The organism is Campylobacter sp. CCUG 57310 (genome assembly GCF_013201975.1).
Classification (GTDB): domain Bacteria; phylum Campylobacterota; class Campylobacteria; order Campylobacterales; family Campylobacteraceae; genus Campylobacter_A; species Campylobacter_A canis.
In genome coordinates, this window is record NZ_CP053845.1 from 227,186 (window position 1) to 1,149,931 (window position 922,746).

Consider the following 922,746-nt stretch of genomic DNA (forward strand, 5'->3'; position numbering starts at 1 on the left):
TTAAATTTACAAGAAAAACATCAAGAACAATTTAAGATGTGTATAAGAATCATTAAAATAATTTTTATATTAAATTTGCACTAAATTATTTTTTAGTATAATAAACAAATTTAACTAAATGGATAAAGAGTGTAATGCAAAAAACAAATTTCAACCGTTTTAGAGCATATTTAAGATATAAATTTAAGGGTCAGAAAAAATCTTCAAATTATAAACAATATCTTTATATATTTATATACATTCTTATCTCACTTACCGTATTTTTAATCCCTAATGATATTTTAGACAGATACTCTTTAGCTAAACATTTTACAAATTTTATGGAATTTATCCCCGCTATAGAACAGATAGAACATAGAAGTGCCATACCTCAGATAGCTAAATTTTATACAGCTTACATGTTTATAGTAGGGATAGTATTTGCTATGTTTTTTATGTATAACTTTTTTGTTTATTCTATACATCATAATGCTTTATTTGATGTGTATATAGCAAAAAATCATATCTCTAAAAAGAGACCAAAAATTTGGCTATTTTCATCATTCATTCTAATTGCTAGTTTTTTTTGGTTTTTTTATATGTTTATACAAGGAAATTTGATTGGAGCAAGCTTCAGGCATCAGTCTATAAAAATTGCTACTATAGATGACATTTATGGACTTTTGTTTTATGTTGACATTTATGCAATGATAAGTTTTTCTAGTTTGGCTGCCGCAATAATTTTTGCTTTTGATATGCTTTCTAATGGAATATCAAAAAATGAGTAACGACAATAACAAAACAAAAAACAATACTATAGTAACAAGTACCATAAGCAATGTAGGTGCAGGAACCGACGCAGCTTGGAGTAAATTTATAAGCGATCAAAGCGATGATATGGGTAAAATTTCTAAAGGCGTCTTAAGTAAAGCATTTAAGCCAGTAGGAGCCATGACCGATATAAATAGCTACACAATAGCAAATACTGAAAAAGAGAAATTTAAATCGGTATATAGCAGTATTTTTGGCAACGGGTTATCTTTCTTGGGGGCAGTAGCAGGTGGTTTTAGAGGGCCATATATTGCTGCAGGTGGTGCAGTCGTAGGTAATCAAGTTGGGAATTACATCGCTGAAGCTACTCAAGATGTAGCATATGATACTTATGAGACTATAAAACCAAGACCGGTAACACCTTTAACTTCACAAGAAAGAATGGGGCTTGCAAATCAGATTAGAAGCGGAGATATATCAAGCCTTTTATACGGAACTAAACAAAACACAACAAACAAAAAGGAAACAAATCACGTGCAATCAATCAAATCTACTTCATATATAAATTTAAACATAAGCGGTTCAGACTTTACGATAACTAAAGCTGTGGTAAAAGAAAATTTAGAGGAAATTTTTATAGCGGAATGCGAAGGGTATTGTGAAAGCTTCGAAAACCCACTTTTGCATAGCTTGAATAATTTTAGCAATAAAAATTCTGCTTCCGGCTATAATTTTTTAGATCAATTTGCAACCTTAACTCTTAAAAAAATTACTTTCCAAAGTGATAATTCTCGTTCAAGTTCCGTAAATTTTCAAGAGAATAATAATTCTAATGAAAGCATATACAAAGGAATAATATCTCAAGTAAATTTCATAGGAACATCAAATTCTAATTTTAAAGAAGAGAGTTCAAAGTTAAGTAATAGCATTAAACTGGATAAAAATTCTATAAAACAAAAGTATTTTTTTAAATTTGTTTTATCTTCTCCTTTGGTGAGACTTTCTATAAATAGTGCAAATAGGATCTTTACCGATAAGAACGTAGTAGAGGTTGTAAAAGAAATTTTCAAATTTTATCAATCCTCTTTGATGAAAGAGATAGATTTTTCTAATATAAAAAATTTATATGAAACCAAAGAATATATTGCACAATACAATGAAAGCGATCTTGAATTTTTGAAGAGAATTTGTTTTAACAATGGTATATATTTTTATGAAGACGAAAGCAAAATATACTTTTATGATGTTCCCCATTCTTTGGATGATGAAAGATATGATATCACAACAAATGATTCCGGCAATAGCGGAAAAAATATCATTTTCAATCCTAATGTAAATAACATATTAAGCCAAGAATGCATAAATTCGGTAAATAAAACAGAGATTCTCAACTCAAATAGCTTTTCGTACTCTTTGCAAAGTTCGACATATCCCGTGTCTTTAAATTTATTAAATTCTCAATCTATCTTTGATGAGGCTAGATCATATAATACGCATGCTCATTTAAGCCAATACTCTTTTACTCAGCATGAATCTTTGCATATACCTACAGGATTAAAAAAGATTAGATCCATACTTGATCTTAATAGATATGAGGCAAATTCAAATGTTTTTGGTTTAAAATTAAATGAAAATATATCTTTAAATGTAGATGAGTCCGATTTAAAAAACGATAATTCAAATTTTAATTTTAAAATAATATCTCTGACTCAAATTTTTGTAGATGAGACAAATTTAGAAAATAGGCTTGACTCAAACGATATAACTCCGATTAAAGGCAAAACATTTTCAACAACTTATAGTAATCAAATAGTGATGCTGCCTAAAAATATAGTTTTTGCTCCGTCTTTTAAGTCAAAGCCTCGTGCGCCTGAGGCTACGTTTGGAGTTGTTATAGGAAGTAGCGATATAGATGATGAAAAAAATACTATCCACACCGATCAATTCGGTCGTGTTAAAGTAAGAATAAATGCATTTTCCACTCAAGAAAGTATTGATAATATAGAGTTTATAAACGGCAAAGCAACCGGTAATTTAAAAAATACAAACGATTATTCTAGAAGTGCGTATTTGAGGGTTATAACTCCTATAGCTAGCAATAATTCAGGCTTTTTTGCTATACCTAGGATAGGAGACGAGGTTGTGGTATCGTTTTTAGAAAATGATATAGATAAGCCTATCGTAAGCGGAAGCTTATATAACTCATACAACCCGCCGCTTCCAAGCTTGCCTACCAACTATCATCAAACTACCATTAGTTCAAAAACTATAGGAGTGAATGAGGGCGGTAGAAATGAAATAACGCTTTCAAATATAAAAGATAAAGAGCAAATTTACCTAAAAGCCGAAAAAGACTATGATGAACTTGTTCAGCATAACTTTACTCAAACTATCGAAAACAATAAAAGCTCTAAAGTTATAGGGACATATACCGAAAGAATAAAGCAAGCCCATATCCAGACTATAGATTTAGCTAAAAATGTTAATGTAGGAGCAGAGTATTTAACTACGGTAGGTCTTTCAAGAGATACTCTCGTAGGTCTTTCCAATACTTTAAATGTAGGTGTTGATAATAAAATAAGGGTAGGCAAAGATAGTTCCGAAGATGTGGGCAATAATAAAACTATAGAGATAAGAGGAAATTTAGATAGGATAATTCATCAAGATGAAACAAATATCGTAAAGCAAGCTAAAAGAGATATTATAGAGGGAAGTTATGAATTTAATGCTTCTCAAGGAATTAATTATTATACAAAAGAGCATATGGTATTTCAGGCCGATAATTATACTGAAATAAAGTCAAACGGAAATTTGACTATAGACACCGATTCTCAGCATACGGAAGTGGCAGAGTCCAAATTTTCGGAGATAAAGACAAACTATGAGATGGACGCAGGAAATAAAATAATACATAAAGTAGGCAGTTCTGAAATTTATATTAATGGTAGTAGCGTGATAATAAAAGCAGGCGGAGTCGATGTTGTGATAGATTCAAGCGGACTAACCGTAATGGGAGGCCATATAAAGGCTGAATGATTGAGAGTTTATTGTAAATTTGTATGTTATATAAATTTATGTAGCCACAGTAAAATAACAAAATTCATTGTTGTTTGTTGAATTTTAATTATTGCTTGTTGAGGAATAAAATGCATAAGATAGTTTTATTATTAGTTTCGTTTTTAAATATTTTAAGCGCAGAATTTGGTAGTCCCGGCTTTGATTGCGGTAAGGCAAAGACAAAAGTAGAAAAGACAATATGTGGCAATCAAGAACTTATAAAATTAGACAATGATATGAATATCGCCTTTAGTATATTGATGGGTAAATATGATTTGGCGTATATGAATGAAAATTCTAGAGAAAAAATTAAGCCTTTTTTGAAGATTATAAAAAAAGATCAGATTAATTGGCTAAAAAATAGAGATAAATGCGAAAAAGCTAAAGATATAGTATTTTGTGTAAAAAATAAATATGAATATAGAATAAAGAATTTTTTTGCAGGATACGATCCAAAAGAAGGAATTATAATAAATCATAAAAATAGACTTAATGATCTATGTCTTAATTATTTAACTCAAAAGCTTTGGATGGATTCTCCTGCGCCCGTCAATAAAGACAATCATTCTTTTGATAAGAATGAAAAATTTTATAACAGCATATTTGCAGATTTTAAAAATCCGTTCCTTAAAGCTAGGTTATCAGGCGGTAACAAAGCAAAAGAAGAATCTTATAAAAAAGATAAGATAAAAAATAATTTCATTTATACAAATTTAGAATACACTTCTTTCAATAGAGCTGTTATGTGTATAAATGTAGAGGGCAAAAATGAAGATATTTACAATCTATATAGCGGAACTTTTAGACCTTATTGCGTGTCTTATATGAATAAATTTATTGATTTATACCAATCCGAACCTGACAAACTTTATCCTGTAGAATACGAAGAAACACTAAAAGAATTTGGACAAAAAGGGAAAGAGGTCGATACTGATTACAAAGAATTTGATGCAGCGTTGATTAAAAAGATTATAAAAAATCACGGAAATTTTGCAAATGGAGTGTATCAGAAATTGCCGGAAGAAAATTTTCCTGTAGATCTTGAAATACTCTCTTTACGAGATAGTATAGTAACTCTTTATGCTAGCTATCAGGAGGAAGATAGGTATAAATTTGGTGTATATGATCAAGACAATAATAAAAAAGAAGAATATTTGCCGGGGCTTATAGTATCTGATCCTTTTTTCTTTAGAGTTTATGGTTTTAAGTATTCTTATAGTGATCCTAAGCTTTTATGTAGATTGCCGATACAAAGCAGGTTTATTGATATAAATGATACTCAAATTATAAAGTCATATTTTAATCAATTTAAAGGACTTTAATGCCACTCAATGAAAGAAACGCCAAAAATTTTTTTAACGATTTAAGAAATTCCATAAAGGATTCAGAAGGTGATGAAGATAATCCATATTATGATACCGTAGGTAAAGCTACTATAGGATATGGGTTTAATATAGAAATTTTTAAAAATTTAAAAATAGTCTGTAGCGCGATATATAATGATCCGTATATGTCGGATTTAGAAACAAGAGGTCTTTTAAGCGTAATTAATAAGACATCTCCTAAAACCAATGAAGTCTTAAATAGCAACATAGAAGATTATCTAGAAAAAATCAAAAATCCTCAAAGCGCTAGAAAATTTAATAAGTTTAATTTTTCAAGCATAGAGCAAAAAGATGAAGCTTTTATAGAATTTTTAGAAGTCTTTAGAGGCACGCTTAATAAAAATCTGGAAAATTCTTCTATTAGTATTCAAAAATCAAAAATCAAGCAAGATTCTGTTGGCAGCAAAGAGTATATTGTATTAATGAGCTTAACGTACAATAACTCCTCTCTTATAGGAGCAGGGCTTAAAAGCGCACTTAAAGATAAGAGTCGTTTTAGGTCCTGGTATGAAATAAGATATAACAGCAATGCGGGAATTAGTAAGTCAATAGGTATAGCCAAACGCAGATTTAAAGAGTCAAACGAATTTGGATTGTTTGAAGATGATGAGTCCAATATAAAACTAATAAACAATCAATTAAGTCAAATTAATGTTAAGAATATATCCTTTGAAGAGTGTATAGATGTATTTACATATCTAAATATAGCAAAAAGTCCTCGGACGAAAGATAAGACTTATCTAGAAGATATAAAGCAATATGAAACCGAGGATAAATTTGGCAATAAAACCATATCCGGATATATGAAAACCAAGCAAACTTTAAATAGTGTATATAAAAATAGAGAGTATGATAAACTCTTTAAAATTTTTGCAGGCAAGATAAATGATATGCTTAAAGGCCACACTTCAAAAACTTTTGATTTTAAAAATATATATTGTGTAAATTCTATTAGTGACGGTACTTATAATACTTCACGGATAAATAAAGCCTTAGCTAAAAGAGAGGAAAATAAAGAATTTAAGCCTGATACTAAAACTGATATACTTATCATATATCCTTTTGCAACCGCGGTACCCGTAAAGCTTGAACAGCCTAAAAATACTCATTTTACTATACTTTTAGCTCAAAATGCAAAGCTTGATTGTTCGGACTTTAATCCTGACGGCAAAGAAAATAGTTGCGAGCTAATATTAACTGATTATAAGAAACAAAAAAGCACCGATAAAAATAATACTTCTAGCGATAATGAGATTGTAAATTTTATAAATCCTAAAACGAATTCTGTTCTTGATATGTATATGGATGAAAAAGATCAATACAATACGCTAGATAATAAATATAGCTTTGATAAAGATAATGCGGTGGTTCTCAATTTCTTTAAAAATCGTAAATTTAATCTTTTAAATTTTGCTAGAGAAAATAGCTACAGCCTACTTTCTGACACACCTTCAACCATGTTTGATATCAAGCTAAAGCTGTTTGATAAAAATATAAGTAGCTTAAGCACTAACCCGCAATCAAATTTCAACCTAACTTTATCAAACCTAATAATAACCGATGAAGAAGGTAAAGAGTGTGATATAGATAAGGTATATCTTCATAGTACCGAAGAAAAAAGAGTATATGAGTCATACTCTTTAGTAAAAAACAACATTCAAGACAACAATAAAGATCAAGAAGCTATAAAAAATTCATATACTGCCAAATTTAATATAAATTTAAATTTAGATAAAAATTCAAATACCTTCAAAAAGACCGTCAAACTAATAATATACTCAGATAACCTAACTAAAGAATTTACAACCAAAGAAATCCATAAAATGCAATCAACTGCTATAGTGTCTATAAATCTTTCTAACAAAGAAGAAAAGAGCTATGAATTTAAAAATAAAGTAACTTTAATTAATGTAGTAGGTAATATTACAAACATAATCTCTAGCTTAGACTACCATGCGAAAGTAGACTCTGATATAAAGTTAAAAGCAAAATATAAAAAAGAAAAAGACGAAGAGGGATATAAAGAAGTAAACTGGTCTTATAAAGTTATAAAATCAGATAAGTATAATACTGCATTAAAAGCCAAGGATACAAAAGGAGCTATACGGATAGACGATAAGAAAGGTAAAGAGATAGTCTTTAATCCCGCTAAAGATATAAAAGAAAAAGCTATCTTGGATAAACTAAAAGAAAAAGGACATAGTATAATCTTTTTTGCTTATTTGAAATCTCCTAGTTATGATACAAAATATGGAAAAACTCATATTAGGGTGGATTTTAAAATTCCTTTATATCTTAAATATGAAAACAATAAGCTAATGATATACGAATTTGAACACACTGATGAAAATAATACTGTTCACGCATCTTTGCAGGACAAAAGAGACTTTAGTCTTATACCTTCTTTTATAAATACTACTATACCTACAGGAACATATTATATGAACTCAAATTTAAATGCTAATGACGCTATAGATATATATAAAGATAAAGAGTTAAAAGAAAATTTACATGTAAGAGATACCAAAAACAAACAAAGCTTACAAAATAAATATCAAATTTATGTAGATAATGCAAATAATCAAACAACACCTTTATCTTCAACATCAAACATAACCGCATATTATGGAATAAACTTAATAGATACTCTTAGCAAATCCAAATTCATAAAAGCATTTAACGAAGCTAAGGCAAGAGTAGGTTTAAAGGATGAGGAAGGGGTAATGTTGGTAGTAAATTCTAGCAAAGACTATCCTTTTACTCTAGATATGCTAAAAGCCGTATTTAACAATGCATCTAAAGACAAAGAAAACTTGCTTAAACAGATGGTGGAAGAGTTAAATAGAGTTGAAGGCGATATGCAGATGTATAAGAAATATAAACTTGATACTAGAAATAGGATAGAGCATTTTTTTGCTCAATGTGTAGGAGAAGCGGGAAGCGGACTAAACAGTCTTTCCGAAAGTCTTAACTATGATGCGGAGAGATTGAAAACAGGAAATCCTTTTTTATATTTTTCTAGTCATCATGATGAAGCCGATCTTTACGGAAGAGGCGGCAAGGATAATACAAGAAAGGATAAAACTGCAGATCAAGAGATGATAGCCAATCTTGTCTATGCAGACGAGAATAGAATTAAAAAACGCAGATTAGGCAACACTGAAGAGGGAGACGGGTGGAAATTTAGAGGCAGAGGTATTAAACAATTAACGGGAAGAGGCAACTATAAAGACTTTGATGACTATGCTCACGAGCAAAGTTGGATAGATGAAGATACCAGCTTTTTAGAAACCCCCGATCTTATAGCCCAAGACGGAAGATATGCCTTACTTTCTGGTTTATGGTTCTGGTATAAAAATAAAGGCTATGATATAGCGGATAAAAGTAAAAAAGATAGCGATAACGAGGATATAGTAAAAGAGGTAACATATATGGTTAATGGCGCTTATACGGGACTAGATAATAGAAAATCAGCCTATAAAAGAATAAAAGAGGCTAATATATTTGAAATGTTTAAATAAAGGATAAAAGATGAGATTTGTTAAGTTAGTTGTATTGATTTTATTAAGTTTAAATTTATACGGTGAGGAAATTTTAAGTCCTAGATCTGCAACTAAAAAAGCTTATGAAGATTTCGGGCAACTTGATTGGTATACCGATGGAACCTTTGATTACGGTAGAAATGGTGCTCCTATCCCCCCTAGCTTTAACTGCTTTAACGATAAAGGCAAATACAAATTCAAACAATACTCTTTAGAAGATTTTATATGCAAATCAAACTTTATAGCCTTTAGAGACAATTATTTTTCAAGTCTTTATAAACTAATCATTAAAGAAAATCCTAATTTAAAAGATAAAGCCTTAAAGATAGCAAGACAAAGAATTAAAGAGAGTAAAAAGGGATGTTTGATATATAGTAAAAAAGAATACGACGATAGTTATGAATTTAAGGACGTATTTAATATATATGATAGCGTTCAGTGTATAAAATCATATTACAGAGATTACACCGCCAAACTAGCCTTAATGGTTTATAATAACGATAAAGAGCTATTTAAAAGAATTTATACCAAAGATTATGAGAAATTTAAAGAAGCATTCGAGGATTTTTTAAATTCGGTATATCCGGGAATGTATGATGAAGAAAAAGAAAATAAATATAAAGATAGATATGAGGAATTTTTAAATAAGTATAAGGATTATAGATACGGAAGAAACACATCTAAAGCTATTGACCTCATCTACATAATACTGGTTCAATATGACCTCATAGACGAAAAAGGCAATATCAAATTTGAATATAATATGCAAAGTGGTAGCGATAAATAACTCAAATTTATACATATAGAACAATTCATTCTGACGGCAATAATAGAGGAATGTTAGGTTGTATAAGTATTACGAGAAGCCAAGATGAACTTTTGCAATTTGAAGAAGTTGTGAGAGATATATTAAAATCACAAAAAAATATCCCTACGTTTATTGATATAAAAGATAATCCAAATAATTCTAAGCCCCCTAAAAAGATTACCGTAAAGGAATAAGCTATGAAATATATTTATATGATGCTATTTGCAATTATTTTAAATTCTTCAGAAGCGCAAAGTAGGCCTTATACTTTTGCCATAATTGATAATAATGTTAAATTTGAGATAGGCTATTCAATTAGTGATAGCTATAAGGATATTAAGTATTTTTCAGATGGCGAAAAAGCCAATTTTATGAATAAGAGTAAAAATGAGGTTGTAACTCTTGATTTTTGTTGTGGAGGAAATGGCGAAATTCAAAAAATACTATTAGCAAATGCTAATAGTATAAGCAAAGAGAGCCTAATAAATAATACAAATATTAAAAATTTTAATCTTAATAGTGGCATAAAACTTGGGGCTAAAAAGAATGAGATTTTAAATAAATTTGGTAATCCTGATGAAATTAAGACAAACAACAATGAGACTATATTTTTGTATATTACCGATAAGAATAATAGTTTTTTAAAAAAATATAATATGCCGTTTTATTATGAGAAATATGTATTTAAAAACGATATATTGATAATTTGTGAGTTTGGATTTGATTATCCTTGAAAATTATTTTGTTAATGATTATACTTTACTATCTTAACAAAATTCATTGTTTTGATTTTTAGAAACTCTCGGCATGATAAGAAAGGCTATGATATAGCGGATAAAAGTAAAAAAGATAGCGATAACGAGGATATAGTAAAAGAGGTAACATATATGGTTAATGGCGCTTATACGGGACTAGATAATAGAAAATCAGCCTATAAAAGAATAAAAGAGGCTAATATATTTGAAATGTTTAAATAAAGGATAAAAGATGAGATTTGTTAAGTTAGTTGTATTGATTTTATTAAGTTTAAATTTGTATGGTAGAGAAATTTTAAATCCTAGTAGAGCAGTTAGTAAATTTATAGAAGACTATTTGCAATATGATGACTATGTGATGTCTCAATCGGCTGATTACGGAACAAATTATGAAGGACAAGATACTGTTCCCCCTAGCTTTAACTGCTTTAACGATAAAGGCAAATACAAATTCAAACAATACTCTTTAGAAGACTTTGTATGTAAATCAAGATGGAATTCTTTTAGAGACAATTACTTTTCAAGTCTTTATAAACTAATCATTAAAGAAAATCCTAATTTAAAAGATAAAGCCTTAAAGATAGCGAGACAAAGAATTAAAGAGAGTAAAAAGGGATGTTTGATATATAGTAAAAAAGAATACGACAATTCATTGGTCAGTATGGATAAATTTGATAACGAAGTAGCTCAAGTGATAGATTGCATAAGTTCTTTTTATTTAGAATATATTTGCAAACTAGCCTTAATGGTTTATAATAACGATAAAGAGCTATTTAAAAGAATTTATACCAAAGACTATGAGAAATTTAAAGAAGCATTCGAGGATACTATAAAAACTGCAAATTTGCAATATGAAGGAGTAAGCCAAACCCAAAAAGAAGAAAATATTAGGCGTTCAAAAGAATTTGAGCAAAAATATAGCCAGTATGAATATTTAGATACTATATTTCCATATTATTATTTTGACCTCATCTACATAATACTGGTTCAATATGACCTCATAGACGAAAAAGGCAATATCAAATTTGAATATAATATGCAAAGTGGTAGCGATAAATAACCCGCAATCAAATTTCAACCTAACTTTATCAAACCTAATAATAACCGATGAAGAAGGTAAAGAGTGTGATATAGATAAGGTATATCTTCATAGTACCGAAGAAAAAAGAGTATATGAGTCATACTCTTTAGTAAAAAACAACATTCAAGACAACAATAAAGATCAAGAAGCTATAAAAAATTCATATACTGCCAAATTTAATATAAATTTAAATTTAGATAAAAATTCAAATACCTTCAAAAAGACCGTCAAACTAATAATATACTCAGATAACCTAACTAAAGAATTTACAACTGTTAATTATGAATACTGGAAGGAGTGGATAGAAGATATGGGATACACAAGAGAAGATGTTAGAAGCAATGCCAGTATAAATGTAAGAATTGGATATGAGTTGGTCAAAGGAATTATTGATAGACTACAATAGCCTACCGTTGAAAAAATAGGAAGCATATATAATGTTTTAGGAAAAGAAAAAGTGTCAAAGTATGGAATGCAATTAAAAAATATTATGAAGAAGCATATTGAAAGTATTTATGATGAAACAATTGAAGATATAAATGACTTTATTGACAATAATATTCCATCTACAAAGAAATTTTAATGAAAATAATTATTTTAGAAATTATAGTTTTATGCTTATATTTTTATCTCGTATATTTTTTAAAAAATAAAATAAATCTGATCAATTTTATATTTATTGCTATATTTTTATTTTTAACACTTCATTTTTGGATTATTTTTGGGTACTTTATGTCGATTTCTCAAAATCCAGATTGGTTAAATCAAGACAGTGGTGAAATTGTTGTTTTGGAGCTTATGAGATTTATGTGGGCTATTTACTTATTTTGTATTTTATTGCCAATTATAATTACATATTTAATTTACTATTTTATTAAGCTTTTTAAAAACTATAAATAATATACTTATATTAGCCATAAAACCGCAGATCAGGAGATGATAGCCAATCTTGTTTATGCAGATGAGAATAGAAATGAAAAATCTAAACTAGTCAATACAGGTGGTATTATGGAATATATAAAAGAAAATATACCCTCAACGAAAGATTTTAATGGATTACTTAAATGCTATGAGTGAGATTTTAATTTATATTGTGCCTATAATTATATATGGATTTTTTGTATATTTAATATATCTGACTTTTAAATTTAAAGGCAAAACAAGAATGAAAGTATTTTTATGTTTGTTTTGTTATATTTTCTTATTTTGGCTTTTTACAATATATTCCTCATCAAATATTAATTATATTAATATCGAAGATGGGAATTTTGATTGGATAAAAAGTATAGTCACATCATTATTTTTTACATTTTTATGCTGGATTGCATATATAGTTATATACACATTATTAAAACTGTTGTATCGTGTTGGAGATAAATTATTAAGTAGTTATGATTTGCTTAAATATGGAAAAACTCATATTAGGGTGGATTTTTTAAAAGAAGAGGAAGAAGAACTTCCTTCTAACGTTATACGTATAGAGACTATGGATGGTAGTGATGATTATATACAGATAGAATTCCCTAAAGACTATTTTATAAACAATATAGAAGATAAGGATAAACCCTTAGTCGATGCTAGCGCAATGTTTATGCCCGCAATAAGAGGTATTAAGAAAGTATTTGATAATGTAAGGGGCATAAAATCAAATAGGAGTTTAAGTAGGGAAGAGGTGGCTGAGATACTAAATGGGCTAAGGAAGGGAGACAAGTGGAATATAAGATTAGTCAATAATAAAGAAGAGCTGATTGAACTTTGGAATAAAATTACGCAAAGAAGTAGAAAAATGGATACTGTATTAGACTCTAAAGGCAATCCTATAGAAATTTGTGTTCTTAATGATAAAACAAGAATTTTGTATAGAAAATATTCTAGTGCCAAAAGCAACAATTTGCCTACTATAGAAATACATGGAGTGGATAAAATGTATAATAGAAAAATACATATAGATATTAAAAAATAATTCGAGAGTAAAAATGAAAAAAGTAAAAATAATATATGAGCTAGGTAAACAAGCTTTTGCTAAGCCAATGCAGGATTATGGTTATGAATATTATGTAAATGAATATATATTGGATTGGTTTTTAAAATTATCTCCCGCAGTAAGCAAGATTAATATTTTAGAATTTTTCGAATATGTAATTTTTGCTTGTATTCCTGATAATAAATTTTATGAATCAGATGATATATTTTGGTTTCCTTTTAGCGAAAATCATAATTATGACAATTTTAATGAAGCAAAGCCTAGTTTTGAAAGTGATTACATAAGTATAATAGGAGAGCTATTTTTATCTGAGTATGTTGATTTTTATAATGAAGATAGCGGCTATTTGTCCGAGTATAAAAATTCTAGATATGAAGCATGGAAATATTTTAGAGATAATTTTATATATAAATATAGTTTTGAAAACTATTCAAACGAGTTGTATGAAAATAATAAAGATGGCTACTCGAGCCTTTTAAGCTCAACCTCTTGGGATAAACCTCAGGATTGGAGTCAATATAATATATTAGTAGCTAGAACTCCTAAAGGAGAAAAATACTTTAACGAAGTATTGGCTCCTAAATTTTATGAAAAATATAAAGACATAGAAATAACGCTTGATGATGAAGGTAATATCATATAAATTGAGTAACTTACATGTAAGAGACACTAAAAATAAACAAAGCTTACAAAATAAATATCAAATTTATTTAGATAATGCAAATAATCAAACAACACCTTTATCTTCAACATCAAACATAACTGCATATTATGGAATAAACTTAATAGATACTCTTAACAAATCCAAATTCATAAAAGCATTTAACGAAGCTAAGGCAAGAGTAGGTTTAAAGGATGAGGAAGGGGTGATGTTGGTAGTAGAGAGTGAGAGTATTTTGTTTATGAGCGAACAGGGTAGAAATTTTTTAAAAGACATAGAAATTTGTAAGCTTGACCCGTATGATGACCAGACAGGTAAGGTTATTAAAGAATGGAATATTCATGCTACTATTGGTTACGGACACTTGATTTCAGAAAAAGAATGGAGTCAATATGAAAAAGGTATAACCAGAGAACAAGCCGGTGAACTTTTTGATAATGATTTGTTAAAGTATGAAGATGCAGTAGTAGTTTCAATAAAAAAATATGTGACCCAAAATCAATTTGATGCTCTTGTTATTTTTTGTTATAACATAGGTGTTAATGGATTTAAAAATTCGTCAGTTGTTAAAATCATAAATGGACAAAAAAGTAATTATAGTTCTTTGGAAGATGCATGGAAGGCTTGGGGTAAATCAAACGGAAAACAAAATAAAGGATTGGAAAATCGTAGAAATGCTGAATATAAAATTTATTCGGAAGGGAAGTATGAGAGATGGTAGTTTTTAAATATTTTATCTATATTATTTTTATCGCAACAAGTTTAGTGGCGGCAGAAGCGCAATATTATTACTATGATAATGAAAAATTTTTGATTGCCATCCCAATGTTTAATTGTGAAGGAGATGTTATATGTAAAAATACGGGATATTTTGGGCTTGCCAAAAATAATCACAAGTTTTTAAGTATCCTAATGAAGCCTGAGATTATTATAAATACTGTTAACGGACATTTGCGTGGCTATAAGTTTAAAAATGGAAATTTCTCATATACAATTTATGGTGATATACAATCTGATTCGAACATAAAGCTTATTGTAGAAAAAAACAAGAATAAAATTTTAATTTCTGATGAATTAAAAAGTATAACAAAATCAGAATTTATGGAAAAGTTAAGAAATATGGATTTAAAATTATTGAGAGAATTTAATAAATTTTATGAATTCTTACAACATAAATATGATAACTGATGAATTTTATAAAGAATAAAAGAGGCTAATATATTTGAAATGTTTAAATAAAGGATAAAAGATGAGATTTGTTAAGTTAGTTGTATTGATTTTATTAAGTTTAAATTTATATGGTGAGGAAATTTTAGATCCCGATGAAGCAGCAGATAAGATGTATGAAGATTTTAGGCAATTAAGTTGGTATGTTGATAGAACCAATGATTACGGCTATGGAGAGATAGCGGAACTTCCCCCTAGCTTTAACTGCTTTAACGATAAAGGCAAATACAAATTCAAACAATACTCTTTGGAAGATTTTATATGCAACTCAAAATCCATAGCCTTTAGAGACAATTATTTTTCAAGTCTTTATAAACTAATCATTAAAGAAAATCCTAATTTAAAAGATAAAGCTTTAAAGATAGCAAGACAAAGAATTAAAGAGAGTAAAAAGGGATGTTTGATATATAGTAAAAAAGAATACGACGACAGTTATGAATTTAAGGACGTATTTAATATATACTCTAGCGTTCAGTGTATAAAATCATATTACAGAGATTACACCGCCAAACTAGCCTTAATGGTTTATAATAACGATAAAGAGCTATTTAAAAGAATTTATACCAAAGATTATGAGAAATTTAAAGAAGCATTCGAGGATTTTTTAAATTCGGTATATCCGGGAATCTATGCAGATAAAGAAGAAGAATATAAAGATAACTATGAGAAGTTTTTAGATAAATATGGATATTATGCTTATGCCAATATCACATCTACTTTAGATGACCTCATCTACATAATACTGGTTCAATATGACCTCATAGACGAAAAAGGCAATATCAAATTTGAATATAATATGCAAAGTGGTAGCGATAGTAAATGATATATCATAAGATCAAAAGAGAGAATTTCGCAGAATTTATGTATTTTTATGTGATATGGGACAAACTATGATTTGCCTATAGTGTCCGACTCAGAGTTTTCTAGCGAAGAAAGTACTAGATGAAAAACTTTTATAAATTTGGCTTTTGTATTTTTTATTGCTATTTTTTGTGATGGCAAAGAGCTCGCAGTAATCAATGACATAGATGAAGTAATTTTAAATTTTAAAAACATTTCTGGTAACAAAATTGAATTTAAAATAATATATGAAAATTGCTACATTGGCATCAGAATTGATGATGAACAGGGCGGGACTGCTGTTTTTTGAAGATTGCTCTAAACTAGATAAATTTAAATGGATTAATGATAAGGCTTTCAGGGATTAAAAAAGAGAAAAAGATATGGCGATAAACGGTAAAAATGAATAGAGAAAATATATGAAAAAAGTTCTATTTTTGGTTACAAGTATATTTGCTTTTAGCTTTAGTAGTGAAATAAATGTTGTTTACAAAGATAACTATCAAGAATCAATATGCGGAGATGATTATAGCTGTGAAGCATTAAAATGTTCATACAAAGATATAAATATTTTAAATGCTTGCAAGCATTACTTAAAGACTATTTTTGTTAACTTACAAGACGATAAAAATCGTTATAACATTTATGAAAAAGCAATAGGCGAAATTAAATTGCCTAGTGTAGGTGAAGTTATAAATTTAACTTATAGCTATAAACCTGAAAATTTTAAAAATGAAACAATATGTTATTTTAAATTAAATAGATTAAGTGAAAATATGCTAGAGCTTCATTATAACGATTGTTCTAATGAAGCTAGTTTTATTGTGACATTTGAACAAGCCGAATATGATGTAGAAGTTGTCTTAAAAGGCGATAACGGAAGTTGATTTTATTTTTGGATAAGAGCAAATTAATAATCGAGGAAGATTATGAAGAGTACAAATAAAGTAATTTTGCTATTTATATTTTTGTGTATTTGCTTATACGGTAGAGAAATTGTCAGTGTTCCAAAATGGATCAATGACTTTATAATAGATATGCAGCTAGAGCATTCAACTTCTGTAAAGACAGATAATGACTACTCTGATATTTTGCTATTTAAGAATGAATTTATAGGTTATATAGGCAATGATTATCAGAAATTAGATGTTGTTTTCGGTGACGCAAAGCAAATATCTAGTAAAAAATATAAAATTAAAGGCTATACTTTTACTAAAAACAATAAGTGCGATTTTGAAGGGGTACTGGAAATATTGGATGAGAGAATAATTAAAGAGCAAAAATTTGGTGTAGATGACTATATGAAAGACAAAATAAAAGAGCAAGGTTATAGTATTGCAAAATATGAATTTATAGAAAATACAAAACAAAGTGCAAGCGGAATATTTAAAGGATATGCGATATTTCGTTGGTATATAGATAAAAACGGCGATTTAAAATATGACAATATAGAAGAAGATGCGGATAGTTACTCTAATAACCAATTTAGCGGCGTTTGGATAAGCAACAAAACAAGTATAGAGAAAAAGTGTGCATGGGGGCATTATCGTATTCCAAATTCTAAAGATTTGGATATAGGTGCGGGTGAATTTTCAGTAAATCCGAAGTATAAAAATAATGGCTGGAATTAGATATAAAACAATATAAAACCGGCTAGACGAATAATACTTTTAAAGTTAAACTAATAACATACTCGAATAACCTAACTAAAGAAATTTATAATCAAAGAAACGCAGTTGTTTTACAAGTTAGCAAAATCTTTGTGTTGCTTCAAGCAAAATATCATCTAAAATTTCTTTTAACGCTCCTTAGTACAAATTTAATTAACTCAAGCCCTTTTGATCGGTGAGAAATTTTAAGCTTTATCTCATCATCAAGCTCGCCAAGAGTTTTATCAAAGTCGTTTGGTATAAATAGCGCATCATAGCCAAAGCCGTTTTCGCCCCTTTCTTCGGTAAGTGCAGTTCCGTGCATAAATCCATGCGTGCTAAATTCTCCAAATTTACTAGCTATCGCGATACAAGCCGTGTAGTAAGCACGCGAGCTAGGTAAATTTAGCGCTTTTAGTTCGGATATCAGTTTGGCTCTGTTTGCCTCGTCCGTTGCAAGCTCGCTAAATCTGGCAGAGTAAATTCCCGGCTTGCCGCCGAGCGCATCTACGCTAATGCCGCTATCATCGCTTAGAGCTATAAATTCATCCTGCAAATTTAGCTCGCAAAGTTTATTATAAACGGCTCTTGCCTTAATAAGCGCATTTTCTTTAAAGCTCGTTCCGTCTTCAGCTATATCGAAAGGCTCGCAAATCTCGTTAAGCGAGTAAATTTCATACTCTTTTAAGAAATCTTTTATCTCTTTAACCTTGCCTTTGTTGGACGTGGCTAGAACTATTTTCACTTTTTTATCCTTTTGCGACTTATCTTTTGGCGTATTATAAATTTAGCCTTTTATTGGCCGTTCGAGTGCGGTCAATCGCTCAAATTTATACGAAATTTCAAGGCTTAATTTAAATTTTGCCATCCTGCAAGTAGGCTATAGCAATCGGCAAAATTTTTCATATTTTAGCTAATTTTGATAAAAAATTTAAGCCTATCTAGGGTAAAATCACTCTTTTATATCAAGGAAATTTTATGTTAAAAAGCGTTTTGCCTCTGTCTTTTATCATCGGAAGCAGATTTTTTGGGATATTTATCATACTGCCTGTTATCAGCGTTTATGCTTTGGAGCTTGAGCACTCAAGCGAATTTTTTGTAGGAGTTTTAATAGGCGTTTATGCGCTAACTCAGGTGATTTTTCAGATACCTTTTGGCTATTTTTCGGACAAATTCGGGCGCAAGATCACTCTTTGTCTGGGGCTTGTGATCTTTATTATCGGAGCCTTGATCTGCGCGCAGGCAACCGATATCTACACGATGATTTTGGGGCGTTTTATACAGGGTGTGGGCGCTATCGGGGGCGTTGCTACTGCGATGATAAGCGATAATACAAAAGAAGAAGTTAGAGGCAAGGCGATGGCGATAATGGGCGTATTTATCGGCGTAAGTTTCGCTCTTTCGATGCTTATCGCACCAAGCATGAGTGCGAAATTCGGACTTTCAAGCCTCTTTTATCTAAGTGCGGCGCTTACTGCGTTTTGTATAGTGCTTTTATATACTGCTGTGCCAAAAGACCCTAAAATTCAGCATTATGAAGATAAAACGCCATTTTTTAAGCTCATATCAAATAGAAATTTATTTTTAATGAATCTAACAAATTTCATGCAAAAAATGCTTATGTCTGTGGCTTTTTTCATTATTCCGGTCGTCTTGGTTCATGATTTTGGAGGTTCTAAAGATGAGCTTTGGAAAATTTATGCAGTTTCTACCGTGTTTGGCTTCATCGCGATGGGGCTTGGCGGAGCAATAGGCGAAAAAAGAGGTCTTGGCAAGCATCTTTTGGTAGTAGGAGTTGTATTTTTCATAGCCTCCTATCTCTTTTTTGCATTGGCAAAGAGCGAGCTTGTGTTTTGTATCGGCGTTGTGCTGTTTTTCGTAGGGTTTAACCTTCACGAGCCTATCATGCAGTCAATCGCTTCAAAATTTGCCAAAGTCAGTGAAAAGGGAGCCGCTCTTGGCGTGTTTAACTCTTCCGGGTTTATGGGAACTTTCATAGGCGGCATAGGGGCGGGAGCTTTGCTGAAATATTATGATTTAAATGTGCTTTGCATCGTTTTTATCGTTCTTTGCGTGATCTGGCTTGTGCTTTTAAGATGGCTTGATAATCCCGTTATTTTTAAAAATATCTATTTTGGGCTTGAGGATAACGTAAATTTAGAGGCTGTTTCAAATCTCGACGAGGTTGTTGAATGCTACAAAACCGCAAACAACTACGTTATCAAATATAACTCTAAAATGATAGATGAAGCCGCTTTATTTGATAGGATTAAAAACTAAATTTTGGTTTTAATTTGAGTAAAATTTACGATGTTTTAATTATCGGAGCAGGCGCTAGCGGACTGTTTTTGGCCTCAAATTTGCATGGACTAGAGGTTGCGATCTTAGAAAAAAACTCCTGCGCAGGCAAAAAAATTCTAGCAAGCGGTGGCGGCAAATGCAACATCACAAACCGCTACATAAGCTCACAAAACTATCTTGGCGATGAAGAATTTATCGCTAAAGCGCTTTTAAATTTAAGTTTTTGCGATGTGCTTGAATTCTTCGCAGAGCTTAAATTTAAAGAGATAAGGCAAAATCAATTTTTTTGCGCAAGCTCCGCCAGAGACGTTTTGGGAGTGCTTTTAAGATTGTGTGAGCAAAACAAAGCGAAGATATTTTATAACTGCGACGTAAAGAGTGCTAGTAAAATTTCAAATTCTAAAAATTGTGAAATTGGCGTTTGTGGCGATTTGTCAAAATCCCAAAATGAAATTTTTGAAATTTTAACCCACAACGGGCAGAAATTTAGAGCCAAAAGTCTTGTGGTAGCAAGCGGCGGACTTAGTTATAAAGCTCTTGGCGCAAGCGATATAGGCTATCTTGTCGCTCAAAATTTCGGCTTGCAAGTAACCAAAACCGCTCCGGCTTTAGTTGGCTTTACGGTTCAAAAGGATGAATTTTGGTTTAAAAATTTAAGCGGTGTTAGCCTAAATGCCGAAATTTCTTTAAATACAAAAAATATATTAGGTTTAAAATTTAAAGACCAAGATAAGTCAAATTCAGATAAAAAAACGGCTTTAAGCGGGCGAAAATTTAGCGCAGATGTTTTATTTACTCATAAAGGCATTAGCGGACCTGCCGTATTAAGCGCATCTTTGTTTTGGAGCAAAGGCGCTGTTAGGATAAATTTTTTACCGAATTTTGATACGAGATGTTTAATCCGTACAAAAAAGCAACTTTCTACGATTTTGCCGCTTCCAAAGCGATTTACGCTTGAATTTTTAAAGGCAAACGAGCTAGAGGATAGGGCTTTTGGCGAATATAACGAAGAACAAAAGGCTAAAATTTTAAAGTTGTTTGATTATCCGTTTGCGCCTGCGGGAACCTTTGGATTTGAACGCGCAGAAGTTACTAAAGGCGGCGTTAGCACAGATGAAATAGATGAAAATTTTGAGTGTAAAAGTGTTAAAAACCTATACTTCATCGGCGAGGTTTTAGACGTTACGGGCATGCTTGGCGGATATAATTTGCATTTTGCTTTTACAAGCGCGAAAATTTTAGCCAATTATTTAAATTTAAGACTTCCATAAAGTCTTTTGGAATCTTTTAAAATCCAAAACTTAATTTCAAGCAAATTTTGCGCAAGAGCCAAATTTAACCTCGCGCAAAATTTCGTTAAACCATCTTTAGAACTTCGACCACTTCGCCACGAGCGATAAATTCGGTCTCTTTTGGGATGATTAAAAGTGCGGCGTCATTTAGCAGGTTATTTACGATCGCGGAGCTTCCAAGCTTCTTGCCCTCTAAATTCAGGTAAATTTTGCCGTCGCGATTTACTAAATTTGCAGCCGTAAATTCCAAAAACGGAGAGCGTTTTTTATAATCTTCATCCATTATCGCAGTTATTTTTGGCTCGGGCAGATTAAACCACGAATTTATCAAAACTCGCACGTAAAGCACGCACATAACCATCGCCGAATACGGAAATCCGGGAAGCGCAAATATGTATTTATCTTCGCTTTTTGCTACTTTTATATGTCTGCCCGGTTTAATCGCCGCTCCGTCTATTATTAGTTTAAAATTTTCATTCAGCGCGCCTTTTACGAAGTCGTAATCCCCCATGCTGACTCCGCCTGTGGTTACAAGTACGTCCGCACTTTTTAAGGCGTTGATGATGGCTGTTTTTACGGTGTTTGCATTATCTTTTGCAATTTCGCAGATGATAGGCTCGGCTCCCATTTTGCGAACCATTTGGGCGATTGCGATATGGTTTGAGCTGTGAATTTGAGCAGGGTTTAAAAGCGGCTCGCCAAGATCTCTTATCTCGCTTCCGGTAGCTAGTATCGCAACTCTAGGACGCACAAATACGCTTATGTGAAACATCCCAAGTTCGGCCATTAATGCAATTTCTGCGTAGCCGATTTTGGTGCCTTTTTTGATTAAAATTTCGCCTTTTTTATAGCTTTCGCCCACTTCTCGCACGGCAAAGCCTTTGTTTACGGGCTTTTTTATAATTATTTTAGAGCCTGCTACTTCGACGTTTTCAACGGGTATAAGAGTATCGGTTCCTTCGCTCATAAGCGAGCCCGTGAAGGTTTTTACGCATTTTGCGCCGCTTACGTTTATGCCCTTATCGGTTCCTGCCGGAAGGTCAGTGATAAGCTCAAGTTCATTTAAATTTTCACTCCATGCAAACGCATATCCGTCCATAGCCGAAGTCGGTTTTGGCGGGTAGTTATCGGCTGCAACTACATCTGTGGCGATATGGCGATCAAGCACTTCGGTAATGGCTACCTTTTGAATCTTATCCCAAGGCGTGATCGTAGAGCGCAGTATGTCCAAGCTTGCTTCATAGCTCATAAATTCTTTCATTTTTTTCCTTCCGGCGGTTGCATTAATGATCTTAAAACCTCGTTTTTGTCTTAAATAACGAGTTGATTTACGCAAAGCGCAAATTTTGCATATTTTATCATCTTAGCCTTAAATGGCTATGGAATTTATCACCTTTTTATTTTTCACAAGCTAAAATAAAGTTTAAGAAATCAGGCTGATTTTACCTATCCTCAAGGAAATTTCATGAACACTTTAAAATGGCAAATCGTAGCCGGCGGAGCGCTTGGCGTGGTGGCAGCTCTTCTTGTATTTTTTGGCAATCCGGGCAACATGGGTGTATGTGCAGCTTGCTTCTTGCGAGATATAACGGGCTCGCTTGGGTTTCACAGAGCAAGTGTCGTGCAGTATATGCGTCCCGAGATCATGGGGCTTGTCATAGGCGGGTTTATAGCAAGCGTGCTTTGGACGAAAGAATTTGCTCCAACTACGGGATCCTCGCCGTTTTTGCGCTTTTTCTTGGGCGTTTTTGCGATGATCGGATGTCTTGTATTTCTTGGTTGCCCATGGAGGGCGTTTTTGCGTCTTGGCGGAGGCGATTTAAGCGCACTGGCAGGCCTTGGCGGACTTATAGCAGGAGTTAGCTTTGGAGTGATGTTTAAGAAATTGGGCTACAAGCTTGACGGCGGAGCAGTTACTAGCAAGGCGTTTGGAATTTTGCCTGTAGTAATTGCCGCGGCTTTATTTGCTGCGTTGATATTTGGCTTTAAAGCGGGCGAAAACGGTGCGCTTTTTGCCTCTGTAAAGGGTCCTGGCTCAATGCACGCAGCCGTTTGGATATCGCTTGGCGCGGGAGTTTTGATAGGAATTTTGATGCATAAGAGCAAATTTTGCAGCGTAGGAGCGATAGGACACATCTATAAGGGCGATTTTTCTATGTTTGCGGGGCTGCTTAGTATTATATTTTTTGCAAGCGTTGCAAATTTAGCCCTTGAGCAGTATAAATTCGGCTTTGAAGATCAGCCTATCGCGCATAATGACTACATATGGAATTTTTTAGGAATGGCACTTGCCGGGCTTTGCTTTAGCCTTAGCGAAGGGTGTCCGGGCAAGCATTTAGTGCAGATGGGAACGGGAAATTTAAACTCGGTTATATTTGTTATCGGGATGATGACCGGGGCGGCTTTTGCTCATAACTTTATGCTTGCAAGCTCTCCAAGCGGAATAACCGCAAATGCGCCTTATGCCGTGATAGCGGGGTTTGTTTTTGCCGTTTATGTCGGGCTTTTTAAAAGGTAAATTTAAATTTTTGCATCAAATGTATTTTATATCCTTTTTAGGTTACTTTGTGTAATATTGAGTTAGTTTGATAAAGGATAAAGCAAGAAAGGAATTAAAATGGTAGCCGATTATACTAGAGCTATAGAACAAGCAAAAATGCTACTAAATAGTAGCAAAACAAATCTTTCTTACCCAATAAATTTAGCTACCATTTTAAATGAACTAAATCTAAAAGCGGAATATAGTGATAAGATAACAGATGAAGCGTTATTAGATCCAAACCAAAAAACTATTTTTATTCGTAGAGATGATCTACCTATGACTAGAAAATTATTTTCAATAGCTCACGAGATAGGACATTGGATGTTGCATTCTCGTGATAAGAGTAGGCCTCGAATAAATTTTTCAAACAAACTTATATGCGATGAAATATCCAAAGTAGAAGAGCAGGAAGCTAATGCATTTGCTGCAGAACTGCTTATGCCGTATGATGAGGTAAGAAAATTAATAATGATAGGTTATAGTGTTGAAAATTTAATGACATACTTTAATGTATCTTATGAATTTGCTTATTATAGGTATATGTCGGTTTCAGGAATGATATACTAAAATGTCAAATAGTGCATTAGATGACATAGAACAAACAGCAAACCAGCCTAAAGCAAAATCTCCTTTTTGGGATATTATACTTAATTTTTTAGCCAAAGCTCTATTTTCATATTTGCCTTTAAGTGTATATTGTATAGTAAATATTCCTTATTTTAAAGACATCGGACAAAGTGAACAGACATTTTTACAAGGAATGTTTTTAGCTCTTAGCTATGTATTTATTTCCCAGGTAAATAGTCTTAGTTTTAAGCAAGACGCGTTAGGCAATTTTTTATATAGTGTAAAAATCTTTTCAGGTATTTGCTGTATAGTATTATTTGCTACGGATAAATTTAATTTAAATCTTTGTATCTTTTTCGCCTTTTTTGCAGTGTCTTTAACTACTTTATTTTTTAGCAGCAGAATAACTTCTGTGGATATGAAAAAAATAAGCGATGAGCGCTCAATATAACGACTAATTTTAGAGTCTTTTGCATATTTTTATTATTGATAAAATTATAAGCTCGGAGTTACTTTTTAAAGATTTACTTAACTGCGCCATATTCCTTGTGTATTGTGAATGCATGTCAGTATAATACTTTGCAAAGAGACTTTTTATAAGTTGATATCATGTGTTCAAGCTTGCTTTATATCAGAGAAATAATGCAATGCAAACATATTGACAGGCATATAGTTCAATAATTAAAGATTTTTAGCAAGAGGAAAAATATTTAATAACCTCAAATATGGTAAAGTTAGCTAAAGAATACTATTTGGAATATTTAAAAGAATATTTGTATACCATAAGAAGCGATTATAGTGTTTAGTATTAAACACTAAATTGTTATATTCAAGAGACTAACTAGAGCAACTTGGGTTCATGAGCTTTATGACTTTATCAATTAAATTTGGTTAAATTGAAGGCTTGTTTTTAATAAGTATATTAATAAGCACGTATTTTATTTTGATGCATTTAGGTTAACTATAAAAAATCTTTTACTTTTATCATCAGCTATATTATTTTGATCAAAATAATATAGCTGATTTAAGATTGTAGTATTTTAAGCTAAAAGCCCTGCGCCTTTTATCGCTTGGCTTCGCTCTTTAGCGTAAATTCTCTCGCCGTTTATCACGTCGTATTTCCAGATAGGAGCGTTTGCTTTAAAGTCCTCGACAAATTCGTTGATTAGCCTTAGCGCTACTTTTCTTTGAGGGCTTATGACTCCTGCTACATACGAGCTTGTATGTACCGCTACATCGCCCTTTGAGTGCGCAAAGAGGACATAAGCGTTTTCTTTTGCGGCTTTTTCTTTCCAGTTTTTTAGCCATTTAGCTAAAATCGGCTCATATATATCAAAGCTAAGCGCGCTTATACCGCCTTCTTCACGCACGATACCTACAAAAGTTATCAAAGCTCCGCAGTTTTTATCCTTAAACTCATCGTACCAAGAATTTGTGATTTGATTTACGTCTAAACTTCCTTCATAAATTTGCATATCAGCCTCCGCAAACAGGTGGTAAGATAGAAATTCTATCTCCGTCTTTAAGAGGGGTGTTAAGCTCACTAATTATCTCGTCATTTACGGCTACTGCGCAAATTTTAAGCCACTCGCTAAGCTCAAGCTCATGATAGCCTTTTAAAGCGTCCTTTAGCTCGCCCAAATTTGAGGCTTCAAGCTTTATGTTTTCAAATTTTATAGGTCCTAAGAATTCAACCTCTACCATAAATATCCTTTTTAAAATTTTCGCCATTTTACTTAAAATTATTAAATTTGGATATACTTATAATCAAAAATTTATAAAACCAGAGATAAAAATGAATGAAATTTTAAATACCGTAAAAACTCCGGCTTATGTTTGCGAAGAGGCTTTGTTGCGTAAAAATTTAGAGCTTTTAAAGCGTGTTAAAGATGAAAGCGGAGCTAAAATTTTAGTAGCTCTTAAAGGCTTTGCATTAAGCGGCGTGATGGATATCGTAAGCGAGTATCTTGACGGAGCCACTTGCAGCGGCTTGCATGAGGCGAAATTTGCAAATGATTTTGTAAAAGGCGAAATTCACACATACAGCCCGGCCTTTAAAGATGAGGAATTTGATGAAATTTTGGCTATCTCAAAGCATGTGGTTTTCAATAGCTTTAATCAGTGGCAAAAATTTAAAGATAAAGCCTTAAAAAGCGGAGTTGAATGCGGACTTAGAGTAAATCCTGAAAGTTCGGTTGCGCCTACCGATATGTATAATCCATGCGGTAGATTTAGCCGTTTAGGCATAACGGCTAAGAATTTTAGAGCGGATCTGCTTGATGGTATCACGGGACTTCATTTTCACGCTCTTTGTGAGGAGAGTGCCGAGAGTTTAGAGACTGTGCTTATGGCGTTTGAGGAGAAATTCGGCGAGTTTATACCTAAGATGAAATGGATAAATTTCGGCGGCGGGCATCACATAACCAGAAAAGATTACAATGCCCGACTTCTTATAAATTTGATTAAAAATTTCCGTGCAAAATACGGAGTTGAGGTCTATCTTGAGCCCGGAGAAGCGGTCGGCTGGCAGACGGGATTTTTGATCTCAAGCGTGCTTGATATCGTAGAAAACGAAAAGAATATCGCTATTTTAGATACTTCCACAGAAGCGCATATGCCAGATACTATACTAATGCCTTATCGACCCGCCGTTAGAAACGAGAGTAAAAACGGTAAATTTAGCTATCGTTTTGGCGGCAATACCTGTCTTGCAGGCGATATCGTCGGAATTGATGCCGGCAATGCCGAATATAAATTTGATGAAGAGCTTAAGATCGGCGATAGAGTGATATTTGAAGATCAAATTCACTACACTATCGTAAAAAATACGACTTTTAACGGCATTAAGCTGCCCGATTTGCTCCTTTTGACAAAAGAGGGCGAGATAAAAACGCTTAGAGAATTTGGTTACGAAGAGTATAAAAGACGAAATTAGTCCTTAAATTTTTTCAAATTCAACATTTTTTGATAACTGCCAAAGTTTAAATTTTGCTTTGGTTGTTATCAAAATATACTATATCCTATCTCCTTAAATTTTTATAAAGATTACCCAAAATTCGCAATTTAAACATTATGCTGTTAAGGCATATTTAAGACAACTTTAATTTTTATAATTTATATTTTTTTAAGTATATTAGCTAAGCTTTTTGGTAGTATAGTTTCATTGTCAAAAAGCGCGAGAGCTCGATGACTAGATGATTTAAAAGGATTTTTTGTGGCGAACGCTTCTGATATAGCTGCTGCTAGAGCGCTTTACTATTCGCTGTTTTCAAGGCTTTTTGCATTTAGCTTTAAAGAGGATAGATTTGACGGCGTAAGCAAGATGCTTGGGCTTATTAGCGCGGCTAGTTTGGACGAGGAGTCAAATGCCGCAGCTATGAGGCTTAGCTTAAATTTTAGTGAGCCTAATCCGCAAAACGTAGTGCAGGAGTATGATGATATATTTCACTCTCCGCCAAGACCGCTTAGAAATACATTTTCGTATTATGATGAGGGCTATGAGGTCGGAAACGCCTGTGTTGAGATCAAAAAACTGCTTCTAAAAACGGATATTAGAAGAGATGAGAAGAAATTTAAAGAAAACGAAGATAGCGTAGGGTTTGTATTTACGCTTATGAGTGAATTTATACAAAGAGTGATAGATGGAAAAAGCGAGTATGAAGAGATTTCGGCTGAGCTTTTTAAGGATATTATAAACCCTTGCATAGATGAATTTTGCGATAAGCTATTTATGCATGATGCTTCTGAAATCTATAAAGACGTTGCGATTTTGCTTAGAAATTTCATAGAGTTTGAAAGAATCTACTATGATGTGCCAAGACCTATCAACGATAGCGAACTTAGTAAAAAAAGCTCAGGGCTTGCACGCTCTGAGATGATTAGACGAGAGAAAAATAGAGTTAGAAAACTAAAATCACAAGGAGAGATTTGATGGAGAAAAACAGACGAGAGTTTTTAAAAAAGCTCGGCGTTGCAGGTAGCGTTGCCGTAGCTTCCGCAGGGGCGGCATATGCAGCCGGCTCAAATTTAAAAAGCGGAAAGAGTAAGAAAAACGAGGTGCTTTATACAAGAAGCAAAACTTGGGAATTTTATTATAAACAAGCAAACTAATAAAATCTAAGAAATTTTAAAAAAGGAAAATATATGTCGCAAGCTAATACACCTAGCACACTTGCGCCAAACAGAATCGGTCGCAGATCGTTTCTCAAGATGGCGTCGCTTGCTACGGCTATCGGCTCTGTTAGCGGACTTGCCGCGAGCGGAGTAACTAGAGAGGCAAGCAGCGAGGAGATGAAAAATCCATTTTCTAATTCTCGCATTGTAAAAAGCGTCTGTACGGCGTGTTCTGTAGGATGCGGAGTTATAGCAGAGGTTGAAAACGGCGTTTGGGTTCGTCAAGAAGTAGCTCAAGACCACCCTGTAAGTGCAGGCGGACACTGCTGTAAGGGCAGCGATATGATCGATATGGTTCGCTCTCATTGTCGCGTTAAATACCCTATGGTTAAAGAAAACGGAAAGTGGAAAAGAATAAGCTACGAAGAAGCGCTTGACAGAATAGGTGCTCAACTTAAAAAATATAGAGAGGAAAATCCGGAGCAAGTGATGTTTCTGGGTTCTGCCAAAGTTAGCAACGAACAAAGCTACTATATAAGCAAATTCGCTGCTATGTTTGGAACGAACAACCTGGATCATCAAGCTAGAATTTGACATAGTGCAACAGTCGCCGGTGTGGCGAATACTTGGGGTTACGGCGCTATGACAAACCACCTTGGAGATATCCAAAACGCGAAATCTATATTTATAATAGGCTCAAATCCGGCAGTTAATCACCCTGTGGGATTTAGACACTTTTTAAAAGCTAAGGAAAACAACGGAGCTAAGCTAATAGTTGTAGATCCTAGATATACAAGAACTGCGGCAAAAGCCGATTATTTCGCTCAAATTCGTCCAGGAACGGACATACCGTTTATGTATGGGATGATGAATTTAATCTTTGAAAACGGCTGGGAAGATAAGAAATTCATAGAAGATAGAACTTACGGTATAGATCTTATCCGTGAAGAGGCTAAAAAATGGACTCCTGAAGTTGTTGAAGATGTAACGGGAGTAAAGGCTAGCATTCTTAAAGAGATAACGGAAGTTTTTGCTAAAAATAAACCCGGCTCGGTTGTGTGGGCTATGGGTTTAACTCAGCACACTATAGGAAGCTCAAACACTCGTATAGCTCCTATACTTCAGCTAATACTTGGCAATATGGGCGTAAGCGGCGGCGGATGCAACATCCTTCGCGGACACGATAACGTTCAAGGCGCAAGTGATATGGCAAACGCTCCTGACAGCTTGCCTGGGTATTATTCTAAGAATGAAGGCTCTTGGAAATACTTTGCTAAGATGTGGAAAGTTGATTACGAGTGGTTGCAAGGAAATTTCGTAAAACCTGAGTGGATGTTTAAACCGGGCTTTACCCTTGCTCGCTGGTGGGCGGGACCGCTTGACGGAAAGAACGGAAACGATCCGATAGATAATGCAGGAACCAGCTTAAAAGCGCTGTTTGTAATAGGAAACGGTATCACATCTACCGCTCAGCAAGTCAAGGTTCAAGAAGGACTTGATAATCTTGAGCTTTTAATACTAGCCGATCCTTTCGTAAATGAAGCTGGTATCATAACAAACAAAAAAGATAATATATTCTTACTTCCTTCTGCAACTCAGTTTGAGTCAAGCGGTTCGGTTGTAGCTACCAATAGAAGCGGTCAATGGAGATCTCAAGCGGTTGAGCCTTTGTTTGAGAGTAAGCAGGATCAGGAAATTTTATTTGAGCTTGCTAAGCGCATAGGATTTTATGATGAGCTAACCAGAACTATCCGTGATGAAAACGGTAATATCGAGTGGCCTGAAGCTGCTACTAGAGAAATTGCAAGCATAGTAAAAAGTATCGGACTTACCGGCTGGACTCCTGAGAGACTGAAAAAACATCAAGAAAACTGGGATAAATTTGATGAAAAAACTCTTATGGGCAAAAAGGGCACACCTGTAGAGGGCGAATATTACGGGTTGCCGTGGCCTTGCTGGACTACAAGCCACTGCGGAAGTCCAAATTTGTACGATATAAATAGGTCTGTAGCCGAAGGCGGTATGGGTTTTAGAAATCGCTTCGGTTTAGAGCATAACGGCGTCAATCAACTTGCAGCCGACGGCTCTGCGCCTGTGGATTCGGCAGTAAAAGGCGGATATCCTCAGATTACCAAAGAGAATATAGAGTCTGTTTTGGGTATTACTTTAACAGAAGAAGAAAAAGCCAAGATGGGAGCTACTTGGGCAACTGACGATAGCAATATAATAGCCGAAAAGTGTGTGCAAAAAGGCATCGCTCCTTACGGAAACGCAAGAGCAAGAGCTGTCGTGTGGACATTTGCGGATCAAATTCCTATGCACAGAGAGCCGATTCACTCTCCAAGAACGGATCTTGCTAAGAAGTACCCAAGCTTTAAAGATAAGCCAAACCACTACCGCGTATTTACAAAATACGAGAGTTTGCAACAAAGCAAGGATTTTGCTAAAGAATTCCCGATAAATTTGATCACCGCAAGGCTTGTAAACCTAAACGGTGCGGGAATGGAAAATAGAGCCAGTATGTATTTGGCACGTTTAACCCCTGAGATGTTTTGTGATATACACCCTGATCTTGCGGCAAAATATCAGCTTAAAAACGGTGATATGATGTGGATACACTCTCCTGAAGGAACTAAGATCAAGGTTAAGGCTAGACTTGTACATTCGGTTCTTCCTGATATGATATTCTTGCCGTTTCACTTTACGGGCGTTATGCAAGGTGTGGATATGACGGGAAATTTCCCTGAGGGAACCAAACCATACGCTTGGGGCGAAAGCGCAAATACGATAACAAACTATGGTTATGACATAGTTACTCAAATTCCAGAGACAAAAGGCGGTCTATGCCGCATAGAAAAGGCGTAAGATGAGTGCGATAACAAGACTTAAATTTTATTGCGATGATGATAGATGTATCGATTGTAACGGTTGTTCGGTAGCGTGCGACGAAGCGCATGAGCTTCCTATGGGAGTTCGCCGCCGCCGTGTTATAACCTTAAACGAGGGCGTAGTGGGCAAAGAAGTTTCGACTTCTATTGCTTGTATGCACTGCGAAGACGCTCCGTGCTCTTTGGTTTGCCCTGTTGATTGTTTTTATATAAGAAACGACGGAATCGTTCTTCATGATAAAGAAATTTGCATAGGCTGCGGATACTGCTTGTATGCTTGTCCTTTCGGTGCTCCTCAGTTTCCAAAAACCGGCGTATTTGGCGTTAAGGGCTCTATGGATAAGTGTACGATGTGTGCAGGAGGTCCTGAGCCTACAAATAGCGAACATGAGCGCGAAGAGTATGGACAAAACAGAATTTCTGAGGGTAAAGTTCCCGTTTGTGCGGCTATGTGTTCTACTAAAGCTTTGCTTGTGGGAGAATCTGATATAATTGAGCAAATTTATCAAGATAGAGTAAGCGCAAGAGGATACGGCGTGAAAAATATCAAAGAATCACCTTCTTGGAAGATCGCTTACTACACAAAGGATAGAGTATGACAAGAATTTTTGTTTTTCTTTCTATGGCTTTTGGAGCTTTGATGGCTAGTTCTGCAACCAGCACCAATCAATATGATAGCAACATATGGGCTGCCGGCAGAGTAGAAAACATCAAGCCTTACGAAGATGGATTTGGTCCGCTTTTTACTTTTATCCAAGGAAATGACTACTTCGCGTTTGGCGTTGTTGCTATACTTGCTGCCGTTGTGTTTGCCTTTGTTCTTCACTTTTTGATCATAGGTCCAAAGCATTTTAGCCATGACGGAAAGAAAATTTACGCTTTTGGAGTGATTGAGCGCGTATCTCACGCTCTTGCGGCGGTATCTTGGATAGTGCTTGTCCCAACGGGCATAATCATGATGTGGGGCGATCTATTTGGTGGCGGAACTTTTGTTAGAGTCTGTAAGAATTTGCACGGTATAGCGACTATTATCTTTGCGGTTTCCGTGCCTCCGATGATGATTTACTGGACAAAAAGAATGCTTCCTGTGATCTATGACATCAAATGGATGATGATAGTGGGTGGCTATCTTTCAAAGGTTAAGCGACCTGTGCCTGCGGGTAAATTTAACGCCGGTCAAAAGGCGTGGTATTGGATAGCGATTCCCGGCGGTCTTGTTATGATAGCAACGGGAGCAGCGATGTATTTCCTAGACTTCTCAACTCCAAACGTTGCAGGCTGGCTTGGAATGAGTCAGATAGAGGTTCTTAGACTTTCAGCTATCATCCACAACATACTTGGTATAGTTTGCGCTACTTTCTTCTTTGTGCATATCTATATGGCTGCAATCGCTATTCACGGAGCGATTTGGTCTATGGTTACGGGCTATAAAGAGGAAGAAGAGGTGGCTATACTTCATAGCTATTGGTATAAAGAGCTTCAAAGTAAAGGTCAAATTTAAATTTATAAATAGGGGAATTTGGATACAAATTCCCTTTAAATTTAAAATTTAAGAAATGTGCTAAAAAATCATATACAAATAGCTTCAAGATACCCAATATTACGATATAAAATAAGTTTAAGTTTTATGCTTTATTTAAGTGAAAATCTAATACAATTCAAATGTAAATTTTAATAGAATAACTATGTTTTATTAAAATTTAAAGGAAGTCGATGCAACCGATTTATACTACGCAAATCACCAAATTTAAAGGTGATGAGCAAATTTTAAAAGATGATATTTTGGTTCGTGAGATCAAGCTTGAAATTCAGATCAACGACAAACGCTTCGGTGCTATGATGGCGACACCTGTGGATCAAGAAGCACTTGCCGTAGGTTATCTTATAAGCGAGAATATAATAGCTAGTCCAAAAGATATAAGCGAAGTTAGGCTTGAGGATGACGGACTTATGGTCAAAATAGCCGCAAAGGTAAATGAAAAGAGTATGGAGCGCTTTGATGAAGAGGCTATCATCATAAGCGGATGCGGTAGAGGACAAACTGCCAACATCGATCCGGAGGCAATGGCGGCAAGAGTCGTAAAAGCCTATGTCAAATTTAAAAAAGATGAAATTTTAAAGCAGATGGGACAGTTTTACACGCAGTGCGAGCTTTATGAGATGACTGGTTGCGTGCATACGGCAAAGCTTTATGTGGATGAAAATACTTTCTTTATCGGAGAGGATATCGCTCAGCACAACACTATTGATAAAGCCGTAGGCAAGGCCTGTTTAGCAGGAGTTGATCTTGGCAAGACGTTTTTGATGGTTAGCGGAAGATTAAGCTCTGAAATGGTGGCAAAAGCCGTTATGCACGGAGTACCGGCACTTATTTCACGAACGGCTCCGACTAGCCTTGGAGTGCTGATAGCGCGTAAATTTAACCTTACTCTTTGCGGATTTGCAAGGGGTGAAAATATGAACGTTTATAGCGGTCTTGAGAGGATTATAGGATGAATAAAGAGGTCGAAAATTTGATAAATGATCTGCTGAATTCAAACGGCAGACTTGATTGCGGTTCGGCTTTTAAAATTTCAGCCAAGACAAACACACCCATAGAAGAAGTTGGCAAAATAGCTACTGATATCGGCGTTAAGATCGATAACTGCGAGCTTGGACAGTTTGGAAAGCTTGATTGTGATAGTGGAAGCGTAGAGGTTTTGTCCAAGCTTGAGCCGTTTTTAGATGATAAAAGAAGAATATTTTGCGCCGATGGAAGAAATGCGGCGCAAGGGGTCGGCTTAAAGAAAATTCGCTCAACTTTAAAAGATTATAAAATAGATGTCAAGTACTGCAAGCTAGGCTGTTTTAAAGAAAAAAAAGGCAAGAAAATGGTAGTAAAAACTAAAACATGGATAGAAAACGCAGAGGGCGAATTAATCTTTGGCAAAGGTAAAACCGAAGTTCTTGAAGTAATAGCTCAAGTTGGCTCGATCTCAAAAGCGGCTGAAATTTTAGGAATGAATTATAAAAAATGCTGGAATCACTTGCAAATTTTACAAAAAAATATGAAAGAAGATCTTGTAAACACAAAGCAAGGTGGCGGGGATAACGCGGGAACTACGCTAAATGAAAGAGCTTATGAACTTATTAACGCTTATAAGCAGCTTCAAGCCGATATCGAAGAGTATGCAAACAAGCGTTTTAAAGAGCTGTTTATAAAAAAAGAAGAGAAATAACAACCAAATTTATACAAGGGAGAAAATATGTATATCAAACTAAACGACAGAGTCTATCTTAACAAAGATAAGATCACCAGAGTAAAAGTTGATAGCGTTCAAGACGGTATCAGAATTCGCTTCTATGAGGGTCAAAATCAAGTTGCAAAGAGCGGAAAATTCGAAAGCGAAGCAAAAGCTATAGAGTGGCTTGAGAAAAACTTTATCAACAAATAACAACCACAAAAGGCGCTCAATAAACCCGGGCGCCGTCACTTCTAAAATCATTTCTAATAAAATTCACAAATCTCTTTTAACTATTTAAAATTTAAAATGTTATAATCACTTCTAAGCTTCAAGGTTTATCGGCTAGAGCCCGGTTTGAAGAGACAATAAAAAGGAAAAATATGCAAATAGATTGTAGAAATTTAGAGTGTCCGCAGCCTGTTATAAACACGAAAAACGCCTTAAATGAGCTAAAAAACGGCGAAATTTTAGAAATTTTAGTAAATGCCGTAGCTCCAAAAGAAAATATCAGTCGCTTTTTAACTTCTCAAAATATCAAATTTACTATGACCGAAGATAATGATGAAGTGATAATTAGAGCCGTTAAAAGCGGGGCTGAGATAAAGAGTGAAAATTTTGATGAATTTCTTTGCAAAACTCCTAGCAAGGTCGGTAAAGTTGTGTATATAAACGAAGAGCACGCAGGAAGCGGAGCCGTGGGCGTAGGGCTTATGAGTAAATTTATAGGCGCTCTTCTTCAGCTTGAAACCAAGCCTTATGCCGTGATTTGCGTAAATAATGCGGTTAAAATGACAACCGATCGAGGACACGTCAGCTTTGCGCCACTAAAAGAGCTTGAAAGGGCAGGTGTAAAAATTCTAAGTTGCGGAAGCTGTTTGGAGGCTTATAAACTAGTTGATAAATTAAGTATCGGCGAGATGACAAACGCGTATGAAGTCGTGAGTCTGCTTGATAAATACGATGTGATAAAGCTATGATGTATAACGATAAAAGACTTACTAAATTCGTATCCGCTGCGGGTTGAGCTGCCAAACTGGACCCGTCGGGTCTAAACAAAAGTGTCGGCAAGCTTGATCTGGCCCATCCGAATTTGCTTACTCACACAGATACCAACGAGGATGCAAGCGTATTTAAGATAAACGACGAGCTTGCGCTTGTGCAGACACTTGACTTTATAACTCCTGTTGTCGATGATCCGTATCTTTATGGGCAGATTGCCGCGGCAAATTCGCTAAGCGATATATTTGCAATGGGCGCAAAAGTAATAAACGCACTAAATATCGTCGGTTTTGATAGTTGCAACCTTGAGCCTGAAATTTTAAGCGAAATTTTGCAAGGCGGGTTAAGTAAAGTGCGTGAATGCGGCGGCGCTCTTGTGGGCGGGCATACGATAGAGACTAAAGAGATGTATTACGGACTTAGCGTAACAGGAAGCGTTAGACCGAATAAATTTTGGGCGAATAATACAGCTTGCGAGGGTGATGTGTTGATCCTTACAAAGCCGCTTGGGATGGGGGCTTTAAGCACGGCTATAAAAGCTGATATGCTAAATTTAGACCAAATCAAAGAGGCTGTTAGCTATATGACTCAGCTAAATTTTTATGCGGTAGAGGCGATGAGCGAAATTTGCGTTAATGCGGCGACTGATGTAACGGGATTTGGATTTTTAGGGCATTTGAGCGAGATGCTAAGAGCTGATATAAATTTTCAAATTTTTGCTGATAAAGTCCCGATTTTATCCAGCGCCAAAGAAGTTGCAGCGATGGGACTATTGCCTGCAGGAAGTTATAAAAATCGCGAATTTGCTAGTAAATTTGTAAGCGGCAAGGAGGCTGATATGCTACTTTACGATGCTCAAACTTCAGGCGGACTTTTGCTTGCGGTTGATGAAAAACATGCAAATTTAGCTCTTAAGCGACTAAAAGAAGCAGGATATGAGATGAGCCAAGCAGTTGGCGTAGTAAAAAGCGGCAGTTGCGGTATCAGATTGGTTTAGTGCCACTTTAGACTTTGTATATATCTTTATCGCTTTTGGTATCCTGAAATAAATTTATCCTCTGTCGGTCTTGTGTCAAATTTAACTCGGATAAGTAGTAACTAATACATAATACTTTAAGTTTAATATGAAATATAATATAAAATTTATGAAATAAATATAATAATTTAAAATATATATATCATACCCTACTATTATTTAAAAGCTATTGATATTTATAATCAAAATATAAACTTTAAAACCGTTAATGCTTATAAATTCTCTCTTGATATCTGAAATTTATATTATAAAATACTCTTTTTAGTGCATATTTTATTATAAAATGACACAAGATTATGATATTAAAATATCAAATTAAAGTATATCTTTTACAAAAGAAGCTCTTTAAGAAAGATATAAATAAATTTAAAATAAAATCAGCAAGTTAATTTTAAAAATATTAAGAAAGGAGACAATAAATATGGAATTGTTGGGATTTTTATTCTTTGCTCTTTCTATTTTTATTGCTTGGAAGAAGCCTGAAAAAGAGGGGCTTGCGTTTGGTGCGTTCGTGCTTGGCACGGCGGTTTGCTTTATTATGTTTTTTATCGCCAGTTGGCCGTCGTTACTACCTTATGCGGCTTATTAGGAGGTGAAAAGTGGGATTTTTTAACGAAAAGAATTTTGACTTTTTTATGGCGACGGCAGTACTTTTAGTGCTTGCTATACCTGTTGGAATCGCAAATTTTTATCTTGGATATGTGATCGGCGAAGGTCCGTGCACGCTTTGCTGGTGGGAGAGAATGGGTATGGTAGTAGTAGGAGGAGCCGGAATTCTTATCCTTAGATATGGGCTTAGAGCAAGATATATCGCGGCTATTTTATTTGCGGCGGCTTACGGTATATTTATGACGCTTCGTCACGCAAGCTTTAGCGTGTATAGAGACGTTGGTATGGGCTTTGGTGGAGATATTTTCGGCGCTCACACTTATACTTGGGGAATTTTAGTATATTGGGTTGTGGTTGTCGTAATGGGAATTTTCATGCTATTTGCAAAAGATAAAGTAGTGGCCGAAGATATATCAAGAGAGCATACTCGTATAAAACCGCTTTCTAAATACTCAAGCTTCGTTATTGCGCTTAGCCTTATCGTAGTGCTTTCAAACGCGGTTCAAGCGCTTATTTCGGCAGGATACCCTCCATATAGCGGTAAGGGAAGCCCTGAGAGAATAAGTCTAAATAATACTTGGACTGCAGGCGTTTGGAAGAGATTTGAAAAGCCGTTTTCATTTACAGGCTCAAACGTAGTTGAGGATCCGTTTATAGCCGGCGAACCAAAAGAAAAGAGCATTAAATTTAGCGCAAACGCTAAAGACGGTGCTTTTGTAGATATAAAACCTGCCATAGCTGTTAAAAATAGCTTCCCGCTTCCGTTTACTACAAAAGGAATTTTCGGCAAGGGCGTTACATCAGGACTTGCTTATAACGCTAAAGACGATGTATTCGGTATCTCAAATACTGAAGGAAGTGTTTATTTTGCCGATGCGAATTTCAAAGAGATAGCTCATGCCATCATAGATAAGCCAAACGGCAGAAATATCAAAAAATCAGTCGCTTCAACTTTCGTAGGCGATATGTTGGTAACTTCAGGGTTTAATAAGACGATTTTTGCAGTAAAACAAGTATCAAAAGACAAGATTGATCCTTATAAAGAGTGGGTAACGTTCCGCGAGACTACCGGAGGACTTGAGATGCCTTGGCATACAGATCGTCCTGCACTTCTTACTATAAGAGCCAAAAAACAATACATCCTGACGTTAAGCAAGGATCAAAACAGCAATTTTATGTATATGATATCCGTGCCAAATGATCGTGTTAAAGGCATGATACTTATAAAAGTTGATACTAAAGATAGATTGCTAAGCGGCGAAACCATCATCACTTCATCGCTTGCTCTTAAAGAAAAGCGTGATATTAAGGATTATTATGTAACAGCAGGCGATATAACTGACGGTAAATTCTTAGCATACTCTAAAAACTACAACACCTTGCTTGTGATAGATCTTGCAAGTGCAAAGGTTATTGACGCTTATGAGATGCCTCAGATCGGTGATATATCAGGACTTGCCATAAAAGGCGATAGCTTATTTACTCTAGCTCATAAAGACGGTAAAGTAGAAGTTGTCGAGCTTGACAATCCTTTAATGTAAGTAAAATTTAAATTTGAGCGGCGAATTTTGACCGCTCAAATTTCTCTTTTAAAATCCTAAATTTTCAATTTGTTTCTTTTTGTTAAATTGCGGTTAGAATATGTTCAAATTTTGTTTTGATTTAATAAGTGTTATCAAAGCTATTGTAAAGTGAAACTTAAGGATTTGTTGTTTTGCATGCACGGCAAGTCTGAAAGATTTCAAATAAAAGGATGTAAAATGGCTGCACAAGACTTAAATTTAGAGAGTTTAAAAAAAGATATCGATTCGCTAAAAACGGATCTAAAAGATATAGTTAAGTCTATAAAAGATATCGGAGCCAAGCAGATTGAAGCCGGCAAAGATAAAATTTTAGATCACTTGGATACCGAAGAGATCAAAAAATACATCGACGATCTTAAGGCAAAAGGCAAAGACGGCATAGAAACCGTAAATGATACGATCAAAGAAGATCCGATTAAAAGCGTTGCGATAGCGGCAGGTGTTGGGTTTTTAATAGGTTGGATACTTAAAAAATAATGGCAAATATATCTGAATTCCTAGTCTCTGTCGTAGAGCTAGTAGAAGCCCAAGCAGATGATATCAGGCACTCTTTTTTTAAGAGTGCCGATAGCTTTTTGATACTTGTGGTGGCGCATATTTTGGCGATAATAGGATTTGTGTTTTTCCTCATAGGGCTAAACATACTCTTAGTTTCGATGTTTAACGAAGTTGCGGCATATTTAACTACCGCTTGTATAGCTTTTATTTCGGCATTTATTTTTTATAGGGTTGCGCTGTGGAAAACAAAATGACAAAAGAAAAGTTAAGCGTAGTAGTATCTATGCTTGAAGGAAGAGATAACAATAAAAAACGATTAAGGCTTGAAGAGGCTAAATTAAGACTGCTTTTAAACGATCCCGGATTTGATGTCTCAAACGAGCTTAAATTTATAAACCAAGGCAGAATTGCTGATGCATTGATAAGCTTCATAGATAGAAATTTAATCATGCCTGCCTTGGTTAAACTTTTTAAAAGATAATCAACTCATCGCGTAAATTTATCTACGATAAGGAGACTACATGGACGCTTTGGATAATAAGGACTATTTGGAAATCATAAATTTTCGCCACGCTTGCAAAATTTTTGATGAAAATAAAAAGATCAGAAAAGCTGATTTTGAGTTCATCCTTGAGGCGGGCAGACTTAGTCCAAGCTCGCTCGGACTTGAGCAGTGGGACTTTCTCGTTGTGCAAAACAAAGCTTTGCGTGAAAAGATAAAAGAAAAATCATGGGGTCAGCCTCAGATAACTACTTGCTCTCATCTTGTTGTCGTGCTTGCTAAGATTGCCGAATTAAAAAGCGGAAGCGAGTATATCGATAAGATGATTGATCGTCTTGCTTTTAGTTCCGAGCAAGATCGTATGGCTAAAGAGGAATTTTACAAGACAAGACTTCATCAAAAGCTTCAAAACAACGACGAGATAATTTTTCAGTGGTCTCATGAGCAGTGCTTGTTCGCTGCGCTAAATATGATGAATGCCGCTGCAAGTATCGGCATAGACAGTTGTCCGATGGAGGGCTTTGAGCGTGATGAGGTGGGTAAAATTTTAGGAATTGATCCACTTAAACATCGCGTTGCTATCATTGTGCCATTTGGATATCGTCTAAACCCTCAACCGCCAAAATATCGCCGTGAAATGAGCGATGTAGTCAAATGGATAGATTAAATTTATATTATTAACTTAAATTTTCATCTATTTAGCTTTTTAGCATTAAGCTAGAAATCAATACCTTTTTTATATGATTTTGTAAATTTTATAAAGGAGTTTGTATGGATTTTTTAGAAGCTATGAATTTTCGCCACGCTTGCAAAATTTTTGATGAAAATAAAAAAATAAGCGATGATGAATTTGGTCTTATCTTGGAAGCAGGAAGGCTTAGCCCAAGCTCGACAGGGCTTGAGCAGTGGGACTTTCTTGTCGTGCAAAACGCGGATTTAAGGCAAAAGATACGTGAAGTATCTTGGAATCAGGTTCAGATGACCTCTTGCTCGCACCTTCTTGTGATACTGGCAAAGATATCTGAAGTAAAACCGGGAAACGAATACATAAAAAAGATCATCGCAAGACGAGTTGATAAGGAACCTGAGCTAATCGCTCAAAGAGAGAAATTTTATCAAGATTTTCTAACCGCAAATTTCAAAAATGACGACGAACTTACATATCACTGGTCAAGCAAGCAGTGCTATATCGCCGCTGCAAATATGATGACCGCAGCCGCGACTCTTGGTATAGACAGTTGCCCTATAGAAGGATTTGACGCGGACGCTTTAAATAAAGTATTAAATCTTGATACGACCAAACAGCGTGTCGCCGTGATGATACCGTTTGGATATCGTCTAAACCCTCAACCGCCAAAATATCGCCGTGAAATGAGCGATGTGGTTACTTGGATAAAATAGCTTGATAAACAAAGAGGCGATTTGTATGTTCGCCTCTTAAATTTTAGCTAGAGTTTTTAGAGTATTTAGCGCGTCTTCTTCAGGGTTTTCTACAAGATCAAATCGCTTTAAAATTTCGCCTTTTTTTATGATTAGAGTTTGACGGTGATAAAATTTCTTTCCGTTATCCGTGCTAAAGGTTTTTAAATTTAATTTATCCGCAAGCTTGAAATTTTCATCGCTGAAAAAGCTGAAATTCACGCCTAAAGCCTCTTTAAATTCTTTCGTTTTTGCTACGTTTAAAGCCCCGAGCGCGATAACTTCAAATCCAAATTTTTCAATCTCTTTTAAATTAGCTTCATAAGCTTTGCATTGATTTGTGCAACCAGTTAAGCCTTTTGTCTGCTTTAGTTCATCAGGCAGGAATTTGCCGCTCTCGCCCATTTTGGGATAGACGATTAAAACACAGTTTTTATCTTTAATCAGTTCTAAAAAATCAATTTCGTTTCCGTTTATATCTTTTACGCTCATGCTTTATCCTTGTTAAATTTGATTTTATGATAGCATAAATTTGCGCTAAAGCTGCGCGGGTAAAGCTGCAATTAGTAAAATTTGAGCTTAAAATTTAGGCTTTTTTCTGTTTAGCGTTAAAGAAATAAACCAAAAACAGCACGGCAAAGCTGATTATGAGCATGAGCGCGGAGTAAACATGCGCTTTTTGATAATCCATCAGCTCGACCGCTTCGTAAATGGCTATGCTTGCGACCTTTGTCTTGTCACCGACACTTCCTCCTATCATCAGCACCACGCCAAATTCACCCAAAGTATGGGCAAAGCTAACGATAAGCGCAGTTAAAAGCGAAGGCTTGATATTTGGCAATGCAACCATAAAAAGCGTAGTCCATTTGCCTTTACCCAGTGAATAACTCGCCTCAAAAAGGCTCTTTGGCAGGCTTGAAAACCCGGCTTGCAACGGCTGAAACATAAACGGAAGCGAGTAGATACAGCTTGCTATGACAAGCCCTGAGAAATTAAAAACCAAGCGTATATCGAAATTTTCTTCCATAAATTTGCCAAAGAAATTGTATGGCGAAAGAAATACAAGCATGTAAAATCCAAGCACCGATGGGGGTAAAACAAGCGGAAGAGCCACTATGGACTCGATTATCGGTTTGGCTTTGAAATTTGATCTGCTTAGCCAGTAGGCAAGCGGCAGCGTGGCAAAAAACAATATAATCGTCGTGACAAAAGCAAGTTTTAACGATAGATAAAACGGTGTAAAATCAATACTTGATATATCAAACATCGCTTTTGCTTTTTCTAAGAGTTGCCGCAAATGCTTTTGCGCTAAGCGTAGCCTCGTCGCCAGCTTTTAGATTGGCCGCTTCTTGATGGCTTAAGACTACTTCGCAAAGCTGCTGTCCGACAAGAGTGATCGCTACATAGATACAGTCGCGCTTTTGAATTTCTAAAATTTTGGCATGAAAGCTAAGCTTTTGGGAATTTGAGTGCTTTAAAAATATCTCACCGGCGCTTCCGCAGCGCTCTATCACACCTTCGCTCAGGACAAATACCTTTGAAGTAAGTTTATAAATTTCAGCTATATCGTGACTTACCAAGATGGTCGTCATATCAAATTCGCGGTGGATTTTAAGCAGATAGTCTTGCAGCTTCTCGCGCATAGATATATCAAGCGCGGAAAGCGGCTCGTCAAGCAGCATGATTTCAGGCTTTCGCATAAGCGCCCTTGCAAGCGCCACACGCTGCTTTTGACCGCCTGAGAGCTTTGAAATTTGAGCGTTTTTAAGCGATGTTAGCTCAACTAGATCAAGCAAGTGGTTTGCGAGCTTTAAATCATTGTTTGCAAAAAGCAAATTTTTAAGCACGTTCATATTTTCAAACAGAGCGTAATCTTGAAATAAAAATCCTATATTTCTCTTTTGAGGCGGCAATGATTTGCCCGCATTGAAAAAGAATTTGTCCTTAACTTTTATCACTCCGCTATCAGGGGTTTCAAAGCCTGCAAGCAAGCGTAAAAGTGTAGTTTTGCCGCTTCCGCTTTTGCCGTAAAGTGCTACGAATTCGCCTTTTTTGATATCTAGATCAACGTCAAGGCAAAACTGTCCGCTAGAGCCGTTTAAGGTCTTTTTGCATCTAAATTCAATCACGGTTTTTATCGCTGATATAAAGTGAAGTGGCTTTTACGTAAGCGTAAATTTCGTCATTTTGTTTAAGATTTAACCTCTCGCAAGATTTTGTCGTTATTATGCTTTCAAATTCGAAATTTAAAGACTTTAAATGCAAAACGCTTGTGATATTGCCTTTGGTTAAATTTGAGATTGTCGCTTTTATCTCGTTTGTAAGCGAGCAGTTTTTCAAAGGAGTCGTTGCGATGATGACATCTGAGCTTTTAAAGGCGAGTTTTACGCTGTCGCCTATTTTAAACTCATCTAAATTTTCAAGCCCAAGCATATAAAATTTCATCTCGCCTGAAGTAAATTCAAAGAGATTTACGTCCTGGCTGCCGGTTATATTTGAAACTTGGGCCTTTATCATTATATGTTATATCCGAATTTTCTAAAGATCTCTTTTGCTTTTTCGCTTAGGATAAAATCATAAAACGCCTTGGCTTCAGGGTTGTTTTCGCCGCGTTTTAGAAGGATTACACCTTGATCGATCGGAGTGTAAAGGGCAGGATTAACTAGGATGAAATTTTTACCCTCTTTATACTTAGACATTTTTGGATCATACATCGCGCTAGCTGCGATAAATCCGGCGTCTGCTGCGCTAAGAGCCGAACTTAGAGCCTCTGAAATCGATTTTGTGTAGATGATATTTTTTTCAACTTTATCAAAAATTCCATCTTTTTTAAGCGCTTCAATACTTGCCTTGCCGTAAGGAGCTGATTCAGGAAGTGCGATAGCAACGGCTTTTAATCCCTCAACAGCTTTGATGCCTTTTGTAAAATCTATGTCGCGGATACTAAATAGTGCAAGCGCACCCTGGGCATAAACTATCGGACGAGTCGCAGAAAAGCCAGCTTCATCGAGATTTTCAACAAATTTCATATTTGCCGCCATAAACACATCAGCAGGCGCGCCGTTTTTTATCTGAGTGGTTAAAGCGCCACTTCCACCAAGCGTTACGGTTACTTTTGTGTCCGGATTTGTCTTGGCAAATTCAGCTTTTAGCTCATTAAACGCATAAGTTACGTTTGCTGCGGCAAAGACGTTGATCTCGCCAGCGTTTAGATTAAAAGCAGCGATTGCCGCTAAAACTAACGAAAAGAAAGTTTTTTTCATTTTTATACTCCTATTATGATTTGACTTGATTTGATTACGGCTGTTAGTTCGTCGCCAACGCCTATTTTCATCTCCATTGCGCTATCTTTTGTTATGATTGCGGTGATGGTTTGATGATCGTTTATCTCAAGGACTATTTCAGCACTTACCGAGCCGATTTTAGCCTCTATCACCTTGCCTTTTAGTTGATTTGCCGCACTTATATTTAGATTTTCGTCCTTAGCAAGCATAACGCTTGGGGCTTTAAATATAAATACTACTTTTTTGCCGACTTGCAAATTTAAGCTCTTTTCGGATTCTACGGTTATGACCGCTCTTAAAATTTCATCATTTGAGAGTTTTGCTACTACTTCAGAGCTTACCGCTCCTGTTTTTATCTCAATTATCTCACATGATAATTGGTTTCTGGCACTTAAACTCATACTCATGCGTTGTAAATTTGCTATTTCGGCAGTAGAGATGTCTATATTTGCGCATACTTTTTCTAAAAATATTTTTTGCGACTCAAGCATAGCTTCATATATATTGATCATCTTTCTGCCGTATTCGGTTAGCTCGCTTCCGCTATTTTTTTTATTTCCTTGCATGCGGGCTATTAGAGGCTTATCCGAGCGGTTATTTAGCGCATCTAGACTATCCCAGGCGTTTTTGTATGAAATGCCTACGAATTCTGCCGCTTTAGTTATGCTTTTTGTCTCGTCAATCGCTTTTAGCAAATTTATATGCTTGGTTAAAACAGGCACTCCGCTATCTAAAAATAACTCTAAACTTATATCTGCTTTCATCTCTTATCCCTTATATTATATTTGTATATTTAATTATAATGCTAACTTTAATCGGTTTATATATAAAAAAGCTTTTAAGTATAAAACAGTATATATAAAAAGCAACTTAAAACAAAACTCAAATACTCCGATCTAAACAAGATTTTATAAATTTGTAATAGCCGTAAAAATTTAATATTTTTGATTTTGTTATAATTATTTTGGTAATATTAGCAGTTTGAAAGGAAGCTATGAAAATTTTTATATCTTTAATGCTTGGTTTTGTTTTGGTTTTTGGAAATGAAATTGATGAATTCGATGATGAATTTAAAGATAAGACCGAGGTGTTTGATCCGCTTTCGGGATACAATAGAGTAATGACGAACGTAAATGACTTTTTGTACGTAAATATTTTTAATCCCGCCATAAGAGGTTACAACTACGTGGTTCCGCAGCCCGCAAGAGAGGCTGCTGGAAATTTCTTTGACAATCTTTTATTTCCTCTTAGATTTGTAAATAACTTGCTTCAATTTAAATTTAAAGAAGCGGGCGAAGAAACGCTTAGGTTTGTCGCAAATACGATAATAGGCTTTGGCGGACTAACCGACGGGGCTAAATACTATGACTTGCAAAGACATGATGAGGATTTTGGTCAAACTCTTGGATATTGGGGGGTTGGAAGCGGTTTTCACGTAGTTTTGCCGATTTTGGGACCTTCAAATTTACGCGATATAGTGGGCTTAGCCGGAGATTATTTCGCCGATCCTATAAGCTATATAAATCCTAGTTCAAGGGCGAGCGGTATTCAAATTTACAGAAGAGGCAACTCATGGTCGCTTGATCCTGATGCTTATGAAAATTTAAAAAAAGACGCGGTTGATTTATATCCGTTTTTACGCGATGCATACGAACAGCGTCGTAATTATTTGATAAAGGAATAAGATGAAATTTTTTAAAATTATTTGCGCTTTGTTTTTAAGCGTTTCACTTTATGCTATAACCGAGAGTGAGATAAAGCCAAGCGTTGAGGCGGCGACAAAAAACGCTATTTCGGTTTTAAAGGATAAGGGCTTAAACAACGATCAAAAAGCCGATAAAATTTTTGCTATATTTGATCCGTTTTTTGACTATAAACAAATGGCTAAAATAAGCCTTTCAAAGCGATACGACGCTTTAAGCGATACTCAAAAGCAGCAGTTTGACAAGGCGTTTGAAACAAGACTTAAAAGCTCGTATGTAGATAAGCTTTTAAGCTATAACGACCAAGAGATAAATTTAAAAGAGCACACAAAACCAAACGATAAAAGATACTGGCTAAACGGCGAGGTTGTAAGCGAAGGCAAAAGCTATCCTTTTGTCTATAAATTTTATGACGCTAAAGAGCGCGGTTGGCTTATATACGACCTTGATATTTTAGGCGTTAGTATAGTTCAGACTTATCGAAGTCAGTTTGGAAGCTTGCTTGAAAACGGCAGCTTTGATGATTTGCTAAAAAGGTTAGAAAGCGTAAATTTGCCCGAGGATAGCAAGTAAATTTAATGAAATCCATCTTTAAATTTATCGTTTTTTATCCTAAGCGAGTTATTGTTTCAGTCTTGCTTTTAACACTTGTTTTTGGATATTTTTCCACAAAACTTGCCATTGATGCCTCCACTGAGACGCTTTTGCTTGAAAACGATAAAGACTTGGCTTTGTTTAGGGATGTTGCTAAAAGATATGCAAGCCCTAACTACTTAGTTGTCGCATACACTCCAAAAAACGAGCTTTTAGATGATGTTACGCTTGAAAAGATTAGAAATTTATCAAGTGAATTTGAGCAAAACGAGCTTGTTAAAAATGTCGTATCCATACTAAATGTCCCTCTGCTTCAAAGCTCAGGCGGTTCGCTTAGCGATATAGTAAAGCGAGTTCCTACTCTTGAAGATCAAGATATAAATAAAACCGCCGTGAAGCTGGAATTTGCAAGCAGTCCGCTATATACAAACGCCCTTGTAAGCAAGGATCTAAAAACAACGGCGATCATCTTAAATTTAAAAGACGATAAAAGATACACGGAGCTTTTAAACGCTAGAAATTTGCTCTTAAATAAAGAACTAAACGGTACTTTAAGCGGAGACGATAAGCAAAATTTAAAAAGCGTAAATATTGAGTTTAAATCCTATCGCGACTCTTTGCGCGCAAAAGAGCAGGCTAGTATAGAGCATATAAGAGGCGTGATAGATAAATTTAGAGGCGATGAGACGCTGTTTTTAGGCGGAGTAAATATGATTGCAAGCGACATGGTAAGCTTCGTAAAATCGGATCTTTATACTTACGGTATAAGTGTAGCCTTGCTTTTGATATTTAGCCTTTGGCTCTTTTTTAGGCAAATTCGCTGGATCGTGCTGCCTATATTTATATGCGCGGTTAGCGTTATATTTGCAACGGGACTTTTTGGCTTTTTGGGCTGGGAGATAACGGTTATCTCATCAAATTTCATAGCTCTTCAGCTTATCATTACTATCTCGGTTGTGATTCACTTAACGGTTAGCTATAGGGAGTTTTTTATAACCAAGCCGAGCTTAAATCAACACCAGCTTGTATATCTAACGCTTAGGGATAAATTTCAGCCATCTTTCTTTGCGATATTTACGACCGTTATCGGCTTTTTATCGCTTGCGTTTTCCGACATAAAGCCCGTTATAATGCTTGGCGTGATGATGAGTACGAGCATATCCATTTCGCTTGTGCTTGCGTTTTTATTATTTGGCAGCGTAGTCTCTCTTCTTGATAAGCTCGCTCCCGTTAGGACGTTTGAGAGCAAATTTAACTTTACTAAAATTTGTGCAAATTTTGCTCTGAAATCCAAATTTGCAGTTTTTGCCGTAAGCGGACTTATGCTTGCTTTTGGAATTTACGGAATTTCAAAACTTCGCGTTGAAAATAGCTTTATTGAGTATTTTAAAAGCTCAACCGAGATCAATAAAGGCATGCGGATAATCGACACTAAACTCGGTGGCACGGTGCCTGTGGATGTACTTATAACATTTAAAGACACAAGTAAAGACGAGGGCGTAAACGAAGCGAAAGATGAATTTGAAGATGAGTTTAAGGCTAATGAAAACGAGGCTAAGTATTGGTTTAACAGCCATAAGATGAACATCGTAAAAAAAGTGCATACTCATCTTGAAGGCAAGGAATTTGTCGGAAAGGTTTCAAGTCTTGGCACGCTTTTAGAGATTATTGAAATTTTAAACGACGGAGTGATTGATGATTTCTTGCTAAGCGTTATGTATGAGCAGATGCCTGAAATTTATAAAGATATTATTTTAAGCCCTTATGTTAGCATCGCGGGTAATCAAGTGAGATTTTCGCTTAGGACTATTGACTCTGATGAGAGGCTTAGACGAGATGAGTTTTTAAAAACGCTTGAAAGCGAGATCGTAAATTTAACCAAAGACGATAACGTGAAAGTCGAGATAAGCGGCGCAATGGTGCTTTATAACAATATGCTTCAAAGCCTTATTTACTCGCAGATTGATTCTTTCGGTTTTGTCGTTTTAACTCTTTTTGTGATATTTTGCGTCATTTTTAAGAGCGTAAAACTTGCGATTATCAGCATTATCACAAATATCATCCCGCTTTGCGTGGTCTTTGGAGTGATGGGCGCGGCAGCGATTCCGCTTGATATCATGAGTATTACTATAGCTTCCATAAGTATCGGTATCGGCGTGGATGACATTATTCATTATATCCATAGATACCGCGAAGAGCGACGAAGCAAAAGCGTGGCGGAGAGTATAAAAGCCTCGCACGCAAGCATAGGTTATGCGATGTATTATACTTCCTTTGCTATATTTTTAGGCTTTAGCGTGATGGTTACTAGTAACTTTATCCCGACTATTTATTTTGGATTGCTTACCGATTTGGTTATGGTTATGATGCTACTTGGCGCATTGGTGCTTTTGCCTGCGCTTATTCATACGTTTTATGCAAAAAGCGTTGTTGAGTAAGTAAATCTAGCTTTTGAGTTGGGCTAAATTTACTTTATAACTCTTAAAAACGAATAAACATCATTTACGCCTTCGATATGCTTAGCATACCAAATGGCGTGTTTTTCTTGCTCGATATCGGTTATTATGCCTGTAAATACGACATTGCATTGCACTACGCTAACCCTTATGCTAGTGCCGCTTATCTTGCTATCTGCAAAGAGGTTATTTTTAAGCGCAAGCATTATGTTTAGGCTGTTTTCGCATTTTTTTTCGTCGCTTGGAAATCTTATATAAGTGTAAATTTTTTCAACCTCGGCGGTATCTTTGGCTAAATTTATAAGTTTTGTTTTATGATCCATATCAGGCACTATGCCTATTAGATAGACGTTGCCGTAAAAGCTCTCTACGTCGATATCAAGGTTGCTAAGTCCTGAAGAGGCTAAAATTTTGCTTTGAATTTTTGTTTTGATAACCTTGTCTTTTGTTATTGCGTAGATTCCTCGCTCGTCTTGAGAGATGAGATATGCGTCATAGACGTTTAGCCCTGTAAGCGGAGATGGGATGCTGGTAAAAATTTCTAAACATCCGTTTGAAAACAGTGCAAAAAACAAATTTATAAATACAAATCTAAATTTCATAAACAACTCGTTAATAATTTGCCTGAAATCGTATAAAATTCAAACTAAAATTTATATAAATCTGATATAATCCAGATAGTCTTTGGAGGATAAAGCGATCTGGTGGCGCTCGCGGACTTCAAATCCGATGACGGGGCGGTTGACCGCTTCGTGGGGAGTTCGATTCTCTCATCCTCTCGCCAATTCCTAGCTAATTACATTTTTATTTTAATGTTTAAATTATATTAAAAAAAGAAAAATCCGATATAATACTCTCTATTAAATTTTCATTATAGTTTTTAGGGCATTTGGTATAAAATAATGTTTTTACACAAGAATAAAAATTTATCTTTCAACATCTTAAATAAAATTTATTTTGCAAATTTTATGACCACTATTGCTATATTTTGCATTATCGCTTTTGGATTAAGTTTGAAATTTGACGATGTAAAAGATAACGTATATGCCAACAATAGATACTTTAGAAATGTTATTACCACTCACTCAAGAACGGTTGCAGCAGAGCTTGATTTATTGCAAAAATATATAATTTCTAATAGCTCTGACATTGGAACCATACTTGATTACGCCTTTCGCAATAAAGAGGAGTATCACGCCTTTTATGTGCTTGACTCTAATGGCAATATCGAATTTTCAACTCTAAAAAGCAACGAGATCAATAAAGATTATAGAGTATTTTTTGCTTCAAAGCCGTGGGAAGGTAAATTCGTAGATAGAATTTATAAATCCAAATTTAGCTTTGCGACAAGTGATATTCCCACTAGATTTATCGCTAAAGATCTTGGAAACGGCAAAATTTTAGTTGCCGAGATTAAATTTGATTTTATCTATGGAGAGCTTACGCAAGCTTATGACGATAAGGGGGCTAACTCTTTTATCATAAACGGCGACGGTAAAATTTTATTTCATCAAAATATAGATCTTGTGCTTGAGCAAAAGACTATATTTGATCTTTACGGCGTAAGGGCTGATTATCTTACGAATAACGAAATACAAACCAGCGATTTTGGCTCAAAAAATTTCGATATTTATCTTATTAGATATATACCTGAAGAGGATATGGCGATAGTTACTTATCGCTCTTTTGATAGTATTTTTGGCACAAACTGGCTGTTTTTGCTGATATCAATTACATTTTTATTCTCTTGCCTGCTGCTCATTTTTATCGATGTTAGAGTTACTAAAGATAAGGTCATAAAGCCTATTCTTTCGATTAAAAAACTCATTAAAAAGATGGAAAACGAAGAGGATATTAAGCAGTATGTAAGTGCTAAACATATAACCGATTTTAACGAGATAATAAACGGTATTATTAAAATCTATCAGGATTTTGACGTTAAAAAGACAGCTTATCTTGAGCATGATAAGAAATTTGGCTATCTATTTAAGAAAGGCCCTCTTGTTATATTGCTAATCAATGCTAAAACAGGCGATATCATAGAGGCAAGTGCAAAAGCTTTGGAATTTTACGGCCTTGAGCAAGAGGGGATGATTGGCAAGAATTTAAATTCCTTAAATGCCATAGAGTCAAAAGATATAAACATCATCTCTCACGGAAATATCGACGATACGATAGTTTATGAAACCAAGCAAAGAGTTTCAAACGGCGATATCAAAGATGTCATCATAAGCAGAAAAAATATCGATGTGAATGATTACAAGATAGGTTTTTGCGTCATCCAAGACGTTACTTACGAAAATATGATGAGAGAGAATTTAAAGAAAGAAAACGAGACGAATTTCTACTCTCCGGTATTTACCATATCTTGGAAAAACGGCTTTTTAGAAGATATTATAAATGTATCCTCAAACACGCAAAGCATACTTGGATACAAGATCGAAGAGATGCTTGATAGCAATTTTAGCTTCAAAGATATTATTCATCCTGAGGATTTTATTAAAATTTTTAATGAATTTAACATCAAATTTAGACTCTTTGGGCTTAACTTTTCTAAAAAAGAGTATGAGTCTTTACAAACTTGCAGACTTATAAAGAAAAATTTAGAGATCATCACTTGTAATATCTTCATCAAATTTATCTCAAATGACGGCAAGAACGTCAGCGAAATCATAGGGTATTTTATAAATAACGAGCTTATTAAAAAGGTAAGCGTAGAATACGCGGATATAAACAAATCCGTTCCTATAAGCGTTCAAAAAGAGTCAAAAGACTATAAACTAATTGCCGATAAGTATAAAAATATAGTTTCAAATTTATTCTTGCATTCAAAAGAGGGTATAGCGCTTGTCGGTACGGATAGTAAATTTATAGACATAAATGATACTTTTAGCGATATTACGGGATATTCTAAAGAAGAGATCATCGGCAAGCCTTCAAGCGTATTAAAATCGGGCGTGCATGATAATAAATTTTATTCCAATCTATGGAAAAAAGCCGTTGAAAACGGTTATTGGAGCGGTAATATATGGAATAAGCGCAAAAACGGCGAGAAATATCTCGAGTTTTTAACCATAAGCGCAATTTACGACAGCAACGGAAGTATCGAGTATTTCTTGGCTATTTTTTCAGATATTTCAAGTATGAAGGCAAAAGAGGATAAATTAGAGCAAATCGCTTATTACGATCCGCTTACCAAGCTTCCAAATAGATTTTTATTCTCAAAGCGTCTTGAAGAGGCTATGAAGGCGGCGGCGCAGTCTGAAAATTTATTAGCCCTTATCTACATCGATATAGATGACTTTAAGCCTATAAACGACCTTTACGGACATAGTATAGGCGATCAATTCCTTATAGAAGTTACCAGAAATATAAATAGCGTAATCAAGGCAAACGATACATTGGCTAGAATTGGTGGCGATGAATTCGTAGCCATCGTAAATGACATATACGATCACAAGCAAGCCGAAGAGATACTAAACAGCATACTAAAAGCGGCAAATAAAGATATATACATAAATTACAAAAAATTAAAAGTAAGCATTAGCGTAGGCGTAAGCTTGTATCCTCAAAAGGCGGACATAAGGCAAGAGACATTGATCGAGCAGTCCGATTGGGCGATGTATCAGTCAAAATTATCGGGCAAAAACAAATTTTATATCTTTGATCCAGAATCTGATAGAAATTTTAGAGACAAATACGCGGTTGCCGATAGAATTGCAACCAGCCTTGCAAGCAATGAGTTTAAAATAGCTTACCAGCCTATCATAGAGATAAAAACCGGCAAAATTTCCGCTCTTGAGTCCTTTGTCAGATGGAAATCAAGTAGTGTTTCCATACTACATGAAGAGATCTTGCCTCTTGTTTCAAAAGATTATATATACGATGATTTGGTCATTTGGAATATAAAAAATGCGCTTAGAGATCAGGAATTTTTAGCAAAAGAGCATGGACTTAACTTAAAAGTCAGCGTAAATGTAACGCTTGAGCTTCTTTATAAGATGAATTTTATAGATAAATTTAAGATTATCGTCGAAGAAGGATATGAGAATTTACATATGCTTGAGTTTAATATAAACAACTCAAATTCCTTTAAACAGCCTGATGACGATGAAACATTGGAGGTTTATACCGAACAAGGCGTTACCTTTGCGCTTGATGAATTCGGCTCAAATTCCGCTTCGCTTCAAATTTTAAAAGACATCCACGCCGATAAGCTAAAAGTCTCAAAATACTTAAGCTTAAGTGCGGTAAACGGAGCCGATAGCCTTATCATACTTCGCGCGATACTCTCTCTTTCAAACGCATTTTCTAAGGATGTAGTTGCAAAAGGAGTTGAGACTTCAAGTAATATGAGACTGCTCATAAAAGCAGGATACCAAAAGCTTCAAGGTGGGTATATAGCGCCTCCTATGAAGATTGAAAGCATTAAAAAATGGTCAGATAACTATCAAATTCCAGAGCAATTTAAAGAACTAAGAGCGCTGAATGAAGATGATATGATGTGGTGTAATTTAGCCGTTATGCATAGAGTTTGGATAAGAAGCTTGCTTGATATGCTAAGTGCTTCAAATTTAGGCAGACTTGACACCAAAGAATTTGCCAAAGAATATACCGCTATGATGATAAACGTCTATAAAAAACATATAGAGGATACGCACAAAGTAGCCATTCATGTAGAGATAAGCGATATAATCATGAATATTTTGACAAATCTTGACAGCAAGCAAGATATCTCTAAACTTGTGTTAAATTTAAAAACCAAGCGAGATAAGCTGCTTGATTTAGAGTAAGGATGGGCTGTGGAGTTTAAAAATTTTGACGCAAATATATTTGAGCATGAGATCCCGGTAGGAAGCAGGCTTTATTTCGGCAAGAGTGCATCTCTTAAGCGAGAGGTTGAAAGTATAGCCAGTGAAATTTTAACCCAAAACGGCTTTAATGAGATAGTAACGCCTTATTTTTCGCACCATCAGCACTTAAGCGTAGCTCCTACCCAACTTCTTAGATTTAGCGATCATGCAAATCACGAAGTAAGCTTAAGAGCCGATAGCACCGTCGATGTCGTAAGGATAGTGCTAAGAAGGCTAAAAGACAGCGAGCCGAAAAGATGGTTTTATATCCAGCCGATTTTTAAATACCCAAGTAGCGAATTTTATCAGATAGGAGCTGAGTTAATAGGCGAAAAAGATCTTATAACAAGCGTAAATATCGCTAAAAGTCTCTTTGAAAGGTTAAATTTAAAACCCTATCTTCAAATAAGCCACATAAAGATACCTCATATCGTATGCGAACTTTTAAATTTACCTATTAGTATATTTGAGCATGGCGAGCTTGAGAAAATTCTAAATCAGGATAAAGAGTGGCTAAGAAAGCTTGTTTTTGTAAATTCGATTAAAGACATCGATGAAATTTTAAGCATGGTGCCAAATGAGTTAAAAGAGCCTCTTTGCGAGATAAAAGAGCTTGCGAGTCTGTCGCGATATGAAAATTTAAGAATAGTGCCGTTATACTACTCTAAAATGAGATATTACGATAATCTGTTTTTTAGATTTTTAAGCGGTAATCAAATTTTAAGCGGTGGCGGAAATTACGATATAGAAGGCATTAAAAGTAGCGGTTTTGGTGTTTATACCGACGCTTTATTAGAAAATTTGAAATAAAAACTAATCAAGGATTTAAGATGACTAAAGCTGATATTGTAGTCGGAGTTCAATGGGGAGACGAGGGAAAAGGCAAGATAGTTGATATGCTAAGTGCCAAGTATGATGTGGTTTGCAGGTGTCAAGGCGGACACAACGCCGGTCACACTATCTGGACAAACGGCGTAAAATACGCGCTTCACCTTGTGCCTTCGGGAATTTTGCATAGAAATATTATAAACGTGATCGGCAACGGTGTCGTAGTAAGTCCTGAATTTTTGATCAAAGAGCTTGAGCAGTTTGAGGATCTTGAAGGAAGATTTTTTATAAGTGACAAAGCGCATTTAAATTTACCTCATCACGCACTCATAGATCGTGCAAAAGAGCGTTTAAAAGGCAAAAACGCCATAGGAACTACAGGAAAAGGCATAGGACCTGCTTATAGCGATAAGATAAGCAGAAGCGGTCATAGAATGGGCGAATTAAACGATCCTGATAAACTTTGCAAGGCTATAATGAGCGATTTTGAAGAAAACAGATGCTTTCTTGACGCGCTTGAAATAGAAATTCCAAGCAAAGAGGAGCTTTTAAAAGAGCTTAAATTTTATAAAGAGAAGCTGGCGAAATTTATAACCAACACTACAAGGCTTGTTTGGAAAGAGCTTGACAATAATAAAAAGATATTGCTTGAAGGTGCGCAAGGAACCTTGCTTGATATAGATCACGGCACTTATCCTTATGTAACTAGCTCAAACACCGTAACAGCAGGTAGTTGCGCAGGTATAGGCATAAACCCTAAAGAAGTAGGAGAGGTAATCGGCATCATCAAAGCTTACACTACTCGCGTTGGCAACGGAGCTTTCCCGTCTGAAGACTTTGGAAAAGATGGCGATCGTATGTGTGATGTGGGTAAAGAGGTCGGCACTACGACAGGCAGAAGAAGACGCTGTGGTTGGTTTGATGCGGTTGCTGTAAGATACGCTGCCAGACTTGACGGAGTGGATAAATTTGCGCTTATGAAGCTTGACGTGCTTGATGGATTTAGCAAGGTTAAAATTTGCAGAGCGTACGAGTACAAGGGCAAGGAAACGGATTGTTTTCCTACCGATTTGGAAAACGTAAAGCCGGTTTACGAAGAGCTTGACGGTTGGGATAGCGTAGTCGGCGTGCGTGAATTTAAAGACCTTCCTGAAAATGCAAAGGCTTACATAAGACGCATAGAGGAGCTAACCGGAGTCAGAGTAGGCATCATCTCTACGAGCCCTGAAAGAGAAGATACTATCATAAGATGAAGAGCAAATTTAGCCAAATCGTAAAAGTAAAAAAACAAAATTTGGATAAAATAAGCATGCGTCTTGCAAGAAGTAGGGCTGAAACCGTGATGATAGAGGGATTTATCGCTGAAGCAAACGAGCAGATAGCATCTATAAAACTGCCTCAAAGCGGTCAAATTTCGCAAATGAAAAGCTCTTTGGAACTTTTAAATTTGGCTCGCAAGGAAAAAGAAATTTTAACTCAAAGGCTTGAGCTTACCAAAAAAAGCATAATGCACTATGAGCACCAATATAAAAACGCAAATTTAGAGTATGAAAAGATCAAGTATCTTGAAAGCGAGGATTTTAAATCTCAAATCGCCAAGATAAAAAGAGCCGAGCAAAATATGCTTGACGAGTTCGGTTCTATCAGACATGCCTATCTTAAAGAGAGTGGGAATTGAAGAAAATTTTAATTTTATTGCTGCTGAATTTGGCTCTTTTTGGTTTTGAAGTGCCGGTTGATTGTGTTTCTATATTTGAATCCAGAAAAGCCGAGCTTTTAAAAGAAGTTGAAAAGATAGATGAAGCCAAACAAGGACTTGAGGCATTTCAGGCTTCATCAAAAGCTCTGTTTAACGAGCGCAATATCCAACTTGCTAAAAAAGAAGCCGAGATAAACGCGACACTTGAAAAAATCGAAGCAAAAAAGAAAGATATCGAAAATTTACTCAAGAGAAACGATGAAATTTTAGCCGAGCTTAAGACGATGACTACCGATAAGGTTAGCGAAGCTTACGGCAAGATGAAGGATCAATCCGCCGCTGATGTGCTAAGCGCTATGGATAGAGCAAATGCCGCTACTATAATGTATGCGCTGGCTCCTAAAAAAATTTCAACTATCATGGCTAAAATGCCGCCTAATATAGCTTCGGAGATAACGTTACTGCTTCAAAAGGGTCCGCCGTTTATGCATAGCGAATCAAACGCGACTTCAGGCAGTGATAGTTCGCCCGAAGGACCTGCGGGAAATCTGCTAAATTTTTAAAATTTAACCTACTTTTACCTTTTTTTGGCTAAAATTCAGCCAAAAAGAGAGGTAAATATGCGTATTAAACTACCACACACTCCCTATATTGCACAAAAAATCGCAATTGATCTATTAAAATCCGGATTTGTTACTTTAAATAAAGGTGTTGAGCCTCTTGCAGCTCTTGCTAAAGAAATTTTAGATGATGATTTAAACCGCGAAAGAGCGCTTGAAGAGCGAGTTAATGAGGTCTTGGAAGAGAATGAAAACGAGATGGAATTTATGCAAGTGGATAGAAAAAATATGTTTTGGCTCGTTAAGAAAAAACTCGCAAAAGAGTATAACGTAATACTTGCTTATGAAGATCGTTTTAATAACGTTGCTCACCTCATCCTTGAGGCCGCTTGGAAAAAAAGCCTGATGGACTATACCGTTTCTGAAAATAGAATTAAAAACATAATTTATGGCTCGATAGAAAACTATATTAAAACCTACGAAAAGCTTGAAGATGAGGTTATCGCAAAGATTGATAACTATAAGCGCAAGCTGATACCGGGTACCGAAGAGTATGATATCGTGTTTGAAAAGCTTTATGAAGAAGAGCTAAGAAAAAAAGGAATGCTTTAATGAAAGCTTATATCTATCTTGAAAACGGCGTATTTTTAGAAGCTAAGGCTTTTGGTAAGGGCGGAAGCGCATTTGGCGAACTAGTCTTTAACACATCCATGAGCGGTTATCAAGAGATAATGAGCGATCCAAGCTATGCCGGACAGTTTATAGTATTTACCATGCCTGAAATCGGCATAGTGGGCGCAAATGACGACGATATGGAAAGCTCTCATATTTATGCAAGCGGTGTTATCATGAGAAGCTATAACGAGATGACTTCAAATTTCCGCTCTCAAAAGAATTTAGCCGAATTTTTCGAGTCAAAGGGCAAATTCGGCGTTTATGACGTAGATACTCGCTATCTTACTAAAATTTTAAGAGATAACGGCAATATTAGAGCCTTCATATCAACTGAAATTAGCGATAAAGACGAGCTTAAAAGACGCCTTGAAGCGTCGCCTGATATATCCGAAATAAACTATGTCAAAGAGGTTAGCACAAAAGAAATTTACTCTTATGAAAAATCACCTTGCAAATACGGACAAAAACCTTTTAAGTCTTCGAAAAATGTCGGCAAAAAAGTCGCGGTGATTGATTTTGGGGTTAAAAGAAATATACTAAACGAGCTTTGTGAGGTTGGTCTTGATGTCGAGGTTTATCCTTATGATACGAAGGCTGAAATTTTAATAGACAAGTTTAAAAAAGGCGAAATTCACGGCGTATTTTTATCAAACGGACCGGGCGAACCAAAGAGCTTAAAAACCGAGATAGAGCAGATAAAAATTTTAGTTGAAGCTAAGATGCCGATATTTGGAATTTGCCTTGGACATCAGCTGCTTAGCAATGCGTTTGGTTACGAGACTTACAAGCTTAAATTCGGACAGCACGGCGCAAATCACCCTGTTATAAATTTAGACACAAAAAGCGTTGAGATTACAGCACAAAATCATAACTACAACGTGCCGGAAAACATTTGCGAGGTTGCCGAAATAACTCACAAGAATTTATTTGACGGCACTATCGAAGGGGTTAAATACAAAAACTATCCCGTATTTTCCGTCCAGCATCACCCTGAAGCTAGTTCAGGACCAAATGAAAGTAAATATATATTCAAACAATTCGTTGAAATTTTATAAAATTTATGGATAGTGCGACTGTTTTTTCGATCATAACCGTTGCGCTATCTAGCTCATTAGCTCACTGCACCGGGATGTGTGGAGGCTTTGTAATCGCACTTTCAAGCTTTTTAGATCAAAAAAAATCAGTAAAAAATATATTTGTCATTATAGGCTATAATGCTTCAAGAGTTAGCGCATATATCCTGCAAGGTGCTATTTTTGGTGCGTTTGGAGGAGTGTTTATACTCTCTTTAAAGGCAAGAGGATATCTGTTTTTTGCTCTCGGAGTTTTTTTAGTGATTTTAGGGATCGCGCTTATTCGTCGCGGGAAAATTTTAAATTTGATCGAGACAAATTCGCCGTTTTATAAGTTTATAAACTCAAATATGCGAGCTTTGATATCTAAAAAGAGCAAATTTGGCTTTTTGATACTTGGGTTTTTAAACGGTTTTTTGCCTTGCGGCGTGGTGTATTATTTCCTAGCGCTTGCGATCGCTGCCGGAAGTGCGGCAAAAGGAGCTCTTGTGATGGGGCTTTTTGGCGCTGTTAGCTTGGTTATGATGAGTACATATGCTCTTTTGTTTAAACTGCTAAGTGATAAATTTAGGAATTTTATGCTTTACATATCCGGTGTTTTGATAGTAGGATACGGCATTTATTTGGCGTTTTTGGGATTTATGGCGACGAAGTAAATTAAAGTAGAGTTAAAGTATGAATAAAATAGAAAAGAAATTCAAGCAGTATCAAGAGGCGATAGAGGCTAGTAATATCGTATCAAAAACCGATATAAACGGCATTATTACCTTTGTAAATGATGAATTTTGTAAAATTTCCGGCTTTTCAAGAGAGGAGCTTATCGGTGCAAATCACAACATAGTTCGCCATCCCGAAGTTAATGAAAATGTATTTAAAAAACTTTGGAATACAATTTTAGCCAAAAAAGTTCATAAGGCTATCGTCAGAAACCGCACTAAAGACGGCAAAGACGTCTATCTAAATACGACCATAATTCCTATTTTGGATTTAAACGGCGAGATAGAGGAGTTTGTCGCGATTCGCCATGATATAACCGATACGATAAATTTAAATAACGAGCTTTTAAAGACCAAACAAGAGCTTGAGGATCTTAATAAAACGCTTGAAAAAAGGGTCAAAGAACAGACTAAAGAGCTTTTAAATCTAAATGAAAATTTAGAGCAACTCGTGCAAGAAGAGATAAAGAAAAACGAAGAAAAAACCAAGATGCTTATAGTTCAATCTCGTCTTGCGAGCATGGGAGAGATGCTTTCAAACATAGCTCATCAATGGAGGCAGCCGCTAAATGAGCTCAGCATCACGCTTTTTAAACTCAAAGAGGCTGCTGGCAAGGATGATGAGAGGTTTAAGAGTGGCTATGAGCACTCAAAGCGGATTATTAAGGATATGTCTCATACTATTGAAGAGTTTAGAAATTTCTTTAATGTGGATAGGGATAAGGAGCTTTTTTTGCCTTCGATTTCGCTTAAAAACGCTATGCAGATGGTTGAAAAGACCTATCAAAAAGAGGGCATTGAGCTAAAGTTAAATTTGGAAAATGAAGCTGAAATTTTAGGCTTTCACTCGCAACTTGCTCAAGCTATAATCATCTTGCTTAGTAATGCAAAAGATGCGATGAAGGACAAAAAATATGATAAAGTTGTTACCATTTCAATAAATATAGAGGATAAATTTGTAATAATTCAGGTTTTGGATAACGGCGGCGGCATCAAAGATGAGATTATAGATAAAATTTTTGAGCCTTATTTTACTACTAAGCATCCAAGCGCAGGAACAGGTATAGGACTATATATGCTTAAGACTATAGTTGAGAACATGTGTGGAAGTATAAATGTGCGAAACGAACCCTTTGGAGCTTGCTTTGAGATAAGATTACCTATTGCAGACGAAGATAATTAAGAAAGAGGGATAATGGGAAATTTAAAAGATCTAACAATACTTTTGGTAGAGGATGAACATAGAGTAAGAGAGTCTATGGGCGAAGTTTTTGCAAGTGAATTTAAGAAGGTAATAACTGCCGGCAACGGAGATGAGGGGCTTAAGAAATTTAAGAAATTTAGTCCCGATATCGTGGTAACGGATATCGCGATGCCTATTACGGACGGACTTGATATGTCAAAAGAGATAAAAGAAATTTCTAAGAACACTCCGATAATAGTTCTAAGCGCATTTAGCGAGAAAGAAAGACTGCTAAAAGCCATAGATGTCGGTATAGATAAGTATCTGATGAAACCTATTGATATGGATGAGCTTTTTACAGTGCTTGAAAACATAGCAAAATCAAAGATAGAAAGCGCAAATTTGATAGATATTGCGGATGGATATTTTTTCAATCAGACCAAAAGGGTTTTAGTTAAAGACGGAGTGGAGATAGCCCTTACGAAAAAAGAGCTTGCATTTATATCTTTGCTTGTTAAGCGTCTTGGCACTCTTGTTTTGATTGAAGAGATAAAAAATGTCGTTTGGGTTGGCGAAAAAGTAAGCGAAGCTGCTATAAGAACCTTTGTAAAGCGTGTTAGAGACAAAGTTGGAGCCGAATTTATCAAAAACATCCCGGGACTTGGATACAAGATAGATCTGAAATAAATTATAAAAATTTGCTTAATTTAAGAATATTTATATATTATTTACTTTAAAATATCACTATAAAATTACGTTAAAGTGATAAATTTAAAAAGGAGGTTTTTAATGCGACCATCAAATGCATTAAACTACGATTACACGGTAGCTAAGTATTTTATGTTTGCAACCATATTGTTTGGTATCATCGGTATGGCTATCGGCGTGATTATAGCGTTTCAGATGGCATATCCTGACCTGAACTACTTGGCTGGCGAATATGGAACTTTCAGCCGTCTTAGACCGCTTCATACCTCGGGCGTTATCTTTGGATTTATGCTCTCGGGAATTTTTGCGACTTGGTACTACATCGGACAAAGAGTTTTAAAAGTCTCTATGAACGAATCGCCGTTTTTGATGTTTATCGGCAAGCTTCATTTTTGGCTCTATATGGTTTTGATGATAGTTGCAGTAATCAGCCTTTTTGCAGGCGTTAGCACATCAAAAGAGTATGCCGAGCTTGAGTGGCCGCTTGATATAGGCGTAGTTGTCGTGTGGGTTCTTTGGGGTGTTAGTATATTTGGACTTATCGGAATTCGCCGCGAAAAGACGCTTTATATCTCGCTTTGGTACTATATAGCTACGTTTCTTGGCGTTGCTATGCTGTATCTGTTTAACAACATGGCGGTTCCTACGAAATTTATTTCAGGATACGGCGACTGGTGGCATTCAGTTTCCATGTATGCCGGCACAAACGACGCTTTGGTTCAGTGGTGGTATGGGCACAACGCGGTTGCTTTCGTGTTTACCGTTGCGATCATAGCTCAAATTTATTACTTTCTTCCAAAAGAGAGCGGACAGCCTGTATTTTCATATAAATTATCGCTTTTTGCATTTTGGGGACTTATGTTTGTCTATCTTTGGGCGGGCGGACACCACCTTATTTACTCGACCGTTCCTGACTGGATGCAGACTATGGGATCGATATTTTCTATCGTTCTTATCCTTCCGTCTTGGGGCTCTGCGATAAACATGCTCCTTACGATGAAGGGCGAGTGGGTTCAGCTTCGCGAAAATCCGTTGATCAAATTTATGATTTTGGCTTCAACTTTTTATATGTTCTCAACGCTTGAAGGACCGATCCTTTCTATCAAATCGGTAAACGCTCTTGCTCACTTTACGGACTGGATCCCGGGACACGTTCATGACGGTACTCTTGGATGGGTTGGGTTTATGACTATGGCGGCACTTTATCATATGACTCCGCGCATTATGAAGCGTGAAATTTACTCAAAATCCTTAATGGAAGTTCAGTTCTGGATCCAAACTACGGGTATCGTTCTGTATTTCGCGTCAATGTGGGTAGCAGGTATCACTCAAGGTATGATGTGGAGAGCGACTGATCAGTTTGGAAATTTAGCCTATTCATTTATAGATACCGTTACGGTTCTTATACCTTATTATTGGATTAGAGCGGTTGGCGGACTACTTTACTTGATAGGATTTTTTATATTTACTTATAATATTTACAAATCGATGTCTGCAAGAGTGCTTGATAAAGAGCCTGCAAATGCAAGCCCAGCAGGAATTTGCTGTGGCGTAAAGGAGGCAAAAAATGTTTAGTTGGTTAGAAAAAAATCCATTCTTTTTTGCTGTTGCGGTTTTTATAGTTATCGCTTATGCGGGCATTATCGAAATTTTGCCTGATTTTGCAAATCGTGCAAGACCGGTTGAGGGGGTTAAGCCTCCTACGGTGCTTCAGCTTGCAGGCAAGCATATCTACATGAAAGACAGCTGTAACGCCTGCCATACGCAGATGATCCGTCCGTTTAAGTCTGAAACCGATAGATACGGTATGTATTCTCTAAGCGGCGAGTATGCTTATGATCGTCCTCATCTTTGGGGTTCAAAAAGAACAGGACCCGATCTAAAACGCGTAGGCAACTACCGCACGACAGACTGGCATGAAAATCATATGCTAGATCCTACATCTGTAGTTCCTGGCTCTATCATGCCTGCTTATAAACATATGTTTAAAAACAATGCCGACATAGAAACGGCTTACGGCGAAGCGGTTACTACAAAAAAAGTATTTGGAGTTCCTTACGATACCGAGGGCATGCCTAAGCTTGGTTCTTGGGAAGAGACTCAAGCAATCGTAAAAGAAGAGGCTCAGGCTATAGTTGACGAGATGAAAGATCAAGGCGTAAAAGATGCGTTTGCAAGAGGCGAGATCAAAGAGATCGTCGCAATAATCGCATATTTAAACAGCTTGAAATAGGAAAAACGATGGATATGCAGACTATAAGAGAGCTTCAGGGCTATGGATTTTTCTTCTTTACGGTTTTTTTGGTAATCGTGCTTTATAGCTATTATTATCATCTTTATAAATCCGAAAAAACGGGCAGAAGAAACTACGAGAAGTACTCGAATTTAGCGCTTAACGACAATCTTGATAGCGAAATTTTAGAGTCTGTATCCTCGGATAATACAAAAAAGGAAAGTTAAAATGCAATGGTTTAATTTAGAAGACAATATCAATCTCCTCTCTCTCATCGGCGCATTGGCTATCATCTTGCTTACCGTTTTTGTGGTTGGCAAATATATGAAACAGATGAAAGAGAGCAAATCCGAAGGAGAGCTTAGCGAGCATAATTGGGACGGCATAGGCGAGTATAAAAACCCTCTTCCTATAGGTTGGGCGGTGATGTTTGTGCTTACTCTTGTGTGGGCGATTTGGTACTATTTGGTGGGTTATCCGCTTAATTCGTATTCTCAAATCGGCGAATACAACGAAGAGGTTAAGACTATGAACGCCAAATTTGAAAAAGAGTGGGCAAATCCTGATCTAAAAACTCTTCACGCAATGGGCGAGAGTATCTATCTAGTTCAGTGCTCTGCGTGTCACGGCATAACAGCTGACGGCATTAACGGCAAGGCGGCTGATCTTACCGTATGGGGAAGCGAAAAAGCACTTGTCGATGTGATACTAAACGGCTCAAAAGGACTTGATTATCCTATGGGTGAAATGCCCGGAGGAATGGCCGATGAGGAGGGTGCAAAAGCTATCGCCGCTTACATAGCCAAAGAACTTTCGGGTATTAAAAAAACATCTAGCGAAGATTTAGTCGAGGTCGGCAGAGCGCAGTTTGCGGTCTGTGCGTCATGCCATGGAGATGACGGCAAAGGAATGGACGGCATGAGTCCCGATCTTACAAAATACGGCACGAGCGAGTTTGTAATGGACGTGTTAAGACGCGGTAAAAAAGGCGCGATCGGTGCTATGCCTAAATTTGATGACGGTAGGCTAAACGATATCCAGCAAAAAGCTGTAGGCGAGTATATACTCTCGCTTAGTAAATAAGGAGGCGACAAGTGGAAAATACAAATCGAAATGTTTTTGCGCTAAATGGCGTAACTGGTATGCTTATAGCCACGGTGCTTTTGCTTACTATCTTGGCGGTGCTTACTTGTCTTGGAATTTCGGCTCAAAAAGAAGTCGCTCAAAAGCCTTACACTCTTGAAAATCCAAGCGGTATTCAGATGAAGAGCGTTGAAAACGCCAAGCACGTGAAAATTAAGGAGTAAGATATGTCGGCAATTTTAGAAAAAGCTATACTTGTTTTGCTTATCGTCGCAGCGGCGATTTGCGCGTGGTCGGTTCTAACTCCAAATCACCTATTCGTAGGATGAAAATTTTAAATTTTAAGGGCGTTTTCTTCGCCCTTATCCTTTTTCTATCACCTATTTTTGCAAATAAAATTGTCCTTATTAACGAAAACATCCTAAGCGATAAAGTTGAGAGTAAAATTTCAACTATCGGTGAGGAGCTACGCGAAAAAACAGGCATTTATGCCGGGCTTGGAATTTTTGAAAATTTGGGTAGTAAAAGCATAAACGAGAAATTTAAAGAGCTAAATTTAAAGCCGCCGTATGCATTTTTAATGCTTGCAAAGAGTGAGCATAAGCTTGAAATTTTTGCCGATGAAGATACGCTAAAGCTTTTTGATAAAGAGCAAATTTTAAGCCCATATCCCGCCAGAGGCTCGATACTTCCGATACTTACTTCAAAAAACGGCAAGGATATTTATAACGCTTCTATGTTAAATGGCTATGCCGATATCGCCGAGCAGATCGCAAAATCAAAAGGTGTTAAACTAGAAAATGCTATCGGCAGCTCAAATAAAATCACTCTTGATATTTTAAGATTTGCCGTTTACGGGTCGGTTATTTTGGTTATAGTCGTGATAATGTTTGCTAAATTTAGGAGAAGAAATGCAAAATAACACAAAGACGTTTTGGCCTCACGCGATAGTGCTTTCCATCATCGCCATAGTGATAGCTTGCATCGCAACTATCGTTATCGCGCTTAAAAATCCCGTGCAGATGGATAACTTTTATATGGATAGATATCAAAATGTCGATGAAAACATAAACGAGATAAGAGATGCTCACAAACGCTTTGAAGCCAAATACGCAGTTGCGTTTGATAATCCAAATCCAAGAGCTATGGAGGGCGAATTTGAGTTTAAAATCACTCCTAAAGGCACCCAAGTGCCAAATTTCAAAACGCAAATTTTGCTTACTAAGCCTGAAACGAACGAATTTAACGAGGAGCTAAGCCTCACCCAACAAAAGGAAGTTTTAAAAACAGCCAAGGTAAAATTAGCCAAAGAGGGCAGATGGCAAATTTTGCTTAAGATAAATGACGGCGAAGATACGGGGTTTTATAAATTCGATATAAACGCCACTAGATAGCTAACTGCGCTTTTTAGATTTCAAAAGGCTTGCGCGTGATAGATAGACAAAATTCGCTTTTTGTATTTACAAACTCACGAAAAATTCGCGAATTTAACTCAAAATTTGAAAACCAACTCATACCAAAAGCTCTTACAATAGCCGAATTTGAGAAAAAGGCGGTTTTTGTAAGAGATAAATTTGAGGCTGATTCCACTTATCTGCTTGTTTTGATGCAAAGAGCCACATCAAGCGTAAAAGAAGCAAATTTAAAGCTAAAAATCCCAAATGAATTTTTTGCTTTTTTAAAAAACAACGACTATCTTTTTAGTTTTTTTAAAGAGCTTGCTATCCAAAAAAGAGCCATTGCGGACATCAAATTTAGCGATATATACGCTGATTTTGAGGAGCACCTTGATATCCTTGAAGCGGTTTTTAAAGAGTATAAAGCTCTGCTTGAAGCCGAGAATTTATACGATGAGATAACTTTGAGTGAAATTTATGAACTAAATACTTGGTTTATAAGCTCTTATAGTGAAATTATAATTGAAATAGACGGATTTTTAAGCGAATTTGAATGGGAGCTCATCGGCAAAATTTCAAATTTAACAACTCTAAAAATCATCTTTCAAACAAGTAAATTTAATAAAAAACTTATTGAGAAGATAGCTCAAATTTCAAGCATCGAGATAGAAAATTTCACCCCTTATACAAAATTTGAACTAAATCTCAGCGCAAAAAGCCTCAAAAGTCTTGAAAAAATAGAGCGAAAAAGAGCTATAGAGGCTCGCTCGTTTAGTGTTAGAAGCTTGCAGTGCGCTTACGCTATGGCTAAAGTTAGCGAGTTCATACGCGAAGGTATCGCACCTGAAAAGATAGCTGTCATACTACCTGATGAGAGTTTTGGCGAGATTTTAAAACTGCATGATTTTAACAGGCTATTTAACTTTGCAATGGGCGAGAGCTTTACACATACTAAAATTTTTCAGACGCTAAGCTATATAAACGACGCGATAAACGATAAGAAAAGCATAAATTTAAGTCCCGAAAACAGCCTAAAATTTAGTGAATTTGAGTTTGTGTTAAACTCATTTGGCGTTAGCGACGAACTTTTTAATAAATTTAAAAACGGCTATGAAAGTGCTTGTTCGTTTGAAAAATTTAAAGAGCTGATGGATGACATTTTAGTCTTGCAAAATGATGCCAGAGTAGAAGAAAAGATACTTGAAGAGCTCTTTTTCGTGCAGAATTTATCGCGCTATTTTAGCTTTAGTTTAAGGCAAATTTGTGAGATATTTTTAATGCGTCTAAGATCGCTTAGCCTTGATGACGTAGGCGGCGGAAAGGTTAGCGTGATCGGCGTTCTTGAAAGTCGCGGTATGAAATTTGAGGGTGTGATACTGCTTGATTTTAACGACGATCTAATACCAAAAAGAAGCGTAAATGAGATGTTTTTAAACTCTCGAGTTAGAGAAAAAGCAGGTCTTATAAGCTACGCCGAGCGTGAAAATTTGCAGAGGTTTTATTATGAAAGCCTTATAAATTCAGCCAAAAAAGTAGCGATTGCCTATGTCTTAAACGAAGAAAAGATAGCTTCGAGATTTTTAAACGAATTTAGTGTGGTTGAGGACGTTAAATTTAGTGACGAAAGCTATATGAAACTGCTTGGCGGTTTAAATTCAGCTACTCTTAAGGGCTTTGATGAAGAGGTTGTTTTAAAGCATGATTTTTTTGCTAGACCGCTTTCTTTTTCAAGACTTAACACATTTTTAAAGTGCGCCAGAAAGTATTATTATGCTTATATTAAGGGCATTAAGCCTGCTAATATGCCTTATGAAAAAAGAGACTTTGAAGTAGGATTAAAGCTTCATGCCGCACTTTGCGAGTATTATCAAAATTTTAAGGAATTTGATTTAAGCAAATTTAAAAATATCCTTTTGCAAAAGGATATCAGCCCGCTTGATTTTGAAATTTTGATGGTTAAATTTGAAAAATTTAGCGAGGTTGAAGAGGCTAGATTTAAAGAGGGTTGGCGAGTTTTGGAGTGTGAAAAGAGGCTTGAAAATACGTTTTGTGGCGTGCATATAATCGGCGTTATAGATAGGATTGACGTTAAAAATGAGCAGATGATGCTCATTGATTATAAAAGCGGCTTGATAGAAAAAAAGTCCTTGCAGCTTCCATTTTATCAAGCGCTTATCGGCAAAGAATGCGAAACAAGGTATTATGACCTTAAAAACGAGATGAATTTGGTTGAAAATAGCTCAAATTTAGACGAACTTCAAGCAGAGATGGAAAATCTAAAAAGCATAAATAATACTCATATAAATTTCGCTCAAAATATCTCCGCAGAGTGTAGATACTGTGAGTTTAAAACTATTTGCAAGGGCGAACTATGAAGCCGTTTTTAGCCCTTGAAGCAAGTGCGGGAAGCGGCAAGACATTTGCGCTTAGCGTGAGATTTATCGCTACGATTTTAAACGGAGCAAACCCAAACGAGATAGTTGCGCTTACGTTTACTAAAAAAGCTGCAAACGAGATGAAAGAGCGTATTATCAAAACTTTTTTAGCTCTTGAAACTCACGTAGCGGAGCTTGCCGAACTATCAAGAATGCTTAAAAAAAGTGAAGAAGAAATTTTAAAAATGCGCGACAAGCAAAAGGCTAAATTTTTAGAATCAAATCTTAAAATAGGCACTTTTGATTCGTTTTTTGCGAGCATTTTAAGGCAGTTTAGCTTAAATTTGGGGTTAAGCTCCGATTTTGATATAAGCTCAAATTTAAAAGAGCTTCAAAGGGCAGAATTTATAGCTCAAATTTCAAAAGATAATGCGCTTTTAAAAGCGCTTGCCGCTTCAATCGCAGCCGCACAAAAGAGCCAAAACAACTTCTTTGAAACTCTTGAGATATTTTATGAGAATTTTAGCTCGCTAAAACGGGACGAAAATGCTAAATTCCCAAGTCCTGATAAAGTCGAAAAAGCCCTTTTAAATTTGCGCGAATATGCTGAAAATAATGGCGGTTCAAAAACGGCGGTTGATTCCTTTAGCGAAGCGAAGCCAATAGAGCTTATAAAGCGCTCTTTCATAAGCAAAGAAAGCCTTGAATACCGTACTTACTCTAAAATTTACACCCCTAAGCTTGATGAGCTGTTTTTTGAGCTTAAAAATGAGCTAAAGAGCTATTTTGACGAACTTGAAGCTTATAAGATAAATGAGCTTGGGCGGTTTTTAGAAATATATAAACGAGTAAAACTTGAGCTTAATCAAAAGCTAAATACTCTTACTTTTAGCGATATAAACGCACTTGTTTATGAGCTACTTTGTGGCAAGCTTGATAACCAGATGCTTTATTTTAGGCTTGACGGTAGGATAAATCACCTCTTGATCGATGAATTTCAAGACACAAACGTGACACAGTATGAGATCATGAAGCCATTAATTGCCGAAATAGTTGCGGGATACGGACAAAACGGGCTTGGAAGCTTTTTTTATGTGGGTGATACCAAGCAGAGTATTTACCGATTTCGCGGTGGGAAAAAAGAGCTTTTTGATAAGTTAAAGAGCGATTTTATCCAGATAGAAAATGAAAATTTAGATACTAATTACCGAAGTTTTAAGGCTCTTGTGAAGTTTTCAAATGCGGTTTTTAAGGATAAGATCGCAAATTTTATAGAGCAAAAAGCATCTGTAAAAAATGATGAGCGTATAGATGGCGTACAAGTTTTGGATGAGTGCGAGTATTTTAAAAGCGAGTTTAACGATCATGGATTTTTGCGTGTCGTAAGCAGTGAAGATATCGTAAACGAGGCGGTAGAGCAGACCAAAAATCTGCTTGCAAACGGAGTAAAAGAAGATGATATAACGATACTTTGCTGGAAAAACGAAGACATAGATCGCCTTGGTCTAGCACTTGAAGCTAGCGGCATAAAAAGTCTAGGAGAAGGAGCTACCGAGCTAATCAAAAGCCCTTATGTGGGCGCACTCTTGGAATATGCTAAATTTTGCCTATTTGGCGATGAAATTTATAAGCTAAATACAGAAGCGATTTTGGATGTAAAAGCCGTAAGACTAAAAATAGATGAAGCCAAACCGGCGTTTCAAAGCTTAAAATACTTAGCCGATAAACTTGGAGTAAGTAGCGATAATAGCGATGTTTTAAGGCTTTATGAGATGGCGCAAGAGTTTGGAAATTTAGCTAATTTTATATTTAACCTTGAAAGAACCCAAGAAAAAGCTAGTTCAAAAAGTAAAAACGGCGTAAAAATCATGACCGTGCATAAGTCAAAGGGGCTTCAGTTTGAGCATGTGATAGTATGTGATAAGATAGGCGGAGATAAAAACGATAGTTCAAATTTTATCACCGAATACGATATAAATAGCGGTTGGCAGATAAAGCATAACGTCAAAAAGGAGAGTTTTGATGATGAATTTGCAAGTCTTAAACAAAGAGTAAAAGAGCTCGAATACGCAGAGGATATAAATAAACTCTATGTTGCTTTTACACGCGCTATTTGTTCGCTTGTAGTTGTAAAAAAACTGGAAACAAACGGCAAAAATCCTAGCTTTTTTAGCGCGTATGAATCAAGCGGAAAAAGTGTGGAATATCTAAATTTAAATGACTTTAGTTTTGGAAAAATTTTGCCTAGTAAAAGTGAAGGTGCGAATGAGAAAATATCACAGGATCATCTTGACATAGCTAAAATTTCAAAGCAAGAAGTTGATGAATCCCAAAGGCAAAGTAGCAAGAATTTGCATGCCATTTATGTCGGGCTGGCGCTTCACTATCTGCTTGAAATGACGGCTAAATTTGATGAAAATGAGCTTGAAATAGCTAAAATTTCAATGCAAAATAGATTTAGTAAATTTCTTACGCAAAACGAGCTTGATGATGTTTATAAGAGCGCTTTAAATTTGATTAAAGATAAGAAATTTAAAGAATTTACAAATTCTAAATTTGTGTTTAAAGAGCAGCCTATTAGATTTCAAAACTCCCTTAGACAGATTGATTTGCTATGTTTTAAAGATGATGAAATTTGTATAATTGATTATAAAACTTCAAAGAAAAATACTGAAGAAAATATCGCTCAAATAACGCAGTATAAAGACGCTATAAGGCAGTTTTATCCGAATTTTAATGTTAGAGCCGCACTGTTTTACGCCTTTAAGGATAAGATAGAGTGGATTGAAATTTAAATATTACTTAAATTAAGGTTAATATAAGCTATTTTTAAATACAATCACACTTTAAAATTATTGGCAAAGGTAAGAAAATGACAAAAATAACAAAGCCAAACGAAGTTAAGCGCGATTGGATTTTGCTTGATGCGTCCGGCAAGCGTTTTGGTAGATTATTAACCGAAGTTGCAACTATACTTCGCGGTAAAAATAAGCCAAATTTCACTCCAAACGTTGATTGTGGCGACTATGTTATCATAATAAACGCTTCAAAGGTAGAATTTACAGGCAACAATAAAGCCGAAGATAAGCTTTATCACAGACATTCTGGATATTTTGGTAGCGTAAAGAGCGAGAAATTCGGTGATTTGCTTGCAAATAAACCGGAAAAACTATTTAAGCTTGCTGTTCGCGGAATGCTTCCAAAGACAAAGCTTGGTAAAGAGATGATTAAGAAATTAAAAGTTTATGCGGGTAGCGAACATCCTCATACAGCTCAAATTGCTAAAGAAGGAAAATAATTATGGCGAAAGTTTATGCAACTGGTAAAAGAAAAACTGCTGTAGCTAAGGTTTGGATAAAATCTGGAAGCGGAAAAATCATAGTAAACGGAATGGATCTTAATACTTGGCTTGGCGGTCATGAGGCGATCAAGCTAAAAGTTGTTCAACCACTTCTTCTAACAAAGCAAGACGGCAGCATAGACGTAACCGCTACAACTCTTGGCGGTGGATACTCAGCACAAGCCGAGGCTTTAAGACACGGAATTTCAAAAGCTTTGGCAGAGATGGATGCTGATTTCAGAGCTACTCTTAAACCAAAAGGCTTGTTAACTCGTGACTCACGTGTTGTTGAGCGTAAGAAATTTGGTAGAAGAAAAGCTAGAAGAAGCCCACAATTCTCTAAACGTTAATCAATATTTATACTTTTCAAAGCTCCTTTTTGGGGCTTTGAATTTATTCTTCTTAAATACGATTTCACTCTAAAATTACACTTTTTTATATTTTTAATTTTTGATAAAATAGTAAATTTGTATTATAAATTATTTTTTTGTATAATAGTAAACAAAGTGTTTAAATAACATTTATAAAATTTGTGATAACATTTTGACTTGCATTTAAAAATATGCAAAGAAAGGATATTCTATGAAAAAGATTGCTATTGCTTTAGTTGCTGCTACTGCACTTTTTGCTGCTGATTCGGCATATAACTATGAGTTGACTCCAACTATCGGAGGAGTTCACCCTGAAGGAAATCTTGGAACAAACGATCATGCTGCTATCGGTTTAAGAGTTGGCAGAAATCTTGAGAATTTTTTCCTTGATCAAGTTGAGTTAGGCTTTAATTATTCAAACAACATTAAAGAATTTGGTGTAAAAGGTAACGCTACAAGATACTTTGTAAACGTTATTAAAGATTTTGGTCTTACAAACAACCTATCTCTATACGGACTACTTGGTGCTGGTTGGGAAGATGTATCTGCTAAATTTGTTGACAATGAAGATGGCGGATTTGGTCAGTATGGCTTGGGTCTAAAATATAAAGTTACAGAAAACTTTGCACTTCGTGCAGAAGCTGTTGATGCTATCAAATTTGAGCATGGAGATCACAACCTATTCTACACACTCGGTTTTGCTGTAGGATTTGGCGAGAAGAATGCTCCGGTAGTTGCCGCTGCTCCGGAACCGAAACCAATGATGCCAAAACCTGTAAATCTTGACGATGACAACGACGGCGTTTTAAATGACGTTGATAAATGCCCTAATACACCGGCAGGCGTTGTAGTTGATGAGACAGGTTGCGAGAAAGTTATCGTTCTTAGAGATATCGGTGTAAATTTTGCATTTGATAGCTATAAAGTAACTCCTGAATATCTTGAGGAAATCAAAAAAGTAGCTATGTTTATGAGTGAAAATCCAAGCTACCGTGTTGTACTAGAAGGACATACTGATAGCACAGGCGCTGAGGCTTACAACCAAAAACTATCTGAAAAAAGAGCAAATGCTGTTGCTAAAGCTCTTGAGGGTCTTGGTGTAAGCGCAAGCAAAATCACAACTGTAGGTTATGGTGAGCTTAAACCTATAGCTGACAATAAAACAAAACAAGGTAGAGCTGAAAACAGACGTGTTGAAGCTAGATTTAATAAATAATTAAATTAAATTATGAGTATGAGCGATATTAATTTTGATGCTATTTGGTCTTTGATATCCTCATACTCGCTTAAAATTTTAGGCTCTATCGCCATCTTGCTTATAGGAAAGTGGCTTGTTGATAGAGTTTCTAAACTACTTTCTAAAGTTATAACTGTTTCAAAATTCGATGAAACTCTTTCAAGATTTATACTTAATGTAATAAAAACTCTTCTAATAGTCTTCGTAATCATAGCCGCTATATCAAATTTAGGCATAGAAACCTCTATGTTTGTAGCAGCATTTGGAGCCCTTGGTCTTGCTATAGGTATGGCATTTAAAGATACTTTTTCTAATATCGGCGCGGGTATTTTGATAGTATTTTTTAGACCTTTTAAGATCGGTGATACCGTTGAAGTTTCAGGTGTTTTGGGAGTAGTTAGCGAAATAAGTATATTTAGCACTATCTTAAAAACAGGAGACAATAAAACTATTATCGTTCCAAACGGTCAGATCATCAACGATAATATCATAAATTACTCAAAAGAGGGTACAAGACGCGTTGAAATAGTATTTGGTATTGACTATAACGATGATTTAAAGCTTGCTAAAGAGATTATTTTAAAAATAGCTAACGAAAATCCAAAAGTTTTAAAAAACCCGGTCCCTTTCGTAGGTGTAAGTAGCCTTGGAGACAATAGCGTAAATTTGGCTGCTAGACTTTGGTGTTTGAGTGGAGATTTTATGGATGTTCAGTTTAGTATGCTTGAAGCTGTAAAATTAGAGTTTGATAATCAAGGCATCTCTATACCTTTCCCTCAACTTAATATCCACTATCCGCAAAAGAAGCAGAGTGAATAAAACTATACTGTTTGATCTTGACGGAACTCTTATTGATTCAACTCCTGCTATTTTAGACGGCTTTAATCAGGCTTTTAGAGCGCACGGTGCTTTTGAACCAAATAGCCAAGATATAAAATCGCTTATAGGACATCCTCTTGATGTTATGTTTGCTAGATTAGGCGTAAATAACGAACTCATAGATAGCTATATAGAGGCTTATAAGGCTAGATATCAGGAAATCTATTTAGATCAAACTACGCTTTTAAAATTTGCCAAAGAGGCAGTTAAGCTAGCTTCCCAGATAGCAGATGTTGGTGTAGTTACTACTAAGACTTCTAAATTTTCGGCGATATTGCTTGAGCATCTTGATATTATGCAGTATGTTAAAACTCTTATCGGAAGAAATGATGTGGCAAATCCAAAGCCAAATCCTGAGCCTATAAATTTAGCTTTAGCAAGGCTTGGTAAAGATGGTTTCCAAGATAGAGCCAATACTTTTATGATAGGTGATACTTGTATGGATATGGGCGCTGCAAGAGCGGCTAAAGTGAATGGCTTAGCGCTACTTTGCGGTTATAGCACGCTTGATGTTTTACAAACTTGCTCTGATAAAATTTTTAGTAACTCTCTTGAGGCTGTTGAGTATATAAAAAATTTGTAAATTAAATAAACTTTACTGAGACTTTGAAATTTAACTCAAAGCGCTTGCTTTTTTAAAGATAAAATCGCTATACGCAGCTTAAATTTGATAGATCAAATCTTAGTTTGATTTAAACGTTTTTATCCGCCAAAACAAATTTCAAAGCTCAATTATTTATTCTATAGCCTGTACCTGATATATTTTCTATTAAATCATTGTCGGTCTTAAGTCTAATCTTTTTTATCGCCATTCTCAAGGCTTCATTACTCATTGATTTTTCGTTCCATACGAAATTTTCTATTACTTCATAGCTGACTATTTTGTTTATGTTGCTTACTAATAAGAAAAATAGTTTTGATTCTATTTTTGTAAGTGCAACTTCTTCTGAATTTTTAAATAATCTTTTTTGTAAAAAATCATATTCGTAGTCGTCTTTAAATCTAATTTTATTTTCATACAAATTTTTTGTAGCCATTAAAATAGTTGTTTGAAGCTCTTCTATCTTAAAAGGTTTTCTTAAGTAGTTATAAGCGCCAAGCTCTATACTGGCTAGCATATTTTCGCTGGTGTCATAAGATGTTATGATAATCGAAGCTACGTGAGGAGCTCTCTTTTTTATCTCATCAAGCATTTCAAGACCATTTAAATTTGGTAAATTTATATCGGTTATTACTATATCAAACTGGTCTTTGAAGTATTTGTTAAAACCCTCCATTCCGTCCTTAGCGGTCTGTATTTTTTTACAATAAAACTCTAAAGATTGAGTTATGGCCAGTCTTGTATTCTCATCATCTTCCACAAGTAAAACGGATATATTTTTGAGTTTTGAAAGGATGTTGGTATCTATCATTTTAGACCTTTTTTGCTATTTTTAGCATAAATATTGTTGGGTTTTTGCTTTTGATGAGGTATAAATCCCCGCGACATTTTTTATTTGCTATTAGTTTTGATATATAAAGTCCAAGTCCTGTACTATTTTTAGTGCTTAAAAACGGAGTAAAAATTTTATCTTTTTGGTTTTCATTGATTCCGTCGGCATTATCTATGACTCTTATTTCAAAATGTGTATTATTTTCTTTTATCGAGATAACTATCCTGGCTCTTTTTTTATTTTTACTATCTATTAGTGCTTGTTTTGAATTTTGTATCAGGCAGGCTATTATTTGCTTAAATTCATTTAGATAGTTTTGACATGTTAAATTCGTATTTTGTTTTATAGCTATTTTTATGTTGATTTTTGATTGTTGTGCAAACAGGATGAAAATAGTATCTGAAATAGCTTTTTTTATATCAAAAATTTGCGTCTTTGTCTCAAGCTTATAAAAATTTTTAAATATATCCATAGTGTTTACCAGATAGTCTATGTTGTTAAGAGATCTGGTTATATTTTCGTAAAAAATTTCATCACTTAGCTTATTTATCTTTTTAAATTGCATCAAATTTCCAAGAAAAATACTAAGAGAGTTTAAAGGCTGTATCCATTGGTGCGAAATGGCAGCTATCATTTGTCCCAGTTCGGCCATTTTAGTTTGTTGGAAAAGCATTCTTTCATGCTCTTTTTTGAATTCATTAAATTTGTGTTTTTGGCTTACATTGGTTAAAAATAAAATCATACCTTCATAGTTTTTGTTTTGAGTGAAAATAGATGAAATTTGGATCTGAAAATGTTTTTTATTTAGTTCATAATGCAGCTCTAAATAGGATTTTGAATTTGATCTTTTTAAAGCAAAATTTTTTATCTTGGCTGCTGTTTGAGCGGGGAAATTTTGTATCAGCTCATCATAATCCACGGGATAATTTTGTAAATTTAGTATGTTGTTTAATTTTTTATTTGTGAATATGATTTTATTTTGCTCGTTTGTGATTAAAATACCTTTTGAACTGTTGTTTACAAACAGATCAAGCATTTTATTTGTCTTTTCAAGAAGAGTTTCTTGTTTGTTTGAAATTTTATTGTAAAAAAATGCAAGTGTTAAAAACAAAAATATACTTATTATGTATATTGCAAAATTTACTATAAACTGCTCATTTATCCTTGTATAAATATTTTTTTTAAGTGTCTTTGCAACCAGTATCAAGTGTGAATTTGGCAGCGGTTTAAAAGTTAAAATTTCACTGTTCGTTTCGTAGTTTAAAGTTTGAGTTAAATTTAAATCATCGATATTAAACTCCGCTTTTTTAAGTTCTAGAGTTTCATCCGGATGAAGCAGGATGTTGAAGTCATAATCCATTAAAAATATATATCCGTTTTTTTCAAGCCTAAGATCTAAAATTTCGCTTTTGATATCGTTAAACGATAAAATTCCGCACAAGACACCTTTTGATATATCCTTATCTTTTATGCTTTGACATATCGAAATAACATGTGTTTGAAGCCCTACGTCCAAATAAGGCTTGGTTATGTATAGTTTGTCTTCTTTGATTGTGTTGATATACCATGGACGCTTAGTGGGATCATAGTTTTGGGGCTTATTAAAAATTTTACTTGAGATTGTAATTTTATTTTCGTATCCTGCATAAACACTTGAAAATTTAGCTATGTTTTGGCTTTTTTCAAGTATATCTTGTATGGTTTGTTCGCCTATCTCGGAATCGTATTTTGATATTAGGGAATTTATTGATTTTAGACTGGATTTTTTATTTTCCAGCCATTTTTCTATCCTATCGCTAGAGCTTTTTAGTATGCTTAATTGTTCATTTATTAAAATTTCTTTTACAAATGAACGATTAAGCCAGTGATTTCCCACCATGAGGGATAAAAAAATGAGAGAAAATATTATAAAAAGATGTTTTTTATAAAAATTCTCCCTCATTAAACCCTCTTAAATTTTATTTTTTGTCATCCCAATTTCCGACAGGAGGGTGCTTGATCTCATAAAGCACTTTGCCCAAATCTTTATGTCCTACCGTCTTGTGACAAGTTACACAACCAACTTTATCTGCTTGCTCGTTTTTAAGTTTAGTGTAAGCAGTATGCATGTCGTTTATGTTTTTATTTGTTGAATTTATATCTAAAATTGTTTGATGGCAGCTTAAGCAGCCACTATCATATACAAATTTCTCTCTTTTTTTCCTGTTTTCTTGCCAATCATAATCTTTTGCATCGTTAAAAAGCATATAGCTAACTTCACTCACCCCGTTTGCCGCTTTTTGGAATATATATCCTATGTAGCTATCGTGAGGCAAATGGCAATCTACGCATTTTACCTTTACTCCATGAGGGTTAGCTCCTCCGTGAACGCTTTTTTGATACGTAGCCACCATAGGATCCATCCACTCATGGCAAACCGTACAAAATTTATCGTCGCTTGTAGAGTGCACCAAAGCGTTTCCACCGAAAAATACCACAAAGGCAAAGGCCAAAAGCCCTAAAGTTATAAATGTTTTTTTCATCATATCTCCTTTATGGAACCAGTAAATTTTTCATCGTATCTTGCGAATGGCACATTACGCAGAAATTCTTAGACGGTTTGTGCGATGCGTGACAAACGTTACAATCAACATTTGGATAGTGCGGGCTTGCATGAACATTGTCATCATAGCCAAGATGTCCGCTTAGCTCGGCAAGGCTGGCATAGCTTTTATGGCAGCTTAAGCAATCATTTGCACTTAGCGCTTTGTAATCTTTCGGATCGCTTTCTTTGTGGCAATTTGCACAGCTAAGTCCAAATTTTTCATGATGGGCTTTTATAGGGTAATTCTCTTTTGTGTATTTATTTGCAGTAGTTGAATTTAAATCCGCAGCAAACAGAGCTACACTAAAAGTGAAGCAAAAAATCAAAAGTGTCTTAAAAATTTTTAGCATTTTTTATCCTTTTTTGCTAGTAATGTAGCGTTTCTGCCCGCTATTCTTCCAAATACCAAACAATCAGGTATCGCACAGCTTCCAAGTCTGCTGGCTCCGTGCGGTCCGCCTACCGCTTCGCCTGCTGCAAATAGCCCCACTATAGGCTTATCGTCTATATCATACACTCTAGCCTCTGTGTCTATTTTTACGCCTCCCATTGTGTGATGCACTTTCGGTAATGCTCTCCATGCATAAAAAGGCGGTTTCGTAAGATCCGGGATCATATCTTTAAATTTAAAGAATGGTTTATTAAATTCCTCGTCTTTGCCGTTTTTAGCGTATCTGGTGTAGTCGTCAATAGTCTTTTTAAGCCCTTCGTATGGTATATTGTAGTACTTGGCAAGCTCTTCAATAGTGTCAAATACCTTGATAACTCCTTTGTGAATTCCTCTGTGAACATTTGCCTTGGTTGTTCCTTGTGCGCCTACGCTATCACAGATTACGACAGGATGGGTTATGCTTCCATCAGGGTTTTTATGCATTTTTAAAATAGCATCCGAGCGTATTTTTCTATCTGCAAGCTCGTTTACAAATCTTTTTCCTGTTCTTGCATCTACCATAACTCCGTAAGAGAATGCAGGTATTGCAAAGACAGGAGCTATGCCAAATCCTTTTTCATCTGGACTACCCCACGGACCAAGCTGGATCCATTTTAAATCCACTGTCTGGGCTCTGTTTTTCATCATTACTTTAAGCGCTTGTGCGGTAGCTCCGTAGTGGTTTGTACAGTCTAAATCAGGGGTAATCGCAGGATCTATCTCTTGTCTAAATTTAACGTCATAAGAAAATCCGCCCGTAGCCATTACGATTCCGCCGTTTATTTTGTAAAATTTAACCGTTCCGCTTTTATTGTCTGCTTCGTCTTTTGAAGGATCAAAGATAAAATCATAATTTTCCCTAACCTTTGCTCCTATAACTCTACCCGCATCGTTAAAGATAAAGTCGTCCAAGATCACTCTTGTTCGTATTGTAGCGCCTTGTTTCATTGCATGCTCTTGAAGCGGTATAGTTATCTTGCCGCCTGAATTTATCTCAGGCCATATCGTTCTAGGGACGGAATGCCCGCCGAATTGTCCAAGCGCATTTCTATAATAAACGCCTCTTTCAAGGGTAAATTCGTAAGCGTCGTTTCCGTTTTTGGCAATAACCTCAACCAAATCCATTCGGTTTAAATTTAACCCCGCTTTTAAGATATCTTTTACATAAAGCTCGTAAGAATCCTCTATGCCTCTATCTTTTTGATAGCTTGAATTTACGATAGCGAATGCTCCGCCGTTAATAGCGGAATTTCCGCCAAGAACAGGCATTTTATCTATCATAAGTGTTTTGGCGCCATCTTCTATCGCCTGACATGTAGCGGCAGATCCGGCAAAGCCTGATCCTACTACCAGCACGTCCCATTCCTCATCCCACTTTATGCTGTTTGTATCGGCAAAAAGCGGTGTTTTTGTCATTGATGCCGCTCCAAGCAGCATCAATCCGTTTAAAAATTCTCTTCTACTAGCCATTTTTTACCTTTCAAAAAGTGTAGCTAAGACCTGCGCCTACTTGTCTAAGGCTTGGATATCCTTTTTGGGCTCTAAATACTTGATCGTATATCACGAAAGCATTTAAATTTTTCATGATCGGATAGTTTAGCCAGACGCTAAGCTCGTTTTGTCTGTATTTGGTATCATCGCCGCCTTTAAGTTTGTAGTTTGTAGTTCCGTAAAGTCCGGTTATCGATAATTGTTCTATCTTGGTTGAAAGCATTGCATAAAGAGTTCTAACATCTCTTTCATACATTACATCGCCCTCTTCAAAAGGAACTATTTGATCGCCCGCCATATTTAAGCTTCCCCAGCCGATCTCTTTGCCTGTTTTTACATATCCTAGAGTAAATTTGTTGTCAAGATATTTGGCATAAGCTGTTGCCTCAAGAACTTTTCCGTCGTGATTTTTCTTCTCTTCATCGCTTCTTGCGTAGTGAAGCATGCCGCCAAGCCCTAGATCGTCGCTGATTTGACCGTCATACATAGCCTTTGCGCCAAAACCTGAGAATATATCTTTTGCGTATAGTCCATAAGCTTTAACTCCAAATCCTCCGTCAAATTTATATGTAGCTCCTAGGTTAAAGAGTCCTCCGTCGTCTTTGTTGATTCTTTTTTTATTAAATCCCCACATCTCTTTTAGATAAGCTCTTCCTTGGGCTCTGGTCCACATAGCATCAAGAGTTAAATTTGGCACAGAGTTGTTTGTGATTCTAACGCCGTCATTTATCTTGCCGATCCAGTCGCTTATCATCTCTTGACGACCGATTTTGATAGCGGTATCGTAAGCGTTATATTCTAAATACAAATTTGATAGTAGCACTCTATCGTCTTCGTAAATTCTCTCTGTAGAATCACCTGTTCCGTGCAATGTCTTTAAATTTTTATCTTTTTCATAAAGAGGAGCGCTGGCTCTAAAGCCGACTACCGCTTTGAAATTTTTGTAAAAATCCGTTTCAAATTTAAGCCCTACCGAGCCTACCGCCCAGGCTGTGTTGTTGTAATAAACCGACTTTTGGCCTTTGTTTATATGACGACTTTCATAAAACACAGAAACATCCCCGCTTGCTTTACCGTTTGCAAGAGCGCTTGCCAGATCATCGCTGTTTGCTAAGGCGGCGCTTGCATATAGCGCCGTTATTAATACTAAACTTTTTTTCATCGACTTACTCCTTATTTATACTCTTTTAAAAATTTTGCAGAATTTCTAAAATCATCTGTAAGAGGTCTGTCCGTATCCATAAATTTAACTACTTTTCTATACTCGCTATATATCTTTTCAGTCGCTTTTGAAAGTTTTAAATTCGGATTTTTCTCTTTTCTTAGATCTATTGCTTGTGCGGCGTGCATTAGCTCCATGCCTACGATATTATAAAAATTATCGATTTGTTGTTGAAGTTTTTGAACTACAAGAGGTGCGTTTGTAGCTACATCTTCTATCTCACCCGCAACAGGAGTGTAGTTTAGCGAAGCAGGATTTGCTAAAAACTGATTTTCTCCGGCTAGCGAAACGAAAGGTTTTTGCATAGCGCCAAATGCGTGAATAGTCTTGTCCGTACCTAAAAATCTGCTTAGTTTTGTAAAGCCGTCATTTGAAAGCTTGATAGTTCTAAGTGCTGAAGCTTTTGAGTTGTGAGCTAGAACTATAGAAGCTTTTTCAAATTCCAAAACCCACATTAAAGGTTCAAAATTTGATGTCGGAACAACTGCTCCGTTTTTTGTAAATAGTTTAGTCTCTTGGAATTTGTCTGTTTGCGGTTTTGTTCCTACTGAAATTCCCGGATTGTCATCTGAAGAGTTAAGCTGAATTTTCATTAAATTTTCTAACTCTTCAACAGTATTTTTAAGTGCCGCAAAGAAATATGAAGCGTCTCTATAGCTAAGCGGATCTTGCAATGCTCTTGTGTCGTCTTTATCCCAAAGATAGCTATCTTTTAGAATTTCTCTTAACTCTTTTGTTGTTTCTACAAAATCAGGAAAAGGTCTAAGCTCCGACGCTTCTTTTGAGAAAGGCGCGACATTTCCGTTAAATGCTTCTATGCTAAGTGCAAATACAAGCTTAGACATCTTTAACGCTTGTTTTAAATCCTCAAGCGCAAGACTTCCTAATGCAGCCGAATACGCATTTGAACTTAATATAGAAAGGCTATCTTTACCAAACGGAGTAAGTTTTTTAAGCCCTGCTCGTTTTAAGGCTTCTGCAGCTTGCATTTTTTCGCCTTTATAATACACATAACCCTCTCCCATCATCGCAAGACCTACGTGACCTAGTATGGTTATATCGGCTTCACCCATAGAGCCTTTGCTTGGCATTGCAGGGATTATGTCGTGATTTAAAAATTCTTTATATAGGTTGATTACATCACTTTGAACGCCTGTTGCGCCAAACAGCATGTTGTTTAATCTCGTAGCTAAAACCGCTCTAGCAGTCTTGATAGGCATATCCTCATAAACGCCGCCACAGTGAGCATGGATTAGTCCGATGTTAAAATCAGTTGAAGCTTTGATAACTTCGGCATCCAAATTTCCCTTTGCATCTACGAATTTTTTATCTTTATTAAGCCCAACCCCAACGGTTAATCCGTAAATTTTTTGACCGTCTTTTGCTGCTTGAAGCAGTACCTCGTGAGATTTTTGAGCTTTTTTAAAAGCTTTTTCGCTAATCTCTACTTTAGCACCATTTGAAATCGCTAAAATTTCTTTTGATGAGACGCTTTCTCCATTAAGAGTTATAGTTTGAGCGCTAAGTCCAAGCGCCAACACGGCTACTATAGATAAATTTCTAAAGTTAAACATCAATTCCTCCTAAAAATTTGTTTTGCAGGGTAATATTAAATAAAAATAATTTCCAAAAAGTAATTTTTTTCTAAAATTTAGACTTTATATTTAAAGTTTGTTGCAAATTTATTTCATTTGTAAATTTGATTTAAATTTAATATCTCAGCCAAAATTTGGCTTAGACTTGAACCAAATTTAAAATAATTATTAGTTAATTGCATTAAACATCTATTTTGAAATTTCGTTTTATAATTAAAAAAATTGTATAATTGAAAGAAATTCAAGGAAAAATATGAGCAAAATTATGAAAACTATGGACGGTAACGAGGCGGCGGCTTACGCTTCTTACGCATTTACGGAAGTTGCGGGAATTTATCCTATTACTCCGAGTTCTCCGATGGCTGATTACACTGACGCTTGGGCTGCGGCAGGAAAGAAAAATTTATTTGGAATGCCCGTTAAAGTCGTTGAAATGCAAAGCGAAGGAGGCGCGGCAGGAACGGTTCACGGCTCACTTCAAGTAGGCGCGCTTACCACTACTTACACGGCTTCTCAAGGTCTGCTTTTAAAAATTCCTAATATGTATAAGATCGCAGGGCAGCTTCTTCCGGGAGTTATTCATGTGAGCGCTCGCTCTATCGCTGCTCAAGCTTTATCTATATTTGGCGATCATCAAGATATCTATGCCTGTCGCCAAACGGGGTTTGCGATGCTGGCAAGCGGTTCTGTTCAAGAGGTTATGGATATCGCAGGCGTTGCGCATTTAGCGGCTATTAAGGGTCGCGTGCCGTTTTTGCACTTCTTTGACGGATTTAGAACAAGCCACGAAATTCAAAAGATTGAAGTTATGGATTATGCTCATTTTGATAGACTTTTGGATAAAGAGGCTGTTCAAAAATTTAGAGACGAGGCGCTAAACCCCGAGAGTCCAAAGACTAGAGGCACGGCTCAAAACGATGATATCTACTTTCAAACCAGAGAACTAACTAACCGCTTTTATGACGCGGTTCCTGATATAGTTGCTGATTATTTGGCTGAAATTTCAAAAATAACAGGACGCGAGTATAAGCCGTTTAACTACTATGGAGATCCGCAAGCGGAGCGAATTATAATAGCTATGGGCTCGGTAACTCAAACCCTTGAAGAGGTTGTTGATCACTTAAGAGCAAAGGGCGAAAAAGTAGGCATTATCAAAGTTCATTTGTATCGTCCTTTTAGCTTAAAATACTTATTTGACGTTATGCCAAAGAGTGTTAAGAAAATCGCCGTTTTAGACCGCACAAAAGAGCCCGGAAGCTTGGGTGAGCCGCTATATCTTGACATAAAAGCTGCATTTTACGAAAGCGAATTAAAGCCTGTCGTAGTCGGCGGCAGATACGGACTTAGCTCAAAAGACGTCGATCCTGCGCAAATGATAGCCGTATTTGAAAATTTAAAACTAAATGAGTCTAAAAACGGCTTTACCGTAGGAATCGTAGATGATGTTACATTTACTTCGCTTGAAGTAAAAGAGAAAATTTCATTGAGTGATGATAGTGTAAAAGAGTGTTTGTTTTACGGACTTGGCGCGGACGGAACTGTTGGAGCCAATAAAAACTCCATTAAGATCATCGGCGATAAGACCGACCTTTACGCTCAGGCTTATTTCGCATACGATAGTAAAAAATCAGGCGGATACACACGCTCGCATTTAAGATTTGGTAAAAACCCTATCCGCTCGACATATCTTGTTTCAAACCCGCATTTTGTAGCTTGCTCGGTTGCGGCGTATCTTGAGCTTTACGAAGTTATAGACGGCATAAGACAAAACGGAACGTTTTTATTAAACTCAATCTGGGATGCAGAGGAGACTTTGGCTAAAATTCCAAACAGAGTTAAGAGAATTTTGGCTCGCAAAAACGTAAATTTCTACATCATAAACGCTACTAAGCTGGCTCATGATATCGGGCTTAAAAACCGCACAAATACTATTATGCAGTCAGCCTTTTTTAAGCTTGCAGACATCATACCTTTTGAAGATGCGCAAAAATACATGAAAGAATACGCTCACAAAGCATACTCCAAAAAGGGCGAAGCGATAGTTGAGATGAACTATAAGGCTATCGATATGGGTGCCGGTGAGCTTGTAAAAGTACCAGTAGATCCTGCTTGGGCAAATTTAAACGATGAGAGCGATACGAAAGAACAATATATCGGAACCGATTTTGTCGAAAAGGTGGTAAAACCGATAAATGCGGCTAAGGGTGATAGCTTGCCAGTATCTGTGTTTTTGGGCTATGAAGACGGACATTTCGAGTCAGGAACAACGGCTTATGAAAAGCGCGGCGTAGGCGTGATGGTGCCAAAATGGATAGAGGAAAATTGTATCCAGTGTAACCAATGCGCATTTGTATGTCCGCATGCCGTCATAAGACCGTTTTTGATAGATGATAACGAGCTTGAAGCGGCTCCTCAAACCGTAAAAGATCATGTTTTAGAGGCAAAAGGCAAGGAGCTAAAAGGTCTAAAATATAAAATTCAAGTTAGTATCCTAGACTGCACCGGCTGTGAGCTATGCGCGCAAAACTGCCCTAGCAAAGAAAAATCTCTTGTAATGGTGCCTTTTGAAGAGGAGCAGAGTAAAAACGAGCAGGTAAATGCCGATTATCTATTTAAAAATGTAACTTATAAAGATGATCTTATGAGTAAAGAAAGCGTTAAGGGTTCAAGCTTTGCTCAGCCTCTTTTTGAGTTCCACGCAGCTTGCCCGGGATGTGGGGAGACGCCTTATCTCGGTCTTGTTACAAGGCTATTTGGCGATCATATGATAGTGGCGAATGCGACAGGTTGTAGCTCTATTTACGGAGGAAGCGCGCCTTCTACGCCATACACTACGAATAAAGACGGGCACGGCGTAGCTTGGGCGAATTCGCTCTTTGAAGATAATGCCGAATTCGGTATGGGTATGGAAGTGGCTACACAGACTATCCGCCACCGCATAGAAGATATAATGCTTCGCACAAAAGATATCGTGCCAAACGCGCTTAGCGCGCTTTATACCGATTGGACTCAGTTTAAAAACGATAGCGCGAAAACCAAAGAGATAGCTAAAATTTTAGTGCCGATTTTAGAGCAAAATTCGCAAGTTGAAGGTGTAAAAGAAATTTTAAGTCTTAAAAAATACCTCATTAGAAAATCTCAATGGATCATCGGAGGCGACGGATGGGCGTATGATATCGGATTTGGCGGACTGGATCACGTATTAGCAAGCGGTGAGAACGTAAATGTGCTTGTGCTTGATACTGAGGTTTATTCAAACACGGGCGGGCAAAGCTCAAAAGCAAGTCGTGCGGGTTCGATCGCGCAATTTACCGCTTCGGGAAAACCTGCTCAGAAAAAGGATCTTGGCTATATCGCTATGACTTACGGAAACATCTTCGTAGCTCAGATAAACTCAAACGCAAGCCAAGCAAACACGATAAAAGCGATTTTAGCGGCTGAAGCGTATGACGGACCAAGCCTTGTGATAGCTTACTCTCCTTGCATCGCTCACGGTATCAAAGGCGGACTTAGCTACTCGGGCAATCAGGCTGAACTTGCTACAAAATGCGGTTACTGGCCGACTTATGTCTATGATCCAAGACTAATGAAAGAGGGTAAAAATCCGCTTAAGATGACATCCAAAGAGCCTGACTGGAGCCTTTATGAGGAATTTTTACTAAATGAAGTTAGATATAGCGCGCTTAAAAAGACAAATCCGCAGCACGCAGACGCGCTTTTAGCGAAAAATAAAGCCGACGCTCAAAGGCGCTACCGCCAGCTAAAACGCCTTTCAATCGCTGATTTTAGCGATGAAATCGAGCAAGTCGCAACTAGTGATAATGCCGGCGAATAATCTAAAATTTAGCCGCCAAATTTGGCGGCTAAATTTATAACGCTTAGAAATTTTCTAGCCGGTAAATCCTCTGCCGCATTAGCTCTTATTGCCTGCTTTAAAGGCACAAAACCGGGAATAAATTTAACTCATAAATGCCGCTAAAATCTACGCGATTTAAAATTTAATCGCTCTAAATTTTATATAACCGCACCAAAATGCTATATAATATGTTTAAATTTATCTAATGCAGGATAGCTATGAAAATTTGCCGAATTTTATTAAATTTAGCGTTTTTGTCCGTTTTCGCCGTTCATCTATATGCAGGACAGCAGGTAATGTCAGTGCAAAAGATAGTTGAAAAAGACGGACTTTTGTATGAAAAAGGTAGTCGTAAGCCTTATACCGGCGTATGGGAATTTCGCTCGTATTGGGACGAGGATATGTATGATTTTCCGATCTACGGCGTAGCGATAAAGCGAAATAAGCCAAAAAAGACTGCGCTTTTTCGCCAGATAGATGTAAAAGACGGAGTGGCGTATTTCCAGCGAGATTATGACAATAGCGGCGAATGGCTGCAAAGCTCATACGAGCTAAAAAACGGCGTCCGTGAAGGTATAAGTAAAATTTACTATCCCGAAAACGGCAAGCTGATGCAAAAGATCCTTTACAAAAACGGCATTCGCGAGGGTATATATGAGCGGTATTACGAGGATAGCGGAAATTTGAAGCAGCGCGGATTATATAGAAACGATAAGCTTGAGGGCGAATTTTTCGATTTCTACGAGAGCGGAGAAGTGATGGCAAAGAGCGTTTATGAAAACGGCTTGCAACAAGGCGACGAGCTAGCTTACTACAAAGACGGCAAATTGCAAGCGCGCACTCCGTATAAAGACGACAAAAAAGAAGGTATAGAAGAGCGATATTTTAAAAGCGGCAAGGTGGAGGCTAAAATCAACTATAAAGATAACTTTCAAAACGGCGAGGCTATTTATTATTACGAAAGCGGCGCGGTGCGCTCAAGAGCTAACTACAAAGAGAGTGAGATAGAAGGAACGGCTAGAGATTACTATGAAAACGGCAAACTAAAGGGTGAATATCCCCATGAAAACGGCAAGCAAGCGGGTGTCGCACTAGAATATCATGAAAACGGCAAATTGCGAGCGAAGGTAAATTTTAAAGATGGGTTTAAGCACGGATGGTATCAAACCTACCATAAAAACGGAGCTTTGGAGGCGAAAGTGCTTTTTGAAAACGGGCGCGAAGAGGGTGTAGCTGAGCATTTTTACGATAATGGTAAGCTAGAAGCTACTGGCGAATTTAAGCATGGAAAGCTAATAAGCGTCAAAAGATACGATAAAAACGGCAAAATAACGAGCGAGAAATACGATGAAAAGGGCTTGCCGAGAGAGTGAAATTTGGCGGTAGCAAAATTAAAGGAAAAATATGAAAAAGATCGGTCTAATCGGCGGTATGAGTTATGAATCCACGATCACTTATTACGAACAAATAAATAAAAAGATCAATGAGCGACTAGGCGGGCTAAACAGCGCAGAAATCGTCGTAAGCAGCTTAAATTTTGAGCCTATTGAGGCGTATCAGCGCGCCGGCAAGTGGGACGAGGCGGGTGAAATTTTAGCTTATCATGCAGGTATTTTGGAAGGTGCGGGATGCGATTTTATATTTATTTGCACTAATACCATGCATAAAATTTATGATGCGGTACAAAGCGCAGTAAGTGCCCCTATCGTGCATATCGCGGATGCTACGCTTAATGTGCTAAAGCATGAAAATATCGCTCGCGTGGGTTTGCTTGGCACTATCTATACGATGAAAGAAGGATTTTATAAAGATAGGTTGGTGTGCGGCGGCGTAGAAGTCGTTTTGCCAAGCGAAGATGAGATGAAAATTGTAAATAGCGTTATCTTTGATGAGCTTTGCTTGGGTAAAATTTTAGATAACTCGCGTGAGAAATTCCTGCAAATTATTGAAAATTTAGCTAAACAAGGTGCCGGTGGTGTGATACTAGGTTGCACGGAAATAGGATTGCTTATTTCTCAATTAGACACCAAAGTAAAGCTATTTGATACTACTTTGATACATATAGACGAAGCGGTAAAATTGGCTCTGTTTTAGGTTAAACTAAAAATAATTTTTAGCAAGATTGACTTGCAGGCTAGTTCAGAATAATTAATTTTATTAATAAAAATAAACTATACAGTAATATTTTATTTGTTTGGCTAATTTATATTATTTATTTTATTAAAAATTTAGAGAAATATTATTAAAATCGCACTATAAATTTATTAATATTTAAGCTATATTTTAAGGATTTTTATGTTTGGGTTTTTTAATAAAAAAAGTGAAAATTCGGATGTGTCCGTCAATGAAAACGACCTGCTTAGCTTGTATTTATCTTCAAGCGATATAGAAAATAAAATTAGCGCCGTTAAAATGCCAATCAAGTTGGCTCTTGGTTATGTGATGCCAAATTCCGATTTTTCAAATATCAGCAATCGCCTAAAAAACATATTGCCTTCGGATTGTATTTTGATTTTAGCCAGCTCTTCGGGTCTTTTGTGTAGCATAGACGGCTTTAAATCTAAAGATAAAATTTACGGAGAGGGTATGGACGGCGATGGTGTAGCTTTGATGCTGTTTTCTAAAAATATGATCAAGGATACGTACGTAGCAACAGTAAATTTGCATGCTAATACAAAAGAAGCCAAAGAACAGATAGAAAAGATCCAAAGAGAAATTTCAAGCATAAAAGTGCCTTTTAAAGCAGATTACGAAGATACTTTAGCATACACTCTTATAGACGGACTGAGCGCGAGCGAGAGCTTTTTCATGGAGGCTATTTATAATTCTGGCAAAAACCCGTGTCTGTATGTCGGAGGAAGTGCAGGTGGAAAGCTTGATTTTCAAAATACATACATCTATGACAACTCAAGGATAGTCCAAGGCAGTGCCGTAATAGCTTATATAAAGCTTAATGAAGGCTATCGTTTCGGCGTCTTTAAATCTCAAAATTTTGAAGCTACGTCTACTAAATTTACAGTTTTATCCGCTGATATAAAGACCAGAGTCGTAAGAGAATTTGTAGATATCAATACAAAAAGCCGAGTTAACTGCATAGACGCGCTTTGCGATACTTTTAAATGCTCGCCTGTAGAGTTAAGATCAAAAATGAGCCAATACACATTCGGCATAAAAATAAATAACGAAATTTACGTGCGCTCGGTTGCAAATTTTGATTTAGAAAACAAATTAATGCAGATGTATTGCGATATAGACAGCGCCGAAGAGCTTTATCTACTTAAAAAAACAGATTTCATAAGCTCAACTGTGGATAATTACAATAAATTTAGCAGCGGCAAGCCAAAGCCTATCGGAGCGATACTGAATGATTGTATTCTAAGAAGACTAAATAATGCAAGCGAGCTTAGCGGCGTTAAAATTTTTAACGATTTTCCTGCGGTCGGGTTTTCTACCTTTGGCGAGCTTTTGGGCATAAATATCAATGAAACCCTGACGGCTATATTTTTTTACAAGACACAAAGTCAGTTTAGCGATGATTACGTAAATTCATTTATCAATAAATATAGCGAATTTAAAGCCTATTTCTTAATGAAAAGAGTACAGAGGCTAGAGCTTATTAATCTTATAAATAAAACTATGTTGCTTCAGCTAGAGGCAAGTTTTCCGATTATAGATGGTGCAAGTTTGGCTCTTAAAAACACTTCAAAAGACTTTGAAGAGGTTAAAAGCGATATAGATAAGGTAAATACGGTCTTAAAGCAGCTTGAAATTTGGCTTGCGTCTAGTGGCGAAAAGATGAATGTGGAAAATGAAATTTCTCAGCTTTTAAATAGTATAAATGATTTAAACGGCATTTTTGAGATCATTTCAGAGATAGCCGATCAGACGAATTTGCTTGCTTTAAACGCCGCTATAGAAGCTGCGCGCGCAGGAGAATACGGCAGAGGTTTTGCTGTGGTTGCTGATGAGGTTAGAAAACTTGCCGAAAGGACGCAAAAGTCCTTAGGGGAGACTACGAATTCCGTTAAATACGTATCTGAGCTTGTAAATTCTATAAGCGAAAATACTAAAGATATTAGCGTTCAGATGCTAGAGATATCTCAAAATTCGCAAAACGTATCCAATGCAATGAAAAATTTAGTAAATTCGAGCGAAAAAATATCAAAACAGATGCAAGATCAGACTAGATCAAGTGATGAACTTGACATAGAACTTAAAAGAGTAAAGGTTTATGATGATTTACTGAGTAAATTGGTTTAAGCATAAAAGGCTAAATTTATAAAGTTAGTAGCTGTTGTACTATCTAAATTTAGCCAATTGTTTTACTTATGGTGCTAAAATCAACAGTTAAATACAAGTTCTTAAAGATACTTCTAAAATTTCAAAGCTTAAATTTATGTTACAAATTTACACTAAACTGATAATAGATATCAAGACTAAGAAATAATTTAGCAAAGATGGTTTATAATAATCGCTATCAAGATAAATGAAAATAGGAGTTTATATGTCAGTTTTAGTAATCGGAGCCGACGAGATAACGCCGATAAAAGCGGTTTTAAGAGATTTGGGAGCTGAGAAGATAGAGCATTGGGATGCAAGAAACGAAAACAGAGTAAATCGCAAACCAATCCCTCAAGATACAGAGTGCGTTGTGATGCTAACGAGCTTTTTAAATCACAATACTATGAAAACCATCAAAACTCAAGCCAAAAAGCGAAATATCCCTATAGTGTGCGCAAAAAGAAGCGTTAGTTGCGTATTTTGCGAATACTGCAAGGTCTTTGGACTAGACAAGGAATTCAAATGCAAATCAAAAGATTGCTAAATGAAATTCGGCTTTTTATTAGATATTGGAGAAATAACTCCAAATATTTTTTCAAAGCTTGATAGGGTAAAAAAGGCAAAAATTTTTATAAATTTGTATAACTCATGTGTAGAAGATGAGCTAAAAATCCCTAAAAATTATTATAAATTCGGGCTTGGCTTGCAAGATATCTTCTTAAAAAGAGTTGATGAGTTATGCAAATTTAAACATCAAAGCTTTAAAAAGCCAACTAGCTTTTGTACGGCTTCAAATGCTATAATCCATGCTTTTAAAAATGGAAATTTAAACGAGATTCCCGTTATCGCAGGCACTCCTAAACACCCTGCCGCAAAGCTACTCATGCTACTTAAATCACAAAACGGAATTTGTTTTGATGCGGATATAATGTTTTCTCAGTTTGTTTATGATAAAATCCGTAAAAAACATCTTGATAAAAATGTTTATTTTCAAGACGGCATAATCTTTGCGGAGCATAACGGCAGAAAAATTTTTGGAGTTTTGCCTAGCTTTAAGGAGATTTCAAAAGATAGGTTTCATCTGGCAAATTACGAAATAGCAAGGGCTTTTAAGGCTCTTGATGAGAACGGATTTGATAGGATGTTTGTTGTTTTTCCGCGCAACACAAACTTCTTAAGGCACATAGAGGTTAATACTTGTTGCGGAAGCTATGGCGGTGAGGCTAGGCTTAAGCTCGTTCCTTACACCATCGTTCATAACGTATTTTAATTTAAGGAAAGTTTATGATAGGAATAATTTTTGGAAGCAGTATGGGAAATACTGAAGAGGCGGCAAAATTTTTGTCTGAAAATTTAGGGCTTAAAAACGAGCTTTTGAATGTAAGCGATTGCGATGCGGACAAGATAAACAGCTTTGATAAGTTGATCCTTGGCACTTCTACATGGGGAAGCGGCGATTTGCAAGATGATTGGGATGCGTTTGATTTCGAAGGTCTTGAGCTTAGCGGCAAAACTGTTGCGGTATTTGGAATGGGCGACAGCGAGAGCTATAGCGACGAGTTTTGCAACGCCATGGGCAAGCTTTACGATCATGTCGTAAAACAAGGCGGAAAAGTCGTAGGTAGCGTATCAACAGATGGATATAGCTTTGATAGTTCCGATTCTGTTCGCGACGGCAAATTCGTAGGACTTGCGCTTGATGCGGATAATGAAAGCGATCAAACAGAGCCAAGAATTCTTGCTTGGATCGAGCAGATAAAACCTCAATTTGCATAATATATCTTTCCCCTTTTTGGGGAATTTGCCTCTCTTTTTTAAAATTCATACAAATTTAACTTCAAAATATATAAAATCTTTTAAAATTTAAAATTTGGATAGAGATGTTTAGAAATTTAAGGAATTTTATAAGTGCCAAGGAGCTTAAATCGGCTTTGTTTTTGGCTGTTTTATCAAGTATGATTTTAGCTTTGATAACTATGATAGATCTGAAATTTGATTTTGCTTCAGGCGGATTTGCAAAGTCTAGCGACACGATGAAGTTTGCTTTTTTCGCTCTTGCTATTTATATTTTTATCAAGATTTTTACGTTTTTTAAGAGATTTTATTTTTGGGCTTTGGCGCTTTTTGTTGTGATATTTATGGTTGATTTTTATATCGTGCTTAACCTCCTTACGGGCTTTGACGGCACATACAAAGAGCTTAGTGAAATTACTATTTATCAAGCTTTGATTGCTTTAAATTTTCTTTATATTCTCATCTTAAATATTATTCCCGATGGAATTTTTAATAGCCAAAAAGATAGCTAAAATTTAGGCGTTTTTAGCTTCAAATTTAGCTTAAAAACTTTTGTATTTTATTAAATTTTCGCTACAATCTCACGAAAAAAGGAGATATGATGCCGTTGCTTGATAGCTTTTGCGTAGATCACGTAAAGATGAACGCCCCGGGAGTTAGGTTGGCTAAAACCATGAAAACGCCAAAAGGCGATGATATAAGCGTTTTTGATCTTAGATTTTGCAAGCCTAATGAGGAAATTTTGCCCGAAAAAGGAATTCACACTCTTGAGCATTTGTTTGCGGGCTTTATGAGAGATCATCTAAACGGCAACGGAGTTGAGATCATCGATATCTCGCCGATGGGCTGCAGAACGGGCTTTTATATGAGTCTTATCGGCACTCCTAGCGAAGAAGATGTAAAACAAGCTTGGCTTAAATCAATGGGCGATGTATTAAACGTAAAAAACCAAAGCGAAATTCCGGAGCTTAACGAGTATCAGTGCGGCACTTACAAGATGCATTCGCTTGAAGAGGCGCATGCAATCGCAAATAAAATTTTAAAAAGCGGACTTGGTATCATTAACAACGACGAGATAAGACTTGATCTAAGAGCTATGGGCTTGTGAGTTAAATTTGACGCAGATGATTAGCGATGTAAAGCCTGAAATTACAAGTGAAAATAAGGCTTTTCTAACCGAGCAAATTTTAACCTATCTTGGCAATAAGCGCTCCTTGCTTGGATTTATAGAGCAGGGCGTATTGCACGCTAAAAGCGAATTAAGGCGAGATAAGTTAAGTTGCGCGGATGTCTTTTCGGGCTCGGGAATTGTGGCCAGATTTTTAAAGCGATATGCAAATTTTATCGTTGTAAACGATCTTGAGCTGTATTCTAAAATTACCAACGAATGCTATCTTGCAAATTTAACACCCGAGCTTAAAGCCGAACTCAAAACCACTTTAGCAAAACTTAAAAAAGAGATAAAAAGCGATTTTAAAAGCGGCTTTATAACAGAGCTTTACTCCCCAAAAGATGAAGCTAGTATCACACCAAACGATAGGGTTTTTTATACACCTTATAATGCGCGCTATATCGATACCGCAAGAGCTGGCATTGAGCTTTTACATGAAGAGATAAGACCGTTTTTCCTAGCCCCACTTCTGCATTCTGCCAGCGTGCATGCAAATACGAGCGGCGTTTTTAAGGGCTTTTATAAAAATAAAGACAGAATAGGGCAGTTTGGCGGTGAAGGAAAAAATGCGTTAAAAAGAATTCTAGCTCCTATCGAGCTTAAAATGCCTGTTTTTTCAAATTTTAACGTTGAATTTGAAGTTATGCAAAAGGACGCAAATTTACTGGCAGGCGAGATTGGCAAGATCGATTTGGCATATCTTGATCCTCCTTATAACCAGCACCCTTACGGCTCAAACTACTTTATGCTGAATTTGATTGCCAAATACGAGCGTCCAAGTGAAATTTCAAAAGTTTCAGGCATAGCTAAAGATTGGAATCGCTCCGTTTATAATCAAAAAGCAAACACGGCTGAAGCTTTTTTTGATCTCATTGGTAAGCTCAAGGCTAAATTTGTGATTATATCTTTTAACTCCGAAGGATTTATCTCAAAAGAGAGCTTTGAAAAAAATCTTAAGAAATTTGGCAAGGTAGAATTAAAAGAGCAGAAGTATAACGCTTTTCGCGGAAGTAGAAATCTAAAAAGCCGAAGCTTGCATGTAAATGAGCTTTTATTTATACTCAAAAAACAAAGCTAAAATTACAATTTTAATTAATAATTCTAAAGACACCCATAAAAAAATTTTAAAATATACCAATATAACTTTAAGTACAAAATCTATAAAATTTCAATAAACTATTTTTAAATAAATTTTTAAAAATAGAAAAATATAAAGTTTGCAACCGTAAAAATCAAATTTTATACTGTTCTTTGCTTAAAAAAGCTAATCAATTTTCATAAAGGAGAAAAGGTGAAGAGACGAGACTTTATAAAGACTTCAGCAGTTTTGGGCGCTAGTACGCTAAGCGCAAGCAGGATCGAAGGCGTAACGCAAACGATTTTTGATAACAAAAAGCTGTTTGGCGCAAATAGATTCGGTACGTTTTGGGCAAATATCAATTCGGGACAAATTGTTTCTGTAGACAAATTTGAAGGCGATAAGTTCCCAAACACTATGAACTACTCGCTTCCTGACGTTATACAAAACGAAAATAGAGTGCTTTACCCGATGGTTAGAAAAAGCTATCTAAAAGCTAAAGGTCCTTCAAAAAGCGAACTAAGAGGCAAAGATGAGTTTGTGCGCGTTAGCTGGGACACGGCGCTTGATCTGGCGGCAAAAGCGTTAAAAGAAAATTTTGACAAATACGGCCCTGAGAGTATTTACGGCGAGTGCTACTGGTGGGGCGGTAGCGGTAAAGTAAGCTGGGGTAGAACCGTAGTGCATAGAATGCTAAAAATTCTTGGCGGATATGTTGAAGAAAGCGGGGATTATTCAACCGGTGCAGGGCTTGTCATCATGCCTCACGTTGTTGGCGGAAGTGCGGTTTATGATACGCCTACTAAGTGGAAAGCTATCGTTAAAAACGCTAAAAACGTAGTATTTTGGGGTACCGATCCGATAGTTACAAACCAAATCGCCTCCGTTCCTCCGACACACGATAACTATCTTGGCGTTATGGATCTTAAAAAATCAGGCATTAAAACCTATAGCGTAAACGTCATGATTAACGACACTTCAAGATATCTTGGCTCTGAAAACGTCATCGTTAAGCCAAATACCGATACCGCAATGATAATCGGAATGTGCCACTATCTATATGAAAATAAGCTTTATGATGAGCAATTTATCAAAACTTATACCGTCGGCTTTAATAAATTTAAAGATTATTTCCTAGGAACTGAAGATAAGGTGGTAAAAGATGTAAATTGGGCGAGTAAAATTTGTGGCGTTAAACCCGAATACATCGCTAAATTTGCAGAAAAACTGGCAAAAGAACCAAGCACTATCGTAATAGGTCGTGCACTTCAAAGAGCAGATCACGGCGAGCAAATTTTCTGGGCTTTAGTAACTCTTAGTGCGATGCTTGGACATGTGGGCAAACAAGGACTTGGCTTTGAGTTTAGCCTTGGTTATAACTCAGCAGGCGCAGGCGATAAGATAGCTCCTATCTTAAAAGGACTAAGCACAAGAATTAGCGAAAAATACGAAACTCCTGACGCTCCTTGGAAGAAATTTAAAAACGTAACCATTCCTTCATCACGCTCTATCGAGGCTCTTGAGCACCCGGGCAAGGAGATTGACTATAACGGCAAAAAGATCAAGCTTCCGCACATGAGAGTAGCCTTTAACGCGTCAGGTTCGATGTTTACACGCCATCAAGACGTAAATAATATCGTTAAACAATGGAAGAAGTTTGAGACCGTTATCACTGCAGAGCCTTATTGGACCAGCACTGCAAAGATGTCTGATATAGTTTTCCCTGTGGCTATTGAAGTTGAGAGAAACGATATCAACCAAACCGCTCCAAACGGCGAATATATCGTAGCATATAGACCGCTCGTGGAGCCGATGGGCGAGAGCAAGAGCGACTTTTGGATTTGCGAGCAAATTTGCAAACGCTGGGGCATGGCAGAGGTGTTTACAGAAGGCAAGGATGAGCTAGGATGGGCAAAAGAGCTATATGAAGACGCTATGGTGCAAGCAAAAGGATTAAATGTATCTATGCCTAAATTTGAAGAATTTTGGGAAAAAGGCTTTGTGAGATTTGAACAAGATAAAAAAGAGACCGAGCTTTACACCAGACTTGAAGCTTTTAGGGAAAATCCTACTAAAAATCGCCTTGGAACGCCGTCCGGTAAGATAGAAATTTACTCGCCTACGATAGCGAAATTTGGCTATGCAGACTGCCCTGGTCACGTTACTTGGATCGAGCCTATCGAATGGTTGGGGGATGCAAAAAAGACGGCTAAGTATCCGATTCACATCGTAAGCCCTCACTCAAGATATCGCTTACACTCTCAGCTAAACAACTCTATCATCAGAAGCTTTGCCGAAGTTAGCGGCAGAGAGCCGATTTTGATGAATCCAAAAGACGCTAAAGATCGCGGACTTGCAACAGGTGACATCGTAAGAGTATTTAACGATCGCGGCGAAATTTTAGCCGGCGTGCTGGTAACTGATCTTGTTCAGGAAAAAGTAGCGGCTATATGCGAAGGCGCTTGGTATGATCCTGAGGTTTGGGGAGAAAAGAGCCTTTGTCAACACGGTTGCGTAAACGTCTTAACTATAGATAAAGGCACAAGTAAGCTTGCTCAAAGCAACACCGCTCACACGACTTTGGCGCAAATTGAGAAATTTAAAGGTGAGATTAAGCCTATTAAGGCGTTTTCAAAACCTGTCATACTTCAATCTCTTTAACAATTTTAGCCCGAATTTTTCGGGCTAAATTTCTTATTATATTATCTTGTTATATTATTTTCATTTAACACTTATGTGATAAAATTAGCCTTTTAAAAGGAAATGTATGAATGATTTTAAAAGATTAAACGAGTTAAATAAAGAGCTTAAAAGCAAGCTAAATTCCCTTTATAAAGACTATGATAACGAGCTTGTAAAAAGAGGGCTTGAGATAGCTAAATTTCAAGGAAGCCAGAGTGAAAAAACAGCTATCTTAAGACGAATTGTAGATCTTAAGGTTGATCCTTTGATAAATGAGCTTAAAAAGCTTGGACGAAATGAAGAAGAGATCCTTGAAATTCGCGAAAAGATGTATGACTACACAAGAGAAATTCATGAAAATTTGCATACTGAACTTATAAAAAAGATAAAAGAAGAGCAAATTTTAGACGAGTTTTATCTTGAGCTTATTAATGGCGTGCATAATATCGGAGTAGTGATAAACGATATGCAAAAGTCGTGGCAGGCTCATATAATAGACGGGATAAATAAAGAATTTGAGACTAAATTTAAGGATATGAACGAGGCGCGAGATTTTATATCGCAAAACGGGCTTTTTCAGCTTGATACTAATGGCGAAGTTTGTGACAGAACTTACGGTGCAGTCGTTAAAAACGGCGAAAAATTTGAGTTTAAGCCTTATGCGGCAGTATTTGAAAGCGACATTAACAGGCTTGAGGGTAAATTTGACGAGATGATCGCCGCTCTTAAAAAAATAGCTACCAACGAGGAGCAAAGCGCTTATATAAACTATTTTATAAAGCTTAAAGAGGCGTTTTGCCAAAGGGAAAATTCCAAAGTAATCTCTGCATGGCAAGAGGCGGAAATAGCATGGATGGATGTGCGCTCGCCTCTTCAGGTCGGACATCCGCTTGAATACTATGAGGATGCTTATACCCATGCAGTCGCGCTTGAATGGGATATCAGGCTTGCTGAAGTAAGTGAATTTAACGAGGATAAATTTAAGCAAGATATAAAAGATAGCTTTGAAAAAATTTACAAACAAGTAGTTGCTAATAGCCTGAAAATGCATGAATTGGTGCTTTCAAACATAAATAAAACTCAGCTTTACATCTCAAATCCTATGATTTATTACGGTGCCGAGCTTAACGGACTATTTTCGGCACAAGTCGTTCCAAATGACGAATTCGTAAGCAAAAAATGCGGTAAGAAAATTTTTGCTTTTGTAAATCACGTCTATGAAAGCGCTAAAGCAAGACCGTTCATGAGGCTTTCAAGCGAAATTTTTGATAAAGATTTTTTAAATTTCGGAAGAGAAATTTTGTTTACCAAGCCTGAAGTTTGGAGAAGAGTTTATGAAATTTCAACGATCGGACATGAATTCGGACATGTGCTTTTTGTTAGCGAAGATAGTGAAAAAGAGATGAATACTGGCGGCGTGTTTAAATTTATAGAAGAGTATAAGGCAACAACCGGCGGGCTTGTGAATTTCTTTTTGCACGAAGAAGAAATGTATAAGCTGCCCGTATTTCATGAGCTCATAGCGCGCTGCGTGGGGCTTATAGCTTGGCGTGAGGTTGATGAGGTTAGAGCGTATTATTGCGAAGGACTTATCCATCTTAGCTTGCTTTTTAAAGCGGGTGTGCTTGGTTTTAAAGATGAGAAATTAAGCGTGAATTTTAGCTTGCAAAGCTACGAGAAATTCAAAGAAATTTGTATGAAAAACTATGAGGATTTGGCAACTCATTATGTTAAAAAGGCTGAAGCGGGCGAGTTTTTGGCTAAATTTTGCGAACCTGACGGACAAAGCTATCTGCCAAAAGATGAAAATGTAAGAGAATTTGTCAAATTTTACTTTGATTTGTACCAAAAAATCGGCAATGAGATCGATAATAGCGGCGAGTGGGAAAGATGGCAAGAAAGAGCGAACGAAATATACAAAAAGGAGATTGTGTGATAGAGGCTATGGGAGAACCGCGCATAAAAGTAGTTGCGCTACCAAAGGATACAAACTCTGCGGGTAATATATTTGGCGGTTGGATAATGAGTCAAATCGACCTTGCGGGAGCTACGGCTGCTCGTGAGGTAGCGCCTGAGAGAGTTGTGACGATATCTATGCAAGAGGTTATTTTTAAAGAGCCTGTTTTTATCGGTGATGTGGTTAGCTGCTACGCTAAAATTCTTGCAGTGGGCAAAACATCGATAAAAACGCAGATAGAAGTAACAGCTCAAAGGCTAAATAAAGACGGCTTTCGCGAGTGCATACACGTAACAAGCGCGATCGCAACCTACGTAAGTGTGACAAAAGACGGAGTTAAAAAGCCGATTGATGAAGAGTTAAAGAGGCTGCACGGGTTTTAAATTTACAGCTAATTTTAATATGCATTTTTGTAATATTTCTTTTATATATTGAATTATATAAAGGAGATATTATGAAAAAACTAAGCTTAGTTTCTCTACTTATTTTAGGGCTTTTAAGCCTAAATGCAAGCGAATTTAGAAGCGTAAAAGATATGGCTGGAAATGAGGTAAAAATTCCTGCCGTAACTACAAAAATCGCCGCTCTTTGGCACGCAAATAACCAGATGATCCTAACGGTAGGCGGTGCGGACAAGATCGTAGCAACTACCGATAAGATCAAGCAAAACAAGTGGTTTGCACACATCTATAAGCCTATCGCACAAATTCCAGCCTCACTAAACGGCAACGATATCCAGATAGAAGAGCTCGTAAAGCTGGCTCCTGATGCTATCATCGTGTCAAACAAAAACTACCGCGAAGAGCTAGTTAAACATGGATTTAACGTATTTTACGCGCTTTTTACAAACTATGACGATATGAAAAAAAGTGTGATGATGACAGCTGAGATAATCGGCAACAATGCAATTAGTAAGGCTAAAGAGTTTAACGACTATTTTGACTCAAATTTTAAGCTAGTAAATGATATCACGAGTAAGATTTCAGCTACCGATCGTCCAAAAGTGCTTCACATACTAAACGGTACAAATTTGTTAAAAGTTGATGGCAAAAAGACTATCATAAACGAGTGGATCGAGCTTGCAGGCGGAGTTAACGCTATTGAAAAAGAGGGCAACATGATAGAAATAACCGCCGAAGAGATCATCAAAGCAGATCCTGACGTAATCATCGTTGGAGGGGTTAAAAACGAGCAGGCGGTTGAAAAAATCTATAAAGACGTAGCGTTTTCGGGATTAAAAGGGGTTAAAGATAAGCGAGTTTATGGAAATCCAAGCGGAGTTTTTAGCTGGGATAGATATGGCTCAGAAGGTGCTCTTCAAATACTTTGGGCGGCTAAAACCTTGCATCCTGAGAAGTTTCAAAATATCGACATGATGGCTGAAACTAAGAAATTTTATAAGCAATTTATGGACTACGAACTAAGCGACGAGGAGTTTGGCTACATCTTAAAAGGGCTAAGTCCTGAGGGTAAATAGTTCAAATTTAACCTAATTTATAAAAACGAGAAGCTTATGCGAGAATTTAGTTACGAAAAGCCGGCTTTTAAATATTTCATAATCGGTGGAGCTATTTTAGCGGTAGTGCTATCTTGCATGACTTCTTTATTTTATAGCTCTGAAAATTTAAATTTATTGAATTTTTATTTTGGTTTGAACAAAAATTTACTATTGTTTGCTCTATTTTTTACTCCTTCTATCGTGTCGTTTTTATATTTGAAATTTACTCATTTTAAAACGGATATAAAAGTTTTTTATAATCTTTTCATAATGCCTTTTGGCGAGCTTATGATAGTCGTTTTACTCTGCTTTGTGTTGAATGAAAGAGGTATGGTGTATGACTTTGCATGGCTTTTTGCACTACTTGCACTGCCTATGTTTGCAGTTAGTGTTTTTCAAATTCGATTTGCTAAATTTGCTTTAAAAGGCTAGCCTTGAATTTAAATATTACAAAAAAGCGAACTTCTTTTAAATTTACGCTCATCTTGCTTGTCTCGCTTACTTTTATAACGGCGATTTTAGCACTTGGCATAGGTAGATTTAGCGTAGGCTTTAGCGATGTGGCACGCTCTATGCTGGCTTTACTTGGATTTGAGCTTGAGATACCTCAAAATATCTATAACGTCGTTACGCAAATTCGCCTTCCTCGCATAGTGGCAGCGATTTTGGTAGGGGCTGCGCTTGGAGTAAGCGGCACCGCGTATCAAGGAGTTTTTAGAAACCAGCTTGTAAGCCCCGATCTGCTTGGTGTCTCGGCGGGCGCTTGCGTGGGTGCGGCTAGTGCGATACTACTTGATTTTTCACTGCTTGGTATTCAGGCTATGGCGTTTGTCTGTGGGCTGATCGCCGTTGGCATGACGCTAAGCATACCAAAGCTTATGGGTCGAGCAAGCACCTTGATGCTCGTGCTTTCAGGTGTCATCGTAAGTGGACTCATGATGTCTATAATCGGCTTTTTAAAATACATCGCAGACCCAGAAACCAAGCTAGCCGACATCGTTTATTGGCAGCTTGGAAGCCTGGCTAAGGTAGATGTGTCAAATTTATACGTGCTTGCTCCTGTCATGGTGGTTTGCGTGATCTTGCTCATGCTTATGAGCTGGCGGATAAATTTGCTCTCGCTTGGCGATCTTGGCGCGGCTAGGCTTGGCGTAAACGTCGCACTTGAGCGAGGCGTCATCATAGTTTGCGCGACATTGCTTACCGCAAGTAGCGTTTGCATAAGCGGTATAGTGGCTTGGATAGGGCTTTTGATGCCTCATCTTGCGCGCATGCTAGTAGGTGCCGATAACTCAAGAAGCATACCGGCAAGCATATTTATGAGTGCGATTTTTTTGGTTATCGTTGATACTTTGGCTCGCACGATGAGTGTGAGTGAAGTGCCTCTTGGCGTGCTTACGGGCTTTATCGGCACGACATTTTTCATCTGGGTGCTTTTTAAAAACAAAAGGGTTGTTTGATGCTTGAGATAATCGATCTAAATTTTGCCTATCCAAACGGTGCAGGGCGTCTTAAAAACGTAAATTTAAGCCTTAAAAAGGGTGAAATTTTAACCGTGCTTGGTAAAAATGGTGCTGGCAAATCAACTATGCTTGGTCTTATGAGCGGCGCGCTTAAGCCAAATTCGGGCAAGGTTATGCTCAATGGACGAAATGTGCTTGATATGAGTAACAAAGAGCGAGCTAAGCTTATGGCGTATGTGGCGCAAAGCGAGGTTTGCGAGTACGAATACAGCGCGCTTGAATACATCACAATGGGTCGGGCGGCTCATCTTGGAATTTTTGCTAAGCCTGCAAAAGAGGACTACGAAACGGCTAAAAAATACATCCAAATGCTTGGTATCGGCCATCTTGAGAGCAAATTTATAACTCAAATGAGCGGAGGAGAAAAACAGATGAGTTCTATCGCTAGAGCCCTTACCGCCGAGCCTGAACTCATCATATTTGATGAGCCTACGTCAGCGCTTGATTTTGGCAACCAGTATAAGTTTTTAAAGATGGCAAAATGGCTACTTGAAAAGGGCTACACGATAATTCTAACTACTCATAATCCCGACTTTGCTATCTTGCTTGGCGGAGTTGTAGCACTTGTGAAAAACGGCGGAGAGGTCGAGTGCGGAAGTGTAAATGAGATAATCAAAAGCGAAAATTTAAGCCGGCTTTACGATACTGCGCTTGATGTGAGCTTTGTTGAGAGCGTAAAGCGAAATTGTTGCTTAACTTATCCGCTTTAAAATATGAAATAATAATTTTATTTTTTAAAGTGCTATTTATTCAAGAGTTTATAAAATATAAAATGATATATTAATTGAAATTTAATCCAAGGAGTTCTGATGAAAGAGAGGAGTAAAAAGAGTTTCATCTCTATTGTGGCGTGTTCGTGCTTGGCTTTATCGCTAAATTTAAGTGCAGCTGAAAGTATTAAACTTGAAGCCGTAGAGATAAATAGTGTCGGCGATAACATTAGCGAAAGCGGAATAGACGAGGGCTTTTTAACCAAAAACGTTCAAAACGGAATTTTATCGGGCAAAAAGGTTATCAATCTTCCCTATCAGATAAATACTATCACCAAAGAGACGATGAATCATCAAGGCGTAACCGGCTTTGAAGAAGCGGTGAAATACTTCCCGTCGGCTCAAGTGCAAATGCGCGGCGGCACAACAGTTGGGCGTCCTCAAACTCGCGGATTTGAAGGAAGCGTTGTGGGAAATGTATTTTGGGACGGCTTTTACTCGGTTTCAACTACGGCTATTCCTATGGCTATGTTTGAAAGCTTGCAAATTCAAAACGGCATAGCAGGCTCGCTTTACGGCTCTCAAAGACCGGTTGGAACCTTTAATTACACCAGAAAGCGTCCGGTAGATAACGAACACACGATTTGGAGTGATTATACGAGCCGCTCAAATTTTGGACTCGGACTTGATAGCTCGATGAAATTTGAAAAATTTGGCTATAGAACTGTATTTTACGGATCAGACGGAGCCAAACAGGTAAAAGGCAGTAATTATCAGCGCAGACTTGCCAGCGCGGTGCTTGAGTTTTATCCGACCGATGCGCTTACTTTTGAAACGGCAGCAAGTTACTATGAACACAACACTCGTGGTTTTGCAGGACTATTTGCTTTATATGTAAAAGACGGCAGGATAAGAAGTGATCTAACTTTGCCTAAAGCGGTGGATAACAAGACACAAGGGCTTGGGCAACCGTACGGCGGTATGAAGCTAAAAACGACTATGCTTAGTGCCAAATTTAAATACTATCCGCTTGAGGATTGGTATTTTGAAGGTGGATTTGCATGGCAAAGGGCTGATCGCGATATTCACAGTATAGTAAATAGGATAAAAGACAAAAACGGCAATTACGATACTTATCATAGCGGCGGAGCGACTGCTGCTTATAGGTTTGATCTTCCAAGTGCGTATTTAAAGGCGGTTACCGATTTTGATACTTGGGGGTTAAATCACGATTTTAGTGTCCAGTTAAATGGATACAGATACGATCAGGTAAGATATAAAAATACAAGCACGACCAAGCTTATCGGCTCTGCTAATATCAACGATCCAAAAATTTTCCCAAATACGACCGCAACGAGAGGTTCGGGACTATATAAGCTGAGCGAGTCTTATATGACTAATGTATCATTGCTTGATAATATAACCATAAATGAAAATTTTAGTTTGCTACTTAGCGCTTCAAATGCATGGATGAAAATTAAGTCAAGAGGCGTAGGAAAGACCGCAGATCCGCTTAAAAAGACTTACGATGAATCAGGACTTAGCTACGGTGCAAGTCTTATTTATAAACCTAGCGAAAATATTAGCTTTTATATAACTTATGCAGATAGCTTGCTTGAGGGTGAGCAAAAAAACAATTTAGACGGCTCTATAACTATACTAAAGCCATATAGAAGCAAACAATACGAAATTGGAGCCAAAACCAGAGTAGGCGAGCTTGATCTTAGTGCCGCAGTCTTTAAGATACAAAGACCGATTGCGTATCAAAGCACTAGTAGCGGCACTTGGGGAATGTATGGCGAGCAGGTTAATCACGGCTTTGAATTTATGGCGGGCGGAAAGCTTACAAATGATTTGAGCGTGTTTGGCGGAGTGGCTTTGATAGATCCTAAATTTAAAAATCCTTTGCTAAAAGATGCACATGATAAAGTCGTAAACGGTGTGCCTAAAGTAAATTCAAATTTGTTATTTGATTATGTAGTGCCAAATACCAATAAGCTTGCATTGAGCGCGAATTTCCACTATACGGGCAAGATGTATTTGGATGATTTAAACACTCAGTCCACTCCGAGCTTTTTTGTAACCGATCTGGGCGTAAGATATGCTAGTAAGGCGCTACTTGGCAAGCAAACTACGATAAGGTTTAACGTAAATAACGTGTTTAATAAAAAATACTGGGCGGGTATGTATCCTGCAAGCGCAGACGGCGCAGGTACTAGCTCAAGCGTTTTGGGTGTAGCTAACGGGCTATCTTTAGGTGATAGCAGGACATTCATGCTTTCTGCTGAAGTTAAATTTTAGGAAACTTTGGGGTTAAATTTACAGGATGAGCTTTCATCCTGTTTTTATTTTAAAGCTCTTTTTAAGTCTGAAATATACAAATTTTGCTGTCTTTTTAGATAAAGATATAAAATCGGTGTTAGAAGTATATTTTTAGGTTTTATGTTTTCTGTGAAATTTAAGATAGTTTGCGAGTTTTCTTCTTTGAAAATTCCGATCCAAGTTCCCTTTATACTCTCATTTTCTATCTTAAGCTCAAGCCTTTCGTGAGGCTTAGAAAGAGTGATTTTAAAATTTGTTTGGCGAGAGTTTTTTGAAATTTCTACAAAGTGAGTTTCATCTAAAATTTTAGTCTCTTTTAGATCGCTGCGCCACGCACACTCTTTAAAAGAAGTAACAACTTGCCAAACTCTTTTGATATCGCAGTTTATCTTTGAGGTGGTAGTGCAAGTTGCCATCTTCCATCCTGAGATTAGTCCATATCGTCAAGCAACTCTTCGTTTGACTTAACGACTACTCCTGAGCCATGCACTACGCTTGGAATGCAAGCGGCGCAAATTTCAACTTCTTGACCGTTTTTGTGGGCATGGATAAATACGGCGTTTGAGTTTTCTTCGCTGGTTATTCCGCAGACGTTACACACATACATTCCGTTTATTTTCATTATAAATCCTTTTTGAAATTTTGCTTATTTTAACTTGAAATTGAAAAAGCCAAGATGACTTAAGTCAATGCAAATTGTAGCAAATTTAAAGATGAATTTGCTCTTTTTGAAAGAAAAAGTGCGAAAAGTAAATCACAAAGAAAATTTGCAAAAACAGCCCGACAAGCGGTATCAAACAAAGCAGATAAAATATAAGAGCGGTAAATTTATACTCGTATCCGCCCATGTCAAGTAGAGCTATCTCAAATCGGTTTTTGCTAAGCGTATTTGAGCCGATATCGATAAATAAAAGCGAATAGTAAAGATAAAAAAACGGCACGTTTATGATGAATAAATTTAAGACCGGCACAAATAAAAGCGGGAGGCTTATGAGAAAAAGCAGGCTAAATTTGCCTATTACGATCGCCATAAGTTTTAGTGATCTGGCTAGCGATATGGTTTCAAATTTGGGCAGTTTGTAGTGTCTTTTGTTTATCTCGTCAGTTACAACCGGAGTTAAAAACCCGGCCACGATGAGTGCTATAAAAACCGAAAGTATAAGCACGAAAAATGTACCCGTTAGATAAAAGAGAGCAGAAACTATCCACTTCGTAACGCCGTATGATAAAATCGCGGTGATATAAGGATGAGCACTTTCGTCTAAAAAGCTAAAATCCCCGCTTGCGGCACCCATGCTTAAGGCTGTGTAAATTTCCTTACCGCCAAATATCATAAGCGCACCTAAAATAATAATGCTAAGCACAAGCGGCAGGGTCGAAAGGATAAGAAATTTAGCCGTTAAGAAGTCCTTAACGGCGAGGTTAAAATTCTTTATCATTTTACTTTTTTATACTCTGTCTTAAGGGCTTCATATATCTCGTCTATGCCGTTTAAATTTAGCTTTAAAATTTCGCTCATGACGACATTATCTTCCTTGCCGTTCCAGACTTTTTTATATGAGCCGTCTTTATAGCCGTTATTTTGGCGGAAGCGATTGAGCACGTTTTTGCCGATGTAGCATTCATATAGCGAGTGTAAATTTACGCCGCATTTTAGGCTCATCGCAAAATACACTTTAAGCAGGTCAAACAGCTGAAATTCAAATCCGCTTGATTTGTGTATGAGCATCTCTATGTCGTTCATCACCTCATAAATGCTCTCGTCTTCGATATTGTAAGCGTCTTTGCAAAATTCGTTAAATCCGCTTGAAGCGCAAATATCTTCGCTTAGCTTAGTTATATCTCCTAAATTTTTTATCTTGTATTGTTCAAGCATAAGGCTCATCAAAAAGTGCCAGATATCAACAACTTCAACGCGTAAATTTTCTTTGTTCGTAGGCGCGTTTATGTCTTTCCAGTGCTTCCATGCAAAGCTGTCTATGAGCTCGGCGCACTCCATATATATGCAGCGTCTCCAGTTTATAAGCTTGCCGTTTTTATTTATGCCTTCTTCCCAGCCTATGCCGTTGGTTTCGTCGTTTAAAATTTGCTGTAAATTTAGCATTTGAGTTATCATCTCTTGCGCATTCATAAGAATTTCCTTATTTTCAAATTGCGAGATTATAACGAAAATTTAATAACAGCTACATTGCAAACGCTAAATTTAGACTAAACGTATAGCTTGAAGCTGTCAAGCTGCTCGATTAAATTGTCAAATAGCTTTTTGGAAGTTTCAAGCAGGTTTAAGTCAGCCTTATTTTGCTTTAGCAGTTCGTCAAATAGCCTTAGAGTGCCTTCGCTGACGAAATTTTTGTGATTTATATCTTTGACGGCAGGAAGCTCTTTTTTAAGGCTGTTTGCAAGGTTTGTGAGTTTAGTAAATGCAGGACTTTCGCCCGCTTTTACGTTTTTCATAAACTCGTCTATTTTAGGAGCAATACTTTCAAGCGCTTTAGCTAGCTCTTTTTTATCGTTTTCATCAAGCCCGTTTCCGACATAAGAAAAGCTATATCCATACTCGTGCGTTAGCGTCAAAGAGTGGCTTTGAGCGTTTGAGGAGCGAGAGCTTTCGTATTCAACGCTTTTATTGTCGTACATCGAAAATTTGATCTGATCTCCGCTGCTAGTTTTAAAGCTAAAGTCGAAATTGTTGAAATTTGCGTAACTTGAATTAATCTGCATAAAAATCCTTTTTGTTTTTTAAATCGTCAAATCTCAACCAAACTTAATACCAAATTTTGTAAAATTAAACAAAAAGGCTTAAAATGTGCTGCTTTGGAGCGAGAGTTTTTGCGCTTATTGCGATAACTTGTCTGAGTTTTATCCTGCATAAATTCTATCCGCAAATTCCGGTTATCGCTTATTATCTGCTGCTTGCAAATTTGCTTGCGTTTGTTATGTTTGCGCTATTTTTTAAAGATCTTTTGCCTAAATTTGTAAAACCATCCGCGATTCACTATTTTTCGTTAATCGGCGGCGTTTTAGGCGGACTTGCTGCGACTTTAGCATTTAAAAAATTTGATGGAAATTTCTTAAAAATTGAGCTTGTTTTGCTTGCTTTTTGGATATTGATCGTATCTTACATAACGCTAAATTTCACTCAAGTTTCGGCATTTTTTGCGGGATTTTTAAGCTAATGGATGAGAGAATTTTAAAATTTATAAGCAAGATGCATCTGCTTAGCCTTGCGGTGATAAGTGAAGCTAAACCCTACGCGGCAAGCTGTTTTTATGCTTTTGATAGAGAGAATTTTAGTCTTATTGTAGCCGGAGATGATAAAACGACTCACATTAAAGCGCTTGAAATTTCAAGTGAGGTTGCAGGCACCATTGCACTTGATACAAAGATAGTGGGCAATATAAAAGGCGTGCAATTTAAGGGTGTGATGAGCAATGCAAGCGAAGATGAGCGCAAAATTTATTTTAAACGATTTCCCTACGCACTTGCTATGAATCCGCAAATTTACGCTATAAATTTAAACTGGATAAAATTTACTAACAACGCACTTAGCTTTGGCAAGAAGATAGAGTGGAGTAGGGTGTAGAAGCCATCATTTGATTTATTCTTGATATAAATATAAGCACAAGATAATATTCATAAATCTTAAAAAAATAATATAATAGCAACAGCCTAACTCTTTTTTTATTTATCTGCTATAATTAGGAATCACGTAAAATTTGATATTTGTTATAAAAGGGTATTTATGAAATTTAGTGTATTTAATAAATTAAGCGTAGCAATTGCTACTACTTTGATAGCAATTGCCATTAGTATCGTGCTTATCATACAGCTTGTTGCTGTTCCAAAGGTACAAAAAGAGAGTTTAAATCTTATAAACGAGATAGGTCGCTCGGCAATCGGTGATATCGCTTTATCTTTAGAAAGCATCCAAGGAGTAACGACAAATCTAGCAAAAGCCGTCGAAAAACTCCCTCATGATATAGATACATTTAAACTAGTCGGAGAAAATGTAATAAACAATGACGGAAATTTAGCTATAGCAGGAGGAGGAATTTGGCCTGAGCCATATAAATTTAGCCCTAGCGAGAAAAAACGAAGCTTTTTCTGGGTTAGAAACGCAAATAAGCTGGATTATGACGAGGGATATAATAGCGATCAGACTCCGGATTATCATAACGATGACTGGTATAAGGATGTGGTAAATGTTAGGCAAAACAAATGTACATGGTCAAGCGCTTATCAAGATCCCGTATCAAAAGTAAATATAGTAACTTGCAGTGTTGCATATTTTAACAACTCAAATTTTGAGGGTGTGGTTACTGTTGATTACTCATTGGTCGGTATAGAGGATTTTTTAAGCAAACAAGGGTATTTAACAAGCGAAGTAGAATCCAAGATAGCTTATGTTTTTATGCTTGATAGCGATAATAATGTCTTGTATTTTCCAAATTTAGCGGATAAAGAGCTAATAAATTTTGATACGCTGGCTAGTAAATTTAAGTTTTTAGAGCAGATAAAACCACATGTATTAAATTTGCAAGATATCGCGAATATCTCGGTTAATAATGACGAGATACTAAAAAATAAAAGCAGTATAACGCTTTTAAAAATGCAAGAAACAGGTTGGACGCTTGGTCTTGTAACTCCACAAGAAAATATCACTGCATTGGCGACTGATATAATGACATCTATACTATCTATAGTATTTCCGATCATTGTGGTATGTTTAGTTCTCATCTGGTTTTATACAAAAAATCAGCTAAAACCGCTTAGCATTATCGAAAAAGGTCTTGAGGAATTTTTTAAATTTATCAACCATAAAACAGACAAGGTTGAGACGATAGGCATAAAATCCAAAGATGAATTTGGTGCTATGTCCGATATGATTAATGATAATATCAAAACCATTGAGGCGGGAATTAGGCAAGATGCGGTCTTTACCGAGGATGTTTCTAAGATTGTTAAAGAAGTTAAGAGCGGACTTTTGGGAGGGCTTATCAAAGCCAATGCAAACGATCCAAAATTAGACGAGCTGAAATCGCTTCTTAACGCTATGCTGGAAGGACTTGCTAAAAATATAAACCGCATAGTAGATACCCTTAATACATATAGCACTAACGACTTTACAAAAAGGTTAGATAGCAGCGAGCTGGTCGGCGATACAAAAGAGATGATAGATAAAATAAACCATCTTGGAGACGAAATTTCAAAAATGCTTAGCTCTAGCCTTAACCAATCTGATCTATTGCAGCAAAAATCAAATACTCTTAAAGAGTATGTCGATACCCTGAATAAAAGCGCAAGATCTCAGGCAAATAGCTTGCAAGAGAGTGCGGCTGCCGTAGAGCAGATGAGCTCGTCAATGTCTGCAATATCTCAAAAAACACAAGATGTAATAAGACAAAGCGAAGATATAAAAAATATCATCGTTATCATCCGCGACATCGCCGATCAAACAAATTTGCTAGCATTAAATGCAGCCATAGAAGCGGCTCGTGCAGGGGAGCACGGAAGAGGCTTTGCCGTAGTTGCAGATGAGGTTAGAAAGCTAGCCGAGCGAACTCAAAAGAGTCTTGGTGAGATAGAGGCAAATACAAATGTGCTAGCTCAAGGCATAAACGAGATGAGTGAGAGCATCAAAGAGCAAACCGATGCTATAAATCAGATAAACGAAGCCGTTGTAAATGTGGATAACTTGACAAAACAAAATGTCGAGATAGTTAACAACACAAACTCTATTACTATCGAAGTTGAAAATATGTCTAAACACATCCTTGCCGATGTAAAGAAAAATAAATTTTAACTATCATCTTTAGCTTACCTTGCCTAAATTTAGGGGCAAGGTAAATTTAACTGCATAAATTATTTCAAACAAGGTAACCATAATTAGAAAAATTTGTTTAAATATACAAACCATATTTAAAAGATTATATGATTAAATTTTCAAGCTTTGAAGTAAAAAATAAAAGGATTAAAAAGAAAATGGTGGTTAGAGGCAGAATCGAACTACTAAGCATTTCTTAAGATTTATTTTGATTTACAAAGCCCTAAAATACGCTTTTCTAAGTTTTATATAAGTTTATTATAATTGCTAAAAATGTCTAAATAGATGGCACCCAATATGGTACCCATTTAAAAATTAAAGATCTGCGTGTTTTATTTCGACATGCAGATTTTAAATCTGTATGTTTATCTTTTTGGATTAATATATTTTAAGTTATATATTGTTTGTTTTTATAAATTTATGACAATTAAAATAAAGGTTGTATCTAGTAGCGTAGTAATAGTGTAAACTTTAAGGTGCCGACTTATGTCCTGCAACAACTTGATATTAATCATAAAGCAAAATAAGATCGACTGGACAACAAAAGTAGGAATTTATGCAACGAATTTGATGCTGATATCTCAATGATCAAAAAGATAGTATAAGTCAAAAGGGTTTAGATTGCCATTGTGGATATAGTATTGGATGTAAATGTATATAGTCATTTACAATAATACACGCTTTTATTTAAAAAATAATCTTACATGTATTTTATTACATGTATTTTTATGCTATAATTGTATTGTATTACATAATTTAGGAATAAGCTATGTTAGATCAACTTTTTTTAAAAAGCAATGACCTTATAAGGTTAAACAACCATAAATTTAAAAGATACTTTATAGACTCCAAAGATTTATCTCATAGACTTATTGTTGTTTTAGGACAAAGAGGAATAGGTAAAACAACTACGTTAGCTCAGCTAGCTAGTAAAAACAAAGATAGTCTTTACCTAAGCCTAGATGATATAGAGATATCAAACGATATAACCTCGATTATAAGAGAGTTTGTATTAAATGGCGGAAAGCATCTATACCTAGATGAAATTCATAAAAGCAAAGATATATCGGCCGTATTAAAATTTGCCTATGATAATTTTAAAGATCTAAACATAGTAGCTACAGGCTCATCTGCCCTTGAAGTGTTAAAAAGCTCCCATGATCTAAGCAGAAGAGCGATAGTATATAAGATGAGTGGAATGAGTTTTAGGGAGTATCTAGGGCTAAGGTATGGTATAAATTTAGAAGCGGTTGAGCTTAAAGATTTGCTCGCAAGCCATCAGGAGATAGCTGTTGATATTATTAATACTTTAAAACAAAAAGAGCTAGCCGTCATTAAGCTTTTTAGAGAGTATCTAAAGGTAGGCTACTACCCATATTATAACGATATGCCAAATGATACTGCCTTTTATCAGACTCTAAGGCAAAGCATAGAAGCTACGATAGATAGTGATCTTTTAAGTATATATCCAAATTTAAACGGCAATACGGCAAGAAAGCTAAAGATCTTAACTTATGCTATAAGCACGAACGTCCCATATCAGCCAAACTACTCAAGCCTAAAATCGCTTGTTGATATAAGGGATGATAGGACGCTAAAAGAGTATCTTGCTATGCTTGATAGTGCTGGACTTATAAGGCTTTTAATGAAAAACGAGCTAGCTATAAAAAATATGGATAAGGCAGACAAAATTTACCTTGAAAATACAAATTTAATGTATATAAATAGTCCAGATATAGGAAATGTTAGAGAGACATTCTTTGCCAATCAGCTTGGAAATATCACTGAAATTTACTCAGGCAAAAATGGTGACTTTATGGTTGGTAATAATTTTACCTTTGAAATAGGTGGAGTTAAAAAAGGTTTTGAGCAGATAAAAGATATGCAAAATTCTTTTATAGCGGCAGATGATATTGAAGTTGGGGTCGGTAATAAGATCCCATTATGGTTGTTTGGGTTTTTGTATTAATAATTTAAAACTAGGAGTATGTCGTGTTTGAATATAAAGTACCAAAAAAAGAAGATGGTGGGTTTGATCTAAAATCAACAGAAAGTAATAGTGTAATAATTATAGGTGCCAATGGTTCTGGCAAAAGCAGACTTGGAGCATGGATGGAGCAGCAGGATCTAGACAAAATTCACAGAATAGGCGGTCAAAGAAAATTAAATTTTCATGATGAGATCCCTTTAAAAAGTGAAAAGGCTTCGGTTAATGGTTTCATGTATGCAAAAGAAGATGCATCCGATAGCTACTCCTTGAATAAAAATTATCGTTGGTCAGGTGGCAAAGAATATGTGACAAAGCTTATTGATGATTTTGATTATGTATTGTCTGCTTTATTGGCTAATAAAAATACTACCAATTCAAAGTTTGTCGAAAACTGCAAAAAGGCTGAATGCGAAGGCAAAGAAAAACCAAATGTTCCACTTAATTCGCTAGATAAACTAAAGTCTATTTGGAGTGCCATTTTTCCGCATAGAGCCATTATAGAAGAGGATAGTAAATTTTATGCTATTTGCAACTGCGATGGCGAAAAATATTCTGCAACACAGATGAGTGACGGTGAGCGTTCAGTGCTTTATTTAGCAGCACAGGTTTTATGCATACCAGAAAACAAAACTATAATAATAGATGAGCCAGAGTTACACTTGCATGGTTCAATAATGAATAAGCTATGGAGTGAATTAGAAAAAATCAGAAACGATTGTTTGTTTATTTATATAACCCACGATACAAAATTTGCTGCCAATCACTCAGGTTCAGATGTTATCTGGGTAAAAGAATATAGTAATGGAGTATGGAAATACGACTATATTGAAAATGATAAATTTCCAGAGAGTATGCTTTTTAATATATTGGGTAGCAGAAAAAGAATAATTTTTGTAGAAGGGAATGACGATAGTCTAGACGTGCGTTTGTATTCGTTGATCTACAATAACTATAAAATAGTACCTTGCGGAAGTTGCGAAAAGGTTATCGAATACACAAAAGCTTTTAATGGTATGAAAAATATACACGATAATGAGGCGTTTGGTTTGATAGATATGGATTTTAGATCAGAATATGAGATTAAAAAATACAAAGAAAATAATGTGTTTTCAATAGGGGTCGCAGAAGTAGAAAATTTATTTATAGTTAAGGAAGTTATAGAATTTATGTCAAACAAAATGGCATGCGATAAATTTGACCTTACAGATATAGAAAAACAAATTGAAGATAGATTTTTAAAACAAAAACAGCAACAGATCAATAATGCGGTGATTTCGGAATTAAAATATCAACTATCAACGCTAGAAATATGTGATTCGCAAACAATATACGAAGACATACAGATAAAAATTAAAATAGATGATATACAAAACGAAAAATTAATAATATATGATAGTGCTAAAGAATATGTAGAAATATTAAAAATTTTCAATGAAAAAGGAATTGTAGAAAGCGTAGGGCATTATTTCAACTTAAAAAATAAAGAATACTGTAATCAAGTGTTGCGCTTCCTGGAGAGGGAAGACAAAAATACGGTAGTTGAAATTTTTTCTAACTATTTACCCGAAGATATTGATTTAAGCTGATTTTTCATTACGGTCTTTTTCGCATCTCGCAAGCAAGATGGCTTTATTGTAGAAAAGTAAGACCAAATAAGATCTTACTTTTTATTAGCACCAATCAGCATATCAAATAAATTCACAAATATAAGATTATTCTATTATAATCCTAAATATTCAAGGATTATAATACAAGTATTTAAAATAAACTCGTAGATAATGACAGAGAAAGAAGTATATTTAAAGTTTCATAGTGACTTTAATAAGCTGACAGACAAAACAATTGTCGTTTAAACTCACGTTTACCAAACTGCATAAATTTCGAAGATACTATATGCAAGCCTGTTAAGAACGACTCAAGGAATTTTATAGAGTATTCAAAGACTTGTTGTTATAGAAAAATACGTATGCTTTATAGTGACCTGGCTAGCTGCAAAGACTGTTTAAATAAGCATGAAATACGCCACAAACGACTTTGGTAAAACAAAAATTACGAGGATGAAATTTAAATAAAATGCTACATGACAATATAATCGTTTATAGACGTTGACAATTTAAAATTTCCATGCTAATATATCTTAATATTGTCTACGTTTATAGACAATTACATAAAGGGATAAAAATGTTAAATTTAATAGAACAGTATCAAGAAAGATTTCTTAAAAATTTTAATACGACATACAAGCGTTATTTATACAATGAAATAAATTTTAGCGAGAAGCTTATCGGTATAGTAGGGGCCCGTGGTACCGGTAAGACTACAATGTTATTTCAAAAGCTGATTGAATTAAAAGCTCAAAATAAAAAGGCTCTATACATAAGTCTTGATTATCCATTTTTAGGCTCTGCTAGCCTTAGCGAGCTTGCCTTTGAATTTGTAGATAACGGCGGCGAATATCTGTTGCTAGATGAAGTGCATAAATACGAAGATTTTGCCGCACACTTAAAAACTATATACGATATGAGTCCTTTAAATGTAATTTTTACCGGTTCATCGGCGGTAAGTATACTAAACGCAAAAAGCGATTTATCGCGTAGGGTTAGCGTATTTAGCCTAGAGGGGCTTAGTTTTAGAGAGTTTTTAGAGCTTGAAAACGGTGTGACGATAGATAAATTTAGCCTAGAGACGATACTAAAAAACCATCAGGCAATAGCAAACGACCTAAAAATAAAGCTAAGTCAATTTAAAAAATATCTCAAATTTGGCTACTATCCATTTTACTTTAATAAGCAAAGCTCATACTACGAAAGCTTGCTAAACACGATTAATCTAAGTATAGACGTAGATCTAACGTCTCTCGGGTTAGTTGAGCAAAAATACACATATAAGCTTAAAAAACTGCTTGAAGTAGTTTGCCAAAGCGAGCCGTTTGAGGTGAATTATACTAAAATCGCAGCTCTTGCCGAGATAAGCAGAGCCAAACTATATGATTATATCGCCTATTTAAAAGATGCAAGGCTAGTAAATATGATAGATGAGCAAAGTAGGGGACTTAGTAAGCTAGTAAAGCCGGCAAAAATATATATGAATAATACAAATTTGATTTACGCTTACGGCGATGATTGCAAGGCGGGCACCATAAGAGAAACTTTTTTTGCTAATCAGCTAAGGGTAAAACATATGCTAAATATCCCAAAGCAAGGCGACTTTATTGTAGATGATAAATTTATATTTGAAGTGGGCGGAAAAAATAAGAACTTTGAACAGATAAAGGATATTTCAGACTCATATATAGCTGCCGATGAAATAGAGGCGGGAAGCGGTAATAAAATACCGCTTTGGCTGTTTGGATTGTTGTATTAGGCGTTAAAATGGCGATTAATAAACTTGATTATAGAAAGGTTGAAACTTGCCTATTTGTACACAAAATAAAACCAAACGTCTTTTTGCTAAGAAAGGTTATCGGCAGCAAATACTTCACAAAAGTGCTTACGCTAGATACTCGTAGCGGATGGAGTAAGAGAGAATACAAAAATGAAGCCAAAAAAGAACTAGTAAAGTGGCTAGATGGCGTAACTAAGCAGGTAAAGGGGCTGAAATTTAAAGATACTACTAAGGTTAATGATTTGTTTGAGCTGTGGAAAGGCAAAAAGGATATCGGCAAAAAGTCGGTAGCTAGCGACATCGCTTTTTATGAGACATATTTGCAAGATAGTATCGGCAAAGAGATCGTAGTAGACGTTATAGCTGCCCAAATAGACGATATTATCCATAATCTAATGCACGATGGAAAATTTAATAAAATAAGAGGAAAAGTGCAGGTATTATCAAAGCGTACGGCATATGATAATACAAGACGAATTTTAGGTGAGATGTTTGACATAGCGCTTCGCAATCAGCTAATAGTAGTAAATCCTTGCGCTCTACTAACTAAAATAGCTAAAACGACCAGAAAAACGATAGTAAAAGATGCAATCGGTAAATTTTATAAGTTAAAAACGGCTATCTTGGAGCTTTATAAAAATGATCCGTTTTGGAGGGGATTTTTCTTGTTTTGTTTGTATGGTAGACGAAAAGGAGAAGTTGCCAGCCTAAAATGGGAAAATGTCGATCTAGAAAATAACGTATATTATTTAATAGATACTAAAAATGGAAACGACTACAGAAAGCCGCTTCCTTTTCTTGTAAAAGAAGCCATAATGCAAATACCGGCCGATAGATGCGGCTTAGTATTTGCAAGCCCAAAAACTGGCGAGTCTATTAAAAATACGGATAGACAAAAGATGAAACTCGATAAATTCGTTGGTTTTGATGATTTTAAGTTACACGGCACTAGGCATATAAGTGGTTCCGCGCTTGAAGAGCTTGGCGCAAATAGCGATATAATCAAAGATCATCTGACTCACAAACGTGACGGCGTGACGTATAAAAATTACGTAACTTATGATACTTATTTGAATAGCTGTAAGGCTCTTGAGATGTTAGATAATATTAAATGCAGGATATAAGAAAATATGAGCAAAGATATTGAAATGGACGGTTTGATATTAAAGTCAGATCCTTGCCGAGCATTGGATTTATTAAAAGCAATAGCTGTAAGCTTAGTTGAGAAAAACTCTTGTAATAACCAAACTATATTGGCTGTTTCTTTGGTTCCGAGTATAATCGAGTCTGCGAGGGAACTAATATTGCCTTTTTTTGAGAATTATATGTTTGTTGATGCCGATAAATACAAATTTCGAAGCTATGAAAATCATTTTACTTATGATAGACTTACGGGTACATATGATTATGACGAGAGCTATTTGCAGTTGGTAGAAAAAATAAAGAAAAGAAAAGGATGCATCCAAGATAATATAGACTATATAGCCGAAACTAGCAAATATCTAGATGGCGATCTGTATGATCTTGGGTATTGTTTGTTTATGTATATAGTAGCCAAAATTAATTCTTTGATTTGTCAAAAACATAAAGGATATAGGAGTGTTATTAATTCTTTTAATAATCTTACGTCCGCAGAATTTTATTTTCTTTATAATTACAAAGCTATGGCAGAGGATAGATATTATAAGTATGAAAAAGATATACAAAATACTTTAAAGAAAATAAGTAAGTATAGAAATCTAAAAATTGACGAGAGAATAAAGCGCAATGAGTTTATCTCGGCAATAAATACCGCCATAAAAATCATAATCGATGACCTAAACTATGAAACTACTTTTGTTTCTATTTAAAAAACCGCAAAATTTCTTATTTTTATACAAAAAAATGCGGAAATAAATTCTACTTTTTTCATACAATTTCCTAAAGTTTTTTAGGAGAATGCTATGAATGATGCTATTGCGGAAAAAAGATGGCTTACGCCAAAGGATGTAGCAAAAGAGTATGGGTTATCGGTAAATACTCAAGCAAAATACCGTATGCAACGAATTATCCCTTTTATCAAGATTAACTCTAATGTAAGATACGATAGGCTAGAGTTGGATAGGTGGCTTGAAAAGCATGCTGTTGTTAAAAACGAGGAGTTGGCATGAAAGCAGTTAACTTTCCAAAATCCGTAACAATTAGGCTTAATGAAGAGCAATTGGATAGGCTAATGATGAATGCCAATCTTGCTGGGCAAACCGAATCTGAGTATGTTAGGGGCCTTATATGTGGCAGTAAAACACCAATTCATCGTATAGATAAAGAGGCTGTGAGACAAATTAACAAATTTGGTAATTTGCTAAATCAAATAGCGGCAAAGCTAAATTCCGGCGACAATTTAGACTCCAGCGCTCTTGCTAGGATTGAGCAGATAAGGGCATCTATGGATATTTTGGTGAATCTAATATTAAATAAAAATAACAAGTCTATCACCAAAACTTCTAGCAACTTTGTAAACCAAGGTATTAATTCGTCACAGAGTTCTTGCGCTCATAGTGTGCAAGAAAAATCGACAGAAAAAACAACTGCTGAACCCACACCTTCTTATGCCGATAATATAATTCAAGAAGATGCATCGTTGGACGAGTTTTTATATGAAGAAAATTCTAGTGATATGGATAACAATGTTGATACAGTCTCTTCTATGTCTTGTCAGGATAAAGATAATATACAATTTTGCTCGGATCTAACGTGCTCTGCGGTACAATTAAATTTGGACGCAAAAACAAAAGATACGTAAAAATAAAAGCAAGCCTACATGATAGTAAAGTTCTTTAAAAATCGGTTCGGAGGCTCGTTGCGAGGTATAGATTATCTATTAAACGAAAGAGTCGGTCTTGGTAGCGCCAGGGTAGTATCGGGATCTGAGGCTATAACTAGAGGTATATTATCTATGATAAGTAAAAAGCAGAAGCTTAGCATGGGGTGTCTTTCATTTAACGAACTTGATATGAACGAAGAAACCAAGCTAAAGATAATAAGATCATTTGAAGAAATGATCTTTGGAGGCTTTGGCGAAAATTTTAATATTCTTTGGGTAGAGCATTGCGATAAGGCCAACTTAGAGCTAAATTTTTGTATCCCAAAAGTCGAGCTTTTAAATTTTAGAAGCTTTAATCCTTATTATCATAAAAAGGATTTTTCTATGATAAACACCTGGAAAAATCTTATCAATTTAAAATATGGTTTAACCGATCCTTGCGATCCAAAAAACCAACAAATAATTCAAGGATCTAAAAAGGATGTAAAGGATAGCAAAAATTATGATGAACTAGAAAAGATCATAACGGATAATTTAACAAAAGGCAAATACCGTTGTAGAGATGACATTTTAAAGTCTTTGCGAGATAGAGACATAGAAGTTACCAGAGTAGGAAAAGACTATGTGTCTATAAGGCTACCAGGTAGCAAAAAATCAAAACGTTTTAAAGGAGAAATTTTCCATGAAAAATTTAGAAGTCTTAAAGATTTGGGAGAGCTCTCAAGTAAAGCTAGAGAAAGAGCAAGAGCGTATAAGGATGCAAGAGATAACTCGCCTGCTAATCAAATACTCCAAAAGGTTAGCTTATTTAGAGCGTTTAGTAGACAAGATGGATGCCAAAGTATTCGGTACAAATTTAGAGAGCAAATCTCAAGAAAAGACCTAAATATAGCCATATTGGCCCATAGGCTAAAAGAAGCTAAAAATAATAGAAATAGTGAGATAAAAAATCTTTTATCCTTGGGAGAAAAGAGGTATGGAGCCGGGCCTAAATTTGAATTAGAAGCCGATAGCAATACAGAAGCAAAGATAGGTTTTGACCAAATTGATGATAGGGTAAGTTTTGTGTCGGCTAGCGAAAACGAAGAGATCATAAAGGAGAATATAGATGATAGGTATGAACACAAATCCGGAGGAGATAGGCTTGATGGATGTGGAGACATTAAACGAGACAGACTTAGAGAAAATGCGCTTAGAAGAGTTAGTATCTCTAGCATTAAAGTTATCAAAGATAGAATTCTCTCAAAACAAGCAGATATTAGATCTCTTATCTCAGATCTCGAAAGAAAACGAAAGTATAGAGCATCTAAACAATCAGATCTTATCGTCAAACGAGCTGATATCAAAGAGCTTGGCGACGTTATCGATGCAAATGAAAAAACTATCGACATTACCTCAAGCGCTAGAGGGTTCGTTAAACGATTTGGACAAAACATTAAAGAGCTTTACCGAACCTTTGGAAAATTTGCAGGTAAATTTGACAAAGTCGTCCGAGCTGTTGCCGGACTTATTGGCGCAACAGGAGAAAAGTCAAAGCTAGATAAGGGCAAAGGTGCAGAATGCATAGAAAAAATAAATAGTGAGAGTATAGGCAGGGAGCTAGAAAATGGCTCGAAGCTCGGAGATAAAGAGAGCAATGTAACTTTAGTCGATAATTTCTTCGAGCGGTAAATCCAGCCATATCGTGCCTTTTAAGTTAACCACGTAAAATTGTTCTGAAAATATTAAAAAGTGCAGCCAGCGCAATATAGTGAAATTTTCTAAAACTCTTTTTTGCTTTGGCTGCCATTTTGTATCATTTTGATGTTTTTTGTTTTTTGATGCAGGTTTCTGGGTCTTACGACTCTTGAATGCAAACTAATATTTCTTTAACTAACACTACTATTGCCGCATCTTTTGGCTTTACGTTAATTTTTGACTCTTTTTTTAGGAAAACTGAATTTTTCTTAATCCCCTAGAGCGGGTCAAATTTGTTCAAATTTCATCTGACACAGATATAAAGAAACTTCAGAACCTTAAGTTTCAATCCCCTAGAGCGGGTCAAATTTGTTCAAATTTAATGAAGAGGAGGATATCGAGTTCGATATCTAACCGTTTCAATCCCCTAGATCGGGTCAAATTTGTTCAAATGGCTTGTTAAACAAGCAGGTTCAACAACCTGCTATATGAAGTTTCAATCCCCTAGATCGGGTCAAATTTGTTCAAATAGCCTAAAAGACTACTCTCGCAAAACAAAAACTAACAAATTTATTTAAGAAAACATCTTTTAAAACACCTAAAATTCGCAAAAATCTCAAAAAAGTTCGCAAATGTATAGGTATTAAAAAATACTAACTTGGCAAATTTAACAATGATAAGTTAAAGAACCCCTAAATTTAGGTATTTGTCATTTTAAAAAAGTTCGCAAATCTCTTTTAAAATTTTCAAATTTTATAGGTTTGCGAACTCTAAGCGATATATAAGTTTCGCAATGCTCTAAAATACGTTATCCTAAACTTAAGCATAACTAAAAGTTCGCAAATGTAGAAGAGCATATTTTAAAATATAGAGGTTTGCGAACTTATTTGGCAAGATTCTAACCAAAAAAGCTCAAATTTAAGCTAAAAAAGTTCGCAAATCTAAATTTGGAGAGAAAACATAAGAACGGTATAAGCTAGACAAAGAGTTCTTGCGTCTCAAAGATGGCTGGTTTGTCGCAAAGCTCAAAACTTTTGCCGACACAGTTTTCGCATAGTCTGTAAAATCTTAGGCTATCGGTTTTGGTATTTAGCAAAGGCTTGGCGTCTTTGATCAGCTTTTTAAGCTTGGTTTCGTTTATCTCACACTCAAAGACGCTAAAATTTACGCGATATCCGATACCTTCTAGGATATCGGAGAGCTTTTTGCGGTTTTTATCGTTTTGTATGTCATAGGTGATGACAAATTTCATTAGAATTTCCCTACAAAAGGCTTATAGCTTTTGCTCTCGCCGTTTATGAAGCGAGCTAGGTCGTAGCACTCTTGCATGATTATGTTTTCGCATTTGCAAAACTCTTTTTTCCACATGGTGTAGCTGCCGAGTTTTTCTTTCATGTTTTGTGCTATGAGCTTTTTAGAAGCGTCGGTGAGAAGCCCTTCTTTGTTTAGTGTGATTGGTTCGTCTTTGTTTAGCATCGAAACGATGACTCTATCTACCATAAATGTCCTAAACTGCTCTATCATATCAAAAACTAGGGTCGGCTTTGTGCTGTCAAGCGCATGCAAAAATGAGATATGTAGGCTAAGCCCTGCTAGATATAGGCACTCTTGGACTTTGGAGTAGAGTATGGCGTAGGCGTAGTTTAGTGATGAATTTACGATATCTTTGGCGCCAAATGTTATGCGCTTTTCAAATTCTAGCGGTAATATGCTCTTTATGCCGTCCCAGTAAATGGCTGCAGCTGAGCCCTCAAAGCCTAGAAGCTCGTTTGTGTTTTTGACGTATTTTAGCTTTCTAGCCAGGATATTTTCCAGTTTTTGGATGTTTTGGGTTAGGGATTTGTGGTATTTGTTTAGGTACTTTAGGTAGTTGGTTTGGTTTTTTATCTTTGCCTCTACTAAGGACATGGCGATGTATAGCTGGGCCGGCGTGTTTAGGAGCATGGCTTGCTTGTGCGTAGTTTGCGTAGAGACGCTGTTGTAAGCTAGCAAAGTGGCGTATGGGACGTAGTGTTTGTCTATAAAATCGATATGGATTTTTTCCCTTGCACAGCGCCAGATCACCGCAGAAGATAACGAGACGTGTTCGCTATCAACGATGATGCGGGAAATTTTAGAGATGGGAAATTCTTTGTAAATTTTGCCGTATTGTTTTATGACAAATTTGTTTTTGCTAAGACCTAGATGGACTCCGATCTGATTGATATGAAGCGTAGAATCCGAGGCGATCTTGGTGGCGTAGAAATTTCGCTTTTTGTTTATCTTGCGGGAGTCGTTGTCGTAGCTTTTTTGAGATAGATATTTGTCATAGCCTTTTGTTATGGCTAGGGTTATCTTGTCTTTTATCTCGTTTTGATTAAATAGTACTCCAAAATCTATCTTTTCAAGATAGAGCGTAAAATCTTTTTTTGAGTTTATACTTTTGTTTTGCTTATGCAAGGCGATCTTTTGTGATAAGGAGTCTATGAGATGCTCTTTTATCTGCGTTATTTGTGGTGAGTTTGGCGGTATGATCTTTAGGTAGTAGTTTTTAAGTGTAAGCAAAATGGCGTTTGTCTCATCTATATAGTCTATGAAATTTGACTTTTCTTTGCTTGCGGAGTGTAAATTTGAGATGATCTTTTGAATTTTGTCGTTATCTACACAGCGGTTTTTGCCAAAGAAACGAACGCCCAGGAAGACAAATCCATCATTTATGTTTACGACTTTTGTTTTTTCTTTGTTGAGAGATAAATTTAGCAGCTTTAAAAATTCATCTAGTTTTTGCTCAAATTCGGTCGCTTCGTCTTTTTCGCCGAAACAGATGATAAAATCGTCTGCGTATCTGACAAATTTATCCGTAGTCTTGTTTATAAATCTATCCATCAAATCAAGATAGATGTTTGATAGCATAGGAGATAGGATATCGCCTTGGTTTACGCCGATTTTATGCTCTTTAAAATCGCGCTTTAAAAATCCGCCGGTTTTTAAAAAGAGAGATATTAGGTTTATGATCTTTGCGTCTTTTATATGTTTTTGTAAAATTTGTAGTAGCTTTGAGTGGTCTATCGACTCGAAAAAGTCTTTTACGTCTGCTTTTAGTATCCAGTAGTAGCCCTCGTTTATGAAATTACTAGCTCTATTTATGGCTTTGTAAGTCGATTTATTTGGGCGGTAGGCATAGGAATTTGATAAAAACGTCTCGTCAAAATATGGATTTAACTCCGAGTATAAAACCCTTTGAACCAACTTATCTTTTATGGAGGATATGCCTATGGGTCTTACTCCGCTACGATTTTCTTTGGGAATGTTTATCTTTCTTAGCGGTTCAGGTGTGTAGGTGCCGTTTATTAATGAACGCATGAGATAGGTTGAGTTTTCGCCAAAATTTTTCTTAAAGTCTGCATATGAGATCTCATCTAATCCCAGAGAATTTGCAGAAATTTCGTCAAAGGCAGAGCTTAAAGCGTTTTTGGTAAATATATGTTCTAGAGTTTTGGTAAACATATTGGTGCCCGCCTTTAAATAGGTAGAGTTTTTCTATTATCTATATGTGTGGTAAATTTTGCTAAATTGCTATTTTCTTTTAGTTCATATATGCTTAAAGAAATCTGTTTATTTCCGTTAAAAAGTCTCATGTGTGACCTTTTGAATAGATTTTACATCGCTGTTAAGAATAGTCTGCCGATTTCTAAGTGCTCGTATAGATATCTGGCGATAAATTTTTAGTTTGGCGCCGACTTTATGTTCGGCTATGTCATATCATGCCTGCCATTTTGCCTTAAATGCTTATCGAGCTGATTGGCATTTCCGCTGTTTACACCTTTTGCTGCCATTATAGCATTTTCGTCCCTTAGATTGGTCAAATTTGTTTAAATTGTGGCATTTAAAAAATACCAACTTCATAAAATTAATAATGACAAGTAAAGGAACCTCTAAAATAGGCATTTACCATCTTAAGTAAGTTTGCAAATTAAAAATTTAAATAAAACAGATATGGGCGTGCGTAAAAAATGTAAAAAATAATAATTTTTAAGAAAAAAGCTTAAAAATAATAAACATTTATTTTTAATTTATGTATAATAACAGAAATTAAAAATCGAGCGGTAAAGTGAATAACGAAACTAGTATGATTTTGATATTTTCTCGCGAGCTAAGGGCTGCAAGGAATGGTCTTGACGTGCCGCTAGAACTACCAGACCTTAATAAATTTATATCCAATCTTAAAAATTTCATAAAAACAAATACGAAAAATGACGCAAAAGAGAGCGTGAAGTGCAAGCTTTTTGGGTATGTGAAAATGGGTGGCGCAGATGAGATATACCGAGCTTAGAGTGCTGTTTGGATCGCCGCAAAAGCCGCCGTTTTTTATCGGTTCACAGGTGAGGGGGGCTTTTGGATACGCGCTAAAAAGCGTGAGCTGCATAAGCCCGTCATATAAGTGCTGCGAGTGCTTTGCTAAAGAAAGCTGTTTGTATTATGATTTTTTCGAGAAGAAAAACAGCTACCATAGATATAGACTTGATTTTGAGTTAGGCGCTGAAATTTACGATTTTGGTATAGTTTTGCTAGGAAATGCGTGCGAAAAACTACCGTATATAGCCTCTGCGGCATATATGATGCTAAAAAGATACGGTCTTGGCAAAGATAGGATCAAATACGAGAAATTTGATATGTATGTAAATGGTAGTGCATGCCTAAAGGACGATAAGATAAGCTTGCCTAGAGATTATGTGAAAGAATTTAGCTTTGATGGCTGCAGTGGCGATGTTAAGGTCAAATTTGTAACACCGCTAAGGATAAAAAAAGAGAATGTTTTTTTAAAAAATGACAACATAAGTCTAAAAGAGATATTAAACTCCATCTACCAAAGGCGCCTAAGCCTCTTTGGACAAGATCACGAGGTGTTGCCATTTGAAGTAAAAGGCGAGATAACCAAAAAGGATCTAAAATACGTGGAGCTAACTAGGCGTAGTAATAGGCAAAATACTACTATGAATTTTGGCGGACTAGTAGGCTCTTTGGAGATAAAAGGCGTTAGCAAAGAGTGCATGGAGCTACTAAAGTTAGGTGAGATAATAGGCGCAGGGAAGCAGACTGTTTTTGGACTAGGAAAAATAAAAACGGAGGATATGAATGAGCAAATTTAGCAGTTATTTTAGCGATGAGTTTGCCGCTTTGGAGCAAAGATCAAAAGATATAGATGAGATATTGCAAGATAAGATGTTTTTAATCGGCGGGGATTTTTACGGGATACAAAAATTTATATTTGATAATCTCGGCTCAAAAAACGCGGCTAAAGTGCTAAGGGCGAAATCCGCATTTTGCGAGCTTTTCATGGTAGTTTTGTCTAAATTTATCTGCCAAAAACTTAGCATAGATGAAAAGTATGTCTTATCATGCACAGCCGGTAAATTTGAGATATTATCGCCTAAATTTGACCAAGCGGTTTTTAACGAGATAAAAGGCGTCGTAAATACTTACTTTATAAAAAAATGGCTCTTTTCTGAAATAGTATTGATTTAATAAAAAGAACCTAAACTATAATTAACTATAGTTGCGATTTTATTTTGACCCTGTTTTTATTAAATATTGATTTTTAAGAATCATAAAATATCATCAATCATTTTTTCTATTTTATTTTTTGATAAATCTATTAATCTTTTAGATTCATCTCTTGTTTGTTTCGATTTAATAATAATATTATGTATGTCGGACATTATTTTTTTATCTAAGGTAGGGATTAATATTTGTTTTATATAGTCAAGTTTCCAATGAGTAATTATTGCCCCTCCACAATCTCTATTTGCTTGCATTTTGCCGATAATAGAATTAATTACTAAAACAAGATATTCTTTAGGTATATCGGTGTTTTTTAGAGTCATCCTGATAACTCCACTAGAAATAACCCCATTTATTTCGTCATCGAGAACACAACAAACACATATCGAACCATCCTTTGTTAAAAGAATATCACCTTTGTTTGGTTTGTATCTCATCAATTGTTTATAAGTATCATCCCTAATATATTTATCCGATTCGCTAAATGCTAAACCCTCTTGAGTAACATTACTCACTCTAATAAATATGCAACCTTCTGGAATATATGAATCAGACCCAACCTCGTATCCTTTATAAAAATTGCAAATATGAGATAATTTAACTGGATTTAAATGATTTATATGATTTATTATTTGTTTATAAGAGGTTTTGTAATATTCTGCATCTGTTCTATTGGCAAATATCAATTCCTCTAAATTACATATGTATTTATTTTCATTGCTTAAAGTTAGTGAATTTAACCCAAGATGTTGTTCTAACATCCTTTTTGCTTCTAAATATAGTTTTTTCGATTCAATCCTTAGTTCTCTCGCTCTTTTAATATTATTTATAATTTCATCTAGTGACTTTTTGGATGCAATAAAAATAGGAGTATTAATAATATCATAATTACTAACAGACGGATACATAGATGATTTTGATGCCCTCATAAGCATTTGAATAAAATGTTTGGTTTTGGTATATGCGAATAGGTAATTTGGATCTATATTGTTTTTTGCTCTTAAATTGCAAAAACCATTTGAGCCAACTTGTAACATCTCTCTATCCTCTATAATTGAGTTTGCGTTTCTATTTGGACGAACAGTGCTAATCAATAAATCATCTTTTTTGTTGATAAAAGTTGCTCTGTTAGGTGCATCATAGCCATTTATGATATTGTCTTTAATTTCACCATACATAATATCGGTATTACCTATGTCATTGTATTGTATAGGTTCATTCCAATCTTTTTTGTTAAATCGTTCTTTTATTTCAAAAGTTAATTCTTTTAGTTTTTTATTATTAAAATTTAATATCGCTCTTTCTAAGGAAATATCTTTCTTCTGAAAAAAATCAGAATCCATTCTGTCTTTACTTATGACATAGTTATAGTTTACAATATTCCAACTAGCCATTTTTATTCCCAAAAATCAATTTTTTGCTCTTTTGCAAATTTTATAAAAGCTTCAGCTATACAAATATTTTCATTGGGTATAGCTTCAATATCTTTTAACTCTTCTTTGCTTATATTATAATTTACTAGATCCTGTGCTATTATGAAATCACCATTAGAGTTGGTTAAGATATTACCATTTTCGTCTTTTTGATAAGTGTAATTACCGGAACTATCTTTTCCTCCAACATCACTAACCGCCATAAATATAGGATAGTTTAATTGTGAGGCAGTTTCTTTTAAAATATACCTATCGCGCAACCCCAACAACAAGTCTTCACTATCCATTATGATACTTAACTTACCTTTGTTGGAAAAAAGATTTTGTTTGTATATAAACCCATCTACCTGCTCTTCTAGGTTTTTTATACTTTTAAGTATATCTTTGTTTGTTTTTTGAGCTTCTTTTGCTTTTTTTAACTCTTCCTCAAGGCTTTGTAATTTTTTGCTCGTTCGTGTAACATTTTCTTTGTCTTTATTTTTAGTATAACTCTTTTTTTCTTCCTTAAGAGATTTTATTTCTTCCTTAATCTCTTCTGCTTCTCTAACTTTTACTAAGTCTAAATGTAATTTTTCTATCTCTTCATTTAAATCAGCAATAGAGTCATTGATTTTTTCTTCATCTATTTCGTTATCATCAATAAGTTCATTTTCAAAGTAATCATTCATAAAAGAAAGTATCTCTTCAGGAATAATATCTAATTCTACTTCTTCATCACCATTACTAATAATATCCTCTATTATCTTTTTGTAGTTAGGTATATTTCTTGATACCTTTTTTTTAATATCGTTAATTTTTTTTAACTCTTCTTCTGAATATTTTTGAATAATTATTACAGATGTCTTAACACCTGTATGTGGTTTAAAGGTGTTTGAGTGAAGGCTGACAACAGCTAACAACCTAGTTTTAGAAAAAATATAATCTCTGATAAAGGCAAGAGATGAATTGTTTAGTTTTCCTTGCGGTAAAACAATAGCTGCTCTCCCTTTAGGTTTAAGCATATCAATTATTCTTTCTATAAACAGGACATCTCTCTCTTCTTTCGCTTGTTTATTTTTTGCTCTTTGTAGTGCAGGTTTAGCTAGATTATATTCACTTAATAGCTCTTTGTCTTTTATTTCCCCTGCAAAGGGGGGGTTTGAAAGAACAATATCAAATTGTAACTCTCTATAATAATTCCAAATATCATCTCTTAAAATATCTATTTTTTCATCAGGCTCATTTTTTAATAATCCATTTTTTTGTAAATTAAGCTTTAAATCTCGCCCAGATAAAGTATCTAACCAAGTTTTTGGATCTATGGAACTTACCTCAGGTCCATATATATTTGTATGCCCATCACCTGCTATTAACATTAAAGATTTAGCAGCCTTAACAGCTCTTGTTTCTAAATCTATCCCATATAGAAATTTACTAGCATAATTCCATTTTCTAGTATCTAGTTCAGCATCATCTTGGATAGGATAACACCACTCCATAGAATGTAATAAAAAACCCGCAGAACCACACGAAGGGTCTATGATGTATTCTGTTTCTTTTGGATTAATCATTCTTACACACATATCTATTACGTATCTTGGTGTAAAAAACTGCCCTTTTTTCTTTTTAGATTCAGATGGAATTAAATATTCAAAGGCATCGTCAATGATTCTTAAATTTGAACCTAAAAGTCTTTTTCTTTCAAGAGACCCCACACATACATGTAGGTGTTCGGGTCTCAATTCTATTTTTTCATCGTTCTTAAAAATACCTCTCCATTCGTTTTTAGCTTTATCAAAAAGTTCACTTATACGCTTATAGGTATCTTTAGGGGTTGATTGTTGTCTAAATTCTAATTCTTTGTTTTTATTATTTTTATGAATTGATTCTTTCTCGTCTAAAATCTTACAAAAAATAAGTTTAAATATCTCATTAAATTCATCTGCTCCTGAATCAGCTAACACAAGCTCTTCCAGTTCTTGTATAGTCTTTTTAAAATTATGTTTGACTTCCAAACTATCTATAGTAAAAACTTCTTTTCTTAAATCCTCTATAGTTTGATTTAATTTTGGGATTCTTGATAAAGTCTCATAGTCTTGACCCTTTTTTCTATAAAGAATAATAGTTTCAGAACCATTAGACCATATGCCTATTTCTGCTCCTAAAGCATTCAAATAGCTTTTTAATTGATCTATACCATCCCTTCTTTTTGGAGACTTTGTTTCTACTACTATTTTTGGGTTTTGATTACTTTTATCTGAATATATTACCATATCGGCATGTTTAGTATTAATATCCCCACCAAAAGAGACAGGGACTTCTAGTTTAATGTGTTCTTTGGAATAATTATATTCATTAATTAGTTTATATACCCAAAGTTGCCTAATTATCTCTTCAGGTGCAGATTTTCCGCCAGATTGAGAAGAATATACTTGAACCTTTTCTTTTTTGGAATAAAAAGGTGCTAGTGTTTTTAAAAAGTATTTATCAGAATTAGAATTTTCTTTTTCTATCTCTAATATTTCATTGGCTTGTTTGTCTAAATTTTTAAATTCCGTTAAATCGTACTCATCAACTCTACCCTTAAATATTGTGCTTAAGATTTCTTCTATAGTCATAATTTTGCCTTTTATAATTTTTATGTTAATGGTATGTTTGGTCTACCTGATATACTTCTAACCAAACTAATACATTCTGTCTTTTGTATGAAATCCAAGAGTATAATTTCTTTATCATTTCTACTCTCTTTAGCAAAATTTACAAAGTTATGATAAACAAGATAATTATTCAAATACTTTGTAGATACACCTTTAAAGTTATAAATCAGCATAGATTTTAATCTGCTATGATAGCTATTAACTACTTGGATATTAAATGCTCCTGCCTTATAATGATTTCTAGGTATTCTGATATGACTTAAATTCATATCTTTTGCTAATTTTAGATATGCTCTAAAGCTATCGGTTACTAATACACTATCGCTGACTATCTTTTTATCTAATACTTTTTGTAAATCGGTTAGCTTTGGTTTGCCAAGATTTGAAATTTTTGCTATAGATAGTCCGTTTAAATTTATTCCACTCGTAACACACACTTGCTCTTTGCTTAATCCACGCAAACTAGCTCGTGTGCCACGATGTTTAGCTAGGCGTGGTAAGTTAAAATTTTTATGATGACCTTTAAAAGATAGTGGCGTAAAAGTTTCATCTGCTTCAACAACGCCATCTAGTCTAACTTCATCTTGCATTTTCTGCAAAGCGTCTAGTATTTTATGTCGCCAGTTAAAAGCTGTATCTACACAAATATCACAAATTTCAGCTGTTTTATGAAGTGAGTATTTTTCAATCATACAATAGATATATTTTTGCCAAACAGATATATCCTTTTTAGAGCTAAAAAGTATAGTTTTATTTGTATCCGTAAAAGTTTTACCACAATCTCTACAGATGTAGCGTTGAGAATTATTTTTCTTGCCGTTCTTAACAAAAGAAAGAGAGTTGCAATGCGGACAATGGTTTGCTTTGTGAGTAGTAGCTATATTTTTAGGTTTTTTGCTGTGTTGTTTTATGCTTTTTATAAAATCTTTTCTATCTTTTTCATTTAAATTATCGAATAGCTGTTTTATAATGTCAAGTTCTGTTGTTCTAATACTCATAGAATGCCTTATATGCTATATTTTAATGAATATAATTATAGCATATTTTTGTTAATAAATCAATACTATTTCAGAAAAGAGCCAAAAAAATTCTTTGGCGTTAGTGGTGTTAGTCTATCTTGCGTGGAGTGTGAGAGAGCGGACTTTACGGAGCCTGGGCGATACAAAGAGCTAAGAGATAAGATCAGTAAGGCTGTTGAGCTAGAGAAATTTAAAAAGCTAAATTTAAAAGAGCAAGAGCCGGTGCTCTCATATGATAAAGGGATAACAAATCAAACTCTTTGCAGAATTTGTAATATAAGAAAGATAGCTCACGATAAGGACAAATGTGAAATTTGCAGTGCCTTTGTGCGTCTTGGCGAGAGGCTAGCTAGCGATAGCAAAAAGATAAATAGCAAAGCTATAGGCATAGACTTTATGGACGTTGATCTTGGGATAACGGAAAATATAAGATCATACGTCGCAAAAGAGGCGGGCGAGATAGTGGACTTTGAAGATCTGGCTAAAAAATCTCGCGGTGATAATGCGATCGCTGTGATAAAAGCCGACGTGGATAATATGGGAAATTTCATAAAAAATAGCGACGTGACGCAAAGCTTTGCAAATTTTGACACATTTTCAAAGGGGATAAATAACTTTTTCTCTCTATACGTGCCAAGAAAGATGAAAGAGAAATTTGAAAATAGCTACACGGTCTTTGCCGGCGGCGATGATCTACTCATAGTTGGAAGCTATGATCAGATGATAGAGCTCGCTCTTTTTGTAAGGCAAGAGTTTATGAAATTTATAAAGACAAAAGGCTTGAGCATATCTTTTGGCATCATTTTGGCAAAACCATCTACGCCGATAAGCTTTCTGGCTCAAACTAGCGAAAAATGGTTGGAAAGCTCAAAAGAGATGGATGGCAAGGATGCGATCACTATCTTTGGCGAAACCGCTAAATGGGATAGCTACTTAAGCGTCAGAAGTAAAATTTTAGATGAATTTGTGAAATTTAATATAGACAACACGGCGTTTTTGTATAGGCTGCTTGAGCTTTGCGAGATGAGTAAAAATGTATGTGAGGACGTAAGAAATACGATGTGGAAGTCAAAGCTAAGTTATAGCTTCACTAGAAATATGCAGAGTAAGCAAGGGGGCGGCGATATGAATGAGCTACTTCTTATGCTAAATAATGTGATAGAAAACAATCCAAAGGAGAGCAAAATGGCTATTTGTGAATACATATATAAAAGGAGAGAACGATGAATGGATATAGAAATGGCGGTGGTAATTATAATGCCGGCAATAAACCGCAAGCAAACTCTTTGCCGCCAATCGTTTTAGACTACAAAAAAGATCCAAATTTGTTTGATACTACGGCAAAAACGGTTGCTGAGAAAATATCGGGAACAAAAGCTACGCAAATGAGAGCATTTTATGACTATGTCATAGAGTTAGAGCAAAAGTCAAACACCGAAGAGTTTAGCGAAATTTTGCCATTTGTAAAGATGCTAAATTCAAAAGCGGCTTATTCAAATGCCAGGAGACATTCTAGTAGTGAATTTGTTGAGATGATAAACAAGTGCGTGGCTCAGGTAAGTACAAAGGATGATCTAAGGGTATTTAAACTCTTTTTTGAGGCCGTTATAGGCTTTTCTAAGAAATAAGGAGAAAATATGAAAATTTTAACTTTAAAGGGACAAATAGAGCTTTTAAGCGGACTTCATATAGGTGGCGGCGATGATACTATGAAGATAGGCGGTATAGACTCGCAGGTGATAAAAGATATAAACACAAATAAGCCTTATATCCCTGGAAGCTCACTAAAGGGCAAAATGAGAAGCTTGCTAGAGTGGAATAATAGGCTAGTTAGTTATGGCGAAGGAGAGGTTTTTAACTCTAAAATTTTAGAAAAAGTCCCAGATCCAGATAAAAAATCAGCTCAAAATTTACTAAAAATTTTTGGCGATAAAGAGAATAAATTTGGCATTACTAGGATAAGCGTGGGGGATTGCGTGTTATCTACCGAGAGCGAATGCTTAAAACTAAGCGAAGCAAAATATGAAAACGTGATCAACAGAGAAAGCGGAACAGCTGAGCATCCTCGCCAGATCGAGCGTGTACCGGCTGGAGTGAAATTTGATCTAGTTATCAGACTAAAAGTTTTTGAGGAAAAAGAGCCTTATAACGACAATGAAAACGAGCTAAAGCAGATGGTTGAGAGCGGACTTAAGCTAATAGAAAACGACTATCTAGGCGGTAGCGGCTCAAGAGGTTACGGAAGGGTTGAATTTAAAAATTTAAGGTGGGAATAATGACACTTTATAAAACTACCATAACGCCTAAGTCAAATTTTACTACGCCGTTAAAAGGCGATACCTTGTTTGGGCAAATTTGCTGGGCGATCAGATATAGACTTGGAGAAGATAGGCTAAATGAGCTACTAAGCGACTACGATAAAAAGCCGTTTTTGATAGTGTCTGATGGCTTTGCTAGCGGATATCTGCCAAAGCCTAGTATGCCAAGTCATCTTTTGGGCGAAAATTTGGAGCTAAAAAAAGAAAATAGGAAGAAAATTTGGCTTAGTATAGAGGATTTGCAAAGCGGAAATTTCAAAAACGCTAAGACAAGTGGTGAGATCGGCTATGAGCTAACAAAGAATGCAACGATCAAAAACTCCATAAACTATCTCACGTTTACGACAGATGATAGCGGTAAATTTGCGCCATATGCTTTAGTGGAGATAAAATTTAGCAGACAAGATATCTACTTTTTGCTAGATGATAGGTTTAAGCTTGATGAGCTAGAAAAAGCGCTTGAGACTGTGGCTAAAAGCGGCTATGGCAAGAGAGCTAGCATAGGAAAAGGAGCGTTTGAGTATAGCGCGTTTGAAAAAGTGGCTATCAAAAAGAGATCAAATGCTTTTATGACGCTTAGCCCCGTTGTGATAGATGATGAAAATTTAAAAGAGTTTTTCTATGAGCCGTTTACGAGATTTGGCAAACATGGCGGAGGGCTTGCAAACACGAATCCTTTTAAAAGTCCTATTCTAATGGCTGATAGCAGTAGCGTGGTGGTATATAAAGAAATTTGCGAGAGAGAGTATCTAGGAAAAGCTGTAAGCGGGCACTCTGCTAATGCGAACACGGTGCATCAAGGTTACGGCATACTAATAGCTACGGAGATAAAAAATGCACAATGAAACTAAAAACTATAAAATAAAACTAAAGCCGCTCAGCCCGATACACATAGGCACCGGTGAGGCCTATGAGCCGATGAACTACGTCATAGATATGGATTCAAAAGACGGCAAGGATTATATGTATGTTTTTGATGAATTTGAATTTATTAAAGGACTTGATGATAAGTCTAAAGAGGAATTCGGAAAAATAGTTTCAAATTTGTCTGGAGATGCATTGTTTGCATTGCAGAAATTTATACAAGACAAAAGTGCCTTAGCTAAGAAAAAATCTTTTCAAAAGATTTTAGTATCCCCAAAAGTAGCAAAGGAATATAGGGAAAAAATAGGCAGAGCAGTACAAAAAGAAGGTGGTGGTAAAAAAGTCATAAATCATCTGATCATCGAAAAAACATTCATATCTTCAAATCTTAAAAAGGCCATAATCCCTGGCAGCTCTTTAAAAGGCGCAATAGCGACAGCCTTCGGCGAAATGCTTTATAAAAAAGCAAGAAATTATGACACAAAAGAATATTTTAGTAATTTCTCGGTTGCTGATAGTAATGTTATACAGTCGCACACATTTGTCGCCGATGCGGTAAATATAAGGAGAAATAGGGCCTCTAAGGATGATGATGGCGGTAAAGGTGTGAAAGTGCGATATGAGGCCATAAATTCAAAAAGTGAATTTGAGACGGTATTTGCGATAGAAAATGGTAAATTTAATATAAAAGAGCTAATAGCGGCTTGCAACTCTCACTATATGCCGATATTTATCTCTCAATTTAGCTATAAAACAGATGAATTTACGCGGGAAGCACTATCTGACAAGTTTATTGAAAAATATGAAAATTTAAAACTCTCAGACAATCAATTTTTATTGAGAGTTGGTAAACATAGTGGCGCAAGGGCTGTTACGGTAGATGGCGTGAGAAAGATAAAAATAATGAAGGGTAAAGGGCAAAAACCATCTTTTGGAGGCGAGGAAACCACTATATGGCTTATAAATAAACAGCCGTTTGGATGGCTACTTTGCGAAATTTTAGAAGATAATTAAAAAAAAAATGATGCCCCAACTCTGAAAAATCCATAGCAGTAGATAAAAGTACTTTTTGCTAAGTTAATAGCTAGTGTAGAGAGGAACGTGTATTTAGCGGATGCTAATTCTATTTAAAAATACATAAATCCGGCAAGCTATATAGACAAAACCGAATCAATAGTAGCTGTCGATACAAGTAACTCGTGCCTGTCTGAAGTAACATTTAACATGCACCTTGTCGTCAACTAATAAATCTGACACCCAAATACAGCTAAATAGATTATGTTATATTTTCTACTAAAAGGGCTTTTGGAATATTTTTCCCAGGTAGAGCAAAAATATCTTTTTATTAAATAAGGGCCGCTTGCCACGATTGCATTTGATATTCAAACGGACCGGTGGTTGATTTTCTATAGGCAATCAAATGTTGCTCATATTCAATGCTTGGTGTATTTGGTGCTACATCGGTGGGGATATAAGCCGTCAATTGGCTTTAAGTGCGCGCAAGAGCAGAAAAAGATGTGCCCGATAATTGTTGAAGGTAGCTATAAGATTGAGATTGCTGATGTTATTTTTAAAAGGCATAGGAATAGTTATGTAGCAATTGGCTCTTCCGAAAGACTCCATAATAAAACACAAATACTTTTAACAAAATGGTTTGTAAGATTATAAATTTACCAAAGAATTGTGGTCATGCTTGTGAATATATACCAAATAATCAAGTTATACCTAAGCTTGTTCAAAGAACGGATGGTGACCTATGGCAACATACATCGCACAAACTATTTATGCTACATATAGTGCTGATGCAAAAACATACAAATTTGATAGCCGCTACTCGGTTGCCAAATTTTACTAAGTTGGGGTTTTAGGGGTGCCCCCTAACGAGTATGATTTGTATTGCGGGTGAAATCCGTAATACGAATAGTATGCTCGCCCGGTAAAAATGTAAAATTTATTTTTGAGAATAGTTGCTGTGTATATCCGTATAATTTGTAATACGTGAAAATAAAAATACCTATAGCATTTTTTATATTTGTCAAATCTGTAATATGTATAGGATAGGAATATTTGTATTATCCGCACCACTCATAATTTATTTTATGTCCCCTTAACTTATATTGCAATCAGTCCAATCCGTGAAACGTGTAATACATAAATGCTTGTACGATTTGTGGTTTATATAAGACTTGATTAATTGTGTACAATGTTTGGTTCATGTGGATGCAGGTATTTGCAATCTTCATTTGCAATATCTGTGATATTTGCGGGATGATAATATTTGTATTGTGGGTAAATTAACCCAATCAATCTTGGTAAAAATTAATAATCACCTGGTTGTTTGCTTTTATCTTATAAAAATCAATGTGCTTGGGTGTTTATTGATTTGTCTAAAATATGATTTGTAGTTAATAATTGCATAATAATAGACGAGAGAAATTAGATCTAGTTGCCTATTATAAAACTTAATTCATTTTAAGGTTTAATAATTATAATCCCAAAGTTGTTCTTGTATCGGCTGATGAGTGGCGAAAATAAAATTAAAAACAATAGTATATATGGCACCCAAGATGGTACCTAGCTAAACCTTAAGGCTTTGAAATATCGATAAAATCGGAATTTGTAAAGAAATGGTGGTTAGAGGCAGAATCGAACTGCCGACACGCAGATTTTCAGTCTGCTGCTCTACCGACTGAGCTATCCAACCACCTAAAAAAGAAATGTGATTATACACTTTTAAATTTTAAAATTAGGTTAAAAACAAAATTAAATTTTATAAATTTGCAACAAATTCTTTAAATTTATCTCCTCTCTCGGTGTAGCTATTAAACTGATCAAGGCTTGCAGCAGCAGGACTTAGAAGAGCTATCTCGTCTAAAATTTGAGCTTCTTTTAAATTCGCTTTCTTAGTCGGTTTTTTTAAATTTTTATCTATTTGCGTTACGGCTACATCTAAAAATTCGCATTTTAGAGCGGGAATTTGAAATTTCTCAGCTAGCTTCATAATCTTATTGCTATTTGAGCCGATAGCGTAAATTTTAGTATTCGTGCTATTTATAGCCTCAAAAAGCTGAGTCATATCGACACCCTTATCATCTCCGCCTAAGATTAGGTGCAGGAATTTATCCTCATACCGCTTTAGAGCTTGAATGGTTGCGTCGATATTGGTAGCTTTTGTGTCATTTACCCAAATCCGCCCGAATTTGTCCTTAAATTCTTCAAGTTTATTGCTCTCTATCACAAATTTGTTTAGTAAATTTGTGTCGCACCTATCAAAAATTATTTTTTGTACTGCCAGTGCCAAAAGAGCGTCCATTAAAAACGGCACTGTGAAATTTATCTCATTTGTGGAAACTCCGCAAAATTTAGCTAAATCCTTTTCGTTTTTATAGCTTATGACCTTTGCAAGAGTCGGAGTATTAGCGTAAATTTCAGGCAATATCGCAACCAAGTTTTCTCTCATAATACCAAGCGGCTTAAGCTTGGCGGCTTCATAAGAGCTCATATCGCCGTGCCAAGTAAGATGATCGGGCGTTATAGGCAAAAGCACGTATATATCAGGCTTTGCAAGGTTCGTATAGTGAAGCGTGAAGGAGCTCGTTTCCAGTATCCAAATTTTGGCTTTAATGTCTAGTTCGGCTAGCGGAGTGCCTACGTTTCCGCCCATTACCGAGCCTTTGTCTTCAAGCAGGTGCTGCATCATCTTGGTTGTGGTTGTTTTGCCGTTTGTTCCGCTTATCCATACGCTAAAAGGCATTTTGGATGCGAAAAAATCATATTCACTTATCAAATTTTGCGATTTTTTAATCAGCTCATGATACGGAGGAAAGCCCGGGCTTGGGATCTCAAGTTCGCTTTTATCTGGACTAAATTCACTTACCGGCAAAAGATTATTTCCAAATTCATCCTTTGAAATTTGGCTAAATTTGTCATCATATACATCCCAAATTCCGTCATCTTGGCAGTTTTTGGCAATAGCCTTGGTCGTGCCGCCGTAACCGAACAAACTTCTTTTCATTATCTTATCTTTAATGCGGTTAGCGCGATGAGGTTTGCTAAAAGCGCGATGATCCAAAATCTAACGATGATTTTGTTTTCAACCCAGCCTTTAATCTCGAAATGATGATGAATAGGCGCCATTAAGAAAATTCTCTTTTTGAAAATTTTAAAGCTTCCAACTTGCAAAATAACGCTTAAAGTCTCAATTACAAAGATAAATCCTATGATAATAAGCAAAATTTCGTTTTTAGTCATAACTCCCATAAGCCCTATGTAAGCGCCTATACTAAGGCTTCCGCTATCACCCATGAAAACTTGTGCGGGATGGCAGTTAAACCACAAAAACCCCATCAAAGAGCCGATTAGAGCCGAAGCGATGATGATAGTTTCGCCAACGCCGATAATCTTTGGAAGTAGCAAATAAGAGCTAAATAGCGCATGTCCGCAGATATAGGCAAAAATTCCTAACGTAACAAGCGAAAGCATGGCGGGAACGGCTGCAAGCCCGTCAAGCCCGTCTGTTAAATTTACCGCATTTGAAGCTGCAACTATAACTAGCGTCCAAAAGACTATAGCAAAAATTTTAAGATCCAGTAGCGGGAATTTATAAAACGGCACATAAAATTCAGTTCCTATATCGCCGCTAAGATAAAGCACGGTTGAAACCGCAAACGATACTAAAATTTGAGCTAAAAGCTTGGCTTTAGGGCTTAGTCCAGCGTGGTTGTTTGCGCCTAGAATTTTTGATATGTCGTCTTTAAACCCGATCGCCGTAAAACCCGCAAGACAGAGCAAAGAGGCGATAACGAAGCTGTTATCAAGTCTGGCGCAGATGATAGTTGCCAGTATCGCCGTTACCATAAAGACTATGCCTCCCATGGTCGGGGTTTTTTCTTTTTTTTGGTGTGTTTTTGGAGCAAGCTCGTAAATCGGCTGACTGGCGTTTTTAGCCCTTGCCCAAGCGATAAATTTAGGCATAAGATAAACGGTAAGCGCAAAAGATATGAAAAACGCTATGCCTGCGCGAACTGTGATGTATTGAAAGATGTTAAAATTTAGGATTTCATAAAGATAATAAAACATGTGAGCCTTTATTTTTAAAAAGAGTAATTTTAGTATAATGCTCTTAAAATTTATCTAAATTTAAAGAATGAAATATGAAACAAAAAACTATTTTAGTAATAACAGACGGCATAGGATTTAATCCAAACTCAGAATTTAACGCATTTGCAGCGGCGAAAAAGCCGACTTATGATTGGCTATTTAAAAATGTGCCAAATTCGCTTATCAAGACTTCAGGTCTTGCGGTAGGCTTGCCTGAGGGGCAAATGGGAAATAGCGAAGTGGGGCATATGTGCATAGGAAGCGGGCGGGTTTTGTACCAAAATTTGGTAAAAATTTCGCTCGGGTTTAAAGACGGCTCACTCTCTCAAAACGCAAAGCTAAAAGAGCTTTTTAGAAAGTGTAAAAATATCCATATAATCGGGCTTTATAGCGATGGAGGCGTGCACTCTCATCTTGAGCATTTTGACGATATGTGCAAGCTTGCTATAAATAACGGTTGTAGTGTCTATGCTCACGCTATAACCGACGGTAGGGACGTAGCGCCTACGAGTGCGGCTGAATTTGTGAAGCAGCTTGAAGAGAAATTTAACGTGGCTACGATTTGCGGTAGATTTTACGCTATGGATAGAGATAAGCGCTGGGATAGGGTAAGTGAAGCTTACAAGACTATGATTGAAGGCGCAAATTTACAGGACCTAAAACCAAGCGAGTATATCCAAAATAGCTATAATGATGGCGTTTTAGACGAGTTTATAAAACCTGCCAGTTTTAACGGCTTTAAAGGTATAGGCAAGGATGACGGAGTTGTGTTTATAAATTTTAGAAACGATAGGATGAGGCAGATAGTAGCGGCGTTTGGCGTGAGCGAATTTAGCAAATTCAAGCGTCCTTTTGTGGTGCAAAATTTAGTCACGATGACGGAATACGACGCAAATTTTAGCTTTCCTGTTTTGTTTGAAAACGACAAGATAACAAATACTTTAGCAGAGATTATCGCAAAAGCGGGACTTCGCCAGCTTCACACGGCAGAGACGGAGAAATACGCTCATGTGACTTTTTTCTTTAACGGCGGAGTTGAGGAACTACTTGAAAACGAAACTAGAATTTTAATCCCAAGCCCAAAAGTTAAAACTTATGACGAAAAGCCTGAAATGAGCGCTGATGGTGTGTGCGATGCGGTTTTAAAAGCGATTGATGACGGGCAGGATTTTATCGTAGTAAATTTCGCAAACGGCGATATGGTAGGACATACTGGCGATTTTAATGCGGGCGTAAAAGCAGTAGAGGCTGTAGATAGCGCGCTTGGTAAGATTGTCGCTAAGGTAAAAGAAAAGGGCTATGCGATGATAATTACGAGTGATCACGGTAACTGCGAAGAGATGCGAGATAAAAGCGGAATGCTCACAAACCACACGACTTACGATGTGTTTTGCTTCGTGCTAGGTGATGGAGTGAAAGAAGTAAAAACCGGTGGGCTAAACAATATCGCAGCAAGCGTTCTTAAGCTAATGGGGCTTGAAAAACCGGCCGAGATGGACGAGCCGCTTTTTTAGATGCGATATTTAAGTTGATTTGAAAATTTAAGTCTAGTTAAGCTTTTTTAACTTTACTTTGCTAAAATTGTCCAAATTTTAAATTTATAAATAGAGGCGAATATTTTTTGCTTAATTAAGCATAATTTTAAATTACGATATGAGCGCGTCTTTAATTGCGTGGCTGAGGAAATTTGGAATTTAACGCAGGTTAAGCAGAAAAAGATAAGCTAAGAAAGGCAATATATGAAATTTAGTGGAAAAAACGTTCTAATCACAGGCGCAAGCCGCGGAATAGGCGCGCAGATAGCAAAAACTCTTGCAAACATGGGGCTAAAAGTATGGATAAACTACCGCTCAAAGCCTGAGATAGCAGATGCTTTGCAGGCTGAGATCGTATCTAACGGCGGAGCCGCAGCGGTGATAAAATTTGACGCCACCGACGAAGATGAATTTATAAAAGGCATAAATTTAATCGTTGATACCGACGGCGAGCTAAGCTACCTCGTAAATAACGCAGGAATCACAAACGATAAACTTGCACTTCGTATGAAAACGGACGAGTTTATAAACGTGCTAAATGCGAATTTGACATCAGCATTTATCGGCTCAAGAGAAGCTTTAAAAGTGATGAGCAAAAAGCGCTTTGGAGCTGTTGTAAACGTAGCTTCCATAGTAGGCGAGATGGGAAATGCGGGACAAGTTAATTATTCGGCAAGTAAAGGCGGCATGATAGCTATGACAAAGAGCCTTGCTAAAGAGGGAGCGAGCAGAAACGTGCGATTTAACTGCGTAACGCCGGGCTTTATACAAACGGATATGACGGAGGTTTTAAGCGAAGAGATTAAGCAAAACTATATAAACAATATCCCGCTAAAACGTCTTGGAGGTGCAAGCGAAGTAGCCGAAACTATCGCATTTTTGCTAAGCGATCACGCAAGTTATATTACAGGTGATGTGCTTAAGGTGAACGGCGGACTTTATATGTAGTTTAAGCAAAAATATATTAAAATCTGAAACATTTTTTAATAAGGAGACCCCAAATGGCAGTTTTTGATGATGTTAGAGATGTTGTTGTTGAGCAACTTAGCGTAAGCCCTGAGGCTGTTAAGCCTGAGTCAAAGATTATCGAAGATCTAGGCGCTGATTCGCTTGACGTTGTTGAGCTTGTTATGGCTTTAGAAGAGAAATTTGAAGTTGAAATTCCAGATAGCGAAGCTGAAAAGCTAATCAGCATTAACGACGTTGTAACTTATATAGAAAAACTAAATAAATAATTCTTTTTATAGATAAAAATAAGGAGATATATTGAGAAGAGTTGTAGTCACTGGAATCGGTATGATAAATGCTCTTGGACTCGATAAAGAGAGCTCTTTTAAAGCTATCTGTGAGGGCAAGAGCGGAGTAAAGAAGATAACGTCTTTTGACGTTTCTGAATATCCTGTTCAAATCGCCGCTGAAATTACCGACTTTGATCCTTTGACCGTAATGGATGGCAAAGAGGTTAAGAAAGTCGATAGGTTTATACAACTTGGTATCAAAGCAGCTCGCGAAGCTATGACTGACGCAAATTTTGGCGAATTTGACGCTAACGAATTTGGTATAAGCTCGGCTGCAGGTATCGGAGGGCTGCCAAATATCGAGAAGAATTCAAACATACTGCTCGAAAAAGGTCCTAAAAAAATATCTCCGTTTTTTATCCCTTCTGCACTAGTAAATATGCTCGGCGGTATAATCTCTATCGAGCATGGACTCAGAGGACCAAATGTTTCAAGCGTTACGGCTTGTGCGGCTTCAACACATGCGATATGTGAAGCGGCTAAGACTATAATGATAGGCGAAGCCGAGAAGATGCTTGTCGTAGGTGCAGAATCTACAATATGCGGTGTCGGCGTAGGTGGATTTGCTGCCATGAAGGCACTTTCAACTAGAAACGATGAGCCGGGAAAAGCTTCTCGTCCTTTTGATGCCGAACGAGACGGCTTTGTGATGGGCGAAGGAAGCGGTGCTTTAGTGCTTGAAGAATTTGAAAGCGCCAAGGCAAGAGGAGCTAAAATTTATGCAGAGATAGTAGGCTTTGGAGAGAGTGGAGATGCTTATCACATTACTGCACCGACTCTTGAAGGACCGCTAAACGCCATGAAAAAAGCTCTTAAAATGGCAGGAGATGTTAAGATCGACTACATTAACGCTCATGGAACTTCGACTCCGACAAATGACAAAAATGAAACAGCTGCTCTAAAAGAGCTATTTGGCAGCAACTGCCCGCCTGTGAGCTCTACAAAAGGTCAAACTGGACACTGTTTGGGTGCTGCAGGAGCAATAGAAGCTGTAGTATCTATCATGGCTTTACGTGACGGGATTATACCTCCAACTATAAATCAGACAACAAAAGATCCTGAGTGCGACTTGGACTATGTGCCAAATGTTGCTAGAAAAGCCGAGCTTAAAGCCATCATGAGCAACTCGTTTGGCTTTGGCGGAACCAACGGTTCGGTAGTATTTAAAAAATTGGACTAAAATGGCTAGTTATTTAGATTTTGAAAAGAGTATTAAGCAGATTGATGATGATATAGCGAATGCTAAAATTCGCGGTGATGAGCATGCTGTTGAAATTTTAAATAAAAATCTAGAAAAAGAGACTGCTAAAATTTACAAAAATTTAAACGAGTATCAAAGGCTAAGCCTTGCTCGTCATCCTGATCGCCCATATGCTATAGATTATGTGCGCGGGATGATGACTGATTATTACGAAATTCACGGTGATAGGGCATTTCGTGATGATCATGCGATAGTTTGTTATATCGGATATATCGGCTTTAAAAAAGTAGTCGTTATAGGCGAACAAAAGGGTCGCGGTACTAAAAATAAACTAAAAAGAAATTTCGGTATGCCTCATCCCGAAGGTTATAGAAAAGCGCTTCGTGTAGCAAAACTTGCCGAGAAATTTAGCTTGCCGATACTTTTTCTTATAGACACTCCTGGTGCGTATCCTGGAATTGCCGCCGAAGAGCGCGGACAGAGCGAAGCTATAGCTAGAAACCTCTTTGAATTTGCAAATTTAAAAACTCCAATGATAGCGGTCGTAATAGGCGAAGGCGGTAGTGGCGGAGCTCTTGCAATAGGCGTAGCCGATAAACTTGCTATGATGAGAAACTCGGTATTTTCGGTTATTTCTCCTGAAGGTTGTGCAGCGATACTTTGGAATGATCCAAGCAAGCAGGAGCAAGCAACTAAGGCTATGAAGATAACCGCAGATGATCTAAAGAGCCTAAATTTGATAGATGACGTTATAGAAGAACCGCTAAATGGTGCTCATAGAGATAAAGATAGTGCCGTAAAAGCGCTTGCGACATATTTTACAGATGAACTTGCTAAGCTTGAAGATCAAAGCATGGATCAAATTTTAAGCACTAGAATGAATAAAATTTTATCTGTCGGAGCTTTTCAAAAAGGAAAACAAGATTAGTATTTTGCAATAGCATATTGAAACTTTGAATTCTTAATTGCGATATATTACTTAAACCTATCAGATCAAATTTATTTTCTTAATACTATCAACTTAATTATTGTCACAAATTTCATTTTTTATAGTAATAAATTTGCTTTATGCGAATTCTTATAAAATAAAAATTTTAAGATTTATTATAGCTTTAGTATCCTTAAATTTATTGACAGTGATCAAAGCTATTTATTTTGATATTTGTAAAAAAATATTTAAAATTTTTAATTTTTCTTTATAAACTAGAATTTAACCTATAGATATTTTTGGGCTATCTTATTAAAATCGTAAAAGTATTACAAATATAAAACTTTTTTAAATTTTTAATAGGAATAAATAAATTAAAGAAAGTCATTAACTTTTTTAGGGTATCATAAACGAAATACTTTTTAGAAAACAAAAAGTACAAGAAGCCAATTCATGTTACTAAGTAACATGAGTCGTTGTTGAAAATTAATATTACGATTTGTACTGCTTACAATGAGCTTATAGACTCTATACTACACTCTCGGTGTAATCACTACACGCCATAAAATTGATTTAGAGACTAACATTTACCTTATATGTTTAAAAAGGAATATAATGCACGGCGCAAATATAGTTAAAACTGTGTGCAAGGAACTAAATATTACACAAAGAGAGTTGGCTCAAAGATTGGGTGTTCATCAAAATATGCCTGCTAAATGGAGTAGCGGTGATGAGCCGAGTCAAATGGCTGTTAAATTTATGGAGCTTTTAATGAACTATGAAAAAATAAAAAAACAGCTTGATAAATTTAAGCAAGGTTTTGCTTTAATAGATGAAGCCAGACAAGAAGTATTGTAATTATCTTTCTTTATACTTAATACTATCTTTTTGTAATCAATAAGTTAAGTTTTATATAGATTTTAATTTTACACATAAAAGTTATATAAATACTTGACTTATATTCTTTAAAACTATATAATACTTCAAATAAATTACCTAAAAAGTATAAACAATGTATAATTTGTTAGCATTAATAAGTTTCAAGCTTTTAAATTTTTAAAGTTGTTGCATGAAGGCAAAATATTACTACTCTATCAGAAATTATTTAATACAAGAAAAGAGTATATTTGCTATTGCTAAAATATTTGAATAAAACAAATTAAAAAGGTTTTATTTGATTATTAAAAATTGTACAAATATGCTTTTAAGACAAATTTAATTTTAAGGCAATGTTATTGAAAAAATGACTTTATTGTGTGGTTAAACTACTTTTCAAACAAACTGTTTATTCGTTGCAATTAAAATTAAAAAGTAGTATTTATATTTTTTTGAATACTTGAAACGGGAGAAGGTGTTTAAAAATAGCTTTATATCAACTCAAAGAGAAAATTTTATTAAGATAGTAAAACGAAAAACATTCAGTAAGCAAAGCAAGATAAATAAAATTTAAAGGATTTAAATGTATAAATACTTCTAAAATGCGAGTTTAAAAAAAGGGAGAAGACAAATATTCAATTTGACGAGCAGGTCAAATTTCAAATTAGAGCCAAATAAAATAAAGCAATCGATTTGAATTTAAACAAAAAGCTAGGCATTTCGCAAGATGATACTACAGTCTAAATCCGACATTACTTTTATAAAATTTATAAAAAAGGAGCTTAATATAATGTAGAATAATTTTAATTTTATTAACATATTTTTAAATTATTAAGGAGAAGGGATGAAAGAGATTAAATTTAGAATATGAATAAAAAATGAAAATAAAATGATAAAAATCAGCTTTGATAATAAAACTGCTAAAAATCAAGTTGTACCTAATAAAAGCAATAAAATTTATGGGCTTGATGATATCGAACTTATGCATTACACGGGCTTTAAGGATAAAAATGGAATCGAAATTTATGAAGGAGATATAGTTGAATTAAGTAGGTGTGATAACAACTATTGTAGTCTTAAGTCTGGAGAGTTTGGAATAGTTAGGTTTAAGTTTGGAAAAATGATGATAGAGCCTGAAAATATGAAGAGCTGTTGTTGTTTGATGGGTAATTTTAGCAATTGCTTAGTGGTCGGTAATATCTACGAGAATAAAGAATTGTTAAGATGTGTAAAAGCTCGGCAAAACAAGAAGTCGTGAAAGTATAACATATATAGAAACTTTATTTTATTAACAAAAGGACTGTATATGCTTTAATCTTATGTAAACTGATTTAAATTTATATTACAAGAAGCTATAAAAAGTGCTTTAATATTTTATGAAAAAGTTAGTTTTAGGGCTTGTAAGTATTTAAAATTTAGAGTAAGAATGCTTGTAAAAAATTGCATCTAGTGTTTTTGAAATATAAAATAATCTAAAAATGGTTGCTTGTATTAAGAATTTTAAAATAAATTTATATTTATTTTAAAAAATAAAATTGCTCGTTTGGAAGATATGATCTATTTTTTGAAAGAAGCAAATTTAATAAAGCTTTAATAGTTATTTAAAGATAAAGTAAAACCTTCAAAGTTTAAATAATTACAATATATCAAGTACCATTTTGCTATATCTGTTAGGAGGGTTGATTTATTTAATATATGCTTAAATTTAAAATATGTATTGTCGCTAAATATAAAAAATACGGTATATTAAATTTCAAAAAAGAAAACTTTAAAGCTGAGACATGAAGGCCTTAAGGGTTTTAAAAAATAAATTTAAGTAATTTTACAGAGATAAGCTGGTTGTAAAAGCCTGTAAACAAAGATATAGCTCCCGAGCTTATCGGAAAAGCTCTGCATAAAGGATACAATGCAAGCGCTACGTTTTTCGTAAAAGATAGATAAATTTAAAAGCAAAATTTGAGCGCGATGAAATTTGCGCTTAGGCTAGCTTGTTGCCAAAGTATATAATTCCCACTCCTAAGATCACAAAGGCTAGCCCTATGATGTCAAATCTGTTCATCATCTCTTTTTCCACAAATACCATCCATAGAAACGAAGATAGTATGTAAATGCCGCCGTATATGGCATAAATTCTGCCCGCAGCTTCAAGGTCGATTTTAGTTAGGATGTAGGCAAATAGTATGAGTGAGATTAGTCCTGCTCCGAGCCAAACAGGAGATTTTGCAAGTCTAAAATATAGCCAAAATGAAAAACAGCCAAAAATTTCAAAAAATGACGCAGCTAAAAATAGATAGATGTTTGTTATCACGAGTTGCCTTTGTCTAAAATTTGAGCGAATTATATCAGAAATTTGGATAAATTTTGATAGTTAAAATCAGATAATGAAGTTGATTAAAAAGAGAAAAGAGCCTAAAATAGGCTCTTAAATTTTAGTGAAGCTCGCTCCAAACTTTGCGTTTCCACAGCCAGCCAAATATTCCAAAGATTAGGAAGTATATCATTATGTAAATTCCCAAACTCTCTCTTTCGGCTTTTTTCTCATCGCCCGCTTTTTGCATATAAGCTACGACTTGCTCTTCGGCCTTTTTGTTTAGACCGACTCTTGGCATAGCTGTGCCAGGAAGCATTTTTTGTGTGTCGTTGATAAATTTATGCAAATAATCAGCGCCCTTTGAGCGTATCATCATAGATAGATCAGGTGGGTTTGACCCCATGTATTCGGCTAAATTTACGCGGTTTGTAAAGACGTATTGTTTTTCGTATTTCATGTCGTGACATCTTTGGCAAGAGTCTGCAAATACTTTCTCATCACTTACCTCTTTTGGCGCTACTGACTTAAGATATGCAACCATATCGGCAAGCTCTTGGTTTATGTCTTCACCGCCCGCTCCGAAAAATGCAGGCATCGGATAAGGATTTTCGTCATTAAATTTATGCTTTAGTTTTAGCGCTATATTTGGATTTTTTATGACCGCTGCAAGGAAAGCGTCATCATATAGATATCCCGCAGTGCTTAGATCAGGCGGAACCACCTTATAAGCTTCGCTTGCACTTGCATTATCCATAGGAGCAGGCATACCCGCAGCCTCAAGTCCGTGACAACCCGCACAGCCTGCATTCATAAATACTTCTGCACCTTTTTCGGCGTTGCCTTTTTTGAAGTCTATAGCGCCTATTTCAGCCCAGAAAGTTTTATACTCTTCAAGAGAATCTTTCGCCTCTTGCAGATCTTTTTCCGCATTTTTTATCTTAGCTGTCTCTCCAAGCTTTTTTGCGCTCTCTAAATCAGCCTCTCTTTTACTAACTACTACTTCAGCTTGCTTTACGTCGCCCTCGGCAAAGTTGTAATTAACAGGATCTACTTTAGGATGCATGATCGAGTGAGCGTAAGGCTCAATGCCCCAGTATGTTATCAGTGATAGAACAACAACAACTATAAGAATTTTTAGCTCTCTCATTTGCCACCCCTTTTCTTTTCAAGCGTAGTTATGATAGGTAGTACCACAAGAAGCAAGATAAAGAATGTAATCGTTGAGTAAAATCCTATCCATGAATTTGAAATTCCCATTGTAACTCCGTCTGCGGGAAGCTTTCCAAATATCGTAAGAACTATCATATCAATCACTAGTAGCCAGAACCATACGAAAAAGCCTTTTCTCTCGTGCGCAGGAGCAACAACGTCGCTTCTATCGTATATCGGCATGAAAAATAGCGCGATACCTGCAAATGCAAACGCGATAAGACCGATATTGTAAGCAGAGAAGCCAAATATATCAAAGAAAAATCCGCGTAAAATTTCATATTGCCACAAGAAATACCACTCAGGATAGATGTGTGGTGGAGTTTTTAGTGGGTTGCCCGGCTCAAAGTTGATCGGATCCATCGCGAAGTTGAAATGAAAGCACACAAGATAGAAGAAAAAGATCATGAAAAATCCGATATACATGAAGTCTTTTGCTAAAAATCCCGGCCAGAAAGGTATAACCTTCGCGTTTGCTTTATCGCCTTTTAGATATTTTTCAGCCTCTATGTCAAAGTCTATCTCCTCGCCTGTTTCGTTGTTTACGTGAGGAATTCTAAGCGTATAGAAGTGAAGCGCTATAACAGCGATCAAAACAAGCGGAAGTAAGCATACGTGAAGCATGAAAAAGCGTGTTAGAGTCGAGTCGCTAACCGCATAGTCGCCTCTTATCCACTCAACTACGGCATCTCCTATAACAGGAATTCCGCCAAATAGGTTTGTGATAACCATCGCCGCCCAGTAGCTCATTTGTCCCCAAGGAAGCATATATCCGCTAAAAGCTTCGGCTGAAAATAGTATGAAAAGCAACATACCGCTTACCCAGATAAGCTCTCTTCCTTTTTTATATGAACCGTAATAAATCGCAGTAAATGTGTGAATGTAGATGATTAAAAAGATAACAGATGCCGCAACTGCGTGTATATGTCGCCATAGCCAGCCATACTCGACCTCTTTCATGATAGTGTAGTTTACGCTGTCAAAGGCTAAATTTATATCAGGCTTGTAATACATCATAAGCAAAAAGCCCGTTACCAAAAGCAATACAAAAAGCGTTGTAAGAATAACGCCCATAGCCCACAAGAAATTTATGTTTTTCGGTATCCAGTACTCGCTAACTAGCACTTTCATCATTTTATTAAGCGCTATTCTTTGATCTAGCCAGTCGATTATCCCTGTTGATTTACGAATTTGTGCCATATTTCCCTCCTATGCCTGAGCTACAAGTTTTTCATACTCAGGACCCGTTTCGCCAAGTACTAGCTTGGTCCCGTCTATCTTAAACGGCGGTATATCAAGAGGTCTTGGAGGAGGACCAAAGGTGTTGATACCGTCTACGTTAAATTCTCCCGCGTGACAGGCGCAGATAAAGACTTGCTTGCTTGCTCTCCACTCAGGAATACAGCCAAGATGGGTGCAAAGTGCTATGGCTACTATATATCTTGAATCCCCGACTACTACGTCTCTTTTGTCGTTAGCAGGCATATTTGCATCTTTTTTTAGAATAAAGATAGGTTTTTTACGCCATTCGATTTGGCGCATTTCACCGTCTTTCATGGGACTAAGATCTACGGTAGTAAATCCTGCCGCTTTTACGCTCGGGAGCGGATCCCAAGTTTTTTTGACGGCTACAAGCGAAAAAGCACCGCCTACGGCAGCAACCGCACCGAATGCCAATCCGATAAAATTCCGTCTGTCTTGTGTTACGGACATTATTTTCCTTTCTTATAATAATTTTTAGCTATTATATCTTTTAAAGTTTAAAACTTTATTTTATGAACTAAAGATAAAAATATTTTTAAATTTGATTAAGAATTTATTAATGAATAATAATATTTTTTATCAAGATGGTGCATTTGTATTGAAATTTTAGTAAGTATAATTTTATGATAGGCTAAATTTACAAAATCCAAATTTCGACCAAGCAAATTTAGCCGAAATTTGGCGGTTAAGATTTATAAATTTACTTTATCTCAAAAGTAAAAGAGGCGATTATAAGCTCATCATCACATATATTTTTGTCCTCAAAGCCGAATTTGTGAGTGGCTTTTAGTATCCACTTTCCTTTTTTAAGCGCTAAGACTTCCGTTTCGCCTTTTAGATCCGTTGTAGCGTAAAATGCACTTTTATCTTTTAAAAATCCCTCAAGCGTTCCTTCAATCTTTGCTGTTTTTAAAGGTTTTCCTTCAAATAAGACTTTTATTTTAAACGGTTTGTCCACTTTGAAATTCGCAGGATTTTCAAGCGGGATTATTTCAAGGCGTTGCCCTGCAGGCTTGGTTACAAATTCATCTTTTGAACTTCCTATATTTATCACGCTTTTTGCAGGCAAACTAGCGTGTAAGCAGTATTTTGGATTTTTTACGTTTTGTTTTGTGCCGTCGTCATGCCAGTTTCCATCTTCGTCTTGAGTTAAAAAAGTAGGCATAAATTCGCCTAATAACAAGTAACTTCCCTCTTTAAGCTTATCTCCTTCATAGTGGTAGCTTTCGCCTGTTTGTTTTAGCTCTATCTTGCTGCTGTCTTTTTTCATTATGACTAAAGGGGCAAATGATTTTTGTTTATTTTTAGGAATCTCTTCATACTTTGGGAAATCATGCCCAAACCCGATATCTGCAGTAAATTTATCGCCGTTTTGTCCAAATACCCAAACATCATGAGCCAAAGCAGAGTTTGTAATCATAAATGCGGTAAAAATGGATAAAATTTTAATCGTTTTCATAAATTCTCCTTTGTAAATTTAAAAACTATATCTAACCCCAAGCCCAAAGACTCTACCCTTATCGTAAGCGACAAGCAGCCCGTAGCCCCTATCAAATACGTTTGAAAAATACTGTTTATTGGTCAAATTTCTAACATAAGCGTATATATCAAAATTCCCCTTTACATAGCCTATCTTGGTGTCGGCTGTAAAATAGCTCTTTTGCATAAGAGTATTTTGCGGATTGAAGTAAGTTTTGCCTACTAAATTCGTATCAAGTCTTGCATATAACCCAAAAGGAGCATGATAGCTTAAGCCCGTAGTAAATTTATAGTTTGGATTTTTTTCTATCCTGTTGCCTTTGGCGTTTGTTCCGTCTAAATTCGGGTAGTTGCCGTATTTGGTCTTTAGTAAGCTTGCTGCGAAATTTAGATCGATTTGCTTACTTAATCTTGCCGTGCTTTCAAATTCAAGCCCTTTTGAAACGGCTTTATCGGCATTTCCTGTTTTGATATCGTTTGGATTTGCAGGATCAACGAAATAAATATGAGTATCTTTTATATCCATGTAAAACGCGGCAGCTGAAAATCTAAAATTTTCATACGCGCCTTTAATGCCTATCTCATAGTTATCGCTAGTTTGAGAATCAAATCTATTGTCTTCTTTTTCGCCTCCTGCAGCGAAGAGATTAAAGCCGCCGGATAAATATCCCTTAGAGTAAGAAGCGTATGCGCTAAGAGCCTCTGTAAATGCGTAACTAAGAGCAAATTTAGGTAAAAATGAATTAAAAGTTCTTTCATCTTCAAAAACAAAAGGAGCGCCTTTGGCTCCTCCGATAGGGTATGAATATGATCTTACGATTACGTCTTTTTTGATTTTTTGGTATCTTCCGCCAAGCGTTGCTTCAAGCTTTGGCGTAATTAGATAGCCTATTTGCCCAAATGCGGACATTGTCTTTTCGTGAGTTTTTGAAGGCGCATCCGATTCGTTTGCATTAGGCAAAAACGGAGGCATTGGCGGAAGCTGCTGTCCGACTCTTTTTTTGTCTATTGTTTCGTTTTCAAAATAAATTCCGCCTATCCATTTAGTATCTTGCCCCTCTTTGCTTCCGACTCTTAGCTCTTGGGAGATGTCTTTGATTCTGATGTCGCTAAATGCGTTAAATCCAAGATAGTTTTTAAAGTCTTTGCCTCCAAAACTCATATCGAAATTTCCTCTTTGTTTTGTGTTTTTAAGCGCTGTAACGGAAGTAAAGTCAAATTTATCAAAATCATAGGTTAAATTTAGTGCGAGTGAATTTGATTTTTCTATCGAGTACGTATCGCTTAGAAATTCCGCATGCTTCACATCTTCTCTTGTTATGGAGTTAAATTTCGCATAAGGTATCATTATGCCGTCGTTTCCGTTGTGTCTTTTGCGGTAAGTGTCAAAAAATAGCTTCATCGCAAGCTTATCTGTAGGCGTAAATTTCAAATTTAGACCGAAATTGTGATCTTTTTTATCATTTGCTTTTTCGCCTTTAAGCTCATTTGTAATCCAACCGCCGTCTTTTGATGCAGAGCCGTTAAGTCCAAGATAAAGGGTATCTTGTATGATCGCTCCGCTGGCATCAAACATTCCGGTAAAGTATCTATAAGAGGCAAATTCGCTTGCGATACTTCCTGATAGTTCCTCGCTAGGCTCTTTTAGTACGATATTTATAACGCCTCCGATAGAGTCTTTGCCGTAAATCGTACTACTTGGTCCTCGTAAGACTTCTATTCTTTGGATATTTGTAGTAGGTATGTAATATCCGTATCTATTGGCTTGCGAAACGCCGTTTATATAAATCATTACGGGATTTGAGCTGGTAAACGCAGAGCCGTTAAGTCCACGCGCCGTAACTCCCTCATGAATACCCGTAGTGGCATAGGTATTTGGTAAAATTTGCGTTAATTCGCTTATATTTTTTATACCCTTTTCTTCAAGCTCAACTCCGCTAATGACACTTATACTTTGTGGGATTTTTTCTAAATTTTCGCTAATTTTATTTGCTAAGACTTTAACCTCGCCAAGAGCGATACTCTCTGCACCAAACACTGCCGAAGCGGTTATGGCGGACAGAGTAACCGCAAATTTTATATATTTTGTCTTCAAAGCTTACTCCTAATTATAAAATTTAAGCTTCATTTTATTATAATCAGATAATTACTATCAATATGATAATAACGCTAAAGGGATTAAAAACTAACGCAAACGGGATAAAATTAATATGGGTATTGATACAAGCCTTTGTAAGTTTTTTAATGATGTGGTTTTGGAAATAAGATTAAAAAACGACAAGAGATTTGGTGAGATTTCGTTTAAAAACAGTGCGGTAGATTGCAAGCTTGAATATTTTGATGTGGGTAATGGGCTTGGATATTGCGCTTATGAAGGCATTTATAACGAAAATTTGAAGTATTCTTTTAAGCGAAACGCTCAGTCTTTTTTGTGCTTTAACGTCGGAAAAGAACATGCTTTTATAGACAGTGATTTAAAAAGTGTAGTTTTAAAGCCGACTAATTTTTGCATAGGCACCGTTCAAGATGAGGTACTATCGGGCGGAGAGCATAAAGTCAAAAGCTGTAAAACTCAGACGATAATTATAAGCAACGAGTTAATGAGTGAATTTGGGCTAAATTTTAGTGATGAGAAATTTAATACAAAGACAAATTTGATAAATCCATCTCAAAGCTTAATACTAAAAGAGCTTTTAAATTCTCAAATTTATAGCGGAAAAATGAGAGAAATTTTTATAGAGTCTAAAATTTTAGAGATGGTTTATAAGACTTTAGGATATGCGCAAAGTGAAAAATTATCTGTATGCAAAAGGCTTAAATTTGATGACATAGATATTAAAAATATAATGAAAGCGAAAGAAATTTTACTTAAAAATCTACAAAATCCGCCTACTATAAAAGAGCTTGCGCGACTTTGTGCTACGAATGAATTTAAACTCAAGATCGGGTTTAAGCGCTCTTTTGGCGTCAGTATTCATAAATTTTTGCAAAATGAGAGACTTGAAATTTCTAAAAAATTATTAAAGTCTGATGACATAAGCGTTAAGGAAGCTGCTATGATAGTTGGATATAATAACTTCGCTCACTTCAGTAAAATTTTTAAAGAGAAATTCGGCATCTTGCCCAACGAACTTATAAAAGAGCGTAAAATTTATATATTTTAGCCTTAAATTTATAAGTTAAATTTAAGGCTAAGAGCAAGATTGAATCATGTTTTAAATTTACTCAGCATTTGATTTAGCTTTTCGCCTACATTATAAAGGTGATTTGCAGCCGTTGCTATCTCTTCGGTATTTCGCATATTTAGCGAGCTTATCTGATTTATCTCGTTCATGTTTTTAAGCACCTCGGCTATCGCGTCGCTTGTTTTGTTAAAGTCATTTATGCTGCTGGCGGCTTGTTCTTCGCTTTGTTTCATCGCTTCTGTAGCAAAATCAACCGCCTCTATAGTCGCTCCTGTTTTTGTTATGAGCACTTTGATGCCTTTTGAATTTTTCTCTATACTGTCTGAAATTTGAGAGATCGATCTTACTATAGTGTTTACCGTTGCGCTTATCTCATCTAGACTGCTTTGAGTTCCTTCTGCAAGTTTTCTAACCTCATCGGCAACTACGGCAAAGCCTCTTCCGTGCTCTCCTGCGCGTGCTGCTTCTATGGCTGCGTTTAGAGCGAGTAAATTTGTCTGATCTGCTATATCTGAAATTACGTTTAGCACGTCTTTTATCTTGGTTGCTTGCGAGCTAAGTGCGTTCATATTGGCAGAAAGCTGCATTTCGCTTTGAGAGGTCTGCTCGACGCTATTTGAAATTTCTATGATATTGTTTCTTGCTTCTTGCAACTTTAAATTTGAGTTTTTAAGAGTTTCAGAGGAGATTACAAGGCTTTCTATAGAGGTTTTTATCTCATCTTTTAGCTCGCTTGACATATTAAACGTATCTTCTACTTTTTTAGTAGTGTTTTCCACGCTTTTACCGACTGTTATGGATGTGGATGAAAGTTCGCTTGAAACCGATGAATTTTCGTTGCTGCTCTCTTTAGCAACCTCGATAGCTGCGCGAACTTTTTCTATGAAATTGTTAAATTCCTGAGCGCTTTGTCCGAGCTCATCGCTGCTTTCGACAGGAATTCTTTGAGTTAGATCTCCTTCGCCCTCGGCAAGGTCGTTTGCATGATCTTTTAGCCTGTTTATAGGGTTGATTATAAAGAGCTTCATTAAAATCATAAGCGCGATCGTGATAATTATCGTAGCGATACCGCTTACTACCATCTGATCAACCATCCCTTGCGTGGCTGTTTTGATATCGCCATAAACGTGTTCGTTGCTATCTGCGGCAAATATATATCCTATCTGTGCGCCCTCAAAGTCAAACATAGGAATTTTGGTTACAAAATAGCTTTTGGTAGTAAACGCCTGTGCAGCTTCGCTTTCGCTTAAGTTTGCAAGCTCTTTTAGTAAATTTTCGTCTAAATTTTTAAGATCTTGTGCGACAACGTATCTGTTTGAGATTATTTTAGGCGCATCTTTTAAGCCGTCGGCTACTTCAAGTAGCGAAGAATTCATCGCGATGATTAAATTCGCTCCTAAATTTTTATTTAGATCTTTAACGACTGATTCAAAGGATTGTATAAACTCAACCGAGCCTATATAAACGCCATTTTCATCAAATATCGGCGCAAGACCTCTTAGTACCAAACCGCTTTTTCCTACTTCTATTCCATGAAGCGGCTTTTTGCTCTCTTTTACTTTTTTTATCGTCTTTCTAAATGAACTTAGATCATCTCCTGATTTATCGCTCCAATGCCTTAAAAAGCTTTTTATATCAGCGGTGTGTATGTGAATTCTTATATTTTTGTAGTCGGAAAATTCTTTTAAGGAATTCGTAAGCTCATTTATTTTGTCCTTAGCTATCTTTTTATCTTGATATGACAAGGCCTCGATGACATATTTGTTTTGAGCCAAATTTATTGCGTTCATAACGCCTACTTGAAATTTGGTGTTTATTTTTTCTTTTATAAACAGAGCAAATGCGGATTCTTTTTGCTCAAATACTCTTTTTTGTATATTTTTGGTGTTGTTTAAGAAAAATACGAACATAACGCCTATAGCCAAGGCAAACAACGCTAAAAGCGGAACGTAAATTTTCCATTTGATAGACAAATTTTTCATTTTTGCAAAACTCCTTTTTGTAACTCTTTTAATTATTATAAATATAAATTAAATTATGACTTAAAGCGATGATTTTTTACAAAATTTGTCATATTTAGTAAACAATGATAATAGATTTTTCATCTATTATCCTTTGAAAATTGGTATTATATTGTATAGAGTATTAAATTTTTATATAGCCAAATGTATAAATTAAAAAATAATAATAGCACAAGATAATTTGATAATAAAAAGACTTGTTGATTGAATATTTTATTTTAAAATAACTTTATAAAAAATCATTTGGAGAGTGTATTTCAAATTAATAATTTGAAATACACTTTAAAAGTCTTTTAATTTAGAAATAACTATTTTATAGAATATATGATATCATAAATAAAATTAAATGTCTTATATATGATTAGTTGTATCAGAAAGAACTAAGATGGATGAAAACAAAATAAGAGAAGAATTAAAATATATTCTTGAAGCCGAACCTGAAAATTATTCAAAAATTTTAAAACTATCATCTGAATTATCTAAATTTGATGAGAATAATATACGCTTTTCTATAGATGCCGGGATAATAAATAGATTGGGCAAAGAGCTCGTAGCTAGACATGAAACTGCTGTATCCGAGTTAGTTAAAAACTCTTATGATGCTGATGCAATAAAAGTTAAGCTAACTTTTATTGATTCATATGAGACTGGTGGAATTCTTGTTGTTAGTGATGACGGTGTTGGCATGACCAAAGATCAATTAGTAAATGGTTTTATGCGATTAGCATCAAGCGATAAAATTCATTATCCGTTCTCCCCAGCATACAGAAGGAAAAGAGCTGGCCAAAAAGGAATAGGTCGTTTTGCTGCTCAAAGACTTGGAAAACAACTGACAATAGTAACACAGACAGAAGACTCTAAGCAGGCGCTTGAAGTAACTATAAACTGGGATGATTTTAAAAACGATCAAGATTTAATGTTTATTGGTAATAAGATAGAGTATAAAGATCGAATGCCTAACAAAAAAAGCGGTACAAAATTAATAATAAGGGATCTAAGAGATAAATGGACAGAAGCTCAGATTAAAAGAGTTTATAGATATGCTTCTGAAATTTTACAGCCGTTTCCACTCGCAAAAGTAAAGTTGAAAACAGAAGATCCAGGATTTAAACTTATTTGCAAAAGAAAAGAAGGTAATTTTAGCGAAATAATTGCAAATGATAATGCTATGTTCTTTGAACATGCCTTGGCTGAAATAAAAGGTAATGTGGATGATGAAGGCTTTATGAGAATTAGTATCAACAGTCAAAAGTTAAATTTTAAAATCAAAGATGTATTGCTAAACAAAGATAAACCATATAAAAATATAAGAAATGTAAATTTGAGAGCTTATTATTTTGTTTATAAAGGAGTACATTTATCACCACAAGTAGAGTCATTTATTAATGAAAAAGCTAAAACACAAGGTGGAATAAGATTATACAGAAATGGATTTAGAGTGCTACCTTACGCAGAACCTTTAAACGATTGGCTAGGATTGGATGCTTCTGTAAGACGAAGAACGGTTTTACCAACTCATGCAAATATAAACTTTTTTGGTTTTATAGAGATAGATGGACAAGATGATAAATTTGAAGAGCTTTCAAGTAGAGAAGGCTTACTAGAGAATGATGCATTTAATGAATTAACTGATTTTGGCTATAAAGTTTTAACTGATGGTGTAACAAAGATTAGCTCGGAAAGAGGCGTTAAAACTAGAACCAATGAGAAAGATTGGAAAAAAGAGCCAGAAGAAAAAATTTCTGAAATAATCGAAGAATTAGAAAGCATGGCATCACTTAAAGAAGATGAACAAATATTTGATTGTAAAGAAGACAGTGATGATATAAAAGAGAAGTTAGGTAGTATTACTCAAAAGCTCAAAGAAGCCCAAGAGGAACAAAAACAAAAACAACATGAATTGCTTGAAGAAAAAAATTTATTGAGAATATTGGCTGGCCTCGGACTGACAATAGGAGAATTTATACATGAAATTAAGCAGTTTCAGGGAGCATTATCGGCTGATATTGAAAATATTAGGAATACAACAACAAATAAAGATGAGTTATTGATTGTTGATAGATTAGACAGTAATATTAAAAGCATAAACACTTATACTTCTTATTTTGATGAAGCAATTTCTGAAAATATTCAAAGAGAATTAGCTCCTATTGAACTGAGAAGTGTAGTGGAGTCTTTAAAAAATAGTATTTTAAATGATTTACAAAGAAGAAATTTAGAGTTTAATGAAAATTTTATCGGATATAATTTGTTTACATGTCCTATGCATAAATCAGAGTGGGCTTCAATACTATTTAATCTTTATACTAATGCAAGAAAAGCGATTAAAAAAAATAATACACAAAAAGGAAAAATATTTGTTGAAGCCGGAAAGACCAGAAATGTTATATATCTTGAATTTTCTGATAATGGAATAGGAATTCCTTTGAAAAATAGAGAAAAAATATTTCAGGCTTTTTTTACTACAAGTGAACCAGTTGGGAAAATTGCAAAGCATCATGAGGAAATGACTGGAACTGGATTGGGGCTAAAAATAGTTAAAGATATTATTGCTGGGTATGGAGGTTTAATTTATGTAAAAGAGCCAATTAAAGGCTATAATACAACTATTAGAATTGAATTGCCACATGATAAAAAAGGATATAAATATGACGTATAAGTATTTATATGTTGATGATGAAGAGAAAAAAGTTAGGGAGCCTCTTGCAGAGAAGTTGTCAAGTGATAAAATAAAAGTAGATACAAGACATGTGTCCGAAATTGAGTTGTCTAATACTGAAGAAATCAAAGAAACAATAAAAAAATATGATGGATTGTTGCTTGATTTAAGGCTTGATCAAACAGCCAGTGAAGATGAAAATAAAATTATAGTTCCTTTTACAGCCACTGTTTATGCTCAGCATATAAGAACATTAGTAACAAATAGAGATATCGTTAAAGATATTCCGATAGTTTTATTTTCTACTGATGAGAAGTTAAAAAAAGTTTATTTTGTCGATTTAACAAGTCAAGATTTATTTGATCGATATATAGACAAAAATGGAATACCTGAAAATGCAAAATTAAAATTAATTTCTCTTGCAGAGGGATATAGAAGAATTAATAATGAAAAAAATATTAAAAAATTAGTTAGACTAGACTCTCTTGCGGAGTTGGATGAAAGAATATTTGCACGATATGATAATCCGGATATACCAACCCATGAATATGCTCAGGTAATATTAAAAGATTTAATTTATACATCAGGTGTTTTGATTAATGAATTGATGTTGGCATCAAGATTTGGGATCGACATAAAAAAATCAGATGACTGGGCAGAGCTAAAAGAGTATTTTAAGAAAGCGAAATATACTGGCGTATTTTCAGATGGCTGGAATAGATGGTGGATGCATCTAGTTGATGATATTTTCTATTTAAAAACTGAAACCTATTTATCGTATTTGGATGCCAATGAAAGAGTTGAATTTTTAAAGAAAATTACAAATTTAGGAAAACTTGTTGCCGCTGAACCAATTAAAGAAAATAACAGTAGTAGATTTTGGACATATTGTAGTGTATTAGAAAAACCTTTAGACCCTCTTGAGGGATTTAAAATTAACACTCCTACAGAACCAAAACCATGGCAGGAGTACAGCTATTGTTCGTTGTATTCTATATTAGAACAAAAGTATAAGTCAAAAGGCATCAGTATACATCCTAGTGATAGAGAAAGATTAGAAGCTATTAGAAGCAGATACTAATTATGAGCTATATTTTTAAAGATTTTAATGAGAAAACATTTATTTCAAATATGATTAGTGATTTGAATACACTTAATCAAATTTTAAGTCAAGAACATAAAATTTGTTGTTTCGCAAATCAAATTGCAAGTATAGTTGGGCAAATAAAACAAAGTAAGTCTTTTGAGTATGAATTAAAGCCTCTAGAATTTAAATTTATAGAATATCCTTCCCACTTGTCTCATACAAATATAGAAAATCTAAGATTATTTTTTGATATAAAAGTTAAAGGAGAATATAAAAATATACCCGAATTAAAAGATCCATTGCGTTATTTGGAGTTTAATATTTGTATTACTGGTAATGATCCAAATAACAAAAACTATGATCCTTTTTATTCAATTCATTTTGACCGACACCAAGAGGGAAAAAATCCTTCAAAAGAAATACATCCAGCTTATCATTTCCAATTTGGCGGAAGAAAAATAAAAGATATTGGGATTGATTTCGGACAGGCACTATTTATGGATACGCCTAGAATAATGTATCATCCAATGGATGTCTTTTTGGGAATTGATTTTATTTTATCAAATTTTTTTCCAGAAGCCTGGAGAAGATTCAAAAAAAATGGCACATATGCTAATTTAATAAAAAAATATCAAAAATATTTTATTTATCCATATTTTAAAACTATTTCAAAGCATTTTGAAGAAACCAATAGCCAGCCTTGGCCTTCTATTGACATATTTCCTCAATTATCAAGGTGAGATATTGAATCAAAAAATTTTTAATTATTTAAAAAAGTACAATAGAGAAGTTTTTCCTGTAAATAGGCTCCTTGTTTCCACATATATATATTTAAATAATCTAAAAGTAAATAATAATAAGAAAATACTCAAATTAATTATATGTGAACAGGATAAAGATGAGTATCAATTTTTAAATGAGTTTATGTTCTTGGTTAGAGAAGTTAAAAGAGAGTTTACTTGCGAAGATCTTCTTGAATTGTTTGAATTTGTAATCTCTCCATCAGATAAACTAGTGAATGGGGCAATTTATACACCTAAAGACATTCGAGAATTTATAACCAACGAAGCATTTAAGCAACATAATGATATTAAAGATATATACAATTTTAGAATAGCGGATATATCTTGTGGATGTGGCGGATTTTTAATAGATGCATCTAAGCTTATTAGAAAAAATACCAATAAGTATTATAAGCAAATTTATAAGGAAAATATATTTGGAATAGATATCCAGGCATATAGTATAGAAAGAACAGAAATATTGCTATCATTATTTGCTATAGAGTGTGGAGAAGACGAAGAAGAGTTTGAATTTAATCTATATTGTGCTGATTCTTTGGAGTTTGATTGGTATAAAGAAAATAATCAAATAAAAACAAGTAATGGTTTTGATATCATACTTGGAAACCCCCCGTATGTATGTTCTAGAAATATGGACGAAAAGACAAAAGCTTTAATGTCAAAATGGAGTACTTGCGGAACAGGGCACCCCGATCTTTACATACCATTTTTTCAAATTGGATTTGAGCTTTTAAGACCAAAAGGAATTCTTGGATATATCACTGTAAACTCTTTTACAAAAAGCCTTAACGGTCGAGGAATAAGAAGTTATTTTCATGAAAAGCAAGCAGAGTTAAAAATCATCGACTTTGAAGATGAACAAATCTTTAATTCAAGGACAACTTATACATCAATATGTTTTTTATCTAAAAGTCGATCGAGCATTGTTAGATATCTCCCATTAAGAAAATGTCATCTAAAAGATAATTTTAAATACCAAGAGTATTTTTATAGTGAATTATCAATTCAAAATGGTTGGTATTTTAAAAATAAAACTTTAGTTGAAAAATTAGAAACCATTGGCACTCCATTAGGAGATATATATAATACAAAAAGTGGTATTGCTACTTTAAAAAATAGTATTTATATTTTTAAGCCAGTAAAAGAATCTATAAAATATTATTATATTGATATAAATACTAAAATAGAGAAAGAAATTTGTAAAAACATTGTAAATTCTAATCTTTTAATTAAAAGTAATCAAATTAATAGTTTTGTTGAAAAGATTATTTTTCCATATGATTATGATGAAAAGAATCAAATTTTTGTGATTCCAGAAGAAAAATTTTCGAAAAAATATCCTAATGCATATGAGTATCTATTAAAAAATAAACATAAGCTATCACTAAGAGATAAGGGGCGGGGAAAAAATTATCCTTATTGGTATGCATTTGGAAGAAATCAATCATTAGAGAAAAGCAAATACAAACTACTGTTTCCTCAATTGGCTAGAAAAGATTTTAAAAGTTATATTTCAGAAGATGAAAATTTGTATTTTTATAACGGTATGGCAGCATTGTCTAACAACTTAGAAGATTTACAAATTTTGAATAAGCTTTTTATGTCGGACATTTTCTGGAAATATGTTTCAAGTATAAGTAAAAATTATTCCTCAAGTTATTTTTCTCTTGGAAGGAATTATATAAAAAATTTTGGAATATATAATTTTACTAAAGAGCAAAAGGAATATATAATTAATGAAGATGATTGCTTAATAGTAAATAAATTTTTCAATAAAATCTATGAGTAAAAAGTATCGTAATTAAGTTTTAAAATTAGTAAAATTATTATAATTGCTTATTGATACTCAAGAAAAAAAGTATAAATTTTTTAATTTAATATTATTTTATACTAGCTATTTATTATCTATATTATTGTTAATAGTATATATAAAATATAAAATATTATATTCTTAGTTGGTCTTATTAACTTATTATCTAAAATTCACTCGTTTTGCCTAGATAAATCAAAAAAGTCTGTTTTATGCCAAAGTTAAAAAGTAATCGTAAAATATTAATTATTTTTAATTTATTTGGATTTATCAATAGATTTTAATTCCTCAATGTAATCTAAACCAAAAAATTCTATCTCGTCTAGCACTTTTTGAAACTTACAACCTGATTTGCTTAGGGAGTATTCAACGTGAGGAGGAACTTCGGCAAAAACTTTTCTGTTGATTAGTTTGTCTTTCTCAAGCTGACGAAGTTGCCTAGTTAGAACCGTACGAGTAACTTCAGGGATTGCCCTTTCAAGCTCACCAAATCTTTTTGTACCCGTGCTTAGATGATACAAAACCACAATCGCCCACTTTCCTTGTAATACTTTTTGAGTAGTCACGTAAGGACATTGATCGTAAATATTTGACATAAAAAGCTCCATATATAATACATAGTATCTAATATAATACTATGTATTATATATGTTTGTACTTGTAAAGTCAATACTTAAAAAGTATAATAATGACAAGTAAAATTTATTTCTAAATATTTAAAAGGATAGTGTTATGAGTAACCAAATCATTAAGATATTTGACACTTATGCAAATGCTTTGTCAAGAGGGGATTTTAAGGCGGTATTTGAAACTATGTCTGACAATATAGTATGGCATATGGGAGGAGAAGGCCCTCTTTCCGGTATTGTAATAGGTAAACAAGCGTTAGGAGAGCGCTTAGGAGAATTTGCAAAAAGAAGTAACGCAACATTCAGGCTTATAATAAATTGGGCTGCAAACAATGATTGTTTTGTTGTCGCCAGCGTAGTTTCATTGGCAAAAATAGGCAATGATAAACTAAATAGCCCCGGTATTGACTTATTTAGAATAAAATGGAAAGATACAAGAAGTTTGGACTTTTGCAAAACATCAAATTATAGAAGATAAGTTTTAGGAGCAAAGTCAATTTAATACTATTTAAAAGTAATTTTTCATGTATTGCAAAGATTTTAAGTCTAATTCAGTTTAAACTTTTTATGTTTGAAAAATACTAACTTTTATTACAAGTAATTATTGTACATAAAAGTTTAGACTGTTATTATTGATAACTATAAAGTGATAATACGAAGAATAATTATAAAATAAATGCTTAAGTATATTTCTTGTATGATAATGTTAATTAAGTTTTTAGATTCAAAATGATTATGACAAGAGACTATATTACATTTCCTCAACGAAAAATTAAAAAAAATTATCGTTCAGTTACTGGACATTTTCCAAGTGTAAAAAATAATAAGTCTATTGGTTTTGAATCATTATTAGAAAAGCATCATTTTTTGTATTTAGAATTTGATGATAATGTTATATCGTATTATGAGCAACCACAAATAAAAATACACTTCAATAACAGAAACATGACTTATAGTTTAGATTGCTATATTGTAAGAGATCAAAAATTAGGTCTCAAAGACTCTTTGATCGAAGTTAAATATACTAATGAGATTGATAGAAGAAAATCATATTTTGAAGATAAATTCGAAGCTACAAGAAAGTTTGCGCATGAATATGATTTAGAGTTTGATTTGTTTACTGAAAAATCATTAAATTTGACATATTTGGAAAATATAGATTTTTTATACAGATATAAATTAAATCCTATTGAAGTTGAGTTTGAAGACGAAATAATTTCTGCTTTGAAATATTATAAGAAATTAACTGCATTTGACTTGGTAAAAAAGATTACTTCAAATCTAATTGATTATCCCATTGTTTCAAATTTTATATGGATGCTAGTAGTTCAAAAAAAGATAAAAGCTTGCTTGGATATAGAAAAACTGACTATGAATTCATATTTGGAGATAACGCAATGAGCAATGTTATAAGTTTTGAAATCGGCACAAAGATTTTCTATGAAGAAGTGGAATATTATATTAAGGCCTATACGAATTTTGATGAAGTTATACTTAAAAAAAGTACAAATCCTTTTGATCAGAGGCTAGTAAAGGTAAATGAACTTATACGAGATCCTAGAAATATTAAACGGCTTGACAAAACATTATCTCAAATCAAAGATGAAGAGTTTGATTTAGTGTTGAAAAAGTATAAAATTATTGAGCCATTGCTGAAGCTTGAAAATAGAACAGCAAAAGATGTAGAAAAAATAGCTAAAAAATATAAAAAGGGAATATCTACTATATATAGATGGATTAGTCTTTATGAAGATTATGGCACTTTATCGTCTTTAATAACTAGAAGAGAGTATTGCGGAGGAAAAGGCAAAAGCAGGCTAGATGATTCAGTAGATGTAATCATTGAAAAAGTAATAGAGGAGATGTATTTAAATAAACAACGATATCCTCTGACAAGTATATACAATAAGATTGTAGAGAAGTGTAGTATGGCAGGTTTTAAAATTCCTACTAAAAACACAATACGTAATCGAATCAACGCCGTCAATCCAAAGATAATTGCCAAGCATAGAAAAGGGATAACAGTTAGAGAGACTAGGGGAATGCCAAATCGTTTTCCGGAAGTAAGAATGCCTTTGGATATTATTCAAATTGATCATACAAAGATGGATGTTATGATTGTTGATGAAGATACAAGAAAGAGTATAGGAAGACCTTATATTACTGTAGCTATTGATGTGTTTAGCAGGATGATATATGGGTTTTATATTAGCCTAGAGGCTCCGGGATATTTTAGTGTCGGACAGTGTCTACTCAATGCTATTTTGCCCAAAGATGATTTGATGCAGCGTTATGGCATTCAAGGAGAGTGGCCAGTTTATGGACTTCCTCGTAAAATACATATGGATAACGGCAAGGATTTTAGAAGTATAAGTCTGCATAAATTTTGTGAAGAATATAGAATTGAAGATATATATCGTCCTGTAGCTAGGCCTGAATTTGGGGGAGCAGTAGAAAGAGTAATCGGAACATGTATGAAAAAAATACATGAAATACCTGGAGCAACTTTTTCTAACACTGCTGATAAAGGTAACTATAATTCTGAGGAACAAGCTGTAATGATTATGCATGAGCTTGAAAAGTGGTATTTGGATTTTGTAGTAAATGTCTACCATTGTACGGAACATAGTTCATTAGGCATGACGCCTAAAGAGAAATTTTATCAAGGTTTATTAGGAGTAGGAGAAGATAAATCAATTCCATTTTTGCCTACAGTTCCTGCCGATACATTGAAACTTAGAATGGCATTGTTGCCAGAAATAAGAAGAGCTGTGCAAAAAAATGGTATTACTATTGATTACATTACTTACTTTAGTGAATACCTTAGAAAATGGATTATACCAAGCCAATATAAAAAATTAAAACCGGACTTAAATAATAGAGTTGTTTGCAAAAGAGATCCAAGAGATGTGAGTAAAATTTATATTTATGATGAAGATATAAATGATTACATTGCTATTCCGTATGCCGATATAAGAAAGCCAAAGATGAACTTATCGGAACTAAGAGCTTCTATAGCGGAAGCAAGGCGTATAATAACCGGAAGAGAGCTAGAATCTTATGATATATTTGAAGCTTATAATAGATTGCATCAGTATACTTTAGATGCCATGTATCAGAAAAAATCAATTAAAAGAAAACATAATTCAAAAAAACATCAAGAAAAAACACTTAAAATAGATAAAGAAAGAATTGACTATAAAGAAGAAAATGATGCATTAAAATTGAATAATGAGAAGAATGATGGCGGTAATGGATATGAAATATATTCGGTTGAATAAATGAATAGCAGAAATTTAACTTCAGAAGCTTTTGAATTTTTATCAAAAAGTGACGAAGAAAGAATTAGTTATTGTAAGCAGGATCATTGGATAGCATATCCTGCTGCCAATAAATTAATAGAATTGCTTGAGGATAAATTTTCAGATCCACCTCAAATGAGGCATGAGGGGCTTTTGATTTATGGCGATTCTAACAATGGAAAAACAGCTATTTTAAAAAAGATGTATCGTTTGCATAATGCTAATTTGGGCTATGTGAAATATGATAAGGAGTCTATATATGAAATACCGATTATATATTTTCAAGCCCCAACCATACCAGATGAAAGTAGGTTATACTCTCTTATTTTAAATGAGTTATTTGTACCCCATAAGCTGACTGAAAAAATTATAGAAAAGTCAAAATTAGTAGAAAGGCATCTTAAAAAACTTAATACTAGAATGATTTTAATTGATGAAATTCATAGTGCTTTAACAGGAAATTTAAACAAACAACGTACTTTTATTAATGATTTAAAGCAGCTAAGCAATAATTTGTCACTAACAATAGTTTTAGCCGGAACAAAAGAGGCTTATTCTGCATTATCTATAGGATCAGAAACTGAGTCCAGATTTCCTGCGATAGAATTACCAAGATGGAGTAATGACAAAAAATTTCGTTCATTTATAGCAACTTACGAAAGATGTTTGCCTTTAAAAGAGGCTTCCAATATGGCAGACGATGCGGAGATTATAAGTGCATTATTTCATAAGTCGGAAGGATTGATTGGCAAAACTGTTAATTTGCTTAAAAAAGCTGCCGTAAAAGCAATAAAATCAAAGAGAGAAAAAATTATAGTCTCTGATATAGAGTATTTGCCTAAGCTATGACATGAAGAAGCAAAGAAGAGTCAATAATTGGGTTGAGGATTATTTCTTTTTAGTTGTTCCGCATCCTCTTGAAGATGAGTTGTTGAGTTCATGGCTTACTCGCATGGCGACTAAGCATTTTCAAAAACTTTCTTCATTTTTTACATTGTTTATCAAAAAAGAAGGAAGTTTGGTTAGTAGGACAGATATAGATTTTTTATATGATGAAAAGCTATTTGACTATATATCTTTAAAGAGTGGTTTAGACAAACAAAATGTTTTAAAAATGTCTCTTAGAAGCGAAGAAGGGCATCTGTTTTCTTGCAATAATTGTCTTTATCCATCCAAGCAGATTAGAAAGTTAAAAGACAAGCGCACGCATCATGGACTAATGTTTTGTCCAAAATGCTTATCTGAAGATACAGTTCCTTACTATAGAAAGTATTGGAGATATTATTTTTATAATGCCTGCACTAAGCATAAAGTATTTCTCACTGATAGATGCTGGAGTTGTTATCAAGAAGTTAGATTAGATAAGATAAATTATTTTCAAGAAATTTGTTTTTGCAGCAAATGCAATAGAGATTTACGTTTAACTACTACTATGCCTATATATAGTAATTTTGAATATGGGTTAAAGGCCATCCGATGGTTTCAAATGGGACTTGATGGGGGTTATTTTATTATTGATAAACAAAAAATTAATTCACTTTTTGTATTTCAGATTTTTACCAAACTGTGTTGCATGCTAAACAACATAAGACCTTTAGTGCTTGATTTTTTTCCTTTATTAGATGAGTATAAAACAATCTGCAACAAACTTAATTTGTATAACTCTAAAAAGACTTTGTCAATACAAAAAGATTTCGTATTGACCGCGATGGTGTATTATCTTTTTCAAAACTACCCTAATAATTTGTTAAATTTCATAAAACAAAATAAATTAACCTATAGAGAATTTATACATGGTTTTAATGATATTCCATTCTGGTATAAAGAAATAGTAGGTAGTCTTATACCGCCACAAAATAAGATAGGCAGATTAATAAGTGAAAACGAAGTTATGTCCGCGATTAGATATCTAAGAAGTATTGATAAGATTGTAAATCAAAAAAATGTAGCCGATGTTATCGGATGTCACTATACTGTACATAGGCAATTCGTAAGAATTTATAAACAAATAATATAGTTTAATAATTTATAGATAAGCAATATCTAGTTTCATATTTTGCTTAATAGTCCACTTGCCCATCTAATTAAATCTCTTTTTGATAGATCTTTTGTATGTTCATGATTTTTTGTTACAAATTTTAAAGGAGTATTTTTATATATATTTTTTATATTTTCTATCGTCATATCATCTATAAAATATAAATTTATAAAAAAATCAAAAGTATTTTGTGCTACTGGATTGTTTGAAATAATCACCCAAGTACTTGCCGATGAATTTTCCCCATTTTCAATATCCAGTAACCCTATATGTAAATTATTGTACTTAAAAGTTGCTGTAATGTATTCTTTTTCTCTTTGATTTAGTTTGCATTTTGGTTTAACTTTTCCGGTTTTTTGGTCTATGATTTGTGGTAGCTTTTGAACATTATTTTTGACTAAACCTTCTATGTTGCATTCGGTTTTTAAAAAATCAATATACTTATTGAATGCTTCAAAATTTTTAATGCGTTCGTCGTCAATTTTCTTCATGATATATTCTTTTAGTTTTGTGCCGAGCACAACTTTTCTTATTGTGCTTACGCCTTTAATCTGCGATTCGGTAGTGCTTTGATCTATTGGCGTATTGTTTAAAGCGTATTCTTTTATCTGTAATATTTTTATTATGCTATCAATAGTTTCTTCTTTTTCTTTTACTTCTATGCCGCATAAGCTTCCACAAGAAAAATTTTTGTCTTTATAAATTTGTTATAAAAATATGCACGAGTCGCTGACGCTTCTTTAAGTATCTCTGTTGTGTCATGTAGCATCATAGACTTCACTGTGGGTAATGACGAAAAATCTTTCATGCTTTTTATAATATTATCTTTTTGAATTATTTTAAGAAGTTTTGTGAATCCGAGGCTTGAGTAATCATTAATAATTTCATGTATGAAATAAGTAAGCTTGCCATGCTTATCATTAATGAGTGATGCCCTAGATTCAATTCTAAATTCATCCATAATAGGAAATTTTGCTTTTATTGGCATGTTTTTCACTGTTTTATTTTTCATATAATTGAGATAGGATTGTATGTAGGCACTGATGTCCTCAAAACATTTCTTGGAATACTCTTGGCATACAAAGCGATGTATATGAGCTGCATCTTCGTCTGATTTTTTCTGCTTTAGTATAATTGTAGCCTTATTGTTTTCAATATATGCTCCTTGATGCAGATTGTCTAGTTGATCTCTAAATACAGCCTCTCTTAAACTAGTAAATCTGAAATAATAGTATATTGCAACCGCATAGTGCGGGATTATTACATTGAAATTGTCAAAACAAATATAATAGCAATATATTTGTTTAGTGTATTTTAGATATGGATTTAATAATTTATCAAAAAGATAAAAAATTTCACTTTCTTCTATCAGTTCTTCTAATTTAAATGTGTTATCTTTATTTATCATATAAGTATTGATATTAAAGTTAAATCTTTGTATCTCACTATTAATTATTTTTTGTTGTTTTACACCCATTTAAGAAATACTTCCTGACAGGAAAATGAGTAAAAAGTAGCTCCGGAGAAAGATTGTAGCTAAAAGTATAATTTTTTTCATGGTTTTTTATTATAACCTTGAATTTATTATTTGCATAATCATCACTATTAAGCATTAGTCTTATTGGGAGTAGAATTTTAAAAATATCTTTAGGATTTTTTGCCATAAATTCCGGGATTATATTCCTAGTGGTTTTGTTTCTCCTCATTTCCATTCTCATTTTTTATTGTATATATTATCAATTTTTATTTCCTATTCTCATTTTATTTTGACTTTGACAAAATTGCTTAATATAAATGTGTAAAATATCAATCGCAGCAGGTGTAATGCCCGAAATTTCACTTGCTGCAAATAGCGTAGGCGGCGCAAATTTTTCAAGTTTTTCTACCACTTCGTTGCTAAGTCCGCTGATACCGCGGAAGCTAAAGCCTTCAGGAATTTTGACGCTCATCATATCTTTCATTTTATCAATTTGGTTTTTTTGTTCGTTTATGTAGTGCTTGTATTTGCATTCGATTAAAATTTGCTCCAAGCTAGCTTCGTCTAAATTTTCAAAGAATTCATTTAGTTTGCGTAGTTTTTCTTCGTTAAAGCTCTTTCTGGCGACTATCTTTTGAAGTGTGATTTTTTCGCTGATGATATCTTCATTTAAGCTTGCAAGCATAGCTAAATTCTCTTTTGACGGAGTTAGCTCGCGACTTTCTAAAATTTCAAGCCCTTTAGCTAAATTTGCTCTTATGCTTTCTATTTTTTCATAAGTTTTTGCATCTATCAGCCCAAGCTCGCGTCCGTATGAGCCAAGTCTTAAAATCGCGTTATCTTCGCGCAAAAGCAAGCGGTATTCTGCTCTGCTGGTAAACATTCTATAAGGCTCTTTTGTGCCTTTTGTGACCAGATCATCTATCATCACGCCTATATAGGCTTCATCTCGGCGCAAGACTAAAGGCTCTTTTTCATCGATACTTAAAACCGCATTTATGCCTGCCATTAGTCCTTGCGCACCCGCCTCTTCATAGCCTGTCGTGCCGTTTATCTGCCCTGCTAAGTAAAGCCCCTTTATCTTTTTGGTTTCTAGGCTGTGTTTTAGCTCGGTAGGCTCGACGTAGTCGTATTCAATAGCATATCCGTGGCGAACTATGCGGGCCTTTTCAAAGCCTTTTACCGAGCGTAGCATCTTAACTTGCACCTCGTAAGGAAGGCTCGTTGAAAAGCCGTTGATGTAGTATTCAGTCGCTTCAAGGGTTTGAGGCTCTATGAAAAGATGGTGGCGCTCTTTATCTGCAAAGCGATTTATCTTATCCTCTATGCTTGGGCAGTATCTTGGTCCGACACCCTCGATTTGCCCCGTAAAAAGCGGTGCTTTATCGAAATTTGAGCGGATAGTTTCGTGCGTGATGTCGTTTGTATAAGCGATGTAGCAAGGCAGTTGGGTAGGGTTAAAATTCTCGGTTCTAAAGCTAAACGGCTTTGGATTTTCATCTCCGCCTTGCTTTTCAAGCACGCTAAAATCAATCGTCTTGGCATCTATCCTTGGACAAGTTCCCGTTTTTAGCCTGCCCATTTTAAGCCCTAAATTTACAAGGCTTGAGCTTAAATTTGTAGAGCTTAGCTCACCCACGCGACCTGCTTCAAGCTTGTTAAACCCAACGTGAATAAGCCCGTTTAAAAAAGTTCCGGTGGCAATGATAAGCTTTTTGGCTCCATACGTATTTTCAAGATGTGTTTTTACGCCTGTTATCTCGCCGTTTTGAGTTAAAATTTCAGTTGCTATCTCTTGAGAAATTTCCAAATTTGGAGTGTTTAAAAGCAAATTTCGCATATAGACTCTATATCTATCCATATCAATTTGCGCTCTTGAACCGCGAACCGCAGGACCTTTGCTCTCATTTAGCACGCGAAACTGAATTCCCGTAGCGTCCGTTGCAAGCCCCATAGCTCCGCCAAGCGCGTCTATCTCTTTTACGAGATGACCTTTTGCCAGTCCTCCGATTGCGGGATTACAGCTTGCTGCACCGATTTGCTCTGCTAGAATTGTTATAAGAAGTGTTTTTTTACCCATTTTTGCAGCCGCCGTGCAAGCTTCAATGCCCGCATGACCGCCGCCGATCACGACTACATCATAATTATCCACTAAATTTGCCTTTTAAAAATAAGGGGGATTTTAGCCAAAAACTTATAAAGGTTAGCTGATTATGATAAATTAAGCTTTTAATAAAGGTTTGTAATTTAGTGGCTATTAAAAATAAAATCATAAGCTTGCTGTGAGTAGAAATTTAGTAAAATTTTTAAAAATTTAAAGGCTAAATTATGTTTAACGGACTTATTCGCGAGATAGCCGAGGTTGTTAGCTATTCTCAAAACAAGCTTAGACTAAAGGCAAAACATAGACCAAATTTAGGCGATAGTATAGCGGTAAATGGCGCTTGCTTAAGCGTGATAGAGCTTTTTGCGGGCGGCTTTAGTGTAGAGCTAAGTACGGAAACCAGAGCCGTTATAGCGACTGAAAATTTAAAAGGGCGGGTTCATATGGAGCCTGCTATGAGGCTTAGCGATAGAGTGGATGGGCATTTAGTACAAGGTCATATCGATGCGCTAGGCGAAATTTCAAAGATAGTTAGGCATGAAAACGGAGTGGATTTTTATATAAATTTGCCGCGAGATATCATGCACTTAATGGCAAATAAGGGCAGTATCTGCGTGGATGGGGTAAGCCTTACGATAAATGAGGTTACGCCAAACGGAGTGCGCCTAACGATCATTCCTATAACGTTTCGCGAGAGCCTTTTTAGCGAGTTTAAAATAGGCCGAAGAGTAAATATCGAAAGCGATCTTTTAGCGCGCTACGTGGCTCACCAGCTTGGCTTTAAAAAGCAGATGAGTTGGGAAGAGATAGATCATATCGCAAGTCTTTATTAAGAGTTTTTATGCAAGACGCTAGTGTAAATTTAGTACTTGATAATGAGCGTTTTTACGGTGGATTTACTAGCAAATTTGGCGGAGTGAGCGTAGGAGATTATGAAGGCTTAAATTTAGGCGATCATGTAGGAGACGAGCCTAAAAATGTAGCTAAAAACAGAGAAATTTTAGCTAATTTGCTTGGTGTGGAGATAAAAAATCTAAAATTCATGCGTCAAATTCACTCAAACCGCGTGGAAATAATTAGAAATTTAGATGATGAAATAGCGCCTTGCGACGGCATAATCACAAATTTAAAAGGCGTTGCGCTTTGCGTTTTGGTGGCTGACTGCTCGCCTATTTTGATTGTGGATGAGGTGCGTGAGGTTGTGGCTGCTATCCATGCGGGAAGAGCGGGAACCATAGGTAAGATTTGCACCAATACCGTAAATTTAATGAAGCGCGAATTTGGGTGCAGCGAGCAAAATTTAAGCGTTTTTGTTGGACCAAATATCAAAGGCGGTTGCTATGATATAGGCGGGCTTGATCTTGGCGAGTTTAATAGATACAAAAACGATGGGAAATTTTATATAAACGCCGCTTTGGCTGATGAATTTAAGGAACTTGGCGTAAAGAGCGTAAAATTTGATGAAATTTGCACGCATTGCGATGAGAGGTATTTTTCCTATCGCAGAGAGCGAGTTACGGGAAGATTTGCGGGTTTTATTATGGCGAGATAGCGATTAAGCTTGGCTGCTTGATTGTTGATTTGATATTGGTGATTAAATTTCAATATTTAAATTTGTAGAATTATTAATAGGCTTTGCAAAATAAGAAATTTAACTTTTTTATTTTATTTCTCATTTAAAATTATTATTTAATTTTTTAACTAAACAAAATTTGATTTTAATTATCAGTTGTGTTATACTCTGCTTGTCCAATCTTAAAAATTTCACAAGGAGATAGCAATGAAGAAGATATTAATTTCTTTAGTCGTAGCAGGTGCGTTAAGCGGTGCTTTTGCACATGATTTTTGGGTCGTAGGAAAAAATATGGATAAATTTAGCGCCGACATCGGTTACGGACATAGCTTCCCAAAACCTGAAGCGATAGCCGAGAAGAGATTAAGTCTTTTTGCTCCGCTATATATAGTGGATAAAAGCGGTGCCAAAACCGTTTTAAAGCAAGCTGGCGAAAACTATCATTATGAGGGCGAAAAGCTTCAAAAAGGAACTTACGTCCTAGCGGGCGATTATAAGCCTACTTTTTGGACAAAAGATAAAGACGGCAAGTGGCATATGGACGGCACCAGAGAAAATGTAAAGAATGTCGAGTCTTGCGGATACATAGGAAGGACCGCAAAAGATATTGTTGTAGAAGGCGGCGAGATCGATGAGTTTGTTTATAAGCCGATAGGTCAAATTGCCGAGATCGTGCCATTAAGCGATGTAACTAAGATTAAAGCCGGAGAGCCGTTTAAGGTTCAGTTTTTCGCTAACGGCAAACCTGCTAAAGTTGCTAAGGTCACGGGCGCTATAGAGGGATTTCCTGAAGGTAAATATACGTTTTTAGGAACTACGGACTTAAAAGGAATGATTGAAGTAATAGCTATTAAAGAGGGCAAATGGCTTTTGGAAGCTACGTATAAAGCTCCTTATGCCGATGCTAATAAATGCGATGAAGAAACGCTTTCGGCAACTCTTGTAATTGACGTAAAAAAATAACTTTTCTCTTGATCGGACTAGTTCCGATCGCCTCTTTTTGCTTTGATAATTCAGTTTTGTTGTTTTATAATTTTATTTTTTAAGATACTTTAAGGACTGCATAATGGGATATGAAGCATTTGCGCCTAAGGATTTAAGAGTGGTAAGAATAATTCAAAACGCCAAGAAATTTGGAGCGGAAAGACTTCAAAACGAAGCTTTGGTAAAGGAATTCTTAAACTGCGAGCAAATTTCATTAAGCGAAGATGAGCGCGAAAATATAAGACAAATTTTTATAAATTTGATGAAGATTGAAGAGGAAGTGCAATTAAGCGGGTGAGATGATGAAAAAGATAGCTTTGATTGTTTTATTAGCCTTTACTCTTTTTGGCGCGCAGTTGCAAGAAGCACAAAGACTCTTTCGCATAGGAGATGAAAAAGCCGCGATAGAAATTCTAACAAAGTCTTGCGATAGCGGGCTTTTAGACTCTTGTATTATGCTTGGTAATTTTTACTTTTCAAACGATAAGCTTAAGTATGAAAATGCCGTGAAGTTATATCAAAAAGCCTGTGAAGGTGGAAATTTACTAGGCTGTGATAGACTTGCGAGCGCTTATTATGAGGGCAGAGGGGTTAAGCAAGACTTCGCGCTTGCTGCGAAATTTGCCATGCAAGCTTGTGATGGCGAGATCTCTTATAGCTGCATAGTCTTGGCAAATTCGTACTACTACGGAAACGGTGTCATAAAAGATCATGTGCAGGCGCTTAAATTTTACGAGCGGGCATGCGAGCTTGAGACGGCTTCAAGCTGCGTTATGGCGGCAAAGATGCATGAAAAAGGCGAGGGTGCGCTAAAAGATATGCAAAAATCGCTTCTTTATCACGAAAGAGCATGCGCTCTTGGGGCTAAATCAAGCTGCGATAAGGCTCAAAATCTAAAATAAACGATAAATTTAATCCGCTAAAAAGAGATGATTTGTTAATATCACGTCCTTAGAATTTCACACAAAGGACAAATTTGAATAAGATTATTTGCATGATGGTTTGTGCGGCAGCGCTTTTTGCCTCGACTTTAAACAAGGCTGATGATGCGTATGTAGATGGCAAATACGAAGAGGCGGCAAAGCTTTACGAGAAGGCTTGCGATGAGGGCGATATGCAGGGATGCTATAACCTTGGCGCCATGTATGAAAACGAAAGAGGCGTTAAATACGACATGCAAAAGGCAGTAAACCTCTATGAAAAAGCTTGCAACGGCGATAACGTCTATGGCTGTTATAACCTTGCTATGGTTTATAGCGATTTGAAAGATTACGCAAAAGCTGTCGCGCTTCTAACGAAAGCTTGCAACGGCGAAGACGGCATGGCGTGCTTTAACTTAGGCGTGTTTAACTTCAAAGGCGAAGGCATAAAAGAAGATAAAAAAGCGGGCAACGAATTCTTTAAAAAAGCTTGCGAATACGGCACTCCTGAAGGCTGCTACGAGCTTGCGCGCTCTTATGTAAGAGGGCAAGGTATTGAGCTAAATTTCAAAAAAGCCGAAGAGTTTCACGCTAAAGCTTGCCAGATGCATCACTCAAGAGGCTGTTATAACGTAGGTGCGCTAAATACTAATCCAAAAGCCAAAGCTCATATGAAGCAAGATAGAGACAAGGCTAAGGAGTTTTTTAAGCAAGGCTGCGATCTGGGTGATGAGCAAAGCTGTGAAAATTTGATGTTTATGGAGCTTGGAAAGCTTTGATTTAATTTTGCATAAAGGCTAAAATTTCTTTAAATTTGCTAAAATAAAAAATCTACATTTAAAATTTAAAGGAGTGAGCATGATACTACTTAAAAATGCAAATTTATTTACCCCTGAGCATGTCGGAGATAGCGATGTGCTTGTGGGCGGAAGTAAAATTTTAGCTATTGGAAAAGGGCTTGATTTCCGCTGTGAAAGCCTTGAAACTTACGATCTTAAAGGCAAAATTTTAGCTCCCGGGCTAATCGATCAGCACGTCCATATCACGGGTGGAGGAGGCGAAGCTGGATATCATTCAAGAACTCCTGAAATTAAATTAAGCGAAATCGTAAAACACGGTATCACGACTGTCGTTGGAGTTTTAGGCACTGATGGCTGTACCAGAAGTCTTGAAAATCTTTACTCCAAAGCAAAAGCACTTGAATTTGAGGGCATCTCGACATTTATTCACACCGGTTCATACGCTACGCCGACTGTTACTTTTACGGGAAGTATTACTAAAGACTTAGTGCTAATCGATAAAGTTAGAGGCGTTAAAATCGCAATGTCGGATAACAGAAGCAGTTATCCGACCGATGAAGAGCTCATCAAAATACTAACTCAGATAAGAATTGGAGGCATGATATCCAAAAAAGGCGGCGTGATGCATATGCACATGGGCGGACTATCTAGCAAGCTTGATGCGGTGTTTAGGATACTAAAAGACTGCGAATTTCCTGTTCAGTACTTTTCTCCGACACATTGTGCCAGGACAAAAGATCTCTTTGATGAGTGCTTGAAACTGCAAAAGATGGGCGGATTTTTTGATATCACAAGCGGCGGAAGTCAGTTTGCTCCGCTTCATGAAGTTATAGCTTACGGCATTGAAAAGGGCTTGAAACTAGACATGATGACGATGAGCTCTGATGGCAACGGAAGTGTGCCTAAATTTGATGAAAGTGGCGCTCTGGTCGGATACGGATGTGCAAGTTGCAGCGCAAATTTAGACGTGCTAAGAGACGTGGTTAAAAACAAAATTTTAACTCACACTCAGGCTTTTTCTTTGATGGGAAAAAATGTGGCTAAATTTTTAAATTTAGAAAATAAAGGCTCTATAAAAGTCGGTTTTGATGCTGACTTTACAAGCTTTGATGAAGATATGGCAGTTCAAGATGTAATCGCAAAAGGTGAGTTTTGCGTGAAAGATAAAGAGCTTGTTAAAAAAGGATTTTTCGAGTGATTTTATTGCGACCGTGATAGTAAATTTGCGATTGTGTTTGAAATTTATAGGCTCTAGTTTAGTGTGCTGGAGCCTATAAATTTTGATAATTAAAATTTACTAATAATTTTGCTTTTAACCAAAGCCTATTCATAAAATTTAGCTTAAATTTATATTGCTTTCAGTATAATCCAAGCTTCAATTCACACACACCAATCCTAAAATTTGGTTGCGACAAGTGCAAATTTGTCGTTAATGGGTGTGGAGGAGAAACCTAAATTTCGCGCAAAAGCGCACAAGGAGAACCGATATGGTAACAATGAGAGATTTGCTAGAGTGCGGCGTTCACTTCGGACACCAAACACGCAGATGGAATCCAAAGATGAAAAAATTCATTTTTGGCGAGAGAAAAGGTATCTACATTATAGATCTACAAAAAACTATCCGCTACTTCCGCTACACGTACAACATCGTTCGTGACGCAGCGGCAGAGGGTAAAACTATCCTTTTTGTAGGAACAAAAAAACAAGCCGGTCAAACAGTTGGCGAATATGCTGAAAAATGCGGTATGCCATACGTAAATCACCGCTGGCTAGGCGGTATGATGACAAACTTCGGAACTATCCGCCAATCAATCCGCAAGCTTGAAGTTATCGAAGCTATGGAAGAGGACGGTTCAATCAATCTTCTAACCAAAAAAGAAGCTTTAATGCTAAGAAGAAAAAAAGAGAAGCTTGTAGCCTACCTTGGCGGAATTAGAAATATGAAAACTCCACCTGATATGATCTTTGTTATCGATACAGTTAAAGAAAAAATAGCAGTCCAAGAAGCTAACAGACTAAAAATCCCTGTAGTTGCTCCGATAGATACAAACTGCGATCCTGACGTAATCGACTATCCAATCCCAGGAAATGACGATGCTATCCGCTCGGTTCAACTTTTCTGCCAAGAGATGGCTGAGGCTATCATCGAAGGACGCTCACAACTTGAAAAAGACGGCGGCGTAGCCGAAGAAGGTAAAGAAGAGGTTACTCAAGATGAGAAAGATGCTGTGCTAGAAGAGGCATTTAGCGAAGAAGAATTTGAAGCGGAGGATGAAGAATAATGGAAATAACCGCACAAATGGTAAAAGAGCTCCGTGAAGCAACCGGAGCCGGAATGATGGATTGTAAAAAGGCTTTAGCCGAAGCTAACGGCGATATGGAAAAAGCCGTAGACATACTTCGCGAAAAAGGTCTTGGACAAGCCGCTAAAAAAGCCGACAGACTTGCAAGCGAGGGTCTTGTAACGGTTGAAGTATGCGAACACTGCAAGAAAGCAACTATTACAGAGATAAATTCAGAAACTGATTTCGTTGCTAAAAACGTTCAATTTCAAAACCTTACAAAAGACACTACCGCTCATATCCAAGCAAACTCTATCTCTAGCGTAGAAAGTCTTAATGAGAGCGTTATAAACGGTGTTAAATTTGAAGATTATTTCAAGGGTCAAATCGCTACAATCGGCGAAAATTTGGTAGTAAGACGCTTTGAGACGGTTAAAGTAGATGAAAACGGCGTAGTAAACGGATATGTGCACTCAAACGGACGTGTCGGCGTTATTATTGCTGCAGCTTGCGATAGCGCTCAAACAGCTCAAAAAGCAGAGGATTTCATAAGAAATTTGTGTATGCATGCAGCCGCTATGAAGCCAAGTGTGATAAGCTACAAAGATCTTGATAGAGAATTTGTGGAAAAAGAATTTATCGCTCTTAAAGCCGAGCTTGAAAAAGACAATGAAGAGTTGGTTCGCCTTGGCAAACCGCTTCACCACATCCCAAGTTACGCAAGTAGATTGCAACTTACCGATGATGTCATAGCAAAAGCCGAAGACGCTATAAAAGAAGAGCTAAAAGCCGAAGGTAAGCCTGAGAAAATTTGGGATAAAATCATACCTGGAAAGATCGAAAGATTTTTTGCGGACAATACCGTACTAGATCAAAGACTTACGTTGCTGGGTCAATTTTACGTAATGGACGATAAGAAAACTGTTGAGCAAGTAATAACTGAAAAGAGCAAAGAGCTTGGCGGTAAAATTGAGATCGTAAAATACGTTAGATTTGAGCTTGGCGAAGGCTTGGAGAAGAAAAACGAAGATTTTGCGGCGGAAGTTGCGGCGCAAATGGCTTAAAAATGGAAATTTTAAAGGGCGTAGATCTTAGCTTTGCGTATGATTATACGCTCTTTGAAAATGTCAATATATCTTTAAATTCCCGCGAAAGCTCGGCTATTTTAGGCGTAAGCGGATGCGGGAAATCAACTATACTTCATATACTTTCAACACTGCTTAAGCCTAAAACGGGCGAGGTTATTTATAAAGGCAAGTCGCTTTATGATCTCTATTCAAACGAGCTTTTGCAGATTCGCAGACTTGATTTCGGAATTATTTTTCAAGCGCACTATCTGTTTAAAGGCTTTAACGCAAGGGAAAATATCGAACTTGCAGGAATTTTATCGAGTCAAAATATAGATGAAAATATCCTCGAAAATTTAAAAATCAAAGATGTTTTAAATCAAAAAGTAGGCGAATTGAGCGGAGGGCAGCAGCAGCGCGTGAGTATCGCTAGAGTGCTATGTAAAAAGCCAAAAATAATATTTGCCGACGAACCTACCGGAAATTTAGACAAACAAACTGCAAATGACGTAATGAACACGCTTTTTGAATATATCAAAGCAAACGATGCCGCACTTGTGCTAGTAACGCATGATAACGACTTAGCCGCAAAGTGTGATAATCAATATAGGCTTGACAACAAAGAGTTGGCAAAAATTTCCATTTAGTATATTCTTTTATCTATATATTGTTTTTGCATATATAAGCCATAAACGCTCAAATTTCATATAAATTTTTAAAATCAAAAGTCAAAGAGTAAGCCCATATTTCTTATTAAATGTCGTAAAGGCCTTTAATTTCGGTCTATTTTAGCGCTTAAACAAATAACTCGTAGTCTTACTTTAAGTGGTCTCAAGCCTAAGATTATAAAAATACTTTAACAAAGTAGAAACTATAAAGCAGTTTTTAGGCTCAAAATAGGGCTTAAATCTCTTGTTGCAAATTTAAAATTTCAAGCCAAAACAAAGTAAAATTTTGTAAAATAGATAAAAATTTTAAAAGAGCGGTATGGAGATAGTTCAATTTTTCGGCGCAGATAGAGTGATAACTTTTATGCTGTTATTTGCCAGATTAAGCGGGCTTATAGTGTTTTTCCCGTTTTTTGGACACTCTCAAATTCCAATTTCTGCAAAAACCGCTTTAACGTTTTTTCTAACGATTTTTTTATTCCCCGTAGCAAGCGTTAAAAACGGCGAAATTTACTATCTTGCAGTTGAAATTTTAAGCGAACTTATGCTTGGACTTTGTGCAGGACTGCTTGTAGCTATTGTATTTGGCATACTTCAGCTTGCCGGCGAGCAAATTTCTATGGTTATGGGATTTTCTATGGCTAGCGTGCTTGATCCTCAGACGGGTATAAACTCGCCCGTGATGTCAAATATCATAAATTTTCTTGCCTTGATGACGTTCTTGGCATTTGACGGACATCATCTTTTGTTGTTATTTTTTGCAAATTCACTCACACATATCCCGCTTGGCGAATTTTACCCAAGCGCAAATATAGTCCACTACACTTCAAAATCCATGATAAATCTCTTTATGTTTGGCTTTATCATGTCGTTTCCTATCCTTGCGCTTTCTTTGCTGTCTGATCTTATCTTTGGGATGCTTATGAAAACCATGCCGCAGTTTAACCTGCTAGTCGTAGGCTATCCTATCAAAATCGTTATAGGGTTTGTCGTGCTTATAGCTATTTTAACGGGTATGATGGAGCTTTTTAGCGAGCTTATGCTTAGAGTGATAAACGACATGCCCTCTTTGTTTTTTAAACTAAGCTAAGAGTAATCAAAAATATCTTAAAATACCTTCTTAAGGTTTTTTCAAAGGAGTCTTCATGAAAGTCGCGCTTGTTAATAACAATCCCGCAGTTTCCCGCTTGGCTACGCTTAGTTTAAGCAAAATGGGTTGCGAATATGTCGAGGTTGCAAGTTTAGACATGCTTGATAGCGGACTTTTTGACGTGCTCATCATTGATAGCGACACTCAGATAGAGGATGTTGATTTAAAAAACCTTGCAGATAAAATTTTATACCTTGCTTCAAAGAACTCACCTGAATTTGCCAGTGCAGATAAAGTCTTATTTAAGCCTTTTTTGCCGACGGAATTCGTATCTGTGATGGAAAAATTAAGTCCAAAAGAAGAAGAGCTAAGTGAGATTGAAGAATTTAAAGATACTCAGGAATTCGTAGCGCCTCTTGAAGAGAGCGAATTTATAGATGAGTTTGACGATAAGATGCTTGATGATCTGCCTGAGATTGATGAGGTGCAAGATAAAGAATTTGCTCTTGATGATTTGGATTTGGGTTCTGAATTTCATGAAGATGGTTTTGATGAACCGAATTTAAAAGATGATGAACTAACTAAGCAGCTGAGCGAGCTTGTAAAATCAATTGATGATATGCCTAAAGAAGTTGCCGAGGATGAAAACTTAAGTCAAACAGAAGATGAAGCTATGCAGGCTGAAATGCTAGCCCGCGAAGAGGAGTTGTTAAAAGAATTTGACTTTAGTGATGAGCCTTTAAAGCAAGATGAAGAGGATAAATCAGAGCCTAAAGAAGAAAAATTCGACGAGTTAATGAGCGAGCTTTCTTTGAGTGCGTATGACGAAGAGCTTGACGTGATAGAAAGCATTAAAAATGATATAGACGAGATAGAAAATTTAGACGCTAAATTTGAAGAAGAGCTGCAAGAAGAGTTTGAGCAGTTTAGTGTCAATGAAGAATCTTTAGACGAATCCGCAAAAGAGGATATGCAAAATTTCGCTCAAAAGCTTGAGTTGCCTGATGAATTTGACGCTGAATTAGATGATGAAAAATTTGATGCTACAAACGAAGTGGAATTTGAGATAAAAGAGCAAGAAGAGTTTGTTGCGACCAAAGATAAAGAGGCTTCTAGCAAAGTGGAAATTGAAGATTTTAAAATTTATCAATCTGACGGATCGGATTATGAAAATATCGATCAGATAAGCGAAACCGAGATCAAACGAGCTCTTGAAGAAAGCAACGAAGAAGCGGTGCAAATAAACCAAACGGATGTAAAAAACGAACTAACTCATAAAATCACCGAGCATATCGCTACTTCGCTAAGTGTAAGCTCTATAAAAGACGCACTAAAAGGCATGAATATAAAGATAAATATAACGTTTGAGGAAAAGTGAATTTGAAAGGACAAATTTTAATCATCAGCGGTCCAAGCGGAAGCGGTAAAAGCACTCTTTTAAACAGGCTTTTGTCCGAAGAGAGCAATTTATATTTTTCTATTTCATCTACCACCAGAAAGATAAGAGATGGTGAAAAGGATGGAGTGAATTATTACTATATAAGCGAAGATGAGTTTAAGAAGGGTATTGAAGAGGGAAGCTTTTTAGAATGGGCGAATGTGCATAAAAACTATTACGGAACTTCTCTAAAACCTGTTCTTGCGGCATTAAATGAGGGCAAAATAGTCGTGTTTGACGTTGATGTTCAGGGGTTTCATTTAACCAAAGAGAAATTTGCAAATTTGATCACCTCCGTTTTTATCACGACAACGGATAAAAAAGAGCTTAGACGTAGGCTTGAAGGCAGGGGAACCGATACTGCCGAAATGATAGAAAATCGCCTTATGAACGCAGCCGGTGAGATGGAGCACATCTTGGAGTATGACTATTTGCTTATTAATGATGATGTGGAAAAAAGTTATGAAAATTTAAGAGCGATTTTAAAATCAATGAAGCTAAAAAGTGCGAATATAAATTTACGCCAAACCATTAATAATTGGATAGATTGCTAAAATTTATGATAAGATTACGAAAAATTTAAAGGAGAGAAAATGGGTCCAAGCGTCCAACAACTACTTATAATACTTCTTATAGTCGTATTGCTATTTGGTGCAAAGAAGATACCTGAACTTGCAAAGGGACTTGGCAAGGGCATAAAAAGCTTTAAATCGGAAATGGAAAGCGACGATAAAAAAGCTGAAAATATAGAAAAAGTCGAAGAGAAAAAAGAAGATACGATAACCGCTACTAAGGCTGACGAGACAACTAAGAACGCCTGAGGATAAGAGTGAAAAATTTAGTCATAGATGAGATAAAAAAATACATAAGCGATGATTTTGTATTAGAAAAGCCAAAAGACAAGAGTTTGGCGCATTATGCCACGCCTCTTGCTTTTTCTCTTGCAAAAGAGCTTAAGAAATCTCCAAAAATCATAGCCGAAGAGATCGTTTCTAAATTTAGCGGTAGCGAAATTCTTGAAGCAAGCGCACTAAACGGATATATAAATTTTAAATTAAATAGCAAATTTTTAGATAGACTTGCCAGCGATAGCCTTGCAGATCCTCAAAATTTCGCAAAAGGCGGAGCGGATAGAGAAAAGATACTGATAGAGTATGTAAGCGCTAATCCAACAGGACCGCTTCATATCGGACATGTAAGAGGTGCTGTATTTGGCGATACATTAGCTCGCGTAGGAGCTTATATCGGCAAGGATATCACGACTGAGTACTATATAAACGACGCAGGCAACCAAATAGACCTGCTTGGAATTTCCATAAGTCTTAGGGCTCGCGAAGAGCTTTTTAAAGAAGAAGTAAATTATCCTGAAAAGTATTATAGAGGTGATTATATCTTAGATATCGCACGCGAAGCAAACGATAAATTCGGCAAAGAAATTTTTTATGATGAAAGTAGAAATTTAGAGCTTGCAGAATTTGGCAAAGATATAGTGTTGGGTCTCATCAAACAAAATTTGGCTGAAGCAAAAATTTTTATAGATAATTGGGCTAGCGAGAGAAGTTATTATAACAAGCTTCAAGCTACTCTTGAAAAGCTTAAAAAATGCGGCGGCATCTATGAGGATGAGGGTAAAATCTGGATAAGATCAAGCGAGGTGGGAGATGAAAAAGATCGCGTGATAGTTAGAGAAGATGGGCGTGAAACCTACCTTGCGGGCGACATAGTCTATCACAATGACAAATTTGAGCGCGGATATGATAGGTATATCAACATCTGGGGTGCAGATCATCACGGATATATCGCTAGAATGAAAGCCGCGATACACTTTTTGGGCTATGATGAAAGCAGGCTTGAGGTGCTGCTAACTCAGATGGTTTCGCTTCTTAAAAACGGCGAGCAGTTTAAGATGAGCAAGCGCTCGGGCAATGTGGTGCTTATGAGCGATGTAACTGCTGAGATAGGGTATGAAGCGCTTAGGTTTATGTTTTTAAGTAAGAAAAGCGACACGCATCTTGAATTTGATGTGGATGAACTAAAGCGAGAAGATAGCTCAAATCCGATTTTTTATATCAACTACGCTCATGCGCGCGTGAATCAAATTTTTGCAAAAGCGGGTAAAAGTATAGATGATGTAAATAACATTGAGTTTAAAAGCTTAAGTGAGGATGCTAAGAATTTGCTTTTTGAAGCACTTTCTTTAAATGACGTGCTTGTAGATGCGTTTAATGCTCGTGCAATGCAGAAAATTTGCGACTATCTAAAATCGCTTTCCGCAAATTTTCATAAATTTTATAACGAAAATCGCGTTGTAGGAAGCCAAAATGAAGATGAGCTACTAAAGCTCTTTGCAGTCGTAGCCCTCTCGGTAAAAACCGCTTTAGCGCTTATGGGGATAACTGCTAAGGACAGTATGTAAGTAGCTAATTACCCCGCAGAGTTATATAGTTTTACTGCGGGACTACTTTAATTGCTTAAAAATATTATCAAATCTCAAATTCAGCATATTTTGTTAAAATTCTTCCTTTTTTAAGGTTGCAATATGAATACAATGAAAATCAAAGCCGTTTTTTTGCTGCTTGGGTTAGCTATAGCGGCTTATTTTGCGTCAAATTTGGATTTTGTTAAGACGTTTCAGCTAAGTCCGCTTATTATAGCTATTTTGCTTGGTATGATTATCGGAAATAGCTTCAAATCGGCCGTTACGATACTTAAAGATAGCGGAATTTTAACCATAGCTACAAAGCAAATTTTAAGACTTGGTATCATACTTTTTGGATTTAGATTAACGCTTCAAGACATCTATGAGGTTGGATTTTTGGGTATTTTGATAGCTTTCATAGTGGTTTTTTCTACATTTTTTTTAGGTATTTTTCTTGGGCGCGCTATGGGCATAGAGTCTAAAAGCGCTACGCTTATAAGCTCTGGTGCTTCTATTTGCGGAGCTGCGGCGGTTCTTGCAACTCAAAGCGTAGTCAAGGCAGATGGCGATCGCGTGGCGGTTGCGGTTAGTACGGTAGTGCTTTTTGGAACTATCGGGATGTTTGTCTATCCTATTTTATTTAGAAGTGAAATTTTAGGCTTTGATGCAGCGACTATGGGGCTTTTTACGGGTTCTACGCTTCACGAGGTCGCTCACGTGATAGGAGCAGCGGCCGGTATAGGTGAAAACGCAGGCGCAGGCGCTGTGATCATGAAGATGTTAAGAGTGCTTATGCTCGTTCCGTTTTTACTAATGCTTGGAATTTTTAGCTTTAGACAAAGCGGAGAAAGGGGCTCCGGTATAAAAAATTTCGTGCCTTATTTTGCGCTTTGGTTTTTGGCGGCCGTTTTTGCAGGCTCTTTGCCTATTTTCCCAAAGCAAATTTTGTCTACTATAAACTTCATCGACACTATTTTGCTCTGTATCGCTATGGGTGCGCTTGGAACGACTATCAGAAAAGACGTGCTTTTAAATGCGGGCAAAAAGCCGTTTATTTTAGCCTTTTTGTTATTTGTGTGGCTTTTTATAAGCGGATTTTTTATGGTTAAATTTTGGCTTTGATATAGTCGTTTATCTGTCATTTAGCAGCTGTTTTGTAAAATACTTAAATTCAAAACAAGGATGAAATTTGAGAAAAATAGCGCTATTTTTAATGCTTTGTCTAGCCTTATTTGCTTCACAAGATTATGCTAAACTTGAGAGAAAATGCGATAAAAACGATGCTAAAGCTTGTTTGAAGCTTGCTTTAAATTTAGAGATGAATGAAATAAACGAAGAGAGGATTTTAACGCTTCTTAAGAAGTCTTGCGCGCTTGATAATGCGCAGGGCTGTTCGTATGCGGGGGTTGTGTATTCTTTAAAATCAACACCCGATCACGCCAAAGCAAGCTTTTATATGCACAAGGCTTGCGATATGAATTTAGGCGACGGGTGCTGGAATTTGGGGTATTTGTACTCTTACGGGCTTGGCGTTAAGAAGGACGAAAACAGAGCTTTTGAGCTTTATAAGAGATCTTGCGAGCTACGATACGGTGTGGGATGCGAAGCCTTAGCTCTTGCGTATAAAGATAAAAAAGACGAGGCCAATTATTTTAAATACCTAAATTTAGCTTGCCAAAACGGACATGTAGATAGCTGCTCAAACATCGGCTATATGTATGAGCGAGGAAGCGGTGCTCAGTTTAATCTGCTTGAGGCGATGAAATTTTACGATATGGCTTGCAAGGGCGAAGATCAGCTTGCTTGCTATGCGCTTGGGTATATCTACGAAAAAGGAGCCGAAGGTATAGTAGCCAAGCCTAAAGAGGCTCTAAGGCTTTATGAAAGAGCATGCGAGCTTGGCGAGAAGCATTCTTGCGATGAGGCTAAAAGACTAAAAGATAGCCGAATAAAATAATTTGTCGTAGCGATTTTGACTTGAAATTTTATATATTATCGCTATGAGATCTGTAAATTTAACGAAGTTGAGGTGATAAATGAGATGGCAAGGCAGAAGACGAAGTTCAAATATCGAAGATAGAAGGGCAAGCGGTGGCGGTGTATCCATGGGGGCCCTTTTGCCGCTTGTTAGGTTTTTGCTCGGTTCAAATATCGGACGGGTTGTGCTTGCTATCGGTGTCGTGGCTTACTTCATGGGATTTAACCCGCTAGCCTTGCTTGAGCCAAGCGGAGCTTCCGTAAGCAAGAGCTTAAATGATCCAAATGAGAGTCAAAAGGTAGAATTTGTCTCTGCCGTTTTAGCCGAAACCGAGAGCGTGTGGAGTAAAATTTTTAGCGAGCATGGAGCAAGATACAAAGAGCCAAGCCTTGTTATTTTTAGAAATTCCGTTTCTAGCAAATGCGGTTTTGCAAGCTCACAAGTTGGTCCGTTTTATTGTCCTGCCGATGAGAAGGTCTATCTTGATCTTAGCTTTTTTGACGAACTTGCTAGCAAGCATAAGGCCGGCGGCGATTTTGCTCAGGCTTATGTCATAGCTCATGAAATAGGTCATCACGTCCAAAATATCACGGGCACTCTTGGCAAAATTCACAGCCTAAAAGCAAAAAGCAAGGATCTAAGCAAGCAAAACGCACTTTAGGTAAAAGTTGAGCTTCAAGCAGATTGTTATGCCGGAATTTGGGCTCATTATATGCAAAAGTATCAAATTTTAGATGACGGCGATATAGAAGAGGCGCTAAATGCCGCAAGCGCAATAGGCGATGATACTCTTCAGAAAAAATACCAAGGGCACGTGGTGCCTGACTCGTTTACGCACGGAAGCTCAAAACAAAGAATGCAGTGGTTTAAGAAAGGCTTTGAAGGCGGCAAGTTAAGCTCTTGCTCGTTTGAGATTTAGTTTTCAAATGCGAACTTGCTTTTCTTTTCTTCGCAAGGCTCTTGGATAAGTAAATTTTTGATATTTGCAATCTCGCTTTCAAACTGCTTTTTATCGAATTTAAAGCTTATATCATAGATCCAGTCGCGTCTTTGTCTATTTTTAAAATCGCAAAGCATGACGCTATCTTCTTCAAATTTAAGCTTAGCTTCCAGATACCAGCACTCATACGTGCCGCACGGACAGCCTAGCAACACTACTTTCTCATCTAAATTTGCGTTAAGAAATAGCCTTTGAAAGTCGTATTTATGAAGATAAGAGTATCCACCTGCTAAATTTTCATATCCTTCTCTGTTGGCAAATGGAATTTCATAGTTTTTTATTGTTTCAAGAAGATGTTTTTTGTTGATTAGAATTGATACAACGTCATTTTGAACTCCTAAAGTAAAGTCAAATTTATCCAACTTAAACTCTATCGTGTCCATTTTATCTTACTTTATCTCCTAAATTTATTATCTCTGAAATAATACCAAAAAAATAAAGATATGAAGAAGAAAAACAAGATATTTGGGGTTAAAATTGATTTAGGAGGCAAAATAAAGACGAAATTTAGCTTGTCCCACTCATCAAGCTCTAAGACTTTGCTTGCTTGCGGCGTTATAATGTGAGAAAATATTAAAATTCCAAGACAAAACAGATATTCTTTTAAATTCCTATTTTTGTTAAGCCAAATTTTAATACAAATAATGATCGCGATAACGAGCAAGAAAACTCTTGCAAAGTAAAGCATATCAAGAAAAGATATCATGCTTTGCGTTTTGATAAAAAGAAAATCAAGCTTTTCCAAAATTCGCTTCTTTTATCTATTTTACTTGCACGGCGATCAGGCAAAAGCTAAATTTCAAAGCCGTGCAAGCTTGACAGAGCTAAATTTATCTACTCTCTTTGCTCTTTTAGCTTTGCTAAAAACTCTTCGATGTTATATTTGGCTCGGTGCTCAGGGCTTAGCAAGTGTACTAAGATATCGCCAAGATCGATTACAACCCAATCAGGAGAGCTTTCAATGCCCAAAAATTCTTCGCCATAAGGCTTAAGTCCTATTTTAAGATCGTCCGTTAAGGCATAAGCGTGCCTTTCGCCCATCGTCGTTGCGATAACTACGAATTTAACGAAATAATCACGATCTCTCATATCAAAAACTTCTATCGCTTCAGCCTTTTTCTCATCCAGAATTTTTACTATTTTGTCGATTCTTTCTTGCATTTTAATCCTTGGTAAAATTTTATAACTTCATCTTTGATTTTTTCAGGCAGTCCCTCTTGCGCTAGATCTGCTCGTATCTGCGAAGAGGAGATATCAACGTGCATATTCATCTTGTGAAGTATCTTTGGAATCTCAATTTTATCGCGCTGGGCGATAACAAATTCCACTAGCTCTTTAAGTCTATCTATATCGTGCCATTTGTGTAAATTTTCAAGGTGATCAGCGCCTATTAGCAGATAAAATTTCTTGATATCATAAATTTCATAAAGATGCAAAACACTCTCTATCGTAGGCACGGGGCGGTTTTGATCTATCTCGAATTTGCTTATCTCAACGCCTTTTAAATCACCCCAAATTTCACTGATCCACTTGAATCTAAGCTCGGGCGGAGCGGAAAATTCACTCTTAAAAGGGCTTATGTATGTAGGCATAATGATAAGTTTATCTATATCAAGACTCTTTAAAGCACTCTTTACTATCGTATCGTGCCCCAAATGCGGCGGATCAAAGCTTCCGCCGAAAAATGCCAACTTCATCTTGCGCCTTAACCTCTTAAATTTAAAAGCAAAGCTTATCAAAAATGAGGTAAAAACGAGTTGAAAGATGAGCCTTAAGCAAAAATTCCCGTGATAAAGCAGGGTTAAAGTTCTTTATGTGTAAAATTTTGGCAAATTTATACTAAGGAACACATATGGTTAAAATTGCGATCAACGGTTTTGGAAGAATCGGAAGGTGTGCCGCTCGCATAATCTTACAGCGCGATGATGTGGAACTAGTCGCTATAAACGACACGGCAAAAAGAGATATGACAAGATATCTGCTTAAATACGACACCGTGCATGGGGAATTTAAGCAAGATGTAAAAGTGCTTAGTGATGATTATATCGAAGTAAACGGTAAAAAAATTAGAGTTTTTTCAACAAGAGACGCAAATGAGCTTGATTTTGCCGGTTGCGGGGCTGATGTGGTTCTTGAATGTACGGGAGCTTATCTAACTACCGAAAAATGCGAGCCTTATCTTAAAAACGGCATTAAAAAAGTTATCATGAGTGCACCCGCTAAGGATGATACGCCTACATACGTTATAGGCGTAAATGAAAGCGAATACAAAGGCGAAGCCGTCATCTCAAACGCAAGCTGCACGACAAACTGCCTTGGACCTGTCGCAAAAGTGCTTGATGACGTATTTGGCATCAAAAAGGGTCTTATGACTACGATTCACGCCTACACCCACGGGCAAAGCTTGGTTGATGTAAAAGCAAAAGATTTTAGACGCTCTCGCGCTGCGGCTTTAAATATCGGACCTACTACAACCGGAGCCGCAAAAGCCATAAGCAAAGTGCTTCCTCAGCTTAAAGGCAAGATGCACGGACAAAGCGTTAGGGTGCCTGTTGCTAACGTGTCTATGGTTGATTTAACCGTGGTTTTGGATAAAGAAGTAAGCGTAGAAGATGTAAATAACGCCTTTAGAAACGCCGCAAATGGCGCTATGAAGGGAATTTTACTCGTAGATGACGATCAGAGAGTATCAAGCGACTTTATGACTTCAAGCTATAGCTCTATCGTTGCAAGCGATATTACGCAAGTTATTTGCGGTGACATGGTAAAGGTTATGGCTTGGTATGACAACGAGTGGGGCTACTCCGAGCGCCTTGTGGATATGGCTGTTCATGCTATGAAAAAGGCTTAAAGATGAGCGATATATTATCGATAAACGATCTTGAGCTTAACGGTAAAAAAGTCTTTATAAGGTGCGATTTTAACGTCCCTATGGACGAATTTTTAAACATAACCGACGATAGGAGAATTCGCTCCGCAATTCCTACCATAAGATACTGCCTTGATCACGGCTGCTCTATCGTTTTAGCAAGCCATCTTGGTCGCCCGAAAAGCGGCTTTGAAGAGAAATTTTCGCTTAAAAATGTAGCTAAAAGGCTTTCTCGCCTTCTTGATAGGGATGTGAAATTTGCAAGCGATGTGATCGGTGAAGACGCTAAAAGCAAGGCCGAGAATCTAAAAAGCGGTGAAATTTTGATGATTGAAAATTTGCGCTTTGAAAAGGGCGAAACTAAAAACGACCAGACTCTTGCCGGAGAACTTGCAAAATTTGGTGAATTTTACGTAAATGACGCATTTGGTGTATGCCACAGAGCTCATGCTTCTGTTGAAGCGATAACTAAATTTTATGACGATAACCACAAAGCTGCCGGATTTTTACTTCAAAAAGAGATAAATTTCGCTCAAAATTTGATAAAACATCCTTCACGTCCGTTTGTAGCCGTTGTGGGCGGTTCAAAAGTAAGCGGCAAGCTTCAAGCGCTTCATAATCTACTTCCGCGTGTTGATAAGCTAATAATCGGCGGCGGAATGGCTTTTACTTTCTTAAAAGCTCTTGGCGAAAATATCGGAAATTCGCTTCTTGAAGAAGATCTTATAGAGGACGCAAAAGAAATTTTAAAAAAGGGAAAAGAGCTTGGAGTTAAAATTTACTTGCCTGTTGATGTGGTGGCGGCTCAGACATTTTCACAAGACAGTGCCGTCAAATACGTGCCTGCTCAAGAAATTCCAAGCGGCTGGATGGGGCTTGATATAGGACCTGCCTCAACGAGGCTTTTTAAAGAGGTGTTAGCCGATGCTCAAACTATCTGGTGGAACGGTCCTATGGGTGTTTTTGAGATGGATAAATTTAGCAAAGGAAGCATCAAGATGAGCCACGCGATCGTAGAGACTCATGCCACTACGGTTGTAGGAGGCGGAGATACCGCCGATGTAGTCGAGCGTGCGGGCAATGCCGATGAGATGACCTTTATCTCAACGGGTGGCGGAGCTAGCCTTGAGCTAATCGAAGGCAAAGAGCTTCCTGGCATAAAACCTCTTAGAAAGGCGCGTGAATCGTGAAATTCGCAGCAAATTTAAAATGCAATCACACAAGGGCTAGCTTTAAGCAGTATGCTCAAATTTTAGATGAAAATTTAAGCTCAAGCGACGATGTGGTAGTATTTGCACCATTTACCGCTTTTGAGGATGAAAAGCATAAATTTACTCTTGGCGCGCAAAATTTCTATCCGTGTGAAAACGGAGCATTTACGGGCGAGATCGGCAAGGCGATGCTTGATGAATTTAGCATTAATTGCGTTCTCATCGGGCACTCTGAAAGGCGCGAGGTGCTTGGTGAGTGCGAAGAGATGCTAAAAGCGAAATTTGAATTTGCGGTAAAAAACGGCTGGCATATAGTTTATTGCATAGGCGAGAGCCTAGAGATAAACGAGGCGGGCGGCACAAAGGAATTTTTAAAAAAACAGCTTGAAAATATCGATTTAGGCTACTTGAATTTGACTATAGCTTACGAGCCGATCTGGGCCATAGGCACGGGCAAGAGCGCTACAAACGAGCAGATAGCTGAAATTTTAGATTTCTTATCTACTTTAACGACTGCACCTTTGCTTTACGGTGGAAGCGTGAATGCTAAAAATATCGCCCAGATCGCACAAATCAAAAGCTGCAAAGGGGTTTTGGTAGGTACTGCAAGCTGGGATGCGCATAATTTTTTAAATTTAATAAAAGCTTTATCTCGCGAGTAAATTTGAATGAATTTGCCGAAATTTAGACCAACTTTGAGTGCGCTAAATTTAGCTTTAAAATATTCAAATTTATTTCGTGATGATTATAACTTGTTGGATAATGTTAAATTTTATAATTTAAATTTTTAAGGAGAACATAATGATAATGAAGGGCAAAAAAGGTCTTATAGTAGGCGTTGCAAACGCTAAATCAATCGCTCACGGAATCGCTGAAGCGTGTCACGCTCAAGGTGCGCAGCTTGCATTTACATATCTAAATGACGCTCTTAAAAAGCGCGTTGAGCCAATTGCCGAAGAACTTGGAAGCAAATTTGTCTATGAGCTTGACGTAAATAACGAGGAGCATTTAAATGGGTTAGCCGAGAAGATAAGAGCCGATCTTGGCGAGATAGACTTCATCGTTCATGCCGTGGCTTTTGCTCCAAGAGAGGCGCTTGAAGGCGAGTTTATAAATACGAGTAAAGAGGCGTTTGATATCGCTATGGGAACTTCGGTTTATTCGCTTTTAAGTCTTACAAGAGCGGTTATGCCCGTGCTTAAAGAAGGTGGCTCAGTGCTTACTCTAACCTATCTTGGCGGACCTAAATTCGTGCCTCACTACAACGTGATGGGTGTAGCAAAAGCCGCGCTTGAAAGCTCGGTAAGATACTTGGCGCATGATTTAGGGGCTAAAAATATCCGCGTAAATGCTATCAGTGCAGGACCTATCAAAACGTTAGCGGCAAGCGGCATAGGTGACTTTAAGATGATACTTAAATATAACGAATGCAACGCTCCGTTAAAGCGCAACGTTTCAACTGAAGATGTCGGCAAGAGTGCTATGTATCTGTTAAGTGACCTTGCAAGCGGCGTTACCGGTGAGATTCACTATGTGGATTGCGGATACAATATAATGGGTATGAGCGATATCGCAAAAGACGAAGAAGGAAATACTATCTTAGCTTGGGATGCGCATAAGGCTTAAATTTTTAAGGAGGCGATATGCAAGAGCTTAAAAAAGATATGGCGCTTCTCTTTACGCCGTTTAAGATCGGTGATGTAGAGATAAAAAATCGCATAGTTATGCCACCTATGTGCATGTATAAGGCAAAAGATGACAACGGAATGCCAAGGTGCTTTCACAAGCTTCACTATGCGGCGCGTTCGCTTGGCGGAGTAGGGCTTATCATCGTTGAGGCGACTGCCGTTGAACCAAGAGGAAGGATAACGCATAATGACCTTGGTCTGTGGAGCGATGAGCAGATAGAAGATCACGCAAAACTTGTTAAAGAGTGCGTCAAATACGGATCTAAAATGGCTATCCAGCTAGCTCACGCAGGCAGAAAGAGCGAGTGTAATAGCGAGCCGATCGCTCCAAGTGAGATTAAATTTAGCGACAGATATAAAACTCCAAAAGAGATGAGTTTGGATGATGTAAATTTGATTAAGACTAAATTCATAGAAGCTGCCGCTAGAGCCCAAAAAGCGGGATATGAGATCATCGAAATTCACGCTGCACACGGATATCTCATAAGCGAATTCCTGTCGCCAAATATCAATAAAAGAAGTGATGATTACGGTGGAAACTTTGAAAACCGCACAAGGCTTTTAAGAGAAATTTTAACCGAAGTAAAAGCGGCTGTGAGTATCCCGGTAGGAGTTAGGATAAGCGCACATAGCTTTGTAAATGGCGACTGGAGTATAGAAGATAGCGTTACTTTGGCGCGCGAGCTTGAAAATTTAGGAGTGGCGTTTATACATGTTTCTTCAGGCGGATTTTTTGAAAAAGTTGATTTTATGCCTCGCCTTGTGCCGTTATATCAGTGCTCTTATGCAAAAGCCATTAAAAAAGCTGTAAATATACCTGTTATAGCCGTTGGACTCATAACTACCGCTAGTGAAGGCGAAGCCTTGCTTCTTGGCGATGTATGTGACGGAGTTGCTTACGGAAGAGAGCTGCTTAGAAATCCGAATTTTTCGCAGCTTGCAATGAGCGAGCTAGGTGTAACAGACCTCGTAGAAAAGCCTTATAAAAGAGCATTTTGATAAATTTATCCGCTTAGATAGTTTAAGCGGATAAAATATATTTAATACTTAAGATATTTTTTAAAATTTTTAATAATAGAAATTATCATTTTAATTTACTTAAAGGCTAAATGCAATATAATAACGAAATCGGTTATTATATTTAAGGATACTTGATGAACCTTAGTCTTATAAGTTCAGGCAAAAAATGCAAAATAACAAAATTAAATGCCACGGGAAAGCTCTTACAAAAGCTCTTAGATATGGGATTTGTTATAGGCGCTACTATAGAAGTCATAAGAGAAGCGCCGCTTTATGATCCCGTAGAGCTTAAAATTCATAATTACTTAATATCACTTAGAAAAAGCGAAGCGGAGCTTATTGAAGTAGAAGAGCTCCTAAAAGAAAGCGCATAGGTGTAACATGGAGATAAAAGTAGCTTTAGCAGGGCAGCCAAACTGCGGAAAATCGACTATATTTAATATGCTAAGCGGTATCCATCAGCATATCGCAAACTATCCTGGCGTAACGGTAGATAAAAAATCGGGCTTTTTTAGCGTCGGTGATCTTGATATAGAGATGATAGATCTTCCCGGAACTTACTCTTTTAGCTCTTATTCGCTTGAAGAGAAGGTAGCTAAAGAGGTTATCATCAATGAAAATCCCGATGTGATTTTAAACATAATAGACTCTTCTAATTTAAAAAGAAATTTATATCTTACTTTTCAGCTTTTAGAGATAGGCGTGCCTGTCGTGCTTGTGCTAAATATGCATGATGTAGCTAAAAGACGCGGTATTATTATCGATCATAAGAAGATGAGCGAGCTTTTAAGATGTCCGGTAATATGCGCAAGCGCTTCAAAGGGCGAAGGCAAAGAGGAAATTTTTGAAGCTCTTAGAAATGTCCGGAAGCTTAAAGAGAACTACGAAGAGTTTAAAATCAACTACGACGAGCTTGAAATTTATATATCCGAGCTTGAAAGCAGCCTTAAATTTACTGATAAAAATATAAGCAAAAGATGGCTTTGCATAAAAGCTTTGGAAAAAGATCAAACCATTATAGATTTGATCAAGCCCAAAAACCCAAATGTAAACGATATTGTCGATAGTGGGCGAACCAAATTTCACGATACTTTTGATAAAGATATCGAGAGCTTTTTGGCTTCGTTTAGATATGAAAGTGCCGATATCATCTTTCATAAATGCGTAGAAGAGACCAAAAAAGGCGAAGTTACTCTAACCGATAAAGCCGATAGAGTAGTCTTAAACAGATGGCTTAGTTTCCCTATTTTGCTTGCAATTATTTTTATAATTTATGAAAGTAGCATTGTGTTTGGTTATAAGCTAACGGACTATACATGGCCTGTTTTTGCGGCGATTAAAAATTTCGTTACAGATATTACGCCAGAAGCGAATATAGCACAAATTCCTATGATCACCGATCTTGCCAATTGGCTTGTAAATTCAGCCGTTGCGCTACTTAACTATTTGCCTATATTTTTCATACTTTTTGCCATGATAGCCATACTTGAAGACGTCGGCTACATGCCTAGGATGGCGTTTATACTTGATAAACTTTTTAGAAAATTTGGACTTCACGGGCAGAGCACTCTACCTCTTGTACTTGGGGGTGCGTTTGTAGGCGGTTGTGCTGTGCCGGGAGTCATGTCGACAAAGGGAATCGCAGACGATAGGGCAAGGATGGCTACTATTTTAACCGTTCCGCTTATGAACTGTCTTGCTAAAGTGCCTTTTTATACGCTTTTACTTGGTGCGTTTTTCCCGACACAGATGAGCATAATGCTCTTTTATATCTCTACGGTTACCGTTTTAGCAGCACTTGTGATAGCGAAATTTTTAACTTCAACCATACTTAAAACTCGTGAAACGGCACCTTTTGTTATGGAGCTGCCACCTTATCATTTGCCTACATTTAAGGGCGTGATATTAAGATCGATAGAGAGAGTTTGGATATATATCAAAAAGGTTTGCACTATCGTTATAGCCGTTGCTATCGTGCTTTTTGCGCTTTTGCAGTTTCCGGGAATTTCAAAAGAAAAACAAGAACACTATGCTCAAGAAGAGGCGAAAATTTTAGCAACATTTGATAAAGTGGCTAAGAAAACCGCTTATTATGAGCTTATCGACAGTAGAGATGAGGTTGCTGCGCTTTTAAATTTTTATGACGGCTATAGAGCTAAAAAGATGGGTGGAAGCAAGGATGTAGATGAGAAATATGAGGCTAAAAATGCCGAATTTTATAAATTCTTGCGAGTTCCAAAGGATGATAAAGACGCAAAATCTATAAATACCGCTCTTAGAAAGCTTTCAACGGCTAGAAATAAAATTTTACGAGATCAAAAAAACGATAAGATAGAAAATTCTCTCCTTGGTATGGCGGGACGCGCGCTTGAGCCTATATCGCAGTTTGCAGGATTTGATTGGAAGATAAACGTAGCGTTTTTAAGCTCTTTCGCCGCTAGAGAATCAGCCGTAGCGACTCTTGGAAGCATCTATGAGACAGGCAAGGATGATGCCTCCGTAGCTCAGCCTGAGGTGATTGTCCCGCTAAGTAGCGATAAAGAGTTAAGGCCTGAAGAGAAGATGGCTAAAAATAGTGGCTATACGCCTTTGCACGCGGCTTCTATCATTATCTTTATGTTGCTTACTCCGCCTTGTATCGCTACGATGATCGTTGTTAAGATGCAGACGAACAGCTACTTTTGGATGTGTTTTGGGATATTCTTCCCGTTTGCGCTTGCACTTGTTGTTTCATCGCTATTTTTTAGTATTTCGCAAGCGTTTGGACTAAGCGGACTTGCGGCTATGAGTATATATTATTTTATAATGCTCTTGGCGGTTTTGGTGCTTTGGTTTGTTCCTGAAAAACGCATAAACTGGAGCGGAGGAATTAAAAAATGATAAATTTAATAACCAAAGGAGAAGAAATGAAAAAATTACTATTTTCATCATTTGTAGTTGCTCTTATGAGCTCATCTGCTTTTGCTCATACCGCTCTTATGAGTTGCTTTGACAACGGAGATGATACCGTTACTTGCGAAGGCGGCTTTAGCGACGGATCAAGCGCAAGTGGCGTACAATTTACCGTTATTCAAAACGGCAAAGTCATCATAGAGGGCAAATTCGATAAAGATAGCAGCTTCACGTTTAAAAAGCCTGAGGGCGAATACGAGGCTAAATTCTTTGCCGGAGAAGGGCACGAAGTAATTGTAAAATCAAAAGATATAGCACAATAATTTAAATTTCACAAAAAGGATAGATATGTTTAAAAAAGTTATCGTTTCAGCTGCGGTAGCAGGCGCTTTAGCTACTTCTGCATTTGCTCATTTTCAAATGCTTTACACTCCGGAATCTGCACTAAATAAAGGTGGCACTATACCTCTAAAACTAGTTTTCACTCACCCGTTTGCTGATGAGCACACTATGGATATGGGTCTTCAAGAGGATAAAAGCAGAGAAAAAGTGGTTGATTTTTTCGTAGTTCACAAAGAGAAAAAGACAGATATGCTAGCTACCTTAAAAGAGATGAAATTTAAAGGTAGCCACAACGCGGGCATGGGATATGACTCTGAATATAAAGCAAGAGGTCTTGGCGATCACGTGTTTGCACTAACTCCAGCGCCTTACTATGAAGCAAACGAGGAAGCATATATTCAACAAATTACAAAGATGATCGTAAACGTAGGCGGCGCTCCGACTGATTGGGATGCCGAGCTAGGACTAAAAGCCGAGATCGTGCCTTTAACTAAACCTTACTCAATTTGGGCGGGAAGCACATTTACGGGTATCGTTAAATCAGAAGGAAAGCCGGTTCCTTTTGCGGAAATCGAAGTTGAGTATATGAACCACGCTATTGACATGAAGAAAAACATGACAAATCCAAAAGGCAAATTCGAAGCCCCACAAGATAGCTTTGTAACACTTACTATTAAAGCTAACGAAAGAGGCGAATTTACGTTCGGTATACCAAAAGCAGGCTGGTGGGGATTTGCAGCTCTTGGCGTAGGTCCTGACAAAGAGTATAAGGGCAAAGAGCTAAGCCAAGACGCAGTTATCTGGGTTCAAGCAAAAGATATGAAATAATTAAAATTTGAGCGAGAGTAAAATCTCTTGCTCAAATTTATAAGGATATAAAATGAGCGGATTAGAAGCAACTTTTCTTATAGTTATCGCACTTGCGGCAGGTTATTTTGTCTATGTAAAAGAGTTTAAGCAAAAAGACTGCGGATGCGGCAACAAAGGAAATTGTCACAAAAAACAACAGCGCGGGTAGCTAAAGCAAATTTTAGCTACTTCTTATTTTGATGTTTGAATTCTCAAAACAACCACAATAAATCACTATCAAAGAATTTCGCCTAGTAAATTTTTTGCCATCTCACAAATTTCGATAAACTAACTTTCTAAAAATTCAAGTTTTTCTATAGCGTTGTTTTTTCTAAATTCAAAATATATTCTCTTGATTTGAGCAAGTTCGTCAGCACTTATGTGTCCGCAGCTCTCTTGCAGTCTTGTTTTGATACGCGAAGTATCAAGAGCTAAAAGAGATGAAGCAATGAAATTTTCAACCAGTACTATCCCAAGCCTTTTAACCGAGTTCGTTTCGTCTAAAATTTCAAGCGCCCTAGTTGCTAAATTTAGTGTTTCTTGGTATAAATCTTCATTGGGATCAATTAAAATTTTATAAAGCATATTTAGCGAAAGATTGTGCAAAGATATGGCAAGCTCATCCCTATCGCCTACTGATTGCTTCAGGCTTAACCCGATTTTGCCGAATTTTATAGCGGTGTCAATGCTTGTTATATCGCTAAAATTTTGTGATATAAACTTGAGTCTATAAGAGATAGCCATATTTACAAAGCTTGCTCCGTATTCAAAAGCACCTAAAGCCGGCACAAATAAGCATTTTTTATAAAATTTGATAGCCTCGTCGAAGTCATTTTCCCATTCGTATAAATTTGCTTTGATGTTATAAAAGTGCCATAACCAAAGAGGCTCATTGTCTTCGCTATGCGAAAACAGCATTTTTTCGAGCTTGCCTAAGATATCTTTAGCCTCATTTTTTAGCGCTTCGTCTCTTTGTGAGATTATTATCCAAGCCGCTTTTCTTTGGTAGTATCTTACCTCTATATCAGACGGCTTTGCTCCTAAATTTAGCTCTTTTGGGAAATTTTCGTATGCTTCCTTTAGCTTTCCTGCTCGCTCATAAAGCGAGCTGATATTTAGAGCGTATCTGTTTGGATTGATCTCGTAAAGGTATCTGTTTAGCAAGATAGCCTCTCTAAATTGTCCGTTTCGTTTAAATAAAAATACCAAATCATCAAGCGCACTTAAACTAAGCTTTCTGTAGATTGAGTCGTTTGAGCTATCAAAGCTTTCTATGTCGTTTGTGTCAAACATCTTGCCAGCTATCTCAAACCAGTAGCTATTTATAAGCTCGTAATGCTGCTTTTCTTTTACTTTTTTTATAAATTTTTCTAAAATTTTTACACTTCTTTTGTGATCAAGCACGAGATCTTTGGTGTAATGATAAAGTATCAAAAGAGATAGCGGATTGTCAAAAATATCGGTGCAATGCTCTATGTGGTTTCTTAGGTATTGTGCTAGTTCACGCTCTTCCGTTTTGAGGTCATCATATCTTACACAAGGAGTGAAAAATATCTGAAGAGATCTTTGCTGTGCTAAAAATCCAAAATCCTTAAAGCTTCTTGTTATGAAATTTTGAAATCCAAATATTAGTTTTGAACTATTTTCTGCTTGTTTATCTTCAAAGAAATTCTTCCCGCAGTATTCAAAAAGCTCAAGCGAGATATAGGTCTTTTGGTTGGGTTTTTTGGTTATAAATGTCGAACAAAGCCTCATTAAATCATAAAATTTACTTTCTCTATGGGAGAACATAAATCTAAAATCAAATTTGTCTTTAGAGTCAAAATTTGCCTTATTTTCATGAATTTGAATCTCTTTTACGCCAAGCTCGGTTAAAATTCTCTTGATATCGGCTACTTTGTCGCTTCTAATATAAAAATTTACATTCTCAAAACGCTTTAAAATCTCTTTTGCAAATACTTTCCAAAGCCACTCGTCGCTTCTTTTTAAATCAAAGTTGTAAAGATGAATTTGTGTTTCGCGGCTAAAATTTAAAAGCGTGAGCTTTAGCTTTTTGGCTCTTCTTGAGTCGGTGTTCAACCATGAGTTTATGATGTTTTTGATGCTGTTTCCTTCGGTGTCAAAGGCCTGAGGAAGCAGCAGCAATCCAAGAAATAAAATAATTACAAAGATAAGAGATATCATCTCTGTGTTGCTAAATTTTAAAGGAGTTTCAAATATGAGTTTTTTAAAAAAATCTTCATAAATACTAACCGCTAAAAGCGATAAAAGTATGAAAAATACCGCTGCGATAGAGATAAATTTAGAGATTATTCTTTTTATAAAAAGCGCTGAAAATAGTTTTTTCTTTCTGTTTAAAGACGCTATGTCCAGGATAAATTTATCAAGACTGTCGTCCTTGCAAAATGTTATGTAAAGCCCGCTTTTATCTTTAAATACTGAGCTTTCATCTACTCTTTGTCTCTTGGAGCTTTGTAAATTTAGGGTATGAATTTTGATATTTTGCATATTAGCTACCTTTTGCCGCTTTGTTTTGCAAGCTATCAGTAAATGTGTATTCTCCATCTTTTAGTTCAAACGGAAAATCTTTTAAAATTTCGGCAAAATTCTGCTTAAATTCATCGTCGTAATTATCTAACGCATCTTTTATTATGTTTATGTATTTTATCGGTATAAAGCTATTTTTATCTCCTTTGTGAGCTATAAATTTATCGTTTGTCGTTATAAATGCCGTTAGCTCTGCATTAAAATTTTCATCTAAAATTTGCTCTTTATTTATGCAAATTTGACTGTAGTTTTTCTCTCTTAGCTTTAGCTCTTCAAGCTCGTCATTTTTAACCTTTATAGCCACTCCCCAAATTTCGCTATTTTTGTCTGCTTTGATATTTAAAAACACACCTTTTACCTGCTCTTTATCAAAATTTATATGTGAAACTGCATTCCAAACGCGCCTGTAGCCTTTTATTTTAATTGGAATTAGATCATCTTGTGTTAGTATTCTCTTGAAACTTTTTTGTGCGCTTTTTAAATTTATTAGCGAGCCAAAGCCAAATATATACATAATAAAGCCTTTGAATTTAATGGCTTTATTATTGCATTTTTGTTATTTAAGGCAGATAAATTTATATGAGTTTATATGCCATTGGAATTTTGATAAGGTAGTCTTTTTCAAGTATCGGAAATTCTTTTGAAGCTTTTCTGATCGCTTCCATTGCAGCTTCGTCAAGACTATCAAATCCTGAGCTTTTGATTACTTTTACATCGCTTACCGTGCCGTTTGTTTTAAAGAAAAAACTTACTTCCACGACTCCTTGATGTCTCATCTTAGTAGCTCTTTTAGGGTATTTTTGGTGTTTTTTGATAGCGCTTTGCATCTTGGCAAATCTCTCGTCGCCCGCAGATGTAGCAAAGCTAAATTCGCCTACGGTTTGAGTGGTGACGGGGCTTGCTTTTTGGTCTGTGGCGGTAGTTACGGGCGCGGATACCGGAGTTGAGGGTTGCGCTACTTCTTTAGGTGTAGCAGGCTCTACTGCAGCCGTAACTACAGGCTCGGCAGGTATTGGTTCAACCGGTTTCTCTACTTTTTCTGCTACTTTTTTAGGCTTTGGCTTAGGTTTTGGTTTTTCAACCGGTTTTGGCTCTACTTTTTTAACGGGCTCAGGCACCACTACAGGCTGTGGTACGACAACCGGTTCAGGGATTATCACAGGCTCTGGGGGTGGGGGAACTACTATGGGCTCGGGCAGGCTTTGTACGGGTGCCGGTTGTGGTGCAGGAGGAAGAGGTGCTGCCGGAGGCTTGAATGATTTTAGGCTTATTTTTATGCTTTCTTCCATGCTAGGTTTGATTTGCGTTGGAAGATTGATGAAGGCGACTATTAAAATCGCGTGAAATAGCGCAGATCCTGCAAGTCCGCTTAGATTTGATTTTTTATTCAGTGAGAGTTGTGATGGCGAAATTTTCATGATTTTTCTCTTTTAAGATATCAATAACCTTTACAAACATCTCAAATTTGCTGTTTTTGTCGCTTTTTAACTCAATCAAAGTCTTTGCGTCGATATCACTTAATCTCTCTTTTAAATTATCCTCGGCGATCTTTTCATCATCAATAAAAAATTCATTGTCTTTGTTGATGATAACGGCTATTTTATTATCCTCTTGCTCCGTCTTCGCGCTTTCGCTACTAGGTAAATCAATAGGTATGTTTCCTTGTGCGATGAACGTAGAAACGCTTAGCACTATGGCTAATAGCACAAGCATGATATCTATCAGAGGAATTACGTTTAAGCCCTCTTTTTTAGGCATTCTCATATTTTGCCTTATAGCGATTGATTAAAACTTCTACCTTTCTCATAAAGCCGTTATAAAGCATAAGCGTAGGGATAGCCACTATAAGCCCAAGAGCCGTAGCCTTAAGGGCTAGAGATAGTCCAACCATGATGCTTTTGGTATCAATTCCTCCGCTCATACCCATATCATAAAACGTGATCATAATACCTGCAACCGTGCCTAAAAGACCTATATATGGAGCGTTTGAATAGACTATGTAAAGCGTTGTAAGGTTTTTTGTAAGAGCTTCTTCAAATTCTTCAACTTTTTTATAGTTCTCAAGCTTGACATTAGCGTAAAATATTATACGTTCGATAGTAAACCAAACAACTAAAAAGCTCATAAAACCTAAAATAGCTATGATGATGTAATCCACATTCGCTTTTAAAAATTCCATTTAACACCTTGTTTTAAAAATAGAAAAGCATTATATCAATTACGATATTTATTGTCAATTATATATCGCAATATAGGCGATTTGTTTAAAATAAATATCATTTTTAGCATAAACTAAAAATACTGAATTCTAATTTATATTATTTTTTATATTTTTAAAATAATTAATTTTAAGAAATAGTTTGTATAAAATATAATTAAAAATAGTTAAATAAAATTTTAAATTAAAAATTTTGAGGAGTAAAAGAGGGTATAGTAACCCTCTTTTATTTTTATCTTCCTTGAATTCTCTTCATATTATCACATCCTGAAACTTCACCGCTAAAGCAGGACGATTTATAAATTTGAAGAGCTTTATACTCATCTTTTTGTGTTCCAAGACCAAGCTCGTATAAAATTCCCATATTGGTACAAGAAGGCATATCTCCAAGCGTACAACCTCTTGAGTATGCGTCAAAAGCCATTGCGAAGTCTGATTCTTTGCCGTCATCTGAACGGTAATATTCGCCCAAGTAGTAGCATGAATCAGCCCCCTGATTTACGCATGAATTTTTATAAATTTCAAGTGCTTTTTGAGTGTCTTTTTTTAGTCCGATTTGATCTCCGTACATATACATATTGGCTAAATTTGTGCAAGCCTTTTGATGTCCGCTTTTGCAAGTTCTTTCATAGATATTAAATGCCGTTTTATGATCTTGCAAATTTTGATAGCTCAGCGCCAAGTCGTTGCATGCCGAGAAATTTCCGCTATCGCATTTTGGTTTTAGTATAGCAAGCGCTCTAGTGTTAAAGTCCGTATCAACCGATGTGTTTTTTATACTTGGAGCACTAGGCGTAGATGACGAAGCGCATCCTGCAAGAAATAAAGCGGCTAAAAACATTAGCAATTTTTTCATTTGATTATCCTTTGTTTATTAAAATTTATCTGTGTAAATTATTAAAATTTCATATTTTATGCAAATTAAATTCGCAGTTAGATTCACTCGACTCTTCCTAATATATAATGCGTTGTATCATTTACTTTTTTAAGGGAGAATTTGTGCTTGCTCGCCCATTTTTGGATTATCTCTTCGACTTCTTGCTTTATTTCTTCGGAAGTTGCGACATTTTTAATCTTAAAATAATCCTCGCTTCCGCTTAAAGCGACAAAGCAACGATGCGGTTTTAAATGATCGTTTAGAGTAATTATCTCTTCCGTGCTTACTCCGCTTGAGTTGTTCAGAACTCTTTTTAGTTGATTTAGCGTAGTATCGTTTACGCCGTAGTTTAGTTGGTTAAGAAGTGCTTCTAACTCCATTTTTGTCCTTTCTTAAATTTATTACATTATGCTTTTTTGACTTATTAAGACGCCTTCAATTATCTTTTTTATATCTCCGTCAAGTATCGCGTCAGTCTGAGAGTAGGCTAAATTTGAGCGGTTGTCCTTTACTTGCTGATACGGGAAAAGCACGTAAGAGCGTATCTGATGACCCCAGCCGATTTCGCTTTTTTCGACACTTGCGCTCGCTTCTTGTTGCTTCATAAGCTCAAGCTCATAAAGGCGAGATTTTAGCATTTTCATAGCGGTTGCTTTGTTTTTATGTTGGCTTCTATCGTTTTGACACTGCACGACTATACCTGTCGGATAGTGCGTGATTCTAATTGCACTTTCGGTTTTGTTTACGTGCTGACCGCCGGCACCGCTTGCTCTATAAGTGTCTATCTTGATATCTTTTTCATCGATTTGTATCTCTATATCATCATCAATCTCAGGGCTTACCATTACGCTTGTAAAGCTCGTATGCCTGCGTCCTGCACTATCAAACGGGCTTGTTCGCACAAGTCGGTGAATTCCGTTTTCCGCCTTTAAGTAGCCGTAGGCGTTTTCGCCTTTTACTATGAAACTTACGTCTTTAAGACCCGCTTCATCGCCCTCTTGAAAATCAAGTGTTTCTACCTTAAAGCCCTCTCTTTCGCAAAAGCGCAGATACATACGATATAACATGCTCGCCCAGTCGTTACTCTCAGTGCCTCCTGCGCCAGGATGGATGGTAACGATAGCGTTTTTGTTATCGTCTTCGCCGCTAAGTAGCATTGAAATTTCTAAATTTACTATTTTTTCTTCAAGTGCGTCTGCATCTTCGTAGAGCGAATTTAGCGTCTCTTCGTCATTTTCTAAATTTGCAAGATCGTAAAGATCTCTTGTGTCGGTAAGCGCGTTTTTGGCCTCTTTAAATTTTGCGAGTATATTTGTTATTTTAGTCTTTTCTTTGCCGATTTGTCCTGCGCGCGTGATATCTTGCCAAAAACTTGGATCGTTTTCAAGTTCGCTTATGGCTTCAAGGCGTTTTTCTATCTCGTTTGGTTTGATTATAAGGGCGATATTGTTGGTTTTGGTTTCAAGTTTTTTAAGAAGTTCGGTGTATTCGTAGTTGTCCAAATTTATCTCCAAATTTATGTTTTTTGCGTGATTATAACATATTTGGTTAAAGCTTAATTTTTAAAAGATAAAATTTTGATATAATTGGCGAATTTTAAGATTAAGGTAGAAATATAAGATGCAAATATTTAGAACCGTTAATGAATTAAGAGAATTTATAAATTTGGTAAATCCCGAAATCGGTTTCGTGCCTACCATGGGGGCGCTGCACGACGGGCATATAAGCCTTATTAAAAGATGCATAAGCGAAAATGAAATTTCTATCGTTTCTACGTTTGTAAATCCGACTCAGTTTTTACCGGGCGAGGATTTGGATGCGTATCCTAGAAACGAGGCTAGAGATATTGAGATTTGCAAGCAGTGCGGAGTTGATGTGATGTTTATTCCTACGGCAAATCAACTTTATTTTAAACACGAACCTCTTATCAGCGCACCTGAAAATTTAGCTTCTATTTTAGAAGGCGCTACAAGACCGGGGCACTTTGACGGAGTTTTAAGAGTGCTAAATAAGCTATTTAATATAACTTGCGCAAAAAGAGCTTATTTTGGCAAAAAGGACGCTCAGCAGCTTGCAATAGTGCAAAACATGGTCGCTACCAATTTTATGAATTTAGAGATAGTTCCTTGCGAGATTGTAAGAGACAATAAAGGACTTGCGCTTTCTTCGCGCAATGCTTATTTAAACGAAGATGAAAAAGAAGCCGCTCTTAAGCTTTCATCATCTCTTATGCACGCTTCAAATTTGATTAAAATGAAGCATTTTGGAGCTAAAGAGATAAAAGAGCAGATGCTTGAAATTCTAAGACCTCTTAAGGTGGATTATGTAGCGATCGTTGATAGAAGCTTTCATGAAATTCCAAGAGTTGAGCTAAAAAATAGCATAATTTTAATCGCGGCTTATGTAGGCAAAACTCGTTTAATCGATAATTTATGGGTATAAAATGCAAAATTTAAATACAAAAAATCAAAAACAGCTTCACCTTATCTCGCTTGGCTGTAATAAAAATTTAGTAGATAGCGAAATAATGTTAGGCAGGCTTAAAAGCTATGCTATAACCGATGATATCGGACATGCGGATGTTATCATAGTAAATACTTGCGGATTTATCGATTCTGCCAAAGAAGAGAGTATAAGCGCCATACTTAGAATGCATGAAGCGCGCAAAAAGGACTCTTTGCTTGTTGTTACGGGCTGTTTGATGCAAAGATATCGCGAGGAGCTTATGAAAGAGCTTCCCGAGGTGGATCTTTTTACGGGAGTTGGGGACTATGACAAGATCGATGAGATAATACTTAAAAAGCAAAATTTATTTAGCCCATCTACTTACCTGCAAACTAACGAAGAACGCGTTATAACAGGCTCAAACTACCACGCCTACATCAAAATTTCAGAAGGCTGTAATCAAAAATGCAGCTTTTGCGCTATACCTACCTTTAAAGGTAAGCTAAAGTCGCGCGCTCTTGAAAATATCGCAGATGAGGTAAAAAAGCTGGTCGCAAAGGGGTATTATGATTTTAGCTTTTTAAGTCAGGATTCAAGCTCTTATATGAGAGATCAAGCCGTTAGCGACGGGCTTATTAAGCTTATAGACGCGATTGAAAAGATAAGCGGAGTAAAGTCGGCTAGAATTTTATATCTTTATCCAAGCACCACTTCAGACGCGCTCATACGTCGTATTATCGCTTCACCGGTATTTCATAACTACTTTGATATGCCTATTCAGCATATCAGCGAGAAGATGTTAAAAGTGATGAGAAGAGGAAGCGGCGCAAAGCGTATAAAAGAGCTTTTAACTATGATGAGGCAAGCTGAAAATTCGTTTTTAAGAACGGGCGTCATCGTAGGACATCCGGGAGAAAGTGAGGCTGACTTTAAAGAGCTTTGCGAATTTTTAAGCGAATTTAAATTTGATAGAATTTCAGCTTTTGCCTATTCTTGCGAAGAGGATACTTTGGCTTATGAGATGGAGCAAATCCCTGCAAAAACAATACAAACTCGCCTCTCAAAGATAGAAAAGATCATAAACAGCGCAATAAAAGAGAGTTTTGCAAATGAGCAAGGCAAGCGAATTTTAGTCTCAATAGACGGCATAAGCAGCGAGGGAGAGATGTTTTATGGCGCTAAAAAGCTCATTTGGGATAAAGACATAGACGGTGAAATTCTTATAAACGAAAGCGACATACAAGAGCTTGAAACGGGCGGTCTTTATGAGTGTGAAGTAAGCGAAGTCGTGGATAAAACTCTACTTGCCCGTGTCATAAAGCATGCCTGATATCAGCCTTGCCGAGCTTGAAACTCTAAAAAGCGGTAAGAATTTACTTGCTTTTTCGCACGGAGTTGATAGCACGGCTCTTTTTTATCTACTTGAGGATGCGGGGGTTAAATTTGATATCGCGATTGTTGATTATAACTTAAGAGCTCAAAGTAAGCAAGAGATAGCAAGCGCTAAAGAGCTGGCTTTAAAATTCGCAAAGCAGATTTTTGAGCTTAGCGTTAAACTTGAGGGCGCAAGTTTTGAGTGCAGGGCAAGAGAAGTTAGATATAAGTTTTTTGAGCGAATTTGTAAGGAATTTGGCTATACGAATTTGATTTTAGCTCATCAGCTTGATGATAAATTCGAGTGGTTTTTGATGCAGCTTAGCAAGGGAGCGGGGTTAAGTGAGCTTCTTGGCATGAGTTCTTTTGAAAAAAGAGCGAATTTTAATCTCATTAGACCGCTTTTGGCTGTAAGCAAAAAACAGCTTTTAGAGTTTTTGCAAGAGCGCAAGCTTAGGTATTTTGTCGATGAGACAAATTTGCAAAGCGACTTTACTCGCAACAATTTTAGAGCTAAATTTAGCGAGCCGTTTTTGCATAATTTTGCCCGCGGAGTGGCAAAAAGCTTTGAGCTTTTACAAAAAGATAAAGAAATTTTAGAGCCTGAAATTTTATATGTTTTTGAGAATTTTTATCTGGTTAAAAACGATATAAACGTAATTCGCGGGATTGATAGGGTGTGTAAAATTTTAGGCGTAGTGATGAGTGAAGCTCAAAGAAAAGAGTGTGCCAGATGCCTAAAATCCCGAGCAGATTTAGTTGTAAGCGGTAAAATATCGGTAGGGTACACGCAAAATTTTATCTTTATATCGCCATTTGTAAAAGCCGTTATGGATAAGAAATTTAAAGAGGCTTGCAGGGTGTTAAGAGTGCCTAAAGTAGTAAGACCTTATCTTTTTAGTAGAGATTTTGACCTAAATAAATTAAAAGATATTTTAGCCTACTGAAAGCTTAAATTTAGCGTTGTCCGTAAACTTTGATGTTAAAAGTCGTATGGATTTTATCCTCTTGTCCGCGCATGTTTATAGGGAAATCTACTTTTATTATATTGTCGTATTTGGCAAGCGCATCTATAAAATCATAGAATTTACTCGGAGTTTGAAGTGATGTCGTAACTTCTAGCTCGTATCTTAAAAACTTCTCATTAGTGTCTTTTGGCGGAACTTCGGCAAGCTTTACTTCGCTAAAAAATTTACTTGCAAAAGCGCTGAAATTTGCCTTGTCGAATTTGGTTTCAAAAGCCTTAAATACAAGCCTTTGTTTTTCTTTCATATCATTTAAATTTGCGTTTTTAGCGTTATAAATTTGATTGATTTTGGTTACGCTTGCAGTTTGAGAGCGATTTTGTAAATTTATCTCGCGATACTCTTTGATATTTGGCACGATAAAAGCAAAGATCATCACCAGGCAAACTATCACAAATACCAGCATATAGATTAAAAGCTTTGCTATATCGATCTCTTCTAGGCTTGTATCTTTACTCATTGTAACCTTCCGAGTTGTCGATTTTGTTTGTGCTTATGAAATTTAGCCAGCCGTTTTTAAGCTGATAAAATGTCGTGTTTGACGTGCTAAAAATTGATTTGAGCGGTGCCAGTAAAAGCATATTGTAAGTATCTTTGTTCGGTGTAACGCCTTTTATGATAAGCGAGTTTTTGTCCATCACTACTTCATTAAGAGTAATGCTATCAGGAACCAGGTCAAAAAGGTTGTTTAGGCTTTGTTTTAGTATAGTGTTTGAGGCAAAAATTTCATTTGCCAAGTCGCGTTGCTCTTGCAATTTTGCGGTAACCACATCGTTTTGGGCGATATCGCTTGAAATTTGCTCGTAAGTTTGCTTAGCTGAAACGATACTTTGTTCAAGCATATGGTTTTTAAAAACAAGAAATAAATTTAGCGATGCCAAAAGCAAAAACACAATACCGATAAGAGAGATCCAAATTTTACTAAATAGGCTAAAAATAGGCTTTTTAAGAGGTTTAATCAGGCTATAGCTATACATCATATTCCCGCCTCGTCTATCATAAGTTCGGTCATTAGTTTAAGTGTATTTATCGGATATATCGAAGTTTCAACGAGCAACTCCGTTTCCAGGAAGTGTAGGAATGTTGCGCTTGTTTTAGCGTTGTCAAATATGATAATTTGCTCGATAAAATCGCTCTCATAAAGCGGATTTGAATAAAATTCCCTTAGGGCCGAAGTTATGTATTGATACATACTCATATCTCTGCCAAATATAGACACGGATACCGTTACGTCGCTTGAATTTGGCATATTGATATCATAATCCAAATCGGCAAAATCTTCTTCGTTTCCTTGTGTTTTAACAAGGTCATCAAGGCTATCAAGACTGTCTAAACTCTCAAAACTACTATCAACTTCGGCTATAAAATCATCGATATCATCGATACTTTCTTTATCAAATTCTCCAGCCTCTTCACCGATAGAAGCTACTGTATCGGTTGTCTTGGCAAAAGCTCCGAATTTAAGCTCCGAGTGAGAAGCTATGCAAAGCGCAAAAGAGTCTTTGTGATTGTAGATATAAAGGGTGTTTTTTTCGCTTAAGCCTTTTTGAAGTATCATCTTATGAAGCAAAGCTATCGGCGAAAAGATAAGATCGACCCCGATATTTTTAAATTTGGCTTTAGCCTCGGCAATATCGATAAGATCAGCGTATACATACCAGTTTTTATCTACTTTTGTATAACCAATACCCTTAAGATCTATACCAAATTTCTTAAAATCATCATCGCTTCTGCAAGGAAGAGCGCCTTGTCTTAAAGAGTCAAAAAATAGCGCCAAATAAAGCCATTTGTACTCTTTTTGCTGTCTTTTTAGGTAGCTGATTATCTTATCGTTTATGTTGTTTTCATCATCGTTATCAAATTTGGCTTCAACGGTCTTTATCACTTTGCCGCCTCTCATAACTTTACCGTAAAATAGACACTGTTTAGCCTCTATAACTACGCTAAGATATAAGATACTAAAAAAACGGCGAATAGAAAACGACATAATTCTCCTAAAATTTATAGTGCTTTATCTTACCTAAAATTGGCATTAATTGCAATTAAAACAGCTCTTCTTTAAGCTTTACAAATTTATCTCGCATATTTTTTGCTTCATCTTGGATATCTTTTGGCGTTAGAGTTGAAGGCTTTAACCTATCATATCCGTCTATTACGATCTCGCACATTATGCGGATACGGTTGGTGTCTGCTTTGCCAATCTCTTTAGCCTTGCTTATGTTTAAAATTTGCTCTAAATAACTATTTGCTTCCTCTATGTATTTTGTGTATTTGAGTGCGATTTGGCTTTGCTTCATCACCGTATTTGCCATCTTGTTATAGATGTCTTTTTCGTAAGCTTTTTGTGCTAACTCATAAGCTTTTTGATAATTGCCGATTTGGTAATAAAATTTAGACTGCAAAGCGTCCTGATACGAGCCGTTTGTGGCAAAGAACGCCCAAGAAGCGACTATGATCGCAGTTGCTAAAACTACTATAAAAAATTTACTATTCATCGCCGGTTCTCATTTTCTTTTTTATCAAATTTTTAGCGTCTTCAAGGCTTAAATTAGCAACGCTAAAAGACTCTGAGAGAGTAAAATTTATAGTTGAAAACGGCTTTGGCAATATCATCTTATCCCAGCTTTTAAATTGCCAAAATTTACTCGCCTCATAGTTTAAAATTTGGATATTTACATTTTGCTTTTGAGCTATTATCACGGCTCCGTCCGCTACGCTGTGGCGTGGGCCTCTTGGTCCGTCGGGAGTGATTATCACGTCATTGCCAGATTTTATCTCTTTAAAGGCGTTTATAAGAGCCTTTGCACCGCCTTTTGAGCTACTTCCCCTGATGGTTCCTATGCCAAAAAATTTAATCACTCTTGCGATTATCTCGCCGTCTTTATGATCGCTGATAATTACTTTGCCGTGCCTTTTAAATTTGCTCCACCAGTGCAAGTAGGCAAAGCTCATCATGGCTATGCGCCCATGCCAAAAGAGCACGACGCACGGAGAATTTTGTAAATTTGTCTTGGAGTAGGTCTTTTTGCAGGTTAAAAATATGAGCCAAATAAGAAAATATATGGCGTAAGTGGTGAAATTTATAAAGAGCGCTCTTTTAAATTTAGCCCACCAACTCGCCATAAAGAACCATTCTTTTTGGATTTGTGATTTTTACTTTTAGTGTTTTGCCAAGTAGCTCTTCGCTGCCATCTACTTGAACCAAGAAATTATTAAAGCTTCTTCCGGCAACTGCGCCGTTTGCTCTTAGTTCTTCAAAATAAACCTCTAAAATTTTATCTTTTTGAGAGGCTGTTATCTCGTCTAAAATTTCATTATGCCTGCTTTGAAGCCTTGTTAAACGAGCCGAGGCGATGTTGTCTGGAATTTGATTTGTAAATTCCGCCGCTTTTGTAAGAGGGCGAGGGGAGTACTTAAAGCTAAAAATTTGCTCAAATCTAACACGCTCAAGCACATCCATCGTATCTTCAAAATCAGCGTCCGTTTCACCGGGGAAAGCCACGATGATATCGGTGCTTATGCTTACATCAGGACACATCGAGCGAAGTTTAAGTGCGCGGTCTAAAAACCACTCTTTAGTATATCCTCGCTTCATCTCGCGAAGAACTTTTGTATTACCGCTTTGAAGCGGCATGTGCATGGATTTGCAAATTTTGGGATTATTTACAAAAACTTCTAAAAATTTATCATCCATATGAAGCGGGTGAGGGCTGGTAAATCGAATTCTCTCAACCCCATTTACCTCGCTTATCTTAACGAGCAGATCGCTAAAATCCATCTTTTCGTGCGAGGCTGAAAAGCGCTTGCCGTAGTTATTTACGTTTTGTCCTAGTAAAAATATCTCTTTAGCGCCACCGTCTGCTGCTTTTTTAACTTCGCTTAAGATCAAATTTGCAGGTATTGATATCTCGTCGCCTCTGGTGTGTGGTACGATACAATAGGTGCATTTCTTATCGCAGCCTATAGAGATGTTTATGTGTGATTTATAAGGAGAGCTTCTAAATTCTCCAAAGGCGTATTCGCTCTCGTCGTGATTTATGTCCGTGCTTATAAATTTCGGAGTGTTTACGGCCTGTGAAATTTTACTTACGTTTCTTGCACCTAAAACGAAATCCACATAAGGGGCGCGCTTAAAAATTTCACTTCCAAGATGACTTGCCGTGCAACCGCATACTCCAATTTTAGCTCCGCTTTTTTTGGCTTTTTCAAAGCTCCCAACTTCGCTAAATAGCTTATGCACGGGCTTTTCGCGAACCGAGCAGGTGTTTATAAGGATAAGATCGGCATCCTCCATCTTATCTGTTAGCTCGTAGTCCTCTTTTTGCTTAAGTTCTGCGATGATATGCTCGCTATCGCGCACATTCATAGCACAACCTAATGTCTGTATGAAGAGCTTTTTTTGCGTAGCGTTACTCAAAGAATATGAACCTCATACATGTAGTCGTTCTCGTCAAGTCCGTATTTGACCGTTCTGTGATATACACTTAGCCCTTTTTCTTCAAAATGCTCTATTAGGGCGATTAGCTGCTTGTGGCTATTGTCTTTATCGAAATAAAAAATTTTCTGTCCATCTTTGGAAACTGCGGCTTCGATCTTATCGAGCGAAATTGTCTTTGGTTTCGCGTCAATCTCGTTTCTGGCTAGTTTTAGCTCCATCTTTTATCCTTAAAGTTCTGTTTCGTAATCTATTAATATATCAAAAATATCATAAAATGGCTATTAAACTTATTAAAAGTATATATTTTATATAATACGAATCTACGCAGATAAAATCCCGTGAAATTTATTATTTGGAGATATAGTGGAAAAGATAGCAGATATCATAGAGTCAATAGCAAACGAAAAAGGTTTAGAAATAGAGGACGTAAAAGAGCGCGTTATAAGGGCTCTTGTAAATACGGCCAAGCGCGTTTATGGCGAAAATTACGAATATGATGTCGTTATAGACAGCGCAAGTCGCTCGCTTCGTTTGTATCAAAAAATCACGATAGTGGCTAATGACGATGAGCGTTTGCAAGAGGATAACGAGCATTTTTTAAGCTTGGATGAGGCTAAAAAGATAGATAGCGGGGTTGAGGTAGGAGATGAGCTTACTTATGAGCTAAGCACTGATAATCTAGGCAGAACTGCTGCTCAAACGCTTCATAAAGAGCTTGAATACCACATACAGCGCCTAATGGAAGAGAAAATTTTCCAAAAATATCAAGACATGATAGGGCAAATGGTATTTGGAACCGTTACTCGCGTAGATAGCGAAGAAAATACATTTATAGAGATAGATGAAATTCGTGCCGTTATGCCACGTAAAAACCGTATCAAAGGTGAGAAATTTAGAGTCGGAAACGTCGTAAAAGCGGTTATTAAAAGCGTGTATATAGATAAATCTCAAGGCATTAGAGTTGAGCTTAGCAGGACATCTCCAAAATTTTTAGAAGCTCTTTTAAAAGCCGAAGTCCCAGAGATCAAAGATGGACTTGTATTGATCGCCGCAAGCGCTAGAATTCCGGGTGAAAGAGCAAAAGTCGCACTTATCTCAACAACTCCAAACGTAGATCCCGTGGGCGCAACGGTCGGCACTAAAGGCGTGCGCATAAATGCCGTGACAAAAGAGCTAAACGGAGAAAACATAGACGCGATAGAGTTTTCAAGTGAGCCGACTATCCTTATAACTCGAGCGATGGCGCCTGCTATAATAAGTGCCGTTAAGATCGTTGATGAGAAAAAAGCCGTCGTAACTATCGCAAGCGAGCAAAAGAGCAAGGCAATCGGCAAGAGCGGTATAAACATACGTTTAGCAAGCATGCTCAGCGGATTTGAAATCGAGCTTGTCGAGCTTGGCAGCGTGAAAGCAACCGAAGATAAAGAAGAGAGCATGAAAGATCTCAAGGCTCTGTTTGGTGATTTGTAGGTTGAAATTCGATTCGGCAAGGCTAAAAACAGCTTTGCCGAAGAGTAAATTTGCTAGTTAAAATAGCGTAAATTTAAACTAAATTATTTATTTTTAGTAGATCTGTGAAGCGGATGTTGGTAGTCGTTTCTCTCACAGCCGCTTAGTAAAAATCCAGCTAAAAATATCATCGATACAAGCAATACTTTTTTCATTTATTTCCCTTATTTTTTGAATTTTCGCGATTATATCCAAAAATTTCACTATATTAAAAATTTATGCAAAAACGGCTACAATCTAGAAATTTAAAATTAAGGAAAATTTGTGTTGCAAGCACTCGCACTTAGATATCGCCCCCGAAATTTCGACGAACTTATCGGACAAGAATCGGTAAGCAAAAGCCTAACTCACGCACTTAGTGAAAATCGCCTAACTCATGCGTATCTGTTTTCGGGTCTTCGCGGAAGCGGTAAGACTTCAAGCGCTAGAATTTTTTCAAAGGCGCTAGTTTGCGAGAACGGACCTACTTCAAAGCCGTGTGAAAAGTGCGCTCATTGCGTCATGGCTAACGAGTCTCGCCACATCGATATCATCGAGATGGACGCGGCAAGCCACAGAAAGATAGACGACATCAGAGAGCTTATCGAGCAGACGAAATACGCCCCTGCGGCGGCGCGGTATAAAATTTTTATCATAGACGAGGTGCATATGCTCACTCGCGAAGCCTTTAATGCGCTTTTAAAGACGCTTGAAGAACCTCCAAGCTATGTGAAATTTATCCTTGCTACAACCGATCCGCTTAAGCTTCCCGCTACCGTGCTTTCGCGCACTCAGCATTTTAGATTTAAGCAAATTTCAAAGCAAAACATCATCAAGCATCTTGAATTTATCCTGAGTAAAGAGGGTGTGGAGTATGAGAGCGAGGCTGTAGAAATTCTCGCTCGCAGCGGGTCCGGTTCGCTTCGTGATACGCTTACTTTGCTTGATCAAGCTATTGTTTATTCGCACGCAAAGATCACTCAAAGCGTGGTTGCCGATATGCTTGGGCTACTAGATCCTGCACGTATCGAAGAGATTATGCAAGTCGTGATGAGTGGCGATAGAGCAGCGATGAGCAGGCTCGTAAGCGAGATTGAGAGCTATGACGGAGAGATGATAATTGATGAATTAATCGCAAATTTAAAAGAGAATTTTTTAAGCGGAAGCAACAAATATTCACTGCTTTTATACGAGAGATTTTTTAGAATTTTATCCGAAGCCAAGAGCATGCTTAGCGTAAGTAGCGATAACGGTTTCGTGCTTAGCATAATGCTTTTTATGATGATGGAAGCGATAAATTTAAAGCCTATTGACGACATGATAGGAAATTTTGAGCTAAAAGAGCAGGGCTTAAATTTAAGCTCTCCTACAGCTAAGCAGGCTCAAAAGGCTCAAGTAAATACAGCTGCTAAAATGGTATCAAAAAGCCCGTATGAACTGTTTTTGGATAAAATTTACGATAGAGATTACTCACTTGGAGAGTGCTTTAAGGAGTGCATTGAATTTTTGGAGTTTAAAGATAACTGCTTGAGCCTTTCTTCAAATGCAAGTGGAGTCAACCAAGAAAAATTGCGCTCCAGCTCAAAAGTTATAATGGAAATTTTACGTGCGAATTTTGGTTCAGAGGCAAAGATTAAGATTGCCCCAAAAGAAATTCAGCCTAAAATAGACGATAAAAACGAAGCGAATTTATCCAAGAGCGATATGGCTAGAGCTAGGCAAGATATGGAGCAAATTTCAAGTCCGAATTTAGCCGAGCCAAGTCAAGAGTTTCAGTCAAATTTTAAGCCTTATCTTGGCGATAAAAGAGATAATACCGAGGATTTTACTACCGCTTATTCGCTAAAATTTCAAACCGATTCAGGCATTGTGGTTGATGATATGGCTTTGCTTGATATGGAGCTTGAAAAGATTGAAGAGCAAAGCAAGGATACAAGTAAGCCAAGCGAAATTCCCGAAGTAAAGGTCAAGATAGACGATTCTACTATGCTTAAGCCGGAATCAACTGAGTCAAAATCGCCCGAAGAGTTGCAAAACGCTAAAAACCAAGCTATATTAAAAGAGGCACATAGGCTTTTTGGCGAACCTGAAATTTTAAATTTGGGCTAATAAAAAAAGAAAGCTAAAATTTGAGCTTTAAAAGACTCAAATTTTAATCATTTAATATCGACAAAAGCTCTTTGTTGTCTTTTGTTTTAAGCATTTTTGCATACAGGAATTTAAGCGCTTCCACATCATCCATCGAAGCGATGGCCGAGCGTATAGCCCAAATTTTTTGAAGTTCATCAGGCTTTTGAAGAAGCTCTTCTTTTCTCGTGCCTGATTTTAAGATATTGATAGCCGGATAAATTCTGCGGTCTGAGATGTTGCGATCAAGCACGATCTCGCTATTTCCCGTGCCTTTAAATTCCTCAAATATAACCTCATCCATTCTTGAACCCGTGTCAATAAGCGCGGTTGCTACTATCGTCAAGCTTCCGCCGTCCTCGATGTTTCTAGCCGCTCCGAAAAATCTTTTCGGTTTGTGAAGCGCGTTTGCGTCAACTCCGCCCGTTAGCACCTTGCCGCTTGGCGGAGTTACGGTGTTGTAGGCGCGTGCAAGACGGGTTATACTGTCAAGCAAGATGATGACATCCTTGCCCATTTCAACTAAACGCTTTGCTTTTTCGATAACAAGCTCTGCAACTCGTACGTGATTAAGCGCAGGAAGATCAAAAGTCGAGCTGAACACTTCGCCTTTTACGCAGCGCTGCATATCGGTAACTTCTTCAGGGCGTTCATCAACCAAAAGCACCATAAGATGCGCTTCAGGATGATTTCTTGCTATACCGTGAGCAAGCTCTTTCATAAGCTCAGTTTTACCGCTTCTTGGAGGTGCGACGATAAGTCCGCGCTGCCCCTTTCCGATAGGTGTAAAGAGATCAAGCACGCGACCCGTAAGCTTCATCGCGTCATACTCAAGGTGAAGCTTTTGAGTCGGAAATAGCGGAGTTAAGTTATCAAAAAGCGGTCTTTCTTTGGCTTCCGCTAGAGGCATGTAATTAACCGCTTCGATTTTAAGCAGGGCGTAATATTTTTCTTGATCTTTTGGCTCTCTAACTTGACCGGTTACGATGTCGCCCACACGAAGGGCAAATTTGCGAATTTGAGAGTTTGAAACGTAAGCGTCGTTAGAGCTGTCGCTTAAATTCGCATCAACCGAGCGTAAAAATCCATAACCCTCGTTGGTAATCTCTAAAATCCCCGTAAATAATATAAAACCGCCTTGTTTGGTCTGCGTTTTTAGGATTTCAAATATCAAATCTTGTCTGCGAAATTCGCGAGGATTTTCCACTCCTACGGTGTTTGCTATCTGCACCAGATCTTCCAGGCTTAGCATGCGAAGTTCTTCTATCTTGTGTCCGTCTACAGGAATATGAGTGCGAGTATTTTGATGTTTTTTCGTAGTTTTTGTGGTCTCTGAATTTGCTTGCGCAGATTGATTAGTGTTTTCCATTAGTCCTCTTTAAATTTACTGGATAAATTATAGTAGAAAATAAAGTTTCAAAAGAAGTTCTTTGAAGTTCGTATTTTATATAAAATTTGCTTTGTTGTCAAGTTTAACTCGTGCTCTAAAATAGTTAAAAAATATGATAAAATGGCGAAAATCTTAATAAAAAGAAGTTTAAAATGATGCAATTTAAAGACGGCGAACGTGAAAAAAAGATAATAAAAACCGCTTTTATAGGTATAGTTACGAATGTTATTTTAGCAAGCATTAAAATTTTTATAGCGCTTGCTTCAAATTCCGTAGCTATCATCTCTGATGCGGTAAATAACCTAAGCGACGCATTTTCAAGCTTGATAACGATTTTTGGATCAAAGCTTGCTCAAAAGTTGCCTGACGAGAGCCACCCGTACGGATACGGAAGAGTTGAGTATATCGGAGGGCTTATAGTCTCTATCATAGTTTTAATGCTTGGTTTTGAGTTTTTAAAAACCTCGATAGAAAACATTATAGAGCCCGTTACTACGACATTTACTCCGGCTCTCTTAATCATACTTTTTATCGCTATATTTGTAAAATTTGCCATAGCGTTTTACTATAAAAAGATGGGAAATTTAACCAAATCCATAGCCTTAAAAGCAGTCGGACAGGAAGCCTTAGGAGACGCCATAATATCTTGCGTAATACTTGTTAGCGCAGGACTTTCGTACTTTGCAAATATCCAGGTTGACGGCTATGCAGGAGCCTTGGCTTCGCTTTTTATCATTTATAACGGCGTGATTTTGATTAAAGAAACCTTTGATAGGATTATCGGCGGGCGAGTGGAAAAAGAAGTAAGCGATGAAATTTATAAGGCGGTTAAGGAGTGTGAGATAGTTCTTGATGCGTATGATCTGATACTTCATAACTACGGTGTTGAGCGATATGTAGGTTCGATAAACGTAGAAGTTGACGAGCATATGAAAATTTCAGAAATTTCCCAGCGACTAAATGAGCTTCAGATAGAAATTTACCGCAGATATCGCATATATCTTGTGTTTGGAATTTATAGCGTAAATTTAGGACAAAACGACACTAAAGAGTGCGTAAAAAACCTATTAAGCGAATTTAAAAGCATACTGAATTTACACGCATTTTTTATAAATACGGATAAAAAAACGGTTAGATTTGATGTCGTAGTTAGCTTTAAAGAGCGAAATTTAGACGAGCTTAGAGCCAAAATGGAAAGTGTCGTTTCGGCGCAGTTTCCCGGATATAAAATTTTTATCGTTATCGATAGGGAGTTTACTTAGAATTTATCCTTGGCGCGCAAAGTTTGATTAGAAGCTGCGCGCTTTGGAATTTTTATCAAATTTGGCGTATATTACAACGGATACGATTATGATAGCTCCGTAAATCACTCGCGTATAAAATGCGTCAAAGCCCATGGCTACGATACCGCTTTCCATTATGCCGATGATTATGCTGCCTATGAGCGTTCCATATACGCTTCCGCTTCCTCCGCTTACGCCCGTACCGCCGATAAAGATCGCCGCAAATACAAGCAGCATGTATCCGTCTCCTTGCGTAGGCCACCAGTTGATAAACTCAAGACTCAAGATAATGCTTGCAAGTGCGCTCATCACGCCCATATTGATGAAAAGCAGGTATTTGCTTCTAGCAACGTTTATGCTTAGCATTTTAGCGGCCTTTGCGTTATCGCCCGAAAACAAGATATTGTCTCCGAATTTGTGTTTAAAGATCATAATGTAAGTTAGTATCGCCAAAACGGTCGCGATGATTGACTGAGCGGGTATTCCTGCAAGTCTGCCTACAAAAAATTCCTTTAAAAAGCCTTCGGCACTCGCTAAAGATAGTGAAAGTCCTCCGCTTAGCACCACGGCAAGTCCTCGCCAGAAAAACTGTGTGCCGATAGTTGCGATAATGGAAGGTATTTTTGCGTTTATAACCAAAAGCGCGTTAAAAGCTCCGCTAAGTGCACCAAAGCCAAGGCTTGCAAGCGTAGCTAAGGCTAAATTCCCGCTTGCTTTAAAAACGTAAGAAAATACAAATCCGCTCATCGCCATCGTCGCAGGAAAACTCATGTCAAACTCGCCTGAGATGATAAGAGGAAGCAGACCAAGGCAGAGTATGAGTATGATAGGCACAGAGGTTAGGTAGCTAAAATAGATGTTTTTGGCTAAAAACACCTCAGGCGAAAAGGCTGCAAACACTCCTAAAATCACAAAAAGTATCGCCGTAATGACTAAATTTCTACTCATAAAATACCTTGTAGAGTGAATTTAGATCCGAAATTTCGCTTTTATCTAGTTCTTGCTCTATCACTCCGCTTCGCAAAAGCACGAATTTATCGGCGATATGAAAGGCTTGATTTAAGTTGTGAGTGATGATTATGATGCTTAAATTTTGCTCTTTGAGCTTATCTAAAAATCCCATAAATCGCTCGGTCTCATTTACTCCAAGTGCTGTTGTAGGCTCGTCTAAAATTAAAATTTGTGATTTAAAATAAATCGCTCTAGCTATAGCAAGTCCTTGCTTTTCGCCTCCGCTTAAGTTGCTTGCAAGGCTTGTAGCATCAATCCCCGCTCCGCTAAAACCCATGAATTCTTTTAAAATTTGATTTGAAATTTCTATCTCTTTTTTCTTGTCAATAAGACCGAATTTCGTGATATGACGAGTGGCGAATATGTTTCGATAAATCTCTTGAGAAAGCCCGAGCGAACTATCTTGAAAGACTACTTCCATGCCTAAATTTCTAGCTTTTAGCAGGTCAAATTCTCCCTTTTTTATAGGAGTATCAAGCACGCTAAAGCTATCAAATTTATCAAACCTATCATAACCGCAAAGGCACTTGATAAGAGTTGATTTACCAGCTCCGTTATCGCCTAAAAGAGCGATTGTCTCGCCCTTTTTTAGGTTAAAATTTATGCCTTTTAAAATTTTGGTATTTCCAAAACTTTTAAAAGCGTTTTTAAGCTCTATCGCGTTATCTGATGCCATTTTTTACTAAAGGCTCGATAAGAGCGATATTTTTAGAGGTTATAAATCCACCTCCCGTATCAACCTTAAATCCTGAAAATCCGTATTTTTTGCTCATTACGATTTGTACGATGCTAAAATATCCTTGAAAAAACGGCTGAGCGTCGGCAACTAGGTCGATTGAGCCGTCTTTAATCCCTGCAATCGTGGCAGGAGAGAGCGAAAATCCTGCGATATTTAGCTTTTCTTTATCTAAATTTAGGCTTTTCATGAATTGCGGTGATTGCGCCGTTAGCGCACCGTGATCAAACACTACAAGCTTGGTATCGGGATGCTTTGCCATGTAAGCGCCAAATACGCTAAGTCCTAAGCTTGGGTCTTTGTTTATCTCAGGTGAAATTTCGATGTATTCTACCTTTAAACCTTTTTCTTTAAACACCTCAAGCATAGCCTTTGCTCTAAGACCTCTTACAGGCATGCTAAGCAGACCCCATACCATCACCTTTTCGCCGCTTTTCATATCAAATTTTTGCACAGCTTCGTGCGCCATAGCCTTGCCGCTTTCGTAGTTGTTGCTTCCCGTATAGCCAAATCCGCTTGACTTAAAGGCCTCTAGGCTTTTTGGAAGCTCGGTATCTATGCTTGTTACGTTTATGCCTTTTTCTATCGCATTTTTGATAAGCGGCTGATATAGCTCGTCTCCAGGATGACCCATCACTATGATGCCGTCAGGCGATGTTGCAACGGCGTTTTTGAAATTTTCAACCATCTTGTTTGGATCCCACTCGGAATACACCACCTTAAGATCGACATTTAGGTCTTTTGCCGCCATTTTTGCGCCGTTTGAGATAACGCTTGAGAAGTTATCGCCGATACTTCCCGCTTCAAAATAAACTTTAAGCTTATCGCTTGCCGTAACCGAGCCTGCAAGCAGTAAGCAACTTAGTAAAATGCTCTTAAATTTCATATTTTCTCCTTAAATTTTGTTTATAAAAGCTCTATAAAAGCCTCTAGTCTTGTACGTATTTGTCCGCTGTCTTGCCTTGAATAATCAGTCTCTAAACTCATATAATTCGCACCCGCCTCCTTACTAGCTTCTCTTATTTTATTTGTCTCTATAGCGTATGTATGACACCCGCTTAAAACTATATCTATGACGCCGTCTGCGCTGTATTCTTTGATAAATTCCTTGATGATTTGCGCTCTTTTGTCGTTTTTATACATCACCGAACATGGAATTTCAAGATATCTTTTAGCGATATTTTCTATCAAATTTCCTTTTTCTTCGACCAAATTTCGGTAATTTTTCGTTCCGACGCAGTTTTCAAAAGCGACCACGTCAGCACCTAAATTTTCTATCTGTTTTATTATTTTTTCATACACTCCGCCGCTTGGACAGCCGGTTATGATTATACGCTTTTTATCTGAAAGTTTAGCTTCTAAATTTTGTTTAGTCGCCTCTATGAAGGCTTTGAGAGTTTTTATCTTCTCTTTTTTATCGTAAATAAATTCGCTTGCAAATAGTATCTCGTGAAGTTCGCTACCTTTAATAGGGCTTGGGATGGCCTTGTTTAGCTCCATCAGCTCACACATCAGCTCGCGCTCCTCGTTGTGGATTTTTACCGCTTCAAAGAGCTTTTCTTGGGTTATCTTAGCTTTGAATTTCTCTTGTAAAAACTCCTTAAAGCTTATTAGCTCGTCCTTCCAAAGAGCTAGCGAGCGCTTATTTGTCATATTTGGAAGCTCTAAAATATACACCGGCTTGTGGTTTGCAAGCAGTTCATACATCTTCTTTTTGCCGTCGCAAGTAGTCTCTCCTATGATGATATCGCTTGCGTTCATATAAGGGCATTTTTTGCTAACCGCATATCCGTAGCTTGCTTTTATAAGCGGACAGAGATTTCTTGGAAGCTCTTTATGCGCGATATTTATAGGGCTTTCGTCATTTGCACAAAGACTGACGGCAACTCCGCCTGCAGCGTATATCAGCTCTTTTGGCGAATATGTACAAAACGTGCCTACTATAGGCTTGCCCTCAGCTTTTAAATTTTGCAGTTCAAAGGAGTTGCGTTTTTTAAGTTTTTCAAAATCCATTCTCATGATTTTTCCTTTTTAAGTCCGATCAGGCTAGCTCCCATCGCTCCGCAAAATATCGCATTTTCATCGGTAAAAACTTCTCTTTGCAAGTGATTTGCGAGCAAATTTTTAAAAAGACTTACCCTGCTAAGCCCGCCGCTTAAAAAGTAAATTTCACTCTCCAGCCTTTTGGTTAAGGAGGCTACCTTTTGAGCGGACGAATCAATGATACCGTAAGCGATTTGCGTTTTATCTACGCCGTTTGCCATTAGCGAGATTATTTCTGATTCGGCAAATACGGTGCAAGTGGAGCTTAGTTTGATATTTAAATTTTTCTTTGCGGTGGAGTAAACCTCGTTTATATCAAGCCCGAGACGATTTGCCATAACTTCGATGAATTTGCCCGTTCCTGCAGAGCATTTATCATTCATTATAAAGTCTTCGGGCCTGTTTGCTACGATTTTGATAGCCTTTGTGTCTTGTCCGCCTACGTCGATTACCGTGCAATCTTTCGGGAATAAAAAATTCGCTCCCAATGCGTGACATAAAATTTCAGTCGTAGTAAAATTTGCGTATTTAACGCTTACTCTGCCGTATCCGGTTGCGGTTATAAAGCTTGGGAAGTAGTTTTTCTCTTTTAAAATTTCATAAATTTCATCCGCTATTTTTACCCCGCTAAATCCTGTAGGGCGCAAAAACAACTCTGTAAATTTTTGATAGTTTTTATTAAAAACAGCCACTTTTGTAGATGTTGAGCCGATGTCTATACCGATGAGATACATTGTGCGCCTTGCGTTTGTGTTTCTAGCCTTAGAACTTGCAAAATTGTAACAAAGTAACGATGTTTTGTCAAACGATAAATTTAGGACATGAGCGCATATCCTAAATTTTAAATTCGCTTAATCAATCAAGATTAGTGTTCGCTTTTAACGCCTGCGCCGCAAAGCGAGATGATGCTGTCTCCTGCGATCTCGTGAGTTTTTACATACTCTTCATACGCAGCATATATCGCAGCAGTAGTATGCTCTACGTAAAATCCGCTTTTCGCCAGATGCTCTCTTGCAGGCAAAATCGCACTTTCGGGTATCGTTATCACTTCGCGCTTACCTGCGTATTTGCTAGCTAAAATTTCATACCCTCTCATCGGCTTTCCTATGGCTATGCCTTCAGCTTCGGTCGGCTTTACGACGATATCAAGCGGCTTATCTTTAGCGCCGAAAAATGGAGCGCAATTTTCGCTTTGTACGATAAAAATTTTAGGCAGCTTTTTTATAAGCCCCGCTTCAAAAAGCTCCGTAAGTGCAAGCTCGCAGCCGATTAGCAGCGTGCCGTTGCCAACAGGCAAGAAGAAGTTATCAGGCACACGTCCGAGCTGCTCGTAAATTTCATACACGTAAGTTTTAGTGCCTTGATAAAAGATCGGATTATATACGTGATTTGCGTAATAAATGCCTTCATCTCGAGCTTTTTTACGGCATGCGTCGGCCGTTTCGTCGCGAGTTCCGTCAAACACCGTTGCCGTAGCGCCAAAAGCTTTTATCATGTTTATCTTTTTTTCAGAAGTTCCTTTTGGGACGTAAATTTCACACTCAATCCCTGCTCTAGCGCAATAGGCAGCAACCGAATTTCCGGCATTTCCGCTACTGTCTTGAAGGACTTTTTTAACTCCTATACTCTTACAAAGCCAGATAAGAAGTGCCGCTCCGCGATCTTTAAATGAAAGCGTAGGCATCGCATAATCCAGCTTAAAGTAAAGCTTATCATCGAATTTAACGCATGCCGTCATGCCCTCGCCAAGCGTGATCTGCTTCCAAATTTCATTTTGAAGCGGCATAAATTTGCGGTAGCGAAATAGGCTAAATTCGCCCTTATCCACAAGATCAAGCGAGAATTTAGGCGGAGTAAATTTAAGCTCGTAAAGCCCACCGCACTTGCACTCAAAGTTTAAATTTTCAAGCGAAGCCTCGCTGCCGCAACTTGTGCATTTGAAATTTGCCATTTTTATTCCTTATAAATTTGATATTTTAGGTCTAAATCATCGCCACTTGAGCTTCTATTTCAACCAAGCAGCCAAAATGAAGTGCCGAGGTAGGCACGACTACACGCGCAGGTTTATGCTCGCCAAAAAACTTCGCATACTCATCGTCTATATCGTCCCAAAACGCTATATCGGGCGTATAAACTCTGCACATTATCACGTTTTCTTTTTTGGCTCCGGCTTCGGTTAAAACCGTCTGTAAATTTGCAAGCGCCTGCCTAGCATGTTCTCTAGCGCCGCCTTTTGGAAGCTTCATGGTTGCTGTGTCGATGCTAAGCTGACCTGAGACGTAAAGTATGCCGTTATGCTCGATAGCGGGGGTATAGTGAGCCTTTCTGTTTTTTGAACTTTGAGTCTGGATCTTTTTCAAATTTGCTCCTTTGATGAAAATTATCAAAATTTACAACCTTTTTTATAAATTCTATGTAAAATTTGGCTTGATATACAAATTTGATTTAACCTTAAAATCAAAACATTAGCTGTATAATTTACAAATCTAAATTTGAAAGAAAAATGTAACTCATGAGTAAAACCAAGTGCGCGCATTGTCATCGGAGCTTTGAAGATAGCGTTATGATCGAATCCAGCGGCAACAAATTTTGTTGTAACGGCTGTAAAAGCGTATTTGAAATTCTTTCTTCCAGCGGACTGAGTGAGTTTTACGATCGTCTTGGTAAAAATGTCTTAAGTCCCGTTAAGTCTAGCGTTCAAAAAGATGAAAATTTAGAATTGGCTTATCAAAATTATGTAAAAAACGAGAATGGATTTAGCAAAATTTCACTCGTGATAGACGGCATTCACTGCGCAGCTTGTATCTGGCTAAACGAAAAAGTTTTATTTAACGCCAAGGGAATTTTAGAAGCTAATATAAATTCGTTAAATAATAAAGCCACTATCGTTTGGGATGAGAGTGAGACGAATTTGTCCGAAATTTTAAGACTTATAAGATCTATCGGATATGACGCTTATGCTTACGATCCAAGCCGTGAAGAGGAGTATATAACCAATAAAAGGCGAGAATTTTACGCAAAGCTTTTGGTGGGGATTTTTGCCACTATGAACATAATGTGGCTAAGCGTTGCAAAATACGGCGGTTATTTTACGGGCATAAGAGATGACGTAAAGGCCGTTTTAAGCTTTGCGGAGTTTGTTTTAGCTACTCCGGTGCTTTTTTATACGGGAAGCGGGTTTTTTAAAGGTGCGCTTGCAGCGATTAAAAACAGAAGACAAAATATGGATTTGCTTATCGTTTCAGGCGCGCTTTTGGCTTATATATTTTCGATATATGCGATGTTTTCAAGGAGTGGCGAGGTTTATTTTGATTCGGTCGCGATGATAATTACTTTCGTATTTATCGGCAAGTACCTAGAAGTCTTAAGCAAAAAGCGAGCAGGAGATACTCTTGATAGCCTAAATTCGATGGTGTCAAGCAAGGTTAGCGTAAAGACGGAGGGTAAAACCTTGCTTAAAGATGTAAGCGAAGTGCAAATAGGCGATATAATCGTGCTTAGAGCGGGCGAGCGCGCACTTATAGACGGTGTGGTAACTAGCGGCTCTGCTAGTTTTGATTATTCAAGTCTTACGGGCGAAAGCTCGGCGGTTTTTAAAGAAAAAAACGATCCTTTAAACAGCGGCTCCATATGTCTTGACGGGCTTATCGAGTATGAAGCAAGCGCTAAATTTAGCGACTCGACTCTTAGCAAGATCATTCATCTGCTTGAAAAGGCGATAACCAAAAAGCCTCACATAGAAAAGCTTGCTAATGAAATTTCAAGCAAATTTTCAAGCGTTATTATGGTTTTAAGTGCATTTACGTTTTGTTTTTGGCTTTGGCATACGGGCTCTTTTGAAGCGGCTTTGATCGTAGGAATTTCAGTCGTAGTCATTGCTTGTCCTTGCGCGCTTGGACTTGCAACTCCCGTTAGTACGCTTGTGGGGCTTGGAGTTGGGTTTAAAAAGGGCGTGATATTTAAAGAGGCTAAGGTGCTTGAAAGCCTAGCAAAATGCGACATGATAGTGTTTGATAAAACAGGAACCATAACTACTGGCAAGATGGCGGTGGATAAATTTGAGAGTTTTAGCAAGTATGATATAAATTTGCTCTACTCTCTTGCAAAAAGCTCTTCTCATCCTGTAAGCGTAGCCGTTAGCGAGTATTTGAAGGCGGAATTTGACTCTTTTGAAATTTATGATTTGCAAAATTTTAAAAACATCGAGGCAAAAGGCGTTAGCGCTAAATTTAACGGAAGTGAAATTTATGCGGGCAGTGAGCGATTTATGCTGGAGCTTGGGATAAATTTGGCTAAAGAGAGCAGGGGGACTAATTATTATTTTGCCATTGATGGTCAAATAGCGGCGAAATTTGAACTAAGCGATAATATAAGAAGCGGCGCAAAGGAGTGCTTTGATGCCTTAAGACAGGCTAAATTTAGGATCGTAATGCTAACGGGAGATAATGAATTTGCGGCTCAAAAAGTGGCTAATGAGCTTGGTATAAAGGAATTTAAAGCAAACTGCTTGCCTATGGATAAGGCTAACTTCATAGAGAATTTAACCCAAAGCGGAAAAAAGGTCGTGATGGTCGGAGACGGGATAAACGACGCGCTTGCGCTAAGTTACGCTAATGTCGCTATCTGCCTTGGAAGCGGGGCTGATGTGAGCTTGCAAAGAAGCGATGCAGTGCTTATGAAAGATGATTTAAATTTGCTAAAAGAGGCGATTTGGCTTGCCAAGAGAACCTTTAGGGCGATAAATCAAAATTTGGCTTTTTCGCTTGTTTATAACGCGCTAACTATCCCGCTTGCTATGGCTGGGTATGTTTCGCCCGTGGTTGCGGCGGTTTCAATGTCGTTAAGCTCGGTCGTGGTGGTGCTAAATTCAATGCGTATTAGGCAAAATTCGAAGTAAATGAGTGTAGAATGGATATAAGTATAATAGCTTTGATGATAGGCGTTTCGACTCTGCTTGGAGCTTTTGGGCTCTTTGCTTTGCTTTGGGGGCTTAAGACTAGGCAGTTTGAAGACTATCGTAAATTTTTAGACGGAACAAAATATGACGGCGAAGATGCGCTAAATGACGCTTATAAAATGGAGTTAAAACAAAAAGAGGCGACCAAAAAAGGTTATAGGCCGCCTGATTGATGGATTATTTTAAAGTTTCTATGAAGTCGTTAACCGCTTTTAGATCATCCGCGCTTAAGCTTCTAACCTGAGTTTTCATAACAGCACCCATACCGTAAGTATTGTTTGTGCCTTCTTTATAGCCTTCAAGCGCTTTTAAACGATCCTCTTTAGATACCGAAACAAGTGGCGGAACTTTGTTCGCATACTTTTTTTCGGCAGATTGACCATGACAGGCTACGCATTTTTTATAAATTTCAGCCCCGTCAGCTGCGTATAGAGATGAGCCTAGTAAGCAGGCAGCCGCCAAAATATATACTTTTTTCATTTTGTATCCTTATTTGATAAAAATCGGAGCTTATTATATTCTTAATTTTCTTAAAGTAAGTTGCAAAAAGAAACTAAAATGTTATATGAAATTTGTATTTAAAATTTTATAAATTTATATGTAAATAAGTGTTTTATTTTTGATCCCGTAGAGTCTTTAAAAGCTGAATTTGCTGTGCTTTTAATGATTATATAATGCTTGAAATTTATTTTGAATCTTTCAAAGACTCTATAAAATCATTTACCGCAATTAACTCTTCCATGCTTAGGTGTTTCACCTGATCGCTCATCGCACTACCCATTCCATATTTGCTTTGAGTGCCGTATTTGTAGCCCTCAAGAGCTTTTAAGCGTCTTTCTTTGGATATTTTGATGATAGGCGAGGCTTTGTAGTGGTATTTTAAATCGCCTTTTTCTCCGTGACAACCGGTGCATTGTTTATAAATTTCAGCTCCGTCTGCAGCGTATAAAGAAGAGCTAAGCGTTAAAATTACGGCAAAAGTAGATGATTTTTTCATTAAAAATGTCCTTGCTTTAAATTTTAAGAGTTTATTATAGGTTGATTTTGTAAATCTAAAAATAAAAAAGAAATGAAAATATAATTATAATAAAGAGAAAAAGGCGGAAAATCCGCCTATGATTATTTTTTTAGAGTTGTTATATACTCTGAAACAGCTTCCATGTCAGCTTCGCTCATTGGAGCTACAATAGGTTTCATCATAGCTGCTGAGTTAAATTTGTTTAACGTGCCTGCTTTATAAGCTTTAAGAGCTTCTACCATCTCTTCTTTTGAAAAAGTAGTAAGGGCGGGAACTTTGTTGAGGAAAGATTTCTCAGCTTTGGGGCCGTGACAGGCAACACATTTTTTGTAAAGCGTAGCGCCGTCGGCAGCAAAGAGGCTTGAAGCAAGAAGCGCTGTAGCACCTGAAACGATAAGTAATTTTTTCATTTTGTCCCCTTTAGTAAAATATCGGGCGCATTATAATATAAAAAAATTAATGTTAATATATATTTTGTAAATGTTTACCACTCTTCTTAAATTTTAGCAATTTTAAGTATAATTTAACGCATGAATGATTGTAAAATCCAAAAAGCCATATTTTTAGATCGCGACGGCGTTATAAACGAGGATTTCGGCTATGTTTACGAGATTGAAAATTTTATCTTTAAGGATGGAATTTTTAAAGCGGTTCAAGGCTTCATAAGTAAAGGCTTTATAGTTGTTGTCGTTACAAACCAATCCGGAATCGGCAGGGGATATTATACCCTTGAACAGTTTGGCAAGCTTAGCGAATTTATGCTTGGCGAGTTTCAAAAAAACGGCATTAAGATAGCTAAAATTTGCTTTTGTCCTCATGCTCCGGAGGTTAATTGCGAGTGCAGAAAGCCAAAGCCAAAGATGATAATTGACGCAGCCGGCGAGCTTAATATCGATCTATCAAAATCCATCATGATAGGCGATAAACATAGCGATATAAAGGCCGGAGAAAGTGCGGGAGTGGGACTAAATTTCTTGCTTGACGGGAAGAAATTTAAAAGCGTAGAAGATGTTTTTGAAAGTTTAAAAGAGGAAAATTTGATATGAAATTACAGGATAAAAAGATAGTTATAACAGGCGGAGCCGGGTTTATAGGCTCAGCGCTTGCGCATCATTTTGATGAAAATTATCCAAGTTGCAAGGTGCTTGTTGTGGATAAATTTAGAAGCGATGAGAAATTTAGCAACGGAAATTTAAAGAGTTTTGGGCATTTTAAAAATTTGCTCGGCTTTAAGGGTGAAATTTATGAAGGCGATATCAACTGCGCTAAAACCCTTGCGATGATAGAGGAGTTTAAGCCCGACATAATCTATCATGAAGCCGCAATCTCAGATACTACCGTAAGAGAGCAGGGCGAGCTAATGCGAACAAATTTAAACAGCTTTAAGGATCTGCTTGAAATTTGCCTTAAAACGGGTGCTAAAATGATATACGCAAGCTCTGGGGCGACTTACGGAAATGTAAAAAGCCCTCAAAAAGTAGGAGAGTGCGAATCGCCAAACAACGTATATGGATTTAGCAAGCTAAAGATGGATCATCTTGGGCAAAAATATGCAAAAAAAGGCGTTAGCGTCGTTGGGCTTAGGTATTTTAACGTCTATGGTAAAGGCGAGTTTTTTAAGGATAAGACAGCTTCTATGGTGCTGCAATTTGGACTTCAAATTTTAAGCGGCAAAGCGCCTAGGCTATTTGAAGGAAGCGATAATATAAAAAGAGATTTTGTCTATATCAAAGACATTATAAGCGCAAATTTGCTGGCTATCAATGCGCCAAGCGGGGTTTATAACGCAGCTACCGGTAAGGCTAGAAGCTTTCAAGATATTGCAGATATATTGCAGCGAGAGCTTGGCGTAAATTTAGGTAATGAATATATAAAAAATCCTTACGTAAATTCATATCAGTTTCACACGCAAGCAGATATTGAGCCTACTAGAGCCGCTCTTAATTATGAGCCGCAGTGGAGCCTTGAAGAGGGGATAAAGGACTATATCCCTGAGATAAAGAGAATTTTCAAGGAAGAGATAAATGCGTGATGTTCGAGTTTTAGTCGTTGGCGATTTGATGCTTGATCACTATATCTGGGGCAGTTGCGATAGAATTTCACCTGAAGCGCCAGTGCAAGTAGTAAAGATCAAAGATGAGAGTAAGAGACTTGGCGGAGCTGGAAACGTCGTGCTAAATTTGCTCTCTTTGGGCGCTAAAGTGGGAGTAATAAGTGCTGTAGGAAACGATGAGGTAGGCAAAGAGATAGTTGAGATTATTAAAAATTTTGGCGCAAAGGATGAGTTTATAAAATTAGAAAACGGGCGTACAAGCTCGATAAAAAGCCGTGTAATGGCTACTCATCAGCAAGTAGTTAGAATCGATAAAGAAAGCATAGAGGAAATATCTTGCCAAGATGAGCTTGTGAGTGCATTTAAGGCGGTAGTGGCCGATTATGATGTCGTTTTGCTGTCTGATTACTGCAAAGGCGTGCTTACTAAAAATATTTGCAAGCAGCTTATAAACGAATCAAATTTGCAAAATAAGCCCGTTTTAATCGATCCAAAAGGCAAAGACTACTCAAAGTACTATGGCGCAACGCTTCTAACTCCGAATAAAAAAGAGGCTAGCGAGGCGGTTGGCTTTAGCATAAATAGCGACGAGGATCTTGCAAATGCCTTAAAAAAGCTAAAGAGCGAGCTAAATTTAACTCATTCGCTTATAACAATTTCAGAAGAAGGGATCGCGCTTTTGCAGGATGATAAAGCTCTTAAATTTCCGGCATTGGCAAAAGAGGTTTTTGACGTAACCGGTGCGGGAGATACCGTTTTAGCAACGCTTGGATATATGCTTGGGCTTAAAGAAAGCATTGATAAAGCTATACAAACTGCAAATTTAGCCGCTGCGGTCGTGGTGGCGAAGGTAGGCTCGGCGACGGCTAGTTTTGAAGAGATCAATGAGCTTGTTAAAAACAGCTCCTCTTTAGGCTTTGAAAATAAGATAAAAACCGCCGACGAGGTTTGCGAACTGCTTAAAAACAGAGGCGATAAAAGGCTTGTTTTTACAAACGGCTGCTTTGATATCTTGCATGCGGGGCATGTAAAATATCTTGCTAAAGCAAGGGAATTTGGCGATGTTTTGGTTTTGGGTTTAAATTCCGATCGTTCCGTGCGCGAGCTAAAAGGCAAAGATCGTCCCGTAAATACCGAATTCGACCGAGCTGCGGTGCTTGCGGCACTTGGCGCGGTGGATTATGTGGTGATCTTTGATGAGCCTACTCCTATAAATTTAATTTCCATGCTAAGACCAGATGTTTTGGTTAAGGGTGCCGATTACGCAGGCAAAGAGGTCGTGGGAAGCGATATAGTAAGTGAAGTAAGGCTGGTTGAGTTTGTGCAAGGCAAAAGCACTACAAGTATAATAAACAGGATACAAAATGCAGATAAATGAGATGATAAAAAAAGAGCTTGAAGAGCATAAAAAGACTGTAGAAGCTATCTTTAAGCTTCAAGATGAGATAAAAAAAGCGTGCGAAATGGCTGTTAGCACGCTTAAAAACGGGGGTAAAATTTTACTTTGCGGAAACGGCGGAAGTGCAGGCGACGCTCAGCATATAGCAGCCGAGCTTAGCGGCAGATATAAAAAGGAGCGCGCAGGACTTGCAGGTATTGCGCTAACTACGGATACATCGGCTCTAACAGCCATAGGAAACGACTACGGATATGAGTTTGTTTTTTCGCGACAGCTTGAAGCTATCGGAAGAAGCGGAGATCTGCTCATAGCCATATCAACTAGCGGAAATAGCGCAAATGTCATAAAGGCCTTAAAAGCCGCTAACGATATGGGTGTGCGAACCCTTGGGCTTAGCGGTAAAGACGGCGGTGCGATGAACGAGTTATGCGAGTTAAATTTGATCATACCTTCAAGCGATACGCCTAGAATTCAAGAGATGCATATTCTCATAGGGCATACTATCTGCCAAGCTATCGATGATGCTTTTTGATTTTTAACACTTGATTTTGAGCTAAATTGCTTTATTTTAGCTCAAATCCTTGCATCGGTTCGGCTTGCAAAGAATTACAAAAGAACTCAAAGATTTGATGATTTGTCGATTTTTTGATATGGCTTATAAAAAATTTTAAAATCCGTGACGAATTTTAAATTTACTTTCAGATTGAATTGGTCCTAAAACTAGGATATTTCTCTTTTTAGCTCTTTGGCGGCTTTGATTACTAAATTCGGAGTTAAATTTTTCATACATTCATGCGTTTTTATCGGACAAACTCGCTTCATGCAAGGCATGCAGTTTAAATTTAGATGTAAAATTCTTGCGTTTTCGTTTTTCCAAGGACTTGTCTCGTCAAATTTAGTAGGTCCAAAAAGAGCTATGGTAGGCACTTTGTAAGCGGCTGCTATGTGCATAGGACCGCTATCGTTGGTTATAAATATCCCTCCGATTTCTTTAATCCCTCCGATTTTTTCGCAAAGCTCTTGTATGCTTGTTTTGCCGGCTAAATTTTGGCATGTGACTCCGTTTGAGGCTAAAATTTGCTCTATTTGCCGGCAAATATCAAGTTCGCCTTTTCCGCCAAAAATTAAAATTTCAAACTCGTCTTTAAAGTGCAAAGCAACTTTAGCAAAGTAGTTTGGATACCATCTTTTTGCACTTCCGTAGCTTGCTCCAGGGTTTAGCGCGAGTATTTTTTTCTGAAATTTAAAAGGGGTAAAGTATAGCTTTAGCTCATTTTTTGCTTCTTTTAAATTTAGTGAATTTTGGATGAAATTTAAGTATTTTAAGACTTGATGAAGTTGTAAGTTTTGTTTTTTGAACTTAAATTTTTTCTGCGCTTTTAAGCAAAATAGCAAAAAACTGCTTGCAAAACTACTTCTAAAGCTAATTGCGATATCAAATTCGCCCAAACTCCTAGCCGTTTTAGCTAGAGTTAAAAACCTATTTTTACTATTTTTACTACCGTCTATGACGATATTTTTGCAGTTTGGATGAGGTCTAAATAGCTCGCATGCCGCAAAAGAGCCAAAAAACGTGATCTTAGCATCGCTAAAATTTGCAACTATGCTTTCAATTGCGGGCGAACTCATCACCGCATCGCCAAGCCAAGTGGGCAATTCAATGAAGATATGCACCGATTATCTCCATGGTCTCTTGAGCGTTTTTCTCTATACTGAAATTTTTAGCGAGCCCAAAGCTCGCGGCTTGGGTTGATGATAAAAATTTAGTGTCGTTAAGTAGTTTTTCTATGACGCTTAGTATGTTTTCATCGCTTGGCGAACTCATCACAAAATCTTTAGGCAGAATTTCACTGGCTCCGTTTTGAGCGGTAGTGATGACTACGTTTTTGAAGCTAAGTGCTTCCAAAACGACATTTGAAAAGGGTTCGTATCTGGTTGGAAATATAAAAATATCGCTTGCTTTATAAAATTTCCAGATGTCGTTTCTTGCTCCTAAAAATTTTACTTTTTTTGCCAAATTTAGCGATTTTGCAAGCTGTTTATAAGTATTGATTTTTTTGTCTTTGCCTATGATTAAGGCTTGAAATCGGCTTTTTAGTTTTGAAAGCAGATGTAAAAATTCATTCACTCCTTTTCGCTCAAAACCGCTTCCGACAAACAAAATAAGCGGAATATCCGCTCTTATATCAAACTGAATATTTAGCTCGTTTTTAGCCTCAAGCTTATTAAAATCATCTTGAATTTTAACACCGTTATATATGACCTTTATCTTTTCTTCCGGAATTTCGTAGGTTTGAACTATCTGATTTTTTACGAAATTTGAGTTTGCTATGATCTTTTTTGAGTTTTCAAAACAGCGACGCTCAAGGTAGCAATATACCAAATTCAAAGGATTTAAAAGGCTTTTTTTCTCTTTCATATAGACCTTGTGAACACCGTCTCCTGCGCGGTATATATCAGCGCAACTTACGCGCTCAAGCGAGAAGTAAAACTCGTCGTTTTTGCTTGAGCAGACTTGAAAGTCATAAATGAGAGCCTTGATCCAAGAGCTTAGAAATTTGGGCGCTTTAAGGCTTTTGATCTGACATTTTATACCTTTTGCTTCAAGCGTTTCTATGAGGCGAGATAGATAAATTTCAGCTCCGCCGACGACTTTTGGATTAGCTCTTAGGAAGGTTATTTTTTTCATGATTGCTTTTTGTCTTTTATTAAAGAGTTTATGAAATCTAAAATTTTAGTTATCTGACCGGCTGTTAGTTTAAAATACTCATCTGCGTTTGTCTTTGTATCGGTTTTAAAAACCGACGAAAAAGGTTTAAGACCGGATTCAATAATTAGTGATTTTTCGTATATCGGACGCTGTTCTTTTGCGTAGCAAGGTCCGATAAAATTTATAGTAGCAACTTCCATAGTATCTGCTATGTATGAATTCCCGGTATCTGAAGATATATAAAGATCCATCTTTGAGATGTAAAAAGGCAGTTCGCAAAGCGCTATTTTATCAAGCAAAGAGATGACTTTAGCATTATGCGGAAAGATTAAATCATGCATCAATTTCTCTTCATTTTTTAGACCAAATACGTATATCTCGCACTCAAATTTATCAAGCGCCCTAAATAACTCATTTAGAGTTTTAGGCGGAATTGTTTTTATTTTATTACCTGCCGTTAGGCTTATGCCTATCTTGAATTTATCGTTATTTTCAATGATGGAGTTTTGTGGCACAAAAAGCGGCTTTTGAATTTCTTTTTTGTAAATTTTACTATGATCTTGCAAGTCTATCATTTTTAGGTAGGTATCTATAGTTAGGTCGTTTAGCGTATGATTTATAAGTTTCATATTAAGACTTAGAAAATCGCTTGAAGTATGCCTGTTGTAGTGCTTTATGGTTGTGCAGTTTTTTGCAAAGGCAAATTTTGCAAGGAAAAGATTAAGATCATTTGGCATAAGAACATAAATTTGTTCATAATTTTTAAAAAATAGCAAAAAAGCCAATTTAAGCTTACCAAAAAGAGATTTTTTGTAATCGTTTATGGCAAATTTTGTCTTTATCCTCTCATCGTAATTAGCAAAAGATAAATTGATCTTATCAAGAACTATATCAAACTCTTTAAGATTCTCAAATATAACCGAAGAGTTTGCGTAATCGCCTATTTTGGCCGTTTGAATTATTAGAAATTTGGTAGATTTTCTTCTAAAAAAACTAAGAGTAAAAAGTAGGGGCAAAAATACAATATAGATAACAAAATAAAGCAAATTATTCTCCTAGCCTGCCAAGTCTTCGTAAATTTTATAGATTTTATTAGCCATTATATCTTTTGTAAAATTATTTTTTACGAACTCTCTTGCGTTTTTTTCAAATTTATTTCTTTGTTCGTCGTTTTGCAACATTTTTATAAGAGCGATCTCTATCTCGTTTTTATCAAAATTAACAAGGCTAAAATTTGAACCGTCATATAAATCCTTAATGCTTCCTACATCGGTTGCGATGCATGCTTTATTCATCAAAAGAGCTTGCATTAAAGATTGAGGAACTCCTTCGCCGGAGTCTGAAATAAGCATAAAAATATCAAGAGCGTGCAAAAAATTAGCAGGCTCATCGCAATGACCTATCATTTTTACATATTCGTCCATATGGTGTTCTTTTATAAAGGCTTTAATATCGTCTTTTTTCGGACCATCTCCTGCGATTACAAAAACAACATCTTTAAATTTGTCGTGCAGATTTAGTGCGATCTGTAAAAAGACATCGTGGCGCTTAAATGCACGTAAAACCGAAAGCATACCTACATAAATTTTGCCTTTTTCAAGTCCAAATTTTTGCAAGCATTCATCTTTATCGTAAATTGTAGCATCAAATTTCTTTTCGTCTATGCCGGTGGGTATGGATAAAATTTGATCTTTATCTATGCGATTTTCTTTTATCATCGCTTCTTTGACGCTTTCACCGGTTGTAATGATAAAATCTGCAAGAGAATTTATAAAATTCAAACGAGAAGAGTTGATTTTGTTTGAAAGATGTCTTGTGCGGATAAATTTTATGCCTGCTATTTTTGCAGCAAGACCTCCAACCCAACTGTCTTTACCGCTGTGAGAGTTGAGTATATCTATCTTATTGTTTTTTATAAATTTAATCAGTTGAAAAATAGTCTTAATGTCATAAGATGAGTTAAAGTCAAAATGAGCTACTTGTAAGCCAGCTTGCTTGGCTTTTTGTGAAATTTTAGCATGGCTTCTGCAAGCGATAAAAATCTCGACTCCGTATTTTTCTTTTAGAGCAAGAGATTCGTTTATTATGCGTATCTCTTGTCCGCCCCATCCGTCGGACCATTCTGTGTGTAAAATTTTAAATTTTTTATACATATTACGGCTTTGTTTTTTAATTTAAAATTTATTTTAACAAAATAAGGTAAAAAGTGAAATAAAAATATCTTACTATGTTTTAATAAATTTTAGATATAATCCAAATCTTTTAGGAGATATCTTGAACACAAAAATAGCTATTAATTATATTGAAAATACGGTAATAACACTACTTTTTATATTTTTTATCACAGAGCATCATGTTGAATTTACGGCAGTTAAAAATATCTCTCTTTATCTTGCCTTGTTGCTTGGTTTAAGTTTGATTTTTACGAATTTTGAAAGACGAATTTCAAATATAAAATCAAATTTTTTAAATGCCAAATTTGAACTTTCTTTTCTTGGTGTTTTTGTTGCGTATGCTTTTATTGTCTCGTTATTTCCTTATAGTTATGAGTATGACTCTTTTAAAAACGCATTTAAAGAGTTTGGGCGTGGAATTGCTTTTTTATTGATTATTTTAATTTTGGCAGATGACAATAAAAATAAAGATAAAATTTTCTTCTATAGTATTTTGGCTGCATTTTTTTGCATCACTATTTATTATTGCTATCCTCTTTTTAGCGAGTTTGACAAAATTTCAAGCGCTAATTTTGAGGAGGGAAGGATTATAAATCGAAAATATGCTCTTTTTTCAGATAGATTTATGGTTTTTGTCCTTATTGCTATTTTGCTTTTTAGGCAATATTGGCTTAAATCTTTAGCTATTGTGTTTTGTTTGCTAGTTGTTGTGATGGATATATTTACGGGAGCTAGAGGAAGTTGGCTAAGCGTTTTTGTAAGCTTTGTCTTGCTGTTTGTAGCTTTATTTTTTAGCTCTTATAAGGAGTTTTTAAAAGCTAATTTTAAAAAAATAGCTGCTATTTGTATTGTTGCAACGGCTCTACTTGGATTTATATTTGCTAATTCGTCTGTTTTTATATATAAATTTTCTCAAGGAACCTACAGTTCCGGGCGCGATCTTATCTTAAAAGAGAGATTGCCGATGCTTTTTAGTAGCGATAGGGTGTTTGTGGGTCTTGGGTATGGACCTGAGCTTTACGATCAGTTTTTAAGCGATAAGATGGATGAAATCGGAATCGAGTTTTCTATGATGCAGATGTATGATTCAAGGAGGCATTGGTTTAACGATGAGCCATTTTTCATCGGAAACTATTACTATTTTGGAGTTATCGGCACTGCGGCTTTATTTTTGGCATTTATTTCGTTGTTAATATCTTCTTTTAAAGAATTTAGAAGAACTCAAAATCTGTTATTTTTAGGAGTTTTTATATCTACAATTTCGTATTTTGGCATAAGAGGACTTTTTGAAACTTACAATCTTAGAATTTTATATCTTTTTTATATGATAGGCTTTTTTGTGCTGATTAAAGCAAAATTTTCAAACCCTAGCAAAACGTAAGAAATTACTTAAATTTCCTATTTCTAAAATTAGAATACAGATTGCCGATTATAGGCGTTGAGTATATCTTTAGCTTCTTTTTAACTCTAAAGATATAGGTTTTGTCGTCTTTTGAGTTGTTTGATATGTCTATGCGACGAATTTTAAATTTATCATCGCCCACGCAGTATCCACCATCAATAACACTAAAGGCGAAGTCGTATTTGGATTTTTTGATTAATCCCATTGAAGTTTCGTTAAAGTGCCCTTTTGGCCAGCAGAAACCAAACTCTTTTTTATTTGGAAAAATTTCTTTGATTTTTTCTTGCGAGCGCTCTAGCTCATTTTTTATGCGCGCTTCATCATTATTTTTGCAAGAAAAATGTGTTGCAGTGTGACTATCGAATTCAAAGAGCCCGCTATCTCTCATCTCATAAATTTCATCTAAAGTTAAGAAATGCTCCAAATCTTCCTTATAGTCAATTTTAAAGTGAGGCTTTAATGTAAAATCAAAATTTTGGCGTTTAAATTTGCTTATATTGTCTGTAATCAAAAAGCAAACCGCAGGAATTTGAAGTTCTTTAAGGATTGGAAAAGCAAATTTGTAATTATCAAAATATCCGTCGTCAAAAGTTAGCAGCACACTCTTTCTTCTAGGATTTTTACGCTCAAACAATATATCTTTAAACTCACGGTAGTTTATAAATTTAAATCCCATATTGCAAATTTCTTGCAGTGTTTTTTCAAAAAGCTCAGGCGTTATCGTAAGATCGTCTTTGATAGGAGCGCAATGGTGCATGGTTAAAATACAAACAGGATGTGTCATAGGCTCTCCAAAAATTTTTTTATATTATCTTTTGCCGTTTGGATGTCATAATTTTGCTTTACAAACATAGAGGCATTTTTTCCGTTTTGCTTTGCTAGATTTTTGTCTTTTGTATATAAATTAATTGCTTTAGTAAGCGCATCCGTATCTTTGAATTTTACGCAAACACCTCTATCTTTAAGCAGTAAATTCATAGGTTCTATATCAAATGCAACAATAGGCCTAGAGAGCGCCATAGCCTCAAGAAGTGCAGTGGGTAGCCCTTCAGTATGGGATGGAAATACAAAAATTTCAATTCCTTTTATGATATTGGCGACATCTTTTCTAAAGCCCGTAAATATAATTTTATTTCTAAGATCTTTTTGAAAACCTGATAAAATTTCTTCTTTAACATTATCTTTGATGCCTCCGCCAAAAACTCCCCATATATTTTCATTCTCAGTCATTGCTTTTTTAAGGGAGTCTGCAAACTCATAGACTCCCTTTTTTTTATAAAGCGCAGAAAACATTCCTACGGTTATAGCTTCTTTTGGTATATTAAATTCTTGTTTAAAAGTAGAGTTTGAGCTGTTTAAATCATTAAAATCAACAGTGGTAGGCATATAAAAAATTTTATTTTCATCTACTCCTATATCTTTTAAATAAGCGCATATTGGCGGACTTACGGATATTATTTTATCAAATAGCCTTTTATGCATAAATTTACTAATATTGCTTTTGATAGGAAATTGATTGTGCCTCTCTCTGGCAAATTTAACTCCTTTTTTACGATAAAACACTCCTGCTATGGCACCTACCCAACTATCTGTTGAGCCGTTTGTTATAACCAAATTGATATTTTTGTCTTTGATTATTTTGCACAGTACAGGAATGCTTTTATGATAAGTTTTTTTACTCATCTTGCATTCAAAAACTTCAAATCCTTTTTCTTTGGCGACTTCTGAAATTTGAGAATTCGGATTACAAAACAGCATTGCATTATGCCCCAACTCGCGCGATAAAACCATTTCGTTTATTACTTTGTTTTGCTGACCGCCCCAATTATAAAGCGTTTCAGTGTGCAGTATGTTCATTTAGTTTTTCTTTAATTTTTGATTTTATTTCTTCTATCTCTTGAGCGTCAAATTCGACTAGACAATTACTTATTTTTGAGCCGTTGCAGCCGTCTTTTTGACAGGCCACACACTCCCAATCTTTTTGAAACACATAGTGTTTGCCCATGCCTTGATTGCCTCTTGCTTTTTCATAGCTTTGCTGCGCTTCATTGTCCCAAGGAGCCCAAATTTGCGCATTGCTCGGTCCAAAAAAAGCGATGCAAGGCGTATCGTTCGCGACTGCTATATGCATGATAGCCGTATCTACGCCGACATAAAGGGCTGATTTTTTACTAAGAGCTGCAACTTGCTTTAAATTTAATTTGCCTCCTAAATTTAAAGGAGCGGATTTGCAAATTTTAAGCACGCTTTCTAGTTTTTTTAACTCCGTTTCGTTATCGTCGCTTGTTAGCACAACTTGCACTTTAAGCTCGTTTTGACAGTAGTCGATTATCTGTGCTGCAACCTCATCGTTTATGCATTTAAACATCCATCTACTAGTTATATGCATATGCACGAAAATTTCCGGAAGCTTAAGATGAGATATCAAATTTTCATCAAATTCTATACTAACTCGCTTTGTTTTAGGCTCAAACCCAAGGGCTCTAAGAGCGTCTAAATTTATCTCAACCATATGCTTTGGAGTATCTATTTTAGGTACTTTATGGGTAATTAGTCTATTTAGTGTTTTGTTTTTGCCTTCATATCCTACGATTTTTTTAATTTTGGCGTATTTTGCTATGATGATACCGCGATCGCCTGTTGTGGTTTGCACGGCGATATCGTATTTTTCTTTTTTTATGGCGTGTATGTATTTTAGTTCTGTTATCACTTTTTTAAAAAAGCTTGAATTTTGCACCTTTGTCCTATCGTAGATATGGATTTTACGGATATTAGGATTTCCTTCTATCATAGCTTCGCAGCCTTTATTTAGTGCGAAATCAATATCGGCACCTGGAAAATGATAACGCAAATTTTCAATCAACGGAGTGGTTAATAACACATCTCCGATATTTCTAAATTTCATAATTAAAATTTTAAGTCTTTTTTCTTTTTTCATTTTATATATTTCCAAAATGTGTATTGAGCGTAAAGTTTTGCGATTACGTATCCGCGCCAACCGTCCATGAAGCCTTTTTTTAGGATAAAAAGCCTAAAAAACGTCCAGGTGGGATTAAAAATCGCTTTAAATTTGCTTTTTTTGGCGCCAAGGCTAGAGTAGCGATTTTGTTTGGCGATAAACTGCTCTATACTCTCGTAGGCGTAGTGCTTTAGCAGATTTTTTAATTCTCCGGTATTGCCGTTTACAACCACCTTTTCATGCACCTCTTTGTCATTGAAATTTGCTTTATTTTTGTTAAAAAGCCTGACGGTAAAATCAGGATAAAGCCCCATACTTCGCACCTCTTTACCAAAGAACAAATTTAGCCTAGCTACTTTGTAAGCATCAAATTTGGGCTCTTTAAGCACGGATAAAATTTCATCTTTTAGTAAAGGCATTATAACCTCATCGCTATCAAGAGCAAACACCCAGTCGTTACTTGCAAACTCTATTGCAGCGCGCTTTTGCTTGCCAAATCCAAGCCAGCTTTGATGCTGAAATTTGACATTTTCAAACTGCTTGCAAATTTGCTCGGTTTTATCGCTTGAGCCGCTATCAAGCACTATGATCTCATCCGCAAAACTCGCACTTTGTAAAACTTCTTTTAAGTATTTTTCGCTGTTAAAAGTTAAGATCACGACGCTTAGCATCTATAAATTTCCTCGTTAAAATGCTTAAATCGCTTATGAAACCAAAAATACTCATCAGGCTTTTCTCTTATAAATTTTTCTGTCGCATCCGCTTGGGCTTGCGTGGCTTTTAAAACGGCCTCTTCTTTATCAAATTCCTTAACGTCAATCGGCTCAAAAAAGCAAATTTCGCTTTTGTTTTTATCTTGCGTTCTTATAAAGGCAGGGATGATAATCGCACCAGTTTTTTGGGCTAAAATGCTTGCCGCAGGCGTATGAAGAACTTTTTTGCCAAAGAAATTTACTTCTATGCCGTCACTTTTTGCAGTGTTTTGATCAACTAAAATCCCAACAGGTCTGTGCTCTTTAATGCTTTTTATGATCTGCTTTGCCCCACCTGTTTTATCGATCATGAGTATATCAAATTGCGTGCGATTTTTGGCTAAAATTTTTTGCATTGCCGGGCTATCAAGTTCTCTTCCTACGACCGCGGCTTTTCCAAATTTAGCAGCCATCGCAAGAGCAAAAAGCTCCCATTCGCCGTAATGCGCGGTTTGAACTATTATCGGGCGATTTGCATTTGATGCGTTTTCAAAAATTTCAACATTTTTAAAGCTAACTTTATCTAAAACTTTTTGTTTTGTCGTGTCTTGATTTTTGATGAAATTTATGGCGAATTTCGCGTAATTTTTATACGTGTTTTGAATGATCTCTTCGCAAACTTGCTTGTTAATCTCGCTTCCGTAGGCGAAATTTAGATTGGCCCTTATGATTTTAGTGTGCTTTTTGTCAAATTTATAAAATAAAAACGCAATAAAATTTAAAATCTGATTTAGTATAAAATCAGGCAGGATAAAAATCATAAATTTAAAAAACAGATATAAGCAAACATAGCCAAAATCACGCATTAAGCAGCCTTTTTGCGGTATTAGCAACTAGGCTTGGCGAAATTTCTCTTATGCAAAGATCGCTTTTGTCTATCTTTCTTGCATCTATTTTTTTGCCCGTGTCAATTGTCTGGTTTATGGGGGTTAAAAAAGCGTTTCTATTGCTAGGACGGTTGCCAAAAAGCGTGATAGAAGCGATGTTTTGTGCCCAAGCAAGATGGGTTATACCGCTATCGTTTCCAATCACCAAATCACACCCCGAGATAAAATCCACCATCTCTTTTAAGTTTAGCCTTTCAAGTAGCTTTGCGTGAGTGTCTTTTGCGATCTCTTTGGCTTTTGCTAGCTCTTGTTTGCCTGCATGACACAAGTAAATTTCAAAATCTTTAAGCGAATTTATGACCTCTTTAAATTTATCGTAGCACTTGCTCTCTTCGCTTGCAAAAGGCGCTATCAAAATGCGTTTAGTTTCATTTGAAGGCCGTGCGGGTATAGCACTAAAACAAGGTTGCTTTGCTAAAATTTCCTCTTTGCTGAAGCTGAAATTTAAGGCGTTTGCAACTAGGCTTAGGTTTCTAATTATGATATTTTCTTCGTAGTCAATGCTAAATTTATGCTTGTAAAAGTAGCTTGCAAAGCTTTCTTTGACGCTATTTTTATCAAATCCGTAGGTTTCATCGCCTAAAATTTTAGCAACTACGGCTGATTTGATAAGTCCTTGAAGGTCTATTATCACGTCAAATTCGCTCAAATTTTTTAAGATCTTATAGCTTGTTTTAAACTCTTTTTTCTTTAGCAGCAAGCTTACAAGCCTGTCTATCAAAGGATGATCCTTTAAAATTTCGCTAAATCTCTCATCTGCTATCCATGTTATGCGTGCGGCGGGCAAATTTCTTTTGATAAATTGCAATACTATGCTTGCGTGAATGATGTCGCCAAGAGAGGAGAGCTTAATGATGGCAATGCTTAAATTTGAGCCTTTAAAATCAGAATTCATTTACCGCTTTGTCTTAAAATTTGATATGATTTTACAAATATTTGGCTAAAAAAGGTTTGAAATGGCTAAAAATTATATCTGCGTGTTTGACTGCGAGACCATCCCGGATGTGGCGCTTTTACGCCAAATTTATGGCTATAAGGGCGATGATTTAAGCGTTTGTAAGCAGGCGTTTGCAGCTCAAAAAGAACTTAGCGGAAGCGAGTTTTTGCCGGTGTGTTTTCATAAAGTTGTTGCTATCTCTGCTGTTATGGCGGATGAATTTGGTAAATTTTTGCGAGTTAGCACGATGAAAGGAGCCAACGAACATGAAATTTTGGCTAAATTTATAGGATTTTTAAACGAACACAACCCGCGCCTAGTTAGCTTTAACGGGCGAGGATTTGATCTGCCTATGATAATGGTGCGTGCCATGAGATATAACCTTTCAAGTCCGGCTTACTTCGAGAGTGAAAATAAAGAGCTTAACAAAAACAAATGGGAGAACTACCGAAGCCGTTATGACGGACGATTTCATCTTGATTTGCTTGATCATATCAGCGATTTTCGCGCCGTTAGCGGACTTAAGCTTGATACGCTTTGTGCGAGCTTAAATTTGCCGGGCAAATACGACGTGCATGGCGATCAGGTAACTGATATGTTTTTTAGAGGTGAGCTTGCCAAGATAAATGAATACTGCGAATCAGACACTTTAAATACATATTGGCTTTTCCTTAAATACGAGCTTTTGCGCGGAAATTTAACGAGCGAGGATTATGCAGATTTCTTAGCCGCAATGAGTGAATTTTTACTTAAAAACTGCCCTGAGATGAGCTATACTCCGGTTTTTTGCGAGGCTGTGGATATAGAGCTTGCGAGATTAAGGGGCGAGCTTGATTATGAGATTGTGCATCTCCAAGAGGACGCTTGGGATGAGGTTTATGAAGAGTTTGAGGCTGTTGATGTCGGCAAGCTTGATGAGCATTTGGCAAAGAGCGGCCTTGAAGGCTTAGTAAAAAAGGGAGGCGAGGTTAAATTAAAATCAAAATCCGAGCCTAAATTTGAAGAAAAACTACCGGAGATAAATATCGACGAGGAGTAAAACTTAAAGTTAATTTTAAGACTGAAGAGGCTAAATTTTGACTTAAATTGATGTAAGTTTTAAGAAAAAATAAGTAGGATTAAGTCAAAACTTAGTTTAGATATGATTAATTTGCTTAAATGAAATTTAAATTATTTTAAAAGGTGAGTTATGTGTAAAAAATCATTACCAATCATTTTTTTGGTGGCTTGTACTATGGTATTTTCAGGATGTGCCCAAAAAAGCGGTGCTAAAAAGATAGACGATATACAAGGGCTTTATAAGTATAAGGATGGATATTACGTAGTAGGCGATAAATATAGTTTTAAGATAAACGAAACTTCAAAAGTTGATGATGCCAAGCGTTTTTATAGTAGCGAATTTGGAAGTAAGATAGAAGATGATTTTGCTTCAGTATGTATATATGAAGAAGAAAAGAAGATGGTGGGCACTTATATCATATTTCTTGATAAGAAGCTATTTTCAAATGAGAGATATGAGAAGCTAAAAGTATCTTTTGAGATGTTTGATCCGAGTAAAAATATACAAGGAGCTCATATCATGAAAAGTTTTTTAGAATCTGGCTATATAACTGGATATTATTATCTAAGTGGAGATATAATAAATATAAACAATAGCAAGAAAAAAGAGATATTAAAATTCGGTAAATTTGAAAATCCTATCAAAGTTTATACGGATAAAGAGTGTAAAGAGCGTGGGATAAATTTTGAAAGTGTAGGCTTAGTTGCTTTTGGTACATTGGGGCTTGCTGCTAATGTGGCGTTATATGTTGCCGTGCCCCCACTTTTGATAGTTCCTGCGACATTTGTTGTTGGTCGTATGTTTGTTTGCATGTTGGGCGGTAGATGTAGTTAAAATTTAAAGGAATGCAGATGAAAATTTTATTAACGGGAACCGCGGGGTTTATCGGATATCACCTGTCTTTAGCGCTTGCAAAGCGTGGCGATGAGGTCGTGGGGTTTGATAATATAAATGACTATTATGATGTAAATTTAAAATATGCAAGGCTTGAAAACGCGGGCTTTAGCAGACAAGATATTAAAGAAAATGAGCTCATAACATCTAAAAAATATCCGAATTTACATTTTATTAAAGCTGATTTGGCTGATTTGGCCGCGCTTGAGAGGCTTTTTGGCGAATTTAAATTCGATTGTATCGTAAATTTAGCCGCTCAAGCCGGAGTTCGTTATTCACTCATAAACCCTCATGCTTACGTGCAAAGCAATCTGGTCGGATTTGTAAATTTACTTGAGTGCGCGCGCAAATTTGAGCTTAAAAATTTTGTCTACGCAAGCTCAAGCTCGGTTTATGGATTAAACGAAACAATGCCTTTTAGCACTCAGCACAGCACCGAACATCCTATAAGCTTATATGCCGCAAGCAAAAAGAGCAATGAGCTTATGGCGCACACTTATAGCCATCTTTTTGGCTTGCCGACTACGGGACTTAGGTTTTTTACGGTGTATGGACCTTGGGGGCGACCTGATATGGCGCTGTTTTTGTTTGTCGATGCGGCGCTTAAAAATAAGGAGATAGACGTCTTTAATCACGGAAAGATGAAGCGCGATTTTACCTATATCGATGACATCGTAAAAGGCATAGTTAAATGCGTGGATAATCCTGCGCGCAAAAACGAATCTTGGAGTGGCTCAAATCCCGATCCTGCCACATCAAAAGCGCCTTATAAAATTTACAATATCGGGAACAATAATCCAGTTGAGCTGATGGATTATATAAAGGCTATCGAGATAAAAATCGGGCGCGAGATAAAGAAAAATTTCATGCCTATACAAGCAGGCGACGTGCCTGCTACATATGCCGATGTGAGCGGGCTGATCAATGATTTTGATTATAAGCCAAGCACAAGCGTAAATGATGGCGTGGCGAAATTTATGGAGTGGTATGTGGAGTTTTACGGGGTTAAAATTTGAGAATTTTTACTCTTGTTTTGCTGTTTTTTGCTGCTCTTGTTCTGCCTTCTTTGGCTGGCGAGCAAGCAAGTAAAAACACAAAATTTGAGCTTTTAAAGCTTAGCGAATTTGACCAAAGAGGCGTAAGCGGGTATCTAGTAAGCGAAAAGCTTGACGGCGTTAGAGCTTATTGGGACGGAGAAAATTTACTCTCAAGAAGCGGTAAAAAGATAAACGCTCCTAAAAATTTCACTTTGTATTTTCCGCCTTTTGCGCTTGACGGTGAGCTTTATACGAAACGAGGCGAGTTTGAAAAAATCCAGTCGATAGTGATGGATAAAAAGCCTGACGAAAAAGCTTGGCAAGAGATCAAATTTTACGTTTTTGACGTTCCAAGCGATGAAAAAGGATTGCTTAAACGCTTTGAAAAACTTGAAAATTTTCTACTGAAAAATGAGCTTAGCGGCGAAAAAATAAAGATAATCAAGCAGATAAAATTAAGAGATAATGCCCATCTTGAAGAAATTTTAGATGAGATAATTGCATTTGGCGGCGAAGGCGTGGTGGTTCGCAAGCCAAATTTAGCCTATCATCACGGCAGAAGTAAAAACGATATGAAATATAAAAAATTTAAAGACGCAGAGTGCAAGGTCGTTTCGCTTAATGAAGGCAGTGGCAAATTTAAAGGCAAATTAGGCTCCGTAACTTGCGAAACGAGCGATAAAAAGCGTTTTAAGATAGGCTCAGGTTTTAGCGATGAGGAGCGAATAAATCCGCCAAAAATCGGCGAAGTGATAACATATAAATTTCAAAATTTAACCGCAAACGGAATTCCTAGATTTTCTGTTTTTGTAAGAGTTAGAAAGGATTAAGAAGCCGTTTTACTGACCCCAAATGGCTTTTGTATTAAATTTTATAATTTTTAAGACTTAAATTTAAGATTTATGACTTATATTTATTTTCAAGTTTTTTATTTTTTTATTTCGGTATCCTTAAAAAAATCGCAAATATCACATTTAAATAGTTTGGATAGCTTAAATAGATGCAGCAGGTTAAAGTGTTTGCCGTGAGCATTATTTTCCATATTGGCGTGAAATCCGCTTGATGCTTGCCCTATACTCAGAGCTGTTTCTAGCTGACTCAAACTCCTATCCTGCCTAATTTTCTTTACGTTTGAAGCAACAGTATCTAAAAATTTATTATTCTCTTCTTCTGTCGTTATTTCCGGTAAATTTAGCATTTCATTCCTATAGAAAAGTTTTCTATAGGTTTATTTAGTATAAAATCTATTTACAATTTGTTATAGAAATCATTTCTATAGAGATTATTAAAATTTAAAAAGGAGTTAAGCTATGAATGTAGATAAACATTTTTTAAAAAAAATAGCATTTTTGGGTTCAATACCTAATCAGCTCAAAAATAATCCATATTTAGATATTTTAACAACAGTGGATTTATTGTATGGAACTTTTAGTGACAAGCAAGATATGTATGATTTTATTTTATGTTCATTAGACCACTTGAATCAAGTCAAAGATGAAATATCTGTAGATTTTTTGAAAAACTGTACAGTTTCTGAATATGAATTTCATGGGCATCGGCACAAAATTAATCTTGGATTTCAAGTTCTTATTGACGAAACAAGCAAAATATCGAGTATTGCTACAAATCCAAGATTATTTACGGAAATGTTTTTAAAATCAAAAGATGATAAAATTTATATATCTGATAATGACTATATTGAAGTATTTAGTGCCGTGCTAGGGATAATATTAACAGACTATTTTCTCTTAGAACAGGATTTTGCTAAGCTAGCTAAAAAAGGAGTTTCTCAAAGACTTGAAAGCGGAAATGTATTTGTTGATATGATCCAAGACTTGGTTTTGTTTCAGAGTGAGAATCAAAAATTAGGTTTTAAAAATATTTCTATGGATCATCAGTTAATATATGCATATGCAAAGAGGTTTGCAATATACGGCTTGTACGCACAGGGAACTTTTACGTCCGATGGGCAAGTAAATTATGAGAACGTAAAATTCCAAGATAATTTTTGGCATAAAATATCTATTTCTACTATTCCTAAATACATAAAAACAGAAAAAATATTTCAAATTGTTGATTTTGAAAGACAAACTAAGGCTAAGTTAATTGCTATTGATTTTGCTAAAACTTATGATTAAAGATTGAATAAAAAATTTATAAAGTTATCTAAGTGGGTTCATTATTGTGATTTTAAAGTTATTAGTTATGATAGCAAGCTGATTGAAAAGTTAATTTGAATAAATAAACCCTACCCGAATAGTTCGGATAGGGTTATTAAAAACTTCTTAATTAAAGTTTAGATTTTTAACGTCTTCGTCAAGCTTCTTTAGTCTGTCTGACGGAGGAGTACCGACTAGACCATGGTGAAGCTCAATCTTAGCAGGTGGCTCAGGTATAGTAGCTTGTTGTGTTAGAGCTATTGTTATACCGTATTTAGATAGAGCGTTAGCTAGGTGTAGCTGACCCTCTCTTGCTACCGATTGGCATTGGCCTGTGATTCTTGCAGCCTCTTGTGGTCCGTGGAATCCATAGCTGTTTTCGCTAAACGCAAAGTCCCATCTGATGTGAGCTTTTCTTTGCATCCATAACGGCTCTTTTAGCACTTCGCTTATAGCCTTTTTCTGCTCATCGGCATTAAGTCCTGCGAACTCTTTATGTTTAGCTAGCTCCGCTCTTGCGGTTTTTAGATCTTCGATTAGAGACAATAGATCGTTTTCACAATTTCTAAGCTCGTGAGCGTGGCGATTTTGTATAAACATAATTCTATCTCTTAGCTCATCTTCGCTTTGCATATGGCAAGTTTTGCAACTAGCCGTTATGTCTGCAAACGGAGTTTGAATTGTATGGTTTGTAACTTTCGTAGCTCCAACTCTTTTATAAGGCATATGGCAATCAACGCATGTTACGCCGCTTCTAGCGTGAACGCTGGTTGAGTGTAGCTCTGCTTCAGGGTGTTGCATCTTAATCATCTTAGCGTCTGTTTGTTTGTGTCTATAATCTGCTTGGAATAGACCCTTGTCATGCACTTCGTCAAAATACTCGTCAAACATCTCTATTTTAAAAGGTTCGTCTTTAGGCCATTTTGTCCATGGGAAAACTAGATCCGCGTTTAATCCAGGGTAGTATTCAACGTGGCATTGCATACAGACATAATCTCTCATTTCGGCTCTTGTGGCCTTAATGCCTTGTTTTAAATCGGCCTCATAGCCACGCTTAACCATTGCATTAACAAAGCCCGGTCTTGTAACTCTTAAGCTCATATCGTCAGGGTTGTGACAGTCAGCACAGCTTGAGCCAAGGTGAGAGCCGCCGTAAGGGTCTTTGCCGTGTTTTTCTTCAACCATTTTCATAACGTCAAAATATGGAATAGAGTTCATTTTCGTCCAAGCTAGCTTTCTTTTTTCTCCGTTTTCTTTATCTACTTCAAAAAAGCCCATTTCAAGCTTGCTTGACTCGGTAGGATTAGCTTGTAAAATTTTATCATAATCAGGATCGTTCATGATTGCAGTTAAGTGTCCGGTGTGGCAGTTTACACAAAATCCCGGTTGTCCGTTAAATGCAGGAAGGCCGTGAGCGTTTAGATACTCTTTATTATTTCTCATAGTTTCGATTTGATCAATTTGAGAATAAAAATGAAGTCTAGGTCTGTTATAATCTACCGCAAATGCATATCCTTGCCAGAAAACCGTAGCTGCAGGCCATCTCATAAGCTTGCTGTATGGAAGCGAACCGGCAAAAGGCGTTTCAAAGAAAATATCTTTCATAGCTACCGTGTCATCGTATTGAGTCGGGAAATTTTTGCCCCACTCTCTGATATCAGGGTTTAAGTCGCTAACTTTGTTAAGCATTAGAGGATAATGCCTCTCTTGCGCCTTTTTCTCACTGATATCGCTAAATAGTGCAAACATTGCCGCACCTCCGATAACAGCTATAATAAAAATTATGCTAAAAAATAGCTTGTTTTTCATTTTAACTCCTTGATGTTGTATTAGTAATTATGAGCATGACCTACTTGCCTGTGGCAAGATACACAGCTTAATGATTCGTTTTGGATATTTGCATCGCCGCCGTGAGCTTTAGCATTTACCGAGGCTGCGGCATACTCTCCATGACACTCTATGCAGTTGTTTTGGATGACTCTTTTGCTCTTTGCGTTAGCCGTAAAAGGTACGGGATTATCTTTAGCCGTAAAAGCGTAGCTGTGCCCAAAACCGCTCTCAGCTTTCATCATCCATTTGCCTATAAAGTCATGAGGGACATGACAATCGTTACAGGTTGCAACGTGCTGATGACCGCCTCTTTCCCAGCTTTCAAACACCTGATTCATAACATGGCAGTTTTTGCAAGCCAATGGATCATCGCTCATATATGAAAAGCCTTTTGCATATACGAAGGTATAAAGCCCATGACCTAAAACAACACCGATGCTAAGCACAAGGATGAGAGTAGCCAAGAAATAAGGTTGCTTTTTAGCCTTTTGTATGACTTTCAAAAAACCTCCTTATGGATAAAATAATATTGAGTAATGATACAGTCTTTAAATGAAAGATTAATTGATTTATATCAATTCTTGATAAAAAAAGTCAAATATAATAATAACATTGTGTAAAAAACAGCTCTGTAACAAATAAGTTACTAATTAAATATAGTTTAAATATCATTAAAAATACCAAATATTTTATTACTCTTTATTAATAAGACATTTGATAAAATTAGCAAAATTTATGCCAAAGGTTTTTGATGAATATTTTAATAACAGGAGGGGCGGGCTATATAGGCTCTCATGTTTTAAAAGTGCTTTTAAAAGAGAGTGAGCACAATATAACTGTCATAGACAACCTCTGCAAAGGCTCAATAAAAGCTGTTGAAGCTCTTAAGAAACTTAACAAGTTCGAGTTTGTAAATGCAAATTTGGAAGATGACTTAACTCAAATTTTTACCGAAGGAAAATTTGATGCTATTATTCATTTTGCCGCATTTATAGAGGTGTTTGAAAGCACGCAAGATCCGCTTAAATACTATCTAAACAACACCGCAAATGTAGCTAAAATTTTAACTTACTGCAAAAAATTTAACGTAAATAAATTTATCTTCTCTTCAACGGCTGCCGTTTACGGTGAGCCAGATATAAGAGAGGTTGACGAGCTAACATCGCCCAAGCCGATAAATCCATACGGCAGAAGCAAGCTAATGAGCGAGATGATCATAAAGGATTATGCAGCGGCAAATAAGAGCTTTAAATTTGCGATTTTAAGATATTTTAACGTAGCGGGTGCGGATGAAGAAGGACTTATCGGGCAAAACTATCCAAACGCCACTCATCTTATAAAGATAGCTACTCAAACAGCGCTTGGTAAGCGAGATAAAATGGGTGTATTTGGGAGTGATTATGACACGAGTGACGGTACTTGCATAAGAGATTATATACACGTAAGCGATCTTGCAGACGCGCATCTGTCTGCGCTTAAATACCTTGAAAACGGCTCTAGCGAAGTATTTAACGTAGGATATGGTAGAGGATTTAGCGTAAGAGACGTGATAAAAACGGTTAAAGAGGTTAGCGGAGTTGATTTTAAGGTGATAGATGCTCCTCGCAGGGAAGGGGATCCTGCGGTGCTTATAGCAAAATCGCAAAAGATTAGAAATTTAACCGGTTGGAAGCCAAAGCGCGATGATCTAGCACTTATCGTTAAAACCGCTCTTGAATGGGAAAGGAAAATATGAAAATAGCAGTTATAGGGACAGGTTATGTGGGGCTTGTTAGCGGCGCTTGCTTAGCTAAAATGGGCAATAGCGTGATATGCGTTGATGTGGATGAAGCTAAGATAAATGCACTTAAACAAGGCGTAGTGCCTATCTATGAGCCTGGACTTGCCGAGATGGTCAAAGAGTGCTTTGAAAACGAAACTCTTAAATTTAGCACCGATATAAAAGAGGCTTTAGCTCATGCAAGCGTGCTTTTTATAGCGGTCGGAACTCCTATGGGGGCTGACGGACAGGCTGATTTGAAATACGTCCTTCAGGTTGCAAAAAGCATCGGTGAACACATGATTCATCCTATGATCATAGTTGACAAATCAACCGTGCCTGTAGGAACTGGCGAAAAAGTGAGCGAGATTATCGCAAATGAGCTTAAAAATAGAAATTTGGATATAAAATTTGAAGTCGTTAGCAATCCTGAGTTTTTAAAAGAGGGGGCTGCGATTGAGGATTTTTTAAAGCCTGATCGTGTTGTGGTAGGTTCTAGCAGCAGTTGGGGCGAAGAGGTTATGAGAGAGCTTTATGCGCCTTTTATGAAAAATCACGATAGATTTATAGCTATGGACGTAAAGTCGGCTGAAATGACTAAATATGCTGCAAATTCTATGCTTGCTACTAAAATTAGCTTTATAAACGAGATAGCAAATATCTGCGAAAGAGTAGGGGCTGATGTGAATTTGGTGCGTAAAGGCATAGGAAGCGACTCTAGAATCGGCTATAGTTTCATATATCCGGGATGTGGATACGGTGGAAGCTGCTTTCCAAAGGATGTGGAGGCTCTTATTTATACGGCCAGACAAAACGGATTTGAGCCCGAGCTTTTAAATGCTGTCGAAGCCAGAAATAAGGCTCAAAAACGAGTTTTATTTGATAAAATTTATAAGTTTTTCGGAGGCGATTTAAAAGGCAAAAAAATAGCTCTTTGGGGACTTGCTTTTAAGCCAAATACCGATGATATGAGAGAGGCTAGCTCACTTACTCTTATAAATTTGCTTGAAAAAGAGGGGGTGGATATCATAGCCTACGATCCAAAAGCGATAAACGAGGCTAAAAAATATCTTCCAAATTCAACCGTAAAATATGTAAAAAGTAAATATGATGCACTTGATGAGAGCGACTGTATGGCGCTTTTAACGGAGTGGAGCGAGTTTAGATCGCCTGATTTTCATGAGATGAAAAATCGCATGAAAAATCCTGTGATTTTTGACGGAAGAAATCAGTATAATGGTAAAATTTTAAAAGATCTTGGATTTAAATATTTTCAAATAGGAGTAAAATCATGAAGAAATTCACATTTTTATTGGCTTTGCCTGCGATTATTTTTGCGAGTAATCAATTGGTTGATAATAAAATAGAGCTTAAAAAGCTTGAAGACGAAGGAAATTATAAGATTGAAGTGATCTTTGGCAAAGAGCTTAAAGTTGATTGCAACAATCACTTTTTAGGAGGCGGAAAACTTAAAGAAAAGCCTTCAAAAGAGCCTATTGCGCTTTATGAATTTGACGCCAAAGCCGAGCTTGCCTCAACTATGATGTTGTGTCCTGACGGCAAAAAGAGTAAAAAGTTTGTTCATTACTCTTTTACAAAAATGTTTGATTATGATAGTTACACGCCGATTGTTATTAAAGCGCCTAAAGATGTCATAGTAAAGTATAAAATTTATAAAAAGATAGATGAAAAACACACAGAGGCAGTAAAATAAAGATGAAAATAGCAGTGATCGGTCTAGGATATGTCGGACTACCGCTAGCGGCAGCCTTTAGCGAGAAATACGATGTAATAGGTTTTGATATTAATAAATCTCGCATACAAGAGCTTAAAGACGGATTTGATCGCACACTTGAGCTTGATAGCCATCAGATGCGAAAAGCGATAGAAAACGGGATGAAATTTAGCACCGATTTGGATGACATAAAAGATTGTAGGCTTTTTATCGTTACCGTTCCCACGCCCATAGATAAAAACAAACGCCCCGACTTAACACCTGTGATAAAAGCTAGCCAGAGTGTGGTGAAAGTGCTTAAAAAAGGCGATATAGTAGTATATGAAAGCACCGTTTATCCTGGCGTTACCGAGGAGATTTGCGTGCCTATTTTAGAAAGTTCGGGGCTTAAATTTAATGAGGACTTTTACTGCGGTTACTCTCCTGAGCGGATAAATCCTGGCGATAAAGAGCACACCGTAACTAAAATAAAAAAAATCACCTCAGGCTCAACACCGCAGATAGCAGGTAAGATCGATCAAATTTACGCAAGTGTAATTACCGCAGGCACTCATAAAGCCCCAAGCATTAAGGTAGCAGAAGCCGCAAAGGTGATAGAAAATACTCAGCGCGATATAAATATAGCTTTTATTAACGAGCTTGCAATGATATTTAATAAGATGAATATCGATACAAACGCGGTTTTAGAAGCTGCCGGCACGAAGTGGAATTTCTTAAATTTTCGCCCGGGTCTAGTGGGAGGCCACTGTATCGGCGTGGATCCTTACTATCTTACTCACAAGGCTCAAGAGCTTGGCTTTCACCCTGAAATTATCCTTGCAGGACGCAGAATAAACGATAATATGGGCAGATACGTAGCTGGCGAAGTCGTAAAGCTAATGATAAAAAACGGCGTTAAGATAAGCGACGCTAAAGTGCTTGTGTTTGGACTTACCTTTAAGGAAAATTGCCCCGATATAAGAAATTCTCGTGTTATAGACGTTATAGATGAGCTTAAGGATTTTGGTTGCGGAGTTGACGTGCATGATCCTTGGGCGGATGCTCAAGAAGTGCAAAAAGAGTATGGCTTAAATCCGCTTGAAAATTATGATGCAAGCAACTATGACTGCGTAGTTATAGCGGTCGCTCACGATAAATTTAAAGGGCTAAATTTAAGCGATACGCTAGTTTATGATATCAAAAATATCTACCCAAAAGCCGATGCGAGACTTTAGAATTTGTTTATAAATTTAATCAGCTCGGTTGTCGTTTTTGTCGTATATTTGGGAATAAATTTTTTTCTAACTCCTTATATACTAAAAAGCCTTGGAAACGAGGCTTACGGCTTTGTCGGGCTTGCTAACGCTATCGTCGCATACGCTTCGGTCGTTACCGTGGCTATAAATTCCGTAAGCGGGCGATTTGTCGCGTATGAGTGGCACAGAGGCGATATAAAAAAGGCAAATGACTATTACTCCTCGGTTCTAGCCGTAAATATAATATTTTCATTTGCCATAGCCGCTATTTCGGCAGTTTTTATCTTAAATCTAAGTCGCGTTTTAAACGTGCCTGAATATCTTACACATGACGTGCGGCTTACTTTTATATTTTATTTTATAAATTTTTGCGTAGGACTTTTTAACGGTGTAATCTCCGTATGCGCCTTCGTGCGAAATAAGCTTTATCTGATATCCGTTCGAAACGCTATTTCTATGGTGATTTTAGCCGCTCTTATAGTGGCTCTTTTTTACTTTTTTAAGCCGATGATAGCCTATATCGCAATTTCTGCGCTTGCATCTTCGGTTTTTGTGTTTTTTAGCACCGTTTTTATCTCTTCAAAAATTACTCCAGAGCTTAAATTTACTCTTTCAAATTTTAATTTTTCGATGATAAAAGAGCTTGCAAGCTCGGGAATTTGGAATAGTTTTAACGCCTTAAACCGCATACTTTTAACGGGAATGGATCTATTTATCTGCAATATCTTTTTAAACGCGAATTTGACGGGAATTTTAGCCGTAGCAAAGGCCGCTCCTATCATACTTGAAAGCTTTGTGGCTCAGCTTAGCACGATCTTTGCGCCTAAATTCGTGCAGCTTTACTCTCAAAAAAACCTACGCGCACTAATAGCTGAAGCTAAATTTGCCATGAAAGTGGTTGCTTTTATCATGAGCGTTCCTGTAGCTATTTTCGTAGTTTTCGGGCTGGAATTTTACACTCTTTGGCTGCCGTTTAAAACGAGTGATGAGATAAATTTGATCTATAATCTTTCTATCATAACTCTTGTTCCGATCTTGCTTATAGGCTATGTATTTGCGCTGTTTAACATAGATAGCGCGACAAATAAACTGCGCCGACCGGCGATAGCAAATACTATTTTGGGAGTGAGTACTATCGCCGCTCAAATTTGGATTTTGAAATTTAGTGACTACGGAATTTACGGAATTGTCGTTGTCGGAGCGATATTTTACTCTATTCGCATAGTTTGCTTTGATCTTATAAACGCTGCGTTAAATTTGCGTATAAGATTAAGTGCTTTTTATCCTCTGTTTTTTAGAAATTTGGCTATGTTTGCACTGACTTGCGCGATTTTTTGTGGAGCTGCTAAATTTGTTGAGATTACAAACTGGACGGGATTTATCTGTTTTTCGCTGATATTTTTATTTGCAGGATACGGGATTAATCTATTTTTAATTTTTAGCAAAGATGAGCGGACGGCTTTATTAAATAAAGTAAAGAGTAAATTTAAAAGGCTTTAAAGTGGATAATCAAATTTTTATAATCTCCTTAAAAAGCGATGAATCTCGCAGACAAAAGTTAAAAGAGCGGTTTGAAAGCTATGGTAAATTTACGCTTATCGAGGCTGTTGACGGTAGGATTATGAGCGCGATGGAGTATTTTAGATACGCAGTTGCTTCGTTTAAGGCTTACGGCAAGCTTTTAAGCCCGGCTGAGATAGGGTGTACGCTTTCTCACATGAAGGCTTATGAGGAGTTTTTAAAAAGCGAGTCAAAATTTGCTCTTATCCTTGAAGATGATGTTATCGGAGATGATGAGGGTATTAAAAAATCCTTTGAACTTGCTCAAAATATATGTGAAAATTCGATTTTGATATGCGGTTGTCAGGACGGACTTGACGGAAGATTTAGCGCATTTGGCAAAAGGCTTAATGCCGAGCTTTATGAAGTTTCAAAGTATTCGCACTCAAGTATTTATAGGGCGGCGGCTTATATAGTTACAAAATCAAGTGCTAAAGCGTTGCTTCAAACGCACAACGAGGCTGTTTGCACGACTGATTTTTGGAGCTATCTGCTTAAGAAAAACGGACTTAAGATGTATTTTAGCGATATTTTTGCTCATCCTGTTGATCTAAGTTGTTCGGCTATCCAAGAGGCAAGAGATATAAGGGGCTATGAAAGACAAAATTTAAAAGCTTACTTTAATTCGGTAAAATACATTTTATCGACTCGTTTTGAAGCCAAATTTAAAGGCTATGAGCGAATTTTTAAAAAGAAAAAGTAAGCAGTTATAAAGGATGAAATTTATAAAATGCCAATTTCTTTTTTATGAATTTTAATTGTTTTTTGCAAGGTTATAAATAAATTTTGGAGATAAATAATGAGAGTTTTGTTTGTGATATCGACTATGCAAGCGGGCGGTGCCGAGCGGGTTATGGCGATATTGTCCGGATATTTTGCAAATTTTCATGATGTTACCTTGCTTAAATTTGACTCAAAACCTTCTTTTTACGATATCGACAAGCGAGTTAAGCTTATAGATCTTCCTTATCCTATGCTTAAGAAGGGATTTTTTACCAATTTTGTTAGGCGGATTAAGAAGTTTTTTTACCAAAGAAAACTCATTAGAGAGGGAAATTTCGATGTCGTGATATCTTTTATGGATAGCACGAATATAAATGTAATACTATCAAATATCTTTATAAACAAGCCGCTTTTTATAAGCGAGCATTCAAGTTCAAGCTTTCTTAAACCTAAGCTTTGGGTGTGGTTAAGACGCCTTCTTTATCCTTATGCGACAGGTCTTACGGTGCTTACCAAGAGTGATTTTGACTACTATAAATTCGTAAAAAATAAAACAGTTATGTATAACCCTATGTTTGAAGCCAGTAAAAAGGGTTTGTCTAAAGAAAATATAATACTTTTTGTAGGTAGATTGGTGGCTCTTAAGGGCTGTGACGTCTTTTTAAAATCAATTAGTTTAATAGATAAAGAAATTTTAAAGGATTACCGAATCGTTATAGCCGGATCGGGCGATGAAAAACAGCGCCTTGATCTTATAGCTCACGATCTGCATATAGATGTCGAATTTGTCGGTCAAACCGAAGATATAGCTTCGCTTTACGAGCGTTCTAAGATCATTGTTTCAAGCTCTAAAACGGAAGGGCTTCCTAATGTTTTGATAGAAAGTATATTTTTTGACTGCGCTAGAATTGCAACCGCGACAACTGGAGCCAGTGAGCTTATAGAAGATGGCGTGGATGGCTTTTTGGTTCCGATTGATGACACTAAAGCGCTTAGCGAAAAGATAGAAATTCTTGTAAATGACGATGCGTTAAGAGAAAAATTCGTAAAAAACGCAAACCTTAAAGCCGATAGTTTTAAGATAGAGCAAATTTACAAAAAATGGATGGAATTTATAGGCGACTCCGTTAAAATATAAAAAATTTATATTAATTAAAATTTGATATACTCGGTTATATTTTGAGACGGAGATTTATGAACAAAAATTTAAAAGTTAGCATAATCATACCCACCTATAATCGTAAAAATTTATTTGAGTTAGCTCTAAAAAGCGCTTTGGCGCAAGACTATGAAAATAAAGAGATAGTGATTACCGATGATAACTCAAATGACGGCACAAGCGAGCTTGCTAAAGAATATGAGGCTAAATTCGAGTGCGTAAAATACTTCACAAATCAAACTTACGAGCGCGGACCAAACGGCAATAAAAACAACGGCTTTGACAAATCAAGCGGCGATGCTTTCGTGATACTTGATGATGATGATTTGTTGCTTGAAGGTGCGATATCCAAGATGGTAAACGTGCTAAATTTAGGTTATCATAGCGTTTGGGCGAATTGCTATTATGAGATTAGCGGCGAAAAAACAGAGAAATTTTCAGGCTTTGGGCTTGAAAAAAGCCAAGAGATAAATAAACAAGACTATTATGACGGCAAGATAAGAGGCGAATTTTTAGTTATGTTTAGACGCGAAGCCATCGGCGATAGACGCTTTGAAAAGGGTCTATACGGTAGTGAAAATACGCTTTGGATATATCTTTTTGATTTTCCTGCGTATTATCTTCATGAAGCCGTTAGAATTTATAGGTTTCAAAGAGATGATAGCGTTACGACAAACGCACTTAAGCGACCGCTTAGTATTATGAAAGGCTACGCTCTTATGGCTGATTTGCTTATAAAAAAAGCCCCTCAAACAGATCCTAATCGCATAGCTATCTTGTATAAAACTGCTGCTTACTATGCAAAGATGGGCGGTGAGTATAAAAAAATGTATCAATTTATATTTAAAAGTCTTCGCGCAAAACCGACCAAAGAAGCGCTTGTGATGCTTGCTTTAAGCCCATTTCCTCGCTCTTTGATTATATCGCTTAGCAAATTTAGACTTTGGCTAAAAGGCTCTGCTTGAAAGGCGCTAGAATTTGTTTGGTGATTTATATAAATATGCTTGGAGGTAGCATAAAAGTAGCGCGTGCGGTCTATGACGCACTTGTTGATGAAGGTTTTGAAGTAAGCGTATTAAGCGTGCTTAAAAGTGATCAAGAGGGGTTTTTTGATGATGTTGAAATGACAAATTTAAACCTCGAAACAAGCGGTTTTTTGCGCAATTCGTTTTTAGAGTTTAAGAAATTTTTTGCAAAAAATCAATTCGATCTAATTGTCAGCTTTGCGGGCTTTGGAGCCTATCCTTTGGCGTTTGCCAAAGCAAATTCAAAACTCATCATTTCAGAGCATGGAAATCATACCAATCACAAAAATTTACTAAGCAAAACCCTTGTAAACTTAGCTTATAAAAAGGCTGATTTTATAACGTTTCTAACGAAATTCGATTATGATTTTTACGCTCTTAAACACTCAGCCATCATCAAAAATCCGTTTTTTATGGCAAGCGACGGGGACAAAAAGATAACAAAAGAAAATATCATCCTCTTTCCTTCAAATTTAAGTTCAAACAAGCGCCTTGAATTTCTTATAAACGCGTTTGCTTTAATACCGCTTAGCAGGCGAAGCTGCTATAAAATAGTAGTTTGCGGAGCAGGAAATATACAAAAATATCAAAATTTAGCCGATGAAAAAAGCGTTAGCATAGAGTTTGCAGGTGCGGTTAAGGATATAGAAAATTTCTACCAAAGAGCCAAGATAGTGGCCCTTACAAGCCTTAGCGAAGGGCTTTCAAATATCTTAATAGAGGCTATAATTTTTGATTGTGCGAGAATTTCGGTTGATTGTATATGTGGTCCAAGCGAGCTTATTAAAGACGGGTTTGACGGATTTTTATGCGAGTTAAACGACGAGACGGAATTTGCCAAAAAGCTTGAAATTTTGATAAATGACGAGAAGAAAGCGCAAGAATTTATCATAAACGCAAGAGCTAGAAAGGACGAATTCAAGCTTGAAAATTTTCGCCGAAGTTGGTTTAAAATCGTTAATGACGTGTTAAAACAATGAAAAAGCTTGCGATTTTTCTTTATTCGATGGGCTCAGGAGGGGCCGAGCGAGTTGTCTCAAATTTATTGCCCGAGCTTGTAAAGAACTATGAAATTCATCTAATCTTAATGAGTGAAGTTATAGCCTATGATATACCAAGTGAAGTAAAAATCCACTTCATAGAGCGCTCAGATCCTTATGAGGGTGGAATTTTAAAGCTTTTTAGGCTATTTTTCGCTTTGCCGCAGCTAGCCTTTAAATACAAAAAACTTTGCGAAAATTTAAGGATAGATACTCACTTCGTGCTGATGAACCGCCCCTGTTATATCGCCTTGATGGCTAGAGTTTTGGGGCTTAAAGGCAGGATGGTTATAAGCGAGCGAAGCTCTCCTTCGGTTATTTATAGTAGCGGAATTAGCGGATTTGCCAATAAAATTTTGCTAAAAGCGCTTTACAACAAAGCCGATTTAATACTTGCAAATGCACAGGGAAATGCGCAAGATCTTATAGAGAATTTTGGCTGCGATGCAAAAAAGACAAAGGTGCTATACAATGCACTTGATTTAGACCTTATTAAAAATCTTGCAAATGAGCCTTTTGATAGCGATTTTAAGCCGTTTTTCTTAAATATCGGCAGGCTTGATAGCGGTAAAAACCAAGCTATGCTAATAAGAATAATTGCAAATTTAAACGACGAACGAGCGACACTTGGAATTTTAGGCAAAGGAAATTTAAAAACCGAGCTTGAAAGCCTTATAAACGAGCTTGACGTGCAAGATCGCGTAAAACTTCTTGGAGTAAGCAAAAATCCGTTTAAATTTATCAAAAATTCGCAATGTTTCCTCTGTGCTTCACGTTTTGAAGGATTTTCAAACGTGCTTCTTGAGGCTTTGGCATGCGAGAAATTTATCGTCTCAACCGATCATAAAAGTGGCGCTAGGGAGCTTTTGGGCGATGATGAATTTGGTGTTTTAGTAGGTGTGGATGATGAAAAAGCCATGCAAGAAGCGATGAAAAAAGCTTTAGATGATGAAAATTTGAGAAAAACTTATGAAAAAAAAGCGTATAATCGCATTAAAAATTTTGACAAGACTGCTATAGCTAAGCAGCTTATAGAGCACTTAGAGGGTATTGATGGGCAATAAATTTATAGACGGTTTTAAAAATATTCAGTTTTCAAAGCAGACGTTTTTCCTGATCGCGGTTGCATTTGCTTTTAGCGTATTTTGCAGGATGTATTGGGTGTATTGGGCAAGTGCCTATGAGCCGTTTTTTTGGAACGATCAGCTTATGATAAGCACTAACGACGGCTATGCTTTTGCCGAAGGTGCAAGGGATATGATGGCCGGATTTCATCAGCCTAATGACCTTAGCTACTACGGACGTTCGCTATCATCGCTTACTTATGTGCTGGCTAGCTTTTTGCCGTTTAAATTTGAGACCATAATCCTTTATATGAGTGTGTTTTTTAGCTCACTTATCGTCGTGCCGGTGATCTTGATAGCGCGCGAATACGGAATGCTAAAGGTCGGCTTTGTAGCCGCACTTCTTGCAAGTATCGCAAACAGCTACTACAACCGAACTATGGCGGGGTATTATGATACGGATATGCTTGTTATCGTGCTTGCCGTGTTTGTGCTTTGGTCGATGGTGCGTCTGGTTGAGAGTAAGCAGCGATCAAACCTCATATATATCCCTGTTTTTATTTTGATTTACAACTGGTGGTATCCTAGCTCTTTTTCGTTAAATTCGGCGATGATAGGTCTGTTTTTGATCTATACTTTGATATTTGATCGGACAAATAAGCTAAATTACGAAGCGCTTATTTTTATGATTATAGCACTTACAAATATCGATTACGTGCCTAAATTTAGCATTATTATCGCGCTTTATGCGGCGATTTATTTTAGGCCTGAAATTTGGAATAAAAAGACAATCGCTATCCTAGCGGCTTGTGCGGTTGCCCTATTTGCAGCTTGCGGCGGACTTAAGCCTATCATTTTTCAGCTTAAATTTTATATCTTTAGAGATGTGGCCGAAAGCACGGGGCTTACATTTCATTACTACAACGTAAATCAAACCATAAGAGAGTCAAGTATCGTGCCTTTTGACACGTTTGCGCAGCGTATCAGCGGGCATGTGATTACATTTATCGTAGCTTTTATCGGTACCGTGCTTATGGCTTTTAAATTCCGTTCTTTTTTGCTTGCTGCGCCTATGCTTTTGCTGGGATTTTTAGCGGTTAAAGGAGGTCTTAGATTTACCGTTTATGCCGTTCCTATTATGGCGCTTGGATTTGGGTATATCTTAAATTTGAGCATAAATTCTTTAAAAGACGGCAAGCATTTTAAGAAATTTTGTATCGCCGCTTTGGCTGTTTTTATTGCTACTTTGTGCCTTTATTTTGATAGATTTTACGGCGCTCTTAATGAAAGTTTGCCGGTATTTGGGCAAAATTTAGCCCTTGTTATGCCTGCAAGCGAAGTTAAGATCGGCTCTTATCTTATCTTTGCGTTTGTTTTTGCGTTTGCTTGCGGCATTAGTTACCTAATCATAAACTCCGTAAAATCAAATAGAATTTTAAGCAGGCTTGCTTTAATCAGCATTACGCTGGTTGCGCTTGCGCCATGTGTTTGGCATATATACGGATACAAGGTCTCAACCGTTTTTGTTCAAAAAGAGGTTGAAAGCGTAAGCAAGCTGGGTCAAATCGCAGGCAGGGAGGATTATACGCTTGCTTGGTGGGACTATGGATATCCGATTCGTTATTATGCCGATACCAAGACGCTAATTGACGGCGGTAAGCACCTTGGCAGGGATAACTTCGCCGTTAGTTTCGCTCTTGGAGAGCCTCAGAGAGCTTCTGCAAATATGGCTCGTCTTGAGGTTGAGTACACGGAGCGAAAATTCAGTGAGAAATTCGGCTCAAATTTAGCTCAAATGATGAAAGAATATAATTTTACCGATGTGAATTTATTTTTAAACTCATTAAACGATGAGGAATTTAAGCTACCAAACAAGACGCGAGATATATATTATTATCTTCCCGATGCGATGATACATATATTTCCGGTGGCGCTTCAGTTTTCACGTCTTGATTTAAGTAGCGGCAAGAAGTATGAAGACTTGCTTTTTCATATAGGAAGACCTTATTCGCTGAGTAAAGACAGGATAGATATCGGTAACGGCTTTAGCATATCAAATGACGCTACTATTCTCAGCTTTGCAGGCGAAAAGATACCTATGAACACATACTATGAAACAAGCTATAACGAAAAAGAAGAGCTTGTAGTAAAGAAATTTGAGCGTGATAAAGACGGTAAAATTTATGTAGTTTATATGAAAGATTACGGACGATTTTTAGTGCTTGACAAGCAGAGTTTAGACTCGACCTACGTGCAGCTCTTTGTCTTTGAAAATTACGATAAAGAGTTGTTTGAGCCTGTGCTTTTAAACGGAGCGGTAAAAATTTATAAACTGTTAAAGTAGTTGATGTATCGTATCTAAAATTTAAAAAGTGAAATTTGATGATGAAATTTAGGCATTTTAGTAGATTTTGCTTGAGCTATCTTGCGGGCTGTTTTATCTTAAAGAAAGCTATGAATCATGGCTAAAATAGGCTTTTTATCCCACGCCGATATGAGCATCTACTTCTTTCGCTCGCCTATCATGAGAGCTTTACAAAATTTAGGACATGAGGTTTTTGCGATCTGTCCTAAGGGCGAATTCTCAACTCGCTTTGAAAGCGAGTTTAACTGCGTTTATTACGAGCTTGATAGAGCTAGCCTAAACCCGTTTGTAGTATTTAAAAACACTGAAAAATTAAGTGAAATTCTTCGTTCTTTAAATTTAGACCTCCTTCAAACTTCAGCTCACAAATCAAACGTATTTGGAACGTTTGCAGCCAAAAAAGCGGGCATAAAGCGAGTGATAAATCTTGTCGAAGGACTTGGAAGCTTTTACATAGATGATGACCTAAAGACAAGACTTGTTAGAAAAAGTATCGAGTTGCTTTATAAAAAAGCTCTTAAATTAAGCGATGCTTGTATCTTCGTAAATGAAGCCGATCCTAGATATTTTTTAAGCCAAAATTTGATAGATGAAGATAAGGTTATAAAGATAAAAAGTGTGGGAGTCGATACGGCAAAATTTGATGAAAATTTGTATGAAGGCATTGATTTTGGCGGTAAAAAAGTGGTTTTAATGATAGCTAGAGCCATGTGGCATAAAGGCGTGCGTGAATTTTACGAAGCGGCTGAAATTTTAAAAGACAGAAAGGATGCTTTGTTCGTCTTTGTCGGAGAGGGCTTTGACGGCAACAAAAGCACTGCAAATTTAGAGTTCTTAAAGGGCGGAAGCGTAAAGTATCTTGGAGCAAGAGATGATGTGGCTAGGCTTCTAAAATCATCTTATATCTTAGCTCTTCCAAGCTATAAAGAGGGCTTTCCAAGAACGGTACTGGAGGCTATGAGTATGGGCAGGGCGGTTGTGGTAAGCGATGTTAGCGGGTGTAATGAGGCTATCATAGACGGAGTAAACGGACTTCTTTGTGAAGTTAAAAATTCCAGCGATCTAGCTAAAAAGATAGAAATTTTGCTTGATGACGAGAGTTTAACTAAAAGGCTTGGGCAAAGTGGCAGGAATATGGCTGTTATGGAATTTGACGAAAAGATAATAGCTAAAAAATACATTGAAGTTTATAGGAAATTTATAGATGTATAGGGCGTTTTTTAAAAGATTTTTAGACATTTTGGGCGCTGTTTTTTTGATAACTTTAACATTTCCCATTATGCTTGCAACTGGAATTTTTATATATTTTAAGATTAGTAAAGATGTGATTTTTACTCAGGCTCGCCCGGGACTAAATGCTAAAATTTTTAAGATTTATAAGTTTAAAACGATGAGCGATGAAAGAGATGAGAGTGGAGAGCTTTTAAGTGATGAGGTTAGGCTTAATAAATTCGGCAAAATGATAAGAAGCCTTAGTCTAGACGAGCTTCCGCAGCTTTTTAATGTGCTAAAAGGCGATATGAGCTTTATCGGTCCGCGCCCGCTTCTTATAGAGTATCTGCCGCTTTACAGTGCCGAGCAAGCTAAAAGGCATGATGTGCGCCCCGGTATAACAGGACTTGCGCAGGTTAACGGTAGAAACGCCATAAGCTGGGAGCAAAAATTTAGATACGACGTAGAGTATGTGCGAAATTTAAGCCTTATTCTAGACGCTAAAATCGCACTTTTAACAATAAAAAAAGTGCTAAAACGAAGCGATATAAATAAGCACGGAGAGGCTACGACGGTGAAATTTGATGGAACCAACTGAGATTTATATATACGGATGTGGCGGGCATGCCGCGGTTATCGCTGATATCGCGATAGAGTGCGGATATGAGAAGGTTATATTTCTTGATGATGCTAAATTTAACGGCGTAAATATACTTAAATTTAGCCCTGAGTTAAAAAAAGCCGACATCATCATAGGCGTAGGCGATAATAAAGCACGCAAAAATTTGCAAAATTTAGTCTGCAAAGCGGGATTTAACGTAGTTAGCCTCATTCATCCAAGTGCGGTTATAAGCACGAGTGCAAAAATTTGTCGCGGAGTAGTTGTCATGCCAAATGCCGTTATAAACGCACGCGCAGTGATCAAGCAAGGTGCTATCATAAATAGCGCTTCGGTCATCGAGCATGATTGCGTAATCGGCGAGTTTGCGCACATCAGCCCAAATGCCGCTCTTGCTGGAGGAGTTGAAGTAGGTGATCTTACGCATGTTGGCATAGGCTCTTGTGTGATTCAAGGCATTAAGATCGGTGCGAATTCCGTAATAGGCGCAGGAAGCGTTGTGGTAAGAGATATAACAAATAATGTTTTAGCTTATGGAAATCCCGCCAGAATTAGTAAAAACTTAGATTAAGGCAGTTAATTATGAAGCGAGTTTTTTTAAGTCCGCCGCATATGAGCGGAAACGAGCAAAAGTATATAGATGAGGTTTTTAAGAGCAATTACATCGCTCCGCTTGGCGAATTTGTGGATAAATTTGAAGCAAGCGTCAAGGAGTATGCAAGCGTAAGTAGCGCGCTAGCTCTTAGCTCGGCAACTGCGGGGCTTCATCTGGCGCTTAGGGTGCTTGGTGTAGCTCAGGGCGATTTCGTGCTTGCTTCAAGCTTTACATTTATGGCTTCGGTTTCACCGATTTTATATCAGGGTGCGACACCCGTTTTTATAGATAGCGATGAGAGCTGGAATTTAAGTCCAGAGCTACTTAAAAAGGCGATTTTGAATTTGCCTAAAAAGCCAAAAGCCCTAGTTCTTACTCATCTTTACGGACAGGCTGCCAAGATGGATGAAATTTGTGAAATTTGTAAAAATGAGAATATCGCTTTGATCGAAGATGCCGCAGAGGCACTTGGAGGATTTTATAATGATAAAGCGCTTGGAAGTTTTGGCGAGCTTGGAGTTTATAGCTTTAACGGCAACAAGATCATAACAACTTCAGGCGGCGGTATGCTTGTAGGAGATGATGAGCCGGTTAAAAAGGCTAGGTTTTACTCGACTCAGGCTAGAGAGCCATTTTTGCATTACGAGCATGAGGATTACGGATATAACTACCGCTTAAGTAACGTTTTGGGCGCTATCGGTGTGGCTCAAATGGAGGTTTTAGAAGGCAGAGTGCTTAAAAAGCGAGAAATTTTCGCTCGCTATCAAGAGGCTTTAAGCGAGCTTGAGTTCATGCCCGAACTTGAAAATTCAAGAGGCAACAGATGGCTAACGACCGCTCTTTTTAAAGAAAAGGGCACTCATTTAAAAGTTATAGAAGCTCTTGGTAAAGAGGGTATAGAAAGCCGTCCGCTATGGAAGCCTATGCATATGCAGCCTGTATTTAAAGGAGCTATTGGCTTTATAAACTCAGTTAGCGAGGATCTGTTTGAAAGAGGAATTTGCCTGCCAAGCGGAACTGCTATGAGCGAAGATGAATTTGAGCGAGTGGTAAAGATAGTAAGGGAAAATTTATAATGTTTAAAGCAACCAAGCTAAAAAGGCTGATATTTTTCTTAAGCTTTGATATCGCGATATTTGTGGGAAGTTTTTATGCGGCGTATCTGCTTAGATTTAGCGGCGTTATACCTGAATTTTTTAAAACAAGCCTGTATATCGCGATGGTTACCGTTGTCTTGCTTAAGCTGTTTTTTATGTGGGTTTTTAAAATTTACAAAGTGCCTTGGAGGTTTTTCGGACTTAATGAGGCTAGGAAAATTTTCCTTGTGCATATCTGCACGATTTTGGTGTTTTTCGCTCTGTTTTTTAGCTTTTATGATCTCTTTGATCCTTTCCCAAGAAGCGTAGTTTTAATCGATGCTATCGTATCTTGCTTGCTTGTTGGAAGCTTAAGAATTTTAAAGCGGATGTTTCTTGACTTTTCCAAAAAAGACGACACCAGCAAGCCTTGTATCGTAATAGGAGCTACTTCAAAGGCGTTGCATGTATTAAAAGGACTTAGGCAAGGATATGCCGATCTTTACGCTACCAGCGTAGTTGACGGCAGAAGCGAGCTTGTGGGGACTTATTGCGACGGATTTTTGGTGCAACCAAAGAGTAAAATTTCAAGTTTGATAAAAGAATACAACGTAAAAACGGCTATTATCGCCCTTGCTTTGCCTCAAGAAGAGCTAAAAGAGCTCTTTGACGAGCTTACCGAGTATGGAATTCGCGATATTAAAATTTTCTCTCTTTTTGGAAATGAGCCTATTAAAAATATCTCTATTGAAGACCTGCTTGCAAGGAAGCCAAAGGATTTAGACGAAAAAGCCGTAAGGGAATTTTTAGAAGGCAAGGTTGTGCTTGTAACGGGTGCGGGCGGAAGTATAGGAAGCGAGATTTGCAAGCAGTGTCTGAAATTTGGCGTTAAAAAGCTTATAATGCTTGATCATAGCGAATATAACCTCTATCAAATAGGCGAGATGACAAACAGCGATAAAACCGTAAGCAAGATGATAAATATCACTAGTTTTGATGAGCTTAAGCCGGTTTTTAGCGAATTTAAACCAGAAATCGTAATCCACGCAGCAGCCTATAAGCATGTGCCTCTTTGCGAACAAAATCCAAAATCGGCTGTTGAAAACAATATCTTAGGCACAAAATTCGTAGTTGATCTATCGCTTGAATTTGGCGTTAAAAAAGTGGTCATCATCTCATCTGATAAAGCCGTTCGCCCGACAAACATCATGGGCGCAACGAAGCGGGTTTGTGAGCTATACGCTCTAAATTCAAATTTGGCCGATAAGACCGAGATCGTTTGCGTGCGGTTTGGAAACGTGCTTGGAAGTAGCGGTAGCGTCATACCGAAATTTAAAGAGCTAATCGCGGCAAATCAGCCGTTAAAGGTTACTCATCCTGATATAACGCGATATTTTATGCTTACTTCAGAAGCTTGCCAGCTCGTGCTTCAAGCAGCCTCGATAGCCGAAGGAGGAGAGCTCTTTGTGCTTGATATGGGCGAGCCTGTTAAGATAGTCGATCTTGCTAAAAAGATGTTGCTTCTTTCAAACAAAGAGCACCTAGGCATCGAATTTGTAGGGCTTAGACCGGGCGAGAAGCTATATGAGGAGCTGCTGATAAACGAGGCTGACGCAAGGACGAAATTTGAGTCGATTTTTGTAACTAAATCTCAAATTTATGATTTAACTAAGCTAAATAACGATATAAAAGAGCTTTTAAATTGCGCTGATATAGCGGGCAAGCTAAAAGAGATCGTGCCCGAGTTTAATCACGCGCTAAATACGAAAGGATAGAGTTGGTTATAAAGGACATTCAGAGGTTTTCGGACATTAGATACAAGGCAAGGGCGTATTTGTGCTATCTTTTTAGCAGAAATTTGCCAAATAAACTGCCCGGCGTTAGCTTGGAGGCTATAAACAAAGGCTTTGATAAGATAGCTCACGAGATAGAGGAATTTGACGCGTTTTACGTGCTTGATGAAAACGGCATTCAGCTTGAAAACTCAATCAGCCTAAACCCAAGCTACATAGAGGGCAAGGGCGGAGATAGAAGCAATAAGGCTTATTATTATAGGGCCGTTCGCGAAAAGCGCTGCGTGATAACAGATCCGTATCCTTCTACGCTTACTAACGAGCTTTGCGTGACTGCTTCAACACCGATATATGATGATAAAAACGAGCTTAAATTTGTAGCCTGCATAGATATCTCGCTTGAAAAAATTCTAAATTTGGCAAGTCCCGGCGCAGTTGAGAGCTACTTCGGTAAATTTTTAAAAGTTGTTTATACCGCTTTTGCGATTGCGCTTTTTATGGTGGCTTCGTTTTTGTTTTATTACGGAGTGGAGAGCTTTTTATCAAAGAGCTTTATGCTTATAAATGTCGAGGAGATGTTTGAATCAACCATCGTTTTAACGCTTGCTTTAGCGATTTTTGATCTGGTTAAGGCGATCTTTGAAGAAGAGGTGCTTGGCAAGGGCGGGCAAAATGACGATACGGGCATGTATAAGACGATGGTTAGATTTATCGGATCTATCATCATCGCGCTTGCCATAGAGGCGCTTATGCTGGTCTTTAAATACGCCATAACCGCGCCTGATCACATCATCAACGCTATTTACTTAATAGGCGGCGTTGCTATGCTTATGATAGCGCTGAGCGTCTATCTTGCCGTTGTTAGGCAAAAGAGCGGGCAATGAGCTCAAATATCGGTATCATCGACTACGGAGCAGGAAATTTACAAAGCGTTGTAAATGCTTTTAAATTCGTAGGCTTTGAGGCTAAATTAGTAAAAAATGCCGATGAATTAGCTAAATTTGATAAGGCTGTTTTACCCGGAGTCGGGGCGTTTGGCTTAGCGATTAATAGATTAAAAGAGCTTAGTATGGATGAAGCGATAAAGGAATTTGTCAAAAGCGGCAAGCCTTTTTTGGGAATTTGCCTTGGCATGCAGCTTTTATTTGATGAGAGCGATGAATTTGGCGTTAGCAAGGGACTTGGGCTTATAAGCGGGAGGGTTAAGAAATTTAACGAGGCGGAATTTAAAACTCCTCTTAAGATCCCCCATATCGGTTGGAATGGTTTAAATTTCACTCGCCAAACTGCTTTAAATGCGAATTTAGGCGCAAGCGAGTATCTTTACTTCGTGCATAGCTATCACGTGGTTTGCGAGCCGAAATTCGTTCTTGCGACGAGTGAGTACGGATATGAGTTTATAAGTGCGGTTTGCGCGGATAATATTTACGGATTTCAGCCTCATCCTGAAAAAAGCAGCGACGCGGGGCTTAAAATTTTACGAAATTTCGGGAGGTTGTGATGGAAATTTTTCCTGCTATCGATCTAAAAGAAGGCAAGGCGGTAAGACTTAGCAAGGGGGATATGGCAACTGCTAAAATTTACTCCAATAATCCTGAAGAGCTTGCGAAAGAATTTGAAAATTTGGGTGCAAAATGGCTTCATGTAGTTGATCTAGACGGAGCTTTTGCCGGAGAAGCGATAAACCTAAAAACTGTTGAAAAGATAGCGAGTGCTACGAATTTAAAGATCCAGCTAGGCGGAGGAATCCGCACAAAAGAGCGTATAAAAAGTTATCTTGACAGCGGAATTTCAAGAGTTATTTTGGGATCAATCGCGCTTAAAAATCCAAATTTCGTAAAAGAAGTGGCTAAAATTTACCCGGTAGCAATCGGCATAGACGCATTAAACGGCTATGTGGCGACTGAGGGCTGGGCTGACGTGTCAAATATGAAAGCGACCGATCTTGCGCGTGAATTTGCAGGAGCGGGAGCTGAAGCGATAATTTGCACCGATATCAGCAAAGACGGAATGCTTGAGGGCGTAAATGTAAAATTTACAAAAGAGATAGCTCTAGCTAGCGGCATAGACACGATAGCAAGCGGTGGCGTTAAGGATTTAAATGACATAACCTCACTTAAAGAGGCGGGAGGAATCTACGGCGTGATAATAGGCAAGGCTTATTACGAAGGAAGGATTGATTTAAAAGAGGCTTTCAGACTTGCAAGATAACGTTTAAAGTTTATTTAAACAAAAATTTTGATAAAATGGGGCAAATTTAAAAAAGGATGTTATTGTGAAAATTTTGGTAGTAGATGATAGTTCTACAATGAGAAGAATTATAAAAAATACCCTTCAAAGGCTCGGACACGCTGATATTTTAGAGGCTGAGCACGGAGTTGAAGCTTGGCAAATTCTTGGTCAAAATGACGATATAGCAATACTGATAACAGATTGGAACATGCCTGAAATGAACGGGCTTGAACTTGTAAAAAAAGTGCGTGCAGAGCAAAAATATATCGACATGCCTATAATCATGGTTACTACAGAAGGCGGTAAAGCCGAGGTTATAACTGCTCTAAAAGCGGGCGTAAATAACTATATCGTTAAGCCTTTTACGCCGCAAGTATTAAAAGAGAAGCTTGAAGACGTTCTTGGCTAATGCAAAATTCCGCTTTAAAAGATAAATTTTACGAACTTACCGTAGTTTCAAAAAGCTCTTACGAGCTTTTGCGCGATCTTGTTTTTTCGTTTGGTATAACTTGTATTGAAGAGATTAAAGACGGCTTTATAATTCGCGATGAAAACGAGCTTGACGAGATAGAATTCGGTTTAAAAGAATTTGCTAAAAGGCTTGAAAAGTTAGGGCGTAACGTTGATCTTGAGATAAATTTACAAACAAAAGAGAACAAAGACTGGATAAACGAATACAAAAGAAACATCAAGCCTATTTTAATAGATAAAATTTATATACATCCAAGCTGGGAAGAGCCAAAAGACGGTTTTACTAACATCATAATCGATCCGGCTCTTGCCTTTGGTTCTGGACATCACGAGAGCACTAACGCTTGCGTGGGATTTTTACAAAAATATGCCAAAAGCGACATGAAAGCTGTAGACGTGGGATGTGGAAGTGGGATATTAAGTATAGTTATGGCAAAGCTTGGGTGTGTGGTTGATGCTTGCGATACGGATGAACAAGCCATAGATAGTTCAAAACAAAACGCCGATCTTAACGGCGTTAAGATAAATAAAATTTGGACCGGCTCTATATCGAATTTGGATGAAAAGTATGACGTGGTAGTTGCAAATATAATAGCCGACGTTATTTTAATATTAAAAAATGATTTGATAAAATTACTTCAAAATGGCTCTTATCTTATTTTAGCGGGTGTGCTTGATAAGTATAAAGAGCGAATTTTAGATGCTTTCTCGTCGCTTAAGCTTGTTGAGAGCAAGAGCGAAAACGAGTGGAGCAGCTTTGTATTTCAAAAATAGTTTTAAGGGACATAATGAATAATAAAAGATTTAATGACGATAGAAATTTAAACAATAACAATGGCGGAAATAATTTTTTCAATAAAAATCCGATTTTTATTTTTGCCATTTTTGCAATTGTTATAATTTTGGTTTTTAGAAGTTTTACAGGTGGTATGGATATGGGTACGAGCTCTCTTGGAGGCGCGGCAACGACGAAAAACGTATCATATTCTGATCTAAAAGAGATGATAAAAAACAAGCAAGTATCTCAAGTAGGAATCGCTGAAACTTCTATTAAGGCTGTGGCTAATATGGGTGACGGCAAAGCCGTTTATATAGCAAAAAGAGTAAGCGATCCTACATTGGTTCCTCTTCTTGAGGAAAATAAAATTCCTTACGGCGCATATAGCGAAACAAATTGGTTTAGCGAACTGCTGTTTTCGTGGGTGCTTCCTATATTTATATTTTTTGGAATTTGGATGTTTCTTGCAAGTAGAATGCAAAAAAATATGGGCGGAGGCATACTTGGAATGGGAAGCTCTAAAAAGCTTGTAAATTCCGAAAAACCAAAGGTTAAATTTACCGACGTCGCAGGTGTTGAGGAGGCTAAAGATGAGGTTAAGGAGATTGTTGATTTCTTAAAGCATCCCGATAGATATATAAATTTAGGAGCTAAAATTCCAAAAGGCGTGCTTTTGGTTGGACCTCCAGGCACCGGTAAAACTCTTTTAGCAAAAGCGGTTGCAGGAGAGGCTGATGTGCCGTTTTTCTCGGTATCAGGATCTAGTTTTATAGAGATGTTTGTGGGTGTTGGCGCAAGTCGCGTTAGGGATCTTTTTGAAAATGCTAAAAAAGAAGCGCCTGCTATAGTTTTTATAGACGAGATAGACGCTATAGGCAAAAGCCGTGCGGCAAGCGGAATGATAGGCGGAAACGATGAGAGAGAACAGACTCTAAACCAGCTTTTAGCCGAGATGGACGGCTTTAGCTCGGACGCTTCGCCTGTTATAGTTTTGGCTGCGACAAACCGCCCTGAAGTGCTTGATGCTGCACTTTTAAGACCGGGAAGATTTGACAGGCAAGTGCTTGTAGACAAGCCTGATTTTAAGGGTAGAATTGATATTTTACGTGTTCACATGAAGGATATTAAGCTTGATTCAAAAGCCGATATTGAAGAGATTGCTCGTATGACGGCAGGTCTTGCGGGAGCGGATCTAGCAAATATCATAAATGAAGCCGCACTTCTGGCGGGAAGAAAAGAGAAAAATTACGTAGAGCAAAAAGATCTGGTTGAAGCCGTAGAAAGAGCCATAGCCGGACTTGAGAAGAAATCAAGACGTATAAATCCAAAAGAAAAGCGTATAGTTGCGTATCATGAAAGCGGTCATGCGCTGATTTCAGAAACCACTAAAGGTGCCGATAAAGTAACGAAAGTTTCTATCATACCTCGCGGACTTGCCGCTCTTGGGTACACTCTAAATACTCCTGAAGAGAATAAATTTATGATGCAGCGTCATGAGTTAATCGCTCGTGTTGATGTGCTTTTAGCAGGCAGGGCGGCTGAAGAGGTGTTTATCAAAGAAATTTCAACTGGTGCGGGAAATGATCTAGAAAGAGCAACCGATATACTAAAAGCTATGGTTTCGATGTATGGCATGAGTGAAGTTGCGGGTCTTATGGTGCTTGAAAAACAAAGAAATACATTCTTAACTGGTGGTCAGAGCATAAAAGACTATAGCGATAAGATGGCTGAAAAGGTCGATGAATTCGTTAAGAGCACTCTTGAAAACAGATACAAAGAGGTTCTTGATACTCTTAGGCTTTATGAAGGTGCGATAGAAAAGATGGTTGAAGCGCTTTATGAGGAAGAGACCATTGAGGGTGCTAGGGTTAGATTGATTATAGAAGAGTATGAGAAGGAAAAAGGCTTACCTACTCGTCTTGTAAATTTACAAGAGGCTAAAGAGGAAGAGCATAAGGCAAATTCCAAAGAATAGATGATGCAAAGTACGAAAATAATCGCTAAAGAGGGCTATAAATATCTGCTAATTTTTGGGATTTTATTTCTCATAGCGATTGTTTTTGGTGAATTTGAGTGGCTGTTTTTTGTTATTTTGCTAATTATTTTATTTTTATTCAGAGAGCCAAATAGTGCTATAAGCAGCAATGATGAATTTGCTATCTTAAGCCCTATAGACGGCAAGATAATAAGCATAGAGAAAATTTCATATTTTGATACCGAATGCACACAGATAGTGATTTGCAAGACTATCTTTGGTGCAGGAGCCATAAAAGCTCCTTGCGATATGAATTTGGTGGAATTTAAGCAAAGGCATGGGCTTTTTTTGTGTAGCTTTATGAAAGCTGCAAATTTCTTAAACGAAAGAGCTCTTTATATAGCCGTAAAAAGTAAAAATAAAATAGCTTTAAGGCTTATTAGCGGTGCTATGAGCAGGAATTTATACGCTGAAAAATTTGATAGTATCAAAGCGGGTGAAAAATTTGGCTTTATGAGCGACGGGAAAGTGGCACTTATACTGCCTGCAAATACGCGTATAAGCGTAGTTGTGGGAGAGCGCTTGAAGGCTTCAAGTCTAATAGGATTTTTTAACTATGAGGGTAAGAGATGATGGGCGGCGATAAACTTAAGCTTATGTATATATTTCCGAATTTATTTACGGCGGCTAGCGCATTTTTGGGTGTTATTAGCATAATTGCTTCTGTTAACGGACAGTATTTTAAGGCGATATCTTATATCGTTCTTTCTCTTATACTTGACGGACTTGACGGTCGCGTCGCTAGACTTACCAAGACTACTTCAAAATTCGGAGTAGAATTTGACAGCCTTGCCGATATAGTTGCCTTTGGTGTGGCTCCCGCTATGCTTTTTTATTTTTCGGTGGGTCAAAATTTCGGTCGATTAGGCTCTCTTATAGCGGCACTTTTTGTAGTGTTTGGCGCTATCAGGCTTGCTAGGTTTAACGTAATGACAGGCAGCTCCGAGCCTTCTGTTTTTATCGGACTTCCTATACCTACGGCTGCTATAGTTAGCGCATTTTGGGTCGGACTTAGTTTGGAGTATGAATTTAGTGCAAATTCAAAATGGTTTTTGCTTATTTTACAAGCTGTATTAGCAATCCTTATGGTAAGCAATATCCGCTACCCTAGCTTTAAAAAGCTTGATCTAAAAAAGACAAATTCTTTAAAAATTTTAACTCTACTCATAATAGTCTGTTCGCTTCTTTATATCTATCCTATCGAAGCTCCAACGGCGTTAATGAGTATTTATGTTTTTTATGGTATAGTTCGGTTTGTTTATATGTTTATCATAAAAAATCCAAAATTTAAAAAGGAGAGCGAATGAGCGATATCTATGCCGTTAAATTTATCGTAACTTTATCAAAACTACTTTCAAATAGCTCTCTGCTGCTGCGCTAAGCAGCTACTACTAATAAAACTTCATCAAAATTTACAAAACTTAAAAAATATAAAAAGGATACAAAATGGATAATAATAAAATAATAATATTTGATACTACATTAAGAGACGGCGAGCAAAGCCCCGGAGCATCGATGAATACGGAAGAGAAGTTGCGTATAGCGCTTCAGCTAGAGCGTCTTGGAGTAGATGTTATGGAGGCTGGGTTTGCGGCGGCAAGTCCAGGGGATTTTGATGCTATAACCCAGATAGCAAAACAAGCTTCAAATATCAGAATTTGCTCTCTTGCAAGGGCTGTTGAGCGCGACATCAAGGCTGCCGGAGAGGCCGTAGCTCCTGCAAATAAAAAAAGAATTCACACCTTCATAGCAACAAGCCCGATACATATGGAATATAAGCTTAAAATGAAGCCCGATGAAGTTATAAGGCGTGCGGTGGATGCCGTAAAATACGCTAAAACGTTTTGTGATGATGTTGAGTTTAGTTGCGAGGATGCAGGCAGAACCGATATAGTATTTATGAAAGAAATTTGTGATGCCGTTATAGAAGCGGGCGCGGGAACTATAAATTTGCCCGATACCGTCGGATATAGGTTGCCTACGGAAATAGGCGAGATGATAAAGCAGATGGTTGAGTTTGTAAAAGCAAGAGCGGTCGTATCCGTGCATAACCATAACGACTTGGGGCTTGCTACTGCAAACTCGTTAGCTGCTATTATGGCTGGCGCAAGACAGGTAGAATGCACTCTAAACGGACTTGGAGAGCGTGCAGGAAATGCTAGCTTGGAGGAGATAGTAATGGCTATAAAGACGCGCCATGATATATTTGCACCGCTTTATACCGATATAATCTGCAAAGAAATTTATCCAAGCTCAAGAATGGTGGCAAGCATAACAGGCATAGAACCACAACCAAATAAGGCGATAGTGGGCAAAAATGCCTTTGCTCATGAAAGCGGCATACATCAAGACGGCGTGCTAAAACACAAAGAAACTTACGAGATCATAAGTGCCGAGAGTATCGGTCTTGAGCGAAATTCTCTTGTGCTTGGCAAGCATTCGGGTCGTCATGCGTTCAAAGATAAGCTTGCCAGTTTAGGATTTGAGCTTAATAACGATGCGTTAAACGAAGCGTTTGATAAATTTAAAGAGTTGGCCGATAAGAAAAAAGAAGTGTTTGATGATGATATCAGGGCTCTTGTTACCAGCGAATTTATTAAGATTCCTGAAATTTACGAGATCGTTACGCTTGGCCAAAGCAACTGTAACAAAGGTCTTGCAAGCGCGTCCGTAACGATAAAATTTGACAATGAGCTAATAAGTGACGCCGCACTTGGCAACGGAACCGTGGATGCGATATTTAAAGTGATTGACCGTATAAGCGGCATAAACGGACTTTTAAAAGATTATAAGGTAAATGCCGTAAGTCAAGGCAAAGACGCACTTGCAAGCGTAGTGGTTAAGGTCGAATTTGACGAGCAAAATGCAGTTATAGGACACGGACTTGATATAGACACTATGATGGCAAGCGCAAAGGCTTATGTGGGCGCACTAAACAGCTACGTAAGAATTAAAAATTTAAACAGATAATACTTTTTTCGGGTTAAGGTTATCTTAACCCTAATTTAATTTGCTACCGATGATTTTAACTAATCTGCTATAATCCATACAAATTCACATAAGGAAAAACGATGAAAAAATTTGCATTTTTACTAACTGTATTTTTGTCCGCCATTTTAAGTTTCGCTCAAGAAAAACCTCTTGATACAGACTGCAAAGCTCCTTGCGCAAATCATCTTGAGATGGTGCTTATCCTTGATAAATCAGGCTCCATGAGCGGGCTTGAGAGCGATACTATAGGCGGCTTTAACTCGATGATAGATAAGCAAAGAGAACTTGGTCTAAAAACTCATGTTACGACTATTTTATTTGATACGAATTTTAACGTTATCCATGATAGAGTCGATATAAAAAAGATAGAAAAGCTAACAAATAAAGAGTATTTCGCAAGCGGCAACACGGCCTTGCTTGACGCGGTAGGAAGTGCGATAAATAAGATCGAGCGCGTGAGCGACATATACGCAAGGGACAATAGAGTGCTTTTTGTGATCATCACCGACGGACAGGAGAACTCAAGCAAGGAATTTTCAAAATCTCAAATAAAGCAGATGATAACGGCAAAACAGAGCAAATATGACTGGGAATTTATATTTTTAGGTGCAAACATCGATGCGGTTAGCGAGGCGGAGAGTATCGGCATCAAGGGCTCAAATGCCGTAAAATATCAAAATTCAAGCGACGGAGTGAGGAAGAATTTTGAAGCGGCGGCTGAATTTTCAAAAGATATAATGGATAATAAAAAAGAGAGCTCAAAATGGAAGGAAAAAGTTTTAGAAGATAAACAAAGATAAATTTATCGGTCCGTCTTGTTTGGGTAGCAAGACGGGTTGTTTGAATTTATGATTTAAGCTATAGCGAGCTTGAAATTTAGGATTTTATTTTAATTCGGTCGATACGTGCAAACTTGCCGAGCTTTAATATTAGTCAAATCTATCAGTCGCACTGTAAAATCAGCCAGCTGTTTTCAAATTTCTTATCTTTTAAATTTTGCTTTGTAATCCACAGATAAATTTTGCCGTAATCACACCACATCATATCGGTTTCTTCGTTGCTGTCAATTTGCAAAAGCAACTTCCAATCAGGGATGTTTTTCTCAAGTTCAAATCTTTTAGGGCTTTCATACGCTCTTTCATCTCCGCAGTATAGCCCGTTTGTTACAAGTTCGCATTCTAGCTCCATGCCGTCTTGGATATTGTTTGAGTGTCCTAGAATTTTATTGCTGTTTTCTTCGTAAGATTCATAGAGCATATCATAAATTTCATCTATTTCTTCGTTGTAAAATTTTTCGCTATCTATAAGGTCGCTTTCATAATCGGGAAGTTCGATTTGACTGGAAAAATTAAGCTTTGAAGCGGGAAAAATTTCTGTGTTTTGAGGGGGTTTGTTTTCTTTCTAGCTCATTTAAATTTCCGTCAAAATAAAATACTTTTTTGCCGTATTTATCTTTTGGGTCATAACCCCACGGCATATCAATACAGTCGTAAAACAGACACAAGATGCCCGAATTTGGAAGTATGCACTCTTTATCTTAATCTATCGTAATCAATCCTGAAATCAAAAAATTTGCTCCGGAATTTATCGCTTTTTATAAGGTTGTATTGGATGGCCGCAGCTTCGATATTGCCTACTTCTTGGTAAAGATAAGCAAGCGCAAGGCGACTATCTGATGAGTTTGGATCGGTTAGCTTTGAAAGCTCTAAAAGAGCTATTGCGTTTTGCGGATTATTTGAGCCAATCGCCGCGACCGCAGCCATAAAGAGCGTGCCTGCGTCATTTATCTTAAATTCGTCTATCAAGCGGTTGTATATGCCGTAGCTCTCTTTGAAATCATTTGTAAAAATATCGATATAAGCAAGAGTTTGAAGCAAATTTGTATCATCTTTGTTGCCGTTTAGGATTAAATTTTTAAGCTTCTCTCTTTCGTAATTTAAAAGTCCTGAAATTTGCAGTAGCTTTATGTATTGCTCTTTAATGATGTTTGCACCGTGATAAAACGCCGCTTCGTTTAGATTTTTGGTGTGGAAATGAATTTGTATCTGCTTGACGTACTCTTTGATATTTTGATCATCGAATTTGGCGATGAAATTTAAGATATTTGCGATGACGTCATCAGGCAATTTTGATTTTAAAACCTCGCTTTTTGCTATAAATTCGTTATTTCTATTTGAAATTTTAGCGATTATTGCATCAAAGGCCAAATTTAAAGCGTTTTGCTCCTTGTCTTCCTCGAGCCACCTTATGAGCGCATTTTGATTTCCGGTGACAAGTTCGGTTAGGGCTTTATATAAATTTACCTCTTTTATCTTGCCGTCGTGCTCTAAATTTTCGCTTATCTCTTGGAGCAGCTTTGCGTTATTTTCGTTATTTATATCGTTTGCTATCGCGCCAAAGACTCCTGCAAGGTGATTTGTAGGATCAAGATGATAGCTTGTGATGAAGTGCTTTGCCGCAAGCGAGAAGTTGCCAAGCTGAGCATAGCTTAAGGCGAGATTGTAATGCAAGATCGAATGCTCAGGATATAGCGATATTAGCGTTGCAAAGTGCGCATTGGCATCTTTTAGCTTGTAGTTTAATGCGCTTGCGATAGCCTTTGAAAGCTCTAAATTTACTTTTGATATCGTCCCGCTGGCACTTAGATAGCTACTTGCCGAGCTTGCGTCATCAAGAAATAGGCTAACTCCGCCCTTTCTTATGTAGTTTATCGTTTGGCTCGCGTCAAAAACCTTATAAGGCGCGAAATAAAACAGCACTTCATACCGTCTTGTCTTGTCGAAAAATATATCGTTTCTAAAGTGCATTTGAGCCAAATTTACGTCAAAAAGTTCGGATTTTAAGATCGCTTTTATAGGGAATGTATTTTCGATAAATAGCTTGTCTTTGGCAAAAACCGTCTTTAAGCCGTCCGCTCCTAAGGCATAATTGCCCGTTTTGATGTCGATAAGAGCGAGTATCGTGTCTATTTTATTTATTTCGTCGCTATTTTTAAGGGCCAAATTTAGCTTGCTTCTAGCCTTATCGTACTGAGCGTTTCTGGCATAGAGCATGCCAAGAGCCAAATTTGCGTCAAATTCTTTTTGATTTTCCAGCTTTTGTATCGCCTCTTCATCTTCTCCAAGATGTGTTAGAATTTTAGCGCTTAAGTAGTCGTATTTGTTTTTATAGTGACGCTCGGTAGGATAAGAAAGAGCGCGTAAAGCCTCGATATACTCTCCTTTGTAGTAGCGTATAAGGGCGTAATAGTAATTATAAAGAGGTGAGCCCGCTTCTTCTTGCAGGAACGAATTTGCTAGATCTATATAGTATTCAAAGCTTTTCGTGTTATTTAGCTCAAGTGAACTTACGGCGGCATTTATAGCACTTACTGCGATATTTTCTTTGTTATTTATCGCTTTTTTAAAGGACTCTATGGCTTCTGCGAATTTCTCCTGCTTCATCTGAGAAACGCCTAAGTTGTAATTAGATAGCGATTCGTTATAGATGGCTACGTTTTCATAAATTTTAAGAGCCTCAAATTTATTGCCTTTTTCATATAGTATATTTGCTTTTTGTATCATATCGTCAATCTTTGAAGCCCCGAATTTCTGCACTTCAAAACGATCTTCGATATCTCTTGCAAGCTGGCTTGGATCAAATTCGGGCTTTTTATCTCTAGTTGCAAAAAATAGTGTCGTTACTAGAGCGATTACAAGCAAAATGCCGATTGCACCAAATAAAAATAGCTTTTTCCTGCTCTTTTTTGGCGAGATATCTTCGCTTGGTGTTTCCTCGCTACTATCTTGCAGTTCATCAAGCGATATGAGGTTTTCTTCTTGGCTTGCGCCTTTTTGCTCATCGCTTGGGCTTTTAGGATCGGCCTCTTCTAGTATTACGACATTATCGCCAGCCACTACATATACCTTTTAAGAACTTCCGGAATTTCGATTGTGCCGTCGCTTTTTTGGTAGTTTTCCATGATGGCTATGAGTGTTCTGCCTACGGCTAGGCTTGAGCCGTTAAGCGTGTGAACGAGTGTGTTTTTCTTACCGTCTTTAAAGCGAATTTTAGCTCTTCTTGCTTGGAAATCGCGAGTGTTTGAAACCGAGCTTATCTCTCGGTATCTATTTTGCCCAGGTAACCAAACTTCAAGGTCGATGGTTTTTGCCGCACTAAATCCAAGATCTCCGCTGCAAAGAAGCAGATGTCGGTGTGGCAAGCCAAGCGAAGTAAGCAGGTCGCTAGCACACGCCACCATGTCCTCAAATACTTTTTCGCTTTGATCAGGCGCGGTTATGCTTACAAGTTCTACTTTTTCAAACTGGTGCTGGCGTATCATGCCACGCGTATCTTTGCCAGCAGAGCCCGCTTCTTGGCGAAAGCAAGCCGAGTAGCAAGTCATCTTTACAGGTAAGTTGCCGGCATCGATGATTTCGTCGTTATATAAATTTGTAACGGGAACTTCGCTGGTTGGGATTAGATATAGATCTTCGTCGCGAATTTTATAAAGATCTTCTTCAAATTTTGGCAGCTGTCCCGTGCCGTAAAGCGTGCGAGAATTTACTAAAAACGGCACATTTACCAGCTCAAATCCGCGAGACATATTAAAATCAATCATATAATTAACAAGCGCTCTGCTAAGCTTTGCACCGTCTCCTTTTAGCACCGTAAAGCGGCTTCCCGCAAGCTTTGCTCCGCGCTCGAAATCAAGCCAGCCAAGCTTCTCGCCAAGCTCGTAGTGCTCCTTTGGCTCAAAGTCAAATTTGCGCGGCTCAAGCACTTTTTTAAGCTCGACATTATCATCCTCGTCTTTTCCAAAAGGCACATCGTCATCGGTGATATTTGGCACGCCCGAAGCTATGCCGTCAAGCTTTTCGTCAAGCTCGCGAACTACTTTTTCGGCTTCATTCATCGCGACTTTATTTGAATTTAGCTCCTCTTTAAGCGCGCTTACGTCTTCGCCGTTTCTTGCCTTTATGCCAAGCTCCTTGCTTTTAGCGTTTTGGATAGCTTGAAGGCTTTCTAAATTTTGGCGTTTTGTTTTAAGTTCGTTAAAAGTCGCTAAAAGTTCGCTTAGAACCTCTTCTTTTATCTTTTTCCCTCGTAGTTTTGATACGAATTCATCGTAGTTTGTTTCAAGCAGTTTTAAATTTATCATTCTAATACCTATCTATAAATTCCCGTCGCTTCACGCACTCTTTCAATGAGCGGAAGCGCTACTTCGCGAGCCTTTTTTGCGCCCGCCAACAATATCTCATTTACTTCGTCTTCGTGACTTAAGTAGTATTCGTATTTTTGCCTTGCTGAAGCGAAATACTCCCACACCAGTTCGTTTAGATACATTTTAAAGTGTCCATGTCCTTCACCGCCGCGCTCGTAACGCTCTTGCAGCGCTTTTTGTCCGCTTTGGTTTAAAAACAGCTTTGCTATGTTATATACATTACAGGTTTGCCACTGCTTAGGGGCTTCAAGCGGTTCAGACGAGGTTGTTATAGAGCCGATTTGCTTTTTAAGCGCTTTGGTATCGCTAAAGATGTCTATTGTATTTCCGTAGCTCTTACTCATCTTAGCTCCGTCAGTTCCCGGCACGGTTGCGACGTTTTCATCGACTTTGCTTTCGGGTAGAGTAAAAATTTCTCCATGTTCGTTGTTAAATTTAATAGCTATGTCGCGAGCTATCTCAACGTGCTGAATTTGATCTTTGCCTACAGGAACGACGTTTGCGCTAAATAGCAAGATATCGGCAGCCATAAGCACGGGATAGCTAAAAAGCCCGTGATTTGCGCTTATGCCTTTTGCTGTTTTGTCTTTGTAGCTGTGAGCGCGTTCAAGCAGTCCCATCGGAGTGTATTGACTTAGCACCCAGTATAGCTCAAGCACCTCTTTTACGTCGCTTTGCACCCAAAACACGCTTTTGTTTGGATCAATACCAAGCGCAAGAAACGCACATGCCGCTTCAAAGGTATTTTGCTTAAGTCTGCTCGCCTCGCTAACCGAAGTCATGGCGTGGTAGTTTGCGATGAACATAAACATATCGCTACTATCTTGCGCATCAACCATTTGCTTTATCGATGCGAAATAGTTGCCAAGATGCAGCTTGCCCGAGGGCTGAAGTCCCGTTAATACTCTCAAATTTCTATCCTTTTTGCCTGTCTTTAAATTTTTTAATAATCTCTTTTGCTATTTTTTCAGGGGTTTTACCTTCGACATCGATGGTGATATCGGCTTTTTTCTCGTAAATTTTCTTTCTTGTTTTAAATAGCTCTTTTGCTTTGTCTCTATCTTTTAAAAGCGGACGTTTAGCAAATTTCTTCTGGGCGTTTTGGCTATTTTCTATGCGCTTTATTATGCCATCAAAGCTTGATTTAAGATATATAACAGTGCCGATTTTGTTTAAATTTTTAACGTTTACGAAGCCTCCGCCGCCTGCTATCACGCAGTTTTGCACGTTAGCGACTAAATTTTTAGCGACTAATCGCTCTTGCTTTCTAAAATACTCTTCGCCCTTTGTCTCAAAAATTTCGCGAATTTTTAAATTCTCGCTACTTTCGATAAGATCGTCCGTATCAAGCATGAGTCGCTTTAATTTTTTGCAAAGTTCCCTTGCAACCGTTCCTTTTCCAACGCCCATGAAGCCGATTAAGACTAAGTTACTGCTCATCTTTTTCCTCGCTGCTTCTGTTTTTTGGTATGAGCACGACAGGAACGCCGTTTAGATCAAATCTTTCGCGCAGTTTGTTTGTAAGATAGCGTTTATAGCTAAAGTGAAGCGCGCGCGGACGATTCATGATAAGAGCTATCTTGGGCGGTGCAAAGCCAAACTGCACGGCATAATAAATCCTAACACTCTTGCCTTTTTCACGCGGTATCGGGTGGATTTTGGTAGCTTCTTCAATGAGTTCGTTTAGCTTTGAAGTCTGAATTTTTTGAGTGAAATTTTTATAAACTTCAAAAATGAGCGAGTAAATTTTATGCACTCTCTTGCCGCCAAGTGCACTAACGCTGATTATCGGCGCGTATGTTAGAAATTTAAACTTATCTTTGATGATTTTTTTCATCTCGTCAAACTCTACTTCGCTTTTGTCCCATTTGTTTAGCACGATTATCACGCCGAGGTTAAATTTGCTCGCAAGCCCTGCTATACGCTCATCAAGCTCGGTTAGAGGCTCGCTAGAGTCAAGCACAAGCAGAGCGATATCGGTGTTTTCAAGCACACTTTCGGTTCTATTTAGCGCGTATCTTTCGATGCCTTCTATCTTGCCGCGCTTTCTGATGCCTGCGGTATCGACAAATTCTATCACTCTATCTTCATAAACGAATGTTTCATTTACAGGATCTATGGTAGTGCCCGCCACATCGCTCACTACGGCTCTTGCATCCTTAACCAAAGCGTTTAAAAGCGAGCTTTTGCCTACATTTACGCGGCCTATAATTCCTACTTTTATATTTTTTGATTCGAAATTTTGCTCTTGGATAGTATCGCTAAATTCGCCCTCTTCATCGAAATTTTCTAAAAATTCGTCAAAATCATCATCCAAGTCGGGCCTAATCTCGTCTTTAAGGTGTTTATAAATCCAGTCGCTAAGCTCATCCACTCCCGCATTGTGAGTGACGGATATGCTAAAGATATCTTTTGCGCCGAAGCTATCAAATTCCCAAGCTCTCTGCTCGTCTTTTTTGCTATCTACTTTATTTACGACAAGCGCGGTCGGCAAATTTAGCTTTAAAAGCGCATAAAACATAGCCTTATCTTCATCATCAGGGAAATTTTTGCCGTCCACCATGTAGATAATCGCGTCTGAATTCTGCGCCTCTTTGAGGGTTTTTTCCTTAACGTTTCTAAAAAGCTCGCTACTGTCATCAAGTCCGCCGCTATCTACCAAAATACACCTTTTATCATCTATCGTGATCTCGGCTTTGTTCGTGTCGCGAGTGGTTCCGCTTACGTCTGAAGTGATAGCTATGCGCCTTTTTGCCAAGCGATTAAAAAGCGAGCTTTTGCCTACGTTTGGCTTTCCGACAAGTATGATTTTTTGCACTTTATATTCCTTTAAATTTCGCTATTATACAAATTTTTGCCTGCGATGTTTATAAATTTAAGCCGTTTTGCACTACAATACGCTCAAATTTTAAAAAGGTTATGGGGTTGTTGCATAAATTTTTAATGAGGCATTTGGGCACTTATTATATGATTATCGCTTGTATGCTTTTTGCGATAACGGGAGCTCTTGCAAAAGTAATAAGTGCCGATATGCCGTCTATCGAAGTTGTCTTTTTTAGAAATTTGATCGGTCTTGTGATGATCGTTTATTCGCTTTATAAAAAGCCTGCGCATCAAAAGGGCGGACATCCGTATCTGCTCATATTTAGAGGAGTTATCGGCACGCTTGCGCTCTTTGCGTTTTTTTATAACATCGCTCATATAAATTTAGGCGCGGCATTTACATTTTCTAAAACAAGCCCGATATTTACGGCACTTCTTGCGGCGATGTTTATGGGCGAGAAGCTAAGCTCGCGCGGATGGATGGCGATATTTATCGGATTTGGCGGGATTTTGCTTATCATACAGCCTGAGCTTGGTATCTCAAAGACCGATTGGCTTGGAATTTGGAGTGGAGTAGGGGCTGCGATGGCGTACACGAGTGTTAGAGAGCTTAAAAAGAGCTATGATACTCGCGTTATAGTCTTTTCTTTTATGGGGTTTGGCACGGCTCTTCCGATCGTTTTTATGGCTCTGGCGGAATTTATCCAGATAGATGGCTTTGAATTTTTGTTTTCCAAATTTGTACTGCCCGATACTAAAAATATCTTTTTGATCGTTTTAATGGGCGTTGCGGGGCTTTACTTTCAGATGTATCTTACTAAAGCTTATGCGGCAAGTAAAAAGGCCGGTACGGTTGCGGCTGTAAGCTATGCCGACGTCATCTTTACCATTATCATCGGATATTTTATGGGGGATGGGCTGCCAAACACGGTTGCATTTTTGGGTATAATTCTGGTAATTCTTAGCGGAATTATAGTGGTAAAGGAGAAATAATGATACTAATAGCAGGGCCTTGCGTCATCGAGAGCGAAGAGCTTGTGTTTGACGTGGCAAAAAGGCTTGTGAAATTTAATGAAGATAATAGGATAGAGTTTTATTTTAAATCAAGTTTTGATAAGGCAAATCGCACGAGTATAAATAGCTTTCGCGGTCCCGGGCTTGAAAAGGGTTGTGAAATTTTAGCTCGTGTGAAAAAAGAATTCGGCTTTAAAATTTTAACGGACATTCACGAGAGCTATCAAGCTAAGCCTGTGGCTGAGGTTGCGGATGTGCTTCAAATTCCTGCGTTTTTATGTCGTCAGACAGACTTGCTTGTGGCTGCGGCCAAGACAAATTCGGTCGTAAATATCAAAAAAGGGCAGTTTTTAGCAGCAAGTGCGATGAAGCATTCGGTTAAAAAAGTGCTTGAAACTCGCGGTGTAGATGGCGACGGATATGAAATAGCTAAACAAAACGGAATTTGGCTAACGGAGCGTGGAAGCACTTTTGGATATGGAAATTTGGTCGTTGATATGAGAAATTTGGTTTTGATGAGAGAATTTGCACCTGTGATATTTGACGCTACGCATAGCGTTCAGATGCCTTCGGCTCTTGGTGAAAAGAGTGGCGGAGATGCAAGATTTGTGCCGTGTCTTGCAAGAGCGGCGGCAAGTGTGGGTGTGGACGGGTTTTTTTACGAGACGCATATAAATCCGTGTGAAGCGATGTGTGATGGACCAAATATGTTAAATTTAGACGAGCTGGATAGAGTTGTAGAGCAGACTTTAAAAATACAAGAAATTTTAAGGGGATAATTATGAACATAATCGAAGGAAATTTAAAACTAAGCGGAAAAGAAAAAATCGCAATTATCAACGCGAGGTTTAATCACATCATTACCGATAGGCTTGTCGAAGGCGCTAGGGATGCATTTCTTCGACACGGCGGAGATGAGAAAAATTTAAGCCTTATTTTAGTTCCGGGAGCATTTGAAATCCCTATGGCTCTTGAAAAGGCACTTGAGAGCGGCAAATGGGACGCGATATGCTGCGTTGGAGCGGTTATTAGAGGCTCAACTCCTCATTTTGACTATGTTTCGGCTGAAACTACAAAAGGCATCGCAAACGTGACGCTTAAATACGGCAAGCCCGTAACATTTGGCGTGCTAACGGTAGATAGTATCGAGCAGGCCATTGAGCGAGCGGGCAGTAAAGCCGGAAATAAAGGCTTTGAAGCGATGAGTGGAGCGATAGAGCTTTTAAATTTATATAAAAATATAAAGGTTTAAAATGGCAACTCGTCATCAGGTTAGACAAGCCGTAATATCGCTGCTTTACGCTCAGGAGATGGGTAGCGAGATGAGTGAATTTAAGGATGAATTTTTAGAGGAAAAAAAGATAAGAAACGAGCAGAGGAATTTCACGACTTCGCTTTATGACGGCGTAAATGAAAATTTGACCGCTCTTGATGAGTTGCTTAACTCCCACTTGAAAGAGTATAAAATCCACGAAATCGGCGTTGTAGAAAGAGCGATACTTCGACTTGGCGCTTACGAGATGAAATTTACGGACACTGATAAAGCGGTCGTGATAAACGAGGCGATAGAGCTTGCCAAAGAGCTTGGCAGCGACTCTGCGCCAAAATTCATAAACGGCGTGCTTGATGCGGTAAGGAGTGATATATGAAACTTTGCGTAGCGCTTGATATGGCGACGATGGAGCAAAATTTAGCTTTGGCTAGAGAGCTAAAAGGACTTGATTTATGGCTTAAAGTGGGGCTTAGAAGCTATTTAAGAGACGGAGCTAAGATAATTGACGATATAAAAAAGATTGATGATTTTAAAATTTTCTTAGATCTTAAGCTGCATGATATACCAAACACGATGGCCGATGCCGCGGAAGTGATAGCAAGCTTGCCTGTTGATATGATAAACGTGCACGCAAGTGCAGGTAAAAGGGCGATGAGTGAGGTTATGAACCGCTTAAATGCGCTTAAAACTCGCCCGATAGTTTTGGCTGTATCCGCACTTACAAGCTTTAGTGATAATTCGTTTAGGATTGTTTATAATGACAGCATTAAGGATTTTGTGCTCAAATTTTGCGTGAGCGCTTATGAGGCGGGGCTTGACGGTATGGTTTGCTCTGTTTTTGAAAGCAATATGATAAAAGACGCAACATCGCGATTTTTTCTGACGTTAACGCCGGGAATTCGTCCTTTTAACGAAGAGGTAAACGATCAAAATAGAGTTGCCGATCTTGAAGTTGCAAAGCAAGAAAATAGCGACTTTATCGTTGTTGGAAGACCGGTTTATGAAGATAACAATCCTCGCGAAATTTGTGAAAGAATTCTTGCCGAGATAGAGATACCTCGTGAGCCGGCTTAGGGACATTCCTTATGTTGGAGCTGCTACCGAGGCTGATATTATAGCACTTGGGTATACCGACATCGCTTCACTAAAGGGCGCAAATGCAGAGGATATGTATGAGCGCACTAAAGCACTTGGACGAGGAAGCGACAGGTGTATACTTTATGTTTATCGTATGATATGTTACTATGCAAATACGCCAAATCCTGATAAGAGCAAGCTTAAATGGTGGTTTTGGAAGGATTGAGCGGTTTTATTGTTTGGTTTTGGATTTTTGGATTTGTTGTAAATTTTAGCTTGAGTTTAAAATTTAAACGTTTTTAAATTGGCGTATTTGTCAAATTTTAAGTGTTTTATAAAGATAAATAAGTAAAATAACTCTTTTTATTTACATGGACAGATGGGTGAGCGGCTGAAACCACACCCCTGCTAAGGGTGCAAGTCTTAATCGGGCTTCGAGGGTTCAAATCCCTCTCTGTCCGCCACTAAGCCCTAAACTACGGCATTTCAAAGCAATTTTTAAAAAATGAAAAATCCCTTTGCCAACCCATACTCAAGAATAAATACTTATATCTCGGTTAAAGTCATCTAAATTTTGATTAAGGTAATTTACATAGACATCGTAAATCATTTTAGTAGATGAATGACCTAATAAATTTGCAAGTTCAACCGGAGTAACTAAATTTTTATGAAGCATATTTGTAGCGTAAGTATGACGCATGGTATAAGGTCGTCTATATCTTATATTTAGCTTTTTTAGTATAGGTTTCCAAAAATTATGCTGAAATATATAAGTATCTCTGTATGGTAAGCCGTATTGAGTTTCTAATAAGTATTCTTTAGTTTCGTATGCTCGAGTATTAAATTTATCATTTAATATAACGTATAAATAATTAAGTATAGGTATCTTTCTTATACTTTTCTTTGTTTTTGGTGTAGTTTCGCCAAATCTTGACCTAGTAGCATTAATTGTTATTATCTTATTTTTTAAATCTATATCACTATTTTTTAAAGCTATAATTTCACCGGTTCTCATACCGGTAAAAAAGCCAAGATGAATAAATAGCATAAAATTAAAGTTATAATTCTTACTTTCTCTTAAAATAGCCCCAACTTCACTATTTGTAAAAGGCTCAATTCTTGGAGCTTGATAAGATAGCTTCTTAATATGTATAATAGGATTTTTAGTTATCAATTCATCTTGTAAGGCAAGGTTAAAAATACCGCTTAAAGCGGTTAAATAGTGCTTCTTTGATTTTTGACCTACATCGACAATCGAATTAATCCAAACTCTTATATCACTTGGTTTAATGTCCTCTATCTCATAATCAAAAAAGCAGGATAATCGATTTTTAACTATGCCTTCATTTTTAGAGTATGTGGAGTATTTCCACTCGTCTTTTCCTAATTTAAGATATAAATCGCAGTAGTTTTTAAAATTCATATTGTCTAAGTCCCCTTGATATAAAATCTTCAAGCACTGGAGCATTTAAATTATGCTTCTCATATTGCTTGGTAAATGTCTCTAAATTTCTATCAATCATTAAATTTTCAACATAAGCTAAGTGCCGTAAGTTGCAGTTTTGCTTATCTAAATTGCTGTAATATTGATATAGTTCGTAGTTTTTCATTCTATTTACAGGCTTATTTATTTGTCCGTAGTATTCAAGCTTCCATTTCTTAAACTCTCTTATCTCTCTTTGTAGCGTCATTTCATTAGAATTAGGACATTTGCCGTCTGCTCTATAAGGTGTTTTATTATGCTGTTGTCTTTCGAGTGAATAAGTATGAATTAGTTTATTGCACCTATAATATTCTAATGTGCCGTCAAGATATATTAGCTCTTCTCTTAACTTTGGAAATTTGATGTAAATGTATTGGTCTAAGTAATTCCATTCTAAAATTGCGTCATCATCGTTTTTATGGTCGTTTAAGTGATATAAATCTTGCATATCGCTTATAAAATTAATCTTTCTATATACCCATAAAGGAACTTTAGTGCGAGATGATAGAAATCTTCTTACTTTGTGTTTTATATACCAGGCGCTTAATTCGTCTAACTCTTCGGTCTCTTTTAAATTTATAAATGTTTTTTGAATATATTTCATTACATAACCGCTTGGGTTTTGAATTGAAGTTTGAAAGCCGTTTAATTCGCCATTTCTTTCTTGCTCTGGAGTGATAGCATTTGTTTTTAGGTTTTGAGGTGCATTAAATAGGTCTTTATATATCTTAAGCATGTAATCTATAGTATAACCTGGAACATAAAAGAGTGCATGGATATGAGGCACACCGTCTTTTTTATGCGGTTCAAAACATCTTATATAAGAATATTCAGTCTTTTTATATTTATCGCCAAAACGCCTAAAGAATAAGCGCCATTGATGATTAAGAATAGCAACTAAATCCCTAATTTCTATCTTTTCGCCGTTTTTCATTCTTGATTTAATGATGTGTGGTATATATTTCCAGTCAATAGGTTTAAATCTGCTGTAATCGCCATTTAAAGCGTCACGGAAGCAGCCGTTAAGCGTTATAGTAAGGAATACTGGTTTTTGCTGTAAATCAATAGAGAATGAAGCCATAGTATTTACTCTATTTGATACTTCAGCGTAGTATTTATCGCTAAAATTAGCAGCCATAGAGCAATCAAGAAGAGTCTTACACTCACCTAAGCTGTTTACATAGCCTTGAGAAAGTAGATACCCTTTTTGCTTTTCCAGCTTGTTTTGACATTGTAGAAGGTCAAAATCTGTTATACCGTACACCTTATTCCTTAAAACTGGCATTTTATTATTAATTTGACAAGGAAGCCCATTCGCTCGCGTAGCGCTGCGCGCTCCGCTTGCTCTTGGTCTTCTTCCGACTTGCTACAACCGCCCCTATAGGTGCGCTTCGTCCGTCGCTGCTTAGGGGGCGAGCTTGCAGCGACCGCGCGCATGTCCATAGCTTTTTTGTGTGTCCCTTCCCCACAAAAAGCGGACGGCTTCATCTTTTAGCGAGTAAGCAGGGTTTGTTTGGTGGTCTGCTTATGTCGCTAAGATATAAATTTAAATAACTTGAATCGTTAAGGTTAAAACGGTGCTTAATTCTTGGTCTTGCTCGACCGAAAAGAGATACTTAAGGATAAATATGTCTTTTAGAAATGGCACACCGTTTCTTTGCTTTTGTGTGGTTGTTTTGTTTATGCCTGATAGAACTAAAACATCGCCACGTTTAAGCGAATAAGAGCTTTTAAGCTCTTTCTTTGATGTGATAGGGGTTAATGTATTGTTTGATAGTAAGTCTTCTAAAATGAGATGTAAATCAAAGTCTATATGATCTTTAAGTATGATAGGTTTGATTTTAACTTTAAGTCCGACGTCTTTATATTCGTAGCTGTCCGATTTTTCTTTTTGTGCGTTTGAAATTTCTGTTTTTGATACTAGGTAAGGAATGTTTTGAACGGTAGAGAAGTATGCTTCCGTATGATTTTTAGCTGTTAAAAATGGTGATGATATGATTTTGGTTAGTCCGTTGCTTTCAAGGAAGTTTAAAACCCCGAAAAAGTCTGTATTGTTGTCTTTAATGATGTTTGAATTTGTAATATACGGTGATGTGATAAGGTTGATATAATATTTTAAATCTCCTCTGTTGATAGGTTTAAGTAGGGCAGCTAAATTTGTGCCCATGTCTTTAATGTCTTTTAGGTTTGTTTCGGTAATTGTAAGTTTAAATTGAACCTGCTCGAGTGCTTTATCGATATGTTTTACGTTTTGTTTTATTTGGTCGTATATGTAATCATCTGCTCTAAAGAATACGGAGTTTGAAGTAATAGAATAGGTTGCATTTACGTCAAACTGATTCATTATGCCTTTTATGTCGTCTATTACATAGTTATTTAGCTCTATTCTTCTTAAATCATAATCAGGCAGCTTTTTATCGGTTATATAGTAGAAGTTATCTTTCTTATATAGATAAAGTCCTTTAGCTTCAAGCATTTTTCTAAACATGGAAAGACTTAAATTTGTCTCTTTTTGATAGATAAAGTAATAATTTGCTCCGTCTATGCTCTCATCGGTTACGATAACTATATTGTTAAATTTGCTTGTAAGCTCTGCAAAGTTTAACAAATCAGTATAGATTGTTTCGGCTTTTATAAAGCTACTTAAAGAAATTAGAAGTAATAGAAGTTTGGTTAACACTTTCATCGGATACACCTTTTTTAAGATTTTTAAGTTCATCAAGCACGGGCTTATCAAATACTAAAAAGTATTCGATAAAGTGCTTGTTTTTTGTGTTTGAATAAAAATACTTTGGACGTGATGATATTAATGTATATGATATGTATGCGTAAGGGAATGTATATTTTTCATCTTTAAATCTGCAAATTTCATCGATACAAGTTAGGTTGTAATAGTGTAGGGTTTGTAATGGTTCGTCTGGTTGTTTAGGTTGTGATGATGATTCAGGAATGATATGTGATGATTGAGGTTGTGATATATATTTAGTTTCTTCGGTTGATTTAGATTTCGGGGATAGCATTTGTAAAAATATATACATAAAAATAGATAGCATAATAAACATAAATAAAGCTATAGCTAAGAATTTTCTAACAAACGATTTAGTAGATGATTTATTGCCTGAATGATATAGATTAAATACTTCTTGAGAATACGGAATACCGATAGTATTCATAATATCTTTTTTAAATAGACGATAAGAGCCATATAAAACATATTTAAATTTATTCTTTAAAAATATCTTTGAAGCGTCAACGGCTTTAAAAAACTGCTCTGCTACTCTTTTATATTCAGGATTAACTAAGCTTAAATCTTGAGTAATTAAAAAGATTTCTTGATATAAATGCCTATGATATGTGAGCCACCAAACTAAAATAGGGTCTTTTTTCGATTTTAAGAAGTTATGACACTCATCAAACACAAACATTGCTTTATGAAGTTTTAGCTCTTTAGCTTTTTCGTTTAGCTCTTCATCGCTTACCTTATCAAGATAAAGAGCGTAAAGAATTTCCATATCGGAGTAAAATTTGTCATATTCAAATTTAAGTAATCTTTCATCGGTTTCAAATTTAAACTGATTAATATTGGTATAGCAATAGAGCAAATCAGGCTTACTCTCTTTTTCATCTTTACTTTCTTTTATAAAATACTCATAAATTTTATAAACTGCGTAATATGTTTTACCGCTTCCAGGATTGCCTACAATATAAGTTATCATGATTAAAACTTAGCCAAATGATAATATTCTATAAGTCTGCTTCTAATAAAAGAGAAGAATTTAATACCCATAGAAAGACCATAAATTAAAAGAATAATAAGAAGAATAGGGGAAAATATATTCCAAACATCAACAAAAGCATTCCATAAACCAAGAGATTTAGCAATTTCACTAGCCCAACCAAGAACTTCGCCGTTAGCAGTAGATAAATTGTTGATATGACCTATAAGTTCATTAATCTTAGTATGTATAAAATTAAGCAAAAGAACTAAATTTGTAAAATAAGTAACCAATATACCGACTAAGATAGTCTCAACGGCAGCAATAGGAAACCAAAAAGCTTTTTTAATAACTAAATTTCCTAAATTTCTAAATCTAAAAAATTTAAATACAGCAGCAATCGCAGAAAGTATAGCAGGCATATTCTATCCTTAAATATATTTAAACTGATTAACCATTAAAGGAATAGTTAATTTAATAGTTAAAAACAAAAAGAAACAAAAGAAAAATAAGTAAAAAATATAATAAAAAGTAGATTTTAATTTGGATAACTCTTTGCATATATCAACATCAACAGTCTTAACAATATTGTGACCCATATCAATTTTAAAAGCTTTAGGGCAACTACTACTAGAAGATTGACCTTTAATGGCACTAAATCCCTTACCTTGAATATTATTAATAAGCTGATTATATCCACGCTTAAAATCATCAAATTTAGAATTCATATCGTTATAATGTTTTAAAATAGTGTCTTTAAAACCGTTAACCTCTTTTTCAATATCATTATAATCAAAGTCTTTAGGGTCAAATTTAGCGTCTTTGTCTTTTTTGCCGTCATTGTCTCCGCTTGGACCACCTCCGCCAGGTCCGCCAGGTCCCTTGGGTTTAGTATTATTATTGTCTTTATTTTTACATTTAGGGTCTTTTGGGTTTTTCTTACAAAATTCGTTATTACTATCATCGGGGTCAGGCTTAGGACCGTCAGGATTTGGATTTGGATTATCGGGGTTTGGTTTAGGGTTTTTAGGGTCTTTTGGATTTTTAGGGTTGTTTGGATTGTCCGGGTCTTTAGGATTATCAGGGTCTTTTGGGTCTTGTGGTTTATCTGGGTCTTTTACATCAGGAGTGGTAGGGTCTTTAATATCAAAGGTGGAACCATCTTGACACGTTAAAGTATAAAAACCATTACCTTTTGAATCAAGACCCGAAATAATACCTTGCTTGACATCATCAGGATGAAAAGGTTGAGAGCCAGTCTTTTTACAAGCACAAAACATAACTTCTGGTAAAGTCTTTGAACCGCTACAATCCCAACAAACACCTTGAGGTGTTCCATCATCTCCACCCCACTTATTTTTGTTATAATCGGTGCAATCCTTATAACATCTATTAGCAGCAGGATTCCAACTATGACCAGCAGGGCATTTCTGACACTCTTCCGTATCAGTATTAAAATTTTCATCAGGTTTACAAGTTTTTATTTTATTAGCATTAATTTCATATAATTCAACATATTGTTTATTTTTTCCAGAAGCTTCGTCGCAAAGCTCATAATCATAATTTGCTCCTGAACCTTTGGAAATAGAACATTTTGTTCTTTTAACACTTTTTTCAAAATAGTAAAAAAGAGATGAAGAATCAATATAGAAAGAATAAGGCAAAATTGAAGAAGTTTCATGATATCTAACATCACTTTTCTTAATTATTTTATAAATATCATCGCCATTCCTAATATGGCTTGAACCAATAAAAGAAGCATTTGGCAAAGAATTTAAAGAATTAAAAACATCTTTTTTTAACCAAAAAAAAGTGGAATAAGCATTAAGACTTGAAAAAGATATTAGAGTTAATAAAGCTAGTTTTAGTATTTGAGACATGGATACACCTTTTTATAAAAACCTTTTTGTTAGCAATACCAAAGCAGAGCATACGGGAAAGCAGACTATAAGAAACCAAATCATAATCGAAAAGAAGTAATCAAATGACGGTATACCAGTGACAGTGAACATGGTATTAAACTCCTTTACATCGTATATATGCCTTTGGCATTCCTATCGCCCTTCGGTTGTTTGCGATTTTTTAGGGACGGAACCCATAAAAAATCGCTTTATCGGAAAGAGGGCAAGCTCGGACTAAGCGTTAAATTTTTGATATGATTAAAAAAACAAATAAACTCAGGATAAAGCCGCATAATAGTCCACTTAGGCTCATTAAAAAATGATATTGCTCAATAGAAATGTTAAGGTTATACATGCTCAATCCGAACTCTTAAGAAGGTCTAAGGCAACGGTAATCTGCTTTATAGTAAAGAAAGCACCGAATAAGATACCAAATAGGCTATAAATAAATTTGGTAAGAGTTGCAACGTCTATAAAATCATACATCTTAAAGCTTCTTAAAAGTTTTAAGCCCTTTTTACAGGGCTTAAAGGGAATTAGCCCTTAATAAGGCCTAAACCACGTTTTACAGCCCACATGGCACCGCTAGCTACAACAACAAGCCCAGCCATACCCATAAAAGAGTTAAGCTCAAGTGTTCCCGTAACTTCACCAGTATTTGACATAGCAGGAGCTGCAAAAGCATTAACAGCATTTAGACCGATAAAGACAGCCATAACCAATTTACCTTTAGCGGTAGAAAAAAACTTAGGCATGATAGCCTCCTTTAGATAAGATAGATTTGTAGCTACACATTTAAAAGCTCTAGATTTTAAGCTCTTAAATTTATAGCTAGAGCAGGTTTTATCCTGCTCTATTAAGAGAGTTAAGAATCTTTGGGTTTTTTATCGGGTTTGGTTTCGTATAAAAAATACTCTATAGGGTCGGTTATGGTTATAACTTTTTGGTCATTAGGCAATCCACCCTTAATAGCGATAGGACCTTTTTTAAGTTTTTCTTTAATAGCATTTGCAACAAGTCCAGCAGTAGTGTTATCAGGACAAATAAGCTTAAAGACTACTTTTTGCTCTACATCGTCTATAAAGCCCGTCTTTTCATTTTTAACGTCATAGACATTAGCAGAAGTAATCCTAACCGATGATGAATAGTCGTTACCTTCAAATTTACCTGAAGCAGAAGAGCGGACTAAGCCAGTGATTAGCGTATAAGCTACATCAAATTCTTGTTTAGTGAGTTCCATCGATACACCTTTGTATTAAGATAAGGATACAAATTAACCCCCGCAAAGGTGTATCCAATACCAAAACAGGGGAAACAGTTTAAAGCCATGTTTAGGGCAAAATTTACATAAATTTGATAAAATCAAAAATATGGAAATATTTCAAAACAACAATGAAATTATTCCAAATATAAACTTAATTTAAGTTGAAAAAATGGAAATATTGCAAAATGGATAAAAAAGAAATTGCAAAGATTATAAAAAAAGACGTAAAGACGTTATATAACTGGGAAAAACAAAATCCAACACTATACAAAATTGTAAGTGAATATCTATCACAAAAAGAAAAAGACCCTCAAGAAACAGAATTAATGGAATTATTTCATAAATTAAATGAAAAAGAAAAAGAATACTACATAGCAGATATGAGATTAAGAATATTAAAAAAAGAAGTAGAGCAATAGTGCCAAGAATATATAAACACAAAAAAGAAAATGATTTATTATCAAATATAACTTTTGTTGTAATAGTATTATCAATTATTTTTCCTATTTTATTTGCACTTTTGCCAAAACTAGCAGTAGGACTATTATTATTAACGATTTGGATAATAATATATACAATAAATAAAAATAAAATAAAAAAAGAAGAAGAAATTTTAAAAAAGGCATTTATAAAAAATGATAATGAAAAAATAAAACAAAATGTAAAAGAACCAATATTAGATATAAACGATTTTTATGAAGAATTGAAGCAAAAAGAAATAAATCAATATAAATATAAAATAAAAAAAGGAAAAGAATACGAATACTATATATTAAATTTCTTCAAAGAAAAAGAATATAAAGTTTATCCAAAAGGATATATAGAAGGTAAAAAAGATGAAGGAATAGATTTAATAGCGCATAAAACAAATGAAATTTTATTAATTCAATGCAAAAACTGGATAAACCCACCAAAACAAAAAGATATTAAAGTTTTTATAACAGACTGCGAAATATACATAAATAAAAATCAAAATAAAATTAAAAATAAAAATATAAGAAAAATTTTTACAACAAATTGCTCTAAAATGGATTACGGAACAAAATGTTTTTTAAACGAATACAACAGTAGAAATAATATAAAAATAGAATATATGATAATAAAAATGAAATAATGTTAAATACGAGCTTTTAAAGCTGTTTTTATGACTTTAAAAATATCTTTCAGGGTTCAAATCCCTCTCTGTCCGCCACTAAGCCCTAAACTACGACATTTCAAAGCACTTTTTTAAAAATGAAAAATCCCTCTGCCGATGCTCCGGGTCAGTATCATGTATATATGCTTATATCTCGATTAAAGTCATCTAAGTTTTGATTAAGGTAATTTACATAGACATCGTAAATCATTTTTGTACTCGAGTGACCTAATAAATTTGCAAGTTCAACCGGAGTAGTCATTATCTTTAAGAACACAAAACAAAAGAGAAGTAACTAAAAAGCATTTAGCTTTTAAAAAATAAAGTTAAAAATTAATTCTGTTTTAATTCTGTATTTTTGCTTTTTAAAATGCTGATAATTATTATCTAAATTAAAATAATATGCTATAATTTTTGGAAATTTTATTTACAAAGGATTAAAATGAAAGAAAAAGTAAAATCTCTAATCGAGAAAAATCCAAAAATTTCATTGGGCGAAATCGGCAAAGAGCTTGAGCTTAAAGAGATGGAAGTGCTTTTAAATTTGCCTTGTGAGTTCTGCAAAGTCGCCGACGGAGATAAATTTGATGAGATTATCGGCGAGATAGGAAGCTGGGGAGAAGTTTTGTTTGTTAAAAACACACCATCTTTCATAATAGAGTTCAAAACAAAAATTCCAAGCGGACAACACGCTCAGGGATATTATAATTTTAGTATGAAAGAGTCAAATTTCGGTGGACATTTAAAAGCAAGTGACATAGATAGGATATTCTTTGTGACCCAAACGTTTATGGGTATGCTCTCAAAATCGGTTCAATTTTACGATAAAAACGGAGAAAATATCTTCAAGCTTTATATCGCAAGAGATGAAAAAAGAAATCTTTTGAAATGCCAAGAGAAGGCTTTTGAGGATTTAAAAGGAAAATTTTAATCATTGCAAGAATCAATTTAAGAGCCAAAGCATAACTATTTTGGCTCTTAAATTAAACATTTGAATTTGCACTAGTAAAATTATTTATAATAATAAATATCATAATTATCTTAAGTTCCTTTTTACCGATACTTATATATAATTCAAAGAGTAATTTTCATAATCAAAAGGAAAATTCTTGTCGATTAGAACTCGAGAATTTATTGTTAGAACTATTTTGGTTGTACTATTTGGTTTTGTTATTTCATATTATTTAAGCATGAAAATTCCACATATCTTTGATGTTGCTCAGAATGAAAAATTAGTTTTAGCAAACATGCTGTTCATGATTATTTTTACACTTTGGTTTTTGCTAGCATATATCGCTAGATTTAAATTTTTAATTCCTTTGACAATCTTATTTACTGTTTTGGCAATCGCGCTATGACAATGTTAAAGCTTTTTCATAGATACTTTGGACTTGTCTTTACTTGGGTCGTATTTTTTATATTTTTTAGCGGAACTTTGGCTTATTACAGGGATAATATAACTCTGTTTATGCAGCCTGAATACTACAAGCTTAAACATCAAAATTCAAACTATATCGATATTTCAGTTGATTATCTTACTAAATATCATCCAAATTCGGATATTTGGAGGATAACTCCTCCTGATGGCCTTACTCCTTATATAACAGTATCATGGAAAGATGATGCAAAAGCCTTGGAGCATAGAAGAGATCGCAAATTTGTAAGGTTAGATCCTCAAACCGGAGAACGCGTAAAGTCTAGGGCTACACATGGAGGAGCTTTTCTTGGTGCGCTTCATTATGATCTTTGGTATATTAAAAGAATAACTGCACGCGAAATAATGGGATACATAACTATAGTAATGCTTTTTGTGCTGATCTCCGGAATTTTGATACATAGTAGAATTTTTAAAGATTTTTTTAAATTTAAGCGAAAGATGCTCTGGTATGACTCTCATATAATTACCGGAGTCAGCGGGTTTATGATATTTCTAATGCTTGCTATTTCAGGACTTTATCTTGTAGAGCGTTTTATGCTAAAGGATATATATAAAGAAGTTGCAATACAAAATAAAGCTAGCATGCAAGAAGATTTTGCAATAAAAGCCAAAGCTAGAAATGATGAGAGAAAGAAAAAGCTTGCTCTTATTAAAGAAGGTAAAATTCAAATAGAGCAAAATTTAACCAAAACAACAAATTTTATACCTGATGCAGGGCATATAAAAAATATAATTATTGCCAATTCGGATAGAAAATTGCAAAACTTGCATATACAAAAAGATAATCCACAAACAGCACACATCCAGTTAAATTTTGAATCAGACAAGCTGTTTACTCATAAAGGTATTGCCTCTGAGGCTAAGGTTTTTGATCTGCTTAGCGGAGAAAAAATAGACGAGACATTTGAAAGAGAGCTTGATAGAACAAGGCTTGTTATGATGTTTATGAGAGTTTTTCATTTTGGAGATTTTGGCGGAGAGGCGGTTAGGCTTATATTCTTTTTCTTTGGATGTCTTGGTATGGTAATGTGTGTTAGCGGCTCTTTTTTTTGGATGCAAAAGCAACACTCAAAAGCTGCCGTATATACTGTAAAAATTTTAAACAATACATTTTTTATAGGTCTTTTTACTGCTTTTGGTGTTTATTTGTTATCAAATCAAGTTATGCCAGATGACCTTGCTTTAAGGCATCAAAAGGAAATAACTGGATTTTTTATAAGCCTTGGGACTGTTTTTATGATCGGGGCAGTTTTTATAAGAAGATATTCTTATGCTATCTCTTCCATTTTGACTTCGGTAATTTTTTTGGCTGTTTTTGTTATATCTTTAAAAAATGGTGCATACTATAATTTTGAAATATTTAAAATTTCAATACTATGCCTTTTGATATCCGTAATGTTTAGTTATGTCTCGTTTAAATTTATAAAAGGAAAAGCATGAGTGTGACGCTTGGAATATTAAGTGTTATTTTTATAGCTCTTGCTAGAAAAAATAAGAAATTTTTCTTTGCCATAGGTCTTTGTTTTGTATTTTTTATTGGTTTGTTGCTTGCAAATGATAATAAATTTTTAGATTTTTTCTATTTTTTCTTTGCTACGGGGATTACTCAGATAGTATTGACAGTTTTACTAAATCTAAAAATTTCAAATTTAAATAATTATAATTTTATAAAGGAGAGCTCTTGAAGAACAAATTTTTAATGCTAAGCTCTATAACTGCAATAGCTATTTGTAGTTATGCAAAAGATGTTGAGCTTAGAGATTTAAATGTCACAGCTAATTTGTCTGGTGTTGAATCTGTAACTAAGCAAGGTAAATATCTTGGTAGTACAAGTGTGTCAAAAGAAACTATAAGCAGTATACCTTCATTAAATCGTGGCTTGACTGATATACTAAAAACAAATCCTAGTGTTCAATTTTCAAACATTCAAATTACATCTAAAAATTCGGGTGAAATTGATCCTCAGGATATAAGTATAAACGGAGCTAAGTTTTACCAAAACAACTTTATGATAGACGGGCTTAATATAAATAATGATTTAAACCCGTCAGCTAGAGTTTCAGAGCAAGTTAATATCCCCGGTAAAATTTTCCCCGATCTTGGCTCTATCTCTCAAGGTATTAATCTTGATGCGGGACTTGTAGATACTTTAAATGTCTATGATAGCTCTATTAGTTCAAGGTATGGCGGGTTTCAGGGTGGTGTTATAGAAGCTAAAACCAGAAATCCGAGAAAAGGATTTCATGGAAAGTTAAGCACGTCTTATTCTAGCGATAAATGGACAAAATTTTACATAGATGATATTGAGCAGGAAGAATTCAAAAATTCCTATAGTCATACAAGCCAGCCAAAATTTACTAAATGGAAGCAAATCCTAGAACTTGAGGGTTATTTAACTGATGATTTTGGTCTATTGTTTAACTACTCGCAAACTAGATCTAAAATTCCTCTTGTAGGTTATGATAAAAGATTTGTAAGCGACAAAAAAGACTCTTATGAGCAAGAGAGAATTCAAAGGCGTAAAAATGAGAATTTCTTTTTGAAAGCCAATTGGTTTGCTACCGATCGCCTAACTATAACTCCTACTATTATATACGCTCCAAATAGTGGAATATACTTTAATGATACTACAAAAGATAGTAAGCAGACTATGAAATCAGGAGGACTTACTGCTTCAGTTGATTTAAATTATGATTTTGATCTGCTAAATTTTAAGCAAATTTTTGGATATTCCAAGCTTGAAAGCTCAAGAGATTCGGAAAAAGAGTATTGGATTCAATGGCAACCAAGCAACAAACGTCCTTGGGGGTCACGAGCTAGCTTTGAAGGAGGGTATGGAGATATAAATCAAGAACAAGAGAGTTTTTCTTATGCTGCAACTTTAGAATTTGAACCGATTGATTTTTTAAATATTGAGCATAATTTTGCCACAGGATTTGACTATAGATATTCTAAAGGCTCATATAAAATTCCAAATGGCTTTTATACTGTAACCGCTACTAGAAATTTAAAACCAGGCGAAGCATGCTCACCAAATGATCCATGGTGCTCTATGGATGCGGGAAACGGTGGAGTAAACCACTATGCAACTATATGGGAGAAATATAGCAAAGGAAAAATTGATGCAAAAATAAATCAATTTGCTCTTTGGTTTGAGGATGAGATGAGACTTGGAAATTTAATTCTTAGACCGGGGCTTAGGTTTGACAGTGATGATTATATGAACAAAGACACTCTTGCTCCTAGATTCAGTTCAACCTATGATCTTTTTGGTGATAGTAGCACTAAGATAAATTTTGGACTCAATAGATATTATGGTAGAAATTCTTTTGCTTATGCTTTAAAAGACGGTAAACAAAAGCTTAGATCAAGATGGAAGAGAAGAGATCCTAAAAACTATAGTGAGTGGGTGGAAGATACTGCATGGAACTCAAGAAATCAAAAGAGTGAATATATTTTTAGAGAACTTAAAATTCCTTATGATGATGAGCTTGCGATTGGCATCAATCAAGAAATTGGAAATTTTGATCTAGTCTTAAAGTATGTAAAAAGAGACGGCAAAGATCAGGTTACGCAGCGTAAAGCAAGTGTAGAGGGCATCAGTCCTGATGGAAGTAAATATAAAACAGATTCAATGGTGTATACAAATAACGGTATAAGCAAAAGTGATATATATACATTTTCTATTAGGAATGTAAATGCTTATGAGCTTGAGGGAACTAAACATAAATTCGAATTGGGATTTAACTATACGGATAAAAAGTCAAATTTTTCAACTTATGATGATGATACAAGTTTAGATCCCAATATAAAGCTTGACGGTAAATATATGAAATCTTCAGAGCGTCCGCAAGAAGACTATAACAAAAATTGGACATTAAGATTTTCTACTATTTCATCTATTCCTCAGCTAAATATGAAATGGGGAAATATGTTTATATTAGAAAATGGACGAAAAGACATAAAACGAATAGGAACTGAAATTTATCAAGGAGAAAAAATAGAAGTTTTTGAAACTAAGAGACTTAAAAAATCTTTTGTTTGGGATACTAGATTCGGGTTCAATTGGAATTTGCCCAAGAAGTCTGAATTTTTTGCAAATATAGATATATTAAATGTCCTAAATAGAAAAAATGCTGTGGCATCTGAAAATAAGTTTGTGTTTTCTCAAAGGTCTTTTTCTGATGTCGTTACATATCAGACAGGACGTCAATTTTGGCTTGAGTTAGGATACAGATGGTAGGAATAATGCAATTTTTAACTCAATATGTTGATCATATAATATTTTCCGTTTTAGGAGTCATGAGCTTTATAGCTTTGGCTCTTGGGATAGAACGGGCTATATTTTTTATTAGGTTTAAATACGAGAATTACAAGGATTTAAATTCTCTTGAAACGGATGCGACTAGAAATTTAACTTGCATAGGAGTAATTGGCTCAAATGCCCCTTATGTTGGACTTCTTGGAACTGTTATAGGCATAATAATAACTTTTTACGATATGGGTCAAAGTGGAAACTTTGAAACATCAACTATTATGACGGGTTTATCTTTGGCGCTTAAGGCAACAGCGCTTGGCCTATGCGTGGCTATACCAAGCCTTGCGATATATAGTTTCGCTTTAAGATCTGCTCAAAAGAAAATAAACGAATTTAAAAGCTTGCACGGCATATATCAATGAAATTGCAGGAGGATTTTAAGTTAAACGTTGTTCCTTTGATAGACGTTATGCTTGTGCTTTTAGTGATAGTTTTATGCGCAGCAAGCTTTATAGAGTATGGAAAAATAGAAGTAAATTTACCTAAGGACGCATTAGGTAGCAAAGAATTTCCTGAAGATAGAGCTGAGATTTTATTGAATATAGATAATCAAATTTTATTTAACGAAGAGACTGTTGATATAGACAAATTAAAAGAGCTTTTGCAACAGCTTCCAAAAGACAAATTTATACTATTTAAAGGAGATGAGCGGGCTGAATTTGGTAAATTTGTAGATATTTTACAGATATTAAAAGAGCTTGGGCTCGCAAATTTTTTAATTATGACTGAAGTTAAAAAATGACGAAGAACAGGTTAAATTTATTTTTTTCACTTTTAGCCTCATTTTGTATACATGCTACCGCAATAGGTTTTGTTGTATATAGTAATTTTAATGACGAAGATACAAACATATCTCAAAATAAAGATGAGAAAGTAGCTTTTGGTATAGAATTTACCCAGATTGCAGATAAAAATACTAATCAAGAAGCAGCTTCAAAAACAAGTGAAATTTCAAATTTCAGTGAAGAATTAGTCCCTCCCGTGCAAGAGATTATTGAACATACAGAAGTTGAAATGCCTGAAATGCCAGATAAGATAGAGCCTATTGCTAAAGAATTTGATAAAGAACAGTTTGCAAAACCTGAAAAACCTAAGCCAAAAAAGAAAAAAGTAGTAAAAAAACCTAAAAAAATTGTACATGAGCCTATAAAGAAAGAGGTTAAGCAAGAGCATGTGTGCGAGCATTGTATAAAACATGAAAAGATTATAGAGGATATCACTAAAAAAGCATTGGAAGCGGCTAATGCCGGCTCGAACATGCAAGCTAGCAATGATGCAAACATAATAGGAGGAAATAAAAGTAGCGGAAGCGCTACTGCAGTTCAAGACGGGGGATCAAATTTAATAGGCGAAATTTATGCGGCACTTAAAAAACATATGACATACCCGAAAAAAGCTCTGGTGAGACAAATAGAAGGTAGGGTAGTGGTTGAATTTAAGCTTTTGGATAATGGCAGCTTTGAGTATATAAACGTAGTTCAAAGTAGCGGTAGTAAAATCCTTGATAATCATGCTGTGCATATAGTAAATTTGGCTAAAAAATCTTTACCTAAGGATGCCGTAGGACTCAGTATCAAAGTCCCTATAGTTTTTGATATCGAGCAAATAAAAGGAGATTTATGAATGTTATAGAGTGCCAAAATTTGACTCAATATTTTGGCAAAAAGAAAATTTATGAAAATTTAAGTTTTAGCGTTAAACAAGGAGGAGTGGTGGGACTTCTTGGTAAAAATGGTGTCGGAAAATCAACTACTATCAATATACTAATGGGCAATCTTAAGCCTGCATCAGGAAAGTGTTTGATATTTGGAGAAGATAGCTCAAACTTATCAGCCAAAACAAAATCAAGAATAGGTCTTTTGTATGAAGGACACGTCACATACGACTATCTTAAAATAAAAGATTTGTATTCTCTTTATGAAAAAGAATATAAGCAAAAATTTAAAAAAGAGCGCTTTTATGATCTGTTTAAAAAGCTTGAAGTAGATGAAAGTCAAAAAATATCAACTCTATCATGCGGGCAAAGATCTCAAGTGGTATTAGGGCTTATATTTGCAAGTGATCCCGATTTGCTTATATTGGATGATTACTCATTAGGTCTTGATACCGGATATAGAAGACTTTTTATTGATTATTTGAAAGATTTTATAAAAAATGGCAACAAAAGCGTTCTTATGACAACTCATATAGTAAATGATCTTGACGGTCTTTTAAATGAGCTTATTATTATCAGAAGAGATCGCGATCCTTTAGAGATAGAATTTAGTGAATTTAGAAGTAAATTTAAGGGTTTTTCAGTTCCCAGGGAAACTGATTTAACAAAGATAGAAAAAATCGAAAGTGTTTTGGAGCTTAGCGAGGAGAAACAAATTTTTGGCTTTTTTGACAAAGAGATTGAAAATTCAAAAGAGATAAAGCTTAGCTTTGAAGATGCTTTTTTAGGTTACACAGGGAGATATTGATGATAAAAAAAGAGTTTTATAAATTTAAAGAAGTTTATTTTCTGTTTGCTTTGCTAGCCTGTTGTTTTTTGATATATCTTGCTTTTAAGTTAAAAAATGGCATTAATGAATTTGGTGCCATGGGATTAAATTTAACCTTTTTTTTTCAAAAAGGATTCAGTTTTTATCATATTACCGATTTGAATTTAACTATCGGTCTTGGAGTAGCAATTTTTGTATTTTTAAGAGAGAGAATAAATGCTAGATTAAGACTTTCTTTGCATTTTCCAAGAAGTACTTGGATGAATATATCATATATAATATTTACAGGCCTTTTGTTTGTAGTTGTTCTTTATATGATTGAATTTTTGATATTTAATCTTACATTTGGTAGAGTTTATATAGATGAAATTTTATCTGTACTAAATTCTTCGCTTATTCAAAGCTTTACTTTTGGTCTTGTTTTATATCTTTTTTGCGCAGGACTCATCATAGAGCCCAGCAAAAAAAGAGTAGTCGTCAATTTCATAGTAATGTGTGCATGCACGTATTTATACTATGATATAAATCCCGATATATATGCACTTAAAAGTTTTTATGAAAATGAACTCGGTCTATTATATATTGCCATATCTGCCGTTTATGCTACTAATTCAACAGTGATTGCATTTGATAATTACAAACAAGGGTACATAAAATGAAAATTGTTAAAAATATAAACCTTTTGATTGTAGTAGTCTTGCTTTCTATTTTTTTGCCTTTAATATTTGATTCAGCATTTAATAATGGAAAAAATGGAGTAAGAGTTTATTATTCTGAAATACTGGATGAATTTTTAGTTCAAGGCTACAATGAAGCCAAAAAAGAGCCGTTTTTTTATGTAGGCCGTGATAAAAATATAAGCCTTGATGATTTTATGCAGAATTTGCCATTCAAATTTTATTCATATTTGCTTTCCAAAAATATTTTTCCCGAACAGTTTAAAGAGTGGGCCGATAGTGATAAAATAAGAGAAAATTCACAAAATTTAAGTATAAAGCCAGATGTTTTTAATCAAAAACAGATTCCTGTTTTTACTATATTTGAATCAAAGCCAAAATACTTAAGGCTGAAATTTAATAAATTTGGTATAAGAAATAATTCTGATGGATTGGAATTTGTAAATCTTGAAAACTTAAGCATAGATCAAAACTTGAGTGCTATTTTTACAAAATCTTTAAAAGATGCCAATTTTAAATTTCCATTTATTAAATTTTATACAAATGCAAACACTAAAAAACCTTTTGATGAAGGGGTTTTTATAATAGACGGCAAAGATGAAATATACCATCTTAAGATGGAGCATAATACTCCTCAAGTAAAACAAACCGGAATAAAAAACAGTTCTGTTTCTCTAATCATAGTAAATGAAAATCCAAGACGTGAATTCTATGCCGCACTTTTAGATAGTGAAGGAGTGAAGCTAATAAGTTATGATAATTATAAGCTTATAGATTTACCGAGCCAAGGTTATAATCCAAAAAATATGAACTTTCAGCTAGTTATAGAGCCTCTTAGTAGAGTTGTAACGATAGAAAGCGATGATAATGTAACAGCTTATAAGCTTGACGATAAATATAATGTTTTAGATAAATTTGAATACAAGCTTAAGAAAAATGAGAGTTTTCTAAAGGCTAAAGAAATTATATTTCCTTTTATTATAAAAAAAGATTATGGGTATAGCTATAAATTTACTTTTTCTGATTTTAGCAAGTCTGCACTATTCTTAAATTTTGCACTATTTGTTGTTTTTATGCTGTTTTGTTTTAGAAGAAGCAGATCTGTTTTTAGAGTGTTTTTGATTTTACTCACTGGTATTTATGGCTTTATAGCAGCTTTGGTGGCTTAAATTGATTTGGCAAATATAAGCATATTTGCCAAATCAATTTATATATGTATCAATTTACTAAATAGGTGTTTAATAAATTGATCTATTTTAACTTCATATTAAGCACTATTTTTATATTGTTACTTTAATAAACATAAAAATTTAAAATCAATTTTTATGTTTAAACTTTTTGAGATACTGTTCTAGAAAATTAACTTTTAGGGGAATACTATGAAAAAAGCTTTGCTTTTAAGCAGTTCAAGTTACAAGGATACAGGATACTTAAATCACTGCAGACCTTGGATAAATGAGTTTTTGCAAGAGTGTGGAGTAGCCGATGAGGAGATACTTTTTATCCCTTATGCGGGAGTAAGGCGCACAAACGATGAATATGAGCTAAAGGTTCAAGACTGCTTGCAAAACAAAAAAGTAAAATCAATCCACAAATTTAGCGATCTAAAACAAGCCGTAAAAGATGCTAAAGTGATATCTATAGGCGGAGGAAATACCTTTGTTTTGCTTCACTATCTTTATAAATTTAACCTAGTTGATGTGATAAGAGAAAGAGTTGAGGCAGGCGTGCCTTACTTTGGCTGGTCTGCAGGCGCAAATGTGGCGGGAAGCACGATAATGACAACAAATGATATGCCTATCATCATGCCAAAGCTATTTGACGCACTAAATTTGTTCCCTCATCAGATAAATCCTCACTTCATAAGCGGCAAAATCGCGGGACATAACGGTGAAAGCAGAGAAGAGAGATTGGAGGAATTTTTGATCGTAAACCAGCAAAGCACCATATATGCTCTTCCTGAAGGTGTTGCGCTTAAGATAGCCGGTAATAGTGCAACCGTTATGGGAAATGATGCCGTCTTAAAGATGATGTATAAAAAAGATACAGAAAGTATCGCAGTGGGAAATAGTTTTACATTTTAAATAGATTTTAATTTTTATTTAAATTTATGGTGAATATAATCAAACAATAGATAAATACAAAAAGACAAAATTTACAAGAAAGGTTGAATATGGCTACTTTTAAGCTAATATGCGCCGTTTTAGGTCTAGTTGCAGTTGTTTATCTGCTTATTAAAAAGCGAGAGACTAAAACCGTTTTGATCGGTGTAGGTCTTACTCTTTGTGTTATTTGTTTGACGCCGCTTGATGCGCTTGCACAATTTACCAAGTCGATGACTTCGGCAGGACTCATTAAGGCTATTTGTGCCAGTATGGGTTTTGCTTACGTTATGAAGGTTACTAAGTGTGATCAGCATCTTGTAGTGTTACTTACAAAACCTATGAAAAACATAGGCTTTTTGCTTGTTCCTATTACTTTTGTTATTACGTTTTTCGTTAATATTGCCATCCCTTCTGCGGCCGGTTGTTCTGCTGCGGTTGGCGCTACGATGATACCTCTTCTTATGGCCTCAGGTGTTCGTCCTGCGATGGCGGGAGCTGCGGTATTTGCAGGAACTTTCGGCGGTGTTTTGAGCCCTGGTTCGGCTCACAACGCATATGTTTCAGAGATGGCTAAGGTAACCATTCCTGATGTTATTAAGGTTCAGTTTCCAAATGCAATGGCGGCATTTATAGTAGTTTTAGTTATATTAAGCATAACCGCACTGCTCTTTAAAGACTACCAAAAGGGTCAAGATTTTTCACATAAAGCAAACGACGGTGCAGCCGCAGAGCCTATCAAAGTAAATTTGCTATACGCTCTTATGCCTTTAGTGCCGCTTGTCATCTTGATCATCGGCGGAACCGATCTGCATAAAATTTCATTTTTAACTTGGACTAAGATGGGTGTTGCCGAGGCGATGCTTCATAAAATTTCATTTTTAACTTGGACTAAGATGGGTGTTGCCGAGGCGATGCTTCTTGGTGCGATTTTGGCGGTATTTGTTACTTGGACAAGCCCTGAAAAGATCACAACCGAGTTCTTCAAGGGTATGGGAAGTGCATATGCCGAAGTTATCGGTATCATCATAGCTGCGGGCGTTTTCGTCGCAGGTCTTAGAGCTTGTGGGGCGATAGATGCTATAACCGAGGTTTTAAAACACTCAGAAGAGTTCGTAAGACTGGGCGGAACGTTCATACCTTATCTTATGGCGGTAGTTACGGGATCGGGAGATGCTGCTACTATGGCGTTTAACGGCGCTATAACAGTGCATGCACAAGATCTTGGATTTGAGCAAACCAAATTAGGTATGGCTGCTGCTATCGCAGGCGCTCTTGGTCGTTCGTCATCTCCTATAGCCGGTGCTGCTATAGTTTGTGCCGGTCTTGCCATGGTAAGTCCTGTTGAAATTGCAAAAAGAACGGCTCCTGCTATGGCCGTAGCTGTTTGTATAATAGCGTTTTTTATGATTTAGCATTCAAAAGGTCGCATCTCGCGACCTTTGCTTTATAAATTTTTTAATTTCTCGCTCTGGTCAAATTTACATATCAATACATGCAAGAAATTTTAACTAATTTATTTATGGACGCTTTTATATCGGGATTTGCCATAGGATTGTCGCTGGTTCTGGCTTACCAGAGCTTAAAACGTTTTTGTGCTAGATCAAGGCATTTAAAAGCAATACGTGTTTTTAGTCTGTATCATTTGCTCCGTTTTGGATGCTGTTTTGATCTTTGCAGGAGTTATGTGATTTGGGCATATAGTATATAAATTTAGCTATCTTAAATACATAGCCAGATACGGCAGAGTAGCATTTTGCTGTTTTACTCGATAAAAAGCTTTTATGCGGCTTACACTATGAACCATGCGCTAATCATAAAAGATCTTGCTATGCCATCCTTGGTTAAAACCGCTCTTTTTACATTTGCATTTACCTGGTTAAATCCGCATGTCTATCTTGATACGGTCATCTTGATAGGGTCGGTTTCTACTAAATTTGGTGCCGATGTTTATGTATTTGGCTTGGAGCCATGAGCGCTTCTTTTGTGTTTTTCTTTTCTTTGGGATATGCTTCAAGGCTTCTTGCTCCTATATTTCAAAAAGCCGTAGCGTAGAAAATTTTAGAAATCGTAGTAGGTATTATCATGCTACTTCTAGCCGCTAAGTTGATTTTTGCTTAAATTTAAAGAAGAAATTCCCGCAAATTTATAGCGGGAATTTGTAAATTATTTGGCTAAAATTTTGATTATCTCTTTAACCACGTCACTTGAAGCGCGCAATGATTTTACAGGTAGATATTCATAAATCGAGTGGAAATTATGAGCTCCGGTAAATAAATTCGGACAAGGAATGCCTTTTTCTGAGATTACCGCTCCGTCATAGCCACCTCTCATAGGTATGACTTTAGGCTCTATTCCTAAATTTTTGTAAGCCTCTTTTGCGGCTTGTATAGGTAGGCTATTTTCGCCGTCTTTTAGGTAGTTAAAGACGTTTTTGTATCTGTCGGCAAGCTTTATAGTTACTCTGTTTTCACCCCATAATTTAGCGCATGCGTCTGTTAAATCTTGTAAAAATTGCATACGCTCTTTGTATTTCTTCTCGTTAAATTCTCTTATGTCAAGCTTTAAGATAGTCTTTGCGCTGTTTCCGCTAAGCTCTTTTACCCAATAGTATCCTTCGCGATTTTCGGTGTATTCGGGAGCTTCGCCGCCGGGTAGCATGGATATAAATTTATGCGCCATTAAAAGCGAATTTATAAGCTTACCTTTAGCGTTCATCGGGTGAGCCGATTGTCCAGTAAATGTTACTATAGCGTCTCCTGCATTCCAGTTTTCATAGATAAATTCGCCTATACCGCAGCAGTCTAGACAATAACCAAAATCGGCATTTATCTCGCTTGCGACAAGCGCTTTTGCGCCTCTTAGCCCTTGCTCTTCATCAGGTAAAAATCCTACGATGATATCGCCATGCTCTACGCTTGGATTATCTACGAAATATTTTACCGCATTCATTATGCTTGCGATCGCCGCTTTATCATCGGCTCCAAGCAGGCTTGTTCCGTCCGTTACGATTATATCGTCATCTACATAGTTTTTAAGCTCGGGGAATTCGCTCTCTTTCATGACGATATTTAACTCTTTGTTTAGCGTTATATCTCCGCCTTTGTAGGTGATTATTTGAGCTTTTGTATCGTTTGTTTGCTCCGCGCTTGTGTCAAGGTGGGCAAAAAACGCAACCGAAGGAATTTTTTTACTTGAATTTGACGGTAAAATCGCAGTTGTTATCGAATTTTCGCGTCTTTTGATATTGCTTAATCCAAGCTCTTTTAGCTCGCTTTCAAGAAGCTTTGCAAGCTCCATTTCTACGGGATTTGAAGGCATGATGCCGGCGGCACCCGCTTCTCTATTTGTCGTAGTGTTGATTTTGGTGTATCGTAAAAACCTATCTACTATATCCATTTAAGCCTCCTAGAATTGGTAATTTGATCATAAAATTATAGTGCAATAAAAATTAAAAAGTATTTAGTAAATTTAAGGATAGCCAAACTTTAAAATATCTATTTATGGTTATGAGGCGTTTGTGAAATTTAATGCCCATTATTAAATTTTTAAGGAATTTTTATATTTTAACTGTAATAAATTTAAGAGAAAAGATAGTATTTTAGGGGCTAAATTCAAATTTAGTCAGCAAATTTTAGGCGGAAAATTCTCTAAGTAGAGTAGTAAGATTATATAAATTTAGGCTTAAATTTAATGCTTCATGTAACGCTTTGATACGAAATTGCTATAAATTTTTAAATTTATTTATGTCGCATTTGTCTTTTTTACGATTAAAAAAACAAAGATAAAATAAAATTTGATCAAATGAAAATAAGGAGAGAGTATGCCTGATAAAAAAGTATTTTAGACTTTTATTTTAAAAGTAATTTGCTTTTACGTATTCTTATTGGACTTGTTTTAGGTGCGATATTTGGTATGATTTTTCAAAACGCAGGCGGTGCGATAGAGATATTAAAGCCATTTGGAGATCTGTTTATCAGGCTACTTAAGATGATAGTTTTGCCTGTCATAGTCTGTACGCTGATCGTTGGAGCTAGCTCGATATCTCCTTCTCATCTTGACAAGGTAGGCGTAAAAATCATTGTTTTTTACATGTTTACTTCGCTCTGTGCCATTGTCATAGGACTTGCCGTTGGTTCCATCCTTCAGCCGGGTGTAGGTCTAGAGCTAGCTACAAACGTAGCAAGCGCAGGCAAGGAGGCTAAAGCTCCTGGGCTTGTGGATATATTGCTCTAAATATCATTCCGACAAATCCTTTTGAGGTTATAGCCAAGGGAGAGGTTTTACCTACTATATGTTTTTTGTCTATTTTTTGGGATTGCGCTTGCGTTTAGTCTTGATAGCGAAAATGAGCAGGTTAGAAATTCGGCTAAAATCGTATTTTCGTTTTTTGAGGGCATGAATAGCATAATGTTTAAAGTGGTTCATTGGGTTATGCAATATGCTCCTATAGGTGTTTTTGCGCTTATTTTTATCGTATTTTCAAAGAGCGGAGCCGAGGCGTTTGGGCCGCTTATAAATGTTACGGTAAGTGTTTATGTCGGATTAATTTTGCAAATTTTGCTTGTTTATTGTGTCATTTGTATTTTTATTAGGCTTAGCCCTATTAAATTTTTATCCAAAGTCCGCCCGCCGATGATTACCGCGTTTGTTACTAGATCTTCAGGTGCTACTTTGCCTATTTCTATGGAGACGGCTGAAAAGGATATGGGTGTGCCAAGAGGTGTGTACGGATTTACTTTGCCCGTGGGCGCAACCATAAATATGGACGGAACGACTATCTATCTTGGCGTTTGTGCGATATTTGTAGCTAATGTCGTGGGTATGCCGCTTGATTTCTCTCAGCAGCTAACCGTAGTTATCACGGCGGTTCTATCTTCCATAGGAACGGCCGGAGTGCCGGGTGCCGGAGCCATAATGCTTCTTATGGTTCTTGAGTCCGTCGGGTTAAAAGTAGAAGCCGGAAGCGTTATAGCCATAGCCTACGGTATGATTTTGGGGATTGATGCCGTGCTTGACATGGGAAGAACATCTATGAACGTCGTTGGCGATATGATGGGAGCGATATTTGTCGCAAAAAGTGAAAAAGAGCTTGATGAAAAGCTTTGGGAGTAAAATTTAAATTCAAAGAGAGCAAAAACTCTCTTTGAATTTGTTAGCTTTTGTCTTTAGTAATAAACTTTCTTTTGTATAAATTTACGCATGGAAATTAAACTCTTCGGGATGATTAAGAGCGTAATTAAATTTTTCCATATCCACTTTTTTATCCCATATTGAGATTATTAAGCATCCTACGGCATTTCCGCAAAGATTTCCTACTGCACGCATTTCAGACATGAATTTATCAACCCCTAACAATACCGCTACGGTAACTACGGGAATTCCTGCGCTTGGAAGGGCGGCTAGGGTGCCTGCAAGCACGATAAAACCGGAGCCCGTTACTCCCACTGCGCCCTTACTGGTAACCATAAGGATGATTAAAATTTGTATGAGATGCTCTATGCTAAGCGGAATTCCAAACGCTTGAGCCAAGAAGATTACGCTTAAGCTTAGATATATATTGGTGCAGTCAAGATTAAACGAATATCCAGTAGGTATGATAAGACCCACGGCTCCGCGATGAATTCCTGCTGCTTCTAGTTTTTGCATAAGAGGAGCAAGTGCTGTTTCGCTGGAGCTTGTGGCAAATACCACTAAAACCTCTTTGGCTATAAAGCGCATAAATTTAAAGATATTAACCTTTACGAGATAGCATATCAGCCCAAGAACGCCGAATATAAAAAATAAGCTTGCGGCAGCCATTACAAAAAGCAATTCAAGCATACCAAGTAAAGAGTCTATGCCGAATTTTCCTATCAAAAACGCCATAGCGGAAAATGCAGCCACCGGGCTAAATAGCATTAAAATCGTAAGCAGCTTTAAGACCCAATGCTGAACTATCTCAAGCGGCTTTAAAATTTTCTTTTTATGTTCGTGCTTTAAAAACGATATGATCACTGCCGTAACTATCGCCATAAATAGCACTTGGAGGGTGTTTGAAGTAAGAAAAGGAGTGATAGGATCGCTTGGAACAGCACTTTTTAAGATGGCCCAAACCGAGCCCACATCTTTATCTATGTGAGTGTATTTTTCGACACTTCCCGGATCTAGCGTAGTGTAGTCAAGATGCATGTTATGACCCGGCTTTAAAACTTCCCCAAATAAAATTCCCACCGCAAGCGCTATCGTGCTTACTATTTCAAAATATATAAAGCCTTTAAGTCCTATACTTCCAAGCTCTTTCATGCTTTCAAGCCCGATTATGCCTGAAACTATAGTAAGAAAAATAATCGGTCCTATTAGCGCTTTTAAAGCCTTTATGAACCAATCAATTCCAGGTTTGCTCGCTACACCTATATCAGGCAAAGCCATACCTACTGCTATACCTGCAGCTATGCCCAAAACCACCCAAAAGGCAAGACTGGTAATGATTTTTACAAATTTACTTTTTGGGGATTTGGATATGATTTTTGATGATGTTTCTTTTGAAATATCTTGCATAAAATATAATCCTTTGTTATTAGATTAATTTTTAAAAAAATATTTTACCCAAGAAGGCATTAAAGAAAAATTATTGCAAGTAGACTTGCACTGTATCTGCTACTTTTTAAGCCATTGAAAAGTTTAGATTGGCGCAGTTCTTGTATGTTTTTATATGAATGTTTTACTAAAAATATATTTGATTTTATTTAATATTTAAAACTATAAACTCTCTTTTATCTCGATAGATTCGATCTTGTCGCCGCCTCTTACACTGTCAAGTACCTTTAGACTGTCTTCGTCTATCGCTTGCCCAAAAACCGTATGAACTCCGTCAAGATGAGGTTGCGCGCTATGACATACGAAAAACTGACTCCCTCCCGTATCAGGACCTGCGTGCGCCATAGATAGGCTTCCGCGTTTATGCTTGCTCTTTTGACCTCTGCATTCGCATTTTATCCTCCAGCCCGGACCGCCCGTGCCGGTTCCGTAAGGACAGCCGCCTTGGATAACGAAATTCGGTATAACGCGGTGGAAATTTAGCCCGTCATAAAATCCGTCGTTTGCCAAAGTAGCGAAATTCATAACCGTTTGAGGCGTTTCTTCGCCAAAAAGCTCAAGTTTTATATCGCCTTTTTCGGTATGGATAACAGCAAATTTAAATTTTGCCAACTCGTCTTGATTGATCTCGTAAATTTTTAACTCGTCATTTCTCATTTTTTTCCTTTATTCTATATTTGTATAAACGGCTTGCACGTCATCATCGTCTTCAAGCTTGTCAAGAAGCTTTTCTACCTCTTGCATCTCTTCTTCACTTAAGCTTATCGGCGAATTTGCGATGTACTGCAAGCTTGCCTTTTTGCTCTCAAGCCCAAGCTTTTCTATACCCTCGTGAAGCGTGCCAAAGCTTGTATAATCTCCGTATATGTAAAGCGTATCGCCTTCGCTTTCAAGCTCGGTAAGTCCGAAATCAATTAGTTCTAGCTCAATCTCATCAGGCTCGATTTGAGGCATATTGAGCTCAAAGACGCTCTTTCTAGTAAACATAAAGCTTAAACTTCCGCTTGGAAGCACCTCTCCGCCGTTTTTGCTAAATATCGCCTTGACGTTTGCAACAGTTCTGGTAGGATTATCAGTGGCGCATTCTACGATTATTTGCACTCCGTGAGCGGCTTTTCCGTCGTAAAATATAGTCTTGATATCGGCGCTATCTTTGCCGTTTGCTCTTTTTATCGCCGCGTCGATGTTATCTTTTGGCATATTTTCGCTCTTTGCGGCTGCTATCGCTGCGCGAAGCTTAGGATTCATATCAGGATCCGTTCCGCCCTCTTTAGCGGCTACCGTTATAGCCTTAGCCAGTTTTGGAAATACCTTACTCATCTTGTCCCAGCGAGCCTCTTTGGCCGCTCTTCGGTATTCAAATGCTCTTCCCATAAATTTTCCTTAAAAAAATTTTGGAAATTATAGCCAAAAAAGATTATTATCTTTTTAAAATTTAAGATGTTTTGCGAGCTGTTAGCTTAAAATTTATAGTTAAAATACTATAATTATCAAATGATTATACAAGCTACCAAACAAGACGCTTTGCGTTGTATCGAACTACTGAATTTAGCTATGGATGATATCGCTTTTGCACTTAGCGGAACTACCGACAAGTTAAAAAGTAACGAAATTCTAACCTCTTTTTTTGTTCAGGATATTAATAGATTAAGCTATAAAAACGTTTATGTTTTTAAACACGAAAAAGATATAGTCGCAGCCATTTGCGCCTACTACGGAGGAGATGCAAATAGTCTTGACGCTCCTATTTTAGAACATCTTAAGAAATTTAATCCGGCCGCTAAAGTAGAAAAAGAGTGCCTTGAGGATGAGTTTTATATCGATAGTATAGCTGTTGATGAGAGATTTCGCGGGCAGGGAATTGCAGGAAAGCTAATAAAATTTATATTTGAAGTGGCTAAACTCAAAGAGTATGAAAAAGTATCTTTGATAGTAGATCAAGATAAGGTAAAAGAGAGAGAATTTTACGAGAGACTAGGCTTTGTAATCAATCAGGAAATGACGATAAATTCGCATAAATATTACCACATGATAAAGGAAATTCTATGAAACATTTTAAAGTTGCCAATGTGCATTGTCAAAACTGCGCAAATACTATAAAAAGCGCGCTTGAAGATGAATTCGGAGCTATTGAAGTTGATTTAAGTCGTGAGCCAAAAGTGGTTAGTGTAAATTTAGACGATAAAGATGTAGGTAAATTTATATCCGAGCTTGACGATCTTGGATTTGAAGTGATAGAGCAAATTTAGCTATGTCAAAAACTATCAAGCTCAATATCGCGGGCATGACCTGCGTGAATTGTTCAAATGCTATAGAGAGAGTCGCTAAAAAGATGGATGGCGTAGAGGACGCTAAGGTTAGCTTTGCTAATGCTACGGGCGAATTTATAGTAGCTAGCGAAGAAGTAAGAACTAAGCTTGAAGAAAAGATCAAAAAGCTGGGCTACGAGATCGCTAAGGATATGAGCGAATTTGAGAAAAAAAGAGCCTTGCATATAAAAAACCTACGCAACAACTTTATCGCCGCAGCGGTAATAAGCGCTGTGATAATGTGGCTTGAGATGACGGGCGTTATGAGCGAGCCAAAGGCGTTTGTAATGCTATTTTTGGCTTTTATCGCGCTTGCGGTTTGCGGTAAGGAGTTTTTCGTACACGCTTACGGCGCACTTAAAAACAAAAACTACGATATGAACGTGCTTGTAGCGCTTGGCACTTCGATGGCGTTTCTTTACTCGGTGTTTGTCTTTTTAGCCCCAAATTTGATGCCTGAAAATATGCGCCATATGTATGTTTCAGGCTCTGCGATGATTATTACTTTTATCCTGCTTGGCAAATTTCTTGAGGAGCGCTCAAAGGCTAGGGCGGGGGATTATCTAAAAAGCCTTATGGATCTTTCTCCTAAGGTGGCTTTAGTGCTAAAGCCTGACGGACAAGCCGTAGAAACGGATGTGCAAAACCTAAAAATAGGCGACATCGTAATGGTAAAAGCGGGCTTTCACGTGCCTTGCGACGGAGTTATCATAAACGGCGGAGCCGAGCTTGACATGTCTATGCTTACGGGCGAGAGCCTGCCTGTGTATAAAAAAACGGGCGATGAGGTAAATGCAGGTACGATAAACACAAACGGCTATCTGAATGTAAAAGTTACAAAGCCGTCAAATCAAACTTTGCTAGCTCAAATTTTACATCTATTAAGCGATGCTAGCACGAAAAAAATGCCGATTAGTCGATTTGCCGATAGGGTTGCAAATATCTTTGTGCCGGCCGTTATTATTATAGCCGTGGTTACGTTTTTGATCTGGTTTGCAGTTACCGGAAATGCTGTGCAAGGCGTTTTAAGTGCGATTTGCGTACTTATCATATCTTGTCCTTGCGCGCTTGGGCTGGCTACTCCTATTGCTATCATTTCATCTCTTTCTTTGGGCGCTAAAAACGGAATTTTGATAAAAAATCCCGAAGTCATAGAGGTGCTTCACACCGCCAAATACGCGATATTTGATAAAACCGGCACTCTTACAAAGGGTGAAATTTCGGTTAATTTTACCGATATAAACGAAGATGATTTGGCTCTAATCGCAGCTCTTGAAGCAAAAAGCTCGCACCCTATATCAAAAGCGATTGTTAATTATGCAAACGAGCTTGATCTTAAAATTTTAGGCAACGATAGCGGTTTTGAAAGTATCGCAGGAAAAGGCATAAGAAGCCTTGATGAAAGCGAGATAGTCGTGGGCAATGAAGGCTTTTTGAAAGAATTTGGCATAGAGATTCCTGATTCTTCAAAAGAGCAAATTTTAAAGATGCAAAATGACGGAAACGGTGTGGTTTTGGCTGCGATAAAGAAAAAATTCGTAGGATTTATAAGTCTTAGCGATACTTTAAAGGAAAATGCTAAAGAGATTATAGACGAGCTGAAAAATAAAAATATAATTCCTGTGATGCTAACGGGGGATAATGTTTTTACCGCTAAAAACGTAGCGCTGAAGATCGGCATCGAAAAGGTCTTTGCGGGAGTTTTGCCTAATGAAAAATTTGAGATTATCAAAGAGCTTCAAAAAGACGCCAAGGTCGTGTTTATAGGAGACGGCATAAACGATTCGCCTTCGCTTAAGCAAGCTGATATCGGCATAGCCATGAGCAGTGGAGCCGACATAGCAAAGGACGCGGGCGATATAGTTCTTATCAAAAATGACCTTGAAAGCGTTGTTAAAGCGATAAATTTGGCTAAAGATACGATGAAAACGATCAAGGAAAATTTGTTCTGGGCGTTTATCTACAATCTAATCTGCATTCCCGTGGCTGCAGGTGCGCTCTATCCGGTATTTAAGATAGTTTTAACTCCGGTTTATGGAGCGATTGCGATGTGCTTTAGCTCGGTAACCGTTGTTTTTAATTCGATTCGCCTAAGGTTTAAGAAAATTTAAATTTAGTAAAATCACAAAAATTTAAAAGGACTATGATGAAGCTTGGCGAATTTTATTCGGTTGTGTGTAGAGTTTTTGCTGTCGGTTTTTCAAATTCGTTAAATGACAAAATTTTTGAACAGATCAAGAAAAACGGCGAGTGGTTTTTGCAAAATGATACCGAAGCTAATAATAAAGGAAGATCTCTTTATAAAGAGGCTATTAAGAGCGAGGATATAAAGGATATAGAGGTTGACTTTAAGAATTTGCAAAAGTATTTTCTCGCTACATATTTTTTTAAAGGCGATGATGAAAGGCTTGCTAAGCTTTATCAAATTTGCGGATTTGAGCCGAATTTAAAATCATTAAAGATAGACAGCATAAGCAATCAGCTATCGTTTTTATCGGCTATCTTAAAGCTTGAAGCCAATGAAAAGACAGAGGAAATTTTAGGCGTGTTTTTAAGCTCATATCTGCTTCCTTATGCTGCAAAACTCGCTCCTACGCTTCAAAAAGAGGCAAAAAGCAAATTTTACCGCGGACTTGGATATCTTTTTGAAGATTTTGCTAGCAGACTTGAAAAGACTCTTAAGATAAGGGTCGTTCCCAGATGAGTTGGTGGAACGAAATTTACAATAACTTTGATCCCGTAGCTTTTAAAATTTTCGGTATAAGTGTTCATTGGTACGGGCTGATGTATGTTTTGGCTCTACTTGTCGCACTTGGTGTGGCTAAATTTATCGTTAAATTTGATAAGGTTAATATCTCAAATTCGCTTCTTGATAACTATTTTTTCTGGGTTGAGATAGGCGTTATTTTAGGCGCTAGAGTCGGATATATACTCATTTACGATCCAAATACACTTTATTATATAACTCAGCCTTGGCAAATTTTTAATCCTTTTTATAACGGAGAATTCGTAGGAATTCGCGGCATGAGCTATCATGGGGCGGTAGTTGGATTTTTGCTTGCTACGTGGGCGTTTTGTAAAAAATACAAGCAAAACACTTGGGCTTTGCTTGATCTGGTTGCGCTAAGTATCCCGCTTGGATATTTTTTCGGACGAATCGGGAATTTCTTAAATCAAGAGCTCTTTGGCAGAGTTACGGACGTGCCTTGGGGGATATATGTAGCAGGTATGCTTAGACACCCTTCTCAAATTTATGAGGCGATTTTAGAAGGTATTGTGATATTTTTAATTTTATTTACTTATCGAAAATTTAAGAAATTTGACGGCGAACTCATAGCTTTATATGCTATTTTATATACTATCGCAAGATTTATATGCGAGTTTTACAGAGAGCCTGATTTCGGGCTTGGCTTTGTATTTTTGGGTCTTTCTATGGGTCAAATTTTATCTCTTGCGATGCTTCTTGCAGGAGTGCTTGCCTACTTTTATTTAAGAAATAAAAATATACAAAATTTTAAATCTATTTAAAGTTGCTTTGTGATAATATAACAATTCGATTTTAAATTTATAAATTAAAATTATCATAAGTTATTAATAACAAATTTCAATATAGGAGTGCTCATGAGTGGGCTAATCGAAGGTTTCTTGGGGAGGCAGGCGGATTGCAAAAAGAGTCGTTTGCCGGCGGTTTGGGACAGATGGCAGAGCATCACGGGATTTATTCTTGCCTGTTTTATTCTTTGCCATATGGTTTTTACATCAACTATCTTGCTTGGCAAGGACGCTTTTAATGCGGTTGTCGGTTTTGCCGAGGCTAAATTTCTGTTTGGTGAATCTACTTGGTGGATTACAAACGTAATAGCGGCTATAATTTTTGTAGTTTTTATCGCTCACGCATTTTTGGCTATGCGAAAATTTCCTGCGAATTTCAGACAGTATTTGATGTTTAGAGGACACAAAAATCGCATCAGACACCTTGATACTACACTTTGGTGGTTTCAGTTTTTAACCGGATTTGCGCTATTTTTCGCGGCAAGCGGACATTTAGTAGATATAGTTTTTGGTGGGCATATCACTGCCGATAGCTCTGCTTTAAATTTTGCCAGACTTGAGTTTTTCTACCTTGCCTTACTTGTCTTTATGGTTGTTCATGCCGGTGTAGGTATGTATAGACTGTATGTAAAATGGGTGAGTATAGAAGGTGTTAATAGAGCCGAAATGCTAGCTAAGAGAAATAAGGCTAAAACAATTATATTTGCGGTTTTTGGCGGACTAGCCGTGATCGCTTTGATTGCGGACTTTGTCTGGATCAGTCTTAGTTAGTAGATAGGAGCTAGTAATGAATATAAAATATTGTGATGCATTAGTTATAGGCGGCGGACTTGCAGGACTTAGAGCCGCGGTTGCCGCAGGAGAAAAAGGACTTAGCACTATCGTTTTGAGTTTAATTCCTGTTAAGAGATCTCACTCTGCGGCTGCTCAAGGCGGTATGCAAGCGAGCCTTGGAAATTCTAAAATGAGTGAAGGTGATAATGAGGATGTGCACTTTGCCGATACGGTAAAAGGAAGCGACTGGGGTTGCGATCAAGAAGTGGCTAGAATGTTTTGTCAAACAGCTCCAAAAGCTATCCGTGAGCTTGCCGCTTGGGGTGTGCCTTGGACGAGAATTACCAAAGGCGAAAGAAGCGCTATTATTAACGCTCAAAAGACAACTATAGTAGAAAAAGAAGAGGTTCACGGACTTATTCACAGCCGCGACTTTGGCGGTACTAAAAAATGGAGAACCTGCTATACGGCTGACGCTACGGGTCATACTATGCTTTTTGCCGTGGCAAACGAGGCGTTAAAGCATAACGTTGAAATTCATGACAGAAAAGAGGCTATCGCTCTAATCCACCAAAATAACCGCTGCTACGGCGCTATCGTAAGAGATTTAGTAAATGGCGAGATCACTGCTTACGTTTCAAAAGGCACCTTGATAGCAACAGGCGGATACGGAAGAGTATATAAACACACTACAAATGCCGTAGTTTGCGAAGGTATCGGTGCGGCGATCGCTCTTGAAACGGGTATCGCTCAACTTGGTAATATGGAAGCGGTTCAGTTTCACCCGACACCGATCGTTCCAAGCGGAATTTTATTAACGGAAGGTTGTCGCGGTGACGGCGGAATTTTACGTGATGTGGACGGATACCGCTTTATGCCTGATTATGAGCCTGAGAAAAAAGAGCTTGCAAGCCGTGACGTCGTAAGTCGTCGTATCATGGAGCATATAAGAAAAGGCAAAGGCGTAAAAAGCCCTTATGGCGAGCACGTGTGGCTTGATATAAGCATACTTGGCCGTGAGCATATCGAGAAAAATTTACGCGACGTTCAAGAAATTTGCGAGATATTTAACGGCATAGATCCTGCAGATACCGAACTTGATGAAAACGGAATCGGTAAAGGCTGGGCGCCGATACTTCCTATGCAGCATTATTCAATGGGTGGTATTAAAACCAAGCCAAACGGCGAAAGCCCGACATTGGCAGGCTTATTTAGCGCTGGCGAAGCTGCTTGCTGGGATATGCACGGATTTAACCGCCTTGGCGGAAACTCTGTTTCTGAAACGGTTGTTGCGGGTATGATTGTGGGTGATTATTTTGCTGATTATTGCAAGAGCCACGATATAGAGATAAATACAAAAGATATAGAAAAATTCGTAAAATCTCAAAACGACTATCTGCAAGGACTCCTTGATAAAGAGGGTAAATTTAACGTATTTGAGATCAAAAACAAGATGAAAGACATCATGTGGGATTATGTTGCGATCTTTAGAACAGGCGAAGGGCTTGAGACAGCCGTAAGAGAGCTTGAAGAGCTTTATAAGCACTCGCTTGACGTTAAAGTTGCAAACAAAAATCTATTTGGCAATCCTGAGCTTGAAGAGGCTTACCGCGTACCAAAGATGCTAAAACTTGCTCTTTGTGTAGCTTACGGCGCGCTTCTTAGAACCGAAAGCCGCGGCGCTCACAGTAGAGAGGATTATCCGAAAAGAGATGATGCAAACTGGCTAAACAGAACTCTAACAAGCTGGAAAGAGGGCGCTACGATGCCAACTGTAGAATACGAACCGCTTGATATAATGAAGATGGAAATTCCACCTGCATTTAGAGGATACGGAGCCAAAGGAAACATCATCGAGCACCCAGATAGCGCAGTTCGCCAAAAAGAAGTTGATGAAATTCGCGCTAAAATGGAGGCAGAAGGCAAAGGCAGATATGAAATTCAAAATGCACTTATGCCTTATGAGTTACAACCAAAATATAAAGCACCAAATGAAAGAGCAGGTATAGGATATGAGTAGAAAAATTACGATAAAAGCTTTTAAATATAATCCATTAAGCAAAATTTCAAAGCCGCATTTTGCGACTTATGAGCTTGAGGAGACACCGGGTATGTCGCTATTTATCGCGCTTAATCAAATTCGTGAGAAATTTGATCCTGATCTTAGCTTTGACTTTGTGTGTCGCGCGGGAATTTGCGGAAGTTGCGCAATGCTGGTAAATGGCAAGCCTGTGCTTGCTTGCAGAACTCTTACTAAAGATTTTGAAAGCGGAGTTATCGAGCTTATGCCGCTTCCTGTGTTTAAGCTTTTAAAAGATCTAAGTGTAGATACGGGCAACTGGATGAACGCGATGAGTAAGCGTGTAGAAAGCTGGATACATACCGATCACGAGACCGACATAAGCAAGCTTGAAGAAAAAGTCGAGCCTGAAGTGGCACAAGAGGTTTTTGAGCTTGATAGATGTATAGAGTGCGGAATTTGCGTAGCCGCTTGCGGAACTGCGATCATGAGACCTGATTTTATCGGTGCTGTTGGACTTAACCGCGTTGCGAGATTTAAGATCGATGCGCTTGATAAGAGAACCGATGAGGACTTTTACGAGCTTATAGGCGATGATGACGGAGTGTTTGGTTGTATGACCTTGCTAGCGTGCGAGGATAACTGTCCAAAACACCTTCCGCTTCAAAGCAAAATCGCTTATATGCGCAGAAAGATGGCTGTAATAAAGTAGCCGGAGGGAGATGAAAATCTCCCTTAAAATTTACTCCGATAATTTCTATCATCGTTTTTTAGATGCTTCAAATAAAATTTTACTAAGGAAAAAATCTTAGATTAGTAAATTTTTGTAGATATATGATTGTTGAATAAGAAATTTGAAGTTAATTTATTAAAATAAAATTTCTTGCTTTTTACTTTATATACAAAACAAGAGTTTAAATATTCGCAATCGTTTTGTTAAATATAAATCAATACTTGAAGTTCGGTTAAATTTGGCGGGGAAGTATTTTGAATCAAATTTGCAATTGATAAAGCGGACTTTATTTATAAAAGCCCGCTTTGATTATCTATTCTACAAAGTATTTTTTAGCATATTGTGCATCTTCGTATAAAGCTGTTCCAAATTTTTGCTTGCCGTAGTTTTTAAATATCTCTTGAGCCTCGTTGCCTTTTAAAAATTCTATAAACTTATCAGCCGCTTTAGGAGCGTTTTTCGCGCTCATTGCGGAATAAACGTTTATAAGTACCTCATCACCCGAAAATAAAACATCGCTATTTTTTAGCTCATCTTTTATCATCTTATAAGTGCTTGAATCGCTCATAAAATACCCCTTCGTCTCGTCTGCTTTGCGTAGAGTAGCCATCATAAAGTCGCGATTTGGCTTGTACCACTCTCCGTTTGGCTCGATGTTTGCTAGCTTCCATATGCTAAGCTCTTTTACGTGCGTTCCGCTTTTATCGTCTCTTGTGTAAAACAAAGCTTTTGCGTTTGCTATCTTCGCATATGCTTCAGCGGCTGTTTTTGCCGTTTTTATGCCTGCCGGATCTTCCTTGGGTCCTATGATATAAAATTCATTTGAGCCGATTAGAGTGCGGTTTTTGGCTAGTCCTTGTGACACCAGAGCCTTTTCTTCTTTTGGCGAGTGGGTCATAGAGATATCCACCTTACCCTCTTTGAGTAAGCTTAATCCTTTTCCGCTGCCTGCTTTTATCCAGCAAATTTTAGTATCGTTTTTAGCGTTAAATTTCTGCGCTAATTCCTCCACTAAACCAAGTTCTCCCGGACTTCCTGTAGCTAGTTTAAGCTCATTTGCCCCGTTTCCGTAAATTTTTGTGCACTCTAATGCATAAAAATTTGACACCAAAATAGCACCTAGTAACAAAAGCTTTTTCATAATATCTCCTTTGTGATAAATTATGAAATTTTAGCATATCTAAGATAACAAAAGGCGTTTAAATTTTAAGGAGAAAGGGGCGGTTATACGCCCCGAGGTGTCAAAAATTAATTTAGCAGATCAAATTTATATCCAAGTTGTAGCCAAAGCTCGTTTTGATCGGTTTTTGTAACCTTGTTTGCAGCGTCGTAGTTTTCTCTTTCAAGCTCGACATAAGTTACCGATGCGGACAAGCCTTTAACTTGAGGAATGTTATAGCTTGCTATCGCAGCCCAGCCTTCTATATCCATTCTTTCGCCTTTTTTAGTTGCGCCCGCATTTACGTTAGGGGCGTCTTGCTCGCCTTTTACGTATTGAAACGAAGTTGTAAGACCGTTTAGTCCTATAGTGCCAAAATCATATCCAAGTGTAAATTTGTGAGTATCCATTCCCGCAAAACCGGTAAATACGAAAGGTCCGCGAATAGGCAAGGAGGTATATGATTTAGGTCCGTTTCCAACGCCAAAGAGTAAAGCGTCATCATCGCTTACCGTTGTGTATGCGTAGCTCGCGTTAAATCCTGCCAGATCGTAAATTCCCGCTCTAAATCCAAGCATGTCGCCTTCGTAGTTTAGATTATCAAGCGTATCGGTAGTTCGAGAGCCTTTGTAGTTTGCATCAATACCTAGGCTAAACATATCAAGAGGGAATTTTAGATTCATTTCGGCTAAAAATAAATTTATATCGCCCTTTGCGCTTGGCAACCTCTCTAAATCGGTTACTCTGGCATAAGCGCCCGTTAGCTTTAAATTTTCCATAGGCTCGTTTATAATAGCGCCTGTAAAGATGTTGTCAAATTTAAACGCCACAGGTCCCATGCCGCCTATGATGGTTTTATCCTTAAATTTAGGTGCATGACCATTTTTATGTCCTGAAACTACGGCACTTCTACCTTGAAATTTATAATACCAACCGCCTATTAAAGTCGTATTTGGAAGCGACTTATCTCTTATAGTAAGACCTTCGAAAGCCTCTTTGAAAGCACGAGTGTAGTTGCCCGCTACAAGCGGAGTGTTTACGTATTGGCGACCGAATTTGATATCGGTTTGATTAAGCATATAGCCGACGTATGCTTCAGATAGTACAAAACCCTCTGTTCTCCACTCTTTATCATACATTGTGTTGTTCTTTTTTTTCTCGTTGATCGGTAGTAAATTCGCCTGCCCCGTAACACCTAATCTAAAGCCGTAAAATGAGCCTGTGGTATAACCAAGTTCAAATTGTACACCAAGAAGCTCCTCGTCGCGTACGCTATTTCTTTCATCTTTTTGATCTACGTATGTAGTTTGAACTTTGCCGTTTAATTTGCCGCCTGTAAGAGCATCTGCAAGCGAATCAGAAGCGTTTGCAACACCAACGCAACTTATCGTAGCTACTGCCAAACTAAGCTTGATTAATCTCATGAAAACTCCTTGCTAAAATATTGATTATAATTAATATTAAATTATAGTATTAAAAATTATATTTTAAATTATATCACATAAAAAGCTTAAAATTTGCTTTTTTAAGTCTAATTTATTATATTTTTAGCCGATAAAATCGCATTTTGATTTTTTATAGGTGTAAATTTATATTTAAGTTTAAGGTGAGTTTTGTGTGAAATTTTCTTGTTAATTGTAGATAGTTAAACTGTAAAATTTTATAAATTTTTAGCCGAATTTAAATCGGCTAAATGATTAAATTTATACCACCGACCGCTCTTTAAGTAAGACGTAAAGCTTGATAGTCGATAAGAAAAACGTAACTATCGCAGGCCCAAGGATAATGCCCCAAAATCCAAACGTCGTAATTCCGGCAATCATTGCAAAAAAGATAAGCATCTCGTTTATCTTAGTCGGAATTCTCACCAAACGATCGTTTATAAATTTTATTATAAGAGGCTTTAAAAGCGTATCGGCAACGATGGAGATAACTACGATGTTATAAACTGCAATGACGATAGCGCCGCTTAAGTTACCGTTGGCAAATTCATAAATACTAATCGGTCCCCAAACTAAAAATCCGCCTACAATCGGTACAAGTGTGGCAAATCCAAACAAAATTCCCATTAAAAATCCGCTATATCCGTAAATCATTGCGATGATAGCGAACAAAAATCCTTGAAAAATAGTATTTATGATTATCGAGTAAAAAACTACGCTCATTACGTTAGCCACTTCGCTTAGGATGTATTCGGTATCTTCAGGCTTCATAGGAACGGCTTTTTTTAAGTATTTGATAAGATCGCTTCCGTATAGAATCGAAAAAAAGAAAAATATAATAATCATCACCATATCGACTAAAAAATTCGCACTAAATTTGCCAATTTCCGCTAAATTTGAGATGATTTTAGCCGAGATTACTTTAAAGTCGATTTCCGTAATTAGCTCTTTAAATTTAGGCTCTAGGAACTCAATTGGCGCAGGTAGTGCGAAATCATAATTCTTAACATAATCAATCGTATTGCTTACATAATCCATGTTAAAGCTTGCCGCATGCTTTGCCAACGCGATGACGGCGTAAAGAAAGGGCGCGATAAATAGCAAAAATAAAATCGCTGTAGTAAGAGCGGCGGATAGTGTTTCTCTGTGCTTTGTAAGCTTTAAAAATTTTACGTTTATGTTTGATGTCGCAACCGCTAACAGCATCGCGATAAAGATGTTTAGCAAAAACGGCTTAAAAAGATAAAGCAGCAAACAAAGCGCGAAAAATACAAATATACCAAAGAAAATTTTACTATTTTTAACCATCCATATCCTCTTTACATAAAATTTGCAAGAATTTTTAGCCGATAATTAGCCATATCGGCTAAATCAGAGCAATTTTAAATTTTCTTAGCATTTTAATATATAAATTCAAATTTAAACGACAAAACAAACCCGCCGGCTAAAATTTTAGATTATTTGAGATAATTTCTCATAAATTTAGCCCTATAACGCAGATAAATTTATCCGTCAAAAAGCCCTTTTTCATCTTTAAATTTAAGCTTAAACGTATCGTAGCATTTTCCGCTTGCGATGCGACCTTTTGCGGTGCGCTCGATAAAGCCGTTTGCTAACAAGTAAGGCTCTATAACGTCTTCTATAGTGCCTTCATCCTCGCTAAGTGCTGCGGCAATGGTGTTTAGCCCTAAAGGCTTGCGTTTGGCGTCAAGCAGAATTTCAAGATACTTTATATCCATTTCATCAAAGCCGATCTCATTTACTCCAAGCGCGTCAAGAGCTTCTTTGGCACGTTTTTGCGAGATGATGAGCTCATCATTTACTTCGGCAAAATCTCGAATCCGCTTTAGCAGCCTAAGTGCGATCCTAGGAGTTGCGCGCGCCCTTCTTGCGACTTCAAGAGCGGCACTTTTTTCGCACTCTTTGCCAAGCTTGACTGAGGCTATTTGAACGATTCTGGCTAGCTCCGCATGGCTATAAAATTGTAGTCTAAAATCCATCCCGAAGCGATCTCTAAGCGGAGCTGAAATCATACCCGCTCGCGTCGTAGCGCCTATTAGCGTAAATTTCGGCAGGTCTATCTTAATCGTTTGTGCCGCAGGTCCTGAGCCTATGATGATATCAAGCCTAAAGTCCTCCATCGCAGGATAAAGCACCTCTTCGATAGCAGAGCTTAAGCGGTGAATTTCATCGATAAATAGCACATCACCTTCTTGTAAATTTGTAAGCACGGCCGCTAGATCGCCGCTTTTTTCTATCATCGGAGCCGCCGTCATTTTGATACTTACACCCATTTCGTTTGAGATGATGTGCGCAAGAGTGGTCTTGCCAAGCCCCGGAGGGCCGTAAAAAAGCACGTGATCAAGACACTCTCCGCGCTTTTTGGCAGCCTTGATAAACACATCTAAATTTTGCTTTATCTTTTCTTGTCCGATGTAATCTTCAAATTTTGCAGGGCGAAGCGATGTTTCAAACTCGCTTTCAAAGCTTACTTTTTCTATTTCTACGATTCTGTCCATATTTTAACTTTTTAAATTTATTAAGGTGATTTTACATTAAATTTGCTTTAAGTTGTCAAAAGGTTGAAATTTTAATCTTTTCATGCAAATTTGGATATAAAATATCCGCTTCATCAAATTTATGTCACGCCAAAACAAATGAATTTGCGATATAAAAGCCGCCCGAGTAGAGCAAGTCTGATTTATCACGCAAAGATAGCTAAAATTTAGCCAAACGCTCCTTGATAATCTCGCACGAATTCTTATCTCCAAGCTTGCAGGCTTCTGCTTCGGATTCGTATTTATCGTAAGTTGTTTTGTCGATTTTGCCGTTTTTAAATTCTATGCCTATTGCCGCGCATGCGTCGCTGTTTAGCATCTTGCAAGCCGTAGAGTAAGAGTCGTAAGCGTAATATACATTTGACTCCACGCCATATCCGTGCTCATACATCACGCCAAGTGCGTGGCAAGCATGGGGGCTTTTGATGTAGCAAGCTTTGTCAAAAAATTTAAATGCTTTTTTATCATCTTTTGGGACGTTTTTGCCCTCGTAATACATCAATGCGAAGTTATAGCACCCTACCGCGTTGTTTAGATGGCAAGCTTTGTAGTATAGATCTTTAGCCTTTTTGTGATCTTTTTCTACAGCTTCGCCCTTATCATACATAAGCCCTAAATTTGCACAAGCACTATCTTCTTTAAGCTCGCACGCCTTTGTATAAAGTTCGGCGATTTTTTTGAAATCGCGTTTTACGAGCTCGCCTTTTTTATAAATAAGCGCGAGGTCAAAACATCCTGTACCGTTATCAAGATCGCAAGCTTTACTAAAAAGCTCGTAAGCTAAATTTTGATCTTTTTTAACGCCTATTGCGTTGTAGTGCATGTTTGCAAGTGCAGCACAGCCGTATCCGTCGTTTTTATCGCAAAGTTCTTTTAAAATTTCACCAGCTTTTATGTAGTCTTTTTTATCAAAAGCCTCTTTGGCCTCGTTTTTTAAGTTTGTAGTAGCAAAAACTTGAGCGCCTAACAATACAGTCAAAAATAAAATTTTTATAATTTTCAATTTCTCTCCTTTTGCTCTTAAATTTAGCTTTTGTATTCGAATTCTTCACTTGGAAAAGCTCTTGCTTTAACCTCGTTTGCATAAGCTTTAACCGCTTCTTTTACTAAATTCGCTCCATTTAGATATCTTTTTACGAATTTTGGCTTGAACTCCTCAAAAAATCCAAGCATATCGGAAAATACAAGAACCTGCCCATCGACATCAACTCCCGAGCCTATGCCGATTACGGGTACATTTACGCTTCTTGCTATCTCTTTTGCCACGTCGCTAAGGGTGCCTTCTACTACGATTGTAAATACTCCCGCTTCTTCAAGAGCCTTTGCGTCTTTTATCAAATTTTTCGCTTCGTCTTCCTTGCGACCCTTTATCTTGTATCCGCCCTCATACCTAACCTGCTGAGGCATAAGCCCTATGTGTCCCATGACGCTTATGCCGTTTTCGCAAAGCTTTTTTATGATAGTCGCCATATTTCTGCCGCCTTCAAGTTTGACGGCATCAACTCCGCTTTTTTGGATAAATTTGATGGCGTTTTTAAGAGCTGTTCTTTCATCAGTATAGCTACCAAAAGGCATATCGGCTACCGTCAATGCTCTTTTAGTTCCGTTTGCTACAGCCGTAGCGTGGTATAACATCATATCCATTGTAGCGCTTAGGGTGTCTTTTTTGCCGTTAAAGCTCATGTTTAAGCTATCGCCTATGAGTATAATATCCACATACTCGTCAAACAGCTTGGCAAATAGTGCATCATAAGCCGTAATCATAACTACAGGTTCTAAATTTTTCTTATTTTTTATATTATTTACGTTAATTTTTTGCTCTTTTTGGCTCATTTTCCCTGCCTTTTGCGTTTATACTTGATTAATTTTATCAAAAAAATGATACAATTGCCCTGAATATTTAAGGATGGAAGTATGGGTATATTAAAAAATCTTGAGATTGACTACTCTTATGATATCGTTGAAGAATTCCTATCTCACTACTCTTTAATGTGTGATTTGATGGAACCTTTGATCATAGGACTTACAAGACAAGATAAATTTAAAAATAATATCGAAGAGCTATTTAGAATTTTTCATAATATAAAATCCGCAGCATCATTTATGAAGGTTGAACCTATTTTAAAGCTAGCCTCTCTTAGCGAAGAGGTCTGTTCTGAAGCAAGAGATCTTACTAAGCCTGCAAATGATGAATTTGTCGATTGGCTTTTGATCGTAAGCGATCAGTTTGGTAAATATCGCGATGATATAGAGTCGGATTCTGAATTTTTTAGCGTTTTAAATCCTTTAGTTGTAAAAATTCCATCTAAGCTTGATGTTTGACAAAAAAATAAAAATAAACTACAATACGCGACTTTCTATGGGAGCGACTTGGCTTCGACAGGAGCAGAGCGGTCATGGCGGCACGTCGCTTTGAGCAAAGCGTAAAAAGCTCAAATTAAAATTAAACGCAAATAACGTTAAATTCGCTCCTGCTTACGCTAAAGCTGCGTAAGTTCAGTTGAGCCTTGCTTGTTTTGATACTATCTAAAAACATAAGCGAGTAACCCTAGATAGAGTAGGTTTGTAGTTTGACAAGCTTCAAGCTGAAATTTTGTCTTAGTCTAGCTTTTGGTTTTGGAAGGTGAGCCTTGCTGGATGAAATTTTCACTTTTGCTAAGCGTGTAGAGGCTGTGTTCGGTTTGTTTTTGGACAGGGGTTCGATCCCCCTCGCTTCCACCAAATTTTATTCTCCAATTTATTTCTTATATTTAATAAATTTTAAAGATAATTGCTAGATTTTATTATACAAATGTTACAAATTTACACTGATTATAAATATTTTCATTTTTAACATTTTAGTTTTTATTTCTACTTTTGTTTTAAAAAGTTAGTATAAAGTTTTATATCTTAATGATTTTAAGATGTCTTTTTAAACTATAAATAATAATATAAATCACTATCTAAGTTAATTAAACAAAACTAAATAATAAATTAATTGATTTTAATCAATTTAAACTCAGCTTTTGTAAGCTAATATCTAAAATATAAAATAAAATTTTAAGAAAAAACTTAAAAAATTTAAGGAGAAAATATGGATCGACGAGATTTTATTAAGAGTGCCGCCGCAAGCGCCGCTTGTGCTAGTGCCGGTATAGCGATGCCTGCTAATCTGATGGCGAATTCAAATGCCGAAAAAGGTTGGCGATGGGATAAGGCTGCATGTCGCTTTTGCGGAACTGGATGCGGTATTATGGTTGCAACCAAGGACGGCAAAATAGTAGCCGTTAAGGGAGATCCGGCTGCTCCTGTAAACAGAGGCCTAAACTGTATCAAAGGATACTTTAACGCCAAGATCATGTATGGAGAGGATCGTATCACTCATCCGCTTCTTCGCGTAAATGAAAAGGGCGAATTTGATAAAAAGGGCAAATTTAAGCAAGTAAGCTGGCAAAAAGCGTTTGACGTAATGACCGAGCAGTTTAAAAAAGCTTATAACGAGCTTGGACCTCACGGCATAGGTGTGTTTGGCTCGGGTCAATATACCGTAATGGAAGGCGTTGCAGCCGTTAAGCTTATAAAGGCCGGTTTTAGAAGTAACGCTATCGATCCAAACGCTCGCCACTGTATGGCATCTGCGGTTGTTGCGTTTATGCAGACTTTTGGTATAGATGAGCCTTCTGGCTGTTTTGACGATATCGAGCTAACCGACACGGTAGTGTGCTGGGGCGCAAATATGGCGGAGATGCACCCTGTGCTTTGGGCGAGAGTTAGCGATAGAAAGCTAGCCGATCCTGAGAAGGTAAAAGTAGTAAATTTAAGCACATATTCTACTAGAACCTCACACTTAGCCGATATAGAGATCATCTTTACGCCTTCGACCGACCTTGCGATATTTAACTACATCGCTCGTGAGATAGTTTATAACCACCCTGAGATGATAGATGAAGAATTTGTTAAAAAACACTGCATATTCACGACAGGGCCTGCAGACATCGGATATGGCTTAAGAAATAACCCCAACCATCCGAAATACACAAATGAAAAAGATATATTAGAAACAGAGCTTAAGAAAAAACTAAGTGATAATGAGGGCGTAACCCTTGCTTATCTTGGACTAAAAGCCGGCGATGTTATGGAAAATAAAAATAACGCCAAGGCCGGAAACCACTGGGAGATAAGCTTTGAGGAGTTTAAAAAGGCTCTTGCTCCTTATACTCTTGACTTCGTTGCTAAACTTGCAAAAGGCGATCCTAACGAGGATTTGGAGGAATTTAAAGCGAAGTTAAAAACTCTAGCCGAGCTATATATAGAAAAACAAAGAAAGGTCGTAAGCTTCTGGACTATGGGTATGAACCAGCACCAAAGAGGCACATGGGTAAACGAGCAAGCTTACATGATCCACTTCTTGCTTGGCAAGCAAGCGCTTCCGGGATCCGGAGCATTCTCGCTAACAGGACAGCCTTCAGCTTGCGGAACGGCAAGAGAGGTTGGAACGTTTGCTCACCGCTTGCCTGCGGATATGGTTGTAGCAAATCCTAAACACCGCGAAATTTCAGAAAAAATTTGGAAGCTTCCAAAAGGCACGATAAATCCTAAGCCGGGTCCTCACTACATGCAAATCATGCGTGATCTGGAAGACGGCAAGATTAAGTGGGCTTGGGTTCACGTAAATAACCCGTGGCATAACACTGCAAACGCAAACCACTGGATAAAAGCGGCTCGCGAGATGGATAACTTTATCGTCGTTTCAGACCCGTATCCTGGAATTTCTGCTAAAGTAGGTGATCTTATCCTTCCAACTGCGATGATATATGAAAAATGGGGCGCATACGGTAACGCAGAGCGTAGAACTCAGCACTGGAGACAACAAGTTCTTCCTGTGGGCGAAGCGATGACTGATACATGGCAGATGCTTGAATTTTCAAAACGCTTTAAGCTAAAAGAAGTATGGAAAGAGCAAAAAGTAGATGATAAATTAACTCTTCCAAACGTGCTTGAAGAGGCTAAGGCTATGGGATATAGCGAAGAAGATACGCTATTTGACGTGCTATTTGCCAACAAAGAGGCAAGAAGCTATAGCGCAAAAGATCCTATCATGGAAGATTATGACAACACAGAAGTATTTGGAGATAGCAGAAAAGTAGTAGGAAGCGACGGCAAGGTGTTTGAAGGATATGGCTTCTTCATCCAAAAATACCTCTGGGAAGACTACCGTAAATTTGGACTAGGGCATGGACATGACTTGGCTGACTTTGATACATACCACAGAGTTCGCGGACTAAGATGGCCTGTAGTTGATGGCAAAGAGACACAATGGAGATTTAACACGAAATTTGACCCTTATGCTAAAAAAGCCGATCCGACAGCAAAATTTGCATTCTACGGCAATAAAGACGCAAAACTTCCAAGAGGAGACCTAATCAAAGCGACAAGCGGAGATGAGAAATTCTCGCTTCATAATAAGGCTAAAATTTTCTTCCGCCCTTATATGGATCCGTGCGAAATGCCTGATAACACATATCCGCTTTGGCTATGTACAGGCCGTGTTCTTGAGCACTGGCATACAGGAACTATGACAATGCGCGTTCCTGAGCTATACCGCGCGGTGCCTGAAGCGCTTTGCTATATGAATGAAGAAGATGCGCAAAAATTTGGCGTAATGCAAAACGAGATCATTTGGGTTGAGTCTCGCCGCGGTAAAGTTAAAGCAAGAGTAGAGCTAAGAGGACGTAACAAGCCTCCTGTAGGACTTGTATATGTGCCGTTTTTTGACGAAAACGTATTTATAAATAAAGTCTGCCTTGATGCAACTTGCCCGATATCAAAAGAGACCGATTTCAAAAAATGCGCGGTTAAAATTTACAAGGCATAGATATGAAAGATAGGCGCGAAGTACTCAAATTTGGCTTAAAGGCGATTGGCTTAGTAATCGCCGGAGGCTTTACTTGGAGTACGCAGACTAATCTTAAGGCTCAAACACTCATCCTTCGCCCGCCCGGAGCAAGGGACGAGAAGAGCTTTATGGCTAGTTGTATAAGATGCGGGCTTTGCGTGGAGGCGTGTCCTTTTGATACGTTAAGCCTAGCAAAGCTTGGCGATAATATAAGCTTTGGAACGCCTTATTTTACGCCAAGAGAGGTGCCTTGCTACATGTGTACCGATATCCCTTGTACGGTCGCCTGTCCGACGGACGCTCTTGACGTGAAGCTCGTTAGCAGTGATGATAAGCTTGATATCAACAAATCTCGCATGGGTATAGCCGTGCTTGATCCTTACAGCTGTATAGCCTTTGCGGGAATTCAGTGTGACGCCTGTTATAGAGCTTGTCCGCTTATAGATAAGGCTCTAGTGCTTGAATATAAAAGAAACGAACGAACCGAAAAGCACGCATTCTTACTTCCCGTGGTGGATGCAAATTACTGCACGGGCTGTGGAAAATGCGAAAACGCCTGCGTAACGAAAAAAGCGGCGATTTTCGTGCTTCCAAGAGAGATTGGACTTGGCGAAGTGAATGACAACTACGTTAAAGGCTGGATCGAGGGCGATGATACGAGACTAAAAGATATAGACACCAAGATCAAGCTTGATCAAAACAAAGTCAAAGACTACCTTAATAGCGGAGAGATATGATGAAATACTTACTGCTTAGAAGAATAACTCAAATTTCCATTTTGACTCTGTTTTTGATTAGCAATCTTTACGGACTTAAAATTCTGCAAGGAAATTTAAGCTCGTCTATGATCTTTGGCACTATCCCGCTTAGTGATCCGTTTGCGGTATTGCAGCTGTTTTTAGCTAGTTTTACACTTGCCAGCTCTGCTGCGCTGGGAGCTTTGATAGTAGTGTTGATATACGCTCTTATCGCGCCTCGTGCATTTTGCGCTTGGGTATGTCCGGTAAATATGATAACAGATTTTGCAAGATTTGTTAGAGTGAAATTTGGCTACGACAAAGATAAAAAGGTAGTCGTGTTTTCTAAAAGCTTTCGCTACTACATACTTGCCTTTGTGCTTTTTATGTCGGTTATCATGCAAACGCCCGCATTTGAGGGAGTAAGCTTTATCGGCATAATTCAGCGCGGTATCATATACGGCGGCACGCTTTGGATATTTGTGGCTTTTGGCGTGTTTGCCATAGACGCTTTTGTAGGCGATAGACTGATATGTTCAAAGCTTTGTCCTCTTGGCGCTTTTTATGCGACGATTGGCAAATTTGCGTTTATCCGCGTAGATCATGATAGCCAAAACTGCACAAAATGCATGAAGTGTAAAGTGATATGCCCTGAAAGCCAAGTACTTGGAATAATCGGAAAAGAAAGCGGACTAATAACCTCTAGCGAGTGCATTAGCTGCGGACGCTGTATAGACGTGTGTGGCGATGACGCGTTAAAATTTAGCATAAGAAATTTAAGGAGAAAATGAATGAAAACTTTTAGGTTTGCACTTGGTGCAATGGCTGCGGCAATCATCCTTGCAGGGTGCAATGCGCCGTCGGTCGCGGACAATAAGCCAAAGGATTTGGGCGGATTAAGAAGCTCTGATGTGATGGATGAAAATTCAGTCAAGCTACTGGAGTATCAATACTCAACCGATCCTGCAGGAAGCGCTAAAAATATAGAGCGCGCATTTGAAAACGCTCCTCCGATGATCCCTCACGATCTAGAAGGGCTTATCCCTATTACCAAAGATATGAATATGTGCGTAACCTGCCATATGCCTGATGTAGCCAAAGACGCCGGAGCTACGCCTCTGCCTAAATCGCACTTTTATAGTATCAGAAACAACAAAGACTTAGCAGATAAGCTAAGCGATGATAGATTTAACTGTACTCAGTGCCACGCTCCTCAAGCAAACGTGACCGTACCGTTTAAAAATAACTTCAAACCTGAGTTTAGAACCGAGGACGGAGCGCAAAGGTCGAATTTGCTAGATATACTAAATGACGGTGTGAGGTAAGATTGCAAGAGGCAAACAATCTTTCAAGACGAAGACTTTTTACAAAAATTTTGGGTGCTAAAGAAGATGCACCCAAATTTATAAATCCTCCATATTTTTGCGGAGAATTTGATTGTGTTAATTGTCACACTCCTTGTGTAAAGGCTTGCGGGCGCGAGCTTTTGAGATTTGAAAATCAAAGAGTTATTTTTGAGTTTAAAAATTTAGGTTGCAACTTCTGCAAGGATTGCGCCATAGCTTGCGAAGAGATCGGCAAAGAGGTTTTAAGTCTAAAATTCCCAGCCAAAATAGAGGCAAAGGTTAGCATAGACGTAGCTTCTTGCTTAGCATGGAATAATACGATTTGCTATAATTGCCAAGATGTATGCAAATTTAGAGCGATTGACTTTTTTGGCGTTTTTCGCCCTGTTATAAACGAACGCTGCACGGGATGTGCGCAGTGTCTTGAGGTGTGTTTTAAAAATTCTATCAAAATGGAGGCTTTATGAAAATTCTACTCGCTTTTTTAGCGCTTTTAAATTTGGCTTTTTCTCTTGATATCAAAGAGCCTTACAAGATTATAGAAGCGCACTCTAACGTGATAAGTTCCTCGCTTTTAAACGACAAACTTTATATTGGTACCGACAGCGGTCAGGTAAATATCTATGATATGAAGAGCGAGGAGTTTTTAGAGCCTATAGTTTTACCAAAGATAAAGACGCATTTTACCGATGACGAGTTTGCAAAAGTATTTAGCATAGATGAGCTTAACGGTGTGCTGATGGTGCTAAGCGAGACGAGTTACGGCAAAAGACTTTTACATGTTTATGAGATGATTGAGGGTAAAAGAGTAGAGACTAAAACTATAAATTTAGATAACGAATCAATCAAAAAAGCTCTGTTTTTAAATCCTAAAACAGCTATTATCGGTTCGCTTAGTAATGAAATTTACTTTTTAAATTTAGATACGGGCAACATCGACTTTAGCAAAAAATTTTCTATAGCGTCGCTATCTGACTTTGAGCTTAGCGAAGATAGAAGCAAGATCGCCGTGGGGTGTGAGAGCGGGATAGTTTATATATTTGACGCTAAAGAGCGCAAAGTGCTAAACGAGCTTGGCTTTCATAAAGATAATATGTATGATATAGAGTATAAAAACGGTGCTATCGTTACAGGCGGAGTGGATAGACATGCAGGAGTTTATAGCGGCGGCAGTATCGGCATGATGAGGTCAAATTTTTTAGTCTATGCGGTAGGTCTTAGCGATGACGGCAAGCTTGGAGCATTTATGAGTGATGATCTAAGCGATATAGATGTGTTTGAAGTAAACAGCAAGAGAATTTTAGCAAGGCTAAAAACTATGCAAAGCACGATAAATGGCATACATTTTTTAGATGATAGTTCTCTTATAAGCGTTGCTTACGAGAAAAAAGTAAAATTTTGGAGATTTAGATGAATATTTCAAGTGTGATAGTGCATGTAAAAGATGAAAATTTGATAGACGATATCTTAAATTCGCTTCGTAAAATGAGCCAGTGTGAAATTATTGCTTATGAAAACGCAAAGATAGTAGCACTTATAAGCGTAGATAATTTTGAAGACGAGCTTGAGACTTTTAAGGCCATGGAGCGTATAAACGGAGTTGCGGGCGTTGCGATGGTGTATAGTTATCAAGAAGATTTGGAGGGCGATTTGCAGAGACTAAAAGAGAGCGGCAAACTCAGCGAAGTGCTTACAAACGATGATATGCAAGCTCGTGATATAGTTTATAGCGGTAGCGTTCACCATAAGGTTAAATAGCTTAAATTTAACCTTCTTTTTATTAAAATCTCTACTAAAATCAAAAAATCTAACCTCAAATTCAACGCAAACTATATAAAATATTAGAAAATAAAATTTTAGGAGCTTATAATGGGCGTGAATTTGAGTAGATTAAAAGATCTTTTTGTAGAGATTAATTCTATAAACGATTATAGTTTTGGCGACGGAATGAGCCGACTTGCTTACACTTCTCAGGATAAAACCGCGCGCGAGCTGTTTATAAAGCGCTGTAAGGAAGCGGGACTTAGCGTAAGAGTGGATGCGATAGGCAATATCTTTGCAAGGCGCGAAGGAAGCGAGCCGAATTTACCCGCAATCGCCTTTGGGTCTCACCTTGATACGGTTATAAACGGCGGACAGTTTGACGGAATTTTAGGCGTGCTTGGCGGACTTGAAGTAATCCGCTCATTAAATGATGAAAATATCAAAACAAAACACCCTCTTGAGTTAATCGTGTTTGAGTGTGAGGAGTCAAGCAGGTTTAATATCGCGACTCTTGGCAGTAAGGTAATGTGTGGTAAGCTAGGATATGAGAAGCTAAAGGATGTCAAAGACTTTACGGGACGTGAAATAGGCGAAATTTTTAGCGAATTTGGAATAGATATAAAAAGGATCGAAGAGGCTAAAAATTTAGAACCTAACTACAAAGGTTTTTTTGAAATTCATATTGAGCAAGGACCGCTTCTAGATAACGAAAAAATTCAAATCGGCGTAGTAAGCGCAATCGCTGCGCCTCATAGATTTAGCGTGCGAGTTATCGGGCAGCCTCAGCACTCTGGAACTACTGCTATGAAATACCGAAATGACGCACTTTGCGCGGCGGCTGAGATAATACTGGCAGTTGAAAAGATAGCAAAAGATAATTCTCAAAATAGCGTAGTGGCAACTACGGGTAATTGCTCCGTAAAACCGGGCGTGATGAACGTAGTGCCAGGAGAGACGATGTTGCTCATTGATCTAAGGGGTATAAATTTGCAAACCCGTGAAGATGCCTACGCTCAGATAATCTCACATATAAACAAAATAGAAGAGAAACGAGGCATAAAATGCGAGATAAAGCAACTCGGTTTTGATACTCCATGCAGACTTGACGAGAGGCTTATAAATTTGATAGTTTCGGAAGCTAAGGGGCTAAATTTAAGCTATGAGATAATGCCAAGCGGAGCGGGACATGACGCTATGCATATGGCCGAAATTTGTCCTACTGCGATGATATTTATCCCTTCAAAAGACGGAATCAGCCATAATCCTTCAGAATTTTCAAAATGGGACGATATAGAAAACGGGCTTAATTTATTAAAAAATGTAATTTTAAATGAGTCTCTTTAAACTTAATTTAAAAAAGCATAGTAAAATTGATGAAAATAAAGGAGAATAAATGCAGATAAGTTCGAATTTTAATAACTCAAATCCTTATAATTTAAGCAGTAAAGAAAATATTGAAAAATTTAGAGAAAATTTTACAAATTTAAATGCGAAAGAGCTTACAAACGGCTATTTCTTAGAGTTTCAAAATAAAGCCTTTAATCAGACCAGTATAAATTTCGACACTCAATCAGCGCTTAACTTGTTTGATCCTCAGGATATAAATTCTAAAAATTTGATGCAGATATTAAACAAGATTGATTATAGATCGATTGGTTATGACGGCAAAGACATAACATCTCTAAAACAAGACGAAGCAAAGGCGCTTATAGGTGAAGACGGATTTTTTGGTATCACAAATACGGCAAATAGAATCGCGGATTTTGTACTTAACGGCGCAGGAGATGATCTTGAGATGTTAAAAGCGGGCAGAGAAGGTGTCGTTAATGGCTTTAAAGAAGCCGAGCGCCTTTGGGGAGGAAATTTGCCTGAAATTTCTCAACAAACCATCCAAAAAACTCTAGAAAAGATAGATGAACGCATAGCAAAACTAGGTGGAAATATCATAAATGTTGAAGCTTAAGCTTGTTTGTATTTTAAGTTTTGCGACTTTATTTACGGGATGTTTTGACCTTTTTAATCAAACTCCAAATTTGCCAAGTCGCAGCACGATAAATCAGCCTGTTATCAAAAAAGAACAAAGCATACGCGGCGTTATAGAGGATATTAGCTATACCGAAAACGGCTGGTGTTATGATATAAGAAGCGTTGATACGAGTAACGATAAGCTATCAAGCGGTAAATTTTGTGCCGATAAGCATTATTTTAATGCTGGCGATTTGATCTATGCAACTATTTTTGATACCAAAATAAAAAATATGTATCTTATACAGCAAGGCTACGTAAGCCCTAAAAAATCGTATAAAAATTTAAATACAAGCACAAAAATTCAACAAACCAAACGTGCAACAAATAAAAAACAAGTTGTAGAACTGCCTAAAGATGAGAAGATCAACTTTGATTAGCCGTTGATTTACCGATGTGATTTATAATTTCATCAAGCAATCAAAGTTAGAACTCCTTTTAAGGGGGCGAGGCAAAGCTCCCTTTTCTTTCATATTTTAATAACTCTTATTTCTTTTTATCTTGTATTTTTGCTTTTGTTTTTAAAATTTAAAATTATGATATAATCGGAAAATGAAATTTTATTACATTCACACCAAAGGCTATTAATGCGTTTTTATAAATTATCAATTTTAACATCTTTATTGTTGCTATCTAGCTTAAACGCTAATGAACCTAGCTATGTTTTTGAAGCTAAGGGCGAATTTGCTAAAGAGCTTAAGGCTTTAGTTGAGAAATATTCAAAAGATGAAAATGTAACTATAAATGTTTATGAAAAAGCCCCTGAAAACGAAGACAATGGCGGGTTTTTAAACATAGGAGTAAATAGTAAAAGATCTTATAGCGTAGAAAGAGGAAGAGAGCTATACGCTAAAAACTGCGCAAGCTGTCATGGTGAAAATGGAGAAAAAAGAGCTTACGGGACTTCAAGAAAGCTCACTCAGATTAGTGCTGAGGATATAGAAGCGGCATTTTCAGGTTATCTAAATGACTCTGAATTTGGCGGAAACAAAAGAGAGATGATGAAAACGATTGCAGCAAAGACTTCGTATAAGGACTTAGGAGCTATAATAGCCTTTCTAAAAGGCAAAGATGCATTAAGATATAAAGAAAATACTACTAAAAATACAGATATCTCTACCTCTCCAACTCAAGGAAGCTATCTTAAGTAACCATTTGGCTACAACTCTGTAGCCAAATTTAAATATACGCAATATTATTTTTCTTTTTTTATATTACTTTGGTAAACAATCGGTAACTTTTTTAAAATTTTACGCTAAATTTAAGTTAATTTAAGGTCTTGTTGTGCTAATATAACACCATATTTCAACTTTATTAAGGAGTTCGTAATGAAATTAACTAAGATTAGTTTGGCAACTTTAGTTGCTCTAGGTGCTTTCTCAAGCGTTGCAAGCGCAACACCACTTGAAGAGGCTATTAAGAATGTAGATCTTTCAGGATTTGTAAGATATAGATATGAAAACGTAAGAACAAATAAAGTAGATGTTAAAACAGATAAATCTAGACATAGATTTAGATCAATTTTTGCATTTAAAGCCGCTTTAGATGATAATTTCTTTGGTGTTTTAAGCTTTAGATATGATTCAAACGATAATTCTGGTAAAGCTACAGGAAAAGCTAACGTAACAGATACAAGTAGTACGTTTGCAGTAAATGAACTATATCTTGGATATACAAGAGGCAATACGACTGTTAAGTTTGGTAAACAAATGATAGGCTCATACTTTACTGATGATGAGGCGGGAACCGGTGTTAAACTAGTAAATAAAGATATAGAAGGCTTAACTCTTGCTGCTTTTGCATTTGATGATCTTGAAAATAGCAGTCGAACAGATGGAGAAGTTAAAAATATACCACTTCCAAATCGTAGAAAAGCACTTGATAATAACCTTTATGGCGTAGCTGCTATGGGCTCATATAATCCTGTAAATTTTGAGCTATGGTATGCTTCTTTAGTCGATGTTGCAAATCTTATAGCTGCTGATGTTGCATTTGATTTTGGAATTACCGATGATGTGACTATAAATGCTCAAGTTCAATATGGTCATGCCGATGTAGAGGGAGAACTTGCTCCTGCTTATAGAGATACAGATTTCTATGCTGCCCAGCTAGGAACAGAGCTATTCGGTGCTGATTTAGCTGCCGGATATATAGGTTGGAAAGTCAAAGATAAGGCCAAAGGATTTATTACTCTAGAAGACAATGGTAACTTTATAGATCCTACTGAGCAAGCTTTCGGTAATACTTTTGAATATACAAACCTTGCTGGAAAAGGTAATTTCTGGTTTGTTACTGCTGCTTATAAATTTGATAAATTTGGAATTGGTGCTGACTATATAAAAGGTGATGTAAAAGAGCCTGCTGATAAAAAAACAAAAATAGATGAAGTTATTGCAAGAGCTTCTTATAACTATAGCGCTAAGCTAAAATTCAAAAGCTACTTCTCGCATGAAACTGAAAAAGTTAATGCTGGAGATAAAGCAAAATCTGATAAATTTAGATTTGAAGCTAAATACTCATTCTAATACTTCTTTATGATACCTTGAGCGAAATAATTCGCTCAAGGTTGTTTTTAAATCACACGTTCATTCCATTTTTGTATCTACAGCAGAATACATCAAACAATTATTTTTGTAAAAATTTATCTAGCTTTATTTAAAAGAATAAGCTATTGAGTTGCTATGTAAATATTGCCAATTTAATTTTTATAGCTAATTCCATCTATTAACCTACATACTATATAATATATTAAACAAAAATACAAATAATAAAAATTATTATTTAAAAATAATTTTTATTTAAGAATATTTTGCTATAATTCCTCATATAAAATTTAAAACAAGGAGACAATATGTCAAAAGTTATCGAACAACTAAACCAAATTCAGGCTGATGCCCATGCATTATTTATCAAATTTCACGATTATCATTGGAATGTAAAAGGTATTCAATTTTTTAGTATTCATGAATATACAGAAAAGGCATATGATGAATTTGCTGAAATTTTTGACGAAATGGCAGAAAGGGCTATTCAATTAGGCGGCAAAGCTATAATATGTCCTGGGGAGCTAAACAAACGCTCTCACATTAAGCCTGAAGGCAAAGATAGCTATACTCCGACAGAAGTACTAAAAGGAGTTTTGGTTGATTATAAACACCTGCTTGGTGAGTTTAAAAAACTTGCAGAAGTTGCAGATGGCGATAGCACGACAGTTGCAATTGCAGAAGATAATATAGCGAAATACGAAAAAGCTATTTGGATGCTTGAAGCTACTTTAGCTTAATAAATCTTCAATTTAAGGGGCTTTAATACCCCCTTAAATTTTTTATTCTTTTTAACTTTTATTATTTAGACAACTATTTGAAATTCATCTTTTTGACTAAGTGTTTTATGCTGTTTATTTAAAATAAATACAGGCAAAGCCAAAGTTAAGTATCCAGTCAGTGTTTGATTTTTCAAATATCTTTTTTAGCTTTAAGTAAAATAAAAACCTAGCTAAATTTATCTAAAAGATTGACAAGCTTAAAAACTTTGCAAAATCTCTAAAATTTATTAATCAAAACAAGGCTGCATATGCAAATTCATCTTCCAAGCATGGTTTTTAAAATTCTTTTTCCCACTTCCACGCCTGGTTGATCGTAAGTGTTTATTCCAAGCATTATTCCGGTAGCAGAAGTTAGAAGCTCGTAGTGGTATATCAGATATCCTGCGTGCCATTCATCAAGCTTGCTTACTGTGATCACGTCTACACTTATACCCTCTTGTATGAGTGCGTGAGTTGTAGCATCGCATTGTGCGTTTATGAGGGAATTTAAGCTGATGTTGTTTGCGAAGTCACACTCTTCAAGGTGTTTTAGGCTCAAATTCGGCGTTATCGCCATGCTATTTTGATCCTCAACTTTGATAAAAGTTACCGTCTTATCTTTAACTCCGTCCATTATGAGTTGCAAAAACGAGTGTTGATCTCGCGATCCTATAAGCCCCACCGGTGTTAGTCCGTATCTCTTAAATCCTTTTTTCTTGCCTAAGCTTTCCGCCCAAAGTTGCACATACCAGTCGTTAAATGCGAGCAATCTATCCGAATAGCTAAATATCACGTTTATTTTAGCACTTTTATGCGTTGCGTAGTGATATGCCTTATGCATTAAAGTATCATCTTTATCGCTTAAAAATTGTTTTTTGCACTCTCTTGCACCTTCAAGCAGGGCTTTTATATTATATCCACATAGACTTAGAGGCACTAGTCCTATCGCGCTTAGCACGCTAAAGCGCCCGCCTACGTTTTTTGGGATATTAAAATAAGTTATTTGATTTTCTTTAGCATAAATTTCAAGAGGAGAGCTTGGGTCTGTGATGATAAGAAAATTTTGGCTTAAATTTTCAGGCTTAAAGCGCTGCAAAATACACTTAAAAAGCGTGATAGTTTCTATGGTGGTGCCTGATTTTGACGATATGATAAACAGACTTTTTTTAAATTCTATCCTCTTCATAAGTTTTTCAAAGCTAAATCCGTCTACATTATCAAGGAAATAAAGCTCTCTTGAGCCATCTTTTTTTTCGGCTTTTAGCATCTGCCTGAGTGCTTTTACCCCAAGAGAGCTACCGCCTATGCCTACTAGTACGACATTTGTTATGTTGGCAAATTTGCTTTCGATATCTTTTATTAAAGCTATCATGTCGTTTCCAAGCTCGGGTAGGTGATAGTATCCTATATCCCCACTTTCCAGTTCGTCATTCATGCGCTTGGCGTATGAAGTTATCGTTTCTAGCGGTGTTTTTTTAAAGTAGAGGTTATTTTTTACCATCTTTTTGCAACTTTTCATAGAAGAAATTCGTAGCCTCGACAAATCCCGCCACGCTTCCGCAGTCAAAGCGTCTGCCTTTAAATTTATAAGCTAGTACCATGCCGTCTTTTGCTTGCTGCATAAGAGCGTCAGTTATCTGCACTTCGCCATTTTTGCCCGGTTTTGTCTGCTCTAAGATAGCAAAAATATCAGGTGTCAGTATGTATCTTCCGATGATGGCTAAATTTGTAGGAGCCTCTTCTACGCTTGGTTTTTCGATCATATCATCAACCATTATTAAGTCGTCTTCTATATATCTTCCGTTTATTATGCCGTAACTGCTGACTTGCTCTTTTGGCACTTCCATGACGGCTACGATGGAGCAGCGATATTTTTCATAAATTCTTACCATCTGCGTAAGTACGCCAACGCCTTGTTCGTTGATACAAAGATCATCCGCTAGTATAACGCCAAAAGGTTCGTCTCTTACGAGGGTTTTGCCTGTGTGTATGGCGTTGCCAAGCCCTCGCATGCTCTCTTGGCGCGTAAATGAAAATGTGCATTTTGCCATGAGATCGCGAATTTCGGTTAGTAGATACTCTTTATTTGTGCCTGAAATTTGATGCTCAAGCTCGTAGCTTATATCAAAATAATCTTCAAGCGCTCGTTTGCCGCGCCCCGTTATAAAAGCCATATTTTTCATGCCGGCTTCCAAAGCTTCATCAACGCCGTAGTGAATAAGCGGCTTGGTAAGTATCGGTAGCATCTCTTTTGGAAGGGATTTTGTCGCAGGCAAAAATCTAGTACCGTAGCCCGCAGCGGGGAAAAGGCATGTTTGTATCATAAAATTTCCTTTTTTAGGGTATTTTAACCAAGCCTTACTAAATGCTAAATTAAGAGTATTAAATTTAATTGTCAAAATTTCGTGCTAAATTCTTGCTTTAAGCTAAATTTATCTTTCATCTTTTGCATTGATGGTATAAGGCTTTAAATTTTAAAAAACAGAGAGTAGGGCAGAGAGTTGATTTTGCTCGCGGCAAGCTAAAGATATTTACTTGCAGATTGCCAAATTTGGCTTTATTTGGATTTTTTATTTACTTGCATAAATTAAGCAGTAAAATTTGTATATTTTGTTTTTTGATTTTAATGGCGATTTAGCCGCGTAAGATAATAAAAAATGAGCTAGCTTGAGCTATTTATATAGAGCCTTTTACTTGCTCAAATTTAGGAGGCGCTAGCAATAAGAGATAAATTACACATCAAAAAGGAGGAGGGGGGTGCTTAAACCCCTCTAAAAGCCGCCTTTGCATTAGCGATATCTTTTTCATCAGGATGGCTTGCTGCAGCCGCCCATCTTGCTTCACGTTCCGGAGTGATAGGATGAAGCGCTTTATCTCCCGCTTTGGCAGCCATTTCTCGCATCTGTTCTATCAGTTTTGGATCGATTGCACCTTGACAGATGAATTCTCGCATGATTTTATTGCCGTTTTGCTCTAAAATTTCTCTGCCTACTTCAAGCATTTTGATGCCGTGCTCACCTTCAGGTTCGGCTCCAAGAGTTATAAAAAGCCCGACATTTTTATTTTTGATTTTTTCTTTTATGTAGCGTTTAAAATGCGCATCGGGACCGCCCTTATCGACGTAAAATCCAACTCCCACGAAGTCAAATTCGCTTAAGTCCTTAACTCTCTCATCTTCGAAGCTAACCGCTTCACAGCCGATCTCTTGAGCTATCGCTTCGCCTACTTTTCGTGTATTTCCGGTTAGCGAACTATAAACTACAATTTTTTTCATTCAAAATCCTTTCTTGCTATTGTTGATATCTCTTTTGAGATTGTATTTCCCCAAAATACGCCGTCTATGCTTAATTTTATACCTTTTTCATCTACGCTCATATATCCGTGCTCTTCGCATTTTTTAAATAGCTCTTTAAGCTCGCCAAGAGTTTCGTCGCTGATATAACCGCTTATGTCGTTAAATTTTACGCTTGGATACTGAAACATACTCATAAATTTACCGAATTTTCTTTGATTTTCGGTTGTTTTGGATATCATTTTGCGCTCTTTATTCATCGCAAACATGCTAAATTCGCCGATCTTTCCGCCCGCTCCAAAACCGATAGGCAATATATCCGTGCCTTTGTGCGAAAGACGGATGTATTTATACTCGTCTCTGTTTTTTCGGTTTATCTTAGTGTGTTCTAAAACTTCGTAATCTCCGCTTTCAAGAAGTGAATTTGCAAAAGCGTGATGAAGCTTTTTATCGGTTTGCAAGTCATAGTAGTCAGACGAAATTTCCTTAGACAGCACGGAACCTTCATGAAACATCAGTGAATAAAAGCTTGAGCTATCTATCTTAAGCTCTTTTATGAGGCGTGCGTCTTCAAGCACTTCATCTACGGTTTGATTCGGGTAGTTATAAATGATGTCTATACAGACGAATTTATCGAAATTTTGGCGAATTTCACTAAGCCTTTTTATAGCGTCATCTTTTCCGTAAACTCTATTTAGAAGCTTTCTTCCCTTGTCGCTAAAGGTTTGAATGCCTATACTAAAGCGATTTACTCCAAGGCTATCAAGCAGCTTGAGCTTTTTTAGATTTAAGTTGTGCAGGGTGCTCTCAAGGCTGAATTCGCAGGTAGAAGAAATTTTAAAATTTTTATGTATAGCGTTTATGATAGGCTCTAAATGGCGCTCTTTTAATGTCGTAGGAGTGCCTCCGCCAAAATAAACCGACTCTATGCTTTTTTCTTTTAGATATGGGAATTTTCCGTATTTTTCGATTTCGCTTAGCAAAAATTCCGTATAAGTATCAAGTTCGCCGTCAAGTTTGCTGCGATTCATCGAGCAAAACGAACAGATATTATCGCAAAACGGGATATGAAAGTATATCACGCCTTCTTTTTGCTTGGGAGATCCTTGTAAAAATGCAAAAAGCTCCTCCTCGCTTGCGGGTATCGGTCTGCCTCCGCCTCCCGTGTGATGTCCTTTTACGCGCTCTTTAAACATTTTTAATCCTTTATTTTGAATTCGTAAGGTTTGGTTATGATGCAGTGATTGATATCTTTTAGTACCGATATCTGCATTTCTTTTGTGATTTTTGCCGCCTCGTCGTTAAAAATTTTATTTTTTCCTCTTACGGAAACTATCTGGATATTGCCGCTTGTAACCTTAAAATCAACTTCAACATAAAAAGTATCCTTAAGTCTAAGCATAATCGCCTTTTTAGGATAATCCGCTCTTGGCTCTTTTAAGACCTTAAAGCCGATATTTTCTTTGCAGTAGCTCTCTTTGTCTATATTTGATTCTTTGGCTTGAGGCACATACAAGGGCTGTGGCTGCTCTACGGGTGGTGCAGGCTCTTGTATCATAGGTGTGTCAGTAATCTCTTTTATCTCTTCTGCTATCTTTTTTTCAGGTTTTTTGATCTGCTTTTTAGGCTTTGGCTTTTTTATATCTTTTGGTTTTTCAGCCTTTTTGATTTCGGGATTTGGTTTAGGCGTGATCTCAGGCTCTATAACGGGCTCGGGCAAAATTTCAGGCTCCACAATAGGTTCAGGCTCTATAATGGGTTCCGGTAAAATTTCAGGCTCGATAATTTCAGGTTGCGGCTGTGGTTGCTCGGGCAAAATTTCAGCCTGTTTGGGTTGCTCTTTTTGTAAATTTAGCACTACTTTTATCTCTTTATTTTCCTCGGTTTTTTTCGAAAGAATTTCATCCGATTTTAGCGGGATAAACAAAATAGCGATATTAATCGCCAAAGAGATTATAAAGTAGCGCATAATTACTCTTCTTTTTTATTTTGTAAGCATATCATAAAGCTTTTCTATGCCTTCTCCTATGCGAGGCGTTCCGCGAAGCAAGAGCGAAGAAGGAACGGTTATGACTTTATTGTTTTTAGCCGCATTTGTTTTAGCAAGCACGGGATTTGTTTTTAAGAAGTCGCTATCCCCGCCCATTCCGCCTATGATGACTATAAAATCAGGATTTGAAGATAGTATAAATTCAGGCGAAATTACAGGAGTTGCACCTTCTAAGCCGTCAGCTACATTTACAAAACCAAGCTGTTTGAGCATATCTCCTGCTAGAGTTTTTGACGTAAATGCCATCATTGGAGTTGAAGAAAATAGCGAAACTACTTTTTTGTCTTTTAAATTCGGATCTTCAAAGCTTTTAAATTTAGCTTTTATGCCTTCGATTACCTCTTTTGCTTTTGCCTCTTTGCCTGTTATTTTACCCATCTCCTCGATATTGTGATAGATGTCATTAACGCTATCCGCTTTTAGAGTAATGGTTTGTAAATTTAGCTTTTTAAGGCTGTCTTGTATATCTACCGAGTGAAAACTAACGATAACAAGATCAGGCTTTAGCTCGACTATCTTTTCTAAATTCGGCTTTGTGTAAGTGCCTACCGTTTTTAGTTTGGAAGTCTTTTCTTCGGGCCAAATTTTTGACATAGATAAATTTGAGATAGCGGCTATCTGATCTTCTGCTTCAAGCATATAAATGATCTCAACAACGGCAGGGTCGAGTACGACCAACTTTTTGGCGTTTATGAAGCTTGCCAATATAGCTAAAACTACAAATATTTTTTTCATATTAATCCTTTAATGCAACCACAAACGGGTTATTTTTATATTCGATTACATCACAGTTAAGACCGTAAATTTCTTTTAAAATTTCTTTCGTATAAAGCTCTTTTGGAGCGCCTTTATATCTTACTTTTCCATCTTTTAGCATCAAAATTTCATCGCAAAACATAGAGGCTAAATTCAGATCGTGCAAAACCATTATAGATAGTAAATTTAGCTCTTTAGTAAGCTTGGTGCAAATTTTCATAATCTCAATTGCGTAGTTTAGATCAAGTGCCGAAGTAGGCTCGTCTAAAAGTAAAATTTTCGGCTCGCTTACAAGTGCACGCGCCAGCAAAACTCTTTGAAATTCTCCGCCGCTTAAAGAGTGTGCGATACGTTTTGCAAAGTGCGATATATCAAGCAGCTCCATTACCTCTTCAACTTTCTTTTTATCCTCTTTGCCGTATCCTGAAAATTGGCTTTTAAGATGACAAAAACGCCCCATAAGCAAGATATCTTCAACTAAAAGAGGCATTGAAAGAACGGACTTTTGAGGAACGAATCCAAGAGTCTTGGCAAGCTCTTTAAGCGAGTAGTCTTTAAGGGCTTTGTTGCTGATTTGCACTATGCCGCTTTTGGGTGCAAGTACTCTTAAGATGTTTTTTAAAAGAGTTGATTTGCCGCATCCGTTTGGACCTAAAATTCCTATAAATTCACCGTTTTTAGCACTTAGGCTTATGTCTTTTAGTATCTCTTTGGTGCCGTAAGTAAAATTTAAATTCTCAACAACCACACTCATCAGACTATACCTTGCTTTGATTTAATCGCTAAAAATAGAAAAAACGGTGCGCCGAAAAACGCAGTTACAACTCCTATGGGAATTTCGATAGGATTTAGCACGCTTTTGCCTATCGTGTCGCATGCTAAAAGAAAAAACGCGCCCGTAAACGCTGAAGCCGGGATTAAGACTGCGTTGCTTGAAGTTTTTAGCAGCATTCTTAATATATGAGGAATGATAAGCCCTACAAAGCCTATCATTCCTGTAAAAGCGACTGAGAAGCCAACAGCTAAAGATGAGACGATGAGTAAAATTTTTTTGGTCTTTTCTATATCAACCCCAAGACTTTGAGCCTCTTCGTCTCCGCTTAAAATGACGTTTAGCTCAAATCTTTTTAGATAAAAATATGACATTGAAAACGCTAGCGGTATTATGATATATGTAATTCTCTCCCAGGTAGCGCCGCTTAGATGCCCCATTGTCCAAGCTACTATCCTAAAGCTATCTTCTCCTATTAGATAGACTGCAAAAGATGTAAAAGCGCCTAAAAAAGAGGCGAAGGCTATGCCTATGATTAAAAGAGTGGCTATTGATTTGCCTTTTTTGGATAGTTTAAAAATGATGATAGAAAGTATCGCCGAGCTAATGAAGGCAAAAATTCCATAGTATATGTCAGGTAGCTTAAAAAGATAGGCTATAACAGCACCAAATGTAGCACTAGCCGCTATTCCTATGATGTATGGATCTGCAAGCGGGTTTAAAAATACGCTTTGAACGACTACGCCCGAGCTTGCAAGAAGCATGCCTATTAAAAGCGCCATAATCAAGCGAGGAAGCCTAAGTTCTACTAATATAGTCTGCTTGATCTCATCTATCTCTTTGCCAAGAAAGAAATTTATGATATCACTTTGGCTGATATCGGCTCCACCTATGCTTAGTGATATGATGCAAAGAATAAGGGTGAGTATCGCAAGAACGATACTCATCTTGGTTTTAGTAAGCATATTTGAACTCTAAGTGGTTAGTTTGGGTATTGTATTTATATACAGGTGTATTTGATACGATAATTTTATTAAGCACTTTGTTTATCCTTTTTGATCAGTTTTTCTTTTTGATATTAAGCTCTACGTTTTGGACGTTTGCGTCTTTTAAATTTGATATCACATCAACTACTTTGCCGTAGTTTATAGCCTCGTCCGCATTTAAAGTTATGTTTTTCTTTTGAGAAGGGCTTAAATTTGAGATCTCCTCTTTTAAATTTTCGTGATTTAGCGTTTTTTCGACATCGTTTATCTTAAGTATCAAGCTCTCGTCAAGCAAGTAAAATAACTGAACTATATCGTCTTTATTTTCTTCTAAATTTGAGTTTGTTTGAGGCAGAGCTATGTCTATATGAGCAAATTTGTTAAAAGTAGTCGTTACCATAAAAAACAAAAGCAAGACAAATATGACGTCAATCAAATTTAGCATCGAAATGCTGGCGCTTTTGTGTCTATTACGACGGACAAACTTCACAGCATTTCCTTTCACAACATCTACCAAATAAGCTTATGAGCCTGTTTAGATCATTTAGTATAAAATCAATCTTTTTATTTATCATTAGATGAAACACTAGCGAAGGAATTCCCACTATAAGTCCCGCCGCAGTCGTATAAAGCGCTTCTGATATGCCTATGGCTACGAGTGGAGCATTTACGCTTGAGCTAAGTCCTTCAAATGCCTTTATCATTCCCACAACCGTTCCTAGAAGTCCAAGCTGAGGGCTTGCGCTTGCACAAAGTCCTAATATCCAGCTTCTTTTTTCTAAATTTGAAAGCTCTACGGTCACGGCTTCTTCTATGACATATTCGACTTGAGTTTTGCTTGTGGAGTTTAAATTCTCGATATTATCAAGAACTAATATAGTTGTTTTTGCAAGCGAATTTTTGTAATTTTTGCAAAATTCCCTTATCTTTTTTGTATCGCCTTCTAGTATGAGATTGCTAAGTTTCATCTTAAATGTGCTTGTCGAGTCTATCTCTATAAAAGTGAAGTAAAAAGCCTTCTCAAGCAATACGGCAACAGCTAAAACGCATAGAAAAAATATAGGCCACATAAATATGCCGCCGGTTTGTAAATACTCAAGCATAGTTCCCCATTCTTTGTTTTATGAAATTTACGAAAAAATTGTATCATCAAATTTATTAAGCGATAATTAAAATCAATATGTTATAGATATATAGTAAAATTTAAGCGAGCAAGGCAAGCTCGCTTAAATTCGTTAGTAGTTGTATTTAAACTCTACGTAATAATTTCGCTCCGGAGCAGGGTCGTAAGAGTTGTTTTGTTTGCTTTGAGTATAATTATATTTTTCATTAAATAAATTTTTTATACCCGCAGACACTAAAATTCCTTTTGTAAATTTATAGCTTAAACCCACGTCAACAATTTTTCTACTGTCTATCTTGTCATAGTTTGCATCAAGAGAGCTTGATAGATATTTAAAGTCGGTTGAAAAATTTAAGTTTTTAATAGGCTCATACTCGGCCCCTATTACAAATTTACTACTTTCTACTAAAGGAACTTTACGTCCTGAATTTTTGCCTGTTTTGATCTTTGCATTTACATACGAAAAGCTCTCTTTTAGCTTAAATTTTCCAAATTCCTGCTCTGAATAAATTTCGGTTCCATATCTTCTAGTTTTGTCTATATTTTTAAAATTCCATCCGTCGCTAACATTTCTTCCAAGAGAAACTGTTAAAATTTCATCTTTGGTATCCGTTAAAAAAAGAGTCGCGCTAAAGAAATTTCCAAATACAAGATCTTTAAGTCCAAGCTCATACCCATGATATGTTTCTGATTTAAGATTGTTTAAGACATAAGGTCCGTTTGGTCCAAGCTTATCTATAAGCTGATTTGGTCCTGGAGATATATATCCGCGCTCAAATTTAAAATAAATACTTCCGCTATCTGAATATTTAAAATTCGGTGTTATCTCATAGGCGTAGTTGTTTTTATCGTCTCCTACTTTTAAGTAGTCTTTTGTATTTATAGTTCTTCCGCCCCTACTCATAGCTACACTAACATCTCTTATTACATCATAATCTGCTCTTTCAAACCTCGCTCCTGCACTTAGAGAAAAGATGTCGGTGAAGTTATGTTTCTCAAGCAGATATAAAGAGTGGGTTTGCTTTTGCATATCAAATACGGTAAGTTGATTTCTCGAAAACATAGGCATTTTAACATTGACGTTTATCATCCTGTAGCCTTCGTTATTTAAGTAATCATAACCTGTTATAAGTTCGCCGCTACCGTAGTTATATCTTGTTTTTACGTTTGCTCCGGTTTTTTTATCTTTCATATGAAAATCGTCTTGAATAATTTTCACGTCTTGATAATAAGGCATAATGTGCATATCGAATTTATCATTAAATCTAATCGCATAGTCTGCATCAAAATTTAGTCTTTTGCTTGTGGTTAGGGTCGGTTCCCCGCCTGCTTGTCGCCTGTTTATAGCCATCTCTTCTGCGGATAAAGTCGGCACTCCGTAAGTTTTGGCCTTAAAATAGCTTGGGTTAAAAACTATGCTTTGGTTATCTGAAATTTTGTAATTTAATCCAAAAGAGGCGTAGTGACCTTTGTTTTTCTCGTCATATCTATAGCCCTTTTCATCAAACGCCTTGGCAGTAGCTTTTAAAAATAAATCTTGCGTTACGTTCCCGCCAACGCCTAAATTTAGATCTTTGTATGAGTATGAGGCTATTTTGGTAGATATGTTTGCGTATGGTTTTACGGCTTTTTGTTTTGTTATGATATTGATAACTCCTCCGCTGGTTCCGCTTCCGTATAGCACGGCTCCACCGCCCGGTATGATTTCGATTTGTTCGATATCTTCTATTGGAACGAGATCTATAGGTATAGTCGTAGGGGTAGTATCTATCATATTCATCGCAACACCGTTTAAAAGCACCTTAACAGATGTGTTTGCTTTGCTTCCTTGGCCTCTAAGATCTACAGTTTTGCCGTTAAAACTAACTCCGGGAGCTTTTTCTAAAATCTCTTTTAAGTTTTTATAGCCTCTGTTTTCTATCTCTTGGGAGGTTATTATCGATACGTTTCTTACCTCATCCTTTAAAGGACTCTCAAAGCCAGTAGCCGTGATAACGGTCTTATCAAGTCTTGTATTTGCATCAGAGCCGTAAAGAGCGGCTACCGCGACAATACTAATGGTTGTGATTTTTTTAAACACCTTTCTCTCCTTGTCTATTTTGAACTGTTTTTATCTACTTTTATTTTTATATTTAATACCGCGCAAGATATGTTAAACACACACTTTATAGTTGCGGTTTTGTTGTCTTAAATTGTTTTTTATGAAATTTACGGAAAAAAATTGTATCATCAAATTTATTAATCGATAATTAAAATCAATATTTTAATTATTTTATAAAGAGAGTTTAGGCGAGCCGTTTTACTCGCCTAAATTTGTTAGTAGTTATATTTAAACTCTACGTAGTAATTTCGCTCCGGAGCAGGGTAGTAAATGCCTCTTCCTCTTTCTGCGGTAGTGTCATAGTATATGTAGTGTTTTTTATCAAATAGATTTTTAATACCGCCTACTAATGAAAAATTCTTTGTAAAATTATATCTTGCCGATACATCTACTAGCGTTTTTGAACTCATTTTTTCACCGCTATTATTTAAAATTTTTGAAAGATATTTTACGTCTACATATAAATTTAGATTCTTAATAGGCGCATAATCAACTCCAAATATGAATTTTTGCTTGGCTATGTTTGGAAGTTCTTCCTTTACGGTTATTGTTTGCCCTGTTCTTGGGTTTTCTCTTTTAAATTTAGCTTTGGCGGTTACACGACTGTATGACTGAGTGAGCTTTAGCTTGTTTTCTATTAAAGATTGCTCTGAATAAAGCTCAAGCCCGTATCTTTTGGCCTTATCTAGATTTATATATTTTCTTTCCCAGTTAATGTTTGGATTCATAGGATTGCCGTGCGGTTGAGTCCATTTGGCAAATATCATGTCCGTAGTGTCCGTATAAAACAGTGCTGCACTAAAGAACTGATCAAAAATCATATCTTTTAATCCGACTTCGTATGTATAGAAGGTTTCTGGCTTTAAGTTGTTAAATTGATACTCGTATCCGCCGGGAATTTTGATATTGTCCACAAGTTCTTGCGGAGAAGGCGATACAAAGCCTTTTTCAAATTTCACATAAGTATTTCCCGTATCTGAATACTTAAAATTCGGAGTTATCTCAAATGCGTAAGAATTTGTATTTTTGCTAGCATGAAACATAGGTCTTTTTATGGCACCTTTGCTTTCGGGTCTTTTTACGTCATAGGAGGCTCTTTCGTATCTGGAGCCCAAATTTAAAGATAGCATATCTGTAAAATTATGCTTTTCTAAAAAATAGACCGAGTGGATCTCTTTTCCTAATTCGTCTTTTTGAGATAGCTTGTCATATATATCTTCGTAGTTGTATCCGAAAATAAACTCGCCTCTGTCGTAAGTAAGTCTATTTTTTAAATTTGCACCTATTTTTTTATCCGAAAATTTGATTATATTTTTTCCGTTTTGCTCAAATTTGGTGTGCAAATAGTAAGGCATAAAGTTGATTTCGTAGTTATCGCTAAGTTTTAAAGAGTAATCAAGCGTGATATCAAATTTTTTATAAGTTTGCGGAGCCTCAGGCCTACTTGACTGGCGGCGATCCTGCTCTACTTGCTGTTTTGTAAGAGCTCCGCTTTGATTTTCATATTTTTGAGAGTAAAAGCTAGGAGTTATCGAGATGCTTTGATTATCGTTTATCTGGTAAGTGATACCGCCGTTTAGATAGTATCCGTTTGTCTCTTCGCCTCTTTTATATCTTTTGGAATCAAAGCCTTTTGCACTAAATTTTAAAAACAGATCTTCGTTTACGAGTCCGCCTATACCGATAACTGCATCTTTATAATTGTATGAAGCGATTTTAGATGAGGCGTTAGCGTAAAAATCTCTAGGTTTTTTCTTTGTGATAATGTTTATAACGCCACCTGCAGTTCCTCCTCCGTATAGAACTGCTCCTCCTCCGGGTATTATCTCGATCTTTTCTATATCCTCAACCGCTATTAAATTTAACGGCGTAGCTATGCTTCCATGTCCCGCTTTTAGAGTATTTAGATTCACTCCGTTAATTAGTGTTTTGACATTGGTTTTTGCATAAGGTCCTTGACCTCTCATGTCTATCTCTTCTGCACCAAATACTCCCGCGTTTGATATATATACTCCGGGCGCTCTTTCAAGCACTTCGGATACGCTTGTATACCCTCTATCCTTGATCTCTTCGGCTGTGATGATGTATGCATTTTTTACCTCGTCTTTGAGTTGAGTTTCAAAGCCTGTTGAGGTTACGATAGTCTTGTTTAGCTTCGTATTTTCTTCATTTGCTCCATATAGACTAACCGTAGCGATACAAGATGTAATGATAGCTATTTTGGCTGTTTTAGCTCCTAAACCATAATCCATTTTAGCTCCTTAATATTAGTTAGTTATTTTTGATTTACAAACATAATGTAAACAATAATATTATAACTTTATTACTTAATCGATAATTAAAATCAATATTGTATTATGAAAAAAGTATAGTTTTTGAATAATTAATATTTTATAAATTTTATTCAATTTAAAAACTAGGCTAAAATAGAGTATAGTCGCTAAATTTAGCGACTATATCTTATAGAAAGTTATTTTTAGTGTTGTCTTTGGTGTGGATTATGTCCGCCGTGTGGGTTATGTCCGTGCAGATTTTTTTGGTGAGGATTGCTCTCTCCTGCAGCTTGGCTTAGTTTAAGACCGTTTGAATTATACGCTGCGCCAAATCCTTTTACGTATCTGCCTTCTTTTAGATCAACTTTTATGATATAAAAATCTGCCATATTTCTAAGCTGTTTTATAGCTGATTCTTTCGGGTTTTTCTCGGCAAGTTTATCAAAAATTTCGTTTCTAAGTGCTTCGTCTTCTACAAATTTAGCTTCACCTTTTATGCTTAAGCGGTTTCTTGCAAATATCGTTTTTGCAGAGCTTTCATCTTCTATGAAAAGCAAAGAAATTTTATCAGGGTTTGCCTTTATCGAGTGGTAGTGCTCGGCAACCGAACTTAGGCAGATGTATATATCTTCATTAATTCTTACAAACGGCGTATATGAGCCGACACATTGCATGTTGCTATGCACGCTTGAAACGATAACCGTTTTTAGAGAGTCGATAAGTTCTATAACGCCTTTTTCGATCTTTTCAAGCCCGCTTCCTACATCAAGGCTTCTATAAAGAGCCATTATCTCGTCTTTGTAATTTCCATTAACCACTTTTTGTAAAAACGGCGCAAAAACTTCACCTTGATCACATGTGATAATAAGCCCGTCTTCGTTCATATCAGTTAGTTTTACGTTGCTTACGTCTTTAAAAGAACCGAATTTCTTGCAAAACGCAATAACGGTTTCCATGTGTTCTGAGTTCATATGCTCGATCGCTCTTTCTTTCATTAACACTCCTTAAAATTTAAAAAATTACTCAATAGTAACAAAATAGAATTTAATTAATAATTAAAATCAAAAATTATTTTATTTGACTTAAATTTCCGTTTTCTATGCTGTAAATTTTGTCCGCACATTCAAAATAAGCATCGTCATGACTGATAGCAAAAACAGTGTAGCCATATTGTTTTAGTTCGTTTAAAATTTCTTTGTAAAACATCTTTCTAAACTGCGGATCCTGATCGGCGGCCCACTCGTCAAGTATGATAAATTTGCGTTTTTCAAGTAGTGCCGCAACCATGGCAAGGCGTTTTCTTTGTCCTTGAGAGAGGTTTAGGGTGCTGAATTTATCATCTTTTACGCTTACTTTTTTATCCAAAAACATCTTTTTAAGAAGCTCGTCTATAAATTTATCATCATCGCTTAAGACTTCGTCAAATAGATAAAAGTCGCTAAATACGGCGCTTATCGTATTTGCATAGGCTTTTAAATTCTCTTTTGTGATAAGCAGATCATCCACATACATCTCTCCGCTATTTGGCTTTAAGAGTCCTGCTAATATCATAAAAAGAGTTGATTTGCCACTTCCGTTTTTACCCACCAGAAATACTACTTCGCCTTTGTTTATTTCTAAATTTATATCGTGCAAGCCAAATTCGTCGTTTATGTCGTATTTGAAATTTATATTTTTTAAACTTAGCTTGTCCCAGCTTTGCGGGAAATTTTCACTCATGCTAAATTCTGCTTCGTATTTAGTTAGATCAAGCTTTTTTAGCTTTTCGTAGGCTATTTTTGATTTAAAAAGACTCGGAATGCTTGAAACCACCATCATAAGCGGCGCTCTTAAAAATAGTATAGTTAAAGCTATCGTTATGGCATCTTGCAAAGTCGTAACCTGATACGCAAGACAGATATAAATAACCGCTCCTATGGCGCCTAGCATCATAGCGCTGATCCAGTTGCTGGCAAACGATGAGTAAATTTCAGCTTTTATGATATTTGAGCGAAGATCCTTGGCGTTTGGCACGAATCTGTCATTATAAAGCTTTTTTGCTCTTTTTAAATTTAGGCTTAGCTCCCTGTGCCCTTCTATGCTGGTTTGGTAGTCTTTGTATAACGTATCTTCGTTTTGTCTGTGAAGTCCGTAGTATTTATAGATATTTTTCATAGAAGCGTTGCTAATAAATATCGTAACGCTCATCCAAATAAGCAAAAAAAGAAAAATTTCATGCGACAAGTAGGCTATATAAAAGCTTGCAAAGGATATGATCAAGCTTCCTTGTATGATGTCCGGAATCCTTGTAAATCCGTTTGTAAGGCTTATTATGTCGCTTGAAAGCGAGGCTAATAAATTCGACTTTCCTATGGCGGCTATTTTTTGATTGGGAGTGTCTAAAATTCGCTTTATTATCTGCATTCTCATATCAAAGACGAAGTTGTGACCGATAGCAGACAGCGCTATGCGAGAAAGTATCGAAGAGATCAAAAATGCAGCCAAAAGCCCAAAGAAGCTAGCCAAAACAAGAGCGTTTTTTTGAGTTAAGGTTAGTAGGTATTTGTTGATAAAAAATAGTATCAGTATGCTTGAGCCGCTATAAATAGCACCCAAAACTATCATCGCAAGGATTTTCATAGCCAAATTTCTTGAAATTTTTGAGTCCATTTTCGATTTTTAACCTTATTAATTTAAAAATCATTATCATATCAAGAAATTTATAAATTTTTGATTTATTCTATATCCAAAAATGCCTCATCGCTAAAGCCAAAATATACATTTTCGCCTGTTGTTAGTTTATTTCCTATAAAATTTTGGCTACTAACGACCGCTTTTATAAGAAAATCTCCGATTTTGACCTTAACCAAAAGAGATGTGCCGTAGATAATGGAAACGGAGTGTAAAAGTCCGCTAAAACTACCGACAAAAGGCTCTTTGCTTAATATTATCTTGTTTGGATTGATTGCGATTTTGTTTGCGTTTTTTAGAGCTTGCGGCAATGCAAATTTAACTTCAGAGCCAAAATTTAAAAAGCCGTTTTGATTTTCAAATATGTTTTTTATCTCAAATTCGCTTACCTTACCTCTGTGCAAAAACACGCTATCTTGCGCGATTGCGCTTAGCCATTTTTCATCGTGGCTCGCGATTATAAAGCCGCTTTTATATTGCTCGTGCTGATATTTTACGGCTTTACCAAACAGCTTTGAAGTGGCTAGATCTACGCTATTTGTCGGCTCGTCAAGTAAATTTAGCTTTGAGCGCAAAGCAAGCACGAGAGCAAACGCTATGCGCTGAGTTTGACCCGAGCTTAACTCATAATTTTTCTTATCCAAAAAGCTCTCGTCAAGCCCTACAAGCTCGAGCGCTTCGCCAATTCTTGAGTTAAATTCTCGCTCTAAATTTCTACTTTTTAACGCAAACTCGAAATTTTGCCTCACACCTCTTTTAAGAAGCATAGGCTCGGGAAAAAGCACTGAAATTTGACGCAGGGTTTTTAGACTAGGCTTGCTCTCTTTCCAAATTTCGACATAACCCGAATTTGGCTTTTGAAGAAAGGACACAACTCTTATAAGCGTGCTTTTGCCGCTTCCGTTGTTGCCCATAAGTGCGGTTATACCTCTTGTTTGAAGCTCTAATTTTCTTATATCAAGCACGATGTTGTTTTCGTATCTTACGAGCACGTCTTTAAGCTTTATCATTTGTCAAGTCTTTTTAGCTGGTGAGTGGTTAAATTTACGGCAAATGCGATAAAAATCAGCACTAAAGCAAGCGCGATACCCATAGAAAATTCGCCCTTGTTTGTTTCAAGCGATATCGCCGTGGTTATAGTTCGGGTAAACCACTTGATGTTTCCGCCTATCATCATCGCAACGCCCACTTCAGCCACGATCCTGCCGTAAGCTGTAGCAAAAACCACAAGAAGCGAGTATCTAAGCTCGTAAAGAACGGCTAGAATGAGCTTAAATTTGCTCAAACGATAGCTCATTAGCGTAAGATAGTGCTTGCGCTCCATATTTTCTATAACGCTTGCCGTTAGCGAAACAACAATAGGCATGGCTAGCACAAACTGCCCTAGCATGACGGCTTTTAGCGTAAATAAAAGTCCAAATTCTCCAAACGGACCGTGTCTTGAGATAAAAGCATAAAGTATAAGTCCGATAGCGACCGTCGGCACTGCTAGAGCCGTATCGCTTAGAAGTCTTAGAAATTTCTTTCCGAAGAAGTTGTAAAATCCCAAAACAAAGCCGATAGGAAATCCGCAGATGATAGCAAGCATGATCGATATGCTTGATGTGTAAAGTGTCGCCTTAATCGCCGAATAAGTCTCTGCATCGCCGTTTAAAAGCAAGCCGAAGGCGGATATTATCCCTTCTAAGATGTAATCCAAAATTAATTTCCCGAATTTGATTTAAATTTATTTAAAATCTGCTATGATAGCACATCTTTATTAAAATTTTAAAGGGAGAAAAATGAAAAAGTTAATCCTAAGCTCACTTGTTGTGGCTTGCACTGTTTTTGCCGCTGATAGCGATCTTGTGATGGCTACTACGACAAGTACCGATAATACTGGCTTGCTAGATGCTATCTATCCTGTTTATAAGGCTGAAACAGGAGTGGATCTAAAATGGACTGCCGTAGGTACGGGAGCGGCACTTAAGCTTGGCGAGAACTGCGATGCCGACATACTTTTCGTGCATTCGCCAAAGGTTGAAAAAGAATTCGTTGAAAAAGGCTTTGGTGTTGAGCGCAAGGCTGTTATGTATAACGACTTCGTTTTAATCGCCGATAAATCAATCGCGCCTAAATTTCAGGGTAAAGACATAAAAGGCTCTTTTGAGATGATTAGGGCTGAGGGCATTAAATTTTTCTCACGCGGCGATAAATCAGGCACCGATAATAAAGAAAAAGGCATCTGGAAAAAAGTTGCAGGCGAAGTTCCTGAAAAAGACGCTTGGTACGCTCAAACAGGCCAAGGCATGCTAGCTACTATAAATGCGGCTGCCGAGCAAAAAGGCGTTACATTTACCGATCGCGGCACATATATCAAATACGAAGCGAACATGAAAAACGATCCGTCGCTTGTAATCGTAAATGAAGGCGATGACGATCTTAAAAATTTCTACTCCGTAATCGCCGTAAATCCTAAACACTGCGCAAAAACCGACGTAGAAAATGCAAATAAATTTATCGAGTGGATAACAGGCGAGAAAGGGCAAAAATTCATAGCCGACTTTAAGCTTATGAATAAGCCTTTATTTACTCCTGATGCGACTACTCGCAAAAACTGATATCTAACTTCTAGGCCTATTGTATTTAGCGGTAGGCTTATTTCTTAAAACTTTAATTTTTTTTAAATTTTTACATTTACAAAACTAGTTTTTGTATAGATTTTTATAGTTTTATCTTTATCAAATTAAAATCAAGATAAAGTAATTTCAGTCTTAATTTTACAAAAAATGATAAACTTATATAAAATATTTTTTAAAAGGATATAAAATGGAATTTGAACGAGCAACTATTTCCATTCTAACAGGCATGATAGGAGGTTTTGCTGCAAATCTTTTTAATGATGAACTTAATCTTGCAAGCATTCTCATGATTGGTGTATGTGGAATGATTGTCTTTCATCTAGTAAAAAAAATAGAAGAAAAAATAAATCATAGTTGTAGATATATTACTTGCAAATAACGGCAAAAAAATAAATTAAAAGCGATAGAAACTATAAAGAACTAGAGAAAGCAAGATCATATCCTAAGATAACCGTATGAGGCCGACTTGTTGGCAGTTACTCCAAGTCTTATAAAAGATTACAATATTGTATTTAAGATTCCTAAATATAATAATGAGAATTTAAGAGATAAAAAAGAGTATTTGGCTGATAAATACACAGGCTATGATTTTTGCTGCCAAATATAACGTTAAATGATAAAATCAAACTAAAGTACTACAAGACAGTAAAAGCTATGGCTATCTTGACTTTTTAAAATATGGAGAGTTATATTCTTTACTATCTTACTCTTACTACTATTAATTAAAATTTTTGCTAAAATCAACTAAAATTTTTAGGAAATTCACCCGCTATGCAGACAATATCTGAAATTTACACCGCCAAAAGCGAGATCAAAAAATCTACATTTTTAAGCTATCTTGTACCGCTTAACGAGTTTAAAGCAGTGCATGAGCGCCTTAAAACTGAGCATCCAAAGGCGGTGCATATAGTCTGGGCTTACCGCGAACTAAATAAATATGGTCAAATCGTAGAAAATCAAAGCGATGACGGCGAGCCAAAAGGCACAAGCGGAGCTCCGAGCTTAAATGCTCTAAGGGGAGCGAATTTGATAAATGCAGGCGTGTTTATAGTGCGCTATTTTGGCGGGATCAAGCTTGGCACGGGCGGGCTTGTAAGAGCTTATAGCTCGGCCGTAAATTTAGCGATAAATGAAGCGGAACTTAAAAAATTTGAGTTTAAAGACGAGTGTAAATTTTATACTCCTTTTGCTTTGATGTCTCGCTTTGAGCATTTTTTTAACTCTCAAAATTTAAACGAATTCGAGCGTGAATTTAACAGTATCGGTGCGATATGGACGGCTAAATTTAACGAAGAAGAGATGAGTAAATTTTATGAATTTGCAAATGTTTTTGAGATTGAGGAGTTTAAATTTCTAGCCTTGCCGATAACGGCTAGAAATTTATTATAATGCAAAACTCTAATTATCTTATATGAGCTTCTACGCGTCTATTTTTGTATCTATTTTCTTTTGTGTTGTTTTTGAATTTCGGCCTATCGCTTCCGTATCCTGTTGAGCTTAATTTGTTTTCGTTTACACCCAGCTTAATCAGTTCATGTTTGACGGCATCGGCTCGTTTTTTGGAAAGTATTTTATTGCGTTTTTTATTTCCGGTATTATCCGTATGACCTTGGATATCTGCACTTTTTTCTGTTTGTATTAAGTAAGTTGCAAATTCCTTAATTTTATCTTTAAATTCATCTTTAATCTCATATTTTGCATTGTCAAAATTTATATCGAAATTATATACTTTATCGTTCCAGCTATGTTTTGATATGTTAAGCCTTGAGACGATAGAATTTAGAGAAGAAGAAAGATCTTCAATATCTCTTGCATCGATGTATACTCCGTTGCCTAATGTTAAATTTTTAAGCTCATTTCTAGTCTTTAAATTTACTTTGTAGCCTATAACAAAAGAGTTTATTGCTAAATTTGAGTTGTCTCTTGCAAGTTTATCGATTTGTACTCTTGTGTTTTTGCTGTTGCAAGTATCATGACTAGAGCCGATAATGATAAGATTTACTTGTGTTTGTGAGTTTTTGGCTAACGAATTTGCTTTTGAGATGGCTTTTGAAAGCGCTGATTTGCCGCCAAAATTTATATTTTCTGTTGAGGCTATAAATTTTTGCATATCGGCAGTAGGATAAATTTGTACATCCGCTTTACAAGAGCCGCTAAAATTTACAAGACTTAAATTTGTTTTATTGCCATCTGTTTTTAATACGATATCTTTTAAACTTTGCATATAAGCATCTGTTTGATTTATGGCACTTGATGTATCCAATACAAATATCGTAAGCGGTTTTTTATTTTCTATGGTTTCATTTTGGACCATTGATTTATTTGTGCAAGCGCTCAAAACTAGTGCGATAGCAAAAATAAGTGTAAGATTTAGAAATTTATTCATTAAAGCTCCTGTTGTTTGAATTTTTGGTAATTATACAATGTTTTAAATTTATGACAAATTTAACACTAGCTTTACAAATCTAATATATCATTTCAAAATAAAATTAGAAATGAGGAGAGAAAATGATTAAAAAAATCGTTGCGGCTTTGATTGTCGCAGCCGTATCAACATGGGCAAAAGGAGCCGAAATGGGAAATAAAACTATAGTTTTAGCGGGAGGGTGCTTCTGGGGGACGGAGGCTTATCTTAAGCAGCTCCCAGGAGTCAAAGATACGTATGTCGCTTATGCAAATTCAAAAGTGCCAAATCCAAGCTATCAGCAAGTAAGCTACGGCAACACAAATGCAGCCGAAGCCGTATATGTCGAGTATGATGAGTATGTTATCGATTTGCCGCATTTGCTTAAGTATTTTTTCTATACGATTGATCCGACTAGCTTAAATAAGCAGGGAAATGATCGCGGAACTCAGTACAGAACGGGAATTTACTTTACCGATCCAAAGGATGAGGCTGAAATTTTAGCTTTTATAAAAGAAAAGCAAAAAGAGTATAGCAAACCTATAGTTGTCGAGGTTATGGCGCTACAAAACATCAGCAAAGCAGAGGAGTATCATCAAGACTACCTAACTAAAAATCCAAACGGATACTGCCACGTGACATTTGAGAGCTTACCTCCAAAAGACGCGGTGCTAAGCAGTAAAAAGAAAGAAGCGAAAATGGATATGGATAAGCTAAAAAGTTATCAAAATAAAAACGATGCACAGCTTAAAAGCGAGCTTAGCGATCTGTCTTACGACGTAGTTAAAAACTCGGCTACAGAAAGGCCTTTTACGAGCGAACTAAATGATGAAAAAAGGGAAGGGATATTTGTAGATATAACTAACGGACAGCCGCTATTTTCATCTTATGATAAATTCAATTCAGGTTCGGGCTGGCCAAGCTTTACCAAGCCGATAGACGGCTCTTTGCTTGGCGAAGTGGCTGATAATAGCTACGGCATGCGAAGGGTTGAAGTGCGCACCAGTCTTTCTGATTCGCACCTTGGGCATGTTTTTGACGACGGTCCAAGAGATAAGGGTGGTCTAAGATACTGCATCAACGGCGCTGCACTTAAATTTATCCCAAAAGAGGATATGGAAAAAGAGGGCTATGGCTACTTGATACCGTATCTTAACGAGCAAGCTAAGGCTGCAAAATAGGGCGAGTGAAATTTGAGCTCATTTAGATCTGTTTATCGTGGATTTAAAATTTTTGCATTACAATTGCGAAACAATTTAATTTAAAGGATAAACAATGGAAGTTTGCACAACCTCTTGAACAAGACTTGACCCGATAGATAAAGCAGGTCTTGAAGCCTTAAAAAAGGCTGGTATAGAAAATCCTGATGTGATAAAAACCATAAAATGTCGCACGGTAGCAAAGGGTAAATTTCGCCACGAAAACTATATCCGCAATCTACCGCCTTATATCGTAGATGAGCCGCCTACGCTTCTTGGTGAGGACACCGCACTAAATCCGAGCGAAGCCGTTCTTGCCGCGCTTGGAAGCTGCGTAGCCGTAGGAATTCATGCAAATGCTGTAGATCAAGATATAGTGATAGCAAATCTTGAGGTTTTGGTTGAGGGCGATCTAAACATCACTGCCGTTTGGGGTACGGGCGATCTTAGCGATAAACCGCTTGGAATGACCGACGTAAGGCTGAAAATAAATCTTAGCACAAACAAAGACGAAGCTACAAACAAAGCTTTAATAGATAAGGCGATTAAATACTCGCCTGTGGTAAATACGCTTTTGCGTAATGTAAATGTTAAAGTTGATTAAAAAATAGCGCTTTGGGTAAGACCCCCAAAGCCTTTGTGCTTAAATTTCTTTTTGGCTAGGTAAAATTTAGCCTAAAATTTTAAAGTAGATAAAAATCCCTCAAGTCCCATTTTGATATCTTTAAATGTGGTTTCAAAATCCTCTGTGTACCAAGGATCGGCGACATCATCGCTAGAGCCTGCAAACGAAAGCAGCTTTGCAACTTTTTCGCTTTTATACCCTGCGATACGCTCGATATTTCTGATGTTTGCCGTGTCCATTGCGATTATGTGGTCGTAGTAGTCTATATCGCTCTTTTTCATCTGAACGGCTCTGTGTGATACTACCGCTACGCCTTTTTCTTTTAATTTAGATTGTGTGCCGTGATGAACGGGATTGCCTATCTCTTCGCTGCTTGTGCCTGCCGAAGCTATTTCAAATTTGCTCGCTAAACCGAGCTTCGTAACTATGTGCGTAAATAAAGACTCCGCCATCGTGCTTCTGCAGATGTTTCCGTGACATACGAACAAAACCTTTATCATGTACTTAAACTCCAGCCTCAAGCTGCTGCATATACTCTTCAAATGTGCCTTTAAAATCCACTATCTCGCCATCTCCTTTAAGGTGGATAATGCGGTTTGCAAACGCATCAATGAGCTCCCTATCGTGGCTTATGCAGATTACGTTGCCGTTAAATTTATAAAGAGCCTCGCCAAGAGCGATGATAGCCTCAAGGTCAAGGTGGTTGTTTGGTTCATCCAAGATCAGCAAATTTCCGCGGTCAAGCATGATCTTACTAAGCATTAGGCGGTGCTTTTCGCCTCCGCTTAACGAGCTTACTGATTTTTCTTGCTCGGCACCGCTAAAGAGCATTCTGCCAAGGCACTTTCTGATCTCATCTAGGTCTTTGTTTTTCTCATCTTGTAGCCACTCGTATAGCTTAAGTTCGCCTGAAATTTTATTTGTCGTATCTTGCGCGAAGTAGCTTGGCTCGATGGTTGCGCCTATGTGGATATCGCCGCTATCGGGCTTAACCTCTCCTATGATGATTTTAGCTAGGGTGCTTTTGCCTACGCCGTTTGCGCCGATGATGGCTACTTTGTCGTTCTTTTCGAGCTTGAAGCTAAAATTTTCAAAAAGCGTTTTGTCAAATTTCTTGCTTATATTGCGAACTTCTAAAATTTCGTTTCCGATATCGCGCTTGGTGCGAAAGAGTATGCTCGGATCGCGTCTGCTTGAGACTTTTATCTCTTCGATATCAAGCTTGCTTAACTGCTTTTGACGGCTTGTAGCTTGGCGCGCTTTACTTGCGTTTGCGCTAAATCTAGCGATAAATTTCTCAAGCTCCTCTTTTTCTTTAAGTTTCTTATCGCGCTCCATCTCATGCTGCTTTGCAACGAGAGTTGAGGCGATATACCAGTCGTCGTAGTTGCCTGTAAATTCTCGAATTTTCTTAAAATCCACATCCAAGATATGTGTGCAGACAGCGTTGATAAAGTGGCGGTCGTGGCTGATTACAACCATCGTACCTTCATGGCGGTTTAGTTCGTTTTCAAGCCACTTGATACTTTCGATATCAAGGTTGTTGGTCGGCTCGTCTAAAAATAAAATATCAGGCTTTGGAAAGAGCACTTGAGCTAAAAGTACCTTAAATTTGTCCGAATTTTCAACTTCGCTCATAAGCTTATCAAAGTCGCTAAAACCAAGCGAGCTTAGGATTTTTTCTATCCTTGTTTCATACTCGTAGCTTGGATCTTCTTCAGCCGTTATCATCTCCAAAACGCCCAAACGCTCGTTTATCTCGTCGGTAAATTCCTTGCTCATGTAAAGCTTTTCTTTCTCTTTAACCGCGTCATAAAGGCGCTTGTTGCCGTATAAAACGGCGTCTTTAATGGTGAAATTTTCAAACGCGAACTGATCTTGCCCGAGCGTGCCTACTCTAAGTCCGTTTTCTATGACGATATCGCCTGAATTTGCTTCAAGCTCGCCTGATAAAATTTTTAAGAACGTTGATTTGCCCGCGCCATTTGCGCCGATGAGCCCGTATCTATTTTGGCGATTTAGCTTTAAATTTACATCTTCAAATAGAAGTTGCGCATTAAATCTCATAACTAAATTTTTAATCTCAACCATAAATTTACCTCTGAATTTCGTTATTTTTAATAATCTAATTATCTTGCCAAAAAGTTGTTTAAAATTCGTATAAACTAAATTTGTATAGTTATAAAAATTTATTAATAATATTTATTATTAATTATTTTATTTTTAAGTTTTATTAATTTTATTTAATATTATGATACAATTGCGTTTTTATAGCTCTTTGAGACAAATGAGTGTATTTAGGTTGATTTAAGATATGACGACAAAGTATAATATATCAAATATTCAATATAGGGCCGGTAAAAACGGACAAAACCAAGTATATAATTTCTTGTTGCTACTTTTTGTATTTATAAATATCATAATTTGTATATTTTTAATAATTCAAAATATAGACTTTAAAATTATTACCGTATACCTTATCACCGCTTTAATTACTTTCGGATTTTACTATCAAAGAAGATCTTCAAAAGAGGTTGTAATATACTGGGTGCATGGAGCTGTAGTCTTTCACGCCGTATTTGGGATTTTGTTATTTGGTTGGGGATACGGTATAGAAAATATTTTTATTTGGGCTATAGGCGCTAATTATTTTATGATCTTAAAGAGGAATTTTTTCTCTTTTGCCATTATGATGTTTGAAGCTACTCTTTATTTGATACTTTATCTTTATAGAGATAGTTTGGGTATGCAGCTACTTGATGAGAAATTTAAAGAAGGCTGTTATATATTTTTATTTCTTTGTATATTTACTTCGTTTTTAAAAAGAACTATGGCTCTTGGCTCTATGCATGTTCAAAATTTTGAAGATATTAAGATGAAAAGCGATAAAGCTAAGGAGATATCCGAGCATGACTATCTGACGGGACTCAAAAATCGCTTGATAGTAGAGGATCATATAAAGGATATGTTGAAAATTTATTCAAATCAGGGTAAAACTTATGGCGGCAAAAAAGAGATACTCATAGCGCTTGCGGATATAGATAACTTCAAAAACATAAACGATACTTTTGGACATACTCAAGGCGATGAAGTGCTCAAAGCTACCGCTGGAGCACTTAGTGAAAATTTTAGAGCCGATGAAGATGTAGTTTCTAGATGGGGTGGAGAGGAATTTTTAATAGCCGCTTTTATCTCAAACAAATGCGATGCGGAGAAAATTTTAAATAGAATTTTACGTAAGGTAAACATGATAAAGACTCCTGACGATAAGGGTGTCGGAGTAACTTTTGGCGCTATTATTTTAAGTGACGATGTTGGATCTGATGTGGACATTAAGCAGATTATAAAGAGTGCCGATGAGCTTTTATATGAAGGCAAAAAAGAGGGGAAAAACCGGGTTAAGATTAAGAAATGGGCACAAGAATGAGAAGGTCTTTTATCGGTTCTGATATCAGCAAAAAATTACAGATTATAATGATAGCTTTTATGCTCGTTCATATAATGTATTTTGTCATATTTTTGTATATCAATAAGCCTTATTTATCCATGATGAATATCGCTAGCGTTTTGGTATATGTGTATCTGGCTTATATCTTAAAAGATAGTAATATGATTCAAAGAGTTCTTGTAGTAACAAGATTTGAGATATTTATCCACGCTTTTGTTTGCACCTGTGTGCTTGGTTGGGGATATGGATTTCAAAATATCATTTTAGCCCTTATCTCGGTGGCTTTTTTTACTAATTCCATAGGCAAGATACTTGGATATGTAGCAGCGTTTATTCAGGGCGCAGTTTATTTATTACTATATGTTTTGCTTCATGATACGACCGAGATTGTAAGTAGTCAAGCTCAGCTGATATACGTATTTAACTTTCTTTTGGTAGTTTGCGCTCTTGTAGTGTTTTCGTCTTTGCTTGGAATTTTCAATACCATGATATATCTAAGTATGCTTGACAAACAACAAGAGTTTGAGATGGCGGCAAATAAAGACCCGCTTACTCAGTTGCCAAATCGCAGAGCTTTTATAAATTTAGTTCAAGGAAACGCTTTTAACTCTAAAAGCAGCATAAGCGTAGCGGTAGGCGATTTGGATGATTTTAAACGCATTAACGACAAATTCGGACACAATGCAGGTGATGAGGTGCTAAGAAAAGTTGCGAATATCATCAAGACAAGCCTTAGGAAGCAAGACTATGCGTTTAGATTTGGCGGCGAAGAGTTTTTGCTACTTATAATAAATACGAATTTGAAAAATTCAAACATCATATTAAATCGCATTAGGGAAAAAATCCATAAACACACCTTTAAATTTGAGCAAGAAAAGCTTAACGTATCGATAACTTTTGGCTTTGCTTATGCCGATATAGACGATAAATTTGACATTGATAACGCTATTAAAGAGGCTGATAGCTTGCTGGGTCAAGGCAAAAAATCAGGCAAAAACTGTATCACGGGCAAGGTTTTAAGGGATATTAAATTTAAAGAAGCCCAATCCTGAAACTCTCTTTCGTAAAATCCAAAAACATCATCTCTTCTTCTAAAATTTCAGGCTTTAACTTCGCTATCAATCCTTATGTGGGTTGCCCGCACGCTTGCATTTATTGTTATGCCGAATTTATGCAAAAGATGAGCGGACACTCTGAAAAGTGGGGAGAATTTGTTGATATTAAGGAGTTTGATGAAAGCTCGCTTGAGAAATTTATGCGAAATTACAAAGGCGAGCGGATTTTTATGAGTTCGGTTACGGATTGTTATAATCCGTTTGAAGCTAAATTTAAAAACACTCGCAAAGTGCTTGAAGCGTTAGCAAATTCGGATGTGAATTTGCAAATTCTAACCAAGTCAAGTTTAGTAGTGCGTGATATCAATCTTTTTAAAACTATGCCAAATTTAAGAGTAGGGCTTAGTTTCTCTACTCTTGATGAGAATTTGCGAGCCGTTTTTGAGCCCAGATCAAGCAGGATTAGTGAACGTTTAGATGCGTTAAGAAGCTTAAGAGAGCAGGGCGTTAAGACATTTTTATTTGTTGCTCCTATTTTTCCGGTTATTACTCCTGCGATTAAATTCGCACAAGATTACGGCGGTATGACAGATGAGATTATGTTTGACAGGCTAAATTTGTATCCTGCCTTTAAAGATAAAATTTTAGCCTTTATAGGGCGAAATTTCCCGCATCTTTTAGGACTTTATAAGCAAATTTATATTTTTGGCGATGATAGTTACTACGCAGGTCTTAAATCAAATTTGCAAGATGTTTTAAACGCTAATAAGCTACAATACAAGATATTTTTTTAAGGATTTTTATGGGTAAGACCGTTTTATATCTTTCTAGTGTATTTTTTCTGTTTTATCTGGTTGTTTTAGCTCTGCTTTATGTATTTCAAGAAAAACTCCTGTTTGTTCCCACAAAGCTTGCAAGCGACTATAAATTCGAGTTTGGCGGTAAGTTTGAAGAGATAAATTTAAATGTAGAGGGTGCAACCTTAAACGGGCTTCATTTTTACGCACACGACCCAAAGGGCGCGGTTTTGTTTTTACACGGCAATGCAGGCTCGCTAAAAGGCTGGGGCGGTTTTGGTAAGTTTTATACCGATTTAGGCTATGATTTTTATGTTTTTGACTATAGGGGCTATGGCAAAAGTAGCGGCGAAATTTCAAATCAAAACGAGCTTTATAATGATAGCTACGAGATGATGAAGCGAGTGCTTGAGGATTTTGATATAGGCAAGATAAGGCTGGTCGGATACTCGCTTGGAAGCGGACTTGCGGCAAATATCGCGAGTAAATTTGACGTACGCGAGCTTGTTTTGGTTGCGCCTTATTTTAAATTTGACGAGCTGGCAAGCTCAAAAGTGTTTTTTGTGCCAAAATTTATAGTTAAATACAAAATTCCGACAGTTTCGTTCTTAAAAGAGGCAAAAAATACGAACATATCGATAATTCACGGCAAATTTGATGATCTTATAGAAGTTTTAAATTCTCATAAATTAGCTAAAATTTTAAAGCCCACGGATAAATTTTATGAGATTGATGCGGGGCATAACGATATACTTTATAATGCGGAATTTGAGCAAATTTTAGAAGGAATTTTAAGCAAGTAGTCTTAAGCCCGCCTTGTTTTAAGCGGGCTTAAAAGCAAATTTTAATGAAGTGCTTCGTTTAGTTTTATCGCGCGCTTGCTTGCGCTTGCCGTGATCTGACCTGTTTGGCTGTTTTGGCGGAAGTGAAGTCCGTCAAGATTTGCTAGCTCAAGACCTTTGTAAATTTCGCGATCAAATTTGAAATTTGGATTTATCTCATTTAGCTTCGCTCGCTCGGCTTCGTTTATAAACACCTTTGTACCTTCTAGTATCGCGATTCCTGCATCGACTATGCATTTATCGCCAAGAGGGATTCCCGTAACGGAATTTGCGCCAAGCAAGCAGTTTTTGCCGATGCTTACGGGATTGCCGTTTGTGCCGCTTAGCACGCCAAGGATGCTTGCTCCTCCGCCCACGTCGCTTCCTTCGCCGACTACGACGGAGCTGCTTACTCGCCCTTCTATCATAACAGAACCTGTCGTGCCCGCGTTAAAATTCACATACGCAGCGCCCGGCATTACTGTAGTGCCCGGATGTATGGACGCACCTAGGCGAACCTTTGCGCTATCAAGGATTCTTGTATTATCGCTTGGGATGATGTGGCTTAAGAAACGCGGGAACTTATCTACGCTTACTATCGCAGGATATCCGCCGCTCATCTTTAGCCAAATTTCGTTTTTGCGAAGCCACTCAAGCTCGATCGGGATATTTCGACTTGTCCATGCTACGTTTGGTAGCACGCCAAACGCTCCGTCAAGCACCAGGCTTCTAAGCGGAGCTTTGTTTAAAGAGAGTATATAAAGCTTCAGATATACGATTTCAACGCTCTTTGGCTTGGCATCTTCAAACATAAATACGATCTTAAATTTATCCTCGTTGTTTTCCAAATCCTCTTCAAAAGCGTGCTTTATCATGTGTAAAACTTGCACGTTTTTGTGTTTTTCAAGCTCGTTTTCAAAGACGCTAAAGAGTTTGCTTGCTTTTTTGGCTACTTTTGGAGTAAATTCGGCTACAAATTCGCTATCCGTGAAATCAACCTCCACTCCGCACTTTTCAAGAGCCCATATAAACGCGGCGGCTGACAAAAAGTTCTCTTTATAATTTACTACCGCGTAGCTTGCTTGCAGAATTTTATCTCTGTTAAGCTGACCTCTATCTACTCTAGCGATAGCAAACGCAACCGGGTCTTTATAGCCCTTTTTAGCTCTAAATTTCTCGCAAAATTCTTTGAATTCATCGGCTGTTTTAAACTCTTTTGACATTTTTACTCCTTGTAAATTTATTTTGTGAAGTTTAACTAAATATTGTTTAAGATGAAATTTTGAAGTTGTGTTAGTTGGTTAAATCCCCAAAAACAGGGGATTTAAACTAGTTATTATTTACTGCAGGCTGATTTGCCGTCCATTACGGGCTGGATCGATGAGTTATCGGCTCCGCCGCCGTTATTGATATTTTCTATTATCTCCCAAAGGCGAGAAGCGGCTTTTTCGTAGCGTTTTGCGGTTACGGAATTTGGCTCATAAAAGCTTATCGGTTTTCCGCTATCGCCACCTACGCGCACGGCAGGTTCGATCGGTACTTCGGCTAAAACCTCGGTTTTATAGGCTTTTGCCATCTCTTCGGTAGTTCCTTTGCCAAATATATCATACTCCTTACCGCTTTCAGGACAGATAAATCCGCTCATGTTTTCTATCACGCCTGCGATTGGGATATGCAGTTTTTCAAACATATCAAGCGCTCTTTTGCTATCATCAAGTGCGACTACTTGAGGTGTTGTTACGCAAATTCCGGCAGTTACCGGTACGCTTTGAGCAAGCGTTAGCTGTGCATCGCCCGTTCCCGGAGGCATATCCAAAAACAGCACATCAAGCTCGCTCCATATAACGTCTTTTAAAAGCTGCTCGATAGCTTTCATTATCATAGATCCTCGCCATATAAGGCTCGTTCCTTCCTCCATAAGCACGCCCATGCTCATCATCTCAACGCCGTGGCTAAGTATCGGACGAAGCTTGTTGCCTATAACTTGAGGCTGAGTATTTACCTCTCCAAGCATTCTTGGGATGTTTGGTCCGTATATGTCGGCATCTAAAATTCCCACTTTTTTACCGAGTTTTGCCATGGATATAGCTAAATTTAAAGTCGTTGTCGATTTGCCTACTCCGCCTTTTCCCGAGCTTACCATGACGAAATTTTTAACTTGCGGAGCTATGTTTTTACCGCTTTGAGAGTTGCTTTTTTCCTCGGGAATTTTTGGCTGGATTATATTGATAACAGCCTCGTTTGAGCCAAGAACTCTTTGGATATCCAATCGAAGCTCTTTTGCTATGTCGGGATTTGAGCTTACGATCTCAACCTCTACTAAAATTTTATCGCCAATCTCTACGTTTTTTACAAATCCAAAGCTTACTATGTCTTTTTCAAAGCCCGGATATATAACGCCTTTTAATCTTTCGATAACCTGTTCTTTACTTAACATCATTCTCCTTTATAATATTTCTTGAAATTTTATAAGCGCAAAATTTTGGCCCGCACATCGAGCAAAATTCAGCCTCTTTAAAAACATCCTGAGGCAGGCTTTCATCGTGAAGTTCACGAGCTTTATTAGGATCAAGAGCCAGTTCAAACTGCTTGTTCCAGTCAAAGTTATACCTAGCATCACTCATTGCGTGATCGCGCTCTATGGCGCCTGATCGCTTTCGGCCTACGTCCGCTGCGTGAGCGGCTATCTTGTGAGCTATGATACCGTCTCTTACGTCTGCGGCATTTGGCAAGCCTAAATGCTCTTTTGGCGTTACATAACAAAGCATACTAGCTCCGTGATACGCCGCCAAAGCGCCGCCTATGGCGGATGTTATATGATCATATCCTGCGCCGATGTCGCTAACAAGCGGTCCAAGTACGTAAAACGGAGCATTGTGGCAAAGCTCTTGTTCTATTTTCATATTATACTCAATTTCGTTTAAAGGTATATGACCCGGACCTTCAACCATGACCTGCACATTCTTTTCCCACGCTCTAAGCGTTAGCTCCCCAAGTACTTTTAGCTCGCTTAGCTGCGCTTCGTCGGTTGCGTCATACAAACATCCCGGACGCAAGCTATCTCCAAGTGATAGCGCTACGTCATATTTAGCGCAGATATCGCAAATTTCATCAAAGGCTTCGTAAAAAGGATTTTCTTTATGATAGTGCATCATCCAGCTTGCCATAAGGCTTCCGCCACGGCTTACGATACCCATTTTTCGCTTTGAGATTAAAGGCATGAATTTTAGCAAAAATCCCGCATGTATCGTAAAGTAACTCACACCTTGCTTAGCCTGTCTTTCTATGACTTCTAGCATCTTATCTATGGTTAAATTTTCGATGTTTTTTACATCGTGTATGATTTGATACATAGGCACTGTTCCTACGGGAACGGTTGAATTTGCGATGATCGCCTCTCTTATTTTATCAAGATCTCCACCGGTTGATAGATCCATAACGGTATCGGCGCCGTATTTTAGGCATACGGATAGCTTTTCTAACTCGCCTTCTATATCGCTTGCAAGGCTTGAGTTGCCGATATTGGCATTTACTTTTGTCTTTGCTTGCATGCCTATTGCCATCGGAGTTAAATTTACGTGATTGATGTTAGCAGGTATTATCATGCTACCTTTTGCTACTTCTTTACACACTAGCTCTGCGTCTAAATTTTCGATTTTAGCTACGAATTTCATCTCTTCCGTGATGATGCCACGCTTAGCATAATACATCTGTGTCGGTGTTTTATCGTTTAATCTCTCTTTTATCCAGTCTTTTCTCATTAGCTAACTCTCCTAAATAAAATAGAAATAATACTACTCAAAAAAAGATAAAAAAAAGCTTTTTGAGTGTATAATATCGTAACACTTTTGTAAAAAGGATGAAATTTGTTTGATATATCGCTTATCATGCTTGGAGCCGGCAACTCAACCAGATTTGAAATGCCCGTAAAAAAGCAGTGGTTACGCATAGGAGATGAGCCGCTTTGGTTGTTTGCCACTAAAAATTTAAGCTCTCATTATCCATTTAAAGATGTCATAGTGGTAAGCAATGAGGCTGATTACATGAGTAAATTTGCGCCACATTACAGCTTTGTGCGTGGTGGAGTTACACGACAAGAGAGTTTAAAAAACGCTCTTGGTAAGGTTAGTAGCGAATTTGTTCTAGTTAGTGATATAGCTCGACCCTGTATCGGTGCGAATTTACTATCAAAGATAATAGAAGGGCTAAATAATGCCGACTGCGTAGTGCCGGTGCTTAAAGTTGCAGACACGGTCTATCTTGAAGATGATGTCATCGATAGAGATAGAGTAAAGCTAGTCCAAACTCCCCAGCTTTCAAGAACCGATCTGCTTAAAAAAGCCTTGCAAAGCGATAAAATTTACACTGACGATAGCTCGGCGATGAGAGCGATAGGGGCTAAAATTTGGTATGTTTTAGGCGATGAAAACGCTAGAAAGATTACTTTTAAAGAGGATTTGGCCAAAATTTCTTGCCTAAAAGCTCCGAAAAATGAAATTTATCTTGGCAACGGCTTTGACGTACATGCCTTTGAAGAGGGAAATTTCGTAACAATTTGCGGTGAGAAAATTCCGCATAAATTTAAATTCAAGGCTCATTCTGACGGCGATGTGGCAACTCATGCCTTAATAGACGCTATTTTAGGAGCGGCATCGTTAGGCGATATAGGCGAGCTTTTCCCTGACACCGATGATAAATATAAAGGAGCCGATTCGATAGAGCTTTTAAAACAGGCGTATAAGCTCGTTCAAAGCGTTGGATTTGAGCTGGTAAATGCCGACATAACCGTTATGGCGCAAGCTCCGAAACTAAGCGCTTTTAAGCTTAAGATGGCTCAAAATATAGCCCAAGCGCTAAATATAAGCGCAAGCAGGATAAATGTAAAGGCAACAACTACGGAAAAATTAGGATTTGTCGGGCGTGGCGAAGGTATAGCCGCAAGTGCGACGGCAAGCCTTAGATATTATGATTGGACGCAAGCATGAAAGTTTTAATAGTAGAAAATGAAATTTATCTAGCTCAGAGTATGGCGACTAAGTTAGGGGATTTGGGCTATGAGTGTGAGATAGCAAGGACGGTAAAAGAGGGGCTTAAGAACGAGTATTTTGATGTTGTGTTACTTTCTGCAACACTTCCGGGTGAGGATTTTTATAAGATCATCAACAAATTTAAAAGCTCTATCATCATCTTACTCATAACCTATATAAGCAACGATACCGTCTCAAATCCGATAAAAGCGGGTGTGAGCGACTACATACAAAAGCCTTTTATGATAGAAGAGCTTGTGCGTAAGATCAAACATTTTGAGGAATTTAAAAGGCTGCAAAGCTTTATCAGGACTTATCAGGATTATTTGAATTATCATTTTAAGGCGGTTTCTAATCTGAATTTTGATTTTAAGAAACTCAAACTTCCTATGCTTATAAAATGCAATAAGATAATAAATGCCGATAATTTCGTATTTGAATACGCAAAGGCTATGAATTTATCATTTAAATTTATCCCGCTTGATCAAAATCCCGATTTTGAAACCATAGCAAAAGACAATCCTAGGGATTTGCTGTACTTTTCAAATTTTCAAATTTTAAGAAGCGACGATAAGAATAAAATTTACAACCTCGCGATGAAAAGAAAGCTTATAATAAGCTCTACCAATCAGAACGAAAGCGCAAATTTTGAAATTTTAAATATCACTACCGATGAGAAAAATTTCCAGATAGATGAAATTTTAACTATTGATGATTATATCAAGCATATTATAGTGAATTATCAAGAGAATTATCCTGACACCGAGCTTAGTAAGAAGCTTGGCATTTCGCGTAAATCGCTTTGGGAAAAGAGGAAAAAATACGATGTCGTCAAGAAAAAATAACACTATCTTAATAAACGAGGAAGCTTACGGTGCACTTGAGCTGATTCACAATCAAATTTTTAGCAAATTTAATCGCTTGATGAATGAAAAAGAGGCGCAAGAGGTGTATGAAACAGGCTTTTTAAACGGAGAGCCGATGCCTTATAGCTTTATTTTAGCCCCTTTTGGCAAGCGTAACCAAGAGTGCTTAAAAAATGCAAAGAGCGGAGACAAGATCGAGCTTTTAAAAGATGATAAGATAGTCGGACACATCGTTGTTGATAGTGTTTTTAAATTTAACCAATCTAAAAAATATCAAAACATCTTTCATGCAAATGAGACTATCCAAACCGAGCTAATCCAAAGCGGAGAGCTTGCGGTAAGCGGTAAATTTGAAATTTATAGCGATATATTTAAAAAAGTAAAAGAGGAGATAGCAACCGTAAAAAACGAGCTAAACGCGCAAAAAATAACCGCCGTAATGCTAACTGCCGAGCCTTTTAACAGGGCCCACGAGAGGCTTATCAGGATGACGATAGATAAGGCGGATATTGTTCTTTTATTTTTGCTTAAGAGCTACAAGAGTGACTGGGAGATAGAATTTGGGCTTAAAAAGCGCGTGATGGAGTATTTTTCGCAAAATTACCTGCCTAAAAACCGCCTTATAATAGTGCCTTTTGAAAACTCAAATTTGTTTAGCGCGCATATGAACCCGACTCTTGAGTGTATAGCCGCAAACAGTCTTGGCGCAGATAAGCTCGTTGTCGGGCAAAATCACGCAGGCATCGGGATGTTTTATGATCAAAATGTCGCGCATACCATACTTGAAAAATACAAAGAGGCTTTAAAGCTTGAGATAATCGTGCTTCCAGAGCTTGTGTATTGTAATGAATGCAGGACGATAGTAAGCACCAAAACTTGCCCGCACGGACAGCATCATCATATAAAATATCACACAAGCACTCTTAAAGCGCTTCTTCAGCAGGGAATTTTGCCTCCTGCGATTTTGATGAGGCGGGATATCTCGGCAATAATTTTAAGTGAAGTTTTTCCGAATAGATTTAAAAATCTACAAAAGCTTTATGATGATCTATTTCCAAATTCGGGACTTCTTGAGAATCATACCGAGAGAGAATTTTATGAGGAGCTTATGCAACTTTATCAGACGACCTCGCTTACTTGATTTTGTCTTTGGCTACGGCTTGTCAAATTTGAGGCTTAAATTTATGCTGTTTAAGATATCTTTATGTAAAGCGGTTTGGCTAAGTTTTGCCTTGGATATAAAGCTGAAAATTTAATAATTTTAAGGAAATTTATGCAAAAACTATTTTTAACCTTTTTTTATACGGGACTTAGTCCAAAAGCACCCGGCACCGTAGGAAGTATCGCAGGAGCTTTGGCAGCTTATCTTGTGCTGGTTGTATTGCCTCCTGAGACGCTATTTTTGTCATCTATTTTGCTATTTGCCGCAAGTATCGGTGTTATCAATAAATACGAAGAGCAAACAGGCGCGCATGATGATAAAAGTATCGTTATAGACGAGGTTGCAGGAGTTTGGCTTGCGCTTTCGATGAGTTCTATTACAGTGGTTCAGTTTTTTTTATCGGTAGTGTTTTTTAGAGTTTTAGATATCACGAAGCCTTCTATTATTGGGCGGGTTGATAGAGGAGTTAAGGGCGGACTTGGCGTAATGGGCGATGATATGCTAGCGGGCTTTTTTGCTGCCTTGATGAGCGCGATTACTTATGCGCTACTTGTGAAATCTGGACTTGATTGCGAATGGATCAACCTTCAAATGCCGTTTTACGAAGTGCCAAATATGATAGAGGGAATTTTAAAATAGACTAATTGGGCATAAATTTGAAGAAATTTATGCCTGTATTGCAAATTTAACAACTGAATTTAATTTTTGTATTTTTCTTTTTGCTATCTTTTTACAAATTAATCGTATTTTAAAGGTTAGAGTTGTTAAGATGTAAGATGTGTAGGTTTAATTTAAGCATCTACTAGATTGTAATGGACTATCGGAATTTACTTCCTACGCCTTGCTTTGCCTTGCTCTTCGTATAATTCTATCTCGTTTGCATAGGTCGGATTTTTCTTTTTTAGTTCGTTGTTCATGAACGCTATTAGCTTCGCATCGGCATTTGAATGGCTTGCAAGAAGGAGGATAAAGCTTAGATAAGCTTTTGCTTCATTTGGAATTTTGCCCTTTTGTTTAGCGGGTATGCTAAATTTATCAGTAAAAATTTTAAGCGCGCCAAACAGCTCATCTTTGGTTGAGGATTTGTTTGCTACTATATCAAGCAAGGAATTTAAGTTGATATTTTCATCCGTTTTTAAAGCAGGCTCGCTTGATACTTTAGGCCTTGATTGAGGAGTTCTTCTTAGCTTAAATATGATCAATAGCAGTATGGCGATGACCGCCGCTACTGCTATTATCAGTGATATTATAACTATGGATTTGGTATCCAAATTATTCCTTATAGCCTTACGTTTGGCGACTTTCTAAAGTATGCCGCGATAGCTATTATTACCATTATAAGCATAGTTATCCATACGAAATCAGGCACCGGCACCGGATCGCCCGCCGCATACGAGTGCATACCGCTTAGATAGAAATTTACGCCAAAATAAGTCATTATAATAGCCCAATAAGCAAACATCGAGCTAACCGCAAAAGCGTATTGGTTGTTGAGTTTTGGAACAAATCTTATGTGCAAAACTACGGCATAAACCAAGATGGAAACGAGCGCCCAAGTCTCTTTAGAGTCCCAGCCCCAGTATCTTCCCCAGCTTTCGTTTGCCCAAACACCGCCAAGGAAGTTTCCAAGCGTAAGAAGGCTAAGACCTAATATCATCGCCATTTCGTTGATACGTGTCGCTTCAAGGATATTTCTTGATATCTCTTTATTTTCTTTTTTGCCTTGGAAGATAAATAGTATAAGCGAAAACATTCCAAGTAGAGAACAAAGCCCTAAAAACCCGTAGCTAGCCGTTATAACAGATACGTGGATAGTTAGCCAATACGACTGAAGCACCGGCACAAGAGTAGTGATTTGCGGATCCATCCAGCTAAGGTGAGCTACAAATAGCGTAATGCCTGCTAGAATCGAAGTAAGCGCCATCGCGATAGGGCTTTGGCGAGAAAATACGATACCCGAAAGACTTAGCGCCCAAGCGATGTAGATCATGGATTCATACGCATTGCTCCAAGGTGCGTGCCCCGAGATATACCAGCGAAGTCCTAGTCCTGCCGTGTGTATCAAAAAGGCTAGGATATTAACTGAATAAACTATCTTAAACATCCAGTTGATGTTAAGTCTAGGGCGAGCCATCTTGATAAATACGAATATAAGCAGAGCAAAGCCCGCTAATAGGTAAAACGGTGTTAGAGAATCAAAAATTTTATATTTGTTAAATAAAATTTCCATATCTATGCGTTTTTTAGTAGGCATTACCGCCGAGCCGTGCTCTTCTTGGTATGTTTTTATTTCTGCAAGCGCTCTGTTTGGCACGCTCCAGTTGCCGCTTCTGCTCGCATCGCTTACGCCCGTAAAATAATCTTGTAAAATTCTACTAATCGGCTCTCTTTCCTCTTTAGGAAAATACATCATCGCACTGGCCGGCGCATACCAAGTGTGATTAGGATCGTCTATCTTTGGAAACATCGTGAAAATTTCACCTACAAATACCATATAAAGTATATTTAGTCTCTCGTCTACTTTTTGGACGTCTTTATCAAAAGTTCCTCTTTCCGCAGGACGCTTTCTGTTGGCTTCCTCGGCATATTTGGTTAGCTTGTATGTGCTTTTGGTTGTATTTTGATCATAAGTAAAAAAGTCGTTAAATTTGGCGTATTTTGCATTTTCATCTACGCCTATCATCTTTTTAAGATCTTTGTTGTGAATCGCTATTATCGGAATTTCGCGCCAATATGGAGCGTTTACCATCATAGAAAGCATGACTTGATTTGCGTTCATACCGTTTATTGTATCTTTTCTATGAACTTTATTTAAAATTTCTCTTGCTATCGTATCAAAAGGCTTCATACGACCGTCTGCGCTTTGAACTATGACTGTTGAAAGCTCTTTTGCATGATCTGCATTTATGTTTGGAGCTTCGTAAGCTTCAGCGCTTGGCGTAAATGCACAGGCGGCAAATATAACAAGCAGGCTTGCTACTTTCTTTATGGCGTCTTGATTTATAAGTTTTGCAAGTTTTCTAAATCTGCTATGAGGATTTACCACGTTAAAAAATAACCCGATTCCAAGCAAGAAGTATCCGAGGTAAGTAGGAATTTTGCCGGGGTCTTTATTTACAGAAAGGATAGTGCCTTTTTCGTCCATGTCGTAAGAGCTTTGGAAAAATCTATATCCTGCATGATCTAGCACGTGGTTCATGTAAATTTTATAGTCGTAATTGCCGGTTTGACTATCTTGCACGACTACGTCGCTTGAGTAGCTCATCGGAGAATTTGATCCTGGATAGCGTTTAAGCTCAAAGTCTTTTAGGTAAAGAGAAAACGGAAGCACTATAGGTTGAGCGCCCCATGTAAGCGTAAAGTCCTGCCCCCCTACGGTTTCATTGACGGGAATGACGTGGTTTTCATAAAGGATCACCTCTTTATTTTCGCCCTCAAAGCTTAAATTCGCCACGATTGCGTCAAAATCGCCATTTTTGCTAACAAGCCTTCTGTCAGCCTTTTCTAAAATTTTTCTCGGAGCGAAATTTATCGTTCCTATCGTATAAAGCTGGCTAGGCAAGAACTCAACCTTGTCTTTTGCGGCATATTCGCCTTTGTCGTTTGACGCCATAATGAAATAGCCGATATTGTGGTTTGAATTCATACTAAATTTGCCGTCTTTGTATTCAAACTGCACGAATTTTTCAAGTGTCGGCTCGGTGTTAAATACAAAGCTAACTCCTCCAAGCTCTCTAACACTACCCGGTCTTAGAGCTACCTCTTCTCGGTTTTGTGTATCTGAAACCACAAGCTCTATTAAAGCTTCGCCGCTACCTGATTCAAAATACTCAAATTCAGCACTTTTATAGTAGGCTTTGTATGTTAGATTCGCTTTTTTGCCTTCTATATCAAGGCTCATATCAAATTCGTTCGGACTCATTGAAGTTATCTGCTTTGGAATGGCTACTTTAAATTCCTTACCGTCTTTTTTAGTCTCCATAGTTATCTTTGAGCCCATCTCATACATTGTGTTTTCGGAAGTATTTTCTCTGATATGAATATTGCCTTCAAACCCAAGATAGCGCGTCATAGCAGAGCCTAGCAGCATGAAGAGAAAACTAAGGTGAAATATAAAAACGGGAAGTTTTTTAGAATCAATAAGCCTGTAGCGGTAGATATTGTAAGCTAAATTTATACCTAAAAGCAGTTGGATCGCAGCGAACCAACCTGCACCATAAACCGCAGCCCATGCGCTTTTAGTATCGTAATAAGTCTCGATAAACGTAGCAAGACCGCTTGCGATAGCAAATAAAAGCAACAATATAAGAGCCGAAGTCATACTAAAAAATATAGATTTTACCCCTCTCATTATTATCCTTTTTAAATTATCAAATGGCACATTATAACAATATTTCTTTAAAAATTTCTGCGCTTAGTTATTAATATGTAACGAATTTTAATATTTTTAGATTATTTTGTATCATTTTTTAAGAAGGATTTATAATTGTGACATTTAAATTTGATAACACATATTAAAAACAGGCTAAATTCGGTGCAAAATAGCCTGAAATTTGAAAATTTACTTCTGTTTTAACAAGATTTATAAAAAATAAAAATTAAATTTTAGGTATGGCTTTCATTAAAGTTTTTGTAAATTCATTCTTAGGCGAGCTAAAAATCTCATCCACTTCACCGCTTTCAACTATTTTGCCGTGATTCATTACTAAAATTCTGTCCGTTATATGCTCAACTACACCCAAATCATGACTTATAAAGATATAGGTAAGGCCAAATTCATCCTGCAAATCAAGAAGTAAATTTAAAACCTGAGCTTGAATGCTTACATCAAGTGCACTTACAGGTTCGTCGCAGATGATGACTTCCGGACGCAAGATAAGCGAGCGAGCGATTCCGATGCGCTGACGCTGTCCTCCTGAGAATTGATGGGCATAGCGGTGGTACCACTCCTCTTTAAGCCCTACCTTTTTCATGATCTTTAGCACTTCGCCTTTGATCTCGTCCTTGCTTCAATCGGTATTTAGCACTAGCGGCTCTGATATGATTTTTCCTATATTCCAGCGCGGATTTAGGCTGGAATAAGGATCTTGAAAGATCATTTGAACATTTTTTCTAAAATTTTTCAGATCGTTTTTATCAAATTTTGCCTTGTCTTTGTCTTTGTAGATGATATGTCCGCTTGTCGGTTCGTCAATCCCTATTAGAAGTTTTGCAGTGCTTGATTTGCCACAACCGCTTTCGCCGACTATGCCTAAATTTCGCCTTTTCTAAGCTCAAAACTTATGTCATCAACCGCTTTTATAATCTCTTTTTTTAAAATTCCGGTCTTTATCGTGTGGTATTTTTTTAAATTTTTAATCTCAAAAAGGTTCATCTTATCTCTTTTTTAAACTCTAAATAATTGATATTTTCATCGACGAATTCAAGCCTCGTTTTACGCTCGCCCTCTTTTGGGATCGAGCCCATAAGGGCTTTTGTATAGAGTGTTAATTTTAGTAACTTTAGTAACAAATTTACACTATACAAATCAAATATGAATAAAATTGTTTAAATTCTTAAAAAATATCAAATTTACACAAAAAATGAAAATAAATAAATTTGAAGTTTATGTAAGAAATTTTAAATTTATTTTTCTAAAAGTACGATAAATACGAGATTTTATAGGATAATAATTATCAATTAACTACTAAATATGATATGAGAAATTTACGCATAATTTACGTAGCTATCCTATGATTTTATTTAGATTTAAAATTTAATGAGGAGGAAATATGAACAAATCAAGACGTAATTTCTTGAAGGCTTCCACGGCAACCGGTTTTTTAGCTATGACTTATGCTCCCGGCACTTTGGGTGCGGTCGGCGCTAAAGCATTGGAAGGCGGAGAGAGGGTAGCTTATAGTTTTTGCGAGATGTGTTCGACTCGCTGTCCTATCGAAGCTAAAGTGGTGGACGGCAAAAACATCTTTATACAAGGAAACGGTAAAGTTAGCGGAACTGCGACTTCGGTTTGCGCAAGAGGCGGCGCGGGACACGATCAACTATACGATCCGCAAAGACTTGTAAAGCCTCTCATTAGAGTAGGTGAGCGCGGTGAAAATAAATGGCGTGAGGCAAGCTGGGACGAAGCTCTTGATCTTGTGGCTAAAAAAATGCTTGAGATCAAAGAAAAATATGGTCCTGAGAGCTTTGTATTTACCGCAAAATCAAGCCAAACTCATAAACTTATGACAACTTTTGCAAGCGCATACGGCTCTCCAAACTGCTTCTCTCACTTTTCCTGTTGCCCTATAACATATCAAATGGTATGTCAGCACATGTATGGCGATGCTAAGCTAAAAAGAGACTTTGGAAACGCAAAATATATCGTAAATTTCGGTCACAACCTCTTTGAAGGTATCGTTATATCAGATACTAAAAAAGTTGCGAAAATGGCTGAAAAAGACGATACTAAACTCTTAGTTCTTGAACCAAGATTTAGCGTTATAGCCGCTAAAGCCGATGAGTGGCTTCCTGTAAAACCGGGAACAGACTTAGCGTTTGTACTAGCGCTTATTCATACATGGATTAAAAACGGAACTTACGATAAAGAGTTTATAGAGAAATTTACAATAGGATTTGATAAAGTCGTAGAAAGCACTAAAGATACAACTCCTGAGTGGCAAGAGAAAATTACCGGAATTCCTGCTAAAACGGTTGAGAGAATCGCGGGTGAAATTTGGAAAGCCGCTCCAAAAGTAATCATTGACTTTGGTCATAAAACAACAACCGCAAAGGCTGAATACATCCGCACAAGAGCTATCATGGTTGCAAATGCGATGATGGGCAACTGGGAGAAAAAGGGCGGAATTTTCGGTGGCAAAAATGCCAAAAAATACAACTCTTTAGCAGGAGAAGAGCTAATACCTGGCATTACAAACCCTGATGCGGCTATAAAAGTTCCAAAAACTCCAAGACTTGATGCAGCTGGCGAAGATGGAAGAAATAAATTCGTAGGCAGAAGCCACGGCGTTTTGATGGAAATTCCTGATGCCATAATGAGCGAAAAGCCATATCCTATAAAAGGCTGGTTTAATATCAGATTTAACCACATGATAAACGTTGCAGGAACGGACAAAACGATAGAAAGCCTTAAAAAGCTTGACTTTATAGTAAGCTCTGATGTTTATATGAACGACTTTTCAATCTATGCAGACGTTATCTTGCCTGAAAGCACATATCTTGAAAGAGATGAGGGAATTGAAGATAAGTCAAGCCAAAAACCTGCGTATATGATAAGAAATAAAGTAATTGATCCTGTAGGCGATACAAAAAATGGCTATGATATCTTTAGAGAGCTTGCAAGACGCATGAAAATAGATGAAAAATATACAAACAACACTATGGATGAATGGAGAATGCAGCAAGTTAAAGGTAACGCCGAGCTACTAGCGCAACTTGCAAAAGACGGATATGTGACTTGGAAAGTGCCTGGAATTTTATTCAGAGAAAAAGACAGCGTTAAAAATTTTGTTAAGAAATTCCCTCATGCAGAGAAATTTGTAGGTGAAAACGGACTTATGGATTCTCAAGTGAAATTTAAAACAGAGAGCGGAAAAATCGAGCTGTTTAGTGAAAAAGTTGATGCGCAATTTCCTACTTACGGCTGTTTAGGAAATATGGAAGATAACGTTAAAGATATGGATGTTTACGCAGGACATGAGCTTGCTATCATGACAGGAAAAACTCCTATTCATACTAACGGTCACACTCAAAACGTTCCTTTCTTGAATGATTTAATGAGTGAATCTCCTGTGTGGATAAATCCAAAAACAGCTAAAAAATATGGTGTAAAAACAGGCGATAAAGTCTTTTTGCAAAATAAATTTTCAAAAGATAAAGCAACTATATTTGTAACCGAAGGCATTAGAGAAGATACATTATTCTTGTATCATGGATTTGGACACGTGTCTGCAGGTCTTAAACGAACGGACGGAATGGGAACAAACCAAAGTAAGCTTCTAAATCCTGAAGCGGGTCCGGTGTGCTCTACGATGGTTACAAACGTCGGCGTTGATATAGTTAAAGCTTAAGGGAGAGTGAGATGAAAAAAGCATATAGAATGGTTCATAACGAAAACCTTTGTATAGGTTGCCAAGCTTGTTCGGTAGCTTGTAGAAGTGAAAATAAAGTTCCAAACGGAGTTTATAGACTTCAAGTTCATGCAAAAATGAGCGGAACGTTTCCAAATTTAAAGACGGATTTTATAAGAAACAGTTGCGTTATGTGCGAAGATAGCCCTTGTGTAGACGTATGTCCTACGGGAGCTAGCTTTAAGACAGAAGATGGATTAACTTTAATGGATCACAGCACCTGCGTAAGCTGTAAATACTGCATTCTTGCTTGTCCTTACGATGCAAGATACGTTGAGCCGGGTACCGGTGAAGTGGGTAAATGTACGTTTTGTTTTGAAACAAGAGTAAGTAAAGGCGAACAACCTGCTTGCGTTACCGTATGTCCTGCAGACGCGCTTGCATTCGGCGATCTAAATGATCCAAATAGCGAAGTTAGCAAAATTTTAAACGATAAGGCTCACTACTATCCAAAAGCCGAGCTTAAAACTAGACCAAAACTGGCTATGATAGCAAACCGCAAAGGAGGAAGCCATGAATAATATGTGGGGAAGCGTAGCTCAATATCACGAAATTTACTGGCCGTGGCCGATTGCGGTCTATCTGTTTTTAGCGGGTCTTTCAGCGGGCTCTATGATGGTTGCGCTTTTAGTTAAGTGGAACTATCACAAACAAGAAAACGATACCATTTGGGACGCGATGGTAAAAGCGGGCGCCATAGTAGCTCCCGTAACTATCTGCGTGGGCCTAGCTTTGCTTGTACTTGATCTTGGTAAGCCGCTTAGTTTTTATTGGATTTTGATTAAGTATAACTTTGGCTCTGTTATGTCAATAGGTGTTGCATTGCTACTTATCTATACGCCGTTTGCGTTTTTGTTTGCGATAATTATCTTTGAAAAAGAGATAGAAAAATACGCTATATTTTCGCTATTACGTCCTGTATCAAGAGTAATACGTTCATTTGCACCTCTTGCTAAAACCATTGAAACGATACTATTTTTAATGGCGATAGGAGTTGGAATTTACACAGGCTTCTTACTAAGTGCGGTTTATAAACTTCCGCTTTGGAATACGCCTATACTTCCGATCTTATTCCTAACTTCAGGATTTAGCTCAGGCGTAGCGGCAAATATTTTAGTAGGAATGACATGCTTTAAGCACCTAATCAATAAAGAAAATGTAAAATACTTGCTTGTGCTGGATTTGCGAGCGGTTTTATTTGAGATACCTTTGATAGCGATTCTTTTCCTAGGTCTTCATTTTGAAGGCGGAGCAAGTGCTGTAGTGGCTAAGCAAGCTCTTACTACCGGACATTACGCTATGATATTTTGGATAGGGGTTGTAGGCATAGGACTTGTTACTCCGATAATTATCGCAGCTACCGCACTTAAAAATCACGCTTACAGAGTCGGCTACATCGTAGTAAACTCATTGGTTATAATTTGCGGTGTTATCTTGCTTAGATATTATATCGTGTATGCGGGACAAGTCTTTACAGGAGCTTAATAGAAGTGAGAATCCTACTTTTAGAGGATGATTTTAATTATAGAGAGAGCGTCTCGGAGTATCTTCAGGGCTTAGGCTATGAGGTTGACGAGGCGCCCGACGGGCAGGTGGCTTGCGACAAAATCGCTAATAACTTCTACCACCTGCTCATACTTGATATCAAAGTTCCGCATATAAGCGGACATGAAGTTATAAAATACGCAAAAGACATCGGTCTTGAAACTCCCATTATGATAACCACTTCGCTTGTAGATATAAACGATATGGCAGTAGGCTATGAGCTTGGCTGCAATGAATATCTAAAAAAGCCTTTTGAGCTAGCCGAACTGAAATTTAGAGTAAATGAGCTTATGCGTAAATATCACGGAACGGATGATAAAAATTTGCTCGCGATAGAGAGTGGATTTGTTTTTGATTTTATTAAAAAGCAGCTTAAATTCGAAAGCAATGTGATTGATATCAGCGCAAAAGAGATAATGCTTATAGAGTGCTTGCTGTATCACAAAAACAGCTTCGTTTCTCTTGAAACTCTGCGCGCGGAAGTTTGGGGCGATAAAGATGTAGATCCTGCGGATGTTCGTATGCACGTGCGTAAAATTCGTCAAAAAACCAAGGCTGATTTCATAGTTTCATCTCGTGGGCTTGGTTATAAGATTAATGTTAAAAAGCCTTAAAATCCCTATTTTCGCCACCTTGGCGATCATGACTCTTTTTTTGTTTCAAAGCTATGAGATCATAAATTTAAGCATGAAAGACGAATACTCTAAAAATATCTTTGAGCTTATGGAGTATGAGGGCGAAATTCGCCAAAATTTAGAAAAAAACGAAGCTATTCCTTCATCGTTAATATATCGATACGCGATATTTGATCTGAGAGAAAAAAAGATCGTTTCAAATTTGGATATCACGCCAAAAAATCTAAAATTCATCACCAAAGAGGAAAACGGCTATCTCTTTTATAAAAGCTACCTTAAGATAAAAGATGAAATTTACTATCTTGTAATATCCAAAAAACAAAACAGTGCAAGGATATTTTTCATAGCTACGCTAATGCTCGTGTTTATATTAATAGTTGTTTTTTTCACTCTTTATCTGTCTTTTGTAAGTAGTATAAAGCCCTATAAAGACGCTAAAAAATATATGAACAGCTTTTTTAATGACGCCATGCACGAGCTTAAAACCCCGCTTGGAGTAGTCGGCATAAATTTAGAAATGCTTAATATCGACAACAAATACACGGCTAGAATGCGCTCGGCCTTAAAGCAGATGCAAATAACCTATGAAGATGTCGAGTATTACATAAAACACAGCTACATACTTTTTCCGCCCGAAATTTTAAATTTCAGCGAATTTTGTCTTGAAAGAGCGCGCTATATGCGAGGCTTTGCCATGTCAAAAAACATTAAAATTTACGACTTTATAGAGCCTGATCTAAAAATTTTTATGAGTAAGATAGAAGCGGGCAGGATAGTGGATAATAACCTTAGTAACGCGGTTAAATATAGCTCTCCGGGAAGCGTTATAAACGTAACTTTAAAGCTTGAAGACGATTGGATTATATTTGAAGTGGAGGATTTTGGCGAAGGGATAAAAGATACGAATAAAATTTGGAAACGCTACGTTAGAGACGAGGGAGTTCAGGGAGGCTTTGGGCTTGGGTTAAATATCGTCCAAAGTATCTGTGTGAAAAATAGCGTCGGCTATAGCGTAACTTCAGAGCTGGGTAAGGGCAGCAAATTTACTTATAAATTCACTCCTTACTCAAAACATCTGCTTGATTAGTTTTTAAACCAGATGTTTAATTTCGATAAATTTCTCTCTTTTTGATTTGAGTTAAAGTATATCACGAAGTAGCCTATGCGCTTGTTTTGAGAATCAAGCATGGGCTTTATAGCGAAGTTGTGATTGTCAAATTTGTAAAATTGATTATCTTTAAAATCAATGTCTTTTAGTATCGGCAAGACGTTTAAATTCGCATACTCTTTATTTATAAGATGGTAGTTTTGGATTATGCCACTTTCTTCTGTCTGGTAAGGCGAGCTTGAGGACTTATCAAGCAGCACAAAGAGATCAACTCCTTGATCTAGAAAAAATTCGCTCAGATGTCCAAAATCAAGCAAGACTTCAACGCTTCCTAAAATTTTATTATCTTTAAAAACCGGCGCAACTGATCTTATAAGAGCTCCGGCTCTACCTATCTCTATGCCTGCCACGACTCCTTTTTTAGCCTCTTTTAGCATAAAGCGAAAGCTTGAAAGATTGTCGTTATATATAGGTATCCAACTTCTAGCAAAGCTCTTTAGCTCGGGCGTATGAAGGTGAAATCTGACGTTTTTAAATGTCGGCACTTTTTCAAGCATATGAGTAAAATCGTGCAGAGTATGCATGCAGTGAGTTCTATTATCTTCCAAAAAGCACTTTTTGATATTTTCACTTTCTGATAGAAGCACCGCAACCGTCATTGCCGAGAGCTTTTCTTCTTCTATGTTTTTGTTTAGAATTTGCGTTTGAAAGTCAAGAAATTTTTTGATATTTTCTATTTCAACCTCTTTTTCATACTCTATCCAATAAAATATCAAAAAGCACATCAAAGCAAATGCGGCTAGCGCGGTTATGAAGGCGAATTTTTTATTCATTTTTTAGCTTTCTTGTTAAAATTTCGCAAAATTCGCTAAAGCTTGGCAAATCCAGCTTGCCTTCACGTTGTTTTTTGCCCCACATCGGCTCCGGGAAAAAGCTATCGGTTTGAAATCTCGCCATAACGTGTAGATGAACTCTCGGGACGTAGTTTGCAAAGCTTGCGATATTTATCTTTTTGGGTTTATAAAACTCTATCATTGTTTTTTCGGCTATGAGTAGCGCTTCAAATAGCCTGCTTCTAGTTCTTTCATCACAGTCGCTAAGCTCCACAAAAGGAGTTTTAGTAAAAATTTTAATCCAAGGAATTTCGCTCTCTTCACGCTCTATAAATATAAAATCATCTTGATATATCATGGCTAAGCCTTTGTTTGCTAATTAGGTTTTATTTTATGTTTATTTGGCTAAGAAAAGGGTTAAAATTTGCAGAATTGAATTTTAATCTTTTAAAACCTATACTTACTAAAAAGGAATAACTATGAAGACGGCAATTGTGATTTACGATAAGATTAATTTATTAAGTTTCGCTCAAATTTGGCAGATGTTTTCGGCTGATTTAAGAAGTAACGTGAAAATTTGCGCTTTTAAAAGCGAGATAGTAGATGAGCATGGACTTAAAATTTCGCCTGAAATTTACGGTGAAAGCCTTTACGGGTATGATTGCGTGATAGTGCCTGACGGCATGGGCGCGCTTGGACTTAGATACGATGAGATATTTTTAAGCTGGATTAAAAGCGCATCAAGCGCAAGGCATAAAATAGCCTTTGATTTAGGAGCTCTCATCTACGCAGGAGCGGGATTTTTAGAAGGCAAAAAGGCTTGCGTAAGAGCAGGGTATAAAAATGCGCTTAAAGAATACTGCGAATTCGATCCATCGCCCGTGTGTATCAGCGATGATATTATTACCGTTTGCAGCTTTGGCGCAGAATTTGACGTAAATGTTTGCACGATGGAAAATCTAAAAACATTGAAAGGAATTTTAAATTTATGAAATATTTTATTTTTCTTGTATTTTTAACGGCGGTGGTTTTTGGCGGCGAACTTGCGGAGCTTAGTAACGAATGTAAGAGCGGAAACGACGAAATTTGCAAAAAATTATCTAACGCACTTAAAAAACTTGATGTCGCTTGTAACACAGGCGGCAAAGAAAATGCGCTTAATTGCGCCGGACTTGGCTATTTTTACGAGTTTGATAAAGAATTTACAAAAGCCGTGCGCTATTACGATAAAGCTTGCAAGCTGGGCGAAGATAAAGCATGCGTATATCTTGGGCTGCTTTATCAAAGCGGACAGGGCGCGCCGCAAGATCATAAAAAAGCCAACAAGCTTTTCGCTCACGCTTGCGAGCGAAACATCGGCGAAGGGTGTGCGAGCTTGGGATACAGCTACGGCAAATCTCTTGGCGTTTATCGCGACGATAAAAAGTTGCACGAGTTACTTGTTAAGGCTTGCGAACTAGGCGAGGAGACGGCGTGCTATAATCTTGGCTTAAGTTATATTTTCGGCGACGGCGCTAAAAAGGATTTAGCTAAAGCCGCGCAGATGTTTCAGGTCTCTTGCGGGCGCGGACATACGGACTCTTGCGCCGAACTTGGAACTTCTTATTTTTACGGCAAAGGAGTGGAAAAAGACTACGCTAAAGCCGCGCAGCTTTTTATAACCGCTTGCTCGGGCGCAAATGCTTTGGCTTGCGCAAATTTAGCCTTTGCTTACGAAAAGGGTCTAGGCGTAGAAAAGAATAAAAATTCAGCCAAAGAGCTTTATGATATGGGTTGCAAGCTGGGTGAATTTAGCGCGTGCGAGCATCTTAAAAATTTACGCTAAGACTTAAATTTGCGTCGCAAGTTAAGCTACGTATGGCAAATTAAAAACTAAATTCGCCATACGTAACTAGCCTAAAAACCAAAATTTAGCGCTTAAAATCATAAATTTCAATTTTTACGCCGTGTTTTTCGCTAAGCTCTTTAACGATATCTTTTAGCTTATCCTCGTCAAAACATATCATGTCGATATATGCGTGATGCGTTCCCGTCGCGCCTCCGATAAGCTCAAATACTTCGCTAAAGCTTTGCAACTCATCTTCTATCTCGCCTCTTATATCAAACCCGCGCTGCGTATCTCCGCCGTTATCTATGGCTAAAAAGCAAAATTTTATCCCCAGCTCGTAAGCTTCGTTATAAATTTCGCGTTCGGAAGATAGGTATTCGTTTATTAAATTTACAAGGCAAGTGTTTCCAACGATAACATCATCTCGTATCCCGTCCGAATTTGGCGTCATCTCATAAACGGTAAAATTTTTAAGCGGTTCATTGCTTGCCTTTTGCCCAAATTTTTCACTTACGAATTTATGCAGCTCATAAAGCTTCATGCCACCCTCTTTAGGCTCGTTTAGGATGTTTATCTCGCCTACTATATTTATGACCGCAGTTTCGCCGATGGTGTTATCAAGCAGGATAAAAAGCAGGGTGTAGGCTTTGTTTTCATCATCTTTAGCAAGGGCTGCTAAATTTTCGTTATAGACCTCTATATCTAAGATATTTTCGCCAATGTTCGTCCATACAAGCGTATCCGCCGCGCTTACGTCGATGTCATACATCTGTATAGCCGCACCCGTCATATCCGCAGGCGGTTTGCCAAGTGTGCATATCATCTTGCTTTCAAGCTCTTTTGGCATTTGGTTCTTGATGAAATTTAGCCATAAAAGCCTATGCTTCATACCTTCAGGAGTTAGCACTAAATCAGGCTTGCCGTCTTTTAGCCCAACCATATAATAAGGCTCCGCAAGGCAAATTTTAAGTTTTTCTTCGACCTTTTGCCTAGCCACTTCATATTCTTTAGCGTCTAAATCAGCCTTTATATCGCTAATTATTTCGCCAAATTCGCTCCAAAATTTGACTACTCTATCCGCAAAAGTAGAGTCTTTTTTACCAAAATTAAATAAACTCATGAAAGCTCCTTGAAATTTAAAAATTTAACGAGATTATATCGTTTTTTTTTTTTTGAAATTTTGATTTTACAAAATAAATAAAAGCGGTAGTTTTATGAGGACGGTTTAAATCACGCCTAATGAAGAGTTTAAATTTCGTAAAAGCAAGGAGAGCTAAGTTGCAAATTTACGTGCATTGATAGCAGCTGCTTAGGATTTGGCAGTTTTGGCAAATTTGCACGTAAAGCGAGCCTTCGCCGTCTATGAACTCGCCGATTGGAATTTGCATTAAATGCTTCATAATCTCGCCGCACTCATGGCATTTTAGATACTCGCTATCTTGCACCCAGCTTGGATAGCCGCCTATGGTTATATCAAGCTCATCAAAGCTTGCGTAAAAGCGCGCTACCTCTTTTATCTTAAATTTCATCTTTCTTAGCTTATTAAAATCAACATCTTGCATATAGTTGTAAATTTCGAAATTCGGGCTTTCAAGGTTTTTAAAGCTAACCGAGCCGTCCGCGTGATTTTTGCAGTAGTAGTTTATGTTGTAATAAGCGCAGTTTGGGCAGCATCTTAGCCTTAAGTCCTGTGTTAAATTTAAGAATTTAAATTTCTCTTCACTAGCTTTGATATGAACTAGATCAATGATTTCACAACCGCAAAATTCGCAAATTTGCTCTTCTTTGGGCTTTGCAAAAATTTGCAGTCCGTCTTGCCCGTCTTTTGAAATTTCTAAAGCCAAGCACTTGTCAAAAACAAGACTTTTTCTAACTGCGTTTTCATCAAAGCTCCAGCCGCCGATTTTGGCATACAAGCTAGGGTCTGCGTAAAGCTTTTTGCGCCACGTCTTTGGGTTTTTCTCAAGCTCGTAAAATGCCTTTAGCGTTATCTCATCACCTTGCATAGCAAGTGCACATAAGATGTGGTTTGCTATGTTTTTATTGTCACCTTCAAGCTTGTTAAGATGAGCTAAAAGCTCATCTCTTATCTCACTTTTAGCGTTAAAGTAAATTTCGCTCGGATAGTAAATTCGCTCTTTTATCGCAGCTTTTGCTATTTTATCATCACTGATTCGCCCCGTCGCAAACAGCCCCCAAAAATTCTTATAAACCTCTTCAAATTTTTCCATCTCGCCGATTTTACTTGCTATATCAGCGATCATATCATCTACTTCGTTTTGGCTTAAATTTAAAAAATACTCTCTACTTTGCCTTTGTTTGCAGCTATAACAAATTCCGTCAAAATATATAGTCTTTTCTTGGCATTTCGGGCACAGACGAGCTTTGTTTGACATGGCTATTTTTACTCGACCGTTACGCTTTTAGCCAAATTTCTTGGCATATCCACGTCATTTCCAAGCCTAACCGCGATCTCAAGAGCAAAAATTTGAAGAATTATCATCATCTCAAAAAACTCGCTCATAGGATGAGTCTGCTTGCTTGTTTTGATAAAATCATCGCTTAATTCAAACTCCTCAGGACTTATAACTAGTATATAAGCGTCTCTTGCGGCAAGTTCTTCTACGTTGCTTTTGCTCTTTTCATAAAGAGTAGTTTTTGGAAGCAGGGCGATCGTAAATAGCTTTTCATCTGCAAGCGCGATAGGTCCGTGCTTCATATCGCCGGCAGGATAGCCTTCTGCGTGCAGATAACTTATCTCTTTTAGCTTAAGTGCGCCCTCAAGTGCAAGCGGATAAAAGATATCCCTGCCGATAAAGAAAAATCCGTGTCCGTGCAGGTAATGCTTAGAAAGCCTACGAATTTTTTCTTGTAAATCATCTTTGATATTTAAAATTTGCGGTATATGAAGCAGGGCTTTTATCTCGTCTTTTAGCATATTTTTATCTATAGTTCGTCTAATTTGCGCAATTTGCAAGCAGAGCAGCCAAAGAGTGATGACTTGCGTTGCAAAGGCTTTTGTGCTGGCAACTCCCTTTTCTATGCCTGCGCGAGTTAGTATCGCGGTGTCGGCAAGTCGGACGATAGAGGAGTTATCGACATTGCAGATAGCTATAGTCTTAAGTCCTGCATTTTTGGCTATCTTTAGCGCTTCAAGAGTGTCTGCGGTTTCGCCGCTTTGAGAGATGACGATAAATAACGAGCTTTTATTTAAAATCGGCTCTCGGTAACGAAATTCGCTTGCTATTTCAACTTTAGCGCGAATTTTTGCGATGCGCTCATATAAGTAGCTTGCAGCAAGCGCGGCGTGATAGCTCGTACCGCAAGCGCAAAATATGATGTCGCTAATACCTTCTAAAAAGCCCTCTTGAAGCTCCTCGAGTTTTACCTGCTCGTCTTTAATTCGCCCCATTAATGTTTCGGTAACGACGCTGCTTTGCTCGTAAATTTCTTTCTCCATAAAGAATTTATACCCTTCTTTTTGAGCGTAAGCCTTATCTTGAGGCAGTTTTACGAAGGATAAATTTAACTTGCTATCGTTTTTAAAGATATTTATGTCATTAAGCCTTGCATAGCCATACATCCCGTCTTCAAGATAGATAGCCTCGTCTGAAATGCCTATAAGAGCCGCATCTGATGAGCCGAAAAATACTTCGCCGTCTTTGTCTTTGCTGATTATTAAAGGCACCGCGTTTTTAGCGAAAAATATCTTATTTGGCTCAAGCTTGGTTATTAAAAGTGTCGCATAAGCTCCTTCAAGGCGTGCTATAGTAGCCTTATAAGCTTCAAAAACATCTTTTTTCTCTTTTAAAATTTCTTCAAATAGATGAACTATCACCTCCGTATCGGTTTGGCTTAGGAATTTAACTCCTTTTGCCTCAAGCTCGTCTTTTATCTCTTTATAGTTTTCTATGATGCCGTTGTGAATCACGAAAGAGTGCTCGCCGATATGCGGGTGTGCATTTATCTCCGTAGGCTTTCCGTGTGTCGCCCAGCGCGTGTGTCCGATAGCCAGACCAAAGCCGCTTGAGCTAAAATTTTCGCACTTTTGGACTAAATTTTCAAGCTTGCCTACGGCCTTAAAATAAGATATGTCATCATTGCTCATTACCGCTATTCCCGCAGAGTCATAGCCTCTATATTCAAGCTCTTTTAAGCCGCCTAAAATTATATTTTTTTTCTCTTGATTTCCTATGTATCCTACGATTCCACACATTTTTACTCACTTATTAGTAGATTTAAAATTTTATTTTCATTATACGGCGCGACGTCTGACTTCTCTATTAAAAATAGATTTCGCGTGCGATTTTTGATAGTTTGAATTCTTGCGCTTGCGATTTTTATACCCAAATTTTCAAAAACCATCATCACGTAAGCCATAAGTCCGCGCTGATCTTTTGCGTTTATGCAAAGTTTAGCGTAATCTTTTGAATGATTAGTATCAAAACTAAGCTCCTCTTTTAGTATTGTCGGCTTTGAAACATTGATTTTGTTATTGCTTTCAAGCGAAAGCGTGATCAAATTTCTAACGCTTTCAAGCTCGCTTGTGCGAACATTTTTATTAAATTCAAGCCTTATATAAAATTTGTCGTCAAACAGTTCAAAAATTTCCATATATGCAAGATCTAAATGTGCTAAATTTGAAAGCGCTAAAGCCAAATTAGGATGAGATTTTATAATAATCTTAAGGCTAAAATTTTGATGATTTTGCGTAAATACGTTCAGTTCGTTTGAAGACTGCGCTAAATTTGCGATATTTATGATATCTGAAGGCTGATACTTGATAAAGAGCAAATTTGAAGGGATGGAAAATATCTTATCTTTTAAATTTTCGCTAAGTTTTACAAATTCCGGATTTCGCCTTATGCTATGCTCTTTTTTAACCCTTCTTGTCGCTTCATCAAGCAAATTTTCATCCTCAAAACTCTCAAGCGAGATGAGATAAAATTCTTTCAAAAGTCTTGCTATGTAAGGATTATAAAGCTTCTCGCTGGTTGCGTTTATCACGCAGTAAGTAAGGATATAAAGCAGCTTTAGGGTCTGCTTGTCGTTTAGCTTTGATATGAAGCTAAAAATAGTTCGCTGATTGTAGATGTCTTCGCGGTTTGCCGTATCGCTCATAAGAGTATGGTATCTAACCAGCGTTACGCCTATATTTACGGCTTTTGCGCTTAAATTTAGCTTCATTGCGTAGGCTCTAAATATATTTGCTCCCGTTATACTGTGATCTCCTGCCAAGCCCTTGCCCACATCGTGCAGAAGAGCAACCAGCTTTAGCATAGTTTTTCCCTCTACGCAAAGCTCGTCGTATAGGGATTTTATGAATTTATCTTTTATGTTTTCAAGGAATTTAAGGCTAGTTACGCAGTGCTCATCGACGCTAAATTTATGATATCCGTCAAATACCGCAAGGTGTCTTGTGTGCTCCATCGGCTTTACGATAGTTAGCAAAATTCCAGCGTCAAGCAACGCTTTTATTATGCAGTGGCTGTTGTTTTTCTGCAAAAGTTTTTTGAAATTTGCAAGCGTTTTTTCGCTTTCGCCTTTTTTTGCGACCGCGCGTTTTATGTAAAAGATAGCGCTTATGTCAAATTTATAATCCATATCTCCAAGCTCAAGAAGCTCTAAAAGAAGTGAATTTAAGCTTGTAGGGCGCTTTTTGAGCGGAGTGTAAACGGTATTTTCGATTCTATAAAATCCATTTTTAAGTCTTGCCGTTTTTAGCTCGTTAAAGCTTGCTTGGCTAGTGAAATTTGAGCGGTAAAACGAGCTTGTAAGATATCTTGCGTAAATACCCACCGTATGCATACAGCTAAGCAGTTTTTGAGAGATGATGCTAGTTGTTTCTTGCGTTTTTTTGGATTTTGTCTGCATCAAAGCCGTTATCTGACTTAAATTTTGCGAACTAAAATGATCTGAGTTTAAGAGTAAATTTTGAGCCGATTTTATGCAAAGTATAAAATCAATTGCCAAATTTAAAGAGCTAAGCTCCTTTTCGTCGATAAATTTAAGCATCTGTGAGCGCAGGCTTATCTCGTTTTCAAAGCCGTTTAGCGCGCAAGTCAGATAATAAATTTCATCGCTTCCGCCAAAATCCGATTTTAAATTCGGCTCTTGATTAAGGTTTTTTATCTCGTTAAACGCGCCAAAAATTTTCATATAGTGTTTTAAGTTTTCTTGCCTGTCATGCTCTCTTGCTACGTAAATTTCAGCCCTTGCGAGCTTATACATATATTTCGAGCCTGCTATGAAGCGAATTTTGCTAAGTGCGGCTTTGGCTTTGAAGTCGTTTTTAAAATTTTTTATTATCTCGCCGACTTCTGCCGTTTTGATATTTAAATTTAGTCCGCATTCGCTAAGAGCTTTTAAAACGAGCTTTAAGATTTGCTTTACGTTAAATCCGCTTGAATTTTTATAGACTACTAAAATTTCAAGCACGGAGTTAAGGCTTACTAAATTTTGAGCGTATTTTTCAGTTGCGATTATGCAGATGGGAATTCTGTCAAGATCTGGCAGGAAGTCATCAAAAATTTCATTTAAAACGGCATTTAAGCAGAGCTTTATGAGCTCATCGCTCTCTTTTGAGATGAAATTTACAAAGCCTTTTCCTTGTAGTTTTTTAAGCTCTTGTTTTAAATTTATCTCGTAATTTTTAAATCTCTCTTTTAGCTCTAAAAAGTCTATTTTTTCCTTCTTTAAAGCCGTTTTTTGCATACGCGCCTTTCTGAAATTTTCATAAATCATACTAAAATTTTGCAAAAACAAAGCTTTTTTTACCTATAATCGCTCTATTATTTCCAAAAAACGGACAGAGTAAAATTGACAAATTTGATTGAAAAATTACAAAGCGGCGATAGACTTTCTCGCAAAGAGTGTTTAAAGCTTTATGAGCTTGATCTCTTTACTTTGGGTAAATTCGCTAATATCAAACGCAAGCAAATGCACGGCAAGAAGATTTTTTTTAACGTTAATCGCCACATAAATCCAACCAATATCTGCGCTGACGTGTGCAAATTTTGCGCTTTTTCTTCGCATAGGAAAAATCCAAATCCTTACACGATGAGTCACGATGAAATTATGGCAGATGTCGCTACCAGCGTAAAAAACGGAGCCAAAGAGATACATATAGTCTCGGCGCACAACCCCCATACAAGCTGGCAGTGGTATCTTGAAATTTTTAGAAAAATTAAGCAAAGCTATCCTGACTTGCACGTCAAAGCGCTAACTGCGGCGGAGGTTGATTTCTTATCTCGTCATCACGGCTTAAGCTATGAAGAAGTAGTAGAAAAGATGGTCGAATACAGTGTAGATAGTATGCCCGGAGGCGGAGCCGAGATATTTGACGAAGAAATTCGGGCTAAAATTTGCAAAGGCAAAGTAAGTAGCGAAAACTGGCTTAAAATTCATAAAATTTGGCATGAAAAAGGAAGGCTGAGTAACGCCACAATGCTTTTTGGTCATGTGGAAAACGAAGCTCACAGGATCGATCATATGCTTAGAATTCGCGACTTGCAAGATATCACAAAAGGCTTTAACGCCTTTATCCCGCTTGTCTATCAGCGTGATAATAACTTTATAAAAGTTAGCAAATTTATAGGCTCGGTTGAAATTTTAAAAACTATGGCTATATCGCGTCTTGTGCTTGATAATGTGCCTCACATAAAGGCTTATTGGGCTACTTCTACGATAAATTTGGCGATGGTTGCGCAAGAATTTGGCGCAGACGATCTTGACGGCACTATCCAAAAAGAGAGCATTCAAAGCGCAGCAGGCGCAAAAAGTGCAAGAGGAATGGATATGAAAAGCTTTATAGAGCTTATAAAAAGCTCAGGTTTTATTCCTGTAGAGCGCGATAGTCTTTATAACGAGTTAAAAATTTATTGAAAGAGGAGAAAGAATGGATTATTTTAAGCTAAAGGAGCACGGCACTAGCGTTAAACAAGAGCTAAATGCCGGACTTACGACGTTTTTAACGATGATGTATATCGTGCCCGTAAACGCTATCATTATGAGTCAAGCTGGTATGCCTATGGACGCGCTTATAACGGCAACTGCGCTTATAACGTTTTTTGCAACTGCGCTTAACGGAATTTGGGCGAATACTCCTGTTGCAATGAGCGTTGGAATGGGATTAAACGCTTATTTTACCTTCGGTCTTGTAATCGGCATGAAGATTCCTTGGCAGACTGCGCTTGGAGTGGTCTTTATCTCGGGTATTATATTTTTAGCGCTCTCTTTTACTAATTTTAGAATTTGGGTTATAAAATCAATCCCTATCGATCTTCGCCGAGCTATAAGTGCGGGTATAGGCGTATTTATAAGCTTCATCGGACTTCAGCAAATGGGCATAGTCGTAAATAACGATGCCGTGCTCGTAGGACTTGGAAATTTAAAAGATACAAATGTAATGCTAGGCCTTATAGGACTGCTTTTTGTTATCGCATTTTGGGCTTGGAGAGTAAAAGGGGCTTTCATCCTTGCCATACTATCCACCTCCATAATCGCATGGGTTTTTAAAATCGCACCTTATCCGAAAGAATTTTTCTCAGAACCCGCATCCATCACGCCTATATTTTTAGAGCTTGATATAGCAAGCGCATTTTCTCTTGCTCTTTTACCTGTTATCATTACATTTTTTGTAACCGATCTTTTTGACTCGGTAGGAACGCTTGCTGGAGTGGGAAATAGAGCGGGGATATTTGATGAGCATAGCGATGAAGGCATAAAGAGGCTTGAAAAGACTCTTGAAGCCGATGCCGTAGCTACAGTAGTGGGGTCTTTGGTGGGAACTAGTACCACAACTTCGTTCGTAGAGAGTGCAAGCGGTGTGGAAGAGGGCGGCAGAACAGGTCTTACTGCGGTATTTTGCGGACTTTTGTTTGTGCTTACTATTTTTATGCTTCCTCTTTTTAAAGCCATCCCTTCAAATGCAGTGTATCCCGTGCTTGTAATGGTTGGCGTGCTTATGTTTAGCGAGCTTGCGCATGTGAATTTCAAAGATCCCGCCATAAGCGTTGCCGCGTTTTTGATAGTAGTTATTATGCCACTTACTTACTCGATTACCAATGGACTTTCTTGCGGATTTTTGGCGTATTTGATAGTTAGGCTTTTAAGAAAAGAGTTTGAGCATATAAATATCGGCGTAATCGTCCTTGCGCTTATTAGTTTTATAGTATTTTGGGTTCAATAAAAGGAGAGAGTATGATTTATTATCCGTATGAAGAATTTGAAAAAGATGTAAGAGAGCTTGCTAAGGAGATAAGAAGCGAATTTGATCCGGAAGTGATTTTGGCTATAGCTAGAGGAGGGCTTACTTTGGGGCACTCGCTTGCGGTTGCACTTAACAAACGAAACCTCTTTACGCTAAATTCGATTCACTATGAAGAGACGAAAAAGCTTGATACTATCGATATATTTAACGTACCTGATTTGACTAACTATACTAAAATTTTGCTGGTGGATGATATTATCGACACCGGAGAGAGTATGGTTGAGATTAAGCGTGAGCTTTTAAAAATGTATCCGCATCTTGATATCAAGATAGCGGCTGTATTTTACAAGCAAAAAGCTTTGATATTGCCTGAATTTAAGGTAAAAGAAGCTCACGAATGGGTTGAGTTTTTCTGGGATATCCATATATAAATTTATAAAGCAAACGATGCAAAAGCAATCCATACTAAGCTCTGAGACGTTTTTGATATTTTTTATATGTTTTATAGACGTGCTTTTTTTGACGTATGGAATTTCAACGCTTAGCATAAGCTACTACGAGGCTGAAATTTTTTATAATACAGATCAAATTTCAGCCCTTCTTGCAAAAATTTCAACTGGAATTTTCGGGCAAAACGACTATGCCCTAAGGCTTCCTTTTGTGATCTGCCATCTTATAAGCGTTGCTTTGCTTTATAAGGTTTCAAAATCTATTTTAAAACGTAAATTTGATAGAGTTATAAGTGTAGCGATGTTTATATTATTGCCGGGAGTCTTGGCTTCGGCGATCTTGGTAAATGACGCTGGCATCGTTATAATGCTAACTTTGCTTGCTTTGTATTTTTATCAAAATAGGCAAATTTTAGCTTTTTATCTTCTTTTACTCGCTCTTTCTTTTATAAGCGGATCGTTTTTAGTATTTTTCTTGTCGCTTTTTATTTTTGGAATTTTTAGAAGAGACGCTAGACTAGCTTGGATTTGTGCGATTTTATTTGGACTTTGTTTTTATCTGCACGGCTTTGAAACAGGAGGTAAGCCAAGGGGGTATTTTTTAGATACAGTTAGCGTATTTGCAGCTGTTTTTTCACCTTTTGTATTTTTTTATTTTGTATATGCTATCTATAGAATTTGGATTAAAGAGCAAAAGAGCTTGCTTTGGTTTGTTGTCGTTACGTCATTTTGTCTTTGTATAGTTTTATCTTCAAGACAGCGCCTTGAACTTGAAAATTTTTTACCTTTTTGCGTGATATCAACCCCTTTGGTGGTGAGAGTTTTTTTTAGTTCTTATAGGGTTAGATTGCCTTTGTTTAGGAGATTTTATAAAATTTTAGCCACATTTACAATTATTTCTTTGGTTGCTAGCTTTTCCTTTGCGCTATTTAATGAAATTTTTTATAAATTTTTAGAAAATCCAAAAAAACACTTTGCCTACAAATATCATATGGCAAAAGAGCTGGCTGAAGAACTTAAAAAAATAGGAGTAGATAAAATTTATACTGACGACGAAAAGTTGGCGCTTAGACTTAAATTCTATGGGATTGAAAACGGTAAAGATAAACTTATAAATTTAGATATAAAAGAAAAATATGCTAATATAACCATCGAAAAATTTAATAAGCCGATAGCTAAATTTAACTATATCAAAGAGAGATAAAAATGCTTAAAAAAGCCTTTACTATGATTGAACTTGTGGTTGTTATTGTTGTTATAGGAATTTTAGCTGCGATGGCTATACCAAGACTTGAGCGCGATAATCTTGCCGAAGCCGTCGATCAGATCGTCTCTCATATAAGATACACTCAACACCTTGCCATGCAGGATAATAAATTTGTAAATAATGACAATAACTGGCATAGAAGACGTTGGAGTATATTTTTTAGTAATGCAAATGTATGCAACGAAGGAAATTCTTGGAGGTATAATATATATTTTGATAATGACAACGTCACCGCTGGAACTTTTTCAGGTGGTCCAAATTCCGAAAATGAAATTGCAAGAGACCCTCAATACCAAGACAAATTTATGAGCGCTGGATGGGCAGGGGCATCTAATGCTCAATGTAGAAATATGAGCAGTAAATACGATATAGGAAGAAGATTTGGCGTAACTAATGTCGCATTAGGAGGTATTTGTCAAGGAGATCCTAAGAATCCTTCCTTGACTATATCGTTTGATGAATTTGGAAGACCGATGCAAGAAGCAAGTATTGCAGCATCTAGACCATATCAAAGAATAGTAAGAAGTGGTCAAGTATGTACTATTGCTATTACTGCATCAGGAAAAAATGCGATTATTAATCTAGCTCCGGAAACAGGATTTATTTCTATAACATACCTATAAAATTAGTACAGTATATCTTTAAAAAAGTTTTTCAGAAATTGTGTAATATAAGTATTATATTATTTATGTTTTTTTGAGTAAAATTTCTAAATTTTTAAAATTTTACTTCCAAAACCCCATCGTTTCCACATTTTTTAACCTCCCTTTAAGCTTTGCTCTTATATAATTCCAGCTCACGAATTAAGAAACCACCTTTAACTTCTTCTTTCAAGTTAATAAAGCTTTTTCTTTTTTATCGTTGTTCTCTAACTTAACACTGTTAAACTAATTAGTCAATCTTTGAAATCTAAACAAGTGATCGATTGAGCCAATTTACTTTCAGGCTTTCTTCGGAAAGTAGTTAGTAAATAAAACTAATTAATATAAATAAAAATTAAAAGTTTTTTGATTAAAAACTTCATATAAATTATATGGAGAGTTTGATCCTGGCTCAGAGTGAACGCTGGCGGCGTGCCTAATACATGCAAGTCGAACGGAGATTAAAGTAAGCTTGCTTATTTTAATCTTAGTGGCGCACGGGTGAGTAATGTATAGCTAATCTGCCCTACACTAGAGGACAACAGTTGGAAACGACTGCTAATACTCTATACTCCTTCTTTACATAAGTTAAGTCGGGAAAGTTTTTCGGTGTAGGATGAGGCTATATCGTATCAGCTAGTTGGTGAGGTAATGGCTCACCAAGGCTATGACGCGTAACTGGTCTGAGAGGATGATCAGTCACACTGGAACTGAGACACGGTCCAGACTCCTACGGGAGGCAGCAGTAGGGAATATTGCTCAATGGGGGAAACCCTGAAGCAGCAACGCCGCGTGGAGGATGACACTTTTCGGAGCGTAAACTCCTTTTCTTGGGAAAGAATTATGACGGTACCCAAGGAATAAGCACCGGCTAACTCCGTGCCAGCAGCCGCGGTAATACGGAGGGTGCAAGCGTTACTCGGAATCACTGGGCGTAAAGGACGCGTAGGCGGATTATCAAGTCTTGAGTGAAATCTAACGGCTTAACCGTTAAACTGCTTGGGAAACTGATAATCTAGAGTAAGGGAGAGGCAGATGGAATTCTTGGTGTAGGGGTAAAATCCGTAGAGATCAAGAAGAATACCCATTGCGAAGGCGATCTGCTGGAACTTAACTGACGCTAATGCGTGAAAGCGTGGGGAGCAAACAGGATTAGATACCCTGGTAGTCCACGCCCTAAACGATGTATACTAGTTGTTGCCAAGCTAGTCTTGGCAGTAATGCACCTAACGGATTAAGTATACCGCCTGGGGAGTACGGTCGCAAGATTAAAACTCAAAGGAATAGACGGGGACCCGCACAAGCGGTGGAGCATGTGGTTTAATTCGAAGATACGCGAAGAACCTTACCCGGACTTGATATCTAACAAATCATCTAGAGATAGAAGAGTGTCTGCTTGCAGAAATGTTAAGACAGGTGCTGCACGGCTGTCGTCAGCTCGTGTCGTGAGATGTTGGGTTAAGTCCCGCAACGAGCGCAACCCACGTATTTAGTTGCTAACGGTTAGGCCGAGCACTCTAAATAGACTGCCTTCGTAAGGAGGAGGAAGGTGTGGACGACGTCAAGTCATCATGGCCCTTATGTCCGGGGCGACACACGTGCTACAATGGCATATACAATGAGACGCAATATCGCGAGATGGAGCAAATCTATAAAATATGTCCCAGTTCGGATTGGAGTCTGCAACTCGACTCCATGAAGCCGGAATCGCTAGTAATCGTAGATCAGCCATGCTACGGTGAATACGTTCCCGGGTCTTGTACTCACCGCCCGTCACACCATGGGAGTTGATTTCACTCGAAGCCCAAATACCAAACCGGTTATGGTCCACAGTGGAATCAGCGACTGGGGTGAAGTCGTAACAAGGTAACCGTAGGAGAACCTGCGGTTGGATCACCTCCTTTCTAGAGTACAATGAATATTCTCTCACAAGATATTCATCAAAGGAAAATTTAGATTAGCCTTTTAAACTAATCTACTCAATCATCCTTGTTTAGTTTTGAAAGATTGATATTGAAGCTAATTGGGGAATTAGCTCAGCTGGGAGAGCGCCTGCTTTGCACGCAGGAGGTCAGCGGTTCGATCCCGCTATTCTCCACCAAATACATTAGGGCCTATAGCTCAGCTGGTTAGAGTGCACCCCTGATAAGGGTGAGGTCACAAGTTCAAGTCTTGTTAGGCCCACCATTAATTAGTAAATAAATTAGTTTAACTACAAAAGATTTTAAACATCAAAGTTTAAATCAAGTATTCTAAAATGAATATTTGCTTTAGACTTTGAATTATAGCCTATCTACTAATAAATACGGCAACGCTTAAAGCGTTGGTGTGCTTTAGGTGGGTGCAGGGAGTGAAACTCCTGCTCGGAGCAAGAGCTTTGCTCTTGCGAGAAGTCTAAAACGTTCTTTTATTTATCATTGTTAAGAGTCACAAGCAAGTTTTAAATAAAACAATTTTACAGGACTTGTTAAAGATTTAAATATCTTATCTCTTGAATATAATCAGTATTCAGAAGTTTAACGTCACAAGATATCTAGAGTTAAAACTTATCTATATATCAGTTAATGCTTTCCGTCTTGGGGATGAGAGTTTAAATTTAGTAATAAACTTAAATTTGCTTCATATATTCATATATGATTTTAAATTTTTGTTATTTATATTACCTTTAACAAGGAAGTGATGCGAATTAGAATATGAAATATACTAATAAAAGGTAAGCTGCAAAGAGCAAATGGTGGATGCCTTGGCTAGTAGAGGCGATGAAGGACGTGCCAGGCTGCGATAAGACTCGGGGAGCCGTCAAGGGGCTTTGATCCGGGTATTTCCGAATGGGGCAACCCAACTGATAGCGATGTCAGTTACCGTAATGGAGCGAACGAGGGGAATTGAAACATCTTAGTACCCTCAGGAAAAGAAATCAAACGAGATTACGCTAGTAGCGGCGAGCGAACGCGTAAGAGGGCAAACCGTTAGTTTACTAACGGGGTTGTAGGACTGCAATATAGACTAAACAAAGCTAATAGAATAAGCTGGAAAGCTTAAGCATAGAGGGTGATACTCCCGTATATGAAAGCGATGTTTTACTTAGCAGTATCCTGAGTAGGGCGGAACACGTGATATTCTGTCTGAAGCCGGGTAGACCACTATCCAACCCTAAATACTACTACTAGACCGATAGCGCACAAGTACCGTGAGGGAAAGGTGAAAAGAACTGAGGTGATCAGAGTGAAATAGAACCTGAAACCATTTGCTTACAATCATTCAGAGCCCTATGATTTATCAGGGTGATGGACTGCCTTTTGCATAATGAGCCTGCGAGTTGTGATGTCTGGCGAGGTTAAGGAAACCCGGAGCCGTAGCGAAAGCGAGTCTTAATAGGGCGTTTAGTCAGATGTTGCAGACCCGAAACGATGTGATCTATCCATGAGCAGGTTGAAACCGGTGTAAGAGCCGGTGGAGGACCGAACCCGCTAGCGTTGAAAAGCTATGGGATGACTTGTGGATAGGGGTGAAAGGCCAATCAAACATCGTGATAGCTGGTTCTCTCCGAAATATATTTAGGTATAGCGTCATGTAGTAACACTAGGGGGTAGAGCACTGAATGGGCTAGGGCATACACCAATGTACCAAACCCTATCAAACTCCGAATACCTAGTGTGTAATCATGGCAGTCAGGCGGCGAGTGATAAAATCCGTCGTCGAGAGGGGAACAACCCAGACTAACAGCTAAGGTCCCTAAATCTCATTTAAGTGGAAAACGATGTGGAGTTACTGAAACAACCAGGAGGTTGGCTTAGAAGCAGCCATCCTTTAAAGAAAGCGTAATAGCTCACTGGTCTAGTGATTCTGCGCGGAAAATATAACGGGGCTAAAATGAGTACCGAAGCTTTAGACTTGCACTTAATCATTTATACTAGCTCGTCTTTTGAGCGTATTTAAATGAGCTTGAAATTTTCTTAATCGACAGCCTATATGGCTAGTCTCAATCGAAAATGTCATCGCAACATTTAAATCCATCTCAAAACAAGTGAAGCGCTTTTTGCGTAAGCAAAAATGTTTCATTGAAAATACTTTGCTTAATCCGTTCTTTTAAATTTCAGGTTAAGCACTAGAATTTAGAGTATAAATTTGATAGTATGAATAATTAAGTGCAAGTGGTAGGAGAGCGTTCTATTCAGCGTTGAAGGTGTACCGGTAAGGAGCGCTGGAGCGGATAGAAGTGAGCATGCAGGCATGAGTAGCGATAATTAATGTGAGAATCATTAACGCCGTAAACCCAAGGTTTCCTACGCGATGCTCGTCATCGTAGGGTTAGCCGGGTCCTAAGCAAAGTCCGAAAGGGGTATGCGATGGAAAATTGGTTAATATTCCAATGCCAACTATTATGTGCGATGGAAGGACGCTTAGAGTTAAAGGAGCCAGCGGATGGAAGTGCTGGTCGAAAGGTGTAGGTTGAGTTACAGGCAAATCCGTAACTCTTTATCCGAGACCCCACAGGCAGACAAAGTTCTTCGGAACAGCGTTTGAATCCTTGATACTGTCGAGCCAAGAAAAGTTTCTAAGTTTAGTAATAGTTGCCCGTACCGTAAACCGACACAGGTGGGTGGGATGAGTATTCTAAGGCGCGTGGAAGAACTCTCTTCAAGGAACTCTGCAAAATAGCACCGTATCTTCGGTATAAGGTGTGCCTAGCTTTGTTAAGGATTTACTCCGTAAGCAAAGAAGGTTACAACAAAGAGTCCCTCCCGACTGTTTACCAAAAACACAGCACTCTGCTAACTCGTAAGAGGATGTATAGGGTGTGACGCCTGCCCGGTGCTCGAAGGTTAATTGATGACGTTAGCTCTGCGAAGCGTTTGATCGAAGCCCGAGTAAACGGCGGCCGTAACTATAACGGTCCTAAGGTAGCGAAATTCCTTGTCGGTTAAATACCGACCTGCATGAATGGCGTAACGAGATGGGAGCTGTCTCGAAGAGGGATCCAGTGAAATTGTAGTGGAGGTGAAAATTCCTCCTACCCGCGGCAAGACGGAAAGACCCCGTGGACCTTTACTACAGCTTGACACTGCTATTGGGATAAAGATGTGCAGGATAGGTGGGAGGCTTTGATCTATAAACGCCAGTTTATAGTGAGCCGTTGTTGAGATACCACTCTTTTTTATTCTGATAGCTAACTGGCATGAGTTATCCTCATGCAGGACAATGTCTGGTGGGTAGTTTGACTGGGGCGGTCGCCTCCCAAAATGTAACGGAGGCTTACAAAGGTTGGCTCAGAACGGTTGGAAATCGTTCGTAGAGTATAAAGGTATAAGCCAGCTTAACTGCGAGACGTACATGTCAAGCAGAGACGAAAGTCGGTCTTAGTGATCCGGTGGTTCTGTGTGGAAGGGCCATCGCTCAAAGGATAAAAGGTACCCCGGGGATAACAGGCTGATCTCCCCCAAGAGCTCACATCGACGGGGAGGTTTGGCACCTCGATGTCGGCTCATCGCATCCTGGGGCTGGAGCAGGTCCCAAGGGTATGGCTGTTCGCCATTTAAAGCGGTACGCGAGCTGGGTTCAGAACGTCGTGAGACAGTTCGGTCCCTATCTGCCGTGGGCGTAAGAAGATTGAGGAGAGTTGACCCTAGTACGAGAGGACCGGGTTGAACCAACCACTGGTGTACGAGTTGTCCTGCCAAGGGCACCGCTCGGTAGCTAAGTTGGGATGTGATAAGAGCTGAAAGCATCTAAGCTCGAAGCCAACTCCAAGATGAATCTTCTTTTAAGACCTCATAAAGACTATATGTTTGATAGGCTGGGTGTGTAATGGATGAAAGTCCTTTAGCTGACCAGTACTAATAGGTCGTCTGCTTATCTTTTAATAAGCATCACTTCCTTGTTAAGGGTAAACCTTGCAAGAAAAGATTGTTGTTTAAAACGCTTTAACTCTTAACAAATAAAAGACAGTGTTAAATAAGAAATTAGGAAGCAGGTTGTTGAGATATAAATAAAAATATCTTGGTTAAACTCTGCAATGATTTTTTATTTAACACTGCCCGTGACTATACAGACGAGGAAACGCCTTGCTCCATCTCGAACCAAGAAGCTAAGCTCGTCCTGGCTGATGATACTCTCCCTTACTGGGATGTTTGGAAAAGTAGGTCGTTGCGGGCTTTGTTATTATTCTTCTAAATTCATATCAAAAACAGCTAATCCAAAAATATTAACAATAAAGATAAAAATTTTTTACATTTATTATATTTTTACATACTTTTAAATTTAAACCGATTAGTTTTTAAATTCTTTATATATTTATCTGCTTTATTTACAATTATCCAAAGTAACTTCTGTATTTATTCTTTATATCTATAGTTTATTTGTTTATTTTATTTATTAAGCTTGTATGATTACTTTACGAATTAAAAGATATTGTAAAAAGTCCATATTTTTTTATGGTCGTCTTTTAATTCATTTTTTCATAGAATTGTAAAGCTCCCTGTTATTAAGCTTTGTTAGTAACACAATCATAAATTTAATAGATTAAGACGCTTCTTGTGAAATTTAGATTAAAATAAATTTGCTTATACTTATTTATAAATTTATCATTTCTTTAACATAGTGTTATAGAATTTTAACTACTTAAATTTAAACATCTTAATAAAAAGGAATTTACTATGAATACGGTAAAAAATATACTATTAGCACTGATTATGCTTTGGCTATCTGCATTTGCTCAGATAAATTTAAACACGGCCACTAAAGAGGAGCTTATGAGCTTAAAGGGTATAGGAGAGTCCAAGGCTGAGGCTATAATGGAATATAGAAAAATGAATAAGTTTAACTCTATAGATGATATTAAGAATGTAAACGGAATAGGAGATAAGACATTTGAGGCGTTAAAGCAAGATATATCGGTATCGGGTAAAAGCGTAATGCCTGCTAATACTACTAAAAAGATAAAAGATAAAGTATCTAAAACAAAAGATACAAAAGAAAAAACAACTAAACAGGCAGACAAAGTAAAAGATACTAAAGACAGTCTAAGCAAAAAAGTTAAAGACAAAGAAGATAACTTAAAGAAAGAGGCAAAGAAGGCTAAGAGTAAAGAAGATAAGACAGATAAGGCTAAGGATGCAAAAGAGAAGATACAAGACGCCAAAGAGAGTATGAAGAAGGATACTAAAAAAACAAAAGAGAGTAAAGACGGAAAAATAAAGAAAGAGAAGAAGGGGTAGTAAGGGTTTTTGGGGAGGGGGGGGGAGTAAGGTATTGTTTGTATGGGATCACTACATTTGAAGAGGCAAACGCCTTTCATAAAGCAAGCTATGAAAATTTAGAAAATTTCGCAAGCGTCGGTGTGGTTTCGGGACTTTTTGAGCTATTTAGCGATAACGCGCTTATAAGAGCAGCTCTTGAAGGCTTTGGGCGTAGCGTGCGTAAGGGCGGATATCTCATCTATACGAATCAGCCGTATCATCCGCAGCTTGAGATGATCGCAAGGGCGCTTTCAAGTCATAGAGACGGCGAAGCGTGGATCATGCGTAGACGAAGCGTGGTCGAGATGGATCAGCTTGTTAGTAGAGCGGGATTTAAAAAGATCCGCCACTGGATAGATGAGGACGGGATATTTACCGTTAGCGTCGCAGTGAAGGAGTGAAATTTGTTCGATTTTATGGGCTTTTGGATTAAAGAATTTCATTTTATGCAATATTTTACACGTATCAAATCCAATGTTTATCTTTCAAGTGTTTTATTGGTGTGAAAAAAGTTTACAGTCTTTATGTCTTGGATCATCCCTCTTCTTCCTCTTTCTGCTCTGGATACGAAAGCTACTTTTCGCCTCTTCAAGTAAGCAGCGGCAAAATTTCATAGAGTCAGGTTTAACTTTAGAGCAGTTTACAAATAAACAAAACGCACCTTCAGGCTTAAAAGCACTCTAAATTCGTTTGTGGAGTTTATGATAGCAGACTACATCTTTTTGTTGTATCCTGTTTGAAAATATGTCTTTTGAAATTTTATGAATTTTGATTGCGAAATTTAAATAAACATATCTTGCTTTGTAGTGTTTGCGGTAATTTTATATACAAAATTTAGATGGTGACCCATACGAGACTCGAACTCGTGTTACCAACGTGAGAGGCTGGTGTCCTAACCGCTAGACGAATGAGCCAACAAATATAAAAAGATAAAATGGTGCCCCGTGTAGGGCTCGAACCTACGACCCCATCATTAAGAGTGATATGCTCTACCAGCTGAGCTAACGAGGCACACACTAGAATTTTAAAATGGCGCGGCGGACGGGGCTCGAACCCGCGACCTCCGGCGTGACAGGCCGATATTCTAACCAACTGAACTACCGCCGCAACCAAGATAAATGGTGGTCGCTATAAGACTCGAACTTATGACATCCACCTTGTAAGGGTGGCGCTCTACCAACTGAGCTAAGCGACCGAAACTAAATAACAAAAAGCTCAAATTTTAGCTTTTTAATGGCGACCCTTAGAGGATTTGAACCTCTGTTGCTACACTGAGAGAGTAGAGTCCTGGGCCACTAGACGAAAGGGTCACAACCCTAATAAAATAATGGTGTCCTGTGCTGGACTCGAACCAGCGACCCCTTCATTAAAAGTGAAATGCTCTACCGACTGAGCTAACAAGACAAAGCAAAATTTAAAATGGCGCGGCGGACGGGGCTCGAACCCGCGACCTCCGGCGTGACAGGCCGATATTCTAACCAACTGAACTACCGCCGCAACCAAGATAAATGGTGGTCGCTATAAGACTCGAACTTATGACATCCACCTTGTAAGGGTGGCGCTCTACCAACTGAGCTAAGCGACCGAAAATGGTGTCCTGTGCTGGACTCGAACCAGCGACCCCTTCATTAAAAGTGAAATGCTCTACCGACTGAGCTAACAAGACACGATTTCAAAAATTGAAGTTGTGATTATACGCAAAAAGAACTTATTTGTCAAGCTTTTAAGCAGTCTTTGGCTAGATAAATTTAGCTAAACACGTCTATTTTGTAGGCACCATCTTAAAATTTAAACTATTATGCGCTTGAAATTTCTATGAACTTAAAATAAAAACAAGTATTAATAATTTTTAGATACATGGATAAAGCTTGCTGGATTACAAAATTTAGATGATGTTTGAAGCTTAAGCAGAAAGATTTTTGATAAAAAAGAAGAGTAGGGCAAAATCTTGAAATTTTGATCGATTTTACCCTTGTATCGCTTTTAAAAATTTAAGCCAATCAAATTAAGGCTAGCAAACTGTATGAAAGCGAGCCTAATCAACTAGCACGAGTAACAAGTTTTAAACTCATAAGCCGTAGGACGAGCCTCGTAAGGCCAAACTTGAGTTTCAAATTTATAGTGCTGAAACGCGTCTATAAAGAGCTCACTCATTATCGGGCTTAGGTATTCGTTGTCGCGAATAAGCGCCTCAAGGCTACCGCGTAATGTGTGTGGCAACTGTTCTATGCCTCTTTCGCGAATTTCATCAAGGTGTAGTTTGAATAAATTCTCATCCATCGGACCAACAGGTTCGATTTGTTTTTTAACTCCGTCAAGTCCTGCCATAAGCATCGCAGAAAACGCCAAATACGGACAAGCGGTGCTATCAGGGAAGCGAATTTCCGCTCTTACTGATTTTTCGCCCGAGCCGTAAGGAATTCTGATGGAAGCCGAGCGGTTTTGGCTTGAGTAAGTTAAGATCGAAGGCGCTTCAAACCCTGGAATTAAGCGCTTATAGCTGTTTGTGCTCGGGTTTGTAAATGCCGCCACGCTTCTTGCGTGATGTAAAATTCCTCCGATATACCAGCGTGCAAAGTCGCTTAAATTTGCGTAGTTTCCTTTGCCGTAGAATAAGTTTTTGCCGTCTTTCCAGACTGATTGGTGTACGTGCATGCCGCTTCCGTTGTCTCCGTAAAGCGGTTTTGGCATAAATGTAGCCGTCTTTCCGTTTAGGTGAGCTACCATTTTAACCACGTATTTGTAAATTTGCACGTTGTCGGCAGCCTCAACCAAAGTACCAAATTTGACACCTATCTCGCCTTGTCCTTGAGCTACTTCGTGATGCACGACAAAGGTTTCAAGACCAACTTGCTCAAGCACCTGAACCATCTCCGCGCGCAGATCAACCATGCTGTCTGTCGGCTGAGTGGCTAGATATCCGCCTTTCGTGCGCGGTCTATGACCCGTATTGTAGCTATCTGCAAAGTCTCTTGCATCGTTCCATTCGCCCTCTTCGGTATCAACCTCATACATCGCGCAGTTTGCTCTGTCGATGATTTTGACGTTATCAAATACGAAAAATTCGTTCTCCGGACCAAAATACGCCACGTCTCCCATGCCGCTTTCTTTTACGTAGGCCATAGCTTTTTTAGCTATTGAGCGCGGGCATTTTTCATACATTTGGTTTTTATATATATCAAATATATCGCAAAAGACAACCGCAGTCATATCGGCCGTAAACGGATCTAAAAACGCGCTTTGGGCTTCAGGCTTAAGTAACATGTCGGACTTATCTATAGGCTGCCAGCCTCCCGTAGAGCTTGCGTCAAAAGGTATCCCATACTCAAAAGCGTCTTTTTCTATAACTTTAGCATTGTATGTAAGAGAGTGCCATCCGCCGTTCATATCGGTGTATCTAAAATCTATAAATTTAACCTCGTTTTCTTTGCAAAATTCAAAAAAGTGATCGACACTCCTCACAAATTTTCCCATTGTCTTATATCTCCTTGGATTTAAATCTCGTAATTTTACCACATTTTTTAATGTTTAAGTTTGTTTTTATATTTATATTTTACCCGTTTTAAAATTCAACCGTAAATTTATCTCTGCTTTTAAAGCAAGCGCATTTGCTAAAGCCGAATTTCTTAGCGATATCTTCGCATTTTTGCCCGTTTAGCCCGATCTGATCTTTTGCGTGCGCATCAGAGCCAAAAGTTATGGCGATGTCTAAATTTGCAAGCTCTTCAAGAAGCAGATTTGACGGATACTGTTCGGTTACCGGTTTTCTAAACCCTGCGGCGTTAATTTCAACTACCAAATTTGCCTTTTTAATCGCGTTTAGAGCGTCTTTGGCTATCGTTCTTACGTCTTTTTTCGGAAGAAATTTAAATACCTTTATAAGATCAAGATGCCCTACGATGTCAAATTTACCGCTTCTTGCAAGTGCGCTTATGCAGTAAAAATAATCCTCCCAAATTTTATCTATGTCTTTATTTTTGTATTCGCCTATGAATTCGGGATTATCAAAGCCCCAACCGTTTATAAAGTGCACCGAGCCGATTAGATAATCAACTTTTCTATTTAGTACTCGCTCGTCCATAAAGCCATCTAAAAAATCAACCTCATATCCGAGCAAAATTTCGATTTTGTCTTTAAATTCATCTTGCAAATTAAGAATTTCTCTCTCGTAAATTTCCATCTCGTCAAAGCTCATTCTATAAGCTTCGTCAAATTTCATCGGAGCGTGATCTGAAAATCCAAAATATGAGCAACCCGATTTAATCGCCTCTAAAACATACTCTCGCGGCTCATCTACTGCGTGTTTGCAAAGCGGAGTGTGGTTATGCAGATCGACCTTCATCAAATTTCCTTTTACTTTATAAATAGCAATCAAAATGCTATCAAAAGTTTATTAAATTTAAAGGCAATTTTTTTGTTTAAACTAATATTTCGTTAAATTTTAATATAATCTTGCGAAATTTGGATTAGGAGTTGTTATGACGCAAGAAGAGTTAGACGCCCTTATGGCAGGCGGACTTGACGGACTTGATGAAGAAGAGACAAAAGATGATGAGCCTTCTTTAAAATCAAGCGAAGAGAAAAAAAAAGATATAGTTGAAGAAAAGAGTTTGGGCGATACAGAAGTTTATAGTGAATATCGAGTATCGGCAAACGTAGCTTGGCCTCCGCCTCCTCCGACTGACGATCACAAGATGGTTCATCAGCTTGACGATGTCACAAAGGATAGCGAAGAAAAAGCCACTCAGATGTTTGACAAGCTTGATGCGATCAATAACTTTTTTATGGATGCCGAAAGCGGTTGCAACGCTATCATTAAAGGGCTTGAAAGCAACATAGAAATTTTTACGAAGCTAAATGATAAATTTCCTAACGTAGCCGCATTTAAAGACGCTCTTGATAAAAACAACGAGCTTAAAAATAGCGCCGAGGACGTGCTTGGAAATATCCAAATGGGTGAAGATGAAGTGATGATGACTATGGATATGATGCAGTATCAAGATATCCACCGCCAAAAGATAGAGCGCGTTATAAACGTTATGCGTGCACTTAGCAAGTATATGAGCAGCCTGTTTGAGGGCAAGATCGATGATGAAAAGCGCGTAGGATCTGCGGTACATATCGCGGGCGATACTACTACTGAAAATTTGGTAAGTAATGATGATATCGAAGCCTTGATCGAAAGTTTGGGTAAGAAGTGAAAAGACCCGAGTTATTAAGTCCTGCAGGAAATTTAACCAAACTAAAAATCGCGCTTGAATACGGAGCGGACGCCGTATATGCAAGTGTAGCCAGTTTCTCGCTTAGAACCCGCTCGGCTAGAGAATTTAACTTGCAAACCTTTGAAGAGGCGATAGATTATACTCATTCAAAGGGCAAGAAATTTTACGCTACCGTCAATGCCTTTCCTTTTAACTCGCAAATAGAGCCTTTAAAGCGCCATTTAAAGACGATTTCAGCGATGAAACCGGATGCTTTTATCATCGCAACCCCCGGCGTTATGAGCCTAGCTAAAGAGATAGCGCCTGATATAGAGGTTCACCTCTCTACGCAGGCAAACGTGCTAAATTTCTTGGACGCTAAAATTTATCATGACATGGGCGCAAAGCGTATAGTCGTAGCGCGCGAGATGAATTTAAAAGACGTGATCAAGATAAAAGAGGCAATCTCTACTCTTGATATCGAAATTTTCGTGCACGGCTCGATGTGCTTTGCGTATTCGGGGCGCTGTTTGGTAAGCTCAGTGCAAAGCGGTCGCATGGCAAATCGCGGAAGCTGCGCGAATGACTGTCGCTTTAAATACGAGCTTTACGCCAAAAACGATGAAAGCGGAGTGCTATTTCGCCTTGAAGAGGATGAAAACGGCACGCACATCATGAATTCAAAGGATTTAAAGCTTGCTGCTCACGTTGAGGAGATCATAAAATCAGGTGTTGTCGATAGCTTTAAGATAGAAGGGCGCACCAAAAGCGAATACTACGCGGCTTGTACCGCAAGAGCATATAAAATGGCGATAGATGATGCTGTGGCGGGTAAATTTGACGCGCAAATTTATGACGCGGAGCTAAATACGCTTAAAAATCGTGGCTTTACCGACGGATACTTAGTGCATAGACCCTTTGAAAGACCAAGTACGCAAAATCACTTCAGCAGCCTAGAAGAGGGCACTCATCAGGTAAATGCCATAAGCGAGGACGGGGAGTTCTTTAAGTGCAAATTTAAGATAGTTTTAAACAGACCTTACGAGCTTGTAATGCCAATCGGCAAAGACGCAAGCGAAGCGGATAATGAAATTTGTAAAATTTACTCCAAAGATGGCAAAAAATTTATAGAATTTAAGAAACTCATCACAAAAAAAGGCAAAGAGATGAGCGAAATTCATAGCGGAAATGAAAATGAGGTGAATTTAGGCGTGAAGTTACCTGAATTTAGCTTTTTGAGAGAGGAGATAAGATGAAATTTGTTTCGATTATAATGGGAAGCAAGAGTGATTATGAGATAGTAAATGAAGCGGCGAAAGTTTTAGAAAAATTTGAAGTAAGCTACGAGCTTATCATCTCTTCGGCACATAGAAGCCCAAAGAGAACCAGTGAATATGTATCAAGCGCGGAAAGCAGAGGAGCTCAGGTATTTATCGCAGCAGCAGGCATGGCGGCTCACTTGGCAGGAGCGATCGCTGCAAATACAACTCGCCCCGTTATCGGCATACCGATGGGCGGAAGCTCATTAAGCGGTGTTGATGCGCTTTATTCTACGGTGCAAATGCCTGCGGGCATGCCGGTAGGAACTGTCGCCATCGGCAAGGCCGGAGCGGTAAATGCGGCCTATCTTGCGCTTCAAATTTTAGCGCTTAATGATAGCTCGCTTGATGAGAGATTAAGAGCAGATAGAGACGCTAAAGCAAAAGCGGTCGAGGAAGACTCGAAAAAAGTGGAGGTCTTACTCGCGTAAAAGGAGCAAAAATGCAGACTTATTTAAGCATTGATGAATTTTGCAAGCTCGTGCATTTGGATCATGAAGTGATAGAAGGCATGATAAAGCGCGGAGTGCTAAATACAAAAGAGCAAGACGGCAAAATTTACATAGAGGCAAATGAAGGCACGATGAGCGTAGTTCCAAGCGTAAGTGCGAATTTAAGTATAACAAGCAAGCCAAGCGAGGGATTTAGTTTCGTTGAAAAGACAATAGGCACTATCTTAAATTTGCACGAAAAGGTTCTTGATGCTAAGGATGAAACGCTTGAGGCTTTAAGAAATGAGAATAAATTTTTAAAAGAGGCGCTTTATTCGATGCAAGAGCTTTACGATGAGGATAGAAAGACGATAGATACGCTTAACGAGCAGCTTAAAAAGGCTAATGAAGAGATTGAGTTCTTAAAGCGTAAATATAAGCTAATGTGGAATAAGGCTGTAGAAAACTTCAAGGATAGTTAGTGCAAATAGTAGAGTTAAAAGAAAGCTTTGAAATTTGCGGACTAAAAATTCGCACAGATAACGCTAGCGAGATGAACGGCGAGGGTAGAATAGCTGATCTATGGAGAGAGTTTTTAAACTCCAGCTATAACGGAACAGATGAAATTTGCGCTGTTTATCATGAGTATGAAAGCGATGTAAACGGCTCTTACTCTTTGCTTGTGGGCACTAAAGGCTCGCCGCGCGGAGTTTATGAAAAAGTGACTGTAAAAGCGGGCAAATATGCCGTATTTAGCAAAGATGGCGCTAATGAGAAAGCCGTGATAGAGCTCTGGCGTGAAATTTGGGAGTTTTTTGAAAGCTCAAATTTAAAAAGAGCCTACGTGACGGACTTTGAAAAGTATTTAAAAGACAAAATAGAAATTTATGTATCTATAAAGCAAGGATAAAAATGACATTTTCACAAATTATTTTAACACTGCAAAACTACTGGCAAGAGCTTGGCTGTGTGATACTTCAGCCATACGATATGCCCGCAGGTGCAGGAACATACCATCAAGCGACATTTTTAAGAAGTCTTGGCAAAAAGCCTTGGGCGACAGCTTATGTAGCGCCGTCTCGCCGTCCGACCGACGGTAGATACGGAGAGAATCCAAACCGCTTGGGAGCGTACTATCAATTTCAAGTTTTAATCAAACCAAGCCCTGAAAACATCCAAGAGCTTTATCTAAAAAGCCTTGAAAAACTTGGTTTTGATCTTAAAAAGCACGATATCCGCTTCGTGGAAGACAACTGGGAGAGTCCAACACTTGGCGCATGGGGACTTGGTTGGGAAGTTTGGCTTGACGGTATGGAAGTGACGCAATTTACGTATTTTCAGCAGGTGGGCGGCATCACTTGCGATCTAGTAAGTGCCGAGATAACATACGGGCTTGAACGCCTTGCTATGTATCTGCAAGATGTTGATAGCGTATATGACATCGTTTGGGACGATAATGGCGGCAATGTCGTAACTTACGGCGATGTGCATAAGCAAGGCGAGTATGAGTGGAGTAAATATAACTTCGAAGTTGCCGATACGAAGATGCTTTTTAATCAGTTTGAAAACGCCTTTAACGAGTGCAAAAACTGCCTGGAGGCTAAAATTTCACTTCCTGCTTATGATTATTGTATGCTTGCGGCGCATACTTTTAATGTGCTTGACGCGCGTGGAGCGATTTCCGTAACTCAAAGACAAGACTATATCCTGAAAATTCGCGAGCTGGCTAAAGAGTGTGCTCTAACTTACAAGGCTAGCATAGATGAGCAAGAGGCGAATTCGTAAATGAAAATAGCTGAAATTTATAAATTTTTAAATGAGCTAAGCCCGTTTGAAAATCAAGAGAGCTGGGATAATAGCGGACTTATAATCGGCTCGCCTCATGATGAAGTGAATCAAATTTATCTAAGCCTTGATATTGATTTTGAGCTTTTGAGTGAAGTTAAGCCAAATTCGCTTATCATTACCCATCATCCGCTGATATTTAAAGGGTTAAAAAGCATAAATTCAAGCCTTTATCCAAGCTCGCTCATAACGCAGATGATAAAAAAAGAAATTTCATTAATAAGCCTTCATACGAATTACGATTTAAGCCATCTAAACGAATATGTAGCAAGCGAAATTTTGGGCTTTAAAGAGTATGAAAAAGATGAATTTTTGCTTTATATGGATGTGAATTTCAGCTTTGATGAGCTTTGTGATTTTATAAAGGATAAATTTAGCCTGCAAACTTTAAGAGTTGCAAAAACTACTAACGAAAATAGAATTCGCCGTCTTGCACTTTGCACTGGAAGCGGCGGAGATCTGATGTCAAAAGTTAAAGCCGACGCATTTTTGAGCGGGGACTTTAAATATCATCAAGCGCTTGAAGCCAAGATGAACGGACTAAATTTGATAGACATAGGGCATTTTGAAACAGAGCGCTATTTTGGGGAATCCTTGGCAAAATATTTGCAAAATTTGGGAGTTTTCATTATAATAACTAACTCAAAAAACCCATTTGTATACCGCTAAACAAAAAGGAAAGTTATGAATAAATATTTAGAGCAGCTTGTCGATCTTGCCCAAATCGATAAAGAGATTGACGGATTTGGACCTAGACTAGAAAAAGTCGAGCGTGTTTTAAGAGCTACAAAAGATGAGCAAGCAGGTATTGCCGAGCAAATTTCAAATATTGACGAAGCCGTAGCCGAGTTAAAATCTCAAAAATCACAAACCAACTCTCATATCGCTGAATTTTCCGCCAAGATCAAAGATGTCTCAAAGAAAAGCTCAGCAGCAAAGACCGAAAAAGAGATAAAGGCTCTTCAGCTTGAAGATGAGCTTGCCAGAGAGCAACTTGAGGCTGCGAATGAGGAGATTGAAAGGCTTGAAAAGATAATCGCAAATAAAAACGATCTAAAAACCGAGCTTGAGGCTAAAAGCGCCGAGCTTACAACAAGCCTGCAAAAAATTGAAGCCGACATCGCTCAAGAGGTAAGTGCGATAGAAAAAGAAAGAGCTGAAATTTATGCAAAAAAAGATAAATTAATCGGCGATATGAATCAAAAAATTCTTACATTTTACGAGAAAATTCGTAAGTGGGCTCACAATACCGCCGTAGTACCTGTAAAAAAACAAGCATGCTATGGCTGTTTCATGCAGATAAATGATAAAACGTATTCTGCGGTTATAAAGGGCGAAGATGTCGTTACTTGCCCGCATTGCGGAAGAATTTTATATAAAGAGACGGCTGAATAGCCCTAAAATTTGGTAATAATATATTATATTTTAGCTCTGATTGCATTTGCGATCGGGGCTTTACCGCTTCTTTTTATCGCCTTTAAAACAAAATATCACCGCTCGATTCCCGCTAGATTTTTTCTTTTTAACAATCCCAAATTTGATGAAGCAGACATTCATTTCCATGCTTGCTCGTTTGGTGAAATTCGCTCTATTGCGCCACTTTTAAAAAAATTTCAAAGCATTGCCGTAAGCGTGATAACAAAAACAGGATTTGACGAAGCTAAAAAAATAACGCCAAACACAAGATTTTTGCCGTTTGAAATTTTTATCCCTTTTTGGCTTAAAAGATCTAAAATTTTAGTTATCTTTGAAGCCGAGCTTTGGCTTATGCTTGTATTTTGGGCTAAATTTAAAGGCTCAAGAGTTATTTTGATAAATGCCAGAATTTCAGATAGAAGCTATAAAAGATACTTGAAATTTGGCTTTTTTTATAAAGAAATTTTTCAATTTATAGATAAAATTTATGCGCAAAGCGAGCTTGATAAACAAAGACTAATCGGTCTTGGCGCAAAAAACGTAGTCGTAAGCGGAAATATCAAATCGGCTTTTTTGCCTAGTATTAGTAAAGCTTACACCAAGCCAAAAGAGCGTATTATAGTGCTTGCAAGCACTCATAGAGAGGAAGAAGAGCTACTGTTAAATCATATAAATTTGAGAGATAACGATAAGCTTATTTTGGTTCCGCGCCACCCTGAGAGATTTGATGAAGCGGGTGAAATTTTGGCTAAATTTGCCCGCAATCACGGCTTTAGTTTTGAGATATTTTCAAAATCTAAAAATTTCAGCGCCAAATGCGTGGTTGTTGATACCATGGGCGAGCTTGTAAATATATACGCTATATCAGACATCGTGATCTTGGGTGGTAGTTTTGTGCCAAATGTCGGCGGACACAATCCGATCGAGGCGGCTCAGTTTGAAAATAGTATAATTACGGGAGAGTTTATATTTAACCAAAAGGCTCTTTTTGAACAAGTTGATGACGTTGTGTTTTCTAAAGCGGGGGATGTCGGCGATTTGCTTAAAAAAGAGCTAAAAAAGAGTAAAATCCGTTCGCTTGGAAGTGCGGATGAGATCATAAAAGACATTAAGGATAGTTGTGAAAGAGGAAAAAGCTTATAAACTCCTTGCTTTGCAAGAGGGAATTTCAAACAACGAAGCAAAGGAGCTCATAGATAGCGGATTAGTAAGCGCAAAGGGACAAAAAATCGTAGTTGCAAGAGCTATGATGAGTGTTGCTACTAAATTTAGCGTGCAGAAGATGCCAAAACCTAGCGTGATATTTGAAGATGAAAATTTAATCGCTATCAATAAGCCTGCGTTTTTGACATCGGAAAAAGTAAGTCAAATTTACAAATTTCCGCTTTTGCACCGTCTTGATAAAGAGACCAGCGGAGTGCTTTTGCTCGTTAAAAATGAGGAATTTCAAAAAAAAGCCATTGAGGAATTTAAACATCACCGAGTAAAAAAAGAGTATATCGCGATGGTTAAAGGAATTTTAAGCGAAGATGTAAGAGTCGATGAACCTATAATCACTCTTAAAAATAAAGGCGGAGCGTATTCGAAAATTTCAAAAGACGGGAAAGAGGCTGTTTCTATAATCTCACCTATCATGGTGGCAGGCAAAAAAAGCTTGGTGAGAGTTGAAATCCCAACAGGCAGAACGCATCAGATAAGAGTGCACCTAAATCATATCGGATTTGGTATAGTCGGCGATGAAAAATACGCTAAAAATAGATCAAAACGAATGTATTTGCATGCATATAAGATAGAAATTTTAGGATATAAATTTAGGGCGAATTTGGGAAGTGATTTTAATGATTTTGGCTTTGAGATAGGCAAGAATTTTGAAGTTTAAAGAGTGATAAAGCTAAAATTTAGTAAAATGCGTCCCTTATGTGTTTAAATTAATTATAAATAGGCAAAATTTTAGGCATTTTAAAGTGCTTAGGATAAGCCAAAAGCCATATTTGGCTAGCAAATAAAATTAAAAAAGGTAAAGTTGTGTTTGAACAAATCAGTGAATCTTTTCGTTTGGCCGTTAGTAAAATCAGATTTGTTGATGATGAAAAAGCGTTAAAAAACGCTCTTGATGTTCTTAAAAAAGCTCTTTTAAAAGCTGACGTTCATCACAAAGTTACTAAAGATTTGCTGACGCTAATTGAGGCTGATTTGAAACAAAGCAGTATAGGGCAAAAGCAGTTTTTGGACTCTATAAAATCAAATTTGACTAAAATTTTAACGGCTCCGGGAAATCAAGGATTTGTCTATGCACCTGTCGCCCCAACTGTGGTTTTGATGGCGGGACTTCAAGGTAGCGGTAAGACAACTACGACCGTAAAGCTTGCAAGCTATTTAAAGCTTAGAAAAAAGAAAGTTTTAGTGGCGGCCTGCGACCTTCAAAGGCTTGCAGCCGTTGAGCAACTTCGCCAACTTTGCGAGGCTAATGAGATAGAGCTTTTTAGTATAGAAAACGAAACAAACCCTATAAAAGTAGCTAAAGCGGCGCTTGAAAAGGCAAAAAGCGGACTTTATGACGTGCTTTTGGTTGATACCGCGGGACGTCTGGCTATAGATGAAGCTTTGATGAGTGAGATAAAAAGTATAAAAGCAGATCTTAATCCGCATGAAATTTTCTATGTTGCCGATGCGATGAGCGGGCAGGACGGTATAAAATCCGCAGCAGGATTTAATGATACTTTGGCGATAACAGGCGTAGTGCTATCTAAATTTGACTCAGATAGCAAAGGTGGTGTCGCTATAGGAATAGCAAAGCAGCTAAATATCCCGCTTAGATTTGTTGGAATTGGCGAAAAAACAGCTGATTTGGAGAGCTTTATACCTGATCGCATAGTAAGCAGGATTATGGGTGAGGGAGACTTGGCGACTTTGGCTGAAAAAACAAGCGCTATTATCGATGAGAAAGAGGCAAAAAGACTCAATAAAAAGATAAAAAAAGGTCAGTTTAATTTTAACGACTTTTTAGAGCAGATGGAAAGCGTTAAAAAACTTGGAAATATGAAGTCGCTCATAGGCATGATCCCTGGTCTTTCAGGCGTGGCAAATCAGATAAAAGATATAGATTTGGATAACTCAAAAGAGATAATTCATATAAGAGCCATGATAAATTCCATGACTTTAAAGGAGCGTGAAAATCCCGATCTTTTAAATAATAGCAGAAAAAGACGTTTGGCACAAGGTGCGGGCCTTAGTCAGGTAGAGGTTAATAGATTTCTTAAGCAATTTACAAACGCTTCAAAAATCGCTAAGAAATTTTCAGGAAAAGACGGCATGAGAGGACTTGGAAATTTACTTTCTCAAGCCAAGATAAATCGCCCTAGTTAAAAATGGGCTTAAATTTGGGTATAATTGTGCCTAAATTTAAGCCTTATTTAAAATTTAGAAGGAGAAACAAGATATGGCAACAGTAGTAAGACTAACAAGAATGGGGCGCAAGAAAAGACCATTTTATCGTATAGTTGTAACAGACAGCAGAAAAAGAAGAGACGGTGGCTGGATAGAGTCTATAGGATACTATAATCCAATGGTTGAGCCTGAAGTTGTTAAATTTGATGCCGAGCGCCTTGCTTATTGGAAGGGTGTAGGTGCACAACTTAGCGATAGAGTTGCAAAAATAACTAGCAAATAATAACAATGGTTGAAGATTTTTTACGCGAATACGCAAAACTTATAGCAGATTTTCCCGACAAAGTAAAAGTCGAAAGAGTAGAGTTGGGAGAGAATTTCGCCGAAGTGATAGTCTATGCCGATAAGGTGGATACTGGCAAACTTATAGGAAAAGACGGTAGAATGATAAATGCTATAAAAACTGTAATAATAGGTTGCAAAGCAAAATATGCGACCTCATATAGGGTTACGGTAAAGCCACTTGAAGAGTGATCTGGTAGAAGTCGGCATACTCGGTAAAAGCGTCGGCTTAAAGGGCTTTGTTAAACTTCATGACAAAAGTGACTTTCCTAAACAATTTAAAAAAGATGCAAAATTTATAGATAAAGACGGTAACGAGCTAGTTGTAAAAAGCTTTAATAGTGCAAATAGCTCTATCCTTTTTTATGATTTTGAAGATATTGATTTGGCTAAAACTCTTACAAATCGCACTATATATACCACTCAAGAACTTACTCGTCAAACTTGCAATCTAAAAAAAGATGAGTTTTTTTATTTTGATATTTTGGGATGTAAAATTTACGAAAATGATCAAAATTTAGGAGTAGTTGAGGATATAGAAGACGGCAGTGCAAATCATCTTTTTTGTATTAAGACTGATGATGAGCTTGTTCAAAAAGGACTTGCTAAGAATTTTTACATACCCTATATAAATGCCTACGTAGAAAAAATAGATATACAAAACAAGATAATTTATACGAAAAACGCTTTTTTGATCTTAGAAAATTCATGATTAAATTCACTTTTATCACGCTTTTTGAAAATTTAATCAAGCCTTATTTTACGGACTCTATTTTAGGTCGTGCAACTAACAAAGGACTAATAAAGCTTGAGTTTGTAAATCCAAGAAATTTTAGTAAAGATAAGCATAAAAAAGTTGATGATTATATGATAGGAGGCGGAGCGGGACTGCTTATGAGCGTTCAGCCTCTTGAAGATGCGATAAAATCTGTAAAAGAAAAAAACTTAAACACTCATTTTGTTTTTTTAACTCCTGCTGCAAAGAAATTTGAACAAGAAGATACAAAAAGGTTGTCCAAAAAAGAGCATATTTGCTTTATTTGCGGAAGATACGAAGGGGTTGATGAGAGAATTGTCGAAAGATACGTAGATGAAGTTTTTTGCATAGGTGATTTTGTGCTTACCGGCGGAGAATTGCCTGCTCTTTGTATGAGTGATGCTATATCTAGGAATATAAGCGGAGTTTTGGGCAATGAAGAGAGCTTAAGTGAAGAGAGTTTTGAGCAAGGACTTTTAGAATCTCCTGCTTTTACCAAGCCAAATTCATATGAAAATTTAAATGTTGTTTCAGACTTTTTAAAGGGAAATCATGCTAAAATCAGGGTTTTAAAAAATGATATGGCGTGCTTCAAAACTAGGTTTTTCCGTCCTGATTTATACCGAAAATACAAGCCGCTGATGAAGGATAAAAGATGAGAAATAAGTATATTGAAGCATTTGAAAATGCTCAAATTGCAAGTAAGTCTGTGCCTGAATTTCGTGCCGGCGACACACTTCGTGTAGCTATTCGTATTAAAGAGGGCGACAAAACCAGAGTTCAAAACTTTGAAGGCATTTGTATAGCTAGACGTGGAAGCGGAACCGGTGAAACATTTATGATTAGAAAGATCGGAGCAAACAGTGTTGGCGTTGAGAGAATTTTCCCGATCTACAGCGATAGTCTTGAGAGCATAACTGTCCTAAGACGCGGTCGCGTAAGACGTGCGAAGCTATTTTATCTACGCGATAGACGCGGTAAATCTGCACGTATTAGAGAGCTTAAAAAATAATTTTATACTTGCCAAAAGAGATCTTTTTCTTTTGGCTTTTAACTCTTTCTAATAACTTTGAACTTTATTTTATATTAAATAATTTTTATTTTAATATCTGCAATAGGCTATATGTCTATCTATTTTTATACTTTTTAAGAATCGCATTAGTTTGAATTAAACTTTTTTATTTTTTAGTTTAAAATGAGCAGTAAAAAATAAAAGAGCTTTTGTTGCTTATTTGAAGATATTTGTCTAAATTTTTATTACAATTAAGTTTTTTGTTTTTCTAGTTCAATAGCATTAAAGTAAAAAGATAGAAAGATATAAATTAGAATTTGATTTCGGGTTTGTAGTATATTCAATACCGTTGTTTATCGTGGAGTTTTAATTAGGCTAATAGAATATAAATTTAATTGGCTTTTATGACTAAAAATGATTTCCATCTAAAGCCTTTTATAAAATACAAAAATACTCTTAATTTGAATCAATAAAAAATTAATATCCAAAAGTTAAAATTACCACATATTTTTAAAAGGATGCAAATGCAAAAGATTGTTTGGAAAGACGAGAATTTTAACGGTATAAAGGTAGTAAAACTATTTGAAGGCTCAGGCAGTAAAGAGATACGCATAAATTTGCAAAAAGGGCATGAAATGAAAGAGCATCAAGCGCCTGGAGCTATAATGGTTCAAGTACTTAGCGGAAAGATCAAATTTAGCGTAGGAAGCGATGTGCAAATTTTAAATTCTCTTGATATGATCGCACTTGATGCCAATATCCCGCATGCATTACATGCACTTGAAGATAGTATCGTTAGATTAAGCTTAAGTAAAAACGACGATGTTAGTCGAGTTTTTAAAGTTTTAAACGCTTAAAATCTTAATTTAAAAAATTAAAATTTATATTTTATAAAATACCTCATTCTTTTGTGTAGTTGATAGAATATATTAACTACATATTTACATTTTCTTTATTTAAAACTATATATTTTAATCTAAATTTTATTTTGCATTCAAAGATAGTATGATCTATATATTATTTTTTGATCAATATCTCATCTTAACTTAAATTTGCTCTATTCTAAATACATAAATTTTTGAATAATATTCTTTATATATAAAAAACAAAACAACCCTTAATCTAAATATAATTTAAGCAAAGTCTAAAATTATAAATAAAAAATAAATTTAAATGTACAAAAAACTGCCTAAAAATTAATTTTTTAATTTAAAAATTATAAAAGTTGTAGTATAGTTTCAATAATTAAATTTTTTCAAAGGAGAATCCATTATGGGAACCAGAAAAGAACACGATTTTATAGGTGAGCTTGAAATTTCTGATGACGTTTATTACGGCGTTCAGACTTTTAGGGCTCTTGAAAATTTCCACATGACAGGAAGAAGGCTAAGCGAGTATCCTTATTTTATAAAAGCATTTGCCCAAATCAAAAAAGCCGCAGCTTTGGCAAATAAACAAGTAGGAGTACTTGATGCCACAAAGGCCGATGCTATCGCTAAAGCTTGCGATAGATTGATCGCGGGAGAATTCCAAGATCAATTTGTAGTCGATATGATCCAAGGTGGTGCAGGAACTTCTACAAACATGAACTCAAATGAGGTTATCACAAATGTTGCTCTTGAGAGTATGGGTCACAAAAAAGGAGAATATCAATACCTTCATCCAAATGATCATACAAATTTAGGTCAAAGCACCAATGACACATATCCAAGCTCTATCAAAGTAGCGGCTTACGCGAAGCTAACAGACCTGCTAAAAGCTATGGAAAATTTGAAAAACGAACTTGAAGTTAAGGCAAAAGAGTTTAAAGATATAATAAAAATGGGTAGAACAGAGCTTGAAGATGCCGTTCCTACAACACTTGGAAATACTTTTAACGCATTTGCAAGCTACATAAAAAGCGATATAGAAAAGATTAAAGCAGCCAGAGAGAGCATGACATATCTAAATATGGGCGCTACTGCGATAGGTACAGGTATAAATTGCCATCCTGACTACAAAGCGGCAGTTCATAAAATTTTAAGCGAAATTACGGGTGTTGATTTTAAACCTGCCGAGGATTTTATCGCAGCTACTCAAGATACCGGTGATTTTGTTCATGTAAGTGGCGCTTTAAAAACAGCTGCGGTTCGCCTAAGCAAAATCGCAAACGATCTTCGTCTTATGAACTCAGGTCCAAGATGCGGTCTTGGCGAGATAAATTTACCTCAAATGCAACCAGGTAGCTCAATCATGCCTGGTAAAGTAAATCCTGTTATCGCTGAAGTTGTAGGCGAGGCTTGCTATGAAGTTATCGGCAACGACGTAACTATAATGCTTTGCTCTGAAAGAGGCGAATTTGAACTAAACGCATTTGAACCGGGAATTGCTTACGGACTATTTAACTCTTTGGTAATTCTTGAAAATGCTATGAATACGCTAGCTGAAAAAGCTATCAAAAAACTAACTGCAAATCCTGAAGCTTGCTTAAAATCAGTTCTAGGATCAGTCGGTATAGTTACGGCATTTAACCCTTATATAGGTTATGAAAAATCAGCAAGCATCGCTAAAGAAGCTCTTTCTACAGGTAAAGCTGTCGGCGACATCTGCCTAGAAAGAGGTTATTTAACTAAAGAAGAGATAGATAAAATTTTAGAGCCTAAAAATATGCTAAACCCACACATGGGTGAGTAAAATTAGGCTTATTTGATAATTGGCGTGTCAAATTTGGTCGGCGCGCCAAAATTTGATTAAAAGTGAAAAATAAATTTCATAAAGGAGATTCTTATGGATATAATGCTGATTTTACAGATTATAGTCCTATTTGGGGGTATCTACCTAGGTGTTAAACTAGGGGGTATGGGAGTTGGTTACGCAGGCGGTCTTGGTGTTGTTGTTTTAGCAATGCTTGGTATGAAAGTCGAGATGAAGGGTATTCCTATGGACGTTATCCTTATCATCGCATCGGTTATCTCTGCAATTACTGCTATGCAAGTTGCTGGAGGACTTGATTATCTTGTTCAGGTTGCGTCTAAAATTTTACGCAAAAATCCAAAACAAATTAACTTTTTAGCTCCTGTCGTTACTTATCTTTTAACGATATTTGCAGGTACCGGACATACGGCTTTTTCAATGCTTCCTGTTATTACCGAAGTTGCTAAAGGACAAAATATCAAGCCTAGTGCACCTCTTGCTCTTTCGGTCGTTTCATCTCAGGTTGCAATTACCGCAAGCCCGATTTCAGCGGCTTTTGTTGCGATGACAGGCGTTGTAGAGCCTCTTGGTGTTAGTTATCCGATGCTTTTATTTATCTGCGTCTCTACGACATTTGTCGCTATGCTTGCAACTTCATTTTTTGTAAATAAATTTTACGATCTTGACCTTTCAAAAGATCCTATATATCAAGAAAGACTTGCAAAAGGTCTTGTAGAAGAAGTTAAAGATGCCGAGTACAAAGAGCTTAAACCTTATGCAAAAAGATCGGTTGCCGTTTTTGCCATAGGCGTTTTAATTATCGTAGCTTATGCGCTTGCTATTTCAAAGAGTGTAGGGCTTGTTGAAAATCCTATTCTAACAAGAGATAACGCAATTATAAGCTTCATGCTAACTATCGGTTTTGTTATTGTGGTTCTTTGTAAAGTGGATACAGGCAAATTGCTTTCAACCAGCACTTTTCAAAGCGGTATGAATGCGTGCATCTGCGTGATCGGTATTGCCTGGCTTGGAACGACATTTGTAAACGGACACATTGAGAGTATTAAAGATATAGCTCAAGCGGTTGTTACTAAGTACCCGTTTGTTTTAGCTGTAGCGCTTTATTTCTTAAGCTGCCTGCTCTATTCACAAGCTGCAACAACTCGCGTTATGATGCCTGCGGTTGCCGTTGCTCTTGGTATGACAAGTCCTGAAAATGCGCAACACGTTTGGATTTTAGTCGCTTCATTTGCAGCTGTTTCCGGACTATTTGTTCTTCCTACATATCCTACAACGCTTGGTGCTATCGCAATGGATGATACCGGAACTACGAAAGTGGGCAAATTTGTATTTAACCACTCGTTCTTTGTTCCTGGCACGATCATGATTGCAATATCTGTTGGACTTGGATTTTTAATAGCTCCTATATTGATATAAGAGTTTTATATAGACTTAAGCCAAGAGAAATTCTCTCTTGGTTTTAAATTTAAGGAAATTAAATGAAACGAATCGGAATTATGGGCGGAATGGGACCTCTTGCGACTATTGATCTTTATGCAAAGATAGTTGAGCTAACGGACGCAAAAAAAGATCAAGACAACATACCTATCATCATAGATAACTACCCTCAAATTCCCGATAGAACGGCTTATATACTTCACGGCGGCGAAGATCCGTTTCCTTTTATGAAAGAAGCAGCACTTAGGCTTAAAAACGCAGGATGCGAGGCTGTTTGCATATCTTGCAATACCGCTCACTATTTTGCTCCTAGGCTTGAAGAGGAGTGCGGTATAAACATCCTTCATATAGCAAAAATAGCCACTAAGGCGATAAGCACAAATTTCCCAAATGCTAAAAAAATAGCCGTCATAGCGACTACCGGGACTACAAAAGCTAAAATTTATGAAGACGAGCTGGTTACAAACGGATTTGAATGCGTCCAAATTCCTGAAAATTTACTTTCAAATATCATGGACTGCATCTATAAAGGCGCTAAAGCAAACAACTTAGAAGCTTACATCTCTCTTTTTAACGAAACGATAGAGCTTATAGAAGCTGATACTTATATAGCGGCTTGTACTGAAATTCCGCTATTTTTGCCGTATGCGGATAAAAAAGATAAATTTGTAGATGCGACTCTTGAGCTTGCAAAAGCGGCTGTGAAATTCGGACTTCAAAAGTAAAATTTAAGCGCAAATTTGAAGCCGATCAGTCAAATTTGCTCTTAAATTCTCAAATTTAACTCTCAATTAAAATAAATTTTTATAAAATCTTTGTTAATTATAAAATTTCAAAGGTTTTTCGTGTCACACTCCGAAACTAGCGGTTTATATTTCGGCGCTTTTGTCATACTTTTTTTAGCGACTTTCGTTTTTAGCTTGATTGTCTTTTTATCAAGCAAGATAGGCGCAAAATTAGCAAATAAAAACTCCGAGCGTCTAAAACTTGCCATATACGAGTGCGGACCTGAAACGATAAAGCAGCCAAACCGCATCAATACTCACTATTTTACATACGCGATACTCTTTATTCTTTTTGACGTTGAGGTTATATTTATGTTTCCATGGGCGGTTGATTTTAAAATTTTAGGAGTTTTTGGATTTGTTGAGATGTTGCTTTTTATCACGCTTTTATCGGTAGGATTTATCTATGCTTGGGGGAAAGGAGCGTTTGAGTGGCAGGGCGTGAAATGAATTATGCCGCAAACGCCGGTTTGCCGGTAGTTTTAACGACAGTCGATAAGCTTGTGCAGTGGGGTCGTAGTAACTCGCTTTGGGCGCTTAGTTACGGGCTTGCGTGTTGCGCGATAGAGATGATGGCAAGCGGGGCTAGCAGGTATGATTTTGATAGGTTTGGAACTATTTTTAGAGCCTCGCCGAGACACTCGGAAGTGATGATAATCGCAGGTACCCTTACAAAAAAGCACGCCGAATTTACAAGAAGACTATATGATCAAATGGCTGAGCCAAAGTGGGTCATATCCATGGGAAGTTGTGCAAACACGGGCGGCATGTTTAATACCTATTCAACGGTGCAAGGGGTTGATAGGATAATACCTGTTGATATCTACTTGCCGGGTTGTGCTCCGCGCCCAGAAACTCTTCAATATGCACTCATGATACTTCAAAAGAAAATTCGCAAGCAAAGTGCCTTTAGAGCTGCAAAACCAAAGAGGCTGATATAATGAGAGAGTATAAAGATAGAAATAACGCTCAGAAAAAGCACTACTATAAAGACAGCTTTTACATACCTGAAAAGACGCAGAAATTTGACGTTTACGGGAGTAAATTTGAAGAAGATATAGAGGCTTTGGCTATTGCGGGAGTTCAAATTTTAGACTCATATATAGAGCTTGATCAGCTTGTAGTGTATGTAAATAGCAAAGAAAATTTAAAAGCGCTTGAAATTTTAAGAGAAGTTGGATATGAAATTTTATGTGAAATTTCGGCTGTTGATTTTATCGTTGGCAAGGGCGGTTTTGAAGTGTTTTATCAGCTTTTATCCGTATCAAAAATAAAGCGCGCAAGGCTAAAATGCTTCGTAAAAGAGCGCGAAATGCTTGCAAGCGTGACATCACTGTATAAAAGCGCAAATTGGTCCGAGCGAGAGATGTATGATATGTTTGGGGTTTTGATCAAAAATCATCCGAATTTAAAGCGTCTTATAATGCCTGATGATTGGCACTCGCACCCGCTTTTAAAGAGCTATCCGCTTCACGGCGACGAGCAGGCGCAGTGGTATGAAGTCGATAAAATTTTCGGACGCGAATATCGAGAGGTCATAGGTCCTGAAAATCGCGACAGCGCAAGGGTTGATAGCAAAGATACGTTTAATTTTTCAAGAATTTATCATGAAGTCGGCAGAGGCGAGCCTCCAAGAGATGAAAGGGTGCTACAAGAGTATCAAGAGGATGAGGGCGTGGCGTTTGTGAAAAAAGTAAAGCGCGACAAAGCTAAAATTTTAAAGAAAAGACCGTAAATGCAAAATCCAAGCAGACTTAAGCCGTTTTTTGAAAATATCGAATTTGAAGAAAATGACGGCAAGATGATACTAAATTTCGGTCCTCAGCACCCTTCGGCTCACGGGCAGCTTAAGCTCGTGCTTGAGCTTGACGGTGAAAAGGTCGTGCGCGCCATGCCTGAAATAGGCTTTATGCATAGAGGCGTTGAAAAGATGGCCGAAAACATGACCTTTCAGGAGTTTTTGCCGGTAACGGATAGAGTTGATTATATAGCCTCAAGTGCGAACAACTACGCACTTTGCGCAGCGGTTGAGAAGCTTTGTGATATAGAAGTGCCAAGAAGGGCACAGATAATTAGAACGATGATATTAGAGCTTAATCGCATAAGCTCACACCTGCTTTTTTTGGCTACTCACGCACTTGATGTGGGCGCCATGAGTGTGTTTTTATATGCTTTTAGAGAGCGTGAATACGTGCTTGATCTGATAGAGGCTTATTGTGGCGCTAGGCTAACTCACTCAAGCGTTCGTATAGGCGGCATGCCGCTTGATTTGCCAAACGGTTGGCTGGCGCAGATGACTGAGTTTTGCGATAAATTTCCAAACGATATCAAAACTTACGAAACGTTTTTAAGTGATAATAGAATTTGGCGTATGAGGCTTGAAGGAGTTGGCGTCTTAAGCAAAGAAGACGCTCTTAGTATGGGTTGCTCGGGCGTTATGCTAAGAGCAAGCGGAGTGCCTTGGGATATCAGAAAGGCAGAACCGTATCTCATCTATGATGAGCTTGAATTTGACGTTCCTTACGCTACCAGCGGGGACTCGTATGCAAGATATAAGCTTTATATGGAGGAGATGAGGCAAAGCGTTAGGATTTTGCTTCAATGCGCAAAGCTTTATCATACTACTAGCCCTGAAATTTTAGCCAATTCGCCGCAGTTTGTAAGCGCAAGCAAAGAGCAGATCATGACTCAAAACTACTCTTTGATGCAGCATTTTGTGCTTGTTACTCAAGGACTAAGAGCAAAGCAGGGAGAAGTATATCACGCTACCGAGTCGCCAAAGGGCGAGCTTGGATTTTATATATATTCAACCGGCGAAGCAAGCCCTTATAGGCTTAAAATTCGCGCTCCTAGCTTCTTTCACTGCGCGCTTTACGAGCATCTTTTAGTGGGGCAATATATCGCCGATGTCGTTACTATAATCGGCAGTTCAAATATCATTTTAGGCGAGATAGACAGATGAAAAGGGTTGATTTGAGGCATTTAAAAGCCAAATTTGAACGCGAATTTGAACGATGTGTTTTGAAGCTAAGAAGCGGCGAGGTCTGTATTTATCTTTTTGAGATCGGGGATTTTGGGTGTATAGAAAGGTGTGCGAATTTGGCTGTTAGAAACGGGTGTGAGATAATGAATTCGCTTAAATTTAACCAAGTTGATTGGATGATGGCGATAAAGAAGAATTAAAAGGCGGGATATGAAATTTAGTGAATTTAACGGCGGTAAGACTTTAAGTATGGCAAGTTTGCTTAGCGTGCAAAATTCAAATTTGGCTGAGAAGTTAAAACAAAATGAGTTTTTGTATATCTCATGCTTTGAGGATCAAAATTTAGGCAACGAAAATCTAATAAGATGCGAGATAGGGGCTCTTAGCTATGTGCTTGCTCTTATTTGTAAATATTGCGCGGAGGGATTAAATTTAACTCCTAAGGCGCGCGAATATCTAAGCGAGCTTGATGAGGGATTTTTAAGCGGCGAAAGCAGTGTGGGAGAAGAGGAATTTGAAGCTATTGCCCAGTTTTTAGGTAATGCTAAAAACATCATTATCGACAGCACGTTTTTTACTCATCCTGATTCAAAGCTTATCTTTGAGTTTTTAAATTTGCTTGATTTAAACGTCGTGTTAGCGGACGGCGAAGCTAAAGAGGTTGAGACCGGCGGAAATTTAACCGAACTAAAAGAGCTTGAAAGCTTTGACGGAAGCGTTGTTTTTGGGCTTGTCGGAGAGAGCGGCGAACTTGTAGGTTCTGCTTCGTTTGCGGCGGCTGCTAAGATAAAAGACGGTGATGAGGTGAGTATAAAAGCGCGCGATCTTGACATAACGCGTAAATTTAGGCTTGATGGCTTGATGAAAGGCACGGTTGGAATTTTTAACGACGCAAATGTTGACGGCTATAACTTTAAGGTTGCAAAAATTTCAAAAATAGGCTAAAGATGAGCGAGCAAATAAGCGTTTTTATCGACGGTATCCACTGCAAGGCGGATGAAAGCGAGAGCATACTAAATATCGCAAGATGCAACGGTATCTATATCCCTGCGATTTGCTATCTTAGCGGCTGTTCGCCTACGCTTGCCTGCAGGCTTTGCATGGTCGAAGCCGAGGGAAAGCGAGTATATAGCTGTAACGCCAAGGCAAAAGACGGCATGGCAGTGGTTACAAATTCGCCAGAGATAATATCCGAGCGAAACGCCATTATGCAAACTTACTGCATAAATCACCCTTTGGAATGCGGAGTATGCGATAAAAGCGGCGAGTGTGAATTACAAAATTTAACCGCTCTTATGCAGGTTACCGCTCAAAACTACGCGATAAAAGACACTCATAAACCACACATAAAATGGGGCAAGATAAGCTATGACCCCGCTCTTTGCATAGTTTGCGAGCGATGTATAACGGTTTGTAAGGACAAAATAGGTGAGGGCGCTTTAAAAACCACTGCGCGCGGAGGCGATCAGGTCGCAAAAGAGATGAAAGATCTCATGCCAAAAGATGCCTTTGCCGTGTGGAGTAAATTTCAAAAGAGCCTTATCGCGCCAAGTGCTGGCGAGGAGCTTGACTGCTCTTTTTGCGGGGAGTGTACAAGCGTATGTCCCGTAGGAGCGCTTGTGGGAAGTGAATTTAAATACAGCTCAAACGTATGGGAGCTAGAAAAAATTCCCGCTGCAAATCCTCATTCAAGCGACTGCGAGCTGATTTATTATGATGTGAAAACCACGGGCATAAGCGAGCGAAAAAGGAAAATTTATAGAGTCAGCAACGACTTTCACTTCGCTACGCTAAATCCCGCCGCAAGATACGGATATGACTTTGCTAATGAAAATGCCTTAAAAGATGAGGCGAATTTTAAAAATATAACCCAGAAATTTCGCCTAGGAGAGGTTAAAAATATCATATTTAACAGCTTCATAACAAATGAAGAGGCTCTAATTCTAGAGCTTTTAAGGGAGAAATTTGGCTTAAATTTGGTAAATAACGAGGCAAAAAGATATCAGGAATTTTTAAACGAGTATGCTAAATTTAGCGGCGAGAGTCTATATAATGGCGACGTGGCAAGTCTAAGTAAAACGGACTTCATTATAACCGCGGGAAGCTTCTTAAGATACGACGCGCCAAACGCTAGTTATGCCTTAAATAATGCGCTTAAGATAAACAAATCATCGGCGATCTATTTTCATACGGTTGCTGATGAGGTTGTGAAATCCTACTCTAAAAATTTGCTTTTCATAGATCATAAAGCGGGCATTGAGGCTAAAATTTTGCTATGGATACTGCATGAATTTGGCGAGAATTTAGATGAAGATACAAAGGAATTTCTGGATAGAAATTTGATAGATATTGAAGTGGCTGAAGGCGAAGAGACTAAGATCAAAAAGCAGCTAAAATTTGCCGACGAGCTTGGGCTTGATGAAGCTAAAATAGCCGAACTTAGAGCTAAAAAAGAAAGCTTTGCTCTTGTTGTCGGAGAGGATTTTATCTATCATAAAGAGGCGCTAAATTTGGCTTCGCTTTTAGGAATGATCGCTAAATTCAGCAAATTTAAGGTTGTTATATTGCCGCCTCGCACAAACTCGCTAGGAGTTGCTAAAATTTGCACTTTGAGTGAGCGCGAAAGCGGCTTTAGCTTCGGCTACAACGAAAAAGCCGACTTTAGTATGAGCGTATATGGAGGCGATCTTTACGCGCCTGCACTAACGCAGCAAGAGGGCACATTTGTAAGTTACGACAAGCGCGTAGTGCCTACAAATGCGGCTTTGCCATATCTTGGCTATACGCTAAACGATCTTGCAAACGAGCTTGGGCTTAAGTCTCGCTATACCATAGACTACACGCCAAAGCTTGCTAGATTTAGCGAATTTGGCGAAGTGAAATTTGATGATTTGCAAAATTATTACGATAATGCGGGAAATTCCCACCGCGGATATCTTTTAAATGCCGTAGATATAGAGGCGCAGGCTAAATTTGAGTTTGATAAGCTGAAATTTGATGAACAGGAATTTAACGTTTATAGAGCAAATCCTATTCATCAGTTTTCAAAATTTACAAACAGAGCTTCGCAGTTAAACGAAGCGGGAGCTCTTTATGCTTCGCAGGCTTTTTTGGATAAATTTAAGCTCTGCGAAAATGAGGCGGTGAAGATAAAGTTGGGCGATAAAATTTTAGCCCTTCACGTTAAGCTTGATAAAAATTTAAGCTCATGCGTGGCATATATCGGTGAATTTGACGAAAAGATAGATATAGACGCATTTTTTGAGAGCAGATATGCAAATTTAGAGATTTTAAAGGGTGATAGATGAGCGGATTTTATATCGTAGAAACCATCGTAAAAGCTCTTATCATCATCACGGTTTTTGCCACTCTTGCAGGACTTGGAACCTATGCGGAGCGCAAGGTGCTAGCTTATATGCAAAGGCGAGTCGGGCCTAGTATGGTAGGACCTGCCGGCATACTTCAGCTTGTCGCCGACATGATCAAGCTCTTTACCAAAGAGGATATCGTGCCGCAATTTGCCAATAAAAAAGTATTTTTAATAGCGCCTTTAATCTCGGCCATAGGGGCTTTTGCAGCGCTTGCTACGGTGCCGTTTTTGCCCGAATTTGAGCTGTTTGGGTATACGGTTAGGCCAATACTGGCCGATGTGGGAGTCGGTGTGCTTTATGTGCTTGGAGTAAGTGCCGTTTGCGTATTTTCCCCGCTTCTTGCAGGGCTTGCAAGCCACAATAAATACGCTCTTATCGCGGCTGCTCGTGCGGGCATGCAGCTGGTTAGCTTTGAAGTCGTTACGGGACTTTCGCTTTTAAGTGTCATTATGATGGTAGGCTCGCTTTCGCTAATAGACATAAACAACTACCAGGACGCGGGACTTGGCGGTTGGCTTATCTTTAGGCAGCCGCTTGCGTTTGGACTTTTTTTGATTGCGGCATTTGTGGAGACCAATCGAACACCGTTTTGTCTAACGGAAAATGAAACCGAGCTTGTAGCGGGATATGGCACGGAGTATTCGGGCATGCGCTGGGGTATGTTTTTTATCGGCGAATATACTAATATGATAACCGCGTCGTTTCTTGTTAGTCTTATATTTTTAGGCGGATTTAATCCCGTCTGGTTCGTGCCCGGTGCGATTATGATCATTTTAAAAACGGCGTTTATATTTTTCTTTTTTCTTTGGACGAGAGCGGCTTGGCCTCACGTAAGAGCCGATCAACTAATGGGTCTGTGCTGGAAGGTTTTGATGCCTTTGGCCGTGGCTAATATCTTGATAACGGGGCTGGTGCTGGTATGAGCGAATATGTTTTGATAGATACTCCGACTCCGCCGAGCGGTAAATTTGAAAAATTTAAAAGATTTGCCTCTCGCGCGATAAAATTTGAGCTATTTGCGGGGCTTTGGGTCGTTTTACGCGAGATGATATGGGGTAAGTCTCATACCGTTTTATATCCGCTTGAAAAGATCGAGCTAAGCCCAAGATATCGCTCGGTACATAGACTTATGAGGTTTATCGAGAGTGAAAATGAGCGTTGCATAGGGTGCGGGCTGTGCGAGAAAATTTGCGTAAGTAACTGTATCGCCATGCAGACTAAAGAGGGCGAAGATGGACGCAAAAAAGTGCTTGAATACTCCATAAACTACGGCAGGTGCGTTTATTGTGGGCTTTGTGCGGAAGTTTGTCCCGAGCTTGCTATCGTGCACGGAAGCGAATACGAAAACGCAAGCGAACAAAGAGCGTATTTTGGGCTTAAAGAAGATCTTTTAACTCCAATTAGCGAGCTTAAAAGCCAAGTCGAATTTAGCGGATTTGGTTCGCTTGGCGAAGATGCGGATAGGTTTGTGAAAAAAACGCCTACTGCGTATAAAAATTTAGATGAAATTTTACGTGAAGAGGTTTATGAGGAAATTTCAAGAGAGGAAGCTTTGAAAGAAAAAGAGCGCAAAGAGCTAAATTCTGATGAAAATTTAAATGCCGATCAATCGGTTAAAGAAAGCGTAAAAGATACAAAGGACGGAAGCGATGCTTGAGGCTGTTGCGTTTTATATCTTTGCCGCATTTACTCTTGCTTGTTTTGCTATAAGCGTGTTTAGCAAAAATGTCCTTTACGCGATGACTTCGCTTGCCGGAGGCATGATATTTGTTTCGGGATTTTTCTTTTTGCTTGATGCCGAGTTTTTAGGAGTGGTACAGATCATCGTATATACGGGTGCGGTTATGGTGCTATACGCTTTTTCGATGATGTTTTTTGATCTTAGTAAAGATGTAAACGAGAGCAGAAGCAAGGCCGCTTCAAGGCTCATATATACGCTTGGCACACTTAGCGCACTTATACTTGTGCTTATATTTGCAGCTCCGATAGCTTCTGCGAATTTAGAGGCTAGATATCCTATCGTTGAAACTATGGGCAATATAGAGATGATTGGAATTTTGCTCTTTACCAAGTATCTTGTCGTCTTTGAGCTGGCTGCTGTTATGTTGCTTGTGGCTATGGTAGGAGCTATCGCGCTTGTGCATAAGGATATGGATAAAGGAGTGAGCGATGATAACGCTTAGCCACTATCTCATCGTCGCTGCGCTGATGTTTGCGCTCGGGCTTATGGGTATAATAAAACGAGGAAATCTTATAATGCTCTTTTTTTCAACCGAAATTTTACTAAATTCGGCAAACGTAGCGCTTGCGGCGATATCGAAATTTAACGGCGACATGATAGGGCAAATTTTTGCGTTTTTTATTATCGCCGTTGCCGCAAGCGAAGTTGCCATAGGTCTTGGCTTGCTTGTGCTTTGGTATAAAAAGACGGGCTCGATCGAAATTTCAAGCTTAGAAAGCATGAGGAGCGAGTGATGAGTATCATGACTCTTTTTGCCGTGGCTTTATTTGCTCCGCTTTTTGCAAGCATTTTGGCGAGTGCGTTTTCACATACTGCAAGGTCAGCCTTTGTGGGCATAGCTTGCTCGTTTTTGATAGTTGCAAGCGCACTTGCATCCATAGCCTTGCTTACTTTAGTAAGCGTTGCGGGTGCGATAGAAGTTTATCTTATGGATTTTATTATAGCGGGCGGGTTTGAGAGTGATTTTAGCTTTATGCTTGATGACGTAAGCGTGATCATGATGTGTGTGGTGGGCGTAGTAGCAAGTGTCGTGCATATCTACTCGATCAGCTATATGGCTAATGATAGCGGGTTTAACAGATACTTTAGTTATCTTGGACTCTTTGTATTTTCTATGCTCGTTTTGGTTTCAAGCGATAATTTTATAGGGCTGTTTATCGGCTGGGAAGGTGTAGGACTTTGCTCGTGGTTGCTTATCGGGTTTTGGTATAAAAAGCCTCGTGCAAGCTGGGCTGCAAACGAAGCCTTTATCATGAACCGAATCGCCGATCTTGGCATGCTTGTGGCGATATTTTTGATATACCGCGAATTTGCAAGTGTGAGATATGTAGATGTGTTTAGGATGGTGCCGAATTCAGACGGCGCCTTGCTTGCTTTGATCGCTTCGTTTTTATTTATAGGCGCGATGGGTAAGAGTGCGCAGTTTCCGTTTCACACTTGGCTTGCCGACGCTATGGAAGGACCTACGCCTGTTTCGGCGCTTATACATGCAGCTACTATGGTAACGGCAGGAGTTTATCTGGTAATTAGAGCAAATTCCATCTTCGGCGCCGTGCCTGAAATTTCAAACTTCATAGCGTATCTTGGAGTATTTGTGGCGGTTTTTGCAGCCTCTATGGCGGTTGTGAATAACGACTTGAAAAAGATAATCGCCTACTCGACTCTATCTCAGCTTGGATATATGTTCGTAGCCGCAGGGCTTGGAGCGTATTGGGTGGCGCTTTTTCACCTTGCTACGCATGCGTTTTTTAAATCGCTTTTGTTTTTGTGCGCGGGCAACGTAATGCACGCTATGAACGATGAACTTGATATAAAAAAGATGGGCGGGCTTTATAAATTTATGAAAATAACCGCAGTATTTATGATAATAGGCTCGGTGGCACTTGCGGGATTTTATCCGTTTGCCGGCTTTTTCTCAAAGGATAAAATTTTAGAAGCGGCTTTTAGCAGCGATAAATTTATTATCTATGCTTTGCTTTTAGCCGGTGCGGTTATGACGGCATTTTACAGTTTTAGGCTGATTATGCTTGTATTTTTTGGCAAAGCTAAATTTGAGCATGAACCACATGAAGCAAGTAGACCCGCTCTCATATCGCTTATGCCTCTTGTGATTTTGGCTCTGTTTGCAGGGTTTTTTGAGCATAAATTCGAGCTTCTAACGGAAAATATTTTGCCTAAATTTGAATTTGATATACCAAGCGGCACGAGCCTAATCATGATATTTACAACGCTTGCGCTTGTTTTGATCTCTACGATTTTTGCGATATTTGCTTACAAAAAAGAGATTTTTAAAAGCAGCTTGGACGAGCTTAAAATTTACAAGCTACTAAAAAACGAGTATTTTATCCCGCAAATTTATAGGAGAGTTTTTATAAACGGATACTTTAATTTGGCTAAAATTTGTAAGAAATTAGATGAAGCGGTTATAGATAAAAGTGTTGATTTGGTTGCGGTTGCGATATATAAATTTGCAAATTTTTCAAACAGCATGCAAAGCGGAAATCTATCTCTTATGTTGCGCCTTATGGTTATAGGCTTTGTTATACTGCTTACTTTGGCGTTTTTTATTAAGGTTATTTATGCTTAGTTTGGTTATATTTTTCCCTGCGCTTGCCGCGATGCTTGGGTTTTTGATAGAGGAAAAAAGTATCAAGGTCTATGGGGTTTGCATAGCGTTTATAGAGCTTTTGCTTACTCTTTTCATATGGCTTGGTTTTGACTCGGCCAATAGCGGATACAGCTTCGTAAATCAAATTTCGCTCATTGAATTTCTAAACATAAACTACCTTGTGGGCATCGACGGAATTTCTTTGTTTTTGGTTGTTTTAAGTTCATTTATGACTCTTGTATCTTTAATCGCTCTTACTATAAAAGAAAATTTAAAGCATCTTATCATCTCTATTTTATTTTTAGAGATGACTATGATGGGCGTATTTTTAGCGCTTGATGCGATTTTGTTTTATATATTTTGGGAGCTTAGTCTGCTTCCTATGCTTTATATCATCGGTGCATGGGGAAGCGGCAGGCGAATTTACGCTGCGGTTAAGTTTTTTATATATACGTTTTTTGGCTCTGTTTTTATGCTTGTTGCGATCTTGATGATGGCTTATTATCACTACGATATGAACGGAGTTTGGAGCTTTTCGCTTCTTGATTGGCAGGGGTTAAATTTGCCCGAAAATACTCAAATTTGGCTCTTCTTAGCATTTTTTATAGCGTTTGCGATAAAAACGCCGATGTTTCCTTTTCACACATGGCTTCCATACGCTCACGGACAAGCCCCTACCATAGGCTCTACACTGCTTGCAGCGGTGCTTCTTAAGATGGGCACTTACGGCATGGTGAGATTTTTACTGCCGTTATTTACCGATGCAAGCGTGATGATGTTTGATATAGTAGCGATATTGGCTGTTACAATGGTGATTTATACCGCGTTTATAGCTTACGCTCAAGATGATATGAAGCAAGTAATCGCCTATAGTTCGATATCTCATATGGGTATTGTGGTGCTTGGGGTATTTTCTATGAACGTAGAAGGCGTTAGCGGGGCGGTGTTTTTAATGATAAGCCACGGCGTAACTAGCGGCGCTCTGTTTTTACTTGTAGGCGTGATATATGAGCGAAGACATACCAAGATGATAGCCGAATTTGGTGGGCTTGCTGGGGTAATGCCTCGTTTTGCTCTTGCTTTTGGCGTAGTGATGTTTGGTAGCATAGGGCTTCCTCTTACGATAGGGTTTGTGGGAGAATTTTTAAGTCTGCTTGGAATTTTTAAGGCAAATTTCATATATGGAATTTTAGGCACGGTCGGCGTGATAGTGGGCGCTGTTTATATGCTTCATCTTTTTGCTAGGGTATTTTACGGAGAATGCAAAGAAGAAAATTTAAAGCTTGCGGATCTAAATTTAAACGAATTAGTCGCTCTTGTACCGCTTTGCTTGCTTGTTATTTATCTTGGCGTTAGACCCAATGCGGTTTTAGCGCCTATTGATCTAAGCGTGAAAACCATGGTTGAGAAGATGCATGTAAATGCAAAAACCAAAAAAGCAAAGGAATTTATAGAGCATTCAAACAAGCTAGGAGGGAGCGATGAATAATCTTACTCTTTTAAATTTACAAGAGCTAAATTTAGCCTCCATAGCGCCTATGCTTTCGCTTATAGTTTTTGGGCTGTTTATACTATGCATCGGCACTTTTAAAAAGGATCTTTCGCGCACTTTTTATACTGTTTTTTGCCTTATCGCCATAATGCTAAATATCGGCATAGTTATTGATTCAAACCGCATGATGAGCGGATTTTTCGGTCTCATGGTGATAGACGGCATATCTATCATCTCTCAGCTTGTCATACTTACGGCTTCTGCGCTGTTTATACCGCTTGCGCTTAGTACGAAGCGGTTTTTTGAATACGAGATGAGCGAGTATTACGCGCTATTTTTGTTTATGATAGCCGGATTTGAATTTATGGTTAGTAGCAACAACCTTATTTTGATATTTATCGGGCTTGAGACCTCATCTCTTGCGCTTTATACGCTTATCGCGCTTCATAACAAACTAAAATCCATAGAAGCTGCGATTAAATATTTTACTATGGGTGCTTTGGGCGCCGGATTTTTCGTATTTGGTGCGGCGATGTTTTATCTTGCAAGCGGAAGTTTGGAGATAAATTTTACCGGAGAGGTTATCAGGGATTTAAATTTGCAAGATAGCATGGTGGTTATATTAGGGTGCGTTTTTATGTTTAGTGCGATTGGATTTAAGCTATCTTTGATACCTTTTCATACATGGGTGCCCGATGTCTATGAGGGCACAAACGCCCCTCTTGCAGGATACATGTCGGTAGTGCCTAAAGTCGCGGGATTTATAGTGGCGATGAGGCTTTTTGAAAGTCTTGCAAATTCCGGTATCCAGTGGGTGCACGATATGCTTTATATAAGTGCGGTTTTAACGATGACTATAGCAAATTCGATGGCTCTTGTGCAACGCGACGTCAAGCGAATGCTTGCTCTTAGCTCCATAGCTCACGCGGGCTTTGTGCTTTGTGCGATAGTTGTCGGCACAAGCGAGGCTAATACGGCGCTATTTTTGTATTGGATTATGTTTTTGTTTGCGAATTTAGGCGCATTTTCGATGCTTTGGGTTGCACGCTGCGATGATACGGTGTGTTGGGACAGGAGATTTAAGCATCCTTACGAAAAATTTGCAGGACTTATAAAGACTTTGCCAAGTTATGCCGTAATAATGGCTATTTTTATGGTTGCCCTTGCCGGAATTCCTCCTTTTAGCGTCTTTTGGGGCAAAATTTATCTCATTTTTGCAGCCGTTGCAAGCGATCACATCGTCTTAGCCGTGATTATGGTTTTAAACAGCGCTTTGGCGATTTATTATTATCTAAAGCTTGTTGTTTATATGTTTTTAAAAGAGCCTGTGGTTAAAGATAAAAACCTCTACATCGCAAATACTTCAAACGCTCTTAAGGTTATCGTCGGCTTTGCGGTCATCACTACTTTAACGGCTATGCTTATGATAAATCCACTGCTTGAGTTTATCGCCAAATTTGTAGTTGCAAGTGGTTTTTAAAATTAAACATCATATAATATCAATATGAAAAAATTAGCCATTTTATCTATTTTTCTTCTTGCTCCGCTTTTTGCGTTTGGCTTTTCTTTGACCTTAAATTCAGGCAAAGAGGCAAATAGAACTTATAGTGTCCTTCATCTAAAAGACGAGAAGGAATTTAGCTGCAAGGAGCAAATTTTAGCTTACGATAAAAAGCTTTATGTATGCGAAATTTCTAGTAGTTCAATCCCTAAAATAGATGACAAGATACTCTCTTTGGTCAAGATAAATTTCACTCAAGATGAAAATACGACCAAGATAACCATAACTCCGCACGCAAATTCAAGGCTGATAAGCTATAAAAGCCCACTTTTTGGAAGTAGCGACGTAAAAGAAAGCAAAGATGAATTCGCTCTTCATCATACGATACTCATAGATTCTGCTTTGAGCGAATTTGATAAGCCAAAACAAGACGGCATAAATTTCGCTCCCAGCTTTAATGATATGAAACTTCCAAGCGTGGGAGCTCTTGATCTGAACAAAGCTCCGATAGAAAACCCCGATAGCCACGATATAAATTTATATCTTGAAATCAAAAAAGACTATGACGCTAGGCGCTACGAAGCGGTTTTAGTTTCAACTCAAACGGCTTTAAAAAGATATGCAAACAGTATATTTGCAAGCGAGTTTATGCTTTATCGCTTGCGAGCTCTTGATAAAATTTTAGAAAAAGAAGAGAATTATAATGAAATTTTGCCTATGGATATCGCAAACGAAGGCAAAGCATGGATGAGACGATTTGCTTCTGATGAAAATTACTCCGAAGTGCTTTATCTTGTTACTAAATCATACATCAGGCAGGATATGATGAGCGATGCGAATTACACTCTTGATATACTGATGAACGAGCATTCAAACTCGCTTTGGACGAAGATGGCGATACTTGAATTTGCAGATAAAATTTACAAAACGGGCAAAGCCGCCGACGCTATAAAAATGTATGAAAAGGTTCTTTACTCAACTAGTAGCGTAGATGTAGCAAGCAGAGCCGCTTTAGCCTTAGCGCAAACCAGTATAAATGCGGCGAAATTTGAGCAAGCTAAAGATTATATACTAAAAATTCTAAACGCAAATGAGAGCTATCTGCTAAACGATATATCTCAAGCCATGGAGCTTGCTGCCGTGTTTCACGAGCGTAAAATGGACGATGTGGCTTCAAGGATTTATGAGATCATAACCCAAAACTCTAACAGAAACGATGAACACTATGAAATAGTGCTTAAGAATTTAGCCCTTAGCTTAAGTAATACAAAAGATGTAAATAAAGCCTACGACTACTTAAAACGCTATAAAGATGAGTTTAAGGAGGGCGAATTTATCTCGCAAGTTCAAATGGGGCTTGATAGACTGTTTTTTGAACTTAACGAAAATAATGCAACTAAACTTCACGAATACTACGATACTCTTATGGATAAATACGGTAAAAACGAAATAGCCCAAAGAGCTCTTAAAGAGCAGACCGGCTTATATCTAAAAGAGGGAAAATTCAGCGATGTGCTTCGCTATACAAACACGGCTCGCGATATGAACGATACCGAGGCGATCATTAGCGTAAATAATGCGGCTTTGGCGCTTGCTAATGAGATGATTCGCCAAGACAACTGCAAAACAGTGGTTTCGCTAGTGGAAAACTATGAGATAAGCGGTCGTATAGAGGCGAAATTTAAGCTGTTTAATTGCTATATGAGGCTTTTAAGGTTTGAAAGCGCTTATGAGCTAGCACGTGCTAATATAAATTCGCAAGATATGCTTGATCGTATCGAGTGGCTCATAAATTTAAGCTCCGCACTTATCAAAGTAGAAAAGTATGCCGAGGCTTTGCGCGTGGCTGATGAGGCACTTGCTATCGCGACTAAAGAGGAGTATGCGGACGTTTCGCCCGTGCTTTTTTATCGCTTTGAAGCTTTGCTTAAACTTAACCGAATAAGCGACGCAGTAGCTACTATAAGCGCGATAGAGACGCTTAGAGAAGATGATTTTAAGGTTATTGAAACCTATGATAAAATTTCAAGCGCAACTTATGCAAGTAGCGATTTTGTAAAATCCGCCGTCTATGCCAAAAAAGCCATTGAACTACAAAAAAGGCTAAATATCACTACCTTTAGCCCGAAAATAAATTTTGAATACATTGATTCTTTAAATAGGCTTGATAGGCTTGATGAAGCGGTGCAAGCGTCAAAAGAGCTTGTAGGTTCGCGACTTTTGCCAAGCGATAGAGCCAGAGCGCTTGCTCAAATTTCAGAGATTTATATCAAGCGTAAGCAACCAAGCGAGGCGAAGCCTTATATAAAAGAGTGCTTGGAGCTAAATTTTGAAAGTTCGTGGAAGAGTATCTGCGAGCAGCAATTAAGGCTCGTGGAGTAGGGCGCAAGGAAGCCGTGCTTGAATTTGGACGAGAAATTTATCCTAATACCGGGATATCTAAAGCTAAAATTTAATACGCTAAGAAAAATTAGAGCTTACGTTTTAGCTCCTTTTTACGCGTGGATTTGCGTGCTTGTCTTGTTTATCCTGCTTATGCCTTTTGAATTTGCTTTAAAGTCTATCGCAAGCTCGCTTCAAACTCCTGAGCATACTGTTTATTGGGCTTTATGTATCGGTGCTTTTATTTTTTCGCTTGCTTTTTTCTTGCGTAGAGTAAGGAGAGATAAGAGCCTAAAATTTAGCCTTTTGTTTGTAAATAATCCTAGACTTAGCCTTAGAATTTTTAAACTTGAAATGGCTGTGTTGTTTTTTATGTTTATCGGGAATTTACTGATTTTGTTTATTATGTTGTTTTTTATTGATTACTTGGATGTTGGGATTGTGGAAAATTTTCTTGCATTTTCATATCCTATCTGTTTTTTGGTTTTTATAGCTTGCGTTTGGGCGAATAAAATTGAATTTGAGCCAAAAAGTGAAGTTTAGCAAGAGCTGAAATATACCGCTCTTATTTCTTCTTGTTGTCTAAATTTTGGCTGTTTTGATGTTAAACAAATATATGAAGCAAAAGGATGATTAAAATATCATCCCTTCGTTATCTTGCTTGATTAGATTATCCTCGGCGTCTTGCTTTGGAAGCGGTGAAATTTTCGTATAAAGTTCGTCTTTGCCCTCATATATCGTGTGAAAAACACCCTCGGGTTCGGTAAAATTTTTCTTTGAATTTGGAAATTCCTTCATATAACTTTGCACAAATTTTTTAAAGACAGGCGCGGCTGTTCGTCCGCCACCCTCGATTTTTCTCATCGGAGTGTTGTTATCGTTGCCGTACCATACGATCACTTGAATTTCAGGAGTATAACCGCAAAACCATGCGTCTATGTTGTTGTTTGTAGTTCCCGTTTTACCCGCAACCTGCACGCCCGCGATTTTGGCATTTTGTCCGGTGCCGCTGTTTACGACGGTTTTTAGCATATCGTTCATCAGGTATGCCTGCTCAGGCTCGGTTACTCTTGTGCGTTTTGGCTCGAAGATAGTTTCTATGTTTTGCGCGCTCATAACTCTTCGAATGAGTGTTGGCTCAACCATCTCGCCCTGATTTGAAAATATAGAGTAGAATTTAGAAAACTCAAGCGGAGAGATCCCAAGGCTTCCAAGTGCTACGGACAAATCTTTTGGTACGTTTTTAAAGCCAAGCTCGCTTAAGCGTTTATAAACAGTGTCAAGTCCGATTTCACTAAGTAAATTTATAGTAGCTAGGTTTCTTGACTGACGAAGCGCGTCTTTAAGTGTGATATAGCCTTGAAAGCCGCCGCTATAGTTCTTAGGCTTCCACGCCTCTTGATTTTTACCCGTATCAAACACGCGCGAGATATCAGCAGCCTTGCTCATCGGCGAGTAGCCCAGATCAAGCGCTATCTGGTAGATAAATGGCTTAAAGCTAGAGCCCGGTTGCCTCATACTCTGCGTAGCGCGGTTGTAGTTGCTTTTGGAGTAATCAACCCCTCCGACAAGTGCCAAGATACCCCCGTCTTTGGGTGATGTTACTACGATAGCTCCGTTTAGCACTGAAGCGTTTGCGTCCTTATCTCGCTTTAAAATTTCATTATGCCCGAATTTAAGCGCCTCTATCGCCATATCCTGAATCTTTAGATCAACGCTTGTTTCGATGATATATCCGCCTGTTTTTATGTCGTTAAAGTGTTTTGAAGCCTCTTTTATAACCTCGTCTACGATATAAGGAGCTTTGTTTTGCGTAAGGGTATCATCATATACGACAGGCGTTTCCATGAGAGACTTTTCATACTCTTCTTTATTTATCCAGCCGAGTATATTCAGCCTCCAAAGAACGTTGTTTGCGCGACTTAGCGACAAGTCAAGATGTCTGGTAGGATCGTATGTGCTTGGGGCTTTTGGAAGACCCACGAGTATGGCTATCTCTTTTAGGCTAAGTTCGTTTAGCTCCTTTCTAAAATACCCCTTTGCGGCTGTTTTTATACCGTGATAACCATGTCCAAAATATACGTGATTTAGGTATCGCTCTAAAATTTCTTCCTTGCTAAGCTCGTTTTCAAGCTTCATAGCAAGAACCATCTCTTTTATTTTTCTTGTAAATTTCTTCTCGCGGGTTAAGACCATATTTTTTACGAGCTGCTGAGTGATGGTGCTAGCACCCTCTACAAGCTTTCTGGCTTTGATGTCTTTTATGATCGCTCTTGTGATGGCTTCTGGATTTACTCCGCCATGCTCAAAAAAGCTCGTATCTTCGATCGCCACAAGAGCTTCTATAAGGCGCGGAGGTATCTCGTCGTATCTTGCGTAAATTCTATTTTCTTCATCAAAGATATTAGCGATTAGCTCGCCGTTTCTATCGTAAATTTGAGTCGTTAGCTTTGGCTTAAATTCGATGATGTTTGTCGCATCAAATCGAATTTGCGAGTAAAGATAGATAATTGCCGCGGACGCGGAAACAAATACGATAAAAAGAAACGAAACTATATATCTCATAAAAATGCCTTTAATTGTTCGTAGTTTAACCCTCTGGCTGTGCTTTCGTTGCCTGTTTGTTTTAGGATGTATTTTTTGTTAAAGCCCTCTATCATCATGGCTCCGGCTTTGCCTTGCCACTCGTTGCTTTTGATGTAGGCTTCAAGTTCTTTTTTGTCAAATTTGCCAAACTCATAGGCCGCCACGCTTACGTTTATAAGCTCGAAATTTTCGCCTAAAAATATCATTGCGGTTATTATCTTGGTCGTGCTTTCGCTTTGTAAATTTAGCATTCTGATAGCGTCTTTGGCGTCTTTTGCCTTGCCTAAAATTTCATCCCCGCACACGACCGCACTATCTGCAAGAAGTATGTTTTTTAAATTCGGATAGGCTTTTAAAAACTGCTCTTTTTTGTTTTGAACTATTTTTAGCACATAGCTTGCAGGAGGCAGTTTTTTACTTATACCGCTTTCGTCAAATTCAAAGGAAATTTGCTTGAAAGCTACTCCGTTCTCTTCTAAAATTTTAGCTCTAGTAACCGAACTTGAAGCTAAAATTATCATTAAAACCCCCTATATGCGACACCAAGATAGGTCGCAAATAAAGCCGCAACAACGTTAAAACGTTAAGCGGTATAAAATAATAAATTATTACGATTAAATTTTCGTGAAGCTCGATATACTCGCTGTCATCGATTGATTTGATAGCTTTTTTTAGCCTGTATGTTACGTAAAGGACGTTTATGAGCAAGAAGGCAAATATCGTCCATTTTGTCGCTATTATCGTGTTTGACATAGGATCTGCGATCTTTGAATAGTCGCTATTCTTGATAAGAATGCCCGTTACCGCCATCACTGATAAAGCCGCATAAACCGCGTATCCAAGGCGCTTAAGAGCTTCTATAACCATCAGGTATCTTTTGTGGTTGTTTGCTATGCCTTGCATGAAAAATTTACACATAAACCAAAAGCAAGCCTGAAATCCTATAAATACTATAGTCGCGCTTATGTGCAAAAACGGAATGATGTGGCTTAATTTTGCAAATGCGATGTTAAATTCGGGCATTTTTATCCTTTTAAAAATAATACGTCAAAGGACGCAAGCTATCTTTGCTCACTATGCTAGTTTTTCTTTTGCGAATTTCACCGCCGCCTCTTTTGCTTCATTCATTTTGCCGATGTCTTTTCCGCCTGCGGTAGCAAAGTCATCTCTTCCTCCGCCGTTGCCGCCTAAAATTTGAGCTATAAATTTAACCCATTCTCCGGCTTTTAAATTTGCGTTTTTGACTCCTGCGGCGATTATCGCTTTGCCTTCTTTTTCCTGCATAAACAGCACTGCAACGCGTTCATTTGCGTTTTTAAGCTCGTCAATCGCGGTTTTGATATCGCCGCCTTGCAAGATCTCAACTCCAAATTTTACGCCGTTTACCTCGCTTAAATTTATGGCTTTTGAACCGCCTGCATTTTTAAGCTCGTCTTTTAGTGCCTTTATCTCGTTTTTTAGTTTTTTAACCGCATTTATAGGCTCGACGCTTTTTAGCTCGGATTTTAGCTCGTCAAGTTCGGCTCTAAACTCTCTTGCTAAATTTACCGCAGCCTTAGAGCAAACCGCCTCTATTCTTCTTACGCCGGCACTTACTCCGCTTTCTTTAACGATAAAAAAGGCTCCGATCTCGCTTATATCTTTTACGTGCGTTCCTCCGCAAAGCTCTTTACTCACATCGCCAAAGCTTAGCACGCGCACTTTTTCGCCGTATTTTTCGCCAAATAGAGCTATCGCTCCGCTATTTTTGGCTTCATCTAAGTCCATTATTTCTATTTTGGCTTGCGCTCCCTTAGCTATCGCGTTATTTACGAAGTTTTCTATCTTTTCAAGCTCTTCGCTTGTTAGCGCTTTAGGATGCGAGAAGTCAAACCTAAGCTTATTTGCCTCTACGCTTGAGCCGGCTTGGGCTATATGACTGCCTAAAATTTTAATCAAAGCCGAGTGTAAAAGGTGAGTTGCGCTGTGGTGGCGCGCTATCTCGCTTCTTTCGTTAGAAACTTTCGCCTCAACTTCATCTCCTGCTTTTAACTCTTTGGTAACTGAAATTTGAGATAAATTTAGCCCAAAGAATTTTTGCGTATCAAGCACTTTGGCAAAATTTTTTATCTCGCCTTCATCCGCACACTGACCGCCGCTTTGAGCATAAAACGGCGTTACATCAAGCATGATCCAGCCGACTTGGTCTGCTTTTAAGCTTGAAACGCGTTTGAAATCATCATCAAGCAGAGCTAAAATTTTGCTCTTTTGCTCTAGGGTTTCATAACCGCTAAATTTATTTTCGCCAAATTCCTCTAAAAGCTCTTTAAAATCGCCTTTTGCGCTTTTGTCTCCGCTTCCTTTCCATGCGGCTTTTGCGCGGCTTTTTTGCTCGTTCATAAGCTCATCAAACCTCTCCTCATCAACCCTTAATCCCTTATCTCTAAGCATATCGGCTGTTAGATCAAGCGGGAAGCCGAAAGTGTCATAAAGCTTAAACGCCGCATCTCCGCTAAAAATTTCTTTTGTTTTTGCCAACTCGTCGTTAAATAGCTCAAGTCCTGAAGCGATAGTGGTTAAAAACCTCTCCTCTTCAAGGCGAATTTGCTCTTTAACCGTATCTTTTTTCTCGTTTAGATAAGTGTAGTGAGAGCCCATCAGCTCGCATACTTGATCAACCAGCCTATACATAAACGGCTCTTTAATACCAAGCAGGTATCCGTGGCGAATCGCGCGACGTAAAATTCTTCTTAGGACGTATCCGCGCCCTTCTTTGTCAAAGCCTACGCCTTGAGCAAGCAGGAATGTAACCGAGCGTATATGATCGCTAATCACACGGTAGCTAGCCCCGCTTTCGTATTCGTAAGGTTTGCCGCAAATTTTAGCCACTTCATTTATAATCGGCATGAAAAGAGAGCTATCGTAGTTGCTAAATTTGCCTTCCATTATTGCAGTTACGCGCTCTAAACCCATACCGGTATCGATTGACGGTTTTGGAAGCGGAGTTAGCTTACCGTCCGCGCTTCTTTCGTATTGCATAAAGACAAGGTTCCAAATTTCAAGAAACCTATCTCCGTCACCGCCCATATAGTCCTCATCTGAGTTAAAGTGCTCCGCCCCTTGATCGTAAAAAATCTCCGAACAAGGACCGCAAGGACCCGTATCGCCCATCTGCCAGAAGTTATCTTTGTCGCCAAATTTGTAAATTCTCTCTTTTGATATATGCTCTTGCCACATAGCATAAGCCTCGTCATCGCTTTCATGAACCGTGACATAGAGGCGATCTTTAGGCAGCTTTAGTACATCTGTAACAAATTCCCAAGCGTAAGCGATCGCGTCTTTTTTAAAGTATTCGCCAAAACTGAAATTCCCAAGCATTTCAAAAAACGTGTGGTGGCGCGCAGTATAGCCCACATTATCAAGATCGTTATGCTTACCGCCCGCTCTTATGCAGGTTTGGCAACTAGTGCGGATAGGCGGAGTAGGGCGTGGAACTTCGCCTGTGAATATGCTTTTAAAAGGCACCATCCCTGCGTTTGTAAAAAGCAACGTCGCATCGTTTGGTACAAGCGGCGATGAAGGTATGATCTCGTGGCCTTTGCTTGCAAAATAATCCAAATAAGCCTGTCTGATATCCATAATTTTTCCTATCAAATTTTATAAAATAGTGCTGATTTTACCATATTTTTCATTAAATTTTTAAAGGCTTGGTTTTAAAGTTAGCGTCAAGAGGGTTTGAAATTTGTTACATTGTAAAATATATTTTACGAAATTTAAAGTGGATTAAACATATAATTACCAAAATAAAATATAATGTCTATCAAAAAAACGGATGAGATTATGAAAAAACGCCTTGCGATCATAGGCTTTGAAGATATCGGCAAAATGCACTATAACGAGCTTAGAAGATCTGATGATTTTGAACTGGTGGGAATTTATAGTAATAAATGCGGCGATAATCATGCCAGAGTTGAAATTTATGATGATATAAACGAGCTTTTTGAGATAACAAATCCCGAAGCGCTTATAATAACTGACGGAATAGAGTATTTTAATCTGTTTTCAAAGTGTGTAAAAGCATCTAAATTTATCTTTATAAATGCACCTTTAGCTAAAAGCAGTAGCGCTATTCAGGAGATGAAATACTGCTCGAATTTAAGCGGAGCTGTAAGCGCTATGTGCCTTTGCGATAGATTTAACCCCGTGATAGCCTCTTTAAAAAAATCTCTTGAAAAAGAGGAAAAAATTTACTCTATAAATATTACTTGCGGTATTTGCAAAGATGAAAATTTGTCTATGCAAATGCTTTATAATATCGATTTGGCAAGGTATTTAACAAGCAGTGAAGTGGGGGGATTTTTTAAATTCGAATCCAAAAACGACAACAAAAAAGAGGCTCTTAGTATGCTTTATGAGCTAAAGATGAAAAATCAATCTTTGGTTAGTATTCACGGCTCAAAAGAGTATCCTATCAACCGTTTTATAGTGGAAGTAGCGGCAAAGAGCGGAATTTATTTTGGCGATTTGCTTGGACTCAAACTTAATAAATACACTGCCGAAGGACAGCAAAATTTGAAAGTAAATTGTGATATATCGCCTGCAAGAATGGCTCAGATAGAATTTGGTAAGCTTTGCGAATTGGGAAAATTCGAAAATTTGGCAAGCTTTGACGAGGTGCTTAAGGTTTATGGAGTGTGCGCATGAAAAGGCTTTTGCTGCTTTTAAATATGGGCGGACCAAATAATCTTAGCGAGGTTGAGGTATTTTTAAAAAATATGTTTAACGACCCCTGTATATTAGGGATTAAAAATAAATTTTTGCGTAAATTTATAGCCTTTATGATAACTCGCTCTAGACTTAAAGAGGCTACGCATAACTACGAACAAATCGGAGGCAAGTCGCCCATTTGCGAGATAACCCAAAAACTATGCGGTAAAATTTCAAGCTTAAGCGATGAATTTGATGCGGTTGATTTTGCTATGAATTACACTCCGCCTTTTGCAAAAGAGGTGCTTAAAAAGTATGAAAATTTTGATGAGATTATAGTTTTGCCTTTATATCCTCATCACTCTATAACAACCGTAATTTCAAGCTTAAATGATTTTAACAAAGCGTTTGAAGAGCTAAATTTAAAGGCTAAAGTGAAAATCATAGAGCCGTTTTATAAAGATGAAGTTTATAATAAGGTCATAGTAAATTCTATAAAAAATATGGTAAGAGATTTAAAAACAGAGGAAATAACGCTTATATTTTCTGCTCACTCTTTACCTCAAAAGATTATAGACAATGGTGATGTTTATGAAAAGCATACTTTAGAGCATGTTGAAATTCTTTCTGCTTTAATCAATAAAGAGATGAAATTTAAAGAAATTCGTGTTGCTTATCAGTCGCGTTTAGGACCTGTAAAATGGCTTGAGCCGGCGCTTGGCGATGAACTGGCAAAACTTGAAAATAAAAAAGCGCTAATCTATCCTATATCTTTTTGTATAGATAATTCAGAGAGCGTTTTTGAGTTGGCAAAAGAGTATAAAGATGTAGCCGATGAGCTTAAATTTGAGTATTATGATGTTGTTACTTGCCCTAACGACAGCGAAGAATTTGCTAAATTTTTAATTCAGATAGCCTTAAAATAATAAACTAAAGCGGAATAAAATTTGCTTTTTATCTTTAATGATTATTTATCGCAAGGAGAAAATTTGAAGATATCAAGCGAAAATTCCGCACTTAAATTTTTAGAGGATTTAAACAACCTTTACAAGTCTCAAAAAATCATTCAAAACGACAAAAGTGAATTTCAAAAAGAGTTGGAAAGCATAAATTTAAAGGCTAAAAGCTCGCTAAAGAGCATGGATGTGGATAGCTTTAGGCAAAATTTAACCAAGATGGGGTCAATTAAATTTATAAGCTATCTAAACGAGCTAAAGATAGAAGAGAAGGTCGAGGCAAAGCGAGCAGAACTCATCAAAATTCTTGGGCTTGATGAAGAGAGCGTAAAAAGCAAAAGCGCAAATGAGATCAAAGAGCTTCTTGCTGTGCTTGAAGATATGCTTGAAAAATTTAGAAAAGATTTGCTTGCCAAAGCTCAGGATAATTCACTTCTTGAAAAACAGCAAAAGCTTGCTAGACACGCATCACCTTTAAGCTTCGTTTTGAATATAATTTAAATTATGTTAATATTTTATCTTGAAATTTTTATTTATAATATATTTGAGCTTACTTTTAGTTTTAAATTTGCTTTGAGATAAGTCCTGTTGTTATTTATATGAATTAATAAATTTATAAAAAAGTTGTTTTAAGTTGAATTTAAAAGAATTTATAAAAAATAGCGATCTTAAGCCCTATGGAACGCTTGAAACTCTATGGGCAATAGTTTTGACGCTTATTATCTCTTCGGTTATTACTTTTATAGTTTTAGTTGTATCTATGCTTTTTATAGCCATAGTTTATAATATAATGATGGAGCTTGATCTGCTTACAAGCGGAATCACCGTCTTATATGATATGGTAGTTGATTTTACGAAAAACTATATCATTATAGCTGTTACTTTTATATTTTTCTGTTCGAGATCTTTAAAAACATATATGAAAGATCATGCCGGATTTATATCTTATGGTGTTTCATTTACTATAGCTGTTGTTTGTGCAGTAGTGTCTATAGCTTTTAACGCTCTTGTTCTTCTTCATTCATTTAATTTAGACGGATTAAGCTGGTTTGTTTATTATTTTAGTTCGATTGTCGTGATATGCGTAATGGCTTATAATTTAAGAGATATAGTAAGCGGAAATTTTATAAAAGATAGGCTTTTAATAGCAGGATTGTTGCTTATATTTATGATTTGCTCGGCTTTTATACTTATGAATATTTTAGAGATTAAAATTTAAATTTGTGTGAAATTTGGCTTTAGCTATATACTATAAAACTATTTTTTAGTCTTTTTCTCTTCTGTTTCGTTTGTGTTATCAAGTTTTAAAAATCCCTCTTCAATCATCAGATCAACCGTCTTTTTAAACACAGGCAGAGCGCTTTGAGCTCCGAAGTGATAATATGGTTTCTTTGGCTCTCTTACTAGAACCCCGATAGTATAGCTGCTACCTTCGCTGTCATTTACAAATCCAAAAAACGAACCGTTATATTTGTTTGAATAACCGCCTGCAGATGCGATGTGAGCCGTGCCTGTCTTGCCGCCTATTTCAAGTCCGGAAGTTTTTGTTTTTTTGCCCGTTCCGCTCTCAACGGCTTTGATGAGTATTCGCTTCATGCGTTTTGCTACATCTTGAGTAAGTACTTGCGTAGGCTCAGGATTGTTTACTACATAAAATTTACCGTTTTTGTAAAGAGAGCTCACAACTTTTGGCGTTACCATAAATCCTTTGTTATTAAAAACATTATACGCTTTTAAAAGCTGTATAAAAGTCGCTTGAAGACCGTATCCGTAGCTGATAGTCGCTTTATAAATTTGCGAGTTTAGCTTTGCTACGGGAGGCATATTGCCCACTTGTTCGTATGGCATATCGATACCCGTTTTTTGTGTGAAGCCGAAATTTAAAAGCCCCGAGTAAATTTGCGAGCCTTCAAGACGCTGGGCTATCTGTATCATGCCGATATTTGATGAGTGCGCAAGCACGTCTTCTGCGGTCATAAAGGGCTGCGGATGAGTATCTCTTATTGTACGTTTGCCAAGCTGATATTTGCCGTTATAGGTGTTTATGCGCTCGAAGGGATTTAGCTTATCTTCGGCAAGCAAAAGTGCAAAAATAAACGGCTTAAATACCGAGCCCACCTCGTAAGCATATTCGGTTGCCGATGAATTTAAGGATTTATAATCTTGCTTTTTTATATTTGAAGGATTGTATCTTGAAGTGGTTGCAAGTGCCAGCAGTTCGCCGGTTTTAGACTCCATAACGCCTACGATTATCTCTTTTGCGTTTAGAAATTCTTTTCTTTCGTCTATGATTTGCTCTAATGCGCTTTGAAATTTAAGAGAGACCGTTAAGATGGTATCATACCCATCTACACGGTTGGCTAAATTTGAATCGCTTGTTAAGATGATATTGTTTCCGATATCCTTGGGTCCTAAAATTTTAGCGTCTTGAATAGCCGAAATGTAGTATTCGTATGACTTCTCAACACCTTTTACACCGGTAACTTTGGTGATATTTTCTTTTTCTATCTTTTTTACGTAGCCTATAAGCGGAGTTAAGGCGTCTTTTGCCATATACTGCCTGCTTTCGCCGCTTTCGACTATACTCATGCCGCGAAGAGATGCTATGCCGGTATTAGGATCTTCGTAAGGAACAAAAATTTTCTTTCTGTACAGCTTTCTTGCAAGCTCTTGAAGGTAAGCGGCGCCTTTAGAGTCGATTTTATAAGAGAGAGTTACAAGCCCTTTTGTGCTGTTTATGCTTTTTTTAACCTTTTTTGGATCATCTCCACTGTAAAGTGAATAAAGCTTAACAAAGAGATCTTTTTTGTTTGGATCGATATTTCTCGTATCGACCATTACTTTATAAAGTTTTTGGCTACTTGCGACGCTAAATCCGTCTTTTGTGACTATATTGCCGCGAAGTGCAGTGTTTACTTCGCTTGTTTCAAGCTTTGGCAGGCGTCTTTCGATGTTTGCTCTATAAAAGATAACCGCTAAAAATATAGATATCCCAAATACAATTAGTGAAAATAAAATTAAAATTTTTGATTTTCTAGAGTTCATTTAAGGCTAAATTTGTGTCCTTGATATCTCTTTGTATGCGCTTAGCGCTTTGTTGCGAATTTCAAGCATTAGCTTCATGCTGGTTTCCGCCTTGCCTATGGCGATTGCGGCTTGATGAAGGTCTTTTACTTCGCCTGTTGCTAGATCGGCGATTGCTTTATCGGCATTTACTTGTACTTCGTTTAGCTCTTTAAGCGAATTATCAAGCATGGTTGCAAATTCATTTTCGCTTTTTTGAGTCAAATTCGCATTTTCTTTTTTAAATGGCGAAGCAAAAGAGCTGATTTTATCGATATTTGTCATTTTTATTAACCTCTTAATAGTTCTATCGCACTTTGAGCGATCGTCTTTGCGCTTTGAAATGCAGAGACGTTTGCCTGATAGGCTCTTGTAGCCTCGATCAGATCAGCCATTTCGATGACCGGATTTATATTTGGATATGCGACGTATCCTTTGGCATTAGCATCAGGGTGGCTTGGATCATATTTTAGTTTAAAATCCTTATCGTCGCGCACCACTTTATCAACTACGACGCTCATTATAGCAGGTTTTGCGTCTTTTTGCCAAAAGCTATCATTAAGCGGGTTTTCATACTCAAGCATGTTCGTTTTTTTTGCGATTTGCTCATTTAGCGTGCTATCGAAATCAACCGCTTTAAATATCACTTCGTGTCGGCGATAAGGTCCGCCTTCAGCCGTTCTTGTAGTGTTTGCATTAGCTATGTTTGAGCTAATTACGTTCATTCTAAATCTCTGTGCGCTTAGTCCGTATCCGCTTATATCAAAATCGCTTAAATAACTCATCTTAATTTCCTTTAAATCTTGCTACTTGCTTCAATCACGCTTTTAAAGTTTGCGCTATCGCGCTTCATTGCGTTATCAAGTGCAGTTATCATGATCGCATTTTTACTAAGCTCTGTTGTCTCCACATCAAGATCGACCGTGTTGCCGTCGTTTCTAGCCATGTGTCCGTCACGAAGAAAGATAGTAGCTAGCTTTGAGTCGGGAAATTTTACCTTTGGCAAATGAGCCTCGTCAGTATTGGCAAGCTCAAGCTCTTTACTTTCTTTTTTGCCGTAAATTTCAGCTGCTCTTTCGCTTAGAGCTCTTTCAAATGCGATATCGCGTGATTTATAAAACGGCGTATTGATGTTTGCGATATTGCTTGATATGAGCTGCTGGCGCAAATTTCTGCTAGCCAATGCGCTTTCTACTAGCTGTTTTGATTTTGAACTTGATATTCCTGCAAACATCTTTAGCCTTTTTGATTAAATTTCACTAGATTTACAAGCAAGTTTTGTTCCTAAAATTCTAAATTTTAAACCAAATTTTCCAAATCTTTAAAATTTTCAAATCCGCTTGGCTCTTTTTTTAAAATTTCAAATATTTTTAAAAACTCATCGCGCTTCATAGCTTTTGCGCCCATAAATTTAAGGTGATCGTTCATCACTTGACAATCAATCATAAAATCAAATTTGCCCAAGGCCTCGCAAAGCTTTATGAGAGCTACCTTTGAAGCGCCTGTTTTTAGGCTTATCATACTCTCTCCGCAAAATACTTTGCCAAAAACTAGCCCGTAAAGTCCGCCGATTAGTTTTTCATCCTCATAAACTTCCACACTATGAGCATATCCGGCTTTAAACATCGCAGTATAGGCTTTTATGATGTTATCGCTTAGCCAAGTGTCTTCCTTTGCGGCGCGTTCGTTTTTGCAAATTTGTAAAAAACTTGCAAAGTCGTGATCAAATTTGACGTTAAATTTTTTAAGTGCGGATTTTATGCTTTTTTGGATTCTGATATCTTTTGGAAACAGCACTGCTCGTGGATCTGGACACCACCAGCATATCGGCTCGTGCGGTAAAAACCAAGGAAAGATTCCTTTGTCGTAAGCTTGCAAAAGCGCCTCAACACTTAAATCTCCGCCTATGCAAAGCGGAGCATTTGAAGGAGCAAGGCTTGGGTCCGGGAAGTTATAAATTCTTGTAAATTCCACTTCCATGCTCGCTCTTATCTGTTTTATTTTGCTAATTTATCAAATTTAAAATCTAATTTGCCGTCTTTTACACCGATATTTAAAACGCCGCCGTTTTTAAGTTTGCCAAATAAAATTTCCTCGCTAAGCTTGGTTGAAATTTCATCCTGAACTACGCGCTTTAGATTTCTAGCGCCAAATTCCTTGCTGTATCCTTTTTCCCAAAGGTATTTTTTGGCTTTCATATCGGCTTTGATGACTACTTTTTTATCTTTCAGACTTGCGCTTATCTCATCAAGTATCTTTTGAGTTATGAGAGCTAGCACGTCTTCGTTTAGGTCGTTAAAATGCACTATCGCGTCGATTCTATTTCTAAATTCCGGGCTAAAGAAATTTTTAACCGCACTGTCTGCTTTGCCGCTTTCATCCTTGCTAAAGCCCATTTTAGGAGCCTCTTTTGAGCCTAAATTTGATGTCATTATGATGATAGTATTTCTAAAATCACTCTTTGCGCCGGTATTGTCGGTTAGGCTTGCGCTATCAAAAATTTGTAAAAATACATTCACAAGCTCGTCGTTTGCCTTTTCGATCTCGTCAAATAAGATCACGCTATAAGGATGCTTTTTGATAGCGTTTGTAAGCATGCCTCCGCCTTCAAAGCCCACATACCCAGGAGGCGCTCCGATGAGTCTTGAAACGCTGTGCTTTTCCATGTATTCGCTCATGTCAAAGCGCTCGAAATTTATACCCAAATTTCTTGCCAGCGATATGGCTAGCTCGCTTTTACCGACTCCGCTTGAGCCTGTAAATAAAAACACTCCGATCGGAGAGGTTGGGTTTTTAAGCCCGGCGTATGAGCGTTTGATCGCATCGGCTAGAGTTTTAACCGCGCTATCCTGACCGAAAATTTCAGATTTCAGCTTGTTTTCTAAGTTTTTAAGGAATGAGATATTGTCAGTCTTTAAATTTGTATCAGGGATATTTGCTATCTTGCTTACGACCGCTGTTATATCGCTTTGTTTGACCCTTGGTATTTTTGGCTTGTTTTAGCGAGAGGCTAGCTCCGACTTCATCTACTAGATCAATTGCGCTATCGGGCAAAAATCTATCGTTTATATATTTTTTAGCTAACTCCACGCTTAGTTTTAAAATTTCATCGCTATATTTTACACCGTGAAATTTCTCGTATTTACTTCTAAGCCCTTTTAAAATTTCAAAGCTCTCATCTATGCTAGGCTCTTCTACGTCAAGCTTTGCAAAGCGTCTTGAGAGAGCTTTTTCTTTCTCAAAAAAGCTTCTGTATTCCGCATAAGTAGTAGCGCCGATACAGCGAAGAGCACCGCTTGCAAGGGCGGGTTTTAGTAAATTTGACATATCAAGGCTTCCGCCGCTTGTAGAGCCTGCACCTATAATCGTGTGAATTTCATCTATAAAGATTATCGCGTTTTCTTGCTCGCTTGCTTCATCTATCACGTCTTTTAGGCGTTTTTCAAAGTCACCTCTATATTTTGTGCCTGCTATCATAGCGCCCAAGTCAAGAGCGAAAATTTGTACATCCTGAAGTTTATAGGGCACTTTTTTATTTGCAATCTTAAGTGCTAAGCCCTCAACTATGGCAGTTTTTCCGACACCCGCTTCTCCTACAAGCAGGGGATTGTTTTTCTTTCTGCGGCTTAAGGTTTGCATCATGCGTTCAAGTTCAACTTCTCTTCCGATAAGCGGATCTATCTTGCCCTCTCTTGCAAGATCGGTTAAATTTATAGAGAATTTTGATAAATTTTGAGCTTTATCGCTCTTTTCTGCTTGTTCTTGTTTTAGCTTATCCGCTTCAACTCCATAAAATTCAAGCGCTTTTGCGCAAAAGCTATCCTTGCTTGTAGCGATTTTATAGAGCAGATCTTTTATTCCGATATTTTTATTTTGAGTTTTTACCTCATCGCCAAGTTCTTTGAAGATTTGCTCCAGCAAAAGAGTCATGCGAGGATGCTTAACCGGCGTTATGCGCTCGTTATTTTGCGAAAGATATTTTTTTAAGTCGTTTTTAAGAGACTCCATATCGTTAAGCCCCGCAGTTATGAGGATATCTCTGCTCTCTTCGTTTAGATTTATAAGCACGAAGAGTATGTGCTCGCTAGTTAAGTATTCGTGAGAATTTGAGTAAGCAAACTGCTCCGCTTTTTCTAAAAAATAGCTTAAATTTGAATCCAGCATCACTCCTCCTCAACCTTTACTTTTAAAGGATACCCCGCGCCAATGGCGGCTTTGCGCACGTCTTCTTGCTTGCTGAGTGCAATTTCTTTAGGATACACTCCACAAATCGCACTTCCTTCATTATGCACTTTAAGCATTATCGTTATAGCGTTTTGGGCGCTATGATGAAAAATTTGCGTTAATACATCAACCACAAAATCCATACTCGTAACATCATCGTTTAGCAAGATGACTTTAAATTTCTTCGGAAACTCCAACTTGTCTTTTAGGCTTGTAAATTCGTGTTCTTGCTTGCCTGTTTTAGTTGGCATTTCTAATGCGCTCCATATCCTTTTCAAGCTTGCCCATGTGAATTCCGCCAAGATAGTAAGGCACTCCGAAATTCCCGCTTCCGATATCGGTCAGCGTTTGATAAATGCCGTTTTTAAGTACCATTTTAATCGGCACCGATTCAAGACGTGGATATTTGATGTCTTCAAGCAGTTGCGCGCTTATCTTGTCATTTACAGGCATATCGTTTGATATGAAATAGTAAGCGTTGTATTTTTGTGCGAAATTTTCGATTACGTACTCGTTTGTTACGTTTTCAAAATGAGTAAGTCCGATAAGTATGAAATCTTTGTCGTTTTTAAGCTGATAATCCATAAGTTCAGGCGCTTCTTTTTGGCATGGCGGACAAAAAGTTCCAAAAATATCAAACATAATAATTTTGCTTTCATCGCCCTTTATCACGAAGCCCCCATCCGTTCTAAGCAGAGTGAGGTCTTTGCCAAATACGCTTGTAAGCTTAATCTCTTCGCCTGTTTTGTATCCTTCTATCTTCTTTGGAGCTTTTGCACTATCATCCTCTTTGCCACAACCCACTAAAAATAGCGCACATAAAAGCGCTACAAATATCTTTTTCATCTCTTTCCTTTTTTTAGTTTTTATAGATTTTACGAAAAAACGCTCAAATTTGCAAGGCTAGATATATCTTTTCATGGCGGCACGAGCCTCTTTATCGGCCTCGCGTTTTTTGAGACTTTCGCGCTTATCGTGTAAATTTTTACCTTTTGCAAGAGCAACTTTTACTTTAACTATATTTTTATCGTTTAGATAAAGTACCAGCGCAACCAGCGTTAGCCCCTCTTGCGTAACAGCGCCAAACAGCTTATCTATCTGCTTTTTGTGCATTAAAAGCTTCCTTGGCGCTCTTTCATCGGGTCTAAAGTGCGAATGCGTCGTATCCAAGTGGCTGATGTGAGCGTTTAGCAGAAACATCTCGCCTTTTATCACGCGCACGAAGCTGTCTTTTAGATTTGCTCTTCCTGCGCGCAAAGCCTTTACTTCGCTACCTTTTAGTACGATACCCGCTTCAAAAGTTTCAAGTATAGTAAAATCATGAAGCGCTTTTTTATTTTTTGCTAAGTCCTTGCCCATTTTTCTCTCATTTCAAACAAAACACGCTGCTTCCGCTTCCGCTTAAAAACATATCTTTATATTTTTGCATTTGCGGATAAAGCTTAAAGCATGGTGCATAAAGATCGTTTAGTTCGCTGTTTTTATAGCCTGCAAGCAGTTGCTCGCTAGTCAAATTTGACATTTTGTTCGCTAAATTTGCGTCTATCCTGTTTATAAAATTTGCTCTAAATTCGCTATAAACCGCAGGGGTTGAAGCGAAAACCTGAGGGGTAAATAGCTCTAAACTAGGAACTTCATCTTTAAATTCCTCTATCACTTCGCCTATGCCGCTTACGTTTGCAGCCTCAAAGTCGCTTACGAAAAACGCCACGTCAGCTCCGATTTGCTCGGCTATCTTGTAAAGTTTTTCGCGTGGAATTTTTAAATTAAGCTCCTCGTTTGTCATCTTTAAAAATGTCGCTGCGTTACTGCTTCCGCCGCCAAGTCCTGCGCCTATCGGGATGTTTTTATTGATGATTATTTTATGCGAGCTAAAGAATTCATGAATCTCGTCTTTAAAGCCTGCGTTTTCAAGTGCTTCTTTTGCTTTTAAGACTATATTGTTTTTTATGTTTTTATTATTGCACTCTACGCTAAATTTGTCCGAGCGAACGAAATTTATCTCGTCAAAAAGCCTGCGCCAAAGCACAAACCTAGAAACTATCTCATGATAGTTTCCTCTGGTTCCGATAATTTTTAAAAAGATATTTATCTTTGCAAAGCTTTTCATTTTTGTATTTTTTTACTAAGCTCGCTTAGACTTGCATCGTCGGCTAAATTTATAGCCTCTTTATTTTTGCTTGCAACCTCCTGAGCAAGCTCGGAGCGTAGTATAATCATATTTTTAGGAGCCTCTATACCAAGCTTAACGCCGCTTTTTGATATGCCAACGACCGTGATCTTGATATCCTTACCAAGAAGTATGCTCTCATCTTCTTTCCTTGAAAGTATTAGCATAGTTTAGCCTTGTTTAATCGGTACGTAACCGTTTGATCTTTTATCTCAATGATGCTTAAAAATTTATCAAAAGATATTAAATATATTTTATTTTCTCTCTCTTTGAAATCCGCCACGCTTAGCTTCTTACCGTCCATTAGATCGCCTATATCGCCTAAGTATTCATTGCGCGGTAGGTTTAAAATTTCAAGAGGATTGAGGAATTTTTCGTTTTCAAATTTTAGCCCACCTTCGCTTTGTCTATGAAGCGCGCTAAGCGTAGCTTTTTGACCTAGTTTTGAGGCCAAAATTTGCGCGTAAGAGCGGATGTATGAGCCCTCATCGACACTTAGCTTTACCGTTAAAAACGGATGCATATAGCTTAAAATTTGAGCTTTATATACTCTCATGATCTGCTCTTTAAGCTTAAATTTCACTCCTTCGCGAGCGAGTTTATAGGCTCTTGTACCGTTTATATGTTTTGCGCTAAATTTTGGCGGAGTGTAAGCTATCTCTCCTGTTAAATCGCTTAAAATTCGCTTTATATCGCTTAAATTTAGCTCTTTTACGTTTTTTACTTCGCTTATATTTTCATTGTCCAAACTTTCGCTTTGCGCCCCAAACCAAATGGTAGCTATGTAAACTTTTGGCGTTTTATTTATGTAGTTAAAAAATCTAGTATAGCTTCCGAGCGCTACTAAAAGACACCCGCTTGCAAAAGGATCAAGAGTGCCTGAAAAGCCTGCCTTTTTCACGCCGTATTTACGCTTTAGGCGTGTTAAAAAGCGATTTGAGCTAACTCCTATGGGTTTATTTACAACAAAAATCGCGTTCATACGACTTTTTCAACGAAGCTTGACATGATATCACGCTCTATGCCGCCGAAATTTATGCTGAGTTTAAGCTCTTTTTTGACTTTGCTAACGCCTGTAACGCGACCTATGCCAAAAATTTTATGTTTTACCAAATCGCCTTTTTTATATTCATTTGAAGTTTGCGTTTGGATTATAATGCTTCCGGAGCATACGCCCGCTTCGTTTAAAAACCTACTTCTTTCAAGCCTTGTGCGCTGCCCTTTGTAAAATCTTGAATTTACGCAGCTTAACGTGAGCGTTTTTTTTGCTCTTGTTATGGCTACGTAAGCCAGTCTTCGCTCCTCTTCTATGTCGCTTCCTTCGCCGATTAGCGGGAAAAATCCCTCCTCAAGACCGATTACGAAAAGATGATCAAATTCAAGCCCTTTGCTTGCGTGTATGCTCATGATTGATATGGCGTCTTCGCTTATACCGTCTTGCTCGCTTTGAAGAGTTAGTTCGTTTAAAAATTCTTCAAGCTCGAAATTCGGATTTTGCTTTATCTGATCTTTTATCATCGCATAAAATTCATCGATGTTTGCTACTCTTTCAGCTCCGTCAGGCAGGCTTTCGTAGTATTTTTTGATACCGAATTTCGCCTCAAGCTTATCTATAAGCTCATATAAAGAGGCGCACTCTTTCAGATCTTTTAAATTTAGGACAAATTCGTTAAGTGCGGATACGATCTTTTTGCTAAACGCTTCATCTTTTTCATCTAAATTTAAAATCGCTTCAAAAATGGAAATTTTGTTTTCGTAGGCTATCTTTTCTATTTTGGCTAGACTTACTTTGCCAAGTCCTCGTTTAGGGCGATTTATGATACGCTTGATTGAAAAATCATCGTTTTCATTTGTGATAAGCCTTAAGTAGCTGATGACGTCTTTAACTTCGGCTCTTTCATAAAATTTCACTCCACCGACCATTTTGTAAGGGATTTTTTCTTTATTAAGACCCTCTTCAAGCGAGCGAGAAAGGGCGTTTATGCGGTACAAAACGGCTATATCGCTTGCATCTACGCCTTTATTTAAGAGATCTTTTATATGCTTTGCTATCTTGCTGGCTTCCATACTCTCATCGTTTGATTCTAGAAACACTATCTCTTCGCCTGCTTCTTTGGTGCTTACAAGCTTCTTGCCAAGGCGGTTTCTGTTGTGATCTATGAGCTCGTTTGCAGCTTTTAAAATCGCACTTGTCGAGCGGTAGTTGTGCTCTAGTCTTACTATTTTCGTGTTTTTAAATTGATCTTTGAAATTTAAGATATTTTCTATCTTTGCGCCTCGCCAACCATAGATGCTTTGATCGTCATCGCCTACTACGCAGATATTCTCGTGAGTCTTGCACAACTTGCGAAGTAGCTTATACTGCAAATCGTTTGTATCTTGGTACTCATCTACCATTATATAGCGGTATCTTTTGGAAATTTCGTCAGCCAAGCCTTCGTTTTGATCTAAAATTTTATAGGTTAGGCAGAGTAAATCGTCAAAATCAACAAGATTGTTTGAGCTTAGATACTCTTCGTATTGCTTGTATGAATTTGCGATCTTAAGATAGTATCCGTCTTTGTTTTTAGATGCGTCGCTATAAAGGCTTAAATTTGCAAATACATCCTCAACGCTTAAAAGAGAGTTTTTAAAATTTGAAATTTCGCTTGATAGGGCAGGGGTTGGAATTTGGCTTTCAAAGCTTTTTAAAATTCTTTTTTTATCATCGGTATCTATTATTACGAAGCTATTTTTGCGATTAAGATTATCTATATAAAATTTTAAGAACAAAAGCCCGAATTTATGAAAGGTGCAAAGCAGGGGAGTTAAATTTTTACTGTTTTCGCCAAGCATATTTATGGCTCTTGTTCGCATTTCGTTTGCAGCTTTATTTGTAAAAGTAAGAGTAAGCGTATTTGCAGGATCTATACCTACTTCGCTTATAAGATAGGCAAGGCGAGTGGTTATCGTTTTTGTTTTGCCGCTTCCTGCGCCTGCAAGTATAAGCATAGCGCCGTCTAAATGAGTTGCCGCTTCTCTTTGTTCATCATTTAAAGATTTTAAAAATTTTTCCATTAAATTTCCAAGAAATATATTTAGTGTATTTAGATTGTAACACAACAACCTTAAAAATCAGCGTTTTTAATATCTATTTCAGTGTAATTTTAGTATTTATTACTATAATTATTCGATGCGTGATATTATAATTTTTCTTAATAATATTATGTTATCTTAAAAAAAGAAAAGAGAGCAAGAGTATGATTAACGATTTTAGTAAAATTTATACCTTCATGGAGATAGTCAAAGAAAGAAGCTTCTCAAAGGCTTCAAAATCCCTTGGTATCTCTCAACCGGCAGTTACTTTACAGATCAAAAAGCTTGAAGAAATCTTAAAAGTAACTCTTATAATGCGCAAGAAAAACGGAATAATCTTAACCAGAGAGGGTGAGAAATTTTACAAACTCTGTCTTCGCTTTGAAAATGCAATGTTTAGGTTTAAGGATGAAATTTCTCATATCAAAAACGATAAAGCGCCTCTTGTTATCTCAACTACACAGCTCATAGGCGAGACTTTTATGCCGCTTATGCTTGATAAAATTTCAGAAGTGATTGACGCCGAGCTTGATATAAGGATAAAAGAGCAAAACGAACTGATCGCGCATTTAAAAGACAGAAGAAGCGATATCTGTATCGTCTTGGAGCAGTCGCTTGATGAGAATTTGATTACTAAAAAGCTCTTTGACTACGAAATTATCTTGGTTTCAAACAAAAAACTCGTAGATAGCGTTAAGCTTGAGGAGCTTTATAAATTTAAATTTATTAAAGACAGAACCAAGTCTTATCTAAACGACTTTTTTAGCAAATACGGCATCAATTACGCTGATTTGAAAAGCGCTTATTTGCTTGACGGCTCGATAATGGTTCAGCGTGCGATACTAAACAACTTTGCAGATGATTATGTAACGTTTGTGCCGAGATTTTTGGTTGAAGAGCATATTAAAAGCGGAAAGCTGTTTGAAATTAAAATGAACAAGATAAAGCTTATAAGAACGGTTTATGCTGCTGCTCTCAAAGAAAATGAAGACGTCTTGAATAACTTTATAAAGATTAAAAACGGTTTTGAGTTTTGATTTATAAAATATAGTAGGTTTTTTAAAACCTACTATATTTCTGCTTACTAACTAAAACGTAAATTCAAATGTAAATTTGAAGTTTCTTCCCGGGGCATTGAATCTGTTAATGCCAAGTCCATCGCTTTTCCTGACCATGTTTGTAGTTCCAAAAGAGCGTATAGAACGAGCTGATTCCCATGTTATATATTTTTCATCGGTAAGATTGTATGCGCCAAGTCTTAATGTAAGATTTTTTATAGGTTTTGTGTAAGCTATGATATCTATTGTTGTGTATTTAGTGCTTAGCCAGTGAGATCTATAGTCTGTTACCAGTCTTCCGTTTATATAATCTCTTGCGCTAGGAGGATTGCCTGGTTTTTCATTTCGCCAAAACATATTGTAAGTATCTTGAGGTTTTTTAGCAGAAACATCCGTGATATATAAATCGGCCCCAAATTTATCGTTTTTAGAAGCATAGCCTATATTGTATACAGATGTTCTAGGCTGAATAGCATTCATAGGCACAAGACCATCTTCATCGGTTAAAATTTTACCTTTTTGCTTTGTTAATTTATAGCCTACATGGAATCCTTTGAAAGGTTCAAATACATCTCCTAAATTTAGCTTAGAATTTATCTCTATGCCGCCTACTTTGGCTTTTTGTCTGTTTACATTTTGGTATATATCAAAGTCAAGTCCACTATTTACATTGTTTCCGGCATTTTTTCTTTCGACTCCTAAAAATTTAAGATCTAGAAAATTTGCATAATCTGTTTTAAATGTGCTAAAAGATATAAAGCTTGAATTTTGATGAAAAGTTAGTGCTATCTCCTTTGTCTTTGCTATTTCAGGCTGTAGATTAACATTTGGTTTTATAGTAAAGTCGGGATGTTTAAAGGCCAAGTAAAGCTCTTCGTGAGTAGGCGCTCTAAATCCTTTTGAATATTTTGTTTGAATTCTTATAAAATCAAGTGGGTCAAGTGTAAATCCCAATGAGTATGAACTGCTTTTAAATTCTCTTGGTCTAGAGAAATATTCTATATTTTTTTGTGGATTTAGTTTGTTTTCTTGCTCTACTTTTGCCGCTTCTGCTTTTGATTTTTCATGTTCTGCTACTTTATCATTGTAAGCTTTTAAATCTTTTTGGTATAAATCCGGCTTGCCTCTATATTTTGGCTCCCAAGGAAATGGTTTTTCAAGAATACTTGGCGCAGGCTTAATCGGAGGAACGGGTTTTAGAGGTATAAATAACCCTTTTACCATATCATCGGGTACTTTTGGAGATACTCCAGGAATGTATTCGGGGGTATATTTTATTTTGTCATATCTATAGCCTAAATCAATACCGACATAGTCGTTTATCTGCACTTCATCCGCTACATAAAATGCACCATTTTCATTTTTAACGGGAATTAGAAAAGATGTTTCAGGTTCAACTTTTGGGCATTTTAGACCATTAAATCCTGTTCCTTTGCAGTCTTTAAAATCATCTGTCCACCAAGCAGGAGCAGTAGCGTCATATCCCTGCCTATTAACCATCTCCTTTTTACCTCTTGCGTATAATCCGCCATAAGAAAGACTATGATCCATTGAAAATATTGTAAATTCTTTTGTAAAATCAAGATTAAATTGCTTAGTGTCAGTATTAAGATCTCTTTCTTTCCAGTCTCTCTCTAGATAGCCTTTTGAGCCGGGAGTCAGCGTTGAGAATTTATTTGTATTTGCTTCAACCTCTTTTCCAAATCCGTTAATAAATTTATGTGTAGCTTTTATCTTTTTATATATCTTTCCGCCTTGTTTTTCTTCAGTAACGCTAAATTTATATTTTTTACCATCCTTTCCTGTTATTTCCGTAACACCTTTTGACAAATCGATATTATGACCTTTGATATTTGGATCTCCATATGGAGGATTTTCATATAATGTTATATCTTTAGAGCAGTCGTAAACGGAGCAGTCAAATAAATATTCGTTTACGTTTTTTAAGTTAAAGCCGGAACTATGTCTTTTGCCGGTTGAGTCCGTAAGAACCGATAGCCCTCCCGCACCGTCTTTTGTTAATGTTACATCTTTTCCGTGTTTGTCTACTACTTTTCCGTTTTGTACATTTAGCCCTATTGGATTTGCTATTTCTGCACAATCGCTACCTCTACAAAATTCCTCTGTTCTGGCTCTGGTTTTGATCTTTTGATTAGAGTATGTAAATTTAACGCTATCCCATAAAGGAGTTTCGGTAAAATTTTCATATGTCATACTAAAATTTTTTCTTGTAGTCGTATCCGTAGTATGTCTTTGACCTAGTTTCTGTGGAAAATCAAAGCCAGTAATTGATTTTGGACTAAGTGTGTAAGAATAATCATGCCCTTTTGAAATATTTTCATAGTCATCTATAGCAAATCCAAATCTATGCTCTTCATGCGGTTGAAAGCCTACTTTGATAAGATTGCTATGTTTTTTTATATAGTAAGGGTCGGCTTTTTCTCTTTCTCTTCCTACTATTGAATCATCGTAAGAATCATACCCGTAGTTTTTGGTTTCATGATGCCTTCTTTTTGTTGTTATAAATAAAATATCAAACCATTTGTATCTGGCAGCAAGAGTGTGGGAGTGCAATCTCTGATCATCTGCTGTTGAAACTCCGCCTTTGTATCCGTAAAAATAATCTTTTTTAAGCAGGAAGTCCCTAGCGTCTTTTGTTTCAAACATTACAGAGCCACCAAGCGCTCCTGAACCGGTTTTTACAGAGTTAGCACCTTTTGCTATAGATACCTCTTTGACGGTTTCTATTTCAACTCCGTTTCTTGTATTGTTGAAATTTCCGTATCCTTCAAAAATCTCTTTAAAGCCTTGCGAGCTTAAAGTTTCAGCCTGATGAAGTCCGTCTATAGTTATAGCGACACGGTTTTCATCAACTCCGCGTATAGCATATCCGCTTGCGCCAAATCTTCCTGTTTCAACTACGCTTACTCCTGTTTCATACTTCACTAAGTCTTTTGTATCTGAAATTTGCTGTTTTGATAGAGTTTTATCACTTTTTTTGATCTCTCCGACTTTCTTTTGTAAAGGATCTTCTTCAGGACTATCTGTTATAGTTACCCCTCCTAACTCCACTTGATCTACATTTTTGTCCTCCCCTTGTAAATTTAAGCCCATTCCCAAGATGGCTAGAGCGACTAATGAAAATTTAAGTTTTCCCATTTATTAAGCCTTTTTGAGGTTGATAAAATTTGTAATTACAATATTCGTTATTATAAAGCAGACAATGATAATAAATATTAGTTTAAACACATATTAAATATATTATGCGTGGCAAATAAAATATGAAATTTTATTTTGTGTTGATATAAAAGCGAATGAAAAAGCTTTATTTCTTGAAAAGCTCTCTATTTTTTGGATTTGACATGAATATTGACATGGATTTTTCCGTTTTGTTTTGATTTTCTTTTTCTTTATGAATTGCAAAATTTATTAAAATCGGGCTATTTTCAACCAAAATTTGAACTATCGCACCAAGCGGAAAACTAACGAAAGAGGCGAAATTATCCGCCCCAAAACCCGCTTCAAAGCTAAGCTCATCCCCACTAAGTTTTGCACTTTGAAACGTATATCCGTCAAGTGTAAAAACTATCACCGGAGGCCTAAACGCCGAGCTTATCTCTGTGGGTAGCTCGGGATTAAATTTAACCAAGTCCAAATTCGCCATCACGGAAAACGGCTGATCGTTTTGCAAAAGATAATCAATGCACTCATAAACGTGCATTTTCATAAGTAGTCCGAATTTCTCGTCGTCTAAGATATCCTCTAGCATTTTAACTCCTCAAATTCATCAACAAGCTTCTTAACCTCTTTTATGCCGATATCCCAAAATTTTTCGCTCTCTATATCAAAACCAAATTTTGCAACCATATCTTTTGGGCTCATACTTCCGCCAAGACTTAAAAATTCAGTATAAATTTCCACGAAATTTTTACATTTTCCGCTTTTGTAAAGTCCAAATATCGCAAGGACTAAAAGCTGCGCATAAGAGTAGGCATAACAATAAAACGGTGAGTGTATGAAGTGCGGTATATAGCTCCACCAAATTTTATAATAATCATTTAAGGTAACGCTTTTGCCAAACATCTTTTTGCTCTCTTCAAGCCAAATTTTGTTTAGCTCCTCAAGTGAAATTTCACCTTCATACGCATGAATTCTGCGCTCGAAAGTAGTAAAATTTATCTGGCGATAAAGCGTGGCAAATATATCTTCTATCTTTCCTGCTAGAAGTGAAATTTTGTCTTTATCGCTTAAATCTTTCTTGATGTAGTCAAACACAAGCATCTCGCAAAATACCGATGCGGTCTCGGCCGTAGTAAGCGGCGTATCCGAATTTAAGTAGCCTACCTTATAAGATAAATGCTGATGTATCGCATGACCCAGCTCGTGAGCCAAGGTAAATAGATCTCTTCTGCCGTCCGTGTGATTTAGCAGCACATAAGGATGGGCGTCGCTTGAGCCTGAGTGACTAAATGCTCCTCCGCGCTTGTTTGGCGTAGGATAGACATCGCACCAGCCTTCTTCAAATGCTCTTTTGGCGATCTTTGCAAATTCGGGACTAAAGTCGTTAAACGCTTTTAAAACTATTTGTTTGCATTTGTCGAATTTATACTCGCCGTCTCCTTCAAGAGGTGCGTATCTATCGTAATCATAAAGCTTTTTATAGCCTAAAATTTTACGCTTCTTCTCATAAAATTTACTAACTAAATTAAAATTTTTTTCAGCTGTTTTTATGAGCGCATCTACGCTTTGCTTTGTGATTTGGTTGCTTTCGTGTCTTGGCTCTTCGGCGCTTTTGTATTTGCGTAGCTCGCAGCTTGTCTTAAGGCTCGTTTTTATCATATTATATATGTATCCAAGCAAATGCTGATTTTTAGCTAGCGTATCGCTTAATGATTTTGCCGCAAGCTTTCGCACGTTTCTATCTTTATCGTGAAGCTTGCTTAAAATTTGCTCTTCGCTTAAAAGCTCATTTTTGAATTTAAATTTAAGATTACTCATTGTTTCGTCAAATAGTCTTGCAAACCCGTCTCTTCCCGTATTTGCCGTGCGAAGCAAGACCTGCTCTTCTTTTAAGCTCAGCTGATGAGCCTTTGACTTGGCGAGATTGCTTAAATAGTATCCATGGGTTTTTGAAGCTTTTATAATCTCTTGTTGTTTTTTATCTTCAAATTCGTTAAATTTGATCTCAAAAAAGAGCAAATTTTCTTGAGCCTTTGTGGCAATCTCTTCAAATTTAGCGTAAAACGCTCCTTTTGAAGTGTCTTTGGCAAATACCAAAAAGGCATAAGTCGCAACTTTTGAAATTTTAGCAAGCAGTTTTTCATACTCGCCAAACGCTTTTAAAAATTCATTTGTGTTTAAATTTGCAAATTTATCTGAATAAGTTTTTTCAAATTTTTCACACTCTTTTTTTAAGTTTAATGCTGATTTTTCAAGCTCTTTTTCATTCTTAAAAAGAGGTTTTAGATCCCAACTCGTCATATATTTTCCTTAAAATTTTTAGAGTATTTTACACAAAATTTGTCTTAAATTTATAAAAGTTATAGTTAAAAGAGGAAATTTAGCGCCAAAAAGACGCTAAATTTATTAAAGATTTATTCTGTAGTTTGTGAAGCGATAGCCGTAAATACAACGTCAGAAGAGCTATTTACCGCAGTTTCAACCGAGTCTTGTATAACTCCGATGATAAATCCTATCGCAACTACTTGCATCGCGATATCGTTTGAAATTCCAAAAAGTGCGCAAGCAAGAGGCACAAGAAGAAGCGATCCGCCCGCAACACCAGAAGCTCCGCAAGCTCCGATAGCCGAAATAAAGCTAAGAAGCAAGGCGTCTCCGAATGTTACCGTTATATCAGGGATCGAATTAACGGCGGCAAGCGCAAGGATACTTATAGTAACGGCAGCTCCGGCCATATTTATAGTAGCTCCAAGCGGTATAGAGATAGAGTAAAGCTCCTCTTTAAGGCCAAGTTTTTTGCAAAGCGCGATATTTACAGGGATGTTTGCAGCCGAGCTTCTTGTGAAAAACGCCGTTACGGCACTTTCTTTGATGCAAGTCATGATAAGAGGGAAAGGATTTTTCTTGGTTACTACAAAAGCTATAATTGGATTAACGATAAACGCAACCACAAGCATTGCTCCTACTAGAACGGCGATTAGCTTGAAGTAGCCTTTAAGAGCCTCAAATCCTGTTTCGTGTATGCTGATAGCAACAAGTCCAAAGATACCAAAAGGTGCTAAACGAATAACAAATCTTACTATCTTAGTAACTCCATCGCTTACGTCTGAAAATACTTTTTTAGTCTCCGCCGAGCATCCTCTCATAGCTATACCGCCGCCAACAGCCCAAGCGATGATGCCTATATAGTTACCCGTAGCTATAGCTTGAAGAGGGTTTTGAACTATCTTAAACATAAGATCTTTTAAGACATCAACTACGTTTTGAGGTGCGCTCATGGCAGCACTCTCAATCCCTTTTAGCACAAGTTCGACAGGGAAAAGAAAACTAGCCGCAACCGCAACGCAAGCTGCTAAAAATGTACTAACAAGATATAAAACAACGACTTTTTGCATGCCTTTTGCGTTGCCAAAGTCTTTGGTGATGATCGAAGTTGCCACAAGAACGAAGATCAAGATGGGAGCAACTGCCTTTAAAGCACCTACAAATAAACTTCCAAGTATCGAGATGGAATTTATGATTTTATTAGCAAGTTCGGCAGATTCGCCGCCCGAAACAACTTGGGCATTACCCCAAAAGCCTATAACGGCGCCCAGAAGAATTCCGATTAGAATTTGAACGATTAGGTTTCCGTCGGCAAATTTTCTTGCCATATTGCAAACTGCACTCATGTGTTTACCTTAAATTTAAATTTGAAAAAGCCTAGTATAGCAAACAAACCTGAAATTTTAAACAAATTCTAAGCGATTAATATGGATTTTATTTTGAAATGTTACAATTTCAAAGTTTCAAAAATACCCATTTTAAGGAAAAATATGTATCTATTTACATCTGAAGTCGTAAGCCCGGGGCATCCCGATAAATGCGCAGATATCATAGCAGATAGCATCGTGGATACCATCTTGACTCAAGATCCAAACGGAAGAGTCGCAAGCGAGGTTTTTGTAGCGGGCAAAAATGTAATAATCGGCGGAGAGATAAATTCGAAAGTAAAATTAAGTTTTAAGGATTATGAAGCCATAGTCAAACATGCGCTGGCTAAAATAGGGTATGACGGCAAGTCAAATTTCACTAAAGAGCAGTGTTTGCACCCTGATGATATAGAAGTTAATGTTTGCATTAATCAGCAAAGTAGCGATATTAATCAAGGCGTAGATCAAGCTAGCGGCGAGATAGGGGCAGGCGATCAGGGCATAATGTTTGGTTTTGCAAGTTGCGAAGCGAGCGAATATATGCCCGCGGCTATTACTTACGCAAGAATGCTTTGCGATAAGGTGTATAAATTTGCCAAGGCAAATCCCGACAAGCTCGGAGTTGATATCAAAACTCAGGTTACTATTGATTACGGCACTAAGGATAACTTTGAAAATTGTAAGCCCGAAAGCATACATACCATAGTGGTTTCAGCTCCTTGTGTAGAGACAATGAAGATAGAAGAGCTTAGAGCTCTTGTACAAGAACTTATAGACGGCTCAAATTTGCCAAAAGAACTTTACAAAAAAGAAAAGACACTTATTTATATAAACCCTACAGGCAGATACGTAAATCACAGCTCGCTTCACGATAGCGGCCTAACGGGTCGCAAGCTTATCGTAGATAGCTTTGGCGGATACGCTCCGATAGGAGGCGGCGCTCAGAGCTCAAAAGACTATACGAAAGTTGATCGTAGCGGACTGTATGCTGCTAGATGGATAGCTAAAAATATCGTTGCTGCAGGACTTGCTAAAAAGTGCATAGTGCAGCTAAGCTATGCTATCGGAGTTGCTAAGCCTACTTCCGTTAGCGTAGATACTATGGGAACGCATATAGAAGGCGTAAATGACGATAAATTATCTGCTTTTGTAAGCGAAAATTTCTCTTTGACTCCACGCTGGATAAAGGATAAATTTGGACTTGATAAACCCGGCAAAGATACGTTTTTATATGCAAAGGTAGCCGCAAAAGGGCAGGTCGGAAATGCTAAGTATCCTTGGGAGAAACTTGACGCGATAGATACGTTTAAAGCTTTGATTAAATAATTTTCGCAAGCCCGCTAAATTTAACGCGGGCTTAATTTGCTCTCAAAATTTAAGGCTTTGTATGAGAATTTGCCTAGCTTTGCATCTTAAATTTTACCTCAAAAACCACGCGGCAAAATTTAAAGAGATTTAAAAATGCAAACGGCGATAAATCAAAACGGCAAAAGCAAGACGCTCAGACTCGTTTTACTTGGACTTTGTATTTTTTAATTTTCTTTTGGCGCTAGGCATTTTTCTGCCTTTTGACGTGCTGTCGCACTCGTCTATTGCGTTTTGGTTTGTGGAGGCTATGCTTGAAACTTATCCCGCCGTCGAGCGCGCCTTTACTCATACTGATTTTACGCAAAAAGCTGCATTTTATATCGCTTATATGGGGATCGTGAAAGTTGTCACGTTTACGGGTTTCGTTGCGGCTTGTTTGCTGTGTGGCAGTAAAGAAAATAAAGCTTGCGCGATGAAAGAAGCAAGAAAAGAAAATCCCGTAGTAAGAGTTTTTATTTCATTTTTTGGTATTTTGTGGGTTTGTTTTTTGACAAATAAGGATTTTACGGGTTATCATATCGGATATCGTAAGACAAGAAACTCGCCCGGATACGAATGGATTTTGAAGTCTCCCGGTGAGCTGTTTTGGCAGATGATGTTTGATCTTATATTTTTAGCTATTGTGGCAGCTTGTATAATTTACGTAGCATTGCAAATTCAGCTACTTTTTCACAAGCGTAATAATGCTTGAATTTAGTAAAAATTACTTAAAAATTTATCGAGCAAGCCGCGTTTTGGCGTGATTATCTCAGACGGCGAGCCGTTTACGCTGTGATAAATCGTTTTGTTATATTTGGTTGAGTAGTATTTAAGCAAAAGGCGTTGTAAATTTGGCTCCGTTGAAGGCACGAACCAGCCGTTGTTTGTGATAGCTATCATCACGTCAAATTCGCCCTTAAACAGCTCGTCTCGCGTAGCTTCATAGCAAATCGCATTGCGAATTTTAACTCCGTCTATCTCATAATCGCTAACCGAATTTGCGGTTTTAAAGTCCTTGCCACCGTCAAAAAAGAGCTCGTTTATCAAATTTTTCATAAAATTTGGAAGCAGAATTTCTTCGCCGAAGGGTACTAGCACAAGCTTATCAAAGCGCTTAATTTCGCCTTTATCAAAGAAAAAAGTAGAGTTATAGCTTTGGGAATTTTCGTAAGCAAGAGCGCCTGCGACGATAGCGATTTTTTGAGATTTCTCTTTAAGCTCGGCAGTTAAATTTCGCTCCTGCGTCATAAATGTCGGAAATACGCTTTCAGGCATGATTATGGCTCTTTTGCCCTCATTTATCGCCTCATCTATCATCTTTAAATTTTCATTTATAAACTCGTTTTTAAGTGATTTTTCCCATTTTAAAGCTTGAGGGACGTTTGTGTTTGTAAGAGTTACTTCAAAAGGTAAAATTTTAGCTTTAGCATCATCATACTGAACGGCAAAAAGTAAAAGCGTGATGCAAGCTAAAAATTTAAGCTTGGTTTTTATATAAAACAGCGATAAAATCGCAGCAAATACAAAAACAAACCCGTATAAATTCGGCTTAAAAATTCCAACAACAAATATTGCCTCAAAATTTAGCCAGTTAAAATTAAAAGGATGCAAATTTGAAATCAAAATAAGCAAGACCGCTTTAAGCCAAATTTGAGTAGGAATTCCGGCGATAAAAAACATAACTCCATATACGATACCTATAAATAAAATTTCAATCGGGATTAGATAGCCAAAGTTGTAATAAATAAGGCTAAAACTGATCCAATAAAACCACAAAATTCCTACGAAAAATCCTGTCGTAAAAAACTCATAGCGATTGAAGTTAAAAAGTAAGTAAAAGCCTAAAATAGCAAGAAACGGCGAGACGAAATTTAGCACTTCAGAATCAAAAAGCGAAAGAAATATAAAATTTGATATCAAAAATGCACTAAAAAAGGCTTTTCTTATAATTTTAGTGCTAAAATATTTGATTAAAAAATTTTTTACTAAGGAATACAATGCAAGAAGGCAATTTTTTAGCTTCATTACTACCTCTGATCGTGCTTTTCGCGATTTTTTACTTTTTGGTTATCAGACCGCAGCAAAAACAGCAAAAAGAGCATCAAAAGATGCTTGCAGCCCTAGAAAAGGGCGATAAGATCATCACTGCGGGCGGACTTTATTGCGAAGTCATAAAACCTGAAGATGATTTTATCAAAGTTAAACTTAATGACGATGTAATAGTGCGCATAGGACGCGAGTTTGTCGCTAGAAAAATCGAGACCAAAGTCAATGCGTAGTGCAAAGGTAACATATAGGCTCGTTATATTTATCATCGCTTTGGTTTTAGGTATAGGCTTTTCCGCACCTTCGTTTTTTAAGGATATGGGCGGAGCTAAGATTAGCCTCGGGCTTGATCTTCAGGGCGGACTTCATATGCTACTTGGCGTAGAGACCGAGGAGGCGATACACTCTAAAGTGAAATCAATCGCTTCAAGCATTAACTACTACGCAGGCAAAGAAGATATCCTGATAGATAACTTCAAAATTCGCCAAGATTATGTAAATTTCGAGCTTTTAGACAGCGATGATCAGCGCAAGATAGATGACATGCTTAAGGAGATAAAAGGGCTTGATGTAACCAAAGAAGCCCTCAAATACACCATAAGGCTAAGTGATAGCGAAAAGGCTGAAACGATAGAGTATGCTATAAATCAAGCTGTTGAAACCATAAGAAACAGGCTTGATCAGTTTGGTTTGGCAGAACCTACCGTGGCAAGACAAGGCGAAGAAAAGATACTTGTAGAGCTTCCGGGTGTAAAAACACAAGCCGACGAGCAGCGCGCTAGAGAGCTAATCGCAAAAGCGGCGCATTTGCAACTGATGGCTCTTGATGAGAAAAGACAACCTCAAGCAAATACTCTAAGTGCTGCAGAGGCCGAAAGCTACGGTAGTATCGTTTATCCTGACGTTAAAAATGAGCAACAAAAATACGTAGTAAAAAATATCCCCGTTCTTGACGGCTCTATGCTAACTGACGCCAGAGTGGCTTTTGATCAGCGCACGAACGCTCCCGTGATCAGCTTTACGCTAAATGCCGAAGGTGCTAGAATTTTTGGTGATTTTACGGGTGCAAATGTCGGTAAGCGTCTTGCTATAGTGCTTGACGGCAAGGTTTATTCCGCACCTGTTATAAATGAGCGCATAGGCGGTGGAAACGGACAGATAAGCGGCGGATTTAGCGTAGAAGAAGCTCATGACGTAGCTATTGCGCTTAGAAGCGGTGCGCTTTTAGCTCCCGTAAAGATGCTTGAAAAAAGAAGTATCGGGCCAAGTTTGGGCGCTGATAGCATCAATCAAAGCATGACGGCTCTTGCAAGCGCAGGAGTGCTTGTAGTACTATTTATGATAGTTTATTACGGATTTGCGGGAATTTTGGCAAATTTTGCTCTGATTGCAAATATCTTGATACTTGTTGCTGTTATGGCCATGTTTGGTGCCACTTTAACTCTGCCTGGCATGGCGGGCGTGGTTTTAACCATAGGTATGGCGGTTGACGCAAACGTAATTATAAACGAGCGTATAAGGGAATTTTTACGAGACGGACACGGTATAGCGGCAAGCGTCAAAAAGGGCTATGAAAATGCCATGAGTGCGATAATAGACGCAAATTTAACCACCCTAATAACATCTGCAGTTCTTTATGCATACGGCACAGGTCCCGTTAAGGGGTTTGCCGTAACGATGAGCATAGGCATCCTAGCTTCCATGCTTACCGCCATACTCGGCACTCGCGGAATGTTTGACGCGCTTATGGACAGGATAGAAAAAAGCGGCAATACGCAAATTTGGTTTGGTTACAAGAGAGGATAATAATGCAAATTTTTTCAAAAGCACATGTTTATGATTTTATGGGCAAGCGTTATATCGCTCTTGCGTTTTCCGCTATCTTGTTTTTCGGTTCTATTTTTTTGCTTGTTACTAAGGGGCTAAACTACGGTATTGATTTTTCGGGCGGAACGCTTATACAAGTAAAATATGAAGACAAAGCGCCTCTTGATAAGATTAGGGCTGCACTTTCTACTGATGAGACGTTTAAAAACGCTTCGGTTACCGAATTTGGCTCTGATAGCGAAGTTGTTATTAGATTTTCGTCTTCAAATTCAAGCATCGGAAGCGACGTGGGCGCTAGTGTAGGCGAGCTTATTAAAGATACGGGCAAATTTGAAATTCGCCGTGTGGATGTCGTAGGACCAAAGGTAGGAAGCGAGCTTAGACAAAAGGGAATGATGGCGATCGGCATATCTCTTGTGGGAATTTTACTCTATATAGCGTTTAGGTTTGAGTGGAGATTTGCGATGGCGGCCATCGCTTCTGAAATTCACGACGTTGTAATTACTCTTGGAGCCATTAGTCTTTTTGGTATAGATGTGAATTTAGACACTCTTGCGGCTATTCTTACGGTAGTCGGATATTCGCTAAATGATACTATTATCATATTTGACCGCATTAGAGAGGGCATTAAAACCAGCAAGAACTCGGATCTTGACGTTATCATCAACGAATCGGTTTCCGCAACTCTTTCAAGGACTATATTAACTTCAGGAACGACTTTGGTTGTCGTTGTTATATTATTCCTTTATGGCGGCGACATGATAAACGGCTTTGCCTTAGCGCTTATAGTGGGAATTTTAGCAGGTACTATCAGCTCTATTTATATCGCTTCTCCGATACTTCTTTGGTTTAAATTTAGCGTAGATAACTATAGAGCCAAAGAGGCTGAAAAGATGAAAGCAAGAAAAGAGCGAGAGCGACATAGGGCTATGTTTGAAAAAGGCGTTGTGTAAGGAGGATTTATGAACTGGGGAAAAGTTGTTTATATATTTTTCGCGCTGATGAGTCTAACGACTACGGCGGGCTTTTTGTATGATAAAAACGAGATAGCGCTATTTGTAGCGGCAAGCGTAAATTTAGTCTCTACACTGCTTAAAATCGGTGTAAAAAATGTCTTATCAGCCGAGCTGTTCGCTAGTTCGCTTGTGGCTGATTTGCACCTTATACCTGCGTTTGTAGTGCTTCAAACAACAGGAAATATGACCGTTGTTTATTCGCTTGCAATCGGCGCTGCTATCGCAAACTTTTTTTCACTTTCGCTTGTTTTGGTTGAAGCAGGCAAGACTCAAGAAGAATTTTAGGAGATAAAATGGCTGAAAATTTGAAGTATGACGCCTTAAAAATTGAGAAAAAATGGCAAGAAATTTGGTTAAAAGATGAAGAATTTGAGCCAAAAGATGATTATAGCTTGCCTAAAAAATATATATTAAGCATGTTTCCATACCCAAGCGGACGTATCCACATGGGACACGTAAGAAACTACTCAATAGGCGACGTACTGGCAAGATATTACAGAAAGCAAGGCTATAACGTGCTTCATCCGATAGGATTTGACAGCTTTGGCATGCCTGCTGAAAATGCGGCTATACAGCATAAAATTCATCCTAAAATTTGGACTTATGAAAATATCGATTATATGAGAAAAGAGCTTCACTCTCTTGGATTTTCATTTTCTAAAAACCGTGAATTTGCATCGTCCGATCCGCTTTACACCAAATACGAGCAGGAGTTTTTCATCAAAATGTATGAAAAGGGACTTGTTTACCGCAAGAATGCCGTAGTGAATTGGTGCAAGCACGATCAAACCGTTCTTGCAAACGAGCAGGTTGAGGATGGCTGCTGCTGGAGATGCGGAAATAGTGTGATCCAGCGTGAGTTGCCGGGGTATTATCTAAAGATAACCGATTATGCCGAGGAGCTTTTGGCCAATCTTGAAAAATTAAAGGACAAGTGGCCAAATCAAGTAATCACTATGCAGGAAAACTGGATCGGAAAGAGCTTTGGTCTAGAGTTTAAATTTAGCCTTGATGAAGCTTCAAAAGAGCTTTTAGGCGGAGAAATTCAAGGATTTGAGGTTTTTACTACTCGTCCCGATACGATTTATGGAGTTAGCTATACTGCACTTGCTCCTGAGCACAAGATAGTTAAAAAGCTGCTTGAGAGTAGAAATTTAAGCGATGAGGCAAATGAGAAAATAAAAGCTATGTTAAATCAAAGTCCAAGAGAGCGCCAAGCAAGCGAAAAAGACGGTGTATTTTTAGGAATTCACGTTATCCACCCATTAAGCGGTGAAAAAGTGCCTGTTTGGGTAGCGAATTTTGTTTTGGCTGACTACGGAAGCGGGGCTGTTATGGCGGTTCCTGCGCATGATGAGAGGGATTTTGAATTCGCTAGTAAATTTAGCTTGCCTATTAAATGGGTAATTAAGCCTATTGATAGCGAAGCGGACAGCTCAAAAGCATTTACCGAAAGCGGAATTTGTATAAATTCGCCACTTATAAATGGGCTAAATAATGAAGAGGCAAAGCTTAAGATCATAGAAAAATTTGAAAGCGAAAAGATCGGAAAAAGAGTTGTAAATTTTAAAATTCGCGACTGGGGAATTTCTCGCCAAAGATATTGGGGTGCGCCTATTCCTATGATTCATTGTAATAAGTGTGGGGTAGTTTGCGAAGATATAAAAAATCTGCCTGTTGCTCTGCCTGATGATGTTGAGATAACTGGTGAAGGCAATCCTCTTGATAAACATCCAAAATGGAAACATACTAAGTGTCCAAAGTGTGGCGGTGATGCGATTCGTGAGACCGATACTATGGATACATTTTTCCAAAGTAGCTGGTATTTCGCTAGATATGCAAGCGATCATAAGACTTGGAATGAAAAAGCCTTTGATGAAAAGAGCGTAAATTACTGGATGAACGTCGATCAGTATATCGGCGGGATAGAGCATGCGATACTGCATCTTTTATATGCGAGATTTTTTCAAAAGGCGCTTAGAGATCTTGGGTATTTGCGTGATGATGAGCCTTTTGAGAGGCTGCTTACTCAAGGAATGGTGCTAAAAGACGGTAAAAAGATGAGTAAGAGTAAGGGCAATGTCGTAGATCCTGACGATATAATTAAAAACTACGGAGCTGATACTGCAAGACTGTTTATACTATTTGCTGCACCTCCTCAAAAAGAGCTTGAATGGAACGATAGCGCAGTTGAAGGTGCGTTTAGATTTTTAAATAGACTTTATGATAAAGCAGGAAGCGTTAAAAAGTGCTCTAAAATTCCCGAAATTAATCACTCTGAACTTAATAAAGAAGAAAAATACGCTCGCGCAAAAGTCTATGAAGCACTTAAGAAATCCCAAGAGGTATATACTCAAAGCTTTACTTTTAATACCCTCATAGCTGCGTGCATGGAGGCTTTAAACGCAGTAAACGCTCAAAACAACGAAGATGTAACTACTGAAGCGTTTTTTATCATACTAAATTTGCTTGAGCCGATCGTGCCTCATATTGCAAACGAGTTAAGCGAAAATCTATTTAACAGAGCAAATTTTGGCACTATTGAGATAAAAGAAGAGGTGTTTGAAAAAGATAGCTTAAATTTAGCCATTACAGTAAATGGTAAAAGAAGAGGCGAGGTTGAAGTGTCAAGCGACGCTAGCGAAGCTGAAATTTTAAAATCGGCCAAAGAAGCCGTATTTAAATGGCTTGAAGGAAAAGAGCTCGTAAAAGAAATTTATGTGCAAGGAAAGCTTGTAAATTTGGTGGTAAAAGGTTAGATATGAGATTTGTAGCCGCAATTTTTATCGTTGTTTTTTTAATCGGGTGCGGATATAAGCCTGTTTCAAAGATAGCTAACGAGATAATGGATGAGAGTGTGTATGTAGATGTGCTCATCGATAAATCCGAGCCCAAAAATAGCGTCTGGATAAAAGACAGCGTAAAAGAGGGCATCGTATCAAGGTTGAATAGAAATTTAAGCGACGATAAAAATGCGGGCACAACCATAAACGTAAGTATCAGATCTATGAATTTTCAAGCACTTCTTTATGATGAAGACGGGTATGTTTCGCTTTATAAGGCGGTGTTAAATTTGGAGTTTGATACGAAATTTAAAAACGGCAAAAGCTATAAGATAGTTACCAGCGGAGAGCATGACTTTAGTATATCAAGGAAGATTAAAGACGTTCGTTATGCAGATAGCGTTATCAGCGAGACAGATAAGTATAACGCTATAAGAGCCGCTTCACAAGAAGCCTTTGACGAATACATAGCTACTCTTGCCGTTAAGGGATTTAAAGATGTCAACAAAGATTAATCAGATAATTAGAGATACTATAGGAGTTATGAAGGAGAGAAATTTAATCCTAACTCCTGATAACTATGCCGAAACATTTTGCGAGATAGCTAAGAAAAACGGTGTAGTAGTGCCTGATTGCCAGAAACTTGAAAAGTATATCTCAAGGTTAAATTCGGACTTGCAAGAGCAGCTTAAAAGTAAAAAAGTTAAAAATTTAGACGAGCTTTTTGCGTTTCTTAGCGCCAGGCTAAACGCAGCAGGTTCAAACGACTCGTTAAAACTAGTTAATGCTTTATCTTTAATGAGTAAAAGAATTTTACAAGCCACTGCCGCGCTTCATAACAAAGAAGCTAGGAAGTTATCTGATATGAGCATAGAGGCGCTTAATCGCAAGCTTGATATGGCTACGGTAGAAAAAGTTAAAGACAAATGGTTTGAGTTTTTGACGAATTATGACGACTCGTTTTTTAGCCGACTTAATAGCTATGGCGTGAAAAATTATGACGATATACAAAGCCTTATCATAGATCTTGATAACTCGCTTATGAGATCGCACGATAGCGCTTATATCTGCCAAAAGATGATACCTCTCATAGTTTTAATGCTAACCCCTTCGATATCAGATCAGATGGATAGTGAAATTAGCGCCTTTGAGCTAAATTTAAAAAGCGATCCGAAATCTATTGAGCAAGAGAGTGTAAAAACCGAGATACAAAAACTTGTTAAAAAGCGTATAGAGCTTGATAAGGCGGAAATTTCAAGCAAAGTTTCAGTGTTAAATGAAGTGCTTGAGAGTATCAATATTCGTGTTACTAATCTTATGAGTAGCTCTACTATAAGCTCAACTAAGATGCAAAACATCAAAAGAGACCTGAGCGAGATAAATTTAATAAATTTAAGGCAAGATAGCTTTGAGGGTATTAGAAATAAGCTTATGAGCATAGCCGATATGCTTGATAGCGAGACTAGAGAGCTTGGTAATCAGATGAGCTCCAATCAAAAAACCATCAAAGAGCTTCAAGATAGGGTAAATCGACTTGAGGGAGAACTTGAGAACGTAAAAGCCGAGAGTAAAGAGGATTTCTTAACCAAAACGGCGACTAGAAGAGCTCTCATGGAAGAGCTTGATCGCAATGAAGAGGTTTATAAAAGATTTGGCACGGATTATTCAATATGCTTTTTTGATATTGATCATTTTAAGAGGATTAATGATACTTACGGGCATGAGGCGGGCGATGTAATTATATCAAGCGTAGGCAAGATGCTTAGAAAATACTCCCGCCAAATAGATATAGTAGGTAGATACGGCGGAGAAGAATTTGTAGTGATGCTTCCTCAAACTCCACATGCAAATAGCCTAAAATTTGCAAATAAAATTCGCAAAATAATTCAAAGCTCTAAATTTATGTATAAAGATGAACGCATTAATGTAACTATAAGTTGTGGAGTGGCGGTAAGAAGCGAAAATAACGATTTGGCTTCCACTCTTGAAACGGCAGATAAGATGCTTTACGCAGCAAAACAATCAGGCAGAAATATGGTAATGCCAAAATCCAATGAAGCTTGATAAGTTTTTAAGCCAAAAGCCGCTTTTTTATAAAGAGATCGACTATACTCGCATGCCGCGTGCATGGAAAAGTATAAAAGATAGTCTAAATCCCTTTAAGATAATACATATAATAGGTACAAACGGTAAGGGCTCAACAGGAAGGTTTTTAGCTCAAATTCTGCATCTTCAAGGTAAGAGCGTGGGGCATTACACAAGCCCTCATATATTTGAATTTCGCGAAAGATTTTGGCTAAACGGAGATGTCGTTTCTGCAGATGCTTTAGAGGCTGCGCATAAGCGTTTACAAGCTATGCTAAGCGATGAATTTAAGATAAAAACCAGCTATTTTGAATACGCCACCTTACTTGCTGCGGTGCTATTTCATGAATGCGATTTTTTTATCTGCGAAGCCGGGATGGGGGGCGAGCTTGATGCGACAAACGTCTATGAGAAGCTATTTAACATCTTCACTCCTATCGGGCTTGATCATGTCGGCGTTCTTGGAAATGATATCGAAGAGATTTCAACTACTAAATTTAACGCCTTAGGATATGACGCTAAAGCTCTTTTAAGCGACAGCATGGATAAGAAAAGCGTTAAGATACTAAATCAAATCGCACAAAAAAAGAGCGCTTCAGTAAAATTTGCAAGTGAAATTTTAAATGAAGCCGACAAAGAAGCCATAGCTGAATATGCCTTGAAATTTAGCCTACCTGAGTTTCTAGCTTCGAATTTGACATTAGCAGGAGCTGCCAGTAAGGCGCTTTTGGGTAAATTTGAGATATCTGATTTAGATGAGTTAAATTTGCACGGAAGATGCGAAAGGATAGCTTCAAATGTCTGGGTTGACGTAGGACACAATGAACTTGCTGCGTTTGCCATGGCTAAAAAATTTAGAGGCAAGAAGCTAACTCTGATCTATAACTCATTTGCCGATAAGGATTTTAATGCTGTTTTAAAGGCGTTAAAGCCTATCATAAAAGATGTCTTAATCTACGAATATGAAAGCCCCCAAAGAGAACTTGCGACAAATCAGATAAAGCTAGTGCTTGATGATATGGGCGTTGCTTATGATGACTTTAAGGGATTAAAATTTACGGAGTCGCAAAAAAGCAAAGAGAAATACTTGGCCTTTGGCTCATTTTTCTTAGTTGAAGCCTTTTTAAGGCAGTTTGATGCAAGCTAGGATATATGAGTATCTTTTAAAACCAAATGAAGCCCAGATTATTGTTTGTGAAGACGACAAGGAGGTTTTGCTTATCGAAAATGCGGTTAAATTTGCAGGCGTTTGTCCGTTTAGCTTGCCTGATTTTAGAGCGCATTTTGGCGATGATCTACGCTCTTTTAGCGCAGAGCTTTACGAGCTGTCGGCTAAGCTTTCTAAATTTTACGAATTTGAGGGCAAAAAGCTTCTTATAGCTCCTATTTCAACCATCTTAAACAAACTTCCCGGCAAAAAACATCTACAAAAAACTACTCTGAAATTTGGCGATAAGTTAAACTTAAACGAGCTAGCTGACGAGCTTATGCGCTTTGGTTACGAGCCTGTGGATATCGTTGAGAGCGAGGGCGAGTTTTGCTTGCGCGGAGATATCATTGATATATTTTGCATAGGAAGCGATGAGCCACATAGAATTTTGCTTTTTGACGATGAGATAGAAAGCATCAGAAACTACTCAACCAGCACTCAAATTTCAAACAAAACCGAACTTGAAAGCGTTGAAATTTCACCATTTATCGCAGCGCTTAGCAAGGATGAATTTGAAAAAGCAAGCCAAAAAGCGCAACAGCTAAAAAGCGAGGCTTTGATAAATGACCTTAATTCACTTGGTTTTTGGGCGATTGATGGTTTTATAGATTATAGCAAGGAGTTTAAGACCGTCCTTGCAAAAGAGTTTAAATTCGAGGATTTTGAGAGAGATACGAGCGCGCTTCATGATTTGCCCGTGATTCCTGAAGCAAAAATTTACAAAGACCTGTCCGTAACGCCTAATAAGGACTTTTTTGAACTTAACACCAATAAAAATATCAAGGTCATAGCCCGAAACGACGGGCTTTTTAACTCGTTAAATTTAAGCGAATATAAAAATATAGAATTTATTAAAAGCGACGTTGTCGTAAATCTAACTTCCGGTAATGAAATCATCGTTTCGCTTAATAAATTTGAAAAGAAGCGCCGCGTTAAGCGTGCAAGTTTAGTGATTGACGAGCTAAAGATAAATGACTACGTTGTGCATGAAGAGTATGGTGTAGGTCGATTTGTGGGACTTGAAAAGATAACCGTGCTAGGAAGCATGCGCGAATTCGTAGTTATCGTTTATCAAAACGACGACAAGCTTCTTTTGCCTGTCGAAAATATAAATTTAATCGACCGCTATATAGCTCAAAGCGGCTGTATAGCGGCACTTGATAGGCTTGGTAAGGCTAGCTTTGCCAAGATAAAAGAAAAGGTTCGCCAAAAGCTATTCATAATCGCTTCCAAGATCATCGAACTTGCCGCTAAAAGAGAGCTAATTCGCGCCGAAATCATACAAAAAGATGATGCCGAATACTTAAATTTCTTGCAAAATGCGGGCTTTGATTATACGATTGATCAAGAAAAGGCCGCAAGCGAAATTTCAAAAGATCTTGCAAGCGGTAAGGTTATGGATAGGCTTTTAAGCGGAGATGTTGGCTTTGGCAAGACTGAAATCGCTATGAATGCGATATTTAAATGCGTTAAATCAGGATTTCAGGCGCTATTTTTCGTGCCTACGACGTTGCTTTCGGCTCAGCACTTTAAGAGCCTAAAAGACAGGTTTGACAAATTTGAAATTCCGGTTTTTAGACTTGATAGATTTAGCTCGGCAAAAGAAAAATCAGCCGTTAAAAGAGCGCTTGAGGAGGGTCTAGCTTGCGTTTGCGTGGGAACTCATTCGCTTTTGGGACTGAAGGCTTTAAATTTAGGGCTTATTATCATCGACGAAGAGCATAAATTCGGCGTTAAGCAAAAAGAGAAGTTAAAAGAAATTTCAAGCAACTCGCATATCCTTTCAATGAGCGCGACACCTATCCCAAGAAGCCTAAATATGGCGCTTAGCAACGTAAAAAGTTATAGCGTGCTTCAAACTCCGCCAAGCTCTCGTTTAGACGTGAGAACAAGCGTAAGGGAGTGGGATGAAAAGGTGATTAAAGAGGCGATTTTGCGGGAGTTAAGAAGAGGCGGGCAAATTTTTTATATCCACAATCACATCGCCACTATGGATCAGGCAAAAAGGCAGATTAAGAAAATTTTGCCAAATTTGCGCATCCTCATACTTCATTCAAAGATAGATGCAAATACCACAGAAGACGAGATGATGAAATTTAAAGCGGGTGAATACGACATCTTGCTTTGCACGAGCATTGTTGAAAGCGGAATTCACCTGCCAAACGTAAATACGATAATCATAGAAAATGCAAACAAATTCGGTATGGCGGATCTTCATCAGCTAAGAGGCCGAGTGGGTAGAAGCGATAAGCAGGCGTATTGTTATTTCTTGGTTGAGGATAGAAGTGAGCTTACGCCAGAGGCCTTAAAGCGGCTTGTAGCACTTGAGAGCAATTCGTTTTTAGGCTCGGGCTCCGTGCTTGCTTATCATGATTTAGAGATTAGGGGCGGAGGAAATTTAATCGGAGAGGCTCAAAGCGGGCATATCGAGGCTATCGGGTATTCGCTTTATATCAAAATGCTTGAAGACGAGATAAATAAGCTTTTAAACAAAGAGAATTTTAAGAGTAAAAAAGTTGATCTTAAGCTTAGTATAAACGCATTTTTAAATCAAGATTTTATCCGTGAAGACAGGCTTCGTCTAGAGCTTTATCGTCGCCTTAGCAAGTGTGAAGAGGTAAGCGAAGTGCATGCCATAGAAGGCGAGCTTGAGGATAGGTTTGGTAAGATTGACATTTATACCAAACAGTTTTTATCGCTCATAATAATTAAAATTTTAGCCGTAAAAGCGGGCTTTAAGCTTATCTCAAACAGCGGTCAAAACATCGTTCTTACAAATTTAAACGACGAGAAAACGGTTTTAAAATCAAAAAGCAAAGATGATGACGATATAATAGATGAAATTTTAATCCATCTAAGAAAGGCGTCAAGATGATTGATTGGAGCTTGAGTCACGCTGCTGTTTTTAGGCGTAGGATAGGGGCTTTAAGGGCTGTGCATGAGATTGATTTTGTTGAGCTTGATAACCTTGTCGGCATGGAAAAACAAAAAGAGCAGTTAATAGCCAACACTCAAAATTTCATAGACGGCAAAGAGGCTAACAACGCCATTTTGTGGGGTGCAAGAGGGTGTGGCAAAAGTAGCTTGGTAAAGGCTGTTTTTACTAAATTTCATAACGAGGGCTTAAGACTCATAGAGCTTAGAAGCGATGAACTTCAATTTATCGTTGATATCATCGATGAGGTTCGCAGAAGTAATTATAAATTTATTATTTACTGCGATGATCTAAGCTTTGAAGCGGGAGATACGAACTATAAATTTTTAAAGCCGATTTTAGAAGGCTCGATAGAAAAAGCCCCTAAAAACGTGCTTATATACGCCACTTCAAACCGCCGTCATCTAATCAGCGAGCTAAAAAGCGACAATGAAGGCACAAGCGTAACTAGTGACGAGATCCACTACGCAGAAAGCGTGGATGAAAAAATTTCGCTATCTGATCGCTTCGGCCTTTGGATAAGTTTCTACCAAGGAAGCTTTGCCGAGTATCTTAAGATCGTGGATTTTTACTTTAAAAACTACACGGGCGATAGGCAGATGCTTCACGAGCTTGCCAAAAACTACTCCGCGCTTAGAGCTAGCAGGTCAGGGCGAACCGCAAAGCAGTTTTATCTATCTTATAAAGAGAAGCTTTTGTGAGAGCGGGATTTATAGGCGATATCGTCGGGCGAGCGGGTCGTAAAATAGTGGCTGAAAACGTTAAAAAGATGCGGGATAAATTTGAGCTTGATTTCATCATCGCAAACTGCGAAAATGCAAGCGGCGGCTTTGGATTAAGCGCTCAAAACGCAGCCGAGCTTCTAGAGTGCGGGATAGACGCGATAACTGGTGGCAATCACAGCTTTGATAAAAAGGAGATCGCCTCGCTTATGGATAGCTTACCGATAATTCGTCCGTATAATCACTTCGCAGGTACTGCCGGCAAAGGCGTGATAAATTTAAAAAGAGGCGAAAAAAGCTTAAGTGTCATAAATTTAATGGGGCATTACGCTATGCCTCACACAAATAACGCCTTTTTAGAGGCACAAAACGCTCTAAAAGAGTGCGAGAGCCAAAACGTGCTCATTGATTTTCACGCGGAAGCCACGAGCGAGAAAAACGCTATATTTGGCTATCTAAACGGACAGGTTAGCGCGATATTTGGCACGCATACTCACGTAGGCACTGATGATTTGCAAATTTTAAATCATACCGCTTATGCAAGCGATGTGGGTTTAAGCGGAGCCTTTGACGGAGTTATCGGTATGGACAAAGAAGCGCCTATTAAGACGTTTGTAACGGGCTTTAAGCACTCTTTTAAGGTAAATGAAAGGTGCAGGCGGATCTTTCAGATGATAGTTTTTGAGTGTAAAGAGGGCAGGTGTGTGGATGCTTTTAAGGTTAGGGTGATAGACGGCATAGATGAGATGCAGGTGCAAAACGCACTTAAATTTGATAGATAGGTTGAAATTTGAGAAGCGAAGAACTATTAATAACGCTTTTAAACGCGGGAATTAAAGCGGATTTACAAGATGAGCTTTGGTGGCCAAATTCGCGTAGCTTTGAAGTGATTGTCGGAGCGATTTTAGTGCAAAATACCGCATGGAAAAACGCTCAAAAAGCGCTTGATAATCTAAAAAATAGCGGAAATTTAACTCTTGAACGTTTAGCGAATTTAGACACGGCAAGTATTGCGATCATGATTAAACCAAGCGGCTTTTACAACACCAAAGCAAAGAGGTTAAGCTTGCTTTGCAAGGCGATATACGAGGAATTTGGCAGCTTTGATAGCTTTAAGCAAAACGTGAGCAGAGAGTGGCTTCTTGGCATTAGAGGCATAGGTGCCGAGACTTGTGACGCGATACTTTGTTACGCTTGCGAGCGCGAAGTGATGTGCGTGGATAGCTACGCACTTAGGATTTTGGCTCATTTCGGATATGAATTTGAAAGCTACGAAGAGGCGCGTGAATGGTTTGAAGATATCGATACAAGCGCGGTTTGCAAAGCTTACGGAAAAGAGCTTGGTCTAAATCAAATTTTTGCGCGCTATCACGGCAAGATAGTGGAATTTGGCAAAGCTCACTTCAAAGGAAAGAAGATTGACGAAGCAGGCGCTAAACTGCTTGATACGTTAAGGTGATATCGTGAAAAAAGTTTTATTTATCGATACCGGTCTTGAGTGCGGAGGGGGCACGAGAAGTCTTATATATCTTTTGCGTGAACTTACAAAAAAAGATAACTACGATATATCGGTATTTTTTGAAAGAGATTACGATATAGACGGCAAGAGAGTGTCGCAAGCTATGAGCGATATCGGTGTTAAGTTTATAAAATTTGAAGAAAAACCGCAAATTTCAAAGTTTAAAAGAGAAGTTTTAAGAGCTTTTTCAAAAGAAATTTTAGCCAAAAATTTATACAAAAACGAGTTTAAATTCGCTCTTAGTCTGCTTAAAAGCGTAAAAACGGACATAATTTATCTAAATAATCATTTTTCAACGAATTTGGCATATATCGATGCGGCTAACGCTCTTGGTATTAAGGTAGTTCAGCATTTAAGAAAAAATGCCGAAGTGGAAAATTTTAAGGTTGAAATTTTAAAAAAGCTTAAATTTACCCCTATCAGTGTTTCAAATTCGACACATCAATTTTATGACAATCAGCTAAAGATAGAAAAGAACGTAGTCTATGACCCTGTAATTTTTAACTCGAATTTTAAAGATAATAGCCCAAAAGATAGTATAAATTTAATAATGAGTGCGAATTTTTTAGAACTTAAAGGGCATGAGCTTGTATTTGACGCCTTGATTGGACTGAAGCGAGATGATATCAAACTTACTTTAGCAGGTGGCGGTAAATTTAAAGAGAGGGCGCAAGAAAAGCTAAATCGTTTAGAAAAAGAGGGCAAAGTAACAAATCTTGGCTTTGTTAAAAACATGGATGAAATTTACTCGCAAAACGACTATCTGCTTGGTTTTTCAAGCACAGAAGGCATGCCACGCGTAGTTTTAGAAGCTCTTGGCTATGGGCTTGGAGTGATATTTTCAGATATCGCTGCGATAAGAGAAATTTATGAAATTTCATCAAATAAAGAAAATTTTCATATCTTAAATCGAGATAGTTCAGAGCTTTTAAGATGTCTTGAAAATCTTAAAAAGCCAATTCAAAAAATGCCCGATGAGGAAATCATAAAAAGATTTAGCATGGATAGCTATATCCGTGATATAGATAAAATTTTAAGCAAAATTTAAAGGAATAAAATGATATATGATAATATAATTCAAACGATAGGAAAGACGCCTGTAGTAAAATTAAATAGCTTAAAACAGGCAGGCATAGCAGAAATTTACGCTAAGCTTGAGTTTTTTAACCCGGGCGGCTCGGTTAAGGATAGAATCGCTGCAAATATGATTCTTGAGATGCAAAAAGACGGCGCGTTGAAAAATGGTGATATCATAGTTGAGCCAACAAGCGGAAATACAGGCATCGGCATAGCCATGACGGCAAGCGCGCTTGGATATGAGGTCGTGCTAACTATGCCTGAGACGATGAGTATCGAAAGGCGCAAAATTTTAGCAGCTTATGGAGCCAAACTTGTGCTAACCGATGGTGTAAAAGGCATGAAAGGTGCGATAGAAAAGGCAAATGAGCTTGCAAAACAGCCAGGGTATGTGATGCTAAGCCAGTTTGAAAACGCTTATAATCCGCAAGCTCACGTAAAAACTACCGCAGTTGAGATAATGAGTGATTTTAAGTATCTTGACGCTTTTGTAGCCGGTGTCGGTACGGGCGGGACGCTAAGCGGTGTTGCTAAAGTGCTTAAAGAAAATGGCTATGATACGCAGATAGTTGCCGTTGAGCCAAAAGAATCAGCCGTGATCTCGGGAAATCCGGCAGGCGCACATAAAATTCAAGGCATAGGAGCGGGATTTATCCCTGATACACTTGATACTTCTTTAATCGACACAATAGAGCTAGTTAGTAATGAAGAGGCTTTTGAGGCGGCTAGGGCCTTGGCAAAAAGCGAGGGAATTTTGCTTGGGATCTCCGGAGGTGCGGCTCTTGCGGTAGCTATCCGCACGGCAAAAAGGCTAGGTGATGGCAAAAAAGTGCTGTTTATCGCACCTGATAATGGCGAGAGATACTTAAGCACGCCACTTTACGAGGCTTAAAATTTGAATATAATTGAAGAGATAAAAGAGCTCGTTGCCACTGTCGGCGAGAAAGATCCTGCCGCAAACGGATGTTGCTTTTGGGCGGTGCTTATAAATACCCCTGGCATTCATGCGGTGGTTTTTCATAGATTTTCGCATTTTCTATACGTGAAGAAATTCTTTTTTATTGCTCGATTTATCTCTCAAATTTCAAGATTTATAACGGGCATTGAGATACATCCGGGCGCAAAGATCGGCTCAAGGCTCTTTATCGATCACGGCATGGGGGTAGTTATCGGAGAAACTGCCGAGATCGGAGATGATGTTACGATGTATCATCAAGTAACTCTTGGCGGAACGGGTAAAGAAGTAGGCAAGCGTCATCCGACTATTAAAAACGGTGTTGTCATAGCAGCAGGTGCAAAGGTGCTTGGAGCTATAACAGTAGGCGAAAATTCAAAAATCGGAGCAAATTCGGTTGTGCTTAAAGATGTGCCCGATAATGCAACGGTGGTAGGTATACCCGCTAGAGTAGTTAGGATAAACGGCGAGAAAATCGAGAGCTAAAGCCCATAAACTCTAAAATTTAAGTTTTTATATAATTTAGGTTAATTGCGAGCGGGTAGAGTTCTAAAAATTTACTCTTCAAAATTTATTACGGTTTGAGCGCTAACTGTCGGTCTTTTGACCGTATTTGCGGTTTTGCTAAACTCTATAAGATCTTCCGTGTACCTTACTACACTTGGAGTATTTTTAACTGCGGCTTTAAAAATTTCAGCTGCGGCGATAGCGTCGTTCATCGCTCTATGATGAGTGTTTTGTATGCCTAAAACCTCTTTTAGTGCGCCAAGTCCGTATTTAAGCGAAGGGATTGTTCTACGAGCTAGATCGATAGTGCAAATTTTGCGATTTAGCATAGTGCCAAGTCCAAATTTCTCAAAGCTGGCGTTGATAAATCCGTAGTCAAATTTCACGTTGTGCGCTACGAAAACGCACTCGGCTAAAAAGAGTCTAAATTTTTCAAGCACGCTTGCAAGGCTTGGAGCGCCTTTGAGATCATCTACTCGTATGCCCGTAAGCGCGGAGATATTTTCAGGTACGCTGCTTGCATACACGAGAGTTTCAAATCTATCAAGCTCAATTCCGTCTTTTATCTTGATTGCGCCGATTTCTATGATCTGTCCGCTGTTTATGCCGCCGCTCGTTTCTATATCTACGACGCAAAAAGTTTGATCGTCTATGTTTCTTTTTCTTGTGTTTAGCTCTATCTCGTTTGAGTCGTTTCGCCTAATGTCAAGCCCTAAAATTTGCCACATGGCAAGGTCTCTTACGTCAAATATCGAGCTTAATTCTTCTATCTCGTTTGCTTTTGAGATAAATTCATAATAGCTTAAATTTTGCTTGCAGAGTAAATTTATGAGATTTTCTAGCTTTTGGTTCAAAACTCAAGCTTTAGCGCTCTTATCGCCTCCGCGTAAGAGTTTGATGAAAATATATAATTGCCCGCAACGACTATATCAACGCCAGCTTCATCAAGCTCGGCTACGTTTAGTCCCGTTACTCCGCCGTCTACTTCTATGAGGCATTTTGCATTTTTGCGCTCTATCATTTCGCGTAGTTTGCGAGCTTTTTCAAGCACTGAAGGGATAAATTTCTGTCCGCCAAAGCCCGGATTTACACTCATTAAAAGAACCATATCAATCTCGTTTATGATGTATTCAAGAGTTTCAATAGGCGTGTGCGGATTTAGCGTGATAGCAGGGCTTACGCCGTTTTTTCTGATATGGTCTATTAGTCTTAGCGGGTGCTTTTCTTCCTCTATATGAAAGCTTAAAAATTTAGGCTTAAGCGGCAAGAAAAGATCGGCAAAAAATGTGTTGTTTTGCACCATCAAGTGTATATCAAGAGGCTTTGTGGAAGCCTTTGCAACTGCACTTACCACAAGCGGTCCGATGGTTAAATTCGGAACAAAATGCCCATCCATCACATCAACGTGCACAAGATCGCAACCCGCTTCGCAGATCGCTTCTATCTCCGTTCTTAAATTTCCAAAATCAGCCGATAAAATACTCGGAGCAACGTACATATAATTCCTTTGTTATCTACTTAAAAATAGCGCACCGTCGGTGCCGTCGACTTTAAGCTCGACGAACGCACCCTTGCTTACGGTGTCGCCGTAACTCATATAATCATCAAATACATTAGGCATCGTAAGTTCTACCTTAAGACGCTTTGACTCAAACCACGCTAAAAGCTTATTTGCTATTATTACCATCAAATTCCCGTAAGCGTCGTTTAGAGACGTTTCGTCATCGTCTTGCAGTAAGACGCTACAGGATTTTGTTGCCGTCTTTTTATCAAGACAGAGCAAGATTTTAGCATCCACATCGCCGTAAAATGCAATGCAACCTGTGAGCACATCTTTATTAAAGCAAAATTGTTTTATGCTTACATCGCCTCTGTTTACGCTTGCTTTTGCAATTAACGAGATCGTATCCATAGTCGTTTTTAGCACCAATGGAAGCAGCTCTACAAGGCTTTTTGTGATGTTTCTAGGCTTTGCTTCAAGCATACCCGCACCGCCTTCTATAGTGCTTTCATCGCTAAAAAAATCTTCAACGCCATTATATAGTAAAATTCCCGAATCCTCTAAATCGTTTTTTAAAGTTTCTGAAGTATTTGCGTCGCTAAGTCCGCAAATAGCGATTATCGCGCCGTATTCCGCGCTTGCGGTTGAAAGCTTGGCAAGGAAGCTAACTCCGTGGATATTGATCGATCTTGCCTTGGTCGCATCAAATACAAAAAATTTAAAACCGACTTTAAGCGAGTTGGTGTGAGCTTTCATATCGAAATTTTCGGCGAAATTTGAGTCTATATAGCCTGTTAGCTTGTAAATGATGACATTTTCTCGCACTTTTATCGTTAAATTTCGTTCGTTTAAATTGATGTGAATTAGCGAAATTTTTATATCGTACTCGTCATAAAGCCTTCTAAATTCTTTTATCTCTTTTGCTACATGGATATCATATCCTCGCTCAACGAGCCTTAGTGCGATCTGGTTTTTTTGCTCTTGATTGTCGTGAAATAGCAGAATTTTTTTATTTTTAGAGTTTTTTTTCGGGCTTGTGAAAAACAGCATCGCTATCTCTTGAGTTTCAAAGAGCGAAAAATTCAAGTTGTTTGCCGACATGCTTTTTATCGCTTTAAATTTCGTTTCGTTATAGTCGCAAAATGCGATATTTGCGTCGATTTTTTTTGCAAGTTCGTAGACGGACTCTACGATAGAGCTTAGCCCTCTTTTGTTAAAATAAACGACTTTTTTTAAAGAGATTAGAATGCACTCAAATTTTCTAGAAAGGATTAGCTCCTTGTCGATAGCTTCGATTTCATATTTTGAGCCGTCTCCGTCAAGAAATCCGTGCGGAGAAAAGACAACCACGCTCTCTTTAAATTTAGGCTTCATAAGATACGGCTCTCATGAAAGTTTCCACTTCGTCTTCGCTTGGCTCTAAATCAAACTCAAAGAGCTCTCCAAAGCCCGCGTTTCTAAATTCCGACTTTGAGAGTTCATAAGAGATCAGCAAATTTATATAGGTTGTTATCTTATCTTGTCTGTCTTTTTTGCCGAGTCTTGAAAATATGTCTATGATGGTGGAGCTTAACTGCCACTTTTGACCCACCAAGCAGCATAGCTCAAATATATCAAGCCCGCTTTGCCTTCTTAAAATTTCGCTATAACTAACTCCGCTTGTCTTGTTTATCAGCCTTAAATCATCCAAATTTGTTTCAAAAATTTTTTCGCATAGACAGATGCTTGCGGGAATTAGAGTGATGGATTTTAAAATTTCTTTATCGTTTATGGAAATTTCTTTTAAAATTTGCCCCCAATTAAACATAAAATTAGCCTGTAAATTTGCAAATTTATGTGTATCCATATCAAAAATTTGCCATTTTTTAGGGGTTGTTAGCAAAACATAATAAGAATAAAGCACATTTATAGTCTCATCCACTCCAAGCGTTGCGAAAATTTGCGATATCTCTTTTATCTCTTTTTTGAAGCCAAAGATAGGTTTGTTTATGATAGAGCGCATATATCCTACTAGTGCTAAGTCGTTGCTTGCAACTGCTGCGGCCTTGGCTAAATCTCCGCTCGCAAGAGCGCTTTGGCAGGTTTTTAATATAGCAGGAATTGCCGGAATTTGAGATATTATCCTATCTATGTCCGCTTGATTTATCATTATCGCATTTCGCTTCTATTGAAATTTTATTAATAATTGGATATTTTAACCTTTGTATTCATAAAAAAAGATTAAAATTCAAAAGTTTATAGTTGCTTTTTAGGTAAGACTTAAGAATTTATTTAAGTTAATATTTGGTTTGTTTTGGATAAAATCAGCAGAAATTTTTGTTTCGAAGGAAAGATTATGTCAAGAATATGCGCAATTACAGGCAAAGGTCCTATGGTTGGAAACAACGTAAGCCACGCCAAAAACAGAACCAAAAGAAGGTTTTTACCAAATCTTAGAACTATAAGAGTTATGCTCGAAGACGGTACGACAAGAAAGATTAAAGTAGCCGCTTCTACGCTTAGAACAATGAGAAAACAGTCACGCTCTTAAAATTTTAAGTAAAGGAGGAATATATCTTTGTTAAGAAAGATTAAAAAATTCCTCAACTGGTCTAGCTTCGCAAAGCCGGAAATAAACCTAAACACGGAACTATACGAACAGCTTCGCCCATTTCGCCTTCCTCTTATCTTAGTTGTTTTGATGATGATGATAGGCTCGGCGGGGTATGTTTTTATAGATAATTTCAGCCTGATAGACGCTATTTATCAGGCGGGAATGACCTTTACTACGGTAGGATTTACGGAAGTCGCTCCGATTTCTCCTGCTGGACGTCTTTTTACTATCACTTTTATCTTACTTGGATTTTGTGTCTTTACTTTTTCCATCGGTCTTTTGGTGGAAGTTTTAAAAAAAGGTGCGTTAGTTTCAGTTATCAAGGAGAGGCAAATGCTTTATAAGATTGCAAGGCTCAAAAATCACTTTGTCATCTGCTATCATAATTTATACACCATTGAGTTAAGTGCGCAGTTTAGGGAAAATCATATACCTTTTGTCGTTATAGACCCGCGCGAAGATCTGCCTGAGATCGCAGAAAAATATCGCTATCCTTACTATATAATTTCTCAGCCGCATACCAAAGTAGCGCTTTTAAAAACTCACTTATCAAGTGCAAAAGGACTTATCACTCTTAGCTCAAATATAGCCGACAATATCGCCCTTATCGCAACCGTAAGGCTATATGAAAAAGAGATCGGACGAAAAAGACCGTATTTTATAATGACAAATTCCGACAACGACGATGATACCGAGCGCCTTAAAAAGCTTGGTGCAAATAGCGTGGTTTCGCCTTCAAAGCTCGTCGCACAGCGCCTTAGCGCCATGAGCGTGCGCCCTGATATGGAAAATTTGCTCGAGCAGTTTTTGTATAAGAAGGATTCGCCTATCGATATCGAAGAGATTAGTGTGCCTGATTACTCTTGGATAAGATTTAAGCGTCTTAAAGAGACAAATTTAAGAAATATCACAAATGCCGATGTGGTAGGTATTAGAGATGTAAATAATAAATTTATCCCGATGCCAAGAGGCGATACTCTCATAGGAACAGGCACTAAACTGCTTGTTATAGGTACTGCGGAGGCGATTCGCCTTACAAAAAAAGTAGTAAAAAACAAACATAAGCCTGAGGAATTTAAATATGTGTGAGATCAAATGGTTTGAAAAAGGGTTTGAAAATATCGGAGGATTTTACTTCGGCGGAGTAAATGCGGGCTTTAAAAAAGAGGGTAACGACCTAGGGTTTATCCGCGCAGATGAGCCTGTAGATGTTGCAGCCGTCTTTACTAGCAATAAATTTAAAGCCGCTCCTATAAGGCATTTTTTGAAAAAAGAGCCAAATTTTAAGACGAATTTTATCTTGCTAAATTCCAAAAATGCAAATGCTATGACAGGCGAAGCGGGTATAAACGATATCGATGAAATTTTTGCAAATTTAGGCAAAAAAATAAATTTGATAAATCCTATAATGAGCTCAACGGGCGTCATAGGATATAGGTTAAATAAAGAAAAAATTTGTGCGGCGTTTGATAAATTTGACTTTGATTTACGAGATTCAAACGGCGTTGCAAGCGCGATAATGACGACAGATAGCTTTAAAAAAGAGCTTGCTTTAAGCGTTAAGACAAAAGACGGAGAATTTAAGATAGCTGCGATTTGCAAAGGGGCGGGTATGATAAATCCTGCGCTTGCAACTATGCTTTGCTTTATCTTAACCGATGCCGATATCCCAAAATGCGATATGGACGAGCTTTTAAAGGAGGCTTGCGAAGCCAGTTTTAATTGCGTAAGCGTAGATGGCGACACTTCTACGAACGATACTGTCATGCTTTTAAGTTCTAAAGAGGCTAAATTTTATGACAAAGAGGCTTTTAGGAGAGCGTTGAATTTAATAACTAAAGAGCTTGCTTTGATGCTTGTTTGTGACGGCGAGGGAGCTACTAAAGTAGTGGAATTTGAAATTATCGGAGCATTAAATTTAAATGAAGCCAAAAAGGCAGCCAAAGCTCTTTCAAATTCGCTTCTTGTAAAAACCGCTTTATTCGGAGAGGATCCAAACTGGGGCAGGATAGCTTCAACTATCGGTGCAAACGGCGTTGAATGCGACGAAGAAGAGCTTGAAATTTATTATGATGATGTGCTTGTGTATGATAAATTTCATAAAGAGCTAGACGCCAAAAGAGAAGTCGCTGCCCATGAGGTTATGAAAAAACCAAGTTATAAGATAAGATGCAATCTAAATACAGGAGAGGCTAAATTTAGCGCTTACGGATGTGATTTGGGACATAAATACGTAAGCATAAACGCAGATTACCGTTCTTAACCCATTATTTAGGGTTGAGTTGCTAAAATTCCATAAACAATCCTCAAGGAGAAAAAATGCTACACGAATATAGGGATATCATAACAGAACTAAAAGTTTCAAACGCTAGATTTGCGTCTATCTTTGATAAACATAACGAACTAGATCAGAAAATAAAAGACGTTGAAGAGGGTAGGGAGTATGCCGATCAACTCCGTCTTGAAACGATGAAAAAAGAGAAGCTAAAGCTAAAAGATGAAGCGTATGCGATCATTTTAGAGTATAAAAAAGGAAAAGGACTCTAAGTTCTAAAATTAGCCCGCTTTGAAAACTTGAAGCGGGTTTTAATCCACTGAAATTTTCTTAAGAATATAAAAAATCACCAAACAAACAATCAAAATTCCCGTAGCTGTAACATACTCCGTCACCGCAAATCCTTTGTAACAACTTAAATAAAGCGTATTATACACACATAAAGAAAAATTATCAAATAATAAGAGCTTTCTAAAATGAAATTTGATAAAATCCACTTAAATTGCCGTAAAAAGGGAATATGATGACAGAAAAAAGAAGTGTTTTTATAAATCGTGAGCTTAGCTGGCTTAGATTTAACTCGCGCGTTTTAGCGCAATGCGATAAAAATTTGCCCCCGCTTGAAAAGCTCAAATTTATCGCTATTTATATGACAAATTTGGATGAATTTTATATGATACGCATAGCGGGGCTTAAGCAACTTTTTGCCGCAGGAGTTGTCTCTAGCGGTAGTGACGGCATGAGTCCGCTTGATCAGTTAAGAGATATAAGAAAATATATAAAAGAAGAGCTAGCCGTCGTAGAAAAGCACTACAAAGATACTTTAATCGAGCTTGGAAAGCATAATCTTTTTATAAAAAATTATGATGAAATTTCGCCCGATCTTAAGAAAAAATGTGATGATTATTTCTTTTCAAATATACTTCCGGTGATAGTTCCGATTGCCGTAGATACGACTCATCCGTTCCCGCACCTAAACAACCTTAGTTTCTCGCTTGCCGTTAAGCTTGCCGACATGGAGCATCCTGAAATTTTAAAATACGGTATGATACGCATTTCTCGCGTTCTTCCTCGCTTTTATCAAGCAAGCGATAACGTCTATGTGCCTATTGAGACTATCGTTCAGCGTCATGCTGAAGAAATTTTCCCTGGGTATAAGCTAATTAGTTCGGCAGCTTTTAGAGTTACGCGAAATGCCGATATCATAATCGAAGAAGAAGAGGCCGATGACTTTATGCTCATACTTGAGCAAGGTCTTAAGCTAAGACGAAAAGGTGCTTTTGTAAGAATGCAGATACAAAAAGACGCCGATACCGATATAGTCGAGTTTCTAAATACTCACATGAAGATTTTTTACAAGGATATTTACGAATACACGGTTCCGCTTACCTTAAATTCGCTATGGCAGATAGTAGGAAATAAAGAATTTTCTCATCTTGCGCTTCCTCCATATACGCCTAGGACTCTACTTCCTTTTAGCGAGCACTCTTCTATTTTTGATGTGATTGATAAGGAAGACGTGGTCGCGATCCACCCTTACGAGAGCTTTGATCCTGTAGTGCAGTTTATCAAAGAGGCAAGCAAGGATCCTAAAGTAATATCTATACGCATGACGCTTTACAGAGCCGATAAAAATTCGCCTATCATTCAGTCTCTGATAGATGCTGCAAGCGATGGTAAGCAGGTAACGGTCATGGTTGAGCTTAAGGCGCGCTTTGATGAGGAAAACAACCTTCATTGGGCTAAGGCGCTTGAAGACGCAGGTGCGCACGTGATATACGGCATAGCGGGCTTTAAGGTGCATGCTAAGGTTAGTCAGGTTATCCGTCAAGTGGGCGATAAGCTTAAATTTTATATGCACTTTGGCACGGGTAATTATAACGGCGGCTCTGCTAAAATTTATACAGATGTTAGTTATTTTACGAGCAAAAGCCCTTTTGCAAGCGATTCGACTACATTTTTTCATATCCTTTCGGGCTTTTCCAAGCATCGCAGATTAAGCACGCTTTCGATGTCGCCGATGCAGATAAAAGAGCGAATTTTGCAGATGATTAAGACCGAAACCAAGCACGGTAAAGATGGGCAAATCATAGCTAAAATGAACGCTTTAGTAGATAGTGATATCATAAACGCGCTAAGCGAGGCAAGTGCGGCAGGAGTGAGTATTGACCTTATCGTGCGCGGGATTTGTTGCATACGCCCCGGCATAAAAGGCGTAAGCGAAAACATCCGAGTGCGCTCTATCATCGGCAAATACTTAGAACACGCGAGAATTTTATACTTTAAGCATGCAAGACCGCAAATTTACATCTCAAGTGCGGACTGGATGCCAAGAAATTTGGAGCGCAGACTTGAGCTTATGACGCCGATTTTTGATCCGAATTTGCAAGATAGGCTTTTGGAATTTTTAAAACTTCAGCTAAGCGATAATGAGCTTGCGTTTGTGCTTGAAAATAGCGGCGAATACCGCAAAATAACTCCAAAAGATGGCGAATCAAGCATAAATTCGCAAGAAATTTTTGAAGAGTATGTAAGTAAAATTTATAAAACCACCAAGAAAGATACCGATAAAGTTAAGCGAGAGCAGATAGCTTCAAAGCTTTTTAAGGAGAGCTAATAAATTTGAAAAAATGCAAGGAAATTAGATGTTAAGCGGTATGAAATTTAAGAATTTGTTTGTGACGATAGCTTTAATGTCAAATTTGGTTTTTGCTAATGAGGATTTAATTAAAACGTTAGATGATGAGATTGGGCAGATGCGACAATTTTTAAATTTTGTTAAAAGCGAATTTAAGTTAAGCGTGCGTAAAGACAAGGATTTTAACCCAAAAGACGAAAATAACTTTATCGTTACGCACCCCGTAAGTCAAAGCGAACTAAAGAAATTTTTTGAAAATGCGTATGTGGTTACAAAAATTGCATATCCTTATAGTATCGCTTATTTGGATATTAGACATTATAAGCTTGACGCGCTTTTAGGAGAGGATCGCAAAGATCCTGTAATTGACATAAAAGAAGTTAAGTTTTTAGACGGATCAAAGCGACAAATCAACCAAAACGACATTATAACCGAGCAAAATATCCAAAAAATCGCCCAAGATATAAATGAGAGCAAATTTGAAGAGTTACAAAATATGCTTGACGCGTCTTATTTTATTTTAAATACGCCAAAGCCTGTGGATTCGCTTGAGTTGCAGATCACTCAGCAGGTTGCGACTGAGAAATTTCATAAGCTTAAAGTTGGCGAGAATTTTAAAATCGGCGAGGGCGAGATCAAGCTAGTCGATATAAAACAAAACGAGATCATCTATCATATCTCGCAAAGCTTGCAAAAAGATGAGAATTTTAAAATTTACGCTCTTTACAAAGACGGTAGGGCGATGAAAGAGATTTCGCGCAATCAAAAGACGTTTTATAGCAAAGAAGAGCTTGAGTATTTAGAAGCGCTTTTAAAAAATATGCAAGATGCAAAAAAGCTTGTGATTGAGAAAAAAATAAAGAGCAAAGAAGAGGCTCAAAGCTACATTGATACACAGATGAAAGACTTCTCGCAACCCAAAGAGTCGGGTATCATGAGCGTAGCAGAGGAGTTCGGTGCGGATGTAAGTGAAGTCGTGCTAGCTCAAAAAGTATGGGATAGAGAGTATAAATTTAGTGTCAATTACAAGACAAAACTAGCCAATAAAGACGAGCCTTATCTTGTCGCGCAGGATTTAAAAAGCGATAAATTTGGGATTTTGGGCATAGTATGGAAAGTGGAAAATTAAGCCGAAATTTGATAACGGCTTTAGGATAGCGAATAAGTATTATTTCTGGGACCAGATGGGGGAAAGAGCCGATCTTTATCACTTTTCGCCTAAACTTAACGAGCTTGAAAAGATGCCTTACGAGCTTGCGAATTTTGAAATATTTAAAGATAGATTCGTAAAAATCGAAAAACCGAGAAAAGAGAGTAAAAGTCGTGATATAGGTTTAGCCGACGCCATTACGGGCAAGATTGTTTTGCCTATAGAGTATGAATATATCAGATTTGTAAAAAACGGAATTGTAGTTTTAAAAAATAACTTAGAAGGTGTGATGGATGATAAATTTAATCTCATTTTGCCTATAGAATTTAATAGCATTGATGAAGAAAACGGCGCATATATAGTTTCAAAAGATATCAACGGAGTGCGTCGCGAAGATTTGTATAGCTTAAACGGCAAAAATTTAACGCAAGGTAAATATGTATATATCAAATACGCCGGCGAAGGAAAATTTATTGCTACGCAAGGCAAGTTAAAAGACAATGTTATGCACATACAAGATGGCTTTCTCATAGATAAAAACGCAGAAGTTGTTATTGATTTTAAAAAGCTCGGTCTATATGAGAGTGACAAATTTAGCTCAGGACTTATGCCTGTAAAAGATAGAAAAACCGACTTATACGGATATATAAACGATAAAGGCGAGATAGTGATACCTGCTGAATTTGAGCAAGCTGAGAGGTTTTTTTGAAGCGTCTAACTACGCGCTTGCACGCTCAAAAGAGGGCATTTCCGTTCTTATTGATAAAAGCGGCAAAGTCGTAACGGCTTTTTACGGATATTGGGATTATATAAATTTTGCAGGCGATGAAAAGGGCAGATACTTTAGAATGAACGATGTTTGGTATGATGCGTTTGGAAATAAAGTGAAGGAGTAGGCTAGGCCCTAAAATCTCGGTCTATAAGTGCAAAATTTATAAATTTACGTTATAAAGCAGCATAAATTGCAGGAGGTATTTAAATGATAGCTATTATTTTACCTCTTATTGTTTTTTTGGCATTGACAGTAGCTTTGCGCAGAACACGCTATTTTAAGTCAGCCTTAATGTTTATGTTATTTTTTTCGTACCGATAGAAATTTAAGGGCGAATTTATGATTTTTTACGTCTTTTGTCGTTTTATTTTAAATTTAGCTTATGATACGTTATAAAAATATCCCATAAATTTTGAGTTAATTTTATCTCAAATATCGTTACAAGCGGCAAATATTTTGAATTTCTAAAGGAGATAGAGTTTTAAAAATGTTAAAAATTACTTCAGAATATAGCAAAAAATAAACGAGTTTTATTAAAATTTAAAGAGCTTATGAGATAAATTAAACAAATAGCTCGGACTTTTACCTTATATATAGTATATAGTTAATTATTTTAAGACTTGAGTATAAAGTATCTATTGTAAAAATACTTCTCAGTTCAATAAAACTAGATATATCTTGTAAATAATATATAGATTTTGATTGGTATTGTAAATTAATAAAATTTATCTTTTTCATATAGAAGACAATTTTTATTAAATAATTCTATTTGAAATATCGGTTTATTATTTTTTACCATGCCTATCGCCACTAAGTTATAAAGAGTATTTTCCTCTATGTCTATATCATCAAAAATTGTAATGCTAAATTTTATCTTTTCTTTTGGAACTATTTGCAAATATCCTGCTTCCCAACTTTTTTCTTTCTTAAATTTTAACATTACTTTTCCATAAAACACAAAAAGCTCACCTACATTTTCTTCATCAAAGTAAGCATTTAGACTTTTTCTTTTTATGCTCTTTCTTGTCGTTGTAATCCCTTGTTTGGGCTCAATTATCATTAGGTTGCTTTGTGTTCGGGCGATATTGTGGTTTATAGTTGTAACATTTTTGCTTATACATAGATAGCGCATTGCAGACTGCATTAAGTTGTGTATTTGTTTATTGTTTTGCAAGTCTTTAAGATATTCGGTAGTAACTTGCGTGTCGGCTGACTCGTATGCATAGGGGCAATATTTTTCATGTATTGAGCCTTGCGTAGTTCTAGGGTGCGCAACTTTACCTTTTGCATTCACAAAGGTTAGTTTAGCCACCCTGCAATCAGGACAAAAGATGTTATCGCGATATTTTTGCATATAGTTTTTATCATTCAAATCAGTGATTGATGATATCATATCGCCTGTTTTGTAGTAAAATTCATCATATTTTGTCATTTTCTTCTCCTAAATTTTATATCTTTCTTAGCTTTGCTATCTCGTCTCTAAGCGCAGCCGCCTTTTCAAACTCAAGCTTGCTTGCGGCTTCAAGCATCTGCTTTCTTAGCTCTTTTACTATTTTAGTGCGCTCGGCAGCAGGCATCTTTTCTAGATTTTCGCCTTGGCGATAAATTTCACCTTCATCTTCGACTTTTAAACTCTCTTCGATATTTCTACTTGCAGAGCGCGGAGTGATGCCATGCTTTTTGTTGTACTCATCTTGCAGCTTCCTGCGCGCTAAGGTCGTATCCATAGCTTCTTGCATAGAGCGCGTGATCTTTTTTGCAAACATCAGCACGCGTCCGTTTACGTTTCTAGCCGCTCGTCCCATTGTTTGGATTAAGCTCGTAGTAGAGCGCAAAAAGCCCTCTTTATCGGCATCCATTATCGCTATAAGGCTAACTTCTGGCAGGTCAAGCCCCTCGCGAAGCAAATTTATGCCTATTAGCATGTCAAAATCCCCGCTTCTAAGCCCTCTTATGATCTCGTTTCGCTCTATTGCGTCGATATCCGAGTGCATATATTTCACCTTGATACCAAGCTCGGTGTAGTAGCGGCTTAGCTCTTCGGCCATCTTTTTAGTTAGCACCGTTACCAAAACGCGCTCATCACGCTCTATCACTCGCTTTGCCTCATCAAACAAAATTTCAACCTGATTGTCGCTATCTTTTATTTCTATTTGCGGATCAAGCAAGCCCGTAGGACGTAAAATTTGCTCATAAATACGCCCTTTGCTAAGATCTAGCTCAAGCTCGTTTGGAGTTGCCGATACAAAGAGAAATTTCGCTCTTTTGGAGATAAACTCATCAAATTTCAAAGGACGGTTATCAAGCGCTGAAGGCAGGCGAAAACCATATTCCACAAGTGTCTCCTTGCGGCTTCTATCGCCTGCATACATTCCGCGAAACTGCGGCAAGCTCACGTGGCTTTCATCGATTATCACGAGATAGTCTTTACCGCTAACTTCAAAATAATCAAACAACGTATAAGGCGTCTCGCCCGGCTTTTGCCCCGTAAGATGTCGCGCATAGTTCTCAACTCCTTTGCACATGCCTGTCGAGCTTAGCATCTCAAGGTCAAACTCAACCCTCTGCTTTAGCCTTTGAGACTCCACCAGCTTGCCCTCGGCGTTAAATTCCTTAAGCCTTTCATCAAGCTCGGCTTCTATCTGCTTTATAGCGATTTTTAGCCTATCTTCACCCACCACAAACTGGCTTGTAGCATAAAGCGTAAATTTCGTCACGCTTTTAGTTTTTTTATTATCCAGCACGTCGAAGTGATACATCTCATCGATCTCATCGCCGAAAAACTCTATCCTAAGCGCCTCGTCGTGATAATACGCAGGATAGACATCGACCACGTCGCCGTTTACGCGAAAGTCGCCACGGTCGAAGTAGGCATCGTTTCGCTTGTAGCCCATATCCACGAGCTTACTAAGCAGTTTGCGCTGATTTAGCGTGTCGCCTGTTTTTAGATACAGCACCATGCCTTGATATTCGCTTGGATTTCCTAAGCCGTAGTTTGCAGACACCGAAGCTACGCATATCACATCATCAAAGCTTAATAGACTCGCAGTAGCCGACAGTCTCATGCGCTCAAGCTCTTCGTTTACGGAGCTATCTTTTTCTATAAACAAGTCTTGGCGCGGGATATAAGCTTCTGGCTGATAGTAGTCGTAGTAGCTGATAAAGTACTCTACATGATTACGCGGGAAAAACCCCTTAAATTCGCTATAAAGTTGCGCCGCTAGAGATTTGTTGTGAGTCATGACAAGGGTTGGCATATTTAGCTCTTTTATCACGTTTGCCATCGTAAAAGTCTTACCGGAGCCCGTTACGCCAAGCAAAGTCTGGTAGTTTGAGCCTGAATTTATCGATTTTACTATGTTTTTGATAGCCTTAGCTTGATCAGGACTTGGGCTAAATTTGGATGAAATTTCAAAATTTGTCATTAAACGCCTTTAAAAAAGAGCTTATTTTTGCTACAATTATGCCGAGATTATACCAAATAAAGGGACGATATGTTTGAAAACGACAAAGTGCTAAACACCCTAACCGATAAGGTTAACGACCTGCTTGCCAGATACAATGAAGTGTGCGAGGAGAACGAGCAGCTTCGCAACGAGCTAATCAGTCTAAAAGCGCAAAACGAAGCCAAATCAAATCAAATTTTAAGATTGGAAGAAGAAGTTAAGAGCAAAAATATCGAATCAGACGACATCGTGCGCAAGATCGAGGCAGTCTTAGGAAAATAATGAAAAAGATAACAGTCACAATCGCATCAAGAGACTATACTATCAGCCTTGAAGATGACTTCGCCAAGAGCTTTGAGCGCGACTGGGAGGTATTTTTGGGCGGGAAGAAATATCTTGATGTGAAAGAGCTGTTAAGTGCTTTTGTGCAAAAAAGCTACGAAAACTACCGGCAAGAGCGCGATCTGCAAAGCTTAGCGCAAAAATTAAGTGATGAGATAAATCATAGCTAAAATATTACTCAAAATTTACCAAATATTTATAATAATTTAATAATTATTTAAGCATTCTAGGAATATAATTCCGCTTAACTACATAAATGTATGTAGAATTTATTTAAGGAGTCTCTTATGAGAAAAGGTTTTACAATGATTGAGTTGATCTTCGTGATCGTTATACTAGGTATTTTGGCTGCTGTAGCTATCCCAAGACTAGCTGCAACAAGAGATGACGCAGAAATTTCAAAAACTGCTACAAACATTACAACAGTACTAGGTGATTTAACATCTTATTATACTTCTCAAGGACAATTTGCAGATAATTTTCCTGCTATGACTGCTGTTTCTGTGCCTGTTAAAGCTAAATCTAATGATTGTTTACTTATAACTCAACCAGCAACAGATGCTCAAGAATTATCTGTAGAAATTAAAGAAGATGGGTTATGTGCTCAAGTATGGGCTCTTCCAAGCTTAAAAGAAGTAAAAAAATCTATAACAGACAATAACAGTAAGATTAAAGTTGGCGGTCAAGGCGTTAAATATCAATAATTAACTAAATTAAGCAAAGAGTACATAAAACTCTTTGCTTTTATAATTATTACTATATTCATTTCTCTTTCTTAAATCTTTTTATATTTTTAATTTTTATTGTTAAAGTATTTTAATTTTAGTTTGATTGAGAAGGCGTGCTGCAAGAAGTGAACATATCTATAAAAGGACTAATTATGCGTAAAGGTTTTACTATAATTGAGTTGGTCTTTGTTATTGTTATTTTAGGAATTTTAGCTATTGTTGCTATAGTAAAGTTAAACGCAACTAGAGATGATGCGGAAATTTCAAAAACTGCTACAAATATTGTAGTTTTGATTAATGATTTAACATCTTATTACACTGTTAAAAACGAATTCTTAACAACTATTTCAAAAATGTCAAATGTATCAAATCCTGTGAAAGCTAAAGATGAGATATGTTTTACAGTATTAACTCCTGCTGCATCCAGTAAAGATATAGAAGTTGTTATAGGAAATAAAGGATTATGTTCTAAAGTGTGGGAGTTACCAAGCCTTAAAGAAATCAAAGAGAAAATAGAAATCAATTCTAATAAAATTATAGTCGGCGGACAGGCTGTCAAATACTGAACTATTATAGTTTTATTGTTTTTAATTTATTACAAACAACAGTTGGCTATATATTGTTTATGATATAATTTAGATGAAATTTATGTAAAGGGTTTTTATGAAACGTGCATTTACAATGGTTGAACTTGTTTTTGTTATAGTTGTTATAGGAATTTTAGCAGGTATTGCCGCACCAAGGCTTTTTGCAACTAGAGATGATGCCATCATAACAAAAGCAAGATCTGATATCGCCTCTATAAAAAGTGCGGTAGTTAATTTTAGAAATACAAACATGCTACAAGGAAAATTTGAATACCCTAATCTTGAAGGAAGCAACAACGATGTTCTTTTTGAAGCTGTTTTGCAAAATGGCATAGTTCCAAACTCTAAGTCCGGTTGGGATTTATCAGGAAATGACTATAAATTCAACTTGGCAGGAAGTAGTATAACTTTTACATACGATAAAACCACAGGCACTTTTGATTGTGCCGAAGCGGATAAGAAAAAAGATCTTTGCAACCAGCTCACTAAATAATGCACTACTATGAAATTTTGTTAAGCGGTCTAATTTTAGAACCGCTTACTTATCATAGTGGCGAAATCATAAAGCCTTACACTCAAGTAAGGCTAAAATTAAAAAACAAAACAACTCTTGGCTATGTTTTAAGAGATACTCAAAAACCAAATTTTAAAACATCTGAAATTTTAGAAATTTTACCAGGTAGGCTAACTCAAATCCAAATCGAACTTTTAAATTTTATCTCTCATTACTATATCTCAAATTTATCGGTTGCTTCAAATTTATTTATCTCGTTTGATGAGAGTGGGCAACAACTAAATCAAAATCATAAATTCGATAAAGAGCCAAATTTAAGTAAGGATCAAAATATAGCTTTGAAATTTGCTAAAGAGCATAAAACTAGCCTTCTTTTTGGCGATACGGGAAGTGGAAAGAGTGAAATTTATATATCATTAATCCGAGAGCATTTAAACAATGGAAAGCAAGTTTTATTTCTCATGCCTGAAATTTCACTCACTCCGCAAATGCAAAAAAGATTAAGCGAATATTTTGGCGATAAATTTGCTCTTTGGCACTCTAAGATAACGCCTAAAAATCGCAAAGAAGCTTTAGCTAAATTTATGAGTGGCGAGATAAAGCTCATCGCAGGTGCCAGATCGGCTCTGTTTTTACCTTTTACCGACCTATCACTTATAATAGTAGATGAGGAGCATGACGATAGCTACAAATCAGCGCAAAATCCACATTATAACGCAAGGGATTTGGCATTAGTTTTGGCAAATAAATTTGATATAAAAGTGCTTCTTGGCTCAGCTACTCCGAGCTTAACTAGCTTTTATAAGCAGCCAAATTTTAGACTCAAAGGCACATTTTTTAAAAGCGATAAAAGCTTTATCTATGATGAGAGCCAAACTGCAGTTAGCGAGACTATCCTAAATGAGCTTAAAGCTAGTCTTGAAAATGGTAAACAAGCTGTCGTGCTTCTACCTACAAGAGCAAATTTTAAATATCTTGTTTGCAAGGATTGTTTTGGCACTATAAAATGTCCGTTTTGTAGTGTCGGAATGAGTTTTTATAAGAAGCGTAATGCGCTTAAGTGTCAGTATTGCGGATTTATGACACCTGTACTAAAAACTTGTGACAAATGTGGTAGCGAGATGATAGAGGCAAAAAAGCTTGGCACCGATGAGCTAATAAATTTGCTTAAAGACGCACTTCCAAGCGCTCGCATAGCCAAATTTGATAGAGATGAGATAACCACGCAAAAAAAGCTAGAAAATAGTCTCAAAGCCTTTAACGCAGGCGAGATAGATGTCCTTGTAGGCACTCAAATGCTTAGCAAAGGACATGACTATCACAATGTTGATCTAGCAGTTGTAATGGGCGTTGATGAGCTTTTAAATTTTCCTGATTTTCGTGCGCGTGAGCGGGTGCTTGCACTTGCTATGCAGGTTGCTGGCAGGGCTGGCAGGAGTGGAGCGGGCAGAGTCGTGATACAAAGCTTGCAAAGAGAGTTTTTTGAGAAATTTGTGCAGGATTATGATAGCTTTTTAAAAGAGGAGATGGGCGCACGCAAAGAACTTTATCCGCCATTTGTTAGGCTTTTAAGAGCTGTCATCGCGAATAAAAATGAAAAAACCGCTAAAGAAATTTTAGATGAGTGTGTAAATGAGCTTAAAAATTTTCAAATCAAAGAGCCAAATTTGCAGATAGTAGGACACGGAAAATGCGCGATAGAAATTCTCTCGCAAAAATATCGCTTTGAAATTTTGCTTCGCTCTAGCTTGCATATTCCACTTATAAAAGCGGGTAAAATTTGCTTAAAATTCAGCTTTGATGTCGATATGGATCCGCTTAACTTCTCTTGAGTTTATATATTTTCATATTTTTACTTGCTTTGAGTTTTATAGTTTATTTTCACGTACAAAAGCGGGTTAAAAGAGAAAATTTTTTATAATTACTCAAAAATTTAAAGGCTAAATTTGCAAAGATATCCAACCAGACAGATAAAAATTCGCGATGTTTTAATTGGTGGCGATGCTCCTATATCGGTGCAGTCGATGACTTTTTCAAAGACAAAAGATATAAAAGGCACGCTAGAGCAGATAAATAGGCTGTATTTTGCGGGATGTGATATAGTCCGCTGCGCCGTGCTTGACAAAGAGGATGCGAGCGCTTTGAAGCAGATAGTGGAACAAAGCCCGCTTCCCGTGGTTGCCGACATTCATTTTAACTACCGATATGCGCTCATAGTGAGCGAATTTGTCGATGCGGTGCGGATAAATCCGGGCAATATCGGCTCAAAAGAGCGGATAAAAGCTGTCGTTGAAGCGTGCAAGCAGCGAAATTTACCTATCAGAATAGGCGTAAATTCAGGCTCGCTTGAAGAGCAGTTTGAGAACAAATTCGGACGAACCGTTGAAGCGATGGTCGCAAGTGCGATGTATAATATAAATTTGCTTGAGGATTTTGACTTCACAGACATTAAAATTTCGCTTAAATCAAGTGATGTAGAGCGCACGATGGCAGCTTACCGCGCTCTTCGTCCAAAGGTTGATTATCCGTTTCACTTAGGCGTTACGGAGGCGGGCACAACCTTTCATGCGACCATAAAATCGGCTATCGCGCTTGGCGGGCTTTTGCTCGAAGGTATCGGCGATACGATGAGAGTAAGTATCACGGGCGAGCTTGAAGAAGAGATAAAGGTCGCAAAAGCGATTTTAAAAGATAGCGGAAGGCAAAAAGAGGGATTAAATATCATCTCTTGCCCTACCTGTGGGAGGCTTCAAAGCGATCTAATGGCGGCGATTAAGATAGTCGAGGAAAAGACAAAGCATATCAAAGAGCCGCTTAACGTCTCTGTTATGGGCTGTGTGGTAAATGCGATAGGCGAGGCTAAGGGTGCTGATGTGGCCATAGCTTTTGGCAAGGAAAGCGGGCTTATAATGCGACGCGGAGAGGTCGTTGCAAGGCTGAAAGAGCATGAGCTTGTGGATAGATTTCTTTTGGAACTTGACGAGGAGATAAAGTCTCGTAGTTGATTTAGCCTGCTTGTGATTTGGACGAGATAAATTTGTCGTCGGTTTTTGGTCGGCGATAGAATTTCAAGCAAATTTGCGAGAGATTTAAAGAATTTAGCTCTTTTGTATGGCTGAAATTTAAAATATAAATGATTGGAGAAAAACGTGGCAAAAGCCCAAAATATCGATATGCACAACCTTTATGACCTTGATATGGAGCGTGCGATACTAAGCTCGATTATCTATAGTAGTGAAAATTTGGCTGAAATTTTTGACATTATTTCGGCGGGGGATTTTTACCTTAAGGGGCACTGCGACGTTTATACCGCGATGGTTGAGTGCATGAATGCCGATTTGCCTATCGAAACTAGCTTTTTAAAGACTAAGCTCGCAAACAAATTTGACGAGGAAATTTTAGCCAACATTATCGGCACGAATTCAATCCTTGACATCAAAAAATACGCAACCGAACTTCGTGAAAAGTCGATAAAACGCTCTCTTGTAAAGATAGCTCATCAGATACCAAACAAAGTAAGCGAAGATAAGCCAAGTCGGGATATGGTCGATGAGCTTAGCCAGAGTTTTTATTCGCTTGTTGAAGGCTCTGCCGCAGGCGTGATAAAAGATAGCAAAGAGATTATAGTTGATGTTTTGGCTCATCTTGAGAAGCAAAAATTGCTTGAGGATAAAGATATCGTAGGTATCGACACGGGCTTTAGGCAGTTAAACGAGATGACGAAGGGCTTTAAAAACGGCGATCTTATCATCATTGCCGCACGCCCTGGCATGGGCAAGACGACGATTTGTCTAAATTTGATGAACCACGTGCTTGGGCGAGGAAACGGAGTCGTGTTTTTCTCGCTTGAGATGCCTGCCGAGCAGATCATGCTAAGAATGCTTTCTGCCAAAACCTCAATCCCGCTTCAAAACATCACGACTGCCAAGATGGATGATGACGAGTGGAGCAGGATGAGCGATGCATGCGACGATATGGCAAACAAAAAGCTCTTTGTATACGATAGCGGATATGTAAATATCCATCAAATTCGCACTCAAATGCGCAAGCTAAAATCAAGCCATCCTGAAATTTCACTCTGCGTGATTGATTATATCGGACTTATGATGGCTACTTCAAACTATGCCGATCGCCACTTGCAGATAGCTGAAATTTCACGCGGACTAAAGCTTCTTGCGCGTGAACTTGATATGCCGATAATTGCCTTATCTCAGCTTAATCGTAGCCTAGAAGCACGGGCAAATAAACGTCCTATGCTAAGTGATTTAAGAGAATCGGGAGCGATAGAACAAGATGCGGATATGATACTTTTTGTTTATCGCGATGAGGTTTATCTTGAGCAAGAAGAAAAAGAGCGTGAAAAGCGCGCCAAAGCCGAAGGTAAGGAGTATGTGCGCAAATTTATCCCAAATAAGATCGAAGAGGACGCCGAGATCATCATAGGTAAAAACAGAAACGGACCTGTCGGGACGGTTGAAGTCATCTTTCAAAAGGAATTTACGCGCTTTGTGGATAAGAGTTTCGCGCCTCAAGTTACGGAATTTACGGGCTGAGGTAAATTTTTGACATGCTTTTCAAATTTGAAAATTTATATTTGCTTAAAGCTTTTAATTTTCAAATTTTAAAGCTTTAAATCCCGTGCAGCAAAACCAAATTTTTGAAAATAGAGGCGAAATAGGGCTGTTTTGTCTATTTTGCATAATCATACTATCTATAAATTTAAGCCTTAAATTTTATGATTTTTATCAGTTTAAACAAGACAGATATCTTGTACTAAACGCAAAAGTGCTTCAAAGCTATACTAAACAAAACGATAAGGGCAAAAGATACCGAGTTCTTAAGCTAAAGACTCATAAATTTAGCTTCTACACTACATCAAAAGCGGAGTTTGAGCCTGAGATAAATGCTCGAATTTTGGTTCGTCCCGCTCAAAAAAACGTAAAATTCATAGAGTTTTTAAGCGAGAATTTTTATATGCCCAACTTCGGCTTGCTTGAGCTTAGGGAAAGTAAAAACTCACAAAACAGTTTGCAAGAAAATCTAAGGGATAAATTTTATGAATTTATCGCAGGTCAGCATGATGAATCAAAAGCCAAAGAGCTTTATGCGGCACTTTTTCTCGCAACGCCGATTTCAAAAGAGCTTAGAGATGATGTAAATCACTTTGGAATCGCTCATCTTGTGGCGATCTCGGGCTATCATTTGGGTCTGATTTTTGGTGTGATGTATTTTTGCTTGCGTCCTTTTTATAGATATTTTCAAGTTAGGCATTTTCCGTATCGAAGCGAAAAATTTGATTTAAGCGCGGTGATTTTTGTTCTTTTGTTTAGTTATCTGTGGCTTATTGATTTTGTGCCGTCGTTTTTGCGAGCGTTTTTGATGAGCCTGCTCGTCTTTTATCTTTTTAGTCGCAATATACGCATAATAAGCTTTGAAATCCTAGCCGTTATCGTTGCTCTGGCAGTTAGTTTTATGCCAAGCTTAGCTTTTAGCGTGGGGTTTTATTTCTCTTGTGCGGGGGTGTTTTTTATCTATCTTTACTTGCACCATTTTAAGGATAAATTTTCAAATTTAATTCACGTCTTGCTTTTGAATTTGTGGGTGTTTTCTGCGATGATTATTCCTGTGCTTTATTTTTTTCCGCTTATTAGCTTTCAGCAGTTTAGTGTGCTTCCTTTAAGCATAATTTTTACTGTTTTTTATCCTGTTGCCGCCTTACTGCACGTGCTAAATTTGGGCGGAGCATTTGATGAATTTTTAGTTTGGTTTTTGTCTTTGCGTTTGCCAAGCGTAAATTTAAATATTAATTTTTGGATATTTTTAGCATATAACATCTGCGCGTTAATCAGCATTAAAAGCCGAAATTTGGCTATTTTTGTCGTGGCATTAAATTTGTTTTGTTTTTTAGTCTTGCTTTGAAATTTGCAAAATTTGTTATTTGTCGATGGTCTTTTTCGCTCTATCTTTTTGCTCTAAAAAGCTGCATAATTTCACTCCGTATAAAAATATAATCCACGAAACATAGACCCATACGAAGAAGAACAGTACAACCGAAAAAGAGCCGTAAATGCTAAGATAGGTTTTGTTATTTACTGCGTAAAACACAAATAGGCTTTTGCCAAAATACCATATTAAGGAAGCTACAAACGAGCTAAACAAGGCGTTTTTAACCGCTATAGGACGACTTACGGAGATGAGATACGTTATACAAAATATCGCCCAAATGATAAGATACGGAAATATACTTAAGAAGTTTATCCACTTTGTGTAGTATGTCGCATTTAAGAAATCCTGAAGCAAATTTGACAGATAAAAACTAAGTCCAAGTCCAAGCGGAGCAAGGGTGATAAGCGTCCAATACGCACTTAAAGAGTGCCAAAAGCTTCTGCCTTCGGTTTTCATGATTTTGTTTATGACATATTCGTAATCTACGAAAAACATTACCGAAGTAAAGATAATAGCGCCAAGTCCTAGCATGCCCAGACTTGAGCTGTTTTGTAAAAATGTCTCTATATATTCGCTTATCACGTCTTGATTTGAAGGCAAAAGAGAGGAAAAAATAAACTCTTTTATCTTGGTGTAATACATCTTAAAGCTTGGCATCTGCGTAAAAATGGAAAATGAGATGAGAAGCACCGGGATAATCGAAAGCATAGTGTGAAAGCTAAGGCTTGAGGCATAGTGAAAGAGCTGTTTGTCTTTGATACTAAGTGCGATTTTGACATATGCTTTTAGTTCTTCTTTATTGATCTTAGCTCTCACTTGCACCCTTTAAATTTTATAGCCCCATCTTGTTTGGATTTAGGATATTGTTTGGATCAAACGCCTTTTTTATCGCTCTAAATAGCTGTATTTCAGCTTCACTAAAGGCAAGCGGCATAAATTCTGCCTTGCTTATGCCTATGCCGTGTTCGCCGCTAAGCGTGCCACCAAGATCAACCGTGATCTTAAAAATTTCTTCTATCGCTTTGTGTCCGTTTTCTACTTGAACGGGATCGGTTTTATCCACAACCATTACGTTCGTATGGACGTTTCCATCACCCGTATGACCAAAACACGGAACCTTAACGCCGTATTTTTTAGAAACCTCTGAAATTTTATCAAGCAATTCGGGAAGCTTTGAGCGTGGCACGGTGATATCTTCGTTTAGCTTTAAATTTCCATAAATCGTAATGCTTTGCGAGCAGTTTCTACGCGCAAACCAGATATCTTTTCTCTCGGCATCATCGCGTGCGACCTTAAATTCGCTTGCGCCGTTTTCTTTAAACACCCTTTCTATCGTCGCTAAATCCTGATCAAGTCCCGTTTGTATATCGCCATCAACGTCAGTTATCAAGATAGCGCCCGCATTTACAGGTAAGCCTTTTTGAAATTTCTCTTCAACCGCTCTTATGCTTAAATTGTCTAAAAATTCCATTGCCACTGGAGTTACGCCCGCCGCCATAGTTTTATAAACGGCGTTCATGGCTGAATTTACGCTATCAAATACACCCATTGCCGTTTTTTGAAATTTCGGTTTTGCGATTAGTTTTAAGGTGATTTCGGTTATCACCGCAAGAGTTCCTTCGCTAGCTATCAAAATTCCCGCCGTATTATATCCTGCGACGTCTTTTATCGTGCGTTTGCCCGCTCTTATGACCTCTCCGTTTGGAAGCACGGCACGAAGCGCCATTACGTAGTCTTTGGTTATGCCGTATTTTGCGGCTCTCATGCCGCCTGCGTTTTCGCTGACGTTTCCGCCTATGGTCGAGTAGTCTTGGCTCGCAGGATCTGGCGGATAAAATAGCCCGACCTCTTCAGCCGCACGCTGCAAGTCCATGTTTATAACGCCAGGTTGAACTACTGCGACCATGTTTTGCATATCGATCTCAAGAATTTTATTCATATGCTTTTCAAATCCAAGCACGATACCGCCGTCTATCGCCAAAGATCCGCCCGTAAAGCCGCTTCCGGCACCTCTTGGGATGACGGGAATTTTATGCTCGTTGCAGTATTTTAAAATTTCGCTTACATCGCTTTCATCTCTTGGAAATAGCACTCCATCAGGCAAATGGCGCTTTCTGGTCGCATCATAGCTGTAAGCCAGCAGGTGCGCTTTATCAAAATATGCATTGTCTTGATTTAGTAGTTTAGTGAAAAAATCAATATGTCTTTTTTCCATTACTTCTCTTTCAAAAGTGATTTATAATGGCGATCAAAGTCGCTTATCTTGCTTGATCCAAGCTTCCAAAATACCGTGTCTATATCTTTAACTCTCGTATAAAAAGGTAGCTGATAGTACGCCACGCTTCCGCTTTGAAATTTTTTAAGCACTTCAAAGCTTTGGCAGTCCGCAAACAGACTTTCGTTATTCATCGCGATAAATATAAGCCCCGCAGCGCTTTGCGAGCACATCTTGCGGAAGTCGTCTCGGCTCGGGTTTGGTTTATATTCGTAACTTAAGTATGAGCCCACGATATCTGGGTGAATAAACTCCATATCCTTAAAAGCGCTTATGACTTCGTTGTAAATTTCTTTGTTTGGAACTATGATTAAAGAGCGGTTATAAAGGTAGTTTAGTATGACCGTATCGCCACTTGCGGGAAGAATTCCGGGGATCGGAAGCGCTTTTTGGGTTAGACTGTCAAATACTTCAAAGCGAATTTTTGCAAATCCGCCGCCTTTTTCGGTTACGCTAACGCGAGCTATGATAGAGCTTTTGCGAGCGTCAAATTTATGCACGACTATGCCACTTGAACCTACTACTATATCAGGACTATCGATGATAGTTCCAAATCCGTCTTTTGCTTCAATTATCGGAGTTTGATACTCTTTTATGTTAAATTCCGCCGAGAAAACAAATGTAAAAATTGCAGTTAAGATAAACAAAATCCGTCTCAAATTCGCTCCTAAAATTTAAAAATTTCAAATGATTATAACTTAAAACAGCTTAGTTTTGCAAAATATAAGCAAGCATAAAGTAAAATTATCCCTATTATTTATTCAGGGGAGCGTATGGTTAGAATTTTTTTTGTGGGTATATTTTTAAGTCTTCAACTTTGCGCCGCTAAACTTAGCGTAGAAGAGCTTTCTTGGCCAAACGGCTCTACTTTTTTAACGTTTTTAGAAGCTAATTCAATCCCTCTTTCGCTTTATTATAATCTTGACAGAGAAGATAAAGAGATCGCAAGCGAGATCATGGCGGGCGTTAAGTATCAAATTTTAAGAGATGAACAAGACGGCATTCGTCAGGTTTTAATCCCCGTAAACGAAGAGCTTCAGATTCAAATTTTTAAAGACGAATACGATAAATTTAAGATACAACTTACCCCCATATCCTATCAGCTCGAGGATAAAATTTTAAGTATCAAGCTTGAAAACTCTCCGTATAAAGATATCGTTGATCACACCGGAAGCATAGGGCTTGCAAATGCTTTTTCCTTGGCTATGAGGGGTGAAGTTGATTTTAGAAAGCTTAAAAAAGGCGATAAGATAATCATAGTCTATACTCAAAAACGTCGCTTGGGGCGAGTTTTCGGTATGCCTGAAATTCATTCGGCTATGGTAGAAGCAAGTAAAAAACGCTACTCGGTTTATAAATTTGAAAATAAATTTTATAACAAAAGCGGTAAGAAAAACGATAAATTTTTCTTAATAAGACCGCTTGGAAACGCTAAGATAACATCGCCTTTTACTCTTAAAAGATATCATCCCGTGCTTAAGAGATATAGAGCTCACTTAGGAGTTGATTACGGTGCACCAAAAGGAACTCCTATCAAATCAGCAGGCGACGGCAAGGTGAAATTCGTAGGCAGAAAAAACGGATACGGTAAAACCATAGTCATAAATCACGGCGGCGGATACGAGACGCTTTACGCTCATGTAAACGGCTTTGCTAAAGGCATGAAATCAGGCGCTAAAGTAAAACAGGGGCAGGTTATAGCTTACGTCGGAAATACGGGACTTAGCACTGGAGCGCACCTTCACTTTGGTCTTTATAAAAACCAACAAGCCATAAATCCTGAAAAAATGCTTAAGTCAAAAAAGGCTATCGTAACGAGCTCCGGCTCAAAAGAGAGCGGTAAATTTAAAAAAGTTGTCGATGAAAACGATGCAAAGATGAAAAAATATATCGTAGAAGATATTCAGAGCGAAAAAGAGGAAGTCTTTGATAACTTTATCGAGTTTAAGGATATAGATGAACGAAAATGATCAACTGCTTGAAGCCAAAGAGCTTATAGACTCTCACCTAAACGACACTATTGATGAGGAGCTTAGCGCAGCCGATCTGGCTCAACATCTAAGAACTGTTAAAAAGCACGATGAGGAGCTATTTGCAGAATATATAGAAAGGCTTGAGCCTGAAATTTTAGGCGATGTGGCTATCGAGCTTCCCGATCACATGCTTAAAGATGTGATTGAAACCTTGCCTAGCGAAAAGATTATCGAAGCTATCGAGGAGCTAGAAAGCGACGATGCCGCTGAGCTTTTAGAATATATCGAAGATATCGATGAGCAAAAGGCGAAGGAGCTTTTTGACGGGCTTGATAGGGATGATCAAGAAGAAATTTTACGTATTAGAAGTTATGATGAAAATGAAGCCGGCGCTTATATGCAAACCGAGCTTTTTAGCGCAAATTTACAAGAAAAGCTTCAATCTGCGGTCGATAGACTAAGAGTTCAAAAAGAGAACGGCGAACTTGAAAACGTATCTCAGCTTTTTATCGTAGATGAAGAGCAAATTTTGCGTTATGCTATACCGCTTGAGGATCTGATTTTATTTAACTTTAACTCCACTCTTAAAGATATCATTGCAAGAAGTGAGGAGGATAAGTATAAGCCTCATGTGGCGGTTGATAATGAGCCTATAGAGGATGTCGTAGAGAGAGTTCAGGACTACGATATGAACTCCATAGCGGTTGTTGATAGCAAAGGCGTTTTGCTCGGTCGTATCACAACGGACGATATACACGACTTTATCCAAGAGAGCGCTACGGAGCAAATTTATAACCTTGCAAACGTTGGTGATGCGGACGAAGAAGAGGAAGATAGCCTTATTAAAGCAACCAAATCGCGCGGAATTTGGCTTTTTATAAATTTATTTACGGCTATAGTCTCTTCAAGTATCATAGGGCTGTTTGACGAGACGATCGCAAGCTATGTGGCACTTGCCGTTTTAATGCCGATAGTAGCTTCCATGGGCGGTAACACCGGCACTCAAGCGCTAACGGTAACGGTTAGAAAGCTAACTCTTGGGGATATCGAATTTAAAGATGCCAAAGATGTATTAAAGCGCGAGCTTTCTATAGCGCTTTTAAACGGGTTTATTTTTGCCGTGATGATGGGTATTATCGCTTCTGTCTGGTTTTCTCGCCCTATGCTTGGCGTTGTAATAGGAGCTTCAATGCTTATAAATTTGTTTTTTGCAGGGTTTTTTGGGACTTTCATACCTTTAACTTTAAAGAAATTTAATATCGATCCGGCTGTAGGCTCAAGCGTGCTTCTTACGACGGTTACGGATGTGGTGGGATTTTTTAGTTTCTTGGGACTTGCTAAATGGATACTATTATAGAAGATATAGAAATTTTAGGACTTAAGGAGTCTAAATTTATTAGACCTTATAGGCTTGGATACAAGATGGACGGAGTTAAAAGATATTGGGACTGCGTTCATGTGCATAGTAGCGTGTCCGTGCTTTTGTATCATGAAGAACAAGACGCTTTTTTGCTGGTTAAGCAGTTTCGCCCGGCTGTTTGGTATAACCTGCAAAAAGAGGGTGAAAAATATGAGGATATGGGCTATACTTACGAGCTTTGCGCAGGACTTATGGATAAGGACTTAAGCGAAGAAGAGACGATCAAAGAAGAGGCTATCGAAGAGGTTGGGTTTAGACTGGATCAGGTTGAAAAGATAGCCGTTACTCATGGCGCGCTTGGTTTTGGAGGCAATAAGCAAACTATGTTTTTTGCCAAAATAAACGAGAGTATGAGAGTTTCAAAAGGTGGCGGAATAGACGGCGAAAAGATAGAAAGCGTGTATATAAAAATTTCTCACGCAAGAGAGTTTATGCGTGATGAGAAAAAGGTAAAAGCGCCGGGACTTCTCTTTGCTTTTATGTGGTTTTTTGATAAATTTTCAAAATAAGCAAAGCTGTTTATAAGCGATAAATTTCATATTTATAAATCAAAAATCCATATGATAAAAATCTTTATTTGTGATACTTTGTATTGATATTAATTAAATAAAATATACAAATCAAAACTAAACATATCAATCGGAGATGGCGTGTCTAGAAAATTTATACTGTTTATCTTTTTTACTTTATCCGCATTTGCTCAAAGCAACTTCGAAAAAGCGGCCTTGAAATTTATGTTTCATGATGAAAGAGATCAAGAGGCGGCTTTGAAGCTTTGTAAAAAAGCGTGTGAAGAAGATCAAGTTGCGGCGGCTTGCTATATAGTTGCAAAAAAGCAAGAAGAAGGCTATATGCCTCAAGAAGATACCGGACAAATTTTTAAACTATATCAAAAGGCTTGCGATATGGGCGATATGGATGCTTGCAAAGCTATAGGCGATATATATAACGAAGGAAGAGGCGGTGTCGCAACAGATCATAAAAAAGCTCGCGAGATATACGAAAAGGTTTGTGAAGCGGGACTTGGCGACGCTTGCTTTGAATTTGGGCATTTTTATAAGCTTGATAAAGACTTCAAAAATGCCGTTAGGCTTTATGAATTTGCTTGCCAAAACGACTCTCCTTACGGTTGCTATATGCTTGCACAGATGTATGAAGGCTCAAAATCGGGTATTAAAAAAGATTTAAAAAGGTCATTAGTGTTTTTCATGCAAGCATGCGACGGGGGTATATACGAAGCTTGCGAGGATTCTGATCGCATAAGCAAAATCATAGGAGGTAATAGAAGATGAGAAAATTTATCGTTTTATTGTCGCTTGGGGTTTTGGTATATGCTCAAAGTAACTTTGAAAAGGCGGTTAAGAAATTTCTTTTCCACAACAGTAACTATGCAGTATCTTTAAACCTTTATGAAAAATCATGCCATGATGATAAAGTAGCCGCCGCTTGTAATATCGCGGGCATTATTTTAGGTAGTATGGGCGATCAAAATAGAGCCGATGAGTTATACAAAAAGGCTTGTGACATGGGCGATATGGACGCTTGTAAGACGGTTGGCGACATGTATAACGAAGGTTTTGGCGGTTTTGAGGTTGATTACGCTAAGGCTAGAGAGCTTTATGATAGATCTTGCAATGCCCAGATAAGCTCAGCTTGTATGATGCTTGCATATCATTATAATGGCGGCATAGGCGGGCTTAAGGAGGATCATAAAAAAGCTGCCGAGCTTTACGAGAAAGCTTGCAATATGGACAATCTGCAAGGATGCCTAACTATCGCCATTGTTTATAAAGATGGAAATGAAGAGATAAAAAGAGATATGAAAAAAGCAGCCGAATTTTACGGAAAGGCTTGCGATCTTGGGTATGATGAGGGGTGCGTCCAGTTTAGACGCTTAAGTAAAAATTAAAACAAGGAGAAGAGATGGTTAAAAAATTGATTTTAGTTGCTGCTTTGATAAGCGGCGTATTTGGTGCAAATTTGTTTGAGCAGGCGACAAAAAGATATGTCAAGGATAGTTATGATTCTACAGCTTCTATGGAGCTATATAAACGCTCTTGTGAAGATGAAAAGAACGCGGCTGCTTGCTATATATTTGCGCTTCAGCTTGAAAGAGGCGGTGTTTTAGACGATAACTCGACTGCTTACAAATCAAGCGATCTATACATAAAATCTTGCAATATGGGTGATATGGACGGTTGTAAGATAGTTGGAGATATGTATTATGACGGCTTAAATGACATGAAGCAAGATTACGCAAAAGCTATGGAATTTTATAGTAAGGCTTGCAAGGCTGATGTAAGCGATGCATGCTTAAAGGTCGGTACTCTTTATGATAGTGGACTTGGAGTGGAGTCAGACTTCAAAACCGCAGCCAAATACTACAAAATGGCTTGCGACGGTAAAAATAGCGATGGATGTTACAATTTAGCCGATATGTATGAAATGGGCGAAGGCGTTGAGAAAAACGTTAAAGAAGCGATGGAATTTTACGGTTTGGCGTGCGATTACGGCGCAAGTGACGCTTGCTCTAAATTTAGAAAACTATCTAAAACCGTAGATAAAAAATAAGCTTTTGTAATGAATATTTTAAGTGCTAAATTTCATAATTTATCCTTAAATTTAGTCTTTGTTTGTTACAATGAGATTCGTATTGTTAAAAAATAAGATTAAAATTCAAATTTAAGGGGAAAAGGATGAAAAAAACTATTTTTTGTCTGGCGACGGTTTGTTCTTTTGCGTTTTCTATGGGGTCGGGCAATCCTATGGAGCTTATTTCGCCTGATCCGATACTGGATGGCGAATATAAAAAATCGGTTGAAATTTTCCAAATTTCGTGCGAAAAAGGACATATGTACAACTGCTTTAACCTAGCAAATTTCTATGAACAAGGCAAAGGTGTCTTTAAAGACGAAAAAAAGGCTCTTGAAATTTACAAAAAAAGCTGCGAGAACAAGCTGGGCTTTGGATGTGGCGCCGTAGGTAGAATTTATGAAAAGGGCAACAGTGCCGTTCAAAAAGATATGAAGCTTGCGATAGAGGCTTATGAAAAGGGTTGCGCTCACGGCGATGATGTATCTTGCGTTAAAGCCGGATTTATATATAGTGAAGGCAAAGAGGTTACAAAGGATAATAAAAAAGCAATTGAGCTATTTGAAAAAGGCTGCAGATACGGTAATGAACAAGCCTGTAACTCTGCTAATGCTTTAAAATAAGTAATTTTATTTGACAAGAGGAATTTGCGCTTTGCAATAACCTCTTGTCACAATTAATTTTAAAATTTGAGCTACTTAAGCTATTAAATTTTATAAAATGACCGCAAAGATTAAATTTAAAAGTAAATTTCGTAATTAAACCTCGCAAAACAATCAAAAATACTTAAAATTTATATTTTATCAAGCTTAGCTAGATAGCTTTGGTTTTTTTAGAATTTTAAATCCTAATGCGCTAATCCTGTAGCAAGATTGATTTGTAGTTAAAGAAAATTTTTACAGCGATTTGTTTGTATCTGGGTCAAATCTCTATGCCTGCATAATTAAGATATCTGCATTAAATTTATGCTTTGAGGAGTAAACTAAGTAGTATAGCTAAATTTGATCGCTCAAATTTAGCGGCTTATGTAATGCAGGTTTGGCATGCAAGTAGCCAAACCCACCTTGAATCTAAAATAGACCTTTTATCAGATCTTTTACGATATCTTTGCCTTGATCTTTTGTATCTTGACCGCTTGAGCTTTCGGCACCATCAGCTTCAGGGCTTCCTTCTTGGTTTTTACCGCCAAGCTTTTTGTCTAAAAATCTATCAAGCTCTTTTAAGGCTTTATTTTTGATGTATTCAGAGCCTATGTTATATTTTGGATTGTCGCTTGTGCCCGTGATATCAATGGCGATATCCGTTTTTTCATAATTCATTTTTACTGGTATGTTTATAGCTTTTGTAGCCGTGTTAAATTTGCCGTTTGCTACATTTATATTGCTTCTTGTAGCGTTCATTTCGGCATTAAAATTTATCATTTGCTTATCGATCGTTCCATAAACTTTGCTGTTTTTATAAATTTCACTCGTTATGTCCCTGCCGGTAAATGTCATGAAATTTTCGGTAAATTTTGTCTTAGCAAGCCTTCCTTCATCTATAATCACGTCAAATTTGCCACTCTGGGTTTTAAGATCGTAGTTTGCATTCATGTCGCCAACTCCGTCATAAATGTGATCAAGCCCCAACAGATCCGTTAAGCCCTTAGTTGTAAATTTGCTTAGGTTTGCAACTAGCTTATCATTGTTTAAATTAGCTTTCAAATCCCCGTTAAACAGCTTTGATGTAACGTTTGCGGTTAAATTTTCGCCCTGTTTTTGCATGTCGCCTTTTAAATTTATATTTCCGTGCAGCACTCTGCCTGTTAAAAAGCTTATATTTTTAAGTTCAGGAATTTCAAGCTCAAAAACGCTTTTTAAGATATTTTGGTTGATATCAAAGCTTCCTTTTGTGTTTTTGACGGCTATTAAATTTGTATTATTGCTTGATATTAAATTTGCCAGCACATCAAAATTTGCTACACTTTTTTGCAAAGCTATATCGCTATTTGCGTTAAATTTAAGCCCTACTGGAAGCTTTTTTTCAAGCACTTTGCTAGCTTCGGCTTCATATACTACTCCGTTTTTAACGTTTGCTTTTATAGTTCCGTTTAGGTTTTTAGCGTCAAGTCCGTTTAGGTTGATATCGGCATTTAAAGTCGCATTTGCAAGCGGTTTTGAGCCTATGAGGATAAAAACGTCTTTAAGTAAAAGAGAATTTAAGCTGGCAACCAACTTCTCATCTTTTAAATTCGCCTTTATATTTCCGCCAAGCGCATTTCCGTCCACATTTAGACCTTTTAGCTGATTGTTAAGCAAGCTTACATCGCCGTTTATATCGACTTTACCCGCTAGTTTTTGACCGACTAGACTCTCAAGCTTGCCAAGATCATCGACATTTAGCGTAAATTTGCTATCAAGCGCTTTTTTATCTATATTGTAGCTGCCTTTTAGATTTTTTAAATTCATTAAATTTGAAAGCAGCGCCGCATCAAACTTCGCCTCTCCGTTTTTCACGTCCGCATCGGCGTTTAAAGTAAATGTTACGCCATTTGCTATATTTAAATTTGTGAGTTTTTTAAACTCGCCTGCGTTAAGTTTGCCGTTTTGAGTCGTTAGTTTAACGGAGCCTGCGATATTTTTGGTATTTTTTATATCGTTTAGCACCGCTTCTCCGTTTATAACTCCGCTTGCAAACGCAGGCAGAGCGGCTATTTTTATTAATTCGTCAAGCTTGAGCGAGTCGATTTTAGCTGTAAGCTTGTCGTTGTTTAAAACAGCCTTTACCGTGCCGCCAAACCCGTTTATGTCCGCATCTAAATTCTTAAGCTGATTTTGCGCAACGATCGTGTTGCCTTTTACATTTAGCGCGCCTGCGATCTTTTGCTTTATGATCGGCTCAAGTTTGGTTAAATCATCTACTACAAGCCTAAAATCACTGCTTAGAGTTTGAGAATTTATATCGTATATCGATTTTTCAATTCCTGCAACGGCAATAGGTGTTACAAAAGCGCTTTTTGCATTTACTATCCAGTCTTTAACATCTGCTTTAATTGCTCCTTTGAGGTTAAAATTCGCAGGCAGAGTGAGGTTAAAATCTTTTGCGATTAGGGCGTTATCGGTTAGTATATTTACGATATCTATGTTTGCCGTACCGTCAGGCTTGCCGCTGTTATCTTTTATATCTGCGGTTATATCGATCTTGCCGTTAGCGTAAATCGGCTTACCCGCTAGTGCAAGAGCTTTATCCACCTCTAAATTTTTAGCGTCTAGATTAAGAGCAAGCGGCTTAAATTCCTTGATGTCTGCGTTAAATTTAACGTTTGATCCAAGCAGGTTGCCCACGCCGTTAGCATTAAAGTCTTTAAATACACCTTTTACGAGTCCGGCAAAGAGCATTTTTTCTTTAAGCTCGACTCCAAGCGAGCGTAAATTCGCAACTTCCACATCGTATTTTAGATCAATACTTTGGCTAAATACAGAAAGCGTTCCGTTTGTGTTTAGCGTTATTTCATCATTTGCTTTAGCTACTATATCGATTGTGGTGGGGCGAATTTGAAATTTCTCAAATTTTACGTTATATCCGCTTTTTTCTTTAATAATATTTTCAACATAAGGCTTTACTATACCGTTTCCAAAGTCGGTGAATAAAACAGTATAGGCGCCGATAATCAAAACGACTATTAGCCCGAGCAAAACTACTAAAAATTTTTTCATGACTATCCTTTAAATTTAATTTATAAATTCATATAAGTTGAGTTTAACTAACTAAGAGTTTATTACAAATTTAGCTGAAATCATTGACAAATTTAAAAAACTATCATATAATTTCATCACTCAAAAAACAAGAGTGCTAAAAATTAATATTATACCAAAGGATGAATTATGAATTTTCAACCATTAGGCAAGCGTATCTTAGTTGAACGCCTTGAAGACGTTAAGACAACAGCAACAGGTATTATTATACCCGATAATGCAAAAGAAAAACCTTTAAGCGGTAAAGTTTTAGCGGTATCAAGCGAAATAGAAAACGTAAAAACAGGCGATGACGTGGTGTTTGGCAAATATGCCGGAACGGAGATAACGCTTGAAGGTAAAACTTATCTTGTGTTAAATTTAGATGACGTTTTGGGCGTTATTAAATAAAATTTGATTTTAAAAATTAATACTTAAGGAAAAGAAAATGGCAAAAGAGATATTTTTTTCAGATGAAGCTAGAAATAGACTATATGAAGGTGTTAGAAAGCTTAATGACGCCGTAAAAGTAACTATGGGACCACGCGGTAGAAACGTACTTATCCAAAAGAGTTTCGGCGCTCCTGCCATCACAAAAGACGGCGTTAGCGTAGCTAAAGAGGTTGAGTTAAAAGACGCACTTGAAAATATGGGCGCAGGGCTTGTAAGAGAAGTAGCAAGTAAAACGGCTGATGAAGCTGGTGACGGAACTACAACTGCTACGGTTTTAGCTAACGCTATATTTAAAGAGGGTCTTAGAAACATCACTGCAGGTGCAAATCCAATCGAAGTAAAACGCGGAATGGATAAAGAAGCGGCTGCTATCATAGCCGAGCTAAAAGCTATGGCTAGAAAAGTAACGGATAAAAAAGAGATAGCTCAAGTCGCTACAATTTCGGCAAATTCAGACGCTACGATAGGCGAATTGATAGCCGACGCGATGGAAAAAGTAGGCAAAGACGGCGTTATAACCGTTGAGGAAGCAAAATCAATCCATGATGAGCTAAATGTGGTTGAGGGTATGCAGTTTGACCGTGGATATCTAAGCCCATACTTCATCACAAACGCTGAAAAAATGCAAGTAGAGCTAAGCAATCCTTATATATTGCTATTCGATAAGAAGATTACAAATTTAAAAGATTTATTGCCTATTTTAGAGCAAATTCAAAAGACTGGTAAGCCGCTTTTAATCATAGCTGAAGATATCGAGGGAGAAGCTCTTGCGACTTTGGTTGTAAATAAACTTAGAGGCGTGCTAAATATCTCTGCCGTTAAAGCGCCTGGATTTGGAGATAGAAGAAAGGCGATGCTTGAAGATATCGCTATCTTAACAGGCGGTGAAGTGATAAGCGAAGAGCTTGGTAGAACGCTTGAAGGAGCAAATTTAAGCGATCTTGGACAAGCCTCAACCGTAGTTATCGATAAAGATAACACGACTATCGTAAACGGAGCGGGCGAAAAATCTTCTATAGATGCAAGAATAGCTCAAATCAAGGCTCAAATCGCAGAGACTACAAGTGATTATGATAAAGAAAAACTTCAAGAGCGTTTAGCCAAACTAAGCGGCGGTGTGGCTGTTATAAAAGTAGGTGCGGCAACGGAAACTGAGATGAAAGAGAAAAAAGACCGCGTAGATGACGCACTAAGTGCTACAAAAGCCGCTGTTGAAGAGGGTATCGTAATCGGCGGTGGCGCTGCGTTTATACAAGCAAGCTCCAGAGTAAAGCTTGATCTAAGCGGCGATGAGGCGATAGGTGCCGCTATCGTAAGACGCGCTTTAACTGCGCCGCTTCGCCAAATAGCTGAAAATGCAGGTTTTGATGCAGGTGTTGTTGCAAATGCGGTCAGCACAAGCAAAGATGCGAATTTCGGATTTAACGCAGCTACTGGCGAGTATGTAAATATGTTTGAAGCAGGCATCATAGACCCTGTTAAAGTTGAGCGTGTGGCGCTTCAAAACGCGGTTAGCGTTTCAAGCTTGCTTCTTACAACCGAAGCTACTATAAGCGAACTAAAAGAGGATAAGCCTGCAATGCCGGCAATGCCTGATATGGGCGGAATGGGTGGCATGGGCGGAATGATGTAATTTACTCTGCCTAATTTTATAATTTTCCTTCCCTTGCTTTTTTGCAAGGGAATTCTTCTTTTGTTTATACGATATTTCATGATTTAAATTCTAAAAATACATTATTGAGTTTTGTTTACAATTTATATATAATTTGTTTTCTATTGTACCTGAGTACAATATACTATTTTTTAAAAATTTAGTAAGATTCTTTTAAAATTTTAAATAATATAGAGGTGTAAAAATGCCAAATATAGTAGGTATAGTAAAAGAAATTTCAGGTTCTGTAGTTGTAAAAGACGAACTAGGAGTAGCAAGGACACTAAATTTAGGTGATGAAATATTGCTAGGAGAGAGCGTTGAAACGCTTGATGTCAAGTCCAAAGTCGTAATTTCTATGAAAGATGGCGAAGAGGTTGTTCTGGTAGGAGAAGATTTGCTTGTGCTTGATCAAAATTTCTTATCTTCACAAGGAATTTCAAATGTGTTTGCCAGTGCTGAGGACATTAGCGATCTTCAAAAAGCTATCATTGAAGGTAAAGATCTAAATACTCTTGAAGCTACGGCTGCGGGCGGCGGATCGATAGCCGGCGGCGAAGGAACAAGCTTAAGTTCTGAGAATTTTACGCACTCAGGAAGTATTAGTAATGTTTTTGAGGGATATGGAGATCTAGGCAGCCAAACCGGAGATTTTAGAACTTTTCAAGGAGGCGCAGCAAACGGCTCTCCTCAACAAGACAATACATTTTCTAATCAAGCAAATCCTAATCAGCCTGTTCCGCCAACGCCACTGCCTATTGAACCTCCTATGATTAAATTTATAGAGGATACAAATTTAGATAATGTTTTAAACAAAACAGAAAACGATAAAGACGGAAAACCTGCTGAAACTAGAGCCCATATAACTATACCGGACAGTGCCAAGGAAGGCGATATTTTAAATATTACTATTATAGATCCAAACGGAAATCGTATTCCGCAACCCCCGATAGTTTTAACTCCTGCTATCATAGCTGATGGTATAAAGCTAGATATTCCTGTGGAAAACGGCAAAAATTCATCTGTTGAAGCATCTATAAGAGGTTCTTTATATGGTAATGAATCAGGCACCGCAAAAGCTGATATATTAGTGGACACTACTCCTCCGGTAGCAGTTCCTCAAGTTGAATTTACTAAAGATAGCAACAATGATACTATACTAAATAGTAAAGAAAGTACAGGTGGTACCACAGAAGTTAAATTCACAGTTCCTTCTAATGCTCAAATAGGAGATAAATTAGTTATAACCATTGCAGAGCCAGGCAAAGAGAAGCGCACAGAAGAGATTGAGATAACTAAAGAGATAAAAGCCAATGGCATTACAAGAACTGTAGATGTAAGCGAAGGAGAGCTAACACAAGCTTCGGCTGTGATTGTAGATAAGGCCGGAAATATATCTGCTCCGGGAGCGGATGAAGTGACATTAGACACTACTCCTCCGGTAGCAGTTCCTCAAGTTGAATTTACTAAAGATAGCAACAATGATACTATACTAAATAGTAAAGAAAGTACAGGTGGTACCACAGAAGTTAAATTCACAGTTCCTTCTAATGCTCAAATAGGAGATAAATTAGTTATAACCATTGCAGAGCCAGGCAAAGAGAAGCGCACAGAAGAGATTGAGATAACTAAAGAGATAAAAGCCAATGGCATTACAAGAACTGTAGATGTAAGCGAAGGAGAGCTAACACAAGCTTCGGCTGTGATTGTAGATAAGGCCGGAAATATATCTGCTCCGGGAGCGGATGAAGTGACATTAGACACTACTCCTCCGGTAGCAGTTCCTGTGGTAACTTTTACAGCCGATATAGACAATAATACTTTCCTAGATAGAAGCGAAAATCCTGGCAGTACCACAGAAGTTAAATTCACAGTTCCTTCTAATGCTCAAATAGGAGATAAATTAGTTATAACCATTGCAGAGCCAGGCAAAGAGAAGCGCACAGAAGAGATTGAGATAACTAAAGAGATAAAAGCCAATGGCATTACAAGAACTGCAGAAGTAGGGGAAGACGAGCTAACACAAGCTTCAGCTGTGATTGTAGATAAGGCCGGAAATATATCTGCTCCGGGAGCGGATCAGGTGACATTAAACCACCTAGCTCCATCTAAGCCTACAGTAACATTTACATCCGATAAAGACGACAACGGATTGTTAAGCAAAACCGAAAATCCTGGCAAAACTACAGAAGTTAAATTCACAGTTCCTGCCGATGCTAAACTAGGGGACGAATTAGTTATAGCAATTAAAGAACCTGGTAAAGATGTATATAAAGAAAAGATTGAAATAACTGAAGACGTAAAGAATAACGGCATTACAAAAACCGTAGATGTAAGCGAAGGTAAGACAATAGAGGCTTCGGCTGTGATTGTGGATAAATCAGGCAAAGTATCTGAATTGGGCAAAGATGAAATAAAACCTTATCAAGATATAAAAGTAGAGATAGAGGTAGGACCTTCTAAGCAAGTAGTTATCGAAGATGCATCTAAATTTGCCAACCAAATGGGACTAGAGTCTAAATTTTATTTTGTTAAAAGCGGTGAAGCAAATATAATACATGATGGAATGAATTGGGGAAGTGAAGTTAACAGCGTGCAAGAGGCAAAAAGTTACATCCAACAAAGAGGCCATGATGCAGAATACAAGACAAATAAAATTGACTTTAACCCAGGCTCGGATCTGATTTCAAATAGCGATAGTATAGAAAACAGTCATCTGAAGAAATTCTTGGGCAATAATGCCAGTGATTTAAAAATCACGGATAATGGCGAATATGTTAATCAGCCCGATGTAACTGGCACAAGAGCCATAAATAAAATCTCTGGAAAGGTTTATCTTGAGGCCGGTAAACAATATACCTTTAAAGCAAATTCAGACGATGGCTTGGAAGTTATAATTAACGGTAAAAAATTGTTTGCCAATTATCCTAACCTGGAAAAAACTCATCCTGTAGAGACGGCTATTGATAATACTTTTCCTCCTGTTGAAAAAAGTGGATTTTATGACATAAGTTTAGTTCACTATGATATAGGATGGGGCTTTGCCGTTTTACAGTTATTTACCGTAGAAAACGGTAAGGATGTAGCTGTTGGAGACTATGCAAATGGTGGTCTTGGTCTGTTTAATGATACAACGGGCATAAGATTTGATAACGGCAAATTTGTAAAAGATACTGGCATGTATGAAACTATCATCACCGGTGAGCTTTATAAGGACAATCCTGGTACGCCTGTTGATGAATCAAATCCTGAACTAACTTTCTTTAAACAAAGTTCTGATGGAAGCAGAGTGGAGATAGGCAAGGTAACTGCAGGCGATAACGGAGAATATTCGTTTAAGTATGAGAGCAGTCAAAAGCCTGAGCAGGGAGATAAATTTATAGTCGAGTATCGCGATAGCAAAGGAAATCTATTAGCTGAAGATATTACAGCGCAAATGCATACCGGTAAGATGATGCAAGCTGAAGCTGATGTCGTCAAAACGGATGATATGGACGCTGATAGTAATCATAATAATTCGGATGATGTTAAATCTCAAGCAGACAATACAAAACAATTATTTAGCACAGATAGTAGTGAAACTATAGATATCAGTAAAGTAGCTAGTCTAAATTCAAATCCAAGCTCTTTTGAGTCATCAAATTTGGAAGCAAACCATAGCCAAAATCCTCTTAATAGCCTAAAACAGAGCGATGTGCTTGATGAAAAAGATCAAAACATGCTAGCCGGTACGTTAAAATCAGATAAAGCCGATGATGCTACTAAAGCTAACGAATCGGTAGGAAATAATCAAGATACCGCATCAAATGATGCGCAGGCGGGTACTTATATAGTTCCTATGCCAGAACAGCCTACAGACATCATATCTTAATTTTGATATTTAATCCAAAGGTAAAGTCTCGCTTTGCCTTTGGGTTTTTAAATTTTATGTACCAAAGTACAATATGTTAAATCTTTTTTACCTGATATAATCATATTAAATATTTTATAAACCAAATTTAAAGATAAAGTAATGGAAGAATCAACCGAGTTGTCCGAGTATCCTTTTAATATAAACGACATTAAAGATAATCAAGTTAATTTAGAAAAAGAAACTGATGATAGTTTATTTTTATTAAATGAAGACATAAAAACAGAATCTTTTACATTAGGATATTTTTCGAATCAGAATTTAGAAAATAATCAAATTTTAGATACTCAAGGGGTGTTTTTAAACGAAAGTAGTTTTGTGCAATCAGGGCACTTAACCGGAGTTCAAGCAGAATTTAATGATAGTATAATCAATGAACATTTCAGCAAAGAAAATTTTGTATTTTATGGATCTGATGTTTTTTATAGTTTGAACCAAAAAGCTTTCATTATTGATCAGCTCGGTTTTAAGCTTGATACAAACAAACCATTGCCGACTATAAACATAGAGAGAATTACAGACGACTCAAGAGTACTTGATATGAAGAGGTGTCTTTGTTAGTTGGGTGTTGCTTGAAGAATTTCACAGCTAGAATAGTCTAATATACAAAGAGATATAAGGAGATAGAGAGATATAGGTCTAAAATTTGAAATTAAAGATAAATATAAGGTATTCATGAAATATAGTTTTACTAAGATAACAGATAAGGTGGAGGGAGTGAAAATAGTTCTATAAAATATGAAAACAATTCTACGCTGGATACTGTAGCAAATAGTGTTAAGATAGATGTCGATAAGGATATACTTACCGATTTTATTTGAATATAAATTAGAATTTGCATGTTTATTAAATTTTAATTTATGTTTTATTAATGATAGTGTAAAATTTTATTAATTTAGAAATTTAATAGGAAAATAGAAAGATGAAAAAAGAAGCGTTAGACGTAACTACAGATAAAAATTTAGAAAACATCGATGATGTAAAAGTTGCCGAATATAAGGCCGGTAAAAATTTAAAAAAAATAAATCCAAAAAACACGCAAAACAAAGTAATTGATGAAAGTGTTGAAAAACAGTTTTTTGATAACGAACACCTTAAGGGTATTGAAGCAACTATAAGTGTTCAAAGCAAAACAGAATCTCAAAAAACAAATAATGAATATTTACATACTTCAAAAAGTGCATTTTTAAGTCAAAATAGTTTTATTAAGTCCGGTCATTCTAGCAATGTATATACTACTTATGAAGAGCAAGAGAGTATATATTCGGTTGATAAAGAGCTATTGGTAACAAACACTGATAATAAGACTCACATAGCTGAGTATAACTTTGAGCAAAAAGATCAAAATCAAAATACATACAATAGAAATTTCTTAGGAACTATTTATAATGATACATTGATCGGTGACTATGGAGACGACTTTATGGATGGCGGTCTTGGCGATGACTATATTTACGGCAAAGAAGGCAATGATGGCATAAGAGGCGGTCTTGGTAACGACAAAATTTATGGCGGTCTTGGAAATGATGAGCTTCATGGTGATGAAGGAGATGACATGATCGATGGAAGCCTTGGAGACGATTTTATAGACGGTGGAGCCGGTAATGATGATTTGTCGGGAGGAAAAGGCAACGACAATATTCAAGGTGGTGCCGGTTATGATCATATATTTGGCGGCGATGGTAATGATATTCTTTTTGGAAATGAAGGTAGTGATCAAATATTTGGAGAAAGAGGCGATGATCAAATTTTAGGAGGGGAAGGCAATGATTATATATGGGGTGGTCTGGGCGATGATGTGATATCTGGCGGAGACGGTAACGACCAGATAGTTGGTGACGAAGGAAGAGATGTTTTAAATGGTGGAAATGGTAACGATACTATATTTGGAGAAAATGGAGATGACCAGATAAATGGCGCATCTGGCGATGATACAATTTATGGTGGATTTGGCGATGATGTAGTATGGGGAGAGATAGGCGATGATAAAATTTTAGGAAATGACGGCGATGATAAATTATATGGCGGAGATGGAAGAGATAAGATAAGTGGCGGTGACGGAGATGACCATATAGAAGGCGGAGCTGACGAAGATGTATTAAACGGAGATGCCGACAATGACAAAATTTGGGGCGGAGGAGGAGATGATTATCTATACGGAGGAAGCGGAAAAGATACTCTTCATGGAGATTTTGGAGATGATAAAATTTGGGGCGAAACCGGAGATGACACTCTTTACGGAGGATCCGGTAATGATTTTTTGGACGGTGGTGATGGCAATGATGTTATCATGGGAAATGACGGCGATGATGAAATAAGCGGTGGCGACGGCAAAGACTATATATGTGGACAATTAGGACTAGATGTTATATTTGGCGGTGATGGAGACGATACTATAATCGGAAGCTTGGATGATGAAAGGCTTGACGGAGGAGATGGCAATGACACTCTAAGGATTATTCCGGATTCTGCTGATAGTGATGATTTTTTGGGTGATTTAACTATAAATTTCAACTCTTTATCATCAAATATGATAAATAATTTTGAAAATTTGGATTTAGGTAATGGCAGTAACGTTACCAGGATTAAAAATTTAACTGCTGATCAAGTGCTTGACATAACAGACTCTTTGGATACTGTGTTAAAAATATTAGGTGATAGTAAAGATACTGTTAGCCTTAAAGGTTTTACGAAGTCTGCTGATCAAATAGGTGTTGATGAAGGGTTCATAAGATATGAAAGCAATACTGTTTTTATCGATATTCAAAAAGATATTAATGTAGATCATATAATGTAATGTAATAAAATTCTATTTTTAAAATTATAAGATATTGAATAGAGTAATAGAATATATTAGAGTAATTTGTCTATAATTTATTTAGTACAATATTTTATTTATAGTGCTTTTATTTGAAGCGCAAATAGTATTTTGTGATATATCCTTGTATATAGCTTACTTGGATCTTACTAGATTAATTTTTAATAATTCAAAATAATATTTAATCAGGGGAGTAGCTATCGATTTTTTTAGAGATCAATATTGATTAATGCCTTAAATTTATAGTTTTTTAGCTTTAATTTTTATTTTATATGGCAATTAAAGTAATTAAAATTAAGAGTATGTCAAATACAAATAAGAAATAGTTGCATACGGGTATTGTTATTAGATGTTTTTAATCCTGTTTGAGTTCTTTTTAAAATTTAACTTTTTATCTACTTTGTTATTTTTTACTTAAATAAATCTTAATTGGTTGTAAATAATATCTCTATTAATCCCTATTTAATCGTGCTTTCTTTTGAAGTTATTAAACAACCTTACAATCTATTTTTATAATTTTAAACATATATATGCAAACACAAAATAAACTAAATGAGTAGAGAAACGGTAGAATTTCTACTATGTTTACACTTCCTCACGTTAAATCCGCAAGCGAATATCCAGAGCTTTTAGCCGATATAAAAGGTAAATTTGATAGCTCTTATGATAGCGATGTAAAATGCGAATACGTAACGCTTAAATTTGACAAGCAAGAAAGGATAAGAAAATGGCTAAATCATTAGTAAGAAATCAAATAGCAGGCAGAACCTTTGGCTTTGCAGTTCCTGCCGACGGAGCAACGGCTAAAACTTTTTGTGATAATCACTTAGAGGGAATTTACAACATTTATGAAGTTGAAAGCACTTCAGGTAATGAAGTAGAAGCAAGCGTGTTAAGGGTAACTGTTACGGGCAAGAATGAAATTGATTGGGACGCATACCCTATACTGCACAATATTATTTATAATTATATTCTAAGGCTTACTTAAGTATACTACCAAGATATAATTTAAATAAATTTAGTATCACTTATAAAGTTTTTTATTTTTGTAAGGTTTTTTTGTGTGAAAAAGATATTGTTAGTGTTTGGTACCAGACCCGAAGCTATAAAGATGGCTCCTCTTGTAAAAGTTTTAGAAAAAGAGCCAAATTTAGAGATAAGAGTTTGTGTTACGGCTCAACATAGACAGATGCTCGATCAGGTGCTTGAAATTTTTGATATAAAACCTGATTATGATTTGAATATAATGAAACAAGGGCAGGATTTATATGATATAACGTCTGCTATTATGTTTAAAATTAGAGATGTGCTGGATGATTTTAAGCCAAATTTGGTTTTGGTGCATGGAGACACTACTACGGCTAGTGCGGCTTCTTTAGCTGCATTTTATAAAATGATTGAAGTTGCTCATGTAGAAGCCGGTCTTAGAACAGGCAATATATATTCTCCCTTTCCCGAAGAAGTAAATAGGCAAATAGTAGGAGCTATTGCAAGTTATCATTTTGCCCCTACAGACTTATCAAAAAAAAATCTTTTGAAAGAAAATAAAGATGAAAAAAGTATTATAGTCACTGGCAATACTGTAATTGATGCTCTTTTTTTGATTATAAATAAAATTGATCAAGACAATGTTTTTAAAGAGAGTCTTATAAATTCTATTTTAGAAAAATATGATATTTGCCACGATAGAAAAATAATACTTGTAACCGGACATAGAAGAGAAAATTTTGGTGATGGATTTATCAATATTTGCGAGGCTTTAAAAGAGATTGCAATTAAAAATCCTGATGTTGATATTGTATACCCTGTTCATCTTAATCCAAATGTACAAAAACCTGTGAATAAAATTTTATCTAAGAGTAAAAATATATATCTTATTGAACCGCTTAAATATCATGAATTTATATATCTTGTAAATAGAGCGTATTTTGTAATAACTGATAGCGGTGGTATCCAAGAAGAAGCACCTAGTCTAGGTAAACCTGTTTTAGTTACAAGAGATACCACAGAAAGACCCGAGGCGTTAGAGTCAGGAACTGTTAGGCTTGTTGGAACTGATAAGGAAAATATAATCTTTGAATCACAAAAGTTACTTGACGATAGAAACGCTTATGAAGTTATGAGCAAATCCTATAATCCTTATGGAGATGGAAAAGCTTGTTCTAAAATAGTAGAATTTATAAAGAACATAAAATAGGAATATCAATGATAAAAAAAGTTTGTGTAATTGGGCTTGGATATATAGGTCTTCCTACCGCAGCTTTGCTGGCAAGTAGAGGATATTGGATACATGGTGTGGATGTGATAAAAAATATTGTAGATACTATCAATCAAGGGAAAATCCATATTGTCGAACCGGAGCTCGATACTTTTGTGCAAGGCGCTGTTAAAAGCGGTAGGCTAAGAGCCGATTTAAAACCGGATTATTCAGATGTTTTTATTATAGCTGTTCCGACTCCTTTTAAAGATAATTTTATTCCGAATTTAGACTATGTAGTAAGTGCCGCAATATCAATATCTCCTTATTTAAGAGACGAGAATATAGTTATTTTAGAATCAACATCCCCTGTGGGAACAACTGAACTTGTAAAAAAAACTTTACAAGAAAACGGAGTTGACACGAATAAGATTTATATAGCACATTGCCCAGAGAGAGTTTTGCCTGGTTGTATTATGAAAGAACTTGTTCAAAATGATAGGATAGTAGGAGGGCTTACACCCGAAGCTACTAAAAAAACAGTAGATTTTTATAAAAGTTTTGTTGAAGGCGAAGTTTTAAGTACTGATGCTAGAACGGCTGAAATGGCTAAACTAACTGAAAATTCGTTTCGTGATGTAAATATAGCATTTGCTAACGAACTTAGTATACTTTGTGATAAATTTGGTATTGATGTTTGGGAACTTATTAGTCTGGCTAATCGCCATCCACGTGTAAATATTTTAAGTCCTGGGGCAGGAGTTGGCGGGCATTGTATTGCTGTAGATCCTTGGTTTATTGTTCATGCCGGAGGCAGTGACGCTAATTTAATTCGTACTGCTCGTGAAGTAAATAATTATAAAACTCAATGGATTATAGAAAATATAAAAAGTGCTTCTTTCAAATTTGAATTAGAGAATAATAAAAAACCGATAATCGCATGCATGGGAATTGCGTTTAAGCCCAATATTGATGATTTACGTGAATCGCCGGCTCTTTTTATCGCAAAAACTCTTATTGCCGAAGGTCTTGATATTGTTGCTGTTGAACCAAATATTAAAATGCATAATGAATTAAGACTTATAGACTGCAAAGAAGCTGCACAAAAGGCTGATATAGTTGTATTCTTAGTAAACCATAAAGAATTTAAAAATTTAGCCGTTAAAAATATAGCAATTGATTTTTGTGGGGTTAAAAATGATTGATACTTTAAAATTAATAGGCAGAAGTAGCGAGCTTTTTGTGGAGGATATAAAACAGCGCGAGAGTGAAATTGTAAATATTATAAATAACGCGTCTTTTTTAGTTATTGGTGGCGCCGGTTCGATAGGTTCAGCTGTTGTTAAAGAGATTTTTAAACGAAATCCTAAAAGTCTTCATGTCGTAGATATCTCAGAAAATAACTTAGTCGAACTGGTTAGAGATATCAGAAGTTCTTTCGGTTATATAAAAGGTGAATTTGCTACATTTGCACTTGATGTCGGTAGTGAAATTTTTGATGCTCTTATAAAGTTAAACCGATATGACTATGTATTAAATTTGTCCGCCTTAAAACATGTAAGAAGCGAAAAAGATCCATTTACGCTTATGCGTTTAGTCGACGTAAATATTTTTAACACTAATAAAACCATCATTCAAAGCAAAAATATAGGGGCTAAAAAGTACTTTTGTGTTAGTACAGATAAGGCAGCAAATCCTGTGAATATGATGGGCGCTAGCAAGAGGATCATGGAGCTTTTTGCTCTGTCTCACTCGAGTGAGATAAAAATTTCAATGGCACGCTTTGCAAATGTTGCATTTAGCGACGGAAGTTTACTTCACGGACTTAATGAGCGTATTAAAAAACTTCAGCCGATTGTTGCTCCAAATAACATAAAGCGATACTTTGTAACCCCCAAAGAGAGTGGTGAATTATGTCTTTTAAGCACTATTTTTGGGGAGAGTATGGATATATTTTTCCCAAAGCTTAGTCAAAAATTACACTTAATTGGTTTTGACGAGATTGTTGTAAGATATCTACAAAATTTAGGCTATGAGCCTTTTTTATGTGTTGATGAGGACGAGGCTAGATTACGAGCAAAAGATCTGGCAAAGTCTAAAAAATGGGCTTGTTTGTTTAGCCCAAGCGATACTACAGGAGAAAAAGACTTTGAGGAGTTTTATACAGACAAAGAAGTTCTTGATATGGACACCTTTGAAAGTATCGGTGTCATAAAAAACAGCTTAAAGTGTAAGCCTGAAAAACTAGCAAAATTTGAAGCAAGCATAAAGGCGCTAAAGGATCGCGGGTCTTGGAGTAAAAGTGAAATTTTAGATCAATTTTATGAGATTTTACCTGATTTTTCTCATAAAGAGACAGGTAGATATCTTGATGATAAGATGTAGGAAAATACAATGAAAACTAAATTTGACGAGATTTTGGCTTTTATAAGAAGCACTTTTCAAAGCGATGATTTTATTCCACTTCATGAGCCAAAATTTATAGGAAATGAAAAGAGATATCTAAATGAATGTATCGACAGTGGTTTTGTTTCCAGTGTAGGGAAATTTGTTGAAGTTTTTGAGCAAAAATTAGCATATTTTACAGGTGCAAAATATGCTATAGCAACCTCAAATGGGACATCTGCACTGCATGCCGCACTTATTGTAGCGGGAGTTAAAGAATGTGATGAAGTTATCACTCAGCCACTTAGCTTTGTGGCTACTGCAAATGCCATAAGATATTGTGGAGCAAGACCTATCTTTTTAGATGTTAGTCTTGAAAATTTGGGACTTAGCGTGGAAAGCCTAGAAAAGTTTTTAGCACAAAATTGCGAACTTAAAAATGGATTTTGTGTAAATAGGGCTACAAAAAATATCGTGCGTGCCTGTGTTCCAATGCACACATTTGGTCTAATGTGTGATATTTCAGCCATTAAAGAGATTTGTGAGAAATGGCATATTGTCCTAGTGGAGGATGCGGCAGAGAGTTTAGGAAGCTATTTTAAGGGAATACATAGCGGTAATTTTGGTATTTTGGGAGCTTTTTCGTTTAATGGTAACAAAGTTATTACAAGTGGCGGCGGAGGCGCTATCATAACAAATGACGAGAACTTGGCCTGCCTAGCAAAGCATATTACGACTACAGCCAAAGTTCCACACGCATATGAGTATGTACATGATATGGTTGGTTTTAACTACCGCATGCCAAACCTTAATGCAGCTCTTCTTGTTGCCCAGCTTGAAAATTTGGAACTGTTTTTAAATTTAAAGCGTAAGTTACACGAAACATATACTAAATTCTTTGCAAAATTTGACGGTGTGAGACTGATTGGAGAAATGGATGGTGCATACTCAAACTACTGGCTAAATGCATTACTTTTTGATGATCCAAAAGACAAAGCAGAGTTTTTAGAAATTTCGAACATAAATGGCGTAATGACTCGCCCTATTTGGCGTCTTTTAAGTGAGCTTGATATGTTTAAAACGTTTCAAACTGACGAGCTAACAAACGCCAAATTTTTACAAGAGCGCATTGTAAATATTCCTAGCTCAGTGATAGTATGAAAATAAGTAAAAATAATATGAAAGAAAGAGTAGTTTTAGTTGAAGCAGGTAGATATATTAAAATTTATATTAGGTTTATAAAGCTTTATGACTATTTTTTGCAGAATAAGTTTATTGATATTTTTAAAAACAAAAGATAAAATTTGATGCTACAAAGCTATCATGGGAGGTAAAAATTAAAAATCTACAAAAACAACGTTTTTGTGTGTAGTAAAATCAAATCATTACTTTGAAGACAAAATCATAAGAATTACTAGAATTGATTGGTTTTATTTTAAACTGTCGAGTTATTGCTTATATTTGCTTCAAGTATATTTAAAAGGATATGATACAGTGTTAGGATATTTGTTATAATCCTATTGTATTTATAAAGAAGAATAAAAAGGAAATGTTGTGGTAGGCTCTTTTTTAAATAGCATTGCTATTGAAGATATTAAAATAGGCATGAGCGCTAGTTACTCTCAGACTATAACAGATGCCGATATAAAAGCATTTGCAGCTATTAGTGGTGACAGAAATCCGGTTCATTTAGATGAAGTTTATGCTAAAAGTTCTAGGTTTAAAGGCAGAATATCTCATGGTATGATGAGTGCTTCATTTTTCTCAGCTATTTTTGGTACAAAGATACCGGGCGAGGGTTGTGTTTATACCTATCAGTCGTTAAATTTTAAAAAGCCTGTTTATGTTAATGACACTGTTACGGCAATTGTTGAGGTTATAGGCGTCGATACAGTAAATAGACGTATTAAATTTAAAACTATTTGTAAGGTTAAAGATAGCATTGTAACTGATGGTGAGGCGGAGATATATGTTCCATTTGAGTTTAAAAAATTGCTTATCAATGATAAAAATGAGCTAATAAAATTTAAAGCGCAAATTTTTAATCTTTTTAAAGATAGTTTTGGAAAGAATTTTGATGAGGATTTATGGCGATGGGCATATATTGATAATCCAAATGGTGATCCGATTGTATCTTTATACTTTGACAAAGACAAGCTTATAGGGCATTATGCAGTAATCCCTGTAAAATTTAGATATAAAAATCAAAGTGTCAAGGTAGTTTTATCAATGACCACAATGGTTGATTCTAAATACCGCAAATATGGTATTTTTACTGAACAGGCGACTGAAATTTATGCAAAAGCAACAGAGATTGGCTATAAACTAGTTTATGGTTTTCCAAATAAAAAATCGGCCCCTGGTTTTAAAAAAAGACTTGGCTGGAAGTTGGAAAATTTGCTTATTAAAAAATTAAAGCATGATGAGATTTTGAAGATTGGGTTGAATAATTCCTATGATGCAATGAGTTTTGATATGGATGATGAGATTAATTTAAAATGGAGACTTTCTAAGCCTGGACAAGAGTATTTTATGGATGGAAAAAATATTTTGAAAGAATTTGGTAATGAGTGTGATGTTGTTTTTTGGGAAAATGAATTTTCGTCTCTTAGTAAAGATAAGCTTTATAACTTACTATTTGAAAAGCTTGATTTGATAGCAAATAGTGATATTGAATACTGTTTTGGATACAAGTTGTTTGACGATAGCTTTAGCGGCATTAATTTTAAAAAAGATTTAATTATGTCGGATGTGTTTTAATGAAAAATAAAGTTCTTGTTGTAGCGGTTCATCCTGATGACGAAACTTTGGGATGCGGCGGAACACTACTGAAGCATAAAGAAAATGGTGATGAAATTTATTGGTTGATTTGCACAGCAATCAGTAAGGATCATACATATTATGATACAAGAGAGAAAGAGATAAGATATGTAGAACAAGCTTATGGTTTTAATAAAGTTTATAATCTAAGACTAAAAACAATGAAAGTTGATGAATATTCTATGAGTGAGCTTGTGGGGAAAATATCAGAAGTAATAAATGACATAGAGCCAAATATATTGTACCTGCCATTTAAATCAGATGTTCATAGTGATCATAGGAAGATATTTGAGGCGGCATACAGTTGTACAAAATCATTCAGATATCCTTTTATAAAAAAACTTTACATGATGGAAGCACTTAGCGAGACAGAATTTGCTCCAAGCACAAAAGAGGACAGCTATATACCTAATGTTTTTGTAGATATTAGCAAATTTATAGATAAGAAACTTGATATAATGAAAATGTTTAAAAGCGAGATAGGAGAACACCCTTTCCCAAGAAGCGAGAGAAACATAAAAGCACTTTCAATATATCGTGGGGCAAGTTGTGGGTGTAAATATGCAGAAAGTTTTATGCTTTTAAAAGAGGTTCAATAGATATGGTTTTGTATAGTGCCGTCATATATCCTTCTGATTTTTTTGATGTATATATTGAGGATTATTTCAGATCCGTCTTTGGGCAGACAAACCAGAATTTTGAACTTTTATTAATACTTGATGGTATTGACAAATTTAAGATAGAAAAAATTGTTAAAAAATTTAATTTTATAAATAAGAAAATCCATGTCGTAAAATTTTTAAATGATTTTTCACCGATAGAGCTTAGACAAAAGCAGATAGAAATAGCACATGAAATTGGAGCAGATATATTGATACTTTCTGATTTTGATGAAAGTGTAGCTTTAAATAGAGTGGAAGAAATTTTAAAAAATATTAAAGATTATGCATTTGCATTTAATGATTTTTATATAGTTGATCATACCTTGAATCGATTGGATGCAGAAAGCTTTTTTTATAAGAGAAAAATTAATAGAGAGATTGTTGATTATAAAGAAATATCGTCTTTTAACTTTATAGGACTAGGAAGCATGGCATTAAATTTAAGAAAATTTAACTATAGCATCTTAAAGATTACACCTGACATCAAGGCCTTAGATTGGTACATGGCTACTATTGTTTTATTGAATAGAAATAAAGGTATTGCATTGCATGATACATACGCAAACTATAGACAGCACAAAGACTCTTTTGTTGGATTTGACTTTAAGCTCAATGATAAAAAGTTAAAACAAGGTATAGAAGTTAAACTATCTCATTATAAAATTTTAAAAGAATATAGTAAATTTTTTTGTTATTTATATAATGAGATAGTTGAATTAAATGAATATTTGCTAAAATTCGGTACAGATAAGTATATTGAGTTAGTCAATTCATCTTTTGATACAGATAAGTTTTGTTGGTGGGAGAATATAAAAACAAAAAAGGAACTAGGGATATGATTATAAACAATTTGAATCAGCCATATATAATTGCCGAAATAGGCTGTAATCACAATGGAAGCACAGAGCTTGGACTTAGGATGATTAAAGCAGCAAAGGATTGCGGGGCGGATGCTGTTAAATTTCAATTTTTTACCAAAGATACTCTTGCTACTAATGATTATCTTGATGAGCTTGACTCTGGAGTTGTAAAACTTGAAAATGTAGATAAGTGGGAAACTGGAGAATTAGGATTAAAAAATGTTAGAGAGCAAATAGATGCCTTTGTTAATAGTGAAGAGCAACTGAAAATTTTTAGGAAATACTGTTATGAACTTGATATAGATTTTGGGTGTACTCCTGTTGATTCACACGGAGTAAAATTTTTGCATGATATTAAAAGTGATTTTATAAAAATATCATCAATGGATGCAAATAATCTTGAGATGATAGAGTATTGCATAGATTCTAATATTGCCATAATCATATCAACAGGAATGGCAACACTTCAGGATATAGATAAAATTTACAATCTTTTTATAAGCAAGAAGTATAGTAATTTTTCAATTTTACATTGCGTTTCAATATATCCACCAAGAGATGAGATAGTAAACTTAAATTTTATAGATACTTTAAAAGGAATATATGAATGCGATATCGGATATTCTGACCATTCTTTAGGTTTCTCTTTGCCAATAGCCGCAATAGCTAAAGGGTGTAAGATTATAGAAAAGCATTTTACTTTGGATAAAAATATGCCAGGCTGGGACCATAAAGTTTCAGCAGATGAAAATGATTTGAGAATAATTTGCAGGGAAGGCAAAAAAGTATTCAGGTCGCTTGGAAATAAATATAAAATCTTATCGGAAGATGAATTGGAGAAAAGAAAGAAATTTAGAAGAAGCATGGTGGCTAAGCGTAATTTAGATAAGGGTCACATCTTAACAAAAGAAGATTTTTTATATAAAAGACCTGGGATAGGAATATCTCCTGATGAATCAATATTTTTTATAGGCAAAAAGCTTACAAAGGATATAAAGGCGGATAAAACAATTTTTAAAAGTGATTTTATATGATAGCTATAGTTCCAGCAAGAGGCGGCTCGAAGGGTTTACCTGGTAAAAACATTAAAGATTTATTAGGCAAACCCATGATTGCCTATACTATCGAAGAGGCTTTGAAGTCTAAATTTGTTAGCGAAGTAATAATTTCTACCGACTCTAGAGAGATAGAGGAAGTGGCTATAAAATATGGTGCAAGAAGTCCTTTTTTAAGACCTGGGTATTTGGCAAACGATAACGCAAAGGCGATTGATAATTATATATACACTATTGATAGGTTAAATAAAGATTTTGGCTATAGTATTAAAGATTTTGTAGTGCTTCAGCCGACTTCTCCATTGAGAAAAGTCGAAGATATAGATGAGGCAATTGGGCTTTTTCAAGACAAAAAAGCAGATAGTGTAATAAGTTATACAGAAGCATATCATCCAGTAGAGTGGCATAAATATATCACAAAAGATGGAAAATTTGAAAATATATTTGAAGAAAAGCTTTTAAATCGTCAAGAAAATAAGAAAAGTTATTTTCCAAATGGCGCAGTATTTGTTTTTGATTATAAATTAATTAAGCAAGGAAAATATTACGATGATAATTCATATGCTTATATAATGCCTAGAAATCGCTCTGTTGACGTTGATACGCTAGAAGATTTTAGATATGTAGAATTTTTACTACAAACAAAAGTATCTATTGATGCATGAAATAAATTTGAATTATTTTAGAGACTTATTTGCTACTTTAGTTGTTTTTGCTCGTGCGTATCAAATATTATTACTTCCTTTAATATATCATGAAAACAGTATATTTTTGAAAATAGTTCAATTTATTGCTGCTTACGCAGTGGTTGGTTTTATATTAATTTCAGGCTATTCAATAGCTTCAAGTTTGCACAGTAATTACTTAAATAATAATAAAAGAAGAAACATTAAAGAGTTTATAATAAAAAGATTTAATAGAATTATTTTTCCATTCGTATTGAGTATTATTGTTGTTACGAGTGTTGTTTTTTTTATAAAATATTTTTCTTTAAATGGAAGCGAGACATACTTATTTCTTTTTTTAAATAGTTTTATTTCTGATATAGGAAATATAACTATGGATGAACCTCTTTGGATTTTGAATTTTGAGGTTTATTTTTATATATTATTGCTTGTATTTTCATTGTTTTTTACTAATTACAACTTGAATAATTTTAAAAGAAATATATCCTTTGTATTTTTTATGGGATCAATTTCGTATTATATTAGGTATTATAAAATGTATTATATAAATAATCTTAAAAAAGGATTTTTTATATTTTTAGGATATTTAGTGTTTTTGTTAGTATTTAATACCAATTATATTATACCTTATACTGGCAAAAGGTATAATATAATGATTTTATTATCGCTTACTATGATTTTATTTTATGTTATCTATATATCCAAAAGAAATTTATATATGAGTGAATTTTTTTACTCTATTTCAAAATATTCTTATACTTTGTGTGTAATACACTTTCCGTTATTATTATCTTTAAGTCATGAAAATCTTTATGTTATGAGTTTTTTAGAAATACTATTTTTATTGATACTTGGAAATTTTATGATTTTTAACATTAGTAAGTATTGTAGCTATTTTGTAGAAAGGAGAAACTATAAGTGAATAATATATTAGTGTTAAATAATAAAGTAGTATTCAATGATGCCATCAAGCTACTTGATTTAAATGGAAATGGGGTATTGCCTGTAGTTAATGAAAAACAAGAACTGCTAGGAATCATAACAGACGGGGACATAAGAAAGGCTATTTTAAATAATAAGCTAGATTTGAATTATATTATAAACAAAAACCCACATAAATTACATATTAATACGTCAAGAAATAAAGTAGTAAATTATTTAAAAAAAATCAAAAGAAGACACATGCCGCTTATAGATGATAATGGTAAATTTATAAAAATTTTTACCCTTGATGAGATAGATTTTAATCTAAAGCAAAACTGGGTAGTGATTATGGCAGGAGGATTGGGAACAAGGCTAGGAGAGCTTACAAGAGATACCCCAAAGCCTATGTTAAAAGTAGGTACCAAACCAATAATTGAGCACATTATTGATATGTTTGTATCTCATGGATTTACAAATTTTATGCTAAGTGTAAACTATAAAGCCGAGGTTATAAAAGATTATTTTGGCGATGGTAGCAGGTTTGGTATAGAGATAATATATCTTGAAGAAAAAAAACGACTTGGTACAGGCGGAGCTCTAAGTTTAATAGATATAGAATTAAACGAGCCGTTTTTTGTAACAAACGGAGATGTTCTATCAACATTAGATTATGATAAGCTTTTATTGTATCACAAAAAACAAAAATCTATAGCTACTATGTGTATAAGAAAATATAATTACCAAATACCTTACGGAATAATAGAAATAGATAGCAATGATAATATAAAGAGTATGCAAGAAAAACCGGTAAAAGAGTTTTTTATAAATACGGGCATATATGTGCTAAATCCTGAAATTTTAAACTATGTGCCAAAAGATGAGTTTTTTGATCTGCCTAGATTATTTAGTATTATAAAAGATGCTGGGCTGACAACAAAAAGTTTCGAGATTACTGATTATTGGATTGACATGGGTAGGCCTGATGATTATGAAAGATTAAAGGAATTATATGAATGAAATAAGCAAATGTTTAGTGTTTTATAGTAGAAATAAAGCCGAAAATGAGACAACTTTAAAATTTGCAAAAGATAACATTCAGGCAGATCAATATATTACAATATCAGATTATCCCATTTGTGATATTTATATAGATTTAAAGATATACAAAATTAGTGATTTAACTATGTATGATTGGAATGTTGTTGAGAAGTGTATTGACTTTGGTGAGATTATTTTTAAGGATAGACTTTTGAGAAATATAGCTTTTGTAAAAGCAAAAGATCTTATTTTAAAGATTGTGAAGTATTCTGTTGAGCTATTTTCCAATAAAGAATATAAATATTTAATTGTCCATCCTGTTGATAATTATGTTATGGATGTGTTAATTAGGATTGCTGAATTTTATAAGTGTAAAGTTTTTGGAGTTTCTTCATTTTTTGTAAGCGGCTATAAAAGAGTAACAGTTTATGGCGAATATGTTGATTTTAGAGAAGTTGAAAATGAGGAAATTGCATTGTTGAAAAATAAGCTAAAAAATTCTTTTAAATCTCATATGGCTATTTCGGGAAAAAATGCTTTCTTAAATAGCTTATTATATTATTTTAAGTATAAAATAAAGTATCTTATTTTTTACATAATAAAACATAAACTACTGCATGATTACAAATACGACTATGCTAGTACCCCATATTCTGCTACTGTTAATAGTATTGGTAAGTTATTTCCTTTTTTGTATTTTAAATATAAAGAAAATGTACATATTGACATAAAGGCTATTTACATACCGATGCATTATCATCCAGAGGCGACTATTGAGTATTGGTCTGATAATATTAAAAATGTGGATTATATAACAACTTTAATTGAAGCCATTAGATATTTTTCTGATAATGGCTGGAGTGTATATCTAAAAGAACATCCAGCTATGTGTTTTAGGCAAGATATAGATCTATATAGAAATATTCTTTCTATAAAAAATGTAATAATATTAAATCCATTTATTGAAACATCATATATTATGCAAAAATTTGAAAATTTTCTTATATGGACAGGCAGTAGTGGTATAGAAGCATTAGTCAATGGAAAAACTGTCTATTTTGCTAGCTCTAATTATTATTATAATAAAAAAACAGATTCTAAATATGAGAAAGTTTTTTTTAACAAAGAGCATGAAATAGACGATTTTTTAAAAAGAATATTATCAAACACTATAAAATGGGCCGAGAATTGAAATTAATTTTTTATAGATATTTTATGTATTTATTTCTGGGATTGGAAGTCTTGTTGTTGCCATCTTTTTTGGATAAGGAGTTATATTCTAATTTTGAGTATTATAAATTTATAATATTTTCAGCACCATTTCTTATGTTCGGCGTTCCGTCTGGTTTTTTGTATTGTAATTATAACTTAAAAAATGACTATTTTAATGAATTAATATTTTTTGGTATTATACACGCGTTTTTAATTGTGGTTCCTGTCGCTTGGATGTATTTTGATAATTTGCTATTTGTTATATTGTGTTTTTTAATGGTGTTGAGTATGTTTGTGGAGCATAAACTTCAAACGCAAAGAATGTTTATATTGGCCTTTGCACTTAAACCTCTTATATCTATTTTTTTAATTTTGCCATTTGTTATATTTTATTTTAAAATAAATATAGAAATAACAATAGATATTTTATTTATTTTAATGCTGTTCGCATTCTTTGTATGGCTATTTGTTGTTTATAAAAAACTAGAATTATATAAAAATTACAATATAGATATTAAAAAATATTTTACAATGTTTAAAAAAGGATTCCCTGTTAATGCGGGAACTGCTTTAATTGCGTTGTTTTTCTTTTGTGATAGATTTGTGGCAAAGGAGTATTATAGCTTTGAATTAGCATCTTACTCTTTGGCATACAATTTGATACAATTTATAATCCTTGCATTATCAACCTTGGCATATGTGAATGTTGCTGATATAGGAGAAAATAGTGATAGTATAAAATTAGAATTTTTTAAAAATAAAATATTATATAATTATAAAATTTTTCTAATTCTTTTATTTTTATTTGTATTATTTATTTTGACAGTATCAACTTTCTATAGCTTTAATAATCTCATTTGTTATTCTATAATCATGGCAATTTTTCTTGGTAACTATTTTACAATAAACACAATGTCTTCCGTTGCTCTCTATCTTGATTTTTTTAAGCAAATGGTTTTCTTGTTACTATTTTTATTTGTTATAAATATTGTTTTAACATATACATTTATTGTTTTTAATGTTGAGTATATTTTCTTTTTAATAAAAACAGGTACAATTCTAAACTTATCTGCATTTTACTTTATTGCAATAACTATATCGAGACTAAAAAATGAAAATAAGTAAAAAATTATTTTACCCATTATACTTTTTTATATTTGTTTGGTTGTTTTATATTTTTATCAGAGGCTTATTGATTAATTGGGAATCATTGAATGAAATAACTGTATTAACAGTATTTTTATTTATTTGTTTTGTGATATTATGTTATGTGCTGTCTGTGTGTATATGTGCGAATTTAAAACATAAAATACAGGATATTGGTATAAAAAAAATCAATAAGACATATTATTTTTTACAATATCTTTCGATGCTTTATATATCGCTTGCAATTATTAGGTTTTTAATAGAGATCAATGATTTAAATATTGAATTAAATTCACTTTCTGTATCTGTTGAGGCTAGAGAAAGAACAATGGAAGGAAGTATTGTTTCTGGAACATTCCTTGGTATTTCTACTACACTATTATCTGGATTTCATATATTATTTTTAATGTTTACAATATGGATGCGGAACAAACTAACCTCCATGCAGCTAAATATGTCTATATTGATTTTTGTTATTGGAGATGTCTGTTTTTTATTTGGTGGAGGTAGAAATGCAGTTTTTATTTCTATTCTAATGGTATCTATGTGTGTATATTTTATAAAATTTGCCAATATAAGAAAGATTACTATAAATAAAACTGGTCTGTTTGTGTGTATTTTTTTAACAATGATTATATTTTTGTATATTTTTATTGCTAGAGATGAATATAATGGAATAAGTATGATTGATAGACTTAATTTAAATGAGTATAATTATAATATAAAATTTAATAGTATTTTGATTGACTTATTGCATTCTGAATATAAAATTATTCAGCTCATAGCATATTTTACTATGAGTATCGTATTTTATTTAACACACTCATTGTCAATTCTAGACTCAGGGCTAACTTCTAGCTTGCCAGAAAATGCTTACTATTTTGGAGCGATGCAGTTTTATCCATTGGTTTTTTTGATTAATAAATTAGGGTTTAACATTATCACAATAAAAGATATTTTGAATGAATGGGAATTGGCTGGAAACTATTCAACTTTACTGTTGCCATTGTATTACGATTTTGGATTATTGTGGTCTTTAATCTTGATAATGATCCTGGTGTTTTTATTTGTATATAATGCTTTTTTATTGTTGAATAGTGGAAGATTTATAAGCTGTGTGCTTATGTCTATTGTGGGGTGTGTTTTTGTACTTTCTCCGATTTATTCATTTTTTTCACTTGGAATATTTTTGCCAATATTTTTTTCGTTTATTGTTTTATACACTTTGCTTAAGGTTAAGCTATAGAAGAATTGCGACAATAAAATTAAATGAAAATTTCGTTTTGATAAAAAGCAATAAATAAGATGGAGAAATAGCGGGTGTTGGCTGTTAAGAAATTTTAATATATCATTTGTGGATAGGAGAATGAATAGTCATGAAAAATAAAGTATATCAGATTTGCACAAAATGTATAATGGATACATCTGATGAAAAGATTGTGTTTGACGAAAAAGGAGAATGTGATCATTGTAGAAATTTTCAAAACAATATAGTTCCGGAATGGAATTATGGAAAAAATAGACTTGGCGACCTGATGCGTATTGCAGAAAAGATAAAGAAAGAAAATAAAAAAAATGAATTTGATTGCATAATAGGTCTTAGTGGAGGTCTTGATAGTTCATATACTGCTTATGTTGCAAAAGAAATAATGGGTTTAAGACCATTATTGCTCCATGTTGATGCTGGATGGAACATGGAGCAAGCAGAAAATAATATAGAGAAAATAGCAAAAGGTCTTGACTTAAAGCTTCACACAGAGACTATCAATTGGGAAGAAATGAGAGATCTTCAGGTTGCGTTTTTTAAATCACAGATTAGAGACCAAGATATGCCTCAAGATATTGCATTTTTTTCAACTTTATATAAATTTGCTAGAAAAAATAACATAAAATATGTTCTTACTGGAGGAAATTATTCTACTGAATGCTGCAAAGAGCCCCAAGAATGGGGAGCTTATCCTGGAATAGACTACACTTTAATTCAGGATATACATAATAAATTTGGTAAAATTAAATTAAAAACATTTCCAATCATAGATATTCTTGTTTATAAAATTTATTATAGATATATATTAGGAATGAAGGTTATCAAACCATTGGATTTTGTTCCATTTATTAAAAAAGATGCTGAAGAAAAACTTTATAGTCTGTATGGTTTTGAAAAATTCCAACACAAACATCATGATTCGAGATTTACAAGATTTTATGAGGATTTTTGGCTACCAAAAAAACATGGTCTTGAAAAGAGACGAGCACATTTTTCAAGCTTAATTATGACTGGACAAATGACTAGAGAAGAGGCTTTAGAGCGTATATCAAAGAGTGAGTTGTCAGAGGAGATTTTATTGAAAGAATTTGAATATGTTGCCAATAGACTAAATTTGACAACTGATGAATTATGGCAAATATTCAAAGGTGAAAATAAGACGTATTTAGATTATAAGAGTAAAATTAGAATTATAAATCTGGGCGCCAAAATTATGCAGTATTTTGGACTAGAGAGAAGACTATATAGATGACATCTAAGTTCAGAAAAATTATTAGATACATTGGCATATATGGTATAGAAAGGACATTGTTTAAAATTTTTGGTCGACTAAGACGGTTTAATATTTTCTTGCCAACACTTAAGCCTAAAAATATAGCATTAATTGGTTGCGGACAGTTTGGGTTTGCAACTATTGGCTATTTTGTTTCGAGAAAATCCCCTGGAGCATTTTTGATGGCGTATGATATAGACAAAAACAATCAAATGTCTTTTGAAAAATTTTATAAAATAAAACACACAAATAATGTAGACGATATATTTTCTAGCCCTGGAGTTAGCATTGTATATATAGCATCAAATCATCATAGTCATACAGACTATGCGATAAGGGCAATTAAAAATAATAAGATTGTTTATGTTGAAAAGCCAATATCCGTTAACCAAGAACAACTTAAAAAACTTATAAAGTCGATCCGGGAATATAAACCAAATATTTTTGCTGGCTACAATAGGCCGTTTTCTAGTGCTATTGTGGATCTAAAAAATTCATTAGAAACATTTATATTAGAGCCAATGACTATCTCGTGTTTTATATCTGGGCATTTTATACAAAAAGATCATTGGTATAGAAAGCCGGAAGAGGGCACTAGAGTTTGTGGAAATGTTGGACACTGGATAGATTTAGCAATTCATATTTTTTCTTGGAGATTATTACCGAAAAAATATAATATATCTATAGCATATAGTAATATTGATGAATTTGATGATAATATAGCAATAAGCATAACGACTGACTTGGGGGATCTTTTATCTATTGTGCTTACGGCAAGAAGCGAACCATTTGAGGGCATAAATGAGACGATAAATTTTCAATATTGTAAAACAATAGCTAAAATTGATGATTTTAGATCAATGACAATTTGGCAGAATGATATGTTGATTAAAAAACAATATAATCCAAAAGATGTAGGTCATAAAAATGCCATATTGCAACCTTTTAAAAAAAGTAAATATCATAGAGACTGGAAAGAGGTAGAGGTTTCTACTCTATTGATGCTGTTTGTAAAAGATATGGTTGTTAATAGGCAAACAAATAGCCTATTTAACCTAGACAAAGAATGGAGTGATATAGCACAATGAAACAACTTATACAATCATTTAAAACAGGTGAGCTTGGACTTTTTGACGTGCCAGTGCCAGTGTGCGATAAAAATGGTGCTTTGGTTAAAACAAATGTAAGCCTAGTGAGTGCCGGGACAGAAAAAATGCTAGTTGATTTTGCTAAAAAATCACTCTTTTCAAAAGCTAAAGATAGACCAGACTTAGTTAAGCAGGTAATAGACAAGATGAAAAAAGAGGGTATTAGAAATACTATTGAAAAAGTTTTTACAAAGCTTGATACGCCGATACCGCTTGGATATAGTTTGGCGGGAGAGATAGTTCAGGTCGGGGAAAATTTAAGCGGATTTAATATCGGAGATAGAGTGGCTTGTGGTGGCGCAGGCTATGCAAATCATGCAGAGATAAACTATGTGCCTAAAAATTTAATGGCAAAAATCCCAGACGGCGTAGATGACATAGATGCATCGTTTGTAACTGTCGGCGCGATAGCATTGCAGGGTATTAGGCAAACCTCTCCTCTAATAGGCGAAAAAGTAGCCGTTATCGGACTTGGTCTTATAGGGCAGATCACGGTTCAGCTTTTAAAGGCAAATGGTTGCAAGGTCATCGGTAGCGACATAGACCCAGATAAGTTAAATTTAGCTAAAAAAATAGGATGTGATGAGGTTTGCTATGCGGCGGATCTTATGGCAAAGACGAACGAATTTACAAATGGATATGGTGCCGACGCAGTCGTTATAACTGCTTCAACATCTTCAAATCAACCTATTATAGATGCGGCTGAAATAAGCCGTATGCGCGGGAGAGTTGTGCTTGTAGGGATGGTTGGCATGGATGTTCCTAGAAATGCTTATTATAAAAAAGAGCTAGAGATTAAGCTTTCTATGGCATATGGTCCAGGCAGATATGATACTGAATATGAAGAAAAGGGAGTGGACTACCCCTATGACCTTGTTAGATTTACTGAGCAAAGAAATTTTGAGGCATTTTTAAGTCTGATTCAAGATGGCAAAATTACTCCAAAAGATCTTATAACGCATTCTTATGATTTTGATGATGCTATGATTGCTTATGATTTGCTTGAGGGAAGAATACAAGAAAAATATTTAGGAATAGTTCTGAATTATAAAAAAGAAATCAAATTAAATGAGCATAAAATCATCAAAAGAAATGATAGTATTATAAAATCGGATTCGATTAATATAGGACTAATAGGTGCCGGAAATTTCACAAAATCTGTTATATTGCCAAATTTGCAAAAGATAGGCGACATTGAATTTGTGGGTGTTTGTACGGCAACAGGCGTAAGTGCAGAAGGAACCGGTAAGAAATATGGTTTTAAATACATTACAACCAGTGATGATGAGATATTTAATAATAATGAGATAAATAGCGTATTTATTACAACTAGACACAATGAACATTTCGCGAAAGTATTAAAAGCTATTGAAGCTAAAAAACATTGCTTTGTTGAAAAACCACTTTGCATACATGAAAGTGAACTTGAAGAGCTAAAAGGTAAATATCTAGGCGAGAGTGTATTGCAAGTCGGTTTTAATAGGCGTTTTTCGCCAATGATTCAAAAGATGAAAAGTAGTATTAATGGACAAATCGCTATCAATTATAGAATTAATGCAGGTATAATACCAAGGGATACATGGATACAAGATAAGAGTATCGGCAGAGGAAGAATAGTAGGCGAGGTTTGTCATTTTGTTGACACTTGTAGTTTTTTAGTCGGAAGTTTGGTCGAAAGTGTTTTTGCCACAAGTTTAAGTATTAATGATAATTCTATACCAGATGAAGACAATGTAAGTGTTGTATTGAAATACCAAAACGGAAGTACAGCCACTATAACATACTATTCTTATGGAAACAGCTTGATGCCTAAAGAGTATTTAGAGCTTTTTGGTAGCAATATAAGTATGCAGATGAATGATTTTAGAGAGCTTAAAATTTATAAAAATAATAAAACTATAAAAGAGAAGAGTTTGAACCAAGACAAAGGTTTTGCTTCTGAGTTTATGGCTTTTAAAAATTCTGTTAAAAGTGGAATAAATGCTATAGAATTTGAAAGTTTGTATAATACAACAAAAACGACTTTTAAAATTGTAGAATCATTGAGATTAAAGAGGCTAGTTTTTGTGGATGAGTAATTTTTTGAGATTTGTAAATACTGTCAAATATCTTAAATTTATTCAAATATATTATAGGTTTTTTTATTTTTCAAGAAAGTATTTTAGAAAAATTATTTGTTTTAAGCAAAAATTTATTATGGATTCAAAATCTATAAAATTAAGTTTGCAAGATTCTATAAAAAGCAATGTCAAAGTTGATGGTCATAAGTTTTGTTTTCTAAATTTAGAACACAATTTTAACGGCAATATAGACTGGAACTATGCTTATTTTGGTAAATTATGGACTTACAATCTTTGTTATTTTGAATTCTTGGAAAAACAAGATGATGTTTGGCTTGTGTATGATTTTATCAAAAAAATACCATTTGTTAAAGATGGACTTGAACCGTTTCCTATAAGTTTACGAGCTATTAATTGGATAAAATTTATTACAAAATTTGATATTAAAGATAAAAAAATAGACGACAGCCTTTATGCTCAATATTATATTTTGCTTGACAATCTAGAATATCATTTGCTTGGCAATCACCTGCTAGAAAATGGTTTTAGTCTTTTGTTTGGCGGATATTATTTTCAGGATAAAATTTTAGAAACCAAAGCAAAAAATATACTAATAAATGAACTTAATAGGCAAATTCTATCTGATGGTGCTCATTTTGAACTTAGCCCTATGTATCATCAGCTGATGCTATATAGATTGCTTGATGTTATAAATCTTATACAAAATAATAATAATAAAAAAGATAGCTTCTTGGACTTTTTGATAGCAAAAGCAAGCTTGATGCTTGGTTGGCTGAGTAATATAACATATAAAAATGGCGATATTCCAATGTTAAATGATAGTGCATATGGTATAGCGCCAAGCTCTTTGCAGCTTTTTGAATACGCAGATAAATTAAATATCAAAAAAATTAACTCTGAATTATCTAGTAGCGGATATAGAAAAATAGTTAGAGATAGATATGAGTGTATAGTTGATATTGCTGATGTAAAAGCCTATTATATAGCAGGGCATACTCATGCGGATAGTTTAAATTTTGAACTATATATAGATAAAAGACCTTTTATTGTTGATTGCGGTATTAGTACTTATGAAAACTGCAAAAGAAGATTGTATGAAAAAGGAACAATTTCTCATAATACTGTAGAAGTGCCTGATAAAAATAGTAGTAACGTTTGGGATTCGTTTAGGCTTGCCAATCGTGCTAGAATTATTTTTTTAAAAGAAAATATGAACACAATAGAAGCTACTCATGACGGATATAAAACATATGGTATTTTACACACAAGAATATGGATTTTTAATGAACAACTTGTAATTATCAAAGATATTCTAAGTAAGGATACCTCTGCTGTATTTAGACTACACTTTCATCCGTGCATTACAAAAAATGACATATGTAAAGCCATAAATTTATATAATATGGATTACAGTATAAAAGACTACTTGTATCCAGTTGGATACAATAATTTTCAAACCGCACTTGTTCTAGAGATTGTATTTTCAAAAGAATTGGAGATTGAAATAAGAGTATGAGAATTTTATTTATAACAGACAACTTTCCTCCCGAAGTTAATGCTCCTGCTACGAGAACCTACGAACACGCAAAAGAATGGGTAAAAGATAGCAGTGTTAATGTGACTATCCTTACTTGTTTTCCAAATTTTCCACATGGCAAGATATATTCTGGGTATAAAAACAAGTTGTACAGCAAAGAGAAATTTGATGGGATAGACGTAATAAGAGTATGGAGTTATATGGCAAAAAATGAAGGGTTTGTAAAAAGAATTCTTGACTACATAAGCTTTGCTTTGATGGCATTTTTAGTAGGATTATTTCAAAAATTTGACATCATAATTGCTACGTCGCCACAGTTTTTTACTACATGGACCGGTTTTGCTTTAGCAAAGGCAAAAAGAAAGCCTTGGGTTTTTGAACTAAGAGATCTTTGGCCTGAGTCTATTAAGACTGTGGGTGCTATAAAGCAAGGCAGAGCGATAGAAATTTTAGAAAAAATAGAACTTGGTTTATACAAAAACTCGAATTTGGTTATCGCAGTTACGCAGGCTTTTAAGCAAAATTTAATAAGTAGGGGTATAGATGAGAGTAAAATAAAAGTTGTAACAAACGGCTCAAATTTAGACCTTTTTACTCCTAGAGAAAAAGACGAAAAGCTTTTAGATGAGCTAAATTTGCAAAAAAAATTTATTGTAGGCTACATAGGTACTCACGGAATGGCCCATAGTTTAGACTTTATAATACACTCCATAGCAAAGATAAAGGATAAAAAATTTCACTTTTTATTTGTGGGGGACGGAGCTGTAAAGGTTAGTATTGTGACTTTGGCAAACGAGCTTAATTTGAAAAATATTACTTTTTTAAATCCGATATCAAAAAACAAAGTGCCTAAATTTTTATCTATTTGCGATGTTATGTTGGTACCGCTTAAAAAAGATGATAATTTTAAAACCGTTATTCCATCAAAGATATTTGAAGCAAGCGCTATGAGAAAGCCTATTTTGCTTGGCGTTGAAGGAGAAGCAAAAGAGATAATAGAAAAATATAACGCTGGCATATGTTTTGAGCCAGAAAATGAAAAAGACTTTATAGATAAGCTTAAATTTTTAACAGACGATAATAACTACAAGCAGTGTCAAACAGGATGTGAAAAACTAGCAAATGATTTTGATAGAAAAAAATTAGCTCTTGATATGATTAGTATTATAAAAAATTTTGTACAAATTCAAGTACTCGTCCAAATCCATAGGACCAATTGATCTACTTTAAAGCCTTAATGATATCTTCCATAAACAATTTAGCTCCAAAATAAGACAAGTGTCCTCTGCCATTATATAAACTTCCATCTTCATTTATTGTTAGGCATTTATCATTTTTGCACATTTTTTGATTTAAATCTATAAAAGTTACATTAAGATCTTTTAATGGCATTTTTACCTCCATATCTATACTAGTTGTTGTCGCATCTCACTTTGTTTCAAATTTAAATATTCCTTTTTGTATTTGAAATTTCATCTCTTTGTCTGGATCAATGTTTGGTGTTGGTGGTTGAAGAATAATTATGGGATGATGATTTAATTCTATCAGTTTTGTAATTACTTTTTTAAAACTTTGATATATTTCTTGTTTGTCGATAGTATTTTTGTCTCTATAGTTTGCCCTAGAGTGTAGTTAGACACCTCCTTTTTCCCATATGAAAATAGTCTAAAATCCGTTCCTGTCAATATATTGGCTTTCTATTTCTTGCCATCTAAGCTTATTTGTATCTGAACATTCCAGCCTTGTTCTAAACCAAATTCCTTCCATTAAAATGGACACTGCTGATGTGTAAAGAAAATTTTTAATTCAGAAAATATGTATGCAAACACACCAGCAAAAGAATCTCCAACTATAAGTAGTTCTTTGCTGCCATTTTTTATTTTACATGAAGCAGATGGCATTCTTCTGTCGCAACCCTTTTGCTCTACATTATCATTTCTTAAATAAGAGTTAATTCTGAGACCATAAGGCTCTTGATAGAGTCTTGTGTATTCTGGTTTTTCAAAATGTTTCAATATGGTTGATGCATCTGAAATTTGTCTAAAATCATATCCATTTGTATGCTTTGCGTATTTATAGAATAATATCGTTGATAATGTTAAAAATAATACTATGATATACTTTTTATTATTTTTACTTTTTCTAATTGGATTTTCAAAGAAAGCATAAGATATGTATGATATTGCAAACATAAGTAAAAGCAAAACCAAGAACTCTTTGCTGCTTATATTTTGGTTTGTGAATCTATAAAAGACAAGTATTGGCTGATGATATAAGTAGAGCAAATAGGAAATAATACCTACAGAAACGATTGGCTTAATAGTAAATACTTTATATACAAGACTTCTTTCTTGTATATAAAGTATAAATAAAGAGGCTCCAATGACACGAAATGAGCTAATAAATCCAGGATGTGCGTCTGTATCTTAAATAAAAATTAACAAATATAAAATAATTATTATTCCAAATGCAGATAGCACATTATTAATTTCGCTGTTCTTTATCTTTTTTGATAGTAAAAATACTAATCCTCCAGCAAAAAGTTCCCAAGTTCTTGAAGAAGTCGAATAAAAAGCAAAAGTTTGATTTACTTGCATAAGATAAATGCAATAAAAAAATGACATACTAAATTAAAATAAGAAAAATTTGCTCAAGATCATCTTTAAATAACTTTTTTATTATATAAATTATAGCTGGAAATACAGTATAAAATTGCCATTCGACTTCTAAGCTTCATGTGTGAAGTAAAATTTTATATTGACTAGAATCCGAGATATAAGAATCTTTGTGCATAAATATATAGTTTGAAAAAAACAATATAGTACTTTTTAGCTGTTCTATATAATTTAATATATCAGATGGGACTAAAATAAAATACGATACAATACGGCATATAATAGCAATAGTATTAAGGCTGTATAAATCCTATCAAACCTGCTTTTATAAAAAGTAAGTATCTTGGGTTTTTGTCTATTAAATACCGGTAATCAAAAAACCAGACAATACAAAAAATATATCTACACCCAAAAAGCCATTACTTAACAACACTTTCCCTAATGCTACTATCTTGGCATGATATATTGTTACTGCCAATACAGCTATGGCACGTAGTTCATCTAGTTCAATTCGGTAGTTTTTTCAAAGCATAATTCTTTTTGCAGCATGAAACACCGCTTAAAGCCCTTTTTTTCCAAGCACAACCAAGACGGTCTTAATGATCGTACTAATTTCAAGCCAAAGCGACCAGTGTTTAATGTAGTATAGATCATACATTAGTTTTTGTTTCGCGTCATAAACATTTTCGCCATAAGGGTAGTTTACTTGCGCCCAGCCTGTTATGCCTGGTCTTACTAAATGGCGCTCATTATAGTATGGTATTTCTTTTTCATAGTTATTTACCAAGATATTCCACTCGGCTCTAGGGCCTATTAAGTGCATGTCTCCTTTAAAAATATTTTTATATTGAGGGATTTCATCTATGCGCGTCTTTCTCATAAAATTACCAAATTTAAAAACTCTATCATCATTTTCGCTTGTGTATGGATTATAGTATGAGTTTTCGTGCATGGTTCTGAATTTATAGCATTTGAAAATGGTTGCATTTAATCCAATTCTATTTTGTATGAAATATAAAGAGCCAGGAGACTCTTGAGTTATTTTGTTTGCAACATGAAATTTAATAATGCAATGAACTATATATAGGATGCTGGCACCAAATATATCTATAGTGCGCTTTATTATGATTTCAAACTTGTTGTACGGTCTTATATCGCTTAAGAATTTTAGATCACTATCATCGTCCGGTATGTAACTTTTCTTTAAGAATTTCTCTAGAAATTTTTCAATAGTAAGAATTTTTATTCTTTTTTTTTGAAGCCTAAATTGCAAAAGTGTGAGATATTTTATCATTTTTGGATCAATATAAACTTTTGTATTTATGATAAGATATTTATACGAGTTGTTTGCTAAGAGATTTTCTATATCTTTTCTAACATCTCTTGAGTTTCTATTTCTATATTTAAGAACACTTATTTTTTTAAATTTTTTCTTTAATCTGGATGTGTCCAAAGAGTTAAGCTGATATTTACCTCCCAATATAAGAATAGACAAAGTTTTTACTCCTGCCATGATTAAAATAATTGTATTTTAAATAATATTTTAGGATAATATGCCTTAATATCTTCTAATTATTAAGGATGCAAATGCAACAAGAATTTTATAAAGATGATGAAGTAGACTTATTTGAACTTTTTGAAAAGATATTAAACTATAAAAAAGAGATATTTGTCATTACGATATGTATTACTTTTTTGGCGTTGCTTTATACTATACTTGCGACCCCATGGTATCAAGCTTCAGCACTAGTTAAGACCGGATATTATAAAAGTAGCGAAAATGAAGAAATATTGATAGAAAATACTGCTGATATTGTACAGCAATTAAGCGTAAAATATATTGAGCTTTTAAAAAATACGAAAGATATTGAATATAAAGTAAAAAAAATAACTGAAGTGAAAAATAATAAAAAATTTTTTAACATTGAAGTTGTAGCTGTATCAAAAGAAGTTGCTGCGGCACAAATAAATAAAATAGTGCAAGATATAGCCTCTCAGCATAAAAATACTCTCGATGCTTTTCTGGAGAATAAAAGAGTGCAGCTTGCTAACATAGAACGACAGATAAGTTTTTTAAAAAATAATAAAATATTAGAAAAAACAGGACAGATAGAGTATGTTAAGAGTGTTCAAATTCCGCGCTTGGATAGGCAGATAGCTTATATGCAAGAAGCTATTATACCTGCTGCTAGACGTGATCTTTCTGTCATAGATAATGTAACATTGCCTGCATTAGAAAAGAGTTTAAAACTTAGTATGGATAGGCTTGCAAAATATGAATATGATTTAGCTAAGTTTATGGAAAGTCAAAAAATAAATACCGTAGAAGATGCTATGCTTCGTCAGATAGCAGAGCAAGGACTTTATGCACAAATTTCAAATTTGGAGCAGTCAATAATAGAGCTGGAGAAACAAAAAGAAATTATTGCAACACAAACCAAACCGGATATTCAAAATAGGCTTGATCGGCTAATTAGCGTTGATTTTGAAAATATGCTTTCTGATAAAGATGTTATAATAAATGAGAGACTCCCGAGTCTTCAAAGAGAGCTTCAGACTCTTCAGACAGAAGAGTTGAGTAAGCTTTTGGATCAAAAGTCGCTTGTGGAGTTATCGCTAAGACCATATAATTATAAAAATACTGCAATAGTCTCAGAAATAATAATATCAGAAAAACCTATTGGTCCCAAAAAAGAAATTATTATATTAGTGGCGTTTTGTGGCGGGCTTATGCTATCTATTTTTGCAGTTTTGGTTCATGATAGTATAAAAAATAGGAGTAGGCACAAGTAAGTTTTATTTACTTGTGCTTTAATTTAAATTTTGCCGCCCTCGACGACTACTGATTCAGGATCTACGCTGTCGCCATATACGGGCTTGAGTGTTTCATCGTATGCTTTGTGGAAGAATTGCTCTTTTTCAAGACTCATGATTTCGTTGTTTATCCACTTAAGCAAGGCTTCGTTTCCTTTTTTAACTGCAGGCGCTATTGAGTCAATGTTGCCGATTGATTGTATGCCTACCGTAAAGCCGGGATTTTCTTTAACCCATGCAAAAAGTAAAGTGTTATCATGCGATAGTGCAGCGCCTCTTTTATCAAGCAATGCCCCGAAAGTTTCGGTATTTTGATCAAATTTCAAAAGCTCTATCTCAGGATGATTCTTAGTAAAATAAGCATCTGCCGTAGTGCCTTTGTTTACGATCAGTTTCTTTCCTTTAAGCTCGCTTATGTCTTTGATTATCTCTCCGTCAGGACTAACTACACCAAGTGAAACTTTCATATAAGGAAGCGCAAAATCAACCACTTTAGCCCTTTCTTCTGTTTTGGTGAAATTGGCTAGGATTATATCAACCTTGTCCGAGGTTAAAAATTCAACTCTGCTAGCAGCCTCTACGAGTTCAAATTTTACTTTGCTTTCATCTCCTAAGAGATCCTTTGCTATGCGCTTTGCAAAGTAAATATCATAGCCTTGGTTTTTGCCGTCCTTGTCTATAAAACCAAAAGGCGGTTTATCGCTAAATACTCCTATACGAACGTATCCGCGCTCCTTTATCTTATCTATCGCGTTTGCGCTAGAATTATCATTACCACAACCCGTTAGAAAGACGGTAGCGATTAATGCCAAAAATGAAAACAGAAGTTTTCTCATTCTTTCTCCTTGTATTATAAAATAAGTTTGTATTTATACCAAAAATTTTAAAACGAAAACAAATTTAGGAATTTTTTTGCTCTTTGAGTCTTTGGATTTGTAAAAAACTCTTCAGGATCGCTCTCTTCTACGATTCTTCCTTCATCCATAAATATTATTTTATCTGCAACCGCCCTTGCAAAACCCATTTCGTGAGTTACTATTAGCATGGTCATGCCTTCTTTTGCTAAATTTATGATCACATCAAGCACTTCTCGCACGATTTCAGGATCAAGCGCAGCCGTTACTTCGTCAAACAGCATAAGATCAGGCTTCATACAAAGCGCTCTTACTATAGCGATACGCTGCTTTTGACCGCCGCTTAGCTCCTTTGGATAGGCGTATTTTTTATCGCTTAATCCGACCTTTTTTAGCCACATATCGGCTTCTTTTTCGACCTCTTTTTTGTTGCGTTTTTGAGCTTTTACGGGACCAAGTAAGATATTGTCTATGACGTTCATGTGATCAAAGAGCTCATAGCTTTGAAACACCATGCCTACATATTGTCTTATGCGCGTCCAGTCTTTAAAGTCTTTATTTATCGACTCTCCGTGTATGACTATCTCGCCGCCGTGTATCTGCTCAAGTCCGTTTATGCACCGCAAAGTCGTGCTTTTACCACATCCTGAAGGACCAAGTAGAACCACTACTTCGCCGCTTTTTACGTTTAAATTTATATCTTTAAGCGCTTGCGTAGAGCCATAAAATTTGTTTAAATTTTTGAGTTGCAATATCTGTTTGTCCATTAAATTCCCTAACCCCATCTCTCTTCAAGTCTCTTTGAGAGCTTTGAAATAGGATAGCATATAATAAAATATAGAAAAAATATAAATCCGTATATCCAAAACGGCGCCATATTGTTTGTAAAAACATGATTTTCGATGATTTGCTGTCCGACCTTAACTACCTCCACGACACCTATTAGCACCACTATCGAGGTTGTTTTAATCATCCTGCTTAGCAAATTTACAGCCCCCGGAACCAAACGACGCATGGCAAGCGGCACGATTACGTTTATGTAAATTTGAGTCTTGCTAAGACCTAGCGACGCCGCGCTTTCAAATTGATGTCTTGGTATGGAAGTGATAGCTCCACGCACTATATCCATCATCTCAAACACTCCCCAAACGCTAAATACCAAAAGCGACGCCGTAAATGCGCTTATGTGAATTCCCAAGGCTCTGCTTACACCAAAGTAAAATATAAAAAGCCAAACTATAGTCGGCATAATGCGAATAATCTCAAGGCAAATTTTGCAAATCATATATATAAATTTGTTTTTTGAACTCATCACTATGCCCATGATAAGCCCGCCGATGATCGATATGACGATAGATATGATAGAAATTTGCAAGCTTACGATAAGCCCTTCGCCAAGTCGCATTAAATTTTGCGCGTCAAATAAAATACTAGCTCCTTGCAACCCTCATCCTTCTTTCAAGCCATGTCAGCGCAAGCGATATAGGCAAGATAATAACAAGATAGCTGATAACAAGCATAAAAAGCGCCTCATCGGTTTTATAATAAAGCCCGATGAGATCCTTTGCGACATAGACTAGATCCGCAAGAGCTACTATGCTGACTATTGAAGTTTCTTTAAGTAAAAATATTATATTTGCGCTTATTGACGGTAGGGCGACGCTAAAAGCTTGTGGCAATACTACATATCCAAGAAGCTGATGATCGTTTAATCCTATACTCAACCCCGCTTCAAGTTGAGATTTTTTTACCGACTCAAACCCGAGCCTAAAACTCTCCGCCATGTAGCTTCCTCCAAGAAAGGTAAGCCCTATAACAGCGCATGAAAACGAGCTTATATTTATGTCCAGCTTTGGCAAACCGTAATACAAGAAAAACAGCTGTATAAGAAGCGGAGTGTTGCGAGAAAGTTCGATATAGCCATTAACTATAGGCACTAAAGGCTTGATCTTATAAAATTTAATCATCATACAAAATATACCGACAAGGATAGAAAAGACTATCCCCCAAAAGGCTAGATTTAGCGTCAAAATTCCGGCCTTTATAAACATCGGATAAAATTCTTTTATAAACTCAAAATCCATAAATTTGACCTATTGTTTAAAATTTGCGAGATTTTAGCGTATTAATACTAAATTTAAAGACAAAATTAGTATTAATACGACTACCGAAAGAAAAATTTATTTTTTAAGCATAGGTTTGTATGGTCCAAATCTGTGAGCGTTTTCGTCAAAGCCGTCGTTGTAAGGCCCCACATCCATATCCATAGGCTTTACGTCAAGATCGGGGAAGTCTTTTTCGCGACCTTGTTTGATAGGTCTAGGGTGAGAGTTCATATAAGCCGTTACGTCATACGCTTCTTCCCAGCTTAGAGTCGCGTCGCCTTGAGGCATGGTTGATTTTACATATTGAGCGCCTTTTATTAAGCGGTACATGCCAGCTCCCGTGTTGTAGCTGTCATCTCCCCAAAGTGCGGGAAATATATAATAATCTCCGCCGTTTGCAAAGTCTGGATTTATCATGCCTTCTCCGTTTTCACCGTGGCATGAGGCGCATCTTGCAGCGTAAATTTCTTTTCCTTTTTTAGGATCGGCCGCCCTATCTATGTACTCGGCCTTAACGAGTCCTTGACCCTTGACCTTTGCGCCTACCTCATATCCGCTTGATAGCCAGTGCATATAAGTTACCATTGCGCGCATCTCTTTTGAATTTGCAGGTATCGGCTTGCCCGACATCGAGCGCTGAAAGCAGCCGTTTATGCGGTCTTGTAGGGTTACTACCTGATCAGCTCTTGAGTTGTATTGAGGAAATCTAGCCGTAATTCCTACGAAAGGAGAGTGTCCCGGCTCAACTCCGCCCTTTGAGTGGCAGCTTGAACAGGATAAGTTGTTGCCAGCAAAGCGCTTTTTCTCGTCTTTTGCTTGAGGACCAAGATAGCGCGAGGTCTCGTTTAGTAGCTTTGAGCCGAATATAACTGTTTTTGCATAAGGAGAGTCGCCAAGCTTGGCTTCGTCTATTATGCCGTTTTCATCAATTCCCACAGGAAGCCTGAATTCCTGAATTTTTACTTCAAACGGATAAGCGCTTTTAGCCTTATCTTTGGCTGCGTCAAACGCAAAAGAGCTACTTATCAAAAGCGGCACAGCCATCAGTAAAACACTGTTTTTCATAAAATCTCCTTATGGTTAAGTTATTTAAATTTTATTTAAAATATACTAGAAAATATTACAGCAATTTAATGTAGAGATTCTTTAATTTTTAAAACTAGAATTTTTTTAATATGTTACAATTAGCTTTAAAATTTTCGTATTAAGAGTGTCGATGGATATTTTTCAATTTATCGGATTTCTAGGCATGATTTGTATTGTTCTTGGATATTTACTGCTTCAGATAGGAAGACTTACAAGCAACGACTTAAGCTATCAGCTTATAAATTTAGCAGGAGCGATACTGCTTATCATCTCGCTTCTTGTGCATTTTAATCTAGGCTCTTTTTTGATAGAGGTTTTTTGGATATTCATAACGCTTTATGGAATTTTTAAAATTTACAAAAACAGATCAAGGAGTGAAATTTGAGAGCTTATGCAGAGTGGGAAAAACAAGAGCTTCTGTTTTTATCGTTACCGCACGAAAACAGCGACTGGAAGCCGTATTTGAACGAAATTTTAGATAGTTACGAAGCGCTTGTGGCGGCGATAACTCCTTTTCAAAAGTGCGTTTTGATATGTCCCGATGAAGGAATTTTTAACTCACGATTTGCCAAATTTGATAATGTTGAGTTTGTTAAGATTGATACCGATGATACGTGGATACGCGATTACGGCATGATTGACGTTGAAAACGGAGATAAAATTTTAAGCTATGATTTTAAATTTAACGCATGGGGCGGGAAATTTGAAAGCTCAAAGGATAATGCCGTAAATTTAGAGCTTATTAAGCGTTTTAAGACAAATTTGCAAGAAGTTGATTTCATCCTAGAGGGCGGAAGTATAGAATTTAACGGACAAGGCACTTTGCTAACGACTGAAGCTTGCCTGCTAAACGATAATAGAAATTCCAAATTTAGTAAAGATCAGATTGAAGAGAGGCTAAAAGAGCTTTTTGGCTTAAATCGTATTATCTGGCTTAAGCACGGCTTTATAAAGGGCGATGATACCGACTCTCACATAGATACTTTGGCTAGGTTTATCTCGCCTGATACGATTGCTTATGCTTGTACGGATGATAAAAATGATGAGCACTATGAGGAGCTTGAAAAAATGAAGCAAGAGCTTGAAAAAACGGGTTTTAACCTCTTGCCGCTTCCGCTTCCTAGCCCTAAATTTTACGAAGGTAAAAGGCTAGGGTGTACTTATGCAAATTTTATCTTTGTAAACGGTGCTTTGATCGTGCCTACTTATGATGATAGAAACGATAAAATCGTGCTTGAGCGCCTTGCAAAAGCGCTTCCAAATCACAAAATAATAGGCGTAAATTCGCTCGTTTTTGTTCGTCAAAACGGCTCGCTTCACTGCTCAAGCCAAAACAGATACGAAGGCTCGCGCTAGTAAATTATCTTGGCGAAATGAGATGAGACGAGATAAAAGACGGTGTTGCTAAGATGTCGGCAGAGCAAATAAAATCTAAAAATGAGCGGCAAGACTCTACATCAAATAGCTTGAAAACGGAAAAAAATTTACAACGTTTAGCGGTTATTACCGCCGGGGCTACGGCATTTTTGCTGGCTATCATTAAACTTATCTCAGGCATTTATAGCGGCTCCATATCCGTGCTTAGCTCCGCTATTGATTCTATGCTTGATTGTCTTATATCGGTGCTAAATTTCTTTGCGCTTAAGAAGTCAAACGCTCCGGCAAACGATAAATTTAACTTCGGCTACACCAAGCTTGAAGCCTTGGCGGCGCTTTTTGAAGGGGCTTTAATCATCGCAATCGGTGTTTTTATATTTTATGAAAGCGCTATTAAATTTACCGCCGAAGAGGTTAGCATAGATGTCAATACCGGTCTTTACGTTATGGTTTTTTCTTTAGGTGTTACGGGAATTTTGGTAGCGTTTTTAAGCAAAGTAGCTCAAAAAACTCAAAATTTAATCATAAAGGCAGACGCTCTTCACTATAAGAGCGATTTTTTCACGAATTTAGCCGTAGTTGCCGCTCTTTTGATTATCAAATTTACTGGATTTACGATAATAGACGCGATTTTTGGCGTTTTAATAAGCTTTTATATAGTTCATTCTGCTATAAATTTGTTAAAAGACAGCGTTTTAGTCCTTATGGACAGGGCGCTTGAGCCTGAAATTATAAAGCAGATAGAGGAGATACTCTCTTTAAAAAAGGAAATTTCAAGTTTTCACGGACTTACCAGCAGAAAGAGTGCAAATGATTGCTACATCAGCGTTCATCTTGTATTTGATAAAGAAATTTTACTAATCAGAGCTCACGACATATCAGACGAGATAGAAGAGCAGATTAGGAGCAAATTCCCGCAGTTTGAGTGGCATATCATCACTCATCTTGATCCGTATGACGATAGGTAGTATAAAGAGCGATTTATGAGGCGTTTATCCTCTTTGATGTATAATTTTTAAAATTTAAATTTAAGGTAAAATTATGAAAGTAGCTTTAATTCAGCAGAAATTTCACGGAACCAAAGAGGCGACAAACCAAAAGACTTTAGATCTCATTAAACAGGCCTCAAGCCAGGGCGCCGATCTTGTGGTGTGCCAAGAGCTTCATCAAACGCAATATTTTTGTCAAAGCGAGGATACGGAATTTTTTGATTTGGCAAACGATTGGCAAGACGATGTGAGGTTTTGGGGCGAGGTTGCTAAATTAAACGGCATAGTTTTGGTTACTTCGCTATTTGAAAAGCGTGCAGACGGGCTTTATCATAACACCGCTTACGTATATGAAAAAGACGGCAAAGTTGCGGGCAAATACCGCAAGATGCACATACCTGACGATCCGGGATTTTACGAGAAATTTTATTTTACACCCGGAGACATTGGATTTGAGCCGATACAAACGAGTCTTGGCAAGCTTGGCGTTTTAGTTTGCTGGGATCAGTGGTATCCTGAGGCTGCTAGACTTATGGCTTTGCGTGGAGCGCAAATTTTAATATACCCTACGGCGATAGGATGGTTTGAGTCTGATACCGATGCTGAAAAATCTCGCCAGCTTGAGGCGTGGGTAGCCGTTCAGCGCGGTCATGCGGTAGCAAACGGTTTGCCTGTGGTGGCGGTAAATCGCGTAGGATTTGAAAAAGATACAAGCGGAGTTATGGATGGCATAAAATTTTGGGGCAATAGCTTTGTATTTGGACCTCAAGGAGAGGAAATTTTCCGCGCCGATAACACAAGCGAACTATGCGAGATAGTGGAAATCGATATGAAAAGAAGCGAAGAAGTGCGTCGAATTTGGCCTTTTTTAAGAGATCGAAGGATTGATGCTTATGCGAATTTGACAAAGAGATTTATTGACTGAAAATTTTAAGATATTTTATTACTGCAAAATTTGCTATAAAATTTAGACTTAATCAAATTTGCTCAGATATATTGAGTTAAATTTGATTAAATTTGTTTGCGAGAAAATTTATGATAGCGATTTATTTTAGCTCTACTGGCAATACCAAATACTGCATTAATCAATTCATAAGCTACCTTCATGAGGATGTTTTAGCGGTTTCGATTGAAGATGTTGCTTGCGCTAAACATTTAAGCAAACATCAAGATGTCATTCTTGCGTATCCTATTTATTTTAGCGACCTGCCAAGGATTGTGCGCGAGTTTCTTTACAAAAACAGCGCAAATTTTAATGGCAAAAATGTATTTATAATCTCTACGATGGAGGCTTTTAGCGGTGACGGGGCCGGATGTGCGGCTAGAATTTTAAAGAAATTCGGCGCAAATATAACGGGCGGAGCGCATATAAAAATGCCCGGATTTATCCTTGATGTGGGCATTTTTAGCTATTCGCACGAGAAAAACGAACGCATAATCAGTCAAGCTTCTATTAAAATAAAACACCTTGCAGAGCTGTTTATGGCGGGCAAGTATCCTAGACACGGACTAAGCTTGTTTCATCAAATAGCGGGATTTTTAGGGCAGCGACTTTGGATGAAAATTTATGACAAGACACTATTTAGTAAGAGTAAGCCCACTCTTGATGAAGCTCGTTGCACGGGTTGTGGCAGTTGCGTGAAGCCTTGCCCGATGGCAAATATAAGCTTAGTTGCTACAAAGGCTAAATTTGATGATAACTGCACACTTTGCTATAGATGCGTAAATATATGCAACCAAAAAGCCATAACAATACTCGGTAAAGCAAAAAATTTAGAAAAGTCAATTCCTGCTAGATTTTAGGCTTGTGAATTTGGAATAAGTAGCCTAAAATTCAGCTTTTACTCTCTCTTAAATTTAACACTTCTTTTTGCAAATGCTTTAGAAATTTATATTAAATAAAACTTAAGAAATTATTTTTTAAAGTTAAAATGTGTAAAATTAGCAAAAATTTTAAATAAGCCGTAAAAAATTAAATGGATTTTTCATAAAAAACTATTTTTTTGTGATACGATAAAAAATCCAAAATTTATGATAAAGGATTGGCTATGAAAAAGACATCTTTAGTTTTAGCAGGGCTTCTTTTTGCTTCTACACTTGGCGCAAAAGAGTTTATATCTATCGGCACGGGCGGAATGACTGGTACTTATTATCCTGTCGGAGGCGCGATTTGCCGTCTTGCAAATAAAGATCCTCAGATAAAATGCTCCGTGCAATCAACCGGAGGCTCTATATATAACGTAAATAACGTACTTAAAAAAGAGCTAAATTTCGGTTTCGTGCAAAGCGACGTAGTCTATGATAAATACAACGGCGTGGGCAAATTTAAAGATATGGGCGATAAAAATTTACGCGCTGTAGTGTCAATCTATCCTGAACTTTTGGCGTTTGTAGTATCAAAAGCAAGCGGAATAGCTTCGATAAATGACCTTGAGGGCAAAAATATAAACGTAGGAAATCCGGGAAGCGGTAATGAAATGACGGCTCTTACCGTGTTTAACGCTTACGGCTTTGACGCTAAGAAGCTAAAACATCACGGCGTTTTAACGGCTCAAGAGTGTCCGCACGCACTTAAAGATAAAAAAATAGACGGATATTTTTACATGGTAGGTCACCCTACGGCAAACATCACTGACGCCGCAAATTCAATGCCTATTGATATCGTAAATATAAGCGGCGAAAATATCGATAAGATGCTTAAAGAGTTTCCTTATTTTGCAAAAGGTGTAATACCAAAAGGCACTTACGAAGGCGTTGATAAAGACGTAGAAAGTATCGGTGTTAAGGCCGTTTTAGTAACAAATAAAGATATGAGCGATAAGGCCGTAGCGGCTGTCGTTAAGGCAATACTAGATAACTTTGACGAGTATAAAACACTTCACCCTGCGCTTGGTGCGGTAACAAAAGAGTCTTTGGTCGAAGGACTTTCGGCTCCGCTTCACCCTGCTGCTGAGGCTGAGTTTAAAAAACACGGAATAATAAAATAATATAAATCAAATTTAAAGGTAGGTGTATGGAAGTTGGAAATGTAGCGGCGCAAGAGAAAGAGGAATTTGTAGAGGTTAAGACAAGAGAGATAAACTCGAATTTTTATCTTTATCTAACAAGTATAATCTGCTTTGCGTGGTCGGTTTTCCAGCTTTACATAGCCTACTTTCCGATGAATACGACTATGTCGCGATCCGTTCACTTTGCATTTGCGATAGGGCTTGTGTTTTTGCTCTATCCGCTTAAATTTCATAAAAAGGCTCACACGAGCATGCCGATTTATGATATCGTCCTTTGCGTCGTGGGTGTTTTTGCGGCTCTTTATCCTTTTATAGAATTTTACTCTTTGGCTCAAAGACCGGGTGATTACACTAAAGTTGATATTGCGGTGTCGTGCATCGCCGTTTTGATACTGTTTGAAGCGGGCAGACGCGTGATAGGTCCTGCTTTAGGCATTATTGCCGCTATATTTTTAGCGTATGACTACTTTGGTCAGTACATGCCTGATATCATAGCTCATCAAGGTGCGAGCCTAAATAAGCTTGCAGGACATATGTATCTAACGACCGAGGGTGTATTTGGCGTGCCTCTTGGCGTTAGCGTTAGCTTTATCTATCTGTTTGTATTGTTTGGTTCGTTGCTTGAAAGGGCTGGAGCGGGGCAGTATTTTATAAATTTGGCCTTTGCGATGCTTGGCAGATTTAGAGGAGGTCCTGCTAAGGCCTCGGTTATTGCTAGCGGGCTAACTGGCATGGTTTCAGGAAGCTCTACGGCAAACGTCGTAACGGTTGGAACATTTACCATACCTCTTATGAAAAAAGCGGGTCTAAGCAGCACTAAAGCGGGCGCCATCGAAGTTGCTGCTGGTGTAAACGGTCAGCTTATGCCACCTATCATGGGCGCAGCAGCATTTATCATAGCCGAATTTTTGGGCATGAGCTATACAAATGTAATGATAGCTGCTGTAATTCCTGCATTTGTCTGCTATATGTCGCTGTTTTTTATCGTGCATTTGGAGGCTTGTAAGCTTGGGCTTAAAGGCATGCAGCACGATAAGAATTTCTCAAGATTTAAAATTTTTGTAAGCGGAATTCACTATCTGATACCGATTTTAGTTCTATTATATACGCTTTTGATAGCAAAAGAATCGCCTATCTCCGCTGCTTTTAACGCTATTAACGTATTATTTTTGATAATAATATTTCAAGAACCTATTAGAAAATTGGCGTTTAAAGAAAAAGTTAGCAAAAACGACTTTATTATTGGCTTTGCCGATATCTTTTGGGCGATGGTCGGTGCAGCTAGAAACATGACTACAATTGCTATAGCAACGGGTTTAGCCGGTATCATCGTAGGCTCTATCTCGCTTACGGGTGTCGGTCAGGTGCTGTCTGAAGTAGTCGAGACGCTAGCCGGAAACAACATCGTGCTTATACTGTTTTTAACGGCGATCATGTCTCTCATCCTTGGCATGGGGCTTCCGACTACGGCTAATTATATCGTGGTAAGCTCGCTTGTGGCTCCCGTAATTTTATTTTTAGCTTATAAAAACGGCTTTTTGATACCTGCGATTGCGGTGCATCTGTTTGTGTTTTACTTTGGAATTTTAGCAGACGATACCCCGCCTGTCGGAATTGCAGCTTACGCTGCTGCAGGAATTGCCAAAGCAAATCCTGTAACCGTCGGTGTTCAGGGATTTTTTTATGATCTAAGAACGACTATTTTGCCGTTTTCATTTGTGTTTAATAACAAATTGCTTCTTATCGAGAGCGTAAATCCTGCTTCTCCAAGCGACGCCAAGGGCATAGTTTGGATAACAAATCCGGCCGAGATACTTCTCATATTTTCAACTGCACTTATAGGCATGTTTGCTTTTGCATCGGCACTTCAAGGTTATTTTGTTACTCGCGTTCAAATTTGGGAGCGAGCCTTACTTATGCTGGTTGTGCCGCTAACATTGGTGCCAAATATGTGCGCTAAATATATCCCGTTTATCGCAAACGAATATATCTCTTATGTTATTGGAGCCGGGATTTATTTCGCTCTTTTTGCGTATCAGTGGATAAAAAACAAAAACGAGAAAAAGGCGCTTGTGATATAGGCTATGCTTAAAGCTTATGCGTCTTTAATAGGCGCTACTTTCATCGTTGGATTTTCGTTTGCTTTTGTAAAAATTTCACTTGATAGCGCAAGCGTATTTGAAAGCCTTGCGCATAGATTTAGCATAGCTTTTCTTGCTGTTTTGATCTTACTTAAATTTGGCATTATTAGTGCTAAATTTAGCTTGCAGGATTTAAAGCAAGTGGCGTTTATCGCGGCTTTATATCCAAGCTCGTTTTTTGCTTTTCAGGCATTTGGGCTAGTTTATACAAGCTCGCTTATGGCGGGAGTTTTACATGCATGCACACCTATCATGACGATGATTTTTGCGCAAATTTTTATCAAAGAGCGAACAAATTTACTCCAAAAGCTCTTTATCTTGATATCTGTTTTTGGCGTAGTTTATATACTTGTAATGTCTGGAAATTTAAGCGCAAATTCAAGCTTTTTAGGCAACTTTTTGATCCTGCTTTCAGTGGTTGCCATCTCGCTTTATAATGTTTTCACAAGGAAAATTTTAGTCAAATTTGAGATATCAAAGCTCGTTGCTATAATGGTTTTTATCGGATTTGTCTTTTTTAACGGTTTAAATTTGATCGATTTTATTTCAAGCGGACGTGATCTGAAGCTTTATTTTGTGCCATTTTTAGAGCTTAAATTTAGCTTTGCGATAGCGTTTTTAGCTATCTTTAGCTCTGTATGCACATCCTTTTTATTTGGCTACGCATTAAAGCATCTTGAGGCTTTTAAAGTTGGCATCTTTAGTAACCTTTCGACTTTGATAACCATCATCGCGGGAGTCGTTTTACTAGATGAAAAATTTGAAATTTATCATTTTATAGGGACAATTTTGATAATCTTAGGCGTTTTAGGTCTTAACTTATCAAATTTAAACAGGAAACAAGAGTGAAGATAGCTATTTTTGACTCAGGGCTTGGCGGACTTAGTGTGCTAAATGAGGCTTTAAAGAAATTGCCAAACGAGCAGTTTTTATACTATGCCGATAAAGACAATGTCCCTTACGGTCTAAAATCAAACGAGGAAATTTTAAAATTTACAACCGAAGCGGTAAAATTTATGCAAGAGCAGGGCGCAAAGGCTATAGTTATCGCTTGCAATACAGCTACAAGTGTCGCCATAAAAGAGCTTCGAGCGAATTTTAACCTGCCTATCATCGGTATGGAGCCCGCCGTAAAAAAGGCCGTTGATACATGCAAAAAAGCAAGAACTCTTGTCATTGCAACACCCGTTACCGTTAAAGGAAAGAAGCTAAAAGAGCTTATAGCTCGCGTTGATAGCGACCACCTAATCGATCTAGTTGCACTTGCAAAGCTGGTTGAATTTGCCGAAAATGAGGAGTTTAACTCGCCTAGAGTGAAGGAGTATTTGCAAAGCGAGCTTTTGAAATTTGATCTGTCGCTTTACTCGTCATTGGTGCTTGGCTGCACGCATTTTAACTACTTTAAAGATAGTTTGCGCGAAATTTTACCAAGTCATATAAGGCTACTTGACGGCAACGAAGGCACTGTAAATAAGCTTAAATTTGAGCTTGAAAAACTAAATTTGCTTGAAAACACCCCTGCAAATGTGGAGTATTTTTATTCAGGTAGAGCGGTAAAAGAAAGTGCTGAGCTAGATAAGATAGATAGATACCTAGCTCGCCTTGAAAAGATGCTTTTGATAGAGTAAATTTGCGAGCTTAAATTTCAAACTCGCAAATTTTGGTGCTAAATTTTATAGCTTATGTGATCTATCAAGATCGCTAGCCCACTCACATCCCAGCTTATCGCCCGCATTGCAGGACTTGTCAAAAAACTCTTTTGCTTTTTTGAAATTTGAGCGTTCAAGATATGCAGAGCCAACTGTGCTGCACGCATAGCCTTGCCCGAGTTCGCACGCTTTGGTAAAGAGCTCTTCTGCTTTTTTGGAGTCAGCCTTAATCGTTTCGCCAAGCTCATACATCCCGCCTGCTTGCGAGCAGCCTTCGCCCGATCCTGCTTCGCAACCTTTGATATATAGCTCAAGCGCTTTTTTAGAGTCTTTATTTACAAATTTGCCGACTTGATACATGGTGCCTAGTTTTGAACACGCATCAGCATTTTTATTTTTGCAAGCGGTGCTAAATTTCTCAAACGCCGTTTTAAAATCAGCATTTTGATAGGCTTTTAATCCGTCTTCAAAATCCCCGCTCATCGCAACCATAACCGCAGCAGATAGCATTAATATCTTTTTCATTTGATCTCCTAAAATTTGAGACATTTTATCATAATAAAAATTATACTATGCTAATATAGCAGATTATATAACGGCTTTGTTTAGGCGCTTTTCGCGTTCTTTGAAATCGCTCATTAAAGAGCCGATATACTCATAAAAGCTCTTTTGATGATGCGGGTATATGAGATGGGTTAGTTCGTGAAGTATGACGTATTCGATTAGACCCGGCTCTTTTTCGATGAGGTTTAGATTTAAGTTGATGTAGCCTTTGTGATAGTTACAGCTTCCCCAGCGTGTCTGCATTTTTCGTATCACGACGCGGTTTATTTTTCGGTTTATGATAGGGGCAAATTTATCGATAAATCCGCTAAAAACTCGCTTTGCTTCGCTTTTTTTAAACTCTTCTAGTCTCTTTAAATTTGCAGCTAAAATTTGATCATCCGATATCAAAACGGAGCTTAAATTTTCATCAAATTTTATCTTATAAATTTTACCAAGCAAGCAAAACTCATCATCTTTTGGCAAATTTGCAGAAATTTGCTCATGCGTTTTAGTAAGCCAATCTTTATGAGTGTTTAAGAAATTTATGGCTGTTTTTTGTGTAGTATAAAACGGCAAAGAGCAAGAAATTTTGCCTTGCTTATTTATTTTAAGCCTTATATTTCTTGCTCTTTTTGTAAATTTTAAAAATACTTTAAAATCTAAAAAATCAATTACGCTCTCTTTTGTCATTTTATGCCAAAGAGCGTATCAGTCAAGCTGTCTTGATGTCTTGTGGAACAAGGTTAGGGCGATAAATATGAATGCCAAAACACAAGAGGCGATTAGTGCGTAAAATCCACCGTCCCATCCAAAGACATCTACCAATTTACCCATTACATATCCCGCACTTGCCGAGCCTAGCAAATATCCAAATAGTCCCGTTAGGCCGGTTGCGGTACCGGTTGCCACTCTAGGGACAAGATCGGCAGCCTGAAGTCCTATCATCATAACAGGTCCGTATATCAAAAATCCGATCGCAACCAAACAGAGGTTATCTACTAAAGGATTACCGGCAGGGTTTTTCCAGTAAACCACTATAGCGATTAAGACGCCCACCAAAAAGAGCAGCATAGGCGGTGCGCGGTGACCTTTGAAAACTTTGTCGCTTAGATATCCGCTGGCAAGCATACCGAAAATTCCAGCGTATTCGTAGAGGAAATACGCCCAGCTTTGCTTATCTACGGTAAAGTGCTTAACCTCTTTTAAGTATGTAGGTGCCCAATCTATGATGCCGTATCTAACGAAATAGACAAATATATTTGCTATCGTGATAGCCCACAAAAATTTGTTATTGATGATATATTTGTAGAAGATATCTTTTGAGCTTAGAGTGTGGGCTGATTCTACCTTTTGGATATGCTTTTCTCCTTTATACTCTTCAACAGGCGGTAAGCCTACGGATTCAGGCGTATCTCGCATGAGATAAAACATCACGAAGGCTAAGACTATGGCAATTAATGCAGGCAAGTAAAATAGAGATTGCCAAACGCCAAAAATGGAAAGTCCAAGTATAGCAAGAGGTCCTATAAGTCCGCCTCCTAAGTTGTGAGAGACGTTCCACCAGCTCCACCATACTCCGCGCTCCGATGTAGAAAACCAGTTTGTCATGCTCTTTGCGCCTGGAGGATAGCCCATGCCTTGAAACCAGCCGTTAAGTGCGCCAAGAATTATCATAGTTCCTATAGATGAAAGCACTCCGGGAACCAAGCCAAATATAAGACTCACTATTGCCGAACAGATAAGTCCTATCGCCATAAAATACTTGGGGTTGCTTCTATCCGAGATGTTTCCCATGATAAATTTACTAAAGCCGTAAGCCATAGACAGCGCCACACCGACTTTGCCTAAATCAGCCTTGCTAAAGCCGTATTCGTCGATAAGATAAGGAATTGCTAGAGAGAAGTTTTTGCGGATGAGGTAGTATGCCGCATAACCTATAAATACACCGGCAAAAATTTGCCAACGAAGTTTTTTATACTCCGCATCAACACGAGAAGGCTCTACTTTTTGCGTTGATGGAGGAGAAGCCTTTAGAAATGAAAACATATTTCTCCTTGTTAAGTAGTAAATTTAAATAAAAACACGCCATTTTATCACAAGGTAACTTTAAAATTTGCTTTATTGTATAAATTTAAGATTTGATTAATATATTTAACTTGACCTCACACAAGCCGTTTTGACTGCCATTTTCTACTCTTCCATCGCCAAGTATTTACAAGGCCTCTTAACCACTCGTCAGCTACAAATCCGATCCAAACTCCAATAATTCCCATACCTTGAACTATGCCAAGATAGTATCCAAGCGGCAAGCTAACGCCCCACATGAAAATAAGCCCAGTTATAAGCGGAAATTTCGCGTCTCCCGCGGCACGAAGCGAATTTACTATGACGATGTTAAAGGTTCGTCCCGTCTCAAGAACTATAGAAAGCGCAAACAACGGTAGCATGATCTCTTTTAGCTCGGCTGTCAAATTTAGCCTGTCCATAATGATCTCTTTGCCAAAGTATGCGACTAAAACCACGATAGTGGTGGCTATAAAGCCAAGCTTAAGTGCGTAAAACGTCCTTTTATAAGCGTCATCAAACCGCATGGCGCCTACTAAATGCCCCACGATGATCTCGTTTGCCACACTTATACTAGCTCCGCAAAGCAAGATCAAAAGTGTGATCTGAAAGTATATGGTCTGCACGCTTAGACTTGCTTCACCCATGCTTGCCACAAAACCAAATGCTACCATGTATTGCGCCATCCAGAGTAAATTTTCTCCCGCACTTGGAAGTCCGACGGATAAAATTTTACGCAAAATTTTAAACGGCAGGCTAACTAGCATTTTTATATAAATTCTAACTTTAGCCGTGCGAGAAAGGATGATAAAAAGCATTATAAGCGCAACTAGCCTTCCGACGAGAGTTGATACGCCAACTCCGTATAATCCGTAGTTTGGAAGCCCAAACCAGCCAAAAAGAGCTATCGCGTTGCCAAGAAGCGTAATGACATTCATTAAAACGGAGACAAGCATAACCTGAAATGCGAAGTTATAGACTCTAATAACCGCCGCAAGAACCATCCCGACTCCGTCAAAAAATAGCGCTATGCCAAGAACGTGTAGGTAGTTAAAGCTCTCGTCTATCAAATTTTCAGGCACTTGTAAAAGCTCTAAAACTTCATGCCCGTAAAAGTAGATAAATATCGCTGCAGTGATGCCAAAAATCGTGTTAAAAGTTATGCTTGCGTGTATAACTCTGATGGCTAAATTTTTGTTTTTTGCGCCCAAGGCTTGAGCGACTACGACAGAGCAACCAACGCTTAAAAAACTAAAAATCGTCATAAAAAGATCCATGACTTGATTGCCCGCACCCATTGCGCCCACTAGATGAATGCTTACTTTTGTGACCATGTAGGTGTTTATGATGAGCGTTATGAAGTGTAAAAACATATCCAAAAATATAGGAATCGTAAGCTTTCTAAGCGAGAGGTTCATAAATTTCTCTTTTGTACAAGGGGTTAAATTTAAGGGCTAATTATATCAAATCATCTGCGTTAATTATGCTTAAATTCTTGCTGTTAAGTTAATTTAAGCCTTTAAATTTTAAAGCTACAAAGCGATGTTTGTAAATTTGAATTTTGATTTAACTGATAAGAAATAAAATTTGCAAATTTCATTAAATTGGCATTTGTAACTTTGTGTGCAACAAAGCTAAACATTATCCCTCATTTATGCCTAAAATAGGCTTTTTATAATATTTTTATTAGCTTACTTAAGTATAATCTTTGCAAATTTAAATTTAACGGGTGCGAAATGGAAAAGAGAAATTTCACTTCAAGATGGGCCTTTATCATCGCTTCGGTAGGCTCTGCTATAGGCATGGCAAACGTCTGGGGGTTTCCTTACAAGGTAGGGACAAACGGTGGAGGCGCATTTTTGCTTATATATCTGTTTTTTATCGCGATATTTTCATATGTGGGACTTTCGGCCGAATACGCTATCGGCAGGCGAGCTAAAACAGGCACTCTGGGCTCTTACGAGTATGCTTTTAGCACGCGCGGACTTGATAAGATAGGCAAAATCGTAGGCTGGATACCGCTGGCAGGATCCATGTGTATAGCCATAGGCTATGCCGTCATTATCGCTTATATCCTAAAGGCGCTTACTCAGGCTATCACTGGCTCTTTAATGAGCGTTGATACAAATACCTGGTTTGAGTCTTTTGCTTTGAGTGATTATTCGGTCATTCCTTTTCACTTTATAGTGGTTGCGGGCACGCTCTTTACCCTTCTTTTTGGCGCAAAGAGCATAGAAAAGACAAATAAAATAATGATGCCTCTGTTTTTCGTGCTGTTTTTTATACTCGCCATTAGAGTTGCTATGCTTGACGGGGCTTTTGAAGGATATAAATTTATCTTTAGAGGAGGCTGGGATAAGTTAAGCGAGCCTATGGTCTGGGTAGCTGCGATGGGGCAGGCATTCTTCTCGCTTTCTATCACGGGATCTGGCATGATAGTTTATGGAGCTTATCTATCTAAAAAAGAAGATATTGTAGATTCTGCTAAGAAGACGGCGTTTTTTGATACTCTTGCGGCGATGACGGCTGCGCTTGTAATGATACCTGCGGTATTTGCTTACTCTATGGATCCGGCTGCCGGTCCCGGGCTCCTTTTTGTAACTTTGCCTAAAATTTTACAAGATATGCCCGGCGGGCAAATTTTTGCGATTATTTTATTTACGGCAGTGATATTTGGCGGTATAACGTCTTTGCAAAATATGTTTGAGGCTGTCGCCGAATCGATAATGCACAAATTTCCAAACATAAAACGCGTGCCTATGCTGATTATCTTGTGCTTGGTTTGTTTTGGCATAGGTGTAAACATGGAAGCTATTAGCAAATGGGGTCCTTGGATGGATTTCGTATCTATCTATATCATCCCTATCGGTGCGGTCATAGGCGCTATATCTTGGTTTTGGATTATCAAAAAAGAAGAGATAATGGACGAGATAAATACCGGCGCGGCTAAAGCTCAAGGCGCGCTTTGGTATAGCATAGGAAGATATATCTATGTGCCGATGGCTCTTACGCTTTGCATAATTGCACTTAGCATGCAACACTCGTTTTAAGGGTTAAAGTGGCGTTAGTCGATCTTATCGAAGTCAGTAAGAAATTTGGCGCTAATGAAATTTTAAATCAGATAAATTTCAGTATAAACGAGCGTGAGATCATAGCCGTCATAGGCAAAAACGGAAGCGGCAAGAGCACTCTTATAAAGCTTGTGGCAGGAGGAAGCTATGAGCCTGATACGGGAAGGCGCGTAGTGCAAAACGGCATAAAGGTCGAGATGCTTGCGCAAAATCCTAAATTTGATGAAGGTATAAGCATCAAGGAGGCTTTAAATTTAGAGCTTAAAGAGATATTTGACGCTAGAAGCGAGTATGCAACCGTGCTTGAAAAGCTTGCTGACAATCCAAGCGATAAGGAGCTTAATTTAAGGCAAGATGAACTTATAAAATTTATAGAAGCGAAAGATGGCTGGCAGATTGAGCGAAAGATCGAGCAGGTTTTGATCGAATTTAAGCTAAAAGAGTATGAAAATAGGGCGGTTTCTAGCCTTAGCGGTGGTGAAATTCGCCGCGTAGCACTAGGCGCTTTAATCCTTAAAAAGCCAGATGTGCTCTTACTTGATGAGCCGACAAACCACCTTGACGTATATATGGTGCGCTTTTTAGAACAGATGCTTAAAAGCTCAAAGCAAACCATCGTATTTATAAGCCATGATCGATATTTTATCGATGCTTTGGCGACTAGAAGCGTTGAGGTCGAGGAGGGCAAGCTTCGAAGTTTTGACGGCGGATATGCTAACTACTTAGCTAAAAAAGAGGAAATTTTACTCTCTTTGGCCAAATCTCACGAGACATTGCTAAAACAGCTTAAAAGCGAAGAGGAGTGGCTAAGACGCGGAGTTAAAGCTCGCCTTAAGCGCAACGAGGGTCGCAAAGAGCGCGTTATGCAGATGCGTGAAGAAGCCAAGAAAAATCCCGGCGTTATCAGACGAGTAAGACTTGAGCTTGAGCGTGCGAGTAAAAATTTCAACCAAACCCACTCGACAAATCGCAAAAAAATGCTTTTTGAGATTAAAAATTTAAGCAAAAATATCGGCGGTAAAATTTTATTTGAAAAATTTGACGCGCGGGTATTGCAAGGAGAGCGTATCGCTATAGTAGGGCGAAACGGAAGCGGCAAGAGTACCTTGCTAAAAATTTTGCTGGGACTTGATAAGCCAAGCGGCGGCGAGATTAAGCGTGGCGATGTGAGGATAGGGTATTTTGATCAGGCAAGAAGTGCGTTAAGCGACGAAAAAAGCCTTATAGAGGTATTTTGTCCAAACGGTGGAGATAGGGTGCAGGTGCGCGGACGAAATATGCATGTGTATGGGTATCTTAAAAATTTCCTCTTTCCAAAGGAGTTTTTGGATAAGCCAATCGGCGTGTTAAGCGGAGGGGAGAAAAACCGCGTTGCGCTTGCTTTGCTTTTTGCTGGCGAATACGATGTGCTTGTGCTTGATGAGCCGACAAACGACCTTGATATAGCAACTATTAATATTTTAGAAGATTATCTGCAAAGCTTTGAAGGCGCTATCTTGCTTGTTAGTCACGACAGGTATTTTGTGGATAAAATTTCATCTAAACTTTGGGCTTTTGAGAGCGCCAAAATAGAAGTGATTCATCAGGATTATAGCGTTTATCTTGAGCTTGAAGATGAGCTAAACGAGCTTGATAAATTTGAAGCCGAGATTAGCAAAGATAGCGAAAATTCGGCCGAAAAACAAAAGAGTAAGAGTAGAAAATTAAGCTATAAAGAAAATCAAATTTTACAAAATCATCCGGATAAAATCGCTGTTTTAGAGACTCAAATTTCAAAGCTAAATGATGGACTCAGTGATCCAAATGTTTATCAAAAAATAGGACTAACAAAGCTTTATGAGGAGCTTGAAGCTGCTAAAAAAGAGCTTGAAATTTTAGAAAACGAGTATTTTGAAGTTTTAGAAATCGCTGAAAATTTGGATAGTTAAAAAAGAAATCCAAGCGCTACTAGAAATTTAAAAGAAGTAGCTATTGCACTATATTTTGCGTAACAAAACTATAAAGTCTTTTATATTTGCAGTTAAGATATAGCTTTTATTTGCGTGTGATATATTCAAGTCGTATTACTACTAAGCCTTACTAAAGCTTCAAATTTTGTTTAAAGCCTATCTTCAAATTTTAAATTCGCAAGTTTATTCACGCCTCTTAAATCCTCTTTGCTCAGCATGACGTAAAATTTCTTTGTGTTTGGCAGGGCGCTATGAAATTTAACCAAAATTTCATCTTGCTTTTTGATCTGAGCTTGCCAAAAGCTATCGGTTTGAGCTTGCGGAATGATTTGATTTATAAAAATTCCTCCGACTTTTATGCCGAATGTCTCTAAAGTTTCGTTTGCGCGCAGGGTTTCAAAAAGGGGCAGAGCCTGAGGTATCATAACTAGATAAATCGAAGTTAGGCTAGGATCTTTTAGCGTTTGGTTTGCTTCATTAAAGAGTTTTTTACGCTCATCAAGACGCTTTAAGGCTTGCTGCCATCTTAGCTCTTTGCTTGGTGCGAACGGATTATGCTCGTAGTTTTCTTTCTTCTGCCAAAAGACCTTAGCTGCACCCGCTACCTTTTCGCGATCCTTTTGGTGTCTCATAAGCCCTTCGCTCCACGCCGACATAATGCTAGGCATGGATAAAAGCCTGATCGTATGTCCCGTAGGAGCGGTATCAAATACGATATGATCGTAGTCTTTTCTGTCTGTAATAAGCTCGCATACTTTTTCAAGAAGTGCGGCTTCCTGAGCTCCCGGAGTGTCTTTGGATAGCTCTAGGTGTTGCTTTATCTTAGGAAACATCTCCGGCTTTGAGTAGGTCTTTAGTGTCTCTTCGATGTTTTTGAAGTGTTCGTTTGTGATAAGGGTCGGATCAAGTTCAAGAGCGTCTAAATTTGCGCTTACATTTTTTATCTTGTGACTTAGCTTTACGTCAAGCGCATCGGCTAGACTGTGAGCCGGATCGGTTGATATGATTAGTGTTTTTTTGCCGCTTGCAGCTAGCTTGGAAGCTATCGAGGCAGAGATGGTGGTTTTACCGACTCCGCCTTTTCCTCCTATAAATAAAATAGGCGTCATCAGCAACACCCAAAGTGCTCAATCGGGGAGCTTTGCATACCCATACGTTTATGCCATGCGTGAAATTCCTCAAGCAAAAACGGCAAAGTTTCTATGGTATAAAACGAAACGGGATTTTCTATGCCGAGGCTTTCTGCAAAAACCATCAGCATAAAAAAATCATTTTCTTCTTGATAGCTCTTTGTTAGAGCGCTTCTATAAGGGGCGTTGTAGTATTCGCTAAGCCCATCTAAAAACGCTTTTATCTGCTCTTTCATTTGCTTTTAAATTCTTTTTTAAGTACCGAAAAGCTTTCTAGGCAAACTAAGATCGTAGCGCCCAATATGATACAATCAAGCGTTATAAGCAGCCAGTTGCTCTTGTTGTAAAAATCCACAAGCTGAAGCAGCAAACCTACAAAAGTAACCGAAAGTAAGAAAACAAGCGGTATAAGAGTGTATCTGATAGCGCCTTTTTGTCTTAGTATCATAACGGTAATTATAAGCAGAGAAAGACCCGCCATAAGCTGGTTTGTGGTGCCAAATAACGGCCATATGATCATGCCTCCCTTGCCGTCGATACCGCCTGCGCCAAATGCTAAAAGCAAGCACGAGCCTACTGCAAAAAGAGTAGCAACCTTGCCGTTTTTTAAGAAATTTAAGTTATAAACTTCACCCCACTCTTGAAAGATGTATCTTTGAAGTCTTACGCCCGTATCCATAGTAGTTCCTGCAAATAAAGCCGCCATAACCGTTAGCATCGTTGCTGAAATTTCAGGGCTTAGTCCGATACCTTGGCTCAAAATTCTTCCACCGCCATCGATAAATGCTCCTATGCCGCCCTTGCCAAACGAGCTATATACGCCTTCCCATTCAGCCAAGCTTGCAAAGCCCGCAGTCGCCGCAAGTATAGCCGCAAGCGCTAGCAGACCCTCTCCAATAGCTCCGAAGTATCCTACAAATCTAACATCCGTTTCGTTTTTAACCTGTTTTGCCGTAGTTCCTGTAGAAACCAGTCCGTGAAAGCCTGATATAGCACCGCAAGCTATGGTTACAAAAAGAAGCGGAAATAGCGACGGAGTGCCGGCAGGGACGTTTGAGTTAAATGCAGGAGCTACGATATCCGGAGAAACTACTAAAAATGAGAAATAAAGCGCTCCAAGACCGATGAATAGCTGAAGCCCGTTGATATAGTCTCTTGGCTGAAGAAGCATCCAAACAGGCAAAGTTGAAGCTATGGCTGCATAGATAAATAAAATAACTATCCAAGCGGCATTGGCATCAAGCCCAAGAACCTTATCGGGTAGAGCTAGCGGAACGCTAGGTCCGATAAATATCAGAGCATAAAGCGCAATTACGCCAATGAGTGACACGATAGGAAGGTTGAATTTAAATTTATAAATAGCCTGTCCGATAAAAAACGCAACCACAAGCGCACCCCAAACAGGAACGACGGACGAAGGAGTTTTTATCATCATTCCTGCGATAACTACGGCAAATACGGCATTTACCATAAGCAAAAGCAAGAATATAACCACCATCATAAGGCTTCTTGCGCGTTTGCTTAGAATTTGCCCTGATATGGTACCTATAGAGTAGCCTTTATTTCGTACGCTAGCCCAAATTGTGCTCATATCATGCACGCCTGCAAAAAATATCGTTCCCAAGATAACCCACAAAAACGCAGGCAACCAACCCCAAATAACTGCAATCGCAGGACCTACGATAGGAGCAGCGCCGGCAACTGATGTGAAGTGATGACCCCAAAGGACGAATTTGTTTGTCGGGACATAATCAACGCCGTCTTCAAATTCTTGCGAAGGGGTTTTGAAATTCGGATCAAGCTTTAAGATCTTTTGAGCGATAAATTTTGAATAGATGAAAAATCCGATCGCAAAAGCACTTAAGCCAACAAAGAGTAAAACCAAAGAATTCATCTTGTATCCTTAATTTTGGCATATTTAAAAATTATATTTAAAAAGGCTTAAAGGTTGCTGTTTGGATTATAAATTTAATAATATTTATATTTTTTATATGTTTTAATGTTTCAAAATGAGACTAATTTATTAAATTTTTAGTTTAGATAATGTGAATTTTGGGGTGTAAATTTGTATAAATAGCCGTATTGAGCAAAGAATCAAGAGAGCCGAAGCCCTCTTGAAAGGAGGATGTTATGAAGCTTTTTTGCCAAAAATAGAGAGCAAATTTGAGCCTATTTTTGCTATTAGGCTTGGTTTTTTATTTACGCTTAGCAGGTATTTTGCCACTTCGCTTCTACCAAACATCACGGCAAAAGTGTGAGGCGTAGCTCCCATGCCGTTGTTTGCGTTTATGTCCGCACCCGCTTCAACTAGAGCCTTTACCACATCCAAGTATCCTTTAAATGCAGCTCCCGCAAGAGGGGTTTGCCCTCTGTCGTTTCTTTCATCTACTAGTGCGCCGTTTGCTATTAGCATTTTTACGGTATTTATGGAGTTATTATAGCTTGCAAGCATTAAGAGCGTATCGCCTTTAGCGGATTTTAAATTCACACTAAGTCCCGCTTTTATCATCTTTTCAAGCTCGCTCGCTTCGTCTTTTCTTGCAAAATCAAGCGCCATGAGGCAAAGTTCGTTATACCTTGCCTCTTCTTCTTTGCTAATCTCTAAATTTCTATCACTCATAATTTATTTCTTAAGTGCAGCTTTAACGCCTGCTGCATAAGCCGGTGAAATTTTCTCAAAATGTCCAAGTGCGCGCTCAACTATGAAATCGCTTACTCCGCACATACTCTCTGCTATGTTGTTAAATAGCTGAGATTTTTGAGAGTCGTTCATTAGGTTAAACAGATCTCTTGGTTGGCTGTAGTAATCGCTATCTTCGGCTCTATGATCGTGTCTTTGCATTACTCCTTCAAGAGCGATGTCAGGCTCTAGGAAGTCTTTGTTTTCTTTAGCACCGCCAAAGCTGTTTGGCTCGTAGTAAGCCTTGTCTTCTATCTCGTACATGCCGTTATTCATAGCGCCGCCAACTGTATAAGTGCCTATCTCGTTTATAGGTTGATTAACTTTAAGCTGTGCGTAGTGAGTTCCGATTCTGTATCTTTGAGCGTCAGGATAGCTGAAAATTCTAGCTTGAAGCATCTTATCAGGGCTAAAGCTTATACCGGGAACTATGTTTGATGGGCTAAATGCCGCTTGCTCAACTTCGTTGAAGTAGTTTTTAGGGTTTTCATTCAGAGTCATAACACCTACTTCAATCAGTGGAAAATCTTTATGAGACCATGTTTTTGTTAAGTCAAACGGGCTGAAAGGCAGCTTTTTAGCTTGCTCGTCAGTCATTATTTGGATCTTGAAATCCCAGCTTGGGAAATTGCCTTTTTCTATATTTTCATATAGATCTCTTTGGTGGCTCTCTCTGTCGTTTGCAACGATATCAGCCGCTTCTTTATTAGTTAAATTTTTAATTCCTTGGCGTGATTTGAAGTGGAATTTTACCCAAAATCTCTCACCGTCTTTGTTGATTAGGCTATAGGTGTGGCTTCCAAATCCGTGCATAGTTCTGTAGCTCGCAGGAATTCCTCTATCGCTCATTAGGATTGTTACTTGGTGAAGTGTTTCAGGGCTTAAGCTCCAAAAATCCCATGCCGCTTCGTTTGAGCGTAGGTGTGTGCGAGGATCTCTCTTTTGAGTATGGATGAAATCAGGAAATTTGTAAGCATCTCTTAAGAAAAATACAGGAGTGTTGTTTCCTACCAAGTCCCAGTTGCCTTCTTTTGTATAAAATTTAATTGCAAATCCTCTTACGTCGCGCTCTGCATCTGCAGCTCCCGCTTCGCCTGCAACTGTTGAAAAGCGTAAAAATAGCTTTGTTTTCTCACCTTTTTGAAGAACTTTAGCCTTTGTATATTTAGATATGTCGTTAGTTATCTCAAGTACGCCGTATGCACCGCTACCTTTAGCATGAACCGTTCTTTCAGGAATTCTCTCTCTGTTTTGGTGAGCAAGTTTTTCGATTAGTTGATAGTCTTGCATCATAACGCCACCGCGAGCCCCTGCCGTTAGCGAGTTTTGGTTGTCGGCGATTGGATTGCCCGAAGTAGTTGTTAGTTGTCTCATAATTTTTTCCTTTTAATAAAATTTATTATTTCGGAATTATACTTATTTAAAATAAAATATTTCTTAAATAATAAAAAATATTGATTAGAATTTTAAAAATTTCAAATTTTATAAATTGTAGGATTGAAATTTAAAGCGGCTAAATTTAATTTATATCCCAAAAACAGAGCCTAAAAGCAAAATTTGGAAATTTATACAAATTCAAATTTGCATTGCTTCTAAAAATACTTTATAAAACTCTTTATCAAAATTTAGCGGAATGAAATTTGACTGTTACTTTCCCTAAATTTAAGGATTGAATACGCTTTACATTTATAATTTATTTGACTTATTTACAAAATTCAAGTAAGTTAAAAGCAAGCTTAAAATAAACAAGGAGATTTATGACCTTTATAAAAAACTCGAAATTTAACACATCTGTATTTTATCCATCCGTATTTATCATATTTATGATTGCTATTTTTTCTGTTGTTTTTCCTGAGAGATCAAGCGAATTTTTTAAATCCATGCAAGATTTCATCACTATCAAATTTGGTTGGTTTTATGTGCTTGCTATCGCCATTATCGTGCTTTGTGTCATTATGCTGGGATTTAGCAAATTTGGAGATATAAAGCTAGGAGCCGATCACTCAAAGCCCGAATATGCGAATTTATCTTGGTTTGGCATGCTGTTTGCCGCGGGTATGGGTATAGGGCTTGTGTTTTTTGGCGTGAGTGAACCGCTTATGCACTATCTTAACCCACCTGTCGGTGAGCCTAAAAGCATGGAGGCTGCCAAGCTTGCTATGAATATCACTTTCTTTCACTGGGGTGTGGGCGCTTGGGCTACTTACGCTATCGTCGCACTGATACTTGCATTTTTTGCGTATAGACATAACCTTCCTCTTACTCTTAGATCGGCTTTTTATCCGCTTATAGGCGAGCGAATTTACGGCAAGATCGGAGATGTGATAGACGTTTTTGCAGTGGTTGCGACACTTTTTGGGGTGGCGACTTCTCTTGGATATGGAGTCGTGCAGGTAAATGCCGGACTTACTCACGTATTTGGAGCTCCTAGTATGCATATAACTTTGCTTGTAGTGTTATGTCTGCTGGCTACAGTTTCAGCCGCAAGCGGAGTGGATAAGGGCATAAAAATTCTTTCAAATTCAAACATCATCATGGCTATTATATTTATGCTTTTTATATTGTTTTTAGGAAATACTACCGATCTTCTTCAAAGGCTCGTGCAAAATAGCGGCAACTACGTATCCACGCTTATCTCAAATACCTTTAACCTCTACGCGTATCAAAAAGCAAACAGCTCTTGGCTTGGCGGTTGGACGCTTCTTTACTGGGCATGGTGGCTCTCTTGGTCGCCTTTTGTAGGGCTTTTTATCGCTAGGATTTCAAAGGGTAGAACAATAAGAGAGTTTGTCGTAGGAGCGCTTTTGGTGCCTACAGGATTTACGTTTATGTGGATGACTTTCTTTGGAAACAGCGCGATAACTCTTGTTCAAAGCGGATTTAGCGAGCTCGCCGAAGCTGCAAATTCAAATACCGCATCGGCTCTTTTTATGTTTTTAGATAGCTTTAAATTTTCAAGTCTGCTTGGCACTATAGCCGTGATTATGATCGCGATATTTTTCATTACTTCGGCTGACTCTGCGGCGATGATTATGAATATGCTTTGCTCAAACGGCAAGGACAAAACTCCTCTTTGGCAGAAAATTTTCTGGGGAGCGGCGATTGGTGTTGTGTCTTGCTTTCTTATGCTCGGTGGCGGACTAGCCTCGCTTCAGGCTATGACGATAGCTTCCGCACTTCCTTTTACTATTGCGCTTTTGGTAGCTATTTACGGGCTTTTTCAGGCTCTTAGAGTAGATCTCATAAAAAAACAAAGTAGAAATTTAGCCAACATGCCCGTTTCTGAGATGTCTAAAACTTGGCAAGAGAGGTTAAAAACGATCATATCGCTACCAAATAAGAAAAACGCGGACAAATTTATAAGCGAGGTTATCGAAAAGGTCTTTGATGAGGTGAGGGCTGAATTTGAGAAAAACGGCTTGCAGGCTAAAATTTCAAAGGACGAAAAGCGAAATTTTATAAATTTGGTCGTAGGGCTTGGCGATGAGATGGACTTTAGCTACGGAGTAAAGCTGGTTAGAATGGAAAGCCCTGATTATACCAGAGCTCTTGAAGGTGATGATTTGTATTACAGAGCCGAAGTGTTTTTAAAAGAGGGCGGACAAGACTATGATATACTCGGCTGGAGCGAGGCTACTATCATAAACGACATCGTTGAGCAGTACCGCAAACACATGCAGTTTTTGCATACCATTAGAGGCGTGTAGGCTTAAATTTAAGTAAATTTTTATATAATCATCCTTTTTTTGAAGGATGATTTATGAAAAGAGGATCTTGGAGTTCAAGACTTACTTATATACTTGCTATTGCGGGCGCTACGGTCGGTTTTGGCGCGACTTGGCGGTTTCCTTATCTGGTCGGTCAAAACGGAGGCGGGGCGTATGTGCTTACCTTTTGTATAGCTATGATCGTAATAGGAATTCCGATGATCTTAGTTGAAAACGCTATCGGAAGGCGCCTTAAAGTAAATGTCATAGACTCTTTTAGCGGTGTTGCAAACGGTAAAAAGATAGCCAAAATTTGGCGAGTGGCAGGCTATATGAGCTTGGTGGGAGCCTTTGGGATAATGGCTTATTATATGGTTATAGGCGGCTGGGTGCTAAATTATATAGCGCAAATTTTATTTGGGTCGCTTGATCTCTCAAGAGTTGTTGATTTTGCCACGACAAGTGCGTTTTATGAGCAAAATATCGTAAATAATCCTTTTGCAGTCGGCTTTGCTACCTTGGTTTTTGTTATGGTAAATTACATCATCTTAACTCAAGGCGCGGTTGAAGGGATCGAAAAGGCGGCTAAGTATCTCATGCCGATACTCTTTTTGCTTATGATTACAATGGTGGTTAAAAACATAACTCTTGAAGGAGCTATGGAAGGGATTAAATTTTATCTCACGCCTGATTTTTCAAAGATCAGCATGAAGCTTTTTATAGATGTTCTTGGGCAGGTGTTTTTTGCGCTTTCGCTTGGATTTGGCGTGATGATAACGCTTTCCAGCTTTGTTAAAAAAGACGAAGCGCTGGTTAAAATTTCGGTGATAACTGGAATTTTAAACACCGTTATAGCCGTGCTTGCGGGCTTTATGATATTTCCTTCGCTTTTTAGCTTTGGAGTAACGCCTGATAGCGGGCCAAGCCTTGTGTTTAAAAGCCTCCCGATAGTATTTTCGCACATGCCGTTTGGAGGCGTTTTTGCGGTTACGTTTTTTACATTGCTTATGATAGCGGCTCTTACTACTTCGCTTCCTATTTATGAAGTGCTTATAACTACACTTCAAGAAAAGATGAAAATAGATCGCAAAAAAGCTATTTTGATAGTGCTATCGGCTATTTTTGTGCTTGGAAATTTACCTTCTTTAATGGCTACGAATTTGCTAAGCGAAGTAAAAATTTTCGGTAAAAATATCTTTGACGCTTATGACGCCATAAGTGCGACGATATTTTTCGTGCTTACGTCTTTACTTTGTGCGATATTTGTCGGCTGGGTTTTAAAGGATGAGGCGAAGGCTGAAATTTTACAAGGAAGCGAAAATCACAAAAAGATAATCAACTTATGGTTTTTGTATGTAAAATATATAATTCCGTTTGTGATTTTGATCGTTTTTGCAAGCAGTTTTTACGACAATTTTTTGAAATGATTTACTAAATTTTGATAGTATTTTGCAAAATTTATAATTTATAATAAGGAAATAGATGTTTAATCTTTTAATAACTATATTTTTTATATACACTTTAGTTAAAATTTATCTGGCGTTTTTACAGATAAATTTTATAGCTAAAGAGAGCAGGGCTAAAGCCGTCGTGCTTAGCGAGGAAGAGTATAAAAGTGCGGCTAAAATAGCTATCGCAAACCAAAAATTTCAGATAGCAAGCCTTGTTTATCATTTGGGTATATTTATGATCTGGGCGTTTTGGGGGCTTAAATTTTTAGCAGATATCACGCTTAAAGGCGGCTCTGTAAGCGAAAATATAATCTTTGTGATGAGCTTTATAATCATATCCTCCATTCTTGAGTTGCCGTTTGGCATATATGAAACCTTTGTTAAGGATAAAAAACACGGATTTTCAAACACGACTCCAAAAATTTTTATAATGGATACTTTAAAAGCTCTTGCCTTAACTCTTGTTTTCGGCTCGCTTTTTGTCTGGCTTATATTGCTTTGTATCGATTTTTTGGGCGAGCTTTGGTGGTTATGGGCTTTTTCTCTTAGTTTTGTGATAGTTTTAATGATAAATTTGATCTATCCGACCATAATCGCGCCTCTTTTTAACAAGATGCAACCTCTTGAAGAAGGCGAGCTTAAAAGCTCTATAGAAGGGCTGCTTAATAGTTGCGGATTTAAAAGTAGCGGTGTGTTTAGTATGGACGCAAGCAAGCGAGATAACAGGCTAAATGCTTACTTTGGCGGACTTGGAGCGACAAAGCGCGTGGTGCTTTTTGACACGCTTATAAAAAAGCTTAGCCTAGATGAGATAATCGCCGTTTTGGGTCATGAATTAGGACACTTTAAGCATAAGGATCTATTTAAGATGATAGCTCTTAGCGCCGTGATGCTACTTGCGATGTTTGCTCTGTTTGGAAACATTCCCGCGTCTGCATATAACGCGCTTGGGCTTGAGAAAGAGGGCGGAGCGATAATCGTATTTATGCTTCTTTTCTCGCCGATTTTTAGCTTCGTTTTTAGCCCGGTTATCTCGGCAGTAAGCAGAAATAACGAGTTTGGCGCGGATAAATTCGGTGCAAGCGTAAAGAGTAAAGATGACATGATAAGTGCTCTTAAGAAGCTGGCTAGCGAAAATAGGGCTTTCCCTAAGGCGCATCCTGCTTATGCTTTTATCTATCACTCACACCCTAGCCTTTATGAGCGTATAAATGAGCTAAAAAATGAGAATAGATGAGGCGCTAAAAGAGGCGAGTGCTCAAATTTCATCTTTATGCGAAAATCCCGCAAGAGTTGCTAAAATTTTGCTTATGCATCATCTTGGCGTGAGCATAGAGTGGGTGTTTTTAAATTTAAGTAAAGAGCTTGAAGCTAAGGATGAGTATTTTGCCCTTATTGATAGGTTTGCTTCTTGCGAGCCGCTTGAGTATATAACGGGTAAAGCAGGCTTTTACGGGCTTGAATTTTTAGTTGAAAGCGGAGTTTTAATCCCTCGTCCCGAGACTGAAATTTTGGTTGAAAAATCGCTTGAAATTTTACGCGAATTTAACGCCCCAAAAGTTTGTGAGATAGGCGTTGGAAGCGGGATTGTAAGTGTATGCTTGGCACTTAATTCAAACGCCTTGATAACGGCAACCGATATAAACGAAAAAGCTTTAAAGCTAGCGCATAAAAATGCCGTTAAATTCGGTGTAGAAAAGCGCATAAATTTTATTCATTGCGCCTATATGGACGAGGCTTGTGGCGAATTTGATCTAGTCGTTTCAAATCCGCCTTATATAGCAGACGGCCATAAGCTTAGCAAATTCGTGCTAAATGAGCCGCATGAGGCGCTATTTGGCGGTAAAAACGGCGATGAAATTTTAAAAAACATCATCTTGCAAGCAAGAAATCGTAATGTAAAAAATCTCGTTTGCGAGATGGGTTACGATCAAAAAGAAAGTATGGCAAAAGCCCTTGAGATAAACCGATTTGAGGCTAAATTTTATAAGGATTTGGCGGGTTTTGACAGGGGATTTGTCGCCAAATTCAAATATCAAATTTAAAGGAAAAATATGAAAGGTTTATATCTTTTGCTTTTAGCGGCTCTAATCGGCATAGAAATTTCAATAGGAGCTTTTATCGCGCCTACGCTTTTTTATCCGCAGAGTATCATAGGAGAGGGCGTTTTGACACATTTTCAAAGCGGACTTTTGATGACAAATATATTTGTAAAATTTAACTACGTTTTAATCGCAGTTGCGATTTTGGCACTTGTTTACGAGCTTTTTGCGCTTAGAAGCGACGTTAAGTTTGCTTTAAAATTCAGCTCTTTTATGCTCGCGCTTATAAATTTTGCTCTGACTGCATCTTTTGTCTTTTATTTTACTCCTTACGTGCTAAACGCGCAGGCTTTGGGTGAAGCGGGAACCACGACGCCTGAGTTTTTTCAGATGCATAAGGCAAGCGAGCTTGTGATGAAAGTGATGATGGTTGCTCAGCTTTTGCTCTTTTTTATCAAATTTCCACGTGCAAAAGAGGCTTAAGGCAAATTTATGCAAGAAAAGCCCGATATCCAAGAGGTGACTGATTTTTTGATCGACTACGCTGCGAAGATGCTAAGCATAGGCACTTATACTGCCCGCATAGATCGCTGCGTAAGTAGGATAGCGCGCGCTTACGGATACGACGTGAGCCTTACTATATTTGTAAAGCACTTTACTATAAGCGTGATGGATCCAAATGATAATTCGATCCGCCGAACATACGTAAAATCAAGCGCTACAATGCCTATCAGCTTTAACCTCATATCCGAGCTGAGCGCTCTTAGCTGGCAAATTTATGACGAGCAAATTTCGCTTAAAAGAGCAAGAAGCTTTTTTAACGAGATTATAAGCCACACTAAGCGAAATTTCGGCGTATCGCTTATCTTGATGAGTTTTGCAAATTCGGCTTTTTGCAAGCTCTTTGGCGGGGATATAGGCTCGATGGCAAGTGTTTTTGTGGCTACTTTTATCGGATTTTATCTAAGACATCTGTTTAGTAAATTTGGCATAAATTTAAAAATTCAATACATAATAGTCTCTTTTATCTCGTCTTTTATCGCTTATCTTGGAGTTTATCTTGGAGTTTCAAATACGCCTGATGTGGCGATTGGATCAAGTATTTTGTTTTTAATGCCGGGCGTTTTACTTATAAATTCGGTCTTTGACATACTTAATGAAAACACGCTCGTTGGCATTAGTAGAGGGCTAAACACCGGACTTTTGATAATCTGTATCGCAATAGGCGTTTATATGACGATTGCCATTTCAAATATAGAGCTTTTAAATGTTTGATCTTATTGTTTTAACTCTTACGGATGCGTTTTTTGCGGCGATTGCCGGGCTTGGCTTTGCTTATGCAAGCTCTCCTCCGAAACGCACTTTGATCTACTCCGCGGCACTTGCCGCACTTGCTCATGCAAGTAGGTTTATGATGCTAAAGAGTGAAATTTTTTCTATCTCGATCGCTACTCTTTTTGCATCTTTTTTGGTTGGAATTTTAGGGATATTTTTTGCTCGCAAACTAAAAGTACCTGCCGAGATCATAGCTTTTCCCGCGCTTTTGCCGATGGTGCCGGGAATTTACGCTTACAAGAGTATTTTGGCTCTGTTTTCTTTTACAAACAGTAGCGAAATTTCTCAAAAGATCACTTATCTAATGCTTTTTTTTGATAATGCGCTAACCACCGTTGCGGTTTCTCTTGCGCTTGGAGTGGGCGTTTCTGTGACGCTTTTGATCTTTTATGAGCAATCTTTAATGGTAACGCGTGGCGCAAGGTGTGATCTAAACGCAAAGCAAGAGAAGAATAATTTTAAGGAATGTATATGAAATTTAGAATTTACTACGAAGATACGGACGCTGCGGGCATAGTCTATCACGCTAACTATATCAAATTTTGCGAAAGAGCAAGGAGTGAGGCGTTTTTTAACTCCGATTTAGAGCCGTTTAGTAAGGATGGCTATTTCGTAGTAAGTGAAATTCACGCTAAATTTAAAAAGCCAGCAACACTTGGTGATATGATTGAGGTTAGAAGCAAAGCCGTGCAGGTTAAAAAAGTCTCTATTGTTATTAATCAGCAAATTTATAAGGTCGGAAATTTAAAGAGCGAGTGCGAGCCTGAACTGCTCTTTGAAGCCGATGTGACGGTAGCTTTTATGAACGAAAAAGGCATGGCGAAGATGAGCGAGCAGATGCTTGAGTTTATCTCGTCGCGTCTGCTTGAATAAAGCTTGATTCGCCTGCTTTTAAAATTTTTGTATTGTAAATCACTTGAGAATTTTCTATTCGCTCGCTAAATAGCTTTTGTGCGTTTTGATTTAAGTAGGCGGTGTAGATGTAGTCCATGCCTACGCTTGTGGAGTAGCCGACCCAGTTAAAATTGATATCTTGGCTTAAAATTTCATTGTTAGAATCAAGCGCCATATCGACATCCGATAGTGAATTTGCGATATACATATTTGCTCTGTCTTCAGGCTGTGTTAGCTTAAATATATTTGGCGTATAGTTTATCTGAGTGCTAAGAAGAGCTGCGCTTTTTACGTCATATAGCCTAAGTTGCGAGCTTAACATGGATGTTTTTACGATAGGTACGTTTAAAAATATAGTAGCTTCGGCCAATCTTGAATTGCCGCTTAAAAAGCCTTTAAAATCGGTCTGGTTTCCTGCGATAATATTTTCGTAAGCAAGCCCTCCGCCAAGCTCGTCGCTATATCTATTTAGACTGTTTCCAAGAGCGCTTCCGTCAGAAAACGCAGCAACTTTCCCGTTTGAAAACTCAAGGAGTTTTGATATCTGGTCTTTGTAATCAATGCCTCCAAAGATCAAATTCGCCCTTAAATTTTCCACGCTTGAAATATGTAAAGTAGGCACGTAAGCAAGCATCGAGGAGTCTAAAACGTTGTTTAAATAATTGGCTCCCACGGCAGTAAAAGGAGCTATCAGATAGCTTATATTTTCGCTTTTTGCTTTTGCTATGGCTGAGTCAATAGCTCCGGGAGATTCGTTGCCGATGTTGTAAAATTTGACGTCTATATTTGCGTTTTGTCTTATTGTATAGGCAATTACGGAGTTTGCAACGATACCGGCATAGCTTTTTATACTGTTTTCGGGCACTATGATTGCTATTTTAAATTCGGCATCGGCACTTGGGATAAACATCGGCTCATTAAAGCCCGCTCCTCCTGTTATCGAGTTAAAAGCTTCGATAACTTCGATGTTCTGGCTTCTTTCATACCTTGCTAAAAAGCTGTGAAGCAGACCGTTTTTTACAAGTTCGAGCAAGCAGGTGTCATTGCACTTAAAAGGCTCTAAATTTATATAAATTTCATGAGCGGGCGGGATGTCCGAGAGCTTTTGACTCTTTGCAAAAAATAACGTAGGCACAAGCAATATCAGTAATAATTTTTTCATAATAGCCCTTTAATGTTTTTTAAGTCTTGTATCAAAGCCTGCTCTTTGCTCGGATTTTTAAGCACCCATGCAGGCGAGTAGGTGGCAAGCAAATTTGAGCTTTTGAATTTCAAAAGATTGCCTCTGATTGATTCAAAACTCTGTTTTTGCTCGCTTTCGTTGATTAAATTTAAAAATACGTTTTCGCCAAGAGCCACTATCACTTTTGGCGATATTATGTCTATTTGCGACAGTAGATATGGCTTACAAAGCTCGTAGTTTATTAGGCTAGGAGCTAAATTTGAAGGCGTTTTGCACTTTATCATGCTGGTTACGTAAAACTCATCTTTGCTAAGCCCTAAATTTTGCTTAACAAGCGTGCAAAATTTATCTCCCGCACTTCCTTCAAGATATCTCCCGCTCATATCCTCGCTTACGCTTGGAGTATCGGTTATGAACATAACTTTTGAGTTAAGATCTCCACTGCCTGTTAAAGCGTGATTTCTGCTTTTGCAAAGTTCGCAGAGATTGCAATTTTTTATCTGGTTTTCAAGCTCGGTTATATCGGTTGAAACGTCGCTATAAATTTGCGAGCCAAACGACGGGTTTATGTATCTATACCCAAAAGCTCTTAGATAGCAAAGCTGTCTTAAAATTTCGTTTTTATCGGCGTAAATCATTGCAAGATATTATCAAAGTATGAGTTAAAACTCAATAAACTATCTTTTATCATCTGCTAAATTCGCTAAATTTTCGCCATCTAACCTGTATGTGCGCCACTCTTTGGATAAATTTATCGCGCCTAAATTTTCATAAAATTTAATACTAGGCTCGTTCCAGTTCAGACAAGCCCACTCAAGTCTGCTTAAATTTTCCTCTTTGCAAATTTGAGCAAGACGAGCTAAAAATGCCCTGCCTATGCCTTTTGCTCTATAATCTTGCTTTACGTATAAATCCTCTAAATATATTCCGCCTCGTCCTAAAAATGTCGAGAAAGTGTAAAAATAAATTGCGTATCCGACAATATTATTTTCGATTTTGCACACTAAAATTTGAGCGTAATTTTTATCAAAAATGCAAGAAGCAAACTTATCTTCTTTAAAACTAACGATATGAGATAGTTTCTCATACTCCGCAAGCTCTTTTACCAAGGTGCAAATTGGCTTTATATCCGCTCTGGTTGCTTTTGTGATAGTAAAATTTGACATCAATGAACCTTTAAAATTTTTAAAATTATAGCACCTAATTTGAATTATTTTTAAAAGGCTTGCAAATTTTATTCAATGGATTTTAAGTAATTTGTTGTTAAAATCACGACTTTATCATTAAATTTTAAAAAGGAAAAAGGTATGAAAAGGACTTATCAACCTCATAAAACACCTAAAAAGCGCACTCATGGTTTTCGCTTAAGAATGAAGACTAAAAACGGACGCAAAGTTATCAATGCAAGACGCGCAAAAGGCAGAAAAAGATTGGCGGCTTAGTCAAATTTAGTTCCTTAAGCGACTCTAAGGAATTCTCGGCAGTTTATAAAGAGGCGAGCAGGTGGTATTGTGAAAACGCTACGCTTTTTTATAAGCCCTCAACCGAAATGAAGCTAGCCATCGTAGCTAGCAAAAAAGTGGGCAAGGCAGTTGTTCGTAATCGCTGTAAAAGGCTTTTGCGGGCGGTTTTTATTCAGATGAAAGATGAGCTTGCAAGCGGTGTTTATGTAGTGGTTGTAAAGGCAGGTCTGGAAAATACTTCATATCAAAAGATCCAAAAAAACATCAGTTGGGCTCTAAAAAAGCTTGGGTGTGTGAAATGATAAGAGAAATGGCGCTGTATTTAATCAAATTTTATCAACGTTATATTTCTAAAATGACGCCTAAGACGTGTCGCTACTATCCAACATGCTCGGAATTTGCTGCTTGGCACTTTAAAAACAATAATTTTTTTTCTGCATTTGTTGCAGTTACTCTTCGAATTCTTCGTTGCAATCAGCTATTTAAAGGTGGTATTGATTACCCTGTGATATGTAAGAAATTTAACTCTTTTTCTATTTTTAGCCAAAATTCGGATTTTAATATAAATTTTTGGTTTATACCATGCAAAGAGAATAAATTTTATGTTGTAAAAGTTTTAGACTCATTAAAGGAAATATAGTGTTAGACAAACTTTCAGTGCAAAAGCGAGTTTTATTGGCGACTCTTCTCTCCTTTGCTTTTTTTATTGCTTATGATTATTTTTTTATACCGAAAAATTTGCCACTAGATCAAAACAAAACGGTAGCTACTCAAAGCGCTTCGCAAAATGCTTCAGCCGCACCGTCCTCTACTTCAAATTCAGCAGGTGCTCCAGCCCCTGTGGTAAATGAACTAAAAAATATCGCCGTGGTTAAAGGAGCTCATTATGAAGCTCATATAGATAGCCTTGGTAGAATTTCAAAATTTTATTTAAATGACGAAAAATATAAAAATGGAGATGGAAGCAGGATTGAGCTTACTTCAAAGACGCTTTTGCCTCTTGAAATAAGATTTACCGATACAAATTTAAACGAGCAGGCCTTTAAGACCGACTACACAAGTAGCGCAAGTGTGATAGACGTAACAAACGATAAGCAAACTCTTGTTTTAACGCAAAATTTAAACGGCGCAACCGTAACCAAAAAACTTACTTTTTATCCGTCCGGAAATTATGATTTAGACCTTGCGATAACAGGAGGCGAATACTTCTTAACACCGGGCTTTAGACCAAGCGTGGCTGTGGATAACTACACGGTTCACGGCGCTCTTATAAGATATGCAGATGATAAGTTAAAGATACTTGAAGACGGCGATGTGGACGGCACGGAAGTGTTTAGCGACGCAAATATAGCCGCTGCAAGCGATCGCTACTATACAAGCTTGCTTTACTCTTTTGATAAGCCGTTAAACGTGCTTGTTTCAACAGATACTGCCGAAAATGCGATAATATTTATAAAAAATAGCGGTGAATTTAAAGCAAGCGGATATATCGGTCCAAAAGATCATAAAATTTTAAAATCAATCGATAGTAGGCTTACCGATGTTATAGAGTACGGTTGGTTTACTTTTATAGCTAAACCTATGTTTGCATTTTTAAGTTTGCTACACGATTATATCGGCAACTGGGGTTGGGCGATAGTAGTGCTTACTCTTGCTATAAGGCTGGTTTTATCCCCGCTAACATATAAGGGAATGCTGTCTATGAACAAGCTAAAAGAGCTTGCGCCAAAAGTCAAGGAGTTGCAAGCTAAATATAAGGGCGATCCGCAAAAACTAAATGCTCATATGATGGATCTTTATCGCAAGCACAATGCAAACCCTATGGGCGGATGCTTGCCGATACTTATGCAAATTCCGATATTTTTTGCTATTTACCGAGTGCTTTTAAACGCGATCGAGCTAAAAGCCGCACCTTGGATACTATGGGTAAAAGACCTTGCGGTTATGGATCCATATTTCGTTCTGCCGATACTAATGGGTATAACTATGTTTTTGCAGCAAAAGCTCACGCCTACGAATTTTACCGATCCTATGCAAGAAAAAATTATGAAATTCCTGCCTTTAATATTTACATTTTTCTTTGTAACGTTCCCTGCGGGACTTACGCTGTATTGGTTTATAAATAACGTATGTTCGGTTATTCAGCAAATTTTTGTAAATAAACTATTTGAAAAGCATAAAAAAGCGGAGGTAAAAGCATAATGCGTATCGAAGCAAAAACACTGCAAGAGGCTTTTAGAAAGGCCGCAGAGGAGCTAAACTGCTCCGTAACCGAGCTTGATATAAAAGTTATTCAAAATCCAAGCATGGGGTTTTTAGGGTTTTTTAAAAAGACGGCTATAATTGAAGCCGAAAGAGAGAACGATAAGCCTAAAAATGGCTCTAAAAAACATAGAGACAAAAAAGAGCGAAGCGCACACGAAGAGCATAAAAGTAAAAATTCTAACGGCTCAAACAACTCTAACGGAAGTGAAAAGCATAAGGATGAAAAAAGTGCTCACAAAACCGAAAATCATAGTGATAAACAAAACGGCTCAAGCGATAAAAAAAGACGAGATAGAAATAAAAAAAGAAAAGAAAAAAGAAACGGAGAAAATCTAAGCTCAAACAGCGAAAATGGAAGTACAAATAAAGCCGAGAGAGATCAAAAGAGTGATACGGCTAGCGCTTTAAATCAAAATTTTGATATATCTCATAACGCATTTAAAAGCGACGAGGAAGTTGAGAGAGAGCCTTTAAATTTGGAGATTCAAACAGATGAGATTACTGAGATAAAAGAGCCTAAAGTAAAAAAAGAGGAGCCTAAAAGCATACTTGACACCTCGATAATAGATACTTTTAATAAAGATATAAAAGATGATGAGCAAAAGATTGAAAGTAAGCAAAAAGAGCAAAAGCCAAGAGCTGATATTCAAAAAGTTTTGCCTGAGATAAAAGACGGGCTAGATAGGCTATTTGCGGTAAGTTGCTTTGATATAAGCAAGATTGATGTAGATAAATTTGACGATGAGACTGTTTTGATTGAGCTTGACGGAGAGGATGCCGCACTTCTTATAGGCAAAGAAGGTTATAGATATAACGCAATCTCATATCTAATATATAACTGGATAAATTCAAAATATAATCTTCTTGTCCGTCTTGAGATAGCTGAATTTTTAAAAAATCAAGAAGATGCTATTGAGCAGTATTTAGTAAGCGTAATTGAGAAAGTTCAAAGTGCGGGCAAAGCTAAGACTAAGCCGCTTGACGGAATTTTAGTTAAGATTGCACTTGAGAAATTGCGCGAGAAATTTCCAAACAAATATGTAGCCGTAAAGAGCGATCACGGAAAACAATTTATTGTTATAAACGATTTTGCTAAAAAGCATGAATGATACAATCGTAGCCATCGCTACGGCTCATGGCGTAGGCTCTATATGCATAGTTAGGCTAAGTGGCGAAAATGCGCTTAGCCTAGCCCTTAAACTCACAAATATTCAAACCTTAAAACCAAGATTTGCAACTTTAGCTAAAATTTATTCGGATGATGAATTTATAGACGAAGGGATACTTTTGTACTTTAAAGCTCCTGCTAGCTTTACGGGCGAGGATGTTGTGGAATTTCAGATTCACGGCGGATTTGCAGTGGCTAATTTGATCCTTTCACGTCTCATAAAACTAGGAGCCAGACTTGCACAGCCGGGAGAATTTAGCAAACGCGCTTTTCTTAACGGTAAGATGGATCTAAGCAAGGCTGAAAGCATACAGAATTTAATAAACGCAAGAAGTGAAAGTGCTGCTAAAATAATAGCTAGGGCTATGAGGGGCGATCTTGGTAAATTTGCAGACGAGATTAGAAAAGAGCTTGTTAAAACGCTTGCTTTTGTTGAAACTAGCATTGATTATGCAGACGATGATCTTCCTGAAAATTTAATGAGCGAAATTAAGCATATGTTAATGCTAAATCACGAAAAATTAAGCAAAATAGTAGCTATAAGCGATTCTCGCAAAGGGCTTATAGAAGGCTTTAAAGTTGCAATCGTCGGCAAGCCAAATGTAGGCAAAAGCTCTATTTTAAACTCACTTCTAAATTATGAGCGAGCAATTATAAGCGATGAAGCAGGCACCACTCGCGACCGCATAGAGGAAAGTCTTAGTATAGGTACTCATTTAATTCGCATTATAGATACCGCAGGGATTCGTAAAAACGCAGGTAAGATCGAGCAGATAGGCATAACCCACTCTTTAAAAGCGATTGAGGAAGCAGATATTATACTTGCCGTTTTTGATGCTTCAAACGAGGTTGACGAACAGGATTTTGAGATTATAAATTTGCTTAAAGATTCTCAAAAAAAGATTTTTTACATACTTAATAAATGCGACTTGAAGCTTAAATTTGACACATCAAATTTAACTGATCCGCTTGAAATTTCGGCTAAAAATAGCGCCGAAAAGATAGTAAAAGAGCTTGAAGTATATCTTGACGCTCAGGATGTAAATGAGGTGCTGCTCAATTCGACACGTCAAATTCAGTGCTGCAAAAATGCAAGCAAAGCTATAAAAAGGGCTTTAAATTTGCTCAATGAAAGCGAACTTGAGCTTTTTGCTTATGAGATAAATTCGGCAATAGCTTCAATTTCTTCTATAACTAAGCCGTTTGAAAGAGGCGAGATACTTGATGAGATGTTTAGTAGCTTTTGTCTTGGGAAATAAATTTAAAAAGTATTTATTAAGACTGGGATAAATTCGCTTTTGTATTATATTTGTAAAGCAACTTAAAATAAATTTATGGAAAATAGACGAACTTTAAAACCATCCATAAGATACGACAAGGCTTTGTTTTTCTTCACGGCTTCGCTTGTTTTGCCTTGGATGTTTTTCTTTAGCGCAGCTTATTTGAGCAATATGCCAAATTCTTTAAATTTAACTTTCCTGCAAGGCATTTTAAGTCTATTAGGACTTATATCTCCTTGTTTGATAGCACTTTATCTCTTTTGGCGTGAAGGAGTTAAATTTAAGGATTTAAAGCATAGATTTAGCCTTAAGGGCGTGGGTAAAATTTACCTTATCTTAGCTATTTTTATGACCTGTGCAGCTCTTTTACTCGCTCAGCTTATATCTGTTTTGTTCGGATATAGTGTAGAGCAGTTTCATATAGTGGCTCATCCAAGTTTTGATTCCGCCTTTTTTAACGCTTGGTTCATACTTGTCTTTGCTGCAATCATAGAAGAGTTGGCGTGGCATAGTTACGGAACCGATGCTTTAACCTCTAAATTTAATCTGTTTGTATCATCTATTATATTTGCATTTTACTGGGCGATTTGGCATTTACCGTTAGCCTTCATAAAGGGCTATTATCATAGCAACGTATCAAATAGCGGTCTTTTATACGGGCTAAATTTTATAGCTAGCGTGTTTGTTTTTGTGATTTTGATGAATTGGCTTTATATTAAAACGGGCAGAAACATAACTATTGCCGTTATCTTTCATCTTTTTGCAAATCTTACAAATGAAATTTTTGCGACACATCCCGATAGTAAGGTGCTACAAACAGCTATATTGCTGATTGTGGCGATATTTGTCTTGATGAAAGAAAAAGAGATGTTTTTTAGCTCAAATTTAAGAGCGTATAAAGTATAAAATTTATGCCGGCATCAAAGCTGCATTTTGGTTTATTATGTTTTTATGCTTGCTAAAGTAAAATAGTTAAATTTATGGCGTAAATTTTGAAATTTTATATTTTATAGCCGTTTATAATGAATAATAAAATTAAAATTTAATACAATATCAAAATAAAATTACATATTTTAAAAAGTGTTTGATCGGAATTTGAGCTTTGTTTTATCTGATTTTAATAAACAGATGTTTTTAAGAATTTATTAAGGGCGAATTCATTTCGCTATATAAGGCAAATTTACAAAAAGCTGTTTATGAAAGATGAGAAGCATTAGTGTTCGGCGAGATTTTACGATACGGTTTTGCTGATTTAAGAAAACAAATCGGCATTTTATTAGGTTTGTTATCAGAAAATAAATAGGAGAAAAAATGGATAAGGCTACGATAAAAGCGCATAAAATTAGCGACGGCGAGTATGAAAATATTCTTAAAATTTTAGGGCGTGAGCCGAATTTGCTTGAGCTTGGGATATTTTCTGCTATGTGGAGCGAGCATTGCAGCTACAAATCAAGCAAAAAATACCTAAGCGGTTTTCCGACCAAAGCTCCTTGGGTATTACAAGGTCCCGGCGAAAACGCAGGCGTTATAGATGTGGGCGATGGAATTGCTGCCGTATTTAAGATGGAGAGTCATAACCATCCAAGCTTTATCGAGCCTTATCAGGGTGCAGCCACTGGCGTGGGCGGAATTTTGCGCGATGTATTTACCATGGGCGCAAGAGTCGTGGCGAACATGAACTCGCTTAGGTTCGGTCAGATTAACGGAAGCTCAAGTATAGCACGCCACCAAAGATATCTTGTCAAAGGCACAGTAGCGGGAATTTCTCACTATGGCAACTGCATGGGCATTCCGACTGTAGGCGGAGAGGTGAGCTTTGATGAAAGCTTTAACGGAAATATTTTAGTAAATGCCTTTGCTTTAGGGCTTTGCAAGAGTGATGAAATTTTCTACGGCAAGGCAGAGGGTATAGGAAATCTCGTCATATACGTAGGCAGTAAAACAGGCAGAGACGGACTTGGCGGAGCAGTTATGGCAAGCGATAGCTTTAACGATGAAAATAAATCACTTCGTCCGACCGTTCAGGTGGGCGATCCGTTTGCCGAAAAGCTTCTACTTGAAGCGTGTCTGGAACTATTTAAGCAAGATTATATCATAGGCATTCAGGATATGGGCGCAGCAGGCCTTACTTCAAGTAGCTTTGAGATGGCCGGGCGAAGCGGAAGCGGTATGAAGATGTATCTTGACCGCGTTCCGATGAGAGAAAGCGGTATGACGCCTTATGAGCTTATGCTTAGCGAAAGCCAAGAAAGAATGCTGATATGTGCCAAAAAAGGCTACGAGCAAAAGGTTGTAGAGATATTTAAGAAGTGGGACTTGGACGCTGAGATCATAGGAGAGGTAACCGATACCGGCAAGATGCAGCTTTACTGGCATGGCGAGCTTGCAGGCGAAATTCCGATAGATCCTGTTGCTCAGGCTGCTCCAGTGCTTGATCGTCCTACGAAAAAGCCGGCTTATCTTGACGAGATAAAAGATATAAATTTGGATAAATTTGAAAAAGTTGATAACAAAACTGCTTTTGGTAAGCTTCTTCGCGATCCGCATATCTTAAATAAATCTTTGATTTATGATCAATACGATGCAAATATCCAGACAAATACGATCAAGCAGCCAGGAAATTTAGGCGCAAGCGTGATTCGAGTAAGGCAGAGCGGCAAAGCTATAGCTATGGGCATGGAGTGCTCTCCTCGCCACAACTACGTAGATCCAAAGATAGGCTCTGCTATGGCGGTTGCATTAAGCGGACGAAAGGTCGCTATGAGTGGCGCTATGCCGCTTGCTATAACCGACTGCTTAAACTACGGAAATCCTGAAAATCCCGAAGTTATGTGGCAGTTTGCGCAGGGTTGCGAGGGCATAAAAGAGGCGTGCCGAGAGTTAATGACTCCCGTTGTAAGCGGAAATGTGAGCCTTTATAACGACACGGACGGCGTAAGCGTATATCCGACACCTGCTATCGTAAGCGTAGGCGTAAATGAAAGCGCTCATAAAAATTTACCGAGCGTCTTTGTAAAAGAGGGTACACCGATATATCTGATAGGCGAAACGACAGGCGAATTTGCCGCAAGCCTTTATATGAAAAATTTATACAACTCGGTTAGTGGCGAACTAAAAGAGATTGATTATAAAAAAGAAAGAGCGCTTTGGGATCTTGTGATCGAGGCAAACAAAGAAGGAATTTTGGAATTTGCAAACTCAGTTGGCACGGGCGGAGTAGCTATGACGCTAGCTAAAATGGCTTGCATGAGCGAGATAGGTGCAAGATGTGAGTGTAAATTTAGCGATAGCAGATGGATATTTGACGAGAGCTTTTCGCGAGCTGTTGTGGGCGTAAAAGATGAGGCAAAATTTAGTGAATTAGCAAGCAAATTTGGGCTTAAGGTAAACAAAATAGGCCTAACGGGCGGAAGCAAATTTGAAATAGATGGCGTGAGCGAAAATTTAAAAGATATAAGCGAGGTTTACTTTAATGAGTTTGCTAGAGTTATTAAACAAGAAGACTGAGGAAAAAGAGGATATAAGAGAGCAGAAAATGAATCAAAGAAATGTAGCCAAGCCGCCTATTTTATTTAACGAAACGCAGCAGCTTATCAAGGCGATCGAGGCGAAGCTTGGCGGTTCACTCATCACTTACTACAACTCAAACGCAGGTAGCGTATGCGGAAACGACGCAAGTGCGATGTATGAAATTTTAAAAGGTAAAAAGATACAAAACGCCTTTTTGTTTATCAAAAGCGACGGCGGTAGCGGTATCGCCTCACTTCGCATCATTAGTACGCTTAGAAACTACTGCAAAAACATAACCGCTCTCGTGCCTGCAAACTGCGCTTCGGCTGCTACGATGATGGCGCTTGGTGCAAATGAGATCGTTATGGGTCCGCTTGCGTATCTAACTCCCGTTGATACTTCGCTTAAGCACGAACTAAGCCCTACAAATAAAAACAACGAGCTTGTAAGCGTGTCGATGGATGAGCTAAGCCGCGTGATAAAACTATGGAAAACAAACGAAAAAGATAAAGACGAAAACCCGTATAAATCCCTATATGAATACATACATCCGCTTGTATTTGGTGCGGTAGATCGCGCCAGCTCGCTTTCGCTTAAAATTTGTCGTGAAATTTTGCGTTATCACATCAATGACGATGAAAAAATTCAAAAAATTTCGGAGCGACTAAATAGCGATTATCCTGCGCATGAGTATCCGATACTCTTTCGCGAGGCCGAAGAGATCGGGCTTCATGTAAAAAAGATGGATGATGAGCTAAATGAGATGCTTCAAGAGCTTACTTTGCTTTATTCGGAAATGGGGCAAAGGGCGTTTACGGACTTTGATGAAAACAGCTATCATGATAACAACATCGCAAATATCATCGAAGCAAACGGCAAGCAGATATATTATCAAATAGATAAAGACTGGTTTTATCGTCCTGATGAGCGCCGCTGGAACGTCATGAACGATGAGAGCTCATGGCGCAAGAACGAGCTTGTTAACGGCAAGTTAAAAAATACTATTTATCACCTTTGGTAAGAATTTAGATGGGAAATTTGCTGATAATCATCGCCGTAATACTCTTGATATACTACCTATCTTCGGGTTTCATGCAGAGTCCGCAAATTTTATCGGGCTTTAAAAAGCAGTTTGTTTTCGAAGAGGCGAAGTATCTTGTTAGCCTACTTGCCAAGGTTGCCAAAAGCGACGGCAGAGTAAATGAGCTAGAAGCTCAGTTGGTAAGCGAGATACTTGATGATATCGCTTTAAAACTAGGCGGAGACGTAAGAAAAAGGCAAGAGCTTAAGCAAATTTACAATGCCGAAAAAGAGAATTTAAACAACACATATAAGATAGCTCGCGAGTATTATCTTAAATTTAACCTAAGCAGTGACGCCACGATAGCTAAAATTTCGTTTTTACTGAATTTGGCTTGTATAGACGGCGAGCTTTCTCCTTCAGAGCGAGAGATAATAGAGCAAATCGCTATAGGATTTAGAGTCCATAGATCTGTGTTGGAGGCTTTGTTTGCCAAATTTGACGGATTTTACAGCCAGAGAAAATCCGAGCAAAGAAGTTACGGCACAAATTCTCAAAGCGAGAAGAAAAATCCATATACAGTATTAAATTTGCCACAAAATGCACCGTTTGGCGATGTTAAAAAGCGCTACCGCGAGCTTGTGAAAAAGTATCATCCGGATATCTTGATGGGCAGGGGCGAGAGCGAGGAGATTATCGAGCGCTCAACCAGAAAGCTTCAAGAGATTAATGAAGCTTACGAGGAGATAAAGGCTAGCAGTGCAAATAACTAAAGGCTACACAAGCGGCTGTGTGGGCGATATAATCTCGCTTAATGCGAAATATTACGCAAAAAGATTTGATCTTGGCAAGGCTTTTGAAACAAAAATAGCTAAAGATATAGCCGAATTTGTAGCAAGTCTTGGAAGAGGCAAGCGAGAGCTATTTACTTGCGTAAAAGACGGCGCTTTGGTCGGTTGTATAGCCGTTGATGAGATTGCAAACGCGGCTCTACTTAGGTGGCTTATAGTTGATGAAAAATTTCAAAACCAAGGCATTGGAAGAGAGCTTTTAAAAGAGGCGATTAAATTTTGTGATGAAAATTTTGATGAAATTTATCTATATACAAACAAAGAGCTTGAGATAGCGGTTAAGATGTATGAAAAATTTGGCTTCAAGCTAGACTATAGCTTTGAGCCGAGGCGATATGAAGAGCTAAACGAACTTGAAATTTTAAGATATATCAAAAATAGGAGAGGAAATGAGAGCGTTAATCAGTGTGAGCGATAAAGAAGGAGTTTTGGAGTTTGCCAAGGGGCTTGCTTCGCTTGGCTTTGAGATACTTTCAACGGGCGGGACGCATAAGTTGCTTGTGCAAAGCGGCATAAATTCGCTTGAAGTGAGCGAGTACACAAATAGTCCAGAGATGTTTGAGGGTAGGGTAAAGACTCTTCATCCTAAAATTCACGGCGGAATTTTGCATAAAAGAGATGATAAAAGCCATGTGGCGCAAGCCGAGCAAAACTCTATCGGAGGGATTGATCTTGTTTGTGTAAATTTGTATCCTTTTAAAGAGACTACCATACGCACCGATGACTTTGAAGAGATTATAGAAAATATCGATATCGGTGGACCTGCTATGGTGCGAAGTGCGGCTAAAAATTTTAAAGACGTATATATCGTAACCAGTCCGCTTGACTATGAGGCTGTGCTTGAAAATTTAAGAAACGGAGAAAATGCGCTCGAATTTAGACGCTCGCTAATGATAAAAGCCTATGAGCACACCGCAGCTTACGACTCGATGATAGCAAACTATATGAATGAGCGGTTTAACGGCGGCTTTGGCGAGATGAAGTTTATTTCCGCTAGCAAGGTGTTTGACACAAGATATGGTGAAAACCCGCACCAAAAAGGCGCTTTGTATGAGTTTGATTATTTCTTTAGCAATAACTTTAAAGCATTAAAGGGCGAAGCAAGTTTTAATAATATGACTGATATAAACGCGGCTTTGATGCTTGCAAGTAGCTTTGATGAGGCGCCTGCGGTAGCTATCGTCAAGCACGCAAACGCTTGCGGCTTTGCGGTGAAATCAAGCCTGCTTGAAAGCTACACCGAAGCGCTAAAATGCGATCCTATCTCGGCTTACGGCGGAGTTGTGGCGATAAACGGAACTTTTGATAAGGCTTTAGCCGAAAAGATAAATGAAATTTTCGTCGAAGTGATAATCGCTGCAAACGTCGATGAAGAAGCGCTTAAAGTGTTTGAGTCTAAAAAACGTATCAAAATTTTCTCTCAGGGAAATAAATTCCTAACAAGAGCAAACGACAAATACGACTTTAAGCATATTGACGGCGGATTTGTCTTCCAAGAAAGTGACGAGGTTAGGCCTAGCGAGCTAGAAAACATGAAACTACAAACAACGCGCGAGGCGAGCAAAGATGAGCTAAGAGACCTTGAGATAGCTTGGAAGGTGGCTGCACTTACTAAGAGCAACTGCGTGGTTTATGTGAAAAATTCAGCCATGGTTGCTATCGGTATGGGTATGACAAGTCGTGTGGATGCCGCAAGGGCTGCGGTAAACAAGGCTAGAGATCTAGGCATTGATCTAAACGGATGCGCGCTTGCTAGCGAGGCGTTTTTCCCGTTTAGAGATAGTATAGATATCGCTTCTGAAGTAGGCGTAAAAGCCATCATAGAGCCGGGCGGTAGTATCCGTGATGATGAGGTTGTGCAGGCTGCAAACGAGCATGGAATGGCGCTATACTTTACCGGAGTTAGGCACTTTTTACATTAAGAATTAAATAAGTTAGTGAATTTAAGCCAAGCTTTTTAAGGGAAAGCGGCTTAAATTTGCTTTGTTAAATTAAATATTTGCCCCATAAATCAAACATACCTTGAACTAAATCAAGATTTTCACACTAAATAACAGAGTATAATTATCCTAAATTTTAAACAAGGATAAAAAATGAATGAATTTTTCAAAAACGCAACCGAGATCAAAGTAGAGGGCGCAACGCTGCCTTTTTATAAATTTAGCGAAGATGGAGTGGAGTATATCGGGTTTGACTCGCGCAAATGCGTGCCGCCTGAGCCTATGGTAAATGCTCTTGTGGCTTTAAATTTGATAGCAGACAGCAAAGCTAAAGTAATGATGATAAATCACCACTATCCCGTCGCTCTCATCCCAAAGATCGAGCAAAACTACGACATCTCGCACGAAAAACTTGAAGGCGAAGAGGTAAAGGTAATAATCAGCCTAAAAGACGGTGCAAGCGCACAAACGCTAGATACAAACGTAAAATGCGGTGGCTAAATGCTACTAAATACATTTGCTCCGCCGTTTAGTCTGGTAGGCGGATACTTTATCGTGGGGATTTTGCTCCTGCTTGCAAGCGTGTTTGTATTTTTCGGAGTTGATTTAAATGCTCTTACAAGCCTTAAAACCGCCGGATTTTTCCACGTATATCTTGTTGGCTTTGTAATGAGCATCATCATCGGCGCGCTCTATCAGCTTACGTCAGTTATACTTGAAAAGGCGTTTTTCACTATAAAATTTGCTTTTTTAAATTTGTTCTTATATGCGGCAGGCGTTTTGGTGCTCAGTCTTGGGATGTATCTTGAGAAAATGGCGCTTATCCATGCCGGAGGTGGGATTTTATTTATCGCGCTGCTCTTTTTTACCGTTACTTACGCGCTTAGCTTTTTAGGCGCTAAAAAGGGTGGTTTGGCTGTGGTTGCGCTGCTTATCTCGGCTCTGTTTTTGCTTGTGGGAGTAGTGCTTGGATTTATACTTATCTTGATACTATCAGGTAAATTTGCGCTTGATTTTGAGCTTGTTTTGCACTATCACATCTACTTTGTGCTTGGTTTTATATTTTTGATCATAGTAGGCGTTGCAAGCGTGCTTTTGCCTATGTTTGCTCTTGTGCATGATCTTAAATTTTATCTTAGCAAGCTATCTATAGCACTATTTTTGGCTGGCGGCGTGGCGCTTAAATTTAGCCTTGAGATAACTTTTGTTTTGATAACTTTGAGTGTGATTTGCTTTTTGATTGAAGCTCTTTTGATACTTAAAAAAAGAGTTAGAAAGGCTTATGACTACTGGAATTTAAATGTCTTTTTTGCTCTTGTTTGGCTCTTTGTCTGCATAGTTTGCATAGCTCTTGAAAAAATAGAATTTGCCGTATTTACGCTTACTTTTGGATTTTTATATGCCTTTATTGTCGGACATCTTTATAAGATTATGCCGTTTTTGATATGGTATCACTATGTAGCGAAATTTGTAGGCAAGGTCAAGGTGCCTTTGCTTGATGATATGATGATAAAGTGGGTGGCAAATTTATCTTTGGCACTTCAGACGGCTTCGGTTGCGGCTTATTTTGGTGGCTTAAATTTGCTAAGTCAAATTTGTCTTGCATTGAGCGTAGTGCTAGTTGTGGTTAATGTAATAAACTTTTTTAAATATACTAAATTCGGAGTTCAAAATGAAGGATAAAATTTATAAGGCGCTTTCAAATATAGTTGATCCTGAAGTGGGATTTGATATAGTGTCTTTGGGGCTTATATATGATGTTGAGGAAAATGATGGCAGGGCAGTTGTTACGATGACGCTTTCAACGCGTTCTTGCCCACTTCACGAACTCATCTTGGGTTGGGTTGAAAATGCAACGCTTGGAGTTGAGGGTGTAAAAGAGTGCGAGATAAATTTAGTCTGGGAGCCGGCTTGGAATATCTCAATGGCAAGCGATGAGGTAAAAGCGGCTCTTGGAGCATGACATATAAGCATTTAATGGCCCAAATTTGTCTCATATATTAAATTTGGGCTATACTACTTCTTTATTTTTTAAATGTGATCAAATATATATTTCAGTTTTTAATTTGGAAATATAAAGATCCGCATTGGGTGATATGCGGATCTAGGGTTGAGGATTTTTAGTCCATTTGGTGTCTGATGTATGTCGGTAGTTCAAGTATGGCTTGAGCCTCTTCGCTATCATATCCACCGCTTACTTTAAGTCTTTCTAGTCTTTGGCTTAAGAACGGGTTGTTTGAGCCGTTTTGTATTGTAGTTGCAGGAGCAGGCTTTTTCTCGTTTTTGTTTCTAAAACCTGTTGCAACTATCGTTACTTGAACTTTATTGTTTTCCATATTTTCATCTGTTGTAGTCCCGAAGATTACATCAGCATCTTCATCAACAGCTTCCGTGATAAGCTCCATAGCTTCGTTTATATCGCTAAACGGACAATCAGGGTGAGTTCTAAAGTGAACCAGGGCTCCCATAGCGCCGTTTATAGTAACATCATCAAGAAGAGGCGATTGTATAGCGTTTTTGATAGCTTCTTGTGCAGCTTCTTCGCCGTCCGCTTCACCAACTCCCATTAGCGCCATACCTCTATGTTCCATTATTTTTTTAACGTCTGCAAAATCAAGATTTATATCGCTTTTGCCCGAGTCAAGAACGATAGTGCTCATACCGCTAACAGCGCGGGTTAATACATTATCAACTATTTTAAAACTATCTTTCATACCTGCTTTTTTATCAATAAGAGTTAGAAGCTTATCGTTTGGGATAACGACTATGGAGTCACTCTCTTTTCTTAGCTCTTCAAGCCCCATATCGGCTAGTTTTTTGCGTTTTTTGCCTTCAAAGGAAAAAGGAGTGGTTACGACGGCTATTGTTAAAGCTCCTACCTCTTTTGCTACTTGAGCTATCACGGGAGCTGCACCAGTGCCAGTGCCACCACCAAGACCGGATGCTATAAATACTATATCTGAGTATTCAAGTGCGCTTCTTATCTCCTCGTAGCTCTCTTGAGCAGCCTCTCGTCCTATCTCAGGCATCATACCTGCGCCTAGACCTTTTGTTTTTTTCTCGCCAAGCTGTAACTTGGTATAGGCTAGAGAATTTTCAAGAGCCTTTACATCTGTATTTGCTACAATTAGATCTATATCTACATCACCACCGTTTTCTCTTATCATATGATTTATCATATTACCGCCGCCGCCGCCAACACCTACGACTTTTATTTTAGCACCGTAAGTATTTCTCTTCTCTTCTACCGTAAAGCCACCCATCTTATCCTCTCTTCTAAATTAAAATAGTTGTGTCATCTTATGCCAAGTGCGAGATAACCAGCTTTCTTTTTTCTCGTTGCTGATGTCTGCGATATTGGCCAACTCTTCTTTTGGATTGTCAAATTTCAAATCGTTAAAGTCAAATTCATCATCTAAAACGCTTCCTTGAAATATCTTCTCACCGTTTTCTTCTTGTGTTTTTGTATCTTTTGATTTTCCGTCTTCTACTATGTTTCTTAATTTTTTATTTCTCGTTATGCTTTCATCTTTATAACGCATTTTCTTTTCGGAATCTATCTCATATGGAGTAAAATATCCCGCCCCATACATGCAAAGTCCTATGGCACAAGAGTTGGCAGGATCTCTCATGATCTCGTAAAGCCCTTCCGTTTCTTTTGGTTTTGCTATGCGAACAGGCATATTGTCAAATATCGCAGAGGCTAAGTCTCTTATGCCTTCAAGCTTAGTCATGCCTCCAGTTAGTACTATGCCTGCTGCAACCGAGCTTTTATATCCGCTATCTTCAAGCATTTTTGCAAGTATCATAAGCGTCTCTTCGGCTCTTGCATAGATCACGTTTGATATCACGTCAAGCGATACTTCTTGAACTTTACCGTCATCGTTTATTGGTGGAATTTCAACTAGCTCATTGGCTCTATTGATAAGTGAGCCGTAGTTTAACTTTATCTCTTCGGCTTTTAAAAGCGGAGTATGAAGTGCCGCAGAAAGATCGTTTGTAATATTTGCAGAGCCAACTCCTAAAAATTCATTATATTTTATAGAATTTCCAGAATGAACTATCATATTGCACGTAGCACCACCCATATCTATAAGAACGACTCCTAAATCTTTTTCGTCTTGATTTAATGTAGCAATAGCCGAAGCGTAGCTTGAAAGAACTATGTTGTCAGGCTCAACACCTGCTAAATTTAGAGCTTTTCTAAGATTGCTAAGTGATGATTTTTGAGCCGTTATGATGTGAGTTTGAACCTCAAGTCTGCTTCCGTTCATTCCGAGAGGATCTTCTATATGCTCTTGATCATCTACTTTGAAGTTGTAAGGCAATATATGAAGCTTTTCGTAGTCGCTATGAATTTGCGCTCTGCGGTCTGATTCAAACATCGAGCGGTTTATCTCTCTTATGCCGATTTCATGATCCGGTATGTTTACTACTCCGCTACTATCTACACTTTTGGTGTATGCTCCGGAAATAGATACCACTACTCTTTCGTAGTATGTTCCTGCAATCCTTTGAGCGTCTATAAGAGCGCTTTTTATCGATTTGGAGGCTAATTCTATGTTTGTTATGATACCTTTTTTGATGCCTTGAGTTTTTGCTGTTCCTATGCCTATTATCTTTAGTCCGCTCTCGTCGTGTTGCGCTATAACAGCGCAAATTTGAACGGAGCCTACATCAATACCTAAAATTTTGGTGCTCAAAACCACTACCTTTTATAATAATGTTCAACTTTATAACGCTTTTGCAATGCGTTAGTTAGATCTTGAATCAACTCGTTATTTTTGAGGTAACTAACATTTTGTGTTATTACATCTTTATACTCATTTTCTTTTTCACTATCAAGCAACTTTTGTTCCAAAATTTCGTATACAACGGCTTTGTTGTTTAGCATAACATAATCTTTTTTGTTATTGCTATCAAAAACTTTACTAACAAATACGCTAAATTCAGTATCGCTTAAGCCATCAATCGCACTAACTATATCTCTGCTGATAAAGCCTATATCTTTTCCTTCAAAGCCGGTTTCAAGGAGTTTTTTAGCTTTTTGCTCTACTATTTTTTGCTCTTTTTCGGTTTTATAAAGCTCAAACACTTGCTCTCTTGCCTGCTCAAAAGTCATAACTTGCGAAGGGATAACTTCTTCTAATTGCACAATTAAATAACCATCTTCGTGCTCAACAGGCTTTAGCACTTCTCCTGCTTTTGCGTTTTTTAATTCATCTACAGGAAGGCTTGTATCGTTTTCAAGTACTACAGACGAGCCGTCTTCTAACTTTAATTCGCCTTTTTTGATCTTTAAATACTCTTTAAGTGCTACATCTTTTGTCTTTTTTTGTTTGTAATCAAGCAAAACTTCTTCTTTGGTATCATTAAAATCTAGTATCTTATCCCACGGGTCTTTATATGAGCTTTTATTTTCGGTATAAAACTCTATTAGCTCGGTCTCATTTACATCAAAATTTACCGGCTCGATAAATTTTGTTTTTATTTTAAATTCCGTTAGTGTTTTGTAGCTGTTTTTATTAGTTTCCCATAGGCTCTTTAGCTCATTTTCATCAACTTTTATTTCATCTTCTAAAGCTTGAACTATCTGTATAGATACTCTATCTTGCATCAAGAAGCTTGCAGCCATTAAATTTGTATCGTTTTGGTTTGTAGGTAGGTTTATAGCGTGTCTTAGTTTATTAAGAAGTATGGATTTTTTAAGTCCTTTTTCATAATCAGCTGGGCTTATCCTAGCTCTTTTTAAAGTTTCGTTGTAGAGATTTTTATCAAATTTTCCATCAACATGAAATGTAGTATCCGCTACGATGTATTTAACCACATCATCATCATTTACGCCTAAACTCAAATCATCTGCGAAATTTAGCAGTAAATTTTCTTGCACTAAAGCTTCTATGGCTAAATTTTCAAGCCCTAACTCTTTAGCCTTTTCTTCAGACATCTTTCCGTCAAATAATTGGTTATAGTATGAGTAAAATTCGCTGTATTTGTTTTGAAATTCTTGAATGCTTATATTTCTGTGTCCGACTTTTGCTATCGAAGTGGCTCGATTAGTATTCATGTCGTAAGCCCCCCAGCCTACAAAGCCCGCTCCAACAAAGGCTATAGTGCTTACCCAGATGGTTACGACGAGGTATTTTTTATGCTTTTGCATCCAAGTTATCATTTAGTTTCCTTTAAACTAACTAAAAATTTTATGTATTATTTTACCGAATTTATGTGAATGTAACCTTAAATTCGTCGTTTTCAAGTAGAAAAATTTGCAATTTTACTAACATTTTTGGTTTTGTTAGTGACGATATATCTCATAAGAGTGAGCTATATGTAATAATTTACAAGTATTTTCAAGTATAGCGACGTCTTTTGCTAGTTGATAAGGAGTTCTGTTATATACGTATGCGCCATACCCCTTGATGATCATTATGTTTGTTTTGTTCTCTATCATATAGCGATAAATTTCAGTATCGGCTCGCTCGTACCAGTCGTCAAATTGCTTTGGGTCGTATATGGGAAGTTCATGGTGCTTGACATATCCGAAATAATCCCTAGGGTGTATGAAAGTATGATTTAGAGTATATGCGGTGAGGTAAGGAGGCATGGCGTAGCATACGTATTTGGCTTCATTTATGTTTTTGTAGATATTTAGGTGGATGTCAGAATCCAAGCTTGCATCGTTCCATCGATAGTCTTTTTTGGAATTTAGCATTATGAAATCTTCCTCTTTGAGATTATCAAATATTGCATTTTTTTTGTTTATCAAAAATTGGTTGTGTTCTATGCGAGCAGAAATAGAGCCGTGAAAGACGCCGAAAAAATTCTTTCTAAACATCGATAACGAAATTTTACTAAGCTCTGCGGAGGCGTATGTCAAATCCATTCTTTAACCTTTTATAAACTTTTTTTGTTATTATACATCAAATTAAATCATCAAGGAAAAATTTGAATTCTCCGCATGTTCCTGTGCTACCAAGTGAAGTTTTGCAAGCTTTTAGCGATATAAAAGAAGGCGTTGTGGTTGATTGTACGCTTGGGTACGCGGGACACTCCAGTCTTATTTTGGAACAAAATGATAATGTAAAACTTATAGCTTGCGATCAAGATGATGAAGCCATAGAATTTTCAACAAACAAGCTTGCTAAATTTAAAGATCGCGTTAGTATCTTTAAGAGCAGATTTTCAGAAATTTTGAGCAAAGTTAATACTCGAGAAATTAGAGGAATTTTAGCCGATATCGGAGTTTCTTCTCTTCAACTCGATAAAAACGAGCGAGGTTTTGGACTAAAGAGTGATAATCTAGATATGCGTATGGACACAAGCGGAGAGCTAACCGCTTATGAAGTTGTTAATTTCTATCCCGAGCATAAACTCGCTCAAATTTTTAAAGACTATGGCGAGCTAACTAACGCAAAGCAAATAGCTGCCAGTATAGCTAACGCAAGACATAAGCAAAAAATTTCAAGTGCTAGCGAGCTGGCTAGGATAATCGGTACAAAATCCCTTAAAAATAGAAGCGTTAGTCCCGCGATACTTGCTTTTCAGGCTATTAGAATCGAAGTAAATTCAGAGCTTACAGAGCTTGAAAATTTGCTTAACGCTATTGAAAATTCATCTATTAATGAGTGTGTAGTGGCGATAATCAGCTTTCATTCGCTTGAGGATAGGATAGTAAAAAACAGATTTAAAAAATGGGCAAAAAGCTGTATCTGTCCAGACGAAGCTATGCGTTGCACATGCGGAAATAACCACTCCATAGGTGAAATCGTCACAAAAAAGGCTATAATGCCAAGCGTAGAAGAGGCAAAACAAAATCCAAGAAGCAGTTGCGCAAAGATGAGAATTTTTAAAATTTCAAGAGGTAAAAATGCAAGATAGAGACGATCTGCTAGCCCTTCATGATGAAGAGCAAAAAGGCGAAGAGAATTTAAGCTTTAAAACGCTTTTAACCGTGTATCTTGCTATAGCGGTTGCTCTTGCTCTGTTTTTGCCTAAAATTTATATTACTAACCAAATTTATTATCTTAGCCGCGATATAGCCGATCTGAGCGGTAAAAGAGACGTGCTTTTTGAGGAAAATAGAGAATTGAGCTTAAAGCTTGAGAAGATGAGATATAAAAATCAAATTTTAGACCCGCTTCATCTTAAATAAACCGAGTCAAATTTAGGTTTATAAAATTTAAATTTCGTCTTTTGATTGCGCTACCAATCTTTCTAGGACATACTTTTCAAGATCTTTTTTCGGTATTTCGTTTTTTATGGCTTCGTTATAGATCATTTCGACTTTTGTGGAGTATTTTTCATACGAGAAATACGGAAAATGTATAGCCCAAGCTCTTTTTATAAGCTCTTTGCTTATGGCCTTTCTCGCCCAAATTTTAAACATATCAAAACCTATAAAAACCGCTGCGGTTACTACGACGGCACTGATTATGGATAGGTGAAAATCAAGTCTGGTAAAGAGGTGGTGCGTAAATAAAATCAAAAATCCCAATACAATTGCACAAAAAATAGCATATACGATATAGGTTTTTATGTAGCGAAATTTAAAATTTAGCTTAGCCGGATCAATCAGCATACCTTCGTTAAAGAGGCAGTTTGACTCAAGCAGGTCGCGAAAAAGCACCGGTTGTTTTGAAACTACGAATATGTTTTGCAAAATTATATTTTTTAATTGATTTTCTTTCATATTTTCACTTTTTATTCAAATTGTAAGCCTGATTATATCAAATTCTTGCGATAAATTTGTCTAAACTATTTAAATTTTAGAAATTTAGAAAGAGCTAGAAAGATTTAGAGTTGTTTGCTTATATCATTAATGATAAGTTATGATTTTGCTTGTAGCTTTGATTGGCTTAAATTCGCTCTTTTCTTCTTTTTGTATAAGCTCTTTTATGCTCTCTAGCGTTTTAGAAATTTTCTCCAAGCTATCACTGCTTGAAATAGCTATATTGAGAGTGTATTTATGCTTTTTTGTCTCCATTATGTAAGTTCTTAAGTCGCCATCTTTTTTGGCTAGATAAAGCCTCTCTTTATCAGGTCTCATATCTTTAATTTCGCTGATACCGCCGTTTATCTCAATTTCAGCCCTTTTTCTTATTGCATAATCAAGCCATCTGCTTTTAAATTCCTCTATATCCATATCAGAATCTAGAATCTGCAAGGACTCATCTTCTAAAAGATCGCCTAAATTTTTAACTATTCCTAAACCAAAAAATCCTTTGCTTTCCTTGCCTATGATATTGTTGTTAAGCGCATCCACGCTTACTGCATCGTTTCCGTAGTTGCCAAACATATCTATGCCCAGCACTTTGGTACTATTTACGAATTTTTTTAAATTTTCAACTTCTTCCTTGCTTATTGATTGATCAAATCCGCTTAATTTGCCCCAGATACTTATCTTGCCTTCTGTGGTATAGCCGCTTAAGGCGAAAGATTTTTGTATATCTTCTTTGGAGTAAAAAACACTAAGTTCTTTTTGCGGTTTAGTAAAGCCCATTTTTACGGCTAGTAATTTATTAAGATGTTTTTTTGATAACTTTTTAGGATCCACTGCGTTTGCCCAGTTTTCAAGCTCGCTTGGTGAAAGATTATCAGGATCTACTTTGTCGTAATCGATCTTTAAATTTGTATTATGATTTATTTCGTTATTCAAATTCTCGGGATTGCCGTCTTTTTGCAAGGCTTTTGGTTGATTGTCTTTAAGGCTGAAATTTAAATTCGCGCTAAAACCATTTATGCTGCTTATCATAATATTCCTTATGTTGTTGGGCGTTTATGATAAATCGGCAAAATTTAAGAATTATTTATATGAAATTTCTTACAAAAATCCGCAGATAAAATATACCAAAGGAAGACCGATAAAGCTAAATGCAACGCCTGTAGCTACGGCTGAAACTGCAAGCTGACTGTCTAAATTTGCCTTCATTATCATCGCACTTGCTAAAACCATCGGCGGCATGGCACACTGAAGAATTCCTATGAGCCATTTAGGGCTAAAATCAACGCTAAATATTAAAGCTATAAGGATAAATATAAGAGGAGCTATTAGCATTTTGCCTGCGATTACGATTAAAGTGGCTTTATATGAGCTTCTTATGCTTCTAAAACCAAGTCCGATACCTATAGCAAAAAGGGCGACCGGAACTACGCTTTGGCTAAAAAGATTAAGCGCGGTAAAGATAACTGAAGGAAGCTCGATACCTCTTAGTATAAGACCTGCTATAAGTGCGATAAATGGAGGAAATTTAAGCACTTTTATCGTGTTTTGAACTAAAGAGACCTTTGCGGGAGCTCCAAAAGATAGTATGAATGGACCAAGTATTGATATGGGTATGGATGTGGCGAACTGATCGTAAAATATAACTTCATTCAGAGCATCTTCTCCAAAAAAGCCCGTTATAATAGGCATACCGATAAAGATGGTGTTGCCAAACATCGCCAGCAATAAAGCGCTAATGGCGGTGGCTTGGCTAAATTTAAACACCTTGCAGATAAAAAATACGATAAAAGCGGCTACAAACGAGGATAAAAAGCCTGTTAGGATTATGTTTATGAGAGTTTTATCTATACTTACGTGATAAATTTTATCAAATATCAATGCTGGCAGAGCAAAACATAGTGCGTAATCTATAAAAATACTCGCTTGCTTTTGCTCGAAAATTTTAACTTTTTTTGCAAAATATCCTGAGGCTATCAAAATAAAAATAGACAAAAGCGGCGTGAACATAATCAAAACCCAAAATTTTAAAATGAAAGCCGAAATTATATGCCAATGGTTATTAAAGATAGATAAAATTTATCTCAAAAAAATAACCAAAGCTAATACTATGCCCTGGTTTAAAGATATGGATTTAGCATATTATTCGCAAAAATTTAATATAATATTTGGTTTAAATTTAAAAACCAAAGTAAATACATGAAAAATTTTATAAAATTCGTAGTTATCACCGCCATTATAGCCGCCTGTGGATATTTTGTATATGAAAAATACTTCAAAGAAGAGAAAAAAGATGAGTTTATAACATCCGTGGCGGTTAGAGGAGATCTTGCTAAAAGCATTGATAGCAACGGCGAAATTTATGCAAACGAGCTTATTGATGTAGGCGCGCAGGTTTCAGGACAGATAAAAAAGCTATATGTAAAGCTTGGTGATAGGGTAAAAGCGGGCGATATGATAGCTGAAATCGACTCCGCAACCCAGCAAAATAATGTAGATACCAAAAAAGCTCAGCTTGGAATTTATGAGGCGAAATTAAATAGTGCAAAAGTAGCTCTTGAGATTGCCGAGAGTAAATTTAAGCGTGAAAAAGAGCTTTTTAGTAAAAACGCTACTTCAAAAGAAGAATTTGAAAATGCCAAAAATTCTCTTGCTGTTACAAAAGCAAACATAAAAGAGATAGAGGCTCAGATAACTCAGACTAAAATTTCTTTAAATACCGCTCAAATCGATCTTGGATACACTAAAATAGTTGCACCCAAAGAGGGTACTATCGTATCGGTTCAGGTTGAAGAAGGACAAACCGTAAATTCAAACCAGACAACTCCGACTATCGTAAATATAGCGGACTTAACGAAGCTAAAGCTAAAAATGGAGATAGCTGAAGGCGATATCACTAAGATAAAGGTAGGTTCAAAGGTCGAGTATTCGATCCTTTCAGAGCCAAATAAGAAATTTCAAACTCAAATTAGCTCTATTGATCCGGGACTTACCACGCTAAGTAACGGCAAATACAGTCAGACATCAACTTCTGCTAATTCAAGCTCAAGCTCTTCGGCGATTTATTATTATGCAAATGCCGTAATTGACAACAAAGATGAAATTTTACGCATAGGAATGACCACTCAAAACATAATCACTCTGGAAAACGTAAAAGATGCGATCATAATACCTAGTATCGCCATAAAAAAAGAGGGCGGAAAAAACTACGTAAGCGTGCTAAAAGGCGATAATTCGGTAGAAAAAAGAGAAGTCGTCGTAGGGCTAACGGACAATCTTAAATCACAGATCATAAACGGCGTTAGCGAAGGTGAAAAAGTCATCACCTCAAGAAGCTCGGCAGCTGAGCTGGATCAGATGATAGAGCGTGAAAATAGGCGAATGAGAGGCAGATAGAATTGAGCGTGCTTATAGAGCTTAAAAATTTAAGCAAAAAATTTATACTTGGAGAAACCAGCTTTGACGCTCTTAAAGATATAAATTTAAGCATAAAAAAGGGCGAATTTATAGCTATCATCGGGCAATCAGGCTCAGGTAAATCAACGCTTATGAACATTCTTGGCTGTCTTGATAATCCCACAAGCGGAGAATATCTGCTAGATGGCGCGGATATATCAAAATTTAACTCGGACGCTTTAGCTAAACTAAGGCGCAATAAATTCGGCTTTATTTTTCAAAGATATAATCTTTTAAGCACTTTAACTTCGCTGGCAAACGTATCTTTGCCAAGCGTTTATGCAGGCGTGAGTAAAGAGCAAAGAGAACAAAAAGCGACTGAAATTTTAAGCGATCTAGGGCTTGGCGATAAGCTTGAGTCTTTGCCTAATAAATTAAGCGGCGGACAGCAGCAGCGCGTAAGTATCGCAAGAGCTCTTATAAACGGAGGCGAGATTATCTTAGCCGATGAGCCTACAGGCGCGCTTGATAGTGCAAGCGGGCTAATGGTGATGGAAATTTTAACAAATTTGCACAAAGAAGGTCATACTATCATCATCGTAACTCATGATCCAAATATCGCAGCTTACGCAAACCGCGTCATAGAGATAAAAGACGGCGAAATTTTAAAAGATAGCGTAAAGAGTGATGAGATTTTTCCTTCTAAATTTACAAAACCGAAACAAAAAAACATAATAAGCTTTTATAAAGATCAGTTTATAGAGAGCTTTAAGATGTCTATAAACGCGATATTTAGCCATAAGCTTCGCTCGCTTTTAACCATGCTCGGCATCATCATCGGCATAGCTTCGGTTATCTGCGTAGTTGCGCTGGGGCAGGGTTCGCAGCAGCAAATTCTATCTGACATCAGAGGCATAGGCACAAATACTATAGACATTTATCCGGGCAAAGGTTTTAGCGACCTTAGAGGCATGAAAAAGACCCTCACGATATCAGACACCGCGATGCTATCTCATCAAGACTATCTTGATAGTGTTACGCCAAATACCACTGCTAGCGGCACACTAACTTATAGAAATAAATCGGCCTCTGCAAGCATGAGAGGAGGAGGCGCTCAGAGTCTTGATGTGCTTGGGCATAAATTTGAGAACGGAAGGTCGTTTAATGAAGATGAAGTTAGGGATTCGGCTTCTGTTATGGCAATAGATCAAAACACTAAAAACGAATTTTTTAAAGATACCGATCCTATCGGCGAAACGATATTTTTTAACAAACGCCCATTTCGTATAATAGGTGTTTTGAAATACAATAGTAACATAGGCGATTCAAGCACGCTTAGAATTTATGCTCCTTATACGACTGTTATAAATAAAATAACGGGCGATCGTTTTATAAATTCCATAACCGTCAAAGTAAAAGATGAGGTAAACGCTCAAATCGCAGAGCAAAGCCTCATTGAAGTATTGGCTGCAAAACGCGGCAAAAAGGACTTTTTTACCCGCAATTCAGACACTATTAAAAAAACTATAGAAAACACGACTAAGACAATGACGCTTCTCATCTCTTGTATTGCGTTTATTTCGCTTGTGGTAGGAGGTATAGGGGTGATGAACATAATGCTGGTTTCAGTCACCGAACGCACAAAAGAGATAGGTATAAGAATGGCTATAGGCGCACGCCAAAGCAATATCTTGCAGCAGTTTTTGATAGAAGCTGTGCTTTTATGCGTACTTGGCGGGATAATAGGCGTAATGCTTGCTTTTGGGATAGGCTATGCGTTTAATAAATTTGCGGACGAATTTATGATGATATTTTCAAACTCTTCGATTATCGTAGCACTTCTTACCTCAAGTTTTATCGGTATAGTATTTGGCTATATGCCTGCAAGAAGCGCTTCAAAGCTAAATCCTATCGAAGCTCTTTCAAGGGAATAAGATGAAAAAATTTTTAGTATTTATTTTTGCAGTTTTTTTAAGCGGATGTGCGGTAAAAAGCATAAATGAGGATTATAACAAGCTTATCTTGGATGAAAATTTAAGCCGCAATTTTGAGTTTGAGCAAGAGTGGTGGAAGGGATATGAAAGAGCTGAGCTAAACGAGCTTGTAAGGCTTGCCTTAAAAAACAATACAAATTTGCTAAAAGCTGCGATAAATATAAATAAAGCCTTGGCTCAAGCAGGGGTCGTAAGCGCAAATTTAATCCCGAATTTTAATGCAAATTTCACGTCCGATATAAGCAAAAATTTAGAAGGTGGAAGTTTAGGCAAGAGTTATAAAAGCGGTATTTCGCTAAATTATGAAATAGATTTATGGCAAAAGCTTGCAAATTCTCGTGACGCTGCTTTTTGGGAGCTTAATGCCACTAAATTTGATGCCGAGGCTACTAAGCTTGCGCTCATAAATAGCGTCGTGGATAGCTATTTTGAGATAGCTTATCTAAATGAAAGTCTTGAGCTTTATAAAGCGGCGTTTAAAAATTATATTGAGCTTGAAGCGATAACAAAGGCTAAATTTGAGCTTGGAAAAGGCGAAGAGCTATCTTTAAAGCAGATTCAAAGTTCGCTTTTAAACGCTCAAAATAGGATTTTAACTGCGCAAAAAAATCTAAATTTAGCCAAGCAGACTTTAAGAATCCTGCTTGCCGAAGGACCTGAATTTGAGTTTAAATTCGCTTCGTTTTCATTTGATCATATAAAATTTCTAGGAGTGAATCTGGACGTGCCGCTTTACGCTATAGCAAATCGCCCCGATTTAAAAGCAGCTATTGCTCGCATAGAGGAGAATTTACTAGATGTCAAGGTGAGTCAAAAGAGCTTTTATCCAAGTGTAAATATAGGAGCAAGCCTAAGCGGAAGCGGTGATCAGGTAAACGAAGCGTTTTCGCTTAAATTTTTTGGTGGAAATTTAAGCCTTAATTTGCCGTTTTTAAACTACTCTCGCCTTGAGAATAATTTAAAAATTTCAGAAGCGAATTTTGAACTAGCCAAGATAGGCTACTTTGAAACTTTGATAAAAGCACTTAATGAGCTTGATACGACTTATAAAAATTTAAAAAACGATAGCGCTCTTTTGCTAAATTATGAAAAGCAAAGCGTAAATTTTAAAGAGATAAGCGAAATTTATAAGCTTAAATTTGATGCAGGTAAGGGCGAGCTGAAAGACTACCTGCAAGCTAGAAACAACGAACTTGATGCACGCTCTAACCTCATCTTGCAGCGATATAAAATTTTACAAGACGAGATAAATATATACAAGGCGATGGCGGGCAGGGTTAAGCTACAATAGTAAATTTAATCCCACGAAATTACAACACTTCCCTTTAGGAGACAGATCAACCCCAAGGGAAGTGCCAAAACGTCTAGAGCTTACAGGCCCAAAAACGATCATTAACTAAAACCTCTTCCTCTTCACATCATCTGCTATATCTTTAGCCATACTATCAACTTCAGCTGTTACCTCGTTTGTCTTATTGGCTACTATTACATTTTGTCTGGTTAGATCATCTATATTGGCAACCGATTGATTTATCATGTTTATTCCGTCAGCTTGTTCTTTTATAGATTCACTCATCTCGTTTATGCTTTGAGCGAGTACATTTGTATTAGCTTCTATCTCACCTAATGATTTTTGAGTTCTTTCGGCTAGTTTTCTTACTTCATCGGCAACTACCGCAAAGCCACGTCCATGCTCTCCGGCACGTGCCGCTTCTATAGCAGCATTTAATGCTAGTAAGTTTGTTTGATCTGCTATATCTCTTATTATTACTATTATGTTTTTTATCTCTTCGCTTTGTCTTATTACATCTTGAGTCTTTTGAGATATGGCAGACATTGACGAGCTCATCTGCTCTACTGCGGCTGCACTTTCTTGAAGTGAATTTGCTTGCCTATTAGCTCCGCTTGTTAGTTCGTTCATGTATTCAGATAGAGCTTGTGCTTTTTGTCTTAAATTTTCAGCCTGAGACAAATTTGCACGAAGCATGTTTGATATCTCTTCACCTAGTCCGTTTACTCCTTCTGCCATCTTACCGTTATCATCAAGTCTAGCCGTAAAGTCTTGATTTTTAAATTTATCAAGAAGATTTATAAGTTCTATGCCGTTTTTGGCAATATTATCTTTTAAAGCCTCTTGAAGCTCTTTAAATGTATGTTTTAACTGATTTAATGCAGGGTTTGACGTTTGTGCATTAAGAGTTGCCGTAAAGTCTCCGGATTTGATACTGTCTACGAATGTATTTGCTTCTTTTATAAAGTCGTTTTCAGAGATTTTGGCTGATTCTATCTTGCTTATGTTGTCATTTATTAAAGATGCCATTTGTCCAAATTCGTCTTTGGTTTTTACGTTTAATTTAGCAGGCTCTTTTATCTCATGGTTTAGGAATTTAAAGAAGGATATTAATCCTGTTGAAATTAGGTTGAGGGGTTTGAGGAAACAAGAGACGATGAATATTAGGACGGTAACAATGATTATTATAAAAACGGTAAAAAATATCGTCTGTTCAAATAAAATATCGCCCAATGTATCATCATAATCAGAAACCGAATTCGTAGAGCAAACCAACCAATTTAGAGTGTCGTACATACTGCAAGCGGCTAATTTTTCATCACCGTCTATGTTATATGAAAATGTTTTGCCGTTATGTTGATTGTAGTAGCTTATAAAATTTTCTACCACTTTTGCACTATTTTCATCTTTTTCAATCACAAGCTTTCTGTCTGGATGATAAACCATGGTTTTTGCGCTCATGTCTATGATAAACACAACTCCGCTTGGACTATCTTTTATCCCGCCGAGTGATTTTGCAAGCTCATCTATAAGCATATCCATTCCAAGTACCGCAACCACTTTTCCATTTACTACAACAGGCTTTACAGCACTCATTACAAGTAAGCCTTTTGATTTAGTTACATAAGGAGCGGTAAACGCAAGCCCTCCTTTTGCAACGGCGGTCTTATACCAACCGCGAGTTCTCGCATCATATTGCTTGTTTTGCATATTAAAAACAGCTACTTTAGGCTTCTTTCTGTCTTCGGTTAATGATATGGTAGCCATTTCGCCGTCATTTGCAAAGCCTATAAAAAACTCCTCCAGGTTCATAAAAGTAGTTACATTAGCAAGGTCTTTTATCAAATTTGACCTATCTCCAAAAAGTAGCTCATGGTTGTGTTCAAGATAGCTTACCGCATCCTCTACAGCTTTTATCCTAGAGCTCATATATTCATCCACAAATATACTACTCGCAAGAGCCGTGGACTCTTTAGAACCGTGCGTAACATCTAAAAGAACGTCTTTTGTCTTACTGTAATTTATAATTGCCATTATAAAAAACACTACCGACAATAATAAAAATATACAAACAGCTATCTTGCTTGAAATTTTCCTCAACACCATAAACTCCTTTTTATCTTTATTGTAAATTATTTTATTGGTTATCAACTAAAACCTCTTCCTCTTCACATCATCTGCTATATCTTTAGCCATACTATCAACTTCAGCTGTTACCTCGTTTGTCTTATTGGCTACTATTACATTTTGTCTGGTTAGATCATCTATATTGGCAACCGATTGATTTATCATGTTTATTCCGTCAGCTTGTTCTTTTATAGATTCACTCATCTCGTTTATGCTTTGAGCGAGTACATTTGTATTAGCTTCTATCTCACCTAATGATTTTTGAGTTCTTTCGGCTAGTTTTCTTACTTCATCGGCAACTACCGCAAAGCCACGTCCATGCTCTCCGGCACGTGCCGCTTCTATAGCAGCATTTAATGCTAGTAAGTTTGTTTGATCTGCTATATCTCTTATTATTACTATTATGTTTTTTATCTCTTCGCTTTGTCTTATTACATCTTGAGTCTTTTGAGATATGGCAGACATTGACGAGCTCATCTGCTCTACTGCGGCTGCACTTTCTTGAAGTGAATTTGCTTGCCTATTAGCTCCGCTTGTTAGTTCGTTCATGTATTCAGATAGAGCTTGTGCTTTTTGTCTTAAATTTTCAGCCTGAGACAAATTTGCACGAAGCATGTTTGATATCTCTTCACCTAGTCCGTTTACTCCTTCTGCCATCTTACCGTTATCATCAAGTCTAGCCGTAAAGTCTTGATTTTTAAATTTATCAAGAAGATTTATAAGTTCTATGCCGTTTTTGGCAATATTATCTTTTAAAGCCTCTTGAAGCTCTTTAAATGTATGTTTTAACTGATTTAATGCAGGGTTTGACGTTTGTGCATTAAGAGTTGCCGTAAAGTCTCCGGATTTGATACTGTCTACGAATGTATTTGCTTCTTTTATAAAGTCGTTTTCAGAGATTTTGGCTGATTCTGCATTTTTAATATTTTCGTTTATTGAATTTGCCATTTGTCCCAGCTCATCTTTTGATTTTACATGTATTGTTTTACATTTTTTTGTTCCGCAATGCAAAAATTCAAAAAATGCGTTTAGTCCGTCGTGAATTTCTTTTAAGGGATTTAACTTGATTTGAAGTATAAAAGATAGTATTACTACGATTAAAATTATTGAGATTATAGACAGAATCAGTTGTGATTTTAAAAGATTGTTTGTTGTTTTAGAGTATATCTTTATAGGTGCAACCGAGCATATGAGCCACTTAGTGATATCATCTTTTAAGCAAGCAGCTATCATCTCTTGATTGTTTTCAGAAAATTTGTATGTTTTTAGCTCTTTTATTAAATTTTCTTTGCTGTTATTAAAAAACTTTAAAAGCTCGGTGTTTAGAGCACTTTCTTTCATTAGTATATCTTTGTCTTTGCTGATTATGGTTCTACTCTTAGCATCGATCGCTAGTATTTTCTCATCTTTATGTTGAGTCATAGTTAGGATTTCTTTGCTTAAATTTTCAAGTAAAACATCAGAGCCTACAACTCCTTGAAGTTTACTGTCTTTTTTAAAAGGGGATGCAAAAGACACCGCTATATGGTTTCCTGTAGATGTTACATATACGTCACTTACGGAAGGTTTGTCAGCCTCAACTGTTTGCTTATACCATCCTCGTTGCCTTGGATCATATCCGTCACTTGGCCACTGTTTTTTGCCGTTTGATCTAAGCATTCTTCCGTTTTCTTCAAAACCTGCATATAAAAGTTCGAAATTTCCAATTTTATTTCCTAATTGTAATATACCTAATAACTCATCTTCTGTCGGATTGGTTTTTTCTATCTTTTCTGATATAGCATTTACAACATCAAATTTTGAGCCTACAAAGCCTTGTAAGAATTTAATGGCGCTTTGTACTATGCTGTATTGAGAGGATGATATAAGCGTGGATGTTTCATTTTTTGCAATAGTAAAATTTGCAAAAGAAAAGACACCTAAGCTTAAAATTAAACAGAGTGAAAGCCAAAAAATTACACTTTTAACTAGTTTTGAACGCATTACTTTCCTTTTTTGTAACGTATTGTATTAAAATTAATATTTTATTTAGATAATATTAAACTACAATTAATCAATAAAATAAATTTGATTTTTGTGTAAAATTTTAGTTTCTTTTATTGTAGAAATTTCTTTTAAATTCGCTAAATTTGCTTTGTAATATCGCCTCTCTCATCTGCTTCATCAAATTTAGATAATAGTGCAGGTTATGAAGACTTGCTAGGCGGAAAAATGTAAGTTCGCGCGCTTTGTAGAGGTGATTTAAGTAGCCGCGCGAGTAGTTTTGGCAGGTATAGCATGAGCACTCAGGGTCTATTGGTGCGTGATCGTTTATAAATTTGGCCGATTTGATATTTATCTTGCCAAAGCTTGTAAATAAAGTTCCGTTTCGCGCATTTCTGGTCGGCATTACACAGTCAAACATATCAACTCCTCGCTCTACGTTTTCTACCAAGTCTTCAGGCGTTCCAACTCCCATTAGATAACGCGGGCGATTTGCGTCTATATAAGGCATAACTCCCTCAACCGTATCATACATCTGCTCGTTGCTCTCTCCTACGCTTAAGCCGCCTATCGCAAGTCCGTCAAATTCCATCTCGCAAAGAGCTTGGGCGCAAAATTTACGCGCTTCATAGTCCGTCCCGCCTTGGATGATACCAAATATATTTTGCGTTAGTCCTGCACCGCCAGATTGTTTGAATTTGTGATAATCAATCGCCTCTTTAGCCCAATTTATCGTCCTTCTTATACTAAGCTCAACGCGTTTAGGCTCTGCCGGCAGAGCGATAAGATCATCAAGTATCATCATGATGTCTGAGTTTAAATCATACTGCGTATCAAGCACGCTTTTTGGCGTAAAATAGTGAGAGCTGCCGTCTATGTGGCTTTTAAAGTGGATTCCGTGTTCATCTGGCTTTGAAATTTTACTAAGAGAAAACGCCTGAAAGCCGCCGCTATCGGTTAAAAAAGAGCGGTTAAATTTGCTAAATCCATGCAATCCGCCAAATTCTTTTACGACCTTGCTCGTAGGGCGTAGATATAGGTGATATGTGTTTCCTAAAATGATCTTGGCGTCTAAAATTTCCATCATATCTTTTGCGTCTAAACTCTTAACGGCGCCAACCGTTCCTACAGGCATAAAAACAGGGGTTTGTATGGTCGAATGAGCGGTGGTTAAAGTGCCTGCGCGTGCGTTGCCGTCCGTTTTATCTATACTAAAAGTCATTTTGCTATAATGTCCTTTTTAAATTTTGGAGTTGTTATGAAAAATATTTTGATAATTGCAGATGGAATTGTAGCAAAACATTTCTTAGAAAGATTGTTTGTAACCAAGAACAGTTCGCATCATTACAGTATCATAACCCACAAAGAGGGCATCGTGCCTAGCGGGCTTAAGATAGAAAATTTTTCATTTTATAACTTTGATCCAACCAGCCTTGATAGACTAAAACGCGCAGCTGACGGGTATTTTAGCCAGTTTTTGATAGTGCTTGAGGATAAATTTGAAGCTCTTAGCGTTTATAGAAATTTACGCCAAATAAGCAAAAAAACCGACATGCTTATCTTTGATACGTGGGGGCTTAATGACGATAATGAAATAAGCCAAGATAAGCATTTGACGCTACTTGACGGACGAAATATAATGACAATTAGGCTCATGGACTATCTTCCGGACATGCCAGTGATAGCCGATAATATAGGTCTTGGCGAAGGCGAGATAATGGAGGTCAAAGTTCCCGTGGGAAGCTCTTTCATGTATCGCCACATAGGCTCCGTGCAGCAGAAAAAATGGCGTATCGCTATGGTTTATCGCGGATCAAATTTCATGATAGCGCGTCCAAATTTGATGATCTTGCCAAACGATACCTTGCTGATAGTAGGCGAACCAAGCGTACTTTTAAGCGTATTTAAAAGCATAAAGCGTGAAAAAGGGCAGTTTCCTAGTCCATTTGGGTTAAATTTATATACGCTTTTGGATATGAAACATATGAGCCAAGGCGAGTGCATGAGGCTGATTGACGAAAGTATAGCGCTAAATGAGCGTCTAAATAATCGTCGCTTGTATATAAAAGTGATAAATCCGACTATGAATCCTGTCTACGAGAGGCTAAAAGAGCTTGAAGATAGCTCCATAATCATATCTTTTGATTATTTCTCATGCTCGGCTAGTGTGATAAAATCTGATATTTTGGCATTTGATATAGGGCTTGTGATAACCGATAATAAATTTTTCAAAGCCAACAAAAAGCTTTTGTTTGATATCAAAAAGCCTGTTATGAAGATAGGAGTCGGGAATTTAAGCCAACTTAAAAAGGGTGTTATCTTAAGCGGAAGCGAGGATATGGAGAGCCACTCTTCGGTGATACTTGATTGTTGCTCGCAACTTGATGTGGATATAACGCTATATTACTTTGATACTATGAATTCAAACGATGATCAAAGTATCGTCGAGCACTTTGAAAATTTGTCTAAAATTTTCGGCAAAAAAGTTGAAATCATAAACGATAAAAGCGAAAATCCGCTCGTAAAACTTTCAGATGAAAAAAATCTGCTTCAGTTTATATCTTTTTCTAAAAAGATGAGCAGGAGGGATATTTTTGCTATTTTTTCAAACGATATGAACAGGCTTTATGGTAAATTAAGCGACAATATTCAAATTTTTATACCGATAAACTAGGAAATTTAGATAAAATAGAGTTAATAAAATATTAAGGCAAGGCGTGAAAATCGATATAAATTTACAAGACGAATCAAGAAACTACACTGTTTTTATAAATGAGCTAAGAGAGCTTAAATTTGATACCAAAGTAGCCGTTATAACTAATCCGAAAGTCGCAGGATTGCACCTTAATAGCTTGCTTGAAAATTTAGAATGTAAAGAAAAATTTATAATAAGCGTGCCGGATGGCGAGGAATATAAAAACCTAAGCACTATAGAGCAAATTTTAGAAGAGCTTTTTACCAGCAAGCTTGATAGAAGTAGCGTTATCATAGCTTTTGGCGGCGGCGTGATAAGCGATATGGCGGGATTTGTGGCAAGTGTTTATCAAAGAGGGATTAAGTTTATAAATATACCTACCACGCTTCTAGCTCAAGTTGATGCAAGCGTAGGCGGAAAAACGGGAGTCAATAATAAATTCGGCAAAAACTTAATCGGCTCGTTTTATCAACCGCGAGCCGTTTATTGCGAGAGTAAATTTCTAAAAACGCTTCCAAAACGCGAATTTGCAGCAGGAGTAGCCGAAGCTATAAAGATGGCTGTGATGTTTGATAAAGATATGTTTGAGTGGCTTGAGGGCGCAAATTTGCAAGATGAAGCGAATTTACAGCAGCTTATATATAAAAGCGTGCTTTTAAAGGCTAAGGCCGTTGAGGCCGATGAGCTTGAAAAGGGCGTAAGAGCGGTGCTAAACTACGGACACACTTTTGCTCACGTGATAGAAAACGAGACTGAGTATAAGAAATTTTTACACGGTGAAGCCGTAGCCATCGGGATGAATATGGCTAACGTACTAGCCGTTAAACTAGGGCTTTTAAGCTCGGAAGAAAAAAACAGAGTTGAAAATTTGCTCCTTAAATTTAACCTTCCGACAAGATATAGCGTAGCTAACGCACACAGCTTTTATGAGGCGTTTTTCTTTGACAAGAAAAGCGAAAATTCAGCTATCAAATTTATCTTGCCAAAAGGAATTGGCGGATACGAGATAAGAAAAGATATCAACAAGGATATCGTAATGGAAATTTTAAGCGAGTTCAGATGAAAAAGTTGCTTGTGTCTTTGGTTTTTTGCTTGTTTGCTTTTGGCGCAAATGAAGTGGCGCAGGATTATAACTCCACTAAAGAGGCCGCTTTGCTTGATTTAAGAACCGCACTTACTTCTATCGACGAGCAGTTATCGGGCAACATCTGGATAACTAGATACTCAAACTATAATACCTTTCAAAAACTCACAGCCGAGCTTACAGAGGTTGAAGCTAATTTAAAAAAAGTGCCTAAATCAAACAGCGAAAAGATGCTTGAACTACAAAAAAAGCAAAACACACTAAGAGAGCAGATAGAGCTTTTAAAAGAATTTGAAAAAGCGCCATTTTCGAGTATGATCACGGCTCCGGAGATAGAAAATTTACAAAAGATCACAAATCCTGTGGCTGTTATCTCGGGATTTTCTTACATAAAGCAGCTTAGAAGCGAAAAGGACGAGTATAAAGAGCGCTTAACTGGACTTGATAAGATCATAACCGAACTTAATAAAAAAGAGGAAATTTTATCAAATATCGTAAGACTGAACGATGATGAAAAATTTAAGAGCGATCTTATAGAACTTAGGCAAGAGATAGTTGAATTTAACGCTGCTAGAGATATAGCTCAAACCACTTACAGCGTCTATGAAAAAAGAGTTAGCGAGGCTATGGATAGAGCAAGCGAGGATATAAAGGCTCAGGCTGTAAAAGCTCTTAATATTGCAATTTTATTAGTTATTATCATAGTTCTTTCGTTTTTATTTAAATTTATCACTAAAAAGACCATAGCCGATAACGAGCGCTTATATACGGCGAACAAATTTATAAATTTGGTAAATATCACTCTTGTTATAGTTATCTTGCTTTTTGCCTATATCGAAAACGTAACTTATCTAGTTACCGTGCTTGGTTTTGCCTCGGCGGGTATTGCTATTGCTATGAAAGATATGTTTATGAGCATGCTTGGCTGGACGGTTATCGTTTTTGGCGGTAGTTTTCATGTAGGAGATCGTATCAAGGTGCGAAAAGGCGGTGAAAATTTCGTAGGCGACATCATAGATATCTCGCTTTTAAGGATGACGATTTATGAAGATGTAACTCTAAATACTTATATGTTTAATCGCCGTGCGGGTCGTATCATCTTCGTGCCAAACAACTATATATTTACCGATCTTATAGCAAATTTTTCACACCAAGGCATGAAGACGGTTTGGGACGGTATAGATATCACGCTTAGCTTTGACTCAAACCATAAAAAAGCGATGTATATCATGAAAAATATCGTGCGCAAATACTCCAAAGGCTACACCGATATCGCTAAAAAGCAGATGAGCAAGCTGAGAAATCAATACAGTATTAAAAATCCAAACGTAGAGCCTAGAATTTTTTCTCTGATCGAGCCTCACGGTATGAAAATTTCTGTTTGGTATATGACAAATTCCTTTGCTACGTTAACTCTTAGAAGCACGATAAGTGCCGAGATCATCGAAAGTTTTGCCGCGGAAGACGATATCGTGATAGCATATCCTACTCAGACTCTTTATATGGATAAGCGTGTGCAGGCGGCAGAGAAAAAACCGATAGAAAATAGCGAAGAAGTAAGTTTATGAGAGAGAAAATTTACTTTAAAACCTTTGGATGTCGCACAAATATCTACGATACCGAGCTTATGAAAAGCTACATAAAAGATTATGATATCACAAACAACGAAAATGAAGCCGATATCGTAGTGATAAACTCATGCACCGTTACAAACAGTGCAGATAGCGGCACTAGAAGCTATATAAACAGCGTTAAAAAACGTGGCGCAAGGGTAATACTTACAGGATGCGGTGCGGTTAGTAAGGGCAGGGAGCTTTTTGATAAAAGCTCTGTTTTTGGCGTGATAGGAGCTAGTAAAAAGGAAGACATAAATTCGCTCTTAAAATTTAAAAACCCGTTTTTTGAGCTTGGAAATTTAGAAAGTATCGATAAAAATATCGTTACAAACTATGAAAATCACACCAAGGCTTTTATCAAAATTCAAGAAGGATGCGACTTCATCTGTAGCTACTGTATCATCCCTTCGGTGCGTGGTAAAGCAAGAAGTATGGATGAAGAAAGCATAGTAAAAGAGGCTAAAATTTTAGCTTCAAACGGCTATAACGAGCTGGTTTTAACAGGAACTAATATCGGCAGCTACGGCAAGGATACGGGCTCATCTCTTGGATATTTGCTTCATAGGCTTGGCAAGCTTAGCGGCATAAAGCGAATTCGCCTTGGAAGTATCGAGCCAAGCCAGATAGATGAGAGCTTTAGAGAAATTTTAAAAGAAAGTTGGCTGGAAAGACACCTTCATATCGCGCTTCAGCACACAAGCGAAGATATGCTTAAGATAATGAGGCGCAGAAACAGAGCGCTTAAAGATATTGAGCTGTTTTTGGAGCTGGCAGAGCTTGGATTTGCTCTTGGAACTGATTTTATAGTAGGACATCCGGGAGAGAGCGAGCAAATTTGGACCGAGGCGCTAGAAAATTTTAAGAAATTTCCGCTTACTCACTTGCACTGCTTTGCTTATTCGCCAAGAAACAATACTCATTCTGCTACGATGAAGATCGATGTAAGCGGTGATGTGGCAAAAAAGAGGATGAAAATTCTCCAAGGGATAGTGGCGCAAAATAATTTAAAATTTAGAAATGATAATAAGGCAGTTTTAAATATCTTAATTGAACAGAAAAACGGCGAATTTTATGAAGGATTTGATCAGTTTTATAACAAAGCGAAGATAAAAACTAAAAAAGATATACAAAAAGAGTGGGTGGTATTAGATGAGTATGAGATCAAAAGTGAGGCAAACTATGCGCAAATTTAAACTTAGCAAAAAGGGAATCATCTTAGCTCTAGCCTTAATACTGGCTATCTTGATGCTTAATGTGGTCTTAAATAACCGACCTAAAAGCCTAATATATGAAAGTTACGAGCAATTACTTGACGGAAATTTGATTAAAAAAGCCATGGTAGCGCAAGATGAGATAATCATAACAACCAGTGGCGGACACAAATACTCTATCGTTAAAGATGGAATCGATATGAATAAATTGGTTCAAAAAGTGCCCGTAAGCATAGATAAAGAGTATCCTATCGTGCAAGAAATTTTAGCGATTATTTTTCTTATCGGGCTTGGTTACGGTGCGCTGTTTTTTTATACAAGATTTAAGCTAAGACAAAAAAACGAAAGCAAAAATAGCGAAAAAGTAAATGTTTATGATTCTGAAAATATCTTTGCAAGCTCGGTGATGCCTGCTATCTCAAACGTAAGCTTTAGTGATGTGGCGGGCATAAAAGACGTAAAATTTGAGCTTAGCGAGATAGTTGATTTCTTAAAAAATCCTGTTAAATATAAAAAATTCGGTATTAAAATGCCAAAAGGCGTGCTTATGATAGGGCCTCCCGGAGTTGGTAAGACGCTTGTAGCAAAGGCTGTGGCAGGAGAAGCTAACGTGCCGTTTTTTTACCAAAGCGGTGCGGCGTTTGTACAAATTTACGTAGGAATGGGCGCAAAAAGGGTTAGAGAGCTGTTTTTAAAGGCTAAGGCTTACGCACCTTCGATAATCTTTATCGACGAGATAGATGCGGTGGGTAAAGTGCGCGGAGGAAGTAGAAACGATGAGCGCGAGGCTACGCTAAATCAGCTTCTTACCGAAATGGACGGTTTTGAGGATAACTCGGGTGTCATAGTGATAGCTGCAACAAATAGGATCGAGATGATAGATGAGGCATTGCTTCGCTCGGGCAGGTTTGATAGGAGAATTTATCTATCGATGCCTGATTTTTCAGATAGAGTTGAAATTTTAAAATCGTATCTGAAAGATAAAAGCTCTAGCGTATCGCCTGAGGATATCGCTAAGATAAGTGTCGGTTTTTCAGGAGCCGCGCTTGCCACTTTGGTTAATGAGGCGGCCATAAACGCACTTAGGAACAACAAAGGCACAATAGATATGAGTGATTTTGAAAGTGTGCTTAATAAAGTCTTGCTTGGTAAAAAACGAGTGCTTAGCTATAGCGACGAAGAGAAGAAAATTCAAGCTCTTTATCAGAGCGCAAAGGCTCTAAGTGCTTATTGGTTTGGGGTTGAATTTGAAAAAATTTCGCTTGTGGAAGATCACTTCAGAGCTGCCGAGCGAGAGATAGAGTCTAAAACGCAAATGCTTTCTCGCATAAAGGTATGCTTGGCGGGTATGAGTGCGCTAAAAGAGAGTAGGGATGATGTGTTTTCAAATGCGCATAGCGACATAGCAAAAGCAAAAGAGATCGCTCAAAATATGGTCTTTGAATACGGCATGGGTAAAACCCTTGTGCCAAATCCTGCCGATGTTGAGGCTATACTTCAAGAGGCTTACAGTGAGATATCGGAATTTTTACGCGGCATGAAGGATCAAACGGAAAGAATTTGCGAATACATATTGACAAACGAAAGTATAGACAAGGCGAGTATTAAAAATATAATACAAAGCTCTTATGAATGATTTGCAATAATATGCTAAAATCGCACATATTTTAAAAACGGAGTAAAATTTATGAAGATAAAAATAGGAATTTTAACGCTTAGCGATAGAGCTAGTGACGGTACTTACGAGGATTTATCAGGGCCTGCGATAAAAGAAGTTTTAGACGGTTGGATAACAAGTGAACGTGAGTATGTATATGAGGTGATTCCCGATGAATTTGAGTTAATCAAAGAAAGACTCATAAATATGAGTGATAACTTAAAATGCGATCTCATACTAACAACAGGCGGCACGGGTCCTGCACTTCGTGACGTAACTCCTGAGGCGACCGAGGCTGTTTGTGAAAAGATGATGCCGGGCTTTGGCGAGCTTATGAGAACCGCAAGCTTAAAGTACGTCCCTACGGCGATTTTATCACGTCAAACCGCAGGAATTCGTAAAAACAGCCTGATAGTAAATTTGCCTGGCAATCCAAAGGCTATTCGTGAGTGTTTAGAGCCGATATTTCCTGCGATTCCGTATTGTATAGACCTTATAGAGGGCGGATATATACAAACCGATGAAAATATAATGAAGGTCTTTAGACCAAAGCAAAAGAAGATTTCTTAATACAATTAAAAGAGAGGCTAAGACTCTCTTTTGTTTTTTATATAGATATAAATCGCCGTTATAACCGCTAAAATTACGAGTATTGATATGACTATATTTTTAAACAGCTCTTTATCGTAATTTGTCCCCAAATAATACCCCACCGCAAGCAAAATCGCCACCCAAATTCCCGCACCTAGCGTAGTGTATAGAGAAAATTTAAGCAGATTCATCTTGGCAAGTCCTGCAGGAAGACTGATGTATTGACGAATTCCCGGGATTAACCTGCAATTAAATGTAGAAATTTCACCGTGCTTATTAAAGAAATTTTCAAATTTTTGCATTTTTTCTTCTGTAATTCCTACAAATTTGCCGTATTTTTCTATCAGACCTCTTCCGAAAAAATAGCACAAGCAGTAGTTAAACACAGCACCACCCAAAGAGCCTCCTGTGCCTGCTAAAAAGGCTATAATGATGTTCATTTCGCCTTTGCTTGCAAGATATCCCGCAGGTATCATAACTATCTCACTAGGAAATGGAAAAAACGAACTTTCCAAAAACATCATGCAAAATATACCGATATATCCCCAGTCGCTAACGGTCTGAACTATGAAATTTATAATATCGTTAAGCAAAAAAGCCCTTTATAATTTAAATTTAAAGAGAGATTGTAGTGAAATTTGATTTAAAACTTTATTTCAAAAGAGACTTGGTAGGTCTTTTTATTTAAAACACAGGCAATATCGCGCCTTGATAGCGTTTGATTATAAATTCTTTCGCTTGAGGGTTTGTTTATGGCATCATCAAGCGCTTTTATCTTATCGCCACTATTGTATTGGTGCAAGGACTATCGGCATCTTGTATGATAAGAGTGACTTTTGACAGGGAGTCATATCCATATCAAGCACGAAATTTGTGCTGATCGGCGCAGATCTACATAGTCAAATGAATGCCGGATTTGCGCCTCTTTAAGCTCTATAAATTTTAGATTTTTAGGATTTTCCACAATATCGTGTAAAGTAGCTTGAGTAGCTTTTTCATCTAGCTTTATAATGCTATTTTTAGCAAGAATTTTAAGTACTATGTTACTGTTGCTAGGATGGTATGTGATAGCGACTTTCGAGTTTTTTAGACATTTGATGTTTTTTGGAGTAAAAGCCCATCTGTTAAATATGAACGCTTATGGTTTAACCAAATTTAAGCCTCGGTTTTTATTTTGCTTCTCAAGATATGGTAAATGTTGGAAGAAATTTGGATCAAGATTATCTTGATCTGTGGCTATGTTTTTGGGGTAAAGTAACGAATTATCTCTTTTATCACAAATTTATAAAATTAAAGTTAAAAGCTTTTGTGTGAAAGCAAAGGAGGGCGAACCCTCCAAAAGTAAATTAAAATGACGGAAGTATAGCGCCTTCGTATTTGCTCTTTATAAAGCTTCTGATCTCATCTGAATTTATAGCTTTATTCAAAGCTTTTGTTTTGGGGCTATTTTCATTACCCGCTTTTACTACCACGTAGTTTGTGTAAGGACTTTCTTTGCTTTCAAGAGCAAGTGCGTCTTTTGACGGGTTTAGCTTGGCATTTAGAGCGTAGTTTGTGTTGATAACAGCTATAGTTACATCATTTAATGTTCTTGGAATTTGCGCTGCTTCAATCTCGCTAAATTTTAGATTTTTAGGATTTTCTACTATATCAAGCGGAGTTTTAAGCGGATTATCGTTTAGTTTGATAAGTCCTGTGCTTGCGAGTACGTCTAATGCACGACTTTCGTTTGTAGGATCATTTGGTATCGCTACGGTGTCGCCGTTTTTTAGCTCGTTTAAATCTTTTATTTTAGCCGAATAAACTCCCATTGGCTCAAGGTGAACGCCTACAGTTTTAACCAGATGAGTGCCTTTGTTTTTATTAAATTCGTTTAAGTAAGGCAAATGCTGGAAGAAATTTGCGTCAAGATCGCCATCTTCAGTTGCCAAATTTGGTATAGTGTAGTCGTTAAACTCTTTTATTTCAAGCTTAAATCCGTCTTTTTCAAGTAGAGGTTTGGCAACTTCGAGAATTTCTGCGTGAGGAACAGGCGTAGCGCCAACTATGATTGTTTTAGCTTTATCGGCTGAGCTTAAAGTTACTGCAAGTAGTGCACCAAGTAGAATTTTAGAAAATTTCATTTTTTATCCTTTAAATTTTAAATACAGCTAATTCATTTAAAAGGATAGTATAGGCGAGAAGCTTATTAAATTTCTTTTTAAATGTTTAGCTTGAACTAAGCACTTAAAAAGAAATTTGTGCTTAGCGTTAGTCTTTCGACGACTTAAATTTTACACAACGACACATTTCACACATATCTGATTTCATTTCAATCCTTTCTTTTAAAATAATTTTGAGATTGTAGATAAAAAATATTTAAAAAAAAATAAAAGTAGCACAAAATGCTACTTTTTTGTTATTTTGTAGAGTAAATTTCCGATTGACTGGAAAATTTGAACCATTATGATTAAGATAACCACGGTATAAAGCATTATATCAGGTCTAAAGCGTTGATATCCGTAGTTGATCGCAACTGCTCCAAGACCGCCTCCGCCTACCGCTCCTGCCATCGCCGAAAAGCCAACTATAACTATCAAAGTAAGAGTTATGGCAGATATTATGCCGGGAAGCGCTTCAACGAACATTATCTTAAATATTATCTGCGAATTTGAGGCTCCAAAGCTCTTTGCAGCTTCAATTATACCTTTATCAACCTCTTTTAGTGCGCTTTCAATGAGTCTTGCGATAAAAGGTGCCGCACCTATGGTAAGAGGCACGATGGCTGCCGTTGTGCCGATACTTGTGCCTACTATCATCTTAGTAAACGGGAAAAGTACGATGATGAGTATTATAAACGGAAAGCTTCTTAAAGTGTTTACGATTATATCAAGCACTAGATACAGCTTTTTGTTTGGTTTAAGTCCGTCTTTATCGCTAAGCACTAAGAGCACTGCAGGGATAAGCCCAAGCAGAAACGCTAAAAATGTAGAAACCAAGCTCATATAAAGTGTCTCATTTATCGCAGGAAGTAAAATTCGCTCAAACACGCTTGGAAATTTAGAAAAATCTATCCCAAACATTACGCCACCTCCCATAAAACGCCACTTTGCTTGATATACTCTAGCACTTTTTGCTTGTCTTTTTTATCTATATTTATCACAAGCGAGCCAAGGACGTTTTCATTTAGCTTTTCAAGCTTACCCCAGACGATGTTAAAATCGACATTTAGCGTTCGCGCCATATGAGTTATAATGCTTTTTTGCGCTACCTCTTTTGGAAAAAATAAGCGGATATTAACCCCGTTTTGAGGTAAAATTTCAACCTCTCCTAAAAATTCCTTCATCTTCTCATCGGGCTTTAAAAATAGCTCTTCAATGCTTCCTGAGCCTATGATTTTGCCGTGTTCAAGCAAAATTGCTCTATGTGCGGTTGATTTTACCACTTCCATCTCGTGAGTAACGATAACTATGCTTATTTTTAACTCGCGATTGATCTTTTTTAAAAGCTCGAGAATCGAATTTGTCGTATTTGGATCAAGGGCTGAAGTCGCCTCGTCGCTTAATAAAATTTTAGGATTTAAAGCAAGCGCTCTTGCTATGGCTACGCGCTGCTTTTGACCACCGCTTAGTTCGCTTGGATAGCTTTTTGATTTGTTGCTTAGTCCTACGAGTTCAAGCAGTTCGCTTACTTTTTTTTGAATTTCGCCTTTTGGATATTTCCAAAATTCAAGCGGAGTTGCGACATTATCAAATACGTTTTTTCTAGCCATCAGAGCAAAATGCTGAAATATCATACCGACATCTTTTCTAAAGTGCCTAAGCTCGTTTGCGCTGATATCTTTTATCTCTTTGCCATATACTTTAACAGAGCCGCTTTTGTAGCTCTCAAGTCCGTTTATGCAGCGAAGCAGGGTGGATTTGCCTGCGCCGCTATGTCCGACAAGTGCGAAAATTTCGCTCTCATTTACTGTAAAACTAACATCATCTATGACTCTTGTATCGCCATAGTATTTGATTAAATTCGAAATTTCTATCATTAAATTTTCATGCCTTATTATTTAAATAGAAAATAATAAATTACATAAAACCAACTAAGAAATCCATGTATAATCGCCCACAAAATGCTTTTGTTTGCGCCCCACGATAGAGCGACCGCAACGACTGTTCCTAGTGTAAATCCACCAAATCCTAAACCCTTCATGTTTATCCTTTCTACGGTTATTATCTTTTATTTTTAATTAACAAATGATATATCACATAAAACCAGCTAAAAAATCCATGAATTATAGCCCATAAAATGCTTTTGTTCTCTCCCTAAGAAAGAGCAACCGCTATTAGCGTTCCGAGTGAAAACCACCTATTCCAAAGTATTCCATTCTTTCTCCTTCCTAAAAATTTATTTGCTGAATTTTTTAAGCTCAGCTTCTACTTTTTCAAACTGCTCTTTTGCGCTTGCAAGACCGGCTTTGTTTGTCTCTATGACATCAGCAGGAGCATTTGCCACAAATTTTTCGTTATTAAGCATGTTTGAAAGCTTCATTATCTCCTTTTCAAGCTTGTTTTTCTGCGCGGTTAATCTACTTATCATCGCCGACATATCAACTCCTTCAAGCGAGATAAATACCTCTAAATTTTCGCTTACATCGCATACAGCGTCATCTATCTTGCTGCTTACAAAATCGATTTGTTCGCATTTGGCAAGTAGGGCGATATACTCTTTTGCCTCGCTTAAATTTTCGCTTCTATTTAGCTTTACATAAGCCTTTGAGATCTTTGAATTTCCTAGATCGATAGTTGCTTTTGCACGTCTTATGGCAACTATCGCTTCGATTACAAGTGAAAAAATGCCTTCGATCTCTAAATTTTGCTCTTTTATCTCAGGATAGCGCGAGATCATTATCGAGCTAGAGTTTTCTAAATTTGTACCGCTTAGCTCGTGATATAAGTATTCGCTTATAAAAGGCATAAAAGGACTTAGTAGCCTCATCGCCTCTTTAAATATGCTTCCAAGCTCTTTTACGCTACTTTTATCGGCTTTACTAAGCTCGATTCCCCAGTCGCAAAATTCATCCCAAAGGAATTTATAAAGTGCATTTGCAGCGTCATTAAATCGGTAAGCGTCGATATTTTCGCGCACCTGTTTAACACACTCGCTAAAGCGGCTAGCCATATAAATTCCAAGCTTTGTTTTAAGCTCTATCTTGTGAAGATCTTCAAATTTGCTCTCGTTTAGTAGCAGGTATTTGCTGGCGTTATAAAGCTTGTTGGTGAAATTTCTTACTAGCTTCATCTTATCGTCGCTTAGCTTTATATCTCGCCCTTGAACTGCAAGCAAGGCAAGCGTAAAGCGCAAGATGTCCGCACTATATTCCTCAATACTATCAAGCGGATCTATGACGTTTCCAAGGCTTTTACTCATCTTTCTGCCTTGCTCGTCCTTAACTAAAGCATGCAGGTATATATCGCTAAAAGGAAGCTTGCCTAGTGCATTTTGCCCCTGAAACATCATCCTTGCTACCCAGAAAAACAAGATATCAAAGCCCGTTATGAGAAGGTTGTTGGGATAAAATTCAGCTAAATCGTTTTCAAACCATTTTTCATCTTTAAGCTCATCGCCGTTACCCCAGCCAAGCGTGCTAAAAGGCCAAAGACCGCTAGAAAACCAAGTATCAAGCACGTCCGGATCTTGATGGAAATTTTTGCTTTTACACTTTCTACACTCTGTCGGTTCGCCCTCATCAGCCCACTCATGACCGCAATCATCGCAATAAAAAACGGGAATTTGGTGTCCCCACCAAAGCTGGCGAGATATACACCAGTCGCGAAGTTCTCTCATCCAAGCGTTAAAGCTATTTATCCAGTGCGGAGGGTAAAATTTAGCAAGACCGCTTGTTACATCTGCAATTGCCTGATCGGCTATCTCGCGTTTTACAAACCACTGCTTTGAGATGTAAGGCTCTACGACATTTTTGCAGCGATAGCAGTAGCCTACTTGATTTTCATAATCTTCAATCTTTTCGATATTGCCGATTTTTTCAAGCTCTGAAACTATGATATCTCTTGCTTCAAGGCGCTCAAGACCTTTAAACTGTGCGCACTCTTCGTTTAGGATTCCGGCCTCGTCAAAGCATGTGATAAAATCCAAATTATGGCGCTTGCCGACCTCGTAGTCATTCATATCGTGAGCCGGAGTAACTTTAACAAGTCCTGTTCCAAACTCCATATCCACGTGCTCATCGGCAATTATCTCTATCTCGCGGTTTATGATAGGCAAGATTACTTTTTTACCTATCAAATGCTTATATCTTTCGTCGTTTGGATTGACCATTACGGCTGTATCGCCAAAGTAGGTTTCCGGACGAGTCGTAGCGACTATTACAAATTTACTAGGCTCATCGGCAAAATAATACCTTATATGATACAGCTTGCCTTTGTTGTCTTTGTGCTCGACTTCGATATCGCTAAGCGCTCCGTCATGCGTACACCAGTTTATCATGTAGTTTCCGCGAACTATCGTGCCATTTTCATAAAGCTTTACAAAGGCCTTCTTGACAGCCTTTTTAAGCCCCTCATCCATGGTAAATCTTTGGCGACTCCAAGCAGGAGTTATCCCAAGACGGCGCATCTGATGAACTATCATGCCACCGCTTTTTTCCTTCCATTGCCATACGCGATTTACAAACTCTTCGCGTCCTATACTCTCTTTTGTTATTCCTTGAGCTAAAAGCTGCTTTTCAACGACGTTTTGAGTGGCGATTCCCGCATGATCAAGTCCCGGCTGCCAAAGCGTCTTGTAGCCGTCCATTCTTTTATATCTTGTCATTATGTCTTGAAGCGTAAAGGTAAGAGAGTGTCCTATGTGAAGCGAACCGGTTACATTTGGAGGAGGCATCATAATGCAAAATTTGCGACCTTCTTTTTGGATATCTTTGTTTGCGTCAATCTCGAAATATCCGCGCTCTTCCCAAATTTTATAAAATTTTTCTTCAACCTCTTTTGCGTTGTAAAAACTCACTTCAAATCCTTTTAGGTTTTATCAAAAATGCTCGATTTTATCAGAATTTTACTAATAGGGCGATTAAATTTATAAAAGTAGGCTGAAATTTAAGGATAATAAAAGCGGCTTTAATTAACAAAGCCGCTTTTTGTGAAGTTATTTTACTATGAACTCTTTTTGAGCTAAATCGTAATCGCTCATGCTCTCATCATACATATTTTCGGTAATGACCGCAGGAAGCATGCATTTGCCGCTCATCACAACTCGAAGCGGAGTGTAAAGGGTAAATGGCGTCTTATCCTTTTCGTTCACGTATCCTGAGCTAAGAGAATAGAATGTAAGCACTCTATCATCAGCTATCACGTTATGCTCCACATTTAGCGTATTTGTGATCGCTTTGGTTCTTAAATTTGGAGCTATGTTTTCGTTTATGATCTCAAAGCAAGGGCTGATTTGCTCGTTTATAACGCCGTTTCTTATGTAATCATCGGTTTTGATCATAAGCTTAGAGTATATCACGTCATTTAGCTTAAGGTTGTTAAGATCTATCTCTTTGCCGTCTTTTCCGACAAATTTTCTCGTTATATCAAGCCCTTTTTTATCAAATTTGTGATTTATCTCAAGTGGCTTGTAAGCATAGCTTGCAACTCCAAGATATACGCTTGAACCTTTTTCAGGCACGATTGTGATCTCAGGCTTGATAGGCGTGATATTTATAGCACCGAGTCCGTCAAATTTAAATTCTTGATCGTCGCTGATAAGCTTAAATTTATTCTCGCTGCTTGTGTCTTTGATATATTCTCTAAGTGCTCTTAGTGTAAAGGCTCTCTCTTGAGTCGAGTAGAGTTTATCAACTTGTTTGATTAGATAATCCGCCATCTCATCACTAAATGCGTTTTTCTCAAAGTGATTTGCATGTATTAGTAGCATAAATGCGGTGTTTCTTATCCTTGAGCCGAAGTTATCAGGCAGGTCGCTCTCTTTATCGTAAAAAGTTTTACTTATCTCTTTTAGCACTTTTGAGCTTTCTTTGCTTAGCCCTTCATTTTTTAAGATAGCCGCCATCAAATATCCGTCAAGCGCGCTGTTTGTGTATCTTTTTTGATCGTAAAGCGCATTTAAAACCGAGCGATCAAGCTTCTTTTGTCCGCTTAAGATATAAGCTGCGTATAGAGCTTGGAAATTGTCGTTTGAGCCAAAATTTTCAAGCCATTTTATCGCTCTTGATTTGACCGCTTTATCTATTTCAAAGCCTGATTTTTCAAGCTTTAAGATAGTATCTATGGCATAAATCGAAGCGAAGTTGTTTGTATAGCTTAGCTCGCTCCAGTATCCAAAACTTCCGTCGCTCTTTTGCATTTTAATGAGGTCGTTAAGTCCTGCATTTAAAAATCTCTTAACATCGGCTTCATCGGCTTTTGCCTGAGCTTTGCTTTTGTCTTTATTTGTTAAAACCATATAGTTTAGCTCTAAAAGCCTTGAAGAGCGTTGCTCTGAGCATCCGTAAGGATAGTTGATAAGCTTATCGCTATTTGCCCCAAGCATGCTTTTTATAGAATTTGACGCATCTATTCTTATGCTCTTAAAATCACTATCAAGAGTTATCGTCTTTTGCTCGCTTGCTTGGAATGATTTTGCAAAAGTACTAAGCGGATAAGGGTGTATAGCATCAAAATTTAGCTTATGACTATAAGTTTCTTTACCGTCATTTGCGCTAAATTTCAGATACGACTTGCCTGTTTCGTTTACGTCAAGTGCAACTGCTATCTTCAAATTTTGATTTGGTTTTAGGCTTATCTTATCTTTTTCGAGTTTGGCTTTTAAATTTGTCTCAAGGGTTAAATTTAGCTCCTTGGCTTCGTTTGTGGTATTTATAACTCTTAAGATGTAGTTTATGTTATCGCCTTTTATAAAGTAAGCGCTTTGCGTAGGTTTAAGGATGATATCGTCTTTTACATCAACGGCTTTTACGCTACTGCCTAATTTATTTTCAGTTGTTGCTATGACTGCTAAATTTATCTGGGAGTTAAAGTCGCTTGGAACCTCTACATCAAAGCTAACATCTCCGTTTGCGTCGGCTTTTGCTGTTTGCATTTTGATATAGGTTTTGATGTTTTTCTTATCGACAGGGCTTGCAAATTTTGCCATTCTCATCTCCATTAGAGCCATAGCGCCGTCTCCACCGAAGCTAAGAACTTTGCCTTCTTTTTTAAATCCTGTCAAATTTGAGTAGATGTCAAAGTCAATAACGAAATCAGCAAGCATCTTGTCAAAGAATTCAAGAGGGCTTTTTAGCTTTTGATTTGTAACCTGAAGCACTCCCTCATCAACGGCAAAGAGAGTAACTTCTGCGTTTGGATCGGTCTTTACGCTTGCTTTAAATTTGGAGTTTGATCTAACAACTTTTGGTGCATTTACACTTACGTTTAGCATTCTGTGTGATTTATCGGCTTTTGCATAAACCTTATCGTAAGTTCTAAACGGAAGCAGGTCATTATCAGCCACACGCACAATCGTAGCGCTTACATATAATCCTTCAAAGTCAAAATCAAGCTCAAATTTAGCGTTTGCGGAATTGTTTTGGATATTTACTACTTTGTATTTTTTAACTCCGTCGCTTTCAAGAGTGATGATACCAAGAGCGTTTTTAAGTACAGAACTTACATCAACGCTCATCACGTCGCCCTTTTTGTAGCTCTTTTGATTTAGCTTGATTTGAGCTTTGGCAAGCTCTTTTGTAGGCTGCAAGGAGCTATAGTCCCAACCGCTTACGTCGATACGAACGCTCGCGCTATGCCCGCTTGAAACGTCGCTTATTATAACTTCATAATCGCCACTTTGCGTAAAATTATATGTAAAATTATTTGTATCTTGAGATAAATTTTCTACTAGCTCATAAGAGCTGTTCCATCTTAACACGCCTTGACTATCAAAGTTATAACTCCAAATTTTTCTTTTTATCTCGATAGCCTTTGGAGTATCTTTTATCTCTTCTGATGTAAAAGGATCAATGCTAATGAAGCTGAAATTTACGTTTTCATTGGTATCTACGTAGTCTTTATCGGCTTTTATGCCCACCATCGATTTAAAAGGATATATGGTTAAATTCTCGCTTGAACTTACGTTTTTACCGTCATCGTTTATGCTAAATACAATCGCGCCTCCGACGATACTTGCGGTATATTCAGGTCTTAAATCGGATATTTTAAAAATCTTGCTTGCCTTGCCGTTGCTATCAAGAGTTACAGGTTTTTCTATCTGGTTTAAGCTGTTGTTTTTTAGCTCGTCGTTACTAAATTTAAAGTCTTTAAATTTATCATTTTTATACTCTGTTTGATATAACTGAAGGCTTACATTTCCTTGCAAATTTGAAGCAGGAGAGCCAAAGAGATAGTTGCTTTGCAAGTCGGCTTGGATTATCTCGTCTATGCCGTAAATTTTCTTTTTAAGCGCTATGCTGTTTTTTATGCGTTGAGGAGTGAAGGACTCAACCGAAAAATTATATTCGCCTATGATTTTATTTGCAAAGATTATCTCAAATCTAAACGAGCCTGTTAGAGCCGAGTTGATAAATTCATCGAAATTTATTACGCCAAGTTCGTTGGTCTGAAAATTTTTATTTAAGATGATTTTATTTTGCGGATCTTTGATTTTGATCTTAACCGGCATTTTTGCAAGAGCTTTAAACAGCTCGTTTTTGATGATTATCTCGCCTTTTATATTTTCTTCAGGTCTTATGATATTGCTTGCAAAATGCACGTAAGCATCGTATTTTTCGGCTCTATCGCCGGTTTGAAAATATCCGTTTGAGTTCAGCTTTTCGTTTTGAGCAAGTATTATAAACCCTTGTTCTTTTCCTAGGCTAACGGTTGCCGAAGCTATATCTTTGCCTATGTCTTTTTTATTAAATTTAAAGACACCCTCGTCGTTTGTTATGCCTGATGCGATTACGTCGTTTTTGACCGAGTAAATTTTAACGTCGGCATTTGCCACTACCGCATTTTGGCTGAGTCTTGAAGCAAACAAAAACACTTCATCGTTTGAGACTTTTACGTTAAGTCCGATATCGCTTAGATATACCGCCTTTTGCGCTCTTTTATCTTTGTCGTAATAAATCGTTATGAGATATACGCCATCACCGCTATTTGGAAAATCAAGCTTTATTTTATGCTTTAAAATTTCGTTTTTAACTCCGCCCAGCTCGTAGTTCTTGCTTGCAACTTCTTCGACATAAGAGTTTAAATTTGAGCTATTGAAATTTAAAAAATATCTATAGTTTTGCTCTTTTAGTTTTTCTACTACTACTTTGGCGGTAGGGGTATTTACGCTTTCTATGCCGATTTCGCCGATGTTTGAGATATAAAGCATATTGTCGCTAAATTTCAAAAACGGATTTAAATCGCCAAATTTTATATCAAAATCAACCCGCTCTCTTACAAGCGCATAGTCATCTCCAAAGCCTTCATTAAAGCTGATTTGATACTTGGTTTGAGGCTTAAATTCGTCACTTGTGATATCTATGAAATAATAATACCCCTCGTTTGCCATACTGTCTGAGGTGTAGTATGTTTCGCTTACTTGAAAGCTCTCAACGCCTTGTATCTTTATAAATTTCTTGATGTTGTTATCGTAAGTTGATATCCAGTCTTTTAAATAAAGCCTAGCAGCTAGTTTGCCGCCCTCAAGACTCTTGGCTTCAAGCATATCAAGGATGAGGGTTCTTGCCTTTGGATTATCGATGAAATTTGGCTCGGAAGAGTCTTGATTAGCAGGAATTATGTAGTCATCTTCTAAATTTCCGCCCGCTATATTTTTTAAATTTTTAGATATAAAAAATTCTAAATTTTTAGGCTCTTCAAGTATCTTTATGACAAAACCCTTGTCGCCGTTTTTTGTTATTTTGTATTTTACGTCGTGTTTGGATAGGTTGTCTTTATTGTAAATTTTTACGTTTTTTACAAATTCCTCTTCGGTTAGCTTATCGTTAAAATTTACCGAAAAATCCTTGCTTGAAAATATAAATAAAGAATCAAGTATAAAATTTCCTCCATAAAAATTAATCGAAGATTCGCTATTTTTGCATGTATAATCAACCCCTTTTCTAAAGCCGTTTTTTGGATATACGATCAGGTAGTCTTGCGCATATTCATATACGGCATCAAGCTCTGGAGCGCACTCTAAAAGCTTTTTATGCGTTATGGTGCCGATTTGCGATTTTTTAAACGGCTTATCTTTTGATATGCCAAGCATTATGCTTTCGCCGTCGGCATTTTTAAGCTCACCCGTCAGGATAAAAGCATTGAGATTAAAAGCTAGCAAAAGCATAGCCAGCAAAGACCTTAAAAGCATTAAAACCTCCTTATTTCGATATTTACTTCACTTAAATTTGAATTTTCATCCAGACATCCGATCTTGTGCTTGCCAAAATCTAAAAACAGCATATTATCCATGCCGTTTTGGCTTTTTTGCCATTCGTTTTGATTTAATTTATAATAAATTTCATCACCGATATATGCGTAACATTTTAGCACAACTTTAGTTGCATTATCGTCACTTAATAAAATTTGATTGTTAAACGGTGCAGCTATCAGTGGTCTAAATTTTTTAAACTCATCGTAGCAAGGGCTGTTTAGCAAATCATCTTTTGAAATTTGGTTATTTTTAAGCAAAAACGCTATCTCTTCGCTACGAATCATCTTGCACTTATCCTTTGGTAAAACTCCCTTGATGAGCTCGTCTTCTTGTTTGTTTCTGCACTCTTTAAACGCAAAAGCGTCAAGGCAGGTAGGCTCATAATCTATATTTTCGGGTCTATTTATAAAGCTTAAATTTTCTCTTTGCGCAAGTAGCTTAAATATATCAAAAACAGCCCTTGAAGCATCGTGAATTCCGCTTAGATTGTCCGTCTTTTTGCCGTTAAAATTTCCAAACCAAACAGCCACGGTATAGTTTTTATTAACTCCAATGGCGTATATGTCGCGTGAGCCGTAGCTTGTACCCGTCTTAAAAGCTATTTGCGGAGTATCTTTGGCGTATTGCCATATCATCCCAAGGTAAGCTCTTGATGCGCTTGAGAGCATTTTAGCGGTTAAAAACGCACTTTGCGGGCTTATTAGCTGCATGTCTTTATCTATGATTTTGCCCGCTACTTCAAGCGGTTTTAGCCTGCCTTCGTTTGCGTAGATAGTGTAAAGATGAGCTAAGTTTAAAAGACTCATTTCAGCGCTTCCTAAGGCTATACTCTCGCCGTAAAATTCCTTACTTTTTTGGACTAAATTTAGCCTTTTAAGCAGCTCGTAAAGAGAATTTTCTCCAAGTTTATTGTTTAAAATTACAGAGGGGATATTTAGGCTAAGAGCAAGCGCTTCGGTAGCCGAAACCAGTCCTAGAAATTCGTTGTCATAGTTCTTGGGAACGTATTCTCCAAGGAAAATTTCCGTATCTATCATCTGCATTTTAGGCGTTATAATCCCCTCGTCAAGCCCAAGTGAAAATATAAAAGGCTTTAGAGTTGAGCCCACGTTTCTACTCATTAAAACTCCGTCGTTTTGCCCCTCAAGCGCTCTTTCGTCATGTGAGCCCACATAGGCTATAACGCTCATATTTTCATTGTCTATTATGATTCCTGCGGCATTATGAGCCTTTTTTTGGATAAGAGAATTTGCCGTAAATTTTAGATTCGTATTTAAAATTTTTTGGAAACCAAGATCTAAATTTGAGTTTGATATACCGCTTTTTAGAGCGATTTGAGAGTATTGCTTGGCCTCAAAAGGGGCGCTAAATCTTTGGTTTTTAAAAGGCTCTTGTTTGGCTCTGCTAAATCCGCTCTTATCTATCACTTTAGCTTCGTAAAGTAGCTTTACGACACGGTTTTTAAGCGAGTTTATATTTGATTTTTTATCAAGACGATTTGCATTTGGGTTTTTAGGAATCGTGCTAAGAAGAGCCATTTGAGCAATGCTTAGATCTTTTAGATTTTTATTAAAATAAAACCTCGCAGCCGCCCCAACGCCTTCTATATTGCCGCCATAAGGAGCGAGATTGAAATAAAATTTTAAAATTTCATCTTTTGTGTAGTGCCATTCAAGCTGAAAGGCGGTAAAAATTTCTTTGATTTTATTGGTGTATGTCCGCTCTTTTGGACTCATCATGCGGGCTACTTGCATTGTTATGGTTGAAGCTCCTATGCGGTTTTTGTGGGTTAAATTATGAAGTGCTGCCCTAGCCATTGAAAAAGGATTAAAGCCAAAATGGTAGTAGAAGTATCTATCCTCAAAGAGCAAAACGCTATCTTTTAGCACTTTTGGTATGTTTTGAGCGTCAAAACGCCAAATTTCATCCTTGCTCGGACGCATTGTGATTATCTTGCCGTGTTTATCAAATATAATTACCGAATTTTCTCTTTTTAAAGCGTTTTTATTAAGTGGATAGGCGTAGTCCAGCACCAAAAACAGCGCAAAACAAATGGCGCAAAAAATTGCTGTATAGATGAAAGGCTTGATTAATTTTTTATTCATTGTAAAATTATATCAGATTTTATGATTTGGATTAAATTTATAAAATATCATATATAATTACTAAAATTAATTTTTTTAAAAGGAAAGACATGGATTACCGCATAGAAAAAGACACTATGGGCGAAATTCAGGTGCCAAACGATAAGTATTGGGGCGCTCAAACCGAAAGAAGTTTTGAGAATTTTAAAATAGGCGAAGAGAAGATGCCAAAAGAGGTCATTAAAGGCTTTGCGTATCTTAAAAAAGCTTGCGCCATAGTCAATCACAAGTTAAACAGGCTTGATGAGGCAAAAACCAAAGCCATATCACAAGCCTGCGATGAGATTATAGACGGCAAACTGTGCGGAAATTTCCCTCTTGTAGTCTGGCAGACAGGTTCAGGCACGCAGTCAAACATGAACCTAAATGAAGTTATCGCAAACAGAGCCACTGAAATTTTAGGAGAGGACTTTAGAGTAAAAAAACTCGTTCATCCAAACGATGACGTAAACAAGGGTCAAAGCTCAAACGACACCTATCCGACCGCGATGAGAATAGCCTTTGTGATAGAGCTTCAAAAGCAGCTTTTGCCAGCTATTAGCAAGCTTAAAAAGACTTTAGAGAGCAAGAGCGAGAAATTTAAAGATATAGTCAAAATAGGGCGCACGCACCTTCAAGACGCTACTCCGCTAACACTTGGACAAGAGCTTAGCGGATATGTCGAGATGCTAAGAAAAGCGCAGCTTCAAGTAAATGACTCGATGAAATATCTTTGTGAGCTTGCTATCGGCGGAACCGCCGTAGGGACGGGACTAAATTCGCACCCTGAGTTCTCAAATTTAGTAAGCGAAGAGTTAAACAATCTAACTAAAAGCGAGTTTAAATTTATCTCTCATCCGAATAAATTTCACGGGCTTACAAGCCATGACGGCGAGGTGTTTTTAAGCGGTGCGCTTGATGGACTAGCCGCAAATTTGATGAAAATCGCAAACGACATAAGATGGCTTGCAAGCGGTCCAAGATGCGGTATAGGCGAAATTTTTATCCCTGAAAACGAGCCAGGAAGCTCCATAATGCCGGGCAAAGTAAATCCGACGCAGTGCGAAGCGATGACGATGGTATCGGTTCAAGTCATGGCAAATCATTTTGCGGTAACTCTTAGCGCCTCTCAAGGAAATTTCGAGCTAAATGTGTTTAAACCGGTGCTTACTTATAACTTGCTTCAATCAATCAGACTTTTAAGCGATGCGATGATAAGCTTTAACGATCACTGTGCTGTGGGGATTGAGCCGAATTTAAAAGTGATAGACGGCTATTTGCACGGCTCGCTTATGCTAGTAACTGCGCTAAATCCTTATATAGGATATGAAAATGCGGCTAAAATAGCTAAAACCGCTCATCAAAACGGCACCACGCTAAAAGAAGAGGCTGTAAATTTAGGAATTTTAACAGCTGAAGAATTTGACAAATACGTTCGTCCAGAAGAGATGACCTATCCTAAAAAATAGACTTAATTTTACCTCGCTTAATGCTTTGGCGAGGTAAAATTTAAAAACCTCTAAAATTTCGCCTTAAATTTCCGATTTATTTGCTAGATTAAGGACTTGATATGAATATAAATTTAAATTTAAGCGGATTTAACTTCTATGCTCCTAAGGGACATCAGAATTTGGATAAGGCAAAACAGCTTTCAAGTGAAATTTTAACCTCTTCAAACGAGAGTAGCGACGAAATGATAAAAAAGCTAAAAGAGATCTTAAAAGAGCTCAGTAAAAACGAAAATCCCTATGCAAAAGAGATGCTAAAGAGCTTAAGTATCCAAAGCGCTACTATAAACGGCAAAATTTTACAGATAAACTCTCAAATTTTAAAGATTATGCAGCAAAAATTAAGTTAATATCAAATAAAATCTTAAAAATTTACTCATAATATTGCAAATTCTTAATTTAAAATTAATTGCTAATTTAGATTATATTCGCAAAATCAGAATTATTTGTTATATATACTTATTTGTATTTCAAAGAAACTATTTGAAAATTTTATTTTAAAATATAATTATGTTTTAATATTATTGATAAGTAAGATTTTGGTAAAATTGAATGAAAATTACTCTTATCTATTGATTGGTTTAAATTCTTAATTTAGAGTAAGATTTTTATTCTCAAGGCATATATAAAAATTCAGGGCGATACTCAAAGTGCATGGTGTCAAAGCTTGCCCACCGACCGCCCCAGATAAAGCCGTGCTTTTCAAAAATTCGAACTATTTTTTCAGGGATTTGGTTGCGATAAATTCCGTCTTTGCTCCATTGCCAATAATCGCTTTTATCGGTGTTTATATCAATTGCAATTCCGTAAGCATGCGCGCTTTTGCGGTTTGTTTTGGCTATGACGCGGTAGTTAAACGTGCCTGAAGGATTATCTAGAAATTTAAGCATGTCAGGCTCTTTATCAACCAGCTCATCAAGCTCTTTTGAAACCGCTTCAAGAGCTTTAGCTGCGCCATTTTGCGAGTTAAATTTAAACTTTTTATTTACATGTTTTTCAAGCCAAATTACATCAACCAAATTTGCTCTAACTCCGGCTTCGTCTTTGCCGTAAATTTCATCTAAAAGCTCATAGTTTCGGTATCTTCCTGCATCGGTTGTAGGCACTTTAAGCTCTCCAAAGAGCTCATAATGCTCGGCAAAGATATCTTCAATATCGGCATTTGATAAAAGCGCTTCCTTGTCTTTTGCCAATCCGTCGTCAAAGACTATCTCTCTTCCGCTCTTAAATTTAAGCATATTTCCCTCTATCTTTACTCCATAAGCTTGCTCGATCGCGTTTTTTGCGCTTGGTTCTGCCAGGATGTTCATGGAGGTGATCTTAGAAAGCAAAAGATCTTTTTCATCTATATCGCTACGATCCTTTCCGATGTCAATCTCGGTTAGCGCGATACCGCCGATAAGCGCTCTGCCTGCGTCTTTAGTTCTTACGCCCCAAGCGTCATGAAGTGCAAGCAGATTGCCCTCTTTTTCACCTACGTAGATCATGATATGACCGCTTAGATGAAGCAGTGTTAGATACGGAGTAGCTTGCTCTTTGATGATTTTTATCTTTTGCTCGTTATTTAAATTTGCAAGCGAAATTTGCCTACCTATCTTGCTTTGCGCTTTGGAGTTACGCGGAAGCCAAATTCCAAATTCGCTTAAAAAGTCTTGTGTTAGCAAAGAGCAGTCGCGTTTGCTCGCAAAGCCGCCCCAACCATAAGGCTCGCTAAGTAGGCTTTGGGTTAGTAGTCTTGTGTTAGCGTCGCTAAATTCAAGCGGATAGTTTGAGGTGATACTTTTTGAAATTTCATATCTTTTAACTCCTGCGCGAGTGTAAATTCGCCCGTAAAATTTATGTTCATCCTCGCTTTCAAAGGCAAGAATTGCTCCTATCCTAGAATAAAATAAAAATTCGCCGTTTGTATCATAAACAGGCGATTTATCACGCGTGATAGTTATAAATTTTGCGTTTTGCAGCTCGTTTGCTTCATCTTGGCTTAAAATTTTAATATCCTCAGCACTTATCCAGCCCATGATATTATCGTTAAATGCAAACACCCAAGCTTTATCAAGCGAATAGTGCGAGATCAAAAGCGGATAGCCGATACTTAAAGTGGAAGTTTGCAAGTAGTCAAACGGAAATCCTTCGCCAGCTTTTGCAGGGTTTAAGAGGATGGCTTCATCTGTCGGTAAATTTCTAAGCGAAGTCGTTGCCGTAGTGATCGCGGGAACTAAAAGCGAGCCGAAAGCCTCAGTGTTGGCGTTAGCTTGTTGCGCGCTAAACCACTCATCGGTAATCGGCTTTAAATTCATGCCGTAATACTGCCTTTTGGCTGAATTTTTATAGACATCAATCGCCCAAAACGACTCTTTTTTGCTGTAAGGAGGCTCTTTAAGCAGCAGTATGCCAAAGCGCTTTTTAAGCAAATTTTGCCCGTTAAATTTTACTTTTTTGGGATTTAAAGGCATCGCCGAAGCGGTTTGAGGAATGCTAAAATTTAGGTATGAAATTTTGCCCGGGTTACTTTGATCAAATAGCTTTTCGTTGCCTTTTGGAGCGCTAACCTTAGCGCAAGAAGTTAAAAAAACGGCTATAAAAATTAAAAAAATTGTTCGTTTCAAATTTATCTCCTATGATTTAGGTTATAATTTTACAAAAAAACAGGAAAATTTTTGTTAAACCAAATTTTAGAAATTTTACGCAATTCTAATATCTTTTTAACGGGTAGAGGCGGAGTCGGTAAAAGCTACTTGACAACTGCTATCATAAAGCACTATAGAAGCGAGCTTAAAAACGTAGTCGTGCTCGGAAGTACGGGCATAAGTGCCGTAAGCGTCGGCGGAGTTAGTATCCATAGCTTTTTTAAATTCGGAATTTGTTCGAATTTGGAGGAGTTAAAGGGTCTTGATCGCAAGCAAAAGTCCAAAGTAAGCAAAGTAAAAGCCATGCTTGATAGCTGCGATCTGCTTGTGATCGATGAGATTTCAATGGTGAGTGCAAATTTGATGGAGATGATCTATCATCGGATCATAAACTCCAAATTTGTCGGGCGTATAATGCTTGTAGGGGATTTTTATCAGCTTCCGCCCGTGCTTAAAAAAGAGGCGAACGAAAATGCGCTGTTTAAATTTCTTTATGCTTTTAGCTCGCACGCTTGGAGTGAATTTGAGCTAAAAAATATCGAGCTGGTAGTGTCAAAGCGCACAAAAGATCTTAAATTTTATGAAATTCTCTCAAATCTTAGAATCGGAAAGCTGGATGAGGAAACTATAAGATATATCGAGAATTTGTGTGTAAAAAACGTGCAAATTTCAAGCGAAACAAGCGTGCTTTTTGGCAGGAATTACGAGGCTGACGCACTAAATGCGCAAATGCTTGAGCGTCTTGAAAGCAAGCTTGAGATAAGCGAGGCTTTGGTTGAAATTTATGATGAAAATTTGCATGAAAAGACGCTTGAAGGCTGGATAAACAGCCTTGCAGTGCCTGAGATCATGCATATGAAAGTCGGGGCTAGAGTTATATTTGTCACAAACAAATGGGGCGAATATTATAACGGTGAGCGCGGCGAAATAATGCAAATTTTAAAAGAGGACGGCGTGATAAAAAGCGTCATGGTACAAAAATCAAACGGCGATATTATAGAAGTTGAACCAAATCGCTTCGAGCTTAGCGAATTTGAGCTTGTCGGCGAAAATATAGAGCAAAATGTGCGAGCTTCGTTTATGCAGTTTCCTTTTAAGCTGGCTTACGCGCTTACGATTCATAAATCTCAAGGCATGAGTATAGATAACTTGGTCTGCGATTTAAATCACATCTTTGCTAACGGGCAGCTTTACGTGGCGCTTTCACGAGCGACCGATCCTAGAAATTTAAAGCTTATTTACGCAAGAGCTCAAAATTTTAGAGATTATCTAAGAAATGTGGTTAAAATAGACGAAGAAGTTGAGAAATTTTATAAAGAAAATATCTTTGAAAATATCAAGGAGGAGCAGTGAGAAAAATTTTTATAGCGTGTTTGTTAGCGGTTTTAGGGTTTGGTGAGAGCCTTGATATAAGGGACTTTGAAACCGATCTTTACTCAAGAGACGTGCAAAATTCGATAAAAAAAGTTAGCGTTAGTTTGCTTGTTTCAGGAAGGGATGTTCAAGATAGTGAAGCGTATATACTTGATGGCTTAAACGTGGTGATAGGAAGCTTTTATGTCGAGGATCTGCTAACCTCAAAAGGTAAGGAGAAATTTAAAGAAACCTTTGCTAAATACACATCCAAAAAGCACTCGGTTGATATTGATGAAGTGCTTATCATCTCGCTTAAAATCGTGCGTGAGCCAAAGCTTGAAGAGCTGCTGGACTTGCTAAGGGATCAAAAAAATAGCGGCTCAAAGAGCAGATCAAAAAGCTCTAAAACAACGGAAGACGATGAAGATATAATCATTAAAAAAGGCGGCAAGATAGAGCTGCAGCCGCTTGATTTAAATTCGATTAAGGATTTTGGAAAGGATTTTGGCGAGTAAAAATGCTCGCCAAATTTGAAAGTTATTGATTTATGACGTCGTAAAATGAAGGGATGACAGGAGCGAGTATCTCTTCGCTTATGGCTTCATCTTTTTTTGCATCTTCAAATATGATTTTTATCTTGTTGCCAAGCTTGTCTTGATAATCAATCCTTGTCGGAAGCTCGTTTTTAATAGCTATAAAATACTCTATGCCGTCAAATTCGGCTTTATATAAGTCGTCTTTAATGCGAGTGGCTTTTTTAAGGATATTGGCTAAATTTGGAGTATTTTCAAGGCGTGATATGATAGCTTGCTCAAGCTCATCTTCGATAACTACTACGCGGTTTTTGTCAAAGTAAATTTTCTTTGGAGTAGGCTTGTCGTATATCCAAAGCGCTTTGTTATCGTCTGTTGCATAAAATTTGCCATGATACTCGATATTTGATTCGTTGCTTGTAACGGTTTGCACAAAGTCGCTTTCAAGGGTTTTAAAGCTTAAAGAATTCGCCAAAACAACGCCACATAGCGATAAGATAGCTGTTATTTTTCTCATTATTTTTCCTTTTGGCGGGAATTGTAGCTAAGTTTAATTAAACAAATGGTAAAATCTTACCTTTATAAATAACTAACAAGGCGGATAGATGATAAGTAGCATTATGCAAAAAATCTTCGGAACCAAAAATGATCGAGAGGTCAAGAAATACGCAAAAAGAGTTAAGGACATAAACGCGCTTGAGCCAAAATATCAGGCTATGAGCGACGATGAGCTAAAATCTAGCTTTAACGAGTTAAGAGAGGCGATAAAAAGCGGCTCAAAGAGTATGGATGACGTGCTAAACGATGTCTTTGCTATCGTTAGGGAGGTTGGAAAAAGAACTCTTAATATGCGTCATTTTGACGTTCAGCTCATCGGCGGTATGGTGCTTCACGAGGGCAAGATAGCCGAGATGAAGACGGGTGAGGGTAAGACTTTGGTTGCGACTTTGCCTGTGGTGCTAAACGCTATGAGCGGCAAGGGTGTGCATGTAGTTACGGTGAATGACTATCTTGCCAAGCGTGACGCTACGCAAATGGGTGAAATTTATAATTTTTTAGGTCTTAGCGTAGGTGTAGTGCTTTCGGGTCAATATGATGATGAGGCAAGAAAGGCCGCTTACGGCTCTGATATAACATACGGCACGAACAACGAATTTGGCTTTGACTATCTGCGCGATAATATGAAAATGGAATTTAAAGACAAGGTTCAGCGCGAGCATAACTTCGTAATCGTCGATGAGGTGGATAGTATCTTAATCGATGAGGCAAGAACTCCGCTTATCATTTCAGGTCCTACAAATAGAACCCTTGACGGATATGTCAAGGCGAACGAAGTCGCTAAGGCGCTAGCCAGAGGTGTGGCACCCGAAACTCCGCAAGAAAAGGCTACCGGAGATTTTGTAGTAGATGAAAAAAACCGCACCATAGCCATAACCGAAGAGGGAATTAGCAAGGCTGAAAAGTTATTTGGAGTAGAGAATTTATACAACCTTGAAAACGCTATCTTAAGTCATCATCTTGATCAGGCTCTTAAGGCGCATAATCTATTTGAAAAAGACGTTCATTACGTCGTGCGCGATAGTGAAGTCGTGATAGTTGATGAATTTACAGGACGTCTTAGTGAGGGAAGGCGGTTTAGCGAGGGGCTTCATCAGGCTCTTGAGGCAAAAGAGGGCGTTAAAATTCAAGAGGAGAGCCAAACGCTTGCCGATATAACCTTCCAAAACTATTTTAGGCTTTATAGCAAACTTTCGGGCATGACGGGAACTGCGCAAACGGAAGCTACGGAATTTGCTCAAATTTATAAGCTTGACGTTGTATCAATCCCTACAAATGTACCTGTTGTAAGAGTTGATCATAATGACTTAATTTACAAAACTCAAGATGAGAAATTTAAGGCGGTTATTGCCGAGATCAAAAAAGCTCACGATAAAGGTCAGCCTGTGCTTGTGGGAACAGCTTCTATCGAGCGAAGCGAACTGCTTCACGCCATGCTCGTAAAAGAAAAGATCCCCCACTCGGTGCTAAATGCTAAAAATCACGAAAAAGAAGCTCAAATCATAGCCGAAGCCGGTGCCAAAGGAGCCGTAACTATAGCCACAAACATGGCGGGTCGCGGTGTGGATATCCGTATAAACGATGAGGTTAGAGCGCTTGGCGGACTATATATCATAGGCACAGAAAGGCATGAGAGCAGACGTATAGATAACCAGCTAAGAGGTCGTTCTGGTCGTCAAGGAGATCCGGGAGTTAGCCGTTTTTATCTAAGCTTAGAGGATAATTTGCTGAGAATTTTCGGAAGCGATCGTATAAAAAGTATCATGGATAGGCTCGGTATTGAAGAGGGCGAAAGCATAGACTCAAAGATGGTAACTCGTGCCGTTGAAAACGCACAAAAGAAAGTCGAAAATTTGCATTTTGAAGCCAGAAAGCATATCTTGGAATTTGACGATGTGGCAAACGAGCAAAGAAAGACTGTTTATAAATTTAGAAACGAGTTGCTTGATCCGGAATTTGATATAAGCGAAAAGATTAAGCAAAATAGAGATGAATTCGTAATAAATCTACTTGATCAGGCTGAAATTTTCCCTGAAGTATTAAAGAGCGAATTTAATCTTAACAGGCTTGTTTCTATACTCGCAGAAAACGGGTTGGGAGTTGATGAGGGCGAGTTAAGAGAGCTTGATTATAAAGATTTGGCTCAAATAATAACCGATAAATTTGAAGCTCAGTATAACGAAAAAATGAGCGTACTTGAAGAGTCGCAAAGAAAGTATCTTGAAAAAGTGCTTTGCTTGCAGGTCGTTGATACGACTTGGAGAGAGCATTTATATCAAATGGATATCTTAAAAACAGGTATCGGGCTTCGCGGCTACAACCAAAAAGATCCGCTAACCGAATATAAAAAAGAGAGCTTTAATCTCTTTATGGAGCTTGTATCTCGCATCAAATTTGAAGGAATTAAAATTCTAAACGCCGTTAGGCTAAAAAATGCCGAAGAGATCGAGGCTGAGCAACAAGCTTTAAGAGCTATGCAAGAAGAGCAAAACGCCCAGCTTAAATACTCAAACGAGGAGCAAGAGGATAAAAAACAAGAGGTAAGAGCTAAAAAAATTCCTCGCAATGAGCCTTGCCCTTGCGGAAGCGGTAAAAAATACAAAGAGTGTTGCGGTAAGAGCGGTCCTAAAAAAGGAGCCTTTGCGGGCTGATAATAGATATTTCCAAGGCAAGCTTTAAGGCCGTCTTGGAAATTTGATAAATTTGCTTTGTAAAATAAATATGGAAGATTCATGAGTGTGGTAAAATATCTGCTATTTAAATACCTTCGTTTTGACAAAAGCCAGCCTTTTATAACGCTTTGTGCGATTTTGGCGTTTCTTGGCGTGAGTATCGGCCTTATGGTGCTGATAATCGCCATGGCTTTAATGAACGGCTTTGATAAGGAATTTGAACGCAAACTTTTTACCATGAATTATCCCATTACTATCCTTTCTCATATTCGCGGCAATATCGACGATAGTGATGTTGAGCAGCTTAAGGCTAAATTTCCTCATCTTAAATTTAGCCCTTATATAATGACTCAAGTTATCATCAAAAACAGCGGAAGTTTTGATGGAGGGATACTCTTTGGCGTAAATTCTAAGGCTGAAAAGACGATAAATTCGGTAGTAAAAGAGGCCCTTGGGCAAAAAGAGCTTATTGGATACGAGTTGCTTGTAGGAAGCGGCATAAAGAGCGATTTTGTATTAAGCGGAGCCGATAAGCTAACTCTTATATTTACTAAAAATGATCCAAGCGGCTTTGCTCTCATACCAAAAATGAAGCGATTTGACGTAAATGCAAGCTTTAATTCGGGACTTGTGGCTTATGATAAAAGCTATCTTTATACATCGGTTGAAGCCCTGCGTAAAATTTTAGACTACGAAGAGGGTAGGTATGACGGAATTCACGTCTATTCGGATAAGCCTTTTGTCGATATCGAAAATATAGCAAAAGAACTTCCTTTTTCTATGAGAGCTATCGGCTGGTGGCAGCAAAACGGAAACTTTTTCTCGGCGCTAGCTCTTGAGAAAAGAGCACTTTTTATAGTGCTTATGCTGATTATTCTTGTGGCTTCTCTTAACATAATAAGCTCGCTTTTGATGACTGTGATGAATCGTCGTCAAGAAATCGCGCTTCTACTCTCTCTTGGGGCTAGTAAAAACGAGATAAAAAAGAGCTTTTTTGCGCTTGGCGTTACTATAGGTGGAAGCGGAATTGTCTTTGGCGTGATACTTGGGCTGTTTGGAGTTTGGTTGCTTGGTAGCTTTGATATTATAAATTTACCTGCCGATGTTTATGGCGATAGCAAGCTACCTATGGAACTTTCGGCGGTTGATTTTATCTCTATAGTCGCAGGAGCGATCTTTATAGTAGCGCTTTCATCATATTATCCTGCCAAAAAAGCAGCCCAGATAAACGTGCTTGAAACACTTAGGAACGAGTGAGATAAATTTCTTTTTAACTAGATCTTATATTTTCTAAATTTTCAAAACTAAAGATATTTAAGCTGTTTTTGTAGGTGTATACTAAATTTAGCTTATGCGCTCTTAGGATGTTATCCACTATGTAAAGGCCAAGACCAAAGCTTTTTTGCGCATCCTCGCCTTTAGTAAAGGGCTCGATGTAGTGAGCAAGCTCTTGCTTAAGAGGTTCGCCTTTGTTGATAAATTTAATACTTCCTTTATTTATCGTGATGTTTACATGCTTGTCGGGCGAATACTTTAATGCGTTATCTATCATGTTTTTAACTGCGATTGCAAAGAGTTTGAAGTCCACATTTATACTAAAATCATCAAGCTTGTTTATAGTAACGCTCTCTTTTTCGACTATCGCGATATCAAGCGCTTCGTCTATAATGTCATCAATCAGGCAAATTTTTGTATTGTTTAGCGCGATGTTTGATGTGACTTGCTCGACTGCCGCAAATTCGTTTATCAGGCTTTCAAGCTTTTGAAATACTGCAATAAGGCGTTCTTGATTTTTATCTTTTTGTATCATTTCGGCAGTGATTCGCCCTTTTGTGATAGGGGTTTTAAGCTCGTGCATTATGTTTCTTAAAAAAAGTTTGCGCGAGTTGTTTAGGCTTTTTATTTGTGAGACTGCATCATAAAACGCCTCTGCAACTTCTGAAATTTCATCTTTTCCGCTACTTACGTTTTTTATCTTATCTATCTCGCCTTTAGCGAAAATGTCTATTTGTCTTTTTAGTTTTCTAAGCGGCTTTAGTTTTTTGATAACAAATACATAGGCAGCAAGCAGTATGAGTGCAACCAGTATAAATATAATTTTTATAATGTCATAACGATATGGCTGATAGTCGCTATCTTTTAGCAACAAAATTTTATCTATATGCTGAATTTTAAGGTAGTGGTGTTTGTCATAAAGCATGATTGCACTTGAGCCGATATCTGCTGAAATTTCTTCCAAAACCATCGCGTTTTTTAAAATTTCTTCCTTTTGAGTATCGTTGGTTATCTCAGGCATATTTATGCCCTCAAGCTGCCTATCGTACTCTTTTTCATTAATTATCCCGCTCATGTAAAAGAGGGTGTTTCTAGCAATTGTGGAGTATTTTGCGTTTAACTCTCTGGTGTAGTTTTGCTTGTCATAATCCATCAGCCACAAAAAGGCTAAGAATATGCTCGTAAGCGCTAGGATAAATATAAAAGTGATAGTGTAAAATACCGATGAGCGTTTCATTGGGACCTAAATTTATTGTATCAGCTTATAGCCGATCCCGCGAATTGCATGTATATATGTAGGTTCTTTCGGATTTTCGCCAAGCTTTGCCCTTATCCTTCCGATTATGACATCTATACTTTTGTTTGAGGAGTCTTCGTTTATGCTGTTGCAGTTGTATATAAGCTCTTCACGAGTTATGGCGCCTCCTTCTTTTTTGATGAGATATTTAAGAATATCATATTCTGCCGCGGTTAAATTTAAAGCCTCTCCTTTAAATGTTATAGTATGCTCAAAGTCGTTTAATACAAGGTCTTTGGGTGCCATTTTCTTCTCTTGTGAGACAGACACGCTTTGGCGCCTTAGGTGACTTTTGATACGGGCTAACAGCTCTTGCGGATCATATGGCTTTGGCAGATAGTCGTCAGCTCCATTATCTAGAGCATTTACTTTGTCCGTTATATCGTGTCTTGCGCTTGAGATTATTATAGGTATTTCATGTCTTTTTCTTATCTCTTTACAAACTTCAAGCCCGTCAAGACCCGGAAGAGTAAGATCAAGTATAACAAGATCAAATTTGCCGGTGTTTAAAGTAGAAAGCCCTATATAAGGCTCTTCTGCAATAGTTACTTTTATATCGTAATTTTCTAAGTATTCGGTTAGGATTTCAGCCAGTTCAAAATCATCTTCAATCATTAAAATTTCTACCATAATATCTTCCTAGCTTGTAATTAATTTAGCCCGATTATAGCAGATTTTGATAAATGTTACAAAAAAGAACAGGGCGCAAATTTAAGCGCCCTTAAGAATTATTTTATAACGAGCCCTTGTATTATGCCGCCTCTATTAACCCAAACGAGAGTTTTTTTGTTTTTTGAATTTGATAAGGCTTTGTTGAAATCATCAATGTTTTTAATATTTTCTTCGCCTATTTGTATGATGATATCACCCTTTTTAAATCCAAATTTATCGGCTTTTGAGTCGGTTTTGATATCAGTTACCAGTACGCCTACTATATCTTGAGGAATTTTGTATTTGTATCTGATATCATCTGTTATTGATGTAACGCTAAGTCCTTCAATCGATGAGGTTCCTTTTGTATTGCCTGTTTGTTGCGTGTTTGCAAGTTTGATTTTGGCAGATTCTATTTTGCCCGAGCGTTCGTAATTTACGGTTATTTCTTTATCTGGAGCAAGAGAGCCTATGATATTTTTTAGATCGTTTGCGTTTTTAACTCTCTTATCATCTATTTGTATTACGAGATCGCCTCTTTTAAGTCCTGCAGCATCGGCAGGAAGACCTTTTTCTACGCTGCTTATAAGAGCACCTTCTTTATTTTTATATATCTCTTTTTGCTCGGTTGTTAAATTTGCTATCATTACGCCGATGTATCCGCGCTCTATCTTACCGTCTTCTATAAGCTTTTTGGCTATCTCTTTGGTCATATTTGAAGGAATCGCAAATCCTATGCCGTTGTTGCCGCCGCTTCTTGATAAGATAGCTGAATTTATACCGACTAAAGCTCCGCGACTATCTACTAATGCACCGCCTGAGTTGCCGGGGTTTATAGAGGCGTCCGTTTGGATGAAATTTTCGTATTGGTTTAGTCCGATGTTGTCTTTATTAAGACCTGAAATGATGCCTTGAGTGATACTTCCGCCGACTCCGAACGGATTTCCTATGGCAAATACTATATCGCCTTCCATTATCTTAGAAGAGTCGGCTATCTTGATAGCTTTTAAATTTTTAGCATCTATTTTTATGATCGCAAGGTCGGTTTTTGGGTCGGTTCCGATAACTTTTGCTTTGTATTCTTGATCGTCTTCAAGCAAGGTTACTACTATCTCATCACTATCTTCAATCACGTGGTTGTTTGTAACTATATATCCGTCATTTGATATGATAACGCCAGAGCCTAAAGATGTGGTTTTTTGTTTATCTTGAGGAATTCTAAAGTTAAAGCCGAAAAAATCTCTAAAAAACGGATCGTTAAACATCTGATCTATGCCGTTATCTACTGTAGATGTCTTTGTAGTTGAGATATTTACAACCGATTTTTTGGCTTCTGATATTGAGCTATTATATGAGAGGATTACGCCTTGAGTTTCTTCAGGATTTACTCTTGTCGCATCATCTCTTGCTTCATTAAATGTTATCGTAGTAGCAAATAAAGAACAAGCCGCTACCAGAGATACTGCTAATATCTTTTTCATCTTTATGTACGTCCTTTACATTGTTTAAATTTTAAAGTGACATTATAAAATAACCCGCTTAACGCAAAGTTAATATTTTAATTATAAGTTTGATGAATTGTAAATTTCTCCAAGCTTGATTGACATAGACTAAAGTTTTATGCTACAATTTTTATAAAATTAATTAAATATAAGGATAACAAGATGAGTAGTAGTCTTTATGATACGCTTGGCATCTCAAAGAGTGCGTCAAGCGAAGAGATAAAAAAGGCTTACAGAAGACTAGCTAGAAAATACCATCCTGACATTAACAAAGACGCAGGCGCTGAGGATAAATTTAAAGAGATAAATGCCGCTTATGAAATTTTAAGCGATGATAAAAAACGAGCGCAGTATGACCAATATGGCGATGCGATGTTTGGCGGTCAAAATTTCCATGATTTTGCAAGTAGCTCTGCTAATATGGGCGATCTTAACGAAATTTTAAGAAATATATTTAGCGGCGGATTTGGTAGTGCGGCAGGAGGATTTAGTAGCTTTTCTCGCGGCGGATTTAGCGGATTTTCAAGCAGTGATTTTGATGGTGGTTTTGGCGGTTTTGCTCAGGATCTGGATATAAAAGCAAGAGTTAATATACCGTTTGAAGTCGCGGTTTTAGGCGGAGAACACAGGATAAATTTAAACGGTGAAAGCTTAAAAATCAAAATTCCAAACGGTATAAACGACGGCGAGAAGCTTCGCATAAAAGGCAAGGGCAAAATTTCTAAAAACGCTGGCATCGGCGATCTAATACTAACCGTAAGTGTGGATGAAAGCAGTGAGTATGAAAGAGATGGCGACGATCTTTATAAAGATGTTGAAATTCCGCTTAAGATAATGCTTTTTGGCGGCAAATTCGCTGTTTCTACATTGCAAAAAGATGTGACGATAAAGATAGCCGAAAACTCAAAGACGGGACAAAAGATCAGGCTCAAAGGGTATGGAGTAAAAAACCGCAAGAGCGGACTTTATGGAGATTTATACCTAAGAGCCAGAGTGGGGCTTCCTGATGTAAATTCGCTTGATGAAAATTTGATACAACTTATGAAAGAAAAACTTCCGGAGAGATAAAATGCGTGGATATGATGAACCGGTTTATTTGATAAGCGTAGTGGCAAAAGTACTTAGCATACACCCTCAAACCTTGCGTCAATACGAGCGTGAGGGGCTTGTAGAGCCTTCAAGGACGGATGGGCGAATGAGGCTTTATTCTGAAAAGGATTTAGACAGAATCAAGATGATACTTCGCTTAACGCGTGATTTGGGTGTAAATTTAGCAGGCGTTGATATCATCCTTCAGCTAAAAGAGCAGCTTGATCAGTTCGAGCAAACCGTAGATGAGATGAGAGGCGAGATAGAACGACTCTCAAGCGCAGGGAGTATGCCGTCTAAAAAAGCTCTGGTAAAGCGCAAAAACAGCTTTGATCTTATCTTTTACGAAGAAAAGGATAAAATTTAAATAAAATAAGCTTGCTTTTGATATAATTTTTATAGCAAAAGCCTATTGTAAGCGGGCTTATATATAAGACTAGAGTTGAAATTTGATTTATGTAATAATTAAATTTAAAGTTCAAATTTGAGTATAGTTACGGGGTGAGAGTTGGAAAATTTTTTGCTATTTTTTGCTATTTTGTTGATAGCTAGTATCGTATTTAGCAAAATTTCAGATAAATTCGGTATCCCGTCACTTATAGTATTTCTTGCCGTTGGTATGCTGGCTGGATCTGACGGGTTGCTTGGGATTGAATTTAGCAACCAAAAAGTAGCCCAAGATGTGGGCACCATCGCACTTATATTTATACTTTATGCGGGCGGTCTTGATACGAAATTTAAAGCCATAAAGCCCGTCATGCTAAATGGCATAATCCTTGCTACAATCGGCGTTGCGCTAACTGCTAGCGGCGTTGCCGTGATAGTGAAATATCTGCTTGATTTTTCGTGGATGGAGGCGTTTTTATTTGGCGCGATTATCTCTTCAACCGATGCTGCAGCGGTGTTTGCTATCTTAAAGGCTAAAGAAATTTCGCTTAAAAACAACCTAGGACCGCTACTTGAGCTAGAATCAGGTTCAAACGACCCGATGGCAATATTTTTAACCATGACTATTATCCAAATGATATCGCTTGCCACCATACCTGCACCTGCTGATGTGGCGCTTGTTCTGCTTGAGCAGTTTTTGCTGGGTGGAGTTATGGGATATATATTTGGTGTGCTGATGCCTGCTATTTTTAACAGACTTAGGCTTGAATACTGGGGGCTGTATCCCGTTTTTTCAATAGCTTGGGTCTTGCTTCTTTACACTCTTGCAGTTAAAGTCGGAGGAAACGGCTTTTTGGCGGTTTATATCGCAGGAATTTTCATAAATAAAAAAGAATTTGCGCATAAGAAAAATTTAGTAGGTTTTCACGACGGTATTGCTTGGACGATGCAGATAGTTGTGTTTCTTACGCTAGGGCTTCTTGTTTTTCCTTCGGCGTTGCCGTCGGTTGCGCTTATGGGGTTTGTTATCGCGCTTTGGATTATGTTTATCGCGCGCCCGATAGGAGTTTTTATCTCGCTTATGTTTTCACGATACGCGATACGCGAAAAGATATTTATCTCTTGGGTCGGGCTTCGCGGAGTAGTTCCTATAGTGCTTGCGACATATCCTTACGGAAGCAAGCTACCAAATGCAGAACTTATCTTTAATACTATATTTTTTATCGTTCTTATTTCCATAGTTATCCAAGGAACGACGCTTGAATTTGTAGCTAAAAAATGCGGAGTGGAGGATGATAGCGAAAAGGCAGAAGACATAGAAGCGTCGAATTTGCCTATCTTTTATCAGACTTTAAGGCAGCATACTATCCATTTTGGCTCTGAGATCATCGAAAAAAACTTAGCCGAGCTTGAGTTGCCTAGCGATTTTCTTATCCTGCTTATCAAACGCAAGGGTGAATACATCAAGCCTACGGGTTCATCGGTATTTGAAGAGGGAGATTTATTGCTCATTCAATGCGAAGATGAAAACAAATACAACGAAATTTTAAAAACTTATTTTGTTCCGCAGAATTAGAATTTTGATATAGTTTTTGGATTATTATTTAGTAGGCTATCTTTCAAAATTTGCTTTATTTCATAGTTGTATTTAAGTAATCCGGTTTTGACATAGCCACAAGATAAATCACCGCTAGTTCCGGATATTTCTCTTTGAATACTTGATAAAATCAGTGAATTTGGGCAGTGTATGTTATAAATTTTAGCTATTATTTTAGTTGCGTTTGTGTCTTTGTAAACATTAATAGAATTAATTTTTTGCGTAAATTTAAAATCACTTTGATTGTTTGAAGATTTTACATACATACTTTCTAAGTCGCTTATAGTAAAATTATTATCAACTACAACAATTTCATAGTCTTTGCTAATATTGCATTTGTACTCGTATATGCTACGATTTATAATATCAACAAAGCTTGTAGCGATTAATATTGTGGCTAATATCAAAGTAGTGCTGTTATTAAATTTGGCTTGTCTTTTTTGTATTATCTTTATAAAAATTGGTATTAATAGTATAGAAACTAGAAGTGAAACGCTAGATATAATTAGGCATAGTAGTATTAACACAGTTTTTATGATATTGCTAAAATTTGACACATAAATTTGATTTATCATTACAGCCCAAGCAAAAGAAATTATAAGTATTAAAACAATAGCTAACATTTACACTCTTTCATTTTTAGCGATGTGTATCGATTGGATATTTGATAAAACTTAAGAAACAGTTTTCAGTTTATAAAATTTATATTTGTAATTATAGCTTGTTTTTTAAGATTAAAACGAAAGACTAGCTAAAAACGAGAGAGCCTAAACTCTCTCATAAATTTAAGCTTACGCTTCTAAAGCCTGTTTTAGATCTTCGATCAAATCATTTGCATCCTCTATGCCTATGCTTAGGCGGATAAGCCCTGCAGGCACGCCGATCTTAGCTAGTTCGTTAGGCGGAATTTGCTGATGTGTGGTTGAAGCCGGGTGGGTGATGATGGATTTTGAATCGCCGATATTAACGACAATGCTAAAAATTTTAACCTTATCAAGCACTTTTTTAGCCTTCTCAAAGCTATCAACTTCAAAGCAAAGCAGTCCACTTGCCATACCGCCGTCAAAGTATTTTTGAGCTCTTTCATATCCCGCATCGCTCTTAAGCCCCGGGTATGTTACGCTTTTAACCGCTTTGTGAGAATTTAAAAATTCAGCGATTTTTAGCGTGTTGTCCGAGTGCTTTTTCATACGAATAGCAAGCGTTTCAAGCCCTTGAATTAGCTGCCAAGAGTTAAACGGAGAAATCGTAGCACCTATATCGCGGATAAGCGAAAGTCTCATTCTGAGCGTATATATGTCAAAATTCTCGGTAAGATCTGCATATATGAGTCCGTGATAGCTCTCGTCCGGACCTTTGAAATGTGCGTATCTTGCGCTTGTTATTATCTTTTGATTTAGCCCTTTACCGGCAACCACCACTCCGCCGATACTAAGCCCCTGACCGCTCATGTATTTGCTTGCGCTATGTACTACGACATCCACTCCGTGCTCTATAGGTCGGAACAATATCGGAGTAGGCACGGTATTATCGGCTATTGTTATAATGCCGTGTTTGTTTGCGATAGCGACTATCTTTTCGATATTTGGGATGGCGATTTGCGGATTTGATAGCGTTTCAAAAAATATCGCGCGGGTTTTACCGTCTATCAAATTTTCAAGATCGTCCGCGTTGTCGCTATCAAAAGCTCTTGCTTCTATGCCAAATCTCTTTAGAGTGTGGTGAAACAAAGTGTTTGATCCGCCGTAAATTTTCTTAGCAACTATGATATTTTCACTTGCCGCTGCGATGTTTGAAACCGCATAAAATATAGCAGCTTGACCGCTTGCGGTAGCTATAGCCGCCACACCGTTTTCAAGAGCCGCCGCTCTAGCCTCAAATATATCTGTCGTAGGGTTGTTTAATCTTGTGTAGATAGGTCCAAGTTCCGCTAGTGCAAAGCGATTTGCGGCAGTTTCGGCAGTGCCAAAGTCGTAAGCCGTAGTTTGATAAAGAGGTATCGCCATTGAGCCTGTGCCTGTTTTGCTATCGTAGCCAAAGTGAGTGGCAATGGTTTCTTGCTTCATTTTTTGCCTTTGTGGTAAATTAAATTTCGGTATTATACAGATAAAAAGGTTACATTTTATTAACGCTTTCGTTTTGGAAATTAAAATTTAGGCCTAAATTCAAAGTGCGAAAGTAGGGTATAATTGTATTTTTGTTTGGAGATTTATATGAATAGTGTAGGATATGATAAATTTAGGCGCGTAAAGTACCTGCGCGGACTTGAAAAATTTGCAAAGTCGGCTATAAGCGGGCTTAAAAGAGAGGATTATGATGAGGAGCAATTTCGCTTAAGAGTAGCTAAAAATGCCGAAATTTTGGCTAAAATAGAACCTGTCTATCTTGACTCGGCTTATTCAAAAGCGCTTGAAAAATTTGTAAATTTAATCATCGCAAATAATGATAGAAATGAACTTTTGGACGCGGCAAATTCGCTTGAAAAGCTAAAAAATTCCAAAACATATAAAAAAGATAAACATAAAAATAGATATAAGGATGAAGATTGAAAACGATAATTTTTGATATGGATGGCACTTTGATAGATAGTTCAAAGGCTATTTGTGTGACGGTAAATGAAGTGCGTAGAGAACTTGGATTTAAGAGTGATCTAAGTGAGGAATTTATAGTAAGAGCCATAAACGAAGTAGGACGAGATCTCGGCAAGGAATTTTATGGATTAAACGTCATAAATTCAAAGCTTAGAGACGGCTTTGAGGTCAAATTTAAGATAAATTACGATAAGTATGCAAGAGCTTATCAAGGAGTGGACGAACTGCTTAAAAAATGTGTAGAGGCAAACTATTTCGTAGCACTTGCCAGTAATGCACCCAATGAAACATTAAAAGATATTTTAATAAAAAGTAATATTTATAAATATTTTAATCATATCATAGGGGCTAGTAAGGATGTGCCTCAAAAGCCTGATCCGACTATGATAAATTTGCTTAAGGATATGGGTGGATTTAGTAAGGTTTTGTTTGTGGGGGATAGTTATAAAGATGAGCTTGCAGCTATCAATGCTAAAGTGGATTATATAAACGTATGCTGGGGGTTTGGAGCTAAGAGTAAGGACGCTATAAATATATACGATACTCAAAAATCATGGCAATATATCGAGTCTTTGTAGTAACTACATAAAATAATACATATAAAAATACTAATTATTTTACATATAAACTTGGCTTAAAATATAATAAAATTAACCAAAGTTTAAATATCTTGATTAGTAAAAATTAAAAAATTTAATCCAAATTTCTTAGTTAAAATCCTTTTTTAAATTTCAAATTTTACTTTGGCACCGTGCTTAAAAAATGCTCGTTTGAATTTAAAAAATTACTTTGGCACTTTGCAAAAAACACTAAAATTTAACTTACAAATTTATAGTTTATTTTTAGATATAGATATTATTAAATATTATTTTATATAGCTATACTCATAAATAAGAGTCCATTTTTATAATCAAAATAAAAGTTTGTTTGGCTATAATAAATTTAAAATTTATTTAAAGGAAATTTATGGATTATGATATCTTTGCTCAAAATCCGAGAGATAAATTTTTTGATATTTTATTTAACGCAAACAGAAATTTGGTAGAAAACGAAATAGAAAAACTTCTTGAAAAATTCGTAGCGATGAGCATATATTGCGAACAAAGCGGATTTAACGAAATTGCGCAAAACGCTTTTATAACGCAAAATCAAACCGAAATTCACGATGGTTTGAACGATATTTACATCGGGATTAGTGGGGATATTTTAAGTCAAAATGAGTAAAATACTATTCGTTTTTTTTGTTTTTTTAGCGCCCTTGCAAGCGGCAAATATCGCCTTTGAAGAAGAGCATCTTTTCGAGCTTAAAAAAGACGAGTGGGCAAGGGTTTTTGTAACCGAAAAAGGCACTAGTGATCGCGATAGTTTTGACTTTAGATGGACGCTTTTTGATAATACTAACATCATAGTCCATACTCGATATAGAAATTATCCAAGACAGCTTGTTCTTTCGCTTAGAAGGGGTCTTAGATCTTACAAGCAAAGCCTTATTCCCGATTACAAAATGCCGCCAAACGACATAGCTTGGTTGCTTCTTGAATTTGATGATTTTAAGGACGCGAAAGCGAACTTTAAAGTTTATATAAAAGATGAGCCAAGACGCCTTGAGATCGAATTTAAAGATCCCAAAAGGCAGTAAATAAGGGGTTTTATGGATAAGATTGATGAAATAATGAGAGGCTTTATAGCAGAGCTTGGCTATGAGCGCGCAGATGAGATTTTTAGTGAGATTAGCTCCGGCAAGAAGCTTCGCTCAAAGCTGATTTTAAAGATAGCGGGCGAAACTCAAGAGAGCCTTAAAATTTGTGCCATTATTGAGCTGATTCACCTTGCAAGCTTGCTTCACGATGACGTGATAGACGGATCTGATACCAGGCGAGGCAAAGCCAGCATAAATGCAAAATTCGGAGCCAAAAATGCCATAATGCTTGGTGATATACTTTACTCTAAGGGATTTTTCGAGCTTTGCAAATTCGGCGAGAAAATCGCAAGCGTAATATCTGATGCGGTATGCAAATTAAGTATCGGCGAGATGATGGATGTGGAGCTTTCAAATTCTTTTAATACCGATAAAGAAGCCTATAAAAGGATGATTTACTATAAAACCGCCGTTCTTATAGAGGCTAGCTCTGCCGTAGGAGCTATTTTGGCGGGTCTTGATGAGAGTAAATTTAGAATTTACGGTAAAAATCTAGGACTTGCTTTTCAGATAATCGATGACATATTAGATATAACCCAAGATGCAAAAACTCTTGGAAAGCCGAATTTAAGCGATTTTAAAGAAGGAAAAACCACGCTTCCTTACATCTATCTTTATGAAAATTTAGACCAAGAGGGCAAAAACAGGCTTTTAAATCTCTTTAAAAAAGAGTTAAGCAACGAAGAAAACGAATGGGTAAGGGCTAAGATGAGCGAATTTAATATCATAAAACGCTCTATAAAAGAGGCTAAAGATCTAGGCGAAGAGGCTATAAAAAGCATAGAAGAATTTGGCTTAGACGGGCTTAAAGATATAGTTAGAAGTATGATTGATAGGGAATTTTAATGCATTATTCAAGTGTGAGCTTCACGCATAAAAATACAGACATCTCCGTTCGTGAGAGATTGTCGTTTTCAAATGTGGAGCGTAAAACGGAAATTTTAAGGCTTTTAAAATCAAGCTCAAACATAAACGAATGCATGGTTTTAAGCACCTGTAATAGGGTTGAGATCATGGCAAACGTAAAAGAGCTTGATGGGGCAAGCAAGCATATCTTGTCGTGTATAGCCGTGCTTTGCGGGATTGGTTACGAGGAGCTGCAAAGCAGAGCCGATATTTACGAGGATAACGGTGCGATACACCATCTTTTTGCGGTAGCCAGCTCACTTGATAGTTTGGTTATCGGCGAAACGCAGATAGCAGGTCAGCTTAAAGAGGCTTTTAGATTTGCCTGTGCGAACGAAAGTTGCGGTGTAAAGCTAAATATGGCGATAGACCATGCCTTTAAGTGCGCCGCGGAAGTTAGAAATAAGACTGAAATTTCTAAAAATCCGATATCGGTTTCAAGCGTAGCGGTTGCAAAGGCTAAAGAGCTACTTGGCGGAAACATAAGCGGAGCTATGGCGCTGATAATTGGCGCAGGAGAGATGGCGGAGCTTGCAGCCAAGCACTTAATCAGCAACGGTGCCAGAGTAAAAGTGCTTAGCAGAAATATCGAACGTGCTAAGAGTTTGGCAATGTCGCTGGGGTGTAATAACGCCTATGATAGTTTAGAAAATTTAAAAGAATACGTAAATAAATATCAGATGATCTTTTCGGCCACAGCGTCGCCTTATCCGATTATAGATGATACGATGATTAAGGAGCGGGAATTTACAAGATATTTCTTTGATATCGCTGTTCCTAGGGATATCGCCGTAACTCCTAGCGAAAAGGTGCAAATTTACGCGGTTGACGACTTGCAAGAGATCGTAAATAAAAACTTAGCCCTAAGAGAAGAGCAGGCTCAAGTAGCTTACGGTATAGTAGGCAAACATACTGTTGAGTTTTATAAGCACATAAGAGAGCTTGCGGTAACGCCTGTTATAAAAGGCATAAGAGAGCAGGCTAAGCAGTGCGCTCAAAGAGAGCTTGAAAAGGCGATAAAAAAGGGCTACCTTAAAAATTCTGACAAAGATGAAGCGTATCGCTTGATACATCAGGTTTTTAAGGCGTTTTTGCATAAGCCTACGGTGAATTTAAAACACCTTTCAGAGGGTGCGAAGGCAGATATAACGGCAAAGCTTGTCGGGACGATATTTGATGTGTCCGATGAAGCGCAGATAAAAGATGAAGAATTTGAATGGGAGAACGAGTAGTGAAATTTTCAAGATTATACGCACCTACCTCAAAGGAAGCGCCAAAAGACGCCAGCCTGCCAAGTCATATCTACTTGCTTAGGGGCGGATTTATCGAGCAGACGGGAAGCGGGCTTTATAACTTCTTGCCGCTTGGTAAAATCGTGCTTGATAAGATAAAAAGCGTCGTTAAAGAGGAGATGGATAACGCAGGAGCGCAAGAAATTTCCATGAGTATGGTCACAAGCGGCGAGCTTTGGAAAGAGAGCGGGCGATTTGATGTATTTGGCAAAGAGCTTTTGAGATTTAAGGATCGCAAAGAAAACGACTTTGTTCTAAGCCCTACGAACGAGGAATCGGTTGTAGCTCTGGTTCGAGGCAAGGTTACTAGCTATAAGCAACTGCCTTTGAATTTGTATCAGATAAATACCAAATTTAGAGATGAGGCGCGCCCTCGCTTTGGGTTACTTAGAGGCCGTGAATTTTTGATGAAAGACGCTTATAGTTTTCATGCAAACGAAGAGGATCTAAAGCGCGAATTTGATCTTATGGAAGAGACCTATTCAAGAATTTTTACCCGTTTAGGGCTAAATTTCCGTGCGGTTGAAGCAGATAGCGGAGCGATAGGCGGAAGCGGAAGTAAGGAATTTATGGTTCTTGCAAACAACGGCGAAGACGATATTTTGGTATGCGATAGCTGTAAATATGCAGCAAATATAGAAGCCGCCAAAAGACAAAAGCGAACTAGCGATGCCCAAAGACCTGAAGCCGATGCGAGCAAATTTTATACTCCTAACGCAACAACCATAAAGGACATAGCCGAATTTTTTAGAATTAGCGAATTTTATACCATAAAAGCGGTGATAAAAAAGGCTATTTATAAAGACGAAGAAAAGATCGTAGTGTTTTTTATCCGTGGCGATGACGAGCTTCAAGATGTTAAGGCTACTAACGCATGTTCAGCGCTTGAGATAATGGATGCTAATGAAGAAGAGATTTTAAAAGCTGGTATTGTGGCGGGATTTTGCGGACCGGTCGGACTTGGCGGCGTGGAGTTTTTTATCGATAAAGAGCTTGAAGGCGAAACGCAGATGATTTGCGGAGCCAACGAGAAGGATTATCATTTTGTGGGCGTTAGCGTTAGCAACTTTAACTCGGATAGATTTAAGGATTTAGCAGAAGTTAAGCAAGGCGACAGATGTCCGCATTGCGGCGGAAAACTCAGCGTTAGCAAAGGCATTGAGGTAGGGCATATCTTTCAGCTTGGACAGAAATACTCAGCCGCGATGAATGCGACGTTCCTTGATGAAAACGGCAAAGCCAAACCTTTTTATATGGGTTGTTACGGTATCGGAGTTAGTCGTTTGGTTGCCGTTATGATAGAAGCCAGCCATGATGAAAAGGGTTGTATCTGGAAAAAGGAGTGTGCGCCTTTTAATGTTCATATCATAATCTCAAATTTAAAAGATGAAGCGGGAGTAAAATTTGCAAACGAGCTTTATAGCGAGCTTAAAAGCTTTGGGATTTCAGCTCTGCTTGATGATAGAAACGAGAGATTTGGCGTTAAGATGAGTGAATTTGAACTTATCGGAATTCCTTATGCAGTCGTAATCGGAAAAGGTCTTGAAGGCGGCGAAGTCGAGTTTATAAATCGAGCAAATTTGCAAAAGACTTCCATTGCAAAAGATGAAATTTTAGCAAAGATCAAAGAGGCGTTATGCTAAGATTTCTTTTTATGCCTTATGTCGCGATTGAAGCGATATGCGCTTATTTTTTTATTAGCGAGTATGGATTTTTAACTCTTGTTTTAGAGGTTATCTCTACTGCTGTTTTGGGGATGTTTTTTATGTTTAGAGTTGGATTTTTCCAGCTTTTTTCAAGGATACTGCTTCTTAAGCCGAGCGATCTTTTCGGTGTTTTAGGAATGCCTATAGGCGGATTTTTTCTATTTCTTCCGGGTGTTGCTACGGATACTTTAGGCGTTATCCTTGTGATCTTTGCTCTGTTTTCAAATTTTAAAAATCCATCTTTAAAAAGCGAGCAGGGCGGCGAATTTCGTAGCTATAAAAATGAAAGAAGTAGCGAAGAAGGCGAAATAATAGATGTTGAAGTTGTCGAAGAAGAGCGCAAATATAAATAAAGGTAAAAAATGAAAAATTTAAAAATAGCAACGAGAAAAAGTATCCTTGCAATGTGGCAAAGCGAGCATATAAAGGCTAAAATTTTAGAATTTCATAAGTATATAGACGTAGAACTTGTAGGTATGAAGACAAAAGGTGACGTTATACTTGATACTCCGCTCGCTAAGATCGGCGGTAAGGGACTTTTTACTAAAGAGCTTGAAGATAGTATGCTAAAAGGCGAAACGCATATCGCGGTTCATAGTCTAAAAGACGTGCCCGTGGCATTTCCTGATGGGCTCGTGCTTGCCGCTATTTGCTCGCGTGAGGATGTGCGAGATGCGATGATAAGCGAAAAATACTCTAAATTTGAAGAATTGCCTAAGGGTGCCAAAGTAGGAACTACGAGCTTAAGGCGCAAAATGCAGCTTTTAAGAATGCGTCCTGATTTAGAAATCATCTCGCTTCGAGGAAACGTCCAAACTAGACTAAGAAAGCTAAAAGAGGGCGAATTTGACGCGATTATCCTAGCAATGGCGGGCATAAATCGCCTAAATTTAAAAGAAGAGGTAAAATTTATCTATCCTTTTGAGCTAGATCAAATGATATCTGCAATGGGGCAGGGTGCGCTTGGGATAGAGGCTGTAGAAAACGAGGAAATTTTAAAAGCCATAGAGTTTTTGCGTGATGAAAGAGCCGTGATAGAGACAACCGTAGAGCGCGACTTCGTAACGCTGCTTGAGGGCGGTTGTCAAGTGCCTATCGGCATAAATGCAAAGCTTGATAAAGAACAAATTTATATAAATGCGATCGTGGGACTTCCTGACGGAAGCGAAGTTTTACAAAAGAGCTTAACTGTGGCAAAGAGCGAATTTGCAACTGCCGGCAAAGAGCTTGCGCGCGAATTTATCTCTAAGGGTGCCAAGGAGCTTTTAAGGCGAGCCGAAGAGATGGCAAACGAGGCATGAGAGCGCTTACGGCTCTTGGTTTAAGCTTTGCTATTGCTTTTGGAAGTTCAAATGTAGATATCATAAAAGAGCTTTTTACAAATCCGAATTTTGATAAAGCTAGGCATTTTAGAGGTGAAGCCGCTAGGCGAAATCATGATTTTAATATTAAAGGTTTTTATATAACCGAGATAACTCCTCTTGGTAAGGGTTATGAATTTGATGTTTTTAGAGTTAGTGTAAGTTCAAATGATGACAGCGAGCATTTTGATCTTTATGTTTATATGATTGAAGACGGAATTTATGCAGTTAGATCGCTGGCAAGAACGGGTATAATAAAAGACGCGATTGATAATTATGACAAATTCAGCCAGAGAGAAAAAGAAGCGATCGATCTTGAAAATTTAAAGCTTGTTTTATTACAAGATAGTAAGTTGCTTAAATTCGGACGCGAAAATGAAGCTAAATTTGAAGAGATCTTTAAGCTAAGCCGCTCGGGTCTAAATGAAGAAATGATACGAGCAGAGGAAATTTTAAACACGTTACATCTTTCGCATATTGTGGACGACAGAGAGTTTGATTATAATATAATTGTAGGCGGTATGTTAAATAATCTCATAGGATTTATGCGTGTCGAGCATGAAGCGGATGTGCCCAAGATGAATCCTTCTCGCTACATTATGATCGAGCGGCTTTCGCAGGATTCAAAATGGTATCTATTTAAAGTAAAATAAATTTATGTCGTTATAAAAATTGATGGGTTTAAAATACAAGATAGCGGGGCTTGATGAAGATCTACCCTCTTTGTTACGCTAAAGTGGCTTATGCAAATTAGGTTAGGCATAGCTTAATGATTTTTTAAATTAAGCCTAATCTTGAGTGTTTTACAGCTCAAACTAGAACTCAAGCCTAGAAATTTATAAAGCCTAGCGATAGATAAAATTTATGCCGAATTTATACGTTTGGCTGTTTTGAAAATGCAAATAAATACAAAAAGTAAGGAAATTTATGCAAAAGTATATTGATTTATTAAAGCAGCATGATCTCTTAAAAATCATTGATAAGCCCGTAGATATAGACCTTGAGATAGCACATGCAAGCTATATTGAAATTAAAAAGCCTGATAGCAAGGCGTTGCTTTTTACGAATCCCGTTTGTAAAAAATCGGGTCGTAAATTTGCTCCCGTGCTTACAAATGTATTTGGAAGTTTTGAAGCTACAAAGCTTATAATGGGAGTAGATCCTGATGAAGTGGCTAAGGAAATTTCAAATCTTTTAAAACCAAAAAAGCCAAAAGGTTTTGCACAAAAGCTAAATTTCATGAACTATCTTTTTGGTTTAAGAAATGTATTTACAAGGCGTATAAAAGGCGAAGGCGAGTGCCAGCAAGTGAAATTCAAAGGCGATGAGGTTGATCTCTTTAGTTTGCCTGTGCTTAAGACTTGGGAGCTTGACGGAGGCGCGTTTATCACGATGGGGCAAGTTTATACCCAAAGCCTTGATGGCGAGCTTGCGAATTTAGGCATGTATCGCTTGCAAATTTATGATAAAAATCGCCTTGGAATGCATTGGCAGATTCATAAAGACGGTGCAAATTTCTTCAACGAGTATAAGCGTGCTGGCAAGAAAATGCCCGTGTCTGTGGCTATAGGCGGTGATCCGCTTTATATATGGTGCGGTCAGGCTCCGCTTCCAAAAGGAATTTTTGAACTGCTTCTTTACGGATTTATCAGAAAAAGCCCTGCAAAGCTCGTAAAATCACTTACAAATGAAATTTATATCCCGCATGATGCGGATTTTGTTATTGAAGGATTTGTTGATACCTCTAAAACCGAGCTTGAAGGACCTTTTGGCGATCATACGGGTTTTTATACGCCGATTGAACCTTTTCCCGTGATGGAAGTTACCGCGATTACGCATAAGCGAGAGCCGATTTTTCATGCGACCGTTGTGGGTAAGCCACCGCTTGAAGATAAATATATGGGCTGGGCTACGGGGCGAATTTTCTTACCGCTTCTTCAGACTACGGTGCCTGAGCTGATTGATTATGATATGCCTGAAAACGGAGTGTTTCACAACCTTATCCTAGCAAAACTTGAAACTCTATATCCGGGACATGCTAAGCAGGCTATGCACGCATTTTGGGGTGTTGGGCAGATGAGCTTTGTCAAGCATGCGGTGTTTGTAGATGAGAGCGCACCAAATCCTAGCGAGTATGATAAATTTACCGACTATGTTTTAAACAGATTTGGAGTAAAAGGGCTTTTGATAACAGAAGGAGTTTGCGATCAGCTTGATCATGCTAGTCCAAATTCTTGCTATGGAGGCAAGCTTGGCATAGATGCGACTGCGGATTTTAGCGAAGGCGAGGTAGAAATTTTAGCCGATGATACTTTGTTTGAGAAATTTAAAGAGATCGACGAGGATGTTCTTGAGGTTAAGCAGTTTAAAACTGGCGCCAAATCTCCTATCTGCGTCATCAAATACGATAAAAAACGCCCTTTAAAAGAGACGCTTGATAAATTTATGCAGCTTAAAGAGTACTTTAAAATAGTTGTTTTCGTAGGGGCTGAAAACTATCTTGAAAATCCCTATATGCTCGTTTGGCGAGTTACTAATAACATAGATGCTATGCGAGATATATACATAAAACAAAGCGTGGTTTTTGTGGATGCCACGCAAAAAGGGATTGAGGACGGCTATGAGAGAGGGTGGCCAAAGCAGACCGATTGTACTCCTGAAGTCGTAAGAAGCCTCATTGAGCGCGGTATCGTTGAAAACGATGAGAAGCTGTTTAAAAAATTTGAGATATTTGGATAGATTACGGCCTTGCCTGAATTTGATTGAGTAAATTTGTTAAATTCGGTGTTTAAATTTAAAGAGATCTTTTGCAAATAGACTTAAAAACTATCGTTATCTTAATGCTTGTTTTAATCCTGATAGCTCTTTTAATAAGGCTTTCGCGAAAAACAAAGATCAAGCAAACTCGCTATAAAAGCGATAGCGGCGACATGGTAAAGAGTAGGGCGGAGCTTATAATAGCAAACTGGCTCTTTTATCGCGGAGTAAAATTTATCTACGAGAAAAAGGCGAATGCAAATCAGCGAGTGATTAGCGATTTTTATCTGGTTGATTATGATGTTTATGTCGAATTTTGGGGGCTTGAAACGCCCGCTTATCTTAAACGCAAGAAAAAGAAGATTAAAATTTACAAGAAAAACCGCCTTAAGCTAATCGAGATGAATGACGATAGCTTAAGGGATTTGAATCAATTTTTTGCAAAGGAATTTGCTAAATTTAAGATTAGATTATCATAAATAGCAAGTTTGAGAGATTAGAATTTTAAATTTATACTAATCTCACTTTTAACTTATGATTTTTTATACTTGTTGGAATTTCGCCGTTTGCTAGGCTTGCAAGCTCGGCTGTGCGTAGGATATAAAATTTTTCTAAGCTTCTACCGATTGATTTTTGCAGTTTGTTTGAAAGCGTATCAAACATATAAAAGGCTTGCTCGTTATCAACTAGTAAAAAATCAGCCCCGCTATCAAACGCGTCAAATAAAATTTCGCCGGCAAGTTTAAAAGCAAGCTCGTCATTTAGTCCGATCAACTCAAATCCGCAAGGCAAATTTTGGCTATCGGTGCTGATGAATTTCGCCTTTAGACTTCTTATATCATCCGAAATTTCACCGTAGCTTGCGATTGTAAAATCCTTAAAATCATGTTTTAAATTTAGTTTTTCTATTTTCATTTCAGCACTCAGAGCAGGCAGTTTTCTTTCGGGCTCTTTTAAATTTGATTTTATGAATTCTAAAGCTCCTTTGTAAATTTCATCATTCCAAAATATCCACTCTTTTAAATCTCCCGCTATCCATACGCCAAATTTCCTATTGCTTACGACGGCTAAAATTTCATCTTTTTTATCAGGATATTTTTCGCATAGAAATTTAGCAAATACTATCGCGCTTGAACCGATGAAATTTGGCTCAAATTCACTCATAAATCCTGCATAAAAATATGGCTTTAGGCTCTCGTAAAATTTAGCATCCTCTTTTGTATAAAATTTACTAAATAGCTTGATTTTCCTCATAAAGTCATTATCGTTTATGGTGAGATCTTTTACCGCTCTTTTTGTGCTTAAAGGCTCTATGATAAGAGTGCTCTTAAAATGGTTTAAGATTAGATCAAAGCTAGTATCTAGGCTAACTACCACGCCGTTTATCTTTACAAATTTAACCCCTTCAAAATCAAAATACGGATCGTTTTTTTTAATATCCTCTAGTAAATCTTGTAAGTTTTTAAAGTTGTAGTTTTCAAAAAAATATGGTTTGTAGTATCTTAACACATCGTTTTTGGCGTTAAATCTAAAAATTCTCACTTCAAGCATCTGCCGTCCTTTTAAGGGTAGTTTATAAAATTTTAGCTTAACTAACGTTTGAAGTAGTTTTTAACGTCAAATTTTATAAAATGTGGCATGGATAAAGAACAGCTGATAATCGATAAATTTAGCAACTCATTTATAGGCGATGACGGTGCGGTTGCTGGAAAATGGGTCTATAGCAAGGATCTATTTTACGAAAATACGCATTTTAAGAGATCTTGGCTTAGCCTTGATGAGGTTTCTTATAAGGCGATGATCGTAAATATCTCAGACGCTATCGTTATGAATGCGGTTCCTAAATACGCGCTTTTGGGGCTTGGACTTCCTAAGGACATAAAGCCCGCTGAAATTTCTTTGCTTAAATCAGGTATCCAAAAGGCTTGCGATGAGTTTGGATTAACGATAATAGGCGGCGATACGATAAGTAGCGATAAAATCTTTATAAGCGTAACCGTTGTTTCAATAATTTACGACAAGCCTATCTTTAGAAATGGTGCAAAAAAAGGCGATTTTATAGCTTATACGGGAAAGCTTGGAGAGAGTTTAAAGGGATTAAAAGCTTTGATGAACGGCGGAGCGGTAAGTAGAAATTCTCGCTTTAAAAGACCGATTTTAAGGGATAAATTCTTTTATTCGGCTAGCAGGTTTATAAATTCCGCCATGGATATTAGCGACGGGCTTGGTGCGGATTTGATTAAGCTTTGCAAGTCAAGCGGTTGTGCGGTGAAATTTATCAAGCAAATCCCTAAAAATCAAATGCTAAGCGGCGAAGAGTACGAGGTGCTTTTTACGTTTAGCAAAAAAAATCTGCACAGGATCAAAAACGAAGCCAAAAAAGCTCGCGTAAAAATAAATATTTTTGGAAAAATCACAAAAGGAAGATATAAAACCCATGCAAGACAACACCACTTTTAAGCCCTTATACGCACTCGCTCACACTCCTATAAATGCTTATTTCAGCAAGAATTCGGATGATTTTGTAGTGCGTGAAATACCGCTTTACGAATTTAGCGGAGATGGCGAGCATCTTATCGTTGAAATTTCCAAAAAAGATATGACGACACAAGAAGCCTTAAAGGCTTTAAGCGACTTTACGGGCGTTAAGATAAGAGAATTTGGCTATGCGGGGCTTAAGGATAAGCAGGGAATGACTACTCAATTTATCTCTATGCCGCGTAAATTTGAGGCGAATTTGGCAAATTTTAGCCACGATAAAATGAAAATTCTAAACATGAACGCTCATAACAATAAGCTAAGAATAGGTCATTTAAAGGGCAATAGTTTTTTTATCCGTCTTAAAAAAGTCCTTGCAACCGATGCTCTTAAGCTTGAGCAGGCTATTAATAAGCTAGATGAGATCGGATATCCGAACTATTTTGGCTATCAGAGGTTTGGCAAATTTGGCGATAATGCAGCTAGTGGATTTGAAATTTTAAAGCACGGAACTCTAAACGGCAAAAAGCTTAAAAATCCAAAAATGAGCGAGTTTTTAATCTCCGCTTATCAAAGCGATCTTTTTAACCGCTGGCTTAGTAAGCGTATCGAAATTTCGCGATTTGCAGATGAATTTAGCGCAAAAGAGCTAGCTGAAATTTATAAATTTATGAGTGCGGACGAGATAAGAGAGTTAAAGAGTCAAAAGCAGTTTTTTAAGCTGATTCGTGGCGAAGTTTTGGGTCATTATCCTTTTGGCAAGTACTTTTTGTGTGAGGATTTGCAAAGTGAGGTTGAGAAATTTAATCTCAAAGATAGAACCAGCTGCGGGCTTATCGTGGGAAGTAGGGCGTATAAAAGCGAGGGGCTTGCTAAAAAGATAGAGGATGATATCTTTAGCAAGGCAAGTGAATTTGAAGCTAAGATGAGCGGAAGCAGGCGTTTTGCTTGGAGCTATCTTGAAAATGTTCAATATAAATACAATCCTGAAAAAGTGCATTTTGGCATAAATTTTACTTTGCAAAAGGGCTCGTATGCGACTGTGGTTTTGGAAGAAATTTTGCATAAGGATATTTTCGAATAAGGAGAGAATATGCGATATTTTGTGATTGCTTTAGGGTGTTTAGCATGTTTTTTGGGATTTGCAAAGGCTTGCGAGTCGCCTCCTGCTGCGGAAGCTTTCGTCTATGAAAATGATATGGATTTAGACGGCGTACTTGATATGAACGAGTGGAAAAATGTAAAGAGTATGGAGAATTTTAGAGTTAAATTTGGAGATTTTAGCGAAGCGGAGTTTGAAAAATTTGATAAAAACAAAGACGGTAAGCTTGAGTGGGAAAGCGAGCTTGAGGGTAGTATCGAATACATAAAAGATCCTTGCGAGATCAAGGAAGAGCAAGAAAATTTTAAAAAATCAAAAAGCAACCAAAAAGGAAAATCGTGAAAAATATCTTTTTGTGCTCTTATTTTGCAGGAGTCTTTGAGCTCTTTGCGGATAAATTTGACTGCGAGGGAAAGAGTGTTTGCTTCATATCAACGGCTGGCAAATTTGAAGAGGTGAATTTCTACGTAGATGAGGCAAAAGAGTGCTTTAAAAATGCTGGCGTGAAAGTCAATGAGCTTGATATCTCGGTAAGCGACAAGACGGAAATTTTGAAGAAATTTAGCCAAAACGACTTCATCTACGTATGTGGCGGAAACACATTTTATCTCTTAAGTGAGTTTAAAAAATCTGGCATCATGAGCGAGCTAAAGAGCCTTGTAAATAGCGGCAAAATTTATATCGGCGAATCGGCAGGCGGCATAATAACATCGCCTGATATCGAGTATATAGGGCTAATGGATGAAAATTTAGCGGAGTTAAAGGATCTTAGCGGCTTAAATTTGGTGAGTTTTTATACTTTGCCTCACTTGGGCGAATTTCCGTTTGAAGAAGCATGTAATAATATAATCGCAAAATTTGGCGAGAAAATAGATCTAAAAGCGATAAATAACTCAGAAGCGATTTTAATTCGTGATGAAGAAGCGGTTATTTTAAGCGCAAAGTCGCTATAATCTCATCGGCACGGCAAGTGATTGCTTTTACATTCGGTTTAAAAGAGGAAAGTCCGAGCTGCTATAAGACAAAGTCCCATCTAACGGATGGCTAGGGAAACCTAAGGGATAGTGTAACAGAAAGCAGACTGCCGCTTCGGCGGTGATGGTGAAACGGCGGGGTAAGAGCCCACCAGCGCCACGCGAAAGCATGGCGGCTATATAAACCCGACTTGCAGCAAGAAGGGATGGTTTTAGTCTTATGTTAAACCCTTCGCTAGAGCCAAATTGCGAAATTTGGATTAGATAAATAATCACTCACGACAGAACTCGGCTTATCGCCGTGCCTTTATTTATGCATTTAATCCTACAAATTTAACTATCTTGTGTTTACAAAGCGTAGCTGTTTCGGATTTGTTGTGAGTTTGGAGCAAGAGCTGATAAATTTCTGGTTTGAGGTTGTTGCAGTCTTTGTGATTTTGAAATTTGCGCTATTTTTGATAGGCAAATTTCAAAAAATATCGACAGAAAAGAGTAAGGGCTATATTGTGCTAAATTTACTCAAATAGCCTTTTACTGCATGTAATTTCTAGCGTCTTTTAGTTTTTTCATCTCCAAGCTTAGCTTATCAACCTTGCTTTTAATGATCTCTATAGCGCCTTCGGTTAGAGTTGCAGCCTCGCTGAGCTGTTCTAGATTTTCAAATTCCTGCGGAAAATTCTCTATCAGCTTTTCTAGGCTTGCGACATCGCCGTTGCTTACGGCTATCTTAAATTCTTCCAGCCATTTCATTGCTAGTTGGTGGCCTCTTTCCACGCTTCAAGAAGTTGCTTGGTAACATTTACAACCTCTTCTAAAATCTTTTCATTGTTTGAGATATTAGCTTGTGAAAGAAGCTGAATTTGCCTCGTATAAAGACCGCTTAGATAGTGTGCCACATCTCCTTGCTCGTAATCAAGCGAATTTAAAAGCTCGATAAAGATAGCGTTTGCTCGGTTGATAAAATAGACCTTTTTTTCGATGTTATTTTCTTGCATCGATTTTTTCGCTCTAAAGATAAACCTTAAAATTCCTTCATACAGCATCTCTATTAGCTTTTGAGGAGACTCAATGCCTCCTACAGCGTTTTGAGAATATGCCGCGTAAGCTGTGTTATTTATCATATTTTTCCTATCTCTTTGCATTCATTTCGGCATCGATCATTGATTTTAGCGTCGAGAATTGATTTTGCAAGTTGCTAATCATCTTGTCATAAGCCAAAAACCTCTCCGCCATCATGTCGTATTTGGTATTTAGATCGGTTACCGCACGCTCTTTATCTTTGCCTAGTTTTTCCTTTTCGCTAGTTAAATTTTGAGCAAAAATCGTTAATGAGCCCTCTTTGCCGACTATGTCTTTTAATTTTGTGTTTAAATTTGTAAAAATCCCGTCTGTCGTCGTCTTTTTGGCGCCTATGTTGCTATTTGCAAGTCCTAATTTATCAAGGATATTAGGATCGCCCTTTACCTCTATACTTGTGCCGTCTATGCTTTTTAGCACGATTCTATCTTCGGTTTGATTAAGGCTTGCCCGCACTCCGCTAATGCCTGCTTCATTTATGGCTTTTAAAAGCGCGATTGCGTTTTCTTTTGACGAATTTGATGCAGGAGTGCTTAAATTTATCTTTTTGCCGTTTATTGTAAAATCTTCATTTGCTATCGTAAGCGCTCCGCTATTTATAGGCTTAGAGCTTCCCGTGATAACTTGAGAGTAGCTTGTCGAGCCTGTAAATAACATCTTGGCTTCGTCTAAATTTTTATCAAGTTTTTCGCTTAGTTTTGACTGATTGACTTTAAGCAGTCCGTCTTTAGTAAGCTCAAATCCAAAATCTGTCAAATTTAGATTTTTTGTTTTGCCGTCAATTGTTATGGCTTTATTTTCAAAAAGAGCTTTGTTTATGGTTGATTTGATACTGGTTATCTCGCTAACACCTTGAAACGTGCCCGCGTTTTTCGTATCGCTGTTATAGTCCGTAGCTACGTCAAGATTGTTCATAAGTGAGTTATAAGTCTTTACTAAGTTGTTTATCTCAGCTTTTATGTCTTTATTGTCTTCTTTTATACTAAATGTCGTTTTACCCGTCTCTTTAAGGGTTAAATTTAGTCCTATGTTAAGATCTTTTATATTGTTAGTTGATCTATTTACGGTTATGCCGTTATATGTAAATTCGGCATCCTGAGCGGTTGAAATTTTATTATTTGCTACGTTTGCGCTATCCCAGCCAAGCTCGGTTAGAATTTCGTTTGCATTTGTTAGCGGATTACCGCTGCCGTCATCGGTGCTAAATTCTATCTTGTTTTCTGCACCCGTGTTTTTGGATTGTAAAATCAGCTGATACGGTTTATCTCCGCCCACTTTGAGCACTCTGGCTTGCACTTCGCCGTTTGTGGCGTCGTTTATCTTTGTAGCTAGCTCTTCAAACGAAGTTGATTGTTTTAACTCTATTTTGTATGTGTTTGAGCCAAATTTGATAGCAAACGAACCCTCTTTGCCGACAAAAGACTCGGGAGCCGTAAATTTCTTGCTTTGGTAGATATCTTTTTGCGCAAGTTGTTTTACGTCTATCTCGATATCTTGCAGACCTACGCCGGGATCTGCTTGCAAATCGGCACTTTTTCCGTTTGTGCCAACGTTTCTTTTAAGAAACATCGTTTCATCGCCAAGTGCCGCAACGGAAGACTTAAAAGAGCTTACAAGAGTTTTTATCGCCGAAAGATCTTTTTGTTTAGTTAAGTTTTTCTCTAAATTTTTAGAAATCGGATCTACTAAACCCTTGTGATCGGCGGCCTTTAGCTTATCTATAACCTCTTGGGTTAAAACGCTACTTCCAAGACCTAGTGAAGATATCTTACCTAATGCCATTTTTAACTCTCCTTGTCGAATAATACCCCGACAGCCTCCCTGAAGTATTCGCTTAGTTTCATTACTTGCTCGCTTGGGATTTTTCTTATAACTTCGCCCGTTTTTACTTCCATTACATTCACATATAGCGAATTTATCTTGTCGTTATATGCAAAGCGAACATTGGTATCAAGGGCTTCCATCTGTCTATTTAATTTTTCGGTCGCTTCGTTTAGTCTTTTTGCTAAATCTTCGTTGTCTATGCTTAAATTATTTTGCGCGCTGTTTTGTTGTAAGTGCGTTTGCTCAACTTCCCTTGTTTGAGTATGCGCTTGAGCGTTGCTAGGATGCGCTACAGTATTCATTTGCTGGCTAGCGACTTTAAAAATTTCCATCTTTTCTCCTTTAAAGATTGCCGTTTTAATCAATATTATTTCCCTACATCGTCATAATTTTAAATTTCTTTATACTATAAATTCTCTCTTTGAATTAATTAAAATTTACGCTTAAATTTGCTAATATTTCTTACTTTTTAAAAGGAAATTCGGTATGAAAATCTCATTTGATTGCGATTGTATATTGCTTCAAAACTCTCTTGAACTGTTTTTAAAAGATTTTATTGCGCATAAAAAAGATTGCGATTTTATAATTTCTGACAGAAAGATAGAGAGCAAAAAGCCTGTTTTTATAATCACCGCAAATTCCGCTCATCTTCAAATTCCTTTTAGCAAAGAGACTCTTTTAAATACGCTTGAAGAGTTTTATTCCGCTATCCAAATTCCAAAAGCAAGCTTTAAGATAGAGCAAAAAGATGAAAATTTAGCCCTTGAAGAGGCTATTTCAAATTTGGTGGAAAAATTTAAAAAAGATCTCATAGCTCTTATAAAGTCTTATCTATGAAAAAGCTTTTTACAACTATTTCAAGCGGTAAATTTAAAGGTAAAAAACTAGCCTTGCCTTCTCTTGCCACTACAAGAAGCACAAAAAATATAGTAAAAGGCTCTTTTTTTGACAGCTTCAGATATGATTTGCGCGGTAAAATTTTCATCGAAGCCTTTGGCGGAAGTGCGCTTATGGCGTGCGAAGCGCTTAGTAACGAGGGTAAAAAAGCATATGCTATAGAGCTTGATAAAGCGGCCTTTAAGATAGCTTACGAAAATGCAAAAAGTATCGATGAACTAAATTTGCGCGTGCTAAACGGAGATACCTTTAAGCTCACGCCAGAAATTTTAAGAAGCGAAAATTTTGGCGAAAAAAGCGTTATCTTATATCTTGATCCGCCTTTTGATATAAGAGAGGGCTTTAAGGAAATTTATGAAAAGTGCTTAAATTTGATATCAAATTTAGACGAAAAGCAAATTTTTTTAATCGCAATAGAGCATGCAAGCTCTTACACCCTGCCTGAAAATATCGGCAAATTTTCGCTTATAAAAACTAAAAAATTCGGAAACACCTCCTTAAGTTACTACTCGTAAATTTGGAATGCTTCTTGCTTTATTTTAGGCAAATAAACTAAAAGGACGGCTATGAAGCTAGCTTCATCACTGATTGCTGCGTGTATGCTTGGCGTATTTGCAAATGCGGCTCAGATAAAAGATATCGCAAATGTCGTAGGAGTTAGAGAAAACCAACTGATAGGATACGGACTTGTAGTGGGGCTTAACGGCTCGGGCGACGGCTCAAGCTCTGAATTTACTATCCAATCCCTTTCAAACATGCTTCAAAGCGTAAATGTAAAAATCGATCCAAACGATATAAAATCAAAAAACACCGCAGCCGTTATGGTTACGGCTAAGCTTCCCGCTTTTGCAAGACAGGGCGATAAGCTTGATGTGGTGATATCCTCAATCGGCGATGCCAAAAGTCTACAAGGCGGCACGCTTCTTATGACCCCTTTAAAGGGCGTTGACGGCGATATATACGCGCTTGCTCAAGGCTCGCTTACCATAGGCGGAAAAAGTGCAAGCAGAAATAGCGGCAATCACGCAACCGCGGGAACGGTATTTGGCGGAGCTTTTGTGGAGCGCGAGATAGTGTATGATATCTACAATCAAGAGGCTATAAATTTAAGCCTTAAAGAGTCAAACTTCGGCATTGCTTCAAATATCCAAAATGCTATAAATTTGCATGTGGGAGGCAATGTAGCCGTGGCTATCGACCCAAGAACGGTTAGGGTTAGTAAGCCTGAAAATGCCAGTATGGTTGAGTTTCTGGCCGGGATTTTAGAGATAGATGTTGATTATAAAGCGCTTGATAAGATAATAATAGACGAGCGCACGGGCACGGTAGTAAGCGGCGTAAATATCACCGTTGATCCCGTCGTAATCACGCATAAAGATATCACGATAAAGATCGAGCCAAACTCTTATGAAGACGGCGAGCGCGCTATAGATATCAAAGACAACACGGCGATAGATCCGGTGGCAAATTTGATAAAGGTAAGCGGAGAGCGCACCACCGTAGCAAGCGTAGCAAGGGCTCTAAATAAACTCGGAGCAAGCCCAAGCGACATCATCGCGATAATTGAAAATTTAAAGCGAGTCGGCGCTATACATGTTGATTTGGAGATCATATAATGAACGTTGATAATCACTTAGCTATAAACGCATATAACAGTATCGCGACAAATTCTATCACAAACAGAGCAGGCAGAAGCGAAGAGGAAAACGATAAGCTCTTAAGAGAGCAAACAGATGCTTTTGAGGCGTTTTTGGTTAAAAGCGTGCTTGATATTGCGCTTAAAGATGAAAATCCGCTCTTTCCAAAGGACGCTGGAGATAAAATTTACTCATCTATGTATAACGACACGATGAGTAGGGCTTTGAGCGGAAATTTAGGCTTTAGTGAGCTACTTTATAATTTTTTAAAGGAAAGGGCTTAAGAAAATTTTATTTATGCCGATTTGGTAATCAAATGTTTAAAAAGGCATAACAATGATATCGACACTCGGTTCAAAATTTGGGCTTAGCCCTCAGCAAATTTCACGAAATGAAGTTAAAAAAAGTGAAGTTAGCGAAGAGATTAAAAACACACAGGATAAAAGCGAAAGCAAGGTAGCGAAAATTTCGCAAGCGATAGCCGACGGAACTTATAAGATAGATCTTTCAAAAACCGCGCGCGCAATTGCCGATGAGATTATGTAGCATGAATTTGTCCTTTGTGTGAATTTGCAGAAAGGACAAATATGCTTAAAACTTATTTAAATGACGCGATTGGCGTGCTTGATGAACTTATTAAAACTACAAATTCTGATATTGAAAATATCAAAGAGGCAAAACACTCCGCCGTTGAAGAGAGTGTGAAGTTAAAAAACGACCTCATAAAAAAATTTGAAAACACAAAATCACTACTTGACAAAGAGCTTTTAAGAATTTCAAAAGAGCAAAACAGCTCTGATCTAGCAAGCATACTTGACGATGAAGTAAAGGCAAATTTAGTCAATATGAGAAGCAAGCTTGAAGAGCTTCATCTAAAAAACAAAGAGTATGCAAGATACGTAGTAACGGTTAAAGAATTTTTTGACAGTTTGGTTAAAGATATGTTTAAAGATGCAAAAGACGATAGCGGCTACGCAAAGGCTACTCCTACGCCTGAGACGCTACTAAAAACAAGGGTTTAAAATGGCTAATATATTTTCTTCGCTAGGAATCGGTATAAGCGGGCTTGATGCGGCTCAGATGCAAATTTCAACTACCGGGCACAATATCACAAACGCCGATAACGAGCACTACACAAGACAGCGCGTGATTCAATCGGCAAGAGAGCCTGAGCACGGGATGCCCGGTGATATCGGACGAGGCACCAAGGTAGATACCATAGTAAGAATTCATGACGAATTTGTGTTTTCCCGACTTAGAAGTTCTTCTAGCAATCTTGAATTTTCGGCATACAAAAAGAGAATTTTAGAAGAGATTACTCAGAGATTTCCTGATTTAAAAAGTGTCGGAATAGGGCGAGATATACAAAACTACTTTGATGCGTGGAATAAATTTGCTTCAAACCCGACAGAGGGCTCTCAAAAGATAAATTTGCTAAATGCGGCTCAAACTTTAGCAAAGAGCATTCAAGGCGCTTCCGATATGCTGCATAAAATTCAGCAAGATGTAAATTCGCAGATAGAAGTAACGGTAAATGAGATAAATAAATATGCAAAAGAGATAGCCGAGATAAATAAGCAAATTCAGCGCGTGGAATCAGTAGGCACCACAAGGGCCAATGACTTGCGCGATAAACGCGATCAGCTTGAGCTTGCCATCTCAAAGCTCGTTAATTCAACCGCCTTTAAAGGCGAGCTTCAAGGAAGTGCTCATATAGACCCTACCATAACCGATATGGGTTCAAAATACAATCTTAATATTTCGGGATTTTCCATAGTGGATGGCGTAAATTTCCATCCACTTGTTCTTGATAGCTCAACCAATAAATTTGGCTTTCATAATATCTACTACGAAAGAGAAGACGGCAAACGCGTGGATATGTCCTCTAAGCTTACAGGCGGCAAACTAGGAGCGGCGCTTGATCTAAGAGGTAGATATCTTAGTGATAGCGGAGAATTTCAAGACGGAATTATTCAAAAATATATAGACAATCTAAACACTTTTGCCAAAGGTTTGATAACCGAGACCAATAATATCTACGCCAAATCGGCTGTAGAAAATATAACAACAGACGAGCTTAGCTTCCTTGAGCCTTCAAGAACGCTTATGAATTTTAACGATGACATCAAGCATGGAAGCTTTGATGTGATAGTTTATGACAACCAAGGTAAAGAAGTTGCCAGAAAAACCATAACCATAGACGCTACTACGACGATGGATGATCCTACTAGAGGCACTTCTATCATCAAAGACTTTAACTCAGATACGGATGATAATAAAGACAATAATATACACAATGACGTAAATGATTATTTTAAGGCTTATTATCAGTATGATCCAGTTACTAAAAAGGGAACGTTTGGCGTATCGGCTTTAAAGCATTCAGGTGAATATAGTATAGCGTTTGTGGATAAAGGAACAAATTTCCCGGGCATAATAGGCACAAATAAATTTTTCAAAGGAAATAGTGCAAAAGATATCGGCGTAAAAACCGAGCTAGTGGAAAATCCGCATAAACTTAAAGGTTACTCAAATCCGACTCCCGGTAACAATGACGTAGCAAACGATATGGTTCAGCTTCAATATAAAAAGATACATTTTTATTCAAACAAGCATGCGGATAAGATCGAGACTATAGAGGGTTTTTATCGATTTATCACAACCGATATCGCAAGCCAAGCTCAGGGCAATAACTACTTGCACTACACAAACCAAGCGATAAATAAAACCGCCATGAGTGAGCATCAATCAGTTAGTGGCGTAAATCTAAACGAAGAGCTAACCTCTCTTATAAGATTTCAGTCAAGCTACGGTGCGGCGGCCAAGATAATAACGACTGTTGAAAAGATGCTTGATACTCTACTAACGCTTAAACAATGACGGATTTAAAATCTTTACTTGACGCTCATGCGCTTGAGAAAAATACCAATCTGGGGCTTTATTCAGCCTCGGATCCGCTTCAAGCAGCAAGCAAATTTAAAGAGCCTAACATAGCCTTAATATGCGCTTTGTTTGCTTACGGCAATGCAAATTTGATCCTTAAATTTCTAAATTCGCTTGACTTTAGCTTGCTTGATGAGAGTGAAAGCAAGATCGTTTCAAATTTGCAAAATTTCAAATACCGATTTCAAAGCGTTGAAGATGTGAGGCAAATTTTTATCACTCTATCTAGGCTGAAAAAAGATGGAGATATACAGAGTATTATCAAAAGCGGCTTTGATAAAAACGGGCTTATGGTTGAAGGCATAAACGAGCTTATCAAATTTATTTACTCTTTAAATTCGTATAGATCCGACGGATATGAATTCTTTTTTGGAAAGAGCTTTGAAAACAAACCAAATTCGCCATATAAACGCTACAATATGTTTCTTCGTTGGATGGTAAGAGATAGTGATATCGACCTTGGGCTTTTTAAAAATTTGCCTAAAAGCGAGCTTTTAATCCCGCTTGATGTGCATACTCACCGAGTTTCGCTTGCGCTTAAGTTAATAAATCGCAAAAGTTATGATTTTACAGCTGTTTGTGAGCTTACGAACAGACTAAAAGAGTTTGATCCGCTTGATCCTATACGCTATGATTTTGCGCTTTATAGGATAGGGCAGAGCAAAGAGCTTGAGAAAATTTTAAATCCCGAAAAATAATTTAACATATTTAAAACGGCTATTTAATGAAACTAAAGAAAAAATTAATATTTACTATTAATTTTTATTTACAAAGTTTTGTTATAGTTATATATGAATTTATTTTAAAGGAATTTCATGAAAAAAACTCTTTTACTTAGCGCGTTGCTTGGTACTATGCTATTTGCTAATGAGCATATGCATTTTGACCCTAAAGCTCAAAAACATATCGTTATCCCTATGGAGCAACTTGGTGAAAAAGGCAATACAAACGTAGGTGAAGTTGTAGCTATCGAGACAAACTACGGCGTAGCGTTTTTCCCAAATCTAAAAGGAATTGAGAGCGGTGCTCACGGATTTCACGTTCATATGAATGCAGACTGTGGCGCTACTGAAAAAGGTCTAGGTATGAAAGCCGGCGGTCACTGGGATCCGACAGATACTAAAAAACACTCATTTCCATGGGATGATATGGGTCACAAAGGCGACTTGCCTATCCTTTATGCCGACAAAGACGGTAACGCAGTATATCCTGTACTAGCTCCAAAGATCAAATCGCTTGACGAGCTAAAAGGACACTCACTAATGGTTCACGTTGGCGCAGATAACCACCACGATCATCCAAAACCACTTGGCGGTGGCGGTGCAAGACTAGTTTGCGGCGTTATAAAATAATTTTCTCGGCTCCTTTTTTGGAGCCGCTCTCTTTAAATTTTCTTCCAATTCTTTAAATCACAAAATATCATTAAAATTTAATAAATTCTTTAGTATTATTTTTGCCTGTTTTGAATTTAGATTTAAGAAAAATTATGGAATTTGATCTCTTAGCTTATTTTATATTTTTTGGCGCTGCGTTTTTAGGCGGATTTATCGACTCTATTGCTGGCGGAGGCGGACTTATAACTCTTCCTGCGATCATGGCTATGGGAGTGCCGCCTCATCTTGCGCTTGGGACGAACAAGCTTCAAGGATCTTTTGGAAGCTTTACGGCGACTTTAAATTTTACTCGCAAAGGCATGATTAACTATAAAGAGGCGTTTTTAGGCATTATCTTTACTTTTATCGGCGCATGCCTCGGCGCTACTTTAATCTTATTTTTAAATCCAAATTTCTTAAAAATCGTAATTCCGTTTTTATTAATCGCTATTTTTATTTATACTCTCATCACTCCAAAGATTGGCGATAGTGATAAAAAAGCGAGGATGAATTATAAAATTTTCTATATATTTTTTGGGCTTTTGATTGGTTTTTATGACGGTTTCTTCGGACCCGGAGCCGGTTCGTTTTGGACTTTTGCTATGGTGGCTTTGATAGGACTTAGTATGAAAAAAGCTGTTGCACACACAAAGCTTTTAAATTTCGTTAGCAATATCGTATCTTTAGGTGTTTTTATCATCGGCGGACAAGTTCTTTGGAAGGTTGGAATATTAATGGGAGTAGGGCAAATTTTAGGCTCTTTCATAGGCTCAAATTTAGTCATTAAAAAAGAGGTTAAATTTATAAGAGCGATGTTTTTATTTGTGGTTGGAGCTACTATCTTAAAACTTCTTTATGATTATTTCGCTTCTTAAGTTCAAAAATCAAAATAAGTGCCAAAATAGGGCAAAGTTAAAAAACTTTTAACAATAAATTTGCTAAAATCTCAGCAAAATTTATAAATTTAAGGTTAATGCATGAAAGATTTGTTTCTCTTTTCAGGTCTTATTTCACATTCACACTCCTTTACTTATGCGGCGCATTTCTTGCTTGTTACGCTTATCATTTTGGTTGTCGCCAAGCTTGCCACTAGAAATATGCAGCTTGTTCCAAGAGGCACTCAAAATGTCGTTGAGGCGTATTTGGAGGGCGTTACAGCTATGGGTAAAGACGTGCTAGGAAGCGAGCAGCTAGCTAGAAAATACCTTCCGCTTGTTGCAACTATAGGTTTTGTAGTATTTTTTTCAAACGCTATCGGTATCATTCCGGGCTTTGAGTCGCCTACATCAAGCCTAAATTTGACACTGACACTTGCTCTTGTCGTGTTTGTTTATTATAACTTTGAAGGCATTAGAAAAAACGGAGTTATTAAGTATTTTGCGCATTTTATGGGACCTAGCAAGGTTTTAGCACCACTTATGTTTTTGGTTGAAGTTGTTTCACACCTTTCACGTATAGTTTCTTTATCTTTCCGTCTTTTTGGAAATATCAAGGGTGATGATTTGTTTCTTATGGTTATGCTTGCGCTTGCGCCTGTTATCGCACCGTTTCCTGCGTATGCTCTACTAACGCTTATGGCCGTGCTTCAGACATTTATCTTTATGATGCTTACTTATGTGTATCTTGCGGGTGCTATTTTAATAAGCGACGAACATTAAAATTTAATTTTACCGACTCAAATTACGGTCGGTAAAATTTAAAATTTCTCACTATTTTTATCCTCAAATTTCAAATAAAATCGCTGTTTTTAGATAAGTTAAAAGAAATAATTGCTAAAATAACGCTTAAAATTTGCGCTATAAATTCACGGCGTATTCTTAACAAAAAGGTTAATTATGTTTGAAGTCGTAATCGGTCTTGAGGTTCATACTCAGCTTAATACAAAAACGAAAATTTTCTGCTCCTGCTCGACAAGTTTTGGCGATGAAGCAAATACTCATGTCTGTCCCGTTTGTCTAGCGCTTCCAGGAGCCTTGCCTGTGCTAAATAAAGAAGCCGTTAGAAAGGCTATAAGCTTTGGCACTGCGGTAAATGCAACTATAAATAAAAAATCGGTTTTTAATAGAAAAAATTACTTTTATCCGGATCTTCCAAAGGCTTATCAAATTTCTCAGTTTGAAGTGCCTATAGTAGAAAATGGCGAGCTTTTTATCGATGTAAATGGCGAGAAAAAGCGCATAGGTATCACCAGAGCCCATCTTGAAGAAGATGCCGGCAAAAACATCCACGAAGGAAGCGTTAGCTTTGTTGATCTTAATAGAGCGGGAACTCCTTTACTTGAGATAGTTAGTGAACCTGATTTAAGAAGTAGCGATGAGGCGGTAGCTTACCTTAAAAAGCTTCATTCTATTTTGAGATTTTTAAACATAAGCGATGCAAACATGCAAGAAGGAAGCTTTCGTTGCGATGCAAACGTAAGCATTAGACCCAAGGGCGATACGAAACTTTACACAAGAGTTGAGATTAAAAACTTAAATTCCTTTAAATTTATTCAAAAAGCTATTGATTACGAAGTGCAGCGCCAAAGCATAGCGTGGGAAGATGGCAAATACGATGAGGAAGTTTATCAAGAAACAAGACTTTTTGATACGGTAAATTTGGTTACAAAATCAATGCGCGGTAAAGAAGATAGCGCGGAGTATAGATACTTCCCCGATCCTGATTTATTGCCCGTAGAAATTCCTGAAGATATGTATAATGAGGCGATTAAAATCCCTGAGCTTGCAGAGCAAAAAGTGGCTAGATATATAAAAGATTACGATATCAAAGAAGACGATGCTAAAAATTTAGTAAGTTCTGCCGAGATGGCAAAGTATTTTGAGGACTTGGTGGGCGCTAACATATCTCCAAAACTCTGCTCGACATGGCTGCTTGTAGAGCTTTTAGGAAGGCTTAAAAACGGCGTTACCATAGAGAACTCTCCTGTAAATAGCGCCAAAATGGCAACTCTTTTAGCCAGAATAGAGGACGGCACTATAAGCGGGAAGGCTGCTAAGGAGATTCTTGATTTTCTTATGGAAAACGATATAAGCGTAGATGATGCGATAGAGAAATTGGGGCTTAAGCAAGTTAGTGATGATGGAGCTATACTTGCGATTATAGATGAAATTTTAAATGCAAACACCGATAAGGTTGCCGAGTATAAAAGCGGCAAAGACAAGCTATTTGGATTTTTTGTCGGTCAGGTTATGAAAGAAGGCAAAGGCGCCTTTAATCCGTCTAAAGTCAATGAACTGCTAAAAACAAAGCTTTGATATGAAAATAGCTGTTTTTGGAGCGGGCAAATGGGGAAGCGCTCTTTTTCATGCGCTTTCTCAGAAAAACGAATGCGTAATAAGCTCTAAAACACCTCGTCAAATTCCAAATTTCGTATCTACCGATGAGGCCTTAAGGGCTGAAATTTTAGTTATGACTATTCCTTCTCAGGTCACGGGCGAGTGGCTTAAGAAAAATTTTAAAAATTACAATCAAAAAATTTTAGTAGCCTCAAAAGGAATAGAAACAAGCAGTTTAAAATTTTTAAACGAAATTTACGAGCAGTACGTCGATAGTTCAAATTTGGCTTTCTTATCAGGACCCACCTTTTCAAAAGAGGTAGAAAAGAAACTTCCTTGCGCCCTTGTCGTAAATTCTATAAATTTGTCGCTAGCCCAAGAAATTTCAAATCTTTTTCCAAGTTATATCAAGGCATATACATCAGACGATGTTATAGGGGCTGAAATTTGTGGAGCGTATAAAAACGTGATTGCCATAGCCGGTGGAATTTGCGATGGTCTTGGACTGGGAAATAACGCTAGAGCAAGTCTTATCTCAAGAGGGCTTGTCGAGATGGCGAGGTTTGGCAAGTATTTTGGCGCAAGAGACGAGACTTTTTTAGGTTTAAGCGGGGCGGGCGATCTTTTTCTTACAGCTTCAAGCGTCTTGTCGCGTAATTACCGAGTAGGACTTGGGCTTGCTAAAAACGAAAGCTTGAATAAAATTTTAAACGATCTAGGCGAAGTTGCCGAGGGTATAGATACCTCTTATGCCATAGAAAAGATTGCTAAAAAAGAGGGGATTTATACTCCTATCGTAAACGAAGTAGTCGCCATGCTTGGCGGGAAAGAGGTTCAAAAGAGCCTTATTGATCTTCTTAGCAGGAAGAAAATTTGAGAATTTTATCGAGGCTGTTTTTTTGCATTGCTATCATCACCTGCAGTTTGCTTTTTGCAAACGAAAAACCGCCGCTTCGCAAAATGATAGCCCAGATGATAATGGTGGGCTTTAACGGCGCAAATCAAAACGAAGCTAAATCCGCAATATCTGATGCTAAGTATCAAAGATTTGGCGGAGTTATGCTGCTTGGCAAAAATGTCAAAGATAAAGAGAGTCTAAAGTCTTTAACTGTAGCCTTTAAGAATGCTCAAAAAAATATATTTATAGCCATAGACGAAGAGGGCGGAATCGTAACAAGATTTAAGGATAAGGTGGGATTTGAAACCTTTATCTCTGCAAGCGAAGTGGCTAGAAAGCTTGATCTGGAAAGTGCAAAAGAGCTTTATGGTCGTATGGCTACTCAACTAAAAGAGGTCGGCGTAAATTTAAATTTCGCCCCGGTTGTCGATGTATTAGACACGGTATCTCCTATCATAGCTTCCAAGGATAGAGCCTTTAGTAGGGATATAGACGAAGTTTCTTTATATGCGAGTGAATTTTTAGACGCTTTTAGCGAAGTTGGGGTGCTAACTACGCTTAAGCATTTTCCGGGACACGGTTCTGCGCAAACGGACTCGCATAATGCAAAAACCGTGATAGAAAACTTTAACTATAATGAACTTAAACCTTATTATGATGCGATCAAAAAGAATCAAGCAAGGCTTATAATGGTTTCTCATGTCTATTTAAATCAAGAGGATAATCAAAATCCTTCATCTCTTTCTGAAAAAATTATCCAAAATTTGCTAAGGGAAAAGCTGAAATTTGATGGAGCCGTCATAAGTGATGATATGCTTATGGGAGGCTTAAAGGACTTTAGCCTTACTCAAAAAGTTGTAAATTTCATAAATGCGGGCGGAGATATTTTACTCTTTAGCGACTTTATGATAGGGGAGCAAAAAACCGCCGAATACGTAACGCAGATAATAGTTGATGCGGTAAATCAAAAGAAAATTCCAAAAGAGCGCATAGAGCTATCTTACGAGCGAATCATGAAGCTTAAGAGCGAACTTCAATAAATTTTATTCCTTGTCATCCACCTAATTTAACAATATTTTTAGACTTTTAAAATTAAATTTGAGTTATAATCTAAAATTAATATTTAAAATCTGAAATTTAAGGAGTTAAATATGGATAAAATTCAAGCTAAAGTCGAAAATTTAAAAGATGAAATGATAGCGCACAGACGCTTTTATCACTCACATCCTGAGACGGGTTGGTTTACATTTTTTACTACCGCCAGTATAGCCAAGAAGCTAAAAGACTATGGATATGGTCTAAAAATGGGGCGCGAGATAGTAAAGCCAGATGCCAGACAAGGGCTTGGCACTCCTGAGGCCGCGCAAAGGGCTATAGAAAGAGCCAAAAGCTTGCTAAGCAAAGAGGAGCAGGAATTCTTGCCTCTTATGGAGGACGGGCTTACAGGCGTAGTTGCGGATATCGATACGGGTAGGGCAGGCAAGATGACGGCGTTTAGATTTGATATCGACGGCGTGGATGTTACCGAGAGCAAAGATGAGAGCCATAGACCTGTAAAAGAGGGCTTTAGAGCCGATATAGACGGTATTACGCACTCCTGCGGACATGATGGACACATCACGATAGGACTTGCACTCGCAAAGATCATAGCTGAAAATTTAGATGATTTTAACGGCAAATTCAGATTTATATTCCAAACAGCAGAAGAGGGCACACGCGGTGCAGTAGGCATGGAGCCTATGGGCGTGGTTGATGATGTGGATTATCTGCTTGGTGGACACATCGGGTTTCAAGCTAAAGTAAATGCAGGCATAATTTGCGGCACCAACAAACTTTTGGCGACATCTAAGTTTGACGTTATCTTCACGGGTCGCTCAGCCCACGCCGCAGGAGCTCCGCAAGAAGGAGCTAATGCATTACTTGCAGCTGCCGAGGCTGCTATAAATATGCATGCTATCACGCGTCACGCCGATGGAGTAACTCGTATAAACGTGGGAGTTTTAAAGGCGGGAGAGGGCAGAAACGTGATCGCGCCAAACGGATTTATCGCCTGCGAAACTCGCGGAGAGACTACAGAGCTTAATGAATTTATGTTTAACAAATGTATGGATATTATTAAGGGCGTAAGCATGATTCACGGCGTGGATTACGAGGTAAAGCTTACGGGCGGTACCAGCGGCGGAGATAGTAGCCCTGAGATAACCGAGCTTTATGAAAAAGCAGCAATTCAGTCGCCTTATATAAATAACGATCTGATAGTGAAAGAATTTACCTTTAGCGCATGCGAGGATTTCGCGCATTTTATGCAAAAAGTGCAAAAAAACGGCGGCAAGAGCGGATATCTGATGATAGGCACAAAGCTTGCCGCAGGACATCACAATAGCTGTTTTGACTTTGACGAAAATGCCTTACTCGCCGGAGTTGATGTGTTTTTACGCTCAACTTATATGCTTAACGGCAAGTAAAATATATTTGCAAGCCTGATGATTTTGGGCTTGCAAATTTTATGATGGTTAAATTTGCAAATGCGCTTTTGGTAAATCAAATTTGTAAATTTAATAAAATAAATTTACTACGATAAAATTTCAAATATCTCTTATTGTCTAATATTTGGATAAATTTACACAAAATTTGCTTAATGAGTAAAATTTACAAGCTTAAGCGTTAAATTTGCTTGATTTGTAAGTAGCGTGAATGAAATTCACGCTACTACATTAGGAAAGTCAAATACCAATTTGCCGCTTTTTATCGTTTTGATAGCTGCGCCTTTTAATTTCTTATCAATTAACGGAGAGTTTTGGGATTTGGATTTGTTTAAATTTTTATCATAGACGTATTCAAAGTCGGGATCTACGATAACGATGTCCGCTAGCATTCCTTTTGCTAACTTGCCTTTGTTGTTTAGTTTAAGAAGTTTTGCCGGGTTAAAAGATGTCAGCTCAACCATTTTTTTATAGTCGATAAGCCCCTCTCTAACAAGATCTAAAGTCATTGGAATCAGCGTCTGAAGTCCCAAAATTCCAAACGGAGCTTTATCAAATTCTAAAAATTTTTCATCCGTATGATGCGGGGCGTGGTCGGTTACTATGACATCCACTAGCCCGTTTGCGATAGCCTCTCTTACGGCTTTTACGTCGCTTGATGTGCGCAAGGGCGGCGACATTTTAAAATTTGTATCATAATTCATCAGCTCGTCTTCTGTATATGTAAAGTGATGCGGCGTAACCTCGCAAGTTACATTTATACCCTCATCTCTAGCTTGCTTGATGAGCTTTAGCGACCACTCCGAGCTAACGTGAGCTATGTGGATGTGTCCGCCTGTTAGCTTTGCAAGAAGCAAGTCGCGAGACACCATGATCTCCTCTTGCTCTCTTGGCATGCCTTTTATGCCTAAAATCGCCGAAACTCGCCCTTCGTTCATATGTCCGCCGCGACACAAAGAGCAGTCTTGCGAGTGGTTTATGACAAATGAACCAAAATGCTTTGAGTATTCAAGTGCGTATCTCATCACGTCGCTGCTTGCTACGGGCAAGCCGTCATCGCTAAATGCAACTGCCCCGGCTTCTACCATATCGCCCATCTCTACGACTTTGTTTCCGCCCATACTCTTTGTGATAGCGCCTATCGGAAGTAGGTCGATTAGTCCTCTTGCTTTTGCTTTAGCGATCATATCGCGAGTTATTACGGCATTGTCATTTACGGGGTTTGTATTTGCCATCGGCAAGCAGGTTGTTACGCCTCCTGCAACCGCCGTTTCGCTACCTGAGTTTATGTCGTCTTTGTATTCAAGCCCCGGATCTCTAAAATGCACGTGCATATCAATAAGCCCCGGCATCACAAGCTTTCCTGCGGCGTCTATGACTCTATCAGCCTTTGGTTCGTCTGTCGTTATATCAGCTATGATTTCGCCGTCTATCAGGATATTTGCCTTAAAAATTTCATCGGAATTTACTATAGTTGCGTTTTTTATTAAAGTAGTCATATCTTGCCTTATTTGTTTGAGATTAAAGTATGAAGTATCGCCATTCTTACGGCAACTCCGTTTTCGACCTGATTTAATACGTGAGAGTATCTAGGATCATCCGCAACGTCTGAATTTATCTCTACGCCTCTATTTATGGGTCCGGGGTGAAGTATCATGACTCCATCTTTGGCAAATTTCATCTTTGAGGCGGTGAGCCCGAAAAATTTAGAATACTCTCTTACCGACGGAAACGCCACTTCGTCATCTTGGCGTTCAAGCTGGATCCTAAGCATGATGATTGCATCGGTATCTTCAAGCGCTTCTTGCATGCTTTTGCAAATTTGACAGCCAAAAGCCTCCATTCCCGTTAGCATCATAGGCGGACCAAACAGCTTAACTTTGATACCGAGAGTTTGCATTGCGTAAATGTTTGAACGAGCCACGCGGCTATGAAATATATCGCCGATTATCGCTACGGTTAAATTTTCTAAATTTCCTCTGTGCTCAAGGATGGTAAATAGATCAAGTAGGGCTTGGCTTGGGTGTTCGTTTAACCCGTCGCCGGCATTTACTACGTGAGCGTCGGTGTTTGCGGCTACAAATTTCGCAGCGCCTGAGCTATAGTGTCTAACTACTACGATATCGGTTTTCATCGCGACTATGTTGTTTATGGTATCAATCAGCGTTTCGCCTTTTTTGGTGCTGCTTTGAGAGGCGCTAAAGTTTATAGCATCGGCTCCAAGACGCTTTGCCGCTATTTCAAAGCTGGTTCTTGTGCGTGTGGAGTTTTCAAAAAACGCATTTACCGTTGTTTTTCCGTAGAGGGATTTTGCTTTTTTGATTTCGGAGTTGTTTAGTTCTTTAAATTCTTTGGCTAAATTTAAGAAGTGGTAAATCTCATCTTTGCTTAAATTTGAAGTTGTTACGAGGTCTTTTTTGGTGTAGCTCATATGCGGTTCCTTTTTTGATTGTTAAATCAAAAAAGCAATACTACACCAAATTTACTTAATTTTTAATTTTGAAGCTTTGCAAACTCCGCACTTAGTCTATCTCTTATCTCATCGCTTACGAGTTCGCCGTCTTTGAAATTTGCCTCAACGAGCTCGTCAAGTCTGTTTAGCACTTCAAACAGCTCACTCTCCCATTTGTCGGGATTTCGTGCGGTATTCATAGTTTCTATGAAAGTTAGTTTCTTGCTCATCTCGCTAAGACTCTCTAAAAAACTATCTTTTAGCTCGACGTCTTTTAGCATATCATCGTAAAGCGCCATATTTTTAAGCTCTCTTAGTTCGCTGTTTATGAGTTCGCAGAAGTCTTTGTATTTTTGCACTGAAATTTGCCTTAAATTTTCAGGAGAGTTGTTTGCAAGTGTGCCGTTTTGATCGATATTTTTAGTTATTTTTTGAATTTGCATATAGATTATTGCCGCAACCGCAAGTGAAACTACTATCGTCATGGTAAAAATATCCATAAATTTCCTTTTTGCTTAAATTTCAAAGGCGATTATACTCAAATTTGCTTTTTCTTTTTGTAAATTCCATCTATGCTAACTACTCCAAGAGCTATCCAAATAAGCACAAACGAGCTTATTTTAGCCGTGTTTATCGGTTCGTTATAGACAAAGACCGCGATTAGAAGTTGAAGTGAGGGCGAGATATACTGCATATAGCCGATGGTGCTTAAATTTATTCTTAAAGCAGCCGAATTAAAGAGTAAAAGCGGTATAACCGTAAGCGGTCCGCAAAGCGTGATAAAAAGCCCAAACCACGAAAAATCAAAGTGATTTTGCCCGCTCTTTGCTATGAAAAACAGCGCCGCAATAGCAATAGGCATAACCATCGTAGTCTCTACGAAAAGTCCTTCTAAAGATGGAATTTTGATACGCTTTCTAACAAGCGAATAGATAGCAAACGAAAGAGGCAGGATAACCGAGATAAAAGGCAGTCCGCCCACATCGTAAATTTGGATAGAGATAGCGATAAAAACGATAAATATCGCAAATTTGCCAGTGTTTGAAATTTTCTCTTTTAGCACCACTACTCCAAGAAGCATCGTTATAAGAGGGTTTATGAAGTATCCTAAGCTTGCATCCACAATCTTATCGATACTAACCGCATAGATATAAATCGACCAGTTAAGAGCGATTAAAACCCCGCTAGTAAAGAGCAAAAAAGCGGTTTTTTTGTTTGTGAAAAACTGCTTTGCATCAGAGAGTTTTTTGCTAAATTTAAGCAGGATATATAAAAACAGCACCGACCAGATGATGCGGTGAGCGACTATCTCGGCAAATCCCAGCTCATAAAGCTGCTTGAAATATATCGGAAAAAGTCCCCAAAGTATGAAAGCGCTAAGACCGTATATCATGCCCGCTTTTGTTTCGTTTTCGTAGTTTTTCATTGGAATTCTTTTTTTGAAGCTATTTTATTTAATAAATTTTTAATCACAGCTTAGTTAAATTTTGAAACACTTATAAAAATTTGTTACTTAAATTCACAAATTTACTCTTTGAGTTTAATTTTATGTGTATTAAAAGTTCTTTTTGGTTAAAATCTGAGTTATTTTTTAAAAAGGTATGAGATGAATTGGACTAAAAGCTCGTGGAGAAATTTAAACATCTTGCAGCAACCCGTTTATCCGAATTTAGATGAGTTAAAAAGCGTGGAAAACAAGCTTGCTTCGCTTCCTCCGCTTGTCTTTGCGGGTGAGGTGAGGAATCTTAAAAAGGCGCTTAAGGATGTTACCGAAGGCAAGTCGTTTTTGCTTCAGGGCGGCGATTGCGCGGAGAGCTTTTTAAATTTTAACGCGAACAATATAAGAGATATGTTTAAAGTCATGCTTCAAATGGCGATAGTTCTTACCTTTGCCGGGCGTTGTCCCGTAGTTAAGGTCGGTCGCGTGGCAGGGCAGTTTGCAAAGCCTAGAAGTAGTGACTACGAAGAGGTAGGAGGCGCAAAACTGCCTAGTTACCGAGGCGATATCATAAACGGCTTTGAATTTAACGAAGCTGCGCGCGTGCCCGATCCAAAAAGAATGATAGAGGCTTATTATCAATCAGCCTCGACAATGAACCTTCTTCGTGCGTTTTCAAGAGGCGGTTTGGCCGATTTGCATGAGGTGCATAGATGGAATTTGGGTTTTATTAAAAAGCCTGAGCTTGGCAAAAAATACGATGAATTGGTTGAAAAGCTTAGTCAAACGCTTGCGTTTATGGAGGCTTGCGGTATAACTTCTCAAAATGCTCCGACTATAAATCAAACTGTAGTTTATACTTCTCACGAGGCTTTGTTGCTTCCTTACGAAGAGGCTTTAACTCGCGAAGATAGTCTTACGGGAGATTGGTATGACTGCTCGGCTCACATGCTTTGGATAGGCGAGAGAACGCGTGGAATCGATGATGCGCACGTGCATTTTTTAAGCGGAGTTCATAACCCGATCGGAGTTAAGATAGGACCTAGCGTAACTAGCGAGGATGTGATAAAACTCGCCGGCAAACTAAATCCGAATAACGAAGCGGGCAGGCTAAATATCATCGTCAGAATGGGAGCTGAAAAGATAGGAGATAAGCTTCCTGAAATTTTACGCGGAGTGAAAAAAGAAGGGCTTAATATCCTTTATAGTATCGATCCGATGCACGGAAACACCGTAAAATCATCAAACAACTATAAAACTCGCGAATTTCATAAAATTTTATCCGAGGTTAAGAGCTTTTTTGAAATTCACAAAGCCGAAGGCACTTACGCAGGAGGTGTGCATTTGGAAATGACGGGACAAGACGTAACCGAGTGTGTCGGAGGTGCGTTTAATATAACCGAAAAGAGCCTTGAAAATCGCTACGAAACGCAGTGCGATCCGCGCTTAAATGCAGATCAGGCGCTTGAGCTTGCCTTTTTGATAGCTGATTTTGTAAAGAAAAACTAAAAAATCAAGAGTTAAAATAGAATTAAAAAGCTGTTTTAACTCTTTAAATTTAAATTCTAATAAAAACTCTCATAAAATATAGGCAAATTTCTTCATTTTTAATACAAATTTTGCTAAATTATCAATAAAAATTATTAGATAACGGAGAAAAGTATGAGATGTGTTTACGATCTTGTGGTGATAGGCGGCGGTCCTTGCGGTATTGCTGCGGTTGTAGAGGCTAAAGCTAACGGTTTTAGAAACGTTTTATTATTAGAAAAAGGCGATAACCATAGCCAAACCATTCGTAAATTTTACAAAGACAACAAGCGCGTTGATAAGAGTTATAAGGGGCAAGATAGCACGATTCACGGAATTGTGGCTTTTGATGACGGAACGAAAGAGAGCACGCTTGATTATTTTGATAGGCTTTTGGACAATGACGAGATAGATACCGCATTTAACTCCGAGGTTGAAAGCGTGAAAAAAGAAGACGGAGTGTTTCATATCACGACCGCTTCGGTGGGATACGGCGCTAAAAATGTGATGATATCCATAGGTAAAATGGGGCGTCCGAATAAGCCTGATTATAAAATTCCCCCTTCGCTAAATTCGGTTGTAAATTTTAATCTAAATTCATGTTCAAGCGGTGAAAAGATAATCGTCGTAGGCGGTGGAAATTCGGCCGCCGAATACGCCGTAGAGCTTAGCGAAGCAAACGACGTGACGCTTAATTACCGCAAGGACAAATTTACAAGACTAAATGATATAAATGAAAGCGCAGTTATGGAGCTTGCAAACGCTAAAAAGCTAAAATTAAAACTTGGCGTAGACATAAAAGAGCTTGAAAACGAATCAGGCAAGATAAGAGTAAATTTCACGGATGATACTAGCGAAATTTACGACCGAATCATTTACGCTATAGGCGGTTCAACTCCTGTTGATTTCTTGCAAAAGTGCGGCGTAGAGCTTGATGAGGATAAAGATCCGATTGTAGATGAGAATTATCAAAGTACCATAAAAGGGCTTTATATAGGCGGAGATATCGTGCTTAAAAACGGCGGCTCGATTGTTTTAGCGCTAAATCATGCGCATAAAGTAATACAAAGCATTAAAAATAGTAGGTAGAGTTGAAGCAGTCTTTTTTAAATTCGCTATCTTTTTTTATACTCGGTGCGCTTGTTACTACAAGTGGGTATTTTTTGTATCTAAATTTGCAAAAGAATTCCGCTTCTAAAATTAGCGAACAAAAAGAGGTGGTGATAAAGGTTCATAGTTTTGAGGAGCTTCCAAAGGATGAGCAGGCTAAATATGTAAGAAAAGATGAGCTTGCAAATTCAAAAGATAGCAGAAGACTTATAGATCAATACGCCCAAGAGATCGATGATCTTGAAAAAGAGCTAAGAGATGCTCAGATGCAAAGTATGCAAAATTCAAGAATAGCCGCAACTCGCATAACCGAACTTCAAAATGAAGTCGATAGCTTAAAAGAACAGCTTAGCAGAGCTGATACCAACACTACGGCAGTTAGCGATAAGCCTATTGCCTCAAAGAGTGAATTTGAGCGTATAAGAGCGAATTTGCAAGCCGAGATAAAAGGTGCAAAGGCTGAAATTTCAAAGCTGAAAGATGAAAACGGCAAGCTAAAAGATACTATTAATCTTAAAAAATCAGAGCTTAAAAGAGTTATTAGTGAGCAAGAAGCGGCTGTTTTAAAAGCTAAGAATTTAAACCAAGACGAACTTAATAAGCTTAAATCGGACTTGGAAGCTAAAAAAGATGATTTTGAAAAGATTATAAAACAAAAAGACGATGAAATTTTAGCCATCAAAAAAGATGCCGACTTGGCTGATGAGAAGCTAAAAAAGCTCTCGGGCGATTATCAAGAAAAAACCAATGATACAAACGATAGGCTAAGAAAAATAAGCGAAGAAAATGCTAAATTCAAAGCTCAAAACGATGAGTTAAATTCTCAAATGGAGAATGTAAAAGCAAAATTTGAAAAAGAAAAATCAAATCTTGAAAAAGATATTTTAAGCATGTCTTCTCTTTATAAAAACGAGGTTGAGAGGCTAAAGATGGAGCTTGAAAGAAGCGTTAGTGAAAGCTCTGCTTTAAAAAATGAACTTGAAGCTACCGTAAAAGACTTAAGCGAGCAGAATATAAAAAAATCCGAGCAGCTTGAAGCCGATGAATCAAATATAACTTATCTTAAAGAGCAGCTTAGAGAAACTAGCGAACGGCTTGAAGAGGAAATTTTAAACAATAAAAAAGACATTAAAAACTATAAAATCTTAAACGATAAGATAACTTTACTGATCCAAAGCAATATCCAAATCGATAAAGATGCCAAAGAGCAGGTAGCAAACGCCCAAAAAGCTATGCAAGAGTATAAAAAAATATCTGATGAATTTGATGAAAAGATAGCTAAAAAAGATTCTCAGATCAAAGAGCTAAGTGATAAATTTGAAGAGTTTAAGCAAAATTTTAAATCTCAAATAGAGGCTAAAAATGAAGAAAACTCAAGGCTTATCAAAGAGGCCAAAGAGCTAAAAAATTTAGCCGCGATAGGTAAAAATCACGTAGCTATAAAAAACGAGCTTGAACAGACAAAAAAACAGATCGCGCAGGTTCTTGAAGATAGCGAGTATCTAAGTAATGAAAATGAAAATTTAAGAAAGATAATACAGCTGAATTTTAAGAGCGAAGTGCCTAAAAAAGTCGTATTTATAGCTTCGGTGGAGTGCGATGATATGGGTGTGGGATCGGATAAGCCTACTATAACTTGCATAAATAAAGTTACCGAGTTTTTGCAAAAATATAATTCAAACTATTATTTTGAGATAACTCCTATAGTAAGTCAGGGAAATTTTATCGCAACTTCCAAGATCGCCAAGCTTGTACCTAAAAATGAGCTTGAGCGCATAAATACCTACGCAAATTTCGGTATAGGAAGAGAACGTGCAAAAACTGCAGGCAACCTTATACGAGATGAATTTGGAGATTTTTCTCGCATATCTTATAGCAGCGAAATCATCACTTCTTCCACAAAGCAAGGCTTTGTCATCAAGGTTTATAGATGAAAATCATCCAACCAAGAGTAGGCTACAGATACAACAGCGATACGATGATGCTGTACGGCTTTATCTGCGAGGAAGGCTTAAAAGGTAGCGTGCTTGAGGTCGGATGCGGATGTGGAGTGCTTGGACTGCTTCTTAAGCGCGATTTTGAAGCTATTGATCTTGATATGCTTGATATGCAAGAGGTAAATATAAAAATTGCCAAACAAAACGCCGATGAAAACGGCTTAAAAGCTAGCTTCATAACGGCTGATTTTGCTAATTTTGAGTACCAGAAGAGATATGATTTTGTTATCTCAAACCCGCCTTACTATCACGACGGAGCTAAGAAGAGTGAAAACGAGCATATCAAAATAAGTAGATATAGCGAATTTTTGCCTCTTGAAAAGCTTATAAAATCGGTAAATTCGATTATGAAGCCAAGCGGAGTTTTTGTGTTTTGTTATGACGCTAAGCGGCTTAGTGAAATTTTAACTCTTTTAAAAATGTATAAATTTAACCCGACCCGCATAAAATTTGTCCATCCAAAAGCAAACAAAGAGGCAAGTTTGGTTATCATAGAAGCTAAAAAAAATTCAAAAGCTTTAGTTAAAATTTTACCGCCGATATTTATTCTTGAAGGTGAAAGATATACAAAAGAAGCAAGTGAAATTTTTACTCGCGCAGGCACTTTTAGTCAAAGTTGCGAGATATGATTCGCCAAAGCGGCTTTGAGTATGAATTCGACTTTACAAAGTGCGATGAATGCGGAGGTAAGTGCTGCACGGGAGAAAGCGGCTATATATGGATAAATAGCGCCGAGATAGAAGCTCTTGCAGGATTTTTGGATTTAAGCGTAGAAGAATTTAAGGATAAATTTTTAGAAAAACACGGATATAAATTCAGTATCAAAGAAAAAATTTATAAAGACGGCTTTGCCTGCGTCTTTTTTGATGAGGTTAAGCAAAATTGTTCTGTTTATGAATTTCGCCCAAAACAGTGCGTAAGTTTTCCGTTTTGGGATTATTTTAAGACTCATTTTGAGGAATTGGAGGGAGAATGTATAGGAATAAGGCGTTTGTAAGAGTTGTGCTTGCGCTATTTATCTCTTGCTTTTGCTTTGCAAATGAGAAGATAAAGATAGATGAAAATCTTTATATATTAGAGGCTTTAATGGCTGTTGATAATGCTAAACATGACGAGGCTATGGCTATTTACAAGAAGCTTTATGAGGAGACTAAAAAGCCCGCTTATCTAAAAGAGGCGCTTAAATTTGCATTTTTTACCAATAGTGCGGAATTTGATAGCATCATGCAGCTTGCGGAGAAAAATTTAAAAGATGACACCGACTTTCTTCGTATTAAAGGCGCAAGTCTTATGAATACAAATAGGCTTGATGAGGCTAGAAAGGTTATGGAAAGCCTTGTAAAAAAAGAGAGTAAACCTCGCAACCACATAATGCTCGGTACTATCTTGTCAATGCAAAATAATAACGAAGAGGCTCTAGAGCAGTTTAAAATCGTATATGAAAAAGACAAAAGCGATGAAAATTTGCTTAGAATGGTAGAATTTCTTTACAACAAAATGGGCAAAAAAGAAGAGGCACTAAGCTATCTTGAAACATCAAGGCGTATTAACGGCTGTAGTGTGCATGTATGCCTAACGCTTATTGATCTATATATGCAAACGGGCAAGATAAACGATACCGTAGAAATTTACGAGGATCTTTATAAGACTACTAAGGAAAAAGAGTATCTTAATAAGGCCGTAGGCGTGTTTGCTTATCAAAAAAACTATGAGGGTGCGGCTAAATTTTTGCAAAAATACAACCATAATGATAATTTGCTAATGGAAATGTGGGCGATAATGGGTGAGTATGACAAGGCTTATAATAAGGCTAAAGAGCTTTTTGATAAAAGCTTTAACCTTGACTATCAAGCCAAAATGGCTGTATATCAGTATGAAAGAGATGCTAAAAATTTAAGCAAAGAGAGTTTAAAGGAGATTATTCATAACTTTGAAAAATCAGCCCTCAAACTTGATGATCCGATATATTTAAACTACTACGGATACTTGCTTATAGATCACGATGTGGATGTTAAAAAGGGTGTAGAGCTGGTTGAAAAAGCTTTGATTAAAGAGCCAAATTCGGTATATTATCTTGACTCTCTTGCGTGGGGACTTTATAAGCTGGGAGAGTGTAAAAGAGCCGATGAGGTTATGAGTAAAACACTGCACGATGATGAATTTGTAAATTCAACCGAAGCAAAAGAGCATATAAGACTTATCAAGGAGTGCTTAAGTAAAAACCAAGCGCAAAAGGACGCGAAGTGATACTTGATGAGATCATAAGACGCACCAGAGAGGATCTAGAGGAAAAAAAGTCCAAATATCCCAAGGAGTGGCTTGGAAGAAGCCTTGCTTACAATCCTTATGTGCCCAGAGATGTCCTGCCCGCTCTTAAATCAGACGAGAAAGATCCTTTTAAAATAATCGCCGAAGTGAAAAAAGCAAGCCCCAGCAAAGGCGTTATAAGAGAGGAATTTGAGCCTATTTTTATAGCTAAGGATTATGAAAGCGGCGGAGCAAACGCGATATCGGTTTTAACCGAGCCTCATTATTTTAAAGGAAATTTGGAATTTATAACTCAAATTCGTAGGTATGTAAGCGTGCCGTTGCTTAGAAAAGATTTTATAATCGATAAATACCAAATTTTAGAAGCTCTTGTCTATGGAGCCGATTTTATCCTGCTTATAGCAAAGGCATTGGGCTTAAAAGAGCTAAAAGAACTGCTTGAATACGCTCATCATTTAGGACTTGAAGTGCTTGTCGAGGCTCACGATAAGGAAGATATCACGAAGGCTATACTTGCAGGAGCTAATATCATCGGTATAAATCATAGAAATTTGCAAAGTTTTGAGATGGATATGAGTTTGTGCGAAAGCCTTGTGCCATTGATACCTAAGTCAAAAATAATAGTAGCCGAAAGCGGACTTTATGAGCATAGCCAGCTTGAGAATTTAAATAAAATCGGTGTTGATGCCTTTTTGATAGGCGAGCATTTTATGCGCAAGAGCGATCTTGCAAAAGCCGTAAAAGATATAAAGGAGGGATGATGGAGCATCTTTGTGCGCCTTGGAGAAGCGAGTATTTTAATACAAAAAGCGCTGAATGCGTATTTTGTGAGGTTATCAATCATCCTGAAAACGATGATAAGACAGGTGTTTTGTTTCGCGCCAAGCACTGCTTTGGTATTATGAATTTATACCCTTATAGCCCTGGTCATTTTATGGTCATACCTTACGCTCATGTCGACAAGATCGAGGACTTGGACGAAAAGACTTGGCTTGAGATGAGCCTTTTTGTAAGAGAGGGCGTTGTGATTTTAAAGCATGAGTTAAGAGCAACTGGCGTAAATATCGGTATGAATTTGGGCAAAGCCGCAGGTGCGGGAATTGCCGAGCACGTGCATTATCATTTGGTGCCTCGCTGGGAGAGGGATACGAATTTTATCACGACGATTGCCGATTTGAGAGTAAACGGAGTTCCTTTTCATCCGCTTTTTGAAAAGTTAAAAAAGGCTTTTGACGAAATTTTAAGTTTGCGTTAGCCAAATTTTTACTTTTTTGTGTTCCAAATTTTAAAATTTTGAGAGAATTTTCATTAAAATAGCCATATTTCATATTTAATAAATATTTTTTTGAGTAAAATAAATGAATTTGAAATGTAAGGTTTGCAATGAAAATTCTTTGGCTACTATTTTTGTTTGCTTGTATTGGATTTGCCGGAATTTATGACGACTCAAAACTTGATTGTGATGAAATTTTAGCTAATAAAACTCAAATTTTTAGCCCGAATTTTAATCCAAATAGCCCTGATTTAAACAGTATTGATTACGGGTGTGCAAATTCTCTTTTAAATATTCCTGCTGTAAACGAGCTTATGGATTTGGCGGTTAAAATTCGCTCGGAGAGCCGCCTTTGCGTAGGGATTATCGCTGAGAAAAACTTAAATAAGTTTAAATTTACCTTGCTTAAAGCGGGAATTTTTCCTGAAATGTATGCAAAAAGTCTTGATGAGCCTTTGATTTATGAGGCTATCCAAGAGCGGGATAGAGCGTATTTGCGCTACTGGGGTCATCAGAGGATATCGAATTTTTTGCTGTTTAAAGAGTTTAATAAAACCTACAACCTAGCTCTTGATCCGCTTGTAAAACACTACACGAATAACTTTACCATGGATGAAGGAAGTGCGATTTACTATGCCACAAAGGTTGCAAACGAGTTTTTAAAATTTGCCGTTAATTCAAAAGAGCGACAAAATGATGCGACAAGACTTGATATAAGCGAGATAGATAAGCGAGTTATAGATCCTCAATTCTCAAAATACGAGATAAATGAGTTGATATATTCGGGCAAAATTTCTAAAGAGCTGCTTCAAAGCGCTTTTTATACGGCGCTTCTTTACGAAAAAAACGAGGAAATTTTAAGCGAATTTATAAAAATTGGAGCTGAACTTAATTTGGGATACGAGAATTCCTTGTTTTTCTCTCTTAAGAATTTAAGTAACGCTAAATTTTTACTCAAAAACGGCGCGGACGTTAATTATAAAAATTTACTCGGACAAACTCCGCTTTTTATGGCTGTTAGGTTAAATGATTTTGAGGCGGTTAAATTTCTTGTTGAAAATAGAGCCGATATCAACGCTAAAACCATTGATTTAAACACTAAACTCGCCTATATATCAAATTTGGGCGAAGCGGTGCCAAGCTACATAAAGCTTTGTGATTTTGAGCATACTTCAAGGACTATCTTTATGGAAGCTGCTGCTAATAGTGATGTTGAAATTTTGGAGTTTTTGGTTGAAAATGGCGTAGATACGGACGCGATTGACGATGCGGGATTTAACGCATTTGATTATGCCAGAATGGGAAAAAAAGATATAAATTTACAGTATCTTACAACGATTGGCTTAAGTTCAAATTTAAAAAACAGATAAGGAGGAGAGAGTGAAACAGACCGCTTTTATCACGGGAGCAACATCGGGCTTTGGCGAAGCTACGGCAAGAGCGCTTAGTAAAGAGGGCTATAAGCTCATACTTTTAGGACGCCGCGAAGATAGGCTCAAACGACTTGCTGCCGAGCTTGGTAATGCTCATACCATAGCAGCCGACATAAGAGATAAGGAAAAAATTTTTAGAGAAGTTGCAAATTTGCCGGAGAATTTCAAAGACATAGAAATTCTCGTAAATAACGCAGGGCTTGCGCTTGGACAAGAAAAAACAAACGAAGCAAGTATCGAAGACTTTGAAACGATGATAGATACGAATATCAAAGGGCTTTTATATGTAACCAAGGCTGTTTTGCCGATAATGACGGCTCGCAAAAGCGGCTATATCATAAACTTAGGCTCGGTTGCCGGTGAGTGGCCGTATCCGGGCGGAAATGTCTATGGCGGCACAAAAGCCTTTGTTAAGCAGTTTAGCTTTAATCTTAGAAACGATCTGCAAGGTACGGGAATTCGCGTCACTCAAATCGCGCCTGGTATCGCAAAGACCGAATTTAGCCTTGTTAGATTTAAAGGAGATAGCGCAAAAGCCGATGCGGTATATGACAAAACTCGGTTTATCACATCCGAAGATATCGCGCGTATTATAGTTGATTGTATAAATTTACCAAAACACGTAAATATAAATTCGCTTGAAGTTATGGCGACGACGCAGACTTGGGCGGGATTTGCTTTTGAAAGGGAGTAGATGAGATATTTAGCTTTATTTTTACCTATATTGATGTTTGCAGATCCTGCAAAAAATGCCGAATTATTCGGTATATTTACACTTATCCCGCCTGTTGTGGCGATAGTCCTTGCATTTATCACCAAAGATGTTATCTTATCGCTTTTTATAGGTGTATTTAGCGGAACTTATCTGCTAAGCGTTATGAATAACGGTGTGATAATGTCTTTTGTAAAAGGATTTGTCGATATCGTTAAGCGCATAGTAGGCTCAATGGCCGATAGCTGGAACGCAGGCATTATCCTTCAGGTGCTTTGTATAGGTGGCGTGGTAGCTCTTGTAACTAAAATGGGTGGCACCAAAGCTGTTGCTTTATGGCTTAGTAAAAAAGCAAAAACCGGAATTTCAGCTCAAATTTCAACTTGGGTGATGGGGCTTTTTGTCTTTTTTGACGATTATGCAAACGCCCTTATCGTAGGACCTATCATGCGTCCGATAACCGATAAATTTAAAGTTTCAAGAGAAAAGCTTGCTTTTATCATCGACGCAACGGCTGCACCGATAGCAGGAATTGCCATCATATCCACATGGGTCGGACTTGAAATTTCACTCATTAAAAACGGCTACGAGCTAATCGGAATAACCGATATAAACGCATTTGGGATATTTGTAGAGACGATTCCTTATCGCTTTTATAACCTCTTTATGCTTTTGTTTGTGGTCTGTACGGCAATGATGGGGCGCGAATACGGAAGCATGCTTGCAGCAGAGCGTAGAGCTCGCACGGGAGAGCTTCATTCAAGCAAATCAAGAATGGTTGATATCGAGGATAAGACTCTTGAGCCAAAAGAAGGCATCAAGCTTCAGACATCAAACGCCGTTATACCTATATTGGTTCTTATAATAGGCGCTTTTGTTAGTTTTTATTTTAGCGGTCTTAGTTCGCTTGAGGGCGAAACTCTTGAAAAGGCTCTTGCAAATCCGCTTACTTTTGAAACGCTTAGAGAAACTTACGGTGCGGCTGATGCTTCAGTAGCGCTTTTCCAATCAGCTCTTTTAGCTACTATAGTGGCGATACTAATTGGCGTTTATAGAAAAATTTTCGGCGTAAAAGAGGCTATTGAGACTTGGGTTAAAGGCTGGAAAACGATGATAGTTACGATTGTTATCTTGCTTCTTGCGTGGTCTTTGAGTTCGGTTATCAAAGAGCTTGGCACATCAAGGTATCTTGTCGATATGCTTTCAGACGCCACGCCTAAATTTATCCTGCCTGCGACTATATTTATACTTGGCTCTTTTATCTCGTTTTCAACGGGAACCAGCTACGGAACGATGGGAATTTTGATGCCTCTTGCCATACCTCTTGCAAATGCCGTGGGTATAAGCAGCGGGCTTGAGGGCGACGCGCTTCATGCGTATATGATCATAAATATTTCAGCCGTGCTTACGGGGGCGATATTTGGCGATCACTGCTCTCCGATATCAGATACCACCATCCTTTCCTCAATGGGTGCGGGGTGTAACCACATAGACCACGTCCGCACGCAGATGACCTATGCACTTAGCGTAAGCGCCATAAGCATACTTGTAGGATATATACCTGCTTCTTTGGGACTTAGTGTGTGGATAGTGCTTCCTCTTGGGTTTTTAGCGGTATTTTTAACGGTAAGATTTATAGGGCAAAAGGTTTGATTTGACTGCAAGCGAGTGCAAATTTGTAGGAGAGTGCGGAAGTTGCACTCTAAATTTAAGCTATGACGAGCAGGTTGAGTTTAAAAAGAAATTTATAAAAGAAAAATTTAGCGAGTTTTACGGAGGCGAATTTGAGTTTTTTGCCTCCGTGCCGACTTGCTACCGAAGTAGGGCTGAATTTGGTATCTATCACGACAAAGATAAACTAAGCTACTATATGCGTGGAGACAAGCGTAAATTTGTGCTAATTGACGAGTGTTTGAAGGTTGAAGCTAAAATCGCAAATTTAATGCAGCCTCTTTTAAATTTCATCGAAAAAAACGAAAATTTAAAGCATAAACTATTTGGCATCGAGTTTATCTCGACTAAAGATAGCCTGCTTGCTATGCTTTTGTATCACAAGAAGCTTGATGGGCTAAAGAGCGAATTTGATGAGCTTGCAAACAAATTTGACATATCCGTAATCGCAAGAAGCAGAGGACAAAAGCTAGTTAGCGGAAGTGAAAATTTAAGCGAACGACTCTATATAGAGGGCAAGGAGTATAAATTTAGCTTTAGCGAAGGAGCTTTCATACAGCCAAACAGAGCCGTAAACGAAAAGATGATATCTTGGACCAAAGGCTGCGTTCATGGAGCAAACGATCTGCTTGAGATGTATTGTGGTCACGGGAATTTCACTATCCCGCTTGCAAGCGAATTTAATCAAGTTTTGGCAACTGAAATTTCTAAAAAATCGATTGCAAATGCTCTTAAAAACTGCGAGCTAAACGAAGTTAAAAATATCAAATTTATAAGAGTTGGCAGTGAAGAGCTTATGCAGGCTTTTAGCGGAGTGCGAGAATTTCGCAGATTAGAAGGCGTAAATTTAAAAGCCTTTAATTTCTCTCACATCCTTGTCGATCCGCCTCGCGCGGGACTTGATATGAGTGTGATAAATTTCATCAAAAACTACGAAAATATCATCTATATATCCTGTAATCCCGAAACTTTAAAAGAGAATTTAAAAGAGCTTGATAAAAGCCACGAGGCGGTTAAATTTGCGATATTTGACCAGTTTGCAAATACGACTCACATAGAGTGCGGAGTGCTTTTAAGGAGAAGAAGTGCAAATTCATGAAATTTTAAAAACAGCTAAAAACATAGCCATAGTAGGCTTAAGCCCCGATGAGAGCAAGGCTAGCAATGCGGTGGCTAAATTTTTGATAAAAGAGGGGGTTTAGGATTTTCCCTATTTATCCGAAAGAGGATGAAATTTTAGGCTTTAAAGTATATAGAAATTTAAGCGAAATAGATGAAGATATCGACATCGTAGTGATGTTTAGAAAGGGCGAATTTGCAACCGCTCTTGTTGAAGATGTGATAAAAGTAGGTGCTAAAACGCTTTGGCTTTAGCTTGGTATAACAAACAAAGCGGCCAAAGAGCGCGCAAAAGAAGCGGGTGTGAATTTCGTAGAAGACAGGTGTATAAAAATCGAATTACAAAGGCTAGAAAATGATATCGTTAAATAAAATAATCCAAGCAAAACGCGCCATAAGCGGCTTTGTTTATAAGACGCCGTTTGCGTTTAGTCCTAAGCTTAGCTTGCTAAGCGGAGCGCAAATTTATCTTAAAAAAGAGAATTTGCAACGCACGGGAGCTTACAAGATAAGAGGCGCATACAATAAAATAGCAAATTTAAGCGATGAAGAGCGTGCAAAGGGCGTAGTTGCGGCAAGTGCGGGCAATCACGCTCAAGGCGTAGCTATATGCGCTAGGGAGTTTGGTGCGCCAGCCATCATTGTAATGCCCGAATCAACACCGCTTTTAAAGGTTTCAGGCACAAAGGCTCTTGGTGCGCAAGTGATTTTAAAGGGCGATAACTTCGATGAAGCTTACGAATACGCAAACGAATACGCAAGAGAGCGAGGAATGAGCTTCATACACCCTTTTAGCGACGAATTCGTAATGGCGGGGCAGGGCACGGTAGGGCTTGAGATGCTTGATGAAGTCGCCGATCTTGATATGATCATAGTGCCTGTCGGCGGAGGAGGGCTTATAAGCGGTATAGCAAGCTGCGTTAAGCAGGTAAATCCAAACATCAAAGTAATCGGAGTAAGTGCCAAGGGCGCTCCTGCGATGTATGAGAGCTTTAAGGCTAAAAAGAGTAAAAATTCAAAAACCGTTCGAACGATCGCGGACGGTATTGCCGTAAGAGACGCTAGTGAGGTTACTCTTGCGCATATATTAGAGTGCGTTGATGATATAGTTCAGGTTGATGACGAAGAGATAGCAAACGCGATTTTGTTCCTGCTTGAAAATCAAAAGATCATCGTTGAAGGCGCAGGGGCGGTCGGAGTCGCCAGTGTACTTCACTCAAAAGTGAAATTTGAAAAAGACGCAAAGATCGGTATAGTCTTAAGTGGCGGAAATATCGATGTGCAGATGCTAAACATCATCATCGAAAAGGGTCTTATAAAATCGGCCAGAAAGATGACGATAAAGGTTACTTTGGTTGATAAGCCAGGTGCGCTTATGAGTCTAACCGACTGCTTAAAAACCGCAAATGCAAATATCGTTAAGATTGATTACGATAGATTTTCTACCAGTCTTGATTATGGCGATGCAAGTATCACAATCACGCTTGAAACTAAGGGCAAAGAGCATCAAGAGATGGTGCGAAACACTCTAAATGATCATGGGTTTGAATTTACTCAGCTGTTTTAGATAAATTTGGTTTATTGTGCCCGTACGGATTTAAAGCGGTCAAATTTAAGCAAGCTTTTATCTAAATGCAAAGTATGAGGCGGTAAATTTAACAATCCCTTTACCAAATTTTGATAAAATCGCGCTAAAAGGAGAAAGATATGGTTGATTATGTAATAGTTGCGCTTCTAGTTTTGGTTTTGATCGTATTTGGCGTGATATATAAGGTAAATAAGCAGGCTTCAAAAGCGTCAAAAGAGATAAAAAGCGATATAACGAGCGAAATTTCGCAGATAAAATCAATCGGCGAGCTTTCGGTATTTCAAGTTTATAGCAAAGAGATCGTGACAAAGACCGATCATGCGTTTGGAAGCTTTGGCAAGGAGTATCTGCGCTGGCTGGTTAGTGAAAAGAAGCTTTCGATGATATTTGAATTTGAGATAAATTTCATCTACGATCTAACAAGTCCTAAGATGGATATCGTAAATACGGCAAACGGCGAGTATCTTATCGTAATGCCGCCTTGTAAATATAAATTTTCGATTGCCAATATGAAATTTTATGATGAAAAAAACGGCAAATTTATACCGTTTTTGTTGCCTGATTCGCTAAACGGCTTTTTTGGAAGTACGTTTACGGAAGAAGATAAAAATAAGCTCATAACAGAGGCTAGAAACGAGGTTGAGAAGATGTCAGTTAAGCTAATTTCCGAGCTTCAAAACAAAATTCACAAATCGGCTCGCGATACTCTTGAGGCGATTGCAAAAAGCTTTGGCGCAAGGTCGGTTAGGTTTGAATTCCATGATAATGACGAGCCGCTTGACAGACGCTTAAATCTACAAAACGTAGCCTGAATTTAGCCTTTAGTAAAGAGGGCTAAAATTTAAAAATTTAAGGAGAGTTTTAACCCTCCTTTTTTATTTTACTCTCCCAAATATTTTTTAAGATCGGCTTTAGCGTCGCCGCTTATTAATCCAAGATTGTAATTTTGCACTAAGAAATTTAAAATTTCCTCATTCATAAACTCAGGCAGACTTGGTCCCACGTGAATATTTTTAACTCCAAGATATAAAAGTGCAAAGAGTATGATGATAGCTTTTTGCTCCATCCACATAAGCACGATAGAAACAGGCAGGTCGTTTACCGCTATGCCCGTAGCTTCGCTAAGAGCTAGAGCGATTTTAACCGCGCCGTTGCTGTCGTTGCACTGTCCAAGATCAAGATAGCGAGGAATTTGCGTGCCTTCGATGAAGCCAAAATCAATGTCGTTAAATCTAAATTTGCCACAGCTTGAAGTAAGTATCACGCAGTCTTTTGGCAAGCTTACGGCAAGTTCTCGGTAGTATTCGCGGTCTTTTCCCGGTGCATCACAGCCTGCTATAACGAAAAATCGGCGAATTTTGCCTTCTGTTACCGCCTTTAAGATTTCACCTGCCATAGGTAAAATCGCCTTGTAATGATGACCCGTGCTTATGATCTCATCGCTATCAAATCCGCTTATATCAGGAAGGCTTAGCGCTTTTTCAATCACAGGAGTAAAATCATCGCCGTTAATATGCGTCACATCCTCAGTGCCTGCGATATCATATCCAAAGAGCCTATCTGCGTATGTGCAGGATGAGCGAAGCGGAACTATGCAGTTGGTGCTCATTATGATAGCGCCTTGCCAAGCGTTAAATAACTTAGTCTGATCAAACCAAGCCTTGCCGATATTGCCTTTAAGGTGTGGATATTTGCGTAGCTCAGGATATCCGTGTGCAGGAAGCATCTCTGAGTGAGTGTAGATATTTACGCCTTTGTCTTTGGTCTGCTCAAGTAGCTCTTTAAGCATATGAAGGTTGTGTCCGCTAACTAAGATCGCCTTGCCTTCGGCTTTGTTTTGTGTGACTTTAACGGGACTTGGAACGCCGTAAGTGCTAGTGTGCGCATCTGAAAGCAGATCCATTACCTCAACTCCTGCTTTGCCGACTTTTAGAATTTGCTCGATATGCTCCTCAAAATTAAAATTCATATTTGTAAGCGTGAAATAAAGCGTCTGCGCTATCACATCATCTACGTTTTTGGTGTTTGCGCCAAGCTCGTTTGCATGGTGACGATACGCGCTCATGCCTTTAAGCCCAAATATCATCATATCTTGAAGCCTAGCCTTTGTGCTATCCTTGCCGCAGGTTCCTTTATCTTGCCCTTTTGAGCCACACCCGTTTGGAGCGCTCATCTCGCACTGGTAACAAAACATCTTTTGATCTATCGAACTCATCTTGTATCCTTTCTTTGTTGAAATTTGCTAAAATTGTATTGAATTATCAAAATTTAAGTGTTGATACGTATCAACGCCCAGTGGTTTTTAGAATAAACAATGGCTCAAATTTAAATAAGGCATTTGCAAGCGCGATTTTTATATGAGGTCGGCGTTTATTTAAGAGTTGTTGCCTTGGGCTTGTTTTTAATAAAATTTAAAGGTATAAAATGGCGATTGTAAAAGCCTTGCTGATAGGTGAAGTTAAAACTTATGGAGATGCAAATTCAAACGATGCGCTTAATAAAATTTGGCAAAGTGCGATATTTAAAACGGCGACCGAGGGTGAAATTTATGCAGATAAATTTGGCTTTCATGGCGATGAAGTAGCTGATAAAAGGCATCATGGTGGAGTTGAAAAGGCTATATTTGCAAATTCTTACGAGAATTATCCTGTGTGGAGTGAGTTTTTAGGTTTTGCAAATTTGCCATTTGGCGCAATGGGAGAAAATTTAACCATATCAGGACTTCATGAGAATGACGTTTTTATCGGTGATGTGCATAAGATAGGCTCGCTTGTGCTTGAAGTAAGCCAGCCTAGAAAGCCTTGCTTTAAGCTATCAAAACGCTGGATGAATGCAGGCGTAGCAAAAGAAATTTTTAGAAGCGGGCTTAGCGGCTGGTATTATAGAGTGCTTGAAGCCGGTTCTTGCAAAGCGGGTGATAGTGTGGATATGGTTTTTCGAGATAGTGACTCCATGAGCGTGGCTGATGTAAATCGCGTATTTTATTCACCCAAAGAAAATGCCCATTTGATCGATAAATTTATGAATTTAAAGGCTTTAAGCGCAGGTTGGCAAGATGATATGAAAAGACGTATCGAAGGTGTTTACGATACATCCTATATGGATAAAATTTAGTGGTTTAAATTTACCGAGTTTGGTTTGCTAATACTATTAGATTGAAAATTTAGACAATTATTTCTTTGTCTGGCTTTTAAATAGATAAATTTACTTTAACTTTGGCTATTTTATCAGTTTATATCTTGACAAAAAACGAAAAAATGAATATAATCACGTTTTCTTATTTGGTATTGGGGTATCGCCAAGCGGTAAGGCATCAGGTTTTGGTCCTGACATTCAGAGGTTCGAATCCTCTTACCCCATCCAATTTCAACCTTATATTGACGCAGAATAGAGCAGTGGTAGCTCGTCGGGCTCATAACCCGAAGGTCGGGGGTTCAAATCCCTCTTCTGCAACCAAACTCCCATTTTATCGATGTTTCAAAGCACTTAAAAACTTACTTAATTTTTGCTGAAATTGAATTTAGTAAATTTTCGATAGTTTCTTGCGATTTTTTAACGTTACTTGTGATGTATTTTTGAGTAGTAATTATATTTGTGTGACCAAGTGTAAATGATACTTGCTCGATAGGTAATTTAAGATAGTTTATTGAGTATGTGCTGATGTGTAAAATTTATATTAATTCGGATTTAAAAGAGTAAAATATGCCAAATGTTAATTCAATAACTCAAACAGATAATAATCGCGATAGTTTCCATAAAAATTAAATCTTACAAAATGCTTTTCAAAAACAGATATTATAAATTAAAATAAAATAATAGATAAACAATTAAAAATTTATTTTTAATAAATTTTTACAACCTCTATAGTATAATCCTAAAAATTCTATTTTTAAGTTCAAATAAAGCTAATCACAAAGGAAAAAGGAGTTTGTTTTATGTTTAGTAGGGTTTCAAATAAAATCGCGACAATTATATTTGTTTTGCTTACCGCATCTTTTCTTGCGTTTGCATTTTTAAGTTATAGGCAAACTACTCTGGCCATGGTAGGGATGTCTGAAAAGTCAAAAGAGGCGATTACTCTTTCGGGAGGGCTTTTTATAGAGGAGTATGTAAGCTCAAGAGTGGAGGCGGTAGAGAACTTTATTTATTACTTGCAAAAAAATCCCGAATTTTTCTCGGACAAAGAGGCCTTGAAGGCAAATTTTGGAGATCTTGTAGCCGTTGCAAAGCTTGATGCTCTTTTTATAGGATTTGAGGATGACGGTTCGCTTATAAATGCCTTCTTTGAAAAGGGATCAAGGGAGCCAAAATACGAAATTTTAAGCCTTGAAAAAGATGGATATGACTCAAGAAGTCGTGATTGGTATAAGGCTGCTAAGGCTGATAAGATATTTGCAACGGAGCCTTATTTGGATCCGGGAAGCAATAAAATAGTATCTAGCTTTGTAAAACAAATTCTCATAAACGGCAAGGTTATGGGCGTAGTTGGAGCCGATGTGGATCTTTCCATACTTGGAGATACTTTAGTAAAGATGAAGGACAGCAATACAGGTGTTTTAAGTCTAGTTGATTTGGATAGTTTGAAGCTGGTATATGACACAAATAAAAGCTTAATCATGTCTAATTCTGAACCTGCAAAAAGAGCGGTTGAAATTTTGGAAGGCGGGTTTAAAAAATACGGAGAAAAGGCGTTTGAATTTGAATACGAAGGAGTAAGAAAGGTAGGCGCTTGCAAAAGATACGATCTTGCCAATTGGCTTGTGTGTTCTTCAAACGAATTTAGCGATTATGATGAGACTTTAAATGCAGTTTTGAAAAATCAAACAATTCTTTCTGTGCTATTTATCGCAGTGATTGTAGGAATTTTGGTTTTTGCTATATCTAAATTTCTCAAACCCCTCAACCTAATTTCAACAGGATTAATATCCTTCTTTAAATTCCTAAACCATGAGATAAAAGAGCCTGCTAAATTAAACGTAAAAACCAAAGACGAATTTGGACAAATGGCATCTTTAATAAATGACAACATAAGCAAGATAGAATCAGCCAAAATCTCTGAAAACGACTTTATAAAAGAAGCAAATACATTCGTAGACAGTATCAAATCCGGAGACTTTACGGCAACTCTTAATGCACAAACGTCAAACCCTGCATTAAATCAGTTAAAACATACATTTAAAGAGCTTCAAGAGGCTTTAAAAGATAATATTGCCAAAAACGGCATAGAACTTATAAATCTTCTTGATAAATTTAAAAATCAAGACTTTACGGCTAGACTTGATGATAACGGTAAGATGGCAGAAGGAGTAAACGGACTAGGTGAAGAGATATCAAACATGCTTCGTGCAAATTTGTCTCAGGCTGAAAATTTAAGACAAAAAGCACAAGCTCTATCTGAATACATGAACGAACTAACAAGCGGAGCTAATAGGCAAGCAAATTCACTTCAAGAAAGTGCAGCCGCAGTAGAGCAGATGAGCTCGTCAATGTCTGCCATATCTCAAAAGACTCAAGATGTAATAAGACAAAGCGAAGAGATAAAAAACATAATAGTAATAATAAGAGATATAGCAGATCAAACAAACTTACTAGCATTAAATGCTGCTATAGAAGCGGCACGTGCCGGAGAGCATGGACGTGGCTTTGCGGTAGTTGCCGATGAAGTAAGAAAACTAGCCGAAAGAACTCAAAAATCATTAGGTGAGATAGAAGCTAATACAAATGTACTCGCTCAAAGCATAAACGAGATGAGTGAATCTATAAAAGAACAAGCTGACGGAATAAACATGATAAATCAATCGGTTGCCAATATAGATGATCTAACCAGACAAAATGTAATAGTAGCCAATAAGACAAACGAGGTAACAGCTGAAGTTGATAGTATGGCTAAAGATATAGCAGATGATGTGAAGAGGAAGAGGTTTTAGGATTTGATTGTATAGTCAAGTAAAAACGCAAATTCTTTTATAAAAAAGAATTTGCTACCCCTTCTTAAAAGCTAGATACTAAAACTACTAAAAAATTAAAATAATACTGTTATGTCACAAAGTTACCAAAGTAAAAGTCGGTTTTTGCTAATATGTCTTTAAATTTAATTTAAAGGAGACAAAATGCTAAAAAAGACTTTGTTAAATTTAGCTTTAGGAAGCGCGTTGGCAACCGTTTTATACGCCTCAGGCGACGAGATAAAAGGTCTTAACGTAATGCTTACAGCATCCGATACTCAAACGCAGATGATGGCGATGGTGTTATCCACAAAAACACTTGAACAAAAAAAGGACGTAAGGATAGTTCTTTGCTCCGAAGCGGGCGATCTTGCACTTAAAGATAGCAAAAGCGAGCTTCAAAAACCGCTTAATAAATCACCCAAAGATCTTCTGCAAGGAGCGATAAAAAACGGAGCCAGCGTTAAAGTTTGCCCTTTATACCTCCCAAACAAAGGACTTGATAAATCAGCTCTTATAGAGGGCGTTGAAGTGGCTTCTCCTGATGAAGTAGCCAAAAGTTTGCTTGATGAGGAATACAAAAATTTAAGCTATTAAATTTACTTTTTTCTTACAAAAATAGGCTTTCAAATAAGCAAAGCCTATTTTAAACCCCCTTTTTTTTGTTCATATTTTTATTTTTAGTTTTGAAGCCTCATTTTACTCGCCTTGCCTATATTTTTAATCTTGAATTTTAAACAAAACGGGTATAATTCATATAAATTTAATCATAAAGAGAAAAAATGGATAGAGTAGAGCAGGCGATTGCCGATATAAGAAACGGTAAAATGGTTGTTATGGTCGATGACGAGGATCGAGAAAACGAGGGTGATCTAGTCTTTGCAGGCGCATTTAGCGATACGCAAAAAGTAAATTTTGCCATCACTCACGCAAAGGGAGTTTTGTGTCTTGCGATTTCTGAAGATATCGCAAAAAGGCTTGAGCTTAATTTGATGGTTGATAAAAACACATCTTGCCACGAGACGGCTTTTACAGTTACCATTGACGCAAAGGCTGCGACAACCGGAGTAAGCGCTTATGAGCGCGATATGACGATACGTTTGGCAACCGACCACACTTCTAAGCCCGAAGATTTCGTAAAGCCCGGACATATCTTTCCTCTTATAGCCAAAAAAGGAGGTGTGCTAAGCCGCACGGGTCATACGGAAGGTTCGGTTGATCTTTGCAAATACGCAGGCGTTACGCAATCAGCCGTAATTTGCGAGATCGTAAAAGAAGACGGAAATATGGCAAGAAGAGCCGATCTTGAGGAGTTTTGCAAGAAATTCGGACTTAATATGGTCTCTGTTTCAGAGCTTGTAGAATACAGACTAAAGCATGAGAGTTTAATTCATGTAAAAGAAAAGTCAAAATCGAAAATAGCGGGCTTTGACGCTATAAAATACGAAATAACCGACCATAAGGATCAGGTGCATTTTGCTTTTGTCTTTGGCGAGATAAGCAAGCGCACAAATGTAAAATTTCATAAAACTACAAGCGATATAGAGCTATTAACCTCGGCTAAATTTGAAGAGCTTTTAAAATCCATCGAGTATCTAAGCGAAAACGACGGTGTTTTGGTGTTTTTGCAAGAGGAAAAGACCTGCGATAGCACTATTAAGGACTTTGGTATCGGAGCTCAAATTTTAAGAAAGCTTGAGATCGAAGAGATCGAGCTTCTAAGCTCAAGCAAAAATAGAGAATTCGTAGCTCTTGGTGGATTTGGACTTGATATAGTTGAGTATAAGGAGCTTAACTAAGCTTAAATTTGCAAAACCAAGGAGGATTTTTGCAAAAAGTTATTTCGGCTCTGTTTTTGATATTTGAACTGCTTTGCTTTTGGTTTTATTACGCTAGTGGCGATTTTAAATTCCTTGTTTTGGCGGGTTTTACGCTTGGAGGATTTTTTATATATCTGCTTGCTAGTAAAAAAACTCAGCATCAAAACGACATAGAGCGAGCTTTTGCAAAAACTCCTAATTTGGGGCTTTTGCTTGTAGATGAAAGCGGAATCGTCAAATTTATCAATAAAAAATTTGAGCAAATTTTCGCTCTTGAAAGCAAAAGATACTACGAGCAAGAATTTGATACTCTTGTTTTAAACTCCAAACATCTTGAGTGCTTAAAAAATTTTTCAAATTTGAAAAACAATCCTTGTGATAATCAAAATTTCATTGTTTCTATTAATAATTTTTTTTACAGATTAAATATCTCAAGCGTGCTTGAGGGCGGGGTCAAATTTGACGGATTTATCATCACCGCAAGCGATGTAACGCATGAAAGAGAGCTTGAGCAAAACGAAGCCGAGCACCATAGAATGCTAATAGCAAATGCAAAGATGGCGGTTGTGGGCGAGATGATAAACTCCATATCTCATCAGCAACGCCAGCCTTTAAGCTCTATCTTGCTATCGCTTGAAAATATTGAAGACTCTTTAAACGAAGATAGGTTTGATGAGATCGCAGAGCATCTTAATCGCTGTAAAAAAGGCGTTCGTCTTATGGATGAAACTATAAAAGCTTTTAGAAGTTTTTATAAAAACGATAATAATATAATAAATTTTAATGTAAAAGATGTTATAAACGAGCTTGAATTTATAGTAAAGCCTCAGATGAATACAAACGGAATTTCGTTTGAATTTATCTGCGAAGGTGGTGAATTTATGGTTTACGCAGCCCCTTCTTACGTGAAGCAAATTTTATTAAGCTTACTTTCAAATTCCAAAGACGAGCTTGTCGAATTTATGAAGGAAGATGTATTTTTTGAGCCTAAAGTTTGGATAAATTTGCAAAGTGTTAAAGATGAAATTTGCATAAGCGTAAGTGATAACGGTAGTGGTATAAGAGGAGATAAAGAGCGTATTTTTGAGCCGTTTTTCACGACTAAAAAGGACAAAGGAACGGGCATGGGGCTTTATGTGGCTAAAATTTTAGCTACCGATAAGCTTGGCGGAAGACTTGCGCTTGAAAGTGCGAAAGAGCCTACTAAATTCGCGCTTTATCTAAAAAAAGGGGCTAAAGAGGCGGACAATGTATAGCAAGATAAAAGAGATATTAAAAGATGTAAATTTGCTTCTTGTTGAGGACGATGATGACCTAAGAGAAGCAATAAAAAGCGCTTTGGCGCACTATACAAATGAAATTTACGCTTGCAGGGATGCAAAAGAGGCGTTAGAGTGTTTTAGCTCGCACAATATAAATTTGATAGTTTCTGATATCAATATGCCTAGAATGAGCGGGCTTAAGATGGCTTCGATTATCAGAAAGAGCGACGAGAACGTGCCTATAATATTTTTAACCGCTTATGATAACGATGAAAATATGCTAAGCGCCATTGAGGTTAAGAGCTCGGGCGTTCTTAAAAAGCCGTTTGATAAGCGCGAGCTGGTGATGATGATGAGTTTTGCGGCAAACAAATTTAGAAGCGATTTTGCAAAAGTGGATCTTAAAAACGGCTTTGTATTTAATGCATTTACAAGAGAGCTTTATAAAGACGGCGAAGTAGTTGCGTTAACGAAAAAGGAGCAAGCACTACTTCATCTTTTTCTTAAAAACCAAGCTAGAACCGTTAGCTTTGAGATGATCGAGGCTAACGTATGGCAAGGGGAAAGCTGCACAACTGATACTATAAGGTCTTTTGTCTATAAGCTTCGCAAAAAGCTCTATCCAAAGCTTATACAAAATGCTCAAGGAAGGGGATATAAGCTATGCTTAAATGAGGAGTGTGACAGGACTATAAGCGGGGTGGGGTATGTTTGATGTTAAAATTATCAAATATTTAGTTTTTGGATTTTTATTTTTTAAATTTACATTCATATAAGGCATTAATTTATACGCTTATATTATTAAAATATAATTTTAAGATTAAATACTATCAATTAATGTATAATACAGATAAAAATTTAATATTAACGAAACAAGGAATTTGTATGAAAGCTATTATAAAACAAAGCTTGGCCTTTTCTATTGTTGCATTAAGTTCACTTTATGCAGTAGATGTTACTATAGATAACTCTACTGCTAGTCCTAATTATGGTTCATATCTACATGATGACCGTTTTTATATAGGACAAAGCGGTAATACTCTTACATGGAAAGGCACTCCTAATGATCTTAACCAAGTTATAGCTATTTATGGCGGATACGGGAATGATGAAGTATCAGGAAACACTTTAAATTTTGGCGGAAACCCTGGAGCTAGAGTTAAAGTATCGAATATATATGGAGGATTTTCAAAAGATAATATTGCCAGAGGTAATACCTTAAATATGACAGGAGGAAAGATTTTTGCGTATGCTTACGGAGGCTATGGGGGCAAAGGGGCTATAGGAAACAGACTGATGATCTCAGGAGGGGAATTTGATAATTTCGATCCTTTAATTCGCGGAGGAGTAGCCAAAGATGGGGAAGCTAGAAATAATAAAGTAACCATAGAAAATGGAGCCAATATAATACAAAGAGCCATCATAATGGGTGGCGAAGTTGAAAACCAAGGCAACGCCTCTGAAAACACCGTAACAATAAACGGAGGAGTATTTCAAGGAGATATGACCGCATCTGGAGGGCGTGCTAATAGCAACGCCTCTGAAAACACTGTAACAATAAATAGTGGAAAATTTAAAGGGGAAGTATTTATAAGAGGAGGAGACTCTATTAGCGGCAACGCTTCAAATAATACCGTAACTATAAATGGTGGAAAATTTGAAAAAAATATATCTATAGTAGAGGGGGGATATTCTATAAACGGTAACTCCATAAATAATACCGTAAATTTAAATGTGGATAATCTTATCATAAAGGGTGTTTATGGAGGTGCTAGTGTTAATAATAAAGACGGCTTTACCGGAAACACTCTAAACATAAGAGGAAAGAATATTACAGCAGACGAAATTGCAAACTTTGAATTTATAAATTTCTATATACCTATAGGATTTAATGTTATAGCAGACAAGATGTTAAATGTTAATATGGTATTAGATTTGACTAAGTCTAAAATAGGTGTAGGTATGATGCAGGGAGGAGTATTGAATAACGGTGATAAGATAACGCTTATAGAGGCACAGAAAGATATGATATATCCGGACAATATGACCAATCAAAAAGGGCAACTCCAAGCAGGAATTTCAGCTCTTTACGACTTTACTCTTAGCAAAGACACGTCAAACAAAAAACTACTTGCTATAGTTAAAAAAAATAACCAAGGAAATCAAGGTAACCAAGGAAATCAAGGTAACCAAGGAAATCAAGGTAACCAAGGAAATGGTGGTGGCGCAACACTTCTTCCCTACCCTAAAAACGTAGTAGAAACCACTATAGGAGAGCTAGGTATGCTATCTTCAAGTTCTGATATGATATCTTCCATGACTCTTCAAACAGATTCAAACGGAGCATTCGGCTCTACAAGCGCATCAAACACTAGACTTAAGTCAGGCTCGCACGTAGATCTAAAAAGCTTTAACGCGGCAGTCGGTCTTGCTAAAGAATTTGAAGGAAACAGTGTAGGAATGTTTGTAGAGTTTGGTGGAGGTAAGTATGATAGCTTTAATGACTTTGACAAGATAGATGTAAGAGGTAACGGTAAGTTTAAATATATAGGTCTTGGTATAGCTACTAAGTTTAGTCTTGCTAATAGCTTTTATCTAAGCTCAAGCTTTAAAGCAGGCAAGATAAAAAGTGATTACGAAAGTGATATACCTGCTGTAACTACTGCTAAATATGAAGCTAAAAGAAGCTACTATGGAATGCATTTAGGCTTAGGCAAGACGATAGATATAAGTGATATATCAAATATAGATATATACTCTAAAGCACTCTTTAATAAGCTAGGAGAAAAAGAGATAGAGGTAGATATAGTAGGAGATAGAATTCTTTTAAAACCTGCTAAATCCTTATCGGCTAAGATAGGAGCTAGATACAACCATACTATAAACGAAAGATTTGATCTTTATACAGGTGCTAGCTATGAAAGAGAGTTTAAAGGTGAAGCTAAAGGATATAACCTAACTCATAATGTAGATATAGATAGTCCAAGTATCAAAGGAAGCACTTATAATGCAGAGATAGGTGCTAAGCTAAACAGTACAAATAACCTAACGCTAGACTTTAACCTACAAGGCATGACAGGTAAAAAAAGAGGTATTAATGGCGGTATTGGGGTGCAGTGGAGGTTTTGAGAGTGAAAGCGGGAGGGTATGAATTCTCCCGCTTGTGTCTAAAATTTAGCTCTTTATTAAAATTTTCTAAATATACAAAACTACTTAAATAAATTCATAAAATTTCGTAAATTTCAAAAAAATCATATTTAAATCATACTTTTTATCTATAATTTCTCTACAACCACGACAAAGGAGAAATATGAAAAAAGTATTATTGTCAGCAACGATAGCCTGTTCGCTGTTTGCATCGGGAGATGTTTATAGCGATGTTGTTAAGCCGCTATTTTTAGATGCGACTTCGGATAAGTCCATAGGCAGACTGCTTCCGACTAATGCCGTTAAAATAAGCGAGGAGGGTTCTGATAGGGTAAAGGTAGTAATTCGCGGGTATAAAAATCCTGCCGTAGATAACGTGATTTATTATAGTGATTCACAGCGCGTCATAGCGGCGGCTTTTGCCAAGACGGCAAAGATTGATTATAAGATGATTGAAAAGGGTAAAGACGGTAAATGGGACAAAGTGGAAGTTGTCGCTTACACCCCTAAGGGCGAATTTGTAAATGAAGTTTCTTCTATGTTTGCAAGAGCCGATCAGATGTATAAAGATAACTGCGGTATCTGCCACACTGCTCATGCGACCGACCACTACAAAGCAAACCAATGGCCAAATCTTGTAAAATCAATGCTTAGTAGAACCGCGATAGACAAAAAAGATGAGTGGCTCATCACTCAGTATTTACAAAAACACTCTTCGGATGTGAGCGCAGGAGCGAAGTAAGACGCGAACTGCTTCGCATCTGTGCCTAAGCGAATAGCCTTGAGTATATCGCATAGCGATACGAAGGTTGCAGACGTATTAAGAATGTAAATATATTTTTTAAGGAGAAAAGATGAACAGACAAAGACGAGATGTTTTAAAATTCGGCGCGCTTTTAGCAGGAGCTCCGCTAATTTCAAAGGTTGCAGCTACGAATTTGCTTGCAGATGAGCTAAATTCCGGTCTTGTTAAAAACGGCACGGTAAATACCGCAGCTCACTGGGGTATGCTAAAAGTAGAGGTTAAAGACGGAAGGATCGTCGGCTCAAACCCTATCCAAAAGACAAGCGATATACCAAATCCGCTTCAAAATTTTACCGCCGATATGGTATATAAAAGTCGCATAAGATATCCGATGGTACGCAAAAGCTATCTGATGGATCCAAACAATCCAAAACCGGAACTTAGAGGTAAAGACGAGTGGGTTAGGGTAAGATATGAAGACGCGATCAAGCTTGTGGCCAGAGAGCTTAAAAAGACGAGAAAAGAAAAAGGAATTCAAAGCGTATTTGCGGGAAGCTACGGCTGGAAATCAAGCGGAAACGTGCATAATTCCAGAATTTTGCTTCATAGATTTATGAATTTAAGCGGCGGATTTGTGGGACACCTTGGCGATTATTCCACAGGAGCAAGCCAAGTCATAATGCCTCATGTTATGGGAAGTATTGAGGTTTATGAGCAGCAAACCAGCTGGCCACTTATACTTGAGCACTCAAAAGTAGTCGTTATCTGGGGAGCAAACCCTCTAAACACGCTTAGGATAGCTTGGACGAGTACTGATGAGCAAGGCTTTAAATACCTTGAAGAGCTTAAAAAATCAGGCAAAAAAGTAATAATCATCGATCCGATTAAGAGCGAGACGGCTCAATATTTTGATAAGGCTCAGTGGGTAACTCCGCTTCCAAATACCGATACTGCGATGATGCTTGGTATGATGCACTACTTATACACAAGCGATAAATACGATAAAGAGTTTATCTCGACTTATACGGTCGGCTTTGATAAATTCCTTCCTTATCTGCTAGGTAAGACGGACGGAGTGGCAAAAGATTTGGATTGGGCGAGCAAAATTTGCGGACTTAAAGCGTCTCTTATCAAAGAGCTTGCAGATACCTTTATGAATAACCGCACTATGCTAATGAGCGGTTGGGGTATGCAAAGAGCTCATCACGGCGAGCAACCTCACTGGGCTATGGTAACTCTAGCTGCTATGCTGGGTCAGATCGGACTTCCGGGCGGCGGCTTTGGCTTAAGTTATCATTACTCAAACGGCGGTGCTCCTACTTGCAAAGGCGGAGTAATCGGCGGTATGAATAGTGCAAGTTTAGGATTTTTCAATGAAGAGGGTGAATTTATCGGTACAAATACGGGAAGCTTTGATAAAAATGGTCGCTTTATAGCTAAACCTGTAGCGGCAAGCGGCACTGGTCAAAGTTGGCTTTCAAAAGCAACCGAATATGTATTCCCATTAGCTAGGATAGCCGACGCATTGCTAAATCCGGGTAAAGTTATAGATCACAACGGTAAGAAGATAACATATCCTGATATAGACTTTATCTACTGGGTCGGCGGCAATCCATTCTGCCACCATCAAGATACAAACACTCTTGTAAAAGCTTGGCAAAAACCTCGCACCATCGTCGTAAATGAGCCTTACTGGACACCGACAGCAAAGATGGCTGATATCGTGTTCCCAACTACAACGGCTTATGAGAGAAACGACATCACGATGACGGGCGATTACTCAAATATGAACATCGTCCCTATGAAACAAGTCGTTGAAAAATTTGAAGAGTCAAGAGACGACTATCAAATTTTTAGCGATCTTTGCAAGGCTTACGCTAAAAATCTAGTCGTAGCATATACCGATAACGGCAAAAACGAATTTGACTGGATCAAAGAGTACTATGACGCAGCTTATAATCAAGTAATCTCAGTGCCTGATTTAGTAACTGATATGAAACCGTTTAATGAATTCTGGGCCGCAAATGAGCCTGTTACATTTGCTTCTACTCCGGAGAGTGATCAATGGATAAGACACGGCGAATTTAGAGAAGATCCTATCCTAAACGCACTGGGAACGCCGTCGGGTCTTATAGAAATTTACTCAGAAACTATCGAAAAGATGGGATATGACGACTGCAAAGCTCACCCTATGTGGTTTGAGCCTATTGAGTGGCTGGGTATGAAGGATAAGCCTGCTAAATTCCATATGATAAGCGCTCACCCTGCAGATAGACTTCACTCGCAGCTAAGCAATACGAGCATCCGCGACAATTACGCAGTGGCAAATCGTGAACCGATCTGGATAAACGAAAAAGACGCTAAAGAACTTGGCATAAAAGACGGTGATTTGGTGCGAGTGTTTAACGCCAGAGGAGAAGCGTTAGCCGGTGCGGTCGTAACTAAAAACATATCAAGAAACGTTGTAAGGCTTTGCGAGGGCGCTTGGTATGATCCTGATATGAACGGACTTTGCAAAAACGGCTCTGCAAACGCACTAACCATAGATATACCGACCAGCAAGCTTGCAAACGGCAATATAGCTCATACGGCTCTGGTAAATATCGAGAAATTTACCGGCGTTGCTCCTAAACTAACTGCATTTAGCGATCCGAAATTCGCTATGTGATATCCAAATTCTACCGCTTTATTCGGCGGTAGAATTTATCTTTTTAAAATTTAGTTATTCATAGTTGTCAAAATTTACAAATTCTCTTTTTCCAAATTCAGTAAAAACTCCTTTGTTTTTAAGCCTTCTCCACCTGAGTATCCGCCAAGTGAATTGCCGGCTACTACTCTGTGGCATGGGATGATGACAGGGATTTTATTTTTGCCGTTTGCAGAGCCAACCGCACGGCAAGCCTTTGGGTTGTCTATGTTTTTAGCTAGCTGGGCGTAGGTCACTCTCTTTCCGTAAGGAATTTTAAGCAGCGCTTCATATACGCTTTTTTGAAAAGGAGTGCCTGAAATTTGAAATTTGCATTTAAACTCGCGTAAATTTCCTTTGAAATACTCATCAAGCTCTTTTAAACAAAGCTTTAAATTTTCATCTTTAACCTCTGTTTTTACAAATTTATCCACGAAATTTAGCTCGCAAATTCCGTTTTCGTCTGCGCAAATTTCTAAGATGCCGATAGGGGATTTTAAGTAGGCTTTTTGCAAATTTACTCCTTTTGATTTCGTATCCTTAAATTTAGCAAATTTTAGTTTAGTTTCTTATACGTTTTTGGATAAAATAGGACTAAATAGTTAAAATTTGCAGCTTATTTACCTTAAGCAAATAACAAAGGATAAGTGATGGATTTTTTTAAAGAGTATGAAAAACACGTTGATGAAAGGGCATTGCTCGGTGTTCCACCGCTTGCTTTAAGCGTAGAGCAGACAAAGCAAGTTTGCGAGCTTTTAAAAGCGGGCGATAAAAGGCAACCCGAGCTTATAAATTTGCTTGCTACTAGAGTAAATCCGGGCGTTGATGATGCGGCTAAGGTAAAGGCTGAATTTTTAAACGAGATTATAAATCACGATGTTAAGATCGCTGGCATTGATAAGCTAAGCGCGGTAAGCATGCTAAAGCCTATGCTTGGGGGATATAGCGTGATCGTGCTTATAGCCTCGCTTCAAAACAGCGATAAATCCGTAGCAAAAGCCGCCTGTGAGGTGCTTAAAGAGACGATTTTCGTGCATGATTATTTTAACGACGTGCTAAATTTAAGCAAAAGTAACGAATTTGCTAGGGAAGTTATGATCTCATGGGCGAATGCAGAGTGGTTTTTATCGCGTAAGCCGCTTGATGAGGTGATAAAGGCGGTTGTATTTAAGGTGCCAGGAGAAACGAACACCGATGATCTAAGCCCTGCAAGCGAGGCATTTACTCGCTCTGATATCCCGCTTCATGCTAATGCGATGCTCATTAGAAGGCAGCTGGGAAGCCTTGAGAAGATAGCTGAGCTTAAAAAAAGCGGCCGTGAAGTAGTTTACGCGGGCGATGTAGTGGGAACCGGCTCAAGTAGAAAAAGCGGTATAAACTCCATCCAGTGGCATTTGGGGCGAGACATTGACGGCGTGCCAAACAAAAAAACAGGCGGCATAGTTATCGGCACGACTATCGCTCCGATATTTTTTAACACCGCAGAAGATAGCGGTGCACTACCTATAATCGCTGATGTAAGCTTGCTTGAGACGGGCGATGAGATTGAAATTTACCCGTATAAAGGTGAGATAGTGCAAGCGGGTAAGGTCGTAAGTCGCTTTACGCTTATGCCAAATACCCTACTTGATGAAATTCGAGCAGGCGGGCGCGTACCGCTTATCATCGGTCGCGGGCTTTGCATGAAGGCTAGAGCGGCGTTAAATTTGGGAGATGAGCAGATATTTACTAAGCCTACTCAGCCTAAGGATGATGGCGAATTTGGCTTTACTCTGGCTCAAAAGATAGTAGGCAAGGCGTGCGGCATAGAGGGCGTGCGGCCAAATTCTTACGTTGAGCCTTTGACTTTAACCGTAGGTAGTCAAGATACCACGGGTCCGATGACAAGAGATGAGATAAAAGAGCTTGCAAGCCTTGGATTTTCGGCCGATTTTGTGCTTCAGAGCTTTTGTCATACGGCTGCTTATCCTAAGCCAAGCGATTCGATTACGCATAAGACTCTGCCGAAATTTATGAATTCTCGCGGCGGCGTTAGTCTAAAGCCAGGAGACGGCGTCATACACTCGTGGCTAAATCGCATGGTGCTTCCAGATACCCTTGGAACGGGTGGCGATAGCCATACGCGCTTTCCTATCGGCATAAGCTTTCCCGCAGGAAGCGGTCTTGTGGCGTTTGCTGCGGTGCTTGGCGTAATGCCTTTAAACATGCCCGAGTCCGTTTTAGTGCGCTTTAAAGGCAATTTTCAAAGAGGCGTTACTCTTAGAGATCTAGTAAATGCGATACCTTACTACGCCATTAAGCAAGGGCTACTAACCGTAGAAAAGAAAAACAAAAGAAACATCTTTGCAGGCAAAATTTTAGAGATCGAAGGGCTTGAGAGTCTAAAGGTAGAGCAGGCTTTTGAGCTAAGCGACGCTTCAGCTGAACGCTCCGCAGCTGCCTGTGTGGTGGCTCTTGATAAAGCGCCTGTGATAGAGTACATAAGATCAAACATAACTCTCATCGAAGCGATGATAAAGGCAGGGTATGAAAGCAGGGCGACTCTTGAGCGAAGAGCTAACAAGATGCGCGAGTGGCTGGCAAATCCAACCCTCCTAAAAGCCGATAGTAACGCCAAGTACACTGAAGTGATAGAGATAAATTTAGACGAGATAACCGAGCCGATACTTGCTTGTCCGAACGATCCTGATGACGTGGCGACTCTTAGTGAAATTTTAGCCGATGAAAGACGTGCCAAGAATATCGATGAGGTCTTTGTGGGAAGCTGCATGACAAATATCGGACACTACCGCGCTTTAGCCGAAGTGTTAAGAGGCGAGGGCGAGATACCTACGCGCCTTTGGGTTGTGCCGCCTACGAAGATGGATAAGGATAAGCTTGAGCGCGAGGGGTACTATGACGTGTTTAGAAGTGTAAAAGCTCACATAGAAGTGCCCGGCTGCTCGCTTTGTATGGGAAATCAAGCGCGAGTCAAGGATAACGCCGTGGTCTTTTCAACCTCGACCAGAAATTTTGACAACCGAATGGGGCTTGGCGCAAAGGTTTATCTTGGAAGCGCGGAACTTGCTGCGGTTTGCGCTCTACTTGGAAGACTTCCGAGCGTGGAGGAGTATATGAGGATAGTTCCTGAAAGAATCGCAGGCAAAGAGGATGAAATTTACAGATATCTAAATTTTAATGAGATAGAGAATTTTAAGATAGATTAAATTCCGATTTAAGCGGGTGAATTTGCGAATTTGCTTGCTTAAAGATAAAGGACTAATATGCATCCCCGCAACTCCTTTTTTTATAATCCTAATACTTCTTATCGTAACTTTCTTTATGGCTATAATAATTCCTAAAGGTATACGTAAACTAAGAGCGCTTCTTATATGGTTTTTAGTGTTTTTTGGGGGTTTGTTGGTAATTTGGATTGTTGGGTATTATTATAGCTATAAGTATGCAAATATAAATATCTATGAAGAGCCTAGCATAAATGCTTATTATTCAGGAGAAAGAACTACTACTCAAGGCTTTCCTGTTTTAAATCAGGATACAGGCTATAATGCAACCGAAGATATAGCCTTTAAAATGCTAATGAATGGCAGTTTAGACTATATAGATTATAAAGTTAAAAGCGATAACGATGCTTATAACGGTAAGTATATTAGAGTTTATGTGGATAATAATATATCGAAAGATTGTTATATCTCTCCAAGACTTGATTTGATTAAGTTTATGAAAGACCAGAAAGTAACATATCAAGAAGTAAATGTATTTTTTAACGAACTGCATTCAAGCAAAAAAGTGAGAAGCAAATATTTGAAGAGATAAAACGACTAATACAAGATAGAAATGATACAGATGATTATGCTCCGCGAAGAGTATTTAGTTATATATCTGAAACAATAAAAACATTAATATTTTAAAAGCTTCTTAGCTTTATTGTTGTATTGCCTAATTGCCAAATAATACATCAATATTCATGTATTCAGTCTCGCAAAATAATTAATATCAGTTTTGGTTCTTGGAATTGCCTGATGCGGTTTTTTAAGTATATATCTTGTCCATTGTCAACTTCATAAGTTTAGTTGATTTATTTTTTAGATTTGTTATATTGTAATTTAGTTTTCAAACATTCTATAACTATATTGTTTTGAACTTTTAACTTCTGTTGCCATCTTTTGGCTTATGATAGTATTTGCAACACATTGAGAGTTATTTGTCAAGATTGCAGAAATATCTGATAAATTTCATTGTTGGCTAATTTAAATTTCGCCAAGTTTATAAACAGCGGAAGCGATAGAAGATAGAAGTGATATTGTTAACCGATAGTACATCCGGAGTAGTCAAATCTGGAATAACATCTTTATAAGGATATTCCTCTTATTTGTAATATTTGGTTTAAAGCTCTCTTTGTTTGAACTTTTTGATTTATTTACGGTTTTGCTAAATACTATTAGCAAAAGTTTTGTTAAAATCCACCGGAAGTAAAACTACCAAAAAGAGCTTTAAATAAAGCATGAGTTTTAAGAAATTTTAAACTTTTATCAGAAAATCCAAAAAGCTCTTGTTATGATACTTTCTCTTGATTTAATTTAAAGAGAATTGGAAATATTGCCAGAATTATTATCCTCAATAATATTGTTAGGAATAAATGTGCTTGTAAAAAACTGCAGATAATAAAATACACAATCATTGAAAAGCTTAATAGTTTATAATAAATAACAAATCAGCTGACTGAATTTAGTATAAAAAGCAATTTGATAGACTCTATCATCTAATTACTGACTGTCCTTTAAAAAGCCAAAAGAGTTGTTCTGTATAAAGAAATCTTTTCCGATGGCAACTCCCTAAGGTAAAAAAAGTCTATGGTATAATTTCCAATTGTACCAAATTTTAAGGAGTTAAGATTTAAATTTATAAAGTTCTTAAACTCATAATGTAGTATAAAATAACTTAAATTATTTGTAGAGATTTTGCAATTAATTATGAAAGGTGTAATTGGAAATCAATATATAAAAATATATATTTAGATTTTTGATTTGTTAAATAACTCTAAAAGATTATTTAAAATTTTTAAGTTGAAATTTAAAAATAAGGATAAAAATGAAAGGCATAGTCTATCTAAACGGCGAATTTATGGATGCAAACGAGGCAAAAGTAAGTGCATTTGATAGGGGGTTTATATTTGGCGACGGAATTTATGAAGTAGTGCCCGTACTTGGCGGCAAGCTTGTGGATAAAGATGGATTTTGGCAGAGGTTTGAGCAGAGTTTGGCTGCGATAGAGCTTAGTTTGCCTTGTGAAAAATCTAAATTTGAAGAAATTTTAAACGAGGTCATATCAAGAAATTCATTAAAAGAGGGCGGAGTGTATATGCAGATAACCAGAGGCGTTGCCGATAGGGACTTTTGCTTTATCAAAAATTTAGAGCCTACCTGCTTCATATTTTGTTACGAAAAAGAGATCATAAATAATCCAGACGCGATAAACGGCATCAGTGTAGTAAGTGTCGAAGATATCCGCTGGAAACGCAGAGATATCAAGTCTATCTCGCTTTTAGCTCAGTGCTATGCAAAGGAGCAAGCCGTAAAAAAGGGCGCTTACGAGGGATTTATGGTTGAAGATGGCTTGGTGACCGAAGCTACAAGCTCAAGCGCTTTTATCATCAAAGATGATGTCTTGATAACCAAGCCTCTTTCAAATGAAATTTTGCCCGGAATTCGTAGAAAAGTAATTCTTGGATTTGCCGAGCAGGCGGGACTTAAGATAGAGCAACGTGCCTTTAGTATGGATGATGTTTATAATGCCGATGAGGTTTTTATTTCCGCAGCTACGCTTTTGCTTTTACCTGTCATAAGTGCTGACGGAAGAGCGATAAACGGTGGAAAAGTTGGCAAATATGCGCCAAAACTAAGACAAATGTATGTAGATAAGCTTAAAAAAGAGATTGAAAATTATAATTGAACTTTTATGATCATAAAAAAGATCGAGTTTAAATTAAAAATTTTAAAACCGTTTTTTTGAGCTAATGAGGTACGAGCGATGTTTTTTGGTTTAATCTTAAGTGTAATTTTGAAGCATCGCTTTAATTGCTTTTTTAATTGTATCAAAGATATTCTAAATACTTCGCTTATATAATTAATGATTAGAGTACATTTATAATGTAAGAATAAAATTTATCACAAACTAATTTTACAAGTCTATACTTTAAAACAAGTTAAACAATATTATTATATGCTCAAATGTGTGGCAATTATTGGTAAAATAGTATTTGTATATATAATGGCAATGATATAGTTTGTGAAATATTTTTATAGAGAGATGTTGGAACTATCGTTTGCTTTCTTGTGAGCTTTGATTATAAAAATAGCAGGAAGAAGAAAATTAAAAAAGATATAGATCTTCTAGGAACACACAAATGTTAAAACAAATTCGCGTATAATAAGTCTTACAATATAGAGGAAAATGTTTTTGAAGATATTATAAAGGATTATATGTTCTATTAATATTAAGAAGTTTTAAAGTAGTTTGTAATTTTAAAAGGAATGGCAAAGTAAATTATGAAATTTAAATTGCTTGATTTGTATAAACACTAAAAAATAATTACTAAATAAAATACACAAGCAAAATATATAATGTTTTCATAATACCATTTAATGCAAAAAAGTATGCTGTATTAATGATAATCGCTACTGTTATGATGATGGTGCTGTTCATATGCCCCATACATACAAATTCTTTGGCTCTTTTTAGTGATATCTTTCGTATGTTTTCATGTGTTTGCGCCATCTTTGAGTTATTTTGCCATCTAGCTTAGCGAACAAGAGAAGCTAAAGAAAAGACTTTTGGTTTCCATAGGGCTTGATTTAAGTCTCTATTGCGATGGCGATTTTTTGTCGCACCTATCTTATATGAGGCAATTTGTAAGCTAATCCGACCTGGGCACATAGATACTAAAACACTTATAGTTATAGCGATTATTGAGCTTTTTGGTAAATGCCATAACGGGTCATATTTTTACTAAAAGCCGATATGGAAAATATAAAATTATCTTTTTTATATGATGAGTGATTTTTTAAGCCCTGTAGGAGCAGTATTATCGTTTATTTTAAAGTGTGTATTTGAGCAGATAACCTGCTTGCATAGCCTCTTTTGGTCTTATTCTCCTATAAAGGCTAGCTTAAATATTTTGTTTGAAACTTTCCCTGTTAAGATTGATTAAGTTAAAATTTGATTGAAAGCCATGAAAAAGTGTTTCAAGTTCATGACTGCATATAGTTTAAATCATTTATAATATATATGGTTTTATTATAAGTAGCGAAGACGCTTTTAAATTCGGTCATATATCAAATAAGCTTTCTTTCAAACTTTTATATAATCAATATATGTCACTCGATATTTTAGCCATAATTCAGCGATATTGTCTTGAAAAAAATAAAACAGCAACGGCTATAAAATTTTCGGATAAAAATTATCTTAATTTGTAGAATTTAAATTATCTTTTTTATTTTAGAAAAATCACTATTTTGTAGTAGTGTAGCTCTATTTTTGATAAAACTGATAATTGTTATTTAATTATAAAAACCTTAAGAATCTTTATAGTATGGGCTATTTTAAATATATTATTAATTATTTATTAAATTTTTTAGTTAATTGTTATAATAAATGTTAAATAAGAAAAATAGTAGTAATATTATGGGATTGCATATGTAATATTATTTTTATTCTTTAGATAATACTTGAGATAATACTTGCGCCCTGTAATCACTAAAATTTATAACTGTTAATTAAAATATAGGCTTTGGCAAACTATAATTTAAAATATGCAAATATAGCAGATTTACTAAATATCTAACTTAAAAGGAGAGAGTATGAGAGAGGATGTCCTAGCTAGGATAAACGAACGTCTTAATCTTTTGGCTAAGATGCCAAGAGTAAAGAATGATAGCTCTATCACCGAGGCTTTAAGGGCAAAAGGCTTTACTCGTCGTGATTTTATGAAGTGGGCTGGTGCGATGACTGCTTTTATGGCGCTTCCTGCATCTATGACGCCTATCGTCGCAAAGGCTGCGGAGTTAAGCGATCGCTTGCCTGTGATTTGGCTTCATATGGCTGAATGTACGGGCTGTTCTGAAAGCTTACTAAGAACAGATACTCCTACGATTGATAGTTTGATATTTGACTATATCTCACTTGAATATCACGAGACTATCATGGCTGCTTCAGGCTGGCAGGCTGAGGAGAATTTGGAGCATGCCATAGAAAAGTATAAAGGAAAGTATATTCTTTTAGTGGAAGGCGGTATCCCTATGGGAGCTACTGAGGGATATCTTACCGTAGGACCTCTTGGTTATACGGGATATTATCATGCAAAACACGCTAGCGAAAACGCCGCAGCTATCTTTGCTATCGGAACCTGTTCTAGCTTTGGCGGAGTTCAAGCTGCTAAGCCAAACCCTTCAAATTCTCAAGCTCTAAGCAAGGCTACAAGCAAACCCGTTATAAACGTTCCTGGCTGTCCTCCGAGTGAGAAAAATATCGTTGGAAACGTGCTTCATTATATTTTATTTGGGACTATTCCTTCGCTTGATGTGTTTAATCGTCCAAAATGGGCTTACGGGCTTAGAATTCACGATCTTTGTGAAAGACGCGGACGCTTTGACGCAGGCGAATTTGTTCAAAGATTTGGCGATGAAGGCGCAAAAGACGGATACTGCTTATATAAAGTCGGCTGCAAGGGTCCATATACGTTTAACAACTGCTCACGCGAGAGATTTAATCAGCACACGAGCTGGCCGGTTCAAGCGGGTCACGGCTGCATAGGTTGTAGTGAGCCTGATTTCTGGGATACGATGGGACCGTTTGAAGAGCCTATGGGCGATAGACTTTACAATACCGTTTTGGGACTTGGCGCCGATAACGTAAGCGATAAGATCGGTATAGGAGTTTTGGCTCTTGCAGGTATTGGTATGGCAGCGCACGCAGCTATCGCTACTTTTGCAAAAGATAAAGATGAGAAAAAGGCGTAACAATGAGCGAACAAAGAATAGTAATAGATCCTGTAACGAGGATTGAAGGGCACCTTCGAGTAGAGGTTGTCGTAGATGAAAATAACGTAGTTAAAGAGGCTTATTCTGGCTCTACCTTATGGAGAGGAATAGAGCAGGTAGTAAAGGGTCGCGATCCTAGAGATGCGGGATTTTTTACTCAAAGAATTTGCGGAGTTTGCACATATTCTCATTATAGAGCGGGTATTGTTGCCGTTGAAAAGGCTCTTGGTATAGTTCCTCCGCTTAATGCAGAGCTTACTAGAACGCTTATGAACGCAGCTCTTTATCTTCACGACCACGTTGTGCATTTTTACCAACTCCACGGACTTGACTGGGTCGATATCGTCTCCGCGCTTGAAGCAGATCCGAGAAAGGCCAGCGAAGAGGCGTTTAAATACTGCGAAACTCCGTATGCTACGGGAGCCGATAAACTAAAAGAAGTTAAAGAAAAGGTCGCAGCATTTGCCAAAAAAGGAAATTTAGGACCGTTTGCCAACGCTTACTGGGGGCATAGTACATATCGCTTCACTCCTGAGCAAAATTTGATAGTGCTTTCACACTATTTAGAATGCTTAAGCATGCAAAGAACCATAGCTCAAATGATGGCTATATTTGGCTCTAAAAACCCGCATCCACAAAGTTTAACAGTAGGTGGCGTAACCTGCGTTATGGATCTTTTAAGTCCGTCAAGACTTGGTGAATATCTAACCAAATTTAAAGAGACGGTTGATTTTGTAAATCGCGCTTATTATCCTGATATTTTAATGGCGGCTAAAGCTTACGGAAACGAGCCAAGCGTATTAAATGACGTGGGAGTGGCGAATTTCTTATCTTATGATGAATTTTTAGTCGGTAGAAACGATAATCTATTCCAAAGCGGTATAGTTCTAAACGGCGATTTAAGCAAGGTTTATGAAGTGGACGATATGAAGATAACCGAAGAGGCTACTCGTGCTTGGTATAAGGACGATAAACCGCTTCATCCGTATGACGGCAAAACAGATCCTAACTATACGGGACTAGTTGATATGAAGACCCTTGACGGGCATGGCAAGATGGTTGATACTAAAGTATTTGACGCTAAGGGTAAATATAGCTGGATAAAGGCTCCAAGATATGAGGGCAAGCCTATGCAAGTAGGTCCTATCGCAAGCATCGTAGTTAACTATGCAAGAGGAAACAAAAGAGTAGTGCCTATCGTGGATAAATTCTTGCAAGAGACAGGACTTCCGATAAACGCTATATTCTCAACATTAGGAAGAACGGCTACTCGTATGCTTGAGGCGAAAGTAGTTGCCGATCACGGTTTAACGGCGTTTAATAACTTGATTGAAAATTTAAAAACGGATCAAGAAACTTGCGCTAAATACGTAATAGACAATAAAAAAGAGTATAAAGGCTACTTTGCGGGCAATGCTCCAAGAGGCGCTTTATCTCACTGGTGTAGAATTAAAGACGGCGTTATAACAAACTGGCAAGCGGTAGTTCCATCAACTTGGAATGCTTCTCCAAAGGATGCAAACGGCATTCGCGGATCATACGAAGAGTGTATAATCGGACTAAAGATAGCCGACTTAACTCAGCCGCTTGAAATTATTCGTAAAATTCACTCTTACGATCCATGTATCGCTTGCGCGGTTCACGTTATGGATACTAAGGGAAATAAGATTAGCGAATACAAAATAAATCCAAATTTGTAAGGAGGATTTATGTCACATCATAAACCCGATCGCATCAGCGAATACGAATTTTCGATAGGTCTTAGGCTTACGCACTGGATTAGATTTGTAGCGATTGCATTTCTAGTCGTAAGCGGGTTTTATATATCTTATGTGTTTATAGCTCCTGAGGTTACTAACGAGCCTACGATATTTTTAAATGCAAAATGGCGCGCGGCTCATCAAGTGGCGGGATTTATACTCATCGCGGTTACGATATTTAAGCTTTATCTTTTCTTCTTTGATAAGCTTAGTAGAAAAGAGCTTGCTAGTATTTATGATTTCTTTAGTCCAAAAGTTTGGATAGCGCAGATCAAATACTACATATTTTTAGGGCCGCATCCGCACCTAAGAGGCGTGTATAATCCGCTTCAGTTTGCGTCATATTTGTTCTTTTATCTTGTGCTTTTTGTGATCTGTTTAACAGGCATGGTGCTTTATGTGCATGTTTATCACGAAGGGCTTGGTGGGTTATTTTATGAGCCGATGAGATATTTTGAAGAGCTTATGGGCGGACTTGCAAACGTTAGAACGATTCACCGCGTAGCGATGTGGATCATAATGATATTTGTTCCGGTTCATATTTATATGGCCGTATTTAACGCGGTCAAAGGCAAAAACGGTGCTATGGATGCCGTTGTAAGCGGATATAAATTCGTCAAAGAAGAGCACTGATATATGAAGGTGCTCGTCCTTGGCATCGGTAATGTAATGTTCTCCGACGAAGGTGTCGGAGTTCATTTTACCGAAATGATAAAAAGAAACTACAAATTTACTCACGAAATCAACTCTTTAGAATTTGTTGACGGTGGCACCTTGGCGATAGCCTTAACTCCGATCATAGCGGAATTTGACTATCTTATAGTGGTTGATTGCATAAGCGCTGATGAATCAAGCATAGGCGATGTCTATTTTTTCGACTACGAAGCGATGCCAAATCAAATTTCATGGGACGGCTCGGCGCATGAGGTTGAGATGCTTCAGACTCTTCAGCTTATGGATCTAGCCGGAGATATGCCAAAGACTAAAATTTTAGGCGTTGTTCCAAAGCGAATAGAACCTATGAGTTTTGAGCTTTCAAGTGAAATTAAAGCTAGCGCCAAAGTCATGGAAAAAACACTGCTAAAACACCTTGAAGAGCTTGGATTTAGCTATGAAAAAATCTCAAATTTAAATATAATAGACCTCGCAAACGAATACAAAAACAAAGGCATCTGATGATACTAGTTTATGAATTTGAGTATGCAAACTCAAATGAAAATTTGGCGTTTTTTCTAAATTTTTATGCTAAAAAAAGCGGATTTTCTTGCGGCATAGAGCAAGAAGGTTTATATACAAGGCTTTATTTAGAAGATGAGCAGGAAGAACTTTTAAAATTTTCTGATGAAATTTCAACTCTTATACCGCACTTTATATTTTTATCAAATTCTCGTGTTTTTGTAAGCGATGAGTTAAAAGGCGAGCAAAAAGAGTTTAAAAACACTCTTTCAAACATCACTCCAAAGATGATACAAAATTTTCATGAAGGCAACATTTCAGCTTGTGAAAACGAAATTTTTAGTGATGTTAAGCTATTTAAAGATGATAAATTTGAAGCGGTTACAAAAGAAAATTTTAAAGAGATTTTGGATTTTGCGATTTTAAATTTTAAAAAAGGAGAAAGTTTAAAATTTAAAGATTTGGAGGGAAATTTTGAAATTTTAAACTTCGGCGAGTTAAGCGGTGATTTTGATATCCTGATGCCTACCAAGCTTAAAAATTTGCCAAAAATTTTTATATCCGATCAAAATTCGCAAATCGCTCTTGCGAGCTACGAAAAACCTGTTGTGGAGCTTAAGACAAGCACTCTTTATAGGCAGAACCACCCAAATGCGCCGTATTTTTTTGATGTGAAAGCTCCTAGGGACATATTTATCTACGCGCTTTGCGAAAGACTTTTTGAAGAGGGTGTAAATTTCATCGCGCTTAAATGCGATAAAGAGCTTTTTAAAGCTACAGTTTTAGAAAACGAATACATATTTTCAAATGCTCAAATTTATTACAAAAATGGCTTTAGCGACTTCATAGAGGCTTCAAAAGATAAAAATTTAGCCAATTTCTATCTAAGTGCAGATGAATTAGGCATGAAAGATGAAAATAAACTCAGAGTTTTTTTAAGCAAATTTGAAGATGACGAGTTTAAAATTTATACTAAAAATAACGATTTTGAAGTGCTAAATTTACAAATTCCAAGCAGTTTTGAAGAGATTTTTGAAATGATATCAAAAGAGGAGGGCGGAGATAGGCTTGTGGCAAATTTTAGCGCAAATTTCCCTCTTACAAGTGGAAGCATAAACACTCCAAATAGCTTTTTTTCGCTATTTTGCATAGTCGGTAAAATTTTTGGCTTTGATGATGACTTTAAAAAAGCGGGCATTAAACTGCTTCAAAATGCGATGGATTTTAACGGTCCTAAGGGTCCAAGGCTTGATTTTAAAATGGCTTCAAAAACCGGCTTTGACATCGTTAAATTTGTAAGAAGTGGCATGAGCTTTCGCCTAGCCGGAGTTGATGATAAGATTTTAAGCTTTGGTTATCTTGAGTCGTTTGCGCATTTTATAGCCGATTTTTGCGATGTTTTACGAGAGGATTTTGACTTTAAGCACATCGTTTTGCAAGGATCTTTGTTTGAGTGTAAGGCTCTTTCAAATTTGATGGCAAAGCACCTAAGAGTAGGCGTTAGCGCAAAATTTAGCAAAGGACTTTCGCTTGAAGAGATGCGTAAAGTATGAAATTTCAGGTCTTGTTCAAGGGGTCGGATTTCGTCCTTTTGTCTATAATTTAGCTCTTAAATTCGCTCTTTTCGGCGAAGTATATAATGATGACGAAGGCGTTAAATTAACCCTTTATGGCGAAGATGAGGCGTTGGCCAAATTTGATAAAGCATTGATAGATGAGCTTCCTAGCCTAGCCAGGATCGATGAGATTTTAAAATTTGAGCTTGATAATGTTAAATTTAGTGACTTTAAGATAATTCCTTCAAAATCCGCTAAAAAAAATGCGCCTATCTTGCCTGACTTTGCACTTTGTGTTGATTGCGAGCGAGAATTTTATGATGTCACAAATCCTCGCTATCACTATCCTTTTATAAACTGTACTAACTGCGGACCTAGATTTTCAATCATCAAATCACTTCCGTATGATCGCATGAATACGACTATGGATAAGTTTAAGATGTGCGAATTTTGCGGTAGCGAATACAAAGATCCCACCAACAGAAGATATCACGCTCAGCCGATATCTTGCCCAAACTGCGGTCCAAACCTAAGCCTAAAAGATAAATTTGGAAAAATAGTAACAACACGAAACGAAAGTGTAAAAATAGCAGCAAGGCTTATAAAAGAGGGTAAAATTTTAGCTATCAAAGGGCTTGGTGGCTTTCATTTGGTATGTGACGCTACAAACGAAGAAGCGGTAAATGAGCTAAGAGCTAGGAAACACCGCCCTAAAAAGCCTTTTGCTATCATGTGTAAAAATTTGCAAAATGCTAAAAAACACGCATGCATAAGCCCTGCCGAAGAGCAAATTTTAACTTCAAATTTAAAGCCCATAGTAGTTCTTGAAAGAAAATTTGAGTCAAATTTATCAACTCAAATAGCACCAAATCTTAATAAAATAGGTATATTTTTGCCATACACGGGCGTTCATCTTTTGCTATTTGAATACCTAAAAAACGATATTGTAGCGACTTCCGCAAATATTTCAGGCGAGCCTATAATTTATAATGAAGCAAGCTTGCTTGAGAAAATGAGCGATGTGGTTGATTACTATCTTGATAATGACCGCGAAATTTACTCTCCAAGCGATGATAGTATAGTATTTGTTATAGGCGATGAGCCTGTTTTTTTACGAACCAGCAGGGGAGTAAATCCTAATTTTTTGTATACGAATTTTAAAGATAAACGCACTATTTTAGCCGTAGGAGCGGAGTTAAAAAACAAGTTTGCCATATACAAAGATGGCGAAGTAATGATAAGTCCTTATATAGGAGATCTTAAAAATATAGCGACTTATGAGAGGTTTTGCTCTTTAATTGAGCTTTTTGCTCAGGTTTATGAGCTTAAATTCGACGAGATAATAGCCGACTTGCATCCTCATTTTTTAAATTTAAAATGGGCGAAAGAGTATGCGGCTAAAAACGCAGTGAAAGTAACTCAAATTCAGCACCATTATGCTCATTTGCTATCTGTTATTTTTGAGCATAGTCTTGATATAGATAAAAAATATCTCGGTTTTTGTTTTGACGGGACCGGGTATGGAAGTAACGATACGATATGGGGTGGGGAGATTTTACTCATCAATGGCAAACAATATGATAGGATTTTTCATTTTGATGAGTTTTTATTGCTTGGCGGAGAGAGTAGTATTAAAAACATATATAAGATAGCTTACTCGATAATATTAAAATATCACTTGGAGGAAACTGCCGATAAATTTTTAAGCAAATTTGACTCTCGTGAGTTAAAAAATTTAAAAACAATGCATGATAAGAAAATAAACTCTGTTACCACAAGCTCGCTAGGAAGGATATTTGACGCGTTTGGTAGCATTATACTAGGACTTGATACTATAAGTTACGAAGGTGAAGCAGGAATGGAGCTAGAAGCACTTTATGATGAAAATTTAGATGTAAGCTACAAATTTGAAATAGTGCAAAACAAGATAGAATTTAAAGACGCTTTCGCTCAAGCCTTAAAAGATGATAAAGTTATAGCCGCTACAGGCTTTATAAACGGACTTTGTGAAGTGGTTGTTAAAATAGCCATGTCAAAAAGATATGATGTTCTACTTTCAGGTGGGGTCTTTCAAAATAGAGTTTTCTTAAAAAAAATAATTAATATTCTTAAAGATAATAACATAAATTATTATTTCAATAAGAACTTACCTACTAACGATTCTTCCGTATCTATCGGACAATTAACGTTTGCATTAATATAAATATAAGATTTATATCATATAATATTAATATAAATTCACTTAAAGGAGTTACTATGGATGAAATTATAAGATTCAGTGTTTCTTTGCCGAAACAACTGCTAGATGAACTTGACAAAAAAGTAAGCTCGCAAGGCTATGCGTCCAGAAGTGAATTTACTCGAGATTTGATAAGAGAAAAGATCATTAGCGACAGTTGGAAAAACGCAGATGAAGAGCTTATAGGAGTTCTTACTCTGATATACACTCATCATCAAAACGACCTTGTAGTGAAAATGATGAATATAGAGCATGACGCAGAAATTCATATCACCTGTACGACTCATGTCCATATAGATCATTACAACTGTCTTGAAACGCTAGTATTGCGTGGCAAAGCTCATGCTATAGAGAAATTTTGCGAAAAGATAGCAGGTCTTAAGGGGGTTAAATTCGCAAAGCTTACCAAAGCCGCCGTTCCTCAATCCTAACTTAAAAACAGGCGAATCAAGCTACAAAATTCGCCTGTTTAAACTCCTATTTTGATATTTTTATTTTATTTCATATTTAGTAACTTAATGATAAAATCGAATATTTATTGAAAATTTATTACTTTTAAAGGCTAAATATTGAGTAGTTTTTCTTTTCGCAAATTTGTAAATCACGAAGCAAGTTCTGGCGTATTATTGATGTTTGCGGCAGTCCTTGCTATCATCTTTCAAAATGGATTTTTAAGCGATTTTTATAACTCTTTTTTGCGTATAAATATGGGATTTTCATTTGGCGAATTTGAGCTTAAAAAGCCTCTTATACTGTGGGTAAACGACGGTCTTATGTCGATATTTTTCTTTCTTTTGGGGCTTGAGCTTAAGCGTGAGATAGTAGAAGGCGAGCTAAGAAACATATCTCAAGTTATCCTGCCCGTAGTAGGAGCCATAGGTGGTATCATCGTGCCCGCGCTTATATTTTATTCACTAAATTACAATGATGCTTTTGCCGTTAAGGGTTGGGCGATACCAACGGCTACGGATGTTGCATTTGCGCTTGGTATTATCATGATTTTAGGTACTAGAGTGCCTGCAAGCCTTAAAATTTTCTTAGTTACGCTTGCGATTATTGATGACGTTTGCGCCATTTTGATAATTGCTATTTTTTACAGCGGCGATCTTTCGATAATTTCTTTTGCTGTTTCTGCAGTGGCTATCCTTGGGCTTTTTGCTCTGAATTTCTTTAAGGTAAATCGACAAGCCGTATATCTTATTTTGGGCATTATACTTTGGGTCAGTGTTCTTAAATCAGGCGTTCATGCTACGCTTGCCGGAGTTATCGCTGCATTTTTTATACCGATTAAGCCCGATACCAACGGCAAATCCATGCTAAAAGATATCGAGCACAACTTGCACGGCTACATAGCGTTTTTTGTTTTGCCGGTTTTTGCCTTTGTAAATGCCGGAATTTCTCTTAAAGGAATAGGCGTAGAGCAACTTCTTCATCCCGCTTCAATTGGCGTTATTTTGGGTCTTTTTGTCGGTAAGCAACTTGGTGTTTTTGGATTTTGTATGATAGCTATCAAGCTTGGATTTGCAAGATTGCCTAAGTATTCAACTGTGCTTCAGTTTTATGGACTTAGCGTGCTTACGGGCATCGGCTTTACGATGAGTTTGTTTATAAATTCGCTTTCTTATAACGATACTTACCAATTTGCTTACGCCGATAAGCTTGCCATCCTTATAGCTTCTTTTATTTCGGGGCTTGTTGGATATATCATACTTTATTTTGCGGGACGAAATAGAAAAACAGTAAAAGAAAAGAAGATATGAATATACTAAATAAAAATTTCCTTGCCAACGAACTTGTAAAGTGGCAAGAAAGCGGACTTGTAGATCGTTTAACCGCACAGCGCATAGCTCAAAGCTATGGAATTGATTTACAAAACATAAGCGATAAAAACAGCCTTATTTTAAAGCTTGTGGCGTATCTGTTCTTTGCGCTTTCTCTCATAACTCTCGTGGGTGCTAATTGGGAAGAGATACCGCGCATAGCTAGGCTTATCATCGTAGTAAGCGTTACCGCTTTTGTAAATTTAGGCGCATTTTATATGCTTAAAAAAGGCAATGAATCTCAAAGTACGGCTCTTTTTTTCTTGGGAAATTTTTGTTATGGTGCGGCTATAGCTCTTATAGCTCAAATTTATCATCTTGGAGAGCATATGCCAAATGGCATTCTTCTTTGGGCTATCGGCGCATTTGCGATCGCACTTTCTTCTGAAAAATCGATAATAACGGCTCAAGCGCTTATCATCGCGCTAATTTGGTTTATTTTAGAGCTTGAGCTTAAAACGCTATCGCACGGCATAGTTATATTTTTTGCTTTATCTATATTTTCACTTTTAAAAGAAGAGTCAAGACTGCTTACTTCAGCGCTTTTTGTAGGGATTTTTATTTACTTGGTTTCAGATATCACCAACTATTACGGAGGAAGTGAATTTTGGCTGATAACTAGCAACAACCTAATCTTGCTATCTCTTGGCTATCTGCTTCTTTGTTTAGGAATTTCTTTTGCTTTGGAGCATTTTAATCGCTTTTTAACGGCAGAGTATTTAAGAAAAGCTTCTATATCAATAGGGCTATTCACGCTGCTTTTTGCAATGACTACAGATAGCATTAGGTATTACGGTTATGAACCTCAAATGAATGATGTCTTTATATTTTACAAGGGTTTTTACGGCACCATGTATCTTGCTTTTGTCTGCGGTGCGCTTGCTTTATCTCTTATATTTAGGCGATTTTATACGGCAGGACTTTGCGTAGTGATGCTTATCTTGCCGCTTGTTATCGGATATGCGTTTGAGTATACCGATGCGGTTTATTCGTTTTTGAGTGTATTGGCGGGTGTGGTTCTTATCAAGCAAGATTATGTCAAGCTTGGACTATTTGCTATTTTTGCAGTGGCTATCGTTAGATATATTGATCTGATAGGCGATTACATAGGCGCTAGTTTGTTATTTTTAGGCTTTGCGGTTACCGTGCTTGTTGTTTCAAGAAAAAAGAGGGCAAAATGAAATTTAATCTTATTTTTTTAGCCATAATTTTTCAAATTTTAGCTCTTTTTGGCATGCTTGGCTATGCTTACGCTCCGATTTATTTTGGAAAAGAGATTAAAGTAGATGTTAGTTTATATGATCCAAGGGATTTATTGCGTGGAAATTACGTAAGTTTAAATTACGATTTTTCAAGGCTTCAAGATGATTTACAAAGCGAAAATTTAAAAGGAAATAAAATTTTTGCTATCTTAAAAGAAGGTAAAGACGGCATTTATAAATTTGAAAAACATAGCTTTAAAAAGCCCGAAAGTGGAGTATTTTTAGCAGGCAGGATACCGCCTTATAGACATTCGGCTATCTTTGGGGTTGAGGCGTTTTTCTTGCCTATTAAAAAAGCTCTTGATATGGAAAGAGATATCACTCAAAACGGCGCATTTGCGATTATAAGCGTAATGGATAACGGCAAAGCAAGAGTTAAGGATATAGTTTTAAAGCCAAGTATAGAGCTTGATTTAAATGACGGCGCGGACGAGAGAAATTCTGAACCGAATTTATAACTAGAATATAATAAAATTAAAAAAGGAAATAAAATGTGTAAAGATTGCGGATGTTCGCTTAGCGGACACACTCACGCCCATACTCATGCTGACGGTACGAGTCATTCTCACTCGCATGATCACGCTAAAGATCACGGTCATGGCTCAAATCATGAGCATAGCCACGCACACGAGCATATGCATACTCATTCAGACGGCACTACTCATGCGCATTCTCACGATCATGAAGGCGAACATGGACACGGATCAAGTCATGAACATCGTCACGAGCATGCCCATCCTGCGCTAAATGACAGTAAAACAGTCGAGGTAATTACGAAAATTTTATCTCAAAATGATAAAGAAGCCGCGCATAACAGAGCTCATCTTGACGAGCATGGAATTTTATGCGTAAATTTGATGAGCAGTCCTGGAGCCGGCAAGACGACTTTACTTGAAGCGACTATAAAAAGCGGTAAATTTAAGATAGGCGTAGTCGAAGGCGATCTTGAAACAAACCAAGATGCCGATCGTATCATAGCTGCAGGAGCAAAAGCTCATCAGATAACCACCGGACAGTCCTGTCACTTGGATGCCTTTATGGTGCATGAGGGGCTTCATCACTTGCCGTTAAACGATCTTGATCTGGTATTTGTAGAAAACGTTGGAAATTTGGTCTGTCCGGCAAGCTATGACGTAGGATCGCACTTTAACGTCGTGCTTCTTTCGGTACCTGAAGGAAGCGATAAGGTATCGAAATACCCTGTGATGTTTCGCTCGGCGGATCTTGTGATAATAACCAAAACTTCGCTTTTACCACACTTTGACTTTGACGTTAAAAAGGTCGTAACCGAAGCTAGAAAGCTAAATCCAAAGGTCGATATCATCGAGCTTGACTCAAAAACGGGCGAAGGTGTAGAGAAGTGGCTTAAGTATCTTAAGCTTAAAAAGGAGCTTAGATAATGTGCCTGTCTATCCCTTCCAAAGTGCTTGAGGTAGATGAAAACAACGTCGCTTTGGTTGAGACCTTAGGCGTGCAAAGACGCGTTAGCCTTGATCTCATCGGTGAGACCGTGGAAGCTGGCGAATACGTGCTTATCCATGTTGGATACGCAATGGAGAAAATCGACACCAAATACGCGCTAGAAAGCCTTGAAATTTACCGCCAGATAGCAGCCGATATGGCTTCAGGCGAGATAGACGAGGAAGAGGGCGATATGGGACTAAGCGATATGCGAGATAAAATTTGAACCTTATAAATGAATTTAGAGATAAAAATCTCATCTTAGCGCTTTCGAATTTGATTAAAAAAGAGAGCGTTAAGCCACTAAATATAATGGAAATTTGCGGCGGACACACCCATAGTATCATGAAATTCGGGCTTTCTCAGCTTGTGGGCGAGCATATAAATTTCATTCACGGTCCGGGCTGTCCCGTTTGCGTCATGCCAAAAAGTCGCATAGATGAGGCTATAAAGCTTGCATCGCGCTCTGACGTGATACTTTGCACGCTTGCGGATATGCTTAGAGTGCCTGGCTCTCACACCAGCCTACAAAAGCTTCGCAGCGAAGGAAGCGATATAAGAGCGCTTTATTCTCCGCTTGATTGTATTAAAATAGCTACGCAAAACCCTGATAAAAACGTGATATTTTTTGCTATCGGATTTGAAACCACTACGCCTATGAGTGCAAATTTGGTTCAAAAAACAGTTGAGCTCGGTATCAAAAACCTATTTTTTCATATCAACCACATCACCGTTCCTGCACCTGTTAAAGCCATACTTGAAGATAAAGACGTAAGGATTGACGCGTTTTTAGGACCAAGTCATGTAAGTGTTATCACGGGCTGGGGAATTTATGAAGAGATAGCAAGTGTGTATAAAAAGCCCATTGCCGTTAGCGGATTTGAGCCGCTTGATATCATGGATAGCATACTGAATTTGGTTCGTCAGCAAAATAAAAGCACGCATGAAATTTACAACGAATACGCTCGCGTGGTAAGTAAAGATGGAAATTTAAAGGCAAAAGAGCTTATAAATCGCTATTTTGAGCCTTGCGATTTTGAGTGGAGAGGGCTTGGCAATATCGCAAATAGCGGTATGAAGCTAAGAGATGAGTTTAGCTATCTTGACGCTAGAGTTAAATTTGACTGCTTTGTTGAGAGCAAAAAAGAGAGCAAAGCCTGTATATGCCCTGAAATTTTGCGCGGGCGAGCTAAGCCGTTTGAGTGTAAAATTTTCGGCAAGGCTTGCACTCCAAAAAGCCCGGTAGGGTCGTGTATGGTTTCAAGCGAAGGAGCTTGTGCAGCGTATTATAAATACGGCGGTATAACGGCTTAAAGAGCTGCGATTTAAAAGCTTTTGCGTTAAATTTATAGAATTTAGGCTGAAATACACGCAGATCGCAATATCTGATGTATATCATAAATTTGCGTTTAGATTGATTTGCAAATTAATTTATCAAGCGAAAAGATTTGCGTGTGATATTAAATTTAGGATATAAAAATGGATAAGATAATGCTAAGCCACGGAGGTGGCGGCGAGGAGATGAATTCTCTTATAAACGATCTGATTTTTAAAATTTTTGATAATGAAATTTTAAGCTCAAGCAACGATAGCGCGATTTTAGATCCGTTAGGCTTTACAAGCGAGAATTTTTTAAAAGAGCCAAAAGAATTAAGCGGGGCTGATGATAAAAAATCTAGTAAAAAGATAGCATTTAGCACCGATAGTTTTGTCGTTACTCCGATATTTTTTAACGGCGGAGATATCGGTAAGATAGCAGCTTGCGGGACGATAAACGATCTTGCTATGGTTGGTGCAAGAGCGAAATATCTTAGCTGCTCGCTTATCATAGAAGAGGGGCTTAGCTTAAGCGAGCTTGAGCAAATTTTAACCTCTCTTGCTATCACCGCAAAGCAAAGCGGCGCAAATGTAGTATGCGGCGATACAAAAGTAGTTCCGCGCGGTAAATGCGATAAAATTTTTATAAACACTTCAGGAATCGGCGAGATGATAGCCCAGCCTTGCGAGCTTAAAAATTTAAGAGCCGGAGCTAAAATTTTGCTTTCAGGTGATATAGGCAGACACGGAGCGGTGATACTTGCAAGCAGAGAAGAGCTTAGTCTTGAGGGCGAGCTTAAGAGTGATTGCAAGAGTCTAGCGGGTGTTGTTGAAGCGCTTTTTGAGGCGGGAATTAGGCCTTTGTGCATGCGAGACGCTACTAGAGGAGGGCTTTGCGCTGCATTAAACGAGTGGGCGAAAGATAGCGGGCTTGATATATTTATAAAAGAAGAAAACATAAAAGTAAGCGATGAAGTAGCAGGTGTGTGCGAGCTGTTTGGATTTGAGCCTTACGAGCTTGCAAATGAAGGAACCTTTGTGCTTGCGGTTGATGAAAAAGACGAGCAAAAAGCGCTTGAAATTTTACGTAAATTTGATACAAACGCAAACTCGATAGGAGAAATTTTAAGCTCCGATAAAGGACGAGTGATACTTCAAAACGCTTACGGCTCAAAGAGATTTTTAGAAGCTCCTAAAGGCGAGCTACTACCTAGAATCTGCTAAATTTAGGATTTAAGATGCATGAGTTAAGTATAGTTCAAAGCCTAGTATCTCTTTGTGAGCAAAACGCAGCTAAGCAGGGCGCAAAAGAGATCACTAAAATCGAGATAAAAGTAGGGCGCTTAAGCGGAGTGGAGCCGCACTATCTTGAAAGCGCCTTTGATGTCTATAAAAACGAAACTATTTGCGCAAACGCCGAGCTTATAATAAACCTTCAAAATGTCGTTGTAGAGTGTGCCGAGTGCGAATTTAGCGGTGAGCTTAGCGAAAACGACTTTACCTGCCCAAATTGCCAAGGACAAAATTTAAAGGTAATTGACGGCGAAGAGATGTATCTCATGCGACTTGAGATGATATAGCTTGGTGTGATATAAAATTAAAGGGCGATATTTGATAAGACAAGAAATCAGGGATAAATTTAGCAATCTTTTAAAGACAATAACAAAAAATGACACAGATATCATAAGCAGATTAAGCACTATGGTTGATTTTATAAGACCGAAAAATAGCGATGAGACACAGGAGTGCTTGACCGCTATTGATATGCTTGTTGAATTTTTTAATAATAAAAGCAAAGAGAGCGTTGATATCAGCAATGATATAAATTTGTTTTTTATAAAGCTGAAAATTTCTACAAATATAAGCAGCTTCGGGATCTTGTCTAAAAACGGATTTGCTTATGAGATAAAGGAGCGTTTTTATAATAAATTCCTGCCAAGTCCTCCTGATAACGGCGAACTTAGGCATGTGTTTGCCACTTTGTTCAATAAAAAAGACGACTATATCTGGGTGCAAAAGATAGATGATGAAATTTGGGAAAGGTTTTTTGCGGCTCTGTTTTCAAATTCCATTCACATACATCAGGTTAAAATTCACTTTTTTCACGAGCTTTTGTATGCCACGGAGATGATGTCCGTATGGATAGCCGCGCAAGAATTTGACGATAGCTTCGTAAGGCTTGATAAAACTCTTTTAAATAGAGATTCTGCGTTTATAGCGCTTCAAAGAGATATAAGCAAATTTGTTCATAAAAATCAAAAAGACCGCCTTGATATACACTCTACGACTCTTGATATTAAGCACTTAGAAGTGCTTTTTAATCAATGCGAAAGACAGATAGCTGATCTTAAGAAAAAATCCGTAAGCCTTGGTATATCGCTTCACGGAGCTTATAAGCTGGAGCGCTTAAAGCAGATATTAACAAGGATAAGAGATGCGATAGAGCTTATTAAAAAATTTGATACCAAAGAGGCTCACCTTACTCTTGTGCGACTTTTTAAAGAGGCCGTTAGAAAAAACGCTACTAAAAATTCTCTCACCGAAGCTTACAAACAAAGCAGTCGTATCATCGCTAAAAGCATCACAAACAACATAGGCGAGCACGGAGAACACTATATCGCAGATAGCGTAAAAGAGTATATAAAGATGTTTTTAACTTCCGCAGGCGCAGGTATCATTATAGCTTTTATGGCACTTTTGAAGATCAAGATCGTGCAAGCTGACTTTTTGATAGGCACACAAACTATTCTTTCAAGCTTAAATTACGGCTTGGGATTTGTTTTTATCCATCTTATCGGATTTACCGTAGCAACCAAGCAGCCTGCTATGACAGCATCAACCTTTGCGCAAGAGGTTGAAAGAGATGAAGATAACAAAGCAAATCAAAATAGGCTTATAGAGCTTATATTTAAGGTTGCAAGATCTCAGTTTGCCTCGGTAATGGGTAATGTCACTTTAGCTCTTTTGATCTCTTTTGCTATAAGCTGCTTTGTGATAAACAGAGGCGGTGTAATTTTAAATAGCGATGAAGCGGGATATTATCTTAAGAATTTAGAGCCTCTGGCGCCGCTTTTATACGCCGGCATAGCCGGAATTTGGCTGTTTTGCTCGGGGCTTATCGCAGGATATTTTGATAATAGAGCCGATTGTCTGCAGCTAAAGCAGAGGTATTTTCATCATCCTTTATTTAAGAAGTTGTTTAAAGAAAACGCCAGAGAGAAAATTTCTTACTATTTGCACGACCATCACGGAGCTATTATGGGAAATTTCATCTTTGGCATACTTCTTGGCATTACGCCGTTTGTCGGGTATTTGATTAATCTGCCTTTGGATATCGCTCACGTGGCATTTTCAAGCGCATATTTGGGATACTCATCTACACATTTAGGAATTTCTACTTATGAGTTTTTATACTATCTATGCTGCGTTTTATCAATAGGGCTTGTTAATCTAGTCGTTAGCTTCGTAATCGCTTTAAAAGTATCCCTTGTATCAAGAGATACTTATATAGGCAACTTTTTTAGCTTTGCAAAGAAGCTGTTTTTAGAAATTTTAAAGCAACCTCACAGGCTTATTTTGCCGTTTAAGGACAAGGATAAGTAAAAATAAATTTGCCAAGAGCGTTACTTGGCAAATTTTAATTTGTGGTTAATTTTACTTAGAAGGTGCTATTAGGTTTCCTCTTAAAGCTATATCACAACCGCTAATGGTGCTAAAATTATGCCCGATACTTTTTATTTCGCCTACTACTTGATATGTGTTTCCTTTTTTAAGTTTTGCGAGCTCATCGTTGTCATAATTTGTGATATAAGTGATAGAGTCTTTGCCTGATTCAAGTCTTGTTCCTCCTTGAGTGATTTGCGTTAGCTTACCCTTTAAGCGGACATTTTTATAAAGATACTCTTTGTTTGCCGCCACTTCGTTTTCTTTCCATGCTTTGCAAATTTTACTTGTGGTTAAGTCTATCACTTCTTTTGAAAGGGCATCATCAGATGAAGAGGTTTGCCCTACTTGACTTATCGACTCTCTTACTTTTTTACTGGTTTCAAGTATGTTATTGCTAGCTTCTTGCATACTGCAACCGGCAAAAGAAAAAGCCGCTATCGCCATTAAAGGGTATTTATAAAAGCTTCTCATAAAATTTATCCTTTTAAATGAATTTTGATTAATTTTATTATAAATCTCTTTAAATATCGTATAATTTTTTACCAATTTATAATACTCAAATAGCGATTATACATAAAATTATATGTATTTTATAAAACTCCACTCATCATCAAAGTAGCTATTATCACAAGAAGTAAAGATATCAGAAATTTTATCTTTTCTATAGTTACTTTTTTGATAAGCTTGGCACCTACAAAAGAGCCCATAAAAGCACAAAGTGTAGCGGTAAGAACTAGAGACAAATTTGCATTTATGGCTTGAGTATGGAAATTTAGCCCATAAACGATAAGGCGAGATATATCAACCATAATGGCTATAAAAACGCCTGTCGCTATAAATTCGCTCTTGCTCATACCGCACTTTATCAAAAACATACTTCTAAAAGCGCCTTGGTGTCCTGAGAGCCCGCCAAAAAATCCGCTTAAAGCTCCGCCTAACGGCAGAAATTTAGGCTCAAATTTCATCTGTTTAAATTTAGGCGAAATTTCAACTATCACAAAGAGCAGTATGAGCGTGCCTATGATAAATTTTATGCTTTCAACTTCCATCTGTTTGCTAAAAATTTCATAGCTAAAAAGAGTATGCGCCGAGCTTAAAAGATTAAGACAAAAAGCTCCTATAAAAGCAAAAATCATTGCAGGAATTCCAAATTTGATTAAAATATTTTTATTAAATTCTCCCGCAAAGAGCGCGCCTTTAAAGATATTGTTTGCAAAATGCACCGTCGCAGTGATCGCAATAGCTACATCAACAGGAAAAAATATCGCCATAACGGGCATAAGAAGCGTACCAAGTCCAAAGCCCGAAAATAGCGTAAGCAGGGCGGATGAAAGCGCGGCAAGGCTAATCGTAACGATCTCTAAACCCATCTTTTGCCTTGATTATTCAAATATTAAAAACGGAGCCTCAAGCACGTTTTTGATGATATTAAACGGCGACATAAGCGTATCTGCAAGCACTTGAGTGGAGTATTTTGGATCATCAAGCGTTCCTCGCACCTTTATGACCGTAGATATGCTTCTATCCTTGCCTAGGATGATTTGATTTATGATAGGGATTGAGCCGATTATGGAGCTTGCGTCTTTTAAAAGCTTTAATTCCAAGTCTATATCGATATTTTTAGTAGCCAAGTCTATAGTGCCGCGACCTGCTATATCGGCACTTGAGCTTTCCAGATCAATCGCTACGAACTCTATCAAATTTCCTTTTTTTTGGAATAAAATTTTGCCGAATTTGATAGGAAATCCCTTTTCCGTAAAGTCCGGTGTCTTAAAGATAATCAGCGACGGAACCGAATTTAAGAAGGTTAAAAGCCTGTTGTAAAATGTATAGTCGCTTAAATTTGCGCCGTGCAATCTTACTTCACCTTTAAAGTTATCTGTGCTTGTTCCTAAAATTCTAAGTTTGAAATTTCCTTTTTCAAAGCTGTTTTTGCCTATTAGAGAATTTACAAATTCTCCGCTAATATCATTTGCGGACATATCGAATTTATCAGCCGTTTTACTAAGGCTTAAAGTGCCGCTGGAAGGCTTTGCTTCAAGCTTCAGGCTATTTTTATCCACGCTTCCGTTATAGCTTAAAAAATCCATCGTTCTATTTATATCATATATCATAATTGATGATTTTATACCGCTAAATTCGATATTTATATCCTTGCTTTGATTGCTATCATCGCTCTTAAGCTCAAAATCCAAATCCTTGATATCCACAAAAGTCTTGCCGTCTTTTACTCTGAATTTAAGCCGGTCCGTAGCGCTCTTGCCCGATATTAAATTCTTTGAAATTTTGATATCAAAGCTGTCGCTGTCATAGTCACTTCCGTCTTTTTCAACTAAAGGAAGGCTAAATTTAGCATCTTTTAAACTCAAATCTATATTTTCAAAATCCTTTGTAACAAGCGTGAAATTCGCGTCCTTTATGCCTATATCCTTAAGCAGAGGGGAGTGGTTGATGACATCTTTTAGGTTGTTTATGGTTATCTTGTTTTCATTGCCAAACACCAAATTTACTTTAGGATTTTCTATATCAAGAGTTACATCTTTTTTGCTAAAATCAAGCTTAGCTTTTAACGGCAAATCAGCGAATTTGGCTATTTCGTTACCGTCTATATTTAGATCAAATTTCTTTACATTGCCGCTTATATCGGCATTTTGCTTAGCTATATCCACATCTACTTTTATATCCGCGTTAAAAAAGTCCATTCCGCTATCAGTGGCATTTACTAAAACCTTATCGTTTGATATATTTATGTCGGCATTTTTTACGTTAAATTTCGCTCCTGCGATATCCACGACACTATCTTTGGCGTTAAATTTGCCATCTATCTTCATATCAAGCTTATCAAAATTCAGATCAAGCTTGAGTCTTCCCTCCGCCTTACCGCTTTTTTGCTCGATAGGTATATCTATATGATACGCTTTTAGGATGGAATTTACCTGCTTATCAAATGCCGCACTTGCCTTTAGATCAAGCAGCAGTCCCGCACCCTTTTCGTCAAAAATTTTATAAATTTCAAGGCTTGTGCCGTTTAAATTTTTACCCTGCCATTTTGGATTTTTAAGGCTAAATTTCAGAGTTTCGTTTTTAAGCTCAACTTTTACTTCTTCTACCGTAGCAGGTGGGAGTTTGGCGTCAAATTTGGCTTTTACGTTTTTAGAAACACCGTTTGCCTTAAGCTCTTTTAAGTAAAAATTCTCGGTTTTTAGGTCAAATTTACCGCTTAAATCCTGCACGAAGTAATTATCCGCAGTCACATATCCGTATATCCAGTTTTTCACGTCTTTATTAAGCTCAAGCTTTGCGCCAAGTTCATCCATGAAGCCCTTTAGACTGCTTGCGTTTATATCGCTTATAGTGTAGTTTAGCATCTCATCTTTAAGTTTTATGTTTGCTTTGCCGTTTAGCTCGTGGCTTGAAAATGTACCGTTAAAATCATAAATATTGTTTTTTATATCCGCGTTTGCATTGCCTGTTAGATTTACATTAAAGTCTTTAAAAGCAAGCCAATAAACATCGATATTAAGTCCGTTTGGTTGAGGAGTAAATGTCGTATCAAGCGTTAGATAAGCCGTATCGATGTGAAATGCGTTTTCAAAAAACAGTATCGTAAATTCGTTGTTATCGAGTTTAATCCTCTCAAGCAATACCTCTTTAAAGAGCATGTCTATCCAGCCTATATTATCCGTTACTCTAAGCAAGCTATCGTTTGAGCTATCTTCTTTGCTGGTCTTTGGAATTTCTATATTTCTAGCTCTTAGAATTAGTTTTTTATCAAGTTTTATATATAATTGTTCGGCTTTAAATTCGCCAAGATCAATTTTTTCTACGTTAATTCCATGCTTTAACGTAGCTATAAGGATGGTTAAAAATATGATGATGAAGGCTAAAATATGCCAAATTTTTTTCATAATATGCGAGATAATATTCATTTTTTCCCTAAGTTTTCTTCTCTATCTTGCAAGACCCGTTGCAACAAGCGAGGTTATTTTCTTGCCAAAAGGCAGTGTAGGCGAAATTATAACATATCTAAAGTCTAAAAATTTTAACATAACAGCGCTGGATAAGCATATCTTAGCCTATATAGGACATCCTCAATCAGGCTGGATAGACGTGGGAGAGGGCAAGCTTGCCAAATTTGATTTTTTACACAAGCTAACCACCGCAAAAGCCGCTATGAGCGAGATTACTTTGATACCGGGCGAAACTACGGCTATATTTTTAAAAGATCTTGCCGTAAAGCTAAATTTAAACGAGCGAATTTTAAATGAGATTTATAGCTCGTCAGCTCCTATTGCCGACGGGTTTTTAGTGCCTGAAACGTATAAAATTCCTATCGGCATAAATGAAAATCAGCTTATCGAGTATCTTTTAAGAGAGTCTAAGGCGTCTCATGAAAATCTCTCTAAAAAGCTTTTAGGCGCATATGACGAGCAAAAATGGCAAGAAATTTTAATCACCGCTTCGGTTATCCAAAAAGAAGCAGCCGATGAGAGCGAAATGCCTCTTGTAAGCTCTGTTATCCAAAACCGCCTTAAAAAAGGCATGAAGCTACAAATGGACGGGACTTTAAACTACGGGCTTTTTTCACACGAAACAGTAACTCCAAAGCGTATCAGAGAGGATAAGAGCAAATTTAACACCTATTTGCACGAGGGGCTTCCACCAAGCCCAATTTGCACGGTTTCAACAGCCGCGATAAAAGCCGCGATAAATCCTGAAAATTCGGAGTATCTATACTTCGTGCGCGACAAAAAGACGATGAAGCATAAATTTAGCAAAACTTACGCCGAACACAACGAGCATATAAAATCCCAAAAGTGAATTTATGCCGAAATTTACGTTAAATTTGCTAATATAATCCAAAATTTATAAAGGCTAAATATGAGCGATATTATTTGGACTAAGACCGATGAAGCGCCTGCGCTTGCTAGCTACTCTTTGCTTGCGATTTTAGAAAATTTTTTAAACAAAGCAGACATCAGTATAAAAAGCGTTGATATATCGCTTGCAGGACGTATAATCGCAGCTTTTAGCGATAGGTTAAAGCCTGAGCAAAGAAGCGAGGATTATCTTGAAATTTTAAGCAAGATGACTGATGATAAATTTGCCAACATCATAAAACTTCCAAATATTTCCGCAAGTATCCCGCAACTAAATGCCGCTATAAACGAGCTTAGAGCCAAAGGATACGATATCCCTCTTTATGTAGAGGAGCCTAAAAACGATGAAGAAAAGATAGCCAAGCAAAGATATCAAAAAGTGCTAGGAAGCGCGGTTAATCCCGTTTTGCGTCAAGGAAATTCAGATAGAAGATCAATCCTCGCAGTAAAAGAATACGCCAAAGCAAATCCTCATAAAATGGGAGCTTGGAGTAAGGATAGCAAAAGCGAAGTAAGCTATATGAGCAAGGGGGATTTTTATTCGAACGAAAAATCATACACTAGCAAAAAAGATGACGTTTTAAAAGTTGAATTTACAAATAAAAACGGCGAAAAAAGAGTGCTTAAAGATGATCTTAAAATCCAAAAAGATGAAGTTATAGACGCTACTTTTATGAGTGTAAACGCTCTTAAAGAATTTATCAAAGAGCAAATTTCAGATGCGAACTCAAAAGAGCTTTTGTTTTCGGTGCATCTAAAAGCCACCATGATGAAGGTAAGCGATCCTGTGATATTTGGTCATTTTGTGCGCGAGTTTTTTGATGAAGCGTTTGAGGAATTTAAAGACGAGTTTAAAGCTCTTAAGATAAATCAAAACAACGGCTTAAAAGAGCTTTTTGAAAAGATCGCTACTCTTGATAAAGAAGTGCAAGAGAAAATTTTGGCTAAATTTGATGAAATTTATGCCAAGCAGCCCAGTTTAGCTATGGTAAATTCAGATCTTGGCATTACAAATTTGCATGTGCCAAGCGATGTGATAATTGATGCTTCAATGCCCGTGATGATAAGAAACTCGGGCAAGATGTGGGATAAAGACGGCTTGTTAAAAGAGGCTAAAGCGGTGATACCCGATCAAACTTATGCAAGAGTTTATGAGAGTGTGATTAAAGATTTTAAGAATAACGGCGCGCTTGATCCAAGCAAGATAGGAAGTGTGGCCAACGTTGGTCTTATGGCAAAGAAAGCCGAGGAGTATGGAAGTCACGATAAGACTTTTATAATGAATGAAGATGGGGTTATAGAGGTTTTAAGTTCAAGCGGTGAAGTTATATTTAAATTTGAAGTTCAAAACGGCGATATATTTCGCATGACGCAGACAAAAGACGACGCGATAAAAAATTGGGTTGAGCTTGCTTTAAATAGAGCTAAAATCACAAATTCCAAGGCTATTTTTTGGCTTGATGAAAATCGTGCCCATGATAAAGAAATTCTTAAAAAAGTAAGAGAAATTTTAAACTCAACCGACTTAAAAGAGCTTGATATAGAAATTTTAAGTCCGGAAGCGGCTTGTAAAAAGACGCTTGATATAATCCGCCAAGGCAAAGACTGCATAAGCGTAACAGGCAATGTGCTAAGAGATTATCTAACCGATCTTTTCCCTATACTTGAGCTTGGAACAAGCGCTAAGATGCTCTCCGTGGTGCCGCTTTTAAAAGGCGGAGGCGTGTTTGAGACGGGAGCGGGCGGGTCTGCTCCAAAGATAGCAGAGCAGTTTTTTGAGGAAAATCACCTAAGATGGGATAGTTTAGGCGAATTTTTAGCGCTAATTGCAAGCTTAGAGCATCTGGCAAATACAAAAAACAATGAAAACGCAAGAATTTTATCGCTTACTTTAAATCAAGCCGTTGCAAAATGGCTTAAAGAAAATCGCGCTCCGCTTAAAAAGGCGGGAGAGCCCGATAATCGCACGAGCCATTTTTATCTTGCGCTTTACTGGGCGGATGAGCTTGCGCAAAACGGCGGCAAACTCGCTGGCAAATTTCAAAATTTGGCCAATGCGCTAAAAGAAAACGAAAGTGTTATAAACAAAGAGCTTTTAGAAGCGCAAGGCGCTAAGGTGGATATCGGCGGGTATTATAAATTTGATGATAAACTGGCGCAAATCGCCATGAGACCAAGTAATACACTAAATCAAATCATAAGAGAGGTTTAAATGAAAATTTCAGTTATCGGAGCGGGAAATGTCGGTGCAAGCGTAGCTAGCACACTGGTTTTAAGAGAAGTTGCGGACGAAATCGCGCTTGTTGATATATTTGGCAACGTTGCGGCGGCTAAGGCTATAGATTTGGCTCAAAGTGCGGCTGTTTTTGGTATCGATGTGAAGGTTGAGGGCGGAGATGATTTTTCGCTTTTAAAAGATAGCGATATAGTGGTAATCACCGCAGGAAGCCCTAGAAAAGAGGGTCAGACTAGAGAAGATCTGCTTCTTAAAAACGCAGGCATCGTAAAAAGTAGCGTTGAAAATATCGTAAAATTTGCACCAAATGCGATAATCATAACGGTAACAAACCCGCTTGACGTGCTAAATTTCGTTGTTTATAAAGTAAGCGGCTTTGATAAAAAGCGCATTATCGGTATGGCGGGCGAACTTGACTCGGCAAGGCTTAAATTCGAGATAGGTCAAAAAACAGGACTTAAAAATTCAGAGTTTAACGCTCATATCATAGGCTCTCACAACGACGACATGCTAGTTTTAAAAGAAAATGTCAGCGTAAATTTAGACGAAGCAAGCTTTAACGAAGTGGCTCATGAGGCAAAAACAGGCGGGGCTAAGATAGTAAAACTGCTTGGCACATCGGCGTATTATGCACCTGGAGCTGCAGTAGCCAAGATGTGTGAGGCGATAGTTAAAGAGCGCGATGAGTGGCTAAGCTGCTGCGTGGTCTTGGATGAAAATTTAACTTGCGGCAGACGAGTAAGGCTTGGCAAAGACGGAATCAAAGAGATAAAAGAGCTTAGCCAAAACGAAAAAGAGGCTGTGCAAAAAAGCCAAGATGATATTAAGAGAAATATAGAATTTCTTATCCAAAGTAAATTTTTCTAAGTAAAATGAACATTCACGAATATCAAGCAAAAGCTATTTTAAAGGAATTTGGCATAAACGTAGCGGGCGGCAAGCTCGCTTACTCAATCGATGAGGCATTGCAAGCCGCAAAAAAGCTAAATGGCGATAAATTCGTCATTAAAGCTCAGGTTCACGCAGGCGGTCGGGGTCTTGGCGGTGGCGTAAAGATAGCCAAAAGCCTAAGCGAAGTTGAAAGTATCGCAAAAGATATGCTTGGCATGAGCCTTATAACTCCCCAAACCTCAAAAGATGGCAAAGTCGTTAGAAAAATTTATATCGAGGAAGCGCTTGATATAAGCAAAGAAATTTATCTAAGTCTCGCCTTTGACAGAAAAGAGGAAAACATTAGCATAATCGCCTCAAAAGAGGGCGGAATGAGTATAGAAGAGACCGCCAAGGATCATCCCGAGCTTATCAAAAAGGTAAATGTAGATCCGCAGATCGGACTGCGCGACTTTCATATCTTAAATTTGATAGGATTTTTTGGATTTAGCAAGGAGTTAAGCCTAAAATTTAGCGAAATTTTAAAAAAGCTTTATCAAATTTATATAAGCAAAGATGCGAATTTGATAGAGATAAATCCTTTGGTTTTAACTTCCAAGGATGAATTTTACGCGCTTGATGCGAAGATGAGCTTTGATGACAGCGCCGTTTTTAGGCATAGCGAAATTTTAGCCCTTAAAGATGACGATGAAGAGGAACCAAGTGAGCTTGAAGCCAAAAAAAGCAGGCTTAACTACGTCAAGTTAGAAGGCAATGTAGGCTGTATAGTAAATGGTGCTGGGCTTGCCATGGCTACTATGGACATCATCCAAAACGCAGGTGGAAAGAGCGCAAATTTCTTAGACGTAGGCGGTTCGGCAAACCCTGCAAGCGTGGCAAAAGCCTTTGAGATAATACTTCGCGATAAAAATGTAAAATCGATATTTGTAAATATCTTTGGCGGTATCGTAAGGTGCGATAGGATTGCCGGCGGAATTTTAGAAGCGGCTAAAGAATTTGAGCTAAAAACCCCTATCGTAATCAGACTTCAAGGGACAAATTCGACCGAGGCTATGGATATGCTAAAAAGTGCGGAGTTAAAGAATTTGCATGTAGTTGAAAATTTGCTTGATGGCGCAAGATTGGCCGTTAAATTCGCAAACGAAAAAGATTTAATATGAGCATATTAATAGATAAAAACACGAAAGTTATCGTGCAGGGCTTTACGGGCAAGGAAGGGACATTTCACTCTCAAAGCTGTCTAGAATACGGCACGCAAATTTTAGGCGGAGTAACTCCTTTTAAAGGAGGGCAAACTCATCTAAATTTGCCCGTGTTTGACACGGTAGAGCAAGCCGTAAATGCGACAAAAGCCGATACAAGCTTAGTCTTTGTGCCAAGCGCCTTTGCAAAAGACGCTATAATCGAAGCTGCGGACGCCGGCATAAAACTAGCCGTAGTTATCACCGAGCATGTGCCTGTGCTTGATATGCTTCATGCTAAAGCTTACGCGATCAAAAAAGGAATGCGTATCATCGGACCAAACTGCCCGGGTATCATAAGCTCAAACGAGTGTAAGCTGGGCATCATGCCAAGCTCTGTCTTTAAGCGAGCGCAAACCAACATCGGTATCATATCCAAATCAGGCACCTTAACCTACGAAGGTGCAAACGAGATCATCAAAGCGGGGTTTGGAATTTCAACCGCCGTGGGCATAGGCGGAGACGCCGTTATAGGAATGGCTTACGAGGAGCTTTTAGAGCTTTTTGAAGCTGATAATGATACCAAAGCGATACTTTTAATAGGAGAAATCGGCGGAGATCTTGAAGTAAAAGCCTGCAAGATGATAAAAGAGAAAATTTCAAAGCCGATAGTTGCCTTTATCGCAGGAAATTCCGCTCCAAAAGGGCGTAAAATGGGTCATGCAGGAGCTATTATAAACGGCATAGAAGGAAGTGCGGAGTATAAGATGAAAGCGCTTAGAGAAGCAGGCGTGTTTGTCGTGGATACTCCTACTGATATAGGTGCGAAATTTAAAGAGATAATAAAAATTTAAAGCAGAGCGGATATATTCGCTACTTAAATAAAAACTAAAATAAATTTTATCTATTTTTTGAAATCTTAAATTTAAGCAAGATTATATAAAATTGCTGAATTTAGAAATTTTAAGCAAGGAAAACAGATGTTGATAAAAGAGGGTGTCGCAGTTTGGGTTGATACGACTCGCTGTAAAGCCTGTGATATATGCGTTAGTTATTGTCCTGCAGGTGTGCTTGGTATGAGGCTAGAACCAAGTGCTGTGCTTGGTAAGATGATAGAGGTAGTGCACGAAGAGGCCTGTATAGGCTGTAGGGATTGTGAGCTTCACTGTCCTGATTTTGCGATTTATGTAGCCGATAAGGGCTTTAAATTTGCTAAACTTAGCGCGGAGAGTAAGGCTAGGGCCCAAGCCGTAAAAGCTAACCGCTACGAAAAGCTAGGAGCCTAATATGAGAGAGATCATATCAAGCGGAAATGAGCTAGTAGCACTTGCTGCGATAGATGCGGGATGTAACTTCTTTGGCGGATATCCGATAACTCCTTCAAGCGAGATAGCTCACGAGCTAAGCGTGCTTTTGCCAAAAAACGACGGCAAATTTATCCAAATGGAAGATGAGATAGCGGGAATTTCAGTAGCACTTGGAGCCGCTATGAGCGGAGCTAAGGCTATGACCGCAAGCTCGGGACCCGGGATCTCGCTTAAGGCCGAGCAGATAGGGCTTGGATTTATCGCCGAAATTCCGCTCGTGATCGTAAATGTAATGCGCGGAGGACCAAGTACGGGACTTCCTACACGCGTATCACAAGGCGATATCTTGCAGGCAAAAAACCCGAGCCACGGCGATATAAACAGCATAGTTATCGCTCCTGCAAGCTTAGAGGAGTGCTACACTGAGACTATTCGAGCCTTTAATCTAGCCGAGCGTTTCATGACGCCTGTGTTTTTACTGCTTGATGAGACTATAGGGCACATGCACGCTAAGGCGATTTTGCCTGAACTTAGCGAGCTTGAAATTTATAATAGAAAGCAGTTTGAAGGCGAGGCAAGCGAGTATAAGCCTTACAAAGCCGCAAGCGATGAGCCGGCGACTTTGAATAAATTTTTTAAAGGTTACAGATATCATATCACGGGGCTTCATCACGGCGAAACCGGCTTTCCTACAGAAGACGGCAAGATAGTAGAATACAACATCAACAGGCTGTTTAACAAGATAAATGCTCACACCGACAAGATAGACTCTTTTGAGGAGTATAGACTAGATGACGCTGAAATTTGCATCATAGCTTACGGAAGCGTGGCAAGAGCCGCTAAAGAGGCGGTTGAAATTTTACGCAAAGAGGGCTTGAAAGTAGGGCTGTTTAAGCCTATTACGCTATTTCCGGTAGCAAAAGAAAAGCTAAAAAATATCAGTGCAAAATTTGAGAAAATTTTAATCTGCGAGCTAAATTTAGGTCAATACACGGGCGAAATTCAAAAGGCAACGCTTAAAGAGAGCTTTAAAACGCTTCACAAGGCAAACGGACGACCGATCAGCCCGCAAGAGATCATCGCCAAGATAGGGGAGTTTTAAGATGGCATTTAACTACGATAAATATCTAAGAATAGACAAGATGCCGACCCTTTGGTGCTGGGGATGTGGCGACGGCGTGATACTTAAAGCGGTCATTCGCGCTATAGATAAGCTTGGATGGGATATGGATGATGTCTGCGTGGTTTCTGGTATCGGCTGCTCCGGACGATTTAGCTCTTATATGAACTGCAACACCGTTCACACGACTCACGGACGAGCAATAGCCTATGCGACGGGCATAAAGCTGGCAAATCCAAACAAACACGTGATCGTAGTAACCGGTGACGGAGACGGGCTTGCTATAGGCGGCAACCACACTATACACGGCTGTAGGCGCAATATCAACTTAAACCATATCCTCATAAACAACTTCATCTACGGGCTTACAAACTCCCAAACCAGCCCGACTACTCCGCGCGGAATGTGGACGGTTACGGCGCAACTTGGAAACATCGATCCAAGCTTTGATGCTTGTAAGCTTGCAATCGCGGCTGGAGCGACATTTGTAGCTAGGCAAAACGTTATAGAAGCTACAAAGCTAGAGAAAATTTTAGCCGAAGGCTTTGCTCACGACGGATACAGCTTCTTTGACGTGTTTTCAAACTGTCATATAAATTTAGGCAGAAAAAACAAGATGGCTCAAGCCGTTCAAACTCTTGAATGGATAGAGTCGCTTTGCGTGAGCAAAACGAAATTTGATGCTCTTAGCGAGGATGAGCAAAAGGGCAAATTCCCGCTTGGAATTTTGCATCACGACACAACCAAAACCGAATACACCAAAGCCTACGATCAGGTGATAAAAGCCGCTAAGAGTGGAGAGAAAATCGACTTTGGAGCGATGATATGAAAAGACAGCTTAGATTTGTAGGTGTGGGCGGTCAGGGTGTTATACTAGCGGGTGAAATTCTAGCCGCAGCCAAGATAGAAGAGGGCGGATACGGGGTTAAGGCCTCGACTTATACATCGCAGGTTAGAGGAGGGCCGACGAAGGTTGATATCTTGCTTAGCGAAGATGAAATTTTATATCCTTATGCAAACGAAGGCGAGATAGAATTTATGCTTGCGACGGCTCAGGTAAGCTTTGAGCTATTTAAAGAGGGTGTTAAAGACGGCGGTATCATCGTCATAGAGCCAAATTTGGTTCACGCAAGCGATGAGGATAGAAAGAGGTGGCAAATTTATGAAATTCCCATCATCACTATCGCAAAAGACGAGGTTAGAAACGTCATAACTCAAAGCGTAGTTGCGCTTGGTGTGGCGGTTGAGATGAGTGGGTGCATGGACGCAAATTTAGTGCGCGAAGTTATGCTCTCAAAGGTGCCGCCAAAGGTGCATGAGGCTAATACAAAAGCTTATGAATTAGGTATAAAATATGCAAAGGAGATAAAGAAATGATAGGAATATTTTACGCAACAGGCAAAGGCGATACGCAAAAAGCGTGCGAATATGCGGCAGCTAAGTTGGGTGCCGAAGTTAAAGTGATAAAAGCGGTTAAAGATGTAGCGCAATCAAGCGAATTTGAAGGCTTTGATCTTTTGATCTTAGCAAGCTCAAGTTATGGATTTGGCGAGCTTCATGAGGATTGGAAGGCAAAGCTTGGCTTGCTAAAAGAGGCAAATTTAAAAGGTAAAAAAGTAGCTTTAATAGGAGTTGGCAATCAAGAGCGCCACGGCGATAACTTCTGTGGCGGGATAGTTGAGTTTTTGCCTTTTGTAAAGGGAGCTTCATTGCTTGGTGCAAAAGATAAGGACGGATATAAATTTGACTACTCATCTGCATTTATAAACGGTAAATTTATCGGACTAGTGCTTGATACGAAGGGCGATAAAGAGTACGAAAAACGTATAGATAAATGGGCAAGCGACATAAAAGCTCAAATTTAACTTTTAAATCCGCTTGGTTTGTGTCATCACTGGCCAAGCAGAAATTTATTACTTTTTATTAAGCTCTTCTTTTGTTTTAAATTTATCCGTATTTGATAGATAGTGCGTAAGTTTAGCTAGAGAATTTATTAAGAATATATATAAAATAATAGGAATACCAAAAAGAAAACCAGAAAAGAGAATAGTACCATAAATCATATCTGTTGTAGGCTTTAGTATTTCTATATAATAATATCGTCCTTGCATACTTCCTTCATTCCATCCTTCTGCATTAAATAATATTAAAAAATTTGCAATCAATATAAGGATAACAAGTAAAATGTAGTTATTTTTCCTAATTGGAGTTATTGCATACAAAAGACAAACTGCCATATTTATTGCCATCAAGTAAAAGAAAGGAAATCCTTCTCCCGCTAATATTAAAATTATGCCTATGCAGACAATAACATAGCCTAGTTCTGATACAAACTTTTTTGTTGTTTCTATATCTTTGTTCATGTTTTAGCCTTATTTATACAAAACAGACCCAAGACGAACCATATTTGAGCCGCATTTTATAGCTAGTTCAAAGTCGCTACTCATCCCCATAGAGCAAATTTTAGCTCCATACTGCTCAAGTTCTTCATAAATTTTGCGCGTAGTTTCAAAGCTTTTTTGGATAGTCTTTATATCATCAACATGCGCGCCGATACTCATTACACCCACGGGGCGTAGGAATTTGCATCTCTCTTTGATAGATAAAAATGTCTCCACCGCCATTTTAGCTTCCACACCCTGCTTACTCTCCTCTTCGGCGGAGTTTATCTGAAGCAAGCACTCAAGCTCATAGTTAAGCCTTTTATCCACTTCAAGAGCAGCTTTAAGGCTTTCGCAACTTTGCCAAAGAGTAGGTCGCAAAGATATGAGCTGGTTTATTTTATTGCTTTGAAGGCGACCGATAAAGTGCCATTTTATAGGATTTTGTGGCAAAATTTCAGCTAAAATTTGCTGTTTGTTTTTAAGTTCTTGGACTCTATTTTCACCAAAATCAACTTGCCCCTCATTAAAAAGCTCTAAAACTTCTTTTACGGTTACGTTTTTACTGACGGCAACTAGCTTTACGGCTTCATTTAGACCGGTGCTATTAATACGTTTTAAAATTTCTTCTAAGTTGCTCATTGTCCGCTACCGCTTAATCTTAAAATATCATTAAACGTTGCAAATATCATAAGCGTTAGCAGCAAAGCCCAGCCGCAGTAAGTAAGTCCAATATAGACTTTTTCATTCATCTCGCGGCGAAAAATCAGCTCATAAAGGTTAAAAAGTATATGTCCGCCGTCAAGCGCAGGGATGGGCAGCAGGTTTAGCACACCTAAATTTACAGATATCAAAGCAGTGATGATGAGCAGGGTTGAGATACCGATTTTAGCTGCTTTTGATGTGATATCGGCTATTTGGATTATCCCACCCATATCCTTCATTGGCACGACACCCTCGATCAGTTTACCTATACCTATAAATATGAGCTTTGAAGCCTCAAGCGTCTCTTTGTATGCAAATTTGATCGAGTTAAGACCTGTGTTTTTTAAATTTATTATCTCTCCGCTTGGGGATATGCCGATGAGCGGTTTTTGGATTTTCTCTCGAAATAGATTTAGGCTCTCGCCTATCTTTGGGGTTAAATTTATGGTTAAAATTTTGCCTTCGCGTTCTATTTCTATCGTTGTAGGCTTTGGTAAAATTTGCTTAGTTATCTGGTCCCACTCGCGGATAGTAACTCCATCAATGCTTAAAATTTTATCGTTTTTCATGATGCCAGCTTGTAGGGCTGCCGAATCAGGCACAACGCTTCCCACAACGGGAGCCAGTCTATCTACGCCGATATATCCAAGTGCGATAAAAAGCAAAAACGCCAAAGCGAAGTTAAAAAACGGTCCTGCAAAGAGGATAAAGATACGTCCAAGAGGAGTTAGTTTATTGTAGCTGTCATCATCCATGCTTTTTGCCGCAGGGTTTGAGTCGTCTTGCCCCTTTAGGCTTACATAGCCTCCAAGCGGGATGGCTGATATGGCGTATTCGGTCTGTCCGATCTTCTTTGAGTATAGGCTCTCGCCAAATCCGACACTAAATTTAAGAACGCCGACCTTAAGTATCCTAGCAGCCGTAAAGTGTCCAAGCTCATGGAAAAATACCAAAAACGAGATGGCAAAAACCGTTATAAAAAAATACCAAGAGTAGGCATAAACGCCTGCAATTAAGAGTAAAATAACAAATATTATACTTTTCAAATTCTACCTTTCAATCTTATCGCTAAGTAAAACGGCGATAAATTTCGTGTTAGGGTTGGCATCAAGAGCCAATTTAAGGCTCATAGTAAGCGGAACTGCCAAAAACATACCGCCGATACCGAATAAAAATCCCCAAAAAAGAAGGCTAAGCAGCACAACAAGAGTGCTTATGCCAAGCCCTTTGCCAAGAAATCTCGGCTCAATAAAATTTCCGATAGCTAAATTCACGACAAGATATAGTATCACGGTCCAAAACGTCGTGCTAATATCGTTTATAAGAAGCGAAACAAGTATCGCAGGAAACGCCGCTATGATAGAGCCGATAGTCGGGATAAAGTTTAAAACAAAAGCGACAATCCCCCAAAGCGGAGCGTAAGGCACACCAAGCATCTCAAGCCCTGCAAATATAAAAACTCCCGTCGCAAAAGAAGCTATGGTCTTTATCTCAAGATAGCGCTTTAAATTTGAGATAAAGGTATCTACGATCATCTCGGCTTGCGGGTTTTTGCTGGCAAAATAATCAACCTTTTGCCTAAATATGTGCGTTTCAAAAAGCATAAACGTAACAAGCAAAAATATAAAAAAACTCTTTGAAGCAAGCTCTGTGCTGCTTCTTAAAAGCGTGCCGAGGTTTGCGAAAATTTTATTCGGGTCATAATCGCTTGGGATGATCTTTTGAACATCTTCAACTCCGTATTTAGCCAAAATGCTTATCACTTGATCGTTGAAAATTTTAAATTTAGCTTGAAGCTCCGGAAGATGTCCTAAAAGCCCATTTATGGTACTTATAACGGTATTTGTAACAAAGCCCAAAGATACAAAAATAACCCCCACAACCAAGATAAACGCGACTATTCTTGGTAGCTTTAGCTTCTGAAGCTGATTGATCGCGGGAGAGATAACGATAGCTATAAAAACAGCTATCAAAAACGGCAAAACTATCGTGCCTGCAGCCTTAAGACCTGCAGCAACCACAACAAAGCTTGCCAAATATACTATAAATACATTGCTTTTCAAAAAATTCCTTTAAAATTTAGCAAATTATAATTTAAAATTTTAAATAGGTCGCGATGATAAAACCAAATTTACTTATCCGATTTAATATAAGCAAAAATATACTCAAACCCCGAATATAGCGTTAATCCAACCGCTATCCAGAGTAGTAAATTTGCAAACGGCCACTGCATTATCAAAAATCCTATGGCTATCATTTGAAATACGGTTTTTACTTTTCCCGCCATTGAAGCTGCCAAATTTAGCCCTTCGGCTGCGATAACCACGCGAAAGCCGGTTATGAAAAATTCACGAATCAAGATGAGATATATAGCCCAAGGACTTGCTCTATCCATCATCATGAGCCCCAAAAATGCAGCCAGAGTCAGCATCTTATCGGCCAAGGGATCAATGATGGCACCAAGCTTGGTCTTTTGATCCCACGCTCTTGCGATATAGCCGTCAAAAAAATCGGTTACACTAGCGATAACAAAAATAAGTCCCGCAAAATAATTTATCCAGCTGATATGCACATCTTCAAAATGCGTATTGGCATTTACGAGGATATAAAACATCGCAGGCGCTAGTAAAATGCGTAAAAACGCAAGTAAATTCGGTAAATTTAAGCTCATTTAAATGTCGTTCCGCCGTCTATTATAAATGTATGTCCAGTTATCCAGCTAGCCTTGCTTGAGCAAAGAAATAAGCATGCTCCGGCCAAGTCTGTCGGCTGTCCCATACGATTTAGCGGGCTAAGCTTAGCCGTCATATCGCGCACTTCTTCGTAGTTGGTAAAAGCTCTTAGTGCGTCCGTTTCGATAGGTCCACCGCTTACCACATTTACTCGGATGTTTTTTTCTCCGAGTTCGGTTGCAGCATATCTTGCCATAGCTTCAACGGCCGCTTTTGAAGCTCCGTGCCCCGCATAGTTTTCGATATAGACCAAATTTCCCGTTGAGCTAAGAGATATTATGCTTCCGCCACCTGTTTTTTCCATCCTTTTTGCAGCCTCTTGAGCGCCTACTACGAAGGCATTTACGGTGGCTGTAAAGATATTATTTATCCCTCTTGGGCGAAGCTTCATAAATTTCGTGTACCCACCCGCAACCGCGCGCCCTGAAATGATAGCGTTTGATATGAAAAAATCCACGCGATCAAAGTCATTATCAATCTGCTCAAATAGATCTTTATAAGTTTCCGGTTCAAGAATGTTTAGTCCGTAAGCTCTTGCCTTTATGCCAAAAATTTCTTCAAGCTCTTTAGCTTGCGTGTTTGCAAGCTCTTCGTTTGAGTTGTAAGTAAAAGCGATATTTGCTCCGATTTTGGCGAATTCCTCTACGATCGCTCGTCCTATTCCTCTTGTACCTCCGCTTATAACTAGCGTTTTTCCTCTAAATTCATCTGCAAATTTATCCACTATCAAAATCCTTTTATTTCGTATTGTTTCATAGTCTCTTCTATGTTTTTTAAATTTTCACTACTTGGCGCACAAAGCGGCAAGCGATACTCAAGCGTTTCAAGGAGTCCCGCGATATACATAGCCGCTTTTATAGGGATCGGATTGCTTTCGCAAAATAGCATTTTATTGATATTGTAAAGCTTATCATTTATCGCTTTTGCCTTGATATACTCCTCATCAAGCGCTAAGTGCGTAAGCTCTGAAATTTTATCCGGAAGCAAATTTGAAGTTACCGATATGACGCCTTTACCGCCGTTTGAAAGGATAGGGTAGTTTATCGCATCTTCGCCACTTATAACGACCAAATTTGGCTCGTGCGCAAGCAGATCTACGCATCTATCGATACTTCCGCTAGCCTCTTTTACTCCAAATATATTCTCACAATCATTAAACAGCCTAAAAATAGTGCATGGCAGGATATCAACTCCCACGCGACCCGGCACGTTATATAAAAGCACGGGAATTTCAACGCTGCTTGCTATGGTTTTGTAGTGCTGATAAAGCCCTTCTTGAGTAGGCTTGTTGTAGTATGGTGCAACCGAAAGGATGCCGCCCGCTCCGTGCGATTGAGCAAATTGCGCAAGCCCAACAGCTTCATGAGTCGCATTACTGCCGGCACCCGCAAGAACCTTTACTCCCGTATCCTTACAAGCGCTAACGGCTATCTCGATACAAATTCTATGTTCATCATGAGTTAGCGTAGCACTCTCTCCGGTCGTTCCTACAGGCACCACGGCGTCTATGCCGTTTTTTATCTGGCGTTTTATGAGCTTTTCGTAAGCCTGTTCGTCTAATTTACCGTTTTTAAAAGGCGTGATAAGCGCTGTCATAGCGCCTTGTATGACTCTTTTATTCACTTTGCATCCTTTCTTAAGATTACCGTTGTGGAGGTCTTTTCGGTGAAATATTTTTTGCAAATTTCATTTATATCTTTAGCTTTTAAATTTTCTATCTTGCTCTCAAGTTCAAAAAGAGGTTTGATGTCTCCGCGAGCTAGGAAGCTTCCGTATAAATTCGCCACTCTTGAAGCGCTATCAAACGAATATACAAAATCAGACTTTATGCTATTTTTTATCTTAGTTATCTCATCTTTATCAACTTTACCCGTCTTAACGCCTTCTAAAATCGCCTTTATCTCCTGCTCTAAGACTTCGGCTTTGATGTCAGGATTGCAAACGGCCATGATGATAAACAAGCTCTCGTCGATATTGTCCATATTGTAAGCGTAAATTTGATTTGCAAGGCATTTTTCATCTACTAAAATTCTATGCAAAAGCGAGCTTTTTCCGCTACTTAGATACTCGCTTAGCGCATTTAGACCGACTTGATCCTCGTGAGTAAAAGAAGGCACTTTAAACGCCATAGCAAGCATTTCAACCTCGCTATCTTTATAAATTTCAACCCTTCTTGCACCGTTTTGCTCGGGCTCTATGCAATGCAGTTTTGGTATCTCTCGTGAGTTTTTAATGCCCTCAAAGTGCTTTTTACCAAGCTCAAAGGCTGATTTTTTATCTATATCGCCGCTTATTAGAAGTATCGCGTTTTTAGGCTGATAGTAAGTCGCATGAAATTCTCTTATATCCTCAATGCTCCAGTTTTTGATATCTTCTATAAACCCTATCGGCGTCCAGTGGTATGGATGATAGATAAATGCGCTATTAAAAAGTGTAAAATACAAAAACCCGATAGGCGAGTTGTCAGTTCTCCATCTGCGCTCTTCAAGAACAACGTCGCGCTCAGGCTGAAATTCCTTGTCTTTTAGGCTCAAATTTGACATGATATCGGCATATAGTTCAAGCGATTTATCTAAATTTTGCTTTGAGCATTTTACAAAATAGTGTGTATAATCAAATCCCGTGCTTGCGTTATTCATACCGCCAAAGCCCTTTACTATCTCGTCAAATTCGCCCGCTTTTAGATTTTTAGTCGATTTGAAATTCAGGTGCTCAAGCATATGCGCGATACCGCTTTTGCCCATTACTTCATTTCTGGAGCCAACCTTATAAAAAAGATCCACACTTATCACGCCCGAGCCTTTGTTTAGGGGGATATGATAGATCTCAAAGCCGTTTTTTAACTTAGTTTTTGAATATTTTAAAAGCATTTTTTACCTTAAATTTTTATTTATTTTCTTATATCTACTCCGACAGCTTCGCTTATATGGGCAAATCCATCAGCTTCAAGCAGTCTTAAAATTTCTGAATTTATCATCTGGCAAACAAAAGGTCCTTTAAATATAAAAGCCGTATAAATTTGAACTAAATTTGCACCCATTTTTATGCGCCTATACGCCTCTGCACCGCTATCTATGCCACCGCTTGCTATGAGTATGGTCTTACCAAACAGCTCATCTGCAACAGCCTTAAAAAGCATTGCCGATTTTTCGGTTATAACTTTGCCGCTAAGTCCTCCGAAATTTTGCAGATTAGGCGAATTTGAAAGCGAATAATCAACGCTCGTGTTATTTACTATAAGCGCGTCCGCTCCGTTAACAACGGCACAGGAGCAAATTTCTACAGCTTTTTCATAACTCATATCAGGAGCTATTTTAAAGATAATCGGCTTAGAAGTAAGCGGACGGATACGAGAAAACAGCTCTTTTATAAAGTCTTCTTCTTGTAAAGCACGCAAATTTGGAGTATTTGGCGAAGAGACGTTTATCACGAAAGCGTCACAAATTTCATTAAATTCCCGCACTAAATTTTCATAGTCATCTATGGCTTTTTCATTTGGAGTAACTTTGTTTTTGCCGATATTTGCAAAAAGAGGGATAACGAAAGGATATAGTTTTTTTACTCTTTTTGATACGCTTTTTGCGCCTTCGTTATTAAATCCCATCGCGTTTTGGATACTTTCTTCTTCCACAAGTCTAAAAAGTCTTGGCTTGTCGTTTCCCTTTTGTGCTTTTGGAGTAATGGTTCCAAATTCGATATGCCCAAATCCAAGCGCGGTTAAAGGCTTTATCATTACTGCGTTTTTATCAAACCCGCCGGCGATTCCTACCGGATTATTAAAAACTATGTTAAATAAATTTTGCTGAAGCCTTGCGTCATTTACTACGCACTTATTTGCAAGGAAGCTAAGAGAGCCCGGAAATACCGATGAAAGCGAAGTTAGTCCAAACTCTGCGATTTTATGTGCAGTTTCCGGCTGAAATTTAAAAAAAATAGATTTTAGGGTATTATAATCCAAAATTTATCCTTCAATTTTCGCGAATTTTAGCAAATTTGAACTTAAATTAGCGATTTTCCTTTTAGTTTTTGATATATCTCGCAGCTATCGCTAAGCTCTTTATCGCTACCAAATCCAACTACCGTTCCGTCGCTTACAACGGCGATTTTATCGGCATTTTCAACAGTGCTTAAGCGGTGAGCTATGACAAAAATGATCTTTTCGTGCTGTAAATTAGCGATCGCATTTGAAATTTGTCTCTCGCTTTCGTTATCAAGAGCCGATGTTGCCTCGTCAAATATCAAAATTTGAGGGTTTTTATAAAGCGCTCTTGCGATTGCTATTCTTTGGCGTTGCCCACCTGAAAGATTGGTGCCAAATTCGTTTAAGACGGTGTTGATGCCATCCTCAAGCGAAATAACAAATTCATAAGCGTTTGCCATTTTAAGCGCGTCTTTTACCGCCTCTTCGTCAAATTCTCGCCCATAAGCTACGTTTTTAGCTATCGTGTCATTAAATATATAAACACGCTGGCTAACAAGCCCCACGTTATCTCTAAGCGAAGCTAGATCAAATTCGCGTATATCGGTACCGTTTATTAAAATTTGCCCGCTTTGAGTGTCGTAAAATCGCATGAGTAAATTTACGATAGAGCTTTTGCCTCCACCGCTTGAGCCGACAAGTGCTATCATTTGAGATTTTAAAGCGCTTAAATTTATGCCTTTTAAGACCTCTTTATCGTCGTATTTTAGTCTGACATCTTGAAATTCTATAGATTCTATCACGCTTGGAATTTGCTTTGTGCCGCTTGTTATTATAGGCTTTTTATCAAGCAGTTCAAATGTCCTCTCGGCGGCCGCAACTGCGTCTTGTATCTTATTATAAAGCCTTGAAATTCGCTTTACCGGAGTATAGAGCATAAAAAGTGCAGTTGAAAACGAAAAGAAACTTCCCATGGTAATTTGTCCGTCTATAACTTCCTTGCCGCCAATGATAACAACGGCTGCAATCCCGATACTGCCGATAACTTCCATTATAGGGCTTACCGACTCATCGACTTTTACACTTTTTAAATTCAGTTTGAAAAATTTATTATTATCTTCAACAAATCTTGTATGCTCATAATCTTGTGCGTTGTTTGCTTTTATTATCTCGATATTCGTAAAAATTTCACTAAGGCGCGAGCTAATATCGGATGTCTTTTCTTGAGCCGCTCTTGAAAGTTTTTTCATCCTTTTAGCAAGTAAAGATAGTGGATATATCGCAACCGGCAAAACAATAAGAGCAAAAAACGCAAGCTGGGCACTTTGATATATCACCACGCAAAGAAGCCCAAGTATCGTTATGCTTTCTCTTATCATCTCAGGAATCATCGAAGAGACGATATTTCTAATGCGCTCTATATCGTTGATATTTCGGCTTATTAACTCGCCTGTTCGAAAGTCGTTAAAGAATTTCATATCCAAATTTAGCAAATTTGCAAGCAACTTCTCGCGAAATCTCCTTACCACATCTTGTCCGATGAAGGCTGTAAAATAAGCTTGTAAAAAGATTCCGAGCCCTTTTAGGAAGCAAATCACGACTATCGCGTAAGGAAGCAGATATAAAAGCTCTTTATTTTTATCGATAAAAATTTTATTTAATACAGGCTCGATTACCCATGCAGACGCTGCCGTGCCGCCGCTTGCAAGCAGCATTCCAAGAATGGCTAGCGCAAACTGCGGTATATAATCCTTAAAGTATGGGCTAAAACGCCTTAAGACATCTTTTAGATTCATCTTTAGGCTCATAATTTCTCCCATATCGTGCCGTTAGGGGTGTCCATAATAGCTATTTGCATATCCGAAAGCTTGGTTCTAATAGCGTCCGCTTTTGCATAGTCCTTAGCGGCTTTTGCCTCGTTTCTTTGGGCTATAAGCTCATTTATAAACGCTTTTTGCTCATCACTTACGCCAAATTGAAAATATTCATAAACATCAACTTGCAATATCCCAAACACTCGCGCTATCAGCCTTAAATTCGCTAAAATTTCGCCCTTGTAAGCCTTGTCTTTTGGATTTTGATCAAGGCGTTCGTTTGCAATCTTTACAAATTCATCTATCACGGCAAGAGCTTTTGAGGTGTTTAGATCGTCTTCAAGCGCATCTAAAAGCTCGGATTTAAACTCCAAATTCTCTTCGCTTAAATTATCTTCGCCTACGCGCTTTTTAAGGCGGTAAATTTTATCAAGTCGCTTTTTACTCGCAACTAAATCCTCATCAGAATAATTAAAATGCGCCCTATAGTGCGAACTAAGCAGATAAAACCTAAGCGCTTCGCCTAAATTTTCTTTAAGCGCCGCCTTTACAAAAAAGCTATTTCCAAGGCTCTTGCTCATCTTTTCATCATTTACTTTGATAAATCCGTTATGCATCCAGTATTTTGCAAGGCTCTTTCTCTCGCCGCATCTGCATTGTGCTGCTTCGTTTTCATGGTGCGGAAAGAGCAGGTCGATACCTCCTGCGTGTATATCTATCTCATATTTGCTGCCGCTTGAGAGGTGCTTTTTTATCATCGCCACGCACTCGGTGTGCCAGCCCGGACGACCTCTGCCAAACGGACTTTCATACCACGCCTCGTCAAATTTCCAAAGCACGAAGTCTTTTTCATTGCGTTTAAGCTCATTGCTCTCCACGCGGGCTATATTTTCATTTGTTTCACTCTTGCCGCTTAAGCTTAGATACTCGCTATCTTTTGAGATTTCAAAGTAAATCCCGTCACCGGAAATCTCGTAAGCAAACCCTTCAATAAGCAAATTTCTTATATACTCTATCATCTCTTCAAGTGTTTGCGTAGCTTTTGGCTCGATATCGGCTTCAAGCACGTTAAGAGCTCTCATATCATCTTTATAGCTTTTTATATAACGGCTCGTTATAGCCTCTAAGCTCTCGCCTGTTTCACTCATCTTTTTTAAAATTTTGTCGTCTATATCGGTAAAATTCTTTACAAATCTGACATCATATCCAAGCTCGATAAAAACACGCCTAAGCAGATCAAAGCTTATAGCGCTTTTGGCATGTCCTAAATGCGAATCGTCATAGACCGTAGGCCCGCAGACGTAAATTCTAACTACGCCTTCATCAATCGGCTCAAATTTAACTTTCTCTTTTTTTACGCTATCAAAAATTTGCATCTATAAAATTCCTTAAAAATATTAAAATCAGAGCAAAAACGCTCAAGGCAGCGACCATTACGCTTAGTCTTTTAAAGCTGATTATAGCTAAAAATTCCCTTGCGCCAAAAGCTTTGATGTTTAAAGCAAGCAGCACAAAGCCTCCAAGCGAGCTGGCAAGCGCAAGCCCAAAAGCCCCATAAGGACGTATCAAGATCACTGCAAGGATTAAATTTGCCCCTAAGCATATCATCGCGATTTTAGAAGCGATTTTTTGCTGAAGTTTTGCATAAAGCCAAAGCGAAAAGAGCTTACTTAAACCAAAAGGCAAAAGTCCTATCATGTAAGCTTGCAAAACTCTAGCGGTCTCATAAGTGCTTGTCGTGTCAAAACTTCCTCTTTCAAAGAGCAGCTTTATGATAGGATGAGCTAAAATAATCCCGCCCAGCATAGCCGCAGCAAGCAATAAAAACAAAAACTCAAAGCTTTTATTCATCCATTTTAGAGCTTCTGCTTCGTTTTTGGCTTTGATTTGTTTTGTTATCTTTGGAAAAAGCGCAGTCGAAAGCGCGATGGCAAATATCGCAAGCGGAAGCTGAAAAATTCTGTTTGCATAAAATAGATAGCTTATACTTCCTGCCGCTAAAAAGCTAGCCAGCCAAGTATCCATAAATGAGCTTATCTGCATAGCCGAAGAGCCTAAAAGCCCGTGATAAAAATTTGTAAAAAATCCTTTGGAATTTGCTCTTTTGCCTTTTATAAATCTTAAAATTCCTCCAAAAAACAGCCTTGACATAGATGTCATATAAAGCGCTATAAGATGGGCTATGACTTGCAAAATTCCACCCGCCACCACGCCAAAACTAAGATAGTAAGCCACTATCTTGGGCTCTTTGCCTTGTGATAAAAAAAGCGAAGCAATCATGGCTAAATTTAAAAGCGCTGTCGAAAATGCCGTGGTAACGAAGTGCTGACGATACTGAAGCAAGGATGCTAAAAATGTAACTATATAAATAAGCGCCAGATAGTAAAAATTTATCTTTACTAAAGGCACTGCGTTAGCAATGTCCTCATTGCTAAGTCCCGTTGCGATTATTTTAGTAAATTGAGGAGCGAAGATATTTACAAGCAAAGTTAAAATCGCAATAAAAAATAGAAATTTGAAAAAAATTTCAGCCGCGAAAATTCCTTTTTTTTGCGCTTTTGTAAAATTTGGCAAAAAAGCTTGCGAAAACGCTCCTTCGCCAAATACTCGGCGAAGCAGATTAGGTATCTTAAAGGCTATAAAAAATATATCGCTATAAATTCCCGCACCTAAAGTCGAAGCCGTAAGCAGATCTCTAAAAAGTCCAAGAACCCTTGAAGTAAGTATGCCTACGCTGTTTGAAAAAAAACCTTTTATAAACATAAATTTCCATATATAAATTTAAGATACGAAATGATACGCAAATTTAGTTTTAAAAGACGTAAAACCGAGCCATAACTTTGTTTTAATCAAATTTTAGAGATAATAGGCAAATTTATGTGATTTATGAGAGAAATTTAAAGTGGAAAACAGTCAAAATAATCAACCGACTTATCTTGATCCGATAATAATGCAAACGCCAAATCCGTATGGAGAAATCCCAAATTTAGTAAGTAATTTTAACGTAGAAGCTAAATTTATAGATTTTAATATCATAACTTTTTTTACCGAGTATAAATTGCTTGGAGATAGCGAGATAAAGTCTGTTGAAGAGGATAAACTGGGTATCTTTGACGATGATAAATTTTACGTAAATCAGGTTGAAAGTATCAAACAAACTTATAAGGTGGAGTTTTTTGACATTAGAAAAAACAAACCAAAAACGCTTCCAAATATCGCTTTAAACGTAAATAAAAATTTGACTAAGATAGTAGCTACCGTTTCAAGAAGCAACGATGTGGTGTATTTTAAAGATTTTAAAGCCAAGATGCGCGAATTTATATATAAAAAGCTCATCAAGGTAGGGATTTTAATCGGTATCAGAAATAAAGCAATGCAAGCCGAGCTTAGTAAAATCTCATCCATGCTTCGTATAAACGAGATCATAGACAAAGACTACACATTTGTAGTAACTTCGGGCATCGATCCTATAGAGGCTATTGATGACGGGCTTATTTATCACTATAAAAACAAGGTTCAAGGAGCGGATAATCAAGGCAAGATAAACTACGCTAACAGAGGATATTTGCTAGGAGTTGCCGAAAATGAGCTTGTAGCCGAATACGTAAAATCAGCCGTTGGCGAATCGGGTCGTGACGTAAGAGGAAATCTTTTATCCGTAGCTCAACCTAAAACAAGCGTTTCAAAAATGCTTGAACATAGCGAAAATATAGAAGCTGTAGAGGATGAAAAGGGTATTAAGTACTACTCCAAAAAAGCAGGCTACGTATGCGAAGAAAAAGGTGTTTTTGATATCAAAGAGCAACTTGACGTAAATGAAATTTCGTTTAAAACCACAGGCTCAATAGATACAGGGCTTGATAATAATGTAACTTTAAACGTGAAAGAAAGCGACGTTACAAAAGATGCAATAGGTGCGGGAATGAGCGTTGAGGCAAACGAGATAAACGTCCAAGGTAACGTAGCTCAAAACGCAACCGTAAAAGCAAATAAAATAACCATAGGCGGACAAACCCACGCCAAATCGTATATAGAAGCAAAAGAGGCTAAAATAGCCGTGCATATAGGAAGCTTTGACGGAGATCATGTCGAGATAGACCGCTTGGAAAACGGCAAAGTTAAGGCAAAAACGGCGGTAATAAAATCAATGCTTGGAGGCGAAGTTATCGCCGAGCGACTAGAAGTTGGCGTCTTAGCGTCAAATTCGACCATCATAGTTGCCGATATGCTTGAGATAAAGCAGCTTCGCGGAGTAAATAATAAAATTTTAGTCGATTTTAGCATGGTGAAAAATAGCGGCGACAAGATAAATGAATACATGGCTCAAATAAAAGAGATAAAAGAGCAGATAGCAAAGACTCCAAAACAGCTTGAGTCCAAAAAATGCGTCATCGAAGAAAATAGAGGACCGATGAATATCATCAAAGAAAAGATGCAGGAATTTAGAGCGAGTCAAAAAACACCGCCCGTAACATTCATAAAAAAGCTTAAAGAGTACCAGCAACTTGTGCACGAATACAACACTATCTTGAAAGATTTTCAAGAAAAAAGAGCGTGTATAGCCGAGTTAAAAGAGGAGATAAAGGATATCCAGGAGGGGATTTTTAGCTCAAAAGTGATAAATCACAGCAACTGGCGAGAATTTAATGAGATAAAATTTAAGCTTGTCGATCCTCCTAAAGAGATAGTTTATAACACGAGAGAAAACGAGATCGCAAGGGTTTTGATGATCAAAAAGATCGAAAACGAAAACGGCGAAGTTGATTATGCGATCAAAAAAAGCAACAACGTAAGAAAAGTTTAGAGGGCTAAATTGTTCAAGGCGTCAAACGACAAATTTTATAGCTATGATCTGCAAAAAGGCATCTTGACTATAAATTTAAAAAACGAGTGGAATTTCAAACTTAAAAGAGCCGTTTTAAACTCTATTTCATCGCTTATATCCTCGCGAAAATACAAAAAATTGGTGCTTGATTTTAAAGAGGTAAAAGAGCTTGATTATGCGGTTGCGATATTTTTAAGAAACTGCCTTACAAAAAGTCAAAAACAATACGAATTTATAAATTTAAACGAAAGTCAGCAGAGAATTTTTAACTCCATAAATAAAGAGATAAGCCCTGATATAAAAGCGATTTTGCAAACTAAAGAAGATGAAAATATATTTGCCGTAATAGGCGAAAAGATAGCTAAATTTTACTCTGATTCTATGATGTTTTTAGCCTTTTTGGGAGAGCTTTTGATAAAGCTTTTAAGATCGGTATTTGTGCCAAAAAGCATTAGGATCAAAGAAATTTTTACGTATTTTCAAGATGCAGGCATAAATTCCGTTTTTATAGTTTGCTTAACCTCTTTTCTAGTCGGTATCGTGCTTGCCTATCAAGGCTCAAATTTGCTAGAAAAATTCGGAGCAAGTATAATCATAGTCGAGATGATGGGTATGCTCACACTTAGAGAAGTAGCTCCGCTAATAGCCGCTATCGTCGTTGCAGGAAGGCTTGCTTCAAGCTTTACCGCGCAAATTGGCGTTATGAAGATAACCGAAGAGGTTGATGCTATGAAGACGATGGGGTTTGATCCGTTTAAATTTTTAGTACTTCCTAGAGTTGTAGCCCTTATAATCGCTATGCCTTTGGTTGTATTTTTAGCCGATGCGGCAGGGATTTTTGGCGAAATGGTCGTGCTAAATTCCTACCTTGATATAAGTTTTGGCGACTATCTAAGTCGTTTTCATCAAGAAGTTGAGCTTAGACATCTTTACGTGGGGCTTATCAAGGCACCGTTTTTTGGAGCGGCTATCGCTTTTATAGGCTGCATGAGAGGATTTCAGATAAGCGGCAGCACCCAAAGTGTGGGAATTTATACTACTATAAGCGTTGTAAATGCTATATTTGGCGTAATCATGCTTGATGCGCTATTTTCAATCATCTTCACACAAGTTGGCATATGAGTATCATAAAAGCGACTCAAATAACCACGAAATTTGGCAACAAAGTTATACATGACGGAGTAAATTTTCATGTAAAAGAGGCTGAAATTTATGGACTTCTAGGCGGAAGCGGAACTGGCAAATCAACCCTGATGAAAACAATGATATATCTAAAAGAGCCAAGCGGCGGGCATATAAACATGCTTGGAGAGGATTTATGGGCTGCAAATGAGGATAAAAGGCAAGAGATAAGGCTAAAATGCGGAGTTATGTTTCAATTTGGAGCGCTTTATACATCGATGAACGTGCTTGAAAATATCTACATACTTCTAAAAGAATATAGCAACATGAGCGAAAAATCGATGAAAGAGATAGCGATGTTTTGGCTTGAAAAAGTAGGTCTAAGTCCAAGTGCGGCACTTCAGTATCCAAGTGAGCTAAGCGGCGGCATGAAAAAGCGTGTCGCTATGGCAAGATCACTTGTGCTAAGTCCAAAAATTCTCTTTTTAGACGAGCCAAACAGCGGGCTTGATCCAATTAGTGCCAGAGCGCTTGACGAGCTGGTTGTAGAGCTAAGAGATACGCTTGGACTTACCGTAGTAATGGTAACTCACGACATAGACAGCATATGCGATATACTTGATAGATTTTTGATACTTGAAGATAAAAAAGTGCTTTTTGAAGGAAATTTGACCGAGCTTGACGGACTTAAAAACAACCCTCTTGAAGAGCTGTTTAAGACAAGGAAACGATAATGGGAAATAGGGTGAATTATACGCTAGTAGGGCTATTTTTCGTAGCGGTAGTAACGGCCATAGGCGGATTTATGTGGTGGATGGGAAGCTATGGGGAGTCAAAAGACGCTTATAGGTCTTATTATATCCTTACGACCGATCTTCCAAACGGGATCAAAAAAGACTCGCAAGTAAAATTTATAGGCGTTGATGCGGGAATAGTAAAAAATATCAAATTTGCAGATCCTAAAGAGGCGATGATAGAGGTTGAGTTGCTAGTGCGAAAGGAGCTACCAATCAAAAAGGATAGCACCGCCATAGCGGAGAGTCAAGGGATTACGGGCATAAGCTACTTAAATATCCAAAGAGGCTCGCACCAAAGCGAAATTTTTAGTGAAAATGAAAAAGCCTATATCAAGCTTGAGGCAAGCCTGCTTGAAAAAATAGGCGGAAAAGCAAATGATTTAACCCAGCGTATTGAAGATACTCTTTCAAAAGTAAATAGAGTTCTAAACGAAGAAAATATCGGCAAAGTAAGCTCCATCCTAAATTCGATCGATAGTATCACAAAAGAGATTGACGAGCAAAATATCGATATAAACGAAACAATAAAGCTTGCAAATGAAGCTATTTTAGACTTTAAGCGTCTTATAAAGGCTTCTAGCAAGACGGTTGAAGCGATAAATTTCATCCCCGATAAGATAGGTAGCGGAGTAGGCGAATTTAAAAATCTTCAAATACTCATACAAGACAAGATAAAAAGCGGCGAATTTGATTTTAAAACAACTTTAAATTCACTCTCAAGCGAGGTTAGCGAAACGATGATAGAGTTTCAAAAAGTATTAAAAGAATTTAGGCAGACGCTTTTTAGACTAGAAGACAGACCTTATGAATTTTTCTTTAAAGACCCAAAAGAAGATAAGGATAAAAGATGAGAAATTTAATCTTAGCTGCCGTTTTGGCTCTAGGTTTTAGCGGGTGTGGAATCATAGCAAAAAGCGGGCCAGAGATAAGATATTTCACCCTTGCAAAAGGGGATTTTAAAATTTGTAAAGAGCAGACGGATAAAAAGCAAATTTATATCGCTACGGTAAAGTCCCAAGCCGCATCCGAAAGTAGAGATATCCTCGTAAGCGGCAATGACGGAGCAATTTATCCTCTTAAAAGCGCCAAATGGATAAGTCTTCCAAGCGAGATGATTTATGAGAGAATTCTCAACACTATGCACGCTAGTTGCCTTTTGCAACCTAGTTTTGATAAGACGAATTTAAATTTGCAAATTACTCTAATAAGCCTTGAAGCCGGTATCAAAAACGCCAAAATAACGCTTGCTTTTTCGCTTGTAAAAAATGGTCAAATTTTAAAAAGCGAGATAATTTCTGCAAGCAAGCCGATTAATTCAAATTTAGACAAAGATGTTGTAAACGGGCTAAATTTGGCTCTTGATGAGGCTGTGGATGAAATTTTAAAAAGGATTAAGGAAGTAAAATGATAAAAGCAATTGAAGGAATAATAACCAAAAAAGAGCCCGCGTACCTTCTGCTTAAAACCTCAAGCGGCGTTACATACGGCATAGTTATATCGCTTTTTTGCTCGGCAAAGCTTGAAAAAGGCGAAAAAGTAGAACTTAGCATAACTCAAATCATCAGAGAAGATGCGAATTTACTTTACGGATTTTTAGATGCAAGCGAGCAAAGGATGTTTGAGATGCTTATCAAACTAAACGGCATAGGCGCAAGCACGGCTATGGCAGTGTGTTCTAGTTTAAGTCCAAACGCTTTTACAAACGCTATCTTAAACGGCGATGCGGACGCTCTTAAATCGGTTCCGGGCATAGGCGTAAAGACCGCAAGACGTATCATAGCCGAGCTAAGCGACGCTAAACTCGTAATAGATGATGCTACGCCAAGCCATCATCATGAGGCGATTTTAGCACTTGAGAGTCTTGGATTTAAGCGAGATAAGATATCTAAGGTGCTCTCAACCTGCACGGCAACAAACGTAAGCGAGCTTATCAAAGAAGCTCTTAAAAAACTAGGATAAAGGATAGGTATGAAATTTGGAATTTTATTTGGAGCCAAAAGCTACGAACACGAGATCAGCATAGTAAGCGCAATAGCTTTAAAAAACGTGCTTAAAAGCGAACTTGTATTTGTATTTTGCGATAAATTTAGAGAATTTTATCTAATCAAAGCTAATAATATGAAGGCAAATTTCTTCAGCTCTGGAAACTATAAAAAAAGCAAAAAGTTGCTTCTTAAAAACGGCGGATTTTTTATAGGCGGGATGTTTGGCGAGAAAAAAATAGATGCTGATGTCTATATAAATTTAATCCACGGAATGGACGGCGAAGACGGTAAAATAGCTGCTTTGCTAGATTTTTTCGGTATCAGATATATCGGTCCTCGTCTTGAAGCAAGCGCGATGAGCTACAACAAAGAATTAACCAAGCTTCTAGCAGCAAAAGCAGGTGTAAAATCGCTAAAATACGACGTATTACGAAGAGAGGATATGATAAATTTATCGCTTCCTACGATACTAAAGCCTTGTAGGCTGGGCAGCTCTATCGGTGTAAGCGTGGTAAAAGATGAAAGCGAGCTTGAATATGCTTTAGACGTGGCATTTGAATTTGATAGTGAAATTTTAGCCGAACCCTTTATAGAAGGCGTAAAGGAGTATAACCTAGCAGGCTGCAAGATAGATGGCAAGATAAAATTTTCAATCATCGAAGAGCCAAAAAAGAAAGAATTCCTTGACTACGAGCAAAAATATATGAGCTTTTCAAGCGAAAGTAGGGCAAAAGAGGCTGATATAAGCGAAGAGCTAAAAGCCAAACTCAAAGGTAGTTTTGAGAAAATTTATAACTGCGGGTTTGACGGCGCGCTTATAAGGTGTGATTTTTTTGTGATAGACAATGAAGTCTATCTAAACGAGATCAATCCAAATCCTGGAAGCCTTGCGAACTATCTGTTTGACGACTTTGAAGCAACGATAAATGCACTGGCTAAAAACCTTCCTAGAGAGCGGGATATAAGGATAGATTATCAGTTTATCAACTCAATCACCTCCGCAAAAGGCAAACTATAAAACACAAATAAAATATCATCAGGCTATTAAATCGCTAAATTTAGTAGCCTGATTTAGCCGAATTTAAAGGCTTGTGTGTTATATTTTATGTAAAATTTTACATAAAAGAGCAAAAATGACTACATTTAGCAAAGATGAAATTTATACCGCAACCGAAGTCGTTAGAAATTTTAGCGCCGTACTTACCAAAGTAGGCTCGGCTCAGATAAAAAGAGCCGTTATCGTAAAAAATAATAAATTTGAAGCGGTCTTACTTAATATGGCTGAATATGAGCGATTATGCGAGGCCGTGGAGGTTTTACAGGCTATTTACTCATCAAGAAAAAAGGGTGAAAATGGCGAGTAAGGATATCAAATTCGGCGGTAAAATTTACACCATAAGCTATGAAATTTTAAATTTATCATCTAGCCCCGCCATAGTATTTTTACACGGCTGGGGAGCGAATAAAGAGATAATGAAAAAGGCTTTCGGTAAATTTCTAAACGATTTTAAACACGTTTATATCGATATGCCGGGCTTTGGCGCATCAAACATGCACGAAGATCTTTATACGAAAGATTATGCCGAGATTATGAGGCTGTTTTTGAAAGAGATAAATATCACTCCAACTCTTATCGTCGGACACTCGTTTGGCGGAAAGGTTGCGACTTTGCTTAAGCCTGCAAATTTAGCTCTTTTAAGCAGTGCGGGCATAGTTACCAAAAAGCCGTTTTTCGTGAGGTTTAAAATCGCCATTTTTAAAATTTTAAAAGCTTTTGGATTTGGCTTTTTGTATAAATTTTTTGCCACAAAAGACGTAAAAGGCATGAGCAAGCAGATGTATGAAACACTTAAAAACGTAGTTAATGAGGATTTTACAAATAAATTTAAAGAATACAAGGGCAGGGCGCTTATATTTTGGGGAGAGGACGATAGTGCGACTCCGTTAAAAAGCGGTGAGAGGATACATGGCCTCATATCAAACAGCGATTTTCATCCACTTAAGGGCGATCACTTTTTCTTTTTGCTTCATGCAAGATATATCAGCGGGGTTATCGATTCCGAGCTAAATTTAAATGAGAAAGAGGAGCTAAAATGAGCGAGAATTTAACTCAAATTTTAATAAGCGGCGGATTGATTATTACTCACTCTTTATTTACTCTTGCGATCGGATTTTATCTTATCACCTGCTTGCAGTGGTTTTCGTACAAATTCGAGCGGGTGCTGTTCCACTTCACAAAGCCTGCTTGGCACGTATTTTTTGCGATAGTTCCTATTGTGCTTTGCTATACGACAGGCAAATTTTTTTGGATATATTTTTACTTTGCGATGGTGCCAAGCTTATATCTTTGGCATAAAAGGCTTGATAAGAAGCTAGTTTTTACCCCAAGAGTTAAGCGATTTTTCATCATACTTACAATCGCCTTGGTGCTTGAAAATATATTTTGCTACATCTCGGTTAAGTGTCAAAATTTAGGCGTTATACTTCCGCTTGCAATTTCATTTATACTTAGCTTTATGCTTGAGAAGATGAATTTTAAGATGTATGAAAAAGCGGCTTTAAAAAAGCTTGAAAACATGAAAGAGCTTAAAATCGTTCTGATAACGGCAAGTTTTGGCAAGACAAGCATTAAAAATTTCTTGTTTGAAATTTTAAAAGATGATTTTAAGTGCCACAAAACTCCTCGTAGCGTAAATACCCTAGCAGGCTTGATTCAAGACGTGAATTCAAATCTTACTAGCGATACGCAATTTTATATCGCCGAAGCAGGGGCTAGACTGAAGGGCGATATAGCTGAAATCACCGCGTTTTTACGTCCTCAAATCGTAATCGTAGGCGAAATAGGGGCTCAGCACATAGAGTATTTCAAAACGCTTGAAAATATCCGCGCAACCAAGCTTGAAGCGCTTGGATCAAATCGACTTGAAAAAGCCTTCGTGCATAGCTCAACACTGGCAAAAGAGAGCGAAAAAATAGAAATTTTTGATAAGAATTTAAATGAGATAGAAGCAAATTTAGAAGGCGTAAAATTTAGCCTTGACGAGTTTAAATTCAGCTCGCCGCTACTTGGTAAATTTAACTGCGCAAATTTAGCAGCATGTATAAAAACCGCTCTTTATCTAGGGCTTAAAGCGGACAAAGTACAAAACCTAATATCCAAGCTTAAAAACGTCGAGCATAGACTGCAGCGCATTGATGCCGGCGGTAAAATCATCATAGATGATAGCTTTAATGGAAATTTTAACGGCATGAGTGCATCTTATGAGCTTGTTGCAAGCTATGAGGGCAGAAAAGTGCTTATAACGCCTGGAATAGTAGAGAGTACCGCGGAAGACAATGAAAAACTAAGCAAGATCATAAATGAAATTTTTGATGTAGTAATGATATCAAGCTCTTTAAATGCGGCTTCCTTGCTAAAATACCTAACAAAACCAAAAATAATCATCATAAAAGATAAGGCTAAAATGCAAGAGATGCTTGCTCAAAACACAAGAGCAGGAGATCTCATACTATTTTCAAATGATGCGCCTAGTTTTATGTAGAAATTTGGACTTTGATGAAAACTAATCTGCAAGGCTCTTACTTTAAAATGGGCTTTGTAGATTAAAATTATTGCTATATTTAGAATAATTTAATATAGGAATTAAATTTATACTATTATCAAGTATCAGGGTGGTAAAATTTATGGAGTATACACTCAAAACAAAGTGCAAAGTACACAATTTGTCTCTAGCCGTTATTAACATTTATCTTCAACATTTACTCATAGAGATTCCTGCAAGTTATCTTTTTGTTGATTGCGCTTTTAGTATATTTTTTCACTATTTATTAGTATCCATCACAAAAGTCTTTTTGCATTAAAATAATAAGCTAGCCACTATAAAATTCTAAAAGTATCAAAAATATAGCCGACATCAAAAAAGACTACAAAAAAGTTAAATACAAACTATTTTTACTATTTTATATTGAAAACTATAATTTTCAATTTTTTATTTATAGCTTTGAAATAACATATAAGCACTATCTTTAAATATCGACAAATACGATATTAAAGCTAATTTACGTTTTGAGTGATTTAAATTTATCCATTAAATAAAACGTATAATTTTGCAAGTTATTTAGTATATATTTTTATGTATCGGTTTCTTTGTGTTTTTAATGAAAATATCAGATAAAAATTAAAATTACTCCACTCTATATATTTATTTTTATTTTGAATATTTATGCAAATAGTTTTAGAAAAAATAATGAGAAATAATATATTTGAAAGAGTTCAGTCTTTGTTTTTATGCTTCTTTGGATAGTCAAAAAATAACGCTTTGCCGCTATGCTCTGAAATTTGAGAAAATCGGCATTCAAATTCTATACAAAATATCCCGCAAGTAGGTATATTGCCTATCACAGCATCGCTTAAAAGCTCGCAAATTTCAGTTATTGTGTCATTGTGCGAAACTATAAATACGCTACTAAACCTATCCTCAATGCCTTTTATAAATTTCAGCATATCGGCAACACTTGCTTCGTAAAACATATCTATAAATTTTATTTTTTCTTTAAATTTTACTGCATCAGCCATCTTGTTGGCAGTTTTTACGCAGCGTTTAGCAGGGCTTGAAAATATAGCTTCCACCCTCACTTTATGCTTTTTAAGCCTATCGCACATCAGCGCAAGATCTTTTTTGCCTCGCTCGTTCAAATCACGCTCAAAGTCGTTTTCGCACTCTTTTTGCGTAGCCTTTGCATGTCTTATGAAGTAAATCTTTTTCATCTGAATTTCCTATATATTCGCCCTGCTTTTGGCTATTTGTTTGATACGCTCGAGCTCGCTTGCGCTAAAACCTGATTTTAGTCTTGCCTCTTCATTTAGCTCTCTGGTTTGCAAAAAGGAATTTGGATAAATTCTTTGAACAATAGCGATATATTCGCTTGGATCAACTCTCTTGCGTTCGCATTCGAATTTAAACCACCTATCGCCCTTGCTTACGTGTGAAATTTCTTCGTCTAAAATCACTTGCAAAATTTCTTTTAAATCGGCTTTCGTATGGTCATTTTCAAGTTTTTTAAGCATAAAAGCGTTTGCGTCAAGCCCGTTTGCCTCCATATATCTTGGAAGCACAGCCATGCGCTCAAGAAGAGAATTTTCAGTCATCTTAAGCGCTACAAAAAGTCCGTTATGCGCCTGCATATCACCGTATTTAACGCCAAAATTTTGCATATATTTTTCTATCATCTTGAAGTGTCTTATCTCGTCTTCAGCCACTTCAAGCCAGTCGTCATAATACTGCCTAGGAAGCCCTCTGAAGCGATAAGCGGCATCAAGTGCGATATCTATGGCGCTATATTCTATGTGGGCGATTGAATGAAGAAAAGCGGCTTCTTTGTTTTGTTTTTGGGATTTTTTATCTAAATTTTTCATCTCCACGACATCACAAAATTTAGCGTAACTAGGCTCTTTGAGAGGTAAAATTTCGCCATCATCCACTATCTCGTAATGCCCTGCTTTGTAGCTATTATAAAATCTTTTGAATTCGGCAAATTTCTTATCCTTGTCGCCACATCTTAAAATTTCGCTAAGCTCTTTAAAAAACCTCATAAAACTCTCGCTTTCATTATCAAATACCCAACACCAAAGCCGATTATGTGAGCATACCAAGCTATATTTACGCCCATCATCAAAGGCACAAAACTCATAAGCAAGATAGCCATCAAAAGCCCTTTAGCGCTACTTCTATCAAGAAACGCAACTATACCAAGCAGCACGCTTATAGCCCCACTTGCCCCTACTAAATTTATAAAAGAGCCGTTAAGTTGATAGGCAAAATAGATACAAACAAAGCTTAAAAGCGAGGTCGCAACGCCTCCGAGCAGATAAACGGCGCTAAATTTTAAAGCTCCGAATTTATACTCCAGCATAGAACCAAACTGAAAAAGAACCGCCATATTCATAAGAAGGTGAGTTAAATTTGCGTGCATAAACATCGAAGTTAAAGGCTGCCAGATCAAAAGAGCATCGATAAAATATAAATTTAATCCAAGCACGAGATCGTTACTAAAATTTGCATAATTAACCAAAAAATATATCAGGCAATTTAGCGCTATAATAGGTGCGGTTACGTTCAATTAGGCTCCTTAAAAAGCGCTATGATATAAAATTTCTCCCTAAAATTAGCTAAAATTTCACGCTACCAAAGCCTGCAAATCTATTTGAAGCAAGGCAAGAGCTATTTTTCTTTTTACAATTTACGATGTAAGAATTTATCTCTTTATTTTGTGCTTTGTGCTTGTTTTTTTTGTTTAAATTCATAAAACCATGCTTGCTTTTTTTGCCGCTATGATGAGTAAATCTAATAGTCCCGTCTTCATAAATTTTATCCACGATTCCGATATGAGTTATTATCTTGCTTTTTTTGTAATTTTTTGTCTTATCGGTGGTGTTGTTAAAAAATATCAAATCCCCTACTTTGGGTTCGTTTTGGATAATTAAATTTTGGCTTTGATAAAGATTAAATATCGCTTCTGACTTAAGCCCTCTTTTGGTATAAAATTTATCCAAATTTCGCTCTTGAAAGTAGATATTTTCGCTTTTTTTATTGATTAAAGAGACAAAACCCGAGCAGTCTCTGCCGTCTCTTTTGTTTAGATATCTACTCATTAAATTTGATATCTCGTTTGATTTTTTTAGTCTAGATTGCATCACAATCTTGCTTAAAGCTTCATTTGCGCCTCCTTGCATAACGAAGTCAAAATCAAACCTCTCTTTTGGTTTTATCTCGGGCGACACAATAGAACATCCCGTCAGTAAAAAAACGCTAAATGTTAAAAAAGTTATATGTTTTTTAAATTTCACTCTCTATCCCTAAAATTTAATAAACTCAATTATATACGCAAATGAGTAAATATGAGCCGAAATTTAGGCTAAAATTTCTTTTTATAAGCTAAATTTCATTACAATATCTTTTTTATATAAGGATTTATTATGCACTATTTAGAGATTGAAGGCAATGCCAAACTAAGCGGAGAGGTTGCCATAAGCGGAGCAAAAAACGCCGCTTTACCATTAATAGCCGCAACGCTCATAATGAAAGATGAAGTTACTATATCAAACGTTCCAAACGTAGCAGATATCAAGACGCTGGCTAAACTGCTTGAAAATTTAGGCTCAAAATGCGAATTTGCAGATCATAATACGATTAAAATCAATACAAACGAGATAAATTCAACCAAAGCCAACTACGATATCGTTCGCAAAATGCGCGCCTCAATCCTTACCCTTGGACCGCTTCTTGCTCGCTTTGGGCACTGCGAAGTAAGCTTGCCTGGAGGTTGCGCTATAGGTCAGCGCCCTATTGATTTGCATTTAAGCGCACTTGAAAAGATGGGTGCCAAGATAGATATAAAGCAAGGATATGTAGTAGCAAGCGTCCCTGAAGGGCTAAAAGCAGCTGAGATAGTGTTTGATAAGATAACTGTAACCGGTAGTGAAAACATCATCATGGCGGCAGCCCTCGCTCACGGAGTAACAAAGCTTACAAACGTAGCAAAAGAGCCTGAAGTCGTGCAGCTGTGCGAGGTTTTGGCAAGTGCCGGAGTGCAGATAGAAGGCATCGGAACCGATGAGCTAAGCATAAAAGGCACAGGTCAAAATTTAATAAACGTAAAATACATAGAAGTTATTCCCGATCGCATAGAGGCAGGCACTTATCTATGTGCAGGAGCCATAACCAACTCAAAAATCACGATAAAAAAAGCAAATGCAAACCACTTAAAAGCCGTCTTAACCAAATTTAAGCAAATGGGCTTTGGCATAGAAGTTCAAGATGACGCTATAACCATACTTCCTGCGGGTAAAATTCTTCCTACCGAGATAGTTACTACGGAATATCCGGGCTTTCCTACCGATATGCAAGCGCAGTTTATGGCTTTAGCGCTCATGGCCGAGGGAGTTAGCACTATAGACGAAAGGCTCTTTGAAAACCGCTTCATGCACGTTAGCGAGCTAACCAGAATGGGTGCGGATATCAGGCTAAACGGGCATATCGCAAGCGTTTATGGCGGGATTAAACTAAACGCCGCAGACGTTATGGCGACTGATCTTAGAGCAAGCTCGGCTCTTATCTTAGCCGCACTTGTAGCCGACGGCACCAGCAGAGTGCATAGAATTTACCACCTTGATAGAGGTTATGAAAATTTAGAAGTTAAACTTGCAAATTTGGGCGCTAAGATAAGAAGACTGGAGGAATAGATGCTGATACAAGAGGCTCTAAAAAAGATATTTGAAAACATAAATTTAAAAAACTCGAGCGAATTTATAAGTATAGATAATGCGGTTGATAAAATAGTGGCAGAAGATATCGTTGCCGTTAAAAATCTGCCCTCGTTTGACAACTCCGCACTTGACGGTTATGCGATAAATTTTGCCGATAGAAAAGCTCCTATTAGCATTACGGATACGATATTTGCGGGAGACGGTAGAGAAATAAGCATAAAAAGCGGCGAATGCGTAAAGATAATGACGGGTGCTAAGATGCCAAAGGGTGCCGATACGGTGGTTCGTTTTGAGGATGCGATCATAGAGAGTGGCAAGCTGATAGTAGATGAGCGAACCAAGCAGTTTAGCGCGTTTAGACACAAAGGCGAGGAGATAAAATCAGGTGATGTATTGTTTGGCAAAGGCACGAGATTAAGTGCCGCTCACGTGATGATGCTAGCCGCGCAAGGAATTTCGTTTGTAAGGGTATTTTGCGAGCCAAAAATAGGAATTTTTTCAAGCGGAGACGAGATAGTAGAGCCTTGGCAAAGCGCAAGCGAAGATCAAATTTATAACGCAAACGCAATCGGCATGCAAGCTCTTTTGTCCAAATTCGGCTTTAAATCTAGCTACTTAGGAATCATAAAAGATGACTTAAACGATACTATAAACGCTATAAATTCTGCCGATATGGACGTGCTTATCTGCTCAGGAGGAGCCAGCAAAGGAGAGGCTGACTTCATGAAAACCGCCCTGCTTTCACTTGGATTTACCGAGCTGTTTAGCCACATAGATGCTCGTCCCGCTCGTCCAAGCAAGGCTTATGTAAAAGATAGTAAGATAGTTTTTATAATGCCCGGAAACCCGATGTCGGCATTTTTAAGTGCGTTTTTGCTGATAGTTCCGTTTTTACTAAAAAGACCGCTTGAGGCAACTAAAGCTTACATAATGCAAGATATTAAAGTAAAATCAGGCCGTGAAAACGTGGTTCTAGGTAGGCTTGAAGAGGATAAATTTTACGTAACGGATGATAATAAATACGGCTCGGGCATGATCATGCCGCTTGTAAAAAGTAATGCAATCTGTCTTTCAAATTTTGATCAAAGCGAATTTAGACAAAACGATGAAGTTTTGGTCTATAAATTTTCTTGACAAACGGATATGATTTTGCTAAAATTGCGACTTCTTATCCGCGGGAATAGCTCAGGGGTAGAGCACAACCTTGCCAAGGTTGGGGTCGCGAGTTCGAATCTCGTTTCCCGCTCCATTTTTTTTACTCTATTTTTTCCGATTTTTTTATTTGCAAACTCCATCACTCTAAATCCGATGTATTGTATAAATGATGATACCATAACTCTTAAGACATTAGGATTTAATGGTAGAAATGAAGAAATTTTAAATCTAAACCAGCAAAAAGCCGCCAAGATAAATTCAAACAAAATGGCTGAAATTTTAAAATTTCATCTCATAAATTTCACCGACAAAAGCGGTGGAGAGATAATCTTCGTAAAACATTGCGATGAAATTTTAAAGCTTCAAAGAGATTTTTTAGCAGCCGTTACAAACGAATATCCACGCATCAAATTCAGCCAAATTCCAACTATTTCTGCACAAAGCGAACTTCCAAAAGATTTTTCTACATATAAATTTGAAAAACTTTTCATAAACTCTCTAAACAGTCAAAAAGGAAGCTTTAGGGCTACTTTTATCCTGCCTGATAGTAGCGTTAAAAGCATATTTTTCAGATACGAATTTAAAGCTAAAATGCCTATCTTAAGATCTAGCAAGCAAATTTCAGCCAAACATATTTTAAGCGTGCTTGATTATAGTCTTGACGAAATTGATTTTGGCGATTTTTCAAAGGATTATTTTACCGAAATTCCAGTTTCAAAAATGATATCAAAACAAAACATAAAAGCAGGTGAAATACTTGCAAAAAGGCAGTTTCAAATGCTTTCGATGATCAAAAAAGGAGACAGCATTCAAGCCGTTTTTAACGACGGCTCACTAAATGTAAGCATAGAAGTAAGAGCCTTGGAAGATGGAAATTTAGGCGATGTGATAAAGGTTAGAGGAAGGGATAAAAAGGTATTTTATGCTACAATAATTTCAAAAAAACAGGTGCTAATCAGATGAGCAAAATTCTAGTGGCTATCAGCGGTGCAAGTGGGGTAAATTTAGGCGTTAAGCTTGCTAACGAGATAGCTAAAACAAGCGAGTGTCACGTCATCATAAGTCATAACGCAAAGCTTGTGCTAAGCAAAGAAGAGGAAATTTTACTTGAAGATAATAATAAATCTAGTGAACTTTATCAGATTTACAAAAATCTTAAAAATACGGCTAAAATTTATGATGATAGCGATATCTCAGCCTCGCTTGCTTCAGGCTCTTTTGGTATAAAAGCTTCCATCATAGCACCCTGCTCTATTAACACGTTAGCAAAAATTCACGCAGGCTTTGCCGATACGCTTATAACTCGTGCCGCCGCAGTTGCTCTTAAAGAGCGAAGAAAGCTAATACTTGGAGTTCGCGAAATGCCTTTTTCCACCCTCGCGCTTGAGCAGATGGCAAGGCTATCAAGTATGGGCGTTATCATCGCTCCTCCTGTTTTGGGATATTACGCAGATATCAAAAGCGTAGAAGACATGGAAAATTTCATCATCGGCAAGTGGCTTGACGCACTTGGCATAGAAAATCAAATTTATAAAAGATGGGGTAAAGAGTGAAAAAATCTTGCATATATCCGGGAACCTTTGATCCTATCACAAACGGACATATAGACGTTATCAAGCGCGCTACGAAAATTTTTGACAAGGTAATCGTGGGCGTTGCTAAAAGCGAGAGCAAACAGCCTTATTTTAGTATCAAAAAGCGCGTTGAGATGGCTAAAATCGCGACGGCAAATTTAAAAAACGTAAGCGTGATTAGCTTTGATAACTTGCTTGTGGATTTTGCAAAAAGCCATGATATAAACATCGTTATACGCGGGCTTCGCGCGGTTAGCGACTTTGAATACGAACTTCAAATCGGCTACGCAAACGCTACTCTTTGGGATGAATTTGAGACGGTTTATCTCATGCCAAGCCTTAAAAACGCCTTTATATCAAGCTCTATCGTGCGTTCTGTTTTAAGACATAACGGCGATGTAAGCAAGCTGGTGCCAAATGAAATTTTAGAAATTTTAAAGGAAAAAAATTAGATGTATATCCTGTTTGAAGGGGTTGATGGAGTAGGTAAAAGTACTCAGATAAAAAAAGTGGCAAAATTTTATGAAAACGCCGTTATCACTTATGAGCCGGGCGGAACAGAGCTTGGTAAAAAACTAAGAGAAATTCTGCTTGGCAAAAACTCACTTAGCAAAGAGGCTGAAATTTTGCTGTTTTTAGCCGATCGTGCCGAGCATTTTGATAAGGTTATAAGCAAGAATAAGGATAAGATAATTCTAAGCGACAGAGGATTTATCTCAGGCATGGCTTATGCGATGGCAAACGAAAACCGAGCCGTCAAGGCGTGTGATGAAAGCTATATGAAAAAGCTTCTTGAATTTAACAAATTCGCCCTGCAAGGAAATCTGCCCGATAAGATAGTGTTTTTTGAAGCAGATTTAGAGCTTTTAAATTCTCGAGTTTTTTCTCGCGGGCTTGATCATATAGAAAGTCGCGGAGCGGAATATCTGCTAAAGGTTCAAGAGTGCATGAAGCGCGTTTTAAACTCACTTGATATAAAATTTCTAGCCATAAATGCAAGCGACGAAATGGGCAAAATAACAAATTTGATAAAGGAATTTATAGATGATTAGCGCATTAAGGGGCATGAAAGATCACCTGCCGCCAAGCGGGCAAACTTACGAATACGTTATCAAAATTTGCGAAGAGGTAGCTAAAAACTACGGGTATGAATTTGTATTAACGCCGCACCTTGAGCAAACCGCGCTTTTTAGAAGAAGTGTCGGAGAAAGTAGCGATATCGTAGGAAAAGAGATGTATCAGTTTATCGATAAAGGCGAAAATGACGTCTGTTTGCGACCCGAAGGAACTGCCGGAGTCGTGCGGGCTTTTATCGAAGCGAAATTCGATAAGGCGGGAGGTGTGAGAAGATACTTTTATCATGGCTCAATGTTTCGTTACGAGCGCCCGCAAAAGGGACGCTTAAGAGAGTTTCATCAGTTTGGCTGTGAGTGCTTTAACGAGCCAAGCGTCTATGAGGATGCGAGCATCATTTTGATGATAGATGAAATTTTTGCCAGACTAAACATAAAAACCGCTCTTAAGATAAATTCGCTAGGAGATAGCGAGTGTATGCCGGCTTACCGCGAAAAGCTGGTTAAATTTTTAGATGAGCATGAAGCTGAAATTTGCGAAGATTGTAAAAGACGCAAACTTACAAATCCTATACGCGTGCTTGATTGCAAAGAGCAAAAATGCCAAACAATCTACAAAAACGCACCTTTAATCATAGATAATTTAAACGATGAATGCAAAGAGGACTTTAAAAAGCTACAAGAAATTTTAACTACAAACGGAGTTAAATTCGAAGTAGATCCAAGGCTTGTGCGGGGGCTTGACTACTACTGCAAGACGGCTTTTGAGTTTATCAGCAACGAGATAGGAAGCCAAAGCGCGGTTGCAGGGGGCGGCAGATACGATAAGCTGGTTGAGTATCTTGGCGGCAAATCAAGCTACGGAGTCGGCTTTGCCATGGGAGTTGAGCGCATAATGGAAATTTTAAGCTCAAGAGAAAATAGCAGCTATAGAGAGGGAATTTACATCTGCGCGCTTGATAAAGAAGGTCTTGATATCATCCATCAAGCTGGTATAAATTTAAGGAAAAAATATAAGACAAACATATCTTATGAGGCTAAAAATTTACAAAAACATCTTAAAAACGCAGACAATCTAAATGCCGAAATTTTTCTTTGCATGGGCGAAAACGAGCTTAAAGAGGGTAAAATTTGGTATAAAAATCTAAAAAATAAAGTTGAAAAGACAATAAATTTAAATGAGCTTGAAGGAGTGCTAAGTGAATAACTACGGTTTAAATTTATGGGGTGATTCAAATTTTATCATCGAAAACGGCAAGGTATGCATAAATAACGGCTCAAAGCCCGCTATCATAGATATTGTAAAAGATATTAGAAGCGAAGGCTATAGAGGACCATTGCTACTTCGCTTCCCGCATCTAATCAAAAAACAAATTCAGCAAATTTATTCAAATTTCAAATCGGCGATTAAAGAATTTGACTACAAAGGCGACTTTAACGCCGTCTATCCGCTTAAAGTAAATCAATACCCTGGCTTTGTAAAAAACCTGGTTAAGCACGGCAAAAGCTATGGATACGGGCTTGAAGCTGGCTCTAAAGCGGAACTTTTACTTGTAATGGCTTACAATAACGAAAACGCTCCGATAACGGTAAACGGCTTTAAAGATAAAGAGATGATAAATATCGGCTTTATCGCTGCTGAAATGGGTCATAATATCACTCTTACGATAGAGGGGCTAAACGAGCTTGAAGCTATCATAGCTACGGCAAAAGAGCGCTTTGCGCCAAAGCCAAACATCGGACTTCGTATCAGGCTTCATAGCTCGGGTTCGGGAATTTGGGCAAAGAGCGGCGGCATAAATTCTAAATTCGGACTAACCGCAACCGAGCTGATTGAAGCCGTAAATTTGCTAAAAGAGGCGAATTTGCTTGATTGCTTTAACATGATTCACTTTCATATCGGCTCTCAGATAACCGAAATCCATCCGCTTAAAAAGGCGCTAATAGAAGCGGGCAATATATACGCAGAACTACGAAAAATGGGAGCAAAAAACCTTAAAGCGATAAATTTAGGCGGCGGTCTAGCGATAGAATACTCGCAGTTTAAGGAAAACTCAAGCCGCAACTATACCCTAAGCGAATACGCAAACGACGTCGTTTATCTGCTTAAAACCATAGCCAATCAAAAAAAGGAGCTTGAGCCTGATATCTTTATAGAAAGCGGTCGCTTCGTAGCTGCCTCTCATGCAGTGCTTGTTGCGCCCGTGCTTGAGCTCTTTAGCCAAGACTATACCGAGGAAAAACTAGCACTTAAAAAGAAAAATCCTCAGCTCATAACCGAGCTGGTTGATCTGCTAAACACCATAAAACCGTCAAATGCGATGGAGTATCTGCACGATAGCATGGATCATATGGAGAGTATCCTTACGCTGTTTGACCTAGGATATGTTGATCTGGTTGACCGCTCAAACGCTGAAATTTTAACTCATCTTATCATTAAAAAAGCAGTTAAAATGCTTGGAACTAAGCAAAATAATCCCGAGCTTTTAAAACTTCAAGAAGAGGTTCAAGAAAGATACCTCATAAATTTCTCGCTCTTTCAGTCGCTGCCTGATTTTTGGGGGCTTAAGCAAAATTTCCCCGTCATGCCGCTTGATAGGCTTGATATTCGCCCTACCCGCTCGGCTTCGCTTTGGGATATCACTTGCGATAGTGACGGCGAGATAGGCTTTGACGATGAATTTAACCCGCTGTTTTTACACGATATCGACGTGGAAAAAGAGGAGTATTTCTTGGGATTTTTCATGGTAGGAGCATATCAAGAAGTGCTTGGAATGAAGCACAATCTCTTCACTCATCCTACCGAAGCGACGATAGATATAGATGAAAACGGCTATAAAGTGGCTCACCTACTTGAAAGCCAATCGATCCTTGATATCATGGAAGATCTTGACTACGATATATACGAAATTCAAGACACCTTAAACGAACGAATCGAGAAATCAAAACTAGTAAATGAGACTCAAAAAAAGCAAATTTTAGGCGAGATGTATCTCTTTTTAAACGATAACGGTTATCTAAAAACCATATCTTAAATTTCACAAAAAGGAAAAACATGCTGTCAAATAGAGTTCAAGTATTAAGCGAATCGCTTACCATAGCTATCAGCTCACTTGCTAAAGAGATGAAAGCAAAAGGCGAAGATGTCGTGAGTTTTTCGGCGGGCGAGCCGGACTTTGACACTCCAAAAGCTATAAAAGACGCAGTTGTAAAAGCCCTTGATAAGGGATGTGGCAAATACACTGCGGTTCCGGGCTCTCCTGATGTCTTAAAAGCTATCGCTTCAAAGCTGGAGCGTGAAAACGGGCTAAAATACGAGACAAGCCGGATCATAACAAACGTAGGCGCCAAGCACTCGCTTTTTAACATCTTTCAAGCGCTGATCGATGACGGCGACGAGGTTATAATCCCAAGCCCTTACTGGGTAAGCTATCCCGAGATGGTGAAATTTAGCGGCGGTGTGCCTGTTTATATAGATACTTGCGAAAAGAGCGGATTTAAGATAACGCCTGAGCAACTAAAAACGGCAATCACGCCAAAGAGCAAAATTTTAGTATTAAATAGCCCTTGCAATCCGACAGGTGCGATATATAGCAGCAAAGAGCTGCTTGCTCTTGGCGAAGTTTTAAAAGATACCAAAATTCTCATAGCAAGCGATGAAATTTACGAAAAACTTAGCTACGACACTCCTTTTACTGCGGTTGCAAGCGTGAGTGAAGATATGTTTAAGCGCACCATCACCATAAACGGACTGAGCAAATGCGGAGCGATGCCAGGCTGGAGATTTGGCTATATGGCAAGCGTGATACCTGAGCTAATCGCTGCGGTTAAGAGGCTTCAAAGCCAAAGCACAAGCAACATAAGCTCGATCGTCCAAGAAGGAGCGATAGCCGGACTTTCGGGACAAGCCGATGAAGATATGACTATGATGAGAGCGGAATTTATCAAGCGCAGAGATAAGGCGTGCGAGATGATAAACTCCATAAACGAACTTAGCGTGCTTAAACCTGAAGGCGCGTTTTATCTCTTTGTAAACTGCTCTAAGGTCGAGCCTGACTCGATGAAATTTTGCCGCCGCTTACTTGAAGAGGCGAAAGTAGCTTGCGTACCGGGAGTCGGATTTGGTATGGACGGATACTTTAGACTAAGCTTTGCTACAAGTATGGAAAATATCATAAAAGGCATAGATCGCATAGCCGAATTTGTGAAAGACTACTAAAAATTTAAGGACGGAATTCGTCCTTAAATACTCACTTTTTTATTATTTATTTCTAACTTAATCAAAATTTTGCTCATATTTACACTATTTATTGTATAATTATTTAAAATACGTTAATAAAGGAATTTTTATATGAAATCTATCATGAAACAAAGCTTAACCCTTTCTATTGTCGCATTAAGTTCACTTTATGCAGTAGATGTTACTATAGACAACTCTACTACTAGTCCTAACTATAGTTCATATCTACACGGAAACCATTTTTATATAGGACAAAGCGGTAATACTCTTACATGGAAAGGCACTCCTAACGACTTCAATACTCCACGTTTATATGTGTTTATTTATGGCGGATATGGAGACGGTGAGGTATATAGTAATACTTTAAATTTTGGCAATAATTCCGGATATGAAGTAGTAATTATATATGGAGGACGTTCAAAAAATAATATTGCCAGAGGTAATACCTTAAATATGACAGGAGGAAAGATTTCTGCAAATGCTTACGGAGGCTATGGAGATAAGGGGGCTATAGAAAACGAGCTGAAAATATCAGGTGGACAAATTGGTAATAATAGCGATCCTTTGATTTATGGAGGATTTGCTAAAGATGGAGAAGCTAGAAATAATAAAGTAACCATAGAAAATGGAGCCAATATAATCCTAGGAGCTCTGGTAGCGGGCGGTGAAGTTGAAAATCAAGGCAACGCCTCTGAAAACACCGTAACAATAAACGGAGGGACATTTGGAGCAGAAGTAACTATAACAGGAGGGATTTCTGGAAATAGCAATGCCTCTAAAAACACCGTAACTATAAACGGAGGAACATTTGGAGAAAATATATCTATAATAGGTGGACGCTCTAGCAATGGTAGTGCTATAAACAATACAGTAAATTTAAATGCAAATAACCTTAACCTTAAAAGAATTTTTGGTGGTATTTTACCAAACGGAAATGGCAATGCTTTTACCGGAAACACTCTAAACATAAGAGGAAAGAATATTACAGCAGACGAAATTGCAAACTTTGAATTTATAAATTTCTATATACCTATAGGATTTAATGTTATAGCAGACAAGATGTTAAATGTTAATATGGTATTAGATTTGACTAAGTCTAAAATAGGTGTAGGTATGATGCAGGGAGGAGTATTGAATAACGGTGATAAGATAACGCTTATAGAGGCACAGAAAGATATGATATATCCGGACAATATGACCAATCAAAAAGGGCAACTCCAAGCAGGAATTTCAGCTCTTTACGACTTTACTCTTAGCAAAGACACGTCAAACAAAAAACTACTTGCTATAGTTAAAAAAAATAACCAAGGAAATCAAGGTAACCAAGGAAATCAAGGTAACCAAGGAAATCAAGGAAATCAAGGTAACCAAGGAAATCAAGGTAACCAAGGAAATCAAGGTAACCAAGGAAATCAAGGTAACCAAGGAAATGGTGGTGGCGCAACACTTCTTCCCTACCCTAAAAACGTAGTAGAAACCACTATAGGAGAGCTAGGTATGCTATCTTCAAGTTCTGATATGATATCTTCCATGACTCTTCAAACAGATTCAAACGGAGCATTCGGCTCTACAAGCGCATCAAACACTAGACTTAAGTCAGGCTCGCACGTAGATCTAAAAAGCTTTAACGCGGCAGTCGGTCTTGCTAAAGAATTTGAAGGAAACAGTGTAGGAATGTTTGTAGAGTTTGGTGGAGGTAAGTATGATAGCTTTAATGACTTTGACAAGATAGATGTAAGAGGTAACGGTAAGTTTAAATATATAGGTCTTGGTATAGCTACTAAGTTTAGTCTTGCTAATAGCTTTTATCTAAGCTCAAGCTTTAAAGCAGGCAAGATAAAAAGTGATTACGAAAGTGATATACCTGCTGTAACTACTGCTAAATATGAAGCTAAAAGAAGCTACTATGGAATGCATTTAGGCTTAGGCAAGACGATAGATATAAGTGATATATCAAATATAGATATATACTCTAAAGCACTCTTTAATAAGCTAGGAGAAAAAGAGATAGAGGTAGATATAGTAGGAGATAGAATTCTTTTAAAACCTGCTAAATCCTTATCGGCTAAGATAGGAGCTAGATACAACCATACTATAAACGAAAGATTTGATCTTTATACAGGTGCTAGCTATGAAAGAGAGTTTAAAGGTGAAGCTAAAGGATATAACCTAACTCATAATGTAGATATAGATAGTCCAAGTATCAAAGGAAGCACTTATAATGCAGAGATAGGTGCTAAGCTAAACAGTACAAATAACCTAACGCTAGACTTTAACCTACAAGGCATGACAGGTAAAAAAAGAGGTATTAATGGCGGTATTGGGGTGCAGTGGAGGTTTTGAATTTAGATAAAGGAGCTTTTTAGTTTCTTTGTCTAGCTAATATATACAAACAGAGGCAAATTTATCGCTTGTCTCTGTTTAAATTTCTGCTTTTTATTTATATGAAATTTACAAAACACAAAAAGAAAATTTAAATAGATCAAATATCTAAATTTAAATAAGCGAATAGAAATTTGCTCGTATAAAGAGTAAATTTAAGGCAATATACGAGCGTTTAAAATCTAATTTTTCTTAAAAAATCTTAAAATTTTAGCCTGAAGTTTGAAAAACTCGCCAAGCTCCATTATCGGATAAGCTCCTGCGTATTTCTTGCCGCCTTCGATATTCTTGCCGACTCCTCCACGTGCTGCAATCTGAGCAAAATCCCCAACTTTAAGATGCCCTGCCGTGCCGCTTTGCCCGCCCATCACGACGTTTCTACCAAGCTTAGTTGAGCCTGCAAGTCCTGTTTGAGCTACTATTAAGCAGCCCTGCCCCAGCTCGCAGTTATGGCCTATCTGCACAAGGTTATCTATCTTAGTGTGACGCTTGATGATGGTCGGCTCAAACACTCCGCGATCTATAGTAGTGCATGCTCCGATCTCGACAAAGTCTTCTAAAATCACGTTTCCGTTGTGATAAATTTTGATATGCTCGCCCGTTTTGGTGTGTGCGTATCCGTAGCCGTCAGAGCCGATAACGGCATTTGCGTTTATATGACACTCATCGCCGATTACGCAGTCGTTATATACGACTACATTTGGATGCAAGATGCAGTTTTTGCCAATCTTTACATTATCACCCAAAAATACTCCCGGCATTAGCACACTGCCCTCGCCCACCGTTACGCCTGAGCCTATATAAACGTTTTGCATTACTTTGGCACTGGGTGAAATTTGAGTCTCTTTTGGAGAGCTTGCAAAAAGCTCTTTTGCAAAAAATTTGCTTAAAATCGCAAATGCTAAATGCGCGTTTTCAACGATTATAGCACGCGTATCGCTAGGCACAAATTCCTTTAAATTTTCGCTTATCAGTATAGCTGCTGCCTTAGAATTTGAAATAAATTTGGCGTTTTTTTCGCCGTCGCAATAGCTTAATTCGCTACTTTTTGCATTAGCAAGCGAATTTAGTGCAGTTACCTCAAAATCATTACCTTTAAATTCAATCTCTAAAATCTTATAAATTTCACTTAGTTTCATCACATATCCATTAAAACCGACCCGCCGCGAACGATATCGGCAGGATTGTATTTTTTGATAGCTTTTAAAAAATTATTAACCCTAATCGTATCGTCAGCCACCATAACAACGATAAAATTTTCATTTGTGTTCGCAACTATTCCGTTATATGCCTTAAGTATCGCGTCAAGTCCGCCGAAATTTTCACTTAGCGGAATTTTTACGAGCGCCATCTCTTTTTCGACAAATTCGCCCGTTTCTATTACTTTATATGTCGGTATTAGCTTATGTAGCTGCTTTACGATCTGCTCTAGCACTCTTTCATCGCCTACTGTTACGATACTAAGGCGAGATAAATTTGTCTCCGGTATCGGAGCGACCGTAAGAGTATCGATATTGTACCCACGCCCTGCAAAAAGCCCTGAGATACGCGAAAGCACTCCGTGTTCGTTAAGAACGATGACTGAAATTACTCTTCTTATGCTCATCATTTATTCCTTGCTTTTTAGTATCATATTGTATATCGCAGCTCCCGCGGGCACCATAGGAAGCACATCTTCAAAGCGATCAACCCTAACATCAAGCATAGCTACCTTGCCAAGCTTTATCGCTTCTTTTAGCGCATTTCTAAACTCATCTTTGGTTTTGCAGACAAATCCTACTCCGCCAAAGCCCTCTACTATCTTTACGAAATCAGGCTGCACGCTAAGATCGGTTGATGAGTAGCGTTTCTCGTAAAAAAACGTCTGCCACTGGCGCACCATGCCTAAAAAGTTATTGTTTAGGATGATGTTTATAACCGCTATGCCGTTTTCTGCGGCTGTTATTAGCTCTTGGATGTTCATTAGTATCGAGCCATCACCCGTAAAATTTATAACCGTTTTACTAGGATCTGCGCACTTTGCGCCCATTGCCGCAGGTAGTCCGTAACCCATCGTGCCAAGTCCTCCGCTGGTAATCAGCTGCCTTGGGCGCGAAAACGGATAAAACTGCGCCGTCCACATCTGGTGCTGTCCGACGTCAGTTGATATGATCGTATCATCGCCTGCTATCTTGGCAGTCTCCTCTATGACCCACTGCGGCTTTAAAACTTCATCGCTGTCGCTGTATGCAAGCGGGTTTAGCTTGTCGTAGCGAGAGAGGATATCCTTCCAGTCTTTGATGTTTTCAGGATTTACTTCAACTCTTTGTATGAGCTCTTCAAGCACGGATTTAAGATCGCCCACTATCGGAAAATGGGCATTTACTATCTTTGATATAGAGCTTGGATCGATATCTACGTGAATGATTTTCGCGTATCTTGCAAATTCGCTTAACTTACCGGTGATACGATCATCAAACCTAGCTCCAAGCGCGATAAGCAAATCGGCTTCACTTAAAGCCATATTTGCGGCATAACTTCCGTGCATACCCGCCATCGCAAGCAAATTTTCATCATCATGAGATAAAATTCCAAGCCCCATTAGAGTCTCTATAGCAGGAATTCCGGTCTTTTTAGCAAATTTTCTTACAAGCTCGCTGGCACCAGAAGCTACAACCCCTCCTCCAAGATAAAGAAGCGGTCTTTTTGCCGCGGATATGGCTTCGGCAGCCTTTTTAATCTGCTTTGCATTGCCCTTATAAGTAGGCTTATAAGTAAGCATCTTTATCTCCTCGGGATAATCAAAATTTCCCATTGCCGCGGTTATATCTTTTGGTATATCGATATGAACGGGGCCCGGACGACCTGAGCGAGCGATGTAAAATGCCTCTTTTAAAATTCTTGGAAGCTCCTCAATGCTGTTTACCAAATAGTTATGCTTCACACAGGGGCGAGAAATTCCTACCGCATCAATCTCCTGAAAGGCGTCCGTACCGATAAGAGAGCTTGCAACCTGCCCGCTTATAAGCACTATAGGAATACTATCAGAATACGCCGTAGCAAGGCCTGTAACGGCATTTGTAAATCCCGGACCGCTGGTAACGAAAGCTACTCCGACTTTTCCGCTTGCTCTTGCGTATCCATCTGCGGCATGGACGGCGGCTTGCTCGTGGCGAACTAAAATATGCTTAAAGTATCTTTGCTTATAAGTCTCATCGTAGATATTAAGAGCCGCACCGCCCGGGTATCCAAAAACTATATCAACACCCTCTTTATATAGCGCTTCGCTAATCATCTGCGAGCCATTTAACTCTTTCATTTTTTGCCCTTGCCTTGAAATTTACACTTTATTATATCTTTAAAAATTTTAAAAATAGATGATATGTTCAAAAACCGTAATTAGAGTCTTTAAAAATAATAAAATAAAATTTCTAAACTGTATTAAAATAAAAGTTAATTTAAAAAATTCAGTTTAATTTTAATAATATAAAAAAGTAACTAAAATATAGATATATTTATTAAGATTTAAATTACAAAAGGTGTATTACAAAAAAATATAACAATAAATCGACAATATATTTTAAATAAATTAATTAATATTAAAGATTAATATTTATATAATTTTATCGATTTTTTACTTTTTAAAGAAAGGATACTCATGAGATCAGAATTTAGTCGTGCTGCACGCACTAACAAAATTGCACTATCAATTTTTGCTTGCATATTTTTAGCAAGCGGCGCAAACGCCTATAAAGAGTTAGGCACATTAGGAAATACTTTAAGCTGGGAAAGTGATGAGTATAAAAAAGACTGGGGCCTTGACTCTATGAATGCTTCTATTGCCTATGCCATGGGATTTAGCGGCGAAGGTGTAAAAATAGGAGTCATGGACTCAGGCATGCTTATGTCTCACCCTGAATTTCAAGACGGTAGATTTTCTACTATTAAAAGCATAGGAGAATACAGCAAGAACGGCATGCGCTATCCTGATACACAGTATGGAAATTCGCCGTTTAAAAAAGGATCTAGCTCCGATTATGACAAATCAAATAAGGGTGAATTTAAAAAAGGAGAGTCATTTAACGTAGGCGGAGAATGGATAGCGGGCATAAACGACTCTCACGGCACTCATGTAGGCGGCACCATAGGAGCTAGCAGAAACGGCAAAGGAATGCATGGTATTGCTTTTGGATCAAAAATTTATTCTGCCAACACAGGCGGTAACGATGGAATGACCTATGGTCCAAACCAAGATTATAACTTCTTTTTAAAAGGCTATACTGCACTAGCCGATGCCGGTGTCAGGGTTATTAATAACAGTTGGGGGTCAAATAGAAAAGTAAATTCGGCATATCCGGGAGCAACCGGCTGGAAGATAGAATATCTCAAAGATGGTATGGGAAATTATATTAGAAATCCTGACGGAAGCGTTAAATTTAAAATAATAAAAACCAATGATCCTAAAGACCATATGGATCTTAAAGATCTTGATTCGGCCAAAAAAGCATACTATCAGTTTGTGGTTTCAGGAGAAAAAAGCTTCATAGATGCAGCTTACGAAGTGGCAGTTAATAGACGAATCATTCAAGTGTTTACCGCAGGAAATAGAGACAATATGGAAGAATCATTTACTCGTGCCATGCTTCCATATTTTAGACCCGATGCAGAAAAATATTGGGTTAACGTAACCGGACAAAAAGAAAATGACGGACAAAGATTTAATCTTGCGGGACATTCTAAGTGGTGGACTATAGCTGCACCCGGCATGAACATTTACTCCTCTATAGTTGATATAAAAACAGGCAAATCAGGATATGCCAGCTGGGGAGGTACATCTATGGCTGCCCCTCATGTATCAGGAGCACTAGGAGTAATATTTTCTCGCTATACATATATGAGCGCAGATCAAGTCCGCGATACGATGCTAACAAATGCTAGACAGACTAAAAAAAATACATCCACTCCGCTTGAAGGATGGACTTCGGCACTAGGTACGCCTGATGCAAGATGGGGTTGGGGTATCCTTGATCTTGGTAAAGCGATGTTTGGTCCCGGACAATTTTTAGGAAAATTTGATGTTAGTATGGAAGTGGATGATATCTGGTCAAACAACATTTCGGATGTAGCGATCAAGCATAGAAAAACGGAAGATGACAATGAAGCTGCGACTTGGAACGCAAGGAAGGCTTTACTTAATACAAAAGCTTCTTTAACGTCTGAAGAAAAAGCCGAGATAGTGTTTGAAACGGCAAGAGAAAAAGCAAGAGCTCAAAGAGCAACAGAAGGATATGAAGGCTCGCTTGTTAAAAGAGGAAGCGGCACGCTTACTTTAGTCGGAGATAATACCTTTACTGGAAATACTACTATCTACGGAGGTAAAATTTCAGCCTTAAATCAATCTTTAACAAAAAGCAATGTAGTCGTAGAAAATGGCGGCTCGCTTGAAATTTTAAAAGAAAGAAAATACTATGTGCCTTCAAGCACAGGCTGGAAAGAGGTAACTAAAACAAGCACATCGGATGTCGTAACGGCAACTATAAATAATGGCGGTGCGTTTTTGCTTACTAGACCGGGAAGTGCGAACGTAAATGTAACTTTCAAAGACGGTTCTCTAGTAGGAATATCTGAAAATGCCGATGAATTAGTCGAACTAATGAAGTCTCCTTCATTAACTAGAGGCTATAGCGCTCAAGGAGCATTTATCGGGTATGAAAAGACAAAATTTGCTAAAGAGTATGCGTTTTTTAACCTTACAAAAGAATTTGCAAATGATAAATTAAAAATCAATGTAAAGAAAAACTCAAAGCAAATGGGAGATTTTGCCACTTCGTCAAATCAAAAAGAAGTTGCAAATTTCATAGAGCAATCAGCGATTTTAGCTCCTTCAAATGCTAGTGTCGGATTTAGATCGGTGACTAGAAACAGTCTTAAAACAAGCGATCTATATAGAAATTTACTTTTTGCTACACCGGATCAAGCAAAAGCTACATTTAAGACGCTTGCAAACGATGGAAATTTTGCCGCACAAAACACATCTGTTTTAAATAGCATTTTACTTAGAAATTCTATCTCGGGACACAAAGCGAATATAAATGCCGTAAATACCAACGATACATATAGCGGACTATCTTTTTGGACTACAACTATAGCCCACAACTTCAAATACGATAGCGTTGATGCCAAATCTCAAACATTTGGTCAAATCTTTGGCGCAGACGGCATGGCAAGCGATAACACAAGATTTGGCGGTGTGCTTGGACTAAGCAAAACATTGACAAAAATAGATGGCGAAAAAGATTATAAAGTTCTAAACTCAAATTTGGGTATCTATACTCAAACCGACATAAATGACTTTAAGCTAAACACTATGGCAACTTACACGATGGGCAAACGCCATAAAGAAAGCAGCTCCAGCATAGTCGAGTATGTATCAAACACAAAAACCAAAAATAAAGAGGCTATCGCAATGGTATATGCAGATATTAGTCATAAAGGCATAGAGTCGGCAAATTTCGCTCTTTCACCTTATGTAGGATTTGGCTATATAAATGCAAAAGTTAAAACAAGCGAGCAACAAATAGGTGTTTATACTATGACCACAAGTAAAGATAACAGAGATGTTACCGTAGCTACTATAGGTATAAAACCAAGCTATGCTTTTGGTATTTTTAATGCAAATGCAAATATAGCTTATAATAGACTATTTGGTCAAAAAGCTCCTAGCACAACCGTAGGATTAGGAGCAAACGGTAGCATAGGACTAGAAGGAGAAAAACTAACCGATCTAACTACTATAGATGCCGGTTTAGAAGCGAAAATATTTAAAAACGGTTCCGTTAGACTATCTTACATAGGAGCTTTTGGAGATAATGTCAAATCAAACGGTTTAAATGCTAAATTTAGCTTTATGTTTTAATTAAACACAAAATAGCCCTCTAAATTTGTGAGGGCTATTAAATTTTAAAACGGCCAGATAGCCTCCATAAGCTTCGTTCCCCAAGGTTTTCTGGTAGATTTATCCACATCCCCTTCAGTCTTATATAAAATTTTCGCATCAGCTATGTATTTTGAGTCGATTTCGTTTGAATTTGATATATCATAAGGTCTTATTACGCCGCTTAGTTGCACTATCTGCTTTTCGCCGTTAAGCAGTAGCTCGCGCGAGCCTTCGATGAAGTAGTTGCCGTTTTCAAGCACTTTAATAATGCGAGCCGATATGGTTGTCTTAAAGCTTTCGGTGCGAGAACTCAAAGCTCCTCCGCTAAATTGATTTTTAGTGCCCGCTTTAAAGCCTATATCGCCGAATTTATTTAACTGATCCGCCGCGTGAGAAAGAGGCGAAGATCCTGCGGTAAATACTCCTCCTCCAAGCCCTATAGTGCTGTCTTTGTTAGTGTTTCGTTTGCCTGTGGAGCTTTGGTTTGCACTCTCGCTTATCACTACGGTTACGATATCATTTACGTTCATAGCCTTTCTATCCGAGAATAAAGGATTATCCCCCCGTCCAAAAAGACTACCCGTATTTGGCTGATTATTTATCTGCTTGGCGGGAAGCTGCTCTACATATACGGGCGGCTTCATGTCTATTTTAGGATCGGCACTCGGCACACATCCGCTAAAAATCAGTCCGATACAAGCCATAGATAAATAAAATTTAGCTTTCATAAAATTTAACCTTAGTATAGATATTTATGATAAAATTAAGCAATTAAAGTTCCACTAATCAAGGAAAAAAGATGAAAACTGATAGGATTTATCTACTAACTGCTAATTTTTCAAAAATTTATGAAATTATATCAGCAAAATTTAAAAATATAACGATTTTTGAGCCTATCGGCGGATTTGTAAGCATTGAAGAAGCGATTTTGGCCTTTAGAGAAGATAGGGAAAAAGAGCTGATAAAAGATATCATAAAAGAATTTGATAGACTTAAAAAAGAGTACGAATTTATCGCGATTAGAGGATGTGAAGCCTTTGGAAACATAGGCAAATTCGAGCTAAATTTAATGCTTGCCAAGCACCTTAACGCTCCTGTTTATTGCACCGAGAATTTAAAAGCGATAAACAAAAACTCAAAGCTCTTTATAAGCTCAAATTTGGATGAAATTTTAACTTATAAACAAGACATTATCACTCCTTATAAATTCGAAAAAGAGCTTGTAGATAAAGCAAAATCAGATAAAAAAACCATAGTTTTGCCCGAAAGCGCCGATGAGCGGATATTAAAAGCTAGCGAGCTTTTAATAAAAACGCAAGCGGTAAATTTAATCCTACTTGGCGATGAAAGCGGGATTAAAACCGAGGCAAAAAGTCTTGGGGTAAATTTAGAAGGAATAAAATTCATAAATTTAGACAAAAACGAGTATCAAGACAGCTTCGCAAGCAAGCTTTATGAGCTTAGAAAACACAAGGGCGTAACGCTTGAAAAAACAAAAGAGATGATTTTGGACAAAACTTACTTTGGCACCATGATGGTTCAAACAGGCTTAGCCGACGCCATGGTAAGCGGAGCCATAACCACCACCGCCGATACCATACGCCCCGCATTTGAAATCATAAAGACAAAACCGCAAACACCGCTTGTATCAAGCTCTTTTGTGATGTGTATGGATGAAGAAATTTTAATCTATGCAGATTGTGCGATAAATCCAAAGCCCGACGCGCAAACTCTAGCTAGGATAGCGATTGATTCGGCTAATACTGCTAGCTACTTCGGACTTGAGCCTAGAGTCGCCCTGCTTTCATACTCTACGGGAGATAGCGGATACGGAGAAGATGTGGATTTGGTTCATGAGGCACTTAAGATAGCAAAAGAGCTTGAGCCAAATTTAGTCATCGACGGACCTATGCAATATGACGCGGCTATAGATATGCAAGTAGCCAAAAAAAAGCTGCCAAATAGCGACGTAGCCGGCAGAGCAAATGTATTTGTATTTCCAAATTTAAGCTGCGGCAACATCGGATATAAGATAGCTCAACGCAGCGCAAACTGCATCGCCATAGGACCGCTTTTGCAAGGACTTAAAAAACCCGTAAACGACCTAAGCAGAGGGTGTTCGGTAGAAGATATAGTAAATACGGTTTTAATCACAGCCATACAAGCAGGAGGCAAATAGTGAAAATTTTAGTTTTAAACTCCGGTAGCTCATCTATAAAATTTCAGCTTTTTGATATGAGCAACAACAACGCAATCGCGACGGGACTTATCGAGCGCATAGGAGAAAGCAACTCTTATGCGAAATTAAAAGATACAAAAACAGACAACGTTTACGAAGAAAAGCTGGCGATCAAAGATCACCACGAGGGTCTTGAGATCATGAATAGACTATTTGCGGTATCAAATATCTTGCATAACCTAAGCGAGCTTGACGGCATAGGGCACAGGATAGTTCACGGCGGAGAGAGTTTTAGTGCTTCGGCTAGAATTGATAGCGAAGTAATCGCTAAAATCGAGCAAAATTCAGCCCTGGCCCCGCTTCATAACCCGGGACACCTAGCAGGCATAAGAAACGCCATGAAAGAAAGTGGCGAAAACGTCCCTCATGTGGCGGTTTTTGATACGGTATTTCATCAAAGCATGCCGGAATTTGCTTACAGATACGCACTACCTTATGATCTAGCCAAACGCTTGCATATACGCAAATACGGCTTTCACGGCACCTCTCATCACTACGTTACTAAAACCGCAGCCAAAATGCTTGGCATGGAGTATGAGAATTTTAACGCTATATCGCTTCATCTTGGCAACGGTGCTTCGGTTTGTGCAGTTAAAGAGGGTAAAAGCGTAGATACTTCGATGGGGCTTAGTCCGCTTGAAGGTCTTATAATGGGCACAAGAAGCGGGGATATGGATCCTGCGATCATCACTTATCTGCTAAATTTAGGCGAACTAAAGGCTAATGAGATCGATACTTTTTTAAACAAAAAGAGCGGGCTTCTTGGAATTTGCGGTTCAAACGATATGCGCGAAGTGGTTGCTAAAATGGAGCACGACGAGAGAGCTCATCTTGCTTTTGAGATGTTTTGCTACCGTATCAAAAAATACATAGGAGCTTACTATGCCGTGCTTGGACGGGTTGATGCGCTTATATTTACAGGTGGTATCGGTGAAAATGCACCAAATACAAGAAGTAAAATTTGTAGCGAACTACCACACCTTGGCATCAAGATAGATCACGAGCTAAATTTCGCCAGATCAAGCGGCGCAAGATGTGTTGACGATAAAGAAGCGGTCATAAAAACATTGATAATACCGACGAACGAGGAGCTAGAAATAGCGCTTGAGACGAAAAGAGTGATAGAAAACAGTTAAAATAATGCGCAAATTTAAGCATTATTTTTTCTTATATGGTATTAAATATGTTAAAAAAGCTGAAGCTACTAGGTATAAGACAATTCCTATAGCAACCGAAACTAAAAATGTGCCGTCAGCATTTGAAAACAAAATTTCTTGTGTAAAATGGGCAAAAACTATTACAATAACGGGAGATAGAAAAGTAATGTTCTCTACCCAAAAAGTAAAAAAGCCTGATGGCTTAAATTCGCTTTTGCAGTTTTTGCAGACCAAATTTCTTTTGACAAATAAATCTTTGAATTTTGATATCTTCTTAATTTCATTACCGCAGTTTGTGCATTTAAAATATAGTAAGCTCATACAAATTTCCTAAATTTACAGTTGTTTTTCATCACGCTTTGCTTTCTTTTTCTTTTTTACTTTTGGCGGTTTAACAAATTTAGGTTTTGTAAAATCTCTGCGGTTTAAAAACCATACTATAAGCAGTAAAAAGACGGCTATATTTATACATGTATATATCAAATTTCTATCTTTTTGCGGAGTTTTAAGCTCCTCTTCATAGTCATACTCTATATGAATTTTACCGTTTTCATCTTCTAGCTGAAGGATATCTTCTCCTAAAGGCATAGTCTTGCTATAGATAGTTACCCTTTTGCCTATAACGGGTTCATAAATTTTCTTATCTCTCTTATCTATATAGTAACGCATATAGCCACCCTTATCGGACTTTACTATGAGCTTACCTTCTCCTTTTAACCAGTAATTTGCCGCTTCTACTAAGCCTGTTGTTTTAGTAAGCTCATTTAGGGGCTTAAAGTCGCTATAAAAAATCATATTTTTTATAACAACAATAATCATAAAAAAACAAGCACAAACCAAAACCATCAAAGAAGCAGATGTAAGAGTTCTTAAAAATGAGCCGTTGCCTTTAAAAGGTCTTTGTATAAAAATTATAAACGGATATGAGGATATGATTTTTTCTTTAATTTTTTCCAAGATGATTCCTGTTTGCTTTTTAAAAGAGATATTTTACTATGTATTTGAGAAATTTAGGCTAGCAAGCTCATACAAATCTCTTTTGCTTTAATAAATTTACACTTGCTTTTCATTACGATTTGTTTTCTTTTTTACTTTGAGTGAACCCTCTAAGAAACTTTTACTAATTTTACTAACTTCGTCAATTTTTTCTTAAAATATTAAATGCTTTATTTATTAGATTACTAAATTTACTTGAATTTTGATCTATTTTTTTATCTTTTGAAATCACGAATCTAGCAACAAATAAAAGCAAAATGACCCATTCTAAAAGCATGCAAAAAAGTGATGACAAAAACCAAGTGGCTACAAAAACCAAAACCGAAATCAACCAATGAATATCAAAATTATCCTTCACATATATACTAAGCCCGATAGAAAAAAATAAACAAAAAATAGCATAGCAAGTCTGTATTATATTTGATAAAAACAGACAAAATTTGATATTGAATATATCATATTTTAACCTACACTTTTTACATTCTATTTCACTATCAAATTTAAAATTAGATAAACATCCTAGTTTATTTATTTTATTTCCGCAAACTTCACATTTTTTATAAAGTATTCCCATGTTTTTCTTTTATTCTTTTATTTCATCAAAATAAAAATTTAATTCTTTAACTTAAATTTTAGCATATAAAAATTATAGTTATCGAATAAAATATCGATAATAAATAGATCTAAATCCATATTTTATGCTTATAGCCAAACAAGGTGTATAAAAAATTGTCATAAAAGAGATGATGCTACTAACTAAACTTTATATAGGCTAGCCAAGATAGCTAGCCTAGCGCCTAAAAGGCTAAATTTTATAGATATTTGCAGGCAACGCTTGTCTAGCGCAGGTGCCTACAAGCCAGTCGTTAAGGCTAAATCTGCCTTTGCGTTTTGGATCAAGCAGACCAAGTAGGTTGTGGTTTATACCCACTTCGGTTCCTTCTATCCTAAGTGCCGGTTTGCCGTCTATATAGTGAGTTCTGGCACCAAATTCGGTGTGTCCAAAGCCGTGTTCAAGGCTTATAACGCCTTTTGCAACGCCGTTTGTCACAAACGCCGTGCCTTTTGCGCTTGCGTACGGAGTTACGATTTTTACCTCATCGCCCGTTTTGATATCCTGCTCTTTTGCTATATCTTCGCTGATACGCACGAAATTTACGGGATGTATGCTTCTCATCCTATCGCTCATGATAGTGTAGTAGTGCTGCGCGTTTGATTTTTTCGAGCTTACCAGATACTTCCACTCGGATTTCGGGAAGAATTTTTCAAGCGGAGTTCCGTCGCTTGCTACCGGCTTCATCAGCGTAGGAGTTCCCGGCATGTATTCGCCCGTGATAGAGTGGCGATGTCCGCCAAGCGGCTCGTAGTATATCGAGGCGGGATTTGGCGCAGGCACTTTTACAGTCGCCTTATCACCCTTATATGCAGTCGTATAATCATCGTATCTTCCGCCTTTTGCAAGCACGTGAGCGACCTTTGCCACCTCTTCTTTTTTGAGATATTTTTCTATCTTTGGCATAACTCTGTGAATTTTACTAAGCTCGGCATCTTCTTTGCTGATGTCGCTTACCGCTTCGCCGTCAAAGGCCAAATTCGCAAGTGCGGCTGCATAAAACTGCTCTTTAGTGTCAAGATCCATAGTATTGCCGTCTTTATCCTTAAACGCACCCTTGCCAAAGCCTTTTAGCTCAAGCTTTTTAGCGATAGTTATATAAAAGAGCTCCACGTCTATCGGTGTGCCGTTTTTATCCCTATCTTGTCTTGGAGTTACCGCAGGATAGCGCACGACTGAAGTTTTGGTTATAGTTCCCCAAAGAGCGTTTGGCATACCCCAGTTTTCTAAATTTAACCCGTCAGGCACGATGTAGTCGGCATAGGCATTTGTTTCGTTCATAAACGCGTCTATACCGATAAAAAGTGGTAGATCGCGACTATCTTTTAGCGAATCTTTAACCGCCGTTTCAAGCCCCGCTTGTCCGTAGATGACGTTTGTCATGTAGTTAATGAAAATTTTAGCTTTATAAGGATATCCAACCGCATGGCTTGTAAGAGTTTCGTTTATAAGTGGCATAGAGATAGGATACCAAGGCTGCTGTGCAGGATAGCCCGTGCCTCCGGCTGCTACCTTGCGCTTAAACTCCGAGCTTGTTTCGTAGTATTTGCCCGAGCGGGACAAATTCACACCGTTTGGCTTATATGCGCCCTCAAATTTCTCAAGCTCATATCTGCCGCTCATAAATTTATGCGTGCCTGCGCTTGCGTTTACGTTTCCGCCCTTGTAGCCGTAAGTGCCCATGAGTGTATTTAAGCAAAGTATCGCGTAAGTACTCATTGCGGCTTGCGTATGCATCATACCGCCGTGCACGTTCGTGCTTACTTGGCGACCGTTTTTGGTGAAGTTGTCACAAAGCCAAAGTATATCGTCCATGCTCACGCCGCAAAGCTTTGAATACTCTTTCATAGTGTGCTTGAAGGCTGACTCTTTAAGAAGCTGCATAGAGCTTTTTACGGCTACTTTTTTGCCCTCTATTTCTATCTTGCCTTTATAGTAGAGCTTAGCAGGCTCGTTTACTTTATAGCTTTGAATTTTACCGCTTTGCGAGCATACTTGCCACTCGTCATTAACTCGCGCAAATTTGCCGTAGTCTTTGTGTCCTTTTTCGGTGATGACAAGGTGAGTTGCATTACACCAGTGAATTTCGCCTGCTAGCTTGGCTTGCTCTAAATTCGGCTGGATGAGGTAGTTTGTCGCGTATTTTTCATTTTCGATTATCCATCTTATCATCGCCATAGCAAGCGCTGAATCCATGCCGGGCTTTATGCCTATCCAGCGAGCCTTATCGCTTGTGGCGTATTTGATAGAATTTGAAACCGTCGGATCGATGACAGCGTAAGTAAATCCGTTATCCGAACTTCTTGCATAAGATACCATCTTAGCTTGCTTTTGGAAAGGATTTCCGCCATTACCAGGCGAAGTGCCCCAATAAATGCTAAATTTAGAGTGCTCATAATCAGGCTTAGTATGAGCAAATCCGCCCGCGTTGTGAGCTATCTTGCCGCCCGCTCTAAATCCGCCGCCGCAAATTCCGCCGTGTGAGTAGTGATTAACGGTGCCAAATGACTTTTTCATAAATCTATCAACGATATCGCTTCTACCGTCATATAAATAAAAGCTTAAGAGCTGGTTGCGCCTGGTGCCGTATTCGGGATTTTCGGGATCGATTAGCTCATCGGAGTAGATAGCACGAAGTCCGTCTACGTGTCCTTCTCCAAATAGATTGCCACCCTCAACAACCTCTTCTATGAGCTGCTCAAAGCTGATAGTCTGCCACTTGCCCTCGCCTCTTTTGCCAACTCTTTTAAGCGGAGAGAGAATTCTAATCGGCGAATAAAGCATCTCGGGAAGCATAGCGCCCCTAACGCAAACGGTAGCTCGCTGATCGTCATTGCCGCTTCTGGTTGTAGCTATTAGCGCGTCGTTTATAGAGGTGTTGTAAGGCATCCAATGGAAATTTGCAAGCGGATGGAAAGGATTTCCCACCGAGCGAAGAACGCGATCGTTTTTATCGTCTATATGAAGCCTAAGACCGCATTTTGTGGTGCACCCGTGACACATAGAAAATACTATGGAGTGCCCTTCATTCATCACGACTTTACCGTCTATTACTTTAAATTCCGGTTCATGGGAATTTCCTTGAACCTTATAATCATCTATCTTTTCATCTTTACTTGCAACGGCAGCCACAGGAAGAGCCGAGGCAATCATAGCTTTTTTAATAAAATCTCGTCTTTGCATCTTTAGCTCCTCTTAAAGCGTTATCTCTTCGTTCCAGTGAACGACTCGTTTATAGCCTGCTTCCTTCTCCGCTTCTACGTCGTTTTTGGTTAAAACCTCGCTAACACCGTAGTAAAACACCTGCGGATTTGTATTTTTCGGACTATCTATAACCATAGTCTCGTGAGTTGCTAAAAATTTTCTGATATTTGAATTCGGATCGTTTAAGTCGCCCATTATACGGCTTCCGCCTACACAGGTTTCCACACAACTTGGAAGAAGTCCCGCACGAAGTCTATGATCACAGAATGTGCATTTATCAGCTTTTAGAGTAGTTGGATTAAAATATCTTGCGTGATACGGACAGGCCTCAACGCAAAGCGCGCAGCCTATGCACTCGCTGCTGTTTATCTTAACGATACCGTTGCTTCTTTGATGGCTTGCGCCGGTTGGGCACATATCGATACAAGCAGGGCTTTCGCAGTGATTGCAAAGTCTTGGAAGTGAAGCCATAGCAGCTCTTTTGCCGTCTTTTGCGTAAGCTTCATATTCTGAAACTATAGTTCTAAACATCCCTGCGGGAACGTCATTTTCCATAGCACAGTTCATAGTACAGGATTGACATCCGATACAGCGCGTAAGGTCTATCACCATACCAAAGCGCTCCCCTTTACCCTCTTCAAACTTAGTCGGTGCGGCTTTTAAAGCGGTAGCCGCAACAAACAGTCCCGCAGCAGCCATAAAACTGCGACGCGAATTACAGGTTGATTGCATTCTTTTCCCCTTTATCAAAAAGTTTAAAACTTGAGAAATTTAACATAAATTAACTTAAAGTTATTGTTAAATTTAACTTTTTATTTTAATTATATTTTCAGGTGTATAAATTTGATATAATTTCCATTATTTAAAATTTGGCAAGGAAAACATTTGAAATACCCGCTTGATTGTAAAGATAGTTTTGAAAAGTCATTTCTTTTTTGGCTAACGAGATACGTTAAATTTAAGCTAAGTTCGCTTTCAAACAAAGAGCTAAGAGATCCAAAAGCTCTTGCTAGCGTAAATTATTCCTTAAGCCGTAGCGTAAGGAGCATAAACGAGCTTGACGGACTTGTAAAATCAGCCAGAAACGCTGGGCTTACAGGCATAAATACCTATTTTAACCCGCTTAAAAAAATTTATGAGACGCTTTGTTTTTACGAGCTTGAGAGCTTAAAACAGATAGACGAAGAGCTTTTAAGCGAAATTTTAGCTAGCACGACGGGCGGACTAAGCGATGCAAGTAAGAAAAACTACAGAATTTCTGTTATAAATTTCTTTTCATTTTTAGATAAGCAAAACGAAGAGGACGGCAGAGCCCACATATACGATATCTCGCTTAAAAACTGGGGTGGCATAAGCGGGACGCGAGGACAAAAACTGCCTGAATTTATGAGCGAAGAGGAAGTTAAGAGGTTTTTAGAGGCTATCGAAAATAGCGACTTTAAGGTAAATACAAACAGAAACAAGCTCATCATAAAGACGATAATATTTACAGGAATTCGCGTGAGCGAGGCTCTAAATTTAAAGCGTAAGGATATAACGGAAGATGGCGATTTATACACTATAAGAATTCGCGGCAAAGGCAACAAATACAGAATAGTAATGATAAAGCGCCACCTCATAGAAGCTTATCTTGATGCGATAGCGATAAACTATATAAATAAAGAAGGCTATCTCTTTATAAACAAAAAAGGCACGCGCCTAACGCAAGCTTACGTAAGCAGAATAGTGGAGCAAATTTTGTTTAAGGCCGGAATTCGCAAGGAAAAAAATGGCGCTCACATGCTTCGACACACCTTTGCGACAATGTTATATAAAAAGCAAAAAGATCTCGTTTTAGTCCAGGAAGCACTCGGGCATGCAAGCTTAAATACATCGCGAATTTATACGCACTTTGATAGCGAGAAGCTAAAGCTGGCAGCCCAAATCGCAGAGGATATGAATTCAAAAAACTAAGATAAAGCTAAAGCTTAAAACAGCTTTGAGGTATATAAATATTTGACTTAAGTTTTATTAAAAAAGCTGTTTATGTCGCAAATTTTACTGCAAATTATCGCGACTAATCAAAATAATAAAGAGTAAGTAAAGAGCCTTAAATAGGCTCTTTAAACTATCTTAAAACTTCTATGGATGTATCTTCACCGTTTGAGTTTATCACGATCTCATCACCGCTTTCAAGCTCATCTTTTAATATCATATCGGCTAAACGATCTTCAACAAGCTCATAAAGTGCGCGTCTAAGCGGTCTAGCGCCATAGACTATATCAAATCCGGCTTTGGCTATAAATTTCTTAGCCTCTTCATTCATGCTAGCCTTAATGCCGCGATTTAGAAGCGTTTTTTCAAGCTCTTTAAACATAATTGCTACGATTTGAACAAGCCCTTCTTCGCTTAGCGGATTAAAGATGATAGTATCATCAAGCCTGTTTAAAAATTCAGGCTTAAAGTAGCTTTTCAGCTCGTTTTTAACTGCCTCTTCCCTCTCTTCGCCCTTTAAATCCATAATAAAATTTGAAGCGATATTTGAGGTTAGGATAATGATCGTATTTTTAAAATCAACAGTAACACTCTTATTATCCGTCGCTCGCCCGTCATCCATGATACCAAGCAGGATATTAAACACATCCTTATGCGCCTTTTCTATCTCGTCAAATAGTATCACGCTATATGGACGCCTTCTAACGGCCTCTGTTAGCTGCCCACCCTCATCATATCCTACATATCCCGGAGGCGCTCCAAGCAGGCGGCTCACACTGTGCTTTTCCATATATTCGCTCATGTCAAAGCGTATAAGCGCCCTTTCGTCATCAAACAAAAATTTAGCCAGAGCCTTAGCCGACTGGGTCTTGCCCACGCCTGTTGGACCAAGGAAAAGAAACGATCCTATCGGACGAGAGCCTTCATTGAGCCCCGCTTTATTTCGTTTGATAGCTCTTGCTAAAGCGTGAAGCGCAGGATCTTGCCCTACCACGCTATCTCTTAAATGATCCTCTATCATCAAGTATTTTTGCTTCTCGCTCGTTAGCATCTTTGAAACCGAAATTCCCGTCCACTTGCTTAAAATTCCCGCAACCAGCTCCTCATCAACTTGATTTTTAAGCAGCACGCCAGCTTTCTTCATCTCTTCCCACTTTATCTCAAGCTCTTTTTGGCGATTTGAAGCGTCTAAAATTTTGCCGTATTCTATCTCGGCGGCCTTTTGAAGATCACCGTTTCTACGAGCTATCTCGGCCTCGTTTTTAAGAGTTTCTATCTCTTTTTTTGCATTTGAAATTCCGTTAAATACGCTCTTTTCGTTTTCAAATTTCACTTCAAGAGCTTGCTTTTTCTCGTTTAGATCGGCAATTTCTTTCTCTATCTCTTTAAGACGCTCTTCGTTTTTAGCCTCATCTTCCATCTTAAGCGCCTCTTTTTCAACCTGCAATGTCACTATCTCGCGCTTAATCTTAGCCAGCTCATAAGGCTCGCTTTCTATCTGCATCTTAAGCTCAGCCGCCGCTTCATCGATGAGGTCTATAGCTTTATCAGGTAAAAAGCGGTTTGAGATATAGCGGTCGCTTAGCTTTGCAGCCGCTACCAAAGCGCTGTCGGTTATGCTTACGCTATGGTGAACCTCTAAACGCTCCTTTATACCGCGCAAAATTTGCAAAGCCTCATTTACACTTGGCTCTTTTACGTCAATAGGCTGAAATCGGCGCTGAAGCGCGGCGTCTTTTTCAAAATATTTCCTATACTCTTTTAGTGTCGTTGCACCCACGGCATGAAGCTCTCCTCTTGCAAGTGCAGGCTTTAGTATATTTGCCGCGTCCATACTTCCTTCGCTCGCTCCCGCACCGACGATAGTATGAATTTCATCGATAAAAAGTATGATATTGCCTGCGCTTTTTACCTCGCTTATGACGGCTTTTAGCCTATCTTCAAATTCACCTCTATACTTTGCGCCCGCAATAAGAGCGCTCATATCAAGCACTATAACTCGCTTGTTCATAAGACTTACGGGAACGTCTTTTGAAACTATCTTTTGAGCTAGCCCCTCGACTATCGCTGTTTTTCCAACGCCCGGTTCACCAAGCAAGATAGGATTGTTTTTGCTCTTTCTTATTAGAATTTGCATCATCCTAGTTATCTCTTCATCTCGTCCGATAACCGGATCAAGCTCGGCGTTTATAGCCTTTTTGGTTAGATCGATACCGAATTTTTCCAAACTATCAAGAATTTCGTCGCTTGTTTGAGTGTCTATCTTGCGCCCTGCCCTTATGGCTTCTAAGCTCTTTTTGATCTCAAGAACATCGGTAAATTTAGCTAAAATTTCTCTTATCTCTTTAATCTCTAAAGCGGAAATTATCCAAGTATCAACCGCTATAAAGCTATCGCCCATACTTACCATAAGAGCCTTTGCGCTCTCAAGCGAATTTAAAAGCTCGCGAGAAATTTGGATATTTTCTTTGCTTACATTTGAGCTTGTTGCAAGGCTTGAAATTTTGCTTTTGACCTCTAAATCAACAGCATTTTTTGAGATTGACATCTGATTGAAGACTTGATTTAGTATGGAAGCCGAGTCCGTAACCAAACCCCAAAAAACGTGCAAAGGCATAACTTGCGGATTTTTAGTGTGCAAAGCTAAACTTATACCGTTTTCAAGGGTTTCTTGCATCTGTGCGGTTAAGCTTTCTCCTATGTTTGACATTTTACTCTCCTTTATTTTATAATGTTTATATTATATATATTTAGTGAAGTATTGTCAAGTTTCATTAGTGATTTTACTAACCTTAATCTTTTGAGATATCAAATTTGAACTGCACAACAGCTAAAATTTAATAAATTTCAAATTTTAATTTTGATACTTTTTTAACTCATAACGCTTAAAAATTAATGCGTATTCAATCAATTCAATATATTATAAAATCTTTTAAATTTAGCCGATTTTTAGCCAAATTTCATTAAAATTAATCTCATTTAATTAATGTATAGGAGAATTTTTTGAACAAGAAAAAACTTTTTTTTGCTTCAGGCTTTATCTCGACAGTTCTTGCGGCCGGCTTAATAACCATAAATTTAAACGCAAAAAACAACGAAGATGACGCAAGCGCTAGACTCGAAGCTTTATCAAAATTTACAAAAACAATATCAACCGTTGAAAAATACTATGTAGATGATATGAAATTCAAAGAGATCGTAGATAAGGCAATCGAAGGGCTTTTAAACAACCTTGATGCGCATTCTGGATTTTTAAACGAAAAAGCCTTTAAAGATATGCAGGTTCAAACAAACGGCGAATTTGGCGGACTTGGCATAACGGTCGGCATAAGAGACGGCGCACTTACGGTTGTATCGCCTATTGAAGGCACTCCTGCAGATAAAGCCGGAATAAAAAGCGGCGACATCATCTTAAGAATAGACGGAAACGCGACACTTGGAACAACTATAGAAGAGGCCGTTAATAAAATGCGCGGCAAACCAAAGACGCCAATTACTATAACGATAGTGCGAAAAGGCGAGCCAAAGCCGTTTGACGTAAACTTAATCAGGGACATAATATCGGTAGAATCGGTATATGCCAAGATGATAGAAAATGAAAATATCTTATATCTTCGCGTTACAAATTTCGACAAGCACGTAACTAAAAAAGCCGAAGAATTCATTAAAAAATATCCAAAAGCACAAGGCATAATTCTTGATCTTAGAAATAATCCGGGCGGACTTTTAAACCAAGCCGTAGGTCTTACGAATTTATTTATAGATAACGGCGTGATAGTATCTCAAAAAGGTAGAAACGCAAGCGAAAATTCAGAATACAAAGCCTCTAAAAGCAACAAAATAACAAACCTTCCGCTAGCAATCTTAGTAAACGGCGGAAGCGCAAGTGCAAGCGAGATCGTAAGCGGTTCCTTGCAAGATCATAAGCGCGGTATAGTTATCGGCGAAAAAACATTCGGTAAAGGAAGCGTGCAGATAATCCTTCCGGTAGATGACAAAGAAGCCATCCGTCTAACTATCGCAAGATACTATCTACCAAGCGGTCGTACTATACAAGCCGTAGGTGTAACACCTGATCTTATTGTTCATCCAGGCAAAGTTCCGCTTGAGGATACTCACGCTTTTGCCATCAAGGAAAACGAGCTTAAAAAGCACCTTACAAATGAGCTTAGCAAGCTAGATGACGGTAAAAAAGATACAAATTCAACTGCCAAAAAAGACGAAAGCAAAGAAGATAAAACGATACTGTCGCAAGAAAAAGTAAATGAAGACTTGCAATTAAAATCAGCAATTGACGCTATAAAAGTTCTAAAATTCAAATAAGGAGACAAGCTTATGGAAAAACGAGAGTTGGTTTATGAAGGAAAAGGCAAAAGGATGTACGCAACCGATGATCCTGATCTTTTGATTGCCGAATTTAAAGACGATCTGACGGCTTTTAATGCAGAAAAAAAAGGCAACGAAGTAGGCAAAGGAGCGCTAAACAACAAAATTTCTACGCAAATTTTTGGACTTCTTAAAGAAAAAGGCATAGCCACCCACCTTGTAAGAACCATAAGCGACACAGAGCAACTTGTCAAAAAATGCCAAATAATACCGCTTGAAGTCGTAGTAAGAAACATCGCGACAGGCTCTCTTACCAAAAGACTAGCCATACCTGAGGGGACTGTTTTGCCTTTTGCTTTGGTTGAGTTATATTACAAAGACGACGCGCTGGGCGATCCTTTAGTAAATGACGAACACTGCCTTGCTATGGGACTTGTAAAGAGCGAAAACGATCTTGACAGACTTAAACATATCGGCAGAGAGATAAATTCCACTCTGTTTAAATTCTTTGCGGATAGGAATTTAAAGCTGGTTGATTTTAAAGTCGAATTTGGTGTAGATAAGGACGGAAATATCCTGCTTGCCGATGAAATAAGTCCTGATAGTTGCAGATTTTGGGATGCAACCACAAATGAAAAACTAGATAAAGATAGATTTAGACAGGATTTAGGAAGCGTAAAATTGGCTTACGAAGAAGTATTAAAAAGAATTTTATCTTAAGGGCAAAAATGAAAGCAGTAGTAAATGTATCGCTTAAAAACGGTGTCTTGGATCCTCAAGGAAAAGCGGTAGAACACGCGCTGGAATCACTAGGTTTTAGCGGGATTTCAAACGTTCGTATCGGCAAACAAATCGTACTTGATATTAACGCCTCATCATCGCAATCGGCAAAAAAAGAGCTTGAAAAGATGTGTGAGGAGTTGCTGGCAAATACCGTGATAGAAGATTACGAGATCATAGTATGAAAGTCGCCATAGTCTTATTTCCTGGAACAAACTGCGAAACGGATACCGAGTATGCTTTTGAAATTTTAGGATGCCAAACGGAGATAATTTGGCACAAGCAAGATGAGATAAATGCCGATCTTATAGTGCTTCCGGGCGGCTTTAGCTACGGAGACTATCTTAGAACGGCAGCGATAGCTAAATTTTCTCCTGCCATGAAAGCCGTCTTAAAGCACGCTCAAAAAGGTGGATATATCTTAGGAATTTGCAACGGCTTTCAAATGCTTTGCGAGCTAAAACTGCTTGCGGGAGCAATGAGAAGAAACGAAAATTTAAGCTTTATATCAAAGTATCATCATCTTAAAGTTATAGCCAACTCAAATAAATTTCTTTCAAATTTAAAAGTCGGCGAGATAGTAAATATCCCGTTAGCTCATGGAGAAGGGAACTTTTACACCGATGAAGACACACTAAAAAGCATGTACGACAACGAGCAAGTGCTTTTAAAATACTGCGATAAAGACGGCAAAGAGCTAAATCCAAACGGCTCGGTTGATGCGATAGCGGGAATTTGTGATAAAAGCAAAAGAATTTTCGGACTCATGCCTCATCCTGAGCGAGCTTGCGAGAAAATTTTAGGCACGGATGACGGGCTTAAGATGCTTAAAGGGCTAGTTTGCTAAGGCTTTTTACCGCTCTTTTTGTGGCTCTTTTTGCTTTAGCTCAAGAGCCAAGTGTCTTTGATATGATGAAAGAGGAGCGAAGCGATAAGGTTATAAAACGTCCAAAAATTCCTGAAAACATCGCTCCTACCAATGAGCCTGAATTTAACCTAAAAGATACGCAAATTTATCAGCATGTAGAGCCAAATAAGCTCATTTTAAAGCCTTCAGGTATGCCAAAACAAGCTTACGAAGGCGAGATTTTTAAATTTACTCTTACTGCCGATACTCAAGATAATATAACCGTTGATATACAAACCATAATCGAAGAGAGCGAAAACATCAAATGGCTAAATCCGAATTTGCAGTGGGAGCATAGCGGAAACGGAGTATATAAGAGCGAAATTTATCTAGAAGCTAACTCCTCAAAGCCTAAAAACCCGAAAATAACTCTGAATCTAAAAAGAAACGGCGAGTTTTTTCAAACCGCAAGCACAATCGTTACTCTGCCTAAATTTAACGAGGTAAAAAGCGACGAGAAATTTAGCCATGTGGTAGCCGATCTTCTTGAAGTAAAAAAGCATAAAACGAGTAAATTTGATGACAAAAACTTAATAATGGTCGTAGAGATAGGCTCTAAAAACGGTAATATAGCCGACTTTTATATGGACGATAAGAGCATTATCAAACAAGGAGTTGATTCGATAAGCGGGAATTTAACTTCTCAAAACGGATATTATTTTGCCGTATTTGAGCCGACAAGAGAGAATTTTGATTTTAATTACTTTAGCCTCAAAGAGAAAAAATTTATCAGCTTTTCGCTTCCTGTTATAGTTGAAGATGACGAGATTAGCACTCAAATAGGACTAAATCCGAAACAAAGCAAGTTTGAAAACTATAAAAACATAGCAGGCTACACCCTGCTTGCGGTTTCTTTTGTGATGTTTTTAATCAAAAAAAGCTACATATACCTAATCGCGACTCTCATTTTTGGCTCTTACGGACTATACACCTACAATCCGTTTGGAAGTGCGACTCTAAAAGAAAATATCAATGTAAAAATTTTGCCTACTCAAAATTCAACCGTTTTCCACACTGCCAAAGAGCAGCAAAAGGTTGAAATTTTAGGTGAGAGAGAGGAGTATAAAAAGGTGCTTATGCAAGATGGCAAGATAGGATGGGTGCTAAAAGATGATCTTTTCAAGAATTAAAGCGGCATTTTTCACCGTTACTTTTATCCTGTCTGTCTTTTGGGTAGTTTTTTTTATGTGGGCTTTTAATAAACACAACCGCCCTATCAGACGAATTTGGGGAAGATTTCAAAGGCTCTGCGGAGGATACTCGCTAAAGATAGAAGGCGAATTTAACGACGAAGCCAATATGATAATAATGAATCACCAAAGCATGCTTGATATCATCGTCTTAGAAGAGGTTCATCCTAAAAACATCTGCTGGCTTGCAAAAAAAGAGATCAAAAAAATCCCTATCATAGGTAAGATAATCGATATACCAAAGATGATTGCGGTAGATCGCGAGAGCAAACATGCTCTTGTAAAGATCGTAAAAGAGGCGGAAGATAGAGTGCAAAACGGACGAGTCTTGGCGATATTTCCCGAAGGCACTCGCTCTCGCACAAACAAACTTTTGCCGTTTAAAGGCGGAGCAAAAATTATCGCCGACAAGCTAAATTTAAAGATACAGCCTATCGTGCTTGTAGGCACGGATATCCTTGACGTTACAAATTTCAGCTTTAAAAATGGCGAAGTGAAGATAATCTGCCTTGACTTAATAGATACAAGCGACAAAAACTGGCTTGAAAACGCTAGGGAAAAGATGCAAGAAGTATACGACGCCGAGCTTAAATCAAGACAAAACGCCAAAGAGTAAGCTTATTTATCATTGGCGTTATGCCTATTTCTACCCAAGTGGCTTACTATCTTAATCTAGCGATTTAAATCAGATGTCAAATTTGAACCTAGCTTAAAAAAGGAAAAACATGAAAAAGATTTTTGCTATTTTAGCCTTTATATTTACGCTCGCTTTTGGTTATGAGTTAAATTTTGAAAAATTTTATGACGAAAACATCACAAACGAGCAGGTAAATGAGTATCTTGACGATCTGCTTGCGGCCTTGGAGAAAAATCCAAATTTGATAAATAAAGAGACAAATGAATACAACGAGCGAATTTTTTCATTTTTCATTATAAATAGCAAAGTTGGAAATACAGGCAAATTTGACTTTGAACGCATAGAAAAAATTCTTAAATTTAAGCCTGACCTAAACTACGATATGTACCGCATAAACAACTCTTCTGTGCTTCATATGGCTATTGCTTTAGGTTTTGATCATGAGATAAAAAGTGGCATAAGTGAGGATGAAATTTTAAAGCTAGTTAAAGTCTTAGTTAAGCATGGAGCCGATATAAACGCCAAAGAGCTTTTAGCGACGGCTTACTCGGTTAATAAATTTGAAATTTTTAGATACCTTATCGATAATGGCGCAAGAGATACTACTAGAATCATGCTTTCTATAGCTGCCGATACAGCCATATTTATAGGGCAAAACAACCTTAGTATCCATAGAGACAAATTAGAAAACAGTAAAGAAAGAGAGTTTGCAAAAACACAAAAATTTGATAAATTTTATAAAGAGAGGATTAGGTTTTTAGAAAAAATTCTAAAATTTCAAGAGTTAAAAGAAATAGACTCAAAAGAGATAGAGCTTTTTATCCTCGTAAATGTAATATTAGATAACGATAGAGCGATTGAACTTTTACTACAGCACGGACTTTGCGAGCTTGAAAATAGCTACAAATTTTTAAAAGAGCAGGCAAAAGTTTATAACAGTAAGAAAATTTTGAAGATAATAAATGGATTATATTAAAATCAACAAATTTATACTTATTGTATTTTAACAGAGAAAACATTGCTTGATATATCGTTTGCTTGCCTAAAGGTTAAACTCGTTATGATATACATTTTACGAAATAAACCTTTTTTCTTTTTTGCTATCTGTACATGCTCGGGAGAAAAAGTATGACTAAAAACATAACAATAATCTATCTCTTCAGCATTTATAATAGTATCTTTAAATAAAAATCTACCAATCACAATTCTGTCTTCATATATTTCTATGTAGTTAAAAAATAACAGCGAGCATAAAAACCAAATTGAAAATACAGTAAGCAAAATTCCAATGACTTGCAGAAACTTATTATCACAAATCAAAAATAACATTGTAAGTACAAATAAAAAAGCTGACATTGTAAAATCTTGTATTACAAAAAACGGATTTCTCTTATCAAGCCTATACAGAACTACTTCGGCCTTATCTTGCGACTCGTTTTTTGATTGCAAGCCTATCCTATCTGAAAGTATTTCCGGAAAAATATCATCTTTTTCATTATTTTTGATATTTTCTCTTCCGCTCCTATCTTTTAACGAAATCAACTCTTTTAGCATTTCATCAGATTGATCCGGATTTAAGCCTATTATTACGAACAATCCATTTATGAAGTATTTTCTCTTCCAAGTTATCCATACTTTATCAGGCATAAAATCATCCATAAAAATACTAAAACCGACCTCCAAATCTTCGGCTTTTATAATCGTATCTTTAAATGCAAATCTATTAATAACAATCCTATCTTCATAAATTTCTGCGTAATTAAAAAATAATGATAACTGCATCAGCCAGACCAAAAAGATAGAGCTTGAGATTCCAAGCATGCATACCCAGCCATCTCCAAAAATAGACAAAGGCAGTGCAATCAAAAATAGACAAATCAAATATAATATAAAATTAAGTCCGACTAAAGCCGCTTCTCTTTCGTAAATTTTATAAAACGGCTTTGAGTTTTGAATGTTTAAACCCATCTTATCGCCTTGTAAATTTATCTTTAACGCTATAAATTTAGATAATTTTACAATCAATTTTATTAAGCTCGCTTAAATTTAACTCACTCTACTTACTACGAATTTGCTAAAACTTGATACCATCTATATCAAGTTTATTATATTTATCTTGAAAATATTAGCAATTTGTAGTATAATCTGCTAAAAATTTTAAAACAAAAGGAAAAATATGCCAAAAAAAGCAGACAAATTTGAATTCCAAACAGAAGTAAGTCAACTCCTTGATCTTATGATTCACTCTCTATACTCGAACAAGGAAATTTTCTTAAGAGAGCTTGTGTCAAACGCTTCAGACGCGCTTGATAAACTAAATTATCTATCTTTAACGGATGAAAAATACAAAGCCCTAAGTTACACGCCAAGAATTGATATAAGCTTTGATAAAGATAAAAAGACGCTAACTATCAGCGATAACGGTATCGGAATGAACAAGGAAGATCTAATCAACAATCTAGGCACCATCGCAAGAAGCGGCACAAAGAGCTTTTTAAAAGAGCTTAGCGATAAAGCAAAAAAAGATAGCTCTCTTATAGGTCAGTTTGGAGTGGGCTTTTACTCGGCATTTATAGTTGCGGACAAGATAGAGGTTTTAAGCAAGAAGGCGCTTGAGGAAGAAGCGTTTTTATGGAGTTCGGATGCAAAAAGCTACGAGATAAAAGAGGCTAAAAAAGAAGGTCACGGCACAACCATAACCCTACATCTTAAAGATGATGAATTTAGCAATATCTATAGAATAGAAAATATCATCAAGAAGTATTCAAACCACATCCCTTATCCGATATTTGCCGATAAAGAAGAGTATATACCGCCAAAAGATGGAGAAAAAGAAGGAAGCTATGAAAGCAAAAACACGCAGATAAACAAGGCTTCTGCTCTTTGGAGAATGAATAAAACTAGCATAAAAACCGGTGAATACAATGACTTTTATAAGCAAATCAGCCATAATAACGTAGATCCGCTGCTTCATATACACACTAAAGCTGAAGGCAAGATCGAATACAGCACACTATTTTACATCCCTGCGACTGAGCCGTTTGATCTGTTTCGCGTTGATTATCAAAGCGGCGTGAAGCTATACGTTAAGTGCGTTTTTATAAGCGATGACGCCAAAGAGCTTCTGCCTCCTTACTTGAGATTTGTACGCGGAATTATCGATGTAGAGGATCTGCCGCTAAACGTAAGCCGTGAAATTTTACAAGAAAATGCGATAATGAGAAACGTAAAAGAGCAAAGCGTAAAGAAAATTTTAAGCGAGCTTTCCAAACTTAAAGATAAAGATAGAGAAAAATACATAAAATTTTACGCAATGTTTGGCAAAGTGCTTAAAGAAGGACTGTACGGCTTTGGCAACGACAAAGAGCAAATTTTAGATCTGTGCCTGTTTAAATCAAGCAAACGCGATGGTCTAATTAGCCTTAAGGAGTATAAAGAGGCGATGAGCGCGGATCAAAAAAGCATTTACTACATAAGCGGCAACAACGAATCTATGCTTAAAAATTCTCCTTTGCTAGAGAGCTTTAAGAAAAAGGGCATAGAAGTGCTTATAATGGACGAAGAGATCGACACTATCGTTATGCCTATGGTAAATGAATTTGACAAAACCGCTATCAAATCTATCACTCACTCTGACGTAGATAGCGAGATAAAAGATGATAGCGAAGCTGTGGACGAGAGTAAACACGTGGGAATTTTAGCCAAGATGCGCGAAATTTTAAAAGATGAAGTAAAAGACGTAAAGCTTAGTTCGCGCCTTAGCGAATCGGCAGCCGTTTTAGTCTATGACAAGAACGATCCTGATTTTGCTATGCAAACTATCTTAAGGCAGATGGGGCAGTCAAATATACCAAATGCCAAGCCTATCCTTGAGATAAATCCAGATCATGAAATTTTTGAAAAACTATCCAAAAATGAATTAATGGTGCATGATGTTTCAAATTTATTGCTTAATATGGCGAAGCTAAATGAGGGAATGGATCTAGAAAATCCATCCGAATTTAGTAAGAGTTTGATTAAAATAATATTAAAGGCCTTGTAAAAAATATAATTTTATAATACTTTAAAATTAAAAAAAATATAATTACAAAACTTAAATTTGACGCGGAGTAAGGATATTACGCTCAATGACGAAGATAGTTTATTCGAAAAATTTTCAGAGAGTTGTTACTCTTTTTTGTATAGGTTTTATAGTTGCGCTTGGTTGTGTCTTTTTAAAAATGCAAGAGACATCAGCCAAGCTTACAAATTCTTCAAGCAGACAGCTTATTTCATACAAGCTGGCCGACGAGCTGCGTCAAAGCTCGGATGATTTAACCAAATTCGTTAGATTATTCGTTGCTACAAACGGTAATGAAATATATGAAAAAGAGTATAATAAAGTCCTAGATATCAGAAACGGCAAAGTCCCTCGCGCAGGCACAAATGAAAAAATACCGTTAAAAGAACTTATGAAAAAAGAGGGTTTTAGCGATAGTGAGTTTAAAAAACTAGAAGATGCCGAAAATAGATCCATTGATCTGGCAAAGCTTGAATTTGAAGCTATAGATATGATCAAGTCCGCTTCTTTGCTTCACTATAATCCAAGTGAAGCAAAAGAAAAAGCTATGAATTTGGTATTTGGCGACAACTACAATAACCACAAAGCAAACATCGCTCAGCCTATAAATGAGTTTTTTACTATGGTTGAAAATAGAACCGCAAACGAATTTAGCATATATAAGCATAAACTTGATAATATGCAAAATATATTTTTAGTCCTTTCTGCGGTGGTAATTCTAACGATATTTTTCTTCGCATATCTTAGCACAAAGGTTACTGAAGGAATTTTAGGAGCAAAGCCTGCCCGCATCGAAAGCGTTATGAAAGAAATTTCAAGCGGAAATTTAGCTGTAGAAATCAGTACCGATTTTAAAAATAGCGCATTAGGACTTTTAAAAATAGCCACGAGCAACTTAAAAAGCCTGATATCTGAAGCCAAAAATTTATCAACTGAAAATTCATCAGTCGCCTACGAGCTATCGGCTACATCTTTGCAAACCGGACAAAACGTAGAAAAATCCTTGATAACAACAAATGAAACTACCGCAAAAGCTTCTTTAATCAAAGATCAGATAAAAACCTCCATAGAAGAGGCAAAACAGAGCAAAAGCGATATGCAAAACGCCATAAACCAGATCGATACGGCAAACGAAGCCATATCTCGCCTAAGCGATAAAATAAACTCAAGCGTTCAAACCGAACTTGCGCTGGCAAATAAAATTTCAGAGCTAAATAAAGACGCCGAGCAAGTTAGAAACATACTATCGGTTATAGACGAGATCGCCGATCAGACGAATTTGCTCGCTCTTAATGCCGCCATTGAGGCCGCTCGCGCAGGAGAGCACGGAAGAGGATTTGCCGTAGTTGCTGATGAGGTAAGAACTCTTGCTGAAAGAACTCAAAATTCACTCATCGAAATAAATTCGACCATAAATATCATAGTTGGCGCTATATCTGATTCAAGTGCGCAGATGAATTTAAACTCAAAGCAGATCAGCGAGCTAACTTCGGTTGTCGATGAGGTTAAAGGCAAGATAGTTTCGATGAACGAAAGCATCAAAAAAGCCGTTTTGATGTCAGATAAAGCAGTTGAAGACTATATCAAAACGGGCCAAGACGTAAATGCGATCTTGCAAGGCATGTCTGATATAGCCGAATGCTCGGCTCAAAATGCAAAAAGCGTTGAAGAGATCGCAAGCGCAACCGAGCATTTAAGCAAAATGACCGAAACGCTAAATAACAAGCTATCTAAATTTAGTACCTAATTTTGTAGTCCAGTGTAGTTAAATTTACAATAGTTATTGCTTGATCGCTAATTAAATTTTATATGTATATCAAGTCAAATTTTCATAAATTTAGCTTTTAAAAAGCGAATTCATGAACTTATATTATTCAACCCAAAAGCACTTATTTAGTTTTAAATTTACGGCTTTTCTATTTCTTGCGTTTCATAACCTTCAAACAATAGCTTTGACATACCGCCGCTTAAATTTATAATCTCTTTAAAAAGTCCGCTTGAAGCTAAAATTTCAGCCCCCATCAGACTTCGCACCCCTCTTCTACAAATAAGCGCCACGGGTTTATTTACATCCACGACGGCTAAAATTTCTTCTAAAAATTTTGGATTAAAGACTCTGTCATTATCATAAAAATACACTAGCTTAGCGCCCTTGATAACGCCTGTTTCATTCCACTCGTAAGGAGTTCTTATGTCGATTAACTGCTCAAAATTTTCGGCATTTTGCTTTGTGATCTCTATACTTTTTATCTCGTTAAAATTTATCTTTGGCACAATATTTCCTTAAATTTCACTCTTCGCCATCCCTGCTTCTACCAAAAAACAGCTTGGATGATAGTTGATTTTCTTAATTTTATCGTATTTTGCATAACTTAAAAAAAGCTCATCTCTAGCTCTTGTAACAGCTACATAAAACAGCCTTCGCTCCTCTTCCAGGCTTCCGCCCATACTCATAAGCTTTAAATTCGGAAAGCGATTTTGCGCAAGATCCACGATAAAAACCTGCTCAAACTCAAGCCCTTTACTCGCATGCACGCTTAAAAGATTTACCCCTTCGCCACTACTCATCTCGTTACTGCCTAGTGTGATGAAGTTATAGAAATTCTGCGCTTCGGAGTAGTTTTTAGACAACTCGCTTAATACTTCGGTCTTTGCCATTATCCGCTCTTTAGCCTCTTGCTTAATGCCTTCATCTACATTGCCGTTTTTCATGGTGGCACGCTTGGTTGCTAAATTTTCAGCCACAAGAGCGTAAATTTTGCTTGTTTTTATCTCATTTATCAAAGAATTTGGTCTAGTAAGCCTTTTTGCTCTAATTAAAAAGTTATAAATTTCATACAAAAACGTCGCCCCGCTCTCGCTTAATTTTTGCATTTTAAGTATAGGATGAGCAAAAAATTTCTCTCCAAAACCAAGTTTAGAAAATCTTGACATCTCGCCGACCTCATCAATCTCATCAAAAAGACCAAGCTGATAGTTTCGCATCTTTTTTTCAAACAAATTCACACTATCGTCAGGATTTAACAATCCCTCAACCGCGTTTCCATGCCCAAGCTTAACCAAAGCATCGAAAATTTCCTTGCTAAGTGCGGCGCCGACTCCTTTTGCGTATTCAAAGATATGGATAAACGCCATGATATCTTTTGGATTTATGATAATGCCCATAAGATCCATAAGTGCTTTTATCTCCCTACTTTCAAAAAAGCTTATCCCGCCTTTGCGCTTGGAATTTATCCCACGCTCTCTAAGCGCAACCTCAAGCCCGTCGGCGCTTGAGTTGTTGCGAAAAATGATAGCGATCTCCTCGTGCTTAAATTTTGAGTTTGATATTATTTCAGCGATATTTGAGTACTGATCAAAAAGCTCCTCATAAACCAGCAGGCGCGGAGGTGCAAATTTCTTATCATCTCTGCTTACGATCAGCTTTTTTTCATACAAGCGCGGGTTGTTTGAGATGACTTTATTAGCAAGTGCAAGTATGCTTGAACTACTTCGATAATTCGTATTTAGAGCATAAATTTTAGCATTTAAGAAGCGATCCTTAAAAGAGCCGATTATCTCGATATTTGCTCCGTTAAAAGCATAAATGCTTTGATCAAAATCACCGACGCAAAACAAGCTTTTGGTGTTAAACGCTTCAATGAGCGAGCCTTGTAAGGTGTTGGTATCTTGATATTCATCGACTAAAATTTCATCAAAGCTTAACGGGGCTCCCTTTTTAAGCTCTTTTCTCATCTTTATAAGCAGATCGTTAAAGTCCGCGTAACCAAATTTAGCCTTTTCTTCTTCAAATTCCCTTAAAACATCTTCGTAAATTTCAGCATATACGGCTTGTTCGTCACTTCTATCTTTTAGCCAGTCGGAGAAATTACCGTCTATGACGGAATTTTGAAATAGCGAATAAAGATCGTAAAGATAGGCTCCGCCGTAAGCCTTGATATCGCTTAAATGATAAAATTTACGCCTATCCACAAGGCTTTTAAGAAGCGTTTTTAGTTCACTTGGCTGCTTTAGAGTTACGCCCTTATCAAGCGCTTTTAAAAGAGAATAAGATACAGAGTGAAAAGTGCCAGCCGTGATCTTAGAAGTAATTTTTTTATCAAAATACCTATTTAAACGCTCTATCATCTCGATTGAAGCTTTATTTGTAAATGTTAGCAAAAGTATCTTTTCCGCCTTAACACCCAAATTTAGCAAATGAGCTATGCGCGCTACGATGGTAGATGTCTTGCCTGTGCCTGCGCTTGCTATTACTAGATTGTGCCCGGCTGGAGCGGTAGCGGCGGCGTATTGTTCGGTATTTAGTCTTGAAAGGGGCATATAAATCTCTCTTTTAAAAAGACGTGATTATACGATAAGTTAAATTTGAAGTTGATAAATTTAATAGGCTTTTGTGAATCTAAATTTTAAATTAGCACGAATTTGCAATACCGCAAAAACAATTTTCGGCTTTAAATTTTATAAATTTTACATATCCATTTTGCTTTATAAATTTAACCTTAATAATCGCAAATTTCTAATACGAATTAACATCTTTGTAAGTAAATTTTAAGTAAAATCAAAGCCCAATTTAAAAAGCGGAGAGAGATTTTGCAAGTAGATCGACAGATATTTTACGCCTGTGTAGCACTTATTACTATAGGCATTATCTTTTCGCTATCTTTGCCTGTTTTTGCGGTGCTTTACTTCAACTACGAAACATATCATTTTTTTATCAGGCAGCTTGCGGTAGGTGCATTGGGCATATTTTTGATGTGGAGTATATCGCTACTTAATCCCGACAAAGCGCTTGTTTGGATAGGGTTTGCGCTTTTTATCGTTTGCGGGCTATCCATGGGGCTTATGCACGCACTTCCAAGCTCGATGGTAACGGATGCCGGAGGAGCTAAACGCTGGATACGCTTGCCCGGTTTTTCACTAGCTCCGGTTGAGTTTTTCAAGATCGGATTTGTGTATTTTTTAGCGTGGAGCTTTGCAAGAAAGATAGATGACAGTAAAAAGAGCCTAAAAGAGGAATTTAAGCTTATCCTGCCTTACGCCTTTTTGTTTTTGATCGTGGTTTATCTTATAGCCGTGTTGCAAAACGACCTTGGGCAAGTGGTGGTTTTAGCCCTTACTCTTATCATGATGGCGTTTTTTGCGGGCACAAGCTTAAGACTGTTTGGAATTGGCGCGATAGCTGCAATCGCGCTTGCAACTCTTGCCATAGCAACCTCCGAGCATAGAATTTTACGTATCAAATCATGGTGGGGCACGATACAAAACATGGTCTTATCAATGCTTCCTGAGAATTTAGCAAACGCTCTAAGAGTAGCTGATGCTCCTGAGCCTTATCAAATTTCACACTCGCTCAACGCTATAAAACATGGGGGATTTTTCGGTGAGGGGCTTGGTGCAGGAGTATTTAAGCTTGGATTTTTAAGCGAAGTTCATACCGACTTCGTGCTAGCAGGCATAGCCGAAGAGATCGGGGTACTTGGCGTATCGGCAATTACTTTTATAGTGATTTTTTTACTTTATAGAATTTTTAGAGTCTCTTCAAGAAGCGAAAACAAAGTGTATCACCTATTTAGCCTAGGTATCGGGCTTCTTATCTCCCTTTCATTTCTAATGAACTCCTACGGCATCACATCAATCACACCGATCAAAGGAATCGCCGTGCCGTTTTTAAGCTATGGAGGAAGCTCTATACTTGCGCTTTGCATAGGTATAGGCATGGTGCTAATGGTAAGTAAAAGGGCAAAGGGATGATCATCATAAGCGGAGGCGGAACCGGCGGTCATTTGGCGATTGCTAAAAGTCTAAACGAAGAGCTTGTAAGAAGAGGCGAAAAGACTATATTTGTCGGTTCATCCAGCGGGCAGGATATGATGTGGTTTAAAGACGATGAGAATTTTGAAGATAAAATTTTCTTGCCAAGCAAAGGAGTAGTAAACAAAAGAGGCTTTAGCAAGCTTGCTTCGCTTGTGAATATACTTAATCTAGCCTTTAAATGCAGTAAAATTTTTAAAGAGGTTGACGCTAAAGCCGTTATAAGCGTAGGTGGATATAGTGCGGCTCCTGCGGCATTTGCAGCAATTATCTCAAATTTGCCGCTTTTTATCCATGAACAAAACGCCGTAACAGGCAAGCTTAATAAAATTTTAAAACCTTTTGCCAAAGGATTTTTTAGCTCTTACGAAAAAGTTAAATTTGATTACCCTGTCGCAAGCAAATTTTTTGAAAAGTCAAGAGTTAGAAGCGAACTTAAAAACATAATCTTTCTAGGCGGTTCGCAAGGTGCGGCGGCTATAAACGAGCTTGCTTTGAATTTGGCTTTAGACTTAAAAAATATGGGTGTAAATATCATTCATCAATGCGGCAAAAACGGATTTAACGAGTTAAAAAAAGAGTATCAAAAGCTAGAAGTTGAAGTTGATCTGTTTGAATTTAGCAAAGAGATAGAAGCCAAGATGAGCGCTGCCGATCTTGCCGTAAGCAGGGCCGGAGCGAGCACTCTATGGGAGCTTTGCGCAAGCGGTTTGCCGACGATATTTATCCCCTACCCTCACGCGGCTAAAAATCATCAATTTTACAACGCTAAGTTTTTGGTAGATCAGAATTTGGCTAAATTTTGCTTTCAAAAAGATGGCAAAATTGATAAAAATGAAATTTTAGATATTATAAGTTCAATAAATTTAGAAGAAATCTCAAGCCGATTAAGCGCTCAAATAAGCCCCAACGGCTCTCAAAAAATAGTCGATGAAATTTTAGCTAAGATAACTTCTCACCAATAGAATCGACCTTAAGTTCTTTTAGCTCATAGGTCAAATAATAATATATCAACTCATCGGTCTTTAGGCTCTCATCGCTAAATATCGGCTCTATCATAGATATAATCTTGTCCGTCATTCCTGCAATCTCAACCAAAAGTAGCTCATCGTGTCTCTCTTTGGCAAGTTTGATACTATAAAGAAAAAATTTATAAAGCATCTTAAATTCTTTTAAGATTACATTAGATATAACTACGGCTCTAGTCTTAAGAGTTTCGTCAAGTCTCTTTTGAAATTCTATGAGTTCGGCTAAAGCGGTTTTGATCTTACGTCTTTGACCACCATTTCTTGAAATCCAACGCTTTGAGTCCTCTTTGAGCAAATTTCCATACTCTACCGTTAAAACGCCGATTATAAATTTTATATTTTGACAAGCTTTTGCAAGCATATCGCTAACTTCTAAGCTTACGCCTTTTTTTTCGGTTTTTATAGAAATTTTTCTAATTATCTGATCAAGATATATGCTTATGTTTTTATAATAATCCTCGTTGTCAAAGACATTTTTAAAATACATACTATCCTTGCGCTCATCCAAAATATCATGCTTCTTGATAGACTCAACCAAAGAGCTAAATTCAGCGACACTGATATTTATAGACTCGTCTTCTATCTTAGTTTGACAAAGCACCTCAATCTCGTTTTTTATCTCTTTTATATCTTTAAAAATTGAAGAATAATCCATCTTTTATCCACGTTGCAACTTATGAACCAACTCGTCATAAGTCGTATTGTTTTCTTTTAAGATTTTTTCAAGCAACTTGCTTGAAGCATCCATCCCACCGCTCTTTTCAGCCTCTAAAAGCTGCTTATAAACGCCTTCTATAAATTTTACGGCATTTTCATTCGGCCTTCTTCTTACCGAGTGATATCCCACGATATTGCCTTGAGCGTCCAAAGAGGCTGTAACGTTTGCAAAAACCCAGTAAAATCCGCCGTCGAAACTTTTGTTTTTTACAAAGGCGAAAATCTCTTGTTTAGCCTTAATTCTATCCCACAAAAGCTTAAAAACCACTCTTGGCATATCGGGATGACGTATGATATTGTGAGGTTTGCCAAGAAGATCGGTTGCCTTTGCTCCGACTATGCGTAAAAACGGCTCATTGCAATAGGTAATTTTACCCTTTGTGTCAGTCTTTGAAACGATAAATTCATTCTCTTTTACAAAGTACTGTTTTTCTGCGCCCATACTATCAAAAACTCCTTAAAATCACATCTAATAATCAGCGTATAATATAAAATTTCGAACTTTAGCAGTTTTGCGTAATTTTAATGTAAATTCCCAAACAAATTCAGTTGCCGATATTTATTTTTTATTTTATAATATAAAAAATAAAATACAGATATAATTTTTAAGATTTTTATAGATATTTTTAAAATTTGTTTATATTTTTACAAAAAAGTATAGATTATATGATTTGCTAGAATAGATTCAATACGGCTTGATTCTTAAGTTAAATTTAAAAAGCTTTTAAAAACTAAAATTTTTTATTAAATTTTATAGCCAAAGTTATATTGTTTAAACAAAATCCACTTATAGCTTTACCACCTTCCGCTAGCTCCTCCACCACCGAAGCTTCCGCCACCACCGCTAAAGCCACCACTACTTCCACCGCTAAAGCCTCCACTGCTGCTACTGGCACCAAAGCCACCGCTTTTCAAAAGTCCTATTGGCATCTTTCTTATGCTGTTAAAGACAAACACAAAAACTGTGATCGTCACAATCATGGCCACCACTATTGCGGTCATGGCTGAGCCAGTAAACAAAATAGCCAAAACTCCGATAAAAAATCCAAGTGCTCCAGATATCAGCATAGAAGTAGCAATATCACTTACTATCCTATGTTTAAATAGTCCACTAAGAAAAACCAAGACAAACGAGCCACCAACAACACCAGATAAAAGCGTATAGAACATATCTTCGATAGGATCTCCCACATAATCATTCCCGCTGTCTTCATCTATGAAATCTATTATTTTAGCTACGCCGTCTAATATACCTTGTTCGAAATTTCCATCTTTAAATTTGGGGATGATTACTCTTTGTATTATCTCATGGCTTATAGCATCCGTTAATGATCCTTCTAAACCGTATCCTACTTCTATGCGAATTTCTTTTTCGTTTGGAGCTACTACTAACAATACTCCGTTATCTTTATCTTTTTGTCCTATAGCCCAGTATCTACCAAGCTCAAGAGAGTACTCTTCCAGACTTCTTCCTTGAAGAGAATTTAAAGTTACTACAACAACTTGATTTGTAGTATTTGATTCATGATTTGCAAGAATTTTAGTTAAATTCTCTTTTGCCGAATTACTTAGTATATTTGCCTCATCGACTACTCTGCCGGTAAGGTGGGGGAAATTTAACTCTGCAGCAAAAATAGCCGCAAAAAGAAGCAAAACCGACAAGATCTTTTTCATAATAGCTCCTTTTGGTTGCTATTTAAACGATACTTCCGGTGTCTTTTGCTCGCTCTCAGCGGCTTCAAAAGTATCTTTCAGCTTAGCCTCGGGATGAAAAATTTGAGCCACAAATTTTCCGGGAAAAGTTCTAAGAGCTAGGTTATACTCCTTAACCGAAGCTATATAGTCCTTCCTTGCTACAGCGATACGGTTTTCAGTGCCTTCAAGCTGAGACTGAAGAGCTAGGAAATTTTGATCCGCTTTTAATTGCGGATAATTTTCACTCACAGCCATAAGCCTTGATAAAGCGCCTCCAAGATGTCTTTGAGCCTCCATAAACTCTCTTATCTTCGCAGGATCGCTAGCATCGTTTGCATTGATGGTTATCTGAGAAACCTTGCTTCTAGCCTCGGTAACTTCTGCAAATACGCTCTTTTCATGAGCCGCATATCCTTGCACGGTGCTAACCAAATTTGGTATCAGATCAGCACGCCTCTTATACTGGTTTTGCACCTGCGACCACTTCTCTTTGGTTGTCTCGTCAAGTGTTGGAACTTGATTGTAATACTTTAAGAAAATTCCTCCAAAAATCGCAACTACGACTAAAAGTCCTGCTAATCCTTTCATTGGCTCTCCTTTTAAATTTGATTTCATTAATCTACTGTTATTAAATTTCTTATTTTGATTATACTGCTTTTTTAATTAATAGAAGCAATCAAATTCATACTAAATATTTAATTGCAAAATCTTAAATGTAGGAAAATTAAAACAATGTTGATTTGTATGAAATGAATAGGTAATGTAGAGAAACAAAGTATATTTATAGATGTTAAATAAAATGGTGCGCTCGAAGGAATTCGAATCCCTGACCTTTTGAACCGCAATCAAATGCTCTATCCAGCTGAGCTACGAGCGCACTATATAATTAAGTAAGGCTCGAAGTATAACCAAACCTTTCTTAAATCTTTCATAAATTTTAAAAACTCTTTGGAATTTATGAAATTTAACCATAAAATCTTAAAATTTATCAAATTTAATCATCAATAAAAAATCTTTATGCTATCGTTATGAAATTTAAATTTTAGTTTGTCAGTAAAAATAATCAATAAAGACAAGGCGAAGCATTTTGGGATTATTTTAAAATTTCAAAATAAAATTTTGTATAATTCTTAAAACTCCCAAAAGCCTTAAGAGTGAGGAAAAAGTGATACATAAAATTTTAATCGCAAACAGAGGCGAAATAGCGGTTCGCATAATTCGCGCCTGCAAAGACCTGCATATCAAAAACGTAGCCATATACACAAAGCCCGATCAAGATTGTCTGCATGTAAAAGTAGCTGATGAAGCATATCAAATCGGCATAGATCCAATCAAAGGATATCTTGACGCAAAACGTATCGTAGAGGTTGCCAAAGCCTGCGGAGCGGACGCTATACATCCGGGATATGGATTTTTAAGCGAGAACTACGAATTTGCAAAAGAAGTTCAAGATGCCGGGCTTATTTTTATCGGTCCAAACGCCGATGTCATCCGAAAAATGGGTAATAAAAACATAGCACGCTACCTCATGAGCAAAAACGGAATTCCCGTAGTTCCCGGTACCGAAAAGCTAAATAACGAAACAATGGAAGACATCAAGCTTTTTGCCGAAAAGATCGGCTATCCGGTTATATTAAAAGCAAGCGGCGGAGGCGGAGGCAGAGGAATTCGCGTAGTATGGAAAGAGGATGAGCTTGAAAGTAGCTTTGAAAGCTGCAAACGCGAAGCTAAGGCGTTTTTTAATAACGATGAGGTATTTATGGAAAAATACGTCATCAACCCGCGCCACATCGAATTTCAAATAGTGGGCGATAAATACGGCAATATCATTCACTTAGCCGAGCGCGACTGCTCCATACAGCGCAGACATCAAAAAATTTTAGAGATCGCGCCAAGTCCGAGCATAAGCGAAAATTTACGTAAAAGCATGGGTGTTACTGCGGTTGCTGCGGCAAAGGCGGTTAATTATACAAACGCAGGAACGGTTGAGTTTTTGCTTGATGATTACAATAACTTCTATTTTATGGAGATGAACACAAGAATTCAAGTCGAGCACGGCGTAACGGAAGAGATAACGGGCGTGGATCTTATAGTGATGCAAATAAGAATAGCCGCAGGCGGCATACTTCATATGCAACAAAGCGATGTCGTTACTCAAGGTTTTGCCATAGAAGCTCGTATCACGGCAGAAGACGCTTGGCAAAATTTCATCCCAAGCCCTGGCAAAATTTCAGGTTATTACCCCGCTCTTGGCCCTAGCGTGCGCGTGGATAGTCATCTTTACAAAGACTATCAAATTCCGCCGTTTTACGATAGTTTGCTAGCTAAACTTATCGTTCGTGCGACAAGCTACGATTTGGCGGTAAATAAACTTAACCGCGCGCTAGATGAATTTACTATAGAAGGCGACGTAAAGACTACGATTCCGTTTTTGCTAAGCATAAGCAAGGAGCGCGACTTTAGACGCGGGTTTTTCGACACTTCATATGTAGAAAATAAAATGCCTGCCCTGCTTGAAAAGATGAAAACAAAAGAAAACGAAAGCAATGAAGAGGTCATAGCGGCCATTACGGCGGCGATTCAAAAGGTAAAAGACGCCAGAAAGTTAAAGCAAAGGAATTTGGATGAATGATTTTTTTGACAGCTTAAAAGATATAAAAAAAGAAATGATAAAAGAACTTGGTACACAGCCTAAAAAAGAAGTCAAAAAGCACACGGTAAGCAAGGAAGAAGCTATCGCCCATAAGGAGCAGATTCTTCAAGAGGAGTTCATGAAATACGTAAAAAATAGCGATATAAGGAAGATATGATAATCCCTTTTTCCACGCTTCCAAGCCTATGTCCGTATCTTAAAGATAGAGACTCAAGAATGGAGTATAACTATGTAAGCGATTGTGATTTTAACCTTAATGACGCGCTTACAAGGCGTGGATTTAGAAGGTTTGGCAGATATTTTTCCAAGCCCAACTGCAAAGAGTGCAAAGAGTGTGTAAGCATAAGAGTTGATGCGTTAAATTTTCATTTTGGCAGATCGGCTCGCCGCACCATAACTAAAAATATAGACACCAAAATATACATCTCAAGTCCCATAGTAGATGAAGAGCATCTAAATTTATACCGCAAATACCATAAATTCATGGAGCAAAAGCGTGAATGGAAGTATTACGAGCTTGATTTTAGAAAGTATTATGAGCTTTACGTTGCGGGACACGACGAGTTTGGCAAAGAGGTTTCATATTATGCCCACGGCAAACTAGTAGGAGTTGATCTGATTGATGTTTTAAGTGACGGAATTTCTGCGATTTATTGCTATTACGATCCTGATTTTTCGCATTTGTCGTTAGGTAGATTTTCGCTCTATCAGCAAATTTTTTTAGCAAGACAGAATAATTTGCACTGGATTTATCTCGGGTATTACGTCAAAAACTGCCCTAGCCTAGCCTACAAAGGCGAATTTAAGCCTTATCAGGAGCTAGCCGGATATGTAGCAATGGACGTCGAGCCCGTTTGGAGTAGCATGGAACGCTAATTGCTTTAATTAACGTAATTAAAATTGGAGAAATTTATGGACGTTAAGCAGACTTTAGAATCCTTAAGCATAGAAACAACCGACAGCAAGCTGTTTTGCGAGCTTAAAAGCGTGATGAACAAAAACTTTTCCAAAACACTTGGGCAAAAACATAAAGTTATATCGTTTTATGACGAGAGTGAACTTGTGCAACGTAAATATTTTTTTAAATTTATAAGCAAACTTTACCAAAAAGCGCATAGCCAAGAGCTTGATATAAAATTTGCCGAGTATAAGACAATCAAGCTCCTTTACAAGCAGCCAAATTCGCTTAAAATCATAATATCTGCCGATGTAAAATTTGCAAAAAACGAAGTAAATTTCAAATTTGAAAAACCAAACGCTCTTTTTATAAGCTACATCTCTCAAAAATTTAAAAACTCGGAAATTTTCACAGATGAAAACCAAGATAATCTAACGATAATAATCAAAAATAGCAGCCAAACCAAAGGGTTTGACGAGCTATTTAGCAAAAACGAACATATGTATTTTGCCGTGAATTTTAACTATAAGCAGAGCGAATTTATCAAATTCAAAAGAGAGATAAACATACAAAATTCACAAAAATTCGTAAAAAGATTTTCAGCGCTTGCAGGGCTTTTTGACGAGCATTTTAAAACGCTTGAATGCGATATAAACAGTAGCTTTCAAAGCGTTAGAAGTAGATATCTTGAGCTGGTTAAAATCTATCATCCCGATCGTCATGCAGGCAAATCGGCTAAAATTCAAGACGAATATCGCATGAAATTTGAAAATATCCAAAACGCCTACGAAAGCTTGAAGCCGTATTTTAAAGAGCAAGAAATTTTCATAAGCGCATAAATTATGGTAGCTTAAAAGTGTTTTAAGTGCCAATAATATAGATGTATTAAAATTCGATGTAGAATTTAGACTAAACCCTGCACGCCAAACAGTATAAAACAATGTCCGGCTTAACCTTGCATCAGATAAATTCTCTTGCGCTGGCTGGAGCTAGCGATATTTAGCGCCTTGCGATATTTCGTAATAGTTCGCCTGACCATATTTACGCTAAATTCCTTTTGGATAAGCTCTAAAATTTTAAGATCGCTTAACGGCTTTTTAGGATTTTCATTTTTAACTAAATTTGCGACGAAATTTTTAAGAGCGGCATTTGAAATCTCCTCGTCAACAGCAGCCGAAAAGAAGCTTTTTATCGGTACCATGCCTCGTGAGCAGACAAGATATTTATTTGATATCGCGCGCGAAATAGTAGAAGGATTGCGCCCTAAATCATCCGCGATATCTTTTAGTCTCATGGGCTTTATATCGCCTCCAAAAAAATAATCATACTGATACTCAACTATCATCAAAGCAATCTTTTTTAGCGTAGCTTTTCGCATATCAAGAGCATCTACAAGGTCTTTTGCCTCTTTTATACGCGTGCTTACAAACTCGCTTTTCTCATCAAGTCCTTCGGTATCAAGCAAAATTTCAGGGTAAAATTCATCATTTATAGCTATCTCAACTCTTCCGCCGGAAGTATTTATAAAGATATCTGGAATTTTAGCCGGCGAGTCGCTTAGATGCTCGATCGCGGGTGGGTTTTTAAATTTACGCACGATAGAAATAGCCTCATCGTATCGCTTCATTTTTTTTAAATTTTGCGCCAAATTCTGCAAATTTTCAAAATTCTCTATAATAAATTTAACATCTTTTTCAAGCTCGCTATCAAGCTCAAATTCACCCATCTGAAATAAAAAACTCTCTTTATAATCCACCGCACCCACGCCACAAGGCTCAAGATAAGCAAAGCGCGCCCTAACCCGCTCTACTTCGCTCCTATCAAAGCCCGCAAAAACTTCATCACTCCACTCAAAGTACCCCTCATCGCTAAGACACTCTATGATTTTATTTGCGATAATTTGGGATTTTTCAGTAGGAAATAACGGCTTGTTTATTTGAGGCAAAAGCTTATCGTATAGACTCTCTTTAAAAACGCTGTAAGTTTCGATATTTTCACTTGAGGATTTTTTTGAAATTTCGCTAAAAAAGTTCTTTTTAGATGAATTTTGATTTTTATGCTCGATCGTGACGAATGGATTTTGCGCCACAAAAGGCTCAAGAGTCTCTTTTAGCTCTTCGATACTTGAACTAAGTATCGGAAGCCAACTTCTAAGAGTATGCGAAAGCTTGCCTTTGGGGGCTATAGATGCGGTTTGCTTTAGCATATTATTCTAAAAGCTTAAAATCTTGTCCGAGATAGTGCGTCTTAACAAGCTTATCGTTTGCAACCTCTTTGGCGTTTCCCGAGGCTAAAAGCGAGCCGTCTTTTATAACGTAAGCTCTATCGCAAATCGCCAAAGTCTCACGCACATTGTGATCTGTTATCAGCACTCCTATGCCTAAATTCTTAAGGTCTCTTACTATGCTTTGTATATCGCTAACGGCTATAGGATCAACGCCGGCAAAAGGCTCGTCAAGAAGCAAAAATTTTGGCGTTATTATGAGGCTTCTTGCGATTTCGCAGCGCCTTCGCTCACCACCGCTTAGACTTACGCCCTTTCTTAAGCGAATCGGCTCGATATTAAGCAAATTTAGCATCTCATCTACTTTTTGCTCCTGAACGGCTGTATCTTTATATAAAATTTCAGCCCCGAGCAACAAATTTTCTTCTACCGTTAAATCCTTAAAAATGCTTGATTCCTGAGGTAAGTATCCTATGCCCATGCGAGCGCGCTTGTGCAAAGGTACATTTGTGATATCGACACCGTCAAGATGGATATTGCCGCTACTTGGGGGTATCAGCCCGCAGATCATATAAAAAGTAGTCGTCTTGCCGGCTCCGTTTGGACCAAGAAGACCTACAACTTCACCACTTTGTATATCAAGCGAAATGCCTTTGATGATATTTGTCTTTTTTATTGTCTTTTGTAAATTTTTAACTTCTAGCTTATGCACCGCAAACCTCGTATTTTCTTCCTTTTTCATGAGGAGTTATGCAAATTTTTATATAATCTATATTAAATTTATTAAGCATATTTTCAAGTTCGTCATCGCCCCACTCTACTAAGTGCAAGCCCTCTTCAAAGAAATTTTCAAAAAGTCCGTTTTTTATGATTCCTTCAAAGCCGTTTTGGTAGATATCGTAATGAAAAATTCCGTTTTCATACCCTTGCATAACCGAAAACGTAGGAGAGGTAACGTCGGAATTTACACCATGAGCCTTTGCTATGGCTTTTACAAGAGTTGTCTTACCGCTTGCAAGATCGCCCTTTAGGATTATAACTCCTTCTCGCGGCAAAATTTTAATCAGTTCATCAAGCTCGTCTAAATTTAGTATAAATTCTTTTTTCATAGCTCTTTTACATACTCGCTTTGCGCTGATTTTGGGATACTTTTCGTCACAGGGATAGCCAAAACCTCATAACTCATCTCTTTGGCTAAAAATTTAATCGTAATTTTATCGCCGATTTTCACCTCTTTAGCGGGCTTTGCCACAACTCCGTTTATGCTTACTACGCCGCTTTTACACATATCTTCGCTAATCGCTCGACGCTTGGTAATATTAACCGTATTTAAAAATTTATCTACTCTCATAAAAGCGATTTTATCCAAAAAACTCTTAATCTAGTAAGTAATTATAATTTTGCGAGCTTCAAAATCAGAATTTGATATCAGCTTAGGCACCCAAAAAACGATAAATTTTTAGTAGAAATTAATTAAATTTGGCTAAAATTACAAATCTAACTTTTATAAGGATTTTGTTATGAAAAAAGACGTTAAAAAAGTAGTTTTAGCATATTCGGGCGGTCTTGATACGAGCATTATTTTAAAATGGCTTCAAGACGAATACAAATGCGAAGTGATAACCTTTACCGCAGATATCGGTCAAGGTGAAGAGCTTGAGCCTGCAAGAGTAAAAGCGCTTGAACTTGGCATAAAACCTGAAAATATCTTTATAGAAGATTTGAAAGAGGAATTTGTAAGAGATTTTGTATTTCCGATGTTTAGAGCAAACGCCATCTATGAGGGCGAATATCTGCTTGGTACATCCATCGCTCGACCACTTATAGCAAAAAGACAAGCCGAGATAGCGGCAAGCATAGGAGCCGATGGAGTAAGTCACGGCGCAACCGGCAAAGGAAACGATCAAGTTAGATTTGAGCTTGGATACTACGCCATAGGAGATAATCTTACTATAATTGCCCCTTGGAGAGAGTGGGATCTAAACAGTAGGGAAAAACTACTGGCTTATGCGGAAAAAAATGGTATCAAAATAGAAAAAAAACCGGGCAAAAGTCCATACTCTATGGATGCAAATTTACTTCACATAAGCTATGAAGGCTTAGTGCTTGAAAATCCAGCCAATGCACCAGAAAAAGATATGTGGAGATGGACAGTCGATCCGAAAAACGCACCAAATGAGAGCGAAATCATAGAGATAGGATACGAAAAAGGCGATCCCGTAAGCATAAACGGCAAGAGATTAAGTCCTGCGGAAATTTTAGCCGAACTTAACCGCCTTGGTGCAAAACACGGCATAGGAAGACTTGATATAGTAGAAAATCGCTCGGTAGGCATGAAATCTCGCGGTTGCTACGAAACTCCGGGCGGGACGATAATGCTAAAGGCTCACCGCGCCATAGAGAGCATAACTCTTGACAGAAGAGCCGCCCACCTTAAAGACGAACTCATGCCAAAATACGCCGAATTAATATACAACGGATACTGGTTTTCGCCTGAGCGAATCATGCTTCAAGCACTAATAGACAAAAGCCAAGAAAACGTAAACGGAAGCGTAAAAGTCGAGCTATACAAAGGAAATGTAATCATACTAGGCAGAGACAGCAAGAGCGATAATCTCTTTAGTGAAGCGTTTTGTACCTTCGAAGAAGATAACGTGTATGATCAAAAAGATGCCGACGGATTCATAAAGCTAAATGCGTTAAGGTTTATTATAGGGCGCAAAAACGGGCGCAAATTTAACTAAAATTTAAATTAAATAAGGATAAGCAATGAAAGTATTACTGATAAAAGACGTAAAATCTCTTGGCAAAGCAGGAGAGATAAAAGAGGTAAAAGACGGCTATGGAAACAACTTCTTAATAGGCAGAGGCTTAGCAAAAGCTGCAACTCCCGATGTGCTACGCCAATATGAAGCGGCTCAAAAAAGAAAGGCCGAAGAGCTAAAATACGAGCTTGCAAATTTAGAAACTCTAAAAGAGCAACTCGAAAATATAAAGCTGGTTATAAAAAAACCGCTTGGCGCTAACGGCTCGCTGTTTGGCGCTGTTACAAAAGACGAGATCGCTCACGCCCTTGAAGAAAAGCACAATCTAGCTATAGACAAAAAGAGCTTTGATACCGACGGACATATAAAATCAACAGGAATTTTTGACGTAGATGTGAAGCTAGGACACGGAATTCACGCTAAACTTAAGTTAGAAGTCGAGGGCGAATAGTGTTTCATGCAACAACCATACTAGCCTACAAAGGCAAAAATAAATCCGTGATCGGCGGAGACGGGCAAGTAAGCTTTGGCAACACGGTTCTTAAAGCAAATGCAGTTAAAATTCGCAAAATTCATAACGGCAAGGTTCTAGCGGGCTTTGCAGGAAGCACTGCCGATGCGTTTAATCTATTTGATATGTTTGAAAACAACCTAGAGCACGCTAAAGGCGATCTGCTAAAGGCTGTGATAGAATTTAGCAAAGAGTGGCGTAAAGATAAGTATCTGCGCAAACTTGAAGCGATGATGTTGGTACTAAATCGCGATAAAATTTTTCTGCTAAGTGGCACGGGCGATGTGGTTGAGCCCGAAGACGGAAAGATAGCTGCTATCGGAAGCGGAGGAAATTTCGCACTTTGCGCAGCAAGAGCCCTTGATAAATTTGCACAAATTGACGAAGAAGAGCTTGTAAAAGAGAGCTTAAAAATAGCAGGAGAAGTCTGCATATACACAAATACAAATATAAAAACTTATGTTTTAGAAGAGAATAAAGAATGAATTTAACCCCAAAAGAGATAGTGAAATTTTTAGATGATTATGTAATCGGTCAAAAAGACGCTAAAAAAATCATAGCAATTGCACTTAGAAACAGATATCGCAGAATGAAGCTTGAAAAATCGATGCAAGATGACATTGTGCCTAAAAATATACTTATGATAGGTTCAACAGGCGTTGGTAAAACCGAGATAGCACGTCGTCTTTCAAAGATGATGGGCTTGCCTTTTATCAAAGTAGAGGCAAGCAAATACACCGAAGTCGGTTTTGTTGGGCGCGATGTGGAGTCTATGGTAAGAGATCTGGTTGCGGCTGCTATAAGTCTTGTAAAAACAGAATTTAGAGAGAAAAATCAAGATAAAATTGATGAGTACGTCGAGGATAAAATCATAAAAAAGCTTCTTCCACCGCTTCCAACTGGAGCAAGCGAAGAGAAAAAGGCTGATTATGAAAGAAGTTATGAGAAGATGAAAACGAGACTTAAAAACGGAGACCTTGATGATCTAAACATCGAGATCGAGATCACGCAAAGTAGCTTTGACGCGGGAGCTAATGTGCCGCCTGATATGGCTCAAATGCAAGAGAGTTTTGTAAAAATCATAGGATTAAGCAACAAAACTACAAAAAAAGAGATGAAAGTAAAAGACGCAAAAGAAGCTCTTAAAAACGAAGCTAGTGAGAAAATTTTGGATATGGAAAGCATTAAGGCCGAAGCGTTAAGAAGAGCCGAGAACGAAGGCATTATATTTATAGACGAGATTGATAAAGTGGCTGTTAGCTCGGGAAATTCAAGCAGGCAAGATCCTAGCAAAGAAGGCGTGCAAAGGGATTTGCTACCGATAGTAGAAGGCTCAACGGTAACTACAAAATTTGGCGTTATAAAAACAGATCATATCCTATTTATCGCAGCAGGCGCATTTCATATAAGTAAGCCAAGCGATCTCATACCTGAACTTCAAGGAAGATTTCCTCTTAGGGTAGAACTGAGCAGTCTTGACGAGGATGCGCTATATCAAATTTTAACTCGGCCTAAACACTCGCTACTAAAGCAGTACGAAGCTCTTTTGAAAACCGAGAACGTAGAGCTTAAATTTAGTGATGAAGCTGTAAAAACTATCGCTAAAATAGCCCAAAACGCCAATGAAAAAATGGAAGATATCGGCGCAAGAAGGCTTCATGCGGTGATCGAGCGAGTAATAGAAGATATAAGCTTTGAAGCTAGCGAAAACAGCGGAAAAACGATAGAGGTTGATAAGGCGCTCGTAGAAGACAGGCTGGGAAATATCATAAAAGATCAAGATTTGGCAAGATACATACTATGAAATCGGGCTTCGTAAGCATAATAGGAAGAACAAATGCGGGCAAAAGCTCTCTTTTAAACTTCTTACTTGATGAAAAAATCACTATCGTGTCGCATAAGCAAAATGCTACAAGGCGCAAGATAAGCGGTATAGTGATGAACGGCGAAGATCAGATAATCTTTACCGACACACCCGGGCTTCACGAAAGCGATAAAATGTTAAATAAATTAATGATAAACGAGGCGATAAAATCAATGAGCGATTGCGATGCGATTGTTTTTTTAGCCTCGATTCACGACCCAGCTAATGAATATGAGAAATTTTTAAATTTAAAACCTTCAGCGCCTCACATCTTGGTTTTAACTAAGGTTGACAAAGTATCAAATGATAAAATTTTAAAAAAAATATCTGAGTATTCTAAATTTCAAGATAAATTTACAGCCCTAATGCCTTTTAGCATCAAAAAACAAACTTACAAAAAGCCGTTGCTTGATGAAATTTGCAGGCTTTTGCCAGAGCATGAGTATTTTTATGATCCTGAATTTTTAACGCTTACCAATGAAAAAGAAATCTACAAAGAATTTATACTTGAAGCGATATATGACAATCTAAGCGACGAGTTACCTTACTCAACGGATGTACTAATAGATAAAGTTAAGGAAAAAAGCGAAATAATAGAAATTTTTGCCTCAATAATAACGGATAAAGAGCTACACAAATCAATGATAATAGGAAAAAATGGCGAAACAATCAAAAGAATTGGTATAAATTCACGAAAAATGATATCAAAATTAACAAATAAAAAAATCTTTTTAAAGCTCGTAGTTATCGTAAAAAAAGGATGGAGCAAGGATGAAAAAATTATAAAACAAATAAATAACTATTGATTTTTAATTTGTTTTTTATTAAAATAGCAGTTGATTGTTTACAAATTTTATAATTTAAAGTGATTTTAAAATGTTTGGAAAAGATAAAATTAAAATTAAAAAAAACGGCAATAAGATCGAAAATGGCATTGTCTCGATAGATCCATATACACAAGATTCATATATATTTTCAAAAAATGAATTTGCACAATGCAGCATAGATAAAGTGAGTAAAGATAACTTCTTTATAACATATCTGAAATATAAGGATCTTATGATAGGCACAGTAGAGATTCCTGGAACCACTGAAGATAGCGATATTCCAGATCTTATAACCATAAAAGCCTATGAAGAATTTGATCTTGATACTTCAAAAGACTATAAAATAACTTATAGCGAAGCGAATAATATAGGATCGGAAAACAAAACATTTAATCTATTTGTTATAGAAAGTGCCGCTATCAGTAATTTTTTTAACCCGATAGCTAAAAAAACCTCGTACATAGACTATATAGTTGCCGCTCCTTTGATGTTTGGAGCTTTATATAAGAAAAATTTAATACCTATTCAAAATACAGACGCATTTATAGTTATACAAAACGACGATGCGTTTCTTGCGGTTTACCAAAACGGCGAGTATGTCCAATCAAGGCCATTAAGATACTCTATAAAAAACATGAACGAAAAATTCTCCGTTCTTCAAGAAAACAGAATAGACGAGTATACTTTTATACAAATTTTGCAAAACAGTGAAAATGAAAAAGACAAAGAGCATTTGGCTCAAATTTTTGACGAGATAGCTTATTATCTAAGCGATATACTAAATAGTATAAGCAGAGTGTATAATGTAAAAATTCAAAATTTATATGTATTAAGCGATATAAACATAAGCGGTCTATGCGGAACCATAGAAAACAGAGTAGGAATACCTACAAGCAACTTTGATATCAAAATTTCGATAAATACAAAAGATATTCAAGTAAGCAATTTAAGCACCACAATGACTCTCTTTGCACAAAACTACAAAGAAGAGCATAATGACAATTTTAACTTCTCAACATTTTTACGCCCTCCTCCTTTGTTTAAGCGTCATAGCGGAAAGCTTATAATGTATGTAGCTGCAGGATTTTTAGCGGCATTTGCTTATCCTGCATATCAATATGCAGTAGGATTTATAACTCAGCAAGAGGTAAACAAGCTAACCGATGAATACAATATTGCACATGCCGAAGAGACAAGGATCAAAAACGAACTTGCAAGAATCGGAGCTGAATACGAAGAGATCAAAAAACTGCTTGATAGTGAAAACGAAAAGATAGATTTTAGAAAAAATCTTCTAACCGAAATTCATGATAAAAAAGCTAATTATCCCATGAAGAGTGTAGTATTATACGAACTTACAAAACTAATAAGCGAAAAAGATATAAAAGTAGGCAAGGTCGTAAATAACGATAAAAATATGACGATAATGCTTTTAAGCAACAACGAAAAACAGCTTACGGAATTTATACAAAACGTAAGCAACGAGATAAAATACTCTATAACAACACAAGAGATTATCTTTGATAAAAATAAACCAAATCCAACTTACGAAAGTAACGTTACGGTAAAGATTAAATAATGAAAAAAGACAACACTTTAGTAAAAATAGACAACTATTTCGATAGTAAAAAAGGCAGTGAAGTATCCATGATACTTTTGGGGGTTTTAGTTTTAGTAGGATATCTTACATATGTTTTATCTTGGGATCCTGCGCAAGATTTTTACGACGCTACAGCCAGAGAACATCAAGATATAACATCTAAGCTATATCAAACAAACAATTATTTGGCTACAAATAATACAAGTAAAGTTCAAGAGCAACAAACTAAACTAAATGTACTAAAAGATAATCTTGAAACAGCCAAATTCACAAATCAATATTTTGACAATAAGCTAAAAGAGTTGTCTTATCTTTTGTTCAATGAACAAAATTGGGCTAAATTTTTAGATAGTTTAGCATTTTTAGCAGACAAAAACGATATAAAAATTGTAAAAATAGCCAACGAGTTTAAAAATCCTACACCCCAGAAAATTGAGCAGGTGTTAGACATTAAAATAGACTTTGAAGGAAGCTTTAAAAATATAGTAGGATATATAAATTCTATAGAAGAATCCGATTTGGTGGTAGATGTAAATTCAATGGATATAAACTCCACCAAAAAAGATCTAATAGGAAATATAGGAATTTATGTATGGGGGATGAAATACTAATGAAATTTTATAAGATATCAATAATTATTGCATCTTGTTGTTTAATGTTTGCAAATGAAACACTGAAAGAAACCAATCAGGAGAGCATACAGGAGTATGATCAAATTTTTCAAGCTATCAATACTCCAAGAAAAGGGCTAAATGACAGCAATATAAGCAAAATTCCTGATCCATTTTTAGTTCAAAAATCGACTCCAAAAATAATAGATGCAAATAGCTCTGAAAGCGAGGGATTAACTCTTAGCTTGCATGCTATATTTGGAGATAGAGTTAAAATCAATAATAAATGGTACAAAACGGGCGAGAAAATAGGTGAATATAAAGTTGGCAAAATTAAAAAATCAAGTGTAATTTTAGCCAGCAAAGAACAAAATTTAGAATTAAATATTACTCAAGGAAAAAACAATGTCGGTATTAAAATTAAATAAAGTATTAGCAATTATTGCTTTTTTAGCTTTTTCTTTTTCATCAGCATTGGCTACGGATAGTTGCAAAACTAGAATTTTTAATCTGAAAATAAGCGAACAGGTTTCCATACAAGAAATTTTAACACAACTTTCAGATCTTTGTAATTTTAGTGTTATAACAAAAGATCAATTTGCAAAAAATGCTATAAACGAAGAAGTTTCAGGAATAAACATCAAAGACATGACGTTAAATGAAATTTTTAATATTTTGCTTCATGAAAAAAACATCAACTATACTTTTGAAAAAGGGACATTAAAAATTTCAGCCCTTCAAACAAAAACATTTAAGATAGACTATATAACATCAGTTAGAGAGGGAACTGCGATAACAAAAGCTTCTGTGGATTCGGCTCCTATAGAAGTTGGCAGCGAAAACGATGATGAAGGCGCGGATGATCTTAAAAAAGGTGGCGGAAAGCTTGATAATCTTATTAGAACAGTTGAAAGATTTGATTTCTGGGAAAAGCTTGATGCCGAAATTAAAGCTATCTTAAATAACACCACAGAAACTATAGTAGCCCCTGATCCAATCATAAATGCAAATGCAGGGCTTGTTACGGTAACAGGAACTGCTGCACAAATAAAAAGAGTTTCAGAATACATTGAAGATGTTCAAAATCGCCTTAGAAAACAAGTCATAATAGACGTTTCAATAATATCTGTTGAGCTTGCAAATAGCTATACAAAAGGCATTGATTGGAGCAAATTCAGTATAGGATTCAAAACAGGACTATTCAATAGATTTATCCCTATAGGAATGACAGAGGAAATTCAAAAAGATGCTGCCGGTAATCCAATCAAAATACAAAAATTTACTTATGGACAAACACCGGGAAACACCATACATTGGTCTACAAGAGACGGTCAAAATAGTCTAAATAAAGGTTTATCTCAAAGTATAAACTTAATACCTGGTTTTACATTTAATCTTGACGGAGTTATAAACTTCCTTGAAATAAACGGAAAAACCAAAGTAGTATCAAATCCAAAAATAGCCACTTTAAACAATCAGCAAGCTCTTATATCGGTTGGTGACAATATCAACTATAGAGTCAAACAAGAGAGCTCAAACGACAATGCCTTAAACGGCAAGACAACAATTACATATAAACAATACTCCGTATTTATAGGAATTTTATTAAATATACTTCCTGAAATTTCAGACGATAACAAAATAATGCTTAGAATCAATCCATCTTTAAGTAGCTTTAAATATAATGAAGATGACACAAGACAAACAACAGCCATAAGAGAAATAGCTCCTGACACAATCCAAAAGAAGCTTTCTACAGTAGTTCACGTAAACAGTGGCGATACTATAGTTCTTGGAGGTCTTATAGCTCAAAGCAAAGGCAAAGAAAACACTAAAGTTCCTTTCCTTGGAGATATCCCTGTTTTAGGTCATGCGTTTAAAAGCACAAAAGATCAACTCAAAACAACAGAGCTTGTATTTATAATAACACCAAGAATTATAGACATCTCATCGCCTACGCCTATAAAACAGACTTTAAAGGATTTAGGCTTTTCAAGGTCAACGTATGAGCAATAATAAATACACCGTAATAAAACATCTTTTTGCCGAAGACAATAAAGATAGCAGTTTTATACATTTGGATAAATCTTTTGCAGCATATAAAAAGATTATAAATTTAATCGAAAAGCCTGTTAAGTTAATACTATTTTATGGCAATCCGGGTTGTGGTAAAACGTTTTTGCTAAAAAAAGTTGTAGAAGATTTAAAAGATAGAGAAGATATAGTATTTTTTTCATATCCGTTTTTTAATGAAAATGAATTTATGACATCTCTTTATGAAGAAATTTTCAAGGAAAAACCTATAGAAAAAATTCAAAACTACGAAGAATTTACAAGGATTTACAAATCAAAATTTAACCAAGAAAACAAAAAAGTTTTTACGGTTTTGCTTGATGAAGCACAACTTTACCCTGAGCTTTTGATAGAAAAACTCCGCCTGCTTTCAGATAGCGGTTTTTTTAAATTTCTATTTGCAATTCGCAAAACAGATGAAGAACATGTCTTGACAAAAGACTATTTTAAAGCTAGAATTTGGGAAAGTATAGAGATGAGTCCTCTTGAAGTTAATGAGATGAGAGTTTATATGGAAAGTAAACTGCAATCTAAAAAATTTGATTATCAATTTTTAAAATTTACAGATGAGCAACTAGAACTTATAAACAATCTTACAAGAGGAAGTCTTACAATGCTCAATAGATTTATGTTTAATTTCTTTGAGCTTTATGAATATTTTGAAGACAATCAACCAACAATAATTAGTACAGACACAATGAGTACAAAAATTTTAGAGATGGCAGCCATCAGATCGGAGCTTATAAATGCTTGAAGTACAAGAAATATTAGAATTAGAAAAAAAATGGAAGGCTTATGATAAAAAAAGAGCGACTCCAATTTCTAAAGAAAAAACCCATTATAACTATTTATTGGTAGCCTTGCTTGCGGCTTCTGTTACGACAGCTTCGCTTGTGTTTTTTTATCTTGAAGAACCAAAAATGAAAGTTGCAGCGGCAAACACCAATAGTACAACACAAGAAGTTAGACAATCTTTTGTAACAAAAGAGCCTAATATAAATAGCTCATACACTACAACAACAAAAGAACCTGAAGCTTTAGCAGAAGAGCTACCAAGCGGAACTCTTTTAAACCAAAATTATAATAATTTTGCAAACAATGAAAACAACATTGAAATAGAAAAGCAAGATATAACATCCTTAGCACAGACGAATTCTCAGCAAAATCAGCAAGGATGGATATATTTAAATGAAAACGCTCAAGCTTCTTTTGAAACAAAAGCAAGTGGCGAAGTAGAAATACAAGAGTTGAGAAAACAAGTCTTATTTACTGCCCCAAATGAAGAGGCTATAAATCTAGAAGCCGACACTTATAGTATACAAAGTAGTATTATGACTGATAAAAATGAAGACAATTCATTTAAAATTCAAATCCAATCATCAGGTCCTGAAATATCGGTTGATGAGTTAAAGTCAAAATTTGATAAAACAAACAGTTCTGAACTTGCTACTTTGATAGCTAAAAAATATTACGATATACAAGACTATAAAAGTAGCGAAAAATGGTCTGTTATAGCAAACGAGCTTAACAGCGACAACGAAGAAAGTTGGGTTATTTTTGCAAAGTCAAAATATAACTTAGGGCAAAAATACGACGCCGTTAGAGTTCTTAAAATATATAATGAAAAAGCAAATTCAAAAGAGATTGAAACCCTAATAAAACATATTGAAAATAGTTCAATATAAATTAACATTTTTGCCGAGTCTATTTAAATAAATTTAATAGGCTCGGCTTTTTAATAAAAATATCTATTTAAACTATACAATGTTTAAAAATTAGTTAGTTATTATAACAAGGAGTGTTTGTGATAGATATGCCTTATGAACTATTCTTATCTACCGCTTTAAAAAACAATCTAATATCCCAACAGCAAAAACAGGAAATAGAAGAGCTTTTATCCCAAGATAATAAATTTGAAAAAATTATCAAAGAAGTTGCACCAGATATCCAAGAGCAAACAATCATCAATATTTTATCTGAACTTTACAGAACTCAACGCATAAGCATAGCAAATATCCTAGAAAAATTCATCATAAATTTAAGCGATTTTTTAAAATTTACAGCCAAAAAATTTGAACTTGAATATATGGATTTAGATACTATAGATATAGATTATAGGCTATCTGAAAAAACTTCTCTTTCTCAACTGAAAAAATACGAAGCTTTACCTGTAAAAGAAGATGAAGTAAGGGTTTATGTAGCCTTTAGAAACCCATTTGACATAGCTGCTCAAGATAGACTTCAAAATATATTTAACAGAAAACTTCTAAAGGTAGTCATAGCAGATCCATTTCAGATAGATAAGCATCTTAATAAAATCGAACTAAGCGAAAGCATAAAAGGCATAGTTGCTGACATAAGAAAAGAGCTCTCAACGACCGCATCAACGGGAGATGAAAATAGTTCCGGAATTTTAAAGCTGATTGAAGTTATCCTAAAAACCTCAATACTAGGCAGAGCAAGCGACATACACATAGAACCTACGGAGACAAACTGTATCGTAAGAAGCAGAATTGATGGCATGCTAACAGAAACCTTTATCTTTGATAAGGACATCTATCCTCCTATGGTATCTCGTATGAAGCTTTTATCCAACATGGATATAGCCGAGCGTAGAAAGCCTCAAGACGGTCGTTTTTCAGCTCAGATAATGGGCAAGGAGTATGATTTTCGTATCTCTACTCTTCCGATACTAAACGGAGAAAGTATTGTTCTTCGTATTCTTGATAAGTCAAAAGTACTAATAAGCCTTGAAAATTTAGGCATGCATCCTCAAAGCTTTGCCAAATTTAATAAAGCAATGAAAGCTCCTTACGGCATTATCTTAGTAACCGGTCCTACGGGCTCCGGTAAAACCACTACACTTTATGCTGCACTTAATGATATAAAGAGTATAGAAACGAAAATTATAACTGTCGAAGATCCTGTCGAGTACCAGTTAAATATGATACAGCAAGTTCATGTAAATGAAAAAGTAGGACTTACTTTTGCTTCAGCACTTAGGTCTATCCTTCGTCAAGACCCGGACGTCATAATGATCGGCGAGATCAGAGATCAAGAGACGCTTCGTATAGCCGTGCAAGCGGCACTTACCGGACACTTGGTATTTTCCACTCTGCACACAAACGATGCTATAAGCGCTGTTACAAGAATTGTAGATATGGGTATTGAGCCATATCTTATAAGCGGTTCTTTGGTAGCCATAGAGGCACAAAGACTTGTTAGAAAACTTTGTCCAAATTGCAAGCAAAAGACAACTATCCCTCTAACTCTTCAAGAGCAGTTTAAAGACTATTTGCCTCAAGATTATCAGTTCTATAAGCATGTAGGCTGTGAAAAATGTTCTCAAACGGGATATACCGGAAGAGAGATGATAAGTGAAATTTTGCCTATCAGCGACAAGATCGCAAGCATGGTAGCAAATGGAACAACAAAAGAAGAGATTAAAAAAGTAGCCTACGAAGAAGGCTTTATAGATATGTTTAAAGACGGTATCATAAGAGCTGCAAGAGGCGTAACAACTATAGATGAAATTTTAAGGGTTGCTAAAACATGAAATATTTTGAAATAGAATATATGTCAAAAGGCCGCAAACAAAAGATGGTCTTAAGAGCAAATAATCAAAATGAAGCTAAAAACGTAGCTAAAATGAAAAATGCCGGCGCTATAGTTAAAATCGGTGAAACTAAAACTGTTCCTATTGAGGAGCAGTTTCAGGACTTGCTTTCAAGAGCTAAAAATTTTGTTCAAGGCTCAAAGGTAAAAACTCCGAATTTAGTAGCTGCCGTAAGACAATTAAGTGTAATGACAAATGCCGGAATTTCAATCCACGATAGCATAAAAGAAGTTGCAAACGCTACAGAAGATAAAAGACTTAAGGCTATTTTTTCAAATTTAAACGATGATTTAAATCAGGGTCAAAGCCTAACAGACGCCATCTCAAATTTTAGAACCGAGCTTGGAGATGTAGTAATAGCCATGGTTAAACTTGGCGAAAATACGGGTAATATGGCAGAGTCTTTACAAAAACTAGCAGACATCTTGCAGGAAGTTTGGGATAATCAGCAAAAGTTTAAAAAAGCTATGAGATACCCAATGATAGTAGTTACAGCCATAGTCATAGCTTTCGTAATACTTATGATGTATGTCGTGCCTAAATTTAAAGAGATATTTGAACAACTTGGTGCAAATTTACCGCTACCTACAAGGATTCTTCTTGGCATAGAAAACGCCTTAAACAACTACGGTCTTTATATATTAGGAGCTATTATACTCATAGTGTATGGCATAAGATATATGTATAGGACAAATGAAGACTTTAGCTACAATTTTGATAAATACCTGCTTAAAGTCTATCTAATAGGCAATATTATTTTTTATTCAACCATGAATAGATTTAATCTTATCTTTACAGAGCTTGTAAGAGCTGGAATTCCTATCGCTGAAGCTCTTGATACTGCAACTTTAACTGTTGCCAATCAGGAGATAAACAAAAAACTATCGACAGTTAAAATCGCTGTACAAAGAGGCGTTTCTCTTACTGATGCGTTTAGAGATACAGAGCTTTACGAAGGTATGCTTATACAGATGATTAGTGCGGGCGAGCAAAGCGGTAGCATAGATGCGATGATGGAAAAAGTAACGGATTACTACAAGGTTAAATTTAATGACATAGTAGATAACATATCCGCTTACATTGAGCCTATTTTGATAGGATTTATCGCTGTTATGGTAGTATTTTTAGCACTTGGTATATTTATGCCTATGTGGGATTTAGCAAGCGCGGTTAAAAATTAAAGCAAAAGAAAAAAGATGAATTTAACTACAAATTCCAAAGAGCGTCGAGTAAGTAGCGACGCTTTTTTAGTATCAAAAACCGACACAAAAGGCAAAATTACGTATTGTAATATACCCTTTGCGGAAATTGTAGGCGCAAAAAGCTCAGAACTTATAGGTAAGCCTCACAACATCGTAAGACATCCTGATATGCCAAGAGTTATTTTTAAATTTCTTTGGGAATATATAAAAAACAAAAGAGAAATTTTTGCATATGTCAAAAATAGAAGCTTTGACGGATCGTTTTACTGGGTGTTTGCAAATGTTACAGCTTCGATTGACGAAAGAGGCAACATCATAGGTTTTTACTCGGTGCGCAGAAAACCAAACCCAAAGGCACTTGAGATTATTATACCTCTTTATAAAGACTTGCTTAATGCAGAAAAAAGCGGTGGAATGGACGCTTCGCTAAAGCTCTTTGAGCGAATTTTAAAAGAGAAAAATACAACTTATGATGAATTTATGAATAATCTGCAAAGATTATAAGAGGAAAATTATGTTTTTTAATAAAAATAAAGTAAATTATGACGAAATTTTAGATGTAATTTCTCAGGCAAGAAACGGAATTTTAGAGCCAAGAATACTAAATATAAATCCAAACGAACCGTTGGGTCAAATAGCTCTTGGCATAAACGATCTGCTAGATCAGATAGAGGCTTTGCAAAGAGAGATGGGAACTTGCGTAAAATCGGCCGAAAGCGGAATAGCATATAGAAATATTTTTATAGACGGTTTTAGAGGTCTTTTTAAGACAAATGCCCAGTCTATGAGCGAAGGCGTAGAGGGTATAAAAGCGGGACAAAAAGGCAAAACTAGAGGAATTCTTTCTGAGAAATTTAGTGAGCTTGGCAATGGAAATAGCGGCATAGCAGACGCAAAAAAAGATCTTGATCAAAGCATAAAAGACCTAAGTGAAATTTCAAGCGTGGCGCAAGATACTTCAAGCAAAGCAAGCGAAGGTATAATCGCCGTAAATGAATTAAGCTCAAATATGAACGATCTTGAAAATTTGATTACCGACTCAAGCGAGGCAATTAGAAATTTGACCAACAGAACAGCCGAGATCAGCTCTGTCGTAAATTTAATAAAAGATATCGCAGAGCAAACAAATTTGCTAGCTCTTAATGCGGCTATCGAAGCGGCGCGTGCAGGAGAGCATGGGCGCGGATTTGCCGTTGTAGCAGATGAAGTTAGAAAACTAGCCGAAAACACACAAAAAGCGACAAGCGAGATCGGCATAAATATCCAAACCTTGCAGCAACAAACAAACGATTTAAACGAAAATTCAAACAAAATAACACAAATAGCTCAAGTAGCTAACGTAAGCGTTGCGAATTTCAGAGAGGCGATCAATGTCTTTAGCGAGGGTGCTACAAAAACGGCTCAAATTTCAAAACACGTTGAAAATAAATCAATAGGAATCATGGGCAAAATCATCCAAGTGATCTACAAGCAAACCGCCTATAATAACGTTATCAACGAACGCGGATTTGACGAGGCTATGCAAAAACAATTCGAAAATATGCATAATTGGTATGAAAATGACTACAAAAAATATTTTGGTTCAACCAAGAGCTTTGACAGGATTAAAGAACCCGCTAAGCAGCTTGATGAACTGATGCTTAAAAATTTAGAAGAGTCAAAAGACGGCTACACAATGGATGATATTGAAAAATTCGTAAGCAGATTTAAAAAGCTAAAAGATACTAGCAGTGATATATTTAAGATTATAGACGCGGTCATCGAAGAAAGTAAAAAATAAAAGCAAAATTTGCGATTGCGAAATTCAAATTAAATTACGAATTAAAATACAAAACTTTGCAAACGAGCGTTTGTATTTTAAGAGCCAATTTCAAATCAAACATCTTTATCTTGTCTTTAAGATCAATTTCAAATTTTGAAGGCAAGATAAAGACAATTCAATAAAATTCTTTTGTTTTAAGCATAATACACGCCACAAATTTAAAAGGCAAAATAGCCTTTTAAATCTTACACAAGAAGTTTTTTAGCACACTCCCCTATTCTCTTAGCATCACAAGTTGCACCCAGTCTTTCTCTTGCCAGCCTTGATACATTTCCTATGTCTTTTACGCTTGACGCGCCAATCTCGGCGATGATATCTTTTATTTTGGTTTCTAGCTCTGTGTCATCCAGTTGCTTTGGCAGATACTCACTAATGATCTTCATCTCGTCTTCTTCAGCCTTAGCCAGATCCTCACGCGCGCATTTTGTGTATTGCTCTATAGAATCAACCCTTCTTTTTACTTGAGTTTGCAAAATTTCAAGCACTCTTTCATCGGTCATCTCGACTCTTTCATCCACTTCAACCTGTTTTATAGCCGAATTTAAAAGTCTTAGCGTATCTCTTCTAAAATTATCCTTTTGCTTCATTGCAGTTTTTATATCTTCTAAAATTTGCTCTCTGATCGTCATTTCTATCCTTTAAATTTGATTTTGAATTATAACAATTGTAAATTTAAAGCAAAATTTAATATAATCAAACAAAAAGGATAGACATGCTACTTGGCGTAAATATAGATCACATCGCGGTTTTAAGAGAGGCTCGTCGCGTAAACGACCCGGACATCCTTCAAGCTTGCTTTAGCGCCTGCATGGCAGGAGCCGATCAGATAACGATCCATCTTAGAGAAGATCGCAGACATATAAACGAAACTGACACGCAAAACATCATAACTCACTCCAAAATTCCTGTAAATTTAGAGTGTTCAATGGATAAAAGCATTATCGATCTGGTTATCAAACTAAAGCCTGCAAGAGCTACTCTGGTACCTGAAAAAAGACAAGAACTAACAACCGAAGGCGGGCTAAATTTACAAAGTCCAAATTTACAAGAAGTTATCAAAACTCTAAACAAAAACGATATCGAAGTTTCGCTTTTTATCGATCCTAAACAAGAAGATATCATGCTGGCTCACGAGCTTGGTGCACAGTGGATCGAGCTACACACGGGAGCTTATGCAAATACCTTTTTAATGCTTAATTCAAATTTATCCCACAGCAAAGACTCTATAAAAGAGCTTCAAAAGAGCAAAAAAGAGCTAAGAGAGATTTTGGAATTTGAGCTTTCAAGGATCAAGCAAAGCGCAAAAGAGGCGAAATATCTTGGGCTAAAGGTCGCAGCAGGTCACGGATTAAACTATCAAAACGTAAAATTTATAGCTGAAATACCTGAAATTTCCGAGCTAAACATCGGGCAAAGCATCATCGCAAGAAGTGTATTTGTAGGTCTTGAAACAGCTATAAAAGAGATGATAGCATGCATAAAATAGCCGTTAGCGTTGGCGATATAAACGGAGTGGGCATGGAAATCGCTCTAAAAGCGCATGAAGAAATTTGCAAATTTGCAGAGCCGATTTACTGTATAAATGAAGATTTGCTAACTAGCGCTCTTAAAATTTTAGAAGTAAGCAAGCCTGCAAATTTTAAAATTTATGAATGCGGAGAAAATTTTAAGATAAAGCCCGGCAAGATAAGTAAAAAAAGCGGAAAATTTTCTTTTGATTCGTTTGATACGGCTATAAATTTAGCCCTGTCAAAAGATGTGCAAGCCGTCGTAACTATGCCTATCAGCAAGGAGGCATGGAGTAAAGCCGGGATAAAATTCGTAGGACATACAGACTATCTTAAGCATCAATTCAAGCAAGACGCTATCATGATGATGGGATGTGAGGAACTTTTTGTGGGGCTTTATACCGATCATATCGCGTTAAAAGATGTTTTTAAAGAGATAAAAACAAAAAAGATTTATAAATTTCTTATAAATTTTTATGAAAATACGAAATTTGAGCGTATCGGAGTTTTGGGATTAAATCCGCACGCAAGCGATAACGGCGTGCTTGGAGGAAGCGAAGAAAGACGTATCAAAAAGGCTATAAATTTGGCAAATAAAGAACTTAAGAAAGAGATCTTTACAGGACCTTTGGTGCCTGACGCGGCCTTTAATCCTCGCTCGCTTAAAAATTTAAACAGACTGGTTGCAATGTATCACGACCAAGGACTTGCTCCGCTTAAGGCGCTTTATTTTGATAAAAGCATAAATGCAAGTTTAAATCTGCCGATAATTCGCACAAGCGTAGATCACGGAACGGCATTTGATATCTCATACAAGGGCATAGCCGACAGTTCAAGTTATATCGAAGCTGTTAAATTTGCCGTTAAACTTTGCAAAGAGAGAAATCTATAAAAACAGCAAATTATTTTAATGAATTTCAAATACGACTAGCCAAATTTAGCTAGTTTAAAAAATTTGTAGCTATAATAATTTTAAACAAAACTACTCATTGGAGGCATTTTTGGCTCGCGACAACCTCTTTGCATTTTGTATGTTTATGATAGCCTCTATAGGCTTTTTTATCTGGGGTTATCAGTATATCCCTTCTCACCACTTCTTGTTATTTTTGGTTGCTAGCATATTTGGTATCTTTATGGCGTTTAATATCGGCGGAAACGACGTAGCCAACTCCTTTGGCACAAGCGTAGGAGCCAAAACCGTAACCATCAAGCAAGCCCTTGTCATCGCCGCTATTTTTGAGTTAAGCGGGGCTATATTTGCAGGCGGAGAGGTTACTAAGACTATAAGAGAAGGCATTATCAAATTTCCTGAAGCGGGAATGGATCCTATGCTCTTTGTCATCATCATGATGTCAGCGCTTCTAAGTTCAGGACTTTGGCTCTTTATCGCTTCTAAAAAGGGCTTGCCGATCTCTACCACTCACTCGATAGTAGGCGGTATCGTGGGTGCTGGACTTATAATGGGTTTTACTACGATGGACGCAAAAAACGCTATAAATATGGTCTCTTGGGCAGGTATCGGCAAGATCGCCATAAGTTGGGTCATATCGCCTCTGCTTGGAGGAATTCTCTCATACATCATCTACGGTTACATAAAAACCAGAATTTTAACACCTACTAGAAAATATAACCTTGAGCTAAAAATGCTAAAAAGAGAGCGCAAAGCCTATAAAGAGCGATATTTGCGCGAGCTTAAAACAAAGCCGGTTGAAGAGCAGATCAAAATTCTAAGCAAGATCGCCATAGTTGATGAGGACGAAGAAGGTAGCGAAAAGAGCGAATACAAAACGATGATAAAATCCATGAAAGAGCGTGAAAAGAGCATAGACACAAGCCGCGCAATGAGAAAGCATATCCCTATAGTTGCTGGCTTTGGTGCTATCATCATATCGTCCATGATGCTATTTAAGGGTCTTAAGCACCTGAATTTAGGCATCGGCTTTATAGGTACTGTTTGGATCATCTGTGTTATCGGTATAGTAACATACCTTGCCACGCTTGCGATGATAAACGTCATGAGCAAAAACGACGCAGAAAAGAGCACAAATCGCATATTTTCATGGTTTCAGATCTTTACGGCTTCATCTTTTGCATTCTCGCACGGCGCAAACGACATAGCAAACGCCGTAGGACCTTTTGCCGCAATACTTGACGTGCTAAAAACAGGCAACATAAACGCCACGGCTCCGATCCCTAGTATCGCTATGATAACGTTTGGCATTTCGCTTGTGGTCGGGCTTTGGTTCTTAGGCAAAGAGGTTATCACCACTATCGGCTCAAAACTTGCCGAAATTCTACCCACTACGGGCTTTAGTGCGGAGCTTGCGGCAAGTACGGTTATCCTGCTAGCTACCAAGCTTGGTATCCCCGTATCATCAACCCACATCTTAATAGGAGCCGTTCTTGGCATAGGCATACTAAACCGCGATGCAAATTGGGCTATGGTTAAGCCTATCGTGCTTGCTTGGGTTATCACCCTACCGATAGCAGGCGGATCGGCGGCGATAATTTATATGGTGCTTAAAAGCCTGCTTGGGCTATAAAATTTCATTTTGATACTACAAATTTGAGGCAAAAGAAGCCTCAAATTTTACTTTTTGTTTCTTTGCATAATTACCCCTTAAATCAAAATTATAAAAAAATATATTTTACATATTGATTTCTGATTTTATTTTTTATAGAATTATAAAATCCATGCAAATAATTTAAGCTCTTTGATACAATTGTTATAAAAAATGATTTCGAAGAGCTTAGAAAGATAAGCAAACTAGATATGAAAATTTAAAACAAATTTGACTATTTGATCGTGACTTATAGGCTTTTATAATTAAAATTTGAGGGCACAAAATCAATTAACACTCACTTTATACTTCCTGGTTAAGATTTCAGCATAATTTATCACAAGGAGACAAAATGAAAAAGTTAGTTTTAGTTGCGCTTGGCGCTATGTTTATGGTTGGTGGTGCTATGGCGGCAGATATGAAAAAAGATGATATGATGTCTAAAGATATGCCGATGGCAAAAGAGATGAAAGATGATATGAAAATGCATAAAGACGAGATGAAAGGCGACATGAAAAAAGATATGTCTGATAAAAAAGATGATATGATGATGAAAAAAGATGAAATGAAAAAAGAGATGAAAAAACCTGAAGGCATAATGTAATGACAAGAATTTTGCTCGTAGAAGATGATGAAATTTTAAGCGAAATGATAACCGAGTATCTAAGCGAGAGAGATTATAAAATAACCGCTTGCATAGATGCTAAAACCGCTCTTGATCTAGCCTATGAGCAAAAATTCGACATCTTGATACTTGACGTTAAAATTCCTAAAGGCGATGGATTTTCGCTTCTATCGTCCTTAAGGAAGGCTGACGTAACTACGCCTGCGATATTTACGACCTCCCTAAATACTATAGAAGATCTTGAGGTGGGCTACAAAAGCGGTTGCGATGACTACCTTAAAAAACCCTATGAGCTTAAAGAGTTGCTTTTGCGTATCAAAAATTTACTTAGGCGAAATTTCTCTCATACAAACGATGACTTTATCGAGATTGCCGACGGGTTTAGATTTCACATAGATAGCAAAACAGTTCAAAAAGACGGCGAAAACGTAAATATCTCAAATAAAGAGAGTGAGCTTTTAGCGCTATTTTTACAAAACAAAAACAAGCTTCTTACAAAAGAGGTTATATATGATAAAATTTGGGGCTATGACGAAGAGCCAAGCGAGCAAAGTTTGCGCGTATATATAAGGACTTTACGCCAAATTTTAGGCAAGGACAGCATCATAAATAAACGAGGTGACGGCTACATCTATGTCTGAAAAAACCAAGATAATATCTAAAATTTTATCCCTCTATCTACTAACTAGTGCCATATTTTTGAGCTACTTTTTTACAAATGATTATAAAGCGGCAAAAGAGGCGCTTATCTCAAACGAAGTAAAAAATCTCAAAGAGATAAAAATGGGAATTTATATGAAAGCCAGCATGAACGGCATAAATTCCGCCGCTGCACTCATGCAAGAAAAGCAAGTAAGCGCATGTATCATCTCAAAAGACGGCAAGATAATCTATCAAGACACCGAATGTTTGCAAGATACCAAAAAAAACGTAGCGTTTTTAAAAGAGGGTAAAGTGGTTATATATGAAGCGCTTCAAAGCATGGAAAGCAATGGCACCGGAGAGCTCTCAACGGCAAATATATTACTTGAAGGAAGGGATATAAGAAGCGATTTAAATATCTTAAAGCTTAAAATTTTAGGAAATTTACTTCTGATACTTACAATTATCATGGTTATAGCCTACTACTTGGCAAAGCTTTCTTTGGAGCCGCTTCACGCCAAGATAAATGCGCTAAATCGCTTCATAAAAGACTCAACACACGAGATAAACACGCCTCTTAGCATAATAATGATGAGTATAGAAACAACCGATAAAAGCACGCTTAGTAGCAAAAATTTAAAACGCCTTAATAATATCGAACTGGCAGCCAGAAGCCTAAGCAATATCTACGAAGATCTTACATACCTATCCTTTAGCAAAAGCGACGCAAGCAAAAAAGAGCAGATAAATTTAAAAAATCTATTTAACGAACGGCTTGAATATTTCGCTCCGTTTTTTGCCAAACGCTCAATCAGCCCGCAAATAAATTTAAGCGAAGCGAGTATAAACGCAAACCTCTATGAGGTAAGAAGAATGATAGATAACCTCATCAGTAACGCTATAAAATATTCAAACATAGGCGGATTTGTAAGCATAAATTTAAGCAAAAACGAATTTGCTATCACAAATAGCGGCGAAGGTATCAGTAAAGAGCAGCAAAAGAAAATTTACGATCGCTACACACGCTTTAACAACGACCAAGGAGGATTTGGAATAGGACTGAATTTGGTAAAAAGAGTTTGCGAAAGCAATAATTTAAGCATAATTTGCGAAAGCCAGATCGGTCAAAACACGACTTTTAAAGTAAGCTGGAGCTAAAATTTATCCTCAAGCAAGGAGAAATTTTTACACCCTACCTCATCGCCAAGTTCGCAACCCATCTTATAATACTTCCTAGCCACATCTCTGCTACCACCCTCAACCCCTAAAGAGAAATGATGCATACCGCCTAAATTCGTACAACTCTTTGAGTGCTTAAGATCTATGCAGGCTTTTTCATACAGCTTTATGGCTCGCACGAAATTATGCCCCGTCTCGGTGCCTAGTCTATATGAATTGCCCGCGTTATAACAGCCGTATTTGCTGTTTAGCTTGCAAGCTTTTAAAAATAGCGCTATAACTTCGCTATCGTTTTCGTGTCCGTCAAATCTCTGATAAAGCGAACCTAGGTTTGAACAAGCTACTCCAAGCTCGCTTTTACAGGCTATTTTGTAACAAATTTCTGCACTTTTAAGATCGTCTGCAAGCTCAAATTCAACGCCCATATCATTGCACTCGCTTGATGTTTTATCCTTGCATATATGCTCTTGCTTGACCTCAGGTTTGCTTGAATTGCTATGTAAATTTTGATTTTTAGCTTGGTTTAAAGAGGCGCATCCACTAAATAAAACCGTGATAAAAACAAGCTGATAAAAACTCTTAAAGCTCATTTTGCATCCTTAAATTTCATCTCTTTTATAAATTTTACCGATAAACTTATCTACCTTATATGTTATGCCAAATAGCGCAGGTACCAAGAAAAGTGTAAGGATAGTCGAGCTAATAAGTCCTGAGATGATAGATATAGCCATAGGCGAGTTGCCCTCATAGCCCGCCCCTCTTGAAAGAGCAAGCGGAAGCATGGCAAATATCATCGCAAAGGTTGTCATCAGTATCGCTCTTAATCTCTTTGAGCCCGCCTTTATGATGGCCTCATTTACATTCATGCCCTCGTTTGCGTATCTGTTTGCAAAGTCCACAACCAAAATAGCGTTTTTGCCAACCATTCCAAATAGCAAAATCGCTCCGACCATCACAAAAAGACTAAACGAATTTCCGCTTAGATAAAGCCCCACGGCAACTCCGCCAAATGCAAGCGGCATAGATATCATGATGATAAAAGGCATGATAAGACTCTCATAAAGTGCGGCTAGTATCATGTATATGAGAATTACACTAAGGCTAATGGTGAATATAAACGCCTCGTTCGTATCATTCATTAGCTCTATAAAGCCCGTCATGCGGTAATCATATCCTTTAGGCAGTATGCTTGGGATTTGCTCATCAACAACTTTTTGCACGTTATCAAGCGGGATATTATCCACATTTGCTACGATTAAAATTTGACGCTGTTTGTTAAATCGCATAATCGATGAAAAGGTCTTAGTAAGCTTAAAATTTGCGACCGAATTTAGCGCGACAGATTCGCCGCCTGCACTTCTTATACGCAGCTTTTCAAGCGAAGATACATCTTTTCTATGCTCGTCATCAAACCTAAGCATTATGTCGTATTGGTCATTACCGTCATCAAAAGAGCCGAGGAAATTTTGCCCAAAAGAGCCGTAAACTACCCTTGTGATATCATATTCGCTTATGCCTAGACGCTTAGCTTTTTCTTTATTTACCGAAATTTCAAGCTGATTTATCCTATCTTCGTTGTCGCTGCTTATATCGACAACTCCGCTAACGCTCTCTAAAATTTGCCTAGCCTGAGATAAAATTTCATCAAGTTTTTCTAAACTATCGCCTGTGATAACCAGCTGCACAGGCTCGTTTGCTCCGCCTGCATCGACCATAGGAAGGGCTGAAATTTTGATATTTAGATCATCGATCTTAAGCTTCTTTCTATACTCTTCCATGATCTGAGGCTGCCTATCTCTTCGCTCTTTTATATCTTTTAATTTAGCGTAAATTTTAGCCTTAAAAGCATCTTTCGCGTCAGTATATCCAACAAGCATATAGGCATAATCCACACGCGGGTCTTTATTTAGCTCATCAAGCACGACCGAGGACTTTTCACTCATAGCAACAAGTGAAATTCCGGGCTGGGCTTTAATGAAAATTTCAAATTCGCCATTATCCTCAATAGGCATAAAATCCATGCCGACTTTCATGGCAAGACTCATACAAAGCGCAAGCAATGCAAGGCTTAAAACAACAAATAGAGTTTTAAATTTTAAAATAATCGCCAAAAGCCACGCATAGCCGTTTTCAAGAGCAACGAAAAAAGGTTCGGTAAGATGAAAAAATTTGCCCTCTTGCGCGTTTAAAAACCTAGCCCCAAGGCTTGGTATAAGCATAATGGATACAAAAAACGACACCACTATACCGCCCGCTACGCTCATGGCAAAGGAGTTAAAGTATCTGCCCACAATGCCTTCCATGAACGCAATAGGCACAAATACGCAAAGCAAAACGGCACTTATGGAAAGTACGCTAAATGTTATCTCGCCCACTCCCGCAAAACTTGCTTTTAAAGGATTTGTCTCGCCCTCTTGCATCTTTTTTGAGATATTTTCTATAACAACTATCGCGTCATCGATAAAAATTCCGATCCCAAGCGTAAGTGCTATCAAAGTGAGGCGATTTAGGTCAAACCCAAGCATATCGATAATAAAAAACGTCCCGATAATGCTCGTAGGTATGGAAAGTGCAGAGATAACGGTAGAGCTAAAATTCCTAAGAAAGAAAAATACTATAAAGATGGTTAAAACAACCCCAAGCACCATATCAAATCCAACCTGCCTGATGTGCTTTGTGATGTTTTCACTGTTATCAAAGGCGATCTTTAGCTCATACTCGCTGCCCACGATCTGCCTTAGCTCATCTATCTTAGCTTTTACGTTTTCTATCGTAGCTAGAGCATTTACTCCGCTTATCTTTAAAAGCTCAAGCATGACGCCTTGCTTGCCGTTCATCACGGCGATACTATCGGTATCTTGCTTATCAAGCTCTATGCGCGCGACATCTTTTAAAAATATCCCGCTTGCAAGCCTAAGCTCTTTAAGCTCATCTATGCTGCTTGCGTCAAAATTGCTCTTTAAAAAGAGTTCGGAATTTTCGTTTTCAAGCTTGCCTAAAGGGGCTTTTAAGTTTTGAGTCTTGATCAAATTTACGACATCGTTTGCATTCAAACCGAATTTATCAAGCTTAAAAGGATCAAGGTAAATTTTCACCTGAGGCTGCAAAAATCCCGTATCATCAACCTTACCTATCCCGTCAATGCGCTGCAAAAATGGCTTTACCTTCTCATCTACAAGCTTCATAAGAGCGACTTCATCGCCACTATTTGAGCTTATAAATATGTTTAAAATTCTATCGCCCGTTCCTTTGATCTTTTCTATCTCGCTTCTACCGTCAACGCCCGCCTTACTTACCTTATCGCGCACATCATCGGCAGCCACGTTGATATCTTTTTCAAGGTCAAACTGTATAAGCACCACACTTAGATTGTTGTAGCTGTATGAGTGAATTTTATCTATGCCGTCAATAGTAGAGATCTCATCTTCTATCTTTTTAGTGACTTTTGACTCGATTAAATTCATATCTCCACCCGAGTAAGTAGTGATCTTAATGAGCGGAATTTCAATTTCGGGAAAGAGATTTACGGGCATTCTTTGTAGCGACATGACGCCAAAAACGACAAGGGACATAAATATCATCAGCGTCGTTATGGGTCTATTTATGGCAAATCTATACATCTATTTCACCGTTATATATCCCTCGCCAAAAAGCCCCGGCATAAGACCTTGCGCATAAACTTCAGCGTAAATTTTACGTGTTTTCGTATCTATTTTAGGATGAATTAAAGCTATAGCGCCTACTATTTCTTCGTTTGAGCCGTCAAGCTTATACCTAAACTCGCTTCCTACTTTTACTACATCTTTAAATTTTTCATCATAGCTGATCACAAGCTTAACTTCAGGATATGAAAATATACCAATGAGCCTTTGAGCTACTCCGCCTACACCTTCGCCTACTTCGATGCTCTTTTTGGATATTGTGCCGTCAAAAGGCGCTTTAAGAAGTTTGTTTTCAAGCATTTCGTTTGCGTTTTTGATAGCGATTTTTGCCTTTTGCACCGCTAAACTAGCTCGCCTAAACTCAAATTCCGCATCCTCGTAAGCCTGAGCAGAAGTTACGCTTTTTACTTTTTTAAAGCGTTCCAATATGTCTTTAGCGTGCTTAAGAGCCAAATTTGCAAGCTCTAAATCATTTTTAGCCGCTTCAAGCGCGATTTTTTCACTCTCGTTTTCAAGCTCAACTAAGACATCGCCCTTTTTTACCATATCAGAAACATCTACATTTACCTTTTTAACTATACCAAAGCTCTTTATGGCAAGCTCTGCGCTGTGTTTAGCCACTACGTCAAAATTTGCATAAATTTGCTCTTGCGCAGATAGTATCAGGCAAAGAGTGGTTAAAATTCCTAAAATTCTATTCATCGCTCTACTACTCGCTTTAAAATTTCCTCGCCGTTTTCATACAAAAACTCGGCCTTTTTTATCTCGTATTCATCTTTGCTCAGCTCAAGCCCGCTTTGGGCTTCAAATTTAGCCGTTAATGCCTGCAAAAACTCCACATATCCGCTAAGTCCCGCTTCATATTTTTTAAAAACCGCCTCATAAGAGCTATCGGCGGCTTTTAGCGCCAGCTCATGGGCATTAATTTTTTCTTTTAAGATATTTAATTCGTTTTTTAAATTTTGCAAATTTATCCTATTTTCAAGCCTCTTTTGTTCCAAATTCAAAGCGGCTTGATTTGACGCTATTTGTTTAATCTGCTTCTCTTTGCTGGTCGCTTCAAAATCAAAAATTTTCCAAGAGAAACCAATGGTTATCTCGTTTGTCCTGTGTCTTTTCTTAAAAATCGTATCAAGATACGGCGTTATAGCCTGAAACCTAGGATCAAGCGAAGAGAAGTCGTTGTCAAAGTCGTTTCGGTAAACGGAGTAAGTGTCTTTAATGAAAATTTGCGGAAGCGTGGCTGAGCCTGCGATCTTTATATCCTCACGGCTTGCCTTAAATTCTTCTTCAAGGACTTTAAGAGCCGTTTTGTTTGAACCCTGCGCCAAATTTGGCTCATCTATCCTGGAGCCGCTTGAAGGGGTTAAAATTTCATTTGTAAGCAGATTTATCTTGCTGTTTATCTCATCTTGCTTTTGCTTATAGCTTAGCGCTTCAACCTTTGCAGCGTGAAATTTAGCCTTGATCGCTTCAAACTCATCAATCGCCGCAAGTCCGGCGGAGTAAAATTTCTCAAGTCTATCAAGGGCGTTTTTAAGGTAGTTTATCTGAGCCTCTTTTGCTTTTATGATCTCATTTAGCGCAATGAAGTTAAAGTAAAGCCTGCAAATATCAAGAGCAAGAGAGTTTTTAAAATCCTCATTTTTTAAAATTTCACTTCCGTGCAGGTGCTTAAGCGCGGCTAAGCTCGCCTCTCTTTTGCCTCCGTCATATAACAAAAACTCGATACTTGCTAAAATTTGCAAGCTTTGCTTTGGAGTTAGTATGCTAGGATCTAGCAAATGATAATTATATCCGCCTTTTAAGTTTAAATTTGGCATATAAGAGCTGCGAATGCTTTCGTGCTTAAGCTGTGATTTTTGAGGCTGCATGCTTGAAATTTGAGCCAAATTTGAGCTGTGAGCTAAATTTATGATCTCGCTTAGACTGCTTGCGTTTAGACTTAAACCAAGAGCAAGCGCCAGACAAGCCTTTTTCATTCTAAATCCATAAGGCTTAGTAGATGTCTGCTAAAAAGATAAAATAGATTAAATTCATACTTAAATGCCATCTTTGCCATCCTTTATTCAAATTTTAGCACTAAATATCTAATGAAAACTCCGCACCAAATTCATAACAAGCAGATTCCAGCCATCTACAAGCACGAAGATAAGCAGCTTAAAAGGTAGAGAAATCATAGTAGGAGGAAGCATCATCATACCCATACTCATAAGCACGGAGCTTACAACCATATCTATAACCAAAAACGGCAGATATATCAAAAACGCTATCTCAAAAGCGGTCTTTAGCTCGCTTATCATAAATGCACTCATGGTTATAGTTAGCGGAATTTCTTCGATATTTTGCGGATTTGGCAAATTTCTTATGCGGAAAAACAGAGCCAAATCCTTTTCTCTGGTATTTTTTATCATAAATTCTTTAAACGGCTTAACTCCCTCTTCAAACGCAACCTGATAGCTTATCTTCTCATCCAGATAGGGCTTAACGGCTACGTCATAAGACTGCTTCACCACAGGCTCCATGATAAAAAACGTAAGAACCATAGCAAGTGAGATAAGCACGGTAGATGGGGGCATCTGCTGAGTTCCCATAGCTTGGCGTAAAAATGAAAATACGATGATAAGCCTTAAAAAGCTTGTCATCATAAAGACAAGCGAAGGCGCAAGGGTTAGTATCGTTAAGACGATTAATACGTTTAGCGAGGTTACAAGTTGTTGTGGCGTATCGGGTGCCGTTAGGGTTAAATTTACGGTCGGGATAGTTAAGTTGTCATCCGCAAAAACAGCCAAAGCAAAAAATAGCAAAAATAGAAGTTTTTTCACTTACGCTTCCTACTTGCCCTGCATATCAAGTATGCTTTGTTGCGTTTTTGCCCTGTCTCCTTTATCTTGCGAGATGAAGTGAATTTCTACGCGACGATTTTTCTCCCTGCCCTGCTCGGTGGAATTTGAAGCAAAGGGCTCAAATTCGGCCTTTGCCGAGGCCATAAGCTTTTTAGGGCTTACGCCGTCTTTGATAAGCTCATCTACGACGCTTATAGCACGGGCTGAAGAGAGCTCCCAGTTGTTTTTGTATATGCTATCGCTATTTGGAAGCTCGTTATCCGTGTGTCCTACTACGTTTGCTACGATATCACCCGGAAGCTTATCTATAACCATAGCGATGCGCTTTAAAAACAAAATAGCATCATCGTTACTTAAAACCGCACTTCCCTTGCTAAAGAGCAAGCTTGCAGGAAGTCTTATGATAAAGCCGCTTTCACTCTCATCAAGCGTAACTTCAGGCGAGCCGCTGGCGTGTAAGAGCTCGTTTATGGATTTTACGGTCTGGTCGAAATTTAGCTGAACATCGGTTCGTTCTTTATTTCTTGTGGCGTGAGAGTCTTGATTTTGTTCAGGGCTTACATCAGGCTTTGCACCTCCTTCAAGCACGCTTAAAGCCCCTGCAAGCGATCCTACCGCCGCTTCAAGTTTTTTAGCATCCATCGTACTCATTGATAATAAAAGCACGAAAAAACAGAGCAAAAGAGACATCAAATCGCCAAAAGCAGCAAGCCAACTTGGCAGACATTTAGGACAATCGGCGGGATCGATTAATTTCTTAGCCATTTTTAGCCTTAGTTAAACTGACTTACTCGCTCTTTAGGCGGCAAGAAAGAAAGAAGCTTCATCTCAAGCGTACGAGGATTATCGCCCGCTTGGATAGCCATAATACCTTCGATTATAATCGTTTTTGCAAGACTTTCGTCTTTATCTCGGATACCTAAGATATTTGCAACGGGCGCTCCAAGGATATTTCCTATCATCGCTCCATAAAGTGTAGTAATGAGGGCTACCGCCATAGAAGGACCGATAGCGGAAGGATCAGACATATTTAAAAGCATAGCGACAAGTCCGATGAGAGTTCCTATCATACCCATCGAGCCTGCAAAACCTGCGATCTGGTCAAAAATTTTGATATTATCGGTGTGTCTTGAGCTGGTTTGCTCCATATCTATTTCAAGCAAAGCTCTTATATCATCAGGCTCATTTCCGTCAACCGCCATAGATAGACCCTTCTTAAGAAATTCGTCAGTTTCGTTATTTGCGTCGGTCTCAAGAGCCAAAATTCCGTCTCTACGAGCTTTTGTGGAGTATTCAACCATCCTTTTAACTATCTCTTGAAGATTAAATGTCTTAGGTTTTATGGCGATTCCATAAAAAGTAAACAGCTTTTTCATCTGCTCCATCTTAAAGCCGACCATCAAGCATCCGATAGTTCCGCCAAAAACGATCATCACGGAAGGAATGTCGATATAAGGTCCGATACCAACGCCGATAGCCATCGCACCAAACAATAAAACCATAATCAAAATCCAACCGACAACGGTTCCTAAATCCATCTCAAACTCTCTTTAAAGCTTAAATTTTAAAATTTTCTTATTATTGTAGTTATTTTTACTTGAAAAGCAGTTAAATTTTGATTAACTTATAAAAATTTACGATAGTTACTTTAATAGAATTAGATAAAAAATCAATTATCATAATAGTTAATCAACTATTTAGCAAGCGTAAGATAAAATTTAGCAAATTTTAATTCAAGGAAAAAATATGAGCGACATCGGCGTAGTCATCCTTGCTGCAGGACTTGGCACTAGAATGAAATCAACAAAACCAAAAGTGATTTTTGAGATTTGCGGCGAACCGATGATAATACATATTTTAAGAAAAGCTTACGAGATAAGCGATGATGTTAGCGTTGTTTTAAGCTATCAAAAAGAGATGGTTGAAGCTAAAATCAAAGAAATTTTTCCTAAAACCAAAATTTACGAGCAGGATTTAAAACTTTCCCCAGGTACCGCAGGCGCACTTAAAAACGTAAATTTAAATAGCGAAAAAACAATAATCTTATGTGGAGATATGCCGCTAATTAAAACAAATGATATCATTAGACTAAACGCGGCTAGTGCCGATATAGCAGTAAGCGTGTTTGAAGCCAAAGATCCGCAAGGATATGGTCGAGTCATCGTAAATAACTGCATGGTTGAAGCGATAGTAGAGCAAAAAGACGCAAGCGAAACGCAAAGGATGATAAAAAGCGTAAATGCGGGATGCTATACCTTTAAAACCGAAGTTTTAAAGCAAATTTTACCGCTTATAAAAAATCAAAATGCACAAAACGAATACTACTTAACAGATGCCGTTAAAATAGCAAACGAACTGAATTTCAAATGCTCGGCAGTAACGGTAGATGAGCAAAATTTCATGGGAATAAACGACAAATTTCAGCTAAGCGTAGCCGAAAAAATAATGCAAGAAGAGATAAAACAAAACTGGATGAAACAGGGAGTATTGATGCGCCTGGCAGACTCTATTTATATAGACAGCAGAGCGAAATTTGAAGGCGAATGCGAACTACAAGAAAACGTAAGCATAATTGGCGCATGCGAGATAAAAGACTCGGTCATCAAAAGCTCAAGTGTAGTAGAAGATAGTATAATAGAAAGCTCGAGCATAGGACCTCTTGGCAGAATTCGCCCAAAAAGCGTTATTAAAAACTCTCACATAGGAAATTTCGTAGAGGTAAAAGCCTCAAATCTAAACAAAGTAAAAGCGGGTCATCTAAGCTATCTTGGCGATGCGCAGATAGATGAAGGCACAAACATAGGATGTGGAACTATCACTTGCAACTACGACGGAAAATCAAAACACAAAACCATAATCGGCAAAAATGTCTTTATAGGCTCAGACACTCAGCTCATAGCCCCCGTAACGATAGGAGATGACGTACTGATAGCCGCAGGAAGCACCGTCACCTCAGACGTACCAAGCGGCTCGCTTGCGATAAGCAGGAGCAAACAAGTAAATAAAAGCGGATTTTTCTATAAATTTTTCGGTGAAAAAGATGCTCAAAAATAAAAAAATCCTACTTGCGGTCTGCGGAAGTATCGCATTTTATAAGGCTTATGAAATTTTATCTATGCTTAAAAAAGAAGGCGCTGATGTATATGTTATGCTTAGCGATGGAGCTTTGAAATTTTGCTCCGCGCTTGGATTTGAAGCGCTTAGCGAACATCAAATTTTAACAAGTGCGAGCGAAAATTGGCAAGCGGGGCTTAACCATATAGCCTATGCAAAAATGGATCTCATCTTAATAGCACCGGCCTCGGTAAATACGATAAATAAGCTTGCAAACGGCATTTGTGATAATGTATTTATGCAAACTCTCATCGCATCTACCGCACCGATCTTAATAGCTCCGGCTGCTAACGATAAGATGATTAATCATTTTTCAACTCAAAAAAGCTTTGAGTTTTTAAGACAAAGCGGTGTTAAATTTATAGATCCTGTCTATAAAATGCTAGCTTGTAAAGATATGGGGAAAGGCGCGTTAGCCGATAATCAAACTATAATTTACGAAATTAAAAAGGCTCTTAGCAAGGCTAAATTTAGCGGTCAAAAAGTCGTTATATCAGGCGGAGCCACAAGCGAAAATATAGATGAAGTAAGAACCATAACAAACCTATCAAGCGGAAAGATGGCAAGAGCTTTGGCTGATGCGTTTTACTACGTAGGTGCGGATGTAACGCTGATTGCAAGCTTTGAATGCGAAAATACGCCTTATAAAACGCTTAAATTTAAAAGCTCAAACGAGCTAAAAAACACCCTTGAAGATGAGCTAAAGGATGCAAATTTGCTTGTTATGGCGGCAGCGGTGAGTGATTACATACCCGAAATATCTGCAAAAGGAAAGCTTAAAAAAGAGGATTTAGGTGAAATTTGGCAGCTAAATTTAAAACAAAATATCGATATATTAGCCTCCTTGGATAAATTTAAAAATGTAAAAAAAGTAGGCTTCAAAATGGAAACGGAGGCAAAAACCGCTAAAAGCAAAGCAAAACAGATGCTTTTAGATAAAAAGCTTGATGCGGTTTGCCTAAATCTGCTTGATCAAAACGTAAAATTCGGCTCAGATGTTAGCGAAGTAACTTTTATAACTAAAAAAAGCGAGCAAATAATACCGCTTGACAGCAAACAAAATATAGCTCTTAGTATCGTAAATTTGGCAAGCGAGCTATGATACAAACCATTTCTAAAATACAAAAAATAGCTAGCGGAAATCAAAGCGGAGTGGTTTTAAACGCATCTTTGCCTATAAGCATAAAAGTGCTTGAAAAAATAGGTTACAACCGCTACAACTTAAAATTTAAAAATAAAACACTCAGCACAAAAAGCATGAAACAGCTTAAAATAGGCAAGGAATACTGGGGCGAGATAGGTGCGGGAAGCGAAAATATCATAATACAAAATTTATACGAAAAACCAAATTTCAGCCCTTTGCACACTCTTGAAAACGGACTTGAGCTATTGGAAAAAATAATAAATGAGCCTAATTTAAAATGGTTTTATGATTATATTTTTTTAAAACTAGCAGAAGAAAGCAACAAAGAAAAATTTGAAATTTATACGGATATACTTTTTGCTCTTCAAAAAGACATCATTCATATTCCTTTTGCTTACGGAGAAAATTTAGGGATTTTTCAAATAAAAAAAGAGCTAAAAACAAGTAGCGTTTATCTTGTTTTTGGAAATTTCGCTCCGCTAATTTTTGAATTTAAAAATTCTCAAATTTCATCAATCACCACGCCTTTTAATAAAGTCGCAAAACTTCTTAATGAAAAATTTGAGTGCGAGATACGACTAGGTAGCGTAAGTGAAATTTATACGCCAAATGGCAAAATAATTGATTTTAAGGGATAATTTGAACAAACTAAAGCATCTGGCGATCATAATGGACGGAAACGGAAGATGGGCGAAAAAACAAGGTTTCATGAGAACCAAAGGGCACGAAAGCGGTGCAAAGGTAGTTGAAGATGTTTGTAGGTTTTGCATTGAAAAAGAAATTGAAATTTTAAGCCTTTATGCCTTTAGCACAGAAAACTGGAAGCGACCTGAAAACGAGGTTAAATTTCTAATAGATCTGCTTTTAAAATTTCTTATTTCAAAGCGAGAAATTTTTATCAAACACGATATCAAATTTAAAGCTATAGGCGACATAAGCGCTTTTAATGAGAAATTAAAAGAAGAGATAATAAACCTTGAAAACCTCACGCAAGAAAATAAAAAACTAAAGCTAAATTTAGCCATAAACTACGGCGCAAAAGATGAAATTTTAAGAGCTTTTAAGAGGCTAAACGAGCAGAATTTGGAGTTAAACGAAGCGAATTTAAACGCTTGTCTTGATGAAAGCGAAGCGATTGATCTGCTTGTACGAACGGGAGGAGAGCAAAGACTTTCAAATTTCATGCTCTGGCAGGCAAGTTACGCCGAGCTTGCTTATACAGATACTTTCTGGCCTGATTTTACGAGTAGCGAGCTAAATGATATAGTTGATAAATTTAAAAATACAAAAAGAAGGTTTGGTGGATTATGATAGCGATATTTTATTTTATTTTAGGTGCGGTAATAGGCTCTTTTGGAAATGTTTTGATATACAGAATGCCGCTTGGACAGAGCATAAACTTCCCTGCATCGCACTGTCAAAGCTGCAAAACGCCACTTAAATTTTATCACAATGTGCCAATTTTATCTTGGCTCTTTTTGGGCGGCAAATGCGCGTTTTGTAAAGAAAAAATCAGCTTTCAGTACCCTTTGGTGGAAATTTTAAGCGGAGTTCTTATGATGCTTGCGTTTTTTCACGAAACATCAAATGCTCAAATTTCAGATATTGATTATATGCAGCTTCTAAAAGCTCTTATTATAGGAGTTTGTTTTATAATTTTACTTTGTCTTAGTGCCATTGATTTTAGATACAAAGCCGTTCCAGATCCACTTCTTTTTACAAGTGTGGCTTTTGCGATTATTTATTCGCTAGTGCCTACCTTGGGGTCATACAAAGGCTTTGAGTTTAACTTTGATGGAGTTATAAGCGCTGCTATTTTTATGTTTGCCTTTTGGCTGTTAAGATTTGTCGTAAGCCTTGCTATGAAACGCGAAGCTATGGGAAGTGCAGATATATTTATAGCCGGAGTTATGGGAGCGATTTTAGGTATCAAGCTTGGTTTAATGGCGATATATGTCGCGGCTATTTTAACTCTGCCTGCTTATATGGCGGTTAGAAAAAGAGGATATGAGCTGCCGTTTGTGCCTTTTTTAAGCCTTGGGCTGCTTACGGTTTATGTTTTTAAAGCTAATTTTTTAGAGTTTTTAGAGTATTTGTATGGGTAGAGTAAGTAGGTATCTTTTTACGAATTTCATAAGCACTTTCGCTTCGCTATTTTCGACTCTATTTCTCATTATGTCGATTGTATTTTTTATACAGATCGCGCGCATAACTTCATATATAGAGATAACATTTTTTGAGCTATTTAAGCTGTATTTGTTTATGTTGCCGCGCGTGCTTTTATTTACTATTCCCATAGCGTTTTTCGTATCTTTAGCGATGACGCTTTTTAGACTATCGAAAGAAAACGAAAGTATTGTTATATTTACCCTGGGACACTCGCCAAATTTTATAGCTAGGTTTTTTATAATTTTAAGCGGTCTTGTTTCGGCGTTTTTGCTTGTGGTTGCGATAGTTTTGATACCTACCGCCGTTGAGCTAAACGAAAATTTTATAGAATACAAAAAAACCGTTGCCAAGCTTAATCTAAAAACAACTCAATTCGGACAAAGATTTTCAAACTGGATGGTCTATATACAAAGCGAAAAAAGCGATGATAACGGCACGACATACGAGGGAGTTACTCTTTATTCTTCTCAAGCGGGAGCTCAAAGAGTGATCATAGCGGATAACGCAAAGATCATAAACAACGCTTCAAATTTAGAACTTCAGCTAAATAGCGGCAAAATTTACGATATCAAAGACGACGTATGGCATCAAGCGGACTTTAAATACATGAAGCTTCATACGTTTTCAAACGACAACATATCAAAAACGCTCTCGTTTATAGAGTATTGGAAAGATATCAAAACCAACAAAAAAAGAGCTAAAGACTTTGCAACTTTTACTTTGATCGCCCTGTTTCCGCTTGCGACCACTTTATTTGCCATAAGCTTTGGGGTGGTTACGTACAGATATGAAAAAGGCTTTATATATTTTGGGATTTTTGGCGTACTTTTTGTTTATTTTGCACTTATCATGTTGCTCTCATCAAAGGCGATGATAGCGATACCGTCGGTATTTTTGCTGTTTTTAATAAGCTCTATTATATTTTATAAAAAGAAAATCGTTAAGAGATATTAGCTTGAAGATAAAACTAGTATTTAGTTACGACGGATCTAAATTTCAAGGCTCTCAAACCCAACCGCACGAAAACGGCGTAGAAGACATCTTAAGTTCGGCTTTAGCGCATGTAGGAATTTTTGGCAAAATCATCTCAAGCTCAAGAACCGATAAAGATGTACATGCAAACAATCAAGTCGCATGCGTAGAGTGTGGCGAGCATTTTAAAGACTTTAAAAGGCTTGCAAATTTAATCAACCGTCACGCTCATCCGCATATTCACATAAAACAAATTTCAAAAGTAAATGAAAGCTTTCATCCGCGTTATGACGCTAAATTTAGGCAGTATCGATACATCATCAACCATGGCGAATTTAGTCCATTTTTAAGTCAGTATCATACATTTTTACCAAAATTTGATCTAAAAAAAGCCAATGAACTTCTTGCACTATTTATCGGCGAGCATGACTTTAGCGCATTTATGAAGCTTGGAAGCGAAGTAAAAAGTCCGGTGCGCAAGATAACAAAAGCGTTTTGCTACTCTTGCGGAGAAAAAACCATCATAGTTTTTAAAGCAAACGGATTTTTAAGAGCTCAAATTCGCCTTATGATAGCTAGCGTTTTAAAGACTTTAGAGCTTACTCAAATCGGCAAATTAAATAAAAACAAAAGTCAATTTGCTAAATATAGTGAAATTTTGATTGTTGATAAAAATTTAAGCGACAATACGGATACAAATTCTATCCAAGATGAAAATTTCAAAAAAGCAAAAGAGCTTTTATGCAAGGCTATTTACGACCAAAGGGCTATTACTCGAATGCCTGCACCGCCAAACGGGCTTTATTTAAATAGAGTTTTTTACTAACCGCTCAAACTAAAAAGCCAAATTTACAAAATTTCCCTTTGTCCTTTGGCGTTAACAGGACTTAGCACTCCCATTTGCTCCATCTGCTCGATTATCGTTGCAGCTCTATTGTATCCTATCTTAAGACGCCTTTGAAGGTAGCTGATGGAAGTTTTTTGCTCGCTTAGAACAATCTCTTTAGCCTCTTCGTAAAGCTCGTCAAGCTCACCTGCAAGAGTCTCGCCGGAACCTTCGCCGCCGGAGCCTGAAGTTGCGCCGTCTTCTTTTAAAAATTTCTCGTCATAAACAACCTCTTGTTGCTCTTTTAAGAAATTCACTATCGTCTCTATCTCTTTTTCGCTGGCAAAAGGCGCATGAAGCCTGATGATACCAGGACTTCCAGGAGGCGTAAACAGCATATCGCCGCGCCCCAAGAGGCTTTCAGCGCCCATTTGATCAAGGATTACCTTACTGTCGATCCTTTGCCCTACTCTATAACTGATACGACTTGGCAAATTTGCCTTTATGAGGCCAGTTACCACATCCACGCTTGGTCGCTGAGTAGCTACGATTAGGTGAATTCCGCTTGCCCTAGCCATCTGTGCAAGCCTTCCGATATACAGCTCCACATCCTTGCCGCTTGTCATCATAAGATCTGCTAATTCGTCGATGATAACCACTATATAAGGAAACTGCTCGCCGCCTTCGGCTTTCATCTTTTCATTGTAGCTCTCGATGTTCTTCGTGCGAGTATGGCTCATGATCTTATATCTGCGCTCCATCTCGGCAACCATATTTGCAAGCGCGGTGATAGCCTGCTTGGCTTGAGTGATAACAGGAGTTAAGAGGTGCGGGATATCGTTATAAATGCTAAATTCAAGCATCTTAGGATCTATCATCATAAGGCGCAGAGTCTGAGGGCTATTTCTATAAAGCAAGCTTAAAAGCATGGCGTTTATGCCCACGCTCTTACCGCTTCCGGTAGTTCCCGCTATAAGAAGATGCGGAAGCTTTTTAAGATCGGTGATAAAAGGCGCCCCTACTATATCTTTACCAAGCGCGATAGTAAGAGGGCTTGAGGCTTTTTTATAAATTTCGCTATCTAAAATTTCTTTTAGATAAATCGTCTCTATATTTTGGTTTGGCACTTCTATACCCACTACGTCTTTGCCGGGGATTGGTGCTTGGATACGGATAGTCTGAGCGCGCAAAGCCATAGCAATATCATCTTGCAAGGTCAAAATTTTACTTACCTTTATATGCGGAGCTAAACGAAACTCAAATGTGGTAACGATAGGCCCCGTATAAGTGCGAACTACATCACCGTCTATCTTAAACTTACGCAATTTATCAAGCAGATCGGATATCTTTTGATCGATCTCAACTTCATTGAAATTATGAGAACGCTTTGGTGGATCGTTTAGAAATTTAAGTGGCGGAAGCACGAAATCCTTTGGTTTTTCAACCTTGCCTTTTTCTATCTCGTCAAGAAGTTTTTTGTTTTCTGCCACTTCATTTAAAATTTCAACGCCGTTTATAGTGGATATATTTTTACTGCCGACATCTTCAGCCTCTACATCAATAAAATCTGCTAAATTTTCACTATCTTCATTATCAGTGATATCTTTATCTTTTATCTCTCTTTTTTTAGCTCTTTGTGTGGATTTTTTCTGAACTATCTGTCTTGGCTGCTCAAATTTATAATCGGCATAAGTATCTCTTGCGGTAGGTTCTACAAAAGCTTTTTTTAATACTACCGCTATATTTTCTTGAGCTATCAGCCCAAATGCAAGCACAAAAAGCATCACTATAAAAACCCACGAGCCTATCACTCCTACTACATCTTTAAGTGCGTTTATACAAAAACTGCCTATGATACCTGCTTGAGTGGAGCTTGAAATAGCTTGAAACATCAAAAATGCAAAAAATAAAATAACAAGCCCAAGCGCAAGCTGAGCAAAGTCAAGATCAAATTTCTTAAAAAATTTATATACGTAGTAGGCAAAAAATATCAAAGCAAACGGATAAATGTAAGCTATAAAGCCGAATAGTTCGTAATTCACTTCACCTAAAATTTTACCGAAGCTTCCTACGAAATTTGCATCAGGAGCTATCGTGGCAGCTCCAAAAAACATCAAAAAAAACACAACTATAACTAAAATCGACTCTCGTAAAATCTCAAATCCTTTATTTAAAAGTCTGATTATAGCGTAATTTTACATATAGTTTAAGAGACTTAGTTGATTTACCTTTGCAACCGACTGAAGCATGGCTTGATAACTCATTACCTTTTGCATCAAATTCATATAGGTTTTTCCGTAGTCGGCATCTATGACTTCGGACTTAACCGTCTGGACGTTTACCGAGAGAATTCCCGCTCTTAAATTCGTATCTTTTAGCGAACTGGAAAGTGCTCCTACTTTCGTATGAAGCTTATTTACATGATCAAAGATGTGATCTACTCTTTCGATAGCTCCTTGGATTCCCGAGTTTCTAGGATCAGGACCGTTTGCGTCAGCCCTATACTGCCCAAGCCTAACAGCCTCTATCATCTTATCAAGATCGGCAAATATATCAACGCTTGGCTCATCTAAAGTAACGCCGTTATTTGCAGAAAAAGTAAAGACCGAGCCCACGCCTTGAGACGTAGCAGGAGTATTTCCGGTGCTATCTCCTGCGAATTTATCCGAATTTCTATTATCAAAAATTCCAACCTCTATAGAAGTATTTGCATTTTGCATATCGGTAACTTTTATCCTGCCTCTATGATCCATATTTACTTCAACGCTTCCTTGTGCCGCTTTTATACCCTTTTGATACTCTTCATAGTCGGTATCTACGGTAGGAACGTTATCGCTAGCAACCATAGCTATGATATCATTTATCTGCCTAAAGGTAACGTCTTTAGCAGGCGTTCTAACACCTTCTGTTTGATTTGTAACAGGGTTATATTTACTATCCCATATAGGAGCTTGATAATCCACAACCGTTCCATTAGGCCTTGTGTGAGATATGGCTACATTGGCATTAGCTCCTACAAGCCTTATATTTACCGAATACTCTACTCCGCTCTTTGATTTGATCTTCATTTGTATATTTTGACCGTCGATATTGTATTTGCCTTTTTCGCCGTCATACAAATTTTTAGTTCCCGCAACTTCACTTAAAGTCGTCTTATCTGTAGCATAATTACCCGTAGCCCTTGAAATCTGCGAAACGGTTCCTGTTACATGCTTTCCTTCCTTTTTAAAATTTACTTTATCGTAATCAAAAGCATTAGACTTGCTGCCGTCCAAATTTGTGTAACTACTCTTTACAAATTCGGTTATCACAAAATCATTAGGATTGGCGTCTTTAAGAGCTTTCAGGTCTTTCATGCTATTAATGCCGTTAAATGCATTGGAAGCGTTGTTTATATTTGTATTAGTTAAAGAATTTACGTCCGCAATCTTTGCCGTAGCGCCTATCATATGAAAATCAATAACCTGATTTCCTTTGGTTAGATCTTTTATGTTAATTTGTCCTTGGTTATTTATACTTACTTCTACGATTTTATTATTCGGGGTATTTCCGTATTCGGTGCCTATTTTTTCCAGCAGATCTTTTATGGAAGCATCGGAAGTCATTTGGAATTTACTTGTAAATGAAGTTCCGTCAGGCTTTTTGCCTTGAAGAAAAAAGGTCGTATTTTGAAATTTCTTAGCATTTGGTCCGACGAAGTCAAGATCTGAAAGCCCTTTTTCATCTTTTAGATAGTTAAAGCCTATCATGTTTTGAAGCTTACTCTCTTCGTTTAGGTATCTTACGTTATCTTTCCTGTTAAGTATGCTCTGATCGGTTAACGAAACATTAGCGCTTAATCGCTTGTTATAATCCATATCCCTACCTAAAAACAGCTCTCCTCCGGTTAGGTTATAAGGTAAATTTACTTTCGACCCCCCTACTATGTTCATAAGCTGAAAATTTCCAAAATACTCATTAGTAGTTCCATTGATAGGCTTGGTGTTTATGGCGCTTCCCGAAAACAAAAATTGTCCATTGATTGAGGTATTTGCAATATTTACAAGATGATTTTTTATGCCTTGCAGATCGTTTGCAAGAGCCTCTCTAGAGGTCTTTGAGTGATGCTGATTACCTGCTTGAACGAGCTTTGTTTTAAACAATTCAAGCTTTTCTTTAAATTCTTTCAAGGCTTTATCCGTATTTAAAGAAAAATGATGAGCTTTTGATGTAATGTCTTTCACTTGATTAAGAGTTGCAACTTCGTAATCAAGCCTCATTCCGTCATTATATATACTGCTATCTTCAAAGGAATTTTGTATCTTAAGACCGCTTGAAAGTTGAGTGTTTAGTCTATGAAGCTCCCTCATGCTTGTCTGATAGTTGTAGTTATCATTAAATTTCATCATCTGGTTTGTAATTCGCATCGCCAATTCCTATATTAAATTTTAATTAAACTTTAAAAGCAAATAAAGTTCCAACGTGCAAAATATCGTCAAAATCTAAAATTTATTTAGTTTAGAGTATGATCTATTTTTAAAATTTAATTTTAAGCCACGAGGTATCATGATGAAAATTTTGTTTTCCCCAAGCGAAGCTAAAACCGCCGTCAAATCTACGAAATTTATGAGCAAAGATAGCTTTATATTCCCAAATTTATATGAAAAAAGAATAGAAATTTTAAACACTTATAATGAATTTTTAAAATCCGCTTCAGAAGATCAAATTTTAAAGCTATTTGGATATAAAAAGAGCGATGAGTACGGTGATCTAAGAGAAGATATTTTTAAAAGAAGCGTTATAAAAGCAGTCTTAAGATATGACGGAGTTGCGTATAAACATTTAGATTATAGGAATTTAGATAAAGACGCTCAAAATTTCATAGATAAAAACGTGTTTATATTTTCAAATTTATATGGCGGCATACTGGCAGGCGATGAAATAGCAGAATACAAACTAAAACAGGGCGAAAAAATAAACGGACTAAATATAGAGAAATTTTACAAAGATAACTTCTCAAAAGAAATTGACAAATGGATAAGTAATGAAGCGGTTTTAGACCTTCGCGCGGGATTTTACGAAAAATTTTATGACATTAAAGTTCCTTTTGCGACTTTTAAATTTATAAAAGACGGTAAAGTCGTTAGTCATTATGCGAAAGCATACCGAGGAATAGTGCTAAAAGAGGTTGCCAAAGCAGATATAAAAACGATTGAAGAACTTGGAAAACTAACGATAAATAACTTAATGCTAATTGATATCAAAAAAAGCGGTCTTAAAAACGAATTTTTGGTGGAAATTTTATAAAAATCGTAAATTTGAGCCTTTTTTATTAAAAAAAACTTATTTTTGTTCAAATTTAGCTTAAAAAACTATTGTGTTTTTTTTAAAAACGTTGTAAAATGCGATTATATCACTTCTTAAAAGGATGGTTCTATGAAAAAAGCTGAATTTATTCAAGCTGTTGCCGACAAGGCTGGTCTTTCTAAAAAAGATTCTCTAAAAGTTGTTGACGCTACCTTAGAGACAATCAAAGAGGCGCTTACTGCTGGTGGCAGCGTTAGCTTTATAGGTTTTGGAACTTTTAGTACAGCTGATAGAGCTGCTAGAAAAGCAAGAGTTCCTGGAACAAAAAAAGTAATCGATGTTCCTGCTAGCAAAGCTGTTAAATTTAAAGTTGGTAAAAAACTTAAAGAGGCTGTTGTAGCAGGTGCCGGCAAAAAAGGCAAAAAGAAATAATTTCTTTTCATAGAAGCTCCTTACGGAGCTTCTTATTTATCCAAATTTTAAATATTCTTTCAAAATTTAATATATCTTTTATCTCTTTTAGATAAAATACAATTCTTTTTTTGGCCCGAGTGGTGAAACTGGTAGACGCGCCAGACTCAAAATCTGGTAAGGGCAACCTTGTGTCGGTTCGAGTCCGACCTCGGGCACCATTTATATTTTTCAAAGCTTTTCATATTTTTTCATTTTTTATCAATAGACACCCCAAAACACGATATTTTACTAAAAATATTTTTTCATTAATCATTTTATTTCATATCTTACTAGATTTTTTACGGAGTTTTTAAAGGATTTTTTTATAAAAATCCGCAAAGAGAATAACAATATATAAAGCAAATGTTCTTCCGAAAGATAAACAAATATAAATAAAAAGAGTATAAATCAGACACTAAAAATTTATATATATTTTTAAGCCCGGCTTGGCATAGATATTTTACTTTGCTTAAATATTCCAAGGAAGTATTTCAATATTTATTACCGGCACAATTAAGAAATTTTGCTTAGAATACAGAAAAACAGCAACTATTTTGTATAAAATTTCAAAAACCTAAACTACAAACAAACTCTTTTAGCTATCAAATTTCAAAACAAGCCAAAAGAGTTTAATAAATTTAGGCCACGCTTTTTCTTTCATAATAAGTAATTATTTTATTGTGAACCAAAAGTGAGATATATATGACCGCTCCGCCAATGATAAGACGAACAATGTCTGCGTCTTTATGCCAAAATACTAAATTTACAATAATCGCAGCAGGTATGAGCGCGTTATTCATGATTGCCAAAGTGCCGCTATCAACCTCGCACGCACCTTTGTTCCACATAAAGTATCCAAGCCCGCTAGCTCCGATTCCAAGCCATAGAAGCACTAAAGACTGAGTCATATCAAGTGAAATTTTCTCAAAATTTCCAAACATGCCAAACGCAAATCCCGTTACCAAGCAAGCTCCTACAAAAAACCAGCCAAAAAGACCCTTTTGTTCGTTAAATCCTTTATCTTCAAGTAAAAATTTATACGCACTCTGTCCAACGCCAAAGCATAAATTCGCACCCTGAACCATTAAAAATCCAAGCCAAAAGTTACTATTTATACCGCCGTATTTGATAATAAAAGCTCCCAAAACCGCAACCGCAACGCTAAGTAGATAAAGCGGTCGCAAGCGCTTAGCGAAAAGATCATAAACCACGCTCACATAAAAAGGTGTAAATATCGTAAAAAGCGCTACTTCAGGCACACTTAGATATAAAAATGAGTTATAGTAAAAAATATACATAGCTCCTATTTGAATAGCTCCGATAAGTGTGATTTTAGCGTATATGGCGGCATTTTTTGCCTCAAATTTCATAAAAGGCAAAAAGACTAAAAGCGCCAAAACAACACGCGAAAATGCCGCAAAATAGCTATCTACCCTGCCTGCTAAAAACTCCCCTATCAAACTAAAACTAAAAGCCCAAAGCAACGTTACAAAAACAAGTTTATTCACCGATTATCCTTAATAAAAATTTTAAAATGATAATAAATTGGCCTTAAATCTAGCTTCCCGCCGTCTGTTGGCCAAATTTCAAAAACTCCCTCATCATACAAGCTCCGCTAGCCCCAACATCCTTTATAAGGCTTAAATTTTTGAAATTTATCCCGCCGATAGCGTATGTGTTGATGTTTAAATTTGCACAAATTTCTTTTAAAAATTCTAGCCCTCTAGGCGGCGCACTCTCATGACTTTTGGTTTTAAAGATATGTCCCGCTATGACATAACTTGCACCTAAATTTTGGGCCACAATGGCTTCGTCAAGAGAATGAACCGAAACTCCGATAGTTAAATTTGCGCTTTTAGCTAAATCTCGTTTGTTTTTTGACTCGTTAAATTTCACAAATTCACTAAAAGGAAGGTGCAAATTTTTAACTCCAAGCCTTAAAGCGACATCTAAATGCGTATGCAAAACGAGCTTAGTCTCAGAATTTCTAGTTATTTTTAGCACCTCTAAAGCCAAATTTTCATATTCGCACTCACTTAAGTCCCTTTCTCTAAGGATGATAGCATTTGGCTTTTTTTTGCTAACTATGCGCGATAAATAGCCTAAAAAATCGCTACTTAAGCGCCTATTTGTAACGCAAATGAGCTCAAACATAGATGTGGTTGCTCATCACAGGTTGCAGATTAAGCGCTAAGATATCTTTATAAATTTCATCCACGCCACGAGTATCGTCTATCTCAAACTGCTCATCGCCTCTTTTGACTCCATCCAAGTGAGTGCCGACTCCCACGCTAACTCCTGCTGAAATTTTGCTTGCGGCTACTTTTATGATACCGTTTCTAAATTTGGCATTCTCGCGCGTTGAGATCGTGATATTGGCAAAAGGAAGAAAAATTCTATAAGCGCAAATCACCTGAAAAAGGCTTCTTTCATCAACTTCGCCCGCATTTACTTCGCTTTTATTTTTAGCAGGTCTAAGCCTAGGACAGGATATCGCGATTTCTGCGTGCGGGTATTTTTGCTGAATGAAATTTGCATGAATCGCAGTCGCAAAAGCATCTTTTCTAAAGTCATCCAGTCCAAGCAAGGCGGCAAATCCGACACCTCTCATACCGCCCATAAGAGCTCTTTCTTGAGCGTTGAAGCGATAAGCAAAGCTCATCTTTTGTCCACCAATATGAACCTTGGCGTATTTTTCGGGACTATAAGTCTCTTGAAACACTATCACATAATCCACGCCGCACTCATGCAAGTATGCGTATTCATCGGAATTTAACGGATAAATCTCAACTCCGACATTACTAAATACTTTTGAAGCCTCCTTGCAAGCTTCGCCGATATAGCTTAAATCGCGCTTTTTAGCGCTCTCACCCGTAAGGATTAGCACGTCCTTAAGTCCACTTTTTGCGATACTTTCAAGCTCTGTTTTTATCTCGTCTACTTTTAGCCTTAGGCGCGAAATTTTATTATGCGAGCTAAATCCGCAATAAACGCAGTTGCTATCGCAAAAATTTGAGATATAAAGCGGAGTAAAAAGCTCAATGCCGTTTCCAAAATGCCTTTTCATCTCACTTTGAGCACGCGCTGCCATCTCTTCTAAAAACTCGCCAGCCGCAGGACTTAAAAGCGCACGAAGACCTTCTGCATCGACACGACTCATGCCAAGAGCTCTTTTTACATCAGACTTCGTATAGCCCTCATAGTTGTAGTTTTCGCGCAAATTTAAGACACGATTCATCAAGCTTTCATCTATGTGCTGCATGCCGTCCATATAACTCATCACGTCAAAATTTTTCACGCCCTACTCCAAAAATCCGCTTAGCGGGCTAGACGCTCTTGCCGTTTCGCTAATCTCGCCAAGCCCTGCCAGATAAGCAAGCCTACCCGCTTCGATAGATAGACCAAAAGCTTTTGCCATCGCTCGCACATTTCCTGAAGTGGCTATAGCGGTATTTGCCATCACGGCAGCGCAACCCATCTGCATAGCCTCACAAGCCTGAGCGGGGCTTCCGATACCCGCATCAACTATCACAGGTAGTTCTATCTCATCTATTAAAATTTTGATAAATTCACGAGTGGCGAGTCCTTTATTAGTACCGATAGGCGCTCCAAGAGGCATCACACAAGCAGCGCCGGCATTTACAAGATCGCGAGCCACGTTTAGATCAGGGTACATATAAGGCATTACGACAAAGCCCAAATTTGCAAGTTTCTCTGTCGCTTTTATCGTCTCGTAGTTATCAGGTAGCAAATATCTGCTGTCTTTTATACACTCGACTTTAACGAAGTCGCCACATCCAAGTTCGCGCGCAAGCTTTGCGATACGCACGGCTTCATCTGCATTTCTGGCCCCTGAAGTGTTTGGCAGGATAGTGATATCTTTTGGGATAAAGTCAAGTATATTTTCACTTCCACCCTCATTTACCCTGCGAAGCGCGAGCGTAACGATCTGGGCTTTTGCATCTTTTATCGCAGCCTCAAGCAAAGATAGAGAAAATTTGCCAGAACCTAAAATGAAGCGAGAGCTAAATTTATGCCCGCCAAGCTCTAAAAAATCATCTTTCACGCACGCTCCTTTTTTGCTCTTTGTAAAGCCAAGTTTAGCACCAAATTCGCCATCATTCCCGCACATATATTTACTCTTGGGCTCATTACACCATCTTTCATATCACTTGTTTCATCACCGCAAACATAAAATTTTTCGCTTACTTTTCGCACTTTCATCTCTCCGCTAAGTCCCGACATTCCGCTACTTGCTATAAACAAGCTATCTAAATTTGCAAGCACAAAATTTGCAAGCATAGCCTTTTGTTCGGCACTATCAAACGCTTCGCAAATCACGTCAAAGTTTTTTAAGATTTCTTTTGCGTTTTCAGCGGTGATCTTAGCCTCTATCGCCTCGATTTGCACTTGCGAAATACTTTCCAAAACTTCTTTAAGTACCACTACTTTTGGCTTGCCAATATCTTTTATAAAGTAGTGCTGGCGGTTTAAATTGCTTAATTCAACCGTGTCAAAATCAATGATCGTGAGCTTTTTAACGCCTGAGCGCACAAGCATAACGGCCAAATTCGAGCCTATCCCGCCCGCTCCGCAAATAGCGATATTAAGCTTATTAAGAGCATCTGTAGCTCCCGCCACATTTTGGCTAAACATTTTATTCATCAGCCGCCGCCTACGAAGCAGACTATCTCTACCCTGTCGCCATCGTTTAAAATAGTATCAAATTTATCTTTTGGCAAAATTTCACCGTTTAATTCGGCTACAACTTGCTGGGATTTAAAATTTTTACTTGAGAGAAAATCTTGCAAATTTCGCCCTATAAATTCGCTCTCGTCTTTGCCGTTTATAATTAGCATATTTTGTCTTTGGATTAAATTTGCATCAGAAGTAGCGCATCTTCCTACGTCGGCATTATCCGCTTCAGGTTTAAGGGTCTAAGGCTTGCACCTAATCTCAGCTAACGCTCCCCTGACACATGCGTGATTATAACTTAATTTTTTAAATTTGCCGCTTGGCGATTTAGAAACTAAAATAATAAATTTTATACCTACCACAAGCCTATTGTTGCTTCATAAAAATCAAAGCTAAATATAAATTTTGCCTTTAAAATACCGGCGATACAAAAACAAAGATGAGTATAGTTTTATGAAATCGGCCCAAATTAAGCGAATTTACTATAAATTTCTTGCGCTCAAAACGCCGGCGGCAAGTGCATAAAAAGCCACGCAAAGACTAACGCTAAGCCCAAATAGGCTGATCGCGCCTGTGGTGCTAAAAGTAAGCATAAAAAACGATATGAAGCTGGTAACCGCCGCCATCATAATGCCAAAGATACGCTCATTTACACTCAAATTTTTATTTAAAGCAAATATCATATAATCAATCCCGACCGCACTTGCCAAGATAAGTCCAAACACTACAAAGATATTAATATGCATATCAAACAAGACAAAAATGCAAAGCGTACTCATAACTCCAAGCGTGATTAAGCTCATAACCAAAGAGGCTTTAAGAGCGCCAAAAAACACCCACAAAAGCACAAATGCAAGACAAAAGGCTATAAATTTAAGCATAGCCGCAGACGCTTTAGCTTCAGTGAAATTTTGATTAAGCGCAATTAGAAAATCGACTACAAAAGCGTCGTTTGAAGCTAAAATTTCATCGCTTTTATCGTTATTTGTAAAATTTTTTGCATAAATTACGCTTGAATTTTCATCAAGCAAGAAGCGCTTAAAATCTTTTGCAATATCAAATTTTAAAATTTCATCCAAGCTAAGCGTTTTAACTTGAGATACTTTGTCAAACTCTTTGTTTATCATATCTTCATCAAAGCCCAAATTTGTATAAATTTCTATCATTTTAGGATCGTTTTTAGCTTTTTTAAAAGCGTCTTTTATACTCTCCTGCTCGCTTTGGGTTAGAAAAATTTTAGATATGGATTCGTAGTTTTCAACTAAATTTTCGGCTTTAAGCTCGCTTAAAAGTTTATTTTCAGCTTGCAAGACATCATTGCTGTTTTTAACCACGATCATCAAGCTAGATCCCGCAAGTCCGCCAAGTTCTGATATCTTTTTTGACTGCAAAAGCAGCTCATCAGGAGAGCTTGAATACTCTTTTATATTATCGGTGGTAATTAAATTTGATAAATTTAGTAGCAAAACAGAAGCAAGAAAAATCGCAAGCGAAGATACAAATTTGATTCCGATTTTGCCTGCAAACACAAGGCAAAATTCTTCAAATTTATTTAAAATTTCAGTAAAAATTTTGCTTTGAGTGAAAATTTTGCCCTCAAGAATGAGCGGCAAACAAAAATATGTAAACAAAAACGCACCAAAAAGCGTAAAAAAAGAAAAGACCGCAATCTGCTTTAAAATCTCAAGCTTGGCAAACACAAATACCCCATATCCGCTCATCGTGATAACAAGTCCCAGCAAAAATATGCCAAGCATAGGTCGCATACCGTATCTGCTTATTTTTACATTTTGACTTTTACCCAGCCAATGAAGCGCAAAATCAAACATTAGCCCCACAAGACTGGTGCCTATAACCACAACCATAATATGCACGTTTGCAAATACCGCAAGCGAGGCTGCAAAGCCGCAAGCAAATCCGAAAATCGCAACAAAAATAATAAAAAATATATTGAAATTTCTAAAAGCAAGCAAGAGCAAAGCAGAGCTTAGCAATAGCGAAACAAGGCTCATATAAAGACTCTCTTTATCCCCCCTGTCCTTTGCAAAAGCAGAATAAAGCGCACCCGAACTTATAAACGCCTCTGCATTTTCTTTGTCCGCCTGAGCTTTTATCTCTTCATAAAATTTAATGAGCTTTTTATCATCATAGCCATTTTTAAGCCTTGCTTTTATGAGATAAAAATCCCTATTTTCGTCTTTAACCCTAAGCATAAGGCTTGAAAGATCAAGACTTACTTTTGAATCATCTACACTCAAATGACTTGAAAAACCGAAAAAATCATCGTTTGGGCTAAGTGGTTTAAAAGAAAATTGATTAAAAAAGCTTTCGGCATTTTTTTTAAAAAACTCGCCGCTGCCCCCAACTATCTCTTGGTAAATTTCTTTACTGAGCATAGCCATCTTAAGCCGGTTTATCTCATCAAGATAGTTTGAAAGATTGATATTTGTCGTGGCATTAAATTCATCAAAAATACCAAATTCAAAAGCGGTTTTTTCAGCTTTTAAAGCAAATTCTTTCGAGTCACTCATAAATAAAAATTCATTTGAAAAATCTTTTTGCATAGATTTTAAAAGCTGAAATTCACGCTCGTTTTCTTTAAAATTTACAAGGGCGAATATATCGGTTTCAACTTTTTTTATCTCGCTTACGATATAAAAAACAGATGCCAAAAAAACAAGAAGAAACAGGCAAAAAGTAGAGATTTTTTTCATTTTATATCATAAAATTCGTTTATCGTTTTATCTCCGCTTACCTCATCAAGTTCAAGTCGTTTTAAAAACTCATCTCCGCTTAATGAAATTTGAGTAAAAATTTGCTTTAAAAGTAAATTTTTAGGCGTTAGCACGATATACCAGCCTTTACTTGAAGATGAAATTTT

866 protein-coding genes, 19 tRNA genes, 3 rRNA genes, 2 other RNA genes, 8 pseudogenes and 1 riboswitch (2 of these 899 only partly in view) are annotated in these 922,746 nt (G+C 37.3%); of the genes and pseudogenes, 596 read left to right on the forward strand and 302 right to left on the reverse strand.

Going from position 1 to position 922,746, the window contains the following annotated elements; translation table 11 throughout:
- From CORI_RS01165 to CORI_RS01245, 17 genes are all read left to right on the forward strand, one after another.
- Positions 1–35, forward strand: the final stretch of a protein-coding gene (locus tag CORI_RS01165; protein WP_173030469.1) for a hypothetical protein. Its footprint begins 220 nt before the window's first position; 35 of the gene's 255 nt are visible here — the last part of the coding sequence; its start codon lies off the left edge, out of view; its stop codon occupies positions 33–35.
- A 99-nt stretch (positions 36–134) separates the two neighbouring features.
- Entirely contained in the window at positions 135–767 is a 633-nt protein-coding gene (locus tag CORI_RS01170; RefSeq protein ID WP_173030470.1) for a hypothetical protein, read from the forward strand.
- The gene (vgrG, locus tag CORI_RS01175) at positions 745–3,786 is read left to right on the forward strand and encodes a type VI secretion system tip protein VgrG (protein ID WP_173030471.1); all 3,042 of its coding nucleotides are present in this window, start codon (positions 745–747) and stop codon (positions 3,784–3,786) included. The genes CORI_RS01170 and vgrG overlap by 23 nt, the downstream gene beginning before the upstream one ends.
- Positions 3,787–3,896: 110 nt before the next feature.
- On the forward strand, positions 3,897–5,129 hold the full coding sequence (locus CORI_RS01180) for a lysozyme inhibitor LprI family protein (protein WP_173030472.1): 1,233 nt from the start codon (positions 3,897–3,899) through the stop codon (positions 5,127–5,129).
- On the forward strand, positions 5,129–8,713 hold the full coding sequence (locus tag CORI_RS01185; protein ID WP_173030473.1) for a hypothetical protein: 3,585 nt from the start codon (positions 5,129–5,131) through the stop codon (positions 8,711–8,713). The genes CORI_RS01180 and CORI_RS01185 overlap by 1 nt, the downstream gene beginning before the upstream one ends.
- A 10-nt stretch (positions 8,714–8,723) precedes the next feature.
- Positions 8,724–9,521: a hypothetical protein gene (locus CORI_RS01190; protein ID WP_173030474.1), complete on the forward strand. Its 798-nt coding sequence runs from the start codon at positions 8,724–8,726 to the stop codon at positions 9,519–9,521.
- Between the two features lie 218 nt (positions 9,522–9,739).
- Entirely contained in the window at positions 9,740–10,276 is a 537-nt protein-coding gene (locus tag CORI_RS01195; RefSeq protein WP_173030475.1) for a hypothetical protein, read from the forward strand.
- A 51-nt stretch (positions 10,277–10,327) separates the two neighbouring features.
- A complete protein-coding gene (locus CORI_RS01200; RefSeq protein ID WP_173030476.1) occupies positions 10,328–10,519 on the forward strand; it encodes a hypothetical protein in 192 nt (63 codons plus the stop codon).
- A 10-nt stretch (positions 10,520–10,529) separates the two neighbouring features.
- Entirely contained in the window at positions 10,530–11,357 is an 828-nt protein-coding gene (locus tag CORI_RS01205; RefSeq protein ID WP_173030477.1) for a hypothetical protein, read from the forward strand.
- Entirely contained in the window at positions 11,323–11,784 is a 462-nt protein-coding gene (locus tag CORI_RS01210; RefSeq protein WP_173030478.1) for a hypothetical protein, read from the forward strand. The genes CORI_RS01205 and CORI_RS01210 overlap by 35 nt, the downstream gene beginning before the upstream one ends.
- A gap of 759 nt (positions 11,785–12,543) precedes the next feature.
- Positions 12,544–13,341 (forward strand): hypothetical protein, encoded by a 798-nt coding sequence (locus CORI_RS01215; protein WP_173030479.1) that lies wholly within the window; start codon positions 12,544–12,546, stop codon positions 13,339–13,341.
- Positions 13,342–13,354: 13 nt separating this feature from the next.
- The gene (locus CORI_RS01220) at positions 13,355–14,005 is read left to right on the forward strand and encodes a hypothetical protein (RefSeq protein ID WP_173030480.1); all 651 of its coding nucleotides are present in this window, start codon (positions 13,355–13,357) and stop codon (positions 14,003–14,005) included.
- Entirely contained in the window at positions 13,983–14,744 is a 762-nt protein-coding gene (locus CORI_RS01225; RefSeq protein ID WP_173030481.1) for a lysozyme, read from the forward strand. Before CORI_RS01220 ends, CORI_RS01225 begins: the two co-directional genes overlap by 23 nt.
- A complete protein-coding gene (locus CORI_RS01230) occupies positions 14,738–15,211 on the forward strand; it encodes a hypothetical protein (protein ID WP_173030482.1) in 474 nt (157 codons plus the stop codon). Before CORI_RS01225 ends, CORI_RS01230 begins: the two co-directional genes overlap by 7 nt.
- Positions 15,212–15,272: 61 nt before the next feature.
- Positions 15,273–16,073: a hypothetical protein gene (locus CORI_RS01235; protein WP_173030483.1), complete on the forward strand. Its 801-nt coding sequence runs from the start codon at positions 15,273–15,275 to the stop codon at positions 16,071–16,073.
- A 436-nt stretch (positions 16,074–16,509) separates the two neighbouring features.
- Positions 16,510–16,977 carry a hypothetical protein gene (locus tag CORI_RS01240; RefSeq protein WP_173030484.1) on the forward strand — a complete coding sequence of 156 codons (468 nt, stop codon included), beginning with the start codon at positions 16,510–16,512 and terminating at the stop codon, positions 16,975–16,977.
- Positions 16,978–17,019: 42 nt separating this feature from the next.
- Positions 17,020–17,721 (forward strand): hypothetical protein, encoded by a 702-nt coding sequence (locus CORI_RS01245; protein ID WP_173030485.1) that lies wholly within the window; start codon positions 17,020–17,022, stop codon positions 17,719–17,721.
- 151 nt (positions 17,722–17,872) lie between these two features.
- On the opposite strand, the gene rdgB is transcribed toward CORI_RS01245, so the two are convergent.
- The gene (rdgB, locus tag CORI_RS01250) at positions 17,873–18,484 is read right to left on the reverse strand and encodes an RdgB/HAM1 family non-canonical purine NTP pyrophosphatase (RefSeq protein WP_173030486.1); all 612 of its coding nucleotides are present in this window, start codon (positions 18,482–18,484) and stop codon (positions 17,873–17,875) included.
- Between the two features lie 233 nt (positions 18,485–18,717).
- Here rdgB and CORI_RS01255 point away from each other — a divergent pair, with 233 nt between their 5' ends.
- Complete coding sequence (locus CORI_RS01255; protein ID WP_173030487.1) at positions 18,718–20,019, forward strand: MFS transporter; 1,302 nt, start codon at positions 18,718–18,720, stop codon at positions 20,017–20,019.
- A gap of 14 nt (positions 20,020–20,033) precedes the next feature.
- A complete protein-coding gene (locus CORI_RS01260; protein WP_216842250.1) occupies positions 20,034–21,311 on the forward strand; it encodes an aminoacetone oxidase family FAD-binding enzyme in 1,278 nt (425 codons plus the stop codon).
- 85 nt (positions 21,312–21,396) lie between these two features.
- Here the strand turns inward: CORI_RS01260 and CORI_RS01265 are convergent, their stop codons facing one another.
- Entirely contained in the window at positions 21,397–22,593 is a 1,197-nt protein-coding gene (locus CORI_RS01265) for a molybdopterin molybdotransferase MoeA (RefSeq protein WP_173030488.1), read from the reverse strand.
- Positions 22,594–22,797: 204 nt separating this feature from the next.
- On the opposite strand from CORI_RS01265, the gene yedE reads away from it, so the two are divergent.
- The 3 genes from yedE (at position 22,798) to CORI_RS01280 (ending at position 24,892) form a co-directional block, all read left to right on the forward strand.
- The gene (gene yedE / locus CORI_RS01270) at positions 22,798–23,850 is read left to right on the forward strand and encodes a YedE family putative selenium transporter (protein ID WP_173030489.1); all 1,053 of its coding nucleotides are present in this window, start codon (positions 22,798–22,800) and stop codon (positions 23,848–23,850) included.
- 99 nt (positions 23,851–23,949) lie between these two features.
- A complete protein-coding gene (locus CORI_RS01275) occupies positions 23,950–24,441 on the forward strand; it encodes an ImmA/IrrE family metallo-endopeptidase (protein ID WP_173030490.1) in 492 nt (163 codons plus the stop codon).
- A gap of 1 nt (position 24,442) precedes the next feature.
- Positions 24,443–24,892, forward strand: coding sequence for a hypothetical protein (locus CORI_RS01280; RefSeq protein ID WP_173030491.1), 450 nt, complete (start codon positions 24,443–24,445; stop codon positions 24,890–24,892).
- 589 nt (positions 24,893–25,481) lie between these two features.
- Here CORI_RS01280 and CORI_RS01285 read toward each other — a convergent pair.
- Positions 25,482–25,916 carry a molybdenum cofactor biosynthesis protein MoaE gene (locus tag CORI_RS01285; protein WP_173030492.1) on the reverse strand — a complete coding sequence of 145 codons (435 nt, stop codon included), beginning with the start codon at positions 25,914–25,916 and terminating at the stop codon, positions 25,482–25,484.
- 1 nt (position 25,917) lies between these two features.
- On the reverse strand, positions 25,918–26,145 hold the full coding sequence (locus CORI_RS01290; protein WP_169941185.1) for a MoaD/ThiS family protein: 228 nt from the start codon (positions 26,143–26,145) through the stop codon (positions 25,918–25,920).
- A gap of 91 nt (positions 26,146–26,236) precedes the next feature.
- Here CORI_RS01290 and nspC point away from each other — a divergent pair, with 91 nt between their 5' ends.
- The 18 genes from nspC to CORI_RS01385 all read left to right on the forward strand — a co-directional run bounded on the left by nspC (position 26,237) and on the right by CORI_RS01385 (position 41,294).
- On the forward strand, positions 26,237–27,376 hold the full coding sequence (nspC, locus tag CORI_RS01295) for a carboxynorspermidine decarboxylase (protein WP_173030493.1): 1,140 nt from the start codon (positions 26,237–26,239) through the stop codon (positions 27,374–27,376).
- A gap of 279 nt (positions 27,377–27,655) precedes the next feature.
- Positions 27,656–28,372, forward strand: a complete 717-nt coding sequence (locus CORI_RS01300; RefSeq protein WP_173030494.1) for a molecular chaperone — start codon at positions 27,656–27,658, stop codon at positions 28,370–28,372.
- Complete coding sequence (locus CORI_RS01305) at positions 28,372–28,551, forward strand: twin-arginine translocation signal domain-containing protein (protein WP_169941191.1); 180 nt, start codon at positions 28,372–28,374, stop codon at positions 28,549–28,551. Before CORI_RS01300 ends, CORI_RS01305 begins: the two co-directional genes overlap by 1 nt.
- A gap of 33 nt (positions 28,552–28,584) precedes the next feature.
- Complete coding sequence (locus CORI_RS01315) at positions 28,585–31,419, forward strand: formate dehydrogenase subunit alpha (RefSeq protein ID WP_254064941.1); 2,835 nt, start codon at positions 28,585–28,587, stop codon at positions 31,417–31,419.
- Position 31,420: 1 nt separating this feature from the next.
- Positions 31,421–32,041, forward strand: coding sequence for a formate dehydrogenase FDH3 subunit beta (gene fdh3B, locus CORI_RS01320; RefSeq protein WP_173030496.1), 621 nt, complete (start codon positions 31,421–31,423; stop codon positions 32,039–32,041).
- Positions 32,038–32,943, forward strand: coding sequence for a formate dehydrogenase subunit gamma (locus CORI_RS01325; RefSeq protein ID WP_173030497.1), 906 nt, complete (start codon positions 32,038–32,040; stop codon positions 32,941–32,943). The genes fdh3B and CORI_RS01325 overlap by 4 nt, the downstream gene beginning before the upstream one ends.
- A 212-nt stretch (positions 32,944–33,155) precedes the next feature.
- Positions 33,156–33,938 (forward strand): formate dehydrogenase accessory sulfurtransferase FdhD, encoded by a 783-nt coding sequence (gene fdhD, locus CORI_RS01330; protein WP_173030498.1) that lies wholly within the window; start codon positions 33,156–33,158, stop codon positions 33,936–33,938.
- Complete coding sequence (locus CORI_RS01335) at positions 33,935–34,660, forward strand: winged helix-turn-helix domain-containing protein (RefSeq protein WP_173030499.1); 726 nt, start codon at positions 33,935–33,937, stop codon at positions 34,658–34,660. Before fdhD ends, CORI_RS01335 begins: the two co-directional genes overlap by 4 nt.
- A 27-nt stretch (positions 34,661–34,687) precedes the next feature.
- A complete protein-coding gene (locus tag CORI_RS01340) occupies positions 34,688–34,876 on the forward strand; it encodes a sodium-dependent tyrosine transporter (RefSeq protein ID WP_169941203.1) in 189 nt (62 codons plus the stop codon).
- A 170-nt stretch (positions 34,877–35,046) separates the two neighbouring features.
- Positions 35,047–35,643, forward strand: coding sequence for a sulfurtransferase-like selenium metabolism protein YedF (gene yedF / locus CORI_RS01345; RefSeq protein ID WP_173030500.1), 597 nt, complete (start codon positions 35,047–35,049; stop codon positions 35,641–35,643).
- Positions 35,643–36,662 (forward strand): selenide, water dikinase SelD, encoded by a 1,020-nt coding sequence (gene selD, locus CORI_RS01350; protein ID WP_173030501.1) that lies wholly within the window; start codon positions 35,643–35,645, stop codon positions 36,660–36,662. The genes yedF and selD overlap by 1 nt, the downstream gene beginning before the upstream one ends.
- A 460-nt stretch (positions 36,663–37,122) precedes the next feature.
- The gene (locus CORI_RS01355; protein ID WP_169941209.1) at positions 37,123–37,290 is read left to right on the forward strand and encodes a hypothetical protein; all 168 of its coding nucleotides are present in this window, start codon (positions 37,123–37,125) and stop codon (positions 37,288–37,290) included.
- A gap of 10 nt (positions 37,291–37,300) precedes the next feature.
- The gene (locus CORI_RS01360; protein WP_173030502.1) at positions 37,301–38,851 is read left to right on the forward strand and encodes a disulfide bond formation protein B; all 1,551 of its coding nucleotides are present in this window, start codon (positions 37,301–37,303) and stop codon (positions 38,849–38,851) included.
- Positions 38,852–39,070: 219 nt separating this feature from the next.
- Entirely contained in the window at positions 39,071–39,370 is a 300-nt protein-coding gene (locus CORI_RS01365) for a YqjD family protein (protein ID WP_172198192.1), read from the forward strand.
- A complete protein-coding gene (locus CORI_RS01370; protein WP_169941215.1) occupies positions 39,370–39,645 on the forward strand; it encodes a hypothetical protein in 276 nt (91 codons plus the stop codon). Before CORI_RS01365 ends, CORI_RS01370 begins: the two co-directional genes overlap by 1 nt.
- Entirely contained in the window at positions 39,642–39,872 is a 231-nt protein-coding gene (locus tag CORI_RS01375) for a hypothetical protein (RefSeq protein ID WP_169941218.1), read from the forward strand. The genes CORI_RS01370 and CORI_RS01375 overlap by 4 nt, the downstream gene beginning before the upstream one ends.
- Positions 39,873–39,912: 40 nt before the next feature.
- Complete coding sequence (locus CORI_RS01380) at positions 39,913–40,560, forward strand: NAD(P)H-dependent oxidoreductase (RefSeq protein ID WP_173030503.1); 648 nt, start codon at positions 39,913–39,915, stop codon at positions 40,558–40,560.
- Between the two features lie 104 nt (positions 40,561–40,664).
- On the forward strand, positions 40,665–41,294 hold the full coding sequence (locus CORI_RS01385) for an NAD(P)H-dependent oxidoreductase (RefSeq protein ID WP_169941222.1): 630 nt from the start codon (positions 40,665–40,667) through the stop codon (positions 41,292–41,294).
- Positions 41,295–41,330: 36 nt separating this feature from the next.
- Here CORI_RS01385 and CORI_RS01390 read toward each other — a convergent pair whose 3' ends face one another.
- From CORI_RS01390 to CORI_RS01415, 6 genes are all read right to left on the reverse strand, one after another.
- Positions 41,331–41,804, reverse strand: a complete 474-nt coding sequence (locus CORI_RS01390; RefSeq protein WP_173030504.1) for a redoxin domain-containing protein — start codon at positions 41,802–41,804, stop codon at positions 41,331–41,333.
- A gap of 94 nt (positions 41,805–41,898) precedes the next feature.
- Complete coding sequence (gene modB, locus CORI_RS01395) at positions 41,899–42,579, reverse strand: molybdate ABC transporter permease subunit (RefSeq protein WP_173030505.1); 681 nt, start codon at positions 42,577–42,579, stop codon at positions 41,899–41,901.
- A complete protein-coding gene (locus tag CORI_RS01400; protein ID WP_169941229.1) occupies positions 42,572–43,441 on the reverse strand; it encodes an ABC transporter ATP-binding protein in 870 nt (289 codons plus the stop codon). Before CORI_RS01400 ends, modB begins: the two co-directional genes overlap by 8 nt.
- Positions 43,434–43,829, reverse strand: a complete 396-nt coding sequence (locus CORI_RS01405; protein ID WP_173030506.1) for a molybdopterin-binding protein — start codon at positions 43,827–43,829, stop codon at positions 43,434–43,436. The genes CORI_RS01400 and CORI_RS01405 overlap by 8 nt, the downstream gene beginning before the upstream one ends.
- Positions 43,829–44,575 (reverse strand): molybdate ABC transporter substrate-binding protein, encoded by a 747-nt coding sequence (gene modA, locus CORI_RS01410; RefSeq protein WP_173030507.1) that lies wholly within the window; start codon positions 44,573–44,575, stop codon positions 43,829–43,831. The genes CORI_RS01405 and modA overlap by 1 nt, the downstream gene beginning before the upstream one ends.
- Before the next feature lie 2 nt (positions 44,576–44,577).
- Positions 44,578–45,360 (reverse strand): TOBE domain-containing protein, encoded by a 783-nt coding sequence (locus tag CORI_RS01415; RefSeq protein WP_173030508.1) that lies wholly within the window; start codon positions 45,358–45,360, stop codon positions 44,578–44,580.
- Positions 45,361–45,590: 230 nt separating this feature from the next.
- Here CORI_RS01415 and CORI_RS01420 point away from each other — a divergent pair, with 230 nt between their 5' ends.
- The 3 genes from CORI_RS01420 to CORI_RS01430 are packed head-to-tail and all read left to right on the forward strand — an operon-like array spanning position 45,591 to position 49,331.
- Positions 45,591–46,280, forward strand: coding sequence for a VacJ family lipoprotein (locus CORI_RS01420; RefSeq protein ID WP_173030509.1), 690 nt, complete (start codon positions 45,591–45,593; stop codon positions 46,278–46,280).
- A gap of 1 nt (position 46,281) precedes the next feature.
- Entirely contained in the window at positions 46,282–46,872 is a 591-nt protein-coding gene (locus CORI_RS01425) for an ABC transporter substrate-binding protein (protein WP_169941239.1), read from the forward strand.
- A gap of 5 nt (positions 46,873–46,877) precedes the next feature.
- The gene (locus tag CORI_RS01430) at positions 46,878–49,331 is read left to right on the forward strand and encodes an RND family transporter (RefSeq protein ID WP_173030510.1); all 2,454 of its coding nucleotides are present in this window, start codon (positions 46,878–46,880) and stop codon (positions 49,329–49,331) included.
- Between the two features lie 29 nt (positions 49,332–49,360).
- On the opposite strand, the gene CORI_RS01435 is transcribed toward CORI_RS01430, so the two are convergent.
- Positions 49,361–49,951, reverse strand: a complete 591-nt coding sequence (locus CORI_RS01435) for a BON domain-containing protein (RefSeq protein WP_173030511.1) — start codon at positions 49,949–49,951, stop codon at positions 49,361–49,363.
- Positions 49,952–50,035: 84 nt separating this feature from the next.
- Between CORI_RS01435 and CORI_RS01440 the strand changes: the two genes are divergently transcribed.
- The 26 genes from CORI_RS01440 to CORI_RS01560 all read left to right on the forward strand — a co-directional run bounded on the left by CORI_RS01440 (position 50,036) and on the right by CORI_RS01560 (position 75,142).
- A tRNA-Sec gene (locus CORI_RS01440) sits at positions 50,036–50,133 on the forward strand.
- Between the two features lie 184 nt (positions 50,134–50,317).
- Positions 50,318–54,142 (forward strand): diguanylate cyclase, encoded by a 3,825-nt coding sequence (locus tag CORI_RS01445; RefSeq protein WP_173030512.1) that lies wholly within the window; start codon positions 50,318–50,320, stop codon positions 54,140–54,142.
- A 9-nt stretch (positions 54,143–54,151) separates the two neighbouring features.
- Positions 54,152–55,012 (forward strand): ATP phosphoribosyltransferase regulatory subunit, encoded by an 861-nt coding sequence (locus CORI_RS01450; RefSeq protein ID WP_173030513.1) that lies wholly within the window; start codon positions 54,152–54,154, stop codon positions 55,010–55,012.
- A 20-nt stretch (positions 55,013–55,032) separates the two neighbouring features.
- Complete coding sequence (locus CORI_RS01455; RefSeq protein WP_173030514.1) at positions 55,033–56,283, forward strand: adenylosuccinate synthase; 1,251 nt, start codon at positions 55,033–55,035, stop codon at positions 56,281–56,283.
- Positions 56,280–56,708 carry a flagellar export protein FliJ gene (locus CORI_RS01460; protein WP_173030515.1) on the forward strand — a complete coding sequence of 143 codons (429 nt, stop codon included), beginning with the start codon at positions 56,280–56,282 and terminating at the stop codon, positions 56,706–56,708. Before CORI_RS01455 ends, CORI_RS01460 begins: the two co-directional genes overlap by 4 nt.
- Positions 56,705–57,292: a MotE family protein gene (locus tag CORI_RS01465; protein WP_173030516.1), complete on the forward strand. Its 588-nt coding sequence runs from the start codon at positions 56,705–56,707 to the stop codon at positions 57,290–57,292. Before CORI_RS01460 ends, CORI_RS01465 begins: the two co-directional genes overlap by 4 nt.
- A gap of 57 nt (positions 57,293–57,349) precedes the next feature.
- A complete protein-coding gene (locus CORI_RS01470; protein WP_169941255.1) occupies positions 57,350–57,901 on the forward strand; it encodes a DUF507 family protein in 552 nt (183 codons plus the stop codon).
- Positions 57,901–59,019, forward strand: a complete 1,119-nt coding sequence (gene carA, locus CORI_RS01475) for a glutamine-hydrolyzing carbamoyl-phosphate synthase small subunit (RefSeq protein ID WP_173030517.1) — start codon at positions 57,901–57,903, stop codon at positions 59,017–59,019. The genes CORI_RS01470 and carA overlap by 1 nt, the downstream gene beginning before the upstream one ends.
- Before the next feature lie 5 nt (positions 59,020–59,024).
- Positions 59,025–59,693, forward strand: coding sequence for a sulfite exporter TauE/SafE family protein (locus CORI_RS01480; protein WP_173030518.1), 669 nt, complete (start codon positions 59,025–59,027; stop codon positions 59,691–59,693).
- A gap of 19 nt (positions 59,694–59,712) precedes the next feature.
- The gene (locus CORI_RS01485; RefSeq protein WP_173030519.1) at positions 59,713–60,936 is read left to right on the forward strand and encodes a PAS domain-containing sensor histidine kinase; all 1,224 of its coding nucleotides are present in this window, start codon (positions 59,713–59,715) and stop codon (positions 60,934–60,936) included.
- Positions 60,937–60,948: 12 nt separating this feature from the next.
- Complete coding sequence (locus CORI_RS01490; protein WP_172198091.1) at positions 60,949–61,623, forward strand: response regulator transcription factor; 675 nt, start codon at positions 60,949–60,951, stop codon at positions 61,621–61,623.
- 102 nt (positions 61,624–61,725) lie between these two features.
- Complete coding sequence (gene ccoN / locus CORI_RS01495; protein ID WP_169941265.1) at positions 61,726–63,219, forward strand: cytochrome-c oxidase, cbb3-type subunit I; 1,494 nt, start codon at positions 61,726–61,728, stop codon at positions 63,217–63,219.
- Complete coding sequence (gene ccoO, locus CORI_RS01500) at positions 63,212–63,877, forward strand: cytochrome-c oxidase, cbb3-type subunit II (protein WP_173030520.1); 666 nt, start codon at positions 63,212–63,214, stop codon at positions 63,875–63,877. Before ccoN ends, ccoO begins: the two co-directional genes overlap by 8 nt.
- Positions 63,878–63,885: 8 nt before the next feature.
- A complete protein-coding gene (locus CORI_RS01505; RefSeq protein ID WP_172198082.1) occupies positions 63,886–64,104 on the forward strand; it encodes a cytochrome c oxidase, cbb3-type, CcoQ subunit in 219 nt (72 codons plus the stop codon).
- Position 64,105: 1 nt separating this feature from the next.
- The gene (locus CORI_RS01510) at positions 64,106–64,960 is read left to right on the forward strand and encodes a cbb3-type cytochrome c oxidase N-terminal domain-containing protein (protein ID WP_173030521.1); all 855 of its coding nucleotides are present in this window, start codon (positions 64,106–64,108) and stop codon (positions 64,958–64,960) included.
- A gap of 11 nt (positions 64,961–64,971) precedes the next feature.
- Entirely contained in the window at positions 64,972–65,184 is a 213-nt protein-coding gene (locus CORI_RS01515; protein WP_173030522.1) for a DUF4006 family protein, read from the forward strand.
- Between the two features lie 3 nt (positions 65,185–65,187).
- A complete protein-coding gene (locus CORI_RS10645) occupies positions 65,188–65,289 on the forward strand; it encodes a hypothetical protein (protein ID WP_249934677.1) in 102 nt (33 codons plus the stop codon).
- Entirely contained in the window at positions 65,286–65,882 is a 597-nt protein-coding gene (locus tag CORI_RS01520) for a hypothetical protein (RefSeq protein ID WP_173030523.1), read from the forward strand. Before CORI_RS10645 ends, CORI_RS01520 begins: the two co-directional genes overlap by 4 nt.
- On the forward strand, positions 65,872–66,354 hold the full coding sequence (locus tag CORI_RS01525; RefSeq protein WP_173030524.1) for a FixH family protein: 483 nt from the start codon (positions 65,872–65,874) through the stop codon (positions 66,352–66,354). Before CORI_RS01520 ends, CORI_RS01525 begins: the two co-directional genes overlap by 11 nt.
- 35 nt (positions 66,355–66,389) lie before the next feature.
- Positions 66,390–68,732: a PD-(D/E)XK nuclease family protein gene (locus tag CORI_RS01530; protein ID WP_254064942.1), complete on the forward strand. Its 2,343-nt coding sequence runs from the start codon at positions 66,390–66,392 to the stop codon at positions 68,730–68,732.
- Positions 68,729–71,527 carry a RecB-like helicase gene (locus tag CORI_RS01535; RefSeq protein ID WP_173030525.1) on the forward strand — a complete coding sequence of 933 codons (2,799 nt, stop codon included), beginning with the start codon at positions 68,729–68,731 and terminating at the stop codon, positions 71,525–71,527. The genes CORI_RS01530 and CORI_RS01535 overlap by 4 nt, the downstream gene beginning before the upstream one ends.
- A 77-nt stretch (positions 71,528–71,604) precedes the next feature.
- A complete protein-coding gene (gene rplM / locus CORI_RS01540) occupies positions 71,605–72,030 on the forward strand; it encodes a 50S ribosomal protein L13 (protein ID WP_169941281.1) in 426 nt (141 codons plus the stop codon).
- Positions 72,031–72,032: 2 nt separating this feature from the next.
- Positions 72,033–72,422, forward strand: coding sequence for a 30S ribosomal protein S9 (rpsI, locus tag CORI_RS01545; protein WP_169941284.1), 390 nt, complete (start codon positions 72,033–72,035; stop codon positions 72,420–72,422).
- Positions 72,423–72,654: 232 nt separating this feature from the next.
- Entirely contained in the window at positions 72,655–73,659 is a 1,005-nt protein-coding gene (locus tag CORI_RS01550; RefSeq protein ID WP_173030526.1) for an OmpA family protein, read from the forward strand.
- A gap of 18 nt (positions 73,660–73,677) precedes the next feature.
- Complete coding sequence (locus CORI_RS01555) at positions 73,678–74,499, forward strand: mechanosensitive ion channel family protein (RefSeq protein WP_173030527.1); 822 nt, start codon at positions 73,678–73,680, stop codon at positions 74,497–74,499.
- On the forward strand, positions 74,492–75,142 hold the full coding sequence (locus CORI_RS01560; RefSeq protein WP_173030528.1) for an HAD family hydrolase: 651 nt from the start codon (positions 74,492–74,494) through the stop codon (positions 75,140–75,142). The genes CORI_RS01555 and CORI_RS01560 overlap by 8 nt, the downstream gene beginning before the upstream one ends.
- Before the next feature lie 145 nt (positions 75,143–75,287).
- On the opposite strand, the gene CORI_RS01565 is transcribed toward CORI_RS01560, so the two are convergent.
- The 7 genes from CORI_RS01565 to hutH all read right to left on the reverse strand — a co-directional run bounded on the left by CORI_RS01565 (position 75,288) and on the right by hutH (position 83,293).
- Complete coding sequence (locus CORI_RS01565) at positions 75,288–75,971, reverse strand: response regulator transcription factor (RefSeq protein ID WP_173030529.1); 684 nt, start codon at positions 75,969–75,971, stop codon at positions 75,288–75,290.
- Position 75,972: 1 nt separating this feature from the next.
- Complete coding sequence (locus CORI_RS10650; RefSeq protein WP_367889826.1) at positions 75,973–77,868, reverse strand: cache domain-containing protein; 1,896 nt, start codon at positions 77,866–77,868, stop codon at positions 75,973–75,975.
- Positions 77,869–77,950: 82 nt separating this feature from the next.
- Positions 77,951–78,514 (reverse strand): NapC/NirT family cytochrome c, encoded by a 564-nt coding sequence (locus CORI_RS01580; RefSeq protein ID WP_173030530.1) that lies wholly within the window; start codon positions 78,512–78,514, stop codon positions 77,951–77,953.
- A 10-nt stretch (positions 78,515–78,524) separates the two neighbouring features.
- Positions 78,525–78,926, reverse strand: a complete 402-nt coding sequence (locus tag CORI_RS01585; protein WP_169941294.1) for a cytochrome c3 family protein — start codon at positions 78,924–78,926, stop codon at positions 78,525–78,527.
- Positions 78,920–80,476, reverse strand: a complete 1,557-nt coding sequence (locus tag CORI_RS01590; RefSeq protein ID WP_169941296.1) for a flavocytochrome c — start codon at positions 80,474–80,476, stop codon at positions 78,920–78,922. The genes CORI_RS01585 and CORI_RS01590 overlap by 7 nt, the downstream gene beginning before the upstream one ends.
- Before the next feature lie 10 nt (positions 80,477–80,486).
- The gene (locus tag CORI_RS01595; RefSeq protein WP_173030531.1) at positions 80,487–81,659 is read right to left on the reverse strand and encodes an Opr family porin; all 1,173 of its coding nucleotides are present in this window, start codon (positions 81,657–81,659) and stop codon (positions 80,487–80,489) included.
- Between the two features lie 11 nt (positions 81,660–81,670).
- Positions 81,671–83,293, reverse strand: a complete 1,623-nt coding sequence (gene hutH, locus CORI_RS01600; RefSeq protein ID WP_173030532.1) for a histidine ammonia-lyase — start codon at positions 83,291–83,293, stop codon at positions 81,671–81,673.
- A gap of 274 nt (positions 83,294–83,567) precedes the next feature.
- On the opposite strand from hutH, the gene nifJ reads away from it, so the two are divergent.
- The 18 genes from nifJ to CORI_RS01690 all read left to right on the forward strand — a co-directional run bounded on the left by nifJ (position 83,568) and on the right by CORI_RS01690 (position 106,165).
- A complete protein-coding gene (gene nifJ / locus CORI_RS01605) occupies positions 83,568–87,149 on the forward strand; it encodes a pyruvate:ferredoxin (flavodoxin) oxidoreductase (RefSeq protein ID WP_173030533.1) in 3,582 nt (1,193 codons plus the stop codon).
- A gap of 239 nt (positions 87,150–87,388) precedes the next feature.
- Positions 87,389–88,543, forward strand: coding sequence for a toxin-antitoxin system YwqK family antitoxin (locus CORI_RS01610; protein WP_173030534.1), 1,155 nt, complete (start codon positions 87,389–87,391; stop codon positions 88,541–88,543).
- A gap of 31 nt (positions 88,544–88,574) precedes the next feature.
- Positions 88,575–89,264: an aspartate/glutamate racemase family protein gene (locus CORI_RS01615; RefSeq protein ID WP_173030535.1), complete on the forward strand. Its 690-nt coding sequence runs from the start codon at positions 88,575–88,577 to the stop codon at positions 89,262–89,264.
- Positions 89,265–89,465: 201 nt separating this feature from the next.
- Positions 89,466–91,430: a methyl-accepting chemotaxis protein gene (locus CORI_RS10775; protein ID WP_173030536.1), complete on the forward strand. Its 1,965-nt coding sequence runs from the start codon at positions 89,466–89,468 to the stop codon at positions 91,428–91,430.
- A 244-nt stretch (positions 91,431–91,674) separates the two neighbouring features.
- A complete protein-coding gene (locus CORI_RS01625) occupies positions 91,675–91,995 on the forward strand; it encodes a DUF2325 domain-containing protein (protein WP_173030537.1) in 321 nt (106 codons plus the stop codon).
- Positions 91,996–92,721 (forward strand): hypothetical protein, encoded by a 726-nt coding sequence (locus tag CORI_RS01630; RefSeq protein ID WP_173030538.1) that lies wholly within the window; start codon positions 91,996–91,998, stop codon positions 92,719–92,721.
- A gap of 14 nt (positions 92,722–92,735) precedes the next feature.
- Entirely contained in the window at positions 92,736–93,227 is a 492-nt protein-coding gene (gene fldA / locus CORI_RS01635; protein ID WP_173030539.1) for a flavodoxin FldA, read from the forward strand.
- A gap of 104 nt (positions 93,228–93,331) precedes the next feature.
- Positions 93,332–93,757, forward strand: coding sequence for a hypothetical protein (locus CORI_RS01640; protein WP_173030540.1), 426 nt, complete (start codon positions 93,332–93,334; stop codon positions 93,755–93,757).
- 89 nt (positions 93,758–93,846) lie between these two features.
- The gene (gene luxS, locus CORI_RS01645) at positions 93,847–94,353 is read left to right on the forward strand and encodes an S-ribosylhomocysteine lyase (protein WP_173030541.1); all 507 of its coding nucleotides are present in this window, start codon (positions 93,847–93,849) and stop codon (positions 94,351–94,353) included.
- 16 nt (positions 94,354–94,369) lie between these two features.
- Positions 94,370–95,494, forward strand: a complete 1,125-nt coding sequence (locus tag CORI_RS01650) for a DNA adenine methylase (RefSeq protein ID WP_173031902.1) — start codon at positions 94,370–94,372, stop codon at positions 95,492–95,494.
- A gap of 213 nt (positions 95,495–95,707) precedes the next feature.
- Positions 95,708–98,155 carry a molybdopterin-dependent oxidoreductase gene (locus CORI_RS01655; RefSeq protein WP_173030542.1) on the forward strand — a complete coding sequence of 816 codons (2,448 nt, stop codon included), beginning with the start codon at positions 95,708–95,710 and terminating at the stop codon, positions 98,153–98,155.
- Between the two features lie 106 nt (positions 98,156–98,261).
- Positions 98,262–100,112 (forward strand): invasion protein CiaB, encoded by a 1,851-nt coding sequence (gene ciaB, locus CORI_RS01660; protein WP_173030543.1) that lies wholly within the window; start codon positions 98,262–98,264, stop codon positions 100,110–100,112.
- The gene (locus tag CORI_RS01665) at positions 100,112–100,516 is read left to right on the forward strand and encodes an acyl-CoA thioesterase (RefSeq protein WP_254064969.1); all 405 of its coding nucleotides are present in this window, start codon (positions 100,112–100,114) and stop codon (positions 100,514–100,516) included. Before ciaB ends, CORI_RS01665 begins: the two co-directional genes overlap by 1 nt.
- Positions 100,517–100,587: 71 nt before the next feature.
- Positions 100,588–101,610: an ABC transporter substrate-binding protein gene (locus tag CORI_RS01670; protein ID WP_173030545.1), complete on the forward strand. Its 1,023-nt coding sequence runs from the start codon at positions 100,588–100,590 to the stop codon at positions 101,608–101,610.
- A 36-nt stretch (positions 101,611–101,646) separates the two neighbouring features.
- The gene (locus CORI_RS01675; RefSeq protein WP_173030546.1) at positions 101,647–102,063 is read left to right on the forward strand and encodes a hypothetical protein; all 417 of its coding nucleotides are present in this window, start codon (positions 101,647–101,649) and stop codon (positions 102,061–102,063) included.
- 2 nt (positions 102,064–102,065) lie between these two features.
- The gene (locus CORI_RS01680; RefSeq protein ID WP_254064943.1) at positions 102,066–103,091 is read left to right on the forward strand and encodes an iron ABC transporter permease; all 1,026 of its coding nucleotides are present in this window, start codon (positions 102,066–102,068) and stop codon (positions 103,089–103,091) included.
- Entirely contained in the window at positions 103,091–103,864 is a 774-nt protein-coding gene (locus CORI_RS01685; RefSeq protein WP_173030547.1) for an ABC transporter ATP-binding protein, read from the forward strand. Before CORI_RS01680 ends, CORI_RS01685 begins: the two co-directional genes overlap by 1 nt.
- A gap of 99 nt (positions 103,865–103,963) precedes the next feature.
- A complete protein-coding gene (locus tag CORI_RS01690; protein ID WP_173030548.1) occupies positions 103,964–106,165 on the forward strand; it encodes a TonB-dependent siderophore receptor in 2,202 nt (733 codons plus the stop codon).
- Between the two features lie 44 nt (positions 106,166–106,209).
- Here CORI_RS01690 and CORI_RS01695 read toward each other — a convergent pair whose 3' ends face one another.
- The 5 genes from CORI_RS01695 to CORI_RS01715 all read right to left on the reverse strand — a co-directional run bounded on the left by CORI_RS01695 (position 106,210) and on the right by CORI_RS01715 (position 108,907).
- Positions 106,210–106,602, reverse strand: a complete 393-nt coding sequence (locus CORI_RS01695) for a polyketide cyclase (RefSeq protein WP_173030549.1) — start codon at positions 106,600–106,602, stop codon at positions 106,210–106,212.
- 14 nt (positions 106,603–106,616) lie between these two features.
- The gene (locus tag CORI_RS01700) at positions 106,617–106,808 is read right to left on the reverse strand and encodes a hypothetical protein (RefSeq protein WP_169939813.1); all 192 of its coding nucleotides are present in this window, start codon (positions 106,806–106,808) and stop codon (positions 106,617–106,619) included.
- 85 nt (positions 106,809–106,893) lie between these two features.
- Positions 106,894–107,625: an EI24 domain-containing protein gene (locus CORI_RS01705; protein ID WP_169939815.1), complete on the reverse strand. Its 732-nt coding sequence runs from the start codon at positions 107,623–107,625 to the stop codon at positions 106,894–106,896.
- Positions 107,622–108,317, reverse strand: a complete 696-nt coding sequence (locus tag CORI_RS01710) for a dUTP diphosphatase (protein ID WP_173030550.1) — start codon at positions 108,315–108,317, stop codon at positions 107,622–107,624. The genes CORI_RS01705 and CORI_RS01710 overlap by 4 nt, the downstream gene beginning before the upstream one ends.
- Before the next feature lie 77 nt (positions 108,318–108,394).
- Positions 108,395–108,907, reverse strand: a complete 513-nt coding sequence (locus CORI_RS01715) for an ATP/GTP-binding protein (RefSeq protein ID WP_173030551.1) — start codon at positions 108,905–108,907, stop codon at positions 108,395–108,397.
- Positions 108,908–108,990: 83 nt separating this feature from the next.
- On the opposite strand from CORI_RS01715, the gene CORI_RS01720 reads away from it, so the two are divergent.
- From CORI_RS01720 to CORI_RS01770, 11 genes are all read left to right on the forward strand, one after another.
- Entirely contained in the window at positions 108,991–109,362 is a 372-nt protein-coding gene (locus tag CORI_RS01720; RefSeq protein ID WP_173030552.1) for an L-arabinose ABC transporter, read from the forward strand.
- Positions 109,362–109,769 carry a hypothetical protein gene (locus CORI_RS01725; RefSeq protein WP_173030553.1) on the forward strand — a complete coding sequence of 136 codons (408 nt, stop codon included), beginning with the start codon at positions 109,362–109,364 and terminating at the stop codon, positions 109,767–109,769. Before CORI_RS01720 ends, CORI_RS01725 begins: the two co-directional genes overlap by 1 nt.
- Before the next feature lie 159 nt (positions 109,770–109,928).
- The gene (locus CORI_RS01730; RefSeq protein ID WP_173030554.1) at positions 109,929–111,989 is read left to right on the forward strand and encodes a methyl-accepting chemotaxis protein; all 2,061 of its coding nucleotides are present in this window, start codon (positions 109,929–109,931) and stop codon (positions 111,987–111,989) included.
- Between the two features lie 790 nt (positions 111,990–112,779).
- Entirely contained in the window at positions 112,780–113,979 is a 1,200-nt protein-coding gene (locus CORI_RS01735; protein ID WP_173030555.1) for an ATP-binding protein, read from the forward strand.
- Between the two features lie 23 nt (positions 113,980–114,002).
- A complete protein-coding gene (locus CORI_RS01740) occupies positions 114,003–115,586 on the forward strand; it encodes an ATP-dependent endonuclease (protein ID WP_173030556.1) in 1,584 nt (527 codons plus the stop codon).
- A 595-nt stretch (positions 115,587–116,181) separates the two neighbouring features.
- Positions 116,182–117,363: an ATP-binding protein gene (locus CORI_RS01745; RefSeq protein WP_173030557.1), complete on the forward strand. Its 1,182-nt coding sequence runs from the start codon at positions 116,182–116,184 to the stop codon at positions 117,361–117,363.
- Between the two features lie 8 nt (positions 117,364–117,371).
- Entirely contained in the window at positions 117,372–118,508 is a 1,137-nt protein-coding gene (locus CORI_RS01750; protein ID WP_173030558.1) for a tyrosine-type recombinase/integrase, read from the forward strand.
- A 6-nt stretch (positions 118,509–118,514) separates the two neighbouring features.
- On the forward strand, positions 118,515–119,234 hold the full coding sequence (locus CORI_RS01755; RefSeq protein ID WP_173030559.1) for a hypothetical protein: 720 nt from the start codon (positions 118,515–118,517) through the stop codon (positions 119,232–119,234).
- A gap of 93 nt (positions 119,235–119,327) precedes the next feature.
- Positions 119,328–119,534 carry a helix-turn-helix domain-containing protein gene (locus tag CORI_RS01760; RefSeq protein ID WP_173030560.1) on the forward strand — a complete coding sequence of 69 codons (207 nt, stop codon included), beginning with the start codon at positions 119,328–119,330 and terminating at the stop codon, positions 119,532–119,534.
- Complete coding sequence (locus CORI_RS01765) at positions 119,531–120,166, forward strand: hypothetical protein (RefSeq protein ID WP_173030561.1); 636 nt, start codon at positions 119,531–119,533, stop codon at positions 120,164–120,166. Before CORI_RS01760 ends, CORI_RS01765 begins: the two co-directional genes overlap by 4 nt.
- A gap of 18 nt (positions 120,167–120,184) precedes the next feature.
- Positions 120,185–121,858, forward strand: coding sequence for a relaxase/mobilization nuclease domain-containing protein (locus CORI_RS01770; RefSeq protein ID WP_173030562.1), 1,674 nt, complete (start codon positions 120,185–120,187; stop codon positions 121,856–121,858).
- 982 nt (positions 121,859–122,840) lie between these two features.
- Here CORI_RS01770 and cas2 read toward each other — a convergent pair.
- On the reverse strand, positions 122,841–123,116 hold the full coding sequence (gene cas2, locus CORI_RS01775) for a CRISPR-associated endonuclease Cas2 (RefSeq protein ID WP_173030563.1): 276 nt from the start codon (positions 123,114–123,116) through the stop codon (positions 122,841–122,843).
- Positions 123,116–125,350, reverse strand: a complete 2,235-nt coding sequence (gene cas1 / locus CORI_RS01780; RefSeq protein WP_173030564.1) for a CRISPR-associated endonuclease Cas1 — start codon at positions 125,348–125,350, stop codon at positions 123,116–123,118. Before cas1 ends, cas2 begins: the two co-directional genes overlap by 1 nt.
- Positions 125,351–125,954: 604 nt before the next feature.
- Here cas1 and CORI_RS01785 point away from each other — a divergent pair.
- Genes CORI_RS01785 through CORI_RS01795 form a run of 3 tightly spaced genes read left to right on the forward strand, consistent with a single transcriptional unit; the run spans position 125,955 to position 127,369 of the window.
- On the forward strand, positions 125,955–126,176 hold the full coding sequence (locus CORI_RS01785; RefSeq protein WP_173030565.1) for a hypothetical protein: 222 nt from the start codon (positions 125,955–125,957) through the stop codon (positions 126,174–126,176).
- Positions 126,157–126,993 carry a CRISPR system precrRNA processing endoribonuclease RAMP protein Cas6 gene (gene cas6 / locus CORI_RS01790; RefSeq protein WP_173030566.1) on the forward strand — a complete coding sequence of 279 codons (837 nt, stop codon included), beginning with the start codon at positions 126,157–126,159 and terminating at the stop codon, positions 126,991–126,993. The genes CORI_RS01785 and cas6 overlap by 20 nt, the downstream gene beginning before the upstream one ends.
- Positions 126,980–127,369 (forward strand): hypothetical protein, encoded by a 390-nt coding sequence (locus tag CORI_RS01795; protein ID WP_173030567.1) that lies wholly within the window; start codon positions 126,980–126,982, stop codon positions 127,367–127,369. Before cas6 ends, CORI_RS01795 begins: the two co-directional genes overlap by 14 nt.
- Positions 127,370–127,449: 80 nt before the next feature.
- Here CORI_RS01795 and CORI_RS01800 read toward each other — a convergent pair whose 3' ends face one another.
- The 3 genes from CORI_RS01800 to CORI_RS01810 are packed head-to-tail and all read right to left on the reverse strand — an operon-like array spanning position 127,450 to position 132,472.
- Positions 127,450–128,799 carry a restriction endonuclease subunit S gene (locus CORI_RS01800; RefSeq protein WP_173030568.1) on the reverse strand — a complete coding sequence of 450 codons (1,350 nt, stop codon included), beginning with the start codon at positions 128,797–128,799 and terminating at the stop codon, positions 127,450–127,452.
- A 2-nt stretch (positions 128,800–128,801) separates the two neighbouring features.
- On the reverse strand, positions 128,802–131,435 hold the full coding sequence (locus tag CORI_RS01805) for an N-6 DNA methylase (protein ID WP_173030569.1): 2,634 nt from the start codon (positions 131,433–131,435) through the stop codon (positions 128,802–128,804).
- Positions 131,436–131,455: 20 nt separating this feature from the next.
- A complete protein-coding gene (locus tag CORI_RS01810) occupies positions 131,456–132,472 on the reverse strand; it encodes an IS1595 family transposase (protein WP_173030570.1) in 1,017 nt (338 codons plus the stop codon).
- Between the two features lie 48 nt (positions 132,473–132,520).
- Between CORI_RS01810 and CORI_RS01815 the strand changes: the two genes are divergently transcribed.
- The 5 genes from CORI_RS01815 to csm5 are packed head-to-tail and all read left to right on the forward strand — an operon-like array spanning position 132,521 to position 136,689.
- Entirely contained in the window at positions 132,521–133,720 is a 1,200-nt protein-coding gene (locus CORI_RS01815; protein ID WP_173030571.1) for a hypothetical protein, read from the forward strand.
- The gene (gene csm2 / locus CORI_RS01820; RefSeq protein WP_173030572.1) at positions 133,717–134,121 is read left to right on the forward strand and encodes a type III-A CRISPR-associated protein Csm2; all 405 of its coding nucleotides are present in this window, start codon (positions 133,717–133,719) and stop codon (positions 134,119–134,121) included. Before CORI_RS01815 ends, csm2 begins: the two co-directional genes overlap by 4 nt.
- A 9-nt stretch (positions 134,122–134,130) precedes the next feature.
- Positions 134,131–134,769, forward strand: coding sequence for a type III-A CRISPR-associated RAMP protein Csm3 (gene csm3 / locus CORI_RS01825; RefSeq protein ID WP_173030573.1), 639 nt, complete (start codon positions 134,131–134,133; stop codon positions 134,767–134,769).
- A complete protein-coding gene (locus tag CORI_RS01830; RefSeq protein ID WP_173030574.1) occupies positions 134,769–135,656 on the forward strand; it encodes an RAMP superfamily CRISPR-associated protein in 888 nt (295 codons plus the stop codon). The genes csm3 and CORI_RS01830 overlap by 1 nt, the downstream gene beginning before the upstream one ends.
- Complete coding sequence (csm5, locus tag CORI_RS01835) at positions 135,646–136,689, forward strand: type III-A CRISPR-associated RAMP protein Csm5 (protein WP_173030575.1); 1,044 nt, start codon at positions 135,646–135,648, stop codon at positions 136,687–136,689. Before CORI_RS01830 ends, csm5 begins: the two co-directional genes overlap by 11 nt.
- A 1,614-nt stretch (positions 136,690–138,303) precedes the next feature.
- Here the strand turns inward: csm5 and CORI_RS01840 are convergent.
- The 3 genes from CORI_RS01840 to mraY all read right to left on the reverse strand — a co-directional run bounded on the left by CORI_RS01840 (position 138,304) and on the right by mraY (position 140,754).
- A tRNA-Phe gene (locus CORI_RS01840) sits at positions 138,304–138,379 on the reverse strand.
- 66 nt (positions 138,380–138,445) lie between these two features.
- Entirely contained in the window at positions 138,446–139,690 is a 1,245-nt protein-coding gene (gene murD / locus CORI_RS01845; protein WP_173030576.1) for a UDP-N-acetylmuramoyl-L-alanine--D-glutamate ligase, read from the reverse strand.
- Positions 139,690–140,754 carry a phospho-N-acetylmuramoyl-pentapeptide-transferase gene (gene mraY, locus CORI_RS01850; RefSeq protein ID WP_169939839.1) on the reverse strand — a complete coding sequence of 355 codons (1,065 nt, stop codon included), beginning with the start codon at positions 140,752–140,754 and terminating at the stop codon, positions 139,690–139,692. The genes murD and mraY overlap by 1 nt, the downstream gene beginning before the upstream one ends.
- 74 nt (positions 140,755–140,828) lie before the next feature.
- Here mraY and gpmI point away from each other — a divergent pair, with 74 nt between their 5' ends.
- The 7 genes from gpmI (at position 140,829) to CORI_RS01885 (ending at position 147,871) form a co-directional block, all read left to right on the forward strand.
- Positions 140,829–142,289 carry a 2,3-bisphosphoglycerate-independent phosphoglycerate mutase gene (gene gpmI / locus CORI_RS01855; RefSeq protein ID WP_173030577.1) on the forward strand — a complete coding sequence of 487 codons (1,461 nt, stop codon included), beginning with the start codon at positions 140,829–140,831 and terminating at the stop codon, positions 142,287–142,289.
- 225 nt (positions 142,290–142,514) lie between these two features.
- Entirely contained in the window at positions 142,515–143,258 is a 744-nt protein-coding gene (gene fabG, locus CORI_RS01860) for a 3-oxoacyl-ACP reductase FabG (protein ID WP_173030578.1), read from the forward strand.
- A 53-nt stretch (positions 143,259–143,311) separates the two neighbouring features.
- On the forward strand, positions 143,312–143,545 hold the full coding sequence (gene acpP, locus CORI_RS01865) for an acyl carrier protein (protein ID WP_169939845.1): 234 nt from the start codon (positions 143,312–143,314) through the stop codon (positions 143,543–143,545).
- Between the two features lie 31 nt (positions 143,546–143,576).
- Positions 143,577–144,788, forward strand: coding sequence for a beta-ketoacyl-ACP synthase II (locus tag CORI_RS01870; protein WP_173030579.1), 1,212 nt, complete (start codon positions 143,577–143,579; stop codon positions 144,786–144,788).
- Between the two features lies 1 nt (position 144,789).
- The gene (gene accA, locus CORI_RS01875) at positions 144,790–145,737 is read left to right on the forward strand and encodes an acetyl-CoA carboxylase carboxyl transferase subunit alpha (RefSeq protein ID WP_173030580.1); all 948 of its coding nucleotides are present in this window, start codon (positions 144,790–144,792) and stop codon (positions 145,735–145,737) included.
- A gap of 615 nt (positions 145,738–146,352) precedes the next feature.
- A complete protein-coding gene (locus CORI_RS01880; RefSeq protein ID WP_173030581.1) occupies positions 146,353–146,595 on the forward strand; it encodes a DNA-binding transcriptional regulator in 243 nt (80 codons plus the stop codon).
- Positions 146,596–147,502: 907 nt separating this feature from the next.
- Positions 147,503–147,871 (forward strand): YopX family protein, encoded by a 369-nt coding sequence (locus CORI_RS01885; protein ID WP_173030582.1) that lies wholly within the window; start codon positions 147,503–147,505, stop codon positions 147,869–147,871.
- Between the two features lie 720 nt (positions 147,872–148,591).
- On the opposite strand, the gene CORI_RS01890 is transcribed toward CORI_RS01885, so the two are convergent.
- The 6 genes from CORI_RS01890 to CORI_RS01915 all read right to left on the reverse strand — a co-directional run bounded on the left by CORI_RS01890 (position 148,592) and on the right by CORI_RS01915 (position 154,970).
- Positions 148,592–148,921: a YnfA family protein gene (locus CORI_RS01890; protein WP_216842251.1), complete on the reverse strand. Its 330-nt coding sequence runs from the start codon at positions 148,919–148,921 to the stop codon at positions 148,592–148,594.
- Between the two features lie 121 nt (positions 148,922–149,042).
- Positions 149,043–150,071 (reverse strand): c-type cytochrome, encoded by a 1,029-nt coding sequence (locus CORI_RS01895; protein ID WP_172201525.1) that lies wholly within the window; start codon positions 150,069–150,071, stop codon positions 149,043–149,045.
- The gene (locus tag CORI_RS01900) at positions 150,068–151,333 is read right to left on the reverse strand and encodes a cytochrome bc complex cytochrome b subunit (protein ID WP_173030583.1); all 1,266 of its coding nucleotides are present in this window, start codon (positions 151,331–151,333) and stop codon (positions 150,068–150,070) included. The genes CORI_RS01895 and CORI_RS01900 overlap by 4 nt, the downstream gene beginning before the upstream one ends.
- A gap of 9 nt (positions 151,334–151,342) precedes the next feature.
- Complete coding sequence (gene petA, locus CORI_RS01905) at positions 151,343–151,846, reverse strand: ubiquinol-cytochrome c reductase iron-sulfur subunit (RefSeq protein ID WP_169939863.1); 504 nt, start codon at positions 151,844–151,846, stop codon at positions 151,343–151,345.
- 250 nt (positions 151,847–152,096) lie between these two features.
- The gene (locus CORI_RS01910) at positions 152,097–152,855 is read right to left on the reverse strand and encodes a DUF4198 domain-containing protein (protein ID WP_173030584.1); all 759 of its coding nucleotides are present in this window, start codon (positions 152,853–152,855) and stop codon (positions 152,097–152,099) included.
- An 18-nt stretch (positions 152,856–152,873) separates the two neighbouring features.
- Positions 152,874–154,970 (reverse strand): TonB-dependent receptor, encoded by a 2,097-nt coding sequence (locus CORI_RS01915; RefSeq protein ID WP_173030585.1) that lies wholly within the window; start codon positions 154,968–154,970, stop codon positions 152,874–152,876.
- A gap of 115 nt (positions 154,971–155,085) precedes the next feature.
- On the opposite strand from CORI_RS01915, the gene CORI_RS10665 reads away from it, so the two are divergent.
- On the forward strand, positions 155,086–156,039 hold the full coding sequence (locus CORI_RS10665) for an AraC family transcriptional regulator (protein WP_254064944.1): 954 nt from the start codon (positions 155,086–155,088) through the stop codon (positions 156,037–156,039).
- A 44-nt stretch (positions 156,040–156,083) separates the two neighbouring features.
- Here CORI_RS10665 and CORI_RS01925 read toward each other — a convergent pair whose 3' ends face one another.
- On the reverse strand, positions 156,084–158,042 hold the full coding sequence (locus tag CORI_RS01925) for a methyl-accepting chemotaxis protein (RefSeq protein WP_173030586.1): 1,959 nt from the start codon (positions 158,040–158,042) through the stop codon (positions 156,084–156,086).
- A 424-nt stretch (positions 158,043–158,466) separates the two neighbouring features.
- Between CORI_RS01925 and CORI_RS01930 the strand changes: the two genes are divergently transcribed.
- Genes CORI_RS01930 through CORI_RS01945 form a run of 4 tightly spaced genes read left to right on the forward strand, consistent with a single transcriptional unit; the run spans position 158,467 to position 164,419 of the window.
- A complete protein-coding gene (locus CORI_RS01930; protein WP_173030587.1) occupies positions 158,467–160,740 on the forward strand; it encodes a sensor histidine kinase in 2,274 nt (757 codons plus the stop codon).
- On the forward strand, positions 160,730–161,821 hold the full coding sequence (locus CORI_RS01935) for a hypothetical protein (RefSeq protein ID WP_173030588.1): 1,092 nt from the start codon (positions 160,730–160,732) through the stop codon (positions 161,819–161,821). The genes CORI_RS01930 and CORI_RS01935 overlap by 11 nt, the downstream gene beginning before the upstream one ends.
- Positions 161,822–161,823: 2 nt before the next feature.
- Complete coding sequence (locus tag CORI_RS01940; protein ID WP_173030589.1) at positions 161,824–162,567, forward strand: hypothetical protein; 744 nt, start codon at positions 161,824–161,826, stop codon at positions 162,565–162,567.
- 4 nt (positions 162,568–162,571) lie between these two features.
- Complete coding sequence (locus CORI_RS01945; RefSeq protein ID WP_173030590.1) at positions 162,572–164,419, forward strand: class I SAM-dependent DNA methyltransferase; 1,848 nt, start codon at positions 162,572–162,574, stop codon at positions 164,417–164,419.
- A 278-nt stretch (positions 164,420–164,697) separates the two neighbouring features.
- Here the strand turns inward: CORI_RS01945 and CORI_RS01950 are convergent, their stop codons facing one another.
- Complete coding sequence (locus tag CORI_RS01950; protein ID WP_173030591.1) at positions 164,698–165,036, reverse strand: helix-turn-helix domain-containing protein; 339 nt, start codon at positions 165,034–165,036, stop codon at positions 164,698–164,700.
- A 136-nt stretch (positions 165,037–165,172) separates the two neighbouring features.
- Between CORI_RS01950 and CORI_RS01955 the strand changes: the two genes are divergently transcribed.
- The 5 genes from CORI_RS01955 (at position 165,173) to CORI_RS01975 (ending at position 170,388) form a co-directional block, all read left to right on the forward strand.
- Positions 165,173–165,547 (forward strand): nuclear transport factor 2 family protein, encoded by a 375-nt coding sequence (locus CORI_RS01955; protein ID WP_216842252.1) that lies wholly within the window; start codon positions 165,173–165,175, stop codon positions 165,545–165,547.
- Positions 165,548–165,804: 257 nt separating this feature from the next.
- On the forward strand, positions 165,805–166,470 hold the full coding sequence (locus CORI_RS01960; RefSeq protein WP_173030592.1) for a TnsA endonuclease N-terminal domain-containing protein: 666 nt from the start codon (positions 165,805–165,807) through the stop codon (positions 166,468–166,470).
- Positions 166,383–168,350 (forward strand): Mu transposase C-terminal domain-containing protein, encoded by a 1,968-nt coding sequence (locus tag CORI_RS01965; RefSeq protein ID WP_173030593.1) that lies wholly within the window; start codon positions 166,383–166,385, stop codon positions 168,348–168,350. The genes CORI_RS01960 and CORI_RS01965 overlap by 88 nt, the downstream gene beginning before the upstream one ends.
- A complete protein-coding gene (locus tag CORI_RS01970) occupies positions 168,351–169,220 on the forward strand; it encodes a TniB family NTP-binding protein (protein WP_173030594.1) in 870 nt (289 codons plus the stop codon). It abuts the gene before it with no gap.
- A 1-nt stretch (position 169,221) separates the two neighbouring features.
- Positions 169,222–170,388 (forward strand): TniQ family protein, encoded by a 1,167-nt coding sequence (locus CORI_RS01975; protein ID WP_173030595.1) that lies wholly within the window; start codon positions 169,222–169,224, stop codon positions 170,386–170,388.
- A 32-nt stretch (positions 170,389–170,420) separates the two neighbouring features.
- Here the strand turns inward: CORI_RS01975 and CORI_RS01980 are convergent, their stop codons facing one another.
- From CORI_RS01980 to mnmG, 3 genes are all read right to left on the reverse strand, one after another.
- Positions 170,421–170,900: a hypothetical protein gene (locus CORI_RS01980; RefSeq protein WP_173030596.1), complete on the reverse strand. Its 480-nt coding sequence runs from the start codon at positions 170,898–170,900 to the stop codon at positions 170,421–170,423.
- 167 nt (positions 170,901–171,067) lie between these two features.
- Positions 171,068–171,886, reverse strand: a complete 819-nt coding sequence (locus CORI_RS01985) for a hypothetical protein (protein WP_173030597.1) — start codon at positions 171,884–171,886, stop codon at positions 171,068–171,070.
- Positions 171,887–172,145: 259 nt separating this feature from the next.
- Positions 172,146–174,038 carry a tRNA uridine-5-carboxymethylaminomethyl(34) synthesis enzyme MnmG gene (gene mnmG / locus CORI_RS01990; RefSeq protein WP_173030598.1) on the reverse strand — a complete coding sequence of 631 codons (1,893 nt, stop codon included), beginning with the start codon at positions 174,036–174,038 and terminating at the stop codon, positions 172,146–172,148.
- A 176-nt stretch (positions 174,039–174,214) separates the two neighbouring features.
- Between mnmG and ribE the strand changes: the two genes are divergently transcribed.
- The 18 genes and pseudogenes from ribE (at position 174,215) to CORI_RS02080 (ending at position 190,128) form a co-directional block, all read left to right on the forward strand.
- The gene (gene ribE / locus CORI_RS01995) at positions 174,215–174,823 is read left to right on the forward strand and encodes a riboflavin synthase (protein ID WP_173030599.1); all 609 of its coding nucleotides are present in this window, start codon (positions 174,215–174,217) and stop codon (positions 174,821–174,823) included.
- An 8-nt stretch (positions 174,824–174,831) separates the two neighbouring features.
- A complete protein-coding gene (pgeF, locus tag CORI_RS02000) occupies positions 174,832–175,542 on the forward strand; it encodes a peptidoglycan editing factor PgeF (RefSeq protein ID WP_173030600.1) in 711 nt (236 codons plus the stop codon).
- A 228-nt stretch (positions 175,543–175,770) separates the two neighbouring features.
- Positions 175,771–176,526: a DUF4198 domain-containing protein gene (locus CORI_RS02005; protein WP_173030601.1), complete on the forward strand. Its 756-nt coding sequence runs from the start codon at positions 175,771–175,773 to the stop codon at positions 176,524–176,526.
- A 103-nt stretch (positions 176,527–176,629) separates the two neighbouring features.
- Positions 176,630–176,845, forward strand: a complete 216-nt coding sequence (locus CORI_RS02010; RefSeq protein WP_173030602.1) for an acetyltransferase — start codon at positions 176,630–176,632, stop codon at positions 176,843–176,845.
- Between the two features lie 4 nt (positions 176,846–176,849).
- Positions 176,850–177,449, forward strand: coding sequence for a tetratricopeptide repeat protein (locus tag CORI_RS02015; RefSeq protein WP_173030603.1), 600 nt, complete (start codon positions 176,850–176,852; stop codon positions 177,447–177,449).
- A 74-nt stretch (positions 177,450–177,523) separates the two neighbouring features.
- Positions 177,524–178,246: a tetratricopeptide repeat protein gene (locus CORI_RS02020; protein WP_173030604.1), complete on the forward strand. Its 723-nt coding sequence runs from the start codon at positions 177,524–177,526 to the stop codon at positions 178,244–178,246.
- A 79-nt stretch (positions 178,247–178,325) separates the two neighbouring features.
- A complete protein-coding gene (gene iadA / locus CORI_RS02025) occupies positions 178,326–179,465 on the forward strand; it encodes a beta-aspartyl-peptidase (protein ID WP_173030605.1) in 1,140 nt (379 codons plus the stop codon).
- Positions 179,466–179,754: 289 nt separating this feature from the next.
- Positions 179,755–180,549 (forward strand): 30S ribosomal protein S2, encoded by a 795-nt coding sequence (gene rpsB / locus CORI_RS02030; RefSeq protein WP_169939912.1) that lies wholly within the window; start codon positions 179,755–179,757, stop codon positions 180,547–180,549.
- Positions 180,549–181,613, forward strand: a complete 1,065-nt coding sequence (gene tsf / locus CORI_RS02035) for a translation elongation factor Ts (RefSeq protein ID WP_172201475.1) — start codon at positions 180,549–180,551, stop codon at positions 181,611–181,613. Before rpsB ends, tsf begins: the two co-directional genes overlap by 1 nt.
- A gap of 2 nt (positions 181,614–181,615) precedes the next feature.
- Positions 181,616–182,263: an ABC transporter ATP-binding protein gene (locus CORI_RS02040; RefSeq protein WP_173030606.1), complete on the forward strand. Its 648-nt coding sequence runs from the start codon at positions 181,616–181,618 to the stop codon at positions 182,261–182,263.
- 340 nt (positions 182,264–182,603) lie between these two features.
- Entirely contained in the window at positions 182,604–183,374 is a 771-nt protein-coding gene (fliR, locus tag CORI_RS02045) for a flagellar biosynthetic protein FliR (RefSeq protein ID WP_173030607.1), read from the forward strand.
- 55 nt (positions 183,375–183,429) lie between these two features.
- Positions 183,430–184,752: a hypothetical protein gene (locus CORI_RS02050; RefSeq protein WP_173030608.1), complete on the forward strand. Its 1,323-nt coding sequence runs from the start codon at positions 183,430–183,432 to the stop codon at positions 184,750–184,752.
- Positions 184,753–184,754: 2 nt separating this feature from the next.
- Positions 184,755–185,366 (forward strand): guanylate kinase, encoded by a 612-nt coding sequence (gene gmk / locus CORI_RS02055; RefSeq protein ID WP_173030609.1) that lies wholly within the window; start codon positions 184,755–184,757, stop codon positions 185,364–185,366.
- 39 nt (positions 185,367–185,405) lie between these two features.
- Positions 185,406–185,633 carry a twin-arginine translocase TatA/TatE family subunit gene (locus CORI_RS02060; RefSeq protein WP_173030610.1) on the forward strand — a complete coding sequence of 76 codons (228 nt, stop codon included), beginning with the start codon at positions 185,406–185,408 and terminating at the stop codon, positions 185,631–185,633.
- An 8-nt stretch (positions 185,634–185,641) separates the two neighbouring features.
- Positions 185,642–187,228: an arginine--tRNA ligase gene (gene argS / locus CORI_RS02065; RefSeq protein ID WP_173030611.1), complete on the forward strand. Its 1,587-nt coding sequence runs from the start codon at positions 185,642–185,644 to the stop codon at positions 187,226–187,228.
- Between the two features lie 123 nt (positions 187,229–187,351).
- Entirely contained in the window at positions 187,352–188,353 is a 1,002-nt protein-coding gene (locus CORI_RS02070) for a YeiH family protein (protein ID WP_173030612.1), read from the forward strand.
- A gap of 67 nt (positions 188,354–188,420) precedes the next feature.
- A complete protein-coding gene (locus CORI_RS02075) occupies positions 188,421–189,188 on the forward strand; it encodes a tetratricopeptide repeat protein (RefSeq protein WP_173030613.1) in 768 nt (255 codons plus the stop codon).
- A 79-nt stretch (positions 189,189–189,267) separates the two neighbouring features.
- Positions 189,268–190,128, forward strand: a pseudogene (locus CORI_RS02080) (neutral zinc metallopeptidase).
- Here the strand turns inward: CORI_RS02080 and CORI_RS02085 are convergent.
- From CORI_RS02085 to nadD, 4 genes are all read right to left on the reverse strand, one after another.
- The gene (locus CORI_RS02085; RefSeq protein WP_169939934.1) at positions 190,125–190,592 is read right to left on the reverse strand and encodes a hypothetical protein; all 468 of its coding nucleotides are present in this window, start codon (positions 190,590–190,592) and stop codon (positions 190,125–190,127) included. The pseudogene CORI_RS02080 and the gene CORI_RS02085 overlap by 4 nt on opposite strands.
- An 11-nt stretch (positions 190,593–190,603) precedes the next feature.
- Complete coding sequence (locus tag CORI_RS02090) at positions 190,604–190,954, reverse strand: hypothetical protein (RefSeq protein ID WP_173030614.1); 351 nt, start codon at positions 190,952–190,954, stop codon at positions 190,604–190,606.
- 89 nt (positions 190,955–191,043) lie between these two features.
- Positions 191,044–191,370: a ribosome silencing factor gene (rsfS, locus tag CORI_RS02095; protein WP_173030615.1), complete on the reverse strand. Its 327-nt coding sequence runs from the start codon at positions 191,368–191,370 to the stop codon at positions 191,044–191,046.
- On the reverse strand, positions 191,346–191,906 hold the full coding sequence (gene nadD, locus CORI_RS02100) for a nicotinate (nicotinamide) nucleotide adenylyltransferase (protein WP_172200082.1): 561 nt from the start codon (positions 191,904–191,906) through the stop codon (positions 191,346–191,348). The genes rsfS and nadD overlap by 25 nt, the downstream gene beginning before the upstream one ends.
- A 155-nt stretch (positions 191,907–192,061) precedes the next feature.
- Here nadD and gap point away from each other — a divergent pair, with 155 nt between their 5' ends.
- From gap to CORI_RS02150, 10 genes are all read left to right on the forward strand, one after another.
- On the forward strand, positions 192,062–193,060 hold the full coding sequence (gene gap, locus CORI_RS02105; protein ID WP_169939949.1) for a type I glyceraldehyde-3-phosphate dehydrogenase: 999 nt from the start codon (positions 192,062–192,064) through the stop codon (positions 193,058–193,060).
- Positions 193,061–193,062: 2 nt separating this feature from the next.
- Entirely contained in the window at positions 193,063–194,268 is a 1,206-nt protein-coding gene (gene pgk / locus CORI_RS02110; protein WP_173030616.1) for a phosphoglycerate kinase, read from the forward strand.
- On the forward strand, positions 194,265–194,951 hold the full coding sequence (locus CORI_RS02115; RefSeq protein ID WP_173030617.1) for a triose-phosphate isomerase: 687 nt from the start codon (positions 194,265–194,267) through the stop codon (positions 194,949–194,951). The genes pgk and CORI_RS02115 overlap by 4 nt, the downstream gene beginning before the upstream one ends.
- 139 nt (positions 194,952–195,090) lie before the next feature.
- The gene (gene fabI, locus CORI_RS02120; RefSeq protein WP_173030618.1) at positions 195,091–195,915 is read left to right on the forward strand and encodes an enoyl-ACP reductase FabI; all 825 of its coding nucleotides are present in this window, start codon (positions 195,091–195,093) and stop codon (positions 195,913–195,915) included.
- A gap of 17 nt (positions 195,916–195,932) precedes the next feature.
- Positions 195,933–196,976 carry an NADH:flavin oxidoreductase/NADH oxidase gene (locus CORI_RS02125; RefSeq protein WP_254064945.1) on the forward strand — a complete coding sequence of 348 codons (1,044 nt, stop codon included), beginning with the start codon at positions 195,933–195,935 and terminating at the stop codon, positions 196,974–196,976.
- Positions 196,977–197,131: 155 nt separating this feature from the next.
- Positions 197,132–197,371, forward strand: a complete 240-nt coding sequence (locus tag CORI_RS02130) for a FeoA family protein (RefSeq protein WP_169939964.1) — start codon at positions 197,132–197,134, stop codon at positions 197,369–197,371.
- A 7-nt stretch (positions 197,372–197,378) separates the two neighbouring features.
- Positions 197,379–199,877: a ferrous iron transport protein B gene (gene feoB, locus CORI_RS02135; protein ID WP_173030619.1), complete on the forward strand. Its 2,499-nt coding sequence runs from the start codon at positions 197,379–197,381 to the stop codon at positions 199,875–199,877.
- Positions 199,878–199,903: 26 nt separating this feature from the next.
- Entirely contained in the window at positions 199,904–200,212 is a 309-nt protein-coding gene (locus CORI_RS02140) for a hypothetical protein (RefSeq protein WP_169939968.1), read from the forward strand.
- 25 nt (positions 200,213–200,237) lie between these two features.
- Positions 200,238–201,059, forward strand: coding sequence for a DUF4198 domain-containing protein (locus tag CORI_RS02145; protein ID WP_173030620.1), 822 nt, complete (start codon positions 200,238–200,240; stop codon positions 201,057–201,059).
- A gap of 52 nt (positions 201,060–201,111) precedes the next feature.
- Positions 201,112–201,249, forward strand: a complete 138-nt coding sequence (locus tag CORI_RS02150) for a FeoB-associated Cys-rich membrane protein (RefSeq protein ID WP_173030621.1) — start codon at positions 201,112–201,114, stop codon at positions 201,247–201,249.
- Between the two features lie 119 nt (positions 201,250–201,368).
- On the opposite strand, the gene CORI_RS02155 is transcribed toward CORI_RS02150, so the two are convergent.
- The 8 genes from CORI_RS02155 to prfB all read right to left on the reverse strand — a co-directional run bounded on the left by CORI_RS02155 (position 201,369) and on the right by prfB (position 208,224).
- The gene (locus tag CORI_RS02155) at positions 201,369–203,588 is read right to left on the reverse strand and encodes a lipopolysaccharide assembly protein LapB (protein ID WP_173030622.1); all 2,220 of its coding nucleotides are present in this window, start codon (positions 203,586–203,588) and stop codon (positions 201,369–201,371) included.
- 1 nt (position 203,589) lies between these two features.
- Entirely contained in the window at positions 203,590–204,141 is a 552-nt protein-coding gene (locus tag CORI_RS02160; RefSeq protein ID WP_173030623.1) for a gamma-glutamylcyclotransferase, read from the reverse strand.
- A 61-nt stretch (positions 204,142–204,202) separates the two neighbouring features.
- Positions 204,203–205,045, reverse strand: coding sequence for an energy transducer TonB (locus tag CORI_RS02165; protein ID WP_173030624.1), 843 nt, complete (start codon positions 205,043–205,045; stop codon positions 204,203–204,205).
- A complete protein-coding gene (exbD, locus tag CORI_RS02170) occupies positions 205,011–205,391 on the reverse strand; it encodes a TonB system transport protein ExbD (RefSeq protein ID WP_173030625.1) in 381 nt (126 codons plus the stop codon). The genes CORI_RS02165 and exbD overlap by 35 nt, the downstream gene beginning before the upstream one ends.
- The gene (exbB, locus tag CORI_RS02175; protein ID WP_169939982.1) at positions 205,378–205,806 is read right to left on the reverse strand and encodes a TonB-system energizer ExbB; all 429 of its coding nucleotides are present in this window, start codon (positions 205,804–205,806) and stop codon (positions 205,378–205,380) included. The genes exbD and exbB (CORI_RS02175) overlap by 14 nt, the downstream gene beginning before the upstream one ends.
- 271 nt (positions 205,807–206,077) lie before the next feature.
- Positions 206,078–206,701 carry a tetratricopeptide repeat protein gene (locus tag CORI_RS02180; RefSeq protein WP_173030626.1) on the reverse strand — a complete coding sequence of 208 codons (624 nt, stop codon included), beginning with the start codon at positions 206,699–206,701 and terminating at the stop codon, positions 206,078–206,080.
- 83 nt (positions 206,702–206,784) lie between these two features.
- A complete protein-coding gene (locus CORI_RS02185; protein ID WP_172200043.1) occupies positions 206,785–207,102 on the reverse strand; it encodes a type II secretion system protein in 318 nt (105 codons plus the stop codon).
- A gap of 21 nt (positions 207,103–207,123) precedes the next feature.
- Complete coding sequence (gene prfB, locus CORI_RS02190) at positions 207,124–208,224, reverse strand: peptide chain release factor 2 (RefSeq protein ID WP_172200116.1); 1,101 nt, start codon at positions 208,222–208,224, stop codon at positions 207,124–207,126.
- 118 nt (positions 208,225–208,342) lie between these two features.
- On the opposite strand from prfB, the gene panC reads away from it, so the two are divergent.
- Genes panC through tilS form a run of 3 tightly spaced genes read left to right on the forward strand, consistent with a single transcriptional unit; the run spans position 208,343 to position 211,488 of the window.
- Entirely contained in the window at positions 208,343–209,164 is an 822-nt protein-coding gene (panC, locus tag CORI_RS02195; RefSeq protein WP_169939988.1) for a pantoate--beta-alanine ligase, read from the forward strand.
- 1 nt (position 209,165) lies between these two features.
- A complete protein-coding gene (gene rimO / locus CORI_RS02200; RefSeq protein WP_173030627.1) occupies positions 209,166–210,497 on the forward strand; it encodes a 30S ribosomal protein S12 methylthiotransferase RimO in 1,332 nt (443 codons plus the stop codon).
- Complete coding sequence (gene tilS / locus CORI_RS02205; RefSeq protein WP_173030628.1) at positions 210,490–211,488, forward strand: tRNA lysidine(34) synthetase TilS; 999 nt, start codon at positions 210,490–210,492, stop codon at positions 211,486–211,488. The genes rimO and tilS overlap by 8 nt, the downstream gene beginning before the upstream one ends.
- A gap of 10 nt (positions 211,489–211,498) precedes the next feature.
- Here the strand turns inward: tilS and CORI_RS02210 are convergent, their stop codons facing one another.
- Genes CORI_RS02210 through CORI_RS02240 form a run of 7 tightly spaced genes read right to left on the reverse strand, consistent with a single transcriptional unit; the run spans position 211,499 to position 216,222 of the window.
- Positions 211,499–212,026 carry a hypothetical protein gene (locus CORI_RS02210; RefSeq protein ID WP_173030629.1) on the reverse strand — a complete coding sequence of 176 codons (528 nt, stop codon included), beginning with the start codon at positions 212,024–212,026 and terminating at the stop codon, positions 211,499–211,501.
- On the reverse strand, positions 212,019–212,543 hold the full coding sequence (locus tag CORI_RS02215) for a hypothetical protein (RefSeq protein WP_173031907.1): 525 nt from the start codon (positions 212,541–212,543) through the stop codon (positions 212,019–212,021). The genes CORI_RS02210 and CORI_RS02215 overlap by 8 nt, the downstream gene beginning before the upstream one ends.
- Complete coding sequence (locus CORI_RS02220; protein WP_173030630.1) at positions 212,543–213,553, reverse strand: hypothetical protein; 1,011 nt, start codon at positions 213,551–213,553, stop codon at positions 212,543–212,545. The genes CORI_RS02215 and CORI_RS02220 overlap by 1 nt, the downstream gene beginning before the upstream one ends.
- Before the next feature lie 55 nt (positions 213,554–213,608).
- A complete protein-coding gene (locus tag CORI_RS02225) occupies positions 213,609–214,061 on the reverse strand; it encodes a hypothetical protein (protein ID WP_173030631.1) in 453 nt (150 codons plus the stop codon).
- Positions 214,054–214,689, reverse strand: a complete 636-nt coding sequence (locus CORI_RS02230; RefSeq protein WP_173030632.1) for a lysophospholipid acyltransferase family protein — start codon at positions 214,687–214,689, stop codon at positions 214,054–214,056. Before CORI_RS02230 ends, CORI_RS02225 begins: the two co-directional genes overlap by 8 nt.
- Entirely contained in the window at positions 214,670–215,983 is a 1,314-nt protein-coding gene (gene miaB, locus CORI_RS02235) for a tRNA (N6-isopentenyl adenosine(37)-C2)-methylthiotransferase MiaB (protein ID WP_301952206.1), read from the reverse strand. Before miaB ends, CORI_RS02230 begins: the two co-directional genes overlap by 20 nt.
- On the reverse strand, positions 215,980–216,222 hold the full coding sequence (locus CORI_RS02240) for an HP0268 family nuclease (protein ID WP_169940004.1): 243 nt from the start codon (positions 216,220–216,222) through the stop codon (positions 215,980–215,982). Before CORI_RS02240 ends, miaB begins: the two co-directional genes overlap by 4 nt.
- 145 nt (positions 216,223–216,367) lie before the next feature.
- Between CORI_RS02240 and nusA the strand changes: the two genes are divergently transcribed.
- Entirely contained in the window at positions 216,368–217,474 is a 1,107-nt protein-coding gene (gene nusA / locus CORI_RS02245) for a transcription termination factor NusA (RefSeq protein ID WP_169940006.1), read from the forward strand.
- 306 nt (positions 217,475–217,780) lie between these two features.
- Positions 217,781–219,601, forward strand: a complete 1,821-nt coding sequence (locus CORI_RS02250; protein WP_173031908.1) for a DNA polymerase III subunit gamma/tau — start codon at positions 217,781–217,783, stop codon at positions 219,599–219,601.
- 43 nt (positions 219,602–219,644) lie between these two features.
- Here the strand turns inward: CORI_RS02250 and rho are convergent, their stop codons facing one another.
- Positions 219,645–220,988 (reverse strand): transcription termination factor Rho, encoded by a 1,344-nt coding sequence (gene rho / locus CORI_RS02255; protein ID WP_169940008.1) that lies wholly within the window; start codon positions 220,986–220,988, stop codon positions 219,645–219,647.
- 173 nt (positions 220,989–221,161) lie between these two features.
- Here rho and CORI_RS02260 point away from each other — a divergent pair, with 173 nt between their 5' ends.
- Positions 221,162–222,271, forward strand: a complete 1,110-nt coding sequence (locus CORI_RS02260) for a cation diffusion facilitator family transporter (RefSeq protein WP_173030634.1) — start codon at positions 221,162–221,164, stop codon at positions 222,269–222,271.
- Positions 222,272–222,298: 27 nt separating this feature from the next.
- On the opposite strand, the gene CORI_RS02265 is transcribed toward CORI_RS02260, so the two are convergent.
- The 7 genes from CORI_RS02265 to CORI_RS02295 all read right to left on the reverse strand — a co-directional run bounded on the left by CORI_RS02265 (position 222,299) and on the right by CORI_RS02295 (position 228,442).
- Entirely contained in the window at positions 222,299–223,240 is a 942-nt protein-coding gene (locus CORI_RS02265; protein ID WP_173030635.1) for an ABC transporter permease, read from the reverse strand.
- On the reverse strand, positions 223,233–223,979 hold the full coding sequence (locus CORI_RS02270; protein ID WP_173030636.1) for an ATP-binding cassette domain-containing protein: 747 nt from the start codon (positions 223,977–223,979) through the stop codon (positions 223,233–223,235). Before CORI_RS02270 ends, CORI_RS02265 begins: the two co-directional genes overlap by 8 nt.
- A complete protein-coding gene (locus tag CORI_RS02275; protein WP_173030637.1) occupies positions 223,966–224,925 on the reverse strand; it encodes a substrate-binding domain-containing protein in 960 nt (319 codons plus the stop codon). Before CORI_RS02275 ends, CORI_RS02270 begins: the two co-directional genes overlap by 14 nt.
- A gap of 20 nt (positions 224,926–224,945) precedes the next feature.
- Positions 224,946–226,058 (reverse strand): double-cubane-cluster-containing anaerobic reductase, encoded by a 1,113-nt coding sequence (locus tag CORI_RS02280; RefSeq protein WP_173030638.1) that lies wholly within the window; start codon positions 226,056–226,058, stop codon positions 224,946–224,948.
- Positions 226,055–226,816: an acyl-CoA dehydratase activase gene (locus tag CORI_RS02285; RefSeq protein ID WP_173030639.1), complete on the reverse strand. Its 762-nt coding sequence runs from the start codon at positions 226,814–226,816 to the stop codon at positions 226,055–226,057. Before CORI_RS02285 ends, CORI_RS02280 begins: the two co-directional genes overlap by 4 nt.
- Before the next feature lie 131 nt (positions 226,817–226,947).
- On the reverse strand, positions 226,948–228,033 hold the full coding sequence (locus CORI_RS02290) for a threonine synthase (RefSeq protein WP_173030640.1): 1,086 nt from the start codon (positions 228,031–228,033) through the stop codon (positions 226,948–226,950).
- A gap of 31 nt (positions 228,034–228,064) precedes the next feature.
- Positions 228,065–228,442: a RidA family protein gene (locus CORI_RS02295; RefSeq protein ID WP_173030641.1), complete on the reverse strand. Its 378-nt coding sequence runs from the start codon at positions 228,440–228,442 to the stop codon at positions 228,065–228,067.
- 152 nt (positions 228,443–228,594) lie between these two features.
- On the opposite strand from CORI_RS02295, the gene CORI_RS02300 reads away from it, so the two are divergent.
- The gene (locus CORI_RS02300; protein ID WP_173030642.1) at positions 228,595–230,979 is read left to right on the forward strand and encodes a heavy metal translocating P-type ATPase; all 2,385 of its coding nucleotides are present in this window, start codon (positions 228,595–228,597) and stop codon (positions 230,977–230,979) included.
- Positions 230,980–230,990: 11 nt separating this feature from the next.
- The gene (gene ccoS, locus CORI_RS02305; RefSeq protein WP_169940028.1) at positions 230,991–231,212 is read left to right on the forward strand and encodes a cbb3-type cytochrome oxidase assembly protein CcoS; all 222 of its coding nucleotides are present in this window, start codon (positions 230,991–230,993) and stop codon (positions 231,210–231,212) included.
- Positions 231,213–231,216: 4 nt separating this feature from the next.
- On the opposite strand, the gene CORI_RS02310 is transcribed toward ccoS, so the two are convergent.
- From CORI_RS02310 to CORI_RS02320, 3 genes are all read right to left on the reverse strand, one after another.
- Positions 231,217–231,519 (reverse strand): c-type cytochrome, encoded by a 303-nt coding sequence (locus tag CORI_RS02310; protein WP_169940030.1) that lies wholly within the window; start codon positions 231,517–231,519, stop codon positions 231,217–231,219.
- A 205-nt stretch (positions 231,520–231,724) separates the two neighbouring features.
- The gene (locus CORI_RS02315; RefSeq protein WP_173030643.1) at positions 231,725–232,036 is read right to left on the reverse strand and encodes a c-type cytochrome; all 312 of its coding nucleotides are present in this window, start codon (positions 232,034–232,036) and stop codon (positions 231,725–231,727) included.
- A 122-nt stretch (positions 232,037–232,158) separates the two neighbouring features.
- Positions 232,159–232,467: a c-type cytochrome gene (locus CORI_RS02320; protein WP_173030644.1), complete on the reverse strand. Its 309-nt coding sequence runs from the start codon at positions 232,465–232,467 to the stop codon at positions 232,159–232,161.
- 120 nt (positions 232,468–232,587) lie between these two features.
- Between CORI_RS02320 and gmhB the strand changes: the two genes are divergently transcribed.
- Genes gmhB through gmhA form a run of 4 tightly spaced genes read left to right on the forward strand, consistent with a single transcriptional unit; the run spans position 232,588 to position 236,041 of the window.
- Entirely contained in the window at positions 232,588–233,103 is a 516-nt protein-coding gene (gene gmhB, locus CORI_RS02325; RefSeq protein ID WP_173030645.1) for a D-glycero-beta-D-manno-heptose 1,7-bisphosphate 7-phosphatase, read from the forward strand.
- Complete coding sequence (rfaD, locus tag CORI_RS02330; protein ID WP_173030646.1) at positions 233,100–234,089, forward strand: ADP-glyceromanno-heptose 6-epimerase; 990 nt, start codon at positions 233,100–233,102, stop codon at positions 234,087–234,089. Before gmhB ends, rfaD begins: the two co-directional genes overlap by 4 nt.
- A complete protein-coding gene (rfaE1, locus tag CORI_RS02335) occupies positions 234,082–235,488 on the forward strand; it encodes a D-glycero-beta-D-manno-heptose-7-phosphate kinase (RefSeq protein WP_173030647.1) in 1,407 nt (468 codons plus the stop codon). The genes rfaD and rfaE1 overlap by 8 nt, the downstream gene beginning before the upstream one ends.
- Complete coding sequence (gene gmhA / locus CORI_RS02340; protein ID WP_173030648.1) at positions 235,475–236,041, forward strand: D-sedoheptulose 7-phosphate isomerase; 567 nt, start codon at positions 235,475–235,477, stop codon at positions 236,039–236,041. Before rfaE1 ends, gmhA begins: the two co-directional genes overlap by 14 nt.
- Before the next feature lie 188 nt (positions 236,042–236,229).
- Here the strand turns inward: gmhA and waaF are convergent, their stop codons facing one another.
- Genes waaF through CORI_RS02360 form a run of 4 tightly spaced genes read right to left on the reverse strand, consistent with a single transcriptional unit; the run spans position 236,230 to position 240,372 of the window.
- A complete protein-coding gene (gene waaF / locus CORI_RS02345) occupies positions 236,230–237,183 on the reverse strand; it encodes a lipopolysaccharide heptosyltransferase II (protein ID WP_173030649.1) in 954 nt (317 codons plus the stop codon).
- A complete protein-coding gene (locus CORI_RS02350; protein ID WP_173030650.1) occupies positions 237,167–238,198 on the reverse strand; it encodes a glycosyltransferase family 4 protein in 1,032 nt (343 codons plus the stop codon). Before CORI_RS02350 ends, waaF begins: the two co-directional genes overlap by 17 nt.
- Entirely contained in the window at positions 238,195–239,265 is a 1,071-nt protein-coding gene (locus CORI_RS02355; protein ID WP_173030651.1) for a glycosyltransferase family 9 protein, read from the reverse strand. Before CORI_RS02355 ends, CORI_RS02350 begins: the two co-directional genes overlap by 4 nt.
- Positions 239,266–239,274: 9 nt before the next feature.
- Positions 239,275–240,372 (reverse strand): glycosyltransferase, encoded by a 1,098-nt coding sequence (locus CORI_RS02360; RefSeq protein WP_173030652.1) that lies wholly within the window; start codon positions 240,370–240,372, stop codon positions 239,275–239,277.
- Between the two features lie 121 nt (positions 240,373–240,493).
- On the opposite strand from CORI_RS02360, the gene CORI_RS02365 reads away from it, so the two are divergent.
- Positions 240,494–241,774, forward strand: a complete 1,281-nt coding sequence (locus CORI_RS02365; RefSeq protein WP_173030653.1) for an O-antigen ligase — start codon at positions 240,494–240,496, stop codon at positions 241,772–241,774.
- A 4-nt stretch (positions 241,775–241,778) separates the two neighbouring features.
- Here the strand turns inward: CORI_RS02365 and CORI_RS02370 are convergent, their stop codons facing one another.
- Genes CORI_RS02370 through waaC form a run of 6 tightly spaced genes read right to left on the reverse strand, consistent with a single transcriptional unit; the run spans position 241,779 to position 247,288 of the window.
- Positions 241,779–242,579: a polysaccharide deacetylase family protein gene (locus CORI_RS02370; RefSeq protein ID WP_173030654.1), complete on the reverse strand. Its 801-nt coding sequence runs from the start codon at positions 242,577–242,579 to the stop codon at positions 241,779–241,781.
- On the reverse strand, positions 242,576–243,652 hold the full coding sequence (locus CORI_RS02375; RefSeq protein WP_173030655.1) for a glycosyltransferase family 4 protein: 1,077 nt from the start codon (positions 243,650–243,652) through the stop codon (positions 242,576–242,578). The genes CORI_RS02370 and CORI_RS02375 overlap by 4 nt, the downstream gene beginning before the upstream one ends.
- Positions 243,633–244,733 carry a putative lipopolysaccharide heptosyltransferase III gene (gene rfaQ / locus CORI_RS02380; protein ID WP_173030656.1) on the reverse strand — a complete coding sequence of 367 codons (1,101 nt, stop codon included), beginning with the start codon at positions 244,731–244,733 and terminating at the stop codon, positions 243,633–243,635. The genes CORI_RS02375 and rfaQ overlap by 20 nt, the downstream gene beginning before the upstream one ends.
- The gene (locus CORI_RS02385) at positions 244,730–245,425 is read right to left on the reverse strand and encodes a glycosyltransferase family 2 protein (protein ID WP_173030657.1); all 696 of its coding nucleotides are present in this window, start codon (positions 245,423–245,425) and stop codon (positions 244,730–244,732) included. Before CORI_RS02385 ends, rfaQ begins: the two co-directional genes overlap by 4 nt.
- Positions 245,419–246,312: a lipid A biosynthesis lauroyl acyltransferase gene (locus tag CORI_RS02390; protein ID WP_173030658.1), complete on the reverse strand. Its 894-nt coding sequence runs from the start codon at positions 246,310–246,312 to the stop codon at positions 245,419–245,421. The genes CORI_RS02385 and CORI_RS02390 overlap by 7 nt, the downstream gene beginning before the upstream one ends.
- Positions 246,305–247,288, reverse strand: coding sequence for a lipopolysaccharide heptosyltransferase I (waaC, locus tag CORI_RS02395; protein ID WP_173030659.1), 984 nt, complete (start codon positions 247,286–247,288; stop codon positions 246,305–246,307). The genes CORI_RS02390 and waaC overlap by 8 nt, the downstream gene beginning before the upstream one ends.
- Before the next feature lie 61 nt (positions 247,289–247,349).
- Between waaC and CORI_RS02400 the strand changes: the two genes are divergently transcribed.
- The 4 genes from CORI_RS02400 (at position 247,350) to CORI_RS02415 (ending at position 251,151) form a co-directional block, all read left to right on the forward strand.
- Positions 247,350–248,369, forward strand: coding sequence for a 3'-5' exonuclease (locus CORI_RS02400; RefSeq protein WP_173030660.1), 1,020 nt, complete (start codon positions 247,350–247,352; stop codon positions 248,367–248,369).
- A 150-nt stretch (positions 248,370–248,519) separates the two neighbouring features.
- A complete protein-coding gene (locus CORI_RS02405) occupies positions 248,520–249,224 on the forward strand; it encodes a hypothetical protein (protein ID WP_173030661.1) in 705 nt (234 codons plus the stop codon).
- A gap of 17 nt (positions 249,225–249,241) precedes the next feature.
- Positions 249,242–250,300 carry an NAD-dependent epimerase gene (locus tag CORI_RS02410; protein ID WP_173030662.1) on the forward strand — a complete coding sequence of 353 codons (1,059 nt, stop codon included), beginning with the start codon at positions 249,242–249,244 and terminating at the stop codon, positions 250,298–250,300.
- Between the two features lie 41 nt (positions 250,301–250,341).
- Positions 250,342–251,151: a DNA ligase gene (locus tag CORI_RS02415; protein ID WP_254064970.1), complete on the forward strand. Its 810-nt coding sequence runs from the start codon at positions 250,342–250,344 to the stop codon at positions 251,149–251,151.
- A gap of 98 nt (positions 251,152–251,249) precedes the next feature.
- Here the strand turns inward: CORI_RS02415 and CORI_RS02420 are convergent, their stop codons facing one another.
- Positions 251,250–251,519 carry an XRE family transcriptional regulator gene (locus CORI_RS02420; RefSeq protein ID WP_173030664.1) on the reverse strand — a complete coding sequence of 90 codons (270 nt, stop codon included), beginning with the start codon at positions 251,517–251,519 and terminating at the stop codon, positions 251,250–251,252.
- 112 nt (positions 251,520–251,631) lie between these two features.
- Here CORI_RS02420 and CORI_RS02425 point away from each other — a divergent pair, with 112 nt between their 5' ends.
- Entirely contained in the window at positions 251,632–252,459 is an 828-nt protein-coding gene (locus CORI_RS02425) for a hypothetical protein (RefSeq protein WP_173030665.1), read from the forward strand.
- A 147-nt stretch (positions 252,460–252,606) separates the two neighbouring features.
- On the opposite strand, the gene CORI_RS02430 is transcribed toward CORI_RS02425, so the two are convergent.
- Together CORI_RS02430 and nrfH are read right to left on the reverse strand one after the other, a co-directional pair.
- Positions 252,607–254,289 carry an ammonia-forming cytochrome c nitrite reductase subunit c552 gene (locus CORI_RS02430; protein WP_173030666.1) on the reverse strand — a complete coding sequence of 561 codons (1,683 nt, stop codon included), beginning with the start codon at positions 254,287–254,289 and terminating at the stop codon, positions 252,607–252,609.
- A gap of 20 nt (positions 254,290–254,309) precedes the next feature.
- Positions 254,310–254,813: a cytochrome c nitrite reductase small subunit gene (nrfH, locus tag CORI_RS02435; RefSeq protein ID WP_249934646.1), complete on the reverse strand. Its 504-nt coding sequence runs from the start codon at positions 254,811–254,813 to the stop codon at positions 254,310–254,312.
- Between the two features lie 248 nt (positions 254,814–255,061).
- Between nrfH and galE the strand changes: the two genes are divergently transcribed.
- The 26 genes from galE (at position 255,062) to CORI_RS02565 (ending at position 282,577) form a co-directional block, all read left to right on the forward strand.
- Positions 255,062–256,045 carry a UDP-glucose 4-epimerase GalE gene (gene galE, locus CORI_RS02440; RefSeq protein WP_173030667.1) on the forward strand — a complete coding sequence of 328 codons (984 nt, stop codon included), beginning with the start codon at positions 255,062–255,064 and terminating at the stop codon, positions 256,043–256,045.
- A complete protein-coding gene (locus CORI_RS02445) occupies positions 256,042–257,364 on the forward strand; it encodes a UDP-glucose/GDP-mannose dehydrogenase family protein (RefSeq protein ID WP_173030668.1) in 1,323 nt (440 codons plus the stop codon). Before galE ends, CORI_RS02445 begins: the two co-directional genes overlap by 4 nt.
- Positions 257,361–257,783 carry an ecotin family protein gene (locus tag CORI_RS02450; protein ID WP_173030669.1) on the forward strand — a complete coding sequence of 141 codons (423 nt, stop codon included), beginning with the start codon at positions 257,361–257,363 and terminating at the stop codon, positions 257,781–257,783. Before CORI_RS02445 ends, CORI_RS02450 begins: the two co-directional genes overlap by 4 nt.
- Before the next feature lie 2 nt (positions 257,784–257,785).
- Entirely contained in the window at positions 257,786–259,018 is a 1,233-nt protein-coding gene (tviB, locus tag CORI_RS02455) for a Vi polysaccharide biosynthesis UDP-N-acetylglucosamine C-6 dehydrogenase TviB (protein WP_173030670.1), read from the forward strand.
- 3 nt (positions 259,019–259,021) lie between these two features.
- The gene (locus CORI_RS02460; RefSeq protein WP_173030671.1) at positions 259,022–260,539 is read left to right on the forward strand and encodes an MATE family efflux transporter; all 1,518 of its coding nucleotides are present in this window, start codon (positions 259,022–259,024) and stop codon (positions 260,537–260,539) included.
- Position 260,540: 1 nt separating this feature from the next.
- Entirely contained in the window at positions 260,541–261,302 is a 762-nt protein-coding gene (locus CORI_RS02465; RefSeq protein ID WP_173030672.1) for a glycosyltransferase family 25 protein, read from the forward strand.
- A 96-nt stretch (positions 261,303–261,398) separates the two neighbouring features.
- Positions 261,399–262,460 (forward strand): glycosyltransferase, encoded by a 1,062-nt coding sequence (locus CORI_RS02470; RefSeq protein WP_173030673.1) that lies wholly within the window; start codon positions 261,399–261,401, stop codon positions 262,458–262,460.
- A 56-nt stretch (positions 262,461–262,516) separates the two neighbouring features.
- Complete coding sequence (locus CORI_RS02475) at positions 262,517–263,446, forward strand: glycosyltransferase family 2 protein (protein WP_173030674.1); 930 nt, start codon at positions 262,517–262,519, stop codon at positions 263,444–263,446.
- Positions 263,443–264,486 (forward strand): glycosyltransferase, encoded by a 1,044-nt coding sequence (locus CORI_RS02480; protein ID WP_173030675.1) that lies wholly within the window; start codon positions 263,443–263,445, stop codon positions 264,484–264,486. Before CORI_RS02475 ends, CORI_RS02480 begins: the two co-directional genes overlap by 4 nt.
- Positions 264,483–265,610 carry a glycosyltransferase gene (locus tag CORI_RS02485; RefSeq protein WP_173030676.1) on the forward strand — a complete coding sequence of 376 codons (1,128 nt, stop codon included), beginning with the start codon at positions 264,483–264,485 and terminating at the stop codon, positions 265,608–265,610. The genes CORI_RS02480 and CORI_RS02485 overlap by 4 nt, the downstream gene beginning before the upstream one ends.
- Positions 265,600–267,954 carry an STT3 domain-containing protein gene (locus CORI_RS02490; RefSeq protein ID WP_173030677.1) on the forward strand — a complete coding sequence of 785 codons (2,355 nt, stop codon included), beginning with the start codon at positions 265,600–265,602 and terminating at the stop codon, positions 267,952–267,954. The genes CORI_RS02485 and CORI_RS02490 overlap by 11 nt, the downstream gene beginning before the upstream one ends.
- A gap of 117 nt (positions 267,955–268,071) precedes the next feature.
- Positions 268,072–269,187 (forward strand): glycosyltransferase family 4 protein, encoded by a 1,116-nt coding sequence (locus tag CORI_RS02495; RefSeq protein ID WP_173030678.1) that lies wholly within the window; start codon positions 268,072–268,074, stop codon positions 269,185–269,187.
- Positions 269,180–269,785, forward strand: a complete 606-nt coding sequence (pglC, locus tag CORI_RS02500; RefSeq protein WP_173030679.1) for an undecaprenyl phosphate N,N'-diacetylbacillosamine 1-phosphate transferase — start codon at positions 269,180–269,182, stop codon at positions 269,783–269,785. Before CORI_RS02495 ends, pglC begins: the two co-directional genes overlap by 8 nt.
- A complete protein-coding gene (locus tag CORI_RS02505; protein WP_173030680.1) occupies positions 269,772–270,377 on the forward strand; it encodes an acetyltransferase in 606 nt (201 codons plus the stop codon). Before pglC ends, CORI_RS02505 begins: the two co-directional genes overlap by 14 nt.
- A gap of 11 nt (positions 270,378–270,388) precedes the next feature.
- Positions 270,389–271,477 (forward strand): aminotransferase class V-fold PLP-dependent enzyme, encoded by a 1,089-nt coding sequence (locus CORI_RS02510; RefSeq protein WP_173030681.1) that lies wholly within the window; start codon positions 270,389–270,391, stop codon positions 271,475–271,477.
- Entirely contained in the window at positions 271,477–273,252 is a 1,776-nt protein-coding gene (locus tag CORI_RS02515; RefSeq protein ID WP_173030682.1) for a nucleoside-diphosphate sugar epimerase/dehydratase, read from the forward strand. Before CORI_RS02510 ends, CORI_RS02515 begins: the two co-directional genes overlap by 1 nt.
- 2 nt (positions 273,253–273,254) lie before the next feature.
- The gene (locus CORI_RS02520) at positions 273,255–274,154 is read left to right on the forward strand and encodes a PDC sensor domain-containing protein (RefSeq protein WP_173030683.1); all 900 of its coding nucleotides are present in this window, start codon (positions 273,255–273,257) and stop codon (positions 274,152–274,154) included.
- A complete protein-coding gene (hisH, locus tag CORI_RS02525) occupies positions 274,151–274,771 on the forward strand; it encodes an imidazole glycerol phosphate synthase subunit HisH (protein ID WP_173030684.1) in 621 nt (206 codons plus the stop codon). Before CORI_RS02520 ends, hisH begins: the two co-directional genes overlap by 4 nt.
- Positions 274,771–275,481, forward strand: a complete 711-nt coding sequence (hisA, locus tag CORI_RS02530) for a 1-(5-phosphoribosyl)-5-[(5-phosphoribosylamino)methylideneamino]imidazole-4-carboxamide isomerase (RefSeq protein ID WP_173030685.1) — start codon at positions 274,771–274,773, stop codon at positions 275,479–275,481. The genes hisH and hisA overlap by 1 nt, the downstream gene beginning before the upstream one ends.
- Positions 275,482–275,545: 64 nt before the next feature.
- Positions 275,546–275,911, forward strand: a complete 366-nt coding sequence (locus CORI_RS02535; protein WP_173030686.1) for a chemotaxis response regulator CheY — start codon at positions 275,546–275,548, stop codon at positions 275,909–275,911.
- Positions 275,911–276,747 (forward strand): 50S ribosomal protein L11 methyltransferase, encoded by an 837-nt coding sequence (locus CORI_RS02540; protein ID WP_173030687.1) that lies wholly within the window; start codon positions 275,911–275,913, stop codon positions 276,745–276,747. Before CORI_RS02535 ends, CORI_RS02540 begins: the two co-directional genes overlap by 1 nt.
- Positions 276,748–276,761: 14 nt before the next feature.
- Positions 276,762–278,726, forward strand: coding sequence for an ATP-dependent zinc metalloprotease FtsH (ftsH, locus tag CORI_RS02545; protein ID WP_173030688.1), 1,965 nt, complete (start codon positions 276,762–276,764; stop codon positions 278,724–278,726).
- 3 nt (positions 278,727–278,729) lie between these two features.
- A complete protein-coding gene (locus tag CORI_RS02550) occupies positions 278,730–279,359 on the forward strand; it encodes a phosphatidylserine decarboxylase (RefSeq protein WP_216842253.1) in 630 nt (209 codons plus the stop codon).
- Positions 279,359–280,093 carry a CDP-diacylglycerol--serine O-phosphatidyltransferase gene (gene pssA, locus CORI_RS02555; protein ID WP_253908137.1) on the forward strand — a complete coding sequence of 245 codons (735 nt, stop codon included), beginning with the start codon at positions 279,359–279,361 and terminating at the stop codon, positions 280,091–280,093. The genes CORI_RS02550 and pssA overlap by 1 nt, the downstream gene beginning before the upstream one ends.
- A gap of 139 nt (positions 280,094–280,232) precedes the next feature.
- The gene (locus CORI_RS02560; protein WP_173030690.1) at positions 280,233–281,756 is read left to right on the forward strand and encodes a 2-isopropylmalate synthase; all 1,524 of its coding nucleotides are present in this window, start codon (positions 280,233–280,235) and stop codon (positions 281,754–281,756) included.
- A gap of 101 nt (positions 281,757–281,857) precedes the next feature.
- Positions 281,858–282,577 carry a vWA domain-containing protein gene (locus CORI_RS02565; RefSeq protein WP_173030691.1) on the forward strand — a complete coding sequence of 240 codons (720 nt, stop codon included), beginning with the start codon at positions 281,858–281,860 and terminating at the stop codon, positions 282,575–282,577.
- Between the two features lie 142 nt (positions 282,578–282,719).
- Here the strand turns inward: CORI_RS02565 and CORI_RS02570 are convergent, their stop codons facing one another.
- The 7 genes from CORI_RS02570 to der are packed head-to-tail and all read right to left on the reverse strand — an operon-like array spanning position 282,720 to position 289,798.
- Entirely contained in the window at positions 282,720–283,148 is a 429-nt protein-coding gene (locus CORI_RS02570) for a DUF1963 domain-containing protein (RefSeq protein WP_173031909.1), read from the reverse strand.
- Positions 283,126–283,302 carry a DUF1963 domain-containing protein gene (locus CORI_RS02575; RefSeq protein WP_301952209.1) on the reverse strand — a complete coding sequence of 59 codons (177 nt, stop codon included), beginning with the start codon at positions 283,300–283,302 and terminating at the stop codon, positions 283,126–283,128. The genes CORI_RS02570 and CORI_RS02575 overlap by 23 nt, the downstream gene beginning before the upstream one ends.
- A 7-nt stretch (positions 283,303–283,309) precedes the next feature.
- A complete protein-coding gene (locus tag CORI_RS02580; protein WP_173030693.1) occupies positions 283,310–285,673 on the reverse strand; it encodes a tetratricopeptide repeat protein in 2,364 nt (787 codons plus the stop codon).
- Positions 285,673–286,917 (reverse strand): serine--tRNA ligase, encoded by a 1,245-nt coding sequence (serS, locus tag CORI_RS02585; RefSeq protein ID WP_173030694.1) that lies wholly within the window; start codon positions 286,915–286,917, stop codon positions 285,673–285,675. The genes CORI_RS02580 and serS overlap by 1 nt, the downstream gene beginning before the upstream one ends.
- Positions 286,918–286,925: 8 nt before the next feature.
- Complete coding sequence (gene trpS, locus CORI_RS02590) at positions 286,926–287,891, reverse strand: tryptophan--tRNA ligase (RefSeq protein WP_173030695.1); 966 nt, start codon at positions 287,889–287,891, stop codon at positions 286,926–286,928.
- Positions 287,892–287,895: 4 nt separating this feature from the next.
- Positions 287,896–288,420, reverse strand: coding sequence for a shikimate kinase (locus CORI_RS02595; RefSeq protein WP_173030696.1), 525 nt, complete (start codon positions 288,418–288,420; stop codon positions 287,896–287,898).
- Positions 288,410–289,798, reverse strand: a complete 1,389-nt coding sequence (gene der / locus CORI_RS02600) for a ribosome biogenesis GTPase Der (RefSeq protein ID WP_173030697.1) — start codon at positions 289,796–289,798, stop codon at positions 288,410–288,412. Before der ends, CORI_RS02595 begins: the two co-directional genes overlap by 11 nt.
- Positions 289,799–289,905: 107 nt before the next feature.
- Here der and CORI_RS02605 point away from each other — a divergent pair, with 107 nt between their 5' ends.
- From CORI_RS02605 to CORI_RS02635, 7 genes are all read left to right on the forward strand, one after another.
- On the forward strand, positions 289,906–290,796 hold the full coding sequence (locus CORI_RS02605; protein ID WP_173031910.1) for a DMT family transporter: 891 nt from the start codon (positions 289,906–289,908) through the stop codon (positions 290,794–290,796).
- Positions 290,796–291,596 (forward strand): 3-deoxy-8-phosphooctulonate synthase, encoded by an 801-nt coding sequence (gene kdsA / locus CORI_RS02610; RefSeq protein WP_173030698.1) that lies wholly within the window; start codon positions 290,796–290,798, stop codon positions 291,594–291,596. The genes CORI_RS02605 and kdsA overlap by 1 nt, the downstream gene beginning before the upstream one ends.
- Before the next feature lie 2 nt (positions 291,597–291,598).
- Positions 291,599–292,069, forward strand: coding sequence for a 6,7-dimethyl-8-ribityllumazine synthase (ribH, locus tag CORI_RS02615; RefSeq protein ID WP_169940120.1), 471 nt, complete (start codon positions 291,599–291,601; stop codon positions 292,067–292,069).
- A 1-nt stretch (position 292,070) separates the two neighbouring features.
- Positions 292,071–292,466 (forward strand): transcription antitermination factor NusB, encoded by a 396-nt coding sequence (gene nusB / locus CORI_RS02620; RefSeq protein ID WP_169940121.1) that lies wholly within the window; start codon positions 292,071–292,073, stop codon positions 292,464–292,466.
- A complete protein-coding gene (gene pyrF / locus CORI_RS02625) occupies positions 292,463–293,164 on the forward strand; it encodes an orotidine-5'-phosphate decarboxylase (protein WP_173030699.1) in 702 nt (233 codons plus the stop codon). The genes nusB and pyrF overlap by 4 nt, the downstream gene beginning before the upstream one ends.
- A complete protein-coding gene (locus CORI_RS02630; protein ID WP_173030700.1) occupies positions 293,151–293,393 on the forward strand; it encodes a helix-hairpin-helix domain-containing protein in 243 nt (80 codons plus the stop codon). The genes pyrF and CORI_RS02630 overlap by 14 nt, the downstream gene beginning before the upstream one ends.
- Before the next feature lie 147 nt (positions 293,394–293,540).
- Positions 293,541–293,631 (forward strand) — tRNA-Ser (locus CORI_RS02635).
- 68 nt (positions 293,632–293,699) lie between these two features.
- Here the strand turns inward: CORI_RS02635 and CORI_RS02640 are convergent.
- The 8 genes from CORI_RS02640 to CORI_RS02675 all read right to left on the reverse strand — a co-directional run bounded on the left by CORI_RS02640 (position 293,700) and on the right by CORI_RS02675 (position 301,507).
- Positions 293,700–294,590 (reverse strand): site-specific integrase, encoded by an 891-nt coding sequence (locus tag CORI_RS02640; RefSeq protein WP_173030701.1) that lies wholly within the window; start codon positions 294,588–294,590, stop codon positions 293,700–293,702.
- Positions 294,580–295,914 (reverse strand): hypothetical protein, encoded by a 1,335-nt coding sequence (locus tag CORI_RS02645; protein ID WP_173030702.1) that lies wholly within the window; start codon positions 295,912–295,914, stop codon positions 294,580–294,582. The genes CORI_RS02640 and CORI_RS02645 overlap by 11 nt, the downstream gene beginning before the upstream one ends.
- A gap of 282 nt (positions 295,915–296,196) precedes the next feature.
- Complete coding sequence (locus CORI_RS02650; protein WP_173030703.1) at positions 296,197–297,336, reverse strand: type II secretion system protein GspD; 1,140 nt, start codon at positions 297,334–297,336, stop codon at positions 296,197–296,199.
- Positions 297,290–298,366: a zonular occludens toxin domain-containing protein gene (locus CORI_RS02655; RefSeq protein WP_173030704.1), complete on the reverse strand. Its 1,077-nt coding sequence runs from the start codon at positions 298,364–298,366 to the stop codon at positions 297,290–297,292. Before CORI_RS02655 ends, CORI_RS02650 begins: the two co-directional genes overlap by 47 nt.
- Before the next feature lie 2 nt (positions 298,367–298,368).
- Positions 298,369–298,788 (reverse strand): hypothetical protein, encoded by a 420-nt coding sequence (locus CORI_RS02660; RefSeq protein ID WP_173030705.1) that lies wholly within the window; start codon positions 298,786–298,788, stop codon positions 298,369–298,371.
- A 9-nt stretch (positions 298,789–298,797) separates the two neighbouring features.
- Positions 298,798–300,246 carry a hypothetical protein gene (locus CORI_RS10595; RefSeq protein ID WP_216842254.1) on the reverse strand — a complete coding sequence of 483 codons (1,449 nt, stop codon included), beginning with the start codon at positions 300,244–300,246 and terminating at the stop codon, positions 298,798–298,800.
- Between the two features lie 557 nt (positions 300,247–300,803).
- The gene (locus tag CORI_RS02670; RefSeq protein WP_173030706.1) at positions 300,804–300,983 is read right to left on the reverse strand and encodes a hypothetical protein; all 180 of its coding nucleotides are present in this window, start codon (positions 300,981–300,983) and stop codon (positions 300,804–300,806) included.
- Positions 300,984–301,132: 149 nt separating this feature from the next.
- The gene (locus CORI_RS02675) at positions 301,133–301,507 is read right to left on the reverse strand and encodes a hypothetical protein (RefSeq protein ID WP_173030707.1); all 375 of its coding nucleotides are present in this window, start codon (positions 301,505–301,507) and stop codon (positions 301,133–301,135) included.
- 209 nt (positions 301,508–301,716) lie between these two features.
- On the opposite strand from CORI_RS02675, the gene CORI_RS02680 reads away from it, so the two are divergent.
- The 15 genes from CORI_RS02680 (at position 301,717) to CORI_RS10670 (ending at position 315,659) form a co-directional block, all read left to right on the forward strand.
- The gene (locus CORI_RS02680; protein WP_173030708.1) at positions 301,717–301,950 is read left to right on the forward strand and encodes a TetR/AcrR family transcriptional regulator; all 234 of its coding nucleotides are present in this window, start codon (positions 301,717–301,719) and stop codon (positions 301,948–301,950) included.
- Positions 301,950–302,645: a restriction endonuclease gene (locus tag CORI_RS02685; RefSeq protein ID WP_173030709.1), complete on the forward strand. Its 696-nt coding sequence runs from the start codon at positions 301,950–301,952 to the stop codon at positions 302,643–302,645. The genes CORI_RS02680 and CORI_RS02685 overlap by 1 nt, the downstream gene beginning before the upstream one ends.
- 463 nt (positions 302,646–303,108) lie before the next feature.
- Positions 303,109–303,597, forward strand: a complete 489-nt coding sequence (hutX, locus tag CORI_RS02690) for a heme utilization cystosolic carrier protein HutX (RefSeq protein WP_173030710.1) — start codon at positions 303,109–303,111, stop codon at positions 303,595–303,597.
- 178 nt (positions 303,598–303,775) lie between these two features.
- Positions 303,776–304,024: a hypothetical protein gene (locus CORI_RS02695; protein ID WP_173030711.1), complete on the forward strand. Its 249-nt coding sequence runs from the start codon at positions 303,776–303,778 to the stop codon at positions 304,022–304,024.
- Between the two features lie 2 nt (positions 304,025–304,026).
- Positions 304,027–305,544, forward strand: a complete 1,518-nt coding sequence (locus CORI_RS02700; protein WP_173030712.1) for a PepSY domain-containing protein — start codon at positions 304,027–304,029, stop codon at positions 305,542–305,544.
- A gap of 241 nt (positions 305,545–305,785) precedes the next feature.
- Entirely contained in the window at positions 305,786–308,347 is a 2,562-nt protein-coding gene (locus CORI_RS02705) for a TonB-dependent siderophore receptor (protein ID WP_173030713.1), read from the forward strand.
- A gap of 5 nt (positions 308,348–308,352) precedes the next feature.
- Complete coding sequence (gene exbB / locus CORI_RS02710) at positions 308,353–308,784, forward strand: TonB-system energizer ExbB (RefSeq protein WP_173031911.1); 432 nt, start codon at positions 308,353–308,355, stop codon at positions 308,782–308,784.
- Positions 308,781–309,164 carry a biopolymer transporter ExbD gene (locus CORI_RS02715; RefSeq protein ID WP_173030714.1) on the forward strand — a complete coding sequence of 128 codons (384 nt, stop codon included), beginning with the start codon at positions 308,781–308,783 and terminating at the stop codon, positions 309,162–309,164. Before exbB (CORI_RS02710) ends, CORI_RS02715 begins: the two co-directional genes overlap by 4 nt.
- Positions 309,161–310,045 carry an energy transducer TonB gene (locus CORI_RS02720; protein ID WP_173030715.1) on the forward strand — a complete coding sequence of 295 codons (885 nt, stop codon included), beginning with the start codon at positions 309,161–309,163 and terminating at the stop codon, positions 310,043–310,045. Before CORI_RS02715 ends, CORI_RS02720 begins: the two co-directional genes overlap by 4 nt.
- On the forward strand, positions 310,042–310,884 hold the full coding sequence (locus CORI_RS02725) for an ATP-binding cassette domain-containing protein (protein WP_173030716.1): 843 nt from the start codon (positions 310,042–310,044) through the stop codon (positions 310,882–310,884). The genes CORI_RS02720 and CORI_RS02725 overlap by 4 nt, the downstream gene beginning before the upstream one ends.
- On the forward strand, positions 310,884–311,564 hold the full coding sequence (locus tag CORI_RS02730; protein WP_173030717.1) for a hypothetical protein: 681 nt from the start codon (positions 310,884–310,886) through the stop codon (positions 311,562–311,564). Before CORI_RS02725 ends, CORI_RS02730 begins: the two co-directional genes overlap by 1 nt.
- Positions 311,561–312,751: a DUF4857 domain-containing protein gene (locus tag CORI_RS02735; protein WP_173030718.1), complete on the forward strand. Its 1,191-nt coding sequence runs from the start codon at positions 311,561–311,563 to the stop codon at positions 312,749–312,751. Before CORI_RS02730 ends, CORI_RS02735 begins: the two co-directional genes overlap by 4 nt.
- 210 nt (positions 312,752–312,961) lie before the next feature.
- Positions 312,962–313,666, forward strand: a complete 705-nt coding sequence (pepE, locus tag CORI_RS02740) for a dipeptidase PepE (RefSeq protein ID WP_173030719.1) — start codon at positions 312,962–312,964, stop codon at positions 313,664–313,666.
- A gap of 89 nt (positions 313,667–313,755) precedes the next feature.
- Entirely contained in the window at positions 313,756–315,099 is a 1,344-nt protein-coding gene (dcuC, locus tag CORI_RS02745; RefSeq protein WP_173030720.1) for a C4-dicarboxylate transporter DcuC, read from the forward strand.
- Positions 315,100–315,440: 341 nt separating this feature from the next.
- Positions 315,441–315,659: a hypothetical protein gene (locus tag CORI_RS10670; protein ID WP_254064947.1), complete on the forward strand. Its 219-nt coding sequence runs from the start codon at positions 315,441–315,443 to the stop codon at positions 315,657–315,659.
- A 191-nt stretch (positions 315,660–315,850) separates the two neighbouring features.
- Here CORI_RS10670 and pepT read toward each other — a convergent pair whose 3' ends face one another.
- The gene (gene pepT, locus CORI_RS02755) at positions 315,851–317,083 is read right to left on the reverse strand and encodes a peptidase T (protein WP_173030721.1); all 1,233 of its coding nucleotides are present in this window, start codon (positions 317,081–317,083) and stop codon (positions 315,851–315,853) included.
- A 468-nt stretch (positions 317,084–317,551) separates the two neighbouring features.
- Between pepT and CORI_RS02760 the strand changes: the two are divergent.
- Positions 317,552–318,799, forward strand: a pseudogene (locus CORI_RS02760) (dicarboxylate/amino acid:cation symporter).
- 81 nt (positions 318,800–318,880) lie between these two features.
- On the opposite strand, the gene CORI_RS02765 reads toward CORI_RS02760, so the two are convergent.
- From CORI_RS02765 to CORI_RS02775, 3 genes are all read right to left on the reverse strand, one after another.
- Positions 318,881–320,224: a cation:dicarboxylase symporter family transporter gene (locus CORI_RS02765; protein ID WP_173030722.1), complete on the reverse strand. Its 1,344-nt coding sequence runs from the start codon at positions 320,222–320,224 to the stop codon at positions 318,881–318,883.
- 201 nt (positions 320,225–320,425) lie between these two features.
- A complete protein-coding gene (locus CORI_RS02770; protein ID WP_173030723.1) occupies positions 320,426–320,920 on the reverse strand; it encodes a peptidylprolyl isomerase in 495 nt (164 codons plus the stop codon).
- 9 nt (positions 320,921–320,929) lie between these two features.
- A complete protein-coding gene (locus CORI_RS02775; RefSeq protein ID WP_172199815.1) occupies positions 320,930–321,637 on the reverse strand; it encodes a YebC/PmpR family DNA-binding transcriptional regulator in 708 nt (235 codons plus the stop codon).
- Between the two features lie 120 nt (positions 321,638–321,757).
- Between CORI_RS02775 and CORI_RS02780 the strand changes: the two genes are divergently transcribed.
- From CORI_RS02780 to CORI_RS02815, 8 genes are all read left to right on the forward strand, one after another.
- A complete protein-coding gene (locus tag CORI_RS02780) occupies positions 321,758–322,312 on the forward strand; it encodes an N-acetyltransferase (protein WP_173030724.1) in 555 nt (184 codons plus the stop codon).
- Entirely contained in the window at positions 322,309–322,512 is a 204-nt protein-coding gene (locus CORI_RS02785) for a heavy-metal-associated domain-containing protein (RefSeq protein ID WP_173030725.1), read from the forward strand. Before CORI_RS02780 ends, CORI_RS02785 begins: the two co-directional genes overlap by 4 nt.
- Before the next feature lie 2 nt (positions 322,513–322,514).
- The gene (locus tag CORI_RS02790) at positions 322,515–324,683 is read left to right on the forward strand and encodes a cation-translocating P-type ATPase (protein ID WP_173030726.1); all 2,169 of its coding nucleotides are present in this window, start codon (positions 322,515–322,517) and stop codon (positions 324,681–324,683) included.
- Positions 324,684–324,718: 35 nt separating this feature from the next.
- Positions 324,719–325,276, forward strand: a complete 558-nt coding sequence (locus CORI_RS02795; RefSeq protein ID WP_173030727.1) for a hypothetical protein — start codon at positions 324,719–324,721, stop codon at positions 325,274–325,276.
- Positions 325,273–326,100 carry a prolipoprotein diacylglyceryl transferase gene (gene lgt / locus CORI_RS02800; RefSeq protein ID WP_173030728.1) on the forward strand — a complete coding sequence of 276 codons (828 nt, stop codon included), beginning with the start codon at positions 325,273–325,275 and terminating at the stop codon, positions 326,098–326,100. Before CORI_RS02795 ends, lgt begins: the two co-directional genes overlap by 4 nt.
- Positions 326,101–326,193: 93 nt before the next feature.
- Positions 326,194–326,895 carry a fumarate reductase cytochrome b subunit gene (locus tag CORI_RS02805; protein ID WP_173030729.1) on the forward strand — a complete coding sequence of 234 codons (702 nt, stop codon included), beginning with the start codon at positions 326,194–326,196 and terminating at the stop codon, positions 326,893–326,895.
- A 16-nt stretch (positions 326,896–326,911) separates the two neighbouring features.
- On the forward strand, positions 326,912–328,918 hold the full coding sequence (locus CORI_RS02810) for a fumarate reductase flavoprotein subunit (RefSeq protein ID WP_172199800.1): 2,007 nt from the start codon (positions 326,912–326,914) through the stop codon (positions 328,916–328,918).
- Positions 328,911–329,630: a fumarate reductase iron-sulfur subunit gene (locus CORI_RS02815; protein ID WP_169940168.1), complete on the forward strand. Its 720-nt coding sequence runs from the start codon at positions 328,911–328,913 to the stop codon at positions 329,628–329,630. Before CORI_RS02810 ends, CORI_RS02815 begins: the two co-directional genes overlap by 8 nt.
- Before the next feature lie 334 nt (positions 329,631–329,964).
- Here the strand turns inward: CORI_RS02815 and CORI_RS02820 are convergent, their stop codons facing one another.
- The 6 genes from CORI_RS02820 to panB form a co-directional block, all read right to left on the reverse strand.
- Positions 329,965–330,792 (reverse strand): substrate-binding domain-containing protein, encoded by an 828-nt coding sequence (locus tag CORI_RS02820; RefSeq protein WP_173030730.1) that lies wholly within the window; start codon positions 330,790–330,792, stop codon positions 329,965–329,967.
- Between the two features lie 107 nt (positions 330,793–330,899).
- Positions 330,900–332,234 (reverse strand): OprD family outer membrane porin, encoded by a 1,335-nt coding sequence (locus tag CORI_RS02825; RefSeq protein ID WP_173030731.1) that lies wholly within the window; start codon positions 332,232–332,234, stop codon positions 330,900–330,902.
- 279 nt (positions 332,235–332,513) lie between these two features.
- A complete protein-coding gene (locus CORI_RS02830; protein ID WP_173030732.1) occupies positions 332,514–333,560 on the reverse strand; it encodes an AI-2E family transporter in 1,047 nt (348 codons plus the stop codon).
- Between the two features lie 197 nt (positions 333,561–333,757).
- On the reverse strand, positions 333,758–334,771 hold the full coding sequence (gene ruvB, locus CORI_RS02835) for a Holliday junction branch migration DNA helicase RuvB (protein WP_173030733.1): 1,014 nt from the start codon (positions 334,769–334,771) through the stop codon (positions 333,758–333,760).
- Positions 334,772–334,970: 199 nt separating this feature from the next.
- Positions 334,971–335,813: a tetratricopeptide repeat protein gene (locus CORI_RS02840; protein ID WP_173030734.1), complete on the reverse strand. Its 843-nt coding sequence runs from the start codon at positions 335,811–335,813 to the stop codon at positions 334,971–334,973.
- Between the two features lie 23 nt (positions 335,814–335,836).
- Positions 335,837–336,643: a 3-methyl-2-oxobutanoate hydroxymethyltransferase gene (gene panB / locus CORI_RS02845; RefSeq protein WP_173030735.1), complete on the reverse strand. Its 807-nt coding sequence runs from the start codon at positions 336,641–336,643 to the stop codon at positions 335,837–335,839.
- Positions 336,644–336,724: 81 nt separating this feature from the next.
- Here panB and CORI_RS02850 point away from each other — a divergent pair, with 81 nt between their 5' ends.
- The 15 genes from CORI_RS02850 to CORI_RS02920 all read left to right on the forward strand — a co-directional run bounded on the left by CORI_RS02850 (position 336,725) and on the right by CORI_RS02920 (position 349,840).
- Positions 336,725–337,132 carry an Hpt domain-containing protein gene (locus tag CORI_RS02850; RefSeq protein WP_169940175.1) on the forward strand — a complete coding sequence of 136 codons (408 nt, stop codon included), beginning with the start codon at positions 336,725–336,727 and terminating at the stop codon, positions 337,130–337,132.
- Between the two features lie 39 nt (positions 337,133–337,171).
- Positions 337,172–337,531: a transfer-messenger RNA gene (gene ssrA / locus CORI_RS02855) on the forward strand.
- A 352-nt stretch (positions 337,532–337,883) separates the two neighbouring features.
- Entirely contained in the window at positions 337,884–340,664 is a 2,781-nt protein-coding gene (napA, locus tag CORI_RS02860) for a nitrate reductase catalytic subunit NapA (protein WP_173030736.1), read from the forward strand.
- Between the two features lie 2 nt (positions 340,665–340,666).
- Complete coding sequence (gene napG / locus CORI_RS02865; protein WP_173030737.1) at positions 340,667–341,422, forward strand: ferredoxin-type protein NapG; 756 nt, start codon at positions 340,667–340,669, stop codon at positions 341,420–341,422.
- Positions 341,422–342,213 (forward strand): quinol dehydrogenase ferredoxin subunit NapH, encoded by a 792-nt coding sequence (napH, locus tag CORI_RS02870; protein ID WP_173031912.1) that lies wholly within the window; start codon positions 341,422–341,424, stop codon positions 342,211–342,213. The genes napG and napH overlap by 1 nt, the downstream gene beginning before the upstream one ends.
- Positions 342,214–342,747, forward strand: a complete 534-nt coding sequence (locus tag CORI_RS02875) for a nitrate reductase cytochrome c-type subunit (RefSeq protein WP_173030738.1) — start codon at positions 342,214–342,216, stop codon at positions 342,745–342,747. It abuts the gene before it with no gap.
- A 2-nt stretch (positions 342,748–342,749) separates the two neighbouring features.
- Positions 342,750–343,235 carry a 4Fe-4S ferredoxin gene (locus CORI_RS02880; RefSeq protein WP_173030739.1) on the forward strand — a complete coding sequence of 162 codons (486 nt, stop codon included), beginning with the start codon at positions 342,750–342,752 and terminating at the stop codon, positions 343,233–343,235.
- Positions 343,232–344,182 carry a WD40 repeat domain-containing protein gene (locus CORI_RS02885; RefSeq protein WP_173030740.1) on the forward strand — a complete coding sequence of 317 codons (951 nt, stop codon included), beginning with the start codon at positions 343,232–343,234 and terminating at the stop codon, positions 344,180–344,182. The genes CORI_RS02880 and CORI_RS02885 overlap by 4 nt, the downstream gene beginning before the upstream one ends.
- Positions 344,179–344,526, forward strand: a complete 348-nt coding sequence (locus CORI_RS02890; protein ID WP_170020198.1) for a chaperone NapD — start codon at positions 344,179–344,181, stop codon at positions 344,524–344,526. Before CORI_RS02885 ends, CORI_RS02890 begins: the two co-directional genes overlap by 4 nt.
- A gap of 117 nt (positions 344,527–344,643) precedes the next feature.
- The gene (locus tag CORI_RS02895) at positions 344,644–345,876 is read left to right on the forward strand and encodes a Zn-dependent hydrolase (protein WP_254064972.1); all 1,233 of its coding nucleotides are present in this window, start codon (positions 344,644–344,646) and stop codon (positions 345,874–345,876) included.
- A gap of 49 nt (positions 345,877–345,925) precedes the next feature.
- Positions 345,926–346,495, forward strand: coding sequence for a hydrogenase-4 component G (locus tag CORI_RS02900; protein WP_173030742.1), 570 nt, complete (start codon positions 345,926–345,928; stop codon positions 346,493–346,495).
- The gene (locus CORI_RS02905; RefSeq protein WP_173030743.1) at positions 346,482–346,937 is read left to right on the forward strand and encodes a hypothetical protein; all 456 of its coding nucleotides are present in this window, start codon (positions 346,482–346,484) and stop codon (positions 346,935–346,937) included. Before CORI_RS02900 ends, CORI_RS02905 begins: the two co-directional genes overlap by 14 nt.
- Positions 346,938–347,144: 207 nt before the next feature.
- Entirely contained in the window at positions 347,145–347,708 is a 564-nt protein-coding gene (locus CORI_RS02910; protein ID WP_173030744.1) for a cytochrome c, read from the forward strand.
- 177 nt (positions 347,709–347,885) lie between these two features.
- The gene (locus CORI_RS02915) at positions 347,886–349,082 is read left to right on the forward strand and encodes an OprD family outer membrane porin (RefSeq protein WP_173030745.1); all 1,197 of its coding nucleotides are present in this window, start codon (positions 347,886–347,888) and stop codon (positions 349,080–349,082) included.
- A gap of 326 nt (positions 349,083–349,408) precedes the next feature.
- The gene (locus CORI_RS02920; RefSeq protein WP_173030746.1) at positions 349,409–349,840 is read left to right on the forward strand and encodes a DNA starvation/stationary phase protection protein; all 432 of its coding nucleotides are present in this window, start codon (positions 349,409–349,411) and stop codon (positions 349,838–349,840) included.
- Between the two features lie 298 nt (positions 349,841–350,138).
- Here CORI_RS02920 and CORI_RS02925 read toward each other — a convergent pair whose 3' ends face one another.
- From CORI_RS02925 to tupB, 16 genes are all read right to left on the reverse strand, one after another.
- A complete protein-coding gene (locus tag CORI_RS02925; RefSeq protein ID WP_173031913.1) occupies positions 350,139–351,362 on the reverse strand; it encodes a glucose-6-phosphate isomerase in 1,224 nt (407 codons plus the stop codon).
- Complete coding sequence (galU, locus tag CORI_RS02930; protein ID WP_173030747.1) at positions 351,349–352,185, reverse strand: UTP--glucose-1-phosphate uridylyltransferase GalU; 837 nt, start codon at positions 352,183–352,185, stop codon at positions 351,349–351,351. Before galU ends, CORI_RS02925 begins: the two co-directional genes overlap by 14 nt.
- 437 nt (positions 352,186–352,622) lie before the next feature.
- Entirely contained in the window at positions 352,623–353,135 is a 513-nt protein-coding gene (locus tag CORI_RS02935; protein ID WP_169940204.1) for a flavodoxin family protein, read from the reverse strand.
- Positions 353,132–354,349: a radical SAM protein gene (locus tag CORI_RS02940; protein ID WP_173030748.1), complete on the reverse strand. Its 1,218-nt coding sequence runs from the start codon at positions 354,347–354,349 to the stop codon at positions 353,132–353,134. Before CORI_RS02940 ends, CORI_RS02935 begins: the two co-directional genes overlap by 4 nt.
- Positions 354,350–354,351: 2 nt before the next feature.
- Complete coding sequence (locus CORI_RS02945; protein WP_173030749.1) at positions 354,352–355,122, reverse strand: energy transducer TonB; 771 nt, start codon at positions 355,120–355,122, stop codon at positions 354,352–354,354.
- A gap of 15 nt (positions 355,123–355,137) precedes the next feature.
- Complete coding sequence (locus tag CORI_RS02950) at positions 355,138–355,938, reverse strand: ABC transporter substrate-binding protein (RefSeq protein WP_173030750.1); 801 nt, start codon at positions 355,936–355,938, stop codon at positions 355,138–355,140.
- 1 nt (position 355,939) lies between these two features.
- Positions 355,940–356,713, reverse strand: coding sequence for an ABC transporter ATP-binding protein (locus tag CORI_RS02955; protein ID WP_172201247.1), 774 nt, complete (start codon positions 356,711–356,713; stop codon positions 355,940–355,942).
- Entirely contained in the window at positions 356,713–357,696 is a 984-nt protein-coding gene (locus CORI_RS02960; protein ID WP_173030751.1) for an iron ABC transporter permease, read from the reverse strand. The genes CORI_RS02955 and CORI_RS02960 overlap by 1 nt, the downstream gene beginning before the upstream one ends.
- Before the next feature lie 94 nt (positions 357,697–357,790).
- On the reverse strand, positions 357,791–358,207 hold the full coding sequence (locus CORI_RS02965; protein ID WP_173030752.1) for a biopolymer transporter ExbD: 417 nt from the start codon (positions 358,205–358,207) through the stop codon (positions 357,791–357,793).
- Positions 358,188–358,820 carry a MotA/TolQ/ExbB proton channel family protein gene (locus tag CORI_RS02970; protein WP_173030753.1) on the reverse strand — a complete coding sequence of 211 codons (633 nt, stop codon included), beginning with the start codon at positions 358,818–358,820 and terminating at the stop codon, positions 358,188–358,190. The genes CORI_RS02965 and CORI_RS02970 overlap by 20 nt, the downstream gene beginning before the upstream one ends.
- Before the next feature lie 132 nt (positions 358,821–358,952).
- Positions 358,953–360,920 carry a TonB-dependent receptor gene (locus tag CORI_RS02975; RefSeq protein WP_254064948.1) on the reverse strand — a complete coding sequence of 656 codons (1,968 nt, stop codon included), beginning with the start codon at positions 360,918–360,920 and terminating at the stop codon, positions 358,953–358,955.
- A 236-nt stretch (positions 360,921–361,156) separates the two neighbouring features.
- Positions 361,157–363,193, reverse strand: coding sequence for a TonB-dependent receptor (locus CORI_RS02980; RefSeq protein ID WP_173030754.1), 2,037 nt, complete (start codon positions 363,191–363,193; stop codon positions 361,157–361,159).
- 224 nt (positions 363,194–363,417) lie between these two features.
- Positions 363,418–364,209, reverse strand: a complete 792-nt coding sequence (locus tag CORI_RS02985) for a HugZ family heme oxygenase (protein WP_173030755.1) — start codon at positions 364,207–364,209, stop codon at positions 363,418–363,420.
- Positions 364,210–364,282: 73 nt separating this feature from the next.
- The gene (locus CORI_RS02990) at positions 364,283–365,863 is read right to left on the reverse strand and encodes a cyclic peptide export ABC transporter (protein WP_173030756.1); all 1,581 of its coding nucleotides are present in this window, start codon (positions 365,861–365,863) and stop codon (positions 364,283–364,285) included.
- A gap of 65 nt (positions 365,864–365,928) precedes the next feature.
- The gene (gene tupC / locus CORI_RS02995; RefSeq protein WP_173030757.1) at positions 365,929–366,894 is read right to left on the reverse strand and encodes a tungstate ABC transporter ATP-binding protein TupC; all 966 of its coding nucleotides are present in this window, start codon (positions 366,892–366,894) and stop codon (positions 365,929–365,931) included.
- Entirely contained in the window at positions 366,891–367,583 is a 693-nt protein-coding gene (tupB, locus tag CORI_RS03000) for a tungstate ABC transporter permease TupB (protein ID WP_170020235.1), read from the reverse strand. The genes tupC and tupB overlap by 4 nt, the downstream gene beginning before the upstream one ends.
- Positions 367,584–367,665: 82 nt before the next feature.
- Between tupB and tupA the strand changes: the two genes are divergently transcribed.
- From tupA to CORI_RS03015, 3 genes are all read left to right on the forward strand, one after another.
- Complete coding sequence (tupA, locus tag CORI_RS03005; RefSeq protein ID WP_173030758.1) at positions 367,666–368,484, forward strand: tungstate ABC transporter substrate-binding protein TupA; 819 nt, start codon at positions 367,666–367,668, stop codon at positions 368,482–368,484.
- Between the two features lie 208 nt (positions 368,485–368,692).
- Positions 368,693–368,884 carry a hypothetical protein gene (locus tag CORI_RS03010; protein ID WP_173030759.1) on the forward strand — a complete coding sequence of 64 codons (192 nt, stop codon included), beginning with the start codon at positions 368,693–368,695 and terminating at the stop codon, positions 368,882–368,884.
- 392 nt (positions 368,885–369,276) lie between these two features.
- Positions 369,277–369,894 (forward strand): YigZ family protein, encoded by a 618-nt coding sequence (locus CORI_RS03015; protein WP_173030760.1) that lies wholly within the window; start codon positions 369,277–369,279, stop codon positions 369,892–369,894.
- 13 nt (positions 369,895–369,907) lie between these two features.
- Here the strand turns inward: CORI_RS03015 and CORI_RS03020 are convergent, their stop codons facing one another.
- The gene (locus CORI_RS03020; RefSeq protein WP_173030761.1) at positions 369,908–370,891 is read right to left on the reverse strand and encodes an OmpA family protein; all 984 of its coding nucleotides are present in this window, start codon (positions 370,889–370,891) and stop codon (positions 369,908–369,910) included.
- Between the two features lie 188 nt (positions 370,892–371,079).
- Here CORI_RS03020 and msrB point away from each other — a divergent pair, with 188 nt between their 5' ends.
- Both msrB and CORI_RS03030 read left to right on the forward strand, forming a co-directional pair.
- Positions 371,080–372,090: a peptide-methionine (R)-S-oxide reductase MsrB gene (msrB, locus tag CORI_RS03025; RefSeq protein WP_254064973.1), complete on the forward strand. Its 1,011-nt coding sequence runs from the start codon at positions 371,080–371,082 to the stop codon at positions 372,088–372,090.
- Between the two features lie 187 nt (positions 372,091–372,277).
- Entirely contained in the window at positions 372,278–372,712 is a 435-nt protein-coding gene (locus CORI_RS03030; RefSeq protein WP_254064949.1) for an OsmC family protein, read from the forward strand.
- A 71-nt stretch (positions 372,713–372,783) separates the two neighbouring features.
- On the opposite strand, the gene CORI_RS03035 is transcribed toward CORI_RS03030, so the two are convergent.
- Entirely contained in the window at positions 372,784–373,233 is a 450-nt protein-coding gene (locus CORI_RS03035) for a low molecular weight protein-tyrosine-phosphatase (RefSeq protein ID WP_173030763.1), read from the reverse strand.
- Positions 373,234–373,237: 4 nt separating this feature from the next.
- Positions 373,238–374,824 (reverse strand): ABC-F family ATP-binding cassette domain-containing protein, encoded by a 1,587-nt coding sequence (locus tag CORI_RS03040; RefSeq protein ID WP_173030764.1) that lies wholly within the window; start codon positions 374,822–374,824, stop codon positions 373,238–373,240.
- A 223-nt stretch (positions 374,825–375,047) separates the two neighbouring features.
- On the opposite strand from CORI_RS03040, the gene CORI_RS03045 reads away from it, so the two are divergent.
- The 4 genes from CORI_RS03045 to CORI_RS03060 are packed head-to-tail and all read left to right on the forward strand — an operon-like array spanning position 375,048 to position 378,836.
- Positions 375,048–376,160, forward strand: a complete 1,113-nt coding sequence (locus tag CORI_RS03045) for a GGDEF domain-containing protein (protein ID WP_173030765.1) — start codon at positions 375,048–375,050, stop codon at positions 376,158–376,160.
- Positions 376,157–377,233: a GGDEF domain-containing protein gene (locus tag CORI_RS03050; RefSeq protein ID WP_173030766.1), complete on the forward strand. Its 1,077-nt coding sequence runs from the start codon at positions 376,157–376,159 to the stop codon at positions 377,231–377,233. The genes CORI_RS03045 and CORI_RS03050 overlap by 4 nt, the downstream gene beginning before the upstream one ends.
- Before the next feature lie 44 nt (positions 377,234–377,277).
- Positions 377,278–378,030 (forward strand): DUF5131 family protein, encoded by a 753-nt coding sequence (locus tag CORI_RS03055; protein WP_301952210.1) that lies wholly within the window; start codon positions 377,278–377,280, stop codon positions 378,028–378,030.
- A gap of 8 nt (positions 378,031–378,038) precedes the next feature.
- Positions 378,039–378,836, forward strand: coding sequence for an alpha/beta hydrolase (locus tag CORI_RS03060; protein WP_173030768.1), 798 nt, complete (start codon positions 378,039–378,041; stop codon positions 378,834–378,836).
- Positions 378,837–378,877: 41 nt separating this feature from the next.
- Here CORI_RS03060 and CORI_RS03065 read toward each other — a convergent pair whose 3' ends face one another.
- The 3 genes from CORI_RS03065 to thiC all read right to left on the reverse strand — a co-directional run bounded on the left by CORI_RS03065 (position 378,878) and on the right by thiC (position 382,615).
- Positions 378,878–380,077 carry a 2,3,4,5-tetrahydropyridine-2,6-carboxylate N-succinyltransferase gene (locus CORI_RS03065; RefSeq protein ID WP_173030769.1) on the reverse strand — a complete coding sequence of 400 codons (1,200 nt, stop codon included), beginning with the start codon at positions 380,075–380,077 and terminating at the stop codon, positions 378,878–378,880.
- Positions 380,078–380,190: 113 nt separating this feature from the next.
- A complete protein-coding gene (locus CORI_RS03070) occupies positions 380,191–381,291 on the reverse strand; it encodes an Mrp/NBP35 family ATP-binding protein (protein WP_173030770.1) in 1,101 nt (366 codons plus the stop codon).
- Positions 381,281–382,615 carry a phosphomethylpyrimidine synthase ThiC gene (gene thiC, locus CORI_RS03075; protein ID WP_173030771.1) on the reverse strand — a complete coding sequence of 445 codons (1,335 nt, stop codon included), beginning with the start codon at positions 382,613–382,615 and terminating at the stop codon, positions 381,281–381,283. The genes CORI_RS03070 and thiC overlap by 11 nt, the downstream gene beginning before the upstream one ends.
- A gap of 105 nt (positions 382,616–382,720) precedes the next feature.
- Here thiC and CORI_RS03080 point away from each other — a divergent pair, with 105 nt between their 5' ends.
- From CORI_RS03080 to CORI_RS03095, 4 genes are all read left to right on the forward strand, one after another.
- Entirely contained in the window at positions 382,721–383,839 is a 1,119-nt protein-coding gene (locus tag CORI_RS03080; protein WP_254064950.1) for a bifunctional 2-C-methyl-D-erythritol 4-phosphate cytidylyltransferase/2-C-methyl-D-erythritol 2,4-cyclodiphosphate synthase, read from the forward strand.
- Positions 383,836–384,726, forward strand: coding sequence for a response regulator (locus tag CORI_RS03085; protein ID WP_172201280.1), 891 nt, complete (start codon positions 383,836–383,838; stop codon positions 384,724–384,726). Before CORI_RS03080 ends, CORI_RS03085 begins: the two co-directional genes overlap by 4 nt.
- Entirely contained in the window at positions 384,707–385,888 is a 1,182-nt protein-coding gene (locus CORI_RS03090; protein WP_173030772.1) for a sulfate adenylyltransferase, read from the forward strand. The genes CORI_RS03085 and CORI_RS03090 overlap by 20 nt, the downstream gene beginning before the upstream one ends.
- A 132-nt stretch (positions 385,889–386,020) precedes the next feature.
- A complete protein-coding gene (locus tag CORI_RS03095) occupies positions 386,021–386,548 on the forward strand; it encodes a phosphatidylglycerophosphatase A (protein WP_173030773.1) in 528 nt (175 codons plus the stop codon).
- A gap of 188 nt (positions 386,549–386,736) precedes the next feature.
- On the opposite strand, the gene CORI_RS03100 is transcribed toward CORI_RS03095, so the two are convergent.
- The 4 genes and pseudogenes from CORI_RS03100 to CORI_RS10675 all read right to left on the reverse strand — a co-directional run.
- Positions 386,737–387,180: a fatty-acid--CoA ligase gene (locus CORI_RS03100; RefSeq protein ID WP_173030774.1), complete on the reverse strand. Its 444-nt coding sequence runs from the start codon at positions 387,178–387,180 to the stop codon at positions 386,737–386,739.
- Positions 387,181–387,188: 8 nt separating this feature from the next.
- Positions 387,189–390,260 carry a cytochrome c biogenesis protein gene (gene ccsA, locus CORI_RS03105; RefSeq protein ID WP_173030775.1) on the reverse strand — a complete coding sequence of 1,024 codons (3,072 nt, stop codon included), beginning with the start codon at positions 390,258–390,260 and terminating at the stop codon, positions 387,189–387,191.
- 247 nt (positions 390,261–390,507) lie between these two features.
- Positions 390,508–391,283 (reverse strand): annotated as a pseudogene (locus tag CORI_RS03110) (ATP-binding cassette domain-containing protein).
- A pseudogene (locus tag CORI_RS10675) lies at positions 391,280–391,390 on the reverse strand (ABC transporter ATP-binding protein); the annotation flags it as partial. The pseudogenes CORI_RS10675 and CORI_RS03110, both read right to left, overlap by 4 nt.
- Before the next feature lie 290 nt (positions 391,391–391,680).
- Here CORI_RS10675 and phsA point away from each other — a divergent pair.
- From phsA to CORI_RS03140, 5 genes are read left to right on the forward strand one after another with little or no spacing between them, the layout of a single operon-like run.
- Complete coding sequence (gene phsA / locus CORI_RS03120) at positions 391,681–393,981, forward strand: thiosulfate reductase PhsA (protein ID WP_173030776.1); 2,301 nt, start codon at positions 391,681–391,683, stop codon at positions 393,979–393,981.
- An 11-nt stretch (positions 393,982–393,992) separates the two neighbouring features.
- A complete protein-coding gene (locus CORI_RS03125) occupies positions 393,993–394,562 on the forward strand; it encodes a 4Fe-4S dicluster domain-containing protein (RefSeq protein WP_173030777.1) in 570 nt (189 codons plus the stop codon).
- Positions 394,555–395,526, forward strand: coding sequence for an NrfD/PsrC family molybdoenzyme membrane anchor subunit (gene nrfD, locus CORI_RS03130; RefSeq protein ID WP_169940288.1), 972 nt, complete (start codon positions 394,555–394,557; stop codon positions 395,524–395,526). Before CORI_RS03125 ends, nrfD begins: the two co-directional genes overlap by 8 nt.
- A gap of 5 nt (positions 395,527–395,531) precedes the next feature.
- The gene (locus CORI_RS03135; RefSeq protein WP_173030778.1) at positions 395,532–396,200 is read left to right on the forward strand and encodes a response regulator transcription factor; all 669 of its coding nucleotides are present in this window, start codon (positions 395,532–395,534) and stop codon (positions 396,198–396,200) included.
- Between the two features lie 28 nt (positions 396,201–396,228).
- Complete coding sequence (locus tag CORI_RS03140; protein WP_254064951.1) at positions 396,229–397,308, forward strand: cell wall metabolism sensor histidine kinase WalK; 1,080 nt, start codon at positions 396,229–396,231, stop codon at positions 397,306–397,308.
- Here the strand turns inward: CORI_RS03140 and CORI_RS03145 are convergent.
- Positions 397,305–398,162, reverse strand: coding sequence for a cache domain-containing protein (locus tag CORI_RS03145; RefSeq protein ID WP_254064952.1), 858 nt, complete (start codon positions 398,160–398,162; stop codon positions 397,305–397,307). The two genes, CORI_RS03140 and CORI_RS03145, sit on opposite strands and share 4 nt — an antisense overlap.
- Positions 398,155–398,520 carry an HIT family protein gene (locus CORI_RS03150; protein WP_173030779.1) on the reverse strand — a complete coding sequence of 122 codons (366 nt, stop codon included), beginning with the start codon at positions 398,518–398,520 and terminating at the stop codon, positions 398,155–398,157. The genes CORI_RS03145 and CORI_RS03150 overlap by 8 nt, the downstream gene beginning before the upstream one ends.
- 121 nt (positions 398,521–398,641) lie before the next feature.
- On the opposite strand from CORI_RS03150, the gene CORI_RS03155 reads away from it, so the two are divergent.
- Complete coding sequence (locus tag CORI_RS03155) at positions 398,642–399,154, forward strand: DJ-1/PfpI family protein (RefSeq protein ID WP_173030780.1); 513 nt, start codon at positions 398,642–398,644, stop codon at positions 399,152–399,154.
- Positions 399,151–399,987 (forward strand): tetratricopeptide repeat protein, encoded by an 837-nt coding sequence (locus tag CORI_RS03160; protein WP_173030781.1) that lies wholly within the window; start codon positions 399,151–399,153, stop codon positions 399,985–399,987. The genes CORI_RS03155 and CORI_RS03160 overlap by 4 nt, the downstream gene beginning before the upstream one ends.
- Positions 399,988–400,072: 85 nt before the next feature.
- Here the strand turns inward: CORI_RS03160 and CORI_RS03165 are convergent, their stop codons facing one another.
- The 4 genes from CORI_RS03165 to CORI_RS03180 form a co-directional block, all read right to left on the reverse strand.
- Positions 400,073–401,110, reverse strand: a complete 1,038-nt coding sequence (locus CORI_RS03165) for a hypothetical protein (RefSeq protein ID WP_173030782.1) — start codon at positions 401,108–401,110, stop codon at positions 400,073–400,075.
- A gap of 166 nt (positions 401,111–401,276) precedes the next feature.
- Positions 401,277–402,386 carry a cytochrome C gene (locus CORI_RS03170; protein WP_173030783.1) on the reverse strand — a complete coding sequence of 370 codons (1,110 nt, stop codon included), beginning with the start codon at positions 402,384–402,386 and terminating at the stop codon, positions 401,277–401,279.
- A gap of 8 nt (positions 402,387–402,394) precedes the next feature.
- Positions 402,395–404,206 (reverse strand): glutamine--fructose-6-phosphate transaminase (isomerizing), encoded by a 1,812-nt coding sequence (gene glmS / locus CORI_RS03175; RefSeq protein WP_173030784.1) that lies wholly within the window; start codon positions 404,204–404,206, stop codon positions 402,395–402,397.
- 2 nt (positions 404,207–404,208) lie between these two features.
- Positions 404,209–406,749 carry an HD domain-containing protein gene (locus CORI_RS03180; protein ID WP_254064953.1) on the reverse strand — a complete coding sequence of 847 codons (2,541 nt, stop codon included), beginning with the start codon at positions 406,747–406,749 and terminating at the stop codon, positions 404,209–404,211.
- 60 nt (positions 406,750–406,809) lie between these two features.
- On the opposite strand from CORI_RS03180, the gene mqnE reads away from it, so the two are divergent.
- The 12 genes and pseudogenes from mqnE (at position 406,810) to CORI_RS03240 (ending at position 419,197) form a co-directional block, all read left to right on the forward strand.
- Positions 406,810–407,874, forward strand: a complete 1,065-nt coding sequence (mqnE, locus tag CORI_RS03185; RefSeq protein ID WP_173030785.1) for an aminofutalosine synthase MqnE — start codon at positions 406,810–406,812, stop codon at positions 407,872–407,874.
- Positions 407,875–407,887: 13 nt separating this feature from the next.
- Positions 407,888–409,180: an NCS2 family permease gene (locus CORI_RS03190; RefSeq protein ID WP_173030786.1), complete on the forward strand. Its 1,293-nt coding sequence runs from the start codon at positions 407,888–407,890 to the stop codon at positions 409,178–409,180.
- Between the two features lie 11 nt (positions 409,181–409,191).
- Positions 409,192–409,632, forward strand: a complete 441-nt coding sequence (locus CORI_RS03195; RefSeq protein ID WP_172201328.1) for a phosphoribosyltransferase — start codon at positions 409,192–409,194, stop codon at positions 409,630–409,632.
- Between the two features lie 16 nt (positions 409,633–409,648).
- Positions 409,649–410,854 (forward strand): glycosyltransferase family 39 protein, encoded by a 1,206-nt coding sequence (locus tag CORI_RS03200; RefSeq protein ID WP_254064954.1) that lies wholly within the window; start codon positions 409,649–409,651, stop codon positions 410,852–410,854.
- A 2-nt stretch (positions 410,855–410,856) separates the two neighbouring features.
- Entirely contained in the window at positions 410,857–411,540 is a 684-nt protein-coding gene (locus tag CORI_RS03205; protein WP_173030787.1) for a Tfp pilus assembly protein FimT/FimU, read from the forward strand.
- A 407-nt stretch (positions 411,541–411,947) separates the two neighbouring features.
- Positions 411,948–413,462, forward strand: a 16S ribosomal RNA gene (locus tag CORI_RS03210).
- Between the two features lie 121 nt (positions 413,463–413,583).
- A tRNA-Ala gene (locus CORI_RS03215) sits at positions 413,584–413,659 on the forward strand.
- A gap of 9 nt (positions 413,660–413,668) precedes the next feature.
- Positions 413,669–413,745: transfer RNA gene (locus CORI_RS03220), tRNA-Ile, on the forward strand.
- 524 nt (positions 413,746–414,269) lie between these two features.
- A 23S ribosomal RNA gene (locus CORI_RS03225) occupies positions 414,270–417,419 on the forward strand.
- A 175-nt stretch (positions 417,420–417,594) separates the two neighbouring features.
- Positions 417,595–417,714, forward strand: a 5S ribosomal RNA gene (gene rrf, locus CORI_RS03230).
- Together the 16S, 23S and 5S rRNA genes with 2 tRNA genes alongside form the textbook arrangement of a ribosomal RNA operon.
- Positions 417,715–418,250: 536 nt before the next feature.
- Positions 418,251–418,457: pseudogene (locus CORI_RS10680) on the forward strand (ComEA family DNA-binding protein); the annotation flags it as partial.
- Between the two features lie 356 nt (positions 418,458–418,813).
- Positions 418,814–419,197, forward strand: coding sequence for a class I SAM-dependent methyltransferase family protein (locus CORI_RS03240; protein WP_173030788.1), 384 nt, complete (start codon positions 418,814–418,816; stop codon positions 419,195–419,197).
- A 438-nt stretch (positions 419,198–419,635) separates the two neighbouring features.
- Here the strand turns inward: CORI_RS03240 and CORI_RS03245 are convergent.
- The 11 genes from CORI_RS03245 to CORI_RS03295 all read right to left on the reverse strand — a co-directional run bounded on the left by CORI_RS03245 (position 419,636) and on the right by CORI_RS03295 (position 423,138).
- A tRNA-Glu gene (locus CORI_RS03245) sits at positions 419,636–419,710 on the reverse strand.
- Between the two features lie 21 nt (positions 419,711–419,731).
- Positions 419,732–419,807: transfer RNA gene (locus tag CORI_RS03250), tRNA-Lys, on the reverse strand.
- Positions 419,808–419,826: 19 nt separating this feature from the next.
- Positions 419,827–419,903 (reverse strand) — tRNA-Asp (locus CORI_RS03255).
- A gap of 12 nt (positions 419,904–419,915) precedes the next feature.
- Positions 419,916–419,991, reverse strand: a tRNA-Val gene (locus CORI_RS03260).
- A 39-nt stretch (positions 419,992–420,030) separates the two neighbouring features.
- Positions 420,031–420,106 (reverse strand) — tRNA-Glu (locus CORI_RS03265).
- Positions 420,107–420,124: 18 nt separating this feature from the next.
- Positions 420,125–420,200, reverse strand: a tRNA-Lys gene (locus CORI_RS03270).
- A gap of 16 nt (positions 420,201–420,216) precedes the next feature.
- A tRNA-Asp gene (locus CORI_RS03275) sits at positions 420,217–420,293 on the reverse strand.
- 12 nt (positions 420,294–420,305) lie between these two features.
- Positions 420,306–420,381: transfer RNA gene (locus tag CORI_RS03280), tRNA-Val, on the reverse strand.
- Between the two features lie 5 nt (positions 420,382–420,386).
- Positions 420,387–420,462, reverse strand: a tRNA-Lys gene (locus CORI_RS03285).
- A gap of 377 nt (positions 420,463–420,839) precedes the next feature.
- Entirely contained in the window at positions 420,840–422,270 is a 1,431-nt protein-coding gene (glnA, locus tag CORI_RS03290) for a type I glutamate--ammonia ligase (RefSeq protein ID WP_173030789.1), read from the reverse strand.
- A gap of 88 nt (positions 422,271–422,358) precedes the next feature.
- Positions 422,359–423,138, reverse strand: coding sequence for a histidinol-phosphatase (locus CORI_RS03295; protein ID WP_173031921.1), 780 nt, complete (start codon positions 423,136–423,138; stop codon positions 422,359–422,361).
- Positions 423,139–423,274: 136 nt separating this feature from the next.
- Here CORI_RS03295 and CORI_RS03300 point away from each other — a divergent pair, with 136 nt between their 5' ends.
- The 36 genes from CORI_RS03300 to CORI_RS03475 all read left to right on the forward strand — a co-directional run bounded on the left by CORI_RS03300 (position 423,275) and on the right by CORI_RS03475 (position 456,043).
- A complete protein-coding gene (locus CORI_RS03300; RefSeq protein WP_173030790.1) occupies positions 423,275–423,997 on the forward strand; it encodes a chemotaxis protein in 723 nt (240 codons plus the stop codon).
- The gene (locus CORI_RS03305) at positions 423,994–425,253 is read left to right on the forward strand and encodes a peptidase U32 family protein (RefSeq protein WP_173030791.1); all 1,260 of its coding nucleotides are present in this window, start codon (positions 423,994–423,996) and stop codon (positions 425,251–425,253) included. The genes CORI_RS03300 and CORI_RS03305 overlap by 4 nt, the downstream gene beginning before the upstream one ends.
- Positions 425,250–425,747: a 5-(carboxyamino)imidazole ribonucleotide mutase gene (purE, locus tag CORI_RS03310; protein WP_170019159.1), complete on the forward strand. Its 498-nt coding sequence runs from the start codon at positions 425,250–425,252 to the stop codon at positions 425,745–425,747. The genes CORI_RS03305 and purE overlap by 4 nt, the downstream gene beginning before the upstream one ends.
- 11 nt (positions 425,748–425,758) lie before the next feature.
- On the forward strand, positions 425,759–426,229 hold the full coding sequence (locus CORI_RS03315; protein ID WP_173030792.1) for a DUF3972 domain-containing protein: 471 nt from the start codon (positions 425,759–425,761) through the stop codon (positions 426,227–426,229).
- Positions 426,229–426,657 (forward strand): GyrI-like domain-containing protein, encoded by a 429-nt coding sequence (locus CORI_RS03320; RefSeq protein ID WP_173030793.1) that lies wholly within the window; start codon positions 426,229–426,231, stop codon positions 426,655–426,657. Before CORI_RS03315 ends, CORI_RS03320 begins: the two co-directional genes overlap by 1 nt.
- Positions 426,658–426,659: 2 nt before the next feature.
- Entirely contained in the window at positions 426,660–427,532 is an 873-nt protein-coding gene (gene glyQ / locus CORI_RS03325) for a glycine--tRNA ligase subunit alpha (protein ID WP_170019156.1), read from the forward strand.
- Positions 427,533–428,261, forward strand: coding sequence for a Nif3-like dinuclear metal center hexameric protein (locus CORI_RS03330; RefSeq protein WP_173030794.1), 729 nt, complete (start codon positions 427,533–427,535; stop codon positions 428,259–428,261).
- A gap of 15 nt (positions 428,262–428,276) precedes the next feature.
- Positions 428,277–428,987, forward strand: a complete 711-nt coding sequence (locus CORI_RS03335) for a zinc ribbon domain-containing protein (RefSeq protein WP_173030795.1) — start codon at positions 428,277–428,279, stop codon at positions 428,985–428,987.
- A gap of 9 nt (positions 428,988–428,996) precedes the next feature.
- Positions 428,997–430,151: a lipid IV(A) 3-deoxy-D-manno-octulosonic acid transferase gene (waaA, locus tag CORI_RS03340; protein ID WP_173030796.1), complete on the forward strand. Its 1,155-nt coding sequence runs from the start codon at positions 428,997–428,999 to the stop codon at positions 430,149–430,151.
- Positions 430,129–430,887 (forward strand): RluA family pseudouridine synthase, encoded by a 759-nt coding sequence (locus CORI_RS03345; protein WP_173030797.1) that lies wholly within the window; start codon positions 430,129–430,131, stop codon positions 430,885–430,887. The genes waaA and CORI_RS03345 overlap by 23 nt, the downstream gene beginning before the upstream one ends.
- A gap of 146 nt (positions 430,888–431,033) precedes the next feature.
- Positions 431,034–432,374: a signal recognition particle protein gene (gene ffh / locus CORI_RS03350; protein WP_173030798.1), complete on the forward strand. Its 1,341-nt coding sequence runs from the start codon at positions 431,034–431,036 to the stop codon at positions 432,372–432,374.
- Between the two features lie 73 nt (positions 432,375–432,447).
- Positions 432,448–432,678, forward strand: coding sequence for a 30S ribosomal protein S16 (gene rpsP, locus CORI_RS03355; RefSeq protein WP_169941939.1), 231 nt, complete (start codon positions 432,448–432,450; stop codon positions 432,676–432,678).
- 5 nt (positions 432,679–432,683) lie between these two features.
- Positions 432,684–432,929, forward strand: coding sequence for a KH domain-containing protein (locus CORI_RS03360; protein WP_173030799.1), 246 nt, complete (start codon positions 432,684–432,686; stop codon positions 432,927–432,929).
- On the forward strand, positions 432,919–433,449 hold the full coding sequence (gene rimM / locus CORI_RS03365) for a ribosome maturation factor RimM (protein WP_173030800.1): 531 nt from the start codon (positions 432,919–432,921) through the stop codon (positions 433,447–433,449). Before CORI_RS03360 ends, rimM begins: the two co-directional genes overlap by 11 nt.
- A complete protein-coding gene (gene trmD / locus CORI_RS03370; protein ID WP_173031922.1) occupies positions 433,449–434,153 on the forward strand; it encodes a tRNA (guanosine(37)-N1)-methyltransferase TrmD in 705 nt (234 codons plus the stop codon). The genes rimM and trmD overlap by 1 nt, the downstream gene beginning before the upstream one ends.
- On the forward strand, positions 434,150–434,506 hold the full coding sequence (rplS, locus tag CORI_RS03375) for a 50S ribosomal protein L19 (RefSeq protein WP_169941944.1): 357 nt from the start codon (positions 434,150–434,152) through the stop codon (positions 434,504–434,506). Before trmD ends, rplS begins: the two co-directional genes overlap by 4 nt.
- Before the next feature lie 524 nt (positions 434,507–435,030).
- Positions 435,031–435,363, forward strand: a complete 333-nt coding sequence (locus CORI_RS03380; protein WP_173030801.1) for a cupin domain-containing protein — start codon at positions 435,031–435,033, stop codon at positions 435,361–435,363.
- Between the two features lie 415 nt (positions 435,364–435,778).
- Entirely contained in the window at positions 435,779–437,179 is a 1,401-nt protein-coding gene (locus CORI_RS03385) for an aspartate ammonia-lyase (protein ID WP_173030802.1), read from the forward strand.
- 93 nt (positions 437,180–437,272) lie between these two features.
- Complete coding sequence (locus tag CORI_RS03390) at positions 437,273–438,616, forward strand: anaerobic C4-dicarboxylate transporter (RefSeq protein WP_173030803.1); 1,344 nt, start codon at positions 437,273–437,275, stop codon at positions 438,614–438,616.
- Positions 438,617–438,678: 62 nt separating this feature from the next.
- Positions 438,679–439,362 (forward strand): aspartate/glutamate racemase family protein, encoded by a 684-nt coding sequence (locus CORI_RS03395; protein ID WP_173030804.1) that lies wholly within the window; start codon positions 438,679–438,681, stop codon positions 439,360–439,362.
- A gap of 120 nt (positions 439,363–439,482) precedes the next feature.
- Positions 439,483–439,872 (forward strand): NAD(P)H-quinone oxidoreductase subunit 3, encoded by a 390-nt coding sequence (locus CORI_RS03400; protein ID WP_169941955.1) that lies wholly within the window; start codon positions 439,483–439,485, stop codon positions 439,870–439,872.
- Positions 439,854–440,363: an NADH-quinone oxidoreductase subunit B family protein gene (locus CORI_RS03405; protein WP_173030805.1), complete on the forward strand. Its 510-nt coding sequence runs from the start codon at positions 439,854–439,856 to the stop codon at positions 440,361–440,363. Before CORI_RS03400 ends, CORI_RS03405 begins: the two co-directional genes overlap by 19 nt.
- Positions 440,363–441,157, forward strand: a complete 795-nt coding sequence (locus CORI_RS03410; protein WP_173030806.1) for an NADH-quinone oxidoreductase subunit C — start codon at positions 440,363–440,365, stop codon at positions 441,155–441,157. The genes CORI_RS03405 and CORI_RS03410 overlap by 1 nt, the downstream gene beginning before the upstream one ends.
- On the forward strand, positions 441,158–442,384 hold the full coding sequence (gene nuoD / locus CORI_RS03415; RefSeq protein WP_173030807.1) for an NADH dehydrogenase (quinone) subunit D: 1,227 nt from the start codon (positions 441,158–441,160) through the stop codon (positions 442,382–442,384). It begins immediately after the preceding gene.
- On the forward strand, positions 442,381–442,605 hold the full coding sequence (locus CORI_RS03420) for an NADH-ubiquinone oxidoreductase subunit E family protein (protein WP_173030808.1): 225 nt from the start codon (positions 442,381–442,383) through the stop codon (positions 442,603–442,605). Before nuoD ends, CORI_RS03420 begins: the two co-directional genes overlap by 4 nt.
- A 10-nt stretch (positions 442,606–442,615) precedes the next feature.
- On the forward strand, positions 442,616–443,350 hold the full coding sequence (locus tag CORI_RS03425) for a hypothetical protein (protein WP_173030809.1): 735 nt from the start codon (positions 442,616–442,618) through the stop codon (positions 443,348–443,350).
- A 14-nt stretch (positions 443,351–443,364) separates the two neighbouring features.
- Positions 443,365–445,713, forward strand: coding sequence for an NADH-quinone oxidoreductase subunit G (locus CORI_RS03430; protein ID WP_173031923.1), 2,349 nt, complete (start codon positions 443,365–443,367; stop codon positions 445,711–445,713).
- Entirely contained in the window at positions 445,710–446,699 is a 990-nt protein-coding gene (gene nuoH, locus CORI_RS03435) for an NADH-quinone oxidoreductase subunit NuoH (protein ID WP_173030810.1), read from the forward strand. The genes CORI_RS03430 and nuoH overlap by 4 nt, the downstream gene beginning before the upstream one ends.
- A complete protein-coding gene (nuoI, locus tag CORI_RS03440) occupies positions 446,696–447,433 on the forward strand; it encodes an NADH-quinone oxidoreductase subunit NuoI (RefSeq protein WP_173030811.1) in 738 nt (245 codons plus the stop codon). The genes nuoH and nuoI overlap by 4 nt, the downstream gene beginning before the upstream one ends.
- On the forward strand, positions 447,426–447,959 hold the full coding sequence (locus CORI_RS03445; protein WP_173030812.1) for an NADH-quinone oxidoreductase subunit J: 534 nt from the start codon (positions 447,426–447,428) through the stop codon (positions 447,957–447,959). The genes nuoI and CORI_RS03445 overlap by 8 nt, the downstream gene beginning before the upstream one ends.
- Positions 447,946–448,251, forward strand: coding sequence for an NADH-quinone oxidoreductase subunit NuoK (gene nuoK, locus CORI_RS03450; RefSeq protein ID WP_173030813.1), 306 nt, complete (start codon positions 447,946–447,948; stop codon positions 448,249–448,251). Before CORI_RS03445 ends, nuoK begins: the two co-directional genes overlap by 14 nt.
- A gap of 8 nt (positions 448,252–448,259) precedes the next feature.
- Positions 448,260–450,104: an NADH-quinone oxidoreductase subunit L gene (nuoL, locus tag CORI_RS03455; protein WP_173031924.1), complete on the forward strand. Its 1,845-nt coding sequence runs from the start codon at positions 448,260–448,262 to the stop codon at positions 450,102–450,104.
- Positions 450,097–451,614 carry an NADH-quinone oxidoreductase subunit M gene (locus CORI_RS03460; protein WP_173030814.1) on the forward strand — a complete coding sequence of 506 codons (1,518 nt, stop codon included), beginning with the start codon at positions 450,097–450,099 and terminating at the stop codon, positions 451,612–451,614. The genes nuoL and CORI_RS03460 overlap by 8 nt, the downstream gene beginning before the upstream one ends.
- On the forward strand, positions 451,607–453,097 hold the full coding sequence (nuoN, locus tag CORI_RS03465) for an NADH-quinone oxidoreductase subunit NuoN (RefSeq protein WP_173030815.1): 1,491 nt from the start codon (positions 451,607–451,609) through the stop codon (positions 453,095–453,097). Before CORI_RS03460 ends, nuoN begins: the two co-directional genes overlap by 8 nt.
- A gap of 24 nt (positions 453,098–453,121) precedes the next feature.
- Entirely contained in the window at positions 453,122–455,500 is a 2,379-nt protein-coding gene (locus CORI_RS03470; RefSeq protein ID WP_173030816.1) for a hypothetical protein, read from the forward strand.
- 18 nt (positions 455,501–455,518) lie between these two features.
- On the forward strand, positions 455,519–456,043 hold the full coding sequence (locus CORI_RS03475) for a hypothetical protein (protein ID WP_173030817.1): 525 nt from the start codon (positions 455,519–455,521) through the stop codon (positions 456,041–456,043).
- 90 nt (positions 456,044–456,133) lie between these two features.
- On the opposite strand, the gene CORI_RS03480 is transcribed toward CORI_RS03475, so the two are convergent.
- From CORI_RS03480 to alaS, 4 genes are read right to left on the reverse strand one after another with little or no spacing between them, the layout of a single operon-like run.
- Positions 456,134–458,065, reverse strand: coding sequence for a transglycosylase domain-containing protein (locus tag CORI_RS03480; RefSeq protein ID WP_173030818.1), 1,932 nt, complete (start codon positions 458,063–458,065; stop codon positions 456,134–456,136).
- Positions 458,062–458,607, reverse strand: coding sequence for a septum formation inhibitor Maf (gene maf / locus CORI_RS03485; RefSeq protein ID WP_173030819.1), 546 nt, complete (start codon positions 458,605–458,607; stop codon positions 458,062–458,064). Before maf ends, CORI_RS03480 begins: the two co-directional genes overlap by 4 nt.
- Positions 458,576–459,109, reverse strand: a complete 534-nt coding sequence (locus tag CORI_RS03490; protein ID WP_173030820.1) for a 3-isopropylmalate dehydratase — start codon at positions 459,107–459,109, stop codon at positions 458,576–458,578. The genes maf and CORI_RS03490 overlap by 32 nt, the downstream gene beginning before the upstream one ends.
- Positions 459,110–459,160: 51 nt before the next feature.
- On the reverse strand, positions 459,161–461,704 hold the full coding sequence (gene alaS / locus CORI_RS03495; protein WP_173030821.1) for an alanine--tRNA ligase: 2,544 nt from the start codon (positions 461,702–461,704) through the stop codon (positions 459,161–459,163).
- 174 nt (positions 461,705–461,878) lie between these two features.
- Here alaS and CORI_RS03500 point away from each other — a divergent pair, with 174 nt between their 5' ends.
- The 4 genes from CORI_RS03500 (at position 461,879) to CORI_RS03515 (ending at position 464,947) form a co-directional block, all read left to right on the forward strand.
- Positions 461,879–462,769, forward strand: a complete 891-nt coding sequence (locus tag CORI_RS03500; protein WP_173030822.1) for a Gfo/Idh/MocA family oxidoreductase — start codon at positions 461,879–461,881, stop codon at positions 462,767–462,769.
- A complete protein-coding gene (hemH, locus tag CORI_RS03505; RefSeq protein ID WP_173030823.1) occupies positions 462,766–463,698 on the forward strand; it encodes a ferrochelatase in 933 nt (310 codons plus the stop codon). Before CORI_RS03500 ends, hemH begins: the two co-directional genes overlap by 4 nt.
- Positions 463,699–463,761: 63 nt before the next feature.
- Positions 463,762–464,229, forward strand: a complete 468-nt coding sequence (locus CORI_RS03510) for a response regulator (RefSeq protein WP_173030824.1) — start codon at positions 463,762–463,764, stop codon at positions 464,227–464,229.
- Positions 464,230–464,362: 133 nt separating this feature from the next.
- Entirely contained in the window at positions 464,363–464,947 is a 585-nt protein-coding gene (locus tag CORI_RS03515; protein WP_173030825.1) for a hypothetical protein, read from the forward strand.
- Between the two features lie 38 nt (positions 464,948–464,985).
- Here the strand turns inward: CORI_RS03515 and CORI_RS03520 are convergent, their stop codons facing one another.
- From CORI_RS03520 to CORI_RS03580, 13 genes and pseudogenes are all read right to left on the reverse strand, one after another.
- On the reverse strand, positions 464,986–466,773 hold the full coding sequence (locus CORI_RS03520) for a penicillin-binding protein 2 (protein WP_173030826.1): 1,788 nt from the start codon (positions 466,771–466,773) through the stop codon (positions 464,986–464,988).
- Positions 466,774–466,779: 6 nt separating this feature from the next.
- A complete protein-coding gene (gene fliE, locus CORI_RS03525) occupies positions 466,780–467,076 on the reverse strand; it encodes a flagellar hook-basal body complex protein FliE (protein ID WP_173030827.1) in 297 nt (98 codons plus the stop codon).
- Positions 467,077–467,081: 5 nt separating this feature from the next.
- The gene (gene flgC, locus CORI_RS03530) at positions 467,082–467,576 is read right to left on the reverse strand and encodes a flagellar basal body rod protein FlgC (RefSeq protein WP_173030828.1); all 495 of its coding nucleotides are present in this window, start codon (positions 467,574–467,576) and stop codon (positions 467,082–467,084) included.
- A gap of 11 nt (positions 467,577–467,587) precedes the next feature.
- Complete coding sequence (gene flgB / locus CORI_RS03535; RefSeq protein WP_169942006.1) at positions 467,588–468,025, reverse strand: flagellar basal body rod protein FlgB; 438 nt, start codon at positions 468,023–468,025, stop codon at positions 467,588–467,590.
- Positions 468,026–468,090: 65 nt separating this feature from the next.
- Positions 468,091–468,771 carry a leucyl/phenylalanyl-tRNA--protein transferase gene (gene aat / locus CORI_RS03540; protein ID WP_173030829.1) on the reverse strand — a complete coding sequence of 227 codons (681 nt, stop codon included), beginning with the start codon at positions 468,769–468,771 and terminating at the stop codon, positions 468,091–468,093.
- Between the two features lie 17 nt (positions 468,772–468,788).
- Positions 468,789–470,955, reverse strand: a pseudogene (locus tag CORI_RS03545) (AAA family ATPase).
- Positions 470,955–471,266, reverse strand: a complete 312-nt coding sequence (locus tag CORI_RS03550) for an ATP-dependent Clp protease adaptor ClpS (protein WP_173030830.1) — start codon at positions 471,264–471,266, stop codon at positions 470,955–470,957. The pseudogene CORI_RS03545 and the gene CORI_RS03550 overlap by 1 nt, the downstream one beginning before the upstream one ends.
- Positions 471,256–471,861 carry a TlpA family protein disulfide reductase gene (locus CORI_RS03555; protein WP_173030831.1) on the reverse strand — a complete coding sequence of 202 codons (606 nt, stop codon included), beginning with the start codon at positions 471,859–471,861 and terminating at the stop codon, positions 471,256–471,258. Before CORI_RS03555 ends, CORI_RS03550 begins: the two co-directional genes overlap by 11 nt.
- 57 nt (positions 471,862–471,918) lie before the next feature.
- Positions 471,919–472,374 (reverse strand): SsrA-binding protein SmpB, encoded by a 456-nt coding sequence (gene smpB / locus CORI_RS03560; protein WP_172200569.1) that lies wholly within the window; start codon positions 472,372–472,374, stop codon positions 471,919–471,921.
- 7 nt (positions 472,375–472,381) lie between these two features.
- Complete coding sequence (locus CORI_RS03565) at positions 472,382–473,125, reverse strand: 4-(cytidine 5'-diphospho)-2-C-methyl-D-erythritol kinase (protein WP_173030832.1); 744 nt, start codon at positions 473,123–473,125, stop codon at positions 472,382–472,384.
- Entirely contained in the window at positions 473,122–473,352 is a 231-nt protein-coding gene (csrA, locus tag CORI_RS03570; RefSeq protein ID WP_173030833.1) for a carbon storage regulator CsrA, read from the reverse strand. The genes CORI_RS03565 and csrA overlap by 4 nt, the downstream gene beginning before the upstream one ends.
- A complete protein-coding gene (truB, locus tag CORI_RS03575; RefSeq protein ID WP_173030834.1) occupies positions 473,346–474,167 on the reverse strand; it encodes a tRNA pseudouridine(55) synthase TruB in 822 nt (273 codons plus the stop codon). Before truB ends, csrA begins: the two co-directional genes overlap by 7 nt.
- Positions 474,164–476,242 carry an ATP-dependent helicase gene (locus tag CORI_RS03580; protein ID WP_173030835.1) on the reverse strand — a complete coding sequence of 693 codons (2,079 nt, stop codon included), beginning with the start codon at positions 476,240–476,242 and terminating at the stop codon, positions 474,164–474,166. Before CORI_RS03580 ends, truB begins: the two co-directional genes overlap by 4 nt.
- Positions 476,243–476,424: 182 nt before the next feature.
- Between CORI_RS03580 and CORI_RS03585 the strand changes: the two genes are divergently transcribed.
- Complete coding sequence (locus tag CORI_RS03585) at positions 476,425–477,297, forward strand: LysR family transcriptional regulator (protein ID WP_173030836.1); 873 nt, start codon at positions 476,425–476,427, stop codon at positions 477,295–477,297.
- Positions 477,298–477,348: 51 nt separating this feature from the next.
- Here CORI_RS03585 and CORI_RS03590 read toward each other — a convergent pair whose 3' ends face one another.
- The 4 genes from CORI_RS03590 to sstT all read right to left on the reverse strand — a co-directional run bounded on the left by CORI_RS03590 (position 477,349) and on the right by sstT (position 484,169).
- Positions 477,349–480,477, reverse strand: coding sequence for a TonB-dependent hemoglobin/transferrin/lactoferrin family receptor (locus tag CORI_RS03590; RefSeq protein WP_173030837.1), 3,129 nt, complete (start codon positions 480,475–480,477; stop codon positions 477,349–477,351).
- 166 nt (positions 480,478–480,643) lie between these two features.
- Positions 480,644–481,087: a hypothetical protein gene (locus CORI_RS03595; protein WP_173030838.1), complete on the reverse strand. Its 444-nt coding sequence runs from the start codon at positions 481,085–481,087 to the stop codon at positions 480,644–480,646.
- Positions 481,081–482,799, reverse strand: a complete 1,719-nt coding sequence (locus tag CORI_RS03600; RefSeq protein ID WP_173030839.1) for a M3 family oligoendopeptidase — start codon at positions 482,797–482,799, stop codon at positions 481,081–481,083. The genes CORI_RS03595 and CORI_RS03600 overlap by 7 nt, the downstream gene beginning before the upstream one ends.
- Before the next feature lie 113 nt (positions 482,800–482,912).
- A complete protein-coding gene (sstT, locus tag CORI_RS03605; protein ID WP_173030840.1) occupies positions 482,913–484,169 on the reverse strand; it encodes a serine/threonine transporter SstT in 1,257 nt (418 codons plus the stop codon).
- 144 nt (positions 484,170–484,313) lie between these two features.
- Between sstT and metK the strand changes: the two genes are divergently transcribed.
- Positions 484,314–485,516 (forward strand): methionine adenosyltransferase, encoded by a 1,203-nt coding sequence (gene metK, locus CORI_RS03610; RefSeq protein ID WP_173030841.1) that lies wholly within the window; start codon positions 484,314–484,316, stop codon positions 485,514–485,516.
- 217 nt (positions 485,517–485,733) lie between these two features.
- A complete protein-coding gene (locus CORI_RS03615; RefSeq protein WP_254064955.1) occupies positions 485,734–486,249 on the forward strand; it encodes a hypothetical protein in 516 nt (171 codons plus the stop codon).
- A gap of 2 nt (positions 486,250–486,251) precedes the next feature.
- Here CORI_RS03615 and CORI_RS03620 read toward each other — a convergent pair whose 3' ends face one another.
- Positions 486,252–487,562, reverse strand: a complete 1,311-nt coding sequence (locus CORI_RS03620; RefSeq protein ID WP_173030842.1) for an apolipoprotein N-acyltransferase — start codon at positions 487,560–487,562, stop codon at positions 486,252–486,254.
- On the opposite strand from CORI_RS03620, the gene yajC reads away from it, so the two are divergent.
- The 15 genes from yajC to epsC are packed head-to-tail and all read left to right on the forward strand — an operon-like array spanning position 487,535 to position 504,198.
- Positions 487,535–487,816, forward strand: a complete 282-nt coding sequence (gene yajC, locus CORI_RS03625) for a preprotein translocase subunit YajC (protein ID WP_169942038.1) — start codon at positions 487,535–487,537, stop codon at positions 487,814–487,816. The two genes, CORI_RS03620 and yajC, sit on opposite strands and share 28 nt — an antisense overlap.
- On the forward strand, positions 487,809–489,389 hold the full coding sequence (gene secD, locus CORI_RS03630) for a protein translocase subunit SecD (protein ID WP_173030843.1): 1,581 nt from the start codon (positions 487,809–487,811) through the stop codon (positions 489,387–489,389). The genes yajC and secD overlap by 8 nt, the downstream gene beginning before the upstream one ends.
- A gap of 2 nt (positions 489,390–489,391) precedes the next feature.
- On the forward strand, positions 489,392–490,363 hold the full coding sequence (gene secF, locus CORI_RS03635) for a protein translocase subunit SecF (protein WP_173030844.1): 972 nt from the start codon (positions 489,392–489,394) through the stop codon (positions 490,361–490,363).
- A gap of 9 nt (positions 490,364–490,372) precedes the next feature.
- A complete protein-coding gene (locus CORI_RS03640; RefSeq protein ID WP_173030845.1) occupies positions 490,373–490,711 on the forward strand; it encodes a DUF6394 family protein in 339 nt (112 codons plus the stop codon).
- A gap of 8 nt (positions 490,712–490,719) precedes the next feature.
- A complete protein-coding gene (gene leuS / locus CORI_RS03645) occupies positions 490,720–493,185 on the forward strand; it encodes a leucine--tRNA ligase (RefSeq protein WP_173030846.1) in 2,466 nt (821 codons plus the stop codon).
- Between the two features lie 2 nt (positions 493,186–493,187).
- On the forward strand, positions 493,188–493,724 hold the full coding sequence (gene lptE, locus CORI_RS03650) for an LPS assembly lipoprotein LptE (RefSeq protein WP_173030847.1): 537 nt from the start codon (positions 493,188–493,190) through the stop codon (positions 493,722–493,724).
- Positions 493,708–495,273: a GGDEF domain-containing protein gene (locus CORI_RS03655; RefSeq protein WP_173030848.1), complete on the forward strand. Its 1,566-nt coding sequence runs from the start codon at positions 493,708–493,710 to the stop codon at positions 495,271–495,273. The genes lptE and CORI_RS03655 overlap by 17 nt, the downstream gene beginning before the upstream one ends.
- Positions 495,263–496,441, forward strand: a complete 1,179-nt coding sequence (locus CORI_RS03660) for a Mur ligase family protein (protein WP_173030849.1) — start codon at positions 495,263–495,265, stop codon at positions 496,439–496,441. Before CORI_RS03655 ends, CORI_RS03660 begins: the two co-directional genes overlap by 11 nt.
- Positions 496,431–499,379 (forward strand): transcription-repair coupling factor, encoded by a 2,949-nt coding sequence (gene mfd, locus CORI_RS03665; RefSeq protein ID WP_173030850.1) that lies wholly within the window; start codon positions 496,431–496,433, stop codon positions 499,377–499,379. The genes CORI_RS03660 and mfd overlap by 11 nt, the downstream gene beginning before the upstream one ends.
- The gene (locus CORI_RS03670; protein ID WP_173030851.1) at positions 499,376–500,140 is read left to right on the forward strand and encodes an ATP-binding protein; all 765 of its coding nucleotides are present in this window, start codon (positions 499,376–499,378) and stop codon (positions 500,138–500,140) included. Before mfd ends, CORI_RS03670 begins: the two co-directional genes overlap by 4 nt.
- On the forward strand, positions 500,137–500,943 hold the full coding sequence (locus CORI_RS03675) for a TIGR00282 family metallophosphoesterase (RefSeq protein WP_173030852.1): 807 nt from the start codon (positions 500,137–500,139) through the stop codon (positions 500,941–500,943). Before CORI_RS03670 ends, CORI_RS03675 begins: the two co-directional genes overlap by 4 nt.
- Positions 500,944–500,951: 8 nt before the next feature.
- Positions 500,952–501,620, forward strand: a complete 669-nt coding sequence (locus tag CORI_RS03680) for a 3-methyladenine DNA glycosylase (protein WP_173030853.1) — start codon at positions 500,952–500,954, stop codon at positions 501,618–501,620.
- A gap of 4 nt (positions 501,621–501,624) precedes the next feature.
- Positions 501,625–502,728 (forward strand): glycosyltransferase family 4 protein, encoded by a 1,104-nt coding sequence (locus CORI_RS03685; protein WP_173030854.1) that lies wholly within the window; start codon positions 501,625–501,627, stop codon positions 502,726–502,728.
- A gap of 9 nt (positions 502,729–502,737) precedes the next feature.
- Entirely contained in the window at positions 502,738–503,649 is a 912-nt protein-coding gene (cysK, locus tag CORI_RS03690; protein WP_173030855.1) for a cysteine synthase A, read from the forward strand.
- Between the two features lie 9 nt (positions 503,650–503,658).
- The gene (epsC, locus tag CORI_RS03695) at positions 503,659–504,198 is read left to right on the forward strand and encodes a serine O-acetyltransferase EpsC (protein ID WP_169942097.1); all 540 of its coding nucleotides are present in this window, start codon (positions 503,659–503,661) and stop codon (positions 504,196–504,198) included.
- 71 nt (positions 504,199–504,269) lie between these two features.
- Here epsC and CORI_RS03700 read toward each other — a convergent pair whose 3' ends face one another.
- Genes CORI_RS03700 through CORI_RS03715 form a run of 4 tightly spaced genes read right to left on the reverse strand, consistent with a single transcriptional unit; the run spans position 504,270 to position 507,869 of the window.
- Complete coding sequence (locus CORI_RS03700; protein WP_173030856.1) at positions 504,270–505,073, reverse strand: 3'-5' exonuclease; 804 nt, start codon at positions 505,071–505,073, stop codon at positions 504,270–504,272.
- The gene (gene rpe, locus CORI_RS03705; protein WP_173030857.1) at positions 505,070–505,717 is read right to left on the reverse strand and encodes a ribulose-phosphate 3-epimerase; all 648 of its coding nucleotides are present in this window, start codon (positions 505,715–505,717) and stop codon (positions 505,070–505,072) included. The genes CORI_RS03700 and rpe overlap by 4 nt, the downstream gene beginning before the upstream one ends.
- Positions 505,718–505,729: 12 nt before the next feature.
- A complete protein-coding gene (locus CORI_RS03710) occupies positions 505,730–507,094 on the reverse strand; it encodes an STAS domain-containing protein (RefSeq protein ID WP_173030858.1) in 1,365 nt (454 codons plus the stop codon).
- A complete protein-coding gene (locus CORI_RS03715) occupies positions 507,084–507,869 on the reverse strand; it encodes an HDOD domain-containing protein (protein ID WP_173030859.1) in 786 nt (261 codons plus the stop codon). Before CORI_RS03715 ends, CORI_RS03710 begins: the two co-directional genes overlap by 11 nt.
- 186 nt (positions 507,870–508,055) lie before the next feature.
- On the opposite strand from CORI_RS03715, the gene rpmB reads away from it, so the two are divergent.
- From rpmB to CORI_RS03755, 8 genes are all read left to right on the forward strand, one after another.
- Complete coding sequence (gene rpmB / locus CORI_RS03720; RefSeq protein ID WP_169942076.1) at positions 508,056–508,250, forward strand: 50S ribosomal protein L28; 195 nt, start codon at positions 508,056–508,058, stop codon at positions 508,248–508,250.
- Positions 508,251–508,271: 21 nt separating this feature from the next.
- Entirely contained in the window at positions 508,272–509,402 is a 1,131-nt protein-coding gene (locus CORI_RS03725) for a TrkA family potassium uptake protein (RefSeq protein ID WP_169942099.1), read from the forward strand.
- A complete protein-coding gene (gene argJ, locus CORI_RS03730; RefSeq protein ID WP_173030860.1) occupies positions 509,395–510,576 on the forward strand; it encodes a bifunctional glutamate N-acetyltransferase/amino-acid acetyltransferase ArgJ in 1,182 nt (393 codons plus the stop codon). Before CORI_RS03725 ends, argJ begins: the two co-directional genes overlap by 8 nt.
- Positions 510,577–510,632: 56 nt before the next feature.
- Positions 510,633–510,860: a YdcH family protein gene (locus CORI_RS03735; protein WP_173030861.1), complete on the forward strand. Its 228-nt coding sequence runs from the start codon at positions 510,633–510,635 to the stop codon at positions 510,858–510,860.
- Between the two features lie 251 nt (positions 510,861–511,111).
- Positions 511,112–513,205, forward strand: coding sequence for an RNA degradosome polyphosphate kinase (locus CORI_RS03740; protein ID WP_173030862.1), 2,094 nt, complete (start codon positions 511,112–511,114; stop codon positions 513,203–513,205).
- 28 nt (positions 513,206–513,233) lie between these two features.
- A complete protein-coding gene (locus CORI_RS03745) occupies positions 513,234–514,355 on the forward strand; it encodes a hypothetical protein (protein ID WP_173030863.1) in 1,122 nt (373 codons plus the stop codon).
- A gap of 55 nt (positions 514,356–514,410) precedes the next feature.
- Positions 514,411–515,085: a WG repeat-containing protein gene (locus CORI_RS03750; RefSeq protein ID WP_173031925.1), complete on the forward strand. Its 675-nt coding sequence runs from the start codon at positions 514,411–514,413 to the stop codon at positions 515,083–515,085.
- Positions 515,060–515,272, forward strand: a complete 213-nt coding sequence (locus tag CORI_RS03755) for a hypothetical protein (protein ID WP_173030864.1) — start codon at positions 515,060–515,062, stop codon at positions 515,270–515,272. Before CORI_RS03750 ends, CORI_RS03755 begins: the two co-directional genes overlap by 26 nt.
- A gap of 591 nt (positions 515,273–515,863) precedes the next feature.
- Here the strand turns inward: CORI_RS03755 and CORI_RS03760 are convergent.
- Positions 515,864–516,580, reverse strand: a complete 717-nt coding sequence (locus tag CORI_RS03760; RefSeq protein ID WP_173030865.1) for a hypothetical protein — start codon at positions 516,578–516,580, stop codon at positions 515,864–515,866.
- Between the two features lie 16 nt (positions 516,581–516,596).
- A complete protein-coding gene (uvrB, locus tag CORI_RS03765; RefSeq protein ID WP_173030866.1) occupies positions 516,597–518,573 on the reverse strand; it encodes an excinuclease ABC subunit UvrB in 1,977 nt (658 codons plus the stop codon).
- Between the two features lie 69 nt (positions 518,574–518,642).
- Between uvrB and CORI_RS03770 the strand changes: the two genes are divergently transcribed.
- The 9 genes from CORI_RS03770 to CORI_RS03810 all read left to right on the forward strand — a co-directional run bounded on the left by CORI_RS03770 (position 518,643) and on the right by CORI_RS03810 (position 526,684).
- Positions 518,643–518,876 carry a hypothetical protein gene (locus CORI_RS03770; protein WP_169943128.1) on the forward strand — a complete coding sequence of 78 codons (234 nt, stop codon included), beginning with the start codon at positions 518,643–518,645 and terminating at the stop codon, positions 518,874–518,876.
- On the forward strand, positions 518,876–519,106 hold the full coding sequence (locus tag CORI_RS03775) for a hypothetical protein (protein ID WP_173030867.1): 231 nt from the start codon (positions 518,876–518,878) through the stop codon (positions 519,104–519,106). Before CORI_RS03770 ends, CORI_RS03775 begins: the two co-directional genes overlap by 1 nt.
- Before the next feature lie 117 nt (positions 519,107–519,223).
- The gene (locus CORI_RS03780) at positions 519,224–519,640 is read left to right on the forward strand and encodes a type II secretion system protein (RefSeq protein WP_173030868.1); all 417 of its coding nucleotides are present in this window, start codon (positions 519,224–519,226) and stop codon (positions 519,638–519,640) included.
- Between the two features lie 176 nt (positions 519,641–519,816).
- The gene (locus tag CORI_RS03785; protein WP_173030869.1) at positions 519,817–520,230 is read left to right on the forward strand and encodes a type II secretion system protein; all 414 of its coding nucleotides are present in this window, start codon (positions 519,817–519,819) and stop codon (positions 520,228–520,230) included.
- Positions 520,231–520,327: 97 nt separating this feature from the next.
- Complete coding sequence (locus tag CORI_RS03790) at positions 520,328–520,744, forward strand: prepilin-type N-terminal cleavage/methylation domain-containing protein (protein WP_173030870.1); 417 nt, start codon at positions 520,328–520,330, stop codon at positions 520,742–520,744.
- Positions 520,744–522,597, forward strand: coding sequence for a primosomal protein N' (locus CORI_RS03795; protein WP_173030871.1), 1,854 nt, complete (start codon positions 520,744–520,746; stop codon positions 522,595–522,597). Before CORI_RS03790 ends, CORI_RS03795 begins: the two co-directional genes overlap by 1 nt.
- Before the next feature lie 114 nt (positions 522,598–522,711).
- Positions 522,712–523,770, forward strand: a complete 1,059-nt coding sequence (ispG, locus tag CORI_RS03800; protein WP_169943132.1) for a flavodoxin-dependent (E)-4-hydroxy-3-methylbut-2-enyl-diphosphate synthase — start codon at positions 522,712–522,714, stop codon at positions 523,768–523,770.
- Positions 523,771–523,938: 168 nt separating this feature from the next.
- Positions 523,939–525,318 (forward strand): replicative DNA helicase, encoded by a 1,380-nt coding sequence (locus tag CORI_RS03805; RefSeq protein WP_254064974.1) that lies wholly within the window; start codon positions 523,939–523,941, stop codon positions 525,316–525,318.
- Positions 525,319–525,403: 85 nt separating this feature from the next.
- Positions 525,404–526,684 (forward strand): ComEC/Rec2 family competence protein, encoded by a 1,281-nt coding sequence (locus CORI_RS03810; RefSeq protein ID WP_254064956.1) that lies wholly within the window; start codon positions 525,404–525,406, stop codon positions 526,682–526,684.
- A 15-nt stretch (positions 526,685–526,699) separates the two neighbouring features.
- Here CORI_RS03810 and CORI_RS03815 read toward each other — a convergent pair whose 3' ends face one another.
- The 3 genes from CORI_RS03815 to CORI_RS03825 are packed head-to-tail and all read right to left on the reverse strand — an operon-like array spanning position 526,700 to position 529,645.
- Positions 526,700–527,527: a YihY family inner membrane protein gene (locus CORI_RS03815; RefSeq protein ID WP_254064957.1), complete on the reverse strand. Its 828-nt coding sequence runs from the start codon at positions 527,525–527,527 to the stop codon at positions 526,700–526,702.
- A 16-nt stretch (positions 527,528–527,543) separates the two neighbouring features.
- Positions 527,544–528,926, reverse strand: coding sequence for an FAD-linked oxidase C-terminal domain-containing protein (locus CORI_RS03820; protein ID WP_173030873.1), 1,383 nt, complete (start codon positions 528,924–528,926; stop codon positions 527,544–527,546).
- Positions 528,926–529,645: a plasminogen-binding N-terminal domain-containing protein gene (locus CORI_RS03825; RefSeq protein WP_169943136.1), complete on the reverse strand. Its 720-nt coding sequence runs from the start codon at positions 529,643–529,645 to the stop codon at positions 528,926–528,928. The genes CORI_RS03820 and CORI_RS03825 overlap by 1 nt, the downstream gene beginning before the upstream one ends.
- A 114-nt stretch (positions 529,646–529,759) precedes the next feature.
- Here CORI_RS03825 and CORI_RS03830 point away from each other — a divergent pair, with 114 nt between their 5' ends.
- The 7 genes from CORI_RS03830 to CORI_RS03860 all read left to right on the forward strand — a co-directional run bounded on the left by CORI_RS03830 (position 529,760) and on the right by CORI_RS03860 (position 535,594).
- The gene (locus CORI_RS03830; protein WP_173030874.1) at positions 529,760–530,956 is read left to right on the forward strand and encodes a peptidoglycan DD-metalloendopeptidase family protein; all 1,197 of its coding nucleotides are present in this window, start codon (positions 529,760–529,762) and stop codon (positions 530,954–530,956) included.
- Positions 530,943–532,316: a magnesium transporter gene (mgtE, locus tag CORI_RS03835; protein ID WP_173030875.1), complete on the forward strand. Its 1,374-nt coding sequence runs from the start codon at positions 530,943–530,945 to the stop codon at positions 532,314–532,316. The genes CORI_RS03830 and mgtE overlap by 14 nt, the downstream gene beginning before the upstream one ends.
- Entirely contained in the window at positions 532,301–532,888 is a 588-nt protein-coding gene (locus tag CORI_RS03840) for an NUDIX hydrolase (RefSeq protein ID WP_173030876.1), read from the forward strand. Before mgtE ends, CORI_RS03840 begins: the two co-directional genes overlap by 16 nt.
- Positions 532,889–533,029: 141 nt before the next feature.
- Positions 533,030–533,671, forward strand: coding sequence for a tetratricopeptide repeat protein (locus CORI_RS03845; RefSeq protein ID WP_173030877.1), 642 nt, complete (start codon positions 533,030–533,032; stop codon positions 533,669–533,671).
- Positions 533,668–534,288, forward strand: coding sequence for a tetratricopeptide repeat protein (locus CORI_RS03850; protein ID WP_173030878.1), 621 nt, complete (start codon positions 533,668–533,670; stop codon positions 534,286–534,288). The genes CORI_RS03845 and CORI_RS03850 overlap by 4 nt, the downstream gene beginning before the upstream one ends.
- Before the next feature lie 14 nt (positions 534,289–534,302).
- A complete protein-coding gene (locus CORI_RS03855; protein ID WP_173030879.1) occupies positions 534,303–534,950 on the forward strand; it encodes a tetratricopeptide repeat protein in 648 nt (215 codons plus the stop codon).
- Between the two features lie 125 nt (positions 534,951–535,075).
- Positions 535,076–535,594, forward strand: a complete 519-nt coding sequence (locus CORI_RS03860) for a tetratricopeptide repeat protein (RefSeq protein ID WP_169943143.1) — start codon at positions 535,076–535,078, stop codon at positions 535,592–535,594.
- Positions 535,595–536,041: 447 nt separating this feature from the next.
- Here CORI_RS03860 and CORI_RS03865 read toward each other — a convergent pair whose 3' ends face one another.
- The gene (locus tag CORI_RS03865; RefSeq protein ID WP_173030880.1) at positions 536,042–538,666 is read right to left on the reverse strand and encodes a hypothetical protein; all 2,625 of its coding nucleotides are present in this window, start codon (positions 538,664–538,666) and stop codon (positions 536,042–536,044) included.
- A 168-nt stretch (positions 538,667–538,834) separates the two neighbouring features.
- Here CORI_RS03865 and groES point away from each other — a divergent pair, with 168 nt between their 5' ends.
- The 26 genes from groES (at position 538,835) to CORI_RS03995 (ending at position 571,027) form a co-directional block, all read left to right on the forward strand.
- The gene (groES, locus tag CORI_RS03870; protein ID WP_169973753.1) at positions 538,835–539,095 is read left to right on the forward strand and encodes a co-chaperone GroES; all 261 of its coding nucleotides are present in this window, start codon (positions 538,835–538,837) and stop codon (positions 539,093–539,095) included.
- A 37-nt stretch (positions 539,096–539,132) separates the two neighbouring features.
- Positions 539,133–540,770, forward strand: a complete 1,638-nt coding sequence (groL, locus tag CORI_RS03875) for a chaperonin GroEL (RefSeq protein ID WP_173030881.1) — start codon at positions 539,133–539,135, stop codon at positions 540,768–540,770.
- Between the two features lie 223 nt (positions 540,771–540,993).
- Positions 540,994–544,659, forward strand: coding sequence for a retention module-containing protein (locus CORI_RS03880; RefSeq protein ID WP_173030882.1), 3,666 nt, complete (start codon positions 540,994–540,996; stop codon positions 544,657–544,659).
- 141 nt (positions 544,660–544,800) lie between these two features.
- Complete coding sequence (locus CORI_RS03885) at positions 544,801–545,259, forward strand: hypothetical protein (RefSeq protein ID WP_173030883.1); 459 nt, start codon at positions 544,801–544,803, stop codon at positions 545,257–545,259.
- 361 nt (positions 545,260–545,620) lie between these two features.
- Positions 545,621–547,495, forward strand: coding sequence for a calcium-binding protein (locus CORI_RS10780; protein WP_173030884.1), 1,875 nt, complete (start codon positions 545,621–545,623; stop codon positions 547,493–547,495).
- Positions 547,496–548,097: 602 nt separating this feature from the next.
- A complete protein-coding gene (locus CORI_RS03895) occupies positions 548,098–548,259 on the forward strand; it encodes a hypothetical protein (protein WP_173030885.1) in 162 nt (53 codons plus the stop codon).
- Positions 548,244–548,504 (forward strand): hypothetical protein, encoded by a 261-nt coding sequence (locus CORI_RS03900; RefSeq protein ID WP_216842255.1) that lies wholly within the window; start codon positions 548,244–548,246, stop codon positions 548,502–548,504. Before CORI_RS03895 ends, CORI_RS03900 begins: the two co-directional genes overlap by 16 nt.
- A gap of 75 nt (positions 548,505–548,579) precedes the next feature.
- Complete coding sequence (gene wecB / locus CORI_RS03905) at positions 548,580–549,713, forward strand: non-hydrolyzing UDP-N-acetylglucosamine 2-epimerase (protein ID WP_173030886.1); 1,134 nt, start codon at positions 548,580–548,582, stop codon at positions 549,711–549,713.
- A gap of 8 nt (positions 549,714–549,721) precedes the next feature.
- Positions 549,722–550,918, forward strand: a complete 1,197-nt coding sequence (wecC, locus tag CORI_RS03910; RefSeq protein ID WP_173030887.1) for a UDP-N-acetyl-D-mannosamine dehydrogenase — start codon at positions 549,722–549,724, stop codon at positions 550,916–550,918.
- Entirely contained in the window at positions 550,911–552,098 is a 1,188-nt protein-coding gene (locus CORI_RS03915; RefSeq protein ID WP_173030888.1) for a UDP-N-acetylglucosamine 4,6-dehydratase, read from the forward strand. Before wecC ends, CORI_RS03915 begins: the two co-directional genes overlap by 8 nt.
- 9 nt (positions 552,099–552,107) lie before the next feature.
- A complete protein-coding gene (locus CORI_RS03920) occupies positions 552,108–553,259 on the forward strand; it encodes a LegC family aminotransferase (protein ID WP_173030889.1) in 1,152 nt (383 codons plus the stop codon).
- Positions 553,260–553,652: 393 nt separating this feature from the next.
- Entirely contained in the window at positions 553,653–554,858 is a 1,206-nt protein-coding gene (locus CORI_RS03925) for a GNAT family N-acetyltransferase (protein ID WP_173030890.1), read from the forward strand.
- Positions 554,858–555,517, forward strand: coding sequence for a PIG-L deacetylase family protein (locus CORI_RS03930; protein WP_173030891.1), 660 nt, complete (start codon positions 554,858–554,860; stop codon positions 555,515–555,517). The genes CORI_RS03925 and CORI_RS03930 overlap by 1 nt, the downstream gene beginning before the upstream one ends.
- 2 nt (positions 555,518–555,519) lie before the next feature.
- Complete coding sequence (locus CORI_RS03935) at positions 555,520–556,419, forward strand: hypothetical protein (RefSeq protein WP_173030892.1); 900 nt, start codon at positions 555,520–555,522, stop codon at positions 556,417–556,419.
- Positions 556,380–557,474 carry an N-acetylneuraminate synthase family protein gene (locus CORI_RS03940; RefSeq protein ID WP_254064958.1) on the forward strand — a complete coding sequence of 365 codons (1,095 nt, stop codon included), beginning with the start codon at positions 556,380–556,382 and terminating at the stop codon, positions 557,472–557,474. The genes CORI_RS03935 and CORI_RS03940 overlap by 40 nt, the downstream gene beginning before the upstream one ends.
- Positions 557,471–558,160: an acylneuraminate cytidylyltransferase family protein gene (locus CORI_RS03945; RefSeq protein WP_173030893.1), complete on the forward strand. Its 690-nt coding sequence runs from the start codon at positions 557,471–557,473 to the stop codon at positions 558,158–558,160. Before CORI_RS03940 ends, CORI_RS03945 begins: the two co-directional genes overlap by 4 nt.
- The gene (locus tag CORI_RS03950; RefSeq protein ID WP_173030894.1) at positions 558,153–559,103 is read left to right on the forward strand and encodes an acyltransferase family protein; all 951 of its coding nucleotides are present in this window, start codon (positions 558,153–558,155) and stop codon (positions 559,101–559,103) included. The genes CORI_RS03945 and CORI_RS03950 overlap by 8 nt, the downstream gene beginning before the upstream one ends.
- Positions 559,100–560,122 carry a nucleotidyltransferase family protein gene (locus CORI_RS03955; RefSeq protein ID WP_173030895.1) on the forward strand — a complete coding sequence of 341 codons (1,023 nt, stop codon included), beginning with the start codon at positions 559,100–559,102 and terminating at the stop codon, positions 560,120–560,122. Before CORI_RS03950 ends, CORI_RS03955 begins: the two co-directional genes overlap by 4 nt.
- On the forward strand, positions 560,115–561,335 hold the full coding sequence (locus tag CORI_RS03960; RefSeq protein ID WP_173030896.1) for a hypothetical protein: 1,221 nt from the start codon (positions 560,115–560,117) through the stop codon (positions 561,333–561,335). The genes CORI_RS03955 and CORI_RS03960 overlap by 8 nt, the downstream gene beginning before the upstream one ends.
- Positions 561,332–562,480 carry a hypothetical protein gene (locus CORI_RS03965; RefSeq protein WP_173030897.1) on the forward strand — a complete coding sequence of 383 codons (1,149 nt, stop codon included), beginning with the start codon at positions 561,332–561,334 and terminating at the stop codon, positions 562,478–562,480. Before CORI_RS03960 ends, CORI_RS03965 begins: the two co-directional genes overlap by 4 nt.
- Positions 562,467–563,747, forward strand: coding sequence for an O-antigen polymerase (locus CORI_RS03970; RefSeq protein ID WP_173030898.1), 1,281 nt, complete (start codon positions 562,467–562,469; stop codon positions 563,745–563,747). Before CORI_RS03965 ends, CORI_RS03970 begins: the two co-directional genes overlap by 14 nt.
- Before the next feature lie 130 nt (positions 563,748–563,877).
- Positions 563,878–565,020, forward strand: coding sequence for an N-acetyl sugar amidotransferase (locus CORI_RS03975; RefSeq protein ID WP_173030899.1), 1,143 nt, complete (start codon positions 563,878–563,880; stop codon positions 565,018–565,020).
- Positions 565,017–566,129, forward strand: a complete 1,113-nt coding sequence (locus CORI_RS03980) for a Gfo/Idh/MocA family protein (protein WP_173030900.1) — start codon at positions 565,017–565,019, stop codon at positions 566,127–566,129. Before CORI_RS03975 ends, CORI_RS03980 begins: the two co-directional genes overlap by 4 nt.
- Entirely contained in the window at positions 566,126–568,267 is a 2,142-nt protein-coding gene (locus tag CORI_RS03985; RefSeq protein WP_173030901.1) for a bi-domain-containing oxidoreductase, read from the forward strand. The genes CORI_RS03980 and CORI_RS03985 overlap by 4 nt, the downstream gene beginning before the upstream one ends.
- 118 nt (positions 568,268–568,385) lie before the next feature.
- Entirely contained in the window at positions 568,386–569,786 is a 1,401-nt protein-coding gene (locus tag CORI_RS03990; protein ID WP_173030902.1) for an alginate lyase family protein, read from the forward strand.
- Positions 569,783–571,027 carry a glycosyltransferase family 4 protein gene (locus CORI_RS03995; protein WP_173030903.1) on the forward strand — a complete coding sequence of 415 codons (1,245 nt, stop codon included), beginning with the start codon at positions 569,783–569,785 and terminating at the stop codon, positions 571,025–571,027. The genes CORI_RS03990 and CORI_RS03995 overlap by 4 nt, the downstream gene beginning before the upstream one ends.
- Before the next feature lies 1 nt (position 571,028).
- Here the strand turns inward: CORI_RS03995 and CORI_RS04000 are convergent, their stop codons facing one another.
- The 4 genes from CORI_RS04000 to CORI_RS04015 form a co-directional block, all read right to left on the reverse strand.
- Complete coding sequence (locus CORI_RS04000) at positions 571,029–571,199, reverse strand: SGNH hydrolase domain-containing protein (RefSeq protein WP_173030904.1); 171 nt, start codon at positions 571,197–571,199, stop codon at positions 571,029–571,031.
- Positions 571,200–571,573: 374 nt separating this feature from the next.
- The gene (locus tag CORI_RS04005; RefSeq protein WP_173030905.1) at positions 571,574–572,017 is read right to left on the reverse strand and encodes a hypothetical protein; all 444 of its coding nucleotides are present in this window, start codon (positions 572,015–572,017) and stop codon (positions 571,574–571,576) included.
- A 763-nt stretch (positions 572,018–572,780) separates the two neighbouring features.
- A complete protein-coding gene (locus CORI_RS10850) occupies positions 572,781–572,933 on the reverse strand; it encodes an acyltransferase family protein (RefSeq protein ID WP_173031929.1) in 153 nt (50 codons plus the stop codon).
- A gap of 48 nt (positions 572,934–572,981) precedes the next feature.
- Positions 572,982–573,917: a sugar transferase gene (locus CORI_RS04015; RefSeq protein WP_367889827.1), complete on the reverse strand. Its 936-nt coding sequence runs from the start codon at positions 573,915–573,917 to the stop codon at positions 572,982–572,984.
- A gap of 92 nt (positions 573,918–574,009) precedes the next feature.
- On the opposite strand from CORI_RS04015, the gene CORI_RS04020 reads away from it, so the two are divergent.
- On the forward strand, positions 574,010–575,215 hold the full coding sequence (locus CORI_RS04020) for a Wzz/FepE/Etk N-terminal domain-containing protein (protein ID WP_173030906.1): 1,206 nt from the start codon (positions 574,010–574,012) through the stop codon (positions 575,213–575,215).
- Positions 575,216–575,238: 23 nt separating this feature from the next.
- Here CORI_RS04020 and CORI_RS04025 read toward each other — a convergent pair whose 3' ends face one another.
- The 5 genes from CORI_RS04025 to CORI_RS04045 form a co-directional block, all read right to left on the reverse strand.
- Positions 575,239–576,072, reverse strand: coding sequence for a cysteine ABC transporter substrate-binding protein (locus CORI_RS04025; protein ID WP_173030907.1), 834 nt, complete (start codon positions 576,070–576,072; stop codon positions 575,239–575,241).
- A gap of 47 nt (positions 576,073–576,119) precedes the next feature.
- Complete coding sequence (locus tag CORI_RS04030) at positions 576,120–576,857, reverse strand: amino acid ABC transporter ATP-binding protein (RefSeq protein ID WP_173030908.1); 738 nt, start codon at positions 576,855–576,857, stop codon at positions 576,120–576,122.
- Positions 576,858–576,865: 8 nt separating this feature from the next.
- A complete protein-coding gene (locus CORI_RS04035; protein WP_211436675.1) occupies positions 576,866–577,495 on the reverse strand; it encodes an amino acid ABC transporter permease in 630 nt (209 codons plus the stop codon).
- Positions 577,496–577,520: 25 nt separating this feature from the next.
- Entirely contained in the window at positions 577,521–578,174 is a 654-nt protein-coding gene (locus CORI_RS04040) for an amino acid ABC transporter permease (protein WP_173030909.1), read from the reverse strand.
- Positions 578,175–578,270: 96 nt separating this feature from the next.
- Positions 578,271–579,260: a c-type cytochrome gene (locus CORI_RS04045; protein WP_173030910.1), complete on the reverse strand. Its 990-nt coding sequence runs from the start codon at positions 579,258–579,260 to the stop codon at positions 578,271–578,273.
- Positions 579,261–579,411: 151 nt separating this feature from the next.
- Between CORI_RS04045 and CORI_RS04050 the strand changes: the two genes are divergently transcribed.
- The 9 genes from CORI_RS04050 (at position 579,412) to murI (ending at position 588,424) form a co-directional block, all read left to right on the forward strand.
- On the forward strand, positions 579,412–579,666 hold the full coding sequence (locus CORI_RS04050) for a hypothetical protein (protein WP_169941354.1): 255 nt from the start codon (positions 579,412–579,414) through the stop codon (positions 579,664–579,666).
- Complete coding sequence (locus tag CORI_RS04055; RefSeq protein WP_173030911.1) at positions 579,663–580,637, forward strand: agmatine deiminase family protein; 975 nt, start codon at positions 579,663–579,665, stop codon at positions 580,635–580,637. The genes CORI_RS04050 and CORI_RS04055 overlap by 4 nt, the downstream gene beginning before the upstream one ends.
- 53 nt (positions 580,638–580,690) lie before the next feature.
- Positions 580,691–581,626 (forward strand): cation diffusion facilitator family transporter, encoded by a 936-nt coding sequence (locus CORI_RS04060; protein WP_173030912.1) that lies wholly within the window; start codon positions 580,691–580,693, stop codon positions 581,624–581,626.
- 73 nt (positions 581,627–581,699) lie between these two features.
- Complete coding sequence (locus CORI_RS04065; protein ID WP_173030913.1) at positions 581,700–582,572, forward strand: carbon-nitrogen hydrolase; 873 nt, start codon at positions 581,700–581,702, stop codon at positions 582,570–582,572.
- A 110-nt stretch (positions 582,573–582,682) separates the two neighbouring features.
- Complete coding sequence (locus CORI_RS04070; RefSeq protein WP_173030914.1) at positions 582,683–583,450, forward strand: EFR1 family ferrodoxin; 768 nt, start codon at positions 582,683–582,685, stop codon at positions 583,448–583,450.
- Between the two features lie 245 nt (positions 583,451–583,695).
- Positions 583,696–584,634 carry a TAXI family TRAP transporter solute-binding subunit gene (locus CORI_RS04075; protein WP_173030915.1) on the forward strand — a complete coding sequence of 313 codons (939 nt, stop codon included), beginning with the start codon at positions 583,696–583,698 and terminating at the stop codon, positions 584,632–584,634.
- 26 nt (positions 584,635–584,660) lie between these two features.
- Complete coding sequence (locus CORI_RS04080) at positions 584,661–586,736, forward strand: TRAP transporter permease (RefSeq protein ID WP_173030916.1); 2,076 nt, start codon at positions 584,661–584,663, stop codon at positions 586,734–586,736.
- Between the two features lie 3 nt (positions 586,737–586,739).
- The gene (locus CORI_RS04085) at positions 586,740–587,645 is read left to right on the forward strand and encodes a DMT family transporter (RefSeq protein WP_173030917.1); all 906 of its coding nucleotides are present in this window, start codon (positions 586,740–586,742) and stop codon (positions 587,643–587,645) included.
- Positions 587,642–588,424, forward strand: coding sequence for a glutamate racemase (gene murI, locus CORI_RS04090; protein ID WP_173030918.1), 783 nt, complete (start codon positions 587,642–587,644; stop codon positions 588,422–588,424). The genes CORI_RS04085 and murI overlap by 4 nt, the downstream gene beginning before the upstream one ends.
- Before the next feature lie 45 nt (positions 588,425–588,469).
- On the opposite strand, the gene CORI_RS04095 is transcribed toward murI, so the two are convergent.
- The 4 genes from CORI_RS04095 to CORI_RS04110 all read right to left on the reverse strand — a co-directional run bounded on the left by CORI_RS04095 (position 588,470) and on the right by CORI_RS04110 (position 592,473).
- On the reverse strand, positions 588,470–588,970 hold the full coding sequence (locus tag CORI_RS04095) for a tetratricopeptide repeat protein (RefSeq protein WP_173030919.1): 501 nt from the start codon (positions 588,968–588,970) through the stop codon (positions 588,470–588,472).
- A 63-nt stretch (positions 588,971–589,033) separates the two neighbouring features.
- A complete protein-coding gene (locus CORI_RS04100; RefSeq protein ID WP_173030920.1) occupies positions 589,034–589,681 on the reverse strand; it encodes a M48 family metallopeptidase in 648 nt (215 codons plus the stop codon).
- 18 nt (positions 589,682–589,699) lie between these two features.
- Positions 589,700–591,037 carry a phosphoglycerate transporter protein PgtP gene (pgtP, locus tag CORI_RS04105; protein ID WP_173030921.1) on the reverse strand — a complete coding sequence of 446 codons (1,338 nt, stop codon included), beginning with the start codon at positions 591,035–591,037 and terminating at the stop codon, positions 589,700–589,702.
- 116 nt (positions 591,038–591,153) lie between these two features.
- Complete coding sequence (locus CORI_RS04110) at positions 591,154–592,473, reverse strand: MATE family efflux transporter (RefSeq protein WP_173030922.1); 1,320 nt, start codon at positions 592,471–592,473, stop codon at positions 591,154–591,156.
- Positions 592,474–592,791: 318 nt separating this feature from the next.
- Here CORI_RS04110 and CORI_RS04115 point away from each other — a divergent pair, with 318 nt between their 5' ends.
- Positions 592,792–594,105, forward strand: coding sequence for a sodium-dependent transporter (locus CORI_RS04115; protein WP_173030923.1), 1,314 nt, complete (start codon positions 592,792–592,794; stop codon positions 594,103–594,105).
- Between the two features lie 8 nt (positions 594,106–594,113).
- On the forward strand, positions 594,114–596,054 hold the full coding sequence (gene abc-f, locus CORI_RS04120) for a ribosomal protection-like ABC-F family protein (RefSeq protein ID WP_173030924.1): 1,941 nt from the start codon (positions 594,114–594,116) through the stop codon (positions 596,052–596,054).
- 170 nt (positions 596,055–596,224) lie between these two features.
- On the opposite strand, the gene CORI_RS04125 is transcribed toward abc-f, so the two are convergent.
- The 5 genes from CORI_RS04125 to CORI_RS04145 form a co-directional block, all read right to left on the reverse strand.
- Positions 596,225–597,184: an ArsA family ATPase gene (locus tag CORI_RS04125; protein WP_173030925.1), complete on the reverse strand. Its 960-nt coding sequence runs from the start codon at positions 597,182–597,184 to the stop codon at positions 596,225–596,227.
- On the reverse strand, positions 597,184–597,441 hold the full coding sequence (locus CORI_RS04130; protein ID WP_173030926.1) for a cory-CC-star protein: 258 nt from the start codon (positions 597,439–597,441) through the stop codon (positions 597,184–597,186). Before CORI_RS04130 ends, CORI_RS04125 begins: the two co-directional genes overlap by 1 nt.
- Positions 597,438–599,099, reverse strand: a complete 1,662-nt coding sequence (locus tag CORI_RS04135) for a carbon starvation protein A (RefSeq protein ID WP_173030927.1) — start codon at positions 599,097–599,099, stop codon at positions 597,438–597,440. Before CORI_RS04135 ends, CORI_RS04130 begins: the two co-directional genes overlap by 4 nt.
- A gap of 234 nt (positions 599,100–599,333) precedes the next feature.
- Positions 599,334–599,825 carry an ankyrin repeat domain-containing protein gene (locus tag CORI_RS04140; RefSeq protein ID WP_169973802.1) on the reverse strand — a complete coding sequence of 164 codons (492 nt, stop codon included), beginning with the start codon at positions 599,823–599,825 and terminating at the stop codon, positions 599,334–599,336.
- A 3-nt stretch (positions 599,826–599,828) separates the two neighbouring features.
- On the reverse strand, positions 599,829–601,259 hold the full coding sequence (locus CORI_RS04145) for a catalase (protein ID WP_173030928.1): 1,431 nt from the start codon (positions 601,257–601,259) through the stop codon (positions 599,829–599,831).
- A 383-nt stretch (positions 601,260–601,642) separates the two neighbouring features.
- Between CORI_RS04145 and CORI_RS04150 the strand changes: the two genes are divergently transcribed.
- From CORI_RS04150 to CORI_RS04185, 8 genes are read left to right on the forward strand one after another with little or no spacing between them, the layout of a single operon-like run.
- The gene (locus CORI_RS04150) at positions 601,643–603,592 is read left to right on the forward strand and encodes a BCCT family transporter (RefSeq protein ID WP_173030929.1); all 1,950 of its coding nucleotides are present in this window, start codon (positions 601,643–601,645) and stop codon (positions 603,590–603,592) included.
- 53 nt (positions 603,593–603,645) lie between these two features.
- Positions 603,646–605,019: a sodium-dependent transporter gene (locus CORI_RS04155; RefSeq protein ID WP_173030930.1), complete on the forward strand. Its 1,374-nt coding sequence runs from the start codon at positions 603,646–603,648 to the stop codon at positions 605,017–605,019.
- 55 nt (positions 605,020–605,074) lie between these two features.
- Positions 605,075–606,280, forward strand: coding sequence for a M48 family metallopeptidase (locus CORI_RS04160; RefSeq protein WP_173030931.1), 1,206 nt, complete (start codon positions 605,075–605,077; stop codon positions 606,278–606,280).
- Positions 606,267–607,088 carry a peptide chain release factor N(5)-glutamine methyltransferase gene (prmC, locus tag CORI_RS04165; protein ID WP_173030932.1) on the forward strand — a complete coding sequence of 274 codons (822 nt, stop codon included), beginning with the start codon at positions 606,267–606,269 and terminating at the stop codon, positions 607,086–607,088. Before CORI_RS04160 ends, prmC begins: the two co-directional genes overlap by 14 nt.
- A gap of 9 nt (positions 607,089–607,097) precedes the next feature.
- Positions 607,098–607,568, forward strand: a complete 471-nt coding sequence (locus tag CORI_RS04170; RefSeq protein WP_173030933.1) for a DUF4149 domain-containing protein — start codon at positions 607,098–607,100, stop codon at positions 607,566–607,568.
- 9 nt (positions 607,569–607,577) lie between these two features.
- On the forward strand, positions 607,578–608,360 hold the full coding sequence (locus CORI_RS04175; RefSeq protein WP_169973813.1) for a threonine/serine exporter ThrE family protein: 783 nt from the start codon (positions 607,578–607,580) through the stop codon (positions 608,358–608,360).
- Positions 608,353–608,895: a threonine/serine exporter family protein gene (locus CORI_RS04180; RefSeq protein WP_173030934.1), complete on the forward strand. Its 543-nt coding sequence runs from the start codon at positions 608,353–608,355 to the stop codon at positions 608,893–608,895. The genes CORI_RS04175 and CORI_RS04180 overlap by 8 nt, the downstream gene beginning before the upstream one ends.
- A complete protein-coding gene (locus tag CORI_RS04185) occupies positions 608,892–609,293 on the forward strand; it encodes a YbgC/FadM family acyl-CoA thioesterase (protein ID WP_173030935.1) in 402 nt (133 codons plus the stop codon). Before CORI_RS04180 ends, CORI_RS04185 begins: the two co-directional genes overlap by 4 nt.
- On the opposite strand, the gene CORI_RS04190 is transcribed toward CORI_RS04185, so the two are convergent.
- Genes CORI_RS04190 through CORI_RS04200 form a run of 3 tightly spaced genes read right to left on the reverse strand, consistent with a single transcriptional unit; the run spans position 609,268 to position 611,663 of the window.
- Positions 609,268–610,476, reverse strand: a complete 1,209-nt coding sequence (locus tag CORI_RS04190) for a hypothetical protein (RefSeq protein ID WP_173030936.1) — start codon at positions 610,474–610,476, stop codon at positions 609,268–609,270. The two genes, CORI_RS04185 and CORI_RS04190, sit on opposite strands and share 26 nt — an antisense overlap.
- A complete protein-coding gene (locus CORI_RS04195; RefSeq protein ID WP_172199116.1) occupies positions 610,473–611,135 on the reverse strand; it encodes a uracil-DNA glycosylase in 663 nt (220 codons plus the stop codon). The genes CORI_RS04190 and CORI_RS04195 overlap by 4 nt, the downstream gene beginning before the upstream one ends.
- 39 nt (positions 611,136–611,174) lie before the next feature.
- The gene (locus CORI_RS04200; protein WP_173030937.1) at positions 611,175–611,663 is read right to left on the reverse strand and encodes a GNAT family N-acetyltransferase; all 489 of its coding nucleotides are present in this window, start codon (positions 611,661–611,663) and stop codon (positions 611,175–611,177) included.
- A gap of 141 nt (positions 611,664–611,804) precedes the next feature.
- Between CORI_RS04200 and rpmH the strand changes: the two genes are divergently transcribed.
- The 15 genes from rpmH to CORI_RS04275 all read left to right on the forward strand — a co-directional run bounded on the left by rpmH (position 611,805) and on the right by CORI_RS04275 (position 625,958).
- Positions 611,805–611,939, forward strand: coding sequence for a 50S ribosomal protein L34 (gene rpmH, locus CORI_RS04205; protein ID WP_002940373.1), 135 nt, complete (start codon positions 611,805–611,807; stop codon positions 611,937–611,939).
- Positions 611,927–612,262 carry a ribonuclease P protein component gene (gene rnpA / locus CORI_RS04210; RefSeq protein ID WP_173031932.1) on the forward strand — a complete coding sequence of 112 codons (336 nt, stop codon included), beginning with the start codon at positions 611,927–611,929 and terminating at the stop codon, positions 612,260–612,262. Before rpmH ends, rnpA begins: the two co-directional genes overlap by 13 nt.
- Positions 612,262–612,600: a membrane protein insertion efficiency factor YidD gene (yidD, locus tag CORI_RS04215; RefSeq protein WP_173031931.1), complete on the forward strand. Its 339-nt coding sequence runs from the start codon at positions 612,262–612,264 to the stop codon at positions 612,598–612,600. The genes rnpA and yidD overlap by 1 nt, the downstream gene beginning before the upstream one ends.
- The gene (yidC, locus tag CORI_RS04220) at positions 612,600–614,162 is read left to right on the forward strand and encodes a membrane protein insertase YidC (protein ID WP_173030938.1); all 1,563 of its coding nucleotides are present in this window, start codon (positions 612,600–612,602) and stop codon (positions 614,160–614,162) included. The genes yidD and yidC overlap by 1 nt, the downstream gene beginning before the upstream one ends.
- Positions 614,162–615,334 (forward strand): Jag N-terminal domain-containing protein, encoded by a 1,173-nt coding sequence (locus CORI_RS04225; RefSeq protein ID WP_173030939.1) that lies wholly within the window; start codon positions 614,162–614,164, stop codon positions 615,332–615,334. The genes yidC and CORI_RS04225 overlap by 1 nt, the downstream gene beginning before the upstream one ends.
- Positions 615,327–616,652 carry a tRNA uridine-5-carboxymethylaminomethyl(34) synthesis GTPase MnmE gene (gene mnmE / locus CORI_RS04230; RefSeq protein ID WP_173030940.1) on the forward strand — a complete coding sequence of 442 codons (1,326 nt, stop codon included), beginning with the start codon at positions 615,327–615,329 and terminating at the stop codon, positions 616,650–616,652. The genes CORI_RS04225 and mnmE overlap by 8 nt, the downstream gene beginning before the upstream one ends.
- A 75-nt stretch (positions 616,653–616,727) precedes the next feature.
- Positions 616,728–617,579 carry a CPBP family intramembrane glutamic endopeptidase gene (locus CORI_RS04235; protein WP_173030941.1) on the forward strand — a complete coding sequence of 284 codons (852 nt, stop codon included), beginning with the start codon at positions 616,728–616,730 and terminating at the stop codon, positions 617,577–617,579.
- 405 nt (positions 617,580–617,984) lie between these two features.
- A complete protein-coding gene (purL, locus tag CORI_RS04240) occupies positions 617,985–620,180 on the forward strand; it encodes a phosphoribosylformylglycinamidine synthase subunit PurL (protein ID WP_173030942.1) in 2,196 nt (731 codons plus the stop codon).
- On the forward strand, positions 620,146–621,204 hold the full coding sequence (locus CORI_RS04245) for a hypothetical protein (RefSeq protein WP_173030943.1): 1,059 nt from the start codon (positions 620,146–620,148) through the stop codon (positions 621,202–621,204). Before purL ends, CORI_RS04245 begins: the two co-directional genes overlap by 35 nt.
- An 8-nt stretch (positions 621,205–621,212) precedes the next feature.
- Positions 621,213–621,977, forward strand: coding sequence for a TerB family tellurite resistance protein (locus CORI_RS04250; RefSeq protein ID WP_173030944.1), 765 nt, complete (start codon positions 621,213–621,215; stop codon positions 621,975–621,977).
- The gene (locus CORI_RS04255) at positions 621,964–622,473 is read left to right on the forward strand and encodes a GNAT family N-acetyltransferase (RefSeq protein WP_173030945.1); all 510 of its coding nucleotides are present in this window, start codon (positions 621,964–621,966) and stop codon (positions 622,471–622,473) included. Before CORI_RS04250 ends, CORI_RS04255 begins: the two co-directional genes overlap by 14 nt.
- Positions 622,445–623,977, forward strand: a complete 1,533-nt coding sequence (gene purH, locus CORI_RS04260; protein WP_173030946.1) for a bifunctional phosphoribosylaminoimidazolecarboxamide formyltransferase/IMP cyclohydrolase — start codon at positions 622,445–622,447, stop codon at positions 623,975–623,977. Before CORI_RS04255 ends, purH begins: the two co-directional genes overlap by 29 nt.
- Before the next feature lie 171 nt (positions 623,978–624,148).
- Positions 624,149–624,496 (forward strand): hypothetical protein, encoded by a 348-nt coding sequence (locus CORI_RS04265; RefSeq protein ID WP_173030947.1) that lies wholly within the window; start codon positions 624,149–624,151, stop codon positions 624,494–624,496.
- Positions 624,497–625,678: a peptidase M50 gene (locus CORI_RS04270; protein WP_173030948.1), complete on the forward strand. Its 1,182-nt coding sequence runs from the start codon at positions 624,497–624,499 to the stop codon at positions 625,676–625,678.
- On the forward strand, positions 625,668–625,958 hold the full coding sequence (locus tag CORI_RS04275) for a metal-sulfur cluster assembly factor (protein WP_173030949.1): 291 nt from the start codon (positions 625,668–625,670) through the stop codon (positions 625,956–625,958). The genes CORI_RS04270 and CORI_RS04275 overlap by 11 nt, the downstream gene beginning before the upstream one ends.
- 157 nt (positions 625,959–626,115) lie before the next feature.
- On the opposite strand, the gene ftsZ is transcribed toward CORI_RS04275, so the two are convergent.
- The 4 genes from ftsZ to CORI_RS04295 all read right to left on the reverse strand — a co-directional run bounded on the left by ftsZ (position 626,116) and on the right by CORI_RS04295 (position 630,878).
- Positions 626,116–627,258 (reverse strand): cell division protein FtsZ, encoded by a 1,143-nt coding sequence (ftsZ, locus tag CORI_RS04280; protein WP_169941436.1) that lies wholly within the window; start codon positions 627,256–627,258, stop codon positions 626,116–626,118.
- An 18-nt stretch (positions 627,259–627,276) separates the two neighbouring features.
- On the reverse strand, positions 627,277–628,698 hold the full coding sequence (ftsA, locus tag CORI_RS04285; RefSeq protein WP_173030950.1) for a cell division protein FtsA: 1,422 nt from the start codon (positions 628,696–628,698) through the stop codon (positions 627,277–627,279).
- Positions 628,699–628,703: 5 nt separating this feature from the next.
- Positions 628,704–630,167 carry a peptidylprolyl isomerase gene (locus CORI_RS04290; RefSeq protein WP_173030951.1) on the reverse strand — a complete coding sequence of 488 codons (1,464 nt, stop codon included), beginning with the start codon at positions 630,165–630,167 and terminating at the stop codon, positions 628,704–628,706.
- Between the two features lie 123 nt (positions 630,168–630,290).
- Positions 630,291–630,878 (reverse strand): class II aldolase and adducin N-terminal domain-containing protein, encoded by a 588-nt coding sequence (locus tag CORI_RS04295; protein WP_169941442.1) that lies wholly within the window; start codon positions 630,876–630,878, stop codon positions 630,291–630,293.
- Positions 630,879–630,940: 62 nt separating this feature from the next.
- On the opposite strand from CORI_RS04295, the gene rsmH reads away from it, so the two are divergent.
- Complete coding sequence (gene rsmH / locus CORI_RS04300) at positions 630,941–631,873, forward strand: 16S rRNA (cytosine(1402)-N(4))-methyltransferase RsmH (protein ID WP_173030952.1); 933 nt, start codon at positions 630,941–630,943, stop codon at positions 631,871–631,873.
- Positions 631,863–632,147 carry a hypothetical protein gene (locus CORI_RS04305; RefSeq protein ID WP_169941446.1) on the forward strand — a complete coding sequence of 95 codons (285 nt, stop codon included), beginning with the start codon at positions 631,863–631,865 and terminating at the stop codon, positions 632,145–632,147. The genes rsmH and CORI_RS04305 overlap by 11 nt, the downstream gene beginning before the upstream one ends.
- Before the next feature lie 27 nt (positions 632,148–632,174).
- On the opposite strand, the gene CORI_RS04310 is transcribed toward CORI_RS04305, so the two are convergent.
- From CORI_RS04310 to CORI_RS04320, 3 genes are all read right to left on the reverse strand, one after another.
- Positions 632,175–632,684: a hypothetical protein gene (locus CORI_RS04310; RefSeq protein ID WP_169941448.1), complete on the reverse strand. Its 510-nt coding sequence runs from the start codon at positions 632,682–632,684 to the stop codon at positions 632,175–632,177.
- Between the two features lie 126 nt (positions 632,685–632,810).
- On the reverse strand, positions 632,811–633,746 hold the full coding sequence (locus CORI_RS04315) for a hypothetical protein (RefSeq protein WP_173030953.1): 936 nt from the start codon (positions 633,744–633,746) through the stop codon (positions 632,811–632,813).
- Positions 633,747–633,815: 69 nt separating this feature from the next.
- Positions 633,816–634,730, reverse strand: coding sequence for an AEC family transporter (locus CORI_RS04320; RefSeq protein ID WP_254064959.1), 915 nt, complete (start codon positions 634,728–634,730; stop codon positions 633,816–633,818).
- 183 nt (positions 634,731–634,913) lie between these two features.
- Between CORI_RS04320 and CORI_RS04325 the strand changes: the two genes are divergently transcribed.
- The 3 genes from CORI_RS04325 to CORI_RS04335 are packed head-to-tail and all read left to right on the forward strand — an operon-like array spanning position 634,914 to position 639,395.
- Positions 634,914–636,110, forward strand: coding sequence for an efflux RND transporter periplasmic adaptor subunit (locus CORI_RS04325; RefSeq protein ID WP_173030955.1), 1,197 nt, complete (start codon positions 634,914–634,916; stop codon positions 636,108–636,110).
- A gap of 2 nt (positions 636,111–636,112) precedes the next feature.
- A complete protein-coding gene (locus tag CORI_RS04330) occupies positions 636,113–638,044 on the forward strand; it encodes a MacB family efflux pump subunit (RefSeq protein ID WP_173030956.1) in 1,932 nt (643 codons plus the stop codon).
- Between the two features lies 1 nt (position 638,045).
- A complete protein-coding gene (locus CORI_RS04335) occupies positions 638,046–639,395 on the forward strand; it encodes a TolC family protein (RefSeq protein WP_173030957.1) in 1,350 nt (449 codons plus the stop codon).
- Between the two features lie 105 nt (positions 639,396–639,500).
- Here CORI_RS04335 and CORI_RS04340 read toward each other — a convergent pair whose 3' ends face one another.
- The 3 genes from CORI_RS04340 to tgt all read right to left on the reverse strand — a co-directional run bounded on the left by CORI_RS04340 (position 639,501) and on the right by tgt (position 644,727).
- Complete coding sequence (locus tag CORI_RS04340; RefSeq protein ID WP_173030958.1) at positions 639,501–641,498, reverse strand: methyl-accepting chemotaxis protein; 1,998 nt, start codon at positions 641,496–641,498, stop codon at positions 639,501–639,503.
- A 48-nt stretch (positions 641,499–641,546) separates the two neighbouring features.
- A complete protein-coding gene (locus CORI_RS10700; protein WP_254064960.1) occupies positions 641,547–643,505 on the reverse strand; it encodes a methyl-accepting chemotaxis protein in 1,959 nt (652 codons plus the stop codon).
- A 103-nt stretch (positions 643,506–643,608) separates the two neighbouring features.
- Positions 643,609–644,727 carry a tRNA guanosine(34) transglycosylase Tgt gene (gene tgt, locus CORI_RS04350; protein ID WP_173030959.1) on the reverse strand — a complete coding sequence of 373 codons (1,119 nt, stop codon included), beginning with the start codon at positions 644,725–644,727 and terminating at the stop codon, positions 643,609–643,611.
- Positions 644,728–644,763: 36 nt separating this feature from the next.
- On the opposite strand from tgt, the gene CORI_RS04355 reads away from it, so the two are divergent.
- From CORI_RS04355 to mog, 6 genes are read left to right on the forward strand one after another with little or no spacing between them, the layout of a single operon-like run.
- The gene (locus CORI_RS04355) at positions 644,764–646,179 is read left to right on the forward strand and encodes a COG3400 family protein (protein WP_173030960.1); all 1,416 of its coding nucleotides are present in this window, start codon (positions 644,764–644,766) and stop codon (positions 646,177–646,179) included.
- 43 nt (positions 646,180–646,222) lie between these two features.
- Complete coding sequence (gene aroB / locus CORI_RS04360) at positions 646,223–647,263, forward strand: 3-dehydroquinate synthase (RefSeq protein ID WP_173030961.1); 1,041 nt, start codon at positions 646,223–646,225, stop codon at positions 647,261–647,263.
- Positions 647,260–648,852 carry a mechanosensitive ion channel domain-containing protein gene (locus CORI_RS04365; protein ID WP_173030962.1) on the forward strand — a complete coding sequence of 531 codons (1,593 nt, stop codon included), beginning with the start codon at positions 647,260–647,262 and terminating at the stop codon, positions 648,850–648,852. Before aroB ends, CORI_RS04365 begins: the two co-directional genes overlap by 4 nt.
- Complete coding sequence (gene mtaB / locus CORI_RS04370; RefSeq protein WP_173030963.1) at positions 648,849–650,093, forward strand: tRNA (N(6)-L-threonylcarbamoyladenosine(37)-C(2))-methylthiotransferase MtaB; 1,245 nt, start codon at positions 648,849–648,851, stop codon at positions 650,091–650,093. The genes CORI_RS04365 and mtaB overlap by 4 nt, the downstream gene beginning before the upstream one ends.
- The gene (locus CORI_RS04375) at positions 650,080–651,747 is read left to right on the forward strand and encodes an AAA family ATPase (protein WP_173030964.1); all 1,668 of its coding nucleotides are present in this window, start codon (positions 650,080–650,082) and stop codon (positions 651,745–651,747) included. The genes mtaB and CORI_RS04375 overlap by 14 nt, the downstream gene beginning before the upstream one ends.
- A gap of 51 nt (positions 651,748–651,798) precedes the next feature.
- Positions 651,799–652,338, forward strand: a complete 540-nt coding sequence (gene mog, locus CORI_RS04380; protein WP_173030965.1) for a molybdopterin adenylyltransferase — start codon at positions 651,799–651,801, stop codon at positions 652,336–652,338.
- A gap of 17 nt (positions 652,339–652,355) precedes the next feature.
- Here mog and CORI_RS04385 read toward each other — a convergent pair whose 3' ends face one another.
- The 10 genes and pseudogenes from CORI_RS04385 to pbpC form a co-directional block, all read right to left on the reverse strand.
- The gene (locus CORI_RS04385) at positions 652,356–652,952 is read right to left on the reverse strand and encodes a DedA family protein (protein ID WP_173030966.1); all 597 of its coding nucleotides are present in this window, start codon (positions 652,950–652,952) and stop codon (positions 652,356–652,358) included.
- Between the two features lie 50 nt (positions 652,953–653,002).
- Entirely contained in the window at positions 653,003–653,161 is a 159-nt protein-coding gene (locus CORI_RS04390; protein ID WP_173030967.1) for a hypothetical protein, read from the reverse strand.
- Positions 653,162–653,206: 45 nt separating this feature from the next.
- Positions 653,207–653,641: pseudogene (locus tag CORI_RS10855) on the reverse strand (MetQ/NlpA family ABC transporter substrate-binding protein).
- Between the two features lie 64 nt (positions 653,642–653,705).
- A complete protein-coding gene (locus CORI_RS04405) occupies positions 653,706–654,482 on the reverse strand; it encodes a MetQ/NlpA family ABC transporter substrate-binding protein (RefSeq protein WP_173030968.1) in 777 nt (258 codons plus the stop codon).
- A gap of 264 nt (positions 654,483–654,746) precedes the next feature.
- Positions 654,747–655,421 (reverse strand): methionine ABC transporter permease, encoded by a 675-nt coding sequence (locus tag CORI_RS04410; RefSeq protein WP_173030969.1) that lies wholly within the window; start codon positions 655,419–655,421, stop codon positions 654,747–654,749.
- Positions 655,421–656,377 carry a methionine ABC transporter ATP-binding protein gene (locus tag CORI_RS04415; protein ID WP_173030970.1) on the reverse strand — a complete coding sequence of 319 codons (957 nt, stop codon included), beginning with the start codon at positions 656,375–656,377 and terminating at the stop codon, positions 655,421–655,423. The genes CORI_RS04410 and CORI_RS04415 overlap by 1 nt, the downstream gene beginning before the upstream one ends.
- 17 nt (positions 656,378–656,394) lie before the next feature.
- Positions 656,395–656,541, reverse strand: coding sequence for a hypothetical protein (locus tag CORI_RS04420; protein ID WP_169974737.1), 147 nt, complete (start codon positions 656,539–656,541; stop codon positions 656,395–656,397).
- 195 nt (positions 656,542–656,736) lie between these two features.
- Positions 656,737–659,355, reverse strand: coding sequence for a valine--tRNA ligase (locus CORI_RS04425; RefSeq protein ID WP_173030971.1), 2,619 nt, complete (start codon positions 659,353–659,355; stop codon positions 656,737–656,739).
- A gap of 138 nt (positions 659,356–659,493) precedes the next feature.
- Positions 659,494–664,686, reverse strand: coding sequence for an alpha-2-macroglobulin (locus CORI_RS04430; RefSeq protein ID WP_173030972.1), 5,193 nt, complete (start codon positions 664,684–664,686; stop codon positions 659,494–659,496).
- The gene (gene pbpC / locus CORI_RS04435; protein WP_173030973.1) at positions 664,686–666,854 is read right to left on the reverse strand and encodes a penicillin-binding protein 1C; all 2,169 of its coding nucleotides are present in this window, start codon (positions 666,852–666,854) and stop codon (positions 664,686–664,688) included. Before pbpC ends, CORI_RS04430 begins: the two co-directional genes overlap by 1 nt.
- A gap of 89 nt (positions 666,855–666,943) precedes the next feature.
- On the opposite strand from pbpC, the gene fumC reads away from it, so the two are divergent.
- Together fumC and CORI_RS04445 are read left to right on the forward strand one after the other, a co-directional pair.
- Entirely contained in the window at positions 666,944–668,341 is a 1,398-nt protein-coding gene (gene fumC / locus CORI_RS04440) for a class II fumarate hydratase (RefSeq protein ID WP_172199610.1), read from the forward strand.
- Between the two features lie 101 nt (positions 668,342–668,442).
- On the forward strand, positions 668,443–668,730 hold the full coding sequence (locus tag CORI_RS04445) for a hypothetical protein (RefSeq protein WP_173030974.1): 288 nt from the start codon (positions 668,443–668,445) through the stop codon (positions 668,728–668,730).
- Between the two features lie 264 nt (positions 668,731–668,994).
- On the opposite strand, the gene CORI_RS04450 is transcribed toward CORI_RS04445, so the two are convergent.
- The gene (locus CORI_RS04450; RefSeq protein ID WP_254064961.1) at positions 668,995–670,986 is read right to left on the reverse strand and encodes a M15 family metallopeptidase; all 1,992 of its coding nucleotides are present in this window, start codon (positions 670,984–670,986) and stop codon (positions 668,995–668,997) included.
- Positions 670,987–671,037: 51 nt separating this feature from the next.
- Here CORI_RS04450 and CORI_RS04455 point away from each other — a divergent pair, with 51 nt between their 5' ends.
- A complete protein-coding gene (locus CORI_RS04455; RefSeq protein WP_173030975.1) occupies positions 671,038–672,360 on the forward strand; it encodes an ATP-dependent RecD-like DNA helicase in 1,323 nt (440 codons plus the stop codon).
- Entirely contained in the window at positions 672,357–672,878 is a 522-nt protein-coding gene (locus CORI_RS04460) for a hypothetical protein (protein ID WP_173030976.1), read from the forward strand. Before CORI_RS04455 ends, CORI_RS04460 begins: the two co-directional genes overlap by 4 nt.
- 22 nt (positions 672,879–672,900) lie before the next feature.
- Here the strand turns inward: CORI_RS04460 and lolA are convergent, their stop codons facing one another.
- Positions 672,901–673,413, reverse strand: a complete 513-nt coding sequence (gene lolA, locus CORI_RS04465) for a LolA-like outer membrane lipoprotein chaperone (protein ID WP_173030977.1) — start codon at positions 673,411–673,413, stop codon at positions 672,901–672,903.
- Positions 673,414–673,501: 88 nt separating this feature from the next.
- On the opposite strand from lolA, the gene secA reads away from it, so the two are divergent.
- Positions 673,502–676,105 carry a preprotein translocase subunit SecA gene (gene secA / locus CORI_RS04470; RefSeq protein WP_173030978.1) on the forward strand — a complete coding sequence of 868 codons (2,604 nt, stop codon included), beginning with the start codon at positions 673,502–673,504 and terminating at the stop codon, positions 676,103–676,105.
- 81 nt (positions 676,106–676,186) lie between these two features.
- Positions 676,187–677,383: an ABC transporter permease gene (locus CORI_RS04475; protein WP_173030979.1), complete on the forward strand. Its 1,197-nt coding sequence runs from the start codon at positions 676,187–676,189 to the stop codon at positions 677,381–677,383.
- 13 nt (positions 677,384–677,396) lie between these two features.
- On the opposite strand, the gene CORI_RS04480 is transcribed toward CORI_RS04475, so the two are convergent.
- From CORI_RS04480 to CORI_RS04490, 3 genes are all read right to left on the reverse strand, one after another.
- Positions 677,397–678,638, reverse strand: a complete 1,242-nt coding sequence (locus tag CORI_RS04480) for an ArsS family sensor histidine kinase (RefSeq protein ID WP_173030980.1) — start codon at positions 678,636–678,638, stop codon at positions 677,397–677,399.
- Between the two features lie 12 nt (positions 678,639–678,650).
- Positions 678,651–679,328, reverse strand: coding sequence for a response regulator transcription factor (locus CORI_RS04485; protein WP_173030981.1), 678 nt, complete (start codon positions 679,326–679,328; stop codon positions 678,651–678,653).
- 98 nt (positions 679,329–679,426) lie between these two features.
- Complete coding sequence (locus tag CORI_RS04490) at positions 679,427–680,830, reverse strand: Do family serine endopeptidase (protein WP_173030982.1); 1,404 nt, start codon at positions 680,828–680,830, stop codon at positions 679,427–679,429.
- Between the two features lie 183 nt (positions 680,831–681,013).
- Between CORI_RS04490 and CORI_RS04495 the strand changes: the two genes are divergently transcribed.
- The 3 genes from CORI_RS04495 to CORI_RS04505 all read left to right on the forward strand — a co-directional run bounded on the left by CORI_RS04495 (position 681,014) and on the right by CORI_RS04505 (position 683,903).
- The gene (locus tag CORI_RS04495) at positions 681,014–681,919 is read left to right on the forward strand and encodes a DnaJ C-terminal domain-containing protein (RefSeq protein WP_173030983.1); all 906 of its coding nucleotides are present in this window, start codon (positions 681,014–681,016) and stop codon (positions 681,917–681,919) included.
- A 1-nt stretch (position 681,920) separates the two neighbouring features.
- The gene (locus CORI_RS04500; RefSeq protein ID WP_173030984.1) at positions 681,921–682,307 is read left to right on the forward strand and encodes a helix-turn-helix transcriptional regulator; all 387 of its coding nucleotides are present in this window, start codon (positions 681,921–681,923) and stop codon (positions 682,305–682,307) included.
- Positions 682,308–682,448: 141 nt separating this feature from the next.
- Entirely contained in the window at positions 682,449–683,903 is a 1,455-nt protein-coding gene (locus CORI_RS04505; RefSeq protein WP_172199207.1) for a potassium/proton antiporter, read from the forward strand.
- Here the strand turns inward: CORI_RS04505 and CORI_RS04510 are convergent.
- Together CORI_RS04510 and CORI_RS04515 are read right to left on the reverse strand one after the other, a co-directional pair.
- The gene (locus CORI_RS04510) at positions 683,900–684,547 is read right to left on the reverse strand and encodes a hypothetical protein (protein ID WP_173030985.1); all 648 of its coding nucleotides are present in this window, start codon (positions 684,545–684,547) and stop codon (positions 683,900–683,902) included. The genes CORI_RS04505 and CORI_RS04510 overlap by 4 nt on opposite strands.
- Before the next feature lie 168 nt (positions 684,548–684,715).
- Positions 684,716–685,990, reverse strand: a complete 1,275-nt coding sequence (locus tag CORI_RS04515) for an O-acetylhomoserine aminocarboxypropyltransferase/cysteine synthase family protein (RefSeq protein WP_173030986.1) — start codon at positions 685,988–685,990, stop codon at positions 684,716–684,718.
- 147 nt (positions 685,991–686,137) lie between these two features.
- Here CORI_RS04515 and CORI_RS04520 point away from each other — a divergent pair, with 147 nt between their 5' ends.
- From CORI_RS04520 to CORI_RS04575, 12 genes are all read left to right on the forward strand, one after another.
- Positions 686,138–686,473 (forward strand): hypothetical protein, encoded by a 336-nt coding sequence (locus tag CORI_RS04520; protein WP_173030987.1) that lies wholly within the window; start codon positions 686,138–686,140, stop codon positions 686,471–686,473.
- Positions 686,470–687,093, forward strand: a complete 624-nt coding sequence (locus tag CORI_RS04525) for an HAD family hydrolase (RefSeq protein ID WP_173030988.1) — start codon at positions 686,470–686,472, stop codon at positions 687,091–687,093. Before CORI_RS04520 ends, CORI_RS04525 begins: the two co-directional genes overlap by 4 nt.
- A gap of 388 nt (positions 687,094–687,481) precedes the next feature.
- Complete coding sequence (locus CORI_RS04530; protein ID WP_173030989.1) at positions 687,482–687,739, forward strand: DUF2018 family protein; 258 nt, start codon at positions 687,482–687,484, stop codon at positions 687,737–687,739.
- Positions 687,732–688,154, forward strand: a complete 423-nt coding sequence (locus CORI_RS04535) for a hypothetical protein (RefSeq protein WP_173030990.1) — start codon at positions 687,732–687,734, stop codon at positions 688,152–688,154. The genes CORI_RS04530 and CORI_RS04535 overlap by 8 nt, the downstream gene beginning before the upstream one ends.
- 12 nt (positions 688,155–688,166) lie before the next feature.
- Positions 688,167–689,060 carry a polyprenyl synthetase family protein gene (locus CORI_RS04540; protein WP_173030991.1) on the forward strand — a complete coding sequence of 298 codons (894 nt, stop codon included), beginning with the start codon at positions 688,167–688,169 and terminating at the stop codon, positions 689,058–689,060.
- Positions 689,060–690,352 (forward strand): glutamyl-tRNA reductase, encoded by a 1,293-nt coding sequence (gene hemA, locus CORI_RS04545; RefSeq protein WP_169941493.1) that lies wholly within the window; start codon positions 689,060–689,062, stop codon positions 690,350–690,352. The genes CORI_RS04540 and hemA overlap by 1 nt, the downstream gene beginning before the upstream one ends.
- Positions 690,352–692,055, forward strand: coding sequence for a proline--tRNA ligase (locus tag CORI_RS04550; protein WP_173031937.1), 1,704 nt, complete (start codon positions 690,352–690,354; stop codon positions 692,053–692,055). Before hemA ends, CORI_RS04550 begins: the two co-directional genes overlap by 1 nt.
- Complete coding sequence (locus tag CORI_RS04555) at positions 692,049–692,471, forward strand: FxsA family protein (protein ID WP_173030992.1); 423 nt, start codon at positions 692,049–692,051, stop codon at positions 692,469–692,471. The genes CORI_RS04550 and CORI_RS04555 overlap by 7 nt, the downstream gene beginning before the upstream one ends.
- Positions 692,472–692,480: 9 nt before the next feature.
- Positions 692,481–693,419: a hydroxymethylbilane synthase gene (gene hemC, locus CORI_RS04560; RefSeq protein ID WP_173030993.1), complete on the forward strand. Its 939-nt coding sequence runs from the start codon at positions 692,481–692,483 to the stop codon at positions 693,417–693,419.
- Positions 693,416–694,132 (forward strand): hypothetical protein, encoded by a 717-nt coding sequence (locus tag CORI_RS04565; RefSeq protein ID WP_173030994.1) that lies wholly within the window; start codon positions 693,416–693,418, stop codon positions 694,130–694,132. The genes hemC and CORI_RS04565 overlap by 4 nt, the downstream gene beginning before the upstream one ends.
- A gap of 274 nt (positions 694,133–694,406) precedes the next feature.
- Positions 694,407–696,218, forward strand: a complete 1,812-nt coding sequence (locus CORI_RS04570; RefSeq protein WP_173030995.1) for a menaquinone biosynthesis decarboxylase — start codon at positions 694,407–694,409, stop codon at positions 696,216–696,218.
- A gap of 68 nt (positions 696,219–696,286) precedes the next feature.
- The gene (locus CORI_RS04575; protein WP_254064962.1) at positions 696,287–696,715 is read left to right on the forward strand and encodes a helicase IV; all 429 of its coding nucleotides are present in this window, start codon (positions 696,287–696,289) and stop codon (positions 696,713–696,715) included.
- A gap of 31 nt (positions 696,716–696,746) precedes the next feature.
- On the opposite strand, the gene CORI_RS04580 is transcribed toward CORI_RS04575, so the two are convergent.
- Complete coding sequence (locus tag CORI_RS04580) at positions 696,747–697,787, reverse strand: hypothetical protein (protein ID WP_173030996.1); 1,041 nt, start codon at positions 697,785–697,787, stop codon at positions 696,747–696,749.
- A gap of 87 nt (positions 697,788–697,874) precedes the next feature.
- Between CORI_RS04580 and CORI_RS04585 the strand changes: the two genes are divergently transcribed.
- The 6 genes from CORI_RS04585 to CORI_RS04610 all read left to right on the forward strand — a co-directional run bounded on the left by CORI_RS04585 (position 697,875) and on the right by CORI_RS04610 (position 701,317).
- Complete coding sequence (locus CORI_RS04585) at positions 697,875–698,696, forward strand: thiamine-phosphate kinase (protein WP_173030997.1); 822 nt, start codon at positions 697,875–697,877, stop codon at positions 698,694–698,696.
- Positions 698,665–699,798 (forward strand): tRNA pseudouridine(13) synthase TruD, encoded by a 1,134-nt coding sequence (gene truD, locus CORI_RS04590; protein ID WP_254064976.1) that lies wholly within the window; start codon positions 698,665–698,667, stop codon positions 699,796–699,798. Before CORI_RS04585 ends, truD begins: the two co-directional genes overlap by 32 nt.
- Positions 699,799–699,807: 9 nt before the next feature.
- A complete protein-coding gene (locus CORI_RS04595; protein ID WP_173030999.1) occupies positions 699,808–700,158 on the forward strand; it encodes a UDP-glucose 6-dehydrogenase in 351 nt (116 codons plus the stop codon).
- Positions 700,155–700,769 carry a Type 1 glutamine amidotransferase-like domain-containing protein gene (locus CORI_RS04600; protein ID WP_173031000.1) on the forward strand — a complete coding sequence of 205 codons (615 nt, stop codon included), beginning with the start codon at positions 700,155–700,157 and terminating at the stop codon, positions 700,767–700,769. Before CORI_RS04595 ends, CORI_RS04600 begins: the two co-directional genes overlap by 4 nt.
- Positions 700,770–700,774: 5 nt before the next feature.
- Positions 700,775–701,102: RNase P RNA component class A (rnpB, locus tag CORI_RS04605), an RNA gene on the forward strand.
- 65 nt (positions 701,103–701,167) lie between these two features.
- Positions 701,168–701,317: a hypothetical protein gene (locus CORI_RS04610; protein WP_173031001.1), complete on the forward strand. Its 150-nt coding sequence runs from the start codon at positions 701,168–701,170 to the stop codon at positions 701,315–701,317.
- Positions 701,318–701,321: 4 nt separating this feature from the next.
- Here CORI_RS04610 and CORI_RS04615 read toward each other — a convergent pair whose 3' ends face one another.
- Genes CORI_RS04615 through CORI_RS04630 form a run of 4 tightly spaced genes read right to left on the reverse strand, consistent with a single transcriptional unit; the run spans position 701,322 to position 704,023 of the window.
- The gene (locus CORI_RS04615; RefSeq protein WP_173031002.1) at positions 701,322–701,540 is read right to left on the reverse strand and encodes a hypothetical protein; all 219 of its coding nucleotides are present in this window, start codon (positions 701,538–701,540) and stop codon (positions 701,322–701,324) included.
- A gap of 2 nt (positions 701,541–701,542) precedes the next feature.
- Positions 701,543–701,911 carry a flagellar export chaperone FliS gene (gene fliS / locus CORI_RS04620; protein ID WP_173031003.1) on the reverse strand — a complete coding sequence of 123 codons (369 nt, stop codon included), beginning with the start codon at positions 701,909–701,911 and terminating at the stop codon, positions 701,543–701,545.
- Positions 701,912–701,918: 7 nt separating this feature from the next.
- Positions 701,919–703,649, reverse strand: a complete 1,731-nt coding sequence (gene fliD, locus CORI_RS04625; protein ID WP_173031004.1) for a flagellar filament capping protein FliD — start codon at positions 703,647–703,649, stop codon at positions 701,919–701,921.
- A gap of 2 nt (positions 703,650–703,651) precedes the next feature.
- Positions 703,652–704,023, reverse strand: a complete 372-nt coding sequence (locus CORI_RS04630) for a FlaG family protein (protein WP_172199282.1) — start codon at positions 704,021–704,023, stop codon at positions 703,652–703,654.
- 154 nt (positions 704,024–704,177) lie between these two features.
- Between CORI_RS04630 and CORI_RS04635 the strand changes: the two genes are divergently transcribed.
- The 15 genes from CORI_RS04635 to CORI_RS04705 all read left to right on the forward strand — a co-directional run bounded on the left by CORI_RS04635 (position 704,178) and on the right by CORI_RS04705 (position 717,179).
- Positions 704,178–704,528, forward strand: coding sequence for an ornithine carbamoyltransferase (locus CORI_RS04635; protein ID WP_173031005.1), 351 nt, complete (start codon positions 704,178–704,180; stop codon positions 704,526–704,528).
- The gene (locus tag CORI_RS04640; protein ID WP_173031006.1) at positions 704,525–705,103 is read left to right on the forward strand and encodes an RsmD family RNA methyltransferase; all 579 of its coding nucleotides are present in this window, start codon (positions 704,525–704,527) and stop codon (positions 705,101–705,103) included. Before CORI_RS04635 ends, CORI_RS04640 begins: the two co-directional genes overlap by 4 nt.
- Before the next feature lie 51 nt (positions 705,104–705,154).
- On the forward strand, positions 705,155–706,204 hold the full coding sequence (locus CORI_RS04645) for a flagellar basal body P-ring protein FlgI (protein WP_173031007.1): 1,050 nt from the start codon (positions 705,155–705,157) through the stop codon (positions 706,202–706,204).
- Entirely contained in the window at positions 706,204–706,509 is a 306-nt protein-coding gene (locus CORI_RS04650) for a rod-binding protein (RefSeq protein WP_173031008.1), read from the forward strand. Before CORI_RS04645 ends, CORI_RS04650 begins: the two co-directional genes overlap by 1 nt.
- Positions 706,510–706,561: 52 nt before the next feature.
- Positions 706,562–706,771 carry a flagellar biosynthesis anti-sigma factor FlgM gene (locus tag CORI_RS04655; RefSeq protein WP_172199294.1) on the forward strand — a complete coding sequence of 70 codons (210 nt, stop codon included), beginning with the start codon at positions 706,562–706,564 and terminating at the stop codon, positions 706,769–706,771.
- Positions 706,772–706,812: 41 nt separating this feature from the next.
- Positions 706,813–707,247 carry a flagellar export chaperone FlgN gene (locus CORI_RS04660; RefSeq protein ID WP_169941527.1) on the forward strand — a complete coding sequence of 145 codons (435 nt, stop codon included), beginning with the start codon at positions 706,813–706,815 and terminating at the stop codon, positions 707,245–707,247.
- 1 nt (position 707,248) lies between these two features.
- Entirely contained in the window at positions 707,249–709,105 is a 1,857-nt protein-coding gene (gene flgK, locus CORI_RS04665; protein ID WP_173031009.1) for a flagellar hook-associated protein FlgK, read from the forward strand.
- Positions 709,102–709,866 carry a TIGR02757 family protein gene (locus tag CORI_RS04670; RefSeq protein ID WP_173031010.1) on the forward strand — a complete coding sequence of 255 codons (765 nt, stop codon included), beginning with the start codon at positions 709,102–709,104 and terminating at the stop codon, positions 709,864–709,866. The genes flgK and CORI_RS04670 overlap by 4 nt, the downstream gene beginning before the upstream one ends.
- Positions 709,867–709,983: 117 nt before the next feature.
- A complete protein-coding gene (locus CORI_RS04675; RefSeq protein ID WP_173031011.1) occupies positions 709,984–710,520 on the forward strand; it encodes a superoxide dismutase family protein in 537 nt (178 codons plus the stop codon).
- Between the two features lie 134 nt (positions 710,521–710,654).
- A complete protein-coding gene (locus tag CORI_RS04680; RefSeq protein WP_173031012.1) occupies positions 710,655–711,416 on the forward strand; it encodes a TSUP family transporter in 762 nt (253 codons plus the stop codon).
- A gap of 102 nt (positions 711,417–711,518) precedes the next feature.
- The gene (locus tag CORI_RS04685) at positions 711,519–712,199 is read left to right on the forward strand and encodes a F0F1 ATP synthase subunit A (RefSeq protein ID WP_173031013.1); all 681 of its coding nucleotides are present in this window, start codon (positions 711,519–711,521) and stop codon (positions 712,197–712,199) included.
- A 177-nt stretch (positions 712,200–712,376) separates the two neighbouring features.
- A complete protein-coding gene (gatB, locus tag CORI_RS04690) occupies positions 712,377–713,795 on the forward strand; it encodes an Asp-tRNA(Asn)/Glu-tRNA(Gln) amidotransferase subunit GatB (RefSeq protein ID WP_173031014.1) in 1,419 nt (472 codons plus the stop codon).
- A 1-nt stretch (position 713,796) separates the two neighbouring features.
- Positions 713,797–714,693 (forward strand): NAD(P)H-dependent glycerol-3-phosphate dehydrogenase, encoded by an 897-nt coding sequence (locus tag CORI_RS04695; protein WP_173031015.1) that lies wholly within the window; start codon positions 713,797–713,799, stop codon positions 714,691–714,693.
- Positions 714,690–715,754, forward strand: a complete 1,065-nt coding sequence (locus CORI_RS04700) for a glycoside hydrolase family 3 N-terminal domain-containing protein (protein WP_254064963.1) — start codon at positions 714,690–714,692, stop codon at positions 715,752–715,754. The genes CORI_RS04695 and CORI_RS04700 overlap by 4 nt, the downstream gene beginning before the upstream one ends.
- A 111-nt stretch (positions 715,755–715,865) precedes the next feature.
- Positions 715,866–717,179, forward strand: coding sequence for an amidohydrolase (locus tag CORI_RS04705; protein ID WP_172199315.1), 1,314 nt, complete (start codon positions 715,866–715,868; stop codon positions 717,177–717,179).
- A gap of 236 nt (positions 717,180–717,415) precedes the next feature.
- Here the strand turns inward: CORI_RS04705 and CORI_RS04710 are convergent, their stop codons facing one another.
- The 4 genes from CORI_RS04710 to rarD form a co-directional block, all read right to left on the reverse strand.
- On the reverse strand, positions 717,416–718,696 hold the full coding sequence (locus CORI_RS04710; protein ID WP_173031016.1) for a dihydroorotase family protein: 1,281 nt from the start codon (positions 718,694–718,696) through the stop codon (positions 717,416–717,418).
- 8 nt (positions 718,697–718,704) lie between these two features.
- Positions 718,705–719,628: an aspartate carbamoyltransferase catalytic subunit gene (locus tag CORI_RS04715; protein WP_173031017.1), complete on the reverse strand. Its 924-nt coding sequence runs from the start codon at positions 719,626–719,628 to the stop codon at positions 718,705–718,707.
- A 62-nt stretch (positions 719,629–719,690) separates the two neighbouring features.
- Positions 719,691–720,149 (reverse strand): hypothetical protein, encoded by a 459-nt coding sequence (locus tag CORI_RS04720; RefSeq protein WP_173031018.1) that lies wholly within the window; start codon positions 720,147–720,149, stop codon positions 719,691–719,693.
- A gap of 38 nt (positions 720,150–720,187) precedes the next feature.
- On the reverse strand, positions 720,188–721,075 hold the full coding sequence (gene rarD / locus CORI_RS04725) for an EamA family transporter RarD (protein WP_173031019.1): 888 nt from the start codon (positions 721,073–721,075) through the stop codon (positions 720,188–720,190).
- Positions 721,076–721,255: 180 nt separating this feature from the next.
- On the opposite strand from rarD, the gene CORI_RS04730 reads away from it, so the two are divergent.
- The 15 genes and pseudogenes from CORI_RS04730 (at position 721,256) to CORI_RS04800 (ending at position 736,597) form a co-directional block, all read left to right on the forward strand.
- Positions 721,256–722,596 (forward strand): class II 3-deoxy-7-phosphoheptulonate synthase, encoded by a 1,341-nt coding sequence (locus tag CORI_RS04730; RefSeq protein WP_173031020.1) that lies wholly within the window; start codon positions 721,256–721,258, stop codon positions 722,594–722,596.
- Positions 722,597–722,749: 153 nt separating this feature from the next.
- On the forward strand, positions 722,750–723,703 hold the full coding sequence (locus tag CORI_RS04735; RefSeq protein WP_173031021.1) for an NAD(P)-binding domain-containing protein: 954 nt from the start codon (positions 722,750–722,752) through the stop codon (positions 723,701–723,703).
- A 2-nt stretch (positions 723,704–723,705) separates the two neighbouring features.
- The gene (locus tag CORI_RS04740) at positions 723,706–725,658 is read left to right on the forward strand and encodes a hypothetical protein (RefSeq protein WP_173031022.1); all 1,953 of its coding nucleotides are present in this window, start codon (positions 723,706–723,708) and stop codon (positions 725,656–725,658) included.
- Positions 725,655–726,350, forward strand: coding sequence for a tRNA1(Val) (adenine(37)-N6)-methyltransferase (locus CORI_RS04745; RefSeq protein WP_173031023.1), 696 nt, complete (start codon positions 725,655–725,657; stop codon positions 726,348–726,350). Before CORI_RS04740 ends, CORI_RS04745 begins: the two co-directional genes overlap by 4 nt.
- The gene (locus CORI_RS04750; protein ID WP_172199347.1) at positions 726,347–726,718 is read left to right on the forward strand and encodes a YkgJ family cysteine cluster protein; all 372 of its coding nucleotides are present in this window, start codon (positions 726,347–726,349) and stop codon (positions 726,716–726,718) included. The genes CORI_RS04745 and CORI_RS04750 overlap by 4 nt, the downstream gene beginning before the upstream one ends.
- Positions 726,694–727,968 carry a lipopolysaccharide assembly protein LapB gene (locus tag CORI_RS04755; protein ID WP_173031024.1) on the forward strand — a complete coding sequence of 425 codons (1,275 nt, stop codon included), beginning with the start codon at positions 726,694–726,696 and terminating at the stop codon, positions 727,966–727,968. Before CORI_RS04750 ends, CORI_RS04755 begins: the two co-directional genes overlap by 25 nt.
- Positions 727,965–728,750 carry an indole-3-glycerol phosphate synthase TrpC gene (trpC, locus tag CORI_RS04760; protein WP_173031025.1) on the forward strand — a complete coding sequence of 262 codons (786 nt, stop codon included), beginning with the start codon at positions 727,965–727,967 and terminating at the stop codon, positions 728,748–728,750. Before CORI_RS04755 ends, trpC begins: the two co-directional genes overlap by 4 nt.
- Entirely contained in the window at positions 728,750–729,244 is a 495-nt protein-coding gene (locus tag CORI_RS04765; protein WP_173031026.1) for an HIT domain-containing protein, read from the forward strand. The genes trpC and CORI_RS04765 overlap by 1 nt, the downstream gene beginning before the upstream one ends.
- A 128-nt stretch (positions 729,245–729,372) precedes the next feature.
- A complete protein-coding gene (locus tag CORI_RS04770) occupies positions 729,373–730,632 on the forward strand; it encodes an ankyrin repeat domain-containing protein (RefSeq protein WP_173031027.1) in 1,260 nt (419 codons plus the stop codon).
- A 10-nt stretch (positions 730,633–730,642) separates the two neighbouring features.
- Positions 730,643–731,389 (forward strand): SDR family NAD(P)-dependent oxidoreductase, encoded by a 747-nt coding sequence (locus CORI_RS04775; RefSeq protein ID WP_173031028.1) that lies wholly within the window; start codon positions 730,643–730,645, stop codon positions 731,387–731,389.
- Positions 731,390–733,060 (forward strand): Na+/H+ antiporter NhaC family protein, encoded by a 1,671-nt coding sequence (locus tag CORI_RS04780; RefSeq protein ID WP_173031029.1) that lies wholly within the window; start codon positions 731,390–731,392, stop codon positions 733,058–733,060. It abuts the gene before it with no gap.
- 1 nt (position 733,061) lies between these two features.
- Positions 733,062–734,177, forward strand: a complete 1,116-nt coding sequence (gene trmA / locus CORI_RS04785) for a tRNA (uridine(54)-C5)-methyltransferase TrmA (protein ID WP_173031030.1) — start codon at positions 733,062–733,064, stop codon at positions 734,175–734,177.
- Positions 734,164–734,569: pseudogene (locus CORI_RS04790) on the forward strand (CoA-binding protein). Before trmA ends, CORI_RS04790 begins: the two are co-directional and overlap by 14 nt.
- Positions 734,553–735,764, forward strand: coding sequence for a threonine ammonia-lyase (gene ilvA / locus CORI_RS04795; protein ID WP_173031031.1), 1,212 nt, complete (start codon positions 734,553–734,555; stop codon positions 735,762–735,764). Before CORI_RS04790 ends, ilvA begins: the two are co-directional and overlap by 17 nt.
- A gap of 140 nt (positions 735,765–735,904) precedes the next feature.
- Complete coding sequence (locus CORI_RS04800) at positions 735,905–736,597, forward strand: DUF4230 domain-containing protein (RefSeq protein ID WP_173031032.1); 693 nt, start codon at positions 735,905–735,907, stop codon at positions 736,595–736,597.
- Between the two features lie 68 nt (positions 736,598–736,665).
- On the opposite strand, the gene hcp is transcribed toward CORI_RS04800, so the two are convergent.
- A complete protein-coding gene (gene hcp, locus CORI_RS04805) occupies positions 736,666–738,000 on the reverse strand; it encodes a hydroxylamine reductase (RefSeq protein WP_173031033.1) in 1,335 nt (444 codons plus the stop codon).
- 209 nt (positions 738,001–738,209) lie between these two features.
- On the opposite strand from hcp, the gene CORI_RS04810 reads away from it, so the two are divergent.
- The 11 genes from CORI_RS04810 (at position 738,210) to CORI_RS04860 (ending at position 751,372) form a co-directional block, all read left to right on the forward strand.
- Positions 738,210–738,899 (forward strand): MOSC domain-containing protein, encoded by a 690-nt coding sequence (locus CORI_RS04810; protein ID WP_173031034.1) that lies wholly within the window; start codon positions 738,210–738,212, stop codon positions 738,897–738,899.
- Positions 738,900–739,073: 174 nt separating this feature from the next.
- Positions 739,074–739,148: transfer RNA gene (locus CORI_RS04815), tRNA-Gln, on the forward strand.
- A gap of 18 nt (positions 739,149–739,166) precedes the next feature.
- Positions 739,167–739,241: transfer RNA gene (locus CORI_RS04820), tRNA-Met, on the forward strand.
- 479 nt (positions 739,242–739,720) lie between these two features.
- Positions 739,721–741,712: a methyl-accepting chemotaxis protein gene (locus CORI_RS10705; RefSeq protein ID WP_254064964.1), complete on the forward strand. Its 1,992-nt coding sequence runs from the start codon at positions 739,721–739,723 to the stop codon at positions 741,710–741,712.
- Positions 741,713–741,895: 183 nt separating this feature from the next.
- Entirely contained in the window at positions 741,896–742,327 is a 432-nt protein-coding gene (locus tag CORI_RS04830; protein WP_173031035.1) for a DsrE family protein, read from the forward strand.
- A gap of 185 nt (positions 742,328–742,512) precedes the next feature.
- On the forward strand, positions 742,513–743,529 hold the full coding sequence (locus CORI_RS04835) for a bifunctional 3,4-dihydroxy-2-butanone 4-phosphate synthase/GTP cyclohydrolase II (RefSeq protein WP_173031036.1): 1,017 nt from the start codon (positions 742,513–742,515) through the stop codon (positions 743,527–743,529).
- Positions 743,530–743,558: 29 nt separating this feature from the next.
- Positions 743,559–744,806, forward strand: coding sequence for a HAMP domain-containing sensor histidine kinase (locus CORI_RS04840; protein WP_254064965.1), 1,248 nt, complete (start codon positions 743,559–743,561; stop codon positions 744,804–744,806).
- Positions 744,799–745,527 carry a response regulator transcription factor gene (locus CORI_RS04845; protein WP_173031037.1) on the forward strand — a complete coding sequence of 243 codons (729 nt, stop codon included), beginning with the start codon at positions 744,799–744,801 and terminating at the stop codon, positions 745,525–745,527. Before CORI_RS04840 ends, CORI_RS04845 begins: the two co-directional genes overlap by 8 nt.
- A gap of 170 nt (positions 745,528–745,697) precedes the next feature.
- Entirely contained in the window at positions 745,698–747,941 is a 2,244-nt protein-coding gene (locus CORI_RS04850) for an autotransporter outer membrane beta-barrel domain-containing protein (protein WP_173031038.1), read from the forward strand.
- 181 nt (positions 747,942–748,122) lie between these two features.
- Positions 748,123–748,701 carry a cytochrome C gene (locus tag CORI_RS04855; protein WP_172201199.1) on the forward strand — a complete coding sequence of 193 codons (579 nt, stop codon included), beginning with the start codon at positions 748,123–748,125 and terminating at the stop codon, positions 748,699–748,701.
- Between the two features lie 112 nt (positions 748,702–748,813).
- Positions 748,814–751,372 carry a molybdopterin-dependent oxidoreductase gene (locus CORI_RS04860; RefSeq protein WP_173031039.1) on the forward strand — a complete coding sequence of 853 codons (2,559 nt, stop codon included), beginning with the start codon at positions 748,814–748,816 and terminating at the stop codon, positions 751,370–751,372.
- A gap of 74 nt (positions 751,373–751,446) precedes the next feature.
- On the opposite strand, the gene CORI_RS04865 is transcribed toward CORI_RS04860, so the two are convergent.
- Entirely contained in the window at positions 751,447–751,905 is a 459-nt protein-coding gene (locus CORI_RS04865; RefSeq protein WP_173031040.1) for a methylated-DNA--[protein]-cysteine S-methyltransferase, read from the reverse strand.
- 135 nt (positions 751,906–752,040) lie between these two features.
- Here CORI_RS04865 and CORI_RS04870 point away from each other — a divergent pair, with 135 nt between their 5' ends.
- From CORI_RS04870 to CORI_RS04960, 19 genes are all read left to right on the forward strand, one after another.
- On the forward strand, positions 752,041–754,596 hold the full coding sequence (locus CORI_RS04870; RefSeq protein WP_173031041.1) for a bifunctional aconitate hydratase 2/2-methylisocitrate dehydratase: 2,556 nt from the start codon (positions 752,041–752,043) through the stop codon (positions 754,594–754,596).
- A 115-nt stretch (positions 754,597–754,711) separates the two neighbouring features.
- Positions 754,712–755,203 carry a hypothetical protein gene (locus CORI_RS04875; RefSeq protein WP_173031042.1) on the forward strand — a complete coding sequence of 164 codons (492 nt, stop codon included), beginning with the start codon at positions 754,712–754,714 and terminating at the stop codon, positions 755,201–755,203.
- Positions 755,204–756,478: 1,275 nt separating this feature from the next.
- A complete protein-coding gene (locus tag CORI_RS04880) occupies positions 756,479–757,339 on the forward strand; it encodes a D-amino-acid transaminase (RefSeq protein ID WP_173031043.1) in 861 nt (286 codons plus the stop codon).
- 1,907 nt (positions 757,340–759,246) lie between these two features.
- Complete coding sequence (locus tag CORI_RS04885) at positions 759,247–760,404, forward strand: hydrogenase small subunit (protein ID WP_173031044.1); 1,158 nt, start codon at positions 759,247–759,249, stop codon at positions 760,402–760,404.
- A 2-nt stretch (positions 760,405–760,406) separates the two neighbouring features.
- On the forward strand, positions 760,407–762,125 hold the full coding sequence (locus tag CORI_RS04890) for a nickel-dependent hydrogenase large subunit (RefSeq protein ID WP_169940955.1): 1,719 nt from the start codon (positions 760,407–760,409) through the stop codon (positions 762,123–762,125).
- 9 nt (positions 762,126–762,134) lie between these two features.
- The gene (gene cybH / locus CORI_RS04895) at positions 762,135–762,818 is read left to right on the forward strand and encodes a Ni/Fe-hydrogenase, b-type cytochrome subunit (protein ID WP_169940953.1); all 684 of its coding nucleotides are present in this window, start codon (positions 762,135–762,137) and stop codon (positions 762,816–762,818) included.
- 3 nt (positions 762,819–762,821) lie between these two features.
- A complete protein-coding gene (locus CORI_RS04900) occupies positions 762,822–763,361 on the forward strand; it encodes a HyaD/HybD family hydrogenase maturation endopeptidase (RefSeq protein WP_173031045.1) in 540 nt (179 codons plus the stop codon).
- Positions 763,361–764,914 carry a hypothetical protein gene (locus CORI_RS04905; protein ID WP_173031046.1) on the forward strand — a complete coding sequence of 518 codons (1,554 nt, stop codon included), beginning with the start codon at positions 763,361–763,363 and terminating at the stop codon, positions 764,912–764,914. The genes CORI_RS04900 and CORI_RS04905 overlap by 1 nt, the downstream gene beginning before the upstream one ends.
- A complete protein-coding gene (gene hypF, locus CORI_RS04910) occupies positions 764,892–767,120 on the forward strand; it encodes a carbamoyltransferase HypF (protein ID WP_173031047.1) in 2,229 nt (742 codons plus the stop codon). Before CORI_RS04905 ends, hypF begins: the two co-directional genes overlap by 23 nt.
- Before the next feature lie 53 nt (positions 767,121–767,173).
- Positions 767,174–767,587 carry a nickel-responsive transcriptional regulator NikR gene (gene nikR, locus CORI_RS04915; protein WP_173031048.1) on the forward strand — a complete coding sequence of 138 codons (414 nt, stop codon included), beginning with the start codon at positions 767,174–767,176 and terminating at the stop codon, positions 767,585–767,587.
- Positions 767,588–767,725: 138 nt separating this feature from the next.
- Positions 767,726–768,916: a Na+/H+ antiporter NhaA gene (gene nhaA, locus CORI_RS04920; RefSeq protein ID WP_173031049.1), complete on the forward strand. Its 1,191-nt coding sequence runs from the start codon at positions 767,726–767,728 to the stop codon at positions 768,914–768,916.
- On the forward strand, positions 768,913–770,157 hold the full coding sequence (locus CORI_RS04925) for a DUF2157 domain-containing protein (RefSeq protein ID WP_173031050.1): 1,245 nt from the start codon (positions 768,913–768,915) through the stop codon (positions 770,155–770,157). Before nhaA ends, CORI_RS04925 begins: the two co-directional genes overlap by 4 nt.
- The gene (locus tag CORI_RS04930; RefSeq protein WP_173031051.1) at positions 770,154–770,696 is read left to right on the forward strand and encodes a GDYXXLXY domain-containing protein; all 543 of its coding nucleotides are present in this window, start codon (positions 770,154–770,156) and stop codon (positions 770,694–770,696) included. The genes CORI_RS04925 and CORI_RS04930 overlap by 4 nt, the downstream gene beginning before the upstream one ends.
- A 33-nt stretch (positions 770,697–770,729) precedes the next feature.
- The gene (gene hypB, locus CORI_RS04935) at positions 770,730–771,638 is read left to right on the forward strand and encodes a hydrogenase nickel incorporation protein HypB (protein ID WP_173031052.1); all 909 of its coding nucleotides are present in this window, start codon (positions 770,730–770,732) and stop codon (positions 771,636–771,638) included.
- A complete protein-coding gene (locus CORI_RS04940; protein WP_173031053.1) occupies positions 771,638–771,925 on the forward strand; it encodes a HypC/HybG/HupF family hydrogenase formation chaperone in 288 nt (95 codons plus the stop codon). Before hypB ends, CORI_RS04940 begins: the two co-directional genes overlap by 1 nt.
- The gene (hypD, locus tag CORI_RS04945) at positions 771,922–773,013 is read left to right on the forward strand and encodes a hydrogenase formation protein HypD (RefSeq protein ID WP_173031054.1); all 1,092 of its coding nucleotides are present in this window, start codon (positions 771,922–771,924) and stop codon (positions 773,011–773,013) included. Before CORI_RS04940 ends, hypD begins: the two co-directional genes overlap by 4 nt.
- A 165-nt stretch (positions 773,014–773,178) precedes the next feature.
- A complete protein-coding gene (gene hypE, locus CORI_RS04950; protein ID WP_173031055.1) occupies positions 773,179–774,240 on the forward strand; it encodes a hydrogenase expression/formation protein HypE in 1,062 nt (353 codons plus the stop codon).
- A gap of 14 nt (positions 774,241–774,254) precedes the next feature.
- Positions 774,255–774,596 carry a hydrogenase maturation nickel metallochaperone HypA gene (gene hypA, locus CORI_RS04955; RefSeq protein ID WP_173031056.1) on the forward strand — a complete coding sequence of 114 codons (342 nt, stop codon included), beginning with the start codon at positions 774,255–774,257 and terminating at the stop codon, positions 774,594–774,596.
- Positions 774,597–774,627: 31 nt separating this feature from the next.
- A complete protein-coding gene (locus CORI_RS04960; protein ID WP_173031057.1) occupies positions 774,628–776,619 on the forward strand; it encodes a recombinase in 1,992 nt (663 codons plus the stop codon).
- Positions 776,620–776,670: 51 nt separating this feature from the next.
- On the opposite strand, the gene CORI_RS04965 is transcribed toward CORI_RS04960, so the two are convergent.
- The 3 genes from CORI_RS04965 to CORI_RS04975 all read right to left on the reverse strand — a co-directional run bounded on the left by CORI_RS04965 (position 776,671) and on the right by CORI_RS04975 (position 780,590).
- On the reverse strand, positions 776,671–777,153 hold the full coding sequence (locus tag CORI_RS04965) for a hypothetical protein (protein ID WP_173031058.1): 483 nt from the start codon (positions 777,151–777,153) through the stop codon (positions 776,671–776,673).
- 119 nt (positions 777,154–777,272) lie between these two features.
- Complete coding sequence (locus CORI_RS04970) at positions 777,273–778,052, reverse strand: sulfite exporter TauE/SafE family protein (RefSeq protein WP_173031059.1); 780 nt, start codon at positions 778,050–778,052, stop codon at positions 777,273–777,275.
- Between the two features lie 12 nt (positions 778,053–778,064).
- Positions 778,065–780,590 (reverse strand): AsmA-like C-terminal domain-containing protein, encoded by a 2,526-nt coding sequence (locus tag CORI_RS04975; protein ID WP_173031060.1) that lies wholly within the window; start codon positions 780,588–780,590, stop codon positions 778,065–778,067.
- Here CORI_RS04975 and mltG point away from each other — a divergent pair.
- From mltG to CORI_RS05025, 10 genes are all read left to right on the forward strand, one after another.
- Positions 780,541–781,503, forward strand: coding sequence for an endolytic transglycosylase MltG (gene mltG, locus CORI_RS04980; RefSeq protein ID WP_173031061.1), 963 nt, complete (start codon positions 780,541–780,543; stop codon positions 781,501–781,503). The genes CORI_RS04975 and mltG overlap by 50 nt on opposite strands.
- A 60-nt stretch (positions 781,504–781,563) precedes the next feature.
- Positions 781,564–783,774 (forward strand): NADP-dependent isocitrate dehydrogenase, encoded by a 2,211-nt coding sequence (locus tag CORI_RS04985; RefSeq protein ID WP_173031062.1) that lies wholly within the window; start codon positions 781,564–781,566, stop codon positions 783,772–783,774.
- Positions 783,775–784,665, forward strand: a complete 891-nt coding sequence (locus tag CORI_RS04990; protein ID WP_173031063.1) for a malate dehydrogenase — start codon at positions 783,775–783,777, stop codon at positions 784,663–784,665.
- A gap of 5 nt (positions 784,666–784,670) precedes the next feature.
- The gene (gene sucC / locus CORI_RS04995) at positions 784,671–785,849 is read left to right on the forward strand and encodes an ADP-forming succinate--CoA ligase subunit beta (protein ID WP_173031064.1); all 1,179 of its coding nucleotides are present in this window, start codon (positions 784,671–784,673) and stop codon (positions 785,847–785,849) included.
- Entirely contained in the window at positions 785,846–786,724 is an 879-nt protein-coding gene (gene sucD, locus CORI_RS05000; protein ID WP_173031065.1) for a succinate--CoA ligase subunit alpha, read from the forward strand. The genes sucC and sucD overlap by 4 nt, the downstream gene beginning before the upstream one ends.
- Before the next feature lie 126 nt (positions 786,725–786,850).
- Complete coding sequence (locus CORI_RS05005) at positions 786,851–787,156, forward strand: 4Fe-4S binding protein (protein ID WP_173031066.1); 306 nt, start codon at positions 786,851–786,853, stop codon at positions 787,154–787,156.
- 1 nt (position 787,157) lies between these two features.
- Positions 787,158–788,279: a 2-oxoglutarate synthase subunit alpha gene (locus CORI_RS05010; RefSeq protein WP_173031067.1), complete on the forward strand. Its 1,122-nt coding sequence runs from the start codon at positions 787,158–787,160 to the stop codon at positions 788,277–788,279.
- A gap of 1 nt (position 788,280) precedes the next feature.
- Positions 788,281–789,126 carry a 2-oxoglutarate ferredoxin oxidoreductase subunit beta gene (locus CORI_RS05015; protein WP_173031068.1) on the forward strand — a complete coding sequence of 282 codons (846 nt, stop codon included), beginning with the start codon at positions 788,281–788,283 and terminating at the stop codon, positions 789,124–789,126.
- A complete protein-coding gene (locus tag CORI_RS05020) occupies positions 789,123–789,674 on the forward strand; it encodes a 2-oxoacid:acceptor oxidoreductase family protein (protein WP_173031069.1) in 552 nt (183 codons plus the stop codon). The genes CORI_RS05015 and CORI_RS05020 overlap by 4 nt, the downstream gene beginning before the upstream one ends.
- Complete coding sequence (locus CORI_RS05025; RefSeq protein ID WP_173031070.1) at positions 789,671–790,162, forward strand: flavodoxin domain-containing protein; 492 nt, start codon at positions 789,671–789,673, stop codon at positions 790,160–790,162. Before CORI_RS05020 ends, CORI_RS05025 begins: the two co-directional genes overlap by 4 nt.
- 48 nt (positions 790,163–790,210) lie before the next feature.
- On the opposite strand, the gene CORI_RS05030 is transcribed toward CORI_RS05025, so the two are convergent.
- The 12 genes from CORI_RS05030 to murJ form a co-directional block, all read right to left on the reverse strand.
- Complete coding sequence (locus CORI_RS05030) at positions 790,211–790,660, reverse strand: hypothetical protein (RefSeq protein WP_173031071.1); 450 nt, start codon at positions 790,658–790,660, stop codon at positions 790,211–790,213.
- A 9-nt stretch (positions 790,661–790,669) separates the two neighbouring features.
- Positions 790,670–791,320: a YggS family pyridoxal phosphate-dependent enzyme gene (locus CORI_RS05035; protein ID WP_173031072.1), complete on the reverse strand. Its 651-nt coding sequence runs from the start codon at positions 791,318–791,320 to the stop codon at positions 790,670–790,672.
- On the reverse strand, positions 791,317–792,429 hold the full coding sequence (gene rseP / locus CORI_RS05040; protein ID WP_173031073.1) for an RIP metalloprotease RseP: 1,113 nt from the start codon (positions 792,427–792,429) through the stop codon (positions 791,317–791,319). The genes CORI_RS05035 and rseP overlap by 4 nt, the downstream gene beginning before the upstream one ends.
- 3 nt (positions 792,430–792,432) lie before the next feature.
- Complete coding sequence (locus CORI_RS05045) at positions 792,433–793,446, reverse strand: AI-2E family transporter (protein WP_172199696.1); 1,014 nt, start codon at positions 793,444–793,446, stop codon at positions 792,433–792,435.
- Between the two features lie 68 nt (positions 793,447–793,514).
- On the reverse strand, positions 793,515–794,054 hold the full coding sequence (gene pgsA / locus CORI_RS05050) for a CDP-diacylglycerol--glycerol-3-phosphate 3-phosphatidyltransferase (RefSeq protein ID WP_169940893.1): 540 nt from the start codon (positions 794,052–794,054) through the stop codon (positions 793,515–793,517).
- Positions 794,051–794,839, reverse strand: coding sequence for an enoyl-ACP reductase (locus CORI_RS05055; protein ID WP_173031074.1), 789 nt, complete (start codon positions 794,837–794,839; stop codon positions 794,051–794,053). The genes pgsA and CORI_RS05055 overlap by 4 nt, the downstream gene beginning before the upstream one ends.
- Before the next feature lie 2 nt (positions 794,840–794,841).
- On the reverse strand, positions 794,842–795,738 hold the full coding sequence (dapA, locus tag CORI_RS05060) for a 4-hydroxy-tetrahydrodipicolinate synthase (protein ID WP_173031075.1): 897 nt from the start codon (positions 795,736–795,738) through the stop codon (positions 794,842–794,844).
- Positions 795,735–796,985, reverse strand: coding sequence for a pitrilysin family protein (locus CORI_RS05065; protein ID WP_173031076.1), 1,251 nt, complete (start codon positions 796,983–796,985; stop codon positions 795,735–795,737). Before CORI_RS05065 ends, dapA begins: the two co-directional genes overlap by 4 nt.
- 20 nt (positions 796,986–797,005) lie before the next feature.
- Positions 797,006–798,073, reverse strand: a complete 1,068-nt coding sequence (locus tag CORI_RS05070; protein ID WP_173031077.1) for a quinone-dependent dihydroorotate dehydrogenase — start codon at positions 798,071–798,073, stop codon at positions 797,006–797,008.
- Between the two features lie 41 nt (positions 798,074–798,114).
- Positions 798,115–799,854 carry an ABC transporter ATP-binding protein gene (locus tag CORI_RS05075; protein WP_254064884.1) on the reverse strand — a complete coding sequence of 580 codons (1,740 nt, stop codon included), beginning with the start codon at positions 799,852–799,854 and terminating at the stop codon, positions 798,115–798,117.
- Positions 799,839–801,224, reverse strand: a complete 1,386-nt coding sequence (gene cysS / locus CORI_RS05080; protein ID WP_173031078.1) for a cysteine--tRNA ligase — start codon at positions 801,222–801,224, stop codon at positions 799,839–799,841. Before cysS ends, CORI_RS05075 begins: the two co-directional genes overlap by 16 nt.
- Entirely contained in the window at positions 801,211–802,611 is a 1,401-nt protein-coding gene (gene murJ / locus CORI_RS05085; protein ID WP_173031079.1) for a murein biosynthesis integral membrane protein MurJ, read from the reverse strand. The genes cysS and murJ overlap by 14 nt, the downstream gene beginning before the upstream one ends.
- Positions 802,612–802,750: 139 nt before the next feature.
- Between murJ and CORI_RS05090 the strand changes: the two genes are divergently transcribed.
- The 10 genes from CORI_RS05090 (at position 802,751) to CORI_RS05135 (ending at position 812,119) form a co-directional block, all read left to right on the forward strand.
- Complete coding sequence (locus CORI_RS05090; RefSeq protein ID WP_173031080.1) at positions 802,751–804,652, forward strand: flagellar assembly protein A; 1,902 nt, start codon at positions 802,751–802,753, stop codon at positions 804,650–804,652.
- A gap of 9 nt (positions 804,653–804,661) precedes the next feature.
- Entirely contained in the window at positions 804,662–805,795 is a 1,134-nt protein-coding gene (locus CORI_RS05095; protein WP_173031081.1) for an ABC transporter permease, read from the forward strand.
- Entirely contained in the window at positions 805,792–806,529 is a 738-nt protein-coding gene (locus tag CORI_RS05100; protein WP_173031082.1) for an ABC transporter ATP-binding protein, read from the forward strand. Before CORI_RS05095 ends, CORI_RS05100 begins: the two co-directional genes overlap by 4 nt.
- On the forward strand, positions 806,529–807,443 hold the full coding sequence (locus CORI_RS05105; RefSeq protein WP_173031083.1) for an MlaD family protein: 915 nt from the start codon (positions 806,529–806,531) through the stop codon (positions 807,441–807,443). The genes CORI_RS05100 and CORI_RS05105 overlap by 1 nt, the downstream gene beginning before the upstream one ends.
- The gene (locus CORI_RS05110; RefSeq protein WP_173031084.1) at positions 807,440–808,000 is read left to right on the forward strand and encodes an ABC-type transport auxiliary lipoprotein family protein; all 561 of its coding nucleotides are present in this window, start codon (positions 807,440–807,442) and stop codon (positions 807,998–808,000) included. The genes CORI_RS05105 and CORI_RS05110 overlap by 4 nt, the downstream gene beginning before the upstream one ends.
- A complete protein-coding gene (gene ruvA, locus CORI_RS05115; RefSeq protein ID WP_173031085.1) occupies positions 807,997–808,551 on the forward strand; it encodes a Holliday junction branch migration protein RuvA in 555 nt (184 codons plus the stop codon). Before CORI_RS05110 ends, ruvA begins: the two co-directional genes overlap by 4 nt.
- A 9-nt stretch (positions 808,552–808,560) precedes the next feature.
- Entirely contained in the window at positions 808,561–809,595 is a 1,035-nt protein-coding gene (locus CORI_RS05120; RefSeq protein ID WP_173031086.1) for a D-alanine--D-alanine ligase, read from the forward strand.
- Positions 809,596–809,710: 115 nt separating this feature from the next.
- Entirely contained in the window at positions 809,711–809,941 is a 231-nt protein-coding gene (locus CORI_RS05125; protein WP_169940864.1) for a type II toxin-antitoxin system Phd/YefM family antitoxin, read from the forward strand.
- Positions 809,931–810,674 carry an alpha/beta fold hydrolase gene (locus CORI_RS05130; RefSeq protein WP_169974633.1) on the forward strand — a complete coding sequence of 248 codons (744 nt, stop codon included), beginning with the start codon at positions 809,931–809,933 and terminating at the stop codon, positions 810,672–810,674. Before CORI_RS05125 ends, CORI_RS05130 begins: the two co-directional genes overlap by 11 nt.
- Entirely contained in the window at positions 810,671–812,119 is a 1,449-nt protein-coding gene (locus CORI_RS05135; RefSeq protein ID WP_173031087.1) for a UDP-N-acetylmuramoyl-tripeptide--D-alanyl-D-alanine ligase, read from the forward strand. Before CORI_RS05130 ends, CORI_RS05135 begins: the two co-directional genes overlap by 4 nt.
- 731 nt (positions 812,120–812,850) lie before the next feature.
- Here CORI_RS05135 and CORI_RS05140 read toward each other — a convergent pair.
- From CORI_RS05140 to CORI_RS05155, 4 genes are read right to left on the reverse strand one after another with little or no spacing between them, the layout of a single operon-like run.
- Entirely contained in the window at positions 812,851–813,345 is a 495-nt protein-coding gene (locus CORI_RS05140; RefSeq protein ID WP_173031088.1) for a histidine phosphatase family protein, read from the reverse strand.
- 9 nt (positions 813,346–813,354) lie between these two features.
- Complete coding sequence (locus CORI_RS05145) at positions 813,355–814,170, reverse strand: ferritin-like domain-containing protein (RefSeq protein ID WP_173031089.1); 816 nt, start codon at positions 814,168–814,170, stop codon at positions 813,355–813,357.
- Positions 814,167–814,697 (reverse strand): rhomboid family intramembrane serine protease, encoded by a 531-nt coding sequence (locus tag CORI_RS05150; RefSeq protein ID WP_173031090.1) that lies wholly within the window; start codon positions 814,695–814,697, stop codon positions 814,167–814,169. The genes CORI_RS05145 and CORI_RS05150 overlap by 4 nt, the downstream gene beginning before the upstream one ends.
- A 49-nt stretch (positions 814,698–814,746) precedes the next feature.
- Entirely contained in the window at positions 814,747–815,424 is a 678-nt protein-coding gene (locus tag CORI_RS05155; protein ID WP_254064885.1) for an NlpC/P60 family protein, read from the reverse strand.
- Positions 815,425–815,553: 129 nt separating this feature from the next.
- Between CORI_RS05155 and murA the strand changes: the two genes are divergently transcribed.
- The 11 genes from murA (at position 815,554) to CORI_RS05210 (ending at position 827,228) form a co-directional block, all read left to right on the forward strand.
- The gene (murA, locus tag CORI_RS05160; protein ID WP_173031091.1) at positions 815,554–816,819 is read left to right on the forward strand and encodes a UDP-N-acetylglucosamine 1-carboxyvinyltransferase; all 1,266 of its coding nucleotides are present in this window, start codon (positions 815,554–815,556) and stop codon (positions 816,817–816,819) included.
- Entirely contained in the window at positions 816,820–817,977 is a 1,158-nt protein-coding gene (locus tag CORI_RS05165; RefSeq protein WP_173031092.1) for a molybdopterin molybdotransferase MoeA, read from the forward strand.
- Positions 817,978–818,017: 40 nt separating this feature from the next.
- Positions 818,018–818,092 (forward strand) — tRNA-Gly (locus CORI_RS05170).
- 59 nt (positions 818,093–818,151) lie between these two features.
- A complete protein-coding gene (flgA, locus tag CORI_RS05175) occupies positions 818,152–818,961 on the forward strand; it encodes a flagellar basal body P-ring formation chaperone FlgA (RefSeq protein ID WP_173031093.1) in 810 nt (269 codons plus the stop codon).
- The gene (locus CORI_RS05180) at positions 818,958–819,551 is read left to right on the forward strand and encodes a UbiX family flavin prenyltransferase (RefSeq protein ID WP_173031094.1); all 594 of its coding nucleotides are present in this window, start codon (positions 818,958–818,960) and stop codon (positions 819,549–819,551) included. Before flgA ends, CORI_RS05180 begins: the two co-directional genes overlap by 4 nt.
- A complete protein-coding gene (gene coaD / locus CORI_RS05185) occupies positions 819,548–820,024 on the forward strand; it encodes a pantetheine-phosphate adenylyltransferase (RefSeq protein ID WP_169940842.1) in 477 nt (158 codons plus the stop codon). The genes CORI_RS05180 and coaD overlap by 4 nt, the downstream gene beginning before the upstream one ends.
- Positions 820,025–820,624 carry a dTMP kinase gene (gene tmk / locus CORI_RS05190; protein ID WP_172201597.1) on the forward strand — a complete coding sequence of 200 codons (600 nt, stop codon included), beginning with the start codon at positions 820,025–820,027 and terminating at the stop codon, positions 820,622–820,624.
- Positions 820,617–821,852 (forward strand): histidine--tRNA ligase, encoded by a 1,236-nt coding sequence (gene hisS / locus CORI_RS05195; protein WP_173031095.1) that lies wholly within the window; start codon positions 820,617–820,619, stop codon positions 821,850–821,852. The genes tmk and hisS overlap by 8 nt, the downstream gene beginning before the upstream one ends.
- Positions 821,845–823,680, forward strand: coding sequence for a biosynthetic arginine decarboxylase (gene speA, locus CORI_RS05200; RefSeq protein WP_173031096.1), 1,836 nt, complete (start codon positions 821,845–821,847; stop codon positions 823,678–823,680). The genes hisS and speA overlap by 8 nt, the downstream gene beginning before the upstream one ends.
- A 20-nt stretch (positions 823,681–823,700) precedes the next feature.
- Positions 823,701–824,864, forward strand: a complete 1,164-nt coding sequence (locus tag CORI_RS05205) for a pyridoxal phosphate-dependent aminotransferase (protein ID WP_173031097.1) — start codon at positions 823,701–823,703, stop codon at positions 824,862–824,864.
- A 132-nt stretch (positions 824,865–824,996) separates the two neighbouring features.
- Positions 824,997–827,228, forward strand: a complete 2,232-nt coding sequence (locus CORI_RS05210) for an autotransporter outer membrane beta-barrel domain-containing protein (protein WP_173031098.1) — start codon at positions 824,997–824,999, stop codon at positions 827,226–827,228.
- A 221-nt stretch (positions 827,229–827,449) separates the two neighbouring features.
- Here CORI_RS05210 and lpxD read toward each other — a convergent pair whose 3' ends face one another.
- Genes lpxD through CORI_RS05225 form a run of 3 tightly spaced genes read right to left on the reverse strand, consistent with a single transcriptional unit; the run spans position 827,450 to position 830,565 of the window.
- A complete protein-coding gene (gene lpxD / locus CORI_RS05215; RefSeq protein WP_173031099.1) occupies positions 827,450–828,406 on the reverse strand; it encodes a UDP-3-O-(3-hydroxymyristoyl)glucosamine N-acyltransferase in 957 nt (318 codons plus the stop codon).
- Entirely contained in the window at positions 828,406–828,867 is a 462-nt protein-coding gene (gene ilvN / locus CORI_RS05220) for an acetolactate synthase small subunit (protein ID WP_169941008.1), read from the reverse strand. The genes lpxD and ilvN overlap by 1 nt, the downstream gene beginning before the upstream one ends.
- A gap of 9 nt (positions 828,868–828,876) precedes the next feature.
- A complete protein-coding gene (locus CORI_RS05225) occupies positions 828,877–830,565 on the reverse strand; it encodes an acetolactate synthase large subunit (RefSeq protein ID WP_173031100.1) in 1,689 nt (562 codons plus the stop codon).
- Positions 830,566–830,904: 339 nt separating this feature from the next.
- Here CORI_RS05225 and CORI_RS05230 point away from each other — a divergent pair, with 339 nt between their 5' ends.
- Positions 830,905–834,162, forward strand: coding sequence for a S8 family serine peptidase (locus tag CORI_RS05230; protein ID WP_173031101.1), 3,258 nt, complete (start codon positions 830,905–830,907; stop codon positions 834,160–834,162).
- Between the two features lie 44 nt (positions 834,163–834,206).
- Here the strand turns inward: CORI_RS05230 and flgH are convergent, their stop codons facing one another.
- A complete protein-coding gene (gene flgH, locus CORI_RS05235) occupies positions 834,207–834,911 on the reverse strand; it encodes a flagellar basal body L-ring protein FlgH (RefSeq protein WP_172201585.1) in 705 nt (234 codons plus the stop codon).
- A 71-nt stretch (positions 834,912–834,982) separates the two neighbouring features.
- On the opposite strand from flgH, the gene pta reads away from it, so the two are divergent.
- From pta to CORI_RS05250, 3 genes are read left to right on the forward strand one after another with little or no spacing between them, the layout of a single operon-like run.
- Positions 834,983–836,362, forward strand: coding sequence for a phosphate acetyltransferase (gene pta / locus CORI_RS05240; protein WP_173031102.1), 1,380 nt, complete (start codon positions 834,983–834,985; stop codon positions 836,360–836,362).
- Entirely contained in the window at positions 836,362–837,558 is a 1,197-nt protein-coding gene (locus CORI_RS05245; RefSeq protein WP_173031103.1) for an acetate kinase, read from the forward strand. The genes pta and CORI_RS05245 overlap by 1 nt, the downstream gene beginning before the upstream one ends.
- Positions 837,559–837,562: 4 nt before the next feature.
- Positions 837,563–837,913 carry a hypothetical protein gene (locus CORI_RS05250; RefSeq protein ID WP_173031104.1) on the forward strand — a complete coding sequence of 117 codons (351 nt, stop codon included), beginning with the start codon at positions 837,563–837,565 and terminating at the stop codon, positions 837,911–837,913.
- 2 nt (positions 837,914–837,915) lie between these two features.
- Here CORI_RS05250 and CORI_RS05255 read toward each other — a convergent pair whose 3' ends face one another.
- The 4 genes from CORI_RS05255 to CORI_RS05270 all read right to left on the reverse strand — a co-directional run bounded on the left by CORI_RS05255 (position 837,916) and on the right by CORI_RS05270 (position 843,124).
- Positions 837,916–838,536, reverse strand: a complete 621-nt coding sequence (locus tag CORI_RS05255) for a hypothetical protein (protein ID WP_173031105.1) — start codon at positions 838,534–838,536, stop codon at positions 837,916–837,918.
- Between the two features lie 181 nt (positions 838,537–838,717).
- On the reverse strand, positions 838,718–839,149 hold the full coding sequence (locus tag CORI_RS05260; RefSeq protein WP_173031106.1) for a hypothetical protein: 432 nt from the start codon (positions 839,147–839,149) through the stop codon (positions 838,718–838,720).
- Positions 839,150–839,380: 231 nt separating this feature from the next.
- Positions 839,381–842,371 (reverse strand): molybdopterin-dependent oxidoreductase, encoded by a 2,991-nt coding sequence (locus CORI_RS05265; protein ID WP_173031107.1) that lies wholly within the window; start codon positions 842,369–842,371, stop codon positions 839,381–839,383.
- Between the two features lie 12 nt (positions 842,372–842,383).
- On the reverse strand, positions 842,384–843,124 hold the full coding sequence (locus CORI_RS05270) for a 4Fe-4S dicluster domain-containing protein (protein WP_169940815.1): 741 nt from the start codon (positions 843,122–843,124) through the stop codon (positions 842,384–842,386).
- Between the two features lie 153 nt (positions 843,125–843,277).
- Here CORI_RS05270 and CORI_RS05275 point away from each other — a divergent pair, with 153 nt between their 5' ends.
- Positions 843,278–844,345, forward strand: a complete 1,068-nt coding sequence (locus tag CORI_RS05275; RefSeq protein WP_173031108.1) for a tyrosine-type recombinase/integrase — start codon at positions 843,278–843,280, stop codon at positions 844,343–844,345.
- 154 nt (positions 844,346–844,499) lie between these two features.
- Here the strand turns inward: CORI_RS05275 and CORI_RS05280 are convergent, their stop codons facing one another.
- Positions 844,500–847,076 (reverse strand): ATP-dependent Clp protease ATP-binding subunit, encoded by a 2,577-nt coding sequence (locus CORI_RS05280; protein ID WP_173031109.1) that lies wholly within the window; start codon positions 847,074–847,076, stop codon positions 844,500–844,502.
- A 293-nt stretch (positions 847,077–847,369) separates the two neighbouring features.
- Between CORI_RS05280 and CORI_RS05285 the strand changes: the two genes are divergently transcribed.
- From CORI_RS05285 to CORI_RS10600, 7 genes are all read left to right on the forward strand, one after another.
- The gene (locus CORI_RS05285; RefSeq protein ID WP_173031110.1) at positions 847,370–848,689 is read left to right on the forward strand and encodes a S41 family peptidase; all 1,320 of its coding nucleotides are present in this window, start codon (positions 847,370–847,372) and stop codon (positions 848,687–848,689) included.
- Between the two features lie 12 nt (positions 848,690–848,701).
- Positions 848,702–849,412: a phosphoribosylaminoimidazolesuccinocarboxamide synthase gene (gene purC, locus CORI_RS05290; RefSeq protein WP_173031111.1), complete on the forward strand. Its 711-nt coding sequence runs from the start codon at positions 848,702–848,704 to the stop codon at positions 849,410–849,412.
- A gap of 8 nt (positions 849,413–849,420) precedes the next feature.
- The gene (gene purS, locus CORI_RS05295) at positions 849,421–849,657 is read left to right on the forward strand and encodes a phosphoribosylformylglycinamidine synthase subunit PurS (RefSeq protein WP_169940805.1); all 237 of its coding nucleotides are present in this window, start codon (positions 849,421–849,423) and stop codon (positions 849,655–849,657) included.
- On the forward strand, positions 849,654–850,319 hold the full coding sequence (purQ, locus tag CORI_RS05300) for a phosphoribosylformylglycinamidine synthase subunit PurQ (RefSeq protein WP_173031112.1): 666 nt from the start codon (positions 849,654–849,656) through the stop codon (positions 850,317–850,319). The genes purS and purQ overlap by 4 nt, the downstream gene beginning before the upstream one ends.
- Positions 850,313–851,509 (forward strand): SH3 domain-containing protein, encoded by a 1,197-nt coding sequence (locus CORI_RS05305; RefSeq protein WP_173031113.1) that lies wholly within the window; start codon positions 850,313–850,315, stop codon positions 851,507–851,509. The genes purQ and CORI_RS05305 overlap by 7 nt, the downstream gene beginning before the upstream one ends.
- On the forward strand, positions 851,490–852,185 hold the full coding sequence (locus tag CORI_RS05310) for a 1-acyl-sn-glycerol-3-phosphate acyltransferase (RefSeq protein WP_173031114.1): 696 nt from the start codon (positions 851,490–851,492) through the stop codon (positions 852,183–852,185). The genes CORI_RS05305 and CORI_RS05310 overlap by 20 nt, the downstream gene beginning before the upstream one ends.
- Positions 852,186–852,294: 109 nt before the next feature.
- Positions 852,295–853,182: a hypothetical protein gene (locus CORI_RS10600; RefSeq protein ID WP_216842239.1), complete on the forward strand. Its 888-nt coding sequence runs from the start codon at positions 852,295–852,297 to the stop codon at positions 853,180–853,182.
- A gap of 17 nt (positions 853,183–853,199) precedes the next feature.
- On the opposite strand, the gene CORI_RS05320 is transcribed toward CORI_RS10600, so the two are convergent.
- Positions 853,200–854,174 carry a hypothetical protein gene (locus CORI_RS05320; protein ID WP_173031115.1) on the reverse strand — a complete coding sequence of 325 codons (975 nt, stop codon included), beginning with the start codon at positions 854,172–854,174 and terminating at the stop codon, positions 853,200–853,202.
- A 208-nt stretch (positions 854,175–854,382) separates the two neighbouring features.
- Here CORI_RS05320 and htpG point away from each other — a divergent pair, with 208 nt between their 5' ends.
- Positions 854,383–856,248, forward strand: a complete 1,866-nt coding sequence (gene htpG / locus CORI_RS05325) for a molecular chaperone HtpG (protein ID WP_173031116.1) — start codon at positions 854,383–854,385, stop codon at positions 856,246–856,248.
- An 85-nt stretch (positions 856,249–856,333) separates the two neighbouring features.
- Positions 856,334–858,013: a methyl-accepting chemotaxis protein gene (locus CORI_RS10785; RefSeq protein WP_173031117.1), complete on the forward strand. Its 1,680-nt coding sequence runs from the start codon at positions 856,334–856,336 to the stop codon at positions 858,011–858,013.
- Between the two features lie 158 nt (positions 858,014–858,171).
- Here the strand turns inward: CORI_RS10785 and CORI_RS05335 are convergent, their stop codons facing one another.
- Positions 858,172–858,540: a rhodanese-like domain-containing protein gene (locus CORI_RS05335; RefSeq protein WP_254064886.1), complete on the reverse strand. Its 369-nt coding sequence runs from the start codon at positions 858,538–858,540 to the stop codon at positions 858,172–858,174.
- A 9-nt stretch (positions 858,541–858,549) separates the two neighbouring features.
- Complete coding sequence (locus CORI_RS05340) at positions 858,550–860,586, reverse strand: ATP-dependent helicase (protein ID WP_173031118.1); 2,037 nt, start codon at positions 860,584–860,586, stop codon at positions 858,550–858,552.
- A gap of 270 nt (positions 860,587–860,856) precedes the next feature.
- Between CORI_RS05340 and CORI_RS05345 the strand changes: the two genes are divergently transcribed.
- Both CORI_RS05345 and murG read left to right on the forward strand, forming a co-directional pair.
- A complete protein-coding gene (locus CORI_RS05345) occupies positions 860,857–862,017 on the forward strand; it encodes an FtsW/RodA/SpoVE family cell cycle protein (RefSeq protein WP_173031119.1) in 1,161 nt (386 codons plus the stop codon).
- Positions 862,014–863,042 carry an undecaprenyldiphospho-muramoylpentapeptide beta-N-acetylglucosaminyltransferase gene (gene murG / locus CORI_RS05350; protein ID WP_173031120.1) on the forward strand — a complete coding sequence of 343 codons (1,029 nt, stop codon included), beginning with the start codon at positions 862,014–862,016 and terminating at the stop codon, positions 863,040–863,042. The genes CORI_RS05345 and murG overlap by 4 nt, the downstream gene beginning before the upstream one ends.
- Here murG and CORI_RS05355 read toward each other — a convergent pair.
- The 5 genes from CORI_RS05355 to CORI_RS05375 form a co-directional block, all read right to left on the reverse strand.
- Positions 863,020–863,760: an imidazole glycerol phosphate synthase gene (locus CORI_RS05355; protein WP_173031121.1), complete on the reverse strand. Its 741-nt coding sequence runs from the start codon at positions 863,758–863,760 to the stop codon at positions 863,020–863,022. The two genes, murG and CORI_RS05355, sit on opposite strands and share 23 nt — an antisense overlap.
- Before the next feature lie 3 nt (positions 863,761–863,763).
- Positions 863,764–864,264 carry a PAS domain-containing protein gene (locus CORI_RS05360; protein WP_173031122.1) on the reverse strand — a complete coding sequence of 167 codons (501 nt, stop codon included), beginning with the start codon at positions 864,262–864,264 and terminating at the stop codon, positions 863,764–863,766.
- 353 nt (positions 864,265–864,617) lie between these two features.
- Positions 864,618–865,496 (reverse strand): YgcG family protein, encoded by an 879-nt coding sequence (locus CORI_RS05365; RefSeq protein WP_173031123.1) that lies wholly within the window; start codon positions 865,494–865,496, stop codon positions 864,618–864,620.
- An 18-nt stretch (positions 865,497–865,514) separates the two neighbouring features.
- Positions 865,515–866,105 (reverse strand): LemA family protein, encoded by a 591-nt coding sequence (locus tag CORI_RS05370; RefSeq protein ID WP_173031124.1) that lies wholly within the window; start codon positions 866,103–866,105, stop codon positions 865,515–865,517.
- Positions 866,106–866,317: 212 nt separating this feature from the next.
- Positions 866,318–866,394 (reverse strand) — tRNA-Arg (locus CORI_RS05375).
- A gap of 288 nt (positions 866,395–866,682) precedes the next feature.
- On the opposite strand from CORI_RS05375, the gene CORI_RS05380 reads away from it, so the two are divergent.
- The 4 genes from CORI_RS05380 to CORI_RS05395 are packed head-to-tail and all read left to right on the forward strand — an operon-like array spanning position 866,683 to position 869,907.
- Positions 866,683–868,149: an acetyl-CoA carboxylase subunit A gene (locus CORI_RS05380; protein ID WP_169940771.1), complete on the forward strand. Its 1,467-nt coding sequence runs from the start codon at positions 866,683–866,685 to the stop codon at positions 868,147–868,149.
- Positions 868,142–868,327: a hypothetical protein gene (locus tag CORI_RS05385; RefSeq protein ID WP_173031125.1), complete on the forward strand. Its 186-nt coding sequence runs from the start codon at positions 868,142–868,144 to the stop codon at positions 868,325–868,327. The genes CORI_RS05380 and CORI_RS05385 overlap by 8 nt, the downstream gene beginning before the upstream one ends.
- Complete coding sequence (locus tag CORI_RS05390; RefSeq protein WP_173031126.1) at positions 868,324–869,046, forward strand: arginyltransferase; 723 nt, start codon at positions 868,324–868,326, stop codon at positions 869,044–869,046. The genes CORI_RS05385 and CORI_RS05390 overlap by 4 nt, the downstream gene beginning before the upstream one ends.
- A 24-nt stretch (positions 869,047–869,070) precedes the next feature.
- On the forward strand, positions 869,071–869,907 hold the full coding sequence (locus CORI_RS05395; RefSeq protein WP_254064887.1) for an adenylosuccinate lyase: 837 nt from the start codon (positions 869,071–869,073) through the stop codon (positions 869,905–869,907).
- A 110-nt stretch (positions 869,908–870,017) separates the two neighbouring features.
- Here the strand turns inward: CORI_RS05395 and CORI_RS05400 are convergent, their stop codons facing one another.
- Genes CORI_RS05400 through CORI_RS05415 form a run of 4 tightly spaced genes read right to left on the reverse strand, consistent with a single transcriptional unit; the run spans position 870,018 to position 872,643 of the window.
- On the reverse strand, positions 870,018–871,274 hold the full coding sequence (locus CORI_RS05400; RefSeq protein WP_173031127.1) for an RNA polymerase factor sigma-54: 1,257 nt from the start codon (positions 871,272–871,274) through the stop codon (positions 870,018–870,020).
- 1 nt (position 871,275) lies between these two features.
- Positions 871,276–872,004: an LPS export ABC transporter ATP-binding protein gene (lptB, locus tag CORI_RS05405; protein ID WP_173031946.1), complete on the reverse strand. Its 729-nt coding sequence runs from the start codon at positions 872,002–872,004 to the stop codon at positions 871,276–871,278.
- Positions 871,997–872,401 carry a tRNA (adenosine(37)-N6)-threonylcarbamoyltransferase complex ATPase subunit type 1 TsaE gene (gene tsaE, locus CORI_RS05410; protein WP_173031128.1) on the reverse strand — a complete coding sequence of 135 codons (405 nt, stop codon included), beginning with the start codon at positions 872,399–872,401 and terminating at the stop codon, positions 871,997–871,999. The genes lptB and tsaE overlap by 8 nt, the downstream gene beginning before the upstream one ends.
- Positions 872,398–872,643 (reverse strand): RNA-binding S4 domain-containing protein, encoded by a 246-nt coding sequence (locus CORI_RS05415; RefSeq protein WP_172201152.1) that lies wholly within the window; start codon positions 872,641–872,643, stop codon positions 872,398–872,400. Before CORI_RS05415 ends, tsaE begins: the two co-directional genes overlap by 4 nt.
- A gap of 169 nt (positions 872,644–872,812) precedes the next feature.
- On the opposite strand from CORI_RS05415, the gene CORI_RS05420 reads away from it, so the two are divergent.
- From CORI_RS05420 to CORI_RS05490, 15 genes are all read left to right on the forward strand, one after another.
- A complete protein-coding gene (locus CORI_RS05420; protein WP_173031129.1) occupies positions 872,813–874,036 on the forward strand; it encodes an argininosuccinate synthase in 1,224 nt (407 codons plus the stop codon).
- Between the two features lie 25 nt (positions 874,037–874,061).
- Positions 874,062–874,508, forward strand: a complete 447-nt coding sequence (gene rplI / locus CORI_RS05425; RefSeq protein WP_169974540.1) for a 50S ribosomal protein L9 — start codon at positions 874,062–874,064, stop codon at positions 874,506–874,508.
- Positions 874,508–875,053 carry an ATP-dependent protease subunit HslV gene (hslV, locus tag CORI_RS05430; protein ID WP_169974538.1) on the forward strand — a complete coding sequence of 182 codons (546 nt, stop codon included), beginning with the start codon at positions 874,508–874,510 and terminating at the stop codon, positions 875,051–875,053. The genes rplI and hslV overlap by 1 nt, the downstream gene beginning before the upstream one ends.
- The gene (gene hslU / locus CORI_RS05435) at positions 875,050–876,372 is read left to right on the forward strand and encodes an HslU--HslV peptidase ATPase subunit (RefSeq protein WP_173031130.1); all 1,323 of its coding nucleotides are present in this window, start codon (positions 875,050–875,052) and stop codon (positions 876,370–876,372) included. The genes hslV and hslU overlap by 4 nt, the downstream gene beginning before the upstream one ends.
- On the forward strand, positions 876,369–877,238 hold the full coding sequence (gene era / locus CORI_RS05440) for a GTPase Era (RefSeq protein WP_173031131.1): 870 nt from the start codon (positions 876,369–876,371) through the stop codon (positions 877,236–877,238). The genes hslU and era overlap by 4 nt, the downstream gene beginning before the upstream one ends.
- A 70-nt stretch (positions 877,239–877,308) precedes the next feature.
- Positions 877,309–878,838: a hypothetical protein gene (locus tag CORI_RS05445; RefSeq protein ID WP_173031132.1), complete on the forward strand. Its 1,530-nt coding sequence runs from the start codon at positions 877,309–877,311 to the stop codon at positions 878,836–878,838.
- Positions 878,838–879,470: a type 4a pilus biogenesis protein PilO gene (pilO, locus tag CORI_RS05450; RefSeq protein WP_173031133.1), complete on the forward strand. Its 633-nt coding sequence runs from the start codon at positions 878,838–878,840 to the stop codon at positions 879,468–879,470. Before CORI_RS05445 ends, pilO begins: the two co-directional genes overlap by 1 nt.
- Complete coding sequence (locus CORI_RS05455; protein WP_173031134.1) at positions 879,452–879,898, forward strand: hypothetical protein; 447 nt, start codon at positions 879,452–879,454, stop codon at positions 879,896–879,898. Before pilO ends, CORI_RS05455 begins: the two co-directional genes overlap by 19 nt.
- Positions 879,876–881,486 carry a pilus (MSHA type) biogenesis protein MshL gene (mshL, locus tag CORI_RS05460; RefSeq protein ID WP_173031135.1) on the forward strand — a complete coding sequence of 537 codons (1,611 nt, stop codon included), beginning with the start codon at positions 879,876–879,878 and terminating at the stop codon, positions 881,484–881,486. The genes CORI_RS05455 and mshL overlap by 23 nt, the downstream gene beginning before the upstream one ends.
- Positions 881,476–882,297 carry an ATP-binding protein gene (locus CORI_RS05465; RefSeq protein WP_173031136.1) on the forward strand — a complete coding sequence of 274 codons (822 nt, stop codon included), beginning with the start codon at positions 881,476–881,478 and terminating at the stop codon, positions 882,295–882,297. Before mshL ends, CORI_RS05465 begins: the two co-directional genes overlap by 11 nt.
- Positions 882,290–883,228 (forward strand): transformation system protein, encoded by a 939-nt coding sequence (locus CORI_RS05470; protein WP_173031137.1) that lies wholly within the window; start codon positions 882,290–882,292, stop codon positions 883,226–883,228. The genes CORI_RS05465 and CORI_RS05470 overlap by 8 nt, the downstream gene beginning before the upstream one ends.
- A gap of 128 nt (positions 883,229–883,356) precedes the next feature.
- Positions 883,357–885,099, forward strand: a complete 1,743-nt coding sequence (locus CORI_RS05475) for a GspE/PulE family protein (protein ID WP_173031947.1) — start codon at positions 883,357–883,359, stop codon at positions 885,097–885,099.
- Positions 885,096–886,340 (forward strand): type II secretion system F family protein, encoded by a 1,245-nt coding sequence (locus tag CORI_RS05480; protein ID WP_173031138.1) that lies wholly within the window; start codon positions 885,096–885,098, stop codon positions 886,338–886,340. Before CORI_RS05475 ends, CORI_RS05480 begins: the two co-directional genes overlap by 4 nt.
- A 15-nt stretch (positions 886,341–886,355) precedes the next feature.
- Positions 886,356–886,865 carry a PAS domain-containing protein gene (locus CORI_RS05485; protein WP_173031139.1) on the forward strand — a complete coding sequence of 170 codons (510 nt, stop codon included), beginning with the start codon at positions 886,356–886,358 and terminating at the stop codon, positions 886,863–886,865.
- A 10-nt stretch (positions 886,866–886,875) separates the two neighbouring features.
- Complete coding sequence (locus CORI_RS05490; RefSeq protein ID WP_173031140.1) at positions 886,876–888,141, forward strand: methyl-accepting chemotaxis protein; 1,266 nt, start codon at positions 886,876–886,878, stop codon at positions 888,139–888,141.
- A 227-nt stretch (positions 888,142–888,368) separates the two neighbouring features.
- On the opposite strand, the gene CORI_RS05495 is transcribed toward CORI_RS05490, so the two are convergent.
- Positions 888,369–888,812 carry a GatB/YqeY domain-containing protein gene (locus tag CORI_RS05495; protein WP_173031141.1) on the reverse strand — a complete coding sequence of 148 codons (444 nt, stop codon included), beginning with the start codon at positions 888,810–888,812 and terminating at the stop codon, positions 888,369–888,371.
- An 83-nt stretch (positions 888,813–888,895) separates the two neighbouring features.
- Here CORI_RS05495 and CORI_RS05500 point away from each other — a divergent pair, with 83 nt between their 5' ends.
- The 6 genes from CORI_RS05500 to CORI_RS05525 all read left to right on the forward strand — a co-directional run bounded on the left by CORI_RS05500 (position 888,896) and on the right by CORI_RS05525 (position 894,677).
- Positions 888,896–889,669, forward strand: a complete 774-nt coding sequence (locus CORI_RS05500; protein WP_173031142.1) for a pyridoxine 5'-phosphate synthase — start codon at positions 888,896–888,898, stop codon at positions 889,667–889,669.
- A complete protein-coding gene (pdxA, locus tag CORI_RS05505) occupies positions 889,657–890,583 on the forward strand; it encodes a 4-hydroxythreonine-4-phosphate dehydrogenase (RefSeq protein WP_173031143.1) in 927 nt (308 codons plus the stop codon). Before CORI_RS05500 ends, pdxA begins: the two co-directional genes overlap by 13 nt.
- A gap of 109 nt (positions 890,584–890,692) precedes the next feature.
- Positions 890,693–892,234, forward strand: coding sequence for an inorganic phosphate transporter (locus CORI_RS05510; RefSeq protein ID WP_169940720.1), 1,542 nt, complete (start codon positions 890,693–890,695; stop codon positions 892,232–892,234).
- A gap of 370 nt (positions 892,235–892,604) precedes the next feature.
- Positions 892,605–892,856, forward strand: coding sequence for a hypothetical protein (locus CORI_RS05515; protein ID WP_170000770.1), 252 nt, complete (start codon positions 892,605–892,607; stop codon positions 892,854–892,856).
- Positions 892,856–893,518 carry a response regulator transcription factor gene (locus CORI_RS05520; protein ID WP_173031144.1) on the forward strand — a complete coding sequence of 221 codons (663 nt, stop codon included), beginning with the start codon at positions 892,856–892,858 and terminating at the stop codon, positions 893,516–893,518. Before CORI_RS05515 ends, CORI_RS05520 begins: the two co-directional genes overlap by 1 nt.
- On the forward strand, positions 893,511–894,677 hold the full coding sequence (locus tag CORI_RS05525) for a HAMP domain-containing sensor histidine kinase (RefSeq protein ID WP_173031145.1): 1,167 nt from the start codon (positions 893,511–893,513) through the stop codon (positions 894,675–894,677). The genes CORI_RS05520 and CORI_RS05525 overlap by 8 nt, the downstream gene beginning before the upstream one ends.
- On the opposite strand, the gene CORI_RS05530 is transcribed toward CORI_RS05525, so the two are convergent.
- The 7 genes from CORI_RS05530 to CORI_RS05560 form a co-directional block, all read right to left on the reverse strand.
- Positions 894,674–895,288 carry a tetratricopeptide repeat protein gene (locus CORI_RS05530; RefSeq protein WP_173031146.1) on the reverse strand — a complete coding sequence of 205 codons (615 nt, stop codon included), beginning with the start codon at positions 895,286–895,288 and terminating at the stop codon, positions 894,674–894,676. The two genes, CORI_RS05525 and CORI_RS05530, sit on opposite strands and share 4 nt — an antisense overlap.
- Positions 895,289–895,297: 9 nt before the next feature.
- Positions 895,298–898,318, reverse strand: a complete 3,021-nt coding sequence (locus CORI_RS05535) for an efflux RND transporter permease subunit (RefSeq protein ID WP_173031147.1) — start codon at positions 898,316–898,318, stop codon at positions 895,298–895,300.
- On the reverse strand, positions 898,319–899,062 hold the full coding sequence (locus CORI_RS05540) for an efflux RND transporter periplasmic adaptor subunit (protein WP_173031148.1): 744 nt from the start codon (positions 899,060–899,062) through the stop codon (positions 898,319–898,321).
- Positions 899,059–900,342, reverse strand: coding sequence for a TolC family protein (locus tag CORI_RS05545; protein WP_173031149.1), 1,284 nt, complete (start codon positions 900,340–900,342; stop codon positions 899,059–899,061). Before CORI_RS05545 ends, CORI_RS05540 begins: the two co-directional genes overlap by 4 nt.
- Positions 900,343–900,450: 108 nt before the next feature.
- The gene (gene fliP, locus CORI_RS05550; RefSeq protein ID WP_173031150.1) at positions 900,451–901,185 is read right to left on the reverse strand and encodes a flagellar type III secretion system pore protein FliP; all 735 of its coding nucleotides are present in this window, start codon (positions 901,183–901,185) and stop codon (positions 900,451–900,453) included.
- Between the two features lie 9 nt (positions 901,186–901,194).
- On the reverse strand, positions 901,195–901,971 hold the full coding sequence (locus CORI_RS05555) for a flagellar motor protein MotB (protein ID WP_173031151.1): 777 nt from the start codon (positions 901,969–901,971) through the stop codon (positions 901,195–901,197).
- An 8-nt stretch (positions 901,972–901,979) separates the two neighbouring features.
- The gene (locus CORI_RS05560; protein WP_173031152.1) at positions 901,980–902,744 is read right to left on the reverse strand and encodes a motility protein A; all 765 of its coding nucleotides are present in this window, start codon (positions 902,742–902,744) and stop codon (positions 901,980–901,982) included.
- Between the two features lie 208 nt (positions 902,745–902,952).
- Here CORI_RS05560 and glmU point away from each other — a divergent pair, with 208 nt between their 5' ends.
- The 7 genes from glmU to truA are packed head-to-tail and all read left to right on the forward strand — an operon-like array spanning position 902,953 to position 909,431.
- A complete protein-coding gene (glmU, locus tag CORI_RS05565) occupies positions 902,953–904,260 on the forward strand; it encodes a bifunctional UDP-N-acetylglucosamine diphosphorylase/glucosamine-1-phosphate N-acetyltransferase GlmU (RefSeq protein WP_173031153.1) in 1,308 nt (435 codons plus the stop codon).
- A complete protein-coding gene (gene coaBC / locus CORI_RS05570) occupies positions 904,247–905,422 on the forward strand; it encodes a bifunctional phosphopantothenoylcysteine decarboxylase/phosphopantothenate--cysteine ligase CoaBC (protein WP_173031154.1) in 1,176 nt (391 codons plus the stop codon). Before glmU ends, coaBC begins: the two co-directional genes overlap by 14 nt.
- On the forward strand, positions 905,419–906,102 hold the full coding sequence (locus CORI_RS05575; protein WP_173031155.1) for a hypothetical protein: 684 nt from the start codon (positions 905,419–905,421) through the stop codon (positions 906,100–906,102). Before coaBC ends, CORI_RS05575 begins: the two co-directional genes overlap by 4 nt.
- A gap of 1 nt (position 906,103) precedes the next feature.
- Complete coding sequence (uppS, locus tag CORI_RS05580; protein ID WP_173031156.1) at positions 906,104–906,775, forward strand: polyprenyl diphosphate synthase; 672 nt, start codon at positions 906,104–906,106, stop codon at positions 906,773–906,775.
- The gene (locus CORI_RS05585; RefSeq protein WP_173031157.1) at positions 906,772–907,569 is read left to right on the forward strand and encodes an A24 family peptidase; all 798 of its coding nucleotides are present in this window, start codon (positions 906,772–906,774) and stop codon (positions 907,567–907,569) included. The genes uppS and CORI_RS05585 overlap by 4 nt, the downstream gene beginning before the upstream one ends.
- The gene (locus tag CORI_RS05590; RefSeq protein ID WP_173031158.1) at positions 907,562–908,587 is read left to right on the forward strand and encodes an LptF/LptG family permease; all 1,026 of its coding nucleotides are present in this window, start codon (positions 907,562–907,564) and stop codon (positions 908,585–908,587) included. Before CORI_RS05585 ends, CORI_RS05590 begins: the two co-directional genes overlap by 8 nt.
- A 1-nt stretch (position 908,588) precedes the next feature.
- Positions 908,589–909,431, forward strand: coding sequence for a tRNA pseudouridine(38-40) synthase TruA (truA, locus tag CORI_RS05595; RefSeq protein WP_173031159.1), 843 nt, complete (start codon positions 908,589–908,591; stop codon positions 909,429–909,431).
- Positions 909,432–909,454: 23 nt separating this feature from the next.
- Here the strand turns inward: truA and CORI_RS05600 are convergent, their stop codons facing one another.
- Positions 909,455–911,548, reverse strand: coding sequence for a DNA translocase FtsK (locus tag CORI_RS05600; RefSeq protein ID WP_173031160.1), 2,094 nt, complete (start codon positions 911,546–911,548; stop codon positions 909,455–909,457).
- A gap of 78 nt (positions 911,549–911,626) precedes the next feature.
- Entirely contained in the window at positions 911,627–913,837 is a 2,211-nt protein-coding gene (locus CORI_RS05605; RefSeq protein ID WP_173031161.1) for a flagellin, read from the reverse strand.
- A gap of 142 nt (positions 913,838–913,979) precedes the next feature.
- Between CORI_RS05605 and CORI_RS05610 the strand changes: the two genes are divergently transcribed.
- From CORI_RS05610 to CORI_RS05620, 3 genes are all read left to right on the forward strand, one after another.
- Positions 913,980–914,717 (forward strand): YaaA family protein, encoded by a 738-nt coding sequence (locus tag CORI_RS05610; RefSeq protein ID WP_173031162.1) that lies wholly within the window; start codon positions 913,980–913,982, stop codon positions 914,715–914,717.
- Between the two features lie 129 nt (positions 914,718–914,846).
- Complete coding sequence (locus tag CORI_RS05615; protein WP_173031163.1) at positions 914,847–915,149, forward strand: HU family DNA-binding protein; 303 nt, start codon at positions 914,847–914,849, stop codon at positions 915,147–915,149.
- Positions 915,150–915,262: 113 nt separating this feature from the next.
- Positions 915,263–915,349 (forward strand) — tRNA-Leu (locus CORI_RS05620).
- A 459-nt stretch (positions 915,350–915,808) separates the two neighbouring features.
- Here CORI_RS05620 and CORI_RS05625 read toward each other — a convergent pair.
- The 8 genes from CORI_RS05625 to CORI_RS05660 form a co-directional block, all read right to left on the reverse strand.
- Complete coding sequence (locus CORI_RS05625) at positions 915,809–916,678, reverse strand: EamA family transporter (RefSeq protein ID WP_173031164.1); 870 nt, start codon at positions 916,676–916,678, stop codon at positions 915,809–915,811.
- 49 nt (positions 916,679–916,727) lie between these two features.
- Positions 916,728–917,324 carry a thiamine phosphate synthase gene (locus CORI_RS05630; protein ID WP_173031165.1) on the reverse strand — a complete coding sequence of 199 codons (597 nt, stop codon included), beginning with the start codon at positions 917,322–917,324 and terminating at the stop codon, positions 916,728–916,730.
- The gene (thiH, locus tag CORI_RS05635) at positions 917,317–918,450 is read right to left on the reverse strand and encodes a 2-iminoacetate synthase ThiH (RefSeq protein WP_216842256.1); all 1,134 of its coding nucleotides are present in this window, start codon (positions 918,448–918,450) and stop codon (positions 917,317–917,319) included. The genes CORI_RS05630 and thiH overlap by 8 nt, the downstream gene beginning before the upstream one ends.
- 21 nt (positions 918,451–918,471) lie before the next feature.
- Positions 918,472–919,302: a thiazole synthase gene (locus tag CORI_RS05640; protein ID WP_173031166.1), complete on the reverse strand. Its 831-nt coding sequence runs from the start codon at positions 919,300–919,302 to the stop codon at positions 918,472–918,474.
- On the reverse strand, positions 919,233–919,835 hold the full coding sequence (thiF, locus tag CORI_RS05645) for a sulfur carrier protein ThiS adenylyltransferase ThiF (RefSeq protein ID WP_173031167.1): 603 nt from the start codon (positions 919,833–919,835) through the stop codon (positions 919,233–919,235). Before thiF ends, CORI_RS05640 begins: the two co-directional genes overlap by 70 nt.
- Positions 919,835–920,029, reverse strand: coding sequence for a sulfur carrier protein ThiS (gene thiS / locus CORI_RS05650; protein WP_169942861.1), 195 nt, complete (start codon positions 920,027–920,029; stop codon positions 919,835–919,837). The genes thiF and thiS overlap by 1 nt, the downstream gene beginning before the upstream one ends.
- Positions 920,030–920,053: 24 nt before the next feature.
- A riboswitch (TPP riboswitch) is annotated at positions 920,054–920,153 on the reverse strand.
- Between the two features lie 194 nt (positions 920,154–920,347).
- On the reverse strand, positions 920,348–922,579 hold the full coding sequence (locus CORI_RS05655; RefSeq protein ID WP_173031168.1) for a hypothetical protein: 2,232 nt from the start codon (positions 922,577–922,579) through the stop codon (positions 920,348–920,350).
- A protein-coding gene (locus CORI_RS05660) for an outer membrane lipoprotein carrier protein LolA (protein ID WP_173031169.1) crosses the window boundary here: on the reverse strand, positions 922,576–922,746 show its 3' end. 351 nt of this gene lie beyond the right edge of the window; the window shows 171 of its 522 coding nt (coding positions 352–522); its start codon lies beyond the right edge, outside the window — the gene reads right to left on this strand; the stop codon is at positions 922,576–922,578. Before CORI_RS05660 ends, CORI_RS05655 begins: the two co-directional genes overlap by 4 nt.

What these genes read in the sequence shown, in the direction of transcription:
- CORI_RS05225 (WP_173031100.1), bottom strand. Translation starts at nt 830,565, where the DNA reads ATGAAAGAGTTAAATGGCTCGCAGATGATTAGCGAAGCGCTATATAAA.
- CORI_RS01415 (WP_173030508.1), bottom strand. Translation starts at nt 45,360, where the DNA reads ATGAAAGCAGATATAAGTTTAGAGTTATTTTTAGATAGCGGAGTGCCT.
- CORI_RS02360 (WP_173030652.1), bottom strand. Translation starts at nt 240,372, where the DNA reads ATGTATAAAAAATTTAAAATTTTACACACAGAATGGTCCGACGGATGG.
- CORI_RS03385 (WP_173030802.1), top strand. Translation starts at nt 435,779, where the DNA reads ATGGGAACCAGAAAAGAACACGATTTTATAGGTGAGCTTGAAATTTCT.
- CORI_RS01535 (WP_173030525.1), top strand. Translation starts at nt 68,729, where the DNA reads ATGAAGCCGTTTTTAGCCCTTGAAGCAAGTGCGGGAAGCGGCAAGACA.
- CORI_RS03050 (WP_173030766.1), top strand. Translation starts at nt 376,157, where the DNA reads ATGAGAAGGTCTTTTATCGGTTCTGATATCAGCAAAAAATTACAGATT.
- CORI_RS01225 (WP_173030481.1), top strand. Translation starts at nt 13,983, where the DNA reads ATGATGAAGGTAATATCATATAAATTGAGTAACTTACATGTAAGAGAC.
- CORI_RS01220 (WP_173030480.1), top strand. Translation starts at nt 13,355, where the DNA reads ATGAAAAAAGTAAAAATAATATATGAGCTAGGTAAACAAGCTTTTGCT.
- ribE (WP_173030599.1), top strand. Translation starts at nt 174,215, where the DNA reads ATGTTTAACGGACTTATTCGCGAGATAGCCGAGGTTGTTAGCTATTCT.
- sucD (WP_173031065.1), top strand. Translation starts at nt 785,846, where the DNA reads ATGAGCATATTAATAGATAAAAACACGAAAGTTATCGTGCAGGGCTTT.
- rpsI (WP_169941284.1), top strand. Translation starts at nt 72,033, where the DNA reads ATGGCGAAAGTTTATGCAACTGGTAAAAGAAAAACTGCTGTAGCTAAG.
- CORI_RS03915 (WP_173030888.1), top strand. Translation starts at nt 550,911, where the DNA reads ATGATTGATACTTTAAAATTAATAGGCAGAAGTAGCGAGCTTTTTGTG.
- CORI_RS05035 (WP_173031072.1), bottom strand. Translation starts at nt 791,320, where the DNA reads ATGAGCAACTTAGAAGAAATTTTAAAACGTATTAATAGCACCGGTCTA.
- CORI_RS05140 (WP_173031088.1), bottom strand. Translation starts at nt 813,345, where the DNA reads ATGAAAAAGATTTACTTCATAAGACATGCAAAGGCTACGCAAAAAGAG.
- CORI_RS10780 (WP_173030884.1), top strand. Translation starts at nt 545,621, where the DNA reads ATGAAAAAAGAAGCGTTAGACGTAACTACAGATAAAAATTTAGAAAAC.
- CORI_RS02810 (WP_172199800.1), top strand. Translation starts at nt 326,912, where the DNA reads ATGAATATAAAATATTGTGATGCATTAGTTATAGGCGGCGGACTTGCA.
- CORI_RS04520 (WP_173030987.1), top strand. Translation starts at nt 686,138, where the DNA reads ATGAATAGTGTAGGATATGATAAATTTAGGCGCGTAAAGTACCTGCGC.
- CORI_RS02475 (WP_173030674.1), top strand. Translation starts at nt 262,517, where the DNA reads ATGAACAAAAATTTAAAAGTTAGCATAATCATACCCACCTATAATCGT.
- CORI_RS02490 (WP_173030677.1), top strand. Translation starts at nt 265,600, where the DNA reads ATGGGCAATAAATTTATAGACGGTTTTAAAAATATTCAGTTTTCAAAG.
- CORI_RS01255 (WP_173030487.1), top strand. Translation starts at nt 18,718, where the DNA reads ATGTTAAAAAGCGTTTTGCCTCTGTCTTTTATCATCGGAAGCAGATTT.
- CORI_RS04140 (WP_169973802.1), bottom strand. Translation starts at nt 599,825, where the DNA reads ATGAGTGATAGAAATTTAGAGATTAGCAAAGAAGAAGAGGCAAGGTAT.
- CORI_RS05360 (WP_173031122.1), bottom strand. Translation starts at nt 864,264, where the DNA reads ATGGGCGCAGAAAAACAGTACTTTGTAAAAGAGAATGAATTTATCGTT.
- CORI_RS02165 (WP_173030624.1), bottom strand. Translation starts at nt 205,045, where the DNA reads ATGAAAATTTCGCCATCACAACTCTCACTGAATAAAAAATCAAATCTA.
- CORI_RS03740 (WP_173030862.1), top strand. Translation starts at nt 511,112, where the DNA reads ATGACAGAAAAAAGAAGTGTTTTTATAAATCGTGAGCTTAGCTGGCTT.
- CORI_RS02420 (WP_173030664.1), bottom strand. Translation starts at nt 251,519, where the DNA reads ATGCTAAATTTACCGGAAATAACGACAGAAGAAGAGAATAATAAATTT.
- CORI_RS04035 (WP_211436675.1), bottom strand. Translation starts at nt 577,495, where the DNA reads ATGCGACTTGGCGAAGGGCTTATCGTAAGCTTGCAAATTTCTATCATA.
- pepE (WP_173030719.1), top strand. Translation starts at nt 312,962, where the DNA reads ATGAAAAAAGCTTTGCTTTTAAGCAGTTCAAGTTACAAGGATACAGGA.
- CORI_RS04925 (WP_173031050.1), top strand. Translation starts at nt 768,913, where the DNA reads ATGAATATACTAAATAAAAATTTCCTTGCCAACGAACTTGTAAAGTGG.
- CORI_RS02675 (WP_173030707.1), bottom strand. Translation starts at nt 301,507, where the DNA reads ATGGAACTCACTAAACAAGAATTTGATGTAGCTTATACGCTAATCACT.
- pdxA (WP_173031143.1), top strand. Translation starts at nt 889,657, where the DNA reads ATGCATAAAATAGCCGTTAGCGTTGGCGATATAAACGGAGTGGGCATG.
- ccoS (WP_169940028.1), top strand. Translation starts at nt 230,991, where the DNA reads ATGGATATAAGTATAATAGCTTTGATGATAGGCGTTTCGACTCTGCTT.
- CORI_RS04030 (WP_173030908.1), bottom strand. Translation starts at nt 576,857, where the DNA reads ATGGACAAACAGATATTGCAACTCAAAAATTTAAACAAATTTTATGGC.
- CORI_RS01520 (WP_173030523.1), top strand. Translation starts at nt 65,286, where the DNA reads ATGAAAATTTTAAATTTTAAGGGCGTTTTCTTCGCCCTTATCCTTTTT.
- CORI_RS04570 (WP_173030995.1), top strand. Translation starts at nt 694,407, where the DNA reads ATGCAAAAGTATATTGATTTATTAAAGCAGCATGATCTCTTAAAAATC.
- pglC (WP_173030679.1), top strand. Translation starts at nt 269,180, where the DNA reads ATGTATAGGGCGTTTTTTAAAAGATTTTTAGACATTTTGGGCGCTGTT.
- CORI_RS03935 (WP_173030892.1), top strand. Translation starts at nt 555,520, where the DNA reads ATGGTTTTGTATAGTGCCGTCATATATCCTTCTGATTTTTTTGATGTA.
- CORI_RS01435 (WP_173030511.1), bottom strand. Translation starts at nt 49,951, where the DNA reads ATGAAATTTAGATTTGTATTTATAAATTTGTTTTTTGCACTGTTTTCA.
- CORI_RS01720 (WP_173030552.1), top strand. Translation starts at nt 108,991, where the DNA reads ATGTGCTGCTTTGGAGCGAGAGTTTTTGCGCTTATTGCGATAACTTGT.
- CORI_RS02350 (WP_173030650.1), bottom strand. Translation starts at nt 238,198, where the DNA reads ATGAAAAAAATAACCTTCCTAAGAGCTAATCCAAAAGTCGTCGGCGGA.
- CORI_RS03195 (WP_172201328.1), top strand. Translation starts at nt 409,192, where the DNA reads ATGATTTATTATCCGTATGAAGAATTTGAAAAAGATGTAAGAGAGCTT.
- wecC (WP_173030887.1), top strand. Translation starts at nt 549,722, where the DNA reads ATGATAAAAAAAGTTTGTGTAATTGGGCTTGGATATATAGGTCTTCCT.
- CORI_RS03920 (WP_173030889.1), top strand. Translation starts at nt 552,108, where the DNA reads ATGAAAACTAAATTTGACGAGATTTTGGCTTTTATAAGAAGCACTTTT.
- purL (WP_173030942.1), top strand. Translation starts at nt 617,985, where the DNA reads ATGGATAAGGCTACGATAAAAGCGCATAAAATTAGCGACGGCGAGTAT.
- CORI_RS02445 (WP_173030668.1), top strand. Translation starts at nt 256,042, where the DNA reads ATGAAAATAGCAGTTATAGGGACAGGTTATGTGGGGCTTGTTAGCGGC.
- acpP (WP_169939845.1), top strand. Translation starts at nt 143,312, where the DNA reads ATGGCAGTTTTTGATGATGTTAGAGATGTTGTTGTTGAGCAACTTAGC.
- CORI_RS03555 (WP_173030831.1), bottom strand. Translation starts at nt 471,861, where the DNA reads ATGAAAAAGATATTTGTAGCGCTTTTATGTGCGCTATTTTTAGTGGGT.
- CORI_RS01715 (WP_173030551.1), bottom strand. Translation starts at nt 108,907, where the DNA reads ATGCAGATTAATTCAAGTTACGCAAATTTCAACAATTTCGACTTTAGC.
- CORI_RS02565 (WP_173030691.1), top strand. Translation starts at nt 281,858, where the DNA reads ATGAAAAAATTTGCATTTTTACTAACTGTATTTTTGTCCGCCATTTTA.
- lgt (WP_173030728.1), top strand. Translation starts at nt 325,273, where the DNA reads ATGAGTTGGTGGAACGAAATTTACAATAACTTTGATCCCGTAGCTTTT.
- CORI_RS04650 (WP_173031008.1), top strand. Translation starts at nt 706,204, where the DNA reads ATGAACGTTGATAATCACTTAGCTATAAACGCATATAACAGTATCGCG.
- CORI_RS05310 (WP_173031114.1), top strand. Translation starts at nt 851,490, where the DNA reads ATGATCTTTTCAAGAATTAAAGCGGCATTTTTCACCGTTACTTTTATC.
- CORI_RS04085 (WP_173030917.1), top strand. Translation starts at nt 586,740, where the DNA reads ATGCTTAAAGCTTATGCGTCTTTAATAGGCGCTACTTTCATCGTTGGA.
- CORI_RS01705 (WP_169939815.1), bottom strand. Translation starts at nt 107,625, where the DNA reads ATGATAAAGAATTTTAACCTCGCCGTTAAGGACTTCTTAACGGCTAAA.
- CORI_RS04645 (WP_173031007.1), top strand. Translation starts at nt 705,155, where the DNA reads ATGAAGCTAGCTTCATCACTGATTGCTGCGTGTATGCTTGGCGTATTT.
- CORI_RS02215 (WP_173031907.1), bottom strand. Translation starts at nt 212,543, where the DNA reads ATGTATAGCTATAGCCTGATTAAACCTCTTAAAAAGCCTATTTTTAGC.
- CORI_RS05445 (WP_173031132.1), top strand. Translation starts at nt 877,309, where the DNA reads ATGTTTGGAAAAGATAAAATTAAAATTAAAAAAAACGGCAATAAGATC.
- CORI_RS03655 (WP_173030848.1), top strand. Translation starts at nt 493,708, where the DNA reads ATGTCAACAAAGATTAATCAGATAATTAGAGATACTATAGGAGTTATG.
- CORI_RS02950 (WP_173030750.1), bottom strand. Translation starts at nt 355,938, where the DNA reads ATGAAAAAAATATTTGTAGTTTTAGCTATATTGGCAAGCTTCATAAAC.
- CORI_RS04190 (WP_173030936.1), bottom strand. Translation starts at nt 610,476, where the DNA reads ATGAAAAAATTATTACTGATATTGCTTGTGCCTACGTTATTTTTTGCA.
- CORI_RS02275 (WP_173030637.1), bottom strand. Translation starts at nt 224,925, where the DNA reads ATGAAATTTAAGAGCATTTTACTAAGTTGCTTACTGCTTGCAGGCTCG.
- CORI_RS04480 (WP_173030980.1), bottom strand. Translation starts at nt 678,638, where the DNA reads ATGAAACGCTCATCGGTATTTTACACTATCACTTTTATATTTATCCTA.
- CORI_RS04150 (WP_173030929.1), top strand. Translation starts at nt 601,643, where the DNA reads ATGACCTTTATAAAAAACTCGAAATTTAACACATCTGTATTTTATCCA.
- vgrG (WP_173030471.1), top strand. Translation starts at nt 745, where the DNA reads ATGGAATATCAAAAAATGAGTAACGACAATAACAAAACAAAAAACAAT.
- CORI_RS04755 (WP_173031024.1), top strand. Translation starts at nt 726,694, where the DNA reads ATGTATAGGAATAAGGCGTTTGTAAGAGTTGTGCTTGCGCTATTTATC.
- CORI_RS02510 (WP_173030681.1), top strand. Translation starts at nt 270,389, where the DNA reads ATGAAGCGAGTTTTTTTAAGTCCGCCGCATATGAGCGGAAACGAGCAA.
- CORI_RS01795 (WP_173030567.1), top strand. Translation starts at nt 126,980, where the DNA reads ATGAGCAAATTTAGCAGTTATTTTAGCGATGAGTTTGCCGCTTTGGAG.
- rfaQ (WP_173030656.1), bottom strand. Translation starts at nt 244,733, where the DNA reads ATGAAAAAAGAAAAAAGACTTAAAATTTTAATTATGAAATTTAGAAAT.
- CORI_RS04195 (WP_172199116.1), bottom strand. Translation starts at nt 611,135, where the DNA reads ATGATTTACGCCGATAAAAACGAAATTTTAAGACAGCTTTGCTATCTA.
- CORI_RS02155 (WP_173030622.1), bottom strand. Translation starts at nt 203,588, where the DNA reads ATGCAAAATATCAAAATTCATACCCTAAATTTACAAAGCTCCAAGAGA.
- CORI_RS10665 (WP_254064944.1), top strand. Translation starts at nt 155,086, where the DNA reads ATGGGTATTGATACAAGCCTTTGTAAGTTTTTTAATGATGTGGTTTTG.
- CORI_RS03710 (WP_173030858.1), bottom strand. Translation starts at nt 507,094, where the DNA reads ATGAAGCCTAAATTTAAAGAGAGCGTGGTTGTCTTTTCTCCGCACGGA.
- secA (WP_173030978.1), top strand. Translation starts at nt 673,502, where the DNA reads ATGATAAGTAGCATTATGCAAAAAATCTTCGGAACCAAAAATGATCGA.
- CORI_RS04020 (WP_173030906.1), top strand. Translation starts at nt 574,010, where the DNA reads ATGCAACAAGAATTTTATAAAGATGATGAAGTAGACTTATTTGAACTT.
- CORI_RS01800 (WP_173030568.1), bottom strand. Translation starts at nt 128,799, where the DNA reads ATGGCTAGTTGGAATATTGTAAACTATAACTATGTCATAAGTAAAGAC.
- CORI_RS05560 (WP_173031152.1), bottom strand. Translation starts at nt 902,744, where the DNA reads ATGGATTTAGGAACCGTTGTCGGTTGGATTTTGATTATGGTTTTATTG.
- CORI_RS02670 (WP_173030706.1), bottom strand. Translation starts at nt 300,983, where the DNA reads ATGGCTGTCTTTATCGGTCTAAATGCTGTTAATGCTTTTGCAGCTCCT.
- CORI_RS03780 (WP_173030868.1), top strand. Translation starts at nt 519,224, where the DNA reads ATGAGAAAAGGTTTTACAATGATTGAGTTGATCTTCGTGATCGTTATA.
- napG (WP_173030737.1), top strand. Translation starts at nt 340,667, where the DNA reads ATGAAAGATAGGCGCGAAGTACTCAAATTTGGCTTAAAGGCGATTGGC.
- mfd (WP_173030850.1), top strand. Translation starts at nt 496,431, where the DNA reads ATGCAAGCTAGGATATATGAGTATCTTTTAAAACCAAATGAAGCCCAG.
- CORI_RS04735 (WP_173031021.1), top strand. Translation starts at nt 722,750, where the DNA reads ATGAGATGTGTTTACGATCTTGTGGTGATAGGCGGCGGTCCTTGCGGT.
- CORI_RS01365 (WP_172198192.1), top strand. Translation starts at nt 39,071, where the DNA reads ATGGCTGCACAAGACTTAAATTTAGAGAGTTTAAAAAAAGATATCGAT.
- fldA (WP_173030539.1), top strand. Translation starts at nt 92,736, where the DNA reads ATGATAGGAATAATTTTTGGAAGCAGTATGGGAAATACTGAAGAGGCG.
- exbB (WP_173031911.1), top strand. Translation starts at nt 308,353, where the DNA reads ATGCAATTTTTAACTCAATATGTTGATCATATAATATTTTCCGTTTTA.
- CORI_RS03200 (WP_254064954.1), top strand. Translation starts at nt 409,649, where the DNA reads ATGCAAAAGCAATCCATACTAAGCTCTGAGACGTTTTTGATATTTTTT.
- CORI_RS04325 (WP_173030955.1), top strand. Translation starts at nt 634,914, where the DNA reads ATGAAAAATTTTATAAAATTCGTAGTTATCACCGCCATTATAGCCGCC.
- CORI_RS02940 (WP_173030748.1), bottom strand. Translation starts at nt 354,349, where the DNA reads ATGTTTAAAGAGCGCGTAAAAGGACATCACACGGGAGGCGGAGGCAGA.
- CORI_RS02260 (WP_173030634.1), top strand. Translation starts at nt 221,162, where the DNA reads ATGATGCAATTTAAAGACGGCGAACGTGAAAAAAAGATAATAAAAACC.
- ilvA (WP_173031031.1), top strand. Translation starts at nt 734,553, where the DNA reads ATGATATCGTTAAATAAAATAATCCAAGCAAAACGCGCCATAAGCGGC.
- aat (WP_173030829.1), bottom strand. Translation starts at nt 468,771, where the DNA reads ATGGAAGTGGAATTTACAAGAATTTATAACTTCCCGGACCCAAGCCTT.
- CORI_RS03880 (WP_173030882.1), top strand. Translation starts at nt 540,994, where the DNA reads ATGCCAAATATAGTAGGTATAGTAAAAGAAATTTCAGGTTCTGTAGTT.
- CORI_RS03760 (WP_173030865.1), bottom strand. Translation starts at nt 516,580, where the DNA reads ATGACAAAATATGATGAATTTTACTACAAAACAGGCGATATGATATCA.
- CORI_RS02010 (WP_173030602.1), top strand. Translation starts at nt 176,630, where the DNA reads ATGGGATATGAAGCATTTGCGCCTAAGGATTTAAGAGTGGTAAGAATA.
- gatB (WP_173031014.1), top strand. Translation starts at nt 712,377, where the DNA reads ATGTTTGAAGTCGTAATCGGTCTTGAGGTTCATACTCAGCTTAATACA.
- CORI_RS04975 (WP_173031060.1), bottom strand. Translation starts at nt 780,590, where the DNA reads ATGAAAAAAATTTGGCATATTTTAGCCTTCATCATCATATTTTTAACC.
- CORI_RS02050 (WP_173030608.1), top strand. Translation starts at nt 183,430, where the DNA reads ATGAAAGTCGCGCTTGTTAATAACAATCCCGCAGTTTCCCGCTTGGCT.
- CORI_RS03840 (WP_173030876.1), top strand. Translation starts at nt 532,301, where the DNA reads ATGGATACTATTATAGAAGATATAGAAATTTTAGGACTTAAGGAGTCT.
- ccoO (WP_173030520.1), top strand. Translation starts at nt 63,212, where the DNA reads ATGTTTAGTTGGTTAGAAAAAAATCCATTCTTTTTTGCTGTTGCGGTT.
- CORI_RS01625 (WP_173030537.1), top strand. Translation starts at nt 91,675, where the DNA reads ATGTCAGTTTTAGTAATCGGAGCCGACGAGATAACGCCGATAAAAGCG.
- CORI_RS05390 (WP_173031126.1), top strand. Translation starts at nt 868,324, where the DNA reads ATGATAATCCCTTTTTCCACGCTTCCAAGCCTATGTCCGTATCTTAAA.
- flgH (WP_172201585.1), bottom strand. Translation starts at nt 834,911, where the DNA reads ATGAAAGCTAAATTTTATTTATCTATGGCTTGTATCGGACTGATTTTT.
- CORI_RS02990 (WP_173030756.1), bottom strand. Translation starts at nt 365,863, where the DNA reads ATGGACTCAAAAATTTCAAGAAATTTGGCTATGAAAATCCTTGCGATG.
- CORI_RS01810 (WP_173030570.1), bottom strand. Translation starts at nt 132,472, where the DNA reads ATGAGTATTAGAACAACAGAACTTGACATTATAAAACAGCTATTCGAT.
- CORI_RS03460 (WP_173030814.1), top strand. Translation starts at nt 450,097, where the DNA reads ATGCTTAGTTTGGTTATATTTTTCCCTGCGCTTGCCGCGATGCTTGGG.
- CORI_RS03990 (WP_173030902.1), top strand. Translation starts at nt 568,386, where the DNA reads ATGGATTCAAAATCTATAAAATTAAGTTTGCAAGATTCTATAAAAAGC.
- CORI_RS02220 (WP_173030630.1), bottom strand. Translation starts at nt 213,553, where the DNA reads ATGTCGTTTTCTATTCGCCGTTTTTTTAGTATCTTATATCTTAGCGTA.
- CORI_RS04515 (WP_173030986.1), bottom strand. Translation starts at nt 685,990, where the DNA reads ATGAAGCAAGAAACCATTGCCACTCACTTTGGCTACGATAGCAAAACA.
- CORI_RS10785 (WP_173031117.1), top strand. Translation starts at nt 856,334, where the DNA reads ATGACGAAGATAGTTTATTCGAAAAATTTTCAGAGAGTTGTTACTCTT.
- CORI_RS02515 (WP_173030682.1), top strand. Translation starts at nt 271,477, where the DNA reads ATGTTTAAAGCAACCAAGCTAAAAAGGCTGATATTTTTCTTAAGCTTT.
- CORI_RS03585 (WP_173030836.1), top strand. Translation starts at nt 476,425, where the DNA reads ATGATTAACGATTTTAGTAAAATTTATACCTTCATGGAGATAGTCAAA.
- CORI_RS04630 (WP_172199282.1), bottom strand. Translation starts at nt 704,023, where the DNA reads ATGGAAATTTTTAAAGTCGCTAGCCAGCAAATGAATACTGTAGCGCAT.
- cas6 (WP_173030566.1), top strand. Translation starts at nt 126,157, where the DNA reads ATGAGATATACCGAGCTTAGAGTGCTGTTTGGATCGCCGCAAAAGCCG.
- nikR (WP_173031048.1), top strand. Translation starts at nt 767,174, where the DNA reads ATGGATGAAATTATAAGATTCAGTGTTTCTTTGCCGAAACAACTGCTA.
- csm3 (WP_173030573.1), top strand. Translation starts at nt 134,131, where the DNA reads ATGAAAATTTTAACTTTAAAGGGACAAATAGAGCTTTTAAGCGGACTT.
- rfaE1 (WP_173030647.1), top strand. Translation starts at nt 234,082, where the DNA reads ATGCGTGATGTTCGAGTTTTAGTCGTTGGCGATTTGATGCTTGATCAC.
- CORI_RS01725 (WP_173030553.1), top strand. Translation starts at nt 109,362, where the DNA reads ATGGATGAGAGAATTTTAAAATTTATAAGCAAGATGCATCTGCTTAGC.
- CORI_RS02150 (WP_173030621.1), top strand. Translation starts at nt 201,112, where the DNA reads ATGAGCGGATTAGAAGCAACTTTTCTTATAGTTATCGCACTTGCGGCA.
- CORI_RS01290 (WP_169941185.1), bottom strand. Translation starts at nt 26,145, where the DNA reads ATGGTAGAGGTTGAATTCTTAGGACCTATAAAATTTGAAAACATAAAG.
- CORI_RS04065 (WP_173030913.1), top strand. Translation starts at nt 581,700, where the DNA reads ATGAAAGTAGCTTTAATTCAGCAGAAATTTCACGGAACCAAAGAGGCG.
- rpsP (WP_169941939.1), top strand. Translation starts at nt 432,448, where the DNA reads ATGGCAACAGTAGTAAGACTAACAAGAATGGGGCGCAAGAAAAGACCA.
- CORI_RS04060 (WP_173030912.1), top strand. Translation starts at nt 580,691, where the DNA reads ATGTCGGCAGAGCAAATAAAATCTAAAAATGAGCGGCAAGACTCTACA.
- CORI_RS03330 (WP_173030794.1), top strand. Translation starts at nt 427,533, where the DNA reads ATGAAAATAGCTGAAATTTATAAATTTTTAAATGAGCTAAGCCCGTTT.
- lolA (WP_173030977.1), bottom strand. Translation starts at nt 673,413, where the DNA reads ATGAGAAAAATAACAGCTATCTTATCGCTATGTGGCGTTGTTTTGGCG.
- CORI_RS01970 (WP_173030594.1), top strand. Translation starts at nt 168,351, where the DNA reads ATGAATAGCAGAAATTTAACTTCAGAAGCTTTTGAATTTTTATCAAAA.
- galE (WP_173030667.1), top strand. Translation starts at nt 255,062, where the DNA reads ATGAATATTTTAATAACAGGAGGGGCGGGCTATATAGGCTCTCATGTT.
- hslU (WP_173031130.1), top strand. Translation starts at nt 875,050, where the DNA reads ATGAATTTAACCCCAAAAGAGATAGTGAAATTTTTAGATGATTATGTA.
- sucC (WP_173031064.1), top strand. Translation starts at nt 784,671, where the DNA reads ATGAACATTCACGAATATCAAGCAAAAGCTATTTTAAAGGAATTTGGC.
- rpmB (WP_169942076.1), top strand. Translation starts at nt 508,056, where the DNA reads ATGTCAAGAATATGCGCAATTACAGGCAAAGGTCCTATGGTTGGAAAC.
- CORI_RS03930 (WP_173030891.1), top strand. Translation starts at nt 554,858, where the DNA reads ATGAAAAATAAAGTTCTTGTTGTAGCGGTTCATCCTGATGACGAAACT.
- CORI_RS02805 (WP_173030729.1), top strand. Translation starts at nt 326,194, where the DNA reads ATGAGTGGGCTAATCGAAGGTTTCTTGGGGAGGCAGGCGGATTGCAAA.
- CORI_RS03550 (WP_173030830.1), bottom strand. Translation starts at nt 471,266, where the DNA reads ATGCCAACTAAAACAGGCAAGCAAGAACACGAATTTACAAGCCTAAAA.
- pta (WP_173031102.1), top strand. Translation starts at nt 834,983, where the DNA reads ATGAAAACTGATAGGATTTATCTACTAACTGCTAATTTTTCAAAAATT.
- CORI_RS01355 (WP_169941209.1), top strand. Translation starts at nt 37,123, where the DNA reads ATGGAATTGTTGGGATTTTTATTCTTTGCTCTTTCTATTTTTATTGCT.
- CORI_RS05605 (WP_173031161.1), bottom strand. Translation starts at nt 913,837, where the DNA reads ATGCGAATTACAAACCAGATGATGAAATTTAATGATAACTACAACTAT.
- CORI_RS04885 (WP_173031044.1), top strand. Translation starts at nt 759,247, where the DNA reads ATGAGAGAGGATGTCCTAGCTAGGATAAACGAACGTCTTAATCTTTTG.
- fliE (WP_173030827.1), bottom strand. Translation starts at nt 467,076, where the DNA reads ATGACAAATATCGATAAAATCAGCTCTTTTGCTTCGCCATTTAAAAAA.
- CORI_RS04900 (WP_173031045.1), top strand. Translation starts at nt 762,822, where the DNA reads ATGAAGGTGCTCGTCCTTGGCATCGGTAATGTAATGTTCTCCGACGAA.
- CORI_RS04685 (WP_173031013.1), top strand. Translation starts at nt 711,519, where the DNA reads ATGAAAGATTTGTTTCTCTTTTCAGGTCTTATTTCACATTCACACTCC.
- CORI_RS03015 (WP_173030760.1), top strand. Translation starts at nt 369,277, where the DNA reads ATGCAGACAATATCTGAAATTTACACCGCCAAAAGCGAGATCAAAAAA.
- carA (WP_173030517.1), top strand. Translation starts at nt 57,901, where the DNA reads ATGAAAGCTTATATCTATCTTGAAAACGGCGTATTTTTAGAAGCTAAG.
- hemA (WP_169941493.1), top strand. Translation starts at nt 689,060, where the DNA reads ATGCATTATTCAAGTGTGAGCTTCACGCATAAAAATACAGACATCTCC.
- era (WP_173031131.1), top strand. Translation starts at nt 876,369, where the DNA reads ATGAAATCGGGCTTCGTAAGCATAATAGGAAGAACAAATGCGGGCAAA.
- CORI_RS05020 (WP_173031069.1), top strand. Translation starts at nt 789,123, where the DNA reads ATGAAAAGACAGCTTAGATTTGTAGGTGTGGGCGGTCAGGGTGTTATA.
- CORI_RS02225 (WP_173030631.1), bottom strand. Translation starts at nt 214,061, where the DNA reads ATGAATAGTAAATTTTTTATAGTAGTTTTAGCAACTGCGATCATAGTC.
- CORI_RS01370 (WP_169941215.1), top strand. Translation starts at nt 39,370, where the DNA reads ATGGCAAATATATCTGAATTCCTAGTCTCTGTCGTAGAGCTAGTAGAA.
- CORI_RS01195 (WP_173030475.1), top strand. Translation starts at nt 9,740, where the DNA reads ATGAAATATATTTATATGATGCTATTTGCAATTATTTTAAATTCTTCA.
- hutH (WP_173030532.1), bottom strand. Translation starts at nt 83,293, where the DNA reads ATGTTTAACTTTAGAAATTTATCTATAGTAGCCGTGTTGGCGCTTGGA.
- CORI_RS02715 (WP_173030714.1), top strand. Translation starts at nt 308,781, where the DNA reads ATGAAATTGCAGGAGGATTTTAAGTTAAACGTTGTTCCTTTGATAGAC.
- CORI_RS04660 (WP_169941527.1), top strand. Translation starts at nt 706,813, where the DNA reads ATGCTTAAAACTTATTTAAATGACGCGATTGGCGTGCTTGATGAACTT.
- CORI_RS02825 (WP_173030731.1), bottom strand. Translation starts at nt 332,234, where the DNA reads ATGAGATTAATCAAGCTTAGTTTGGCAGTAGCTACGATAAGTTGCGTT.
- CORI_RS10600 (WP_216842239.1), top strand. Translation starts at nt 852,295, where the DNA reads ATGAAAAAGATTTTTGCTATTTTAGCCTTTATATTTACGCTCGCTTTT.
- sstT (WP_173030840.1), bottom strand. Translation starts at nt 484,169, where the DNA reads ATGAGTGCAGTTTGCAATATGGCAAGAAAATTTGCCGACGGAAACCTA.
- CORI_RS03770 (WP_169943128.1), top strand. Translation starts at nt 518,643, where the DNA reads ATGTTTGAAAACGACAAAGTGCTAAACACCCTAACCGATAAGGTTAAC.
- CORI_RS02495 (WP_173030678.1), top strand. Translation starts at nt 268,072, where the DNA reads ATGGCTAAAATAGGCTTTTTATCCCACGCCGATATGAGCATCTACTTC.
- CORI_RS04905 (WP_173031046.1), top strand. Translation starts at nt 763,361, where the DNA reads ATGATACTAGTTTATGAATTTGAGTATGCAAACTCAAATGAAAATTTG.
- CORI_RS02505 (WP_173030680.1), top strand. Translation starts at nt 269,772, where the DNA reads ATGGAACCAACTGAGATTTATATATACGGATGTGGCGGGCATGCCGCG.
- yedF (WP_173030500.1), top strand. Translation starts at nt 35,047, where the DNA reads ATGCAAATAGATTGTAGAAATTTAGAGTGTCCGCAGCCTGTTATAAAC.
- CORI_RS03395 (WP_173030804.1), top strand. Translation starts at nt 438,679, where the DNA reads ATGAAACGAATCGGAATTATGGGCGGAATGGGACCTCTTGCGACTATT.
- rplM (WP_169941281.1), top strand. Translation starts at nt 71,605, where the DNA reads ATGACAAAAATAACAAAGCCAAACGAAGTTAAGCGCGATTGGATTTTG.
- CORI_RS01630 (WP_173030538.1), top strand. Translation starts at nt 91,996, where the DNA reads ATGAAATTCGGCTTTTTATTAGATATTGGAGAAATAACTCCAAATATT.
- tilS (WP_173030628.1), top strand. Translation starts at nt 210,490, where the DNA reads ATGCCTGATATCAGCCTTGCCGAGCTTGAAACTCTAAAAAGCGGTAAG.
- CORI_RS04115 (WP_173030923.1), top strand. Translation starts at nt 592,792, where the DNA reads ATGGAAAAGAGAAATTTCACTTCAAGATGGGCCTTTATCATCGCTTCG.
- CORI_RS02765 (WP_173030722.1), bottom strand. Translation starts at nt 320,224, where the DNA reads ATGCAAGATATTTCAAAAGAAACATCATCAAAAATCATATCCAAATCC.
- CORI_RS05280 (WP_173031109.1), bottom strand. Translation starts at nt 847,076, where the DNA reads ATGTCAAACATAGGAGAAAGCTTAACCGCACAGATGCAAGAAACCCTT.
- CORI_RS04780 (WP_173031029.1), top strand. Translation starts at nt 731,390, where the DNA reads ATGAGATATTTAGCTTTATTTTTACCTATATTGATGTTTGCAGATCCT.
- CORI_RS04850 (WP_173031038.1), top strand. Translation starts at nt 745,698, where the DNA reads ATGAAAGCTATTATAAAACAAAGCTTGGCCTTTTCTATTGTTGCATTA.
- CORI_RS02180 (WP_173030626.1), bottom strand. Translation starts at nt 206,701, where the DNA reads ATGAAAAAATTGCTAATGTTTTTAGCCGCTTTATTTCTTGCAGGATGC.
- CORI_RS01340 (WP_169941203.1), top strand. Translation starts at nt 34,688, where the DNA reads ATGTATATCAAACTAAACGACAGAGTCTATCTTAACAAAGATAAGATC.
- CORI_RS04585 (WP_173030997.1), top strand. Translation starts at nt 697,875, where the DNA reads ATGGATAAAGAACAGCTGATAATCGATAAATTTAGCAACTCATTTATA.
- rpmH (WP_002940373.1), top strand. Translation starts at nt 611,805, where the DNA reads ATGAAAAGGACTTATCAACCTCATAAAACACCTAAAAAGCGCACTCAT.
- CORI_RS03745 (WP_173030863.1), top strand. Translation starts at nt 513,234, where the DNA reads ATGTTAAGCGGTATGAAATTTAAGAATTTGTTTGTGACGATAGCTTTA.
- CORI_RS03775 (WP_173030867.1), top strand. Translation starts at nt 518,876, where the DNA reads ATGAAAAAGATAACAGTCACAATCGCATCAAGAGACTATACTATCAGC.
- CORI_RS04680 (WP_173031012.1), top strand. Translation starts at nt 710,655, where the DNA reads ATGGAATTTGATCTCTTAGCTTATTTTATATTTTTTGGCGCTGCGTTT.
- CORI_RS02040 (WP_173030606.1), top strand. Translation starts at nt 181,616, where the DNA reads ATGGAAATTTTAAAGGGCGTAGATCTTAGCTTTGCGTATGATTATACG.
- CORI_RS03785 (WP_173030869.1), top strand. Translation starts at nt 519,817, where the DNA reads ATGCGTAAAGGTTTTACTATAATTGAGTTGGTCTTTGTTATTGTTATT.
- gmhB (WP_173030645.1), top strand. Translation starts at nt 232,588, where the DNA reads ATGAATGATTGTAAAATCCAAAAAGCCATATTTTTAGATCGCGACGGC.
- CORI_RS03065 (WP_173030769.1), bottom strand. Translation starts at nt 380,077, where the DNA reads ATGTCAAAAGAGTTTAAAACAGCCGATGAATTCAAAGAATTTTGCGAG.
- CORI_RS01675 (WP_173030546.1), top strand. Translation starts at nt 101,647, where the DNA reads ATGCGAGAATTTAGTTACGAAAAGCCGGCTTTTAAATATTTCATAATC.
- fliD (WP_173031004.1), bottom strand. Translation starts at nt 703,649, where the DNA reads ATGGCATTAGGTAAGATATCTTCACTAGGTCTTGGAAGTAGCGTTTTA.
- CORI_RS04145 (WP_173030928.1), bottom strand. Translation starts at nt 601,259, where the DNA reads ATGAGACAACTAACAACTACTTCGGGCAATCCAATCGCCGACAACCAA.
- CORI_RS04080 (WP_173030916.1), top strand. Translation starts at nt 584,661, where the DNA reads ATGGAAGTTGGAAATGTAGCGGCGCAAGAGAAAGAGGAATTTGTAGAG.
- CORI_RS03010 (WP_173030759.1), top strand. Translation starts at nt 368,693, where the DNA reads ATGGAATTTGAACGAGCAACTATTTCCATTCTAACAGGCATGATAGGA.
- CORI_RS01980 (WP_173030596.1), bottom strand. Translation starts at nt 170,900, where the DNA reads ATGAAGAAAATTGACGACGAACGCATTAAAAATTTTGAAGCATTCAAT.
- CORI_RS03165 (WP_173030782.1), bottom strand. Translation starts at nt 401,110, where the DNA reads ATGAGTTTATTTAATTTTGGTAAAAAAGACTCTACTTTTGCGGATAGA.
- CORI_RS02160 (WP_173030623.1), bottom strand. Translation starts at nt 204,141, where the DNA reads ATGTATATATTTGGCTTTGGCTCGCTAATAAATTTAAAAAGCGCACAA.
- CORI_RS01285 (WP_173030492.1), bottom strand. Translation starts at nt 25,916, where the DNA reads ATGCAAATTTATGAAGGAAGTTTAGACGTAAATCAAATCACAAATTCT.
- exbB (WP_169939982.1), bottom strand. Translation starts at nt 205,806, where the DNA reads ATGGAATTTTTAAAAGCGAATGTGGATTACATCATCATAGCTATTTTA.
- mraY (WP_169939839.1), bottom strand. Translation starts at nt 140,754, where the DNA reads ATGTTTTATTATCTTTATGAAATCCTAAATTTTAACATCTTTCAATAC.
- CORI_RS01585 (WP_169941294.1), bottom strand. Translation starts at nt 78,926, where the DNA reads ATGCTAAAAATTTTTAAGACACTTTTGATTTTTTGCTTCACTTTTAGT.
- CORI_RS05480 (WP_173031138.1), top strand. Translation starts at nt 885,096, where the DNA reads ATGAAATATTTTGAAATAGAATATATGTCAAAAGGCCGCAAACAAAAG.
- CORI_RS02375 (WP_173030655.1), bottom strand. Translation starts at nt 243,652, where the DNA reads ATGAACATACTGCACACTGAAACGCTTTATAATTGGGGCGGTCAGCAA.
- CORI_RS01430 (WP_173030510.1), top strand. Translation starts at nt 46,878, where the DNA reads ATGAAATCCATCTTTAAATTTATCGTTTTTTATCCTAAGCGAGTTATT.
- CORI_RS04965 (WP_173031058.1), bottom strand. Translation starts at nt 777,153, where the DNA reads ATGAGAAGCTTTTATAAATACCCTTTAATGGCGATAGCGGCTTTTTCT.
- CORI_RS02595 (WP_173030696.1), bottom strand. Translation starts at nt 288,420, where the DNA reads ATGAGCAGTAACTTAGTCTTAATCGGCTTCATGGGCGTTGGAAAAGGA.
- CORI_RS05415 (WP_172201152.1), bottom strand. Translation starts at nt 872,643, where the DNA reads ATGAGAGTAGATAAATTTTTAAATACGGTTAATATTACCAAGCGTCGA.
- CORI_RS01445 (WP_173030512.1), top strand. Translation starts at nt 50,318, where the DNA reads ATGACCACTATTGCTATATTTTGCATTATCGCTTTTGGATTAAGTTTG.
- CORI_RS02660 (WP_173030705.1), bottom strand. Translation starts at nt 298,788, where the DNA reads ATGCCTGCTATACTTTCTGCGATTGCTGCTGTATTTAAATTTTTTAGA.
- rimO (WP_173030627.1), top strand. Translation starts at nt 209,166, where the DNA reads ATGCAAAATTTAAATACAAAAAATCAAAAACAGCTTCACCTTATCTCG.
- CORI_RS03205 (WP_173030787.1), top strand. Translation starts at nt 410,857, where the DNA reads ATGCTTAAAAAAGCCTTTACTATGATTGAACTTGTGGTTGTTATTGTT.
- secD (WP_173030843.1), top strand. Translation starts at nt 487,809, where the DNA reads ATGCGTAGTGCAAAGGTAACATATAGGCTCGTTATATTTATCATCGCT.
- CORI_RS01750 (WP_173030558.1), top strand. Translation starts at nt 117,372, where the DNA reads ATGGCGATTAATAAACTTGATTATAGAAAGGTTGAAACTTGCCTATTT.
- CORI_RS02985 (WP_173030755.1), bottom strand. Translation starts at nt 364,209, where the DNA reads ATGAAAGAAAGAGCGATCGAGCATATGAACTCAGAACACATGGAAACC.
- CORI_RS02185 (WP_172200043.1), bottom strand. Translation starts at nt 207,102, where the DNA reads ATGGAGTTAGAAGCACTTCTTAACCAACTAAACTACGGCGTAAACGAT.
- ruvB (WP_173030733.1), bottom strand. Translation starts at nt 334,771, where the DNA reads ATGGACAGAATCGTAGAAATAGAAAAAGTAAGCTTTGAAAGCGAGTTT.
- CORI_RS04985 (WP_173031062.1), top strand. Translation starts at nt 781,564, where the DNA reads ATGAGCGATATTATTTGGACTAAGACCGATGAAGCGCCTGCGCTTGCT.
- truB (WP_173030834.1), bottom strand. Translation starts at nt 474,167, where the DNA reads ATGAACGCGATTTTTGTTGTAAATAAACCCATAGGAGTTAGCTCAAAT.
- CORI_RS01480 (WP_173030518.1), top strand. Translation starts at nt 59,025, where the DNA reads ATGGATAGTGCGACTGTTTTTTCGATCATAACCGTTGCGCTATCTAGC.
- CORI_RS05205 (WP_173031097.1), top strand. Translation starts at nt 823,701, where the DNA reads ATGCTGTCAAATAGAGTTCAAGTATTAAGCGAATCGCTTACCATAGCT.
- rfaD (WP_173030646.1), top strand. Translation starts at nt 233,100, where the DNA reads ATGAAATTACAGGATAAAAAGATAGTTATAACAGGCGGAGCCGGGTTT.
- CORI_RS01640 (WP_173030540.1), top strand. Translation starts at nt 93,332, where the DNA reads ATGTTTAGAAATTTAAGGAATTTTATAAGTGCCAAGGAGCTTAAATCG.
- CORI_RS02885 (WP_173030740.1), top strand. Translation starts at nt 343,232, where the DNA reads ATGAAAATTCTACTCGCTTTTTTAGCGCTTTTAAATTTGGCTTTTTCT.
- CORI_RS03600 (WP_173030839.1), bottom strand. Translation starts at nt 482,799, where the DNA reads ATGACGAGTTGGGATCTAAAACCTCTTTTTAAGAATGAAAAAGAGCTT.
- CORI_RS03980 (WP_173030900.1), top strand. Translation starts at nt 565,017, where the DNA reads ATGACATCTAAGTTCAGAAAAATTATTAGATACATTGGCATATATGGT.
- thiH (WP_216842256.1), bottom strand. Translation starts at nt 918,450, where the DNA reads ATGAGTTATATGGACGGCATGCAGCACATAGATGAAAGCTTGATGAAT.
- iadA (WP_173030605.1), top strand. Translation starts at nt 178,326, where the DNA reads ATGATACTACTTAAAAATGCAAATTTATTTACCCCTGAGCATGTCGGA.
- CORI_RS03640 (WP_173030845.1), top strand. Translation starts at nt 490,373, where the DNA reads ATGAACTGGGGAAAAGTTGTTTATATATTTTTCGCGCTGATGAGTCTA.
- tviB (WP_173030670.1), top strand. Translation starts at nt 257,786, where the DNA reads ATGAAAATAGCAGTGATCGGTCTAGGATATGTCGGACTACCGCTAGCG.
- CORI_RS02085 (WP_169939934.1), bottom strand. Translation starts at nt 190,592, where the DNA reads ATGGACACGATAGAGTTTAAGTTGGATAAATTTGACTTTACTTTAGGA.
- CORI_RS01485 (WP_173030519.1), top strand. Translation starts at nt 59,713, where the DNA reads ATGAATAAAATAGAAAAGAAATTCAAGCAGTATCAAGAGGCGATAGAG.
- CORI_RS02795 (WP_173030727.1), top strand. Translation starts at nt 324,719, where the DNA reads ATGAAGCTTGGCGAATTTTATTCGGTTGTGTGTAGAGTTTTTGCTGTC.
- CORI_RS05520 (WP_173031144.1), top strand. Translation starts at nt 892,856, where the DNA reads ATGACAAGAATTTTGCTCGTAGAAGATGATGAAATTTTAAGCGAAATG.
- CORI_RS02955 (WP_172201247.1), bottom strand. Translation starts at nt 356,713, where the DNA reads ATGAGTGTGGTTGTTGAGAATTTAAATTTTACTTACGGCACCAAAGAG.
- CORI_RS02730 (WP_173030717.1), top strand. Translation starts at nt 310,884, where the DNA reads ATGATAAAAAAAGAGTTTTATAAATTTAAAGAAGTTTATTTTCTGTTT.
- flgC (WP_173030828.1), bottom strand. Translation starts at nt 467,576, where the DNA reads ATGAGTTATTTAAGCGATTTTGATATAAGCGGATACGGACTAAGCGCA.
- CORI_RS04295 (WP_169941442.1), bottom strand. Translation starts at nt 630,878, where the DNA reads ATGGATTTGACATACGCCTCCGCAGAGCTTAGTAAAATTTCGTTATCG.
- CORI_RS05340 (WP_173031118.1), bottom strand. Translation starts at nt 860,586, where the DNA reads ATGCCCCTTTCAAGACTAAATACCGAACAATACGCCGCCGCTACCGCT.
- CORI_RS02005 (WP_173030601.1), top strand. Translation starts at nt 175,771, where the DNA reads ATGAAGAAGATATTAATTTCTTTAGTCGTAGCAGGTGCGTTAAGCGGT.
- CORI_RS05010 (WP_173031067.1), top strand. Translation starts at nt 787,158, where the DNA reads ATGAGAGAGATCATATCAAGCGGAAATGAGCTAGTAGCACTTGCTGCG.
- CORI_RS01975 (WP_173030595.1), top strand. Translation starts at nt 169,222, where the DNA reads ATGAAGAAGCAAAGAAGAGTCAATAATTGGGTTGAGGATTATTTCTTT.
- CORI_RS01930 (WP_173030587.1), top strand. Translation starts at nt 158,467, where the DNA reads ATGGATGAAAACAAAATAAGAGAAGAATTAAAATATATTCTTGAAGCC.
- nuoL (WP_173031924.1), top strand. Translation starts at nt 448,260, where the DNA reads ATGACTCTTTTTGCCGTGGCTTTATTTGCTCCGCTTTTTGCAAGCATT.
- CORI_RS02060 (WP_173030610.1), top strand. Translation starts at nt 185,406, where the DNA reads ATGGGTCCAAGCGTCCAACAACTACTTATAATACTTCTTATAGTCGTA.
- CORI_RS03380 (WP_173030801.1), top strand. Translation starts at nt 435,031, where the DNA reads ATGCAAAAGATTGTTTGGAAAGACGAGAATTTTAACGGTATAAAGGTA.
- CORI_RS01405 (WP_173030506.1), bottom strand. Translation starts at nt 43,829, where the DNA reads ATGATAAAGGCCCAAGTTTCAAATATAACCGGCAGCCAGGACGTAAAT.
- CORI_RS01730 (WP_173030554.1), top strand. Translation starts at nt 109,929, where the DNA reads ATGAAATTTAGTGTATTTAATAAATTAAGCGTAGCAATTGCTACTACT.
- CORI_RS03420 (WP_173030808.1), top strand. Translation starts at nt 442,381, where the DNA reads ATGAAAAGGGTTGATTTGAGGCATTTAAAAGCCAAATTTGAACGCGAA.
- CORI_RS10645 (WP_249934677.1), top strand. Translation starts at nt 65,188, where the DNA reads ATGTCGGCAATTTTAGAAAAAGCTATACTTGTTTTGCTTATCGTCGCA.
- hypE (WP_173031055.1), top strand. Translation starts at nt 773,179, where the DNA reads ATGGATAAGATAATGCTAAGCCACGGAGGTGGCGGCGAGGAGATGAAT.
- CORI_RS04940 (WP_173031053.1), top strand. Translation starts at nt 771,638, where the DNA reads ATGTGCCTGTCTATCCCTTCCAAAGTGCTTGAGGTAGATGAAAACAAC.
- CORI_RS03830 (WP_173030874.1), top strand. Translation starts at nt 529,760, where the DNA reads ATGGTTAGAATTTTTTTTGTGGGTATATTTTTAAGTCTTCAACTTTGC.
- gpmI (WP_173030577.1), top strand. Translation starts at nt 140,829, where the DNA reads ATGAAACAAAAAACTATTTTAGTAATAACAGACGGCATAGGATTTAAT.
- CORI_RS04675 (WP_173031011.1), top strand. Translation starts at nt 709,984, where the DNA reads ATGAAAAAAACTCTTTTACTTAGCGCGTTGCTTGGTACTATGCTATTT.
- CORI_RS02015 (WP_173030603.1), top strand. Translation starts at nt 176,850, where the DNA reads ATGAAAAAGATAGCTTTGATTGTTTTATTAGCCTTTACTCTTTTTGGC.
- rplS (WP_169941944.1), top strand. Translation starts at nt 434,150, where the DNA reads ATGAGAAATAAGTATATTGAAGCATTTGAAAATGCTCAAATTGCAAGT.
- CORI_RS04800 (WP_173031032.1), top strand. Translation starts at nt 735,905, where the DNA reads ATGGTTGATTATGTAATAGTTGCGCTTCTAGTTTTGGTTTTGATCGTA.
- CORI_RS02300 (WP_173030642.1), top strand. Translation starts at nt 228,595, where the DNA reads ATGAGTAAAACCAAGTGCGCGCATTGTCATCGGAGCTTTGAAGATAGC.
- yedE (WP_173030489.1), top strand. Translation starts at nt 22,798, where the DNA reads ATGAACACTTTAAAATGGCAAATCGTAGCCGGCGGAGCGCTTGGCGTG.
- CORI_RS02270 (WP_173030636.1), bottom strand. Translation starts at nt 223,979, where the DNA reads ATGGCATCAGATAACGCGATAGAGCTTAAAAACGCTTTTAAAAGTTTT.
- CORI_RS02390 (WP_173030658.1), bottom strand. Translation starts at nt 246,312, where the DNA reads ATGCGTGATTTTGGCTATGTTTGCTTATATCTGTTTTTTAAATTTATG.
- CORI_RS01900 (WP_173030583.1), bottom strand. Translation starts at nt 151,333, where the DNA reads ATGGCACAAATTCGTAAATCAACAGGGATAATCGACTGGCTAGATCAA.
- CORI_RS02450 (WP_173030669.1), top strand. Translation starts at nt 257,361, where the DNA reads ATGAAGAAATTCACATTTTTATTGGCTTTGCCTGCGATTATTTTTGCG.
- cysS (WP_173031078.1), bottom strand. Translation starts at nt 801,224, where the DNA reads ATGCAAATTTTTGATAGCGTAAAAAAAGAGAAAGTTAAATTTGAGCCG.
- purE (WP_170019159.1), top strand. Translation starts at nt 425,250, where the DNA reads ATGAAATTTGTTTCGATTATAATGGGAAGCAAGAGTGATTATGAGATA.
- CORI_RS05270 (WP_169940815.1), bottom strand. Translation starts at nt 843,124, where the DNA reads ATGCAATCAACCTGTAATTCGCGTCGCAGTTTTATGGCTGCTGCGGGA.
- luxS (WP_173030541.1), top strand. Translation starts at nt 93,847, where the DNA reads ATGCCGTTGCTTGATAGCTTTTGCGTAGATCACGTAAAGATGAACGCC.
- fabG (WP_173030578.1), top strand. Translation starts at nt 142,515, where the DNA reads ATGAAATTTAGTGGAAAAAACGTTCTAATCACAGGCGCAAGCCGCGGA.
- CORI_RS04410 (WP_173030969.1), bottom strand. Translation starts at nt 655,421, where the DNA reads ATGTTTGGGATAGATTTTTCTAAATTTCCAAGCGTGTTTGAGCGAATT.
- CORI_RS04045 (WP_173030910.1), bottom strand. Translation starts at nt 579,260, where the DNA reads ATGAAAAACAGTGTTTTACTGATGGCTGTGCCGCTTTTGATAAGTAGC.
- CORI_RS04510 (WP_173030985.1), bottom strand. Translation starts at nt 684,547, where the DNA reads ATGTTAGCTATTGTTTTAATACTTATAATTTCTTTTGCTTGGGCTGTA.
- CORI_RS05530 (WP_173031146.1), bottom strand. Translation starts at nt 895,288, where the DNA reads ATGAGCTTTAAGAGTTTTTATCAGCTTGTTTTTATCACGGTTTTATTT.
- CORI_RS03145 (WP_254064952.1), bottom strand. Translation starts at nt 398,162, where the DNA reads ATGAATAAAAAATTCGCCTTCATAACCGCGCTAGCCGCATTTGCTTTG.
- fabI (WP_173030618.1), top strand. Translation starts at nt 195,091, where the DNA reads ATGATAATGAAGGGCAAAAAAGGTCTTATAGTAGGCGTTGCAAACGCT.
- CORI_RS02540 (WP_173030687.1), top strand. Translation starts at nt 275,911, where the DNA reads ATGCAAAATTCCGCTTTAAAAGATAAATTTTACGAACTTACCGTAGTT.
- CORI_RS01830 (WP_173030574.1), top strand. Translation starts at nt 134,769, where the DNA reads ATGACACTTTATAAAACTACCATAACGCCTAAGTCAAATTTTACTACG.
- CORI_RS05120 (WP_173031086.1), top strand. Translation starts at nt 808,561, where the DNA reads ATGAAATTTGGAATTTTATTTGGAGCCAAAAGCTACGAACACGAGATC.
- CORI_RS04000 (WP_173030904.1), bottom strand. Translation starts at nt 571,199, where the DNA reads ATGCCATTAAAAGATCTTAATGTAACTTTTATAGATTTAAATCAAAAA.
- CORI_RS04695 (WP_173031015.1), top strand. Translation starts at nt 713,797, where the DNA reads ATGAAAATAGCTGTTTTTGGAGCGGGCAAATGGGGAAGCGCTCTTTTT.
- CORI_RS05365 (WP_173031123.1), bottom strand. Translation starts at nt 865,496, where the DNA reads ATGAAAAAGATCTTGTCGGTTTTGCTTCTTTTTGCGGCTATTTTTGCT.
- CORI_RS04070 (WP_173030914.1), top strand. Translation starts at nt 582,683, where the DNA reads ATGATAGCGATTTATTTTAGCTCTACTGGCAATACCAAATACTGCATT.
- CORI_RS03500 (WP_173030822.1), top strand. Translation starts at nt 461,879, where the DNA reads ATGTCTATCAAAAAAACGGATGAGATTATGAAAAAACGCCTTGCGATC.
- CORI_RS02915 (WP_173030745.1), top strand. Translation starts at nt 347,886, where the DNA reads ATGAAATTAACTAAGATTAGTTTGGCAACTTTAGTTGCTCTAGGTGCT.
- feoB (WP_173030619.1), top strand. Translation starts at nt 197,379, where the DNA reads ATGGAGATAAAAGTAGCTTTAGCAGGGCAGCCAAACTGCGGAAAATCG.
- CORI_RS04490 (WP_173030982.1), bottom strand. Translation starts at nt 680,830, where the DNA reads ATGAAAAAGATATTAGCAGTATCTCTGGTAGCGGCTTGTTCTTTATTT.
- fdh3B (WP_173030496.1), top strand. Translation starts at nt 31,421, where the DNA reads ATGAGTGCGATAACAAGACTTAAATTTTATTGCGATGATGATAGATGT.
- CORI_RS03425 (WP_173030809.1), top strand. Translation starts at nt 442,616, where the DNA reads ATGAAATTTAGTGAATTTAACGGCGGTAAGACTTTAAGTATGGCAAGT.
- CORI_RS03580 (WP_173030835.1), bottom strand. Translation starts at nt 476,242, where the DNA reads ATGGAAAAATTTTTAAAATCTTTAAATGATGAACAAAGAGAAGCGGCA.
- tsf (WP_172201475.1), top strand. Translation starts at nt 180,549, where the DNA reads ATGGAAATAACCGCACAAATGGTAAAAGAGCTCCGTGAAGCAACCGGA.
- cas2 (WP_173030563.1), bottom strand. Translation starts at nt 123,116, where the DNA reads ATGAAATTTGTCATCACCTATGACATACAAAACGATAAAAACCGCAAA.
- CORI_RS05210 (WP_173031098.1), top strand. Translation starts at nt 824,997, where the DNA reads ATGAAATCTATCATGAAACAAAGCTTAACCCTTTCTATTGTCGCATTA.
- CORI_RS03885 (WP_173030883.1), top strand. Translation starts at nt 544,801, where the DNA reads ATGGAAGAATCAACCGAGTTGTCCGAGTATCCTTTTAATATAAACGAC.
- yajC (WP_169942038.1), top strand. Translation starts at nt 487,535, where the DNA reads ATGCAAGAAGGCAATTTTTTAGCTTCATTACTACCTCTGATCGTGCTT.
- CORI_RS05590 (WP_173031158.1), top strand. Translation starts at nt 907,562, where the DNA reads ATGGGTAGAGTAAGTAGGTATCTTTTTACGAATTTCATAAGCACTTTC.
- CORI_RS05640 (WP_173031166.1), bottom strand. Translation starts at nt 919,302, where the DNA reads ATGTGCGGGAATGATGGCGAATTTGGTGCTAAACTTGGCTTTACAAAG.
- thiS (WP_169942861.1), bottom strand. Translation starts at nt 920,029, where the DNA reads ATGCTAATTATAAACGGCAAAGACGAGAGCGAATTTATAGGGCGAAAT.
- CORI_RS04235 (WP_173030941.1), top strand. Translation starts at nt 616,728, where the DNA reads ATGGAAAATAGACGAACTTTAAAACCATCCATAAGATACGACAAGGCT.
- CORI_RS04270 (WP_173030948.1), top strand. Translation starts at nt 624,497, where the DNA reads ATGCTACTAAATACATTTGCTCCGCCGTTTAGTCTGGTAGGCGGATAC.
- CORI_RS04275 (WP_173030949.1), top strand. Translation starts at nt 625,668, where the DNA reads ATGAAGGATAAAATTTATAAGGCGCTTTCAAATATAGTTGATCCTGAA.
- CORI_RS01755 (WP_173030559.1), top strand. Translation starts at nt 118,515, where the DNA reads ATGAGCAAAGATATTGAAATGGACGGTTTGATATTAAAGTCAGATCCT.
- CORI_RS01390 (WP_173030504.1), bottom strand. Translation starts at nt 41,804, where the DNA reads ATGAGCGTAAAAGATATAAACGGAAACGAAATTGATTTTTTAGAACTG.
- CORI_RS02385 (WP_173030657.1), bottom strand. Translation starts at nt 245,425, where the DNA reads ATGCTAAGCGTCGTGATCTTAACTTTTAACAGCGAAAAATACTTAAAA.
- CORI_RS04810 (WP_173031034.1), top strand. Translation starts at nt 738,210, where the DNA reads ATGGCGATTGTAAAAGCCTTGCTGATAGGTGAAGTTAAAACTTATGGA.
- CORI_RS04870 (WP_173031041.1), top strand. Translation starts at nt 752,041, where the DNA reads ATGGATTTTTTTAAAGAGTATGAAAAACACGTTGATGAAAGGGCATTG.
- CORI_RS05075 (WP_254064884.1), bottom strand. Translation starts at nt 799,854, where the DNA reads ATGGGAGAAATTATGAGCCTAAAGATGAATCTAAAAGATGTCTTAAGG.
- csm2 (WP_173030572.1), top strand. Translation starts at nt 133,717, where the DNA reads ATGAATGGATATAGAAATGGCGGTGGTAATTATAATGCCGGCAATAAA.
- CORI_RS02210 (WP_173030629.1), bottom strand. Translation starts at nt 212,026, where the DNA reads ATGAGTAAAGATACAAGCCTAGAAGAGATCGATATAGCAAAGCTTTTA.
- CORI_RS01925 (WP_173030586.1), bottom strand. Translation starts at nt 158,042, where the DNA reads ATGAAAAATTTGTCTATCAAATGGAAAATTTACGTTCCGCTTTTAGCG.
- CORI_RS05250 (WP_173031104.1), top strand. Translation starts at nt 837,563, where the DNA reads ATGCGCAAATTTAAGCATTATTTTTTCTTATATGGTATTAAATATGTT.
- mgtE (WP_173030875.1), top strand. Translation starts at nt 530,943, where the DNA reads ATGAACGAAAATGATCAACTGCTTGAAGCCAAAGAGCTTATAGACTCT.
- CORI_RS05630 (WP_173031165.1), bottom strand. Translation starts at nt 917,324, where the DNA reads ATGTTTGAGCTCATTTGCGTTACAAATAGGCGCTTAAGTAGCGATTTT.
- CORI_RS04155 (WP_173030930.1), top strand. Translation starts at nt 603,646, where the DNA reads ATGAAAAGAGGATCTTGGAGTTCAAGACTTACTTATATACTTGCTATT.
- CORI_RS04225 (WP_173030939.1), top strand. Translation starts at nt 614,162, where the DNA reads ATGCGTATCGAAGCAAAAACACTGCAAGAGGCTTTTAGAAAGGCCGCA.
- tsaE (WP_173031128.1), bottom strand. Translation starts at nt 872,401, where the DNA reads ATGAAAAAAGAATTTATACTAAATTTAGACGAGCTTGATGAACTGATT.
- CORI_RS02320 (WP_173030644.1), bottom strand. Translation starts at nt 232,467, where the DNA reads ATGAAAAAATTACTTATCGTTTCAGGTGCTACAGCGCTTCTTGCTTCA.
- CORI_RS01885 (WP_173030582.1), top strand. Translation starts at nt 147,503, where the DNA reads ATGATAAAAATCAGCTTTGATAATAAAACTGCTAAAAATCAAGTTGTA.
- murA (WP_173031091.1), top strand. Translation starts at nt 815,554, where the DNA reads ATGCACTATTTAGAGATTGAAGGCAATGCCAAACTAAGCGGAGAGGTT.
- CORI_RS01555 (WP_173030527.1), top strand. Translation starts at nt 73,678, where the DNA reads ATGAGCGATATTAATTTTGATGCTATTTGGTCTTTGATATCCTCATAC.
- purH (WP_173030946.1), top strand. Translation starts at nt 622,445, where the DNA reads ATGAGAGCGTTAATCAGTGTGAGCGATAAAGAAGGAGTTTTGGAGTTT.
- thiC (WP_173030771.1), bottom strand. Translation starts at nt 382,615, where the DNA reads ATGAGAAAAGACTGGATAAAAGAGAGATTAAACGATAAAACACCGACA.
- CORI_RS05455 (WP_173031134.1), top strand. Translation starts at nt 879,452, where the DNA reads ATGGGGGATGAAATACTAATGAAATTTTATAAGATATCAATAATTATT.
- nuoN (WP_173030815.1), top strand. Translation starts at nt 451,607, where the DNA reads ATGAATAATCTTACTCTTTTAAATTTACAAGAGCTAAATTTAGCCTCC.
- mnmE (WP_173030940.1), top strand. Translation starts at nt 615,327, where the DNA reads ATGAATGATACAATCGTAGCCATCGCTACGGCTCATGGCGTAGGCTCT.
- CORI_RS04730 (WP_173031020.1), top strand. Translation starts at nt 721,256, where the DNA reads ATGAATTGGACTAAAAGCTCGTGGAGAAATTTAAACATCTTGCAGCAA.
- CORI_RS02265 (WP_173030635.1), bottom strand. Translation starts at nt 223,240, where the DNA reads ATGAGTAGAAATTTAGTCATTACGGCGATACTTTTTGTGATTTTAGGA.
- CORI_RS03125 (WP_173030777.1), top strand. Translation starts at nt 393,993, where the DNA reads ATGAAAAAAGCATATAGAATGGTTCATAACGAAAACCTTTGTATAGGT.
- CORI_RS03985 (WP_173030901.1), top strand. Translation starts at nt 566,126, where the DNA reads ATGAAACAACTTATACAATCATTTAAAACAGGTGAGCTTGGACTTTTT.
- CORI_RS02680 (WP_173030708.1), top strand. Translation starts at nt 301,717, where the DNA reads ATGGATAAAAAAGAAATTGCAAAGATTATAAAAAAAGACGTAAAGACG.
- CORI_RS03085 (WP_172201280.1), top strand. Translation starts at nt 383,836, where the DNA reads ATGAAAGTTTTAATAGTAGAAAATGAAATTTATCTAGCTCAGAGTATG.
- CORI_RS02770 (WP_173030723.1), bottom strand. Translation starts at nt 320,920, where the DNA reads ATGAGAAATGACGAGTTAAAAATTTACGAGATCAATCAAGACGAGTTG.
- CORI_RS04075 (WP_173030915.1), top strand. Translation starts at nt 583,696, where the DNA reads ATGAAAAAGACATCTTTAGTTTTAGCAGGGCTTCTTTTTGCTTCTACA.
- CORI_RS03040 (WP_173030764.1), bottom strand. Translation starts at nt 374,824, where the DNA reads ATGGTTGAGATTAAAAATTTAGTTATGAGATTTAATGCGCAACTTCTA.
- CORI_RS03520 (WP_173030826.1), bottom strand. Translation starts at nt 466,773, where the DNA reads ATGAACTCTAGAAAATCAAAAATTTTAATTTTATTTTCACTAATTGTA.
- CORI_RS02470 (WP_173030673.1), top strand. Translation starts at nt 261,399, where the DNA reads ATGAGAGTTTTGTTTGTGATATCGACTATGCAAGCGGGCGGTGCCGAG.
- napA (WP_173030736.1), top strand. Translation starts at nt 337,884, where the DNA reads ATGGATCGACGAGATTTTATTAAGAGTGCCGCCGCAAGCGCCGCTTGT.
- CORI_RS03480 (WP_173030818.1), bottom strand. Translation starts at nt 458,065, where the DNA reads ATGAGATATATAGTTTCGTTTCTTTTTATCGTATTTGTTTCCGCGTCC.
- CORI_RS01170 (WP_173030470.1), top strand. Translation starts at nt 135, where the DNA reads ATGCAAAAAACAAATTTCAACCGTTTTAGAGCATATTTAAGATATAAA.
- CORI_RS02820 (WP_173030730.1), bottom strand. Translation starts at nt 330,792, where the DNA reads ATGAAAAAGCTTTTGTTACTAGGTGCTATTTTGGTGTCAAATTTTTAT.
- lptE (WP_173030847.1), top strand. Translation starts at nt 493,188, where the DNA reads ATGAGATTTGTAGCCGCAATTTTTATCGTTGTTTTTTTAATCGGGTGC.
- CORI_RS04475 (WP_173030979.1), top strand. Translation starts at nt 676,187, where the DNA reads ATGAGTGTGGTAAAATATCTGCTATTTAAATACCTTCGTTTTGACAAA.
- CORI_RS01335 (WP_173030499.1), top strand. Translation starts at nt 33,935, where the DNA reads ATGAATAAAGAGGTCGAAAATTTGATAAATGATCTGCTGAATTCAAAC.
- rplI (WP_169974540.1), top strand. Translation starts at nt 874,062, where the DNA reads ATGAAAGTATTACTGATAAAAGACGTAAAATCTCTTGGCAAAGCAGGA.
- CORI_RS02905 (WP_173030743.1), top strand. Translation starts at nt 346,482, where the DNA reads ATGTTGAAGCTTAAGCTTGTTTGTATTTTAAGTTTTGCGACTTTATTT.
- CORI_RS04655 (WP_172199294.1), top strand. Translation starts at nt 706,562, where the DNA reads ATGATATCGACACTCGGTTCAAAATTTGGGCTTAGCCCTCAGCAAATT.
- CORI_RS04890 (WP_169940955.1), top strand. Translation starts at nt 760,407, where the DNA reads ATGAGCGAACAAAGAATAGTAATAGATCCTGTAACGAGGATTGAAGGG.
- CORI_RS05545 (WP_173031149.1), bottom strand. Translation starts at nt 900,342, where the DNA reads ATGAAAAAGGCTTGTCTGGCGCTTGCTCTTGGTTTAAGTCTAAACGCA.
- CORI_RS05105 (WP_173031083.1), top strand. Translation starts at nt 806,529, where the DNA reads ATGGGAAATAGGGTGAATTATACGCTAGTAGGGCTATTTTTCGTAGCG.
- CORI_RS01760 (WP_173030560.1), top strand. Translation starts at nt 119,328, where the DNA reads ATGAATGATGCTATTGCGGAAAAAAGATGGCTTACGCCAAAGGATGTA.
- dcuC (WP_173030720.1), top strand. Translation starts at nt 313,756, where the DNA reads ATGGCTACTTTTAAGCTAATATGCGCCGTTTTAGGTCTAGTTGCAGTT.
- ruvA (WP_173031085.1), top strand. Translation starts at nt 807,997, where the DNA reads ATGATAAAAGCAATTGAAGGAATAATAACCAAAAAAGAGCCCGCGTAC.
- nspC (WP_173030493.1), top strand. Translation starts at nt 26,237, where the DNA reads ATGAATGAAATTTTAAATACCGTAAAAACTCCGGCTTATGTTTGCGAA.
- CORI_RS01380 (WP_173030503.1), top strand. Translation starts at nt 39,913, where the DNA reads ATGGACGCTTTGGATAATAAGGACTATTTGGAAATCATAAATTTTCGC.
- CORI_RS01670 (WP_173030545.1), top strand. Translation starts at nt 100,588, where the DNA reads ATGAAAAAACTAAGCTTAGTTTCTCTACTTATTTTAGGGCTTTTAAGC.
- CORI_RS03850 (WP_173030878.1), top strand. Translation starts at nt 533,668, where the DNA reads ATGAGAAAATTTATCGTTTTATTGTCGCTTGGGGTTTTGGTATATGCT.
- CORI_RS03095 (WP_173030773.1), top strand. Translation starts at nt 386,021, where the DNA reads ATGCAAAAACTATTTTTAACCTTTTTTTATACGGGACTTAGTCCAAAA.
- CORI_RS02785 (WP_173030725.1), top strand. Translation starts at nt 322,309, where the DNA reads ATGAAACATTTTAAAGTTGCCAATGTGCATTGTCAAAACTGCGCAAAT.
- nuoH (WP_173030810.1), top strand. Translation starts at nt 445,710, where the DNA reads ATGAGCGGATTTTATATCGTAGAAACCATCGTAAAAGCTCTTATCATC.
- pepT (WP_173030721.1), bottom strand. Translation starts at nt 317,083, where the DNA reads ATGGATATAGTAGATAGGTTTTTACGATACACCAAAATCAACACTACG.
- flgB (WP_169942006.1), bottom strand. Translation starts at nt 468,025, where the DNA reads ATGTTTGCAGGAATATCAAGTTCAAAATCAAAACAGCTAGTAGAAAGC.
- CORI_RS02960 (WP_173030751.1), bottom strand. Translation starts at nt 357,696, where the DNA reads ATGCTTACTAAAACCAAGATGAGTATCGTTCTTGCGATACTCACCCTT.
- CORI_RS05420 (WP_173031129.1), top strand. Translation starts at nt 872,813, where the DNA reads ATGAAAAAAGACGTTAAAAAAGTAGTTTTAGCATATTCGGGCGGTCTT.
- CORI_RS01950 (WP_173030591.1), bottom strand. Translation starts at nt 165,036, where the DNA reads ATGTCAAATATTTACGATCAATGTCCTTACGTGACTACTCAAAAAGTA.
- CORI_RS02485 (WP_173030676.1), top strand. Translation starts at nt 264,483, where the DNA reads ATGAAAAAGCTTGCGATTTTTCTTTATTCGATGGGCTCAGGAGGGGCC.
- hypB (WP_173031052.1), top strand. Translation starts at nt 770,730, where the DNA reads ATGTGTAAAGATTGCGGATGTTCGCTTAGCGGACACACTCACGCCCAT.
- CORI_RS01770 (WP_173030562.1), top strand. Translation starts at nt 120,185, where the DNA reads ATGATAGTAAAGTTCTTTAAAAATCGGTTCGGAGGCTCGTTGCGAGGT.
- CORI_RS04180 (WP_173030934.1), top strand. Translation starts at nt 608,353, where the DNA reads ATGTTTGATCTTATTGTTTTAACTCTTACGGATGCGTTTTTTGCGGCG.
- CORI_RS01185 (WP_173030473.1), top strand. Translation starts at nt 5,129, where the DNA reads ATGCCACTCAATGAAAGAAACGCCAAAAATTTTTTTAACGATTTAAGA.
- CORI_RS01955 (WP_216842252.1), top strand. Translation starts at nt 165,173, where the DNA reads ATGAGTAACCAAATCATTAAGATATTTGACACTTATGCAAATGCTTTG.
- ciaB (WP_173030543.1), top strand. Translation starts at nt 98,262, where the DNA reads ATGAATGATTTTAAAAGATTAAACGAGTTAAATAAAGAGCTTAAAAGC.
- CORI_RS05355 (WP_173031121.1), bottom strand. Translation starts at nt 863,760, where the DNA reads ATGGATTATTCTTCAATTTTTAAAGATATAAAAGAGATAAAAAACGAG.
- modB (WP_173030505.1), bottom strand. Translation starts at nt 42,579, where the DNA reads ATGTTTGATATATCAAGTATTGATTTTACACCGTTTTATCTATCGTTA.
- rpsB (WP_169939912.1), top strand. Translation starts at nt 179,755, where the DNA reads ATGGTAACAATGAGAGATTTGCTAGAGTGCGGCGTTCACTTCGGACAC.
- CORI_RS03490 (WP_173030820.1), bottom strand. Translation starts at nt 459,109, where the DNA reads ATGCCCGAATTTAACATCGCATTTGCAAAATTAAGCCACATCATTCCG.
- CORI_RS01805 (WP_173030569.1), bottom strand. Translation starts at nt 131,435, where the DNA reads ATGACTATAGAAGAAATCTTAAGCACAATATTTAAGGGTAGAGTTGAT.
- CORI_RS03060 (WP_173030768.1), top strand. Translation starts at nt 378,039, where the DNA reads ATGGGTAAGACCGTTTTATATCTTTCTAGTGTATTTTTTCTGTTTTAT.
- CORI_RS04185 (WP_173030935.1), top strand. Translation starts at nt 608,892, where the DNA reads ATGAAATTTAGAATTTACTACGAAGATACGGACGCTGCGGGCATAGTC.
- CORI_RS03795 (WP_173030871.1), top strand. Translation starts at nt 520,744, where the DNA reads ATGCACTACTATGAAATTTTGTTAAGCGGTCTAATTTTAGAACCGCTT.
- nadD (WP_172200082.1), bottom strand. Translation starts at nt 191,906, where the DNA reads ATGAAGTTGGCATTTTTCGGCGGAAGCTTTGATCCGCCGCATTTGGGG.
- CORI_RS02935 (WP_169940204.1), bottom strand. Translation starts at nt 353,135, where the DNA reads ATGAAAAAAATTGTAGTTTATAGTTCGCTAACCGGAAATACACGAAAA.
- murG (WP_173031120.1), top strand. Translation starts at nt 862,014, where the DNA reads ATGATCATCATAAGCGGAGGCGGAACCGGCGGTCATTTGGCGATTGCT.
- glmS (WP_173030784.1), bottom strand. Translation starts at nt 404,206, where the DNA reads ATGTGTGGAATCGTAGGATACATAGGAAATCAAGAGAAAAAAAATATA.
- CORI_RS04670 (WP_173031010.1), top strand. Translation starts at nt 709,102, where the DNA reads ATGACGGATTTAAAATCTTTACTTGACGCTCATGCGCTTGAGAAAAAT.
- kdsA (WP_173030698.1), top strand. Translation starts at nt 290,796, where the DNA reads ATGATACTAATAGCAGGGCCTTGCGTCATCGAGAGCGAAGAGCTTGTG.
- CORI_RS02850 (WP_169940175.1), top strand. Translation starts at nt 336,725, where the DNA reads ATGGGTATATTAAAAAATCTTGAGATTGACTACTCTTATGATATCGTT.
- CORI_RS04265 (WP_173030947.1), top strand. Translation starts at nt 624,149, where the DNA reads ATGAATGAATTTTTCAAAAACGCAACCGAGATCAAAGTAGAGGGCGCA.
- CORI_RS04405 (WP_173030968.1), bottom strand. Translation starts at nt 654,482, where the DNA reads ATGAAATTTTCTAAAATTCTACTTGGTGCACTACTTGCAGTAACTTTA.
- purQ (WP_173031112.1), top strand. Translation starts at nt 849,654, where the DNA reads ATGAAAGTCGCCATAGTCTTATTTCCTGGAACAAACTGCGAAACGGAT.
- CORI_RS02920 (WP_173030746.1), top strand. Translation starts at nt 349,409, where the DNA reads ATGTCAAAAGTTATCGAACAACTAAACCAAATTCAGGCTGATGCCCAT.
- CORI_RS04290 (WP_173030951.1), bottom strand. Translation starts at nt 630,167, where the DNA reads ATGATAACTTGGATGCAAAAGCATAAAAAATACCTCGTCGTAACCATC.
- CORI_RS05485 (WP_173031139.1), top strand. Translation starts at nt 886,356, where the DNA reads ATGAATTTAACTACAAATTCCAAAGAGCGTCGAGTAAGTAGCGACGCT.
- CORI_RS02650 (WP_173030703.1), bottom strand. Translation starts at nt 297,336, where the DNA reads ATGAAAGTGTTAACCAAACTTCTATTACTTCTAATTTCTTTAAGTAGC.
- hisS (WP_173031095.1), top strand. Translation starts at nt 820,617, where the DNA reads ATGATTAGCGCATTAAGGGGCATGAAAGATCACCTGCCGCCAAGCGGG.
- CORI_RS03335 (WP_173030795.1), top strand. Translation starts at nt 428,277, where the DNA reads ATGAATAAATATTTAGAGCAGCTTGTCGATCTTGCCCAAATCGATAAA.
- ftsZ (WP_169941436.1), bottom strand. Translation starts at nt 627,258, where the DNA reads ATGGGTGGCTTTACGGTAGAAGAGAAGAGAAATACTTACGGTGCTAAA.
- CORI_RS01490 (WP_172198091.1), top strand. Translation starts at nt 60,949, where the DNA reads ATGGGAAATTTAAAAGATCTAACAATACTTTTGGTAGAGGATGAACAT.
- cysK (WP_173030855.1), top strand. Translation starts at nt 502,738, where the DNA reads ATGATATATGATAATATAATTCAAACGATAGGAAAGACGCCTGTAGTA.
- CORI_RS04315 (WP_173030953.1), bottom strand. Translation starts at nt 633,746, where the DNA reads ATGATAAGCAGCATAAATGGTTTTAGCGCGAATTTAAATTTCAGCCTT.
- CORI_RS05145 (WP_173031089.1), bottom strand. Translation starts at nt 814,170, where the DNA reads ATGAGGTTTTTTAAAGAGCTTAGCGAAATTTTAAGATGTGGCGACAAG.
- hisA (WP_173030685.1), top strand. Translation starts at nt 274,771, where the DNA reads ATGGAAATTTTTCCTGCTATCGATCTAAAAGAAGGCAAGGCGGTAAGA.
- CORI_RS03670 (WP_173030851.1), top strand. Translation starts at nt 499,376, where the DNA reads ATGATTGATTGGAGCTTGAGTCACGCTGCTGTTTTTAGGCGTAGGATA.
- CORI_RS04540 (WP_173030991.1), top strand. Translation starts at nt 688,167, where the DNA reads ATGGATAAGATTGATGAAATAATGAGAGGCTTTATAGCAGAGCTTGGC.
- CORI_RS03090 (WP_173030772.1), top strand. Translation starts at nt 384,707, where the DNA reads ATGTCGTCAAGAAAAAATAACACTATCTTAATAAACGAGGAAGCTTAC.
- glnA (WP_173030789.1), bottom strand. Translation starts at nt 422,270, where the DNA reads ATGGGAAAATTTGTGAGGAGTGTCGATCACTTTTTTGAATTTTGCAAA.
- CORI_RS01695 (WP_173030549.1), bottom strand. Translation starts at nt 106,602, where the DNA reads ATGGCAACTTGCACTACCACCTCAAAGATAAACTGCGATATCAAAAGA.
- CORI_RS04715 (WP_173031017.1), bottom strand. Translation starts at nt 719,628, where the DNA reads ATGAGCTACACCAAAAAAGACCTCGTAACAACTTCAAATTTAAGCAAA.
- CORI_RS01590 (WP_169941296.1), bottom strand. Translation starts at nt 80,476, where the DNA reads ATGGCTAGTAGAAGAGAATTTTTAAACGGATTGATGCTGCTTGGAGCG.
- CORI_RS03470 (WP_173030816.1), top strand. Translation starts at nt 453,122, where the DNA reads ATGAAAAAATTAGCCATTTTATCTATTTTTCTTCTTGCTCCGCTTTTT.
- CORI_RS05230 (WP_173031101.1), top strand. Translation starts at nt 830,905, where the DNA reads ATGAGATCAGAATTTAGTCGTGCTGCACGCACTAACAAAATTGCACTA.
- CORI_RS02370 (WP_173030654.1), bottom strand. Translation starts at nt 242,579, where the DNA reads ATGACACATCCTGTTTGTATTTTAACCATGCACCATTGCGCTCCTATC.
- pilO (WP_173031133.1), top strand. Translation starts at nt 878,838, where the DNA reads ATGAAAAAAGACAACACTTTAGTAAAAATAGACAACTATTTCGATAGT.
- CORI_RS04125 (WP_173030925.1), bottom strand. Translation starts at nt 597,184, where the DNA reads ATGACGCCTATTTTATTTATAGGAGGAAAAGGCGGAGTCGGTAAAACC.
- CORI_RS04750 (WP_172199347.1), top strand. Translation starts at nt 726,347, where the DNA reads ATGATTCGCCAAAGCGGCTTTGAGTATGAATTCGACTTTACAAAGTGC.
- CORI_RS10705 (WP_254064964.1), top strand. Translation starts at nt 739,721, where the DNA reads ATGTTTAGTAGGGTTTCAAATAAAATCGCGACAATTATATTTGTTTTG.
- pyrF (WP_173030699.1), top strand. Translation starts at nt 292,463, where the DNA reads ATGAAACTTTGCGTAGCGCTTGATATGGCGACGATGGAGCAAAATTTA.
- CORI_RS01305 (WP_169941191.1), top strand. Translation starts at nt 28,372, where the DNA reads ATGGAGAAAAACAGACGAGAGTTTTTAAAAAAGCTCGGCGTTGCAGGT.
- rpe (WP_173030857.1), bottom strand. Translation starts at nt 505,717, where the DNA reads ATGTACGTTGCTCCGAGTATTTTATCGGCTGATTTTGGAAATTTAAGA.
- secF (WP_173030844.1), top strand. Translation starts at nt 489,392, where the DNA reads ATGCAAATTTTTTCAAAAGCACATGTTTATGATTTTATGGGCAAGCGT.
- CORI_RS02725 (WP_173030716.1), top strand. Translation starts at nt 310,042, where the DNA reads ATGAATGTTATAGAGTGCCAAAATTTGACTCAATATTTTGGCAAAAAG.
- CORI_RS04970 (WP_173031059.1), bottom strand. Translation starts at nt 778,052, where the DNA reads ATGGGTTTAGAGATCGTTACGATTAGCCTTGCCGCGCTTTCATCCGCC.
- CORI_RS03445 (WP_173030812.1), top strand. Translation starts at nt 447,426, where the DNA reads ATGCTTGAGGCTGTTGCGTTTTATATCTTTGCCGCATTTACTCTTGCT.
- CORI_RS04710 (WP_173031016.1), bottom strand. Translation starts at nt 718,696, where the DNA reads ATGACTACTTTAATAAAAAACGCAACTATAGTAAATTCCGATGAAATT.
- CORI_RS01985 (WP_173030597.1), bottom strand. Translation starts at nt 171,886, where the DNA reads ATGGGTGTAAAACAACAAAAAATAATTAATAGTGAGATACAAAGATTT.
- CORI_RS02900 (WP_173030742.1), top strand. Translation starts at nt 345,926, where the DNA reads ATGCAGATAAGTTCGAATTTTAATAACTCAAATCCTTATAATTTAAGC.
- CORI_RS04930 (WP_173031051.1), top strand. Translation starts at nt 770,154, where the DNA reads ATGAAATTTAATCTTATTTTTTTAGCCATAATTTTTCAAATTTTAGCT.
- CORI_RS03945 (WP_173030893.1), top strand. Translation starts at nt 557,471, where the DNA reads ATGATAGCTATAGTTCCAGCAAGAGGCGGCTCGAAGGGTTTACCTGGT.
- CORI_RS05400 (WP_173031127.1), bottom strand. Translation starts at nt 871,274, where the DNA reads ATGCTAAAGCAAACCGCATCTATAGCCCCCAAAGGCAAGCTTTCGCAT.
- CORI_RS01230 (WP_173030482.1), top strand. Translation starts at nt 14,738, where the DNA reads ATGGTAGTTTTTAAATATTTTATCTATATTATTTTTATCGCAACAAGT.
- CORI_RS05025 (WP_173031070.1), top strand. Translation starts at nt 789,671, where the DNA reads ATGATAGGAATATTTTACGCAACAGGCAAAGGCGATACGCAAAAAGCG.
- gmhA (WP_173030648.1), top strand. Translation starts at nt 235,475, where the DNA reads ATGCAGATAAATGAGATGATAAAAAAAGAGCTTGAAGAGCATAAAAAG.
- CORI_RS03960 (WP_173030896.1), top strand. Translation starts at nt 560,115, where the DNA reads ATGAATGAAATAAGCAAATGTTTAGTGTTTTATAGTAGAAATAAAGCC.
- CORI_RS01710 (WP_173030550.1), bottom strand. Translation starts at nt 108,317, where the DNA reads ATGAATGCGCAAGAGATGATAACTCAAATGCTAAATTTACAGCAAATT.
- CORI_RS05180 (WP_173031094.1), top strand. Translation starts at nt 818,958, where the DNA reads ATGAGCAAAATTCTAGTGGCTATCAGCGGTGCAAGTGGGGTAAATTTA.
- CORI_RS03160 (WP_173030781.1), top strand. Translation starts at nt 399,151, where the DNA reads ATGAAATATTTTATTTTTCTTGTATTTTTAACGGCGGTGGTTTTTGGC.
- CORI_RS01610 (WP_173030534.1), top strand. Translation starts at nt 87,389, where the DNA reads ATGAAAATTTGCCGAATTTTATTAAATTTAGCGTTTTTGTCCGTTTTC.
- CORI_RS05535 (WP_173031147.1), bottom strand. Translation starts at nt 898,318, where the DNA reads ATGTATAGATTTGCCATAAATAGACCCATAACGACGCTGATGATATTT.
- CORI_RS02310 (WP_169940030.1), bottom strand. Translation starts at nt 231,519, where the DNA reads ATGAAAAAAGTATATATTTTGGCGGCTGCCTGCTTACTAGGCTCATCT.
- CORI_RS04170 (WP_173030933.1), top strand. Translation starts at nt 607,098, where the DNA reads ATGAAAGGTTTATATCTTTTGCTTTTAGCGGCTCTAATCGGCATAGAA.
- CORI_RS04990 (WP_173031063.1), top strand. Translation starts at nt 783,775, where the DNA reads ATGAAAATTTCAGTTATCGGAGCGGGAAATGTCGGTGCAAGCGTAGCT.
- CORI_RS05575 (WP_173031155.1), top strand. Translation starts at nt 905,419, where the DNA reads ATGATACAAACCATTTCTAAAATACAAAAAATAGCTAGCGGAAATCAA.
- CORI_RS04135 (WP_173030927.1), bottom strand. Translation starts at nt 599,099, where the DNA reads ATGAATTCTTTGGTTTTACTCTTTGTTGGCTTAAGTGCTTTTGCGATC.
- lpxD (WP_173031099.1), bottom strand. Translation starts at nt 828,406, where the DNA reads ATGAAACTAAGTGAAATTTATAAGATTTTAGAGATTGAATTTAAAGGT.
- CORI_RS04305 (WP_169941446.1), top strand. Translation starts at nt 631,863, where the DNA reads ATGCAAGATAGAGACGATCTGCTAGCCCTTCATGATGAAGAGCAAAAA.
- petA (WP_169939863.1), bottom strand. Translation starts at nt 151,846, where the DNA reads ATGTCCGTAACACAAGACAGACGGAATTTTATCGGATTGGCATTCGGT.
- nuoI (WP_173030811.1), top strand. Translation starts at nt 446,696, where the DNA reads ATGAGCGAATATGTTTTGATAGATACTCCGACTCCGCCGAGCGGTAAA.
- CORI_RS02125 (WP_254064945.1), top strand. Translation starts at nt 195,933, where the DNA reads ATGCAAGAGCTTAAAAAAGATATGGCGCTTCTCTTTACGCCGTTTAAG.
- phsA (WP_173030776.1), top strand. Translation starts at nt 391,681, where the DNA reads ATGAACAAATCAAGACGTAATTTCTTGAAGGCTTCCACGGCAACCGGT.
- CORI_RS02240 (WP_169940004.1), bottom strand. Translation starts at nt 216,222, where the DNA reads ATGGAGCTAAAACTAGCCAGAAACGAGATTGACGCGAAACCAAAGACA.
- CORI_RS01650 (WP_173031902.1), top strand. Translation starts at nt 94,370, where the DNA reads ATGATTAGCGATGTAAAGCCTGAAATTACAAGTGAAAATAAGGCTTTT.
- CORI_RS03950 (WP_173030894.1), top strand. Translation starts at nt 558,153, where the DNA reads ATGCATGAAATAAATTTGAATTATTTTAGAGACTTATTTGCTACTTTA.
- argJ (WP_173030860.1), top strand. Translation starts at nt 509,395, where the DNA reads ATGTGTGAGATCAAATGGTTTGAAAAAGGGTTTGAAAATATCGGAGGA.
- panB (WP_173030735.1), bottom strand. Translation starts at nt 336,643, where the DNA reads ATGAGCCAAAAAGAGCAAAAAATTAACGTAAATAATATAAAAAATAAG.
- cybH (WP_169940953.1), top strand. Translation starts at nt 762,135, where the DNA reads ATGTCACATCATAAACCCGATCGCATCAGCGAATACGAATTTTCGATA.
- CORI_RS01505 (WP_172198082.1), top strand. Translation starts at nt 63,886, where the DNA reads ATGGATATGCAGACTATAAGAGAGCTTCAGGGCTATGGATTTTTCTTC.
- CORI_RS04250 (WP_173030944.1), top strand. Translation starts at nt 621,213, where the DNA reads ATGGGAAATTTGCTGATAATCATCGCCGTAATACTCTTGATATACTAC.
- CORI_RS02290 (WP_173030640.1), bottom strand. Translation starts at nt 228,033, where the DNA reads ATGGCAAATTTCAAATGCACAAGTTGCGGCAGCGAGGCTTCGCTTGAA.
- CORI_RS05470 (WP_173031137.1), top strand. Translation starts at nt 882,290, where the DNA reads ATGCTTGAAGTACAAGAAATATTAGAATTAGAAAAAAAATGGAAGGCT.
- CORI_RS03315 (WP_173030792.1), top strand. Translation starts at nt 425,759, where the DNA reads ATGCAGACTTATTTAAGCATTGATGAATTTTGCAAGCTCGTGCATTTG.
- CORI_RS04430 (WP_173030972.1), bottom strand. Translation starts at nt 664,686, where the DNA reads ATGCTTTTAAGGTCTTTGCTGGCTATGCTTTTGCTAGCTTTTAATCTC.
- CORI_RS02280 (WP_173030638.1), bottom strand. Translation starts at nt 226,058, where the DNA reads ATGAGAATGGATTTTGAAAAACTTAAAAAACGCAACTCCTTTGAACTG.
- CORI_RS03855 (WP_173030879.1), top strand. Translation starts at nt 534,303, where the DNA reads ATGGTTAAAAAATTGATTTTAGTTGCTGCTTTGATAAGCGGCGTATTT.
- CORI_RS05320 (WP_173031115.1), bottom strand. Translation starts at nt 854,174, where the DNA reads ATGGGTTTAAACATTCAAAACTCAAAGCCGTTTTATAAAATTTACGAA.
- CORI_RS01685 (WP_173030547.1), top strand. Translation starts at nt 103,091, where the DNA reads ATGCTTGAGATAATCGATCTAAATTTTGCCTATCCAAACGGTGCAGGG.
- maf (WP_173030819.1), bottom strand. Translation starts at nt 458,607, where the DNA reads ATGATAATTTTAGCTTCAAGTTCGGTTACTAGAGCTAAAATTTTAGAA.
- CORI_RS03895 (WP_173030885.1), top strand. Translation starts at nt 548,098, where the DNA reads ATGTTTACACTTCCTCACGTTAAATCCGCAAGCGAATATCCAGAGCTT.
- CORI_RS04615 (WP_173031002.1), bottom strand. Translation starts at nt 701,540, where the DNA reads ATGAAATGGCTGGAAGAATTTAAGATAGCCGTAAGCAACGGCGATGTC.
- CORI_RS05385 (WP_173031125.1), top strand. Translation starts at nt 868,142, where the DNA reads ATGAATGATTTTTTTGACAGCTTAAAAGATATAAAAAAAGAAATGATA.
- CORI_RS01960 (WP_173030592.1), top strand. Translation starts at nt 165,805, where the DNA reads ATGACAAGAGACTATATTACATTTCCTCAACGAAAAATTAAAAAAAAT.
- CORI_RS02285 (WP_173030639.1), bottom strand. Translation starts at nt 226,816, where the DNA reads ATGTATCTCATCGGTATAGACATCGGCTCAACATCTACAAAAGTGGCT.
- CORI_RS05005 (WP_173031066.1), top strand. Translation starts at nt 786,851, where the DNA reads ATGTTGATAAAAGAGGGTGTCGCAGTTTGGGTTGATACGACTCGCTGT.
- CORI_RS05130 (WP_169974633.1), top strand. Translation starts at nt 809,931, where the DNA reads ATGGCGAGTAAGGATATCAAATTCGGCGGTAAAATTTACACCATAAGC.
- smpB (WP_172200569.1), bottom strand. Translation starts at nt 472,374, where the DNA reads ATGGGCAAGGACTTAGCAAAAAATAAAAAAGCGCTTCATGATTTTACT.
- CORI_RS03565 (WP_173030832.1), bottom strand. Translation starts at nt 473,125, where the DNA reads ATGAAAAGCTTTGCAAAGATAAATATCTTTTTAAAAATTATCGGAACC.
- CORI_RS04535 (WP_173030990.1), top strand. Translation starts at nt 687,732, where the DNA reads ATGAGTAAAATACTATTCGTTTTTTTTGTTTTTTTAGCGCCCTTGCAA.
- CORI_RS01385 (WP_169941222.1), top strand. Translation starts at nt 40,665, where the DNA reads ATGGATTTTTTAGAAGCTATGAATTTTCGCCACGCTTGCAAAATTTTT.
- CORI_RS03295 (WP_173031921.1), bottom strand. Translation starts at nt 423,138, where the DNA reads ATGAAGGTCGATCTGCATAACCACACTCCGCTTTGCAAACACGCAGTA.
- CORI_RS04555 (WP_173030992.1), top strand. Translation starts at nt 692,049, where the DNA reads ATGCTAAGATTTCTTTTTATGCCTTATGTCGCGATTGAAGCGATATGC.
- CORI_RS01525 (WP_173030524.1), top strand. Translation starts at nt 65,872, where the DNA reads ATGCAAAATAACACAAAGACGTTTTGGCCTCACGCGATAGTGCTTTCC.
- CORI_RS04050 (WP_169941354.1), top strand. Translation starts at nt 579,412, where the DNA reads ATGGATATTTTTCAATTTATCGGATTTCTAGGCATGATTTGTATTGTT.
- CORI_RS03750 (WP_173031925.1), top strand. Translation starts at nt 514,411, where the DNA reads ATGGGGGAAAGAGCCGATCTTTATCACTTTTCGCCTAAACTTAACGAG.
- flgK (WP_173031009.1), top strand. Translation starts at nt 707,249, where the DNA reads ATGGCTAATATATTTTCTTCGCTAGGAATCGGTATAAGCGGGCTTGAT.
- CORI_RS01765 (WP_173030561.1), top strand. Translation starts at nt 119,531, where the DNA reads ATGAAAGCAGTTAACTTTCCAAAATCCGTAACAATTAGGCTTAATGAA.
- CORI_RS05540 (WP_173031148.1), bottom strand. Translation starts at nt 899,062, where the DNA reads ATGAATAGAATTTTAGGAATTTTAACCACTCTTTGCCTGATACTATCT.
- CORI_RS03150 (WP_173030779.1), bottom strand. Translation starts at nt 398,520, where the DNA reads ATGATATATCAAGATGATTTTATATTTATAGAGCGTGAAGAGAGCGAA.
- CORI_RS03595 (WP_173030838.1), bottom strand. Translation starts at nt 481,087, where the DNA reads ATGCTAGAGGATATCTTAGACGACGAGAAATTCGGACTACTTATGAAA.
- CORI_RS05555 (WP_173031151.1), bottom strand. Translation starts at nt 901,971, where the DNA reads ATGGCTAAGAAATTAATCGATCCCGCCGATTGTCCTAAATGTCTGCCA.
- CORI_RS05495 (WP_173031141.1), bottom strand. Translation starts at nt 888,812, where the DNA reads ATGACGATCAGAGAGCAAATTTTAGAAGATATAAAAACTGCAATGAAG.
- CORI_RS02140 (WP_169939968.1), top strand. Translation starts at nt 199,904, where the DNA reads ATGAAAAAATTACTATTTTCATCATTTGTAGTTGCTCTTATGAGCTCA.
- CORI_RS10775 (WP_173030536.1), top strand. Translation starts at nt 89,466, where the DNA reads ATGTTTGGGTTTTTTAATAAAAAAAGTGAAAATTCGGATGTGTCCGTC.
- CORI_RS02145 (WP_173030620.1), top strand. Translation starts at nt 200,238, where the DNA reads ATGTTTAAAAAAGTTATCGTTTCAGCTGCGGTAGCAGGCGCTTTAGCT.
- csm5 (WP_173030575.1), top strand. Translation starts at nt 135,646, where the DNA reads ATGCACAATGAAACTAAAAACTATAAAATAAAACTAAAGCCGCTCAGC.
- CORI_RS01205 (WP_173030477.1), top strand. Translation starts at nt 10,530, where the DNA reads ATGAGATTTGTTAAGTTAGTTGTATTGATTTTATTAAGTTTAAATTTG.
- CORI_RS02780 (WP_173030724.1), top strand. Translation starts at nt 321,758, where the DNA reads ATGATTATACAAGCTACCAAACAAGACGCTTTGCGTTGTATCGAACTA.
- CORI_RS05100 (WP_173031082.1), top strand. Translation starts at nt 805,792, where the DNA reads ATGAGTATCATAAAAGCGACTCAAATAACCACGAAATTTGGCAACAAA.
- CORI_RS02980 (WP_173030754.1), bottom strand. Translation starts at nt 363,193, where the DNA reads ATGGATTATGGTTTAGGAGCTAAAACAGCCAAAATAGCTATCATTACA.
- CORI_RS01550 (WP_173030526.1), top strand. Translation starts at nt 72,655, where the DNA reads ATGAAAAAGATTGCTATTGCTTTAGTTGCTGCTACTGCACTTTTTGCT.
- coaBC (WP_173031154.1), top strand. Translation starts at nt 904,247, where the DNA reads ATGCTCAAAAATAAAAAAATCCTACTTGCGGTCTGCGGAAGTATCGCA.
- rho (WP_169940008.1), bottom strand. Translation starts at nt 220,988, where the DNA reads ATGGAAAACACTAATCAATCTGCGCAAGCAAATTCAGAGACCACAAAA.
- CORI_RS03860 (WP_169943143.1), top strand. Translation starts at nt 535,076, where the DNA reads ATGAAAAAAACTATTTTTTGTCTGGCGACGGTTTGTTCTTTTGCGTTT.
- uvrB (WP_173030866.1), bottom strand. Translation starts at nt 518,573, where the DNA reads ATGACAAATTTTGAAATTTCATCCAAATTTAGCCCAAGTCCTGATCAA.
- CORI_RS04310 (WP_169941448.1), bottom strand. Translation starts at nt 632,684, where the DNA reads ATGAAAGAAAATCAATTAAAAAATATAATTTTGCAAAACATATTCGTA.
- CORI_RS03660 (WP_173030849.1), top strand. Translation starts at nt 495,263, where the DNA reads ATGAAGCTTGATAAGTTTTTAAGCCAAAAGCCGCTTTTTTATAAAGAG.
- nusB (WP_169940121.1), top strand. Translation starts at nt 292,071, where the DNA reads ATGGCAACTCGTCATCAGGTTAGACAAGCCGTAATATCGCTGCTTTAC.
- CORI_RS04855 (WP_172201199.1), top strand. Translation starts at nt 748,123, where the DNA reads ATGAAAAAAGTATTATTGTCAGCAACGATAGCCTGTTCGCTGTTTGCA.
- CORI_RS05655 (WP_173031168.1), bottom strand. Translation starts at nt 922,579, where the DNA reads ATGAAAAAAATCTCTACTTTTTGCCTGTTTCTTCTTGTTTTTTTGGCA.
- CORI_RS03805 (WP_254064974.1), top strand. Translation starts at nt 523,939, where the DNA reads ATGCACAACCTTTATGACCTTGATATGGAGCGTGCGATACTAAGCTCG.
- pgsA (WP_169940893.1), bottom strand. Translation starts at nt 794,054, where the DNA reads ATGAGCTTAAATTTACCGAATTTACTTGCGTTTTTACGCATTTTACTA.
- CORI_RS04130 (WP_173030926.1), bottom strand. Translation starts at nt 597,441, where the DNA reads ATGAAAGAGCAGATAAAAGCGTTTTTAGATGGGCTTAGCGAATACTAC.
- ccoN (WP_169941265.1), top strand. Translation starts at nt 61,726, where the DNA reads ATGCGACCATCAAATGCATTAAACTACGATTACACGGTAGCTAAGTAT.
- CORI_RS01180 (WP_173030472.1), top strand. Translation starts at nt 3,897, where the DNA reads ATGCATAAGATAGTTTTATTATTAGTTTCGTTTTTAAATATTTTAAGC.
- CORI_RS02405 (WP_173030661.1), top strand. Translation starts at nt 248,520, where the DNA reads ATGTGTAAAAAATCATTACCAATCATTTTTTTGGTGGCTTGTACTATG.
- CORI_RS01425 (WP_169941239.1), top strand. Translation starts at nt 46,282, where the DNA reads ATGAAATTTTTTAAAATTATTTGCGCTTTGTTTTTAAGCGTTTCACTT.
- ccsA (WP_173030775.1), bottom strand. Translation starts at nt 390,260, where the DNA reads ATGAGAGGGGTAAAATCTATATTTTTTAGTATGACTTCGGCTCTTATA.
- csrA (WP_173030833.1), bottom strand. Translation starts at nt 473,352, where the DNA reads ATGCTAATACTTTCAAGGAAAGAAGATGAGAGCATACTTCTTGGTAAG.
- CORI_RS05065 (WP_173031076.1), bottom strand. Translation starts at nt 796,985, where the DNA reads ATGCTTTTAAAATATTCAAAAACTAAGTTAAAAAACGGCTTTGAGATC.
- tmk (WP_172201597.1), top strand. Translation starts at nt 820,025, where the DNA reads ATGTATATCCTGTTTGAAGGGGTTGATGGAGTAGGTAAAAGTACTCAG.
- CORI_RS01235 (WP_173030483.1), top strand. Translation starts at nt 15,273, where the DNA reads ATGAGATTTGTTAAGTTAGTTGTATTGATTTTATTAAGTTTAAATTTA.
- glyQ (WP_170019156.1), top strand. Translation starts at nt 426,660, where the DNA reads ATGACATTTTCACAAATTATTTTAACACTGCAAAACTACTGGCAAGAG.
- CORI_RS01470 (WP_169941255.1), top strand. Translation starts at nt 57,350, where the DNA reads ATGCGTATTAAACTACCACACACTCCCTATATTGCACAAAAAATCGCA.
- CORI_RS02430 (WP_173030666.1), bottom strand. Translation starts at nt 254,289, where the DNA reads ATGAAAAACAAGCTATTTTTTAGCATAATTTTTATTATAGCTGTTATC.
- CORI_RS01895 (WP_172201525.1), bottom strand. Translation starts at nt 150,071, where the DNA reads ATGAGAGAGCTAAAAATTCTTATAGTTGTTGTTGTTCTATCACTGATA.
- CORI_RS02640 (WP_173030701.1), bottom strand. Translation starts at nt 294,590, where the DNA reads ATGAATTTTAAAAACTACTGCGATTTATATCTTAAATTAGGAAAAGAC.
- galU (WP_173030747.1), bottom strand. Translation starts at nt 352,185, where the DNA reads ATGATACAAACATGCCTTTTCCCCGCTGCGGGCTACGGTACTAGATTT.
- CORI_RS04025 (WP_173030907.1), bottom strand. Translation starts at nt 576,072, where the DNA reads ATGAGAAAACTTCTGTTTTCATTTTTGGCATTAATCGCTACCGTCTTT.
- CORI_RS04530 (WP_173030989.1), top strand. Translation starts at nt 687,482, where the DNA reads ATGGATTATGATATCTTTGCTCAAAATCCGAGAGATAAATTTTTTGAT.
- fliR (WP_173030607.1), top strand. Translation starts at nt 182,604, where the DNA reads ATGGAGATAGTTCAATTTTTCGGCGCAGATAGAGTGATAACTTTTATG.
- CORI_RS03155 (WP_173030780.1), top strand. Translation starts at nt 398,642, where the DNA reads ATGAAGACGGCAATTGTGATTTACGATAAGATTAATTTATTAAGTTTC.
- CORI_RS04175 (WP_169973813.1), top strand. Translation starts at nt 607,578, where the DNA reads ATGCAAGAAAAGCCCGATATCCAAGAGGTGACTGATTTTTTGATCGAC.
- htpG (WP_173031116.1), top strand. Translation starts at nt 854,383, where the DNA reads ATGCCAAAAAAAGCAGACAAATTTGAATTCCAAACAGAAGTAAGTCAA.
- CORI_RS02875 (WP_173030738.1), top strand. Translation starts at nt 342,214, where the DNA reads ATGAAAACTTTTAGGTTTGCACTTGGTGCAATGGCTGCGGCAATCATC.
- CORI_RS02815 (WP_169940168.1), top strand. Translation starts at nt 328,911, where the DNA reads ATGAGTAGAAAAATTACGATAAAAGCTTTTAAATATAATCCATTAAGC.
- CORI_RS04830 (WP_173031035.1), top strand. Translation starts at nt 741,896, where the DNA reads ATGCTAAAAAAGACTTTGTTAAATTTAGCTTTAGGAAGCGCGTTGGCA.
- hutX (WP_173030710.1), top strand. Translation starts at nt 303,109, where the DNA reads ATGAAAGAAAAAGTAAAATCTCTAATCGAGAAAAATCCAAAAATTTCA.
- CORI_RS02700 (WP_173030712.1), top strand. Translation starts at nt 304,027, where the DNA reads ATGTTAAAGCTTTTTCATAGATACTTTGGACTTGTCTTTACTTGGGTC.
- CORI_RS04635 (WP_173031005.1), top strand. Translation starts at nt 704,178, where the DNA reads ATGAAAATCTCATTTGATTGCGATTGTATATTGCTTCAAAACTCTCTT.
- CORI_RS02720 (WP_173030715.1), top strand. Translation starts at nt 309,161, where the DNA reads ATGACGAAGAACAGGTTAAATTTATTTTTTTCACTTTTAGCCTCATTT.
- CORI_RS01940 (WP_173030589.1), top strand. Translation starts at nt 161,824, where the DNA reads ATGAGCTATATTTTTAAAGATTTTAATGAGAAAACATTTATTTCAAAT.
- CORI_RS01420 (WP_173030509.1), top strand. Translation starts at nt 45,591, where the DNA reads ATGAAAATTTTTATATCTTTAATGCTTGGTTTTGTTTTGGTTTTTGGA.
- CORI_RS03170 (WP_173030783.1), bottom strand. Translation starts at nt 402,386, where the DNA reads ATGTCAAACAAAGCTCGTCTGTGCCCGAAATGCCAAGAAAAGACTATA.
- pgeF (WP_173030600.1), top strand. Translation starts at nt 174,832, where the DNA reads ATGCAAGACGCTAGTGTAAATTTAGTACTTGATAATGAGCGTTTTTAC.
- CORI_RS04720 (WP_173031018.1), bottom strand. Translation starts at nt 720,149, where the DNA reads ATGGATATTTTTACCATGACGATAGTAGTTTCACTTGCGGTTGCGGCA.
- CORI_RS04880 (WP_173031043.1), top strand. Translation starts at nt 756,479, where the DNA reads ATGAAAGGCATAGTCTATCTAAACGGCGAATTTATGGATGCAAACGAG.
- CORI_RS04845 (WP_173031037.1), top strand. Translation starts at nt 744,799, where the DNA reads ATGTATAGCAAGATAAAAGAGATATTAAAAGATGTAAATTTGCTTCTT.
- CORI_RS05475 (WP_173031947.1), top strand. Translation starts at nt 883,357, where the DNA reads ATGCCTTATGAACTATTCTTATCTACCGCTTTAAAAAACAATCTAATA.
- CORI_RS03715 (WP_173030859.1), bottom strand. Translation starts at nt 507,869, where the DNA reads ATGATAAATCAAGCGGACATAGATAGGATAATATCTCAAATTCCGGCA.
- thiF (WP_173031167.1), bottom strand. Translation starts at nt 919,835, where the DNA reads ATGAATAAAATGTTTAGCCAAAATGTGGCGGGAGCTACAGATGCTCTT.
- murD (WP_173030576.1), bottom strand. Translation starts at nt 139,690, where the DNA reads ATGAAAAGAAGTTTGTTCGGTTACGGCGGCACGACCAAGGCTATTGCC.
- ftsH (WP_173030688.1), top strand. Translation starts at nt 276,762, where the DNA reads ATGAATAATAAAAGATTTAATGACGATAGAAATTTAAACAATAACAAT.
- CORI_RS01460 (WP_173030515.1), top strand. Translation starts at nt 56,280, where the DNA reads ATGAAGAGCAAATTTAGCCAAATCGTAAAAGTAAAAAAACAAAATTTG.
- CORI_RS02925 (WP_173031913.1), bottom strand. Translation starts at nt 351,362, where the DNA reads ATGGTAAAAAATAACCTCTACTTTAAAAAAACACCGCTAGAAACGATA.
- CORI_RS02560 (WP_173030690.1), top strand. Translation starts at nt 280,233, where the DNA reads ATGGATAATAATAAAATAATAATATTTGATACTACATTAAGAGACGGC.
- CORI_RS03190 (WP_173030786.1), top strand. Translation starts at nt 407,888, where the DNA reads ATGGATTATTTTAAGCTAAAGGAGCACGGCACTAGCGTTAAACAAGAG.
- metK (WP_173030841.1), top strand. Translation starts at nt 484,314, where the DNA reads ATGTATCTATTTACATCTGAAGTCGTAAGCCCGGGGCATCCCGATAAA.
- CORI_RS05525 (WP_173031145.1), top strand. Translation starts at nt 893,511, where the DNA reads ATGTCTGAAAAAACCAAGATAATATCTAAAATTTTATCCCTCTATCTA.
- CORI_RS01375 (WP_169941218.1), top strand. Translation starts at nt 39,642, where the DNA reads ATGACAAAAGAAAAGTTAAGCGTAGTAGTATCTATGCTTGAAGGAAGA.
- CORI_RS01615 (WP_173030535.1), top strand. Translation starts at nt 88,575, where the DNA reads ATGAAAAAGATCGGTCTAATCGGCGGTATGAGTTATGAATCCACGATC.
- CORI_RS02775 (WP_172199815.1), bottom strand. Translation starts at nt 321,637, where the DNA reads ATGGGAAGAGCATTTGAATACCGAAGAGCGGCCAAAGAGGCTCGCTGG.
- fumC (WP_172199610.1), top strand. Translation starts at nt 666,944, where the DNA reads ATGGATTACCGCATAGAAAAAGACACTATGGGCGAAATTCAGGTGCCA.
- CORI_RS05015 (WP_173031068.1), top strand. Translation starts at nt 788,281, where the DNA reads ATGGCATTTAACTACGATAAATATCTAAGAATAGACAAGATGCCGACC.
- CORI_RS04335 (WP_173030957.1), top strand. Translation starts at nt 638,046, where the DNA reads ATGAAAAAATTTTTAGTATTTATTTTTGCAGTTTTTTTAAGCGGATGT.
- CORI_RS01455 (WP_173030514.1), top strand. Translation starts at nt 55,033, where the DNA reads ATGACTAAAGCTGATATTGTAGTCGGAGTTCAATGGGGAGACGAGGGA.
- CORI_RS03735 (WP_173030861.1), top strand. Translation starts at nt 510,633, where the DNA reads ATGCTACACGAATATAGGGATATCATAACAGAACTAAAAGTTTCAAAC.
- hcp (WP_173031033.1), bottom strand. Translation starts at nt 738,000, where the DNA reads ATGAGTTCGATAGATCAAAAGATGTTTTGTTACCAGTGCGAGATGAGC.
- CORI_RS03045 (WP_173030765.1), top strand. Translation starts at nt 375,048, where the DNA reads ATGACGACAAAGTATAATATATCAAATATTCAATATAGGGCCGGTAAA.
- CORI_RS05490 (WP_173031140.1), top strand. Translation starts at nt 886,876, where the DNA reads ATGTTTTTTAATAAAAATAAAGTAAATTATGACGAAATTTTAGATGTA.
- CORI_RS03995 (WP_173030903.1), top strand. Translation starts at nt 569,783, where the DNA reads ATGAGAATTTTATTTATAACAGACAACTTTCCTCCCGAAGTTAATGCT.
- purS (WP_169940805.1), top strand. Translation starts at nt 849,421, where the DNA reads ATGAAAGCAGTAGTAAATGTATCGCTTAAAAACGGTGTCTTGGATCCT.
- nuoD (WP_173030807.1), top strand. Translation starts at nt 441,158, where the DNA reads ATGCAAAATCCAAGCAGACTTAAGCCGTTTTTTGAAAATATCGAATTT.
- mog (WP_173030965.1), top strand. Translation starts at nt 651,799, where the DNA reads ATGAAGATAAAAATAGGAATTTTAACGCTTAGCGATAGAGCTAGTGAC.
- CORI_RS05260 (WP_173031106.1), bottom strand. Translation starts at nt 839,149, where the DNA reads ATGGGAATACTTTATAAAAAATGTGAAGTTTGCGGAAATAAAATAAAT.
- CORI_RS02315 (WP_173030643.1), bottom strand. Translation starts at nt 232,036, where the DNA reads ATGAAAAAATCATCTACTTTTGCCGTAATTTTAACGCTTAGCTCTTCT.
- fliS (WP_173031003.1), bottom strand. Translation starts at nt 701,911, where the DNA reads ATGATAAATAACACAGCTTACGCGGCATATTCTCAAAACGCTGTAGGA.
- CORI_RS05165 (WP_173031092.1), top strand. Translation starts at nt 816,820, where the DNA reads ATGCTGATACAAGAGGCTCTAAAAAAGATATTTGAAAACATAAATTTA.
- CORI_RS01595 (WP_173030531.1), bottom strand. Translation starts at nt 81,659, where the DNA reads ATGAAAAAAAGTTTAGTATTAATAACGGCGCTATATGCAAGCGCCGCC.
- CORI_RS04565 (WP_173030994.1), top strand. Translation starts at nt 693,416, where the DNA reads ATGAGAGCGCTTACGGCTCTTGGTTTAAGCTTTGCTATTGCTTTTGGA.
- exbD (WP_173030625.1), bottom strand. Translation starts at nt 205,391, where the DNA reads ATGAGAATGCCTAAAAAAGAGGGCTTAAACGTAATTCCTCTGATAGAT.
- CORI_RS01880 (WP_173030581.1), top strand. Translation starts at nt 146,353, where the DNA reads ATGCACGGCGCAAATATAGTTAAAACTGTGTGCAAGGAACTAAATATT.
- mltG (WP_173031061.1), top strand. Translation starts at nt 780,541, where the DNA reads ATGGTTAAAAATATGATGATGAAGGCTAAAATATGCCAAATTTTTTTC.
- rarD (WP_173031019.1), bottom strand. Translation starts at nt 721,075, where the DNA reads ATGAAAAACTACGAAAACGAAACAAAAGCGGGCATGATATACGGTCTT.
- pgtP (WP_173030921.1), bottom strand. Translation starts at nt 591,037, where the DNA reads ATGTTTTCATTTCTAAAGGCTTCTCCTCCATCAACGCAAAAAGTAGAG.
- CORI_RS04415 (WP_173030970.1), bottom strand. Translation starts at nt 656,377, where the DNA reads ATGATAGAAATTTCGAATTTAATCAAATACTATGGCGATACAAGAGTC.
- CORI_RS04860 (WP_173031039.1), top strand. Translation starts at nt 748,814, where the DNA reads ATGAACAGACAAAGACGAGATGTTTTAAAATTCGGCGCGCTTTTAGCA.
- CORI_RS01580 (WP_173030530.1), bottom strand. Translation starts at nt 78,514, where the DNA reads ATGAAAAAAACATTTATAACTTTAGGGCTTTTGGCCTTTGCCTTTGTG.
- CORI_RS03070 (WP_173030770.1), bottom strand. Translation starts at nt 381,291, where the DNA reads ATGTTAAGTAAAGAACAGGTTATCGAAAGATTAAAAGGCGTTATATAT.
- CORI_RS01215 (WP_173030479.1), top strand. Translation starts at nt 12,544, where the DNA reads ATGAAAGTATTTTTATGTTTGTTTTGTTATATTTTCTTATTTTGGCTT.
- CORI_RS03590 (WP_173030837.1), bottom strand. Translation starts at nt 480,477, where the DNA reads ATGGGAAAACTTAAATTTTCATTAGTCGCTCTAGCCATCTTGGGAATG.
- panC (WP_169939988.1), top strand. Translation starts at nt 208,343, where the DNA reads ATGCAAATATTTAGAACCGTTAATGAATTAAGAGAATTTATAAATTTG.
- CORI_RS04595 (WP_173030999.1), top strand. Translation starts at nt 699,808, where the DNA reads ATGCGATATTTTGTGATTGCTTTAGGGTGTTTAGCATGTTTTTTGGGA.
- CORI_RS02945 (WP_173030749.1), bottom strand. Translation starts at nt 355,122, where the DNA reads ATGCGCTACTTTATAATCTCTTTGGCGATTAATATCGCTATTTTGTTT.
- CORI_RS01325 (WP_173030497.1), top strand. Translation starts at nt 32,038, where the DNA reads ATGACAAGAATTTTTGTTTTTCTTTCTATGGCTTTTGGAGCTTTGATG.
- CORI_RS02735 (WP_173030718.1), top strand. Translation starts at nt 311,561, where the DNA reads ATGAAAATTGTTAAAAATATAAACCTTTTGATTGTAGTAGTCTTGCTT.
- CORI_RS05135 (WP_173031087.1), top strand. Translation starts at nt 810,671, where the DNA reads ATGAGCGAGAATTTAACTCAAATTTTAATAAGCGGCGGATTGATTATT.
- CORI_RS03975 (WP_173030899.1), top strand. Translation starts at nt 563,878, where the DNA reads ATGAAAAATAAAGTATATCAGATTTGCACAAAATGTATAATGGATACA.
- CORI_RS04485 (WP_173030981.1), bottom strand. Translation starts at nt 679,328, where the DNA reads ATGGTAGAAATTTTAATGATTGAAGATGATTTTGAACTGGCTGAAATC.
- napH (WP_173031912.1), top strand. Translation starts at nt 341,422, where the DNA reads ATGAAATACTTACTGCTTAGAAGAATAACTCAAATTTCCATTTTGACT.
- CORI_RS02400 (WP_173030660.1), top strand. Translation starts at nt 247,350, where the DNA reads ATGGCTAAAAATTATATCTGCGTGTTTGACTGCGAGACCATCCCGGAT.
- tupC (WP_173030757.1), bottom strand. Translation starts at nt 366,894, where the DNA reads ATGATAAAGCTTAAAGACGTGCTCGTAAGATACGAAAACAACATCGTG.
- CORI_RS04500 (WP_173030984.1), top strand. Translation starts at nt 681,921, where the DNA reads ATGCGTGGATATGATGAACCGGTTTATTTGATAAGCGTAGTGGCAAAA.
- rsfS (WP_173030615.1), bottom strand. Translation starts at nt 191,370, where the DNA reads ATGCAAGAAAGAATCGACAAAATAGTAAAAATTCTGGATGAGAAAAAG.
- CORI_RS04445 (WP_173030974.1), top strand. Translation starts at nt 668,443, where the DNA reads ATGAATATAAATTTAAATTTAAGCGGATTTAACTTCTATGCTCCTAAG.
- CORI_RS04705 (WP_172199315.1), top strand. Translation starts at nt 715,866, where the DNA reads ATGGATAAAATTCAAGCTAAAGTCGAAAATTTAAAAGATGAAATGATA.
- CORI_RS10700 (WP_254064960.1), bottom strand. Translation starts at nt 643,505, where the DNA reads ATGCGTTCAAAACTAGTTAAAAGTGTAATTTTTTGGCTTTCACTCTGT.
- CORI_RS05110 (WP_173031084.1), top strand. Translation starts at nt 807,440, where the DNA reads ATGAGAAATTTAATCTTAGCTGCCGTTTTGGCTCTAGGTTTTAGCGGG.
- CORI_RS05585 (WP_173031157.1), top strand. Translation starts at nt 906,772, where the DNA reads ATGATAGCGATATTTTATTTTATTTTAGGTGCGGTAATAGGCTCTTTT.
- CORI_RS03035 (WP_173030763.1), bottom strand. Translation starts at nt 373,233, where the DNA reads ATGATAAAGGTTTTGTTCGTATGTCACGGAAACATCTGCAGAAGCACG.
- hypA (WP_173031056.1), top strand. Translation starts at nt 774,255, where the DNA reads ATGCATGAGTTAAGTATAGTTCAAAGCCTAGTATCTCTTTGTGAGCAA.
- serS (WP_173030694.1), bottom strand. Translation starts at nt 286,917, where the DNA reads ATGATAAATTTAAAACTGCTTGAAACAAACTACGATGAATTCGTATCA.
- prmC (WP_173030932.1), top strand. Translation starts at nt 606,267, where the DNA reads ATGAGAATAGATGAGGCGCTAAAAGAGGCGAGTGCTCAAATTTCATCT.
- CORI_RS03410 (WP_173030806.1), top strand. Translation starts at nt 440,363, where the DNA reads ATGAGAGAGTATAAAGATAGAAATAACGCTCAGAAAAAGCACTACTAT.
- CORI_RS01565 (WP_173030529.1), bottom strand. Translation starts at nt 75,971, where the DNA reads ATGATAGATACCAACATCCTTTCAAAACTCAAAAATATATCCGTTTTA.
- hemH (WP_173030823.1), top strand. Translation starts at nt 462,766, where the DNA reads ATGAAAAGGCTTTTGCTGCTTTTAAATATGGGCGGACCAAATAATCTT.
- CORI_RS04160 (WP_173030931.1), top strand. Translation starts at nt 605,075, where the DNA reads ATGTTTAATCTTTTAATAACTATATTTTTTATATACACTTTAGTTAAA.
- nuoK (WP_173030813.1), top strand. Translation starts at nt 447,946, where the DNA reads ATGATAACGCTTAGCCACTATCTCATCGTCGCTGCGCTGATGTTTGCG.
- pgk (WP_173030616.1), top strand. Translation starts at nt 193,063, where the DNA reads ATGAGCGATATATTATCGATAAACGATCTTGAGCTTAACGGTAAAAAA.
- CORI_RS04375 (WP_173030964.1), top strand. Translation starts at nt 650,080, where the DNA reads ATGCGCAAATTTAAACTTAGCAAAAAGGGAATCATCTTAGCTCTAGCC.
- CORI_RS01245 (WP_173030485.1), top strand. Translation starts at nt 17,020, where the DNA reads ATGAAGAGTACAAATAAAGTAATTTTGCTATTTATATTTTTGTGTATT.
- CORI_RS01745 (WP_173030557.1), top strand. Translation starts at nt 116,182, where the DNA reads ATGTTAAATTTAATAGAACAGTATCAAGAAAGATTTCTTAAAAATTTT.
- CORI_RS01690 (WP_173030548.1), top strand. Translation starts at nt 103,964, where the DNA reads ATGAAAGAGAGGAGTAAAAAGAGTTTCATCTCTATTGTGGCGTGTTCG.
- CORI_RS01265 (WP_173030488.1), bottom strand. Translation starts at nt 22,593, where the DNA reads ATGAAAGAATTTATGAGCTATGAAGCAAGCTTGGACATACTGCGCTCT.
- CORI_RS04100 (WP_173030920.1), bottom strand. Translation starts at nt 589,681, where the DNA reads ATGACAAAAGAGAGCGTAATTGATTTTTTAGATTTTAAAGTATTTTTA.
- tupA (WP_173030758.1), top strand. Translation starts at nt 367,666, where the DNA reads ATGAAAAAGTTAATCCTAAGCTCACTTGTTGTGGCTTGCACTGTTTTT.
- CORI_RS10595 (WP_216842254.1), bottom strand. Translation starts at nt 300,246, where the DNA reads ATGTCTCAAATACTAAAACTAGCTTTATTAACTCTAATATCTTTTTCA.
- pbpC (WP_173030973.1), bottom strand. Translation starts at nt 666,854, where the DNA reads ATGAATAAAAAATTAATCAAGCCTTTCATCTATACAGCAATTTTTTGC.
- groES (WP_169973753.1), top strand. Translation starts at nt 538,835, where the DNA reads ATGAATTTTCAACCATTAGGCAAGCGTATCTTAGTTGAACGCCTTGAA.
- modA (WP_173030507.1), bottom strand. Translation starts at nt 44,575, where the DNA reads ATGAAAAAAACTTTCTTTTCGTTAGTTTTAGCGGCAATCGCTGCTTTT.
- CORI_RS04245 (WP_173030943.1), top strand. Translation starts at nt 620,146, where the DNA reads ATGAGTTTGCTAGAGTTATTAAACAAGAAGACTGAGGAAAAAGAGGAT.
- CORI_RS03020 (WP_173030761.1), bottom strand. Translation starts at nt 370,891, where the DNA reads ATGAATAAATTTCTAAATCTTACACTTATTTTTGCTATCGCACTAGTT.
- CORI_RS05030 (WP_173031071.1), bottom strand. Translation starts at nt 790,660, where the DNA reads ATGAACAAAGATATAGAAACAACAAAAAAGTTTGTATCAGAACTAGGC.
- CORI_RS01700 (WP_169939813.1), bottom strand. Translation starts at nt 106,808, where the DNA reads ATGAAAATAAACGGAATGTATGTGTGTAACGTCTGCGGAATAACCAGC.
- fdhD (WP_173030498.1), top strand. Translation starts at nt 33,156, where the DNA reads ATGCAACCGATTTATACTACGCAAATCACCAAATTTAAAGGTGATGAG.
- nifJ (WP_173030533.1), top strand. Translation starts at nt 83,568, where the DNA reads ATGAGCAAAATTATGAAAACTATGGACGGTAACGAGGCGGCGGCTTAC.
- CORI_RS01240 (WP_173030484.1), top strand. Translation starts at nt 16,510, where the DNA reads ATGAAAAAAGTTCTATTTTTGGTTACAAGTATATTTGCTTTTAGCTTT.
- ribH (WP_169940120.1), top strand. Translation starts at nt 291,599, where the DNA reads ATGAACATAATCGAAGGAAATTTAAAACTAAGCGGAAAAGAAAAAATC.
- CORI_RS03865 (WP_173030880.1), bottom strand. Translation starts at nt 538,666, where the DNA reads ATGAAAAAATTTTTAGTAGTTTTGCTCGGGCTAATAGTCGTTTTGATT.
- groL (WP_173030881.1), top strand. Translation starts at nt 539,133, where the DNA reads ATGGCAAAAGAGATATTTTTTTCAGATGAAGCTAGAAATAGACTATAT.
- CORI_RS04420 (WP_169974737.1), bottom strand. Translation starts at nt 656,541, where the DNA reads ATGAAGGGTTTAGGATTTGGTGGATTTACACTAGGAACAGTCGTTGCG.
- CORI_RS01910 (WP_173030584.1), bottom strand. Translation starts at nt 152,855, where the DNA reads ATGAAAACGATTAAAATTTTATCCATTTTTACCGCATTTATGATTACA.
- CORI_RS04580 (WP_173030996.1), bottom strand. Translation starts at nt 697,787, where the DNA reads ATGCTTGAAGTGAGAATTTTTAGATTTAACGCCAAAAACGATGTGTTA.
- CORI_RS04770 (WP_173031027.1), top strand. Translation starts at nt 729,373, where the DNA reads ATGAAAATTCTTTGGCTACTATTTTTGTTTGCTTGTATTGGATTTGCC.
- CORI_RS02830 (WP_173030732.1), bottom strand. Translation starts at nt 333,560, where the DNA reads ATGGTTAAAAATAGTAAAATTTTCTTTGGTATATTTGTATTTTTCGCG.
- CORI_RS04110 (WP_173030922.1), bottom strand. Translation starts at nt 592,473, where the DNA reads ATGAACCTCTCGCTTAGAAAGCTTACGATTCCTATATTTTTGGATATG.
- CORI_RS02130 (WP_169939964.1), top strand. Translation starts at nt 197,132, where the DNA reads ATGAACCTTAGTCTTATAAGTTCAGGCAAAAAATGCAAAATAACAAAA.
- CORI_RS01190 (WP_173030474.1), top strand. Translation starts at nt 8,724, where the DNA reads ATGAGATTTGTTAAGTTAGTTGTATTGATTTTATTAAGTTTAAATTTA.
- CORI_RS02410 (WP_173030662.1), top strand. Translation starts at nt 249,242, where the DNA reads ATGAAAATTTTATTAACGGGAACCGCGGGGTTTATCGGATATCACCTG.
- CORI_RS05615 (WP_173031163.1), top strand. Translation starts at nt 914,847, where the DNA reads ATGAAAAAAGCTGAATTTATTCAAGCTGTTGCCGACAAGGCTGGTCTT.
- CORI_RS04200 (WP_173030937.1), bottom strand. Translation starts at nt 611,663, where the DNA reads ATGTCAAATTTTACTATCACAAAAGCAACCAGAGCGGATATAAAGCCA.
- gap (WP_169939949.1), top strand. Translation starts at nt 192,062, where the DNA reads ATGGTTAAAATTGCGATCAACGGTTTTGGAAGAATCGGAAGGTGTGCC.
- CORI_RS03360 (WP_173030799.1), top strand. Translation starts at nt 432,684, where the DNA reads ATGGTTGAAGATTTTTTACGCGAATACGCAAAACTTATAGCAGATTTT.
- CORI_RS03140 (WP_254064951.1), top strand. Translation starts at nt 396,229, where the DNA reads ATGACTCTTTTTTTGTTTCAAAGCTATGAGATCATAAATTTAAGCATG.
- CORI_RS03820 (WP_173030873.1), bottom strand. Translation starts at nt 528,926, where the DNA reads ATGGAAAAAAGACATATTGATTTTTTCACTAAACTACTAAATCAAGAC.
- glmU (WP_173031153.1), top strand. Translation starts at nt 902,953, where the DNA reads ATGAGCGACATCGGCGTAGTCATCCTTGCTGCAGGACTTGGCACTAGA.
- leuS (WP_173030846.1), top strand. Translation starts at nt 490,720, where the DNA reads ATGGCTGAAAATTTGAAGTATGACGCCTTAAAAATTGAGAAAAAATGG.
- CORI_RS04835 (WP_173031036.1), top strand. Translation starts at nt 742,513, where the DNA reads ATGGATAGAGTAGAGCAGGCGATTGCCGATATAAGAAACGGTAAAATG.
- mshL (WP_173031135.1), top strand. Translation starts at nt 879,876, where the DNA reads ATGTCGGTATTAAAATTAAATAAAGTATTAGCAATTATTGCTTTTTTA.
- murJ (WP_173031079.1), bottom strand. Translation starts at nt 802,611, where the DNA reads ATGTTTATAAAAGGTTTTTTTTCAAACAGCGTAGGCATACTTACTTCA.
- CORI_RS01280 (WP_173030491.1), top strand. Translation starts at nt 24,443, where the DNA reads ATGTCAAATAGTGCATTAGATGACATAGAACAAACAGCAAACCAGCCT.
- CORI_RS05265 (WP_173031107.1), bottom strand. Translation starts at nt 842,371, where the DNA reads ATGCAAAGACGAGATTTTATTAAAAAAGCTATGATTGCCTCGGCTCTT.
- CORI_RS05610 (WP_173031162.1), top strand. Translation starts at nt 913,980, where the DNA reads ATGAAAATTTTGTTTTCCCCAAGCGAAGCTAAAACCGCCGTCAAATCT.
- CORI_RS01935 (WP_173030588.1), top strand. Translation starts at nt 160,730, where the DNA reads ATGACGTATAAGTATTTATATGTTGATGATGAAGAGAAAAAAGTTAGG.
- CORI_RS03970 (WP_173030898.1), top strand. Translation starts at nt 562,467, where the DNA reads ATGAAAATAAGTAAAAAATTATTTTACCCATTATACTTTTTTATATTT.
- hisH (WP_173030684.1), top strand. Translation starts at nt 274,151, where the DNA reads ATGAGCTCAAATATCGGTATCATCGACTACGGAGCAGGAAATTTACAA.
- alaS (WP_173030821.1), bottom strand. Translation starts at nt 461,704, where the DNA reads ATGGATATCAGACAGGCTTATTTGGATTATTTTGCAAGCAAAGGCCAC.
- flgA (WP_173031093.1), top strand. Translation starts at nt 818,152, where the DNA reads ATGTATTGTATAAATGATGATACCATAACTCTTAAGACATTAGGATTT.
- CORI_RS02890 (WP_170020198.1), top strand. Translation starts at nt 344,179, where the DNA reads ATGAATATTTCAAGTGTGATAGTGCATGTAAAAGATGAAAATTTGATA.
- CORI_RS03300 (WP_173030790.1), top strand. Translation starts at nt 423,275, where the DNA reads ATGACGCAAGAAGAGTTAGACGCCCTTATGGCAGGCGGACTTGACGGA.
- CORI_RS04640 (WP_173031006.1), top strand. Translation starts at nt 704,525, where the DNA reads ATGAAAAAGCTTTTTACAACTATTTCAAGCGGTAAATTTAAAGGTAAA.
- CORI_RS03900 (WP_216842255.1), top strand. Translation starts at nt 548,244, where the DNA reads ATGGCTAAATCATTAGTAAGAAATCAAATAGCAGGCAGAACCTTTGGC.
- CORI_RS01275 (WP_173030490.1), top strand. Translation starts at nt 23,950, where the DNA reads ATGGTAGCCGATTATACTAGAGCTATAGAACAAGCAAAAATGCTACTA.
- mtaB (WP_173030963.1), top strand. Translation starts at nt 648,849, where the DNA reads ATGAGAGAGAAAATTTACTTTAAAACCTTTGGATGTCGCACAAATATC.
- CORI_RS04355 (WP_173030960.1), top strand. Translation starts at nt 644,764, where the DNA reads ATGAAAAATATTTTGATAATTGCAGATGGAATTGTAGCAAAACATTTC.
- CORI_RS04765 (WP_173031026.1), top strand. Translation starts at nt 728,750, where the DNA reads ATGGAGCATCTTTGTGCGCCTTGGAGAAGCGAGTATTTTAATACAAAA.
- CORI_RS04495 (WP_173030983.1), top strand. Translation starts at nt 681,014, where the DNA reads ATGAGTAGTAGTCTTTATGATACGCTTGGCATCTCAAAGAGTGCGTCA.
- CORI_RS02970 (WP_173030753.1), bottom strand. Translation starts at nt 358,820, where the DNA reads ATGCTTGAGTATTTACAAACCGGCGGCATATTTATGTGGCCTATATTT.
- CORI_RS03390 (WP_173030803.1), top strand. Translation starts at nt 437,273, where the DNA reads ATGGATATAATGCTGATTTTACAGATTATAGTCCTATTTGGGGGTATC.
- CORI_RS02230 (WP_173030632.1), bottom strand. Translation starts at nt 214,689, where the DNA reads ATGGCGAGTTGGTGGGCTAAATTTAAAAGAGCGCTCTTTATAAATTTC.
- nrfD (WP_169940288.1), top strand. Translation starts at nt 394,555, where the DNA reads ATGAATAATATGTGGGGAAGCGTAGCTCAATATCACGAAATTTACTGG.
- CORI_RS02550 (WP_216842253.1), top strand. Translation starts at nt 278,730, where the DNA reads ATGCAAAGTACGAAAATAATCGCTAAAGAGGGCTATAAATATCTGCTA.
- CORI_RS02655 (WP_173030704.1), bottom strand. Translation starts at nt 298,366, where the DNA reads ATGATAACTTATATTGTAGGCAATCCTGGAAGCGGTAAAACATATTAC.
- CORI_RS03620 (WP_173030842.1), bottom strand. Translation starts at nt 487,562, where the DNA reads ATGAAGCTAAAAAATTGCCTTCTTGCATTGTATTCCTTAGTAAAAAAT.
- CORI_RS03790 (WP_173030870.1), top strand. Translation starts at nt 520,328, where the DNA reads ATGAAACGTGCATTTACAATGGTTGAACTTGTTTTTGTTATAGTTGTT.
- CORI_RS01735 (WP_173030555.1), top strand. Translation starts at nt 112,780, where the DNA reads ATGTTAGATCAACTTTTTTTAAAAAGCAATGACCTTATAAGGTTAAAC.
- CORI_RS05465 (WP_173031136.1), top strand. Translation starts at nt 881,476, where the DNA reads ATGAGCAATAATAAATACACCGTAATAAAACATCTTTTTGCCGAAGAC.
- pssA (WP_253908137.1), top strand. Translation starts at nt 279,359, where the DNA reads ATGGGCGGCGATAAACTTAAGCTTATGTATATATTTCCGAATTTATTT.
- CORI_RS04095 (WP_173030919.1), bottom strand. Translation starts at nt 588,970, where the DNA reads ATGAAAAAGATATTAATGCTATCTGCTGCGGTTATGGTTGCGATGAGC.
- cas1 (WP_173030564.1), bottom strand. Translation starts at nt 125,350, where the DNA reads ATGTTTACCAAAACTCTAGAACATATATTTACCAAAAACGCTTTAAGC.
- CORI_RS01965 (WP_173030593.1), top strand. Translation starts at nt 166,383, where the DNA reads ATGGATGCTAGTAGTTCAAAAAAAGATAAAAGCTTGCTTGGATATAGA.
- CORI_RS02425 (WP_173030665.1), top strand. Translation starts at nt 251,632, where the DNA reads ATGAATGTAGATAAACATTTTTTAAAAAAAATAGCATTTTTGGGTTCA.
- CORI_RS04040 (WP_173030909.1), bottom strand. Translation starts at nt 578,174, where the DNA reads ATGGATTTTGAGTTTATAAAAGAATTTTATCCGATGTTTATAAAGGCC.
- CORI_RS05500 (WP_173031142.1), top strand. Translation starts at nt 888,896, where the DNA reads ATGCTACTTGGCGTAAATATAGATCACATCGCGGTTTTAAGAGAGGCT.
- CORI_RS04365 (WP_173030962.1), top strand. Translation starts at nt 647,260, where the DNA reads ATGAAAAAGTTGCTTGTGTCTTTGGTTTTTTGCTTGTTTGCTTTTGGC.
- CORI_RS02910 (WP_173030744.1), top strand. Translation starts at nt 347,145, where the DNA reads ATGCGTTTTTATAAATTATCAATTTTAACATCTTTATTGTTGCTATCT.
- CORI_RS04875 (WP_173031042.1), top strand. Translation starts at nt 754,712, where the DNA reads ATGGCTATAATAATTCCTAAAGGTATACGTAAACTAAGAGCGCTTCTT.
- waaC (WP_173030659.1), bottom strand. Translation starts at nt 247,288, where the DNA reads ATGAATTCTGATTTTAAAGGCTCAAATTTAAGCATTGCCATCATTAAG.
- tgt (WP_173030959.1), bottom strand. Translation starts at nt 644,727, where the DNA reads ATGACTTTTAGTATAGATAAAACGGACGGCAACGCACGCGCAGGCACT.
- purC (WP_173031111.1), top strand. Translation starts at nt 848,702, where the DNA reads ATGGAAAAACGAGAGTTGGTTTATGAAGGAAAAGGCAAAAGGATGTAC.
- CORI_RS02070 (WP_173030612.1), top strand. Translation starts at nt 187,352, where the DNA reads ATGAATACAATGAAAATCAAAGCCGTTTTTTTGCTGCTTGGGTTAGCT.
- msrB (WP_254064973.1), top strand. Translation starts at nt 371,080, where the DNA reads ATGGGAAATAAAACTATAGTTTTAGCGGGAGGGTGCTTCTGGGGGACG.
- CORI_RS02790 (WP_173030726.1), top strand. Translation starts at nt 322,515, where the DNA reads ATGTCAAAAACTATCAAGCTCAATATCGCGGGCATGACCTGCGTGAAT.
- CORI_RS04745 (WP_173031023.1), top strand. Translation starts at nt 725,655, where the DNA reads ATGAAAATCATCCAACCAAGAGTAGGCTACAGATACAACAGCGATACG.
- CORI_RS05125 (WP_169940864.1), top strand. Translation starts at nt 809,711, where the DNA reads ATGACTACATTTAGCAAAGATGAAATTTATACCGCAACCGAAGTCGTT.
- hemC (WP_173030993.1), top strand. Translation starts at nt 692,481, where the DNA reads ATGAAAAATTTAAAAATAGCAACGAGAAAAAGTATCCTTGCAATGTGG.
- CORI_RS01510 (WP_173030521.1), top strand. Translation starts at nt 64,106, where the DNA reads ATGCAATGGTTTAATTTAGAAGACAATATCAATCTCCTCTCTCTCATC.
- CORI_RS05370 (WP_173031124.1), bottom strand. Translation starts at nt 866,105, where the DNA reads ATGAAAGGATTAGCAGGACTTTTAGTCGTAGTTGCGATTTTTGGAGGA.
- CORI_RS05515 (WP_170000770.1), top strand. Translation starts at nt 892,605, where the DNA reads ATGAAAAAGTTAGTTTTAGTTGCGCTTGGCGCTATGTTTATGGTTGGT.
- accA (WP_173030580.1), top strand. Translation starts at nt 144,790, where the DNA reads ATGGCTAGTTATTTAGATTTTGAAAAGAGTATTAAGCAGATTGATGAT.